General features: G+C 55.7%; 832 protein-coding genes, 12 tRNA genes, 4 other RNA genes, 23 pseudogenes, 1 riboswitch and 2 other annotated features (2 of these 874 only partly in view). Of the genes and pseudogenes, 344 read left to right on the top strand and 527 right to left on the bottom strand.

What is annotated here, in order from left to right; translation table 11 throughout:
• A protein-coding gene (gene yncE, locus C3F35_RS23055) for a 7-bladed beta-propeller protein YncE (protein WP_103792309.1) crosses the window boundary here: on the bottom strand, window positions 1-381 show its start. It extends 681 nt beyond the left edge of the window; 381 of the gene's 1,062 nt are visible here — the first part of the coding sequence; it begins with the start codon at window positions 379-381; the stop codon falls past the left edge of the window.
• A gap of 263 nt (window positions 382-644) precedes the next feature.
• Between yncE and pqqU the strand changes: the two genes are divergently transcribed.
• Complete coding sequence (gene pqqU, locus C3F35_RS23050) at window positions 645-2,759, top strand: TonB-dependent receptor PqqU (protein ID WP_103792308.1); 2,115 nt, start codon at window positions 645-647, stop codon at window positions 2,757-2,759.
• A gap of 87 nt (window positions 2,760-2,846) precedes the next feature.
• On the opposite strand, the gene C3F35_RS23045 is transcribed toward pqqU, so the two are convergent.
• The 3 genes from C3F35_RS23045 to C3F35_RS23035 all read right to left on the bottom strand — a co-directional run bounded on the left by C3F35_RS23045 (window position 2,847) and on the right by C3F35_RS23035 (window position 5,450).
• Window positions 2,847-3,515 (bottom strand): GntR family transcriptional regulator, encoded by a 669-nt coding sequence (locus C3F35_RS23045; protein WP_032618146.1) that lies wholly within the window; start codon window positions 3,513-3,515, stop codon window positions 2,847-2,849.
• Between the two features lie 253 nt (window positions 3,516-3,768).
• Window positions 3,769-4,809, bottom strand: a complete 1,041-nt coding sequence (locus C3F35_RS23040) for an NADP-dependent oxidoreductase (protein ID WP_077227833.1) — start codon at window positions 4,807-4,809, stop codon at window positions 3,769-3,771.
• Between the two features lie 65 nt (window positions 4,810-4,874).
• On the bottom strand, window positions 4,875-5,450 hold the full coding sequence (locus tag C3F35_RS23035) for a helix-turn-helix domain-containing protein (protein ID WP_032618144.1): 576 nt from the start codon (window positions 5,448-5,450) through the stop codon (window positions 4,875-4,877).
• A gap of 151 nt (window positions 5,451-5,601) precedes the next feature.
• Here C3F35_RS23035 and C3F35_RS23030 point away from each other — a divergent pair, with 151 nt between their 5' ends.
• Both C3F35_RS23030 and C3F35_RS23025 read left to right on the top strand, forming a co-directional pair.
• On the top strand, window positions 5,602-6,120 hold the full coding sequence (locus C3F35_RS23030) for a GNAT family N-acetyltransferase (protein WP_103792307.1): 519 nt from the start codon (window positions 5,602-5,604) through the stop codon (window positions 6,118-6,120).
• Window positions 6,117-6,566, top strand: a complete 450-nt coding sequence (locus C3F35_RS23025; RefSeq protein WP_059307865.1) for a DMT family transporter — start codon at window positions 6,117-6,119, stop codon at window positions 6,564-6,566. The genes C3F35_RS23030 and C3F35_RS23025 overlap by 4 nt, the downstream gene beginning before the upstream one ends.
• A gap of 2 nt (window positions 6,567-6,568) precedes the next feature.
• Here the strand turns inward: C3F35_RS23025 and C3F35_RS23020 are convergent, their stop codons facing one another.
• Both C3F35_RS23020 and C3F35_RS23015 read right to left on the bottom strand, forming a co-directional pair.
• Window positions 6,569-6,802 carry a YdcY family protein gene (locus C3F35_RS23020; RefSeq protein WP_032618141.1) on the bottom strand — a complete coding sequence of 78 codons (234 nt, stop codon included), beginning with the start codon at window positions 6,800-6,802 and terminating at the stop codon, window positions 6,569-6,571.
• A 109-nt stretch (window positions 6,803-6,911) separates the two neighbouring features.
• Entirely contained in the window at window positions 6,912-8,510 is a 1,599-nt protein-coding gene (locus tag C3F35_RS23015; protein WP_103792306.1) for an ABC transporter substrate-binding protein, read from the bottom strand.
• Window positions 8,511-8,791: 281 nt separating this feature from the next.
• Here C3F35_RS23015 and C3F35_RS23010 point away from each other — a divergent pair, with 281 nt between their 5' ends.
• From C3F35_RS23010 to C3F35_RS23000, 3 genes are read left to right on the top strand one after another with little or no spacing between them, the layout of a single operon-like run.
• A complete protein-coding gene (locus C3F35_RS23010) occupies window positions 8,792-10,132 on the top strand; it encodes an SrfA family protein (RefSeq protein WP_103792305.1) in 1,341 nt (446 codons plus the stop codon).
• A 4-nt stretch (window positions 10,133-10,136) separates the two neighbouring features.
• Window positions 10,137-13,118 (top strand): virulence factor SrfB, encoded by a 2,982-nt coding sequence (locus tag C3F35_RS23005; protein ID WP_077227846.1) that lies wholly within the window; start codon window positions 10,137-10,139, stop codon window positions 13,116-13,118.
• Window positions 13,115-15,277 (top strand): virulence factor SrfC family protein, encoded by a 2,163-nt coding sequence (locus C3F35_RS23000; protein ID WP_103792304.1) that lies wholly within the window; start codon window positions 13,115-13,117, stop codon window positions 15,275-15,277. The genes C3F35_RS23005 and C3F35_RS23000 overlap by 4 nt, the downstream gene beginning before the upstream one ends.
• Before the next feature lie 51 nt (window positions 15,278-15,328).
• Here the strand turns inward: C3F35_RS23000 and C3F35_RS22995 are convergent, their stop codons facing one another.
• Both C3F35_RS22995 and C3F35_RS22990 read right to left on the bottom strand, forming a co-directional pair.
• Entirely contained in the window at window positions 15,329-16,099 is a 771-nt protein-coding gene (locus C3F35_RS22995) for an alpha/beta fold hydrolase (RefSeq protein ID WP_077227836.1), read from the bottom strand.
• A gap of 125 nt (window positions 16,100-16,224) precedes the next feature.
• Window positions 16,225-16,398 (bottom strand): GhoT/OrtT family toxin, encoded by a 174-nt coding sequence (locus tag C3F35_RS22990; protein ID WP_032610845.1) that lies wholly within the window; start codon window positions 16,396-16,398, stop codon window positions 16,225-16,227.
• A gap of 421 nt (window positions 16,399-16,819) precedes the next feature.
• Between C3F35_RS22990 and C3F35_RS22985 the strand changes: the two genes are divergently transcribed.
• Window positions 16,820-17,146: a DUF1971 domain-containing protein gene (locus C3F35_RS22985; RefSeq protein WP_032610847.1), complete on the top strand. Its 327-nt coding sequence runs from the start codon at window positions 16,820-16,822 to the stop codon at window positions 17,144-17,146.
• Window positions 17,147-17,165: 19 nt separating this feature from the next.
• Window positions 17,166-17,348, top strand: coding sequence for a DUF1869 domain-containing protein (locus C3F35_RS22980; RefSeq protein WP_059307860.1), 183 nt, complete (start codon window positions 17,166-17,168; stop codon window positions 17,346-17,348).
• Window positions 17,349-17,357: 9 nt separating this feature from the next.
• Here the strand turns inward: C3F35_RS22980 and C3F35_RS22975 are convergent, their stop codons facing one another.
• The 8 genes from C3F35_RS22975 to ymcF form a co-directional block, all read right to left on the bottom strand.
• On the bottom strand, window positions 17,358-18,806 hold the full coding sequence (locus tag C3F35_RS22975) for a flagellin N-terminal helical domain-containing protein (protein WP_071886449.1): 1,449 nt from the start codon (window positions 18,804-18,806) through the stop codon (window positions 17,358-17,360).
• A gap of 186 nt (window positions 18,807-18,992) precedes the next feature.
• Window positions 18,993-20,417, bottom strand: a complete 1,425-nt coding sequence (patD, locus tag C3F35_RS22970; RefSeq protein WP_103792303.1) for an aminobutyraldehyde dehydrogenase — start codon at window positions 20,415-20,417, stop codon at window positions 18,993-18,995.
• Between the two features lie 24 nt (window positions 20,418-20,441).
• On the bottom strand, window positions 20,442-21,248 hold the full coding sequence (locus C3F35_RS22965) for an ABC transporter permease (RefSeq protein ID WP_032610856.1): 807 nt from the start codon (window positions 21,246-21,248) through the stop codon (window positions 20,442-20,444).
• Complete coding sequence (locus tag C3F35_RS22960; protein WP_103792302.1) at window positions 21,238-22,182, bottom strand: ABC transporter permease; 945 nt, start codon at window positions 22,180-22,182, stop codon at window positions 21,238-21,240. The genes C3F35_RS22965 and C3F35_RS22960 overlap by 11 nt, the downstream gene beginning before the upstream one ends.
• A gap of 1 nt (window position 22,183) precedes the next feature.
• Entirely contained in the window at window positions 22,184-23,197 is a 1,014-nt protein-coding gene (locus tag C3F35_RS22955) for an ABC transporter ATP-binding protein (protein ID WP_103792301.1), read from the bottom strand.
• Between the two features lie 17 nt (window positions 23,198-23,214).
• Window positions 23,215-24,360 (bottom strand): putative ABC transporter substrate-binding protein YdcS, encoded by a 1,146-nt coding sequence (ydcS, locus tag C3F35_RS22950; RefSeq protein WP_103792300.1) that lies wholly within the window; start codon window positions 24,358-24,360, stop codon window positions 23,215-23,217.
• A 293-nt stretch (window positions 24,361-24,653) separates the two neighbouring features.
• Entirely contained in the window at window positions 24,654-26,072 is a 1,419-nt protein-coding gene (locus tag C3F35_RS22945) for an aminotransferase-like domain-containing protein (RefSeq protein WP_077227840.1), read from the bottom strand.
• Between the two features lie 113 nt (window positions 26,073-26,185).
• Window positions 26,186-26,374 (bottom strand): cold shock small protein YmcF, encoded by a 189-nt coding sequence (ymcF, locus tag C3F35_RS22940; protein ID WP_032610866.1) that lies wholly within the window; start codon window positions 26,372-26,374, stop codon window positions 26,186-26,188.
• Window positions 26,375-26,744: 370 nt separating this feature from the next.
• On the opposite strand from ymcF, the gene C3F35_RS22935 reads away from it, so the two are divergent.
• From C3F35_RS22935 to C3F35_RS22915, 5 genes are all read left to right on the top strand, one after another.
• Complete coding sequence (locus tag C3F35_RS22935) at window positions 26,745-27,773, top strand: LLM class flavin-dependent oxidoreductase (protein WP_103792299.1); 1,029 nt, start codon at window positions 26,745-26,747, stop codon at window positions 27,771-27,773.
• Between the two features lie 265 nt (window positions 27,774-28,038).
• Window positions 28,039-29,445 carry a cytochrome ubiquinol oxidase subunit I gene (locus C3F35_RS22930; RefSeq protein WP_032610874.1) on the top strand — a complete coding sequence of 469 codons (1,407 nt, stop codon included), beginning with the start codon at window positions 28,039-28,041 and terminating at the stop codon, window positions 29,443-29,445.
• A complete protein-coding gene (gene cydB, locus C3F35_RS22925) occupies window positions 29,445-30,455 on the top strand; it encodes a cytochrome d ubiquinol oxidase subunit II (protein WP_103792298.1) in 1,011 nt (336 codons plus the stop codon). The genes C3F35_RS22930 and cydB overlap by 1 nt, the downstream gene beginning before the upstream one ends.
• Entirely contained in the window at window positions 30,455-30,583 is a 129-nt protein-coding gene (locus tag C3F35_RS22920) for a DUF2474 domain-containing protein (RefSeq protein ID WP_032610877.1), read from the top strand. Before cydB ends, C3F35_RS22920 begins: the two co-directional genes overlap by 1 nt.
• An 862-nt stretch (window positions 30,584-31,445) precedes the next feature.
• Window positions 31,446-31,676 (top strand): DUF2554 family protein, encoded by a 231-nt coding sequence (locus C3F35_RS22915; RefSeq protein ID WP_032610879.1) that lies wholly within the window; start codon window positions 31,446-31,448, stop codon window positions 31,674-31,676.
• On the opposite strand, the gene C3F35_RS22910 is transcribed toward C3F35_RS22915, so the two are convergent.
• On the bottom strand, window positions 31,677-33,641 hold the full coding sequence (locus C3F35_RS22910; protein WP_032610880.1) for a peptidase U32 family protein: 1,965 nt from the start codon (window positions 33,639-33,641) through the stop codon (window positions 31,677-31,679).
• Between the two features lie 80 nt (window positions 33,642-33,721).
• The gene (locus C3F35_RS22905) at window positions 33,722-34,249 is read right to left on the bottom strand and encodes a helix-turn-helix domain-containing protein (RefSeq protein WP_032610882.1); all 528 of its coding nucleotides are present in this window, start codon (window positions 34,247-34,249) and stop codon (window positions 33,722-33,724) included.
• 89 nt (window positions 34,250-34,338) lie between these two features.
• On the opposite strand from C3F35_RS22905, the gene C3F35_RS22900 reads away from it, so the two are divergent.
• Window positions 34,339-35,505: a benzoate/H(+) symporter BenE family transporter gene (locus C3F35_RS22900; RefSeq protein WP_103792297.1), complete on the top strand. Its 1,167-nt coding sequence runs from the start codon at window positions 34,339-34,341 to the stop codon at window positions 35,503-35,505.
• Here C3F35_RS22900 and C3F35_RS22895 read toward each other — a convergent pair.
• Window positions 35,485-36,357, bottom strand: coding sequence for a helix-turn-helix domain-containing protein (locus tag C3F35_RS22895; RefSeq protein WP_103792296.1), 873 nt, complete (start codon window positions 36,355-36,357; stop codon window positions 35,485-35,487). The two genes, C3F35_RS22900 and C3F35_RS22895, sit on opposite strands and share 21 nt — an antisense overlap.
• Window positions 36,358-36,543: 186 nt before the next feature.
• On the opposite strand from C3F35_RS22895, the gene C3F35_RS22890 reads away from it, so the two are divergent.
• Window positions 36,544-37,440 (top strand): DMT family transporter, encoded by an 897-nt coding sequence (locus tag C3F35_RS22890; RefSeq protein WP_059307849.1) that lies wholly within the window; start codon window positions 36,544-36,546, stop codon window positions 37,438-37,440.
• Window positions 37,441-37,477: 37 nt separating this feature from the next.
• On the opposite strand, the gene C3F35_RS22885 is transcribed toward C3F35_RS22890, so the two are convergent.
• Together C3F35_RS22885 and C3F35_RS22880 are read right to left on the bottom strand one after the other, a co-directional pair.
• Entirely contained in the window at window positions 37,478-38,155 is a 678-nt protein-coding gene (locus C3F35_RS22885) for a DUF3313 domain-containing protein (protein ID WP_032610887.1), read from the bottom strand.
• Window positions 38,156-38,296: 141 nt separating this feature from the next.
• The gene (locus tag C3F35_RS22880) at window positions 38,297-39,889 is read right to left on the bottom strand and encodes an ABC transporter substrate-binding protein (RefSeq protein WP_077228088.1); all 1,593 of its coding nucleotides are present in this window, start codon (window positions 39,887-39,889) and stop codon (window positions 38,297-38,299) included.
• A gap of 114 nt (window positions 39,890-40,003) precedes the next feature.
• Between C3F35_RS22880 and pepT the strand changes: the two genes are divergently transcribed.
• The 7 genes from pepT (at window position 40,004) to C3F35_RS22845 (ending at window position 44,331) form a co-directional block, all read left to right on the top strand.
• Window positions 40,004-41,233 (top strand): peptidase T, encoded by a 1,230-nt coding sequence (gene pepT / locus C3F35_RS22875; RefSeq protein WP_032610890.1) that lies wholly within the window; start codon window positions 40,004-40,006, stop codon window positions 41,231-41,233.
• 255 nt (window positions 41,234-41,488) lie between these two features.
• The gene (locus C3F35_RS26755) at window positions 41,489-41,677 is read left to right on the top strand and encodes an Arm DNA-binding domain-containing protein (RefSeq protein WP_130588793.1); all 189 of its coding nucleotides are present in this window, start codon (window positions 41,489-41,491) and stop codon (window positions 41,675-41,677) included.
• A 10-nt stretch (window positions 41,678-41,687) separates the two neighbouring features.
• Window positions 41,688-41,885 (top strand): hypothetical protein, encoded by a 198-nt coding sequence (locus C3F35_RS22870; RefSeq protein WP_103792295.1) that lies wholly within the window; start codon window positions 41,688-41,690, stop codon window positions 41,883-41,885.
• Between the two features lie 153 nt (window positions 41,886-42,038).
• Window positions 42,039-42,299: a hypothetical protein gene (locus C3F35_RS22865; protein ID WP_146054033.1), complete on the top strand. Its 261-nt coding sequence runs from the start codon at window positions 42,039-42,041 to the stop codon at window positions 42,297-42,299.
• A 186-nt stretch (window positions 42,300-42,485) separates the two neighbouring features.
• Entirely contained in the window at window positions 42,486-42,779 is a 294-nt protein-coding gene (locus C3F35_RS22860; RefSeq protein ID WP_103792293.1) for a hypothetical protein, read from the top strand.
• A gap of 162 nt (window positions 42,780-42,941) precedes the next feature.
• Complete coding sequence (locus tag C3F35_RS22855) at window positions 42,942-43,652, top strand: hypothetical protein (RefSeq protein ID WP_059307844.1); 711 nt, start codon at window positions 42,942-42,944, stop codon at window positions 43,650-43,652.
• 199 nt (window positions 43,653-43,851) lie between these two features.
• Window positions 43,852-44,331 carry an Hcp family type VI secretion system effector gene (locus C3F35_RS22845; protein WP_103792292.1) on the top strand — a complete coding sequence of 160 codons (480 nt, stop codon included), beginning with the start codon at window positions 43,852-43,854 and terminating at the stop codon, window positions 44,329-44,331.
• Between the two features lie 32 nt (window positions 44,332-44,363).
• On the opposite strand, the pseudogene pbp4b reads toward C3F35_RS22845, so the two are convergent.
• The 3 genes and pseudogenes from pbp4b to tehA all read right to left on the bottom strand — a co-directional run.
• A pseudogene (pbp4b, locus tag C3F35_RS22840) lies at window positions 44,364-45,293 on the bottom strand (penicillin binding protein PBP4B); the annotation flags it as partial.
• Window positions 45,294-45,433: 140 nt separating this feature from the next.
• Window positions 45,434-46,030, bottom strand: coding sequence for a tellurite resistance methyltransferase TehB (gene tehB, locus C3F35_RS22835; RefSeq protein ID WP_103792291.1), 597 nt, complete (start codon window positions 46,028-46,030; stop codon window positions 45,434-45,436).
• A complete protein-coding gene (gene tehA, locus C3F35_RS22830; protein WP_103792290.1) occupies window positions 46,027-47,031 on the bottom strand; it encodes a dicarboxylate transporter/tellurite-resistance protein TehA in 1,005 nt (334 codons plus the stop codon). The genes tehB and tehA overlap by 4 nt, the downstream gene beginning before the upstream one ends.
• A gap of 122 nt (window positions 47,032-47,153) precedes the next feature.
• Here tehA and ydcK point away from each other — a divergent pair, with 122 nt between their 5' ends.
• Window positions 47,154-48,134, top strand: a complete 981-nt coding sequence (ydcK, locus tag C3F35_RS22825) for a YdcK family protein (protein WP_032610905.1) — start codon at window positions 47,154-47,156, stop codon at window positions 48,132-48,134.
• Here the strand turns inward: ydcK and rimL are convergent.
• The 4 genes from rimL to C3F35_RS22805 form a co-directional block, all read right to left on the bottom strand.
• The gene (rimL, locus tag C3F35_RS22820; protein ID WP_103792289.1) at window positions 48,129-48,677 is read right to left on the bottom strand and encodes a 50S ribosomal protein L7/L12-serine acetyltransferase; all 549 of its coding nucleotides are present in this window, start codon (window positions 48,675-48,677) and stop codon (window positions 48,129-48,131) included. The two genes, ydcK and rimL, sit on opposite strands and share 6 nt — an antisense overlap.
• Window positions 48,678-48,774: 97 nt before the next feature.
• Complete coding sequence (locus tag C3F35_RS22815) at window positions 48,775-50,430, bottom strand: glucan biosynthesis protein D (RefSeq protein WP_103792288.1); 1,656 nt, start codon at window positions 50,428-50,430, stop codon at window positions 48,775-48,777.
• A gap of 299 nt (window positions 50,431-50,729) precedes the next feature.
• Complete coding sequence (locus C3F35_RS22810) at window positions 50,730-51,503, bottom strand: ABC transporter substrate-binding protein (RefSeq protein ID WP_059307840.1); 774 nt, start codon at window positions 51,501-51,503, stop codon at window positions 50,730-50,732.
• A gap of 11 nt (window positions 51,504-51,514) precedes the next feature.
• The gene (locus tag C3F35_RS22805) at window positions 51,515-52,684 is read right to left on the bottom strand and encodes a pyridoxal phosphate-dependent aminotransferase (protein ID WP_032610915.1); all 1,170 of its coding nucleotides are present in this window, start codon (window positions 52,682-52,684) and stop codon (window positions 51,515-51,517) included.
• Window positions 52,685-52,794: 110 nt separating this feature from the next.
• Here C3F35_RS22805 and C3F35_RS22800 point away from each other — a divergent pair, with 110 nt between their 5' ends.
• Window positions 52,795-53,637: a LysR substrate-binding domain-containing protein gene (locus tag C3F35_RS22800; protein WP_077228009.1), complete on the top strand. Its 843-nt coding sequence runs from the start codon at window positions 52,795-52,797 to the stop codon at window positions 53,635-53,637.
• Here C3F35_RS22800 and C3F35_RS22795 read toward each other — a convergent pair.
• Window positions 53,624-55,132, bottom strand: coding sequence for a carboxylesterase/lipase family protein (locus C3F35_RS22795; protein ID WP_103792287.1), 1,509 nt, complete (start codon window positions 55,130-55,132; stop codon window positions 53,624-53,626). The genes C3F35_RS22800 and C3F35_RS22795 overlap by 14 nt on opposite strands.
• Before the next feature lie 42 nt (window positions 55,133-55,174).
• Complete coding sequence (gene hglS, locus C3F35_RS22790) at window positions 55,175-56,518, bottom strand: 2-oxoadipate dioxygenase/decarboxylase HglS (protein WP_103792286.1); 1,344 nt, start codon at window positions 56,516-56,518, stop codon at window positions 55,175-55,177.
• A 273-nt stretch (window positions 56,519-56,791) separates the two neighbouring features.
• On the opposite strand from hglS, the gene C3F35_RS22785 reads away from it, so the two are divergent.
• Entirely contained in the window at window positions 56,792-57,715 is a 924-nt protein-coding gene (locus C3F35_RS22785; RefSeq protein WP_103792285.1) for a LysR substrate-binding domain-containing protein, read from the top strand.
• Window positions 57,716-57,780: 65 nt separating this feature from the next.
• Here C3F35_RS22785 and C3F35_RS26750 read toward each other — a convergent pair whose 3' ends face one another.
• Entirely contained in the window at window positions 57,781-57,975 is a 195-nt protein-coding gene (locus C3F35_RS26750) for a hypothetical protein (RefSeq protein ID WP_146054032.1), read from the bottom strand.
• A gap of 20 nt (window positions 57,976-57,995) precedes the next feature.
• Here C3F35_RS26750 and C3F35_RS22780 point away from each other — a divergent pair, with 20 nt between their 5' ends.
• The gene (locus C3F35_RS22780) at window positions 57,996-60,374 is read left to right on the top strand and encodes a glucose/quinate/shikimate family membrane-bound PQQ-dependent dehydrogenase (protein ID WP_103792284.1); all 2,379 of its coding nucleotides are present in this window, start codon (window positions 57,996-57,998) and stop codon (window positions 60,372-60,374) included.
• A gap of 39 nt (window positions 60,375-60,413) precedes the next feature.
• Here the strand turns inward: C3F35_RS22780 and C3F35_RS22775 are convergent, their stop codons facing one another.
• The 8 genes from C3F35_RS22775 to C3F35_RS22740 form a co-directional block, all read right to left on the bottom strand.
• The gene (locus tag C3F35_RS22775) at window positions 60,414-60,866 is read right to left on the bottom strand and encodes an energy transducer TonB (protein WP_032610923.1); all 453 of its coding nucleotides are present in this window, start codon (window positions 60,864-60,866) and stop codon (window positions 60,414-60,416) included.
• Window positions 60,867-60,979: 113 nt separating this feature from the next.
• Window positions 60,980-62,671 (bottom strand): methyl-accepting chemotaxis protein, encoded by a 1,692-nt coding sequence (locus C3F35_RS22770; protein ID WP_103792283.1) that lies wholly within the window; start codon window positions 62,669-62,671, stop codon window positions 60,980-60,982.
• Between the two features lie 173 nt (window positions 62,672-62,844).
• Window positions 62,845-63,963 (bottom strand): S-(hydroxymethyl)glutathione dehydrogenase/class III alcohol dehydrogenase, encoded by a 1,119-nt coding sequence (locus tag C3F35_RS22765; protein WP_059307835.1) that lies wholly within the window; start codon window positions 63,961-63,963, stop codon window positions 62,845-62,847.
• A gap of 29 nt (window positions 63,964-63,992) precedes the next feature.
• Window positions 63,993-64,268 carry a metal/formaldehyde-sensitive transcriptional repressor gene (locus tag C3F35_RS22760; protein ID WP_032610935.1) on the bottom strand — a complete coding sequence of 92 codons (276 nt, stop codon included), beginning with the start codon at window positions 64,266-64,268 and terminating at the stop codon, window positions 63,993-63,995.
• Between the two features lie 183 nt (window positions 64,269-64,451).
• Window positions 64,452-64,730: a biofilm development regulator YmgB/AriR family protein gene (locus tag C3F35_RS22755; protein WP_032610937.1), complete on the bottom strand. Its 279-nt coding sequence runs from the start codon at window positions 64,728-64,730 to the stop codon at window positions 64,452-64,454.
• Window positions 64,731-64,764: 34 nt separating this feature from the next.
• Complete coding sequence (locus C3F35_RS22750) at window positions 64,765-65,046, bottom strand: hypothetical protein (protein WP_051915972.1); 282 nt, start codon at window positions 65,044-65,046, stop codon at window positions 64,765-64,767.
• A gap of 44 nt (window positions 65,047-65,090) precedes the next feature.
• Window positions 65,091-65,330 (bottom strand): regulatory protein YcgZ, encoded by a 240-nt coding sequence (gene ycgZ, locus C3F35_RS22745; RefSeq protein WP_032610938.1) that lies wholly within the window; start codon window positions 65,328-65,330, stop codon window positions 65,091-65,093.
• A gap of 364 nt (window positions 65,331-65,694) precedes the next feature.
• A complete protein-coding gene (locus C3F35_RS22740; protein ID WP_103792282.1) occupies window positions 65,695-67,068 on the bottom strand; it encodes an FAD-binding oxidoreductase in 1,374 nt (457 codons plus the stop codon).
• Window positions 67,069-67,246: 178 nt separating this feature from the next.
• Here C3F35_RS22740 and C3F35_RS22735 point away from each other — a divergent pair, with 178 nt between their 5' ends.
• The 5 genes from C3F35_RS22735 (at window position 67,247) to C3F35_RS22715 (ending at window position 71,845) form a co-directional block, all read left to right on the top strand.
• Window positions 67,247-67,444 (top strand): hypothetical protein, encoded by a 198-nt coding sequence (locus C3F35_RS22735; protein WP_032610941.1) that lies wholly within the window; start codon window positions 67,247-67,249, stop codon window positions 67,442-67,444.
• A 1-nt stretch (window position 67,445) separates the two neighbouring features.
• On the top strand, window positions 67,446-68,216 hold the full coding sequence (locus tag C3F35_RS22730; protein WP_032610942.1) for a hypothetical protein: 771 nt from the start codon (window positions 67,446-67,448) through the stop codon (window positions 68,214-68,216).
• A 171-nt stretch (window positions 68,217-68,387) separates the two neighbouring features.
• Window positions 68,388-69,371: a DUF1852 domain-containing protein gene (locus C3F35_RS22725; protein WP_059309104.1), complete on the top strand. Its 984-nt coding sequence runs from the start codon at window positions 68,388-68,390 to the stop codon at window positions 69,369-69,371.
• Between the two features lie 27 nt (window positions 69,372-69,398).
• Complete coding sequence (locus C3F35_RS22720; RefSeq protein WP_059307832.1) at window positions 69,399-70,430, top strand: methionine synthase; 1,032 nt, start codon at window positions 69,399-69,401, stop codon at window positions 70,428-70,430.
• Between the two features lie 521 nt (window positions 70,431-70,951).
• Window positions 70,952-71,845, top strand: a complete 894-nt coding sequence (locus tag C3F35_RS22715) for a PhzF family phenazine biosynthesis protein (RefSeq protein WP_059307831.1) — start codon at window positions 70,952-70,954, stop codon at window positions 71,843-71,845.
• 207 nt (window positions 71,846-72,052) lie between these two features.
• Here C3F35_RS22715 and C3F35_RS22710 read toward each other — a convergent pair whose 3' ends face one another.
• The gene (locus tag C3F35_RS22710) at window positions 72,053-73,228 is read right to left on the bottom strand and encodes an MFS transporter (RefSeq protein ID WP_032610945.1); all 1,176 of its coding nucleotides are present in this window, start codon (window positions 73,226-73,228) and stop codon (window positions 72,053-72,055) included.
• An 84-nt stretch (window positions 73,229-73,312) separates the two neighbouring features.
• On the opposite strand from C3F35_RS22710, the gene C3F35_RS22705 reads away from it, so the two are divergent.
• Window positions 73,313-73,819: an Lrp/AsnC family transcriptional regulator gene (locus C3F35_RS22705; protein ID WP_199186138.1), complete on the top strand. Its 507-nt coding sequence runs from the start codon at window positions 73,313-73,315 to the stop codon at window positions 73,817-73,819.
• 176 nt (window positions 73,820-73,995) lie between these two features.
• On the opposite strand, the gene C3F35_RS22700 is transcribed toward C3F35_RS22705, so the two are convergent.
• The gene (locus C3F35_RS22700; protein ID WP_103792280.1) at window positions 73,996-74,919 is read right to left on the bottom strand and encodes a LysR family transcriptional regulator; all 924 of its coding nucleotides are present in this window, start codon (window positions 74,917-74,919) and stop codon (window positions 73,996-73,998) included.
• A gap of 127 nt (window positions 74,920-75,046) precedes the next feature.
• Here C3F35_RS22700 and C3F35_RS22695 point away from each other — a divergent pair, with 127 nt between their 5' ends.
• Both C3F35_RS22695 and C3F35_RS22690 read left to right on the top strand, forming a co-directional pair.
• On the top strand, window positions 75,047-76,426 hold the full coding sequence (locus C3F35_RS22695; RefSeq protein WP_032610949.1) for an MFS transporter: 1,380 nt from the start codon (window positions 75,047-75,049) through the stop codon (window positions 76,424-76,426).
• Complete coding sequence (locus tag C3F35_RS22690) at window positions 76,423-76,812, top strand: hypothetical protein (RefSeq protein ID WP_059307828.1); 390 nt, start codon at window positions 76,423-76,425, stop codon at window positions 76,810-76,812. The genes C3F35_RS22695 and C3F35_RS22690 overlap by 4 nt, the downstream gene beginning before the upstream one ends.
• A 573-nt stretch (window positions 76,813-77,385) precedes the next feature.
• On the opposite strand, the gene C3F35_RS22680 is transcribed toward C3F35_RS22690, so the two are convergent.
• Entirely contained in the window at window positions 77,386-77,790 is a 405-nt protein-coding gene (locus tag C3F35_RS22680) for a GNAT family N-acetyltransferase (protein ID WP_059309103.1), read from the bottom strand.
• Window positions 77,791-78,129: 339 nt separating this feature from the next.
• On the opposite strand from C3F35_RS22680, the gene C3F35_RS22675 reads away from it, so the two are divergent.
• Window positions 78,130-78,540 (top strand): ASCH domain-containing protein, encoded by a 411-nt coding sequence (locus C3F35_RS22675; protein WP_059307827.1) that lies wholly within the window; start codon window positions 78,130-78,132, stop codon window positions 78,538-78,540.
• A gap of 195 nt (window positions 78,541-78,735) precedes the next feature.
• Here C3F35_RS22675 and C3F35_RS22670 read toward each other — a convergent pair whose 3' ends face one another.
• From C3F35_RS22670 to C3F35_RS22650, 5 genes are read right to left on the bottom strand one after another with little or no spacing between them, the layout of a single operon-like run.
• Window positions 78,736-79,932 carry an MFS transporter gene (locus C3F35_RS22670; RefSeq protein ID WP_103792279.1) on the bottom strand — a complete coding sequence of 399 codons (1,197 nt, stop codon included), beginning with the start codon at window positions 79,930-79,932 and terminating at the stop codon, window positions 78,736-78,738.
• A gap of 4 nt (window positions 79,933-79,936) precedes the next feature.
• Window positions 79,937-80,965, bottom strand: coding sequence for an alcohol dehydrogenase catalytic domain-containing protein (locus C3F35_RS22665; RefSeq protein ID WP_103792278.1), 1,029 nt, complete (start codon window positions 80,963-80,965; stop codon window positions 79,937-79,939).
• A 27-nt stretch (window positions 80,966-80,992) separates the two neighbouring features.
• Complete coding sequence (locus tag C3F35_RS22660) at window positions 80,993-81,511, bottom strand: carboxymuconolactone decarboxylase family protein (RefSeq protein WP_103792277.1); 519 nt, start codon at window positions 81,509-81,511, stop codon at window positions 80,993-80,995.
• 38 nt (window positions 81,512-81,549) lie between these two features.
• On the bottom strand, window positions 81,550-82,020 hold the full coding sequence (locus C3F35_RS22655) for an OsmC family protein (RefSeq protein ID WP_103792276.1): 471 nt from the start codon (window positions 82,018-82,020) through the stop codon (window positions 81,550-81,552).
• A 45-nt stretch (window positions 82,021-82,065) separates the two neighbouring features.
• The gene (locus C3F35_RS22650; RefSeq protein ID WP_103792275.1) at window positions 82,066-82,842 is read right to left on the bottom strand and encodes an SDR family NAD(P)-dependent oxidoreductase; all 777 of its coding nucleotides are present in this window, start codon (window positions 82,840-82,842) and stop codon (window positions 82,066-82,068) included.
• A 174-nt stretch (window positions 82,843-83,016) separates the two neighbouring features.
• Between C3F35_RS22650 and C3F35_RS22645 the strand changes: the two genes are divergently transcribed.
• The 7 genes from C3F35_RS22645 to C3F35_RS22615 all read left to right on the top strand — a co-directional run bounded on the left by C3F35_RS22645 (window position 83,017) and on the right by C3F35_RS22615 (window position 89,623).
• On the top strand, window positions 83,017-83,931 hold the full coding sequence (locus C3F35_RS22645) for a LysR substrate-binding domain-containing protein (RefSeq protein ID WP_103792274.1): 915 nt from the start codon (window positions 83,017-83,019) through the stop codon (window positions 83,929-83,931).
• A gap of 204 nt (window positions 83,932-84,135) precedes the next feature.
• Window positions 84,136-84,417, top strand: coding sequence for a hypothetical protein (locus C3F35_RS22640; protein WP_059307820.1), 282 nt, complete (start codon window positions 84,136-84,138; stop codon window positions 84,415-84,417).
• A gap of 38 nt (window positions 84,418-84,455) precedes the next feature.
• On the top strand, window positions 84,456-84,800 hold the full coding sequence (locus C3F35_RS22635; protein ID WP_007712977.1) for a carboxymuconolactone decarboxylase family protein: 345 nt from the start codon (window positions 84,456-84,458) through the stop codon (window positions 84,798-84,800).
• 43 nt (window positions 84,801-84,843) lie between these two features.
• Window positions 84,844-85,524 (top strand): cupin domain-containing protein, encoded by a 681-nt coding sequence (locus tag C3F35_RS22630; protein WP_103792273.1) that lies wholly within the window; start codon window positions 84,844-84,846, stop codon window positions 85,522-85,524.
• Window positions 85,521-86,603, top strand: a complete 1,083-nt coding sequence (locus tag C3F35_RS22625; protein ID WP_225987938.1) for a flavin monoamine oxidase family protein — start codon at window positions 85,521-85,523, stop codon at window positions 86,601-86,603. The genes C3F35_RS22630 and C3F35_RS22625 overlap by 4 nt, the downstream gene beginning before the upstream one ends.
• Window positions 86,604-87,045: 442 nt before the next feature.
• Window positions 87,046-88,341: a branched-chain amino acid transport system II carrier protein gene (brnQ, locus tag C3F35_RS22620; RefSeq protein WP_103792271.1), complete on the top strand. Its 1,296-nt coding sequence runs from the start codon at window positions 87,046-87,048 to the stop codon at window positions 88,339-88,341.
• 19 nt (window positions 88,342-88,360) lie between these two features.
• On the top strand, window positions 88,361-89,623 hold the full coding sequence (locus C3F35_RS22615; RefSeq protein ID WP_103792270.1) for an amino acid permease: 1,263 nt from the start codon (window positions 88,361-88,363) through the stop codon (window positions 89,621-89,623).
• 107 nt (window positions 89,624-89,730) lie between these two features.
• Here C3F35_RS22615 and C3F35_RS22610 read toward each other — a convergent pair whose 3' ends face one another.
• On the bottom strand, window positions 89,731-90,414 hold the full coding sequence (locus C3F35_RS22610; protein WP_103792269.1) for a hypothetical protein: 684 nt from the start codon (window positions 90,412-90,414) through the stop codon (window positions 89,731-89,733).
• 187 nt (window positions 90,415-90,601) lie between these two features.
• On the opposite strand from C3F35_RS22610, the gene C3F35_RS22605 reads away from it, so the two are divergent.
• A complete protein-coding gene (locus C3F35_RS22605) occupies window positions 90,602-91,054 on the top strand; it encodes a GNAT family N-acetyltransferase (protein WP_103792459.1) in 453 nt (150 codons plus the stop codon).
• Window positions 91,055-91,233: 179 nt separating this feature from the next.
• Here C3F35_RS22605 and C3F35_RS22600 read toward each other — a convergent pair whose 3' ends face one another.
• Window positions 91,234-91,704, bottom strand: coding sequence for a GNAT family N-acetyltransferase (locus C3F35_RS22600; protein ID WP_103792458.1), 471 nt, complete (start codon window positions 91,702-91,704; stop codon window positions 91,234-91,236).
• Between the two features lie 390 nt (window positions 91,705-92,094).
• Here C3F35_RS22600 and C3F35_RS22595 point away from each other — a divergent pair, with 390 nt between their 5' ends.
• Genes C3F35_RS22595 through dsbG form a run of 3 tightly spaced genes read left to right on the top strand, consistent with a single transcriptional unit; the run spans window position 92,095 to window position 95,253 of the window.
• Window positions 92,095-92,433 (top strand): copper-binding protein, encoded by a 339-nt coding sequence (locus tag C3F35_RS22595; protein ID WP_306737885.1) that lies wholly within the window; start codon window positions 92,095-92,097, stop codon window positions 92,431-92,433.
• 46 nt (window positions 92,434-92,479) lie between these two features.
• Window positions 92,480-94,498, top strand: coding sequence for a protein-disulfide reductase DsbD family protein (locus tag C3F35_RS22590; RefSeq protein ID WP_103792268.1), 2,019 nt, complete (start codon window positions 92,480-92,482; stop codon window positions 94,496-94,498).
• The gene (dsbG, locus tag C3F35_RS22585) at window positions 94,498-95,253 is read left to right on the top strand and encodes a thiol:disulfide interchange protein DsbG (protein WP_103792267.1); all 756 of its coding nucleotides are present in this window, start codon (window positions 94,498-94,500) and stop codon (window positions 95,251-95,253) included. Before C3F35_RS22590 ends, dsbG begins: the two co-directional genes overlap by 1 nt.
• A gap of 103 nt (window positions 95,254-95,356) precedes the next feature.
• Here dsbG and C3F35_RS22580 read toward each other — a convergent pair whose 3' ends face one another.
• The 3 genes from C3F35_RS22580 to C3F35_RS22570 all read right to left on the bottom strand — a co-directional run bounded on the left by C3F35_RS22580 (window position 95,357) and on the right by C3F35_RS22570 (window position 98,672).
• Entirely contained in the window at window positions 95,357-97,453 is a 2,097-nt protein-coding gene (locus C3F35_RS22580) for a pyrroloquinoline quinone-dependent dehydrogenase (RefSeq protein WP_103792266.1), read from the bottom strand.
• 12 nt (window positions 97,454-97,465) lie between these two features.
• On the bottom strand, window positions 97,466-97,831 hold the full coding sequence (locus tag C3F35_RS22575; protein WP_103792265.1) for a hypothetical protein: 366 nt from the start codon (window positions 97,829-97,831) through the stop codon (window positions 97,466-97,468).
• A 448-nt stretch (window positions 97,832-98,279) separates the two neighbouring features.
• Window positions 98,280-98,672, bottom strand: coding sequence for a hypothetical protein (locus C3F35_RS22570; RefSeq protein ID WP_192798968.1), 393 nt, complete (start codon window positions 98,670-98,672; stop codon window positions 98,280-98,282).
• Between the two features lie 457 nt (window positions 98,673-99,129).
• On the opposite strand from C3F35_RS22570, the gene C3F35_RS22565 reads away from it, so the two are divergent.
• Both C3F35_RS22565 and C3F35_RS22560 read left to right on the top strand, forming a co-directional pair.
• Window positions 99,130-99,705, top strand: coding sequence for a DUF4142 domain-containing protein (locus tag C3F35_RS22565; RefSeq protein WP_032610979.1), 576 nt, complete (start codon window positions 99,130-99,132; stop codon window positions 99,703-99,705).
• 295 nt (window positions 99,706-100,000) lie between these two features.
• On the top strand, window positions 100,001-101,827 hold the full coding sequence (locus C3F35_RS22560) for a glycoside hydrolase family 15 protein (RefSeq protein WP_059307807.1): 1,827 nt from the start codon (window positions 100,001-100,003) through the stop codon (window positions 101,825-101,827).
• A 15-nt stretch (window positions 101,828-101,842) separates the two neighbouring features.
• Here C3F35_RS22560 and C3F35_RS22555 read toward each other — a convergent pair whose 3' ends face one another.
• Window positions 101,843-102,670 carry a DMT family transporter gene (locus C3F35_RS22555; protein ID WP_103792263.1) on the bottom strand — a complete coding sequence of 276 codons (828 nt, stop codon included), beginning with the start codon at window positions 102,668-102,670 and terminating at the stop codon, window positions 101,843-101,845.
• Between the two features lie 94 nt (window positions 102,671-102,764).
• On the opposite strand from C3F35_RS22555, the gene C3F35_RS22550 reads away from it, so the two are divergent.
• Window positions 102,765-103,442 carry an SOS response-associated peptidase gene (locus C3F35_RS22550; RefSeq protein WP_103792262.1) on the top strand — a complete coding sequence of 226 codons (678 nt, stop codon included), beginning with the start codon at window positions 102,765-102,767 and terminating at the stop codon, window positions 103,440-103,442.
• 434 nt (window positions 103,443-103,876) lie between these two features.
• Here C3F35_RS22550 and C3F35_RS22545 read toward each other — a convergent pair whose 3' ends face one another.
• The 6 genes from C3F35_RS22545 to C3F35_RS22520 all read right to left on the bottom strand — a co-directional run bounded on the left by C3F35_RS22545 (window position 103,877) and on the right by C3F35_RS22520 (window position 109,197).
• Window positions 103,877-105,139 carry a Y-family DNA polymerase gene (locus C3F35_RS22545; RefSeq protein ID WP_059307804.1) on the bottom strand — a complete coding sequence of 421 codons (1,263 nt, stop codon included), beginning with the start codon at window positions 105,137-105,139 and terminating at the stop codon, window positions 103,877-103,879.
• 252 nt (window positions 105,140-105,391) lie between these two features.
• Window positions 105,392-105,868 carry an SRPBCC family protein gene (locus tag C3F35_RS22540; RefSeq protein ID WP_103792261.1) on the bottom strand — a complete coding sequence of 159 codons (477 nt, stop codon included), beginning with the start codon at window positions 105,866-105,868 and terminating at the stop codon, window positions 105,392-105,394.
• A gap of 14 nt (window positions 105,869-105,882) precedes the next feature.
• Complete coding sequence (locus tag C3F35_RS22535) at window positions 105,883-106,608, bottom strand: sigma-E factor regulatory protein RseB domain-containing protein (RefSeq protein WP_233211639.1); 726 nt, start codon at window positions 106,606-106,608, stop codon at window positions 105,883-105,885.
• A 145-nt stretch (window positions 106,609-106,753) separates the two neighbouring features.
• Window positions 106,754-107,173 carry a translesion error-prone DNA polymerase V autoproteolytic subunit gene (locus C3F35_RS22530; protein ID WP_032610985.1) on the bottom strand — a complete coding sequence of 140 codons (420 nt, stop codon included), beginning with the start codon at window positions 107,171-107,173 and terminating at the stop codon, window positions 106,754-106,756.
• A 226-nt stretch (window positions 107,174-107,399) separates the two neighbouring features.
• Complete coding sequence (locus tag C3F35_RS22525) at window positions 107,400-108,299, bottom strand: dihydrodipicolinate synthase family protein (RefSeq protein ID WP_103792260.1); 900 nt, start codon at window positions 108,297-108,299, stop codon at window positions 107,400-107,402.
• 19 nt (window positions 108,300-108,318) lie between these two features.
• Window positions 108,319-109,197, bottom strand: a complete 879-nt coding sequence (locus C3F35_RS22520; RefSeq protein WP_233211638.1) for a DMT family transporter — start codon at window positions 109,195-109,197, stop codon at window positions 108,319-108,321.
• A gap of 84 nt (window positions 109,198-109,281) precedes the next feature.
• Here C3F35_RS22520 and C3F35_RS22515 point away from each other — a divergent pair, with 84 nt between their 5' ends.
• From C3F35_RS22515 to C3F35_RS22505, 3 genes are all read left to right on the top strand, one after another.
• A complete protein-coding gene (locus C3F35_RS22515; RefSeq protein ID WP_103792258.1) occupies window positions 109,282-110,616 on the top strand; it encodes an aminotransferase-like domain-containing protein in 1,335 nt (444 codons plus the stop codon).
• A 317-nt stretch (window positions 110,617-110,933) separates the two neighbouring features.
• On the top strand, window positions 110,934-111,116 hold the full coding sequence (locus C3F35_RS22510; RefSeq protein WP_032610990.1) for a general stress protein: 183 nt from the start codon (window positions 110,934-110,936) through the stop codon (window positions 111,114-111,116).
• Between the two features lie 138 nt (window positions 111,117-111,254).
• Window positions 111,255-111,452, top strand: a complete 198-nt coding sequence (locus C3F35_RS22505) for a hypothetical protein (protein WP_032610991.1) — start codon at window positions 111,255-111,257, stop codon at window positions 111,450-111,452.
• Between the two features lie 67 nt (window positions 111,453-111,519).
• Here the strand turns inward: C3F35_RS22505 and C3F35_RS22500 are convergent, their stop codons facing one another.
• Both C3F35_RS22500 and cybB read right to left on the bottom strand, forming a co-directional pair.
• Window positions 111,520-112,794, bottom strand: coding sequence for an MFS transporter (locus tag C3F35_RS22500; protein WP_233211646.1), 1,275 nt, complete (start codon window positions 112,792-112,794; stop codon window positions 111,520-111,522).
• Between the two features lie 3 nt (window positions 112,795-112,797).
• Entirely contained in the window at window positions 112,798-113,325 is a 528-nt protein-coding gene (gene cybB / locus C3F35_RS22495) for a cytochrome b561 (RefSeq protein WP_077227261.1), read from the bottom strand.
• A gap of 185 nt (window positions 113,326-113,510) precedes the next feature.
• Here cybB and gap point away from each other — a divergent pair, with 185 nt between their 5' ends.
• The 4 genes from gap (at window position 113,511) to C3F35_RS22475 (ending at window position 117,402) form a co-directional block, all read left to right on the top strand.
• Window positions 113,511-114,512 carry a type I glyceraldehyde-3-phosphate dehydrogenase gene (gene gap / locus C3F35_RS22490; protein ID WP_103792257.1) on the top strand — a complete coding sequence of 334 codons (1,002 nt, stop codon included), beginning with the start codon at window positions 113,511-113,513 and terminating at the stop codon, window positions 114,510-114,512.
• Between the two features lie 103 nt (window positions 114,513-114,615).
• Window positions 114,616-115,542, top strand: a complete 927-nt coding sequence (locus tag C3F35_RS22485) for an alpha/beta hydrolase (RefSeq protein WP_103792256.1) — start codon at window positions 114,616-114,618, stop codon at window positions 115,540-115,542.
• 260 nt (window positions 115,543-115,802) lie between these two features.
• Window positions 115,803-116,465 carry a DUF1120 domain-containing protein gene (locus tag C3F35_RS22480; protein ID WP_059307796.1) on the top strand — a complete coding sequence of 221 codons (663 nt, stop codon included), beginning with the start codon at window positions 115,803-115,805 and terminating at the stop codon, window positions 116,463-116,465.
• A gap of 274 nt (window positions 116,466-116,739) precedes the next feature.
• A complete protein-coding gene (locus tag C3F35_RS22475; RefSeq protein WP_103792255.1) occupies window positions 116,740-117,402 on the top strand; it encodes a DUF1120 domain-containing protein in 663 nt (220 codons plus the stop codon).
• A 51-nt stretch (window positions 117,403-117,453) separates the two neighbouring features.
• Here the strand turns inward: C3F35_RS22475 and aldA are convergent, their stop codons facing one another.
• Window positions 117,454-118,893, bottom strand: coding sequence for an aldehyde dehydrogenase (gene aldA, locus C3F35_RS22470; RefSeq protein ID WP_032610999.1), 1,440 nt, complete (start codon window positions 118,891-118,893; stop codon window positions 117,454-117,456).
• A 198-nt stretch (window positions 118,894-119,091) separates the two neighbouring features.
• Window positions 119,092-119,895 carry a YdcF family protein gene (locus C3F35_RS22465; RefSeq protein WP_032611001.1) on the bottom strand — a complete coding sequence of 268 codons (804 nt, stop codon included), beginning with the start codon at window positions 119,893-119,895 and terminating at the stop codon, window positions 119,092-119,094.
• 390 nt (window positions 119,896-120,285) lie between these two features.
• Between C3F35_RS22465 and C3F35_RS22460 the strand changes: the two genes are divergently transcribed.
• The 5 genes from C3F35_RS22460 (at window position 120,286) to C3F35_RS22440 (ending at window position 126,690) form a co-directional block, all read left to right on the top strand.
• The gene (locus tag C3F35_RS22460; RefSeq protein ID WP_103792254.1) at window positions 120,286-121,611 is read left to right on the top strand and encodes an MFS transporter; all 1,326 of its coding nucleotides are present in this window, start codon (window positions 120,286-120,288) and stop codon (window positions 121,609-121,611) included.
• A gap of 152 nt (window positions 121,612-121,763) precedes the next feature.
• Complete coding sequence (locus tag C3F35_RS22455) at window positions 121,764-123,416, top strand: MFS transporter (RefSeq protein ID WP_059307791.1); 1,653 nt, start codon at window positions 121,764-121,766, stop codon at window positions 123,414-123,416.
• 33 nt (window positions 123,417-123,449) lie between these two features.
• Window positions 123,450-124,529 (top strand): HlyD family secretion protein, encoded by a 1,080-nt coding sequence (locus tag C3F35_RS22450; protein ID WP_059307790.1) that lies wholly within the window; start codon window positions 123,450-123,452, stop codon window positions 124,527-124,529.
• Window positions 124,526-125,905 carry an efflux transporter outer membrane subunit gene (locus tag C3F35_RS22445; protein WP_059307789.1) on the top strand — a complete coding sequence of 460 codons (1,380 nt, stop codon included), beginning with the start codon at window positions 124,526-124,528 and terminating at the stop codon, window positions 125,903-125,905. Before C3F35_RS22450 ends, C3F35_RS22445 begins: the two co-directional genes overlap by 4 nt.
• Window positions 125,906-126,030: 125 nt before the next feature.
• On the top strand, window positions 126,031-126,690 hold the full coding sequence (locus C3F35_RS22440) for an O-methyltransferase (protein WP_032611007.1): 660 nt from the start codon (window positions 126,031-126,033) through the stop codon (window positions 126,688-126,690).
• A gap of 451 nt (window positions 126,691-127,141) precedes the next feature.
• Here C3F35_RS22440 and hrpA read toward each other — a convergent pair whose 3' ends face one another.
• Window positions 127,142-131,044, bottom strand: a complete 3,903-nt coding sequence (gene hrpA / locus C3F35_RS22435) for an ATP-dependent RNA helicase HrpA (RefSeq protein ID WP_103792253.1) — start codon at window positions 131,042-131,044, stop codon at window positions 127,142-127,144.
• 203 nt (window positions 131,045-131,247) lie between these two features.
• On the opposite strand from hrpA, the gene azoR reads away from it, so the two are divergent.
• Window positions 131,248-131,853: an FMN-dependent NADH-azoreductase gene (azoR, locus tag C3F35_RS22430; protein WP_032611010.1), complete on the top strand. Its 606-nt coding sequence runs from the start codon at window positions 131,248-131,250 to the stop codon at window positions 131,851-131,853.
• 12 nt (window positions 131,854-131,865) lie between these two features.
• On the opposite strand, the gene C3F35_RS22425 is transcribed toward azoR, so the two are convergent.
• Genes C3F35_RS22425 through opgC form a run of 5 tightly spaced genes read right to left on the bottom strand, consistent with a single transcriptional unit; the run spans window position 131,866 to window position 136,003 of the window.
• A complete protein-coding gene (locus tag C3F35_RS22425) occupies window positions 131,866-132,321 on the bottom strand; it encodes an ATP-binding protein (protein ID WP_103792252.1) in 456 nt (151 codons plus the stop codon).
• A gap of 1 nt (window position 132,322) precedes the next feature.
• Complete coding sequence (locus C3F35_RS22420; protein ID WP_103792251.1) at window positions 132,323-132,661, bottom strand: STAS domain-containing protein; 339 nt, start codon at window positions 132,659-132,661, stop codon at window positions 132,323-132,325.
• A complete protein-coding gene (locus C3F35_RS22415) occupies window positions 132,658-133,866 on the bottom strand; it encodes a PP2C family protein-serine/threonine phosphatase (protein WP_103792250.1) in 1,209 nt (402 codons plus the stop codon). Before C3F35_RS22415 ends, C3F35_RS22420 begins: the two co-directional genes overlap by 4 nt.
• A 9-nt stretch (window positions 133,867-133,875) precedes the next feature.
• A complete protein-coding gene (locus C3F35_RS22410) occupies window positions 133,876-134,775 on the bottom strand; it encodes a hypothetical protein (protein WP_032611015.1) in 900 nt (299 codons plus the stop codon).
• 10 nt (window positions 134,776-134,785) lie between these two features.
• Window positions 134,786-136,003, bottom strand: a complete 1,218-nt coding sequence (opgC, locus tag C3F35_RS22405) for an OpgC domain-containing protein (RefSeq protein WP_103792249.1) — start codon at window positions 136,001-136,003, stop codon at window positions 134,786-134,788.
• 284 nt (window positions 136,004-136,287) lie between these two features.
• On the opposite strand from opgC, the gene C3F35_RS22400 reads away from it, so the two are divergent.
• Genes C3F35_RS22400 through C3F35_RS22370 form a run of 7 tightly spaced genes read left to right on the top strand, consistent with a single transcriptional unit; the run spans window position 136,288 to window position 147,656 of the window.
• On the top strand, window positions 136,288-138,102 hold the full coding sequence (locus C3F35_RS22400; protein ID WP_103792248.1) for a glycosyltransferase family 2 protein: 1,815 nt from the start codon (window positions 136,288-136,290) through the stop codon (window positions 138,100-138,102).
• Window positions 138,099-139,430 (top strand): DUF3131 domain-containing protein, encoded by a 1,332-nt coding sequence (locus C3F35_RS22395; RefSeq protein WP_103792247.1) that lies wholly within the window; start codon window positions 138,099-138,101, stop codon window positions 139,428-139,430. The genes C3F35_RS22400 and C3F35_RS22395 overlap by 4 nt, the downstream gene beginning before the upstream one ends.
• Window positions 139,431-139,471: 41 nt before the next feature.
• A complete protein-coding gene (locus C3F35_RS22390) occupies window positions 139,472-140,974 on the top strand; it encodes a DUF3131 domain-containing protein (protein WP_233211645.1) in 1,503 nt (500 codons plus the stop codon).
• Window positions 140,959-142,353: a DUF3131 domain-containing protein gene (locus tag C3F35_RS22385; protein WP_077227241.1), complete on the top strand. Its 1,395-nt coding sequence runs from the start codon at window positions 140,959-140,961 to the stop codon at window positions 142,351-142,353. Before C3F35_RS22390 ends, C3F35_RS22385 begins: the two co-directional genes overlap by 16 nt.
• Window positions 142,350-142,784, top strand: a complete 435-nt coding sequence (locus C3F35_RS22380; RefSeq protein WP_032611042.1) for a hypothetical protein — start codon at window positions 142,350-142,352, stop codon at window positions 142,782-142,784. Before C3F35_RS22385 ends, C3F35_RS22380 begins: the two co-directional genes overlap by 4 nt.
• A 2-nt stretch (window positions 142,785-142,786) precedes the next feature.
• Window positions 142,787-145,462: a hybrid sensor histidine kinase/response regulator gene (locus C3F35_RS22375; RefSeq protein ID WP_103792245.1), complete on the top strand. Its 2,676-nt coding sequence runs from the start codon at window positions 142,787-142,789 to the stop codon at window positions 145,460-145,462.
• Complete coding sequence (locus C3F35_RS22370; protein WP_103792244.1) at window positions 145,452-147,656, top strand: glycoside hydrolase family 2 protein; 2,205 nt, start codon at window positions 145,452-145,454, stop codon at window positions 147,654-147,656. Before C3F35_RS22375 ends, C3F35_RS22370 begins: the two co-directional genes overlap by 11 nt.
• Window positions 147,657-148,382: 726 nt before the next feature.
• Here the strand turns inward: C3F35_RS22370 and paaY are convergent.
• The 13 genes from paaY to paaA all read right to left on the bottom strand — a co-directional run bounded on the left by paaY (window position 148,383) and on the right by paaA (window position 159,529).
• Window positions 148,383-148,979: a phenylacetic acid degradation protein PaaY gene (gene paaY, locus C3F35_RS22365; protein WP_059307778.1), complete on the bottom strand. Its 597-nt coding sequence runs from the start codon at window positions 148,977-148,979 to the stop codon at window positions 148,383-148,385.
• Between the two features lie 10 nt (window positions 148,980-148,989).
• Entirely contained in the window at window positions 148,990-149,925 is a 936-nt protein-coding gene (paaX, locus tag C3F35_RS22360) for a phenylacetic acid degradation operon negative regulatory protein PaaX (protein ID WP_059307777.1), read from the bottom strand.
• An 87-nt stretch (window positions 149,926-150,012) separates the two neighbouring features.
• Entirely contained in the window at window positions 150,013-151,329 is a 1,317-nt protein-coding gene (gene paaK / locus C3F35_RS22355; protein WP_077227297.1) for a phenylacetate--CoA ligase PaaK, read from the bottom strand.
• A 34-nt stretch (window positions 151,330-151,363) separates the two neighbouring features.
• The gene (gene pcaF, locus C3F35_RS22350; RefSeq protein ID WP_032611048.1) at window positions 151,364-152,569 is read right to left on the bottom strand and encodes a 3-oxoadipyl-CoA thiolase; all 1,206 of its coding nucleotides are present in this window, start codon (window positions 152,567-152,569) and stop codon (window positions 151,364-151,366) included.
• Complete coding sequence (gene paaI, locus C3F35_RS22345) at window positions 152,569-152,991, bottom strand: hydroxyphenylacetyl-CoA thioesterase PaaI (protein ID WP_103792243.1); 423 nt, start codon at window positions 152,989-152,991, stop codon at window positions 152,569-152,571. Before paaI ends, pcaF begins: the two co-directional genes overlap by 1 nt.
• Window positions 152,981-154,402 (bottom strand): 3-hydroxyacyl-CoA dehydrogenase PaaH, encoded by a 1,422-nt coding sequence (paaH, locus tag C3F35_RS22340; RefSeq protein WP_103792242.1) that lies wholly within the window; start codon window positions 154,400-154,402, stop codon window positions 152,981-152,983. The genes paaI and paaH overlap by 11 nt, the downstream gene beginning before the upstream one ends.
• Before the next feature lies 1 nt (window position 154,403).
• Window positions 154,404-155,189 (bottom strand): 2-(1,2-epoxy-1,2-dihydrophenyl)acetyl-CoA isomerase PaaG, encoded by a 786-nt coding sequence (gene paaG, locus C3F35_RS22335; RefSeq protein ID WP_032611052.1) that lies wholly within the window; start codon window positions 155,187-155,189, stop codon window positions 154,404-154,406.
• Between the two features lie 2 nt (window positions 155,190-155,191).
• Window positions 155,192-155,959, bottom strand: coding sequence for a 2,3-dehydroadipyl-CoA hydratase PaaF (gene paaF, locus C3F35_RS22330; protein WP_103792241.1), 768 nt, complete (start codon window positions 155,957-155,959; stop codon window positions 155,192-155,194).
• Entirely contained in the window at window positions 155,956-157,026 is a 1,071-nt protein-coding gene (gene paaE, locus C3F35_RS22325) for a 1,2-phenylacetyl-CoA epoxidase subunit PaaE (RefSeq protein WP_032611054.1), read from the bottom strand. Before paaE ends, paaF begins: the two co-directional genes overlap by 4 nt.
• 7 nt (window positions 157,027-157,033) lie before the next feature.
• On the bottom strand, window positions 157,034-157,531 hold the full coding sequence (gene paaD / locus C3F35_RS22320; RefSeq protein WP_103792240.1) for a 1,2-phenylacetyl-CoA epoxidase subunit PaaD: 498 nt from the start codon (window positions 157,529-157,531) through the stop codon (window positions 157,034-157,036).
• A 14-nt stretch (window positions 157,532-157,545) separates the two neighbouring features.
• Window positions 157,546-158,292, bottom strand: coding sequence for a 1,2-phenylacetyl-CoA epoxidase subunit PaaC (paaC, locus tag C3F35_RS22315; protein WP_032611056.1), 747 nt, complete (start codon window positions 158,290-158,292; stop codon window positions 157,546-157,548).
• Window positions 158,293-158,300: 8 nt separating this feature from the next.
• Window positions 158,301-158,588 carry a 1,2-phenylacetyl-CoA epoxidase subunit PaaB gene (gene paaB / locus C3F35_RS22310; protein WP_032611057.1) on the bottom strand — a complete coding sequence of 96 codons (288 nt, stop codon included), beginning with the start codon at window positions 158,586-158,588 and terminating at the stop codon, window positions 158,301-158,303.
• A gap of 11 nt (window positions 158,589-158,599) precedes the next feature.
• Entirely contained in the window at window positions 158,600-159,529 is a 930-nt protein-coding gene (gene paaA, locus C3F35_RS22305; protein ID WP_059307771.1) for a 1,2-phenylacetyl-CoA epoxidase subunit PaaA, read from the bottom strand.
• A 283-nt stretch (window positions 159,530-159,812) separates the two neighbouring features.
• Here paaA and paaZ point away from each other — a divergent pair, with 283 nt between their 5' ends.
• Entirely contained in the window at window positions 159,813-161,858 is a 2,046-nt protein-coding gene (gene paaZ / locus C3F35_RS22300; protein ID WP_103792239.1) for a phenylacetic acid degradation bifunctional protein PaaZ, read from the top strand.
• A gap of 176 nt (window positions 161,859-162,034) precedes the next feature.
• Window positions 162,035-164,302, top strand: a complete 2,268-nt coding sequence (gene tynA / locus C3F35_RS22295) for a primary-amine oxidase (RefSeq protein WP_103792238.1) — start codon at window positions 162,035-162,037, stop codon at window positions 164,300-164,302.
• 1,123 nt (window positions 164,303-165,425) lie between these two features.
• Here tynA and C3F35_RS22285 read toward each other — a convergent pair.
• Window positions 165,426-166,925 carry an aldehyde dehydrogenase family protein gene (locus tag C3F35_RS22285; RefSeq protein ID WP_103792236.1) on the bottom strand — a complete coding sequence of 500 codons (1,500 nt, stop codon included), beginning with the start codon at window positions 166,923-166,925 and terminating at the stop codon, window positions 165,426-165,428.
• Between the two features lie 235 nt (window positions 166,926-167,160).
• Here C3F35_RS22285 and feaR point away from each other — a divergent pair, with 235 nt between their 5' ends.
• The gene (gene feaR / locus C3F35_RS22280) at window positions 167,161-168,066 is read left to right on the top strand and encodes a transcriptional regulator FeaR (RefSeq protein ID WP_103792235.1); all 906 of its coding nucleotides are present in this window, start codon (window positions 167,161-167,163) and stop codon (window positions 168,064-168,066) included.
• Here feaR and C3F35_RS22275 read toward each other — a convergent pair whose 3' ends face one another.
• From C3F35_RS22275 to C3F35_RS26910, 4 genes are all read right to left on the bottom strand, one after another.
• Window positions 168,067-168,387 (bottom strand): YdbL family protein, encoded by a 321-nt coding sequence (locus C3F35_RS22275; protein ID WP_059307767.1) that lies wholly within the window; start codon window positions 168,385-168,387, stop codon window positions 168,067-168,069.
• A gap of 7 nt (window positions 168,388-168,394) precedes the next feature.
• On the bottom strand, window positions 168,395-168,586 hold the full coding sequence (locus tag C3F35_RS22270) for a YnbE family lipoprotein (RefSeq protein ID WP_059307766.1): 192 nt from the start codon (window positions 168,584-168,586) through the stop codon (window positions 168,395-168,397).
• Window positions 168,583-171,219 carry a YdbH family protein gene (locus tag C3F35_RS22265; protein ID WP_103792234.1) on the bottom strand — a complete coding sequence of 879 codons (2,637 nt, stop codon included), beginning with the start codon at window positions 171,217-171,219 and terminating at the stop codon, window positions 168,583-168,585. The genes C3F35_RS22270 and C3F35_RS22265 overlap by 4 nt, the downstream gene beginning before the upstream one ends.
• Window positions 171,220-171,420: 201 nt before the next feature.
• Window positions 171,421-171,582 carry a hypothetical protein gene (locus C3F35_RS26910; RefSeq protein ID WP_164529851.1) on the bottom strand — a complete coding sequence of 54 codons (162 nt, stop codon included), beginning with the start codon at window positions 171,580-171,582 and terminating at the stop codon, window positions 171,421-171,423.
• 460 nt (window positions 171,583-172,042) lie between these two features.
• On the opposite strand from C3F35_RS26910, the gene C3F35_RS22260 reads away from it, so the two are divergent.
• Together C3F35_RS22260 and hslJ are read left to right on the top strand one after the other, a co-directional pair.
• Window positions 172,043-173,029 (top strand): 2-hydroxyacid dehydrogenase, encoded by a 987-nt coding sequence (locus C3F35_RS22260; protein WP_032611068.1) that lies wholly within the window; start codon window positions 172,043-172,045, stop codon window positions 173,027-173,029.
• 185 nt (window positions 173,030-173,214) lie between these two features.
• On the top strand, window positions 173,215-173,628 hold the full coding sequence (gene hslJ / locus C3F35_RS22255; protein WP_032611069.1) for a heat shock protein HslJ: 414 nt from the start codon (window positions 173,215-173,217) through the stop codon (window positions 173,626-173,628).
• Here hslJ and C3F35_RS22250 read toward each other — a convergent pair whose 3' ends face one another.
• A complete protein-coding gene (locus C3F35_RS22250; protein WP_032611070.1) occupies window positions 173,629-173,895 on the bottom strand; it encodes a putative hemolysin in 267 nt (88 codons plus the stop codon).
• A gap of 267 nt (window positions 173,896-174,162) precedes the next feature.
• On the opposite strand from C3F35_RS22250, the gene nifJ reads away from it, so the two are divergent.
• From nifJ to C3F35_RS22235, 3 genes are all read left to right on the top strand, one after another.
• Window positions 174,163-177,687, top strand: a complete 3,525-nt coding sequence (nifJ, locus tag C3F35_RS22245) for a pyruvate:ferredoxin (flavodoxin) oxidoreductase (RefSeq protein ID WP_103792233.1) — start codon at window positions 174,163-174,165, stop codon at window positions 177,685-177,687.
• Between the two features lie 400 nt (window positions 177,688-178,087).
• A complete protein-coding gene (gene ompC, locus C3F35_RS22240; RefSeq protein ID WP_103792232.1) occupies window positions 178,088-179,197 on the top strand; it encodes a porin OmpC in 1,110 nt (369 codons plus the stop codon).
• A 177-nt stretch (window positions 179,198-179,374) separates the two neighbouring features.
• Window positions 179,375-179,587: a KTSC domain-containing protein gene (locus tag C3F35_RS22235; RefSeq protein ID WP_032611075.1), complete on the top strand. Its 213-nt coding sequence runs from the start codon at window positions 179,375-179,377 to the stop codon at window positions 179,585-179,587.
• 45 nt (window positions 179,588-179,632) lie between these two features.
• On the opposite strand, the gene C3F35_RS22230 is transcribed toward C3F35_RS22235, so the two are convergent.
• From C3F35_RS22230 to C3F35_RS27115, 3 genes are all read right to left on the bottom strand, one after another.
• Window positions 179,633-180,046, bottom strand: a complete 414-nt coding sequence (locus tag C3F35_RS22230) for a GFA family protein (RefSeq protein WP_032611076.1) — start codon at window positions 180,044-180,046, stop codon at window positions 179,633-179,635.
• Between the two features lie 93 nt (window positions 180,047-180,139).
• Window positions 180,140-180,646: a hypothetical protein gene (locus tag C3F35_RS22225; RefSeq protein WP_032611078.1), complete on the bottom strand. Its 507-nt coding sequence runs from the start codon at window positions 180,644-180,646 to the stop codon at window positions 180,140-180,142.
• Between the two features lie 228 nt (window positions 180,647-180,874).
• Entirely contained in the window at window positions 180,875-180,952 is a 78-nt protein-coding gene (locus tag C3F35_RS27115) for a hypothetical protein (RefSeq protein ID WP_223263916.1), read from the bottom strand.
• Between the two features lie 257 nt (window positions 180,953-181,209).
• Between C3F35_RS27115 and ttcA the strand changes: the two genes are divergently transcribed.
• The gene (gene ttcA / locus C3F35_RS22215; RefSeq protein WP_032611080.1) at window positions 181,210-182,145 is read left to right on the top strand and encodes a tRNA 2-thiocytidine(32) synthetase TtcA; all 936 of its coding nucleotides are present in this window, start codon (window positions 181,210-181,212) and stop codon (window positions 182,143-182,145) included.
• A gap of 46 nt (window positions 182,146-182,191) precedes the next feature.
• Here the strand turns inward: ttcA and dbpA are convergent, their stop codons facing one another.
• From dbpA to C3F35_RS22195, 4 genes and pseudogenes are all read right to left on the bottom strand, one after another.
• Complete coding sequence (dbpA, locus tag C3F35_RS22210) at window positions 182,192-183,565, bottom strand: ATP-dependent RNA helicase DbpA (protein ID WP_032611082.1); 1,374 nt, start codon at window positions 183,563-183,565, stop codon at window positions 182,192-182,194.
• A gap of 28 nt (window positions 183,566-183,593) precedes the next feature.
• Complete coding sequence (gene ynaL / locus C3F35_RS27265; protein ID WP_098946293.1) at window positions 183,594-183,767, bottom strand: proline-rich small protein YnaL; 174 nt, start codon at window positions 183,765-183,767, stop codon at window positions 183,594-183,596.
• Between the two features lie 281 nt (window positions 183,768-184,048).
• Window positions 184,049-185,032: a zinc transporter ZntB gene (gene zntB / locus C3F35_RS22200; protein WP_032611083.1), complete on the bottom strand. Its 984-nt coding sequence runs from the start codon at window positions 185,030-185,032 to the stop codon at window positions 184,049-184,051.
• A gap of 169 nt (window positions 185,033-185,201) precedes the next feature.
• A pseudogene (locus C3F35_RS22195) lies at window positions 185,202-185,765 on the bottom strand (methyl-accepting chemotaxis protein); the annotation flags it as partial.
• A 60-nt stretch (window positions 185,766-185,825) separates the two neighbouring features.
• Between C3F35_RS22195 and C3F35_RS22190 the strand changes: the two are divergent.
• Window positions 185,826-186,679 (top strand): IS5 family transposase gene (locus tag C3F35_RS22190; RefSeq protein WP_104456755.1). Its coding sequence is split into 2 segments (ribosomal slippage): window positions 185,826-186,179 and window positions 186,182-186,679, totalling 852 coding nucleotides; the frame shifts between segments, so codons are not numbered across the junction.
• On the opposite strand, the pseudogene C3F35_RS22185 reads toward C3F35_RS22190, so the two are convergent.
• Together C3F35_RS22185 and C3F35_RS26745 are read right to left on the bottom strand one after the other, a co-directional pair.
• Window positions 186,648-187,241: pseudogene (locus C3F35_RS22185) on the bottom strand (methyl-accepting chemotaxis protein); the annotation flags it as partial. The gene C3F35_RS22190 and the pseudogene C3F35_RS22185 sit on opposite strands and share 32 nt — an antisense overlap.
• Window positions 187,242-187,590: 349 nt before the next feature.
• Entirely contained in the window at window positions 187,591-187,809 is a 219-nt protein-coding gene (locus C3F35_RS26745) for a hypothetical protein (protein ID WP_130588745.1), read from the bottom strand.
• A gap of 28 nt (window positions 187,810-187,837) precedes the next feature.
• Here C3F35_RS26745 and C3F35_RS22180 point away from each other — a divergent pair, with 28 nt between their 5' ends.
• Window positions 187,838-189,070, top strand: a complete 1,233-nt coding sequence (locus C3F35_RS22180; protein WP_103793610.1) for a sensor domain-containing diguanylate cyclase — start codon at window positions 187,838-187,840, stop codon at window positions 189,068-189,070.
• A gap of 44 nt (window positions 189,071-189,114) precedes the next feature.
• Window positions 189,115-189,681 (top strand): DJ-1/PfpI family protein, encoded by a 567-nt coding sequence (locus tag C3F35_RS22175; RefSeq protein WP_032611088.1) that lies wholly within the window; start codon window positions 189,115-189,117, stop codon window positions 189,679-189,681.
• A 34-nt stretch (window positions 189,682-189,715) separates the two neighbouring features.
• Here C3F35_RS22175 and C3F35_RS22170 read toward each other — a convergent pair whose 3' ends face one another.
• From C3F35_RS22170 to tssB, 23 genes are all read right to left on the bottom strand, one after another.
• Window positions 189,716-190,195, bottom strand: a complete 480-nt coding sequence (locus C3F35_RS22170) for a hypothetical protein (protein ID WP_103793609.1) — start codon at window positions 190,193-190,195, stop codon at window positions 189,716-189,718.
• Between the two features lie 137 nt (window positions 190,196-190,332).
• Window positions 190,333-191,643: a VasL domain-containing protein gene (locus C3F35_RS22165; protein ID WP_103793608.1), complete on the bottom strand. Its 1,311-nt coding sequence runs from the start codon at window positions 191,641-191,643 to the stop codon at window positions 190,333-190,335.
• Window positions 191,644-191,666: 23 nt separating this feature from the next.
• Window positions 191,667-192,110, bottom strand: a complete 444-nt coding sequence (gene tssE, locus C3F35_RS22160; protein ID WP_032611091.1) for a type VI secretion system baseplate subunit TssE — start codon at window positions 192,108-192,110, stop codon at window positions 191,667-191,669.
• 1 nt (window position 192,111) lies between these two features.
• Window positions 192,112-192,648 carry a type VI secretion system lipoprotein TssJ gene (tssJ, locus tag C3F35_RS22155; RefSeq protein ID WP_186279184.1) on the bottom strand — a complete coding sequence of 179 codons (537 nt, stop codon included), beginning with the start codon at window positions 192,646-192,648 and terminating at the stop codon, window positions 192,112-192,114.
• Window positions 192,629-193,726 carry a type VI secretion system baseplate subunit TssG gene (tssG, locus tag C3F35_RS22150; RefSeq protein ID WP_103793606.1) on the bottom strand — a complete coding sequence of 366 codons (1,098 nt, stop codon included), beginning with the start codon at window positions 193,724-193,726 and terminating at the stop codon, window positions 192,629-192,631. The genes tssJ and tssG overlap by 20 nt, the downstream gene beginning before the upstream one ends.
• Window positions 193,681-195,444, bottom strand: coding sequence for a type VI secretion system baseplate subunit TssF (gene tssF / locus C3F35_RS22145; RefSeq protein ID WP_103793605.1), 1,764 nt, complete (start codon window positions 195,442-195,444; stop codon window positions 193,681-193,683). The genes tssG and tssF overlap by 46 nt, the downstream gene beginning before the upstream one ends.
• Before the next feature lie 29 nt (window positions 195,445-195,473).
• Window positions 195,474-197,060 (bottom strand): type VI secretion system protein TssA, encoded by a 1,587-nt coding sequence (gene tssA, locus C3F35_RS22140; protein WP_103793604.1) that lies wholly within the window; start codon window positions 197,058-197,060, stop codon window positions 195,474-195,476.
• On the bottom strand, window positions 197,060-200,473 hold the full coding sequence (locus C3F35_RS22135; protein ID WP_103793603.1) for an ImcF-related family protein: 3,414 nt from the start codon (window positions 200,471-200,473) through the stop codon (window positions 197,060-197,062). The genes tssA and C3F35_RS22135 overlap by 1 nt, the downstream gene beginning before the upstream one ends.
• 20 nt (window positions 200,474-200,493) lie before the next feature.
• A complete protein-coding gene (locus C3F35_RS22130) occupies window positions 200,494-201,663 on the bottom strand; it encodes a hypothetical protein (RefSeq protein WP_032611096.1) in 1,170 nt (389 codons plus the stop codon).
• Window positions 201,664-201,684: 21 nt separating this feature from the next.
• Window positions 201,685-202,382, bottom strand: a protein-coding gene (locus C3F35_RS22125) for an IS1 family transposase (RefSeq protein WP_094106546.1) whose coding sequence is annotated in 2 segments (ribosomal slippage) — window positions 201,685-202,133 and window positions 202,133-202,382 — 699 coding nt in all. Because the reading frame shifts where the segments join, the coding sequence is not laid out codon by codon here.
• Window positions 202,383-202,415: 33 nt separating this feature from the next.
• Window positions 202,416-203,348, bottom strand: a complete 933-nt coding sequence (locus C3F35_RS22120; protein WP_103793341.1) for a formylglycine-generating enzyme family protein — start codon at window positions 203,346-203,348, stop codon at window positions 202,416-202,418.
• Window positions 203,349-203,386: 38 nt separating this feature from the next.
• Window positions 203,387-204,355 carry a formylglycine-generating enzyme family protein gene (locus tag C3F35_RS22115; RefSeq protein WP_103793340.1) on the bottom strand — a complete coding sequence of 323 codons (969 nt, stop codon included), beginning with the start codon at window positions 204,353-204,355 and terminating at the stop codon, window positions 203,387-203,389.
• A 10-nt stretch (window positions 204,356-204,365) separates the two neighbouring features.
• Complete coding sequence (locus C3F35_RS22110) at window positions 204,366-206,600, bottom strand: ATPase (RefSeq protein WP_103793339.1); 2,235 nt, start codon at window positions 206,598-206,600, stop codon at window positions 204,366-204,368.
• A gap of 16 nt (window positions 206,601-206,616) precedes the next feature.
• Window positions 206,617-209,139: a type VI secretion system Vgr family protein gene (locus tag C3F35_RS22105; RefSeq protein ID WP_103793338.1), complete on the bottom strand. Its 2,523-nt coding sequence runs from the start codon at window positions 209,137-209,139 to the stop codon at window positions 206,617-206,619.
• Window positions 209,126-209,668 (bottom strand): putative T6SS immunity periplasmic lipoprotein, encoded by a 543-nt coding sequence (locus C3F35_RS22100; RefSeq protein WP_072010717.1) that lies wholly within the window; start codon window positions 209,666-209,668, stop codon window positions 209,126-209,128. Before C3F35_RS22100 ends, C3F35_RS22105 begins: the two co-directional genes overlap by 14 nt.
• Window positions 209,662-210,222, bottom strand: coding sequence for a type IV secretion protein Rhs (locus tag C3F35_RS22095; protein WP_103793337.1), 561 nt, complete (start codon window positions 210,220-210,222; stop codon window positions 209,662-209,664). Before C3F35_RS22095 ends, C3F35_RS22100 begins: the two co-directional genes overlap by 7 nt.
• Window positions 210,222-212,861, bottom strand: a complete 2,640-nt coding sequence (gene tssH / locus C3F35_RS22090) for a type VI secretion system ATPase TssH (protein WP_103793336.1) — start codon at window positions 212,859-212,861, stop codon at window positions 210,222-210,224. Before tssH ends, C3F35_RS22095 begins: the two co-directional genes overlap by 1 nt.
• Window positions 212,862-213,021: 160 nt before the next feature.
• Window positions 213,022-213,513, bottom strand: a complete 492-nt coding sequence (hcp, locus tag C3F35_RS22085; RefSeq protein WP_077227358.1) for a type VI secretion system effector Hcp — start codon at window positions 213,511-213,513, stop codon at window positions 213,022-213,024.
• Between the two features lie 5 nt (window positions 213,514-213,518).
• A complete protein-coding gene (locus tag C3F35_RS22080) occupies window positions 213,519-215,234 on the bottom strand; it encodes an OmpA family protein (RefSeq protein WP_103793335.1) in 1,716 nt (571 codons plus the stop codon).
• A 3-nt stretch (window positions 215,235-215,237) separates the two neighbouring features.
• Window positions 215,238-215,891: a type VI secretion system protein TssL, short form gene (tssL, locus tag C3F35_RS22075; RefSeq protein WP_032611102.1), complete on the bottom strand. Its 654-nt coding sequence runs from the start codon at window positions 215,889-215,891 to the stop codon at window positions 215,238-215,240.
• Window positions 215,888-217,228, bottom strand: a complete 1,341-nt coding sequence (gene tssK, locus C3F35_RS22070; protein WP_077227355.1) for a type VI secretion system baseplate subunit TssK — start codon at window positions 217,226-217,228, stop codon at window positions 215,888-215,890. Before tssK ends, tssL begins: the two co-directional genes overlap by 4 nt.
• A 13-nt stretch (window positions 217,229-217,241) precedes the next feature.
• A complete protein-coding gene (gene tssC / locus C3F35_RS22065; protein WP_032611125.1) occupies window positions 217,242-218,777 on the bottom strand; it encodes a type VI secretion system contractile sheath large subunit in 1,536 nt (511 codons plus the stop codon).
• A 42-nt stretch (window positions 218,778-218,819) separates the two neighbouring features.
• Window positions 218,820-219,311 carry a type VI secretion system contractile sheath small subunit gene (gene tssB / locus C3F35_RS22060; RefSeq protein ID WP_103793334.1) on the bottom strand — a complete coding sequence of 164 codons (492 nt, stop codon included), beginning with the start codon at window positions 219,309-219,311 and terminating at the stop codon, window positions 218,820-218,822.
• Between the two features lie 867 nt (window positions 219,312-220,178).
• On the opposite strand from tssB, the gene C3F35_RS22050 reads away from it, so the two are divergent.
• Entirely contained in the window at window positions 220,179-220,340 is a 162-nt protein-coding gene (locus C3F35_RS22050) for an SDR family oxidoreductase (RefSeq protein WP_103793332.1), read from the top strand.
• Here C3F35_RS22050 and C3F35_RS22045 read toward each other — a convergent pair.
• Complete coding sequence (locus C3F35_RS22045) at window positions 220,308-221,177, bottom strand: helix-turn-helix transcriptional regulator (protein WP_103793331.1); 870 nt, start codon at window positions 221,175-221,177, stop codon at window positions 220,308-220,310. The two genes, C3F35_RS22050 and C3F35_RS22045, sit on opposite strands and share 33 nt — an antisense overlap.
• 96 nt (window positions 221,178-221,273) lie before the next feature.
• Here C3F35_RS22045 and C3F35_RS22040 point away from each other — a divergent pair, with 96 nt between their 5' ends.
• Window positions 221,274-222,179, top strand: a complete 906-nt coding sequence (locus C3F35_RS22040; protein WP_103793330.1) for an SDR family oxidoreductase — start codon at window positions 221,274-221,276, stop codon at window positions 222,177-222,179.
• Window positions 222,180-222,452: 273 nt separating this feature from the next.
• Here the strand turns inward: C3F35_RS22040 and C3F35_RS22035 are convergent, their stop codons facing one another.
• Window positions 222,453-224,069 (bottom strand): peptide ABC transporter substrate-binding protein, encoded by a 1,617-nt coding sequence (locus C3F35_RS22035; protein WP_103793329.1) that lies wholly within the window; start codon window positions 224,067-224,069, stop codon window positions 222,453-222,455.
• A gap of 185 nt (window positions 224,070-224,254) precedes the next feature.
• Here C3F35_RS22035 and mpaA point away from each other — a divergent pair, with 185 nt between their 5' ends.
• The gene (mpaA, locus tag C3F35_RS22030) at window positions 224,255-224,968 is read left to right on the top strand and encodes a murein tripeptide amidase MpaA (protein WP_059307738.1); all 714 of its coding nucleotides are present in this window, start codon (window positions 224,255-224,257) and stop codon (window positions 224,966-224,968) included.
• Here the strand turns inward: mpaA and ycjG are convergent.
• Window positions 224,959-225,924 carry an L-Ala-D/L-Glu epimerase gene (gene ycjG, locus C3F35_RS22025; RefSeq protein ID WP_103793328.1) on the bottom strand — a complete coding sequence of 322 codons (966 nt, stop codon included), beginning with the start codon at window positions 225,922-225,924 and terminating at the stop codon, window positions 224,959-224,961. The genes mpaA and ycjG overlap by 10 nt on opposite strands.
• Window positions 225,925-226,029: 105 nt before the next feature.
• On the opposite strand from ycjG, the gene tpx reads away from it, so the two are divergent.
• Entirely contained in the window at window positions 226,030-226,536 is a 507-nt protein-coding gene (gene tpx / locus C3F35_RS22020) for a thiol peroxidase (RefSeq protein WP_032611112.1), read from the top strand.
• 39 nt (window positions 226,537-226,575) lie between these two features.
• Here tpx and tyrR read toward each other — a convergent pair whose 3' ends face one another.
• The 3 genes from tyrR to C3F35_RS22005 all read right to left on the bottom strand — a co-directional run bounded on the left by tyrR (window position 226,576) and on the right by C3F35_RS22005 (window position 230,689).
• Complete coding sequence (gene tyrR / locus C3F35_RS22015) at window positions 226,576-228,117, bottom strand: transcriptional regulator TyrR (RefSeq protein ID WP_103793327.1); 1,542 nt, start codon at window positions 228,115-228,117, stop codon at window positions 226,576-226,578.
• Between the two features lie 128 nt (window positions 228,118-228,245).
• The gene (locus C3F35_RS22010; RefSeq protein ID WP_059307736.1) at window positions 228,246-229,295 is read right to left on the bottom strand and encodes a YcjF family protein; all 1,050 of its coding nucleotides are present in this window, start codon (window positions 229,293-229,295) and stop codon (window positions 228,246-228,248) included.
• On the bottom strand, window positions 229,292-230,689 hold the full coding sequence (locus tag C3F35_RS22005) for a YcjX family protein (RefSeq protein ID WP_032611115.1): 1,398 nt from the start codon (window positions 230,687-230,689) through the stop codon (window positions 229,292-229,294). The genes C3F35_RS22010 and C3F35_RS22005 overlap by 4 nt, the downstream gene beginning before the upstream one ends.
• Before the next feature lie 154 nt (window positions 230,690-230,843).
• On the opposite strand from C3F35_RS22005, the gene C3F35_RS22000 reads away from it, so the two are divergent.
• Entirely contained in the window at window positions 230,844-231,854 is a 1,011-nt protein-coding gene (locus C3F35_RS22000) for a LacI family DNA-binding transcriptional regulator (protein WP_077227347.1), read from the top strand.
• 33 nt (window positions 231,855-231,887) lie between these two features.
• Here the strand turns inward: C3F35_RS22000 and C3F35_RS21995 are convergent, their stop codons facing one another.
• From C3F35_RS21995 to pspA, 15 genes are all read right to left on the bottom strand, one after another.
• Window positions 231,888-232,802 carry an OmpG family monomeric porin gene (locus tag C3F35_RS21995; RefSeq protein ID WP_103793326.1) on the bottom strand — a complete coding sequence of 305 codons (915 nt, stop codon included), beginning with the start codon at window positions 232,800-232,802 and terminating at the stop codon, window positions 231,888-231,890.
• Between the two features lie 66 nt (window positions 232,803-232,868).
• Window positions 232,869-233,951, bottom strand: coding sequence for an ABC transporter ATP-binding protein (locus C3F35_RS21990; RefSeq protein ID WP_032611118.1), 1,083 nt, complete (start codon window positions 233,949-233,951; stop codon window positions 232,869-232,871).
• 2 nt (window positions 233,952-233,953) lie between these two features.
• Window positions 233,954-234,631 (bottom strand): beta-phosphoglucomutase, encoded by a 678-nt coding sequence (pgmB, locus tag C3F35_RS21985; protein WP_103793325.1) that lies wholly within the window; start codon window positions 234,629-234,631, stop codon window positions 233,954-233,956.
• Window positions 234,621-236,900, bottom strand: a complete 2,280-nt coding sequence (locus C3F35_RS21980; RefSeq protein WP_103793324.1) for a glycoside hydrolase family 65 protein — start codon at window positions 236,898-236,900, stop codon at window positions 234,621-234,623. The genes pgmB and C3F35_RS21980 overlap by 11 nt, the downstream gene beginning before the upstream one ends.
• Entirely contained in the window at window positions 236,894-237,952 is a 1,059-nt protein-coding gene (locus C3F35_RS21975; RefSeq protein ID WP_103793343.1) for a Gfo/Idh/MocA family protein, read from the bottom strand. Before C3F35_RS21975 ends, C3F35_RS21980 begins: the two co-directional genes overlap by 7 nt.
• Window positions 237,953-237,963: 11 nt before the next feature.
• Window positions 237,964-238,752 (bottom strand): sugar phosphate isomerase/epimerase family protein, encoded by a 789-nt coding sequence (locus C3F35_RS21970; RefSeq protein ID WP_103793323.1) that lies wholly within the window; start codon window positions 238,750-238,752, stop codon window positions 237,964-237,966.
• A gap of 17 nt (window positions 238,753-238,769) precedes the next feature.
• Entirely contained in the window at window positions 238,770-239,822 is a 1,053-nt protein-coding gene (locus C3F35_RS21965) for a zinc-dependent alcohol dehydrogenase (RefSeq protein WP_103793322.1), read from the bottom strand.
• Between the two features lie 28 nt (window positions 239,823-239,850).
• The gene (locus tag C3F35_RS21960) at window positions 239,851-240,693 is read right to left on the bottom strand and encodes a carbohydrate ABC transporter permease (protein WP_077227342.1); all 843 of its coding nucleotides are present in this window, start codon (window positions 240,691-240,693) and stop codon (window positions 239,851-239,853) included.
• Window positions 240,680-241,561: a carbohydrate ABC transporter permease gene (locus tag C3F35_RS21955; RefSeq protein WP_032611134.1), complete on the bottom strand. Its 882-nt coding sequence runs from the start codon at window positions 241,559-241,561 to the stop codon at window positions 240,680-240,682. The genes C3F35_RS21960 and C3F35_RS21955 overlap by 14 nt, the downstream gene beginning before the upstream one ends.
• A 22-nt stretch (window positions 241,562-241,583) precedes the next feature.
• The gene (locus C3F35_RS21950) at window positions 241,584-242,876 is read right to left on the bottom strand and encodes an ABC transporter substrate-binding protein (RefSeq protein ID WP_032611135.1); all 1,293 of its coding nucleotides are present in this window, start codon (window positions 242,874-242,876) and stop codon (window positions 241,584-241,586) included.
• A 14-nt stretch (window positions 242,877-242,890) separates the two neighbouring features.
• The gene (locus C3F35_RS21945; protein ID WP_103793321.1) at window positions 242,891-244,588 is read right to left on the bottom strand and encodes a sugar phosphorylase; all 1,698 of its coding nucleotides are present in this window, start codon (window positions 244,586-244,588) and stop codon (window positions 242,891-242,893) included.
• 185 nt (window positions 244,589-244,773) lie between these two features.
• Window positions 244,774-244,995 (bottom strand): phage shock protein PspD, encoded by a 222-nt coding sequence (gene pspD / locus C3F35_RS21940; protein ID WP_103793320.1) that lies wholly within the window; start codon window positions 244,993-244,995, stop codon window positions 244,774-244,776.
• Between the two features lie 14 nt (window positions 244,996-245,009).
• Complete coding sequence (gene pspC / locus C3F35_RS21935; RefSeq protein WP_103793319.1) at window positions 245,010-245,369, bottom strand: envelope stress response membrane protein PspC; 360 nt, start codon at window positions 245,367-245,369, stop codon at window positions 245,010-245,012.
• Window positions 245,369-245,593 carry an envelope stress response membrane protein PspB gene (gene pspB / locus C3F35_RS21930; RefSeq protein ID WP_032611139.1) on the bottom strand — a complete coding sequence of 75 codons (225 nt, stop codon included), beginning with the start codon at window positions 245,591-245,593 and terminating at the stop codon, window positions 245,369-245,371. Before pspB ends, pspC begins: the two co-directional genes overlap by 1 nt.
• A 54-nt stretch (window positions 245,594-245,647) precedes the next feature.
• Entirely contained in the window at window positions 245,648-246,316 is a 669-nt protein-coding gene (pspA, locus tag C3F35_RS21925; RefSeq protein ID WP_032611140.1) for a phage shock protein PspA, read from the bottom strand.
• Between the two features lie 151 nt (window positions 246,317-246,467).
• Here pspA and pspF point away from each other — a divergent pair, with 151 nt between their 5' ends.
• From pspF to pdeR, 10 genes and pseudogenes are all read left to right on the top strand, one after another.
• Complete coding sequence (gene pspF / locus C3F35_RS21920; RefSeq protein ID WP_164529864.1) at window positions 246,468-247,460, top strand: phage shock protein operon transcriptional activator; 993 nt, start codon at window positions 246,468-246,470, stop codon at window positions 247,458-247,460.
• 88 nt (window positions 247,461-247,548) lie between these two features.
• Window positions 247,549-249,189, top strand: a complete 1,641-nt coding sequence (sapA, locus tag C3F35_RS21915) for an ABC transporter substrate-binding protein SapA (RefSeq protein WP_103793317.1) — start codon at window positions 247,549-247,551, stop codon at window positions 249,187-249,189.
• A complete protein-coding gene (sapB, locus tag C3F35_RS21910) occupies window positions 249,186-250,151 on the top strand; it encodes a putrescine export ABC transporter permease SapB (protein ID WP_032611142.1) in 966 nt (321 codons plus the stop codon). Before sapA ends, sapB begins: the two co-directional genes overlap by 4 nt.
• Window positions 250,138-251,028 carry a putrescine export ABC transporter permease SapC gene (gene sapC, locus C3F35_RS21905; RefSeq protein WP_032611143.1) on the top strand — a complete coding sequence of 297 codons (891 nt, stop codon included), beginning with the start codon at window positions 250,138-250,140 and terminating at the stop codon, window positions 251,026-251,028. The genes sapB and sapC overlap by 14 nt, the downstream gene beginning before the upstream one ends.
• The gene (gene sapD / locus C3F35_RS21900; RefSeq protein WP_032611144.1) at window positions 251,028-252,020 is read left to right on the top strand and encodes a putrescine export ABC transporter ATP-binding protein SapD; all 993 of its coding nucleotides are present in this window, start codon (window positions 251,028-251,030) and stop codon (window positions 252,018-252,020) included. Before sapC ends, sapD begins: the two co-directional genes overlap by 1 nt.
• A gap of 1 nt (window position 252,021) precedes the next feature.
• Window positions 252,022-252,828: a putrescine export ABC transporter ATP-binding protein SapF gene (gene sapF, locus C3F35_RS21895; RefSeq protein WP_032611145.1), complete on the top strand. Its 807-nt coding sequence runs from the start codon at window positions 252,022-252,024 to the stop codon at window positions 252,826-252,828.
• A 123-nt stretch (window positions 252,829-252,951) separates the two neighbouring features.
• Window positions 252,952-253,740: an enoyl-ACP reductase FabI gene (gene fabI / locus C3F35_RS21890; protein WP_032611146.1), complete on the top strand. Its 789-nt coding sequence runs from the start codon at window positions 252,952-252,954 to the stop codon at window positions 253,738-253,740.
• A 179-nt stretch (window positions 253,741-253,919) separates the two neighbouring features.
• Complete coding sequence (locus C3F35_RS21885) at window positions 253,920-254,927, top strand: CMD domain-containing protein (RefSeq protein ID WP_103793316.1); 1,008 nt, start codon at window positions 253,920-253,922, stop codon at window positions 254,925-254,927.
• 88 nt (window positions 254,928-255,015) lie between these two features.
• A complete protein-coding gene (locus C3F35_RS21880; protein WP_103793315.1) occupies window positions 255,016-256,950 on the top strand; it encodes an exoribonuclease II in 1,935 nt (644 codons plus the stop codon).
• Between the two features lie 322 nt (window positions 256,951-257,272).
• Window positions 257,273-259,263 (top strand): annotated as a pseudogene (gene pdeR, locus C3F35_RS21875) (cyclic di-GMP phosphodiesterase).
• Here pdeR and C3F35_RS21870 read toward each other — a convergent pair.
• Window positions 259,260-260,129, bottom strand: coding sequence for a crotonase/enoyl-CoA hydratase family protein (locus C3F35_RS21870; protein ID WP_032611157.1), 870 nt, complete (start codon window positions 260,127-260,129; stop codon window positions 259,260-259,262). The pseudogene pdeR and the gene C3F35_RS21870 sit on opposite strands and share 4 nt — an antisense overlap.
• Before the next feature lie 192 nt (window positions 260,130-260,321).
• On the opposite strand from C3F35_RS21870, the gene yciZ reads away from it, so the two are divergent.
• The 3 genes from yciZ to osmB all read left to right on the top strand — a co-directional run bounded on the left by yciZ (window position 260,322) and on the right by osmB (window position 261,808).
• A complete protein-coding gene (gene yciZ, locus C3F35_RS21865; protein WP_032611159.1) occupies window positions 260,322-260,504 on the top strand; it encodes a protein YciZ/DeoL in 183 nt (60 codons plus the stop codon).
• Between the two features lie 68 nt (window positions 260,505-260,572).
• Entirely contained in the window at window positions 260,573-261,328 is a 756-nt protein-coding gene (gene yciT / locus C3F35_RS21860; protein WP_032611161.1) for a DNA-binding transcriptional regulator YciT, read from the top strand.
• Window positions 261,329-261,589: 261 nt separating this feature from the next.
• Window positions 261,590-261,808, top strand: coding sequence for an osmotically-inducible lipoprotein OsmB (gene osmB, locus C3F35_RS21855; RefSeq protein ID WP_032611163.1), 219 nt, complete (start codon window positions 261,590-261,592; stop codon window positions 261,806-261,808).
• Window positions 261,809-261,921: 113 nt separating this feature from the next.
• Here the strand turns inward: osmB and yciH are convergent, their stop codons facing one another.
• From yciH to pgpB, 5 genes are all read right to left on the bottom strand, one after another.
• The gene (gene yciH / locus C3F35_RS21850; RefSeq protein WP_032611165.1) at window positions 261,922-262,248 is read right to left on the bottom strand and encodes a stress response translation initiation inhibitor YciH; all 327 of its coding nucleotides are present in this window, start codon (window positions 262,246-262,248) and stop codon (window positions 261,922-261,924) included.
• Window positions 262,248-262,985 carry an orotidine-5'-phosphate decarboxylase gene (gene pyrF / locus C3F35_RS21845; protein ID WP_103793314.1) on the bottom strand — a complete coding sequence of 246 codons (738 nt, stop codon included), beginning with the start codon at window positions 262,983-262,985 and terminating at the stop codon, window positions 262,248-262,250. Before pyrF ends, yciH begins: the two co-directional genes overlap by 1 nt.
• A gap of 182 nt (window positions 262,986-263,167) precedes the next feature.
• On the bottom strand, window positions 263,168-264,337 hold the full coding sequence (gene lapB, locus C3F35_RS21840) for a lipopolysaccharide assembly protein LapB (protein WP_032611170.1): 1,170 nt from the start codon (window positions 264,335-264,337) through the stop codon (window positions 263,168-263,170).
• Window positions 264,338-264,343: 6 nt separating this feature from the next.
• Window positions 264,344-264,652 carry a LapA family protein gene (locus C3F35_RS21835; RefSeq protein ID WP_032611172.1) on the bottom strand — a complete coding sequence of 103 codons (309 nt, stop codon included), beginning with the start codon at window positions 264,650-264,652 and terminating at the stop codon, window positions 264,344-264,346.
• A 151-nt stretch (window positions 264,653-264,803) separates the two neighbouring features.
• The gene (gene pgpB, locus C3F35_RS21830; protein WP_032611176.1) at window positions 264,804-265,568 is read right to left on the bottom strand and encodes a phosphatidylglycerophosphatase B; all 765 of its coding nucleotides are present in this window, start codon (window positions 265,566-265,568) and stop codon (window positions 264,804-264,806) included.
• A 197-nt stretch (window positions 265,569-265,765) separates the two neighbouring features.
• Here pgpB and ribA point away from each other — a divergent pair, with 197 nt between their 5' ends.
• Window positions 265,766-266,356: a GTP cyclohydrolase II gene (gene ribA, locus C3F35_RS21825; RefSeq protein ID WP_032611178.1), complete on the top strand. Its 591-nt coding sequence runs from the start codon at window positions 265,766-265,768 to the stop codon at window positions 266,354-266,356.
• A gap of 47 nt (window positions 266,357-266,403) precedes the next feature.
• On the opposite strand, the gene acnA is transcribed toward ribA, so the two are convergent.
• The 6 genes from acnA to topA form a co-directional block, all read right to left on the bottom strand.
• A complete protein-coding gene (acnA, locus tag C3F35_RS21820; RefSeq protein ID WP_103793313.1) occupies window positions 266,404-269,079 on the bottom strand; it encodes an aconitate hydratase AcnA in 2,676 nt (891 codons plus the stop codon).
• A 167-nt stretch (window positions 269,080-269,246) separates the two neighbouring features.
• Window positions 269,247-269,345 carry a small membrane protein YmiC gene (ymiC, locus tag C3F35_RS27110; RefSeq protein ID WP_032611183.1) on the bottom strand — a complete coding sequence of 33 codons (99 nt, stop codon included), beginning with the start codon at window positions 269,343-269,345 and terminating at the stop codon, window positions 269,247-269,249.
• A 129-nt stretch (window positions 269,346-269,474) separates the two neighbouring features.
• Window positions 269,475-269,609, bottom strand: coding sequence for a hypothetical protein (locus tag C3F35_RS27260; RefSeq protein ID WP_072250830.1), 135 nt, complete (start codon window positions 269,607-269,609; stop codon window positions 269,475-269,477).
• 38 nt (window positions 269,610-269,647) lie between these two features.
• Window positions 269,648-269,788: a YmiA family putative membrane protein gene (locus C3F35_RS21815; protein ID WP_213019257.1), complete on the bottom strand. Its 141-nt coding sequence runs from the start codon at window positions 269,786-269,788 to the stop codon at window positions 269,648-269,650.
• 335 nt (window positions 269,789-270,123) lie between these two features.
• Entirely contained in the window at window positions 270,124-271,098 is a 975-nt protein-coding gene (cysB, locus tag C3F35_RS21810) for an HTH-type transcriptional regulator CysB (protein ID WP_032611190.1), read from the bottom strand.
• Window positions 271,099-271,285: 187 nt separating this feature from the next.
• A complete protein-coding gene (topA, locus tag C3F35_RS21805; protein WP_059307714.1) occupies window positions 271,286-273,880 on the bottom strand; it encodes a type I DNA topoisomerase in 2,595 nt (864 codons plus the stop codon).
• A 396-nt stretch (window positions 273,881-274,276) separates the two neighbouring features.
• Here topA and C3F35_RS21800 point away from each other — a divergent pair, with 396 nt between their 5' ends.
• Entirely contained in the window at window positions 274,277-274,528 is a 252-nt protein-coding gene (locus tag C3F35_RS21800; protein WP_103793312.1) for a YciN family protein, read from the top strand.
• Window positions 274,529-274,562: 34 nt separating this feature from the next.
• Here the strand turns inward: C3F35_RS21800 and sohB are convergent, their stop codons facing one another.
• Window positions 274,563-275,609 (bottom strand): protease SohB, encoded by a 1,047-nt coding sequence (sohB, locus tag C3F35_RS21795; protein WP_032611199.1) that lies wholly within the window; start codon window positions 275,607-275,609, stop codon window positions 274,563-274,565.
• Window positions 275,610-275,858: 249 nt separating this feature from the next.
• Between sohB and C3F35_RS21790 the strand changes: the two genes are divergently transcribed.
• Entirely contained in the window at window positions 275,859-276,620 is a 762-nt protein-coding gene (locus C3F35_RS21790) for a YciK family oxidoreductase (RefSeq protein ID WP_103793311.1), read from the top strand.
• A complete protein-coding gene (gene cobO, locus C3F35_RS21785; protein ID WP_103793310.1) occupies window positions 276,617-277,207 on the top strand; it encodes a cob(I)yrinic acid a,c-diamide adenosyltransferase in 591 nt (196 codons plus the stop codon). Before C3F35_RS21790 ends, cobO begins: the two co-directional genes overlap by 4 nt.
• 32 nt (window positions 277,208-277,239) lie before the next feature.
• Here the strand turns inward: cobO and rluB are convergent, their stop codons facing one another.
• The 6 genes from rluB to rnm all read right to left on the bottom strand — a co-directional run bounded on the left by rluB (window position 277,240) and on the right by rnm (window position 281,347).
• Window positions 277,240-278,115, bottom strand: a complete 876-nt coding sequence (gene rluB, locus C3F35_RS21780) for a 23S rRNA pseudouridine(2605) synthase RluB (RefSeq protein WP_032611205.1) — start codon at window positions 278,113-278,115, stop codon at window positions 277,240-277,242.
• Between the two features lie 275 nt (window positions 278,116-278,390).
• On the bottom strand, window positions 278,391-278,882 hold the full coding sequence (locus C3F35_RS21775; protein WP_103793309.1) for an Hcp family type VI secretion system effector: 492 nt from the start codon (window positions 278,880-278,882) through the stop codon (window positions 278,391-278,393).
• Window position 278,883: 1 nt separating this feature from the next.
• Window positions 278,884-279,156: a hypothetical protein gene (locus C3F35_RS21770; RefSeq protein ID WP_032611209.1), complete on the bottom strand. Its 273-nt coding sequence runs from the start codon at window positions 279,154-279,156 to the stop codon at window positions 278,884-278,886.
• Window positions 279,125-279,649, bottom strand: coding sequence for a DUF2778 domain-containing protein (locus C3F35_RS21765; RefSeq protein ID WP_103793308.1), 525 nt, complete (start codon window positions 279,647-279,649; stop codon window positions 279,125-279,127). Before C3F35_RS21765 ends, C3F35_RS21770 begins: the two co-directional genes overlap by 32 nt.
• 199 nt (window positions 279,650-279,848) lie before the next feature.
• A complete protein-coding gene (locus tag C3F35_RS21760; RefSeq protein ID WP_032611213.1) occupies window positions 279,849-280,469 on the bottom strand; it encodes an L-threonylcarbamoyladenylate synthase in 621 nt (206 codons plus the stop codon).
• A complete protein-coding gene (gene rnm, locus C3F35_RS21755) occupies window positions 280,466-281,347 on the bottom strand; it encodes an RNase RNM (RefSeq protein WP_032611215.1) in 882 nt (293 codons plus the stop codon). The genes C3F35_RS21760 and rnm overlap by 4 nt, the downstream gene beginning before the upstream one ends.
• Window positions 281,348-281,485: 138 nt before the next feature.
• On the opposite strand from rnm, the gene trpL reads away from it, so the two are divergent.
• The 9 genes from trpL (at window position 281,486) to C3F35_RS21715 (ending at window position 290,184) form a co-directional block, all read left to right on the top strand.
• The gene (gene trpL / locus C3F35_RS27400) at window positions 281,486-281,530 is read left to right on the top strand and encodes a trp operon leader peptide (protein WP_106993556.1); all 45 of its coding nucleotides are present in this window, start codon (window positions 281,486-281,488) and stop codon (window positions 281,528-281,530) included.
• Window positions 281,507-281,601 (top strand) — a sequence feature (Trp leader region). Its footprint overlaps the gene before it by 24 nt.
• Window positions 281,602-281,624: 23 nt before the next feature.
• Complete coding sequence (locus C3F35_RS21750; protein WP_103793307.1) at window positions 281,625-283,187, top strand: anthranilate synthase component 1; 1,563 nt, start codon at window positions 281,625-281,627, stop codon at window positions 283,185-283,187.
• The gene (trpD, locus tag C3F35_RS21745; RefSeq protein ID WP_077226991.1) at window positions 283,187-284,782 is read left to right on the top strand and encodes a bifunctional anthranilate synthase glutamate amidotransferase component TrpG/anthranilate phosphoribosyltransferase TrpD; all 1,596 of its coding nucleotides are present in this window, start codon (window positions 283,187-283,189) and stop codon (window positions 284,780-284,782) included. Before C3F35_RS21750 ends, trpD begins: the two co-directional genes overlap by 1 nt.
• 3 nt (window positions 284,783-284,785) lie before the next feature.
• A complete protein-coding gene (trpCF, locus tag C3F35_RS21740; protein WP_103793306.1) occupies window positions 284,786-286,144 on the top strand; it encodes a bifunctional indole-3-glycerol-phosphate synthase TrpC/phosphoribosylanthranilate isomerase TrpF in 1,359 nt (452 codons plus the stop codon).
• Between the two features lie 10 nt (window positions 286,145-286,154).
• Window positions 286,155-287,348, top strand: coding sequence for a tryptophan synthase subunit beta (gene trpB, locus C3F35_RS21735; protein WP_032611228.1), 1,194 nt, complete (start codon window positions 286,155-286,157; stop codon window positions 287,346-287,348).
• A complete protein-coding gene (trpA, locus tag C3F35_RS21730) occupies window positions 287,348-288,157 on the top strand; it encodes a tryptophan synthase subunit alpha (RefSeq protein ID WP_103793305.1) in 810 nt (269 codons plus the stop codon). Before trpB ends, trpA begins: the two co-directional genes overlap by 1 nt.
• A gap of 156 nt (window positions 288,158-288,313) precedes the next feature.
• Window positions 288,314-289,525, top strand: a complete 1,212-nt coding sequence (gene yedE / locus C3F35_RS21725) for a selenium metabolism membrane protein YedE/FdhT (protein WP_103793304.1) — start codon at window positions 288,314-288,316, stop codon at window positions 289,523-289,525.
• Window positions 289,522-289,755, top strand: a complete 234-nt coding sequence (gene yedF / locus C3F35_RS21720; RefSeq protein WP_039030671.1) for a sulfurtransferase-like selenium metabolism protein YedF — start codon at window positions 289,522-289,524, stop codon at window positions 289,753-289,755. The genes yedE and yedF overlap by 4 nt, the downstream gene beginning before the upstream one ends.
• Window positions 289,756-289,911: 156 nt before the next feature.
• Window positions 289,912-290,184, top strand: coding sequence for a DUF883 family protein (locus C3F35_RS21715; protein ID WP_051915983.1), 273 nt, complete (start codon window positions 289,912-289,914; stop codon window positions 290,182-290,184).
• A 31-nt stretch (window positions 290,185-290,215) separates the two neighbouring features.
• On the opposite strand, the gene ompW is transcribed toward C3F35_RS21715, so the two are convergent.
• Window positions 290,216-290,848 carry an outer membrane protein OmpW gene (gene ompW / locus C3F35_RS21710; protein ID WP_103793303.1) on the bottom strand — a complete coding sequence of 211 codons (633 nt, stop codon included), beginning with the start codon at window positions 290,846-290,848 and terminating at the stop codon, window positions 290,216-290,218.
• Window positions 290,849-291,072: 224 nt separating this feature from the next.
• Here ompW and C3F35_RS21705 point away from each other — a divergent pair.
• The 4 genes and pseudogenes from C3F35_RS21705 to yciA form a co-directional block, all read left to right on the top strand.
• Window positions 291,073-291,162, top strand: a pseudogene (locus C3F35_RS21705) (YkgJ family cysteine cluster protein); the annotation flags it as partial.
• 25 nt (window positions 291,163-291,187) lie between these two features.
• Window positions 291,188-291,931 carry a YciC family protein gene (locus C3F35_RS21700; protein ID WP_059307704.1) on the top strand — a complete coding sequence of 248 codons (744 nt, stop codon included), beginning with the start codon at window positions 291,188-291,190 and terminating at the stop codon, window positions 291,929-291,931.
• 56 nt (window positions 291,932-291,987) lie between these two features.
• Window positions 291,988-292,527, top strand: a complete 540-nt coding sequence (locus C3F35_RS21695; protein ID WP_032611241.1) for a septation protein A — start codon at window positions 291,988-291,990, stop codon at window positions 292,525-292,527.
• A 55-nt stretch (window positions 292,528-292,582) separates the two neighbouring features.
• Entirely contained in the window at window positions 292,583-292,978 is a 396-nt protein-coding gene (gene yciA, locus C3F35_RS21690; protein WP_032611243.1) for an acyl-CoA thioester hydrolase YciA, read from the top strand.
• A 43-nt stretch (window positions 292,979-293,021) separates the two neighbouring features.
• On the opposite strand, the gene tonB is transcribed toward yciA, so the two are convergent.
• Window positions 293,022-293,765 carry a TonB system transport protein TonB gene (gene tonB / locus C3F35_RS21685; RefSeq protein WP_103793342.1) on the bottom strand — a complete coding sequence of 248 codons (744 nt, stop codon included), beginning with the start codon at window positions 293,763-293,765 and terminating at the stop codon, window positions 293,022-293,024.
• A 221-nt stretch (window positions 293,766-293,986) separates the two neighbouring features.
• On the opposite strand from tonB, the gene C3F35_RS21680 reads away from it, so the two are divergent.
• Window positions 293,987-294,283: a YciI family protein gene (locus C3F35_RS21680; protein WP_032611245.1), complete on the top strand. Its 297-nt coding sequence runs from the start codon at window positions 293,987-293,989 to the stop codon at window positions 294,281-294,283.
• A gap of 35 nt (window positions 294,284-294,318) precedes the next feature.
• Here the strand turns inward: C3F35_RS21680 and leuE are convergent, their stop codons facing one another.
• Both leuE and C3F35_RS26735 read right to left on the bottom strand, forming a co-directional pair.
• Window positions 294,319-294,954, bottom strand: a complete 636-nt coding sequence (gene leuE / locus C3F35_RS21675; protein ID WP_032611246.1) for a leucine efflux protein LeuE — start codon at window positions 294,952-294,954, stop codon at window positions 294,319-294,321.
• A 70-nt stretch (window positions 294,955-295,024) separates the two neighbouring features.
• Window positions 295,025-295,198, bottom strand: coding sequence for a YciY family protein (locus C3F35_RS26735; protein ID WP_098946243.1), 174 nt, complete (start codon window positions 295,196-295,198; stop codon window positions 295,025-295,027).
• 142 nt (window positions 295,199-295,340) lie between these two features.
• Here C3F35_RS26735 and cls point away from each other — a divergent pair, with 142 nt between their 5' ends.
• Entirely contained in the window at window positions 295,341-296,801 is a 1,461-nt protein-coding gene (gene cls / locus C3F35_RS21670) for a cardiolipin synthase (RefSeq protein WP_032611248.1), read from the top strand.
• A gap of 37 nt (window positions 296,802-296,838) precedes the next feature.
• Window positions 296,839-297,168 (top strand): HI1450 family dsDNA-mimic protein, encoded by a 330-nt coding sequence (locus tag C3F35_RS21665; RefSeq protein ID WP_032611249.1) that lies wholly within the window; start codon window positions 296,839-296,841, stop codon window positions 297,166-297,168.
• A gap of 58 nt (window positions 297,169-297,226) precedes the next feature.
• Here C3F35_RS21665 and oppF read toward each other — a convergent pair whose 3' ends face one another.
• The 6 genes from oppF to C3F35_RS21630 form a co-directional block, all read right to left on the bottom strand.
• Window positions 297,227-298,231, bottom strand: a complete 1,005-nt coding sequence (oppF, locus tag C3F35_RS21660) for a murein tripeptide/oligopeptide ABC transporter ATP-binding protein OppF (RefSeq protein WP_032611251.1) — start codon at window positions 298,229-298,231, stop codon at window positions 297,227-297,229.
• On the bottom strand, window positions 298,228-299,241 hold the full coding sequence (locus C3F35_RS21655; RefSeq protein WP_059307703.1) for an ABC transporter ATP-binding protein: 1,014 nt from the start codon (window positions 299,239-299,241) through the stop codon (window positions 298,228-298,230). Before C3F35_RS21655 ends, oppF begins: the two co-directional genes overlap by 4 nt.
• Before the next feature lie 11 nt (window positions 299,242-299,252).
• Entirely contained in the window at window positions 299,253-300,161 is a 909-nt protein-coding gene (gene oppC, locus C3F35_RS21650) for an oligopeptide ABC transporter permease OppC (protein WP_032611264.1), read from the bottom strand.
• Window positions 300,162-300,175: 14 nt separating this feature from the next.
• Entirely contained in the window at window positions 300,176-301,096 is a 921-nt protein-coding gene (gene oppB / locus C3F35_RS21645) for an oligopeptide ABC transporter permease OppB (protein WP_032611266.1), read from the bottom strand.
• An 85-nt stretch (window positions 301,097-301,181) separates the two neighbouring features.
• Window positions 301,182-302,813 (bottom strand): oligopeptide ABC transporter substrate-binding protein OppA, encoded by a 1,632-nt coding sequence (gene oppA, locus C3F35_RS21640; RefSeq protein ID WP_059307702.1) that lies wholly within the window; start codon window positions 302,811-302,813, stop codon window positions 301,182-301,184.
• Between the two features lie 771 nt (window positions 302,814-303,584).
• Window positions 303,585-304,232: a YchE family NAAT transporter gene (locus tag C3F35_RS21630; RefSeq protein ID WP_032611269.1), complete on the bottom strand. Its 648-nt coding sequence runs from the start codon at window positions 304,230-304,232 to the stop codon at window positions 303,585-303,587.
• A 477-nt stretch (window positions 304,233-304,709) separates the two neighbouring features.
• Between C3F35_RS21630 and adhE the strand changes: the two genes are divergently transcribed.
• A complete protein-coding gene (adhE, locus tag C3F35_RS21625; RefSeq protein ID WP_032611273.1) occupies window positions 304,710-307,394 on the top strand; it encodes a bifunctional acetaldehyde-CoA/alcohol dehydrogenase in 2,685 nt (894 codons plus the stop codon).
• A gap of 85 nt (window positions 307,395-307,479) precedes the next feature.
• Here the strand turns inward: adhE and tdk are convergent, their stop codons facing one another.
• A complete protein-coding gene (tdk, locus tag C3F35_RS21620) occupies window positions 307,480-308,094 on the bottom strand; it encodes a thymidine kinase (protein ID WP_032611276.1) in 615 nt (204 codons plus the stop codon).
• A gap of 549 nt (window positions 308,095-308,643) precedes the next feature.
• Here tdk and hns point away from each other — a divergent pair.
• Entirely contained in the window at window positions 308,644-309,057 is a 414-nt protein-coding gene (gene hns, locus C3F35_RS21615; RefSeq protein WP_032611278.1) for a histone-like nucleoid-structuring protein H-NS, read from the top strand.
• 205 nt (window positions 309,058-309,262) lie between these two features.
• Here hns and galU read toward each other — a convergent pair whose 3' ends face one another.
• The 3 genes from galU to rssA all read right to left on the bottom strand — a co-directional run bounded on the left by galU (window position 309,263) and on the right by rssA (window position 312,380).
• The gene (gene galU, locus C3F35_RS21610; protein WP_059307701.1) at window positions 309,263-310,171 is read right to left on the bottom strand and encodes a UTP--glucose-1-phosphate uridylyltransferase GalU; all 909 of its coding nucleotides are present in this window, start codon (window positions 310,169-310,171) and stop codon (window positions 309,263-309,265) included.
• 200 nt (window positions 310,172-310,371) lie between these two features.
• Window positions 310,372-311,385 (bottom strand): two-component system response regulator RssB, encoded by a 1,014-nt coding sequence (gene rssB / locus C3F35_RS21605; protein WP_032611283.1) that lies wholly within the window; start codon window positions 311,383-311,385, stop codon window positions 310,372-310,374.
• A gap of 92 nt (window positions 311,386-311,477) precedes the next feature.
• On the bottom strand, window positions 311,478-312,380 hold the full coding sequence (rssA, locus tag C3F35_RS21600) for a patatin-like phospholipase RssA (RefSeq protein ID WP_103793301.1): 903 nt from the start codon (window positions 312,378-312,380) through the stop codon (window positions 311,478-311,480).
• A 114-nt stretch (window positions 312,381-312,494) separates the two neighbouring features.
• Here rssA and C3F35_RS21595 point away from each other — a divergent pair, with 114 nt between their 5' ends.
• The 8 genes from C3F35_RS21595 to C3F35_RS21560 all read left to right on the top strand — a co-directional run bounded on the left by C3F35_RS21595 (window position 312,495) and on the right by C3F35_RS21560 (window position 314,906).
• On the top strand, window positions 312,495-312,953 hold the full coding sequence (locus C3F35_RS21595) for a YchJ family protein (RefSeq protein ID WP_071886439.1): 459 nt from the start codon (window positions 312,495-312,497) through the stop codon (window positions 312,951-312,953).
• A gap of 46 nt (window positions 312,954-312,999) precedes the next feature.
• The gene (purU, locus tag C3F35_RS21590; RefSeq protein WP_032611289.1) at window positions 313,000-313,842 is read left to right on the top strand and encodes a formyltetrahydrofolate deformylase; all 843 of its coding nucleotides are present in this window, start codon (window positions 313,000-313,002) and stop codon (window positions 313,840-313,842) included.
• Window positions 313,843-313,998: 156 nt separating this feature from the next.
• Window positions 313,999-314,083: transfer RNA gene (locus C3F35_RS21585), tRNA-Tyr, on the top strand.
• 43 nt (window positions 314,084-314,126) lie between these two features.
• Window positions 314,127-314,258: non-coding RNA, RtT sRNA (locus C3F35_RS21580), on the top strand.
• A 34-nt stretch (window positions 314,259-314,292) separates the two neighbouring features.
• A tRNA-Tyr gene (locus tag C3F35_RS21575) sits at window positions 314,293-314,377 on the top strand.
• Between the two features lie 45 nt (window positions 314,378-314,422).
• Window positions 314,423-314,553, top strand: a non-coding RNA gene (locus tag C3F35_RS21570) — RtT sRNA.
• Window positions 314,554-314,599: 46 nt separating this feature from the next.
• Window positions 314,600-314,730: non-coding RNA, RtT sRNA (locus tag C3F35_RS21565), on the top strand.
• Window positions 314,731-314,776: 46 nt separating this feature from the next.
• Window positions 314,777-314,906: non-coding RNA, RtT sRNA (locus C3F35_RS21560), on the top strand.
• A gap of 130 nt (window positions 314,907-315,036) precedes the next feature.
• On the opposite strand, the gene C3F35_RS21555 is transcribed toward C3F35_RS21560, so the two are convergent.
• On the bottom strand, window positions 315,037-315,480 hold the full coding sequence (locus C3F35_RS21555; protein WP_059307699.1) for an Lrp/AsnC family transcriptional regulator: 444 nt from the start codon (window positions 315,478-315,480) through the stop codon (window positions 315,037-315,039).
• Window positions 315,481-315,587: 107 nt separating this feature from the next.
• Between C3F35_RS21555 and C3F35_RS21550 the strand changes: the two genes are divergently transcribed.
• On the top strand, window positions 315,588-316,484 hold the full coding sequence (locus tag C3F35_RS21550) for a DMT family transporter (RefSeq protein WP_103793300.1): 897 nt from the start codon (window positions 315,588-315,590) through the stop codon (window positions 316,482-316,484).
• Here C3F35_RS21550 and narI read toward each other — a convergent pair.
• The 5 genes from narI to C3F35_RS21525 all read right to left on the bottom strand — a co-directional run bounded on the left by narI (window position 316,481) and on the right by C3F35_RS21525 (window position 324,917).
• Window positions 316,481-317,158 carry a respiratory nitrate reductase subunit gamma gene (gene narI, locus C3F35_RS21545; protein WP_032611294.1) on the bottom strand — a complete coding sequence of 226 codons (678 nt, stop codon included), beginning with the start codon at window positions 317,156-317,158 and terminating at the stop codon, window positions 316,481-316,483. The two genes, C3F35_RS21550 and narI, sit on opposite strands and share 4 nt — an antisense overlap.
• Window positions 317,158-317,868, bottom strand: coding sequence for a nitrate reductase molybdenum cofactor assembly chaperone (narJ, locus tag C3F35_RS21540; protein WP_032611295.1), 711 nt, complete (start codon window positions 317,866-317,868; stop codon window positions 317,158-317,160). Before narJ ends, narI begins: the two co-directional genes overlap by 1 nt.
• Complete coding sequence (gene narH / locus C3F35_RS21535) at window positions 317,865-319,400, bottom strand: nitrate reductase subunit beta (protein WP_032611297.1); 1,536 nt, start codon at window positions 319,398-319,400, stop codon at window positions 317,865-317,867. Before narH ends, narJ begins: the two co-directional genes overlap by 4 nt.
• Window positions 319,397-323,140 (bottom strand): nitrate reductase subunit alpha, encoded by a 3,744-nt coding sequence (locus C3F35_RS21530; RefSeq protein WP_103793299.1) that lies wholly within the window; start codon window positions 323,138-323,140, stop codon window positions 319,397-319,399. The genes narH and C3F35_RS21530 overlap by 4 nt, the downstream gene beginning before the upstream one ends.
• 382 nt (window positions 323,141-323,522) lie before the next feature.
• On the bottom strand, window positions 323,523-324,917 hold the full coding sequence (locus C3F35_RS21525; protein WP_103793298.1) for a NarK family nitrate/nitrite MFS transporter: 1,395 nt from the start codon (window positions 324,915-324,917) through the stop codon (window positions 323,523-323,525).
• Window positions 324,918-325,226: 309 nt separating this feature from the next.
• On the opposite strand from C3F35_RS21525, the gene narX reads away from it, so the two are divergent.
• Both narX and narL read left to right on the top strand, forming a co-directional pair.
• Window positions 325,227-327,023: a nitrate/nitrite two-component system sensor histidine kinase NarX gene (narX, locus tag C3F35_RS21515; RefSeq protein WP_103793296.1), complete on the top strand. Its 1,797-nt coding sequence runs from the start codon at window positions 325,227-325,229 to the stop codon at window positions 327,021-327,023.
• Window positions 327,016-327,666: a two-component system response regulator NarL gene (gene narL, locus C3F35_RS21510; protein ID WP_032611305.1), complete on the top strand. Its 651-nt coding sequence runs from the start codon at window positions 327,016-327,018 to the stop codon at window positions 327,664-327,666. The genes narX and narL overlap by 8 nt, the downstream gene beginning before the upstream one ends.
• Before the next feature lie 2 nt (window positions 327,667-327,668).
• Here the strand turns inward: narL and C3F35_RS21505 are convergent, their stop codons facing one another.
• The 7 genes from C3F35_RS21505 to nasR all read right to left on the bottom strand — a co-directional run bounded on the left by C3F35_RS21505 (window position 327,669) and on the right by nasR (window position 340,070).
• Complete coding sequence (locus C3F35_RS21505) at window positions 327,669-329,072, bottom strand: YchO/YchP family invasin (protein WP_103793295.1); 1,404 nt, start codon at window positions 329,070-329,072, stop codon at window positions 327,669-327,671.
• Window positions 329,073-329,262: 190 nt separating this feature from the next.
• Window positions 329,263-331,773: a nitrate reductase gene (locus C3F35_RS21500; RefSeq protein ID WP_104456754.1), complete on the bottom strand. Its 2,511-nt coding sequence runs from the start codon at window positions 331,771-331,773 to the stop codon at window positions 329,263-329,265.
• Window positions 331,770-335,750, bottom strand: a complete 3,981-nt coding sequence (gene nirB / locus C3F35_RS21495) for a nitrite reductase large subunit NirB (RefSeq protein ID WP_103792033.1) — start codon at window positions 335,748-335,750, stop codon at window positions 331,770-331,772. The genes C3F35_RS21500 and nirB overlap by 4 nt, the downstream gene beginning before the upstream one ends.
• Window positions 335,751-335,761: 11 nt before the next feature.
• A complete protein-coding gene (locus tag C3F35_RS21490; protein WP_032611310.1) occupies window positions 335,762-336,550 on the bottom strand; it encodes an ABC transporter ATP-binding protein in 789 nt (262 codons plus the stop codon).
• Window positions 336,551-336,559: 9 nt separating this feature from the next.
• Window positions 336,560-337,438 (bottom strand): nitrate ABC transporter permease, encoded by an 879-nt coding sequence (ntrB, locus tag C3F35_RS21485; RefSeq protein ID WP_032611312.1) that lies wholly within the window; start codon window positions 337,436-337,438, stop codon window positions 336,560-336,562.
• A gap of 1 nt (window position 337,439) precedes the next feature.
• Window positions 337,440-338,687 carry a CmpA/NrtA family ABC transporter substrate-binding protein gene (locus C3F35_RS21480; RefSeq protein ID WP_032611314.1) on the bottom strand — a complete coding sequence of 416 codons (1,248 nt, stop codon included), beginning with the start codon at window positions 338,685-338,687 and terminating at the stop codon, window positions 337,440-337,442.
• Window positions 338,688-338,915: 228 nt separating this feature from the next.
• The gene (gene nasR, locus C3F35_RS21470; protein WP_059307693.1) at window positions 338,916-340,070 is read right to left on the bottom strand and encodes a nitrate regulatory protein NasR; all 1,155 of its coding nucleotides are present in this window, start codon (window positions 340,068-340,070) and stop codon (window positions 338,916-338,918) included.
• Window positions 340,071-340,140: 70 nt separating this feature from the next.
• Between nasR and ychN the strand changes: the two genes are divergently transcribed.
• The 3 genes from ychN (at window position 340,141) to C3F35_RS21455 (ending at window position 342,841) form a co-directional block, all read left to right on the top strand.
• Entirely contained in the window at window positions 340,141-340,494 is a 354-nt protein-coding gene (gene ychN / locus C3F35_RS21465; protein ID WP_032611323.1) for a DsrE/F sulfur relay family protein YchN, read from the top strand.
• Between the two features lie 107 nt (window positions 340,495-340,601).
• Window positions 340,602-342,386, top strand: coding sequence for a methyl-accepting chemotaxis protein (locus C3F35_RS21460; RefSeq protein WP_103792034.1), 1,785 nt, complete (start codon window positions 340,602-340,604; stop codon window positions 342,384-342,386).
• A gap of 212 nt (window positions 342,387-342,598) precedes the next feature.
• Window positions 342,599-342,841, top strand: a complete 243-nt coding sequence (locus tag C3F35_RS21455; protein ID WP_032611330.1) for a DUF1883 domain-containing protein — start codon at window positions 342,599-342,601, stop codon at window positions 342,839-342,841.
• Window positions 342,842-342,883: 42 nt separating this feature from the next.
• Here C3F35_RS21455 and C3F35_RS21450 read toward each other — a convergent pair whose 3' ends face one another.
• A complete protein-coding gene (locus tag C3F35_RS21450) occupies window positions 342,884-343,579 on the bottom strand; it encodes a gamma-glutamylcyclotransferase (RefSeq protein ID WP_032611333.1) in 696 nt (231 codons plus the stop codon).
• 193 nt (window positions 343,580-343,772) lie between these two features.
• Entirely contained in the window at window positions 343,773-344,003 is a 231-nt protein-coding gene (gene chaB / locus C3F35_RS21445) for a putative cation transport regulator ChaB (RefSeq protein WP_032611335.1), read from the bottom strand.
• 268 nt (window positions 344,004-344,271) lie between these two features.
• Here chaB and chaA point away from each other — a divergent pair, with 268 nt between their 5' ends.
• Window positions 344,272-345,372, top strand: coding sequence for a sodium-potassium/proton antiporter ChaA (gene chaA, locus C3F35_RS21440; RefSeq protein ID WP_032611337.1), 1,101 nt, complete (start codon window positions 344,272-344,274; stop codon window positions 345,370-345,372).
• 94 nt (window positions 345,373-345,466) lie between these two features.
• Here chaA and kdsA read toward each other — a convergent pair whose 3' ends face one another.
• The 6 genes from kdsA to hemA are packed head-to-tail and all read right to left on the bottom strand — an operon-like array spanning window position 345,467 to window position 350,771.
• Entirely contained in the window at window positions 345,467-346,321 is an 855-nt protein-coding gene (kdsA, locus tag C3F35_RS21435; RefSeq protein WP_059307690.1) for a 3-deoxy-8-phosphooctulonate synthase, read from the bottom strand.
• Between the two features lie 36 nt (window positions 346,322-346,357).
• Entirely contained in the window at window positions 346,358-347,167 is an 810-nt protein-coding gene (gene sirB1 / locus C3F35_RS21430) for an invasion regulator SirB1 (RefSeq protein WP_032611339.1), read from the bottom strand.
• A 3-nt stretch (window positions 347,168-347,170) separates the two neighbouring features.
• Window positions 347,171-347,563, bottom strand: a complete 393-nt coding sequence (gene sirB2, locus C3F35_RS21425; RefSeq protein WP_032611340.1) for an invasion regulator SirB2 — start codon at window positions 347,561-347,563, stop codon at window positions 347,171-347,173.
• Window positions 347,560-348,390, bottom strand: coding sequence for a peptide chain release factor N(5)-glutamine methyltransferase (gene prmC / locus C3F35_RS21420; protein WP_103792035.1), 831 nt, complete (start codon window positions 348,388-348,390; stop codon window positions 347,560-347,562). The genes sirB2 and prmC overlap by 4 nt, the downstream gene beginning before the upstream one ends.
• Window positions 348,390-349,472, bottom strand: coding sequence for a peptide chain release factor 1 (prfA, locus tag C3F35_RS21415; protein WP_032611342.1), 1,083 nt, complete (start codon window positions 349,470-349,472; stop codon window positions 348,390-348,392). The genes prmC and prfA overlap by 1 nt, the downstream gene beginning before the upstream one ends.
• A 42-nt stretch (window positions 349,473-349,514) precedes the next feature.
• A complete protein-coding gene (gene hemA, locus C3F35_RS21410) occupies window positions 349,515-350,771 on the bottom strand; it encodes a glutamyl-tRNA reductase (protein WP_032611343.1) in 1,257 nt (418 codons plus the stop codon).
• Window positions 350,772-351,040: 269 nt separating this feature from the next.
• Here hemA and lolB point away from each other — a divergent pair, with 269 nt between their 5' ends.
• The 4 genes from lolB to dauA all read left to right on the top strand — a co-directional run bounded on the left by lolB (window position 351,041) and on the right by dauA (window position 355,386).
• Window positions 351,041-351,652 carry a lipoprotein insertase outer membrane protein LolB gene (lolB, locus tag C3F35_RS21405; protein WP_103792036.1) on the top strand — a complete coding sequence of 204 codons (612 nt, stop codon included), beginning with the start codon at window positions 351,041-351,043 and terminating at the stop codon, window positions 351,650-351,652.
• Complete coding sequence (ispE, locus tag C3F35_RS21400; RefSeq protein WP_199186136.1) at window positions 351,652-352,518, top strand: 4-(cytidine 5'-diphospho)-2-C-methyl-D-erythritol kinase; 867 nt, start codon at window positions 351,652-351,654, stop codon at window positions 352,516-352,518. The genes lolB and ispE overlap by 1 nt, the downstream gene beginning before the upstream one ends.
• A gap of 123 nt (window positions 352,519-352,641) precedes the next feature.
• Window positions 352,642-353,589: a ribose-phosphate diphosphokinase gene (gene prs / locus C3F35_RS21395; RefSeq protein WP_003856663.1), complete on the top strand. Its 948-nt coding sequence runs from the start codon at window positions 352,642-352,644 to the stop codon at window positions 353,587-353,589.
• Window positions 353,590-353,709: 120 nt separating this feature from the next.
• Window positions 353,710-355,386, top strand: a complete 1,677-nt coding sequence (gene dauA, locus C3F35_RS21390; RefSeq protein WP_032611399.1) for a C4-dicarboxylic acid transporter DauA — start codon at window positions 353,710-353,712, stop codon at window positions 355,384-355,386.
• On the opposite strand, the gene C3F35_RS21385 is transcribed toward dauA, so the two are convergent.
• Entirely contained in the window at window positions 355,372-356,415 is a 1,044-nt protein-coding gene (locus tag C3F35_RS21385) for a MerR family transcriptional regulator (protein WP_103792038.1), read from the bottom strand. The two genes, dauA and C3F35_RS21385, sit on opposite strands and share 15 nt — an antisense overlap.
• A 119-nt stretch (window positions 356,416-356,534) precedes the next feature.
• On the bottom strand, window positions 356,535-356,810 hold the full coding sequence (ychH, locus tag C3F35_RS21380; protein WP_032611349.1) for a stress-induced protein YchH: 276 nt from the start codon (window positions 356,808-356,810) through the stop codon (window positions 356,535-356,537).
• A gap of 274 nt (window positions 356,811-357,084) precedes the next feature.
• On the opposite strand from ychH, the gene pth reads away from it, so the two are divergent.
• The gene (gene pth, locus C3F35_RS21375; RefSeq protein WP_032611351.1) at window positions 357,085-357,669 is read left to right on the top strand and encodes an aminoacyl-tRNA hydrolase; all 585 of its coding nucleotides are present in this window, start codon (window positions 357,085-357,087) and stop codon (window positions 357,667-357,669) included.
• Window positions 357,670-357,795: 126 nt separating this feature from the next.
• A complete protein-coding gene (gene ychF / locus C3F35_RS21370; protein WP_032611353.1) occupies window positions 357,796-358,890 on the top strand; it encodes a redox-regulated ATPase YchF in 1,095 nt (364 codons plus the stop codon).
• 64 nt (window positions 358,891-358,954) lie between these two features.
• On the opposite strand, the gene C3F35_RS21365 is transcribed toward ychF, so the two are convergent.
• Entirely contained in the window at window positions 358,955-361,015 is a 2,061-nt protein-coding gene (locus tag C3F35_RS21365; RefSeq protein ID WP_103792039.1) for a beta-galactosidase, read from the bottom strand.
• Window positions 361,016-361,026: 11 nt separating this feature from the next.
• Window positions 361,027-362,259, bottom strand: a complete 1,233-nt coding sequence (locus C3F35_RS21360; RefSeq protein WP_103792040.1) for an oligosaccharide MFS transporter — start codon at window positions 362,257-362,259, stop codon at window positions 361,027-361,029.
• Between the two features lie 340 nt (window positions 362,260-362,599).
• Between C3F35_RS21360 and C3F35_RS21355 the strand changes: the two are divergent.
• Window positions 362,600-363,589 (top strand): annotated as a pseudogene (locus C3F35_RS21355) (LacI family DNA-binding transcriptional regulator); the annotation flags it as partial.
• 42 nt (window positions 363,590-363,631) lie between these two features.
• Here the strand turns inward: C3F35_RS21355 and ftrA are convergent.
• Window positions 363,632-364,612 carry a transcriptional regulator FtrA gene (gene ftrA / locus C3F35_RS21350; RefSeq protein ID WP_103792042.1) on the bottom strand — a complete coding sequence of 327 codons (981 nt, stop codon included), beginning with the start codon at window positions 364,610-364,612 and terminating at the stop codon, window positions 363,632-363,634.
• A 109-nt stretch (window positions 364,613-364,721) separates the two neighbouring features.
• Between ftrA and C3F35_RS21345 the strand changes: the two genes are divergently transcribed.
• Window positions 364,722-365,117 (top strand): rhodanese-like domain-containing protein, encoded by a 396-nt coding sequence (locus tag C3F35_RS21345; RefSeq protein ID WP_032611361.1) that lies wholly within the window; start codon window positions 364,722-364,724, stop codon window positions 365,115-365,117.
• Window positions 365,118-365,140: 23 nt separating this feature from the next.
• On the opposite strand, the gene C3F35_RS21340 is transcribed toward C3F35_RS21345, so the two are convergent.
• A complete protein-coding gene (locus C3F35_RS21340) occupies window positions 365,141-366,577 on the bottom strand; it encodes a purine-cytosine permease family protein (protein WP_103792043.1) in 1,437 nt (478 codons plus the stop codon).
• Between the two features lie 216 nt (window positions 366,578-366,793).
• Between C3F35_RS21340 and C3F35_RS21335 the strand changes: the two genes are divergently transcribed.
• The 4 genes from C3F35_RS21335 to C3F35_RS21320 all read left to right on the top strand — a co-directional run bounded on the left by C3F35_RS21335 (window position 366,794) and on the right by C3F35_RS21320 (window position 370,838).
• Window positions 366,794-367,366, top strand: a complete 573-nt coding sequence (locus C3F35_RS21335) for a HutD/Ves family protein (RefSeq protein ID WP_103792044.1) — start codon at window positions 366,794-366,796, stop codon at window positions 367,364-367,366.
• The gene (locus C3F35_RS21330; protein WP_103792045.1) at window positions 367,359-369,632 is read left to right on the top strand and encodes an FdhF/YdeP family oxidoreductase; all 2,274 of its coding nucleotides are present in this window, start codon (window positions 367,359-367,361) and stop codon (window positions 369,630-369,632) included. Before C3F35_RS21335 ends, C3F35_RS21330 begins: the two co-directional genes overlap by 8 nt.
• Window positions 369,633-369,738: 106 nt before the next feature.
• Window positions 369,739-370,146, top strand: a complete 408-nt coding sequence (locus C3F35_RS21325; RefSeq protein ID WP_103792046.1) for an MbcA/ParS/Xre antitoxin family protein — start codon at window positions 369,739-369,741, stop codon at window positions 370,144-370,146.
• Complete coding sequence (locus C3F35_RS21320; protein ID WP_103792047.1) at window positions 370,143-370,838, top strand: RES family NAD+ phosphorylase; 696 nt, start codon at window positions 370,143-370,145, stop codon at window positions 370,836-370,838. Before C3F35_RS21325 ends, C3F35_RS21320 begins: the two co-directional genes overlap by 4 nt.
• Before the next feature lie 7 nt (window positions 370,839-370,845).
• Here the strand turns inward: C3F35_RS21320 and C3F35_RS21315 are convergent, their stop codons facing one another.
• From C3F35_RS21315 to C3F35_RS21305, 3 genes are all read right to left on the bottom strand, one after another.
• Window positions 370,846-371,247, bottom strand: coding sequence for a YybH family protein (locus tag C3F35_RS21315; RefSeq protein ID WP_032611372.1), 402 nt, complete (start codon window positions 371,245-371,247; stop codon window positions 370,846-370,848).
• A 129-nt stretch (window positions 371,248-371,376) separates the two neighbouring features.
• Window positions 371,377-371,700, bottom strand: coding sequence for an AzlD domain-containing protein (locus tag C3F35_RS21310; protein ID WP_103792048.1), 324 nt, complete (start codon window positions 371,698-371,700; stop codon window positions 371,377-371,379).
• A 1-nt stretch (window position 371,701) separates the two neighbouring features.
• Window positions 371,702-372,436: an AzlC family ABC transporter permease gene (locus C3F35_RS21305; protein ID WP_059307680.1), complete on the bottom strand. Its 735-nt coding sequence runs from the start codon at window positions 372,434-372,436 to the stop codon at window positions 371,702-371,704.
• A gap of 113 nt (window positions 372,437-372,549) precedes the next feature.
• Between C3F35_RS21305 and C3F35_RS21300 the strand changes: the two genes are divergently transcribed.
• The gene (locus C3F35_RS21300) at window positions 372,550-373,386 is read left to right on the top strand and encodes an AraC family transcriptional regulator (protein WP_233211635.1); all 837 of its coding nucleotides are present in this window, start codon (window positions 372,550-372,552) and stop codon (window positions 373,384-373,386) included.
• Window positions 373,387-373,508: 122 nt separating this feature from the next.
• Here the strand turns inward: C3F35_RS21300 and catA are convergent, their stop codons facing one another.
• From catA to C3F35_RS21215, 17 genes are all read right to left on the bottom strand, one after another.
• The gene (gene catA / locus C3F35_RS21295) at window positions 373,509-374,435 is read right to left on the bottom strand and encodes a catechol 1,2-dioxygenase (RefSeq protein ID WP_059307679.1); all 927 of its coding nucleotides are present in this window, start codon (window positions 374,433-374,435) and stop codon (window positions 373,509-373,511) included.
• A 51-nt stretch (window positions 374,436-374,486) separates the two neighbouring features.
• A complete protein-coding gene (gene catC, locus C3F35_RS21290; protein ID WP_077227085.1) occupies window positions 374,487-374,771 on the bottom strand; it encodes a muconolactone Delta-isomerase in 285 nt (94 codons plus the stop codon).
• Window positions 374,772-374,783: 12 nt separating this feature from the next.
• The gene (locus C3F35_RS21285) at window positions 374,784-375,899 is read right to left on the bottom strand and encodes a muconate/chloromuconate family cycloisomerase (RefSeq protein WP_077227084.1); all 1,116 of its coding nucleotides are present in this window, start codon (window positions 375,897-375,899) and stop codon (window positions 374,784-374,786) included.
• Window positions 375,883-376,662 (bottom strand): 3-oxoadipate enol-lactonase, encoded by a 780-nt coding sequence (gene pcaD, locus C3F35_RS21280; protein WP_103792049.1) that lies wholly within the window; start codon window positions 376,660-376,662, stop codon window positions 375,883-375,885. Before pcaD ends, C3F35_RS21285 begins: the two co-directional genes overlap by 17 nt.
• Window positions 376,663-377,325 carry a 3-oxoacid CoA-transferase subunit B gene (locus tag C3F35_RS21275; RefSeq protein ID WP_103792050.1) on the bottom strand — a complete coding sequence of 221 codons (663 nt, stop codon included), beginning with the start codon at window positions 377,323-377,325 and terminating at the stop codon, window positions 376,663-376,665.
• Between the two features lie 9 nt (window positions 377,326-377,334).
• Complete coding sequence (locus C3F35_RS21270) at window positions 377,335-378,021, bottom strand: 3-oxoacid CoA-transferase subunit A (RefSeq protein WP_103792051.1); 687 nt, start codon at window positions 378,019-378,021, stop codon at window positions 377,335-377,337.
• Window positions 378,018-379,343: an MFS transporter gene (locus C3F35_RS21265; RefSeq protein ID WP_103792052.1), complete on the bottom strand. Its 1,326-nt coding sequence runs from the start codon at window positions 379,341-379,343 to the stop codon at window positions 378,018-378,020. Before C3F35_RS21265 ends, C3F35_RS21270 begins: the two co-directional genes overlap by 4 nt.
• A 24-nt stretch (window positions 379,344-379,367) precedes the next feature.
• Window positions 379,368-379,862, bottom strand: a complete 495-nt coding sequence (locus C3F35_RS21260; protein WP_059307674.1) for a flavin reductase — start codon at window positions 379,860-379,862, stop codon at window positions 379,368-379,370.
• 10 nt (window positions 379,863-379,872) lie between these two features.
• Window positions 379,873-380,805 (bottom strand): PDR/VanB family oxidoreductase, encoded by a 933-nt coding sequence (locus tag C3F35_RS21255; RefSeq protein ID WP_103792053.1) that lies wholly within the window; start codon window positions 380,803-380,805, stop codon window positions 379,873-379,875.
• A 9-nt stretch (window positions 380,806-380,814) separates the two neighbouring features.
• Complete coding sequence (locus C3F35_RS21250; RefSeq protein ID WP_104456753.1) at window positions 380,815-381,555, bottom strand: SDR family NAD(P)-dependent oxidoreductase; 741 nt, start codon at window positions 381,553-381,555, stop codon at window positions 380,815-380,817.
• Between the two features lie 10 nt (window positions 381,556-381,565).
• Window positions 381,566-382,045, bottom strand: a complete 480-nt coding sequence (locus C3F35_RS21245) for an aromatic-ring-hydroxylating dioxygenase subunit beta (protein WP_103792220.1) — start codon at window positions 382,043-382,045, stop codon at window positions 381,566-381,568.
• The gene (locus C3F35_RS21240; RefSeq protein ID WP_032611412.1) at window positions 382,045-383,358 is read right to left on the bottom strand and encodes an aromatic ring-hydroxylating oxygenase subunit alpha; all 1,314 of its coding nucleotides are present in this window, start codon (window positions 383,356-383,358) and stop codon (window positions 382,045-382,047) included. Before C3F35_RS21240 ends, C3F35_RS21245 begins: the two co-directional genes overlap by 1 nt.
• 28 nt (window positions 383,359-383,386) lie before the next feature.
• Entirely contained in the window at window positions 383,387-383,902 is a 516-nt protein-coding gene (locus C3F35_RS21235; RefSeq protein WP_230430760.1) for a nuclear transport factor 2 family protein, read from the bottom strand.
• A gap of 8 nt (window positions 383,903-383,910) precedes the next feature.
• Window positions 383,911-384,267: a hypothetical protein gene (locus C3F35_RS21230; RefSeq protein WP_032611415.1), complete on the bottom strand. Its 357-nt coding sequence runs from the start codon at window positions 384,265-384,267 to the stop codon at window positions 383,911-383,913.
• A gap of 21 nt (window positions 384,268-384,288) precedes the next feature.
• Window positions 384,289-385,416, bottom strand: coding sequence for an acyl-CoA dehydrogenase family protein (locus tag C3F35_RS21225; protein WP_059307670.1), 1,128 nt, complete (start codon window positions 385,414-385,416; stop codon window positions 384,289-384,291).
• Window positions 385,417-385,522: 106 nt separating this feature from the next.
• Window positions 385,523-386,647 (bottom strand): amidase, encoded by a 1,125-nt coding sequence (locus tag C3F35_RS21220; protein ID WP_103792056.1) that lies wholly within the window; start codon window positions 386,645-386,647, stop codon window positions 385,523-385,525.
• A 335-nt stretch (window positions 386,648-386,982) separates the two neighbouring features.
• The gene (locus C3F35_RS21215) at window positions 386,983-387,447 is read right to left on the bottom strand and encodes a MarR family winged helix-turn-helix transcriptional regulator (protein WP_032611424.1); all 465 of its coding nucleotides are present in this window, start codon (window positions 387,445-387,447) and stop codon (window positions 386,983-386,985) included.
• 311 nt (window positions 387,448-387,758) lie between these two features.
• Here C3F35_RS21215 and hpaX point away from each other — a divergent pair, with 311 nt between their 5' ends.
• Window positions 387,759-389,144: a 4-hydroxyphenylacetate permease gene (hpaX, locus tag C3F35_RS21210; RefSeq protein ID WP_103792057.1), complete on the top strand. Its 1,386-nt coding sequence runs from the start codon at window positions 387,759-387,761 to the stop codon at window positions 389,142-389,144.
• 49 nt (window positions 389,145-389,193) lie between these two features.
• On the opposite strand, the gene C3F35_RS21205 is transcribed toward hpaX, so the two are convergent.
• Window positions 389,194-390,390, bottom strand: coding sequence for an MFS transporter (locus C3F35_RS21205; protein ID WP_103792058.1), 1,197 nt, complete (start codon window positions 390,388-390,390; stop codon window positions 389,194-389,196).
• A 115-nt stretch (window positions 390,391-390,505) separates the two neighbouring features.
• Between C3F35_RS21205 and C3F35_RS21200 the strand changes: the two genes are divergently transcribed.
• Entirely contained in the window at window positions 390,506-391,462 is a 957-nt protein-coding gene (locus tag C3F35_RS21200) for an AraC family transcriptional regulator (RefSeq protein ID WP_103792059.1), read from the top strand.
• Between the two features lie 17 nt (window positions 391,463-391,479).
• On the opposite strand, the gene C3F35_RS21195 is transcribed toward C3F35_RS21200, so the two are convergent.
• From C3F35_RS21195 to C3F35_RS21185, 3 genes are all read right to left on the bottom strand, one after another.
• Window positions 391,480-392,229 (bottom strand): phage antirepressor KilAC domain-containing protein, encoded by a 750-nt coding sequence (locus tag C3F35_RS21195; protein ID WP_032611432.1) that lies wholly within the window; start codon window positions 392,227-392,229, stop codon window positions 391,480-391,482.
• A 128-nt stretch (window positions 392,230-392,357) separates the two neighbouring features.
• The gene (locus C3F35_RS21190) at window positions 392,358-393,194 is read right to left on the bottom strand and encodes an MBL fold metallo-hydrolase (RefSeq protein WP_103792060.1); all 837 of its coding nucleotides are present in this window, start codon (window positions 393,192-393,194) and stop codon (window positions 392,358-392,360) included.
• Window positions 393,195-393,206: 12 nt separating this feature from the next.
• The gene (locus C3F35_RS21185; RefSeq protein WP_032611435.1) at window positions 393,207-394,004 is read right to left on the bottom strand and encodes an OBAP family protein; all 798 of its coding nucleotides are present in this window, start codon (window positions 394,002-394,004) and stop codon (window positions 393,207-393,209) included.
• 758 nt (window positions 394,005-394,762) lie between these two features.
• Between C3F35_RS21185 and treA the strand changes: the two are divergent.
• A pseudogene (gene treA, locus C3F35_RS21180) lies at window positions 394,763-396,433 on the top strand (alpha,alpha-trehalase TreA); the annotation flags it as partial.
• 471 nt (window positions 396,434-396,904) lie between these two features.
• Here treA and C3F35_RS21175 read toward each other — a convergent pair.
• Window positions 396,905-397,159: a GlsB/YeaQ/YmgE family stress response membrane protein gene (locus C3F35_RS21175; RefSeq protein ID WP_032611437.1), complete on the bottom strand. Its 255-nt coding sequence runs from the start codon at window positions 397,157-397,159 to the stop codon at window positions 396,905-396,907.
• 206 nt (window positions 397,160-397,365) lie between these two features.
• Between C3F35_RS21175 and ycgR the strand changes: the two genes are divergently transcribed.
• A complete protein-coding gene (gene ycgR / locus C3F35_RS21170) occupies window positions 397,366-398,097 on the top strand; it encodes a flagellar brake protein YcgR (RefSeq protein WP_032611439.1) in 732 nt (243 codons plus the stop codon).
• Between the two features lie 36 nt (window positions 398,098-398,133).
• Here ycgR and emtA read toward each other — a convergent pair whose 3' ends face one another.
• A complete protein-coding gene (gene emtA / locus C3F35_RS21165) occupies window positions 398,134-398,745 on the bottom strand; it encodes a membrane-bound lytic murein transglycosylase EmtA (protein ID WP_032611441.1) in 612 nt (203 codons plus the stop codon).
• Between the two features lie 113 nt (window positions 398,746-398,858).
• On the opposite strand from emtA, the gene ldcA reads away from it, so the two are divergent.
• Window positions 398,859-399,773, top strand: coding sequence for a muramoyltetrapeptide carboxypeptidase (gene ldcA, locus C3F35_RS21160; protein WP_059307662.1), 915 nt, complete (start codon window positions 398,859-398,861; stop codon window positions 399,771-399,773).
• 98 nt (window positions 399,774-399,871) lie between these two features.
• A pseudogene (locus C3F35_RS21155) lies at window positions 399,872-401,539 on the top strand (potassium/proton antiporter); the annotation flags it as partial.
• A 103-nt stretch (window positions 401,540-401,642) separates the two neighbouring features.
• On the opposite strand, the gene dadX reads toward C3F35_RS21155, so the two are convergent.
• Together dadX and C3F35_RS21145 are read right to left on the bottom strand one after the other, a co-directional pair.
• Window positions 401,643-402,713 (bottom strand): catabolic alanine racemase DadX, encoded by a 1,071-nt coding sequence (gene dadX / locus C3F35_RS21150; protein WP_032611448.1) that lies wholly within the window; start codon window positions 402,711-402,713, stop codon window positions 401,643-401,645.
• Between the two features lie 12 nt (window positions 402,714-402,725).
• Window positions 402,726-404,024, bottom strand: a complete 1,299-nt coding sequence (locus C3F35_RS21145) for a D-amino acid dehydrogenase (protein ID WP_032611450.1) — start codon at window positions 404,022-404,024, stop codon at window positions 402,726-402,728.
• A gap of 323 nt (window positions 404,025-404,347) precedes the next feature.
• Between C3F35_RS21145 and C3F35_RS21140 the strand changes: the two genes are divergently transcribed.
• Window positions 404,348-405,880 (top strand): SpoVR family protein, encoded by a 1,533-nt coding sequence (locus C3F35_RS21140; protein ID WP_032611453.1) that lies wholly within the window; start codon window positions 404,348-404,350, stop codon window positions 405,878-405,880.
• Window positions 405,881-405,951: 71 nt separating this feature from the next.
• Here C3F35_RS21140 and fadR read toward each other — a convergent pair whose 3' ends face one another.
• The gene (fadR, locus tag C3F35_RS21135) at window positions 405,952-406,671 is read right to left on the bottom strand and encodes a fatty acid metabolism transcriptional regulator FadR (RefSeq protein ID WP_032611456.1); all 720 of its coding nucleotides are present in this window, start codon (window positions 406,669-406,671) and stop codon (window positions 405,952-405,954) included.
• A gap of 198 nt (window positions 406,672-406,869) precedes the next feature.
• Here fadR and nhaB point away from each other — a divergent pair, with 198 nt between their 5' ends.
• Together nhaB and dsbB are read left to right on the top strand one after the other, a co-directional pair.
• Window positions 406,870-408,408 carry a sodium/proton antiporter NhaB gene (gene nhaB / locus C3F35_RS21130; RefSeq protein ID WP_103792061.1) on the top strand — a complete coding sequence of 513 codons (1,539 nt, stop codon included), beginning with the start codon at window positions 406,870-406,872 and terminating at the stop codon, window positions 408,406-408,408.
• A gap of 142 nt (window positions 408,409-408,550) precedes the next feature.
• Window positions 408,551-409,081 (top strand): disulfide bond formation protein DsbB, encoded by a 531-nt coding sequence (gene dsbB, locus C3F35_RS21125; RefSeq protein ID WP_032611461.1) that lies wholly within the window; start codon window positions 408,551-408,553, stop codon window positions 409,079-409,081.
• A 38-nt stretch (window positions 409,082-409,119) separates the two neighbouring features.
• On the opposite strand, the gene C3F35_RS21120 is transcribed toward dsbB, so the two are convergent.
• From C3F35_RS21120 to C3F35_RS21110, 3 genes are all read right to left on the bottom strand, one after another.
• Window positions 409,120-409,563, bottom strand: a complete 444-nt coding sequence (locus tag C3F35_RS21120) for a YcgN family cysteine cluster protein (RefSeq protein WP_077227068.1) — start codon at window positions 409,561-409,563, stop codon at window positions 409,120-409,122.
• Between the two features lie 93 nt (window positions 409,564-409,656).
• Window positions 409,657-410,316, bottom strand: coding sequence for a fumarylacetoacetate hydrolase family protein (locus C3F35_RS21115; RefSeq protein ID WP_103792062.1), 660 nt, complete (start codon window positions 410,314-410,316; stop codon window positions 409,657-409,659).
• Window positions 410,317-410,363: 47 nt separating this feature from the next.
• Window positions 410,364-410,639: a YcgL domain-containing protein gene (locus C3F35_RS21110; protein ID WP_032611469.1), complete on the bottom strand. Its 276-nt coding sequence runs from the start codon at window positions 410,637-410,639 to the stop codon at window positions 410,364-410,366.
• Window positions 410,640-410,764: 125 nt separating this feature from the next.
• On the opposite strand from C3F35_RS21110, the gene minC reads away from it, so the two are divergent.
• The 3 genes from minC to minE are packed head-to-tail and all read left to right on the top strand — an operon-like array spanning window position 410,765 to window position 412,566.
• A complete protein-coding gene (gene minC, locus C3F35_RS21105) occupies window positions 410,765-411,457 on the top strand; it encodes a septum site-determining protein MinC (RefSeq protein WP_032611471.1) in 693 nt (230 codons plus the stop codon).
• Window positions 411,458-411,480: 23 nt separating this feature from the next.
• Window positions 411,481-412,293: a septum site-determining protein MinD gene (minD, locus tag C3F35_RS21100; protein ID WP_032611473.1), complete on the top strand. Its 813-nt coding sequence runs from the start codon at window positions 411,481-411,483 to the stop codon at window positions 412,291-412,293.
• Window positions 412,294-412,296: 3 nt separating this feature from the next.
• Window positions 412,297-412,566: a cell division topological specificity factor MinE gene (gene minE, locus C3F35_RS21095; RefSeq protein WP_032611475.1), complete on the top strand. Its 270-nt coding sequence runs from the start codon at window positions 412,297-412,299 to the stop codon at window positions 412,564-412,566.
• 90 nt (window positions 412,567-412,656) lie between these two features.
• Here the strand turns inward: minE and rnd are convergent, their stop codons facing one another.
• The 5 genes from rnd to C3F35_RS21065 form a co-directional block, all read right to left on the bottom strand.
• Window positions 412,657-413,784, bottom strand: a complete 1,128-nt coding sequence (rnd, locus tag C3F35_RS21090; protein ID WP_098946244.1) for a ribonuclease D — start codon at window positions 413,782-413,784, stop codon at window positions 412,657-412,659.
• A 74-nt stretch (window positions 413,785-413,858) separates the two neighbouring features.
• Window positions 413,859-415,544, bottom strand: a complete 1,686-nt coding sequence (gene fadD, locus C3F35_RS21085) for a long-chain-fatty-acid--CoA ligase FadD (protein WP_072250878.1) — start codon at window positions 415,542-415,544, stop codon at window positions 413,859-413,861.
• Window positions 415,545-415,748: 204 nt separating this feature from the next.
• Window positions 415,749-416,333, bottom strand: coding sequence for a Slp family lipoprotein (locus C3F35_RS21075; RefSeq protein WP_032611481.1), 585 nt, complete (start codon window positions 416,331-416,333; stop codon window positions 415,749-415,751).
• 37 nt (window positions 416,334-416,370) lie between these two features.
• Entirely contained in the window at window positions 416,371-417,066 is a 696-nt protein-coding gene (gene tsaB, locus C3F35_RS21070) for a tRNA (adenosine(37)-N6)-threonylcarbamoyltransferase complex dimerization subunit type 1 TsaB (RefSeq protein ID WP_103792063.1), read from the bottom strand.
• A 66-nt stretch (window positions 417,067-417,132) separates the two neighbouring features.
• Window positions 417,133-419,043, bottom strand: coding sequence for an ATP-dependent DNA helicase (locus C3F35_RS21065; protein WP_032611483.1), 1,911 nt, complete (start codon window positions 419,041-419,043; stop codon window positions 417,133-417,135).
• Between the two features lie 127 nt (window positions 419,044-419,170).
• Here C3F35_RS21065 and C3F35_RS21060 point away from each other — a divergent pair, with 127 nt between their 5' ends.
• The gene (locus C3F35_RS21060; RefSeq protein WP_032611486.1) at window positions 419,171-419,515 is read left to right on the top strand and encodes a RidA family protein; all 345 of its coding nucleotides are present in this window, start codon (window positions 419,171-419,173) and stop codon (window positions 419,513-419,515) included.
• Window positions 419,516-419,520: 5 nt separating this feature from the next.
• On the opposite strand, the gene C3F35_RS21055 is transcribed toward C3F35_RS21060, so the two are convergent.
• Entirely contained in the window at window positions 419,521-419,706 is a 186-nt protein-coding gene (locus tag C3F35_RS21055) for a YoaH family protein (protein WP_032611488.1), read from the bottom strand.
• Between the two features lie 61 nt (window positions 419,707-419,767).
• Between C3F35_RS21055 and pabB the strand changes: the two genes are divergently transcribed.
• The 4 genes from pabB (at window position 419,768) to C3F35_RS21035 (ending at window position 425,007) form a co-directional block, all read left to right on the top strand.
• A complete protein-coding gene (gene pabB / locus C3F35_RS21050; RefSeq protein ID WP_103792064.1) occupies window positions 419,768-421,120 on the top strand; it encodes an aminodeoxychorismate synthase component 1 in 1,353 nt (450 codons plus the stop codon).
• A gap of 3 nt (window positions 421,121-421,123) precedes the next feature.
• On the top strand, window positions 421,124-421,702 hold the full coding sequence (locus tag C3F35_RS21045) for a CoA pyrophosphatase (protein ID WP_032611493.1): 579 nt from the start codon (window positions 421,124-421,126) through the stop codon (window positions 421,700-421,702).
• A gap of 183 nt (window positions 421,703-421,885) precedes the next feature.
• Window positions 421,886-423,250 (top strand): L-serine ammonia-lyase, encoded by a 1,365-nt coding sequence (sdaA, locus tag C3F35_RS21040; RefSeq protein ID WP_059307653.1) that lies wholly within the window; start codon window positions 421,886-421,888, stop codon window positions 423,248-423,250.
• Window positions 423,251-423,414: 164 nt separating this feature from the next.
• Window positions 423,415-425,007: an EAL domain-containing protein gene (locus C3F35_RS21035; protein WP_077227063.1), complete on the top strand. Its 1,593-nt coding sequence runs from the start codon at window positions 423,415-423,417 to the stop codon at window positions 425,005-425,007.
• On the opposite strand, the gene yoaE is transcribed toward C3F35_RS21035, so the two are convergent.
• Together yoaE and C3F35_RS27395 are read right to left on the bottom strand one after the other, a co-directional pair.
• Window positions 425,008-426,567 carry a CNNM family cation transport protein YoaE gene (yoaE, locus tag C3F35_RS21030; RefSeq protein ID WP_032611501.1) on the bottom strand — a complete coding sequence of 520 codons (1,560 nt, stop codon included), beginning with the start codon at window positions 426,565-426,567 and terminating at the stop codon, window positions 425,008-425,010.
• On the bottom strand, window positions 426,555-426,713 hold the full coding sequence (locus C3F35_RS27395) for a protein YoaL (RefSeq protein ID WP_371320486.1): 159 nt from the start codon (window positions 426,711-426,713) through the stop codon (window positions 426,555-426,557). Before C3F35_RS27395 ends, yoaE begins: the two co-directional genes overlap by 13 nt.
• Before the next feature lie 316 nt (window positions 426,714-427,029).
• Between C3F35_RS27395 and manX the strand changes: the two genes are divergently transcribed.
• The 5 genes from manX to mntP all read left to right on the top strand — a co-directional run bounded on the left by manX (window position 427,030) and on the right by mntP (window position 431,182).
• Window positions 427,030-428,004 carry a PTS mannose transporter subunit IIAB gene (gene manX / locus C3F35_RS21020; RefSeq protein WP_103792065.1) on the top strand — a complete coding sequence of 325 codons (975 nt, stop codon included), beginning with the start codon at window positions 427,030-427,032 and terminating at the stop codon, window positions 428,002-428,004.
• Window positions 428,005-428,050: 46 nt separating this feature from the next.
• Window positions 428,051-428,848, top strand: a complete 798-nt coding sequence (locus C3F35_RS21015; RefSeq protein ID WP_032611504.1) for a PTS mannose/fructose/sorbose transporter subunit IIC — start codon at window positions 428,051-428,053, stop codon at window positions 428,846-428,848.
• A gap of 12 nt (window positions 428,849-428,860) precedes the next feature.
• Window positions 428,861-429,712: a PTS mannose transporter subunit IID gene (locus tag C3F35_RS21010; RefSeq protein ID WP_032611505.1), complete on the top strand. Its 852-nt coding sequence runs from the start codon at window positions 428,861-428,863 to the stop codon at window positions 429,710-429,712.
• 57 nt (window positions 429,713-429,769) lie between these two features.
• Entirely contained in the window at window positions 429,770-430,228 is a 459-nt protein-coding gene (locus tag C3F35_RS21005; protein ID WP_032611507.1) for a DUF986 family protein, read from the top strand.
• A 390-nt stretch (window positions 430,229-430,618) separates the two neighbouring features.
• Window positions 430,619-431,182, top strand: coding sequence for a manganese efflux pump MntP (gene mntP / locus C3F35_RS21000; protein ID WP_103792221.1), 564 nt, complete (start codon window positions 430,619-430,621; stop codon window positions 431,180-431,182).
• On the opposite strand, the gene rlmA is transcribed toward mntP, so the two are convergent.
• The 7 genes and pseudogenes from rlmA to mgrB all read right to left on the bottom strand — a co-directional run bounded on the left by rlmA (window position 431,179) and on the right by mgrB (window position 436,406).
• Window positions 431,179-431,994 (bottom strand): 23S rRNA (guanine(745)-N(1))-methyltransferase, encoded by an 816-nt coding sequence (gene rlmA / locus C3F35_RS20995; RefSeq protein WP_059307651.1) that lies wholly within the window; start codon window positions 431,992-431,994, stop codon window positions 431,179-431,181. The genes mntP and rlmA overlap by 4 nt on opposite strands.
• A gap of 66 nt (window positions 431,995-432,060) precedes the next feature.
• Window positions 432,061-433,779, bottom strand: coding sequence for a peptidoglycan glycosyltransferase FtsI (gene ftsI / locus C3F35_RS20990; RefSeq protein WP_059307650.1), 1,719 nt, complete (start codon window positions 433,777-433,779; stop codon window positions 432,061-432,063).
• Window positions 433,780-433,996: 217 nt separating this feature from the next.
• Complete coding sequence (cspE, locus tag C3F35_RS20985; RefSeq protein ID WP_001062678.1) at window positions 433,997-434,206, bottom strand: transcription antiterminator/RNA stability regulator CspE; 210 nt, start codon at window positions 434,204-434,206, stop codon at window positions 433,997-433,999.
• Between the two features lie 18 nt (window positions 434,207-434,224).
• Window positions 434,225-434,363 (bottom strand): annotated as a pseudogene (locus C3F35_RS20980) (DUF2627 domain-containing protein); the annotation flags it as partial.
• Between the two features lie 526 nt (window positions 434,364-434,889).
• Entirely contained in the window at window positions 434,890-435,879 is a 990-nt protein-coding gene (locus C3F35_RS20970) for an MBL fold metallo-hydrolase (protein WP_103792067.1), read from the bottom strand.
• Window positions 435,880-435,898: 19 nt separating this feature from the next.
• A complete protein-coding gene (locus C3F35_RS20965) occupies window positions 435,899-436,189 on the bottom strand; it encodes a YebO family protein (protein WP_032611519.1) in 291 nt (96 codons plus the stop codon).
• 73 nt (window positions 436,190-436,262) lie between these two features.
• The gene (mgrB, locus tag C3F35_RS20960; RefSeq protein WP_032611520.1) at window positions 436,263-436,406 is read right to left on the bottom strand and encodes a PhoP/PhoQ regulator MgrB; all 144 of its coding nucleotides are present in this window, start codon (window positions 436,404-436,406) and stop codon (window positions 436,263-436,265) included.
• Between the two features lie 157 nt (window positions 436,407-436,563).
• Between mgrB and C3F35_RS20955 the strand changes: the two genes are divergently transcribed.
• The gene (locus C3F35_RS20955; RefSeq protein ID WP_032611522.1) at window positions 436,564-436,803 is read left to right on the top strand and encodes a YobH family protein; all 240 of its coding nucleotides are present in this window, start codon (window positions 436,564-436,566) and stop codon (window positions 436,801-436,803) included.
• A gap of 51 nt (window positions 436,804-436,854) precedes the next feature.
• Here the strand turns inward: C3F35_RS20955 and kdgR are convergent, their stop codons facing one another.
• Complete coding sequence (kdgR, locus tag C3F35_RS20950) at window positions 436,855-437,646, bottom strand: DNA-binding transcriptional regulator KdgR (protein ID WP_032611524.1); 792 nt, start codon at window positions 437,644-437,646, stop codon at window positions 436,855-436,857.
• A gap of 178 nt (window positions 437,647-437,824) precedes the next feature.
• On the opposite strand from kdgR, the gene C3F35_RS20945 reads away from it, so the two are divergent.
• Window positions 437,825-439,198: an MFS transporter gene (locus C3F35_RS20945; protein WP_032611528.1), complete on the top strand. Its 1,374-nt coding sequence runs from the start codon at window positions 437,825-437,827 to the stop codon at window positions 439,196-439,198.
• Window positions 439,199-439,245: 47 nt separating this feature from the next.
• On the opposite strand, the gene htpX is transcribed toward C3F35_RS20945, so the two are convergent.
• The 4 genes from htpX to C3F35_RS20925 all read right to left on the bottom strand — a co-directional run bounded on the left by htpX (window position 439,246) and on the right by C3F35_RS20925 (window position 443,670).
• Complete coding sequence (gene htpX / locus C3F35_RS20940; protein WP_032611530.1) at window positions 439,246-440,127, bottom strand: protease HtpX; 882 nt, start codon at window positions 440,125-440,127, stop codon at window positions 439,246-439,248.
• Window positions 440,128-440,320: 193 nt separating this feature from the next.
• A complete protein-coding gene (prc, locus tag C3F35_RS20935) occupies window positions 440,321-442,369 on the bottom strand; it encodes a carboxy terminal-processing peptidase (protein WP_032611532.1) in 2,049 nt (682 codons plus the stop codon).
• A gap of 19 nt (window positions 442,370-442,388) precedes the next feature.
• The gene (gene proQ, locus C3F35_RS20930; RefSeq protein WP_032611533.1) at window positions 442,389-443,075 is read right to left on the bottom strand and encodes an RNA chaperone ProQ; all 687 of its coding nucleotides are present in this window, start codon (window positions 443,073-443,075) and stop codon (window positions 442,389-442,391) included.
• Window positions 443,076-443,172: 97 nt separating this feature from the next.
• Window positions 443,173-443,670, bottom strand: a complete 498-nt coding sequence (locus tag C3F35_RS20925) for a GAF domain-containing protein (RefSeq protein ID WP_059307646.1) — start codon at window positions 443,668-443,670, stop codon at window positions 443,173-443,175.
• A 131-nt stretch (window positions 443,671-443,801) separates the two neighbouring features.
• Between C3F35_RS20925 and yebS the strand changes: the two genes are divergently transcribed.
• The 5 genes from yebS (at window position 443,802) to C3F35_RS20900 (ending at window position 449,845) form a co-directional block, all read left to right on the top strand.
• Window positions 443,802-445,085 (top strand): membrane integrity lipid transport subunit YebS, encoded by a 1,284-nt coding sequence (gene yebS, locus C3F35_RS20920; protein ID WP_059307645.1) that lies wholly within the window; start codon window positions 443,802-443,804, stop codon window positions 445,083-445,085.
• The gene (locus C3F35_RS20915) at window positions 445,054-447,687 is read left to right on the top strand and encodes a PqiB family protein (RefSeq protein WP_032611541.1); all 2,634 of its coding nucleotides are present in this window, start codon (window positions 445,054-445,056) and stop codon (window positions 447,685-447,687) included. The genes yebS and C3F35_RS20915 overlap by 32 nt, the downstream gene beginning before the upstream one ends.
• Window positions 447,688-447,764: 77 nt before the next feature.
• Entirely contained in the window at window positions 447,765-449,207 is a 1,443-nt protein-coding gene (gene rsmF, locus C3F35_RS20910) for a 16S rRNA (cytosine(1407)-C(5))-methyltransferase RsmF (protein WP_103792068.1), read from the top strand.
• A 103-nt stretch (window positions 449,208-449,310) separates the two neighbouring features.
• The gene (locus C3F35_RS20905; RefSeq protein ID WP_032611546.1) at window positions 449,311-449,550 is read left to right on the top strand and encodes a YebV family protein; all 240 of its coding nucleotides are present in this window, start codon (window positions 449,311-449,313) and stop codon (window positions 449,548-449,550) included.
• Window positions 449,551-449,653: 103 nt separating this feature from the next.
• Window positions 449,654-449,845: a YebW family protein gene (locus C3F35_RS20900; RefSeq protein WP_032611549.1), complete on the top strand. Its 192-nt coding sequence runs from the start codon at window positions 449,654-449,656 to the stop codon at window positions 449,843-449,845.
• Here C3F35_RS20900 and pphA read toward each other — a convergent pair whose 3' ends face one another.
• A complete protein-coding gene (pphA, locus tag C3F35_RS20895; RefSeq protein ID WP_103792069.1) occupies window positions 449,846-450,490 on the bottom strand; it encodes a protein-serine/threonine phosphatase in 645 nt (214 codons plus the stop codon).
• A 178-nt stretch (window positions 450,491-450,668) separates the two neighbouring features.
• Between pphA and C3F35_RS20890 the strand changes: the two genes are divergently transcribed.
• Complete coding sequence (locus C3F35_RS20890; protein ID WP_103792070.1) at window positions 450,669-451,616, top strand: VirK/YbjX family protein; 948 nt, start codon at window positions 450,669-450,671, stop codon at window positions 451,614-451,616.
• A gap of 400 nt (window positions 451,617-452,016) precedes the next feature.
• Here the strand turns inward: C3F35_RS20890 and C3F35_RS20885 are convergent, their stop codons facing one another.
• From C3F35_RS20885 to yobA, 3 genes are read right to left on the bottom strand one after another with little or no spacing between them, the layout of a single operon-like run.
• A complete protein-coding gene (locus C3F35_RS20885) occupies window positions 452,017-452,355 on the bottom strand; it encodes a YebY family protein (protein ID WP_032611900.1) in 339 nt (112 codons plus the stop codon).
• A gap of 14 nt (window positions 452,356-452,369) precedes the next feature.
• Window positions 452,370-453,242, bottom strand: coding sequence for a copper homeostasis membrane protein CopD (gene copD / locus C3F35_RS20880; protein WP_103792071.1), 873 nt, complete (start codon window positions 453,240-453,242; stop codon window positions 452,370-452,372).
• 1 nt (window position 453,243) lies between these two features.
• A complete protein-coding gene (yobA, locus tag C3F35_RS20875) occupies window positions 453,244-453,618 on the bottom strand; it encodes a CopC domain-containing protein YobA (RefSeq protein ID WP_103792072.1) in 375 nt (124 codons plus the stop codon).
• Window positions 453,619-453,753: 135 nt separating this feature from the next.
• On the opposite strand from yobA, the gene C3F35_RS20870 reads away from it, so the two are divergent.
• From C3F35_RS20870 to exoX, 3 genes are all read left to right on the top strand, one after another.
• Window positions 453,754-453,984, top strand: coding sequence for a DNA polymerase III subunit theta (locus C3F35_RS20870; RefSeq protein ID WP_032611906.1), 231 nt, complete (start codon window positions 453,754-453,756; stop codon window positions 453,982-453,984).
• A gap of 107 nt (window positions 453,985-454,091) precedes the next feature.
• Complete coding sequence (locus C3F35_RS20865) at window positions 454,092-454,748, top strand: nitrilase-related carbon-nitrogen hydrolase (protein ID WP_103792073.1); 657 nt, start codon at window positions 454,092-454,094, stop codon at window positions 454,746-454,748.
• 24 nt (window positions 454,749-454,772) lie between these two features.
• Window positions 454,773-455,435, top strand: coding sequence for an exodeoxyribonuclease X (exoX, locus tag C3F35_RS20860; RefSeq protein WP_103792074.1), 663 nt, complete (start codon window positions 454,773-454,775; stop codon window positions 455,433-455,435).
• Here exoX and ptrB read toward each other — a convergent pair.
• The 3 genes from ptrB to yebF all read right to left on the bottom strand — a co-directional run bounded on the left by ptrB (window position 455,417) and on the right by yebF (window position 458,680).
• Window positions 455,417-457,498, bottom strand: a complete 2,082-nt coding sequence (gene ptrB / locus C3F35_RS20855; RefSeq protein WP_059307639.1) for an oligopeptidase B — start codon at window positions 457,496-457,498, stop codon at window positions 455,417-455,419. The two genes, exoX and ptrB, sit on opposite strands and share 19 nt — an antisense overlap.
• Before the next feature lie 90 nt (window positions 457,499-457,588).
• Window positions 457,589-458,239 (bottom strand): tellurite resistance TerB family protein, encoded by a 651-nt coding sequence (locus C3F35_RS20850; protein ID WP_103792075.1) that lies wholly within the window; start codon window positions 458,237-458,239, stop codon window positions 457,589-457,591.
• Window positions 458,240-458,326: 87 nt separating this feature from the next.
• The gene (gene yebF / locus C3F35_RS20845) at window positions 458,327-458,680 is read right to left on the bottom strand and encodes a protein YebF (RefSeq protein WP_032611916.1); all 354 of its coding nucleotides are present in this window, start codon (window positions 458,678-458,680) and stop codon (window positions 458,327-458,329) included.
• A gap of 149 nt (window positions 458,681-458,829) precedes the next feature.
• Here yebF and purT point away from each other — a divergent pair, with 149 nt between their 5' ends.
• Complete coding sequence (gene purT, locus C3F35_RS20840) at window positions 458,830-460,008, top strand: formate-dependent phosphoribosylglycinamide formyltransferase (protein WP_103792076.1); 1,179 nt, start codon at window positions 458,830-458,832, stop codon at window positions 460,006-460,008.
• Between the two features lie 123 nt (window positions 460,009-460,131).
• Here the strand turns inward: purT and C3F35_RS20835 are convergent, their stop codons facing one another.
• The 3 genes from C3F35_RS20835 to zwf form a co-directional block, all read right to left on the bottom strand.
• A complete protein-coding gene (locus tag C3F35_RS20835) occupies window positions 460,132-460,773 on the bottom strand; it encodes a bifunctional 4-hydroxy-2-oxoglutarate aldolase/2-dehydro-3-deoxy-phosphogluconate aldolase (protein ID WP_059307637.1) in 642 nt (213 codons plus the stop codon).
• 39 nt (window positions 460,774-460,812) lie between these two features.
• The gene (edd, locus tag C3F35_RS20830; protein ID WP_103792077.1) at window positions 460,813-462,624 is read right to left on the bottom strand and encodes a phosphogluconate dehydratase; all 1,812 of its coding nucleotides are present in this window, start codon (window positions 462,622-462,624) and stop codon (window positions 460,813-460,815) included.
• A 231-nt stretch (window positions 462,625-462,855) separates the two neighbouring features.
• Window positions 462,856-464,331: a glucose-6-phosphate dehydrogenase gene (gene zwf, locus C3F35_RS20825; RefSeq protein WP_059307635.1), complete on the bottom strand. Its 1,476-nt coding sequence runs from the start codon at window positions 464,329-464,331 to the stop codon at window positions 462,856-462,858.
• A gap of 321 nt (window positions 464,332-464,652) precedes the next feature.
• Between zwf and C3F35_RS20815 the strand changes: the two genes are divergently transcribed.
• Window positions 464,653-465,558, top strand: a complete 906-nt coding sequence (locus tag C3F35_RS20815; RefSeq protein WP_071886436.1) for a MurR/RpiR family transcriptional regulator — start codon at window positions 464,653-464,655, stop codon at window positions 465,556-465,558.
• Window positions 465,559-465,681: 123 nt separating this feature from the next.
• Complete coding sequence (gene pyk / locus C3F35_RS20810; RefSeq protein ID WP_032611932.1) at window positions 465,682-467,124, top strand: pyruvate kinase; 1,443 nt, start codon at window positions 465,682-465,684, stop codon at window positions 467,122-467,124.
• Between the two features lie 72 nt (window positions 467,125-467,196).
• On the opposite strand, the gene lpxM is transcribed toward pyk, so the two are convergent.
• From lpxM to znuA, 3 genes are all read right to left on the bottom strand, one after another.
• Window positions 467,197-468,168 carry a lauroyl-Kdo(2)-lipid IV(A) myristoyltransferase gene (gene lpxM / locus C3F35_RS20805; RefSeq protein WP_059349894.1) on the bottom strand — a complete coding sequence of 324 codons (972 nt, stop codon included), beginning with the start codon at window positions 468,166-468,168 and terminating at the stop codon, window positions 467,197-467,199.
• A gap of 116 nt (window positions 468,169-468,284) precedes the next feature.
• Window positions 468,285-469,607 carry a murein DD-endopeptidase MepM gene (gene mepM / locus C3F35_RS20800; RefSeq protein ID WP_032611935.1) on the bottom strand — a complete coding sequence of 441 codons (1,323 nt, stop codon included), beginning with the start codon at window positions 469,605-469,607 and terminating at the stop codon, window positions 468,285-468,287.
• 15 nt (window positions 469,608-469,622) lie between these two features.
• Window positions 469,623-470,567 carry a zinc ABC transporter substrate-binding protein ZnuA gene (gene znuA / locus C3F35_RS20795; RefSeq protein ID WP_032611938.1) on the bottom strand — a complete coding sequence of 315 codons (945 nt, stop codon included), beginning with the start codon at window positions 470,565-470,567 and terminating at the stop codon, window positions 469,623-469,625.
• 78 nt (window positions 470,568-470,645) lie between these two features.
• Between znuA and znuC the strand changes: the two genes are divergently transcribed.
• The gene (gene znuC, locus C3F35_RS20790) at window positions 470,646-471,401 is read left to right on the top strand and encodes a zinc ABC transporter ATP-binding protein ZnuC (protein WP_032611939.1); all 756 of its coding nucleotides are present in this window, start codon (window positions 470,646-470,648) and stop codon (window positions 471,399-471,401) included.
• Window positions 471,398-472,183 (top strand): zinc ABC transporter permease subunit ZnuB, encoded by a 786-nt coding sequence (gene znuB / locus C3F35_RS20785; RefSeq protein ID WP_032611941.1) that lies wholly within the window; start codon window positions 471,398-471,400, stop codon window positions 472,181-472,183. The genes znuC and znuB overlap by 4 nt, the downstream gene beginning before the upstream one ends.
• Before the next feature lie 89 nt (window positions 472,184-472,272).
• Here znuB and ruvB read toward each other — a convergent pair whose 3' ends face one another.
• The 6 genes from ruvB to aspS form a co-directional block, all read right to left on the bottom strand.
• Window positions 472,273-473,283, bottom strand: coding sequence for a Holliday junction branch migration DNA helicase RuvB (gene ruvB / locus C3F35_RS20780; protein ID WP_032611943.1), 1,011 nt, complete (start codon window positions 473,281-473,283; stop codon window positions 472,273-472,275).
• An 8-nt stretch (window positions 473,284-473,291) separates the two neighbouring features.
• The gene (ruvA, locus tag C3F35_RS20775; protein WP_032611945.1) at window positions 473,292-473,903 is read right to left on the bottom strand and encodes a Holliday junction branch migration protein RuvA; all 612 of its coding nucleotides are present in this window, start codon (window positions 473,901-473,903) and stop codon (window positions 473,292-473,294) included.
• A gap of 82 nt (window positions 473,904-473,985) precedes the next feature.
• Entirely contained in the window at window positions 473,986-474,507 is a 522-nt protein-coding gene (gene ruvC, locus C3F35_RS20770; protein WP_032611947.1) for a crossover junction endodeoxyribonuclease RuvC, read from the bottom strand.
• 34 nt (window positions 474,508-474,541) lie between these two features.
• The gene (locus tag C3F35_RS20765) at window positions 474,542-475,282 is read right to left on the bottom strand and encodes a YebC/PmpR family DNA-binding transcriptional regulator (RefSeq protein ID WP_032611949.1); all 741 of its coding nucleotides are present in this window, start codon (window positions 475,280-475,282) and stop codon (window positions 474,542-474,544) included.
• Between the two features lie 140 nt (window positions 475,283-475,422).
• Window positions 475,423-475,866, bottom strand: coding sequence for a dihydroneopterin triphosphate diphosphatase (nudB, locus tag C3F35_RS20760; RefSeq protein ID WP_032611952.1), 444 nt, complete (start codon window positions 475,864-475,866; stop codon window positions 475,423-475,425).
• 1 nt (window position 475,867) lies between these two features.
• Window positions 475,868-477,640, bottom strand: a complete 1,773-nt coding sequence (gene aspS, locus C3F35_RS20755) for an aspartate--tRNA ligase (protein ID WP_032611955.1) — start codon at window positions 477,638-477,640, stop codon at window positions 475,868-475,870.
• 240 nt (window positions 477,641-477,880) lie between these two features.
• Here aspS and C3F35_RS20750 point away from each other — a divergent pair, with 240 nt between their 5' ends.
• From C3F35_RS20750 to cmoB, 5 genes are read left to right on the top strand one after another with little or no spacing between them, the layout of a single operon-like run.
• Complete coding sequence (locus C3F35_RS20750; protein WP_059307632.1) at window positions 477,881-478,447, top strand: hydrolase; 567 nt, start codon at window positions 477,881-477,883, stop codon at window positions 478,445-478,447.
• Entirely contained in the window at window positions 478,444-479,262 is an 819-nt protein-coding gene (locus C3F35_RS20745) for a DUF72 domain-containing protein (RefSeq protein WP_059307631.1), read from the top strand. The genes C3F35_RS20750 and C3F35_RS20745 overlap by 4 nt, the downstream gene beginning before the upstream one ends.
• Before the next feature lie 51 nt (window positions 479,263-479,313).
• Entirely contained in the window at window positions 479,314-479,709 is a 396-nt protein-coding gene (locus C3F35_RS20740; protein WP_032611959.1) for an MAPEG family protein, read from the top strand.
• Window positions 479,710-479,749: 40 nt separating this feature from the next.
• Window positions 479,750-480,490, top strand: a complete 741-nt coding sequence (gene cmoA, locus C3F35_RS20735) for a carboxy-S-adenosyl-L-methionine synthase CmoA (RefSeq protein ID WP_077227042.1) — start codon at window positions 479,750-479,752, stop codon at window positions 480,488-480,490.
• Window positions 480,487-481,458: a tRNA 5-methoxyuridine(34)/uridine 5-oxyacetic acid(34) synthase CmoB gene (cmoB, locus tag C3F35_RS20730; protein WP_032611961.1), complete on the top strand. Its 972-nt coding sequence runs from the start codon at window positions 480,487-480,489 to the stop codon at window positions 481,456-481,458. The genes cmoA and cmoB overlap by 4 nt, the downstream gene beginning before the upstream one ends.
• 192 nt (window positions 481,459-481,650) lie before the next feature.
• Here the strand turns inward: cmoB and cutC are convergent, their stop codons facing one another.
• Complete coding sequence (gene cutC, locus C3F35_RS20725) at window positions 481,651-482,394, bottom strand: copper homeostasis protein CutC (protein WP_103792078.1); 744 nt, start codon at window positions 482,392-482,394, stop codon at window positions 481,651-481,653.
• Window positions 482,395-482,479: 85 nt separating this feature from the next.
• Entirely contained in the window at window positions 482,480-483,040 is a 561-nt protein-coding gene (locus C3F35_RS20720; protein ID WP_103792079.1) for a VOC family protein, read from the bottom strand.
• 175 nt (window positions 483,041-483,215) lie between these two features.
• Here C3F35_RS20720 and argS point away from each other — a divergent pair, with 175 nt between their 5' ends.
• Window positions 483,216-484,949 carry an arginine--tRNA ligase gene (gene argS, locus C3F35_RS20715; RefSeq protein WP_032611966.1) on the top strand — a complete coding sequence of 578 codons (1,734 nt, stop codon included), beginning with the start codon at window positions 483,216-483,218 and terminating at the stop codon, window positions 484,947-484,949.
• Window positions 484,950-485,040: 91 nt separating this feature from the next.
• Here the strand turns inward: argS and bglB are convergent, their stop codons facing one another.
• From bglB to C3F35_RS20635, 16 genes and pseudogenes are all read right to left on the bottom strand, one after another.
• The gene (gene bglB / locus C3F35_RS20710) at window positions 485,041-486,180 is read right to left on the bottom strand and encodes a beta-galactosidase BglB (RefSeq protein ID WP_032611967.1); all 1,140 of its coding nucleotides are present in this window, start codon (window positions 486,178-486,180) and stop codon (window positions 485,041-485,043) included.
• A 4-nt stretch (window positions 486,181-486,184) separates the two neighbouring features.
• Window positions 486,185-487,768, bottom strand: a complete 1,584-nt coding sequence (locus C3F35_RS20705; protein ID WP_032611968.1) for an MFS transporter — start codon at window positions 487,766-487,768, stop codon at window positions 486,185-486,187.
• A 260-nt stretch (window positions 487,769-488,028) separates the two neighbouring features.
• Window positions 488,029-488,421, bottom strand: coding sequence for a flagellar protein FlhE (gene flhE, locus C3F35_RS20700; protein ID WP_103792222.1), 393 nt, complete (start codon window positions 488,419-488,421; stop codon window positions 488,029-488,031).
• The gene (gene flhA / locus C3F35_RS20695) at window positions 488,421-490,499 is read right to left on the bottom strand and encodes a flagellar biosynthesis protein FlhA (protein WP_103792080.1); all 2,079 of its coding nucleotides are present in this window, start codon (window positions 490,497-490,499) and stop codon (window positions 488,421-488,423) included. The genes flhE and flhA overlap by 1 nt, the downstream gene beginning before the upstream one ends.
• Entirely contained in the window at window positions 490,492-491,640 is a 1,149-nt protein-coding gene (gene flhB / locus C3F35_RS20690) for a flagellar biosynthesis protein FlhB (RefSeq protein ID WP_103792223.1), read from the bottom strand. Before flhB ends, flhA begins: the two co-directional genes overlap by 8 nt.
• 218 nt (window positions 491,641-491,858) lie before the next feature.
• Window positions 491,859-492,503 (bottom strand): protein phosphatase CheZ, encoded by a 645-nt coding sequence (gene cheZ, locus C3F35_RS20685; RefSeq protein WP_032611970.1) that lies wholly within the window; start codon window positions 492,501-492,503, stop codon window positions 491,859-491,861.
• 10 nt (window positions 492,504-492,513) lie between these two features.
• Window positions 492,514-492,903 carry a chemotaxis response regulator CheY gene (gene cheY / locus C3F35_RS20680; protein WP_032611971.1) on the bottom strand — a complete coding sequence of 130 codons (390 nt, stop codon included), beginning with the start codon at window positions 492,901-492,903 and terminating at the stop codon, window positions 492,514-492,516.
• A 16-nt stretch (window positions 492,904-492,919) separates the two neighbouring features.
• A complete protein-coding gene (locus C3F35_RS20675) occupies window positions 492,920-493,969 on the bottom strand; it encodes a protein-glutamate methylesterase/protein-glutamine glutaminase (protein ID WP_032611972.1) in 1,050 nt (349 codons plus the stop codon).
• Window positions 493,966-494,832, bottom strand: a complete 867-nt coding sequence (gene cheR, locus C3F35_RS20670; protein ID WP_032611974.1) for a protein-glutamate O-methyltransferase CheR — start codon at window positions 494,830-494,832, stop codon at window positions 493,966-493,968. The genes C3F35_RS20675 and cheR overlap by 4 nt, the downstream gene beginning before the upstream one ends.
• A gap of 23 nt (window positions 494,833-494,855) precedes the next feature.
• On the bottom strand, window positions 494,856-496,457 hold the full coding sequence (tap, locus tag C3F35_RS20665; protein ID WP_103792081.1) for a methyl-accepting chemotaxis protein IV: 1,602 nt from the start codon (window positions 496,455-496,457) through the stop codon (window positions 494,856-494,858).
• Window positions 496,458-496,501: 44 nt separating this feature from the next.
• Window positions 496,502-498,157, bottom strand: coding sequence for a methyl-accepting chemotaxis protein II (gene tar, locus C3F35_RS20660; protein ID WP_103792082.1), 1,656 nt, complete (start codon window positions 498,155-498,157; stop codon window positions 496,502-496,504).
• An 83-nt stretch (window positions 498,158-498,240) separates the two neighbouring features.
• Window positions 498,241-499,206: a Csu type fimbrial protein gene (locus tag C3F35_RS20655; RefSeq protein ID WP_077227038.1), complete on the bottom strand. Its 966-nt coding sequence runs from the start codon at window positions 499,204-499,206 to the stop codon at window positions 498,241-498,243.
• A pseudogene (locus C3F35_RS20650) lies at window positions 499,203-501,604 on the bottom strand (fimbria/pilus outer membrane usher protein). The gene C3F35_RS20655 and the pseudogene C3F35_RS20650 overlap by 4 nt, the downstream one beginning before the upstream one ends.
• Entirely contained in the window at window positions 501,580-502,338 is a 759-nt protein-coding gene (locus C3F35_RS20645; RefSeq protein ID WP_032611981.1) for a fimbrial biogenesis chaperone, read from the bottom strand. Before C3F35_RS20645 ends, C3F35_RS20650 begins: the two are co-directional and overlap by 25 nt.
• 16 nt (window positions 502,339-502,354) lie before the next feature.
• Entirely contained in the window at window positions 502,355-502,834 is a 480-nt protein-coding gene (locus C3F35_RS20640) for a Csu type fimbrial protein (RefSeq protein WP_077227036.1), read from the bottom strand.
• An 84-nt stretch (window positions 502,835-502,918) separates the two neighbouring features.
• Window positions 502,919-503,470: a spore coat protein U domain-containing protein gene (locus C3F35_RS20635; RefSeq protein ID WP_279867483.1), complete on the bottom strand. Its 552-nt coding sequence runs from the start codon at window positions 503,468-503,470 to the stop codon at window positions 502,919-502,921.
• A 443-nt stretch (window positions 503,471-503,913) separates the two neighbouring features.
• Between C3F35_RS20635 and C3F35_RS20630 the strand changes: the two genes are divergently transcribed.
• On the top strand, window positions 503,914-505,173 hold the full coding sequence (locus tag C3F35_RS20630; protein WP_032611987.1) for a dicarboxylate/amino acid:cation symporter: 1,260 nt from the start codon (window positions 503,914-503,916) through the stop codon (window positions 505,171-505,173).
• A 626-nt stretch (window positions 505,174-505,799) separates the two neighbouring features.
• On the opposite strand, the gene cheW is transcribed toward C3F35_RS20630, so the two are convergent.
• The 6 genes from cheW to flhD all read right to left on the bottom strand — a co-directional run bounded on the left by cheW (window position 505,800) and on the right by flhD (window position 511,217).
• Entirely contained in the window at window positions 505,800-506,303 is a 504-nt protein-coding gene (cheW, locus tag C3F35_RS20625; protein ID WP_032611989.1) for a chemotaxis protein CheW, read from the bottom strand.
• A 21-nt stretch (window positions 506,304-506,324) separates the two neighbouring features.
• A complete protein-coding gene (cheA, locus tag C3F35_RS20620; RefSeq protein WP_032611991.1) occupies window positions 506,325-508,346 on the bottom strand; it encodes a chemotaxis protein CheA in 2,022 nt (673 codons plus the stop codon).
• A gap of 4 nt (window positions 508,347-508,350) precedes the next feature.
• Window positions 508,351-509,280, bottom strand: a complete 930-nt coding sequence (motB, locus tag C3F35_RS20615) for a flagellar motor protein MotB (protein ID WP_032611993.1) — start codon at window positions 509,278-509,280, stop codon at window positions 508,351-508,353.
• A complete protein-coding gene (gene motA, locus C3F35_RS20610) occupies window positions 509,277-510,164 on the bottom strand; it encodes a flagellar motor stator protein MotA (protein WP_032611994.1) in 888 nt (295 codons plus the stop codon). The genes motB and motA overlap by 4 nt, the downstream gene beginning before the upstream one ends.
• 123 nt (window positions 510,165-510,287) lie before the next feature.
• Window positions 510,288-510,866: a flagellar transcriptional regulator FlhC gene (gene flhC / locus C3F35_RS20605; protein WP_103792084.1), complete on the bottom strand. Its 579-nt coding sequence runs from the start codon at window positions 510,864-510,866 to the stop codon at window positions 510,288-510,290.
• Complete coding sequence (gene flhD / locus C3F35_RS20600) at window positions 510,867-511,217, bottom strand: flagellar transcriptional regulator FlhD (protein WP_032611998.1); 351 nt, start codon at window positions 511,215-511,217, stop codon at window positions 510,867-510,869. It abuts the gene before it with no gap.
• A 789-nt stretch (window positions 511,218-512,006) separates the two neighbouring features.
• Between flhD and uspC the strand changes: the two genes are divergently transcribed.
• Window positions 512,007-512,435 (top strand): universal stress protein UspC, encoded by a 429-nt coding sequence (uspC, locus tag C3F35_RS20595; protein WP_059307626.1) that lies wholly within the window; start codon window positions 512,007-512,009, stop codon window positions 512,433-512,435.
• 20 nt (window positions 512,436-512,455) lie between these two features.
• Here the strand turns inward: uspC and otsA are convergent, their stop codons facing one another.
• From otsA to C3F35_RS20560, 6 genes are all read right to left on the bottom strand, one after another.
• Entirely contained in the window at window positions 512,456-513,880 is a 1,425-nt protein-coding gene (otsA, locus tag C3F35_RS20590) for an alpha,alpha-trehalose-phosphate synthase (protein WP_077227035.1), read from the bottom strand.
• Window positions 513,855-514,661, bottom strand: a complete 807-nt coding sequence (otsB, locus tag C3F35_RS20585; RefSeq protein ID WP_032612005.1) for a trehalose-phosphatase — start codon at window positions 514,659-514,661, stop codon at window positions 513,855-513,857. The genes otsA and otsB overlap by 26 nt, the downstream gene beginning before the upstream one ends.
• Before the next feature lie 174 nt (window positions 514,662-514,835).
• Window positions 514,836-515,816, bottom strand: a complete 981-nt coding sequence (gene araH, locus C3F35_RS20580; RefSeq protein ID WP_032612007.1) for an L-arabinose ABC transporter permease AraH — start codon at window positions 515,814-515,816, stop codon at window positions 514,836-514,838.
• Window positions 515,817-515,830: 14 nt separating this feature from the next.
• Window positions 515,831-517,345: an L-arabinose ABC transporter ATP-binding protein AraG gene (gene araG / locus C3F35_RS20575; protein WP_103792085.1), complete on the bottom strand. Its 1,515-nt coding sequence runs from the start codon at window positions 517,343-517,345 to the stop codon at window positions 515,831-515,833.
• Between the two features lie 69 nt (window positions 517,346-517,414).
• On the bottom strand, window positions 517,415-518,404 hold the full coding sequence (gene araF / locus C3F35_RS20570) for an arabinose ABC transporter substrate-binding protein AraF (RefSeq protein ID WP_032612011.1): 990 nt from the start codon (window positions 518,402-518,404) through the stop codon (window positions 517,415-517,417).
• A gap of 314 nt (window positions 518,405-518,718) precedes the next feature.
• A complete protein-coding gene (locus C3F35_RS20560) occupies window positions 518,719-519,276 on the bottom strand; it encodes a DJ-1 family glyoxalase III (RefSeq protein WP_032612014.1) in 558 nt (185 codons plus the stop codon).
• Window positions 519,277-519,821: 545 nt separating this feature from the next.
• Between C3F35_RS20560 and C3F35_RS20555 the strand changes: the two genes are divergently transcribed.
• Together C3F35_RS20555 and C3F35_RS20550 are read left to right on the top strand one after the other, a co-directional pair.
• Window positions 519,822-520,325, top strand: a complete 504-nt coding sequence (locus C3F35_RS20555) for a non-heme ferritin-like protein (protein ID WP_103792224.1) — start codon at window positions 519,822-519,824, stop codon at window positions 520,323-520,325.
• A 170-nt stretch (window positions 520,326-520,495) separates the two neighbouring features.
• The gene (locus tag C3F35_RS20550; RefSeq protein WP_077227034.1) at window positions 520,496-521,839 is read left to right on the top strand and encodes an anaerobic C4-dicarboxylate transporter; all 1,344 of its coding nucleotides are present in this window, start codon (window positions 520,496-520,498) and stop codon (window positions 521,837-521,839) included.
• 80 nt (window positions 521,840-521,919) lie between these two features.
• Here C3F35_RS20550 and C3F35_RS20545 read toward each other — a convergent pair whose 3' ends face one another.
• Window positions 521,920-522,171: a DUF2766 family protein gene (locus C3F35_RS20545; protein WP_032612018.1), complete on the bottom strand. Its 252-nt coding sequence runs from the start codon at window positions 522,169-522,171 to the stop codon at window positions 521,920-521,922.
• A 95-nt stretch (window positions 522,172-522,266) separates the two neighbouring features.
• Complete coding sequence (azuC, locus tag C3F35_RS20540) at window positions 522,267-522,350, bottom strand: stress response protein AzuC (protein WP_098946254.1); 84 nt, start codon at window positions 522,348-522,350, stop codon at window positions 522,267-522,269.
• Window positions 522,351-522,562: 212 nt separating this feature from the next.
• Here azuC and C3F35_RS20535 point away from each other — a divergent pair, with 212 nt between their 5' ends.
• Window positions 522,563-523,984 carry an MFS transporter gene (locus C3F35_RS20535; RefSeq protein WP_103792086.1) on the top strand — a complete coding sequence of 474 codons (1,422 nt, stop codon included), beginning with the start codon at window positions 522,563-522,565 and terminating at the stop codon, window positions 523,982-523,984.
• A gap of 40 nt (window positions 523,985-524,024) precedes the next feature.
• Here the strand turns inward: C3F35_RS20535 and C3F35_RS20530 are convergent, their stop codons facing one another.
• On the bottom strand, window positions 524,025-524,663 hold the full coding sequence (locus C3F35_RS20530) for an RpiB/LacA/LacB family sugar-phosphate isomerase (protein ID WP_032612023.1): 639 nt from the start codon (window positions 524,661-524,663) through the stop codon (window positions 524,025-524,027).
• A gap of 294 nt (window positions 524,664-524,957) precedes the next feature.
• On the opposite strand from C3F35_RS20530, the gene yecR reads away from it, so the two are divergent.
• Entirely contained in the window at window positions 524,958-525,293 is a 336-nt protein-coding gene (gene yecR, locus C3F35_RS20525; RefSeq protein WP_103792087.1) for a YecR family lipoprotein, read from the top strand.
• A gap of 207 nt (window positions 525,294-525,500) precedes the next feature.
• Window positions 525,501-525,998 carry a non-heme ferritin gene (gene ftnA / locus C3F35_RS20520; protein WP_032612027.1) on the top strand — a complete coding sequence of 166 codons (498 nt, stop codon included), beginning with the start codon at window positions 525,501-525,503 and terminating at the stop codon, window positions 525,996-525,998.
• 34 nt (window positions 525,999-526,032) lie between these two features.
• Here ftnA and C3F35_RS20515 read toward each other — a convergent pair whose 3' ends face one another.
• Window positions 526,033-526,272, bottom strand: a complete 240-nt coding sequence (locus C3F35_RS20515; RefSeq protein WP_032612030.1) for a YecH family metal-binding protein — start codon at window positions 526,270-526,272, stop codon at window positions 526,033-526,035.
• Between the two features lie 67 nt (window positions 526,273-526,339).
• Window positions 526,340-526,681, bottom strand: a complete 342-nt coding sequence (locus tag C3F35_RS20510; protein ID WP_032612032.1) for a hypothetical protein — start codon at window positions 526,679-526,681, stop codon at window positions 526,340-526,342.
• Between the two features lie 249 nt (window positions 526,682-526,930).
• On the opposite strand from C3F35_RS20510, the gene tyrP reads away from it, so the two are divergent.
• Window positions 526,931-528,142 carry a tyrosine transporter TyrP gene (tyrP, locus tag C3F35_RS20505; protein ID WP_103792088.1) on the top strand — a complete coding sequence of 404 codons (1,212 nt, stop codon included), beginning with the start codon at window positions 526,931-526,933 and terminating at the stop codon, window positions 528,140-528,142.
• Window positions 528,143-528,221: 79 nt separating this feature from the next.
• Here tyrP and C3F35_RS20500 read toward each other — a convergent pair whose 3' ends face one another.
• Window positions 528,222-528,890 carry a YecA/YgfB family protein gene (locus C3F35_RS20500; RefSeq protein ID WP_032612036.1) on the bottom strand — a complete coding sequence of 223 codons (669 nt, stop codon included), beginning with the start codon at window positions 528,888-528,890 and terminating at the stop codon, window positions 528,222-528,224.
• A gap of 419 nt (window positions 528,891-529,309) precedes the next feature.
• Here C3F35_RS20500 and C3F35_RS20495 point away from each other — a divergent pair, with 419 nt between their 5' ends.
• The 5 genes from C3F35_RS20495 (at window position 529,310) to C3F35_RS20475 (ending at window position 534,336) form a co-directional block, all read left to right on the top strand.
• Complete coding sequence (locus C3F35_RS20495) at window positions 529,310-530,431, top strand: branched-chain amino acid ABC transporter substrate-binding protein (RefSeq protein WP_032612038.1); 1,122 nt, start codon at window positions 529,310-529,312, stop codon at window positions 530,429-530,431.
• Window positions 530,432-530,525: 94 nt separating this feature from the next.
• Window positions 530,526-531,440: an ABC transporter permease subunit gene (locus tag C3F35_RS20490; protein WP_059309089.1), complete on the top strand. Its 915-nt coding sequence runs from the start codon at window positions 530,526-530,528 to the stop codon at window positions 531,438-531,440.
• A gap of 9 nt (window positions 531,441-531,449) precedes the next feature.
• Entirely contained in the window at window positions 531,450-532,751 is a 1,302-nt protein-coding gene (livM, locus tag C3F35_RS20485; protein WP_072250872.1) for a high-affinity branched-chain amino acid ABC transporter permease LivM, read from the top strand.
• Window positions 532,748-533,623 (top strand): ABC transporter ATP-binding protein, encoded by an 876-nt coding sequence (locus tag C3F35_RS20480; RefSeq protein ID WP_103792089.1) that lies wholly within the window; start codon window positions 532,748-532,750, stop codon window positions 533,621-533,623. The genes livM and C3F35_RS20480 overlap by 4 nt, the downstream gene beginning before the upstream one ends.
• On the top strand, window positions 533,620-534,336 hold the full coding sequence (locus C3F35_RS20475; RefSeq protein WP_103792090.1) for an ABC transporter ATP-binding protein: 717 nt from the start codon (window positions 533,620-533,622) through the stop codon (window positions 534,334-534,336). The genes C3F35_RS20480 and C3F35_RS20475 overlap by 4 nt, the downstream gene beginning before the upstream one ends.
• Window positions 534,337-534,374: 38 nt before the next feature.
• Here the strand turns inward: C3F35_RS20475 and C3F35_RS20470 are convergent, their stop codons facing one another.
• The 4 genes from C3F35_RS20470 to C3F35_RS20455 form a co-directional block, all read right to left on the bottom strand.
• Window positions 534,375-535,949: a phosphoethanolamine transferase gene (locus C3F35_RS20470; protein ID WP_103792091.1), complete on the bottom strand. Its 1,575-nt coding sequence runs from the start codon at window positions 535,947-535,949 to the stop codon at window positions 534,375-534,377.
• A gap of 285 nt (window positions 535,950-536,234) precedes the next feature.
• Window positions 536,235-536,516: a heavy-metal-associated domain-containing protein gene (locus tag C3F35_RS20465; RefSeq protein WP_059307619.1), complete on the bottom strand. Its 282-nt coding sequence runs from the start codon at window positions 536,514-536,516 to the stop codon at window positions 536,235-536,237.
• Window positions 536,513-536,869, bottom strand: coding sequence for a mercuric transporter MerT family protein (locus C3F35_RS20460; RefSeq protein WP_032612050.1), 357 nt, complete (start codon window positions 536,867-536,869; stop codon window positions 536,513-536,515). Before C3F35_RS20460 ends, C3F35_RS20465 begins: the two co-directional genes overlap by 4 nt.
• Window positions 536,847-537,989, bottom strand: coding sequence for a transglutaminase-like domain-containing protein (locus C3F35_RS20455; RefSeq protein ID WP_103792092.1), 1,143 nt, complete (start codon window positions 537,987-537,989; stop codon window positions 536,847-536,849). Before C3F35_RS20455 ends, C3F35_RS20460 begins: the two co-directional genes overlap by 23 nt.
• A gap of 592 nt (window positions 537,990-538,581) precedes the next feature.
• Between C3F35_RS20455 and C3F35_RS20450 the strand changes: the two genes are divergently transcribed.
• From C3F35_RS20450 to C3F35_RS20430, 5 genes are all read left to right on the top strand, one after another.
• Window positions 538,582-539,565: an autoinducer 2 ABC transporter substrate-binding protein gene (locus C3F35_RS20450; RefSeq protein ID WP_103792093.1), complete on the top strand. Its 984-nt coding sequence runs from the start codon at window positions 538,582-538,584 to the stop codon at window positions 539,563-539,565.
• Between the two features lie 73 nt (window positions 539,566-539,638).
• Window positions 539,639-541,120: a sugar ABC transporter ATP-binding protein gene (locus C3F35_RS20445; protein WP_103792094.1), complete on the top strand. Its 1,482-nt coding sequence runs from the start codon at window positions 539,639-539,641 to the stop codon at window positions 541,118-541,120.
• Window positions 541,113-542,093, top strand: coding sequence for an ABC transporter permease (locus tag C3F35_RS20440; RefSeq protein WP_032612060.1), 981 nt, complete (start codon window positions 541,113-541,115; stop codon window positions 542,091-542,093). Before C3F35_RS20445 ends, C3F35_RS20440 begins: the two co-directional genes overlap by 8 nt.
• Window positions 542,090-543,055: an ABC transporter permease gene (locus C3F35_RS20435; protein WP_103792095.1), complete on the top strand. Its 966-nt coding sequence runs from the start codon at window positions 542,090-542,092 to the stop codon at window positions 543,053-543,055. The genes C3F35_RS20440 and C3F35_RS20435 overlap by 4 nt, the downstream gene beginning before the upstream one ends.
• 20 nt (window positions 543,056-543,075) lie before the next feature.
• Window positions 543,076-543,444, top strand: a complete 369-nt coding sequence (locus C3F35_RS20430; RefSeq protein WP_103792225.1) for a cupin domain-containing protein — start codon at window positions 543,076-543,078, stop codon at window positions 543,442-543,444.
• 104 nt (window positions 543,445-543,548) lie between these two features.
• Here C3F35_RS20430 and C3F35_RS20425 read toward each other — a convergent pair.
• From C3F35_RS20425 to C3F35_RS26905, 7 genes are all read right to left on the bottom strand, one after another.
• Window positions 543,549-543,635: transfer RNA gene (locus C3F35_RS20425), tRNA-Leu, on the bottom strand.
• A 12-nt stretch (window positions 543,636-543,647) separates the two neighbouring features.
• Window positions 543,648-543,721, bottom strand: a tRNA-Cys gene (locus C3F35_RS20420).
• Between the two features lie 51 nt (window positions 543,722-543,772).
• Window positions 543,773-543,848: transfer RNA gene (locus tag C3F35_RS20415), tRNA-Gly, on the bottom strand.
• Between the two features lie 152 nt (window positions 543,849-544,000).
• Entirely contained in the window at window positions 544,001-544,549 is a 549-nt protein-coding gene (gene pgsA / locus C3F35_RS20410; RefSeq protein ID WP_032612063.1) for a CDP-diacylglycerol--glycerol-3-phosphate 3-phosphatidyltransferase, read from the bottom strand.
• 56 nt (window positions 544,550-544,605) lie between these two features.
• Window positions 544,606-546,438, bottom strand: a complete 1,833-nt coding sequence (gene uvrC / locus C3F35_RS20405; RefSeq protein WP_032612064.1) for an excinuclease ABC subunit UvrC — start codon at window positions 546,436-546,438, stop codon at window positions 544,606-544,608.
• Window positions 546,435-547,091, bottom strand: a complete 657-nt coding sequence (uvrY, locus tag C3F35_RS20400) for a UvrY/SirA/GacA family response regulator transcription factor (RefSeq protein ID WP_032612065.1) — start codon at window positions 547,089-547,091, stop codon at window positions 546,435-546,437. Before uvrY ends, uvrC begins: the two co-directional genes overlap by 4 nt.
• A gap of 245 nt (window positions 547,092-547,336) precedes the next feature.
• Window positions 547,337-547,609, bottom strand: a complete 273-nt coding sequence (locus C3F35_RS26905; protein ID WP_167347875.1) for a hypothetical protein — start codon at window positions 547,607-547,609, stop codon at window positions 547,337-547,339.
• On the opposite strand from C3F35_RS26905, the gene C3F35_RS20395 reads away from it, so the two are divergent.
• On the top strand, window positions 547,561-547,785 hold the full coding sequence (locus C3F35_RS20395) for a DUF2594 family protein (protein ID WP_032612066.1): 225 nt from the start codon (window positions 547,561-547,563) through the stop codon (window positions 547,783-547,785). The two genes, C3F35_RS26905 and C3F35_RS20395, sit on opposite strands and share 49 nt — an antisense overlap.
• Window positions 547,786-547,917: 132 nt before the next feature.
• Here the strand turns inward: C3F35_RS20395 and C3F35_RS20390 are convergent.
• The 7 genes and pseudogenes from C3F35_RS20390 to fliA all read right to left on the bottom strand — a co-directional run.
• Window positions 547,918-548,187, bottom strand: a pseudogene (locus C3F35_RS20390) (autoinducer binding domain-containing protein); the annotation flags it as partial.
• 221 nt (window positions 548,188-548,408) lie between these two features.
• On the bottom strand, window positions 548,409-549,161 hold the full coding sequence (gene tcyN, locus C3F35_RS20385; RefSeq protein WP_032612068.1) for an L-cystine ABC transporter ATP-binding protein TcyN: 753 nt from the start codon (window positions 549,159-549,161) through the stop codon (window positions 548,409-548,411).
• Window positions 549,158-549,826 (bottom strand): cystine ABC transporter permease, encoded by a 669-nt coding sequence (tcyL, locus tag C3F35_RS20380; RefSeq protein ID WP_032612070.1) that lies wholly within the window; start codon window positions 549,824-549,826, stop codon window positions 549,158-549,160. Before tcyL ends, tcyN begins: the two co-directional genes overlap by 4 nt.
• 21 nt (window positions 549,827-549,847) lie before the next feature.
• Complete coding sequence (gene dcyD, locus C3F35_RS20375; protein ID WP_103792097.1) at window positions 549,848-550,834, bottom strand: D-cysteine desulfhydrase; 987 nt, start codon at window positions 550,832-550,834, stop codon at window positions 549,848-549,850.
• 106 nt (window positions 550,835-550,940) lie between these two features.
• Complete coding sequence (tcyJ, locus tag C3F35_RS20370; protein WP_032612074.1) at window positions 550,941-551,741, bottom strand: cystine ABC transporter substrate-binding protein; 801 nt, start codon at window positions 551,739-551,741, stop codon at window positions 550,941-550,943.
• Window positions 551,742-551,829: 88 nt separating this feature from the next.
• Window positions 551,830-552,381, bottom strand: coding sequence for a flagella biosynthesis regulatory protein FliZ (gene fliZ, locus C3F35_RS20365; protein ID WP_103792098.1), 552 nt, complete (start codon window positions 552,379-552,381; stop codon window positions 551,830-551,832).
• A gap of 55 nt (window positions 552,382-552,436) precedes the next feature.
• On the bottom strand, window positions 552,437-553,156 hold the full coding sequence (gene fliA, locus C3F35_RS20360; protein WP_032612078.1) for an RNA polymerase sigma factor FliA: 720 nt from the start codon (window positions 553,154-553,156) through the stop codon (window positions 552,437-552,439).
• 163 nt (window positions 553,157-553,319) lie between these two features.
• Here fliA and C3F35_RS20355 point away from each other — a divergent pair, with 163 nt between their 5' ends.
• A complete protein-coding gene (locus tag C3F35_RS20355) occupies window positions 553,320-554,588 on the top strand; it encodes an ATP-grasp domain-containing protein (RefSeq protein ID WP_103792099.1) in 1,269 nt (422 codons plus the stop codon).
• Window positions 554,589-554,590: 2 nt separating this feature from the next.
• A complete protein-coding gene (locus C3F35_RS20350; protein WP_103792100.1) occupies window positions 554,591-555,787 on the top strand; it encodes a sulfatase-like hydrolase/transferase in 1,197 nt (398 codons plus the stop codon).
• A 30-nt stretch (window positions 555,788-555,817) separates the two neighbouring features.
• Here C3F35_RS20350 and C3F35_RS20345 read toward each other — a convergent pair.
• The 4 genes and pseudogenes from C3F35_RS20345 to C3F35_RS20330 all read right to left on the bottom strand — a co-directional run bounded on the left by C3F35_RS20345 (window position 555,818) and on the right by C3F35_RS20330 (window position 561,855).
• Window positions 555,818-556,209: pseudogene (locus C3F35_RS20345) on the bottom strand (adenylyltransferase/cytidyltransferase family protein).
• 8 nt (window positions 556,210-556,217) lie between these two features.
• Complete coding sequence (locus tag C3F35_RS20340; RefSeq protein WP_103792101.1) at window positions 556,218-557,375, bottom strand: DegT/DnrJ/EryC1/StrS family aminotransferase; 1,158 nt, start codon at window positions 557,373-557,375, stop codon at window positions 556,218-556,220.
• Between the two features lie 8 nt (window positions 557,376-557,383).
• Window positions 557,384-560,806: an O-linked N-acetylglucosamine transferase family protein gene (locus C3F35_RS20335; protein ID WP_103792102.1), complete on the bottom strand. Its 3,423-nt coding sequence runs from the start codon at window positions 560,804-560,806 to the stop codon at window positions 557,384-557,386.
• Window positions 560,807-560,982: 176 nt separating this feature from the next.
• Complete coding sequence (locus tag C3F35_RS20330; protein WP_103792103.1) at window positions 560,983-561,855, bottom strand: flagellin N-terminal helical domain-containing protein; 873 nt, start codon at window positions 561,853-561,855, stop codon at window positions 560,983-560,985.
• Window positions 561,856-562,247: 392 nt separating this feature from the next.
• Between C3F35_RS20330 and fliD the strand changes: the two genes are divergently transcribed.
• Genes fliD through amyA form a run of 4 tightly spaced genes read left to right on the top strand, consistent with a single transcriptional unit; the run spans window position 562,248 to window position 566,019 of the window.
• Window positions 562,248-563,672, top strand: a complete 1,425-nt coding sequence (gene fliD / locus C3F35_RS20325) for a flagellar filament capping protein FliD (RefSeq protein WP_103792104.1) — start codon at window positions 562,248-562,250, stop codon at window positions 563,670-563,672.
• 20 nt (window positions 563,673-563,692) lie between these two features.
• Window positions 563,693-564,097, top strand: coding sequence for a flagellar export chaperone FliS (gene fliS / locus C3F35_RS20320; RefSeq protein WP_103792105.1), 405 nt, complete (start codon window positions 563,693-563,695; stop codon window positions 564,095-564,097).
• 5 nt (window positions 564,098-564,102) lie between these two features.
• Window positions 564,103-564,477 carry a flagella biosynthesis regulatory protein FliT gene (gene fliT, locus C3F35_RS20315; RefSeq protein ID WP_059307607.1) on the top strand — a complete coding sequence of 125 codons (375 nt, stop codon included), beginning with the start codon at window positions 564,103-564,105 and terminating at the stop codon, window positions 564,475-564,477.
• A 54-nt stretch (window positions 564,478-564,531) separates the two neighbouring features.
• Window positions 564,532-566,019, top strand: coding sequence for an alpha-amylase (gene amyA, locus C3F35_RS20310; RefSeq protein WP_059307606.1), 1,488 nt, complete (start codon window positions 564,532-564,534; stop codon window positions 566,017-566,019).
• A gap of 47 nt (window positions 566,020-566,066) precedes the next feature.
• On the opposite strand, the gene yedD is transcribed toward amyA, so the two are convergent.
• A complete protein-coding gene (gene yedD, locus C3F35_RS20305; RefSeq protein ID WP_103792106.1) occupies window positions 566,067-566,480 on the bottom strand; it encodes a lipoprotein YedD in 414 nt (137 codons plus the stop codon).
• A gap of 1,087 nt (window positions 566,481-567,567) precedes the next feature.
• Between yedD and C3F35_RS20290 the strand changes: the two genes are divergently transcribed.
• On the top strand, window positions 567,568-568,782 hold the full coding sequence (locus tag C3F35_RS20290) for an O-antigen polymerase (protein ID WP_103792107.1): 1,215 nt from the start codon (window positions 567,568-567,570) through the stop codon (window positions 568,780-568,782).
• A gap of 324 nt (window positions 568,783-569,106) precedes the next feature.
• Here the strand turns inward: C3F35_RS20290 and C3F35_RS27390 are convergent, their stop codons facing one another.
• Window positions 569,107-569,379, bottom strand: coding sequence for a hypothetical protein (locus tag C3F35_RS27390; protein WP_442786137.1), 273 nt, complete (start codon window positions 569,377-569,379; stop codon window positions 569,107-569,109).
• Between the two features lie 259 nt (window positions 569,380-569,638).
• Here C3F35_RS27390 and C3F35_RS27105 point away from each other — a divergent pair.
• Window positions 569,639-570,073 (top strand): annotated as a pseudogene (locus tag C3F35_RS27105) (integrase); the annotation flags it as partial.
• Window positions 570,074-570,102: 29 nt separating this feature from the next.
• Here C3F35_RS27105 and fliE read toward each other — a convergent pair.
• Window positions 570,103-570,417 carry a flagellar hook-basal body complex protein FliE gene (gene fliE / locus C3F35_RS20275; RefSeq protein WP_032612250.1) on the bottom strand — a complete coding sequence of 105 codons (315 nt, stop codon included), beginning with the start codon at window positions 570,415-570,417 and terminating at the stop codon, window positions 570,103-570,105.
• Between the two features lie 227 nt (window positions 570,418-570,644).
• Between fliE and fliF the strand changes: the two genes are divergently transcribed.
• From fliF to rcsA, 14 genes and pseudogenes are all read left to right on the top strand, one after another.
• A complete protein-coding gene (gene fliF, locus C3F35_RS20270; RefSeq protein WP_032612252.1) occupies window positions 570,645-572,327 on the top strand; it encodes a flagellar basal-body MS-ring/collar protein FliF in 1,683 nt (560 codons plus the stop codon).
• Entirely contained in the window at window positions 572,320-573,315 is a 996-nt protein-coding gene (gene fliG, locus C3F35_RS20265; protein WP_032612254.1) for a flagellar motor switch protein FliG, read from the top strand. Before fliF ends, fliG begins: the two co-directional genes overlap by 8 nt.
• The gene (fliH, locus tag C3F35_RS20260; protein ID WP_103792108.1) at window positions 573,308-574,015 is read left to right on the top strand and encodes a flagellar assembly protein FliH; all 708 of its coding nucleotides are present in this window, start codon (window positions 573,308-573,310) and stop codon (window positions 574,013-574,015) included. Before fliG ends, fliH begins: the two co-directional genes overlap by 8 nt.
• Window positions 574,015-575,385, top strand: coding sequence for a flagellar protein export ATPase FliI (gene fliI / locus C3F35_RS20255; protein WP_059307601.1), 1,371 nt, complete (start codon window positions 574,015-574,017; stop codon window positions 575,383-575,385). Before fliH ends, fliI begins: the two co-directional genes overlap by 1 nt.
• Window positions 575,386-575,405: 20 nt before the next feature.
• Window positions 575,406-575,849: a flagellar export protein FliJ gene (fliJ, locus tag C3F35_RS20250; RefSeq protein WP_032612259.1), complete on the top strand. Its 444-nt coding sequence runs from the start codon at window positions 575,406-575,408 to the stop codon at window positions 575,847-575,849.
• Window positions 575,846-577,045, top strand: coding sequence for a flagellar hook length control protein FliK (gene fliK, locus C3F35_RS20245; RefSeq protein WP_103792109.1), 1,200 nt, complete (start codon window positions 575,846-575,848; stop codon window positions 577,043-577,045). The genes fliJ and fliK overlap by 4 nt, the downstream gene beginning before the upstream one ends.
• A gap of 111 nt (window positions 577,046-577,156) precedes the next feature.
• Window positions 577,157-577,624 carry a flagellar basal body-associated protein FliL gene (gene fliL, locus C3F35_RS20240; protein ID WP_103792110.1) on the top strand — a complete coding sequence of 156 codons (468 nt, stop codon included), beginning with the start codon at window positions 577,157-577,159 and terminating at the stop codon, window positions 577,622-577,624.
• Window positions 577,625-577,628: 4 nt separating this feature from the next.
• Window positions 577,629-578,633 (top strand): flagellar motor switch protein FliM, encoded by a 1,005-nt coding sequence (gene fliM / locus C3F35_RS20235; RefSeq protein WP_032612266.1) that lies wholly within the window; start codon window positions 577,629-577,631, stop codon window positions 578,631-578,633.
• The gene (fliN, locus tag C3F35_RS20230) at window positions 578,630-579,043 is read left to right on the top strand and encodes a flagellar motor switch protein FliN (protein ID WP_032612268.1); all 414 of its coding nucleotides are present in this window, start codon (window positions 578,630-578,632) and stop codon (window positions 579,041-579,043) included. Before fliM ends, fliN begins: the two co-directional genes overlap by 4 nt.
• A gap of 2 nt (window positions 579,044-579,045) precedes the next feature.
• Window positions 579,046-579,420: a flagellar biosynthetic protein FliO gene (gene fliO, locus C3F35_RS20225; protein WP_103792111.1), complete on the top strand. Its 375-nt coding sequence runs from the start codon at window positions 579,046-579,048 to the stop codon at window positions 579,418-579,420.
• A complete protein-coding gene (gene fliP, locus C3F35_RS20220) occupies window positions 579,420-580,157 on the top strand; it encodes a flagellar type III secretion system pore protein FliP (RefSeq protein WP_103792112.1) in 738 nt (245 codons plus the stop codon). The genes fliO and fliP overlap by 1 nt, the downstream gene beginning before the upstream one ends.
• 10 nt (window positions 580,158-580,167) lie before the next feature.
• Complete coding sequence (gene fliQ, locus C3F35_RS20215) at window positions 580,168-580,437, top strand: flagellar biosynthesis protein FliQ (protein ID WP_103792113.1); 270 nt, start codon at window positions 580,168-580,170, stop codon at window positions 580,435-580,437.
• 8 nt (window positions 580,438-580,445) lie between these two features.
• Window positions 580,446-581,238: pseudogene (gene fliR / locus C3F35_RS20210) on the top strand (flagellar biosynthetic protein FliR); the annotation flags it as partial.
• A gap of 287 nt (window positions 581,239-581,525) precedes the next feature.
• Window positions 581,526-582,149 carry a transcriptional regulator RcsA gene (rcsA, locus tag C3F35_RS20205; protein WP_059307596.1) on the top strand — a complete coding sequence of 208 codons (624 nt, stop codon included), beginning with the start codon at window positions 581,526-581,528 and terminating at the stop codon, window positions 582,147-582,149.
• Window positions 582,150-582,251: 102 nt separating this feature from the next.
• Here rcsA and dsrB read toward each other — a convergent pair whose 3' ends face one another.
• The gene (dsrB, locus tag C3F35_RS20200; RefSeq protein WP_059307595.1) at window positions 582,252-582,440 is read right to left on the bottom strand and encodes a protein DsrB; all 189 of its coding nucleotides are present in this window, start codon (window positions 582,438-582,440) and stop codon (window positions 582,252-582,254) included.
• Between the two features lie 330 nt (window positions 582,441-582,770).
• Between dsrB and yodD the strand changes: the two genes are divergently transcribed.
• Both yodD and C3F35_RS20190 read left to right on the top strand, forming a co-directional pair.
• The gene (gene yodD / locus C3F35_RS20195; protein ID WP_032612275.1) at window positions 582,771-582,998 is read left to right on the top strand and encodes a YodD family peroxide/acid resistance protein; all 228 of its coding nucleotides are present in this window, start codon (window positions 582,771-582,773) and stop codon (window positions 582,996-582,998) included.
• 299 nt (window positions 582,999-583,297) lie between these two features.
• Window positions 583,298-584,110: a mannosyl-3-phosphoglycerate phosphatase-related protein gene (locus tag C3F35_RS20190; protein ID WP_059307594.1), complete on the top strand. Its 813-nt coding sequence runs from the start codon at window positions 583,298-583,300 to the stop codon at window positions 584,108-584,110.
• On the opposite strand, the gene dgcQ is transcribed toward C3F35_RS20190, so the two are convergent.
• The 3 genes from dgcQ to C3F35_RS20175 form a co-directional block, all read right to left on the bottom strand.
• Complete coding sequence (gene dgcQ, locus C3F35_RS20185; protein WP_103792114.1) at window positions 584,092-585,780, bottom strand: cellulose biosynthesis regulator diguanylate cyclase DgcQ; 1,689 nt, start codon at window positions 585,778-585,780, stop codon at window positions 584,092-584,094. The two genes, C3F35_RS20190 and dgcQ, sit on opposite strands and share 19 nt — an antisense overlap.
• A 105-nt stretch (window positions 585,781-585,885) precedes the next feature.
• The gene (locus tag C3F35_RS20180) at window positions 585,886-586,068 is read right to left on the bottom strand and encodes a YodC family protein (RefSeq protein WP_032612284.1); all 183 of its coding nucleotides are present in this window, start codon (window positions 586,066-586,068) and stop codon (window positions 585,886-585,888) included.
• Between the two features lie 78 nt (window positions 586,069-586,146).
• A complete protein-coding gene (locus C3F35_RS20175; RefSeq protein WP_077227886.1) occupies window positions 586,147-587,064 on the bottom strand; it encodes a DUF808 domain-containing protein in 918 nt (305 codons plus the stop codon).
• 178 nt (window positions 587,065-587,242) lie between these two features.
• On the opposite strand from C3F35_RS20175, the gene yedA reads away from it, so the two are divergent.
• On the top strand, window positions 587,243-588,157 hold the full coding sequence (gene yedA / locus C3F35_RS20170; protein WP_103792115.1) for a drug/metabolite exporter YedA: 915 nt from the start codon (window positions 587,243-587,245) through the stop codon (window positions 588,155-588,157).
• Here yedA and C3F35_RS20165 read toward each other — a convergent pair.
• From C3F35_RS20165 to drpB, 4 genes are read right to left on the bottom strand one after another with little or no spacing between them, the layout of a single operon-like run.
• Window positions 588,129-588,620: a very short patch repair endonuclease gene (locus C3F35_RS20165; RefSeq protein ID WP_032612290.1), complete on the bottom strand. Its 492-nt coding sequence runs from the start codon at window positions 588,618-588,620 to the stop codon at window positions 588,129-588,131. The two genes, yedA and C3F35_RS20165, sit on opposite strands and share 29 nt — an antisense overlap.
• Complete coding sequence (locus C3F35_RS20160) at window positions 588,604-590,034, bottom strand: DNA cytosine methyltransferase (protein ID WP_164529953.1); 1,431 nt, start codon at window positions 590,032-590,034, stop codon at window positions 588,604-588,606. The genes C3F35_RS20165 and C3F35_RS20160 overlap by 17 nt, the downstream gene beginning before the upstream one ends.
• Window positions 590,035-590,084: 50 nt before the next feature.
• The gene (locus C3F35_RS20155; RefSeq protein WP_103792116.1) at window positions 590,085-590,780 is read right to left on the bottom strand and encodes a phosphohydrolase; all 696 of its coding nucleotides are present in this window, start codon (window positions 590,778-590,780) and stop codon (window positions 590,085-590,087) included.
• A gap of 41 nt (window positions 590,781-590,821) precedes the next feature.
• On the bottom strand, window positions 590,822-591,094 hold the full coding sequence (gene drpB / locus C3F35_RS20150; protein ID WP_032612296.1) for a cell division protein DrpB: 273 nt from the start codon (window positions 591,092-591,094) through the stop codon (window positions 590,822-590,824).
• Window positions 591,095-591,745: 651 nt separating this feature from the next.
• Between drpB and C3F35_RS20145 the strand changes: the two genes are divergently transcribed.
• The 3 genes from C3F35_RS20145 to dcuR all read left to right on the top strand — a co-directional run bounded on the left by C3F35_RS20145 (window position 591,746) and on the right by dcuR (window position 595,279).
• Window positions 591,746-592,819 (top strand): porin, encoded by a 1,074-nt coding sequence (locus tag C3F35_RS20145; RefSeq protein ID WP_059307588.1) that lies wholly within the window; start codon window positions 591,746-591,748, stop codon window positions 592,817-592,819.
• A 133-nt stretch (window positions 592,820-592,952) separates the two neighbouring features.
• Window positions 592,953-594,557, top strand: a complete 1,605-nt coding sequence (locus C3F35_RS20140; RefSeq protein WP_103792117.1) for a sensor histidine kinase — start codon at window positions 592,953-592,955, stop codon at window positions 594,555-594,557.
• Window positions 594,554-595,279 carry a two-component system response regulator DcuR gene (gene dcuR, locus C3F35_RS20135; RefSeq protein WP_103792118.1) on the top strand — a complete coding sequence of 242 codons (726 nt, stop codon included), beginning with the start codon at window positions 594,554-594,556 and terminating at the stop codon, window positions 595,277-595,279. The genes C3F35_RS20140 and dcuR overlap by 4 nt, the downstream gene beginning before the upstream one ends.
• 163 nt (window positions 595,280-595,442) lie before the next feature.
• Here the strand turns inward: dcuR and C3F35_RS20130 are convergent.
• Window positions 595,443-595,532 (bottom strand) — tRNA-Ser (locus C3F35_RS20130).
• A 93-nt stretch (window positions 595,533-595,625) separates the two neighbouring features.
• Here C3F35_RS20130 and mtfA point away from each other — a divergent pair.
• Both mtfA and C3F35_RS20120 read left to right on the top strand, forming a co-directional pair.
• Complete coding sequence (mtfA, locus tag C3F35_RS20125) at window positions 595,626-596,423, top strand: DgsA anti-repressor MtfA (protein WP_103792119.1); 798 nt, start codon at window positions 595,626-595,628, stop codon at window positions 596,421-596,423.
• 100 nt (window positions 596,424-596,523) lie between these two features.
• Window positions 596,524-596,599 (top strand) — tRNA-Asn (locus C3F35_RS20120).
• A 314-nt stretch (window positions 596,600-596,913) separates the two neighbouring features.
• Here the strand turns inward: C3F35_RS20120 and cbl are convergent.
• A complete protein-coding gene (cbl, locus tag C3F35_RS20110; RefSeq protein WP_032612307.1) occupies window positions 596,914-597,864 on the bottom strand; it encodes an HTH-type transcriptional regulator Cbl in 951 nt (316 codons plus the stop codon).
• Between the two features lie 96 nt (window positions 597,865-597,960).
• Window positions 597,961-598,878 carry a nitrogen assimilation transcriptional regulator NAC gene (nac, locus tag C3F35_RS20105; RefSeq protein WP_032612309.1) on the bottom strand — a complete coding sequence of 306 codons (918 nt, stop codon included), beginning with the start codon at window positions 598,876-598,878 and terminating at the stop codon, window positions 597,961-597,963.
• A 319-nt stretch (window positions 598,879-599,197) separates the two neighbouring features.
• On the opposite strand from nac, the gene C3F35_RS20100 reads away from it, so the two are divergent.
• Window positions 599,198-599,273: transfer RNA gene (locus tag C3F35_RS20100), tRNA-Asn, on the top strand.
• Window positions 599,274-599,330: 57 nt separating this feature from the next.
• On the opposite strand, the gene ldtA is transcribed toward C3F35_RS20100, so the two are convergent.
• A complete protein-coding gene (ldtA, locus tag C3F35_RS20095; protein WP_127472178.1) occupies window positions 599,331-600,287 on the bottom strand; it encodes a L,D-transpeptidase in 957 nt (318 codons plus the stop codon).
• Between the two features lie 234 nt (window positions 600,288-600,521).
• Between ldtA and shiA the strand changes: the two genes are divergently transcribed.
• The 3 genes from shiA to C3F35_RS20080 all read left to right on the top strand — a co-directional run bounded on the left by shiA (window position 600,522) and on the right by C3F35_RS20080 (window position 605,166).
• Window positions 600,522-601,835 (top strand): shikimate transporter, encoded by a 1,314-nt coding sequence (shiA, locus tag C3F35_RS20090; protein WP_103792120.1) that lies wholly within the window; start codon window positions 600,522-600,524, stop codon window positions 601,833-601,835.
• 73 nt (window positions 601,836-601,908) lie between these two features.
• Window positions 601,909-603,363 (top strand): AMP nucleosidase, encoded by a 1,455-nt coding sequence (locus C3F35_RS20085; RefSeq protein WP_032612315.1) that lies wholly within the window; start codon window positions 601,909-601,911, stop codon window positions 603,361-603,363.
• An 18-nt stretch (window positions 603,364-603,381) separates the two neighbouring features.
• A complete protein-coding gene (locus tag C3F35_RS20080; RefSeq protein ID WP_103792121.1) occupies window positions 603,382-605,166 on the top strand; it encodes an aminopeptidase P family protein in 1,785 nt (594 codons plus the stop codon).
• Window positions 605,167-605,290: 124 nt separating this feature from the next.
• Here C3F35_RS20080 and C3F35_RS20075 read toward each other — a convergent pair.
• Both C3F35_RS20075 and C3F35_RS20070 read right to left on the bottom strand, forming a co-directional pair.
• Window positions 605,291-605,366, bottom strand: a tRNA-Asn gene (locus C3F35_RS20075).
• A gap of 80 nt (window positions 605,367-605,446) precedes the next feature.
• Complete coding sequence (locus C3F35_RS20070; RefSeq protein ID WP_077227742.1) at window positions 605,447-606,955, bottom strand: EmmdR/YeeO family multidrug/toxin efflux MATE transporter; 1,509 nt, start codon at window positions 606,953-606,955, stop codon at window positions 605,447-605,449.
• Between the two features lie 161 nt (window positions 606,956-607,116).
• On the opposite strand from C3F35_RS20070, the gene C3F35_RS20065 reads away from it, so the two are divergent.
• Window positions 607,117-607,192 (top strand) — tRNA-Asn (locus C3F35_RS20065).
• Between the two features lie 110 nt (window positions 607,193-607,302).
• Here C3F35_RS20065 and C3F35_RS20060 read toward each other — a convergent pair.
• From C3F35_RS20060 to dacD, 4 genes are all read right to left on the bottom strand, one after another.
• Window positions 607,303-607,638, bottom strand: coding sequence for a DUF496 family protein (locus C3F35_RS20060; protein WP_032612319.1), 336 nt, complete (start codon window positions 607,636-607,638; stop codon window positions 607,303-607,305).
• Between the two features lie 167 nt (window positions 607,639-607,805).
• Window positions 607,806-608,864, bottom strand: a complete 1,059-nt coding sequence (locus tag C3F35_RS20055) for an FUSC family protein (protein ID WP_059307581.1) — start codon at window positions 608,862-608,864, stop codon at window positions 607,806-607,808.
• A 103-nt stretch (window positions 608,865-608,967) separates the two neighbouring features.
• A complete protein-coding gene (gene sbmC, locus C3F35_RS20050) occupies window positions 608,968-609,441 on the bottom strand; it encodes a DNA gyrase inhibitor SbmC (RefSeq protein ID WP_103792122.1) in 474 nt (157 codons plus the stop codon).
• A gap of 121 nt (window positions 609,442-609,562) precedes the next feature.
• Window positions 609,563-610,735: a serine-type D-Ala-D-Ala carboxypeptidase DacD gene (dacD, locus tag C3F35_RS20045; RefSeq protein ID WP_141242374.1), complete on the bottom strand. Its 1,173-nt coding sequence runs from the start codon at window positions 610,733-610,735 to the stop codon at window positions 609,563-609,565.
• Window positions 610,736-610,938: 203 nt separating this feature from the next.
• On the opposite strand from dacD, the gene sbcB reads away from it, so the two are divergent.
• The gene (sbcB, locus tag C3F35_RS20040) at window positions 610,939-612,363 is read left to right on the top strand and encodes an exodeoxyribonuclease I (protein ID WP_103792227.1); all 1,425 of its coding nucleotides are present in this window, start codon (window positions 610,939-610,941) and stop codon (window positions 612,361-612,363) included.
• Between the two features lie 85 nt (window positions 612,364-612,448).
• Here the strand turns inward: sbcB and C3F35_RS20035 are convergent, their stop codons facing one another.
• From C3F35_RS20035 to C3F35_RS20020, 4 genes are all read right to left on the bottom strand, one after another.
• On the bottom strand, window positions 612,449-613,807 hold the full coding sequence (locus C3F35_RS20035) for an APC family permease (protein WP_032612327.1): 1,359 nt from the start codon (window positions 613,805-613,807) through the stop codon (window positions 612,449-612,451).
• On the bottom strand, window positions 613,797-613,859 hold the full coding sequence (yoeI, locus tag C3F35_RS27385; protein ID WP_103792228.1) for a membrane protein YoeI: 63 nt from the start codon (window positions 613,857-613,859) through the stop codon (window positions 613,797-613,799). The genes C3F35_RS20035 and yoeI overlap by 11 nt, the downstream gene beginning before the upstream one ends.
• Window positions 613,860-614,074: 215 nt before the next feature.
• Window positions 614,075-615,004, bottom strand: a complete 930-nt coding sequence (locus C3F35_RS20025) for a LysR family transcriptional regulator (protein ID WP_103792123.1) — start codon at window positions 615,002-615,004, stop codon at window positions 614,075-614,077.
• 40 nt (window positions 615,005-615,044) lie between these two features.
• A complete protein-coding gene (locus tag C3F35_RS20020) occupies window positions 615,045-615,872 on the bottom strand; it encodes an SDR family oxidoreductase (RefSeq protein WP_032612330.1) in 828 nt (275 codons plus the stop codon).
• Window positions 615,873-616,046: 174 nt separating this feature from the next.
• Between C3F35_RS20020 and hisL the strand changes: the two genes are divergently transcribed.
• The 9 genes from hisL (at window position 616,047) to hisIE (ending at window position 623,263) form a co-directional block, all read left to right on the top strand.
• On the top strand, window positions 616,047-616,097 hold the full coding sequence (hisL, locus tag C3F35_RS20010; protein ID WP_001364200.1) for a his operon leader peptide: 51 nt from the start codon (window positions 616,047-616,049) through the stop codon (window positions 616,095-616,097).
• Window positions 616,073-616,196: a sequence feature (His leader region), on the top strand. It overlaps the preceding gene by 25 nt.
• 45 nt (window positions 616,197-616,241) lie before the next feature.
• Window positions 616,242-617,141: an ATP phosphoribosyltransferase gene (hisG, locus tag C3F35_RS20005; protein ID WP_032612332.1), complete on the top strand. Its 900-nt coding sequence runs from the start codon at window positions 616,242-616,244 to the stop codon at window positions 617,139-617,141.
• A gap of 5 nt (window positions 617,142-617,146) precedes the next feature.
• A complete protein-coding gene (gene hisD, locus C3F35_RS20000) occupies window positions 617,147-618,451 on the top strand; it encodes a histidinol dehydrogenase (RefSeq protein ID WP_103792124.1) in 1,305 nt (434 codons plus the stop codon).
• Window positions 618,448-619,509, top strand: coding sequence for a histidinol-phosphate transaminase (gene hisC, locus C3F35_RS19995; protein ID WP_103792125.1), 1,062 nt, complete (start codon window positions 618,448-618,450; stop codon window positions 619,507-619,509). The genes hisD and hisC overlap by 4 nt, the downstream gene beginning before the upstream one ends.
• Window positions 619,506-620,573, top strand: a complete 1,068-nt coding sequence (gene hisB / locus C3F35_RS19990; protein ID WP_032612338.1) for a bifunctional histidinol-phosphatase/imidazoleglycerol-phosphate dehydratase HisB — start codon at window positions 619,506-619,508, stop codon at window positions 620,571-620,573. Before hisC ends, hisB begins: the two co-directional genes overlap by 4 nt.
• Window positions 620,573-621,163, top strand: coding sequence for an imidazole glycerol phosphate synthase subunit HisH (hisH, locus tag C3F35_RS19985; protein ID WP_032612340.1), 591 nt, complete (start codon window positions 620,573-620,575; stop codon window positions 621,161-621,163). The genes hisB and hisH overlap by 1 nt, the downstream gene beginning before the upstream one ends.
• The gene (gene hisA, locus C3F35_RS19980; protein ID WP_103792126.1) at window positions 621,163-621,900 is read left to right on the top strand and encodes a 1-(5-phosphoribosyl)-5-[(5-phosphoribosylamino)methylideneamino]imidazole-4-carboxamide isomerase; all 738 of its coding nucleotides are present in this window, start codon (window positions 621,163-621,165) and stop codon (window positions 621,898-621,900) included. The genes hisH and hisA overlap by 1 nt, the downstream gene beginning before the upstream one ends.
• Window positions 621,882-622,658, top strand: a complete 777-nt coding sequence (gene hisF / locus C3F35_RS19975) for an imidazole glycerol phosphate synthase subunit HisF (RefSeq protein WP_059307574.1) — start codon at window positions 621,882-621,884, stop codon at window positions 622,656-622,658. Before hisA ends, hisF begins: the two co-directional genes overlap by 19 nt.
• Complete coding sequence (gene hisIE / locus C3F35_RS19970) at window positions 622,652-623,263, top strand: bifunctional phosphoribosyl-AMP cyclohydrolase/phosphoribosyl-ATP diphosphatase HisIE (protein WP_059307573.1); 612 nt, start codon at window positions 622,652-622,654, stop codon at window positions 623,261-623,263. Before hisF ends, hisIE begins: the two co-directional genes overlap by 7 nt.
• A gap of 33 nt (window positions 623,264-623,296) precedes the next feature.
• Here the strand turns inward: hisIE and wzzB are convergent, their stop codons facing one another.
• Window positions 623,297-624,277, bottom strand: a complete 981-nt coding sequence (gene wzzB, locus C3F35_RS19965; protein ID WP_103792127.1) for an LPS O-antigen chain length determinant protein WzzB — start codon at window positions 624,275-624,277, stop codon at window positions 623,297-623,299.
• Window positions 624,278-624,471: 194 nt separating this feature from the next.
• On the opposite strand from wzzB, the gene C3F35_RS19960 reads away from it, so the two are divergent.
• Entirely contained in the window at window positions 624,472-625,476 is a 1,005-nt protein-coding gene (locus C3F35_RS19960) for an NAD-dependent epimerase (protein WP_103792128.1), read from the top strand.
• Window positions 625,477-625,523: 47 nt separating this feature from the next.
• Here the strand turns inward: C3F35_RS19960 and ugd are convergent, their stop codons facing one another.
• The 32 genes and pseudogenes from ugd to C3F35_RS19800 form a co-directional block, all read right to left on the bottom strand.
• The gene (ugd, locus tag C3F35_RS19955) at window positions 625,524-626,690 is read right to left on the bottom strand and encodes a UDP-glucose 6-dehydrogenase (protein ID WP_032612353.1); all 1,167 of its coding nucleotides are present in this window, start codon (window positions 626,688-626,690) and stop codon (window positions 625,524-625,526) included.
• Between the two features lie 252 nt (window positions 626,691-626,942).
• On the bottom strand, window positions 626,943-628,349 hold the full coding sequence (gndA, locus tag C3F35_RS19950; RefSeq protein ID WP_032612355.1) for an NADP-dependent phosphogluconate dehydrogenase: 1,407 nt from the start codon (window positions 628,347-628,349) through the stop codon (window positions 626,943-626,945).
• A gap of 121 nt (window positions 628,350-628,470) precedes the next feature.
• The gene (galE, locus tag C3F35_RS19945) at window positions 628,471-629,490 is read right to left on the bottom strand and encodes a UDP-glucose 4-epimerase GalE (RefSeq protein ID WP_103792129.1); all 1,020 of its coding nucleotides are present in this window, start codon (window positions 629,488-629,490) and stop codon (window positions 628,471-628,473) included.
• Between the two features lie 107 nt (window positions 629,491-629,597).
• Entirely contained in the window at window positions 629,598-630,725 is a 1,128-nt protein-coding gene (locus C3F35_RS19940) for a glycosyltransferase family 4 protein (protein WP_103792130.1), read from the bottom strand.
• Entirely contained in the window at window positions 630,722-631,825 is a 1,104-nt protein-coding gene (locus C3F35_RS19935) for a glycosyltransferase (protein WP_103792131.1), read from the bottom strand. Before C3F35_RS19935 ends, C3F35_RS19940 begins: the two co-directional genes overlap by 4 nt.
• Window positions 631,822-632,610, bottom strand: a complete 789-nt coding sequence (locus C3F35_RS19930) for a glycosyltransferase family A protein (RefSeq protein ID WP_103792132.1) — start codon at window positions 632,608-632,610, stop codon at window positions 631,822-631,824. The genes C3F35_RS19935 and C3F35_RS19930 overlap by 4 nt, the downstream gene beginning before the upstream one ends.
• On the bottom strand, window positions 632,607-633,560 hold the full coding sequence (locus tag C3F35_RS19925; protein WP_233211636.1) for a glycosyltransferase: 954 nt from the start codon (window positions 633,558-633,560) through the stop codon (window positions 632,607-632,609). Before C3F35_RS19925 ends, C3F35_RS19930 begins: the two co-directional genes overlap by 4 nt.
• Window positions 633,561-634,009: 449 nt before the next feature.
• A complete protein-coding gene (locus C3F35_RS19920) occupies window positions 634,010-635,254 on the bottom strand; it encodes a flippase (RefSeq protein ID WP_103792133.1) in 1,245 nt (414 codons plus the stop codon).
• Window positions 635,255-635,350: 96 nt separating this feature from the next.
• Window positions 635,351-636,232 carry a glucose-1-phosphate thymidylyltransferase RfbA gene (gene rfbA / locus C3F35_RS19915; protein ID WP_103792134.1) on the bottom strand — a complete coding sequence of 294 codons (882 nt, stop codon included), beginning with the start codon at window positions 636,230-636,232 and terminating at the stop codon, window positions 635,351-635,353.
• 52 nt (window positions 636,233-636,284) lie between these two features.
• Complete coding sequence (rfbD, locus tag C3F35_RS19910) at window positions 636,285-637,184, bottom strand: dTDP-4-dehydrorhamnose reductase (RefSeq protein ID WP_032612372.1); 900 nt, start codon at window positions 637,182-637,184, stop codon at window positions 636,285-636,287.
• The gene (rfbB, locus tag C3F35_RS19905; protein ID WP_032612375.1) at window positions 637,184-638,269 is read right to left on the bottom strand and encodes a dTDP-glucose 4,6-dehydratase; all 1,086 of its coding nucleotides are present in this window, start codon (window positions 638,267-638,269) and stop codon (window positions 637,184-637,186) included. The genes rfbD and rfbB overlap by 1 nt, the downstream gene beginning before the upstream one ends.
• A 372-nt stretch (window positions 638,270-638,641) precedes the next feature.
• Window positions 638,642-639,538 carry a GalU regulator GalF gene (gene galF / locus C3F35_RS19900; RefSeq protein ID WP_103792135.1) on the bottom strand — a complete coding sequence of 299 codons (897 nt, stop codon included), beginning with the start codon at window positions 639,536-639,538 and terminating at the stop codon, window positions 638,642-638,644.
• A 178-nt stretch (window positions 639,539-639,716) separates the two neighbouring features.
• Window positions 639,717-641,102: a colanic acid biosynthesis protein WcaM gene (gene wcaM / locus C3F35_RS19895; protein WP_103792136.1), complete on the bottom strand. Its 1,386-nt coding sequence runs from the start codon at window positions 641,100-641,102 to the stop codon at window positions 639,717-639,719.
• Window positions 641,103-641,115: 13 nt separating this feature from the next.
• Complete coding sequence (gene wcaL / locus C3F35_RS19890) at window positions 641,116-642,336, bottom strand: colanic acid biosynthesis glycosyltransferase WcaL (RefSeq protein ID WP_103792137.1); 1,221 nt, start codon at window positions 642,334-642,336, stop codon at window positions 641,116-641,118.
• On the bottom strand, window positions 642,333-643,613 hold the full coding sequence (gene wcaK, locus C3F35_RS19885; protein ID WP_103792138.1) for a colanic acid biosynthesis pyruvyl transferase WcaK: 1,281 nt from the start codon (window positions 643,611-643,613) through the stop codon (window positions 642,333-642,335). Before wcaK ends, wcaL begins: the two co-directional genes overlap by 4 nt.
• Window positions 643,614-643,628: 15 nt before the next feature.
• Window positions 643,629-645,107: a colanic acid undecaprenyl disphosphate flippase WzxC gene (gene wzxC, locus C3F35_RS19880; RefSeq protein ID WP_103792139.1), complete on the bottom strand. Its 1,479-nt coding sequence runs from the start codon at window positions 645,105-645,107 to the stop codon at window positions 643,629-643,631.
• A 1-nt stretch (window position 645,108) separates the two neighbouring features.
• Window positions 645,109-646,503 (bottom strand): undecaprenyl-phosphate glucose phosphotransferase, encoded by a 1,395-nt coding sequence (gene wcaJ / locus C3F35_RS19875; protein WP_032612384.1) that lies wholly within the window; start codon window positions 646,501-646,503, stop codon window positions 645,109-645,111.
• A gap of 49 nt (window positions 646,504-646,552) precedes the next feature.
• Complete coding sequence (gene cpsG / locus C3F35_RS19870) at window positions 646,553-647,923, bottom strand: colanic acid biosynthesis phosphomannomutase CpsG (RefSeq protein ID WP_103792140.1); 1,371 nt, start codon at window positions 647,921-647,923, stop codon at window positions 646,553-646,555.
• Window positions 647,924-648,032: 109 nt separating this feature from the next.
• Window positions 648,033-649,469, bottom strand: a complete 1,437-nt coding sequence (cpsB, locus tag C3F35_RS19865) for a mannose-1-phosphate guanyltransferase (protein WP_032612386.1) — start codon at window positions 649,467-649,469, stop codon at window positions 648,033-648,035.
• A 3-nt stretch (window positions 649,470-649,472) separates the two neighbouring features.
• Window positions 649,473-650,696 carry a colanic acid biosynthesis fucosyltransferase WcaI gene (gene wcaI / locus C3F35_RS19860; protein WP_103792141.1) on the bottom strand — a complete coding sequence of 408 codons (1,224 nt, stop codon included), beginning with the start codon at window positions 650,694-650,696 and terminating at the stop codon, window positions 649,473-649,475.
• A 125-nt stretch (window positions 650,697-650,821) separates the two neighbouring features.
• Window positions 650,822-651,295, bottom strand: a pseudogene (locus tag C3F35_RS19855) (GDP-mannose mannosyl hydrolase); the annotation flags it as partial.
• A 2-nt stretch (window positions 651,296-651,297) separates the two neighbouring features.
• Entirely contained in the window at window positions 651,298-652,263 is a 966-nt protein-coding gene (gene fcl / locus C3F35_RS19850; RefSeq protein ID WP_032612392.1) for a GDP-L-fucose synthase, read from the bottom strand.
• A 2-nt stretch (window positions 652,264-652,265) separates the two neighbouring features.
• Complete coding sequence (gmd, locus tag C3F35_RS19845) at window positions 652,266-653,387, bottom strand: GDP-mannose 4,6-dehydratase (protein ID WP_032612394.1); 1,122 nt, start codon at window positions 653,385-653,387, stop codon at window positions 652,266-652,268.
• A 27-nt stretch (window positions 653,388-653,414) separates the two neighbouring features.
• The gene (gene wcaF / locus C3F35_RS19840) at window positions 653,415-653,963 is read right to left on the bottom strand and encodes a colanic acid biosynthesis acetyltransferase WcaF (protein ID WP_059307561.1); all 549 of its coding nucleotides are present in this window, start codon (window positions 653,961-653,963) and stop codon (window positions 653,415-653,417) included.
• 15 nt (window positions 653,964-653,978) lie between these two features.
• The gene (wcaE, locus tag C3F35_RS19835; protein ID WP_077226512.1) at window positions 653,979-654,725 is read right to left on the bottom strand and encodes a colanic acid biosynthesis glycosyltransferase WcaE; all 747 of its coding nucleotides are present in this window, start codon (window positions 654,723-654,725) and stop codon (window positions 653,979-653,981) included.
• Between the two features lie 11 nt (window positions 654,726-654,736).
• Window positions 654,737-655,957: a colanic acid polymerase WcaD gene (gene wcaD / locus C3F35_RS19830; RefSeq protein ID WP_103792142.1), complete on the bottom strand. Its 1,221-nt coding sequence runs from the start codon at window positions 655,955-655,957 to the stop codon at window positions 654,737-654,739.
• The gene (wcaC, locus tag C3F35_RS19825) at window positions 655,932-657,149 is read right to left on the bottom strand and encodes a colanic acid biosynthesis glycosyltransferase WcaC (protein WP_032612403.1); all 1,218 of its coding nucleotides are present in this window, start codon (window positions 657,147-657,149) and stop codon (window positions 655,932-655,934) included. The genes wcaD and wcaC overlap by 26 nt, the downstream gene beginning before the upstream one ends.
• Window positions 657,146-657,634, bottom strand: a complete 489-nt coding sequence (gene wcaB / locus C3F35_RS19820) for a colanic acid biosynthesis acetyltransferase WcaB (protein WP_103792230.1) — start codon at window positions 657,632-657,634, stop codon at window positions 657,146-657,148. Before wcaB ends, wcaC begins: the two co-directional genes overlap by 4 nt.
• 2 nt (window positions 657,635-657,636) lie before the next feature.
• Window positions 657,637-658,476, bottom strand: a complete 840-nt coding sequence (gene wcaA / locus C3F35_RS19815; RefSeq protein WP_032612407.1) for a colanic acid biosynthesis glycosyltransferase WcaA — start codon at window positions 658,474-658,476, stop codon at window positions 657,637-657,639.
• Between the two features lie 20 nt (window positions 658,477-658,496).
• Window positions 658,497-660,659, bottom strand: a complete 2,163-nt coding sequence (wzc, locus tag C3F35_RS19810) for a tyrosine-protein kinase Wzc (protein WP_103792143.1) — start codon at window positions 660,657-660,659, stop codon at window positions 658,497-658,499.
• A 2-nt stretch (window positions 660,660-660,661) separates the two neighbouring features.
• Entirely contained in the window at window positions 660,662-661,105 is a 444-nt protein-coding gene (gene wzb / locus C3F35_RS19805; protein WP_032612411.1) for a low molecular weight protein-tyrosine-phosphatase Wzb, read from the bottom strand.
• A 5-nt stretch (window positions 661,106-661,110) separates the two neighbouring features.
• The gene (locus C3F35_RS19800) at window positions 661,111-662,247 is read right to left on the bottom strand and encodes a polysaccharide export protein (RefSeq protein ID WP_032612413.1); all 1,137 of its coding nucleotides are present in this window, start codon (window positions 662,245-662,247) and stop codon (window positions 661,111-661,113) included.
• Between the two features lie 692 nt (window positions 662,248-662,939).
• Here C3F35_RS19800 and C3F35_RS19795 point away from each other — a divergent pair.
• Window positions 662,940-664,523, top strand: a complete 1,584-nt coding sequence (locus C3F35_RS19795) for a TerC family protein (protein WP_032612415.1) — start codon at window positions 662,940-662,942, stop codon at window positions 664,521-664,523.
• 528 nt (window positions 664,524-665,051) lie between these two features.
• On the opposite strand, the gene asmA is transcribed toward C3F35_RS19795, so the two are convergent.
• The 3 genes from asmA to udk form a co-directional block, all read right to left on the bottom strand.
• Window positions 665,052-666,908 (bottom strand): outer membrane assembly protein AsmA, encoded by a 1,857-nt coding sequence (asmA, locus tag C3F35_RS19785; protein WP_103792145.1) that lies wholly within the window; start codon window positions 666,906-666,908, stop codon window positions 665,052-665,054.
• A gap of 27 nt (window positions 666,909-666,935) precedes the next feature.
• Window positions 666,936-667,517, bottom strand: a complete 582-nt coding sequence (dcd, locus tag C3F35_RS19780) for a dCTP deaminase (protein WP_032612452.1) — start codon at window positions 667,515-667,517, stop codon at window positions 666,936-666,938.
• Window positions 667,518-667,608: 91 nt separating this feature from the next.
• The gene (gene udk, locus C3F35_RS19775) at window positions 667,609-668,250 is read right to left on the bottom strand and encodes a uridine kinase (protein WP_032612454.1); all 642 of its coding nucleotides are present in this window, start codon (window positions 668,248-668,250) and stop codon (window positions 667,609-667,611) included.
• 342 nt (window positions 668,251-668,592) lie between these two features.
• Between udk and C3F35_RS19770 the strand changes: the two genes are divergently transcribed.
• Window positions 668,593-671,919, top strand: a complete 3,327-nt coding sequence (locus C3F35_RS19770; RefSeq protein WP_059309085.1) for a diguanylate cyclase — start codon at window positions 668,593-668,595, stop codon at window positions 671,917-671,919.
• Here C3F35_RS19770 and alkA read toward each other — a convergent pair.
• Window positions 671,890-672,756: a DNA-3-methyladenine glycosylase 2 gene (gene alkA, locus C3F35_RS19765; RefSeq protein WP_103792146.1), complete on the bottom strand. Its 867-nt coding sequence runs from the start codon at window positions 672,754-672,756 to the stop codon at window positions 671,890-671,892. The genes C3F35_RS19770 and alkA overlap by 30 nt on opposite strands.
• 133 nt (window positions 672,757-672,889) lie before the next feature.
• Between alkA and yegD the strand changes: the two genes are divergently transcribed.
• From yegD to baeR, 7 genes are all read left to right on the top strand, one after another.
• On the top strand, window positions 672,890-674,242 hold the full coding sequence (yegD, locus tag C3F35_RS19760; RefSeq protein ID WP_032612460.1) for a molecular chaperone: 1,353 nt from the start codon (window positions 672,890-672,892) through the stop codon (window positions 674,240-674,242).
• Between the two features lie 193 nt (window positions 674,243-674,435).
• Window positions 674,436-675,668, top strand: coding sequence for an MdtA/MuxA family multidrug efflux RND transporter periplasmic adaptor subunit (locus C3F35_RS19755; RefSeq protein ID WP_103792147.1), 1,233 nt, complete (start codon window positions 674,436-674,438; stop codon window positions 675,666-675,668).
• The gene (locus C3F35_RS19750; RefSeq protein ID WP_103792148.1) at window positions 675,668-678,793 is read left to right on the top strand and encodes an MdtB/MuxB family multidrug efflux RND transporter permease subunit; all 3,126 of its coding nucleotides are present in this window, start codon (window positions 675,668-675,670) and stop codon (window positions 678,791-678,793) included. The genes C3F35_RS19755 and C3F35_RS19750 overlap by 1 nt, the downstream gene beginning before the upstream one ends.
• Window positions 678,794-681,871, top strand: coding sequence for a multidrug efflux RND transporter permease subunit MdtC (gene mdtC, locus C3F35_RS19745; RefSeq protein WP_032612467.1), 3,078 nt, complete (start codon window positions 678,794-678,796; stop codon window positions 681,869-681,871). It abuts the gene before it with no gap.
• A complete protein-coding gene (locus tag C3F35_RS19740) occupies window positions 681,871-683,286 on the top strand; it encodes an MFS transporter (protein WP_103792149.1) in 1,416 nt (471 codons plus the stop codon). Before mdtC ends, C3F35_RS19740 begins: the two co-directional genes overlap by 1 nt.
• On the top strand, window positions 683,283-684,686 hold the full coding sequence (baeS, locus tag C3F35_RS19735; RefSeq protein ID WP_032612472.1) for a two-component system sensor histidine kinase BaeS: 1,404 nt from the start codon (window positions 683,283-683,285) through the stop codon (window positions 684,684-684,686). Before C3F35_RS19740 ends, baeS begins: the two co-directional genes overlap by 4 nt.
• Window positions 684,683-685,408 carry a two-component system response regulator BaeR gene (baeR, locus tag C3F35_RS19730; protein WP_032612474.1) on the top strand — a complete coding sequence of 242 codons (726 nt, stop codon included), beginning with the start codon at window positions 684,683-684,685 and terminating at the stop codon, window positions 685,406-685,408. The genes baeS and baeR overlap by 4 nt, the downstream gene beginning before the upstream one ends.
• A gap of 37 nt (window positions 685,409-685,445) precedes the next feature.
• On the opposite strand, the gene C3F35_RS19725 is transcribed toward baeR, so the two are convergent.
• Together C3F35_RS19725 and C3F35_RS19720 are read right to left on the bottom strand one after the other, a co-directional pair.
• The gene (locus C3F35_RS19725) at window positions 685,446-686,189 is read right to left on the bottom strand and encodes a MerR family transcriptional regulator (protein ID WP_032612475.1); all 744 of its coding nucleotides are present in this window, start codon (window positions 686,187-686,189) and stop codon (window positions 685,446-685,448) included.
• A gap of 114 nt (window positions 686,190-686,303) precedes the next feature.
• Entirely contained in the window at window positions 686,304-687,524 is a 1,221-nt protein-coding gene (locus C3F35_RS19720; RefSeq protein ID WP_103792150.1) for a diguanylate phosphodiesterase, read from the bottom strand.
• A 302-nt stretch (window positions 687,525-687,826) separates the two neighbouring features.
• Between C3F35_RS19720 and ycgZ (C3F35_RS19715) the strand changes: the two genes are divergently transcribed.
• The 3 genes from ycgZ (C3F35_RS19715) (at window position 687,827) to C3F35_RS19705 (ending at window position 688,837) form a co-directional block, all read left to right on the top strand.
• Window positions 687,827-688,066 carry a regulatory protein YcgZ gene (gene ycgZ, locus C3F35_RS19715; RefSeq protein ID WP_032612477.1) on the top strand — a complete coding sequence of 80 codons (240 nt, stop codon included), beginning with the start codon at window positions 687,827-687,829 and terminating at the stop codon, window positions 688,064-688,066.
• Between the two features lie 139 nt (window positions 688,067-688,205).
• Window positions 688,206-688,520 carry a hypothetical protein gene (locus tag C3F35_RS19710; protein WP_032612478.1) on the top strand — a complete coding sequence of 105 codons (315 nt, stop codon included), beginning with the start codon at window positions 688,206-688,208 and terminating at the stop codon, window positions 688,518-688,520.
• 50 nt (window positions 688,521-688,570) lie between these two features.
• Window positions 688,571-688,837, top strand: a complete 267-nt coding sequence (locus C3F35_RS19705; protein ID WP_032612594.1) for a biofilm development regulator YmgB/AriR family protein — start codon at window positions 688,571-688,573, stop codon at window positions 688,835-688,837.
• 87 nt (window positions 688,838-688,924) lie between these two features.
• Here the strand turns inward: C3F35_RS19705 and C3F35_RS19700 are convergent, their stop codons facing one another.
• On the bottom strand, window positions 688,925-689,452 hold the full coding sequence (locus C3F35_RS19700; protein WP_103792151.1) for a cytochrome b: 528 nt from the start codon (window positions 689,450-689,452) through the stop codon (window positions 688,925-688,927).
• A 355-nt stretch (window positions 689,453-689,807) separates the two neighbouring features.
• Here C3F35_RS19700 and trhP point away from each other — a divergent pair, with 355 nt between their 5' ends.
• The 3 genes from trhP (at window position 689,808) to yegS (ending at window position 692,900) form a co-directional block, all read left to right on the top strand.
• Window positions 689,808-691,169, top strand: a complete 1,362-nt coding sequence (gene trhP, locus C3F35_RS19695; protein ID WP_032612485.1) for a prephenate-dependent tRNA uridine(34) hydroxylase TrhP — start codon at window positions 689,808-689,810, stop codon at window positions 691,167-691,169.
• A 364-nt stretch (window positions 691,170-691,533) separates the two neighbouring features.
• On the top strand, window positions 691,534-691,872 hold the full coding sequence (locus C3F35_RS19690) for an anti-adapter protein iraM (RefSeq protein WP_103792152.1): 339 nt from the start codon (window positions 691,534-691,536) through the stop codon (window positions 691,870-691,872).
• A gap of 128 nt (window positions 691,873-692,000) precedes the next feature.
• Entirely contained in the window at window positions 692,001-692,900 is a 900-nt protein-coding gene (gene yegS, locus C3F35_RS19685; RefSeq protein WP_032612488.1) for a lipid kinase YegS, read from the top strand.
• A 75-nt stretch (window positions 692,901-692,975) separates the two neighbouring features.
• Here the strand turns inward: yegS and C3F35_RS19680 are convergent, their stop codons facing one another.
• From C3F35_RS19680 to dalD, 9 genes are all read right to left on the bottom strand, one after another.
• Window positions 692,976-693,749 (bottom strand): ABC transporter ATP-binding protein, encoded by a 774-nt coding sequence (locus tag C3F35_RS19680; RefSeq protein WP_103792153.1) that lies wholly within the window; start codon window positions 693,747-693,749, stop codon window positions 692,976-692,978.
• A gap of 9 nt (window positions 693,750-693,758) precedes the next feature.
• Window positions 693,759-694,631, bottom strand: coding sequence for an ABC transporter ATP-binding protein (locus C3F35_RS19675; protein WP_213019185.1), 873 nt, complete (start codon window positions 694,629-694,631; stop codon window positions 693,759-693,761).
• Window positions 694,594-695,499, bottom strand: coding sequence for an ABC transporter permease (locus tag C3F35_RS19670; protein WP_032612493.1), 906 nt, complete (start codon window positions 695,497-695,499; stop codon window positions 694,594-694,596). Before C3F35_RS19670 ends, C3F35_RS19675 begins: the two co-directional genes overlap by 38 nt.
• Window positions 695,496-696,533, bottom strand: coding sequence for an ABC transporter permease (locus C3F35_RS19665; RefSeq protein ID WP_032612495.1), 1,038 nt, complete (start codon window positions 696,531-696,533; stop codon window positions 695,496-695,498). Before C3F35_RS19665 ends, C3F35_RS19670 begins: the two co-directional genes overlap by 4 nt.
• A complete protein-coding gene (locus tag C3F35_RS19660; protein ID WP_059307545.1) occupies window positions 696,530-698,146 on the bottom strand; it encodes an ABC transporter substrate-binding protein in 1,617 nt (538 codons plus the stop codon). Before C3F35_RS19660 ends, C3F35_RS19665 begins: the two co-directional genes overlap by 4 nt.
• 36 nt (window positions 698,147-698,182) lie before the next feature.
• Window positions 698,183-699,337 (bottom strand): mandelate racemase family protein, encoded by a 1,155-nt coding sequence (locus C3F35_RS19655; protein ID WP_103792154.1) that lies wholly within the window; start codon window positions 699,335-699,337, stop codon window positions 698,183-698,185.
• Between the two features lie 308 nt (window positions 699,338-699,645).
• Window positions 699,646-700,923, bottom strand: coding sequence for an RbtT/DalT/CsbX family MFS transporter (locus C3F35_RS19650; protein ID WP_032612501.1), 1,278 nt, complete (start codon window positions 700,921-700,923; stop codon window positions 699,646-699,648).
• 67 nt (window positions 700,924-700,990) lie between these two features.
• Window positions 700,991-702,454: a xylulokinase gene (gene xylB / locus C3F35_RS19645; RefSeq protein WP_103792155.1), complete on the bottom strand. Its 1,464-nt coding sequence runs from the start codon at window positions 702,452-702,454 to the stop codon at window positions 700,991-700,993.
• A gap of 9 nt (window positions 702,455-702,463) precedes the next feature.
• Window positions 702,464-703,831 carry a D-arabinitol 4-dehydrogenase gene (gene dalD / locus C3F35_RS19640; protein ID WP_103792156.1) on the bottom strand — a complete coding sequence of 456 codons (1,368 nt, stop codon included), beginning with the start codon at window positions 703,829-703,831 and terminating at the stop codon, window positions 702,464-702,466.
• A gap of 201 nt (window positions 703,832-704,032) precedes the next feature.
• On the opposite strand from dalD, the gene C3F35_RS19635 reads away from it, so the two are divergent.
• Window positions 704,033-704,974, top strand: coding sequence for a sugar-binding transcriptional regulator (locus C3F35_RS19635; RefSeq protein ID WP_103792157.1), 942 nt, complete (start codon window positions 704,033-704,035; stop codon window positions 704,972-704,974).
• Here the strand turns inward: C3F35_RS19635 and C3F35_RS19630 are convergent.
• Window positions 704,971-706,005 carry a LacI family DNA-binding transcriptional regulator gene (locus C3F35_RS19630; protein ID WP_032612510.1) on the bottom strand — a complete coding sequence of 345 codons (1,035 nt, stop codon included), beginning with the start codon at window positions 706,003-706,005 and terminating at the stop codon, window positions 704,971-704,973. The two genes, C3F35_RS19635 and C3F35_RS19630, sit on opposite strands and share 4 nt — an antisense overlap.
• A 157-nt stretch (window positions 706,006-706,162) precedes the next feature.
• Here C3F35_RS19630 and C3F35_RS19625 point away from each other — a divergent pair, with 157 nt between their 5' ends.
• From C3F35_RS19625 to C3F35_RS19615, 3 genes are all read left to right on the top strand, one after another.
• Window positions 706,163-706,912, top strand: a complete 750-nt coding sequence (locus C3F35_RS19625; RefSeq protein WP_032612512.1) for an SDR family oxidoreductase — start codon at window positions 706,163-706,165, stop codon at window positions 706,910-706,912.
• 11 nt (window positions 706,913-706,923) lie between these two features.
• Complete coding sequence (locus C3F35_RS19620) at window positions 706,924-708,531, top strand: FGGY family pentulose kinase (protein WP_103792158.1); 1,608 nt, start codon at window positions 706,924-706,926, stop codon at window positions 708,529-708,531.
• Window positions 708,532-708,639: 108 nt separating this feature from the next.
• Window positions 708,640-709,863, top strand: a complete 1,224-nt coding sequence (locus C3F35_RS19615) for an RbtT/DalT/CsbX family MFS transporter (protein ID WP_103792159.1) — start codon at window positions 708,640-708,642, stop codon at window positions 709,861-709,863.
• Window positions 709,864-709,955: 92 nt separating this feature from the next.
• On the opposite strand, the gene fbaB is transcribed toward C3F35_RS19615, so the two are convergent.
• The 3 genes from fbaB to thiM form a co-directional block, all read right to left on the bottom strand.
• Window positions 709,956-711,008, bottom strand: a complete 1,053-nt coding sequence (gene fbaB / locus C3F35_RS19610) for a class I fructose-bisphosphate aldolase (RefSeq protein WP_032612519.1) — start codon at window positions 711,006-711,008, stop codon at window positions 709,956-709,958.
• 106 nt (window positions 711,009-711,114) lie between these two features.
• Complete coding sequence (gene thiD, locus C3F35_RS19605) at window positions 711,115-711,915, bottom strand: bifunctional hydroxymethylpyrimidine kinase/phosphomethylpyrimidine kinase (protein ID WP_077226247.1); 801 nt, start codon at window positions 711,913-711,915, stop codon at window positions 711,115-711,117.
• Window positions 711,912-712,682: a hydroxyethylthiazole kinase gene (gene thiM / locus C3F35_RS19600; RefSeq protein WP_032612523.1), complete on the bottom strand. Its 771-nt coding sequence runs from the start codon at window positions 712,680-712,682 to the stop codon at window positions 711,912-711,914. The genes thiD and thiM overlap by 4 nt, the downstream gene beginning before the upstream one ends.
• A gap of 35 nt (window positions 712,683-712,717) precedes the next feature.
• A riboswitch (TPP riboswitch) is annotated at window positions 712,718-712,814 on the bottom strand.
• Window positions 712,815-713,092: 278 nt separating this feature from the next.
• Here thiM and C3F35_RS19595 point away from each other — a divergent pair.
• The 3 genes from C3F35_RS19595 to C3F35_RS19585 all read left to right on the top strand — a co-directional run bounded on the left by C3F35_RS19595 (window position 713,093) and on the right by C3F35_RS19585 (window position 716,663).
• The gene (locus C3F35_RS19595; RefSeq protein ID WP_032612525.1) at window positions 713,093-713,569 is read left to right on the top strand and encodes a hypothetical protein; all 477 of its coding nucleotides are present in this window, start codon (window positions 713,093-713,095) and stop codon (window positions 713,567-713,569) included.
• Window positions 713,570-713,795: 226 nt separating this feature from the next.
• Window positions 713,796-715,178, top strand: coding sequence for a diaminobutyrate--2-oxoglutarate transaminase (locus C3F35_RS19590; protein ID WP_059307540.1), 1,383 nt, complete (start codon window positions 713,796-713,798; stop codon window positions 715,176-715,178).
• Window positions 715,179-715,196: 18 nt separating this feature from the next.
• A complete protein-coding gene (locus C3F35_RS19585) occupies window positions 715,197-716,663 on the top strand; it encodes a pyridoxal phosphate-dependent decarboxylase family protein (RefSeq protein ID WP_077226250.1) in 1,467 nt (488 codons plus the stop codon).
• Window positions 716,664-716,712: 49 nt separating this feature from the next.
• Here C3F35_RS19585 and C3F35_RS19580 read toward each other — a convergent pair whose 3' ends face one another.
• Genes C3F35_RS19580 through C3F35_RS19570 form a run of 3 tightly spaced genes read right to left on the bottom strand, consistent with a single transcriptional unit; the run spans window position 716,713 to window position 720,499 of the window.
• Window positions 716,713-718,914: a polysaccharide biosynthesis tyrosine autokinase gene (locus C3F35_RS19580; RefSeq protein WP_103792160.1), complete on the bottom strand. Its 2,202-nt coding sequence runs from the start codon at window positions 718,912-718,914 to the stop codon at window positions 716,713-716,715.
• Window positions 718,896-719,360, bottom strand: a complete 465-nt coding sequence (locus C3F35_RS19575; protein WP_032612533.1) for an arsenate reductase/protein-tyrosine-phosphatase family protein — start codon at window positions 719,358-719,360, stop codon at window positions 718,896-718,898. The genes C3F35_RS19580 and C3F35_RS19575 overlap by 19 nt, the downstream gene beginning before the upstream one ends.
• Window positions 719,360-720,499 (bottom strand): polysaccharide export protein, encoded by a 1,140-nt coding sequence (locus C3F35_RS19570; protein ID WP_103792161.1) that lies wholly within the window; start codon window positions 720,497-720,499, stop codon window positions 719,360-719,362. Before C3F35_RS19570 ends, C3F35_RS19575 begins: the two co-directional genes overlap by 1 nt.
• 496 nt (window positions 720,500-720,995) lie before the next feature.
• Here C3F35_RS19570 and C3F35_RS19565 point away from each other — a divergent pair, with 496 nt between their 5' ends.
• Entirely contained in the window at window positions 720,996-721,328 is a 333-nt protein-coding gene (locus tag C3F35_RS19565; RefSeq protein ID WP_032612537.1) for an RcnB family protein, read from the top strand.
• Between the two features lie 126 nt (window positions 721,329-721,454).
• On the opposite strand, the gene apbC is transcribed toward C3F35_RS19565, so the two are convergent.
• Window positions 721,455-722,564 carry an iron-sulfur cluster carrier protein ApbC gene (gene apbC, locus C3F35_RS19560; RefSeq protein WP_032612540.1) on the bottom strand — a complete coding sequence of 370 codons (1,110 nt, stop codon included), beginning with the start codon at window positions 722,562-722,564 and terminating at the stop codon, window positions 721,455-721,457.
• A gap of 136 nt (window positions 722,565-722,700) precedes the next feature.
• Between apbC and metG the strand changes: the two genes are divergently transcribed.
• A complete protein-coding gene (gene metG, locus C3F35_RS19555; protein WP_103792162.1) occupies window positions 722,701-724,734 on the top strand; it encodes a methionine--tRNA ligase in 2,034 nt (677 codons plus the stop codon).
• 115 nt (window positions 724,735-724,849) lie between these two features.
• Here the strand turns inward: metG and C3F35_RS19550 are convergent, their stop codons facing one another.
• Genes C3F35_RS19550 through C3F35_RS19540 form a run of 3 tightly spaced genes read right to left on the bottom strand, consistent with a single transcriptional unit; the run spans window position 724,850 to window position 727,768 of the window.
• The gene (locus C3F35_RS19550; protein ID WP_032612542.1) at window positions 724,850-725,320 is read right to left on the bottom strand and encodes a DUF1456 family protein; all 471 of its coding nucleotides are present in this window, start codon (window positions 725,318-725,320) and stop codon (window positions 724,850-724,852) included.
• A gap of 46 nt (window positions 725,321-725,366) precedes the next feature.
• A complete protein-coding gene (btsR, locus tag C3F35_RS19545) occupies window positions 725,367-726,086 on the bottom strand; it encodes a two-component system response regulator BtsR (protein WP_103792163.1) in 720 nt (239 codons plus the stop codon).
• Window positions 726,080-727,768, bottom strand: coding sequence for a sensor histidine kinase (locus tag C3F35_RS19540; RefSeq protein WP_103792164.1), 1,689 nt, complete (start codon window positions 727,766-727,768; stop codon window positions 726,080-726,082). Before C3F35_RS19540 ends, btsR begins: the two co-directional genes overlap by 7 nt.
• Window positions 727,769-727,986: 218 nt before the next feature.
• Here C3F35_RS19540 and mlrA point away from each other — a divergent pair, with 218 nt between their 5' ends.
• Together mlrA and C3F35_RS19530 are read left to right on the top strand one after the other, a co-directional pair.
• Window positions 727,987-728,721 carry an HTH-type transcriptional regulator MlrA gene (gene mlrA / locus C3F35_RS19535; RefSeq protein ID WP_059307534.1) on the top strand — a complete coding sequence of 245 codons (735 nt, stop codon included), beginning with the start codon at window positions 727,987-727,989 and terminating at the stop codon, window positions 728,719-728,721.
• A gap of 59 nt (window positions 728,722-728,780) precedes the next feature.
• Window positions 728,781-728,894 carry a protein YohO gene (locus C3F35_RS19530; protein WP_071886432.1) on the top strand — a complete coding sequence of 38 codons (114 nt, stop codon included), beginning with the start codon at window positions 728,781-728,783 and terminating at the stop codon, window positions 728,892-728,894.
• On the opposite strand, the gene C3F35_RS19525 is transcribed toward C3F35_RS19530, so the two are convergent.
• The 5 genes from C3F35_RS19525 to bglX form a co-directional block, all read right to left on the bottom strand.
• Window positions 728,869-729,606, bottom strand: a complete 738-nt coding sequence (locus C3F35_RS19525) for an ABC transporter permease (protein WP_103792165.1) — start codon at window positions 729,604-729,606, stop codon at window positions 728,869-728,871. The two genes, C3F35_RS19530 and C3F35_RS19525, sit on opposite strands and share 26 nt — an antisense overlap.
• Window positions 729,590-730,540: an ABC transporter ATP-binding protein gene (locus C3F35_RS19520; protein ID WP_059307532.1), complete on the bottom strand. Its 951-nt coding sequence runs from the start codon at window positions 730,538-730,540 to the stop codon at window positions 729,590-729,592. The genes C3F35_RS19525 and C3F35_RS19520 overlap by 17 nt, the downstream gene beginning before the upstream one ends.
• Window positions 730,533-731,690, bottom strand: a complete 1,158-nt coding sequence (locus C3F35_RS19515) for an ABC transporter permease (RefSeq protein ID WP_103792166.1) — start codon at window positions 731,688-731,690, stop codon at window positions 730,533-730,535. Before C3F35_RS19515 ends, C3F35_RS19520 begins: the two co-directional genes overlap by 8 nt.
• A gap of 15 nt (window positions 731,691-731,705) precedes the next feature.
• Complete coding sequence (gene osmF / locus C3F35_RS19510; protein WP_103792167.1) at window positions 731,706-732,623, bottom strand: glycine betaine ABC transporter substrate-binding protein OsmF; 918 nt, start codon at window positions 732,621-732,623, stop codon at window positions 731,706-731,708.
• Between the two features lie 547 nt (window positions 732,624-733,170).
• Window positions 733,171-735,468, bottom strand: a complete 2,298-nt coding sequence (bglX, locus tag C3F35_RS19505; protein ID WP_103792168.1) for a beta-glucosidase BglX — start codon at window positions 735,466-735,468, stop codon at window positions 733,171-733,173.
• Window positions 735,469-735,657: 189 nt separating this feature from the next.
• On the opposite strand from bglX, the gene dld reads away from it, so the two are divergent.
• On the top strand, window positions 735,658-737,415 hold the full coding sequence (gene dld / locus C3F35_RS19500; RefSeq protein WP_103792169.1) for a D-lactate dehydrogenase: 1,758 nt from the start codon (window positions 735,658-735,660) through the stop codon (window positions 737,413-737,415).
• A 99-nt stretch (window positions 737,416-737,514) separates the two neighbouring features.
• A pseudogene (locus C3F35_RS19495) lies at window positions 737,515-738,068 on the top strand (GNAT family N-acetyltransferase).
• A gap of 64 nt (window positions 738,069-738,132) precedes the next feature.
• On the opposite strand, the gene pbpG reads toward C3F35_RS19495, so the two are convergent.
• Entirely contained in the window at window positions 738,133-739,053 is a 921-nt protein-coding gene (pbpG, locus tag C3F35_RS19490; protein WP_059307528.1) for a D-alanyl-D-alanine endopeptidase, read from the bottom strand.
• Window positions 739,054-739,220: 167 nt separating this feature from the next.
• On the bottom strand, window positions 739,221-739,808 hold the full coding sequence (locus C3F35_RS19485; RefSeq protein ID WP_032612563.1) for a Yip1 family protein: 588 nt from the start codon (window positions 739,806-739,808) through the stop codon (window positions 739,221-739,223).
• Between the two features lie 150 nt (window positions 739,809-739,958).
• On the opposite strand from C3F35_RS19485, the gene C3F35_RS19480 reads away from it, so the two are divergent.
• Window positions 739,959-740,225, top strand: a complete 267-nt coding sequence (locus C3F35_RS19480) for a hypothetical protein (protein WP_103792170.1) — start codon at window positions 739,959-739,961, stop codon at window positions 740,223-740,225.
• Between the two features lie 24 nt (window positions 740,226-740,249).
• Window positions 740,250-740,810: a DedA family protein gene (locus C3F35_RS19475; protein ID WP_059307526.1), complete on the top strand. Its 561-nt coding sequence runs from the start codon at window positions 740,250-740,252 to the stop codon at window positions 740,808-740,810.
• 1 nt (window position 740,811) lies between these two features.
• On the opposite strand, the gene C3F35_RS19470 is transcribed toward C3F35_RS19475, so the two are convergent.
• The 8 genes from C3F35_RS19470 to C3F35_RS19435 all read right to left on the bottom strand — a co-directional run bounded on the left by C3F35_RS19470 (window position 740,812) and on the right by C3F35_RS19435 (window position 749,602).
• Window positions 740,812-741,585, bottom strand: a complete 774-nt coding sequence (locus C3F35_RS19470; protein WP_103792171.1) for an SDR family oxidoreductase — start codon at window positions 741,583-741,585, stop codon at window positions 740,812-740,814.
• Window positions 741,586-741,637: 52 nt separating this feature from the next.
• Window positions 741,638-743,056, bottom strand: a complete 1,419-nt coding sequence (gene mdtQ / locus C3F35_RS19465) for a multidrug resistance outer membrane protein MdtQ (protein ID WP_103792172.1) — start codon at window positions 743,054-743,056, stop codon at window positions 741,638-741,640.
• A 144-nt stretch (window positions 743,057-743,200) separates the two neighbouring features.
• The gene (locus C3F35_RS19460) at window positions 743,201-744,595 is read right to left on the bottom strand and encodes a glycoside hydrolase family 1 protein (RefSeq protein ID WP_103792173.1); all 1,395 of its coding nucleotides are present in this window, start codon (window positions 744,593-744,595) and stop codon (window positions 743,201-743,203) included.
• 12 nt (window positions 744,596-744,607) lie between these two features.
• Window positions 744,608-746,470: a PTS beta-glucoside transporter subunit IIABC gene (bglF, locus tag C3F35_RS19455; RefSeq protein WP_103792174.1), complete on the bottom strand. Its 1,863-nt coding sequence runs from the start codon at window positions 746,468-746,470 to the stop codon at window positions 744,608-744,610.
• A gap of 139 nt (window positions 746,471-746,609) precedes the next feature.
• Window positions 746,610-747,443: a BglG family transcription antiterminator LicT gene (gene licT, locus C3F35_RS19450; RefSeq protein WP_059307521.1), complete on the bottom strand. Its 834-nt coding sequence runs from the start codon at window positions 747,441-747,443 to the stop codon at window positions 746,610-746,612.
• Between the two features lie 157 nt (window positions 747,444-747,600).
• On the bottom strand, window positions 747,601-748,533 hold the full coding sequence (gene dusC, locus C3F35_RS19445) for a tRNA dihydrouridine(16) synthase DusC (RefSeq protein ID WP_032612579.1): 933 nt from the start codon (window positions 748,531-748,533) through the stop codon (window positions 747,601-747,603).
• 90 nt (window positions 748,534-748,623) lie between these two features.
• Window positions 748,624-749,403, bottom strand: a complete 780-nt coding sequence (gene map, locus C3F35_RS19440) for a type I methionyl aminopeptidase (RefSeq protein WP_032612581.1) — start codon at window positions 749,401-749,403, stop codon at window positions 748,624-748,626.
• Entirely contained in the window at window positions 749,384-749,602 is a 219-nt protein-coding gene (locus C3F35_RS19435; RefSeq protein WP_032612583.1) for a ParD-like family protein, read from the bottom strand. The genes map and C3F35_RS19435 overlap by 20 nt, the downstream gene beginning before the upstream one ends.
• A 186-nt stretch (window positions 749,603-749,788) precedes the next feature.
• Here C3F35_RS19435 and C3F35_RS19430 point away from each other — a divergent pair, with 186 nt between their 5' ends.
• The 4 genes from C3F35_RS19430 (at window position 749,789) to sanA (ending at window position 752,746) form a co-directional block, all read left to right on the top strand.
• On the top strand, window positions 749,789-750,187 hold the full coding sequence (locus tag C3F35_RS19430; protein ID WP_059307520.1) for a CidA/LrgA family protein: 399 nt from the start codon (window positions 749,789-749,791) through the stop codon (window positions 750,185-750,187).
• On the top strand, window positions 750,184-750,879 hold the full coding sequence (locus tag C3F35_RS19425; RefSeq protein WP_032612587.1) for a CidB/LrgB family autolysis modulator: 696 nt from the start codon (window positions 750,184-750,186) through the stop codon (window positions 750,877-750,879). The genes C3F35_RS19430 and C3F35_RS19425 overlap by 4 nt, the downstream gene beginning before the upstream one ends.
• A gap of 128 nt (window positions 750,880-751,007) precedes the next feature.
• Window positions 751,008-751,892, top strand: coding sequence for a cytidine deaminase (gene cdd / locus C3F35_RS19420; RefSeq protein WP_077226266.1), 885 nt, complete (start codon window positions 751,008-751,010; stop codon window positions 751,890-751,892).
• 128 nt (window positions 751,893-752,020) lie between these two features.
• Window positions 752,021-752,746 (top strand): outer membrane permeability protein SanA, encoded by a 726-nt coding sequence (gene sanA, locus C3F35_RS19415; RefSeq protein ID WP_032612592.1) that lies wholly within the window; start codon window positions 752,021-752,023, stop codon window positions 752,744-752,746.
• Between the two features lie 85 nt (window positions 752,747-752,831).
• Here the strand turns inward: sanA and mglC are convergent, their stop codons facing one another.
• The 7 genes from mglC to C3F35_RS19380 all read right to left on the bottom strand — a co-directional run bounded on the left by mglC (window position 752,832) and on the right by C3F35_RS19380 (window position 761,011).
• On the bottom strand, window positions 752,832-753,842 hold the full coding sequence (mglC, locus tag C3F35_RS19410; protein ID WP_032612605.1) for a galactose/methyl galactoside ABC transporter permease MglC: 1,011 nt from the start codon (window positions 753,840-753,842) through the stop codon (window positions 752,832-752,834).
• Between the two features lie 15 nt (window positions 753,843-753,857).
• Window positions 753,858-755,378, bottom strand: coding sequence for a galactose/methyl galactoside ABC transporter ATP-binding protein MglA (gene mglA, locus C3F35_RS19405; protein ID WP_032612607.1), 1,521 nt, complete (start codon window positions 755,376-755,378; stop codon window positions 753,858-753,860).
• Between the two features lie 71 nt (window positions 755,379-755,449).
• On the bottom strand, window positions 755,450-756,448 hold the full coding sequence (gene mglB / locus C3F35_RS19400) for a galactose/glucose ABC transporter substrate-binding protein MglB (RefSeq protein WP_077226268.1): 999 nt from the start codon (window positions 756,446-756,448) through the stop codon (window positions 755,450-755,452).
• A gap of 287 nt (window positions 756,449-756,735) precedes the next feature.
• Window positions 756,736-757,761 (bottom strand): HTH-type transcriptional regulator GalS, encoded by a 1,026-nt coding sequence (gene galS / locus C3F35_RS19395; RefSeq protein WP_103792175.1) that lies wholly within the window; start codon window positions 757,759-757,761, stop codon window positions 756,736-756,738.
• Window positions 757,762-757,916: 155 nt separating this feature from the next.
• Window positions 757,917-759,074: a DUF418 domain-containing protein YeiB gene (gene yeiB, locus C3F35_RS19390; RefSeq protein ID WP_103792176.1), complete on the bottom strand. Its 1,158-nt coding sequence runs from the start codon at window positions 759,072-759,074 to the stop codon at window positions 757,917-757,919.
• 17 nt (window positions 759,075-759,091) lie between these two features.
• On the bottom strand, window positions 759,092-759,760 hold the full coding sequence (folE, locus tag C3F35_RS19385) for a GTP cyclohydrolase I FolE (RefSeq protein WP_032612616.1): 669 nt from the start codon (window positions 759,758-759,760) through the stop codon (window positions 759,092-759,094).
• A 117-nt stretch (window positions 759,761-759,877) separates the two neighbouring features.
• The gene (locus tag C3F35_RS19380) at window positions 759,878-761,011 is read right to left on the bottom strand and encodes a YbfB/YjiJ family MFS transporter (RefSeq protein WP_077226270.1); all 1,134 of its coding nucleotides are present in this window, start codon (window positions 761,009-761,011) and stop codon (window positions 759,878-759,880) included.
• Between the two features lie 140 nt (window positions 761,012-761,151).
• Here C3F35_RS19380 and fghA point away from each other — a divergent pair, with 140 nt between their 5' ends.
• Entirely contained in the window at window positions 761,152-761,988 is an 837-nt protein-coding gene (gene fghA, locus C3F35_RS19375; protein ID WP_059307515.1) for an S-formylglutathione hydrolase, read from the top strand.
• 93 nt (window positions 761,989-762,081) lie between these two features.
• Here fghA and cirA read toward each other — a convergent pair whose 3' ends face one another.
• From cirA to yieE, 3 genes are all read right to left on the bottom strand, one after another.
• Window positions 762,082-764,052: a catecholate siderophore receptor CirA gene (cirA, locus tag C3F35_RS19370; protein WP_103792177.1), complete on the bottom strand. Its 1,971-nt coding sequence runs from the start codon at window positions 764,050-764,052 to the stop codon at window positions 762,082-762,084.
• 294 nt (window positions 764,053-764,346) lie between these two features.
• Window positions 764,347-765,816 carry an amino acid permease gene (locus C3F35_RS19360; protein ID WP_032612625.1) on the bottom strand — a complete coding sequence of 490 codons (1,470 nt, stop codon included), beginning with the start codon at window positions 765,814-765,816 and terminating at the stop codon, window positions 764,347-764,349.
• Between the two features lie 178 nt (window positions 765,817-765,994).
• Entirely contained in the window at window positions 765,995-766,864 is an 870-nt protein-coding gene (gene yieE, locus C3F35_RS19355) for a DNA-binding transcriptional regulator YeiE (RefSeq protein WP_032612627.1), read from the bottom strand.
• A 122-nt stretch (window positions 766,865-766,986) separates the two neighbouring features.
• Here yieE and C3F35_RS19350 point away from each other — a divergent pair, with 122 nt between their 5' ends.
• The 3 genes and pseudogenes from C3F35_RS19350 to C3F35_RS27100 all read left to right on the top strand — a co-directional run.
• Window positions 766,987-768,033 carry a YeiH family protein gene (locus C3F35_RS19350; RefSeq protein ID WP_059307512.1) on the top strand — a complete coding sequence of 349 codons (1,047 nt, stop codon included), beginning with the start codon at window positions 766,987-766,989 and terminating at the stop codon, window positions 768,031-768,033.
• A gap of 65 nt (window positions 768,034-768,098) precedes the next feature.
• Window positions 768,099-768,956: a deoxyribonuclease IV gene (nfo, locus tag C3F35_RS19345; RefSeq protein WP_103792178.1), complete on the top strand. Its 858-nt coding sequence runs from the start codon at window positions 768,099-768,101 to the stop codon at window positions 768,954-768,956.
• Window positions 768,957-768,958: 2 nt separating this feature from the next.
• Window positions 768,959-769,251 (top strand): annotated as a pseudogene (locus tag C3F35_RS27100) (kinase); the annotation flags it as partial.
• Between the two features lie 120 nt (window positions 769,252-769,371).
• On the opposite strand, the gene fruA reads toward C3F35_RS27100, so the two are convergent.
• From fruA to fruB, 3 genes are read right to left on the bottom strand one after another with little or no spacing between them, the layout of a single operon-like run.
• Window positions 769,372-771,069 carry a PTS fructose transporter subunit IIBC gene (gene fruA / locus C3F35_RS19340; RefSeq protein ID WP_032612635.1) on the bottom strand — a complete coding sequence of 566 codons (1,698 nt, stop codon included), beginning with the start codon at window positions 771,067-771,069 and terminating at the stop codon, window positions 769,372-769,374.
• 16 nt (window positions 771,070-771,085) lie between these two features.
• Window positions 771,086-772,024 carry a 1-phosphofructokinase gene (gene fruK / locus C3F35_RS19335; protein WP_032612637.1) on the bottom strand — a complete coding sequence of 313 codons (939 nt, stop codon included), beginning with the start codon at window positions 772,022-772,024 and terminating at the stop codon, window positions 771,086-771,088.
• On the bottom strand, window positions 772,024-773,154 hold the full coding sequence (fruB, locus tag C3F35_RS19330; RefSeq protein WP_032612640.1) for a fused PTS fructose transporter subunit IIA/HPr protein: 1,131 nt from the start codon (window positions 773,152-773,154) through the stop codon (window positions 772,024-772,026). The genes fruK and fruB overlap by 1 nt, the downstream gene beginning before the upstream one ends.
• A 368-nt stretch (window positions 773,155-773,522) precedes the next feature.
• On the opposite strand from fruB, the gene setB reads away from it, so the two are divergent.
• Window positions 773,523-774,704, top strand: coding sequence for a sugar efflux transporter SetB (gene setB, locus C3F35_RS19325; protein WP_032612642.1), 1,182 nt, complete (start codon window positions 773,523-773,525; stop codon window positions 774,702-774,704).
• On the opposite strand, the gene C3F35_RS19320 is transcribed toward setB, so the two are convergent.
• On the bottom strand, window positions 774,701-774,955 hold the full coding sequence (locus tag C3F35_RS19320) for a YkgJ family cysteine cluster protein (protein ID WP_077226275.1): 255 nt from the start codon (window positions 774,953-774,955) through the stop codon (window positions 774,701-774,703). The two genes, setB and C3F35_RS19320, sit on opposite strands and share 4 nt — an antisense overlap.
• 163 nt (window positions 774,956-775,118) lie before the next feature.
• On the opposite strand from C3F35_RS19320, the gene yeiP reads away from it, so the two are divergent.
• Window positions 775,119-775,691, top strand: coding sequence for an elongation factor P-like protein YeiP (yeiP, locus tag C3F35_RS19315; protein ID WP_014884579.1), 573 nt, complete (start codon window positions 775,119-775,121; stop codon window positions 775,689-775,691).
• A 128-nt stretch (window positions 775,692-775,819) separates the two neighbouring features.
• On the opposite strand, the gene uxuA is transcribed toward yeiP, so the two are convergent.
• The gene (uxuA, locus tag C3F35_RS19310; RefSeq protein ID WP_032612648.1) at window positions 775,820-777,010 is read right to left on the bottom strand and encodes a mannonate dehydratase; all 1,191 of its coding nucleotides are present in this window, start codon (window positions 777,008-777,010) and stop codon (window positions 775,820-775,822) included.
• A 205-nt stretch (window positions 777,011-777,215) separates the two neighbouring features.
• Between uxuA and C3F35_RS19305 the strand changes: the two genes are divergently transcribed.
• From C3F35_RS19305 to yejF, 9 genes are all read left to right on the top strand, one after another.
• Entirely contained in the window at window positions 777,216-778,682 is a 1,467-nt protein-coding gene (locus C3F35_RS19305) for a mannitol dehydrogenase family protein (RefSeq protein ID WP_103792179.1), read from the top strand.
• Between the two features lie 125 nt (window positions 778,683-778,807).
• Window positions 778,808-779,794 (top strand): CobW family GTP-binding protein, encoded by a 987-nt coding sequence (locus C3F35_RS19300; protein ID WP_103792180.1) that lies wholly within the window; start codon window positions 778,808-778,810, stop codon window positions 779,792-779,794.
• 33 nt (window positions 779,795-779,827) lie between these two features.
• Complete coding sequence (locus tag C3F35_RS19295) at window positions 779,828-780,517, top strand: phosphatase PAP2 family protein (protein WP_032612654.1); 690 nt, start codon at window positions 779,828-779,830, stop codon at window positions 780,515-780,517.
• Window positions 780,518-780,957: 440 nt separating this feature from the next.
• Window positions 780,958-781,527: a bifunctional murein DD-endopeptidase/murein LD-carboxypeptidase gene (mepS, locus tag C3F35_RS19285; RefSeq protein WP_077226278.1), complete on the top strand. Its 570-nt coding sequence runs from the start codon at window positions 780,958-780,960 to the stop codon at window positions 781,525-781,527.
• Window positions 781,528-781,708: 181 nt separating this feature from the next.
• A complete protein-coding gene (locus C3F35_RS19280) occupies window positions 781,709-783,265 on the top strand; it encodes a cyclic di-GMP phosphodiesterase (protein ID WP_103792181.1) in 1,557 nt (518 codons plus the stop codon).
• 75 nt (window positions 783,266-783,340) lie between these two features.
• Entirely contained in the window at window positions 783,341-785,146 is a 1,806-nt protein-coding gene (locus C3F35_RS19275; RefSeq protein ID WP_103792182.1) for an extracellular solute-binding protein, read from the top strand.
• Window positions 785,147-785,155: 9 nt separating this feature from the next.
• Window positions 785,156-786,250: a microcin C ABC transporter permease YejB gene (locus tag C3F35_RS19270; protein ID WP_103792183.1), complete on the top strand. Its 1,095-nt coding sequence runs from the start codon at window positions 785,156-785,158 to the stop codon at window positions 786,248-786,250.
• Window positions 786,250-787,275, top strand: a complete 1,026-nt coding sequence (locus tag C3F35_RS19265; RefSeq protein WP_103792184.1) for an ABC transporter permease — start codon at window positions 786,250-786,252, stop codon at window positions 787,273-787,275. Before C3F35_RS19270 ends, C3F35_RS19265 begins: the two co-directional genes overlap by 1 nt.
• 1 nt (window position 787,276) lies before the next feature.
• Window positions 787,277-788,866 carry a microcin C ABC transporter ATP-binding protein YejF gene (yejF, locus tag C3F35_RS19260; protein WP_103792185.1) on the top strand — a complete coding sequence of 530 codons (1,590 nt, stop codon included), beginning with the start codon at window positions 787,277-787,279 and terminating at the stop codon, window positions 788,864-788,866.
• A gap of 3 nt (window positions 788,867-788,869) precedes the next feature.
• Here yejF and C3F35_RS19255 read toward each other — a convergent pair whose 3' ends face one another.
• The 3 genes from C3F35_RS19255 to rsuA all read right to left on the bottom strand — a co-directional run bounded on the left by C3F35_RS19255 (window position 788,870) and on the right by rsuA (window position 791,466).
• The gene (locus C3F35_RS19255; protein WP_032612669.1) at window positions 788,870-789,214 is read right to left on the bottom strand and encodes a YejG family protein; all 345 of its coding nucleotides are present in this window, start codon (window positions 789,212-789,214) and stop codon (window positions 788,870-788,872) included.
• Between the two features lie 332 nt (window positions 789,215-789,546).
• Window positions 789,547-790,743 carry a Bcr/CflA family multidrug efflux MFS transporter gene (locus tag C3F35_RS19250; protein ID WP_103792186.1) on the bottom strand — a complete coding sequence of 399 codons (1,197 nt, stop codon included), beginning with the start codon at window positions 790,741-790,743 and terminating at the stop codon, window positions 789,547-789,549.
• Window positions 790,744-790,758: 15 nt separating this feature from the next.
• Window positions 790,759-791,466, bottom strand: coding sequence for a 16S rRNA pseudouridine(516) synthase RsuA (gene rsuA, locus C3F35_RS19245; protein WP_059307500.1), 708 nt, complete (start codon window positions 791,464-791,466; stop codon window positions 790,759-790,761).
• Between the two features lie 151 nt (window positions 791,467-791,617).
• Between rsuA and C3F35_RS19240 the strand changes: the two genes are divergently transcribed.
• Window positions 791,618-793,378, top strand: a complete 1,761-nt coding sequence (locus tag C3F35_RS19240) for a DEAD/DEAH box helicase (protein WP_103792187.1) — start codon at window positions 791,618-791,620, stop codon at window positions 793,376-793,378.
• 126 nt (window positions 793,379-793,504) lie between these two features.
• Window positions 793,505-793,789 (top strand): 50S ribosomal protein L25, encoded by a 285-nt coding sequence (rplY, locus tag C3F35_RS19235; RefSeq protein WP_032612678.1) that lies wholly within the window; start codon window positions 793,505-793,507, stop codon window positions 793,787-793,789.
• A 51-nt stretch (window positions 793,790-793,840) separates the two neighbouring features.
• Here the strand turns inward: rplY and yejK are convergent, their stop codons facing one another.
• On the bottom strand, window positions 793,841-794,848 hold the full coding sequence (yejK, locus tag C3F35_RS19230; protein WP_032612679.1) for a nucleoid-associated protein YejK: 1,008 nt from the start codon (window positions 794,846-794,848) through the stop codon (window positions 793,841-793,843).
• Window positions 794,849-794,982: 134 nt separating this feature from the next.
• Here yejK and C3F35_RS19225 point away from each other — a divergent pair, with 134 nt between their 5' ends.
• From C3F35_RS19225 to C3F35_RS19215, 3 genes are all read left to right on the top strand, one after another.
• Window positions 794,983-795,210, top strand: coding sequence for a YejL family protein (locus C3F35_RS19225; protein ID WP_032612681.1), 228 nt, complete (start codon window positions 794,983-794,985; stop codon window positions 795,208-795,210).
• A gap of 19 nt (window positions 795,211-795,229) precedes the next feature.
• Window positions 795,230-796,990: an LPS biosynthesis-modulating metalloenzyme YejM gene (gene yejM / locus C3F35_RS19220; protein ID WP_032612682.1), complete on the top strand. Its 1,761-nt coding sequence runs from the start codon at window positions 795,230-795,232 to the stop codon at window positions 796,988-796,990.
• A gap of 73 nt (window positions 796,991-797,063) precedes the next feature.
• A tRNA-Pro gene (locus C3F35_RS19215) sits at window positions 797,064-797,140 on the top strand.
• 75 nt (window positions 797,141-797,215) lie between these two features.
• Here the strand turns inward: C3F35_RS19215 and C3F35_RS19210 are convergent.
• The 3 genes from C3F35_RS19210 to C3F35_RS19200 form a co-directional block, all read right to left on the bottom strand.
• Window positions 797,216-798,610 (bottom strand): DUF1996 domain-containing protein, encoded by a 1,395-nt coding sequence (locus C3F35_RS19210; protein WP_103792188.1) that lies wholly within the window; start codon window positions 798,608-798,610, stop codon window positions 797,216-797,218.
• 91 nt (window positions 798,611-798,701) lie between these two features.
• Window positions 798,702-799,886 (bottom strand): MFS transporter, encoded by a 1,185-nt coding sequence (locus C3F35_RS19205; RefSeq protein WP_103792189.1) that lies wholly within the window; start codon window positions 799,884-799,886, stop codon window positions 798,702-798,704.
• A gap of 93 nt (window positions 799,887-799,979) precedes the next feature.
• Window positions 799,980-800,240 (bottom strand): DUF2534 family protein, encoded by a 261-nt coding sequence (locus C3F35_RS19200; RefSeq protein WP_032612688.1) that lies wholly within the window; start codon window positions 800,238-800,240, stop codon window positions 799,980-799,982.
• Between the two features lie 192 nt (window positions 800,241-800,432).
• Between C3F35_RS19200 and eco the strand changes: the two genes are divergently transcribed.
• Window positions 800,433-800,930: a serine protease inhibitor ecotin gene (gene eco, locus C3F35_RS19195; RefSeq protein ID WP_059307496.1), complete on the top strand. Its 498-nt coding sequence runs from the start codon at window positions 800,433-800,435 to the stop codon at window positions 800,928-800,930.
• Window positions 800,931-800,968: 38 nt separating this feature from the next.
• Here the strand turns inward: eco and mqo are convergent, their stop codons facing one another.
• Window positions 800,969-802,624, bottom strand: coding sequence for a malate dehydrogenase (quinone) (gene mqo, locus C3F35_RS19190; RefSeq protein WP_103792190.1), 1,656 nt, complete (start codon window positions 802,622-802,624; stop codon window positions 800,969-800,971).
• 132 nt (window positions 802,625-802,756) lie between these two features.
• On the opposite strand from mqo, the pseudogene C3F35_RS19185 reads away from it, so the two are divergent.
• Window positions 802,757-804,103: pseudogene (locus C3F35_RS19185) on the top strand (SulP family inorganic anion transporter).
• Here C3F35_RS19185 and mgtE read toward each other — a convergent pair.
• From mgtE to C3F35_RS19155, 6 genes are all read right to left on the bottom strand, one after another.
• On the bottom strand, window positions 804,066-805,502 hold the full coding sequence (mgtE, locus tag C3F35_RS19180; RefSeq protein WP_103792192.1) for a magnesium transporter: 1,437 nt from the start codon (window positions 805,500-805,502) through the stop codon (window positions 804,066-804,068). The pseudogene C3F35_RS19185 and the gene mgtE overlap by 38 nt on opposite strands.
• 189 nt (window positions 805,503-805,691) lie before the next feature.
• Window positions 805,692-807,335, bottom strand: coding sequence for a multidrug ABC transporter permease/ATP-binding protein (locus C3F35_RS19175; RefSeq protein ID WP_032612697.1), 1,644 nt, complete (start codon window positions 807,333-807,335; stop codon window positions 805,692-805,694).
• A 76-nt stretch (window positions 807,336-807,411) separates the two neighbouring features.
• Entirely contained in the window at window positions 807,412-808,062 is a 651-nt protein-coding gene (gene alkB, locus C3F35_RS19170) for a DNA oxidative demethylase AlkB (protein WP_032612699.1), read from the bottom strand.
• Complete coding sequence (gene ada, locus C3F35_RS19165) at window positions 808,062-809,126, bottom strand: bifunctional DNA-binding transcriptional regulator/O6-methylguanine-DNA methyltransferase Ada (protein WP_103792193.1); 1,065 nt, start codon at window positions 809,124-809,126, stop codon at window positions 808,062-808,064. The genes alkB and ada overlap by 1 nt, the downstream gene beginning before the upstream one ends.
• 72 nt (window positions 809,127-809,198) lie before the next feature.
• Window positions 809,199-810,254, bottom strand: coding sequence for an FAD:protein FMN transferase ApbE (apbE, locus tag C3F35_RS19160; protein WP_032612703.1), 1,056 nt, complete (start codon window positions 810,252-810,254; stop codon window positions 809,199-809,201).
• Between the two features lie 120 nt (window positions 810,255-810,374).
• Entirely contained in the window at window positions 810,375-811,487 is a 1,113-nt protein-coding gene (locus C3F35_RS19155; RefSeq protein WP_032612705.1) for a porin OmpC, read from the bottom strand.
• A gap of 739 nt (window positions 811,488-812,226) precedes the next feature.
• Between C3F35_RS19155 and rcsD the strand changes: the two genes are divergently transcribed.
• Window positions 812,227-814,899, top strand: coding sequence for a phosphotransferase RcsD (gene rcsD / locus C3F35_RS19150; RefSeq protein ID WP_103792194.1), 2,673 nt, complete (start codon window positions 812,227-812,229; stop codon window positions 814,897-814,899).
• Between the two features lie 16 nt (window positions 814,900-814,915).
• The gene (gene rcsB / locus C3F35_RS19145; RefSeq protein ID WP_032612710.1) at window positions 814,916-815,566 is read left to right on the top strand and encodes a response regulator transcription factor RcsB; all 651 of its coding nucleotides are present in this window, start codon (window positions 814,916-814,918) and stop codon (window positions 815,564-815,566) included.
• A 720-nt stretch (window positions 815,567-816,286) separates the two neighbouring features.
• On the opposite strand, the gene rcsC is transcribed toward rcsB, so the two are convergent.
• Both rcsC and gyrA read right to left on the bottom strand, forming a co-directional pair.
• The gene (rcsC, locus tag C3F35_RS19140) at window positions 816,287-819,133 is read right to left on the bottom strand and encodes a two-component system sensor histidine kinase RcsC (RefSeq protein ID WP_103792195.1); all 2,847 of its coding nucleotides are present in this window, start codon (window positions 819,131-819,133) and stop codon (window positions 816,287-816,289) included.
• Between the two features lie 145 nt (window positions 819,134-819,278).
• Complete coding sequence (gyrA, locus tag C3F35_RS19135) at window positions 819,279-821,915, bottom strand: DNA topoisomerase (ATP-hydrolyzing) subunit A (RefSeq protein WP_059307489.1); 2,637 nt, start codon at window positions 821,913-821,915, stop codon at window positions 819,279-819,281.
• 132 nt (window positions 821,916-822,047) lie between these two features.
• Here gyrA and ubiG point away from each other — a divergent pair, with 132 nt between their 5' ends.
• From ubiG to yfaE, 4 genes are all read left to right on the top strand, one after another.
• Window positions 822,048-822,776: a bifunctional 2-polyprenyl-6-hydroxyphenol methylase/3-demethylubiquinol 3-O-methyltransferase UbiG gene (gene ubiG, locus C3F35_RS19130; RefSeq protein WP_103792196.1), complete on the top strand. Its 729-nt coding sequence runs from the start codon at window positions 822,048-822,050 to the stop codon at window positions 822,774-822,776.
• 333 nt (window positions 822,777-823,109) lie between these two features.
• Window positions 823,110-825,395 carry a class 1a ribonucleoside-diphosphate reductase subunit alpha gene (nrdA, locus tag C3F35_RS19125; RefSeq protein WP_032612721.1) on the top strand — a complete coding sequence of 762 codons (2,286 nt, stop codon included), beginning with the start codon at window positions 823,110-823,112 and terminating at the stop codon, window positions 825,393-825,395.
• 89 nt (window positions 825,396-825,484) lie between these two features.
• Window positions 825,485-826,615: a class Ia ribonucleoside-diphosphate reductase subunit beta gene (gene nrdB / locus C3F35_RS19120; RefSeq protein WP_032612723.1), complete on the top strand. Its 1,131-nt coding sequence runs from the start codon at window positions 825,485-825,487 to the stop codon at window positions 826,613-826,615.
• Window positions 826,615-826,869, top strand: coding sequence for a class I ribonucleotide reductase maintenance protein YfaE (yfaE, locus tag C3F35_RS19115; protein ID WP_032612725.1), 255 nt, complete (start codon window positions 826,615-826,617; stop codon window positions 826,867-826,869). The genes nrdB and yfaE overlap by 1 nt, the downstream gene beginning before the upstream one ends.
• A gap of 68 nt (window positions 826,870-826,937) precedes the next feature.
• On the opposite strand, the gene glpQ is transcribed toward yfaE, so the two are convergent.
• Window positions 826,938-827,996 (bottom strand): glycerophosphodiester phosphodiesterase, encoded by a 1,059-nt coding sequence (gene glpQ, locus C3F35_RS19110; RefSeq protein WP_032612727.1) that lies wholly within the window; start codon window positions 827,994-827,996, stop codon window positions 826,938-826,940.
• An 11-nt stretch (window positions 827,997-828,007) separates the two neighbouring features.
• Window positions 828,008-829,360, bottom strand: coding sequence for a glycerol-3-phosphate transporter (gene glpT, locus C3F35_RS19105; protein ID WP_032612729.1), 1,353 nt, complete (start codon window positions 829,358-829,360; stop codon window positions 828,008-828,010).
• A 251-nt stretch (window positions 829,361-829,611) separates the two neighbouring features.
• Here glpT and glpA point away from each other — a divergent pair, with 251 nt between their 5' ends.
• From glpA to glpC, 3 genes are read left to right on the top strand one after another with little or no spacing between them, the layout of a single operon-like run.
• Window positions 829,612-831,240, top strand: a complete 1,629-nt coding sequence (gene glpA, locus C3F35_RS19100; RefSeq protein WP_077227417.1) for an anaerobic glycerol-3-phosphate dehydrogenase subunit A — start codon at window positions 829,612-829,614, stop codon at window positions 831,238-831,240.
• Window positions 831,230-832,447, top strand: a complete 1,218-nt coding sequence (gene glpB / locus C3F35_RS19095) for a glycerol-3-phosphate dehydrogenase subunit GlpB (RefSeq protein ID WP_103792197.1) — start codon at window positions 831,230-831,232, stop codon at window positions 832,445-832,447. The genes glpA and glpB overlap by 11 nt, the downstream gene beginning before the upstream one ends.
• On the top strand, window positions 832,444-833,634 hold the full coding sequence (glpC, locus tag C3F35_RS19090; RefSeq protein WP_077227418.1) for an anaerobic glycerol-3-phosphate dehydrogenase subunit GlpC: 1,191 nt from the start codon (window positions 832,444-832,446) through the stop codon (window positions 833,632-833,634). Before glpB ends, glpC begins: the two co-directional genes overlap by 4 nt.
• A 32-nt stretch (window positions 833,635-833,666) precedes the next feature.
• Here glpC and C3F35_RS19085 read toward each other — a convergent pair whose 3' ends face one another.
• The 10 genes from C3F35_RS19085 to C3F35_RS19040 all read right to left on the bottom strand — a co-directional run bounded on the left by C3F35_RS19085 (window position 833,667) and on the right by C3F35_RS19040 (window position 843,746).
• Window positions 833,667-834,866, bottom strand: coding sequence for a nicotinamide mononucleotide deamidase-related protein YfaY (locus C3F35_RS19085; RefSeq protein ID WP_059307483.1), 1,200 nt, complete (start codon window positions 834,864-834,866; stop codon window positions 833,667-833,669).
• 93 nt (window positions 834,867-834,959) lie between these two features.
• Window positions 834,960-835,499 carry a YfaZ family outer membrane protein gene (locus C3F35_RS19080; protein ID WP_032612739.1) on the bottom strand — a complete coding sequence of 180 codons (540 nt, stop codon included), beginning with the start codon at window positions 835,497-835,499 and terminating at the stop codon, window positions 834,960-834,962.
• 316 nt (window positions 835,500-835,815) lie between these two features.
• Window positions 835,816-837,177: an o-succinylbenzoate--CoA ligase gene (menE, locus tag C3F35_RS19075; protein WP_103792198.1), complete on the bottom strand. Its 1,362-nt coding sequence runs from the start codon at window positions 837,175-837,177 to the stop codon at window positions 835,816-835,818.
• Complete coding sequence (gene menC, locus C3F35_RS19070; protein ID WP_103792199.1) at window positions 837,174-838,139, bottom strand: o-succinylbenzoate synthase; 966 nt, start codon at window positions 838,137-838,139, stop codon at window positions 837,174-837,176. The genes menE and menC overlap by 4 nt, the downstream gene beginning before the upstream one ends.
• Window positions 838,139-838,996, bottom strand: coding sequence for a 1,4-dihydroxy-2-naphthoyl-CoA synthase (menB, locus tag C3F35_RS19065; protein ID WP_059307480.1), 858 nt, complete (start codon window positions 838,994-838,996; stop codon window positions 838,139-838,141). Before menB ends, menC begins: the two co-directional genes overlap by 1 nt.
• Window positions 838,993-839,769, bottom strand: a complete 777-nt coding sequence (menH, locus tag C3F35_RS19060) for a 2-succinyl-6-hydroxy-2,4-cyclohexadiene-1-carboxylate synthase (protein WP_103792200.1) — start codon at window positions 839,767-839,769, stop codon at window positions 838,993-838,995. The genes menB and menH overlap by 4 nt, the downstream gene beginning before the upstream one ends.
• Window positions 839,766-841,436 carry a 2-succinyl-5-enolpyruvyl-6-hydroxy-3-cyclohexene-1-carboxylic-acid synthase gene (gene menD / locus C3F35_RS19055; RefSeq protein WP_103792201.1) on the bottom strand — a complete coding sequence of 557 codons (1,671 nt, stop codon included), beginning with the start codon at window positions 841,434-841,436 and terminating at the stop codon, window positions 839,766-839,768. The genes menH and menD overlap by 4 nt, the downstream gene beginning before the upstream one ends.
• Before the next feature lie 88 nt (window positions 841,437-841,524).
• A complete protein-coding gene (gene menF / locus C3F35_RS19050; RefSeq protein ID WP_103792202.1) occupies window positions 841,525-842,820 on the bottom strand; it encodes an isochorismate synthase MenF in 1,296 nt (431 codons plus the stop codon).
• Between the two features lie 96 nt (window positions 842,821-842,916).
• Window positions 842,917-843,222, bottom strand: a complete 306-nt coding sequence (gene elaB, locus C3F35_RS19045) for a stress response protein ElaB (protein WP_032612753.1) — start codon at window positions 843,220-843,222, stop codon at window positions 842,917-842,919.
• A gap of 62 nt (window positions 843,223-843,284) precedes the next feature.
• On the bottom strand, window positions 843,285-843,746 hold the full coding sequence (locus C3F35_RS19040) for a GNAT family N-acetyltransferase (RefSeq protein WP_103792203.1): 462 nt from the start codon (window positions 843,744-843,746) through the stop codon (window positions 843,285-843,287).
• Window positions 843,747-843,819: 73 nt separating this feature from the next.
• On the opposite strand from C3F35_RS19040, the gene rnz reads away from it, so the two are divergent.
• Window positions 843,820-844,737, top strand: a complete 918-nt coding sequence (gene rnz / locus C3F35_RS19035) for a ribonuclease Z (protein WP_103792204.1) — start codon at window positions 843,820-843,822, stop codon at window positions 844,735-844,737.
• Window positions 844,738-844,803: 66 nt separating this feature from the next.
• On the top strand, window positions 844,804-845,808 hold the full coding sequence (locus C3F35_RS19030) for a chemotaxis protein (RefSeq protein ID WP_032612759.1): 1,005 nt from the start codon (window positions 844,804-844,806) through the stop codon (window positions 845,806-845,808).
• A 364-nt stretch (window positions 845,809-846,172) separates the two neighbouring features.
• On the opposite strand, the gene nuoN is transcribed toward C3F35_RS19030, so the two are convergent.
• The 14 genes from nuoN to lrhA form a co-directional block, all read right to left on the bottom strand.
• Window positions 846,173-847,630, bottom strand: coding sequence for an NADH-quinone oxidoreductase subunit NuoN (nuoN, locus tag C3F35_RS19025; RefSeq protein WP_032612766.1), 1,458 nt, complete (start codon window positions 847,628-847,630; stop codon window positions 846,173-846,175).
• A 6-nt stretch (window positions 847,631-847,636) separates the two neighbouring features.
• Window positions 847,637-849,166: an NADH-quinone oxidoreductase subunit M gene (gene nuoM, locus C3F35_RS19020; RefSeq protein ID WP_032612768.1), complete on the bottom strand. Its 1,530-nt coding sequence runs from the start codon at window positions 849,164-849,166 to the stop codon at window positions 847,637-847,639.
• A gap of 75 nt (window positions 849,167-849,241) precedes the next feature.
• A complete protein-coding gene (gene nuoL / locus C3F35_RS19015) occupies window positions 849,242-851,083 on the bottom strand; it encodes an NADH-quinone oxidoreductase subunit L (protein ID WP_103792205.1) in 1,842 nt (613 codons plus the stop codon).
• On the bottom strand, window positions 851,080-851,382 hold the full coding sequence (gene nuoK, locus C3F35_RS19010; RefSeq protein ID WP_032612773.1) for an NADH-quinone oxidoreductase subunit NuoK: 303 nt from the start codon (window positions 851,380-851,382) through the stop codon (window positions 851,080-851,082). The genes nuoL and nuoK overlap by 4 nt, the downstream gene beginning before the upstream one ends.
• Window positions 851,379-851,933 carry an NADH-quinone oxidoreductase subunit J gene (gene nuoJ / locus C3F35_RS19005; protein ID WP_032612775.1) on the bottom strand — a complete coding sequence of 185 codons (555 nt, stop codon included), beginning with the start codon at window positions 851,931-851,933 and terminating at the stop codon, window positions 851,379-851,381. The genes nuoK and nuoJ overlap by 4 nt, the downstream gene beginning before the upstream one ends.
• An 11-nt stretch (window positions 851,934-851,944) precedes the next feature.
• Window positions 851,945-852,487, bottom strand: a complete 543-nt coding sequence (gene nuoI / locus C3F35_RS19000) for an NADH-quinone oxidoreductase subunit NuoI (RefSeq protein WP_003861491.1) — start codon at window positions 852,485-852,487, stop codon at window positions 851,945-851,947.
• Between the two features lie 13 nt (window positions 852,488-852,500).
• Window positions 852,501-853,478: an NADH-quinone oxidoreductase subunit NuoH gene (gene nuoH, locus C3F35_RS18995; RefSeq protein WP_032612777.1), complete on the bottom strand. Its 978-nt coding sequence runs from the start codon at window positions 853,476-853,478 to the stop codon at window positions 852,501-852,503.
• On the bottom strand, window positions 853,475-856,201 hold the full coding sequence (gene nuoG, locus C3F35_RS18990) for an NADH-quinone oxidoreductase subunit NuoG (protein WP_103792206.1): 2,727 nt from the start codon (window positions 856,199-856,201) through the stop codon (window positions 853,475-853,477). Before nuoG ends, nuoH begins: the two co-directional genes overlap by 4 nt.
• Before the next feature lie 145 nt (window positions 856,202-856,346).
• The gene (nuoF, locus tag C3F35_RS18985; RefSeq protein WP_032612781.1) at window positions 856,347-857,684 is read right to left on the bottom strand and encodes an NADH-quinone oxidoreductase subunit NuoF; all 1,338 of its coding nucleotides are present in this window, start codon (window positions 857,682-857,684) and stop codon (window positions 856,347-856,349) included.
• On the bottom strand, window positions 857,681-858,181 hold the full coding sequence (nuoE, locus tag C3F35_RS18980) for an NADH-quinone oxidoreductase subunit NuoE (RefSeq protein ID WP_014071107.1): 501 nt from the start codon (window positions 858,179-858,181) through the stop codon (window positions 857,681-857,683). Before nuoE ends, nuoF begins: the two co-directional genes overlap by 4 nt.
• A 2-nt stretch (window positions 858,182-858,183) precedes the next feature.
• The gene (nuoC, locus tag C3F35_RS18975; protein ID WP_072250777.1) at window positions 858,184-859,986 is read right to left on the bottom strand and encodes an NADH-quinone oxidoreductase subunit C/D; all 1,803 of its coding nucleotides are present in this window, start codon (window positions 859,984-859,986) and stop codon (window positions 858,184-858,186) included.
• Between the two features lie 89 nt (window positions 859,987-860,075).
• Window positions 860,076-860,750: an NADH-quinone oxidoreductase subunit NuoB gene (gene nuoB, locus C3F35_RS18970; protein WP_032612787.1), complete on the bottom strand. Its 675-nt coding sequence runs from the start codon at window positions 860,748-860,750 to the stop codon at window positions 860,076-860,078.
• Between the two features lie 15 nt (window positions 860,751-860,765).
• Window positions 860,766-861,206: an NADH-quinone oxidoreductase subunit NuoA gene (gene nuoA / locus C3F35_RS18965; RefSeq protein WP_032612789.1), complete on the bottom strand. Its 441-nt coding sequence runs from the start codon at window positions 861,204-861,206 to the stop codon at window positions 860,766-860,768.
• A 631-nt stretch (window positions 861,207-861,837) separates the two neighbouring features.
• A complete protein-coding gene (gene lrhA / locus C3F35_RS18955; RefSeq protein ID WP_059307472.1) occupies window positions 861,838-862,776 on the bottom strand; it encodes a transcriptional regulator LrhA in 939 nt (312 codons plus the stop codon).
• 947 nt (window positions 862,777-863,723) lie between these two features.
• Here lrhA and C3F35_RS18950 point away from each other — a divergent pair.
• A complete protein-coding gene (locus tag C3F35_RS18950; RefSeq protein ID WP_032612793.1) occupies window positions 863,724-864,938 on the top strand; it encodes a pyridoxal phosphate-dependent aminotransferase in 1,215 nt (404 codons plus the stop codon).
• 96 nt (window positions 864,939-865,034) lie between these two features.
• On the top strand, window positions 865,035-865,634 hold the full coding sequence (yfbR, locus tag C3F35_RS18945; protein ID WP_032612795.1) for a 5'-deoxynucleotidase: 600 nt from the start codon (window positions 865,035-865,037) through the stop codon (window positions 865,632-865,634).
• Window positions 865,635-865,673: 39 nt separating this feature from the next.
• On the opposite strand, the gene C3F35_RS18940 is transcribed toward yfbR, so the two are convergent.
• The 4 genes from C3F35_RS18940 to yfbV form a co-directional block, all read right to left on the bottom strand.
• Complete coding sequence (locus C3F35_RS18940) at window positions 865,674-867,506, bottom strand: SLC13 family permease (RefSeq protein WP_103792208.1); 1,833 nt, start codon at window positions 867,504-867,506, stop codon at window positions 865,674-865,676.
• A 77-nt stretch (window positions 867,507-867,583) separates the two neighbouring features.
• Complete coding sequence (locus C3F35_RS18935) at window positions 867,584-868,243, bottom strand: sugar phosphatase (protein ID WP_103792209.1); 660 nt, start codon at window positions 868,241-868,243, stop codon at window positions 867,584-867,586.
• An 11-nt stretch (window positions 868,244-868,254) separates the two neighbouring features.
• Window positions 868,255-868,749, bottom strand: coding sequence for a YfbU family protein (locus C3F35_RS18930; protein WP_032612801.1), 495 nt, complete (start codon window positions 868,747-868,749; stop codon window positions 868,255-868,257).
• A 92-nt stretch (window positions 868,750-868,841) separates the two neighbouring features.
• The gene (yfbV, locus tag C3F35_RS18925) at window positions 868,842-869,297 is read right to left on the bottom strand and encodes a terminus macrodomain insulation protein YfbV (protein WP_032612804.1); all 456 of its coding nucleotides are present in this window, start codon (window positions 869,295-869,297) and stop codon (window positions 868,842-868,844) included.
• A 336-nt stretch (window positions 869,298-869,633) separates the two neighbouring features.
• Between yfbV and ackA the strand changes: the two genes are divergently transcribed.
• Together ackA and pta are read left to right on the top strand one after the other, a co-directional pair.
• Window positions 869,634-870,836, top strand: coding sequence for an acetate kinase (ackA, locus tag C3F35_RS18920; RefSeq protein WP_032612806.1), 1,203 nt, complete (start codon window positions 869,634-869,636; stop codon window positions 870,834-870,836).
• A 76-nt stretch (window positions 870,837-870,912) separates the two neighbouring features.
• Window positions 870,913-873,051, top strand: a complete 2,139-nt coding sequence (pta, locus tag C3F35_RS18915; protein ID WP_032612808.1) for a phosphate acetyltransferase — start codon at window positions 870,913-870,915, stop codon at window positions 873,049-873,051.
• A 55-nt stretch (window positions 873,052-873,106) separates the two neighbouring features.
• Here the strand turns inward: pta and yfcD are convergent, their stop codons facing one another.
• Genes yfcD through yfcF form a run of 3 tightly spaced genes read right to left on the bottom strand, consistent with a single transcriptional unit; the run spans window position 873,107 to window position 874,945 of the window.
• The gene (gene yfcD / locus C3F35_RS18910; RefSeq protein ID WP_032612811.1) at window positions 873,107-873,649 is read right to left on the bottom strand and encodes an NUDIX hydrolase YfcD; all 543 of its coding nucleotides are present in this window, start codon (window positions 873,647-873,649) and stop codon (window positions 873,107-873,109) included.
• Between the two features lie 55 nt (window positions 873,650-873,704).
• A complete protein-coding gene (yfcE, locus tag C3F35_RS18905) occupies window positions 873,705-874,256 on the bottom strand; it encodes a phosphodiesterase (RefSeq protein ID WP_032612814.1) in 552 nt (183 codons plus the stop codon).
• A 44-nt stretch (window positions 874,257-874,300) separates the two neighbouring features.
• Window positions 874,301-874,945, bottom strand: a complete 645-nt coding sequence (gene yfcF, locus C3F35_RS18900) for a glutathione transferase (RefSeq protein WP_077227443.1) — start codon at window positions 874,943-874,945, stop codon at window positions 874,301-874,303.
• Between the two features lie 143 nt (window positions 874,946-875,088).
• Between yfcF and yfcG the strand changes: the two genes are divergently transcribed.
• From yfcG to C3F35_RS18880, 4 genes are read left to right on the top strand one after another with little or no spacing between them, the layout of a single operon-like run.
• Complete coding sequence (gene yfcG, locus C3F35_RS18895) at window positions 875,089-875,718, top strand: GSH-dependent disulfide bond oxidoreductase (RefSeq protein WP_103792210.1); 630 nt, start codon at window positions 875,089-875,091, stop codon at window positions 875,716-875,718.
• Between the two features lie 51 nt (window positions 875,719-875,769).
• Entirely contained in the window at window positions 875,770-876,132 is a 363-nt protein-coding gene (gene folX, locus C3F35_RS18890; protein WP_032612819.1) for a dihydroneopterin triphosphate 2'-epimerase, read from the top strand.
• A 19-nt stretch (window positions 876,133-876,151) separates the two neighbouring features.
• On the top strand, window positions 876,152-877,045 hold the full coding sequence (locus C3F35_RS18885; protein WP_059307469.1) for a TIGR01777 family oxidoreductase: 894 nt from the start codon (window positions 876,152-876,154) through the stop codon (window positions 877,043-877,045).
• A gap of 57 nt (window positions 877,046-877,102) precedes the next feature.
• Entirely contained in the window at window positions 877,103-877,612 is a 510-nt protein-coding gene (locus C3F35_RS18880) for a GNAT family N-acetyltransferase (RefSeq protein ID WP_103792211.1), read from the top strand.
• A gap of 128 nt (window positions 877,613-877,740) precedes the next feature.
• On the opposite strand, the gene hisP is transcribed toward C3F35_RS18880, so the two are convergent.
• From hisP to pdxB, 15 genes are all read right to left on the bottom strand, one after another.
• Window positions 877,741-878,514, bottom strand: coding sequence for a histidine ABC transporter ATP-binding protein HisP (gene hisP / locus C3F35_RS18875; protein ID WP_032612825.1), 774 nt, complete (start codon window positions 878,512-878,514; stop codon window positions 877,741-877,743).
• A gap of 8 nt (window positions 878,515-878,522) precedes the next feature.
• Window positions 878,523-879,239 (bottom strand): ABC transporter permease, encoded by a 717-nt coding sequence (locus C3F35_RS18870; RefSeq protein WP_032612827.1) that lies wholly within the window; start codon window positions 879,237-879,239, stop codon window positions 878,523-878,525.
• The gene (locus tag C3F35_RS18865; protein ID WP_032612829.1) at window positions 879,236-879,922 is read right to left on the bottom strand and encodes a histidine ABC transporter permease HisQ; all 687 of its coding nucleotides are present in this window, start codon (window positions 879,920-879,922) and stop codon (window positions 879,236-879,238) included. The genes C3F35_RS18870 and C3F35_RS18865 overlap by 4 nt, the downstream gene beginning before the upstream one ends.
• Before the next feature lie 88 nt (window positions 879,923-880,010).
• Complete coding sequence (gene hisJ, locus C3F35_RS18860; RefSeq protein WP_059307466.1) at window positions 880,011-880,793, bottom strand: histidine ABC transporter substrate-binding protein HisJ; 783 nt, start codon at window positions 880,791-880,793, stop codon at window positions 880,011-880,013.
• Window positions 880,794-881,033: 240 nt separating this feature from the next.
• A complete protein-coding gene (gene argT, locus C3F35_RS18855) occupies window positions 881,034-881,816 on the bottom strand; it encodes a lysine/arginine/ornithine ABC transporter substrate-binding protein ArgT (RefSeq protein ID WP_032612833.1) in 783 nt (260 codons plus the stop codon).
• Window positions 881,817-882,113: 297 nt separating this feature from the next.
• Window positions 882,114-882,683 carry a UbiX family flavin prenyltransferase gene (locus C3F35_RS18850; protein ID WP_032612836.1) on the bottom strand — a complete coding sequence of 190 codons (570 nt, stop codon included), beginning with the start codon at window positions 882,681-882,683 and terminating at the stop codon, window positions 882,114-882,116.
• Window positions 882,684-882,772: 89 nt separating this feature from the next.
• Window positions 882,773-884,290, bottom strand: a complete 1,518-nt coding sequence (purF, locus tag C3F35_RS18845) for an amidophosphoribosyltransferase (protein WP_032612838.1) — start codon at window positions 884,288-884,290, stop codon at window positions 882,773-882,775.
• 33 nt (window positions 884,291-884,323) lie between these two features.
• Window positions 884,324-884,812 carry a colicin V production protein gene (gene cvpA / locus C3F35_RS18840; RefSeq protein WP_032612840.1) on the bottom strand — a complete coding sequence of 163 codons (489 nt, stop codon included), beginning with the start codon at window positions 884,810-884,812 and terminating at the stop codon, window positions 884,324-884,326.
• Window positions 884,813-885,032: 220 nt separating this feature from the next.
• Complete coding sequence (dedD, locus tag C3F35_RS18835; protein WP_059309083.1) at window positions 885,033-885,740, bottom strand: cell division protein DedD; 708 nt, start codon at window positions 885,738-885,740, stop codon at window positions 885,033-885,035.
• Complete coding sequence (gene folC, locus C3F35_RS18830; RefSeq protein WP_059307464.1) at window positions 885,730-886,998, bottom strand: bifunctional tetrahydrofolate synthase/dihydrofolate synthase; 1,269 nt, start codon at window positions 886,996-886,998, stop codon at window positions 885,730-885,732. The genes dedD and folC overlap by 11 nt, the downstream gene beginning before the upstream one ends.
• Before the next feature lie 68 nt (window positions 886,999-887,066).
• On the bottom strand, window positions 887,067-887,972 hold the full coding sequence (accD, locus tag C3F35_RS18825) for an acetyl-CoA carboxylase, carboxyltransferase subunit beta (RefSeq protein WP_032612845.1): 906 nt from the start codon (window positions 887,970-887,972) through the stop codon (window positions 887,067-887,069).
• 142 nt (window positions 887,973-888,114) lie between these two features.
• The gene (locus C3F35_RS18820; protein ID WP_059307463.1) at window positions 888,115-888,774 is read right to left on the bottom strand and encodes a DedA family protein; all 660 of its coding nucleotides are present in this window, start codon (window positions 888,772-888,774) and stop codon (window positions 888,115-888,117) included.
• Window positions 888,775-888,801: 27 nt separating this feature from the next.
• Window positions 888,802-889,614, bottom strand: coding sequence for a tRNA pseudouridine(38-40) synthase TruA (gene truA / locus C3F35_RS18815; RefSeq protein WP_032612848.1), 813 nt, complete (start codon window positions 889,612-889,614; stop codon window positions 888,802-888,804).
• A complete protein-coding gene (locus C3F35_RS18810) occupies window positions 889,614-890,627 on the bottom strand; it encodes an aspartate-semialdehyde dehydrogenase (RefSeq protein WP_059307462.1) in 1,014 nt (337 codons plus the stop codon). Before C3F35_RS18810 ends, truA begins: the two co-directional genes overlap by 1 nt.
• 67 nt (window positions 890,628-890,694) lie before the next feature.
• Window positions 890,695-891,831 carry a 4-phosphoerythronate dehydrogenase PdxB gene (gene pdxB / locus C3F35_RS18805; protein ID WP_103792212.1) on the bottom strand — a complete coding sequence of 379 codons (1,137 nt, stop codon included), beginning with the start codon at window positions 891,829-891,831 and terminating at the stop codon, window positions 890,695-890,697.
• Window positions 891,832-891,945: 114 nt separating this feature from the next.
• Between pdxB and flk the strand changes: the two genes are divergently transcribed.
• Complete coding sequence (gene flk, locus C3F35_RS18800) at window positions 891,946-892,950, top strand: flagella biosynthesis regulator Flk (RefSeq protein ID WP_032612855.1); 1,005 nt, start codon at window positions 891,946-891,948, stop codon at window positions 892,948-892,950.
• A 41-nt stretch (window positions 892,951-892,991) separates the two neighbouring features.
• Here flk and C3F35_RS18795 read toward each other — a convergent pair whose 3' ends face one another.
• The gene (locus tag C3F35_RS18795; RefSeq protein ID WP_077227435.1) at window positions 892,992-894,170 is read right to left on the bottom strand and encodes an MFS transporter; all 1,179 of its coding nucleotides are present in this window, start codon (window positions 894,168-894,170) and stop codon (window positions 892,992-892,994) included.
• Between the two features lie 67 nt (window positions 894,171-894,237).
• Window positions 894,238-895,455, bottom strand: a complete 1,218-nt coding sequence (gene fabB / locus C3F35_RS18790) for a beta-ketoacyl-ACP synthase I (protein ID WP_032612857.1) — start codon at window positions 895,453-895,455, stop codon at window positions 894,238-894,240.
• A 158-nt stretch (window positions 895,456-895,613) separates the two neighbouring features.
• Between fabB and mnmC the strand changes: the two genes are divergently transcribed.
• Window positions 895,614-897,617, top strand: coding sequence for a bifunctional tRNA (5-methylaminomethyl-2-thiouridine)(34)-methyltransferase MnmD/FAD-dependent 5-carboxymethylaminomethyl-2-thiouridine(34) oxidoreductase MnmC (mnmC, locus tag C3F35_RS18785; protein ID WP_059307459.1), 2,004 nt, complete (start codon window positions 895,614-895,616; stop codon window positions 897,615-897,617).
• A gap of 96 nt (window positions 897,618-897,713) precedes the next feature.
• On the opposite strand, the gene C3F35_RS18780 is transcribed toward mnmC, so the two are convergent.
• The 6 genes from C3F35_RS18780 to prmB form a co-directional block, all read right to left on the bottom strand.
• Window positions 897,714-897,995 (bottom strand): YfcL family protein, encoded by a 282-nt coding sequence (locus tag C3F35_RS18780; protein ID WP_032612861.1) that lies wholly within the window; start codon window positions 897,993-897,995, stop codon window positions 897,714-897,716.
• Between the two features lie 13 nt (window positions 897,996-898,008).
• Window positions 898,009-898,554, bottom strand: a complete 546-nt coding sequence (locus tag C3F35_RS18775) for an elongation factor P hydroxylase (RefSeq protein WP_103792214.1) — start codon at window positions 898,552-898,554, stop codon at window positions 898,009-898,011.
• The gene (locus C3F35_RS18770) at window positions 898,554-899,363 is read right to left on the bottom strand and encodes a sulfite exporter TauE/SafE family protein (protein ID WP_032612865.1); all 810 of its coding nucleotides are present in this window, start codon (window positions 899,361-899,363) and stop codon (window positions 898,554-898,556) included. Before C3F35_RS18770 ends, C3F35_RS18775 begins: the two co-directional genes overlap by 1 nt.
• Window positions 899,363-900,187, bottom strand: a complete 825-nt coding sequence (mepA, locus tag C3F35_RS18765) for a penicillin-insensitive murein endopeptidase (protein WP_077227437.1) — start codon at window positions 900,185-900,187, stop codon at window positions 899,363-899,365. Before mepA ends, C3F35_RS18770 begins: the two co-directional genes overlap by 1 nt.
• Window positions 900,188-900,189: 2 nt before the next feature.
• Entirely contained in the window at window positions 900,190-901,275 is a 1,086-nt protein-coding gene (aroC, locus tag C3F35_RS18760; RefSeq protein WP_032612869.1) for a chorismate synthase, read from the bottom strand.
• A gap of 75 nt (window positions 901,276-901,350) precedes the next feature.
• Window positions 901,351-902,283, bottom strand: a complete 933-nt coding sequence (prmB, locus tag C3F35_RS18755; RefSeq protein ID WP_032612871.1) for a 50S ribosomal protein L3 N(5)-glutamine methyltransferase — start codon at window positions 902,281-902,283, stop codon at window positions 901,351-901,353.
• Window positions 902,284-902,440: 157 nt separating this feature from the next.
• Between prmB and smrB the strand changes: the two genes are divergently transcribed.
• Complete coding sequence (gene smrB / locus C3F35_RS18750; protein WP_032612873.1) at window positions 902,441-902,992, top strand: endonuclease SmrB; 552 nt, start codon at window positions 902,441-902,443, stop codon at window positions 902,990-902,992.
• A gap of 45 nt (window positions 902,993-903,037) precedes the next feature.
• On the opposite strand, the gene sixA is transcribed toward smrB, so the two are convergent.
• The 4 genes from sixA to C3F35_RS18730 form a co-directional block, all read right to left on the bottom strand.
• On the bottom strand, window positions 903,038-903,523 hold the full coding sequence (gene sixA, locus C3F35_RS18745) for a phosphohistidine phosphatase SixA (protein WP_032612875.1): 486 nt from the start codon (window positions 903,521-903,523) through the stop codon (window positions 903,038-903,040).
• Window positions 903,524-903,733: 210 nt separating this feature from the next.
• Window positions 903,734-905,881 carry a fatty acid oxidation complex subunit alpha FadJ gene (gene fadJ / locus C3F35_RS18740; protein ID WP_103792215.1) on the bottom strand — a complete coding sequence of 716 codons (2,148 nt, stop codon included), beginning with the start codon at window positions 905,879-905,881 and terminating at the stop codon, window positions 903,734-903,736.
• Window positions 905,881-907,191, bottom strand: coding sequence for an acetyl-CoA C-acyltransferase FadI (gene fadI, locus C3F35_RS18735; protein WP_103792216.1), 1,311 nt, complete (start codon window positions 907,189-907,191; stop codon window positions 905,881-905,883). Before fadI ends, fadJ begins: the two co-directional genes overlap by 1 nt.
• A gap of 156 nt (window positions 907,192-907,347) precedes the next feature.
• Window positions 907,348-907,632 (bottom strand): YfcZ/YiiS family protein, encoded by a 285-nt coding sequence (locus C3F35_RS18730; protein WP_032612881.1) that lies wholly within the window; start codon window positions 907,630-907,632, stop codon window positions 907,348-907,350.
• Between the two features lie 370 nt (window positions 907,633-908,002).
• Between C3F35_RS18730 and fadL the strand changes: the two genes are divergently transcribed.
• On the top strand, window positions 908,003-909,325 hold the full coding sequence (gene fadL / locus C3F35_RS18725) for a long-chain fatty acid transporter FadL (protein WP_163603158.1): 1,323 nt from the start codon (window positions 908,003-908,005) through the stop codon (window positions 909,323-909,325).
• A 47-nt stretch (window positions 909,326-909,372) separates the two neighbouring features.
• Here the strand turns inward: fadL and mlaA are convergent, their stop codons facing one another.
• Window positions 909,373-910,125 carry a phospholipid-binding lipoprotein MlaA gene (gene mlaA, locus C3F35_RS18720; protein ID WP_032612884.1) on the bottom strand — a complete coding sequence of 251 codons (753 nt, stop codon included), beginning with the start codon at window positions 910,123-910,125 and terminating at the stop codon, window positions 909,373-909,375.
• Window positions 910,126-910,440: 315 nt separating this feature from the next.
• Between mlaA and C3F35_RS18715 the strand changes: the two genes are divergently transcribed.
• From C3F35_RS18715 to C3F35_RS18705, 3 genes are all read left to right on the top strand, one after another.
• Window positions 910,441-911,382 (top strand): formate/nitrite transporter family protein, encoded by a 942-nt coding sequence (locus tag C3F35_RS18715; protein ID WP_103792217.1) that lies wholly within the window; start codon window positions 910,441-910,443, stop codon window positions 911,380-911,382.
• A 75-nt stretch (window positions 911,383-911,457) separates the two neighbouring features.
• A tRNA-Arg gene (locus C3F35_RS18710) sits at window positions 911,458-911,532 on the top strand.
• 175 nt (window positions 911,533-911,707) lie between these two features.
• Window positions 911,708-912,907, top strand: a complete 1,200-nt coding sequence (locus C3F35_RS18705; protein WP_007851503.1) for a tyrosine-type recombinase/integrase — start codon at window positions 911,708-911,710, stop codon at window positions 912,905-912,907.
• A 98-nt stretch (window positions 912,908-913,005) separates the two neighbouring features.
• Here the strand turns inward: C3F35_RS18705 and C3F35_RS18700 are convergent.
• Window positions 913,006-913,350 (bottom strand): annotated as a pseudogene (locus C3F35_RS18700) (IS3 family transposase); the annotation flags it as partial.
• Between the two features lie 71 nt (window positions 913,351-913,421).
• Here C3F35_RS18700 and C3F35_RS18695 point away from each other — a divergent pair.
• Window positions 913,422-914,542 (top strand): IS3 family transposase gene (locus tag C3F35_RS18695; protein ID WP_103792218.1). Its coding sequence is split into 2 segments (ribosomal slippage): window positions 913,422-913,680 and window positions 913,680-914,542, totalling 1,122 coding nucleotides; the frame shifts between segments, so codons are not numbered across the junction.
• A gap of 27 nt (window positions 914,543-914,569) precedes the next feature.
• Here C3F35_RS18695 and C3F35_RS18690 read toward each other — a convergent pair.
• The 4 genes and pseudogenes from C3F35_RS18690 to C3F35_RS18670 all read right to left on the bottom strand — a co-directional run.
• Window positions 914,570-915,378, bottom strand: a pseudogene (locus C3F35_RS18690) (IS3 family transposase); the annotation flags it as partial.
• A gap of 90 nt (window positions 915,379-915,468) precedes the next feature.
• Window positions 915,469-915,957 (bottom strand): annotated as a pseudogene (locus tag C3F35_RS18685) (IS3 family transposase); the annotation flags it as partial.
• An 80-nt stretch (window positions 915,958-916,037) separates the two neighbouring features.
• Window positions 916,038-917,546: a group II intron reverse transcriptase/maturase gene (ltrA, locus tag C3F35_RS18680; RefSeq protein ID WP_001189111.1), complete on the bottom strand. Its 1,509-nt coding sequence runs from the start codon at window positions 917,544-917,546 to the stop codon at window positions 916,038-916,040.
• A gap of 672 nt (window positions 917,547-918,218) precedes the next feature.
• Window positions 918,219-918,907, bottom strand: a pseudogene (locus tag C3F35_RS18670) (IS3 family transposase); the annotation flags it as partial.
• Between the two features lie 276 nt (window positions 918,908-919,183).
• Between C3F35_RS18670 and C3F35_RS26900 the strand changes: the two are divergent.
• The 3 genes and pseudogenes from C3F35_RS26900 to C3F35_RS18655 form a co-directional block, all read left to right on the top strand.
• A pseudogene (locus C3F35_RS26900) lies at window positions 919,184-920,908 on the top strand (DNA methyltransferase); the annotation flags it as partial.
• Window positions 920,909-921,079: 171 nt separating this feature from the next.
• The gene (locus C3F35_RS26895) at window positions 921,080-921,889 is read left to right on the top strand and encodes a type IIL restriction-modification enzyme MmeI (RefSeq protein ID WP_327062017.1); all 810 of its coding nucleotides are present in this window, start codon (window positions 921,080-921,082) and stop codon (window positions 921,887-921,889) included.
• A protein-coding gene (locus tag C3F35_RS18655) for a DEAD/DEAH box helicase (RefSeq protein WP_103793568.1) crosses the window boundary here: on the top strand, window positions 921,882-922,746 show its 5' portion. Its footprint extends 1,079 nt past the window's final position; 865 of the gene's 1,944 nt are visible here — the first part of the coding sequence; its start codon is at window positions 921,882-921,884; its stop codon lies beyond the right edge, outside the window. The genes C3F35_RS26895 and C3F35_RS18655 overlap by 8 nt, the downstream gene beginning before the upstream one ends.

Genomic DNA, 922,746 nt, shown 5'->3' with positions numbered 1-922,746 from the left:
CAGACGGCCCTTCACGTCACCGGTTTTCGCGTCAATCGCCGTTACGGCACTGTTGGTAGTGTTACCGAACCACAGCGTCTGGGTGGCGTTGTTGATGGTCGCGCCAAAAGGTTTCAGATCGCTATGAATGGCCTGTGTCACTTCCAGCGTCAGCGGATCGAGACGGTAAACCACCCCACCCTTGTCGGTTTTGCGGCTCTGCGTGGTGGCGACCCACAGCGCGTTCTCCTGCTGGCTGACGGCCATCTCATACGCGCCTTTACCAACCGCTTTACGCAGCATCTCTTCGGCGGCATGAACATTAAAGGTCCCGGCAATCAGCAGCGAACCTAATAACAGTGAGCCACGCAGACGCGGCGAGCACAGGTGACGTAAATTCATAACAACTCCCTTTTAACGTAAATGGTATCGCTGACATCGCTTCCGGCCGACAAAGTCATCGCTTCGCCTGATTATGGATGAGAATAGTAATCATTATTTATCGCAATGTGGAGTAATTCTTGATCGTCACAGGCCTATCCGCTGATTTAACCTACACTTTGCTTAACGCTATGTGCTGTTATGGTTTTCAATATATTTACAAAAGATTTACCATACAGGCACATGTTCCATTTGGTTCGTTCTTTCCTTAACCGGTTGTATTCATGAAAATCATTTCTGCCCGTAAGGTTTCACTTCCTCTGTTGTTGGTTCCCGTTATTTTTTCTCCCGTCGCCGCTATGGCGGCAGAAGAGCAAACCATGATCGTCAGCGCGTCGCCGCAAACGCTCTCTGAGCTGGATACCCCTGCTGCGGTGAGCGTGGTGAATGGCGATGATATACGCCAGGCCACCCCGCGCATTAACCTCTCCGAATCACTCGGCAGCGTGCCAGGACTACAGATCCAGAACCGCCAGAACTACGCTCAGGATCTCCAGCTCTCCACCCGCGGTTTCGGCGCCCGCTCCACCTTCGGGGTGCGCGGCATTCGTCTTTATGTGGACGGTATTCCGGCCACCATGCCGGACGGTCAGGGGCAAACCTCGAATATCGATCTCAACAGCATCGAAAGCGTGGAAGTCCTGCGCGGGCCGTTTTCCGCTCTGTACGGCAACGCCTCGGGCGGCGTGATTAATATGACCACCGAAACCGGACGTCAGCCCACCACCGTGGAGGCCAGCAGCTATTACGGCAGTTACGGTAGCTGGCGCTACGGCATGAAGGCCACCGGCGCGATGGGCGACGGCACCCAGCCCGGGGATGTGGACTACACCGTCTCCACCACCCGCTTCACCACCCACGGCTATCGCGATCACAGCGGAGCGCGTAAAAATCTCGCCAATGCCAAACTGGGCGTGCGCATCGACGACGCCAGCAAGCTGAGCCTGATCTTTAACAGCGTCGATATGAAAGCCAACGATCCCGGCGGACTGGACTATCAGGAGTGGCGGGATAACCCACGCCAGTCCCCGCGCGGGGATCAGTACAACACCCGCAAAACTATCAAGCAGACCCAGGCGGGCCTGCGCTATGAGCGTCAGCTGAGCGCGCAGGACGACCTCAGCGTGATGGCCTACGCGGGCGAACGTGAGATGACCCAGTACCAGTCAATCCCCTACCAGCCGCAGCTGCGGCCAACCCATGCTGGCGGCGTGATCGACATGCAGCGCCACTATCAGGGGATTGACACCCGCTGGACCCACCGTGGGGAGTTGCTGGTGCCGATGACGTTCACCACCGGCCTGAACTACGAAAACCTGAGCGAAAATCGTCGCGGGTATGAAAACTTCGTGATGAACAACGGCGCGCCGGACTATGGCGTCAAAGGGGCGAAACGCCGCGATGAGCGCAACCTCATGTGGAACGTCGATCCCTACCTGCAAACGAACTGGCAGCTGACGCAAAAGCTCTCCCTCGACGCGGGCATACGCTACAGCTCCGTGTGGTTCGACTCAAACGATCACTATGTGCAAGGAGCCAACGGGGATGACAGCGGTGAGGCCAGCTACCACAAGTGGCTCCCGGCAGGCGCGCTGAAATATCGCGTCACCGATGCCTGGAACGTCTATGCCGCTGCTGGCCGCGGTTTTGAAACCCCGACCATCAACGAACTCTCCTACCGTTCCGACAACCAGAGCGGCCTGAACTTCGGCCTGAAGCCATCCACCAACAATACTTATGAGGTGGGAAGCAAAACGCGGATCGGCAATGGCCTGTTCACTGCAGCGCTGTTCCGCACCGACACTGACGATGAGATCGTTGTCGACGCCAGTTCAGGCGGGCGCACCAGCTACAAAAACGCCGGTAAAACCCGTCGCCAGGGAATGGAACTCTCTCTTGACCAGCAGTTTGCCGAAAACTGGAAGCTGAAAATGGCCTGGACCTGGCTGGATGCGACCTACCGCAGCAACGTGTGCGGTGCTGCAGACTGTGAGGGCAACCGGATGCCGGGCATTGCGCGCAATATGGGCTATGCTTCCTTTGGCTGGCAGCCTGAAGAGGGCTGGTATGCCGGATCGGATGTGCGTTACATGAGCGATATCGAGGCCGATGACGAAAACACCGCCAAAGCGCCCTCTTATACCGTCGTAGGGCTGAACACCGGTTATAAGCTGAATGTGGGTAACTGGGGAATGGACGTCTTTGGCCGCGTGGATAATCTGTTCGATAAAGAATATATCGGTTCGGTCATCGTTAATGAGTCTAACGGACGTTATTACGAGCCAGCGCCAGGACGTAATTATGGCGTCGGTTTGGCAATCTCTTACCGCTTTGAGTAATTAATTTTCCCGGCAGGCGATCGTCTGCCGGGAATAAACAAGCGAAGCGGTAATATTAAAAAAGAGCGTTTCGCGGACGGTTGCGTATTACGCTAAATATTGCTGCATGATCAGGCTGTTCGCTTTGTCCACGACGTCGGCGACAGCCGCGCGGCACCGTTCCACATCACGTTTTTCCAGCGCGTCGAGTAATTCATCGTAGCGATAGCTGGCAGCGGGCAGGTCGATGTCCTGATCGTGAAAGTAATTAAAGCAGGGTCCGATCCGCATCCACAGCTGTTCGATCAGCGCGCACAGGGTAGGCATTTCTGCCTGCTTGTACAGGGTAAAGCGGAAGATACGGTTTGCCTCCAGGGATTTCTCCACATCGTTGCTGCTCATGGCGTCGTGAAACGCCTCACTAAGTTTACGAAGCTCATCAAGCTTGCTGTCCGTCATGCGTTCGCAGGCTGCGGCAACCGCCATCATCTCCAGCTCCCGACGGATCCTGTTGACTTCGTCATACCCCACCTGAGTCACTTCTGGCACCAGAAAAGCCTGAGCCGGTGCAGCGTGTAAGACGCCTGCGGAGACCAACCGCAGTAATGCTTCACGAACCGGAGTGATACTGGTGCCTAATTTATCGGCAATCTCTTTCGTCACAAGACGTGACCCTGGCCTGAGTGAACCGGCAATTAACGCCCCTTTAAGCGCCACTTCAACCTGAGTCGTCAGACTCATGCGCTGCGCTTTTTCTATATTATCCAAATCAAGCATGTTCAATTCCTGTAACAGATGCAAAACGCCTTTTCCCAATGGGCAAAAGGCGTGAAGCGACGCGTGATGATATATCCTGTATCTGCATGCCTGGTATTCTTGACCGCATAAAAACAGAACTAAAATTAATAAATTTCTTTAGGTATCTCATCCGTCTTTTTTGCGGATGAGTTATTGTAGACATGTATTATTAAAGACGTTATTCGGATTTTTGCATAGCCCTTAAGGGCGGTTTTACCCGCCCTTACAAGTACTATTCGTTATCCTTCGCGACGCGTATCACGACTTTGCCGAAATTCTTACCTTCCAGCAGGCCGATTAGCGATTCTGGTGCATTGTCAAGCCCATCAACCACTTGCTCCCGATAGTGGATTTTGCCTTCGTTAACCCAGCGGCCCATCTCCTTTTGGAACTCTTCAATGCGATGTCCATAGTCCTGGTTGATGATAAAGCCCTGCATACGAATACGTTTTTTCAGTATCGTCCCCATCAGCAAGGGCAGTCTGTCCGGGCCTTCCGGCAAATCGGTCGCGTTATATCCACTCACCAGACCGCACACCGGAACGCGCGCGCCGGTGTTTAACAGCGGCAGCACGGCGTCGAACACCTTCCCGCCGACGTTTTCGTAATAGACGTCGATCCCGTCCTGGCAGGCCTGCGCCAGCTGGTCGGCGAAATCGTCGGCATGGTGGTCGATACACTGGTCAAAGCCCAGCACCTCGGTTGCGTGGCGGCATTTCTCCGCCCCACCAGCAACACCCACGACCCGGCAGCCTTTCAGCTTGCCAATCTGCCCGACAGTTGCGCCCACCGGACCGGTCGCGGCAGCCACCACCAGTGTTTCGCCCTCTTTTGGCTGGCCAATATCCAGCAGACCCATGTAGGCCGTAAAGCCCGGCATGCCCAGCACGCCTAACGCCCAGGAGGGGTGCTGCGGGTTATCACCCAGCTTGACCAACCCGCTGCCGTCGGAGACGTCATACTCCTGCCAGCCGCTGTAGCCGAGTACCCATTCACCGGCGGTGTAGTCCGGGTGGTTCGACTGCTCGACGCGGCTGACCGTGCCGCCCACCATCACCGCGCCAATCTCAACCGGTGGCGAGTAGGACGGCGCATCGCTCATGCGGCCACGCATATAAGGGTCCAGCGACAACCAGATGGTACGAAGCAGGATCTGCCCGTCAGCAAGCGCAGGCACAGGTTGTTCTTCCAGACGGAAATTGTCGGCAACCGGGGCGCCCTGTGGACGCGAGGCGAGAACCCAACGACGGTTTGATACAGAAGGCTGACTCATAACTCACTCCATTTTACACAAATGTCCTTAGAGACTAGCTGTAGATCCCTCTGCCTGCCTTTGCATTATGAGCCGGATTGATTGAGCCGCACGACCAGATACACGCAGGGTTCAGGGCTTTCATTGATAAAACGGCAATCGTTCGGCGGCCCCAGTTCCAGGCAGTCCCCGGCACGCATTTCGTGGCGGGTATCGCCTTCCTGAAAGACCAGTTCGCCCGACTGCAGCCAGATCAGCTGGCGAGCAAGGGCATAAGAAGAGGCAGGCATGGGCACATCGCTGCCAGCAGGAAGTTCAACCTGCACCAGGTCGATAGGGAGATCGCTGCGCGGTGAGACGTGACGCCGCAGATAGTGCGTTTGCGGGTCGCGCCAGACCGGTTGGTTGGCAAAACGCAACAGCTTACCTTCCTGCAGTTCCGCACGGGCAATAAGCGTAGACATGCTGATGCCAAACGCGCCGGAGAGCCGGGCCAGCATCGTGGCCGTCGGGCTGCTCCCTGAGCGTTCAATTTTATGGATCATCGCCCGGGAGACACCGGCGCGTTCCGCCAGCTCGCTCAGCGACCAGCCGCGGGATTCGCGTTCCAGTCGGATGCGGGCGCTGATCCGTTCATTGATATTGTCTGGCATAGTATTCATCGCGTAATACTATAGTGTAAGTAATGGATTACAAGGTGCTTTTTTCATAACAAAAAGATATGACTTATAGCGTAGCGATAAGTCAGCCAACCTGTGTAATATTGTGACGTTATGTACCACTATAGTGAACACACCCACCCAGAGGATCTCCATGATTATTCGTCACGCCTGCAAAGAGGATTGCGCCGCCATCGGTGAAATCTACAACCATGCGGTTTTGCACACCGCCGCGATCTGGAACGATGCCACGGTCGATACCGATAACCGTATTGCATGGTTTGAAGCGCGTCAGCTGGCCGGCTATCCGGTGCTGGTGAGCGTGGAGAACGAGGTGGTGACGGGCTATGCCTCATTCGGTGACTGGCGCGCATTTGATGGCTTCCGTCATACCGTTGAGCACTCGGTATACGTTCACCCCGGTCATCAGAGCAAAGGCATTGGCCGCGCGCTAATGAAGGCCTTGATCGCAGAGGCGCGTCGCATCGGCAAACACGTGATGGTGGCGGGCATTGAAGCGCAGAACAGCGCCTCCATTCATCTGCATGAGACCCTGGGGTTTGTGACCACCGGCCAGATGCCGCAGGTAGGCACCAAGTTTGGCCGCTGGCTCGACCTGACCTTTATGCAGCTGCAGCTGGACGATCGCACCGACCCGGACGCCATCGGATGAATCAGTCCCTGACGCTGGTGTTTCTGGTGGCGGCAGGCATAGGCCTGGTAGTACAGAACACGCTGATGGTGCGCATCACCCAGACCTCAAGCACCATTCTTATCGCCATGCTGCTCAACTCGTTGGTGGGGATTGTGCTCTTTGTGTCGATCCTGCTGATTAAAAACGGTGTTGCCGGGTTCAGCGAGCTGGTGCATACGGTGCGCTGGTGGACCTTAATTCCCGGCCTGCTGGGATCGTTTTTCGTTTTTGCCAGTATCAGCGGGTATCAGTATGTCGGGGCGGCCACGACCATTGCCGTGCTGGTCGCCAGCCAGTTGATTGGCGGTCTGGTAATGGACGTGGTGCGCAGCCAGGGCGTGCCGCTGAGGGCGCTGATTGGCCCGGTGTGTGGCGCAGTATTGCTGGTGATTGGCGCCTGGCTAGTTGCACGGCGCCAGTTCTGACGTCAGAGGATCACCCCGCCTTTGGTCAGGCTCTCCTGACGGGCTTCCTGCTCCTCTTTATAGTGTTTGCCGTGATGGGCGATGGTCGTGCGCAGACGCTGCTGCTGAACATAGCGATCTTCACGGCTGAGTTCGTTGTCTTCGCTTAATTCGATCAGCAGTTCGTTCATATGCACGATCACGCTTTCGGCTACCGCCGCATCCACGCGGGCAATGACGTCCTCTAAATGTGACATTGTCACTCCTTAGTTGTTGGCCCGGCGGGTTACGCTGGCCGGGCCTGGGATTCATGCCCTCTCCCCGAGGGGAAGAGGGTCAGAGTGAAGGGTTAAATCCGCACTCCACTCAGTTTAATTTCGCCTTCGAGAAATCGCTTCCCATCAGGCTCACGCTATATCCGCTGACGTTGCTGCGGGTAGCATAGAAGGTTTTGCCGTTAGCCAGCGCAATCCACGGGGCCTGCTGGTAGAAGATCTCCTGTGCCTGGCTGTAAAGCTTCGCACGGTCTGCCGGATCGCTGGTGAGCTTCGCTTTTTTCACCAGGTCATCATAGCCCTTGTCGCACCAGCGTGCGGCATTGGAGCCGGTTTTAATACTGTCGCAGCCCAGCAGCACATCGGCAAAGTTATCCGGGTCGCCGTTATCCGACATCCAGCCAAACAGCGCGCTGTCGTGCTCGCCTTTACGCATCCCGGAGAGATATTCGCCCCATTCATACGAAACGATTTTCGCTTTGATGCCCACCTTCGCCCAGTCGTTCTGGATCATCTCGGCAATGCGGCGTGAGTTCGGGTTGTACGGACGTTGCACCGGCATTGACCAGAGCGTCACTTCCGCCCCCTGCTCCAGCCCGGCCTGTTTCAGCAGCGCTTTCGCTTTTTCAGGATCGTAACCGTAGTCTTTTAAATCTTTATTAAAGCCCATCATATTCGGCGGGATCGGCGATTTCGCGACCGTACCGGAACCAAGGAATACCGCATTGATAATGGCGTTTTTGTCGGTGGCGTAGTTCAGCGCCTGGCGCACCAGTACGTTATCAAACGGCTTTTTCTCGGTGTTAAACGCCAGATAGCCAACGTTCAGCGCATCCACCGAGTGCAGGGTCAGATCTTTATTTTTCTTGATCACATCAAACTGCACCGGCGATGGCGCAGGAATGATCTGGCACTCGTTGGTCTGCAGCTTCGCCAGACGGGTTTCGACGTTAGGCGTGATGGAGAAGATCAGATGTTTGGTTGGCACCGCGCCATCCCAGTAGTTCGGGTTAGCCAGATAACGGATCAGCGAGTCAGTTTTATACTGCTGAAGCACGTAAGGGCCGGTACCGATCGGCCAGGTATCGACATTCTCCGGGGTGCCTTTCTTCATCATCGCGTCGGCATATTCCGCGGACAGGATCGAGGCGAAGTCCATCCCCCAGTCGGCAAGGAACGCGGCATTCGGTTCACTCAGCACAAACTGGACGTGGGTGTCATCCACCTTCTTCACCTCCTGGATCAGTTTATCCAGGCCGACGTCATTGAAGTATTCGTAGTTGCCCTGTGACACCTTGTGATACGGATGATTAGGGTCTTTCTGACGCAGCACCGAGAAAATAACGTCATCGGCATTGAAGTCGCGGGTCGGTTTAAAGAATTTATTGCTGTTGAACTTCACCCCTTTGCGCAGGGTAAAGGTATAGGTTTTGCCATCCGGTGAGATGGTCCAGGATTCCGCCAGAGAAGGCACCGGCGTATTTTTCACCGGATCAAAATTAATCAGGCGGTTATAGAGCACCTGCGAGCTGGCGACAAAGGTAGGGCCGGAGCTGGCAATCTGCGGGTTAAACGACTCAGGCGAGGCCTCTGAGCAGTAGATAATGGCGTCGTTATTGGCCGCCCATGCGGCACCTGCCGGCAACAGCGCGCTTAATGCCAGCGCGAGGAGAGTTTTCCCTGTGGACATAGTTATTACCTGTTTGGTTTTATTATATGGAATGGTAATAACAGCACAGCCACTGTTCCCTGGCAAATAACGAAACACTATCAGGTTATTCTAAAGCAGTTATTTCCGCTGATTTTCTCACCAGCAGCGAAACAGTGATTTGCCTTAAGGTACATTCAACGTCAAGCACTTTCCGCGGCCTCAATGCTGTAAGAAATCGCCCCTTTTGCCGTCTCTTCTGCCGTTTGCTTGCCCTCAGATTTCGTAAAGTAGACGCGTGAAAAAGTCTATGGGACCAAATCGTGGCAAAAACCCTTTTACGCAGCGGCAATCTTGATGATTTTCAGGCCGTTGGCGGCGGCGGACAGGCCGTATTTGAATCAGCATTGCAAATCCGTGAGGCCCTGCGCCTGCGCAAACAGCAGTCGATCGTCGAAACCCTGGCGATCCCGCAGGTCAATGATGAAGGCGACCGGGTTGACTGGTATTCGCCCACGGAAGGCACCGTTATCAGCTGGAAAGCCGCCGACGAAGATGCGCGCTTCCGGGCGCTGCGCCTGCTGGAAAGTACCCTGTCCAGCGTCGAGTCCCTGAGCAAAAAATCGCTCCAGTCGCCAAAAACCGCCCAGCAACTGTTTGGTTCCCTGCTGTCAAAAGCGTTTCAGTTCCCGGGGGAAAACTTCCTGTTCCTGGTGGATGGCAAACCGGTGATCACCTTCTGGGGTTTTGTAAACCTCAATGAAAATGCGCGCGAGGATGTTCTCGACTGCCTGCGCGCCTCCCTGCTGCCGGTCCCAATGCCTGCCCCGGTTGAGGAGCCAGAACCCGAGCCGGAACCGGCCCTCGTCTTTGAAAAAGCCGATGAACCGCTGGTTGCCGCCCCGGCGAAGGTCCATATCACCGCCGACGATCTCTACGAGGCGCATCCCGCCCCGGTGATGACCCCTCGCGAGCCAGCGCCAGAGCCGGAACCGACCCCGGTGGCCGTAGCGACCAAAAAACGCCGCGTTCCGCTGTGGTCCCTGCCGGTCGCCGCCGTGGTGATGGCCGCCGTTGCCGCCCCATTGATGTGGCCGAAGCACGCACCCGCCCCAGAGCCGGTTAAAACCGTGGCGGCCGCCCCGGTGGCCATCGAGCCTGAACCGGTCGCCGCCGTTGAACCTCTGCCGCTGAATTTACCCCTGCATCAGGCGGAAGTGGTCGCAGCAAAAGATCCGACCCCAGTCGCGGCTGAGCCGGTGGTGATTACCGCGATCCCGAGAGAGGCGATGGTAATGGAGGCCAGTCAGGTGAAATCCGGCTCGACCCGTTTTCTTAACGGCAGCTGGCGGGTAATGCTGGATGTGACTGACCCGATCACCGGCAAGCCACCGTCACTGCGCTATCAGATTCAAAACAATAAAGGGACGGCCCGCGTCGTTCACGGTGACAACATCGTCTGCCGCGTGGAGGTCTTCTCCGGGCTGCACAGCAACGGTGAGCTGCTGATTAAAACCCGTGGCAATGCCCGCTGCACCGATGGCTCCCGCTATCCGATGCCGGAAATTACCTGTAAAGCCGGTACGAATGATGTGGCGGAATGCAGCGCGCGCTACGACGCAAAAACCGTGGTTCCATTGACATTCAGGAAGGCAGGTGCGTGATCCTATGCTGGTAAATCTTTGCGACTACAAACAGAGCGTCACGCTGATTGCGAACAGTGGCGTGCAGTTTCTTGATTTTGGCCTGACGCCGCAAGACTCCGCCCAGAGTGGACGCTTCGTGCGTAAAACGGCCAACGGCCCTCTGCTGCGCCTGGATTTCGATCTGGTGAATGGCCGCTACACCCTGCCTGCCACAGGCGGTGGACAACCGGAAGTGGTTAAACCCGAAAGCACTATCCTGCTCCAGCAGTCGCTGGCGGTGCTGGATGGCGTCTGGCTGCCGCTGCCGTTTTTCCGCTTTAACCCGCCACGCACCTTTGTTGATGGCCCGGATAACTGGGCACGGGTGCAGGTGCGCAAGCTCGATACCCCGGACAACGCCGGGAACAGCCACCGTGTGACCCTGGCGCTGGACAGCCAGATTGCCGCGCACGCCACCAGCGCCCTGTCGCCGGTGGAGAACGACATTCTCAATGGCACTCGCTTTGCACTTGCCTGGCGCGATGATGAGGTGGCGAACTTCCTCGATCAAACCTGGATTGACGGCTGGCTGCGTGAAGCCTTTACCCAGTACGCCACCGGTGTGGAGAACCGCGCCGAACGCGAGCTACAGCTGGCGATGCGTAACTTTGAGTATCAGGCGCACTGGCTGAACATCCTGGCCATGCTGGGCGAACAGCTCACGGTGCCGGAAGTGAAATTCGTTACCCATACCCTCAGCACCCCGGCTATTCCGGTAGATCTGATTCTGGATGTGGGTAATACCCATACCTGCGGCGTGATCATCGAAGATCACGGCGACGCCAACGACGGTCTGCGTCAGACCGCCGAGCTGCAGGTGCGCTCCCTGAGCGAGCCGCAGTTCCTTAACGAACCGCTGTTTACCAGCCGTCTGGAGTTTTCCGAAGCCCGCTTCGGCAAGCAGCACTTCTCGGTGGAGAGCGGCCGCGAAGATGCCTTTGTCTGGCCTTCTATCGTGCGCGTCGGCGACGAAGCGCGGAAGCTGGCGACCCAGCGTCTGGGCACGGAAGGCAACAGCGGCATCTCCAGCCCGCGCCGCTACCTGTGGGATGAAACCCCGGTGGTGCAGGACTGGCGCTTCAGCCAAATGAACAGCAAAACCCAGCGCGAACCGCTGGCGACCGCCTTCCCGCTGATGAACCTGATGAACGATGATGGCCAGCCGCTGTTCACTCTGCCACAGGATGAGCGTCTGCCCGTCTTTTCGCCGCAGTACAGCCGCAGCACTCTGATGACCCATATGCTGTGCGAACTGCTGGCGCAGGCGCTGGGGCAGATCAACAGCGTGGCTACCCGTCTGCGTCTGGGCTTCCCGGCCTCGCCGCGTCAGCTGCGCACCCTGATCCTCACCCTGCCCTCGGCCATGCCGAAGCAGGAGCGTGAAATCTTCCGCCGCCGCATGTTCGAGGCGATTGCCATCGTCTGGAAAGCGATGGGCTGGCACCCGCAGGATGACGATTTCTCCAGCCGTAAGCAGCAGGAGAAGAGCGTGGTTCCGGTGCCGGAGATCCAGATGGAGTGGGACGAAGCCAGCTGCGGCCAACTGGTCTGGCTCTATAACGAAGCCATTTCCCATTACAACGGCCAGACCGAAGACTTCTTCGCGGCCGTGGCCCGCCCGGATCGCGAACCAGAGCCAGGCTGTGCGCCGGGTCGCGCCCTGCGCGTGGCCTCGATTGATATCGGCGGCGGGACGACCGATATGGCGATCACCCACTACCAGCTCGACGACGGTTCTGGCAGTAACGTCAAAATCACGCCGCAGCTGCTGTTCCGCGAAGGCTTTAAGGTGGCGGGCGATGACACCCTGCTGGATGTGATCCAGCGTTACGTATTGCCTGCCCTGCAAACGCAGCTGCAAAAATCCGGCATTGCTGATGCCTCGTTGCTGATGGCCTCGCTGTTTGGCGATTCGGGGCGCATCGACACCCAGGCAGTGCTGCGCCAGCAGACGGCGTTGCAGCTGTTTATGCCGATTGGACATGCGATCCTCGCTGCCTGGGAAGCCAGCGATATCGACGATCCGCTCGACGGGCTGCACGCCACCTTTGGCGATCTGCTGACCCGCAAGCCCACGCGCAACGTGATGAACTATCTGCAGCAGGCCATCGAACACGCCCTGCCTGCTGGCGCTGAGCCGTTCGACCTGTTCGCCGTGCCGCTGCACGTCAACTTCCGCGAGATGCAGGATGCGATGCTGGCCGGGCACTTTACCCTGGCCGCGCCGCTGCACGCCGTGGCAGAAGCCATCTCCCATTACGCCTGCGATATTCTGCTGATCACCGGGCGTCCTGGCTGTCTGCCAGGGGTACAGGCGCTGATCCGCCATCTGCAGCCGGTGCCTGTCAGCCGGATAGTGTGGCTGGATAAGTACCGGGTGCATGAGTGGTACCCGTTCAGCCAGCAGGGGCGCATCGGCAACCCGAAATCCACTGCGGCTGTCGGGGCGATGCTCTGTAGCCTGGCGCTGGATCTGCGCCTGCCGCGTTTTAACTTTAAGGCGGCGGATATCGGCGCGTACTCGACCGTGCGCTACTTAGGCGTGCTGGATAACACCATTAACACCCTGCGCGACGAGAACGTCTGGTATCAGGATATTGATCTCGACAAGCCGGGAGCGAAGCTGGATACCCGCCTGCACTTCCCGCTGCGCGGCAACGTGACCCTCGGGTTCCGCCAGCTGGCAAACGCCCGCTGGCCGGCCACCCCGCTCTATACGCTGAGCATTAACTCGGCGGAACTGGCAAAATCCATCGCCGGAGACGGCGTGCTGAACGTGCGCCTGCAGCTGCGCGGCGGCACCCGACACGAAGGCCCGGAAGCCTTTGAGCTGAGCGATGCCTGGCTGCAGGACGGTACGCCGGTGCCGCCTGATGCCCTGACCTTTAAACTGAATACCCTGGCCGACCGCAGACACAGCGGGAGCCATTACTGGATCGACAGCGGGAGCGTATACCTGAAATGACAGCCACGACGACCACAACTCAGGCGTTAATCGGGTGGATCAACACAACGCGCCAGCATGCCCCAATCCTCGATAACGACGCCGATGCCCTGCTGGCGAGCCTGGCAGTGGCCAACGCGCGGGAGCACGCGATTGCGCGGGCGCTGACCACCGGGAGCACCATCGGATTGTATGGTCACTCCCAGGCAGCGAAAGCCCACCTGCTCACGACGCTGTGCGGTAGCGATAATCAGCGCATGAACGTGATTATCGGCCAGCGCACCTTTGACTACTTTTCGCATATCAACCCGGGCCATGCCCTGACCAACATGGCGCTGCGCTTCAGCCCGACGGCGGCAGAGGTGGTTGACGACGCCTTTCCGCTGCGCCTGAGCCTGCTTACCGAGGCGGAACTGGTGCAGGTATTCCTTGCCCGCGCCACGCTGCCCGCGGTGGACAAGACCGTGATCGAAGCGCGACTGGAGAAGTGGCGCGCCCTGCGTCAACCCCAGAGCGTACCGGGGATCACCGCCGCCGACGTTGGGACTATCGCCGACTACTGGCGTGATACGGTGCCCGCCGCGTCCCGGCAGATGGACGATGCTCTGTGGCACCAGTTTGCCCTGCTGCTGCCGTCGCTGGATCTGAGCACCCGCGCCAGCGTCTGGTCGCTGCTGTGGGGCGAACAGCAGGAGCTGACCCAGCAGTGGCTGAAGCTGGCGCATATTCTGCACCAGACCAGTCATGCACAGGTGCTGGCTGCGCCGCTGAGTCTGCTGGTGGACAATTTTGGCCTGCCGACCGAAGGTTTCCTCACCCGGGGGGATATCGCCCTGTCGGACGTGCAACAGGCGGTGCTGCATCCCCTGCACAACGGCGAGTTGCTTAACGCCATCAGCATTCCGCTGGATGTGCTGGCCCTGCTGACCCGGGAGCTGATCCTGCCCGTCGAAAACAGCGCGTTGTCAGGCGTGGATATCATTGATATTCCCGCCCCCTCGGCCCAGCCCGATCAGCCGCTGGCTCAGGCGAAGCAGGCGTGGTTGCTGGAACACTATCGCCAGCATCTGCAGCCGGATGTGCTGGTGATCTGCAACGCCACCGCCCATCACAGCCAGACGGCAAAAACTGCTAAAACGCTGCTGAACTGGGTGAAAGCGACCCAACCGGGAGACGATGCAGCCCTGCCAGGGCTGGTGTGGGCGATTACGCCGCAGGATACGCGCTTTACCCGCCGCACTAACCTCGACGAAGCGACGCAACAGCTGCTCGGCAAACCCGGTCAGCACTGGGGCACCCTGCAGGCGCTGGACAGCAGCAGCATGCAGCGAGTGATCGAGTGGCTGTCTCAGGCGACCTTACCCTCCCAGCGCCAGAAGCGCCTGTTGGCGCTGCGCCAGCGCCAACAGCGGGAGCTGCATCAGCTTATGCAGGGATATCTGACGCCGTTGACCCAGGAGCCTGCCGCGCAGCGCAGCGCCGCCGAAGCCATGGTGCGTACCCTGCAAGGAAGCGCTGCCCGCCACGGGGAGCTGCTGGAAGGGTTACTCCCACCGCTGCGCGCGTTTGAAACGCTGCTCGCCGTACAGCAGCCGCGGGAAGAGCAGGTCAATGGCCTGTTTACCGATGCCATCGACCTGTTTGCTGACAGCGCTCAGGAAACGGATGAGATATGGCAGCCGACCGACAAAGCGCGGCTCGCCCATCACGTCTGGGTGAATCACCTGCGTCAGTGGAGCCGGGATGAGGCTGTCGCCAGCCGTCTCGGCCTGGATAACGCGGTGCTGCAACAGATTAGCGATGTCCTGGTGATCGCCAGCTATCGTCTGAACCTGCTCGCCCAGCTGAAGAAAATTGTCGATACCGATAAAAGCAGCGCCGCGCAGCTGCATGCCGCGCTGGGGAATTTCGTCGGGTGGGTTGGCTATGCCCAGACGCCTGCTTCTGATCGTCCAGCCAGCCGCATCCGCAAGGGGCAGCCGGTATTTGTGACACCAACGGTCAACAGCAGCGCACCCCGCTTAACCCGTCTGGGAGAGCAGCCGGTGCATGCCGCGACCGCTTATGTCTATGACTGGCTGGTGGCGTTGTATACCCAGGCGATTGAGAACATCGGGTATCAGCATCCCCACGATATAACGATGGCGGATCGCCAGGCGTTGCAGAGCTTGCTCGCCTGATACTGAGGCCTGATGGCGCTACGCTTATCAGGCCTGGAATACCGGCCCGTATCAATGCGGGTCGTTTCTCTCTGACAGGCAATCAGATAACACCTTCGCCAGCGCCGACGGATTCTCCCAGGACATCGAATGGCCTGCATCGCGGATGATTTTTACCTCAACACCCTGCTGACGCATCTCGTCTACGTCGGGATCGGGCAGCGAAAGTTCGCCAAAAATCAGCCATACCGGGCAAGGTAACGTTAGATAACGTGCGCTCCAGCTGGGGTGTACCCCTTCGACCAGACTGGCTGCACCGCGCCACACTGCCCAGGGGGCAGTGCTTTGCAAGCATCCTTTCCAGGGTGAGGTTTCAGCCTCCAGCATGGCCTGATAACCGTTACGCACAAAATCCTCTTCCGTTCGGGCGGCAATGCCCCGACTAAAGGTGCCACCGCCACCGTGGAAATTGGGTTCGGAAACAATCAGACCCAGCAGGCGGCTATCGGCCAGCTCTGCCGCTTCGATTGCGATGCTGCCGCCCATGCTGTGCCCATACAGCCAGAATGACGTTATCGCTAAATGATCGAGCAGCTCGATGACCACCTTCGCCTGCGCCGAGGTCTGATAGCTGAATGTTTCAGGTTTATCGCTGTAACCACTGCCAGGAAGATCGATAAGAATGGCCCGGCGGGAACCGAACTGAGGATCGCAGACGATACGAGGATATTCGTAAGAAGAAGCACAGCCGAGACCATGAATAAAAACCAGCGGTTCGCCGTGTCCGGGCAGTTCCTGCCAGCGCACCGTGCAACGGGCCTGGTGGGAATAGAAGCTGTTCATAAGCACTCCTTTTCTGATGACTGATTATTTATACAGTTCATCACCGAAGGATGCTATCGCCAGATGTTGTAGGCCAGATAAGGCACCTGCCCCGCATTCGGCAAAAAGCCGCACCGGAGCAGCATTCAGAAAAGGGAAATCAGCAGTGCAACCGGAAAACTCATCGGCCAGGTAGACCCCACCAGGAAGGCGCTCAGAAAGCGGATGCGTTTGCGATCTTTGGAGAGAAACCAGGTGATAAGGGCACTGATGGCCGCCATGACGGCATAAAACATTAACATTTTTTGATACAACGTCATCTCATTCACCTTGTCTGCTGTGCAATAACCGCGCGCAATATGCGGCAAATGTTGAGACAGATCAAGTTTTTCGTTACAAATTAGCCACATTGATTTTAGGGTTACTAACAAAAGAGTAGCTTTTGCTACATCTTTTAACCCGAACTGCCTTCCCCTACAAACAAAAAGGGCCGCATTATGCGGCCCTGGATCCCGGGACTACTTCTTCACCGGCTGAGGCTTTTTATTACCCGAGTCGGGCACTTTACGGGATTTGTCTTTATCAACGTGTAACATCAGACTCTCCTTTGTGACCTTCGGAATAAGTAAGTATAGCCTGCTTCGGGAGTACCACTTTAAAGTGCATTTTAAATGCACATTCTGCCAAATCTGCATTGTCCTTTAGTGCTGTAATAGTCCCAGGTTTTACAGGGAGAACATTATGCTGCCTATTCCGAAAAGTTGTATTCACACCCGCTCAACGCCCTTCTGGAACAAAGACACCGCGCCTGCGGGAATTTTCAAACGCCATCTGGATACCGGCACCCAACCCGGCGTCTATCCGCGTCTCAGCGTGATGCAGGGCGCGGTGCGATACCTCGGCTATGCCGACGAAACCTCGCCTGAACCGGACAGCGTCCTGGTCATTGAGGCCGGGCATTTTGGCGTATTTCCACCTGAACGCTGGCACCACATCGAAGTGATGACCGACGATACCTATTTCAATATCGACTTTTTCGTTGAACCCGACGTTTTAAGAAAGTCGTAAACAGAGAAGGAGTAACTTCATGGGCAAGGCAACTTATACCGTCACCGTCACTAACAATAGCAACGGTGTGTCGGTGGATTACGAGACGGACGCCCCGATGGAGCTGATGATCCCGGACGTAGCCGCGCAGGTGGTCAAAGACCTGGTGAATACCGTGCGCGCTTACGACACTGAAAATGAGCACGAGGTCTGCGGCTGGTAGCTGCCCCCGTTACCCTTTCAGCAGTTCCAACACCGTCTGCGGCACCTGATTGGCCATTTTCAGGGCCGCATTCTGGCTTTGATCCAGAATCTGCGCCCGGGCCAGTTGGCTGGCCTCGGCGGCGTAGTCGGCATCCTGTATCCGGCTGCGGGCCGCTTGCAGGGAGATGTTCTGCTGGGACAGCACGGCCTTGCTGGATTCGAACCGGTTGATCACCGCGCCATACTGCGCGCGATAGCCGCTCACCTTTTCCAGCGCGGCATCCAGTAACCCCATACACTTTTTGGCCCCCGCCTCGGTGATCATATCAGTGCTTTCCAGTTGCAGCGTCTTCAGATCCGTTGGCGTCGGCTCAATGGTGGTGGACTGCATGGCTTCACCGAAATTGGCGCTGGTCGCCACTTCTATAGGGCGGCTCTGTTTTGGCGGCACGGTAGGCGTAATCGACGGTGTCGGCAAATTTCCCCAGGTGATGTTGCTGGTAAAAGAACCGCTGCCCACCACCATCACCAGCAAATCTTCCGTCACGGTATCCAGCGTGATGCGTTCAAGGCGGTTCGAACCGTTGGCACCGTCGTTCCAGGCCCCGGACGCCTTATCTTCATAGCGATCGCCATCCCCGCTATAGGAGATGTTCATCCCGTTATAGTTAAGCGTTTCACCGCTGTAACTCCAGCTGGGACCGCCGTCAATAAGCTGCGAGTCATCATAGACCGCCCCGCTGCTGAAACCGTTTTTGGCCGTCAGCACCGAGGCGGTCGCTTTCGCGCCATCGGTGATGCCGCGGCTCACCCAGGTATAATCCGCATCCGGGCCGTTTAATGGCGTGCCCGCGAGATGTTTACCATCCCGGGTAAATATCTGCAGATCGTCATCCAGACCCAGCGAATCAATGTTAATAGTGATATTGGTCGACCCGGCCGGAATATAGGCCAGCGGAATAACACCGGAACTGAAAGAATAATCGGTGCCCGCTACCGGGAATTTACGATCCAGCGGCATAACATCGCCAATTAATTGCGGCGGTAATACAGGCTTATCGGTCGCCAGCGGATATTGCCCGAAGATCTCGGTTTGCTCGGAGATTTGGGTAATTGTTCCCAGTATCTGCTGATACTCCTGGTTGATACTGTCCCGGTCGGACTGCGATAAGGTGCCGTTTGCCGCCTGAATGGCCAGGCTTTTGGCTTTGATCAGCATCGCGCTGACGTCGCTCAGGCTCCCTTCTGCCGTCTGCGCCAGGCTTATCGCGTCATCCAGCCCACGTGAGATCGCCTTGTCCGCATTGATGTTGGCGAACATCCGGTTGCCAATGGCCTGCCCGGCGGCATCATCCTTCGCGCTGTTGATACGCAAGCCGGATGAGAGCCGTTCAATCGTCTGGGCCAGTAAAGTACTGTTAGCATTCCGGGACTTAAGTGAGAGCCCGGCAATCTCGTTATGATTAATTGCAAGCATGGTCAGGGCGATTTTATTATGGATTTACTTCGGTATCGGCGGCCAGGCGATTTAATTTAGGGCGACAGGTGAAAAAAGCTGACGATATATTCTTGCGGGAAGAAGAATGTTAAATATTTAATATATTCACAAAAAGAATATTTATCACCGCCGGTGAGATTTCTCTCTGCCGGCGGTGATAAGTCATTAATGTTTAATCATTACATGCCTGACTACGGTGTAATCCTCCAGGCCATACACCGACATATCCTTGCCGTAGCCCGACATTTTCATCCCGCCATGGGGCATTTCGCTGACCAGCATAAAGTGGGTATTCACCCAGGTGCAGCCATACTGCAGGTGCGCGCTGATGCGGTGTGCGCGGCCCACGTCCTGAGTCCACACCGAGGAGGCCAGGCCGTATTGCGACGCGTTGGCCCAGGCCAGAACCTGCTCCTCATCGTCGAATTCCGTCACACTCACTACCGGGCCAAACACTTCCCGCTGGACAATGGCATCTTCCTGTTTCGCGCCTGCCAACAGGGTCGGCTGGAACCAGTAGCCTTTGCCGTCGTGCTTGCTGCCGCCGGTGATGACCTGCACATGCCCGAGGGCTTTGGCCTCATCCACGGCTTTGCATACCCGGTCGAGATGCGCCTGCGAACTTAGCGGGCCAAGCTCGGTGCTTTCGTCATCCGGGGCGCCGATTTTCAGGCTGGCGACCGCGGCACCCAGTTTCTCCACCAGCGCCGGATAAATGCCCTTTTGCGCGTAGATACGACAGGCGGCGGTACAGTCCTGCCCGGCGTTGTAGAAGCCAAAGGTGCGTACCCCCTCCACCACCGCGTCGAGATCCGCGTCATCAAAGACGATCACCGGCGCTTTACCGCCCAGCTCCATGTGGGTGCGCTTGATGGACGAGGCGGTATGTCCAATGATGTGCTCCCCCGTGGCGATAGAGCCGGTAAGCGATACCATCCGCACTTTTTCATGCCCGGTCAGCGGGTCACCCACGGTTTTGCCCCGCCCGAACAGCACATTAAGTACCCCGGCCGGGAAGATGGTTTTTGCCAGTTCAGCCAGTTTCAGGGCGGTGAGCGGCGTGATCTCAGAGGGTTTAAGCACCACGCAGTTCCCGGCGGCCAGTGCCGGGGCCAGCTTCCATGCCGCCATCATCAGCGGATAGTTCCAGGGGGCAATCGACGCGACAACGCCCACCGGGTCGCGACGGATCAACGAGGTGTGTCCCTCCAGATATTCCCCCGCCGCCGAACCGTTCAGGGTACGCGCCGCGCCAGCAAAGAAGCGAAACACGTCGGCTATGGCCGGAATTTCATCCCCCAGTACGCAGTGCAGGGGTTTGCCGCAGTTTTGCGACTCCAGCCGCGCCAGGGTGTCGGCATTGGCCTCAATGGTATCCGCCAGCCTGAGCAGGCACTCGGCGCGGCTTTTTGGCGTGGTGCGCCCCCAGCTGGCGAAGGCCCGGTCGGCGGCCTGTACGGCAGCATCCACCTGGGCGGCTGAGGCTTCTGCGATCTCCAGCAGCACCTCGCCAGTGGCAGGGTTATAGACCGGCTGCTTTTCCCCTTCGCCGTTGACCAGTTCACCATTAATCAGCAGTTGCGTTTGCATAGTATTGTCCTGTTTGAATCAACGTTATTTCCCGCTTCCGGCAACATCTTCGCCGTCGCGGGTTAGCCACCAGGCCCCCAGAATGGGAATGGCGGTCACCAGCATGACCAGCAGGGCCACCACGTTAGTCACCGGCACATCGCGCGGGCGGCCGAGCTGGTTTAACAGCCACAGCGGCAAGGTGCGCTCATGTCCGGCGGTAAAGGTCGTGACGATGATCTCGTCAAACGACAGGGCGAACGCCAGCATTCCCCCCGCCAGCAGCGCCGACCCCAGATTGGGCAGCACCACATAGCGGAAGGTTTGCCAGCCGTTAGCGCCCAAATCCATTGACGCCTCGATCAGGCTCCACGAGGTACGCCGGAAACGGGCAATCACATTATTGAACACCACCACCACGCAGAACGTGGCGTGACCGAGAATGATGGTGAAGAAACCTGGCTCCAGATTGATGGTTTTGAACGCCGTCAGCAGCGCCAGACCGGTGATGATCCCCGGCAGCGCAATCGGCAGGATCAGCATCAGCGATACCGCGTTCTTACCAAAAAATTCCCGCCGCCATAATGCCGCTGCCGCCAGGGTGCCCAGCACCAGAGCAATCACCGTTGAGAGGGCTGCGATTTTCAGTGACAAGATGACCGATTCGATAATGTCGCTGCGCCCTGCCGCCGCGCTAAACCACTTCAGCGTCAGCCCCTGCGGCGGAAAACTGAACGCCGCATCCTCAGTATTAAAAGCATAGATGGCAATAATCAGCAGCGGGAAGTGCAGGAAGATCACCCCGCCCCAGGTGGCGATTTTCAGAAACAACGGTGCGCGTTCAGAGTGCATCAAACGCTCCCAGGCGCTTCACGAACGCCAGATAGACAGTAATGAGAACAATCGGCACCAGCGTAAAGGCGGCTGCCATCGGCATATTGCCGATCGCCCCCTGCTGGGAGTAAACCATCTGCCCAATAAAGTATCCCGGCGGGCCGACGAGCTGCGGCACGATAAAATCGCCCAGCGTCAGCGAAAAGGTGAAGATCGACCCGGCGGCAATGCCCGGGATCGCCAGCGGCAGGACGACATAGCGGAAGGTCTGACGGGGTCTGGCCCCGAGATCGGCAGAGGCTTGCAGCATTGAGGCGGGCAGACGTTCAAGTGCCGCCTGCACCGGCAGGATCATAAACGGCAGCCAGATATAGACGAACACCAGGAACCGCCCCAGCCCGGAGGTCGAAAGCGTACTGCCCCCGATTCCCGGCACCGTCAACAGCGAGGTCAGCAGCGGCTCCAGCCCCATATGGCTCAGAAACCACTGCGCCACGCCGTCTTTCGCCAGCAGCAGCGTCCAGGCGTAGGCTTTAACGATATAGCTGGCCCACATCGGCAGCATCACCGCGATATAGAAAAAGGCTTTCCACTTGCCGCGGGTGTAACGCGCCATATACCAGGCCATGGGAAACGCCAGAATCGCGCAGCAAAGGGTGACGGCAATCGCCATCGTCAGGGTGCGGAGAATGATGTCGTAGTTGGCCGGGTTAAAGAGCGCGCGGATGTTGGCGAAAGTCAGGTCAGGCGTTACCGACATGGTGAAGTCATCGAAGGTGTAGAACCCCTGCCACAGCAGGGCAAACAATGACCCTAGATAGACAATGCCAAACCACATCAACGGGCCGAGCAGGAGTAAGAACAGCCCCAGCGCCGGTCTGCGCCAGAACAGCGCCGACAGACGCCCTGAAAGACCGTGCGAGGCCGGCGGAGGCGAAACGCTCATGTCCATTTCACCCCTCCTCATGCAGCGGCACCATGGCGTCGCGCGCCCACGAGGCGGTGACCATCTGCCCTGGTTCCAACCCCGTCCCCGGCGTGGTTCCGGCCAGGTTCGCCTGACTTACCAGCAGTTTTTCGCCTTCGGCAAGGCGTAGCTCGAAACGGGTGGCCGCCCCCTGGAACTGTACGGCCTGCACCCGGCCCTGAACCTGAATCTCACCTTCCCCATCGAGGCGAATATGTTCCGGGCGCAGGGAGTAGCTTCCCGACAGGCCGCAGACACGTTGCGCCAGGGCATCGGTGAAGACGTTCGACGTGCCAACGAAGCTGGCCACGAACGGCGTGCGCGGGCGGAGATAGAGTTCGTGCGGGGTATCCACCTGCTCGATACGGCCATTATTGAACACCGCCACCCGATCCGACATCGACAGGGCTTCGCCCTGGTCGTGGGTCACGAAAATAAAGGTGATGCCCAGCTCCTGCTGCAATTTTTTCAGTTCAAACTGCATCTGCTCGCGCAATTTCAGGTCCAGCGCCCCGAGGGGTTCATCCAGCAGCAGAACCCGGGGTTGATTGACCAGCGCCCGGGCTATCGCAACCCGTTGACGCTGGCCGCCCGACAGCTGCGAGGGTTTGCGGGTTTCCGCGAAACTTAAGCCGACCTTCTCCAGGGCTTCCCGCGCCTGGGCCTGACGGGTGGTTTTGTTGATCCCTTTTACCATCAACCCATAGGCGACGTTTTCGAGGATTGTCATGTGGGGAAAGAGCGCGTAGTCCTGAAAGACGGTGTTGACGTCGCGCTCCCAAGGCGGGAGTTCGCTGGCATCTTTGCCAAAGATAGCGATGGAACCACCGCTGAGCTGTTCAAAGCCCGCAATCAGGCGCAGGCAGGTGGTTTTGCCGGAGCCGGAAGGCCCCAGCATCGAGAAAAACTCGCCGTCACGAATCCGGATCGTTACCCCGTCCACCGCACGCACGTCGCCATACAGGCGTGAGACATCATTAAACTCTACTGCGTACGTCATAATCCGCTCCCTGGCGCTTAACGACCACCCATGATGGCAATGTAGTCCTGAACCCAGCGGCTGTAAGGCACAAATTTGCCGCCGTTGGCGACAGGCGTTTTCCAGAACATGATCTTGTCGAAGTAGTTATAGCCGTTGGTTTCGCAGCCTTTATCCCCCAGCAGGGTGCTGGCTTTACAGCCTTCCGCCACCACCGGCAGCGATCCGAACCAGCCTGCCAGATCGCCCTGCACTTTTGGCGTCAGCGACCAGTTCATCCACTTGTAGGCACACATCGGGTGTTTGGCATCGGCGTGCAGCATGGTGGTATCGGCCCAGCCCGTCACACCCTCTTTCGGGAAGACGGTGCCAATCGGCTGATTCTCGCCTTTCAGGGCGTTGGCCTGGTACGGCCAGGCGCTGGAGGCAACCACCCCTTCGTTTTTGAAATCACTCATCTGGACGGTGGTGTCATGCCAGTAGCGATGGATAAGCGGATGCTGGTCTTTCAACACTTTGACCACCGCCGCGTACTGCTCTTCCGTCAGCTGATAGGGGTCGGTGATCCCCAGTTCCGGCTGCGTGGCTTTGACGTACAGCGCCGCATCGGCGACATAGATCGGGCCATCGTAGGCCTGGACCCGCCCTTTGTTGGATTTACCGTCCGGGAGGGTTTGTTGCTTGAACACCACGCCCCAGGTATCCGGCGGGGTCGGGAAGGTTTTGGTGTTGTACATCAGCAGGTTGGGCCCCCACTGATAAGGCGTGCCGTAGGCTTTGCCGTCGACGTTAAACCACTCTCCCTTAACGATCCGCGGGTCGAGGGTTTTCCAGTTGGGGATTAAGTCAGGGTTAATCGGCTGAACGCGTTTACCCATGATCAGGCGCAGAGAGGCATCGCCGGAGGCAGTGACCAGGTCATATCCGCCCTTCGCCATCAGGCTGACCATCTCATCAGAGGTGGCTGCGGTTTTGACGTTGACCTTACAGCCGGTCTCTTTTTCAAACGCGGTCACCCAGTCGTAGGCTTTGTCGGTCTCGCCACGTTCGATATAGCCCGGCCAGGCAATGATATCCAGTCGCCCTTCGCCCTGACCGATCGCTTTTGGAGGCTCTGCCGCCTGCGCAGTCAAAACAGTCATACCGAGCGCGCACAGGCTGCTACGGGCAAATTTTTTGCTCATACCTATTACTCCTGTCGTAATGAATTCAGAAGGCAGCCGTGCCGATAAGAATATCTCCTTAATTAAACGTAGACCGCGCCATTGCCGCCCACCCGGCGGGCTGTAGAAATTTCACCAGGTTGTGACCGGGGGCGCATTCCCCGGTAACTGGATTATAGACAAGGGGTTAGCCGTTGCGGGCAATATGCATATTTCCTATGGGCGACAATAAAAAAACGCCGCAAATTAATTGCGGCGTTATTAACAGGATAAGAAACAATTATTCTGCGGCGATAATCAATAGCGAGAAAATACTATTTTTGCGTTTTTAACATCCCGCGAATTATGTGTGCTAACTGGATCACCGCCTGCTCCTCCCGCTCTCCCCAGGCCCAGGAGGTATTAAAGCGGAAAAACGGCGTCCAGGTATCGGAGGTGGAAAACATCTTGCCCGGGGCAATGCTGATGTGATGCCCCAGCGCGCGGGCGCTAAGCTCTCCGGCATCCAGCGGCGCGGGCAGTTCCAGCCATAAGAAGTAGCCGCTGTCGCTGTGATGGATTTTCACTTCGGCGGGCAGATGGCGCAGCAGCGCCTGCCACGCCAGCTGTTTACGTTCGGCCAGCGTGCGGCGCAAGCGTCTCAGGTGGGCGTCATAGCGTTTGGTGGCGAGATAGTCCACCAGCGCCAGCTGCATCGGGGAGCTGGTGGATAAGGTGCTCATCAGCTGGAGCTGCTGAATGCGGCGGGCATGTTTCCCGGCGGCCACCCAGCCAATGCGAAACCCGGCCACCAGGCATTTGGAGAATGACGAGCAGTGTAGCGTCATGTCGCTGCGATCCCAGGCTTTCGCCGGGAGCGGCTTTTCGCGTCCGTAGTAAAGCTCGCTATAGACATCGTCCTCGATCAGGGTGACGTTATGTTCGGCAAGCAAGGCGATAAGCTGCGCTTTTTTGTCGGCGCTGAGGGTAAAGCCCAGCGGGTTTTGTCCGTTCGTCATCAGCCAGCAGGCTTTTACCGGGTAGTCGTTCAGCGCCTGCGCCAGCGCGTTGAGATCGATCCCCTCGCGCACGTCGGTTGCCACTGACAGCGCTTTCAGCTTCAGCCTCTCCAGCGCCTGTAGTGCGCCATAGAAACAGGGGTTCTCAACGATCACCCAGTCACCCGGTTCGGTCACTGCCTGCAGGCTGAGGTTCAGCGCTTCGAGGGCACCGGCGGTAATCACAATTTCATCCGGGGAGATATTCATCCCCTGCTGGGCATAGCGGCGGGCAATGGCGTGACGCAGATCGACGTTGCCCGGCGGCAGGTTCTCAATCACGCTCATGGCGGTCGCGGTTTTACTGACGTTCGCCAGAGAGCGGTTTAACTGTTGTAAGGGAAAGAGACGGGGATCGGGAAAGGCTGAGGCAAAGGGCACGACCGAGGGATCGCGGCTGGCCTGCAGAACATCAAAGATATAGGTGTTGATGTCCACGGCTTCATCGCGCATCACCTGCGCGGGCGGCATGGGTTGTTGCCCGGTTGGACGGGCCGCCACGTAGTAGCCTGACTGCGGACGCGCCACAATGCGGCCCTGGCTTTCCAGCATCTGGTACGCATGACCGACGGTCATAAAGCTCATTCCGCTGCTGGTCACCTGCTCACGCAGGGAAGGCAGTTTATCGCCGGGCTGCCAGACACCAAGCTCGATCTGCGAAATGATTTGCTGCGCCAGGCGCTGGTATTTTTTCATCGGGTTCTCCTTGCTGCATCACATAGTATATCAGCAGGAGAAAAAAGGCAGGATTAATAAACTGTTATAGATAGAGGTGTGAATTTCAGCAGGCGTGACGGCGCCCGACTGACTTACTTACGAAGCTCAAACGGCACCCGGCGCGCATGGCGTGAGGCGGCTAAATGATCGAGCGTGATCATGGATGATTTGCAGAAAATGCATTTCGCACCGTGCGGATTTTTTTCAGACACGTCAAATGCGGAAGTACGGAACTGCGAACCATGACAGCATGGGCAACGAAAATGAATATTAGAACTCATGTAAATCTCCAGAACGTAAAAACGTTAAATACTAATGGGCCTTTGAAGGCAATAATGGTCTGAGACAAAACTAATCAGAACGTTCAGAGCGTAAAGAAAAAACCCAAGAGAGGCTGCGGAGAGGCACAACGTGATGAGAATGCTTTAAGAAACTGCGACGGATATTTTTTGGATTCAAACCGATAGATCATTAACGCACGGCTTCGTACAGGATGCAAGCGGTTTTCACGTTAATATTCTTTCCGTTACGCGACTCTCTGTATTCATTCAAATTTTTTGACAGCTTCTGTGAAATAAACGGCATTTCTTCTCAACCGGTAATCCGTAAAGTAGAGATCATTGTCTTTCTTCGAACCCAGGAATTCCCGCCATGAAAAAGATCGGATTTTTGTCATTTGGTCACTGGACGCCATCGCCGCAGTCCGGGACCCGCACCGCATCCGACGCCCTGCTGCAATCCATCGATCTGGCGGTTGCCGCCGAAGAGCTGGGCGCGGATGGCGCTTACTTCCGCGTGCACCATTTTGCCCGCCAGCTGGCCTCCCCCTTCCCGCTGTTGGCCGCGATTGGCGCGAAAACCCGCCGGATTGAGATCGGTACTGGCGTTATTGATATGCGCTATGAAAATCCGCTCTACATGGCAGAAGATGCCGGTTCAGCCGATCTGATCGCCGGGGGACGTCTACAGCTGGGCATCAGCCGCGGCTCCCCTGAGCAGGTGATCGACGGCTGGCGCTACTTTGGTTACGTGCCGGGCGAAGGTGAAAACGAATCTGATATGGCGCGCCGCCATACCGAAGTGCTGTTAGAGACCCTGCGCGGCGAAGGTTTTGCCAAACCCAATCCGCAACCGATGTTCCCTAACCCACCGGGGCTGCTGCGTGTGGAGCCGCATTCCGAAGGGCTGCGGGACAGGATCTGGTGGGGGGCAGGTTCGAACGCCACCGCGGTATGGGCCGCAAAGCTCGGGATGAACCTGCAAAGCTCCACCCTGAAGGACGACGAAACCGGCGAGCCGTTCCACATCCAGCAGGCGAAACAGATCCGCGCCTACCGCGACGCCTGGGCCGAAGCGGGACATACCCGCACGCCGCGCGTCTCGGTCAGCCGCAGCATTTTTGCCCTGATGGACGACCGCGATCGGATGTATTTCGGCTCCAGCCGTAACGAAAGCGACAGCGTCGGTTACCTGGATGAGAAAACCCGCGCCATTTTCGGACGCAGCTATGCTGCCGAGCCTGACAAGCTGATTGCCCAGCTGAAACAGGACGAAGCGATCGCCGAAGCGGATACGTTGTTACTGACCGTGCCGAACCAGCTGGGCGTGGACTATAACGTGCATGTGATTGAGTCGATTCTGAAGCATGTAGCACCGGCCATGGGCTGGCGCGACGAATAAACAGGCGTGCGCAGGGCCTGACCCCAGGCCCGCCGCCAGACATTTAGCCGGGTAGTGGCTACCGCCTTACCCGGCCTGTGAGTGCCTGACCCGTAGGCTCATACAAGTACAGCGACGTCGGGCATGTGCAGACTAACTATAACACACCCGGTTAATTCGCCGTTTTCTTTAAACTGTTATACATAAATTCCCCTTTTCTGTCTCTGATACTCAGTTTCCCTTCCCTTTACCATAACAGCCAGACCGATTGACCTTGAGGTTGTGCATGTTTGGTTTAGATGCGTTTCATCTGGCGAGGATCCAGTTTGCTTTTACTGTCTCCTTCCACATTATTTTCCCGGCGATCACCATTGGCCTCGCCAGCTATCTGGCCGTGCTGGAGGGGTTATGGCTGAAAAGCAAAAACCCCGTCTGGCGCTCGCTGTACCATTTCTGGTCGAAGATTTTCGCCGTCAACTTTGGCATGGGCGTGGTCTCGGGGCTGGTAATGGCCTACCAGTTCGGCACCAACTGGAGCGGTTTTTCACAGTTTGCCGGCAGCATTACCGGCCCGCTGCTGACCTACGAAGTGTTGACCGCCTTCTTCCTCGAAGCCGGTTTTCTCGGCGTGATGCTGTTCGGCTGGAATAAAGTCGGGCCGGGACTGCACTTCTTTGCCACCTGCATGGTGGCGTTGGGCACCATTATCTCGACCTTCTGGATCCTCGCCTCCAACAGCTGGATGCAGACCCCGCAGGGCTTTGAGATCGTTAATGGCCAGGTGGTGCCGGTGGACTGGTTTGCGGTGGTATTCAATCCCTCCTTCCCGTATCGCCTGCTGCATATGTCCATCGCCGCGTTTCTCAGCAGCGCGCTCTTTGTCGCGGCCTCGGCAGCGTGGCACCTGCTGCGCGGAAATAATACCGCCGCCATTCGTCGTATGTTCTCCATGGCACTGTGGATGACGCTGATCGTGGCCCCCATTCAGGCGATGGTCGGGGATATGCACGGCCTGAACACCCTGAAACATCAACCTGCCAAAATTGCCGCCATCGAAGGCCACTGGGAGAACCCGCCCGGCGAGCCGACCCCACTGCTGCTGTTTGGCTGGCCGGATATGGAGCAGGAGCGCACCCGCTACGGGCTGGAGATCCCGGCGCTCGGCAGCCTGATCCTCACCCACAGTCTTGATAAGCAAGTGCCTGCGCTGAAGGAGTTTCCGAAAGAGGACCGTCCTAACGCCACCATCGTCTTCTGGTCGTTCCGCATTATGGCCGGGCTGGGGATGTTGATGCTGTTGCTGGGCGCCGTTGCCCTGTGGCTGCGCTATAAGCAGCGGCTCTATCACTCCCGGCCATTCCTGTGGTTTGCCCTGCTGATGGGGCCATCGGGCTTGATTGCCATTCTCGCCGGGTGGATCACCACCGAAGTGGGCCGCCAGCCGTGGGTGGTGTACGGGCTACAAAGAACCAAAGATGCGGTGTCGGCGCATGGCGATCTGCACATGAGCGTCAGCCTGCTGGCCTTTATTGTGGTCTACACCTCGGTGTTTGGCGTCGGTTACAGCTATATGGTGCGCCTGATTAAAAAGGGGCCGCAGGAAGAAGAGTCTTTCCCGACCGAACACGATGGCCGTCCGGCACGCCCGCTCTCGGCAGCGAGCACTGAATTTACTACCAAGGAGACACCATAATGGGTATCGATCTTTCCCTGATCTGGTTTGTAATTATCGTCTTCGCTACCCTGATGTATATCGTGATGGACGGGTTTGATTTGGGCATTGGCATTCTGTTTCCTGCCATCCAGGATGCCGACGACCGGGATGTTATGGTCAACAGCGTCGCCCCGGTTTGGGACGGCAATGAAACCTGGCTGGTGCTGGGGGGCGCGGCGCTGTTTGGTGCCTTTCCACTGGCCTATGCGGTGATCATCGATGCCCTGACCATTCCCTTGACGTTAATGCTGATCGGCCTGATTTTCCGCGGCGTGGCGTTTGAGTTCCGCTTCAAAGCAACGCCCGTGCATCGCCCCTTCTGGGATAAGGCCTTTATCGGTGGGTCGGTGCTGGCCACCTTTACTCAGGGCATGGTGGTGGGCGCGGTGATCAACGGCTTTGCGGTCAGCGGCCGCGCCTTCGCCGGTGGCCCGTTCGACTGGTTTACCCCCTTCAACCTGTTCTGCGGCCTGGGGCTGGTGGTGGCCTATGCCTTTTTAGGTGCCACCTGGCTGGTGATGAAAAGTGAAAACCCGTTGCAGGGGCGGATGCGTCAGGTGTCAAAACGTCTGCTGCTGGCCCTGCTGGGCATTATTGCGGTCATCAGCATCTGGACCCCGCTTTCACAACCCGCTATTGCCGACCGCTGGTTCAGCCTGCCGAACCTGTTCTTCCTGCTGCCGGTTCCGGTGCTGGTGGTCGTGTTGGGCCTGTGGCAGTGGCGCAGCCTGAATAACCCGCACAGCCACCATCTGCCCTTTATGTTGACCCTCGGGCTAATCTTCCTCGGCTTTAGCGGGCTTGGGATCAGCATCTGGCCGCATATCATTCCGCCGTCGATTACCCTGTGGCAGGCCGCCGCGCCAGCACAGAGCCAGGGCTTTATGTTAGTGGGGGCGTTATTCATTATCCCGATCATCCTTGTCTACACTTTCTGGAGCTATTACGTGTTTCGCGGCAAAGTCCAGCCTGGGGAGGGCTATCACTGATGAATCAACCTGTCTGGAAACGTCTGATGTGGATGGTGATTATCTGGGGCGGCAGCGTCCTGGCGCTGGCGCTGGTGGGGATGTTCTTCCGTGTGCTGATGACCGCGGCGGGGTTCAAGTCGCATTGATAAGGGCAGCAGAATCACAGTATGAGCCGCCTGTTTCCCCTCACCCTAACCCTCTCCCCATAGGGGAGAGGGAACAGTCCGGTGCGCTATTCACCGGCAAAATCTGAAACAACCTTTTCGCACCTTTGAAGGGCCTGGTATTTACATCGCTGAGCTATCGGCATGATGTCCCCTCACCCTAACCCTCTCCCCACAGGGGAGAGGGAACAGTCCGGTGCGCTATTCACCGGCAAATGCTGAGAAAACCTTTTCGCACCTTTGAAGGGGCTGGTATTAACATCGCTGAGCTATCGGCATGATGTCCCCTAACCCTAACCCTCTCCCCACAGGGGAGAGGGAACAGTCCGGTGCGCTATTCACCGGCAAAATCTGAAACAACCTTTTCGCACCTTTGAAGGGCCTGGTATTTACATCACTGAGCTATCGGCATGATGTCCCCTCACCCTAACCCTCTCCCCATAGGGGAGAGGGAACAGTCCGGTGCGCTATTCACCGGCAAATGCTGAGAAAACCTTTTCGCGCCTTTGAAGGGGCTGGTATTAACATCGCTGAGCTATCGGCATGATGTCCCCTTACCCTGGCCCTCTCCTCACAGGGGAGAGGGAACAGTCCGGTACGCTATTCACCGGCAAATGCTGAAACAACCTTTTCGCGCCTCTGAAGGGGCTGGTATTAACATCGCTGAACTATCGGCATGATGTCCCCTCACCCTGGCCCTCTCCTCACAGAGGAGAGAAGACAGTCCGCTGCCCCACTCACCAACAAAATCTGACAAAACCTTTTCGTGCCTTTGAAGATCCTAATGATAACCTCACTGAACTATCGGCATGATGTTCCCTCAACGTAACCGGGTGGTGGCAGAATGTTTACAAAAACGTTATCGATGGTGATGCTGACCTGCGCGCTGTTTTCCGGTCAGTTGATGGCGGGACACAAAGGACATGAGTTTTATTGGGTGAAGAACGTGGATCATCAGCTGCGCCATGAGGCGGACAGCGATGAACTGCGCGCCGTGGCGGAAGAGTCAGCAGAAGGCTTGCGCGAACATCATTACTGGCAGAAGTCGCGCAAACCAGATACTCACTTGCGTTAATTAGCTGCTTTTGCGCTTCGGCAGCGTTTTCAGCAGATCGTCAGGGCTGACGGAGGCCACAATGCTGCCCGGCTGTGGCATTTTGAGGATGTGGTTTTTCATCTTGCCGATTACGTGCATTTCGCACGGACGACAATCAAATTTCAGGGTTAACACCTCATCGCCGTTCACCAGTTGCATCGGCGTGGCCTTCCAGCTCTTGATGCTGCCTTTGGCCTGCTTCGGACAGAGGTTAAAGGCGAAGCGCAGGCAGTGCTTGGTGATCATCACCGGTACGTCGCCCTTCTCTTCGTGTGCTTCATAAGCAGCATCGATCAGCTCAACGCCATAGCGCTGATAAAACGCCCTCGCCTTGTGGTTGTAGACGTTCGCCAGGAACGAGAGATGCGTATCCGGGTAGACCGGCGGCGGTACAGAGACTGCTTTGCGGCTGCCGCGCGGGTAATTCGCCAGACGGGCTTCGTCGAGCATGTCGGCGGTTTCACGACGGAACTGGTTCAACAGACTGTTCGGCACAAACAGCGCGCCAGGCAGGTTGACCTGAATATCCCGGGCGTAATAGATGGTCTGGCCCAGTTTGGCGATGCCGTCCTTGAGGTTGTTGAGCGCTTTTTCGGCGTTGTTCGCCACCTCAAATTGCCCGTCCAGAGTGTGAGTCACGCTGGTGCCATCTTCGCTGGTCATGGTGAGGATCAGCTGCTCTTCCCAGCCACCCAGCTCGATATCCACCGCGATACGGCGTTCGCTGGAGGTTTTCAGCAGCGCCTGCTGCCAGTTATGGTCGAGGTTGCGGTTCAGCGCGGCATGCGGACGCGCTTTATACAGGTCGGCCGGCATTTCGTTCGGCCAGACGCGATAACGGTTTTCAGCGGTTTTCTCTACCGTATTGGCGCGGAATCCCACCACTTCACGTTTGATCATCACATTCAGGCCATCGCCATTCGCCAGCGGTTCGGTCACTTCAACATCGAGGTAATCTTTCGCCACCTTCAGCACCTCGCCCACCGGCAGGCCGATAAATTTCGGTGAGTCGAACGCGCCAATGTCGTCTTTACGCGCATTCACGAAGTAGTCAGTGCTGCCGCGATGGAAAGTCTTGTCGGTGGAGGGAATAAAGAAGTGCTCGGTGCGGCCGGCAGAGCTACGCGCCAGACCGCCGCGATCCTCGATGATGGCATCGAGCATCTGACGGTAATGGGCGGTGATGTTCTTCACGTAGCTCATGTCTTTGTAACGTCCTTCAATTTTGAAGGATTGCACGCCCGCGTCGATCAGTGCCCCCAGGTTGGCCGTCTGGTCGTTGTCTTTCATCGACAGAAGGTGTTTTTCGAAAGCGACCACCCGCCCCTGATCGTCTTTCAGCGTATATGGCAGACGGCAGGCCTGTGAGCAGTCGCCGCGGTTGGCACTGCGCCCGGTCTGAGCATGAGAGATATTGCACTGGCCGGAATAGGCCACGCACAGGGCACCGTGGATAAAGAATTCGATGGTGGCATCGGTGGCCTGCCGAATGTCGCGGATCTGGTTGAGATTCAGCTCGCGCGCCAGCACGATCTGGGTGAAACCGGCATCCGAGAGGAACTTCGCTTTCTCCACGCTGCGGATATCGCACTGGGTACTGGCGTGCAGCTCAATCGGTGGGATATCCATCTCAAGCACACCCATATCCTGCACGATCAGCGCATCGACGCCGGTCTGATACAGGTCAGTGATCAGACGCTGCGCAGGCTCCAGTTCATCATCATGAAGAATGGTGTTCAGGGTCACAAACACCTTCGCCCCGAAACGGTGGGCGAATGGCACCAGTTCAGCGATATCGCGCAGGCTGTTGCTGGCATTATGGCGGGCGCCAAAACCAGGGCCGCCGATATAGACCGCGTCGGCACCATGAAGGATCGCTTCACGGGCAATGGCGGCGTCACGAGCCGGGCTTAAGAGTTCAAGATGATGGGATGGCAGGCGCATACTTCGTCGTTATCCGTTATGGTCAAAATGGCGGCTATTGTAGTCAGAAGTATGGGCTAACGGAACTGTTTTGCGCGCCTTTAGCGGGGATAATGGATAAGCGAGTGAAAGTGCACCGGCTGGCCGCTGCTGTTGCGGTAGGCGTGGGGTTTATCCCCGGCAAAACGCAGGCCGGTATCAGGGAAAAGCGTCTGCCAGGTACCGTCGATCTGCATCTCCAGTTCGCCGCTGATCACCACCACATGCTCAATCACGCCGGTTTCGTGTGGCGTGGATTCACTGAGTGCGCCCGGTGCGAGGGTAATCGAAAAGTGGTCGTACTTAAGTGCCTCATCCCAGGGGAACAGGGGTTTAACCACCATCGCCTGCTGCTGCGGGTCAAAAACCGGCGGGTTCTCGGCATCAGGGGTGATAAAGGTGGAGAATGGCACGTTTAGCCCGGTGGCGATTTTCCACAGCGTCGACACTGTCGGGCTGGATTCATTACGTTCCACCTGGCCGAGCATCGCTTTCGATACCCCGGTCTCCTCTGCCAGCTTCGACAAACTCCAGCCGCGTGCCTGACGCAGCGTTTTCAGTGTGATGGCAAGATGTTGTGTGATGTCCATGGTCCCTCCCGTTGCCGCGAGTGTACCACTTGTATGCTATAGCGCACAGTGATACATTTTCGGCTGTTATAACGCACAACGGAGTTCCCATGCGTCCCTCCACGATCGCTTTTCCCACTCTGCTTTCAGGTTTCGTTGCCGTAATGGTGGGCTATGCCAGCTCCGCTGCCATCATATGGCAGGCCGCGTCGGCGGCAGGTGCGACGGCACCACAGATTGCAGGCTGGATGACCTCGCTCGGGATCGGCATGGGGATCAGCACCCTGGCGCTGTCGTGGTGGTATAAAGCGCCGGTACTTACCGCCTGGTCAACGCCCGGCGCCGCCCTTCTGGCCACCAGCTTGCAGGGGGTCACGTTGTCCGAAACCATCGGCATCTTTATCTTTGCCAATGCCCTGATTCTGATCTGCGGCGTGAGTGGCCTGTTTGCCCGGCTGATGAAGATCATTCCCCATTCGCTGGCGGCGGCGATGCTTGCGGGCGTTCTGTTACGCTTCGGCTTGCAGGCGTTTAGCAATCTGGAGGGGCATCTGCTGCTGTGCGGAAGTATGCTACTGGCATGGCTGTTGACCAAAGCCTTCGCGCCGCGGTATGCCATCGTTGCAACCCTGCTGGTGGGCGGTGCGGTGGCAGCACTAAAAGGTGACGTTGTCACGGAAAAGTTAACCCTCGCCGTAGTGATGCCGGAATTTATCGCCCCGACCTTCACGCTCACGACGCTGGTGAGTATCGGTCTGCCCTTCTTCCTGGTGACCATGGCCTCGCAGAATGCTCCGGGGTTCGCCACCCTTAAGGCCTCCGGTTATCCTGTGGCCGTCTCGCCGCTGATTGTCTTCACCGGCGGGCTGGCGCTGCTGTTATCGCCGTTTGGGGTCTATTCGATCTGCATCGCGGCGATCACGGCAGCCATCTGTCAAAGCCCGGATGCGCACCCGGATGCCAGTAAACGCTGGCTGGCTGCGGCGGCGGCAGGCGTTTTTTATCTGTTGGCAGGCATTTTCGGCGGCTCCATCAGCGGGTTGATGGCGGCCCTGCCGTTAAGCTGGATCCAGACTTTAGCAGGGCTGGCGTTACTGGGCACCATCGGTGGCAGCCTGCATCAGGCACTGCACAATGAGGCCGAACGCGATGCTGCGATTGTGACGTTTTTACTTACCGCCAGCGGGGCTACGCTTGCCGGGATCGGTTCGGCGTTCTGGGGATTAGTGGCGGGCGGTGTTTGTTACGCCCTGCTGTCACGCACCCGACGCGCGTAGCTGAGACGGCGTCAGCCCGGTGGCGGCGCGAAAGCGGTTACTGAAATGGCTGGCGGAGCTGAATCCGCAGGCCAGGGCGATTTCGGTCAACGGCTTGCCGGTATGCCGCACCAGACTTTTAGCCCTCTCCATCCGGCGCTGCATCACGTACTGATGCGGGGCCATCTGCATCGACTGACGGAACATGCGGGCAAAATGAAACTCGCTCAGGCTTGCCTGCGCCGCCAGATCCGCCAGCGTTAACGGCTGGGCCAGATTCTCCTCAATAAACCCCAGCACGTTACGCAGCACGAACGGCGACAGGCCGCCCGTTACCGTTGGCAGCGTCCACTGCACGTTGCTGTAATGCTGCACCAGATGAGTCAGAAGCAGCGTCGAAGCGGTGCTCAGCGTCAGCTGGTTGGCCGACTGCTGCCAGTCGCAGCCGAGGATAAAATGGCGGTACAGGGCGGTAATGCTGGCATCGTCACCAAACAGGTTTTCGTCCAGGGTAAAGCTGTACGGGCTTTTGTCCCAGATCTGCTCGCCGACGTGACGCAGGTGCGCATCGGTACAGTAGAGGTGGATAAACGACAGGTCGTCGCGGATATCCCAGGTGGACTCGCTCTCTTTAGGCATCAGGCAGAAACGGTCCGGGCCGCCGCCGTTTTTCCAGCCCGCAGAGGTTTTGTGATAGCTCTCATAGCCGTCGGCAATGTAGAGGCTCAGGGTATGGTGATCGCAATATTGCGTAATGGTGTCGCGTTTATTTGACCAGGCCGCCAGCTGGATCCCCGAATTCAGCGCCACGGCATTGTGCAGCACCGCTTTATGTTTGCGCAGATTTTCAAAGGCACCGTACATCTCAGCCATAACGACTCACACCCTGATGAATAAGAATTAATAAGTCTAAAAAGATCTGCCATTCAGTACCAGCCCTGTCGCCTCTCCGACGGGAAAAAAGCGCAAGAATATGCAAGTCTGCCGCAAGTCTGTGAAAGAAGGCCACTCTTCCTGACGCCATACTACCCCCAGACTTTGCTGATAAGAGAAAAAACGATGAATGCATTACTGTATGCGCTGGTGGTGGTGATCTGGGGAACCACATGGATTGCCATCTTCCTCCAACAGGGGCCGGTGCCTGCGCCGGTCTCGATTTTCTGGCGCTTTGCCGTCGCCACCGCCGCCATCATGACGGTGCTGCTGATCCTGCGCCGCTTGCGCCCGTTGGCCTTTCGCGACCATCTGTTTTGCATCCTGCAAGGCTGCTGCGTCTTCTGCTTTAACTTCTGGTGCTTCTATACTGCGGCGGCCCATATCAACACCGGCCTCGAATCGGTAATTTTTTCGATGGCGGTGCTGTATAACGCCCTGAATAGCTTCCTCTTCTTTGGCCAGCGTCCTCCTGCGCGCTTTTATCTGGCGGCTGCGCTGGGGCTACTCGGTATTATTACCCTGTTCTGGAACGACCTGTTAGCCAGCGGCTGGAGCACCAGCCTGCTGTTCGGCATTGCCCTCTCAGCGCTGGGTACTTACGGCTTCTCGCTGGGGAATATGATCAGCCTGCGCCACCAGCGTAACGGGCTGGAAACCATGACCACCAATGCCTGGGCAATGCTCTACGGCACCCTGGTGATGGGGGCAATTGCGCTGATCCGCGGAGATGACTTTACGCCGGTCTGGTCGGTGAGCTACATGGGCGCCCTGCTCTATCTGGCACTGTTTGGCTCGGTGATTGCCTTTGGTGCTTACTTCACGCTTGTCGGGCGTATCGGCGCGGGCAAAGCGGCGTATAGCACCCTGCTGTTCCCGCTGGTGGCGCTCTCATTCTCGACGGTGTACGAGGGGTACGTGTGGCACAGTAATGGAATTGCGGGGCTGCTGCTGATATTAACCGGGAATCTGGTGATGTTCGCCCGCCCGGAAAACTGGTTTAGACGGCTGCGCACGGCATAAAAAAAATCGGCCTGTGGAATACAGGCCGGTCCCGATATTATTTTGCTGCGGTTTTATGAACATCAAACATGGTGGCATCGGCCGCCATATCATCAACAACCTGCTTCAGGGTAGCGAAGGTCATTGGCGTAGTTTCGTTACTCAGCTCTTTACCTTCACCCTTACGTACCACTTTAATGACTGGCTTATTGGTCTTAGCGTCGATCAGCTCGCCTTCAAAGAAGAGGTGGGTATCCATGGTTCGGTGCCCGGTTGCCATCTGCGTGCCTGCCACGACCAGCGCAACAGGAACCACTTCATAGAATTGCAGGCCTTCTTTCTGCGAACTCACACCGGTGATCGCGCCACGGAAAATCAGGCTGCGTTGACCAGGCGTTGTCACAATCGGCTTACGCTGGCCGATAGCGGTTTTCATTTTGGTGTTGGTGTAGTTTAACAATTCATCCAGAGTGCGTTGACCGATCTGGGTGGTTGGCTTTGGCGCGGGATAATACGTGATATTGTTCCAGATAATGCTGTCGTAGTTTGCTTCGTTATAAGACGGGTCAACCCAACGCAGCGTGGGTTTACCTGATGCAGACGTCGTTTCTTGTAGCCCGGAGTAGTCTTTTAAAAAGCCTGAATATTGATCAGGCGCAGCCACTTTTGACGCGCAGCCCGCGAGAAGCAACAGACCGGAAAGCGCGGCAACTTTAAATAAAGTATTAGTACGCATGATGGGTGTTTCCATGTGAAGTGCAAATATGCAATTGAAGTTATAGCAAAAGTTGGCTGAAAAAAAAGTGACTAAAAATGATGAAATTGTCGCAAAGAGAAAAAAAAATTGCCCGCCAAAATGGCGGGCAGAATCAAACGCTTATTTTATATCCACCTGCCAGAATAAGTGTTTACCGAAGGGATCTATTTCGTAACCCGTTACCTCTTTACGCACCGGCTCGAATATTGTGGAGTGCGCGATCATCACCGCAGGCATTTGATCGTGCATCATTTGCTGTGCCTGCTGATATAACGCCACGCGTTTATCGTGATCGGTAATAGATTTAGCTTCAGCAATAATTTTGTCGAATGGTTGATAACACCATTTCGCGGAATTCGATCCCCCATTGGCCGACGTACAGGTAAAGAGCGGGCCAAAGAAGTTATCCGGGTCGCCCGTTGCCGTCGTCCAGCCCATCAGCGCCGCCTGATGCTCACCGCCCTTCACCCGTTTGAGATATTCCCCCCACTCGTAGGTGACGACTTTGGTCTTCACGCCAATTTTTGCCCAATCGGCCTGGATCATTTCGGCCATCCGTTTGGCATTGGGGTTATAGGGCCGCTGCACCGGCATGGCCCACAGGTCGATGGTCATCCCGTTGGCAAATCCGGCCTCTTTCAGCAAGGCTTTGGCTTTATCAGGATCGTAATCGTAGTCCTTCAGGTTGCTGTCTGCGCTCCAGACACCCGGCGGCAGCAGGTTTTTGGCGGCGGTACCCGTGCCCTGGAAGACAGCATCAATAATGGCCGGTTTGTTAATCGCCATCGCCAGCGCCTGGCGCACTTTGACATTATCCAGCGGCGCTTTTTGCGTATTAAACGCCAGGAAACCGGTATTCAGCCCCGCTTTGCTCATCAGGTTGATGTCTTTGTTTTCCTTCATCCGCGGCAGATCGGCGGGGTTTGGGAACGGCATCACCTGGCACTCGTTTTTCTCCAGCTTGGCGAGACGCACCGAGGCATCCGGGACGATGGTGAACACCAGCCGATCCAGCTTCGCTTTGCCCTGCCAGTATTCCGGGAAGGCGGTATAGAGGATGCGCGAGTCCTTCTGATACTTCGCCAGTTTGAACGGCCCGGTGCCGATCGGCTCCATATCGACCTTCTCCGGGGTACCGGCTTTCAGCATCGCGTCGGCATATTCTGCTGACAGGATCGATGCGAAATACCAGCCCAGGTCGGCAACGAACGGCGCTTCCGGGTGAGCCAGGGTGAAGCGCACCGTATGGTCGTCCACTTTATCAATAGCCGTGATCAACTTGCCGAACTCGAGGCTCTCAAAATTGGAGTAGTTGCCGTTTGAGACGTTGTGATACGGATGGTTGGCGTCTTTCTGGCGCATAAACGAGAAGATCACATCGTCGGCGTTAAAGTCTCGCGTTGGCGTGAAGAGTTTGTTGCTCTGGAACTTGACCCCCTTGCGCAGATGGAAGGTATAGACCTTACCATCCTCGCTGACGTCCCAGCTTTCGGCCAGGCTCGGCACCAGGTCGGTCGTGCCCGGGGTAAAATCCACCAGCCGGTTATAAATCGGTACGGCGCTGGCATCCACGCTGGTGCCCGAGGTATAGAGTTGCGGGTTAAAGTTCTCCGGCGATCCTTCCGAACAATAGACCAGCGTTTTCGCGGCAACGGTGGAACTGACCGTCAGCGCGGCTACGGTCAGAGCCAACGTTGTGAGGTTGCTTTTCATCGCGTTTTCCTGTCTTTTAATTTGACGGCTAATGAATTTTTGTCGTGCCAAACCATAAATAACATTAAAGTGATTTTGCAAACACCTGATAACTCAAATAAAGAAGGATCCACCATGGCTTCAGCACTCGCCAGACAATTAACCCAACGCTTCTTCCGCTACCTGGCCATCACCAGCCAGAGCGATCCGAAGGTGAAAACCTTGCCCTCCACACCCGGTCAACACGAGATGGCCCGGGCGCTGGCCATGGAGCTGCAAACGCTGGGTCTGGACGATATTGTGATCGACGAATTTGCCACCGTCACTGCGGTCAAAAAGGGGAATGTCCCCGGTGCGCCGAGGATCGGTTTTATCACCCATATCGATACCGTCGACGTCGGATTGTCACCGGATATTTATCCGCAAATCCTCACCTTTACGGGAGATGATCTCTGCCTCAACGCCGAAAAAGATATCTGGCTGCGGGTCAGCGAGCACCCGGAAATTCTGGCCTACCCTGGCGAAGAGATCATCTTCAGCGACGGCACCAGCGTGCTGGGTGCCGATAACAAATCGGCGGTGACCGTGGTGATGACGTTGCTTGAGAACCTCACCGCAGAGCATCAGCATGGTGATATCGTGGTGGCGTTTGTGCCGGACGAAGAGATCGGTCTGTGTGGCGCGAAGGCCCTGGATCTGGCCCGTTTTGACGTCGATTTTGCCTGGACCATCGACTGCTGCGAGCTGGGGGAGATTGTTTACGAGAACTTCAACGCGGCGGCGGCGGAAATTCGCTTTACCGGCGTGACGGCGCACCCGATGTCGGCAAAAGGGGTTCTGGTAAACCCGCTGCTGATGGCGACCGACTACATCAGCCACTTCGATCGCCTGCAAACCCCGGAGCATACCGAAGGCCGCGAAGGCTACATCTGGTTTAACGGCATCCAGGCCGGGCAAAACGAGGCGGTGCTGAAGGCCAATATTCGTGACTTTGATCGTGACAGCTTTGCCGCCCGCAAGGCGCAAATTGGCGAGGTCGCGGAGAAGATCGCCGCCCAGCACCCTACGGCGAAGGTAAGCTGGCATATCGAAGATACCTACAGCAACATCAGCAACGCGGTGGGAGAAGATCGTCGCGCTATCGACCTGATGTTCGAGGCGATGGAAAGTTTAGGCATTACGCCAAAACCGACCCCGATGCGCGGCGGCACCGACGGCGCGGCGCTCTCGGCGAAAGGACTGTTGACCCCGAACTTCTTCACTGGCGCTCATAACTTCCACTCGAAGTTTGAGTTTTTACCGCTGAAATCGTTCGAGGCTTCGTACAATACGGCGCTGCAGCTCTGTTTGCTGGCGGCCCGTTAAGTCGGATGGCGGATTCGCCTTGTTCGGTGCGGCCGGGTGCCCTCACCCCCCCCCTCTCCCACAGGGGGGAATATCAAAACAATTGAACAAAGACAGGGGTAATTTAAGTAATAAGTTGTTGGGTTCATTTTGTTTTTAGCCCTTGCATGAGTTAGTTTTGCTCATTACGCTATAGTTTAAGAAACAGTTTTTTGAACTAGTTTTTGAACTTGAACTGCGAATAAGTATGCGCTCATTATGCAAAGGAAATGAATAATGAAAATCAACTTTACTACGAAAGCAATTGAGAATTTGTCCCCTAAAGCTGCCGCTTACATAGCTTATCATGCAAGCGGCGAACGAGGCACAGGACGGGTCGGGGTGCGCGTCTATCCATCTGGACGTAAAACATTCGTCTATCGCCATTATGTAGGGGAAAACTACAAAATTTCAGACGCCAGGTGAATACGCGGTAATGTCTATCAGTAGCGCACTTGAGAAGTTCGAAAGCCTTTCTTCATGTTCGGATGTGCTCAAAGTTACTAAAACAAGCGGTACGCTTGCAGAACTGTTTGAGGGTCACAAAACCGATTTTATTGCTTCTGGTAAACGCACATACCACCATTATAAAACTCTGCGCTCAACAATCGCAGCAAGCGGTCTGCTGCCGTAAACAACAATTGCGAAAAAAATCACTTCAAATGATGTAAGGGCAGTACTCAATTACGTTTATCAACACACACCAAAGCGAGCCTGGGTTAACCAGATCCGTTCATATATGCATACTCTTTTCGCATTCGGCGTTAAGTGCGACAAGTCACCGCTGATGGATAAGCCTGATATTGTGTTTGATATTCCGTTTAAGCCTGTCTCTGCATTACCAGTACTCATGGTTAGCGAGGAAGAACAATATATTGGTGAACGTTTCCTGAGTTTCGATGAACTGGCCCTGCTACTCAGAACAACTAACGAACATTTCTTTAATGCTGACGTTGCTGTACTTATTCAGCTAATCTTTTTTTGTGGCGGTCAGCGTCCTTATGAGATTATGGCCCTACCAAAGAAATACTATGATAAGAAAAACTGAATCCTTTCTGTGCCACCATCAATATCAAAAACAAAAAAATGGTATCACTTTATTCTTTGCGAAACAGCAAAATAATTAATAGACCTGATGATTTCACGATATCCAAACTATGAGTATTTGTTCCCTAACCGGAATTATGAGGAAAAACTATCCAAATGGGAAAAAAAGTAGCTACTTGTAAGCTGGATGAAGATTCCGTTGCCCCTAGAAAATTTATGCATAGCAATTTACTTTCGGATAATATTAAGCGCTTTTGTGAGAAAAAGGGTGCTAATTCATTTATTCCAAGATTTTCGCCGCACCTTTAAAACACTGGGCGGACAATTGAAAATAACAAAAGAAATTCGTGACAGAATTAAGCACCATGCTTTACATGACGTGTCATCTGTCCACTATGACAGATATGATTATAACGAGGAAAAGCTGGAAGCATTTTTGAAATGGGAAAATAAGCTGAAAGAAATAATGGACAACAATTAATTATATATAATATTCACCAGCTTTATTGTTTAAAGCCACCTATCTATCTAGTTAATATTAAGGTGGCTTTTTTTTAAATATTTCCAGGAATTGAGAGCGCGATCACTTTGAACAAAGCAAAACGTATAAGATGATCAACGCATCCAATTACAGGAAAATATTATGTATTACAGTGAAGATATTATTAAAAAAATTGGGACCGATAAAGAATTAGCCGTGAGATTAGGTAAGGCTATGGCTGGTGTAAAAGATGGGTTTATCGATTATCTAAATAATCTAGGTGATGGTGCAACAAGAGCGCTTTATTACACTTCATGCTTTACAGAAAATTATAAAGATGTTTGCAAACAGCTTAAAAATGAGGATAAACGCTTTCTACTGGGTTTGTATGAACTTGTTGAGCATAGAGATATAATTTTTAGGATGATATTAATTTATGTTCAAATATTGCTAATGAATAAAGATGAAGATGAAAAAACTACTATTCTTAGAAAAGTTGTGCCGCCTACGTCACACTATTCAATTATGCAAGCTTCAAGGTTTGCACTAGTCTATTCTGTTGTTAAATATATTTGCTACGGCAGTAAAATCAATGGAGTTATACAAAGTGCAATGATGAAAAAAATTGGAGGTCTGTCATCAGGGGGCCTGATAGCATTAAGCTCATACGGTACGGTTCAACATGCTGCTGATAGTGCAAACAATTTAAAATATTTTCTACCACAGTTCTATGACGCTCTTTACGCGCAAAACCTTGAAATGATGTACTTTATAATAGAGCCATTAGTATTAGACGTTGGTTATTTAAATATAAGTACAGCATCGAATGTTGAAATAATTGATGCATTAAAACGAATGGCTGGCTATGAGTAAGATATTAAAGCAAATATTTAGGCTTATCTTTGATGATTTAGCGCTTCAATTAAAAACATACTTAACAATTTTAGTTATAATTTTATTATCATATATACCTGTAAAGTATATTGATAACACAGCCATTACAATTTGTGTAGTCGGGATTATAATTATTATTGTACTATATTTATCATTTTTTTATGAGAGAAAAAAGTAAATGTCTATCCCAGCACATCTTTGGCTTACAGATGAAAATAATTCACCTTTAATCGGTGAATGTTTAATGCCTACACGATTGGGCTCCACAGAACTTAAATCTTTCAATCATTCTGTTTGGATTCCTACAGATCATAACACTGGAAAACTTACAGGAACACGCCTGCATGTTCCGATTAAATTTGAAAAAGAAATAGACCGTCTCACCCCCTATTTATTTAGGGGGGTATGCAAAGGCAGGATATTTAAAGAAGCTATAATAAAAATGTATAGAATTAATGAGGCAGGAATAGAGGTAGAATATTTTAATATAAAACTGGAAAATGTGAAAATAACAAGAATATCTCCGGTTTTATTTCCTTTAGGATTTGCAGGTAGACATATGGAGGAAGTTGAAATTCGTTATGAATCTATCGAATGGAAATATTGTGATGGGAACATAATGTTTAAAGATACCTGGAATGAAAGAGTAGTAGCATAAAAAAAGGGACTCTTACGAGTCCCTTAACTATTTTACTTCAATGCCCCGTATATCGATCAACAATCCAGCCGTATTTCGCTGCGGGTAATAGTGCACTGATAAACACATTTGGATTGGTTCTCGGGTCAACTATAGGGGAATGCGGCCTGTTGCCAAGAATAAAGATAGCCATGTGACTAACAGGATCGATAGCCGTCAGCGTTCCTTTCCATCCAGTGTGTCTATGAGTCTCTTTACTGGCTAATACCCCGAATGTAGGAGTCATTGAAGCGTTGCCGTTCACACGCCAGCCCAGGCCGAATGTAGCATCCTCTGCTGAACTTTCAGTAAACCCCTTGATGGTCTGCTTATCGAACAGCTTAACCTTCCCATAACCGCCCCCATTGAGCATAACCTGCATCAGTACAGCCATATCACTGGTGTTAGAAAACAGCCCTGCGTGACCAGACACCCTTCCCATCGAATACCAGGCCTTTCATCATGAACTTGCCCCCAAATCGTAGTTGTACGAATGTTAGGGAAACTGATCACACCGTCATGCGTATTACCGTTCAGTTATGTCGCCGCGATCTGCTGTTGTTTGAACCCTTTAACCAAAGGATTAAAGACCGTATGTTTAAGACCAAGTGGTTCATAAATATTATTTTTTCCACATATTTATCAAGCACCATCCCAGTGACTGACTCAATGATAAATCCAAGGATCATATAATCAACATCACTTTAAATGTGTGTGGTACCAGGCTGATATGCAAGTGGGGTTTTCTTGATCATTTCCAGCGTGGTTGTTTTATCCTGAGAGAATAATCCACCAGCTACTTTTTCATTTGGATATTGTGGATCGGCAGGGAAACCAGCTACGTGATGCAGAATGTCACTGATTCTTAGAGAATCTTTACCTTTCATTGAATCGTGAGAGGAATCTTTTAAAGCCGGTATATACTTTGAAACCAAATCATTTTGGTTGTTTTGTTTATTGAACTTAAACTTGAACTTTAAAAAACCGACCGTTACATGTGGCGTGTAACATAATGATTTTAAAGATTTTATTGTGAAAAAATCTAAAACCCCCTCTCTCTCACAGAGAGAGGGAGCAAGCAGGGTTAAGCCGGTTTCCGCGCCAGCAGCGTAGCAAAACGCAGTTTAATGCGGTTGCCCTGGGCGTCGGTGCGGTGTAACTCACCGACGTCCTCGTTGTAATTCAGCTGTTCCCAGCCCGCGTAGTAACCGCTCAGTTCCCCGGTTTTAAATGCAAACGGGAAGCCGACGTTGCAGGGATAATCTTCCGTATCCATCGCCGCGACAATCAGGTTGTAGCCGCCCGGTTTGGTGCAGCGCTGCATGTTGTCGATCAGGCCAGGAATGGTCTCTGCCTGGAGGAACATCAGCACCACGGTGGACAGGATAAAATCGTATTCGCCGTCAAAGCGCAGGGTGTTGAGATCCTGAATCGCCGTTTGAAGGTTGGTGATCCCCTCTTTCGCCTTGATACTCTCAATGTTATCGATGCTTGCCGCATTCTTATCCCACGCGGTGACATCAAAGCCATTCGCCGCCAGATAGAGGCTGTTGCGCCCGTTGCCGCAGCCGAGATCCAGGGTTTTGCCCGGTTTAACAATTCCTGCGCTGTACACCACTTCGGAGTGGGTGCGGGTCATGCCATATTTTTCGGTAAAGTAGTTCTCATCAAACACAGTCATTCTCTTTCCTCAGCTTGCATAAGCGTTGCTTTGTCTGCACGGACCAACAATTTCCCCTGCATCAACAGGATAAACGTGCGCACCAGTAATAGTGCAATGATGGCATTGGTAAAAATAAACAGCGGGATGGCGATGGCGTGGAAAAAACCGGACGTGCTGCTCTGCCCCAGATGCAGACCGGTGGTGGCCAGCGCCGAGACGCCGAACGAAAAGCTCCAGAACGAGGCATTAAACGGCTGCGACAGATACCAGGGCATCAGGCGCAGGGTAAAGAGCAGTTGCAGCAGGCCGTAGCCGAACAGCATTTTGGCGAAGGTGTCAGCCTGGCCGCCATTGACGCTCAACCATGCGCTACAGGCCACCAGCGCGGGAGCGAGCTGAATCCCAAGGGAGGTGCGCATAGCCGCAGGCAGTTCTCCCGCGCTGCGCAGGCGCTGCAAAATCACCGGCTCCAGGCTCAGCCAGGAGAACACCCCCGCGCCGAGAAACACCAGCCCGGCATCGTGAAACCCGAGCGCGCCGCAGGCCATGGCACTAATAAAGTTATTCGCTACCGTCGGCAGATAAAGGCCCGGCGTGGTTGCCTCCTCCGGGTGCTTGCCGCGCCACAGCCCGGCAGACTGCCAAGCCGCATAGCCCAGCTGCACCACTACACCGACGCTGAACAGAACCAGCGCCAGCGGGCGATACCAGGGCACGAAGCCAATCGCCACCAGCATCGTGGTGGCGGGAAACAGGCTGACAAAACTGCTCATCACCGGATGGCGCATCTCCGCCAGCACGCTGCGCGGAAAGCGCACCGCGCGGGTAATAAAGGCGAAGGTCAGTAATCCCCAGATCACCATTGCCAGCGTCACCAGGATCTCACCCGGCCAGCGGGTCACCGGCCAGATCGTGCTGGCGTAACGCCAGGCAAAGCCCATACCAATGGTCCCCAGGACCATGCCGTAGTAGCCTGCGGGCAAATTAAGAACGCGTTCAGTGGATGGCGTTTTGTACATATATTTTAATCTATAAATTATATTTGAAATGCTAGTTTAAGGACTTTCAATTTCAGATGCCACTGTTTCGATCACGCTAAAGTTTGCTACGTTTAGTGAAGAAGACAACTGCGGGCAGAGTGATGAAAAAATATCGACTTAGCGATGAAAGCCGTTTGCACCACTGGCAGGACGGTGACACGAAAACAGCGGTAAAGGTGCGCCAGATTATCGCCGAACGTGATTTCAGTGATGTGAAGAGCGGCACCCGTGGCGGCTGGATCGATGACGAATCGGCACTGTCGCAGGAGGATGATTGCTGGATCTACGATGAAAACAGTGTGGTGTTTGCCGGGGCGCAGGTCAGCGGCAATGCACGCATCACCCAGCCGTGCGTCATCAGCCATCAGGCTTCAATTGGCGATAACGTCTGGGTCGATGGGGCGCAGATCAGCCAGGGCGCGCGCATAAGTGACAACGTCACCGTTCAATCGTCGGTGGTGCGCGGCGAATGTCATCTGTTCGATAATGCCCGCATCCTGCATAACAGCCTGGTGATTGCCGCCAAAGGACTGACCCCGGACCCGAATCAGATCTTGCGCATTTTCGGCGAGGCCACCGTCAGCCAGTCGCGGGTGGTGCATCAGGCGCAGATCTACGGCAACGCCATTGTCAGCTACGCTTTTGTCGAGCATCGCGCCGAGGTGTTTGAGAATGCGTTACTGGAAGGCAACGAGGTGAACAACGTCTGGGTGTGCGACTGCGCCAAAGTCTATGGCAACGCCCGGCTGCTCGCCGGGCTGGAAGAGGATGCTATCCCCACCCTGCGCTACAGCTCCCAGGTGGCAGAGAATGCGCTGGTCGAGGGCAACTGCGTGATCAAACATCACGTCCTGATTGGCGGCGAAGCCTGGCTACGCGGCGGGCCGATTCTGATTGACGATAAAGTGGTGATTCAGGGGCGAGCGCGCATTCGCGGTGAAGTGCTGATCGAGCATCATATTGAAATTACCGACGACGCGGTGATCGAGGCGTCGGAAGGCGATGCTATTCATCTGCGCGGCGCGAAGATGATTAACGGCGCGCAGCACATTACCCGCACGCCGTTGCTGGGCGCATTATGAGGTGCAGATCCGGGCGTAGATATTCTGGTCATCATAGCGTCCGTTCAGGAACTCGGCCTCTTTGAGACACCCTTCCAGCACGAAGCCGTTACGCCGCGCCACCTGATTACTGGCGGCATTGTCCACGCGACACTTAATGACGAAGCGGCGAATTTCGCCGCGTCCGGCATAGTGGCGGATAAAGGCTTCCAGCGCGCGGGATAAAATCCCCTGCCCCTGATGCCCTTCATCCAGCCAGTAGCCGATATAACCCGTTTTATTCAGTGGTTCGATGGCGTTGAACGACAGCACCCCTACCAGCGCGTTATCACTGAAGATAAGGAACATTTTGGCGTAACCGCGCTGATGCAGCATCTGGTTGCTCATTATGTTCTGCCGGGTATCGTCTTCGGTGCCGACAAACTGCGGCCAGTTGAGAGAGTCCTGCAACCACGCCCGATTTTTGACCACCAGATTGTGCAGCTCGGTGGTGTAACGCTCGTCCGTCGCCCGCAGTTCGATCCGCTCGTCGACGGGGATGATCTCTTCGGTTGTTGTGGTCATCGATCGGTCTCTCTCTTTTTGTGGTGTGATCCCGGTACGGCATACTCCCCCTCACCCCAGCCCTTTCATTAAGGGAGAGGGGGCAGTCCATTATGCCTTAACGCATGACGCGGTCATCAACGTACTGACGTTTATCAGAGGCCGGTGGGAAGTAGTGATACAGCCAGGTTTCGCTGATCGCTTCGCCCTGGCAGCGCAGGAACATCCGCATATCCACGGTATCGGTGGCATCGCTGGTAGGATACCAGTCAAACAAGATGCGATAGCCGTCGAACGGTTCCACGTAGAGGATCTCAATCTGCTTCGCTTCGCCACTGGAAAGAGTGATAACCGGTTCGATCCCTTTCGGCGCGGCGGCTTTCAGATCGCCGCCGACAAAATCGACCGCAAAACGACGCGCCCAGACTTTCGGGTAGTGCTCGCCCGGTGCCCAGCCTTCCGGAAAACCGCCCATGCCGGTGCGGGTCGCCAGCACGTTTGCCAGCGGCGAACGCACCGGAGGTTTGGCGCTCCAGTAAAGACGATACTGGAAGTCCAGCTTATCGCCCGCCTTCACCGGTTTTTCCGGCTGCCAGAAGCAGACCACGTTATCCAGGGTCTCACCGGTGGTCGGGATCTCCATCAGCGCCACGGTGCCATTGCCCCACTGGTTACGCGGCTCGACCCACAGGCTTGGGCGTTTGTTGTACCAGCCCATAATGTCCTGATAGTGCGTAAAGTCGCGATCGAGTTGCAGCAGACCAAACCCTTTCGGGTTCTTGTCGGTGTAGGCATTGAACTGCAGTTTTTGCGGATTATTCAGCGGGCGACAGATCCACTCGCCATTGCCGCGCCACATCGCCAGACGATCGGAGTCGTGGATCTGCGGGTGAATGGTGTCGCACATGCGGCGCTCGTTATTGCCGCAGGCAAACATGCTGGTCATCGGCGAAATACCCAACTGCTGGATGTCCTTACGGGCATACAGATGGTTTTCGACATCCATGATCACCTGGGTCTTCTCGCAATGGATCACGAATTTATAGGCACCGGTGATGCTCGGGCTGTCCAGCAGGGTGTAGACCGTAAAGGTGGTTGCGCCCGGTTTGACGGTTTCAAACCAGAAGGAGGTGAAGTCCGGGAACTCTTCCTGGCTATCGGCATAGGTGTTCAGCGCCAGGCCGCGCGCGGATAGCCCGTACTGGTAAGTATCATCCACCGCGCGGAAGTAGCTGGCACCGAGGAAGGAGACAATATCGCGGCGCGCCAGCTCCGGGGATTTAAAGGCGCGGAAACCGGCAAAGCCTAAATCGCTCTGACCTTCCAGCTGTTTTGTATCGACGCCCGCGTCATGGTAGTTGAACAGCTCCGGACGGAAGTGAATTTCACGCGCCTGCGAAGTCTGGCTGTCCAGCGAGAACATGCGCACCCGGCGGCGGAAGCCCATCCCGACGTGGAAGAACTGCACGTCAAGCTGGCGGTTTTCGATGTTGTTCCACAGCGACTGCTTCGCATCGTACTGAATGCTGTTATAGGCCTGCGGCGTCAGCGTCGCCAGCGTATCCGGCAGCGGACGCGGGGCCCCGCCCCAGGGAGTTTGCGCCAGGTCGTGCGCCATGGATTGCAGCACGGAAAAGTCGAAACGACGGCTCGTACCGTCCGCAATATCCGATTCGGCCGCATTGGCTGCCCGGGAAAAGAGCGCGGCGAGTCCGGTAGTCCCGCTCAGTGCGGCAACGGCCAGGGAGCCTTGTAAAAAACGTCTGCGATTCATGCCTGGGAAAACGTCCTTATGGTCGTGGGGTAGTGGGTTCCGCTCAGGGCGAAACAACGGCAAGAAAGAACATCATTAAGAGGCCACAGCCTAAACAAAAACGCTTAAGAATCCAATTATTGACAGGCGAGAAACTGCGCAAAGTGAGAAAGATTTTTCTGTCGAGGAGAATTGCCCGAATCGGCGGTAAAGAAACGTATATACCCCCATTAATTCGCGTTGCACACCCCCTGAAGTATGGCGGGTATAAAAAAGCCCCTGCCGGACATCAACGGCAGGGGCTAAAAGGGTAATTGTTGTTATTTTACGCTGACATCGATCCCCGGGAAGTACTTCTTCGCCAGTTTATCGATCGTGCCGTCAGCGCGAACTTTATCAATGGCGGCATCAAGCTGCTTTTTGGTGGCCTCATCGCCCTTACGCAGGCCATAGCCAATCCCGCTGCCGAGAATAGTGTCATCCGATACGGGCTTGCCGATAAAGCCAAAGCCTTTCCCCTGCGGCTTGCTAAGGAAGCCAGCCTGTCCGGCGGCAGACATCACCAGCGAGGCGTCGATGCGCCCGTTCAGCAGGTCGCCCCAGGCCATATTCTGATCTTTATACGACACCACGGTCACACCCTGCTTTTCCCAATGCTCCTTGGCGTAAGTCTCCTGAATGGATCCCTGTAACACGCCAATGGTCTTGCCTTTCAGCCCTTCCGGCGTAGCGTCGACCGCACTGCCGGTTTTGCCCACCAGCTGCGATGGAATACGGTAGATCGGCTGGGTAAAGTCGATGCTCTGGCGGCGCTGATCGGTGATGTTCATCGCCGAGTTGATGGCGTCGAATTTTTTCGCCACCAGCCCCGGGATCAGCGCGTCAAACGAGGTCTCCACCCAGCTGCATTTCAATGCGGCGGCAGCGCAAATGGCGTTACCCAGCTCAATATCAAACCCTTCCAGCTCACCTGAGGCATTACGGCTCTCAAAAGGGGGATACTCCGCTTCTACGCCGTAACGTAATTCTGTTGCCGCGAAGGAAGAAAACGAACACAGCAATCCCAGGCCGACAACGAAGGCTTTTAATTTCATAACTGAACTCCTTAGCGTGGTTTTACCCGACACAGGGCCTGCGCACCTGCCCGTAATGTCGCCTCATCTTTAGCAAAAGAGAGACGGATTAATTTGTTATCTGTCCCGTCGGTATAAAACGCCGATAACGGGATAGTGGCAACGCCGTAGTCAACGATCAGCCGTTTCACCATCTCGCTGTCCTGCTCGTCGCTGAAGTGGCTGTAATCTGCCAACAGGAAGAACGAGCCGGCGCTTGGCAGCAGACGGAACGGTGAATCTGCCAGCAGGTTGACCAGCAGATCGCGTTTGCGCTGGTAAAACGCCGCCAGCGACAGCCAGGTTTGCGGATCGGCCATATGCTCGGCAAAGGCGTACTGCATAGGTGTATCGGCAGAAAACATCAAAAACTGATGAATTTTGCAGATCTCTTCCATCAGTTCTGCCGGGGCAACGCAGTAGCCGACGCGCCAGCCGGTGACGTGAAACGTTTTGCCAAACGACGAGACGATCACGCTGCGCTCCGCCAGCCCGGGATGGGTGGCCATGCCGTGGTGCGGCACATCGTCAAACACCACGTGCTCGTATACTTCGTCAGAGAGAATAATGATATCGGTATTACGGGTGATGGCCGCGAGCTGTGCCAGATCGTCGGCAGAGAAAACCTGCCCGCTCGGGTTATGCGGCGTATTGATTATGATCATCCGCGTGCGCGAGGTTATGGCGGCGCGGACTTCATCCCAGTTCACCGCGAAATCCGGCACCGTCAGCTTGATGGCGACCGGCGTTGCGCCCTGCAGACGCACAATTGGCGCGTAGCTGTCGAACGAGGGTTCAAAGTAGATCACCTCGTCGCCAGGATGGACCAGCCCGCTGATGGCGGAGTACAGCCCTTCGCTGGCGCTGGCGGTGATCAGCACTTCGCTGGCGGCATCGTAGCGGGTGCCATACAGCGAGGCGATTTTATCGGCGATACGCGCTTTTAGTGGTGCCAGCCCGGTCATCGACGCGTACTGGTTATGGCCCGCCTGCATCGCCCGGTGTACCCCCGCGATGAGCGCCGGATCGCACTCAAAGTTCGGCGCACCCTGGGAAAGGTTGATGGCATTGTGTTCAGCAGAGAGCTGACCGATAACGGTAAAAATTGTGGTGCCAACGTCCGGTAGTTTGGAGCGGAGTTGTATCGGAGTACGCAGTGTCATCCTGAATTCCTCTGGTAGAGAGTGCATAACTATTCAACCCGAACGCCATTGTGGCGACAATCGAATTGTTGTCATAATAGCCATGACAAAAAATCATACCTGGAGGTTCTGTGTCGCGTCGTTCGTTCCCGCTTACTGCCGTTGAGGCCTTTATCGTTACCGCGCGGCATCTGAATCTGACTCATGCCGCAAAAGAGCTGTGCCTGACCCAGGGTGCGGTAAGCCGCAAAATCGCCGCCCTCGAAAGCTGGTTCGGCTTTCCGTTGTTTGAGCGTCACGCCCGCGGGCTGCGCCTCTCCTCTCAGGGCAGCGCCCTGCTGCCGGATCTGCGCGCCTCGTATGAACATTTTCTGACAGTGGCAGACCAGGCCCGCGCCCAGCAAACCGTGGTCCGCCTTAAAGTACCGACCTGCGCCATGCGCTGGCTGGTGCCGCGACTGCTGCAGGTGGAACGCGAGCAGCCCGAACTGCAGATCGCCCTGACCACCACCAACGAGCACAGCGTCAATTTCAAAACCGAATCCTATGATGCCGCCATTGTGTTTGGCACCCAGCTCAGCGCCGGAGATCTGCTTTTCGAAGAGGCCTTAACCCCGGTGGTAAGCCCCCTGCGCCAGGGTTCGGCGGTAGAGTCGCTGACCTTCCTGCATCCGACGCGGGATAAAACGGACTGGTCGCTGTGGCTGGAAAAACAGACCGCGCAGCCGCCTGTCATGCACAAAAATCAACACTTCGACACCATGGATCTGGCGATCACCGCTGCCATTCAGGGGCTGGGCGTCGCCATCGCAGACGAGACGCTGGTGGCAGAAGATATCCGCGCCGGGCGGCTGGTGCGGCCTTATGCCACCAGCGTGAGGACCGGCGCCAGCTACCGGCTGGTGTTGCGGGAGTCGCGTGGCAAAGCGGCCGGGCTGGCCGCCTTTCGCGAGTGCCTGCTCAATCCAGGCTGACGTGGTGCTTCATCACCCGTTTAAACAGCGCCATGCGGGCGCGCATAAAGCGGTTTTCAAGCTTAAATCCCGCATGTTTATTCAGTCCAATGCGCAATAATACGTCCCGCCTGTGATGACAGGCAGGCCAGCGCGTCGGGCCATTCAACGTATCGCACTGCTGGCTGGCATAACGGGCGAAGTTAACCCAGTAATCGGCAACCTGCGCGGAAAATGCCAGGTCATTGTCATTCACGTAGCGTCGGGCAGGCTCGGCCAGAGTGAGCGTATTAAACACATACGGCACCTCGTTGCCATGCCACGCCCCGTTGACGTAGGTGGCGTGCTCCGCTTCGGCCACGTAGTCAAACCAGTAGCGCCAGCACGGCTGCCCTACCCGTTGCTGGGCCTGCATCACCACAAACCCCAACGTGGTGAAAGCCATATCGCGGCACACCTGACGCCCTAACTCGGTGTCGTCCTTAACCCCCGGATAGAGCAGCTTGATCAACCCCAGCCCCAGCCGTCGCTCCCGGCGTAGCTTCTGGATCTGCCCCGCGAGATCGATACCGAACACCGCCATCACGCTGGCTTCATCGCTGTTCGAACCAACCATGATGGGCATTGGATGGTGGCGTGCGGCAAAAAAGGTCTCCAGCATCGGCTCCGGCAGGACGCAATCTCCGACAATCGGCGCAGGCGCGACGTTCAGCGGGGCCGTCAGCGGCCAGAGCGCCTCTGGCGGGATCGCCCGTAACTGCTCTACGGTAGCGTTTTGCAGTCCAAAATGCGCCGCCAGCGCCTCTCCTTTTTTGAGCGCCTGCTCCCGGGGGGTATCCGGCAGGGTGTAACCGCTCTGGATAATCGCCTTATGAAACAGCCCCTTTGCCAGCGGCGAGGCCAGCAATGACAGCACGCTGCGCGCGCCGGCGGATTCACCAAACAGGGTGATGTTCTGCGGGTCGCCACCAAACTGCGCGATGTTGTCCCGCACCCACGCCAGGGCGGCGATCTGATCCAGCAGAGCAAAGTTATGCACCACCCGATCCTCTTCCCCTTCCAGTGCCGGATGGGCAAAAAAGCCCAGATGGCCCAGCCGGTAGTTCAGCGTCACCACAATCACGCCGCGCTGCGCCAGCGCTTTGCCGTCATAGGGCGGTAATCCACCCGCGCCGATGGTAAAGCCGCCGCCATGCAGCCAGACCATCACCGGCAGGGGTTCCGGGCGCTGAACCGGGGACCAGACGTTCAGATACAGGCAATCTTCCGAGAAACGCCCCGGATCGCCGCCGCCCAGTTGCTGGCAATACTCGCTGCTCTGCCAGCTCGACGGCGAAAAGGCGGTCGCCTGTAACACGCCCTGCCAGTTCTCAACCGGCTGCGGTGAACGCCAGCGCAGTGCGCCCACCGGGGGCGCTGCGTAGGGAATGGCGCGCCAGACCTGCACATCGCCCTCCGTGATGCCGCAGAGCGCCCCCTGGCGCGTGGTAATTATCGGGGATGAGGCGTTTTCCATACTGACCTTAGGTTAATAGTACATCCCCGCAGAGTACCGTTTTCAGAGCAAACCGCAACGCCGCTTGCTGCGTTCTTCCGCCTCCCGGTAGAGGGTGAACTCATCCAGCACCGGACATCCCAGCGCCTCTTCAAAGGCATCGCGGCTTGCATTGCCGTGGGTACGAGCCTGGGTTTCATTGCCAAGGTTCGACTGGAAGATCCCGGCGGCGCTCACCGGAAGGAAGTCTTCATAGGTGATGGGCTGCGCCACCACCCAGCCGCGCTCAATCAGCGGCTGCGGATCGTCGCCGGGGCCAAAGGAGTGACGGTGCGATTCTCCGGCCGGGGTCAGGCGGTAGCGGAACCACGCCAGCCCCTGACGGCGTAAGAAAATATCGCTGTCGGGAAAGGCCTGGAAGACTTCCTGCAGATGCAGCTGGTGGGTCAGGTTGTCCTTACCGGTGCCGGACTCGGCCAGCAGGCGATCGTACAGCTCGCGGCCTTTCGGCGTTAACGCCACTCCGCGCTGTTCAATCTCGCCAAAGCGTGCGGTATGGGTGCCACGGTGTTCCCCCGCAAACAGAATCGGCTCTTCCAGCGCTTTAAAGCTGGTCTGGCGCAGCAGGAGCGGCATCTCCCGGCGCGGTGGCCCTTCAATCAGCATCTTCGGCTCAATACCGTACTCCGGCATCAGGGCCTGCACGCGGTCAATATCCAGCGTACGCGGCGTCAGGTGATTGATGTGACAGCCAGGGAAGCAGACCACGTCGGCAATCAGCCGATGTTCGTTGTGCAGCGCCTGGTAGGTTTCATGGTCCACTGTGGCATGACGATGCCAGCGGAAGGTCTCCAGCGCCTCCTGGACAAACTCCTCGGCCTGCGCCGGGGTGAATGCCCCTTCGGCTTCATGCAGGGCAATAAGCTCCAGACAGCGGGGGGTGAAAATCGTACGGCGGGCGAGGATTGCCGCCGCCTTTTCGCGCAGAGGGATGTTATCAATCAGATCCAGGCGCAGCAGCGAGGTGAAAATCCGAAAGGGATTGCGGCACAGGGCGGCATCGTCAACCGGACGAAACGCGGTTGAGTGAACCGGCACGCCAGCCTGAGAGAGATCGTAATAGCTGACCGGGAACATCCCCATAATGGCGAACATCCGCCGCAGGGTGGCCAGCTCCTGGGCCGTGCCGACACGGATCGCGCCGTGGCGTTCGAGGTTGAGGCGAGCCAGTTCATCCGCGTTGGCCAGTTGTTCATGCAGTTTCGGGTTATTTTCCAGTACCGCCAGATTCACATCTGCGACCAGCTCCAGCAGCGTTCCGTATTGCGGAACTTCCTGCTGATACATTGCTGACATCGCCTGTGAAAAGTTCTCCCGAATATCATCAGCCGTGATGTTGTTCGCCATGATTTAATGCCTCCAGTGAATATTACCTGGAGTGTAGAGAAGGCCATTGAGGCTGTTTGGAAGAATTTACGATTTGTGATCCAGGTGGAGAGGTGCTCGTTTTCTGACGCGCCGTGAAGTGAACCGATTCCGGTCCCTGCCCCCCTTTTTCGGGCATTGCCAAAAACTGCTTGTTACTCAATTAGATTGGATGTTAATAATATTTTGCTAGCAGGTTATCAAAATTAAACAACTTCACTTGTCACTCCGCTATCACTGTTTTTAACATCGCCTATGGAAAAAAATGGTTTGTTTAGTCAGCGCATTCGTCTGCGCCATCTGCACACTTTTGTGGCCGTCGCTCAACAGGGAACGCTGGGGCGCGCGGCTGAAACTCTTAACCTGAGCCAGCCTGCGCTCTCAAAAACGTTGAACGAGCTGGAGCAGCTCACCGGCACGCGGCTGTTCGAACGTGGGCGGCTGGGGGCGCAACTCACTCTGGTAGGCGAGCAGTTTCTCACTCACGCGGTAAAAGTACTTGATGCACTGAACACGGCGGGCCAGTCGCTGACCCGGCGCAACGACGTGCCGGGCGATGTGGTACGCATTGGTGCGCTCCCTACTGCGGCGCTGGGCATTCTGCCTGCGGTTATCGGTCAGTTCCATAAGCAGCAGCGCAACATCACGTTGCAGGTGGCAACCATGAATAACACCATGCTGCTGGCGGGGCTGAAATCCGGGGAGCTGGATCTGGGGTTCGGCAGAATGTCTGACCCGGAGCTGATGAGCGGCCTCAATTATGAGCTACTCTTCCTGGAGTCCCTGAAGCTGGTGGTGCGCCCGCGTCATCCAATCCTCAATGATACCGTGACCCTCAGCCGGGTAATGGAGTGGCCGGTGGTGGTGTCGCCGAAAGGCACTGTTCCGCGCCAGAACGCGGAAATGCTGCTGCAAACCCAGGGGTGTAAACTGCCGTCGGGCTGTATCGAAACCCTGTCGGCCTCCCTGTCGCGCCAGCTTACGGTCGATTATGACTATGTCTGGTTCGTGCCTTCCGGCGCGGTGAAAGAAGATCTGCGTCAGGGCACGCTGGTGGCCCTGCCGGTCACGACCTCCAGCCCTGGCGAACCCATTGGGGTATTAACCCGCGTGGAAGCCCCGCTCTCCACCGCCACCCAGACGCTGCTCAGCGCGATACGTAAATCCATGCCGGTGTGATCACACTTCCTCTCTGCCCGTCTTGATGACGGGCTTTTTGTTTCCATTACTCAAATAATGCGAAATCATTCATTAACAATTGCGCTAAACAATTTAACAGATTTATCATACCCGCCGATTTCACCAAATGGTTCATTCAAATAACGCAGCGGTGATTTCTTTGGCGCTATAACGGCGTCACGTCCGACTTTTTCATCAAGGATCTTTTCTTCTGTTACCCATTTGGTTCGGGATGATTGCTGCCCGGCCAGTGAAGACAAGATTATTTCAGGAGACAGAAATGGCTTTAGGTAATTCGCTACGTGGGTTCCCCCGGATCCTGCAGTGGCTGCTGGTCGGTCTGATGGCACTCATCGGGCTGGCTGTCGGTGGGCTGGGCTTTAAGCTCGTCACCGTGGGGGGAAGTTGGTACTTCCTGATCATGGGCGTGGTAATGCTGATCGCCGCGTTCCTCATTGCGCGCGGCCGCACCAGCGGCATCATCCTCTATGCGGTGGCGTTTATCGCCTCCGTGATCTGGGCCGTGAGCGACGCTGGCTGGGATTTCTGGCCGCTGTTCTCGCGCCTGTTTACCTTTGCGGTGCTGGCCTTCCTCGCTGCCATCGTCTGGCCATACCTGCGTGGCGCAGGTCAGCCGGTCAACAAAGCCCCGGCGTTCGGCATTGCCGCCGTGCTGGCGGTGATGATGCTGGTGAGCTTCGGCTGGATGTTCAAACCGCAAACTTTAGTCGAGGCTAACGAACCTGTACCGGTTAAACCGGTGGCGGAAGGCCAACAACAGAAAAACTGGGCGCACTGGGGTAACACTACCCACGGCGACCGTTTCGCTGCCCTCGATCAGATTAACAAGCAGAACGTTAACGAGCTTAAAGTGGCCTGGGTTGCCCATACCGGCGATATCCCGCAGAGCAACGGCTCCGGCGCGGAAGACCAGAACACCCCGCTGCAGATTGGCGACACGCTGTTTGTCTGCACCCCTTACAGCAAAGTGCTGGCTCTGGACGTGGACTCCGGTAAAGAGAAGTGGCGCTACGATTCGAAAGCCACCGCGCCAAACTGGCAGCGCTGCCGTGGGCTGGGTTATTTCGAAGATAACCAAAGCGTGACAACGTCACCAACCGCAACGCAGCCTGCCGCCTGCGCGCGCCGTCTGTTCCTGCCGACCACCGATGCCCGTCTGATTGCGCTTAACGCCGACAACGGCCAGCTGTGTGAAGACTTTGGCGACCACGGCGTGGTTGACCTTGGCGTGGGCATGGGTGAAATCAAACCCGGCTACTATCAGCAAACCTCCACCCCGCTGGTGGCAGGCAATGTGGTAGTGGTGGGCGGCCGCGTGGCGGATAACTTTTCCACTGGCGAACCGCCGGGCGTGGTGCGTGCTTATGACGTCCATACCGGTAAACTGGCCTGGGCCTGGGATCCGGGCAATCCGAACCTGACCGGCCTTCCGCCAGAGGGACAGACCTATACCCGCGGGACGCCAAACGTCTGGTCAGCCATGTCGTATGACGCAAAGCTGAACCTGATTTACCTCCCGACCGGTAACGCCACGCCAGACTTCTACGCGGGCAAGCGTACCGAGCTGGACGATAAATACAGCTCCTCGATTGTCGCGGTAGATGCTGCGACCGGTCAGGTTCGCTGGCATTTCCAGACCACCCACCACGATCTGTGGGACTTTGACCTGCCTTCCCAGCCGCTGCTCTACGATCTGCCGGATGATAAAGGCGGTACAACCCCGGTGCTGGTACAGACCAGCAAGCAGGGCATGATCTTTATGCTCAACCGCGAAACCGGCGAGCCGGTTGCGAAGGTGGAAGAGCGTCCGGTGCCTGCCGGGAATGTCGAGGGCGAGCGTTACTCCCCTACCCAGCCGTACTCGGTCGGTATGCCGATGATTGGCAACCAGACTCTGCACGAGTCGGATATGTGGGGCGCCACGCCGGTTGACCTGCTGCTGTGCCGCATCCAGTTTAAAGAGATGCGCCATCAGGGCGTCTACACCCCGCCAGGTCTGGACCGTTCCCTGCAGTTCCCAGGTTCGCTGGGCGGCATGAACTGGGGCAGCGTGTCGGTGGATCCGAACAACAGCCTGATGTTCGTCAACGATATGCGTCTGGGACTGGCTAACTACATGGTGCCGCGCGCGAATGTCGCGAAAAACGCCAGCGGGATTGAGATGGGGATTGTGCCGATGGACGGTACGCCGTTTGGTGCGATGCGCGAACGTTTCCTGTCGCCGCTGGGTATTCCCTGCCAGAAACCGCCGTTTGGCACCATGTCTGCCGTGGATCTGAAATCCGGCAAGCTGGTGTGGCAGGTCCCGGTGGGAACCGTAGAAGACACCGGCCCGCTGGGGATCCGCATGCATATGCCTATCCCGATTGGGATGCCAACGCTGGGGGCGTCGCTCTCCACGCAGTCCGGCCTGCTGTTCTTCGCCGGCACTCAGGATTTCTACCTGCGCGCGTTCGATACCGCTAACGGGAAAGAGATCTGGAAAGACCGCCTGCCGGTGGGCAGCCAGTCCGGGCCGATGACCTACGTGTCACCGAAGTCAGGGAAGCAGTACATTATCATCAATGCGGGTGGCGCACGTCAGTCACCGGATCGCGGGGATTACATCATCGCGTACGCCTTGCCTGATAAGCAGTAACCACCGAACCGGCCACTGATGTGGCCGGTTTTTTTATGTTCATGGCTGACTGGAAAGCGCGTTCTCAAGCCAGGTTGCGGTCTTGCCGTTCTGGTAACTGGCAACCAGATTCTGCCTGACGCCCGCAGGCCAGCAGCTGCGCATCACCGCCCGCTTCGTCTCTTCGAAGAAAGGCTTATCCCCCGCCGCCTCGTAGTCTGCGGCACGCCCGTTCAGCTTAACGTTAAAGGATACGGTGACCCGACCGGAAAAGTTCTGCGCCGCAGCCTGTTCAGGATAGCGAGGCTCTACCCGATAAACGTCCCCGTCGCAGTCCGCCTGGCTGTTATCTGCTACCGAAGTGCTGCCGCCTACCGGAAACGATAATCCGACGCCCACGCCGCTGCCGCCACTGCCCCCACCGATCCCCACACCGCCTATACCCACGCTGCCGCCGGATGCACACCCGGCCAGTAGCCATGCGGCGCAAACCACCTGCGTAAATTGTTTCATCGCCCTGTTCCTCTTCAGCCCCTACAACCATCATAGCGGGGAATAAAAAAAGGGTTCATGTCGGAACATGAACCCTTTTGCCGGAAGAGGCTATCCGGCAACAGATGACAATATCAGAAGGTTTCCCAGTTATCCCCATCGGCAACGGCCGGGCGCAGCGGCGCGGCAGCGGTCACCGGTGCGGCTTTGTTGTTGCTGCGAGTCTGGGTCATCCCGTGCAGACGGAAGGTGCCGACCGCTTCGGTCAGGCGGGCAGCCTGATCTTCCAGCGAGGCTGCTGCGGCAGAGGCCTCTTCCACCAGCGAGGCGTTCTGCTGGGTGACTTTATCCATCTCCGAGATCGCCTGGCTGACCTGCTCAATACCCCGGCTCTGCTCGTCGGAGGCGGCCGCGATTTCCAGCATGATGTCGGTAACACGTTTAACCGCTTCCACGATCTCGCTCATGGTGTTGCCTGCGGCGACCACTTCACCCGATCCCTGGTCAATGAGCGACACCGATTCGCTGATCAGCCCCTCAATCTCTTTCGCAGCATTGGCACTGCGGCTGGCCAGCGTACGCACTTCGCTGGCGACCACGGCAAACCCGCGTCCCTGCTCACCGGCACGGGCCGCTTCTACCGCGGCGTTCAGCGCCAGGATGTTGGTCTGGAAGGCGATGCTGTTGATCACCGCGGTGATCTCAGAGATTTTCTTCGAGCTGCTGGAGATATTCCCCATGGTTTTCACCACACCGGACACCATCTGGCCGCCGCGGCTGGCTTTACCGGAAGCATCTTCCGCCAGTTTGCTGGCATGATGCGCGTTATCGGCGTTCTGCTTCACCGTCGCGGTGAGCTGTTCCATGCTGGCTGCGGTCTGCTCGATGGCAGCGGCCTGCTGTTCAGTACGTGATGAGAGATCGGTGTTACCCGCAGAGATTTCGCTGGTCCCGCGATAGATCTCTTCCGCGCCCTGACGCACAGTGCCTACGGTCCCCACCAGCGAACGCTGCATGGTTTGCAGGTCGTGGGTCAGACGGCCAATTTCACTGCGTCCGGTCTGATCCTCGGCCAGAGTCAGATCGCCTTTGGCGATATGCGCAATGCGATTCGCTGCGCGTTGCAGCGGGTTAATCACCGTGCGACGCAGCACAACAAAGGTGATTACCGTCAGCACCAGTGCCAGACCAAAGGCACCGACCATGAACATCAGCCCCATTTGGGTGCGGGTATGCGCCTGTTCGGTCAGCATATTGGCACGGTCGGTACGGATCTTGATCGCCTTGAGCAGAACCACGTTATAGGCATCATCCAGCGGACGCGCCGACTCATTTTCATGGTTGATAATGGCTTCAAACATGCCGTTTTTGGCATATTTCAGCATCGGCTTCATGCCATCAATATAGGCCTGGTAGCTCGTTTTCAGTTCGCCATCCAGCGCTTCATCCGCCGGGGTGCGCACACCACGATCCATATAAGCGGCAAAGCCCGCCTGAGATTGTGTAATACGTTTCTCTGCTTCCGCGATGTTCTCTTTCATCGCATCCATTTCCGCAATACGGCTGGCCGCACCCGCATGGATCATATTGATACGCGCCGTGCGCAGGTGGTTAGAGCTGTTTGATAACCCGGTACGCACCTGAATTTCAGCAGTTACATCCCGCAGATCGTTATCGGCCTGCAGTAAAAAATAGCCTGCCAGCCCGGCACTCAGGGCAAACAGCAAAATAATGCCACCCAAAATCGAGGAGAAAAGTGGAAGCAGCCTGATGTGATGCAGGAAGCCCAGCTTATGTTGCGCCCGAACTGTTGTTGTTTTGTCCATAGCCGTTGACTCTCTCATAGGTAAGATGCGTGGAAACACGCCTGTAAAGTAGTCATCGGCACTGCACTGAATTTAATTACGGCTAAAATCGCAACACTGGTCACACTTTCGCAATGATTTTTAAAGAAATGTCGTCCCGCTGCCCCTGAAGGCGCAGCGGGAGAAAGATTTGATCAGTTATCGCCGAAATGGATAACGGTACGGATGGATTTACCTTCGTGCATCAGATCGAATGCTTCGTTGATCTGGTCCAGCGGCAGACGGTGGGTGATGAATGGATCGAGCTGAATTTTACCCGCCATCGCATCTTCTACCATGCCCGGCAGTTGGGTGCGGCCTTTGACGCCGCCAAAAGCGGAGCCACGCCAGACGCGACCGGTAACCAGCTGGAACGGACGGGTCTTGATCTCCTGCCCGGCCCCGGCCACGCCGATGATCACGCTTTCGCCCCAACCCTTGTGGCAGCACTCCAGCGCTGCGCGCATCACGTTGACGTTACCAATGCACTCAAAGCTGAAATCGACGCCACCGTCGGTGAGTTCAACAATCACCTCCTGCACCGGCTTGTCGTAGTCGTTCGGGTTGATGAAATCGGTCGCGCCCATTTCACCCGCCAGTTTGAATTTTTCCGGGTTGGTGTCCACCGCCAGAATACGTCCGGCTTTCGCCTGAACCGCACCCTGGATAACCGCCAGACCGATGCCACCCAGACCGAATACCGCAACGGTATCGCCCTCTTTGACTTTAGCGGTGTTGTGGACTGCGCCAATGCCGGTTGTGACGCCGCAACCCAGCAGACAGACCTTATCCAGCGGTGCCTGTGGGTTCACTTTTGCCAGCGAGATTTCGGCGCAGACGGTGTATTCGCTGAAGGTGCTGGTGCCCATGTAGTGATAGATCGGCTCGCCGTTGTAGGAGAAACGGGTGGTGCCGTCCGGCATCAGGCCTTTACCCTGGGTGGCGCGAACCGCCTGGCAGAGGTTGGTTTTGCCGGATTTACAGAACTTACACTCGCGACACTCTGCGGTGTACAGCGGGATGACGTGGTCGCCCGGCTGCAGGCTGGTAACGCCCTCGCCCACTTCCACCACCACGCCGCCGCCTTCATGGCCGAGCACCGCCGGGAAAACGCCTTCCGGATCATCACCCGACAGGGTAAACGCATCGGTGTGGCACACGCCGGTGTGGGTGATTTTGACCAGTACTTCGCCTTTCTTTGGCGGTGCCACATCAATTTCAACGATTTTCAGCGGCTGGCCTGGGCCAAATGCAACAGCAGCACGTGATTTCATCTTGCTTTCCTTTTAGTGATGTCAGGTTTTTATTTTAGATAAGAGCGCAGCAAATGACCGACTTCTGCCATTCTGACGGCCCGCTGATCGGCGGTAGTCTCGCCCGTCACCAGCTCATCTTTGAGGTGAATTTCAACCATCTCGCCCATTAACCCGTTTGCCGCCCCGCGCACTGCAGCGATTTGCTGGAGGATGGCAAGGCAGGGTTCGCCGGATTCGAGCGCCCGCTCCAGGGCATCGACCTGCCCGCGAATGCGGCGCACGCGCGTCAGGACACGTTTTTTATCTTCAGGTGAATGTGGCATAGAAGAGGCTCCTGGATACTGTAGGGGGGTATACTATTTTATTTTGCAGAGGTCTGTAAACGACAATGTTTGTGGGGTTGTGACTAAGGTTGTTATTGGCGTTGTGACTGGAGGGGCAGACTGGAAGACACTTCAGGAGAGGTCACTGCCCTTGTTAAGGGCAGTTTGCGCGAACATTAATGCTTAAATATCATCCCGCGTAAAACCGACAACAATTTCAAGCGTATTTCGGATTACATCGGCAGCCTCTTGATCCGTCGTTTGTTCAAGCGCGTAAATTAACTGGAGAATAATTTGTTTATTGGTCAGGTTATCTCCACTGAGAATAATACATCTTATTGCTGAACCTAAGACGGCAGACTCAACGGATAAGGCACCGCCAGCTGAACTGAAGTACGATGCCAGCGCCTGATCCTGGAGTGCATTGAAATGCTGTGTGTGCTGAGAAATATTGGTTTTCATATCATTCACTCAAAGATTAGTGTTTTTTATCGTATTAATGCTGTTTAGGATTCACCGCCAGATACTGCATGTTACTGATAAAACTCTTTTTTATGACGTCAGAATGCATGCTTTCGCTGGACTTGACCTTTTGGTCCACCTCTGCGACTGCCGCCGATAAGGCGCTACGTCTTTCAGTATCACGTTCTGTACTGGCCATTTTCTTCAATTTAATGGCCAGAGACTTAAAATTTATTGGACCGTTGTCTTTTAAAATTAATAAAACAGCCTCACCAATAAGATCGTCTTTTAGTTTTTCAAATCTCGTTCTATGCATAACTTTTCTCACATTGCTATTGAGCTAAAGCAGCACGTTACGTGTTATCGCTCAAAAAAAAGACTGATTAGCGCATTATAGTGCGCTATTTCTGCTTCATCTTCCGTCTGTTCCACGCGCCGTAATAATTTGGTACAGATAGCCAGTCGGCTCAGATTACGTCCTTCATTCAGAATCTCCCCTACGATTAAACCCAGCGTCTCCTGCTGACTACGCATATGGGCTTTATTAAAGTAGGCCGTGATTGCCTGGGCTGAACTTTGGCGCGAACTGTAACCTCGCATAGATGCTCCGTGCTGATGGTGAGAGTTTTAAACATATGCAAAAAAAATATACCAATTTGCGATAGTTGTACACACCAGTTGTACAACTTTGTACGCTTTTAAATAGCGCTCTATGTGGATTTTTTAAAAAACTCAAAATAAACAACAACTTAAAATGAGAATATATTTTAAGATTTACAAAAATATTTTATCCAGGTTTTTATGAGTCAAATTTAAGTATTACCCATAAAACCGGGAACCTTGCCTCAAAATAAACCTTCCAACGCGTCCTGAACTTCAGTTTTAAAAACTCTGCCTAATTACGCCTGACATCCAGCCACCGCAGTCTATGACTGTATACGGTTGTCAGGCGCAATTCTTTGCCTTATACCGGCCTGATATTCTGATTCATCCTGAACAAATTTGTCGGGTCGTACTTGCTCTTCAGCTCCACCAGCCGGTTCCAGGTGGCGCCGTACGCGAAGGCGATACGGTCGGTCTCCTCCTGGGTGAGAAAGTTGATGTAGGCCCCGCTGCTGGCAAACGGCTGGGATTTCGCAAAAAATTCCCGTGCCCAGGCGATGCAATGCTCATCCTCGGCGGCGGTTTCCCAGCGGCCGTGCACGTTAAGCACGTAGTTCGCGTCCCGGCTGGAGTAGGCCATGGCCTCGGGCATAGTGCGGGTCGTCTGGCCGCCAATCGTTCCGATGAAGATCTCGCAATGCGGTGACGGCAGTCTGGCCGCGTATTCGACAATGGCATCGATTACGCCGTCGCTGATGTGCACGAAGTTATGCGACTTCCAGTAATTACGCGCCCCTTTCGCCAGCAGGGGATCGAATGCCTGCTGCCAGGCGACATAAGGCTGCACGCCAACGTGTTCGCCAATCACCGTGCCGAACCCGCGCAGCGGATCGATAAGTTGCTCCCCCATTTCAGGATGGCCCACATAGCACAGGGCAAGCGCTACCATCTCTTTGCCGTGAAACGTGTCGGGCAGGAAAGGCAGCGGCGGTGCTTTGCGCGTGACCATCCACACGTTGAGTTCTTCCGGCATCGTACAGGTGAAGCGGGCAAACTGCGAAATCACCTGTTTCGCCTCATCAAAGGGAAAGACAATTAGCCCACTCAGCACATCCGGTCCAACGGGATGGAGCTGGAAGTCAAAGCGCGTCACCACGCCGAAGTTGCCTCCCCCACCCCGCAGGCCCCAAAAGAGATCCGCGTTTTCTGATTCGCTGGCGTTGAGTTGTTGGCCGTCCGCCGTAATCACTTCGGCCGAGAGCAGATTGTCGATGGTCATGCCGTACTTACGGCTCAACCAGCCGAACCCGCCGCCCAGCGTCAGGCCCGCCACCCCGGTGGTCGAATTGATACCCAGCGGCGTGGCAAGGCCATGAGCCTGCACCACCCGATCAACCTCGCCCAGGGTGCAGCCTGGTCCAACGCTGGCCGTACGGGTTGTCGGGTCCACTTGCACGTCCTTCATCAGCGAGAGGTCGATCATCAGGCCGTCGTCGCACACGGCATTGCCTGCGATGTTGTGTCCACCCCCTCGGATGGAAATCAGGAGATGTTGCGTGCGGCCAAACTGGATGGCGCGAATGACATCCTCTGTGGATCTGCAGCGGGCAATGACCCCGGGTTTGCGGTCGATCATGGCATTCCAGATCTGGCGCACGTCGTCGTAGCCGGCATCGTCCGGCAGAAGCACTTCCCCCTGGAAGTGCGTTTTGAATTCATCGATTGTGACTTTCATGATTTTCACCTGGCGTGGTTTAACCCTACTAATTATGGTGGGTTTCATGCGCCATGATGACCTGAAGGGTGATTTATTCGGGCTTGGCCGTAAGAGAGAGGATTTTCAGCATAACCTTAAGGCAGCCCCCACGGGGATCGGTCAGACTTAACCTTTTTGTTTATAAGGATGCCATGCGATGAGACGTCTGATTACGTCGATTTTCTCCAGCCCGGAGTCGCTGCTGCAGGTAATGAGTCAGCAGGAAATTATTGAGGCCGTCGAGGACGGCGACCGTATTATTATCGATCAGGACGGCAACGCCTCGGTCAACTACAAAAGCAAAGAGGTGCGAGAGGACTTCCTGCGCCATGTTAACGCGCTGAAGAGGGCCTGATATGGGAACGGCGATATTCATGGTGCTGATGGTGTGTGGCTACTGGTACACCAGTCGCGACCTCTCCACCCGCTTTAAAATTAAGCGTTCCTTCGGCTGGGATGTCTATTTTCTGGTTGCGCTGTACGGCTGTATCTTCGTACTGCAGGGGGTGATCGCCACCGGCCTGCTCTGGCTGCTGCTCCTCGGGTGCTCTTATGCTGCCAATACGTTCCACTTGATCCCGCAGGCCAACGCTAACTGGCAAGTGGATTTTATGAACTGGAGCTTTCTGGGTATCCAGGCGCCGGTGGTGGTGATGCTGGCCTTTGCCATTCTGTTTTGTCTCTATCGTTCTAACTGGGCAGGCAGCGCCAGGCTGGACGGTGAGGGCCGTAAACAGCTCTATAAGCGTCTGTCGCAATCCAGCGGTATCGAACAGTTGCTCTATCAGTGCATGGAGGAAGGCGAGCTGGCGCTGGTGACCCTGAAGTCGCGACGCATTTATGTCGGCATGATCCATACCGCGACCCTGGAATATGAAAAAACCGCCAATATCGTGTTGATCCCGATGCTCAGCGGCTATCGCGACGGTACGACGCTTAATCTGTGCATTGAGCATAATTACAGCAAGTGGTATGCCGACCACGACATCACGCTTGATTCCCAGCCCCGTAGCGCGATGGCCTTCCGCAAGGTGATTATGTTGGATCAAATTGAAAGTCTTTCACTATTCGATCCTGCCAGCGCCAGCGCGCTGGATCTGGAGCAGCGTTCGGAGAAAACAGACTGATCGGTTCTTCGATCATGAAGATGGCTCATGTTGTAGTGAAATTTAGTCGCTTTCCCTCGTACAGAGGCTCTGGCATAAAAGATGCATTAACGTATTAGCAACATAAAAAGTGAAATTCGTGACAACAACGAACATCACTTTTTATGCCAGAGCCGAGGAAGTGAGATGACGATCAATAAAGACTTCACCTTTACGATTAAGCACAGTCGTTTCGATGAAAATTATAACCCCTCCGAAAACACCCGTATTACCACCAACTTTGCGAACCTGGCCAGAGGCGACAACCGCCAGCAGAACCTGCGTAATACGTTAGTGATGATCGACAACCGATTCAATGCGTTAGCTCACTGGGACAATCCAAAAGCCGATCGTTATGCTGTTGAGCTGGATATTATCTCTGTGGAGATGAATATTGACACGGAAGCGGATCGCTTCACCTTCCCGGCCATTGAAATATTAAAAACCAACATTCTTGATAAAAAAACGCACGAGCGTGTTGAAGGCATTGTCGGGAATAATTTCTCTTCCTATGTGCGGGATTATGATTTCAGTGTCTTACTGCCGGATCATAATAAACAGCAGGACGCGTTCAGCATTCCGCATGATTTTGGCGCGTTACACGGCAATATCTTTAAGCATTTTGTCAACTCACCCGCGTACCAGCAGAACTTTAACAAGCCGCCGGTCATTTGCCTTAGCGTATCCAATAAAAATGTCTATCAACGCATCGGGAATGAACATCCGGTATTAGGCATTGAATACCAGCAACAGGGTTCGTCGTTGACGGAAGCCTACTTCAAAAAAATGGGTCTGCAGGTTCGCTATTTTATGCCGCCACACAGTGCCGCGCCGCTGGCGTTTTATTTCACCGGCGATTTACTGAGTGACTACACCTTTATTGAGTTGATCGGCACCATCAGCACCATGGAGACGTTCCAGAAAATTTATCGTCCTGAGATCTACAACGCTAACTCGGTCGCCGGGCAATACTACCAGCCCAGCCTGACGAACCAGGACCACTCCTTAACCAAAATTGTTTACGATCGCGAAGAGCGTAGCCAGTTAGCGATTGAGCAGGGAAAGTTTACTGAGGAACACTTCATTAAACCGTACAAAAATATTCTTGAGCAATGGTCTGCTCAGTACGCGCTTTGATTAATTAAAACAATAAGGTCACCTGTTATGAAAACATTGCTCCCCACGTCCACTGCTGGCAGCTTGCCTAAACCGTCCTGGCTTGCCCAACCGGAGACCCTCTGGTCCCCCTGGAAGCTGGAAAATGAGGAATTAATTGCCGGTAAGCAGGATGCGTTGCGTTTATCCCTGGACGATCAGCTGCGGGCTGGCATTGATATCGTCAGCGATGGTGAGCAAACGCGCCAGCATTTCGTCACCACCTTCATTGAGCACCTCAGTGGCGTCGATTTTGAGAAGCGCGAAGTCGTTAAAATCCGTAATCGCTATGATGCGAGCGTGCCGACCGTCGTGGGTGCCGTGGCCCGCCAGAAGCCGGTGTTTGTTGATGATGCCAAATACTTACGTCAGCTCACCACGCAGCCCATTAAATGGGCGCTGCCTGGCCCAATGACCATGATCGACACTCTCTATGACAACCACTATAAAAGCCGCGAAAAACTGGCGTGGGAGTTCGCAAAGATCCTCAACCAGGAAGCCAAAGAGTTAGAGGCCGCGGGTGTGGATATTATCCAGTTCGATGAGCCTGCCTTTAATGTGTTCTTCGATGAAGTGAATGACTGGGGCATCGCCGCGTTAGAGAGAGCCATCGAAGGGCTGAAATGCGAAACGGCGGTACACATTTGCTATGGCTATGGCATCAAAGCCAATACCGACTGGAAAAAGACGCTGGGGTCAGAGTGGCGGCAATATGAAGAGGCGTTTCCGAAACTGCAAACCTCTAATATCGACATCATCTCGCTTGAGTGTCATAACTCGCGCGTACCCATGGATCTGCTCGAACTGATCCGCGGTAAAAAGGTGATGGTGGGTGCCATTGACGTGGCAACCCATGCCATCGAGACGCCAGAAGAGGTTGCCAGTACGCTTCGCAAAGCGCTGCAGTTCGTGGATGCCGACAAGCTCTACCCTTCGACCAACTGTGGAATGGCGCCATTATCCCGTCAGGTTGCCAACGGCAAGCTAAATGCCTTAAGCGCCGGGGCGGAGATTATCCGCAGAGAACTGAGCACCCGATAATCTGTCAGGCCGGGCAAGCGAAGCGCCCCCGGCCTCTCCTTTCACGCTATTTTTTGGCGTTTACTTTTGTCTGAAACCGACATCAGGATCTCTTTCCCGATAGCCACGCTGCACTTGCCGCGCCCCTCCCCCGGCTCCTTATTAAGAGTCAGATTAAATCCGCTGCAATAGTGCGCGGGTCTTCGCACTTAAGTTTATATCGACGTTACGTCTGTTTTTTAAGCTATATGAAACTGCCGTGCCGCTCATCGCGAAAAGCAAACATTCATTGCGTGTCGACATTTTCACTATATGAAATGAGTCTAAAAGAAGATAAGCAGAATAATGCGCAGGCTGCCCCTTCTCTGATAATTTTACGGGAAAAATACATCTGCATCAGACTGATACACTGAAATTGCACAGCGACTGGTTTCGGAAGTTGAGAGTCGTTAATCTGAATTTTTGTTATGCATTCTCGCATCTTAGCCATGCTAATAATGCGGATTACTGCGCTACCTGCCTATTTCACTCCAGGACTGATAATGAAAAGACGTTATGTCATCGCAGATGTTTTTACTGATACCCCCTTTCTTGGTAACCCTGTCGCCGTGGTATTAGATGCTGAGGGAATGAGCACCGAACAAATGCAACGGATTGCCGTCGAGTTTGGTTACAGTGAAACAACATTCGTTCTTCCCCCAGCCGACCCGGCTAATACAGCGCAGGTCAGGATTTTTACCCCTTCCCGCGAAATCCCGTTTGCCGGACATCCTAATGTCGGCACAGCCTACGTGCTGGCATATTATGCCGCACTGGAGGGCGCGCCCTTCCCTGAAACCATGCTGTTTGAAGAAATTGCCGGGCTCGTACCCGTAAAAATACTTAAAGATCACGGCGTGATTACTGGCGCTGAACTGCTTGTTCCAGAGGCATTATCCTGTCGCTCTGAAGTCAGCCCGGAAAACGTCGCCGCCTGCCTGTCTTTAGCCCCAGAGGATATTTGTACCACAACCCATGTTCCGCTTGTCGCCTCGGTGGGTTTGCCGTTTCTGATCGTCAATCTCGCCTCACGAGACGCGTTGCGCCGATGCGTGCCGAATTTACAAGGTTTTCGCCATATTTTACCGCTTGATGGTGCGGTCTCTATTTACGCTTATATCGATGAATCAGATCCTGAGACGCAATGCGATCTTCAGGCCCGCATGTTTACTCCCCGTATGACTGAGGATCCGGCCACAGGTAGTGCAACCGCAGCAGTTACGGCATTGCTGGCAACCCTCAAGGATAAAAAGCAGCTTTCATTGCATATAAGACAGGGGGTTGATATGGGGCGGGCCAGCTCTCTGTATACCCGTTACGATGGTACCTCAGACACCCCGGTGATCAACGTAGGGGGTAAAAGTGTCATTACGATGGAAGGGACATTTAAACTCTGACGCGAATGTACCGTCTGGAAAAGACTATTTCAGGGCGAGCAGTATTTTTTATTGTCTCGCCCACTTTATTGTTCGCTTGCACCGGGTTTTTAGTGGACGGGGGCGCTGAAGGTCCGCGATGAGCGAATAGCGGACATCTACCAGCTTAAACAGATGTCCGCAAAACATGTTGTTTATAAAGATAAGCAATAATCTTTGATTAATTAATCAGTAAGAACCAGCATTTAATACATATCCTTTACGAGCAGTGAGCCAGGCAAGATAAGCTAAGCCCAGAGCAATAAAGGACAGAATAGCGCCCGCCCAGTTAGGTGAGGCCAGACCAAATCCTGCGGCAATGGTTACCCCGCCAGCCCATGCTCCCAGCGCATTTCCCAGATTAAACATGCCAATATTGACCGATGCAGCCATCGTGGGGGCACCCGCCTGGCTTGCCCGTTCCATCACCAACTTCTGAATAGGCGAGACTGTCGCAAAGCCGAATGCCGCCATCAGGAATACTGACATTCCGGCAATCCACTGATTTTCCACTCCCATCCAAAATACCAGCAGTACCAGGCCCTGAGCCGCGAGGGTGACGAAAAGCGTGCCAAACAGGGAGCGATCGGCAAATCGTCCGCCAACCCAGTTGCCAACGGCAAGCCCGAGACCAAACAACACCATTAACCCCGCCACGCCGCCTTCGGAGAAACCGGCCTCCTGAACCATCATTGGGGCAATATAGGTGATAGAAGTGAAAAAGGCAGCCGGGCCGAAAATCGTAATCCCCATGACCAGCAGCACCTGCGGATCAACAAAAGCCCTAAGCTCGTTACGTAAAGCAATAGTCTTACCTTTTGCAATGTGTGGAACCAGTATGGCTACGCTTGCCATTGTTAGCAGACCGATACCAGCAATCACCCAGAATACCAGTCTCCAGCTAAATGTCTGAGCAAGCCACGTCCCGGCAGGCACGCCGAGAAGATTGGCTAATGTCAGCCCCGAAAACATAAAGGCGATGGCACTTGCCTGACGACCGGGCGCGACCAGCGATGCAGCAATTATTGAGCCTATACCGAAAAACGCTCCGTGATTAAAGGAGGTGATAATACGACCCACAACCGCTACCGCCATCGTCGGCGCGAGTGCAGTAATAACATTGCCCAGAGTAAAAATTCCCGCTAACGCGATTAGCATAGCCTTACGAGGAACTCTTGCGCCCAGCACGGTTAACAGCGGTGCGCCAACAAAGACGCCAAGCGCATAGGAGGTCGCCATCATTCCTGCTTTGGGAATACTGACACTAAGTTCTGAGGCAATTTGCGGGAGAATTCCGGCAATGACAAATTCAGTCAGACCGATACCGAATGCTCCGACAGCAAGGGCGAAAAGTGCGATAGGCATTGCAACTCCATTATCTGTTTTGTAGCTTAATAATATTAGGTTAAATAAAGTATATTCATATTTTCATTCAGAATGAGAACCCTTATGAGCGCATTTTATAAAGAAAAAGATGGTATTCGGCAGACAAGGCATAAACCAGCGGAGCTGGACGCCATTGACCGAAAAATATTAGGTGCCTTAGCGGAGGACGCAGGCCGTAGCTACACGGAGTTGAGCGAGATTGTGAATTTATCGGCCCCCGCTGTTCACGATCGCGTAAAGCGACTGAAGCGTGATGGGGTTATCAAGGGTACTGTGGCGGTACTGGATGGCTGCAAACTGGGACGGACTCTTTTAACGTTCCTTGTTATCGATACCAGCAGCTATCATGCGACACGGGCCCTTTTGCAGTTCACTAACCGCAAGGAAGTGGAAGAATTACATACCGTCGCCGGTGACGGCTGCGTCTTTATCAAAGTGCGGGCCGCCGATACCGAATCACTGGAGAATTTCCTGATGGAGATTCAGAGCCTTGAGGGCGTACGCTCTGTGCGCAGCTATATCGCGCTTTCTACGTTCCTGGAACGTGGCCCATCACCTGATTCAGCTTGATAAGAGCAGGCTTGTCAAAGTTAACTCAGTTCTTTTACAAATAAAGGTCCGCTTCTGGCACAAAGCGGACGATACGTTATTACTGTCATCCTGAAACAAGGCGACCCATTACAGGCCCCTCCTTTTTCATGCATGACATATCTGGTCCATTACTAAACCCGAACTGTTTCACAGGTTTATGCAGGTATATCGCGTGCATCCATGTTCTCGATTCTGTTTTGCAGAAAATCAATAAATGCCCTCACTTTTTTTGGCACATGGCGTGTATGAGGGTAAAGCGCGTAAATGCCTTGTCGGGGAAAATGATGGTCTGGCAGTAAGCGAATCAAATTTCCTTTGGCTACCTCATCTTTTACCAGCCAGTCGGGCAAAATCGCAACGCCAGCGCCTTGCAGAGTAAAAGCCAGTAATGAGGAGGCGCTATCGGCCATTATCATTGCGGGGCTATCGGCACTGAAAATCACCTTTTCTTTCTCTGGTGTAGTTACCTGCCAGCTTAATGGCGTGGATAAACGGCTGTGAGCAATCCAGTTCGCCTTAGCAAGCTGTGCCAGTTCCACGACAACCTGCTCTCCCAACGTATTCAGATAGTCAGGGGAAGCGACCGGATAAATATCGAATCGATCAATAAGACGGGCGTGGTGGCTGGAGTCAGCAAGATGACCCAGCCGTATCGCGACATCAAAACGGCCGGAAATGAGATCGTCATTTTGCGATGATGAAACATGCTGTATACGTAACTGCGGATGGCGAGCGCGGAAGGCCGCCAGTGCCGGGACAACCACGCGCACGCCATATTCTGCTGTTGTGGTAATTCTGAGTGAACCGCTTAATCCAGAGTGATCGCTACGAATGTCGTCCAGAACACGTTCGGCTTCCTGAAGAAGGCGCAGACAGTGCTGGTAAAATCGTTCACCGGTATCCGTAGTTGAAACGTGCCTGGTGCTTCTCGACAGTAATGAAACGCCCAACTCTTTCTCCAGCACTTTGATACTGGCGCTGACGACCGCTTTAGTCAGACCCAGCGTCTGGGCTGCGTCGGTGAAACTCCCCGCCTCAACCACCGCAACAAAGATTGCAGCGCGTTGCATATTAATCATTTTTTTGTGCTCGCCGAGATAACTACTGTCAAAATTTTTTTGACAGTGTAACAACAGAGAGGAAATTTATCCCGATTTCCGCAGCGCTTATACTGCGCGCCTGATGATGTACTTGTTTGAGAACAGAATGAATTATCGTGCACGCGTTACCACCCTCTATCTGCTGGGATTTTTTATTGATCTAGTCAATATGTTTATCGCCAACGTTGCATATCCCGATATTGCGCGACGTTTTGATGCCTCCGTCAGCGAGGTAGCCTGGATAAGTAATGGTTACATCTTAGGCCTGACACTGGTTATCCCCCTTAGCAGCTGGCTGGCAAGACGCGCTGGTGCTAAACGTCTTTTCCTGTTTTCCCTGATTATTTTCATTGCTGGCACCTGTGGTGTTGGGGCGTCATCATCAATTTCACAACTGATTGCATGGCGCTGGATACAGGGTTTTGGTGGCGGATTACTCATCCCTGTCGGTCAGGCAATGACCTATGCACTCTATCAGAGTCATGAGCGTGCAAAGCTCTCTTCAGTTGTGATGCTGATTGCCCTGCTGGCTCCGGCACTGTCACCGTTAGCAGGAGGGGTTCTGGTCGACAACCTCAGTTGGCGCTGGGTATTTCTGGCAAGCCTGCCGTTAGCCGTTGTCGCCCTGATACTGGCCTGGGTCTGGCTCAAAACTGAGGCCCGGGAGGGATCGCGCGAGCGGTTAGATCTGGTGGGTTTGCTGAGTGGCTGCGCAGCGTTAACCCTGATACTCCTTGGGCTGACATATCTGGGTGAACCCAATCATCATTTTCATGGCGCCTTGATACTGGCTGCCGGCCTGTTTTGTCTGGCGGGCTATGCGTGGCAGGCCCTGAAAAAAAGCAAACCCTTACTCAATTTGCACCTGATCAGAGATCCGCTTTTGCATACCGCCATGCTTATTTATCAGTTTGTACCAGGCGTATTTACCGGTGTGAATATGCTCTGCATGCTCTATCTGCAGAATCAGCTCGGCATGCGTGCCAGCGTTGTTGGCGCGATGATGCTGCCATGGTCACTGGCTTCGTTTGCAGCGATCGGCATGACAGGGAAAAAGTTCAACATATGGGGACCTCGCCCCCTGTTTATCACGGGTTGTCTGGTTAACGCTTTCGGTATGGCTCTACTGGTTCTGACGGGCCACACTCTGGATGTGACCGTTTGTGTCATAGCGTTCACGCTGATGGGTTTTGGCAGCAGCCTGTGCAGCAGCACAGCGCAAAGTTCCGCCTTCATCCAGATAGCAGATCGCGAGCTCGCTGATGCCAGCGCGTTGTGGAATATCAATCGCCAGCTCAGCTTCTGCCTGGGCGTTACCCTGCTTAACCTTCTGTTTAATCTTATCGCCAATACCGGCCTGCCCACAGAAGGGGCTTATCATCTTACCTTTGGATTAGCAGCATGCAGCGCCGTTATTCCCCTGCTGTGCTGTTATCGGCTCAACAATCATCGCGTACTTTATTTCGTTAATCAGGAGCAGCAATGAATCGTTATTTCAAAGAAGTGCTGGATACCCACGTATTGATCCAGGATTGGTTAGGCGATGCTAATGCGCATGCTGATATCTGTGACAAATTACTGTTACGCTTCAGCCTGACATTCTCGATGGTGACACCGGGTGGAGTCTTGCTCGATTTTGCCGCATTAAAAGCTTTTTTCTCTACTCAGCGGGGTGCCCGCCAGGGACTGAATATTGAAATCATTGATATGCAGGTTATCGCTGAAAATGAAAGGGGAGCTACAGTCACCTATAAAGAAATACAGCAATTACCAGGGGAGAAAGCAACGCGCCGTTTTTCAACTGCTGTGTTTGAAATGAGGGATGACAGTCATGCAATCTGGCGGCATCTTCACGAAACCTCTCTGCCTTAAAATCAGGCAGTAATGCAGAGCGCTGCTGGAAGTAACATGGCATCTTGTCAGCAAAGTCCGCCTTTGAGGAGGCGGACAATTAAAGGCCAGCATACGCTATGAGCCAAAAGTGAGTGTATCAATATGCCCTGGCCTGAAATGCTTCTCTTAGAAAAAGGTCTCTGTTTTGGCTCATTATTAAAGCTGATAAGCGAAAAATGTTTGAAAATTACTGAGGAGTGGCTTGCCTTTATTGATAGCGACAGCGACTTAACAAGGGAAACCAGAAATGGCGATTATCATACTTTTTGGTCGGGGCCTTCCTCGTATAAAGAGACATGGATTGACTGGAGTGACGGCAATATTTACACCAAATGGCCAGACACGCAGCTATATAGAAAGATGTTAGAAATCGCCGAGTGTCTTAAGGCCCGAGTGATGGACGTCGATGGTAATATGTACAGCCCCCCATCTGACCGGGAGTACGGCCCAGGTAGACTTCTTAATGTCCGCTTCTGGCACAAAGCAGACCCTGCATTAACATGCTTCAAGTTCCCTACAGCTTACCGGCAAGCGGAATCATCAACGCATAGCTTAACTGGCAGCGTGATGCTGTTCTGCCGAATCATCGAAAGCCAGGTCGCTCAGGCGATCACCATAAAGGGAATAATTCACCATGCTGTCATTTATCCTTCCTCCTAAAGACTGATAAAAATGGTTTGCTCGATGGTTTGATTTCTCGGCGTTCCAGCTGAGGTTATAACATCCCTGCTCAAGAGCGAGTTTCGCAATAAAGCGCATTATGGATTTACCTGTACCCCTACTTCTCTCTCTTTGGGAGACATACAACTCTTTGATGTGAAGCTGACCACTGTATCGAGGAGAAGGATAGAGAATGCTACAGCAGGCCAGCCCAACAATATGAGCGCCACAGCGAGCCCTGACCACCAGGGTACTGGAAAGCTGGCTGAACAATTTATGTTGTAGGTAATCCTTCAACAGCGGTTCCTGAATGATTCCCTTACCATAATAGTGTTCTTCCATTTCGGTAAAAATTTCCACCATGGAATCCCATTCATCTTTAGGACAGAGTTCTATCGTTATTTCCATGTTTACTTCCTTTTGTTAACTCAACGCCCTGGCCGGGTCAGCTTGCCGCGTTGAGTCTACCAACCCACCAGCAGCGCTGTTTTGATTTATCTGATGCAGATTGGTCACGTTAATCAGGAGCTTATCTGCCATGAGTAAATATGAATATGCAGTTTAGATGTGTATGTAATAACCTGCAATTTATGCCAAAATGATTGATATTTAAAGATTAATGGAAACGTACTAATAATGGCTGCGGTTGAAGAGTTAAAAATAAAATATCCAGGCGCAGACGCCTGGCAAGTGGGTGACAGCCCGGCACTGGCTAGCGAGCTTGCGAACCTGATTAAAAAAGGGATCAAAACGGCCTCCTGCGGATCGCTCACCTCTTACCAGCAGGAAGAGTCTGCCCCGAAGATTGGGAGCTATAACATCATCCTTGATGGCCAGGGTCTCCCGGTCTGCGTAATCAGACTGGTTTCAATGCGTCTGGTGCGTTTTTGTGATGTTACGGAGGCGTTTGCCCGTAAAGAAGGTGAAGGCGATTTAAGCCTTGAATACTGGCAGAGAGAACATCAGCGGTTTTTCACCCGCGAAGGGCATTTTTCTGAAGATATGGAACTGATCGCAGAAGAATTTGAAGTGGTTGAGGTCGTCTAAGAGGAGATAACAGTCCGGGGTTTGATCTTCTGTCATTTATCACCCTATCCACTCTGTGCCAGACGCAGACCTGCGTCATCATGCGGGTTAGCTGGCTATCAACCGTTATGCCCAAAATCAGGATTGCCAATATTGGGCCCGGGATACCTTTCATATCACCAGGGGGCTGATTCAGACAGCCCCCTCCTCAGGACGTTACGTTATGCTGACTTTTGCCTGCCGTTCTTTCACGATACCTATAAATGCAAGACCCACAGGCACAAGTGAACCCCACAAGACGGCGTTCCAGCCATAGAAATTGAGCAGCGCACCTGAAGAAAATGACCCGACGATCATCACCCCAAACACCACAAAGTCGTTCAGGGACTGGACCTGGGTTTTCTCTTCAGGACGGTGATATTCAATGATTTTCGCCGATGCGCCAGTGAAGCCAAAATTCCAGCCAAGGCCCAGTAAAATCAACGACAGCCAGTAATGGAAAATATCGGTTCCGCCGAGACCAGCCAGGACAGAGCATGCTGTGATAAGCAGACCCGTCGCGGCGATACGCATGGCACCAAAACGGCTGATTAACTTGCCGGTGAAAAATCCCGGGCCGTACATGGCAATAACGTGCCACTGAATCCCCAGATTGGACGCCTGCTGAGAAATGCCGTGCATGTGCATCGACAGCGGTGCAGCCGTCATCAGGAAGTTCATCACCATATAGGTGACCGCGCCGCTAAATACGGTTCTGGCAAAGCCCGGCTGACGCACTATTTCGCGCAAAGGCCGCCCACCCGCTCTGGCTGCACTGGCAGGTTCGGCTGTTTTTACGCCGTTGAGGATAAACGCCGAGATGACGGCCACGAACGCCTGGGCAAGAAAGGTGACGGCAAAGGTGTGAGGTGGCCAGAGATGCATTGTTGCGGAAACCAGCATGGGCCCCACCACACCGGCGATCACCCCTCCTCCCATCACCAGCGACAACGCCCGTGCCCGTCGTTCCGGTGTCACACCATCGGTGGCGGCGAAACGAAAGCTGAGCGCCACGGCTGCATATGCCCCCCCGATAAAGGCGGCAACGCAGAAGAGGATGAATGAGCCAATCAGGACGGCCAGGGCAGCGATCAGCCCGGTAATCACCCCCGCCCCGGTGCCGACCATAAAGGCAGCCTTACGGCCATTTTTTCGCGCCAGTGAACCTAACGGCAGGATGCAGGCCGCCATGCCCAGAACAAACATGGTGATGGGCAGCGTAGCCAGAGAACTACTGGGCGCGATAGCGTTACCCACAATGGCCCCCGTGGCATAAAAAACCACCGAGTTAGCACCGGCGAGAGCCTGGGCGGTCGAGAGGCGAATGATATTATTGTTCTGGTCTGCAACAGGCAGGAACGGTTCTGTGGACATGGGATTAATTATCCTGATTCATTGTGAGCACCATCCGGTAACGCGCCTGACCCATCTTCAGCCTGTTGAGCGCCTCATTGGCCTGCTCAAGCGGCAGTTGTTCTGTGACGGGCAACGTCTGAAAGAGGTGGCTGAAACGCAGCGCACGTTCGGTTTGAGCGGGTGTGCTGACGAAGGAACCTGACAGCGCGCGTTCCGCGCCAATCATCATGCCCGGCATAATCTGCAGGGGCGTTCGTCCGGTCCCCAACAGGATCGCTTTCCCCTGGGGGGCCAGAGCAGGCAGCAGGCCTGAGACCGTTTCTGAATCCGAAGCCGTGGCCAGAATAAAATTCACCCCGCCGTCAGCTTTCAGGCGCGCTGATGCGTCTTCACTGAGCGCATCGATGTAGTGATGCGCGCCCAGCTGAAAGGCCGCACGTTCTTTTTCATGGCCACGCGCCACCGCCGTTACCTCAAAACCCATTTTACGGGCGTACTGAACGGCCATGTGGCCCAGTCCCCCCATCCCGAGAACAGCGACTCTGTCGCCTGCCCTGGCGCCGGAATGACGCAGCGCGTTAAAGGTAGCCGTACCGGCGCAGAGGATCGGAGCGGCATGCACGGTAGAGAGTTCTGCGGGAATAGCGATCAGCGCGGTATAACGCATGACAACGTACTCGGCATAGCCGCCATCGCAGCTGAGACCTGGCGTCAGCTGGTTTTCGCAAAGATGAAAAAGCCCGCTGCGACAGGGGTTGCAGTGCTGACAGTAACCGCCCAGACGCCCGACCCCGACTCGCTGGCCGGTTTGCCAGATATCGGGCACCCTGTCGCCTTTGCGCGCAATGTATCCAACGATTTCATGTCCCGGGATACGCCCGGGCTGGCCCTCCTGCGGCGCTTTTTCCGCGTCCCGGAGATCGGCACCGCATACTCCGCATGCTTCAATTTTGATAAGCACCTCATCCGGGCCGGGAGCGGGTATCGGTCGCTCTGTCATTTCCAGCACACCGGGGGCAACGATCTGCATAGCGCGATATTTTTTATTCATAAATTGCACCGGTAAAAAGGGGGATTATCAGATGGCAAGGGCGACAAGGAAACGCGACACCATGTTATAGGCCGCAACGGTCGCGACAGCTTCCACGGTCTCTTTTTCACCAAGCCGGCGTTTCAGTTCGTCGATGATGTCTGCATCCACGACCACTCCGTGCGTTGACTGGTCGGTAAGCCGGATGAGCAGGGTTTCGGTTTCATTAAACAGGGATGACACTGAGACAGGCTCAAGCGCAGCCGCTTTTTCAGCCGTTCCACCTGCATCCAGATAAGCAGGGTAATGCACGTTCCATTCAAATTCTGCTTTGTTGAGTGAGGCAACACGCAACATGATCAGTTCCCGGTATTCAAGGCTGAGGGAAAATTGCTGACGAACCCGGACCATCAGTTCGTTCCAGCCTGTGGCCAGCGGAAAGCTTTTAAGCAATATGCGGTCAATGCCAATCAGTTCCCCACCGGGACGTCGGGCTTTCATCGCGTTAAGCAGATCCGCATCGAAAGGCTCACCATCCTGCCAGGGGGTTACTCGTGGTGTGGTCATGGTGTTTTCTCCAGGTTAAACAGGGTATCCGGACCGCATCAGATAAGAATTAAATCACCCTCTATCGTCATGTTCTGAGCCAGTAACCACCGGTTAAGGGAGGCGTTAATGACCCGCTGATGGACGCATTCGAACTGATGGGCCGTCCCTTCCCCGCTGACGTGAATGACATACTGCAGCCTGCCAGCAGAGGTATCTGTGTTTTTTTCACAGTGCCGGGATATTCCCGTCGGAAGCTCACCGCGAGTCTCAATATCAAGATGGGTCAATGTGATGCCCGCACCAATGGCTTCCTGAACAAAGGCGGCCGTCATGCAGGCGTTAAAAGCTGCCAGCAGCAGATCCTGAGGACCGGGTGCCCGCCCTTCGCCACCCAGCGCGACAGGCTCATCTGAATCGATAACGTGGCTTTGGCGCTTGTCACCCGTCATAGACTGGCAACGCGTGCGGCTGGCCATACCCCCCTGCCATGTGGTGACAAGGTCATAGTTTGCGGTCTGGATTTGCATAAATACTCCAGTGCCGCACTCGGTCGCCCGCGTGCGGCAGAGTCATCAGGCGTTACGGCCAGCCATCACGCCGCCATCAATATCCCAGATGGCACCGGTGACCCAGCCAGTCTTGTCAGAAAGCAGGAAGGCAACGGTCTCCGCGATATCGACAGGGGTACCCACGCGGCCAATCGGGTGGAAGCTGTCGAAGCTGTTCATCACGTCCTTCACGTCGTCTTTCGGAATGAAGCCTTCGTAAATCGGCGTGTGAACAACGGCCGGAGAAACGGCATTCACGCGGATCCCTTTTTCGCCCAGCTCAATCGCCAGGTTTTTGGTCAGTGCATGCAGACCGGCTTTCGCCATGGAGTAGGCAGAAGACGGTGTGGCACCAATGGCCTGCTGCGCCCACATGGAGCCGATATTGACGATAGAGCCTTTGATGCCGCCTTCAACCATGTTGCGCACCACGTCGCGGGTAATGAAGAAGGTCGCGCGGTTGATGTTCATGTACATGTCGTAATCAGACATCTCGTGTTCGGTGAACGGTTTCGGGAAGAACACGCCAGCCGCATTGACCAGCAGGCTGATATCTTTATGTTCAGCGTTGATGGTGTCCACCACGTGCTGCATCCCTTCTTCTGTCATCAGGTCGGCAACGATGATAGAAACCTGACCGTCTGCAGCCAGCGCCTGGCGAGCCTGCTCGGCTTTGTCCTGGCGATTGCCAACAAGCACAACGCTGCCACCGTTTTTCAGAACCAGCTTCGCCGTTTCGAAGCCCATACCGCTTGTACCACCGACCACTAACAGTTTTTTACCGGCAAAAGATGCGTTCATCGCTAACCTCTTTAAAATCATCTGGTTGTCATTGATGAAAAGCCCTGCTCCTCATCGTGTGAAACCAGAATGCCATCCGGAAGCCAGGCTGACGACTGAGAAGAAATTGCGACACAGGAAAGAAAATCTTTCTCGCTCAGGTATACTGAAAAAAACTCAATCAGGATACCTGCAATGCGATCGCTTAACCGACTGAAATGGCTGCATGCCTTTGAAGCCACTGCCCGGCACGGCAGCTTTACTGGCGCGGCCCAGGAGCTGGGCGTCACGCCAGCCGCCGTGGGCCAGCTTGTCCGCTCACTGGAGGACTGGGTGGGCCATCCCCTGCTCCACCGTACACGTTCAGGGAAGGAGCGCCTGACCCTGGTGGATGAGGCGCAGGAGGCTCTGCAGGACATCACTCAGGGGCTGGATAAACTGGAAACCGGGTTAAATAAACTGCGCGGCCGACGGGCGCGATCCGTCGTGGTCGTCACCGCCTCACAGGTTCTGGTCATGAACTGGCTGATGGAACGCCTGAACCGCTTCTCAGAAACCCATGAAACAATCGACCTGCGTCTTAACGTGACGGAGAAGCTGATGGACGTGTCGCACGGCGAGGCGGATATCGGTATCCGCTGCGGCCAGGGAGACTGGCCCGGTGTGTACAAAAGCTGGCTGATGGATGAGGAGGCGGTACTGGTCTGCAGCCCGCAGCTGGTACCGGCAGAGAAAATCACCTGCGCTGAGTGGCTTGCCACCCAAAAATTGATCCACGATGACACACCGCATCCTGGCGCGAATTTTCCGTCCTGGGACGATGTCCTGAGCGCGGTTGGTGCGCCTGAAGCGCAGGAAAGTGGCCTGCATATTAACTCCACCTCCGCCGTCATTCTTTCAGCCCTCAGTGGTCGGGGGGTGGCCATTGTCCGTTACGCACTGGTCAAACAGTTGATTGAAACCGGTCAGTTGGTCCAGCTGCATTCCGATCATCGCTGGCCGCTGACCTGGTCTTACTACCTTGTGACCCCACGGCAGAACGCTCTGCGTCATGAAGTTAAAGTGTTTCACGACTGGCTTGTGCAGGACGTTAATTCTGAAAAGGCGTGATACCGCGCCGCAGGCATTATGCCTCATCTTTTCTTCTTCGCAGGCATGATGCTTCCCTGACCGCAAAACCCGGCGACATAGAATTTCTTCTCTGCTTCGCAAGATTATCTGATTTGTTGACGCTCGTGAGCTTTCTGATAATCCCCCTCAACGAACGGCAGTGGCCCCGACGGCATTGCCTTAACCTGAGCGAAGGAGAAAAAGATGGCTTATCTGCAAATCACCCTTGATATCAGCAATGAAAACCGTGCGGCAGCAGCGGGAATCTACCAGAAGTACAAAACCCCGTTTCTGACCACTATCGACGGTGCCACTTCGAAAGAACTGCTTATCCGCGATCAAGACGTGCAGGTACTGCACGGCTTCAAAACCGTCGCCCAGGCGCAGGCCTATCTTAACAGCCCGCTTTTTACCCAGGATGTGGTTGCAGGGCTGAAACCTTATCTGAATAGCGCCCCAGACGTGCGCATTTACGACGTCATGTAATTAATTTTTTCTAAAATAAATAAACACCGGAGTTCTCAATGTTTTTAAACTGGAATGAATATCGCAGCGGCCTGCTCGCCACCATCGGCAAATTTGCCAAACTGCAGCCTGAATTTATGAAAGGCTTTCAGCAGATGGATAAAGGCGCGTCTGAAAATAAGCACCTCGATCCTAAAACGCATGAGCTGATCGCGCTGGCCGTGGCCGTCACCACCCGCTGCGACGGTTGTCTGGCTGTGCATGTGGACGCTGCGGTTAAGCACGGCGCCACGCGGGAAGAGATCGCCGAGGCGCTTGCCGTTGCCATTAACCTGAACACCGGTGCCGCGCTGACGTATACCGCGCGTGCTCTGGATGTTTACGATAACCTGCCGAATAAATAACCCTGACAACGGTACCTGCAAAGGTACCGTTTAACGACTGACTATGATGTTACTGAATGCTGATTTTTCGCAGCGAGCCATCATCACGCCGGATGACTATCGCTGGGTATCTTCCCCGCAGCCGGGGGTGGAACGCGTCATGCTCGACCGGATAGGTCGGGAGCAGGCCCGTGCAACCAGCCTTGTGCGCTATGCGCCGGCATCGGTGTTTCCTGAGCACAGCCACCCCGGTGGCGAAGAAATTTTGGTCCTGAGCGGGACGTTTACTGAAAACGGGGTGGATTACCCTGCTGGCTGGTATTTGCGCAGCCCGGACGGCTCGTCCCATCAACCTTCCAGCCGCGACGGCACGACGATTTTCGTCAAGCTGCGCCAGATGGCTGACGACGAACGCCAGCCCGTCAGAATCAATACAAAAGACGACAAAAACTGGCACGGCCACCCGCAACGAAAAATTTGCCCGCTGTTCTCGGACTCACGGGAAACAGTGGTGCTGCAGAAGCTGGCACCGCGCGAGCGCATCTTCTGTGCACCGCTTGCTGGCGGTGCCGAACTGCTGCTGATTGAAGGAGAGCTCAGCGCACCGGAAGGTCGCTACGAGACAGGAAGCTGGCTACGGTTTCCTCCGGGCGACATGCCCGCCCTGACAGCCACCGCCAGTGGCGCACTTTTTTATCTGAAAACCGGGCACCTCAGCCCGACCACCCTCACCGGAGCAGCATGATGACAGGCAGCGTTATTATCATTGGGGCAGGCCTCAGCGGACTGTATGCCGCCACGCTGCTTGAAAAAGCAGGCGTGGAGTATGTGATTCTGGAAGCGCGGGACAGGACGGGCGGCCGCGTGCTGTCCCCCGACGTTGCAGGGCTGCATGTGGATATGGGTGCAGCCTGGTTCTGGCCGCAGCTCCAGCCTGAATTCGCGCAGTTAATCGGGCAACTGGGACTGACCGTCATCCCACAGGGGCGACCGGGCGATATGTTATATGAGCGTCATCCCGATACCCCTGCGCAACGTTATCCGGCATATGAAACCTCACCGCCATCATTCAGGCTGAAAGGAGGAATGCAGGCCCTGACGACAGCACTCAGGCATCGGGTTCCGGCGAACAGAATTAAGCTGGATCAGCACGTGAAATCCATTATTCGCACCGGAGAGGGCATGCAGGTCCTGGCGCAGACAGAGGCGGGTGAAGAAACCCTGTATACCGGCGAGCATATTTTTCTCGCCCTGCCGCCTGCACTGGCTGGAAACATTACGTTTAGCCCGGCGCTGCCTGAGGCGCTGCTTTCACACTGGCGAAAAATGCCGACATGGATGGCCCCCCATGCGAAGTATGTCGCGGTTTACAACACCGATTTTTTGCAAGCACAGCGGCTTTCCGGCGATGCCAGCAGTCAGACAGGCCCGATGGTCGAAATTCACGATGTCTCCGAGCCTGACTCAGGAAAAACGGTACTCTTTGGCTTTATCGGCGTACCGGCTAAATCGAGATGGACGGTCAGCGAAGACCTGCTGAAGCAGTTTTGTCGGGAACAGCTTGCGCGCCTGTTTGGTCCTGATGCAGCCGAACCTGAAGCGGAGTTTCTGAAAGACTGGGCAGCCGACCCGTTTACGGCCACAGAATATGATCTGCTTCAGGAAGTGGGACACGCGCTGCCTGAGCAAATCCCTGCTCACGACGCGTGGGCAGAAAAAATAACCGGCATTGCCAGTGAATGGTCACCCCAGTTTTCAGGCTATCTCGCTGGCGCAGTTAACTCTGCATCCGACGGCATTAAGAACTGGCTACAACAGCGATAACCCGTCCTGGTCTGTGCGAACCGGAGTTTAATGCCCTGAAAGCATGATGTCTGGTTCGACAATCCCTCACCTCTATGGCAACCATGGGTTCCAGCAAGCGCGCCGTTGATGTCAGGTTGAATAAATTAAACGCGATATACCGGGACTAATTGATACACCGGGGTTATAGAAATGTTTTAAGTATGGTTTTTTAATAATGTATAAGCATGGGCATTGAATAACGCTATAAAATCATCGAATAAGTCGAACCTTCAGTAAACTGATTGCTTGTGGTAATTAATTAGTAAGGTATTTATTTCTTAATTAACAAGCGTGCAGGCAGGGAAAGTCAGGCGTTATTTGTTTATTAATTTAACAAATGCCTTTCCTTATTAACCGCCTGTTAAAGCAACATCTATAAATAACGATAATTGCACACAGGCATACTGACAAGGTTCACGGTATGCGAAAGCAAATTCTTCCCACCCGCGACGTGATAGCTCTGGGCTTCATGACTCTGGCACTGTTCCTCGGTGCAGGTAACATCATCTATCCACCCATCGTTGGCAAGATGACTGGCGAATATTATTTAATTTCTTCGATCGGGTTCAATATTTCGGGCGTTGTTTTGCCGATGCTGGCCGTTATTGTGCTCGGCGAAAAGAAAGGTGATCCGCTGGCCGTTTGTGCGCCAATGGGTAAATTCTGGGGCGCGGTGCTGGCATCCAGTTTTTATTTATTCCTCGGCGTGTTCTTCGCCAGCCCCCGCACCGCGACGGTCTCCTATGAAATGGGCGTGGTGAACTTCCTGGACGATACTCCGCTGCACCTGAGCATCTACAGCGGCATCTTCTTTGCGGTCGTGTGGGTTCTTGGCCTCTACCCGGGCCGCCTGCTGAAAACCATCGGCTATGTGCTGGCCCCGCTTAAGCTCCTGTGTCTGCTGTGCCTGGCGTTTTACGCCATCCGTTCACAGGTTGCGCCGCTGGTGGCTGCCACCGCTGGCGAGTCCCTGAAAACCTTCTCTGACGGCTTTATGAACGGTTATCTGACCATGGACACGCTCTCCGCCCTGACCTTCGGCATGATCGTCATCAACAGCATGAAAGGTAAAGGCGTGACTGACCGCGAGCAGATCAAGCACTACGCCAAAACCTCCGTGCTCTTTGCCGGTATCGGGCTGGTGGCCATCTACCTGTGCCTGATGAAGATCGGCGCGGGCTTCGGTCAGACCGGTGATTTCCAGAACGGGGCGCAGATCCTGCGGGCCTTCATTGTTGAAAACATGGGTATGGCCGGGACCCTCTTCATGGCCGTGCTGATTTATCTGGCCTGTACCGTCACGGCGGTCGGCCTGACCTCGGCCACGGCGACCCTGTTCAGCCAGATGTCCGGCATCAGTTACAGGATCCTGCTGCCTTTAGTGGTTGCTGCGTCGTTCCTGATTGCCAACATTGGCCTGACCCGCCTGATCGGGGTTTCCGTTCCAGCCCTGTCCGTTATCTGCCCGGCTTGCACCACGCTGATTCTGCTGTCTATCCTGCGCTGGCCGACGCATGCGATCGCCCTGCCGGTATGGGTGAGTATTGTATTCAGCACCTACACCGCGGTACTGAAACCCCTGGGCTTCTCTGTCACTCTCCTGGATAAACTCCCGCTCACCAGCGTCTCGCTGGGCTGGGTACTGCCGACCGCGCTGGCGGCGCTACTACTGCTAAAAGACAAAGCCTCAAACAAAGTCGTCGTAGCCTCCCATTAACAACACGCGGTAAACCACTATGAATACAGCTTCAATCACCACTGGCAACATCACAACGCGCCACAGCTGGCGCTGGCAGGACAATATCTGGGCGCTGGGCCTGTATGGCACGGCGGTTGGGGCGGGAACGCTGTTTCTCCCCGTTGAAATCGGCACCCGTGGCCCGGTCATCTTTCTGATCATGCTGCTGCTGGGCCTGCCATTGTCCCTGCTGCCGCATCTGCTCCTGTGCCGGGTGTACATGCGGGAGGAAGAGACAGCAACGGGTACGCTGCCGATCTTCGGCTCTTTCTTCAGCGGACGCGGCGAAAAGCTGATGACCCTGTTCTACTGCGTCACCTTTTTCCCGGTAACCCTGGTGTACGGAGTCGCGCTGGTTAACGCGATGGATAATTTCCTGACAGAACACCTGCACATCACCGGCATCAGCCGTGGCCCCCTGTCGTTTATTGTGGTGGCCGCGCTTTATGTAGTGCTGAGCAAGGGACGCGACAAGGTGGTGGCCACCATGAGTGCGCTGGCGCTGCCGTTCGCTGCGTCTGTGCTGCTGATCGGCATTTCACTCATTCCGGACTGGCATCTGTCGAATTTTACCAGTGCGATTACTGAGGTGAAGAGCACCCCGCTTTCTACAACAATGAAGGGCATCTGGCTGACGCTGCCGCTGATCACCTTCTCGTTCTGCTGTGCGCCAATGGTATCCCCCCTTACCTCTTACTACCGTGAGAAGAGAGCCGAGGGCGAAAGCAAGGCCTTGTTCGTGATCCGCGTGGCCTATGTGGCTATCTTCACCAGCATCATCTTCTTTGTGCTGAGTTGCGTGCTGAGCATCCCCCACGACAGCTTTGTGCAGGCGAAGGCGCAGAACCTGAACGTGCTGTCTGTCATGAAGGGAAACGGCGATTTCAGCCTGATTTATTACCTGGCCCCGTTCATCGCCATCATCGGCATGACCAAATCCTTCCTGGGGGTCGGTCTTTCGGTTGCGGAGACGTTCGGTCAGTTGGCGGCCAGCGTATCGGGTAAAAAGGCCGCCACCAGCAAGCGCGTGGCCTCGCTGGTGCTTTTCCTGCTGACCTTTGGCATCGTTTACGCAAACCCGGACGTCATTAACCTGATTGAAACCTTTTGCGGACCACTGATCGCGGTGATCCTGTTCCTGATCCCCGCGTACCTGATTTATACCCGCGCTGCGCTGGCGCAACTGCGTGGCGTGACGGTATTTCTGGTGGTGCTGGGAGGGCTGGCAACTCTGTCCGCGCTGCTGTGGCCGTTAATTTAAGACACACAATGACGCACCGTACGTGGCAGGCGTAGCGGGCTGTGTGGAATTGACTATTAACTGGACGTGGGATGTCCGCTTCTGTCACGAAGCGGGCATCCCCTGAATTAACGCGCTGGCGAATAACATTTCGTCCAGTTGTAGTTAATTTTCGCTAACGTTAATTCCCCGGCAACATCCCCGAAATCAATACCCTGACGTTCTAAGAAAAACCGACGCACTTCTGTCGGTAAAAAATCGGCGTTGTAACGCAGAAGCGTACTGTGCCAGAACGGTGCAGGTAATGGACTATTGGCATGACGCACCAGCAATTCATTTTTCCAGGACGACGCCAGAATCTTCTCGCTGAAGGACTGGCGCATGGCTATCGCCGGCTCATCTGGAATACCCGCCAGCAACAACTGGCTGGGTAAAGCCACTAAGCGAAGTTTTCTGATGACAATCTTTTTCGCCTGATATTCAGCCCAGATCGTGCGCAATTGCTCGACTTTCGCAGGCAACGGCTCGTCAACCTTATACAGTGGCTGCGTCAGGGGCAGGAAGGTGAAATGGAAGCCCTGTGCTGGCAGGGTATCGGCAAGGGGATCATCCCCTGTGAGTTTTTTCAGTTCATCAAGGAGACGTGATACAGGAGCGGATATGGGCGGTTGTAGACCTGTCGCAAGTGCGAACTTTACCGGATCGTAGTAGTTTTCTTTTCTGACGTTGCCGATCCCTGCATTTTCCTCCCACATGGCGAGGGTATTTGCATTTGTTGCACGATAAATATCTGGCAGACTCATTAATGTCATGACTGACCTTATGGCGTTAACAGGAACACGGGCTATGACTTACATGTCAGCCAGGTATTTTAGGCCATTCGATAACTTTTTCAGTGATAATTTGTTAAGGCGAGAATCGCATCTGATGAGGTATATCCTTTTGTCTGAGCCAGCAGGATACATTATGCTGGGCGAACTCACCTCGCAGGATATGACCATGATAACCGTCGAAATAGCCGATCCCTTCTCTTCAGAATCCCAGCGTTTAATTGAAACGCTGTCAGCAGAACTTGCCGCGATTACCGGTGATAATGGCAAAAGCAATTTCAACGTTGAAGCAATGAATAATGCCAACGCGTTATGGGTATTGGCAAAGAATAGCCATGGCGAAGCCATAGGCTGCGGTGCGATACGCCCTTTGACGCAAAATATCGCCGAGCTTAAAAGAATGTTTTCAGACCGAAGTGTGCCGGGGATTGGTGGAGCATTACTCGCTTTTCTGGAAACCTCTGCAAAAGAGAGGGGATATAGCCAACTCAGACTGGAAACCCGATGCATCAACCATCGGGCGGTAAATTTCTATGAGAAACAGGGTTATCGCCGCATCGAGAATTACGGCCCCTACACAGGCAGGCCAGAAGCCGCCTGTTTTTCAAAAGCCTTGCGCTGATTCTCTTCATTGGATCGGCCACCCGCTGATGGCACTCAGCAGACCGACGTCGTTATCTAATCGGTTATGAGCGACAAGCGCAAATTGCATACCCGGATTACAGGCAGCTCAGGATTATCTACAAGGTCCGGAACTGCCGTATACCCGTTGGCGAACTGTTCTAAGTAGAAAACGCGCGTTCAGAGTTGGATGGACATATTCATGCAGCGTAAATCTGTTTGGGCAAGTCTTGATGGCGAGGTACTTTCTTTGATAAACACAAAGCCGTGCTTTTCATAAAAGGTTTTTGCGTTAGGGGTTGCGGACAGGGTTAACTGTTTCAGTCCTCGTTTCATTGCCTCGTCTTTAATCGTTTCAATAATCAGGCTGGCCAAACCCTTACCAAAATAGTCCGGCAATGTAAAAATCGCCTCTACGCTTGCAGCGGCCAGATCCAGATATCCCGTAGCGACCAATCCGACACCCGGTTTTTCGACAACAAAGAAAGGATTTTCCTTTATCACCTCCCTGTAATGTTCAGGCATAGCGTCAGGCGTCCAGGCCTCAAGCACCCTGGCGCTATAACTGGGTTTACACCCCTCCCGGATAGAAAGATTTCTGATATTCCAGCATTCCTCTGCCTCTTCAGGTACCGCAAGTCTGATCTTCATTTTCTTCTTCCTTTTCGTCATATTATCTTTCCAGATTTATCACGAAACGGTTTCGTTTCAACCTCTTTGTTTACCCCCCTGACACAACGCGGCCTTCAAGGGCGGCCACGCTGTCAAAGATCAGAAGGGCCATTCCAGGTTAAGAGAATGAGTGCCGCGCCACCCGTTAGGTTTACTGAATCACCTCGAGTAATAATGAGCGGCTTTTTATTCCGCCCTTCTGCGGGTGAAAGAGGCCCTGAGTGAGGGAGGAAACCGACCTGGCGAACTGCTCTGGTTGGCATTACTTTACAAATTGCCGCTTGCCCGGAGCCGGGTCGCTCACTATCCTCATTGCCCATGACTATCCTGACGGGTTCGACTCACCATAAGAACAGGCAACTGAGCGCTTTGGCGCTGCTATTCGTTGCCGGTCTTGTCATGCTGGTTTGTCTGACCCAGCGGGCCAGTATCCTGCATAACATGCAGGTTAAAGCCGCCGCGCTCTCCCTGACTGTTGAAAACAGCACGCAGGAGCAAGCATCGCCGGGGATATCCCCTTGCGAGTTAAGCGCCCACTCGCTTCTGGCCGCCCAGCCTCTCCACTTTGATAACCTTCTGCTTTTCACTGGTCTGTTGGTGCTGGTGCTGGCGGTGCTGCTCAAAATCAGCGTTCTGCCGAGACCGGTGATCCTCTTTCGTCCTCCGCTCCTTCGAATACACCTCAAAAACTGCGTTTTCCGTGAATGACTGAACCGGACGTTCCTGTTTAGTTAATTTTTCACGGAGAAAATATATGAAAGCCTTTTTCAGGAGCCTGTGGTTCCTGTTATTCAGCCTGTCTGCGGCCTCAGCTGCGGTACCGGGCTGGCCGATGAAGCCTGACAATTCCCATGCTCAGGTTCATGTCTGGCACGATACGCCTGCGAACGGGAAAGTTCGCCTGCTGCTTGACGTCACCCCTGATGAAGGGTGGAAAACTTACTGGCGAACCCCCGGTGACGGCGGATTCCGGCCCGCGATCGCCTGGGCGTCGCAGGCAGAAACGCAGTGGCACTGGCCCCGCCCCGTCCGGTTTGATTCCGCGGGTTTCACCTCAGTCGGTTATGACCAACGCGTGGTGTTTCCGCTGGAAGTCACCACCCAGGAACTGCAACGACTGCGCGGGAATCTGACGCTTTCGCTGTGCAGCAATCTCTGCGTGGTCAATACTTTCCCGCTGGATATCAACCTGGCATCCGGTCCGTCAGCCCACTTTGCCGACGACTGGGAGAACGCGATGCGCGCTGTTCCCCCGGAAAGCGGCACTGTGGCGGTTCAATCCGTTACCGCTGACGATGACACGCTGACCCTGAAACTGACCTCCCCGGAGGGCTGGTCCCGGCCGGATCTTTTTACTGACAACCCTACGGGAGCGACTCTGTCGCCACCGCAGGCGGAGATCCGCGGTGACACGCTGACCGCCCGGTTTAGCGTCAGTGATACGCAGGGAAAACCGCTGGATGCCTCCTGGTTGCAACAGCTCTCTCTGCTGGTCAGCAATGGCGCGCAGAGCCAGCAACTCACGGTCGATATCACCCCGTCCACGGCGCTATGGCAGATCCTGGCCGTGGCGTTAGCGGGTGGTCTTGTTCTTAACCTGATGCCCTGTGTTCTGCCGGTTCTCGGGATCAAACTCGCTTCGCTGATGACACTGGCAGAGAGCACCCGCCGTCAGACGCGGCTGCGTTTTCTGGCAACAGCGGCCGGGATAGTATTCTCGTTTCTGGTGCTGGCGGCGGTCGTTACCGGGCTGCGTCTGTCCGGCGCCTGGATTGGCTGGGGCTTTCAGTTCCAGAACCCCTGGTTCATTGCCGCCATGGTTGTGGTGACGTGGATTTTTTGTTTCAGCCTGGCGGGCCTGTTTGAGATCCGACTGCCTTCCGGCTTGTCCACCCGGCTGGCAACCGCCGGTGGCAACGGCATCGGCGGGAGTTTTCTTGAAGGCGCATTTGCCACCCTGCTTGCCACACCCTGCACGGCACCCTTCCTCGGCACGGCCGTGACGTTCGCGCTTGCGGCACCCGTCCATCAGCTGTGGCTCATCTTTTTAGTCCTGGGTGTCGGGATGAGCCTTCCCTGGCTGGCGATAAGCCTCGTTCCCGGCGTGGCACGCTGGCTGCCGAAGCCCGGCCCCTGGATGGGAAAACTGCGTCTGGTGCTGGTGCTCCTTATGCTGGGTTCCTGTCTCTGGCTGATGTCGCTGCTGGTAAACGCGTGGGGTGCCCGCTATGTGCTTATTGGCGGGGGTCTGATGGTGGCGTTTTTCCTGTACCGCTGCGCGAAAGCCATGCCTGACCATCAGGAAAACCTGCGCAGCCTGGCGTTTGGCGTGCTGTTTGGTGCCGGGTTGTATGCTTTCCTGGCTCCCCAGCCCCAGGGGAAGGACGACTCTCCCCTCAACTGGCAGCCGCTCAGTGAAGCGGCATTAAGCGAGGCGCTGGATGCGAAAAAACGCGTGCTGGTTGATATTACCGCCGACTGGTGTCTGAACTGCCGGGTTAATGAGGTCCTGGTCCTTCATCGCCCTGAGGTGATTGCCGCCTTAAACCGCGACGACGTTGTGCTATTGCAGGGAAACTGGAGTCAGCCATCTGCTGAAATCGAACAGTTCCTGCGCCGCTACGGTGCCAGCGGTATTCCTTTTAACGCTATATTTGGCCCTTCACTGCCGCAGGGGCATGTTCTGCCCTCTCTTCTGAGCAAAGATGCGCTGCTAACCACACTGACGAAGGCGAATGCCTCCCCGTCGCCTGATTTCACTGAGGAAAAATAATGAAGAAGATACTGTCACTGTTAACGCTGCTGATGAGCGCCACCACGCAGGCGCAGACCGCTGACCTGCCCGAACCGGTTAAACAAATGGAGAAACAGGGCATTGAAATCATTAAGCCGTTCAGCGCCCCCGGCGGTGTGGAAGGATGGCTGGGTAAATATCAAGACATGGGCGTAACGCTTTATCTCACCCCGGACAAAAAGCATGTTATCTCAGGCTATATGTATGATGCGCAGGGAAATAACCTCAGCGAGAAGACCATTAATGACGAGATTTATATTCCCGCAGGCCGCGAGATGTGGAAGCAGCTTACCGCTGCGCCGGGAATTACAGAAGGCAGCGCAGAGGCGAAATGTCAGGTGGTTGTCTTTGCCGATCCCTTCTGCCCTTACTGCAATAAGTTCTGGCACCAGGCTCAGCCTTTTATCAAAGATAAAAGCATCAGCACCAAAACCTTGCTGGTTGGCGTGATCCGCCCGGACAGCGCGCAGTATGCGGCGGCAGTCCTCGCTGCGAAGGATCCGGCTAAAGTGTGGTATGACCTTGAGAGTAGCGATGGAAAAATCAAACCGGCGCTGAAAGGCAACACCCCGCCTGACGTCTTTAAGCAGATACAGCACAATCAGCAGCTTATGGAGCAATTAGGTGCCAGCGGTACACCTGCTATTTATTACCTGAATAAAGCGCGCACCCTGCAACAAATCATCGGCTTGCCTGATGCTAAGCAAATGGCCGATCTGGTGGCCTGTAAATAAACCGCGTTAACCTATAGCAAAACAGCAGCTGTATCAGCTGCTGTTTTGCACTTTTTACCTGCTCACCGCCTTATCCGGTAACGCAGGTGTTTTATATCATCGGTTATTCAGGGAGCGCATACACCACAACCTGATCACCCACCTGATCCTTGAGGATAGTGTTCCCCCCCGCGACGAACGCGACATACTGGCGGCCTTTGTATTCATAGACCGACGGATTCGCTACCGCAGGGGCTTCAGCCTGATCGGACCAAAGCTCTTCACCAGTCTCTACGGAATAGGCGCGCACTTTGGCATCCATGGAGGCACCGATAAAGATCACACCGCCCGCCGTCACAGCCGGACCACCAATTGTCGGTGAACCCCAGCTTTCCGGCATAAAGAAGCCGTACTGCTGCGATGCGCCAACCGGACGACGCCACTTCACATCTCCCGTATGCATATCCAGCGCCACGATTTCACCAAACGGCGGCTTCCAGCACGGCATACCCAGCCAGTTATTGGCAACCATCAGGCGCAGGCCGTAAGGCGCACCTTCCTGAGGCGCAAAGCCGCTCTCGTTGCCAGCGCTTTTATCGGCTTTATCGTAATCTTCACGGCTGTAGAGCTTCACGTACTGCACGATATGCGAGGTGTTGACGATAGCGATCTGTTTATTGGGATCAAAGGCTACACCGCCCCACTGCACGCCACCGGCGCTGTCCGGGTAGGTCAGCGCACCCTCGCCTTTGGTGGTCGGCGGCGTGTACATTCCCTCATAGGTCAGGTTATCCCACAGGCGGGAACACTGCCCGGCACCGACCATATCGGCCAGCTTCCAGATCTCTGGTTTTTTCGACTGATCGAGCAGCGGCGCGGGTTTGGTCGGGAATGGCTGGGTTGGCGAAAGCACTTCCCCCTGCACCGAACCGTCACCCTGCGGTACCGGACGCTCTTCGATAGGCCAGACGTCTTCCCCCGTCAGGCGGTTGACCACAAACAGGAAGCCCTGCTTGGTGGCCTGAATCAGGGCCGGGATCTGTTTGCCGTTTACGGTGATATCCATCAGCGTTGGGGCGGAGTTGATATCGTAATCCCACACGTCGTGATGCACCCACTGGCGAGACCAGACCACTTTACCGGTATTGATATCCAGCGCCGTTGTCGAGGTGCCAAGCGGGATCTCCTCTACACGATTGCCGCCCCAGTAGTTCGGAGATGGCGATGAGACCGGCAGATAGACCAGGCCATTCGCCTCGTCGGCAGACATATGCGTCCAGACGTTGGCCGTCCCGGTGCGTTTGCGGATGTCAGCTGGGATCGCTTCGAAAGCCCATTCACGCTCGCCGGTCTGTGCATTGATGGAAAATACGGTGCCCGGAGGCGCTTCAGCATAGGCCCAGTCCTTACCGGCCCAGCCCACCAGCAGATGGTTCCCGACTACCGTTGGCGGCTGAAGAATGGACAGCGGATATTTGGCGTTAAGCGTGTTCCACTGATTGATATCCAGGACGCCCTTGTCCGCAAAGTTGCCACATGGCTTTCCTGAATCGGCATCCAGCGCATAGAGCTTGCCATCAACGGTGCCCATATAAACGATTTTCTGACAGGCTTCTCCGGCCACCGGATTTTTTGCCTGCCAGTAGGAGACGCCGCGGTTTTTCAGGACTGGCTGCGTGAGGGCTTTTCGCGAAGATTTCGTGTCATAGTGCCACTTCTCTTTACCCGTTCCCGGATCCAGCGCAATCAGGCGATCGAAAGGCGTGCCGATATAAATCGTCTCGTTAGCAAAAATCGGCGTCGCGGACCAGACGGTTGCCGGGGTGTCGCCTTTACCATCCGAGACATCACCCGTGTGAAACTCCCAGACTTTTTTTAATTTGCCCACGTTCTCGGCGGTGATCTGCTTCAGCGGGCTGTATTTCTGTGCGTTAAGCTGTCCGTGGAAGCTGTCCCAGGTGGCAGCAGAAGGCACCCGCGGCGTCGCCGGCTGGCTGGCAGATGCAACTTTCTGGCCGCTGCCGTTGCCGGTAGAGGCTTCATCCGTGGTTTTTGTGGTGCCCGGCGCCTGATGATTGGCCGCATCCACATTGAGTTCTTCCTGCGTCCCCTGAGAGGCCTCCGCGGCTTTATCCTGCGCCTGCAGGGTAAGCGGAGTGACCAGCAATGCCAGTGCCGTCAGGCTGACTTTCATTAATGGGTTGTGTTTATCGTTATGCACGGGTGGGGCTCCTCAGGCTCTGACGCGGGGATTGTGGTGAACGGAATTGCTGCTCAGCATAATCAGACCAATCAGGCCGACCACCATGGCTGCAGTAATGATGTACTGGTGCAGCAGCACGGCTGCAAAACCAATACCCGCCAGTGCCACAAGGGTGACAATAATTAAGAAGATGCGCGCGCCACGGCCAGATGCGGCACGAAGCATAAAGGTCAGTATCGCCAGTACCGCGCAGGCAATGGCAACGCCCAACGCACCAATGGTACCCGTGACACCCGTAAGCGGCGTCAGCCAGGCGTATAACGCTACCGCGAAGCCAATCACCGCAGCCAGCAGCAGCAATAGCGTGCCAGCCCGTGAGGGATGAGAATGCAACATACCAGGAAGTCCCCTATCAAAAAATGAAAAATGAAAAAGCCATCAGAATGGCGTTTATGCGCGTCCAGCAAGCGCGGACAGATAGCCAGCCTGAGACAATTCACAGCTGCAACATGCATTAAACGTAAGAAAGTATAGAAGATATTTTTTGGCTGGGTCGTTGAGTCGTCTTTCGCCTCATAATCAGAGGCATTAAATGGAAAGGGGCAGTCATTCCGCGGGAGTATTTTCTGAAGCTTTACAGGCAAAAATTAACGCAATAGCAGACCTGCTTCTTTATGACAGGCTACAGGCGCTTATGCTGGCACGGTCTGTCTGGCGCGAGAGGCGGAACGCCTCATGCTGGTCAAATGTGATCATGAATACTTGCCATGGGCGGACGACCACCCATGATGGACATGGCGCGCCAGTATCAAATGACCCCTGATGCTGTGCCGCGGGTCTGTAGTTAATAGAATTTTTGTTCATGAAAGTTAATTTCTGATGTGTAATAACTTTCTGGCGGAGAGTGCGTGAGCCCGAAGGGACAATGTTTAAACTGGCACGGTAATTCACGATCGCATCTCTGGCTCCCATCATGGCGGTTTCCAGGACACTCATTTTTCATCCGAAAACCTAACCAACGTATTGATGAGTAAGGCATTGCCTGTGCTATCCAGACGCGTTGTCGGCGATGATTAATCAGCATGCCTGTTTCAGTCATCGTGACGATTTCCCCTGGCCGCACGTAATAATTCCCCTTGAACCACAAGATATAATTCAGCCCATAGGGTGTTTCTACTTTACCAAAAATCGTCCCCGAGTCAGGGCTGGCAACAATCTCGACTATTTTCCACTCCATAAACCCCTCTTTCATTGCTGTTGTGTTGTTATGCCGGCATTCCATACGGCACATATACGCGTTTTTTAATTTTTCGGTGTAAAATAAGTTTAGGCATAAAAGAGGTTAAACTCAAACAACCTTACAAAGAAAATGGGAATCTTTACAATTCCCATTTACGTCATGCAAAAACCCGACGCAGAGCGGGATGCGGGGATGTTTTGGGGAGAGGCGTATAGGGGAAGGCAATTGCAAGGCGTCAGGCACGCCGTACGTAGATATCTTCAGGCGTTCAAAATCCACTCGCCCCTTCTTACTTCCGCCATTTCCTGCCGCCCTTCCTTTAGGACAATAGCTTAATCTGCTGTCGTAACCTGTCGTTCCACTATACTGACCAGTGCAGTTGTAATTTAGTCAGAAGGATATGCACGGTTAATGACCTGGCACCAACCCTACCCATGACCATCAGGAGAACAACATGCAAAAGCGTAACAACTTGAAAGTCGTGCTGATTGCATCAGCAGTCGCAGCGATGTTCAGCACTGCCGCTGTGCAAGCCCAGAGCACCAGCGCCGCGCAGAGTGATACGTCAGCCCAGACCAGTTCGACCGGATCGATGGCGAAGCTCAGCTCCGGCGACGAAAAAGCGTTAAAGGACATGGCCCAGGCCAATATCAATGAAATTGCCGCTGCCAAAATCGCGCTGAACAAGGCCGAAAGCAGTGATGTCAAAGCCTTTGCGCAAAAGATGGTCGATGATCACGGCGATGCCCTGACCAAAGTCCAGACGGTCGCTAAGCAGAAGGACGTGACGCTGCCAACTGAACCAGACGCGCAACACAAGGCCATGGCCGACAAGCTGGAAAAAGAGAGCGGCGACGCATTTGACAAAATGTATATGGAAAACGCCGGTACCAAAGATCACAAGATGGTCCTGTCTAAACTGCAAAGTGACGCCAAAAACATCAAAGATCCTGATGTGAAGGCTCTGGCCGACGCGCATACCCCGGTCGTTGAGCAGCATCTGAAGTCTGCTGAGCAGATGAAGATGTAAACAGACAAGTAAACAGGTTGTTTGCGGGTCGCAAGCCTTTGTAACCCGCACCATCGGCAGGCAGCATGGCGCGAATAGCGCGAAGGATCGCTTCTGGCACAGTACAGCCAGGCCCAGGGTATATGCTGTCTTCCTCACTCTCTCCCCTGCCAGCCCCCCCCGCCTGTTAGCGGGATGAATTCTCAAATACGCCTCCTGAAAGCGCGATATCCGTCACGTTATGCCAGGCTTTATGTGCACGACCACAACGTGATGTTAACGCGGCCTGCTGCGCCAGACTAAAGGGAGGACTCATTTGAAAAATGCTAAATACACGATGCCTTTACGCGAGGAAGGGTTCATTGGTCTGGGAGATTATGCGGCGATCGGTGAGGGCCGTTCCGTTGCACTCATTGCCCCGGATGGTTCCATCGACTGGTGGAGCGCGCCCAATCTCGACTCCCCGCCCCTATTTGATCGGCTGCTAGATCCGAAGATCGGTGGTTTTTTCAGCCTGACACCCGCCGTCGACTATACCGTCTCGCGCGCCTACCGCGAGGACAGCAACATTCTGGAAACCCGCTTTGAGACAGATGACGGCACGGTGCTGTTAACCGAATCGATTAACAGCACCCTGGCGGGACGCCTGCCCTGGAGTGAACTGGCGCGACGGCTGGAAGGCGTTCGCGGCACCGTGCCTTTCCGGCTCCATTTGCGGTTCGGCACCATGATTGAAACCCGCTCGCCCTGGCGGTCAGATACCTTCAAGGGCAGCGTTTATCATATCGGCGATCTGATGGCGATGCTGCACACCAGCGAAAACGTTGTAATCACCCGTGCCGATGACGAAGAGATCGAAGCGGAGATCACCCTGAAGAAGGGCAGCCGGGAAGTGGTGGCGCTGCTCGTGACCCAGAGCGAACCTCTGGCCGTACCGGACATTGAAACCATTGATAACCGCATTGAAACCAGCCACACCGCCTGGCAAGGCTGGGTGAAGGGGCTCAAATATGATGGCCTCTATAAAGATCACGTGATTCGTTCCGCGCTGGCGCTGAAGTTCCTCTGGTATTCGCCAACCGGCGCGCTGGCGGCGGCGGCCACCACCTCTCTTCCGGAAGGGATCGGCGGCAAGAAAAACTACGACTATCGCTTTGCCTGGGTGAGAGATGCCTGCCTGATTATCAAAGCCTTTACCTTTTTGGGCACCCTCGAAGAGTGTAAAGCGGCGTTTTCCTGGCTGTCGAAAACCATTATTAAACATGGCCCGGATATGCAGGCCTGCTACACCCTTGAAGGCGAACTGGTCCCGGAGGAGCAGTATGCGGAACTCCAGGGCTACCGGGATTCACAGCCGGTACGCATCGGCAATAACGCCCGCAATCAGCGCCAGTTGAGCATGTATGCCGATATGCTTGGCGTGGCAAAACTCTTTGTCGAAGCGGGTCATATTCTGGATACGGGCACTTCGCGCTTCCTTGGGCACCTTGCCAATCAGTGTGCAGACCGTTGGCGCATGAAAGACTCGGGGATCTGGGAATTGCCGGAAGAACAACATTACACGCATTCCAAAATGTCCTGCTGGCTGGCACTGGACTGCGCGGTAGTGTTGGCGGACGCCAGTCATATCGAACCGACCTGGAAGGCACGCTGGGCGCGCGAGCGGGACCGGATCCGCGACTGGGTTGAAGAGCACTGCTGGTCGGAAACCCATCAGTCCTACTGTTTTTATGAGGGAGATGGTGGTCAGCTGGACGCCTCGCTGGCCCTGGTTTCTCGTTACGGTATGAAAGTGGATCCGAAACGCATGAAGCTGACCTATCAGGCTATCCACCGCGAGCTGGGCCATAACAGCGCGATGGTCTACCGTTACAGCGGCGTTGAGCAGGAGGAGAGCACCTTCATCGCCTGTTCATTCTGGCTGGCAGAAGCCTGGGCCTCGATGGGCGAGCCGGAGAGGGCCGCAGAGAGCATGGATGAAATTCTGAAGACCCTGTGCCACCGCGGCAATGTTGAAACCTTCAATGAAATGTTTGATACCCGAACCGGCGAGTGGGTCGGAAACATGCCCCAGGGCCTGAGCCATCTCGCGCTGATTTGTGCGGCGCAGGCCATCAGCGAGCATCAACGGAAAGCAAAATAACGTCACCGGTTCGACTCAGGCGCGGCCCGCCCGGATAACCATCGTGATGCCGAGCAGCACGGCACACATCGACAGCAGCATGCGCAGGCTGAGTGTTTCGCCAAGCAGCACCACGCCTCCCAGGGTGGCAAGGCAAGGCACGCTCAGTTGCACCGTGCTTGCTGTCATGGCTTTCATCCTCGGCAGCAAGGTGTACCACAGGGCATAAGCCGCGCCTGAGGCCACCGCCCCCGACAGGCTGGCTAATAACATCCCCTGTGCACTGGCAAATCTTTCCGCGGCGGGCAAAAACGAGAGGATCAGGGTGAAGGGAACGGCCAGAATAAAATTACCCGTCGTCGCGGGTATAGCCTCCGGCATGCTTTTGCCTTTCACCGAGTAGTAGGCCCAGGCCAGCCCGGAGCCAATCATCATCAACGCGCTGGTCGGTTCCGGGGCATGCGCGCCGGGTAGCAGTAGCAGCACTGTTCCTGCCACCGCCAGCAGCAGTCCCGCCCCCTTCAGCACACCGATTTTTTCTCCCTGTCGCCAGCCATAGATGACCATGGCCGTCTGAACCGTTCCGAACAGTAACAGCGCCCCCGTTCCGGTATCGATCTGCAGATAGGACCAGGACATCGCCAGCACATAGAGCGCCAGCGCCAGGCCGCTCCGCCAGTCATAGTGTATTTTTGAGTCAGGCTTTTTTCTGAGGCTCATCAGCATAACCAGGAACAGCGCGCCGCTGATGATCCGCACATCGCTGAAGGTCGCCGGATCGATATGCCTGCCGGTCAGCGCCACTCTGCACAGGACAGAGTTGGCGGCGAACGCCAGCATGGTGAGTATTATTTTTCCTGTCATACCTTCCCTCACGAATCAAACCCGGCCGAAGGCACGCCCTTCTCCTTCCGCTATGCCTCGTATCCTATACTTAAGTAAACCCCTGGAGGTAACTATGTGTGGACGTTTTGCCCAGGCCCAGACCCGGCAAGAGTACCTTGCCTTTCTCGCCGATGAAGCGGATTGCGATATTCCCTACGACCCGGAACCGATCGGGCGCTATAACGTCGCGCCCGGCACCAAAGTGTTATTGCTCAGCGAGCGCGACGATCTGTTGCATCTCGACCCGGTATTCTGGGGCTACGCCCCTGGCTGGTGGGATAAGTCGCCGCTGATCAATGCCCGTCAGGAGACCGCCGCCACCAGCCGGATGTTCAAACCGCTGTGGCATCATGGCCGGGCGATTGTCTTTGCCGACGGCTGGTTCGAGTGGAAAAAGGAAGGGGATAAAAAGCAGCCTTACTTTATCTATCGCGCAGACGGACAACCCATTTTTATGGCCGCTATTGGCAGCACGCCATTTGAACGTGGTGATGAGGCTGAGGGGTTCCTGATTGTGACCGCTGCGGCGGATAAAGGTCTGGTGGATATTCACGATCGGCGCCCGCTGGTGTTAACGCCACAGGCGGCACGGGAATGGCTGCGCGAGACGGTAAGTGGACAAGAAGCAGAAGCGATCGCCCAGACGGGTGCCGTACCCGCAGACCAGTTTCACTGGCATGCCGTTACCCGGGCGGTGGGCAATGTGAAAAATCAACGTGCAGAACTTATCAATAAAGTCAGCGAGACGTAAAAATAAGGGCGATGGTACTGACCGCTATTATTTTCTGGCATTTGCTAATACCCAATAAATATAAAAGCGGAAGTAAGCGAAGCGGCAAAATAAACAAGGAGGCCAAAAGCAGGCCCCCCCTTTACACTTATACAACCTGTTTTGGCCAGCGTCTCCTTTTTGGGAGTGGCACGCATGAGTGGGTAGTGAGTCGGGTTCCGCAGACGGAACAAACAGCACCATGAGGGTGGGTTTGCGTTGGGCTGAACGTGGTAAAACGAAATCGCTTACTTGTGCAAACCGGGCACTCAAATTTTAGGTTGGGAATAGCCCCTCCGGGCAGGTGAGTAGAAACACCACCATACAGGAATATGTCATCAAACGGGGATATATCGTTTAAAAAAACGTCCTTTTCACCGCTATTTTTATCCCCAGGCTATTTCCGGAATATAGATTTATCTCACCCGCAGTAAATCAGAAAAGCGCGTTGTATAGCGCGGCGATAGCATCTCTCTTTTCATTTGCCATTGCTGTGCGATGCCCTGCCCCGCAAACCAGAGCGTTCCGCGCCCTTTTTTATTAAGGTCGTCGATGACGGCCATTAATTCTGCGCTGTTGCGCCGGGGAGGGTTTTCATCAAACAAATTGAGCTGCGCGACGCCGGAGCTAAAAAAATCCCCCAGCATGACCCCGGCTTTTTGATAACGTAGCCCTTCTCTCCAGATGGCGTCCAGACAGCGTGTCGCCGCGTTAATAATATCCCGGCTGTCTTCGGTGGGCGTCAGCAACTTAACGGAAGCGCTATTGCCATAGTAAGGCTCATTCAGCGCAAACGGCGAGGTCTTCACGAAGACGGAGATAAATCGGCAGTACTGGTGCTCGGCGCGCATTTTCTCCGCCGCGCGGGCGGCATAGCTGCAGATGGCCTGGCGCATCGCCTCGTAGTCACTGACCCGCTCACCGAACGAGCGGGAGCAAATTATCTCCTGCTTGTGCGCGGGAAACTCTTCAAACCCGAGGCAGGATTCGCCGCGCAGCTCCCGGACGGTGCGCTCCAGCACCACGCTGAAATGTTTGCGGATAACGGCAATGTGGGTATCTGCCAGATCCAGCGCGGTGTTGATTCCCATGGCATTGAGCTTTTTACTTATCCGCCGCCCAACGCCCCACACCTCTTCCACGGGCAGTGCTGCCATCAGTTTACGCTGCCGCTCGACGCTGGATAAATCGAGCACGCCGCCGGTCTGCCGCTGCCATTTTTTTGCCGCGAAATTCGCTAATTTGGCGAGGGTTTTGGTGGGGGCAATGCCGACCCCGACGGTCAGGTGCGTACGTTGCAGCAGCGTCTGGCGGATTTCACGGCCAAAGGCCTCGAGGTTAAGACAATTGCTGACCCCGGTGAGATCGCAAAAGGCCTCATCAATGGAGTAGATCTCGACCCGCGGGGTTAGCTCCTCCAGGGTGGTCATTACCCGGTGGCTCATATCGGCGTAGAGTTCGTAGTTACTGCTGAAGGTCACAATACCGTGGTGGCGAAAAATATCTTTCTGCTTGAAATATGGTGCCCCCATGGTCACCAGCCCTTTCGCTTCAGCGCTGCGGGCAATGACGCAGCCATCGTTATTCGACAGCACCACTACCGGGCGCCCCTTCAGGTCCGGGCGAAACACGGTTTCGCAGGAAGCATAGAAGCTATTCACGTCTACAAGCGCAAACATGGTTATTTACGCCCTTTAGCAGGCGCGGTGAAGCGCATGGGGATGAACGGCATAGTATCAAATCCATTTAACTGTATATATATACAGTATCAATGAATTCAGAGAGAAATCAAGGGGCCGCCGGGAACATGCGCCGGGCGGCCACCTGACCGCAACATTGCGCCAAAGGCGAGCGCCCGACAGTTTGCCGTCACTGTCCGTCTTTACCGCGCAGTCGCCAGGGTTGATTTTGAAAGCCATCGCCCCAGGGCTTTACCCTACATGCACCTCGACACGCCTGCCTAATCGCCGGGCTAACCCTTTTGCGCCGTCGCGCATCACCCTGTGGTGGTTCCAGCGAAAAACGGGGCCTGCCAGCGGCGCAAGGAGGTTCATCCAGCGGGTATTGGTGCGGATATCCCAGTCATACCGGACGAGCGTCTCCCGACCATGAGCGGACAAAGACCACACGCCCCGCCCTTCCACCTCGCCGCTGGCTTCTCCTTCCAACAGGCATAAAGGTTGAATCGTTAATACATGAATATCAAAGGTGATGTGATACGGGAGTGCGCCCTTCCAGGTATAACGATGCAGGGCGCCAATCCCCCGCCCATCCCCTTTTCTTAACTCGATAATCTGCACCAGGCTTCCCCACCATTCGGGCCACAAATCAGGATGAGAGAGGATCTCCCAGACTTCCTGGACAGACGCTTCAACCCGCCAGACGGTGGAAAATTGATAGTCAGCCATAGCGCTCGTCTCCGTCAGGGTGCGAAAAAATCAGCAGGGAAACGCACGTTGATAGACATGGCCTCCATCATCACGGTTTCCAGTAATTTGCCATCCAGCCCGTAGCTAACCACTTTAGTGGGCAAGCCGGATTGCTTATCGAACCAAACCTCATAGCGATGCACCGCAGCGACGCTCTTGCCTTCCGCGCCAACCACCGACAGATGCACCGCTGGTTTCCCGGCGATCATCTCTTCACCCGGAAGCCGGGTTGCGCCCCCCTGTTGCAGACGACGAATGTTATTCAGCAACACGCCAATGTCGGATTGATCCACCCGGTGACCATTTTCATCCGTTATCAGTGAATCCGTGGGCGACAGTTTCAGCACCGGAAATGTTCCCGCGCCGAAGGGCCACAGCGTTACTTTGCCATTCGAAGGGTTATAGATGAGCACTGCCCCGGCATGGGGCGTGGAAAAATCCATCCGTACATAACCCGGTTTACGGTAGCTATAGCGAATGACTTTGGTTTCATCCTGCGAAGAGACGGAACGCACCATCACCTGATAAGACGCGATCCGGGCAAAACGTTGCAGGGCGTTCGCAAGGGGATCGGAGGGGGTGGAACTTTGCAAAAAAGCGGCGGCCACAGCGATCTTGTCCGCGGCATGCGCAGGTTCGTGAAAGCTGAAGAGCAGTAATGTTGCCAGCATTACCGCCACAGAGAGGAAGCCGCTGATGATGGTCTCCTGCAATAACATGGCCGGGAACATGATCAGTATGTCGGATAACCGTTAAACCTGCTGGATTGGCCATTGCAATGGCTTGCCTGCCCTCATCCGGGCATCGGTGGATGAGGGCTCCAGTATTAGCCATCTGCGGTCAGCGAGCGCCGGTGTATGCCGGTTAATCCGCCGATTTGACGATATAGGTCACCACGCCAAAGATATCGAGTGAATCTTCGCTGTTCACGAGGATGGGCGAATAGGCGCTGTTCATCGGATTAAGCTGCACCCGGGGTCTGAGCTGAAGGCGCTTTACCGTAAATTCGCCCTCCACTGCCGCAATCACAATATCTCCGTGTTGCGCCGTTCTGGCGCTGTCAACGATCAGCAGATCGCCGTCGCCAATCCCGGCATCAATCATCGAATCCCCGGCCGCTTTCACGAAATACGTTGAGCTGGGGTGCTGGATCAGCAATTTGTTCAGGTCGATACGTTGTTCCACGTAGTCCTGGGCCGGGCTGGGGAAGCCGCACTGCACGACCTCGCCAAAAAGGGGTAGCGCGATCACCTCGCGCAGCGCTGCAAGTTGGTAAAACACCATGATTCGTTCCTCGAATACTGTTTTTATATACAGTAGTATTAGCGAGGAGCGCAGGCAAGTCACGGGGCGATAGCGGCTGTTTATTGCGTAACCGCTTCGCTTATAAGTGATTAATGTGTTTAAGATTATTTATTTTGTAAATATTTCAGGGCGTTGCGTGAACAACGCCCTCTCTCAAGAAAAAGGGCTGGCGTGAGGAGGAACTGAACAGCCCGTCCAGACGTGATTAACCCTCAGCCCGTAAAGGCAGTTGCGCCAGCGTCGCCTGCAGAGCATCGCGCTCGTCCCCTGCCAGCGTTTGTAACGGGAAAGGCAGGCAAGGCGCGGCGACCCTTCCCGTCAGCTCCGCCACCGTCGCGATGGTTCGCAGGCTGCCGTGACGACGGAAGAAGACCCATAGCGGCTCCAGCGCGCTGTTGAGCTGCCGGGTTTCGTCAGCGTCTCCCCGCAGGGCCGCCTGAGCAAGGCGCAGGGTGTCGTGCGGGAACAGCCCACCGAGCACGGAGTACCAGACGTCACACCCCGCCAGCAACCCCATCGCAGACTGCGCATCCCCACTGATGCCAATCGTAACGCCCTCCGCAACCTGGCTTTTCAGCTTCGCCACACGGGCTGACGCCCCAGCCAGATCGGCCGGCAGATCGCCAAGTTTGATAGAACCCATGTTGCGCAGAAACGACAACGCCACCAGCAGTTCATCGGTGAATTCAAATCCGCTGGTCGCCGGGTTATCGTAGATACAGAGCGGGACAGAGATTTCCCCTGCGACGCGCTCGTACAGGCGAAAAACTTCATCCGCCGTCAGTTTTTGATAGGAAAGCGGCGCCAGCAGAAGCCCCTTCACCCCAGCGTTCTGCGCATCTTCAGCCAGCCGCAGGATCATCTCAGCGTTGACGCTGCCGATACTGGTCATCACCGGCACACCCGCGGCGGCACTCACCGCCAGCTTTGTGACGGCAAAACGCTGCTCCCGGGTGAGATAGGCATAGCTCCCCGTGGAACCCAGCGCCCCGACAGAATTCACGCCTGCCGCCACCAGCGTCTCAATCAACGCACCAAAGGCTTTCTCATCAGGTTCACCCTGCACCAGGGGCGTCAGGGGAAATGCACTCAGACCGTTAAACATTTTGGTTCCCTTTTAACATTCAGCGGGCATATTTCCGCGAAGCAATAACACACAGAATGACACCCAAAGTGATAAACATCATAAGTGGACTGACCCGCTCATGCAGCAGCGTGGCGGACAGTCCCAGCCCCAGAAACGGCTGCAGCAGTTGCAACTGCCCGACGGCGGCGATCCCGCCCCGCGCCAGCCCTTTGTACCAGAAGATAAACCCGATCAGCATGCTGAAGATCGACACATAGCCGAGCGCGGCCCAGGCCGGAAAACCAATGCCCCTGAAGGATACAGGCATCATCAGCACGGAGGCCACCACCATAAAAGGCAGCGCAAGGATCAGCGCCCAACTGATCACCTGCCAGCCGCCTGACTCGCGGGTGAGCGCGGCCCCTTCGGCATAGCCCAGGCCGCAGACGATCACCGCCGCGAGCATCAGCAGATCGCCCGTCAGGGAAAGAGAGGCATCTTGCGAAAAAGCAAACCCCGCCACCAGCAGGCTGCCCAGCACCGAGAAGAACCAGAAAGCCCGGGCAGGACGTTCCTTGCCCCGCAGCACCGCGAAAATGGCGGTCATCAGCGGCAGTAATCCGAGAAACACAATGGAGTGGGCGGCGGTGACATGCTGCAATGCCAGGGCGGTGAAGAGCGGAAAGCCGATCACCACGCCCAGCGAGACCATCATCAGCGGCACGATCCGGGCCGCTGGCGGGCGTTTTTCCCGTAACCCGAGGATCAGGATGAGTGCCAGCACCCCGGCCAGGGAAGCCCGGGCAAAGGTCAGGAAAAAGGGATCAAAATCCTGCACCGCAAGGCGCGTAGCGGGCAAAGAACCGCTGAAAATCACGACCCCCAGCAGGCCATTGAGCCAGCCTGAAAGCGAGGTTTTATCTGTCACAACACCCATTACCGTTCCCATCTTGAGCCTCTGTTGAGCGGATGGTAATCTCGCCCATTCAATACAATCAAATTATTGTCATGGATACATTTGATGAAAGCGCGCTACAAAGGGATCGTGGATCGCTACGCCGGGTTGATTCGCTCCGCACAGATCCCGGCAGGCACGCGTCTGCCCACCCACCGTACGCTCGCCGCCCGGGAACATATCTCTCTTGCCACCGCGACGCGGGTCTATGCCGAACTGGAGAAGATGGGGTTGGTCAGCGGCGAAACAGGACGCGGAACCTTCGTCAGGGAGATCCTGTTGCCGTCGGGCCAGGGGATCGATCAGCATGCGGTCGCCACCGATGTACTGGATCTGAACTTCAACTATCCCGCCCTGCCGGGCCAGGGGGAGCTGCTGCGGGAGGCGCTCAGGCAGGTCGCCTCCGGGGGCGATATCGAATCGCACCTGCGCTATCAGCCCCATGCCGGCAGGCAGACCGAGCGGGAGATTATCGCCGCGCACCTCGCGGGGGCGCATTTTCAACCCACCGGGGACAACGTGCTGATCGTAAACGGTGCCCAGCATGGCCTGACCATAACGGTGATGGGTCTGCTCCGGCCCGGCGACGTGGTGGCAGTAGACGCCCTCACCTACCCGGGCTTTAAGGCGCTGGCGGCGCTATATCATCTGGAGCTGCTCGCCATTCCCTGCACGGAAAATGGCCCGGATCTGGCGGCGTTACGCCAGCTCTGCCAGAGACGCCACGTGCGGGCGGTGTACACCATGCCGACCCTGCATAACCCGTTGGGCTGGGTGCTGAGCCGCGAGCAGCGCAGGACGCTGGCGGACATTGCCCGCCAGCACGATCTGCTGATCATCGAAGACACAGCTTACGGCTGGCTGATCCGCCGCCCTCCGCCGCCCGTCGCCAGCTTCGCCCCGGAACGAACGGTATATGTCACCGGCTTTTCCAAAAATGTCGCAACCGGTCTGCGGGTCGGTGCAGTGATCTGCCCACCCGATCTGCGCCCGGCGCTGGAGCGGGCTATCCGGGCCACCACCTGGAATACCCCGTCGGTCATGACCGCCATGGTGTGTCACTGGATCCAGGACGGCACCGTGGCCCGGTTTGAAACGCTGAAAAGACGCGACGCCCGGCAACGGCAGGCCATCCTGAAAGCGGTGCTGGGGGATCTGCCCTGCATCACCCATCCCGATTCGTATTTTGCGTGGCTGCCGCTGGTGGACGACGCCAGAGCCGATCGGGTGGTGAAAGCGCTGATGGATAACCACATCTCCGTTTCGACCGCCGAGCCGTTCTCGACCTCCGGTACGGTGCCGCAGGCGATCCGCATCGCCCTCGGGTCGGTGACGATGGAAACATTACGCCAGGCGTTAGAGCAGGTCAGAGCGGCGATAGAACTGGAGCAGAGCCGTTAGGCGGGTTCCCGGCGGGCTAGCTTATTAAGAGTTGTCTTAATCTTGCGCAAAAGGGTTATTTTTATCGATCTTCATCACAGTAAAAATTGCCGCTAAATTTACTCGAACCGCATGTAACTTTTGCTAACTTATTTATTAGCGCGGATATATTCTCCTTAACCACCGCAAATGCCTAAAATTAAATCAGACAGGAGACAGAAAGTCGCCAAATGGCTTATTGAACTTTTTGCCGTTCTGTCTACATTTATTTATGCACATATTTGAAGAGGTTAATTTCCTCTCAATGAATATTTTTAACGAAACACTGGAGACATGTTATGACTAAACATCGAGGCGGTTCCGGCAATTTCGCAGAAGACCGGGAACGTGCATCCCAGGCGGGCCGCAAAGGTGGACAGAGCAGCGGCGGGAATTTTAAAAATGACCCGCAACGTGCCTCTGAAGCCGGAAAAAAAGGCGGACAAAATAGCCGGGGCGGCGGTCGCAAACCGGCGGAGTAATTTTCATAATATATTCTCTGTCTGGCTTCTTTTGTCAGACAATAAAGTTGAGACAGCGAGGGCGGTAAAAATACCGCATCATTAACGGGGTAGTTCGATGAATTATACGGAGGTTATATGCTGCATTTGAGAAGAAGAGTGCGTAACGCACGTAATAATCATCGCACCAGTGATGATGTTGGCTGGATTATTCCGGCGGATGCAGAGCGTACCCGTTCACCGGATAGCGGCCCGGCACTCCAGCTCAGCAGAAATAATGACACCAGCAGTGAGGTGAGGCTCAGTCAGCGTCAGTCGTACCTGGTCAATGCCATGGCGCGTCGCGACCTAAAGTAAGCAGCGGTTAAGTGATGTAAAATGTGTTGTGGTTTGTTGTTCGCCCGGCCTTCCCCGCCGGGCTTTTTTATGTCCGCAGCCGCTGCCCTGCGGTCTCTCTGGCCCGCAGCACCGTCAGGAGGGTCACCAGCGCCGCCATCATTACGTACAGCGCCGGGGAAAGTGGATTGCCGGTGACGGTCAGTAGCCAGGCCAGCGACCAGGGCGTCACGCCGCCAAAGAACGCTACCGCAAGGTTATAGGCAATCGCCACGCCGCCAAAGCGGATGCGGGTGGGAAACAGCTCCGCCATCGCCGCGTTGCTGGCCCCGTCAAAGGCGGCAATGCATAACCCCAGCAGCCCCAGCCCCAGCATCGCAGAGAATACCTCCCCGCTTGTCAGTAGCTTCATGGCTGGCCAGGCGAAAAGGATCAACCCGAGACAGCCTGCCAGCATGAGTGGCTTACGGCCAATACGGTCCGACAGATAGCCCATAAAAGGCACCAGCACGGCGACGAACAGCAGCCCGAGGGTGGTAATGGTATAGGCATCCAGCGCCGGATAGTGCAACGTCGTCACCAGGTAGGCTGGAATGAAGGCTTGCAGCATCCAGTGCATCACCGCCTTGATCACCACAAACCCGATGCAGAAGCCCAGCGCCCGCCTGCTAGTAATGACGACCCGGCGCAGTGGCGCAGCTTCCGTTTGACGGCTGTTCAGCAGCGCCTGAAATTCGGGGGAGTCCTGAAGATGGTTTCGCAGATAGAGGCCAATCCAGCCCAGCGGACCGGCCAGCAGAAACGGAATGCGCCAGCCCCAGTCGTTCATGGCCGTCTCTCCCAACCATGCGGTCAACAGCAGTACCAGACCCGACCCGGCAACAAAGGCCATAAAGCCGAAGCTATCTATCCAGCAGGTGAAGTAGCCCCGGCGCGCGGCGGGCGCATATTCGGCCAGAAAGGTGGTGGCACCAGGGCTTTCGCCCCCGGCGGCAAACCCCTGGATCATCCGCACCAGCACCAGCATAACGGTGGCGAGAAGCCCGACCTGCGAATAGGTGGGCAGCAGCCCGATAATAAAGGTCGCGCCGGAGGTCCACAGGATCACGGTGGAGAGCACCTTGCGTCGGCCGATCCTGTCGCCGAGAGAGCCAAACCACAGCCCGCCGAGCGGGCGTATCATAAACCCGGCGGCAAAGACCGCGAAGGATGCGAGCAGCGCCGAGGCCGGGTTGTCAGTATGAAAAAAGTGCATCCCGATGATGGTTGCCAGCGTACCGTAAAGCCCAAAATCGAACCATTCGACAAAATGGCCAAGGCCGGTGGCTAACAGCACCTTACGCCGTTGAGGGGACACAGGCAGCCCTTAACGCTTTTTCGGCATCATGCGCAGCAGCGTGTTGTCCTTCCAGAAGTAGTGATGAAGCAGCGCGGCAAAAGCATGAATACCGATGATAAAGTAACCGAGGTTCGCCAGGGTGACGTGCCAGGCTTTCAGCGTGTCCACCAGGTCAAAATTCGACTCGGCGGCGTGCGGCATCCCCAGGCCAAAGGCAAACCAGGTGCTGCCCCGGTTATACATCATCACCAGGCCAATCAGCGGCAGGGCAATAAACAGCAGATAGATAGCAAGGTGACCTAAATGGGATAACCCGATATACATCGGTTTTGGCTTAGGCACGATGGGCGGCGCAGGATACTTAAGGCGCACCAGCAGACGCGCCACCATCAACACCAGAATAGAAATACCGCAGGAGACATGGATCATGTTGATCAGCGGGCGGTCGCTGCGGGGGAAAAAGCCGCGAAACTCCATGGCACAGTAGGCCACGATCACCAGCAGAAAAACCAGCCAGTGAATAGTAATTTGCAGGCCGGTGTATTTATTGCGCATAGTCTTTCCTGAATAGAAGACGAATAAAAAGGTAAAATAACCAGCTTCAGTTAAAAATTCATTAAATTTTGTTCCCGACTTTTCAAAAACTTCCGTGCAGATGAGCCATCTTCAATTGCCTCGCTGGGCTGCATGGTCTAATCCTGGATGAGTTTAACGTCCCGTATACCACACAGGAGAACATCATGAGTAAGATTGGCATTAACGGATTTGGTCGTATTGGCCGACTGGTGCTTCGTCGGTTGCTGGAAACCCAGGACAGTAACAGCGTGGTGGCAATTAACGATTTAACGTCACCGAAAGTGCTGGCCTACCTGTTAAAACATGACTCCAACTATGGCCCCTTCCCCTGGAGCGTGGACTTTACGGAAGATTCGCTGATCGTCGATGGAAAATCCATTTCGGTCTACGCCGAAAAAGAGGCAAAACAGATCCCGTGGAAAGCCGCCGGGGTGGATCTGGTGGTGGAGTGCACCGGGTTCTACACCTCTCAGGAGAAGTCGCAGGCGCATCTGGACGCCGGGGCGAAAAAAGTGCTCATCTCCGCCCCTGCTGGCGAGATGAAAACCATCGTCTTTAACGTCAATGACGACACCATCGAAGCCAGTGACACCATTATTTCCGTGGCCTCCTGCACCACTAACTGCCTGGCGCCGCTGGCGAAGGTGCTGCACGATGCCTTTGGCATCCGGGCGGGCACCATGACCACCATCCACGCCTACACCGGCACCCAGGCGCTGGTAGATGGCCCGCGCGGCAAAGATCTGCGCGCCTCACGCGCCGCAGCGGAAAACATCATCCCGCACACCACCGGCGCAGCCAAGGCTATCGGGCTGGTGATCCCCGAACTAAGCGGCAAGCTGAAGGGCCATGCCCAGCGTGTGCCGGTCAAAACCGGCTCCGTGACCGAGCTGGTCTCGATTCTGGAGAAAAAAGTGAGCGTGGATGAGATCCATCAGGCGCTGAAAAAGGCCACCGAGGGCAACGAGTCATTTGGCTATACCGATGAAGAGATTGTCTCGTCGGATATCATCGGCTCGCACTTTGGTTCCGTCTTTGATGCCACCCAGACAGAAGTCACCGACGCGGGCGACGTCCAACTGGTGAAAACCGTGGCCTGGTACGATAACGAGTACGGTTTTGTCACTCAGCTGGTGCGTACTTTAGATAAGTTCGCCGCCCTGTAATCACACCGCGGACAGCCCTGCTGTCCGCAACCTGTGAGGCGTTGCTGGTTTTGCTTTCGTTAACGCTGGTATAACAAACGCTTTCCAGAGAGGGAGCGTTATCATGGAAGCACTCAGCCGCGACACACTCGAACAAAATATGGCGCACGCCGTTGGCCGTTCGGCCACCTTTACCATCTGGCCCGATAATGAAGCCCCGGGCGCACGCACCAGCGATGCCGTTTTCACCCCTGAACCCCGCCATACCGGCACCTCTGACTACGATCGCGCCGTCACCGGTGTTCGCGCACCCGCGATCACCGTTTATGCCCCCAGCCGACCTAATGGGGTGGGCATTCTGGTCACGCCGGGCGGCTCTTATCGCCGCGTGGTGCTGGATAAAGAGGGCAGCGCACTGGCCTCGTTCTTTAATGCCCGCGGCTATACCCTGTTTGTGATGACCTACCGCATGCCGGGGGATGGTCATGAAGAGGGAGCCGACGCGCCGCTGGCTGATGTTCAGCGCGCAATGCGCATGATCCGCGCCAGTGCCACAGAGTGGAAGCTGGATCCGGCCCGCATTGGGGTGCTGGGCTTCTCCGCAGGCGGACACGTGGCGGCAAGCCTCGGCACCCGACATGATGAAGCGGTCTATGCCCCGTTGGACGCTATTGACGCGCTCCCTGCCCGTCCGGCCTTTATGGCGCTGGTCTATCCGGTGATCACCATGCGTGACGAGCATCACCACGCTGGCTCGCGCCATGAGCTGATGGGGGATAAGCCGTCAGAAGAGGAGATCTGCCGCTATTCGCTGGAGGAACGTGTAACCCGCGACGCCCCGCCGACCTTCCTGCTGCATGCCGCAGACGATCCGGCGGTAAAAGTCGAGAACAGCCTGGCGATGTTCAGCGCCCTGCGCCGCCTGGGGGTGCCCGTTGAGATGCACCTGTTCGAGCGAGGAAAGCACGGCTTTGGTATTCGCGATGCCCAGGGATTACCGGTGGCCGTCTGGCCGGAATTGATGATGAACTGGATTGCGACAAAGGTGTGAGCCTGTTTTACCGGTGTATTGCCGGGTAGCGGCGACGCTTTACCCGGCCTATAAAAATACAAACCCTTTTTTGAGTAAAAATATTCATTTAATCTTTATATCCAGCGATATCTATAATTATTCTAAATGAGCCATTCATTTTTTATAATTATATCTCAGCCAGAAAAATAACTATTATGCATCCAACCCGGCAAACACTCCCATTAACGGAATTGCTTTGCCGTTTAATGCAATTAAATAAATCACGGAAGGATTTAAAAATGAAAAAAGTTATTCTGGCTACGGCTATCGCGCTCTGCACCACTTCTGCTTTTGCCGGTGAAACTGCTGTGTTGAAGGTACAAGGTACATTAACTAACTCAGCCTGCTCGGCTGAATTGGGTCAGGGTGGTGTGATTGATTACGGTAATATTCGTCTCGGTAGTTTATCCGCTACCGGCAACAATACTATCGGCCAAAAACAGATTCCGGTAAGCATTACCTGTACAGCTGCAACCAAAGTCGGTTTCACCATTACCGATAACCGTAGCGACAGCAATGCACAGTTACCTGTAGACGTTAACACCACCTCTAACGTGACAGAAAAATATTATACCTATGGCGTGGGCAAAACCACGGGCGGGGTAAATATCGGTAACTACAGCATGTGGATGACGGATGTCACAGCTGATGGCAATAGTGTAGATCCTATTGTTCAAAACCAGGACTGGACTGACGGTCATTGGGTAAAAGGCTCCGTTCCTCGCAGTGATGCGTTTGCTACCAGTTCATTTGCAACCACAGGGACAAAAGAACCTGTTGCACTGACCAACGCTACTTTTAATTTCGTGACCAATCTGGTCATTCAGGGTACGAATACTCTGGCTATCACCGACGACACGCCGCTCGACGGTCAGGCAACCATGACGCTGGTTTATCTCTAACCGTCATGTTCTATACGCACCGGACACTTTCTCGGCCGGTGCGATTTTTTATGACTGCAAATATGTCTGCGAACCTATAATTATTCATGATATAAATAATCAAGGCTTAATTTAGATGCCGGCGGAATCATAATTTCTCCTACAATATCCATTCTTTTTTTGTAAATATACCGCAAAGCCAAAATACGTATTATATTGAGCCGGTGAGTAAGGACCCGTATATGAATATCCTTACTCGAATCTCACCGTCCACTTAAATACAAAAGGTTCATGGATGAAAAAAGTCATTCTGGCTACGGCTATCGCGCTCTGCACCACCTCTGCTTTTGCCGCTGAAACTGCGGTTCTGAAAGTAAAAGGCGTATTAACTAACTCCGCCTGCTCAGTTGAATTGAGTCAGGGTAATGTATTTGATTACGGCACTATTCATCTCGGCGGATTAGATGCAGATAAAAACAACGTTCTCGGCCAAAAACAGCTCCCGGTAAGCATTACCTGTACAGCTGCAACCAAAGTCGGTTTCACCATTACCGATAACCATGGCGACAGCAATGCACGTTTACCTGTAGATGTTAATACCACCACTAACGTGACAGACGCCTATTATACCTATGGCGTGGGCAAAACCGCGGGCGGGGTAAATATCGGTAACTACAGTATGTGGATGACGGATGTCGTCGCCGATGGCAATACTGTAGACCCTATTGTTCAAAACAACGACTGGACTGACGGCCATTGGGTAAAAGGCTCCGTTCCTCGTAGCGATACTGTTACTACCACTTCATTTGCAACCACCGGCACAAAAGAACCTCTTGCCATCACCGCCGCTACCTTTAATTTCGTGACCAACCTGGTTATTCAGAAAACGAAAACTCTGGCTATCACCGACGACACGCCTTTCGAAGGTCAGTCAACCATGACGCTGGTTTACCTCTAATCGTCATGATCTAATTATACCGGGCCAATAACTGGCCCGGTTGTTTTTGTTTTATGACTGCAAATAGACCACCTGCGTTTGCAAATATTCATGCAGACCGTGTTTGCCGTCCGCCCCACCGATCCCGGATTTACGCCAGCCCGCATGGAAGCCCTGCATCGCTTCAAAGTTCTCGCGGTTAATATAGGTTTCGCCGAACTTCAGCCCTTTGATGGCTTTCATCGCCACATTTAGATCTTGCGTATAGAGAGAAGAGGTTAAACCGTAGTCACTGTCGTTGGCCATTTTCAATGCCTCTTCCAGCGTCTCGAATACCACCACCGGCAGAACCGGCCCGAAGGTCTCTTCGTGCATGATGGTCATATCCTGGCGGACATCCAGCAGCAGCGTTGGCGGATAGAAATACCCTTTCCCCTCCACCGCTTTACCACCGAGGACCACTTTTGCCCCTTGCTGCACGGCAAGTGCCACTTTCTGCTCCACGCGCTCCAGCGCCGCAGCGTTGATCAGCGGCCCCATGGCAATATCATTGCGCTCGGCCGGATTGCCAAACTGCACCGCTTTCATCGCTTCGCCCATACGGTTCACAAAGCGATCGTAAATGCCCTTCTGCACATACACACGCTCGGCGCAGTTACAGACCTGCCCGGTGTTAATCACGCGGGAGTCAACAATCGCTTTTACCGCCAACTCCAGATCCGCATCGTCCATGACGATGGCCGGGGCTTTACCGCCCAGCTCCAGGCACACTTTGGTAATGTTCTTCGCGGCGGCGGCCATGATCTTCTCCCCCGCCCCCACGCTGCCGGTCATGCTGACCAGTGCCACTTTCGGGTTGCCCGCCAGCTCCTGGCCTACAGTTTCGCCGCGCCCCAGCACCAGGTTGAAGACTCCCTTCGGCAGGCCAATCTCGTCAACGATTTTGGCAAAGGCAATGGCGTTGTTCGGCGTGAATTCGCTCGGTTTAATGACGATGGTGTTACCGGTCAGCAGCGCCGGACCCAGCTTGCGGGCAATGAGGAAGAACGGGAAGTTCCACGGCAGAATGCCAGTGGTCACGCCGAGGGCGCGTTTGAACAGCAGAATGTTTTCGCCCGGGCGATCGCTCTGGATAATTTCGCCTTCGTAGCGGCGTGCCCACTCGGCCATATAGTCGAGATAATCGGCGGTGAAAGCCACTTCCACCTCCGCGAGCTGCTGGATCTTGCCACCTTCAGCCACGATCAGGGCGCTGATTTCGCTGGCGCGTTCGCGGATACCCGCCGCAATTTTACGCAGCCAACCCGCGCGCTGGATGGCAGGCAGTGCCTCCCAGTCGGCCTGAGCGCGCTCGGCGGCGTCGATGGCCTTGCGGGCATCGTCGGCACTGCCGTCGGGAATACGGGAAATGACCTCTTCGGTGGCCGGGTTGATCACATCAATCCAGGCTTCACCCTGCCAGGCAACAAACTGTCCATCAATATACATAGGATGTTGTACGGGTACTGTCATAACCTGCTCCTGTAATTGCACTGTTTTTAACAAGTAAAATTATTGTTAAAAACTACAGTTCCCGATCCGCAATCCCAGCCTATCGCGCTGTTTTTGTGAGATATCTCATAAAAGAAACGGGTCAGCAGGCGGAAATAATTACAACCTGACAACAAAGATTGCCCGTTTGCGGGAAAGTCATCGCAAACGGGCAATGCATTACAACAGAGAGCGGCTGGCCAGCGCCTCGGTGAGGATGACATCGTTACGCAGGATCTGCCAGGCGGTCTCCACCTCAACAGGAATATCGACATGAACGATAAAATCACGCCCAAGCGGACCATAGCCATTAATGTCATCGCGCAGGCGTGGAAGCTCGCCCAGTACCAACGACAGATAGCGCTCGACGGGCCACAATCCTTCACCGCCGCCGCGGAACACCAGCCCGTCCTCGCTGTTTTGCAGGTGCGGCACAATGCCGGGATGGCTGGTCCACTCCGGGGCATCGGGCTTATCACGCCAGACCCGGGCAAAGGTAGCCATCGTGCGACGCTGCATGGTCGGATCCTGTACCACAATCCCGCGTTTCACCCGCAGCTGATGATGGGTGATGGCCGCGGCGCTGAACCGGGCATTTTCACCACAGTTGGTGGACTGATCTTCCACCAGCAGGTGTTCCGGTGGAATCTGCCAGAACGCCCGGGCAATCTCCGCCAGGATGGTGGCTTCGGCTTTGCCGGTGGTTCGTATTCTGTTGTAACGCGGATGACGCGCAATGGCAGCGTATAAGAAGGTGGTCGAATGGCCAATGCCGCCGCTGATCAGCAAAGGAATGCCAAGCTCAGACGCCAGACGGCAGGCCGCATCAATGGAGGGGATCACCGCATTACCGGCCAGCACCACCAAATCCGGCAGCAGCGCGGGCGGATTATAGGGCAAGTTATCTTCAGCGAGCCAGGCGCCGACTGTATTGACCGCAGCCAGCGTTTTATCCGGCAGAGACGGGAAGATTGTGAGACTCATCGTTACCTCCTTCCAGCAATTACGTTAAGGGTAACGCGCGGGCCGTGACTTAACAGAGGATCCCTCTGAAAGCGAAATCGGCAGTTACCTTATAAGGATAGTCATTAAACTGAAATAACCAGAAAAGTCTAAAAATCAGTCGGTTGCACCTGCATTATATGCTGTATCTTGCGACATTAAAAAAATTAAGCGCCAGAATAACTGCTATTAAAAGCATCGATTGCTGCTTATTTCACCGTGATCTGACCAGTTTTAGCCCCCTCTCGCTTGCCAAACGTAACAGCCCTCCCTAAGTTGCTTAACAATTCGACAACCTTTTTCCTTTATCGGTTGCACCCGAAGCGCGCCGGGTGTCACCCGATTCATCCTCCACTAAGCGGGATCACGGGTATGACACAACAACACGAAAGCAGTACCGCAGTTTTACGCAAAAACAAAAAGGTGCTGGTCGCCAGCCTGACGGGCAGTGCTATTGAATGGTTTAACTATTTTCTCTACGGCACGGCCGCCGCGTTGGTGTTCAACAAGATCTTCTTTCCGATGGTCGACCCGGTCATCGGCCTGATTTTATCCTATCTCTCGTTCTCGTTGACCTTCTTTATCCGACCCATTGGGGGCGTGATCTTCGCCCACATCGGAGATCGGATCGGGCGCAAAAAAACATTGGTATTAACCCTGTCGCTGATGGGGGGGGCAACCGTCATGATTGGGCTGTTACCGACCTATGAGCAGATTGGCCTCTGGGCGCCCGCCCTGCTGATCCTGATGCGTATTATTCAAGGGATGGGGATCGGTGGCGAATGGGGCGGTGCCCTGCTGCTGGCCTATGAGTATGCCCCCGAGAAGCGCAAAGGCTTCTTCGGCAGCATCCCGCAGGCGGGGGTGACTATTGGCATGCTGATGGCGACCTTTATCGTCTCGCTGATGACGATGTTCAGTGAAGAGGATTTTCTCTCATGGGGCTGGCGTATTCCGTTCCTTTTAAGCTCGGTGCTGGTGCTGCTGGGCCTGTGGATCCGCAAGGATATCGACGAAACGCCCGAGTTTAAAAAGGTCAAATCCTCCGGCAAGGTGGCCAAAGCTCCGCTGCGCGACACCCTTAAATACCACTGGCGAGAAGTACTGATCGCGGCCGGGCTGAAAGTGGTTGAGACCGCGCCGTTCTACATTTTTTCCACCTTTGTGGTCAGCTATGCCACCACTACGCTCAGCTATCAAAAATCGCAGGCGCTGGAGGCCGTGACCCTCGGGGCGCTGGTGGCGACCATCATGATCCCATTGATGGGGCTGCTGTCAGATAAGGTTGGTCGTCAGCGCATGTATGCCGTCAGCGTATTTACCCTCGGCCTGTTTATCGTTCCCTGGTTTATGCTGCTCAACACCGGCACGACCTGGGGGATCGTACTGGCGACGGTCATCGCTTTCGGCGTGCTGTGGGCACCGGTAACCGCGGTGCTCGGCACGCTCTGTTCAGAAATTTTCACCGCCAATGTGCGCTATACCGGCATCACTCTCGGCTATCAGCTGGGTGCTGCACTGGCGGGCGGCACCGCGCCGCTGATTGCCACCGGCCTGCTGGCAAAATATAACGGCGACTGGGTACCGGTGGCCTGGTATCTGGCGGTGACGGTGACTATCTCCCTGATTGCCATCTTCTTCGCCAGCCGGGTAAAACACGCCGCCCCGGCCATCAACGCACAAACCAACGAACTGTGATCCCCAGGCGGCCAGCGTCGCTGGCCGCCATCATACTTATCCCTCACATTTGCTTAACCCGCTATTATCATATTCACTTGAAACAGACTTTGCGTCAGACGTAGAATCATTAGCCCTCTAACTATTCACTAATTCAATAGGTAATAACCGCTATGCGACTGCCCCAACGCGACCCCTATGCTCCTCGCGAGTGGCAGCCTCACGAAAAGCCGATGCTGTTGGGCTCCCCGTCCACGCCGGTGCACAGCACCCCGAAACGCATTGCCTACGGGGTGGTGGGTTTGCTGGTGTGTCTGACCGGGGCGCTGGGCAATGCGATGGTCGCCGCCAACCTGCAAAATTTACAGGGTACCTTTGCAGCCTGGTCCACCGAAATCGCCTGGCTGCCCGCGGTGTACGTCATGACCAACGTGTCGATAAACCTGCTGCTGGTAAAGTTTCGCCAGCAGTTTGGCCTGCGCGCCTTCACCGAAGGCTTCCTGGTACTGTATGTCCTGGTGACCTTCTTTCACCTGTTCGTTAACGATCTCAGCTCGGCCCTGATGGTGCGCGCCGCCCACGGCATGGTGGCTGCGGCCCTCAGTTCGCTGGGGATCTACTATCAGATCCAGGCCTGGCCGGCGAAACACCGCCTGAAAGCGCTGACTATCGGCATCACTGGCTCGTCGCTGGCGATCCCCATTGCGCGGCTGTTCTCCACCGAGCTGCTGCAGCTGGACGAATGGCGCGGGCTGTACCTCTTTGAGTTAGGACTGGCGCTGATTTCGTTGGGCTGCGTCATTGCCCTTAAGCTGCCTCCCGGCGATCGGCGCAAAGTGTTCGAGAAGAAAGATTTCATCACCTTTATCCTGCTGGCCCCGGGGATGGCCCTGCTGTGCGCAGTGCTGTCGCTCGGGCGGGTTGACTGGTGGTTTGAAGCGCCGTGGATCGGCTGGGCGCTGGCGGGGTCGCTGGTGCTGATTGTCTCCGCGATTGTCTTCGAGCATAACCGCAGCAACCCGCTGCTGAACACCCGCTGGCTCTCCAGTGGCAGCATCCTACGCCTGGGGCTGATCATGCTGCTGATCCGCATCGTGCTGGCGGAGCAGAATACCGGGGTGATCGGTTGGCTACAGTATGTTGGCCTGCAAAACGAACAGATGACCCATCTGGCATGGTCGATTTTTGCCGGGATCGTCTGCGGCATTGCCGCGAGCTGCCTGACCATCAAACCCACTAAACTTGCCTGGCCGATTATCACCTCGCTGGTGCTGATGATTATCGCCTCGCTGCTCGACAGCCAGTCCACCAGCCTCACCCGCCCGGATCAGCTGATGCTGAGCCAGTTCCTGCTCGGGTTTGGCAGCGCCTTCTTCCTTGCCCCGGCGATGCTGGCGGGGATTGGCGGGGTCATTGCCGATCCCCGTAACCTGGTCAGCTTTTCGGTGCTGTTCGGTATGAGCCAGAACATCGGCGGCCTGCTGGGTTCCGCCATTCTGGGCACCTTTCAGACGTGGCGCGAGAAGTATCACTCCGGCCTGCTGGCCGAGCAGCTCACCAGCCTCAATCCGCTGGTGACTGAACGGTTGCAGATCTACAGCCAGATGTTCCAGAGCCAGATTAACGACAGCGCCCTGGTGAGCGTCCAGTCAGCGCTCCAGCTGCAGAACGCCAGCACGCTGCAGGCAAATATTCTGGCTTACAACGATACTTATCTTCTGACGGCAGGCATTGCCACCGCCACGCTGGTCTGGATTTTATGGCGCTTGCTGCGCCTGCGCATCACTGCCCGTCTGGCGCTGAAAAAGGCCACGGGCAGTCAGTAATGGATAAAAATAAATGATGTTTCTGGAGAAGTTATGAGTCAGCAGGATGCCGCTAAAGAGCAGGCCAATACCCGTAATAATCTGCGCGTGGTGTCAGTGTTCGCCGCCGCCGCGATCGGCATCGTTGGCGTGCTGGTGATCCTCTATGCCTGGCAGCTACCGCCCTTTACCCGCCACGTCCAGTTCACCGATAACGCCTACGTGCGCGGCCAGACCACCTTTATCAGCCCGCAGGTGAACGGCTATATCACCGAGGTCAAGGTGCAGGATTTTGAACAGGTGAAGAAAGGCGACCTGCTGTTGCAGATAGACGATCGTATCTACCGCCAGCGGGTGCACCAGGCCGAGGCGCAGCTGGCGATGAAAATTGCCACCCTCAACAACAACCTGCAACAACGTAAAAGCGCCGAAGCGGTGATCCAGCGTAACGAGGCGGCGCTGAAAAACGCCCGCGCGCAGAGCCAGAAAACCCAGGCCGACCTGAAGCGCGTGAAGGATCTGACCGCCGACGGCTCGCTGTCGATCCGTGAGCGGGATGCCGCCCTGGCGAGCGCCGCCCAGGGCAGCGCCAATATCGACCAGGCAAAAGCCACGCTGGAGATGTCGCGCCAGGATCTGCAAACCGCTATCGTCAATCGCGCCGCATTGGAGGCCGATGTCGAAAATGCCAGGGCGGCTCTCGAACTGGCGCAGATCGATCTGCAAAACACCCGCATCGTCGCCCCGCGCGATGGACAACTTGGACAGGTCACCGTGCGCTTGGGCGCGTATGTGACGGCCGGAACCCACCTCACCACCCTGGTGCCCCCGCAGCACTGGGTGATCGCCAATATTAAAGAGACCCAGCTGGCGAACCTGCGCGTCGGCCAGCCGGTGAAATTCACCGTCGACGCCCTGAACGACAAAGCCTATGAGGGCCGGGTGCAGAGCATTTCCCCGGCCACCGGGGTGGAGTTCAGCGCCATTACCCCGGATAACGCCACGGGCAACTTCGTCAAGATCGCCCAGCGTATTCCGGTGCGCATCGAGGTGCTCGGAAACGCCGAAGAGGCGGCGCGGCTGCGCCCGGGGATGTCGGTACAGGTGACTATTGATACCCGGGAGGCAGAATGATACGCCGCCCGCTTACCGCCCTGCTGATAACCGCCGCCCTGAGCGCCTGCCAGTCGGTGGATGTCGCGCCGGCGAAGCCCACCCTCCAGATCCCCGCCCAGTGGCGCGCCAGCACCGGCCCCGCCAGCCCGGCAGAGCAGATGTGGTGGCGCAATTTTCATGACAGCCAGCTTAACGCCTACGTGGACCAGGCCCTGCGCAACAATAGCGACGTGCTCATTGCCCGGGAGCGAATCAACGAATATCAGGCGCGGGTATATGCCAGCGAGGGCAGCCTGTTTCCGACCCTGGATGCCGGTTTGAATGCCGGTCGCACCCGGTCCCAGTCTGCCGCCACCGGTTTACCCGTCTACGGCGCGCTGTACAAAGGCAGCCTGACGGCCAGCTATGATGTAGATCTCTGGGGCGTCAATCGCCGCACCGCCGATGCCGCAGAGGCGACACTCGAAGCGCAAAAAGCCGCCGCAGCCGCAGCGGATCTGACGGTGGCCTCCTCGGTGGCTTCAGGTTACGTCACCCTGCTGGCGCTGGACGAGCAACTCAGGGTCACGCAATCGACGCTGAAGGCGCGGGAAGAGGCGTTTAAACTGGCGCAACGGCAGTATCAGACCGGCTACAGTTCGCGCCTGGAGCTGATGCAGTCCGACTCCGAGCTGCGCTCGACGCGGGCGCAGATCCCGCAGGTGCAGAATCAGATTGCCCGCCAGGAGAATGCATTAACCCTGCTGCTGGGGGGTAACCCGGGCGCGATTGCCCGCAATGCGGATTTCGACACCCTGACACCGCTGCGCCTGCCGTCGCAGCTGCCTTCGTCGCTCCTGAATCGCCGCCCGGATATCGTGCAGGCGGAACGCCAACTGATAGCGGCCGATGCCTCGCTCGCGTCCGCGCGCGCCAGCCTGCTGCCGTCGATCAACCTGACCGCGACCGGATCGATCCAGGATCGCACCCTGCCCGGCCTGCTGGACAACCCGCTGGAGCTATGGAGCATCGGCGGCAGTATTCTGGCCCCGCTGCTGAACCGCCAGGCGCTGAATGCCCAGGTTGATATCGGCCAGTCGCAGCGTAACCAGGCGCTTTACAGTTATGAAAAAACCGTGCGCAACGCCTTTAAAGAGGTGAACGACAGTCTCGACGCCATCACCCGTTACGGCGAGCAGTTGACCGAGTTAGCGGCCCAGCAGGAGGTCGCGCAGGAAACACTGCGTATCGCGCAGAACCGCTATAACAACGGTTATTCGTCCTATCTGGACGTGCTGGACGCCCAGCGCACGCTGTTCTCGGTGCAGACCAGTGTGGTGCAGGCGAAAAACAATCTGCTGCTGGCGCAGATCGATTTGTATAAAGCGCTGGGCGGAGGATGGTCGGCATCGTAAACGCCGGGCGATGTGCGGCCTGATGTCCTCACCCCGGCCCTCTCTCACAGGGAGAGGGAGAAAACATTCGTAGGCCCGCGCAAGCGTAACGCCGCCGGGTAACGCTCTCACTAAGGGGTCAATCTATGCAACAACAGTGGTCTGCCGTAGATAATTACATGATTTCCGAGCTTATTCCGCAGGATGAGGTGCTCCAGCAGGTGCTGGAAAATAACCAGCGCGCCGGTTTACCGGCCCACGATGTCGCCGCCAATCAGGGCCAGCTGCTGGCGCTCTTTGTGCGTATGACTCAGGCCCGGCGCATTCTGGAAATTGGCACCCTGGGGGCCTACAGCAGCATCTGGATGGCGCGCGCCCTGCCGCCGGACGGAAAGCTGATCACCCTTGAGGCCGATCCGGTACATGCTAAGGTGGCGCGCCAGAACATCCATCTGGCGGGTCTGGATCAGCGCATCGAGCTAATCGAAGGCCCGGCGCTGCTCTCCCTTGAACATTTCGGCGACACGCCGCCTTTTGATCTGATCTTTATTGACGCCGACAAACCCAATAACCCGGGCTATCTGGAGTGGGCGCTGCACTACTCCCGCCCCGGGACGCTTATCATCGGCGATAACGTGGTGCGTGACGGGGAAGTGATTAACGGCCAGAGCGACGATGCTCGCGTACACGGCGTGCGACGGTTTATCGAGATGATCGGGGATAACCCGCGCCTGACCGCGACGGCGTTGCAGACGGTGGGCATAAAGGGGTGGGATGGATTTACGCTGGCGATGGTGAACGGTTAAACCCCGTCGGGCGGCGCTACGCTTGCCCGACCCAGGGTCCGGTGTTCTCCCTCGCCCCTTTGATATGCTTGCCCGACTCAGGGTCCGGTGTTCTCCCTCGCCCCTTTGATATGCTTGCCCGACCCAGGGTCCGGTGTTCTCCCTCGCCCCTTTGGTATGCTTGCCCGACCTGCTGTCCGGTGTTCTCTATGCTTACCCGACCTACAGTCCGGTGTTCTCCCTCGCCCCTTTGGTATGCTTACCCGACCTACAGTCCGGTATTCTCCCTCGCCCCTTTGGTACGCTTGCCTGACCCAGGGTCCGGTGTTCTCCCTCACCCCTTTGGTATGCTTGCCCGACCTGCGGTCCGGTGTTCTCCCTCGCCCCTTTGCTATGCTTGCCCGACCTGCGGTCCGGTGTTCTCCCTCGCCCCTTTGGGGAGAGGGCTGGGGTGAGGGGAACATACCGCACGCTACGCCGAAATCTGCTCCATCGCCTGCAAGATACGCTTGTCGGAGATCGGGTATGGTGTCCCCAGCTGCTGCGCGAAGAAGCTGACGCGCAGCTCTTCGATCATCCAGCGGATCTCCTGGACATCTTCGTCATCGCGGCGGGCAGGTGGCAGCTTATTCAGCCACTGCTGCCAGCGCTGCTGCACCGCTTCCACCTTCAGCATCTGCGCCCGGTCACGGTGCGGATCGATGGCCATCTTCTCGAGACGTTTTTCAATCGCCTGCAAGTAGCGCAGCGTATCCCCCAGACGCTTGTAGCCGTTCCCGGTGACAAACCCGCGATAGACCAGCCCGGCCATCTGGGCCTTCACGTCCGACAGCCCCAGCGCCATGGTCATATCCACCCGCCCTTTGAGGCGTTTGTTGATATTGAACACCGCGGTGAGGATCTGCTCGACCTGTTTCGCAATGTTCACCACCGTCTCGTTAAGCTCGGCGCGCACTTTTTCGTGCAGCTTCGCAAAGCCCTCTTCTGTCCACACCGGGCCACCCGCGGCGTTGATCAGCTGATCCACGCCGCAGGAGATGCAGTCGTCGATCAGATCCAGCACCTTGCCGTACGGGTTAAAGTACAGCCCCAGCTTGGCTTTGTTCGGCAACTTCTCGTGCAGATACTTGATCGGTGACGGGATGTTCAACAGCAGCAAGCGGCGCAGCCCGCGCCACATCGCCTGCTGCTGCTCCTGCGGATTATCAAACAGCTTGATTGACACGCTGTCGCGCTCGTCCACCAGCGCCGGCCAGGCTTTCACCTTGTAGTTGCCGCGCTTCTGCTCGTAGCTTTCCGGCAGTTGACCGAAGCTCCAGATATGCAGCCCGCTCTGCTCGATACCATCGTCGGCCACGGCAGATAAGGTCTCCTGCACTTTCCCTTTCAGGGCATCTTTCAGTTCGGTAAGGGAACGGCCTTCCTGCAGCTTTTTGTTCTTCTCGTCCACCACCCGGAAGCTGATTTTCAGGTGATCGGGCACCTGATCCCAGTGCCAGTCTTCACGGTCTATGGTGACACCGGTCATCCGGCGCAGCTCGCGCTCCAGCGAATCCAGCAGCGGCAGCTCCAGCGGCGTCGCGCGACCTAAAAACGCCTCGGCGTAGTTCGGCGCAGGGACAAAGTTGCGGCGTACCGGCTTCGGCAGTGATTTAATCAGGGCGATAACCAGCTCGCGGCGCAGGCCGGGGATTTGCCACTCAAACCCGCTTTCTTCCACCTGGTTGAGCAGCGGCAGCGGGATATGGACGGTCACGCCGTCGGCATCGGTGCCCGGCTCAAACTGGTAGCTCAGGCGCAGCTTGAGGTTGCCCTGATGCCAGAAGTTCGGGTAATCGAGCTTGCTGACCTGCTCCGCCCCCTCTTTGATCAACATGCTCTTTTCAAAGTTGAGCAGATCCGGGGTTTCACGGCTGACCTTTTTCCACCAGCTGTCGAAATGGCGGGCCGACACCACATCATGGCTGATGCGCTGGTCGTAAAATTCAAACAGCGTTTCGTCATCCACCAGGATGTCGCGCCGACGGGTTTTGTGCTCCAGCTCTTCCACTTCGCTGCGCAGCTTCAGGTTCTCCCGGAAGAAGGCGTGACGGGTCTGCCAGTCGCCTTCCACCAGCGCGTGACGGATAAACAGCTCACGGCTGAGGGCCGGATCGATCTGGCTGTAGTTGACCTTACGCGCGGCCACCACCGGCAGGCCGTAAACGGTGACCTTTTCGGTCGCCATTACCGCGCCCTGCGCCCGCTCCCAGTGCGGTTCGCTGTACGAACGTTTCAGCAGATGCTGCGCCACCGGCTCCACCCATTCCGGGTCGATACGTGCGGCAATGCGGCCCCACAGGCGGCTGGTCTCCACCAGCTCGGCAACCATCGTCCACTTCGGCGGCTTTTTGAACAGCCCGGAACCTGGGAAGATGGAGAAACGGGCGTTACGCGCGCCGGTAAATTCCTGTTTATCGGCATCTTTCATCCCGATATGCGACAGCAGACCGGTCAACAGCGCGATGTGAATTTCGCGGTACTCTGCCGGTTCGCTGTTCACCGGAATGCCCAGCTCCTTCACCACCTGACGCAGCTGGGTGTAAATATCCTGCCACTCGCGCACCCGCAGGTAATTAAGGAAATCCAGCTTACACTGGCGACGGAACTGGTTCGACGACAGCGCTTTCTGCTGTTCGCCGATATAGTTCCACAGGTTTACAAAGGCGAGGAAATCGGACTCTTTATCGTGGAAACGGCGATGTTTTTCGTCGGAGGCCTGCTGTTTGTCCATCGGACGCTCACGCGGATCCTGAATGGAGAGCGCCGAGGTGATGATCATCGCCTCACGCACGCAGCCGTGTTTTTGCGCCTCCAGCACCATTCGCGCCAGACGCGGATCCACCGGCAGTTGGCTGAGCTGACGGCCCTGCGGCGTCAGTTTGTAGGCCGTGGCCTGTTCGTTGGTCGTGATCGCCCCCAGCTCTTCCAGCAGGCGCACACCGTCCTGAATATTACGTTTATCCGGCGCTTCGACGAACGGGAAGGCGGCGATATCACCCAACCCGAGGGCGGTCATCTGCAGAATGACCGACGCCAGGTTGGTACGCAGAATTTCGGGATCGGTAAATTCCGGGCGCGACAGGAAATCGTCTTCTGAATAGAGACGAATACAGATCCCTTCCGAAACACGCCCGCAGCGACCTTTACGCTGGTTGGCCGAGGCCTGTGACACCGGCTCAATCGGCAGACGCTGCACCTTGGTGCGGTAGCTGTATCGGCTGATACGCGCCGTGCCGGGGTCAATCACATATTTAATACCCGGCACGGTGAGGGAGGTTTCCGCCACGTTGGTTGCCAGCACGATGCGGCGGCCGCTGTGGGACTGGAAGACGCGGTTTTGCTCGCTGTTGGACAGACGCGCATACAGCGGCAAAATTTCGGTGTGGCGCAGGTCGCGCTTGCTCAGCGCGTCGGCGGTATCACGGATTTCGCGCTCGCCGCTCATAAAGATCAGAATATCGCCCGGGCTTTCGTTGCCCAGCTCGTCCACGGCATCAAAAATGGCCTGCAGCTGATCGCGCTCGGTGTCGTCGGCGTCTTCGACCATCGGACGGTAGCGTACTTCTACCGGGTACGTGCGGCCTGAAACCTCAATAATTGGGGCATTATTAAAGTGGCGCGAAAAACGTTCCGGGTCGATGGTGGCCGAGGTGATGATGACTTTCAGATCCGGGCGACGCGGCAGCAACTCCCGCAGATACCCGAGCAGGAAGTCGATATTCAGGCTGCGCTCGTGCGCTTCATCGATGATGATGGTGTCGTACTGCATCAATAGCCGATCCTGCTGGATCTCGGCCAGCAGGATCCCGTCGGTCATCAGCTTGACCATGGTGTTGTCGCTGACGTGATCGCTGAAACGCACCTTGTAGCCGATGCAGCCGCCCGGCTCGGTTTGCAGCTCTTCAGCAATGCGGTTTGCCACCGTTCGCGCCGCCAGACGACGCGGCTGGGTATGGCCAATCAGGCCTTTTAGCCCGCGTCCCAGCTCCATACAAATTTTTGGCAGCTGGGTGGTTTTACCCGACCCGGTCTCCCCCGCCACAATCACCACCTGGTGGTCGCGTACGGCTTCAAGAATTTCCTGTTTCTTCTGGCTGACGGGCAGGTTTTCCGGGTAGGTGATCGCCGGACGCGCCGCTTCGCGCAGCACGACTTTACCCGCCGCCTGTTCGATCTCTTTTGCCATCTCCTGGTAGATGGCCTGTTGTGCATCAGGATTTTTAACCTTCTTAACCCCGTGCAGACGGCGGGCAAACCGCTGTTTGTCACGTAACATCAGCGCATCCAGCTGTTGCATCAGCATCGGAAAGGTTAATTTCTGTTGTTCTGTCATAGCGTTAACGGGCAGTGCACTGCCGGATAAAATCTCTTTTTAATGATTGCTATAGAGTACCACATCGCCGGTTTTTGCGCCTTATTCAAAAAATTCGAACATAGGCTTCGATATATTGCGCTATCCCTGCGACAGGATTGTGAATAGAGTGTCAACAAGCAACGGGGCAAGCCCCCTCATCAAATACAACAAAGGAATCACCCATGAGCAAAGTATTAGTTCTTAAATCCAGTATTCTGGCAGGGTACTCTCAGTCTGGTCAGCTGTCTGATTATTTCGTTGAACAGTGGCGTGAACAGCACAGCGGTGACGAAATCACCGTCCGCGATCTGGCCGCTCAGCCAATCCCGGTACTGGATGGTGAACTGGTTGGTGCCCTGCGTCCGAGCGATGCGCCACTGACTCCACGTCAGCAGGAAGCGCTGGCACTGTCTGATGAGCTGATTGCCGAGCTGCAGGCGCACGACGTGATCGTGATTAACGCCCCGATGTATAACTTCAACATCCCGACGCAGCTGAAAAACTACTTCGACCTGGTGGCGCGCGCTGGCGTAACCTTCCGTTACACCGAAAAAGGCCCTGAAGGTCTGGTCACCGGTAAACGTGCGATCGTGCTGACAAGCCGTGGCGGTATTCACAAAGATACCCCAACCGACCTGATTGCTCCGTACCTGTCCGTGTTCCTGGGCTTTATCGGCATCACCGACGTGAACTTTGTGTTTGCTGAAGGTATCGCTTACGGCCCGGAAGTGGCGACCAAAGCGCAGAACGATGCGAAAGCTGCCATCGACAGCCTGGTAGCGGCATAAGATTTCGCCCTCTCACCGCCCGGTGGGAGGGTTTTTGTTTTTCAGCTCTGGCCACCCTTTTTCCAGGGTAGCAATATTCTTCCCGTCCCGGCATTCAACATCAAACCTGTCTACCGACAGCAGGATCAGCTTCAGCCCACGCCCGCTTTCCGCCAGCAGCGCGTCATCATCAAACGTCTCTTTACGTGCCGTAGCCAGGCGCTCTGAAGGAAAGATCGCGCCCGCGTCGGTAAACCGCAGGCGCACGCCCACGTCGGTGGTGATAAATTCCACCCTGAAAAGGCTGCGCGCATCCTCGTGCAGCGCATAGCGAATAATATTGGTCGCCGTCTCACAGGCGGCGAGATCGAGCGCAAAGCACCATCCCTCATCGACAGGCAGCGAAGCAAGCTGGTGTGCCAGCCACTCCGCCAGCGGCGAGAGCGAGGTTAACGCGGCCGGTAGCGCGATATCGTTAGCCACGGACATATCACGGATTCAGCTGCGCAAGCGCCGCGGCACGATCCGGGCAGATGCGGAAAATTCGGTCCATCCGGGTCAGGGTAAACATATTGCGGATCCCCGGGTTCAGGGCGCACAGCACCATGTCGCCTTTACCGTTCATCATTTTCAGCAGAGACACCAGCATTCCCAGCCCGCTACTGTCGATAAAATCAATTTTACTGAAGTCGAGAATCAGGGCTTTGCGATCCTCGCCTGTCTCGCGGATGATGGCCTCCTTAAAAACCGCTGCCACCGAGGCATCCAGCCTGCGCACTGCGGGGGTCATAATGTTCACGTTGGGCTGCCGCTCTGTATCAATATTCATGGTTCTTCTCCTGTACGCTCAATCACTAAAAGTGAGACATCATCAGCCATCGCCAGCGGTTCTTTATTATCCCCACTGCGCCAGTGAACAAGGTGCCGGGCAAACTGCGGCAGGAGTTCGTTCAGCGTGAGGCCCACGCCCGCCTGTAGCGACGCCTGGAGCCGCATCTGACCAAATTGTTCACCGACGAGGTTTTCGCATTCGGTAATACCATCGCTGAACAGGCAGAGCCGCTCACCGGCCGCCAGCGAGAAGTGAACATCTGTCCAGCAGAGATCCGGCATCAGCCCCACCGGCGCGCCGCCGTTGCCGACTGTCCTCGCCTCGCCCTCCGGCGTGACGATAAAGGGAGTGGGATGACCGGCCTGGCACAGCCTGCCCTCGCCCGTCGCGAGATCGATAACACCGTAAATCATGGTGAAATAGCTCACGATCTCCACCTCGTCGCTGCAAAAACGACCGTTGAGGATCCGCACCACTTCGGCGGGAGATGCCACCTCGTTGTCAGCGGTAAACAAAAAACGCTCCACCGCCCTGCCGTGCAAAAACTGGCGGGCCACAGCGAGGGACATCATCGCCGCGCCGACGCCGTGGCCGGAGACATCCACGCAGTAGAACCCCAGATGGTTATCCAGCGGGAAGACGTTAAAAATATCGCCGGAAACCCAGGCCGACGGCAGAAAGATCCAGTCGGAGAAGTAGTCCTGGTGACGCTGCTGGTGTGCAGGCAAGACTGACTGCTGAATACGCGCGGCGACCTCCAGATCCTGTTCAATCTGGCGCAGGGCCTCACTCAGACGTGCGTTGCGCGCGGCGAGAGTGGACTCCAGGGATAGCACTCGCGCCCCCGCGTGCAGCCGCGCCCGCAGCTCGCTCTGCTCCACGGGCTTACTGAGAAAATCATCCGCCCCGGCGTCAAACCCCAGCGTTAAATCGTCCGGCGCTTCGCGGGCGGTCAGCAGAATAACGTAAACATAGTGCCCAAACTGACGGCTGCGAATTTCCCGGCACAGGCTAAGGCCGTCCATCTCCGGCATCTCCCAGTCACTGATCACCAGACTGACCGGCTGGTTTGCCAGGATATCCAGCGCGGCGATGCCGTTTTCCGCCTCGCTGACGGTATAGCCCCACTGGGCGAGCATCCGCGCAAGCAAACGACGGTAGACCGGCGAATCTTCAACAATCAGGACGTGCTGTGCTGACATAGCGCCCCCCTAAAGCGGTAAGAACCAGACAAGGCTGACCGTGCCTTCACGAAACTTGCCGTTGCCGCTCTCGTGGCCGGGATAACGGGTGCCAGAGTAATTGGCATACTGAACGGAGAAGGAGCCGGGCGTATACCCTGCGTAGCCAAAGCTGTAGCTGTAGTCGCCATTCCAGGGCTGCTGCTGGCTGCTGTCCGGGTACCAGAAGGCCGTGGCGCGCACAAAGAAATGTTGCTTAAAGGTGTACCCACACCCGCCCAGCATCACATTCTTATTGCTGCGGATATCGTTGCTCTCCAGATCGTAATAACGCGGCACCCAGCTGTAGCCCACCTGGCAGATGATGGAATCACCTTTATTAATCAGCAGGCTGTTTTCCAGGGGCTTCGGCAGCGAGAACTTATAGGCCAGGGTCACGGCTCCCTGTTCAAAGTAGGTGTGGCGCTGGTTCCCGGACGTCCAGAAACGGTTATCGCCGTAGTTACTGTAAACCAGACTCAGGGTGTTGGCGTGCCAGTCATCGTAGCCAAAGCTGTAGCGGAAATCGGCCGTATAGCGACTGGTATCGGTGACTGGCAGACGCGATGTCACATTGGCAAACCAGTAGCTGTAGGGGGAATATTGCAGGCTGAGGTTCAGCGTCTGGTTATATTTGCGCTTTTGCTCTGCGCTGTCAGAGCTGTTGGGGATGGACATCCACTGCTCTTTTAAACCTGAGCTAAAGCTCAGGGCACCGGAAAACACATCGTCATTACCGGAGAAAAGCCGTCCCCAGCGGCTGGTGAAAACCCCTGCCTGCACCGGCTCGCCGTTCTTGTCGCGCAGCGGCTCCTCACCCTCTTTCTGAGCGGCCTGTGCCCCCGCAGCGGCGCATAACAGCACGCAGGCCAGTAAATATTTCTCCCGCATTTGCCCTTCCTTAGTTAGGTATCCAGCGTGCGGCGACGTTATATTTCGCCAGTAACCACAGTACGCCCAGTGCTGTCGCGTGAACGAGGGTGTTCACCATCCAGTCCTGACGCCAGAGATCGAAGGTCACGAACTGGCTTACCGCGAGCACGACGTAAACATGCAAAATAAAGGTATAAAGTGAGCGCTGGCCGAGCGGGATCAGAAACCAGCCTGCCAGCCGGAACAGGGGCTGCCAGCACCATGTCAGCAGCAGATAGACCGTCACCATCAGGCAGATATCGTTAAGCACGCGTATCGGCCCGAGACCGTTCTTCGCCGCCCAGGTGTGGTAAAAGGCATTAAACTCCGCCGGCGGGATAACGTGCATCAGGAGCGCGGGCGGCATAAAGGGGTTGGTATGGTTCTGGGCGACAAAACCAAGGACGAGCGCAACGATCACCAGCGCCACCACCACCACTTTGCCCTGAGAGGTGCGGGCGAAGGAGATGAGTTCCTCTTTGTACCAGCCGCTCGCCATGCCCAGCACAAAAATAAATTGCCAGGCCAACAGCGGGAACGCGAATTCGAACTCAGAGGGCGTGACCCGCACCGGCCAACGCTGCCAGCAACCATAAACCAGCAGTGAAAGACTCAGCAGCCAGTAGACGTGTCCCCTTTGCAGCATCCCTAAAAACAGAGGGCTTAACAGCAGAAGAAAAATATAGAGGCCGAGGATTTGTGTCTGATGGGGACCAATTTGCAGGTACAGAATAATGTTAAACCAGGTCTCTTTTATTTGCGGCGTAACCGGATAGAGCGACCAACTGGTACCTGAAAAACGATCGGTAAAATGGGTCACTTCAAAAACATCAATAAAGGGCAAATACCCTAATAACAGAAAGGATACAATGATAATAATATTAACCCGGTATATTTTCCATGCTCTGAGATAAAGCCCCCAGGAAATAGTGAGTAAGACCGCTTTCTGTAATCTGGCGCGATTTAACATGCCTAGCATAAATCCGGAAAGAATAACAAAGCCATCCGCGCCGGTCGTCAGGCCAAAACGTTCCCAGGTAAATATATTAAATATCGACATCACTTCCGTATGCGCGACCACCATCATCACCAGCGCAATGCCACGCATAAAATCAATACGCAGATCGCGATTCCCTGCCAGAGAATAACGCCATGTCATTGATAATATGCCTTTATTCTGCGCTAACGCAGGCGCAATCTGGCTCATAGGGAGTCCTGTTCATGATCCTGAAAAAGCGTCGTGCCAATTATTTAGATAGCGTAAATGTATTCATCTGGCAATTATTGCGGCGCGCTGAATAAAGCTTATTAATAATTAACCTTCATTTAAGCCACCCTAAACTGTTGCAATTTCCCCTGCTGGAATAATTTTTCCCGCGTTCTACACTTACCTTAAATTTTGTTTTTGTGGACGTTATTTTACGTGGCGCTCTGATCGTCGGTAGCAGGCCTTTAATTAATCGTCATCGTGGAATCAGGATATCCTTCGCTATGGATTTTTATTTTTCCCGTTTTGAACATCGCAAGCCGCCTGAACCGCTAAAGACACCGCGCTGGGTAATGATGACCTGGCAGGTATTAGCGGTTGCCGCACTGATTCTTGGGGCCAATTATATTTACTGGCGCTGGACCGCTTCGTTAAATACCGACGCACTCTGGTATGCCATTCCGCTGGTGCTGGCGGAAACCCTGGCCTGGATCGGCACGGTGCTGTTTACCATCAATCTGTGGAAGGAAGAAGATCCGCCGCAAAACCCGCCTCCGGGCGAAATTAACGACTGTCTGCGACCGGAGGATGCGGAAGCGTCGAGACCGATAAAGGTCGATCTCTTTATCGCCACCTATTCAGAAGACGTGGAGTTGGTCAGGCTCTCCATTCGCGACGCCATGAAAGTGGTCTACCCCGGGCCGCTGGATTTTAAGGTGCATGTGCTGGATGACGGCCGCCGCCCGGAGATGAAAGCCGTGTGCGAGGAAGAAGGCGCCAATTACATTACCCGTCAGACTAACATTGGCTTCAAGGCTGGCAACCTGCGTAACGGACTCGAGCAGACCGACGGCGACTTTCTGGTAATCTGCGATGCCGATACCCGCGTCTTCCCCACGCTGCTCAGCCACACGCTGGGCTATTTCCGTGACCCGGACGTGGCCTGGGTTCAGACTCCTCAGTGGTTTTTCGACCTGCCGGAAGGGGAAAGTTTGCCGCGCTGGCTCGGCCACAAGGTGGGCAAAGCGGGATACGGGCTGGGCTGGCTGGCCCAGAAGTTCATCGGGCCGGTTACCGTCGGGCGTGACCCCTTTTTCAACGATCCGCGCATGTTCTATGACGTGATCTTACGTCGCCGCAACTGGGCTAACGCCGCCTTCTGCTGCGGCGCGGCCTCCATTCACCGGCGCGAGGCGGTGATGCAGGCGGCCCTGCGCAGCTACGTCTGGACCGTTGAAGAGGAGATCGACCGCCATACCCGGGACATCCGCGATCCCGCGATGCGTGAAACGCTACAGGACGCCATGCGTCCCCATGTGGCCTTCGACACCGAATTGACCCCCTATAAGTTTCACGTCTCCGAAGATATTTATACCTCCATCCTGCTGCACGGGGACGCCGCACGCCGCTGGCGCTCGGTGATGCACCCGCGTATCGAATCTAAAATGCTCTCCCCGCAGGATATGCTGACGTGGATGATCCAGCGTTTTAAATATGCCGCAGGGTCGCTGGATATTCTGTTCCACGACAATATTTTCAGCCGCCGCCGCTTTAAGCTCTCTTTGCCGCAGACGTTGATGTACGCCACCACCTTCTGGTCTTACATGGCCTGCGTATGGAATACCATTTTCCTGATTTCGCCCATTATCTATCTGTTCACCGGCATCCCCCCGGTGTCGGCCTGGTCTGAGCCGTTTTACCTGCATTTTTTGCCCTTTTTTATTATGTCCGAGCTGGCCTTTATGTTCGGTACCTGGGGGATTTCGGCCTGGGACGGCAGGGCTTCTTACCTCTCCTTCTTCTCCATGAACCTGCGGGCGCTGGATACCGTTCTGCGCGGGGAACAGATCAAATTTCACGTGACCCCGAAAGAGCGCCAGACGGGCCGGTTTCTCTATCTTGTTAAACCGCAGATCGCCATCGTCGTGCTTACCCTGGCGGGGCTTATTTGGGGTGGGATTCAGGTGGCGCGTGGCCAGGTTGACGACCCTTCCGGCTACGTGATCAATATCTTCTGGGGGGCGGTGAATATCGCCGCCATGCTGCCCCTGATCCTCGCCGCCATGTGGACGCCAGCCGACGAGGAGGCGAGCCAATGAGCAAACGCGACGCGCTGCTGTCTGCCCGCAGCTATCTCACCATTTTGATCGGTTTTCTGCTGGGTTTCGCCATTGTCGTCTGGGTCGAGAAGCAGATGCCCACGCGTATTGAGAGCAGCGCGGGCATGACGTTAAGTCAGGATTTTCCGCCCCTGCCTACTTCGCGCGAGCTGACCTTTGACGAGGCGATCTGGGCGCGGGTGGCCTGGCAGTATTATGTCAACAATACCCAGCCGAACGGGCTGGCGAATGCACACGACGGCGAACCCTGGCTCAGTCTGTGGAGTACCGGAAGCTATCTGTTTGCCCTGGTGGCGGCAAAACAGCTCACCATTCTGACAACCGACGAATTTGACGAGCGGATCACCGCGGCGCTCTTTACTCTGGGGCGGCTACCGCTCAATGCCGAGGGGCTGCCCGCCGCCTATTACCACGCGGATTCCCTGGAAATTCTGGGTAAAGCGGACTCCTCCGCTATCGGGATGGGTCGCCTGCTTAACGCCCTGCAAACCTTGCTGTGGCGATACCCTCAGCATGCCGCCGGGGTGCGCGATCTCTTTAACCAGTGGAAGGTGGGCGCCCTGGTCGCCAATAACACCGCCACCCAGGCCGCAGCCCCGCTTCACCACTGGGCGCTGGCCGTGGATGAACCGCGCAACAGCTTCGGCTATCGCCTGTATGCCAGCCACACGCTTCGGCTGATCGACAGCGCGGCGGGCCTGGCAGTCACCAACCCGCCGGAAGGGCAACAGATGATCGATATCGACGGCATCATGGTGCCTGACGAGGGACTGCGTACGCCCTGGGGGCGACAACCCTCGCTGATTAGCCTTCCCTATCTCTTAACCGGCCTTGAGCTGGGCTTTGATGCCCAGAGCGCGGAGATCGCCTGGCGCATTATGCAGATCCAGCAGCGTCGGCACGGCCTTCGGATCAGTAAGCCCCCCATCAGCACCGACTACGCCGAGCCTGCGCCCGATTACGTGAACGATCTGCCTGACCGTCAGCCGCTGCAAAATAGCGCCCTGCACGATGCCCCCCCGGAGCAATTAGCGATCACCTCCACCCGCACCGCCTTTGCCTGGTATGCCCTGTTCCGCAACGGCTGGAGCGAAGCGCTGCGCCAGCAGGTCCAGAAGCTGCAGGTGCCCGGCAAGGGCTGGCAGCGTGGGCTTAACCCTGACAGCAGCGTCAACGACGTCGTTGACGCCGATACCAATGCCGTTGTTCTCGAAAGCCTGGCCTATATCGCCCGGGGCCAGATGCTCTGTCTGGCCTGTCTTGGGCCAATAACACCACCCACTTCTTCAGCAGGAGCTACGCCATGAAGCTGAAATCTTTACTCTACTTTCCTCTTCTGGCCGGGCTCATGGCGATCTGGCTTTCGCTCGCGGCGGCTGAAGCCGCGACCGGGCTGCCGGCTTCTGAGTACGAGCCTCGCAGCGGCGAACTCACCCCGAGAGAGATGGCGATTGCCAAAAATGCCTGGCAATATTTCGCCTCGAACTTTCAGCCCACCACCGGGCTGGTCAACGCGGTAAATAAATACCCCTCCACCACCATGTGGGACAGCGCCTCTTACATGGCCGCCATGACGGCAGCGCGGGAGCTGGGGATTATTGATAAAGCCGAATTTGACCGCAGGATGCTGAAGTTACTCGCCACGCTGAACAAGCTGGATCTCTTTCGCAACGAGCTGCCCAACAAGGCCTATAACACCATTTCAGGGCAGAAGGTGAACTACCAGAACAAGCCCGGCGAGATTGGGTTTTCGGCGCTGGACATCGGCAGGATGCTGGTCTGGCTGAAGGTGATAAAAGAGCGCTATCCCGAGTACAGCAACAGCATCGATAACGTGGTGTTGGGATGGGATTTTAGCCACGCGGTGGATCCCTGCGGCACCTTGTACGGTGCCTATCTGGAAAACGGCCAGCCGAAATATGTGCAGGAGGGGCGTCTGGGGTATGAGGAGTACGGCGCGGCGGGCTTTGCCCTGTGGGGGTTCAGTACCTGTCAGTCCAGCCGTCCCCAGCCCTATGAACTGGCGGAAATTTACTGCGTGATGGTGCCCTATGATTCCCGCGATCCGCGTCAAACCAGTCAGCATAACTATGTGGTGAGCGAATCTTACGTCCTGTACGGCATGGAGTTTGGATTTGATAATCCGACAGACCGCAATAACAGCCCGCGCGATTACTCCCATCCGTGGATGAAAAACTTCGCCGACCGGGTATACCAGGCCCAGGAGAACCGCTACGCCATCACCGGTATACTAACCGCCCGCTCTGAGCACCAGCTCGATAAATCCCCCTACTTCGTTTATGACACCGTCTTCAGCGACGGTTTTAACTGGAACACCATTACCGACAAAGGTCAGTTCGTTCCGAATACCGCCGCCGTATCGCTGAAAGCCGCCCTGGGCATGTGGGTTCTCTGGGATTCGCCTTATACCGATCGCCTGCTGGACACCATCGAAAACGCCAATGAGGAAGGGAAAGGCTATTACGAGGGCCTGTACGAAAACGGCGACGGCCCGATCAAGGAGTTCACGGCCAATAACAACGGCATCATGCTGGAAGCGCTGTTGTTCAAAAAAGAGGGCAAATTGCTGCGCTTCAACACCGACAATCCCAAAAACCGCGATTTCGCCCCCTCCCTGTGGGACAAAAAGCTGGTGGATCTCTTTGAGCCGAATAACACCCCGCGCAACCGTCCTTTCCTGAACAGCACGCCAGCCGTCAAAACCTGGTGTGAACAGACCGGGACCACGCAGCGCACCAGACCGGCCTGTCAGGCCTGCCAGTGCGCCACCTGCAACGCGGATGAACCCGTTAAACTCCCGCCGGTGACCGCGCAATGCTTAAAACCCTAGCTCGCTGGCTGGCCGTCGCCGCTCTCGTTCTGCTTATCGCCTTCGCCCTGTTCAGTCGGGAAGGTGCCGGGTGGCGCTGGCTGACCAAAGGCGGCTGGCACTCCACCGCGCGCATAAGCAGTCTGTCGCCGCAGGAGCAAGAGTGGGCGCGCATCGCCTGGCGCTATTTCGAGAATAACACCCAGCCGCAGACCGGGCTGGTCAACGGCAGCGACAAGCAGCCGCGCGTCACCCTGTGGCAGATGGGCGATACCCTGATTGCCCTGCTCGCCGCCCGGGAGCTGGATCTGGTCAAAGAAGCCGAGTTTGACGCCCGGCTGACGCGCCTGCTCGGCACCCTGAATCGCCTGACGCTCACCGATACCCGTACCCCGGGGCGGCTTTACTCCAGCCGGACGGCAACCCCCATCGACTTCAGCGGCAAACCGGTGAAAAGCGGCTGGTCAGCAAAAGATATGGCGCGGTTGATGCTGGCCCTGCGCCTCACCGCCGAGCGTGCCCCCCAGTATCGTGAGTACCTGGATAAAATTATCCTGCGCTGGAATTTCTGTCCGGTGATGGATAACGAGGGGGAGCTGCGATCCGCCTCGCTGCAGGACGGCCAGACGGTCGTGCGCGACGAGCTGCGGCTGGGTGAGAGCGAATACGCCGCCACGGCCTTTCACCTGTGGGGTTTTCCGGTGGGTAAAGCGCTTATCCCCCCTTCCCGCAACGTCATTATCTATCAGCGCAGCCTGGCCGTTGACGCCCGCGACCCGCGCACGACCTGGCAGCCTTCGCTGCTAAGCACCCTGCCCGCCATGCTGCCGGGGCTGGAGTTCGGCTGGCAACCGCCCGGCGTGCCCTCTGATGTGCAAAAGACGCTGCGCGAGCGGGCCGAAGGGGTATGGCTTAGCCAGAAAACGCGCTGGGAGCGTGACAAAGTGCTTACCGCACGCGCCGACTTCTATCTCGCCCAGGCTCCCTGGCACGTCGAAGACACCGTGTGGGGTAACGGTTATGCGTGGAACACCCTGGGAGACGACGGCAGGTATTATCCCCGGCTGGCTCAGGTCACCACCAAAGCGGTCTTTGTGCTCTGGACGCTGTGGGAGACCGAGTACACCGACGCTCTGATGGCGGTGACCACGCATCTTAACAACCCTGAACAGGGCTGGTTTGAGGGGCGCGTGGAGGCGACCGGGGACATCAACCCGACCCTGACCCTCTCTACGAATGCCATGGTGCTGGAAGCCCTGCTGTACAAACACAACGCCGGGCCGTTGTTTGAAAACGGTCTGGCGGATGACAACAGCTATTTCTCCCGCCGCACGACGGATCAATTCAACCCACCCGGTCTCTGTCTGCCGGGCGAAAAAGCCGTGAGGACCGCACCATGAAATTTTATCGCGATCTCTTCGAGGCAAGCCTGAACCGGGTGATACCCGAGCACGACAAAAAGCGCTTTTTCGATATCTTCTGGGACACCTTTAGCCATATGTCCCCCGAAACAGAGCAGCATTTCGCCCGGCGTCCGGGTAAAGAAGGCCAGCAGATGATCTTCAAGAGCTTTTTCGCCATGCTCGCCGTTGATGGCGTGCTGTTCGTGCCGGACTTTCTTGAGCGCCTGGCACGGGAGCAGAGCGATGAAGGCCTGCGTCTGCCGCCGCGATTCTTCGCCATGTGGCGGGAGGCGATGCTTAACACCGTGCGCGCCTGCGATCCTCTCTGTGATGAGGAGATCATTACCGCCTGGGCGATGGCAATCGCGCCCGGTCTGGAGTATTTGCGTCGCCAGGCGGAGCTGCACTATCAGCCCGGAGGCGATTAGCTATGCAATCCACATCCAATTTCGACCTCAACGCGCTGCCCATGGGCGTGATGATCTACGATCCGGCCGAGTGCCTGCTGGCCTGGAATGACCAGATGACGCGCTTCTATCCGGTGATCGCTCCCTGGCTGACTGTTGGCGCAACGCTGGAGAGCCTGGCGGAGAAATTTATTGATGCTGGCTATAACATCGACCCCGGCCGCCGCCAGACGCTGCGCGAGGCGATTATCCGCAACTGCCGTCAGGCGAGCCATCGTGAAGTATGGCATTCGGGCAAACGGCGGCTCTACGTGCAGCATCAGCGGCTGGCGGACGGCGGCATTGCCAGCCTGCATACGGACATTACCGAGCTTGATGAGGCGCAGCGCTCACGCCACCAGCTGCATGACGATTTTTTATTGACCGCGGAGTCGATCCAGATCGGCATCTGGGACTGGCAGGTCTCTCACGACAGCCTGCAGGTGAACGATACGCTGCTGGCCATGGTCGGTCAGTCGCGGGTGCAGTTGCACTATCCGCTGCGCTTTTTGCTTAACCTCGTCCACGAGGCGGATCGCACCACCCTGCGCCAGGCAATGATCGCCTCTAAGCAAGACCATATGCCGGTGTTTGAGTGTGAGATCCGCGTCCAGCACCCGACTCAGGGCTGGCGCTGGATGTTGATCTCCGGCCAGGTAGTGACCCTCACTATTCAGCAGCAGGCTGAACGGGTGATCGGCACCCTACAGGATATTACCCGCCGCAAGGAGGCCGAGCTGCTGGCGATTGAGGCGGCAAAAGTGGCCCGCGAGGCAAACGAGGCGAAAAGCGCCTTCCTCGCCAACATGAGCCATGAGATCCGCACCCCGATGAACGGTATTCTGGGCATGACCCAGCTCTGTCTGGACACCCAGCTCAACCCGGAGCAGCGGGAATACCTCTCTCTGGTGATGAGCTCTGCCCAGTCGCTGCTGCATATTATCAATGACATTCTCGACTTTTCCCGCATTGAATCGGGCAAGATGTCGGTGGACGAAGAGCCGCTGGAGATCCGCCCCTTCGTTCAGTCGCTGATCCGCCCGCACATGCCTGCCGCCAGCGAAAAAGGCATCGAGCTGCTGGTGGATATCTCGCCCGCGGTGCCGGAGGTGCTCATTGTGGATGGCCCCCGGCTACGTCAAATCCTCACCAACCTGCTGGGCAACGCCCTGAAGTTTACCCATCAGGGCGAGGTCCTGTTGGCGATTGAACCCGGCAACGCCGAGGGGGAGTGGCGTTTTCGCATTCGCGACAGTGGTATCGGGATCCCGCCTGAGAAGCAAAAGGCCATCTTCGAGGCCTTCAGCCAGGCCGACAGCTCCACCACCCGCCGCTATGGCGGTACCGGCCTGGGGCTAACCATCTCGGCCCGGCTGGTCAGCCTGATGGGCGGAGAGCTGACGGTGCAGAGCGAACCCGGAGCAGGCAGCGAGTTTGCCTTCACCCTGCCGCTGGAGAACCCGCAAACAGCGTCAGCAACGGGCACTCCCATGGCTCGCTTCAACGGCGAACGGGTGTTGGTCGTGGATGACAACAGTACTAACCTGCGCCTGCTTGATACCATGCTTCGCCAGATGGGCCTGACGCCAACCTGTGTGAACAACGCCGGGGAGGCGTTACGGCGGGTCGCCGAAGGTGCCCACTGGCCGCTGATCCTGCTGGATGCACAAATGCCGGACATGGACGGCGTTTCGCTGGCCCTTGAACTTTCGGTTCTGCCGCAGGCCAGTCAGAGTCATATCATTATGTTGAGTTCAATGAGCCGTCATTTTGATGCCAACATGCTTAAACGCATAGGTATCGCGCACTATCTTCACAAACCGGTTGCCCAGCGCGAACTCTACCAGACCATTACCCGTGTCCTTGCACCTGCCCCCCTTGCGGATCCGACCCCTGTCCCGGTGGCTGCTCCCACCCGCGCACAGGCCGAACTGCACATTCTGCTGGCCGAAGATAACCTGGTGAACCAGAAAGTCGCCAGACGCCTGCTGGAGCGGCTCGGTCACCAGTGCGAAGTGGTAAATAATGGCCGTGAGGCGCTGGCGCGCTGGCGCGAGCAGACCTGGGACGTGCTGCTTATCGACCTGCAAATGCCGGAGATGGACGGTGAAACCGCCATTCGCCTGCTGCGGGAAGAGACGGTAGCGCGTGGCCTTAGCCACCAGCCCGCCATTGCCATGACGGCTCACGCCATGCAGGGCGATAAGGAGCGCTGCCTGGCGATGGGTTTCGACGGCTATATCGCCAAGCCGGTGAGCCAGGAGGCGCTGCAGGATGAAATAGCCCGCGTCGGCCAGCCACAAGACCAGGGCATGCCAGACGAAGCGCGTCTGTTGAAACAGTGCGCCGACGATCCCAGCCTTGTTCAGGAGCTATTGGAACTGTTCGGCGAAGGACTCGACGAGGCGATAGCCGCCATCGTCCAGGCTATCGATAATGACGATCGTGAGGCTCTGCGCCGGGCGGCGCACCGGCTTCGCGGCGAAGCCGTCACCCTTGGTTTTACCGGCCTTACCGGGCTGCTCGAGGAGCTTGAGAGCCAGGCGGTGTCCCTGGACCAGACCAGACTTAGCCTGCTGCGCCGGGAGCTGACCGCTGAGGCCGGGCGCAGCGTCGCGTGGCTGCGCCACAGAGCGCAGGAGGTAAAGCATGATCTCTAAACTTGGTCTGCTGCTGATGTTCAGCACGCCGCTGGCGCTGGCGAGCCAGCCGGTCACCTGGTCTCTGGCGGGGATGTGGCGGGTACATGACGCCAACGATACCGCCTTTAACGGGGCCAGCGCTTCTGACCAGGGCTGGCGTACGCTTCGGGTACCTGCCAACTGGTACAGCGCCGGATACGATCATCAGGGTGCGCTGTGGTACCGGCACGAATTTACGCTGCCCGAACGTGCCCCGGATACCATGGCTACCCTGGTATTTGATGGCGTGGACTATTTTGCCGGGGTGACGCTTAACGGCAAAAATCTCGCCCGTCACGAGGGCTATTTCCAGCGATTCTCTGTGGATGTCACTGAGACGCTGCGCCGCCACAATCGGCTCGCCGTTCGGGTAGACAGCCCCCGGGAAGATCCCAAAACAATCTGGCCGCTGCACAAAACGCTGTTCAAAGGGATTCTTAACCAACACGACACCCGCCCCGGTGGTGCCTGGTCTGAGCAGGGTCAGGATGCTAACTCCGGCGGGATCTGGGCACCGGTGAAACTGCATCTGAGCCGCGGCGTCACCATCGACGACGTGATCCTCCGCCCGGACTGGCGCGAGGGGCTGGAAAACCCGGTGTTGCGTGCCGACATTCGCTACCGGGCGCAGACGCACGGGCCAGTGACCCTGCGCCTGTCGGCTGCGCCGGATAATTTTAACGGCCAGCGTATTCAGCAGGACTTTCCGGTAAACCTGACAAAGTCGGATGGTCAGGTCCAGACCCTGAGCGTCACGCTGCCGATGAAAGGTGCCAGGCTCTGGTGGCCGGCAGGCTATGGCAAGCCGAACCTGTACCGGATCCGCGCCACCCTGGTGGATGACCAGGGGGTAATGGACACCGCCGTCACCCGGACGGGTCTGCGCAAACTGGAGGAACAGCCGGATAACAAGGGCTGGCGAATCAATGACAGACGACTGTTTATTAAAGGCAGCAACTACATCGGTTCCCCCTGGCTCGGCACTATGACGCGGAATAAATATCGTCAGGATTTCGCGCTCGTGGAGAAGATGAACGCCAACGCGATCCGGGTTCACGGGCATGTGGCAGGCCGCGCGCTTTATGAGGTGGCCGACGAGATGGGGCTGATGATCTGGCAGGATGTCCCCCTCCAGTGGGGCTACGATAACAGCGTTGCATTTGCTGACAACGCGGTGCGTCAGACCCGCGACATGGTTGAACAGTTCGGTAATTCCCCGGCCATTATCGTCTGGGGCGGGCACAACGAGCCGCCATGGAACTCGCCGTGGATGGAAAAACGCTTCCCCGACTGGAATAAAACCTTAAACCAGTCTCTGACAAAACGGGTAGGTGATACCCTGGCTGAAGACACCTCCCGCATCGTGCATCGTTTTTCTGCCGTGGAGGAGCACTACTGGGCAGGGTGGTATTTCGGCACCATGCGCGATCTGCTCGCCCCCGCCAAAACCGGGATCATCACCGAGTTTGGCGCCCAGGCCCTGCCGCGCCTCTCAACCCTGAAAACCATTGTGCCTGCCCACCTTATGTGGCCGAAGAGTACAGCGGCAGACGATCCTGGCTGGACGCTCTGGAAGTACCATAATTTTCAGCCGTTCCAGACCTTTAAGTTCGCCAACATCCCGCGCGGGAAGAACATTCAGGAGATGATTGATAACACCCAGGCGTATCAGGCGGAGCTGGTGGCTATGGCGGCGGAGAGTTATCGTCGGCAGCGTTATCAGCCCGTGACCGCCCTCTTCCACTTTATGTTTGTCGAGACCTGGCCCTCGATCAACTGGGGCGTTGTGGATTACCTGCGCAAACCGAAAGCGGGCTATTACGCGCTGCAACAAGCCTATCAACCGATCCTGCCCTCGATTGAACCCGTGACCGCCGTCTGGCGTCAGGGAAGCGAGGCGACGGTACGCCTGTGGGCAATCAACGATACCTGGTCTGCCTGCGAGGATTGCCGTCTTACGTGGCAGGTGAGGCAAAGTGGACAACGTCTTGCTGAAGGTGAGACGGTCATGACTCTGCCGCCCGACTCGGGCAACAAGATAAAAGAGATTAACGTCACGCCGACCCGCAGTAAGCCTGTGACCATTGAGTATCGCATTGAAGATAAAGCGGGCAAGACGGTGGGTAAAAACCGGCGCGAAGAGCCTGTAGAGCCGCCGTCTACGGGGGAGTAAAGCGTCATCGTGTGGCAAACCCTCTTGTCTGAGAGGGTTCACACCTTCTGGTATCGCCAGCGAGTTGACGAGACGCCTGCTGGCGTCAAAAGCGGAACGTGGGATAAAAGCTACAGCAAATGAAAAGGCCCCAGCAAATAATTGCCAGGGCCTTCAGGTTACGAACAAATTAATAATTAACATTCATCAACTTAATTACACACTACAACTTCAAAGATGTACGTATTCTCACAGGATTACCGTTTAAACCAGTTAACGCTACCTCCTCTGATAAGTATGTGAAATAACATCATTTCCTGTCGTGTACATCACCCACGCGATATATACTTTTGATGCGTTGCCTTAATTGCCTCGCGATATTCTTGACGCCATACTTACGTCCCCTAATCGCGGCCATTACTCTTTGAAACAAGGCCTTACATCATCGCGTGTACTTCCCCACTATGCGATCGTACTTATTTACTGCATGGCCTGAAAGCATGTTCTAACTGGTATTCACTTATTTACCAGGACCCAAACTACACTACTTCGTGGCCTTTATCGCATCTCGTTACTGCTATATTACCGCACCGTGAAACCTTTATTTCGCTGTGGTGCTGAGTTCTAATTTACTCATTATAGATGCAGAGTCAACACCCTAATTACGCACTGTTAGACTTTCTTGTTTAATATCATGAAAACAGATAATTACGTGATCCCGATCCCGTTTGTTCAGGGGGTTGCCGCTCAGCTGGACGATTTTGGTCGCAGGTTTTCGTCAAACACCAGCCGCTTACGATCCGGCTCCACCTCATGTAGCGGCTCCACCTGATGCATCGTCTGTTTGCAGCGTTCCACCAGGGTTTGATACTCACGGGTGCCCTGCTTCTTCCATTCCATCTCCTGCTCGCTCAGCGCCCGAATCGCTTTCGCCGGGCTGCCCAGGATCAGATGGTCAGCAGGCATTTCCGCTTTCGCTTTAACAAACGCGGCCGCGCCGACAATGCTGTTCTCGCCAATTACCGCCCCGTCCATGATCACCGCATTCATTCCCACCAGCGCATTCCGGCGGATGACGCAGCCGTGAAGGATAGCGCCATGACCAATATGGCCCTCTTCTTCCACGACCGTGTCCTGCTCGGGGAAACCGTGCATGATGCAGTTATCCTGGATGTTGGCCCCGTCTTTCACCACGATACGGCCAAAATCACCGCGCAGGCTGGCGTTGGGGCCGACGTAGACCCCCTTGCCGAGGATCACATCGCCAATCAGCACCGCTGTCGGGTGCACATAACTCTCTTGCGGAACAACCGGGGTCATACCATCGATTTGATATACAGGCACATTACCTCCTTTACGCAGGCGTCAGGCCGCCGAAGCGTTGCCAATAGGAAGAACCCGGCGACGGCAGTTCGCCGACGGAGGTCTCCCCTTTCTCACTGACAAACGCCAGCGCACCTGGCGCGACGCGCTGATAAATGTTGATGCACAGCTGGCGGGCCGTCTGGCCTGCCCAGTGCGACGGGAGTAACTCTTCCGGCAGGAGCGGATCCTTGAGCACCACCCGGCGATAAAAATGGATCAACAGCAGCTGGATCTGGAAGCAGCGTTCCGGCGTCAGCTCTGCCGGGGTGGCCTCGCGCAACAGCGGAAGGAGCGGTCGGAACGAGTCGATAAAGGTTTCGTACATCAGGTTCTGCTCGCTAAGCTGCCAGCACTCTTCAACCCGGGAGCGCAGCGCGGCGCGGGAGAGCGCCAGCGGCGAATGCGCCTCAAAGCAGATCACGTTCTCGGCCACGCCCGCTTCGTGCAGCAGGGTCTGGACATCCGCCAGCTGTTGCGACGGGGAGGCCATCAGGCTGGGGGCAAGCGTACCGAAACCTTGCCAGATCAGCTGCTTTTTCACATCCGCCAGCGTGGCTTTATCCATCCCTTCGGAGAGCAACAACAACCATTTTCCGTCCCAGGCTGGCAGCTCCGCGCGGTAAATTTTTGCCTCAGCCCGCCGGGTTAAGCGCAACCCTTTATCACTCAGTCGGTAAAAGCTGCGTCTGCCGATGCGAACCACATCCAGCCAGCCCTCTTTGTTCAGGCGGAACAGCGCGGTACGTACAAAGCGTTCGCCAAAGCCCATCCCTTCCAGCAGTGCCGCCAGGCTACCCAGCCAGACTTCGCCGCCGCGATGGGACAACGCATCGCCGTATAAGGAGGAGATCAACGACGTGCCGCTGACGGGAACGGAGCTGACCGCGTGCTGAATAAAGGCGTCGAGTTTACTCATGTGATTCATTCTGTTGTGATTATTTTGTCGGATGAATCATAGCATAGCACCAGACGCGTGACCCTCCCCAATACGGAGAGGGTCAGCAGGCCGGGGTTAGCCGTTGGCGGCGACCTTACGCAGGTCGAAGACGCGGCAGGCTTTGCCTTCGGAACGCGGGATACTGCCGCAGTTCACAATGGTGACGTCGGTGGAGATCCCCACCATCGATTTGATGCGGTGGCGCAGCTCATGGCATACATGACAACGCTGTTCGTGGGTCAGGGTTAAGCTGCTCTGTTTCAGCTCCACTTTGACCGAAAGCGAATCAAGATGGCCCCGACGATTCACCTCCAGCTGGTAGTGCGGCGACAGGTGCTCAAACTTGACGATCTCCTCTTCCAGTTGGGAGGGGAAGACGTTCACGCCGCGGATGATCAGCATGTCGTCGCTGCGACCGCTGATGCGATCCATCCGGCGCATGGTGCGGGCGGTGCCCGGCAGCAGGCGGGTCAGGTCGCGGGTGCGGTAGCGGATCACCGGCAGCGCCTCTTTGGTCAGGGTGGTGAAGAGCAGTTCGCCCTGCTCGCCATCCGCCAGCGGCGTGCCGTCGTTCGGGTTGACGATCTCCGGGTAGAAGTGATCTTCCCAGATAGTCGGCCCGTCGGCGGTTTCGATACACTCCATCGCCACGCCCGGACCCATCACTTCGGACAGGCCGTAAATGTCCAGGGCGGTAATGCCGAGACGTTTCTCGATTTCGCGGCGCATCGCCAGGGTCCAGGGTTCAGCCCCAAAAACACCGACGCGCAGGGAGCATTGGCTGGCATCGCCACCCATCTGGCGCTCAAGCTCTTCGATCAGGTTAAGGCAGTAGGATGGCGTCACCATGATCATGTCCGGCTGGAAATCGCGGATCAGCTGGGCCTGTTTCTCGGTCTGGCCGCCGGACATGGGGATCACCGTCGCGCCTAAACGCTCGGCACCGTAGTGTGCGCCCAGCCCGCCAGTGAACAGGCCATAGCCGTAGGCCACGTGAATTTTGTCTTTCGCACTGCCACCGGCGGCACGCAGGGAGCGCGCCACAATGTTGGCCCAGTTATCAATGTCGTTTTGCGTGTAGCCGACCACGGTCGGTTTGCCGGTGGTACCCGAGGAGGCGTGAATACGCACCACCTGTTCCATCGGCACCGCGAAGGTATCAAATGGATAGTTGTCGCGCAGATCCTGTTTGGTGGTGCACGGGAACTTGCGGATATCCGCTAACTCTTTGAAATCGTCAGGATGTACGCCCGCAGCATCAAACTTGCGCTTGTACATCGGCACGTTGTTGTAGGCGTGTTCTAGCGTCCACTTCATGCGCTGAGTTTGCAGGGCCTGCAGTTCATCCAGGGACGCGGTTTCGATCGAATCAAGCTTCGTTGTCATTGTGATTGTCATTGTAGGGTACTCACATTTTTATAATTGTTCAGACACGCTCAAGGATCATGGCAATGCCCTGACCGACACCAATGCACATCGTACAGAGCGCATAACGCCCTTTACGACGATGCAGCTCGTTGCTGGCGGCCAGCGCCAGACGCGCCCCGCTCATGCCCAGCGGGTGGCCCAGGGCAATAGCGCCACCGTTGGGGTTAACATGCGGAGCATCGTCCGGCAGCCCCAGCTCGCGCAGCACGCCCAGCGCCTGCGAAGCAAAGGCTTCGTTCAGTTCGATAACGTCCATATCAGTGATGCTCAGGCCAGCGCGCTCCAGCACGCGGCGGGTTGCCGGGACGGGACCAAGTCCCATCAGACGCGGCTCGACACCGGCGGTCGCCATCGCCACAATGCGGGTACGCGGGGTTAACCCCTGCGCCGCCGCCATCTCTTCACTGGCGATAATCAGCGCCGCGGCACCGTCGTTTACACCAGAGGCATTGCCTGCGGTCACTACACCATTGGCGCGGAACGGGGCTTTCAGCCCGGCCAGCATCTCCAGAGTGGTGTCCGGGCGCAGGTGTTCGTCATGCACCACTTCGGTAACGGCCCCTTTTTTGCCTTTAACCATGACTGGCACGATCTCCTGAGCCAGGATGCCGTTGGCCTGCGCCCGGGCGGTGCGCTGTTGGCTGCGGAACGCGAAGGCATCCTGGTCTTCACGGGAAATCCGTAACAATTCTGCTACATTCTCTGCCGTTTCCGGCATGCTGTCAGTACCAAATTGCTGCGCCATGAGCGGGTTCACAAAACGCCAGCCAATGGTGGTATCGAAAATTTCATTCTGGCGCTGGAAGGCGCTGGTGGCCTTGCCCATCACGAAAGGCGCGCGGGACATGGACTCCACGCCACCGGCGATCATCAGGTCGCCATCACCGGCGCGGATAGCGCGGGCGGCAAAGCCCAGCGCATCCAGACCGGAACCGCAGAGGCGGTTCAGGGTGGTGCCGGAAACGGTCTGCGGCAGCCCGGCTAACAGGAGGGACATCCGCGCCACGTTGCGGTTGTCTTCCCCCGCCTGGTTCGCGCAGCCAAAAATCACGTCATCAATACGTTCCGCATCCAGACCCGGATTACGCAGCAGTAGCTCGCGCAGGGGGATCGCGCCCAGATCGTCTGCGCGCACGCCAGACAATGCCCCGGCATAACGGCCAATGGGGGTACGGATCCCGTCACAAATAAAGGCGTCACGCATCATGCTTCTCCTGTAATAGTGCCGCCGATGCGGTGGGATTTCCCACGGAACAGGGCAACGGTTTTGTGCTCTTGGTTAACAATTTCGATGTCATACACGCCGGTCTGTTTCCCCTGATGACGCACCTGCGCGGTGGCAGTGAGTTTTTCCTGGGCAAAGGCCGGGCGAACAAAATCGATGGTGCAGCCCGAGGCCACCGCAGCCAGCCCCTGGCTGTTGCAGGCGTAGGCGAAGGCGGTATCCGCGAGGGTAAAGAGCTGGCCGCCGTGGCAGCTCTTATGGCCGTTAAGCATCTGTGGCGTGACGGTCATGGTCAGGACTGCGACGCCCTCATCCATCTCAATAATGTCGATGCCATAGGCCTGGGCGCAGGCATCGTTTTCATACATGGCGCGGGCGTTGCGCCAGGCGTTATGACTCATAGCTACTCTCCAGAAGCGCGCGCTGGCGCAGCAGGGACGACGGACGGTAACGCTCTTCACCGTAGTGACGTTGCAGGTTTTCCAGAAGGCGTAGCAGACGCTGCCAGCCAAGCTGTTCTCCCCAGGCCAGCGGGCCGCGCGGATAGTTCACCCCGAGGCGCATAGCGGTATCGATATCCTGTTCGCTGGCGACCCCTTTTTGCAGGGCGTCGAGCGCTTCATTGACGATCATCGCCACCGTGCGCCAGATCAGCAGGCCGGGATAATCGGCTACCTGCAACACGCGCTTGCCCTGCTGCTGCAGATGCCACACCGCTTTGCGGTTGGCAGAGGCCGGGTTGCTGGCGGCAACGGCGATCACCGCGACATCCCCTTCCTGACGATCGCACACCACCACGGGCTGACCGTAACGGTTCGCCAGTGCCTGGGCGGTTTCGCCCTGGGTCTCAATCAGCAGCAGGCCATCTATTTCGGTGACACCGTCACTTCTTCTCTGCACGCTTATGGCGCTGTCCGCGTCGCTGACGGTCTCCAGCCAGCTTGCCGCAGGCCTGTCGCTGCGCCAGTTGTAGACCCCCTGGCCGCTCTTTTTGCCGAAGCGCCCGGCCAGCACCAGCTCCTGCTGTACCAGTGACGGCAGGAAACGGCGCTCCTGCCAGAAGGCGTTGAATACTGAACAGGTGACGGCGAAGTTCACGTCCTGGCCGATCATGTCGGTCAGCTCCAGCGGCCCCATCGGGAAGCCCGCACCTTCACGCAGCGCGGCATCGATCGTTTCCGGGGCGGCAACCTGCTCTTCGAGCGCGCGCCAGGCCTCGGCGTAGTACGGACGCGCCACGCGGTTAACGATAAAGCCCGGCGTGGACTGGCAGCGCACCGGCTGTTTACCCCATTTCACCGCCAGCGCGCTCAGTTGCTCAACCACCTCTTCCGAGGTCGCCAGCCCGTTCACCACTTCCACCAGCTTCATCACCGGTGCCGGGTTAAAAAAGTGCAGCCCGGCCACACGTTCGGGGTGGCTCAGGTCCGCGGCAATCGCGGTAATCGAAATTGACGAGGTGTTGCTGGTCAGCAGGGTTTTGGCCGGGCAGATCTCTGCCAGTTGGGCAAACAACGCTTTTTTGACCGCCATCTGCTCAGACGCGGCTTCGATGACCAGATCGGCCCTCGCCAGCGCCTGAATGTCGGTCACCGGGACCAGGCGCTGGAGCGTCAGCTCGCACGCCTCGGCACTCAACTTGCCCCGCGCCACACGGGATTCCAGACGGGTGCGGATCCCGTCGATGGCGCGGGAGATGGCGTCGGCATTGATGTCATACACCAGCACCGGATGCCCGTGGCTGGCTGCCACTTCAGCGATCCCTGCGCCCATGATGCCGCTACCAATCACCGCTACGGTATGAATCGTCATCTTATTTCCCCGTAAACTGCGGCGCGCGTTTGTTAAGGAAAGCGCTGACCCCTTCGCGGTAGTCGGCGCTGCGCCCGGCCAGGCGCTGATAGTCGCGCTCCAGATCCAGCTGCGCATCAAGGGTGTTGGTTTCAGCAGCGTTAATGGCCTGCTTGATCAGCCCTAAGCCAAAGGTAGGCTGCGAAGCCAGATGCACCGCCAGCTGACGTGCGGTGTCGGTCAGTTCGGCATCATCCACCACCTGCCAGATCATCCCCCAGGCATGGGCCTGCTCAGCGCTGATCTTCTCCCCGAGCAGAGCCAGCCCCATCGCCCGGGCGCGGCCCGTGAGACGCGGCAGCAGCCAGGTGCCACCGGAATCCGGCACCAGCCCCAGCTTGCTGAAAGCCATCACAAAGTTAACCGAACGCGCGGCAATCACGATGTCGCAGCCCAGCGCCAGCGTGGCACCGGCTCCGGCAGCCACGCCGTTCACCGCACAGATCACCGGCTTAGGCAGTTTTGCCAGACGGCGCACCAGCGGGTTGTAGAATTTCTCCACCGACATCCCGAGATCGGGCGCAGGGCTGTTCGGGTCCACGTTACGGTCGTTAAGATCCTGCCCGGCGCAAAAACCGCGTCCGGCTCCGGTCACCAGCAGGCAACGCACGCGGTCATCGCGCTCGGCCTGCTTCAGGCACTCGGCCAGCTGCAGGTGCATCTCCTCGTTAAAGCTGTTGAGTCGCTCCGGGCGGTTCAGGGTGAGGGTCATCACGCCCTGCTCAACATGACTCAGAATGAAATCCATGGTTAGCGTCCTTTAAAATCGGGGGTGCGTTTTTGCAGGAAGGCATCGATCCCTTCCCGGCGATCGTCGGTGGCGGCCAGTAGCGTAAAGAGCTGGCGTTCCTGCGCCAGCCCGGCTTGCAGGGCCACTTCCTGGGACTGACGCAGCGCCTGCTTCGCCGCCTGCAAAGCCAGCGGCGAATGGCGTGCCATCAGTGCCGCCTGCTGCAGAGCATATTCCAGGGTTAAGGCTTCGGGATAAACGTCGCTCACCAGCCCTGCCGCCAGTGCCTGACGGGCGGTGATGCTTTCGCCGGTCAACACCATTTTGCTGCTAAGGGATTTCCCGACGCTGCGGATCAGCCGTTGCGTGCCGCCTGCCCCCGGCATAATGCCTAAGGTGATCTCCGGCAGACCGAAGCGGGCGTTTTCTCCGGCGATGACCAGATCGCACAGCAGCGCCAGCTCGCACCCGGCACCCAGCGCGTAACCATTAACCGCGGCTATCAGCGGTTTGTTGAAGGCATTGATCCGCGCCCACAGCTGGGGGCGAATGTCGTTGAGGGTGGCGGCCAGATCTTTTTCGGCCATCTCATTGAGATCGGCCCCGGCGGCAAAGAAACGTTCGTTACCGGCAATCACGCACACTGAAATCTCGCTGTCAGAGGCAGCGGCTTCCAGGGTGGCGGCCAGCTCGCTCAACAGGGCGTTATTCAGCGCATTACGGGCCGCCGGGCGATTCAGGGTCAGGTGCAGCACCCGGCCATGGCGGGTGACAATCAGGTCGCTCATGCCATCCCCTTCGCATCAAAGTCCACCACCACGTCGTGGGTCAGCGGCAGCGCCTGGCAGCTCAGGACGTAACCTGCCGCCAGTTCGTCCGGCTCCAGGCTGTAGTTGGTGGCCATGTCCACTTTGCCGCGCACCACTTTGCATTTGCAGGTGGCGCAAACCCCGCCTTTACAGGCGTAAGGCAGATCGGCCCCCTGACGCAGCGCGGCGTCGAGAATGCTTTCGTCATCGGCGGTGAGGGTGATTTGGCGGTCGCGTCCGTCCTGGCGCACCGTCACTTTCTGCCCCTCGGCCTGGACGGCGTGGGCACGTTTCACCGTGGTGCCTGGGGTGTTAAAACGTTCAAGGTGCAGCGATTTTTCCGGCATCCCCAGCGCTTTCAGCGTCAGTTCGGCTTCATCCATCATCGCCGCCGGGCCGCAGATAAAGGCTTCGTCAAACTGGCTAAAGTCGATGAGGTGTTTTGCCAGGGCCTGCAGTTTTTCGCCGTCGATACGCCCGTGCAGCAGCTCGCTGTCCAGCGTCTCCTGACTAAAGATGTTGACCACCTGCAGGCGGGTCGGATAGCTATCCTTGAGATCGGCCAGCGCCTGGCGGAACATCATGCTCTGGCTGCTGCGGTTGCCGTAAATCAGGGTGAACTGGCTGTGCGGTTCGGTTTTCAGGGTGCTGGAGATGATGGCCAGCATCGGGGTAATGCCGGAACCGGCGGCAATCGCCAGATAGCAGCCTTCCCGCTCGGCCAGCGGCTGATAGCCAAAATGGCCCTGCGGTACCATCACATCCAGCGCCATTCCCTGTTTGATCTCATCCCGGGCATAGCGCGAGAAGCGCCCGCCGTCGATGGCCTTAACCGCCACGCTGATCTCGCCCGGCTGCACGCTGCGGCAGATGGAGTAGCAGCGGCGCAGCTCTTCGCCTGCCAGATGGGCTTTCAGCGTCAGATGCTGGCCCGGACGGAAGCGATACGCCTCCTGCAACGTCTGGGGAACCGCGAAGGTGATGGTCACCGCATCGCGGGTTTCGGGTTCTACTTTTGCCACCGTTAAGGAATGAAACGTTGTCATGGCGACCTCAAATACATTTGAAATAATCGAAGGGTTCGCGGCAGCTGTCGCAGCGATAAAGCGCTTTACAGGCCGTGGAACCAAATTCACTGATCAAAGTGGTGTGGGTGCTGGCACAGCGTGGACAGGTCACCCCGGCAGGCAGATGCGCATGGCAACTGTGTCCGGCTGGTGGGCTGATGCCGTACTGGCGCAGACGCTCACGGGCGTCCGGCGTCATCCAGTCGGTGGTCCACGCCGGATCCAGCTGAATGGCAATGTGAACCGGTGCATAACCATGCGCTGTCAGCGTGTCGCGGATCGCCCCCATCAGATGGTCGGTGGCCGGGCAGCCGGAATAGGTCGGCGTGAAGCCGATCGCCCAGCCTTCACCCTGTGGGGTCACGCTGCGCACCATCCCTAAATCGGTAATGGTCAACACCGGGATCTCCGGGTCCGGGATCTGGCTTAACAAAGACCAGATCTGCGGGACGGCGGCCGGGGCGAGGTCAGCAAAACGTTGCATGGCGATCTCCTGCGTTACCACTGCTGGCCGGGGTAGACGCGCTGCAGATACTGCATCTCTGCCAGCATCGGCCCCAGATGTTCGGTGTGCAGCCCTTTACGACCGCCGCTGCGGTAGGCCGACTCGTCCGGCACGCTCAGCGTTGCCTCGCTCAGCCCGGCAAAGACTTCGGCTTCCCACTCGGCACGCAGGCTTCGTGGATCCACGGCGATACCCTCGGCCACCAGCGCCAGGTCAATCTCATCGGCTTCGAACAGTTCGGCAGTGAAGCGCCACAGGTCGTTAACCGCCTGCTGCATTTTTTGCGTGGAGAGCGCGGTCCCGTTACCCAGACGTTCCAGCCAGCCGCGACTGAAGCGCAGGTGATAGCGTGCTTCTTTAATGGATTTGGCGGCGATGGCGGCCAGCTGCCGATCCTGGCTCTGGGTCAGACGGGTAAACAGCGCCACATGCCAGGCGTCGATAAAGTACTGACGGGCAATGGTGTCGGCGAAGTTGCCGTTCGGCTGCTCCACCAGCAGCAGGTTGCTGAACTGACGTTCATCACGCTGGAAGGCCAGCGTATCTTCGTCGCCCTCGCCTTCCAGTTCGGCGGCATAGGTTAAGAAGTTGCGCGCCTGGCCCAGCAGGTCGAGGCCGATGTTAGCCAGCGCGAGGTCGATCTCCAGCTCCGGGGCGTGGCCACACCAGGCCCCCAGACGCTGGGAGAGCACCAGGCCGTTATCACCCAGGCGCAGAACATAATGCGTTAACGTTTTCATCCCGGACCTCACATGTGCTCGATGCCATCAGGGATGGTGTAGAAAGTGGGATGGCGGTAAACCTTGCTTTCCGCCGGGTCGAAAAACTCACCGCGCTCTTCCGGCTGCGAGGCCACGATTTCGCTCGCCTTCACTACCCAGATGGAGCAGCCTTCGCTGCGGCGGGTGTATGCATCCCGCGCGTTTTCCAGCGCCATGCGATCGTCGGCGGCGTGCAGGCTGCCCACGTGACGGTGGGATAAACCCTGTTTGCTGCGGACGAACACTTCATATAACGGCCAGTAGGTTTTGCTCATCTTGATTCCCCTTACGCGACTTTGCGGGCGTGTTGTTTTTCTGCGTGCGCCAGGGCGGCTTCGCGCACCCACGTCCCCTCTTCCCAGGCTTTATTCTTGGCGGCCAGGCGTTCGTGATTGCAGACACCGCGTCCGTTGATCACCTCATCAAACTCCTGCCAGTCGATCTCGCCAAAACGGTAGTGACCGCTTTCGGCATCAAAGTGCAAATCGGCATCCGGGACGGTCATCCCCAGCATCTCTACCTGCGGTACGGTGTTGTCCACAAAACGCTGACGCAGTTCGTCATTGCCGAAACGTTTGATTTTCCAGGCCAGGCTGCGGGCGCTGTTCGGCGAGTTGTCGTCGTTTGGGCCAAACATCATCAGTGCTGGCCACCAGAAGCGGTTGATGGCGTCCTGCAACATCTGACGCTGGGCTTCACTGCCCTGCGCCAGGGCCATGCAGGCTTCAAAGCCCTGACGCTGGTGGAAGCTCTCTTCTTTACAGATTTTCACCATCGCCCTGGCATAAGGGCCGTAGGAGGTACGGCACAACGCCACCTGGTTAACGATGGCCGCGCCATCCACCAGCCAGCCAATTACGCCGATATCGGCCCAGCTCAGGGTCGGGTAGTTGAAGATGGAGGAGTATTTCATCTTGCCGTCGAGCATCTTCTGGTAGATGTCTTCCCGGGCACAGCCCAGCGTTTCCGCTGCGCTGTAGAGGTAGAGACCGTGCCCGGCTTCATCCTGCACTTTCGCCAGCAGAATGGCCTTGCGGCGCAGCGTCGGGGCGCGCGTGATCCAGTTTCCTTCCGGCAGCATGCCGACAATTTCAGAGTGGGCATGCTGACCAATCTGGCGGATCAGCGTCTTGCGATACGCGTCAGGCATCCAGTCCTGCGGCTCGATGGCCGTCTCTTGCGCGATTCGCTGTTCAAAGCGTTGTTCTTCGGTCACGTCATTACCCTTATGATTCGTTTAACAAGCAAATATCATTCGATCATGAATCACTTCGTTTCTTAAAAGTTACACAAAGGTTAAATATAACCCCAAGGAGTGTTTGTTTATTTTGTGATGTGGCTCGCAAGCCTTTTGCTAAGCCGCCGTTGATAGCGGGAAGCTCGGGGCAGGAATAGTCAGACAAGATCACAATGTTAACAAATCATTAAAACATCACTTGCATTTTATGATTCATAATCAAACTATCTATAGCGATATCACGAACCACCTGGAGAGAAAAATGCAGCAGTTAGCCAGCTTTTTGTCCGGCACCTGGCAGTCTGGCCGGGGCCGTGAGCGCACGATTCAGCACGCCATTAGCGGCGAAGCCCTCTGGCAGGTCACCAGCGAAGGGCTGGATATGGCCGCCGCGCGTCGTTACGCCATTGAGAAAGGCGGCGAATCGCTTCATGCCATGACCTTTATCGAACGTGCCGCCATGTTGAAGGCGGTAGCAAAACATCTGTTGAGCCAGAAAGAGGTGTTTTATGCCCTGTCCGCGCAAACGGGGGCGACCCGCGCCGACAGTTGGGTCGATATCGAAGGGGGGATCGGCACGTTATTCACCTTCGCCAGCCTCGGCAGCCGCGAACTGCCGGACGACACCCTGTGGCCGGAAGATGAACTGATCCCGCTGTCAAAAGAAGGCGGCTTTGCTGCGCGTCACGTCCTGACCTCTAAATCCGGCGTGGCCGTGCACATCAACGCCTTCAACTTCCCCTGCTGGGGGATGCTGGAAAAACTGGCGCCCACCTGGCTTGCCGGGATGCCCGCGATCATTAAACCGGCGACGGCCACCGCGCAGGTGACACAGGCCATGGTCAAAGCGATTGTCGACAGCGGCCTGGTGCCTGAGGGTGCGATCAGCCTCATCTGCGGCGGCGCGGGCGATCTGCTCTACCAACTGGATCATCAGGACGTGGTGACCTTCACCGGTTCCGCCGTTACCGGCCAGATGCTACGCGTCCACCCGAACATCGTGGCAAAATCGATTCCCTTTACCATGGAAGCCGACTCCCTGAACTGCTGCGTGCTGGGTGATGACGTGACGCCAGAGCAGCCAGAATTTGCCCTGTTTATCCGCGAAGTGGTGCGTGAGATGACGGCCAAAGCCGGACAGAAATGTACCGCTATCCGCCGGATTATTGTGCCGCAGGCGCAGGTGGAGGCTGTCAGCCAGGCGCTCATCGCCCGACTGGAAAAAGTGGCATATGGCGATCCGGCTCAGGAAGGCATCAAAATGGGGTCGCTGGTCAATGCTGAACAACGTGCTGACGTGCAGGAGAAAGTGGATGCCTTAGTCACGGCGGGTTGCCAGATCCGTCTCGGCGGTAAAGCTGACCTGAATGCCGCCGGGGCGTTCTTCCCGCCGACGCTGCTGTTCTGCCCGCAGCCGGATGAAACCCCGGCCGTGCATGCCACCGAAGCCTTTGGCCCGGTCGCCACCCTGATGCCGTATCAGAGCCGCGATCATGCGATGGCCCTCGCCCGTGCCGGGGAAGGTAGCCTCGCCGGGACGCTGGTGACGGCCGATCTGCGCCTGGCGCGTCAGTTTATCGCCGGGGCCGCACGCGCGCATGGCCGTATTCAGATCCTTAACGAAGAGTCTGCCAAAGAGTCTACCGGTCACGGCTCCCCACTGCCGCAACTGGTCCACGGTGGCCCGGGCCGCGCAGGGGGCGGCGAAGAGCTGGGCGGCCTGCGGGCGGTGAAACACTATCTGCAACGCACCGCGATCCAGGGCAGCCCGAGCATGCTGGCCGCCATCAGCCAGCAGTGGGTGCGTGGCGCTCAGGTACAGGAGGACCGCGTCCATCCGTTCCGCAAATACTTTGAAGAGTTACAGCCGGGCGACAGCCTGTTGACGCCGCGCCGCACCCTGACCGAGACCGATATCGTTAACTTTGCCTGTCTGAGCGGGGATCATTTCTACGCCCATATGGACAAGATTGGCGCAGCGGAGTCAATTTTTGGCGAGCGCGTGGTGCACGGTTACTTCCTTATTTCCGCTGCGGCCGGGCTGTTCGTCGATGCGGGCGTCGGGCCGGTGATTGCCAATTACGGCATGGAGAACCTGCGCTTTATTGAGCCGGTCAAACCGGGCGATACCATTCAGGTGCGTTTGACCTGTAAGCGCAAGACGCTGAAGAAACAGCGCACGGCGGAAGAGAAACCGACCGGTGTGGTCGAATGGGCGGTGGAGATCTTCAACCAGCATCAGCAGCCGGTGGCCCTCTACTCCATCCTGACCCTCGTCTCACGTCAACACGGGGATTTTGACGCCTGATCCCTCTCCCTCCGGGTAACGTCGCGCACGTTACCCGGCTTCTGGCACATCTGACAAAACATCTGGCAAATGCAGGCAAACGGTACGCACAGCGTTGTTGCTATGTTGGCAATGAATAAACCGCGCGCAGAACAGCGGTCCCGAGTGGATAACAACACATACAACAGAGGTTAATCATGGGAAGCTCCTTACTCTTTTCACCACGTAAAACGGTGCTGGCGTTGGCCGTTGCTTGTCTCTTTTCAGGCCAGGCGCTGGCGCACGGAAGCGCAGCGCATATTGTCGAGCTGGATAAAACCCTGACCGAGTTTGGTGCTGATGTGAAATGGGACGACTACGCCCAGATCTACACCATCAGCAAAGATGGGGCCTTCATCAAAGTGAAGCCGGGCGCGACCACTGCCATCGTCAACGGCAAACCGCTGACCTTGCAGGTGCCGGTAGTGATAAAAGATAACAAGGCCTGGATCTCCGATACCTTTGTTAACGATGTGTTTCAGTCCGGCCTCGACCAGACCTTCCAGGTGGAAAAGACTCCGCATCCCCTGAATGCGCTATCCGCAGATGAAATTAAACAGGCCGTCGAGATTGTGAAAGCCTCGCCGGACTTTAAACCGAATACCCGCTTTACCCAGATTGCGCTGGCTGAGCCGCAAAAAGCCAAAGTGTGGGATTTTGTGCTGAATGGCACGGCGGTGGATGCGCCGCGTCAGGCGAATATCACCATGCTGGACGGTAAATTTGTTATCGAAGCGCTGGTGGATTTGCAGGATAAGAAGATCCTGCACTGGGAGCCGATCAAAGATGCCCACGGCATGGTGCTGCTGGATGACTTTATGGCGGTGCAGAAGATCGTCACCGGCAGCCAGGAGTATGCCGACGCGTTGAAAAAACGCGGTATCAATGACCCGAGCAAAGTGATGACCACCCCGCTGACGGTCGGCTACTTTGACGGCAAAGATGGCCTGAAACAGGAAGATCGCCTGCTGAAAGTGGTGAGCTATCTGGATACCGGGGACGGTAACTACTGGGCGCACCCGATTGAAAACCTGGTGGCGGTGGTTGACCTGATCGAGAAGAAAATCGTCAAAATCGAAGAAGGTGCGATCGTTCCGGTGCCGATGCAATCGCGTCCTTATGATGGCCGCGACCGCGAACCGGTCGCCCATAAGCCACTGGATATTACGGAGCCGGAAGGCAAGAACTACACCATCACCGGCAATATGATCCACTGGCAAAACTGGGACTTCCACCTGAGCCTCGACTCACGCGTCGGGCCTGTTATCTCCACCGTCACCTTCAACGATAACGGTAAAAAACGTCAGGTGATGTACGAGGGATCGCTGGGAGGAATGATCGTTCCTTACGGTGACCCGGACGTGGGCTGGTACTTCAAGGCCTATCTTGACTCTGGCGACTACGGCATGGGGACCCTTACTTCACCGCTGGTGCGCGGCAAAGATGTGCCATCCAACGCCGTGCTGCTGAATCAGACCATCCCGGACTACACCGGTGCGCCTATGGAGATCCCGCGAGCCATCGCAATCTTCGAACGCTACGCCGGGCCGGAGTATAAACACCAGGAGATGAATCAGCCGAACGTCAGCACCGAGCGTCGGGAGCTGGTGGTGCGCTGGATCAGTACCGTAGGGAACTACGACTACATCTTCGACTGGGTGTTCCACGAAAACGGCACCATCGGCATTGATGCCGGGGCGACCGGTATCGAAGCGGTGAAAGGTGTGATGGCGAAAACCATGCACGACCCGAGCGCGAAAGACGATACAAAATACGGCACGCTGATTGACCACAACATCGTCGGCACGACCCACCAGCATATTTATAACTTCCGTCTGGATCTGGACGTGGATGGCACCAACAACAGCCTGGTGGCGATGGACCCGGAAGTGAAGCCGAATACCGCAGGCGGCCCGCGGACCAGTACCCTGCAGATCAACCAGTACAACATTGATTCTGAGCAGCAGGCCGCGCAGAAATTTGACCCGGGCACCATTCGTCTGCTGAGCAACACCAGCAAAGAGAACCGCATGGGCAACCCAGTCTCCTACCAGATCATCCCTTATGCAGGCGGTACGCACCCGGTGGCGACCGGCGCCAAATTTGCCCCGGACGAGTGGATCTATCATCGCCTGAGCTTTATGGATAAACAGCTGTGGGTGACCCGCTACCATCCAAACGAGATGTACCCGGAAGGCAAATTCCCGAACCGCTCCGCCCAGGATAAGGGGCTGGGCCAGTTCAGCAAGGATAATGAATCGCTGGATAACCAGGATGACGTCGTGTGGATGACCACGGGGACTACGCACGTGGCCCGTGCGGAGGAGTGGCCAATCATGCCGACCGAGTGGGTGCATACCCTGCTTAAACCCTGGAACTTCTTCGATGAAACGCCGTCGTTGGGTAAGAAGAAAGAGGCGCAGTAAGCGTTAAAACGCCGGGCAGATTACCCTGATGCCAGTCAGTTAAGCCCGGCAGATTACCTTAATGCCAGTCAGTTAAGCCCGGCGGATTGTTCCGTTCACCTCAGGTTCAGCAGAACATGGCATTACACAACCCGTGAACGTGACAAGGGGGGCCGCCGGGCCCCCCTTGTCAATCCCCGCGGCCCCGCAATGAAACCGGTGCTTCGCACTGCGCTCACCTCCCGACCGGCTGCCTGCGGTCGGCTCAACTCGACATCCTGTCTCGATTCGCCTCTGGCCGCCATCCCTGGCGTCCAGCTCTTGTCATCCGGTCTCCGGTTCGCCGGTTTCAGCGGGGACTCAACACCGGTGCCACATTCAGGCGACTGAGAAGCATGAGGGGGAAGAGTCCGGCTGAAAATCGCCGAAGCGTTGACCGCAGCGGAAGGGGCATAAAGCAGAGGTATTTTAGTGAATGGAACTCTTCCACTTCAGTCATTGAGAAATACCGAAGCGTTTAACTGTCTGGCATCAGGGCAGATGCCCGGCTTATTTGTGCCTGTGCGGTTTGCATTGTCGGGTGGCGGCTAACAACGGGCATTGTGCGGCCTGATGCCCTCACCCCGGCCCTCTCCCACAGGGAGAGGGTGCAAACCACACCGCGCACAGTCTGTTCCCTCTTCCACAAGGAGAGGGAGAAAACCACACCGCGCACAATCTGTCCCCTCTTCCACAAGGAGAGGGAGAAAACCACACCGCACACGGTCTGTTCCCTCTTCCACAAGGAGAGGGAGAAAACCACACCGCGCACAATCTGTCCCCTCTTCCACAAGGAGAGGGAGAAAACCACACCGCACACAGTCTGTTCCCTCTTCCACAAGGAGAGGGAGAAAACCACACCGCGCACGGTCTGTTCCCTCTTCTACAAGGAGAGGGAGAAAACCACACCGCGCACGGTCTGTTCCCTCTTCCACAAGGAGAGGGAGAAAACCACACCGCGCACGGTCTGTCCCCTCTCCCCTTTGGGGAGAGGGTTAGGGTGAGGGGAAATCGCTGCGGCCTGATACCCTCGCCCCGGTCTTCTCCCATGGGCAGAGAGTGCAAAAACTAAAAACGGTCACCTCGGTGACCGTTTTGCTTTTACCTAATACCGCACGCATACCGACTTGGTTTCACACCAGCCATCCAGCCAGTCCGGGCCGAAATCGCGGCCGGTGCCGGACTGCTTCATGCCGCCGAACGGCAGGTTGGCGTCGATCAGGGTATGGCTGTTGACCCACACGGTGCCGGCCTGCAGGCGATCGGTGTACTCCAGGGCCTGGCTGATGTTTTGCGTCCAGACGCTGGCGGTCAGGCCGTATTCGGTGTCGTTCGCCAGGCGCAGCGCCTCTTCACCGTCGGCGACGCGCACCAGGTTCACCACTGGACCAAACACCTCTTCGCGGGTCAGGCGCAGACTGGCATCCGGGTTGACTACCAGCGTTGGCGAAAAGTAGTAACCCTCGCCGTTCGGGCCTTGATTACCGGTGATAAGCTCAGCCTGACGTGACTGCGCCTCGTCGAGGAAGGTCTGCACTTTGTCACAGTGGGCGCGGGACACCAGCGGGTTAATGTGCGCCTCCTGGGACATGCCCGGGCCGACGCTCAGGGATTTCACCGCCTGCTCAAAACCACTGACCACAGTATCAAACAACGGGGCTTCGATATAAATCCGCGAGCTTGCCGCACAGACCTGGCCCTGGTTCAGGAAGCTGCCGGTCATCAGTCCTTCAACAACCCACGATGGATCGGCGTCTTTCAGAACGATAGCCGGGTTTTTACCCCCCAGTTCCAGAGTCACGCCCATCAGCCGATCGGCCGCCGCGCGTGCAATCTGTTTGCCAGTGGCGGTCGAGCCGGTAAAGCTCACTTTAGCGATATGCGGATGGTTGGTCAGGGCGGCACCACACACGGCACCGCTGCCGGTCACCACGTTAAAGACACCGTCCGGGATCCCGGCCTCACTTGCCAGTTCCGCCACGCGCAGCAGGGTCAGTGGCGTGGTTTCAGAAGGTTTGATAACGATAGAACAGCCTGCCGCCAGGGCGGGCATTACTTTCCACATGCCGATCAGCAGCGGGAAGTTCCACGGCACGATCCCGGCCACCACGCCAATAGGCTCTTTACGGGTCCACGCCTGATAGCGGGCGCCCTGCGGCATCGGAATGGAAAGATCCAGCGTCTTGCCCGAAATTTTCGTCGTCAGCCCGGCGGTGTAGCGCATCCAGTTAAGGGTGCAGCCCACTTCAAAGGCGCGGGAGATGTTAATGGATTTACCCTGCTCCAGCGTTTCGAGCTGGGCCAGTTCTTCGGTGTGCTGCTCCACCAGATCGGCAAAACGCAGCAGAATACGTTCACGTTCCGCAGGCAGTTTGCCCGACCAGCTGCGGGCGACAAAGGCGCGCCAGCCGGACATCACCGCGCGATCCACATCCTGCGCGCTGGCATCGGCCGTCGAGGCAATCACCTGGCCAGTGGCCGGGTTAAAAATCTCCAGACGCTTCTCGCTGTCGGAGGCGGACTGGCGTCCTTCAATCCAGAGGCCATGCTGGCGATCCAGAAATTGCTGCACGCTGTGCAGTACGGCGACCTGTGTATCAGACATAGCGATTCCTTATTATTCGCAGGGTGTCAACGCAGTCTAAGATGGCTTTGCAGATTGCGCTTTTATCTCTGTGACATTCGCTTTGTCGGCTGTGACAGGCACCGCAAAACGCGACAATACCGCCGTTTCGCTCTGTCGTGCAGCGCAGTTCTTGCCTATATTTCGCCCCATGTCACGGGTAATTCGAAACATAAATGCAACAATGTTTAAACATTGACGACGTAGCGGGTATGACATGCGTGCAAATGAACAGGACAAATACCAGCGGTGGCTGGCGCAGATTAACCAGGTTTGCGGCAGTTTTGCCGCCCGGCCCATGACCGGCGAATTTTATGGCGAGCTGGACGCGACCTGGACCGGCAACCTGAAACTCAGCACCGTTACCGCGGGCGGCGTGAACCTGTTTCGCACCCGTCAGGAGATCAAAAACAGCAACGATGCCTGGTTCTATACCGTGTTTCAGCTGGAAGGCGAAGCGGGGCTGGAGCAGGACGACCGGCAGATTGTGCTGAACGCGGGGGACATCACGCTGATTGACGCCTCCCGCCCCTGCTCGATCTACTGGCCGGAAAAATCACGTCAGATCTCGCTCCTGCTGCCGCGTCAGATCCTTGAGCAACACTTTCGTTTTCAGGAAGTCAGCTGCGCGCAGAAACTCTCCCACAGCCTGCCTACCGTCCAGCTCAGCTACCGTCTGCTGCAGGACAGCATGAACAACCCGGCATTAAGCGAAACCGAAAGCGAAGCCGCGCTGGAGGCGATGGTCTGCCTGTTGCGCCCGGTGTTGCAGCAGCGGGAAAGCGTACAGCCGCGCAAGGCGCGTCAGTTCACTAACGTGCTGACCCTGATTGACGATCATATTCAGGCCGAACACCTGCGCCCGGAGTGGATCGCCTCGGAGTGTGGCATGTCAGTGCGGAGTCTGTACCGGATGTTTGCCGAGAAGGGGCTGGTGGTGGCGCAGTACATCAAAAATCGTCGTCTGGATCTCTGTGCGCAGATGCTGCGCAGCACCCGCGACGACGAAAAGCTGGCGGGCATTGGTTACAGCTGGGGATTTACCGATCACAGTCACTTCTCCACGGCTTTTAAGCAGCGTTTTGGGGTTTCGCCGGGCGAATACCGTAAACGCCACCGCTGATCATTTCTGCATCCACTTGCCGTTGATCCCCTGGACATATTCGCCGGGGTTAGCGCGCGCCACCAGCTTTGTCCCGGCCATTTTTGCCACTTCATCCACCGGAATGTTATTGCTGTCGGCAAGCTGCTGATAGCTGTCGGTGCGGGCTTTATTGATCTGCTCCACCAGCGCCAGGGTTTCGCGATCATGACTGCGCGGCGCAATATAACCGCTCAGGGTTTCACCGACCCGACCGGCACTGCGGGCCTCGTTGAGGGTCAACGCCAGCGCGGGTGCGCACAGCCCCAGCGTCAATATCATCAGCGGGATAAGTTTTCTCATGGCAGCCTCAGAACAAATCGCTGCGTGATTTCAGCAGCGTCTCTACGTCTTTATCCACTTTGATATGGATTTCATGTTCAATTTTGACGTTCATGTTGATGGTGATCGGCTCTTTCGACGCCGCCACTTCGATCCTCGGCGTACAGCCTGTAAGCGTCAGGATCACAATCGCGGTGAACCCACCGGCCAGCTTTTTCATGGTTGTTCCTTACATTCCTTGCCTGTCGGGCAGCGGTTATCCGGTAATGCTGCGTGTTGCTCCAGCCAGGTCTGCAGATTGTCGCCAAAACGCAGGCTGCGCCAGAGGGTAAACAGGTTCTCCTGATGGGTATAGTTGAGGTTGACGGCCTGAGTCTGGCCCTCGACGCGGCTGGCGCCGCGGAGTGTCGACGCCAGGGTTAATTCACCCAGGTTATCTAAATTGAGTTTCGTCCACGACTGCGAAATTTCCATATAGCGAAGCCAGTTAATCGCCCCTGCCGCACTGTTATCTTCGACCAGCGCATCGGCCGTGTCTTTGTCGAGACGCAGGGTCATCGGCCCTGAATTCGTCAGCCAGCCATCTTTGATGATCCATTTATTGTTGTCCAGCCAGAACGGCAGCGCCCCGCTGAACGGCCCGGACATAGCGAACTGTTTCGGATTAATTGCGCTGATCAGCTCGCTGGAGGAGATGTTATTCACCCGCAGCAGCGCCGCATCGTGCTGCGGCATGCGCAGCTGCTGCATGGTCACTTTGCCGCCCAGCAGATCCACGCTCACGTCGGTGAGCAGCAGCGGATTCGCCTCGCTCCAGGGGTAGTCGCCCTGCAGGTCGGCGGTGATGTTGCGGGCCGTAAATTGATTGATCACTTCGCCGATGCGCAGCGTCACCGGGCCATGGGTGCCCAGCGACCAGGTGCCCTGGCTGAAGCGGAACGGTAAGACGAAATCAATACCATTGATTTTGTTGTCCGGCATCCAGACGCTGCCACTTTTTACCACGCCATGCCCACCGGCCTCAAAGCCCTGGTCGGCCGCTGCGGAGAAGGCGACCTGAGCATACAGATCCCCTTCGCGGAGGGTCATTTTCCAGTCCGGCGGGATCAGCGGCTGGAACACGGTCAGGGACTGCTTCGGCCACCAGGCCTGGCCACGCAGCCGCTCCCCATCCCAGCGTCCGTTCAACTGCACCGGGCCAATCGCTTCGGCATTAAGGGTGCCTTTAAACCGGAACAGGGTCGGATCGCTGCCATCAACACTGAATTTGACCGTCGAGGGGGGCAGTACGCTGCCGCCGGTGAAGGTGGTTTCCCCGGCCTCAAAGGATAATGCGCCGCTAAAGTGTGGCCGGGCGGGATCGCGCTGCCAGCGGATCGGGCTTTCCAGCACCATACGCGGTGCGCTGGCGTGCAGGGTGCCGTACTTCAGTTGGTCAAACCCGGTTGAGAGTTCGCTAAGCTCAATCACGCTGTCACGCCACTCCCCTCTCCCTGCCACGTCCCAGCGGGCCTGCATTGGGGTGAAGTTGCCCTCTCCCCAGTAGCGCCACTGCCATAACCCGCTGTCCGGCAGGAAGTCACTGGCCCGGCCGTCAAGATGCAGGGTGAAATCCCCCATCTCCCGTTCATGGGCGCGAAGAATGGCCTGCAGGCGACCATCAATACCCTTACGGGTCAGCACCACCCCGGCCAGCGGCCAGCGCACCTCGTCAATATTGAGGGAGTCGATGATTCGGCCCCGGGAGCGCAGCAGCGCCCCTGGTGCAAAGGCCAGCCGTGGCTCGGCCAGACTCCCGGTCAGCATAGCGGGCAATCCAACATAGAAAATGAGATCGTTCTGCTTGGCAACGCCGGTGAGCTGCAGCGGCATGGCGCTGTTGTCCATGCTCAGCTTGCCGGGGCCAAAGGTGAGTACCGCGTTGCCTTTCCCGGCATCGCCCTGGGTCAGAACGTTCATTCGCCCACTGACGACGGCGTTCTCCGTGCCCTGTTGCCAGTTGTCGATCTTCAGCCCCAGGCGGCCGCTCAGGGGAATACCGGCCTGGTCCCAGCGCCAGCGTCCGTCGCTGATGGTCAGCTGGTCAGGGGTGATCTGCCAGGGAAGATCTAACAACGGCTCGCCGCTCTCCCGCTCAACCATCACCAGCTGGCCCTGATTGTCCTGCCACGCCAGATCGGCATCCACCAGCGACGTAAGCTGCGGCACCGAGAAGGTCGTTTCCGCATGCCCTTGCACCGGCAGGCCGTCCGGCACCAGCGGCAGGGTAAATTCCCCTACCAGCGTCACCGGCTGTGGGTTGTCGGGCAGATGCAGCGTGACGTCGCTGACGGTCAGGGAACGTCCCCGGAGGGTGCCGCGCAGGCTGAACTGATCCCCGTGGTAAGTAATGTCCTGTCGCGACGGCGTCAGCGAGGCGGTTAATTTTCCCTGCCACTGCTGCCAGGGGGAAAGCGTCAGGCGGTCGATGGTCAGCCAGGTATTGGGCAGCAGCGACTGCCATTCAGCCAGGGTTTTTGGTGCGGTTGGCGTGGACTCGCTCGCAGGGATTTTACTCAGGCATGCGCTGTTGAGATCCAGCGCGGCGATGTCGATTTTCCAGCGACTCGGGTGGCTGAGGGTGGCGTTTTCAATGCGGGCGATTTCGCAGTCTTCGACCAGGTAGCGCAGATCGGCAATCACCAGGGCGTTGCGGGTCAGGCGTGGGCTTTTTTCAAACGCGATCCGGGTGCCGGCAGGCAGCCAGATGCCAGCAAGCGTGGGAACCCACTGCGCAAGGGTCAGCAGCAGCGTCAACGGTAAAAGAATGATCAGCAGCAGCAGTGCGATCGCGGCTTTGTATTTACCCCTCATGGGCAGTTAATATCCTGATTTAGCGAAAAAATTAGCCGACAGTACCGAATAGTGTGGCATGTTTCGTCAGGCAGGTGAAGCGAAGGCCTGTTTAAGGATAGATGCGATCACCCTGAATGTGAGCGTTTTTACGCTTTGCGCCTGCCGGTTCAGGACCACAAAAAAACCGCCCGGAGGCGGTTTAGAAAAGGCTTTCTCACGCTATTTTCTGATCACGTCAGGGTCATCAGGATCCAGCGGGTCATTGACATCAGGGATGTCATCATCAGTCAGGGGATCATCTTCACCAGGAAGCGGATCGCTACTGCCAGGAAGCGGTTCATCATCAGGAACAGGATCAATATAATCTGGACGATCAGCCATAAAGCCTCCGTCAAACGCTGTTATGAGAGGTTATTTCGATTTACCCGGTTTCTGTTTGGTCTGCTCATCTTGATTCTTTTGCGGCTGCTTAGGTTGTTCTTTAGAGACATGTTGGACGGTGGATTTCATTTTGAAAACTCCGAGGTTAGATGCAGCAAGTCGCCACCCTAAAACTATAAGTTACGCTTATAGTTATTTCGAGCGGGGCGGCAGGAAATTCTGTTTATCGCCTTGTTTTGAAGAGGATTATTTGATCATGCCGGGCCTGCTCTCCCCCTCTCACCGGCAGGCAGCGGAGTGGCGCTACACAAAAAAGCGCGTCAGGTTAAAGAACATAGGGTTATTGTGTCGGGATGTTGTAAAATTATTATCAGAACTTATTGAATTCAATAATATTTTAAAATTTGTATGATTATTTTAATCATGGTAACGTAGTTCCAAAACCACTGGAGAAAGTCTTATGAAACTCGCGGTATATAGCACAAAGCAGTACGACAAAAAGTATCTGCAACATGTTAACGAGGGATATGGATTCGAACTTGAATTTTTCGACTTTCTGCTTAACGAAAAAACAGCGAAAACCGCGCATGGGTTCGATGCGGTCTGTATTTTTGTTAACGATGACGGCAGTCGTCCAGTGCTGGAAGAGTTAAAAAAACAGGGCGTGAAGTATATCGCGCTGCGCTGCGCGGGCTTTAACAATGTCGATCTCGACGCGGCTAAAGAGCTGGGTCTGCAGGTAGTACGCGTTCCGGCCTACTCACCGGAAGCGGTGGCGGAACATGCTATTGGCATGATGATGTCCTTGAACCGCCGTATTCATCGCGCTTATCAACGTACCCGTGATGCGAACTTCTCGCTGGAAGGCCTAACCGGTTTCACCATGTACGGTAAAACCGCCGGGGTGATCGGCACCGGTAAAATTGGGGTCGCGGCGCTGCGGATCCTGAAAGGCTTTGGTATGCGTCTGCTGGCGTTTGACCCCTATCCGAGCGCTGCCGCACTGGAGATGGGCGTGGAGTATGTGGACCTGCCGACGCTGTATGCCGAGTCAGACGTTATCTCTCTGCACTGCCCGCTTACCGCAGACAATTACCATCTGCTGAACCAGAGCGCATTTGACCAGATGAAAGATGGCGTGATGATCATCAACACCAGCCGCGGTGGCCTGGTGGACTCTCAGGCCGCCATTGAAGCACTGAAAACGCAAAAAATCGGCGCGCTTGGGATGGACGTCTACGAGAACGAACGCGATCTGTTCTTTGAAGATAAGTCTAACGACGTGATTCAGGATGACGTGTTCCGTCGCCTCTCGGCCTGCCACAACGTATTGTTTACCGGGCATCAGGCATTTTTGACCGCCGAGGCGCTGATCAGCATTTCGGAAACCACGCTGGGCAACCTGAGCCAGCTGGAGAAAGGTGAAGCAAGTCCGAACGCGCTATAAACGCATAAACGCCAGGGGAACGGAGCCCATACTTTAGCCGTATGTTCCCCCTTACCTTAACCCTCTCCCCCTGGGGAGAGGGATAAGCATCCCACCCGGTTTTCAGATTATCCCGCAAGACAATCCCCGCCAGCGCAATACACTATGCATTAGCTATTTATGAAGTGAATATATTGAGATGAACCATGAAAACGCTCGTCGCAGTAACACTCCTGAGCATGGCGCTGGCAGGCTGTGTCAATCCAGGAAAAGCCTCCGTGCAGGAAGAACAGCTTCAGCAGCACCGCTTTGTGCTGCAAAGCATTGACGGCACCGCCATCAACCCGACCACTACGCCGCCGGAAATCGCCTTTGGTGAAGACCTGGCAGTATCAGGTGTGATGTGTAACCGCTTCAGCGGCCAGGGCAAGCTGTCGGACGGCGAGCTGAAGGTGAAAGCGCTCGCCATGACGCGCAAACTGTGCGCCGAGCCGCAGCTCAATGACCTGGACCACGCGATCGGCACGATGCTACGCAACGGCACCCAGGTCGATCTGACGGAAGACGTGTTAACCCTGGCTACGGCAGAGACGACGCTGGTCTTTAAACGCGCAGAGTAATCAGTAAGACCCGCAGGATCCTACGGCAAGCGACTGTTCACTGCAGCGTTTGCCGTTAGGCAGCGCACACATGCCGATGGCCGAACCATCCAGCTGACGCGCAACGGACAGCGCCCCGCCAACCATAGCGCAATTTGCCTGCCCGGAACTGGACATTGCCGCCTTCAGACCCGGCGCCACGTGCGCGGCGGTGGCCTGCTGAACAGGTTCATTGCTGCAGGCCGACAGTAACAAAGCGGCACACCCTACCCAAAATGCTGCGCGCATAATCTCTCCCCATGTTGAATTGCAAAACCTATGCATAATAGGCACCCCACGCCCTGCCGTCGAGAGCCGAAGCGCGGTTTTCTGCGCTGTCAACGAAATTGCAGACCAGTTTCAGGCAAAAGTTTGATCAAACCATTGATGGCATTAATAAGCAGGACACAAAAGCGAAAATCGTTTCAGCGGGCCTTTGCTAAAATAAAAAGATAATTACAGGACTCGCCGATGTGTCACGGGTCCCTCTTTTTTTGCGCAATGTAAGGGTGTCATATGCAAACTATTGACGGGAATGGCGCAGTTGCGTCCGTCGCGTTTCGCACCAGTGAAGTGATCGCCATCTATCCCATTACGCCCAGCTCAACGATGGCTGAACAGGCCGATGCCTGGGCCGGGAATGGGCTGAAGAACGTCTGGGGAGATGTCCCTCGCGTGGTCGAAATGCAGTCTGAAGCCGGAGCGATTGCTACCGTCCACGGCGCGCTGCAGACCGGGGCGCTGTCCACCTCCTTTACGTCATCGCAGGGGCTGCTGCTGATGATCCCGACGCTGTACAAGCTGGCAGGACAGCTCACGCCCTTCGTCCTCCACGTCGCGGCGCGCACCATCGCCACCCACGCGCTGTCAATTTTTGGCGATCACTCTGACGTGATGGCCGTGCGCCAGACCGGCTGCGCCCTGCTCTGTTCCGGCAGCGTGCAAGAGGCGCAGGATTTCGCCCTCATCTCCCACATGGCGACGCTGAAAAGCCGGGTGCCCTTTATTCACTTCTTCGATGGGTTCCGCACCTCCCACGAAATCAACAAGATTGTGTCGATTTCCGATGACACCATCCGCAATTTGCTCCCGCAGGCCGAGATTGACGCCCACCGCGCCCGCGCGCTGAACCCGGAGCATCCGGTGATCCGCGGCACCTCCGCCAACCCCGATACCTATTTCCAGTCCCGCGAGGCCACTAACCCGTGGTACAACGCGGTTTATGACCATGTGGATCAGGCGATGGCCGATTTTGCCGCCGCTACCGGACGCGAGTACAAACCGTTCGAGTATTATGGCCATCCGCAGGCGGAGCGCGTGATTGTGATCATGGGTTCCGCGATTGGCACCTGTGAAGAGGTGGTAGATGAACTGCTGAGCCGGGGCGAAAAAGTGGGTGTGCTGAAAGTCCGCCTCTATCGCCCGTTCTCCGCGAAACACCTGCTGGCGGTATTGCCAGAGAGTGCGCGGACGGTAGCGGTGCTGGATCGTACCAAAGAGCCGGGCGCGCATGCCGAGCCGCTTTATCTGGATGTGATGACCGCCCTGGCCGAAGCCTTTAACAACGGCGAGCGCGAGACGCTGCCGCGGGTCATTGGCGGGCGTTATGGCCTGTCGTCAAAAGAGTTTGGCCCGGAGTGCGTGCTGGCCATCTTCAACGAACTGAGCGCCGGGAAGCCGAAGCCGCGCTTCACCGTTGGCATCTATGACGATGTGACCAATCTGTCCCTGACGCTGCCGGAAAATACCCTGCCATCCACCGCGAAACTGGAGGCGCTGTTTTATGGTCTGGGCAGCGACGGCAGCGTGTCGGCCACCAAGAACAACATCAAGATTATCGGTAATTCAACCCCGTGGTATGCCCAGGGCTATTTCGTCTATGACTCGAAGAAAGCCGGTGGTCTGACGGTCTCTCACCTGCGTGTCAGCGAGCAACCGATCCGCTCAGCGTACCTGGTGTCGCAGGCCGATTTCGTCGGTTGCCACCAGCTGCAGTTTATCGACAAATACCAGATGGCCGAGCGCCTGAAGCCGGGGGGCATTTTCCTGCTTAACACCCCGTACAGCGTCGATGAAGTCTGGGGGCGGCTGCCGCAGGAAGTGCAGGCGGTGCTGAACCAGAAAAAGGCGAAATTCTATATCGTTAATGCGGCGAAAATTGCCCGCGAATGTGGCCTAGCGGCGCGTATCAACACCGTCATGCAGATGGCGTTTTTCCACCTGACGAAAATCCTGCCGGGTGACAGCGCCCTGATGGAACTCCAGGGGGCGATCGCCAAAAGCTATAACAGCAAAGGCCAGGAGCTGGTGGAGCGCAACTGGCAGGCGCTGGCGCTGGCGCGGGAATCGCTGGCGGAGGTGCCGTTGCAGCCGGTTGATGCCCACAGCCCGAACCGCCCACCGGTGGTCTCCGACGCTGCCCCGGACTTTGTCAAAACCGTTACCGCTGCGATGCTGGCGGGCCTGGGTGATGCCCTGCCTGTCTCTGCCCTGCCGCCGGACGGTACCTGGCCTATGGGTACCACTCGCTGGGAAAAACGCAATATCGCTGAAGCGATCCCGATCTGGAAAGAGGAGCTGTGTACCCAGTGTAACCACTGCGTGGCGGCCTGCCCGCACTCGGCGATCCGCGCTAAAGTGGTCTCTCCTGAAGCGATGGAGCATGCCCCGGCCAGCCTGCACTCGCTGGACGTAAAATCCCGGGACATGCGCGGCCAGAAATATGTCCTGCAGGTGGCCCCGGAAGATTGCACCGGATGTAATCTGTGCGTTGAAGTCTGCCCGGCGAAAGATCGCCAGAACCCGGAGATCAAGGCCATCAATATGATGTCGCGCCTTGAGCATGTGGAAGAGGAGAAAGTGAATTACGACTTCTTCCTCGACCTGCCGGAAATCGATCGCAACAGCCTCGAGCGTATTGATATCCGTACCTCGCAGCTGATCACCCCGTTGTTCGAATACTCTGGCGCCTGTTCCGGCTGCGGCGAAACGCCATATATCAAGCTGCTGACCCAGCTGTATGGCGACCGGATGCTGATCGCTAACGCCACTGGCTGTTCGTCGATCTATGGCGGCAACCTGCCATCCACACCTTACACCACCGATGCCAATGGCCGCGGGCCAGCATGGGCGAACTCGCTGTTTGAAGATAACGCCGAGTTTGGTCTGGGCTTCCGCCTGACGGTCGATCAGCACCGTGTGCGCGTGATGCGACTGCTGGAACAGTTTGCCGACCGGATCCCGGCTGAGCTGAATAGCGCCCTGCACAGCGAGGCGACACCTGACGTACGTCGCCAGCAGGTGGCGGAACTGCGCCAGCATCTGACGGGTGTGGAAGGGGCAGAACAGCTGTTAACCGATGCCGATGCTCTGGTCGAGAAATCGATCTGGTTGATTGGCGGTGACGGCTGGGCCTATGACATTGGCTTTGGCGGGCTGGATCATGTTCTCAGCCTGACCGAGAACGTCAATATTCTGGTGCTGGATACCCAGTGTTACTCCAACACCGGCGGCCAGGCGTCAAAAGCCACTCCGCTGGGGGCGGTAACCAAATTTGGCGAGCACGGTAAACGTAAGGCGCGCAAAGATTTGGGCGTCAGCATGATGATGTACGGTCATGTGTATGTGGCGCAGATCTCGCTAGGGGCGCAGCTCAACCAGACCGTGAAAGCGATTCAGGAGGCAGAAGCTTATCCTGGCCCATCGCTGATTATCGCCTACAGCCCTTGCGAGGAGCATGGCTACGATCTGGCGCTGAGTCACGATCAGATGCGCCAGCTGACGGCCACCGGCTTCTGGCCGCTGTACCGCTTCGACCCGCGTCGTGCCGATGAGGGTAAACTGCCGCTGGCGCTGGACTCCCGACCACCGTCAGATGCGCTGGCAGAAACGTTGATGCAGGAGCAACGCTTCCGCCGCCTCAACGCCCAACAGCCTGAAGTGGCCGAGCAGCTGTGGAAAGATGCTGCGGCCGATCTGCAAAAACGCTACGACTTCCTGGCGCAGTTAGCCGGAAAAGCCGAAAAAACGGCCAGCGAATAACCTATTACAGCCCGGCATGTCCGGGCTTTTTATTGGCTATAAAAAAACCCGCCAGTAATGTACTGGCGGGCGATCCTGTTTAGCAATAAATAACAGATGTGAATCTGAACGTATTTATTAAATAAATGGATAAAAATACTGCAGGCATATAACAGGCCTGAGTTTACTGAGTTTATCGGCAAATGAGTAATTTTTGTTTTATATACTTTTGATTAATTCATTCACTGAACTTATGACTGTTTCACTGGCAGTAAATACTTGAGATTCCACTTAATTGGTAACAATTATGTTTTATCTCTGGAAGGAAGAGTGATTTAGCATGTGACCACTTTCCAAAGCAGAAAGTTCCACGGAAAGTTTAAAAATATTAAATATAAAAACAGCATAAGGAATAGTCACAATGCAAAGAAAAGTACTGGCTCTGATGATCCCTGCGCTTTTAATGGCAGGCGCAGCACATGCCGCTGAAATTTATAATAAAGACGGCAACAAATTAGATCTCTACGGTAAAGTTGACGGTCTGCACTATTTCTCCGACGACAGCGGTGCTGACGGCGACCAGACTTATGTCCGTCTCGGCTTTAAAGGCGAAACCCAAATTAACGATATGCTCACCGGTTACGGCCAGTGGGAATATAACATCCAGGCTAACAACACCGAAGGTTCTGACAATCAGTCCTGGACACGTCTGGCGTTTGCCGGTCTGAAATTTAACCAGTACGGCTCCTTCGATTATGGCCGTAACTACGGCGTTCTGTACGACGTGGAAGGCTGGACCGATATGCTGCCAGAATTCGGCGGTGACTCTTACAGCAAAGCGGATAACTTTATGACCGGCCGTGCGAACGGTGTGGCGACCTACCGCAACGCTGATTTCTTTGGCATGGTCGAAGGCCTGAACTTCGCCCTGCAGTATCAGGGTAACAACGAAGGCAGCGGTAACGGTAACGAAGGCACCAATAACGGCCGTGACGTGCGTCATGAGAACGGCGACGGCTTCGGCATCTCCACGTCTTACGACTTTGGTATGGGCATCAGCGCAGCCGCCGCCTACGCTTCTTCTGACCGTACTAACGCGCAGATTAACGAAACCAGCGCAGGCGGCGACAAAGCAGACGACTGGACCACCGGTCTTAAATATGACGCCAACAACATTTACCTGGCGGCCATGTACTCCGAAACCCGTAACATGACCCCATACGGCGACCATGATTATGCGGTGGCGAACAAAACCCAAAACGTTGAAATGACGGCTCAGTACCAGTTTGATTCAGGTCTGCGCCCGGTGGTCTCTTACCTGCAATCTAAAGGTAAAGACCTGGGCAACGGTCAGGATGATAAGGATCTGGTTAAATATGCTGAAGTGGGAGCGACTTACTACTTCAACAAAAATATGTCCACCTACGTTGATTATAAAATTAACCTGCTGGACGAAGACGATCAGTTCTACAAAGACAATGGCATCGGCACCGATGACATCGTGGCTGTCGGTCTGGTTTATCAGTTCTGATGAAAATAGCCCGCGTTACGACGCGGGCTAACATTTTATATTCTTATCTCTCTTTTTGTATCCGTTCAGATATTCGCTCATTACTCTCGCCTCTTTTGCACACTTTTAGTTGCGCCGCCCTGACCATCTGAGACAAGATAAATCTCATGTCTGCCCGGCTGTAGAGGAATCGCTATTGTGAATCATCATGCTGTTAAATCTTCGCGTATCGCCTCAATTGCCTATGATAAATGCAACGAAACACTGGAAGTCCGTTTTCGGGATCATAGCACCTGGCAATATCAGTCTGTGCCAGTGCGGATTTTTAACGATTTTCTGAACGTAGTGTCCAAGGGGCGTTTCTATGACGGGGTGGTGAAAGGCAAATTTAAAGCGAAAAAAATTACCTGAACGCACATCCTCTGTGCCCATTCCCTGTCCTGATAAATGGCTGCGCTAGCGTTCAGTCTCGCGATAACTCAGCACGCCGGCCACGCCCCCACCACCATCATTGGGATGATGACGTCCCTCCATCACCAGCACCTCCGGGAAATCAAACGGCGAAACGCCTTCAATACAGGCGACGTTGACGCCATACTGCTCAGGATTTGAACGCCGCTGGTGGAAGGTGTAAATCCCGCAGACCGAACAAAAATAGTGTACGGCTGCCTGAGTGTTGAAACGGTATTCGGTCAACAGTGATTCGCCCTGAATAATGTTGATCCCGGATAACGGCGCGGAGACCGCGATCGCCCCGCGCATTCGGCAGAACGAGCAGTTGCAGCGCCGGATGGTGTTGAACCCGTCCGAGAGTTCAACGGTAAACCTGACCGCGCCGCAGTGACACTGCGCAGAAACCTTGTTCGCCATAACAGACTCCTTCTCCGATAAGCATGACTTACACGGGCGGCAAAACGCCGCGTACCGGCTAAGTGTAAGCCAGCCTCTCTTGTAGCGCTGTTATCAACGGCGGCTAAATTCCTCCGCGCTCTTTTTCAGCCAGGCTTCCTGAAAGAGTTGCTCTGAATAGGTGAGTTTCATAACAGGGGCTAAATACGGGGCATCAAGCTCAATTAAGTCATTTTCATTCTGGTATTTGGCGTATTTGTCCCCGGCGAAAGAGATCTGTTTTTTCACCGCGACATATTTATGCTCCAGCATACTCTCGACCTCATCAAAGCGGGTTTTATCCAGCTCAAGCATAATGGCGGTGATCCTGCCCGCCGTATTGAAGATAACCGCGTTATTTTTTGCGCCCTCTAATCCCAGCTCGTTATTCGGAATAGAAAAAATATCGCCGTCACTCCACTTACTGCGCCCCTCGTGCTGGGCGGTAGGATAGGCTTTGATAAACTGCTGTAGCGTGGTTTTACCTAATGTCAGCCCCATCGCCGTGGTATTTGCCTTTGCGGATGAAAACACTGCTATCAAAACAAAAAGACTTACCAGTAATTGCCACTGTTTACCCATCGTTAGCACCTCATCGTATCAGTCGTGTTTTTGCTGACCATCGTCTTCAGTACCTGTCTCGTCTCTAGCGTACAGAATTGTTCTTCAACAACCTATGCGCCTTTTTAGTGAGTGAACCAGGTCGATACAGCACTACTTACTGAGTCGCCGTTATGGTGAAACGGCCGGGGTGCAGGCAATAAAAAGCCACCAGCGAAGGCCGGTGGCGTGGGCATGACTCGCGGTCAGCTATTTTTTGACGGGTTGGGGCTTTTTATCGCCCGACTCCGGGGCCTCGCGTGGGTCATCTTTTTCAACATACAGCATGACTACCTCCCGTTTTCGTGGATGGACTACAACTATAGCGTGTGTTGCGAAAACACAGCCAGGCGGCAAAGGGTAAAAAACCCATGGAATGAAAGACGATGCGTACTTGCCCGGGCGTTTGCTGTAAAACGTGCTGACATTCACTGCCGTAATCCGTACCATACACGCCATACTTTTTCATGTTGACCTGCTGCCCCCCATCGTAACGGTGGGCCGCCTGGGCGGCTTTAGCCATAAACGAATTGAGCCACTATTAAATGTCGCAAAATCAAGAAATTACTAAGAAAGACCAGTACAACCTCAACAAACTGCAAAAGCGTCTGCGCCGCAACGTCGGTGAAGCCATTGCGGATTTCAACATGATTGAAGAAGGCGACCGCATCATGGTCTGCCTGTCTGGCGGCAAAGACAGCTACACCCTGCTTGAAATCCTGCGCAATCTTCAGCAAAGCGCACCGGTCAATTTTTCGTTAGTGGCCGTCAACCTCGATCAGAAGCAGCCGGGCTTCCCGGCGCATATCCTGCCGGAATACCTCGAGAAGCTGGGCGTTGAGTACAAAATTGTCGAAGAGAACACCTACGGCATTGTTAAAGAGAAGATCCCGGAAGGTAAAACCACCTGCTCGCTCTGCTCTCGTCTGCGTCGGGGCATTCTCTATCGCACGGCCACCGAGCTGGGCGCGACCAAGATTGCGCTTGGTCACCACCGCGATGACATCTTACAGACGCTGTTCCTGAATATGTTCTACGGCGGCAAAATGAAAGGCATGCCACCGAAGCTGATGAGCGACGACGGGAAGCACATTGTGATCCGTCCCCTCGCCTACTGCCGCGAAAAGGATATCGAGCGTTTCTCCGAGGCGAAAGCCTTCCCGATCATTCCGTGCAACCTGTGCGGCTCCCAGCCGAACCTGCAGCGTCAGGTGATTGGCGATATGTTGCGTGACTGGGATAAACGCTACCCGGGCCGCATCGAGACCATGTTCAGCGCGATGCAGAACGTGGTGCCTTCGCACCTGAGCGATATCAACCTGTTTGATTTCAAAGGTATTAAGCACGGTTCAGAAGTGGTGAACGGCGGCGATCTGGCATTTGATCGCGAAGAGATCCCGATGCAGCCAGCAGGCTGGCAGCCCGAAGAAGATGACACTCAGCTGGATGAGATGCGTCTGAACGTGATTGAAGTGAAGTGATTGTTAAGCGTCTCAGCACAGCGCTGAGACGCTCTCCCCCGCCTGCTTATTTCAGCAGACGAACCTTGCAGTTTTTGCCCTTGATCTTGCCGTTTTGCAGCTGCTTCCAGGCTTTATGCGCCACCGACTGACGCACCGCCACATACACATGCGCCGGATGCACCGCGATTTTACCAATATCAGCACCGTCCAGCCCGATATCGCCCGTCAGCGCACCTAATACATCACCGGGACGCATTTTGGCTTTTTTCCCGCCGTCGATACAGAGCGTGGCCATCTCGGCAGCCAGCGGCACGATGCTGACATTTGCCGGAGCATCCACCCAGTTCAGTTTGATTTGCAGCATTTCCGCCAGAATGTTAGCGCGCTGCGCCTCTTCCGGTGCGCAGAAGCTGATGGCCAGACCGCTGTTACCAGCACGGGCCGTACGGCCGATACGGTGGACGTGAACTTCTGGATCCCACGCCAGCTCGTAGTTCACCACCAGCTCCAGGGATTTGATGTCCAGGCCGCGAGCGGCGACGTCGGTCGCAACCAGCACGCGAGCACTGCCGTTAGCGAAACGCACCAGGGTTTGATCGCGATCGCGCTGTTCGAGGTCGCCATGCAGCGACAGCGCGCTCTGACCGGCTTCGGTCAGGGCATCGCACACGGCCTGACAATCTTTTTTGGTGTTACAGAACACCACGCAGGAAGCGGGCTGGTGCACGCTAAGCAGCTTTTGCAGTAGCGGGATTTTGCCCCGTTGGGTGGTATCGAAGAACTGCTGTTCGATCGCGGGCAGTGCGTCAACAGTATCAATTTCGATGGCGATCGGGTTTTGCTGCACACGGCCGCTAATGGCGGCAATCGCCTCTGGCCAGGTAGCAGAGAAGAGCATGGTTTGACGCGATGGCGGGGCAAAACGGGTCACCTCATCGATGGCCTCGCTAAAGCCCATGTCCAGCATCCGGTCAGCTTCGTCCAGCACCAGGGTCTGCAGCGCGTCGAGAGAGACCGTCCCCTTTTGCAGGTGATCGAGCAAACGACCCGGCGTGGCAACGATGATATGCGGCGCATGCTGCAAGGAATCACGCTGGGCGCCGAACGGCTGGCCGCCGCACAAAGTTAAAATTTTGGTGTTTGGCAGAAAACGTGCCAGACGACGTAACTCAGCCGCGACCTGGTCCGCCAGCTCGCGCGTCGGGCAAAGCACCAGCGACTGCGTCTTATAAAGGCTGGCATCAATATGCTGTAACAGCCCAAGACCAAAAGTCGCCGTTTTGCCACTGCCGGTTTTCGCCTGCACACGAACATCACGTCCTTCCAGGATCGCTGGCAGGGCGGCAGCTTGTACGGGGGTCATCGTCAGGTAACCCAACTCGTTGAGATTATCGAGTTGGGCGGCAGGCAGTACGTTCAGCGTTGAAAAAGCAGTCACAGTTATTCTCGCGGTAAAAGTCACACAGTCAGCAGGCGCGTATCCTCGCAGATCTCTGCCTCTGATGCGACATTTTAATCGGGACTTCATCCGGCGGCGGGTCCGGCATCGGCTGTGGGCGTGGGATCGGCTCGGGTACGGGCACCGGATCGGTAGGTACCGGGTCCGATTGCCGTGTTTGCAGCAGCAGTGTTAAGAGCATGGTCATATTACCCTCCAGAAGAACGGGTTGTCTCTTTTAGGGTAGTCGCTGCTGGGTAGCAGGCAAAAAAAAGCCGACTTATTTAAGTCGGCGTCGTACGAATCAATTTTGCTATGCAGTAATTCAAAAAAGGAAGTAAGACAATATGGAGCGCAACGCCCATCGCTTGACGTTGCATTCACCTGCGGAAGGAATATTGCACCTTATTGGTAATCAGTTTATTGACTTCGCTCAATTAAAATAGCGTTTCAGGTCTCTAGAAACCTCAAAATAGTGTAAATTTACAACCATTTACTACGATGTAACCACCACGCAACACCGCCAATTAAAATCACTAACATGATACAGAACAGCGAAAAACCAAAGCGGAACTCCCCGCCGGGGATACCACCCAGGTTGACGCCAAACAGCCCGGTTAAAAAGGTGCTGGGCAGAAACACCATCGCCATCAGCGACATGGTGTAGGTTCTGCGGGAGAGCGACTCCTGCATGACCTGGGCGATTTCATCGGTCATGATCGCCGTACGGGCAATACAGGCGTCAATTTCATCCAGGCCACGCCCGAGTCGGTCGGCAATATCCTGCATTCTGCGGCGCTGATCGTCATTCATCCAGGGGAAACGTTCACTCGCCAGCCGGGCATAGACATCGCGCTGCGGGGCCATGTAGCGGCGCATCACGATCAGCTGCTTACGCAGCAGCGCCAGAAATCCGCGAGGTGGAATAACCTGATCGATCAGGTTATCTTCGAGATCGATAATCTTATCGTGCAGCTCTTCGATAAACTCGCTGGCATGGTCGGTGAGTGCGTCGCAGACATCCACCAGCCAGCTACCGCAGTCTTCCGGGCCTGTGCCCTCTTTTAAATCCCCGACAACATCGTCCAGCGCCAGCACTTTTCGTTGGCGGGTTGAGACAATCAGCCGTTCATCCATGTAGAGGCGCATCGCCACCAGCTGATCCGGCCGCTCATCGGTGCTGCCATTAATGCAACGCAGGGTAATGAGCGTCCCCTCGCCCATGCGGGTCACGCGCGGGCGCAGGCTTTCCCCGGCCAGCGCGTCGCGCACGTTGTTAGGCAATAAGGGGGTTGAGGCCAGCCAGTGAGCGCTCTCCGGCTGGGTATAATTCAGGTGTAGCCAGCAAGGATGTTGCTGATCGATAGTATCGTTGTTCGTGAGGGGCCTCGCCCCGCCCTTGCCATCAAGTAACCACGCAAAAACTGCGTCAGGAACGTTAACTTCCGATCCTTTTATGCCTTCCACAGCGCCTCCGCCAGTAGCTGTTCTTTGCTGTCAGTCTAGTCACCCTGGCAGGTTAAGCAACCATTTACCGGGCCATCGCGCTGAATTTATTCATAAAAGAGACTATTCCTGAACCCTGGCTGGCTCACAAAAAAGCCTGGCGAACCAGGCTGTTATCTCGGATGCGCTGTCAGGTACGCGCCGGGCTGAGTTGCACGTCGAACAACGGCGCAGAGGATGCCGGTTCCAGATGGAAGTTTCGCGTGCGGGCCTGCAACTCATCCACCTGATTTTTCAACACCGCTGAAGAGCCAGACAGCTCTTCCACCATCCCCACGTTACTCTGGGTCACGTTTTCCAGATCGGTCAACGCCTGGGTGATTTGCGCGATGCCTTTTTCCTGTTCATACGTCGAGGTAGAAATCTCATCCATCAGCTTACTGACCTGCCCGGAACCGCTGACGATCTCGTGCATGTTCTTTTCAGCTTCGGCCACTACCATTGCGCCCTGACTGACGTTGCTACTGGTCACGGCGATAAGGGATTTAATGCTTTTTGCCGCCTCGGCGCTGCGATGCGCCAGGCTGCGCACCTCCCCGGCCACGACAGAGAAGCCTTTACCATGGTCACCTGCCCGGGCCGCTTCGACCGCCGCATTGAGTGCCAGAATATTGGTCTGGAACGCGATACCGTCGATCATGGTGATGATTTCGGTCATCTGCTGGGCGCATTCGGTAATGGAAAGCATATTGTTAGGTTTTGTACGAAAAGTCGTTGTGGCTAAAATTGCCGCCATGACCGGTTGGAGGCCCGTATGGCAAGGCGTTACGAACTTTCTGATGCGTCATGGGAGCTGATCAAGGATTTGGTTTCTCCAGAACAGAAAATGGGCCGTCCTCGCAACAATGATCGTCAGGTTCTCCACGGAATTCTGTGGATCCTGTGCTCGGGCGCTCCCTGGCGCGACCTGCCTGAACGCTTTGGGCCTTGGTCAACGGTGTATCAGCGTTTTCGTGACTGGCGCGACGACGGCACATTCGAGCGAGTACTGGAGCGTCTGCATATTCGGCTGAACCGGGAAGGACTGATCGACTTGGACACCTGGATGATCGACTCCACCGCAGTACGAGCAACCCGAGCCTCTTCAGGCGCCGGGAAAAAGGGGGGCCTGAAGAACCGTTAGACCATGCCTTGGGGCGCAGTCGAGGCGGTCTGACCACCAAGATTCACATGGTGTGCGATGCCAATGGCGTGCCATTGCATTTCAGGCTTTCACCAGGACAAGCCAGTGATGTCTCCCACGCTCAGCCGCTGCTGGATGCTGTAAGAATTGCTGGCAAGCCAGGACGACCGCGTAAACGTAGCCGGTGGTTGCTGGCTGACAAGGGATACGATGCCGAGCACCTGCGCCAGTACTGCGACCGTTACCGAATGCAGCCGGTAATCCCATTGCGCGCTATGCCGCGCAAACCTCGACCTGGCTTGCCCCGACTGTTTGACCGGCCCAAATACCGGCAACGGAACATCATTGAGCGGATGTTTGGCTGGCTGAAAGAAAATCGCAGGATCGGCAATCGCTATGACAAGCTGGCCAAGAGCTTTGCAGCCATGGTCACCTTGGCCTGCAGCCTACGTTGCATGCGGCAATACTTTTCGTACAAAGCCTAGCAACCTGCCCCATCAGCTCGCCGCCTTTTTTTGCCTGTTGAGTTGCCACATTTGCCTTCTCATTGGCGAGGCGAGTGTTATCAGCGGTATTTTTCGTGGTGGCGGCCATCTGCTCCATACTGGCAGAGGTCTGGATCAGCGATGCTGACTGCAGCTCAGTTTTCGCCGCCAGCGCCGAACTGCGGGCGGCCAATTGTTCAGAAAGACGCATTGCGGTGGCGGAGGAGGAGCGGATCTCACGCACCAGGGTGGCGATGTTGTGCGACAACGTGTTGATCCCCGGAATCAGTCGGCCAGCACAATTATCACCAAATTCGGGGATGGTGACGCCCAGATTGCCGGCCACCACCTCTTCAATACTTCTTTTCACCGTATTGATGGGCACCACAAGATACAGGGTCATGTAAACCCGCAGAAACACAAACGCGACGACAAACAAAAGATTAAGTGAAATTAACAGAGATGTTTGCGGCGCTAAAAAAAAGACCAGTCCATCAATTAAAAGAAGCACAACCGCCAGATAAGAAAGAATAAACGTTCTTACGCTAATGTTTCTGAGCATAATATATACCACGACGGAATTTTCAGACGATATGGAATATATAACACTCTGCTTTTTATTTTTCACCCTCATTTCATCAAGACTATTCATTAACCTTAAATGGCCAACAATTTAACTTAAAGTGACATTAAACACCTATGAATGGCCAAGTATTCGCATTAAAGCCCAATAAACGCAATGTTAAGCTCTCTATGCAATGAATTATTGTTGTTCTGGAATATGTGATAGTTAAGCTGCACGATCACTCTGAAGCAGTATTGATTAGCCGGGCTTAAACCTTTTAAACGCACATTAGTTTTTATGGTTTTAATGAAAAAAGAGTTAATGTTTTCTCAACGTTAATCCGATACTAGAAATATTTTTGCATAACACGGCGCTTTTTCTCAGCAACCAGATGAGAAAATTTATTTATTACCGCTGTCACAGAAGCGATTAATAAAACTATTCCAGTTGGTAAAATTAATACGAATTTCATACGAATATCACAAAAAAATCCTGCCTGACGGTATGAAGTAGAGTATGTTTCAAAGAAGCCCACGCGTGCCGCTCCGCCGTGGATCTCAGACATTTAACTTTCTGATAAATGAGACTGAGCTATGTCTTCTACAGGGTTTGCTGCACTGGATATGCTTAAAACGCCCATATGGGTCGTATCACCGGTTACGGAGGATCTCCTGTTCGCCAATACGGCAGCAAAAAAGATTATGCAGGACGCGACGCTGGACAGTCTGCGCAAAGGCGTCTGCTCGGCACATGCGCAGGCGACGCTTGCGATGTATGTGCCCGATTTAAAAACCCAACAAGAGATCATCGAAATCTGGAGCGTGCTGGTTAATCACCAGCAGACCAGCCTCAGCTGTCGGCTCTCGCTGGCTGTTTTTGATACCTGCGGCGAGGTGATTATTTTTGAGGGTATTGCCCGCCAGCCGGTACAGGGGCTTAAAGCCACCAGTTCGGGCACCTATCAGCGCAAAAAACAGGGCTTCTATGCCCGGTTTTTCCAGACCAACAGTGCGCCAATGCTGTTAATCGATCCTGCCCGGGACGGCCTGCTGGTCGATGCCAATCTCGCGGCGATCAATTTTTATGGCTATACCCATGAGGAGATGTGCAGCAAGCACACCTGGGAGATCAATACGCTCGGGCGCAACGTGTTGCCGGTGATGACCGAGATCGCGCGTCTGCCTGGGGGGCATAAGCCGCTTAACTTTATCCATCGCCTCGCGGACGGCACCACCCGACACGTACAGACCTATGCCGGCCCCATTGAAATCTACGGTGATAAACTGATGCTCTGCATCATTCATGATATTACCGAGCAAAAACGGCTTGAGCAGGAGCTTGAACACGCCGCGCTACGCGATTCGTTAACCGGCCTGCTCAATCGCCGCCAGTTTTATCATCTCACCGATCACACCTCACCGAACCACCTTCCGGCCCAGCAGGAGTTCAGCCTTCTGCTGGTGGATACGGACCACTTTAAGCGCATCAATGACATGTTTGGGCACCAAAAAGGCGACGAGGTGTTGATTGCTCTTTCGCGCACGCTGGAAATCTGTTGTCGTAAAGACGATTACGTTTTCCGCTGGGGCGGTGAGGAGTTTGTGCTGCTGCTGCCGCGCACGTCACTGGACGCCGCGATGCAGATCGCTGAAACCCTGCGCGTGACAATTGCCCGCATTGCTATCCCGGGCCTTCCCCGCTTCACCGTTAGCATTGGGGTAGCCCGGCATAACCCGGATGAGAGTATTGACGATCTCTTTAAGCGCGTGGACGATGCGCTGTATCGCGCCAAGAATGATGGTCGTAATAAAGTGCTGGCGGCGTGATGCCGCCATCTGTCATTCCATTTATTCCTTGAGGAGTGGTTAAGATGAGCAAGAAAATTTTGATGCTGGTCGGAGATTACGCGGAGGATTACGAAACCATGGTGCCGTTTCAGGCACTGCAGATGATTGGTCATCAGGTTGACGCCGTCTGTCCTGACAAAGCCAAAGGCGACTTTATCATGACGGCGATCCATGATTTTGACGGCGCCCAGACTTACAGTGAAAAACCCGGCCACCGCTTTGTTCTTAATGCCGATTTTGCTGCGGCGCAAGAAGAGGATTATGACGCCCTGCTCATCCCCGGTGGACGAGCACCTGAATATCTGCGCCTGAATGAAAAAGTCCTCGAACTGGTGCGGGCTTTTGATCAGGCACGCAAACCTATTGCCGCGGTCTGCCACGGCGCGCAACTCCTGGCCGCTGCGGATGTGCTGAAAGGACGAACCTGTAGCGCCTATCCTGCCTGTGCGCCGGAAGTGCGACTTAGCGGCGGGTATTACGCTGACATTGGCATCGATGAAGCGTACGTTGATGACAATCTGGTCACCGCCCCCGCCTGGCCCGCGCATCCGCAGTGGCTGGCGAAATTTGCCGAGCTGTTGCAGAGGTAAATCGATAGTGAAACCCGGGACAGGCTCGTCGGTTTCAGGCCAGCCTGTCTACAGCCCTGAAAAAACGATCCTCCGTCATGATTGCGTTATCCTTTGCGCTCTGATGCTCGCCTCGGATAAACCAGCCCGCTTCAGGCGCCATACTCAAATAAAATACCTGATGGATACCGGGCGCATCGACGTGCATTATTACAAAGCCTAATTCCGCGCCCTTACAGAGCTGTTCAGGGATAATGCGCACAAAGCGATCACCGTTCTGTAAGTGTATGGTAGTGATATCATAACGGCATATGCCGCTGCTGAGGCTATAGCCAACCGTACTCAAATCATGGAGATATTTTGTCGATAACGTGACGCCAATGGCAGTGCCTGCGAACCACTGGCTAATCTGATCCGCAAGGTCATCCATTCTTGAGGTGAACTCCCTAATTTCTGCTTCAGCCGATTTTTGGCCAAATGTTACAATACTATTATTGCGCTGCACTTTTTTAAAAAAACGATCTTTGGCTGACACTCTGACTCCATGAGTTACCGTATTAATTTGTTCACCAGGCTTTAGCGCACCACGCGTTTAGCCACCCTTTTCTTCTTTTTCTTTTCGCTCTCGCCTTTTCCCTGACCACTTACTCTGGGCGCGAAAATGCATCATATTCAATCAAGTGCTTTTTGCTTCAGAAGCGCATAGCGAGCGATAAGCTGTTGCAGATGCAGCTCCGCCAGATTCTGCTGTGCTACTGGCCGGGGCTGCTCATCATTTACTGCGGACAGCTGGCGGGGTTGTTCTTCCACTGGAATAGCGCGATTAAATGACTGCATGATGGTAAATACCTGCGATTTCAGTTCACTGACTGTCATATACTTGCCGCGCTTTTCATCAAGCGCATTAAGCTCGTTCGCTAACTGTTGCAGCCGCGTCATCCCCTGATACCAGCCGCTAAGATTTTCTGAAGGTAGTGCCTGTGCCGCAATCTGCTGCTGCCACTGTAGCGCCAGCGGTTTTGCCTGTTCCGGCCACAGAGTTAACGCCTGTTGCACCAGTTGCCCGCCATAGCTTACGACCCAATCGGGTTTCAGTTGAGCCAGCCGCGCTAACTGCTGTGCCGTCTGGCTGAGACCTGTTTCCGCTGAGAGAGGGTTATTCTGCATTGCCTGCAACTGCGCCGGGGAAAGCGCAACGGATAACGGTGCCAGCGAGGCGGTAAATTGCGCCTGAACCGGATCCGGCTGGTGCATTGCCTGCCATCCCCAGACCGCTGCACCTGGCACCACCAGCATGGTCAGCATCCCGGCGGCAAAAGACATCCAGGGTTTTGTGGGCTGCGATGGTGCTGACACAGCGTCGATATCGCGTTGCGCGACATACACCCATTTTGTTCTTTCCGGCGGGTCGATGGCAGTATCCGGGATAACAGTCTCCTCCGTTTCAACTGTCTCATGGGCGCTGTTTTCCAGTCGCACCGCCGCGTTGTGCACTTGCGTTAGCAGCGCGTCCAGTTGACTGACATGCTTCAACTCCAGGCGCTGTAATACCTTTTCCAGTGCTTTCAGGTGCGCTTCCACCTGGTAGAGCTGGCTCTGATCACTGCGTGTCAGAGGCAGCGTGCGCATCACCTGTTGAAGGCGTTTACTCAGGCTGCGCAGGATTTCCATCCGCGCATTTACTGGCCGCGGCCAGAGGTTTTCCCACTGCCGGGAGACCAATGCTGCCAGTATCGCCAGCCCTTCATTCAATCCGTACATTCCGGCACGTTGTGTGCGGACAAGCGTATACCAGGCGGCGGTCTGCAGCTCCACGCCGTTCTGTTCAAACAGCGACAGGCAGAGTTTTTCGGCATACGGCCAGTCCACATCCGGGCGAGCCGGATGGGTCAGTTTACTCATTTCATCGCGCAGGGCGGCGTAATCCGCAACCGCGCGTGGATCGCCACCGGTTTTGAGGTAGCGTTCAGGGGATGTTGTCATGGTAGTTTCTGTCAGAAAAATCGCTAAATTGCGGCGCGGACATCCAGGTACTGCTGCTGTTTCATATGACGGATTAGGATTTTGCCCTCCGGCATAAACTCGGTGCCGTAACGCACCAGCCCGACGCCTTTCAGCTCGGCATCAATGGCGTAGCGCAATTCGCCAGGCCGGGTCTGCTCGAGCATCACGACCGTGATTTTGCGCAGGCGTGGCTCGTATTTCAGCAACACCGCCGATAGGGTGGATATCAGCTGGTGCGCAGTTCCGGGCATCCCCTGAAGAATTTTCGTCATATCCGGCAGACCGTAGTCCGGCAAATGCGCCAGCGTCCCGGCGCGGCAGTTGATAATACGCTGCATATTGTCCAGCACGGAGAGGATTGCCTGATTTTCTTCATTGACCTGATGCAGATCGAGGCCGCCTGCAAAATTGCCGAACAGGGTTTCGTATAACGACGGGCGCGGCATCTCAGTCATCCTTCAGCGGTTGCAGGGTCAAACTGTTATTGCTGGCTTCAATAATACGTGGTGTGTCCGGATCCAGTTCATCGCGGGTGATGACCAGACGCCAGGTATTGTTTTCCTGATCGGGTGCCATAAACATACCGGCCACCGCCACAAACTGCGCCGCCTCCTCCATTGGCATATCCAGCGAGAAAGATTCTCCCGGGCGCAGGCGGATATCTTTTTCTGCCACTAAATCTGCTTTAATGGCCTGGCTGTCCATGGCAAATAGCGACGGATAATCGGTGCTGTCGAAGGCCTTGCGGTCTTTCAGCTGGTAAATACGTACTACTGTCGCCAGCGACGCCCCTTTTGCGTTGTTATTCACACCTTCCCGTGCGCGGATATCCATATGCAGGGTTTTTACCTGTTTGTAAAAAATGGATTTGGTCGCCGCAACCGTGCCATCGGATATCTTCTGCGTCAGCCCACAGCCGGTTAATGTTGCCGCCAGGCACAATGCCAGCAGCGTGGCGGAGGTGTTACCCGCGGTAATCGCCATCTTCATCGCTCTCCCTTCGGTGAATGTTTTCCCGGACGCACTGATATCGCCCCAGGTTAATGGTTATCATGTCATCCCTGTTCTGCTGCGGAACCAATGGTCGCAACACTGCGGTACGCCCCACCCGGGGAGCATCTACGCTGCATGCCAGTCGTGCATCCGGCAGTAAATGCCGTGCCACGCACAGCTGCAGTCGCACATCCAGGTGTGATCCCAGATAGACGTGCAGCAGCGCCATCAGGTCCTGATGCAGTTCGCCCCCTGGTAGCCAACCGCGTACTTCATCGGGATTGTTGGTTGTCAGCCGCAACAGAATCTGACCGTTTACATCCGTCCCATAATTGCCCATTACAGGACGATGTTTCAGGCTGACGGGCTGCCGGGCACTCATGGTAACCTGCTGCTTCAGCGGAACCCGGCAGCGGTCATGGTGATACACCGCTGCACCGGTATCGGGTGCAAGCAACGTTACCAGCGAGACCGTTCCTTCCGCTGTCCTCCCCGGCAGCAGTAGCGCAGGTAGCAGCGCCAGAAAGCGTGACAGCGGCGTACCTGCCGTTGCCGCACATCCCCGAATCCCCAACCCAGCCAGCCCCAGCAGATACTGTGAGGTGTTATCCGCGCCTCCCGCCTCATAAGTCGCCGGATACGAATATTTGCGCCAGATACGGTAATACTGGGTAATCAATCGGTGGTTGAAGATGTCCAGAAAATCGCGTGCAGCTTCATACCCTTCCCGCCGTTGGGCGATATCGTCGATATAGTGCGTCGGCAGCGGCGACTCCACGCCGTACAGCCCCATAAAATTGACGCGCACTGTCGGCGGGAGATGCGAATGTTCCGGCTCAGGGTCTTCCATTCCCCGAATTTCACTGGACGGGAAACCCATCCCCGGGTGAGGCCGAAACCGGATCGGCTCCTGACGCACCTGCCAGCCACTGCCCGGCACCGGCGCAACCGGATCGATCTGCTCAAGCAGTTGGCAGAAGCGATAAAAATTCATATACGGCAGTTGCTGCCGTAACTGCGACATCATCCGGGCAGGCGCGGACTGTGCTTCTCTTTCCACCGGATACACTTCCCTTCTGGCTGAACAATAAGCGTGAGCTGGTTAAACTGATTCATGTCGGCATACAGCGCGAAAAAGCGGTTGAGCATTTCGCCAAACAGATGCACATCCCCTTCGCCGGTAAAACCGTTGCTGTCGAGCGTGACCTCTACGTCCAGGCCGCGCAGCAGGAAGCCATCTTCAAAGCGCTGGATCCGGTGGTGCCTGACGTCCAGAATGGCATCCAGACGACGGTTGTTGAGTTCATCATCGAGCCAGTTGTAAAGCGACAGCGTGCCGCGCAGCACCTCTGCGCTACTCATCATATTGAGAAAACGGGTTCCCAGATGGCTCATCACCCGCCAGTGGAAGCGGTCTTCTGTCGGCGGATAGGCGGGCAACGTCGGTTTGCACAGATTACGTACCGTGAACGGCGTTTCGCTTATCTGTTCGCAGCGGTCCAGCAGCGTACTCTGCAGTGCACGGCGCGGCAGCTGACCATTGGTCCCGGTGATACGCAGCGATACAGTCTCCCGAGTCAGCAGCCGGTCAGCCTCCCACTGCTGTCCACCGAGAACAAGCCAGGTGTCGTGCATACCGGTAACGCCCCGCTTCACGCGGGTATGGTAATAGCGCTCCGGTGCGTGGCGGCGCATCATCCCGCCCCGGTGACGGAAGCTGGTAAACGGCACGTAACGCGCATCACCGGTTCGCCCGGAGCCGGTTACGCTGTCGACGGAATAAATTTCCGTGTGTCCGTCCTGAAGCCGTTTTGGTCGCAGTAAATATTCGCTTTCCAGTCCGCTGATGGTCAGCGGGTCAGCTTCCAGGGTGAAAAGGTTAATCACCGGTACGCAATGCAGACGCAGGGCGCTGTCCGTCACCGGCAAATCACTCTGCCACATCTGGCTGAACACCACTTCGATGTCAAAATGGGTGATACCCGTCGGAAGCGTCATGTTTTCCAGCCCGTTGAGGTGCACGAACATAAACTTCTCGCGGAAGGAAAAATACTCCAGCAGCAACTGCCAGCCGCTGAACGCGCTATCGCCTTTAGGCCACAAACGGTCTTGTTCTCCGAATCCACCCGGCGAAAAATAACCGTCCAGCTTTATACGGTCATCCTGTCCCGGCAGCCGGATGTACAGTGCCACCAGGCGCTTCGTCAGCCACAGGTGCAGGGCGCTGCCTGTTACGGCATCTTCTCCCAGATAAATCGGCAGCCGCGTCAGGTCTGTCTGCTGCCAGTCTGCCTGACCGCTACAGGAAAAGCGGACGCGCAGGACTGAGCGTCCGTCCGGTTCCGCGGTCATGGTGACAGCCGATACCGCAACCGGGTTCAGCGTCACGTCCCGGGTGGTGCGGTAGCGGCAGACGGTGTTCTTCGGCCCCACAGGACGGGAACTGATTTCCAGCCCGGCGGGGATAACTTCGGCCATTTTCATGGCTGGCAGGTCCGGCGTCAGCGCCACCACCGACAGCGATGGGATGGTGCGTAAATAATGCGGCCACAGCATGCTAACCAGCCCTTCCGTCAGCTCCGGCAGATCGTCATCAATCTTTTCGCGCAGGCGGCCAACGGAAAACGCGAAGCCTTCAAACAGGCGCTCCACGTACGGGTCGGGCGTGCCCGCCTTGTCGAGGTCGAGCATCGCCGCCCGGTCGGGGTGAGTTTGTGCAAATTCTTTTGCCGCTTCACGCAGGTAGCGCATTTCGGCGTCGAAATAGCGCAGGGTTAAATCGTCCATTGAGTTTCCTGGGTCTTGCAGAATAAGGGTCAGCTACAGAGCACGGCGGCCCTGCCGGGATCGATGGCAATCATCCCGGCCAGCAGGTGATCCATTTCTGGTTGAAGGCGAGCTTTGTCGGTTTCACTGCGTGCAGCTTTTGTGCGCAGCAATTTTAGCCGCCTGGCCTTTACCTCAAACAGCAGTTCAGGCTCCCAGTGGGTGAGCGTAAGGGTTGTCGAATGAATGTCCAGTTCAGCCAGCAGATGCAGTGCCAGCTCGTTTTTGCCAGTCTGTTCGGCAATGCGCGCCATCAGCAGGCGCAGTAGCCAGCGTTCGCGTGAGGTGGTCATGCCAGGGCGGTTTTGCAGCCAGGCCAGCGCTGCCTCCGTCCCTTCGCTGTCGGCAAGCGTTAGCGCTTCCGGCTCAAGTTGCAGGATGTCTTCCCCTGCCGGAGCTATGGCCACGTGATTCTCCTGCCAGCCCGACGGATCATCCGTTACCTGCTGTCTTATCCAGTTCAGGGTCACCTCATCGGCGAACGGCGTGCCGTCGTTAAACGCCAGCGTCTCCAGCCCCGGCAGGCGGGACAGCAGCCCCTTCAGGTCAGACTGGATTAGCGCGGCTTCCGCTTCCTGCCCAGATTTCTCCAGCGCCTGATGCAGGTACCACTGCACGTCCAGCCACAGATGGTTCGCCCCGCGCGATAGCAGGCTGTCCGCCTCCTCCATTAGCTCGCGCCAGCTCTGCTGCAGGTACAGCCGTTTCAGCTGTGCACGCTGGTCCGGCTTTGGCGGCTCAATGCGGGTTTTACCGTCAGATGAGAGGGGCGGTAACTGGTGCAGGGTGTCGTGACGCAGGTTCTTTATAAGCCGGTGGGCAGAGAGCCAGCCAGCCGGCTGGCTTCGCAGGTACTCCGCCAGAATGCGCGCCTGCGACAGTAGCTCCTGGCCTGATGCAATTCCCGTCAGTGACGGTACGCTGTCGGATGACGGTGTGACGTGGTGACTCCCGCTGACGTTTTGCGGTACGACCGCGTCCATGCCGCCGGATTTCTGCAGGCGGCTTTCCAGCGCGCCATAGAGCGCGCCGTACTGCGGGCGTTCTACTTCATCAGTTTGTACGGAACACTGTTCCAGCAGCCACAACGCACCGGCGGTGCGTTCAGCTTCGCGCTTTATTACCTCAGGATACAGAGAAAGGCTGTCCAGCATCCGGCTGCTCCCCAGCCATTCCAGCGCCGCTTTTCGGCTGCGCTCCCGCTGCGGGTGAAGCTGTGCGCCATACCGCTTCATCAGGGCGGCAAGCAGCTCCAGTCCGTCAGCCAGTCCCGCCTCGCCGTCACGGTGCAGCCGCGCCCAGACGTAATACGTGGCCACGCGGATATCCTTTGTGGCCGTGATCAGCAGCTTTTCAGCAAGCTGGCAAATAAGCTCCGTGTCCATGCCGGAGAGCTTACCCACCTCTTCGCGCATCAGCTGAAAATCGTCGTCATAGCCGGGGTCATCGCCCGTGGAGTTGTCGTCAGAGACGGGCAGCAGCCAGTTGTTCCACAGAGCAAGCCGGGACTGCACCTGCGCCGCCATCGTATCTTTCTCCAGCTGGCAGGCCGCCATCAGGGTTGTAATGGATGCCATTACCAGTCCTCCTTTGCGATATCATTGTCATCAGAAAATACCGTCACATCTTCCATCGGGTTTGTAACAGTAAAAATGGCCTCTGGCAGCGTAAAATTACGCAGCTTTAGCAGCGCCAGCGGGCCTTCTCCGGCCTCCGTGCGCAACGTATAGTTCAACGCTCTGCCGTCCGGCGCTTTCCAGTTCAGGCTCCAGCTGCTGCCCGCCCCGGCATACGCGCTGACCGTGGCCTTGTCCAGCAGCCGAATCCAACCCCACGCCCCTGACATATCCGCGTACTGCCGGGTGCCAGCCTGCGTACTTATCCAGCTCAGGGCCGCCCCCGGTGCTTCGGTGTCCGCCGGCCAGCTGAAGCGCTTCCAGGCAGGCATCTGGTTCATGTAGACCAGCTTCTGGCTGTCTATAACAAGGTCCGTCTGCATCACGCCATCCGCCGTGCCCGGGCGCAGCTCAAAGTGCAGCCCTGCCTCACCATTGGTAAACACCACGTCCGAGATATGACTCAGGGTGTTTATCGCCTTAAGAAATGCCGGGTCAAAGGTCAGACCCTGCGCATTGATGCTATCCGCCGTCCAGCGGCTCCCTTCCTTATGGAGCACACCGTTGAGCCGGGTCTGTAAAAAGCGGGCGATGCGCCCGGAATCGCCGTTCAGGTATTTCGCCAGTAGCGGCAACGAGACTTCGCTGCTGACATCCTTAAATGGATAGCGTCCGCCAAAGGCAGTATTCCAGTCGTCCACCACCGCGCTGCGCCACTGGGCGTTAAGGCTTTCAGCTGCGGGCGCGAGCACTTGCTGCCAGGCCTGCTCCATCGGGCGGACAAACACCGTCTGCCCGAATCCACTCCACTCCTGCCCCAAGCCTGCCGCCACCAGGCTGCCATAATCCCGGGTTTCGGTTAAGTCCACCGCTTTACCCTGGAAAACCGTCTGCGCCAGCGCCTGAGTCATCGCCTGCGGGTCGGTGGCATTTGTGACCTGCTGAAGGCGCAGGCGCACCTGGGTGATACGGGTCAGGAAAGTCTGGAAGCTTAGGTCAGTATTCCCGGCCCCTTTCGTCTGACTGCCCATCAGCGCCAGTACCGGACCAAAGGTTGCATCCAGTGGGCCGTGTGCGCCGACCTGCTGGTCTATAGCGGCCTGCTCATCACGGTTAAACAGGTTCTTCGCCGATTTCACCAGCGAGTCGGAAAGGGCCTCGCCAGTCTGTCCGGTGCGCCCCTGCACGCTTACCGTGTTCATCAGTGCCACTAACGGTGACTGGCGCACATCGGCCATCAGGGTAAGCTGGTCAATGGCGTCCGACAGCGTGGCCGCGGGCTGGAGCCGCAGGCTGTTGAGGAAGTCGAGCCAGACACCGCCGAAATCAGCAAAGTAGCGCTCTGTCAGGCGGGCCTTTAGCGCCTCCGGAGAGGTCTGCTGCGCAGCTGGCTGCCTGCTGTCGCTCAGCACCCAGTCCATCTCATCACGGCGCTCCGCAACCACTTTTTCAATGGCGGGCTGAACGGCCTGCTCCCACGCCTGACGGGTGAACATTCCCGGCACCACTTCATTGGTGGTGAACAGGCGCGACACATCCGTATCGCCGGTCATATCCGACAGATGCAAGTCGGCATACTGGTTCGCTACTTGTGCCAGCATTTTCTGATACAGCGTGGATTCGCTGTTGCGCATCCCCATCTGGCGGACCAGCAGCGTGCGCACCTGGCTTACCAGCCCGTCATCAGAATGCAGGCGCCACGCCGGATGGGCTGGCAGATTAGCCCCGTAAAACCGCAGCAGCGAGGCACCGGTACCCTGCCAGACACCATCCTTCACTCCTGGACGCTGGGGCCAGTTCTGCATCAACGCCCCGGAGAACCAGGCCGCATCCATCCGCTCCGGACGCGCAAGCATCAGGTATAGCTTCAGCTGTTCCCAGGCCGTTCGGGTCATTTTCTCCCGCAGCGGACTGTCCGGTGGCAGTTGTACATAGGCATTCAACTGCTGCTGAAGATGAACCGCAGCCGCATCGCGCAGCAGCGGTATCGCATTTTCGGCATAGCGCGGAAAGAGCGCCGCCATCAGGGCATCGTTCTGGCTGAGGCCGCCGCGCGTATACCAGGGTGCGCCGCGATCAGCACGGTACTGAAGGCGGGAAAGGGTTTTCTGCAACTCTGAGAGCGCATACAGACGTGTCGCCAGGGATTGCTTCTCCGCGGAAACCAGTTGGACCTGCTCCTGTGCCCTCGCCACCAAGCTGCGGTTGACGGTAAAGGAGGCCGCCATGGTTATAGCCCATCCGGCCATCACAAGAATCACGGCCCCTGCGAGTACCTGCCGGGCGGTGATGCCGGGCTTACGCGGGCGCAGACCCGCCGGGAGCGACTGCACCGAATCAGTAATAATGTCCCAGCGGTTATCCTTACCCCAGTGGTGTTTCACGCTGCGTGCGGCTCCCACTGACGGCGGGCTGAACACCACGCCCGCCAGCGGAAGCGGACGGTACGGATTAAGTAGGATCGACAGCGGCTCTGTCACCGTTTCCGGCACGCGTGAGAGCTGATCGGCCAGGCCCAACAGAAAGTTGTGCTGCACTTTCGCGCATATCTGCTGAATGCCCTGCGTGACAAGTCCTGGCGTTAGGGTGGCAAGCTGGCTGCTCAGCCCTTCAGCACGACAGTCGGGCGGCAGCAGACAGCCAACGGGCTGGGTGACCCGACCGGCCTGTTGCCCGGTGCGGGAGTGCAGCGACCAGACGTACAGCGGCAGTTTCCAGCCGAGAGCGGTATAGCGCGCACTGAGCGATGCGGCAAGCGTGTCCATCGCATCTGGAGTGAGTACCGGCGTGGCATTCTCAGTCGGTGAGTCCAGCTGTGATGTGACCCACACGATCCCGTCGACCGGGCAGCGGCGCAGTTTACGCAGCGCGGCCAGCCAGTCGGTGTCTGCCGGGGTATTCAGGTCTCCTCCCCACAGCAGCAGCGTGCCCTTGTCTTCCTGCCAGAGTTCCTGCGTGAGTTTCGGGGCGAGCTGTTCGGCATCGGTGACGCTGCCGGTTACGAGCAGGATGCGGAGCTTGCGGGACCAGGTGCGGCCATAAGTATGATGAAGATACAGGTGAATACTCTTGAACACCTCACAATGCTTTTTTCTGTCAATAAATAATATTTCCTCCCGATGATGACTTTTATCTGATAATTTCCGAAGCTGCTGGATAAAGCTCTGCGAGATGAGCCACTGCCATAATCGGACAAATAGATCGTCACAGAGCAAAATAAATAAGCAAACCCCAGCTACAGCCAGAGATACAATCAGTTTTTTCTCTGTAGTAAGAAGATGAACGACAGGATTTTCAGTCCATATAAGAAATCCACCGATGATCGAAATCAGAAGGATAATTAACCATGTACTGAGCCGCTTTTTCTTTTCCACATCACAATCCTTGCATGATATTAAGCCGGACGGATAATCGCCATTTGCGTGCTTTTAGCGCTAGTTATCAGCCATTGAGCCAGCCCCGATGCGACAGCGTGTTCACAGGCGCAAATTAATGTGATATTCCCCACTGCTGCCCCCGGTCTGCCAAAAGTATCCTCCAGTACCATTTCTCCTTTTTTTTCAGACAGGAGTGCCGATTTATCCATTGCAATGAGAGCCTCAGCAAGTACGCTACTTTTTACCTGAGCCCGCCAGAAGAACCAGGGTACCGCTGGAGTTATTTTTCCCCAAAGGGCTACTTCTGCCACGTCCTCTTCCGGAGTGGAGATCCTAACCGGACGATGTATCCACGTTTGCGGCATTACACGATAGCGCGTCAGCCATGCCGAAGAGGCCAGCAACAAAGCTGATACAGATTCTGCCTGCTGATCGCGTGCTTGAAGAAATAAATTACTTTCAACAGAAAGGACAAGCGCATCATCCTGTCTGTCCAGCCATTCATCGATCCACATCAACCCATTGTTGTCAGTACTGACATTGATATCAGTGACGGGACATGAAGCGGGAAAAACCTTCTGCCAGACGGCGAGAATTTGTTCACTGTCCAACACGCCATCATGATGAATACGAACAAATAATTTTCCGGTAAACTGAATCAACTCACTATGCAATTGCCCGATAACAGTTGTTAATATTGATTCCAGTCGAGTCAGGTAATCTTCTTTAGGTAATAGAGGAAGAGATGCAGTTGTTATCGTAGACTGAATTTCTGGCAAATAGTGCGTCTGAAGCCCACGTCCTCCTCGTAAAAGCGCTACAGCAAGTTTATTGTTGGCAACTGGCGTGACGTAACTCATTCCCAGCATACCCACAGCCTTCTGACCCAGTGAAATTTGCGCTTCATACTGTTTTTGATATAGACGGTTCCAACAGAGCACGCTATCGCGTTTATTCTCATAGCGGCGTAACCGTATGATGTATCCTGTAACCCCAATGGATAAAGGCAACATCAACGTACAAAACCAGAACCATTCAGAACGTGTAGGAAGATATTTAGGCCACAGAGTCGGAACTACAACCACGCCAGCAATTACACACAGAACAATCGCAAAGAGCCAACGTAATTTATTTGGAGCAACAGGCAAGGGTTTTTCTTCTGGAATTTTTTTTATATTAACAGGCACGAATTAGGTAATGACTCCAACTTACTGATAGTGTTTTATGTTCAGATAATGCCCGATGACCTTGTCATGCAGCTCCACCGATTTTGAGAACGACAGTGACTTCCGTCCCAGCCTTGCCAGATGTTGTCTCAGATTCAGGTTATGTCGCTCAATGCGCTGAGTGTAACGCTTGCTGATAACGTGCAGCTTTCCCTTCAGGCGTGATTCATACAGCGGCCAGCCATCCGTCATCCATACCACGACCTCAAAGGCCGACAGCAGGCTCAGAAGACGCTCCAGTGTGGCCAGAGTGCGTTCACCGAAGACGTGCGCCACAACCGTCCTCCGTATCCTGTCATACGCGTAAAACAGCCAGCGCTGACGTGATTTAGCACCGACGTAGCCCCACTGTTCGTCCATTTCAGCGCAGACAATCACATCACTGCCCGGTTGTATGCGCGAGGTTACCGACTGCGGCCTGAGTTTTTTAAGTGACGTAAAACCGTGTTGAGGCCAACGCCCATAATGCGTGCACTGGCGCGACATCCGACGCCATTCATGGCCATATCAATGATTTTCTGGTGCGTACCGGGCTGAGAGGCGGTGTAAGTGAACTGTAGTTGCCATGTTTTACGGCAATGAGAGCAGAGATAGCGCTGATGTCCGGCAGTGCTTTTGCCGTTACGCACCACGCCTTCAGTAGCGGAGCAGGAAGGACATCTGATGGAAATGGAAGCCACTGGAGCACCTCAAAATCACCATCATACACTAAATCAGTAAGTTGGCAGCATTACCTCTCCCTCGTTAGCTGGATCTGAGTCAAAACGAAAAATAGTTGCGCCACGCCTTGGCCCGGAAAAATCCTGTGAGCGGATTACTTTTGTATAATTTCCGTAAATATCTTTAAAGACGGGTTTTTCCGGCCCCTGCGGATCTTTTACCGGTGAGTCTTTATAATAATCAGGATCGTACCAGTCCTTTATCCACTCCCAGCCATTACCGGCCATGTCGTAAATGCCTAAAGGATTTGGCGGCCTTGCATCTCGTGGCATTGGAGACAATATACCTAAACGAGTGCCTTGCTCCCGGGCGAAAATTTCACGATCATCCGAAGTGGTGATATTGATGCCCTTACGTTCTTTTATCTGTATAGTTCCATCATCGGTAGGAACAATAACAAACCTTCCGCGACTACGTGCTGCATATTCCCATTGTGCTTCGGTAGGTAAAGAGAAAGGCAATTCAGTAATGACAGCCAGCCATTGACAATATTTTTCCGCCTCAAACCAGTCAACATGCGCCGGTGTCTCAGGCGTCATATTTTTCTCGTGCCAGCGTTGTCCGTTTCGGAATCTCAAATCAACGTCTCTTCCGGGTAAATTGTTATAGGCCAGACAGAACTGATATTCTTTGTTGCTTGTTTTAAATTTACCTATCGAATAGCCTGTTAGTTCGACTTTATGTAACGGTTTACTGTGCTGTCTGGCGTCATAAGGTAAATGTTCCGGTCCGTATTGCTCGCCATAATCACCCATCAGAAATTCACCGCCTTCAACATAGACAAGATTTTCTTTGATCTCAGCGATAAAACTTGAGAGTTCTGCCCCTGGCTTCTCCGGAACTTTTGCCACCTGTTTCTGCTGGTCGCAGGAGACCAGTGGCAAAACAGTTATCAGAATTAATCCAGCTCTGTAAAAAGCACTCATTTCAGTTTCCTTACTTCATTAAGCTGCTATCCGCATCGTTATTTAATCGGATCTGCGCTGTTTACCACGCAACGTACCGTCTTGTTGGTGGGAAGATATCCCTTGTTGGCAGGATCTGAAAAAAAACGGAAAATAGTTGCGCCACGCCTTGGCCCGGAATAATCCTGAGAACGTATCACTCTGGTATAATTACCCCGACTGTCTTTAAACATGGGTTTTTCCGGCCCCTGCGGATCTTTTACCGGTGAGTATTTATAATAATCAGGATCGTACCAGTCCTTTATCCATTCCCAGCCATTACCGGCCATGTCGTAAATACCTAAAGGATTTGGCGGATAAAGATTACCGGGCAACGGAGAAAATACACCCAGTGACGTACCCATTTTTTTTGCATACTCTTTGCTATCGCTCTCCCAGGCCACATTACTTTTATCACCTTGTTCAATACGTATAGTGCCATCGTTAGTGGGAACAATAACAAACTTCCCCCTGCTACGCGCAGCATATTCCCACTGTGCTTCTGTAGGTAACGAAAAAGGTAATTTTGTAATGGTCGCCAGCCAGCGGCAATAATTTTCCGCTTCAAACCAGTCAACATGCGCCGGTGTTTCAGGCGTCATATTCACTTCCCGCCAGAGTTTTCTGATTCCGGAACTCAAATTAATATCTCTTCCGGGTAAATTGTTATAGGCCAGATAGAACTGATATTCTTTGTTGCTTGTTTTAAATTTACCTATCGAATAGCCTGTTAGTTCGACTTTATGTAACGGTTTACTGTGCTGTCTGGCGTCATAGGGTAAATGTTCCGGTCCGTATTGCTCACCATAATCACCCATCAGAAATTCACCGCCTTTAACATAGACAAGATTTTCTTTGATCTCAGCGATAAAACTTGAGAGTTCTGCGCCAGGCTTCTCCGGAACTTTTGCCGCCTGTTTCTGCTGGTCGCATGAAATCAGCGGCAAAACTGCCAGCAACATTAAACCTGCTCTTATTGCATCTTTCATATATACCTTTTTAAATTTCAATAACGTTACTGTCGCTTACAGGGCTAAATATCATGGATTTAGGATAAAAAAGATTATTCATCCTGTATAACTTATAAAATGCAGTATTATTCATGGCAAGCGCATAGCCCCAGGAAGGTCTCATCTTTAACCTTTTGTATATTTTATCCATTTCTTTATCCTTGTTGACTCCCTCCTGCAAAAACTCTTTTAGCTCATTTATTTTCCTTTGAGCAACCATGTATCTTAATGCAGCATTACCTGAAGCTAAATCACTCCCGTCTACGTTACAATGGCTAAAAACCTGAAACCATTCACGTTGAGTTTGGATGCTATCCAGGATGGTTAATATAGCCTCTTTACGATCATGATAAATATCAAGCATAACCCGATTATCTAAATCCCTGTGATCGTTAAAGCCATGACGCGTGAGTAAATAAATTAAGATACCCTTAGCCTCAGGGGTTATTTTTAATAAATACTTAGGATTAGATAAAATACGATTAGCAATTTCGTTCCTTTTTTTCGATTCAACCATACCTTTTTCGAACGAAGTGACAAATTCAGCGAACTCCAATTTAATGTTATCCACATCCGCTTGAAAAGTTTTCAATTCTGCCTCGAGTTTATCTTTTACCTCGGTTAAATATAAAACACTTATCTTTGTAAAAGCCTCAAATGCACGTTCTGAAATCACCTCAAAAAAAGAATAATCAAGGCCATATAGCTGGTAAACCAACCAGGACCCAAAATCGGAAAGTTTATCGTAGTCAACTTCTGCTTCAAAAGAACCTTTGGCACCTGCGCCTAAACACAGGCTAGCGGCAATGCTGAAACAGAAGCGTCCATTGATAAAGTCACACTGAAATTTACCACCAGCACCAAATCCCACCATTCCGACTATCGCTTCTGTAATGGAACAAAAGTCAACAAATTCGGCGGCCTCTTTGGCGTCATCTCCTGTTTTTCCCTGATGGACCGTTAGCTCTACAGGCTGCAACCACTGAACCCCACCTTTCATTTTAAATTCTGCACGGGCCCCGGCAAATATTTCAGCACTGGCAGATGCACCTTCTTCGTTTTTTTCTCTGGCTCGATGAAACGCGGCGCCTGTAGAAGAATGTCGATTACTGAAACGAGGCAGGCGCCCTTCACGATCCCCTATAATTACCTGTTTTGCGCCAATGGTTGTTACCTGGACTTGTGCCTCAACCTGTAGTGATGCCCCCGCAAAACCGATAAGAGATGTCTCCAGATACATTCGCCACATGCCCATATTGAGAACTTTAGTCTTTCCGGGAGGAGGCAACATCTTCAAAGCCCAACCAATACGATCCGGCATAAAAAATTTTGCACTGGCCGTTCCTGATGCAACTGACAGAACTGTGCTATGCTCACCTTTAATTGTTAGTTTTCCGTTATAGGGATCCCATTCTCCTGATGCGCCAGTATTAGATGTAAAACGCAAAAATTGTGCGCCAAGGGATACATCAATGCTCTGACCGATTTCCTTTTCCATTAGCAAACTATTGTTCCAGGAATCAGCCCATTCACATAATGTCTTATCTATCTTACCAATATCTTTGACTTCAAATAAAACAACCCCTTTATTTTCAGCTTCAATTTTCCTTAACTGTTCTTTTATTTTTTGTGTATTTATACTTTTTATATTTCCATTCTGATCACGATTAAATATGCTTTCTTTCGCAGAAGCACGGTCACGCCCGCGTATACTGACCCGGTGTATATTTCCAGTACCCAAATTGTCAATGTAAGATTTTTTTACATATACATAACGACTCCCGATACCCTGACGGGCTCCTTGTTGTTTTTTTGTTTTTATCGGTATCAGCTCGACAATATCTTTGTAACCAGTACCTTCTGATTCAAAATCTCCTAGCTCTTTTTGTAAATCTTCTTTCTTATCTGCTAACTTTTTTTCCGCTTCTGATATATTAGCTTCAAGCTGAGGAAGTTCAGCAACTCTGTCAGGATGAGACATAATTTTCCCATAAGCTTCAATTGCCGATGAATATATCTCTTTTGCTTTATGAACTTCATCCACCAATATCATTAGCTTTTTGGCATGTTGCTCCAGATCAAATGCAATTTTTTCATTAAGAAGGATGAGGTCTTCTTTTTCAGCACTAAAATAAATCAATGTTGATTCGTGATGTGCTACAACAGCACTCTCTTCTTTTTTATTTAACGTACCTTCGGCAACTGGAGCTTCCTGCTCATTCATAGTAAAACGTCCTTATTTATTCAAAAAACAATTTAATAGATTTAGAATCAAATCCATAATGGCATTGTGTGTAACCATTTTCGTCAGTCATACCACGAAGGGTTGTGCCTTCACTAGTTTCTATGCGATAGGATATAAACGCTTTTGGTTGGTTTGTATTTTTATCTAAAATCTGGAATCGTTCATTCATAGGGTATTTAAATTGAGGATCCTCAACCACCATAGGTTGAAGGTTTTTTTCAAGTGAAGATGCTCCCCCCCATAATATGCTGGCGCTTTTTAGATCAATTTTTCCGGGCGCACCAATTTCAACAGAGCCATTTTTAATTTTTATATATGCCCCCCCAGTACTGGTCAGGGTTATTCCCTGCGCAGCATTCAATACTATTTCATCATTAATGCTATTAAGATTCATAGATTTATCAGACTGAATACGTATCGCATCTGTTTGTGCTTGTATGTCTACAATGCCTCTGGCAGCAAATAGCTTTACACCCATTTTCTGAGCAAATAAACTTATCGCCTCGCCTGCCGCGACGGTTAGCCTTTTGAAAATACTCATATCTATATTTTCGCCTGCTGTAGCCGTCAATGTATGCCCGGACGACAACTGGATATTTTTGGGCGTTGTTAATGCAATTCCTGCTGGTGCTGATGCCAGAATCCCCGCCTCTTTTAACTGGTTCAGAGCCTGGTTGAGTTGATGTTGTGATGAACGGTCCGCATTAAGAGCCCCAGACACCGCGACACTTTGAGCCAGCGCAGTAACTAGTTCTAACGCACTTTGTAATTGTGCAACAGCGGCGGCCATATCAAGGGTTTCACCTTGTGCATTTGGCTGCACATCACCACTGATAAAAACACCCTTTCCACCACGGATAACTCCCCACGAGTCAGTTCTCAGCTCAAATCCTTCCCCCCGCGGTTTCTGCCCGGCATCCACGTTATGTCCCAGATTCAGCTGCGTCTTGCCACCATACTCGGTACTGAGCTTGATGTGCTCCTCGCCCCGCTTGTCTTCCATCCGCAGCTTGTTGTTCGTCGGCGTGCGGATCACGTTGCGGGTACTGTTTTTCTCAGTCACATGGTCCACATGGCGGGAGTCGTGTAGGGCATGGGCGATATACGGACGATCCGGATCGCCTTCATGGAAGGCAATCGCTACTTCTGTCCCTTGAATTAACGGGAAGTGGAAGCCGTACACGTCACCGCCGTAAGGTTTGGCCAGGCGCACCGGCATGCTTTCCTGGCCCTGGGACTTGTCATCCCGGTCGGCGTCAAATTTCACCCGATAGAGACCGGATGCGTCCTGCCATGCATAGATATCATTCGCCTTTGCGCTGGTGACCCGCGCAGTCATGGTGCCGGTCACCTTCGGGCGCGGCAGTAGTGGCGGACGCCAGCACAGCGTCTCGCTGTAGGGAACCGCCAGTAGGGTTACCTGGAGTGCGTCCTTACGGCTGGCAGTGAACCCGACGGCGGTAAGCAATAACGGCTCCTGGAGTATTTCTGGCAGCGTCGGTGGCAGGCTGTCGGTGATGGTCAGTACCTGAGCCGGGGCAAGCATTACATCCGTGCTTTTACCGGTGATGCGAACCTGCTCCGCCAGAAAACGTTCATGGTCGAGGCGGGCATAAAAGTTGGCCGTTTCTGCCTGCGGCTCAAACTTGTCGCCGCGCTCAAGGTGGCGCAGCCGGTAGTGATACACCTCGCCATAGGTCATCCCCTCGCCGTCGCCCCGCGTCATATCGGCCGGGGCGGACTGGAGCACGCTTTGCGCGTCACGGTGGTTGTAATCTTTCGCCGTGACGTTCGCTTCCACCACGTTGTGGGCGACGTTAAGCCCCCACACCGATTCCGCGCCGCTGTCGCTCATCCCGGACGGGCTGTTCACCGGAAGTCGCTTGCCGAAAATTAGCGCCCGCTGCGCGTCGGCAAAGTGCACCACTTCCGTCTGGGCATCTTCCTGTAAAGTGAAGAAGTAGAATATCCCCACTTCCGCCAGCAGGCGCTGAATAAAGGCCAGGTCGCTCTCCTGGTACTGGTTTATCTGCTCGCGCTTCGGGTAGCTCTGCTTCAGGTTAAACTCGTACTCCCAATCGTGCAGGCCGTGCTCCTGCAACACCTGCTCCACCACCTCCGGCACCGATTTATTGACGAAAAAACGGTGGGAGCGATGCTGCTTGTCCAACAGGGAGAGAAAAGGTTTTAGCGTGATACGGTATAGCGTCTGGTCTGCAGAGCCGGACAATCTTCGGAAATCAGTAATAACACCGTGTACTTTTTTCTGCTCCGTCAGAGTCTCAAGTAAACCGCCGCCCATTGTCAGAGTGGCCGGCTTACGCAGCAACTGGCTGGCATCAAGATATTTGTTTGTACTGGTAAAAATAATGTCGTAACTGTACATCCGGCTCATGCTTTCAGTTCCACTGAACTCTTCAACGTCCAGGGGCGACGAACAAGAGGGAATATCAAGCCGGTAGCGATTCAGTGTTCCTGATGCAGATAAAACGCTCTGCAGCGCATCAGTCAGATTCATTATTATTCATTCCATGAACAGATTTAAAAGGGGGTTCGCAGGAACCATAATGCCTGCGCTGATCATCCTGAGCATTATTGTTGCTCAACTCTCCATAAGGCCTCACCGCTTCCATGTCAGTAAGCGGAATAGCGAAAATACATTTGTTATGAATTTCTATCCCGGCGACCATTCTGCGCGGCGTGTCCTCATGACGTTTTGAACGCAGGACATAGCTGATTATATATTGCCCCTTATCCGGAAAAAGATAAAAAGATGGGGGGAGACACAGATAGCTATTTTCTATTCTTAGAGCCGGGCGAAAGATAATATTCTCCTGGCTCGGCAGAGTCCCTCTTGGATTAATTGCAATATTGACCGGTTGGTAGTCTTCTGCATCCGGCACAGCAAAACAGATATTCCCCCCCATAATGCTGACTGTTGTTTCTTCGTCGAATCGCCATCGATCCCCAGGACATCCCGTCAGTAAAGGGAGGGAGAATAAAAAAAGAAATGCTGAAAAATGATGTTGCCGGCCAATTTTTACCATGGAAACCCCCGCAACGTATTTTGATACAGTTGCCGGATAATCGGCTCGCTGATATTCCCATCAAGCGTAATGACATCCTGATCTCTGAGATCACACCATTTTGTGTATCCTTCAGCATTCAGAATAAAATGGTCAGCGATAATTTGTGCCTGCTGCTCCATAGGGTATTCACTCAAATAAGGGCTATCCAGTACATAGTGGTAACTTACTGCCCAACTGACCAGGCCCCGCCCGATGACATTCAATCCCTTTTCTCGCTGCCAGACATGTGCCATTTCATGGATAAACATATGCTGATAGAAAGGAACAGTGTGTGAATAATCTTCCCGGTAGTGCTCGCGGAAATAAATTTCTCCATTCGGAGCTATCGCCGTATATTGATCCTGCAACCCAAAAGGAAGATAACTGTCAAAATGGATCCAAACTTTATGATAAGGGATCGTTGATCTGAATACAGACTTCGCTAGCGCGATCTCTCCTGAAGTCAGTAACCGCAGCGTTCCTTCTTTCTTATCCTTTTTTTCTTTGTCCTTTTCTTTATCGTGGATGGTCATTATTCGCCTGCCTGCCGTAACTCTATGACAATCCCCCCATCTTCATCCCAGCCCAGCGTCAGGCACTGTGGCTTCTGCCCCGCCGCCATGTGCGTCAGCAGCTGCTGGCTCAGCACCGGCAAAATCTGCTGGTTCAGCAGGCTGTCGATGTTGCGCGCCCCGGTATCCGGCAGCAGGCAGGCGTCCGTCAGCGCGTCCATCAGGCTGTCGGCAATCACGGTTTTCATGCCATAGTGGCGCGCCAGGCGTTTGCTCACCTGGTTCAGCTTCATGCCAACAATGGTACGCATCGCCGCCTGGCCCAGCGGGCGGTAAATCACCGTCTGGAAGCGCGCCAGCAGCGCGGGCTGGAAGTGTTCCCGCAGGATCGGGCGCAGTAATTCGTGCAGATCGCCGTCGGTGGCGTCCGGCTGTTCCTGTAAAAGCAGCATCAGGTGATCGCTGCCGAGGTTCGAGGTCATCAGGATCACCGTGTTGCGGAAGTCGATTTCGCGCCCCTCGCCGTCGCGCATAAACCCGCGGTCAAACACCTGGTAGAACAGGTTCATCACGTCCCGGTGCGCTTTTTCAACTTCATCGAGCAGCACCACGCTGTACGGGCGCTTGCGCACCGCCTCGGTAAGGATACCGCCCTGACCGTAGCCCACGTAGCCCGGAGGCGAGCCCTTGAGCTGGGAAACCGTGTGCGGCTCCTGGTACTCGGAGAGGTTGATGGTAATCAGGGATTTTTCGCCGCCGAACAGCTCGTCCGCCAGCGCCAGCGCGGTCTCGGTTTTGCCGGTGCCGCTGGTGCCGACCAGCAGGAACACGCCCTGCGGGCCGTTCTCCGGCGCGAGGCCGGTTTTGGCGGCGCGCAGGCGCTGCGCAATGGCGTTCAGCGCCGCGTCCTGGCCCACCACGCGTTTCGCCAGATTATTTTCCAGGCTCAGCAGCTCCGTCTGCTCATCCTTCATTAATGAGGAGAGCGGCACGCCGGTCCAGTCGGCGATCACCGTCGCCACGGTGCGGGTGTCCACATCCAGCCCCAGCAGCGGATTGCCCTGGTGCACGGCGCTGAGCTGTTCCTGCAACGCCGCGATTTCTGCCTGGCGGGAGATGTCCTGGCGGCAGGCCAGCAAGTCTTCCGTGATTTTCATCTCCTCGCCGTACCGGGTTTCCAGCGCGTCGAGTTCGAGGATGATGCGGATCTCCTCCTGCTCAATCGCCGCCAGGCGCTCGCCGTGGGAGGAACTTCCTACCGCGATATCCTCCATCAGCGCCTGCTTTTCCATATCCAGCGCGGTGAGCTGCGCCTTCATGTGGGTCAGCGGCTCGGGCACGGTGTCGAGGCTCATGCGCACGCGCGCAGAGGCGGTATCCAGCAGGTCCACCGCCTTGTCCGGCAGCTGGCGGCCCGTCAGGTAGCGTCTTGAAAGGGCGACAGCAGCTTTTACCGCTTCATCGGTGATATGCACCCCGTGGTGTTCGGCGTAGCGGGACTTCAGGCCGCGCAGCATCAGGCAGGCGGTGTCGTCGTCCGGCTCGTCGACTTTTACCATCTGGAAGCGCCGCTCCAGCGCGGCGTCGCGCTCGAAGTACTGCTTGAATTCGCTCCAGGTGGTGGCGGCAATGGTTCTGAGTTCCCCGCGCGCCAGGGCGGGCTTGAGCAGGTTGGCTGCGTCCGCGCCGCCCGCCTGATTACCTGCCCCGATGATGGTGTGGGCTTCGTCGATAAACAGCAGCACCGGCAGCGGCGACTGCTGCACCGCCTCAATGATGTTTTTCAGGCGCTGCTCGAACTCGCCCTTCACGCCCGCGCCCGCCTGCAGCAGGCCGAGGTCGAGGGTGCGCACGGAGACAGGCTTCAGCGCGTCCGGCACGTTGCCCTCACTGATGCGCAGCGCCAGGCCTTCCACCAGTGCGGTCTTGCCCACCCCCGGCTCGCCCACCAGAATCGGGTTGTTCTTGCGGCGACGGGAGAGAATATCCACCATCTGGCGGATTTCATTGTCGCGGCCGAACACCGGGTCGATTTTGCCTTCGCGGGCGCGGGCGGTGATGTCGAGGGTAAACTTGTCCAGGGCGTTCTGCAGCGCCGGGCTGAGCTCTCCTTCTTTTATTTCCGCATTGACCGGACGCCCCACAAACGCCACGTCATCACTGTTGCTCAGCGCCGCTTCCTGCTGTACTTCTTCGCGCTCGTCAGACTGCGCATCCAGCAACCCACGCAGGCGCTCGAGCTGACTTTGTCCGGTGGTGGTCAGCGGCCACAGGCCGTCGCAGCGAACCAGCGACGGCTTTTCCACCACAGCCATCAGCAGATGAACGCTGCGGATCTGCGTTTCACCCGCCAGCGAGGCATGCAGCCAAGCGTTCTGCATCAGTGTCTGCAGACTGTCCGAGAGCTGCGGACGGCTGCGCACCGAACGCGGGAGTTTATCCAGAAAGGCCAGCAAACCCTGCCATACCGCATCCATATCCCACTCGTAGCGGCGGGCAATCACCGTGATGTCCCCCTCGCCCTGTTCCAGCAATTTCAGCAGCCAGTGCTCGGGCAGAATTTCCGCATGCGCGCGGGTCTGACACAGGGAGGCGGCGCCTTCCATCGCGCGGGCGCAGTAAGGGTTGAGACGACGTAACAGAACGGCTGGATTTTCCATGAGATTCTCTCTTTATCAGGTCCGGGCACGCTACCGCCCCTCGCTGTTTACTTACCAAAGCGCATCAGGTCAGGCAGGCGGATTGTGTGTGTTTTTGCTGAGCGTCCGCGAGGCAGGCGCTCAGCAAAAAAAGCAGACGGAAAACCGTCTGCCCGGGTCATTACGCAGTGGTACGTTCGTTCCAGGAATCGGAATGAATGATGTTGCCGTCTTTATAGGTCCAGGTGATTTTCTCGTAGCGCAGCTCAATCTGCTCCAGATGGTTGTGCTTCTCGAAAGCCGGATCCTTGATGTCGTGCATCTTCGGATTCACCTTCACCAGCTTCACGTTCTCAAGCTTCGTGTTGAAATACTCCACTTCCTGGCCGGCGTCGTTGATTCTGTACCACCTGAATTCGGCCGATTTCAGGGTCTGACCAGTGGTCACTGCCTTGTAAAGGTACGGGCTGGAGGAGTCGATTTCTTTGGTAAAGAGGAATGGCGTATGGATACGCGTGCCGGTCAACTTGCCGGTGTTATTGTCGGTCGGGATGTACAGGTTATGCTCCTGTGCAACAACTTCGATGCTGCCTTCACGGTCTTTAACGTCCACGGAACCTTTAATGTCCGCACCGCCGTCGTCTTTCAGCCACAGATAGACAGGAATTGCCATGTTAATTACTCCATTTTAAGTTTTGATACGTCATCATCCTGAGATGACGCGGGGGGGTTGCCCGGTAACTGGCAGGCATTTGCCTGTGGCACCAGACTGATTTCGACACGGCGGTTAAGCGCCCGGCCTTCCGTTGTCTCATTTGTTGCGACCGGGCGGCTTTCACCATAGCCCTGTACTGCAAAACAGCTTTCCGGTACGTCACCGGTATCGCGCATCCAGTCCCGGACAGACTCAGCGCGTTTCAGGGACAGTACCTGGTTGGATTTGTCATCGCCGGTGCTGTCGGTATGACCAGCCACCACAATCAGCCAGCCGGGCTTCGCCTTTATATCCACCAGCGAGTTCACCAGCAGTTTTGTCGAGCCAGGTTTCAGCGCCCATTTGCCTGTGTCGAACAGCGACATGCTGTCGAGGCGGACGGTCTGCGGGCCCTGCACGACTTTCTTAATTACCGGACGCGGTGGCAGTGGCGGTGCCCAGTCACTAATGGCCGCTTCAACTGGGGGGATCAGCCGCATCCCCTGATACAAACCCAGCCCGTAACGCTGCGGTTCGCCGCGACGTAACCAGTTGTCCAAAAGACGGCTATCCGCACGCAGGCGCTGCTGAGCCTGCAGTTTCGGTGCGGGCGGCGTGCCGCTGAGACGGTGATAGACGGCAAGGTGGTCACCCACGCTGCGTACCAGGCGCTGGTTATTAATAAAGGAGGCCAGCATTGCCAGCGCGAGAAAAACAAAACAGATAGCACCGGCCAGCCGGGTATCCTGCATCCGACGGCTCACGCCGTGATGGCGTGGCAACGACGCCAGTAACACATCAGGCAACGGTAACAAGTCATCCGCTGCGCCACATGACGGAGGTAATGTGGTTGTTCCTGCTATCTGACGCGACCAGAGGTTTTCCGATACCCCGGCTACAGGAGTCAGACAGATGCCAACAGCACAGAGATTGCAGGCGGGGAGTTCCTCCTGACGCGTGCGAAGCGGCCGAAAGAGAAGCGTGTTGCTCAACCTGAGCACGCTGTCGAGCCATAGCGCATTAGCCAGACGGACGTCATCCCCCACAGCTTCCTGCTGCCAGCCAGTTACCGGCAGGGCAACCTGGCCGTTCTGGCGAGCACGTATGCCAGGCAGGTCAGGCGTGACGGTAAACCACAGCACCTCATCCGAATGCTGAACAGGCGGTGACACCCAGACCACACCCCAGATAGGCGGCAGGCCGTTTAGCCAGGTTCGGCACTGGACGATACTGCGTCGCCAGTGGCGAAGCGCCTGCGCACACGTTTCTTCTGAAATGTGCTGTTCCGGTGTCATCGCCAGCATTACCGAAACCTGTGACACTAGCGCCGGACGAACAGCAGCCAGATGCTGCGCCAGCAGCGGCAATGCCTCAGCACTCTGTACCTGCAGATACCAGCCGTGGCAAGTTTCACGCCAGACCGTGTTACCGGAAAACAAGGAGGTGGTATCGCCGCATACCAGCACCACCGCACCCTGAAAATCTTCCGGCGGCAGGCTGTGCTCCGTTATCGTTTCACTGATGGCCCGGCACTGCAGATGCAGCCGCCACTGACGCCAGAAAGCCACAACGCCCGCCAGCAGAATACACAGGCTCAACGCGAGTCGACTGCTGGTCGAAAGTGGCCAGAATCCCAGCACCAACCACAGCGCCAGAAGAAGGGCTAACGCCGTGAGCAAACCACGGGAGAGTTCACGCATTCGCTAGCCCTGCCCTGCAATCCGGGCCACCATCTGAGCCAGGGATGATGAGAAGATAAGCCACAGCGCGGCAAGCACCACGATACCTGCAGCCCAACCCAGCCAGTACAGCCGTCGTCCGCTGCGCAGGCGCGATGCCCGCACAACTACCGGTGCGTCCTCAGTCAGCGCAAAAGGCGGCACGCGTTCGCTGAGTGCACGCACCACGTCCTCCCGCCGTTCGTCGTCCTGATCACGGTACTGGCCGACAAAGCCCAATTGCAGGGTCCGGTACAGGCAGGTCAGCACCGCGTTATCTGGCGCGGGTTCACGCAGAACGGTGCGGATAAGCTCCCACAGCTCTTCCCCTGCATTCAGGGTGCTGAAGAACCGCGCCTGTAACGGATCCTTGCGCCACTTACGGTAACCATCGTCCTGTCTGTCGCGGTTCAGCACGCTCTCATCCAGCAGGGCGCAATAAGCGTAAAGCATGCGATCGCAAGAGCCAGCACTGTATCCCCCGTCCGTTAAAGCCTCGCGGGCCTCCGCGACCCAGCGGCAGGCGCGACGGTAAAGCGCATCACCGTCCTGAATCTCCTGCCCGCTGCGCAACTGGCTGACCATCAGCCAGCCCGGATAAAACGTTTTATTGATCAAATCCAGATTCATCATGTTCATGAGCGCAGCACCGCAAACAGTTCCAGCTTCACGTCACCGAGCGACTCCGGCGTATAGAAGGTACAGTTTCCGGCATCCAGCATCGCGCGGGCCGCCGCAGTAGAAAGATCGAGCGCAAAATACTGGTTTTCCAGACGCACCGGGATGGCTGCCGGGACGTGGCTCAGGGGTTTAATCACCATCCCACTCAGTGCAATGTTAACGACTTCAGATACGTCGTCATGGCTACCCGCCTTGCACAGCTGAGGGAAGCGCGTCTGCAGTTCGTGGTTTGGCATGGAGGAGCGCACCGAGAGATAGAAGTCTGCCCCTTCACGCAGCCTCGCGTCGTGCAGTCTGCCGCGCCAGATTTCTCTGTCCTCGCCCTGTTCGAGCGAAATGGCAACAACGCGGGACGGCAGGCTAGCTTCCAGCAGACGATCCAGCAGGGTAAACAGCGGCGGAAATACATCTTCCGGGGTATCGTGCCGGTAGAGCGGGATATCGTCGGCGTTATGTTCGAGAGAAAAGGTCAGCAGACTACCGGCAAGCCTTGCCAGTTCACGGTACAGCAACTCGGGATGGCGGGATGGTGTCTGGTGCAGCTCCGTCAGCACCGGCTCCGCACTGTTGAGCGCATTCAGCAGCCAGAACAGGGAGACATCCGCCACTGCGAAGTCCGCCATCCGTTTATTACTTTCCCGTCTCATCGCCATCAGACGCTTGCGGCGGGCCTGCAGGCGGTGCAAGAGTTCACCCAGTTCGCTGACCAGCGCAGGACTTGCCGACAGCGAAAGCATTGGAGGAATGAAATCTCTGTCCAGGCTCCACAGCCCCTGCACATTACGGGTGACTCTGGCCACCGGACAGGTCAGATAGGCTGCATTTTCCTGGGTGGAGAGACGCAGCGTCAGCGCATGACGCAGTACTGCCAGATCGCTGCGCTCATGGCCAGCCAGCTCCTGGACTGTCACTCGCTCTGACTGCCAGCGACGTGGACGGGCACTGTCGCACCCGTCGTCCAGATTACCGCCATTCGCACTAAGCAGCGGCAGGCACAGCAGCACCTCAACACTCTCCAGCCCTGTCGCGGATAAATCACAGACCGGCGGCAGGTTATCCGCCAGGTCTGTATCTATCAGCGTGCCATCCGCAAAGCGTACCGCCATACGGACGGCATTAAGCCTTGCGAGTGTGAGCGCGCTGTCATCAAACTCCGCACACAGCACACCCCAAGGGTGCGCCAACATCATCCGCGCAACGGTATCCGCAACGTGTGCATCCCAACGTGACTGCTGCTGGAACTGCTGCGGGGCCAGAAAGGCCCCGTCTTCCCATAACGGGCGAAAGATTTTCATCCCTGCTCCTGCCTTATGCTTTCGCTTTCGGCATCTGGCTGACCAGCGACAGGTTCACGTCCATCCCTTCCACCTGGAAGTGGGGCACGGCATACAGACGCACGCGGAAGAAGCCAGGATTGTCCTCGATGTCTTCTACCACTACCTTCGCATCGCGCAGCGGGTGTGACGCCTGCAGTTCGTCGCCCGGATCGGTCATTTCCGTCACCAGCCCTTTCACCCAGGTGTTCAGCTCCAGCTCCAGCATGCGGCGGTCCTTCGTCGTACCGATGTTCTCGCGCTGGATAAGCTTCAGGTAGTGCGCAATACGCGACAGCAGGAAGATGTACGGCAGGCGCGCGTTGATACGGCTGTTGGCGGTCGCATCGGCGGTGTCGTACAGCGCTGGTTTCTGGGTTGAGTTGGCTGAGAAGAAGCAGGCGTAATCGCGGTTTTTGTAGTACGACAGCGGAATGAAGCCGAGATTAGCAAATTCAAACTCGCGGGTTTCCGGGATCATCACTTCAGAAGGGATCTTCACCTGGTTGCCGGTACCCAGATCGTACAGATGGATCGGCAGGTCTTTCACTGCACCACCGGCCTGCGGGCCACGGATCTGCACGCACCAGCCATTGTTGATGAAGCTCTTAACCATGTTAGAGGCGAAGGCAAATGATGCGCTGGTCCACAGGTATTTCTCGTGATCCGGCCCTTTTACCTGTTCAACATAGTTAAAACTACGCACCGGCACGGTATCCGGGCCATAAGGCAGGCGTCCCAGCACGCGCGGCATCACCAGCCCGATATAGCGGGAGTCGTCGGTATCGCGGAAGGATTTCCATTTGATGTACTCGGCACGGTCGAAATAGTTGCCGATATCTTTAATGGCAGCCACTTCTTCCATCGACTCTTTCAGGAAGAATTTCGGGCCGACGGAGCCGATAAACGGCATATGCGCGGCGGCAGACACTTTGGAGATATTACGCAGCAGCGCAACGTCCTGCGGGCTGGCGTCAAATTCGTAGGAGGAGATGACCGAGCCGATCGGTTCGCCGCCAGGGGTGTCGTACTCGGCGGTGTAGGTGTGCCAGTAAAGACCGCTCTGGATAAGCTCCGGCGCATCTTCAAAGTCCTGACGCAGATCGTCTTTCGACACATCCAGAATTTCTGTTTTGACGTTCTGACGGTAGTCAGTGTTGTCGACCAGCTGTTTCAGGCCGCGCCACAGGGACTCCACCTTCTGAAATTCCTGATGGTGCATCACCGCATCCAGCTGGCGGCTGATTTGATAATCCAGCTCCGCGATGTGGTGATCAATCAGCGTTTTGTCGAGTTTTTCCACTGGCTGACCGGATTTACGGATACAGTCCATAAACACCTGCATCGCGGCTGTCAGGCGTTCACCTGCAGAAGCATCAGCGAGCGCAGCATCATCCAGAAACGCATTAATATCCCCGAGGCTCGATGCCGGGGTGAGGTTGATTTTTTCAAACAAGGAGGCGTAAACGCCCTCTTTTTCCAGTACGGTGGTTTGCCCCTGAGCAGAGCCAGTTTCAGTATTTACAGACATCAGCATATTCCCGGTTAATCCATTAAAAGAGATGCCCAAATATTATTTCGGGGCAAGCGCACTCATTTCGTCACGTAATTCCTGAGACAGCGCCGGATCCTTAAGGATTTTCTCAAGCTCTTTTCTGAAAGTGGCGTTATCAAGAAGATTGGATTTCAAATCGCGTAATAAATTGCGCATTGCCAGCATCGCGCGAAGCTGAGGAATTTGACGGGCAACCTGTTCGGGTTCGAAATCTTTCATACTGGAAAAATGTAGGCGGATATTTTCTTCTGCCCCCTCGCCAGCCAGGGTGTTCTGCACGGCCAGGTTAATTTCCGGGTTAAATTCTGAAAGTACACTGTCGAAGTTATTTTTATTGAGGTTAACCTTTTTACGCTCAGATAACGGCCTGTTTTCTTTGCCATTACTAAAATCACCAACGGTCAGGAGCTTAAGCGGTAGCTCAACTTTCTTTTGCGCGCCCCCCGTATGGAGAGCCAACTTGAGATTTATACGTGCCTTGGGCACTTCATTCTGAAATGTATCAGCCATAGCAGTCCCTTTTCCTTAAGGAATAGTTATTAAGTAAAACTTCATTTTTGCGCAGGTGATATTAGAACAAGTAATTACAATGAATCAACTCACTCATAGTCCAAAAGTAGACATTGTTTTAAATATTACCACTAATAACTGGCGGTAAACCTTATTAAACAGTCGGAATATATTCACCATCATGATCATTCGCACCCAAATAAAATGAAGCCAATCCTATTTGGGAATAAAATATTATATTTAGATTCTCTTACTTCAATGGAAATGGATGAAATGTATTGATACCTGTGCAGACATGATAACCCACGCTATCATGCATTATCATTTTCTCTATAAATTGATTTAGCCGTGACTATCTTAGTCTTAAAGGCGATTTTCGGGCCGATATCATCTGGCAGACCAGGGCTACCGGGCGCAACGCCATTCACCATAATACCACCGCTGATGTCTGCATCGTACAAGGGCGCGATTGACCCTATCACCGCCGCATTAATACAGTGGCTACAGGAACCCCTCATCTTTACCCACGCGCATCGCGGCGTCATTACTTCGATGATGAGCGCTATCGACTCGCCCAATTCTGCGCTTCATGTTTCATGCGGGCCGCGGGTGCTGAGCTCCTTACCCGCGCACGGGCGAAGGTATGGCACATTCCGATTGGATGGCGCTGAACGGATCGCCATCATGATCCTCTGCCCGACTTTCTTCAGCAAAGGCGAGTAACCGCGCGCTCCACACAGCGGCCAGTAAAGCCGCCATCCGCTCGTTTGCCCGCTCCTGAACTACCGAGCTAAAAGATCACGGGATTAGGGAGAACCAGTTATCGCCGGGGGTGTTCTTCACCCCCTGCCATGCAATCTTATCTGCATGCCAATGACGGTATCGAGAGGGGTTAAAAATACGGCGTCGCTCGGACGGCTCGGTGGGGTGGATGAAGTGGCTACAGCGGTGCTGTTCCTGGCCTCTGACGAGCGTCGATTCGCTGCATGTGAAGCGCTATTCGTGGACGGCGGCATTATGGCGGTCTGACGCGCCGCCATAAGACAGGGATTGTTTTACCTGCTTGTCAATTTTATGGCGGCTTTCGTCATTTGCCGGGTTAAAAATTAACATCGCCAGATCTGGCCGCCCCTCTACCATGAAGGTTGAAAACTCCAGGTCTATCGCCCCCACCTGTGGGTGATAAATGCGCTTTATACCCTCGCCGTGGCTGGCGACATCGTTGCTGCGCCACAGGAGGTCAAATTCGGGACTCCGACTGCAAAGCTCGCCAATCAGGCTCGCCGTTTCTGCCGATTCCCCTGCCCGCGCCACGTCGGCACGAAAGGCATTCACCACCAGTCGGGCCACCGTCTGCCAGTCGGCCTGCATTTCACGTACCTGCGGGTCGAGAAACAGCCGACGCAGCACGTTACGCTGTGAATACGGTAGCTGCCCATAGTCGGTCAACACGCAGGCGGCGGAGCGGTTCCAGGCGATGACATCCCAGGTGATAGTTTTGACCAGCGCCGGAACGCCGAACGCCTCCAGCACCCGTTGCAGACGCGGCGTGATATCCGTGGAGAGCGTGAAATGCGTTTCTGGCGGATGACCGAATGCCAGAATAAACAGATGCTCGCGCTCGGGCCCCGTCAGGCGCAGCCCGCTGGCGATACGGTTGAGCACCTCACGCGACGGCGCACCGCCGCGTCCCTGTTCAAGCCAGGTGTACCAGGTGGGACTGATATGGGCAAGCTGCGCTACCTCTTCACGGCGCAACCCCGGCGTACGCCGTCTGCCGCCGATAAAACCAAACGCTGTCGGATCAAGGCGCAAGCGTCGCGTCCGCAGAAAATCGCCCAGCGACTGCATTGTCATCGGCATCATCGTTATCCTGTTAAGATTTATACCCTGATAAGGTCCCTACTTTTACCGTTTCACTATAGCGCTACTCTGGATGGCAACCCAATCTGGAGGTGGATTATGCAAGTATTTTTGACGGGTGCGAGCGGGTTTATCGGTTCGCGGATTCTGGCTGAACTGGTGACAGCCGGCCATCAGGTGACGGGCCTCGCCCGCTCGGAAAGCAGCGCGCAGGCACTTAAGGCCGCGGGGGCCGACGTCCATCGCGGTACGCTGGAGGAGCCTGAAACCCTGGCCGCCGCCGCGCAGCGCGCCGATGCGGTGATCCATACCGCGTTTGACCATGACTTTCACCGTTTCGTCGAGAACTGTGAACAAGACCGGCGGGTTATTCATGCGCTGGGCCAGGCGCTGGAGGGGAGCGAACGTCCGCTGATAATCACCTCCGGCACGGGTATGGGCAATGACGGCTCCACAGCGCTGGCTCGTGAAGATCAATTTAAACCTGATAACCATAATCCTCGCGTGGCCTCTGAAGTGGCAGGCGATGCGCTACTGGCGCAGGGCGTGGATGTGCGGGTGGTGCGTCTGCCGCAGGTGCATGACACTACCCGCCAGGGGCTAATCACACACTACATTCATCACGCTATTGAAAAAGGTGCCGTCGCCTGTATTGGTGAAGGCAATAATTGTTGGTCGGCGGCACACGTCAGCGATGTCGCCCGATTGTATGTGCAGGTGCTGGAACAGGGCGAACGCGGCAGGCGCTACCATGCCGTCGCGGAAGAAGGCATTGCCACACGGAAGATTGCGCAGGTGGTCGCCGATAAGCTCGGTCTGCCTCAGATCTCGCTCTCTGCGGCTGAGGCCGATGCACATTTTGGCTGGTTTGCGCTGTTTGCCGCCATGGATCTGCGCGCGTCATCTGACTGGACCCGCCGGCAACTCTGCTGGCACCCCACTGGCCCCGGCCTGCTGGAGGATTTGCAAAACATGGATTACGCACCGCTGTTAGCGTCTCGCTAGTTCTTTTTCCCGGCTCCACCATTGGGGAGCCGGATACTGGTCTGGCAGAAGGAACGCTGTACCTTCGACGCCTGCCAGCGACAGTTCTTCTTTTCTTCCATGTCCAGTGAGTCTGCTGATAAAGTCAGTCAGCCGAACAGCGTCCTGCGGATGTTGCCTGGCAAGATAGGCCTGCAGGTCCTTTTCAGCGACTGAAAGAGAAACTGGCGCGAAGAATCGCGCCAGTTTCGTTTTTAGCAGAGGTCACTTTAGTCTAAAAGGCGATCCTGCCCATCAATGCTTCTCGATATACATCGTCCGGCTGTACGCCACGTCTTCCGGGTTGTTGATGGGATACCCTTTCACCCAGGGCTTGATTAGACGCCCATTGGTGTACTGGTAGATCGGCGCAATGGGTGCTTTCTCCGCGAGGATTTTCTCCGCTGTATTGTAATCTGCATTACGGGCCTTGACGGTGGTCTCCAGCGACGCCTGATTCATTACCTTGTCATACGCCGGATCGTTGAAGCGCGAGATGTTGCCGGTATGCGTGGAGGTCAGCAGCGAAAGGAAGGTTGACGGCTCGTTATAATCCCCCACCCATGAGGCGCGGATCACATCGAAATTGCCGGTATTGCGGCTGTCGATATAGGTTTTCCACTCCTGATTTTGCAGCTTAACATCGACACCCAGGTTCTTTTTCCACATCGATGCTACCGCGATGGCGATCTTCTGGTGGTTTTCCGAGGTGTTATACAGCAGCGTTAGCTTGAGCGGCTTCTGGGCATTGTAACCCGCCGCCTGCAACAGCGTTTTGGCCTGCGCGTTCATCTCTTCCTGGCTCATCTGCTCAAAAGGCGATGGCTCAGGGGTAAAACCTGCGGTCACGTCCGGGGTGAAGTGCCATGCCGGTTTTTCGCCGGTACCCAGCACTTTCTCGGCCATAATCCGCCGATCGATGGTCATGCTTAGCGCCAGACGCACCCGGGCATCCGCCGTCGGGCCTTTCTGGGTGTTAAAGGCATAATAATAGGTGCCCAGCTGCGGCGGGGTGTAAACCTGCCCATGAATGTCTTTCAACAGCTTCTGGTAGAGGTTTTTCGGGAATGACTCGGTGATGTCGATATCGTTCGCCAGATAGCGCTTGGTGGCGGACGACTCCTGGTTGATCGGGATAAAGGTCACTTTCTGCAACACCGTTTTGTCATTATCCCAGTAATGGCTGTTGCGCTCGACGACCAGTTTCTCGTTAACCACCCGGTCTTTCAGGATGTATGCGCCATTACCCACCAGCGCACCGGGACGGGTCCACTCCGCGCCGCTCTCCACGTTAGCTTTTTGGACGGGATAAAAGGCGAAGCTCGCCGTCAGGTTGGCAAACCACGGCAGCGGTTTATCCAGCTGAACGCGCAGGGTTCTGTTATCCACTGCGGTCACGCCCAGTTTGTCCGGCGTGGCCTTGCCGTCGATGATAGCCTGCGCATTACTAATCCCGGCCAGCGCTGCAAACCAGGCGAAGGGGGACGTGGTTTGCGGATCCACCAGGCGCTGCCAGCTATAAACGAAATCCTGTGCGGTGACAGGCGTACCGTCAGACCATCTGGCGTTCTCGCGCAGGGTAAAGGTCCAGGCGCGGTTATCATTACTCTGCCAGCTTGTGGCCACCCCCGGCACCAGTTCGCCCTTTTCATTCTGATTGACCAGGCCTTCGAATAGATCGCGGATCACCTGAATCTCAGGCAGCCCCACCGCTTTGGCAGGATCCAGCGAGGCGGGTTCATCTTTAATATGACGCACCAGCTCCTGCTTTGGCGCCAGTGTCGTCCCGGAGGGAACATCCGCAGCAAACGAATAAGAAGAGAGGCCACACAACCACAGGGCAGAACAAATCAACGAAACCGGATGCTTCATGAGATCCCCTTTGAAATGATGGGTAACAAGCAGATGCGTAATTATTTGTTTCGGAACAGGGAAATGCAAACAACTTCCGTCGGAAAGTTGATATCTGCCGATTTTGCCCCGACGCTGAAACTATTTGATAAACCGCGTATTTTGCACAACACTGCCAGTAGTATAACTCTGATTCAGGAACGTCTATGTCCCTCACTCGCCCCAGAACGGAACGTGGCGCTTTCCCGCCCGGAACTGAACATTATGGCCGTTCATTCCTTGGCGCGCCCTTGATCTGGTTCCCTGCGCCGCAGGCCGATCGTAACAGCGGCCTGATCATTGCCGGAACGCACGGGGATGAAAACTCCTCGATCGTGACCCTCTCCTGCGCCCTGCGCACGCTGGCGCCTGAGCTGCGTCGCCACCATGTCGTGCTCACCGTCAACCCGGACGGCTGTCAGCTGGGGCTGCGCGCCAATGCCCGTGGCGTGGATTTAAACCGAAACTTCCCGGCGGCAAACTGGCGGGAAGGTGAGACGGTCTACCGCTGGAACAGTGCGGCCCAGGACAGGGATGTGGTGTTATTGACCGGTGAAAAACCCGGCTCGGAGCCGGAAACGGAGGCGCTATGCCACCTGATCCACAAACTGCATCCTGCCTGGGTGGTGTCGTTTCACGATCCACTGGCCTGCATTGAAGATCCAGCCCACAGCGCACTGGGGCGCTGGCTGGCGGATGCGTTTTCGCTACCGCTGGTTACCAGCGTCGGTTATGAAACACCGGGGTCGTTCGGCAGCTGGTGCGCTGATTTAAGCCTGCACTGTATCACCGCCGAATTCCCGCCGATCTCGTCCGACGAGGCCAGCGAGAAGTACCTGAGAGCAATGACCGATCTGCTGCGCTGGGAGCCTCAGAGATGAACCACGCCGGTGGTGTAATGCAGCGCCGGTGAAACGTCCACCGCCAGCCAGGTCGGGCCATCCAGATCGGCAAACTGTACCTCGCCCGCCAGCGGCAAAGCCGCATTAATGGCACGCGAGGTGCAGAGCATACAGCCGAGCATCAGTGCAAAACCGTTCTCCCGCGCTTCGGCGGCCAGCGCCAGCGCTTCGGTGATTCCGCCAGTTTTATCCAGCTTAAGATTCACCATCTCGTAGCGCCCTTTCAGGGCGGACAGACTTTCGCGCGTATGACAGCTCTCGTCGGCGCAGATGGGGAGCGGATGAATAAAATTCGCCAGCGCCGCATCGTCACCCGCAGGCAGGGGTTGCTCAAGCATGGCGACATCCAGATCTGCCAGCAGCTGACAGCGTGCAGCAAGCCCTTCGCCGTGCCAGGATTCGTTGGCATCGACGATCAGCGTGGCCTGGGGTACAGCAGCGCGAATGGCGACCATGCGCTCGCTGATCAGACGATCGTCCAGCTTCACTTTCAGCAGCCGCGCCCCGGCAGCATACAGGGCTTTGGCGCTGGCGGCCATTTGCGCGGGTTCGCCGATCACCACCGTCTGCGCGGTCACTACCGTTTGCGGTAATGTGACTCCGGCCAGGGTCGCCAGCGAGATGCCCTGCTGGCGCGCGGCTAAATCCCAGAGGGCGCAGTCAACGGCATTGCGTGCCGCGCCCGGTGGTAACAGGGTTTGCAGGGCTTCACGGCTAAGCCCGCGCTCCAGTTCTGGTGCCAGGGCCATGATCTGCGCCATCACCGAGGCGATGCTTTCACCATATCGCGGATAAGGCGTACACTCCCCCACCCCTTTGACACCCTCTTCCTCTATTTCGACTACCACCACGCAGGCCTCGCTCCGGGCTCCCCGGGAGATGACAAACGGCGTATGCAATGGCCAGGCTTCTTCATAAACCTTGAGAGTTCTCATCACTCACTCCTGTATAGCGGCTTCGCGTAAATAGGGTTTGCTGTGATATTGGCTGATGACATACACTAACGGCGACGTTAACTATATGTAAACAGGAAGATAACTATGTCACAACTCGTTCATTTCCAGGGCAACCCGGTTTCTGTTGCAGGATCCATTCCTCAGACTGGCAGCAAAGCGCAGGCGTTTACGCTCGTGGCAAAAGATCTGTCTGACGTCGTGCTGAGCCAGTTCGCCGGCAAGCGTAAAGTGCTGAACATTTTCCCAAGCATCGATACCGGCGTGTGTGCCGCATCTGTGCGTAAATTCAACCAGCTGGCGACTGAGATGGACAACACTGTTGTGCTGTGCATTTCCGCTGACCTGCCGTTCGCCCAGTCCCGTTTCTGCGGTGCAGAAGGCCTGAGCAACGTTATTACCCTTTCCACCCTGCGCAACCCGGAATTCCTGGAGCAGTACGGTGTGGGCATCGCTGAAGGCGCCCTGAAAGGCCTGGCTGCTCGCGCGGTTGTGGTAATCGACGAAAACGACACTGTCGTGTTCAGTCACCTGGTGAATGAAATCACCACCGAGCCGGACTATGCTGCTGCGCTGGAAGCGCTGAAAGCGTAAGACCAAAAAGAAAGCCTCCCTGCGGAGGCTTTTTTGTTTTTACTCGTCGCCTTTCTTCTGGCTCAGACCGTACTCACGCAGTTTATTGGCAATGGCGGTATGCGAAACGCCCAACCGTTTCGCCAGCTTACGCGTACTAGGGTAGTTACGATACAGCTGCGTCAATACCGAACGTTCAAAACGGCTGGTAATGTCATCCAGCGATCCTTCCATCGCCTCTTCGCCCACCGCCACCGTACCGGCGTCATAATCCGGCAGCAAAATGTCCTGCGGCCGCAGCTCATAGCCTTCAAGCTGGGTCAGCGCGCGATAGATCGCATTTTTCAGCTGTCGAATATTGCCCGGCCAGCCGTAGCGGGTAAGAACGGTGTTGAGATCGGCTGAAAACTTTGGTCGCGGGATGCCTTGTTCATCGGCAAAGCGCGCCACAAACAGCTCGGTCAGCGGCATGATGTCCTGCGGGCAATCGCGCAGCGGCGGGATATTCAACGTCAGTACGTTAAGGCGATAATAGAGATCTTCACGGAAGACGCCCTTCTGCACCAGCTCAACCAGGTTCTTCTGAGTGGCACAGATCACACGCACATCCACATGCACCTCATGATCTTCCCCCACCCGGCGGAATGTGCCGTCGTTAAGGAAACGCAGCAGTTTGGCCTGCATCCGCGGCGACATTTCGCCAATTTCATCCAGCAGCACCGAGCCGCCGTTGGCCTGTTCAAAGAAGCCTTTTTTGCCTTCCGGGGCGTGGCCGAACAGCTCGCTTTCAACAGCATCTTCCGGGATGGAAGCACAGTTCAGCGCCAGATAGGGTTTGCCCGCGCGCGGGCCTGCCTGATGCACCGCATGAGCCAGTAGATCCTTGCCGGTGCCGGTTTCTCCGGTGATGAGCAAAGGTGCCGTCAGATTCGCCAGCTTCCGCGCCTGCTCCACCACGTGGCGCATTTTCGGGCTGACGGCGATGATCTGGCTGAAGGCGCTGACATCCTGGCTGGACAGGTTTTGCAGCTGACGCCCCATGCGAACCGTCGAGCGCAGCATGATCACTGAGCCGGTCAGGGTGCGGTCGTCGTTGTCGCCCTGCAGATAGACCGGGGTGATCTCCATCAGGAAGTTCTGCCCGTTGATGATCACATGCTCGCTGTGGGTGGATCGCGGGTTGCTCTCCAGCCAGCGCTGGAAGTTAAAGCCGGGGATCAGCTGGGCGGCATTGTGGCTGCTGAGCTTGTCCTGCTCCTGGGCAAACAGCTGGCAACTCGCCAGGTTAGCCCGGTCGATTTTGCCTTTCAAATCCAATGATAAGAACGGCTCCGGCATCGCTTCCAGCAGCGCGCTGAGGGCCAGATGTTCACGCTCGGAGGGCATCCAGGGTACGGTGCGCACATCCGTAACGCCAGCGATACGGCGAATTTCAGCCATTAAGCTGCTGAAGGTATCGAATGCAATTTCGGCAAAGTTCAGGTAAATCTTCCCGATTGGGTCGATCTCGATGCCACGCAGATCAATGCTACGCAAAACAAGGAGATCAAGTAACTCGCGAGTCAGGCCGAGACGGTCCTTACAAAATACTTCCAGACGCATGGGAAAATCACTCTATAAGCCAGTAACCCTGAAATGATAAGCCAGATATCGGTAATCGGGAAGATAGCTGTCAACAAATATTGACAGCTTGTGAACCTCATGACGGAATATTGTGCGAGAAGATGTAACTACTGCGGTTTTTTGTTGAGGGTTTCTTTCAGCTGACCAATCAATTCCCGGCGGAAATCGCCCAGGCGTGGTTTATCCTCCGCTGTCCACGGCAGAGGACGGCACAACTCCATCGCTTTGATCCCAAGTCTTGCAGTCAGCAATCCTGCGCCAATTCCCTGGGCAGCGCGGGCCGAGAGACGTGCGGCCAGATCCTGCGACATCCAGTCCATGCCTACTTCACGTACCACCTCACTGGCTCCGGCAAAGGCCATATTCAGCAGCACGAGGCGAAACAGACGCAGACGGCTGTAATAGCCCAACTCAATGCCGTACAGGGCGGCGATACGATTGATGAGACGCAGGTTGCGCCAGGCGATAAAGGCCATGTCCACCAGCGCCAGCGGGCTGACGGCAATCATCAGGGTCGACTCAGCCGCCGAGCGGCTAATCTCCCGCCGCGCCTGGCTGTCCAGCACCGGCTGGACCAGATGGGCATACAGCGAGACCACTTCCCGGTCATTCTGCGTTTCATGAATAGCGGCATACCAGCGTTGCAGTGCCGGATGAGACTGATCCAGCCCGGCCTGTTTCGCCAGTTTTTCGCAAAACACCCGTCCGTGGCCGGTGCCGTGGCTCTGCATCAAATCACGGGCTTCATCACGTTCGTGCGCGCGCTGGCGCAGTCGCCATAAGCGGCGCCACTCGGTAGCGATGGAGCCTACGCCTGCCCCGACGATCAATGCCCCGGCCGCACAACCGCCCAGCGCCACCCAATCCTGGGTTTGCCAGGCATTCATCGCCCACTGCACGCCCTGCCCGACGACTGTTACACCGGCAACCACCAGCCCGGCGCTCACCATTCTGCGCCACAGGCTGCGTTTAGGACGCAGCGCCGCTTCGACCACGGCTTCAGCTTGCCCCTCTTCGGCGGGGAGCATATCGGAAACGACCGGGGAAAACTGTTCTGCCTGAGTCGTATTGAAGGTTTGGGCGGCCTTGAAGGCCTCCTGCTGTTCCTGCTCCAGCGTACCGCTAAAATCCATACGCGGTTTTAAGGGTTCGGTCATCGCAATTTATCTCCAATTAAAAACTCCAGCGCGGCATCGAGGCGAATGTGCGGTAGCGGCTGATCGACCGTCATAACCTGCGGGCGAAAGGCTTCGAACTGGAAGCCCTGCTTTTCCCAGAACGCCTGGCCGGGCAGCCGGGCAGGCACCTCGCCGGGATAGACTGTTAACGGCGCACCATCACTCAGACGATGACCGCGCAGCGCCGGGATCTTGTCGCCATTGACGTCAATCAATCCGCTCTGGGTAGCCTGCACCGAGGCCAGTCCCAGACAATCCATGCTGATGCCCTCAAACGCCGCGTTTTGCCATGCATCCTGCACCAGTTGCTGTAACAGCGATACCATATTGGCATGCTGATCCACCGTAACGTGGTCCGCCTTGGTGGCGGCAAACAGCAGCTTGTCGATGACTGGCGAGAACAGGCGGCGGAACAGCGTGCGCTGTCCATAGTGGAAACTTTGCATCAGCTGGGTGAGCGCAAGGCGCATATCGTTGAAGGCCTGCGGCCCGCTGTTGAGCGGCTGCAGGCAATCCACCAGCACAATCTGGCGGTCGAAGCGTAAAAAATGGTTGGTGTAGAACCCTTTCACCACTTTTTCACAGTAATAGTTGAAACGCTCGCGCAGCATCCCGACGTTTGTCTGTTTATCCGCCTGGGCGAGCTTCGATTCACCGAAGGCGTCCACGTCCGGCCATGGGAAGAATTGCAGCGCCGGGGCGCCTGCCATATCCCCCGGCAGCACAAAGCGGCCCGGCTGGATAAAGTGCAGCCCCTCTTTCTTGCATTGATGCAGGTAATCGGTCCAGGCTTCCGAGATGGCCGCCAGCCGGTTTTCGTCGGCAGGTGCCAGTGGATCCAGTCCCTCACACAGGGCACGCCAGCGGGCTGACCAGGCCGCGCGTTGTCCCTGTAATAAACCGGTCATCTGCCGCGACCAGCTCAGGTAATCCTGCGTCAGCATCGGCAGATCGAGCAGCCATTCGCCAGGATAATCGACAATCTCCAGATAGAGGGTGGAGGTCTCTGTAAAGTGACGCAGCAGCGAATCGTTCGAACGATAGCGCAGCGCCAGGCGGATTTCGCTCACGCCACGGGTCGGCGTTGGCCAGGTGGGCGGAGAGCCATACAGCTGGGCCAACCCTTCATCGTAAGTAAACCGGGGTATGCCAAAATCACGCTGCGGCACACGCTTCACGCCAAGAAGACGCTCTTCACGCACGGCGCTCAGCAAGGGTAAACGCGCCCCGGCATGCAGGTTAAGGAGCTGATTGACCATCGCCGTAATAAAAGCCGTTTTACCGCTGCGGCTCAGGCCGGTGACCGCGAGGCGCAAATGACGGTCAACCCCACGATTGATCAGAGAATTGAGTTCACTTTTAAATCGCTTCATCTCGGTCCTTCATTGCCTGCCAGTATGGAATAACTTGCTTCAGAATACAGTAAATTGGGGCAGATCGTTGATTATCAATTCATAATTATTGCTATTGCCGTTTTTTCTCCAGTAAGATGACCCGCATTGCCGTCTATCGGAGCGAGTAAGGTGTATGTCACCCACCATTTATGATATTGCGCGAGTTGCTGGCGTTTCGAAATCAACCGTGTCCCGGGTACTGAATAAGCAAACAAATATTTCCCCTGAAGCCAGGGAAAAAGTGTTGAAGGCGATTGAAGAATTAAATTATCAGCCTAATAAGGTTGCCCGCGCCCTCACCTCTTCTGGCTTTGACGCCATCATGGTTATTTCGACCCGCTCAACGAAAACGACTGCAGGCAATCCTTTTTTCTCAGATGTCCTTCATGCCATTACGGCAAAAGCAGAAGAGGAAGGGTTTGACGTCATTTTGCAAACGTCCAAAAGCAGTGAAGACGATCTGTTGAAGTGCGTGAACAAAATAAAACAAAAAATGATTAAAGGGATCATCATGCTAAGCTCTCCGGCAAATGAATCCTTTTTCTCAACGCTGGACGCGTATGGCGTACCGGTGGTGGTAATCGGTAAAGTCGTGGGTGAATTTCAAAATATCTACTCTGTCGATACCGATAATTTTCACGACAGTGCCACCTTGACAGAGGCCTTTATTAAGGCCGGCCGACGCAAAATAGCCTGCCTGCACGCGCCGCTTGATTACCACGTTTCCATTGATCGCCTGGCAGGTTATAAAGCCAGCCTGGAAAAAAATCATATTGCTATTAACCCGGCGTGGATCGTTGATGGGGGATATACTCACGAGAGTGCCCTGTCGGCCGCCCAGGAATTACTTTCATCAGCTACGCCACCGGATGCGGTATTTGCCACCGACAGCATGAAGTTGCTCAGTCTTTATCGTGCAGCGGAGGCGTTAAATGTGGCCCTCCCGGAACAGGTTGCAGTGGCGGGTTACAGTGATCCCATGCTCTCTCTCATTTTGACACCTGCTCCCGGGGGGTTTGATATCCCAACCCGCAGACTGGGTGAAGAGAGTTGCAATCTGCTGTTCAACCGTATTGCAGGTAAACCCGCCTCCCATAAAGTGTTGGTTGAAACCCACTTTTCATTTGCTGACTCCGTTCGTTAAAACCAGGGGCCGTAGCCCCTGGTAAGCAGCCTGTCAGAACGCGTAATTTACGCCAACACCGGCGTAGTGGAAACGATCGTTCTTGCCTTCATCGTGGTTTTGCCACTCATAGGCATATTCCAGCGTCATGGATAAACCATTGTTGAAATCATAGGCATACAACAGACCCAGCCGGTTAAAATCATGCCCTTCACGGGAAGGATCGTCCTGCCAGTCCCAGTTCGACCAGCGGTCCAGACCCAGGCGAGTATAAGGCGTTAACGTGGTTTGCCCCATTGAAACAGGCAGATAGGCGCGAATCTCCTGGGTAGCAAATTCACCGTTATTACGCGAACCATCCATATTAAATCCGCGTTCTAAATAATAATTTATTTTCGCGGAGAAAATATTGTTAATGGTCCAGGTAAAGCCGGTTTCCGTTTCAACACGGCTGTCAGCATAGCCTGTTTTTTCAAGATCGTTAGCAAACTGATACATGGCTAACCAGCCGCTAAAACGCCAGTCATCGGTTAATTTAACATCCCAGTCAGGCTGGATTTTATAGCGCTGCATATTCGCGCTGCCGTCTTTAGCGCCGTGCTCATCTTTAAAGTGGTAGCCATAATTACGAAAACCGCCGGTCAGGCCGAGCGTCAAATCATCGGTACCAATAAAACGATAGCGCAATTCGAATTCTGGACGATCAAAATAACTGCCGCGGGTCATGCTACTATACTCAACCGTGCCCTCCTGATACATGGCAAGAGAGAACGTCCATGCATCCCAGGTTGCATTAAACCATACGGATGGTTCATATAACCCATCTTTATCTTCGCCCTGGCCTTCGACGTTTTCAATTTCGTACATGGCCCCGATATTAAATTCCCACTGTTTCGCCGTTTCGGTTGCTTGTGCGCAGCTAACCCCTGCGCAGAGAACAAGCGCAGCACTTTTTAGTAGAGTACTCATTAAAATATTCCCTCATTATTAACAGATAAAAAAACCGGAAATTCGCATTTCCGGCCAACACGCTTATTATCGAATAGCCATTTCAGTCTCAGCGTCAAAGAAATGGCACTTATTCATATCGAACTGGATACCAATATTATCTCCTGCCGCATAGTCATTCGCCGCACCAGCGCGGACAACCAGCTCATGCCCGCCGACGCTGGCATAAAGCATAAACTCAGCCCCGGTCAGTTCAGCTACGCTGACTTTGGCGTTAATGCTTTCATGTCCGCTTTGAGGGGTAACAATATCTTCCGGCCGGATGCCAAATACCACGGCTTTACGCTGATAACCTCCCGTATTCAGAGCCGCAAGCTTGTCCTCCGGTATAGCCATACGTAATGTTTCGGTCACGAAATAACCATCGTCTATCGCACCGCGAATGAAATTCATCGCGGGGGAGCCGATAAAGCCAGCCACGAACATATTGGCCGGCTCGTTATACACCTGCTTTGGCGCCCCAACCTGCTGAATGATACCGTCCTTCAGGATCACAATACGGGTCGCCATGGTCATGGCTTCCGTCTGATCGTGGGTGACGTAAATCATGGTGGTGTTAAGCTTCTGGTGTAGCTTGCTGATTTCAGCGCGCATCTGTACACGAAGCTTGGCGTCGAGGTTTGAGAGCGGTTCATCCATCAGGAACACCCCGGCTTCCCGGACGATCGCCCGGCCTAACGCCACACGCTGACGCTGGCCACCGGACAAGGCCCCAGGCTTGCGCTTGAGGTAGTCGCGTAAGCCCAGGATTTGGGCTGCCCAGTTAACCCGCTCCTCGATCACCGCTGGCGCGATTTTTTGCATCTTCAGGCCAAACGCCATGTTGTCGTAGACCGTCATATGCGGATAGAGCGCATAGTTCTGGAAAACCATGGCGATATCACGGGATTTAGCCGGAACATCGTTCATGCACACGCCGTCGATCACCAGCTCGCCAGCGCTGATCTCCTCCAGCCCGGCAATCATGCGCAGCGTCGTCGATTTGCCGCATCCTGAAGGTCCGACGAAGACAATAAACTCTTTGTCCTCAATTTCGAGGTTGAAATCCTTCACCACGTGAACGTGGTTGTCATAGATTTTCTGAATGTGTTTCAAGGAGAGTTGAGCCATTGTTAGTTCCTTATCAGTACCGTCCGGGAGGCCCAGAAATCTGTCAGGCATTTCCAGGTCAGTTCCCGCGTTGAATGAAGTTGTAGTCCCGCCTCATCGAGGCCAGGCCCAATCCCCACCGACAACATCCCTGCCGCGTTGATTGCCTGAATACCTGCGGCAGCATCTTCAATACCGATGGCCTCCCGGGGAGAGACATTCAGTCCCGCACAGGCGGCAAGGAAAATCTCCGGGTCCGGTTTGGAACGGGCAATGCGGGAAGCATCGGCGCAAAAATCAAACGCATGGTCTATACCCAGCGCCTGCAATATTCCCGGGGCATTCAGAGACACGGAGGCGAGGCCCGTTTTGACATTCGCCGCCCGGATCCCGGCAAGCACCTCGCGGATCCCCGGCAGCAGCGAGTCCTGCGTCAGCGAGGCCAACGACCGGACATAGAGATCGTTTTTTTTAGCCGCCAGCGCCAGGCGTTGCTGTTCGTTAAACACCCCCTCTTTCCCGCCATAGCGCAGGATCCGCTGCAGAGAGTCCATGCGGCTAATTCCCTTGAGCTCTTCATTGAAGGTTTCGTCAATGGATATGCCAATCTCCTGCGCCACGGTACGCCAGGCCAGAAAGTGGAGGTGCGCAGTGTCGGTAATCACGCCATCCAGATCGAATATCACCGCCTTAAGCATCATGATTTCCCTCCGTGGTAGCGGTCCCAGTAACAGACGTCATAAAGTCCTCGTAAGCAAAAGCCTGCGCCCCCGTTACGCTAAGGTTTTTGCCCCATAGCGTTAAAGTGACAGGTGCCGAGGTCTCAACCGTTAACGCCTCATTTTCAACGGTGAAGCGCATGTTTGCGTTCCGCCAGCGCAACGGGAAAATGAGTTTTTGCCAGTGGGCAGGAAGTTTCGGCGCCAGATGCAGTTCCCCGTCCACAATCTGTACACCCGCAAATCCCTGAACGACGCCAGACCAGATAGCACCGGTCGCGGCGGCATGAATACCGTCATCGCTACTGTGCGGATCGTCACCCAGATCGATAGCAACACCGTCACGCCAGAAGGCGTAAGCCCCTTCCGTATCCCCGCAACGCGCGGTGACAATCCCGTGGATGGTTTTACTGAGCGACGAGTCGTGGATGGTGCGCGACTCGTAAAACGCCAGATTGGCGGCACACTGTTGTGAGGTAAAGCGTTCCGGCAACAGGTAGTTGAGCATGACCACATCCGCCTGCTTAAGGATCTGCATCTCGTTCACTTCAGCGCGTGAATAGTCCAGCAGGATGGTCTGTTTCCCCGCCTGCGCTTTGTAGCGGCTCAGGTCGATAGCCGGTTTTGCCATAAAGGTATCATCCTGTGGGATTACACCGTCGGCATTGGCTTCCGGTAGCCATAAGCGCGTCAGAAAATCGGCGGCCTTTTCCGTAAAGCGCACATCCTCACGGTTAAACATCGACATAAACCGGCAAGCGCTGGCGACGTTATGCCAGGCCAGGTAGTTGGTATAAGCGTTGTTGTTCACGTGTTCCGTGTATTCATCCGGCCCAATCACGTCATGGATTTCGAGACGCCCTTTGACGTCGGTGGCCCGCCCCATCCAGAACGACGCGGTTTCCATCAGCAGCGTCACCCCTTCATTACGCATAAAGGCGTCATCCTGCGTCGCCTGCCAGTAAGCGACGACGGCCCAGGCAATATCTGCCACGATGTGATGTTCGGCCAGCGCGGAGGCCACCTTCTGGCGTACCCCCGTGCGAATATTGATCGCCGCGAACTCTGGCGTCTCTTCCTCCCCGCTTGCTGCGCTTTCCCAGGGGAACAGCGCGCCAGGCCAGCCGTTACGACGGGCCTTCGCGCGTGCGCCCGGGAGGTTCAGCCAGCGGTAACGCAGCAGACTGCGTGCTATCTGCGGACGGTTGAACAGATGGAAAGGCAGAAGGAATATTTCGGTATCCCAGAAGACGTGGCCTTTATAGCCCTCACCGGTCAACCCTTTGGCCGCGATGCTGCATCGTTCGTCATGGGAAGGCGTCATGGCTGTCAAATGCCAGACCGCGTAATCCAGCGCCATCTGGTCCTGATGTTCCGTGGATGCCACCTCCACCCGGCAATCGCGCCAGACCTTCTCCCAGGCGCAGGCTGAACGTGCCAGCAAAGAGGCGTAACCGCTGGTGGCACAGGCTTTAAGTTCGGCCAGCGCATGACGGGCGAAGGTTTCCACGGAGAGTGCTCTGTCGCTACGGTGAGCCACCCACACCAGTTTCTCGAGCGTGACGGTCTCCCCGCGGGGAACCTTCAGCGCATGGTGAACCTGGACGCGGCGGTTTTTGGCGGTGAAGCAACTGTCGCTGTCTGCTGAAAGGCGACAGAACGCGGAGATCACCACATCAGATGCATGGTCCTGTGTTTCGTAAATCCCCTGCATGTAGTGCTGGTCAAATACCCTCACCGACATCTCATCCAGATGCTGCCTGCCGCTGTTGGTTTGGGTGGCGTCGATGCCGGTTTTCAAACCCACCTGCGCGGAGGCATCCAGTGGCGTGATGGCGAGTTGCATTGCCACTAACGGCAGAGGATCCAGCGCAACAAAACGGCGGCTTTCCAGCCGGTAGTCTTTTCCTTCAGGCGAGCGCCAGACGACGCTGCGACGCAGCTCGCCGTTGGCAAAAGCCAGCTCGCGTTGCCAGCTCATGATCTCACCGGATAACAGGCTGAAGTCCTTGCCATCCAGCTCGATATCAAAACCGATAACATCCGGGAGATTAATCAGTTCGTTGGTCTCGTTACGACCCGCGCGATGGTAGAGGCCAGCAAGGTACATCCCTCTGGTTTGCCGGGTGTAATCTTCCTCATGCGTGGCGCGAATGCCCATATAGCCGTTACCGCAGGCCATGATGGACGCGTATTTATTCAGGCTGTGCGGGCAGAAGCCCGGATCGGTTAATACAGACAGGTTCAGCATAACGTCACGCTTTCCCCTTTTTCGGCGGATTCATACAGTGCGGCAACTAATTGCTGGATCACCAGCCCTTGCTCCGCATCGGCGATCATGACCGGCTCCCCCAGCACGTGACGAACAAAGGCATCCATGCTGCGTAAATGCCGCTGATCGTCAGCCTCTTCACGCTGGGTAAGGGTCTGTAACACACCGGCGTCGTCCTGGTAGATATGGGCCGGGAACAGCGTTGCACCTGCCTTCTCACCGCAGAAGGCGACATTCATGATCGACTGCTCGCGAATATTCAAAGCAAAGGAGGTATCCAGACGCAGGATGCCGCCGTTGCAGAATTCGATCGTGCCAAACAGGGCATCCTCAACGGTAAACTGCGCAGGATCCCACGCGCCGAACTGGCCGCTGTTTTTATGGGTGCCCAGCTTCTGAAAGCTGTGCGCCGTGACGCGTTTTACCTGCGGGAAACCCAGCACATACATCGCGGCATCCAGCATATGAATACCGATATCAATCAGGGGGCCGCCCCCCTGCAGCGATTTGTTGGTAAAAACGCCCCATCCGGGTACACCGCAGCGGCGCAGCGCCTGCGCCGTGGTAAAGTAAATTTCACCGAATGTCCCGCTCAGCACCGCCTCACGCAGCAGTTGCGTATCGAGTGCAAAACGATGGTGAAAATCATACGCCAGCACTTTGCCCGCCCGGCGGGCCGCGACGCGCATTTCATCGGCCTCTTGTGGCGTCATGGCGGGTGGTTTTTCACACATCACATGACACCCGGCATTCAGCGCCATCATGACATGCTCAAAATGAAAGCGGTTGGGGGAACAAACGCTCACCACATCCGGTTTAACCGCCTGTAGCATCTCTTGCGCGTCCTGCCATGCCGCAGGGATAGCATGGCGTTCCGCGAACGCCTGTGCCTGCTCCAGGTGGCTGTCCATGACAGCCACCATCTGAACATCGCTGCGCGTGGCGTAATACGAGGCATGCACTTTATCCGCGACCTGCCCGGCACCAATGATGGCGACGCGCAGGGGCGAAGGTGTTGAAGCACTCATCACGCTCGTCATCCTTAGCATTCACGCAAATAAGTGAGGGAATCCTGATAAGCCTTAGCAGGATCGTCGGCACGAACACGGCACTCATACACCACATAACCCTGGTAGTTATCGGCACGCAGCTGATCGAACAGGCGGGCAAAATCCAGGCTGCCGCTTCCCGGCTGATAGCGATGGTTATCCGCGATATGCACATGCCCCAGCAGATCGCGGTTGTGGTGCAGCGCATCGGTTAGCGAATCTTCTTCAATGTTCATATGATAGAAATCGCCGATGATCTGCACGTGCTTCAGGGCATTCTCTTCGATGTAGCGACGGGCATCGGCCAGGGTGTTGATCATGTGGTCCTGATAGCGGTTTAGCGGCTCCAGGTAGACGGTGGTCCCGGTGCGTGCAGCCACCTCGTCCAGCCAGCGCAGGGAAGCGTTTACCGCTTTGCGATCGCCGTCGAGGCTGCGCGGTGAAGTCATCGGTGGCAGGCGGAAGGTAAACATCCCCCAGGCCGCCGGAACGATAATGCCCTTCCCGCCCACGTCAGCGAGCGCTTCAAGAATGCGTTCAATCTGCTGTAACCCGTTGAGACGACGCTCTTCAATGAAGTCACCAATCCAGCCGTCGTAGCCGCCGCAGGCCGTCGTCACCGGCAGACCCGTGGCTTTGATTGCGGCTTTCACTTCATCGAGGTTATCGACCAGCAGTTTGCCGTCAATTTCGTAGCCATCAAAACCCATCGCTTTGATGAACTGAAATTTCTCCATAATGTTGGTCGGGAAAAAGGCCTGGTTTTGTGTTGCGATCTTCATTATTTGCTGTCCTTAGCTTAAAAAGTGACGCCCATTTTGATACTGAGTTCCGGGTGCTGATCGACATACTTCATATAGCTTTCCGGGCTGGTGGTGAAAGTCACGACCGGGTCGATCAGATCTTCACAATTCAGATAGCCGTTCATCAGCAATTCCCAGCAGGTCTCTTCGATACGCTTACGGCTCCAGCGCGGGTAATCCGGGTTGGGCTCACTGCAGGCGCGGGAGAAGACAATCTTTGCGTTGTTGAAATGCGCTTCGCGACCGAGGTTGAAACCCGCGGCAAACGGCTTAGCGAACGCAACGTAGGAGATCGTTCCGCCGTAGGCGAGTCCGCGCAGCGCAGACTGCAACGCATCCGCAAAACCGCTGGTCTCAATGATCACGTCCGCGCCCTGCTTACCGGTCAGTTTTTTGATTTCCAGGCCAACATCAGTACCGATTGGGTTCAGACAGTGATCCGCGCCATGACGGCGTGCGATCTCACAACGATGTTCGATAGGATCGACACCGATGACGACTGACGCCCCGGCTTTTTTTGCCAGCTGAATAGCAATCTGTCCGATGGCACCCAGACCGACCACAACGACAAAGTCGCCCACACGGACGTTGGCATCGCGTACACCGCTCATGGCGAACTGCGCCGGATCGTAGCAAACGGCGTTTTTCCAGGAGGCGCCCTGCGGCATTTTGCGCAATTTGTAGTTGTCTACGGCATTGACGATCACCGTCTCCTGCAGCGGACCGTAGCAGCAGACGCTGTCGCCGATCTGGTACTCCGTCACATCCTCGCCGCATTCAATGATGTCGCCCACGACCATATTGCCTAACTGGAACTTGCCGAACTCGATCCCGCGGGCTGCGCCCTCTTCACGCGGGGTAAACATCTGCCATTCCGCGTTAAACTCTTCGTCGATAAAGGGACTCGCCGCACGAAAATCCACCACTTCGGTGCCGTGTTTCGGCGCGCCGAAACGGACGCGAATTTTGACTTCATGTGCCGCCACAGGACGATCTTCATAGTCCACCAGCGCCGCCACGCGCGGCGCGATCGCAACTAACTTCTTCATGATTCACTCCTTGTTAAAATCGGCCGCCTTAGCCCTTAACGCCACCGGCGGTCAAACCACTTTTAATAAAACGTTCAGACAGCGCGTACATGATGACCACCGGCAGTGCCGTCACCAGCGATGCCGCCATCATGCGACCCCAGATGTAATCCGGCGTACTGAAGAGGGTGTTCAGCCCGACAGGCAAGGTGAAGTTGCTGGCGCTGGACAGGAAAATGGAGGCAAACAGATAGTCGTTCCACGCCACCATAAAGCAGTAGACAAAGACCGACACCAGCCCGGAAATCGCCAGCGGCACTGTGATGCGGAAGATGATTTGCAGGCGGTTCAGGCCATCCATCATCGCGGCTTCTTCTATTTCGTCCGGGATGGTGTCGAAATAGCTGCGCAGCATAAATACCGCCGTCGGTAAGGTCTGGGTCACCATGGTGATGATGAGCGCCAGTTCGGTGTCATAAATGCCTAATGCGGTAATGATTTTGAACAGCGGTACCACCAACAAAATCCCGGAGAACATGTAGACGGTGTAAAAGCTCGCGTTGATCGTCGCGCGCCCTTTAAAACGCAGTTTGGAGAGTGCGTAAGCGCCCAGCGTGCCGAGGAAAACGGCAATGACCGACGAGGTTAACGACACCACCATGCTGTTCCGAAAGTAATCCACAAACGGGAAGATCAGCGGATTAAAGATGTCGACATAATGCTGTAGCGTCCACGCCTGCGGCAGAATGGTCGGATGGAGCGATATCGCCTCTTTCGCGCTCTTGAACGAGGTCATCAGCATCACGAAGAACGGGAACAGCGTGATAATCAGAAATACCGCCAGCCCCAGGTAGAAACCAATCCGGCCCAGGATGCGTTTATTTGTTGCCATTGAGGTTTACCCTTTTTCTGGTGAGCAGAATGACGGTGAAGATGATCACGAACAACACGACAGAAATTGCGGCGGCTTTACCCAGATCATTGAATGCAAAGGCGGTCTTGTAGAGATAGACGCCCAGGATATCGACCTTGGTGGTGAGCAGATACACATCCGCAAACATGTAGAACATCCAGATGGTTCGCAGTGTGATAACCGTGGCCAGCACCGGCATAATCGCGGGCAATGTGACGATGCGAAAACGCTGCCATGCATTCGCGCCGTCCATTTCAGCCGCTTCGTACAGCGACTTATCAATGGTCTGCAATATTGCGAGGAACGAGATAAACGCGTACGGGAAGTAGCGCCAGATGGCGAACAGCACCACCAGGACAAAACTGCTGCCTGGGTTGTCGAACCACAGCGGCGCCTGGTCATACAGATGCAGCAGATCCACGCCCAGATAGTTCACAATCCCATAGCCATTGTTGAACATGTACTTCCAGGCAAACACAAGCGAGATCGACGGTGTAACGTAAGAGAGGATCACCAGAGAACGCGCCGTTTTGCGCAGGCGAAACTCCCGATTAAAGAAGATGGCAACGGCCAGCCCTAACCCGGTGCTACCTATGACCACCAGCGCCGTATACCAGAAGGTCATCCACAGCGAATGCCAGAACGCCGCGTCACTCAAAATACGGATGTAGTTATCGAACCCGACAAACACCGCACTGACTCGCGGGTTTAAGGGCAAGCGTAAAAAACTGATTTCAATGTTGGAAATCATCGGCCAGGCCACAAGGCCCCCCAGCAAAATCAGGCTGGGGGCCAACAGCAGCATGGCGAAAGGCATATCTGATCGACCAGAAAACAACGTCTTCATAATTCCCTTCCGCAGTGCGCTCCTATCGTTGTGAAATCAGGTCAGTCAGTCGCGTCTGGCTATTGCTTAACGTTGCGCTGAGATCCTGTTGCCCCACCGTCACGTTATGCACCATGGAACTGATGATGCCGGAACCCGTCACGTCGCCCATGCGGGTGAAATTTTTATCTCCCACTGCGCCAAACACCTGCACATTCGGGAACTGCGCGATCAGCTCATAAGGCAGTTGCCCAAAGGCCTTGATCACCTCGTTGTTTTTCCAGGTTTCGGTGCCGACCACCAGCTTGTTCACCGGCAATGCCGCGCCCGGGGACATCATGACCCAGTCGGTGGCGGTTTGAGCCTGTTCCATCCAGGTAACAAATTTCTCTGCCGCTTTGGTTTCTTCTTCGGTTTGACCGGTAGTGATGGTCAGCGAAGTGACCATGCCGTAGACCGCAGAGGAGGTTTCAGTCGGGACGACGAATCCCAGATTGGCGGGATTTCCGTCTTTGAAGACAGCCGGCAGGATGTAGGTGGAGTAGACGGCCATTGGCGCAGAGCCATTCATAAAGGCGTCTTTGATCTCCATAACATCGTTCGATCCCGGCATGGTGGTCGCCGCCAGCTCTTTATAAAACGCCAGCGCTTTGGCCATTTCCGGCGTGTTAATTTCGACATCACCTTTGGCATTGAACACGTTTGCACCACCCGACAGAGCAAACTGCGAGAACGCTTGCTCAGTCATCACGCTTTCAGCAGTAGGCAGGGCAATGCCGTAATGTTTACTGGCCGGATTGTTCAACATCTGGCTGGTTTTCAGCAGCTGTTCCCAGTTTTTCGGCTCTTCAAGACCCGCTGCCGCAAGTACGTCCTTGTGGTACCAGACGCCGGAAAGCCAGGCGCTGATCGGCACACCCGTCCAGGCTTCGCCATCTTCAGTGCGAACGACGCGCAGGATCCCGTCGTAGAAGGTGTTTTCGCCCACAGCATTAATGGCTTCGCTAATAGCAGCACGATCCAGCAGTTGCTCTTTATCCATGACTTTGGCGTAATCGTGGCTGACTTCGATTACTTCAGGCAGGGCGCCGGTACGGGCCAGCGTAATCACCTTGGTGTTATAGGCATCCTCTTCCACCGGCACCTGTTTCACCTTGATGGTCGGATTCTCTTTCTCGAATTTCTCAATCAGTTTTGTAATAACCGCCTGTCGCTCCTGTTCGACAGACGAGTGCATAAACTCAATGGTGACGTTAGACTGTTGGTCTTCCTTGCAACCTGATAACAGGGCGCACGAAACCAGTGCTGATATCAGCACAATTCTGGGCATTTTCATTTTTTAGGTCCTTTTTAGTTTTCTTTAATCCACATGACCTGCCATGGATTTAGGGACAGAGTCGTACTACGAATATCCTCTCCGGCGATTAACTCCCTTCCGGTTTCAATATCTGAATGAATATTTTGCTGGTAATTGCTGAAATTAAATAATGCAGTAATGCGCTCGCCATTATCCGCAGTACGAATAATTTTGAAAACATGCGCGCCTGACGTCTCGAAAATCGTCTGACTGTCTGGATGGAAGGCTTTTTCTGTCCGACGCACCGCAATCAATTGTGTCAGTCGATGGTAAATGCTATGGCGAAGGCTCTTGTTATCCTCAAGTTCGGCATCTATTTCCCCGGCGCGGTATTTTTTCCGGTTAATGGCGCGGTTATACCCCAGCCGCTCTACCCCGTCATAATCGTTACGGGAACCCAGGATACTTTGGATATACACTGCAGGCACGCCCGGGAAACTTAACAGAACAGCATGAGCCAGAATAAATCGGGCAATGCGCTCATTATCCTCACTCTCCTTCGCACTTAACGCATCGAGATAGGTAACATTGATTTCATAGGGGCTTCGGGTGCCATCAGGATTATTTTTCCAGTTAACCAGCGCCCCTTCTTGTTGCAATTTCTCTACCAGCGAGAGGATTTCCGACTCCGGTAAAATTCCGCGTAAAGGATTAAGGCCGATGCCGTCATGCGAAGCCAGGAAGTTAAACCAGGTGGTTTTCATGGAAGGCAGCTTCAGCGATGACGCCCACTGACAGAGCGCCCGGACATCCTGACAATGGACGGCGTGCAGCACAAGCGGAGGCAGAGAGAACTGATAAACCATCTGCGCTTCATTTTCACCATCACCAAAGTAAGAGATGTTGTCTTTATGCGGAACGTTTGTCTCCGTAATCAGCACCGTACCTGGAGCCACTCTGTCCGTGATGGCGCGGAAAAGCTGAATAAGGCGATGCGTTTGTTCAAGATGAATGCAGTTTGTTCCAGGGATTTTCCACATAAAGCCGACGGCATCCAGGCGGATATAACGAGCCCCTTCCATAAGGTAATGCAGCAGCACATCCACCATCGCAATCAGCACTTCAGGAGAGGCGAAATTGAGATCGATCTGGTCTTCGCTGAAGGTGGTCCAGAGATGGCGGACACTGCCATCATGGAGCGTGAAAGGTGTCAGAAGGGGTAAAGCCCGGGGCCGCGTCACTGCGGACAAATCGGTTTCGGGATCGACGGAAATAAAGAAATCTTCATACCCCGGCATCTGGTTAATATAATTTTCAAACCATTTACTTTTCGCCGACATATGATTGCAAACGAAGTCAAACATCAAGCTGGCTGACTTTTTTAATTCCGCGACATCACACCACGAACCCGTTTCAGGTGCAACTTCATGATAATCGATGACGGAAAAACCATCGTCAGAAGACCAGGGGTAAAAAGGCAGAAGATGGACATGAGAAAATGAGCGAGAGAGCCACTCATTATAAAATCGGGTAAAAACCGGAAGAGCTTTCTCCCCTGGCGCAGAGAACTGATCGGCATAAGTAATCAGGACAATATCTTTTTCATCCCAGCCTGCTTTACGCTTTCCCGTAATTACAGACCCAGCGTTGTCAATTTTCTCAAGCAGCATCTTTAAATGCGCCTCAGAAAAAGACTCTCCGTAAACAAAGTTTATTAAACTCTTAATTTTAGCGTTCACATTGTTTTCCATGGTAGCGGTCCCACGGAGGGCAATCTACTCCCATGAAAAATATCTGTCAACGGACAAGCAAGGAGAAAAAGGGATTCGCAAAGCAGCTCAGCGCATTATTGTGAACTGCCGCAAAGAAAGCAGGAAATCAGAGAAATGCTACCTGCCCTCTCCATATAAAGGAAAGGGCTCAGGTAATAGGGAGATCAGGAGAAGTAACGACGGGAAACGCGGTTTGCCAGCTTCTTCAGCATGGGCTCCAGCGCCACAGCCAGAAACATTCTTACCGGCTTACGCGCAACAGACTTAATGGCCCAGCCCGCGACGCCTGCCGGGCCGTAACGTAGTGCAGTCAGTAAAACCAGCTTCCCTGCGAATTTCAGGCCCGGCTTAACCTGCTGTCCGGCCTGTTGCCAGCGTTGATTCATATGAGTTCTCTCAGTTAAAGCTGACGAAAACGGCTTCGCAGCGAGAAAGTGTCAGAGGTGACATACCGCTCCATCTCACGCAGGCGTTGCTCGCCTGCCGACAGTTGGGCATCCACCGCGTCCAGCAGTTCACTGCTGGTTGGGGCATTCTCATCGCTCATCGCGCTGTCAGGCATAGGGTCCAGCACGAAAGATAAAATGATGTAGGCCACCAGGGTAATAAACGCCAGACCAAAGAAAATGGAGAGCACCGTCATCACGCGTACCAGCTTTACCGGCACGTCGAGGTAGTGCGCCAGGCCGGCGCAGACGCCGCGTACCATCCCCTGCTGGGGGATACGCCACAATTTTTTATTCAGATTCAGTCCGGCCATTAGCGATCCCTCCAGTTCGGATGTTCCGCATCCAGGATCGCTTCCAGCGCCTGAATACGTTCACGCATTTTATTCGCCTCCTGGGTCAGTTGCGCCAGACGCTGCTGTTCGCCTTGCGACAGCTCGCCCCGGGAAGAACGGTTGCTGTAATGCAGCCATAACCAGATCGGCAGTACAAACAGCACAAAAATGGTTAGCGGAATGGCAAGAAAAAGCGCGCTCATGTCTACTCCTTGTCTTACGATGAGTGGCGGCGCCAGCTGGCGCCGCAGGTATTATTATTGATTGTCTTGTTTCATTCTGGCCTTCAGCGCGGCCAGTTGCTCGCTGATTTCATCATCCGCTTTCAGATCGGCAAACTGCTGATCCAGCGTCTTCTGTTTGCCAAAGCTGTGGCTTTCGGCTTCGGCTTCCATCTGATCGATACGACGCTCAAATGACTCGAAACGGGCCATGGCTTCATCGATCTTGCCGCTGTCCAATTGACGGCGCACATCGCGTGAAGAGCTGGCTGCCTGGTGACGCAGCGCCAGAGCCTGCTGGCGGGCGCGGGTTTCGCTCAGTTTGTTCTCCAGCTCCGCAATCTCTTTTTTCATGCGGGTGAGCGTGTCATCTACCAGCGTAACTTCCTGCTCCAGCGTCGCGACGATGTCAGTCAGCTTCTGTTTTTCGATCAGCGCGGAACGGGCCAGATCGTCTTTATCTTTACGCAGCGCCAGTTCGGCTTTTTCCTGCCATTCGCTCTGTTGGGCAGTCGCTTGTTCAATGCGGCGAGAAAGTTGCTTCTTCTCTGCCAGCGCACGGGCGGAGTTTGAACGTACTTCCACCAGCGTATCTTCCATCTCCTGAATCATCAGGCGCACCAGCTTCTGTGGATCTTCCGCTTTTTCCAGCAGCGAGTTGATGTTGGCGTTCACGATGTCTGCAAAACGAGAAAAAATACCCATAATTGAATCCTCACATTTCTGTTATCGGGCTAAGCCCTGCTGCATAGCTAATACAAATCCCGTGCCAGTTTTTTATCTTATTGATTTTATGAGAGGTGATTGCTTTTTCACCCGTTCCACTCTACTCTCGCTTAGTGAATCACACCACTAAATGGTTAATTTCATCATGTCTGAATTTAAAGATACCTTATTAGGGGAAGCGAACAGCTTTCTTGAAGTCCTGGAGCAGGTTTCCCGCCTGGCACCGCTGAATAAACCGGTATTGATCATCGGGGAGCGCGGCACCGGGAAAGAGCTGATTGCCAACCGTCTGCATTACTTATCCGGGCGCTGGGATGGCCCCTTTATCTCCCTGAACTGCGCCGCACTGAACGAAAACCTGCTTGATACCGAACTGTTCGGTCATGAGGCGGGAGCCTTTACCGGGGCGCAGCGTCGTCACCCCGGACGTTTCGAGCGCGCCGATGGCGGTACGCTGTTCCTCGATGAGCTGGCCACCGCCCCGATGCTGGTGCAGGAAAAACTGCTGCGCGTGATTGAATACGGCGAGCTGGAGCGCGTGGGCGGCAGTCAGCCGTTGCAGGTCAATGTTCGTCTGGTCTGCGCCACCAACGCCAACCTGCCGGAGATGGTCGAGCAGGAGCGGTTTCGCGCCGACCTGCTGGATCGGCTGGCCTTTGATGTCGTCAATCTGCCACCGCTGCGCGAGCGCCGCAGCGATATCATGCTCCTGGCCGGGCAGTTTGCCATTCAGATGTGCCGCGAGCTGGGTCTTCCTCTGTTTCCCGGCTTCAGTCAGCGCGCCCGTGACACGCTGCTCGACTACCGCTGGCCGGGGAATATCCGTGAACTGAAAAATGTGGTTGAGCGTTCCGTCTATCGCCACGGCAGCAGCGAAACCGAGCTGGATGAGATTGTGATCGATCCGTTCAGTCGTTCCACCCCCTCTCCCGCCGATAAGCCCCATTCCGCGGCGTCGCCGGTCCTGCCGCTGGATTTACGCCAGTTCCAGCAGGCGCAGGAGAAGCAACTGCTGGAGCAGAGTCTGCGGGAGGCAAAATACAATCAGAAACGCGCGGCTGAACTGCTGGGGCTGACCTACCACCAGCTAAGGGCATTGCTCAAAAAGCATCAAATGCGCTGACAATATCAGCACTTATCCGCAGACATTTTTACGAAGCAGGTGTAAGTGCGATACACTTTGCAGATCGTCACTAAAAACCTTAAAAATTATGCGTCTGGTTTTCTCGTCCCTGATTGCGCTCGGCCTGTTATGTAGCCAGGCTTTTGCTGCCCCCACGTCTGTGGATGGCGCTGATATTCGCGACAGCGGCTTTGTCTACTGCGTCAGTGGGCAGGTCAACACCTTCAACCCGCAAAAAGCGAGCAGCGGCCTGATTGTTGATACCCTCGCCGCACAGCTGTACGACCGCCTGCTGGATGTAGATCCTTATACGTACCGCCTGGTGCCAGAGCTGGCCGAAAGCTGGGAAGTCTTAGACAACGGCGCCACCTACCGTTTCCGTCTGCGCGACGATGTGAGCTTCCAGTCCACGTCATGGTTTAAACCTACCCGTAAACTCAATGCGGATGATGTGGTCTTCACCTTCCAGCGCATTTTTAACCGCGACGATGAGTGGCACTACGTTAACGGCGGCAGCTTCCCCTATTTCGACAGCCTGCAGTTTGCCGATACGGTGAAAAACGTGCGCAAGCTGGACAACCGCACGGTGGAGTTTACCCTCGCGCGCCCGGATGCCTCCTTCCTGTGGCATCTTGCAACGCACTACGCCTCGGTGATGTCCGCTGAATACGCCACCCAACTGACCCTGCAGGATAAACAGGAGCTGATGGACCGCCAGCCGGTGGGCACAGGTCCGTTCCAGGTTGCAGAGTATCGCGCCGGGCAATATGTGCGTCTGCAACGCCATGACAAATTCTGGCGCGGCAAACCGCTGATGCCACAGGTCGTGGTGGATTTAGGTTCCGGCGGCACGGGCCGATTATCGAAGCTGCTCACCGGTGAGTGCGATGTGCTGGCCTGGCCGGCCGCCAGCCAGCTGACCATCCTGCGTGACGATCCGCGTCTGCGCCTGACCCTGCGCCCGGGCATGAACATCGCCTATCTGGCGTTTAATACCAATAAGCCGCCACTTAATAACCCGGCAGTGCGCCACGCTCTGGCGCTGGCGATCAATAACCAGCGTTTGATGCAGTCCATCTATTACGGTACAGCAGAAACGGCCGCCTCAATCCTGCCCCGCGCCTCGTGGGCTTACGATAGCGAGGCTAAAATTACCGAATACAACCCGGATAAAGCCCGCGAACAGCTTAAAGCGCTAGGGGCGGATAATCTCACCCTGCAATTGTGGGTCCCTACCAGTTCTCAAGCCTGGAACCCCAGCCCGCTTAAGACCGCTGAGCTGCTGCAAGCCGACCTCGCTCAGGTGGGGGTCACGGTGGTGATCGTTCCGGTGGAAGGCCGTTTTCAGGAGGCGCGCCTGATGGATATGAACCATGATTTAACCCTGGCAGGCTGGGCAACCGACAGTAACGACCCGGACAGCTTCTTCCGGCCACTGCTGAGCTGTGCAGCGATCGATTCGCAGACCAACTATGCCCACTGGTGCCACCGCGAATTTGATGACATTCTGCGCAAAGCGCTGTCAACTCAGCAGCTGGCGTCGCGCATCGATGCCTACGATGAGGCACAAACGATTCTGGCCCAAGAGTTGCCGGTGCTGCCGCTGGCCTCCTCTCTGCGTCTGCAGGCGTACCGTTACGATATTAAAGGGCTGGTGCTTAGCCCGTTTGGCAACGCGTCCTTTGCCGGTGTCTCTCGTGAGAAGCAAGAAGAGGTGAAAAAACCGTGATTATTTTTACCTTACGTCGGCTGCTGTTGCTGCTCATCACTCTCTTCTTCCTGACCTTTGTCGGCTTCAGTCTGAGCTATTTCACGCCGCATGCGCCGCTACAGGGCGCCTCCCTGTGGAATGCGTGGTGGTTCTGGTTTGAAGGGGTGCTGCACTTTGACTTTGGCGTCTCCAGCATTAACGGCCAGCCCATCGCTGAACAGCTGAAAGAGGTGTTCCCCGCCACGATGGAGCTGTGCATTCTGGCGTTCGGTTTTGCGCTGGTAGTAGGCATCCCGGTGGGGATGCTCGCCGGGATCACCCGCAACAAATGGCAGGATAAATTCATCAGCGCCATAGCCCTGCTCGGCTTTTCGGTACCAGTATTCTGGCTGGCGCTGCTATTGACGCTCTTTTTCTCACTGACGCTGGGCTGGCTGCCGGTGTCCGGGCGTTTTGACCTGTTGTATGAGGTGAAGACGGTGACCGGTTTCGCCATTATTGACGCCTGGCTCTCAGATTCGGTCTGGCGGCATGAGATGATTATCAGCGCCGTGCGCCATATGGTGCTGCCGGTGCTGGCGCTGGCCGTTGCGCCGACCACCGAGGTGATCCGGTTGATGCGCATCAGCACCATCGAGGTGTTTGATAAGAACTATGTCAAAGCCGCAGCTACGCGCGGGCTGTCGCGGCTGACGATTTTACGTCGCCATGTTCTGCATAACGCCCTGCCGCCGGTGATCCCGCGGCTAGGCCTGCAATTTTCTACCATGCTGACCCTGGCGATGATCACCGAGATGGTCTTTAGCTGGCCGGGCCTGGGGCGCTGGCTGATTAACGCCATCCGCCAGCAGGATTACGCCGCGATCTCCGCAGGCGTGATGGTGATTGGCGCGCTGGTGATTATTGTTAACGTGATATCCGATATTTTGGGCGCTATGGCTAACCCGCTGAAACATAAGGAATGGTATGCCTTACGATAGCGTATACAGTGAAAAGCGCACGCCCGGGGCGTTGCGCACCGTGTGGCGTAACTTTTATGGCGATACCACGGCGATGATCGGCCTGTACGGCTGCGGCGGCCTGGCGCTGCTCTGCGTCCTGGGATCCTGGTTTGCGCCCTACGGTATCGACCAGCAGTTCCTCGGCTATCAGCTGTTACCGCCCTCCTGGTCACGCTACGGCGAAGTCTCGTTCTTCCTCGGTACCGACGATCTCGGGCGCGATGTCTTAAGTCGTCTGCTGAGCGGCGCAGCACCCACGGTCGGCGGCGCGTTTGTGGTCACCCTGGCGGCCACCCTGTGTGGGCTGGTGCTGGGCATTGTCGCCGGGTCAACCCACGGCCTGCGCTCGGCAGTGACAAACCACATTCTCGACACCCTGCTGTCGATTCCGTCGCTGCTGCTGGCGATCATCGTGGTGGCGTTCTCCGGCCCGCACCTGACCCACGCTATGTTTGCGGTGTGGCTGGCGCTGCTGCCGCGCATGGTGCGCTCGGTCTATAGCCTGGTTCACGATGAGCTGGAAAAAGAGTACGTGGTTGCCGCCCGTCTGGATGGCGCCACTACCTTAAATATTCTGTGGTTCGCGGTGCTGCCTAATATCGCCTCTGGGATGGTGACCGAGATCACCCGCGCCCTGTCGATGGCGATCCTCGATATCGCTGCGCTCGGTTTTCTCGACCTGGGCGCGCAACTCCCCTCCCCGGAATGGGGGGCAATGCTGGGCGACGCGCTGGAATTGATCTACGTGGCGCCGTGGACGGTGATGCTGCCGGGCGCGGCGATCATGATAAGTGTGTTACTGGTGAACCTGCTTGGCGACGGCATTCGTCGCGCCATTGTGGCGGGGGTGGAATAATGCCATTACTGGACATTCGTAATCTGACGATTGAAATAAAAACCAGCGAAGGCTGGGTGAAAGCGGTTGACCGCGTCAGCATTACCCTGAGCGAAGGCGAGATCCGCGGACTGGTGGGCGAATCTGGCTCGGGCAAAAGCTTAATTGCCAAAGCCATATGCGGCGTGGCGAAAGATAACTGGCGCGTCACCGCCGACCGGATGCGTTTTGATGATATTGACCTGCTGCGCCTCTCCGCCCGCGAGCGACGTAAGCTGGTGGGCCACAACGTGTCGATGATTTTTCAGGAGCCGCAGTCCTGCCTCGATCCGTCCGAACGTGTTGGTAAGCAGCTGATGCAGAACATTCCCGGCTGGACCTATAAAGGCCGCTGGTGGCAGCGTTTTGGCTGGCGCAAACGCCGGACCATCGAGCTATTGCACCGGGTGGGCATTAAGGATCACAAAGACGCCATGCGCAGCTTCCCGTATGAGCTGACCGACGGCGAGTGTCAGAAAGTGATGATCGCCATTGCGCTGGCCAACCAGCCACGCCTGCTGATTGCCGACGAACCAACCAATGCGATGGAACCCACCACCCAGGCGCAAATTTTCCGCCTGCTCACGCGGCTGAACCAGAACAACAACACCACTATTCTGCTGATCAGTCATGACCTGCAGATGCTGAGCAAATGGGCAGATAAAATTGACGTGATGTACTGCGGACAGACCGTGGAAACCGCCGGCAGCGAAGATCTGATTACCATGCCACATCACCCCTACACCCAAGCGCTGATCCGGGCGATCCCCGATTTTGGCAGCGCCATGCCGCATAAAAGCCGCCTCAACACCTTGCCGGGGGCGATCCCGCTTCTTGAGCATCTGCCGATTGGCTGCCGTCTGGGGCCGCGTTGCCCCTATGCGCAGCGTAAATGCATTGAAACCCCGCGCCTTGCCGGGCCGAGGAACCACCTCTTTGCCTGCCATTTCCCGCTGAACATGGAGAAAGAGTGACATGGTCGAAACCTTGTTGGAAGTGCGCAACCTGAGTAAGACCTTTCGCTATCGCACCGGTTTGTTCCACCGCCAGACCGTCGAAGCGGTAAAGCCGCTGAGCTTTACCCTGCGGGAAAAGCAGACCCTGGCGATCATCGGCGAAAACGGTTCGGGGAAATCAACGCTGGCAAAAATGCTGGCCGGTATGATCGAACCTTCTGATGGCGATGTACTGATTGACGACCATCTGCTGAAATTTGGTGATTACTCGTTCCGCAGTCAGCGGATCCGCATGATTTTTCAGGATCCCTCGACCTCGCTGAACCCGCGCCAGCGTATCTCGCAGATCCTCGATTTTCCACTGCGTCTGAATACCGATCTGGAGTTTGAAGCGCGCCGTAAGCAGATTATTGAGACCCTGCGGATGGTTGGGCTACTGCCGGATCATGTCAGCTATTATCCGCATATGCTGGCACCCGGCCAAAAGCAGCGTCTCGGCCTTGCCCGCGCGCTGATCCTGCGGCCAAAAGTCATCATCGCTGACGAAGCGCTGGCCTCGCTGGATATGTCGATGCGTTCACAGTTAATCAATCTGATGCTGGAGTTGCAGGAGAAACAGGGTATCTCGTATATCTACGTGACCCAGCATCTGGGGATGATGAAGCACATCAGCGATCAGGTGATGGTGATGCATGAAGGCTCGGTAGTGGAGCGCGGCAGTACCGCATCGGTGTTGGCCTCGCCGCTTCACGACCTGACAAAACGTTTAATTGCCGGGCATTTTGGCGAAGCCTTAACCGCCGATGCATGGCGAAAAGACCGCTGACCTGCCCCGTATGGAGTGGTCGGATTAACACTGTACGCGACACATGCTATTATCGCCGCGTTTTAACGACGGTTGTCCAAACAGATGACAGCCGCCACAACAATGAATATAAGGATTAGAGCTATGGGTTTTCTTTCCGGTAAGCGCATTCTGGTGACTGGCGTTGCCAGCAAACTGTCCATCGCATACGGCATCGCACAGGCTATGCATCGCGAAGGCGCTGAGCTGGCATTCACCTACCAGAACGACAAGCTGAAAGGCCGCGTAGAAGAGTTTGCCGCGCAGCTGGATTCCAGCATCATTCTGGAATGCGACGTTGCGCAAGATGAAAGCATCGACGGCATGTTCGCTGAGCTGGCAAAAACCTGGCCGAAATTTGACGGTTTCGTTCACTCCATCGGTTTCGCACCAGGCGATCAGCTGGATGGCGACTACGTGAACGCGGTCACCCGTGAAGGCTTCAAAATTGCCCACGACATCAGCTCCTACAGCTTTGTGGCGATGGCGAAAGCCTGCCGCAGCATGCTGAACCCAGGTTCTGCTCTGCTCACCCTGTCCTACCTGGGTGCTGAGCGCGCCATCCCGAACTACAACGTGATGGGCCTGGCGAAAGCTTCTCTGGAAGCAAACGTGCGCTACATGGCGAACGCTATGGGTCCTGAAGGCGTGCGCGTCAACGGTATCTCTGCGGGTCCAATCCGTACTCTCGCCGCTTCCGGCATCAAAGACTTCCGTAAAATGCTGGCGCATTGCGAAGCCGTTACCCCAATCCGTCGCACCGTTACCATCGAAGACGTGGGTAACTCCGCAGCCTTCCTGTGCTCTGACCTCTCTGCTGGCATCTCTGGCGAAGTGGTTCACGTTGACGGCGGTTTCAACATCGCTGCAATGAACGAGCTGGAAATCAAATAAGTTCGTGCCCTTCCCGCTCCGGCGGGAAGGTGTGCCCGGCAGCACCTGTCTGTCGGGTTTCTCCCGCTGTTTTTCCCCTCGTTATTCCGTTCCGCTATTTGTTATCACCTAACAATATTTTTCCGCTTATCCGCCTTACGCCAGGATATTGATCGCTATGTTGAGATCAAGGAATGCACATGGAACAACGCCGTATTTCTGGCAAAGGCCACTGGTATCACGAGACCCAGTCCAGTAGCAGCCCGACGGAAGTCCTGCCTTTGGTTCCCGAAGCCGCACAGGTGGCGGATCGTTTTTTGTTGAACCTCGCCTTACCGGCCTCGCTGCTGGCAGCCTATGAGCGCTGGTTAACCCCGGCCAGGGCGCTGTGCGACCTCTTTTTCCCCCGTGCCGTGCCGGTAAATCGCCTGCGCACGTTCAGCGCGTATGACCGGTTCAGCACGGCCCTGACCGTGGCGCAGGTGTGCGGCGTGCAGCGGCTCTGTAATCACTACGCCGCGCTACTTGCCCCCCTCCCCGGTCCTGACTCCTCCCGTGAAAGTAATCGCCGCCTCGCCCAAATCACCCAGTATGCCCGCCAGCTTGCCAGCTCACCCGATGTGATCGACAGCAAGGCACAGCAGGAGCTGGACGACGTGGGTCTGACGGTCTACGACATTGTGACCATCAATCAGATTATCGGCTTTGTTGGCTTTCAGGCGCGGGTCGTGGCGGTCTTCCAGGCCCTTCTTGGGCATCCTGTTCGCTGGCTGCCCGGGCACCACATCCCGCCGCACGCTCTGATAGACGATAATGTGCTGAACATGGACACCTGGGAGCCAGTTGTCCCGGGCGTTGAGCAATGCAATGCCAGTGCACAACAACTGGCGTCGCTTGAGCGCTGGCAGGCTGAGCCGCTGTTGCGGCAGCTCACGCCGGTGCTGTGTCATGAACCGGCGATCCTCGATTACACAGGTGAAATTCTGGTCAGCGGGATCCATGCCGCACAGACATCTCCTGCCCTGGATGAGCCAGTGAGACGCGCGATAGAGCAGCTGGCGCGCTCGCCGGATCAGTTCAGCGCTGCGCAATTTACCCCGTTAACGGATGAGGGGCTTTCCCCGGCTCAGGCTATCAACCTGCTGACCTGGAGCGCTTTTTGCGGCTGGTTGAACCGTCTGAAGATCGCCATTGGCAGAGGCGAATAACCATACTAATTACCTAAAGAGCGCTTGCTGTAGCAGTGAGATTCGCGTAAAACTGTCAGCCGCTCAATGGCTACGAAAATAGATCACTATGCTCCAGGACAACCCGCTGCTAGCGCAGCTTAAACAGCAACTGCATTCCCAGACGCCACGTGCTGAAGGGGTGGTAAAAGCCACGGAAAAAGGCTTTGGCTTCCTTGAAGTCGATGCGCAGAAAAGCTACTTCATTCCGCCTCCGCAGATGAAGAAAGTGATGCACGGCGATCGTATTACCGCTGTGATCCATAGCGAAAAGGATCGTGAATCCGCCGAGCCTGAAGAGTTGATCGAACCCTTCCTGACCCGTTTTGTCGGTAAGGTACTGCGTAAAGATGACCGTCTGTCCATCATCCCGGACCATCCCCTGCTGAAAGACGCCATCCCTTGCCGCGCCGAGCGCGGTGTCGCGCATGATTTCAAAGACGGTGACTGGGCCGTGGCTGAAATGCGCCGTCACCCTCTGAAGGGCGACCGCGGTTTTTATGCTGAACTGACCCAGTTTATTACGTTTGGCGACGATCATTTCGTGCCATGGTGGGTTACGCTTGCACGCCATAACCTGGAAAAAGAAGCGCCTGAAGGCGCGGCGACGGAGATGCTGGACGAAGGTCTGACGCGTCGCGATCTCACTGCGCTCAATTTTGTCACCATCGACAGCGCCAGCACCGAAGATATGGACGATGCGCTGTATGTGGAAGAGCAGGCTGACGGCAAACTGCTGTTAACCGTGGCGATTGCCGATCCGACGGCCTGGATTGCGGAAGGCACCCCGCTGGATGAGGCGGCTAAAATCCGCGCCTTCACCAACTACCTGCCGGGCTTTAACATCCCGATGCTGCCGCGCGAACTGTCTGACGACTTATGCTCCCTGCGTGCCAACGCCGTGCGTCCGGTTCTCGCCTGTCGTATGACCATCGCCAGCGATGGCACTATCGAAGAGAACATTGAGTTCTTTGCCGCAACCATCGAGTCGAAAGCCAAGCTGGTGTACGACGAAGTCTCTGACTGGCTGGAAAACAGCGGTAGCTGGCAGCCTGCCAACGACGCCATTGCCGAACAGATTCGTCTGTTGCAGCGCGTCTGCCTGAGCCGCAGCGAGTGGCGTAAGACCCATGCGCTGGTGTTCAAGGATCGCCCTGACTACCGCTTTATCCTCGGTGAAAAAGGCGAAGTGCTGAATATCGTTGCTGAGCCGCGTCGCATTGCTAACCGCATCGTCGAAGAGTCAATGATTGCGGCCAACATCTGTGCAGCCCGCGTGCTGCGCGACCAGCTAGGTTTCGGTATTTATAACGTGCACACCGGCTTTGATCCGGCAAACAGCGAAGCGCTGGCTGCCCTGCTGAAGGCCCACGACGTGCATGTCGATCCGCAGGAAGTGCTGACGCTGAACGGCTTCTGCAAGCTGCGTCGTGAGCTGGATGCACAGCCATCTGGCTTCCTCGACAGCCGCATTCGCCGTTTCCAGTCTTTCGCGGAGATCAGCACCGAACCTGGCCCGCACTTTGGTCTGGGTCTGGAAGCTTATGCAACCTGGACATCACCGATCCGTAAGTATGGCGATATGGTCAACCACCGCCTGCTTAAGGCTATCATCAAAGGTGAAACCATCGCCCGTCCGCAGGACGAGACCACCGTGCAGATGGCAGAGCGTCGTCGTCTTAACCGTATGGCGGAGCGCGATGTGGGTGACTGGCTGTATGCTCGATTCCTGAAAGACAAAGCCGGGACTGACACCCGTTTTGCGGCTGAAATCATCGATATCAGCCGTGGCGGCATGCGCGTTCGTCTGGTGGATAACGGCGCCGTGGCATTTATTCCGGCACCGTTCCTGCACGCCGTGCGTGATGAACTGGTCTGCAGCCAGGAGAACGGCACTGTTCAGATTAAAGGCGAAGTGGCTTATAAGGTGACCGAGGTTATCGACGTTACTATCGCTGAAGTCCGCATGGAAACACGCAGCGTTATCGCCCGCCCTGCGGTCTGATAGTTCGCTGCGAAAAAGTCGGACTCACCCCACCGGGTGGTCCGACTTTTTTATTACCTCTAAAACCTGATACTCATCACTTTTACTTATCTTTTCCTGCCAAATTTGCCAAAAGCGATCACAATTATTTGCGACGGGCGGGTTCACGCCATTTTGTGTTCTCAGAATATTCATTCGCCTGTATCCTTTTTCGCCATTCTCGTTCTAATATAAGAATACTGGGAAAAAACAATAAGTTTAGCCTTGAATCAGCGCCGTTTTAACGTGATTAAACCGACTGAAAATGCACATTGTGTGCAATTGAGTGCGCCTGGGAGAGAGCATGATTGACGATGTGGAGCAAAATTTGCTGTTTCGTTACATGGGCACCCACAGTCCCTGGTGGCGGTTAACGGCAGACAGCAATGCGCTTCATCTTGCGGCCAGTGAAAGCGCAGATACGACGCAAGTAGTCGCCCTGACCGACGAACAGGCAAATCATATTCGCCAGATGACGGTGATTACCTCCAGCATTACCATGACGCTCTCCCTGTACGGCTCCGAAGTACCTGTGCATCTGGTGGGCCGCAAGATTACTAAAAAAGAGTGGGCCGGCACCGCCTCTGCCTGGCACGACACCCCTTCTGTTGCCCGCGACCTGGCGCAAGGTTTATCTTTTGCTGAACAGGTGGTTTCCGAAGCCAATTCAGTCATTGTCATCCTTGACCGGCACGGCAATATTCAGCGCTTTAATCGTCTGAGCGAAGAGTATACCGGGATGAAAGAGCATGAAGTTATCGGCCAGAACGTCTTCAAATTGTTCATGAGCCGTAGCGAAGCCGCCGCATCCCGCCGTAATATCAGCGGTTTTTTTCGTGACGGTAGCTCCTATGAAGTGGAACGCTGGATCAAAACGCGCAAAGGGCAGCGCCTGTTCTTGTTTCGCAATAAATTTGTGCACAGTGGCAGCGGCAAAAATGAAATTTTCCTTATCTGTTCCGGGACGGATATTACTGAAGAGCGCCGCGCCCAGGAGCGACTCCGGGTGCTCGCCAATACCGATACCATCACCGGCCTGCCAAACCGCAATGCCATACACGATCTGATCAGTGCTGCGATCGACACGCGTGGCGAGGGCCAGGTGGGTGTGGTCTACCTTGACCTCGATAATTTCAAAAAAGTTAATGACGCCTACGGACATATGTTTGGCGATCAGCTTTTACAGGCCGTGGCGCTGGCGATCCTCAGCTGTCTGGAAGAGGGCCAGCTTCTGGCTCGTCTGGGCGGCGATGAGTTCATCGTGCTGGCGACGAATACCTCGCAGGGCGCGCTGGAGGCTATGGCCTCGCGGATCCTGACACGCCTGCGCCAGCCCTTCCGCATTGGTTTAATCGAAGTCTATACCGGCTGTTCGCTGGGTATTTCTCTCGCCCCGCAGCACGGGACCGATCGTGAAAGCGTGATCCGCAATGCCGATACCGCCATGTACACCGCCAAAGAGAACGGGCGCGGTACGTTCTGCGTCTTTTCGCCAGAAATGAATCAGCGTGTTTTTGAATACCTGTGGCTGGACACCAACCTGCGCAAGGCGCTGGATAACGACCAGTTGGTGATCCACTATCAGCCAAAAATCACCTGGCGCGGCGAGGTCAAGACCCTTGAAGCGCTGGTTCGCTGGCAGTCGCCGGAGCGCGGGCTTATCCCGCCGCTCGAATTTATCTCCTATGCCGAAGAGTCCGGGCTTATCGTGCCGCTGGGCCGCTGGGTCATGCTTGATGTGGTGCGCCAGGTCGCTAAATGGCGCGATAAAGGTATTAACCTGCGGGTCGCCGTTAACGTCTCGGCCCGCCGCTGGCCGATCAGACCATCTTCAGCGATTTGAAACAGGCCCTGAAGGACCTTAATTTTGAGTACTGCCCGATTGATGTGGAGCTGACGGAAAGCTGCCTGATTGAGAACGAAGAGCTGGCGCTATCGGTAATTCAGCAGTTCAGCAAGCTGGGGGCGCAGATCCATCTCGATGATTTTGGCACCGGTTACTCCTCGCTGTCGCAACTGGCCCGCTTCCCCATCGATGCCATAAAGCTCGATCAGGCGTTTGTACGTGATATTCATAAGCAGTCGGTTTCGCAGTCGCTGGTGCGCGCGATTGTTGCCGTCGCCCAGGCGCTGAATTTGCAGGTCATAGCGGAAGGGGTAGAGAGTGCTAAAGAAGACGCCTTTCTGACGAAGAATGGCGTCAACGAACGACAGGGTTTTCTTTTTGCTAAGCCCATGCCCGTTGTCGCATTCGAGCGATGGTTTAAACGTTATCAGTCACGCAATGCGCGTTAGCTGGCTTTACGCAGGCCTGATGCGGTGTGGCGGTCCTGGAGCTGAACCAGCCGCTGCATATAGGCCACGTCTTTCGGCTGCAGGCAGAATGCAGCCTCTACCCAGTCTTCCGTGATGTCCATTAACTCACTGCGTGGCAACTGCATGACCCGCTGACGGGCGCGCAGCATGGCTCTGACACCGTTCATTTTAGGCTGTAACGTGTCGATAAAGGTACGTGTCGCCACATAGCCCTGACCGGGTTCGAACAGAACATCCACCAGCCCCTGCTGCTCATACCATTCCGCCGTGTGTGACTCCCCTTTGTAGATCAGCTCCTCGGCCAGTTTCATGCCGGAACGGCGCGCCACCAGCGAGTAGCCTCCCATGCCTGGGAAAAGATTAAAGGCGATCTCCGGGAAGCCTAAGCGCGCGTCCCGCTGCGCCAGTAAAAAGTGGTGCGCCAGCGCGGCTTCGAATCCACCGCCAAGCGCACTGCCTTCTACCATCGACAGGGTGATCGCCCCGGTATCGAAGCCTCGCGACGCAGCATGAACACAGTCCACACAGGCGCGGGCATACGCCCGTAGCGCTTCGCGACGGCCATTCTCAATGCAGTCAACAAAGAAGCGTAAATCACCGCCGGTATTGTACATATCCGGCACCAGCGATCCGGTCACCCAAAAATCAACGTCAAACCCGGACTGCCTGACCAGCCAGGACAGGTTCATGATCTCCTCAATCAAAGCATGATTGAAGCAAGGGCGTGGCTGTGCTCGCAGCATCATCCACACAGTACGTCTTTCCTCTTCGTAGTAACCTGCGAGCTGGGTGAATCGTGCAGAATCAGTAAACAGTTTACAGGTAGCCTGATTGATAATTGTCATAGTCTAATTCCTCATAGAAAAAAGCGCCTTGCGCGCAGAATTAGACTAATCCACTACCTAACTCCCCTGTATAAAGAAGTATCAAAATATCACTACCATTAATGGACTTTCGTTTGCACATTTTTTCCCTTCTCTTTTGCCTTCAATTTCTGCATCATTGAATTTATTCACTTTTCATTTAGGGATGAGGTTATGTCTGATATCGATGCACTGAAAGTTGCCCAACGTATTGATACTGTACTGGATATTCTGGTTGCAGGTGATGTGAACTCTGCTCTGCGTAATCTCGAAATATTAAAATCAGAATTACTGGCTCAGGCGGGTGCGCAGAAAGATACCGATGAAGTCCCGCCTCAATCGCCGTGGGAAGTTTAAAGACCTCAGCAGCTCACGTAGTTATGTCAGTTTTCAACTAACGGCTGCGCCGTTTTAATTTGGATACTATGAATTCCCGACAACAAATAATATTACAGATGGTGATCGACACAGGACGTGTAAGCGTCGTTGATCTGGCTAAAAGCACTGGCGTGTCTGAAGTCACTATCCGCCAGGACCTCAATCTTCTGGAAAAAATGAGTTATCTGCGCCGCGCGCATGGCTATGCCGTGCCGCTGGACAGCGAAGATGTCGAAACGCGCATGATGAACAACTACGCCCTGAAACGTGAGTTGGCGGAGTTTGCCGCTTCCCTGGTGAATAACGGCGAAACGGTGTTTATCGAGAACGGCAGCTGTAACGCTCTGCTCGCACGTACCCTGGCCGAGCAGAAAGAGGAAGTCACCATCGTGACGGTGAGCAGCTACATTGCTCATCTTCTGAAAGAGACGCGCAGTGAAGTCATTTTGTTGGGCGGCATTTATCAGAAAAAAAGCGAAAGCATGGTGGGTCCGCTTACGCGCCAGTATGTTCAACAGGTTCATTTCAGCAAGGCCTTTATCGGCATTGATGGCTGGCAGCCGGAGACCGGCTTTACCGGGCGTGACATGATGCGCTCGGATGTGGTGAACGCGGTGCTTGAGAAAGGTGGCGAAACGATTGTGCTGACCGACAGCACCAAGTTCGGCGCAGTGCATCCCTACACTATGGGGCCTGCCTCCCGCTTTAGCCGGGTAATTACCGACGAGGGCATTAAAGCGGTCCACAGTGAGAAATTGCAGCATGACGGACTGATCGTCGACATCGTTAAAAAACCTGCCTGATCTCCCTCCCTGCGCCCGGTTCGTCGGGCGTGTTACTGCCCTTTCGCTCTGAGATTATTCTGAACCATCCTTTAAGACTATTTACCTGTTGGATCAGTGATAAAGACGTAAAATTAATGTTAGCGATATAACAGGAAGTAACTATCACCTGCGTGATTTCGTAACGCCTGCGCGAACAGTTTCATGGAAAACGGGCTAAATAGTTTTACACTTATTTAGGCAGAATCATTTCCATGGATCACTATTTCAGGAGAATGAGTTATGTCAATTAACAGCAAAAAATTATCCGCTGCTATGCTGGCTGTCACGCTGGCGTTATCACTGAGCGCATGCTCTGGCATGAGCAAACAAAGTCGTAACACAGCGATTGGTGCTGGTGCTGGCGCAATCGGTGGTTCTGTCTTAACTGATGGTAGCGCCCTGGGTACCTTAGGTGGTGCCGCGGTGGGTGGGATTATCGGTCACGAGGTAAGTAAGTAAAGTAATACCGATTGCCATCGCAGTCAATTATAAGACATTGTTATTTATAGTCTTATAAAAATATAAGAATATTAAGCCACGGCTCCGGCCGTGGCTTATTTTATTGTTTAGCGTCAGCCGCCCGCTAATTTCACTTTCATTCCTTTCGCTTCCAGCAGGGATTTAATGAGATCCCGCTTATCGCCCTGGATTTCAATTACGCCATCCTTAACTGACCCGCCGCAGCCGCACTTTTTTTTCAGCTCTGCGGCAATCGATGCGAGGGTAGCATCATCGGCATCAATGCCGGTCACCAGGCATACGCCCTTCCCTTTACGCCCGCTGGTCTGGCGTTGAATGCGTACAATGCCGTCGCCTTTCGGGCGCTCAGCAACCGCTTTTGGTTCATCAATGCGCCCGGCATCGGTCGAATAGACCAGGCGACTGTTGGTATCGCGCATTACGCCCCCTTGTGAAGTGATGCGTTGATGGCTTTCAGGGTTTGCGCCGGATCCGCAGACTGGGTCACCGGACGACCAATAACCATATAGTCCACGCCCGCCGCCAGCGCCTGCTCCGGGGTCATAATGCGGCGCTGATCGCCGGCATCGCTACCCTGAGGACGAATACCTGGCGTGACCAGCTTAAAGTCCTGACCGATAGCGTTTTTAAAGCGCACCGCTTCCTGGGCAGAGCAAACCACGCCATCAAGTCCGCAGTTGTAGGTCAGGCGTGCCAGACGCTCAGCATGCTCGGCGGGTGACAGTGTCACCCCCAGATCCAGCAGGTCGCTGGCTTCCATGCTGGTCAGCACGGTGACAGCAATCAGTAATGGCGCGTCTTTACCAAACGGCAGCAAGGCTTCACGGGCTGCAGTCATCATTCTTGCCCCACCGGAGGCATGAACGTTCACCATCCACACTCCCAGCTCGGCTGCCGCCGCGACCGCATGGGCCGTCGTGTTAGGAATATCGTGGAATTTCAGATCCAGAAAGACATCAAAGCCGCGCTGCTGCATATCACGCACGATTTGCGGACCAAACAGCGTGAACATCTCTTTGCCGATTTTCAGGCGGCAGTCGCGTGGATCAATACGATCAACGAACGCAAGCGCGTTATCGCGATTGTTATAATCCAGGGCGACAACAACAGGAGATTCAGTAACTACGCGGGAAGAAGAGGGAGCTACAGACGTCATGACCGGACCTTCTCGTCGATGGGCGCCGCATCGGCGCGGGAATGTTAAACGGCGTGCATTCTACCTGTGCATCGCTGAAATTAACAGGTTCCATTTCCATTCCTGCCAGGCCACAGCGCGCACCGGCCAGAACGAAAAACACCTATAAGTATGTTGTAACTAAAATAGCTTTTTTTTAAAAATTACTGCCCATCCAGGCCGCGAATCGGCTTAATGGTGGACCAGGCGCGGCACGACGGGCAGTGCCAGTAGAGCGTATAGGCGGTGAAACCACACTTCTGGCAGCGATAGCGCGGCTTACTGCGGATCTGTTCGCCAACCATGTCGCGCAGCACCATCAGGCTCTCTTTAGCGCGCCCCTCCTCCGCATCGTTCAGGTGATAATCCATCAGCTTATGGAAGACGCGCATGGTGGGATGGCGCTGAAGCTGCCGTGTAATATAGACCTGCGCCGTGTCAGTGCCTTCGTGATCCTGGACGACATCCGCCAGCATTAGCTCCGCATAAGCGCCGGTATTCTCTTCCACGCAGCGGCGCAGGAAGGCTACCCACTCTTCAACCATACCCAGTTGCTGATAGCAGGTTTGCAGCATCTCGAGGGTTTCGCTGACCAGCTCTTTATCCTGATCGATCACCCGCAGCAGACTCTCTACCGCCTTCTGATAATCGCCTTTTGCCATGTAAACGCGGCCCATCATGATGGAGACGCGCGCGCTGCTGCGATCGGCGGCTGCGCCCTTCCTGAGGAGCGCCATGGCTTTATCCATGTCTTCATTGCCCATCTGCTGCAGAGCCAGCTCGCAATAGAAATGGGCGATTTCAACACGCTGTTTGTCTTTACCCAGCTTCACCAGGCGTTCCGCAACATCGATCGCTTTCTGCCATTCGCTGGTAGCCTGATAAATCTGGAGAAGCTGTTGCAGGGCGCTGATACGGAAATCGGTTTCGTCCACCAGCTGGTTGAACATCTCTTCGGCGCGATCGTACAACCCTGCCGCCATGTAGTCGCGACCAAGTTGCTGTACAGCCAGCAGACGCTGCTCATAGGTTAAAGAGGCGCTTTCCATTAAGGTCTGGTGGATGCGGATGGCGCGGTCAACTTCGCCGCGGGAGCGGAACAGATTACCGAGAGTAAGATGGGCCTCAACGGTCCCGGTATCCTCTTTCAACATCTCGAGGAACAGGTCTACCGCTTTATCCTGTTGGTTGCTCAGAAGGAAGTTAACCCCGGCGACATAATCGCGTGAAAGGCGGTTAGCTTCATCCTGTTTTGTTTGTTGCGCACTTCTGCGGCCCATATACCAGCCATAGGCTGCGGCTACAGGCAAAAGCAGAAATAACAACTCCAGCATCTTCGATTATTCCTTCGCTACCGGCACACCTGAACTTACCGGAACGTCGGTCGGGGGCGCAATTTGGTATTCAAGACGTTTAATTTTACGTTCGGCACGCGCCAGCGATACTCGCACTTTTAGCCAGAACAGGCCGCAAATAAGCCAGCCGATTGCAAACCCTGCCGCAAAAAGTACCGCAAGCAGGCTGGAAATCCGATATTCGCCTTGCGCCAGCAGATAATTAAACGTTACCTGTTGATCGTTTTGCGCACCCAATGTGACGGAAATGACAAAAATCGCCAGCACCAGTAAGAAAATGAGTAAATATTTCACATTACTTCCCGTTATGTGGTTTGAGCGAATAAAGAGTGTTCAACATAGCGTAGCCAGCCTTATAAACTACCATTTTCAGGACGGGCGCGAAACGGAAAAAGCATCGCGCCACGGTTAGATGTGCGACTAAATATGAGAATTTCAACCGCTGTCAGCTTTCCTGGTCTCTGTCGGCTATTTCCCGCTTCTCTTCTACCGGCGGCGTGAGTGGGCCGCAGACGCGCTGAGCAAGCCAGGTGGCGCAGGTGATGAGTAGCCATGACATCAGAGTGGCTACCACCAGGTCCCGCGGCCAGTGCATGCCGAGCAGCAGGCGGCTCCCCATGACTCCCGTCGCCCACACCAGCAGAAACGCGATGGTTAATGTGCGCCGACGCGGCCACAGCAGCCCTACCCCCAACAATGCCCAGCTTGCGGCAAACATCGTGTGCCCGGACGGAAAGGCAAAGCCAGTCTCTTTTTGCCAGTGCTTACGTAAGAATGTCGGGACAGCCTGCTGTTCAGTAAGCTGTTCTTTCACCAGCTCACCGCGTTCTTTACGCTTTAAATTGTAGAAGTCGTCGACCGGCACATGGTGAGTTTTTTCCAGCCAGACGACAAATGGACGCGGCTCCTGCACCCGATCTTTCACCCAGGATTTGAGTCCTTGGCCGACCAGAATCACGCCAGCGAGAATGGCAAAGAGCATGATGGCGGGCCGCAGGCGGAAACGCAGGCACCATAAAAACCAACCGCACAAGAGCGCATGCGTAATAATGCCCCAGGGTTGGGTGACCGTTTCCGTGATCCAGAACAATGCCTTCAGCCAGGCGCTATTTGTGCCAGGCTCCCACTGCCAGCCTGATATCCATACAGCCACAGGCATAATGAGTAATATCCCTGCGCCAACCGCCGTACGGCGGGCAATAGAAAGCATGTCATCTCCTTTTTTCGGTAAGCCCCACAATCATAACCGAAAAATTACGGCTGCGTAAAAATGTCGGATTGTGCGTTTAACGTTCGTTAAGCTGGCGGTGATTAGGTGAACCCGCGCAGCTTGTGGCAAAATAAGTCAATACCGACAGCCAAACAGGCAACAGACACAAGGCGTGTCAGCATTTTCTGGAGAATCACATGCAGCTTAAACGTGTGGCAGAAGCCAATCTGCCAACCCCATGGGGCGATTTCCTGATGGTGGGTTTTGAAGAACTGGCAACCGGGCAGGATCACGTTGCGTTAGTGTACGGAGATACCTCCGGGCAGACGCCGGTACTTGCTCGTGTTCATTCCGAGTGTTTGACGGGTGATGCCCTGTTTAGCCTGCGCTGCGATTGTGGTTTTCAACTGGAAGCCGCCCTGTCGCATATCGCGGAAGAAGGCCGCGGCATCCTGCTGTATCACCGCCAGGAAGGTCGTAATATCGGCCTGCTGAATAAGATCCGCGCCTATGCCCTGCAGGATCAAGGGTACGACACCGTAGAAGCCAACCACCAGTTAGGTTTTGCAGCCGACGAGCGTGATTTCACCCTGTGCGCCGATATGTTCAAGCTGCTGGGCGTGGATGAAGTGCGTCTGCTGACTAATAATCCGCGTAAAGTCGAGATCCTCACCGAAGCCGGGATCAACATCGTGGAACGTGTGCCGCTGATCGTGGGCCGTAACCCGAACAACGAACATTATCTGGATACCAAAGCGGCGAAGCTCGGGCACCTGCTTAGCGAGTAACAATAACAGCCCGGCAACACCCTGTGTGCCGGGCTGATTAACGCGCTTTACTTCAGCATATTACGAATCACATAGTGCAAAATGCCGTCGTTCTGGTAGTAGGTTAGCTCTGTCGCGGTATCAATTCGGCAGCGACAGTCCAGCATCTCCGTCTGCCCATCTGCCCGGGTCAGTTTGACCGGCACGGTGGCGCCTGGCGTCAGATTTTGCAGATCCGCGATATCGATCCGCTCTTCCCCCGTCAGCCCCAGTGTTTTACGCGATGTCCCTTGCGGGAACTCCAGCGGTAAAATCCCCATCCCGATAAGGTTTGAACGGTGGATACGTTCAAAGGACTCGGCGATCACCACGCGTACGCCCAGCAGTCGAGGCCCTTTTGCTGCCCAGTCGCGACTGGAGCCGGAACCGTACTCTTTCCCGGCAATTACCGCCAGCGGCGTGCCTTCCTGCTGATACTTCATGGCGGCATCGTAAATCGAGATCACTTCGCTGCCCGGCAGATGGCGGGTCATCCCCCCTTCTACGCCAGGGACCATTTCGTTGCGGATACGAATATTGGCGAAGGTGCCGCGCATCATCACCTCATGGTTACCGCGACGAGATCCGTAGGAGTTGAAGTCACGTCTCTCAACGCCACGACTCTGCAGATACCGTCCTGCCGGGCTATCCGCTTTAATGCTCCCCGCCGGGGAGATATGGTCGGTCGTCACCGAATCGCCAAGGATGGCCAGCACGCGAGCGCCGTGAATATCTTCCAGCGGCTTAGGTTCCGCCAGCATTTCGTCGAAGAAAGGCGACAGACGGATGTAGGTAGAATCATCCTGCCAGCTGTAGGTATCCGAGCGCGCCACTTCAATGGTTTTCCACTCTGGCGTGCCCTCAAACACCTCGGCATACTCTTTGCGGAACATATCGGTAGAGACTTTTTCCACCGCCAGGGCAATCTCCTGCGCCGAGGGCCAGATATCTTTCAGATAAACCGGATCCCCTTTGCGATCGTGTCCCAGTGGGTCGGTCGCCAGGTTGATGTTCATATTGCCAGCCAGGGCGTAGGCCACCACCAGCGGTGGTGACGCCAGCCAGTTGGTTTTGATCAGCGGATGAATACGACCTTCGAAGTTTCGGTTGCCGGACAGGACTGCCCCTACAGTCAGATCGCCCTGCTTGATGGCCGTTTCGATTGGCTCCGGCAGCGGCCCCGAGTTACCAATACAGGTGGTACACCCATAACCCACCAGGTTAAAGCCAAGCTCATCCAGATACGGCGTTAACCGGGCCTGGGCCAGATAATCGGACACTACTTTAGAGCCAGGGGCCAGCGAGGCTTTTACCCACGGCTGGCGTTTCAGCCCAAGGGTAACGGCTTTTTTCGCCAGCAGTCCGGCCGCCATCAACACGCTGGGGTTCGAGGTGTTGGTGCAGGAGGTAATGGCCGCGATCGCCACCGCACCATCCGGGAGCTGGTACTGATGGCCGTTCATTACGTAATCAATGGGGCGGCTATCCTTTTGCGCGGTATTGACCTCAAGCTCTGTGCTGGCGGCAAACGCCTTCGGCACATCGGCCAGCGCCACGCGATCCTGCGGCCGTTTCGGCCCGGCGAGACTGGCTTCCACTTCGCCCATATCCAGCGCCAGGGTGCTGGTGAACACAGGTTCATCACCCGTGTTACGCCACATCCCTTGCGCTTTGGCATAGGCTTCAACCAGCGCAACCTGCTCGCTGCTGCGCCCGGAGAGGCGCATATACTCCAGCGTCACACCGTCGATTGGGAAGAAGCCACAGGTCGCGCCGTATTCTGGCGCCATGTTAGCAATGGTGGCCCGGTCTGCCAGCGGCAAGGTGTCCAGCCCGTCACCATAGAATTCAACGAATTTGCCCACTACCCCGTGCTTACGCAGCATCTGGGTAACAGTGAGCACCAGATCGGTGGCGGTAATGCCTTCACGCAGTTTACCGGTCAGCTTAAAGCCGACTACGTCAGGGATCAGCATGGAAACCGGCTGACCGAGCATGGCGGCCTCGGCTTCGATACCCCCTACCCCCCAGCCCAGTACGCCAAGGCCGTTGATCATGGTGGTGTGCGAGTCGGTGCCGACCAGCGTATCCGGGTAGGCCACCCACTCTTTATCCTGCAGTTCGCTCCACACCGCTTTGCCAAGGTATTCGAGATTGACCTGGTGGCAGATACCGGTGCCGGGCGGGACAACGCTAAAGCGGCTGAAGGCCTGCTGGCCCCACTTCAGAAACACGTAACGCTCGTGGTTACGCTCCATCTCCAGGCGCACGTTCTCTTCAAACGCTTCATCATCGCCAAAGTGGTCCACGGTGACCGAGTGGTCGATGACAAGGTCCACAGGAGAAAGCGGGTTCACTTTGGCAGTATCGCCGCCAAGACGTTTAACCGCTTCACGCATCGCGGCCAGATCGACCACTGCCGGAACGCCAGTAAAGTCCTGCATCAGGACCCTGGCCGGACGATAGGCTATCTCCCGGTCGGCATGGGCATTTTGCAGCCACCCGGCGAGCGCGTGAATATCCTCCGCGGTGACAGAGACGTCATCCTGCCAGCGCAGGAGGTTTTCCAGTAATACTTTAAGCGACTTGGGTAAACGTGCGATGTCCCCGAGTTCCCTGGCGGCCAGCGGCAGGCTGTAGTAGTGATAAGTTTTGTTCTCGGCCTGCAATGTGTCCTTACTGGCTTCGCGTAAGGTTAACGACATAAGCTCCTCCTTAATTACCGGGATTGCGATGCCCTGACCTTTATCAGGGCCGTAATTAAAGATAACACATCGTCACCGTAACGATTTGATAACAACCCAAATGGACAAATTTGCAGACTTATGGAAGGGGGAAAAACAAAAAGCCCCGCTTAAGCGAGGCTTTTATTTCAGTGTAGGGTGAGCCAGATCAGCTGGCACCAGAAGAGAATCGACAGGGAAAACGCGGCGATCCACGACCAGTATTTGGCTCCAGATATATTGTTCATGATTGTGACACCTGTCTTTATTTATTTGTTTACGGCTGAGTCTGGCTCAGTTCGGTATTGCTAATGTGTATTTATTTAAGAGTACAAAAGCGCACTGGATTATTAACGCGCTATGCCTGAGCGGCAGAATTATTGTTTTTTGGTATCGTCTTCTGCGAACGAATCAATGAAAGCTTGCTGTTGCGGCGACAGCGTCCAGGAAGCCGGAATGTGATCTGTCACGGCTTTACGGACTTTGCGGCGAGTGTCACGTTGCTGACACATAGGTTTCACTGCTTCACTACGCCCCTGTACCGTCATCTTTAACCCCAATATTTCCAGACCAGTAATGCCACCACGACCCAAAACAGGGTGGAACCGAGAAACACCGCCAGCCAGGCTTTACGCTTAAGTCCTGGGTCCCGTTGCGGCTCGTGACGTCCTGACGGCATTGCTAACCTCATACAATCGATATCACTTATCATTTAGATACCAAACAATTGGTATAAGTAATCATGGTTGAGATAAATCCTAAAGAAACTTTAGTTGAAAATCCAGCGAATTTACGAACTCTGTACCGTGAAATATCTAATCTTTTGAGCGGAAATATATAAATGAAACGAGGTGTTTGCGTAGCGGCTATTTATTTTCTATTTTTGTTGTCTTTTTGTAAGCGGGTCGGGCAAAAGGCGTCATAACGCTCTGGCTAATCTGATGATCAAACAGCGGAAAGCGGGCTTTAATACAGATGAGGGCGGGAATAACGGTATCTTTCCCGCAGGAAAGATACCGGAGGGGATTATTTTTCTGGCAGCTTAATATCTTTAAACATCGCTTCGATGTCTTCATTAGAACGCAGGGCAACTGCCGTATCCACGACATCACGGGTTAAATGCGGCGCGAATCGCTGAATGAAATCATACATATAGCTACGCAGGAAGGTGCTACGGCGGAAGCCGATTTTCGTGGTGCTATGGCCGAACACCCCCTGGGTATCCAGACGTACTAAATCGGGATCGGCAACCGGATCTACCGCCATGCTGGCAATGACCCCTACCCCCAGCCCCAGTCGCACATAGGTTTTAATCACGTCGGCATCGGTGGCGGTGAAGACGATCCGCGGCGTCAGGCCTGCGCGATTAAAGGCCGTGTCCAGTTCAGAGCGGCCAGTAAAGCCAAAGGTGTAGGTCACCAGCGGATACTGGGCAAGCTCTTCAATAGAAACCGATGTTTTAGCCGCCAGAGGATGTTCCGGGGTCACCACAATCGAGCGGTTCCAGTGATAGCAAGGCAGCATGACCAGATCGTCATAAAGATGCAGCGCCTCGGTGGCGATTGCAAAATCCGCATTGCCTTTGGATACTGCCTCAGCAATCTGCGTCGGTGAGCCCTGATGCATATGCAACGAAACGCGAGGATAACGCTCAATAAAGCCTTTGATCACGCCAGGCAGTGCGTAGCGCGCCTGCGTGTGGGTGGTGGCGATATACAGGGAACCTTTATCAGGCCAGGTGTGCTCGCCTGCCACCGATTTGATGGCATCGACCTTCGACAGCACTTCGCGAGCGATACGGATAATCTCTTGCCCCGCAGGGGTAACCTGAGTGAGGTGTTTGCCGCTACGGGCGAAAATCTGGATCCCCAGCTCATCTTCAAGCATACGCACCTGCTTACTGATGCCGGGTTGCGAGGTATAAAGACCTTCTGCAGTGGAAGAGACGTTAAGGTTGTGGTTGACCACCTCAACGATATAGCGAAGCTGCTGTAGTTTCATGCCGGACCATCCGATTGAGCGCACACGGGCAATCGCTTAAGACGATTTGATAATAAGAAAAGGATTAACTATAACCACTATATCATTTATATCTTTGCTGTATAGCCCGTAACAAAAAATAATAAACAGGCAATAAAAAAGGGCCGGATGTCCGGCCCTTTTACAGGTAAGTTACGGTAATTAAGGATTATTTCTTACCTTCAACCCATTTTCCGTCAACATAAAATGCTGACCAGCCGGTCGCTTTACCGTCTTTTTCAGCAGCAACGTACTGCTGCTTGGTTTTACGGCTAAAACGCACGACCGTCTTATTGCCTTCAGGATCCTGCTGCGGCGCATCGGCGAGATAGCGCAGCTTTTCGGCCAGGCGATCGCGGAAGCGGTACAGTTCTTCCACCAGCGGCGCACGGGTCTCACGTGATTTCGGGAAGGTGTTAGCTGCCAGGAAGACACCCGCCGCGCCGTCACGCAGGACGAAATAGGCATCGGACTTCTCGCAAGGCAGCTCCGGCAATGGAACCGGATCTTCCTTCGGCGGTGCCACTTCACCGTTACGCAGGATCTTACGTGTGTTTTTACACTCGTCGTTGGTGCAGGCCATGTATTTACCAAAACGCCCCATCTTCAGGTGCATTTCAGAGCCACATTTTTCACACTCCACGATCGGACCGTCATAGCCCTTAATGCGGAATTCGCCCTCTTCAATCTCGTAGCCGTCACAGGTCGGGTTGTTACCGCAGACGTGCAACTTACGTTTCGGATCGATCAGGTAGCTGTCCATCGCGGTGCCGCACTTGTTACAGCGGCGCTTGGCACGTAATGCGTTTGTTTCCGCGTCGTCGCCTTCCAGCACGTTCAGGACTTCGTTTTCCGGCACCAGGTTGATGGTGGTTTTGCAGCGCTCTTTCGGTGATAAGGCATAGCCTGAGCAGCCGAGGAACACGCCAGTGGTCGCAGTACGGATCCCCATCTTGCGGCCGCAGGTCGGACAGTCGATGCTGGTCAGCACCATCTGGTTCGGCTGCATACCACCCTCTTCAGGGTCTTTCTCTGCTTTTTCCAGCTGGTCGGTGAAGTCGCCGAAGAAACTATCGAGCACCTTCTTCCACTCGGCTTCGTGGTTAGCCACCTGGTCAAGGCTGTTTTCCATCTGCGCGGTAAAATCGTAGTTCATCAGATCGCGGAAGTTAGCTTCCAGACGATCGGTGACAATTTCACCCATTTTCTCGGCATAGAAACGACGGTTTTCCGTACGCACATAGCCGCGATCCTGAATGGTCGAAATGATCGACGCATAGGTAGACGGGCGACCGATACCGCGTTTTTCCAGCTCTTTCACCAACGAAGCTTCGCTGAAGCGTGCCGGTGGCTTGGTGAAGTGCTGAGCCGGGGTCAACTCAATCAGGGAGAGTTCATCCCCTGCGTTGACCGCTGGCAGCGTTTTATCTTCATCGCCCTTACGCAGCGCAGGCATCACCTTCGTCCAGCCATCGAAACGCAGAATACGACCACGCGCTTTCAGGCGGAAATCGCCCGCACCGACGGTGAGCGTGGTGGAGTCGTACTGCGCTGGCGTCATCTGACAGGCGACAAACTGGCGCCAGATCAGCTGATACAGCTTCTGCGCATCGGCTTCCATATCTTTCAGGGATTCGGCCAGCACAGCAACATCGGAAGGACGAATCGCTTCGTGCGCTTCCTGCGAGTTCTCTTTGCTGTTGTACTGGTTGGCGCTCTCCGGCAGATATTTTTTGCCGAAGTTATCGCCAATGTAACCACGCACCATGTTGACGGCGTCCTGGCTCAGGTTGGTAGAGTCAGTACGCATATAAGTAATGTGACCAGCTTCATACAGACGCTGAGCCATCATCATGGTTTTCTTCACGCCGTAACCCAGACGGGTACTTGCCGCCTGTTGCAGCGTGGAGGTAATAAAAGGCGCGCCCGGCTTGCTGCTGGTCGGTTTGTCTTCACGATCCAGGACCTGATAGCGGGCTTTCTCCAGCAGCGCCACCGCGGCCATTGTCTGTTCGCGGTTTTCAGGGCGGAACGGCTTATCGTTCTGGTGCGACACTTCCAACGGCAAGGTATCGCCGCCCGGCGTGGTCACGCTGGCGTCAATTTCCCAGAACTCTTCCGGCACAAACGCTTTGATTTCGCGTTCACGTTCGACCACCAGACGTACGGCAACGGACTGTACGCGGCCTGCTGACAGACCACGGGCAATCTTTTTCCACAGCAGTGGAGAGACCATGTAACCCACGACGCGGTCCATAAAGCGGCGCGCCTGCTGGGCGTTAACGCGGTCGATATTCAGCTCGCCCGGCTTTTCAAATGCCTGACGGATCGCGTTTTTAGTAATTTCGTTGAACACCACGCGGCTGTAGCGGGTGTCATCTCCCCCGATCACTTCCCGCAGGTGCCATGCAATGGCCTCCCCTTCGCGGTCAAGGTCGGTTGCGAGATAGATGTGGTCGGCTTTTTCCGCCAGCTGTTTCAGCTCGGAGACGACTTTCTCTTTACCCGGCAGCACTTCGTACTGTGCCTGCCAGTTATCCCATGGGTTAACTCCCATACGATTAACGAGCGCGCTACGTTCATCCTTTTTAGGCTTTTTGGCCCCTTTGGTGGAGGTAGAGTCGGCGCTCTTCTTGGCTGAGCCACTGGTCGGCAGATCGCGGATATGACCGACGCTGGACTTAACCACGTAGTCACTACCCAGATACTTATTGATCGTTTTGGCTTTTGCCGGGGACTCAACGATAACGAGAGCTTTACCCATATTCACCTTTACCTAATTTGTTTCTTCCAGGAATACGTCGCGTGAGTTCACCTTCCACTGGCGACGAGTCATCTATATAACGACGCCATCAGTGGTTATCAACCCCTTTTCGGGCAAGTCGCTAAAAACGACCTCAGCCAGGTAGTTGAGTTTACGGGCTTTTTCTCGCTCCGGTGTGACTGCACGACGAGATTTAGGTCGAATGTCAAGCAAATCTATTGCCAGAATGACGAAAGCGCACACTCTACCTGATAAAATCCGTTACGCAACTTTATTAGCATGCAAAAGCAAATCACGCCAGCGCTGTCCGTCTTGCCCTGCATGCCGAAAAATGGGGAAAATTTGCTCCTGAGACCGCGGCGGCGTAGACTAATACCACTGTTTAAGGAGGGGATAATGCAGCAAACAACCCAACCCATCGACCGCGTAACCTTGCTTGCCGAAGCCAATAAACTTATTCGGGAACATGAAGACACCCTGGCAGGAACCGAAGCCACTGGGGTGGAACAGCGCAACGGCGTGCTGGTATTCAGCGGCGAGTACTTTCTCGATGAGCAGGGGTTACCCACCCCACGCAGCACGGCGGTATTTAACATGTTTAAATACCTGGCCCACGCGCTCTCGGAAAAGTATCACCTGGTCGACTGATGCAAAACGCGAGGCACTGGCCTCGCGTTTTTATTTACAGCAGGGGTTTTTGTCCACGCTGGAGCCAGCGTAGCAGAAGACGGTCCGCACTCTCTGCAGCGCTGTTGGTAAAGCGATCCATTAGCTTTTTGCGTCGCGTATAGCGCACGCCGACCAGCTCACGGCCCTCCATCAGCCCCAGCAGCAGATCGTCACTGGTTCCCACCTGATCCACCAGCCCTTTCTCCAGCGCCTGGGTGCCGTACCAGTGCTCGCCCGTGGCGACCTGGTCGATATCCAGGGTTGGACGCATCTGCTGCACAAAGCTTTTGAACAGCTGATGGGTGTCATTAAGATCTTCGCGGAACTTCTGACGCCCCTCTTCAGTATTTTCGCCGAGCAGGGTCAGGGTGCGCTTGTACTGACCTGCGGTGTGCAACTCGACGTCAATATCTTTGTTCTTCAGGAAACGATTGAAGTTAGGGATCTGCGCTACTACGCCAATCGAACCAATAATAGAGAAAGGTGCGGCGACAATTTTGTCGGCCACGCAGGCCATCATGTAGCCACCGCTGGCAGCGACCTTATCTACCGCTACCGTCAGTGGGATCTGCTTGTCACGCAGGCGTTGCAGCTGCGATGAGGCCAGACCGTAACCATGAACCACCCCGCCCGGACTTTCAAGACGCAGCACAACCTGATCTTCGGCTCTGGCCACCGCCAGCACGGCGGTGATCTCTTCGCGCAGGGATGAAACCTCATGCGCATCCATGCTGCCTTTAAAATCGAGCACATAGACCCGCGGTTTTGCCGCTTCCGGGCGCTGCTCAAGCTTTGCTTTCTGCTTTGCGGCTTTCGCGTCAAGCTTGTGCTTTTTCTTCTGCGCTTTGTGCCACAGCTTTTGCTGATGCGCGTCAAGCAACGCCACCGACATCTCTTCCTGCATCTCTGTGTACTGCTCGCTCAGCCGGGTAATCCGCAACTCGCCGCGCTGACGTTTGCGCTGCGTCAGGTTGACAATCAGAACTGCGATCACCGCAATGGCCATCACCACTGTTGCAATTTTGGCCAAAAATAAACCGTATTCAGAAAGTAATTCCACGCGTCCACCTTGGTTTAACCACTTGTTTTCACACCCAGTGTACAACAGCCTTCACCAGGCGTCTCTCATCTGACGATATCCTTGCGAGGCGTCTTCAGGAATGGGAATTTCACGGAAAAACATTTGCAAATTGTTAATTTCACAGTGAACTCTCCGGATGACTGATTGAAATCCTGGTCGCTTTCGGGCATAAAGCCGAAAAGAGACCGCATAGCATGGGCCGCGACAGCGCGAGCCAGAGGAGTGACCTTGCACTATCAACCCAAGAAAGATCTACTGCAAAACCATATTATCCTGGTCACGGGTGCCAGCGACGGTATTGGCCGTGAGGCGGCGCTGACCTACGCCCGCCATGGCGCGCGCGTTATCCTGTTGGGGCGTAATGAAGAAAAACTGCGTGACGTCGCCAGGACAATCGCCAGCGAGGGCGGCGCGCCGACACATGAATATACTCTCGACCTGTTAACCTGCACGCCAGAGACGTGTCAGCAGCTTGCCCGGCGCATTGCCGAGGATTACCCGCGTCTGGACGGGGTGTTGCACAATGCCGGTTTCCTGGGCGAGGTGCGCCCGATGGAGGAGCAAACCCCGGAGATCTGGCAGCAGGTGATGCAAGTGAACGTCAATGGCACTTTTTTCCTCACCCAGGCGCTGCTTCCTTTATTACTGCAATCTGATTCTGGCTCGCTGGTGTTTACTTCGTCCAGCGTCGGACGCCAGGGACGGGCCAACTGGGGCGCTTATGCCGCCTCGAAATTTGCCACTGAAGGGATGATGCAGGTGCTGGCGGAGGAGTATCAGAGCCGCCACCTGCGCGTAAACTGTATCAATCCCGGCGGCACCCGCACCAGCATGCGCGCAAGCGCGTTCCCGAGCGAAGATCCGCTTAAACTGAAAACGCCCGCCGACATCATGCCGCTCTATCTATGGCTGATGGGAGATGACAGCCGCCGTAAAACCGGCATGACCTTCGATGCCCAACCCGGCCGTAAACCAGGAATTTCGCAATGAGTGATGAACGTCATCAGCAGCGCCAGCAGCGCCTGAAAGAGCAGGTCGATGCCCGTGTTGCCGCCGCGCAGGATGAGCGCGGAATTATTATCGTCTTCACCGGCAACGGCAAAGGCAAAACCACTGCCGCCTTCGGTACGGCGACCCGCGCCGTCGGTCACGGGCAAAAGGTAGGCGTGATCCAGTTTATCAAGGGAGAGTGGCCAAACGGCGAGCGTAATCTGCTTGAGCCTCACGGCGTTGAGTTTCAGGTGATGGCAACCGGCTTTACCTGGGATACCCAAAACCGCGATACCGACACCGCTGCCTGTCTGGCCGTCTGGGAGAAGGCAAAGCGTATGCTGGCCGATCCCACGCTGAACATGGTGCTTCTGGATGAAATCACTTATATGGTGGCTTACGACTATCTGCCTTTGCAGGAGGTGCTGGACGCGCTGAACAACCGTCCGGCGCACCAGACGGTGATTGTCACCGGGCGCGGCTGTCATCGGGATATTCTGGAGATGGCGGACACGGTCAGCGAACTACGCCCGGTCAAACATGCCTTCGATGCTGGCGTGAAAGCGCAAATCGGTATCGACTATTAAGAAAAAACCCGGCAATGCCGGGTTTTGTTTTTTTAGCCGTTGTTGTTACGGCTGCCAGAGCGGCGATTGCTGCTGACCTGGCTGTGACGTTTGACTGCCCGGCGGATCTGATTCGCTTTCATGCGACGACGATCTTTTTCCACCGCCACTTTAGAGGTGGTTTCCGGGGTCAGCTGCACCAGCTCACGCAGGTAGTTGGTCTGGGTTAAATCCAGCTCGGTATAGCCGCCACGCGGCAGCCCTTTCGGCAGCAGAATGTCACCGTAACGCACGCGGATCAGGCGGCTCACCTGCACACCAACGGCTTCCCACAAACGACGTACTTCGCGGTTACGACCTTCGGTCAGGGTGACGTTGTACCACTGGTTAATACCTTCCCCACCGGTAAATTTGATGGTCTTGAAGGCGGCCGGGCCATCTTCAAGCTGTACGCCCCGGGACAGGTCGCGGATTTTGCTGTCGTCAACTTCACCAAACACGCGAACCGCGTACTCACGCTCCACTTCACGGCTTGGGTGCATCAGACGGTTTGCCAGCTCACCGTCGGTGGTGAACAGCAGCAGCCCGCAGGTGTTCACGTCCAGGCGACCTACAGCGATCCAGCGCGCACCGCGCAGTTTTGGCAGGCGGTCAAACACGGTAGGACGGCCTTCAGGATCGTTGCGGGTGCAAAGCTCGCCTTCCGGCTTGTAGTACGCCAGCACGCGGCAGATTTGCTCGGCAGACTCTTTTACCGAGATAAGATGGCCATCGATACGAATTTTCAGGCCTGGTACGATTTCCACACGATCGCCCAGGGTGGCGATTTTACCGTCCACACTGACACGACCTGCTTCGATAATGGTTTCGATTTCACGGCGTGAACCGTGGCCGGCGCGGGCCAGCACTTTCTGTAATTTCTCGCTCATTGAGCTTCCTTCAGGTGTCGCCTTCACAGGCGTCTGGGATACTTTCAAAAACAATGAGTTAAGTTTAAAAAACATTAACTCACTGATCTGCAACTATTTCATAGCACACAAAATGGCGGACAAGGTGTCGCACCCAGTGATTCATGGCCGCACATATTACATGAATTTTAGACTAAATGATTCAACAAGTTTTGCGCGGCGGCGTTCTGGCACTGTTAACCTGAAGTAAACCCAACGGATTGGCCCTCTCGTACAGATGGGCTGTCGGATTATGGTTATGCCGTAGGGCGCTCATTCCAGGCATCTGTGTGCTGAATGTTGCCATCCACTATGCGCCAGGTGATTTTTTCATACTGAATGCTGACGCTTTCTACATGGTTCATTTTGTCGTTGCCCGTGAGTTTAACGTTCGGCACAGCGCAATTTACCCCGGTGATCTTCACGTTTTCCATAAACACCGTGTAATAGCAGACTTCCTGCCCGGCGTCGTTGATATGGTAAAACTTGATTTCCGCGCTTTTTAACGTCTGGCCTGTAGCGGCTGCTTTATACAGATAGGGCGTTGAGCTATCCACTTCCTTTTCAATCATCATGGATGAGTGCTGGCGGGTTCCGGTGATTTTCCCATTGGCACTGTCTACTGGCAGATTAATGCCGTGGCTTAACCTGATTATCTCTATGCTGCCTTCACGATCTTTGACATCTACGGAGCCTTTAATATCTGCACCGCCATCGTCTTTCAGCCACATATACGGAGGGATAGGCATTTTATTTTTTCCTTAATTTTTTGATTAACTTCATTGTTAAAATGTATAAAGGGATAGCTATTGATAGCATTATTGAAAAATCTATATCGGTAAAAGCTTCATACATGGAATCGGCGCTTTCATCTCCATAGACAATAAGCGCCCATTTTGTTGCAAAATCTTCACCAATATATAACTCTGCTTCTGGAAAAGTTTTTCCTAAAAACATCAGCAACATAATGAAATAAATCAACTTACTTATTTTACGTGCAAGAATTTTTAGTATAGCCACCATCGACTACCTCCACCCACCCTCGCGCCATCAACGACCGCATACAGGGAACCTGCATAAGTGAGGTATTCATAAGCGCATTGCGGATCATCGCAAAATCAGAATTATTGGCGATGGTTATGCAACCTTTTGATACCGTACCAGGATGCAACCGGAAGTTACCGCGTTGAACCCCTTCTATCCAGGTGTCATCATCGATTCCCCAATCATCGCGCCATAAGGCAAACCAGTCCGATTTACCAAAAGCGCGTCGACCAAAGAATCTATTAGCCTCATCGTGTGTTTCCGTTAATTTCTGAGAAAAGTAGTTACCTTCTTTGCGATCTACGATCCAATATTTTCCGGGAGGGATCGGCCCTGATTTTGCAATAGCAGCACAATTAATATTGTTCCGGTAGGTACCCAACCCTGAATGCGCCATAAACACACCCACGCCATACAGATTAAAAGGTACATAATCTGCCCCGTTCAGAATCAACTTTCCATGTAACGCCATCGACATTTCCATATCTAAAAATGGTATTCGCTTATCATATATCTACATATTCAGGCATGGGCAAGACTATTCCGTGCACAGAAAGATTTTCAGATAATAATAAGAACAAGTAAAGGAAGACGTAAATAAGCGGAGAGGTGAGTAATGGGCCATTATAGCGAGGAAAAAACGCTAATGAGATGGCCCATTAAAATAGAAATTACAGGAAAGGTTTTACGTCACCTACCCCTTCGCGCAGCACGACCGGGGCATCTTCGGTTAAATCGACGACCGTGGTCGGCTGTTGGCCAAGGTAGCCGCCGTGAATCACTAAATCCACCTGTTTTTCCAGACGGTCTTTGATCTCATCCGGGTCAGACTCGGTAAAGTCGCTACCCGGTAGCATCAGGGATGTGGAGAGCATCGGCTCACCCAGCGTTTCGAGCAGCGCCTGCGCAATCGGATTAGAGGGCACTCGCATCCCGATGGTTTTGCGTTTTTCCTGCAGCAGGCGGCGCGGCACCTCTTTGGTTCCCTTCAGGATAAAGGTGTAGTTACCCGGGGTGTTATTTTTGATCAACCGAAACGCCACGTTATCGACGTAAGAGTAGGTAGACAGCTCAGAGAGATCGCGACACATCAGGGTGAAGTTATGCCCGTTCGGGAGGTGGCGGATCCGGCAAATGCGCTCCATCGCGCTTTTATCTTCAATCTTACAGCCCAGCGCGTAGCCCGAATCGGTTGGATAGACGATCACCCCGCCCTTACGCACGATCTCCACGGCCTGATTAATCAAACGCGGCTGCGGATTGTCAGGATGGATATAAAAAAATTGACTCATACTTCCCTCTCTTCAATTGGCGTTGGCTGTTCCCAGAGCTGCCACACTGGCTCGACGCCGGCGGGTAACCACAGCTTGCGTCCCAGCTCGATCCAGGGACAAGGCTGATGGAAATCAGAGCCCTGGGAGCCAAGGAGGCCGTACTGGCGGGCATACTCAGCCAGTTGACTGCGCTCGTTGGGCGCCTGCTGACACTGCGCAACTTCCATCGCGTCTCCGCCGTGTTCGGCAAAGTATGCCAGCAGACGTTTCAGCCATTTGGCGGAGAGGTTATACCGACCGGGATGGGCCAGCACCGCCTTGCCGCCAGAATGATGAATGACATCAATAGCTTGTTCTATTGTACACCACTGGGGAGGAACGTATCCGGTTTTCCCCCGTGCGAGGTATTTTTTAAACACATCCGCAATGTTATTCGCCTTTCCGGCCTCAACCAGAAAACGGGCAAAGTGCGCCCGGGTTACCGCGCCGCCTTTTGCCAGGCGGAGTGCCCCTTCCCAGGCACCGGGGATATGGGCTTTGTCCAGCCGTTCGGCGATCAGTTCGGCCCGCAGCACGCGACGCGCCTTCTGCTCGTCCAGCAACGTACGCATGGCAGGGTTCTCAATATCGATGTTCAACCCGACGATATGGATCTCATGATTTTCCCAGACGGTGGAAATTTCCACGCCCGTTATCAGCGTAAGCGGCAATTCAGTGCGGGCAATTTCTGCCCGCGCGGCTGCAATGGCCTCGGTGGTATCGTGATCGGTGATCGCCAGCGTGCCCACGCGCATCTCATGGGCGCGATGGACAAGTTCTTCGGGCGTAAGCAGGCCGTCGGAGGCCTGAGTATGGCTATGTAAATCGTAAATCACTGCGTAATTCGTGTCGCTCAAAGCGGCTCCCGTCACTCTTCTTCAATATCTGCGCCGCCATAATAACGGTATGTGGTGAAATTCTGAAATCGGGGGGTTGACATTACACCATCGAACTAGTTAACTAGTACGTAAGTTCACTCAACGAGGTATCTGAAAATGACCGCACATTTCACTCTGCATGGCTGGTGGCGCACTTCCTGAAATTCGGGCAGTGTCGTACGTCTGCAATGTGCAAACAGATACCTGGCCCGCCACTGAGCGGGCTTTTTTTTGAACAGAATAAAGAGAACAAAAAATGCAAACAGCCAAACCGAACCTCGAACTGCTGACCCGTGAGGCGGCTTATCGCCACAACCCTACCGCTCTGTTCCATCAGGTCTGCGGCGCGCGCCCTGCCACGCTGCTGCTGGAGTCTGCGGATATCGACAGTAAGGATGACCTGAAAAGCCTGCTGCTGGTGGATAGCGCCCTGCGCATCACCGCCCTGGGCGACACCGTTACCCTGAAAGCACTGTCCGAAAACGGCGCAGTGCTGCTCTGTTTGCTGGATGACGTGCTGCCTGCAGGCATTGAGAATGAGCATCGCCCGGATATGCGGATCCTGCATTTCCCGCCGGTCAGCCAGTTGCTGGACGAAGATGCCCGCCTCTGCTCGCTGTCGGTCTTTGACGCCTTCCGCCTGTTGCAGAACCTGGTGAATGTGCCGGAACATGAACGCGAAGCAATGTTCTTCGGCGGGCTGTTTGCCTATGACCTGGTGGCCGGTTTCGAAGAGCTGCCTGAGCTTGAACAAGGTAACCGCTGCCCGGACTACTGCTTCTACCTGGCAGAAACCTTACTGGTGATCGACCACCAGAAAAAATACACCCGCATTCAGGCCAGCCTGTTTACGCCGTTACTGGCTGAGAAACAGCGTCTGGAGCAGCGCATTGCCCAGCTGCAGGAGCAGATGAATGAAGCGCCACCGGAGCTGCCGGTGCAGCGCGTGGAACAGATGCGTTGCGATGTCAGTCAGACGGACGACGAGTACGGCGTGGTGGTTCGCCAGATGCAAAAAGCCATTCGTGCGGGCGAGATTTTCCAGGTGGTGCCATCCCGTCGTTTCTCCCTGCCCTGCCCGTCTCCGCTGGCGGCCTACGACGTGCTGAAGAAAAGCAACCCCAGCCCGTACATGTTCTTTATGCAGGATAACGATTTTACGCTGTTCGGCGCCTCGCCGGAAAGCTCCCTGAAGTACGACGCCACCAGCCGCCAGATTGAAATCTACCCGATCGCTGGTACCCGCCCGCGCGGCCGCCGTGCAGACGGTTCTCTGGACCGCGATCTGGACAGCCGGATTGAGCTGGAGATGCGCACCGACCAGAAAGAGATGTCCGAACACCTGATGCTGGTGGATCTGGCACGCAACGACCTGGCGCGCATCTGTACGCCGGGCAGCCGTTACGTAGCCGATTTAACTAAAGTGGACCGCTACTCCTTCGTGATGCACCTGGTCTCCCGCGTGGTGGGCGAGCTGCGTCAGGATCTGGATGTGCTGCACGCCTACCGCGCCTGCATGAACATGGGCACCCTGAGCGGCGCGCCGAAAGTACGCGCCATGCAGCTTATCGCCCAGGCCGAAGGCCGCCGTCGCGGCAGCTACGGTGGTGCGGTGGGCTATTTCACCGCCCACGGCGATCTCGATACCTGCATTGTGATCCGCTCGGCCTACGTCGAAGAGGGCATTGCCACCGTCCAGGCGGGCGCAGGCATCGTGCTCGACTCTGTTCCGCAGTCTGAAGCTGACGAAACCCGCAATAAGGCCCGCGCGGTACTACGCGCAATTGCGACTGCCCATCACGCACAGGAGATTTTCTGATGGCTGACATTCTGCTGCTCGATAATATCGACTCATTTACCTACAACCTGGCGGATCAGCTGCGTGCTAACGGTCACAACGTGGTGATTTACCGTAACCATGTCCCGGCCCAGACCTTAATCGACCGCCTGGCGACCATGCAAAACCCGGTGCTGATGCTCTCCCCGGGGCCAGGCGCGCCAAGCGAGGCGGGCTGTATGCCGGAGCTGTTAACCCGCATGCGCGGCAAGCTGCCCATCATTGGCATCTGTCTGGGCCACCAGGCGATTGTCGAGGCCTACGGTGGTTACGTCGGCCAGGCCGGCGAGATCCTGCACGGGAAAGCCTCCAGCATTGAGCATGACGGCCAGGCCATGTTTGCCGGTCTGATGAACCCGCTGCCGGTGGCGCGCTATCACTCGCTGGTGGGCAGCGATATCCCGGCGGGGCTGACCATTAACGCCCATTACAACGGGATGGTGATGGCGGTGCGTCACGATGCTGACCGGGTTTGCGGCATGCAGTTCCACCCGGAATCCATTCTGACCTCTCAGGGTGCGCGTCTGCTGGAGCAAACACTCAACTGGGCGCTGCAGAAGCTGGAGCAGACCAACAGCCTTCAGCCGATTCTGGAAAAACTCTATCAGGCGCAGACCCTGAGCCAGCAGGAGAGCCATCAGCTGTTCTCCGCCGTGGTACGCGGCGAGCTGAAACCCGAGCAGTTGGCCGCCGCGCTGGTAAGCATGAAAGTGCGTGGCGAGCAGCCGCAGGAGATCGCCGGTGCTGCCACCGCCCTGCTGGAAAACGCCGCTCCGTTCCCACGTCCTGATTACCTGTTCGCAGATATCGTCGGGACCGGTGGCGACGGCAGCAACAGTATCAACATCTCCACCGCAAGCGCCTTTGTGGCGGCGGCCTGTGGGCTGAAGGTGGCGAAACACGGCAACCGCAGCGTCTCCAGCCGTTCCGGCTCCTCGGATCTGCTGGCCGCCTTCGGTATCAATCTGGATATGAATGCAGAGAGATCCCGCGACGCGCTGGACGAACTGGGCGTCTGCTTTCTGTTCGCGCCGAAATACCATACCGGGTTCCGCCATGCGATGCCGGTGCGTCAGCAGCTAAAAACCCGCACCCTGTTTAACGTACTCGGGCCGCTGATCAACCCGGCGCATCCGCCGCTGGCGCTGATTGGCGTCTACAGCCCGGAGCTGGTGCTGCCGATTGCCGAAACCCTGCGCGTACTCGGATATCAGCGTGCCGCGGTAGTGCACAGCGGTGGGATGGACGAAGTTTCCCTGCATGCGCCAACCCTGGTGGCCGAACTGAATAACGGCGAAATCAAAAGCTATCAGCTTGAAGCGGCAGACTTTGGCCTAACGCCCTATCACCAGGCGCAGCTGGCAGGCGGCACCCCGGAAGAAAACCGTGACATTCTGACGCGCCTGTTACAAGGTAAAGGTGAGCCAGCGCATGAGGCCGCTGTTGCCGCCAATGTCGCCATGCTGATGCGTCTGCACGGCGAAGAAGATCTCCAGATTAATGTGCAAAAAGTGATGGCCGTGTTGCGCTCTGGCGCAGCCTACGACCGAGTGACCGCACTTGCGGCAAGAGGGTAAACAATGCAGACCGTATTAGCGAAAATCGTTGCCGATAAGGCCATCTGGGTTGAAGCGCGTAAACAGCAGCAACCGCTCGCCAGCTTCCAGAATGAGGTGGTACCGAGCAGCCGTCGTTTTTATGACGCCCTGCGGGGCGCGCGCACCGCGTTTATCCTGGAGTGCAAAAAGGCCTCCCCGTCGAAAGGGGTGATCCGCGATGATTTCGATCCGGCACAGATTGCCGCCATTTATAAGCACCACGCTTCGGCCATTTCGGTGCTGACCGATGAGAAATATTTCCAGGGCAGTTTTGATTTCCTGCCGATCGTCAGCGGGATCGCCCCACAGCCGATTTTGTGCAAAGACTTTATTATCGATCCGTATCAAATCTGGCTGGCGCGCTTTTATCAGGCCGATGCCTGCCTGCTGATGCTCTCGGTGCTGGATGATGAACAGTACCGCCAGCTCGCTGCCGTCGCCCACAGCCTGAACATGGGCGTGCTGACCGAGGTGAGCAACGAAGAGGAGCTGGAGCGCGCCATCGCTCTGGAGGCAAAAGTGGTGGGCATTAATAACCGCGACCTGCGCGATCTCTCTATCGACCTTAACCGCACCCGCCAGTTGGCGCCGCGTCTGGGGGCAGGCGTGACGGTGATCAGCGAGTCCGGCATTAACAGTTATGCCCAGGTTCGCGAGCTGAGTCACTTCGCTAATGGCTTCCTGATTGGCTCTGCCATGATGGAGCAGGCAGACCTTAGCGCGGCGGTACGTCGCGTTCTGCTCGGTGAGAATAAAGTGTGCGGCCTGACGCGTCCCCAGGATGCCGCCGCGGCATATGAAGCAGGCGCGATTTACGGCGGGCTGATTTTTGTCGAGTCCTCCCCGCGTAACGTCAGCGAGACCCAGGCGCGCGACGTGATCGCCGCCGCCCCACTGCAGTACGTGGGCGTGTTCCGCAATGCCGCCATCGAAAAAGTGGCGGCCACTGCCGGGGCACTCTCTCTCGCTGCCGTACAGCTGCATGGCAGCGAGGATCAGGACTATATCAATGCCTTGCGCGCAGTGCTGGAACCCCAGGTGCAAATCTGGAAAGCGCTGAGCGTGGCCGAGGTCCTGCCGCCGCGCACGCTGCAGCATATCGATAAATATATTCTGGATAACGGCCAGGGCGGAACCGGGCAGCGCTTTGACTGGTCGCTACTTGACGGTGAGAAGCTGGATAACGTCCTGCTTGCCGGAGGTTTAAGCCCGGACAACTGCGTTGAAGCCGCTAAAGCGGGCTGCGCAGGTCTCGATTTCAATTCAGGCGTTGAGTCGCAGCCGGGCATAAAAGATGCCAGCAAACTGGCTTCGGTGTTCAAAACGCTGCGTGCATATTAAGGAAGAGAAGATGACCACATTATTAAACCCTTACTTTGGCGAATTCGGTGGCATGTATGTGCCGCAGATCCTCATGCCCGCCCTGCGCCAGCTGGAAGAGGCGTTCGTAAGCGCGCAAAAAGATCCGCTCTTCCAGGCTGAATTTACCGACCTGCTGAAAAACTATGCCGGTCGTCCAACGGCGCTGACCAAATGCCGCAACCTGACCGAGGGCACGAACACCACGCTGTACCTGAAGCGTGAAGATCTGCTCCACGGCGGCGCGCATAAGACCAACCAGGTGCTGGGTCAGGCGTTGCTGGCAAAACGGATGGGTAAAACCGAAATCATTGCCGAAACCGGCGCCGGTCAGCACGGCGTGGCCTCGGCGCTGGCCAGCGCCCTGCTCGGCCTGAAATGCCGCATCTATATGGGGGCAAAAGACGTTGAGCGTCAGTCACCGAACGTCTTCCGTATGCGTCTGATGGGCGCGGAAGTGATCCCGGTGCACAGCGGCTCGGCCACCCTGAAAGATGCCTGTAACGAGGCGCTGCGCGACTGGTCCGGCAACTATGAAAATGCCCACTATATGCTGGGCACCGCGGCTGGCCCGCACCCGTTCCCGACCATCGTGCGTGAATTCCAGCGCATGATTGGCGAAGAGACCAAAGCGCAGATCCTCGAAAAAGAGGGGCGTCTGCCGGATGCGGTGATCGCCTGCGTGGGCGGTGGATCCAACGCCATCGGCATGTTTGCTGATTTTATTGATGACGCCCGCGTGGGGCTGATTGGCGTTGAACCAGCAGGTCACGGGATTGAGACCGGTGAACACGGTGCGCCGCTGAAGCATGGTCGCGTTGGCATCTACTTCGGTATGAAAGCGCCGATGATGCAGACCGACGAAGGGCAGATCGAAGAGTCTTACTCCATTTCTGCCGGGCTGGATTTCCCGTCCGTTGGGCCGCAGCACGCGCACCTGAATAGTATCGGTCGCGCCGAGTACGTGTCGATTACCGATGATGAGGCGCTGGACGCGTTTAAGACCCTGTGTCGCAAAGAGGGGATCATCCCGGCGCTGGAGTCTTCTCACGCGCTGGCCCATGCCCTGAAAATGATTAAAGACAACCCGGAAAAAGAGCAGCTGCTGGTGGTGAACCTTTCCGGCCGCGGTGATAAAGACATCTTCACCGTTCACGATATTCTGAAAGCACGAGGGGAAATTTGATGGAACGTTACGATAACGTGTTTGCTGAGCTGAAAGCCCGCAAGGAAGGCGCCTTTGTTCCCTTCGTCACACTGGGAGATCCGTCTCCTGAGCAGTCGCTGAAAATCATCGACACGCTGATTGAAGCGGGTGCCGATGCGCTGGAGCTGGGCATTCCCTTCTCCGATCCGCTGGCTGACGGCCCGACTATCCAGGCCGCGACCCTGCGCGCCTTTGCGGCAGGCGTGACCCCGTCCCAGTGCTTTGAGATGCTGGCAACCATTCGCCAGAAATACCCGACTATCCCCATCGGCCTGCTGATGTACGCCAACCTGGTCTTCAACCGCGGCATCGACGAGTTCTACGCCGAATGCGCGCGCGTGGGGGTCGATTCGGTGCTGGTGGCAGATGTGCCGGTAGAGGAGTCAGCCCCGTTCCGTCAGGCGGCGATGCGTCATAACGTCGCGCCGATCTTTATCTGTCCGCCGAACGCCGACGATGAACTGTTGCGCCAGATCGCCTCTCACGGCCGCGGGTATACCTATCTGCTGTCCCGTGCCGGGGTAACAGGTGCAGAGAACAAAGCGGCCCTGCCCCTGCATCATCTGGTGGAAAAACTGGCAGAGTACAACGCTGCTCCGCCGCTGCAAGGCTTTGGTATCTCGGCCCCTGAGCAGGTCTCTGCGGCGCTGGGTGCCGGCGCGGCGGGTGCCATTTCCGGTTCGGCAATCGTTAAAATCATCGAAAACAACGTCAATACACCTGAGAAAATGCTGAGCGAGCTGAAAAACTTCGCCAGCGCCATGAAAGGGGCGACCCGTCCACAATAACCGAACCGCCGTCTGGTTTTGCCAGACGGCGTTCTGCATAAATTGATCCTGTCGTGCTTTCCTGCATTTAACCCTTTTCAAATATGTTTCCCGGCGTATTATCCCCTCCTCTAATAAGGCTTCCTCCTTAAACCTTCTGAGTTCAGAGGCTTAACTATGTCATGGCAACACTTTAAACAGACTTATTTAATTAAGTTCTGGTCCCCCGTTCCTGCGGTCATTGCGGCAGGCATCCTCTCCACCTACTACTTTGGCATCACCGGTACCTTCTGGGCCGTTACCGGCGAATTCACCCGCTGGGGCGGACAGTTACTGCAACTGGCAGGTGTTCATACCGAAGAGTGGGGCTACTTTAAACTGATCCACCTTGAAGGCACCCCGCTCACCCGTATCGACGGCATGATGATCATCGGCATGTTCGGGGGCTGTTTCGCCGCCGCGCTGTGGGCCAACAACGTTAAACTGCGTATGCCGCACAGCCGGATCCGCATTGCCCAGGCGGTTGTTGGCGGCATTATTGCCGGATTTGGCGCGCGTCTGGCGATGGGGTGTAACCTGGCCGCCTTCTTTACCGGGATCCCCCAGTTCTCTCTGCACGCCTGGTTCTTTGCTCTGGCCACCGCCGTCGGCTCATACTTTGGCGCACGCTTCACGCTACTGCAGCTGTTCCGTATTCCGGTCAAAATACAAAAAGTGAGTGCCGCTTCGCCGTTGACCCAGAAGCCGGATCAGGCGCGTCGCCGCTTTCGTCTGGGAATGCTGGTGTTCTTCGGGATGCTGGCCTGGGCGCTCTGTACCGCGCTGAATCAGCCTAAACTTGGCCTGGCAATGCTGTTCGGCGTCGGCTTTGGCCTGCTGATCGAGCGGGCGCAGATCTGCTTTACCTCGGCGTTTCGCGACATGTGGATCACCGGGCGCACCATGATGGCCAAAGCCATCATCGCCGGAATGGCAGTGAGCGCCATCGGTATTTTCAGCTACGTTCAGCTGGGCGTGGCGCCCAAAATCATGTGGGCAGGTCCAAACGCCATTATCGGCGGGCTGCTGTTTGGCTTTGGGATTGTGTTGGCAGGCGGCTGCGAAACGGGCTGGATGTACCGCGCGGTGGAAGGCCAGGTGCACTACTGGTGGGTGGGCCTGGGTAACGTGATTGGTTCCACCCTGCTGGCCTTCTACTGGGATGATTTCGCGCCTGCACTGGCTACCAACTGGGACAAAGTCAATCTTCTGAACACCTTTGGTCCGCTGGGCGGACTGCTGGTGACCTATCTTTTGTTGTTGATCGCCTTTTTACTGGTGCTGGCGCAGGAGAAACGCTTCTTCCGTCGTGCTGCCGTGAAAACTGAACTTCGTGAGGATGCCGCATGAAAGAGATCGTTCCTGACTACCGCCTCGATATGGTGGGTGAGCCTTGCCCCTATCCGGCTGTCGCGACCCTTGAAGCGATGCCGCAGCTGAAAAAAGGTGAGATCCTTGAGGTGGTGAGCGACTGTCCCCAATCCATCAACAATATCCCGCTGGATGCCAAAAATCATGGCTACACCGTGCTGGATATTCAACAGGATGGACCGACGATCCGCTATCTCATCCAGAAATAACGACAGGGTGGCGACAGGCCACCCTTTTTTATCCCCCCGCTAATACCCGCCTATTTAGATTTGACTGATACCGTAGGGTCTTAAGTATTAATCTCATTTTCTTCAGGATATCCCCATTGAGTCTATGCTTAACATTGACTACAAAAGGAGAACGTTATGTCAGACCAAAATCTTGATAATGATGCACAATATGCTGGTGAAAAAGCGAAGAACAAGCTGGATGAGGCGGCTGGTGCTGCGCAGCAGCAGTTTGGTGAATTTGTTGATTCGCCAAAACATCAGTTAAAAGGTGCCGGGCGCAAATATGCCGCGCAGGCAAGTGACGTAGTGACTGATGTTACCGATGCAGTGAAAAATAATCCCCTTACCGGCCTGATTGCCGCAGGCGCAGTAGGTATTGTCCTCGGCCTGTTGCTGGGTCGTAGATAAATAAAAAAGGCCCTTCGGGGCCTTTTTTACGTCAGAAGCGATATCCCGCCGAGAACATAAACACCCACGGATCCAGACGGGTATTGATATTTTGCTGCTGATCCCCCGCCTTAAAGCGCACTTCGGTGTCGATATCCATGTACCAGACCGACATGTTAACCAACCAGTCGCGGTTGATGAGATAATCCAGGCCCGCCTGCCCCGCCATGCCCCATGAATCTTTCAGACTCAGATCGGAAAGGCCCGCGGCTTTACCGGTGTCGTTAAACTTTTCGTCAAAGAAGGTGGTGTAGTTGACCCCGGCCCCCACATAGGGGCGCACTTTGCTGCTGGCGTCACCGAAATACCACTGGGCCATCAACGTGGGCGGCAGATGATGAACCGTGGCGATGTCCCCGGTTGGGCCAGTCCCGACCTTGTGACGAAACGGCGTGGCTGCCAGCAATTCAACGCCAACGTTGTCGGTGGCCATCCAGGTAAAGGTCATTCCGGCCTGGGTATTGTTACTGACGTTGAATCCGCCCAGGCCCAGAACATTATCCGAGCCTTCCGTAGGACGTACCGTGGCAGATCCCAGGCGGAAAAAGAACTCACCGGCTTCGTGTGCAACGGCTCCGCCGGAAAACGTACCCAGAATCAGCGCTGCTATCACTGCTTTTTTCATATCCACTCCCTCGTTATGGTTTTATTCGAGAACGGAATATACCTACAAATGATTAATAAGTGATCTCGCCGGGATCACATTAAATTCAGCAATTTAACATTCATTGATCTAAATTAATTTTTTTAACCGTAGGCAAAAATTGGTAGTCGGTGTCTGGATCAATTTCGCGCTTTGGACAAATAAAACGCAGCGGGAAAACACACGCGCAAAATTCCAGCGACGCATTACGGGCGCTTTACAAAGATATGCTTTTCCATACAACCCTTGATACTGCCACCGGGCAGTTATCCAGGGTACAATTGCCCGCTAATTAACACCTGCAATACTCAAGGAGAGTGCATGTCTATCACGGCGAAGTCTGTCTACCGTGACACGGGGAATTTCTTCCGCAATCAGTTCATTACCTTTTTACTGATCGCCTTGTTATGCGCATTAATCACGGTGGTACTTGGTCATGCCTTTTCGCCGAGTGAGGAGCAAATTGCCAGCCTGAGTCAAGGCGATCAGATCGCCAGCAGCGTCGGGCTGTTTGAGATGGTGCAAAATATGACCCCAGAGCAACAGCAGATCCTGTTGCGTGCCTCTGCGGCCACCACCTTCTCAGGATTGATCGGCAATGCCATTCTGGCAGGTGGCGTACTGTTAATGATCCAGCTGGTGTCTGCCGGGCATCGCGTCAGCGCCCTGCGGGCGATTGGTGCCAGCGCGCCGCTGCTGCCGAAACTGTTTATCCTGATCTTTTTGACCACCATGCTGGTGCAATTGGGGATTATGCTGGTTGTGGTGCCGGGCGTGCTGTTAGCGATTGTGCTCGCCTTCGCGCCGATTATGGTGGTGCAGGACCGAATGGGCATTTTTGTCGCCATGCGTAGCAGCATCCGACTGGCATGGTCTAATATGCGTCTGGTTGCCCCGGCGGTGATGAGCTGGCTGCTGGCTAAGACCTTGCTGCTGCTGTTTGCCCCGAACCTGTCCGTGCTGACCCCGAACGTCGGTGCCGTGGTAGCCAACACGGTCAGCAATCTGATCTCAGCGGTATTACTGGTCTATTTGTTCCGCCTGTATACCTTAATTCGCCAGTAATTTTTCTGATGGCTCCGGCGCCACGCCCGGGCCATCGCAGATGATGGAATCGAAGAATGAAGCAGTTTCTTGATTTTTTACCCCTGGTTGTCTTTTTTGCCTTCTACAAGCTGTATGACATCTACGCGGCAACCACCGCCCTGATCGTTGCCACCGCAGTGGTGCTGATCTACAGCTGGGTGCGCTACCGCAAGGTCGAAAAGATGGCCTTAATCACCTTCGTGCTGGTGGCCTTTTTTGGCGGGTTGACCGTCTTCTTCCACAACGATGAGTTCATCAAATGGAAAGTGACCGTCATCTACGTGCTGTTTGCCGGTGCCCTGCTGTTCAGCCAGTGGGTCATGAAAAAGCCCCTTATTCAGCGCATGCTGGGTAAAGAGCTGGCCCTGCCGCAGAGCGTTTGGTCGCGTCTGAATATCGCCTGGGCGGTGTTCTTTATTCTCTGTGGCCTGGCGAATATCTATATCGCCTTCTGGCTGCCGCAGAATATCTGGGTCAACTTCAAAGTGTTTGGTCTGACCGCGTTAACGCTGATCTTTACCCTCCTGAGCGGTGTCTATATCTACCGCCATATGCCGCAAGACGATAAGCATTGATCCACCGGCCAGCGCACATCCCGCGCTGGCCACTTCGTTATAAGCTGAGAAAATAATGACAACACAAGACGCCCCGCAGGGCGAACTGGTCTTACGTACGCTGGCAATGCCTGCCGATACCAATGCGAACGGTGACATTTTTGGCGGCTGGCTGATGTCGCAAATGGATATGGGTGGGGCCATCCTCGCCAAAGAAATTGCTCAGGGCCGCGTGGTGACGGTCCGGGTCGACGGCATGACTTTTCTGCGCCCTGTCGCGGTTGGGGACGTGGTGTGCTGCTACGCGCGATGCGTAAAGCGTGGGAATACCTCGGTGTCGATCAACATCGAAGTGTGGGTAAAAAAGGTCTCCTCTGAGCCTATCGGCCAGCGTTACAAAGCGACCGAAGCGCTGTTTATCTATGTCGCGGTGGATAACGACGGGAAACCACGTCCATTGCCTCAGGCCTGACATTCAGGCCGAAAAAAAGCCTCCATCTGGAGGCTTTTTTATTTTATTCCATCTGTGCCCCGCCGTTGAGGCGGAAGACGATATTCACGATCAGCCCGCGGCCTGGCTTACCGGGTTCGTAACGCCATTTGCGCATTGCGGTTTTCACGTCCCGCTCAAACATATTCGATGGCTGCGCGGAAAGGATTTCGACATTATCCACCCGTCCGTCTGCGGTCACGTCAAACTTCACGCGAACACGCCCTTCGATGCGTAAAGCCTGCGCACGCGCCGGGTAGACCGGCTGGTTACGGCTCAGCGCACGTGGGCCGGAAGGGGCCGTCACAACGGGCTTCGCGGTGGCCGGGGACGAGTTCATCACCGGGCGAGCCGGGGCCGCTCTCTCAACCGGCTGGGTGGTGCGAGGCTCGACCGGACGCTCTTGACGCTTCGGACGCTCTTCCACTTTTTTCTCCGGTTTTGGTTTTGGTTTCGGCTTCGGTTTTGGCTTAGGCTTCGGCTCCGGTTTATGGATCACCACAGGCGCTTCTTTAGGGGGTTCAGGAACGATTTCTGGTTCCGGTTCCGGCTCGGGTTCTGCAACAGGCTCTGGTTCTGGTGGTGGCGCAACCTGTACAGGCTCCAGCTCTGCAGGCGTTACCATGGTCACAGAAATCGGCTGCGCGGGCGCTGGCATTTCAATAACCTGATGTACCGATGTGTAAAGCAGACCCGCCACGACGGCTCCATGAATTCCGACAGACAACAGCGTCGGCCAGGGAAAGCGGCGAGGGAGTTCAAGGGTCATTGAAGTCATAATCGTTTCAGTTAAAAAGCCAGGCCCTGATTTTAAATGCAAATAGCAATCATATTCAATAAGGCAGTTACACTTCGCCCGAATTAACCGTCCAACAGGCGAAAAAAGGCACGTAGTGAGCAGGGTTTTAACAATGTCGCTATCTTTGCATTGCAGTCCCCTGCACTTTCACATAACGTAATTCCTACTTTTATTGGCTAAGGAGCTTTGCCGTGCTTTATGTGATTTTTGCTGCAGATGTTGCTGATTCTCTGGAAAAACGCCTCTCCGTGCGTCCTGCCCATCTGGCGCGCTTACAACTGCTGCATGACGAAGGCAGATTGCTGACCGCCGGGCCAATGCCTGCCGTCGACAGCAACGATCCGGGTGCGGCAGGCTTTACCGGCTCGACGGTGATTGCCGAGTTCGAATCGCTGGAAGCGGCACAGGCCTGGGCGCAGGACGATCCGTACGTGGCAGCTGGCGTGTATGATAACGTCGTGGTGAAGCCCTTTAAAAAAGTTTTCTAGGATAAAAAAAGGCTCCTTACAAGGAGCCTTTTTTGTTAGTGCAGCGATGCCAGCCGCGCCGCGAACCCGACAAATAACAAACCTATCAATCCATTCCCCAGCTTCGCCAGTTTCTTTTTTGTCTTGAGGTAGCGGGTGACAAACGCCCCGGAGAAAATCAGGAAGCTCATATAGATAAAGCTGATGATCTCCAGCGTGACCGCGAGGATCATAAACGCCACGCCGGTGTTATTAGCCTGAACGTCAATAAACTGCACAAAGAACGAAACATAAAACAGGATCGCTTTCGGGTTGGTCATACTCAGCACCAGCGAGCGTTTCATAATGGTTTTTGCCGGCTCGATACCGCCCGCTTCGCCTTGTTGTTTATGTTTGATAACCGACCAGAGCATCTTGCCGCCCAACCATAATAAATAGAACGCCCCAAGATAGCGGACAATATTGAACAGCACAGGGGTAGTCTGAATAAGCGCCGCCACACCTGCCCACGCAAGAAACATCAGCACCGCATCACCAATAAACACGCCGCTGGCCGCCAGATAGCCCTTCTTCACGCCATGACCAATACCGGTTTTTAAGACAAACAGCGTATTCGGCCCTGGAACCAGAACAATGAAAATGGCCCCGACAACGTAGGTCCAAAAATTAAGCACACCGAAATCCGCAAACATTTCATCCTCCTTTTCGAAACAGCGAATAAATAAAAAACATCGGGCACCTCTGAGGGTGCCCTTGTGTCATTCAGTAATCCTGAACGGCGAACAGTAACGCATTGCGATGACGGTTCATACTGCATTTTCTGATGGCGTGGATACGCATATTACGGCGGGATTGTGCTTCCAGCCAACGCGCTTTGCGACGACCTGTCTGTCGCAACATGCGCCAGCGCCCTACTTCTGTTCTACTGCGCTTCATGTTAACAACTCTTACTAAAACAGAGCGCTCATTATAGACCCTTGCCTGCGGCAAACCAGTGCTTTTATCTGGCGTTTTTATTTGCCAGAAATATCCTGACGCGTAAACTCTTAACAATACGCTTTCAAAAGGATTTTTTATTATGACAACCTTCTACACCGTGGTGAGTTGGCTGCTCATTCTGGGATACTGGCTGCTCATCGCAGGTGTAACATTACGCATCCTGATGAAGCGCCGAGCCGTTCCCTCCGCCATGGCATGGCTGTTGATCATTTTTATCCTGCCGCTTGTGGGTATTATTGCGTATCTCTCCTTTGGTGAGCTTCATCTCGGTAAACGCCGGGCGGAGCGCGCCCGCGCCATGTGGCCCTCCACCGCAAAATGGCTCAACGATCTCAAATCCTGCAAACATATCTTTGCCGAAGAGAACAGCGACGTCGCCGCCTCCCTGTTTCAGCTCTGCGAGCGCCGCCAGGGTATTGCCGGGGTGAAAGGCAATCAACTTCAGCTGATGACCACCTCCGATGACGTGATGAATGCGCTGATCCGCGACATTCAGCTAGCGCGCCATAACATCGAGATGGTGTTTTACATCTGGCAGCCGGGCGGCATGGCCGATCAGGTTGCTGAGTCTCTGATGGCCGCCGCGCGCCGGGGCATTCACTGCCGTCTGATGCTCGACTCCGCCGGTAGCGTGACCTTTTTCCGCAGCAACTGGGCGTCGATGATGCGCAACGCCGGGGTGGAGGTGGTCGAAGCCTTAAAAGTGAATCTGCTGCGTGTGTTCCTGCGCAGGATGGATCTGCGCCAGCACCGCAAAATGGTACTAATCGACAACTACATCGCCTATACCGGCAGCATGAACATGGTGGATCCGCGCTTCTTTAAACAGGACGCTGGCGTGGGCCAGTGGGTCGATCTGATGGCCCGTATGGAAGGCCCGGTCGCGACCGCGATGGGCGTGGTCTACTCCTGCGACTGGGAGATCGAAACCGGTAAACGCATTCTGCCCCCGCCGCCTGATGCCAATATCATGCCGTTTGAGCAAGCCAGCGGGCATACGATTCACACCATTGCCTCCGGCCCCGGTTTCCCGGAAGACCTTATCCACCAGGCGCTGCTCACTGCGGCCTATTCCGCCCGTGAATACCTGATCATGACCACCCCCTACTTTGTGCCGAGCGACGATCTGCTGCACGCCATCTGTACCGCCGCCCAGCGCGGGGTTGATGTCAGCATTATTCTGCCGCGCAAAAACGATTCGGTGCTGGTAGGCTGGGCCAGCCGGGCCTTCTTCAGCGAGCTGCTGGCCGCCGGGGTAAAGATCTATCAGTTTGAAGGTGGGCTGCTGCACACCAAAAGCGTGCTGGTGGATGGCGAACTCAGTCTTGTGGGGACGGTTAACCTCGATATGCGCAGTCTGTGGCTCAATTTTGAGATCACCCTGGTCATCGATGACGCCGGATTTGGCGGGGATTTAGCCGCGGTACAGGATGACTATATCTCGCGCTCGCGCCTGCTGGACGCGCGTTTGTGGGTGAAAAGGCCGCTGTGGCAGCGAATTACCGAACGACTGTTTTACTTCTTTAGTCCGTTGCTGTAAAACGTGCCCAACCAACGATGTTTAACAGGTAGTCATCATGGAAATGGATCTGAACAATCGCCTGACCGAAGACGAAACGCTCGAGCAGGCTTACGATATCTTTCTTGAACTGGCCGTCGATAATCTCGACCCGGCAGATGTCATTCTCTTTAATCTGCAGTTTGAGGAGCGCGGCGGTGCCGAGCTGTTCGACCCGTCTGAAGACTGGGCTGAGCATGTGGATTATGACCTGAACCCTGACTTCTTCGCTGAAGTCGTCATTGGTCTGGCCGATACCGACGGCGGTGAGATTAACGACATCTTTGCCCGCGTCCTGCTGTGTCGCGAGAAAGACCACAAGCTGTGCCACATTCTTTGGCGGGAATAACATCTGCCGCGAATAAAAAAGGCTGCGAATGCAGCCTTTTTTATTACATGTTAACCACTCAGAGCGGGTCGACCTTCAGACAGGAGACCGCATGGCGGAAGCTGCCTTCCAGTACCGGACGGGTTTTCGCGCATTCCGGGCCGGCCATCGGGCAACGGGTACGGAATACGCAGCCGGACGGCGGATTGATCGGCGACGGCAGTTCCCCTTCCAGAAGCTGAATAGTTTTATTCTTCTCCAGATCGGGATCCGGGACCGGCACCGCAGACATCAAGGCTTTGGTATAAGGGTGCAGTGGGTTGTGGTACACCTCATCATAGGTGCCCAGCTCTACCGCATGGCCGAGATACATCACCAGCACGCGATCGGAGATGTGCTTCACCACCGCCAGATCGTGAGCGATAAAGATCAACGACAGCCCCATCTCACGCTGCAGTTTTTGCAGCAGGTTAACCACCTGCGCCTGGATAGATACGTCCAGCGCCGAGACCGGTTCATCACAGATAATCAGTTTTGGCTCGAGGATCAGCGCGCGGGCAATCCCGATACGCTGGCACTGGCCGCCTGAGAACTCGTGCGGGTAACGGTTGATGAGGTTTGGCAGCAGCCCCACTTTCATCATCATCGCCTTCACGCGATCGCGCACTTCGGTACGCGGCATTTTCGGATGATAGGTGCGCAGCGGCTCGGCGATGATTTCGCCAATGGTCATGCGCGGGTTCAGGGAGGCCAGCGGATCCTGGAAAATCATCTGAATGTCGCTGCGCACGTCGCGCCACTCGTCAGGCTTCATCCCCAACAGATCTTTACCCAGCCAGGCCACTTTGCCGTCTGTGGCTTTGACCAGCCCGATAATCGCACGGGCAAAGGTGGATTTACCGCAGCCCGACTCGCCCACCACGCCGAGCGTCTCCCCTTCGTACAGACGCAGGGTTACGCCATCCACGGCTTTCAGGGTTTTTGCCGGCTGCCAGAACCACTGCTTGCCATCTTTAATGTCAAAGTGGACTTTCAGATCCGCGATTTCGAGCAGGACGTTACGTTTTTCGTCAATGACAGTCATACCAGCTCCTCGTACGGCTTAAAGCAGGCACGCAGACGGCCTGGGGCAAACTCTTCCAGCGGTGGCGCGCTGTTGCAGATCTCCATCGCGTGTGGACAACGCGGCTGGAACGGACAGCCTTTTGGCAGACGCAGCAGGTTTGGCGGGTTGCCCGGAATAGTCAGCAGCGACTCGCCTTCCGCATCAAGACGCGGTACGGCATTCAGCAGGCCGATAGAGTACGGGTGCGCCGGGTGGTAGAACACATCCCGCGCTTTTCCGTACTCCATGGTGCGGCCAGCATACATTACCAGCACTTTATCGCAGATGCCGGCCACTACGCCCAAATCGTGGGTAATCATAATGATCGCCGTATTGAACTCGCGCTTCAGCTCGTTCAACAGGGTCATGATTTGCGCCTGAACGGTAACGTCCAGCGCGGTGGTTGGCTCATCGGCTATCAGCAGTTTTGGTCTGCACAGCAGCGCCATGGCGATCATAACGCGCTGGCGCATACCGCCAGAGAACTCATGCGGGAACATGCGCATACGCTTACGCGCTTCTGGCATTTTCACCGCATCGAGCATTTTGACCGACTCTTCAAAGGCTTCGGCTTTGCTCAACCCCTTATGCAGCATCAGGACTTCCATCAGCTGCTCGCCGACGCGCATGTACGGGTTCAGGGAGGTCATCGGATCCTGGAAAATCATCGAGATCTGCTCGGCACGCAGCTTGTTCAGCTCGTTTTCCGGCAGGTTAAGGATCTGTTTGCCGTTAAAGGTGGCAGACCCTCCGATGACGCCATTTTGCGCCAGCAGGCCCATCAGCGCAAAAGCGGTCTGGGATTTACCGGAACCGGACTCACCCACGATACCCAGCGTTTCACCGGCCCGCAGACTGAAGTTGAGATCGTTTACGGCGGTCACATCGCCATCCGGCGTTTTAAAGGTGACGCGCAGATCTTTCACATCCAGCAGAGCATTGCCCTGCTGATGCATTTGTGGCGCAGATGCCGTTTCAATAATGGTCATGGCGGCGCTCCTTAACGGTCTTTCGGGTCGAGGGCATCACGCAGGCCATCGCCGATAAAGTTGAAACAAAACAGTGTCACGACCAGGAAACCTGCCGGGAACAGCAGCAGCCACGGTGAAACTTCCATTGAGTTCGCGCCATCGCTCAGCAGCGCACCCCAGCTACTCAGTGGCTCCTGGGTACCCAGACCGAGGAAGCTGAGGAAGGATTCAAACAGGATCATACTTGGCACCAGCAGGGAGGCATAGACCACCACCACACCCAGTACGTTCGGCACGATATGACGCACCACGATATTGCCGGTAGAGACCCCACCCACCTGCGCTGCTTCGATAAACTCTTTGCGCTTCAGGCTCAGGGTCTGACCACGCACGATACGCGCCATATCCAGCCAGGAGACCATGCCGATGGCAACGAAGATCAGCAGGATATTCTGACCGAAGAAGGTCACCAGCAGGATCACGAAGAACATGAACGGGAAGGAGTTGAGGATCTCAAGGATACGCATCATCACTGAGTCCACTTTACCGCCGAGATAGCCTGAGAGCGATCCGTACAGCGTACCCAGAATCACTGCCACGAAGGCTGCGGCGATCCCCACCATCAATGAGATACGTCCACCGATGGCCACACGGACCAGCAGGTCACGCCCGGAGGAGTCGGTACCGAAATAGTGACCCGATTCGCTATCCGGCGCGCTGGACATCATGCCCCAGTCGGTATCGAAGTAGGTGAACTGCGACAGCATAGGTGCAAAGGTCACGAACAGAGCGATAATCACCAGCACAATCAGGCTGGCAACCGCCGCACGGTTGTGCATAAAGCGACGGCGGGCATCCTGCCAGAGACTGCGTCCTTCGACTTCCAGTTTTTCACTGAAGTTTTCCAGCGCCTCGCTGTTTTTCTTACTTAACATCATGGCGAGCTCCAGTGTCAGTAGCGGATTTTCGGATCGATAACGGCATACAGCACGTCAACAATCGCGTTAAAGAAAATGGTCAGCGCACCGACGAGAATGGTCAGACTCAGTACCAGTGAGTAGTCGCGGTTCAGGGCACCGTTAACAAACAGCTGACCGATACCTGGCAGACCATAAATGGTTTCGATAACCATTGAACCGGTAATGATACCGACGAACGCCGGGCCTAAATAAGAGAGAACCGGCAATAACGCAGGTTTTAATGCATGACGGAAAATAATCCGACGCATCGGCAGCCCTTTTGCGCGCGCGGTACGAATGAAGTTAGAGTGCAGGACTTCAATCATCGAACCACGGGTGATACGCGCGATGCTGGCGATATAGGCCAGTGATAAGGCCACCATCGGCAGGATCATGTACTGCAGTGCCCCACCGTTCCAGCCACCGCCGGGCAGCCATTTCAGGGTGATGGCAAATATCATCACCAGTAAGGGCGCGACGACAAAACTCGGTATGACGACACCGGTCATTGCCACCCCCATAACGGCATAATCCCATTTGGTATTTTGATTCAGCGCGGCAATGACGCCCGCCGTAACGCCAAGAATAACGGCCAGTAAAAATGCCGCGGCGCCTAATTTAGCCGAAACGGGGAAGCTGGAAGCCACCAAATCGTTTACGGAATAATCTTTATATTTAAATGACGGTCCAAAATCGCCATGCGCCAGCTGCTTCAGATAATTGAAATACTGGGTGGAGATCGGATCGTTTAAATGATATTTCGCTTCAATATTCGCCATCACTTCTGGCGGCAGCGTACGTTCACCGGTAAATGGACTGCCCGGCGCGAGACGCATCATAAAGAACGAGATCGTTATAAGAATAAAAAGCGTTGGGATCGCTTCAAGACAGCGACGTAGGATAAATTTCAACATTGCCCGTACCTTCTGGCGTGTGCCTATATAGTATTACGATGAGTAGACACCGTGGGGCGAGCATCGCCCGCCCCACTCATTGCCATTAATGCTTGATAATATACAAGTTTTTGACGTAGATATTATCCATCGGGTCTTTACCGGTATAACCACCCACCCACGGTTTCACCAGACGGGCGTTCACGTAGTAGTAGACCGGGACGATTGCAGAGTCTTTATCGAGCTGCTGTTCAGCTTTCGAATACAGCTCAGCGCGCTGCGCTTCGTCCGTGACTTTCAGGGTATCGCCGATCAGCTTATCGAACTCTGCGCTCTTATAGTGTGCAGTGTTGTTCGAGCTGTCGCTCAGCATGGTATTCAGGAAGGAGGTCGGTTCGTTATAGTCCGCACACCAGCCTGCACGCGCCACATCAAAGGTGCCCTGATGACGGCTGTCCAGGAAGGTTTTCCACTCCTGGTTTTCCAGCTTCACGTTCGCACCCAGGTTTTTCTTCCAGATGGAGGAGACGGCGATAGCCAGTTTTTTATGCAGATCGGAGGTGTTATACAGCAGGCTAAAGGTCAACGGCTTGTCAGCGGTATAACCGGCTTCGGCCAGCAGTTTCTTCGCTTCTTCGTTACGTTTTTCCTGTGACCAGCCGAACCACTCTGGCTGAGTGAGTTTTGCACCATCGGTGTACGGTGGGGTGTAGCTATAGGCTGGCAGGTCGCCCTGGTTTTTCACTTTGTTCACGATGATATCGCGATCCAGTGCCAGCTTCAGTGCGGTACGCACGCGAACGTCGGTGAATGGCGCTTTCTGGTTGTTGATTTCATAGTAATAAGTACACAGATACGGGTCAACGTGTACTTCAGCCGGGATCTCTTTTTTCAGTTTCTGGAACAGTTCGATCGGCATGTTGTTATAGGTCATGTCGATTTCGCCGCTGCGGTAGCGGTTAACGTCAGTCACTTCAGACGAGATTGGCAGGTAGGTAACCTGGTTGATAACGGTCTTCGCGTTATCCCAGTAGTTGGTGTTACGCTCCAGATCGATACGTTCGTTAACAACCCAGGCTTTCAGCTTATAGGCGCCGTTAGTAACGATATTGGCAGGCTGGGTCCACTTCTCACCGAATTTTTCAACCGCGGCTTTAGGCACCGGGGAAACGGACGGGTGTACCAACAGTTTGTAGAAATAAGGTACTGGCTCGCTCAGGGTGACTTCGAAGGTATTGTCATCGATCGCTTTTACGCCGAGGTCGGTAATCGGTTTTTTGCCGGTGATGATGTCATCGATATTGGCGATGTGGCCATACTGCAGATAGCTCGCGTACGGAGAGGCGGTGTTTGGATCCGCCAGGCGCTGCCAGCTATAAACGAAATCTTGTGCGGTAACCGGGGAACCATCAGACCATTTTGCGTCTTTACGCAGGTGGAAGGTCCAGACTTTAAAATCTTTGTTTTCCCATTTTTCGGCAACCCCGGCAACCGGGTGGCCGTCTACGTCAGTAACCAGCAGACCTTCGAACAGGTCGCGGTTAACGTTAGACTCCGGTACACCTTCAATTTTGTGCGGATCCAGAGACTGAACCTCAGCACCGTTGTTACGCACCAGCGTTTGCTTCTCCGCCAGTTGAACCCCAGCAGGTACGTCAGCAGCCATTGCAACGTTGCCCGCGATTAGCGCAGTTAGAATTCCCGCCGCGACCAGACTTTTTTTTGTGATGATGGACATTGTGTTGATACTCCACTCTTTATAATTACTGGTTTTTACCAGCCTGTTTAATTCCCCTTTTTGGGGTTCCCTGACAACGTAGGAGTTTATGCTGCTGTCAGGCGTTTTTACTTCTCGCTATCACCGACTTTACTATTACTAACGGCTCGTCTGGCCGCCTTGCGTCGATTCTTAACAGACTTCCCCTGTCGAAGCCTGTCTTAATTCTTTTAGATCAGAACCGTTAATGAAAAAGATTCTCATCTAATAGATTTCTGCGAAAAATATAAGGCCGGAAAGTATCAAATGGTTTTCTCGGGTGCCAATACATTTTGCAAATTTGTTAACCAATTCTCTTTTACGGGAGATACCGTTACTCGGTGGGCTACCCTGCCGCGCATCGAAAGCGGAAAAAAGCTTCACTATTCAATGGGATGTAGAAGGTTTACTCGACGATGGCGTCGCTGTGCTGAAGACGAAGCGTTGTTTGTACAAAAAATTAACAACTGTCTATTATTTAGCACATTCATCTAAATCATTTACCAAATTACTAATATCATCTCAGTTATCTCGCAGCAAGCCCCAGAGTATCGTGTGAGTAAAATAACAGTGATATTGCGTGGATTGTGTACAGCGCGATACAGGTAGGGTTGGCAAGTCGTTGATAGTTAACAAAACAAAATTATTAGCAAAATTTATTATAGTTAACGCGTTTTTCAACTTTCATTATATGATTTGCTAATATTGACAAAAAAACGGCGCCCTCTGGCGCCGCTCTTTCGTTTGAAAATGTTAATTCAATAACCCGGGGAAAATTGATTTCAGCCCGGTAACAATAAATTCAATCCCCAGCGCCATCAGCAGCAGCCCCATAATACGGGTGATCACGTTAATGCCGGTCTGGCCAAGCAGTCGTACCAGCCAGGGGGCAATACGGAATACGCCCCAACAGCAGAACGCAAACAGCGCAATGGCAATCGAGAAGCCAATAAGGTGCATCAGGTTATGGTAGCGCGTTCCCCAGACGATAGTGGAACTGATGGCACCCGGCCCCGCCATTAAAGGCAAGGCCAGCGGCACCACACCGATACTTTCACGAATAGCGGTCTCTGATTTTTCTTGCTTGTTTTGTTTATCCTCTCCCAGCTTGCCGCTAATCATCGACATCGCGATTGTCACCACCAGGATCCCCCCGGCAATACGGAACGAATCAATAGAGATGCCAAAAATCTGCAATATAGAGTCGCCAAGATAGAGAGAGGTCAGCAGGATGATCGCCACCGACAGGTTTGCCGTCAGGTTGGTCTTATTCCTGGCCAGCGCGGTTTGATAGCTGGTCATGCTAATAAAGACGGGAATGATGCCCACCGGATTGACCAGCGCGAAAAGCCCGATAAAAAACTTGAAATAGGTTGGTAAATCAAAGAGCGATAGGCTCACAGTTAGCTCCGCTGATAAGCAAGACTCAAGACAACGTTATGGCAACGCCAATAACCGCGCAGAAGATACGCTTTTTATGCATGTACTTCACGACAATATTGCAAATTATAGTGATTTGACGCTGTAAAATATTTGTGTACTAAATGCATACCTGTAGTTCAATTGCTTTTGCAATTATTTAACATCTTTGGCAATGCCCCAAAATACCCCTGCTGAAAGGTATCAGCTTATGGATAAATTGATACAGATCATGTTTTCCGTACTCAGAAGTGAGTAATCTTGATGACGCCACCACGGAGATTCAGTATCTGAACGTAGGCTACTGATGGGAGGCTCTTTTAGTAAATCAGGGGTAAGATAAAAACGTTAACACCTTGTTTTTATGTAAGTTAAGCAAGTGACAGAGGCGCTGACTATACTGTTTCCGTGTCGAGCAGCTGATTTACTAAAAGAGTTTAACATTATCAGGAGAGCATTATGGCTGTTACTAATGTCGCTGAACTTAACGCACTTGTAGAGCGCGTAAAAAAAGCCCAGCGTGAATATGCCAATTTCACCCAAGAACAGGTTGATAAAATCTTCCGCGCCGCCGCTCTGGCTGCTGCAGATGCTCGAATTCCTCTCGCTAAATTAGCCGTTGCCGAATCCGGTATGGGTATCGTTGAAGATAAAGTGATTAAAAACCACTTTGCTTCAGAGTATATCTACAACGCCTATAAAGATGAGAAGACTTGTGGCGTCCTGTCTGAAGATGACACTTTCGGTACTATCACTATCGCTGAGCCAATCGGCATCATCTGCGGTATCGTTCCAACAACCAACCCAACTTCTACTGCTATCTTCAAATCGCTCATCAGCCTGAAGACGCGTAACGCAATCATTTTCTCTCCACATCCACGTGCTAAAGATGCGACCAATAAAGCGGCCGATATCGTTCTGCAAGCCGCGATCGCTGCAGGCGCACCAAAGGACCTGATCGGCTGGATCGATCAACCTTCTGTGGAGCTGTCTAACGCACTGATGCACCATCCTGACATTAACCTGATCCTTGCGACAGGTGGTCCAGGCATGGTTAAAGCTGCTTATAGCTCCGGTAAACCGGCTATCGGCGTAGGTGCAGGTAACACCCCAGTAGTTATCGACGAAACTGCCGATATCAAACGTGCTGTGGCATCCGTACTGATGTCTAAAACCTTCGATAACGGCGTTATCTGTGCTTCAGAGCAGTCCGTTGTGGTTGTGGACTCGGTATACGATGCGGTCCGCGAACGTTTCGCCAGCCACGGCGGCTACATGCTGCAGGGCCAGGAACTCAAAGCCGTTCAGGACATCATTCTGAAAAATGGCGCACTGAACGCCGCCATCGTTGGTCAGCCAGCTTACAAAATTGCTGAACTGGCAGGCTTCACCGTTCCGGCTAGCACCAAGATCCTGATCGGCGAAGTGTCTGTGGTTGACGAGAGCGAGCCGTTTGCTCACGAAAAACTGTCACCAACGCTGGCAATGTACCGCGCCAAAGATTTCGACGACGCCGTTGTTAAAGCGGAGAAACTGGTCGCCATGGGTGGTATCGGTCATACCTCCTGCCTGTACACTGACCAGGATAACCAGCCTGAGCGTGTGGCGCACTTCGGCCAGATGATGAAAACTGCACGTATCCTGATCAACACCCCTGCTTCTCAGGGTGGTATCGGTGATCTGTATAACTTTAAACTCGCGCCTTCCCTGACTCTGGGTTGTGGTTCATGGGGTGGTAACTCCATCTCTGAAAACGTTGGTCCTAAGCACCTGATCAACAAGAAAACCGTTGCTAAGCGAGCTGAAAACATGTTGTGGCATAAACTTCCGAAATCTATCTACTTCCGTCGTGGCTCTCTGCCAATCGCGCTGGATGAAGTGATTACTGATGGCCACAAACGTGCGCTCATCGTCACTGACCGTTTCCTGTTCAACAACGGCTACGCAGACCAGATCACCTCTGTTCTGAAAGCCGCGGGCGTGGAAACTGAAGTGTTCTTCGAAGTTGAAGCTGACCCAACCCTTTCTGTTGTACGCAAAGGCGCAGAGCTGGCGAACTCCTTCAAACCAGACGTGATCATCGCGCTGGGCGGCGGCTCCCCAATGGATGCAGCCAAAATCATGTGGGTTATGTACGAGCATCCAGAAACGCACTTCGAAGAACTGGCGCTGCGCTTTATGGATATCCGTAAACGTATCTACAAGTTCCCGAAAATGGGCGTGAAAGCGAAAATGATCGCCGTCACCACCACATCCGGTACCGGTTCTGAAGTAACGCCGTTTGCGGTTGTAACCGACGATGCAACCGGTCAGAAATACCCACTGGCAGACTATGCCCTGACCCCAGATATGGCGATTGTTGATGCCAACCTGGTCATGGACATGCCGAAATCACTCTGCGCATTCGGTGGTCTGGATGCGGTAACTCACGCCCTGGAAGCTTACGTTTCTGTTCTGGCGTCTGAGTTCTCTGACGGCCAGGCTCTGCAGGCACTTAAGCTGCTGAAAGAGAACCTGCCAGCGTCTTATAACGAAGGCTCTAAGAACCCGGTTGCCCGTGAGCGAGTGCACAGTGCTGCTACCATCGCCGGTATCGCGTTTGCTAACGCCTTCCTGGGTGTGTGTCACTCCATGGCGCACAAGCTGGGTTCTCAGTTCCACATTCCTCACGGTCTGGCGAACGCCCTGCTTATCTCTAACGTTATCCGTTATAACGCTAACGACAACCCGACCAAGCAGACTGCATTCAGCCAGTATGACCGTCCACAGGCTCGTCGTCGCTATGCAGAAATCGCTGATCACCTGGGCCTGAGCGCACCTGGTGACCGCACTGCGGCGAAGATCGAGAAGCTGCTGGGCTGGCTGGATAGCATCAAAGCTGAACTGGGTATTCCTAAGTCTATTCGCGAAGCTGGTGTTCAGGAAGCTGACTTCCTGGCACACGTAGACAAGCTGTCTGAAGATGCATTTGATGACCAGTGTACTGGTGCGAACCCGCGCTACCCACTGATCGCCGAGCTGAAACAGATCCTGCTGGATACCTACTACGGCCGTGAATACTCTGAAGGCGTAGCTGCACCAGCGGCACAACCTGCAGTAGTCGCGTCAGTTAAAGCGGATAAGAAAGCGAAGAAAAGCGCTTAATTAATCGCTAAATAAAAAACCCGCCTTGGCGGGTTTTTTTATGTCTGTTATTCAGGAAAGAACAGAGGGCGCAGAAATAGCGGGGTTAACGACGGCAGGCATCCTGAATGGCCGTCAGGGAGCCTACAACCAGCGCCTCTTTATAATGCTTACGACACACGGAGACATAGCGTTCATTACCGCCAATCACCACCTGTTCGCCTTCTGCATAAGGTTTACCAGCCTGATCCAGGCGCAGCACCATACTCGCTTTACGGCCGCAGAAACAGATGGTTTTCAATTCAACCAGTTTATCTGACCAGGCCAGTAAATACTGGCTGCCAATAAAGAGTTCGCCACGAAAATCAGTACGCAGGCCGTAACAAAGCACCGGAATATCCAGCTCGTCCACCACTTCTGATAACTCATGAACCTGCTGACGGGTTAAAAACTGACTCTCATCCACCAGAACACAATGTACAGGCTGTCTGGCAACCTCTGCGCGGATCTCTTCCAGCAGATTGGTTTGCGGGTTATATAGCTTGGCCGGTGAGGAGAGACCAATTCGCGAGCTAACCTTTCCGCTACCAAAACGGTCATCTATCTCTGCGGTGTAAACCAGGGTCTGCATACCGCGCTCCTGGTAATTGTACGAGGATTGCAGTAATGCGGTCGACTTACCTGCGTTCATTGCTGAGTAGTAGAAATACAGTTGTGCCATTGGCCGTTAAACCCTAATCATTGTGTATTATTACCGATGCGCGATTGTACCATATTTTGTCTGGTCTTCCGTGCTGTAGCGCGCTTTGCGGGCGATGTGACGCATTTTTATCACGTGCAGGATATACACCAGGCGGTGTGAAGAGAGTGTAAGAGCATGAATTGAAGTACAGTATTAAAAACGGTAAGTTCAGGAAAATCCTATTATTTTAATGGCGTGACCGGGCCAAAAATGAAGCAGGAATAATTAGCAATTTCAGCGAGCAGTTGTCTTTTCAACACTAATACAAAAGGTTGATATTTATCCGGAGTAAGAATAATCGCGAACAAAATTGCCCCTCAAAAAAGAGTTCACCGTCAGGTTTACAACGCATCTTTTGATAACGTGGTCCTCATTTCACCCTTAGAATTTAAGTTAGCGGTATTAATAATAGAGACAAATATTAGGTGTTTTTTGAATTCCTTACATTCTGGCCTATTGCATATATGAATTTATGCCTCTATTATTACTTCAACAAACCCCCCACATTATAAGTTTGAGATTACTACAATGAGCGAAGCACTTAAAATTCTGAACAACATCCGTACTCTTCGTGCCCAGGCGAGAGAATGTACTCTGGAAACGCTGGAAGAAATGCTGGAAAAATTAGAAGTTGTTGTTAATGAGCGTCGTGAAGAAGAAAACGCCGCAGCAGCTGAAATCGAAGAACGTACACGTAAACTGCAGCAATATCGTGAAATGCTGATTGCTGATGGTATTGATCCAAACGAATTGCTGAACAGCATGGCTGCCGCTAAAACAGGCACCAAAGCTAAACGCGCTGCACGTCCGGCTAAATATAGCTACATCGATGAGAATGGCGAATCTAAAACCTGGACCGGCCAGGGCCGTACTCCAGCGGTTATCAAAAAAGCCATGGACGAGCAAGGCAAACAACTGGACGACTTCCTGATTAAGGATTAATTCAGCCAGTTGTCCGAAAAATCCCGCTTAATGCGGGATTTTTTATGCCTGTATTTTATACGGTGTGAAATTCCGTTACATGCTGTCATATAAGCGTTAAGCCTTTCTATAAGCTTCTTCCCGCACGTTAAGGCTGGAAAGCCGCATAAAAAAACCGGTGTAGCCAGGCTATCACCGGTTTTTTGCTTAGCGCATCAGCGCCTGGTTAGTTTTTAATGCCCAGCGTCTCTTGCAGCCAGCCTTTAAATTCCTCACCCAGAGACTGGTGGCGAATACCATATTCAACAAAGGCCTGCATATAACCGAGTTTATTACCGCAGTCATGGCTCTTACCTTTCATATGGTAGGCTTCAACGGTCTCTTTCTCGATCAGCATGTCGATGCCATCGGTCAGCTGAATTTCATCGCCAGCACCTGGAGGTGTTTTCGCCAGCAGTGGCCAAATCTCTGCACTCAGGACATAACGCCCTACTACAGCGAGATTAGACGGCGCTACATCGGCTTTTGGCTTCTCAACTACGCCTACCATTGGCACGCTGTCGCCCGGCTTCATGTCCACGCCTTTGCAATCAACCACGCCGTAAGCGGTCACATCTTCAACCGGCTCAACCATGATCTGGCTACTGCCCGTTTCGTCGAAACGTTTAATCATTTCTGCCAGGTTATCCTGGGACAAATCGGATTCGAATTCGTCGAGAATAACGTCCGGTAAAATAACCGCCACTGGCTCGTTACCAACAACCGGATGGGCACACAGCACTGCATGGCCAAGACCTTTTGCCAGACCCTGACGAACCTGCATAATAGTGACGTGCGGTGGGCAAATAGACTGTACTTCTTGCAGAAGCTGACGCTTAACACGTTTTTCCAGCATGGCTTCGAGTTCAAAACTGGTATCGAAATGGTTTTCGATAGAGTTTTTGGATGAATGCGTTACCAGCACAATTTCAGTAATGCCAGCGGCAATACATTCGTTGACCACATACTGGATTAATGGCTTATCAACGAGTGGCAGCATCTCTTTTGGAATTGCCTTCGTTGCTGGCAACATCCTGGTCCCCAACCCGGCAACCGGGATAACGGCCTTTGTCACTTTCGAATTTACGGCAGCCATTGAAACTCTCCTGTACTGTTCATGTTTTGAACTTTAGTCTGCATTAATAACGCGTTCAGTATATCAGCCAGAAGTTGAGGTCCGGGTCTGAAAAGGACGCGCTACCGCTTAATTAGGATAAATACGAAGAAAACGTACACCGATAGTAGCATTGCCGCTGAAACGGCGGTAAAGCTATCTACCGTTTAAATCGCAACTGATTATTCCGTGGACAACATTAAGCGCAACCGCCCTCCCGTCCCCCAAATTTGGCATTGCCATGAGGTGCAGCGGTGGCTTATTTGGTTGAGATACGTATTGCCTAACGTTCCTAACGGAACGCCGTTACTCACCTGAATATGATGTTCGCCAGTATTAAGCGTGGCATTCAGTCCGGCAGAGACCAAAATCAAATTTTTCAGGCCGCTGTGGTAATAACCAACCAGTAACGGAAATTGCCCGGGCAAACTTGCCTGACGCAGCAGTTGGTTTACCTGTTTAAGTAAACTCCCTAACTCTGGCAGGCGTTGTCCCTGATGAGAAAGTTGTTCCTGGAGCAAGCCATTAAACAGGGCGCGTAATAATAATGCCGCCAGCACGCCATTATCCCCCGCGCGGGTAACGTCCAGACAATAAAACGCCAGGTCGTTATCTGAGAGTGGGGCGATATCCAGCACCAGGCCCGGTTGATCGGCGGCCATCAGCTGACGGTAATTAACTTTGCACCCGGAGATGTTCTGTTGCACCGGCGGTTGCAGCTCCTGTAAAAGCTTTGCCGCCGCCGTTGGGTTATTAACCAGTGCATCCCAGTCCTGAAAAAGTCGCTCTTCTTCTTCTACCCGCGAATTAAACATATTGGGGTACAGGCACGCGAGAACAGTTTCACGCAGGCGGTTAAGATCCTTCACCGGCTTGAGCAGGACATCCTGCACGCCCAGACGCAACGCTTTCGCGATGTCCGCCATATTTTCGGTCGCAGAAATGACGAGGATTGGGATCTGGTTTCCCGTATTACGGACATGCTCCACCAGCTTCAGGCCGTTCATACGCGGCATAGCGATATCGCAAATCATTAGATCGGGCTTAAGCCCTGCCATTTTTTCCAGAGCGTCGACTCCATCCCCTGCGAGTGCTGTAGTTGCTCCCAGTGATGAAAGCCACGAATCCAGTAGTGAGCGGAAAACAGGCTCGTCTTCAACTATAAGAATTTGTTTCCCGGCTAATGGCTGTGTCATGGTTTCTCCCGGCGCTGACAATAGATCAATAGTGGCATGCTATCGGTACTATCGCCTGTCAGATTTTGCTGAAGTAATCAAAAAAAGCGTGCTCAGGCAGAAGCCCGCACCAAAGGTAATAATTCATCCATTTTCTTTTCGACTGCCTGCGCACCAGCGGCTATTGCCGCCTCAGCACGATGGAAATCGAGCGTTGCAATTTGTGGACAAAAAGGTTGAATCAATATATCTGGCGGGTCACCCGCCATTCGATTGCGTTTCAGGCGATTTTCCAGCACCTGAATCGATGTCGTCATAATTTCCATCGCGGTAGGTGCTGCGACCCGTTTACGTGTCGCTCCCTTGCTCAGGCGACCACGTAAACGCTCATGCCACGCGAGAGCGTCGAGTGCGCCGTCATCCGTTTGGGTATTTACCGGCATCAGGTCCTGCTGCATCAGATGCGCATCATGCTGGAGATCGACCGCAATCACGATATCGGCCCCCATGGCGCGGGTCAGAGAAATGGGCACAGGATTTACAACACCGCCGTCCACCAGCCAGTAGCCATTGTGCGGAACCGGCGCCATCAGACCCGGCATACTACAGGAAGCGCGAACGGCAAGGTGAATATCGCCTTCGGTGAACCAGATCTCCCGGCCGGTGCTGAGGTTGGTTGCGACCGCACCGAAAGGCATCAGGCAGCTGGAGAATTCGGTCAGCGGCATTACCTGGCGAAAACGGTTAAAGACGCGTTCACCGCGTAATAATCCGCCACGTTGCCAGGAGAGGTCCATCAGGCGAAGGACGTCCCAGTAGCTAAAGGATCGTACCCAGGTTTCCAGCTCGGGGAGTTTGCCACACGAATAGGCGGCCCCTACCAGAGAACCTATTGAGCAGCCTGCGACAAGATCTATTTCGATACCTAAACGTTGTAAGGCATTGATCACACCAATATGCGACCAGCCCCGGGCTGCTCCTGAGCCCAACGCCAGTCCGATTTTTACTTTTCTCATTAGCCCTGTTTAATGTCCCCTGGATTCCTGGCATAGCGTCATTGCAACCGCTCAGTTAACATAGTGCTACCCTGGCGTTACGCGCCATTCATTTTTAATTTCAGGAAGAGCATTGTGTCACAACTCTGTCCCTGCGGTAGCGCTCTGGAGTATAGCCTATGTTGCCAGCGATATCTTACTGGAGAACAGGTTGCACCGGACCCGGCCTCACTTATGCGGTCCCGTTATGCCGCTTTTGTGATGCGGGACGCAGACTACCTGGTTAAGACCTGGCATCCCTCCTGCCATGCTACTGATTTTCGTCAGGAGATCGAGTCCGGCTTTGCGAATACGCAGTGGTCCGGCCTGACTCAATACGAAACGGCAACGGGTAAGGATGAGAACGAAGGGTTCGTCAGTTTTGTTGCCCGTTTTACCGAGCATGGTAAGGCAGGTGCCATCATCGAACGCTCACGTTTCTTAAAGGAGGGTGGACGGTGGTACTATATTGACGGTACGCGTCCACAGTTCGGTCGTAATGACCCCTGCCCCTGTGGTTCGGGTAAAAAATTTAAAAAGTGTTGCGGGCAATAAGGCCTGACGACACCTTTTCAGCAAACACGCAAAGGATTTTCCGGCAATGCAATCAACACAACGCAAAGTGCTGCGCACCATTTGTCCCGACCAGAAAGGGCTGATCGCCCGTATTACCAATATTTGCTATAAGCATGAACTGAACATCGTGCAGAACAACGAGTTTGTTGATCACCGTACCGGTCGCTTCTTTATGCGTACCGAGCTGGAAGGCATTTTCAACGACGCGACGCTACTGGCCGATCTGGACGGCGCGCTGCCAGAAGGATCTGTGCGCGAGCTGACCCCAGCCGGTCGTCGCCGGGTGGTAATCCTGGTCACCAAAGAGGCGCACTGCCTTGGCGATCTGCTGATGAAAGCTAACTATGGCGGTCTGGATGTGGAGATCGCCGCGGTCATCGGCAATCATGAGACGCTGCGCACCCTGGTCGAGCGCTTTGATATTCCGTTTGAGCTGGTCAGCCACGAAGGGCATACCCGCGAAGAGCATGACAATTTAATGGCGCAGGCCATCGAAGCGCATAACCCGGATTACGTGGTGCTGGCGAAATACATGCGTGTCCTGACGCCATCCTTCGTGGCCCGGTTCCCAAACAAGATCATCAATATTCACCACTCGTTCCTGCCGGCTTTCATCGGCGCGCGCCCTTATCACCAGGCTTACGAGCGCGGCGTGAAGATCATCGGCGCTACGGCCCACTACGTGAATGACAACCTGGATGAAGGTCCAATCATCATGCAGGACGTGATTCATGTCGATCACACCTACACGGCAGAAGATATGATGCGTGCCGGACGCGACGTTGAAAAAAATGTCTTAAGCCGTGCGCTGTATCAGGTGCTGGCGCAGCGTGTCTTTGTCTACGGTAACAGAACGATTATTCTTTAATCCTTTATAAAATGAATTGATTAGCTTTACGTCTTTGTGCGTAAAAAGCAGGCAAACGATTCAATTTAGCAAAGGAAGTCTTTACAGGGGCGTGTCATTTGATATGATGCGCCCCGCTTCCCGCAAGGAAGCAGGCCAGTAAAAGCATTACCCCGTGGTGGGGTTCCCGAGCGGCCAAAGGGAGCAGACTGTAAATCTGCCGTCATCGACTTCGAAGGTTCGAATCCTTCCCCCACCACCATTATTCACCACAGCGATGTGGTAACACCGATGAGATGTAGCAAAGTTTGCACTTATCGGGAAGGGTGAGAACCTTCGATTAAGGTTCGAGTCGAGCGTAAGCGAGACAACGTTGCCAAAGGCAACGGCCCGAAGGGTGAGGAACGAAGTGACGAATAATCCTTCCCCCACCACCATCTCCAGTAATACCTCAAAATATGAATTACCCCTGGTGGGGTTCCCGAGCGGCCAAAGGGAGCAGACTGTAAATCTGCCGTCATCGACTTCGAAGGTTCGAATCCTTCCCCCACCACCATCACTTTCAGATTGCTTTAAACTCTCTTTTCGCACCATGCCTCATACTCTTCCGATGCAGGGAAGGATGAGAAGCTTCGACTAAGGTTCGATTCGAGCGTAGAGAGAAAGCGTTGCCGCAGGCAACGACCCGAAGGGTGAGGAGCGACGCGACGAATTATCCTTCCCCCACCACCATCACTTCCAGATTAATCAAGATTTCCTGTTCGCACCATGCCTCATACATCCTCCAATGCAGGGAAGGATGAGAAGCTTCGACTAAGGTTCGATTCGAGCGTAGCGAGAAAGCGTTGCCGCAGGCAACGACCCGAAGGGTGAGGAGCAAAGCGACGAATTATCCTTCCCCCACCACCATCACTTCCAGATTAATCAAGATTTCCTGTTCGTACCATGCCTCATACATCTTCCGATGCAGGGAAGGATGAGAAGCTTCGACTAAGGTTCGATTCGAGCGTAGCGAGAAAGCGTTGCCGCAGGCAACAGCCCGAAGGGTGAGGAGCAAAGCGACGAATTATCCTTCCCCACCACCATCACTTTCAGATTGCTTTAAACTCCATATTCGCTCCACCTCACAACAGTTACAAAATAATCGCACCCTGGTCGCTTGCCACGTCAGGCAACGCCGTCACCCGGCATGATAGCTGCACCCCAGGTAAATCCCTACAACGGCGGCAGCCGACGCGAGACCGGGGAACTCTTAACAATCGAGGTATTACACTGGGCATGTTCTGCCAGTCCATCCAGCAATGAATCCAGCTGCTCTATTGAGCGCACCACCAGTCTGATGACAAAACAGTCCTCGCCGGTCACTTTGTCACTTTCTATGCACTCCGGCATCGCCTGGATATAGTTATCTACCTTATGTAATAACCCCGGCAACGGCCGCACGCGCACCATCGCCTGCAGGGTATACCCTAACGCCGCCAGGTTCACCCGGGCGCCATATCCCTGGATGACGCCCCGCTCTTCCAGCCTTTTAAGCCGCTCTGCCGTACTGGGTGAAGTCAGCCCAACCCGCCCGCTCAGCACCTTCAGCGACATCCGCGCGTCCTCCACAAGGCAGGCCAGAATCTGGCGGTCGATCTCATCGATAAGGTAATCCATAACATTCACCTAATTTATAAAAGCAAATCACTCTTACCACCTTAATTCAGCGCTGTTAAACCGCACGCTTTTTTTCAACAATAAAAGCATTAATCAGGAGGTGTACGATGCGTGAAATTCAACAGGGCGTCTGGCAAATGAGCCTGGCGATGCTTATCTCCGGTTCCATCGGCGCGTTTGTTTTGCTTTCAGGCTTGCCGGTAACAGAAGTGGTGTTCTGGCGCTGTCTCATCGGCGCCATTGCGCTGTTTCTCTTTATTAGATTCAGTAAGCACCCTTTTAGCCCGTTAACTAAAGTCACACTGGGTCTCGCTGTTCTCGGCGGCGTCGCGCTGGTGGTTAACTGGCTGCTGCTGTTTGCCGCCTTCGAACGTATCTCAATCGGTCTGTCTACGGTGGTCTATAACACCCAGCCCTTTATGCTGGTACTGATGGGCATGTTGCTGGGTGAACGGGTGAGCCTGGTGAAATGGGGCTGGTTACTTCTCGCCTTTGGCGGCGTCGTTATTCTGCTCTCCAGCGAACTGACTGGCGGACATGAAGCCGGATGGCTGGCAGGTATCGGCCTGGCGCTGGCCGCAGCCTTCTTTTACGCCCTCACCGCCATTATCACCCGAAAATTAAAGACCATCGCGCCACAGCACATTGCCTTTATTCAGGTCCTGACTGGCGTGGTGATGCTCCTGCCGCTGGCGCAGATGCCAGCCTTCTCGACCGATTTCCCGTGGGGGATTTTATTGACGCTGGGCATTGTCCACACCGGGGTCATGTACCAACTGCTTTATAGCGCCATTCAGAAGCTCCCTACCCCCATTATCGGATCGCTGTCGTTTATCTATCCGGTTGTCGCGCTGATTGTCGATAATCTGGTGTTTAACCACGCGCTGAGCGTCACCCAGTTAGCTGGCGGGGCGTTAATTCTGCTGGCGGCAGCGGGAAATAATCTCGGCTGGGGCGAAAAAAAACCCCGCCAGAGCGGGGTTCAGATTAAAACAGCGGATTAGCGACGGGCACGCACGATCTGATATCTGCGCGTCAGGTACTCCACCGGCGCGCTCCAGATGTGCACCAGACGGGAGAACGGGAACAGCAGGAACAGCGTCATACCCAGCACCAGGTGTACACGGAAGATGAAGGCCACACCGTCCAGATGCTCAGACGCACCGCCGTGGAATGTCACCACGGATTGCGCCCAACCCACCAGCTTCAGCATTTCGCTGCCATCCATGTGTTGCGCAGAGAATGGAATGGTCAGCAAGCCCAGCGCGCACTGCACCATCAGCAGGGAGAGGATCAGAATGTCTGCCCCGGTGGTGGTGGCCCGCACACGCGGGCTGAACAGACGACGCTTCAGCAGCATCAGGCCACCCACCAGGGTCATCACGCCGCAGGCGCCCCCGGCAATCATCGCCATCTTCTGTTTTACGTCCATCGGCAGGAAGGATTCATACATCCAGTGTGGCGTCAGCATCCCGAGGAAGTGACCGGCAAAGATACCCAGGATCCCGATGTGGAACAGGTTCGATGCCATGTTCATCCCTTTGCGATCCAGCATCTGGCTGGAGGCGGCACGCCAGGTGTACTGACCGTAGTCGTAACGCAGCCAGCTACCAATCAGAAATACCGAACCCGCAATGTACGGATAGATATCGAAGAAGAACATATTCAGGAAGTGCATTATTGCTGTCCTCCGTTAGAGATATTCAAATATTGCGGGGCAACGGCACCGGCAAAACGACGCTGGTGAGCAGAGATTTCCGACTCGCCGCAGCTCTGGTCAGCAAAGAACTTCACCTGCTCCTCTTCCCAGACGGCATCCAGCGCCTGGGGAGTATCATCCCGGGCTTCATCCGCGATTTTCTCCGCCACTTTTTCACTGTCGACCGAGGCGTTTGCCAGCTTCACCAGCAGATCGAACAGCACTGCGTAGCGGCTTTCACGCTGTTGCAGACGCGCTCCCAGCAACGCCAGGATTGGCGCGATATCCTGCAATCCGCCGAGCGCCTCCTCTTTCGGCAGTTGCGCCAGATACTCAAGGTACAGCGGCAGGTGATCGGGCAGCTCGCGGCTGTCGAGCTGCATACCATGCTGCTCATACTGTGACATCAGATCGACCATCGCCTGACCGCGATCGCGGGATTCGCCGTGAACGTGTTCAAACAGCAGCAGCGAGGTGGCGCGGCCGCGGTCAAACAGCTGGCTGTAGTCAGACTGGGCATCCAGCAGATCGCGCGCCAACAGATCGCGCAGGAAAACGCCCAGGGTCTGGGCATCCTCTTTCTCCAGGTTTTCCGATGACGCGAGTGCATCGAAGAGCTCCTGTTGATGCTGCGCAAGCGCAGCATCCGGGTACTCGAGCAGACGCGAAACAATGACGAGTTCAATCATTGGTGCGGCTCCGTTTTGCTGGTCACATCCATCGCATCAATGCGGCGGCTGTTAAACAGGTTGAATTTGTTGTCTGAACCGTGGCAACCGTCGCCGAAGGTAAAGCCGCACCCGCTTTTTTCCGGGAAGGCTTCACGGGCCAGCTCACGATGGCTGCTTGGCACCACGAAACGATCTTCGTAGTTAGCAATGGCCAGATAACGATACATCTCCTGGGCCTGCGCTTCGCTTAAGCCCACCTCTTCCAGCGCGCGGGTATCGATGACGCCGTCAACGGTCTCCGCACGTTTGAAGTGGCGCATCGCCAGCATACGTTTCAGGGCCAGAAGGACCGGCTGGGTGTCACCTGCGGTCAGCAGGTTCGCCAGATACTGCACCGGGATACGCAGGCTTTCGACATCCGGCAGAATACCGTTGCTACCCAGCTCGCCCGCATCCGCCGCAGACTGAATCGGTGACAGCGGCGGCACGTACCAGACCATTGGCAGGGTACGGTATTCCGGGTGCAGCGGCAGGGCCAGCTTCCAGTCCATCGCCATTTTGTACACCGGAGACTGCTGCGCCGCGTCGATTACGCTCTGCGGAATGCCGTCTGCCAGCGCCTGAGCGATCACTTTCGGATCGTTCGGATCGAGGAACACGTCCAGCTGACGCTGATAGAGATCTTTCTCATGCTCGGTGCTTGCCGCGTTCTCAATGGCGTCTGCGTCATACAGCAGCACACCCAGGTAGCGGATACGCCCTACGCAACTTTCGGAGCAGACGGTTGGCATCCCGGCTTCGATACGCGGATAGCAGAAGATGCACTTCTCGGACTTACCGCTCTTCCAATTGAAGTAGATTTTTTTGTACGGGCAGCCGGTGATGCACATACGCCAGCCGCGGCACTTATCCTGGTCGATCAGTACGATGCCGTCTTCTTCACGCTTATAGATGGCGCCGCTCGGGCAGGTAGCAACACAGGCCGGGTTAAGGCAGTGTTCGCACAGGCGCGGCAGATACATCATGAAGGTGTTTTCGAACTGACCGTACATCGCCTTCTGCATGTTTTCGAAGTTCTGGTCTTTGGCGCGTTTTTCGAACTCGCCCCCCAGAATCTCTTCCCAGTTTGGCCCGCTGGTGATCTTGTCCATGCGCTGGCCGGTGATCAGCGAGCGTGGGCGGGCGATCGGCTGGTGTTTGCTTTCCGGCGCGTTATGCAGGTTCTGATAATCAAAATCAAACGGCTCGTAGTAATCATCGATGCCCGGCAGATGCGGGTTAGCGAAGATTTTACCCAGCAGCAGCGCGCGGTTACCCATACGTGGCTGCAGTTTACCGTTGATTTTACGGATCCAGCCGCCCTTCCACTTCTCCTGGTTTTCCCAGTCGGTGGGGAAGCCGGTACCCGGCTTGCTTTCCACGTTATTGAACCAGGCGTATTCCATACCTTCGCGGCTGGTCCAGACGTTTTTACAGGTGACTGAGCAGGTGTGACAGCCGATGCATTTATCCAGATTCAGCACCATGCCGACTTGTGAACGAATTTTCATTTTACGCTCTCCTGTATCTGGTCATTACCTTCGCCGTCTAACCAGTTAATATTCTTCATCTTACGTACCACCACGAACTCATCGCGGTTCGATCCTACGGTGCCGTAGTAGTTAAAGCCGTAGGCCAGCTGCGCATAGCCGCCAATCATGTGGGTCGGTTTCGGCGTAATACGGGTCACGGAGTTGTGGATCCCGCCGCGCTGCTCGGTGATTTCTGAACCTGGCAGGTTCACGATACGTTCCTGCGCGTGGTACATCATGGTCATCCCGGCAGGCACACGCTGGCTCACTACTGCACGGGCGGTGAGTGCCCCGTTGCTGTTGAACACTTCGATCCAGTCGTTATCTTCAATCCCCAGATCTTTAGCATCCGCTTCGCTCATCCAGACAATCGGACCGCCGCGCGACAGGGTCAGCATCAGCAGGTTGTCGCTGTAGGTCGAGTGAATACCCCACTTCTGGTGCGGCGTCAGGAAGTTCAGCGCCTTCTCCGGGTTACCGTTAGATTTCTTGCCCATCACAGCTTTCACCGAACGGGTATCGATAGGTGGACGATAAACCAGCAGGCTTTCACCGAAATCACGCATCCACTGATGATCCTGATACAGGGACTGACGGCCAGTCAGGGTACGCCATGGGATCAGCTCATGAACGTTGGTGTAGCCGGCGTTGTAAGACACATGTTCATCTTCAAGTCCTGACCAGGTCGGGCTGGAGATAATTTTGCGCGGCTGGGCCTGAATATCGCGGAAGCGGATCTTCTCGTCTTCTTTATTCAGTGCCAGATGCGTATGGTCACGACCGGTAAATTCACTCAGCGCCGCCCAGGCTTTCACCGACACCTGACCGTTGGTTTCCGGTGCCAGGGTAAGGATCATCTCTGCCGCATCAATCGCCGTGTTCAGCATTGGCTGGCCTTTGGCCGGGCCGTCTGCTTTGGTGTAATTGAGCTTACGCAGCAGATCCATTTCGCTCTGGGTGTTCCAGGCAATGCCTTTACCACCGTTACCGATCTTCTCCATCAGCGGGCCGATAGAGGTAAAGCGCTCATAGGTTGCCGGATAGTCGCGTTCAACCGGGATGATGTGCGGTGCGGTCACGCCCGGAATCAGGTCGCATTCGCCTTTTTTCCAGTCCTTCACGTCCAGCGGCTGGGCCAGTTCAGCGGCGGAGTCGTGCTGGATTGGCAGCGTCACCACGTCGGTCTCTTTGCCCAGATGTCCTACACAGACTTCGGAGAATTTCTTCGCGATATCTTTGTAGATATCCCAGTCGCTTTTGGATTCCCAGGCCGGGTCAACGGCGGCTGAGAGCGGATGAATAAACGGATGCATATCCGAGGTATTCATGTCGTCTTTTTCATACCAGGTGGCGGTAGGCAGCACGATATCGGAGTACAGGCAGGTGCTGGACAGACGGAAGTCCAGGGTCACCACCAGATCCAGCTTGCCGTCCAGACCGTTATCTTTCCACTCCACCTCTTCTGGCTTCACGCCGCCCTGCTTGCCGAGATCTTTACCCTGGATACCGTTTTCAGTGCCCAGCAGATACTTGAGCATGTACTCGTGGCCTTTACCGGACGAGCCGAGCAGGTTGGAACGCCAGATGAAGAGGTTACGCGGGTGGTTTTTACCGTTTTCCGGCTGTTCCGCCGCGAAACGAATCGAGCCTTCTTTCAGGGATTTGACGGTGTAATCAACCGGCGTCATGCCTGCTTTCTTCGCCTCTTCCGCGATGCGCAGCGGGTTGGTTCCCAGCTGTGGTGCAGACGGTAGCCAGCCCATGCGCTCTGCACGCACGTTGAAGTCGATCAGGTGGCCGCTGTAGCGGGATTTATCTGCCATCGGCGACAGCAACTCCTGCGCGGTGACCGTCTCGTAACGCCACTGGCTGGAGTGGTTATAGAAGTAGGAGGTGCTGTTCATGTGACGCGCCGGACGCTGCCAGTCAAGGGCAAACGCCAGCGGCTGCCAGCCAGTCTGGGGACGCAGTTTTTCCTGGCCGACATAGTGCGCCCAGCCGCCGCCGCTCTGACCGACGCAGCCGCAGAAGATCAGCATGTTGATCAGCCCACGATAGTTCATATCGAGGTGATACCAGTGGTTCAGACCGGCACCCACGATGATCATCGAGCGACCGTGGGTTTTATCCGCGTTATCGGCAAACTCACGTGCGGTGCGGATGATCTGCGCCCGCGGTACGCCGGTGATCTGCTCTGCCCAGGCCGGGGTGTAGGCTTTCACGTCGTCATAGTGCGTCGCACAGTTTTCATCGTTCAGACCGCGCTCCAGGCCGTAGTTGGCCAAAGTCAGGTCGTAAACGGTCGTCACCAGCGCGGTGGAACCATCCGCCAGCTGCAGGCGTTTTGCCGGCAGTTTGTGCATCAGGACGTTTTGCAGTTGGACCTTGTTGAAGTGCTCAGAGCCTTCACCGCCAAAATAAGGGAAGCCAACATCGGCGATCTCATCCTGGCTGCCCAGCATGCTCAGGCGCAGTTCGGTCTCAACGCCTGTCGTACCATCACGCTGTTCAAGGTTCCATTTACCTTTTTCACCCCAGCGGAAACCGATAGAACCGTTAGGCGCCACCAGCTCGCCGTTGCTGTTACAGGCAACGGTTTTCCATTCCGGGTTGTTTTCCTGGCCCAGCGCATCCACCAGGTCGGCGGCACGCAGCATACGGCCAGCGGCGTAGTAACCGTCGCGCTCTTCCAGCATGACCAGCATCGGCATGTCGGTATATTTGCGCACGTAATCAGTGAAGTACTGGCTTGGCTTATCGAGGTGGAATTCACGCAGCATTACGTGGCCCATCGCCAGCGCCATCGCGGCATCTGTACCCTGCTTCGGTGCCAGCCACAGGTCGCACAGTTTGGCGATTTCAGCGTAGTCCGGGGTCACGGCAACGGTTTTGGTGCCTTTGTATCGCACTTCGGTAAAGAAGTGGGCGTCCGGGGTACGGGTCTGTGGAACGTTAGAACCCCAGGCGATGATGTAGCTGGAGTTGTACCAGTCAGCAGATTCAGGCACATCGGTCTGCTCACCCCAGGTCTGCGGAGACGCTGGCGGCAGATCGCAATACCAGTCGTAGAAGCTCAGGCAGGTGCCGCCGATCAAGGACAGGTAACGCGCGCCAGAAGCATAGGAGACCATCGACATCGCCGGGATTGGCGAGAAGCCCGCGACACGGTCCGGGCCGTAGGTTTTGACGGTATAGACGTTAGAGGCAGCAATCAGCTCATTCACTTCCTGCCAGGAGGAGCGTACAAAGCCGCCACGACCGCGAGCCTGCTTGAAGCTTTTCGCTTTGTCGGCGTCTTCGATAATGGATGCCCAGGCATCAACCGGATCGCTGTGCTGCACTTTCGCTTCACGCCACATTTTCATCAGGCGTTTACGCATCAGCGGATATTTCAGACGGTTGGCGCTGTAGAGATACCAGGAGTAGCTGGCGCCACGCGGGCAGCCGCGCGGTTCATGGTTCGGCATATCCGGGCGGGTGCGCGGGTAGTCAGTCTGCTGCATTTCCCAGGTCACCAGACCGTTTTTCACGAAAATCTTCCAGCTGCATGAGCCGGTGCAGTTTACGCCGTGGGTGGAACGGACAACTTTGTCATGCTGCCAGCGCTGACGGTAACCGTCTTCCCAGTCCCGGTTGGTTTCCAGAACCTGGCCGTGCCCATCGGCAAAAGTCTCGCCCTTCTGTTTGAAGTAGCGAAACCGGTCCAAAAATTTGCTCATCGGGTATCTCCTGTGTGGAGCCTGTGGCTCTCTAAATCGACATTGCTGATTTGCAGCGAAGGTAACGCTATGAAAGATTGTGGGAATTGATAACGATCAAGTGGAACGGGGGATGTAAAAGGAGGCTAATCCTTATCTACCTCTAAAGCGGTACAAGCATATTCATCGCAACCATCTGTTATATATCGTTATTTTTTATTTATCCTACAAAAGAGCGTGAAGCAGACAGGCGCGGTGGTATTAAGGGGTAGAACATCCTGTTCAGCGATGGCGATCACAGTGGCGACCACGATAGATGCGGTAACCACCATCAGTATGTTGTAACTAAATACAATCTAAAAAAAGCGCGGCACCAGGCCGCGCAAACGGATAATCAACTTACTTACTTTTTATTAGAATTGCGTCCGTATACCAGCCAGGTGACAAACACGCAGACGATATAGAAAACGAGGAACACTTTCATGGCGCCCGCCGGTGAACCGGTCAGATCCAGAGAGATGCCAAAGGCTTTAGGGATAAAGAACCCACCGATTGCGCCAATCGCAGAGATAAAGCCCAGCGCGGCTGCGGTGTCGGTGGCCGCTTCACGCATCGCCTGCTGTTCGTTGCCGCCCTGCGCTTTTACGCGATCCATCGTCAGCTTACGGAAGATGACGGAAATCATCTGGAAGGTCGAGGCACTACCCAGTCCGGCGGTCAGGAACAGGACCATGAACACCGCGAAGAAGGCACCAAAGTTACCGCCCACGCCGTTAACCGGCAGGGTCATAAACAGCAGGGCACAGAAGATCGCCATCACCACAAAGTTCACCAGTGTCACGCGGGTGCCGCCCAGACGGTCAGAAATCATCCCCCCGGTGGAGCGCGCCAGTGCGCCAATGAACGGGCCGAAGAAGGCATAGTGCAGGATCTGCACGTCCGGGAACTGGGTTTTCGACAGCATTGCAAACCCGGCAGAGAAGCCGATAAAGGAGCCGAACGTCGCCAGATAAAGCAACGCCATGATCCACAGATGGGCGCGCTTCAGCACCGGCAGCTGTTCGCTCAACGAGGCTTTAGACGCCGCCAGATCGTTCATACCGAACCAGGCCGCCAGAGTAAATACCACCAGGAACGGCACCCAGATCCACGCCGCATTTTGCAGGAACAGGTACGAGCCATCGTCCTGCTCAACGCCCGCGCCGCCAAAGGCTGCAAAGATAGAGACGGAGATCGCCAGTGGCGCAATCAACTGCATCACGCTCACGCCCATATTGCCCAGGCCGCCGTTGATGCCCAGCGCCCCACCCTGTTTCTGTTTCGGGAAGAAGAAGCTGATGTTCGCCATGCTGGAGGCAAAGTTAGCGCCTGCAAAGCCGCACAGCAGGGAGATAATCACAAAGGTGCTGAAGGGAGTAGAGGTATCCTGTACCGCAAAGCCCAGCCATACGCACGGAATAATCATGATCCCGGTACTGAAGGCAGTCCAGCGGCGACCGCCGAAAAGCGGCACCATAAAGGCATAAGGCACACGCAGCAACGCACCGGAGAGCGCCGGTAGCGCCGTTAACATAAACAGCTGGTCGGTGGTAAATTTGAACCCCACTTTTGGCAGGTTAACCGCGACGGCACTAAACAACATCCAGACGCAGAACGCCAGCAGCAGACAGGGAACCGAAATCCATAGATTACGACTGGCTATACGTTGGCCGCGCTGTTGCCAGAACGCCGGATCTTCCGGGCGCCACTCCGTAATAACCGGGCCAGAATCCCTTTCGGGGGTAGTTGAGTGACTCATAGACACCTCTGATTCTTAAAAGATGCTACAAAGATCAGGGTTTTAAGCAGACAGGAAGTTGATGTAAATCAAGGGGAAGGCGGGCAGATTCTGCGCCAAAAAGTCGCTATACTCCCTGGTGAGTAGCGTATTCCGCTAAAAAAGGTGTGGTTTTTCACGGCGCTGCTACTCCCGACTACCCCCCTCCTTCCATTCGTCCGACAAATGGCAATTAGTGGGTAATCCTTTTGGGGTATGGGTATACTCCAGGGGATGCCTGAGAATAGGCCGCTTGCCGGATTCAGGCATTGTCAGGAGCCAGACTGCCCTATGTTTAAACGCTGCTTTTCACCGCTAACGCTGGTTAACCAACTGGTGTTGATTGTCATGCTGTCCACCGCAATTGGGGTGACGGGGATGGCAATTTCCGGCTGGCTGGTCCAGGGCGTGCAGGGCAGCGCGCACGCCATCAACAAAGCCGGTTCGCTGCGCATGCAGAGCTATCGTCTGCTGGCGGCGATCCCGCTGGAAGCCAAAGATCAGGGCCTTCTTACAGAGATGAACGCAACGGCGTTCAGCCCGGCACTGGAAAGCGCAGCACAACGCGATAATCAACAGGCGCAGCTGAAAGCCCTGCAGGATTACTGGCAAAATCAGCTGGCACCGGGGCTTCAGCAGGCGCAACAGCCTGACGCGGTCGCCAGTGACGTCGCGGCTTTTGTCAGTCGCATCGATAACCTGGTCTCCGCCTTCGACAGCAATACCGAACAACGCATTGAACGGGTGGTGCTGATGCAACGGCTGATGGTGCTGTTTATGGCGCTGCTGCTGGTGTTTACCATCCTCTGGCTACGTGCCAGGCTGCTGCACCCCTGGCGGCAGTTGCTGGCGGTAGCCCGCGCCGTTACCCAGCGCGATTTTACCCAACGCACCCACATCAACGGGCGCAATGAGATGGCTATGCTCGGCGACGCACTGAACACCATGTCTGGCGAGCTGGCCGAAAGCTATGCAGTGCTGGAGCAGCGGGTGCGGGAAAAAACCGCGGGGCTGGAGCAGAAGAACGAGATCCTCTCTTTCCTCTGGCAGGCCAACCGCCGACTGCACTCCCAGGTACCGCTGTGCGAGCGCCTCTCGCCGGTGCTAAATGGGCTACAGAATCTGACCCAACTGCACGATATTGAGCTCCGGGTGTATGACAGTGAAGATGAAAAAAATCACCAGGAGTTTACCTGTCAGTCCGACGCCAGTTGCGATGAGATTGGCTGCCGTCTCTGCCCGCGCGGCCTGCCGCCGCTGACCACCAGCGGAACAACCCTGAAATGGCGCCTGGCCGATAACCTGACGCAGTACGGTATTTTACTGGCGACCCTCCCCGCCGGACGCCATCTTAGCCACGATCAGCAGCAACTGGTGGATACCCTCGTAGAGCAATTGACCGCCACGCTGGCGCTCGACCGCCACCAGGAAAAACAGCAGCAGCTGATTGTCATGGAAGAGCGCGCCACCATCGCCCGCGAGCTGCATGACTCCATCGCCCAGTCGCTCTCCTGCATGAAGATGCAGGTCAGCTGCCTGCAGATGCAGGATACCGACCTGCCCGAGAGTAGCAAACAACTGCTGAGCCAGATCCGCAACGAGCTGAACACCTCCTGGGTGCAGTTGCGTGAACTGCTGACCACCTTCCGCCTGCAGCTGACAGAACCCGGCCTTCGTCCGGCGCTGGAGGCCAGCTGTCAGGAGTTCAGCGCCCGACTCGGCTTTACCGTGTCGCTGGATTACCAGTTACCGCCCCGTTTTGTGCCTTCTCACCAGGCCATTCATCTGCTGCAGATCGCCCGGGAAGCGTTAAGCAATGCGCTAAAACACGCCGGGGCGACGGTGGTTTCGCTCACCGTCAGTCAACACGACAACCAGGTCAAACTGGTGGTACGTGACAACGGCCGCGGGTTACCGGCCAACGCCGAACGAAGTAACCACTACGGTCTGATTATTATGCGTGACCGCGCGCAGAGTCTGCGTGGAGATTGTCAGGTCCGTCCCGGCGAGTCTGGCGGAACGGACGTTATTGTCACCTTTATTCCCGAAAAGCCTCTTTTCACTGCCCAAGGAGAACACCATGTCTAATCAGGAGCCAGCCACAATCCTGCTAATCGACGACCATCCGATGCTGCGCACCGGCGTAAAACAACTTATCAGCATGGCCTCGGATATCACCGTCGTGGGCGAAGCCAGTAACGGCGAACAGGGCATTGAACTGGCCGAAGCGCTCGATCCTGATTTGATCCTGCTTGACCTGAATATGCCCGGTATGAACGGCCTGGAAACGCTCGATAAACTGCGCGAGAAATCGCTCTCCGGGCGCGTGGTGGTGTTCAGCGTCTCCAATCATGAAGAGGACGTGGTCACTGCCCTGAAACGCGGCGCCGATGGGTACCTGTTGAAAGACATGGAGCCGGAAGATCTGCTGAAATCCCTGCAACAGGCGGCGGCGGGTGACATGGTGCTGAGCGAAGCCCTGACCCCGGTGCTGGCGGCCAGCCTGCGCGCTAACCGCGCCACCTCCGACCGCGACGTGAGCCAGCTCACCCCGCGCGAGCGCGATATCCTTAAGCTGATTGCCCAGGGCCTGCCGAACAAGATGATCGCCCGCCGACTTGATATCACCGAAAGCACGGTCAAGGTGCATGTGAAGCATATGTTGAAAAAGATGAAGCTTAAATCACGGGTCGAAGCTGCGGTGTGGGTGCATCAGGAACGCATTTTCTGAGTTTACTCGTCCGGCAGCAGCGCCCAGCGCGGATCCGCTTCTGGCAGGGCCAGTAGCGGCTGCGTCAGAGCCAGCGTGATCTCATTGGAAGAGACACGCTGCCCGGCTTTATCTTCCACCACCACTGACAACCGCCAGCGATTAGTCGCCCCCTCGCGGTTATCCCACGCTGGCAGAATAATGCTCCAGCCCTCGCTGTCATTAGCCTTCGCCGGTGAGGTCAGGCTCAGCGCCTGCGTGTCCCCCTGCCAGTTCAGGGTACGCACCCCATGACGGCTGCGAATATCCAGTTTCAGCACCACCGTTTCACCCGGTTTCAGATCCCATGGTGGCGTCGCCAGCCACACCGACAAGGTTTTACGCTGCCGGAACTCCAGCACCGGCAGATTCTCGCGTTCCGGCGGATCGTAGCGGCTGCCCCGCAGCGAGCGGCTGTCGATCACTTCGCTGGCAGAGAGTTGTTTTTTCAGCGGCACGCCAAAGCGATAGTTGAGCTTCAGGCCGAGATTGTTCTGACTCACCCCGCTCTCCCCCTGCTTGTGTGCGGCGGACAGGGTCACCAGCGGCACCGGGGTATAATCCAGCCCCAGATTAACCGCCAGCGGATTACGATAGCCGGTGCCGGTATGAAACAGATCGACATTGTCGCCGTAGTATTGTTCAAAGCTGACGCTGGTATTGAGGTGATGATAGAACGGCAGCCAGGCTTTGGCGGTAATGTCGTAGCCGCGCGCCATGCGCTGCTCCTCTACCGCCGAGCTGTCACGCCAGCTGGCGAAGGGCTGATAGTAGTTGGCCGACAGCCGCAGGTATTCGCCCCAGGCTTCGGCACCCAGCCCGGCGCGTTGCAGGTTCTCATCCAGCAGGTTGTCGTAAAAGGTGTTGTAACCCAGCAGCCATTTGCCCGCCACCCAGCGCTGGCCGATGCCCGCGTTGCTCACCAGGCCGTCTTCCTGTTGGGTGAGACCCAGCTGGCTCCAGGTCAGATAGTGGTTGTTATCCTGCCAGGGGATGAACCAGCTGCCCTTGCTGCCGGTGAAACGCCCTTCGTCGTTCACCAGCAGATCCACACTGGCGTTTCCCCAGGGAGAGAGCCACGACTCGATGTGCTGGTTGACCTCCTGACTGACCGCATCCCGCACCTGCCCGAGGGCAAACTGCCGGGCCTGCTCTTCGGTGGTGAGGCCATTGTCGGTCATGCTGGCCTCACCGAAGGCTTTCGCCATTTCCGCCAGGTGCTTTTCCGCTTCCCCGGTGGGGGTCGCCATACCCAGATCCGGCAGGCTGTCGCCGTTATTATCAAAGGGGTTTTGCGCCTGATGAACAAAGGAATTCGGGGCAGCCTGAACGGCTCCGACATAACAGAGGAGAAAGCACAGCGAACGAATGCGGGGGGAAACAACCATCACCGTCGGGAAAGGGCACCTGTGTTAATAAAAAATAGAGTAAACACCTTAGCGCGATTGGGGAAAATTTTCAGCCATAAGGGAAATTTCAGGAATAACCTGAAAGGGTTCAGGCGATAAGTGTCGAATGACGCTACACCTACCCGGCCTGTGCGCCCTGCTGGCCAGATAAGCGTAGCGCATCAGTTAGTTACACCCGTACAGAAAGCATCGCTTTCAGCTCCGGCACGCAGGAGCCGCAGTTGGTGCCGCAGCGAAGTTTCGCCCCCAGCGCCGCCGCCGAGTCGCATCCTCCCGCCATCGCTTCGCGGATAGCGTTTTCTCCAACGCTGAAACAGCTACAGATAATGCGTCCAGGCTCGACGTGCTCACCGGGCTGTTGCCCGTTCAGCAGGGCGTGACGTTCAGCCAGCTGCACCGGCGCGGTACGAAAAGCCTCTTCGATAAAGGTATACGCCAGCACCGGCAACCCGGTGCCTTGCCAGAATCCTAACATCAGTGCCCCGTCATGCCAGGCCAGCACGCTGCTTCGCTCGCCGGTTTGTGCGATTTGCAGCTGCCAGCCCTGCCCGGTGCAGTGCGCCATCAGCCATTCCAGCAGCGGCTTATCTGCCGCCAGAGTCATGCGTGATACACCGGCCGTCGCCTTGCGCCACCAGTGGACCCAGGTCGGCAGCGTCAGTTCTTCCCGGCTGTAAAGCTCCCCCTGCCAGGCAGGTTGCCACGGCATAAGCCGCACTGCGGTTTGCTTGCTCTCCGGCTGACCGGAATGCGGATCGCAGCGCCCCTCCACCAGCGCATTCACCTTGCCCTGACGGGAGAAACAGCTGTTCCAGTGCATCGGAACAAACAGCTCCCCGTCCCGCTGGCCGGGATTGATCTTCGCGCGAGCCACCATCAAGCCGCGCGGGGCGCTGATGCGCGTCAACTGCCCCTCCTGCACCCCCAGCCGTGCGGCGTCCTGCGGGGAGATATCCACCGTCGGCTCAGCGAGGTGCTGCATCAGGCGCGGCACATAGCCGGTGCGGGTCATGGTGTGCCACTGGTCGCGGAGACGCCCGCTGTTGAGCATCAGGGGATAAAGCAGATTTGGCGTCGCGCCGTGCGGCTGCGGGGTGACCTGCACCCGGCGGGCGTGGCTTAACGCCTCGCGATCAATCGGCCACTGCCAGGGCGCCAGGGCATCCCACTCTGCGCGGGTGAGCTGCGCCAGCGCCGCCAGGTTCAGCTGCCGATCGCCGTGGTTCTCAAAGGCCGTCAGCGCGGCGTGCTCGCTAAAAATGGCGTGGGGATGATCCCAGGCAAAGGCCGCGCCGTGGCCCAGCCGTTGTGCAATGCGGGCGATGATCCACCAGTCGGGCTTTGCCTCGCCGGGGGCGGGTAAAAAGGCCCGCTGGCGGGAAATACGGCGTTCGGAGTTGGTTACCGTCCCCTCCTTCTCTCCCCAACCGAGCGCCGGAAAGCGGATGTGGGCGAAGCGGCTGGTGTCGGTGTCGCGCATCACTTCCGAAACCATCACCAGCGGGCAGGCCGCCAGCGCCTGACAGACCGCATGGCTGTCCGGGAGCGACACCGCCGGGTTTGTGCCCATGATCCATACCGCTTTCACCTCTCCGCGGGCAATGGCCTCGAACAGTTCCACCGCCATTAATCCGGGCGTTTGCGCCAGCCGTTCAGTTCCCCAGAAACGCGCCACCCGGCTCAGATCGTCCGGGGTAAAGTGCATGTGCGCCGCCAGTTGGTTGGCCAGCCCACCCACCTCGCGCCCGCCCATCGCATTGGGCTGACCGGTCAGCGAAAAGGGTCCGCAGCCGGGGCGGCCGATTTTGCCGCTCGCCAGATGGACATTAATAATCGCATTGCACTTGTCACTGCCGCTGGTGGACTGGTTGATCCCCATGGTATAGAGCGTCACTGCCCGCGAGGCAGCGATAAACCAGGCGTAAAACGTGGCGACGTCGTCAGACGACAGCCCGCAAAACGCCGCGACCCGCTCAATCGACCAGTCGCTGCCCTGCCCCGGCTCGATAGCGTTCAGCAAGCCGACAAACAGCCCGGCATCACTGCCCGGTGCCAGGGTCAGATGCAGGTCGGCAATCTCGCAGGTCGCGGTGCGCCGCGGGTCGATCACCACCACCTTCATCGCCGGGTTATTCGCCCGCGCCTGCACCAGCCGCTGATAAAGCACCGGGTGGGTCCAGGCGGCGTTAGAGCCGACCAATACCACCAGGTCGGTCTGCTCAAGATCCTCGTAGCTGCACGGGACAATATCCTCCCCGAAGGCGCGCTTGTAGCCCACCACCGCCGAGGACATGCAGAGCCGGGAGTTGGTGTCGATGTTCGCCGCGCCGATAAAGCCTTTCATCAGCTTGTTGGCGGCGTAGTAATCCTCGGTCAGCAGCTGGCCGGAGGCATAGAACGCCACCGCCTGGGGGCCGTAGGTGTCGATGATCGCCCGCAGGCGGGCGCTGGCGGTATCCAGCGCCTGTTCCCAGCTCACCGGCTGGTCGTCCACCTCCGGGTGCAGCAGTCGGCCCGCTAAGCCCGTTGTCTCTCCTAACGCCGAGCCTTTGACGCACAGTCTTCCGAAGTTGGCCGGGTGGCGGTCGTCGCCGCGCACGCTTACCTCGCCGTTTTCGACGCGGGCGATCACCCCGCAGCCTACGCCACAGTAGGGACAGGTAGTTTGCGTTTCACTCATGAGGCCTCCGCACGCATCACCAGCTCTTCGCTTCCCACCAGCACCCGGTCACCGTCAACTTTCACTGGCCAGGCGCGTACCGCCACTTCGCCGGTATCGACCTGCCGTCCGTCGCGCAGGCGGATGCGTGTTTTGTACAGCGGGGAGATCACCACAGGCTCACCGCCAGCATCGCCGAGAATGCCGCGGGAGAGTACGCTGACGCTGCCGCCCGGCTCCCTGTCTTCCAGCGCATAAACCGCCTTACCAAAGCGGAACAGTGCGATGTGCTGCCCACCCAGACGAGCGCCAATTCCGGCCTCTTGGGGGATCTCGTCGAGGGTGCAGACCGCCTGCCAGCGTTTTGTTGCCACCGGGGCAGCCTCGAGGGTACGGAACTGCGCCAGACGGCCAGGATCCTGTAAGGTGGTCTGCCATTCGCACTGATATGTATCCACCACGCGCTGCATCTCCTGCTCCAGCTCGTCGGCAATGCCGAGGCTGTCGTCAATGATCACTTCGCGGAGGTACTCCAGCCCGCCTTCGAGGTTATCCCGCCAGGTGCTGGTGCGCTGCAGGCGATCGGCGGTGCGGATGTAAAACATCAGGAAGCGATCGACATAGCGCAGGAGCGTGGCGTCATCGAGATCGCTGGCAAACAGATCCGCGTGGCGCGGCTTCATGCCGCCATTACCGCACAGGTACAGGTTCCAGCCCTTATCCGTGGCGATCACCCCCACGTCCTTACTCTGGGCTTCGGCACACTCACGGGTACAGCCCGACACCGCCATTTTGATTTTGTGCGGCGCGCGCAGCCCCTTGTAGCGGTTCTCGAGGATCACCGCCAGCCCGGTGGAGTCCTGCACGCCGTAGCGGCACCAGGTGGAACCGACGCAGGATTTCACCGTGCGCAGGGATTTGCCATAGGCATGCCCGGTTTCAAACCCGGCATCGATCAGTTGCTGCCAGATCTCCGGGAGTTGCTCCAGCCGGGCACCAAACAGGTCGATACGCTGCCCGCCGGTGATTTTGCTGTAGAGCTGATAACGTTTGGCGATCTGGCCGATGGCGATCAGCCCGTCGGCAGTCACTTCCCCGGCGGCCATGCGCGGCACGATGGAGTAAGTACCGTCTTTCTGGATGTTGGCAAAATAGCGGTCATTGGTGTCCTGCAGCGGCAGATGGGCCGGTTTCAGCAGGTATTCATTCCAGCAGGAGGCCAGTACCGATCCCACCAGCGGCTTACAGATTTCGCACCCGTGGCCCTGCCCGTAGCGGCTGATGAGCTGTTCAAAGGTATGGATGCGGTTGACGCGCACCAGGTGGTAAATCTCCTGACGCGAGTACGCGAAGTGCTCGCAGATGTCCTTTTTCACCTCCACGCCCTGGGCTGCCAGCTGGAATTCCATCACCTGTTTCACCAGTGCGCTGCATCCGCCGCAGCCGGTGGCCGCTTTGGTGCACTGTTTTACCGCCCCAATGTCGGTCGCGCCATTGCTTACCGCCTGGCAGATATCGCCTTTGCTGACGTTATGGCAGGAGCAGATCTGCGCGCTCTCCGGCAGGGCCGCGACCCCCAGCGCTTTCGGCGCACTGCCTGCCACTGCGGGCAGGATCAGGTTCTCGGGATCCTTCGGCAGGGGGATATCGTTAAGCATCATCTGCACCAGGGTCGCGTATTCACTGGCATCCCCCACCAGCACCCCGCCGAGCAGGGTTTTGCTGTCGGCGCTGACCACGATCTTTTTGTAGATCTGCTGCGGGCCGTGGGTCCACTGGTAGCTTTGCGCCCCCGGCGTGCGGGCGTGGGCATCGCCGAACGAGGCCACGTCCACCCCCAGCAACTTGAGTTTGGTGCTCATGTCTGCCCCGGTGAAGGCATTCGCCTCTCCGGCCAGGGTGGCCGAGGCTACCCGGGCCATTTGATAGCCTGGTGCCACCAGGCCGTAGATTTTCCCTTCCCACAGGGCGCACTCGCCGATGGCGAAAATGTCCTCATCGGAGGTGCGACAGTGGTTGTCGATGGCGATCCCGCCGCGCTCACCCAGCACCAGACCGCAGCCCCGGGCCAGCGCGTCCTGCGGGCGGATCCCGGCAGAAAAGACCACCATGTCGGTGGCCAGCTCGCTGCCATCGGCAAAACGCAGCACCTTGCCCGCCCCGGTATCAGCGATCTCCGTGGTGGCTTTGCTGATATGTACCCCCACGCCGAGGGCTTCGATTTTGCGCCGCAGCATGGCAGCGCCGTCGTTATCGAGCTGCACCGCCATCAGGTTCGGGGCGAACTCCACCACGTGGGTCTCCAGCCCAAGCTGTTTCAGGGCGTTGGCTGCCTCCAGCCCCAGCAGCCCGCCGCCGATCACCACCCCGGTACGTGAGCCTTTGGCGTGCGCAGCGATGTTATCCAGATCGTCAAGGGTGCGGTAGACAAAGCAGCCCGGCAGCTCGCGCCCCGGCACCGGCGGCACAAACGGATAAGAGCCGGTGGCCAGCACCAGTTTGTCCCAGTGGGTTTCATGCCCGCCAGCGGTGCGTACCACCCGGGCGTCGCGATCGATGGCGACAATCTGCTGCGACAGGCGCAGCTCAATGCCGTTGTCGGCAAAGAAGTCGCCGGCCACCATCGACAGTGAGTCGGCGCTGCGTCCGGCGAAGTATTCCGACAGATGAACGCGGTCATAGGCGGCGTAGCGCTCTTCACCGAAGACCACAATCTGGTATTGCTGATGCAAACCGCGGTTCACGCAGTCTTCAAGAAAATGGTGGCCGACCATACCGTGCCCAACCACAATCAGAGTAGGTTTTGTCATCGCGTTTTGTCCTGCAACCTGCGGCTGCGTAGTGAATCGATCGAACAGCCAGTCCGCCTGAGCGGGTTCTGACGTAGCCAGTAATTCGGTAAGGGTGGCCGCACTGCGACACTCCCCCATCAGCAGCACGCCTGCCAGCGTGCCGTTGCGAACCAGTAAGCGGCGGTAGTGGTGGGTCAGCGGATCCCAGCTGGTCCACACCGCATCATTTTCCCGGGCAGTGATTTCTCCCACACTGAACAGCTCAACCCCGGTCACTTTCAGGCGCATGCCGGTTTGCATCGGGGTAAAGGGCGTCACACTCTCTCCGGCCAGACGCGCGGCGAGGATCCCGGCCTGGGCGAGACACGGAGCCACCAGCCCCCAGGTTTGCCCGTCTATTTCGCAGCACTCGCCGATGGCGCTGATGCCGCTTAGCGTGCTGCGCATCTGGTCATCCACCAGGATACCGCGCCCGCACGGCACCCCGCTGGCCTGGGCCAGGGCAATGTTGGGGGTCACGCCGGTCGCCAGCACCACCCGCGTGGCCGCTAAGGTGCGCCCGTCACTGAGGGTGACGCTGTCGGCAGCAATCGCCGTCAGGCCGCTATTCAATTCACAGCCGATGCCCCGCTCTGCAAGCGCCTGCTCCAGCAGCAGCCCGGCCTGCTGATCCAGCTGCTGCTCCATCAGCCACGGACCACGATGAACCAAAGTGACGTTGTCACCGTGACGTTGTAACGCCGCGGCCGCTTCCACCCCGAGCACCCCGCCCCCCAGCACCACCGCCGGGCCGGGTGTCGTCAGAATGGCGTTCACGTCGTCGAGGGTGCGGAAGGTAAAGACGTGCGGCAGACCACTGCCAGGTATCGGCGGTACAAAGGGCTGCGACCCGGTGGCGAACACCAGCTCATCCCACCCCATCAGCCGTTTATCGGTACGCAGCATCCGCGCCGCGCACTCCACCGCCAGGACCCGCTCCCCGCTCAGCACCGTAACGCCGCGCTGCTGATACCAGGCCTCATCGTGCAGCCGGATGGCGGCAGCCTCTTTCTCGCCTCCCAGCACTGGCGACAGCTGTATACGGTTGTAGGCTGGCATCTGTTCGTCACCGATGACGGTGATCGCGTAGCGACCGGGCGCGCGGTCAGTCAGCGACTCAATCAGCCGCGTTGCCGCCAACCCGTTTCCAATGATGACCAGGCGCATGGTGGTGCTCCTCAGGCCGCTTTCGGCTGTTTTTCGTAGAGGAAATGGAGGATCTGCTGGCGCATATGGTGATAGCGGCTCTCCTCCGCCAGCTGCACCCGGTTACGCGGGCGCGGCAGGTCGACGCGCAATATCTCCCCTACCGTTGCCGCCGGGCCGTTGGTCATCATCAATACCCGATCCGAGAGCAGTACCGCCTCGTCAACGTCGTGGGTAATCAGCACGATGGTGGTGTTTAGCTCCTGCTGAATTTTCATCACCGAATCCTGCAGATGGGCGCGGGTCAGGGCGTCGAGGGCACCGAACGGCTCATCCATCAGCAACACTTTCGGCTTCATCGCCAGGGCGCGGGCAATGCCGACCCGCTGCTTCATGCCGCCGGAGATCTCTCCCGGACGCTTGTGGATGGCATGCCCCATCTGCACCCGATCGAGGTTGTGTTCAATCCACTCCCGACGCTCGGCCTTGCTCATGCTGCGGCGGAACACCTGATCCACCGCCAGCGCCACGTTGTCGAAGCAGGTCAGCCACGGCAGCAGGGAGTGGTTCTGGAACACCACCGCCCGCTCCGGCCCCGGGCCTGCGATCTCGCGGTTATCGCAGATCAGCCCGCCTTCGCTGGGCAGGGTGATACCGGCGATGAGGTTCAGCAGTGTCGATTTGCCGCAGCCGGAATGGCCGATCAAACTGACGGTCTCCCCCTCGTGGATATCAAAAGAGACGTTCTGCAGTGCCAGAAACTCGCCGCTGGCCGTGGAAAAACGCTGGCTGACGGCCTGGACCTGAATTAATGGTTTCATGTGCACTCCTTATTTTTCCTGCCAGCTGAAACGACGGGCGATGAGCATCAGCCCCTGCTCCAGCAGCAAACCCACCACGCCGATAATGACGATGGCGATGAGAATGTTTTCGACGTTGAGGTTGTTCCACTCATTCCAGATCCAGAAGCCGATCCCCAGCCCCCCGGTAAGCATCTCGGCGGCGACAATCACCAGCCAGGCGATGCCGATAGAGAGGCGCACCCCGGTCAATACCGCGGGCAGCACGGCAGGAAACAGAATGCGGCGCATCACCGTCCACTCAGAGAGCTGTAACACCCGCGCCACGTTGAGGTAATCCTCGGGAATACGGCGTACCCCTTCGGCGGTGTTAATGACCATCGGCCAGATTGAGCAGATAAAAATGGTCCAGCTGGAGGCGGGTTCGGCTTTCTGGAACAGCAGCAGGCCAATCGGCAGCCAGGCCAGCGGGCTGACCGGGCGCAACAGGGCAATCAGCGGGTTAAACATGCGCGCCAGAAAGGTAAAGCGGCCAATCATAAAGCCCAGCGGGATCCCGACCAGCGCCGCCAGGCCAAAGCCCATCGCGACACGCTGCAGCGAGGCCAGTACGTTCCAGCCCACCCCCATGTCGTTCGGCCCGTCGCGGTAGAACGGATCGGCAAACAGGGTGATGGCCGAATCCAGCGTGCTGAGCGGCGTCGGGAAGCCTTTGCTGTTGATGGCCGCCAGTTGCCAGGCGATGACCAGCAGCCCGAGGCCGAGCAGCGCCGGGATAAGGCGTTGCAGCAGGTCGTTCATCCGGCGGGCAAAAGCGGGAGTGCGGCGGCGCACCTGCACCGGCGGCAGCGCGATCACTTCCCCGCTGACCGGCGCAGCGGGTGCCGCTTTGGTGTTTACGTTTTTCATATCAAGCCCCTGTACGGTGAATAGCAAAACGGTTGGCGTACCCCTGCGGATCGGTGCCGTTCCAGACGGTGCCGTCCATCAGGGTGCTGCTACGCAGCGGCGACGAAGGTGCGCGAATGCCTCCCACCGCGCTGGCAGCGTCCTGCCAGACGTCGGTGCGGTTGATGCGCCGGGCGATGGCGGCGTAGTCCGGGTCGGTTTTCAGCAGCCCCCAGCGGCGGAACTGGGTTAAGAACCACATCCCGTCGGAGTGCCACGGGTAGCTGACCGCCCCATCCTCAAAGAAGCGGATCGGATGGGCATCCTGCCAGCGCTGACCTACGCCATTGTCGTACTCCCCCAGCATGCGGCCGGTGAGGTACTGCTCTTTGGTGTTGAGCCAGGCGCGGCGGGCCAGCAGTTGGGCGGTCTCCTGCTTGTTCTGTGGCGAAGCATCGATCCAGCGCTGCGCCTCCATCAGGGCGCTGACCAGCGCTCGGGCGGTATGGGGATAGCTCTCTACCCACTCCCGACGGGTGCCCAGGATTTTTTCCGGGTGTTCCGGCCAGATGGACTGGGAGGTGGCAGCGGTAAAACCAATGCGATCGTTAATAGCGCGGGCGTTCCACGGTTCGCCGACGCAGAAGCCGACCATATTGCCGATGCGCATGTTCATCACCATCTGCGGCGGCGGCACCACTACGGTGCGCACGTCGTCAAAGGGGTTAATGCCCGCGCTGGCCAGCCAGTAGTAGAGCCACATGGCATGGGTGCCGGTGGGAAAGGTATGGGCAAAGGTGTACGTGCCCGGTGCCTGTTGGCCGATGAGCCTCTTCAGCCCCTCGCCGTCGCGCACGCCCTGCTGCGCCAGATCGCTCGACAGGGTGATCGCCTGCCCGTTCTGGTTAAGGGTCATCAGGTTAGCCATAGGCTTAGGTTTACCGGCGATCCCCAGCTCCAGGCCGTACAGCAGACCATAGAGAATGTGCGCGGCATCCAGCTCCCCGGCCACCAGCTTGTCGCGAACCGCTGCCCAGCTGGCCTCTTTGGTGGGCACCAGGGTGAAGCCATATTTTTTATCGAAACCTTTATATGCCGCGATCGCCAGCGGCGCGCAGTCAGTGAGCGGGATGAAACCCACCCGCACCGTATCGAGTTCCGGTTTATCGGAGCCTGCGGCCCATGCGGCCTGCATGACGCCCGGTAACATCAGCGCCCCGCCTGCCAGTGCACTGGCCTGTAAAAAACGCCGCCTTGTCCATTCCACCATGCTCACTCCTGAAAAAAAGCCAAAAAAAAGCGCCCGGCAGTGCCGAAGCACTGCAGGACGCCTTTATCCTGAAGACCGTCGCACCGCCGTTGGCGCGTGGTCTCAAATTGTTAATTATCTAATGCAAAGGGGATGCCAGCTTTTAACTCCTTGCCAGACGGGCATTTTTTAATAGCGGGCGCTGGCAGCGCACCTCAATCATGCAAAGGTTGCCCATCGGGAGTGCATCTACTGCTGCCAGAGCGCCTTCACCGTGAGTAGCGCCCGGGCGATATCCACCATTCTCTGGTTCTTATCCATCGCCATCTTGCGCAGCTGGCACCAGGCCTGCTCCTCGCTCATCTGCTGATGGGTCATTAGCACGCTTTTGGCTTTATCGATCACCTTGCGCTCCTCCAGGGTGTCGCGCATTGAGGCCAGCTGGCGGGAGAGCTGTTCGATCTCCCGCGCCTGCTGGCGCACCAGCGGCAGGAGCGGCTTTTGCGGATAGAGGGCCAGCGGCTCTTCCGTTGACGGCTCCTCCGGCAGGTCGTCGTCGGCCCGGCCAATCAGCGTCTCCACCGCCAGCATCAGATCGGCAATCTGCATCTCTTCGAGAGTGCGCAGGTGTTCGAGGCGCTCGGTCTGGAGCGAAAACCAGTGCAGCGCCAGCACGCCCTTATCCGCCGCAGGCTGCCGGGTGCAGGCCAGTCGTCGCAGCTGTTCAGTTTCGGCGCCCGGCACGCTGAGGGTGAAGTGGTCATGCAGGCTGGCGGGCGTCAGGGAGAGAAAAACGTCGAAGCAGGCCTGCTGCCCGTCGATGCGGTCCACCAGGGTCTGGCGCATCTCATCGCTGAAATAGCCCTGGGTGAAGCCTATCGCCCCCAGCGCCCGCTCCTGTCCGACCAGCTCTTTGCCCTGCATCAGGCTGTAAAGCGCGACAAACCTGCCGGCGATTTGCGGATCGTCAATGCTGTCGTTAAGTTGCGGCACGATACTGAGCAGGTTGCGCAGCGTGCGGCTGTAGCGCTCCATCGCGACATCGGCGGGCAGCGCACAGGCGGTAATGGCCTCGCGCAGCGCAGGAAGTTGCTCCAGGCTTTGCAGGGCGTTTGCGACCCGCTCGCTGAGGGCGCCGCTGGCCATCAACGGCGTACCGAGGGCCTGGAGCAGCGCCTTAAGATGATCGTCCACCAGTGCGCGGCTGGCTTTACACTCCAGGGCATACAGCGTGCCCTGTGAGCAGAGCCAGATATTGGAAGCCCCGCGCTCGCACTGTAGCATGTGTGCAAGATGGCTGATCCGGCTAACAAGCTGGCCTAACTGGGCCAGTTTGCACAGCTGCTGTTTACGCATCAGTCTGGCGTGCTGAAACCATGCGGTGGCGCCGGTGATAATCGTCATGCTTACTCTCCGGGTCAGTGTTTGACAGAGAGAAGCAATTTTCATGCCTTTTTAATTTTCAGGAGTCAAGATGCAGAAGATCGTGATCGTCGCCAATGGCGCGGCCTATGGCAGTGAGTCCCTGTTCAACAGCCTGCGGCTGGCAATTGCTCTACGCGAGCAGGAGAGCGAGCTGGATCTGCGCCTGTTTTTAATGTCCGATGCGGTCACCGCCGGGCTGCGCGGCCAGAAGCCTGCCGAGGGCTACAACATCCAGCAGATGCTGGAGATCCTCACTGCGCAAAACGTGCCGGTAAAGCTGTGCAAGACCTGCACCGACGGCCGCGGCATTAGCGCCCTGCCGCTGATTGACGGGGTGGAAATCGGCACCCTGGTGGAGCTGGCGCAGTGGACGTTATCCGCGGATAAACTATTAACTTTCTAATAATGATTTAACTGAAATATTATTTTCTTATGAGCGCGGTTCCAGCATCAAGTTTGCCTGCCCGATGCCGATAGGCTTCTTACAACAACACAGCAGGTATAACAATTATGTTCAGGTCAATTCGCGCTCGTATTATTGCGGCGACGGTCGGATGTCTTATCGCCGCGCTCATTTTGAACACCGTGATTAATTTCCAGGTCACGCGTCAGGATAATCAACAGTCGCAACGCGACATGCTGGCCAGCACCAGCGCCAGCCACAGCCTGGCGATAGCCGACTGGGTTAGCAGCAAAACCACCATTATTAACTCCCTGCAAGGCGTAGCCCTGAGCGACGATCCGGTGCCGATGTTTAAACAGCTGGCGCATGCGGGCGGGTTTATCAACGTCTATGTTGGCTATGCCAGCAAAACCGCGAAGTTCTCCAATCCTGACGGCGTGCCCGCCGACTACGATCCCACGGTGCGTCCGTGGTATCAGCAGGCGGTAAACGAGGATCGCGCGATTGTTACCGCCCCTTATGTTGATACCGGAACCAAAAAGCTGGTGGTCACCTTTGCGGTCCCGGTGAAAGAGAACGGCGAGCTGAAAGCAGTCCTGGCGGGAGACGTGGCGATGGACAGCGTGATTGCCAACGTGCGCGGCATTCATCCAACGCCGGCCAGTAGCGGGTTGCTGATAGACAGCGACGGCACAGTGATCGCCGCCAACGATCCTGCCCTGACCCTGAAACCCTTTGCCGATGTCATCCGCGGCGTTGACCTGAATGTCCTGAAAAGCGGAAAGCGCGCCGAAGGTCAGTTTAACGACGCGGCGAAAACCTTTGCCGCCACCCCGATAGCCGGGACCCAGTGGCAACTGGTGGTCGCCCTTGACAGTGATGATGCGACCTCCGGGATGCGCACCCTGCTGAAAGCCTCTTCCCTGTCGCTGGTGATCCTGGTTCTGCTCAGTGCCGTTGTGGTTCATTTCGTGATTGCCCGCCTGCTGAAACGCCTGTCGGATATTCGCGATGCGATGCATGCCATCGCTAACGGCACTAACGATCTTTCCCAGCGTCTGCCGGAGAAAGGTGAGGATGAGGTGGCGCAGATTGCCCATGCCTTTAACGCCTTCAGTGACAAGCTCGCGGTGGTGATGGTGCAGCTGCGCGATGCCAGCGCCTCGGTGAAAAACGCCGCTCAGGAGATCGCCGCCGGTAACCAGGATCTCTCTGGCCGCACCGAGCGGGCCGCCTCCAGCCTGCGCGAAACCGCCAGCGCTGTAGAGCAGATCACCGCCTCTGTCGCCCAGTCAACCGAATCGGCCGCCATTGCCAATGCGCAGGCAGGCAAAGCCTCCGAGGCAGCCACCCGTGGCGGCAGCGTCGTCTCCCAGGCGATCACCACCATGCAGTCCATCGAAGCCGCATCCACCAAAATTGGCGACATCACCAGCGTGATTGACGGCATCGCCTTCCAGACCAATATTCTGGCACTGAACGCCTCGGTTGAAGCCGCGCGGGCAGGTGAACAGGGTCGTGGTTTTGCGGTTGTCGCAGGGGAAGTACGTAATCTTGCCAGCCGCAGCGCCCAGGCGGCCAAAGAGATTAAAAGCCTGATTGATTCCACTACCGACAGCGTGGCGACCGGTTCGCGCTTTGTACACCTGGCCGGACAGAGCATGGATGAGATTGTCACCAGCATCGGCAGTATGTCGGGCATCATGCGAGAGATCACCGTCGCCACCAGCGAGCAGATGAAAGGTATTCAGGAGATCAACCGGGCGGTAACGCATCTCGACAGCATGGTGCAGCAGAACGCCGAACTGGTGGTGCAGTCGGCCGCCGCGGCCAGCGCCCTGCAGGGTCAGGCAGGCGAGCTGGCTGAAACCGCCGGACATTTCCGCATTTAATGTTAACCCGATGCCTGAAGGCGGTGTAAAGCGATGCTCGCTGAACGCTTTCAGGCATATTGTCATTTTTGTTTAAGGGTTATGCCATTTTTTGATCAAAATCAGCACCCCTGACCTTCCCCTTTGGTGTTATGCCATGAGTGAATTGTGAACAACATCACGCTCAGGATTAACCGCAAGGAGAGCGTTGTTTCCATACAGGGGTAAAAAAAATGGCATTGGTAAAAGCAAGTCTGAAGTTGTTTGGTGGGGATACGGTGGTGGTACGTTGCTCAGAGCGTTGTCATATTCATCTGATGAGTAACAAAGCCCCACGCAAAACGCAGGCAGATATTCTAAGCGTGCAGAACCGGGATAGCGCCTGGCTCACGGTGCCTTATACCGGCATCTGGGAGGTGCTCATCGACAGCCACAGCCAGTCGCTTGAGCACTCCATTAGCTACGTTGCCGCCTGAGGCGAGATCGCCCGGTATGCTGGAAAGCTACCGGGCGTTTTTTCAGGCAAAGCCTGGCGTCAGCGGGCTGTCAGGCTGGGCGCCGTCCAGCAAGGCCCGCACACGCGATACCAGCTCATTCAGACAATCATCCCGCATGCCCAGTCGCGTCAGCTCCTGATCGAGCGAGAACAGGTATTGGGCGTTAGTCCCAAGCGGGCCGCTGGCCGCAGCAATCAGTGGTGCGATGACCTGCGCACGGGTGTCGGCTTCAAACAGCGGATGGCGCGGATCCATAATGAATACCAGCGCATTGACGGTGCGTCCGTCATCAAGTTCCAGCTTGCACCAGCTCGGCATATAGCAGCCGGTGATCATCTCGCGCTTCCACAGCAGGGACAACTCCTCTTCCAGGGTTGCATCTGGCAGGCGATAGGCCACGCCCGTGGTGCGTCCGCCCTCTTTCAGTGCAAGCATACGTCCAGGCTGGCAGGCGCTACCGCGACCGGCGGTCAGGCGCAGACAGAACGCGCGGTGCCAGCCCGGCAGGGTGCCGGTTGCCGATTCGACAAACTCCAGCGCCGGGTTCCACATCAGCGAGCCATAGCCAAAGAGCCACACCGGACCGTTGTCCGGGCGACAGGCAAGGGTTGCAGCCAGCGACGCCGCACGCTGCTCGGCTGACCACAGAAGCGATTCTTCAATCGCACCGAAGGCCGTTTTACAGTCGGCCTTCATAAGAAAATCACGCGTTAACATATTGCACCTCCGCCACTGCCTGCTTCCTTGCGCACACTTTTATGAACCTTCCAGGTCCTTTTACTGCTCAATTAGAAAGCAGTAACGTGACGATATGCAATAAACTCGCCGGGTGCAATACAACTCCAGCGCAACCGCCTTAAAAGCTAACGCGCAGCGTGCAAATTTTTAAACACAGCCCAGTGTAAACAGGCTATTTCTTAGGGTGCCACTTATCATCGTCGCCCTTTTCGTAGTCGTTCTTCACGGCCGCCCAGGCCACGCGGTGGGCGGTCTCTTCCCGGCTGGCATCGCCCCGGCGATCTTCTTTATCCTTGTATTGATCCCAGGCGCTGTTGAACGCTTCTTTATAAATTTCCTGTGCATGGGCTGGCAGAACATGCTGGACGTTATCTGGTAAATCGCTTTTCGATTTATATGGCATAGCAAACCCCTCTTTTTAATCAATTAATAAGTGTGGTCGACAATGCCAGAGGCTTCCAGTCGATTTGATAATCGTGTAACTATTTTTCTTAATTGACTGTTATTAAGAATATATTTAACAATAAACAGCTATTATGAGGTTTTCAGGCAATATTTTATCAATACCGTAAAATCAGGTAAAAGATAACCAGAATTTAACGGTAATCTGTTAATTTAACGCCCTCTTTTTCTATCTATAATGACAAGCACCTGCAACTCTGGAGAATCACATGACAACCGCACACGAGACGGTGAAAACCCGTCACAAGGAGACGTCTCTCATTTTCCCGGTGCTGGCACTGGCCGTGCTGCTCTTCTGGGGAAGTAGTCAGTCGCTGCCAGTGGTCATCGGCATTAATATCCTTGCACTTGTTGGTATTCTGAGCAGCGCCTTCAGCGTTGTCCGTCATGCCGACGTGCTGGCTCACCGCCTGGGAGAGCCTTACGGCTCGCTGATTTTAAGTCTTTCCGTCGTTATTCTCGAAGTAAGCCTCATTTCTGCCCTGATGGCCACCGGCGATGCGGCACCTACCCTGATGCGTGATACGCTCTACTCCATCATTATGATTGTCACCGGGGGACTGGTCGGCTTCTCACTGCTGCTGGGCGGGCGCAAATTTGCTACCCAGTACGTGAACCTGTTTGGTATTAAGCAGTATCTCATCGCCCTCTTCCCGCTGGCGATTATCGTGCTGGTGTTCCCGATGGCGCTGCCGGGCGCTAACTTCTCCACCGGCCAGGCTCTGCTGGTAGCGCTGATCTCAGCGGCCATGTATGGCGTGTTTCTGCTTATTCAGACTAAAACGCACCAGAGCCTGTTTGTGTATGAGCATGAAGATGAGGGCGACGACGATGACCCGCATCACGGCAAGCCGTCCGCGCACAGCAACCTCTGGCATACCCTCTGGCTGATCGTGCATCTGATTGCGGTGATTGCGGTGACCAAGATGAATGCGGCCCCGCTGGAAACGCTGCTGACCGAACTGAACGCGCCGGTGGCCTTTACCGGTTTCCTGGTGGCTCTGTTAATCCTGTCTCCTGAAGGTCTGGGCGCGCTGCGTGCTGTGCTGAACAATCAGGTGCAGCGCGCAATGAACCTGTTCTTTGGTTCGGTGCTGGCGACCATCTCTTTGACCGTTCCGGTAGTGACGCTGATCGCCTTCCTCACCGGCAATGAACTGCAGTTCAGCCTGGGGGCACCGGAGATGATTGTGATGGTGGCGTCGCTGCTGCTGTGCCAGATTTCGTTTTCAACCGGGCGCACCAATGTGCTTAACGGCGCTGCGCATATGGCACTATTTGCGGCCTATTTGATGACGATATTTGCCTGATGCTTCCAGTCTCTCCTCTCCCGCAGGGTGAGGAAGAACACAAAAAAAACGGCAACCTCAGGTTGCCGTTTTGCTTTTATGGGGTGGTTCTTAATTAGTTGCTGGTATCCAGCTCATCAAAGCTCTTAACCAGGTCGTCAATGGCTTTGATTTGTTTCAGGAACGGTTCCAGTTTATCCAGCGGCAGCGCAGACGGGCCATCGCATTTTGCGTTGGCTGGATCCGGGTGGGCTTCGATAAACAGCCCCGCCAGGCCGGTAGCCATACCGGCGCGCGCCAGTTCAGTCACCTGACCACGACGGCCGCCGGAGGCTGCGCCAAACGGGTCGCGGCACTGCAGAGCGTGCGTTACGTCGAAGATCACTGGCGACTGGTTAGAAACGTTCTTCATCACGCTGAAGCCCAGCATATCCACAACCAGGTTGTCATAACCGAAGTTGGCACCACGGTCGCACAGGATCACCTGGTCGTTACCGCCTTCGATAAACTTATCGACGATGTTCCCCATCTGGCCCGGGCTAACGAACTGCGGTTTTTTTACGTTGATCACTGCACCGGTTTTCGCCATCGCTTCAACCAGGTCGGTCTGACGCGCAAGGAAGGCTGGCAGCTGAATCACATCGACAACGTCGGCTACAGGCTGCGCCTGGCTTGCTTCATGGACGTCGGTGATCACTTTCACGCCAAAGGTCTGCTTCAGCTCCTGGAAAATCTTCATCCCCTCTTCCAGGCCTGGGCCACGGTAAGAGCGAATAGAGGAGCGGTTGGCTTTGTCAAAAGAGGCCTTAAACACATACGGAATGCCCAGCTTCTGGGTCACGGTCACGTAGTGTTCGCAGATACGCATCGCGAGATCGCGGGATTCCAGAACGTTCATGCCGCCGAACAGCACGAACGGCAGGTCGTTCGCCACGTTGATATCGCCAATGCTAACCACTTTTTGTTTCATAGGATCGCCTTATTCAGGGGTGAATCGGAATTAAGATTAATGCAGTGTAATCTGTTTATGCGCGATGGAATTAATCTGCGCGCGAATCATCTCGCTGATAGGATCTTCCGGGCACTGCTCAACGAAATAACTCAAATCAGTCAGCGCAACGTGGTCACACTCAAGCTGGACGTAGATCAGACCGCGGTCGCGGATCTCATACGGATCTTCCGGGTTAAACTGCAGCAGCACCTCGCTGGCACGCAGCGCCAGCTCCATCTGCCGCTCTTCCATCAGCGCCGACTTTAAGGTGTCCAGCAGCTTGCGCACCACTTCAGCGTTATCCGCTTCGTCCAGATCTTCGTTGTACAGCTCTGCCATTGGGCTGATGTTGCCCTTCAGCCAGACATCCAGCGTGTGATCGTCGAGGGTGTCGCCATTGAACGGGTTGATTAACCACATTTCACCATCAAGCCACTCGGCGCGCAGCAGCATCTGCGTCGGGAAGATGACCGGCACCAGCGGGATATCCAGGCGGTGCGCCACCCATAATAAAATGGCCCCCAGGGAGACAGCGCTACCCTGACGGTTTTTCAGTACCTGATCGAGCCACAGCGCATCGGAGAGCCGATACACGCCACGCGTATCGCAAAAGCCCCATTCGCCGTAGAACAGCTCAATCAGTTTCTCCAGTTGCCAGTCCTGCGGGCGCGCCTGATTAATCTCTTCACGCGCCAGACTCACCAGATTCTCCAGCTCGTCGTAGACGTATTGTGAAATAAAATCATCGCGGATCATCTCTGATACTTTGATCATTCCATCGCACAACGGCACTTTGTTAAATTCGAAATCGGCCAAGGACTCCATGACTTACCCCAGTAACGGTATTCTTGTGGTGGCGAGTTTAATGATGATGTACAGCACCACCAGCCCCAGCAGAAAGGCGATAAACCCCACCTGCTGGCTGCGCGGACGATGACGCCCCAGCGCAATAAAACCCAAAACGATGTAGATGATAACGCCAAACAGCTTTTCAGTCAGCCATGTACCGTTATCAGTAAATGGCAGATAACCCGTCACCCACATTAATCCTGCCCCCGACACAAAGAGAACGGTATCGATGCAGTGCGGCAGTACCCGCACCCAGCGGGCGTTGATCAGCTGATTATTGCTGTAACGCCACCAGTAACGCAGCGCGAAAAAACTGATGGTCAGGGTGACGGCGGCCAAATGCAAGGCGATCAGCACAGAGAAGCTATTCATGGCAGCTTGCCTGCGGTCAGGCGCTCATTCCCGCCATAATCACGACAGGTTTCAACCTGGTCAAAACCTGCCTGCAAAAAGAGCGTACGCACGGCTTCGCCCTGGGTCCAGCCGTGCTCCAGCAGCAGCCAGCCGCCGCAAACCAGATGGTGACGAGACTGAGTAATGATATAGCTGAGATCGGCCAGCCCCTGATCGGCGGCAACCAGCGCGCTGAGCGGCTCGAAACGCACATCCCCTTCGGCGAGATGGGGATCCGCTTCATCAATATAGGGCGGGTTACTGACGATCATTTCAAACTGCCGGTCGGCAAGCGCGGTGAACCAGCTGCTGTGCAGCACCGTCACATTTGGCAACGCCAGGCGCTCAAGATTGCGTTGGGCCAACGCCACCGCATCGGGCATGACATCTACCGCAGTGACCTGACAGTCCGGGCGTTCACTGGCCAGCGCCAGGGCAATGGCCCCGGTGCCGGTGCCTAAATCAAGAATGCGCGCAGGCGCAGCGGGCAATCTCGCCAGCGCCTGTTCCACCAGACACTCGGTGTCGGGACGGGGGATCAGGGTGGCTGCAGAGACATATAGCGGCAGCGACCAGAACTCACGCTCCCCCACCAGGTGTGCCACCGGCTCGCCGGTTTTACGACGGGCCAGGAGCGGTTCAAGCCGGGCTTGCTGGTCGGCGGTTAGCTCTGTTTCGCCAAAGGCGAGAATGTAAGTCCGTGCTTTCCCGGTCACATGCCCGAGCAGGATCTCCGCGTCGCGACGGGGGCTTTCGCCTCCCGCCAGCTCGCTTACCGCCTGCTGTAGCCAGTGCTGAAAATCCATTAATCCTGCTCTGCCAGCGCCGCCAGCTGATCGGCCTGGTACTCCTGCACGATAGGTTCAATCAGTGAATCCAGCTTGCCTTCCATGGTCTCATCCAGACGGTAGAGGGTCAGGTTGATACGGTGGTCGGTCACGCGGCCCTGCGGGAAGTTGTAGGTGCGGTTGCGATCGCTGCGATCGCCGCTGCCCAGCAGGTTGCGACGGGTCGACGCTTCGGCCTGCTGGCGTTTTGCCATTTCTGCTGCGTGAATACGCGCGCCCAGCACCGACAGCGCTTTGGCTTTGTTTTTGTGCTGGGAACGTTCGTCCTGACACTCCACCACAATGCCGGTTGGCAGGTGGGTAATACGGATCGCGGAATCGGTGGTGTTGACGTGCTGACCGCCCGCGCCGGAAGATCGGAAGGTATCGATACGCAGATCCGCCGGGTTGATGTCCGGCAGCTCGGCTTCCGGCAACTCAGGCATCACCGCCACGGTGCAGGCGGACGTGTGGATACGGCCCTGGGATTCGGTGGCCGGTACGCGCTGCACACGATGGCCGCCGGATTCAAACTTCAGGCGACCGTACACACCCTCGCCGCTGATTTTGGCGATCACTTCTTTATAACCGCCGTGCTCGCCTTCGTTGGCGCTCATGATCTCCACGCGCCAGCGGCGGGATTCGGCATAGCGGCTGTACATGCGGAACAGATCGCCGGCAAACAGGGCCGCCTCATCCCCGCCGGTTCCGGCGCGGACTTCGACAAAGGCGTTGCGCTCATCGTCCGGGTCTTTCGGCAGCAGCAGCACCTGCAGCTGTTGCTCCATCTCTTCCGCGCGAACTTTGGCTTCCTGCAACTCTTCCTGCGCCATCTCACGCATTTCCGGGTCATCGAGCATCATCTGCGCGGTTTCGATATCTTCCTGAACCTGTTGCCAGTCGGTAAAGCAGCGTGAAACATCGCTTAATTGAGCATACTCGCGCGACAGGGCGCGAAAACGTTCCTGGTCGGCAATGGTTGCGGCATCGCCGAGCAGCGCCTGAACTTCTTCATGGCGCTCGTGCAATGCTTCCAGTTTGGCGACGATAGAGGGCTTCATAGGCGTAAGTGCACCTTATAATAATAAAATGGGTATGGCGCGCTATTCCAGCCCGAGGCTGTCGCGCAGAATGTTCAGGCGTTCGTCGTCCCCGTTACGGGCGGCCTGTTGAAGTGATTTGGTTGGGGCATGGATCAGGCGATTGGTCAGTTTCCATGCCAGTTCCTGCATGATGACCTGCGGATCGCCGCCCTGTTCGAGGGCCGCCATCGCTTTGGCAGTCAATTCATTACGGACCTGTTCCGCCTGACCGCGGTACTCGCGAATGGTCTCGCTGACGCTTTGCGCGCGCAGCCAGGCCATAAATTCGCTGGTTTCCTGCTCAACAATGGTCTCGGCCTGCACCGCTGCCGCTTTACGCTGGGCAAGGTTGTGCGAAATGATGCTCTGCAGATCGTCCACGCTGTACAGATAGGCGTTCGCCAGTTTGCCGACGTCAGGCTCGACATCGCGCGGAACGGCAATGTCTACCAGCAGCATCGGCTGATTACGGCGGGATTTCAGGGCGCGCTCCACCATGCCTTTACCGATGATCGGCAGCGGGCTGGCAGTGGAACTGATAATGATATCCGCCTCGTGCAGACGGGCGTCGATGTCGCTCAGGGCGATCACCTCCGCACCGACTTCATCCGCCAGCGTCTGGGCGCGTTCGCGGGTACGGTTGGCGATAATCATCTTCTTCACTTTGTGCTCGCGCAGATGGCGTGCGACCAGCTCGATGGTTTCGCCCGCGCCCACCAGCAACACAGAGACCGTGGAGAGGGATTCGAAAATTTGTCGCGCCAGGGTACAGGCAGCGAAAGCAACCGAAACGGCACTGGCGCCAATGTCGGTTTCGGTTCGCACTCGCTTGGCGACAGAGAAGGATTTCTGGAACATGCGTTCCAGCTCGCTGGCCTTGAGGTGGCCTTTCTGCGAATCGGCAAAAGCTTTTTTAACCTGCCCGAGGATCTGCGGCTCGCCCAGTACCAGCGAGTCAAGACCGCTGGCCACGCGCATCAAATGGCTGACCGCATCGTTATCCTGATGCCAGTAGAGGCTGTTGCGCAGCTCTTCTTCGTTCAGATTGTGGTACTCGCATAACCAGCGAATCAGCGCTTCGTGCAGGTTGTCCTGCTCTTCAACGCTGAGATAAAGCTCAGTACGGTTGCACGTTGACAACACCACGCCCCCCTGCACCATCGGCTGGGCAAGCAGACTTTCCAGCGCCTGGTCGAGCGTATCCGGCGCAAACGTCACACGTTCTCGCAGTGAAACCGGGGCTGTTTTGTGATTAATACCGAGTGCTAAAAGGGTCATATGAGCGGGAGTAGTACCAGCGTTAATAAGGTTAGCAGGCCGCATCATACAGGATGCGCGAGATCAATAAAAGAGACTGCCCCCTTTCGGAGTAATAGGTTATCAGTTCATATTCACCAAAAAAGTTCGTTATGCCGCCAACGCATCTGCAACATGAAGTATGAAGGTTAATTCTATGATTTAGGATAACTTGAGCGTAGACGCTGCGGCATACGGGCGCTAGCATTAAGAACTATAACTGCCACGTATCTCAAGGATTTGTCATCATTATGACCAGACTGATTCGCCTGCTGCCCCTGGCCGCGCTGGTGCTGACCGCATGTTCCATTACACCGCCTAAAGGACCGGGCAAAAGCCCGGATTCGCCACAGTGGCGCCAGCACCAGCAAGCGGTGCGTGCGTTAAACCAGTATCAAACCCGCGGCGCCTTTGCTTATCTGTCGGATCAGCAGAAAGTGTATGCCCGTTTCTTCTGGCAGCAGACCGGCCAGGATCGCTATCGCCTGCTGCTGCTGAACCCGCTGGGCAGCACCGAAATGGAGCTGATTGCCCAGCCGGGCAGCGCACAGGTCACCGACAATAAAGGGCAGAAATATACCGGTACCGATGCCGAAGAGATGATCGGCAAGCTGACCGGGATGCCTATTCCTATTACCAGCCTGCGCCAGTGGATCCTCGGCCTGCCGGGCGACGCCACCGACTATAAACTCGATGACCAGTATCGCCTGAGCGAAGTGAACTACAGCCAGAACGGTAAAAGCTGGAAAGTGGTGTACGGCGGTTACGACAGCAACAGCAAACCGGCCCTGCCGTCCAGTCTGGAGCTGACCGAGGGCAGCCAGCGCATCAAGCTGAAGATGGATAACTGGATTGTCAAATGATGACCCACTGGCCTTCGCCCGCAAAACTGAACCTTTTTTTATACATTACCGGACAGCGTGCTGACGGGTATCACACCCTACAGACGCTGTTTCAGTTTGTAGACTACGGCGACACCATTTCCATCGAACTGCGTCAGGACGGGCAGATCCGCCTGTTGACCCCGGTGGACGGCGTGGCCGACGAAGATAACCTGATCGTGCGCGCCGCCCGCCTGCTGATGCGCGCCGGGCAAGAGTCCGGTCGTCTGCCCGCGGGCAGCGGTGCGGATATCAGCGTCGATAAACGCCTGCCGATGGGCGGCGGACTCGGCGGTGGATCCTCTAACGCCGCTACCGTGCTGGTGGTGCTCAACCACCTGTGGGGCTGTGGCCTGTCGGTGGATGAACTGGCCGCGCTCGGGCTAACACTCGGTGCCGACGTGCCGGTGTTTGTTCGCGGACACGCGGCCTTTGCTGAAGGCGTGGGCGAGATCCTCTCTCCGGCAGAACCCGCAGAAAAATGGTACCTGGTGGCCCACCCCGACGTGAGCATTCCGACCCCGGTTATCTTTAAAGATCCAGACCTTCCGCGCGATACCCCAATAAGGTCAATAGAAACGTTATTAAACTGTGAATTCAGCAACGATTGCGAGGATATCGCAAGAAAACGTTTTCGCGAGGTTGATGAAGCGCTTTCCTGGCTGTTAGAATACGCGCCGTCGCGCCTGACTGGCACAGGGGCCTGTGTCTTTGCTGAATTTGATACGGAATCCGCTGCACGTCAGGTGCTCGAGCTGGCTCCAGAGTGGCTGCATGGTTTCGTAGCGCGTGGTATGAATGTCTCCCCGCTGCAGCAGGCCATTCTGGCGCAACCTGAGTTTCGGTGACAACGTCACCCTGTTCCAGACGTTGCATCGCGCTCTTTAATACACCGCCTGGATAGCATTCGCCTGGCCCGCACAGTTTACGGCGAACTATCCACCACTGGACGCATGCCTGAGGTTCTTCTCGTGCCTGATATGAAGCTTTTTGCTGGTAACGCCACCCCGGAACTAGCACAACGTATTGCCAACCGCCTGTACACTTCTCTTGGCGACGCCGCCGTAGGTCGCTTTAGCGATGGCGAAGTCAGCGTACAAATTAACGAAAATGTACGCGGTGGTGATATTTTCATCATCCAGTCCACCTGTGCTCCAACGAACGACAACCTGATGGAATTGGTTGTTATGGTCGATGCCCTGCGCCGTGCTTCCGCTGGCCGTATCACTGCTGTTATTCCTTACTTTGGTTATGCCCGTCAGGACCGCCGCGTCCGTTCCGCACGTGTACCTATTACCGCTAAAGTTGTCGCTGATTTCCTCTCCAGTGTTGGCGTTGACCGCGTTCTGACGGTTGACCTGCATGCCGAGCAGATCCAGGGCTTCTTCGACGTTCCGGTTGATAACGTATTTGGTAGCCCAATCCTGCTGGAAGATATGCTGCAGCTGAACCTGGACAACCCGATTGTGGTTTCCCCGGACATCGGCGGCGTGGTTCGCGCACGTGCTATCGCTAAACTGCTCAACGATACCGACATGGCGATCATCGACAAACGTCGTCCACGCGCTAACGTTTCTCAGGTGATGCACATCATCGGTGACGTCGCTGGCCGTGACTGCGTGCTGGTTGACGACATGATCGACACCGGCGGCACTCTGTGCAAAGCCGCCGAAGCGCTGAAAGAGCGTGGTGCAAAACGCGTATTCGCTTACGCGACTCACCCGATCTTCTCCGGCAATGCCGTGAACAACCTGCGCAACTCCGTCATTGATGAAGTTGTGGTGTGTGACACCATCCCGCTGAGCGACGAAATCAAAGCGCTGCCAAACGTGCGTACTTTGACCCTGTCCGGGATGCTGGCCGAAGCGATTCGTCGTATCAGCAACGAAGAATCGATCTCTGCAATGTTCGAACACTAATCGGACGCAGTCTGAAAACCCGCTACGGCGGGTTTTTTTGTCTGTGGTATTCATTTGTATGATTAATGCCTCCTTCACCTGCCATTGATATGACAGATGATGCGCAACTGGATAATGATTGTGAAAAACGCTTCCTCTCATGTTCTTCCCTTCCGCGCCCTCATCGACGCCTGCTGGAAAGAGAAATACACCCTGTCACGCTTTACCCGTGACCTTATCGCCGGGATCACCGTCGGTATCATTGCCATTCCGTTGGCAATGGCGCTGGCGATTGGCAGCGGCGTGGCACCGCAGTACGGCCTGTATACGGCAGCCGTCGCCGGGATTGTGATTGCCCTGACCGGAGGGTCGCGTTTCAGCGTCTCCGGGCCGACCGCAGCCTTTGTGGTGATCCTCTATCCGGTATCCCAGCAGTTCGGCCTCGCCGGGCTGCTGGTGGCGACCCTGATGTCCGGGGTATTTTTGATTCTGTTCGGCCTGGCGCGCTTTGGCAGGCTGATTGAGTACATTCCGCTTTCCGTGACCCTGGGCTTTACCTCCGGGATCGGCATCACCATCGGCACCATGCAGATTAAGGATTTCCTCGGCCTGCAGATGGCCCATGTGCCAGAGCACTACCTGCAAAAAGTGGGTGCGCTGGCGATGGCGCTGCCGACGACAAACCTGGGCGATGCGGCGATTGGCGTGGTGACGCTGGGGACACTGATCCTCTGGCCGCGCCTGGGCATTCGCCTGCCCGGCCATCTGCCTGCTCTGCTGCTGGGCTGTGCGGTGATGGGCGTGGTGAACCTGCTGGGCGGCCACGTGGCCACTATCGGCTCGCAATTCCACTATGTCCTGGCGGATGGTTCCCAGGGGAACGGTATCCCGCAGCTTCTGCCGCAGCTGGTACTGCCCTGGAATCTGCCCGGATCCAGCTTCACCTTAAGCTGGGATTCCCTGCGCGCCCTTCTGCCCGCCGCCTTTTCAATGGCAATGCTGGGGGCGATTGAGTCGTTGCTCTGCGCGGTGGTGCTGGACGGCATGACCGGCACCAAACACAAAGCCAACAGCGAGCTGGTCGGTCAGGGGCTGGGGAATATTATCGCGCCGTTCTTCGGCGGGATCACGGCGACCGCAGCCATTGCCCGCTCGGCGGCGAACGTACGCGCCGGGGCAACCTCCCCGGTCTCGGCGGTGATCCACTCGGTACTGGTGATCCTCGCCCTGCTGGTGCTGGCTCCCCTGCTCTCATGGTTACCGCTGTCGGCCATGGCGGCCCTGCTGCTGATGGTGGCGTGGAACATGAGTGAGGCGCACAAAGTGGTGAACCTGCTGCGCCGCGCACCGAAGGACGACATCATCGTGATGCTGATCTGCATGTCGCTGACCGTGTTGTTTGACATGGTGATCGCGATAAGCGTCGGGATTGTGCTGGCCTCGCTGCTGTTTATGCGCCGTATCGCCCGCATGACCCGTCTGGCAGCGGTTAACGTCACGGTTCCGGACGATGTGCTGGTGCTGCGGGTGATCGGCCCCCTGTTCTTTGCCGCCGCCGAAGGCCTGTTCAGCGATCTGGAGTCGCGCATTACGGGTAAGCGGATTGTGGTGCTGAAATGGGATGCAGTGCCGGTGCTGGATGCGGGCGGGCTGGACGCCTTCCAGCGCTTTGTGCAACGCCTGCCGGAAGGCTGTGAACTGCGGGTGAGTAATCTCGAGTTCCAGCCCCTGCGCACCATGGCGCGCGCAGGAGTGCAACCTATTGCCGGTCGTCTGGCCTTCTATCCGAACCGCGAGGCCGCGTTAGCGGATTTGTGACATCCGCCGCTGCATCATGATACTTATCGCCTGCTGGAGCCATGCAAGGACAGCAGGCGTCATCCAGGTCCCTTTCATCAGATGCGGCTCCTGCTGCATCGCCTGACGAAATTTCTGCTGCGTCACGGGGTTGGTTCCCGCATAAGACTGGAACAGTTCCAGCCAGTTCTCGGCCAGCTGTTGCGCGGCGTCAGAGGCGGGTTCCAGCGCTTCTGACTCGGCCCGGTGCAGCTTCGCCACCAGCGGTGGCCACTCCATCATGCGATCAAAATAGTGCGCCCGGGTAAACGCCATCTCCTCCGGTGAGAGGTAGTTTTGCCAGATGGCGAGTTTTGATTCCGCAAATGCCTGGGTTATGTAATCCATTATCTCTGTCGTGATACCCGTTTGCTCGCGCATCTGCGCCTCGACGTTGTGCATCTCGTTGAGACGGGTCAGAAACGCCGGTTTGCCCGCCGTGTCCTGCTCAAGGCGCACCATCCAGCGCGTGGCCAGATCCTGCGCCCTGGGATCAGAGACCTCAACATTGTTCTTCAGCAGGGTTTTCACCTCCACTACCAGAGCGGCCCAGATCTCTGCCAATGCCTCTTTGTGCATTGCAAAGGGCAACTGCTGTAACTCTTCTTTACTAAACCAGCGATCGTACATGTTCATTAACTCCAGAGTCTGTAGCCAGGACTCCAGATCGAGATCCTCACGGGTATCAAGCCCGGTGCGTAAATCAACAAGCCTGTCGCGTAGCGTGGTAATGCTGCGCACCTGCTTATCCAGCAGACGGATTTGCGCGTCGAGCAGTTCCGATAACGTGAGGGAATCTTTTTCCAGAAAATCCCGGATTTCAGCAAGTTCCAGCCCTGCCTTTGCCAGCGCCTGAATCATATGCAGGCGTTGAACATCGGCCAGATTATAGAGCCGGTACCCTGCCGCGCTTCTGGCAGAAGGCAGCAACAATCCTGTTTGCTCATAGTGGTGCAAGGTGCGCACGGTGATCCCGGCACGTTTTGCCAGTTCTCCGACCTGAATTAACATAACGGCTCCTTCTTATACCAGTGGCGTCACTCTGGGGCCTTACGTTACGTGAGGGTCAATACGTGATGCAAAAAAAACGACTCCAGAAGGAGCCGTTTCGGTGTTCATTGGTGAGCACTTTAGCTGTGCTTATGCTGATCGCGACGGCAGCGCTTGTCGTAGTGGCGCACCCACCAGTATTTGTCGCAAACCTGCTCGTGACCGCTGACGCGAGCACCCGCCAGCCACAATACGGCACCCAGGAAGATGCTCAGGACCGCGCCATGCGCAAAGTATTGCGGCAGGTCAAGTTGCGGCAGCTGGTTTAAAATGGAATACCCGACGCCAACCACCATAACCATCAATCCCAACCCCATTAGCACGTTACCGAGTAACGAAGCGTTTCTGCGTTTCATGTGTCACCTCCGTAGCTTTGGGTTGCAGGGGAATAATCTCCCTAATCCTTGTGTGTAAAGTATAGACACCACCCCTGGGCCTGATTGCGTGAGGGATCACATTTACGCACATCCGGGCAACAAAACTTTACAAATAAACCCTTGAGTTGCATGAAATTCTAATTGTTCAAACCGGGTACTATTCAGGTTCTACGTAACGGCGTGCAGAATTTTGTCAAGCGACGCGGCAGACAGTACACTACGCGCCAGACTTAGCACTTTCAGGAACAAAAACGTGACGATTAAACTGATTGTCGGCCTGGCCAACCCCGGCGCGGAATATGCGGCTACCCGCCACAACGCGGGCGCCTGGTATGTTGATCTGCTGGCCGAACGGTTGCGCGCTCCCCTGCGCGAAGAAGCGAAATTCTTCGGGTATACCTCTCGCGTAAACCTGGCCGGAGCGGATGTGCGTCTGCTGGTGCCGACCACGTTTATGAATTTAAGCGGCAAAGCCGTGGCCGCGCTGGCGACCTTCTACCGTATCAACCCGGATGAGATCCTGGTTGCGCATGACGAACTGGATCTTCCTCCGGGTGTCGCAAAATTCAAACTCGGCGGCGGTCACGGTGGGCATAACGGTCTAAAAGACATCATCAGCAAACTGGGCAATAACCCTAATTTTCACCGTTTGCGCATCGGTATTGGTCATCCGGGCGATAAAAACAAAGTTGTTGGCTTTGTACTCGGTAAGCCTCCGGTTTCCGAACAGAAACTGATCGACGAAGCGGTAGACGAAGCGGCGCGTTGCACCGAAATCTGGCTGCAGGATGGCTTAACCAAAGCCACCAACCGTTTGCACGCTTTTAAAGCGCAATAACCGGGGCGCGGCGCCTTTTTTGCCCCGCACGCTGCGGGTTACGTGTATAATAGGCGTAGTTATTTACTTTTCTTCGACTCGTTAATGTTAACGTGTTGAATATCAAGACATTAAGGTGATTCAGAAATGGGATTCAAATGCGGTATCGTTGGTCTGCCTAACGTTGGCAAATCCACCCTGTTTAACGCGCTGACTAAAGCGGGCATCGAAGCGGCTAACTTCCCGTTCTGCACCATCGAGCCAAACACCGGTGTCGTGCCAATGCCCGATCCGCGTCTGGACCAGCTCGCGGAGATCGTTAAGCCGCAGCGTATTCTGCCAACCACCATGGAGTTCGTGGACATTGCAGGCCTGGTGAAAGGCGCGTCCAAAGGCGAAGGCCTGGGCAACCAGTTCCTGACCAACATCCGTGAAACCGAAGCCATTGGCCACGTTGTCCGTTGCTTTGAAAACGACAATATCATCCACGTGAACAACAAAGTGGATCCAGCTGACGATATCGAAGTCATCAACACCGAACTGGCCCTGTCTGACCTCGACACGTGCGAGCGCGCCCTGCATCGCGTGCAGAAGAAAGCCAAAGGTGGCGACAAAGACGCGAAAGCAGAACAGGCCGCGCTGGAAAAATGCCTGCCACAGCTGGAAAACGCCGGCATGCTGCGCGCGCTGAAAAACCTGACGGAAGAAGACAAAGCGGCGATCAAATACCTGAGCTTCCTGACCCTGAAGCCAACCATGTACATTGCTAACGTCAACGAAGACGGTTTTGAAAACAACCCATACCTCGACAAAGTGCGCGAAATCGCGGCAGCCGAAGGCTCTGTGGTGGTAGCGGTCTGTGCCGCGGTAGAATCCGATATCGCCGAGCTGGACGATGCCGACCGTGAAGAGTTCATGGCCGAGCTGGGCCTGGAAGAGCCAGGTCTGAACCGCGTGATCCGCGCCGGTTATGAACTGCTGAACCTGCAAACCTACTTCACCGCTGGCGTGAAAGAAGTGCGTGCCTGGACTATCCCTGTAGGCGCAACCGCTCCACAGGCAGCGGGTAAAATCCACACCGATTTCGAGAAAGGCTTTATTCGTGCGCAGACTATCGCGTTTGAAGACTTCATCACCTACAAAGGTGAGCAAGGCGCGAAAGAAGCGGGCAAGATGCGTGCAGAAGGGAAAGATTACATCGTTAAAGATGGCGATGTAATGAACTTCCTGTTCAACGTTTAAGGTTTAGCTACCTGAAAAAAATCCACGCCGATGCGTGGATTTTTTTTGATAAAAGGAAAGCCCCTTATTCCTTTTCTGCTAAAAACACTTCTGCGCCAAATGCAGGCAGCGGATAGTGATCCCCCTGCAGCACATCGCCATTGAGTAAGGGTTTCAGCGTCCGGCTTTCTTCTGCCAAATCAAGCGTGACGGCTTGTTTGCCATAGTTCTGTACAAAGATATATGCCTGCCCTTCGCTCTGCCTTGCCGTTGCAACCACACCTTTTGGCAGGGGCATCGATGTAGAGGCGGTAATGCTATTTTCATCAGCAACCATCCGGTAAAAATCGTGCAGAAAATCCCCATCGGTTCTTGCTGCAAGGTAATACGCCTGCCCATTTCCCCAGGTGTTACGGGTTACTGCTGGCCGGCCCGCGTAAAAATCCTGTTGGTAGACGCCCAGGACTTCTGCCGTTTCCGCATGAATAAGATCGCAAAGCTCCCGACATTCATACTCGCGTCCCGGACTGTGCCAGGTTGATGACGTCATGCTGATTTGATTCGTTTCGCCGTCATACAGACCGTCGATCTCTTCCGACCAGATACCCAATACGTCGCGTAAAGGCCCCGGGAAACCAGTTGTGAAGCACAGATCATCCGTATTAACGATACCTGTCCAGTAGGTCGCAATAAACACCCCGCCAGCCGCCACGAACTGATTAACGCGTTCGGCAAAGGCTTCATTCACCATATAGAGCATCGGGGCGACGATTACCCGGTATGCGCTGAGGTCGGACTGTTGGCAAACAATATCCACCGGGATACTCTGCTGCCACAGCGCCTGGTAGTGCTGCTGCACCGTCTCTTCAAAGTGGATACCACAGTTACGTGGCCCGGCGGCGTCGTTGACCGCCCAGCGATTATCCCAGTCATAGACCATCGCCACCTCAGCCCGATAATCCCCGCCTGCTACCGGTGCCAGTTTCTCAAGCGCAGCGCCAACCTGCTTGATATCTCGCCCGACGCGGGTATTGAGATGGCCGACGTGATCTACCACCGCACCGTGTAATTTTTCGACCGAACCCCGGCTTTTACGCCACTGAAAATATTGTACCGAGTCAGAACCGTGGGCAATCGCCTGCATTGCCGACAGCAGATGCATCCCCGGTCTTTTGAGTTTGCTGACTGCCTGCCAGTTGGTGGTCCCGGGAGTGGACTCCATCAACAGAAACGGCAATCCGGGCTTCAGGCTTCGCATCAGATCAAACGTGAAGGCCGTGTAAGAGGCGATATTTTCCTGTTGTTGAGTTTTATGCCACTCCGGATAGCTGTCCCATGAGATGAAATCGACCTCCTGCGCCAGGCGCCAGTAATCGTAATCATTAAATACACCGTGAAAATTAGTGGTGGCAGGCATAGTGGGATTGAAGGCTTTCACCGTCTGAATTTCATGACGGCAAAACAGCGCAACCTGCTCACTCATAAAGCGTCGCCAGTCGATATTCAGTCCATGGACCGACTGTTCACCCAGTGGCCCCGGCGAATGAATCTGGCTCCAGCTCGAATATTCGTGGCTCCAGAATGCACCCCACCAGCGCTGATTCAGGTTCTCTAACGTCTGATACTTCTGTTTCAGCCAGTCGCGGAATGCCTGCTGGCAAATATCACAGTGGCAGTCACCGCCATACTCGTTTGAAATATGCCAGGCCAACACTGCCGGGTGATGCGCATAACGTTTCGCCAGTTGCTTATTAATATTTCCGGTCAGTCGTAAATATTCAGGAGATGAAACACAGTGATTATGTCGCTCCCCATGCAGATTTTTCGTCAAATCTTTATTGGTCCGTAATACCTCTGGGTATTTTTCTGAAACCCAGGCCGGTCTTGCACCGCTCGGTGTCGCCAGGAAGACATAAATCCCACTGGCGTAGAGGGTATCCAGAACGCTATCCAGCCAGCCAAACTGATATTCACCTTCTGCGGGTTCAAGTTTAGACCAGCTAAATATCCCTACCGACATCACGTTGCATTTTGTCTCTTTCATCATCGCGATATCCTTCTCAAGAATATCGGGCTGACTGAGCCACTGGTCCGGATTATAATCGGCACCGTGCAATAAATTGAGGTCCGTAAATAATTTGCTCATATTTTTCTTCCTTATGCTAAGGACGCTCTCTCCTGAGAAAGATCAACGGCTTTTCCTTTTCTGCTCCTGAGCGAAAATACCGAGAACAGCGTAAACAGCCCTGAAACAGCGCCAAGAATGATATAGGTATTAGCAAACCCAATGGTGTCGTATAAATGCCCCACCACCGGGGAATAGACTGTCGTCGCAATGGATGCTGCAAACAGCACCAGTAAATAGATTGTGGATGACAATTTATGGTCAAAATTCTGGGCAATAAACTTAAAGACGGAGATCAGGATTAAGGGTTTTTCAATGGCGTGCATCATCTTCACTGCCGCAATCCATACCGGACCCAGCGGAACCGCAGATCCCAGAATACGCACCGACATGATCGTCCCGGCTATGACCAGCGCCCATTTCGCCCCGACGCGATTGACAAACCACGGCATCAGCCCAAGGAATAAAGTTTCGCCACACACCTGAATGGATGCCAGAGTGCCGTACCATTTATTCCCTTCGTCAACGCTCGGGAACTGTAAAGAGAAGTACTGCGCAAACTGTTGGTCGTAGGTATCATAGATTTGGGTAACAAACAGCGTAAAAATAATCAGCATCCAGAACTGCTTGTCTTTCATTAATTCAAAAACATGCCCCGCTTTCAATGACGAGGTCATCTTCTCTTCTTCCAGTGTGACTGTGATTTTCGTCAGCATAAAGCAGACAGCCGCTAAGACAATGGCAATACTGGCCAGCCAGAAAGAGAGATTGGGATTATCGTTAATATTACGCCCGACAATATAGGCCGCAGCCGCCCATCCCAAAGAGCCCCACATTCTCACACGTCCATATTCGAAAGCGTAGCGGCGGGATATTTTGTCAATATACGAGTCAATGACTCCACACCCGGAGTTAAAAATAACCCCAAGATAAATGCCGCCCAGAATCGCGCCCAACCAGAAGGAGCTGACGAGCAGGGGCGCATAAATATAGATAAAAAACGGCCCGACCGGCAGCAGCAAAGCAATAATAAAAAAAATCAGCGATTTTTTTGTGCCAAATTTATCTGATATAAAGCCAAAAAATGGCTGCATGGTCAGCGCAATAAAGGCATTTATTGCATACAACCACCCCGTTTGGGTGGCGCTAATGCCTAAATGCTGAGTCGTCCAGATGACAAAAAAAGCCATCGTCGACGACCAGGCAAACAGATAGAGAAAATCGAAAATGCTTAAAAGGACATAGTTCCTTTTACCGGTAACCATATTTTTCTTCCTCAAGAAGGAACAGGGTCGGTGCTTCACTGAGGGCTCAGTGAGTCGCGTTCTTTTGGATCATGCCTGGGACGATATGCACCCGATTGCTGATGATGTGAAAATGTATGACGTTCACATCAACGTGTTACATACAATACCTGACAAAAGACGCGAACAACTCTCCTTGATGAAAAGTGCAATCAACATCACAGAACGTAATTTTAAAAGCAGAAAAAGGTGAGCAAGATCGCCAAATTTCGCCATGTGAAGGTATGACATTTTGATATAATTTCGCTCACGCCACCGATGACAGGCGTTTTTTCAGCCACGCAAAAAGAAAGGATTGAGGGTGAACAAGAACAGAAATGCGACCCTGGAAGATGTGGCGCGTCAGGCCGGTGTCTCCTACCAGACCGTTTCCCGGGTACTCAATAAATCGGTGAACGTTGCCGAAAAAACGCGTCTTCGTGTCGAGCAGGCGATTGAAGATTTGCGCTACGTTCCTAACCGTCTGGCGCAACAGCTGGTCGGTAAACGCACCCAGACGCTGGGGTTAGTGACCACCTCCCTCGCACTGCATGCGCCGTCGCAAATCGCCGCCTCCGTGAAAAAGCACGCCCGTGAGGCGGGTTACCAGGTCCTGATTTCGATGATTGATGAAGCTGACCCTACGGCCATACAGCAATCGATTAACGATTTTAAATCCCAGTTTATTGAAAAAATCCTGATTAACGTCCCGCTGGAAACCCCTCCTGCCAGAAAGCTGGCTGAACAGAATAACGACGTCACCTGTCTTTTTCTCGACGTTGCCCCGGACAGCGGTGTGTTTCATGTCATCTTTGATCCGGCAAACGGTACCCGGGAGAGCGTTAAACGCTTATGCGAACTGGGGCATAACAGCATCGTACTGATGCCGGGTCCTCAGCACTCTGTCTCGGCAAAGCTGCGTCTGGAAAACTGGATAAGCAGCCTGGCGACATTTGGCAAAACGCCCGCAGCCGTTATTTTTGGTACCTGGGATGCTCAAAGCGGCCACGATGGCGCGCGGCAGCTTATCGAAAATGAGATCGAATTCAGCGCTCTGCTGGTGGGTAACGACCAGATGGCGCTGGGCGCTTTGAGTGCGCTCAATAAGGCGCAGATAGAGGTACCCCATCAGGTTTCCATTATCGGCTACGATGACAGTTACGAAAGCGCCTTTTTCATCCCTTCCCTTACCACTGTGCGCCTCGATTTAGACGCCCAGGGTAAAGAAGCGGTGGCCAGAGTGCTCGCGGCGACTCCGGAAAGCATACCTGACAGCAGCATTTTGCCCGCTGAATTTATTTTACGTGATTCGATTGCGACGAACTGACAGAGATAAAAAAGCCGCGCGAGCGGGCTACTCAGCCTTAATGACTCTCCGCGCTGGCTGAGAAAACCCCCTCCGGTACGCCGCAGGCGTGGTCGATAGCTGATTTCTGAAGTGATGACGCATCGTCGCCACGCTGCCAAATCCTACTTCCTCCGCAATGCGCTCCAGCGACAGCTGGCTGTTCTCCAGCAGATCCTGGCTGCGACTCAGGCGGGCCTTCAACAACCACTGGGCAGGGGTTTTACCGGTCGTCGCTGCAAAACGGCGCAGAAAAGTGCGTGGACTCATCCCGACAAACTTCGCCAGTGAATCAACGCTGTGCGGGGCGGCAAGGTTTTCAAGCAAATAATCAAACAGCGCGCCAAGCCGATGGCCTTCGTAGGCGACGGGCACTGCCTGCTGGATAAACTGGGCCTGACCCCCATCGCGATGCGGGGACACGACCAGCCGACGCGCCACCTGGTTGGCCGCTACGCTACCATAATCCCGTCGCACCAGGTGCAGGCACAGGTCGATCCCCGCCGCGCTTCCGGCCGAGGTGAGCACATCACCGTTATCGATATACAACACATCCGGCGTCACCTGAATGGCAGGATAACGCTGTTGCAGCACGTCAGTGTACCGCCAGTGGGTCGTGGCCTGCCGGTTGTTGAGCAACCCTGCGGCGGCCAGCACAAAGACGCCAGAGCAGATAGAGAGGATCCGCGCCCCACGCGCATGGGCGGCAACCAACTGCTCGCACAGTGCGGCGGGGACCGGGACATCCGCGCCCCGCCAGCCGGGGACGATAATGGTCCCGGCTTCCGCCAGCAGCTCCAGCCCGCCGTCAACCACCAGCCGGATGCCGCCCGTGGCGCGCAATGCCCCCGGTTCGACCCCCGCCACTGCAAAGCGATACCAGTTATCCCCCATTTCAGGGCGTGCAAGGCCGAAAATTTCCACGGCAATGCCGAATTCAAACGTGCATAAGCCGTCATAGGCCAGAGCCACAACCAGAGGATTGTTCATTACCGCACTCAGGGTATTTTTGTCAGGATCCTGATGGTATATGGCATTTCTGCCTGCTGTCAAAACAGCGCGGCAATCGTAAAGTGATGGCTCAACTCAGGAGGACATGATGAGCTATGTAACTGATTACCCTGCTGCGTCAGCAGAAAACGCGGCGAAGCATTTTTTACAACGACTGAGTGTGGAAACGGATTGCGATGATGTCCATACCGCGCTCAAAGAGGGTGATGTCGATTTTGTATTGCTGCATGTGGTGGGTACTCCGGAGGCGTTTGCTCGCCGTCATATTCCGGGGGCGCTGCATCTGCGACATCGTGATATGACCGCGCAAAGCATGGCGGAATGGCCAGCCGATACCCTGTTTGTGGTCTATTGCGCTGGGCCGCACTGCAACGGCGCCGATCGCGCGGCGCTGAAGCTGGCACAACTGGGCCGCCCGGTGAAGATCATGATTGGGGGTCTGACCGGATGGGCCGACGAAGGTTTTGCGTTTAACGCCGCATAACGCCCCGGGTCGGCCCTCCACCCTTACCTGCCTGTTGCCGGATAGATGGTCTGTTCCGGCAACACCCGGCGATCAAAACGTCTGAAGGCATAGTACAGCGCCGCCGTGCAGAACCAGCCGATGATCCACGACACATCGTTGTCGGCAAAAATCCAGGTCAGCGAACCGTGGTAGAGCGGGTTCTCGATAAATGGCAACTGGATCAGTACGCCCACGGCATACACGCTGATACCAAACATATTCCAGTATCCATAACGTTGGCGGGGATCGAACAGCGCCGGAATATCTACCGCTTTACGGGAAATAATGAAGTAGTCGGTCAGGCTGATGGCACTCCAGGGTACAAAGAACGCCAGCAGTAACAGCAGGAAATGGGTGAAGTGTTTCAGGAATGCGGGTTCACTGAGCAGTGCAATCACGCAGGAGATGGTCACCATCAGCACCACAAAGATCACCCGGCTTCTCTGGCTCAACGTGGTCTGGTTGCGAAAACCGGACACGATGGTCGTCAGTGACATAAAGCTGCCGTAGGCGTTCAGGGTAGTAAAGGTGATTTTGCCGAAGCAGATGGCAAAGTAGATCACCATCGCCATTGCTTCACTTTTACCCAACCCGACGATATAGCTCACCTCATGTCCCTTAAAAGCGCTCCCGGCAATCGCCGCGGTGATCACTCCCAGCGTCATCGACGCCTGGGTGCCCAGCACCGTACCGCTAAAGACCGAGAAGAAGGTTTTCACGCCCGAGACGTTGCGCGGCAGATAGCGTGAGTAGTCCGACACATAGGGGCAAAAGGCGATCTGCCATGAAGAAGAGAGCGACACCGCCAGCAAGAACATCGGCATCGAGAAGTGATTATTCTGCGCAATCGCCCCCAGGTCGCTGGACATCAGCAGCGCGATAAACAGATAGACAAACGCCAGCACCCCTACCACGCTCGCCACTTTGCCGAGCTTGTGGATCACGCGATATCCCAGCACCGCAATCACGATAATAATCGCGCTGAACAGGATCATCCCCGCGACGTTCGACACCGAGAGTAATTTCGCCATCGCCTGTCCGGCCAGCACCGTGCCGCTGGCTGAGAAGCCAACGTACATCACGCATACCAGCACCAGCGGGATCACCGCGCCCAGGACGCCAAACTGCGCGCGGCTGATGATCATCTGCGGCAGGCCCAGACGTGGCCCCTGCAGGGCATGGAACGACATCACCACCGCGCCGAGTATCTGTCCCACCAGCAGGCCAATAATAGACCACACCACATCGCCGCCCAGCACCACCGCCAGCGCCCCGGTCACAATGGCCGTAATCTGCAGGTTACCGCCAAACCACAGCGTAAACTGACTGAAGGGATGACCGTGGCGTTCATTATCCGGGATGTAATCAATGGAGCGCGTTTCCGATAACCGCGTCCCGTTTTTCTTAGACTGCTCTTCTGAAGACGAAAAAGACGACATAGTTTTCTCTCTGAATGGATGATTAATGACCGCCAGACACCCAGCATGCGTCAGGGCAACGCCACATGACAGATCATGTATATACAACCATTGACATCTGCCCACACGAATCTGATGATGGATTTGTGAACTGAACTGTGAATAATTTGTAATTGTTTTGAAAATTATCTGTAGCGAAGATAGATCATTAACCCCCAATATCAGGGTGAAACGGATATGATTACGCCCTTCACGCTCGCTTCCCTGCCGGTCACCCCGTGGAAAAACGGGGCGGGTGAAACCCGGGAGATCGTCAGCATTCCCTCTGCGGATGCCCCCTTTCTGTGGCGGGCCAGCATTGCCACGCTTGCCCAGGATGGTCCTTTCTCCCTCTTTCCTGGCGTCGATCGGGTAATCATGTTGCTCGGCGATGCCGGGCTGTGGCTGCGCGGTGACGATCTGCTTCACCGCCTTGAGCCAGGCGTTCCCTGGGCATTTCCGGGAGAGTGGCGTCTTGCCACCGAGGGCGTCAGCGGGCCAGGCATGGACTTTAACGTTATGACCCAGCGCAGCCGGGCTTCCGCGGAGGTGACAATTGCCACAACCGCTCAGCAACCCGGCGCGGAAGGCATCGCCTTTGTACTGAAGGGGGGCTGGCAACTCGCCGGAAATCATTACTCTCCGGCCAGCGGGATCTGGTGGCAGGGAGAGACGCCGGGGGCGGTTATGCCACACTCAGAGGAGGCCTCGCTGCTGCTGGCCGACATTCGCCGCCATAATGAGATACCCGACAGGAGTAAAAATGAATAACAACAGACGAAATGTTCCCGGGATCCGCCATTACGCCGGTCCCGCGGGCGGCTGGGGAGCCTTAAAGGCGACGGCAATCGCCGTGCGTACGCAGATGGATGCCTTTGACGCCCCCGCCACGTTGCTGCGCACCAACCAGCCCGACGGCTTTGACTGCCCGGGCTGCGCCTGGCCGGATAAAGAACACAAATCCACCTTCCAGTTTTGCGAGAACGGGGCCAAAGCGGTGACGTGGGAAGCGACCACGAAGCGCGTCACGCCCGACTTTTTCGCGGCGCACACCGTCAGTGACCTGTGGGCGAAAACCGATTTTGAGCTGGAGGGCTATGGCCGTCTGACCCATCCCATGAAGTACGATCCCCGAAGCGACACCTTTCGCCCGGTAGAGTGGGACGACGCCTTTGCCCGTATAGGGGAAGTGCTGCGCGATCTTTCGCCGGATCAGGTGGAGTTTTACACCTCCGGGCGCGCCTCGAACGAAGCGGCGTTCCTGTATCAGCTGTTCGCCCGCGAACTGGGCACCAATAATTTCCCCGACTGCTCCAACATGTGCCATCAGGCCACCAGCGTCGGCCTGCCCCGCTCTATCGGGATAGGGAAAGGCACCGTCTCGCTGGAGGATTTTGACCACACCGAACTGGTGATCTCCATCGGGCATAATCCGGGCACCAACCACCCGCGGATGATGGGCACGCTGCACGAACTTGCCCGCCGGGGGGTACCGATTATCGTCTTCAATCCGCTGCGCGAAACGGCGCTGGAGCGTTTTGCCGATCCGCAAAGCGTCAAAGAGATGGCGACCTACAGCGCGACCGACATCGCCTCAACCTATTACCAGGTCAAAGCCGGAGGGGACGCCGCCGCGTTAAAAGGAATTGCAAAACATCTTCTGGTCCTGGACGCGCTGGATCATGACTTTATCGCCACCCAGACTCAGGGGTTTACGGCGTTTGCCGCCGATATCGCCGCCACCCCCTGGGAGGCCATAGAACGCGAGTCCGGCCTGAGCCGCGCCGACCTGGAGAACGTGGCGCAGATCTACGCCGCTTCCTGCGCCACCATCATTACCTACGGTATGGGGATCACCCAACACAACAAAGGTACCGCCAACGTGCGCCTGATTGCCGACCTGCTGTTGCTGCGTGGCAATATCGGTAAGCCCGGCGCGGGCATCTGCCCGTTGCGCGGCCACTCCAACGTGCAGGGCAACCGCACGGTGGGGATCACTGAAAAACCCTCAGCCGCCTTCCTTGATCGGCTGGGCACGGTGTTTGGCTTTACCCCGCCAGCTGCGCACGGTCACGACGCGGTGCAGGCCGCGCAGGCGATGATCGACGGCCAGGCAAAAGCGCTGCTCTGCCTGGGGGGCAATTTTGCCGTGGCGATGCCGGATCACGACAAGGCTTTCCCGGCGCTGAAAACGCTGGATCTCAGCGTGCATGTGGCGACCAAACTGAACCGCACCCACCTGCTGGTGGGCAAAGAGACGTATCTGCTGCCCTGCCTGGGGCGCACCGAACTGGATATGCAGCGCAGCGGCCAACAGTCGATCACCGTAGAAGATTCCATGTCGATGGTGCATGCCTCCAGCGGGAAGCTGAAACCGGCCTCCCCTTTCCTGCGCTCGGAACCGGCCATTGTCGCCGGGATCGCCCACGCCACCCTGACAAACAGCAAAACCGACTGGCTGGAGCTGGTCGCCGATTACGACCACATCCGCGACCGAATTGAACAGACCCTTCCCGGCTTTGAGAACTTTAACGCCCGCATCCGGGTGCCCGGCGGATTCCGTATGCCACTGCCCCCTACCGAGCGCGTCTGGCCGACGGCAACCGGCAAAGCGATGTTCTCCCTGTTTGACGGCGTAACTGAAAACAGCGAGGGGGAAGGTGAGAACGTGCTGCGTCTGGTGACTCTGCGCAGCCACGACCAGTACAACACCACTATCTACGCCCTCGACGATCGCTATCGCGGGGTTTTCGGTCGTCGCGACGTGCTGTTTATGAACGAAGAGGATATGCAGCAGCAGGGGCTTGAGCATGGCGACCGGGTGGATATCACCACCGCCCTCCCCGACAGTCAGCAGCGCCTCGACGACATCACCGTTGTGGCGTACAACATTGCGCCCGGTACGGTGGCCGCCTATTACCCGGAGGCTAACGTGCTGGTTCCGCTGAACTATCTGGATAAAGAGAGCGGTACCCCGTCGTATAAATCGGTGCCGGTGCAGATCACCCTGCGTTCAAAGGAGATTCGCCCTTTATAAAACGTCACGATCGTCGCCCGGAGCAAAGGTGTCTTCACGTAGACATATTGGTATATTTAGTTCATGCTAAGACTATATCAATCACTCTGCGCTGAGGGAGCATCCCATGACGAAGCACCTGAACCTGGACTCTGAAGCCCGCGGCGATCGCGATCTGATCGCCATCAGAGCCGCAATGAATATTCTGGAAAAATGGGGCTGCTCGACAGAGCAGCAGCAGAATATTCTGCAGCTCTCCAGAGCGGCGCTCTACAAATACCGACAGAAAGAGACGAAGACAGCCTCGCTGACTCACGACCAGTTAACCCGAATCAGCTACCTGCTGAATATGCATTCGGCACTGCGCATTGTGTTCAGTAACCCGGAGAACGTCTACGGATTCATGACCATGGAAAACCACAATGCTTACTTCAATGGGGCAACGCCATTATCCCTGATTGAGGACGGTGAGTTCGGCAACCTGCACGAAGTGGCGAAACGGGTGGACGTGCTGCGCGGAGGCCTCGCCGGATGATCCATCCCGAGATCCCCCGTACCGCGGTTGTTCCCCTCAAGGGCTACCGGCTGCTGCATACCAAGTATCCTGCCATCTATGTCTTCGAAGACGTCGCCACGCCCGAGGCATTCGATGTGTTGTATGAGATCCAGAAGCTCACCAATCCGCGCCTGTCCCAGGAGGTGGGCAATCTCGCTCTGCTCCCGCGTAAAGAGTGGGTGCTGGGGATCCGCGGGGCGCACTATGCAATGGCCGCCTTTACCCACGTTAACCCGGACGGTAGCCGCTTTTCGAACGGCGATTATGGCGTTTACTACCTCGGAGACAGCAAAGAGACGGCGCTGGCCGAAATTGTCTACCACTGCCATCTTTACTGGCATAACGTGCCGGATCTGAAGTTCGAACGCTTCGAATACCGCTGCCTGGAGACCGAACTGGAGGGCTGTGCGTTTGCCGATATCACCGGCCTGCCGGATTCACACCCCTGGTATCATCCCACCGACTACCGCGAGCCACAGCAGTTTGGTGCTCGGCTGCGCGTCGCGGGGGAGACCGGAGTGACCTATCGCTCGGTTCGTAAACCTGGCGGCATCTGCTGGGCGCTACTCACGCCAAAACCTATTACCAGCATCATTCAGACCTCTCTGCACCAGATTATCTGGGACAAAGGGATCGTCAGCATCGGACTGGTCACGCCAGTCAGCAAATAAAAGTGCTTCAGGCAGACTCAGCGTCCAGGACAGATGTCCCATAAGAGTTATCAATGGTGCACAGCCAGCGGTCGTTTTCCAGGCGGAAGACATAGGTTGCACGGCGGGTAATTTCTGTCGTGCCGCCCTGTTCATCCGGGAAAAAAAGATGGGTTTCCATGATCACCAGCGCATCTCCCCCGCCTTCAATGACCTGGATATCGCCCTGTTTCACGATAAGCTGATCCTGAAAATAATCAGCGATAGAAACAAAGGCGTTGCGGATATTGTTCTTACCTTTCACGATCATGCCGGGCTTCACGACCAGCGCGGCGTCTTCAGCGTAGTACTCCATCAGCGAGTCAAAATCTTTAGCTGAGATCGCCCTGTCACACGACTTGATGATCTGGCAAAGCGGATGTTCGTTCATGTGCATTTCTCCTGGTTATTGACGGCCTGTATTCACTGTACCATCAGCCAGCCCAATATGTAGGCCAAAGACGCGCGACGCCCCGTAGGCCCTCCGATAAGACGCCGCGCAGACCTTACGCTTTATAGACTATTGCGCCAGGAAATACCCCGCCGCGCAGAACGCCACCACACCCGCAATCACCGTAGCGAATAACCCGCGGGTAAGAATGCCCACCAGCGTGGCAAAGGCCGCAGCCAGCAGCGAGATGCTAACCCCGGAATTCGTCATTGCGGGCTTGCTCAGCAGTTCGGCAGCGACCAGCGCGGCCATGATGGCGGTGGGGATAAAGCTCAGCCATTGCAGCATCACCTCCGGCAGACGAAAGCGCGATAACAGTAACACCGGTACGGTACGCATCAGCGCAGTGACCAACGCAGAGGCAAGAATAGTCAGAAGAATATGGCGTTCCATCTTATTTTCCTTTCCGGGTGCGTAACAGTAGCGTTGCCAGCGTGGCAGCAAGGGACGCGGCCACAATCACCACCAGACTGAGGGAACCACTCCCGGCAGTTAACAAGGTAATGACCACCGCAACAGCGATATTGATGCTTTCCAGTACCTTTCTGCGGCTGGCGAACCACATCATCAGGATCAGGCCAATAAACATCGACACCAGGCTGAAGCCCAGCCCCTCCATCAGCGATGCCGGCAGTGTGGTGGCCAGCCAGGCTCCGGTGACACAGGCGATGATCCAGTTCAGCCAGGCGGTAATGTTCAGACCCAGCATCCAGCTATAGCTGATTTTGCCCTGCGGACTGGCGCGCTGCACCGCCACGCCAAAGGTTTCATCCGTCAGCAGCAGCCCACTCACCACTTTTTGCAGGGTCGTGTAGTCGCGAAAAAAGACGCTCATCGATGAACTCATCAGCAGATAACGCAGGTTCACCAGCAGCACGCTCAGCACCACGGACGCCATTTCGGCCCCCGCCGCCCACAGGGAGTAAAACAGAAACTGCGCCGAGCCTGCATAGAGCGCGCTCGCCAGCAGGGCAATTTGTCCCGTCGTAAAGCCGGATAGCGTGCCAATCGCCCCGGCGGCAAAGCCTATGCTCCAGTAACCGGCAATGGTCGGAATACAGGCGGCAATACCGGCCCGAAACTCCCCCGTGGCAGACGCGGGATGCCCGGTATTTAACTTCGTTAACATTATCTCTTCCCTTATATTACTTAGTTCAATAACTATCTTAAGAATCATCAACAATCGCTATAGTAAAATCCTGCTCAGCAGTGAAATTTACTCAGGTTGTAGGAGGCGCGAACGTGGGGCAACAAAAACGCGATGAGATCAGCCTGTGGCGCGACAGTCAGCTGCACGGCGGCATGGAGATCCTGCAAGCCACCTGCTATGAGCACAGCTACCCACCCCATTTTCATGATGAGTTTGTGATCGCTGCCTTTGCCCGCGGTGCGCAGCGCACCCGGGTATGCCGACAAAACGGCATTGCCGCGGCGGGTTCGGTGATGATTATCGCCCCGGGCGAGGTGCATACCGGCGAGGCAGTGCAGCGTGACGAAGGCTGGGATTACTGCGCGTTCTACCCGGGCGAAAAGCTGATCAACGAGGTGGCGCAAACGGTGCTCAGCGGCAAGGGCGACGTGAATTTTGGCCTGCAAGGGATCCGCCACGATCCGCTGATGGCCCGCCGTATGCTCCATGCCGCCAGCGTGATGAAACAGAGTCCTGACCCGCTGGAAAAAGAGTGCGTGATGTATCAGATCCTCAATGTACTGGTAGGGCATTACGGGGAGCGCACCGTCAAAGGGTCGCGCCTGAGCGTTTTGCGGGCTGATATTCGCAAAGCGATCGCGTTTTTGCACTCAGCCTACGCGCAGCCCCTGACGGTTAAAGAGATTGCCCAGGTCGCGGGGCTAAGTGAATTCTATTTTATGCGCACCTTCCAGAAGATGACCGGCCTGTCGGTGCATCAGTACCTGACGCAAATCCGTCTGATGCGCGCTAAAGGGCTGTTGGCAAAAGGGATGGGTGCCGCGCAGGTTGCCAGCGATATCGGCTTCTTTGACCAGAGCCATTTGATCAAACAGTTTCGCGCCCATTTTGGGACGACGCCGGGGATGTTTGCCGCGGCGTCGATGTGAGGACACAGCGGGCGCTCCCGGTAAGACGCTTTCACGCACTCAGCTTCTGCGCGCGCAATGTCCGTCCCAAAATAACAAAACCGGGGCCGCTATGCGGCCCCGGCCCTTTCAATCCTCAGCAATCACTCCTTAACACGCGCCCGCTTCCCTCTCTCCTCTTCCCCACCGTCTGTCGCTTCCACCAGCGTAAAATTAAAGTTCACCTCCGTATGCTCCCCACTCAGATCGCGCGACTGCGCCACAGCCGGATCTGTCACCTTCACCGGATCCGCAATCAGCTCCGCCCTCGTCGCGAACGCAAAGTCATCCCACAGATATTCATCGCCGTTCAGGTTGATCTGCGTGGTCAGGTGTTTATACCCCGGCGCCGACACAAAGAAGTGTACGTGTGCCGGGCGGTTGCCGTGGCGACCCATGGCGGTCAGCAGTTTCTGGGTTGGGCCATCCGGCGGGCAGCCGTAGCCACAGGGTACGATGCTGCGCACGGCGTAGCGACCATCGTCGCCGGTACGGACGCGGCGGCGCAGGTTGTATTCGCTCTGGGACTGATCGAAGAACGAGTAGCCGCCGAGAGTGTTGGCGTGCCAGATATCAACAATCGCCCCGGCCACCGGCTTACCGTGCAGATCGGTCACCTGACCCTGCAGCCACATGGTTTCGGCCTGCTCTTTGCCGTCGTCCATGCGGGCAAAACCCTCGCTCAGGGGGGCATTCGCCACATACAGCGGCCCTTCGATGGTGCGCGGGGTGCCCACCTCGTGGCCGGATGCGGCCTCTTTCTCGTCGGCACGCATATCCAGATAGTGCTCCAGGCCCAGACCGGCCGCCAGCAGCGCCGCTTCCTGGCGTCCGCCCAGCTCGTTGAGGTAGTTCACCGCCACCCAGAACTCTTCATCGGTCACGTCGAACTGCCTGATGGTCTTGCACAGGTCGCTCAACAACTGGTGCATGATGTTTTTCAGACGATCGTTGCCGCCAGTGGAATTTAAGCCGCTGCTGATCGCCAGTAAGGATTCCAGTTCGGTTTGATGTACAGGATTCACAGACATTGCATGTTCCTCTTTGTAGGGTTCAGTTTGTTGTAGTTATGTCGATGACGATTATTCGTTGTGAATGGATGACGGGTGCGCGCACAGGGGCTGCACGCTGATTGCCATCCACGGGTAGAGCGGCAGCGCGGTCAGGATGTCGTGCAGCTCCTGGTTGTCTGCCACGTCAAAGATGCTGACGTTGGCGTACTGCCCGACCACACGCCAGATGTGCGGCCATTTACCTTCGCGCTGTAAACGCTGGGAGTAGGCTTTCTCTTTCGCTTTGATCGCTTCCACTTCTGCCGACGGCAGCGATGACGGAATGTTGACCGTCATTTCCACTTTAAAAAGCATCGCGTTTTCCTTTTATTGGCGTGCGTAATGACGCAGCTTGTCTTCGTCTATGTCGATGCCTAATCCAGGCCCCTGCGGTAACGTCACCTCTCCCTGGCTGAAATCCAGGGGACGTACCACGATGTCATCCTTCAGCAGCAGCGGGCCGAACATCTCGGTGCCCCACTGCATTTTTACCGTCGACCAGGCGTGCAACGAGGCCACGGTGCCCAGCGTGCCTTCCAGCATGGTGCCGCCGTACAAGGCCACGCCAGCCGCCTGCGCCACGTGCGCCAGCTTCAGGACCTGAGCCGGGCCGCCCGCTTTGGCAATCTTCAGGGCATAGACGCCGGTAAAACCGCCGCTCGCCAGGGCATAGCCGTCATGGCTGGTCGCCACCGCTTCGTCGGCCAGAATCGGCACCGTAAAACGCTGGCTGAGGGTGATTAACCCTTGCCGATCCCACAGCGGGATCGGCTGTTCCACCAGGTCGATCCCGCCCGCCTGCAACTGCGTCATCCCTTTGATGGCGGTGGTGAGATCCCACGCCTGGTTGACGTCCACCCGCACGCTGACCTCATCCCCCAGCGCGGCTTTGATCGCCAGCGCATGACGAACGTCCAAATCCAGCCCACGCGCGCCGATTTTCAGCTTGAAGGTGTCGTGGCGCCCTTCCGCCAGTAGACGTTTACCCTCTTCAATATCTTTTTGGGTGTCGCCGCTCGCCAGGGTCCACAGCACCGGCAGGCGCTGAGTGAGCGCCCCGCCCAGTAGCGCGCTGACCGGCAGCCCCAGCGCTTTGCCCTGGGCATCGAGGAAGGCGGTTTCGAGGGCAGATTTGGCGAAGGTGTTGCCCTTCACGCTGGCGTTCATCTTCTGCGCCAGGTCGGCGACGCCCTGGAACGACTGGCCGCACAGCAGCGGAGCCAGATAGGTTTCAATCGCGGATTTGATCGCTTCCGGGCTTTCTGCCCCGTAGCTCAGGCCGCCAATCGTTGTCGCTTCACCCCAGCCGGTGATCCCATTGGCGCACTGCATGCGGACGATGGTCAGCGTCTGGCAACCCATGGTCGCCATCGACAGCCGGTGCGGGCGAATGGTGGGGATATCCACCAGCCAGCAGGCCAGGGATTCAATGGTGATAGTCATGTACAGCTCCTGCGGTTAAAAAAGTCACGACGTGATGGTTAAAAGCGTCCGGGCTGGCCACGTTCGACAGGTGCGAGGCGGGTAAAGCGACCCATTCGGTCTGCTTCGCCTGGGCGGCGAGCCACATGGCGTCCTGCACGGTGGTGACCGGATCGTCCTCGCCGGCAATCACCAGCATCGGGCGCAGCATGGCCGCCACGTCAGGACGCAGATCCGCCGCGGCCAGCGCTTCGCAGCAGGCGGCATAGCCTTCGGCCGGGGTGTGGGCGAGATCGTCGATCAGCCGCTGGACTGTGCCGGGGTGCTGCTCGCGGTATGCCGGGGTAAACCAGCGATCCGCCGCCGTGCTGGCGACCGGAGCCATGCCCTGCTGACGCACCGTGGCCGCACGCTGCAACCAGCCTTTGGCCTCGCCGATCTTCGCTGCGGTATTCGCCACCACGATGCGCGAGAAACGCGATGCCGCGTGGCGGTTGAGCCACATTCCGGTCATCCCACCGAGAGAGATGCCGCAGAAAAAGGCGCGCTCAATATCCAGGTGATCCAGCAGGGCAATCACGTCCTGCCCCAGCGTTGCCAGGCTGATACCGCTTTCCGGTAACGGAGAGCATCCGTGCCCGCGGGTGTTGTAGCGCAGCACGCGGAAATGTTCCGTCAACGCGGCCATCTGCGGCTGCCACATCTGGCAGGTCGTGCCCAGCGAATTAGAGAGCACCAGCACCGGTGCCTCCTGCGGCCCATCGAGGCGATAGTCCAGATCCATTCACGCCTCCTCGGTTTGGGCGTTCAGGGCAAACGTCAGCGCCACCGGGGTGATGGACCGGAGATACTCTTCGGTCACATCGCCAAAGAGTTCGCGCACCACGATGCCCTCCGGGGTGATATCCATCACCGCCATATCGGTATAGATGCGGTCGATACAGGCCATGCCGGTCAGCGGGTAGGTGCAGGTGTTGACGATTTTGCACTCGCCCTGGCGGGTCAGATGTTCGGTCATCACATACACGCGCTTCGCGCCAATCGCCAGATCCATCGCCCCGCCAACCGCAGGAATGGAGGACGGCTCGCCGGTACTCCAGTTCGCAAGGTCGCCGTGCCGGGAAACCTGATAAGCGCCCAGCACGCAGATATCCAGATGACCGCCGCGCATCATGGTGAAGGAGTCGCCGTGGTGGAAATAGCAGCCGCCCTGCAGGAGCGTTACCGGCTGTTTTCCGGCGTTAATCAGCTCGGGATCTTCGCAGCCCGGCTCCGGCGCAGGCCCCATGCCGAGAATGCCATTTTCGCTGTGGAGGAAAATCTCGCGATCGGCGGGCAGAAAGTTGGCAATGCGGGTTGGCAGGCCAATGCCGAGATTCACATACGCCCCTTCCGGGATGTCGCGGGCAATGCGTTCCGCCAGCTGTTGATGAGTCAGTTTATTCACGGGATCTCCTTATGCCGTCTGCGGCAGGCGGGCCGTCGCCACCGACACCACGCGCTGAACAAAAATGCCCGGCGTCACCACCGCTTCCGGGTCGAGTTCGCCGAGGGCGACAATCTCGCTCACCTGGGCAATAGTGCAGCTGGCCGCCGCGGCCATAATCGGCCCGAAGTTGCGCCCGGTTTTGTCATACACCAGGTTGCCCCAGCGATCGGCTTTCAGGGCTTTGATCAGGGCGAAATCGGCTTTCAGCGGGTACTCAAGAACATAATCTTTGCCGTCGATATGGCGGGTCTCCTTGCCTGCGGCCAGTTCAGTGCCATACCCGGTGGGGGTGAAGATCGCCCCCAGGCCGCTGCCGCCCGCCTGAATGCGCGCCGCGAGGTTGCCCTGCGGCACCAGTTCCAGCGCCACTTCACCGCGACGGTACAGATCGTCAAAGACCCAGGAGTCGGTCTGGCGCGGGAAAGAGCAGATCACTTTTTTCACGCAACCGGCCTTCAGCAGTGCCGCCAGGCCGTAGTCACCGTTCCCGGCGTTATTGCTGATAAGCGTCAGCTCCCGCGGCTTGCGGTGGATCAGGGCATCCAGCAGTTCAGCAGGCTGTCCGGCTGCGCCAAAACCGCCCACCATCACCACGGCACCGTCGAAGATGTCGGCCACCGCGCCATCGGTGGCGGCAATCCGTTTATCAATCATTTGCTTACCTCGTTATTTTTAGTCGTGGCGGGCAGACTGCGTAACGCAATCCATGCCAGCAGCGCATAACCCATCAACAGAAGCGAGACCGGCCACGAGGCGTCGAAGTGCATCAGCAGTGCCACCGCCAGCATTGGCCCCAGGCCACCGGAGAAGATCGAGCCAACTTCATGCCCCAGCGCCAGGCCGGAATAGCGCACGCGCACCGGGAACAGGTCGCTCATGATGCAGGGCTGGGTGCCGATCATCGCCCCGTGGCAGAACGGCAGGCCGAGGAACATCGCCAGCATGATCCAGCCGTAGTCACCGGTGGAGAGCAGCCAGAAGAACGGGAACGCCATCACCAGCAGGCCAATTACGCCGATGTAGTAGACCGGCTTCAGGCCGATGCGATCCGAGAGCGCACCCCAGAACAGGATCGAGAAGAACTCCACCAGCATCGCCAGGGTCACGGCGCTGATGATCTCCCCGGTGCTAATGCCGATGTGTTTCGCGTAGACCACCGAGAAGGTGAAGAAGATATAGGACGCGCCATTCTCCGGCAGACGCAGGGCGATGGCTTGCAACAGCGCCTTCGGATGCTCGCGGATCAGGACCATCAGCGGGATCTTCTCGTGCTTTGTTTCCGGCTTCGCCTGGCTGAAGGCCTTGCTCTCGCGGATGTTTTTGCGGATATAGACCCCGACCAGGAAGATCAGGATGCTGAGCAGGAAAGGCACGCGCCAGCCCCAGCTCATCAGATCCTCTTCCGGCAGCTTCTGCACCAGGTAAAAGGCGAAGGCCGAGAGGACAAACCCACCGGACACGCCCATCTGGCTCCAGGCGGTAAAGTAGCCGCGACGCGACAACGGGGCGTTCTCGCTCAACATGAGCACCCCACCGCCCCACTCCCCGCCGGACGCCACGCCCTGCAAAAAGCGCAGAGTGATCAGCGAGACTGGCGCCCAGATACCAATCTGGGCGTAGACCGGCAGCAGGCCGATGATAAAGGTGGTGGCCCCCATCAGGGTCAGGGTCATGATCAGCGTCATCTTGCGGCTATAGCGATCCCCGATATGCCCGAAGACGATGCCCCCCAGCGGACGGGCGAGGAAGCCCACCGCAAAACCGGAAAACGCCAGCAACGTGCCCTGCATCGGGTCGCCGCCCACCGGGAAGAACAGCGGGCCGAAGACCAGCGCCGCCGCGGTGCCGTACAAGAAGAAGTCATACCACTCCAGGGCATTCCCCAGCACCGAGGCGATGACCAGCTTGCGCAGTTGCTTTGCATCCTGCGAGGCAGCCACCGGCGCGGCGGTTGTTTCAGTCACGACATTGCTCATCAGCGTTCCCCTTATTGTCTGGTTTTACGCTTCCACGTCATGCCCGACGGCATGGTAGCGACGGTTGAAATAGACCAGCCCGCGCGGGGCTTCGCTAATGCGGATCGCCTGCACCTGGCAGTAGAAAACGGTGTGGCTGCCCACCTCATGGCAGGTGTCGATCACGCAGTCGAAGCTGGCGACAGCCGAGCTGAGCACCGGTGCACCGCTGGCCATCACCTGCCAGGAATCGTACTCAAAGCGCTGCTCGGAGCGCAGGCTGGCGTTAGCGAACACCCCGGAGAGATCCTGGTGGTCGCTGGAGAGGACGTTGACGCACAGCGCCCCGTTCTGTTTGAAGTGTGCATTGGCAAAGGAGTTGCGGTTCATGCAGACCAGCAGGGTCGGCGGCGCGTCCGTGACGCTGCACACGGCAGAGGCGGTAAAGCCAAATTTACCCGCGGGGCCGTCGGTGGTGATCACAGAGACCGCACTCCCCAGTTGCGCCATGGCATTCCGAAATTCGGTTTGCAGTGTCATAAGTTCTTCCTCACAAATCGATGACTAAACGGGCACTTTTCGCCCGGGAACAACACAACAAAATCTGGTCGCCGTCGGCTTTCTCTTCATCGGTCAGGTAGTGGTCGCGATGATCCGGCTCGCCTTCCAGCACGTCGGTCAGGCAGCTGCCGCAGATCCCCTGTTTGCAGGAGACGCACACCTTCAGCCCGGCAAGCGCCAGCGCCTCGACGATGCTCTGGTTCTGCAACACCTGCACGGTGATCCCGCTGGTTGCAGCGAAAACCTCGAAGGCCGCGCCGCCGGTGTCCACTTCGGCGCTGAAGCACTCCTGGTGCACCTGCTCCGGGCGGTAACCCTGCCCCAATGCCACGTCGGTGACGGCATCCATCAGGCGCGTCGGGCCGCAGGTGTAGACGTGGGTATTGGCCGGCACGTCACTCAGTACCGCCGCCAGGTTCAGCCGTTGGGTATCGCTAAAGTGCAGATGCACGCGGTCGGCCCAGGCCGCCTGCTCCAGCTGCGCAATAAAGGCGGCCTGGGCGCGGGAACGGGCGCAGTAGTGCAGGCTGAACGAACGCCCGGCGGCATGCAGTTCCGCCGCCATTGCCAGCATCGGGGTGATACCAATCCCGCCGCCAATCAGCAGGCTGTGGCTGGCGGTTTCGTCCAGCGCAAACAGGTTGCGCGGGTCGCTGACCTGAATCCGATCCCCTTCGCGCAGGGCATGGACTGCCCGCGAGCCTCCCTGGGACTGGCTCTCTTTCAGAATGCCGAGCTGGTAGTGCTGGCGATTCTGCGGGTCGCCGCACAGGGAATACGGACGCACCAGGTCTTCTGCCAGATGCAGGTCGATATGCGCCCCCGCGCGGAAGGCCGGGAGGTCGATACCGTCGGCATGCGCCAGCGTCAGCAGGACCACCTCGCCCTGCAACTCCCGCCTGATAACCTGTAATGTCAGCATGTTGACTCCTTAACGCATAAACAGACCGCCGTTGATGTCCCAGGTCGCCCCGGTGACAAACGACGCCTGCGGTGACGCCAGCAAGGCCACGGCCTGGGCGACAAACTCTGCTTCACCTAATGTGCCCACCGGGATCATCTGCAACAGCCCGGCCATCTTCTCTTCCGGCACCAGGGCGTGAACCATCGGCAGATCCAGCGGCCCCGGCGCAATGGCATTGACCGTCACGCCGGATTTGCTCAGCTCACGGGCAAAGATTTTGGTCAGGGTCAGGATGCCGCCCTTCGAGGCCGCATAGTGGGCACCGGAGGCCGTGCCGCCGTTCTGCCCCGCCAGTGACGCCAGGTTGATGATGCGGCCGTAGCCGCGTGTGGCGAAGTAACGCCCCATGGTCTGGCAGCCGACAAAGGTGCCGCGCAGGTTGGTGGCAATCACCCGGTCGAACTCCTCCACGGCGATCTCCATTACCGGGGTAGCGAGGGTCAGCGCGGCGTTGTTTACCAGCACGTCCAGACTGCCGAAGCGGGTAATGGTCGCGTCCAGTGCGTCCGCGAAATCCTGCGGCTGGCAAATATCCAGCCCCAGCGCCAGCACCCTGTCCTGACCGCCATCAAGGCGCGCCGCGGCTTCGTGGGCTCGGGTGGCATCGACATCGGTCAGCACCACCTGGTAGCCCTGCTTCAGCAGGCTGGTGGCAATGACATTGCCCAGACCGGCGGCTGCGCCGGTCACTAATACGGTTTGCGTCATGAATGGCTCCTCAGAGGATGTAACCGATGCTGTGCAGCACATCGTCGCTGTTGACCAGCCGGATCACTTTCTGGGCAATCAGCAACCTGCCGTCTTTGGGCAACAGGTGCCAGGTGATATCCGCGGCGTAGTGGCGGCTGTGCCCTTTGCGGTGTTCCCACAGGGATTGCGCCCCCCGCACCACAATCAGATCCTCGCGGGATTCCAGCAGACGGAAGCGCGACAGGGTGCGCAGCGTTCTGGCGCGCGGCGTGGTGGAGATCGACTCCCCGCTGTACAGACGCTTCACCCGGCGCACGCGCATGTGGTGATCGTCGCAGGCGTAGTTGAGGGTGTTTTTGAAATCCTGCTCATTCGGGTCGATGGGCACCACGTACAGGCCGTCGTGCTGCCACAGATCCAGCCAGGCATTGAACTCGCCCTGGTCAAGCAGATCGCCTTCCAGGTTGATTACGGACATGGCCGCAAACAGGACAGAATCGGGGGTCATCATTTTTCGCTCTCCGTCATCAATTTTTTCCACTGCTGGTAGGCCGCACGCATGCCGGTTTCGGCGCTGACGTCGCTGCGCAGACCGTCATCGGTGCGGTATTCCCCGGCCAGGCCGCGGTTGAGCATGATCCACAGGTCATCCCCTGCGGTGGCCCCGCGCTGAACGCGTTCCCAGGCTTCGGAGTCATCCGGGGTGCCAAAGCCCATCGGCCCCTGGAAGTGTTCGTGCAGACGCAGACGCGCCTGGTTGGCAATCTCTGGCCCGCCGTCCATGGTGATCACCGCGTGGTGAATTTCGGTTTCCATCACCGACACCGGCTGCAACACCCGGAAGAAGGCCATGGAGCAGGCAATGTTCGGGAACAAGTTGAGGTTGAAACCGGAGCCGCCCACCGCCCGCACGATGCGACGCACTTGCGCTTCGTCGTGCTCTTTGCGCAGCTCGTCAGCCAGCCCGATAAAGCGTTCCGGGATCGGCGCATCGAGGTTGGCCTCCAGATCCACCAGCTCGGGGATCATCACCATCACGCTGTGGCCGTTGCCGAGATCTTCGACGTAGCCGCTGCCGTCGACGAAGTTCAGCATCTCTTCAGTCTGCTTATCTACCGAACTCAGGAAGGAGCGATGCACCACCGGGAAGTGGTAGCCGTCCGTGGTGTTCTCGAGCTGGATTTTCCAGTTGCCGGGGAAGCGGAAGCGGTGCGCAGGCCCGGTTTTGATCGGGTAGCCCGCCCCTTGCTTCATAAACAGATCCATCCATTTTTTCGCCGCACCGAGGAAATCCTCCAGCGGTTCGATCTGCTCATTAAAGGTGGCGAAGACCATGCCCGCGTACTGCTCGGTGCGCAGCGACACCAGCCCCAGTTCGTTTTTCTCCAGCTGGTCGGCATAGCTTTCCGGGTGCGGCACGCCGCGCAGGCTCCCATCGAGGGCGTAGCCCCAGCCGTGATACGGGCAGACGAAGCTGTTGGTTTTGCCGGTGCGGTGTTCGCAGACGGTAGCGGCGCGGTGGCGGCAGCGGTTCAGCAGGGTGTGAATGGTGCCCTTGCGGTCGCGCACCACGATCACCGGCTGGGTGCCGATCTCGGTGGTTTTGAAGCTGCCGGTTTCCGGGATTTCGCTAACGTGCGCAACCCAGACCCAGGTCTTCGTGAAAATACGATCCAGCTCCAGCTGGAACAGTTCCTCAGAGGTGTAGAGCGAGGTGTGGACGCGATCGGGTTGTACCAGGGCGGCAATCTCTTCGCGGCCCGGTGCGGGCTGCGCCGTGGTATCGATATTTTTGACATTGATGATGTGGTCACACTGCATAATCTTTCTCCTGCTCGTCGTCGAGGTTCTAATTTTTGTCAGGTACCGGTAACGCATCCGCCGCATGCCAGTGGCTCACCGGCCTGCTGAACAGGTTGCGGGTAGTGAAATGGTGGATGGTCATCTCACCCGCCTCGCGACGGAAAACAATCTCAATCTCTGCGGCATTCAGGTGTGCGCCTCCGGCATTGAACGCGGAGGTTTGCAGCATCATCCAGCGGCCATGAAGCTCGCCGTCGGCATCCTGATACAGCGCTTCGGAACACAAAAAGTGGGCATTCAGGGCGAAGTGCGCAGGCTGGCGGACATAGCTCGCCATCATCGCCATAATCGCCTCGCGCCCCTGATGCTTGCCCAGCCGGGTGGCGTAAGGCTCACCCACCCCTTCCCAGCAGGCGTCTGCACTGAACAGCGCGCCGATGGCCTGTACCCGCTCCATGCTGTCCAGCCGATCGCACAAATGCATGTAGTTGCTGATACAGATCCGGGCGGCCTGCTGATCCTCAAGCTGCTGTAAACGCAGCGCATCCTGTGGGTTCATCATCTGCTCCATTACTGAATAATCAGTTCACGGCCCACGCGGGCTTCGATTTTGCAGTACTTCCACAGCTTGCTCTCGCCGTCGCCCACCGGGGTGGTGCGGAACAGGTTGCAGGCAGCCACCACGCTGTCGAGATTGTCGGCATCGGCCAGCACGTAGGTGGTCCACGGCGAGGCGGTGGAGGGGCCGACCATCAGACGGTCGTCGTCCATGTTGCCGATCACGCGGATGCCCTGGGTTTCGTCGATACCTTTCATCATCACGCCGAAAGCGCCCCACACCTGTTTGGCTTCTGCCGGGGTGGCATCAAAGAAGTTCTGGTTCACGCCGATGCAAAACAGCACGCGTAAGGTTGTTGTCTGGCTCATCTGTTGCTCCTTTGGTCAAAATTACAAATAACCCGGCAGAGGCTGGCCACCGAAGTAGACCGTACCGGCGTTGAGATAAGAGAGGTCGCCCATAAAGGCGTGCTGGGTGATCACCAGGGTGTCGCGCACGTAACGTTGCAGGGGGCTTGTCATGGTGATGCCACCCATGCCGTTCAGCGCCAGCGCCTGACGGGTGACTTCGGCGGCCACGCGGGTAACGTGGGTGGAGGACAATCGCAGGGCGTTGATCTGCTCGCAGGCGGGTTCATCCCCGGCAAGAATGCACTGCCAGACATCGTCGATGGCGTCGTAGAACCAGGCCCGGGCGGAGCGCAAATCCGCTTCGCAGCGGGCAATCTGCATCTGCGCCTGCGGGCGGTCGGCCAGCCGCGGGGCACCCGTGACGGACTGCTGGCGATGGGCAATGGTGTAAATTTCGTTGAGCGCGGCGCGGGCCACGCCGAGCGCCACCACCGAGAGCACCTGGGTAGCAAGAGAGAGCACCGGATAGCGATAGAGCGCGCCGTCGAGGTTAAGGGCACCGCCGCGCACGAAGGTCCACTCCTGCGGCACAAACGCATCGTTGACCACCAGATCGTGGCTGCCGGTTCCGGCCAGGCCTACGGTGTTCCATACCGGGTCGATCTGCACGCTGTCGCGCGGCAGGACCGCCATCCGCGGCAGGGGTTCGCCGCTTTCCGGCAGGATGCCGACGCCAAACACCGAGGCACCCATGCTGCCGCTGGCAAACCCCCAACGGCCACTGACGCGATAGCCGCCGTCGGCCAGCACCGCTTTCTGCGGCGGGAAGATACCGCCAGCAAACACCACGTCCGGGCCGTCGCGGTAAAGTGCTTTCAGGGTGTCCGGCGGCAGCGCGCCGAGGTAAAAAGGGCTCATACCAAAGCTGGCCACCCAGCCTGCGGAGCCATCGGCGGTCGCGATCTGCTCGATAAGCTCGCAGAACTGCGCCGGGGAGCACTCCTCGCCACCGTAGGCTTTGGGGACGAGCGCCCGGTAGACGCCAATCTGCTTAAACCGGGCGATGATGTCGTCAGAGATATGGCGCTGTTGCTCGAAATCGGCGCTGCGGGCCGCAACATCCTTCAGCAGTGGAACGAGTTCCTCACGAACATGAACGGCTGACATAGCTTCCTCCCGAAAAGAGTGTGCGGCCCGCAAAAAGACGAGCGTTGCCGCAATGAGTGGTACTCACTGAGTTATTGTGAAAACGGTATTCGGCAAAACGGGATGGTTAGCGGCGTCGTCGTTCAGCCAGCCATTCGGCGGCCTGGATTAGCAGGCCCTCCTGCCCTTTGGCGGCAACCAGCTGGAGCGCCACCGGACGCCCCTGAAGCTCACCCATCGGCAGGGTCAGCGCCGGGTGGCCGCTAAGGTTAAATGGGCGCACCAGCCGGGTCAGGTTCACCACGCTGAGCGGGTCCTTCGCCTCTTCCAGAGTCGGTGGCAGCTCCGGCAGGGTTGCCAGCGCGAGCAGCGGGGTTTTCGCCAGCTGAGCATCCGCCTGGGCGGTAAATCTCTGGCGGATGGCCTCTGCGGCGTGCAGGGCATCGGCATCAATGCTTTCCCCTGCGCGAATGCGGGCGGCCACGTCGGCGGAAATGCTTGCGTTGCGCAGTAACGGGCTAAACGCCTGCCAGTTTTCATGGCTGATGACCGTCAGCCCGGCGCGATGGGCATCGCCCAACAGGGGCAGTTCAACCTGCTGCGGACAGAGGCCCCGTTGCGCCAGGGCGTTTAACAGCAGGGTGTCAATTTCAAGGGTGGCTGTCAGGATAAAGCCGACGGCAGGCAGTGTTGCCAGCGGTGCATTCACCGGAAGGGCAAGACGGGCCAGCACCTGGCGCAGGACGTCGGTATGGCGGGCGAAGATGCCCACGCAGTCCAGCGAGCTGTGAGCGGGCATGACGCCTGCACGGCTCAGCGTGCCGTACGTCGGTTTTAAACCGAGGATCCCGCAGCAGGCGGCGGGCATCCGCACCGAGCCGCCGGTGTCGGTGCCGAGGGCGAAATCCACCTCGCCCGAGGCCACCACCGCAGCCGAGCCGCTGGAGGAGCCACCGGGGATCAGCTCAGGAAAATGGGGGTTCACCGGCGTGCCGCTCCAGGGGTTTATCCCGGTAACGCCAAACGCCAGTTCGTGCAGGGTGGTCTTTCCGGTCAGGATGCAGCCCTGCCCGAGTAGCGTTTTTACCACCCCCGCATGCTGTTCGGCAGGCGGGTTTGCGGCCAGGGCCGGGCAGCCTGCGCGGGTCGGGAAGCCTGCGATGTCGAGGGTGTCTTTAACCGCGAAGCAGAGGTCGCCCTCGCCCAGGGTAAATCGTTCTACATAACCATTGCTCTCAGTAACCGGCTGCATAATTCGCACCTTAACCAGAAAAAATGAATCATATTTGGGCGGGGCAGTCTTCGCTGCGATTCAACCCACGTGAACTCAGGTCAATCATGGAAGATTTAGATGAATATTCAAGTAATATTTCACGTTAATTTTACGTAAAAATAACATGGAAACATTTTTATAACACTTGTGGAAATGGGGGGTATGGTGATGATAAATAACAATAAAGCGGGCGTGGAAATGAAAATAAAGCCGCGCTGAAGATCGGCGCGGCTCTAAATTAACCTGTTGTTTTACATTGCATTATCTGGAATTTTTAAGGCTGTCACAAAACCGCAATTCTCTCTGCGGCACCCTCAAAGCTCGTTAAGGTTATCCAGTACCTTTGCCAGGGAGAGGTTCATTTTTTCCATCTGGGCGGCGGTCATGCCCTTGAAACCCTTCTCGAAAACCTTGCTGACAAGACGGTGCGCTTCGGCCACTTTTTCACGTCCGGCATCGGTCAGCATCACCTCGGTTACCCTCGCATCCTGTACGCTACTGGCGGTGGTCACCAGGCCGTCATCACGCAGACGACCGACAATTTTGGTGACGGTGGGCATTTTGGCCATCGCATATTCAGAGATTTGCGAGATGCTGGCTTTACCGTACTGCCCGGTAATCATCAGCACCCGAAAGCGGGAAACATCGAGCTGCGCCTTTTTTAGCGTAATTTCCATAACTTGCGTATAGCGCGCATAGACATTAACGATCCAGTAGAACGGGAACTCTTCGCGGTGAAACGTGGCCCCGCTGTCTGACGATGTAGTGGTTTGACTCATGAAATGACGTTCCAGAAGTGATGCAATGATCGCAATTATACCCGCTATTGCCCGCCCGCTATAGCCTCTTCACACCCGGCAAGGGCTTCTCTTATTACCTGCGCGCCACGAAAGCCGATCGATATCGCATTATGATTCAAAAACGCTACGTGATTAACAAATGCGTATCATTTTTTAAACATAACATTGACGTCCATATGTGCGCTTTCCTATACGTTAGCGCACGTGTTGACGTTGGGTGGGCTGAGGTAATGCCCTGGCATAACACGTCCTGGGTTGTTATTACCGATTAACGCATTGTGGAGCATTTCATGAACGACAGTCCATCGATGGAACAGACACGCACTGACGTGCTGGCTCCTCCTGCGCCTGCAGACGTCACGCTCGACCCGCGTCAGCAGCGGGTGATCAAAAAGTTATTCCGCAGGCTGATCACGTTTTTATTCATTCTGTTCGTCTTCTCGTATCTGGATCGGATCAACATCGGCTTTGCCGGGTTGACGATGGGCAAAGATCTGGGCCTCACCAGCACCATGTTTGGTCTGGCCACGACCCTGTTTTACGTGATGTATGTTATCTGCGGGATCCCCAGCAATATGATGCTCAGCAGGGTGGGTGCCCGTCGCTGGATCGCCATCCTGATGGTGGTGTGGGGGATTGCGTCTACCGCCACCATGTTCGCCACCGGCCCTAACAGCCTGTATGTGCTGCGCATGCTGGTGGGGATCGCCGAAGCGGGCTTCCTGCCGGGCCTGCTGCTCTATTTAACCTTCTGGTTCCCGGCGCACTACCGCGCCCGCGCCAACGCCCTGTTTATGATTGCGATGCCGGTCACGATGGCGCTGGGTTCCGTGGCCTCGGGGTATATTCTTAACCTCGATGGCGTGATGAATCTGAAGGGCTGGCAGTGGCTGTTCCTGCTGGAAGGCTTCCCGTCAGTGATCCTCGGCCTGGTGGTGTGGTTCTGGCTGGACGACAGCCCGGATAAAGCCCGCTGGCTGACCAGCGACGACAAGGCCTGTCTGAAGGAGATGCTGGAGGCGGATCGCCTCAACGCCCTGAGCACCAAACAGCGAGAGCAGGCCGCGCTGGCACCGAAGCAAGGCAGCCTGATGCGGGAACTCTTTACCCCAACCATCATGCTCTACACCCTCGCCTACTTCTGCCTGACCAACACCCTGAGCGCCCTCAGCGTCTGGACGCCGTTGATCCTGCGCAGCATCAGCCAGGAGAGCAGTAACGTCACCATCGGGATCCTGAGCGCCATCCCACAAGTTTGTACCATTGTGGCGATGATCTGGTGGAGTAAGCGTTCCGACAAGCGTAACGAGCGTAAAGTCCACACCCTGCTGCCGTATCTGTTTGCCGCCGCAGGCTGGATCCTGACCGCCACTAGCGGCGATCCGATGCTGCAGTTCATGGGGATCGTCATGGCCTCGTCAGGTGCCTTTGCCGCCATGGTGATCTTCTGGACCACACCGGACCGCGCTATTTCACTCCGCGCCCGTGCGCTGGGTATCGCGGTGATTAACGCCACCGGGATGACCGGTGCCGCGCTGGGGCCGCTGCTGATGGGGATGATGAAAGACCTCACCGGCAACTTCAACGCCGGGATCTTTATGGTGGCCGGGTTCCTGGTGCTGGGCGCGTTCGTTATTTCACTCATTCCGATGAAAAAAACCGCGCAACAGGCCTGATGATTTACACCGTCCTCTCCTCTGAGAGAGGACGGTGTTCAGCGTTGCATTACTCTGCCGCTACCGGCTTCACCTTTACTCCGGCAAACACCATCACCATCGCTGCCAGCAGCAGCACGCCGCTGGCGGTAAATACCCCGCTGGCGCCGTTGAGATCAAAGACCGCCCCGCCCCCTGCCGCACCGGCGCTTATCGCCAGCTGGATCGAAGCGACCATCAGGCCGCCTGCGCTTTCGGCCTCGTCCGTCACTGTCGTCGCCAGCCAGGTGGACCAGCCCACCGGCACCAGACCGAAGGCAAAGCCCCACAGGCTCACCAGCAGGCCGTCAACCAGCGCCAGATGACCGAAGGTCACCATCAGCAAGGCGAGGATCCCCATCGCAAACGGCACCAGCGCCAGCGTAAGACGCAGGTTGCGCGCCAGCAGATGCCCGGCAATGGAGGTCCCGACGAAGTTCGCCACGCCAAAGCCCAGCAGGATCAGCGAAATGGTTTCAACGCTGGCCTGTCCTACCGTCTCAAGGAACGGACGCAGATAGGTAAAGAAGGCGAAATGACCGCTGAAGATAAGAATGGTCGCCAGCAGGCCGCCAATCATTCCCGGACGACGCAGCACCCGCAGCAGGGTGCTCAGGTTGCCGCTGTTCTCCGGGCGCATGGACGGCAGTACCCACAGCTGCCACAGCAGCGCCAGCGCGCTGGGCACCACGCAGAGGATAAAGACGTTGCGCCAGCCGATCAGGCTGCCGAGATAGCTCCCCAGCGGCGCGGCCACCACGGTGGCAATCGAGACGCCTGAGAAGATGATCGCCAGCGCCTTCGGCACATCGCTGGCGGGAACCAGCCGCATCGCGGTAGCGGTGGACATCGCCCAGAAGCCGCCAATGGCCACGCCCAGCAGCAAGCGCCCCATCAGCAGGACATGCAGGGACGGCGCGAAGGCGACCATCAGGCTGGAGATGATTTGCAGCACCGAAAAAAACATCAGCACCCAGCGGCGGTCGATGCTTTTGGTGGCAGAGGTGACCAGCAGGCCGGTGACCAGCGCCACCAGTGCGGTAGCGGTCACCGATTGCCCGGCTACGCCCTCGCTGACGCCGAGGCTGGCCGCCATCGGCGTGAGCAGGCTGGCAGGCAGGAACTCGGCGATGATCAGGCCAAAGACACCCAGCCCCAGCGACCAGACCGCACGCCAGGCGGGTCTGGCCGGTGCGCTGGCCTCGTTTGCGACGATGGATGAATGCATCTGTTACTCTCCGGTTATAAAAATGTGATGTATGTCGCAAAGCATAGGGAGTTCACCACGGACGATCTATGACATATAATCTCCACTTATTGATTATTCGTCCGGGAAGAGAGAAATGACGATTAAGTCGCCTGATCTGATCAGTGAACTGCTGCGCGGAATGCGTCTGTCAGGAGTGAAATACCGTCGGATAGAGGCCAGCACGCCCTTCGGTGTGGCCTTCGGCGCGGCCCCGGGGAAAGCCCAGTTTCACTTTATCAGCCGCGGTCCGGCGGTATTGCGGATGCACAGCGGGGCGCGTTTCGCGCTGAACAGCGGCGATGCGGTGTTTATCCCCAACGGCGATGCACACGCCCTGCTCTCAGGGGATGATGCGGCGGTAACGCCAGTCTCGGCATTTCCCAGCGAGGCGATCTGCAACAGCGTATGCGATATCCATTGCGAGCCGTGCCCGGACAGTGAAAACGTGGTGATATTCAGCGGGTGTATGGATTTCGATCTCGGGGGGATGCAGCCGCTGATTAAAGCGATGCCGGAGGTAATGATGGTGAGTCGCCTGATGACCACCTGGCCGGAGATCCATCCCCTGCTGGAGGCGATGGAGCGCGAGTCGATGGCCCGTCAGGTGGGGTTTGCCGGGATCCTCGCCCGTCTGGCAGACGTCGTGGCAGCGCTGATTGTCCGCGGCTGGGTCGAGGCTGGATGTGGAAAAGCCACCGGCTGGATCCAGGTGCTGCACGATCCGCGCCTCAGTCGGGCGATCTACGCCATGCACCAGCAACCGGGGGTCAACTGGAGCGTGGCGACGCTGGCCAAGGAGGCAGGCACCTCCCGGTCGGTGTTTGCCGAGCGTTTTCTTTCGGCGACCGGTACCACCCCGGCGAAATACCTGACCGAGCTGCGGATGCGGCTGGCTATCCAGTATATCGGCCAGGAGAACCAGGCGATTGAGACCGTGGCCTTACGTCTGGGGTACGGATCGTTGGCGGCCTTCAGCCGGGCATTTAAGCGTATTGTCGGCCAGTCGCCAGGAGCGTTACGCGAAACCAGTCAGACCCCAGAGGCGATTTGACCGGTTCACTTCAGAGATTACAGCCAGCTCTGCTGCGACATTTTCCCTTCGCTGCGCTCCTCGCGGGGCAGCTCAATGGCCAGCGTGGAGAGGTGTCTGGACCAGAGATCGGCCACCCACTTCACGCCGCGAGCGGTAAAGCGCGCCTGAGACCAGGTGTGCTGGTTTTCGCCCACGCCGCTGTGCAGCGTAAAATAGCCCGCGTCGATATGGTGTTGCGGCGGAACCAGATTGCCGCCGACGCGTTGCATGATATTGCGCTCCAGCAGGAACTCGCGGAACTGCGGCTCTTTAGCCTTGAGCATTTTACAGAGCTGACGAAAACCCATTGACTCCTTGACCCTGACGAACTGGTCAAAAAACGCCGCCTTTGGCGCCCAAAGGGCAAGCTGCTCCTCGGCACGATGGCATTTTTCATACTGCTCGGCCCAGGCGCGTGCCGCCGCCGCCGGATTAGTGAAGTCCGGGATATTGGCGTTTCGTTCACGCTCCTGCCAGCGATCCAGCATGGCCGCCGTAAAGCCCGGGGAGATGCGCGAAACGGTCAGCAGGGAGTCTCGTTTGTTCAGCAAAAACTCCTGCCGCGTTTCACCTTCGCGCTCGTACAGACTGGCCGTTACCGGCTGCGAAAGACGCTGCGCTGTTTCCAGACTCGTCACCATGCGCTTCACCTCGGCATGGGTAATGCCGGTCAGCCTGGCGATTTCACGGCTGCTGATGGTGGCAAGCTGATCATGGGACTGGAAATTTTCAACAGGAATTACCATAGGTTTCACCCCTCACTCATACATTATTCGGGTAATTTGCTCTAATAGTATACAAATACCTGTTCAAATATCCAGTATAATTTTTAAGCGTCTTCTTCGCAAAGCAGGCCACGCCTAAGTTCCGGTATTCAGTCCGGTTTTGGCTGCGCCGCCAGGCTCTCAAGTTCCCGCGCATCATGGCTACAGAAAAAAGTGATGTCATGATCGTGGGCGCAGGAAAGCTCGCGCAGCCGCTGCTGGTTCCGCCGCCTGGCCTCATTGTCCATCGCCATCATCCACTGATAAAAGCGCAGTCCGGGGGTACAGTGGCGCTGCGGCTGGCGCATCTCATCCCGGTAAAACCAGGCGTCGCCGCCGTGCAGTAGCCACCCCTGGGGCTGGCTGATGGCAATCCCCGCGTGGCCCGGTGTGTGCCCGGCAAGCGGCACCAGTAAAATCTCCGGCGGCAGCCCGCGTAGTGCCGTCACCGCGTCGAAGCCGAACCAGCGCTCGCCCTGAGCCTGATAGCCCTCCCAGCCGGAGATGCCGCCCCACTGCCCCGGGCGATAGCGCTCCCGCTGCAGCCAGCTGTGGCGCTGTTGCGCCGTGTCGATCTCCTGCTGCATGAGGTGAATGCGAGCGTGGGGGAAATCCGTCAGCCCGCCCGCATGATCGAAATCCAGGTGCGTCAGAATGATGTGACGGACGTCAGCCACGCTAAAACCCAGCGCCTCGACCCGGGCGCGTGCCGTGAGCGACTCGCGGCGCTGGATGTTATTCAGCACCCGGAAAAAGCCCGGCAGCCGGGATGGCTCGCGCACGTCGCCCAGTCCGAAGCCGGTATCCACCAGCACCAGCCCGTCGCGATCGGTTTCAATCAACAGGCAGTGGCAGACCAGGTGCGCATGCAGCCCCTTGCTAAAACCGTCGTAAAATGCGCCGCCCAGCGGGCACATACACCCGCAGTTAAGGTGATGAATCTTCATATCGCCTCCTCATCAACGTGATGGCGCCTGCTGGCTCTGCTCAGACGTGCCAAAATGCGTGGTGTCGCCATGGCCGTGCTCACCGCTCCCCTGCACGCGCTTAAGCTGAATGACCTCGCCGCGCTCCCAGGCGTTAGCACCGCTTGCCACCGGGCGAGCCACGATATCGGCGCGCTGGCGTTTAATCTCCTGGGTGTCTATCCCGAGACGCCGGTCGCGATCCGCCAGCAGCGCCGGGTCGAGTTGTCCTTCCCCGGTAAAGCCCATCATCAGGGCCGGGATGCCGAGCGGCAGGGTTTTGTCGCGATCCGTATGCCAGGTGTGCCAGGTTTTGCCGTAGGTGTTGACGATTTTGCTCATCAGCGCCTTGTCAGCCACCGCAGGCAGGCCGGGGGCCACAAGGCTGCCCGATTTCACTTCATACTGGTGGCTGTGCCAGAGCTTTTTCTCCTCCGGCGGCAGGGTATTAAACAGGCGTTCACTGATGATGTACTCGACGCCCATCAGCCGGGCATCTTTGGTATTGCCGTCATAGATGACCGCCTGCATGACGTCCTCATTGAGCACCGTCACGTAGTGATGGGCCTCCATCTGCCCGTTTTTATCCCCGCTGTAAAAATGAAAGCCGTCCAGATAGGCGCTGATCGCCTCCACCGGCGGGCGGGACTGGATAACCTGGGCGCCCGTTTCCAGAGTACGCATTTTGGCGGAGGTGCTTTCACCGGGGATGGGTGCCTGCGGCGGAGAGTTGTTCGCCCCGCAGCCGACCAGTAAAACCAGGGCTGGAATAGTCAGAGGTAATGATTTCATTGGCACTCCCTTTTATCTCATTAAGTTATGAAGGTAGTGCAGGTGTGGAAAGCCAGCCAGGCCGTAAAGGCACTCTGGCTGGCATTCGGTCAAAATAATAGTTAACGCCGACGCGTCTAACGTAGCGGCTATTCCCTCTCTGCGTATGGAGACAGGAAAATTTAAATGTCAGCGGCGTAAGAAATAAAACGGTGCAGGCAGGAACGTGAATAACCGGAAAATAGTCTGCACGGCATGCGGTCACTGCCTAATACTTGCAGGGTGATATTTAACAGCGGCCAACACCCTGCCGGGAATAGCGTCGCCTTCAGCATCATAAAGTTAAAAACAGTGGAGACACACCAATGCAGGTTGCGAAAAAAAACTTGCCGTCACGCACCGCATGCCGGTTTGTTTTTTAGTTCTACCCTCTCGATGGCCGACATGCCCTGCCCCTCGCCGTTACCCTTCGCACGGCGAATGTAGAGTGCCGCGCTATTGGCCATTACCACAGGGCGCGGCGCAATTATTTTTCATACTATGAAATTATTATTTTTACTTAATGTAAGCCCTACGGTGAGTGGATATTCTTCCGCAAAACCCAGCAAGGCGATTATATATTTACGCGCAATTTTAAGGTCTTCTCAGACGCAACGGTAATTAATCTGTATTTACGCAAAATGATACATCCAACACGCGAACTGTCTGAGATTCGTCTAAGGTTTTCAGGTGATTGATGACAACGGCCACGCTGTTCAGCCTATATAAGGAGAATAACCATGATCAAACCTCAACGGCACGCAACCCTGCGGCTGGCGATTGGCGGTATCCTGCTTGGCATCACCGCCGTGAGCTATGCGGACGACTCATCCGGCAGCATGAAACAACCTCCTGACATCCTGTTTGGCCCCCTGTTTAATGATGTGCAAACCGCGAAACTCTTCCCTGACCAGAAAACCTTTGCCGATGCGGTGCCGAAAAACGATCCCCAGACGATCCTCGCTGATTACCACATGCAGCGAAAACAGTCCGGCTTCGACCTGCGTCATTTTGTCGACGTGAACTTTACCCTGCCAGCCGAAAAGGAAAAATACGTTCCGCCTGCCGGGCAGAGCCTGCGCGCGCATATCGACGGCCTGTGGCCGGTGCTGACGCGCACCACCTCCAGCGCCGGGAAGTGGGATTCGCTGCTGCCGCTGCCTAAACCTTACGTGGTGCCGGGGGGACGTTTCCGGGAGATCTATTACTGGGACAGCTACTTCACCATGCTGGGTCTGGCGGAGAGTGGACACTGGGATAAGGTCGCCAGCATGGTCGATAACTTTGCCTATGAGCTGGACAGCTGGGGCCATATTCCCAACGGGAACCGCAGCTACTATCTGAGCCGCTCCCAGCCGCCGTTCTTCTCCCTGATGGTGGAACTGCTGGCGACGCACGACAGCCAGGCGCTGAAAAAATACCGTCCTCAGATGGAAAAAGAGTACGCCTACTGGATGGAAGGGGTGGATGCCCTCCAGCCGGGTCAGTCCAGCCAGCGGGTAGTCAAGCTGGACGATGGTGCCGTGCTTAACCGCTACTGGGACAATCGCGATACGCCACGCCCGGAATCCTGGCTGGATGACATCAACACCGCGAAAAAATACCCCAGCCGCCCGGCGACCGAGATCTACCGCGATCTGCGCTCCGCTGCCGCCTCTGGCTGGGACTTTAGCTCCCGCTGGATGGACGATCCGCAGCAACTGGGGACGATCCGCACTACCAGCATCGTGCCGGTGGATTTGAACGCCCTGATGTTCAAGATGGAAAAACTGCTGGCGAAGGCCAGTCAGGATGGCGGCGATAGCGCTGCCGCCAGCCGCTACGAGGGTCTGGCGTCCGATCGCCAGAAGGCGATGGAGCGCTATCTGTGGAATGAAAAAGAGGGCTGGTATGCGGATTACGATCTGAAAACCAAACAGGTGCGTAATCAGCTGACCGCTGCGGCGCTGTTCCCGCTCTATGTGAAGGCGGCTTCCCAGGAGCGGGCAGATAAAACGGCTGCGGCGGCCGAGGCCCAGTTGATCAAAGCCGGGGGGATTTCCACGACGACAGTGAATAGCGGCCAGCAGTGGGATGCGCCAAACGGCTGGGCACCGTTGCAGTGGGTGGCCACCGAAGGCTTGCAGAACTACGGGCATAAAAAAGTGGCGATGGACGTCACCTGGCGCTTCCTCACCAACGTACAGCATACCTACGATCGTGAGCAGAAGCTGGTGGAGAAATATGATGTTTCCACTACCGGCACGGGTGGCGGCGGTGGCGAATATCCGCTGCAGGACGGCTTTGGCTGGACTAACGGCGTGACGCTGAAGATGCTGGATATGGTTTGTCCGCAGGCTAACCCTTGCGACAAGCTGCCAGCCACACAGCCTGCGGCGAATGATGAGCCAGCGACCACAGCCCCAGCGGCTACCGGTAATCAACCGGCGGCGAATAGCGCGCCAACCACAACTGACCAACCGGCGGCAACAACGCCATCGACCACAAGCGATCAGCCTTCGGTAACGACGCCTCCGGCCACAACCGATCAACCGTCGTCAACAACGTCGCCATCGATCACGACCGATCAACCATCGTCAACAACGTCGCCATCGACCACGACCGATCAACCGTCGTCAACAACGTCGCCAACGACAACCGATCAGCCGTCGTCAAACACGCCACCGGCCACGAGCAATCAGCCGTCAGTCACCACGCCACCGGCGACCAGCGGCAACGCCAGCTCACAGCCAGCTGCGAATGATGATTCGGCAGAAACGCAGAAAAGTGTCGGGCAGTAAGGCGAGGTGATGCGTAGGCCGGGTAAGGCATAGCCGCTACCCGGCATTATTACGGGGGACACCAAAAAAAACGGCTCTTAGTTAAGAGCCGTTTTACGTAGGTCAGGCGCGTCGTACCATTCTGTAGATAAGCAGCACGAGAATAGCGCCCACCACGGCGACCAGGAAACTTTGCAGGTTAAACCCGGATACAGTGCCGCCGATGCCAAACATCGTTGCCAGCCAGCCGCCGACAACCGCACCTACGACCCCAAGGATACAGGTCACAATAAAACCACCACCATCCCGTCCCGGCATGATGAATTTTGCGATAACACCAGCAATCAGACCAAATATAATCCAGGCGATAATACCCATAGTGATGCCCTCTTGCAGAGTTAAGCTTGCGCAGAACACCCGCCCGCGCAGGTCAATTAAGTATAGGCAATAGCCAGAAAACCATTTTGAGTACACTGACTTAATTACGGCTCTGACGAAAAAATATTTCCTGGTTTGTATTAAGTTCCGCGGACAAGTGCCGATAACGCATCCACAGATTGTCATCTATCAAGGAGCCCTGGGGCGTGAGTAATTACAGTGAGCAGTTCCTGAAAACTAATCCGCTGGCTGTACTAGGGGTATTACGCGATCTACAAAAACAAGACACGCCGGTGCGCATCAGTTGGGGGAACAACCAGTTCATCAGCAAAATTCTGGATGCAACGCCGGAGCGACTGGTGATGGATTTAGGCAGTCAGGAGTACGAGAACCGCTCGGTACTGCGCGCAGGCATCATTACCGTAGCCGCCGACACCCAAGGGGCGAAAGTGGAGTTCGACCTGCCGCAACTGGAACAGGGAACCTGGCAAGGGCTGCCCGCCTTTATCACCTCGCTGCCCGCATCGGTGTGGTGTATTCAGCGACGGGAGTTTTTCCGTATCAATGCCCCGCTGCATCCGGCCTACTTCTGCAAAGCTAAAATGCCGGACAAAAGCGTGCTTCGTTTCCGTCTGCACGATCTCTCCCTCGGCGGCATGGGCGCCTTAATGGACAGTGCGAAGCCAGACGCGCTGGTCGAGGGGATGCGTTTCTCGCAGATCGAACTGGATATGGGCGGCTGGGGTCGCTTCTTCTTTGATGCGCAGCTGATCACGGTGAGCGAACGTAAGGTGGTGGACAGCAAAAACGAAACCATTACCACGCCGCGTCTGAGCTTCCGTTTTCTCAATGTCGGGCCAGGCCCGGAGCGTGAACTGCAGCGAATTATCTACTCGCTGGAGCGTGAAGCGCGGGAGCGCGCCAACAAGGTGCGTTAAACGCGACCGGGCAGCGCGTGGCTGCCCGATAACGGATTACATGGCGTCCATCGCCTTCTGGACTTTCCAGATGTAGCGCGGTGCCTGCGGGGCCGGGTGATTGTTGACGACGTGATCAAAGAACTCGTCTTTGTCCATATCGTTAATCTCGGCAATCGCCTTTTTGCGATCGGAGGAGAAGGTGCGTAGCAGCGCGCCTGCCCCGTTAACGTAGGAGACCACCAGCGCATACTGCATCACCTCTGGATCTTCAATTCCCTTCAGGATCCCATGCTCCAGAATGCTCAGGTAGGCGGTGCCCATCGAGATATTGCGCTCCGGGTTCTTCAGCTCACTGGTGGACGGCTGGCCGCTCCAGCCCATATGCCGGTAGACCTCCCGTCCCGCGGTGGAAGCTTTCAGCTGCATCAGGCCCACCGCGTTCGATTTACTGACCAGATTCGGATTCCCACCCGACTCCACCGCAATGATGGCGGTCACCAGACGCGGGCTGACGCCCCAGGCTTCACCGGCTTTTTCGCTGATCGGCATCCACTGCATCGCCCGTTTCACCGGGACTTCCGGGTTCCATTCCGGTTTCTGGTAATCCTGCTTCGAACTGCATCCAGCAAGCAACACAATCAAAAAAGCAAACCATCTTAATTTCACGTCATCTGTCCTTATGGTCATTCATCGCTATTACCCTATCCTCCGCTTGATGAAGGATGCGCTCAGGCGGCATGATATATACATTTAGATTTATAAGTCAGCAAGGAAATGCCATGTCTCAGGTTCATCTCATCGCACCATCAGGTTACTGCATTAATCAGGAAGCGGCCCAACGGGGCGTTGCACGTTTACTGGACGACGGGCATCAGGTGCAAAATCAGACAATTATACCCCGCCGCCAGCAGCGATTTGCCGGAACCGAGACGCAGCGACTGAACGACATCAACGCCCTTACCCGCCTGGAAGGTGCCAACCAGATTGTCCTGGCGGTGCGCGGCGGATACGGTGCCAGCCGCCTGCTGGAGCAGATCGACTGGCAGGGGCTGGCCGAACGCCAGCAGCAGGACCCGCTGCTGATTTGTGGCCATAGCGACTTCACGGTTATCCAGCTCGGCCTGCTGGCGTTACATAACGTCATCACCTTTAGCGGCCCGATGCTGGCGGGTAATTTCGGCGCGCCCGAGCTGAATGCCTTTACCCTGGAGCATTTCTGGCGCGCGCTGCAAAACAGCACCTATTCCGTTGAGTGGCAGGGGGACGGCCCGGCGTGTGAACGCACAGGCCAGCTGTGGGGCGGCAATCTGGCGATGGTTGTGTCGTTGATCGGCACCCCCTGGCTGCCCGCCATTGAGAACGGCATTCTGGTGCTGGAAGACATCAATGAGCACCCGTTCCGCGTTGAACGCATGCTGTTGCAACTGCACCATGCGGGCATTCTTGACCGCCAGCAGGCGATCGTGCTCGGCAGTTTTAGCGGGGCGACCGCCAATGATTACGATGCCGGATACGATCTGGCGACTATGATCGATTACCTGCGCTCCAGGGTATCAGTGCCGATTATCAGTGGACTCGATTTTGGCCATGAACAAAAGACCGTCACCCTGCCGCTCGGCGCGCAGGCTTCGCTTGTTCACGCCGCAGGTAAGACCTGTTTAACCCTGAGCGGGCATCCGGTGATGAAAGCATAAAAAAAGCCGCTTAAGCGCCGGATTAGCGCGTTATAAGCGGCATTAATATGTTAGGGTTTTAATAACAGTCATCGCGTCACGCAGGGAGTACGCACACATTGGATGCCGCAGCAATAATCAGTCTTTTTATCCTGGGTTCAGTTCTTGTAACCTGTAGTATTTTATTGAGTTCGTTTTCTTCCCGTCTCGGCATCCCCATTCTGGTCATTTTCCTCGCCATCGGCATGCTGGCGGGCGTTGATGGCGTCGGAGGCATTCCCTTCGACAACTACCCGTTTGCTTACATGATCAGTAACCTCGCGCTGGCGGTGATCCTGCTGGACGGCGGGATGCGTACCCAGGCCAGCTCGTTTCGCGTGGCGCTGGGCCCGGCCCTGTCGCTGTCAACGGTCGGGGTACTGATCACCTCCGGTCTGACCGGGATGATGGCCGCGTGGCTGTTTCATCTGGATATCATGGAAGGGCTGCTGATTGGCGCCATTGTCGGCTCGACCGATGCGGCGGCGGTCTTCTCGCTGCTGGGCGGCAAAGGACTGAACGAGCGTGTCGGCTCCACGCTTGAGATCGAATCCGGCAGTAACGACCCGATGGCCGTGTTTCTTACCATTACCCTGATTGAGATGATTCAGCAGCATGAGACCAGCCTGAGCTGGATGTTTGCCTGGCACATCATTCAGCAGTTTGGCCTGGGGATCATCATTGGCCTGGCTGGCGGTTATCTGCTGCAACAGATGATCAACCGCATCGCGTTACCGGGCGGGCTTTACCCGCTGCTGGCGCTGAGCGGCGGGATTTTGATTTTCGCCCTCACCACAGCAATGGACGGCAGCGGCATTCTGGCGGTCTACCTGTGCGGCTTCCTGCTGGGGAATCGCCCGATCCGCAACCGTTATGCCATTCTGCAAAACTTCGATGGCCTCGCCTGGCTGGCGCAGATCGGTATGTTCCTGGTGCTGGGGCTGCTGGTTACGCCGTCGGACCTGCTGCCGATTGCTGTTCCGGCCCTGCTGCTGTCGATATGGATGATCTTCTTTGCCCGTCCGCTGTCGGTGTTTGTCGGGCTGCTACCGTTCAAGGGATTTAACCTGCGCGAGCGGGTGTTTATCAGTTGGGTTGGCCTGCGCGGCGCGGTGCCGATCATCCTGGCGGTCTTCCCGATGATGGCCGGGCTGGACAATGCCCGTTTGTTCTTTAACGTGGCCTTCTTCGTGGTACTGGTGTCGCTGCTGTTCCAGGGTACGTCCCTGTCGTGGGCAGCGAAAAAAGCCAGGGTCGTCATTCCCCCGGTGGGTTGGCCGGTCTCCCGCGTAGGGCTGGACCTCCACCCGGAAAATCCGTGGGAGCAGTTCGTCTATCAACTCAGCGCCGACAAGTGGTGCGTGGGTGCCTCGCTGCGGGATCTGCATATGCCCGCCGAAACGCGCATTGCTGCCCTGTTCCGCGATAACGCCCTGCTGCACCCAACCGGGAGCACCCGGCTGCGTGAAGGGGATATTCTCTGCGTGATTGGCCGCGAGCATGACCTCCCTGCCCTCGGCAAGCTGTTCAGCCAGTCGCCGCCGGTGGCGCTGGATCAGCGCTTCTTTGGTGATTTTATTCTCGAAGCCAGCGCCAAATTTGCCGACGTGGCGTTGATCTACGGCCTGGAGGAAGGGCTGGAGTATCGCGATAACCAGCAGACGCTCGGCGAGATCGTCCAGAAGCTGCTGGGTGCCGCGCCGGTAGTGGGTGACCAGGTGGAATTTGCCGGGATGATCTGGACGGTGGCAGAGAAAGAAGATAACACGGTGCGCAAAGTGGGCGTACGCGTGGCGGAGGATGCCGAGGAGTAGCTTTTTTCCCCTCTCCCAAGGGAGAGGGGAAAACCCTTCAGAGCGTAACGACCGGCACCCTCGGGGCTAATGCGGTTAACAACTCGTAGCCGATGGTACCCGCCGCGGCAGCAACATCGTCTACTTTCACTTCATTCCCCCACAGCTCAACCGGCGTACCGATCCCCGCGTGCGGGCATGGCGTAAGGTCGATGGCCAGCATATCCATTGATACCGTGCCGACCGTGCCGGTACGTACGCCGTCTACCCATACTGGCGTGCCGGACGGGGCAATGCGTGGATAGCCGTCGGCATACCCCCCGGCGACAATACCGATCCGCTGCTCGCCCGAGGCGCGATAGCGGCTGCCGTAGCCCACGGTATCCCCCGCTTTCAGGGTCTGAACGCCAATGATTTCACTGCGCAGGGTCATCACCGGCTTCAGGCCGCTGTTGGCGATATCCTGCCACTGCCCGGACGGTGACGCGCCGTAAAGAATGATCCCCGGCCGTACCCAGTCGAAATGCGCTTCCGGGTGCCAGAGGGTCGCCGCCGAGTTAGAGAGCGAACGCGGGCAGTCCAGCCCTTCCGCCGCCTGCTCAATATGCCTCATCGGCTCAACAATGCCTTCCGGCTTTTCCGCATCGGCAAAATGGGCCATCAGCGTCATGCCGCCGACGTTCTTCAGCGCCCGCAGCTGCTGCCAGACGCTGTGAACCCGATCCGGCTGAAAACCGAGACGGTTCATGCCGCTGTTCACTTTCAGGTAGATATCGAGCGGGGCGTGCAGCTTCGCATTCTGCAACGCCTTAACCTGCCAGTTGCTGTGCACGCTGGTGGTCAGACGGTATTTATCAAACAGCGGCAGTTCATCGCTGTTGAAAAAGCCTTCGAGCATCAGGATCGGCCCTTTCCAGCCGCGCTCGCGCAGCAGGATCGCCTCTTCCAGATTGAGCATCGCAAAGCCATCGGCCGCGCTTAACGCGCTCCAGATGCGATCCAGACCGTGGCCATAAGCATTGGCTTTGACCACCGCCCAGACTCGTGAAGCGGGCGCGGCGCGCCGGACAATGTGCAGGTTATCCTTCAGGGCCTGAAGATCCAGCTGAGCCACAACAGGACGGGACATGACGACTCCTTGTTAGTTATGCGCGCCGTGTAAATGCTGTGGACGTGACGGAGTGAACCCCGGACGGTAGCGCGCGACGCTTAAATCATCAAACGGAATAGCGGGTGTGCGCCCGGAGATCAAATCACTGAGTAACTGCCCTGAACCGCAGGCCATCGTCCAGCCCAGCGTACCGTGCCCGGTGTTGAGCCACAGGTTCTTGAAGGGCGTGCGACCCACAACAGGGGTGCCGTCCGGGGTCATCGGGCGCAGCCCGGTCCAGAAGGTCGCCTGTTCGATAAAGCCGCCCCGCGGGAACAGGTCGCCAACGACCATCTCCAGCGTTTCCCGACGCGGTTGCAGTAACTCGGTGTTAAAGCCGACGATTTCCGCCATTCCTCCCACGCGGATCCGGTTGTCAAAACGGGTGATCGCGATTTTGTATGTTTCATCAAGAATAGTTGAAACCGGCGCCCCCCTGTCCTCTTTCACCGGGATAGTCAGCGAATATCCCTTCAGCGGGTAGACCGGAATATCCACAATGCCCTTCAGCATGGCGGTAGAGTAAGAGCCAAAGGCCATTACGTAGGCGTCGGCTTTCACCACCTCGTCGCCGCACAGCACGCCGTAAATATTGTCCCCTTCGTACAGAAGCTTATCCACGGAGGTGTTATAGCGGAATTTGACCCCTGCCTGCTCGGCCATCAGCGCCAGATTCTGGGTAAATAGCTGGCAGTCGCCGGTTTCGTCATTCGGCAGACGCAGACCGCCGGTCAGCTTGTGTGCCACCTCAGCCAGCGCCGGTTCAACCTGCGCCAGCTGGCTGGCTTCCAGCAGCTGATACGGTACTCCGGCATCCTCAAGGACGGCGATATCGCGGGTGGCGTTTTCATACTGCTGGGCGGTACGGAACAGTTGCAGGGTGCCCCCCTGGCGGCCCTCATACTGAATACCGGTCGTGGCACGCAGCGCTTTCAGGCAGTCGCGGCTGTACTCCGCCAGGCGTACCATCCGCCCTTTGTTTTCCATGTAGTGCGAGGTGTCGCAGTTGCGCAGCATCTGCCACATCCACTTGAGCTGGAATTGCGTGCCGTCGAGACTGATCGCCAGCGGTGCATGGCGCTGGAACATCCATTTAATCGCCTTCAGCGGCACACCCGGCGCCGCCCAGGGTGCCGCGTAACCCGGAGAAATTTGCCCGGCATTAGCGGCGCTGGTCTCCAGTGCCGGACCCGGCTCACGATCGATCACAGTTACATCGTGCCCGGCCTGACTCAGGTACCAGGCGCTGGTTACGCCAACGACGCCACTTCCCAGTATGACAACACGCATAGCCACTCCATTTATAAGCAAAAGAACAATCTTCTGATTACATATTGATAACCCAGCCGAAAATATTATTCAACATAGGCCTTTTTTATGGTGACACATCTCACACCTTCCCCTGCTGACGCGGGTAGCGCGGTTTTGGCATCTCCTGCTGCGCGGCATTTTTAACCAGCATATTGTGCTGCCGGACACCCCTTTTCTGTCACAGGAAAAACGGGAAATCGCAAAGAAAAAAATAGCGTGCCAGCACGCTTTTGAATGGCGTGTTCTATGCTTGAAAAGAGGTTCTCCAGACAGAGAGAGCTACCAACAATGAGGGCGCGCTAATGGCTACTATTGATTCCATGAATAAGGACACCACACGTCTGAGCGATGGACCCGACTGGACATTCGAGCTGCTTGATACCTACCTGGCAGAAATTGACCGGGTGGCGAAACTCTACCGTCTGGATGCCTATCCCCATCAAATCGAAGTGATTACGTCTGAACAGATGATGGACGCTTACTCCAGCGTCGGGATGCCCATTAACTATACCCACTGGTCGTTTGGTAAGAAGTTCATCGAAACCGAACGGCTCTATAAGCATGGTCAGCAGGGGCTAGCCTACGAAATCGTCATCAACTCGAACCCCTGCATCGCCTACCTGATGGAAGAGAACACCATTACCATGCAGGCACTGGTGATGGCGCACGCCTGCTACGGCCATAACTCCTTCTTCAAAAATAACTACCTGTTCCGCAGCTGGACCGATGCCAGTTCGATTGTCGATTATCTGATCTTTGCCCGTAACTACATCACCCAGTGCGAAGAGCGCTATGGGGTGGAGGAGGTCGAGAAGCTGCTCGACTCCTGCCATGCGTTGATGAACTACGGCGTGGATCGCTACAAACGTCCGCAGAAAATCTCCCTGCAGGAGGAGAAAGCGCGGCAGAAAAGCCGGGAAGAGTATCTGCAAAGCCAGGTGAATACGCTGTGGCGTACCCTGCCGAAACGCGAAGAAGAAAAAATGGTGGTCGAAGCTCGCCGTTATCCTTCCGAGCCGCAGGAGAACCTGCTCTACTTTATGGAGAAAAACGCCCCGCTGCTGGAGCCGTGGCAGCGTGAGATCCTGCGTATCGTGCGCAAGGTGAGCCAGTATTTTTATCCGCAAAAACAGACCCAGGTGATGAACGAAGGCTGGGCGACGTTCTGGCACTACACCATCCTCAACCACCTGTATGACGAAGGTAAAGTCACCGAACGCTTTATGCTGGAGTTCCTGCACAGCCACACCAACGTTGTGTTCCAGCCGCCTTACAACAGCCCGTGGTACAGCGGGATTAATCCGTATGCGCTGGGCTTTGCCATGTTCCAGGACATCAAGCGTATCTGCCAGAATCCTACGGAAGAGGATAAATACTGGTTCCCGGATATCGCCGGTTCCGACTGGCTGGAAACGCTGCATTTTGCCATGCGCGACTTCAAGGACGAGAGCTTTATCAGCCAGTTCCTGTCGCCGAAGGTGATGCGTGACTTCCGCCTGTTTACAGTGCTGGATGACGATCACAACAACTATCTCGAGATTTCGGCGATCCACAATGAAGAGGGGTATCGTGAGATCCGCTCCCGCCTCTCGGCGCAATACAACTTGAGCAATCTGGAGCCGAATATTCAGGTCTGGAATGTGGATCTGCGCGGGGATCGCTCCCTGACGCTGCGCTATATCCCGCATAACCGCGCGCCGCTGGATAAAGGGCGTAAGGAAGTGCTGAAGCATGTGCATCGTCTGTGGGGCTTTGACATTATGCTGGAGCAGCAGAATGAAGACGGCAGCGTGGAGCTGCTGGAACGGTGCCCGGTGAAAGGCAATATGTTGTAACCCGGGCGGTTTGTTGCCGGGCTACGCCGGGTTTAGCCGAAAAAAAACCTCTCAAACGAGAGGTTTTTTATTTAGCGCCCCTGAATCACCAGGTCGCCCGGCAGGGATTTCTGCATCCGATGCCAGATCTCACCGCTCTCACGACCATAGCGACGCACGGTGTCGTACACCTGATCGTGCTGGCCTTCTGAGCAGAGTTCACTGAGCTTGTGATAGAAACCGAGCGCCAGGCTGCGGGCTTCCGGATTGGCAAAGTAATGACGGCCGATGCGGGTATAAAGCCCTTTCATGCCGTTGAGGATCAGGCCGTAGATCGGATTACCCGAGGCAAACGCCAGACCGCGGAAGACATTGTAATCCAGCAGCGCAAAGGCATCAGCGTGATCTTCCACCGCCGTGGCGCGGGCCAGTACCTCCAGTGCCTTATCCGGGTGCTGGCGAAACGCCGTACGGATAAAGATGGTGGCAATGTTGGTGCGCACGGAGAGCAGGTTATCGATGAGCTGCGGTACGCTCTCGTGGTCGAGACGCGCCAGCGTTTCAAGAATATTCAGACCCGACGTTTCCCAGAAGTTATTCACTTTGGTCGGTTTGCCGTGTTGGATCGTCAGCCAGCCATCGCGGGCCAGTCGCTGCAACACTTCACGTAAGGTGGTACGTGTGACGCCAATCAGTTCAGAGAGTTCGCGTTCTGCAGGAAGTATCGAGCCTGGCGGGAAACGGTTATTCCAGATGCTTTCGATAATGTACTCTTCCGCGAAACCCGCCGGGCTTTGCGCCTTTATGACCATAGTGAATTTTCCATTAACTGCTTTTTACAAATTTCACTCATCATACCAGAGGCAGACAGAGGCAGATAGCGCAGCGAGGCGAGAAAAAAGGGATCGCTGTTTTATTTTTATCATTTAAAAGTCGGGCCTCCGCCCCCCTGCCCGGCGCGGTTTGCGTATACTTAGGATGTAATTATGTGATGGGCAAGGAAATCTGTTGTGGAAATGTCTTATAGCCGCGCACTGTGGCGCAATTTTTTAGGCCAGTCCCCCGACTGGTATAAAGTGACCCTGGTTGTTTTTCTGGTTCTTAACCCCTTTATCTTTGTTGTCGATCCCTTCGTTGCCGGCTGGTTGCTGGTTGGGGAGTTTATCTTTACCCTGGCGATGGCGCTGAAATGTTATCCCCTGCTGCCGGGTGGCCTGCTGGCCTTCGAGGCGGTGGTGATCGGCATGACCAGCGCGGAACACGTGAAGGAAGAGCTGGCGTCAAATCTGGAAGTGCTCCTGCTGCTGATGTTTATGGTGGCCGGGATCTACTTTATGAAGCAGCTGCTGCTGTTTATCTTTACCCGCCTGCTGCTGAGTATTCCCTCCAAGACAATGCTGTCGCTGTCCTTCTGCGTAGCCGCCGCCTTTTTGTCGGCCTTCCTTGATGCCCTGACCGTGGTGGCGGTGGTGATCAGCGTCGCCGTGGGCTTTTACGGGATCTATCATCGGGTGGCCTCCGCGCAGCCCAAAGATAATTTGCAGGATGACAGCCAGGTCGATGCCCGGCAGCGCGAAGTGCTGGAACAGTTCCGTGCGTTTCTGTGCAGCCTGATGATGCACGCAGGCGTGGGCACCGCGCTGGGCGGGGTGATGACCATGGTCGGGGAGCCGCAAAACCTGATCATCGCCAAAGCCGTCGGCTGGAATTTCACCGACTTTTTCCTGCATGTGGCGCCGGTCAGCGTGCCGGTGCTGGTGTGCGGCCTGTTCACCTGCTGGTTGATAGAGAAGTTTAAATGGTTTGGTTACGGCACCCTGCTGCCGACCCCGGTACGTGAGGTGTTACAACGTTTTGATGAAGAGAGCCGCAGCAAGCGTACCCGTCAGCAAAAACTGGCTATGATCTTTCAGGCCATTATTGGCGTCTGGCTGATTATCGCCCTGGCGTTTCATCTGGCGGAGGTGGGCTTGATTGGCCTGTCGGTCATTATCCTGGCGACCTCTTTTACCGGCGTGACGGATGAGCACGCGATTGGCAAAGCCTTTACCGAAGCGCTGCCCTTTACCGCCCTGCTGACGGTCTTTTTCGCGGTGGTGGCAGTGATTGTCGATCAGCAGCTGTTTGCGCCGATCATTCGCTACGTGCTACAGGCCGAGCCGGATGCCCAGCTGACGCTGTTCTATCTGTTTAACGGCCTGCTGTCAGCCATCTCTGATAACGTGTTTGTCGGTTCGGTCTATATCAATGAGGCCAAAACCGCACTGCAGAGCGGCGCAATCAACCAGCAGCAGTTTGAAATGCTGGCGGTGGCGATCAATACCGGCACCAACCTGCCTTCCGTCGCCACGCCAAACGGCCAGGCGGCGTTCCTGTTCCTGCTCACCTCGGCGCTGGCTCCTTTAATCAGGCTCTCTTATGGCCGGATGGTATGGATGGCGCTGCCCTATACGGTGGTATTAACCACCGTCGGCTTGTTGTGCGTCAAAATTACCCTTATTCCATTTACCCAATGGATGTTGCAGACGGGTATACTGACGGCGCATTAAGAGAGTCAGCCGGGTCGTATATGGCCCGGCTGCACTTTCGAATGATAAATATCCGATTACGTTATATTTTGCGCGCTGAGGCTGGCGCGCGAATTGTTTTCGTTTACACTGCGCTTTCTATACCTGCTCCAGGGAAATGATTATGTTGAAATTTTTAAACCAGTGCTCGCGTGGACGCGGCGCATGGTTGCTGTTGGCCCTGACCGCCTTCGCGTTAGAAATGGTGGCATTATGGTTCCAGCATGTGATGTTGCTGAAGCCCTGCGTGCTGTGCATCTACGAACGCTGCGCGCTGTTTGGCGTGATGGGCGCGGGCCTGGTCGGTGCCATTGCTCCAAAAAGCCCGCTGCGCTACGGTGCGATTGCTATCTGGCTCTACAGCGCCGGAAAAGGCCTTCAGTTGGCCTGGGAACACACCATGATCCAGCTGCATCCGTCGCCGTTCCAGACCTGTGATTTTGCCGCCAGCTTCCCGAGCTGGCTGCCGCTGGACAAGTGGCTGCCGCAGGTCTTCGTGGCAAGCGGTGACTGTTCCGTGCGTCAGTGGGAGTTTCTGACTCTCGAGATGCCGCAGTGGCTGGTTGGCATTTTCGCCGCTTTCCTGGTTGTGGCGCTGCTGGTGCTGATTGCCCAGCCGTTCAAACCGAAAAAACGCGATCTTTTTGGACGTTAATGTCCGACAATAAAAAACCCGCCTCGGCGGGTTTTTTATTATGCGCGGTTGGGATGATTCAAAATATGGTCTTCCCAGTCCCGCACCTCTGACTCTTTCACCGCAATGTGGCGCACTGAGATTCGCTCGCCGTGCATCGCCGCTTTTGAACCGGCCAGCAAGGGGTGCCACTTCGGCAGATCCTTGCCTTCCGCCAGCAGGCGATAAGCGCAGGTCGGCGGCAACCATTCGAAGGTGGGCAGGTTGTCGCGGGTCAGCTTGATGCAGTCCGGCTCTAACTCAAAACGGCGCTCGTAGTTACGGCACTGGCAGGTTTTGATGTTCAGCTGATTGCAGGCGACGTTAGTGAAATAAATTTCGTCCGAGTCTTCATCCATAAGCTTATGCAGGCAGCACTGCCCGCAGCCGTCACACAGCGATTCCCACTCGGCGTCGGTCATGTTGTCGAGAGTTTTGCTTTGCCAGAAAGGAGTTTCGCTCATAAGGATGTCCACACGTCAAAATAAAGCGCACCTTATAACCAGTCTGGCACCTTGATGCAAGTTTTGCCGCCCAAAAGGGGCGGCAAGCGGGGATTACAGCACGCGGGTTTTCAGGGACAGGCCGTTAACGGCTACTTCCAGCTCATCGCCACTGGCGAGTGGGCCAACCCCTTCCGGGGTGCCGGTGAGGATCACATCGCCCGGTTTAAGGGTGAAATAACGGCTCATATAGGCAATCAGCGGCACAATCTTGTGGATCATGTCGGCGGTCGACCCCTGCTGGCGTACCTCGCCGTTTACCTTCAGGCTCAGGGCGGTGTTCTGGGGATCGTCCTGGAATTCCGATGCCGGTACGAACCCGGAGATTGGGCAGGAATTATCAAAGCCCTTGGCTTTTTCCCACGGCTGGCCCGCTTTCTTCATTTTGCCCTGCACGTCGCGCAGGGTCAGATCCAGCGCCACACCATAACCGGCAATCGCCTTCTGCACATGATCTTCAGAGGCCTGACGCAGCGTGGCGCCAATCAGCACCGCCAGCTCCACTTCGTGATGAACCGAGCCAAGCCCCTGCGGTAATGCCAGCGGCTGGCGAATATCACAGAGCGCCGTTTCCGGTTTAATGAACAGCACTGGCTCTTCTGGAACCGCACTTCCCATCTCCTGAATATGCTTTGCGTAATTACTTCCTACGCAGACGACTTTACTTACCGGATAATCCAGTAAGGCTCCTTGCCAGTTATGATGTTGATACATAAACGTCCCCTGAACGGTGAATGTGACGCTGACAGAAAACTCCTAAACTATTTTTTCCCCTGCGCCTCAAGATGCTGTTTCAGTAAATTCTCTTGTGGCGGAGGAAGTTGTAAATAATAGCCCTGTTCCGTCAACGCGGTTTTTACTTTTTCCAGATCGGCGTTACTCAGCTGCTTGCGCCCGTCGAGCGGCATCAGCATTACGAGCTGCGGCTTACCGAAGCTTTTCATCAGTGCTTCAGGCACACGGGAAAAATCGTCCTTTTTTTCGACATACAGGTAGGTCTGGTCGCGCTGGGTACTTCTGTAGATCACACAAAACATATATTTACTCTGAATTAAGCGGGAGGGTGACTTGCCTCAATATAATTGTGACTATAACATGCCTGATACTCTTCGGAATATCACGGCGCACAGGTCGTGGTAAAAGCAAATTGAGTAAGGCCAGGATGTCAAACACGCCCATCGAGCTTAAAGGCAGTAGCTTCACCTTATCAGTGGTTCATTTGCATGAAGCAAAACCCGAGGTTATTCGTCAGGCGTTAGAAGACAAAATTGCGCAGGCGCCCGCATTTCTTACCCATGCGCCGGTGGTCATCAACGTCAGCAGCCTTGAGGCGCCGGTAAACTGGCACCATTTGCAACAGGCGGTCTCCGCTACCGGCCTGCGAATTGTGGGCATCAGCGGCTGCAAAGACGCTGAACTGAAAGCCGAAATCGATCGTGCGGGTCTTCCGTTGCTGAACGAAGGCAAAGACAAAGCCCCGCGCGCCGAACCCCCTGCTCCACCAGAACTCCCTGTTACTCCTGTCACAAAAACGCGATTGATTGATCTGCCCGTGCGTTCCGGTCAGCGTATTTATGCGCCAAACTGTGACCTGATTGTGACCAACCACGTCAGCGCTGGGGCGGAGCTGATCGCGGATGGCAATATCCATATTTATGGCTCAATGCGAGGCCGTGCGCTGGCGGGTGCCAGCGGCGATCGCGATGCGCAAATTTTTTGTACCCACCTGGAGGCGGAGCTGGTCTCCATCGCAGGGGTTTACTGGCTGAGTGATAACATCCCGGCCGAATTTTCTGGCAAAGCGGCACGTCTGCGGCTGGCAGACAACGCTTTGACCGTTCAACCGTTGAATTGATCCCTTTTTAACAAGGAATTTCTATGGCACGCATTATTGTTGTTACTTCGGGTAAAGGAGGCGTTGGCAAGACCACCTCCAGCGCGGCCATCGCTACTGGTTTGGCCCAGAAGGGAAAGAAAACCGTCGTTATCGATTTCGATATCGGCCTGCGTAACCTTGACCTGATTATGGGTTGTGAACGCCGCGTGGTGTACGATTTTGTGAACGTGATTCAGGGTGACGCCACGCTGAATCAGGCAATGATTAAAGATAAACGTACCGACAACCTCTATATTCTTCCCGCTTCGCAGACGCGCGACAAGGATGCGCTGACCCGTGAAGGCGTGGAAAAGGTGCTCGATGAGCTGAAAAAAATGGACTTCGATTTCGTGGTCTGTGACTCACCCGCAGGCATCGAAACGGGTGCGCTGATGGCGCTCTACTTCGCCGACGAAGCGATCATCACCACCAACCCGGAAGTGTCGTCCGTACGTGACTCCGACCGTATTTTAGGGATCCTCGCCTCGAAATCCCGCCGTGCGGAAAATGGCGAAGAACCGATTAAAGAGCACCTGCTGCTGACCCGTTATAATCCGGGTCGTGTCAATAAAGGTGATATGCTGAGTATGGAAGACGTGCTGGAGATCCTGCGCATTAAACTGGTTGGCGTCATCCCGGAAGATCAATCCGTGTTGCGCGCGTCTAACCAGGGTGAGCCGGTTATCCTCGATGCTAACGCAGACGCCGGTAAAGCGTATGCGGATACGGTAGATCGTCTGCTCGGAGAAGAACGTCCTTTCCGCTTCATCGAAGAAGAGAAGAAAGGTTTCCTCAAACGCCTGTTCGGAGGATAAGTTATGGCATTACTGGACTTTTTTCTCTCGCGGAAAAAAAGCACCGCTAACATCGCAAAAGAGCGTCTGCAGATCATCGTGGCAGAACGCCGCCGCAGCGACGCGGAACCGCATTACCTGCCGCAGCTGCGCAAAGATATTCTGGAAGTGATCTGTAAGTATGTGCAGATTGATCCGGAAATGGTCACCGTGCAGCTGGAGCAAAAGGACGGGGATATCTCGATTCTGGAGCTAAACGTGACCCTGCCGGAAGCGGAAGAGTCGCGTTCATAATTGAGCGCATTGCCGGGCGGCACGTTGCTTGCCCGGCCCAGCGTTTGTAACCCCGGCAAGCCTGGCGCCGCCGGGGGTTACAGACCGCAATTATTGCGGATACTCTTCCAGCAAGGCGTTCAGGCGAGCGGCCATCAGTTCCCCACGCCAGCCTGCCATCAATTCAGGCGTACCGTTCTGCGGTTTCAGCTTCCAGTGCGCGTTCAACAGCTGGTTAATCTGACGGCGTGAGGCCAGCAGCTCAGCACTCACTTTGCTCTCCGCTGCCACTTCCTGAACCAGGGCTTTAATCGCCTTGAACGCTTTGCGATAGCCCGGCATATCCATCAGGTTCAACAGCGGCTCCGGCAGCGCCTCATCCGGCAATGCCTGCGCTTTCGCTACCAACGCCAGCAGGGTTTTGCCGTGGAAGCGGATCTCCGAACCGGAAAGCCCGATGCTGTCCAGCTCGCCCAGACTGCCCGGCATATACCGCGCCACCGCCCACAGATGCTCTTCACGCACCACAAAGTTCACCGCCAGATCACGCTCCCGCGCCTTGCGCAGACGCCAGTCGGCCAGTAGTTGCAGACAGGCGAGCTGGCGGGTGCGCAGCTGCCAGGCGTTGTTGATATCGCGCCAGGCCTCTTTTGGATCGGTGGTCTCCTGACGACGCAGCTGCGTCATCCGACACTCATTCAGGGCGGCAGGCAGCCAGCCGGAGGCTTCAGCCTCTTTCATCAACTGACCGGCAATCGGCAGCAGGTAAAACACATCCGCCGCCGCGTAATCCAGCTGGCGTTCCGTCAGCGGGCGCGCCAGCCAGTCGGTGCGGGATTCGCTCTTGTCGATAACCAGCCCGGTATACTCTTCCACCATGGCGGCAAAACCCCAGGAGAGCGGGCGCCCGGCAAAGGCGGCAAGGATCTGGGTGTCGATCAGCGGTTCCGGCATAATGCCGAAGGTATTGAGGAAAACTTCCAGATCTTCACTGCCGGCATGCAGGTATTTGGTGATGGCGGTATTCAGCAACAACTCGCGCATTGGCGCCCAGTCGGTGATCCCCAGCGGGTCGATAAGCGACACATGTTTACCGTCATACATCTGGATCAGACCCAGTTGCGGATAATAGGTGCGGGTACGCACAAACTCGGTATCCAGCGCGATGGCGGGGGCGTCACGGGTGACATCGCACAGCGAAGCCAGCTCGTCGTTGGTAGTGATCATCTGGTAATTCAAATCATATTCTCTTTGGTTTGCGCCCATAAAAAAACGCTGGCATGGCCAGCGTCTTGGGGTGACTAACACGAAGCTCAGGCTTTATTGTCTACTTTGGCGCGTGCTTCGTCACGTAATTCTCGTCGTAATATCTTCCCGACGTTCGATTTTGGCAGTTCATCGCGAAACTCCACCAGTTTCGGCACTTTGTAGCCGGTCAGCTGGCGACGGCAGAAGGTGATCAGCGCCTCTTCGCTGAGGTCAGGATCTTTTTTCACCACAAAGATTTTCACCGTTTCACCGCTGCTGCCCGCCGGAACGCCCACTGCGGCCACTTCCAGCACACCGTTGTGCTGCATCACCACATCTTCGATCTCGTTCGGATAGACGTTAAACCCGGAGACGAGGATCATGTCTTTCTTACGATCGACGATTCGCAGGAAGCCTTCGTCGTCCATCACTGCGATATCCCCGGTGTGCAGCCAGCCGTCCTTAATGATTTCATCGGTGGCGTCCGGGCGCTGCCAGTAGCCCAGCATCACCTGCGGCCCTTTCACGCACAGCTCGCCCGGTTCGCCATGCGGCACTTCGTTATCCTCGTCATCCACCAGTTTGGCTTCAGTGGAGGGCACCGGCAGGCCAATGCTGCCACTGTGGTAATCGATATCGTGCGGGTTCACGCTCACCAGAGGGGCGCACTCGGTCAGGCCATAGCCCTCCAGCAGATACTGGCCGGTGAGCTTCACCCAGCGTTCCGCCACCGCCTGTTGCACTGGCATCCCGCCGCCCGCCGACAGATGCAGAGTCGAGAAATCAAGCTGCTGGAACTCTTTGTTGTTCAACAGGGCGTTGAACAGCGTGTTTACCCCCGTCATGGCGGTAAACGGATATTTCGCCAGCTCTTTCACCAGGCCCGGAATGTCGCGCGGGTTGGTGATCAGGACGTTCTGCCCACCCAGCTCGATAAACAGCAGGCAGTTCATGGTCAGCGCGAAGATGTGATAGAGCGGCAGCGCGGTGATCACCAGCTCTTTGCCGCGATGCAGCAGCGGGCCGTAGGTGGCGTTCACCTGCTCGAGGTTCGCCAGCATGTTGCGGTGGGTGAGCATCGCCCCTTTCGCAACCCCGGTGGTGCCGCCGGTGTACTGCAGGAAGGCCAGATCCTGGGACACCACTTCCGGTTTCACGTACTGCATCCGGTAGCCGTTGTGCAGCGCCCGGCGGAAGGAGATGGCGTCTGGCAGGTGATATTTTGGCACCAGACGTTTAACGTACTTAACGACGAAGTTAACCAGCGTCCCTTTTGCGGTTGAGAGCTGATCGCCCATCCGGGTGAGAATAACGTGTTTGACCTGCGTCTTATCGACCACTTTTTCCAGGGTGTGCGCGAAGTTTGAGACAATCACAATCGCCGCCGCGCCGCTGTCGTTCAGCTGGTGCTCCAGCTCACGCGGGGTGTAGAGCGGGTTAACGTTAACCACGATCATCCCGGCGCGCAGGATGCCAAACAGTGCCACCGGATACTGCAGCAGGTTAGGCATCATCAATGCTACCCGATCGCCTTTTTTCAGGCCTAAGCCCTGTTGCAGGTAGGCTGCAAATGCCCGGCTGCGCTCTTCCAGCTTACGGAAGGTCATCACCTCGCCCATGTTCACAAACGCAGGCTGATCGGCGTAGCGCGTGACGGAATGTTCAAACAGTTCAACCAGGGATTGATAACGGTCAGGATTTATCTCTGCAGGCACATCCGCAGGATAACGGTTAAGCCAAACCTTCTTCACTACATCACCTCTGAAATGCGTGTTCGTCGTCATCACAGCCCCGGTTAATAAACAAGTCGTTAACATAATATTAACTCAGCGTACCAGTTTATTAATTGTCCGGATTTAAGGTTGCGAAGCGCGTCACTATTTATTTTTGTTATAACCGTGGAAAAAACGAAACAGCGGCCTGGCCGCTGTTTCTTATTCAATAATAACAGTCACTTACTCTGTTACTACTGTCCGAACCTGAGCGGGTCCGGGGCCGTAAGCTGGCCAGCCACCGTAACCATAGCCATACCGCCAGGGATGCGGTCCCCAGTACCAGGGATCGACCGGCGGTGGCATCATCACCTGCTGCACCACTCGCCAGCGTTTATAGCCGTTGGTCTGCAGGACCATAAATTTGTACGGCGTGTTGCCAATTTTGCCCTGCTCCGCGCCGGCGATCGTACCGACCACGGTGATCAGTTGACCACGGAAGTCCACCGGGTCGAGGAAACCATTCACATCGGCATAGATGCGTCCGCGCGAGGCGTCACCCAGAATCGGCCGCGCACCGCTGTCCAGCGGAACGGTGGCGATTTCCAGACGGGTTTTCCCCTGCTGGTTGAAGACCTCCACCACTTTGCCGCCGAAGCGTGCTTCCTGGCCGACATACAGTTCTGGGGCATTCATTACCCGGACCAGATCCTGCTGCGGCGTAGGGCTGCTGCCCTTGATCGCATCAGGGACAGAGACACATCCTGTTAATGCCAGGGCCAGCGCCCCGACGGTCAGCAGACGAACTACATATTTTTGAACCGCCATGATGCGACTCCTTTTTCTCAGGCTCTGATACTGAGATTCACTCCCGGCCTGGAAGTTTCTTCCACGCTACGGTGTTTCGCAAATAAACCGGTTCGGCCTTCTCGACCGCCACAGTATTGCCTGCAGCCAGCAGCTGACGGGCGATGGGCAGCATATCTTCCGCGGCAGGCAGCAGCACCTTGCCATCCACCAGCGTCAGGCCGCTCTCTTTTGCCATCTCCGGCCACGCTGGCCAGCCGGTTCCGACGGTTGCCCACTCGCCGGAAAGCTGCTTCATGCGCTCGCCCGCCGCTTCCGGCGTAAGTACAGCTTCGCTCTCTTCACCGTGCCATACACCCTGCTCATCGCGGGTGTACTCTGCCCAGTAGACTTCGCCCATTCGGGCGTCGATGGCGGCCAGCACGCGGGTCGCCCCGGTGTTACGCCAGGCGCCCTCGGCCATAGTGGCGAGCGTCGAGACGCCGATCATCGGCAGTTCGGCACCCAGCGCCAGCCCCTGGGCAATGCCAATACCGATGCGCACGCCGGTAAAACTGCCGGGGCCACGGCCATAGGCCAGGGCATCGAGATTATTCAGGGAGGTGTTGCCTTCGGCGAGGATCATCTTCACCAAAGGCAGGATACGTTGGGTATGTTCCCGGGGGCACTCTTCGAAATGAGCACAGAGTTTACCGTCGTTCCACAGGGCAACAGAGCAGGCCTCTGTGGCGGTATCAATAGCCAGAATTCGCATGTGTTGTCGCGCTCTCGCAAGGGTCAGTCACAAAAAGGCGCGCATTTTAACACACCCGTCAGTAAATTACTCCGCCTCAGACGCCGCCAGGAAGCGCACCGCGCGATCGATATCCCGGGTACGCGGTGCCGGCGGCAGGCTGGCGATAAAAGTAGCCCCGTACGGGCGCATCACCAGCCGGTTATCGCAGATCACCAGTACCCCGCGATCGTCCACGTCGCGGATCAGACGCCCCACTCCCTGCTTAAGGGTGATAACCGCGTCCGGGAGCTGCACCTCGTCAAAGGGATCGCCACCGCGCAGGCGGCAATCTTCCATGCGCGCCTTCAGCAGTGGATCGTCCGGCGAGGTAAAGGGCAGTTTGTCGATGATCACCAGCGACAGGGCGTCGCCGCGCACGTCCACCCCTTCCCAGAAGCTGCTGGTCGCCACCAGCAGGGCGTTGCCTGCCGTGACAAACTGTTGCAACAGCTGCCCTTTGCTGGTTTCACCCTGCAACAGCACCGGCAGGGTCATGGTGGCCCGGAACTGCTCCGCCAGGTCACGCATCATGGCGTGCGAGGTACAGAGCATAAAGCAGCGGCCGTTATTGGCCTCGATCATCGGTTTGAGCATGGCCGCCAGATGGCGGGCAGCGCCGGGCTGATTAGGCAGCGGCAAATTACGCGGCACGCAGAGCAGCGCCTGGGTGGCGTAATCAAAGGGGCTGGGCAGGAGCAGGGATTTCGCTTCTGTGATGCCGAGACGTTCGGTGAAGTGGTGCAGATCGTCGTTGACCGACAGCGTGGCGGAGGTAAAGATCCAGCTGCCCGGTTTCTGGGCCATCACTTCCTGGAACTTATCAGCCACCGTGAGCGGCGTCAGGGCAAGGGTAAAATGGCGTGAATTGCATTCATACCAGTAGCTATAGCCTGGCTGGTTAAACTCTTTCAGCCGCTTCAGGCGGGCACGGTACAGCGTGGCGCGCTCGAAGGCGGCATCCAGCAGCGCCGAACGGCCGAGAGAGAGCTTCGCCACGTCGTAACAAAGCTCCAGCGCATCGTCGAGCAGCAGCAGCGCACGCTGGATATGCTGATCGGCCAGCACTTCGCGCAGATTGCCGCGATAGCCTGGATCGCCCAGCTGCATGCGGAAATCCTGCGTGCTTTGCGCCAGGCGGTCGCCGCACTTCTGCAGTTGCTGGGTATCTTTCAGTTCAGTGCGGTAGGCGATGGTGAAATCTTTCGCCAGGTCCAGCAACTGGCGGCTGGAGAGGGACTGGCCGAAATACTGGCTGGCGATATCGGGGAGCTGATGGGCTTCATCGAAAATCAATACGTCGGCCTCGGGGATCAGCTCGCCAAAGCCGCCCTCCTTCACCACCATATCTGCGAGGAACAGATGATGGTTGACCACTACCACGTCGGCATCCATCGCCGTTTTACGTGCTTTGACCACGAAACAGTCTTTATATAACGGGCAGTCGCTGCCGAGACAGTTATCATTGGTGCTGGTGACCAGCGGCCAGACGGCAGAATCTTCCGCCACATTGGCGCAGGTGCTGATGTCCCCGTCGAGGGTCTGGTTGACCCAGCTGCGCAGAATGATCACATCACTGAGAGTCTGCACCGGCAGATCGCCTCCCGCCAGCGCCTGTTGTTCGAGACGTTCAATACAGAGGTAGTTAGAGCGCCCTTTCAGCAAGGCCAGGCGGCCTTTGTATTTGAGGGCTTTGGCCACGGTGGGCAGATCGCGACTGTAAAGCTGATCCTGCAACGCTTTTGAGCCGGTGGAGATGATCACTTTCTTTTTGGCGCGCAGCGCGGGCGCGAGATAGGCATAGGTTTTACCGGTGCCGGTTCCTGCTTCTACCACCAGCGGCTGGGCGCTGTCGATGGCATCGGCGACCGCGTGCGCCATCTGACGCTGCGGCTCGCGCGGCTTAAAACCGGGAATTGCCTTTGCTAATTGTCCGTCTGCTGCGAAATCGTCTGCCACTCTGCCCCCTGTATTTTTGCACAGGGGATTATGTCAGGCCGCTCGTCCTGACGCCAGTCGAGAGTGACGCAGGCAAAACAATATGGCAGTCTTGCCTGCTGAAACAGACATTCATAAGGAAACCTGTATGACAATTGTGCGCATTGATGCCGAAGCCCGCTGGTCAGATGTTGTGATCCACAACCAGACCCTGTACTACACCGGCGTACCGGCGAATCTCGATGCTGAGGCCTATGAGCAGACCGCCAATACCCTGGCGCAGATCGACGCGGTGCTGGAAAAACAGGGCAGCGACAAGTCCCGCATTCTGGATGCGACCATTTTCCTTGCCAGCAAAGACGATTTTGCGGCAATGAACAAAGCCTGGGATGAGTGGGTGGTGGCCGGTCACGCGCCTGTACGCTGCACGGTACAGGCGACGCTGATGAAACCGCAGTATAAGGTTGAGATTAAGATTATCGCCGCGGTGTAAGCGCGTTACTCTTCTTCATCCTCATCTTCAAAGCGCGCCACGATCCGTTCGCCAGTATGGGTGGCGCGCAGCTCCTGTGCTACCTGAGAAATCGCCTGTCCGCTGCTCATCCCCTGGGACATCAGCTCCTGAATACGCTCGACGGCCTTTTGCTGCTGGTCGTGGCTCAGTGAAGGTAAACCTGCAAACATCGTCAACTCCTGCTAAATTATCAGCGCTAATTATTTCACGCTGCCCGGTAGTCTACCACCCATGAACCCGTTATCCCCCACTGTTTTGACATTACCCTGGCGCACGGACGCCGCAGAATTCTGGTTCGCGCCAATAAGCCATCTCCCCTGGGCAATGCTGCTGCACTCCGGCCATGCGGATCATCCTTACAGTCGCTTTGACATTCTGGTGGCCGACCCGCGCACGACGCTGGTGACCCATGGCGCGGATACCCTGATTGACGGCGTTCACTCGGACGCCTGCCCGTTGAGTTTGCTCCAGCAGGCGCTTGATGAGATGGGCCTGCCCTGCACGCCGAATCCGGCCCTGCCCTTCCAGGGTGGCGCGCTGGGGTTGTTTGGCTACGACCTTGGCCGCCGCTTTGAAAAGCTGCCGGAACGGGCCGAGCGCGATATCACCCTGGCAGACATGGCTGTCGGCCTGTACGACTGGGCGATCGTGGTCGATCATCAACAGCAAAGCGTCTCACTGGTGTGCCATGGCGATGCCGGAGCCAGGCTGGCGTGGCTGGAATCACAACGCGCCCCCGCCACGGTGCCCGCGTTCCGGCTCACCTCCGGCTGGGAAGCCAATATGACGGCGGCGGAATACCGGGAAAAATTCGATCGCGTACAGGCGTTTTTGCACAGCGGCGACTGCTATCAGGTGAATTTGGCCCAGCGTTTTCAGGCCAGCTATGAGGGTGACGAGTGGCAGGCCTTTACCCGGCTGAATGCCAGCAACCGCGCCCCATTCAGCGCCTTTTTACGCCTTGAAGAGGGTGCCATTTTAAGTCTTTCGCCAGAGCGTTTTATCCATCTGGCGGAGGGCGTCATCCAGACCCGGCCGATCAAAGGCACCCTGCCGCGGCTGGCGGAGGCAGATGCCGATCGCCAGCAGGCAGAAAAGCTCGCCGCCTCGCCGAAAGATCGCGCCGAGAACCTGATGATCGTCGATCTGATGCGCAACGACATTGGCCGGGTGGCGGAGCCAGGAAGCGTGCGGGTGCCGGAGCTGTTCGTGGTGGAGCCCTTCCCTGCCGTGCATCATCTGGTCAGCACCATTACTGCCCGGCTGCCGCCTGCGCAGACCGCGTGCGATCTGCTGCGTGCCGCCTTCCCCGGCGGGTCGATCACCGGCGCGCCTAAAGTGCGGGCGATGGAAATTATCGACGAGCTGGAGCCACATCGCCGAAACGCCTGGTGCGGCAGTATCGGCTATCTCAGCCTGTGCGGCGGGATGGACACCAGCATTACTATTCGCACCCTGACGGCGGTGGCCGGACAGATCTACTGTTCCGCAGGCGGCGGTCTGGTGGCTGACAGCCAGGCGGCGGCGGAATATCAGGAAACCTTTGATAAAGTGAATCGTATTCTGCAACAACTGGAGAGCTAACTGGTGGATACCCGCGACCTGACCCTCGACAACTTTTTATCGCGTTTTCAGCTTTTGCGCCCGCAGGTGAACAGCACCTCATTGAATCAGCGCCAAGCGGCGGTGTTAATCCCGGTGGTGCGTCGGGAGCAACCGGGTCTGCTGCTGACCCGTCGTTCCTCGCAGATGCGTAAACATGCCGGTCAGGTGGCGTTTCCTGGCGGCGCGGTGGATAGCACCGACGCGTCGTTGATTGCCGCAGCGTTGCGCGAGGCGCAAGAAGAGGTGGCGATCCCGCCGCATAAAGTCGAGGTGATTGGTGTCCTGCCACCGGTGGACAGCGTGACCGGTTTTCAGGTGACGCCGGTTGTCGGGATTATCCCACCAAATTTGCACTACCATGCCAGCGTTGACGAAGTGGAGTCGGTTTTCGAAATGCCATTGGCGGAAGCCCTGCGTTTGGGTCGTTATCATCCCCTGGATATTCAACGCCGTGGTCACGATCATCGGGTGTGGCTCTCGTGGTATCAGCATTATTTTGTCTGGGGCATGACCGCGGGAATTATTCGCGAGCTGGCGCTACAGATCGGCCTGAAACCTTGACTATACTTTACATTCGGCTCTTTTTTACTCCTTTGCGATCCGCCTCCCGCTATTAGTTAATCCCGTCTTAGCCATTAGTTTAATTCATGTGAATAGTTAAGCTGACGACGGGCTTCCCTCTTACACTATGCGAAGTTATTACATCGTTACTGGAAAACTGGTAACCCTGTCAGGAGTGTTAAAGTGATTAGTATATTCGACATGTTCAAAGTGGGGATTGGTCCCTCTTCTTCCCACACTGTCGGGCCAATGAAGGCCGGTAAACAGTTCGTCGATGACCTGGTCGAAAAAGGATTACTGGACAGCATTACTCGTGTGGCTGTGGACGTTTACGGTTCACTGTCATTAACGGGTAAAGGCCACCACACCGATATCGCCATTATTATGGGTCTGGCCGGAAATATGCCGGACACCGTAGATATTGACGCCATTCCGGCGTTTATCCGCGACGTGGAAACGCGCGGTCGTCTGCTGCTGGCCAATGGCCGGCAGGAAGTGGATTTCCCGCAGGACGACGGCATGCGTTTTCGCAGCGACAACCTCTCGTTGCATGAAAACGGGATGCAGATCCACGCCTTTAACGGCGATAAAGTGGTCTACAGCAAAACCTATTACTCCATCGGCGGCGGCTTTATTGTCGACGAAGAGCATTTCGGTAAAGACACTGCGGGCGACGTGAACGTGCCTTACCCGTTCTCGTCAGCAAAAGAGATGCTGGATTACTGCAAAGAGACCGGCCTGTCCCTCTCTGGCATGGTGATGCAGAACGAACTGGCGCTGCACAGCAAGAAAGAGATTGAAGACTATTTTGCTAACGTCTGGCAGACCATGCGTGCCTGTATCGATCGCGGCATCAACACCGAAGGCGTACTGCCTGGCCCGCTGCGTGTACCGCGTCGTGCCTCTGCCCTGCGCCGGATGCTGGTCACCACCGATAAGTATTCCAACGATCCGATGAATGTGATCGACTGGGTCAACATGTTTGCCCTGGCGGTGAACGAAGAGAACGCTGCGGGCGGACGTGTCGTGACGGCACCGACCAACGGTGCCTGCGGTATCGTTCCGGCGGTACTGGCCTACTACGATCACTTTATCGAATCGGTTAGCCCGGACATCTACATCCGCTACTTCCTCGCCGCGGGCGCGGTGGGTGCGCTGTATAAGATGAACGCCTCTATTTCCGGCGCCGAAGTGGGCTGTCAGGGTGAAGTTGGCGTGGCCTGTTCGATGGCGGCGGCCGGTCTGGCTGAGCTGCTGGGCGCCAGCCCGGAACAGGTGTGCGTCGCCGCAGAGATCGGCATGGAGCATAACCTCGGTCTGACCTGCGACCCGGTTGCCGGTCAGGTGCAGGTGCCTTGCATCGAACGTAACGCCATTGCCTCGGTGAAAGCCATCAACGCCTCACGCATGGCCATGCGCCGCACCAGCGAACCGCGCGTCTCGCTGGATAAGGTGATCGAAACCATGTATGAAACCGGCAAAGACATGAACGCCAAATACCGCGAAACCTCTCGCGGCGGGCTGGCGATCAAGGTGCAGTGCGACTAATCCTCTGACGACGTCCCTGCAACTATTGTCTTTCATACCCTTTTCGCCCATCTGATACGGATGGGCGAATTTCATGAACTTTTCTCGTTACCTGAAATAATGCCCACTACACTACCTGAGTTGCCACGGGCATTCACGCCAGTGGCTTTTCGGGTGGCCGTGGCATGCAAACAGCTCACAGGATAATTACCAATTATCGCCGCAAACGGATTATCGTCTGCCTGGTGTTGTCACTTACTACCCTCGTTTGCACGCTAATTATTGGCTTTATTTCGCAGCGCAATTTAAATCAGCAATCTACTGCCGCCTTCGTGTCGCACGCGGTTGAGACGCTGGATAAGATCCTGCAGCCTCTGGAGACCGGGCGCGACGTGGTGCAACCGCTGATCGGCCTGCCCTGCATGGAGGTCAATTTCTTACTGCGTAAACAGGCCGCCTCCCTGCAAACCGTGCGCTCGATTGGCCTGATCAAAGACGGCATTCTCTACTGCTCCAGCATGTTCGGCGAACGCGATATTCCTATCAGCCAGTTCCAACCCCAACTGCCCGCCTCCCAGCCTTTACTGTTTCTCACTACCGATGAGGCCCTGCTGCAAGGCAGCCCGGTGCTTATTCAGTGGTATCCGGTGCCCGGCGAAGGTGACGATGGGGTCATGGAAATTGTCAATATCGAGCTTATTGCCCGACTGCTGCTGGAGCCAGAGCTGCCGATCATCAATGACGTCAACCTCAGCGTGGGCGGAAAGCATCTGAATCATGACCGCCAGCTCTCGGATGCGCTGGTGTTTGACAGCGACCAGACGGTGTATCAGCAGGCCTCAGGCAATTTCCCTTTCACCATTACCGTGAACGGCCCCGGCCCGACGGACCTGGCGCTGAGAAGCCTGCCCTCACAGCTGCCGCTGGCGGTGATACTCACCATGCTGGTGGGGTATATCGCCTGGCTCGCCACTGCCAGCCGCATGAGTTTTACGCGAGAGATCAATTACGGGCTGGCGACCGGTGAGTTCGAGCTGTTTTGCCAGCCGCTGATCGATGCCCAAAAGCAAGATTGTGTCGGGGTGGAAATTCTTCTTCGCTGGAATAATCCGCGGCAGGGGTGGATTTCCCCGGATATCTTTATTCCGCTGGCAGAGGAGCATAACCTGATTGTCCCCCTCACCCGCTACGTGCTGATTGAAACCGTCAACCATCTGCCGATATTCCCCACCGTGTCGGGTTTTCATATTGGCATTAACGTGGCGGCCAGCCATTTTCGCGACGGGGTGCTTCTCCACGACCTGAACCACGTCTGGTTCAGCGCCCAGCCAGCACAGCAACTGGTGATTGAACTTACCGAGCGCGATACCCTGCTGGAGATGGATTACAACATTGTGGAGGCACTGCATCAGAAAGGGGTCAAGCTGGCGATCGATGATTTCGGCACCGGCAACAGCTCGCTCTCGTGGCTGGAAAAACTCAATCCTGAGGTGCTAAAAATTGATAAATCCTTCACCGCCGCTATTGGCACCGATGCCGTTAATTCGACGGTGACGGATATTATTATTGCCCTCGCTCAACGCCTGAACATTGAGCTGGTGGCGGAGGGGGTGGAGACCTGCGACCAGGCCAGCCATCTTCGCCTGCACGGCGTGGAGTTTTTGCAGGGGTTCCTGTATGCGCGGCCAATGCCACTGCGGGATTTCCCGCAGTGGCTGGCGGAGAGTTCACCTCCGCCAGCCACGCATAACGGGACGATGATGCCGCTATTACCCTGATTACTCTTCTTCGTCGTGGGCAGATTGCTCTTTAACAATGCGCACCAGGTCAACGCGGTAATCATTGGCGGTCACGATTGTTATCTTCAGCGGCGGTAATTCAAGAACATCACCTGTACGCGGGATCTGACCGTTAACGGCAATCACCAGACCGGCCACCGTCGCAATATCCTCATCGTGGTTGGTCAGATGTTCCAGACCCAGCGTATGTTGCAGAGCATGCAGGTCGGTGGTGCCTTTGACCAGCCAGCCATCACCGTCATTGATGATTTCTGGCGTTTCGTCAGCATCCGGGAACTCACCGGCAATCGCTTCCAGTACGTCCAGCGGCGTAACCAGACCCTGTACCACGCCAAACTCGTTGGTCACGATAACAAAGCTACCCCGGGCACGGCGCAGTACGCCAAGCAGGTTGATCGGGTCGAGGGTTTCAGGCACCACGATGGCAGGCGACGCGGCGGCAATGGCTTCAACGTTTGCCCCCTCTTCCAGCGCCACCAGCATCTCTTTGGCGCGCACAACACCAATGATCTCATCCAGCTCACCGCGACACACCGGGAACAGGCTATGCGGGGAGGAGAGCAGCTGCTGGCGGATTTCTTCCACGCTCAGGCTGGCGTCAACCCAGCTGATCTCGCCACGCGGGGTCATGATCCCGCGCAGGGAGCGCGAGGCCAGCGACAGAACGCCGTTGATCATATAACGCTCTTCTTCCACAAAGGCGCCTTCCGGGACCGGCACCGGAACATGGTTATCGCTGTCCTGCTGAGCTTTGGCTTCACGGCGGCCTCCCATCAGACGCAGGATCGCATCAGCGGTACGGGCACGCAGCGGCTGGTTTGACTGCTGGCGAATAAAGTTGCGACGGGCAATCTGGTTAAACATCTCTATAATGATGGAGAAACCAATTGCGGCGTACAGATAGCCTTTCGGAATATGGAAGCCGAAACCTTCTGCCACCAGGCTCAGACCAATCATCAGCAGGAAGCTCAGACAGAGCACCACCACGGTCGGATGCTGGTTGACGAATCGTGTCAACGGCTTCGAGGCGAGCAACATCACCGCCATCGCAATGATCACGGCAGCCATCATCACCGGCAGATGGTTCACCATACCGACAGCGGTAATTACCGCGTCGAGGGAGAAGACGGCATCCAGCACCACAATTTGCAGTACCACCACCCAGAAGCTGGCGTAGCCTTTACCGTGTCCGTCGTCATGCTGGCGGTTTTCCAGCCGTTCATGAAGCTCGGTTGTGGCTTTGAAGAGCAGGAATATCCCCCCCAGCAGCATGATCAGGTCACGCCCTGAGAAGGTGAAATCGAATGCGGTGAACAGCGGTTGCGTCAGCGTCACCATCCAGGAGATGACCGACAGCAGCGCAAGACGCATGATCAGCGCCAGTGACAGGCCGATTAAGCGTGCTTTATCTCGTTGTTTAGGCGGAAGTTTATCGGCAAGGATAGCAATAAACACCAGGTTATCAATGCCGAGAACGATCTCAAGCACAACCAGCGTGAGCAATCCTACCCAGATTTGCGGGTCCATTAAGAATTCCATGACAAGCTCCTGCTAAAGGAATGGCAAAACGGCGCCACGACAGATTCGGGCGAAACGGTAAAAGGCGTAAACAGTGAGTGGCGTGAATAGCCGGTAAGGCTGGCCAGAGTTGGCCGGATGTGTGACTGGCGTCGGTGACGGTCCATACAGTGGGCTACTGCCCAATACTCCTGACAAGTAAACGGAAGCTAAACATATCAGAGACCTGGGCTTTGTGGCAAAGATTTACTTTCCTTTGCAAACAGATGTTTCCGTGCTTATTTCGATCACAGAAATATCTGGTTGGCTTAGGCTAAATTACGGATCTTCATCACATAAATTATTTTTTCACTGTCTAAAATAAATCGCGTAAGTCTTAGTTCATTGAACTCTGACCCTTATCTGAATCGATTCGTTCTTTCGAAGATGATCACTAATGCCTCACTCGTGCGGGGCATTAACGATAATAAAAGGAGGTAGCAAGTGACTATTGCTATTGTTATAGGCACACATGGTTGGGCTGCAGAGCAGTTACTTAAAACCGCAGAAATGCTTTTAGGCGAACAGGAAAACGTCGGCTGGATCGATTTCGTTCCCGGTGAAAACGCCGAGACATTGATAGAAAAATACACGGCTCAACTGTCCAGACTGGATACCAGCAGCGGCGTATTGTTCCTTGTTGACACATGGGGAGGCAGCCCGTTTAACGCCGCCAGCCGCATTGTGGTCGATAAAGAGCAGTATGAGGTGGTCGCCGGGGTCAATATTCCGATGCTGGTTGAAACCCTGATGGCACGCGACGATAACCCAACCTTTGACGAGCTGGTTGCGCTGGCGGTCGAAACCGGTCGCGAAGGCGTGAAAGCGCTGAAAGCGAAACCGGTTGAGGTCGTAAAAGCCGCACCCGTTGCCGCCGCAGCGGCTGCGAAACCCGCCGCCTCGCAAAAGCCGATGGGTCCGAACGATTACATGCAGATTGGCCTGGCACGTATCGACGACCGTTTGATTCATGGTCAGGTTGCGACCCGCTGGACCAAAGAGACCAACGTGCAGCGCATCATCGTGGTCAGCGATGAAGTGGCCGCCGATACGGTCCGTAAAACTCTCCTCACCCAGGTAGCGCCGCCGGGCGTGACCGCCCACGTGGTGGACGTTGCCAAAATGATCCGCGTTTATAACAACCCGAAATATGCGGGTGAACGCATCATGCTGCTGTTTACCAATCCGACAGACGTTGAACGCGTTGTCGAAGGCGGCGTGAACATTACGTCCGTCAACATTGGTGGTATGGCGTTCCGTCAGGGTAAAACCCAGGTGAACAATGCGATTTCAGTCGATGAGAAAGATATCGAAGCCTTTAAAAAACTCAATGCCCGCGGTATTGAGCTTGAGGCTCGTAAAGTTTCCACCGATCAGAAACTGAAAATGATGGATTTGATCGGCAAAGTCGGGAAATAACCCTGCGCTGATTTTCACATAAAGCTTATGTCATAGGAGAAGTACAATGGAGATTACCACTCTTCAGATTGTGCTGGTGTTCGTCGTCGCTTGTATAGCGGGTATGGAATCCGTACTTGATGAATTTCAGTTTCACCGTCCGCTGGTTGCCTGTACGTTAATCGGTGCCGTTCTCGGGGATATGAAAACCGGTATCATCATCGGTGGTACCCTGGAAATGATCGCCCTCGGCTGGATGAACATCGGTGCCGCCGTGGCCCCGGATGCGGCGCTTGCCTCCATCATCTCTACCGTTCTGGTTATTGCCGGCCATCAAAACATCGGTGCCGGTATCGCGCTGGCTATTCCACTGGCAGCTGCAGGTCAGGTTCTGACCATCATCGTGCGTACCATCACCGTTGCGTTCCAGCATGCGGCTGACAAGGCAGCGGAGAATGGCAACCTGACGGCGCTCTCCTGGATCCACGTCTCGTCCCTGTTCCTGCAGGCGATGCGTATTGCTATCCCGGCGGTCATCGTGGCGATCTCTGTCGGCACCAGTGAAGTGCAGAGCATGCTGAACGCTATTCCAGAGGTGGTTACCGGCGGTCTGAACATTGCGGGTGGCATGATCGTGGTGGTGGGTTATGCGATGGTCATCAACATGATGCGCGCAGGCTACCTGATGCCGTTCTTCTACCTCGGCTTTGTTACCGCGGCATTTACCAACTTCAACCTGGTTGCACTGGGCGTGATTGGTGCGGTAATGGCTATCCTCTACATCCAGCTCAGCCCGAAATATAACCGCGTAGCCGGTGGTGCACAGGTTGCTGGTAATAACGATCTCGATAACGAACTGGACTAGCAGGTGAGCGACATGGTTGATATGACTAAAACTACCCCTCAGAAAAAACTGACTCCAGGGGATATTCGTGGCGTGTTCATCCGTTCAAACCTGTTCCAGGGTTCATGGAACTTCGAACGTATGCAGGCGCTGGGCTTCTGCTTCTCGATGGTGCCGGCGATCAAACGTCTGTACCCGGAAAACAACGACGCGCGTCGTCAGGCGATTAAGCGTCACCTGGAATTCTTCAACACCCACCCTTACGTCGCGGCCCCGGTACTGGGCGTAACGCTGGCGATGGAAGAGCAGCGTGCGAACGGCGCCGAGATCGACGATGGTGCCATCAACGGTATCAAAGTGGGTTTGATGGGGCCGCTGGCAGGCGTTGGTGACCCGATCTTCTGGGGGACTGTACGTCCGGTCTTTGCAGCGCTGGGTGCGGGTATTGCCATGAGCGGTAGCCTGCTTGGTCCTCTGCTGTTCTTTATCCTGTTCAACGTGGTACGTCTGGCGACCCGTTACTACGGCGTGGCGTACGGCTACCGTAAGGGCGTGGATATCGTTCAGGATATGGGCGGCGGCTTCCTGCAAAAACTGACCGAGGGGGCGTCAATCCTCGGCCTGTTTGTCATGGGAGCGTTGGTGAACAAGTGGACGCACGTCAATATTCCGCTGGTGGTGTCCACCATCACCGGCCAGGATGGCCAGACGCGCGTGACCACGGTACAAACCATCCTTGACCAACTGATGCCGGGCCTGGTGCCGCTGCTGTTGACCTTCGCCTGTATGTGGCTGCTGCGCAAGAAGGTGAATGCGCTGTGGATCATCGTCGGCTTCTTCGTTATCGGTATCGTGGGTTACGCTATCGGTCTGCTGGGTCTGTAAGTTTTTGCTGAATACACCGGGGGCAAGTATGCCCCCGTTTTTTTATCTGGAGGATGAATGACGGTCACGGACATCGTACTGGTTGTCTTTATTGCTGCCCTTCTGGCGTATGCCATTTACGACGAATTGATCATGCCCCGCCGCAACGGTACGACCTTGCTCACAATCCCCCTGCTGCGTCGCGGCCGCGTTGATGGTGTCATCTTTGCTGGCCTGCTGATGATCCTGATTTATAACAACGTGATGAGCCAGGGTGCTTTATTAACCACATGGTTATTATGTGCACTGGCATTAATGGCCTTTTATCTGTTCTGGATGCGGGTGCCGAAAATAATCTTCAAACCTGCTGGGTTCTTTTTCGCCAATGTCTGGATAGAATATAACCGCATTAAAGAGATGAATTTATCAGAAGACGGCGTACTGGTGATGCAATTAGAGCAGCGACGCCTGCTTATCCGGGTAAAGAATATCGACGATCTCGAGAAGATATATCACTTACTCGTTAAAACTCAATGAGTTAAAATAATAGCCTTGGCTATATTTGGATGTGGGTTTTACCCTGCCTTATAGCCAAAGCTATATTTCTTTTGTGAATACACGCCATATTCTTAACGTTATTTTCACATCCACATCCAAATGAAAATCGTTATCATCGAATAGAACGAATAATACTTTCCGGTTGTTGTTTTAACTTCTCAAAATATGTTAAGGTTGCGCCCGTCGTTGGGGAGTAGCCGATTTCCGGTATGCCGGAAATGTACGTGTCAACATACTCGTTGCAAAACGTGGCACGTACGGATTGTTTCTGCGTCAGGCAGAGGGATCAGGCGAGACCATAGACGCATCAACTGCTGTTTACTGGGGGCAGTGATGTGTCATATGGATATTCCCGGTCTGGACGCGCTGATGAACCTCTCTGCAACACTTCTTCTGGCCTTTGGTATGTCTATGGATGCTTTTGCCGCCTCCATGGGGAAAGGCGCCACGCTCCACAAACCCAAATTCTCTGAAGCCCTGCGTACCGGCCTTATCTTTGGCGCTATCGAAACCCTGACGCCGCTGATCGGCTGGGGTCTGGGGATGCTTGCCAGCCAGTTCGTGCTGGAATGGAACCACTGGATCGCCTTTATCCTGCTGACCTTCCTCGGCGGACGTATGGTTATCGAAGGTATTCGCAATGATATCGGTGACGACGAGCCGGTTCAGCGTCACGGCTTCTGGCTGCTGGTCACCACGGCGATCGCCACCAGCCTTGATGCAATGGCGGTAGGCGTCGGGCTGGCGTTCCTGCAGGTGAACATCATTGCCACCGCGCTGGCAATTGGCTGCGCGACCTTAATCATGTCCACCCTGGGAATGATGGTCGGCCGGTTTATCGGCCCGCTGTTAGGCAAACGCGCCGAGATCCTCGGCGGTATCGTGTTAATCGGTATTGGCGTGCAGATTATGTGGAGCCACTTCGCCGGTTAACCGACGCGCTGCCAGCAGTGGATGCTAAAATCTGTCTGGCAGCTGAAAAGTTCCTGTTTTGCCAGCGTCTCCCACACTTCTGGTTTTGCCCGCCACGCGAACGGCGTCATCTGTAACAGCGCCACTGCCTCAGTTCCGCTCAGGGACATGTTATAAGCCAGCGATTGCTCATCACGAAGTACAAAGCCTGCCAGTTGCTCCGAGTGCGGCGCATGCAGCAGAACCTCATTGTAAATCAGCCCTTTCAGCTCCATCAGGTGACGTGGACCTGGCGTAACGGTGATCACCCAGCCCCCCTCTTTCACTACCCGGGCTAACTCTTCGCCTTTGCAGGGGGCGTAGATACGGATCACCGCATCCATACTGCTCTGTTCAAACGGCAGACGGTGGCTGGATGCCACGCAAAAGGTGGCCTGCGAATAGCGTTTGGCTGCAGCGCGGATGGCGGATTTTGAGACATCCAGCCCGAAGGTCGACGCGCCTTTTTCCCGGGCGGTGTCGGCAAAGGCGGCGGTGTAATACCCTTCCCCACAGCCAATATCGAGAATTGATGTCGCCCCTGCAGGTAATAACGCCGCCAGCTTCCCGGCAACTTCGTCGCGCAAAGGCTGATAATGACCCGCATCGAGAAAGGCTCTGCGCGCCTGCATCATCTCTGCGCTGTCGCCCGGATCGCGCGAACGCTTATGCTGTACCGGCAGCAGATTGACATAGCCCTCTTTCGCCATATCGTACCGATGCCCTTGTGGGCAGGCGTAACTTTTATCCGTATGCGCCAGCGGCGCGTGGCAAAGAGGACAGCAGAATGTCATGGGAACTCCGGGCAATCATAAAGGGCGAAAGTGTACCGCTAATCGCCCCGCTGTAAAACGCCTTGCTTAACGCATTACGATGAGATGGCTGGAATCGGCCGGTAATCCATCAGGTTTGATGTTTTCGATGCGCAGCACGTCACCCATAATCTGGCTGAACACGGGTGCGGAGACCGCCCCGCCGTAATAGGCGCCGTTTTGTGGATCGTTAATGACCACCGCCAGGGCGAAGACAGGCCGGCTGGCTGGTGCAACACCGGCGGTATAGGCCACATATTTATCAACATAGTTGCCGCGGTCATCGATTTTCTTCGCGGTGCCGGTTTTCACCGCTACGCGGTAATCACGCACTGCTGCCTTAACCCCGCCGCCGCCAGGCAAGGCCACGCTCTCCATCATGTGCTCCACCTCCTGCACAATAGATGCTGGCATCACCTGCGTGCCGATCACCGGCGGATCAATACGAGTAATGGAGAGTGGACGTTCCAGGCCATTGCCGCCAATGGTGGCATAGACATGCGCCAGCTGAAGCGGAGTTACCATCAGGCCATAGCCAAACGCAAAGGTAGCGCGATCGAGCTGGCTCCAGAATTTACGCTCAGGCAGCAGGCCGCTGCTCTCCCCTGTTAATCCCAGGCCGGTAGAGCGACCAAAACCAAACCCATGATAGGTGTCCAGCAGACGCTGGATCGGCATTGCCAGTGAGAGGCGGGACACGCCGGTATCGCTCGATTTTTGCAGGATGCCGGTTAGCGTCAGTTCCGGGTAGTAACCGACGTCGCGAATGCGGTGTCCGGCCAGAGTGTAGGGATGGGTGTCGATAACACTGTCTGGCTGCACCAGCCCTTGCTGTAACGCGGTCATCAGTACCAGTGGCTTGACGGTGGAGCCAGGTTCAAAGGTGTCGCTGATGGCGCGATTACGAAAATCATTCAGCGTGGCACCGTCACGGTTATTGGGATTGAAATCCGGGAAGTTGGCCATAGCGAGGATCTCCCCGGTCTGGATATTGATCAGCACCGCCGCGCCCGATTCCGCTTTGTTCCACGCCACGGCATTGTCCAGCGCGTCTTCGGTGATAGTTTGCAGCCGCTCGTCAATACTCAACTGAATATTATGGGCCGGTACGGGCGGAACTTCGGTAATATTCTCAATCACATGACCGTAGCGATCTTCGCGGACGCGTCGCAGACCGGGCTTACCGGTCAACTGCGCATTAAAGCTTTTCTCTATTCCTTCAATACCCTGCCCGTCGATATTGGTAAAGCCGATAAGGTTGGCCGCCACGTGCCCGGCCGGGTAGAAGCGCCGGGACTCATCGCGCAGGCTGATACCCGGCAGATGGAGCTTATCGATCCACTGGGCCTGGGCAGGATCCACCTGGCGAGCCAGATAGATAAAACGCCCCTGCGGATTGCTGTTGATTCGTGCGGCAAGGTTGGGAAGGGACAAATGCAGCGCACTGGCTAACGCCTGCCAGCGATTATCAAATCCGACCCCACCTTTCGCCAGCACCGTTTTTGGATCGGCCCACACCGCCTGCACCGGCACGCTCACTGCCAACGGCCGCCCCGCCCTGTCGACTATCATTCCTCTCGGAGCGTTAATCGCGACTTCCCGCAGGGAGCGCATATCCTCCTGCTTAACGAGGGGATCCGGTTTCACAATCTGCAGCCAGGCGACGCGCCCGAGCAGGAAAACCAGGCTGCCAAAAATGGCGACACACAGAAGGGCAAAACGTAACGGGGTGAAGTTTGCTGCGGGATTGACGGGTTTCTTTTTCACCAGAACTCCAGGGCTGAATAACAACGCCCTGATTTAACGGCAAATTTGCGTCCTGATGGGGAAAACAATGCTAATACTCTCGCAGCTTTGCAACAAACTGCAAACAGAGACGCAGGTGGTAACACTTTGAAAAAATTGCATTAAAAAGCCCCGCACAAGCGAGGCTTTATCTCTGCAACTGAAACGTCGAAACGCTTCAGACAAGGCAGGGGTTCGATCAGATAGCGGTTACGTTAACAGCAGCCGGACCTTTCTGGCCGTCCTGAATTTCGAACTCAACGTTCTGGCCTTCAGCCAGAGTTTTGAAGCCGTTACCCTGGATTGCAGAGAAGTGTACGAACACATCTTTGCTACCGTCAGCAGGAGTAATGAAACCAAAACCTTTAGACTCGTTGAACCACTTAACTTGACCTTTAATCTTTGCCATTTGCAAAATTCCTTTGAATGTTTTCTTAGCCCGTGGGCATTCACTGAGATAAAACTGAGACATTACTGCATGTGGCACTAATATAAGGTTCGGCAGAGAAGCGGTATTCAACGACAACGTGTTTACTCAGGACTTCTTTACTGAAAATGCCACACATAAACAGAACTGTACCTCGTTTGACCCAAACCGTGTTATCACATACAACTTAAATAATGGCAAGCCATTTTTAAACGTGTCTCGATCAGCCGCACAAATTGGGGGACTGATTTGCCACAATCTGCACAGTAATGCACTTACGTGTATACAGAGCCTGTTTGTTGCGCGATCAGTAACCGTCAGGGGAGACGCTGTTATCAAAGACTTTTTTACCTTAGACCAATAACTTCAGATCGTCCAGCAAGCGAAGCTGATTTCGTGACAGGGTTATTTCCGTTAGAACAATTGGTAAGAAGTTATGCTGTTTTAATCGCAACGGCAGAGATTTGTTTCCTTGCTTAAAACAGCCCTGGGCGCTTCGCTTGTTTAACTTATATACATCGCAACGTTGTTCGTCGCTATGCACCAAAATAATGATATTTTTATGAACCTGCCTCAAAAAAAGGCAATCAAAACGTTTCGATTAAATTAAAATATGATCCGCGTCGGTTTAATACGGAATAAGTACTATCTGAACTCGTAATAGTTTATATGGATAAATATTGACCAATGCGCAAGGGCTGAAAGTTATCGTCCGGCAGCGACAACGCCCTCAGGGTCTGAGACAGCTCTCTGACCGGTTCATCCAGTGACTCATCCGTCAGCTCAAACACGCCCCAGTGGATGGGGATCGCCCGCGGCATGCCCAGCTGTTGCCAGAGCGCCACCGCTGCCTGCGGATCCATATGATGAATCGACATGAACCAGCGTGGTGCATAGGCACCAATGGGTATCGCGATGGTATCCAGTTTTCCCAGCCGCTGGGGGATAGTCAGCAGATCCGGGGTGTAACCCGTATCGCCGCTGAACCAGAAGCGCTGGTTTTGCCCTTCAAAGACCCACCCACACCAGAGCGAGCGGTTGCGATCCCACAGGGTTCGCATGCTCCAGTGCTGCGCCGGAACGGCGGTGAACACCATTCCTTCGAAGACATAGCTTTGCCACCAGTCCAGCTCGACAACCTGTTTTGCCCCACGACGACGACACCATTCTCCCAGGCCTAATGGCACAAAAAAGGTGAGCTGCGGAAAACGTCGCACCAACTGGCGTACCGTAGCGGCGTCAAGATGATCATAATGGTTATGGGAAATCACCAGCGCATCCAGCGGTGGGAGCGCCGCAACGCTCATCACCGATGGCGTTTTTCTGGCAGGTCCGGCAAAGGGGACCGGGGAAGCGCGGCGGGAAAAGACCGGATCGGTGAGAATGTATTTCCCGTTCAGGCGTAGCAGCAAGCTGGCATGTCCCAGCCACCAGACGCCGTCCTCTTCATGGGTATTCAGGGTGACAGGTTGCCACCACTGGCGGATAAAATGCTCATAGCCCTGTTCGGGCGGCTTTGGCAGGCGGGCGGCTTTTCGCTCTTTCTGCCAGCGTTCGACATCGCCAGGCTGGTGCTCAGCGCCATCAACATTGCGAAAACCCTGCGGGGTATGATGCGCGAGGGAGGCGTTATACCAGGGATTGCTCCAGGCCATACTCACCTCCCCTGACTGGTTAGCGTTCAGCTACCAGACGAATAAAGTCATCGTCCTGGCTATTAGCCGTCTCTTCTGCCGCTTTTGGTGCTACTTTCTCTTCCGGTTCATTGGCTTCGCACAGGCGGCGCAGCAGCGCGTTCTGTCGTTTCTGCAAATCGACCAGCGTTTCAAGCAGTTCAATTTGCTCATTGGTACGGGAGCTTGCACGGTTGATAAAAAACCACAACACCAGCCCCACCACCAGCAATAGCACCGAGATCGCCAGAGATGCCACACTCAGCATCCCGGAATTCACTAACTCACCCATTTCACCCCCCAATAAAAACGCTCATATTACCACTCGCGTTCAGGAAGGAAATCATTTGCGAGAAAAATGCCCGTTACCACGGAATAAACTTATTCACAGAACAAATACCGCTAAAAAACTGTACGTCCTGGTCACACATCACATTGATGGTCTGCGTCCAGAGCAACACACAGGCCAGCAATACCAGCACCAGAATCACCCAGCGTATTTTTTTCACTCCACTCTCCGTCCATAACTGCCTGATGCCAGGTTATCATGCGCAACTTAAACCATGCCTAACTGTACCGTGAAGACGAGCCTTTCGGAATCATAGGCTTGTTAACGCAAATGTATCGGTTACGCTATGGGGCAGTCATTAAAAAAATGAGGCAATAATGCGCTTTTTTATTCGTACACTGATCGTTATAGCCCTGATCTGGACGGGTTTACTGCTGGCGGGTTATGGCGTGCTGATGGGCAGTAAAGAAAATGCGGGCGGACTGGGTATCCAGTGCAAGTACCTTACCGCACGCGGATTCAGTACAGCACAATACATTCATTCTGACAGCGGCATTATCGGCCTCACTCGCTGCCCATTGCTGCGAAAGAGCGAGATAGTGGTCGATAACGGCTAATTCCGCACATAAAAAACGCTGCCCAAGGGCAGCGTTTTTTTACCGGAAAACTCAGAACGGATAGTCGTTATAACCCATCTGCTCAGAAATTTTCCGCGCCGCCGTGTGCAGCATTTCCACATATTCGTGCAGATGCTCTTCAGAGAAACGCAGCGTCGGGAAGGAGATGCTCAGGCCAGCAATCACCACACCGAAGCGGTCGAATACCGGCACGCCGATGCAGCGTAAGCCCTCTTCCTGCTCCTGGTTATCTTCGCCATAACCCTGCTCACGCACCTTATCCAGCACCTCTAACAGCTCATCGGTAGTGGTGATGGTGCGTTCAGTGCTGCGTTTATACTCGACGTTCTCGAGGATCTGCTTCACTTCTTCACGGTCGCGCCAGGCCAGCAGAACTTTACCGATAGCGGTACTGTAGAGCGGATTGCGGCGACCAATGCGTGAATACATGCGCAGGTTATACATGGAGTCGATCTTATGGATGTAGACAATGCTGTCTTCGTCCAGCGCACCGAGGTGCACCGTCTCTTTCGTCAGACGAGAGAGTTCACGCATCTGAATATCAGCGCTACGGATAAGATCGACGTTCTGCAGCGCGCGTGCGCCCAGTTCGAATAGCTTCAGGGTCAGGGAGTATTTTTCAGACTCGCCTTCCTGTGCAACATAACCCAGTGATTTCATGGTCTGCAAAAAGCGGTAAACGGTGCTTTTTGACATCATCACACGCTGGGACAGCTCAGTAATACCAATTTCGCGCTCTTCGCCAAGCGCCTGCAAGATGCCGAACACCTTTAACACAGAAGAAACAGAATCTGGCTGTTTATCCAAATCCGCGATTGCCATTAATCACCTCAACGCAAGTGTTTTATAAAATTTAGAACCGGTTTTTATTATAAATTCGCAGTGGCATTGCTGCAATCAATCCTGGCTTACCTGGTTACAAATCTGCGACATATAACCGAAATAACAGTGATAATATCGTTACCCTGTTAATAATAACCTGTATTGCTCATTCATTCTCATGACACTTACCCCCAAAGATGGGCTGCCGTTACCGCAGCGCTATGGTGCAATTGCGACCATTATCATCGGTATTTCCATGGCCGTGCTGGATGGCGCGATCGCGAACGTCGCTCTGCCGACCATCGCCAGCGACCTGAATGCCTCGCCTGCCAGTTCGATCTGGATCGTCAACGCCTACCAGATAGCTATTGTCATCTCCCTACTGTCGTTCTCGTTTCTGGGCGACATGTTTGGCTACCGCAGAGTGTATCAGTGCGGACTGGTGGTCTTTACCCTGACCTCGCTGTTCTGCGCCCTTTCCGACACCTTGCACACCCTGACGCTGGCGCGCATCATCCAGGGGTTTGGCGGCGCGGCGCTGATGAGCGTTAATACCGCGCTGATCCGGCTTATCTATCCGCAGCGGCATCTGGGCCGGGGAATGGGCATCAACTCCTTTATAGTCGCGGTATCATCGGCGGCTGGCCCGACAATCGCCGCAGCGATCCTGTCGGTGGCTTCCTGGCAGTGGCTGTTCTTAATCAACGTTCCGTTGGGTATCGTGGCGCTTGTGTTCGCCCTGCGTTACTTACCCGCCAACGGCCCGAAAAGCAGCATGCCTAAATTCGATCTGCCAAGCGCGGTAATGAACGCCCTCACCTTTGGTCTGCTGATCACCGCTCTGAGCGGTTTCGCCCAGGGGCAGTCGCTGCCGTTGATCGCGGGCGAGGTCGTGGCGCTGCTGGTGGTGGGCTTCTTCTTCGTGCGTCGTCAGCTGGCGCTACCGGTACCGTTGCTGCCGGTGGATCTGCTGCGCATTCCCCTCTTCTCCCTCTCCATTGGCACCTCGATATGCTCTTTCTGCGCGCAGATGCTGGCCCTGGTCTCGCTGCCCTTTTTCCTGCAGAGCGTTATTGGCCGCTCTGAAGTGGAAACCGGTCTCCTGTTAACGCCCTGGCCGCTGGCGACCATGGTAATGGCGCCGCTGGCTGGTTATCTGATTGAACGGGTTCACGCGGGATTGCTGGGTGCGCTGGGGATGGTAGTGATGGCGGCGGGTCTGTTCGCCCTCGCCCTGCTCCCGGCGGCTCCGCACGATCTGGATATCATCTGGCGAATGATCTTGTGCGGGGCGGGCTTTGGTCTGTTCCAGTCTCCGAACAACCATACGATTATTACTGCCGCCCCGCCTCATCGCAGCGGCGGAGCCAGCGGGATGCTGGGTACGGCGCGCCTGCTGGGACAAAGCACCGGCGCGGCGCTGGTGGCCTTACTGTTCAACCTGGCCGGGCAAAACGGCACGCACCTGGCGCTGCTGACCGCCGGCACGCTGGCCGCCGCTGCTGCCATCATCAGCGGGCTGCGGGTGACGCAACCACGGCCGCAGGCATAAAAAAAGCGCGTCCGTGGACGCGCTTTTTCATTCACAAGCCAAAGCCGTTATTTCAGGTACTCGCCGCTACGCAGCGCTTCAATACGCTTATCCAGCGGTGGGTGAGACATGAACAGCTCACTCAGCGATTTCGATTTACCGTTGATGCAGAACGCCATCATGCTGGAGGCTTCCTGCGGTTCGTAGCTGGTTTTCAGACGCTGCAGGGCAGCAATCATCTTCTCGCGGCCCACCAGTTTGGCAGAGCCAGCATCCGCATGGAACTCACGATGACGGGAGAACCACATGGTGATAATGCTCGCCAGGATACCAAACACCAGTTCCAGTACCATTGAGACCGCAAAGTAGATCAGCGGGTTACCGTTACTGGATTCGCCTTCCTCACGATCCCCGCCCATAAAGCCTGCGGCAATCTGCGCGATAATGCGTGAGATAAAGATAACGAAGGTGTTCACCACACCCTGAACCAGGGTCATGGTCACCATATCGCCGTTGGCAATGTGGCTGATCTCATGGGCAATTACCGCCTCGGCTTCGTCACGGCTCATGTTCTGCAACAGGCCGGTACTCACCGCAACCAGCGACGAGTCACGACGCGCACCGGTAGCAAAGGCGTTGATATCCGGCGCGTGATAGATCGCGACCTGCGGCATGGCAATCCCCGCCTGACGGGCCTGATTGGCGACGGTATTCATCAGCCAGCGTTCCATATCGTTACGCGGTTGCTCAATAACCTCGCCGCCCACGGACTTGAGCGCCATCCATTTGGACATCAGCAGCGAGACAAAGGAGCCACCAAAACCAAACAGCAGCGCCATAATTAACAAGCCCTGAACGCTGCTCGACTGAATTCCTGTCAGGCTAAGTACCAGCCCGAAGACCACCATGACCGCAAGGTTGGTGAGCAGGAAGAGCGCGATTCGCATCATAATATTCTTTTAACCTCAGTTTAACAAAACGCACTATGCGATTACCCACATCGTATGGGTATTCCGCATATTTTCAAGGATTGCAGCGATGTAAGTCACCAGAAAGACACAACTTTACATAATGAAATGACTGGCTGACGGCAGGAGGAGGTTAACAAAAAAACAGGCACAATTTCTTGTGCCTGTTGAGGGATTATTTTGCCGGAGCGGGGTTCCCGGCAGGTTGGTCTTTTTCCAGTTTCGCCAGGTCAATGGCGATCTTCACCGTCTCATCAAGATACGGATCTGGCTCCTGATAATCCTTCGGCAGATCATCCAGTTTCTTGAGGAGTGGCTTACCTTCACGTTTAAAGCGGTCGTTGATACGCGCCAGACGTGTTGCATCATCCTCTTCGTTCTCTTTCAGACGCTGAGCGTAGTTCAGAGAGACAATATTGCGTTTCGCTTTCAGGGCATTGAAACGGGCAATATCCTTCACGATGTACTGGAATTCAGGATCCTTGGCGATGCGCTCGTCATGTTGTTTCAACAGCGCCGGACCAAACTGAGTGATATCGCCCGACTTCACGTAGGTGGCAGCATCAACGCTATCCCACGGCAACGCGTTATCTTCGAACTTCTCACCGGTTTCGGTCTCTTCGGTGCCGGTCGGCATGATGATGTCCGGGGTTACGCCTTTACGCTGGGTACTGCCGCCATTCACACGATAGAACTTCTGAATGGTGTACTGTACCGAGCCAAGCGCTGGCCATTCCGGGCGCAGCATCTGATCGTAAATGCGGTTCAGGGAACGATACTGCTGTACCGTGCCCTTCCCGAAGGTCGGTTCGCCAACAATCAATGCGCGGTTGTAATCCTGCATCGCGGCGGCAAAGATTTCCGATGCCGATGCACTAAAGCGATCGACCAGGACCACCAGCGGGCCTTTGTAGTAAACAACGCCATCGGTGTCGGCGTCTTCACGCACTTTACCGTTGTTATCACGTACCTGTACCACCGGACCGGACGGAATAAACAGGCCCGACAGCGAAACCGCTTCGGTCAGGGCGCCGCCGCCGTTGGTGCGCAGATCGATGATCACGCTCTTCACGTTTTGTTTTTCAAGCTTCTGCAGTTGAACCTTGACGTCGTCCGTCAGGCCTACGTAGAAACCAGGAATATCCAGCACGCCGACCTTGTCTTTACCCACGGTTTTCACCGACATTTTCACCGCGCGATCTTCCAGACGGATACGTTCGCGAGTCAGGGTAACGATACGGGTCTTGGTGCCTTTACCGGCAGGCAGAATTTCCAGACGGACCTTGCTGCCTTTCGGCCCTTTGATCAGGGCTACCACATCATCCAGGCGCCAGCCAATTACATCCACCATGTTCTGGCCAACCTGGCCGACACCCACAATGCGATCGCCTACGCTAATCGCCTTGCTTTTGGCCGCCGGGCCGCCCGCAACCATGGAGTTGATCACCGTGTAATCGTCATCCATCTGCAGCACCGCGCCAATCCCTTCAAGGGAGAGACTCATTTCGGTGTTGAACTGCTCGGTGTTGCGCGGAGAGAGATAGTTGGTGTGCGGATCGATTTCGTGCGCGAAGGCCGTCATCGCCAGCGAGAACACATCTTCACTGTTGGTCTGCGCCAGACGACGAATGGCAAATTTATAGCGGCGGGTCAGCGTTTCGCGGATCTCTTTCTCATCTTTACCGGTGAGTTTGAGGCTCAGCTCATCGTACTTCACTTTGCTGTCCCACAGCGCGTTCAGCTCGGCTTCATCTTTCGGCCACGGCGACTTACTGCGGTCAAGATTAAAGGTGTCGTTACCCGTGAAGTCCATCGGACGTTCAAGCACCTTAAGCGCATATTGATAGCGCTCGAAACGGCGTTTCTGCGACAGGTTATACAGGTCGTAGAACAGGTCGAGCTTGCCGCTGCGTAACTCGTCGCCTACCTCAGACTGCTTTTTGGCAAATTGTTCGACATCGCTTGCCAGCAGGACGTTATGACTGTAGTCCAGCAGGTTCAGATAGCGGTCGAAAATTTTTTTCGAAAAAGCCTGGTCGAGGTCGAACTGACGATAGTGCGAACGGGTGAAGCGCGATGTCACGCGCTCACTGACCGTTGCGTGCTGAGTCTCTTCCTTCAGAACCGGAATTTGATCGACACGCGTAATCTCGTCCACAGCGAAGGCGTGGCCTGTTATCGCAAACAGGCCAGCCAGCGCGGTGAGCTTAAAAAATGTGTTCATGCCGGGCTTGGCCTCCGTTTTAGAACAACAAGTGTTCTGCGCGTACAATCATTGACAGACCAGAAGTCAGCTGTACACGAACGCCATCTTTGGTGATTTCCAGTACGGTGGCATCCATAGCATTGTTGCCCGCTTTTACTTTCAGAGACTGACCCACGTTCAGGACGTTGATGTCAGAAACCGGAGTATGGCGCGGCTCTTCACGAGGCGCACGCGGGGCTTTTGCCGCCGGTTGCTCAGCACGTGGCTTACGCTCGGTGTTTTCTTTGCGACGCGGTGCAGGACGTGGCTTGCGTTCACGACGAGGCGTTTCTTCCTGGCCATTGGCCGCAGCCGCTTCGCGTTTCTTCGCCTGCTGTTCAGCACGCTGAGCCTGAACACGCGCTTTGGCTTCTTCGAGCTGCTTACGAGCGTGCTCTACATGCTGCTCATCCAGCACACCGCAAGGGTTGCCGTCGAGATCAACACGCGTCGCGCCCGCTTTGATACCGTACAGGTAACGCCAGCTCGAAGTATAAAGACGTAAGGCGGAGCGGAGTTGGGTTTTGCTGAGGTTCATCTCACCTTCAACACGCTCTACCAGATCCTGAAAAATACCAATTTTCAGGGGACGAGCTTCGCCTTCGGCACTAAAACATTGAGGAAAACGTTCGGCCAAAAACGCGATAACTTCTTTACTGCTATTCAACTTAGGTTGATTTTCCATGAAATTTCCTGATTACAACGGACGTTGCCGACAAGCCGCAGGCATGAACAGGCGTCATTATAATGACGCCATCGGTAAATGCTACGTTATCCGTTGATTATCCTGCGACGCTCGCAAAGAATTTATGATAATCGGTCGCGGCGAGAACGTTTTCAAGGTTCGCCACCAGCTCGCGCAGCCCCTGCTCATCCTCGCGGGTAAAGCGATTAAAGACCGTGCTGTCGATATCCAGTACACCAATAATCTGATTATTCACTTTCAGAGGAAGGACGATTTCAGCATTGCTGGCGCTGTCGCAGGCAATATGCCCATCGAATGCGTGGACGTCATCAACACGCTGCACCTGGTCTTGCGCTACTGCGGTACCACACACGCCGCGCCCAACCGGAATACGTACGCAGGCCAGTTTGCCCTGGAAGGGCCCCAGTACCAGCGTCTCGCCTTCAAGCAGATAGAAACCGGCCCAGTTCACCTCAGACAGACGTTCGAAAAGCAACGCGCTGGTATTCGCCAGGGTGGCTAAAAAACTGGTTTCACCTGCCATCAATGCCTGAAAATCACGGTTCAAATCCGCGTAGAATTCTGTTTTGCTCATTATTCAATCACTTGGTTGTCTTACAAAATTACAGCATAGCCTATTAAAATAAGCTTTATTTACGCCCATGCTCAAGATGAATCCATTCATGAGTTAAGATAACTATTAACTATCCTTTTTTAGCGCGACCGATGGCTCTTAAAACACCAAAAATATCAACGGCGAAAAAGATTACTGTGCATGCGGTCGGCGATGCGCTTCCTCGTGCACATTATCAGCGTTGTCCACAATGCGATACGCTTTTTACGTTGCCAAAGATGAAATCACACCAAAGTGCTTTCTGCCCGCGATGTAACGCAAAAATTCGCGATGGCCGTGACTGGTCCCTGACGCGACTGGCCGCGATGGCCGTCACCATGATGCTGCTGATGCCTTTTGCCTGGAGCGAACCGCTGCTCAGTTTGCACCTGTTAGGCGTGCGTATCGACGCTAACCTGCTGCAGGGGATCTGGCAGATGACCCGTCAGGGGGACCCCCTCACCGCCTCGATGGTGTTGTTCTGTACCGTCGGCGCGCCGGTGGTGCTGGTAGCCGCCATCGCCTATCTGTGGTTTGGCAATATTCTGGGAATGAACCTGCGCCCGGTGCTCCTGATGCTCGAGAGACTTAAAGAGTGGGTGATGCTGGATATCTATCTCGTGGGGATCGTCGTGGCCTCTATTAAGGTACAGGATTACGCCTGGCTACAGCCCGGTAGCGGCCTGTTCGCTTTTATCGCGCTGGTGATCCTGAGCATTCTTACGATGATCCATCTGAATGTGGAGCAGCTCTGGGAGCGGTTTTATCCCCAGCGCCCCGCCACCCGCTACAACACCGATTTGCGAGTCTGTCTGGGCTGTCACTATACCGGATTACCCGACGCGCGCGGCCGTTGCCCTCGCTGCCATATTCCGCTGCGCCTGCGCCGCCACAATAGCCTGCAAAAATGCTGGGCGGCGCTGATTGCCTCGCTGGTGCTACTGTTACCCGCCAACCTGCTGCCTATCTCGGTGATTTACGTCAACGGAGCGCGGCAGGAAGATACCATTATGTCGGGCATTATTTCGCTGGCGCAGAGCAATATTGCCGTCGCGGCCATCGTGTTCATCGCCAGTATTCTGGTGCCCTTTACCAAAGTCATTGTGATGTTTACCCTGCTCATCAGTATTCATTTTAAGTGTGAACAGGGGCTGAAAACCCGCATACTGCTGTTGCGTTTTGTGACCTGGATTGGCCGCTGGTCAATGCTGGATTTGTTTGTCATTGCGTTGATGATGTCGCTGATCAATCGCGATCAGCTCCTTGCTTTTACTATGGGACCCGCAGCGTTCTATTTTGGCACTGCGGTGATATTGACTATTCTTGCAGTCGAATGGCTGGATAGCCGCTTACTTTGGGATGCACATGAGTCAGGAAACGCCAGCTTCGCCGACTGAAGCGCGAGTTAAAACAAAACGTCGTATTTCGCCTTTCTGGTTACTGCCGGTTATTGCACTGATGATCGCCGGCTGGTTGATCTGGACCAGTTACGAAGATCGCGGCAGTACCATTACCATTGATTTCCAGAGCGCCGATGGCATCGTTGCGGGTCGTACACCCGTACGCTTCCAGGGCGTTGAGGTGGGCACTGTCCAGGATATCTCGCTCGACAAGAACCTGAATAAAATTAAGGTTCGCGCCAGCATCAAGTCCGATATGAAGGACGCCCTACGGGAAGAGACGCAGTTCTGGCTGGTGACGCCGAAAGCCTCGCTGGCAGGGGTCTCCGGGCTGGATGCGCTGGTGGGCGGTAACTACATCGGCATGATGCCGGGCAAAGGTGAGCCAAAAGATCACTTTACCGCCCTGGATACGCAGCCGAAATACCGGCTCAATAACGGCGATCTAATGATTCATCTGCACGCGCCGGACCTCGGTTCACTGAACAGCGGATCGGTAGTCTATTTCCGCAAGATCCCCGTTGGTCGCGTCTATGACTACGCCATTACCCCGAATAAGCAAGGGGTGACCATCGACGTGCTGATCGAACGGCGCTTCACCTCCCTGGTGAAAAAAGGCAGCCGTTTCTGGAACGTTTCTGGCGTCGATGCCGATCTCAGCCTGAGTGGGGCCAAAGTGAAGCTGGAAAGTCTGGCGGCGCTGGTGAACGGTGCCATCGCCTTTGATTCGCCGGAGGGTTCTGCGCCTGCCACCCAGGAAGATGATTTCGGCTTGTACAAAGATCTGGCCCACAGCCAGCGCGGCGTGATTGTGAAGCTGACCCTCCCTTCTGCGGATGGCCTGAAGGAGGACTCCACGCCGCTGATGTATCAGGGGTTACAGGTTGGGCAGCTCACCAAAATGACGCTAAATCCTGGCGGTCTGGTCACCGGTGAAATGACCGTTGACCCCAGCGTGGTCGATCTGCTGCGGAAAAATACGCGTATTGAAATGCGTAGCCCTAAACTGTCGCTCAGTAACCCCAGCATCAGCAGCCTGCTCACCGGCAGCACTTTTGAGCTGATCCCCGGCGGCGGCGAGCCGACTAACCAGTTTACTATCGCCCCGGCCGATAAGGCATTGTTACAAAAACCCGGTGTCCTGACTGTGAAACTCAGCGCGCCGGAGAGCTACGGTATCGACGCGGGTCAGCCGCTGATTCTGCACGGCGTGCAGATTGGGCAAGTGCTTGAGCGGTCATTATCCAGCAAAGGGGTCACCTTTGAGGTGGCGATTGATCCGCAGTACCGCGAGCTGGTGCATGGCGACAGCAAATTCGTGGTCAACAGCCGGGTGGATGTCAAAGTCGGGCTGGACGGCGTTGAGTTTCTGGCGGCCAGCGCCAGCGAGTGGATCAGCGGCGGGATCCGTATCCTGCCGGGCGAGAAAGGCGCTATGCGCGACAGTTACCCGCTGTTTGCCAACCTCGATAAAGCGCTGGAAAACAGCCTGAGCGATCTGCCAACCACCACCCTCACGCTGGTGGCCGATACCCTGCCGGACGTGCAGGCGGGTTCGGTCGTGCTGTATCGCAAATTCGAAGTGGGTGAAGTGATCCTTGTGCGCCCACGTGCAAATGCCTTTGACATCGAACTGCATATCAAACCGGAATATCGCAAATTGCTCACCAGCAACAGCGTGTTCTGGGCTGAAGGCGGGGCCAAAGTGCAGCTTAACGGCAGCGGACTGACGGTGCAGGCTTCTCCGCTCTCTCGTGCACTGCGCGGTGCCATCAGCTTTGACAACCTGAGCGGCGCCAGCGCCAGCCAGCGTAAAGGTGATAAGCGGATCCTCTATCCGTCTGAAACCGCCGCCCGCGCGGTCGGTAGTCAGATCACCCTTCACGCCTTTGATGCAGGCAAGCTCGCAGAAGGGATGCCGGTGCGCTATCTGGGGATTGATATTGGTCAGGTCCAGAGCCTGAAGCTGATTACCGCCCGCAATGAAGTGCAGGCTACGGCGGTGCTGTACCCGGAATATGTCGACAACTTCGCCCGCACCGGAACGCGTTTCTCGGTGATCACGCCGCAGATTTCTGCCGCGGGGGTGGAACATCTGGATACCATCCTCCAGCCTTATATCAACGTCGAACCAGGCCAGGGCAAACCGCGACGCGACTTTGAGCTGCAGGAAGCGACCATCACCGATTCGCGCTATCTCAATGGCCTGAGCATTGTGGTGGAGGTGCCGGATGCGGCATCGCTTGATATCGGTACGCCGGTACTGTTCCGCGGGATGGAAGTGGGTACGGTGACCGGCCTGTCGCTCGGGACGCTCTCTGACCGGGTGATGGTGGCCCTGCGCATCAGCGATCGTTATCAGCATCTGGTGCGTAATAACTCCGTCTTCTGGCTGGCCTCCGGTTACTCGCTCGATTTCGGCCTGACCGGCGGCGTAGTGAAAACCGGGACCTTCAATCAGTTTATCCGTGGTGGGATCGCCTTCGCGACGCCGCCGGGTACGCCGCTGGCGCCAAAATCTCAGCCCGGCAAGCACTTCCTGTTACAGGAGAGCGAGCCGAAAGAGTGGCGCACATGGGGCACCGCCCTGCCACGTTAATGCCTGCGCTCCGGTGTCAACGCACCGGAGCCTTTGTGATACACTGCGCGCCTCTTTTTACTCCCTGTGGTGCGCTCGTGTCTCAACGTCCCGTCTATCTGCCAGATGAATTTCTGGCGCAAATGCGCCAGGCTCTGCCTGACCCTCTCGCTCTCGATGCTTTTATCGCGGCTTGTCAGCGCCCGCTGCGCCGCAGCCTGCGCGTCAATACCCTGAAAATCAGCGTCGCGGATTTCCTCACGCTTGTTGCCCCCTACGGCTGGCAACTCACCCCGGTTCCGTGGTGCGAAGAGGGGTTCTGGATCGAACGTGACGACGGAGAAGCGCTGCCGCTGGGCAGCACCGCCGAGCACCTGAGTGGGCTGTTTTACATTCAGGAAGCCAGCTCCATGCTGCCGGTTGCCGCGCTGTTTGCCGACGGCAATACGCCTGACCGCGTGATGGACGTTGCAGCAGCCCCCGGGTCCAAAACCACTCAAATCGCCGCGCGGATGAATAATCAGGGCGCGATCCTCGCCAATGAATTTTCCGCCAGCCGCGTCAAAGTGCTGCATGCCAACATCAGCCGCTGCGGGATCAGCAACGTTGCTTTAACCCATTTTGATGGCCGCGTGTTTGGAGCCGCCCTGCCGGAAGCCTTTGATGCGATCCTGTTGGATGCCCCCTGCTCCGGCGAAGGAGTGGTGCGCAAAGATCCCGACGCGTTGAAGAACTGGTCCGTCGCCAGCAATCTGGAGATTGCAGCCACTCAGCGTGAGCTAATCGACAGTGCTTTCCATGCCCTGCGCCCCGGCGGCACCCTCGTGTACTCCACTTGCACCCTGAACCGCGACGAGAACGAAGCCGTCTGCCTGTGGTTACAAGCGCAATATCCCGACGCCGTGGAGTTCCTGCCGCTGAACGATCTGTTCCCCAGCGCCAGTGAATGCGTGACCCCAGAAGGGTTCCTGCACGTCTTCCCGCATATCTACGACTGCGAAGGTTTCTTCGTGGCGCGGCTGCGCAAAACCTCCGCTATCGAGTCGCTCCCGGCGCCGACATTCAAGGTGGGTAATTTCCCCTTCACGCCGCTTAAAACCCGCGAAGCCGCGCAGATTACCGCTGCGGCAAATCTGGCGGGCCTGCAATGGGAAGATCACCTGCGCCTGTGGCAGCGCGATAAAGAGGTGTGGTTGTTCCCGACGGAAATAGAACCGTTAATCGGTAAAGTGCGCTTCTCTCGTGTCGGCATCCGTCTGGCCGAAACTCATAACAAAGGTTACCGCTGGCAGCATGAAGCGGTGATCGCGCTGGCTGGTCAGGACAACACGTTTGCCTTAACCCAGCAGGAAGCGGAGGAGTGGTACCGCGGCCGTGATGTCTATCCCCAGACGAGTCCTGCCGGGGATGATGCGGTGGTGACGTATCAAGGTTTCCCTATTGGGCTTGCGAAAAAAGTGGGTTCACGCCTGAAAAATAGCTACCCGCGCGAGCTGGTTCGCGATGGTCGCTTGTTTACCGGTAACGTCGACGCGAGTTAAAAAACGCACTTTTTTACTGGCGCTTTTGCTCTTCATTGACCAGGCTGAAAAGTGGGCGACTATACTGGTCGTACCAGAACACAGCGAGTTAATGGAGAGCATTATGACGAAAACCAATGTGCGCATTGGCGCATTCGAAATCGATGATGCCGAGTTAAACGGCGATACGCAGGGCGAACGAACGTTAACCATTCCGTGCAAGTCTGACCCCGATCTGTGTATGCAGCTCGATGCCTGGGATGCAGACACCAGCGTCCCGGCTCTCCTCGATGGCGAACACTCTGTCCTGTACCGTGAGCATTACGATCAAGGTTCCGATGCCTGGATCATGCGCCTTGCATGATTCAGAGAGAACCCGCCCGCAGGCGGGTTATTTGTCCCTCTATTTCCCCCTTCCCTAATCATCCCCTACAATATTAATACGATAGTGATTGCTGAGGGGCATGATGTACGCACTGGTGTTGTTTATTTGTTATCTGGATGCGGGTTGCGAAGACCTGGTAGTGGATGTTTATCGCACCGAAATCCAGTGCGAGGCATCGATGGACGATCAGCGGATCCGCCACGGCGGGTGCTATCCGGTTGAAGAGTTCATCGACGGCTTCTGGCGCCCGGCCCAGGAGTATGCCGACCTTTAATCACTGTAGCTGTGCCAGCGTCAACGTCCCACCAAACACCGCTCCGGTGTCAATATAGTGCAGATTCTGGCAATCAAACCGCTTCCCTAGCGGCGTATGACCAAACCAGAAGTGATCGGCTCCGGCGATCCCCTTCTCCTGACCGCTCATTAACTCCCGCAGGCGCTCCCTGTCCCACAGAATCTGCTGCTTCGGGACCGGTTTATCCCATTCATACTGCGATGATGGGTAATCGGCATGAGCAATCACATTCACACCGTTGGCGCAGGTGATCTCAATAATCCACGGCAGCCTTTCACATTGCCTGAACAGCTCGAGAGCCTGCTGTTGTTCCTCGCCCTTTAATTCGGCAAACCAGACGCCGCCATTCATTAACCACAGCCCAAAGCTCTTATTATGCAGGGCATCCAACGCCATCTGCTCATGATTGCCGCGTACGGCATAGAACCATTTTTCATTTAATAACTGCATGCATTTCACGCTGTCTGGCCCGCGATCGATCAAGTCGCCGACACAAATAAGCAAATCCTCATACGGATTAAGCTGTCGCTGCTTTATTTCATCCATAAGCATTTGATAACACCCGTGAAGATCGCTTACTACCCAGACGTGTCGCCAGTTGTGACCATCAAGTTTTAGATACATAGCGCCTCCTCAGGATCAGTATAGCCCGTGCGGAATGGACCACTCAGAAAGTGCGAAGGCCGTCCTCTTGAATAACCTCAATCGATATTAAACGAAGCGGAAATAAAGGTTTAGCAACGGTTAAATCATTATCCGATGACCTTTAAGATAATCGCAGAATTACAAAGAGGTCTTTATCGTGTCTAATACCATCCTGCCCGTTGAGGTGTCATACGCCCACCGTTCTTCCGTTATTCTCGCCCTGGCGAAAGGCGATCTGACGCCCGGGCCGCTGTGGCAGAAACGCGATTACCGGTTGAAATTCTTCCTGCGCACCCTGCTTTTCTGGTCCTCGACCACCCGTATGCTGGAGACGATCTCCCGGCGCGATGATTTTTCTACCTTGCTGAAGGCGCAGCCGACGCTGCCGGTGAAAACCCAGCGCCAGTACCTGACCCGCGGAATGACCGCCAGTGAGCGCGCGGAGGCGATCCTGCATCACTATGCCTGGATTGATGCGCTGGCGGACAATGGCCTTGCCCACCTCTTTACCAGCCCGTCGCCGCTTCCCCTGCTGCAGTTTGCGACCAAAGATGAGGCGAGCTATACGATCTATGCTACCTCTGCGGTTAAGGCTGAACGCGAGGGCGAAACCACGCTCTGGTTACGTGCCGGGGATAACACTCTGCTGGCGAGTCTGACCTTCAGCGTCATCCGGGAAAACGACCGCAGCGTGCTGGTCATTGGTGGCCTGCAGGGGCCACGGCGAGATGTCGGACGGGAGACGATCAAAAACGCCACCCGTGCCTGTTACGGCCTGTTCCCTAAGCGTATTCTTCTGGAAGCCGTTTTCAATCTGGCGAAGCAGTCTGGTATCAGCGCCCTTTATGGCGTCAGCGACGAGGGCCATGTTTTTCGCGCCCTGCGTTATCGTTTGAGTAAAGGTCGCCATCTCCACGCCAGCTATGACGAGTTCTGGGCCTCACTGGGTGGAAAACCCGACAATGCCTTCCGCTGGGCCCTGCCATTTGGCATGGAACGTAAATCGCTGGAGAGCATTGCGAGTAAAAAACGCGCCGAATATCGCCGCCGCTTCCAGCTGCTGGATGAGATTGAACATGCCATCGACGCCTATTTTTGCCGCTAATCTCTGCTTTCATCGGTAACAGGCAAAAATTTAACACAAGCGCTAAAAAGCGCTGGACTTCCCTCGGGCGTAGTGTGGTATGGTTTAACGAAGAACAGAGAATGTTGCCCATCTGTTAAAGTTCGCAAAGGGAAAAGGCGTTTACTTTCAACAGATAAAAAGAGACCGAATACGATTCCTGTATTCGGTCCAGGGAAATGGCTCTTGGGAGAGAGCCGTGCGCTAAAAGTTGGCATTAATGCAGGCTAAGTCGCCTTGCACTTTAAGAATAGATGACGACGCCAGGTTTTCCAGTCCACAACAAAAGTGGCCTGAAAAAAAGCGTTAGCCTGTCCTTAAACACAAAAACCGCAATGCTTCCGAAGAGAAGCCTGCGGTTTTTTTTATTGGAAGCGGGAAACTAGCAGAGCGTATTTGCGCGCTCGATAAAGGGTGCCAGGCTCATCTTCTGCCCTGGATTTTTCGGGTCGTCAACCTGGATAATGGCGATCGGCTGGCCGTTGCTCTTACCGCTGTCCACCTGCTGCTGCGCCACGTCGTTCAGAGGATATTGCACCAGCGTGCTCGGGTTGATGGCATATAGCGCATGACCCGGACGGCAGGTGAGCATCACCTCTTCCCGGTTAAACGCCCATTTGTCTTTACCCACCTCAAACCGGCTCACGGTGATCACCTGCGGTGCCGCCAGCGCCGTGCCGGAACAGGCCAGCAGTAAGAGAGAAAGTACGGTTTTTTTCATTGTGTTCCACCTCGTCAGAAGGGTTCCCAGGTCGCGAACAGGCTGACTGCCGCCAGAACCAGCGCCCCCAGCACAACCTCAGTCTGCGTCATCCTGATAAAATAGCGTTGCTCGCGTCCGTCGCCAGAACGAAATCGCGGCACCAGAACATACCGATTCACCAGGGCAATTACCACCATCATTGCCACCAGCGCACATTTCAACAACAGCATTCGCCCCCAGCCCGAGTGCCACGGTACGACCCAGCCCTGGATCAACAAGGTATTGATCGCCCCGGTGAGCATGACCCCGGCTACAGCCAGATGACCGTAGCGCGAGAAGCGCATCATGGTGTGGATCGCGGCCTCCCGCCAGCGCCCGTGCGACAGACGCAGGCAAAACAGCAGCGGCAATAAGCCACCCAGCCAGACAGCGGCACACAGCAGATGCAGGGCATGATTGCTGCGCTGCACCCTGCCAAGAATACCGTCATGCATCGCCGCATGCCCGGTTCCCGCCAGCAGAATAAACTGCGCGGCGGTAAACAGCAGGAGCAGGGGCGCGGCTTTACGTGGCTCCAGCCAGGCAATCCAGAGGGTCACGAAGGCCAGCATCATCTGCCATAGCCAGACCCGACCGAACTGGGTGGTCAGCACCGCTTGCCAGGTTGGCGGACTGATCACATCCTGCCAGCCACTGCCCATCACCCCCCCCTGGAGCGCAAGCATTATCAGCGCCGACAGCAGACTGATGAGCGCGATCGTTTTTTGCCGACGGCGAAAACGCCGCTTCAGCAAACGCCGCAGGGAGGCAGGCGCCAGCCAGGCGCTGTACAGGGCGCTACCAAACAGCACCATCAGGGCAGAAAAATGAATAAATCGCAGCGTAACGTAGCAAAACGCCAGCATGTTACTTCACGCTAAAACGGTAGCTACCCTGGGTTTTGTGACCGTCTACGGAGACCACGTGCCAGTCCACCTGGTAAGTGCCTGCCTTCAGCGAAGATGCCATCGGCACGATCAGCTGCGTCGGGTCTTTTTCATTGCGTTTGACCGCGCCGGTTTCAACGGGCTGCTGATTAGCATCCTTGACGGAAACGCCGCTAAACCGCGGCTCGATCCCCTCGGAGAAGTTAAGCGTTAATGCCTGGGGTGCCGCGTCAACAGCAGCATCGGCCGCGGGATACTGATGCTTCAAATGCGCATGGGCAAAGGCAACCGGAGTCGTCAGCGTAGTCAGTAACAGAGTCAGCGTGCAGACAGCACGGGAAAGGCGCATCGCCATCACATACATTCCTTTTTGTTATGCCTGATTGTCAGAGAATAACTCTGTATAATGATCCAGTCGAGGATCATCCTGCCCGGACTTGTCAACACGCCGCCGTTTGGGTAACTTTGCCCGCAAATGAAGGAGACGGTTATGAAAATTAATCTCGCCACCCTCCCCCAGGAGGAGATGGACAAAGTGAATGTGGATTTGGCCGCGGCGGGCGTGGCATTCAAAGAGCGCTATAACATGCCCGTTATCGCTGAGGTGGTAGAGCGTGAACAACCGGCGCACCTGCGCGACTGGTTCCGCCAGCGTCTGATTGCTCACCGCTTGACCTCTGTCACCCTCTCACGCCTGCCGTGGGAGCCGAAAGTTAAATAACCTTACCCGGTGATACATTTCCTTACACAGATTATGGCAGGATAAAAAGCCCTGATTCATTCAGGGGCTTTATGAATCTCTGCGACTCCGTGCATAAGGAAATCACGATGTCTCACTGGAATATTGCGGCTGCTCAGTACCAGCCGACCCATCATTACGTGGATGACCACATTACACACCATCTGCGTTTTATCGCCGCCGCCGCACGCCAGCAGTGCAATTTGTTGCTCTTCCCGGAACTCTCGTTAACCGGCCCGGTCTTACCAGACAGCCATCTCCCTGCCCCACCCACTCATCAGCAGCTCGCACCTCTGCATGAGGCCGCGCAGGTGTGTAACCTCTCGGTTATTGCCGGGATCACGGTAGACGAAAACGGCCAGCGCCAGCGTGGACTGGCGTGGTTTAGCCCGGACCAGCCTCAGGCCATTGTCTATCCGCATGGCGCGGGTGCCTGTCTGGAGAGCCGACACAGCGGCCTGACCCTGGTGGATACTCACGCCGACCAGCCCGGGATCGCCCCCAACGCCACGCTGCTTACCCGCAGTATGGCGCTGAGTGAAGCTGAGCGGCCTGCCACTTTTGCCCGATTGCAGCGTTTTGCCCACCGCTATGCCATTGCGGTGCTGGTGGCAAACCACGACGGCGGCAGCGCCCTGTGGGATGCCCGCGGGCAGTTAATTCTTCGCGCCGATCGCGGCGAGGTATTATTAACAGGCCGCTATGTTGAGCAGAGTTGGCAAGGTGAGATCATTCCATTACGCTAAACCTTTTACGGCCAGGAGAGAGCCATGCTACGTGTCATCGACACCGAAACCTGCGATCTGCAGGGAGGGATTGTGGAAGTGGCGTCTGTCGATGTTGTGAACGGGCAGATCGTCAATCCATGCAGCCATCTGGTGCGCCCGGATCGCCCCATTAGCCCGCAGGCGATGGCTATTCACCGCATCACCGAGGCAATGGTAGCCGACAAACCCTGGATTGAAGAGGTGATCCCCCACTACCACGGCAGTCCGTGGTATGTGGCCCATAACGCCAGCTTCGATCGCCGCGTTCTGCCCGAAATGCCGGGGGAATGGATCTGCACCATGAAACTGGCCCGGCGTTTATGGCCGGGCATTAAATACAGCAATATGGCGCTCTATAAGTCGCGCAAACTCAGCGTCAGAACGCCAGAAGGACTACATCATCACCGCGCCCTGTACGACTGCTACATTACCGCCGCATTGCTGATCGATATTATGAATACCACCGGCTGGACCCCGGACGAAATGGCCGACATCACCGGACGCCCGGCGCTGCTGACCACCTTTACCTTCGGTAAATACCGCGGGAAGGCGGTGGCGGAAGTGGCGGACAAAGATCCGGGCTATCTGCGCTGGCTGTATAACAACCTCGACAGAATGAGTCCTGAGCTACGTCTGACGCTGAAGCACTATCTGGGCGGATCCTGATCCGCCTCTCCCGACCGGCTTGTTAACGTCTCCTGCGCAAGGCCGACGATAAAGGCATACTCCAGCGCCACCCCTTCATAGGATTTGAAGCGACCAGATTTGCCGCCGTGTCCGGCATCCATGTCGGTGCAAAGCAGCAGTAAATTATCGTCGGTCTTCAATTCACGCAATTTCGCCACCCACTTCGCAGGCTCCCAGTACTGCACCTGGGAGTCATGCAAACCGGTGGTCACCAGCATGTGCGGATAGGCCTTCGCCTCAACGTTATCGTAGGGGCTGTAGGATTTCATGTAGCGGTAGTAGGTCGCATCCTGAGGGTTACCCCACTCCTCATATTCGCCGATGGTCAGCGGGATGGTTTCATCCAGCATCGTGGTCAGCACATCGACAAACGGCACCTGCGCCACCACGCCTTTAAACAGCCCCGGACGCTCATTAATGACGGTGCCCATTAGCATGCCCCCCGCGCTGCCCCCCATCGCGAAGCACTGTTTGCGATCGCCATAACCCAGCTCGAGCAGCCCGTCACAGACATCCAGGTAGTCATTGAAGGTATTTTTCTTTTTCAGGAACTTGCCGTCTTCATACCATTTCTGCCCCAGCTCCCCGCCGCCACGGATATGGGCAATCGCGAAGACAAAGCCCCGATCAAGCAGGCTCAGGCGGCTGCTGCTGAAATCGGCGTCAATGCTGGAGCCATACGAGCCGTAGCCGTAGATAAGGATAGGGTTTTTGCCCTTGCGAAAATGGTGCTTATGGTAGACCAGCGAGACCGGCACTTCGGTGCCGTCGCGGGCCACGATCCAGACGTGTTCACTGCGATAGAGGTCAGCGTCAAAGCCTTTAACCTCGGCCTGCTTCAGCACCTTGCGCTGCCCGGTATCCATATCCAGCTCAAACAGGGTGTCCGGGGTGGTCATGGAGGAGTAGCCGTAGCGCAGCCGCGACGTTTCCGGCTCGGGATTATACCCAATCCAGGTCACGTAGGCGGGATCGTCGAAGGCAATCCCGATGACCTCCCGGGTTTTGCGATTGATCTGGCGCAGACTGGTCAGCCCGCGCTGGCGCTCTTCCACCACCAGCCAGTCGGTAAACAGGGTAAAGCCTTCAAGCATCACCTGATCGCGTGGCGGGATCAGCACTTCCCATTTGCGTTCATCACGCACTTTGGTTTTGTAGAGGCCAAAGTTTTTGCCTTCCCGGTTGGAGCGCAAATAGAAGGTGTGCTGGAAGTGATCGAGGCTGTATTCATGATCCTTACGGCGCGGCATAAAGCACAGCGGCTGGGCGTCCGGCAGCTCGGCATCCAGTAGCAGCACCTCGGTCGTGGTGGCGCTGGCGAGGAAAATAATCACGTAGTGTTTTGAGGTGGTCTTATGCAGGCTGACGTAAAAGGTTTCGTCTTTCTCCTCATAGACCAGCTCGTCACTGGTGGACGCAGTGCCTACCGTATGCCGCCAGACCTGAAAGGGGTGCAGCGTGGTGGCATGCTTCTTAATGTAGTAGACCGTCTCTGAGTCGTTGGCCCAGATAAAATCGGGGGAGACGTTATCGAGCATCTCGGGATACCAGTTCCCGGACTCCAGGTTGCGGAATCGCAGGCCATACTGACGCCGCGAGAGGTAATCTTCCGCCAGCGCCATAATGGCGTTATCCGGCGACACGGCCATCCCGCCCAGGGTATAAAACTCGCTGTGCGAGGCCCGCTGGTTGGCATCCAGCAGCGTTTCCCACTCTTCCCACTCGGCGCAGAGTACCGACTGCCGCTGATAGATGGCGTATTCGTTCCCTGGCTCATAGATGTGCCGGTATCGATAGCCGTTTCGACTCCAGGGCGCCGAGACATCACGCTGCGGGACGCGTTCCACCATTTCGTTAAGCAGGCGATCCTGTAACGCCTGCTGCGTCGACATGACCCGATGGCCATAGTCATTTTCATCGTGGAGGTAGTCCAGCACCTCCGGCTGTGAGCGGGTATCGTCGCGCAACCAGTAATAGTTGTCGATACGCGTATCACCGTGTGCGGTGAGAGCATGCGGTATGCGTTGGGCTTTAGGTGGCATGTCAATATGATTCTTTTACGATTTACACCCTATAAGGTTGGCAAAACATGCGCACGATGCAAGCGAAACGGGATACCCGGACGTAAAAAGTTAGCCGGGGAACGCCTGTTTTTGTTGGCGAATATCCTGCTCAATCCCCTCGCGAACCTCCGTCGGGATCTTCAGCGCATCACCCAGCGCATTCAGATAGCTGCGCTCCATAAAGTGATCGATATCAATCGCGGCACAGCTCAGGAAATAGAGCTCCAGCGCTTCCTCTTCATTTTTGATCCCCTGCGCCAGACGCTGTGGATCAAGTGGCTGCTCAATGGCCTGTGCCACCAGCGCCCTGCCCTGCTCCTCCACGCCCGCTTCACGGAGCTGTTGCTCGATGGCGGCACGCTCTTGATCATCAATATGGCCGTCACTCTTCGCCGCAAAGACCAGCGCCAGGATCAGCCTTTCACTGCGCACATCAAGCGGTGAGGCCTGCTGACCAAACTGCGGTTCATCCTGATGGGCGTTGCGTACCTTGTCCTTATACTTGTTCCACAGCACGCTGCCAGCAATGGCACCGCCCCCCGCCAGCAGAGCGCCGGTGCCATATTTTGCCAGCAGCTTTCGCGAAGATTTATTCGCCACCAGCAGCCCGGCCAGGCCACCAAGTGCGCCTGGTGCCAGCATTTTGCTCAGCCCTTCACCCGAGGAGGCCCCCGTTTTCTGCCCAAGCAGCGACTGTAATTGATTCAACCAGTTTGACATGATTTCCCTCACTTAACGGTGCATGAATTTCACAGCGTAAGCGAGGGGATGTCAGGAAATGTCTGCGGCAACAAAAGAAGCGAAAATTCACTTTTTGGGTGAGAGGTATTGGGCACTGCCCGCTTTACAATCAATTTTCACCTGATAATGGATATCGGTGTTTTTACCGCGTACCGTCAGCGGAACAGTCCACTGATCTTTTTCCCCTCTCACCTCCTTCGGGTTGATCCACGCCACCGGATCCGCCATTCCCAGCGTCTTTTGATCGTCTGCCCAGCGCACGATGCGGTTTTGCAGATAGTCCCGCTTCACGCTGGCGGCAATCCCTTTAGCATCCAGCCCTTCACAGGCCGGAAATTTCACCTTTTTCTCGTTTGCGGCCTGCGCCGTCAGGCTGGCGGCCATAAGCGCCAGCGCCATCACTGCCCCTGTTTTGTTCATCATGCTCTCCTGTATTGGCTTCCCCAAAAGCATGGTCGAAAACGGCCATGATGCAAATAACCACCTGTCCAGACAGCGGATTTCTGCGAAGCAAGACAGACGCAAACGTTTTCGTTTATACTGCGCGCAACTTTCTCAGGGGGATGATTATGACTCGTTTAGGAACAGCGCTGCGACCAGCAGCGACGCGCGTGATGTTGCTCGGCTCCGGTGAACTGGGCAAAGAGGTGGCCATCGAGTGCCAGCGGTTAGGGATTGAAGTTATTGCCGTCGATCGCTATGCCGATGCACCGGCCATGCACGTTGCGCACCGCTCGCACGTCATCAACATGCTGGATGGCGATGCCCTGCGCGCCGTGATTGCCGCAGAACAACCGCACTTTGTGGTGCCGGAAATCGAAGCCATCGCCACCGACACCCTGCTGGCGCTCGAGGCCGAAGGCCAGCGCGTGGTGCCTTGCGCCCGCGCCGCGAAGCTGACCATGAACCGGGAAGGCATTCGCCGCCTGGCCGCAGAAGAGCTGTCCCTGCCCACCTCCCGCTATCGCTTCGCCGACAGCAAAAGCGATTTTTTGCAGGCGGTGAACGAGATTGGTTACCCGTGCATCATTAAGCCGGTGATGAGTTCTTCCGGCAAAGGGCAGAGCTTTGTCCGCAGCGCCGAGCAGCTGGATCACGCCTGGGATTACGCCCAGCAAGGTGGCCGCGCTGGTGCCGGGCGGGTGATCGTTGAAGGCGTGGTGCAGTTTGATTTTGAGATCACCCTGCTGACCGTCAGCGCCGTCGATGGCGTACATTTCTGCGATCCTATTGGTCACCGTCAGGAAGATGGCGACTACCGTGAGTCCTGGCAGCCGCAGCAGATGAGCCAGCTGGCCCGCGCGCGCGCCGAGGAGATCTCCCGCAAAGTGGTCCTGGCTCTGGGTGGTCATGGGCTGTTTGGCGTCGAGCTGTTTGTCTGTGGCGATGACGTGATCTTCAGCGAAGTCTCCCCGCGTCCACACGATACCGGCATGGTGACCCTGATCTCTCAGGATCTCTCCGAGTTTGCGCTGCACGTTCGCGCCTTCCTGGGCTTGCCGGTCAGCGGCGTGCGACAGTATGGCCCGGCAGCGTCGGCGGTGATGCTGCCGCAGCTGACCAGCCAGAACGTCACCTTTGATAACGTCGATGCCGCAGTGGGCGCGGGCTTGCAGCTGCGTCTGTTCGGTAAACCAGAAATCGAAGGTTCGCGCCGTCTGGGCGTGGCGCTGGCGACGGGTGAAAGCGTGGAAGAGGCGGTTGAGCGGGCGAAACAGGCCGCCGCGAGTGTCCAGGTAGCAGGATAAAAAAACGGGCCGAATGGCCCGTTTTTGTTGGCATTGCCTGGCGACGCTTCGCTTGCGTTGGCCTGCAAGGTATTGAACTTGCAGGCCGGGTAAGGCAAAGCCGCCATCCGGCAAAGCAAAACCTTACTGCTGCGCGCCTTCTACCGCTTCGCGCGCCAGCTTAGTGATGCGATCCCAGTCACCCGCTTCCAGCGCATCCGCCGGCACCAGCCAGGAACCACCGATACACAGCACGCTTTTCAGCGCCAGGTAGTCACGGTAGTTCGCCGGAGAGATGCCGCCAGTCGGGCAGAAACGGACGTTGGCGAATGGACCTGCGATTGCCTGCAGCGCTTTGGTGCCGCCGTTGGCTTCCGCCGGGAAGAATTTGAACTCTTTCAGACCGTAGTCCAGACCCAGCATCAGCTCAGAAACGGTGCTGATACCCGGGATCAATGGAATGGAGCCTTCGGTTGCCGCTTTCAGCAGAGGCTCAGTCAGGCCCGGGCTGATGGCGAACTGCGCACCGGCTTCGGTAACTTCAGCCAGCTGCTGTGGGTTCAGCACGGTACCCGCACCGATGATAGCTTCCGGCACTTCTTTGGCGATGGCGCGAATTGCATCCATTGCACAGGCGGTACGCAGGGTGACTTCCAGGACGCGAACGCCACCGGCAACCAGCGCTTTCGCCATTGGCACAGCATGTTCCAGCTTATTAACCACGATCACCGGCACTACCGGGCCAGTTTTCAGGATTGCTTCTGCACTTGTATTCCAGTTTTTCATCAGAGTTTTTCTCTCGCCAGATCGATAATTCTTGTCGTCTTAAAACGTAATACAGGTCGCGCCCTGCTCTGCGCCCGAGAGGTTCTCGCGCAGCGCACTGAACATTTCGCGCCCCGTGCCCACGCGCGATGCGCTCAGGTCAGGAATATGTGGCTTACGTGCGGCAAGTACCGCCTCATCCACCAGTAAGGTCAACTCGCCGGTCTGACCATTAACGCGGATGATGTCGCCATCGTAGACTTTTGCCAGCAAGCCACCGTCGTAAGCTTCCGGGGTGACATGGATAGCAGAAGGCACTTTACCTGATGCGCCGGAGAGGCGTCCATCGGTTACTAACGCAATTTTGAAACAGCGGTCCAATAATACACCAAGTGGCGGCATTAGTTTATGTAATTCTGGCATGCCGTTCGCTTTTGGTCCCTGATGACGGACTACGACCACGCAATCTTTATCCAGCAGACCTGCTTCAAATGCTGGCAGCACGTCATGCTGGCTTTCGAACACCACTGCCGGAGCTTCGATAATCTGATTTTCCACCGGCACCGCAGAGGTTTTCATGACTGCCCGACCCAGATTGCCGTTCAGCACTTTGGTGCCGCCATGGTGGGAGAACGGCTTGTCGAAGGTGGCGATCACGCTGTCATCCAGCGAGGCCTGTGCCCCTTCACGCCAGGCCAACTCGCCCTCGTTCAGCCACGGCTCCAGGGTATAACGCTGCAGGCCGAAACCGGCCACCGTGTTGACGTCCTCATGCAGCAGTCCACCTTTCATTAGCTCGCGCATCAGCACAGGTACGCCACCCGCTGCCTGGAAGTGGTTAATATCCGCCGGGCCATTCGGGTAGAGACGGGTCAGCAGCGGTACCACTTCGGAGAGGTCAGAGAAATCGTCCCAGTTGATCAGGATCCCCGCCGCACGCGCCATCGCCACCATGTGCATGGTGTGGTTAGTGGAGCCGCCGGTCGCCAGCAGGGCCACGATACCGTTCACCACCACTTTTTCATCAACCATTTTACCGAGCGGCATCCACTCGTTGCCGTTACCGGTCAGGCGGGTCACCTGACGCGCCGCGGCGGCAGTCAGAGCTTCGCGCAGCGGTGCATCCGGGTGGACAAACGACGAGCCAGGCAGTTGCATCCCCATAAACTCCACCACCATCTGGTTGGTGTTGGCAGTACCGTAAAACGTGCAGGTGCCCGGCGCGTGGTAGGACGCGGCTTCTGACTCCAGCAGCGCCATGCGATCCACTTTGCCTTCGGCATACAGCTGGCGAATGCGTACTTTTTCTTTGTTTGCCAGACCGCTGGCCATCGGGCCTGACGGCACGAAAAGCGCAGGAAGATGACCAAACGACAGCGCCGCCATCGCCAGACCCGGGACGATCTTGTCGCACACGCCGAGGTACAGCGCGCCGTCGAACATGTTATGCGACAGGCCTACCGCGGCAGACATGGCGATCACTTCCCGGCTCAGCAGCGAAAGCTCCATCCCGTCCTGCCCCTGGGTGACACCGTCACACATGGCTGGCACCCCGCCTGCGACCTGGCCCACCGCATTTGCCTGGTGCAGCGCTTTTCGAATAATGTCCGGGTAAGTCTCATACGGCTGGTGCGCGGAAAGCATGTCGTTATAGGAGGTAATGATGCCGATATTGTTACGCAGCATGCTTTTCAGGGAGGCTTTATCTTCTGGCTGGCAGGCGGCAAAGCCGTGCGCCAGGTTACCGCATGCCAGTTGCGAACGATGGACCTTGTCGCTCTTCGCCTGCTGAATGCGCGCGAGGTAGGCTGAGCGGGTCTTTTTCGAGCGTTCAACAATGCGCTGTGTTACCCGTAACAAAATTGAATTCATAGAAGCTCCTGTCATTTATCTGTCCGCGCTCTGGAATTAACAAAGTGTTCGAGCCTATAACATCGCTGAAACGCTTGATAGCCGGAGCTGTGGGGCAAAATCGCTTCCGGCAGTGTAATAAAAAAAGCTCCGGGTGGAAATCCACACGGAGCTTAAATGATTAAATAATGTGCGTTGGCCTGAGCCAGATCATGTTACCGGTAAAATAACCCCTAAGGATTAACGGTCACGTTACTCAAACTCGTTCCAGGAACGACCGTCGCGGGTAATCATTGCCACAGAGGCAACCGGCCCCCAGGTCCCCGCCTGATACGGTTTTGGCGCATCCTGATCCGCTGCCCAGGCTTCGGTGATGGAGTCGACCCATTTCCACGCCTCTTCGACTTCGTCACGGCGCACAAACAGAGCCTGGATCCCACGCATGGTCTCCAGCAGCAGACGTTCGTACGCATCCGCCAGATGCGTCTGGTTGAAGGTTTCGGAGTAGCTCAGATCCAGCTTGGTTGTTTGCAGGTTGTGTTTGTGATCCAGGCCAGGAACCTTGTTCAGCACCTGAATATCCACACCTTCGTCCGGCTGCAGACGGATGGTCAGCTTGTTCTGCGGCAGCTCCTGCCATGACTCTTTGAACAGGTTCAGTTCCGGGTTTTTGAAGTAGACGACCACTTCAGAGCATTTGGCTGGCAGACGCTTACCAGTGCGCAGGTAGAACGGCACACCCGCCCAACGCCAGTTATCGATATCCACGCGGATGGCGACGAAGGTTTCGGTGCTGCTGGTTTTATTCGCACCCTCTTCTTCCAGATAGCCCGGCACTTTTTTACCCTGGGCAAAACCGGCGGTGTACTGACCGCGCACGGTTTTTTCACGCACGTTGGAGCGATCGATGCGGCGCAGGGACTTCAGCACTTTCACCTTCTCATCGCGAATGCTGTCCGCGGTGAGATCTGATGGCGGCGCCATGGCAATCATGCAGAGGATTTGCAGCAGGTGGTTTTGGATCATGTCGCGCATCTGACCAGCCTGGTCGAAGTAACCCCAGCGCCCTTCAATCCCCACCTCTTCCGCCACGGTGATCTCTACGTGGTCGATGGTGCGGTTATCCCAGTTGTTGACGAACAGGGAGTTGGCGAAACGCAGCGCCAGCAGGTTCAGCACCGTCTCTTTACCGAGGTAGTGGTCGATACGGTAGACCTGGCACTCTTCGAAATATTCACCGACCTGGTCGTTGATTTCGCGGGAGGTTGCCAGCGACGTGCCCAGCGGTTTTTCCATTACTACGCGTGCTGGCTTGGCGTTCAGTTTTGCTTCGCCCAGCCCTTTGCAGATAGCGCCAAAGGTGCTTGGCGGCATCGCAAAATAGTTGATGGTGACGCGCTTTTCCTGATCGAGCATGGCGCTCAGATCGGCAAAGGCTGAGGTGTCGTTAACGTCGAGGTTGCAAAAATCGAGACGTCCGCTCAGCGTATCCCACAAACTTTCATCGATCTTCTCTTTCATGAAAGTTTCCAGCGCTTCGCGCACTACCTTTGTATAGGCGTCTTTATCCCAGTCGGCACGGCCCACGCCCAGGATACGTGTCTCCGGGTGGATTTGACCCGCTTTTTCCAGTTGGTACAGGGAAGGCAGCAATTTACGGCGTGCAAGATCGCCTTTCGCGCCGAAAATGACCAGGTCACATGCCTGGGCTGTTTGCGTTACCGCCATGTCATTCTCCTCAGTTGGATACCCTGGTGCTTTTGCCAGAATATCGTTGTAATTTTATTACATGCACTCTACTGCTTTTATGTCATTCCCGAAACCATTTGCACTTATCCTCGCGTGCGATACCGCGAAATTTCGCCAGACGCTGATACAGCGAAGGGTAATAACGGGCAAATGGGTGAAATTTTGCGCTATCAGGTTGTTGCTAAAATCCGACCGCGATCAAGTAATGAAAAAAAACAACAACATTTTTTCCGGGTTTGCCCTTTTTGGCATATCACAGGCGTATATTCTTGCTAATTCGAATCGCGATTTCACCCATTAATGAAATCGTTTCCACCGATGAGCGCCGTGTTAATAATGAACATGCTAGAAAAAATCCAGTTTCAACTGGAACACCTTAGCAAATCCGAGCGAAAAGTGGCTGAAGTAATTCTCGCCGCCCCCGCGCAGGCCATTCATTCCAGCATCGCCACTCTGGCTCAGGAGTCGGGGGTCAGCGAACCAACCGTTAACCGCTTCTGCCGCAGCATGGAGACGCGTGGCTACCCGGATTTTAAACTCCATCTGGCGCAAAGTCTGGCTAACGGCACTCCCTATGTAAACCGCAATGTCGATGAAGACGACAGCGTAGAGGCCTACACCGGCAAAATTTTCGAATCGGCGATGGCGACGCTGGACCAGGTGCGTCAGTCCCTGGATATGAGTTCGGTTAACCGGGCGGTTGACTTGCTGACCCAGGCCAAAAAGATTGCTTTCTTTGGTCTCGGATCGTCAGCCGCCGTCGCACATGATGCAATGAATAAATTTTTTCGTTTTAATGTCCCGGTTATTTATTCCGACGACATCGTGCTGCAACGCATGAGTTGTATGAATTGTAACGAAGATGACGTGGTGGTGTTGATATCGCATACTGGGCGCACCAAGAGTCTGGTGGAGTTGGCCCAGCTGGCGCGTGAAAACGATGCCATGGTAATTGCCCTCACCACCACCGGTACGCCGCTGGCGCGTGAAGCGACGCTGGCGATCACGCTCGATGTGCCGGAAGACACCGATATTTACATGCCGATGGTGTCGCGCCTGGCGCAGTTAACCGTCATCGACGTGCTGGCCACCGGCTTTACCCTACGCCGTGGGGCAAAATTCAGAGATAACTTGAAGCGTGTCAAAGAAGCGCTCAAGGAATCGCGTTTTGATAAAGCGTTGTTGATTAAGGGTGAAGTTCCCTGATCGTCACTGATAAAGTTGTTACTTTTTTCGGCATTCGGTAAGTTTCTTGTTGGTATTACGGCGGACAACGTGCCGAATCATCGTTCACGCAACACCAGGTTGTTTCAGACAACGGAGTATTACATGTCCAGAAGGCTTCGCAGAACCAAGATCGTTACCACCTTAGGCCCGGCTACCGATCGCGATAATAACCTCGAGAAAATCATCGCGGCAGGTGCCAACGTGGTACGTATGAACTTTTCTCACGGGACACCGGAAGATCATAAATTACGTGCAGATAAGGTCCGTGAGATTGCGGCAAAACTGGGACGTCATGTCGCTATCCTCGGTGACCTTCAGGGTCCTAAAATCCGCGTATCGACCTTCAAAGAAGGCAAAGTTTTCCTCAATATCGGTGATAAATTCCTGCTCGACGCTAACCTGAGCAAAGGCGAAGGCGATAAAGAGAAAGTCGGCATCGACTATAAAGGCCTGCCTGCTGACGTGGTTCCGGGCGATATCCTGCTGCTCGACGACGGTCGCGTTCAGCTGAAAGTGCTGGAAGTTCAGGGCATGAAGGTCTTCACCGAAGTGACCGTTGGCGGCCCGCTCTCCAACAATAAAGGCATTAACAAACTGGGCGGCGGTCTCTCTGCCGAAGCCCTGACCGAAAAAGACAAGGCCGACATCCTCACCGCAGCTGAGATTGGCGTTGACTACCTGGCTGTCTCCTTCCCGCGCTGCGGCGAAGATCTGAACTACGCTCGCCGTCTGGCACGTGATGCAGGTTGCGATGCCAAAATCGTCGCGAAAGTGGAACGTGCTGAAGCGGTGTGTAGCCAGGACGCGATGGATGACATCATCCTTGCCTCTGACGTGGTGATGGTGGCGCGTGGTGACCTGGGCGTTGAGATTGGCGACCCGGAACTGGTCGGGATCCAGAAGGCGCTGATCCGCCGTGCCCGTCAGCTTAACCGTTCCGTGATCACTGCGACCCAGATGATGGAGTCGATGATCACTAACCCAATGCCGACCCGTGCGGAAGTAATGGACGTGGCGAACGCCGTGCTCGACGGTACCGATGCGGTAATGCTGTCAGCCGAAACCGCTGCGGGCCAGTATCCTGCAGAAACCGTGGCCGCGATGGCGCGCGTCTGCCTGGGTGCAGAGAAGATCCCAAGCATCAACGTCTCCAAGCACCGTCTGGACATTCAGTTCGACAACGTGGAAGAAGCCATTGCGATGTCTGCGATGTATGCCGCAAACCACCTGAAGGGCGTGACGGCAATCATCACCATGACCGAATCCGGCCGCACCGCACTGATGACCTCGCGCATCAGCTCCGGTCTGCCGATCTTCGCTATGTCCCGTCATGAGCGCACCCTGAACCTGACCGCGCTGTATCGTGGCGTGACGCCGGTGTTCTTCGACAGCAACAACGACGGCGTGGCTGCGGCGAACGACGCAGTGAATCTGCTGCGCGACAAAGGTTATCTGGTTTCCGGTGATATCGTCATCGTGACCCAGGGCGATGTGATGAGCACCATCGGCTCCACCAACACCACCCGCGTGATGACCGTCGAATAAGCCCTTTGCGCGGCTTTCCATAAGCGCGCACATAGCTTGCCATAAAAAAATCCCCCGAAACCGGGGGATTTTTTATTTTTTAGGATACAACTCTTTACGCTTGTACGGTTCTTTCTCGCCCGGCCTGCGCGTCTTAAGCAGCTTCAGGATCCAGGTGTACTGCTCCGCATGCGGCCCCACCAGAATCTCCACCTCTTCATTCATGCGGCGCGCAATGGTGTTGTCGTCGGCGGTAAGGAGATCGTCCATCGGCGGGCGTACTTCAATCGTCAGGCGATGGGTTTTGCCGTCGTAAATCGGGAATAACGGGATCACTCGCGCCTGACATACCTTCATCAACCGGCCAATGGCGGGCAGCGTCGCTTTATAGGTGGCAAAGAAATCAACAAATTCGCTGTGTTCCGCCCCGTGATCCTGGTCTGGCAGATAGTAGCCCCAATAGCCCTGTCGTACAGATTTAATAAAAGGTTTGATGCCGTCGTTACGGGCATGCAGGCGGCCGCCAAAGCGGCGACGCACCGTATTCCACACATAGTCGAAAACCTTGTTCCCCTGATTGTGGAACATGGCCGCCATTTTCTGCCCCTGCGAGGCCATCAGCATCGCCGGAATATCCACGCCCCAGCCATGCGGCACCAGGAAGATCACCTTCTCGTCATTGCGACGCATCTCCTCGATGATCTCCAGCCCTTTCCAGTCAACGCGGCTGGCGACCCTTTCCGGCCCGCGTAACGCCAGCTCGCCCATCATCGCCATCGCCTGCGGCGCGGTTGTGAACATCTCATCAATGATCGCTTCACGCTCCGCCTCGCTCTTTTCCGGGAAGCAATAGAAAAGGTTTATCTGCGCGCGACGACGGGCGCTTTTACCCAGCTTGCCCGCCAGACGCCCTACTTTGCCCAACAGCGGATCGCGCACGGACGCAGGCAGCATCGCCAGGCCTGCAAAGGCATACACACCCAGCCAGGCGCCCCAGAAGCGCGGATGACGAAAGGACTTTTCGAATTCAGGAATGTACTCACTGTTGTTTTTTTGGGTTTCCATGCTTTTTCCAGGGCGGGTGATGCTTAAAAGAGTAATGCGTTAGTTTAGCGAGGCCATGCGCAAGGCACAAAAGAAAAAGCCGGTGCAGTAACGCACCGGCTTCTGACGCTGCAGAATTAATCAATACTGAGCTGCGGAATAACCTCTTTGACCTGCGCCAGATAATCGCTGCGGTCTTTGCCGGTCAGCCCTTCGGTACGCGGCAATTTCGCCGTTAACGGGTTGACCGCCTGCTGGTTGATCCACACTTCATAGTGCAGATGCGGGCCGGTAGAACGGCCGGTATTGCCTGACAGCGCAATACGGTCGCCACGTTTCACCTTCTGGCCCGGCTTCACCAGCAGCTTACGCAGGTGCATATAGCGGGTGGTGTAGGTTCGCCCGTGGCGCACGGCTACGTAATAGCCCGCCGCACCGCTGCGTTTGGCCATCACCACTTCGCCATCACCCACGGCCAGAACAGGGGTTCCCTGCGGCATGGCGAAATCCACACCACGGTGCGGGGCGACGCGGCCGGTCACCGGGTTCAGACGGCGCGGGTTAAAGTTCGACGAGACACGGAATTGTTTCGAGGTCGGGAAGCGTAAGAAACCTTTCGCCAGCCCCGTGCCGTTGCGATCGTAGAATTTGCCATCTTCAGCGCGGATGGCGTAGTAATCTTTCCCGCTGGAGCGTAAACGTACACCCAGCAGTTGGCTCTGCTCACGCTTGCCGTCCAGCATCTCGCGGGACATCAGCACCGAGAAGGCATCGCCTTTTTTCAGCTTCCGGAAGTCCATTTGCCACTGCATGGCTTTGATCACCGAACTGATTTCGCCGCTGGTCAGCCCGGCTTCACGGGCGCTGGCAACAAAACTGCCGCCACTTAACGTACCTTTGATAGCGCTATTAACCCAGTCGCCCTGCTGCATTTCGCTGGTCATCTTGAAACCGTTTTCAGCACGATCGTAGGTGCGGGTTTCGCGACGGGACACTTCCCAGGTCAGACGCTGTAAATCGCCGCTGTCTGTCAGGGTCCAGGAGATCTGTTGGCCGATTTTCAGGTTACGCAGCTCTTTATCGGACGCGGCAAGCTGGCTGATTTCGCCCATTTCAATGCCGTACTGATTCAGAATGCTGCTTAGTGTATCCCCAGTGGAGACGACATATTCATGCACGCCCACTTCAGCTTCCGTTTTATCGTCAAGCTCATCCTGCGGAATAGCTTCTTCTTCCTGTGGAGCCTGATCGATAGGTTCACTGGCTTCGGGTAACAGCGAGCGGATTTCACTTTTTTCCAGTTCGATAGTTTTAATAACTGGCGCGGAATTAGGGTGGTAAACATAGGGCCGCCAGACGGCGACCGCTAAGGTGAGAACAGTAAGCGACCCCAGCATGACGCGGTGGGGCCGGGGCAGATTATTAAATGCCAGGGCGACAGAGCGGGCTATCTGTTGCACGTATTCACTTCCTCGTTAATCTCCTTTCAGGCAGCTCGCATACTGGTTCGCCAGTTGGCTGAGAAACTGCGAATAGCTCGCTTTGCTCAACTGGATAGAGGTACCAAGTGGGTCAAGGGTGCCCATACGCACGGACGTACCCCTTGCCACGGCTTCAACGACCGCTGGCCTGAACTGTGGCTCAGCAAAAACGCAGGACGCTTTTTGCTCAACCAACTGTGTTCTGATTTCATGTAAACGCTGCGCACCGGGTTGAATTTCTGGATTGACGGTGAAATGGCCAAGCGGCGTGAGACCGTAGTGTTTTTCGTAGTACCCGTAGGCGTCATGAAAAACGAAATATCCTTTACCTTTCAATGGTGCGAGCTCGGTACCCACCTGCTTGTCGGTTGCGGCAAGTTGTGCCTCAAAATCCTTCAGGTTGGCGTCAAGTTTGGCTCGACTTTGCGGCATAAGTTCCACTAATTTTTCATGGATTGCAACCGCCGAAAGCCGTGCTATTTCTGGGGACAGCCAAAGGTGCATGTTGTAGTCACCATGATGGTGATGTTCGTCACCTTTTTCCCCTTCCGCTGTACCGTGATCGTGGTCATGATCGTCATCCTCAGACCCTTTCATGAGAAGCGGTTTCACACCAGATAGATTAGCAATGGTAACCTTTTTAGCCTCTGGCAACTGATTTGCCGACTTTTGCATGAAGGCTTCCATCTCTGGGCCAATCCAGACCACTAAGTCTGCGTTTTGTAAGCGTTTTACGTCCGAAGGGCGCAGGGAATAATCGTGCTCAGAGGCGCCATCAGGCAGGAGCACCTGGGTTTCCGTCACGCCATCTGCGATAGCGGAAGCGATAAACCCGAGCGGTTTAAGCGAAGCGACAACAGCGGCGTTAACATCTTGTGCTGTTGAACCCCAAAGGGCAGCGGATAATGCTGCGAAAAGAAGCGTATTTTTCTGTAACATAATGCGACTATTCATCGTAATGAGTGGGCGAAATGTGATATTATAACATTCGTTGACTTCTGCAAGCATAAAATTGATATGACGAATCTGGTATCTCTCGAAAACATTTCGGTTTCATTCGGTCAGCGCCGCGTCCTCTCTGACGTTTCGCTGGATTTGAAGCCTGGCAAAATTTTGACGCTGCTGGGTCCTAATGGCGCAGGTAAATCGACGCTGGTACGCGTGGTGCTGGGCCTGGTAGCACCCGACAGCGGCCTTATCAAGCGTGACCGGCAACTGCGCATCGGTTACGTGCCGCAAAAGCTGCATCTGGACGCAACTTTGCCGCTGACGGTAAGCCGTTTCCTGCGTCTGCGCCCCGACACGCGTAAAGAGGACATTTTGCCGGCGCTCAAACGGGTGCAGGCCGGGCATCTGATCGATGCGCCCCTGCAAAAGCTCTCCGGCGGCGAAACCCAGCGCGTGCTGCTGGCTCGCGCGCTGTTGAACAAGCCGCAGCTGCTGGTGCTCGACGAACCGACGCAGGGTGTAGACGTCAACGGTCAGGTGGCGCTGTATGACCTGATCGATCAGCTGCGTAAAGAGCTGGACTGCGCCGTGCTGATGGTCTCGCACGACTTGCATCTGGTGATGGCGAAAACGGACGAAGTGCTCTGTCTGAACCATCACATCTGCTGCTCTGGCACACCGGAAGTGGTCTCCATGCACCCTGAGTTTATCTCGATGTTTGGCCCTCGCGGCGCCGAACAGCTGGGCATTTATCGCCACCATCACAACCACCGCCATGATTTGCAGGGACGCATTGTCCTGCGCCGGGGAAACGGTAACTCATGATTGAACTTTTATTGCCCGGCTGGCTGGCCGGGATGATGCTCGCCTGCGCGGCGGGTCCTCTCGGCTCGTTTGTCGTCTGGCGCCGGATGTCTTATTTTGGCGATACCCTCGCCCACGCCTCCCTGTTGGGGGTGGCATTTGGCTTACTACTGGATGTGAATCCGTTCTATGCGGTGATTGCGGTCACGCTGCTGCTGGCCGCCGGTCTGGTGTGGCTGGAAAAGCGCCCTCATCTGGCAGTGGATACGCTGCTCGGGATTATGGCGCACAGCGCCCTGTCGCTGGGTCTGGTGGTGGTCAGCCTGATGTCCAATATTCGCGTGGATCTGATGGCCTATCTTTTTGGCGATCTGCTGGCGGTCACGCCGGACGATCTAATCGCCATCGCCATCGGGGTGGTGATCGTGCTGGCTATCCTGCTGTGGCAGTGGCGCAGCCTGCTGGCAATGACTATCAGCCCGGATTTGGCCTTTGTTGACGGCGTGAAGTTACAACGCGTGAAGTTACTGCTGATGCTGGTGACCGCGCTGACCATTGGCGTGGCGATGAAGTTTGTCGGGGCGCTGATCATCACTTCACTGCTGATTATTCCCGCCGCGACCGCGCGCCGTTTTGCCCGCACGCCGGAGCAGATGGCCGGTGTTGCAGTAGGGGTGGGGATGATTGCCGTGACCGGTGGGTTAACTTTCTCGGCGTTTTACGACACGCCCGCCGGGCCGTCAGTGGTACTGTGTGCGGCAACGCTGTTTATCTTCAGTATGATGAAGAAACCTGCCAGCTGATGTGATGCCCGGTGGCGCTTCGCTTACCGGGCCTGCAATTGCTCTAAGCCGGATAGGGCGCTGTCGCCATCCGGCCTTTTCCATCGGGGTTATGGCATCGCCGGTGGCGTAATGCCAAAGTGATCCCAGGCTCGCACCGTTGCCATGCGCCCGCGCGGTGTACGCTGCAAAAAGCCCTGCTGGATCAGGTATGGCTCAAGCACATCTTCAATGGTTTCCCGCTCTTCACCGATGGCGGCCGCCAGGTTATCCAGCCCGACCGGCCCACCAAAGAATTTGTCCAGCACCGCCAACAGCAACTTGCGGTCCATGTAATCAAACCCTTCGGCATCCACGTTCAACATATCCAGTGCCTGGGCGGCGATCTCCAGCGAAATGGAGCCGTCGTGCTTCACTTCGGCAAAATCACGCACCCTGCGCAGCAGACGGTTGGCGATACGCGGTGTTCCGCGGGAACGCTTCGCCACTTCAAAAGCCCCCTCTTCGCTCATCTCCAGCCCCATGTAGCGCGCGCTGCGGCTGACAATGTGCTGGAGATCGGGCACCTGATAAAACTCCAGTCGCTGTACGATGCCGAAACGGTCGCGCAGCGGCGAGGTTAACGAGCCTGCGCGGGTGGTGGCGCCAATCAGGGTGAAAGGTGGCAGATCGATTTTAATCGAGCGCGCCGCCGGGCCTTCGCCAATCATGATATCCAGCTGGTAGTCTTCCATCGCCGGATAAAGCACCTCTTCCACCACCGGTGACAGGCGGTGGATCTCATCGATAAACAGCACATCGTGAGGTTCAAGGTTCGTCAGCATCGCTGCCAGATCGCCTGCCTTCTCCAGCACCGGGCCGGAGGTCGTGCGCAGATTGACCCCCATTTCGTTGGCAACGATGTTGGCGAGCGTGGTTTTCCCCAATCCTGGCGGGCCAAAAATCAGCAGATGATCGAGGGCATCGCCGCGTAATTTTGCTGCCTGGATAAAGATCTCCATTTGCGAGCGCACCTGCGGCTGGCCAATATACTCATCAAGCAGCTTCGGGCGGATCGCACGGTCCACCAGATCTTCTGCCTGAACATTGCCTGCCGAGACCAGACGGTCTGCTTCAATCATCCTTTACCTCACAACGCCGCGCGCAGCGCTTCACGAATCAGGGTTTCACTGGTGGCGTCCGGTTTAGCAATTTTGCTGACCATCCGGCTCGCTTCCTGAGGTTTATAGCCCAGCGCCACCAGCGCGGCAACCGCTTCCTGCTCCGCATCATCGTCAGACGGACCCGCAGGGGATGTCAGCACCAGATCGGCTGCTGGCGTAAACAGATCGCCATGCAGACCTTTGAAGCGGTCTTTCATTTCGACAATCAGGCGTTCTGCCGTTTTCTTGCCGATGCCAGGAAGTTTCACCAGGGCCGCCAGCTCTTCACGCTCAACAGCATTCACGAACTGCTGCGCCGACATCCCGGACAGGATCGCCAGGGCCAGTTTCGGGCCGACGCCGTTGGTCTTAATCAGCTCTTTAAACAGGGTACGTTCCTGCTTGTCATTGAAGCCAAACAGCAGCTGAGCATCTTCACGCACGATAAAGTGGGTAAAAATTATTGCCTCTTTACCCACTTCCGGCAGTTCGTAGAAACAGGTCATTGGCATATGGACTTCGTAGCCCACGCCTCCGGTCTCAAGCAGCACTATCGGGGGTTGTTTTTCGAGGATGATGCCTCTGAGTCTGCCTATCACGTGACGCTCCTGCGTTAAGAACTAAAATTTACCGCTGCCATCATAAAAAAAGGCTGGATAAACATCCAGCCTGATTTTTCATTTAACGCAATCGGCCTCGGGCCAGATTGAGCCGCGATTCGCTTATTTGCATCGCGTTCTGGGTGACGTGGCAATGGGTTATCGCGATGGCCAACGCATCGGCGGCATCCGCCTGCGGATTGGCCGGCAGTTTCAGCAATGTGCGCACCATATGTTGCACCTGGCTTTTATCTGCCCCGCCATTGCCCACCACGGTTTGCTTGACCTGTCGCGCAGCGTATTCGAACACGGGCAGGTCCTGATTCATCGCCGCGACAATCGCCACGCCGCGGGCCTGACCGAGCTTCAGCGCCGAGTCGGCATTTTTCGCCATAAACACCTGTTCGATGGCGAAAAAATCCGGCTGGAACTGAGTGACGATCTCCGTCACGCCTGCATAGATAAGCTTCAGGCGCGACGGCAGATCGTCCACTTTAGTGCGGATACATCCGCTGCCCAGGTAGGTTAACTGACGCCCGACCTGGCGGATGACGCCATAACCGGTGATGCGTGAGCCGGGGTCAATGCCGAGAATGATCGCCATCACGCCTCTCCGGTTGTCGGTTTAGGCTCAGCCATTACAGCGTTGCCGCAACCTCGTCGGAGATTTCACCGTTGTGGTAAACTTCCTGCACGTCGTCGCAATCTTCGAGCATGTCGATCAGACGCAGCAGTTTTGGTGCGGTTTCCGCATCCATGTCCGCTTTGGTGGACGGGATCATGGTAACTTCAGCCGCGTCGGCTTTCAGGCCCGCCGCTTCCAGCGCATCACGCACCGCGCCCATCTCTTCCCATGCGGTATAAACATCAATCGCGCCGTCGTCGTAGGTCACCACGTCTTCAGCACCGGCTTCCAGCGCGGCTTCCATGATCACATCTTCGTCGCCTTTCTCGAAGGAGATCACGCCTTTTTTGCTGAACAGGTAAGCTACGGAACCGTCGGTGCCCAGGTTGCCACCGGTTTTGGTGAAGGCGTGACGCACTTCAGCAACGGTACGGTTACGGTTGTCGGACAGGCACTCAATCATGACCGCCGTGCCGCCTGGACCGTAACCTTCATAAATGATGGTTTCCATGTTGGTGTCATCGTCGCCGCCTACACCACGGGCGATAGCACGGTTCAGCGTGTCACGGGTCATGTTGTTGCTCAGCGCTTTATCGATCGCTGCGCGCAGACGCGGGTTAGAACCGGCGTCGCCGCCGCCCAGACGGGCTGCAGTCACCAGTTCGCGAATGATTTTGGTAAAGATCTTACCGCGCTTGGCATCCTGTGCCGCTTTGCGGTGTTTGGTGTTGGCCCACTTACTATGACCTGCCATAAAAAGTTCCTCAAAAATTATCCTGCGCCGTTCAGCCACCAGTTGCGTTGGCTACGCCCGCTTACACCCGTCACTTACCCACGTAAGCGACTGGCGATGCTCGGCCTTGCCGTCTTCCTGGTCACTGAAATGCCTGGAAATTAATTAACATTGATTACAAATTCTTCAATCGCCTGCCGGTTGCTCCACGACTTGGTTAAGCCTGCGGCCTCGACCGCATTAACCCAGCGGTAAGTCAGGTGTTCGGTGAACACGATCTCCCGCTCGTGGGGAAGCGCAAGGCAGAACCAGGATTCTGTATTGCGTTCGGTCCCCGGCGCATAGCGATGGCGTAAATGGCTAAAAATTTCAAAATCCACCGTGCGCTGACAGTCCGTCAGGGTCAGTTGCTCGCGAGCAACATCAATGGCGACCTCTTCCTTTACTTCGCGCGCGGCGGCCTGCAGCGCGGTTTCACCTTCTTCCAGACTGCCGGTTACCGACTGCCAGAACGCGGGATCGTCGCGCCGCTGCAACATCAGCACCCGCTTCGTGTCCTGGGCATAAATGACAACTAAGACAGAAACGGGAAGCTTATATGTCATATCAGTTTTTCTCTTCCTTTTTCACCACTTCGATACCCAACTCGGTCAGTGAGGTTGGGTTAGCAAAGCTTGGCGCTTCGGTCATCAGACAGGCCGCAGCGGTGGTTTTCGGGAAGGCGATAACATCACGGATGTTGTCGGTGCCGGTCAGCAGCATGGTGAGACGATCCAGACCAAACGCCAGGCCTGCGTGCGGCGGTGTGCCGTACTTCAGGGCGTCCAGCAGGAAGCCAAACTTCTCGCGCTGTTCCTGTTCGTTGATGCCCAGAATGCCGAATACGGTCTGCTGCATGTCGCCGCTGTGAATACGCACGGAACCGCCGCCGACTTCGTAGCCGTTGATCACCATGTCGTAGGCGTTTGCCACTGCATCTTCCGGGGCGGCCTTCAACTCTGCCGCGGTCATCTCTTTCGGAGAGGTGAACGGGTGGTGCATCGCGGTCAGACCGCCTTCGCCGTCGTCTTCAAACATTGGGAAGTCGATTACCCACAGCGGCGCCCATTTGGCTTCGTCGGTCAGGCTCAGGTCTTTACCCAGCTTCAGACGCAGGGCACCCATTGAATCCGCTACCACTTTCTTATTGTCTGCGCCGAAGAAGATCATGTCCCCGTCCTGGGCTTCAGTACGCGCCAGAATGGATTCCACGATGTCAGCGTTGAGGAATTTGGCAACCGGGCTGGTGATGCCTTCGATGCCTTTTGCACGTTCGGTGACTTTGATATAAGCCAGGCCTTTCGCGCCATAAATCTTGATGAAGTTGCCGTAGTCGTCGATTTGCTTACGGCTTAAGCTTGCGCCACCCGGTACGCGCAGAGCAGCCACGCGGCCTTTCGCATCGTTAGCCGGGCCGGAGAAGACGGCAAACTCAACGTCTTTTAGCAGGTCAGCAACGTCCACCAGCTCCATCGGGTTACGCAGGTCTGGTTTGTCGGAGCCGTAACGACGTTCCGCTTCGGCGAAGGTCATGATTGGGAAATCGCCCAGATCCACGCCCTTCACGTCCTGCCACAGGCTGCGCACCAGCGCTTCCATCACTTCACGCACCTGCTCGGCGGTCATGAAGGAGGTCTCGACGTCGATCTGGGTGAATTCAGGCTGACGGTCAGCACGCAGGTCTTCGTCACGGAAGCATTTCACGATCTGATAATAACGATCGAAACCGGACATCATCAGCAGCTGTTTGAACAGCTGAGGAGACTGTGGCAGCGCGTAGAATTTACCTTTATGTACACGGGACGGCACGAGGTAGTCACGTGCGCCTTCCGGGGTCGCTTTGGTCAGCATCGGGGTTTCGATATCGAGGAAACCGTGATCGTCCATAAAGCGGCGCACCAGGCTGGTGATTTTCGCACGGGTTTTCAGGCGCTCGGCCATTTCCGGGCGACGCAGGTCGAGGTAGCGATATTTCAGACGCGCTTCTTCGGTATTGACGTGGTTGAAGTCCAGCGGCAGTGATTCTGAACGGTTAATAATGGTCAGATCGGTCGCCAGCACTTCGATTTCGCCGGTCGCCATGTCGCTGTTGATGTTCTTTTCGTCACGCGCACGCACGGTGCCGGTCACCTGGATGCAGAACTCATTACGCAGCTCGGAGGCCAGCTTTAACGCGTCGGCACGATCTGGATCGAAAAACACCTGCACGATGCCTTCACGGTCGCGCATATCGATAAAGATAAGGCTGCCAAGATCACGACGACGGTTGACCCAACCACACAGGGTCACCTGCTGTCCGACGTGGGACTGACGCAGCTGCCCGCAATATTCTGTACGCATGAGATATCCCTTAACTTAGCCGCAGGCTACAAGGTCGCAGCTTTCTGTATGTCAAACTGGATGAAAAAAGGCGGCTATTATACTGGAAATTCCGCCAGACGATAAGAGAGAAGCACACCAGACGCGCGATTGCTGCTCGCATCTTGCATATTCTCACAAAAATTAACAAAAATATCAGGCCCGGAACACGCCATGGCAGCGTAAGGTATTAGCAACACTAACTATTTAACAGGAAAAACCATGTTGACATTCGACGCTGCTAAAACTGCCCTGGTCGTCATCGATTTACAGGAAGGGATCCTGCCCTTTGCCGGTGGCCCGCATACCGCCCAGGACGTGGTCAGCCGCAGCGCCCGCCTGGCAGAAAAATGCCGCGCCAACGGTTCGCCGGTGGTGTTGGTCCGTGTCGGCTGGTCTGCTGACTTCGCCGAAGCGCTGAAACAGCCTGTCGATGCCCAGGGGGCGGCCCATGCCCTGCCGGACAACTGGTGGGACTACCCGCTGTCACTTGGCAAGCAGGAGAGCGATATTGAAGTGACCAAACGCCAGTGGGGCGCTTTCTACGGCACCGATCTTGAGCTGCAGCTGCGTCGTCGCGGCATCGAGACTATAATTCTCTGCGGGATCGCCACCAATATTGGCGTGGAATCTACCGCGCGCAACGCCTGGGAGATGGGCTTTAATCTGGTGATCGCCGAAGATGCATGCAGCACGGCCACCACCGAGCAGCATCAGGCCAGCATGACCCATATCTTCCCGCGCATCGCCCGTGTGCGCAGCACTGAAGAGATTATCAACGCGCTATGATCTATCTGGGTTTACCCCAATGGTCGCACCCGAAGTGGGTGCGGCTGGGCATTAACGGTCTTGAAGAGTACGCCCGCCACTTTAACTGTGTGGAGGGCAACACCACGCTGTACGCCCTGCCAAAGGCCGAGGTGGTGGCGCGCTGGCGGGAGCAAACCCGCGACGATTTTCGTTTTTGCTTTAAATTCCCGGCCACCATCTCCCATCAGGCCGCGCTGCGTAATTGCGACGATTTGACCGAGGAGTTTTTCTCCCGGCTGTCACCGCTGGCGAACCGCATCGGCCAGTACTGGGTGCAGCTCCCCGCCACCTTTGGCCCCCGCGATCTGCCTGCATTATGGCAGTTCCTCGATGGCCTGCCCCGGGAATTTACCTACGGGGTTGAAGTTCGTCATCCTGAGTTCTTCATGAAAGGCGAGGCAGAGCAAGCGCTCAATCGCGGTCTGCACGAGCGCGGCGTCAATCGAACCATCCTTGACAGCCGTCCGGTACATGCCGCCGTGCCGCACAACGAAGCCATCATCGACGCCCAGCGCAAAAAACCGAAAGTGCCGGTGCATGCGGTGATGACCGCCAGCAACCCGATGGTGCGTTTTATCGGCAGCGACAATATGCCACAAAACCAGGCGCTGTTTGCCGTCTGGTTGCAGACCCTGGCGAAGTGGGAACAGACCGCCACGCCGTATCTTTTTTTACATACGCCTGATATTGCCCAGGCACCTGAACTGGTCGATGCTCTCTGGCAAGCCTTGCGGGACGTGGCTCCGTCGATAGGCGATGCCCCCACCATTCCGCAGCAATCTTCTCTTTTCTGATCCCAGCCCCTATCATATGAAGTGCCATCTGCCAAAAAACAGGGAGTTTGTATGGTTTGCGCGCTGTATGCGGTGCTGGGTGCGTTACTGTTAATTAAGTTTTCGTTCGACGTTGCGCGCCTGCGGATGTTATACCGCGTCTCTTATGGCGACGGTGGGTTTTCGGAGCTGCAAACCGCGATCCGCATTCATGGCAATGCGGTGGAGTACATCCCGGCTGCCTTGATCCTGCTGTTGTTTATGGAAATGAACGGCGCCGAGACCTGGATGGTGCATGTCTGCGGCCTGCTGCTGATTGCCGGACGCCTGATGCACTATTATGGCCTGCATCAGCGGCTGTTCCGCTGGCGCCGCTCCGGTATGAGCGCCACCTGGTGTTCGCTTGTGCTAATGGTGCTGGCTAACCTGTGGTATATGCCGTGGGAGTTGGTTTTCTCATTGCATTAGCGCACAATACGCCCCTTTATTTTTCCCGGATTTTTACGTTATGTCAGATCGCGACACGCTTTTTTCTGCGCCTATCGCCAGTCTGGGCGACTGGACCTTCGATGAACGGGTAGCGGAAGTCTTCCCGGATATGATCCAGCGCTCGGTTCCCGGCTACTCCAATATCATCTCCATGATCGGCATGCTGGCGGAACGTTTTGTTCAGCCCGGCACACAGGTCTACGATCTGGGATGTTCACTGGGCGCGGCCACGCTGTCGGTTCGTCGTAACATCAAGCACGACGGCTGTAATATCATCGCTGTCGATAACTCACCGGCAATGGTAGAACGTTGCCGTCGCCATATCGACGCCTGGAAAGCGCCGACTCCGGTCGAGGTGGTCGAAGGCGATATCCGCCATATTGAGATTAAAAACGCCTCGATGGTGGTGCTGAATTTTACCCTGCAATTTTTGGAGCCGGACGATCGCCAGCTGTTGCTGGACAAAATTTATCAGGGGCTGAACCCTGGCGGCGCGCTGGTGCTGTCTGAGAAATTCAGCTTCGAAGATGCCACCGTCGGCGAACTGCTGTTCAACATGCACCACGATTTCAAACGGGCCAACGGCTACAGCGAGCTGGAGATCAGCCAGAAGCGCAGCATGCTGGAGAACGTGATGCTGACCGACTCGGTTGAAACGCACAAGGCCCGCCTGCATAAGGCCGGGTTCGCCCACAGCGAGCTGTGGTTCCAGTGCTTTAACTTTGGCTCTCTGGTGGCGCTTAAAGGCGGTGAGGCATGATTGATTTCGGTAACTTTTATCAGCTGATTGCTAAAAATCACCTGTCGCACTGGCTGGAAACCCTGCCTGGGCAGATCGCCGCCTGGCAGCGCGAATCGCTGCACGGCCAGTTTAAGCAGTGGAGTAACGCGGTCGAGTTTCTGCCGGAGATGACCCCTTATAAGCTGGATCTGCTGCACAGCGTCACCGCTGAAAGCGAAACGCCGCTGAGCGAAGGCCAGATGCTGCGCCTCGACAAGCTGATGCGCAATCTGATGCCATGGCGTAAGGGGCCGTTCTCCCTGTATGGCATGCATATCGACACTGAATGGCATTCAGACTGGAAATGGGACCGCGTGTTACCGCACCTGTCCGATTTAACCGGGCGTACCATTCTGGACGTGGGCTGCGGCAGCGGGTATCACTTGTGGCGCATGATCGGCGCAGGCGCCCATCTGGCGGTCGGTATTGACCCAATGCAGTTGTTCCTCTGTCAATTCGAAGCCGTGCGCAAACTGCTGGGCAACGACCAGCGCGCGCACCTGCTGCCGTTGGGCATCGAGCAGCTTCCGGCTCTGGCGGCATTTGATACTGTCTTCTCAATGGGCGTGCTCTATCATCGCCGTTCCCCGCTGGAACACCTGTGGCAGCTGAAAGATCAGCTGGTCAGTGGCGGCGAACTGGTGCTGGAAACGCTGGTGATTGAGGGCGATGAGAATGCGGTGCTGGTGCCGGGCGACCGTTATGCGCAGATGCGTAACGTCTATTTTATCCCATCAGCGCTGGCGCTGAAAAACTGGCTGGCGAAGTGCGGTTTTGTTGATATCCGCATTGCAGATGTTTGCGTCACCACCACCGAAGAGCAGCGCCGCACCGAGTGGATGACCACCGAGTCGCTGGCCGAATTCCTCGATCCTGACGATCGGACAAAAACCATTGAAGGTTATCCGGCGCCGATCCGTGCGGTATTGATTGCCACTAAACCCTAGTGTTTTGCCGGGTGGCGGCTTCGCCTGACCCGGCCTTAATCGGGCGCGTTTTATCCCGACTATTTCAGGTTGCAGCGGCGTGGCTTGAAACAGGAAGGATAAAATGGACAAAAAAAGACCCCTGTTGAAATTGCAGGGGCCTGGTACAAACAAGCATCATATTGGGCGACATGATGCGCGGTAAAAACTGTTTCAGCGGCGAAACCTTTCGATTATCGCCTTCATCTCTGCAACCGACTCGCCATCGACGCCATAGCGGGAATATTCATCCGCTTCGGCATCCGTCGACATCGACAAGCCTGTGTTGCGATAGCGCATGGGTGACGGCAACCATTTGCCTGCCGAGCTGTGAAGCTCTTCTACCCCTGCCTGTAAAAACGTTTCCAGGTTAGCGGCGCGAACGCCAGCACCTGCCATTATTATTGGAACACCTGATCGCCCTTTTAGTTCCTTAATTAATGAAATACCTTTTTCGGCAGAGGGCTGCTGGCCGGAGGTGAGCACCCGTGCAACCCCCAGTTCCGCGAGGTTTTCAAAGGCTTGCTGCGGATTTACGCACATATCGAAGGCGCGATGAAAAGTTACCGCCATCCCCTGCGCGGCGGCCATAATCTGGAGCATGCGCGGCATATCGATATGGCCATCCTCATTCAGCAGGCCGGTTACCAGCCCCGGGAAACCCAGTTGCTTCACAAGGGCGATATCGTCCAGCATGGCGTCAAACTCGCCCAGGCTGTAGCAAAAGTCCCCGCCGCGGGGGCGAATGATCGGATGCACCGGGATACTTACCGCCTGACGCACCGATTTCAGCACACCATACGAGGGGGTCAGCCCGCCCTCTTTCGGGGCCGCACAAAGTTCAATACGATCGGCACCCTGCTGCTGCGCGGTCAGGGCACACTCCATGCTGTAACAACAAATCTCCAGCAATGCCACGAAACCTCCTTACGATGAGTTGGGTTTTGCATCATGCCATGCCGCCTTATCTGCGACACGGCGTCAGCTCACAAAGTCTTATGCATTATTCTTCGCTGGCGACAATCTCTTCGATGGTCCATGGGTGAAACTTCACCGTCACGCTGCCATCGGTGACCGCCAGCGTCGGGTTCGGCAGACGTTCGCGCTCCCCTTTTGGTGAACTGGTTTTGACAAAGATCCCCGGCTGGCTCAGTCCGTGGTCAGACAGCAGCGCCAGGGCACGGGCATTCAGGGTATCGGGGTCGCCAGGCAGCACGATTTCGATGTGCTCCCAGCCTTCGAGGGGATAGCGTTTCTCACCCGGCCACGGCAGTTCAACGACCGTAAAGCGCCAGTGAGCAACGCACACCGGCTCATGCAACTTAAACAGGCAGATCGGGCGGCCATTGATGATGTTTCCCGAGAGCAGCTCGCCGCACTGCTCAAATCCGCGTCGCCAGCGTTCGGCGGTGGCATTCTGGTGGCAGCGCAGAGAGATATGGTCTGCTGCGAGCGGGGCAATATCCAGCCCCAGGCGCCCGGTAAGTGCTGTAAAAGCCTGGGTGAAACGCGGTAAATCAGCTGCAATATCCTGCAGCTCGTCAACAGATTGCCAGTTCGCCATCATTCCTACTCTTATCGTCATGCAAAAGCGTTAATTTACTCTGTTGCAGCCCGGCGACCAACCGCTGATTTGAGCCAGTGCTGACGGCAACGGGCAATTGCAGTATACTCCCGGCCTAAATTCTTTAACGGGCGCGGCAGCATGATGGCCCGCGTCAAAAATGTAAGGTATCCCGGTGAATATTCAGGCTCTTCTCTCAGAAAAAGTCAGTCAGGCACTGATTGCTGCAGGCGCACCTGCAGACTGTGAACCGCAGGTTCGTCAGTCAGCGAAAGTACAGTTTGGCGACTATCAGGCCAATGGCGTGATGGCAGTAGCTAAAAAACTGGGCATGGCGCCGCGACAACTCGCAGAGCAGGTCCTGACGCATCTGGATCTCCAGGGTATCGCCAGCAAAACCGAAATCGCCGGGCCGGGCTTTATCAATATCTTCCTCGACCCTGCTTTCCTGGCGCAGCATGTTGATGCAGCCCTGAAATCCGACCGTCTGGGCGTGGCGCAGCCACCAGCGCAAACCATCGTCGTTGACTACTCCGCCCCTAACGTGGCGAAAGAGATGCACGTTGGTCACCTGCGCTCCACCATTATCGGCGACGCCTCGGTGCGCACCCTTGAGTTCCTCGGTCATAACGTGATCCGCGCGAACCACGTCGGTGACTGGGGTACCCAGTTCGGCATGCTGATCGCCTGGCTGGAAAAACAGCAGCAGGATAACGCGGGTGAAATGGCGCTGGCCGACCTCGAAGGCTTCTACCGCGACGCGAAAAAGCACTATGACGAAGACGAAGCCTTTGCCGAGCGCGCACGTAGCTACGTGGTGAAACTGCAGGGCGGCGACGAGTATTTCCGTCAGATGTGGCGTCAGCTGGTAGACATCACCATGTCCCAGAACCAGCTCACCTACGATCGCCTGAATGTCACCCTGACCCGTAAGGATGTGATGGGCGAGAGCCTGTACAACCCGATGCTGGCCGGGATCGTGGCCGACCTGAAGGCCAAAGGGCTGGCGGTCGAGAGCGAAGGCGCAACGGTGGTCTTCCTTGACGAGTATAAAAACAAAGAAGGCGAACCGATGGGCGTCATCATCCAGAAAAAGGATGGCGGCTACCTCTATACCACGACCGATATCGCCTGCGCCAAGTATCGTTACGAGACGCTGCATGCGGATCGCGTCCTCTATTACATCGACTCCCGTCAGCACCAGCACCTGATGCAGGCGTGGACCATCGTGCGTAAAGCAGGCTATGTACCGGATTCCGTGCCGCTGGAACACCACATGTTCGGCATGATGCTGGGCAAAGACGGCAAGCCGTTCAAAACCCGTGCGGGCGGCACCGTTAAGCTGGCAGATCTGCTGGACGAGGCGCTGGAGCGTGCCCGTCGTCTGGTGGCCGAGAAAAACCCGGACATGCCTGCTGACGAGCTGGAAAAACTGGCTAACGCCGTCGGTATCGGTGCGGTGAAGTATGCGGATCTCTCCAAGAACCGTACCACCGATTACGTGTTCGACTGGGATAACATGCTGGCCTTCGAAGGCAACACCGCCCCGTATATGCAGTATGCCTATACCCGTGTGCTGTCCGTCTTCCGTAAAGCCGACATTGACGAAAGCGTGCTGGCCCAGGCGCAGGTGACCATCAGCGAAGATCGCGAAGCACAGCTGGCGGCGCGCCTGCTGCAGTTCGAAGAGACGCTGGCCGTGGTCGCCCGCGACGGTACGCCGCATGTGATGTGTGCCTACCTGTACGATCTGGCGGGTCTGTTCTCTGGCTTCTACGAACACTGCCCTATTCTCTCTGCTGAGAGTGAAGCCGTGCGCAACAGCCGCCTGAAGCTGGCGCAGCTGACGGCGAAGACCCTGAAGCTGGGTCTGGATACCCTGGGTATCGAAACCGTAGAACGTATGTAATCAGGTGTGATGATTGGCTAGCCCCGGTAGCGAAACGCCATCAGGGCTACAGAACGAATAAAAAACCCGGCATCTGCCGGGTTTTTTATTATCAGAAGTACTTGCGGAGATATTCCGTTAAACAGAGGATCGCCATCGCCTGGCCGTACGGCATGGAGGTTAGCGGGATCTGGCGATAGAACTCCAGATCGCTGCCCATCCCGGTTCCAAACGAGGTTTGCAGCAGTTCGCCGTCCGGGGAGATGTTCTTCACAATCCCGCGAATGGCTTTCTCGGCAACTATGGCGTATTCCGCCGCCACATAACGCTTACGCACCGCTTTCAGGATCCCGTAGCTGAACCCCGCCGTCGCCGAGGCCTCCAGATAGGAGTTTGGATCATCAAGCAGCGTATGCCACAGGCCGCTCTCATCCTGACATTTCGCCAGGGCGGCGATCTGCGCATTCAGCACCTGCACCAGATAACGGCGCACGGCGTTGTTCTCCGGCAGATCCACCAGCTCCAGGAAGTCGGGTATCACGATGGTCAGCCAGCTGTTGCCGCGTGCCCAGCGGGCATTGGCAAAGTTGTGCTGACCGTCGTAGTTCCAGCCGTGGAACCATAGCCCGGTCTCCCGATCCATCAGGTTTTGCACATGCAGCAGGAACTGATAGACCGCCTCTTCCACGTATTCCGGTTTATTAAGCAGTTTGCCAATCTTCGCCAGCGGCAGGACGGTCATCATCAGGGTGTCATCCCACATCTGCTGATGGTTCTCTTCTGCCAGGGTGATGTGCTGCATACCGCCGTGATCGGTGCGCGGCATGTCGTTCATCGCCCACTCTGCCCAGCTCTCCAGCCACGGCAGCCATGCCGGGTTGCGCGTCTCTTCATAGCGATACGCAAGGGTCAAAAACGGCGACATGGTGTTGACGTTTTTGGTCGTGGCCCCTTCGGCGAAGCGGTCGGCAAACCAGCTGTCGATGATATCGCGCATGCCTTCATCCCCGGTCTGGCAGTAATACTGCCAGATACCGTAGAGACCGACCCCATGCGTCCACTCCCAGCCCGCCCAGCCTTTGGTGTCGATTACGCGCCCGTCGTCCAGCCGCAGTAAAAACTCGCCGGTTTTATCGTGAATGTTCACCAGGTTATGCGTCACTTTCTGGATCAGCGCTTTCAGTTCATCCCTGGCGATAAAACGCTCGGGCTGACGCAGTAACGGGCTATGTTTGACAGGCCAAACCTTCATAATCTTAACCTCTGTTGTATGTCGAATTCAGTGGAGCACGTTCTTTCAGGGACGGTGCAGCGGGTTTATTGCGATTCAGATAGCCGATGTTGTTGTTACCCCACAGGCAGTCGTACGGCATACCGGCCAGCATTTCGACCGTAGCGCGCGCCTGCGGTGTAGCGGTCTCCGGCATTGCACGGCCAGACTCACGCATTTTGGCGGTCTCTTCACGCAGCGTGCTGTGCGTTTGTAAGTTCAGCTTAAAGCGCAGTGACACCAGGAAGCCGCAGCACAGGACCAGAATGGTGCCCACGCTCAGGATCATCAGGATGGTGTGGCTTACCTCTTCAGGCTGTACCTTCTGCCCGCTGACAAAGCCGGACATCTGCATGACGATACCTACAAGCATGATGGCCCCCGCCTGCGACGCTTTGCGGGTTAAGGTCATGATGCCTGCAAAGATGCCTTCGCGACGTTGACCGGTGATCACTTCATCCACGTCAGCAATGTAGGTGTAGGTATTCCAGGGTACATAGTTGATGCCACCGCGACCCAGACCTGCCAGAGCAGACACCAGCAACAGCAGCGCGTAGATATCGCTCATACCGGCATAATAAAGCCCTGCGTAGGAGAGCGACGCCAGACCAAACAGCACCACCACCATGCGGTAGGACGGGGCCGGGCCAAAGCGGATGCACAGTGGGATCATGGCGATCACGGCGAGGAACTGGAAGATGGCCATCGTGCCCAGCAGGTTCGAGGCCATTGACGCTTCCTGCATCAGCACAAAGACCACGTAGTAGGTAAAGACGGCGTTAAACACGTCCTGCGCGATATAACCCCCGAGGTACATGCCCAGATGCTGACGGAAAATTTTGATCCGCAGGGTGGAACTTAACTCAACGAACAGACGGTTCAGGCTCTGACCGAGGGTCAGTTTTTTCTTCTCTTCTTCTGCACGCAGCGCGGCTTCGCTCCACTCTTCACGCGGGCGTTCCCAGGTAAAGAACCAGACGAAGGTGAGCATCAGGGCGCACAGCACCGAGAACACCAGGCTGGCATAGAAGAAGGAGATGGCATTGTCTTTGCCAAAATGGGTTAACAGAATGCCCGGCAGGAACGACGCCAGAATGGCCGACATCTGCGCCATAGAGATACGCGCGCCGGAGAACTTAGTTTTCTGTTTGAAATCATCGGTCATTTCCGGCACCAGCGTTTCGTACGGTACCAGGATCATGGTGTAAACAATATCAAAGACCAGATAGGTCAGCAGGTAGTACCAGAAGCCCATATCCCCGACCCACATCAGCGAGTAGCTGAAGACGCACGGGATACCGAGCAGGATAAAGAACTTACGGCGGCCAAAGCGTTTGCCAAGCCAGGTGGTACCAAAGTTATCGGTCAGGAAGCCCATCAGCGGACTGACGACGGCATCGAGCACCCTTGCGGCAGCAAAGATGAAGGTGGCCTCAATCGGCGTAAGGCCGCAGAAAGTGGTATAGAAATAGAGCAACCAGGCAGCGGTTAACGCTGTGGTTCCCGCTCCGAGAAAATCGCCCGATCCGTAGGCCAGATAGTTTGCAAGTCCAATTTTACGTGTTTTCATTACCGTCGACCCTGTAAGTTTCAGATGACTCCCGGTTAACCCGGAGGGAACGGGAGTGTCTACAGGGTTACAGTAAAAGTATCCCTACGCGGATACCTTTCTGTTTCTGCCACCGCTATCCGGCAACTGGCAAAAATGCAAAGAGATTTACTACGCGCGTCACTCTTTTATAAAACAGTGTTTCTTTTGCTTCAAAAGGCGAGGTCAATAATGAGAGCCAGTCATCAGAATGGCCTGATAACCGGCGAAAAAGCGGGCATTTAGCGGTAGTTGACGATCACTTCGTTACGTTGCACCTTCAGGGCGGGGATCAGGCGACCGCCGCCGGGCACTTCCCAGATAAAGCGCAGCGGCTCAGCCGCGGGTACGCTGTTAAAGGCATGGGTGGTGCCGCTGGCACCGTCCAGTTCGGTGCAGCGCGCCTGGGAGCATAACCGCACCCGCAGGCCAGCCGGGATCGGGCCGTTCAGCTCATAGCGCCAGGCCACCAGCGTCATCAAACCCGACACCGGTTGCTTCGCAGAGAGCGGGCGCGACGAGGCTGCCACGCCGCGGTTATTGAGGGTCAGGCCGATACTGCTGTCCTGCCACGCCCCCTCGCCTGCCGCCTGCGCCACCATTGGCAGCGCCAGTAACCACAAGAGTTTACGCATCATTGACCTCCAATGCTGGCGGTCATGCGGATGTGGCGATTGTCCGACAGCTCCATGTTCGACAGGACCACCAGCTGCGTCAGGCTACGGCGCAGGAAGCGCGACAGCAGCGGACGCAGGGCGTGATTGACCAGCAGCACCGGCGGCGCGCCCAGCATCTCCTGACGCTGCAACGCCTCCTGGGTTTGCGCCAGCAGACGATCCGCCAGCCCCGGCTCCAGCCCGCCACCGCCCTGCAACGCCTGCAGCAGCAGACGCTCAAGCGGCGTGTCTAACCCAATCACCTGCACTTCGCCGGTGCCCGGGAACCACTGCTGGGTGATGGCGCGGCCCAGCGCCACGCGCACCACTGCCGTCAGCTCGTGCGGATCGTTTTGCAACGGCGCATGTTCGGCCAGGGTTTCCAGAATGGTACGCATATCGCGGATCGGCACTTTCTCGTCGAGCAGGTTTTGCAGCACCTTGTGCAGCGTGGTCAGGGTCAGCACGCCAGGCACCAGGTCTTCGGTCAGCTTCGGCATCTCCTGGGTCACGCGATCCAACAGCTGCTGTGCTTCCTGGCGACCAAACAGCTCCGCAGAATGCTGGCTAATAATGTGGTTGAGATGGGTGGCGACCACGGTACTGGCTTCCACCACGGTATAGCCCTGGATCTGCGCCTGCTCTTTCAGGGCGCTTTCGATCCAGATTGCCGCCAGACCAAAGGCCGGGTCGATAGTTTGTTCCCCCGGCAGCGTGCCCGCCGCCGTGCCCGGGTTAATTGCCAGCCAGCGCCCCGGATAGGCGTCGCCGCTGCCGATCTCCACCCCTTTCATCAGGATGCGGTAGCGTGCAGGCGGCAGATCCATATTGTCGCGGATATGCACCACCGGTGGCAGGAAGCCCATGTCCTGGGCGAATTTTTTACGGATACTGCGGATACGCCCCAGCAGTTCGCCGTCCTGTTGGGAATCAACCATCGGGATCAAGCGATAGCCCACTTCCATCCCCAGTGAATCTTCAAGCTGGACGTCGTTCCACGTGGCTTCCACCGCCTGGGTGTTTTCCGGCATTTTAATCGGCGCAGGCTCGGCCTTCGGTTTGGTCTCGCGCCCGCGCAGCCACCAGGCCAGGCCCAGCAGCGCACCGGTGAAGAGCAGGAAGACGAAGTTCGGCATGCCTGGCACCAGGCCCAGCAGCCCCAGTACCGCCGCCGACAGCATCAGCACGTTCGGGTTGCTGAACAGCTGGGTCACCATCTGCTCGCCGACGTCCTGGTCGGTGGCGACGCGGGTGACGATCACACCGGCCGCGGTGGAGATCACCAGCGCCGGGATCTGGGCGACCAGGCCGTCACCGATGGTCAGCAGCGTATAGCTTTCTGCCGCATGGCCCATGTCCATTCCGTGTTGCAGAACCCCAACCAGCAGGCCGCCCACCACGTTGATCACCATGATCAGAATACCGGCGATGGCATCCCCGCGAACGAACTTACTCGCACCATCCATCGAGCCGTAGAAGTCGGCCTCCTGGGTTACGTCGGCACGGCGTTTTTTCGCTTCATCTTCGCCAATCAGCCCGGCGTTCAGGTCGGCGTCAATTGCCATCTGTTTGCCCGGCATCCCGTCCAGTACGAAACGTGCGCCCACTTCCGCGATACGTCCCGCACCTTTGGTGATAACCATAAAGTTGATGATCACGAGGATGACAAACACCACGATACCGATGGCGAAGTTACCGCCCACCAGGAAGTGGCCGAAGGCCTCGACCACCTTACCTGCCGCCGCACCGCCGGTATGCCCGTCCATCAGGATGATACGGGTGGAGGCCACGTTCAGCGCCAGGCGCAACAGCGTGGTGAACAGCAGAATGGTCGGGAATGCGGCGAAATCCAGGGTACGCTGGGTGAACATCGCCACCAGCAGCACCATGATTGAGAGCGCAATGTTGAAGGTGAAAAGCAGGTCGAGGATGAATGCCGGAAGCGGCAAGACCATCATCGACAGAATTAGCAGGATGAGGATCGGCCCGGCAAGGATCTGCCATTGAGTCGATTTCAGGTTGCCGGGGAGGCGCAACATTGCCACCAGATTAGCCATCAGAGTCCTTCTCGTTCATAAAATCCAGCGCTGCAGGCACCGGGAGATTCTCAGGTTTCACAGGCCGTTGACCACCGGCCAGACGCCAGCGTTTCAACTGCCACACCCATGCCAGCACTTCCGCCACTGCGGCATACAGCTGGCCTGGGATTTGTTGTCCAATTTCCGCATGGCGATAAAGCGCACGCGCCAGCGGCGGGGCTTCCAGCATCGGAATACGGTTTTCATCACCTATTTCGCGGATCCGCAGCGCAATCAGCCCTGCCCCTTTCGCCACGACCTTCGGCGCGCTCATTTTGTTTTCGTCATACTGCAGCGCAACGGAGTAGTGGGTCGGGTTGGTGACGATGACATCCGCTTTCGGCACATCTTCCATCATCCGGCGACGGGCGGCGGCACGCTGCATCTGGCGAATACGGCCTTTGACGTGCGGGTCACCTTCCATCTGCTTGTATTCATCGCGGATATCCTGACGGGACATGCGCAGTTTTTTAATGTGGCTGTAAATCTGGAAGAAGACGTCAAAACCCACCATAGGGATAATCGCCAGAACCACCAGCAGCGAACATAACCCCACCAGGTTGAGCGCGTTGCGCATCGCGGTAAAAGGCGATTCGCTGATCAGGCGCATCATCTCCGGCCAGTTATGCCAGATAAAAAAGCCGGCCACGCTACCCATCAGCGTGGCTTTCATCAACGCTTTCAGCAGCTCAGCGGCGGTCTGGGCGGAGAACATCCGCGCGATGCCGGGCAGCGGGTTGAGTTTGGAAAATTTAAACTGCAGCGATTTTCCGCTAAACACTAGCCCGCCCAGCATCACCGGCGACACCAGCGCCACCAGCACCACTCCGGTGATCAGCGGCAGCAGCGCGACCATCGCGCTTTTAATCAGCAGGATAATCTGGCTGAGGATCAGGTTCGGGTCGTTAACCATGCTGTGATCGAAGCGCAACCCGGCCGAAAGCATACCGGCCAGTCTGCGGGCAAGGGACTCCCCACCAATCCAGATAATGCACACGCCCACTAATAAAATCAGCAGGGAGGTGAGTTCCTTGGATCGGGGTATCTGCCCTTCCTCACGCGCTTTATCAAGTCGGTGGGGTGTGGGGGCTTCTGTTTTGTCGTCGCTATCTTCTGCCACGGCAAGCATCTCGCAGGTAGAGGTCTGGACGATATGATGCCAAAGCCGCGCGCGACCAATGGGTTAATTAAGGACGTTAAAAGGGCCGATTTAGGCCATTCAGGTGTGACCGGGGCAATCGAAGGCGTGCCACGAATCAGTGAGAGGACGAAAAAATGCCACCTTTGCAGGTGGCATTTGTGCCGGGCAATGCCCGCTTTGCGCACATTCTCTGTGGGCTAGAAGCCTAAGCTGTCCAGCAGGTCGTCGACCTGATCCTGGCTCGCCACAACACCAGCTTTGGTGGTGTCGAGCTGCGGGCCATTCAGCAGGCTTTCGTTCTCGCGCTGCGGACGTGCGGAAGGTTCCGGCATGTTCTCCAGCAGCACCATCAACAGCTGACGCTCAATCTCCTGGATCACATCCATCATGCGCTTGATCACCTGACCGGTCAGATCCTGGAAATCCTGCGCCATCATGATGTCCAGCAGCTGCGCGTTAGTGAAGCTGGTATGGCCCGGCACGTCACCCAGGTACTGGCGAGTATCGGTGACCAGTTCGCGGGCGTCGGACAGTTCGATTGGATTTTCGAACCACTCGTCCCAGCGTTTGGTCAGCGCTTTCGCGCCCTTTTCCATCTCATCCTGATGCGGCTGCGACGCTTCAACACTGTTCAGCGCACGCTCTGCCGCCTGGGCAGTCATTTGCACAACATAGTCAAGACGGTCACGGGCATCGGGGATCGCTTCCGCGGCTTCCGCAATCGCCTGATCCAGTCCCAGCTCACGCAGGCTGTCGCGCAGCATGCGCGTCAGGCTACCGATCCGGGCAATTATGTCACCGGGTGAATGCTCATCCGTGGGTTTAATCGAAGGCTGCATCATCTCCCGTACCTCACATGCCGAGTTTCTCGAAGATCTTACCGAGTTTTTCTTCCAAAGTTGCAGCGGTGAATGGCTTCACCACATACCCGCTTGCGCCAGCCTGTGCCGCAGCAATAATGTTCTCTTTCTTCGCTTCGGCCGTTACCATCAGCACAGGCATAGAGGCCATCGCAGCATTCGCACGAATGGTTTTCAGCAGTTCCAGACCATCCATGTTTGGCATGTTCCAGTCAGAAATGACAAAACCAAAGCCACCGGCATTCAGTTTGTTCAGTGCATCAACACCGTCTTCCGCTTCTTCAACATTATTAAAACCCAGCTCTTTCAGCAGGTTGCGCACGATGCGACGCATGGTGGAAAAGTCATCCACAACCAAAAACTTGAGCTCTTTGTCCGCCATAAAACTACACTCCTCGTTAAATACGTATTGCCTGTCCGGCACTGATTTTTGCCAGCATCTGCTGACTAACCTGACTAAGATCGACCACTTCGCTGACGCCACCCATATTGATGGCCTCGCGCGGCATGCCGAACACTACACAACTTGCTTCATTCTGCGCGATGGTCCAGGCGCCAGCCTGGTGCATCGCAAGCATTCCGGCGGCGCCGTCGTTGCCCATCCCCGTCAGGATCACCCCAACGGCGTTGCGCCCCGCATGTTTCGCCACCGAATGAAACAGCACATCCACCGACGGACGGTGCCGGTTAACCGGCGGCCCGTCATGAATTTTGATTTGATAGTTCGCGCCGCTGCGCGCCAGCTCCATATGCTTGTCGCCCGGTGCAATGTAGGCATGCCCCGGCAGAACGCGCTCGCCATCTTCCGCCTCTTTCACGCTGATCTGACACAGCTTGTTCAGACGCTCCGCAAACGAACGGGTAAAGCCTGGCGGCATGTGCTGGGTAATCAGAATACCTGGGCTTGAGAGCGGCAATGGCTGGAGTACATGCCGAATTGCCTCTGTTCCCCCGGTCGATGCCCCAATAACCAGCAGTTTTTCCGAGCTTAACAGCGGGCCTGCTTTCAGGGTGGCAGGCGCGGCCATCGGCTTGTGCGTCGCTACCCGCGCCCGCGCGGCGGTACGGATTTTCTCCGCGATCATCTCGCTGTACGCCAACATCCCTTCACGAATGCCGAGCTGCGGTTTGGTGACGAAATCCACCGCCCCCAGCTCCAGCGCCCGCAGGGTGATCTCGGAACCTTTGCCGGTCAGTGAAGAGACCATCACCACCGGCATCGGCCGCAGACGCATTAACTTCTCAAGGAAGTCGATGCCGTCCATACGCGGCATTTCGACATCCAGGGTCAGCACGTCGGGGTTATATTTTTTGATTAAATCCCGGGCTACCAGCGGATCGGGGGCCGTCGCCACCATCTCCATGTCGCTGTGACTGTTGATAATCTCCGTCATGATCTGGCGCATTAACGCCGAATCATCAACTGACAAGACCCTGATTTTACTCATGCTTTATCCTTACTCAGCGCATATACCGTCTGCCCACGCAGGCTGAATTCGCGCACGAGATTGCTGAAATTCTCCGAGTGCCCGGCAAACAGTAATCCGTCCGGCTTGAGCAACGGTACAAAGCGGCGCAGGATCTCCTGCTGCGTCGTTTTGTCGAAATAGATCATCACATTACGGCAGAAAATGGCGTCAAAGGGCCCCGCCACGTTGTACTGCTTCTCCAGCAGATTGACCATGGAGAACTCCACCGCATTCGCCAGTTCACTGCGCACCCGTACCAGCCCCTCATGCGGGCCAGTGCCGCGCATGAAATAGCGCTGAAGCTGCTGCGGCGACAGGGTTTTCAGCTCGTCCTGGCGATAGATACCGCTCTGCGCTTTTTGCAGCACTTCGGTATCAATATCGCTGGCGAAGACCTTCCAGCGGCCCGGCGCGGTCCCCAGGGTATCGGCCAGGGTGATGGCGAGAGAGTAAGGCTCCTCGCCGGTCGAGGCCGCCGCACTCCATACGCGATACTCGCCGCTGCGGCGACGCGCATGTTCCGCCAGCACCGGGAAGTGGTGTGCTTCCCGGAAAAAGGCAGTCAGGTTAGTGGTCAGGGAGTTGATAAACGCCTGCCACTCCGCGCTGTTCGGGTTCGCTTCCAGCATGCCGAGGTAGCGACCAAAATCATCCAGCTCGAGCGTTCGCAAGCGACGCACAAGACGGTTGTAGACCATGTCCCGCTTGTGATCGGCAAGCACGATCCCCGCGCGCTGGTAGATTAACTGACATATCCGACGAAAATGCGCATCGGACAGCGCGAGGCGCTGTGTCATCTGTAACAGTAATGACGATTGCCCTGAGGGCAGTGGTGATGTCATAGCGCCTTCTTACTTAATCACGTTCAGGTTCCGACTGGTACGGCTTGAGACCGCCCGACTTCTGTAACTGTTTCAACACGTTCATTCACATTAAATACTGCTACCAGCGAGGTCAGATGATCCGCCTGACCGGCTAACTGGTCGGTGGCGGCCGCGGCTTCTTCTACCAGCGCCGCGTTCTGCTGCGTCACCTGATCCATCTGGCTGACGGCCAACGCGACCTGCTCAATGCCGCGACGCTGTTCATCGGATGCCGAGGCGATTTCCCCCATGATGTCGTTAACCTGCGTCACCGAGCTGACAATCTCGGTCATGGTTTTCGCTGCGGTATCCACCAGCTCCGACCCTTGCTGCACGCGTGAGACAGACTCTTCAATCAGCCCCTTAATCTCTTTCGCCGCGTTGGCGCTGCGGCTTGCCAGGTTACGCACTTCCCCTGCCACCACCGCAAAACCGCGTCCCTGCTCGCCCGCGCGGGCGGCTTCCACCGCGGCGTTCAGCGCCAGAATATTGGTCTGGAACGCGATGCCGTCGATGACGCTAATAATGTCGCCAATCTTCTGGGAGCTGGTGGCGATCTCATTCATGGTGTTCGCCACGCGAGAGGCCTGCTCACCGCCCTTCTTCGCCGTCTGCGCCGCGCTCTTCGCCAGACCGGAAGCCTGACGGGCATTGTCGGCGTTCTGCCCGACGGTGGCCGTTAGCTGTTCCATGCTGGCTGCCGTTTGCGCCAGCGATGCCGCCTGCTGTTCGGTGCGCGACGAGAGATCGTTATTGCCTTCGGCAATTTCGGAGATCCCGGTGTGCATGGCATAGCTGCCCTGACGCACCTCGGAGACCGTTTCCCGCAGCGAGCCTTGCATTGCTTTCAGGCTGGCGAAAATAGCCGATATTTCATTTTTGCCGTACACCGCCACCGGCCGCGCCAGATCGCCCTTCGCAATGCTGTCGAAATGGCTGCTGATGATCGCCAGCGGCTGCACAATCATCCGGCGAGACCATAACAGCGCGGCGCTGGTCAGTATCGCGGTCAGCACAATCATGGTGGCGAAGATCACGCCCGACATGTGATAGCTGGTGCGACTGTCGTTCCCCGCCGCCTGCACAAACTGGTTAATCTCCTGCTGCCAGGCCTCGGTGCTGGCATCAAACGCCGCCTGCGATTCCTGCACCGGCGCGGTGAGGAAGTCCGACAGCTGGTTGTTTTCCAGCCAGGTAGCCTGATGATCCAGATCGCTGTACCACTGGTTAAAGGCCGCCTGCATCGCTTTTTTCAGTTCGCCGTCTTTCGCGCTGATCGCCGCCTGGTCGTTAAAGGTTTTGAACATGCCCTCAGCCTGTTTCAGGCTGCTGCGCGCGGTGGTCATTAGCGCCTTAATGTCATCAGGCGGATAACTCAGCGCGGTCAATGTGCCCGCTTTATTCAGCGCCGTACTGGCCTGGAGCAGAACGGCGCGGCTCTGGGTAAGTAGCGCGCGCTGCTGATTGCTGCCCTGCATCTCCTGCAAATTCTGATAACCATCGCGAAAAGCCCAAAACGACAAGCCATTACTGCCAACCTGCAACACCCCACAGACAATCAAAATCAAAAACAGGGTGGTCGAGATACGAATACGATTTAACATCCACGCTCCCATTTAGCGGCCAGCAGCCGCGAATTAACGTTCGATCAAAATGTTTCCCAGTTCTCATCTTTTCCGGTGGTCAGCGCGCGTACCTGGGCCGGTGCATTGACCGGCGCGGCCGGTTGATGGCTGGCACGCGATGACACCGTGTTTCCAGGTGCAGAAGTAAGACGAAACGCCGAAACGGCCATCTTCAGACGGCTCGCCTGCTCTTCCAGTTGTGCCGCAGCGGCTGCGGACTCCTGAACCAGCGCGGCGTTTTGTTGTGTGACACGATCCATTTCCGATACCGCCAGGGCCACCTGGTCGATACCACGACTCTGCTCATCAGAGGCCGAGGCGATTTCACCCATGATGTCGGTGACGCGCGTTACCGCGTTGACGATGTCATTCATGGTTTCTCCCGCACTTTCCACCAGCGTCGAGCCGGTGTCCACGCGCGCGACAGAATCTTCAATCAGGGCTTTGATCTCTTTGGCCGCATTGGCGCTGCGGCTGGCGAGGTTACGTACTTCACCGGCGACCACCGCAAAACCGCGACCCTGCTCACCCGCACGCGCGGCTTCTACCGCGGCGTTCAGCGCCAGGATGTTGGTCTGGAAGGCGATGCCGTCGATCACGCTGATGATGTCAGCGATCTTCTTCGAGCTTCCGGCGATGTCGTGCATAGTTTTCACCACCCCATCCACCACCTTGCCGCCGCGCTGTGCGGTCTCCGAGGCGCTGTTTGCCAGCTGTGACGCCTGACGGGCGTTGTCGGCGTTCTGCTTCACGGTGGCCGTTAACTGCTCCATGCTGGCCGCCGTCTCTTCCAGCGCCGACGCCTGCTGCTCGGTACGGGAGGAGAGATCGTTGTTGCCCATCGCGATTTCGCTGGTGCCGGTGTAGATGGCATCCGAACCCTGGCGTACGTTAGCCACCGTTTCGCTCAGGGAGCGCTGCATATGGTCAACGGTGACCGCCAGTTGGGTAATTTCACTGCGCCCGGCGATGGCCAGGGTATGGGTGAGATCGCCGCTGGCAATCTGGCGAATGTGGTCGATAACGCGGTTTAACGGGTTAAGCAGGGTATGACGAATGCCGTACCAGACACCCACCAGCACGATGGCCAGCGCCAGGGCCAGGATCCCCATCTGCCATTTGGCAAAGGTGTAATCTTTCACGCTGGCGTTGTACGCCTCCTGGTTACGCGCGTCAGACGCAGCGACATAATCCCGCAGGGCGGTGCCCAGCGCGTTCTGCTTTGACTGGGTGGCCTGGGCGAAATAGGCGTCCATATTGCCGCTCTCAAGGAACTGAATAAGCTCCGTCAGGGCCGCGGCGTAGTCCTGGTATTTGTCATTGATGGTCTGGCTGACCTGCTCCATCGAAGGCTGTGGTGCGATGGCGCGGTATGCGTTGAAGTGTTTGTCTGCTTCCGCCAGCGTCGTACGGGCATTGTTGATCAGCTCCGGTTGCTGGTGCGTGGGATCGGTCGCCATGCGCGCGGAGGCGCGGCTCAGGTTGATGCGCGTTTGCAGCAGGTAATCCCAGGTGGAGGTGATTTCACTCTGTTGAACACGAAATTCGTTAGAAACCGCAAAACTGTCCTGGTTAGCCTTAATGGATGAGAAAAAGAGACTGCCGGAAATAAGCTGCAGCAGTGCGAAGACAACCAGCACTAACATCAGCATTGTGACAACGCGCATACGGTTCAACATACAACACCTTCTTATGAATTTGTTCTCGGTGTTATCGGCACAACTGGCGGGAACTTTACATTTGCGAAAGGGAAAAGCGCGGGTCAGAACGCGACGTCGACGACCAGAGTGTCGCTGTAGTTACCGGCGGGCGGGGTGGCCTGATTCGTCAGCACGCGGGCGGTGTAGTTATAGCTGCGTAACAGCCCGTCGGTGCTCACCTGCGAAGAGGCGCCGCTGGACCAGCGTTCGCTGCCGCTGCTGCCCCAGCGATTGGCTGTCGCTTCTTTATAAATCTCATAGCTCATGCGGTTATTGCCGCTGGCCATCTGGCGCACGTTATTGCTGGCGTTGGCACCGTTATTGATGCCGATGGTATAGACGCTGCCCTTGGTGCAGGTGACCGAGATAGCCTGGGAGATCGTCGGGAAGTTTTGCACCAGCGGCGCGCTGTTGAAGTTAACGTTCGGGGTGGTCATGGCGCTGCAGTCGTTAGTGACCGTCATGTTGAGGGTAATGCTGACTGGCGTGGTGCCGGTTTGCGCGGAGGTACAGAGTCCCAGCGCCCCCAGCGCGCAGACGCTGTAACTCACGTTGAAATTGAGGGTCACCTGATACGGCCCGGCGCTGACATTCTGCCCGGCGACGGTGCGAAAATAGAGCGGGATGTTGTACTGCCTGGAACCGAGCAGCCCCAGCAGCGACGACCCGCTCCAGGTATAGGCTTTGCCGATCTGCACTTCGTTGGTGGCGTTGCAGGTATTTAGTCCGCAGAGGCGGGTGGGGATCACATCGGTGATGGTAGCATTATCGGTGCGCTTCATGGTTGCGCGGCTGCTGGCGCTAACGGTGGCCCCGGTGTAGTTGAGCGTCACCGTATCGTTGGTCAGTAAATTAAGCACCGTATCGCAGTTCACCACCAGCGTACCGGTGGTGGCCACTTCGTTGCTGCCGCTCAGGGCAAAGGAGGTGACGCTGCCAAAGCTGGCATTGACGGTACTGACCCGGCACGCTCCCCAACTGGTGGCGGAGAACAGCAACAGTATCATCACCAGCAGCAGGCGTTTCATGGTTCCACCCGGCAGGTCAGAGGGCCGTAGGTTTGCAGCTTATGCTCCGGGTTCGCCGTCAGGCTCAGGGTAACATGGCAGCTTTTGCCCGCCGGGGTGATGACCTCCAGCGGGTTGACGTCTGCCAGATCTTCCAGCCAGGCAAGCCCGTCATAGCCCACCACCACCGGCTCCCTGCCCTGGCGTCGCACCTGACTACCAAGGGGGATCGCCTCCCCTGCCCCGTCGTGCAGGATCACGCTGGCAACCCGCTCCTGCTCCATGGGGAAATCAACCAGATAACCGCTATTACGCCGCAGGGCGATACGGCGTTCAGTCTCTTTCAGGCGGGTGTCGGCGGGTAAGTTGAGGGTGTTAATGCTGTAGCTGGCCGGGTAATAGGCCGATACGCCGCTGATCAGCAGATAACCGTTGCGGTTGGTTTTGCCCACCGGCTGATTCTCATAGCTGACCGGCACGTCCGGCTGACCGTCAGTGCTGACCACCACGAAGGCGTCGTTGATTTTGTTGGCGGCAAACAGCTCGCCGTCCATCAGCACCAGCGCACCCATCGCCTCGCCCCACCAGGTCATCATGTCGCGTTCGCCGTAGCCGCCGCCCTGCACTTCGATATTGTTATTACGCCAGCCCAGCGTGGCCTGCTGATAGTTGCTGGCCTGCGACTGGCGCGCCCACGCCATGTTCCAGCTAAAGCCGCCGTCGGTGGGCATCGAGTGGTTATAGTTAAGCCGCTGGGTGCTGCCCGCATCCGGTGTATTTTCGAGGGTGATGGCGGCGCTGTCGCGTTCGCCCAGCGGGATCTGCAGCGACAGGGCGACCGTCCAGTCGCCCTGCTGCTGGTCACGGCTGGCGGCGAGGTAAATACTGCTGCTGCCCCACAGGTTACGGCTCCAGGAGAGGTTCAGCAGCTCGGTTTTCTGATCGTCGAAACTCTGCACGCCGATCCACGCCGCGCCAACGTTGCCAAAATCGCCAAGGTTAAAGGTCAGGGAATACTGATCCGTATTGCGGCTCAGGCTGGCAATGGGCTGGTTGTATTCATCATAGATGGTGGGTTGATCGTAGAGCGCGAGATTGCCGAAGCCACGATCGCGACGGCTGTGCTGGGTGGCGATACTGAAGGCGTTGGTACTATACTGGTAACCCCAGTTGAGCTGTCCGCCGGTATCGCCGCGCATTTTACTCTGGGTCCAGGCGCTGTTCACTACCCCGAGACGCCCCAGTTTGACGATGGTCCCGGCTCCGCCCAGCGCCAGCTTCTCCGCCCCTTCGACGTGCCCTTCCAGCGTCAGCCAGTCGGTGAGGCCGTAACGATACGAGCCGCTGCCCGCCGCCGGGCCGTAGTCAAAATTCTCGATACCGTAATTGCGGCGCAGGCTGCCGAGGGTCATGGCCCCGTCGCTTAGCCCCTGCCGGAGCAGATCGCTGGTGACGTAGAACGGCATAGTGGTGCTCACCTGACGCCCCAGCGCATCGGTGGTGACCAGCACCGCATCCCCGGCGCCGTTAATGTAAGGCAAATTGGTGAGGGTGAAAGGTCCGGGCTGCAAACGGGTGGAGCCTGCGCGATAGCCGTTCACGAACAGATCCACCGACGTGGGCACTGCCGCCTCGCCGGAGAACTCCGGTAAGGGCCAGGTAACAAGGTCGGGGCGCAGGGAGAAATCGCGGCCATAGCTGATGCCGCCCATGCGCACGCTACTGCTCCAGCTCAGGGCATCGCTGATCACATCCCCGGCGGTCCAGGTGGTGGCATCCTCTTCATCGGTGATCATCAGGGTGGTGTCGTAGCGCACGTACCCCTCCTGCTGCCCGCTGCCGCCGGACAAGTTCTTTCGCACGTAACCGGTGGAGGATAACGATCCCCGGTCGTCAAAATAGCGTAATTCATGCCAGAGGGAGGCCTGGCCGCCGCTGTGTTCAGTGTGGTTGGTATAGAAGTCGTAGTTGAGCAGCGCCCCCTTACCAAAATGGGGGGTGCTGCGCGCCATCTGCCCGCTGAAGGGGGTCACGCGCGCGCTGACCCACTCCCGGGGAACGTTGAGCAGCAACCGTTGCCCGGTGCTGTCGTACTCGGCACGCACGTCCTTCAGACGGCTGACGTTTACCTCCCCCGGTGGCACGTGCTCGGCGGGCAGCCCGGCTCGGCGGGCAGCCCGGCGCGGCGCAGATCGGCGCTGGCAACCAGATACTCCGCCTGCCGCCGGGTGACGGGCACCACCAGCCCGGTGTCGTAGTGGTTGACGATAAGCGCCAGCTGGAACACCGCCTCGTCATTTACCGACTGCGGCACCGGCGGTGGAGGCAGCATATCGTCACCGGGATCGGCCCAGCTTGCGGAGCTGACGCAGAGCAGGATAAGCATCGATGGCTTCAGTTGACGGGGGCCGACTGCCATTGGGTATCCCGGGCATTAATCTGTGCACGCATCTGGCTCGGGTGGTCCATCCCTGACGGCAGTGGCCAGCTGCGGGCGCTGCCCGGCAGCACATAACCCAGCAGGCCGTCGGCTAAGGTGCGATTCTGCCCCCCCTGTTGCAGCGAAACCTGACTCAGGCGGACATGCACATTGCCCTGATTCCGCACCTGGATCGCCGCCTGGCCGTTCTCGCGGATCACCCGCCAGTTCAGATCCCGCGTCTCGACCAGGGCATGGTGTGCGCCGTCCTTGATGGTGGCAATCCCCTGTCCGTAGACAAACAGCGGAATGGAGTAGCGCATTTGCAGTTTCAACCCCATCTGCGGGGTCTCTTTATCCTGCGGCTGAGGGATCTCGTCCACGATAATGCGGTAGGCCTGCTCTACCCCGACCGGCACCTCACTCTGTTTGATCAGGCGGATTAACTGCTTGCTGCCCTTCGCAATGGTGACAATCGGCGGGCTGGCGACAACATCCTGCTGGGCGGTATAGCGTTCAAGGCCGTTCTCCTGCCGCCAGCGCACAATGCGTACCTGCATGGTGGTGGCGCTGTTGCCCTGATTCTGCACCCACAGCTCCGTGGCTTTGGTATCCGCCGCCAGCCAGGGGTCGATGGGCCACAGCAGAATAGTGGCGGCCCCGTGGGCGGTGTTGAGCGTCGCGCCCAGTGCCATCAGCAGACAAAGCCTGCGATATCCCGAAAATGCCTTCATCGTCCTTCTCCCTTTATCACCACGACAGGGTCACGGTGAGTTGATCGGAATAATTTCCGGCCGGGCTGAACCCGGTCAGAAGCGCCACACCAAAGAGCGGTAGCGCAATGTTATTGCTGTTGGTGTAGGCCACAGACACCGCCTGGTTAACGCCGATCTCACTGTTGGCCGCCAGAGAGCTGCTGCTGTACAGGCGGTACGGCACCAGACTGGTCCCCCCGGACCGCTGCATATTGCGCACCGAGGTGTAGTGCTGACCGCCGTCGATACTCATGCTTAACGCCACGCCAGGCGTACAGGCGATGGAGAGTGAACCGTTCGGCACAAAGCTGGTGTTCACCGATCCCCGTTCCACCCCGCTGTGGGTGCCAAAGTTAAGGGTGCCCAGAAGGCCACCGCTGCCTGTGGCGACGGAGCAGCCGGGGGTGATCGTGGCACTCACCTGAAAGGATTGCGTCGTCACCGCCTCGCCGTTTCCTGCCACAAGCAGCAACATGCTCAGGACAAAAAAAGCGCGCAGTTTGCCCTCTCCCGTATGTCGGAGCGATTGTTTTTCCACGCTTATCTAAACGTGCTGACGCTAGTAGGTGACGCTGACGTTGATAGTGTCGGTGTAAGTGCCGGGCACCACGGTGACGCTATTGCCCCCGCCGGTGATGCGGCCGTACAGCGTATAGCTGTCAACTCCCCCGGCGGTGGAGGTCACCGGCAGTGGGGCGTTATTGGCGATGATGTTGTTAAACCCGCCGTCGCTGAACAGGCTGTAGGCGACGCCCTGGCCGGTATTGGCGGTGTTCACCAGATAGCGCGCAGGCGTACCCGGTGTACCCACTACCGTGCCGGGGGCCGTGGAGTTGGTATTGCCGGTGATCGCCACGGTGTAGCTGGCGGTGGTGCATTGAATCGTGAAGGTGTTGCCGCCGCTGGCCCCGGTAAGCTGGGTGGTCAGCGTGGAGAAGGTCGCCGGATGGGTACCGAAATCGAGCGTACCGAAGTTAATGCCATCCTGCGTCGGCGAGCCGTTAATCAGGCAACCGTTGGTCAGTGTCAGCGTCGCGCCAATGGTGCCACTGCTGGTGACGGCCTGACTGTTGCTGGCTGCCATTGCAAAAACGCTACCGGTAAACAGCATCAGGATTTTTTTGTTCATTTTCCACCCTCCAGAAAATGTCACGTAAGGTTATCATTTTTTGATAACACTCAGTCTGTTAGCACCCTTCATGCTGTTGTCCGGGTGGTTATTGTGAAATTTAGTTTAAGGTTTCGTTCTCAACCACTTTTCACCCGCTGCCCCATACCTTTGCATTATTGACACATTTTTACGAATTAAAACATAAGGATAAGAAATGACATCCGCTATGGCGTAAGCATAGCGGGAGGATATATTGCTTAAAATGTGATCTGCATCGCAATATATCGTCGGTCATTTATTAACTAATTTAATAAATATTAAAAAAATATTGAAAAGCACGCTTATTTACTTCAATTTAGGTAATGAATCATTCATCCGCTGAATAATAAAAAATGAGACAGATCAGCTGATTAATTTCCCCTTTCAGTTAATGAGGTACTTTGGTGGCAAGCGCAAACCGACTCACGATTTTTATCGTGGTCTTTATGCTGGCGGGCATTCTGTCCGGGGCAGTCATTCATGAATATGCGTCATCTGACGTGATAGCAGCCTGGTCAGACAACATCACTCTCCTGACCGATATCTTCTTACGCCTGATTAAGATGGTCATTGCGCCGCTGGTGTTCAGCACCCTGACGGTGGGGATCATGCGGCTGGGCGAGACCGCGACCATTGGCCGTGTGGGCGGTAAAGCAATGGTCTGGTTTATCAGCTCGTCGGTACTCTCCATCCTGGTCGGACTGTTTATCGTGACCTTGCTCCACCCGGGCAGTGGCCTGAATCTGGCCGTTCCGGCCGGCACGGTGGAGACCGGACTGGCGACCGGCGGAATGTCGTTGAAAGGCTTTCTTTCCCATACCATCCCTACCAGCATTGCCGGGGCAATGGCCAATAACGAGATCCTGCAGATCGTGGTGTTCTCGATGTTCTTTGGCATTGGCGGCGCATCGCTGGGGGAGAAATTTAACGCCCCGCTGGTCGCGGCGCTGGACGTGGTTTCCCACATTATGCTGAAAGTCACCGGTTACGTAATGTACGTTGCACCGCTGGCAATCTACGCCGCGATCTCCTCGGTGATCGCCACTGAGGGGCTGGGGATTTTGCTCAACTATGCCTCGTTTATTGGCGGCTACTATCTGGCGATCGTCCTCACCTGTCTGGTGCTGGTGGCGGTGGGTTATATGGTGCTAAAAAACGACATCTTCCGCCTGGTGAGCATGCTGAAAGATCCGGTGCTGGTGGCCTTTACCACCAGCAGCTCCGAAGCGGCCTACCCGAAAACGCTAGAGCAGCTGACCCGCTTTGGCTGTTCGCGCAATATCGTCTCCTTTGTGCTGCCGATTGGGTATTCGTTTAACCTCGTGGGGTCGATGGTCTACTGCTCGTTTGCCTCGATGTTTATCGCCCAGGCGTACAATATTCAGCTGTCGTTTTCGGAAATTACGGTATTGATGTTAACCCTGATGCTGGCCTCGAAAGGCATTGCCGGGGTGCCGCGCTCGGCGCTGGTGGTGCTGGCTGCCACCATCCCGAGTTTCCATATTCCGGTGGCGGGGATTTTGCTGCTGATGGGGATCGATCACTTCCTGGATATGGGACGTTCCGCGATTAACGTGCTGGGGAATGGCGTGGCGACAGCGATGCTGGCACAGAATGAGGGGCTGCTGGAGGATGAGGTTGAGCTGGTTAGCCAGGAAGGCTGATTTCTTATTGAGATGTTGTGAAATTGTTCCGTTCACTTTATGTCCAGCAGAATATGAAATGAATGGAACCTGTGAACGTGATAAGGGGGCCACCGCGGCCCCCTTATCAATCCCCGCGGCCCCGCGACGAAATCGGTGCTTCGCACTACGCTCACCTCCCGACCTGCTGCCTGCGGTCGGCTCAACTCGACATCCTGTCTCGATTCGCCTCTGGCCGCCATCCCTGGCGTCCAGCCCTTGTCATCCGGTCTCCGGTTCGCCGATTTCAGCGGGGACTCAACCCCTGTGCCACATTCAAACCGCAGAGAAGGTTGAGTGAGCGAAAGTCCGGCTGAAAATCGCTGAGGCGTTGACCGCAGGCCGGGGCGAGGCGCAGGGATGCGCCGAGAGGGCGTGACCTACAGGGATGTAGGATCACGCCCGACCCGATAGCCGAAGGGAATAAGCCGAAGGCATCGCGAAGCGGCGATTTTCTTTGCCGGGAGCCGGGATTGTTAAGGGGGCGGCGGTAGCCCCCTTAACACGTTCACCGCAGCGGGGCTTTCATAAAGCAAAAAAGCTGTAGTGAACGGAACAATTCCACTACAGCCATATGTATTAAAAGATTAGCCTGGCGGCCAGCCTCATTACGCTACGTGACTTGCCGCCACATCCAGCAGCGCCATCTCGTCGCTGTTCAGCAGCTTCTCGATGTTCACCAGAATCAGCATACGGTCACCGAGCGCGCCCAGACCGGTCAGGTATTCGGTGGACAAGGTGACAGCAAATTCCGGTGCCGGGCGGATCTGCTCGGCGGTCAGGGAGAGCACATCAGACACCCCATCAACCACAATCCCCACCACGCGCTGGCCCAGATTGAGCACGATCACCACGGTGTTGTCATCATACTCAACATCGCCCTGGCTGAACTTCACGCGCAGGTCAACGATAGGAACGATCACGCCACGCAGGTTGGTCACGCCTTTGATGAAATCTGGCGTGTTGGCGATGCGGGTCACCTGATCATAGCCACGGATTTCCTGCACTTTCAGAATATCGATACCGTATTCTTCGTCACCTAAAGTGAAAACCAGGAATTCCTGCCCTGATGGCTCGCCGGCCAGCTTGGTTACATTACTCATACCGGTCATTTTTTTACCTTCTTAACTGAATCAGGCGGCTGTGTGCGCCATACGTTGTTCACGATTTAATCCCTGAAGCGCCGAAACATCGACGATCAGCGCCACGCTACCATCACCCAGGATGGTGGCGGCTGAAATGCCAGGTATTTTACGGTAGTTGCTCTCAAGGTTCTTCACTACCACCTGATGCTGACCAATCAGTTGATCGACCAACAGGGCATAGCGGCGGCCTGCGCTTTGCAGGATCACCACAATCCCTTGCGTGGCTTCGGTTTTAGCGCCGTCCACGTCGAACACTTTCCACAGCTCCACCATCGGCAGGTATTCACCGCGCACTTCCAGTACGCGCTCACCGCCCGCCAGCGGATGCAAATCTTCTTCACGCGGCTGGAGTGATTCCATGACCGCGTTCAGCGGCAGAATAAATACTTCGTCCGCCACTTTGACCGACATACCGTCGAGGATCGCCAGCGTCAGCGGCAGCAGGATACGGATAGTGGTACCGGAACCCTGCTTCGACTTGATCTCAACGTGGCCGCCCATCTCCTGGATGTTACGTTTTACCACGTCCATGCCCACGCCACGCCCGGAGACATCCGTCACCTGCTCGGCAGTGGAGAAGCCCGGCGCAAAGATCAGCATGCCCACTTCTTCGTCGGTCATGTTTTCGTTGACCGCCATCCCCTGGGAGATGGCTTTCGCCAGGATGCGCTCACGGTTCAGGCCTGCGCCATCGTCGGTCACTTCGATACAGATGTTCCCGCCCTGGTGTTCCGCAGACAGGATCAGGTTCCCGACCGGGGATTTCCCTGCGGCCACGCGGTTTTCCGGCAGCTCGATCCCGTGGTCGAGGCTGTTTCGTACCAGGTGCGTTAAGGGGTCGATAATGCGTTCAATCAGGCTCTTATCCAGCTCGGTGGAGCTGCCCATCAGCGTCAGTTCAATTTGCTTATTGAGCTTGCCCGCCAGGTCGCGCACCAGGCGCGGGAAGCGGCTGAAGACGTACTCCATCGGCATCATACGGATGGACATCACCGATTCCTGCAGGTCACGGGCGTTGCGCTGCAGCTGGCCCATGCTGGTGATCAGATCCCCGTGGTTTACCGGATCCAGTTCGTTAGAACGCTGGGCCAGCATCGACTGGGTGATCACCAGTTCGCCGACCAGGTTAATCAGTTGATCCACCTTCTCAACGGCCACACGGATACTGGTTGATTCACTGGAGCGGGCAGCCGGTTTTTCGCGCTCGGCGCGATTTGGCGCAGCCGTTTCGCCCGGAACCGCCTTCAGCGCTGGCGCAGCAGGTGCCACTGCAGGTACGGCAGGCGCGGCTTCAACCACTTCCGCCACTTCCGCAGCCGGTGCATCCGTCACCGCTTCAAAGTCGATCTGTTCAGGTTCAATCACGAAACAGAGCACGGCGACCACGTCATCTTTGCTGATGCCGCCGTCGAGGGTAGCTGCCAGTGTGCCCTGACCTTTCACGACGTTACTCAGCGTGGCAAGATTGCTCAGTTCCTCTTCCAGCAGATTCACTTCACTCTCTTTCAGGCCAGACAGCACCACGCGCACGCGGTCGTCAGCGGCCGGTGCCGCCGCCGGAGCGGCGTCCACGACGCTCAGTTTCGCCGGGCTGACGGCAACGGCTGCCGTTTCACCTTTGGCTTCCAGCGCGAGCTGACGCAAAGCCTGGCAGATATATTCGAAGCTGGCTGCATCCGGCTCTTGCGAGCTTTTATAGGCATCGAGCTGTTCCTGCATAATATCTTTCGTTTCCAAAAACAGGTTAATAATGTCGGTATTGAGCTGCATCTCACCGCGTCGGGCCTCATCCAGCAGGTTCTCCATCAGATGGGTCGTCTCCTGCAGAATGGTAAAGCCAAACGTACCGGCGCCCCCTTTTATGGAGTGGGCAGCACGAAATATGGCGTTGAGCTGCTCTGAATCCGGTGCCTCAGGCACCAGGTCCAGCAGGTGTTGCTCCATATCCGCCAACAGTTCGTCGGCTTCATCAAAAAACGTCTGGTAAAAATCGCTAATATCCATGCTCACGCTATCACCTCGGATTGGCTGGTGGCGATGTTGGAACGGCAGCCGACGGCACAGGGCCTGGCTGTTTTAAATCATCCAGTGACTCATTCTGGCTTTCGGCGTTTTCGTGCAGGATGGCCTGCTCCGCCTGCTTGTTGAGCACTAAAAGACTAATACGACGGTTGATGGCATCATCCGGTCCGCGGTCGGTCATGCGCATGGTTGCAGCCATGCCCACCACCCGCAGCACCTTGCCATCGTCCAGCCCACCGATCACCAGCTCACGACGGGATGCGTTAGCACGATCCGCAGAAAGCTCCCAGTTGCTGTACCCTTTTTCGCCACCGGCGTAAGGGAAGTCATCGGTGTGACCGGAAAGACTGATTCGGTTGGGGATCCCGTTCAGCACCGGGGCAATCCCGCGCAGAATATCGCGCATATAGGGTTCCACGTCGGCGCTGCCGGTTTTAAACATAGGACGGTTCTGGCTGTCGATAATCTGAATGCGCAGACCCTCCTGAACAAGATCGATCTTCAGGTGTGGACGCAGGGCGCGCAGCTTCGGATCCGCTTCGATCAGCTGATCCAGATCGCCGCGCAGTTTCTTCAGGCGCGCCTGTTCCATGCGCTTTTTGAGCTCGTCAATGTTCGGCTCGCGCTTCACTTCACCCTGCTTCTGGGTGTAATCATCCCCACCGCCCGGGATCGGGCTGTCGCTGTTGGAGATTCGCGGCCCGGTCGAAACGGCGGTCGCCAGCGGAGTACGGAAATATTCAGCTATCTGAATCAGCTCTTTCGGGCTGGAGATAGAGATCAGCCACATCACCAGGAAGAATGCCATCATCGCGGTCATAAAGTCCGCATAGGCTATTTTCCAGGAGCCACCATGATGACCCCCGTGGCCTTTGTGCTTGCGCTTTTTGACTATGACGATGGGATGGGCCTGATTTTTCATGCGTCCTCAGTGCTCGTCTGCTGGTTTGGGTTCTTCACCGCGCGCACGTGCTCTTCGAGTTCGATAAACGACGGACGCTCGCTGGAGTACAGGGTCTTACGGCCAAACTCTACCGCGATTGGCGGGGCATAACCGTTCAGGTTGGAGAGCAGCGTGATTTTGACGCACTGCATCATTTTGGTGGTTTCAGCACTCTTCTGACGTAAAACGGTCGCCAGCGGAGAGATAAAACCATACGCCAGCAGGATCCCGAGGAAGGTCCCCACCATGGCGTGGGCAATCAGCGCCCCCAGCTCAGCCGCCGGACGATCCGCAGAGGCCAGCGCGTGTACTACCCCCATCACCGCCGCCACGATACCGAAAGCGGGCAAGGAGTCCCCGACCATCGCCAGGCTGTTCGCCGGGACTTCCGCTTCGTTTTCGTGGGTTTCGATCTCTTCGTCCATCAGCGCTTCGATTTCGAAGGTGTTCATGTTGCCGCTGATGATCAGACGCAGATAGTCGACGATAAATTCGAGCATCATCGAATCCGCAAGGATCCGCGGATAGCTGGCGAAGATCTCGCTCTCTTTCGGATTTTCAATATCGCGTTCCAGGGAGAACATCCCCTGTTGACGCGACTTGGCCATCAGGCGATAGAGCAGCGCCAGCAGGTCCATATACATACTTTTGGTGTATTTCGAACGACGGAACAGTAACGGCAACGCTTTTAACGTTCCCTTGATCGCCTTGCCGTTGTTGCCAACGATAAATGCACCCACCCCTGCACCGCCGATTATAACCAGCTCGGCCGGTTGATAGAGTGCCCCAAGGTGCCCGCCGGTCATCATGTAACCGCCGAAAACTGTACCGAGAACTACCAGGTAACCTAATACGATAAGCACGACATCATCCTTCCGCTAGTGACTTTAGCCAGGAGACACAGGTCGAGGGTTTACCTGACCGCGGGGCAAAAAAAAGCAGCGGTAATTGCTTACCGCTGCTGGAGTCTTGCCCGTACGTTCGGGTTAAACAGCCTGTTCGATCTGTTCATCCAGCAGTTGTGGATTACTATCGGCAACATCCCGGGAAAGTTTACGTCTTTTTACCGCGCGAGATGGTGGTTGGCACAAACTGCAGGCAAAGCTGCCGGCCGGCTGATGAGCGTGGGTGATAAAGTTACCGCCGCAGGAGTTGCAACGGGACAACTCAAGCAATCCGCTCTCAACAAAACGCACCAGCGTCCATACCCGGGTCAATGCCAGCAAAGGTCCCTCTTCAGGCTGCGGGCACTGCTCGAGATAAAGTTTGTACGCTTTAATCACTGCATCAACACCGCTGCATAAGCCGGTTTTGAGCAGGTACTGCCAGGCATTACAGAACATGGAAGCATGAATATTCTGCTCCCACGTCATAAACCAGTCAGTGGAAAACGGCAGCATGCCTTTTGGCGGCGGGCTACCGCGTAATTCTTTATACAGTTTGATAAGACGACCACGGCTCAGCTGTGTCTCGCTTTCAAGCATCTGCAAACGAGCACCAAGCGTAATCAGTTCCATGGCCAGTTGAATGTCACGCGCTTCCTGAACAATGCTCTTCTCACTCATTCAGGCTCTTTTCTTACGGGCTGCGTCATCAGGCTGACTGATGTCGTTAAGCAAACGGGTGGAAAGCAAAATACCGGTGTGAACCTGCTGCAGATCGTCCACGCGGGACTCCTGCGTCAGTTGGGTCACGGTCTGGTGATTATCGAAACGGAACTGACAGACTAACTGGTTAGTTTCAGCCAGCTTAACCATCTGCGGCAGCGTTAACGCGCCAAGTGTTGTCGCCATCTCTTCATGAATACCCAGACGAAACATCGCAGAGGCTTTGTCCTGGCTAATCAAACGTTGTGCAAGCAATAAATATGACAGGTTGATGTCATAAATGTGTTTTAGCAATTCGGATGTGTTCATTTATCCCTTCCCGAATAACACTATATTCTTGTGCGGTAGACCGCACCCCGTGATGTCGCCGGGAAAACCCCGGTAAAAAAAAAGAAGAAAAGGCTTAAACGCATAGTTGAATTAAGTTCTGTATTGAAGAATCACGTAATGAAAAACAATAATTGCTTCCTGACAGTTATCACTTTTTACAATTAACTAAGATTTTTCCTAATTCGGTGCAACTCTACCCGTCCGCTGTAGGACATACAATGTGGCCTCGCCTGAAATTTAAAATAAATGTGATCAAGATCACATAATTTAGGTGAATTTGAACCAAAAATCCATCAGTATCACTTCTAAATTGTCCATTTAATGAACAAATAACACTCAGATATATTCTGTATTGCCGAATAATCATGCACAAGTATGAACTAACCCGGCACGTTACTTGCCGGGGGTTGACAAGTTACAAATTTCAAAAACACTCAACATATCTAAGATAGAAACACCCAAATAAATCATTGAAAAACAAAGAATATTATCAAGGCCAATACGTAAGTATTTTCTTACGTTTTCGGCGGGGTAATTGTTGCGAAGGGGTAAAAACCCTTGTTTTTGAGGGGGATATATTTGTATGATTTCCGTTAAGATAGCGCTTTCACTCACCTTATGCGGGTTTAGCGCGATTCATTACATAAGAATATTTAATGAATAATTATGATAAGCATCACATGAATGTCATCTTCCCCCCTTGCGCGTGCTAAAAAATCGCGCTAATGCTGAGGAAAAGCTAATGTACAGATACGTTCGGAGGGTACCATGAGTTACTCCCATATCCTTGTTTCTGTTTCTGTTTCTCCCGAAAGCCATCAACTGGTCGCCAAAGCGGTTGCCATCGCCCGACCGACTCAGGCACGCATTACTCTCGTCACGCTGTCTGCTGACCCTGAAATGTACAATCAACTGGCTGCGCCAATGCTGGAAGATATTCGTGATGTGATTCAGGAGGAAACCCAACAATTTCTGGATGAACTTATCGCTCGGGCAGAATATCCCATCGCACAAACACTTTGCGCGTCCGGCGAATTAAGCGCGAGGATACTTGATATATGTCACAAACAGAATGTGGATCTGGTGATTTGCGGAAACCATAACCACAGTTTTTTCTCTCGGACAGCCTGTTCCGCTAAAACAATTGTTAGCAACAGTAAAGTAGATGTGCTGTTAATTTCACTCAGCGCAGCGTAATGCGCTGAGTGAAATTATATTCAGGCAAGTTTAGGGAAAGTTGCGACCTTTTTTTGCAGGTTGCTCTCCACACTGCGTGGCGTGATATGGTTCAGGTCTTCAATAAAGCGCGCCTGCCAGTGGTCAATATCGTTCTCGCGGATGACTTTCATCATATCCGCATGGCGTGAGATACGCTCCGTGAGCGGCATATTCAGCGCCCGGTGCAAGGCGTTAGCCACGTCATCCCTATCGTATGGATTGACGATCAGCGCTGAGGTCAGCTCATTAGCGGCACCGGCAAACTGCGACAGCACCAGCACGCCAGGGTCAGCCGGATCCTGTGCGGCAACGTACTCTTTCGCCACCAGGTTCATGCCGTCACGCAGCGGCGTGACCAGCCCGACATCCGCATAACGGAACACTTTCATCAGGATTTTGCGTTCAAAGTGCTGGTTGAGGTAGAACAGCGGCGTCCAACCTAACTGACCGTAACGGCCATTAATGCGCCCGGCTTCGGTTTCCAGCTGGTGACGAATATCTTGATAGGCCTGCACCTCACCACGTGAGGTTGGCGCGATCTGGGTATAGCGGATCTTACCGTGGTGCTCGGGATATTTTTCCAGCAGGGTCTCGTACGCCAGGAAGCGTTCCGGCAACCCTTTTGAATAATCGAGACGCTCTACGGAAAAGATGTTTTTTACGTTCTTCAGCTCTTCTTTAAGCTGCGCAAGCTTAGGCGGCAGCGGCCCGGATGCCTGCCCGGCAATCTCGTCCGGCTCAATACCAATCGGATAGACCTCGGTGCGGAAGCGCTTGCCCCATGCAGAGTGAGAGTCATCGTCATGGGCCGTCAGCCGCGTTTTGCTGGCCACGCTTTCAAGGAAGGCCAGACGGTCGTTTTCGGTCTGGAAGCCCAGCAGATCATAATCACAGAGATCTTCGAGCAGCTCGTCCCCTGGCGGCAGCGCGTTGAAAATTTCAGGCGTCGGGAACGGGATATGCAGGAAGAAACCGATGCGGTTGTTGACGCCGCGTTTGCGCAGCTCGCTGGCAAACGGCAACAGGTGGTAATCGTGGATCCATACGACATCGTCCTCCTGCACTAACGGCTGCAGTTTGTCGGCCAGCAGGCTGTTGACCCGCGAGTACCCTTCCCAGGCCTCACGCTTAAACTTCACCAGGTCGAGGCGATAGTGGAAGGCTGGCCAGAGTACGGCATTGGAGAACTGGCAGTAATACTCATCATAATCCTGTTCACTGAGATTAAACGAGGCCCAGGTGATGTTCCCGCGTGTCACCTTTTTTAGCGGTTTATCCTCGTTTCCAATCTCTCCACTCCAGCCAAACCAGAGTCCACCCGTATTTTTTAACGCCCCCAGCACCCCTACAGCCAGGCCACCTGCGCTGGCTTTTTTGTCGTCCGGGGGAGCGATGCGGTTAGAAACTACGATCAAGCGACCCATAAGGTTTTCTCCTGTTAATTTGCGCTATTTCTTTTTCTTGTTGATGATTAGCGGCTTTTATTACCCATTGCCAGACGTCGGATACCGTTGCCAGCCGCCAGCTGGCTTTGGTCTCACCCGCGCCGACTTTCACTGATACCCCTTTAAGCTGATTAACCACTTCAAAGCCATGCTCATCGGTCAGGTCATCGCCAAAGAACACCGGCGTTCTGCCGAGGAAAGGCGCTTCATGCATAAAGGCAGAGATAGCTTCGCCCTTGTGGATGCCCCTCGGCTTAATTTCAACAACACATTTACCCGGCTGCAGTGACAGTTGCGGATTGTCACGCACTATCTGCTCCGCCAGGTTAAGGACTTCCTGCTGATACTCGGGCGCCCGGCGATAGTGGATCGCAAAGGCCATACCTTTGGCTTCAAGTTCGGTGCCAGGCAGCCATAAAAGCGCCGTCGTCAGCTGCGCATGCAGCGTCTGGACCAGATCCGGGGGAAGGGAAACGGATTGCGAATGACCATGGATGTCGCGGCGCTCCGCTCCGTGTACACCGGCAAGCGGGAAACGGTAGGGTTCGGCGAGCTGATCCAGCTCGGCCATTGAACGCCCTGAAATCAATGCCAGTGCTCCCTGATTCATATCTGCAAGCTTCTTCAGCGCCTGTAACACCTCTGCGGGAACTTCTACCTCATCAGGATGCGGCTTGATGGTTGCCAGTGTCCCGTCGAGGTCAAAAAAGTACGCATAGTTTTCAGCAAGTAATGGCGGTGAAGTTAACGTATCGGCCACCCTGATCCTCCTTACAGTTGGCGAGATGAAAAACTGTTAACATCTCAGTAGCCATGTAAGTATAGACAGTGTGACGGCGCTCGCCATTTGACATCCCCCTTCCCGCTGCGGCTGGAAAGGGGGTGAAGGTCGCGACTACACTTAAAAGTTAAGTCGCGGAAGGCAGGAAAAACCTTAAACAGTACGCTTCGCTTTTTGTTTGTAACGGTCGAAGATCACCGCTGCAAGCAGGATCAGGCCACGTACCACATACTGCGAGAACGGCGAGATGTTCAGCAGGTTCATCGCGTTCTCAACCGTGCCCAGGATCAGGATACCTGCCACCACATATGAGATTTTTCCGATGCCGCCTTTCAGCGATACCCCACCCAAAACGCAGGCAGAGATAACAATCAGCTCATAACCGATGGAGGTCATCGGCTGGCCGCTGGTCATACGCGAGGCCAGAATAATCCCCGCCGCCGCCGACACCAGGCCAGAGAGCACGAAGATAATGATTTTGGTGCGTACCACCGGCACACCCGCCAGACGCGCTGCCTCTTCATTACCGCCAATCGCCAGCGTGTTACGGCCAAAGGTGGTTCTGTTCAGCAGGAAGCCAAAAATAATCAGACAGCCCACCGTCAGCCAGATAGGTGCTGGCAGACCGAGCCAGTTTGCATAGCCGAGGGTGAAGAAGCGCTCGTCTTCAATCCCTACCGCTTTACCGTCAGAGATGATATAGGCCAGCCCGCGTACAATCTGCATGGTGGCGAGGGTGGTGATCAGGGCGTTGATTTTCAGCCGCGCAATCACGAAGCCGTTGACCAGCCCGCTCAGCACACCGAGCAGCAACCCGGCCGCCACGCCAATCCACAGGCTTTCGGTCATATTAATGACCACCGCCGTGGTGACCCCGGCACAGGCGATGACCGAGGCCACCGACAGGTCGAAGTCGCCGGACGCCAGACAGAACAGCATCCCGCAGGCGACCATCCCGGACATCGAGATAGCCAGGCCCAGCCCCTTCATATTAATGAAGGTGGCAAAGTTAGGTACAAAGATGGCGCAGCCGAGGAACAGCACGGCGAAGACCACCAGCATGCCGTATTGATCCCAGATCCGCCCAAAGCTGAAGGCCGTTTTCGGCGCTCTGGTTGTAGTGACAGAGGACATCTTATTCTCCTTGCTCAGGCGACAGCCTGGCTGACTTTAGGCATGGCGAGGCTTAACGCCTGTTGTTCATTCGCCTGTTCATGAAGCAATTCACCGGCAATGGCTCCTTCACGCATCACCACGATGCGGTCGGCCACACCCAGCACTTCCGGCAGATCGCTGGAGGCGAAGAGCACCGCCACGCCACGTTTTGCCAGTGCGTAAATCACGTTATAAATTTCGTGCTTTGCCCCCACGTCGATACCGCGGGTCGGTTCATCCAGCAGGATCACCTTCATCTCTTCCGACAGCCAGCGACCCAGGATTGCCTTCTGCTGGTTCCCGCCGGAGAGGTTCATGATCAGCTGCTCAGCGCCCGGCGTTTTGATGTTGAGCGAACGAATGTGGTGATCGGCATTGTTGACCTCCCACGTATCGTTAATCAGACACCCCGCACGGATGGTCTTGCGCCGCGCCGAGATATTGATGTTGTCCCGCACCGAGTGCACCGGGATGATCCCTTCGGCTTTACGGTCTTCCGGGCAGAGCATCATCCCCGCGCGAATGGCGTGCGCCGGTTTTTGAATATTGACCGGTTGCCCGTCGATAAACACCTGGCCGCCGGTAATGCGGGTGCCGCCAAACAGCCCTTTCATCAGCTCGCTGCGCCCTGCCCCCACCAGCCCGAACAGACCGACGATTTCACCGCTGCGCACGGTAAGGCTGATAGGCGTGCGTACGCCAGGGGCTTTCACCTCTTCCAGACGCAGCAGCTCGCCACCATACTGACGCGGTTCCCAGTGGTAGATATCGCCCAGCTCGCGGCCTACCATCGCCTGCACCAGCTGGTCGTGGTTGACCTGCTGCATATCGGTGAAGGTGCGAACATAACGGCCATCTTTAAATACGGTAATGGCATCGCTGAGGGCGAAGATCTCTTCCATACGGTGTGACACATACAGAATGATGCGCCCCTCTTTACGCAGCTCGCGGATCACCCGGAACAGGTTTTCGATTTCGCGCGCCGACAGCGAGCTGGTTGGTTCATCAAAGGCAATGACTTTGGCATTACGCGCCAGCGCTTTGGCAATCTCTACCATCTGCCACTGGCCGATGGAGAGGTATTTCAGCGGGGTCTGCGGGTCAATATCCAGCCCGAGATGTTTCAGCTGCAGACCGGCTTCATAGTTGAGCAGCGAACGGTTCACAAACCCGCCCTTATGCGGAAGCTGCCCAAGATAGATGTTTTCCGCCACCGTCATCTCCGGGACCAGGTGCAGTTCCTGGTAGATGATGGCGACGCCCGCGTTCAGCGCGGCGGTGGTGTCGGCAAACGCGACTTCCCGGCCCTGTAGCGCCAGGGTGCCCGTCGTGGGGGCATAGTTACCGCTGAGGATCTTCAGCAGCGTGGATTTTCCGGCGCCGTTCTCCCCCATCAGGGCATGAACCTGACCCGGGTAGCAGTCAAAGCTGATGTCGGTCAGCGCGTTGACACCGGGAAAGGTTTTGCCGATGCCGCGAAATGAGAGATACGGTTCAGACTGTTGCATAACGTCTCCGAGGATCGAGTAGTGAACGTCTGGCCCCCCGCGACTGCCGGGGGGCGCAATCACAGTAAATTACTTACCGCCCAGTCCTTTTTTCTCCAGCTCAGCTTTGAAGTTGTCGCGGGTGATCAGCACCACGTCGGTCACTTCAGTGAATTTCGCTGGCTCTTCGCCTTTGGTCACCCAGTTGTAGAGCATTTCGCTGGATTTGTAGCCGTGTACGTCCGGGCTTGGCAGCAGGGAGCCGTAGAAGCCGGTCGCCTGTGCTTTAGAGAGTTCGCTCACCGCGTCCACGCCGTTGATGCCGATACCGATCACGTCTGCCGCTTTAAAGCCCTGGCCTTCGGTGGCGCGCACGCCGCCGAGCACGGTGTTGTCGTTCATCCCGACCACCAGCCAGTGTTTCACTTCAGAGTGCTGAACCAGCATGGAGTTGGCCGCATCGAAGGCACCCGGGATGTCGTTAGATTTGGTTGGCACTTTGTAGATCTGTTTTTCCGGGAAGCCGGCCGCTTTCAGGGCATCCATCGAGCCGGAGGTACGACGGCGCGCGGTATCGAGCTCATCAGCAGTAATGGCCATCACGGCGGTGTCTTTCACATCCCAGCCGCGTTTTTGCATCTCTTTGTACAGCTCCTGACCCTGGCGCTCACCGATTTTGGTCGCGGCCATCATCACCAGCGGCACGGTATCCATTGGCTTGCCTTTGGCGTTAACGAACTGATCGTCCACCGCGATGACTTTCATGTCATAACCACGCGCTTTCGCCACGATGGCGGAGCCGAGCTTCGGATCGGGCGTACAGATAACAAACCCTTTCGCGCCGCTGGCCGCCAGGCTGTCGATAGCGTTAAGCGTTTTTTCACCGTCCGGCACGGCAATTTTGATCACTTCGAAGCCCAAATCTTTCCCGGCTTTGTCAGCGAATTTCCACTCCGTCTGGAACCACGGCTCTTCCGGCTGTTTCACCAGAAAACCGAGCTTTAAGTTCTCAGCCATAGCGGATTGTGACATAACGGCAGCCAGACCGATGGCCGCCAGCGCTTTAGTAAATTTGTGCATGGTTAACTCCAGCTTTAGCGTTCTAATTTGTAGGGGAAACAACATCTCAATTCTATTTAATCGGACTTAAAACAAGGCATTAGCGCCAACCGTGTTTAAAGCGCATTTGCTTGAGATAGTTTTAGCGGGAAATTAATCATCCATAAGAGAGCGCCATCACACCGCAGAATTACAGTAATTGCGTACATACATTCAGCGAAAAATGACATAAATAGAGCGGGATTTGTCAGACAATTAGAAAGAGGGAAAGCAGATTAGTCCATAAGATCAGCTAAGATATCCTTGTGAGCCGGGCGCAGGCGCGCCCGACCATATTACCAGGGATAGTAGATGTGTTCGGCGTGGTCGCGAACCGGTGCGTCATCGCCCAACAGCCGCGCCGAGAGGGTCAGCGCAAAGTCGAAGGCATGGCCCAGACCTTTGCCGCTGATGAGGTTGCCATCTTCCACCACCGGGGCATCGACATACACGCCATCCTGGATCGGCTGCCAAAGATCGCCCGAACAGACGTAGCGACGGCCTTTGAGTAAGCCGTTCCCGCCCAGCACGCGCGCAGCGGCAGAACAGATGGGCGCGATGATCTTGCCCGCTTCGTCATGCGCGGCGACAAAACGCAGCACTTCCGCGCTGGCCGCCAGGTTGACGCTGCCCTGCGGGCCGCCCGGTAATACCACGGCGTCGTAGTACGTCTCGATTTTGTCGCTCAGGGTATGGTCTGCGACCATCGGGATATTGTGGTAGCTCACCACCGCACGCGAATCGGCGCAGGCCAGGGTTTCGACATGAATATTGAGACGGCGCAGGATATCGATAGTGATGATCGCTTCTGCCTCTTCAAATCCGGGTGCCAACAGCACCGCCACGTTTGCCATAAAGAACTCCATGAGATAAAAGATAAAACAATGTTTCATTTTCACAGAGTGGAGGACGGCAAACTCCCTGCGGGATCACAAATCGCACTATTTTGGGCAAAAATGATCCGGCGCAAGTTTCGTCGGGTGTAAAAATTGATTAATTATAAGAATTATCTTTATTCCATCTGGCAGGAATAATTATCCATTATCTTGCTATGCGCATATATCATCGCAACGCTAAAAAACATGAAATACTCCCCTTCATCAAAACGCTTTAATTTTATACAAAAACATGTATAACATAGGGTTAGCTATTGCTTACCTTCGCTTCGGTCACGCCAGATGCTTCATTTCTTTTACTTTCTCGTGGTGAGTAAGCTTTAGTAAGAATATATTCATAAGGATTTTCTTATAAACAGTTCGCTGTTATTATTATTTTTACCCGATGCCTGCAATGAATATGGGCTCACAAACAGGGAAAACAGAATGCTTTTATTCTGTAGTGAACTATCGTTAATGATGATTATTTTTTAGGTTGCATAAACGAAGAAAAGGGAATGGATATGGCTATCTCGGACATGATTAACAAGCTCAACACGCAAATGAACCTTGAGTTCCAGGCGTCAAATCTCTCTTTGCACCTCAGCGAGTGGTGCTCAGAACATCAGCTAACCGGTTCCGCGACCTTTCTGCGCACCCAGGCACAGAGCAACGTCACCCAGATGATGCGCGTTTTCGATTTTCTGAAAGCGTCTGGCGCCATGCCGGTACTTAAGCCGGTGGAGATGACTGATGAAGACTGTAACTGCCTGGAAGCGGTTTTCCAGCGCTCGCTTGAGGAGTATGAACAACGCTGCCTGACGCTGAATCAATTAACGGATGAAGCGCGTAAAATGCAGGACATCTCCACGCTCAACTTCCTGCACGATATTGAAAAAGAACAGCAGCACGATGGGGTATTACTGAAAACCGTTCTGGATGAAATTCGCCAGGCGCATCGCACCGGTTTGGGTCTGGAACAGACCGATCGTCACCTGCTCAACATCGTTCACTCTCAGCACCACTGATCCTCTGCTTTACGTCACTTACCCGGCCTGTGCCGGGTAATGTTGTTACAGGCTTGTAACCAACTCCTTGCTTTTATTAATCTTTAACAAATCCGATCTGGCTCCCACCCAATAACCCTACTCCGTGTAATGATTTGCAAAAATTTCATTTTCACAGACGAGGGATACGCATGATTACCGTTGAATTTATTGTCATTATTGTGTGCCTGTTAATCGGCACCCGGTTCGGGGGGATGGGACTGGGCCTGATCAGCGGCATCGGCCTGTTTATTCTCACTTTTGTCTTTGGGCTCCAGCCCGGTAAACCCCCGGTGGACGTCATGCTGACGATCCTTGCCGTCATTGGCTGCGCCGCCACGCTCCAGAGCGCCGGGGGACTGAACGTGATGATGCAGCTTGCCGAACGGCTGCTGCGGCGACATCCGCAACATATCACCCTGCTCGCCCCTTTCACCACCTGGATGCTGACCTTTCTGTGCGGCACAGGCCATGTGGTCTATACCATGTTCCCCATCATTGCCGATATTGCGCTGAAAAAAGGCATCCGCCCCGAGCGCCCGATGGCAGTGGCCTCCATTGCTTCGCAGATGGCCATCACCGCCTCTCCGGTGTCGGTTGCCGTCGTCTCTCTGGTGTCAATTCTTGCTGCGCAACACGGCGTCGGTCAGGCGTTTGGCATTTTGCAGATCCTCGCGATTTCAGTCCCGGCCTCGCTGGCGGGCGTAGCCATTGCCGCCCTCTGGAGTTTACGCCGCGGCAAGGATCTGGCCGACGATGAGGCGTTTCAGGCCAGGCTAAAAGATCCTGAACAGCGGAAATTCATTTATGGCAGCACCGACACCTTAATGAATCAGCGTTTCCCGAAGCAGGCCTACTGGTCAACCTGGATCTTCTTCGCCGGGATTGCCGTGGTGGTACTGCTGGGTGCCCTGCCCGAGCTGCGTCCGGCCTTTGAGGTGAAAGGCAAGCTGACGGCGCTGTCGATGAACCTGGTGATCCAGATGATGATGCTGATCGCCGGGGCCGTGATGTTAATGGTGTGCAAAGTGAATGCCGCCGCGATTTCAAACGGCGCGGTGTTTAAGGCCGGGATGGTGGCGATTTTCTCGGTGTTTGGCGTGGCATGGATGAGCGATACCTTTTTCCAGGCGCATCTGGATGAACTGAAGATGGCCCTCGAGGGCGTGGTGAAAAGCCATCCCTGGACCTACGCTATCGTGCTGTTCCTGGTCTCGAAACTGGTTAATAGCCAGGCGGCAGCGTTGACGGCGGTCGCGCCGATGGGGTTAATGCTGGGGGTTGATCCGAAGATGCTGATTGCCTTCTTCCCGGCGTCGTATGGCTATTTTGTTCTGCCGACCTACCCCAGCGACCTCGCCTGCATTGGCTTTGACCGCTCGGGCACCACGCGCATTGGCAGGTTTATCATCAACCACAGCTTTATTATGCCCGGTCTTATCGGAGTAAGCTGTGCCTGTGCGGTGAGCTATTTGCTGGTGCAAACCTTCATGTAACCTGCATTCCGGGCGACCCTGGGTCGCCCGTTCACATTATTCTCACAAAACCATTTCTAAATTCAAAACGTCGGTTTATTTTAGTGAGACTCGCCCTGCGGCGTGAACTTCAGTTCAATCAGCGCAATGGCTTTCTGGATGGCGCGTAGCGTGACAGGGTCGGCTGACGCGGGATTGCTGGCGAAATCGATATTTTTGAGCTGGCTTGACATCTTCTCGCGCACCTCAGCCGGGGCGAGGATTTCAATCACATCAAGGATTTGTTTGATAACCAGCTGACACGCAACAACGTCAGAGATCAGTTCCTGGTCGGCACTCAGGTTTTGAGACATAGGCTTCTCCTGTTTGAAAGGCCGCCATAGTAGCAAAACGCCCGCCCTGATGCGGCCTGCAGGCATAAAAAAACCTGCCGAAGCAGGTTTTTTTATCAGAACATCGCGCCTGGCGGTACGTCCTTGAAGGTCTTGCAGTAGGATTCGAACATGCTTTTCAGGATTTTGCGCAATTTCATTGTTTTACTCCGGCTCTTTGTTATGCAGGTGTTATCGTTGATGTGCCTATAATATGACCGCCATCACAAAAATCAATGATTTTGTGATATTCATCACGGCAGTTTATTTAAAATAAAACAACGTTCCTGTTAAAAATAAAATCAAATCAGGCAATTAGCAGCGTGCTTGTTCCTGTAAATTTTTAAAAAAATTTTGAAGTGGCAGAGGAAAAATGACCGAAAACATCTCCGGTAAAGCGGCCAGCGGGATCTCCCCCGCTGCGCTGTTAGTCGCGGGCGCGTTCTTTATGGAGTTTCTCGATGGCACGGTGATCGCCACCGCGCTGCCCGATATGGCGAAAAGCTTTGGCGTGCAGGCGGTGGATCTCAATATCGGGATTAGCGCATATCTCATCACCCTGGCGGTGTTGATCCCGGCCAGCGGCTGGATCGCCGACCGGTTTGGCGCGCGCAAAGTCTTTACCCTGGCGCTGGCGATATTCACCCTCGCCTCGGTGCTGTGCGGCCTCGCCACCAGCGTCGATCAGTTCGTCGCCATGCGCGTGTTGCAGGGAATGGGGGGCGCGCTGATGGTGCCGGTTGGCCGACTGGCGGTGCTACGCACCACCCCGAAGCATCTGCTGATCACTGCCATCGCCACTTTGACCTGGCCCGCGCTGGTGGCTCCCATTATCGGCCCGCCGCTGGGCGGGTTTATCACCAGCTATGCCAACTGGCGCTGGATCTTCTTTATTAACGTGCCGCTGGGGCTGATTGCCATCGTGCTGGCGCTGCGCATTATCCCCGATATCAGTGAAGAGACCCGCCGTCCGTTCGATACCCCGGGCTTTATCGCCACCTCGGTGGCAATGGTCAGCCTGGTTTGTGCCATGGAGATGATGGGGGCGCAGCAGGTGAATACCACGCTGACCCTTGCTCTGGTGGCGACGGGCGTGGTCACATTGATCTATGCGCTGCGGCATTTCAGGCGCGCCCGGTGGCCGATGATCCGCCTCGATGCCCTCCAGGTGCCCACCTTTCGCGTGACCATGTACGGCGGCTCGCTGTTTCGCGCCTCAATCAGCGCCGTCCCTTTTTTGCTGCCGCTGCTGTTCCAGGTGGGATTCGGCATGGATGCGTTCCACTCCGGTTTGCTGGTGCTGGCGGTGTTTGTTGGCAACCTGACCATTAAACCGGCGACCACCCCTCTGCTGCGTGGGCTGGGGTTTAAAAAACTGCTGCTGATCAACGGCGCGCTGAACGTGCTGGCTCTGCTGGCCTGTGCGTTCCTGACGCCGCAGACCCCGGTGTGGGTCATTATGCTGGTGCTCTATCTGGGCGGCGTGTTTCGTTCCATACAGTTTACCGCCATCAGCACCCTCGCCTTTGCCGACGTCCCTTCCCCGCAGATGAGCTATGCCAACACTCTATTCTCTACTGCCACCCAGCTGGCAGTGGGGCTGGGGATCACCCTTGGTGCTATCGGGATCCGTATTGGCGAACTGTGCAGCGAGATGCTGGGGCTGGAAGCGCTACCGGGGATCAGTTTCCGGCTGGCCTTTGTGGCGATTGCGCTGGTCTGTCTGCTGGGGATGTTCGATACCCTGCGGCTGGTGAAAGATGCCGGCAGTGCGGTATCCAGCAAACGGGCATAAAAAAAGCCAGCGTAAGCTGGCTTTTCCTGGCGTTGGCAACTTAGCCAATAATACCGCGGACAAAGGCTTCGATCTCTTTATCCTGGCAGTTCTCGAAGAAGCACTGCTGGAAACGCTGGCCGGTTACTGCCGTTTTGACCAGCTCTGGATCGATAGCGCGCAGGGTATCGAGATAGTTCTCTTTAACAACCGCGGCTTTCACTTGATTCAGAATACCGGCGTTGCGAACCTGAGGCTCTTTACGCTCTGGCGGATAACCTTCGCCGTTACGGCCAGTGAAGGCTTTTTCAAAGATGAAGCGAACGTTCAGCTCTGCGCCCCAGCCGAAGCCTTTGGCGAATGGCAGGGACAGCGCGTTACCGTTGTTGATCTGGGCGAACAGGAAGGCATCCGCTGGATCGATGCAGTAGCCACACACCACGCCCGGGTGGATGTTCAGGGACATCAGCGCGCCCTGGCCTGTGCCGCAACCGGTCACAACGAAATCAACCGCTTTCGAGTTCAGCAGAATGCTCGCCATGATCCCCAGATGGATGTAGGTCAGGTGGTGATCGTTTTCGTCGCTCATCCCAACGTTGTAGACCGGGAAACCTTTCTCTTCAGCAACGGCGTTCAATTCCTTGAGGATGATGGCGTTTTTTGGCGCCTGGCTGTTTTCCATCATCAATGCAATTTTCATTCTTCGTCTCCTGAATGCGATGCGGGGCACCCCGCTGTGAATAGCTTACCTGTCCAACCTTACTACTAAGCAAACACACTTTCAAATTAAGTGAAAAATAGTTTCAAAAAACAAAGATGCGCTCACAATTTTGTGCTCAGAAGCGTTTTAACCACCGACCGATGGGCGGATGGCATAGAATTGAAAGAGCCGGGGGTCGTGGCAAAGAGAAGGGGCAGAACAGGCGTTTAATCCTGGCATTGCGGCACACGTCTGGCGGTAGTATAGATTATTTCAACGCATTCAGAGTGTTCTATGAAGAGATTATGCACTGGCGGCCTGCTCCTGTTGCTGGCGGGCTGTAGCGTTACCCGGCAAGCAGAGGTCAGCAGCGTCGATGTCACCTCAGGCGTCGTCATGCTCAATTACGATCAGGCCATGTTGCAGAACGCCCGCTATGACGATTACGTCACCAGCGGCACGGCGACCCGTGAATGCCAGGCGATGGGATACAGCACGGCCATGGCTTACGGCCAGCCAGTCAAAACCTGTAGCCTCAGCAGCGGCTCGCTGTGCCTTAATGAAACCATGACCATTCAATATCAGTGTCATGGCTATGCCCCCCGGCCCATCGTTACCACCTATTATTAATTCCGTTGCCAGCGATCCCGCTGGCAATAATATGTTTAAACACGAAACAGAATAATTCTCATTAATAATGTTGAATTACCCGCAATGCGTTTTATTCCCATTCGTATTGTGATTAATTAAATAATAATTTTACTTTTTGCAAATATATAAATAACAAATTATAGTGTCGCTCTCGTTGGCCAGTGAATAATAAAACGGAGCTACACCATGCTTAAAACCGAAATGATCGACAAGCTCAATGAGCAAATGAATCTGGAACTTTATTCCTCCCTGCTCTATCAACAGATGAGCGCCTGGTGTAGCTATCACAGTTTTGAAGGCGCAGCGGCATTTATGCGCCGTCACGCGCAGGAAGAGATGACCCACATGCAGCGTCTCTTTGATTATCTTACCGATACCGGCAGCCTGCCGCGCATTACCCCGGTGGCATCGCCCTTTGCAGAGTACGCATCGCTGGACGAATTGTTCCGCGCCACCTACGAGCACGAGCAGCTGATCACCCAGAAAATTAACGAACTGGTTCATGCGGCCATGACCAGCCAGGATTACGGCACCTTTAATTTCCTGCAATGGTATGTGGCAGAACAGCACGAAGAAGAGAAGCTGTTTAAATCTGTTCTCGATAAATTGTCGCTGGCCGGGAAATCAGGTGAAGGGTTGTACTTTATTGATAAAGAGCTGTCTACGCTCGATGCACAAAATTAATATCATAGCGGCGCCTTCTGGCGCCGCGTTATTGTTAATGGCGACAAATTTTACTTTCGTGCGTTGAAAACCCTGCCGCTGACGGAATAAATTTCCCGCGTGCGGCCAGAAATGCCACCAGCTCTGCCGCCGTCATGTCCGACGCCGAACAGGTGTGAAAACGCGCCGCCTCACCAAACCGCGCGGTGATGGCCGCCACCAGACTCTCTTCGGTGTACTCTTCACCGGAATCAATCATCATCGTCAGCACGTCGTGCCCGTGAATGGATGTCATAAAGCCTCCAGAATAAAAGGCGCAGCCTACCCCTTTGCTCCCCTGCCCGCCTTGCGCTGGCGCAGGTTTACATGCAGCCCGCACAGCTGGTGCAGCGCCAGTCCTGTTTATTGACTGCCTGATAAAACTGGCGATAGCTGTCGGTTTCCAGCGGGATAGCGTGATCGAAAAAGAGATCGGTCAGCCAGTCGACGTTGTCGATAATCCAGTCGTCTTCCGGTAAGCCCTGGGCAAAGGTTTCATCCTCGGGATCAATAATCGAGTAAATCGCCCAGGTCCCCATATCCTTTTCCTGCCGCGCCTCCGGCAAGGTTACGGCCTGCCCCTGCCAGGTGATGATCCAGTGTCCATGACACAATAAATTGCCTGAGCGACTCCATGTTGCACAAAAGGGGTTTTCGCCGGTCATCGCCAACTCACTTTTTTTGATTATTTATAAGAAACGTTTACGTTACGCCTGATTATCGAACGAAAACATTGCCCTTATGTAGTAGGCGAATACCCCCACTTTCATGGGCATACGACCAGGCCATCGCTGCTTCTGATTTCCGTAAAGATGGATTTACAGCTGTTGTAACGCCGGTTTGACGACGCTGCATTTTTCCCTTACGCTGCGCGGCAGATTTTGTCGCGATAGTGCAAGGCCGTAGAGGAAAACGTGAAGAACAGAACGCTGGGAAGTATTTTTATCGTCGCCGGAACGACGATTGGCGCAGGAATGCTGGCGATGCCGCTGGCCGCAGCGGGCGTCGGGTTTGGCGTGACGCTGGTATTGTTAGGCGTGCTCTGGGCGCTGATGTGTTACACCGCCCTGCTGCTGCTTGAAGTGTATCAGCACGTTCCCGCCGATACCGGGCTGGGAACTTTGGCCGGGCGCTATCTGGGCCGCTTCGGCCAGTGGATTACCGGATTCAGCATGATGTTCCTGATGTATGCCCTGACTGCGGCCTATATCAGCGGCGCGGGCGAGCTTATCGCCTCCAGCATTAACGACTGGTTTAACGCGGATATTTCACCGACCACCGGGGTGATCTTCTTTACCCTGATCGGCGGGGGCGTGATATGCGTGGGCACCTCACTGGTGGATCTGTTCAACCGTTTCCTGTTCTCGGCAAAAATCCTCTTCCTGGTGGTGATGCTGGTGCTGCTGGCGCCGCACATTCATAAGGTCAACTTACTGACCCTGCCGCTGGAGAAAGGGCTGGCGCTGTCGGCTATTCCGGTCATTTTTACCTCGTTTGGCTTCCACGGTAGCGTGCCGAGTATTGTCAGCTATATGAATGGCAACGTGCGCAAGCTGCGCTGGATCTTCATCACCGGCAGCGCCATCCCGCTGGTGGCGTACATCTTCTGGCAGATGGTGACCCTGGGCAGCATCAACTCGTCCACCTTTATGGGGATGCTGGCCAGCCATACCGGTCTGAACGGACTGTTGCAGGCCCTGCGGGAAGTGGTTGCCTCGCCGCATGTGGAGCTGGCGGTGCATCTGTTTGCGGATCTTGCTCTGGCGACGTCGTTCCTTGGCGTGGCGCTGGGCCTGTTTGATTACCTTGCCGACCTGTTCCAGCGCAGCCGCACTGTTAGCGGGCGTTTACAGACCGGGGCGATCACCTTCCTGCCGCCGCTGGCTTTCGCTCTGTTCTATCCGCGCGGGTTTGTGATGGCGCTAGGGTATGCGGGTGTGGCGCTGGCGGTGCTGGCGCTGCTGCTGCCGTCGCTGCTGGTCTGGCAGAGCCGTAAGCACCATGCCACCGGCGACTACCGGGTACCTGGCGGCAAACCGGCGCTGTGCCTGGTCTTCGCCTGCGGGGTAGCGATAATTCTGGTGCAGTTCGGGATTGCGGCGGGGCTGCTGCCGGAAGTGGGATAATAAACGCAGTAATGCCGGGTGGCGCTGTGCTTACCCGGCCTATCGCAGGTCCGTGCAAGCGCAGCGCCGCCAGGTATGATTAATGCAGACAGCAGTTCTTGAATTTTTTACCGCTGCCGCACGGGCACGGATCGTTACGACCGACTTTGGTACCGTTGATCACCGGCTGCTGGGTGACAGTCGCTTGCGGGTTGGCAATCCAGTAGTTATAGAGGCGCAATGCCGCCGGACGAATATTCTCAATGCTCTGCTGGAACTCCTCTTCGCTGAAGGTATCCAGGCGCTCAAAGTTCTCTTCAGAACCGTGCAGGGCAATAAGATCCAGATCGGCACGCAGCGATTCCGGCAGGGATGACCAGTCGGTCAAGGCCACGCCGCGCATATAGCCGAAGCACCACTCTTCCACCACGGTATAGGTTTCACCGTCGACGTCGTTCATGCCGAACATCGGTTCAAACTGATCCGGGTAATCGCTCAGGCGCTCGGCGATATCGTTCAGATGCTTGAAGCAGAGATCGATAAAGCGGTTCATCTCGCGATCGTTCTTCCAGCGCGGAATGTTTTTCTCGCCGCCCCAGACCGCCACCAGCCAGCGATCCGGCTCCACCACCACCGGGCCGGACAGCACCGCGGTCATCATTCCGTCGAGTTCGGAGACGTCCATAATGGACTCGCCGTCATGACCGTAGGTCATTAAGGTCTCTTCCAGCCATTCCATTTCGGTTTCGTTTAACGGGCCTTCGGTCATGGGTAAATCTCCTGCAGAATAGAATTGCGTGCAGGGTAACACAGAAACCCCGCTAAACGGTGCCCTTCCCCTGCTTATCCCCGGCGCTTTATTGGTGCAAATCTGTCCAAATCGTGACCGCTGCACAACTTATGTGCTTTGTTGTTAATGAGATGTGATCCCCGCTGTAATTTCATTGCATGGTGCCGGGTGGCTTAAAACGGCGCTCTATACTGAAAATTGTCGAAACACAGGCAATACGCTGCCGTTCTGGCAACCATTTTGCTTACTGTTGTACTGAGGATCATCATCCTCAGGCAATCTCGCCTGTTTCTGCGGTATGTCGTCCGTTTTGTGTAATACGTTTTGGATTGGGTACGCCTCCGGCGTTCGACTACACAGGGTTCGTGCAAAAAACCACTCAGAAAAGGTACATAATAATGTCGCTGAAATTGATCAGAAGTCCTCTCTCTCTTGTGCTGGCAGGGTGTCTGGTGACGGCGTTTTCCGCCCAGGCTGATATCGTGATTGGCGTGGCGGGCCCCTTCACCGGGCCGAACGCAACCTACGGGGATCAATACTGGCACGGCGCGACGCAGGCCGCGGAAGACATTAACGCCGCGGGCGGCATTAATGGCGAGAAGATCAAACTGGTGCAGGGCGATGACGCCTGTGAACCGAAACAGGCCGTCTCGGTCGCGAACCGTCTGGTTGACCAGGATAAGGTCAAAGCCGTGGTCGGCCACTTCTGCTCCTCCTCTACCATGCCGGCCTCCGAAGTCTATAACGACGCGGGCGTACTGGCGATCACCCCCGGCTCCACCAACCCGCAGATCACCGAGCGCGGCATGAGCGATATGTTCCGCATGTGCGGTCGCGATGACCAGCAGGGTCAGGTCGCCAGCGATTTCATTATTGATAAGCTGAAAGCCAAACGGGTGGTGATCATTCACGATAAAGACACCTACGGCCAAGGGCTGGCCGATGCCACCAAAGCCGCCCTGGCGAAACGCGGCGTGAAGGATGTGATGTACGAAGGCCTGTCGCGTGGGGAGAAAGACTTTAACGCGCTCGTGACCAAAATCGGTGCCCAGAAGCCGGACGTGGTCTTCTTCGGCGGCTGTCACCCCGAAGCCGGCCCGCTGGTGCGCCAGATGCGTGAGCAGGGCGTGCAGGCGAAATTCTTCTCCGGGGACTGCATCGTCAACGAAGAGATGGTCACTGCCGCCGGGGGTGCGCAATACACCAACGGCATCTATATGACCTTCGGTAAAGACCCTCGCCTGATCCCGGAAGGCAAAGCGGTCATCGACAAATTCCGCGCCAGTAAATTTGAGCCGGAAGGCTACACCCTCTACGCCTACGCCTCCATTCAGGCCATTGCTGCGGCATTTAAAGGCGCGGGCGGTGCCGATCCGGCTAAGGCCAGCGAATGGCTGAAAGCCAATGCGGTGGATACCGTTATGGGCAAAAAATCCTGGGACAATAAAGGCGACCTGAAAGTCTCTGACTACGTGGTGTATGAGTGGGACGACAAGGGTAAATATAAGGAAGTGCAGTAACGGGACGGAATCACGCTCAACGTCGGTATGGCGACATACCGACGCACTAAAACCAGCGGGCCGCGCCAGCGGCCTAAAACACGAGCGCGCGATGATGGAAACTTTCTTTCTGCAGCAGTTAATAAATGGCTTAACGCTGGGGTCGGTCTACGGATTGATAGCCATCGGCTATACCATGGTTTACGGCATTATCGGCATGATTAACTTCGCCCACGGCGAAGTGTATATGATCTCCGCCTATCTCTGCGCTATCGGCCTGGCGCTCCTCTCCTTCTTCGGGCTGGAATCTTTTCCGCTGCTGATCCTCGGCACGCTGGTCTTCACCATCGTGGTGACGGGGGTGTACGGCTGGACCATCGAGCGCATCGCCTATAAACCGCTGCGTAACTCCACGCGCCTGGCACCGCTGATCTCAGCCATCGGCATGTCGCTGATCCTGCAAAATTACGCCCAAATCAGTCAGGGGCCGCGCCAGCAGGGCGTGCCTACCATGCTCGACGGCGTGCTGCGATTCCATATTGGTGAAGGCTTTGTTCAGATCACCTACACCAAAGTCTTTATCCTGATCGCCTCGTTCACCGGGATGCTGTTGCTCACCTGGATCATCAGCAATACCCGACTTGGACGGATGTGCCGCGCCGTGCAGCAGGATCGCAAAATGGCGTCGATTCTGGGGATTAATACCGACCGGATCATCTCCCTGGTGTTCGTGATTGGCGCGGCGATGGCCGGGCTGGCAGGGGTGCTGATCACCATGAACTACGGCACTTTCGATTTTTACGCCGGGTTTATCATCGGGATTAAAGCCTTCACCGCCGCCGTCCTCGGGGGGATCGGCTCCCTGCCCGGCGCGATGCTGGGCGGCCTGATCCTCGGTATCGCCGAGGCGCAATTCTCCGGCATGGTGAACTCCGACTACAAAGATGTGTTCTCCTTTGGCTTGCTGGTGGTGATCCTGATTTTCCGTCCGCAGGGACTGCTTGGCCGCCCTGTCGTGGCCAAGGTGTGAGGAAAAAAGATGACTGCACAAATCGTTTCACACACCGTTTCCCAGGACGGTTTTTCGCTTAAACGCTGCCTTCTCGACGCCATTTTTGCAGGCATGGTGGCGTTGATCATTTTTGGTCCGGTGGCAGGCGTGGTCCTGGATGGCTACAGCTTTAACTTCGAAGGGCGTCGGCTGGCGTGGATCATCGCCACGGTGATGACGGGGCGTTTTTTACTGAGCGCCTTTTTATCTACCGCCCCGGGCCGCCGCGTGATGGCCCGCTTCGACAACGATAACGCGGGGGTTTACGTCCGTCCGCCGGAATACAAAAGTCGGATGCGCTGGATCCTGCCGCTGATTATCACCCTGGCAATCTGTTTTCCGTTCGTCGCCACCAAGTACGTGCTGACGGTGGCGATCCTCGGCCTGATCTACGTCCTGCTCGGCCTCGGGCTGAACATTGTGGTCGGGCTTGCGGGGCTGCTGGACCTCGGCTATGTCGCCTTTTACGCCATCGGTGCCTACGGCCTGGCGCTGGGGTATCAATATCTGGGGCTTGGCTTCTGGACCATGCTGCCGCTGGCGGCGCTGATGGCCGCCGCGGCCGGGGCGGTGCTTGGCTTCCCGGTGCTGCGCATGCACGGTGACTATCTGGCGATTGTGACCCTCGGCTTCGGGGAGATCATTCGCCTGGTGCTGAACAACTGGCTGACCTTTACCGGCGGGCCGAACGGTATCTCCGCCCCGCCGCCGACGTTTTTCGGGCTGGAATTTGGGCGGCGAGCCAAAGAGGGCGGCGTGCCGTTCCACGAGTTCTTCAACCTGACCTTTAACCCGAATCTGAAGTTCATCTTCATCTATGTCGTTCTGCTGCTGGTGGTGCTGCTGGTGCTGTACATCAAGCACCGTCTGACGCGGATGCCAATTGGCCGCGCCTGGGAGGCGCTGCGCGAGGACGAAATCGCCTGTCGCTCCATGGGCCTCAACCATGTGCTGGTCAAGCTGTCGGCCTTTACCCTCGGGGCCTCGACCGCGGGGATTGCCGGGGTGTTCTTCGCCACCTATCAGGGGTTTGTTAACCCCACCTCCTTTACCTTCTTTGAGTCGGCCCTGATCCTCGCCATTGTGGTGTTAGGCGGGATGGGGTCTACCCTCGGGGTAGTGCTGGCGGCCTTTGTGCTCACTGTCACACCCGAACTGCTGCGCACCTTCGCAGAGTACCGGGTACTGCTGTTTGGCGTCTTAATGGTGGTGATGATGATCTGGCGACCGCGCGGGCTGATCCGCATCAACCGCAGCGGCTTTGCGGTACGCAAAGGAGTGGCGCCATGAACGGGACCATCTTAAGCGTTGAACATCTGATGATGCATTTTGGCGGCATCAGGGCGTTAAACGACGTTAATCTCGAGGTGCAGCGCGGCTCTATCACCGCCCTTATCGGGCCGAACGGCGCGGGAAAAACCACGGTATTCAACTGCCTGACCGGATTTTATAAAGCCTCCGGGGGCAATATTCTGTTCAACACCCGGAGTAAAACCACCAACGTCATCCAGATCCTCGGGCAGAAATTCCAGCCGGGGGACTGGATCAACCCGGCGCAGTTTGGCCAGCGTTTGTTCTACAAGATGTTTGGTGGCACCCATCTGGTCAACCGCGCCGGGCTGGCCCGCACCTTCCAGAACATTCGCCTGTTTCGTGAGATGTCGGTGGTGGAGAATTTACTCGTAGCACAGCACATGCGGGTGAACCGCAACCTGCTGGCGGGCGTGCTTAACACCCCTGCTTACCGGCGGGCAGAAAGCGATGCGCTCGACCGGGCCTTTTACTGGCTGGAGGTGGTGGATCTGGTGGATTGCGCCAACCGCCTGGCGGGTGAGATGTCTTACGGCCAGCAGCGTCGGCTCGAAATCGCCCGGGCCATGTGTACCGGGCCGGAGATGATCTGTCTTGACGAACCGGCCGCCGGGCTTAACCCGGTAGAAACCCACACGCTGAGTAACATCATCCGTTTCCTGCGCGACCATCACGACATTACCGTCCTGCTGATCGAACACGATATGGGGATGGTGATGGAGATATCGGATCACATCATCGTGCTCGACCACGGGGATGTGATTGCCCAGGGTAAACCGGCGGAGATCCAGCACGATGAAAAAGTCATTGCCGCCTATCTGGGCACCGATGAGAGCGAGGTCACTGTATGAGTGAGGCAATGCTGGAGTTTCGTCAGGTGGATGTCTATTACGGCGTGATCCAGGCGCTGAAGCAGGTGTCATTGCAGGTGAACCCCGGTGAAACCGTGGCGCTGATCGGCGCTAACGGGGCGGGGAAATCGACCCTGCTGATGTCGATTTTCGGCCAGCCGCGGGTGCGCAACGGCCAAATCCTGTTTTGCGGCGAAGACATTAGCCATAAATCGACCCACTACGTCGCCTCGGGCGGCATTGCCCAGGCCCCGGAAGGACGGCGTATCTTTCCTGATATGACCGTGGAAGAGAACCTGCTTATGGGCACGATCCCCATCGGCAACCAGTATGCCGCAGAGGATCTGCACAGCATGTTTGACCTCTTTCCCCGCCTGAAAGAGCGGCGCAAACAGCGGGCGATGACCATGTCCGGCGGCGAGCAACAGATGTTGGCCATCGCCCGGGCCTTGATGAGTCGGCCCAAACTGTTGCTGCTGGATGAGCCGAGCCTGGGATTAGCGCCCATTGTGGTGAAGCAGATCTTCCAGACCCTGCGCGAGCTGGCGCGCAACGGGATGACGATTTTCCTCGTGGAGCAGAACGCGCACCATGCGCTGAAGCTTTCCGATCGCGGGTATGTGATGGTCAATGGTCAGATCCGCCTGAGCGGCAGCGGCGAGGAGCTGCTTGGCAATCAGGAGGTCAGAAAAGCCTATCTGGGGGGCGTGTAGCCGGGCGCTTCCCGCCAGTCAGGAGACCCTGACTGGCGTTACGGGTGAAGATCGTCAGGAAGCTGGGCGTAATTCACCTTTTCGAGCTTAAAGTTCATCACCCAGGGGGCAGCCGCCGCCTGTTCCGAGACAAAGGGGTATGTTGGGTTAAGCTCTTTGGTCTTGATCCCGGTCCAGACGGAGAAGAAATCGAGGAAATCATTGGCAGACCGTCGGGCTTTGATCAGGCGATGCGCTTTGTCGTCGCTCGACATGATCATAAAGGGCACCTGATAGTTTTGCTGGAAGGCATCGCCATGGGCCATATATTGTCCCCCGGTCAGACGGGCTTTATAGGTCAGGCCATGGTCAGAAAAATAGACCATCGAAAAGCTGTCGCCGGTGTTCCTGAGCTGCTGATAGAGCTGTTTTAACAGGCTATCGGTCTGGGTCATGCTGTAGATGTAGCAGGAGGTCTCTTTCGATTGCACAAACTCGACGTATTTCCCCTGGGTGCGCTCACAGGCCTGCGGGTGTGACCCCATCAGATGCAGGACGATCAGCCGCGGTTCGGTACGCGGGGCCGACAAGACCTGCTCCGTCATCTGCAGCAGGGCTTCATCCCGCGGGTTATTTTCATCTTCGTAATACCCTTTACGCAAAAACTGGACGTCATCGGCGCGCTTCGCAACGCTGGCGATGGCGGTATCGTTTTCACCAATTTGCCCCTGATTGGAGAACCACCAGGTGTGGAACCCGGCGCGCTTCGCCAGGGTAACGAAGTTATTCTGATATTCCGGGCGATCCCCGCTCACCCGGCTAAGGGAGAGGCCCAGCGAGGTTTGGGTGGACGCGCTGGAGGAGACAAAATCTGTAAACAGCGTGCCATTAACGGCGCTGGCGAAAGGCGTATTGTTCCACTGCCCGCCAAAGGCCCCTAAGGCGTCCCGCCGCGCGCTTTCACCGATCACCACCACGTAGTTGTGATAGCGGGGCTTCACCCCCAGCACGGTCCAGCTGTCCTTCATTTTAGCCAACTCCAGCATGTGGGCCTTCTCCTGGACCACCTCCTGGTTATTGATCACCACGTCCTTCACGAAGCGGAACACCGGATAGCCCACGTCCAGCAGCGTGAAGCTGTTCCAGTGAACCAGGTTTTTCACCGGAGTCATAAAGAAACAGGCCACGCTGAAGGCCAGACAGAGTATGTCGAGACGGCGCCAGGGCTGTTTTGGCCCAATTTTGCGTCTCAGCGCCACCCCGCCTAACGCCAGAATGACCAGAGAAACCAGATAGCTGTGCCACGGGAATATCGTCAGGATCTCGACAGATTCCTTGAAGTTGGTGGAGTGTAGCGCCAGCAGGGTATTGAAATTCGGTGCGCCATAGGCCTGCTGAAAGGGGAAGTAGATGGCCGCCAGCAGGCTGCAGAGAAAAATAAACCCTTTTTGCACCCGGGGGGCAAAGCGCCAGAGGACATACAATACGCAGCTGAATGCCACCGAATAGAGCAGGCTAAATGAATATCCAAACGAGTAATTAATCAGCACCGACTGAAGGAAATAAAATGCCACCCATGGATTAAGGGTAATATCGCGGATCCAGAGGGTATATTTACTCGCGGTTATATTCATATTTATCATAATCCACAATAAGCCGCAGCAAAATGCGGACACCAGGGATCAACAAACCGCCGGGAAAGGCGATACAGGGATAAAAAGAGAACGTTACAGGGTGGAACTTATCAAAAGATAGGGCGCGCAGGCGGGAAAATCAACGTTTTGTCATGTAATATTGATTAAACTGAAGCAATATCATAATAATTTATTAATAATTTTGTGGTAGCGCGTCTTTCCCACACGGTGAGAGAGACGCGACGCCAGAAATAATAATTAAGCCATCATGCTTTATTATTATTTTTACGGTTTTTCGATACGGTTCACTGTTGCCGAATAGCCCGTTTTAGCCACCGCCTGTAATAACGTCTCGGTCGGGAAACCTTCCGGGACAATAACGTCGGTTTGTCGTGTCTTTAACGACGCTTTTGCTTTAACCACCCCTTCCGTTTCACGCAGAGCCTGGTTAACCGAAATCACGCACAGCGAGCAGGTCATGCCCTGTACATCCAGCACCACTTTTTCATTCGCGGCCTGCGCGCATAGCGGCAGTAACAGGCTCGCGGTTATCAGCAGTCGTTTCATTCCATCACCTCAAAATACCAGGCCACCACCGTGGGGTAGAACAGCACCAGCAACAGTACCGGCAGTGAGAGCCAGAACAGCAAACGCATGTGCCCCAGCGTCATCCGCCCGGTACACCACGGGCGCGTTGAAAAATAGAGCCGCCAGAACACCCGCAGCATCAGCCCTGACGAGAGCAGGATCATCGGCACCCGCAGGAATTCAAGCTGGCTCAGCCCGGCAAAACCGGCAGCCGAGATACCAAACAGCAGATAGAGCAGCGGCCCGACGCAGCACAGCCCGGCGGTGACGGCCGCTGCGGCCGCCGTCAGCAGGGTCAGCCCCGCCCCTTTAGCGTTGTTCTGTTGAGACATAGTGGTAAGTGAACACCTTTGGATCGTAAAAATTGAGCGGGTCGCCGTCCACTTCGGCATACGGGTAGCCAAAATTATTCACCGCCCCCTGCTCCGTCGCCGGGTATAGCTCAAAATCGCGCCCGTAGTTGAAGCCCACCCAGTTCATCTCCCAGTTGCCAAACAGGTAGGTATTCACCGCCTGTACATCGGGATCCTGATGAGCTTTTTTCTCTGCCAGACGCATTTTGGTGACGTCGGCCGGATCGCACGGCAGCCAGCCGTAGCCCGCCAGATAGAACTCTGCCCGGCAGTGTTGCCCGCCGCTGACGTCAGACACACCTGCGCTGTCGGCCTTGCCGAAGGCGCTGGCGGAGTAATGCTCCAGTTTGTTGGCGCGGCCCAGACGAATACCGAACAGTTCCCGTGCCGGGATGCCGCTGGCTCGCGCCAGGGCGACAAACACCGAGCTGATATCGGTGCATTTGCCGCTGAGCTTGCCGCTTTGCAGAATGGTCGCCACATCGCCGGTGCCACAGCCGATCACGTCGTTATCGCGCTCCATATGGCTGCTCACCCACTCGTAGATCAGGCGCGCTTTCTTCAGCGGATCGGTTTCACCCGCAGTGATTTTTTGCGCCGTTTCGCGCACCAGGCCATCAACCGGGGTGTGCGTTGTCGGCAGCAGGTACGGTTTGACGGCCAGAGGATAGACAATCTGCTCCGGTGCCTGCCAGTTTTTCAGATCATCATGTTTCAGCGGCTCCCAGTCTGCCGTTTCGATCTCCAGATCGAGCTGCAGCAGCAGATCGCCGTCGGATTTCGGCCAGGTCGCGAACAGCGTTTTTGCCCCGTAGGCGTTGTTGGTGGTGATGTACGCCTGCTGGTAGTTACCGCTGAACGACAGGCCCGTCATCTGCTGAAAAGCCGTATCTTCCGGTAACGGGATCCAGAGCTTGACCACGCCGCTGGAGCCTTGCGGCGGCGCCAGTTTATAGGTTTGCGACAGGACAAAACGACGGCGCATCACCGGTGCGGCGAGCGGAGCGCTGTTTTGTACCGTCTGGCTGGCGACGGCCGGGCCGACGATACCTGCGGCAGAAAGAAGAACGCTGGTTTTAAGAAATTGGCGACGCTGCATGACTATCTGTCCCTTGAAAATGAGTTGGGCGACGGCAAGGGCCGACACCACAGAAGAGTGTCACAGCAGACAGGGACTGACGCGGATAGATGGCGTTTATTCATCAATAACAGACCTGTTAACTGTGAATGAAAGAGTTAGCGCCGTTATTAGGCGGCATTCTGGCAGGGTTGTACAGGCATGAGGGCAAAAAATCCAGAATAACCGCAACATTTGCAGGGCTGGGCTGTCAGGGTTGGCTAAAGCGTGTGCAACCTGCCCGCACCCCAGCCCTCTCTCTCAAGGGAGCAGGGTCGTGGATGCCGTTTATTTTATTCACCGCCGTATAATTGTGATAACAATCTCAAAATAGAGTATTGGCATAATAGTCCATGCCAAGAGCCGGTAGTTCCATAACATTATAAATATGAAAACCCTACTGTTTACTCATTAAGGAAAGAATATAAAAAAATATATACTCCCCTTGCACGCTCAGGGTTTTCTGGCATGAGGGAATGATTATTCTCACCTAATATTAAAAATGTTTACCGCTATCTCAAAACAACACATCCACCCTTCCCTTTAATTTTTTGTCACCCTACAGAGGTATGAGATGAGTAAAACAGGCTTAACAAAATTATTCTCCGCGAGTTTGCTCGGGCTGATGATTTTCTCCACCGCTGCGATGGCGAAAGAAATTGAAGTGGTCAATATTTCAAAGATCGATGGCATGCCCTGGTTTAATCGCATGGGTGAAGGCGTGACTAAAGCGGGCAGCGATCTCGGCATTAAGGCCTCTCAGGTTGGGCCGTCCAGTACCGATGCGCCGCAGCAGGTTAAAATCATTGAGGACTTAATTGCGAAAAAAGTTTCCGCGATCGGTATCGTCCCCAATGACGCCGATGTTCTCGAGCCGGTATTTAAAAAGGCGCGTGAGGCGGGCATCGTGGTATTAACCAATGAATCACCGGGACAACCCAGCGCCAACTGGGACGTGGAAATCATCGATAACCAGAAATTTGCCGCCGATAACGTCGAAGAGATGGCGAAAGCGATGGGCGGTAAAGGCGGGTATGTCATTTATGTCGGCAGCCTGACCGTGCCGCAGCATAACCTGTGGGCTGATTTATTCGTGAAATACCAGAAAGAGCACTATCCGGAGATGCACGAAGTGACCAACCGGATGCCGGTAGCCGAGAATATCGACGACGCCCGCCGCACCACCATTGACCTGATGAAAGCCCATCCAGACATGAAAGGGATTGTCTCATTTGGTTCTCAGGGGCCTATCGGCGCGGGCCGCGCGGTCAAAGAGAAACGGGCGAAAGGCAAAGTGTTTGTCTACGGCATGATGATCCCATCCCAGGCTGCCTCGCTGATTAAAAGCGGCGATATCGCTATGGGCATCACCTACGATCCGGCCTCGGCGGGTTATGCCATCACGGCCATTGCCGACAAGGTTCTGAAAGGGGAAGAGATCGCTCAGGGTCTGGAGATCCCAAGCCTCGGTAAAGCTGACGTAGATACCGAAAAACGGATCATCAAATTCCACAAAGTTTTGCGCGTGACGAAAGAGAATATCGATAGCCTGTATTAATCCGTTCACCCTGCATGCCCCTGTTGCGTACATCACACCAGGGGCATGTTGTCTCAGCCCCTGAGAGGTAGTCATGGAGCCGTTTATTTCACTGGGTAAGATCAGCAAAACGTTTTACGGTGTGAAAGCCCTGGATAACATCAGCCTGACGCTGTTTCCCGGGGAAGTTCACTGTCTGGCCGGGCAGAACGGCTGCGGTAAATCGACGCTGATTAAAATCATCTCCGGTGTCTATAAACCCGATCCCGGATTTGAGATCACCATTGCGGGGAAGCCCTACTCCCACCTTTCGCCCATCGACTCCGTTAAAGCCGGGGTTCAGGTTATTTATCAGGATCTCTCCTTATTCCCCAATTTAACCGTCGCGGAAAATATCGGTATCCACCAGCACCACCATAATCTGCTGGTCAACAAGCGGGAGATTCGCCGCATCGCAGAGCTGACGGTGAAAAGTATTGAGGCCAGACTGGATCTGGATGCAACCGTTGAATCCCTGCCCATCGCCCAGCGTCAGATTGTCGCCATCTGCCGGGCGCTGGCGCAGGAAGCAAAGCTCATCATTATGGATGAGCCAACCGCCTCGCTGACCATGCAGGAGGTCAAGGGACTACTGCGGGTTATCGGCGATCTGAAAAAAAGAAATATCTGCGTCGTTTTTGTCAGCCACCGACTGGATGAAGTGCTGGAGATCTCCGACCGTATCAGCGTACTCAAAAACGGTAACCTGATCGGCACTTACCCCGCCAGCGAGATTACGAATAAAAAACTCGCGTTCCTGATGACCGGCAAAGAGTTCTCTTATGCTGTCCTGCCGCCGATTGAGAAAATTGGCGAGGTGGCACTCAGGGTAAAAAACCTGACTAAAAAGCAGCAATATAAGGACATCTCTTTTCAAATCCATCAGGGGGAGATCCTGGCCATTACCGGACTGCTGGGTGCCGGACGCACGGAGCTATGCCTGAGCCTGTTCGGGCTGACCAAACCTGATTCCGGCGAGATATTACTTGAGGGCAAGGCGGTTCAGTTCGCCAGCAACCGGGACGCTATAAAAGCCGGGATAGGCTATGTCTCTGAAGATCGGATGAGCACTGGGCTGGTGATGGATCAGTCGATTAACGACAATATCATCTCTACCGTGCTGCGGCGGCTGAAAACGCCCTTTCGGCTGCTGGACACGGCAAAATCGGACCGCGTCGTCACGGAGCTGGTCGAGCAGCTCAGCATAAAAATTGGCAGCGTGAATCTGCCCGTCAATACCCTGTCCGGCGGCAATGCCCAGCGCGTGGCAATTGCCAAATGGCTGGCCATCAATCCTAAAGTGCTGATCCTCGACTCTCCTACCGTCGGCGTCGATATCGCCAATAAGGCGGGGATCTACCAGATCATCTCTGCCCTGTCACGCAAAGGGATCGCTGTGCTGATGATCACCGATGAGATCGACGAGGCGTTCTTTAACAGCCATCGAATTTTAGTGATGCGCAAGGGCGAGATTGTCGCGGAGATCCTCCCGGAAAAGACCACAGAAGCCGCGCTGGCGGAGGTGGTCAATGGTTAATAAAATCGGGCTGAAAACCCATGAGCTGTTCCTCGGGCTGACCATCATTGTGATTGGCGGCTATCTGTCGTTTGCCAGCGCCGATTTTATGACCCTCGGCAATATCTACGACCTGATCAACAACTACGCCATGTTAACTATCCTGGCCTGCGGCCTGTTTATCGTGCTGATCTCCGGGGGGATCGATATCTCGTTCCCGGCCATGACCATCATCTCCCAGTACGTTATGGTCACCCTGATTCAGGGCACCAGCGGCAATTTTGCCCTGGCGTTTGCGCTCTCCGGCGGGCTGGGTTTATTGCTCGGATTGGTCAATGCCACGCTGGTTAACCGGCTAAAAGTCCCCTCTATCATCATTACCATTTCAACTCTGAATATTTTTTACGGGCTGCTGCTCTACCTGACCAAAGGGGTCTGGCTGTATAGCTATCCAGAGTGGTTTGAACAGGGGGTGATGCTGTTTAGCTTCACGGCCGCGGATGGTTATGACTATGGTTTGAGCCTGCCGATCATCACCCTGCTGGTGGTCGTTACGTTAACCGGTTTTATCATGAACAAAACCAGCATTGGCCGCATGATTTACGCCATGGGCGGTAACCGCGAAGCGGCCTCCCGCATGGGATTCGGCATTTTTAAAATGCAGCTGTTTGTCTATGGTTATATGGGTCTGATGTCCGGTGTGGCCGGCGTGGTTCAGTCTGCAACCGTATTAACCGTCGCCCCCGACTCCCTGCTGGGTTATGAGCTAACGGTGCTTGCGGCGGTCGTATTAGGCGGAACCAGTATTGTCGGCGGGCGCGGCACCTTACTGGGCACTCTGCTGGGGGTCATCTTACTGGCCATGATACAAAATGGTCTCAATCTGTTAGGGATCTCCTCTTACTGGCATACGGTCGTTACCGGCGTGGTGATCGTCACCAGCATCAGTATGACGGCATGGAGTCAACGCAAAGGTCAGGGAGCATTAGCATGAACGCCAGAAAAACCCAGGATCGTGTTGAGATTTACCTGAGTCTGTTAATCGCCGTCGTCGTGATCGCGTTTAGCTTTCTCATCCCCTCTGTTTTTTGGTCTTCAGCCAACTTCCAGTCCATTGCCTCGCAGATGCCCATCCTCGGCGTGCTGGCGCTGGCCATGGCGGTCACCATTCTCACCGGCGGGATCAACCTGTCGATCATCGCCACCATGAACGCCTGCGGGCTGGTGATGGCCTGGGTTGCCACGCACTATCCTCCAGGCATCAGCACCATGCTGCTGGTGCTGGCCGCCGGGTTAGCCATGGCCATCGTGATAGGGTCGGTCATTGGATTTTTGATTGCCGTGGTGCGGGTCTCCCCCATTTTAGCCACGCTCGGGATCATGACACTGCTGAAGGGGATTAATATTCTGATCTCCAAAGGCTCGTCGATCTCCAACTTCCCGGACACCATTCTGGTGATTAACAGCACCAATATCCTCGGCGTCCCCCTGCCGTTACTGGTGTTTCTGGCGGTGGTGGCGGTGCTGTGGGTGATCCTCGAAAAATCGGCCTTCGGGCGCACCATTTACCTGATTGGCTCTAACGAACAGGCGACCCACTACTCCGGCATCAACACCCGTAGGACTCTTATCTGGGTCTATATTCTCTCATCGGTATTATGCGTGATTGCCGCGCTGCTGATGATGTCCAAGCTGAACTCCGCCAAAGCCTCTTATGGGGAATCTTATCTGCTGGTGTCGATTCTGGCGGCGGTGCTGGGTGGGGTAAACCCGGACGGCGGCTTTGGTAAAGTCTTTGGTATGGTGATGGCGCTGATACTTTTGCAGATGCTGGAGAGTGGTCTAAATATTCTCGGGGTGAGCAGTTATATCACCATGGCGTTGTGGGGCGGTCTGTTGCTGGCGTTTATTTTCCTCAAAGGGGCTAATCTCTCCCACCTGTTCAACAGATCCTGATGGTCAGCGGAGGCAGTCAGATGGCGTTAAACCTTTTTTCCAACCTTTCCCTGGCGGGTGTACGCCTGGATGCTGAAATCGTTGATCAGTTGCTCAGTGGGCCGGGGATTAAAATTGAGCGTATTCTCTCCACCGGCCAGGCCAGCCCGCCGGGGTTCTGGTACTGCCAGGTGGAAAACGAATGGGTGGTAGTGCTGCGTGGCTCGGCGGGGGTGAAATTCGAAGCGGAAGATGAAGTCCGGGTACTGCATGCGGGGGATGCGGTGAATATTCCCGCGCAATGCCGGCATCGTGTGGAGTGGACGGATCCTGAAGAGCCGACGGTGTGGCTGGCGGTGTTTTATGGTGACGCAAATAACGAGAGGAATGACGGGAAGGACAGCCCTTAGCGAAAAACCAGGCAGTAACACGTCATGAATTTCAGGCACAAAAAAACCACCTTTCGGTGGTTTCACGACACTGCTTATTGCTTTGATTATTCTTTGCTTTCCCATGGTAGCCGGAGTGGGACTTGAACCCACACAGCGCGAACGCCGAGGGATTTTAAATCCCTTGTGTCTACCGATTCCACCATCCGGCCTCGGGAAGAAAGTGGAGGCGCGTTCCGGAGTCGAACCGGACTAGACGGATTTGCAATCCGCTACATAACCGCTTTGCTAACGCGCCTTAAATCTTTTGTCTTTCGACTGACACCCGCTAGTGCGACTGTCTTAAATTTGGAGCGGGAAACGAGACTCGAACTCGCGACCCCGACCTTGGCAAGGTCGTGCTCTACCAACTGAGCTATTCCCGCAATCATCAAGCCATTGTGCTAATCACTTGATTTTGCTATCGACTAACGAACCGTGCCGTCGTTCGATGCGTTGCATTCTACTTACCTGACGCTTTGAGTCAACGTTATTTTTCTTAACTCAGGATCGTTTGCTGAAAATTACGGCGAAACGATCACTGATCAAGCAAATCGCCGCGAGCCGCGTTCAAATATTGCAACATTGACCAGAGCGTCAGCACTGCAGCAACCATAAACAGGCCAATACCGGCCCACTCTACCCACTCGTTCGGACGCCACAGCATCCACACCAGCGCGGCCATCTGCGCGGTGGTTTTTACCTTGCCAATCCAGGAGACCGCCACGCTGCTGCGTTTACCCAGTTCGGCCATCCACTCACGCAGGGCGGAAATAATAATTTCACGGGCGATCATGGTGGCGGCCGGCAGTGTCACCCACCAGCTGTGGTAGTGTTCCACCACCAGCACCATGGCGATAGCGACCATTACCTTGTCTGCTACCGGATCGAGGAAAGCGCCAAAACGGGTGCTCTGGTTCCAGCGACGCGCCAGATAACCGTCAAACCAGTCGGTCACAGCCGCAACAAAAAAGATCAGCGCACACGCGAAAGGTGCCCAGACGAAGGGCAAGTAAAACGCCAACACAAAGAAAGGGATAAGGACGACGCGGAAAAGCGTTAACAACGTAGGGATGTTTAATCGCATAGTGACGGTAACTGTTTGTTGTCAGTAATTATTAGCCCTATGTTGCTACAGAGCCTTCAATGTTTCAACGAGTAGTAGATCTTTTCTGCCAGCCCTTGCGAAATACCTGGCACTTTTGCAATTTCCTCCACGCTGGCGTTGAGGAGTCCTTGCAAACCGCCCATGTATTTCAGCAGCATCTGGCGACGTTTTGGCCCGACCCCTTCGATCGTTTCCAGCGAACTGGTATTTTTAACTTTTGCCCGTTTTTTACGATGGCCGCTGATAGCGTGATCGTGCGATTCGTCGCGAATATGCTGAATCACATGCAGCGCGGGTGAATCGGGCGGCAGGCTAAAGCCTTCCCCTTCTGGCTCAAGGAATAGCGTCTCCAGCCCGGCTTTACGATCGGTACCTTTCGCTACACCCAACAACAGAGGATGGTGCTTATCCCAGGGAACGTCCAGTTCGGCAAATACCGCTTTTGCCTGGCCGAGCTGCCCTTTGCCGCCGTCAATGACAATAACGTCAGGGATTTTACTCTCTTCGATAGCTTTACCGTAGCGACGGCGTAAGACCTGGTTCATGGCGGCGTAATCATCGCCGGGGGTGATGTCGGTGATGTTGTAGCGGCGATATTCCGCACGCAGCGGCCCGTTGGCATCAAAGACCACGCAGGAGGCAACGGTCTGTTCCCCCATCGTGTGGCTGATGTCGAAACACTCCATCCGCTTCACTTCAGGCAGTTGCAGCGTCGTCGCCAGCGCGGCAAGGCGCTGATGAATGGTCGACTGCTGCGACAGTTTAGTACTCAGGGCCGTCGCCGCGTTGGTGCGCGCCAGCTTCAGGTAACGGGCACGATCGCCGCGCGGTTTGGTCTGAACGTTCACCCGACGCCCCGCCAGCTCCGACAGCGAATCGGCCAGCAACGTTTTATCGCTCAGATTAAAATCGAGCAATATTTCCGATGGCAGGGTTCGCATCTGGCTACCCTGCAGATAGAACTGGCCGACAAATGTCTCCACCACTTCCCCCAACTCGGTGCCGCCCGGCACTTTTGGGAAGTAACTGCGGCTGCCGAGCACCTTGCCCTGGCGGATAAACAGCACATGCACGCAGGCCATGCCCGCATCAAACGACACGCCAATCACGTCCAGGTCATCGCCATTATTGGAAACAAACTGTTTTTCCGTCACCCGACGTACGGCCTGGATCTGATCGCGGATCCGCGCCGCCTCTTCGAAGTTCAGCGCCTGGCTGGCCTTCTCCATGCGGGCAATCAGCTGGGTCAGGACCTGATCGTCTTTACCTGCGAGGAACAGGCGCACATATTCCACCTGCTGCGCATACTCCTCTTCGCTGACCAGCCCTTCTACGCAGGGGCCAAGACAGCGACCAATTTGGTACTGTAGACAAGGACGGGAGCGGTTGCGATAGACGCTATTTTCGCACTGGCGAATCGGGAAGATCTTTTGCAGCAGGGCCAGCGTTTCCCGCACGGCATAGCCGTTAGGGAACGGACCGAAATACTCGCCTTTTGCATGCTTAGCACCACGGTGCGTCGCCAGACGCGGGTGAGCATCGCTGCTGAGAAAAATAAACGGATAGGATTTGTCATCGCGCAGCAGCACGTTGTAACGCGGCTGATACAGCTTGATGTAGTTATGCTCCAGCAACAGCGCTTCGGTCTCTGTGTGGGTCACAGTGACATCGATCTGCTGGATCTGGGCGACCAGCGCCTCTGTTTTGCGGGAAGCAAGATTGCTGCGGAAATAGCTCGAAAGTCGCTTTTTGAGATCTTTCGCTTTTCCGACATAGATAACCGTACCGCCAGCGTCATACATCCGGTAGACGCCAGGCTGGCTGGTAACGGTTTTCAGGAAAGCACTGGATTCAAACACATCACTCACTGACTAATTAGGGTCTCGGCATTGCACAGACCATGACGGATGGCCAGGTGAGTGAGTTCAACGTCGCCATGGATGTTCAGTTTACTGAACATACGGTAGCGGTAGCTGTTCACCGTTTTAGGGCTGAGATTAAGCTGCTCAGAGATCTCATTCACCTTCTGGCCTTTGGTAATCATCAGCATAATCTGCAATTCGCGCTCAGACAAACTCGCAAACGGTGATTCGGTCTTTTCTGGCTCAATCTGGCTGAGTGCCATCTGCTGCGCAATATCGGAAGCGATATAACGCTGCCCGGCATACACGGAGCGGATCGCATTGACCATCTCCTGGGGAGCCGCGCCTTTGCTTAAATAGCCGGCAGCACCCGCCTGCATGACTTTTGCAGGAAGAGGATTTTCCGTGTGCACGGTCAGCATGATCACTTTGGTATCAACCCAGGTACGCGCAATTTTACGCGTTGCTTCCAGGCCACCAATACCAGGCATGTTCATGTCCATCAGAACAACATCAGCGGTATTCGACCGGCACCATTTTACGGCGTCTTCACCGCAGCAGGCCTCACCAGCAACTTTAATACCTTTAATATCTTCAAGAATGCGTCGTATCCCTGCGCGCACCAGTTCGTGGTCATCAACAAGAAGGACGTTGATCAAAGGAAATTCTCCAGAATAGGGATAACGGCAACAGACAGTTATTTCGGTATATATTAACGGTTTTTATCCGAAACTGAAAACGCTAAAAAAGGCATACCGTCGATATTGTTCCTTTTTTGGAAATTAACTTGTACATCAACTGGAAACAGCCTCCTTGCGGAATGCTCCCTGGCCGCTTTCTCTGGCCGAATGTTTTCAAAAACATACAAATCTTAAGCGCTGCATTAATGCTATTAAAATACACCTTATAATTTTGTAACAATAATTAACCTCTTTTCTACTCCGGTTAAACAATTAACCTGTACTAAAGCCTTAGAAAACTCAGCGTTAATGGCCTGTTCATTTGAATAAACAAAACGGGAAAGTACAAAAAACAAGCACTGCGTTTTTCCTGACGGCTTGTGATATACTCCGCCGCCATAACTTTGGCCTATGCGCAAAAGCGCTGTTTTTATCATGAGGAAAATAAATGAGCACACCTGATTTTGCCACTGCGGAGAATAATCAAGAACTGGCACAGGAAGTCTCCTGTTTGAAATCCCTGCTGACCCTGATGCTACAGGCGATGGGCCAGGCAGATGCCGGTCGTGTGATCCTTAAGATGGAACGCCAGATTGCGCAGATGGAAGACCAGGCTCAGGCCGACGTGTTTTCCAGCACCGTTAAGCAGATCAAACAAGCTTACCGTCAATAAAACAAAAACGGCTGAACGCAGTGCCTTCAGCCGTTTAATCGCCTGCAACGCAGAACAGAAGTGTAGTCAGATAATCCCCGTCGCTGCGGCATAGCACGCGATCTGCGTCTTGTTCGGCGCATTGAATTTCTTCTGCATATTTTTCTGATGTTTCAGTACCGGGTCAATGACAAAATAATTTTCTGCGTGATACTGCGCCATCCACTGTTGCGGATAGGTTGAATGCACCGAGACTTTAGGCCGCGTGAAAGGCACCGGATGACGAACGCAGAGTGAAAAGAAATCGTATCCCAGATTCTGTGTTTGTCGTTGTAGTTCGGGATAAACTTCATCGGCAGAAGTCATCCCCTGAAAACGGAGGAAGCATTCCCGTCGCCATGTGAAAAAATCTAAATCCTTCATACTGACTGAATTAAGCCCCTGTAAAAGATAATCATTATTATGAAATCTTAAACTAACACATAAATCTTATTTATATGTATAAAATATCGACCCAACGATAATTATCTACACATTTTATGCACTTAGAGCGGTTATGACGAGATAAAATCAGGGGGGCATTCATATGAAGGGTGAATATATTGCTCCGGCGATTATTACCGGAGCAATTAAGAACAAATATGCTACTGCATCAGAAATTTTTCGAGGAATTGCCGGGTCCGGGGCTGCTGAGGATCGGCAAACAACGATTTAGCCGGCCCCTGCTCAACGATGCGTCCCTGATCCATGAAAATAGCCCTGTCTGCGACATCGCGGGCAAAACTCATCTCATGGGTAACGATCACCAGCGTGCGCTTTTCCTGGGCCAGCTGACGAATGGTATTCAGCACCTCCCCCACCAGCTCGGGATCCAGCGCAGACGTCGGTTCATCAAACAGAATCACGTCAGGACGCATGGCCAGCGCGCGGGCAATGGCCACACGCTGCTGCTGCCCACCGGAAAGACGACGCGGATAGCTGCTCTCTTTGCCGGAAAGCCCCACTTTCGCCAACAGTTCACGGGCGCGGGCGGTGGCTTCATCCTTCGGCTCGCCTTTGACAATGACCGGCCCTTCAATAATGTTTTCCAGCACCGTGCGATGGGGAAACAAATTAAAGCTCTGGAAGACGAAGCCGACATGCTGACGCAGACGGCGAATTAACCCTTTTTGCTGACTCAGCGATTTGCCGGTATCAATGGTGATCTCACCCACGCGAATAGTGCCGCCTTCTGGATGCTCCAGCAGATTAATACTGCGCAGCAGCGTGGTTTTACCGGACCCGCTCGGCCCGATGATCGCCACCACTTCGCCTTCCTGCACTTCCAGGTCAATGCCATGCAGCACCGTCTGACCATGAAACTTCTTCACCAGGTTTTTAACGTCGATAGCACTCATTTCGGATCACGCTCCTGGCGGTTAAGCTGATTTTCAAAATAGTTTTGCAGCGCCGACAGTACCGTCGCCATTACCCAGTAGATCAGCGAGGCGGCCAGGTACATGGTGAAGACCTCCAGCGTGCGCGAGGTAATCAGCTGCGCCTGCCGGAACAGTTCCGGCACCTGAATGGTGGCCGCCAGAGAAGTATCTTTCACCAGGCTAATAAAGCTGTTGCTCAGCGGCGGCAGGGCTACGCGTGCGGCCTGAGGCAGGATCGCCCGGCGCAAGGTTTGCCACGGAGTCATACCAATACTGGCTGCGGCCTCCCACTGCCCTTTTTCAATGGAGGAGATCGCCGCGCGCAGGGTTTCCGAGGTATAGGCCGCAGTGTTGAGCGACAGGCCAATCATCGCCGCCGGGATCGGATCAAGTTCGATACCAAACTGCGGCAGACCGTAATAGATCATAAACAGCTGGGCAATGAGCGGCGTGCCGCGAAAAATGGAAATATAACAACGCGCCAGCCAGCGCACCGGCAGCACCGACGACATGCGCATCAACGCCAGAATAAAGCCCAGCAGCAGGCCAAAGAACATCCCGCCGATACTCAGTTGCAGCGTAAACACCGCACCTTTCAGCAGGTATGGCAGCGAATCAATCACCAGTTGAATACTTTCTTGCATTATGATTTTTCTGCCTGTGATTTAAACGTGAGGATGGTAGGCAAAGAGAGCGGGCGCCCCGCCAGTATGAACAAACAGAATCGGCCCTTCGTCCTTGAAACGCTTCTGGCTGATACCGTCGATGAGGCCAGCCATCGCTTTGCCGGTATAGACCGGATCCAGCAGGATCCCTTCCAGACGCGCCAGCAGCTTGACGGCTTCCGTACCTTCATCATTCGGCGTGCCGTAGCCCGGCGCGAAATAGTCATCCCACAAGATGATATCGGCGCTGGCGCTCACCTCGAGTTGCTGCGCCACCGCCTGCTGCAGCGTGACCACTTTCGGTTTCTGGTCAGCAACGCTGCGCGACACGGTAACACCAATCAGCTCGACGTCCGGCATAAGCTGCTCCAGCCCTACTGCCAGCCCGGCATGGGTGCCTGCGCTACCGGAAGCGACCACCACCGAGGAGATACCCACGGCCCCTTCGCACTGCTGGGCGATCTCCAGCGCGCTTTCGACGTAACCCAGCGCACCCAGCGCGTTCGAGCCACCTACCGGGATCACATAGGGTCGGAAGCCCTGGGCTTCGACACGGGTGGCCAGCTCTTGCAACTGCGCCGTAGGGTCGACCAGCTCATCGCACATTTCGATCTGCACATTAAACAGATCCAGCAGCAGACGGTTGCCGTTGCTGAGGTAGTTTTCTGCCTGGGTGCCAATCGGGTTTTCCAGCAAGGCGATGCAGTGCAGGCCCAGCTTTGCCGCAACGGCGGCGGTCTGGCGCACGTGGTTGGACTGGATCGCCCCTGCGGTAATCAGCGTATCGGCCCCTTCACGCAGGGCATCTGCCGCGAGGAACTCCAGCTTGCGCAGTTTGTTGCCGCCCATCGCCATGGGCGTCACGTCATCACGTTTGATAAGGATGTCGCGCCCGAGGTAGTCCGATAAGCGCGGCAAATACTCCAGTGGCGTCGGCGCGCCAATAAATTCGAGGCGCGGAAAACGCGTTAGATTCTGTAATGACATGAAACCTCCGTAACCCTGTCTAAGTCAGTCTTTTTTTATTATGCACGTTGCTGGCGAGGAAATAAAAAAGGCGCTTTGATAAGCGCCTTTTTTTGCATTCAACTGCTTACTTTGTGACGTCTGCCCCGAACCATTTCTCGGAGAGCGCCTTCAGGCTGCCATCTTTCTGCATCTCGGCAATGGCCTCGTCGACGGCTTTCACCAGATCGTCGTTGTCTTTGCGGATTGCAACGCCCGCTTCCTGACGGGAGAAGGCATCACCGGCAACCGCCAGGGTGTCTTTGGTCTTCTTCACCAGGTCCAGCGCTGCCAGACGGTCAACCAGAATGGCGTCGATACGGCCTACGCGCAGATCCTGATATTTGGTCGGGTCATCATCATAGGTACGGATGTCCACGCCCTGCACGTTCTGGCGCAGCCACTCTTCGTAGTTAGTCCCCAGACCCACACCGACTTTTTTACCTTTCAGGTCCGCGGCAGATTTAATCGAGCCTTCGTTCCCTTTTTTCACCAGCGCCTGGATACCGGAAACGGTATACGGGGTGGAGAAGTCATATTTTTTCTTACGTTCGTCAGAGATGGTGACCTGGTTAATCACCACATCAATGCGTTTGGAGTCCAGCGAGGCCAGAATACCGTCCCATTTGGTCGGTTTCAGCGAGGCTTTTACGCCGAGGTGTTTCGCCAGCGCTTCGGCAAACTCCACTTCAAACCCGGTCAGTTTGCCGTCATCACCCTGGAAGCTGAACGGAGGATACGTGCCTTCCAGCCCAACCAGCAGCGTGCCGCGCTCTTTCACTTTATTCAACAGACCTTCTGCCGCGAACGTTTTCACGCTCATACCGGCAACCAGCGCAACGGCCATTACACCCATCAGCGCCTGACGACCCAGAAGTGCAAATTTCATACGTACCCCGATATCATTGGAATTTTGAGTGTAGTGTAGGGTGTTTGGCCTTAAGGTCAAACACGACTGCGCTACATGTTATTCATTTTTAATATATATCAGAAGTTGTTTCGCGGTGGACTTTCTGCTTCGGCGTCACCGGCATTTGCGTTTTAAATTGCGCATATTTGCGCAGCGCAATCCGGTAGTTGTTGGTGCTGGTCGCAGGCAGCCATGGCTCAAGTTTTTCATCCAGATAGCCGTTGGTCAGTAACTCAGGGGAAATACGCTGCGTGGTCAAATGCTGGCCCAGGCGACGCAGACGCACAACATATTCGCGCACCGTGCCATGGCTCATCTCTGTTTGCTCAAACAGGAATTGCTTAAAGCCGATGATATCGAAAAAGTCGCTCTGCTCCTTGCAGTGCAGATCGCCACAGAAACGACACAACGCCACCCACTCCTGTTGCTCCAGCTGCCATCCGGCCTCATCCAGCAGCGTATCGAGGCGGGAAATCGCGATTTTATTGACGATTTCGCCGCGACGAACCAGCGTGATGCGATCGAGCAGCTTATGGCAATGGGCGCAATGCGTCTGGCTGTGTTTAAAGTCTTTCAGGTAGCGGCTTAATGGCCGTCTTTTAGATTGCTGCACCGTCATGATAACTCCTGGTTGTCAATACGTTGTGCGGCACTTAACGGGTGATTGGAATCACCTATAACTTACCCAGTTTGGTACGTAAGCGTTTAATGGCCTGGCTGTGCAGCTGGCTTACCCGCGACTCCCCTACTTCCAGTACGGCACCAATCTCTTTGAGATTAAGCTCCTCCTGGTAATAAAGGGTCAGCACCAGCTGCTCGCGTTCCGGTAAAGCTTCAATCGCTTCCATCACGCGCTGGCGAACATTGCCTTCCATTAACTGGTGCAACGGGTTTTCCTGCTGATGATCGTCCGTCACCAGTTCAATGCTATCGCCATGCTCTTCGCGCCACTCGTCATAAGAGAAGAGTTGGCTATTGTTGGTATCGAGCAACATCTGGCGATAGTCAGCCGTAGAAATCCCCAGACGCTCCGAAACTTCGGTTTCCGTCGCGTTGCGTCCAAGTTCTTGCTCCAGCTGCCCCATTGCTTGCGCCACTTCGCGTGCATTGCGTCGAACGCTGCGCGGCACCCAATCCCGGCTGCGCAGTTCGTCGAGCATCGCACCACGAATACGCTGTACTGCGTAAGTCGTAAATGCCGTTCCTTGCAGAGCGTCGTATCGGTCAACTGCGTTCAATAACCCGATACCGCCCGCTTGTAGCAGATCGTCCAGTTCCACACTCGCCGGTAGCCGCACCTGAAGCCGCAATGCTTCATGTCGCACCAGCGGAACATAACGCTGCCACAGCGAGTGTTTATCCATTACACCTTCAGCGGTATAGAGTGAATTCACGATAAACAGCCCTGCGTTAGTTGAGTTATCGGCATGATTATCCGTTTCTGGAGGGGTTTTAATCGTGTGAATAGCGGGGGGAATGGGGGGTTATTTAGAGTGTTGTACACTAAGGGTAACGACATACTGTTAAAAGTAAACAACCCATCCGGCCTGATCGAATATGTTAAATGTTTTAATTTCCCCTGCGGGTACTGAAATTGGCCGTGAAATATGGCTATCATTACGCTTTGAAAAATCAGTCAAAATTTTCTTAGCAGGAGCTGACTATGATAATCACGCAAGATATGTAGATGAACAATACCATATCCTACCGAGCATTGAAGATAGCAATTGGCTAGCCGCTTTACAGGATTTTATTCATATAAATGAAATTCATTTTATTTTTCCTGCTCATGACGATGTTTTACTGACATACACAAAGTATCAATCTGAAATTCCAGCAAAAATCGTCTCATCAAGTGCTGAAACATGTGAGATAACTCGCTATAAGAGCAAAACGTATGCGGCGCTGGCTGATATTATTCCTGTACCTCGCTGCTATAACAATATTAATGACATTGTAGATTGGCCAGTATTTGCCAAGCCTGATAAAGGTCAGGGAGCGCAAGGGGCTATAAAAATTAAAGACAGAAAAGCATTAGAGGTCTGTCTGCTGGACAATGATGGGCTAATCATATCAGAATATCTTCCCGGCAATGAATATACAGTTGATTGTTTTAGCAGTTACGAAGATGGATTACTTTTTTGCCAGGCACGAACTCGTGAGCGCATCCGCGCGGGTATTTCAATGGCATCAATAACCGTTGAGCTGGCAGGCATCAAAGAGATGGCTCAGTCTATCTGTGAGCGCTTGCAGCTCAGAGGTGCGTGGTTTTTTCAAGTTAAAGCGTCAGTTGATGGAACATTAACTTTGTTGGAAGTTGCTCCTCGCATAGCTGGTACGATGGCTGTTAATCGCGTGCGTGGTATTAATTTCCCTATGCTTTCCCTTTATGAACAACAGAACATTCCTGTAAAAATGAGTGTGTTACCTATCACTAATCGTATATCAAGAGCATTGACCAACAGTTATCGTTGTAACATTACTTTTGGTCATGTTTATGTGGATTATGATGACACACTGGTTATTAATGAGAAATTATGCCTTCCTTTAATTCGATTTTTATATCAGTGTATCAATGAAGGTATATCCTGCTATCTCATCAGTCGTCACGCTGGAAATTTAAACTCGGCTCTAAAAAAATGGCGTATTGCTTCTTTATTTGAAAAAATAATCCACCTTACTCACGCAGAATGTAAATCTTCTTATATCACGCATCCTGATGCCATTTTTATTGATGATAGTTTTAAGGAGCGTCAGGAAGTTCAGCTAGCGAAAGGTATTTATACTTTTGATATCAGCATGCTAGATTTACTAATGAAGGATTAATCATGAAAAAAAACCTCATTTTTATTCATCTTGAAAGTCTTAATCAAGCAATATTCAGTCACCGTCAGTGGTTTCCTTGTTTGAACAGCATTACGCCCCATTCCTTACGTCTGAATAATTTCATCTCATCAGCGACCTCTTCCTTCATGGCGGTAAGTGATCTGTTGCACGGTGATGACAACGTGCTCGAACATAACGTGAATTTTGAAGTTGGTCTTTCCGCTCGTCGCAAGAACCCTTCATTGTATGATCAACTAAGCAAAGCGGGTTATTGTACCGCGGGTGTTGGTTTTCCAAAAAACTATGCAAGTTTCGATACAATCTGGAGTGAAACTGATTGCTTTAGCTGGTTTGAGACCCCAACTCAAATGTTAGAAAAGGCCGAAAGCTTAATCAGTCATCACTCTGAACCTTTTGCGTTATATGTATGGAACTTAAGCAGCCATCTTTGTTATCAAGATAGTTATAAAGCATCTGCAGATAATACATTTACTCGCTGGCAACGTGGCTATGAAAGCATGGATAATACTGTTGGAGATATTATTCGTCTGCTTATGAAGCATAAACAGATGGAAAATACAACGATAGTTGTATTTGGTGATCATGGCGATGACTTCTGGAATCATGGTATTAACGGTGGTTTTGCACATGGTATCGAACCTTATACATCTCTTGTTCATACCCCAGCATTTATTTATGACAGTCGCTATAGAGGACGTGACATAAATCATCTTGTTAGCATGGTAGATCTCAGGAGTACCGCGCTTGAACTTATTGGTTTAAGGGCTGATGAACATTCCGATGCAGACAATTACTCTGCATTGAATGCGAAACGAGAATATGCCTATAGCCGGAATCTTTTTGCAGCACAGAAAAGTGAAAGTTCTGGTAATCCTTTAAAAAAAGGGTATGCAATAACATCTGAATTGTTCCATTTAGTCTTTGTAAATAATCAATATAAGATGTATGCATGGCAGGCTGATGGGGCAAATCAGTTTAATCTGTTAGAATACATAAATCATAAAAATGGGAATTTTTCAATTGATTATAGCAAACTCGGAATCGGCAGGGCCGCGGGAGCGCATCCACATGTTCAAAACTTTTTGTATCCTGGATGTGAATCCCTGATTACCTCAGCGTTTGAAAAAATGTCCACACTGCTTCAGAAATATATTTCTAACAAAGAGAGCTTAGTATAAAACAACCCCCATCCGCTGGATGGGGGTTGTTTATCTTACACGTGCAATTTCAATAAGTTCCGTTGTGGAAATAGAAGGCGTTCTCGGCAAATAAAGCACCTCACACCATGGTCGTAACCAATCGAATTTACCCGTCCAGTCATCGCCCATAACTAATAAATCGGCTTTTTTTTCATTTATGTATTCTAATTTTTTTTCTAGCGATTCCTCAACAAAAACTTCGCCAACACATTTCAAAGAAGAAATAATATGAACCCTATCATTCTCTTTATAGATCGGGTAGCGTTGTTTTTTTTAAAATTTAGAGCGTCAGATGAAACCCCTACAATTAAATAATCACCAAGAGCAGAGGCGCGCTGTAAAATATTGACATGTCCAATATGGAAAACATCATAAGTACCAAAGGTAATCACTCTTTTCATGTCAAAACCTAAAAAGTCAAGTCCATAGCTAAATGGGTATTATGCTTAACATCCCATGGTGCCACTTGGCTAATAGTTGTAATAAGCCTATCAACTTCATCAAATGTGAGCGTCGGATATATAGGCAAACATAATACCGAAGATGATATATCTTCTGCAAAAGGCAGCTGACCAGGTTGTGCACTAGGTAGTCCTTTATACATCGGGAATTGTGAAATTAATGGATAAAAATAGCGTCGGCTATATATCTGCTGCTCTTTGAGATGATCATAGAGTTCATCACGTGTAACCCCATGCTCAGACTCTATAAATATAGGCATATATGCATAATTCCACTCAACGCCCGATGGAGCCTTAAGAATTCTTATGCCGGAAATTTTAGACAGCTTTTCAACATAGTAATTATAGATAGCCTTACGTGCGAGTAAGGCTGTGTCAATATGCTTCAGCTGCAGCATGCCGAAAGCTGCTTGTATTTCATTCATTTTGCCATTAATACCCGTTGCAACAACAGTTGTTTCATTAGCGAAACCAAAGTTTTTCAGGTCATCAATGCGTTTTTTCATCTTAGCATCTTTGCAAATAATGGCCCCGCCTTCAATAGTATTAAAGACTTTTGTCGCATGGAAGCTAAGTATTGATAGATCACCATGCTTTAAAATACTCTCTCCATTTTCTTTAACACCAAAAGCGTGTGCAGCATCGTAAATAACTCGCAAATCATACATATCGGCGATTTTTTGAATTTCAGTTACATTGCATGGGATACCATAACAATGTACCGGAAGAATTGCCGTAGTTTCGGGAGTGATTGCCGCTTCTATTTTTTTTGGATCCATATTGCATGTCAATGGATCTATATCGACAAACACTGGCGTAAGCGAATTCCAAAGAATAGTATGAGCCGTCGCAACAAAAGAATAAGGTGTGGTAATGACTTCGCCTCTTATTCTTAATGCCTGAAGCGCAGTTAACAGCGCAATTGTTCCGTTGGAAAAAAGCGAAAGATAAGGCACCCCAAGATACTTCGCTAGCGACTCTTCAAGTTTTTGATGAAAAGGTCCTGCATTTGTTAAATGCTTACTTTGCCATATTTCCTCAAGATAAGGAATAAACTCATCGAGTGGTGGTAATAAAGGGCTTGTCACATAGATATTATCAGACATCTCAGACCTCAACTTTCCACAGTAAAACTTACAGGGGATTTACCTGCACAGTGATTTTGCCATATCGTCCGCAACAGATTTTCAAAAGCAGTCGAAGAGGCCGTCCCATGGATTGCCATGTCGGCGAAACGGTCACGCATGGATAAACGAATAGTATTTAGCTCTTCCTTTTTATCCATCCAAGCAACTGCTTTTTCAAAATACTCTTGCTGACTGTTCACCAAAAATTGTTCTTGCCCAAAAGCTTTCAGTATTTCATTTCCGTGCCGACCGGCCATGGTATTACCACTAATAGTTATTGTTGGAACCCCCATCCAGATTGCATTATTACTGGTTGTTCCTCCGTTGTAGGGGAATGTATCAAGTAGTAAATCAATCTCTTGATGCATCTTCAAATATTCCGCAAAATCTGTTTTTAAACGGAAGATTAATTGATGTGGTTTAACCCCATATAACTCCAATTTTTGCCTCAAACTTTCTGAAACTTCTTCCGACGACATATAGCCAATGATCATTCGTGAGTTTGGCGCAGCAACAAGTATTTTTGCCCATAGTGCAATGACACTGTCGTTTATCTTTTTAGGTCGGTTCAAGCTACCGAAGGTAAACACATCAGAATTTAAAGCCGGTAGTGGATTAATAGCTGGAGATTCCGACGGAGGTTCATATTGGACAGGCATCGGCATATAGATTAATTTTTCACTAAACTGAGCGTCTAACTCCCCCGGTTCTGCCATCCATGTTCCGCAAATGCGGTAATCTATGGCCGTTAATCCAGTCGTTCCGGGATAACCAATCCAGCTAATTGCTAAAGGCGCAGGCTTAAGTGCAAAGGTTAACAGCCGGTTGTAACCAGTATGTCCCGAAAGGTCGATGAGGATATCAATTTCATCCTTGTGGATAATACGAGCTAGTTCGAGTTGGCTCGCCGTTGCCACATCCCGCCAACAGGTAGCGCTGGATTTATAATATTCGCTGACACCATCATACTTTGGTGAAGTATGATAAACATATAATTCATTCCGTTCACGATTTATGTTTGTCCAAAATGGTTTCAAAAAAGATGATACAGGATGGCTGTAGAGATCTCCGGACACAAAACCAATACGTAAATTGCGATTCGGATCTTTGTTAGCAACGTGTGTAAAAGTGACTTGCTGGTTTTTTACCCATTTTTCTACCAACCGCCCATAGACTCGATGTTCTTCATAAAGTTCTTTAGGGGTAATAGAACTCACATGTGACAAACCGAAAAGTAGATGAGTGTAGTAATTCAACTCATCTGGTTTTAATTTAATCGCTTTACGTAGATGCATCACGGCTTCTTCCATACGGAATTGGTCCGCCACTAATACAGCGATATTGCAATGCAACCCACTGTTTTTAGGTATAATACTTAGTGCCTGGTTATAGCAATATTCCGCAGCAGGAAAGGCATTAAAGTCCGTGTACAAACGACCAAGCGCATCCCAGGCCAGGGCGTGATACGGCTGAGCACGCAGTATTGCTTTTGTTATACGCCCCGCCAACCAGGTCTGTTCGAGGTGCCATAACGCAATTACGAGCTCGAAATAAATATCCCAGTTCAGTGGCATCATCCCTAAGGTTCGGTTGATAGCACTAACGGCTTTTATATGTTGATTAGTGAGAATGTAGATTCGCGACAATTCCATCCAGGCGTTTGGGTTTTCGGGCATCTTTTCAACAAGTTTAAGCGCGACGCTAGTGGCTTGCTCGAATTCACCTTTTGAAATCAAGCCGTACAAAAAATCGATATGTTTTTGTCCAACAGGCTTTATATTTTGAGCCGCTAGTTTATGTACGGGTAATAACGATTTTGTACGCGGGATATTATAACCACCTTGTTGTGGTGATGCTGAGAATAGAAGTAACGGCAAAACAGAATCATGCATCGAATGCAGATTCGCACTACAAATTGTCGTCTGATAGTGCTTTCTCCAACTTGTTGCGTCTCCCGTTACTACACCTTTACGGATGAGAGCATCAACTATTTGCGGATCGGCAAATGCCAGACTTTCTTTTTCAAGTACTAACTGTTCCTGCAGCGTCAACTCGACAGGTTCATGCCATAAGTTAAAGCCACCTTTCAGTTGATGAATGGCAGGACCAAAAATAGAAGTCAGCTGCGAATGTGTTGCCGTATTGTAAACTGAAACCTCACGCAGGTAATGCAGGCCTGTTAGCCCTTGCAAGAAAAGTGCGCTCAGTGACTGAAGAACTTTAGCTTCATGCTCAATGATGTCCTCATCGGGTGCGCGTGTGTTAAAAACGATCTGTTCAAAACACATTGACATGGGCCAGGCTTCACCCAGCACATCGAGAATTGAAAGAGTAATAGTGTCATCTGTGCTGATAGATTCGTCACTGGCGCTACGCAGTCGATTGAATATCAGCCCTTTATTATTTTTATCACGACGATAACTGCCTGCCCAATGAAGATCCTTTAAACGGGCAAAATCTGGCAAAGCAACTATATCGTCTCCATCAGCTAATGCAGACAAAAGACTAAACCGTGAAGAACGATAAACGGAAAAATCAAGGTACTGCTGAATGTGTAATTTATCCTGATCCGGATTCACCGTCATGTTTAGCTCGGCTACCTGACCAGCATAGTGTTCCGGGCACTCGGTCCACGGTTGAATATCGCCGACATAATGCAATGCCGCATTACTCAGACTTTCATTAAACTCTACCAGATAATTAGCATTACTCATGCTCTGCAGGTAGCGAAGACTAAACATCTCATCATCCATAGCTTCCGCAGCTACTATCTGATGCTGTAAGGCTTCTCTCGCGGGATGTTTACTCATACCTAAAGAGAGCCAAGTCAGTGCTGCTCTGGCACTGGCAAGGCGAACTTCCTCGCTTTCTGCATTACGAGTATGGTAGGCAATAGCATCCTGAATGACGTGATCCAGACCGGTACCCGGCTGAGTAAGCCACTCTATTGCTATAATGCCATTCTTCGCCAAATGCTCACGGCAAAAAGAGAGCAATGCTTCCCTAGTCTCGTTATCTACATAGGAAAAAATGCCATGGATAATGATGTAATCAAATTCCCCTTCCAGGCCGTTAATCAAGGTCGCGAGATCGGTACAATAAAGGTGGATGTTAATAATCCCTGCTAATGCGCTCTGTTGCCTTCCTTCTTCGATTTTTTCTGGCGAGAGATCTATCCCGGTAATCTGTGCCTGCGGAAAAGCCAACGCATACGGCAGCAGATGAGAGGCATCACTGCAGCCAAGATCGAGAATACGTGCTTGTGATGTTTCCGCGCCTTGAACACCATAAAGCCAGGCACTGGCACGCATATGAGCGGGAGAAAAATAAGAACGCACCGAGGTTGACTTAGGAATACCGGAACCGGGAGTGGCAAAATCAAAACTGTGCGGTAAATCTAAAGAGAACACTGCGCTATCCTTCACTAAAAAAATTATTTTAGTAATGCTACCAGCGCGCTCAACGACTCATTCAAGGAGTAGACACCATTAATAGGGGTAATTCAGCCTATCTTATAACTCCAGGTTTTAGGGCAAAAAAAACCAACCTGAAAGGTTGGTTTTTACCATTGCTAATAACTGAATTATTAACGCAGCAGAGACAGCACGCCCTGTGGAACCTGATTTGCCTGAGACAGTACAGAAGTACCTGCTTGTTGCAGAATCTGTGCACGGCTCATGTTAGAAACTTCGGTCGCGTAGTCAGCATCCTGAATACGAGACTGTGCAGCAGACAGGTTGGTGATGGTGTTGCTCAGGTTAGAGATGGTAGATTCGAAACGGTTTTGAATCGCACCTAAATCCGAACGCTGAGTATCAACTGCTTTAAGAGCATCATCGATTGAAGCCAGAACGTCAGTTGCCAGCACGTCGAAGCCTTTAGCTTTCTCAGCACGAGTTTCGCCGGTAGCCAGACCAGCAGTAGTACCAGTAACGCCTGTGGAATCAAACTTGTTCCAGCTGCTATTGCCCTTGATGCTGATATCGATTTTCTGAGTATCATTAGCACCGACCTGAATAGAGATAGTAGTGGCAGAGCCAGTACTTGCCAAGATTTTGATACCGTTAAACTGGCTCTGGCTAGCAACACGGTTAATTTCGTCCAGACGCTGGTTAACTTCAGACTGGATAGAGTCAATATCTGAACCAGAGTTGGTGCCGTTCTGAGCCTGAACAGACAGTTCACGAATACGCTGCAGGTTGTTGTTGATTTCGTTCAGAGAGCCTTCAGCAGTCTGAGCAATAGAGATACCGTCGTTCGCATTACGGGAAGCCTGAGTCAGGCCTTTGATGTTAGAGGTGAAGCGGTTAGAAATCGCCTGACCCGCTGCATCGTCTTTAGCGCTGTTGATACGCAGGCCGGAGGACAGACGCTCAATAGCAGTGCCCAGTGATGACTGAGATTTGTTCAGGTTGTTCTGAGTAGTCAAGGACAACAGGTTAGTATTGATAACTGCCATAATTTTCTTTCCTTCAAAATTGGGTTTTAGGTCCGGTGCCTAACACTCACAGCGTCTCTCACCGTCAACAAGGTTATCGACGGGTCGCCAAAAGACTTTAGAATCAATTTTTAAAAAATTTCAATGCATTGATAAATAATGATTTTTATTAAATAAATAACCTTTAGCCTTTTTGAATAAATCACTCCTAACGCAAACTCACCCTTATGTTTTCGCTCTTTCAACCAGCGTTTTTCTTCTTAGGGGGATCTTCACTACTTGGAGCAATCCCTCTATATACCCTATTCGGTGGTGGCTTATTCATAGATTATTTTTTTTTCAAGGTCGTAAACTTTTCCCCCAAGACGCCGATAACGAGTTCTGAACTACTTCGTCTTTTAAGGAAAATATGCATGGCAACTATCAGTAATCTCGGGATAGGTTCTGCAGGACTCGGGGATTTATATAATCAGTTAGAAGCGGCTGAAAAGACCAAGCTGACGACCATAACCACCCAGCAATCGACGTATAACGCACAATTGAGTGCTTACGGCAAGCTGCAGAGCGCCATGACAACTCTTCAGACTGCAACAGCAGCATTGGGTAAAACGGCAACATGGAACTCAACGTCAGTAAGTAGCACGAACACTGCTTTCGCGGCCACAACAACCTCAGCAGCCTCTACCGGTTCTTTTGTTGTTAACGTTAATAAACTCGCGAAAGCGCAAGCACTTTCAACTGGCTCATATGCGACGAACACTGAAGTGCTGGGTAATACAACCGGGACAACACGTACAATTACGATTACTCAACCGGGAACCAAAACACCCTTAAAGGTTGAATTGTCTGATAGTGATACGTCGTTAACTGGCATAGCTAATGCAATTAATAAAGCGAACGGTAATGTAACAGCTAGCGTTATCAAAGCCAAAGAGGGTGACTATCGCCTGATGCTCACATCTAAAACCACCGGTACTGATGGTGAAATGACGATCGAAGTGGCTGGGGATGCAAAATTACAAGCAGCAATTGGCTATGACTCTAAAACGAAGACAGGCCAACTTTCTGTCAATACAGTAGCCCAAAACGCTGTCGTTGTAGTCAATGACATTGAGATTGAGCGTCAGTCAAATACTATCTCTGACGCCTTACCTGGAGTGACTTTCACCCTCAAAGCCGAAAGTAAAGCTGACGAAACACTGGAAGTCGCCCGTGCAACAGATGCTAATCAGAAAGCGGTCTCAGATTGGGTAACTGCTTACAATTCCCTGCAGTCAACAATCAACAGCCTCACAAAGTATGTCGCTGTGGATGCAGGCACAGATGGTCAGTCTACCAGTAATGGTGCCCTTGTAGGTGACGCCAACGTACGGAGCGTTCAATCTCAATTACGTAGCCTGTTGACCAATATTCAGGAAGGTTCAGTACAGATTATGGCGCAGCTTGGAATTACTCAGGATCCCGTCAGAGGATCAGACGGAACTCTGGGTAATTTGAAAGTTGACACCACTAAGTTGAATAAAGCTCTCACTGACAATCCGGATGCTGTACAGCAATATTTTATTGGCGATGGTAAAACAACCGGCCTTGCCACTCAGATGAGTAAAACTCTGGATTCGATGCTGAGCACAGCCACTGGCAGCTCAGGGGTTATCCAGAACGCAAAAGACGGTATAAACAAAACGCTTAAAAACCTTAGCGCCCGTTATGACGCCATGGATGCGTCGATTGAAGCCACTATGGCGCGTTACAAAGCGCAGTTTACCAGTCTGGATGTGCTTGTAACAAAGATGACAAGTACAGCTAATTATCTTACTCAACAGTTTTCACAAAGTTAGTAATCATTTTAGGAGTAAATATGTATAACACCTCTGGTGTTCAGTCCTATCAGCAGATAGGGGTGGAAAGTGCGGTAATGAACGCCAGTCCACATCAATTAATCGTCATGTTGTTTGATGGGGCGCATAGCGCCCTTGTCCGGGCTCGCCTGTTCCTTGAGGCTGGTCAGATGCCCGAGAAAGGCGAGGCTCTGTCGAAAGCCATCAACATTATTGACAATGGATTAAAGGCTGGCCTGAACATGGAAGTCGACAGTGACTTACCGGGAAATCTTGCCGCGCTTTATGACTATATGGTTCGCCGTTTATTGCAGGCGAATCTACGAAATGATGTCGAGGCGATCGTCGAGGTTGAAGGTTTACTGACTAACATTGCGGATGCGTGGAAACAAATCGGCCCCAATGCTGCCTCCATTTCAGGATAATTTTGATGAACAACCCTAGCACTGCTCTTAACAACTGGCATGCTCTGCATGCCCTGAGTATTGCCATGCTGAAACTCGCTCATTCCGGCCAGTGGGATGAGCTGGTTGAAAAAGAGACGGAGTACGTTAAGTTAGTCGAAAGTATCGGACAAAACGCCATCTCAGCCTGCCCTCCTGCGCAAATTGAGCAGGCACGCTTTCTGCTGGAAAAAGTGCTGCAGAATGAAACGGAGCTGAAAGCGTTGTTGACGGACAGAATGAATGAGCTGCGCCAGTTGATCACCCAGACCGGTAAACAACAATCGGTAACTTCTACTTATGGCAAACTGTCAGGCAATATTCTTTATCCGGAAAATTTAACCCGCGACCTCCCGTTATGATTCAAATCATCCATACTCCAGAGGTCCGCCGAAACGGCTTCTGGAGCAAGGAAGATGAAAAACCCCACCCTCTTGCAGTTCTTCCACTGGTATTACCCTGACGGCAGTCAACTCTGGCCTGAAGTGGCCGAGCGCGCTGACGATTTAAACGACATCGGCATCAACATGGTCTGGCTGCCCCCAGCCTATAAAGGCGCATCCGGTGGGTACTCCGTCGGTTACGACTGCTACGATCTCTTCGATCTCGGTGAGTTCGATCAAAAAGGATCCGTCCCCACCAAATACGGTGATAAAGACCAGTTGCTGTCCGCTATCGGGGCGTTAAAACGCAACAACATTGCGGTGCTCATGGACGTAGTGGTCAACCACAAAATGGGTGCCGATGAGAAAGAGGCAATCCGCGTCCAGCGGGTGAATGCGGACGATCGCAATCAGATCGACGATGAGATCATCGAATGTGAAGCCTGGACCCGCTACACCTTCCCGGTTCGAAACGGACAGTACTCGGCGTTTGTCTGGGATTACAAATGTTTCAGCGGCATCGATCACATCGAAAACCCTACTGAAGATGGCATCTTCAAGATCGTTAACGACTACACCGGCGAAGGCTGGAACGATCAGGTCGATAACGAGATGGGGAACTTTGATTACCTGATGGGCGAGAATATCGATTTTCGTAACCGTGCGGTGACGGAGGAGATCAAATACTGGGCGCGCTGGGTGATGGAGCAGACCCAGTGTGACGGCTTCCGTCTGGATGCGGTAAAACATATTCCGGCATGGTTCTATAAAGAGTGGATCGAGCACGTACAGGAAGTGGCACCGAAGCCGCTGTTTATCGTGGCGGAATACTGGTCGCCGGATGTCGATAAACTGCAGCAGTACATTGATCAGGTGGACGGGAAAACCATGCTGTTCGACGCCCCGCTGCACATGAAGTTTCACGAAGCCTCTTTGCAGGGGCGTGATTACGACATGAGCCAGATCTTTACCGGCACGCTGGTAGAGGCCGATCCCTTCCATGCGGTAACGCTGGTGGCTAACCACGACACCCAGCCATTACAGGCGCTGGAGGCGCCGGTCGAGGCCTGGTTCAAACCGCTGGCTTACGCCTTGATTTTACTGCGTGAGAATGGTGTGCCGAGCGTCTTCTATCCCGATCTGTACGGTGCCAGCTATGATGACACCGGCGGCGACGGTGAGATGTACCATATCGACATGCCGGTGATTGAGCAGCTCGACCAGCTGATCCTCGCCCGTCAGCGGTTTGCCCACGGCGTGCAGACTCTGTGGTTCGATCACCCTAACTGCATTGCCTTCAGCCGCAGCGGCACCGAAGAAGATCCGGGCTGCGTGGTGGTGCTCTCTAACGGCGACGAGGGCGAAAAGACAATTACGCTGGGCGAGAACTACGGCAACAGAAACTGGAAAGATTTTCTCGGCAATCGGGAAGAAACCGTCACGACCGATGAAACCGGCACCGGGGTGTTTACCTGCAACGGCGGCAGCGTCAGCGTGTGGGTCATAGAGGATGCGTTGTAAAAAGTGAGAAACCGGGCAGCGCTACGCTTGCCCGGCCACCCGATCTCTTACGGAAGCTTACTGTCGAGCGGATTTTTGCTGAGGTACGTCGCGCACTCGACGGTCGGGCGATCGACGCGATGCAGGATCATCCCATCATATTCAATGGCGCTGCCTTCACGATCCAGCGGGTAGATATCCAGTTTGCTGGTCACGTTATAAAAATCATCCGAACGCAGCATGATCTTTCCTTTTACCGCAATCACGCGCTGCCACTGGCGGCAGTCGAGGGTATCCCCCTCTTGCGTCACTACCAGCGAGGCGATCGCTTCCGGGCTGACCATTTTGCTTTGCGGCCCTTTCGACTGCCAGTACCCGGCCAGTTCAGCCGGAGCGGGATGCTTGACCACATCCTGGTATCTGTCGACTTGCACACATCCGGTTAATGCCAACAGACCCGCGATAATTGCTATTTTTTTCATCATTGTTCCGTCTTTACCCTAAATAATTCGAGTTGCATGACAAAACGGTTAACCGTTTTGCACAGCGCTTGCCTTGGCCCCAAAGAGGCGAGGCCAACGGCCGAGGCAAGTCAACGCGTAGACACCCTGAAGTATGACGAGTATATGTCGAAAAAAATAGTGTGGCATCTAAGCGGTCCGGTGGCCAGCATCAGAAGAACTAAACCTGCATACTCTTAATATGACTGTGCAATTTTCCTAGGCAGTAAAAATCGGCCAACAGCGGATTAAACATCAGCCGATTGCCGCCGTAAGAAACATCATCCCCCTAAGTTCACATGATCACGGGCATCAAAATATGCTCCATTTAGGCCCCATGGCCCATCATCCCCCCTGTCATCCTCGCTCGCGCTGTTGATGAAGAACGTCATCAGTCCCCTAATTTCGACCTCTTTCGCTACAGCGCCCTCGATCGCTTCTCCATCATCCGTGATTAACGCTCAACCCCTGACTCTTGCAAATTGGGTACGCCCACCCGACAAAATCAATGAACCCGCTCCTGTGACAACCTGGTGACAGGCTCGATAACCGCGAACCCGATGATGTTTTCAGGATGCGGTTGTCGATGCCAATACCGCAGATGCTTTCAGGACAGAGCCTGCGCTCAACGTAGTCTGTCGCCGGTCAAGGGAAACCCATATCACAACCCTCCGTTCGGATTGACTGGGACCACAACTGATCGTCGCCCTCTTCCGTCAATGCGTCCCGGAATGTTATCCATCGGTTAGCCTCGTCAAGTGACAGGGCGTGGTTAAGATGGGCAAGGTTGCGAACAAATACGCTGGTCCGGACGACCTTACGGCCAGACGGCTCGTGGGTGATCGACCTGTTGAGCGCGTTTATCTTATCGTCGTAGCGTGCCATAGCTAACACCTCCTGAAGAAAAACTGTATATGCATACAGCATGCTTTTTATGTGTCGATCAATACTGCAACGCATGCTAATATTTGCGTCTTTCGGAATATGTTGGTTTTTATTCGTTTAAATTTATTGTCACGGTTGGATGCTGTTTCATAAAACAAGTAATTAATGGTGGCGGGATTGGAAGATGATATACTTAATTATAATATTTGCGATTTGCTTTTCTTTATTTTTCCTTGCGTTAAAGTATATGAAAAGCGCAATTACCTCTCCATTAATCCTGACACTCTCATCGTGGATGATCATGAGTGCGGTAGGGTATTTATCTTACGACCAATTCAATGAATTTAAAGAGGAAACTTTTTACTGCCTGCTGATATGGATATTAATTACAGGTTTTACATATTTTGTGTTCGAGATATCACAAAAGAAAAAGTCCATTCTTTATGAGGTCAAAGATTCATCAAGAATGTGCGCCCGTTACTCGATTTTTGTCATCCCGGTATGTGTCATTACCGCGTACGAGATTTACAAGGTAGGAACTGGCGGCCCGGTTAACTTCCTTCTTAACCTTAGACTGGCAAACATTGAAGAAAATTATGAATATCCTACATTCACATTTATGCCTGTTTTCTATCCGATAATAATGTCGATGTTTGCGTCTATATGCATCTATAAATCCAGAATGATAGAAAAGGTTACAATTTCCGCATGGCTTCTGCTGTTTGCTCTGGGAACGATGGGTAAATTTGCTGTAATAACTCCAATCCTTGTCTTCCTTACAATTTATGAAATGAAGCATGGAATCAATAAAAAGAAACTCGCTATTTTCGCGCCTGTTCTTTTGGCACTTATACTTGTGATGCATTTCTATCGCCTGTCAGAAAATGACTCAGCATCTGTAGCATATGTTCTCGGCACATATATCTACTCCCCAATAATTGCCTTCGGAACATTGATTGATTCTAACGTAAACTGGGCAGGTGACTATACATTTAGGTTTATACATGCAATAGCATTTAAGGCTGGTATTTCAGCTAATGAGCCAGTAAAAACAATACTTGATTATGTATATATACCTACGCCTACCAATGTCTACACCGTGTTACAGCCGTTTTACAGCGATATGGGCTACTACGGCATTGCTTTGGGGGCCATGGTATACGGGGTCTTGATTTCCTGTATTTACTGCTCAGCAAAGTCTGGCAATCTTCTTATGCTCGCCTTTTATTCTGTTCTGAGTGTTAGTCTCCTTACTGAGTTCCTTAGCGAAACCATCCTGACAAATCTCTCAGGTAACCTTAAGATGTTAATCTGCATGTTTATAGTTTTCCGGTACTTCACAAGGAGAATTAAAAACCATGCACCAAAAAATATGGGTGCAAATGCCACTCCAGTGTAGCGCTGTAAAATATTAATTAAATGTACAAGCCGCCTTTTCAGGCGGCTTTATTTTACAGCTCTCTTACAATATTAGCCTAATCGCTCCTGCTTCATTGAATTTTATCCCGATCAGATGAACATTTGGCTCTGTGGTCCAGGAAGAAAATAATTGATAGTCTGTTGTGCAGCCTGTTGACAATGGCCTGGCATTTGTAAATCAAGCATAAGTTGAACCAATATAAGATAACCCGACAGAGCCTGTATTGGAGTAACTCGTAAAGGTTATACTTTCTGGTTATTCAACATAAATATTCGCGTCAGTTTGCTAATACAACTGTGTCGGTCATTCATCCGGTGAAATCAATATCACGGACCAGGTGACGATACATGTTGATGGGAAATACAGCACAGAGAACATACTCAGATCTTCTAAGGACAACCTGAAATCAATTTTTGAATTATTGACCAGTGTGGAATTCATTTTGCAAAGGTTCAATGCCCCCCTTGTAACCGCATGTTTGATGCCGATGATATTGGTGTTTTCCCATACAGGTTTTCTTACCTTAACTATAGCAGTGTTTGTATCACCATAAATTGCATAACGGCAGTCAAAGATATTGGTCGAGAAGGCTCTGCCATTTAAATTCGCGTTTATAGTGATTGCCGCGTTGGCAGGAGCAATATCAATAATGCCCTGAACGGGACAGAGAATGCTGTTCGCTCTGAGATTCTGATTTTGTTTCCAATGCTCAGGACGCGAGAGAGGTGCGCATACTGACCATACACCTCACCGACAATGCCACTGACATTGATGTCATAGCTATACAGCCCTGCTCCGGCTGATTCCGCTGCGTGCATACCCACATAACAGCCACAAGACTGGTACCATGGCCATTCGCCGCAATCATACGCTGACAAAGGAGTTCACGTTACCGGAAATAGATGCAGGGACGAATCGAGTAATTCACCTGACCCAGCCAGCAATAGACGTGCTGAAGAATCAGGCGGAAATTACGCGCAATGGCCGGGCAGAGCATGATTACGCGATAGGATCTGTGAACCAGATCTGGGAAGGCGCAATGCGGCACGACGGGATTCGTTACCGCAAAGCATATCAGTCCCTTCACACTTACGCATGCTGGTCATTAACAGCTGGGGCCAACCCCGACTTTATAGTCAGGCCCCAGACGGTATATCGCGTATACGGTTCCTGGATGGCCGAAAAAAACCAGGACCAGGTGATCATGCTGAACCAGAAATTAGCCGACTTTGCCCCATCAGTGCCCCACGCAATGGGATCTGATGTATAAAGCGGATTAATTACAGTAGGTTAGGGAACCTAAACCTGCATACTCATCACATCCTGATACGCCTGCATCAGTTTATTACGTACCTGGATACCCATCTGCATCGACACTGATGCTTTTTGCAAATCGGTCATCACATCATTCAGACCAATGCCCGGCACACCCATGGTGAATTTTTCGCCCTGTACGCGTGCGGCGGTTTGGGTATCGCTGATCCGGTCCAGTGCCGCATGCAGCTGGCCCGCGAAGCTGACGGTTGACTGCACGTCAGCCACGTTCTGATGACGGGCGGTCATTGCCGTTGCCTGCAACTGGCTAATGACGCTTTCAATCCCCTGTATTGCCATGACTTTCCCCTGATGGATTTTTACGCGCTCAAGAGTACCAGCCTGTCAATAAGATAAAGGCGCTAAATAGCGTGAAAAAACCAGGTTATTTGACGAATAGAAATTCCCGTTTCATCAAATAATGGCACAGCCATGATTATGGAATTTTTGTTGTGTTTGCCGACCCGGGAGCCTGTTTTGTTTCTCCACACGAATAATGAAATCCACGATGAGTCACGAGGTGCGCTATGAGTGCGACAGCAACATCCAGCCCTCAAACTAAATCTCTCGAATGGATGAGCCGCCTGCGCGCGAACCCTAAAGTGCCGTTGATCGTGGCAGGTGCTGCCGCTATCGCTATCGTTGTCGCTATGGTCTTATGGGCCAAACAGCCAGACTACCGCACCCTTTTCAGCAACCTCTCGGACCAGGATGGCGGTGCTATCGTCACCCAGTTAACCCAGATGAACGTCCCCTACCGTTTCTCGGATAATGGTGGCGCGCTGGAAGTCCCTGCCGATAAAGTGCATGAACTCCGCTTACGACTTGCCCAGCAAGGTCTGCCGAAAGGCGGCGCGGTGGGCTTTGAACTCCTGGATCAGGAAAAATTCGGCATTAGCCAGTTCAGCGAGCAGGTTAACTACCAGCGCGCGCTGGAAGGCGAGCTGGCCCGCACCATCGAAACCCTCGGCCCGCTGAAAAGCGCTCGCGTGCACCTGGCCATGCCAAAACCAACGCTGTTTGTCCGTGAACAGAAAGCGCCGTCGGCGTCCGTCACCGTTAATCTGCAACCCGGCCGTGCGCTGGATGAAGGGCAGATCAGCGCCGTGGTCCATCTGGTCTCCAGTGCCGTGGCCGGTTTACCGCCGGGTAACGTGACCCTGGTGGACCAGATGGGTCGCCTGTTAACCAAATCCAATACCAGCGCTCGCGATCTGAATGATGCGCAGCTGAAGTATGCCACCGACGTGGAAAATCGCGTTCAGAGCCGCATCGAAGCCATTCTTGGTCCAATCGTCGGCACCAGCAACGTCCATGCCCAGGTCACCGCGCAGATCGATTTTGCGGATAAAGAGCAGACCGAAGAGCAGTATCGTCCAAACGGCGATGCTGCCCAGGCCGTGATGCGCTCGCGTCAGGTAAATGAAAACTTGCAGGTCGGTGGCCCTAACCCTGGCGGTGTGCCGGGTGCGCTCTCCAACCAGCCAGCCCCTGCCAATACCGCGCCAATCACCACCCCGGCGCAAAACCAGCAGAACGGTCAGCAGGGTGCCCAGCAGCAGCAAACGACCACTGCAGCCAACTCAGGCCCGCGCACCAGCAGCCGTAACGAAACCACTAACTACGAAGTCGATCGCACCATTCGCCACACCAAAATGAACACCGGTGACGTGCAGCGTCTCTCCGTGGCGGTGGTCGTCAACTACAAAACCCTGCCGGACGGTAAGCCCCTGCCGCTGACCGCCGAGCAGATGAAGCAGATCGAAGACCTGACCCGTGAAGCCATGGGTTATTCCGAGAAGCGTGGCGATACCCTCAACGTCGTGAACTCACCGTTCAGCGCCGTGGACGATACCAGCGGTGAGCTGCCGTTCTGGCAGAAGCAGGCCTTTATGGATCTGCTGATTGAAATCGGACGCTGGTTACTGGTGGTGATTGTTGCCTGGCTGCTGTGGCGTAAAGCAGTACGCCCACAACTGGTTCGCCGTGCCGAAGAGGCCAAAGCGCTGAAAGAGCAAAGCCTGCTGCGCGAAGAGACCCATGAAGCCGTGGAAGTGCGTCTCAGCAAAGACGAACAAATGCAGCAACGCCGTGCTAACCAGCGCATGGGCGCTGAGGTCATGAGCCAGCGTATTCGCGAAATGTCAGATAACGATCCGCGCGTCGTGGCGCTGGTCATTCGCCAGTGGATGAGTACAGAAAATGAGTAACCTTACCGGAACGGATAAAAGCGTCATCCTGCTGATGACCATTGGCGAGGACCGGGCGGCAGAGGTGTTCAAACACCTCTCCCAGCGCGAAGTGCAGGTTCTCAGTGCGGCGATGGCCAACGTGCGTCAGATCTCCAACAAACAGCTGACCGACGTGCTGGCCGAGTTTGAACAGGAAGCCGAACAGTTTGCGGCGCTCAACGTCAACGCCAACGAATACCTGCGTTCAGTGCTGGTCAAAGCGCTCGGCGAAGAGCGCGCTGCCAGCCTGCTGGAGGATATTCTCGAAACCCGCGATACCGCCAGCGGCATCGAAACGCTCAACTTTATGGAGCCGCAAACCGCTGCCGACCTTATTCGCGACGAGCATCCGCAGATCATCGCCACCATCCTGGTCCACCTCAAACGTGGCCAGGCGGCGGATATTCTGGCGCTGTTCGACGAACGTCTGCGTCATGATGTCATGCTGCGTATCGCCACCTTCGGCGGCGTTCAGCCAGCGGCGCTGGCGGAACTGACCGAAGTGCTGAATGGCCTGCTCGACGGCCAGAACCTCAAACGCAGCAAAATGGGCGGCGTGAGAACCGCGGCAGAAATTATCAACCTGATGAAAACGCAGCAGGAAGAGGCGGTTATTACCGCTGTGCGCGAATTCGACGGCGAACTGGCGCAGAAAATCATCGACGAGATGTTCCTGTTCGAAAACCTGGTGGACGTGGACGACCGCAGTATCCAGCGCCTGCTGCAGGAAGTGGACTCCGAATCGCTGCTTATCGCCCTCAAAGGCGCCGAACAGCCGCTGCGCGAGAAGTTCCTGCGCAACATGTCCCAGCGTGCGGCGGATATCCTGCGCGACGACCTTGCCAACCGTGGCCCGGTGCGTCTGTCTCAGGTGGAGAACGAACAGAAAGCCATCCTCCTTATTGTGCGTCGTCTGGCCGAAACCGGCGAGATGGTGGTAGGCAGCGGCGAGGATACCTATGTCTGATGAACTGCCGTGGAAGATCTGGACACCGGACGATCTCTCCCCTCCTCGCGCGGAGTTTGTGCCTGCGACCCCGACACTTGCCGAGGCAGATGAGGATGACGAAGAGCCTGAACTGAGCGAAGAAGAGCAGCGCGCGCAGCAGCTGGCGAAGATCCAGCTTCAGGCACACGATCAGGGCTACGCCGCCGGCATGAACGAAGGGCGGCAAAAAGGCCAGGAACAGGGCTATCAGGAAGGGTTAGCCCAGGGGCTGGCACAAGGCTTAGAGCAGGCGCGGACACAGCAGGCGCCGATCCATGCCCGGATGCAGCAGCTGGTCAGCGAATTCCAGAATACGCTGGACGCACTGGACAGCGTTATCGCCTCTCGCCTGATGCAGATGGCGCTCGAGGCGGCACGTCAGGTGATTGGTCATACCCCGCCGGTGGATAATAGCTCGCTGATTAAGCAGATCCAGGGTCTGTTGCAGCAGGAGCCGCTGTTCAGCGGCAAACCGCAGTTGCGCGTTCACCCGGACGATTTGCAGCGGGTGGAAGAGATGCTCGGCGCGACCCTGAGCCTGCACGGGTGGCGTCTGCGTGGCGATCCGACCCTGCATCACGGCGGCTGCAAAGTCTCTGCCGATGAAGGCGATCTGGATGCCAGCGTGGCAACCCGCTGGCAGGAACTGTGCCGTCTGGCAGCACCGGGAGTCATCTGATGACCGCACGCCTGACCCGCTGGCTCAACACGCTCGACAATTTTGAAACCAAAATGGCGCAACTGCCCGCGCTTCGCCGCTACGGGCGCTTAACCCGTGCCACCGGTCTGGTGCTGGAGGCGACCGGTCTGCAACTGCCGCTGGGGGCCACCTGCATTATCGAACGCCAGGACGGGAACGAGATCCACGAAGTCGAGAGCGAAGTGGTTGGCTTTAACGGCCAGCGTCTGTTCCTGATGCCGCTGGAAGAGGTCGAAGGCGTCCTGCCCGGCGCACGCGTCTACGCGAAAAATTTCTCTGCCGACGGACTGCACAGCGGCAAGCAGTTGCCCCTCGGCCCGGCGCTGCTCGGACGGGTGCTGGACGGTGGCGGTAAACCGTTGGATGGCCTGCCCTCCCCCGATACCACCGAAACCGGGGCGCTGATTACCCAACCCTTTAACCCGCTACAACGAACGCCGATCGAGCATGTGCTGGATACCGGTGTACGCCCGATCAACGCCCTGCTGACCGTGGGTCGCGGCCAGCGTATGGGTCTGTTTGCTGGCTCCGGCGTCGGGAAATCGGTCCTGCTCGGAATGATGGCTCGCTACACCCAGGCCGACGTCATTGTGGTGGGGCTGATTGGCGAGCGTGGCCGTGAAGTAAAAGATTTTATCGAGAACATCCTTGGTCCCGAAGGGCGTGCCCGGTCGGTGGTGATTGCCGCCCCGGCGGATGTATCCCCTCTGCTGCGTATGCAGGGTGCCGCCTACGCCACGCGCATCGCGGAAGATTTCCGCGATCGGGGTAAGCATGTCCTGTTGATCATGGACTCCCTGACCCGTTACGCCATGGCGCAGCGAGAAATCGCCCTGGCGATCGGCGAGCCGCCGGCCACCAAAGGCTATCCGCCTTCGGTATTTGCGAAGTTACCGGCACTGGTTGAACGCGCCGGTAATGGCATCAGCGGCGGGGGCTCCATCACCGCGTTTTATACGGTGCTGACCGAAGGCGATGACCAGCAGGATCCGATTGCCGACTCGGCGCGAGCGATCCTCGACGGCCATATCGTTCTGTCGCGCCGCCTGGCCGAAGCGGGTCACTATCCGGCGATCGATATCGAAGCCTCGATCAGCCGTGCAATGACGGCACTGATTACCGAGAAGCATTACGCCCGCGTGCGTAACTTCAAGCAGTTACTCTCCAGCTTCCAGCGCAACCGCGATCTGGTGAGCGTCGGGGCCTATGCCAAAGGCAGCGACCCCATGCTCGACAAGGCGATCGCCCTGTGGCCGCATCTGGAAGCGTATCTGCAACAGGGTATTTTTGAAAAAGCCGACTGGGAAAGCTCTATCCAGGCTCTGGAGATGATTTTCCCGCAGGTGTAACCGAATAGAGGGCGAATGTCATGGCACAACACGGCGCGTTAACCACGCTGAAAGATCTGGCCGAGAAAGATGTTGATAATGCCGCACAGCAGCTTGGCGCGATGCGCCGCGGATGTCAGCAGGCAGAAGAACAGCTGAAAATGTTGATCGACTACCAGCATGAGTATCGCACCAACCTCAACACGGATATGGCACAGGGCATCGGCAGCCAGCGCTGGATCAACTATCAACAGTTCATCCAGACGCTGGAGAAAGCAATAGAACAGCATCGCCAGCAGGTGCTTCAGTGGACCGAGAAGGTTGACCGGGCCCTGAACTTCTGGCGAGAGAAGAAACAGCGTTTACAGGCGTGGCAAACCTTGCAGGATCGCCAGCTTGCCGCCGCAACCCTGGCGGAAAACCGTCTCGATCAGAAAAAAATGGATGAGTTTGCCCAGCGCGCAACAATGAGGACACCGGAATGATCACCCTTCAACAACTGCTTTCGAGCGACACCGACCTTACGGCTGGCGTTCGGGGCGGAAAAGCGGCCGACGGCGCGCAGGACTTTCTTGCCCTGCTGGCGGGCGCGTTAAGCGACGTTAAAGGCCAGGGGAAAGAGGCCGGGCTGACGCTGAACGACCTGCAAACCGCGGGCGGTAAGCGGGCCAGCGTGGCGCTGAAAGCCGATGCTACCGATATTGATGCAGACACCGATGCCGGGAAACTGGCCGAACTGCTGGCGCATCAGGATCTCACCGTTACCGAAGAAAGCACCACACAGCCTGGCCTGACCTCCGGGCTGCTGCCTGCTGTTAAAGGCGACGTGCTGAAGAGCCTGACCCAGGCAGCCAAAGAGGCCGACAGCAAAACCGAGCTTAGCGATGAAGAGCTGGCAGGGTTAAGCGCCCTGATGGCGATGCTGCCCCATCAGCAGACCGTCACTGCCGCCGCACCCCAGCCGGTGAGCACCGGCGCCATTGACGCTGACGTCTCCCTGACCAGCGATCGTGGCCGCCAGCCTGTACTGGATACCGATGCCCTGCGTAGCGCCAAAGCCGTCGTTCAGGATAAAAACGCGGGGATGGCTTCCGACACCCAACTGACGCCAGCCGTTGCCGCGACGACGCCAAAGCAGGCGGCAGAGAGCACGCCGTCCCCGACCGGGCCAACCGCCACTATGGGGCCGATTGTCAGCACCCCGTCTACGGTGCAGCCGACCTTTGCTGCCGCGCCGGTGGTCAGCGCCCAGTTGGGCAGCAATGAATGGCAGCAGACCGTCAGCCAGCACATCACGCTGTTTACCCGTCAGGGCCAGCAGAGCGCCGAGCTGCGTCTGCACCCTGAAGATCTGGGCCAGGTACAAATTACGCTTAAGCTGGATGATAACCAGGCGCAGCTGCAGATGGTCTCTGGCCATAGCCACGTTCGTGCAGCGCTGGAAGCGGCACTGCCGGTGCTGCGTACCCAGCTCGCAGAAAACGGCATTGAGCTGACGCAAAGCAACATCAGCAGTGAAAATTTCAATAGCCAACAGCAGGCTTCTTCTCAGCATCAGCAGCAGACTGCCCGCTCCGGCAACACGGGTGGATTCGATGAAGAGAACGATGAGCTGCTTGCGGTGCCTGCCTCCCTGCAGTCCGCGGCACGTGGAAACAACGCTGTCGATATCTTCGCCTAAACCTAAACGCCAGAGGTAGCGTGATTATCCCCCTCTTTTCGACTCTTTGACGGCGAGAGGACACGGGATAATCACCCCATTAGCAGTCCCGAAACAGGAAGCACGAATCAGATGACTGACTCCGCCATCACCAAGAAAAGTAAGCGTTCCATCTGGATCCCGCTTCTGGTGTTAATTACGCTCGCTGCCTGCGCTACCGCAGGTTACAGCTACTGGCGCATGAATAAAGCACCGTCAGCCGCAGCCAAAGCGGAGCTACCGCCGCCGCCGGCCCCGGTCTTTTTCGCGCTGGATACTTTTACCGTTAACCTGGGCGATGCTGAGCACGTGTTTTACGTGGGCATTACGCTGCGTCTGAAAGACGATGCTACCCGTACCCGTCTGAGTGAATACCTGCCGGAAGTGCGCAGCCGTCTGCTGCTGCTGTTCTCGCGCCAGGATGCCGCACAGTTGTCTACCGATGAAGGTAAACAAACACTGGTGGCAGACATTAAGCAAACGCTGGCCGCGCCTCTGATTAGCGGTCAACCTAAGCAGGAAGTCACTGACGTTCTGTATACAGCTTTCATTCTGCGGTAACGACATGGGCGACAGTATTCTTTCTCAGGCGGAAATCGATGCGCTGCTGAACGGCGACAGCGATAAAACCGACGATCCAAAACCGGGTGCGGCTGGCGACAGCGACATTCGCCCCTACGATCCCAATACCCAGCGTCGCGTGGTGCGCGAGCGTCTACAGGCGCTGGAGATCATCAACGAACGTTTTGCCCGTCAGTTCCGTATGGGGCTGTTCAACCTGCTGCGTCGTAGCCCGGATATTACCGTCGGTGCGATCCGCATTCAGCCGTATCATGAGTTCGCCCGTAACCTGCCGGTGCCGACGAACCTCAACCTGATCCATCTGAAACCGCTGCGCGGCACGGGCCTGTTTGTCTTCTCGCCAAGCCTGGTCTTTATCGCCGTGGATAACCTCTTCGGCGGCGACGGACGTTTCCCCACGAAAGTGGAAGGCCGCGAGTTTACCCATACCGAACAACGCGTCATCAACCGCATGCTGAAGCTGGCGCTTGAAGGCTATAGCGACGCGTGGAAAGCGATTCACCCGCTGGAAGTGGAGTATGTCCGTTCCGAGATGCAGGTGAAGTTCACCAACATCACCACTTCACCAAACGATATCGTGGTTAACACCCCGTTCCACGTGGAGATCGGCAACCTGACCGGTGAGTTCAACATCTGCCTGCCGTTCAGCATGATTGAACCGCTGCGCGAAGTGCTGGTGAACCCACCGCTGGAAAACTCCCGCCATGAAGATCAGAACTGGCGCGAGAACCTGGTGCGTCAGGTTCAGCACTCCCAGCTGGAACTGGTAGCGAACTTTGCCGATGTCCCGCTGCGGTTGTCGCAGATTTTGAAATTAAAACCCGGTGATGTGCTGCCGATCGAAAAACCCGACCGCATCATCGCCCACGTGGATGGCGTGCCTGTGCTGACCAGCCAGTATGGCACCGTAAACAATCAATACGCGTTACGCGTTGAGCACCTGATTAACCCGATTTTGAATTCTCTGAATGAGGAACAGCCCAAATGAGTGATATGAACAATCCGTCCGATGACAACAACGGAGCACTGGACGATCTGTGGGCTGAGGCGTTAAACGAGCAAAAAGCACCCGCCAGCAAAAGCGTGGCCGATGCGGTGTTCCAGCAGCTGGGCGGCGGTGACGTCAGCGGTACGCTGCAGGATATCGATCTGATTATGGATATCCCGGTCAAGCTGACCGTGGAACTGGGCCGTACCCGGATGACCATCAAAGAGCTGCTGCGCCTGACGCAGGGTTCCGTGGTGGCGCTGGATGGCCTGGCCGGGGAGCCGCTGGATATTCTGATCAACGGTTACCTGATTGCCCAGGGTGAAGTCGTGGTTGTCGCCGATAAGTACGGCGTGCGTATCACCGACATTATTACGCCGTCCGAACGTATGCGTCGTCTGAGCCGTTAAAGATGAAAACCCAGGCCACTGTCTCTCAACCCTCTGCAGTGCCCGGTTCGCCGCTGCTGCAGGTCAGCGGTGCGCTGCTGGGGATTATTGCCTTTATTTTGATTGTCGCCTGGCTGGCAAAACGTGTCGGTCTGGCGGGTAAAACCGCAGGAGGACGCGGGTTGAAGCTCGCGGCCAGCACCTCGTTGGGGCCACGCGAACGCGTGGTGATCGTGGAAGTGGAAGACGCCCGGCTGGTGCTGGGTGTGACCGCCTCGCAAATTTCACTCCTGCATACATTGCCGCCTACGCCGGTCTCTGAAGAGAGTCGTGCAGAGGTTCCACCGGATTTTCAGTCCGTGATGAAGAGTTTGCTTAAGCGTTCCGGGAGATCGTGATGCGTCCTTTGTTGTCCCTTACGCTTGCAGGCCTTGGCCTGTTTGCTCCCGCCGTGTACGCCCAGCTGCCAGGCCTGATCTCCACCCCAATGGCCGGGGGTGGCCAGAGCTGGACCCTGCCGGTACAGACGCTGGTATTTATCACCTCGCTGACCTTTATCCCGGCGATCCTGCTGATGATGACCAGCTTCACCCGCATTATCATCGTCTTTGGTCTGCTGCGTAACGCCCTGGGTACTCCTTCTGCGCCGCCGAACCAGGTTCTGCTCGGTCTGTCCCTGTTTCTGACCTTCTTCATTATGTCGCCGGTGATCGACAAGATTTATGTCGATGCCTATCAACCGTTCAGTGAAGACAAGATCTCAATGCAGGTGGCGCTGGAGAAAGGGGCGCAACCGCTGCGCGAATTTATGCTGCGTCAGACCCGCGAAGCCGACCTAGCGCTGTTTGCCCGTCTGGCCAACGCCGGGCCGATCCAAGGGCCGGAAGCGGTGCCGATGCGCATTCTGCTGCCTGCCTACGTTACCAGCGATCTGAAAACCGCCTTCCAGATTGGTTTTACGATCTTCATTCCGTTCCTGATTATCGACCTGGTGATCGCCAGCGTGCTGATGGCGCTGGGGATGATGATGGTGCCTCCGGCGACCATTGCCCTGCCCTTCAAGCTGATGCTGTTTGTCCTGGTGGATGGCTGGCAACTGCTGGTCGGTTCGCTGGCGCAAAGTTTCTACAGTTGAGGAGCGCGCAATGACGCCAGAATCGGTCATGATGATGGGCACGGAGGCGATGAAAGTCGCGATCTCCGTTGCCGCTCCCCTGCTGCTGGTAGCCCTGATCACCGGTCTGATTATCAGTATTTTGCAGGCTGCGACCCAGATTAACGAAATGACCCTGTCATTTATCCCGAAAATTATCGCGGTGTTCGTGGCGATCATTATTGCCGGGCCGTGGATGCTGAACCTGCTGCTGGATTACATGCGTAATCTGTTTACCAACCTGCCGTACATCATCGGCTAAGCCGGGCCATGATCCATTTCACCAGCGATCAATGGCTTGAGTGGCTCGGCCTCTACTTCTGGCCCCTGCTGCGCATTCTGGCGTTGATCTCCACCGCGCCGATCCTCAGCGAGCGATCGATCCCCAAGCGGGTGAAAATTGGCCTCGCCATACTGATCACGATTATCGTTGCCCCGACGCTGCCACCGGTCAATGTGCCGATTTTCTCGGCTCCGGCGCTGTGGGTGGGGCTTCAGCAGATCCTGATTGGCGTGGCTATCGGCTTTACCATGCAGTTCGCCTTTGCCGCCGTCCGTATGGCGGGGGAGCTGATTGGTTTACAGATGGGTCTGTCGTTCGCCACCTTCTTCGACCCGGGTAGTCGCCTGAACATGCCCATCATCGCCCGAATTATCGACCTGCTGGCGATGCTGCTGTTTATGGCTTTTGATGGTCATCTGTGGCTGATTTCGATGCTGGTGGACACCTTCCACACCCTGCCGATTGGCGGTGATGCGGTGAACAGCAATGCCTTTATGGCCCTGACCCGCGCGGCTGGTCTGATTTTCATCAGCGGCCTGATGCTGGCACTGCCGCTTATCACCCTGCTGCTTACCGTCAACCTGGCGCTGGGTTTACTGAACCGTATGGCACCCCAGCTCTCGGTGTTTGTTATTGGCTTTCCGATCACCCTTACCGTGGGCATGTTGCTTATTTCCCTGTTAATGCCCCTTATTGCCCCCTTCTGCGAGCACTTATTCAGCGAGGTATTTAATCTGCTGAGCAATATCGTGCGCGAGCTTTCAACGAAATAATAACCCTTGTGTTCTATATTGTCTTTCTGAGGATATTCCTAAAATAAGAACTGCGGAACATCTACCAGGATATATCTGGCGCGGCCTGAATGTTTTTATCCATCTCACAATATTAAACATTTACTTTACTTTAAGAAGTTTCCTGGCAAATTATACGTAACTTTACGGGATAGTGAGTTCGCCTGAAAGTCCTTGTAATGCTCACAGGTAATTTTGTTTTTCCATCCCGTATGGCTGTTATAGAGCTCTCAGGCAGATGGTAAATTATCGTTATGCATTGAGTGAGGGTATGCCATGTCAACGATCATTATGGATTTATGCAGTTACACCCGGCTAGGGTTAACCGGGTATCTGGCAAGCAGAGGGGTAAAGAAAAAAGACATCAACGACGTACATAACGTTGACGAACTTGCCGCCGCATGTGAGACCTTAACGCCAGGTGTGGTGTTTATTAATGAGGACTGTTTCATACATGATCCTGCCAACAGTCAGCAAATAAAGCAGATCATTAATCAACATCCCGGCACCCTGTTTATTGTATTTATGGCGATTGCTAATCTACATTTTGACGAATATTTACGGGTCCGTCAGAATCTTCTGATTAGTTCCAAATCCATTAAGCCCGAGTCACTGGATGACCTGGTGGGGGATTATTTAAGCAAAGAAATAAAAAATGTAGCAGAAATTAAATTTCCGACTTTATCATTAAGCCGAACTGAATCCAGTATGCTGCGAATGTGGATGGCAGGACAGGGAACGATTCAGATTTCTGACCAGATGAATATCAAAGCCAAGACTGTGTCGTCACATAAAGGAAATATTAAAAGGAAGATAAAAACGCATAATAAGCAAGTGATCTATCATGTTGTGCGACTGACAGACAATGTGACCAACGGAATTTTCGTTAACCTGCGTTAATCGCTCCCTTCCCTTTTCATTTGTTGCCCGATCTCTGGCTATGCCAGAGATTTTTCCTTGTTCTGTTCGGGTCGGGCCAGCCCGCGCTACCCGACATGCATGTTACTCCTCGCTTTCGACAAAAATGCCGTCAGGGTGACCTAACTCGTTAAAGAACCAGATCCCAAGCGGGTAATCTTCCAGCGAAACCAGATACATCGTGCCTTCATTAAATGGCTCAACCGCCAGTACAACACCCGGGCGGCGCGCCCCGCCATCCGTTTTGACTGTAACCCGATCGTTGACCTTCATAAAATCCTCCTCTGGTTTTTGAGCCAGTGTAGAACAAAACAGGAAAACTGGCAGCGTGTTGCCGCGCGACTGACGCTTTTATCAACGGTCTATCCCCTCAAGCTATCTGACAAAACGCTTAGCCCTTTTGCACGGCGCTTTTGCTGGCCCAAATGGGGCGAGGTAACGCGGCGATGCCGCGACTCCCCAGGAGCTTACGGAAGGGAGTGAGTGAGGACACTGGTGCTGGCCCTACAGGGGCAAGACCATCAGTCAAGCCGACGCACAGGCATCCTGTAAGTATGACGGGTCTATACTTACGGGTGGACACCGTGTAATCAGGAGTGCGTGATGAAGACCGTAAAAGAGTACAGCGAAACGGCAAAACGGGAAGTGAATGTTGACGTCGATGCCCTGCTCGCCGCAATCAACGAAATCAGCGAGAGCGAGGTAAAACGAATTGAGGACGACCCCACCCGGGTAAGAGTTAACGACAGGGACTATCACACCTGGCGCGAGCTGGCTGAGGCCTTTGAACTCGATATCCATGATTTTAGCGTGACGGAAGTGAATCGCTAAGACGAAAAAAATCCCGGTCATGGGGTGACCGGGATCAAGCTTGCTTATGCAAGAAGCACTTGTAAATTCGTTACATCAGGAAATCTGATGTCGCGTGCAACCTTATCTGCAATTTTTTTGCATGACAAGGAAATATTCTTCATATTTATAGTTGCCACGCGAAATTAAAATGCTACTTATGGTTGCCAACGGGCACCGGATGCGGCTTGAACGGGATCGGTTCCATAATCACCATTTTTACCGGCCTGTTTTTTTAAGATAATTCTTATCCGCGACCTTCATCTGTCAGGGGAGATGCTATGCCTTCACTTAAGGACCCGCTGCTCATCTATAGCGATCTGGATGGTACGCTGCTGGATATTCATACCTACGACTGGCAGCCCGCCGCTGGCTGGCTGGAGAGGTTACAGGACCACCAAATCCCGGTTATTCTTTGCAGCAGCAAAACCGCGGCGGAAATGCTGCAGATTCAGAGCGATCTCGGGCTGGATGGCCTGCCTTTCATCGCTGAAAACGGCGCCGTGGTCCAACTGGATGTACGCTGGAACGATCATCCCAACTCCCCGCGGCTTATCAACGGCGTTCCCCATGCCGATATCGTCCAGGTCATTAATCAGCTACGCTCCGACGCGGGGTACAAGTTCACCACCTTCGATGATGTTGATGACAAGGTGCTCAGCGAGTGGACGGGGCTGAGCCGTGAACGCGCGGCGCTGGCGCGGCTGCATGAAGCCTCGGTTACGCTCATCTGGCGCGACAGCGACGAACAAATGGCGGCGTTTGAAACCGCACTGGAGACGCTGGGGCTGAAGTTTGTTCAGGGGGCGCGTTTCTGGCATATCCTCGATGCCCGGGGCGGCAAGGACCAGGCCGTCAGTTGGCTCAACGAGCAGTACCTGCAGCGCGACGGCATGTTGCCCACCACCTTAGGGCTGGGTGACGGGCCAAACGATGCGCCGCTGCTGGACAGCGTTGACCTGGCGGTGGTGATTAAAGGCATTAACCGCCAGGGCATCCAGTTGAAAAACGACGACCCGGAACGGGTTTACCACACCCAACAGCCCGGCCCTGCGGGCTGGCGTGAAGGGTTGGATCACTTCGTATCGTCCTGACCGACCACCTGATTGCGTCCTCGCTGCTTCGCCTGGTAGAGACGGGCATCAGCGATGGACTGCAACTGTTCAAAGTCATAATTATTGCTTTCCTGAGCGCTGCTCACGCCAATCGACACGCTGATGCGTGCCGTCTGGCTCTTTTTCACCAGGATTTCGCGATCGTTGATGCGCAGGCGGATCCGCTCAGCAATCTGCATCGCCTCCTCTGGGCCGGCCCCCGGCAGGACGACACAAAACTCTTCGCCGCCCACGCGCCCGGCGACGTCGACTTTCCGTATCGTGCTGGTGATTAACCTGGCCGCATGGGTGAGCACCTTATCACCCGCCTGGTGGCCGTAGCGGTCATTGATATGTTTAAAATGGTCGAGATCCATCTGCATCACCGAGTAAGGCTGCTGCTGCTGTTCGCATCGTTTCGCCAGCACTTTCGCCCGTTCAAACAGCGCCCCGCGGTTATTGATCCGCGTCAGAGGGTCGTGCCACGCCTGCCACTGGAGCGAGTGCTGCAGCCGGTACATGTTGCTGACCATCCGGCGGATGACAAACCACGAGACCACCAGCATGCCGGTGAACAGCAGCCACAGTAGCGTCAGGGCAATCGTAATACTGCCAAAATCGCCTTGCGCCCCTTCCCTGAGGGTGTGGATGCGCAGCAGAACGCCGTTAAAGTGGTCCAGATGCTGCCAGTTAACATACCGACTCCCCAGCCGTAGCTCCCCTTCTTTATCCTTTTCCATCGCACCGGCAATTTGCGCCCGTTCCCGCTCGTCAAAACGGTTGGCGTGACTGACGACACTCTCCGAGGTGGCGAGCAGCGTAAAGCTCTCGTCGTAGAGCTGGAACTCGCCTTCACCATTACCGTCGACCGCGTCCTGCAGCAGCTTCTTCATCCCCTGAAGGGTAAAATCAATCGCCAGCACGCCGTACCAGTAACGCTGGTAATCGACCGGCACGCTGACCGTGACGATTTGCTCGTTTTGATAATCAGACAGAACAGAATGCGTAAACCAGCGGACGCTGCGGTCACGGTTATCACGCTGTGACTGCCCGGTAAACCACGGGCTGGTCACCAGTTGATAGTAGCGGCCGATAATGTCCCGCTCCGCGTCATGGGGATCGGTTGAGACGTAAAACCCCGCCCGTGAGACGTAAACGACGCGCCTGGCATGCGCCGCCGGGGAGTTGATGCGCAGCAAATAGCCCATTTCGAAGGCGGCGCTCATCTCCTTTTCGAGCCGTTCATCTTCGCGGATCAGACTGTTTGTTTGCTGGACAAAGGCATCCGAAACGCCATGCAGGGTTAAGGTGCGCCGCTCGTCAAAGGTCAGTTGCCAGGAGGCTTTTGTCCGCAGGTCGCTAATGCGGGAAACGGTATCGTGGAGCACGCTAGAGGCCAGCGGCGTCTCTAGGGCATCCTGCATCCCGTTACGGAAGAAGAGCAGCTTTTCGACGCTGAACTGTAGCTGGCGATCCAGTGAGTTGACCACGTTCTCCAGATGCGTGTGTTGCGTGGCGGAGTAGGCGTCTTCCAGCACCACAGCTTCGCGCCAGGTCAGTAACGTGGAGAAGATGAGGACAGTAATAAAACAAATATTAACAACCCGGCTCGGATGAAAACGATGACGTGCCGAAGAAAGCTCTTTTCTTACAATATCGTCGGGCTGCACACAGACTCCCTGAAAGCCACTTGCGCTATCCGCATGGGCAAATATTACTGCCTGTTAGCGATTATAGCGTACAAAAACGCCCGGCAATGCCGGGCGTAGCGTGACTTAAGCCTTGTCCTGCCGCCGGATGCCATCACCATGCTGAAGCTCCTCTTCACGAAACGCTTCCTGCTTGATGCCGTAACCGTCGTACCAGCGACACTCCACCATTCCGCTTGCATAGCCGGTTACGACCATACGTGGACCGCCGTTTTTAGGCTTAACTTCATCGCTGACCAGAAAGACCATAACCGCCTCCTTTATCAGTGTGAAACTGTATCAATTTAGTCGAGGAATAGCAGTTATGCCTGGTATAGCCAGAAGTTATTAATGTGAGCGACCTCGCATTTTTTCCACGAGTTTTACTATCGCCACCACAATCAGGCCGATGATCAGACCGATCACCAGATTCAGTAAGGTGGGTAAAGTGGCTGCAATAACAGCACCTTGTGCCTGCGCGAAGTGCTCAATGGCATGATGCAGCGGCGCAATGCCATGCACCACAATTCCGCCACCGACGAGGAACATGGCCAGAGTGCCGATCACCGACAGGGATTTCATCAGCCAGGGGGCAACCACCAGCAGGGCTTTACCGGTCATCTTCGCCAGCGCGCTGGTTTTATCACTCAGCCAGTAGCCCATATCATCGAGCTTAACGATGATCCCTACAATGCCGTAGACCCCAATGGTGACCACAATGGCGATTCCGGAGAGCACCAGCACCTGGTTCAACAGCGGCGCATCCGCCACGATGCCCAGGGTGATGGCCACGATCTCAGCCGAAAGAATAAAGTCGGTGCGGATTGCGCCCTTAATTTTATCCCGCTCAAAGGTAACAGGATCCTGTGCTGCCAGCGCTTCCAGCCGCTGTTGTCGCGCCGCCGGGCTTTCCTTGTCTTTCTCTTTACGCGATTCAAGCGTGTGCAATATTTTCTCTGCCCCTTCAAAACAGAGAAACGCCCCGCCAATCATCAGCAATGGGGTAATGGCCCACGGGATAAAGGCGCTGATCAGCAGTGCCAGCGGCACGAGGATCACTTTATTGAGTAAGGACCCCTTTGCGACAGCCCAGACCACGGGCAGCTCCCGATTGGCGCGTACCCCGGTGACCTGTTGCGCATTGAGAGAGAGATCGTCGCCCAGCACGCCCGCGGTCTTTTTCGCTGCCAGTTTTCCCATCATCGAAATATCGTCCAGCAGCGTGGCGATATCATCCAGCAGTGTTAATAAGCTACTTCCCGCCAAAATTACGTTCCTTCTTTTTTGTTAATAACCTGAACAGTATGGAGTAAAACCCGCAACCCCGAAACTATCCCGTTTATGTCAACAAATAATTCACAACTGACACACAATTAAAGGACTCGCCAGCATGATAGTTTTCACGTTAACTATATGCGTCCTTTTTATTACGCCGTGAGGGAGTATGCGTTTCAGGCAAGTTTTACCATTAGCAGGCGCGCTGTTTGCGCTCTATATCATCTGGGGATCCACCTACTTTGTGATCCGTATCGGCGTGGAGAGCTGGCCACCTCTGATGATGGCGGGGGTGCGTTTCCTTTCTGCGGGGGTGCTGCTGCTGGCGTTTTTATTCCTGCGCGGCCACAGGCTGCCGCCGCTGCGCCCGCTTCTTAACGCCGCCCTGATTGGCATCCTGTTGCTGGCGGTCGGAAATGGCTTTGTCACCGTTGCGGAACACCAGAATGTCCCCTCCGGGATTGCGGCGGTAGTGGTGGCGACAGTTCCTTTGTTTACCCTCTGCTTCAGCCGCCTGTTTGGCATTAAAACGCGCAAGCTGGAGTGGCTGGGGATCGCCATCGGGATGGCGGGCATTATTCTGCTCAACAGCGGCGGTAATCTGAGCGGGAATCCGTGGGGGGCGCTGCTGATCCTGATGGGGTCGATGAGCTGGGCATTTGGGTCCGTGTACGGCTCACGCATTGAACTCCCTTCAGGGATGATGGCCGGTGCCATTGAGATGGTCACTGCCGGGATCGTGTTGCTGGCGGCATCGATGCTCTCAGGGGAGAAGCTGACCGCCCTGCCCGACACCTCAGGCTTCCTGGCGGTGGGTTATCTGATTATTTTCGGCTCTGTGATTGCGATTAATGCCTATATGTTCCTGATCCGCAATGTCTCTCCGGCGGTCGCCACCAGCTATGCGTACGTCAACCCGGTGGTGGCTGTTCTTTTGGGGACGGGTCTCGGCGGGGAATCGCTCTCTGCGGTAGAGTGGATGGCGCTGGGGATCATTATTATGGCGGTGGTGCTGGTGACGTTAGGCAAGTACCTGTTCCCGGCCAAACCGGTGGTTACGCCGTGTCAGGCGGAGAAACCTTAAGCGGGCGAATGCCCTGGGTGTCGATCTGGGCGGTCTCTCCACCGCCGCAGATCCACTCCTCCAGCCGCTCCGTCAGCGCGGTATCATCCAGCTTCAACCTGCCGCGCAGCGCGCACTCCCACACCACCAGCACCCGCCAGCCCTGCTGCTGTAGCAGGGCAATATCGCGGTTGTCGCGAATGACATTTTTGCCAATCTTTTCCAGCCAGAAATCGGTGCGGGTCGCCGGGACTTTAAACAGATAGCAGTCGTGGCGATGCCAGAAGCAGCCATGGGTAAAGATCACGCACTGGTCGCTATCAATCACGAAATCAGGCCGCCCGGCCAGGCTGGCATCCTGCACGCGAAACTCAAAACCGATATGCGTCAGCAGGCCAGCCAGCCGTTTTTCAATGGCCGTATCCCGCGTGCCGATGGCGCGCATGTTTTTACTGCGGGTGGCCTTATTATGTACGTCCGCCATCAACTACTCCGGCTTTGCGTAGCGCTACCGCCTGCAAAATACGGGACTCCAGCAGCCGGGCGACGGCGGCAAACGCCGGAACCACCACCGAGTTACCAAACTGGCGGTAAGCCTGGGTGTCAGACACCGGGATACGGAAGTGGTAGCCCTGCGGGGTTTCAAACCCCATCAGGCGGGCGCACTCGCGCGGCGTCAGGCGGCGAGGACGGTGGCGCTGGTTCTCTGGATCGTCAAAATCACGCTCGCCGAGTGCTTTGTCCCAGCCCCGGTCAATGAGGATCTCAGCCCCGTCTTTATAATAGCGCGCCGACAGGGTGCGGGCGATGCTATGGGGATTAGTGGGATCGACCATCCCGAAACCAAACCCGTTGCCCTTCGCCTGATGCTTCTGCGCATAGCGATACAGGTATTTCCACAGCACCGGGGTAAGAATAAATTTTGCGTCCACCACCGGCTCCAGCAGATCGGCAATCGTGGGTCGGCGTGTCGGCCACAGTCCCGGGAGATCGCGCAGCGTGAAGTTGCCCCCCAGGTTGAGATCGCGACGAAAACCCACCAGCACAATGCGCTCGCGATGCTGGGGCAGGAAGTGTTTGCCATCAATGATCTTCGGATCGTCAGGCCCGCTCTCCGCGGCATCTGCCACGTCATACCCCAGGTCGTCCAGGGTCTGCATGATGATGCGGAATGTTTTGCCCCCATCATGGCTCTTCAGGTTTTTAACGTTTTCCAGCACGAAGATCGCCGGACGGCGGGCGTCAATAATACGCGCCACGTCGAAGAACAGCGTTCCCTGTGTGTCGCAGGCAAAACCGTGCGCGCGGCCAAGGGCGTTTTTCTTTGATACGCCCGCCAGGGAAAACGGCTGACAGGGGAACCCCGCCAGCAACACGTCATGCGCCGGAATGGCGTTACGGATGTGCTGCGCCGCCTCGTCGTCGGTCACGCCGCTCTGGTGGCTGAGCGTCACTTCGCGGATGTCATCGTTGAACTGGTGCGCGTCGGGATCACAATACCAGTTGGCTTTGTAGGTGCGCACCGCGTGTTTATTCCACTCGCTGGTGAACACGCACTGGCCGCCAATCGCCTCAAAGCCATGGCGGATGCCGCCAATCCCGGCGAACAGATCGACAAAGCGGAACGCATAGTGAGGATGACAGGCCGGAGGGCGCGGCAGCAGGTTTTGCAGCATGCCATATTCACCGTCGCTGAGGCGATGGCCTGCCCGCTCGCTGGTGACCAGTCGCTTGAGGATCGCCGGGCTCCAGTGGCTATCACCCTGAGCATTCAGAAGATGCGCCAGCGTTCTGGCATCATAAATTTCCAGCAGCTGGCTCAATAACGCCTGGACTGACGCCGTTGATTTCTTTGCCAGCTCAAGCGCGGACTCCATCACTGATACATTTTCCTGCATAGATTTAACCGGGCCAAATGAGACTGAAGAGAGAGTAACACAGAAAGACATTACAGACTGTCGCGGAAACGCTGTAGGACGGCGGTGTCGATGCCGTCGTAATCACCGCGTAGCTCTGCACTGAGCCGGGCCATAAACTGGATCAGAACATCGGCACTCTGTCGCGCAAGCTGCCGACCGGCGTCGGTCTGCATGGTTTCGGGCAGGCGGAGCAGTTTGGTCTGGAAATGGTCCAGCGCATAGGCCCGGTCGTTCAGCTCACGCACATCGGCAAAAGGGTCCTCCGGGTCGAAGAGCGGCACCCCCAGCGCGCCGGACACGGCAAAGACGCGCGCCAGGCCAATCGCCCCGAGGGCCTCCAGCCGGTCGGCATCCTGCACAATTTTCGCTTCAACGGTAAGCGGCGTAATGCCCGCGCTGAAGCTGTGCGCCTCGATGGCATGCTGGATGGCGGCATAGTGATGGGCGGGAAAGTCGGCAAACGCTTCCCGCAGAATGGCTATCGCTTTTGCGGAGGCCAACTGCGAGGAGCGGCCCCGCTGTGGATGATTTTTCGGCAGGCTGACAATATCGTGAAAATAACAGGCCGTCAGGATGACCAGCGCATCGCCACCCTGATCTTTCATCAGCCGTTGTGAGGTGTGCCAGACACGACGAAAATGAGAAATATCATGAGCGGTATCATCGGTGGCATGATGCGCCTTCAGCCAGCGTTCAAAACGTTCCTGCCATTGCACGAGTTCCATAGTGCTGTCCCTACTGTGAAAAACCGTACAATAGCAATTATTTACTCCTCTGACACATCACGTGGCCGGGTGTACCAGGCAATGGCGCCGAGGATCGCCCCCACCGCGCTTAACAGCAGAAAACCGAACAGGGCACTCAGCCATTTACCCGACGTCGAGCCGAGATCGCCCTCAATCAGCGGCCCCGGTCCCGAGGTGACTTTACTGACGATCCAAAAATAGCGTGCCATCGCCCAGATGAAATAGCCGCAAAAGGCGTAAAATACCCACAAAGCCAGTTTGCCTCCCAGGCTGCGATCGTGTTTCTGTTCCATGTAGTCCTTTTTCCTTTTCGCGGCAGGGGTTCGCCGCATTCACATCGCCAATCTGACCCCGGCAATAAATCACATTTTTCAATTAAACGCACTCCCCCGGCGCAGTTTTTCCGCCGATGACCTGCGTCAGGTTGAGCTTTCGCCACTAAAGATAGACCATATTTATTATTCGCTCATATTTATGAGCCTGAAAAATATCTTGAGTGAGAAGGCAGAAATAAATGGATTTATCGCGCATTTTTATCCGGGAAAGGATATTTGTTTAAACGCGCAACTGTGCAATGATGAGAGCGTTAAAGCATTTTTAGCGTTACATCCTCAGAAAATCTTCATTATCGCCTTCATTTTTCGCCCGATATTATTATCGGGCTTTTTTATTACCTGTCTTCCCCGCCCAAAGCATACACGCAATAAATCAAACCAATTCAAGCCATAACCAACTGATATGAAAATCAATACACCAGAAATATACCATCAAAAAACCCATAGAAATAAAATATAATGAAATCTATATTAATATTTTGAAATAATCTAAAGGATTTAGTTACATTTATTTTTAAAGAGTAAAATCCCACCCTGAAATAGTATTACCCCGTGCCCTGGAAAGGGTTACGTATATTCATTAAGAAAATACATTAAAGGGAATATATAATGAAAAGAAAAGTTCTGGCAGTCCTCGTTCCTGTTTTATTAAGCGCTGGCACAGTCAATGCCGCGGAAATCTATAACAAGGACAGCAATAAACTCGACCTGTACGGAAAGATGGTCGGAAAGCGCGTCTGGAACAACACTGATGATAGCAATAGCGAAAACTTTGATGACTCCTACGCCCGTTTCGGCTTTAAAGGCGAAACACAAATCAACAACGAACTGACCGGTTACGGCCAGCTTGAGTTCAACCTGGGCGCCAGCGCGCCGGAAGGCCAACAGAATGAAGACACCCGTCTGGCGTTCGCGGGCCTGAAGTTCGGTAACTACGGTTCATTTGACTATGGCCGTAACTACGGCGTGGCGTATGACGCGGGCGCGTACACCGATATGCTGGTGGAATGGGGTGGCGATTCCTGGGTTCATACCGATAACTTTATGACCGGCCGTACCACCGGTGTGGCGACTTATCGCAACGCCGACTTCTTTGGCATGGTTGACGGGCTGGATTTTGCGTTGCAGTACCAGGGCAAAAACCACGACAGCCAGGCTAAAAAAGGCAACGGTGATGGTTACAGCACCTCCCTCGCCTATAACGTCGATGGCTTCGGCTTCGTTGGTGTGTACGGCAAGTCCGATCGTACTGACAACCAGTCTGTTGACGGCTATGGCGATACCGCTGAAGTCTGGTCTCTGGCGGCAAAATATGACGCCAACAACCTTTACGCTGCCGTCATGTACGGTGAAACCCGTAACATGACCTGGGTTAATGATAACGGTTTTGCCAACAAAACGCAGAACGTTGAAGCCGTGGTGCAGTATCAGTTTGATTTCGGCCTGCGTCCTTCTCTGGGTTATGTTTACTCCAAAGGCAAGGACCTGGGTGCGCGTAACGGCCAACGCGGCGTAGATGCCGATCTGGTCAACTATGTTGAACTGGGTACCTGGTACTACTTTAACAAGAACATGAACGTTTATACCGCGTACAAGTTCAACCTGCTGGATGAAGACGACGCGGCTATTACTGGCATGCCTGCTGACGACCAGTTTGCAATGGGTATCGTTTACCAGTTCTGATTGCCTGTTACACCTCTTTCAAGCCCGCTGCGAAGCGGGCTTTTTGCTTTCTGCCGCCACCAGCTTTACATAGCTTTAACAAATTAACGCCATCAGCGATAATGCCTGCTTTTCCGCATGTCCTGGAGTTTCAATGCGCGATTTGCCGCCCCTTCCCCCCACGCACACGCGCCCAATGAAACTGAATACCCTGGTCACGCTGATGGTCTACAGCGTGACGGGCGCGATCTTGCTGGTGATTTTTGTCCTCTATTTTGCGCAAATTACCCGGGCCACGCGGGATGGTGTGCGGGATACTGCCCTCGCGGTGGCCAGAACCCTGGCCGATAGCCCGGCGGTGATCCAGGGCTTAGCCTTGCCACCGGACAGCAACATCATTCAGCCTGTCGCCCGGACGGTCATGCAGCGCAATAACCTGCTGTTCGCCGTCGTCACCGACATGCACGGGCGCCGTTATTCACATCCCAACGGCGCCCTGCTCGGCAAAGCCTTTATTGGCGACGATCTCCGGCCTGCGCTGGAGGATAAAGAGAATGTCGCCATCAACCACGGTGTGCTGGGCGAGGCACTGCGCGTGTTTACGCCGGTCTATAACGCTCAGCGTCAGCAGATTGGGGTGGTAGCGGTAGGGATCTCCCTGGATAAAGTGGAGCAGCAGATCGCCCGCAACCGCTGGGACGCCATCTGGCTGGTTCTGTTCAGTGCCCTGCTCGGTGCGCTTGGTGCCTGGGGGCTGGTGCGGATGCTCAAACGGGTGCTGTTTGGCCTGGAGCCGTATCAGATATCAGCTCTGCTGGAGCAGCGCCAGGCCATGCTGCAATCCCTGCGCGAAGGGGTAATCGCAGTGGATCAGCAGGGGCATGTGACGATAATAAACCATGCCGCCCGGCAGATTTTGAATACCAGTACCAGCGGCCATGCCCTGCACGAGACACCACTGCTGGCGAACCTGCGTGAGGTATTGCAAACCGGGCTGCCGCGTCAGGATCAGGAGATCAACTGCCACGGTCGGCTATTGCTCTGCAACACCCTGCCCGTCAAAAGTAATACTCAGCTGATGGGCGCTATTACTACCTTTCGCGATAAGACCGAGATCAGCCAGCTGCTACAGCGGCTGGACGGAATGGTGAGCTATCTGGATGTACTGCGCAGCCACTCCCACGAGTTTATGAACAAGCTGCATGTGATCCTTGGCCTGCTGCATATGAAGCACTATGCCAAACTGGAAGAGTATGTCCTGCTGACGGCCAATGCCTGGCAGAACGATGTCGGCACACTGCAGCGCAACGTGAAATCCCCAGTGGTGGCGGGCTTTCTGCTGGGCAAGATCAACCGCGCCAGAGAGCGGGGATTCAGCCTGACGCTTTCCGACGCCAGTCAGGTGCCGGACAACCCGAATGAACAACAGGTCGCGGGGCTTATCACCGTGCTTGGCAACTTGATCGAGAATGCGCTGGATGCACAGCCTGAAGGGGAGATCGGCCTGCTACTCCACTATCAGCGGGGCTGGCTCAGCGCGGAAGTCAGTGACGATGGTCCGGGCATTGCCCCCGAGCATCTGCAGGACATTTTTAGCAAAGGGTTTTCCACCAAAGGGGAAAACCGGGGCGTGGGGCTTTATCTCGCCCGTCAACAGATTGAAAACCTGGGCGGGGAGATCGCCGTTGAATCTGAGCCGGGCGTGTTTACCCAGTTTTTTGTTCAGCTCCCCTGGGACAGTGAAAGGAAAAGCGCGTGATACATGTTTTGATTGTCGATGATGATGCCATGGTGGCCGATCTTAATTGTCAGTACGTTAACCGGGTGAACGGTTTTTGCTGCTGCGGCTTGGCCACCACCCTGGCTGAGGCCGGGGCGGTGCTGAACGCGCCCGCCAGGCAGGTGGACCTGATTCTGCTGGATGTCTATATGCAGCGTGAAAACGGCCTGAGCCTGCTGCCGGTTATCCGCGCATCCGGGCGTAACACCGATGTCATCATGATCACCTCGGCGTCCGATGCCGCAACCATTCAGACTGCCATGCACTACGGGGTGGTGGACTACCTGATCAAACCGTTCCAGTTCCCGCGCTTCGAAGAGGCCCTGAACGGCTGGCGCGAGAAAAAAGCCCTGATGGCGTCGCATCAGTATCATGACCAGGCGGATGTCGATCGGCTGATGCGCGGCGGTGCGCCAGGACTGGCAGACAGTCGGCGCCTGCCGAAAGGACTCACTCCACAGACGCTGCGCACGCTGTGCCTGTGGATTGATGCCCATCCGGGTATCGAGTTTTCCACCGATGATCTGGCACATGCGGTCAATATCTCGCGCGTCTCTTGTCGCAAATATCTGATTTGGCTGGCCCAGGTCAACATTTTGCACACCAGTATTCACTATGGTGCAACCGGACGACCCGTGTATCGCTATCGTCTGCGTGCCGAGCAGGTTGCCCTGCTCAGGCAATATTGCCATCAGGAGTAACGCCCGTAATACAACCGATTCGGGTAAACATCCTGATTTAGCTCACATATATTGTTTTGCAGCGGTAAAGGTCTGTTACTTCCCGTAAATGGGATGATAATGTACCCGGCGCACAGGATGTCTGACGAGAAAGCTAGCGGAAAGCGTGACTGAAGAGATAAAGTGGCGGAGAGAGGGGGATTTGAACCCCCGGTAGAGTTGCCCCTACTCCGGTTTTCGAGACCGGTCCGTTCAGCCGCTCCGGCATCTCTCCGTTTTGATGGTTGCCATCATGCCGGGGAATTTGGCATTTTAACAGACCATAACCGTTCAATTTTGTTCAAGTGACGAGTTTGCGAGCAAAGCGATGATTAAGTGGCCCTGGAAGTCGAATGAATCTGCCCGAAGCGCGGCGCTGCCGTGGGAAGAGGCGCTGGCGATCCCTGTCCTGTCCACTTTATCGGATGAGGATAAATCACGTCTGGTACAGCTTGCGATACGATTCTTACAGCAAAAACGGCTGGTCCCGCTACAGGGATTTGAACTCGACGATCGCAAGAGCACCCGCATCGCCCTGCTCTTTTGCCTGCCGGTGCTGGAACTGGGTATTGAGTGGCTGGACGGCTTCCATGAAGTGCTGATCTACCCGGCGCCGTTTGTTGTAGACGATGAATGGGAGGACGATATCGGGCTGGTGCACACTCAGCGAATGGTGCAATCCGGCCAAAGCTGGCAGCAAGGGCCGATTATCCTCAACTGGCTGGACATTCAGGACTCGTTCGACGCATCCGGTTTCAATCTCATCATTCATGAAGTGGCGCATAAGCTGGACACCCGTAATGGCGATCGCGCCAGCGGCGTTCCCTTTATCCCGCTGCGTGAGGTGGCAGGCTGGGAACACGATCTGCACGCCGCGATGAACAATATTCAGGATGAAATCGATCTGGTGGGCGAAAGCGCAGCCAGCATTGATGCCTATGCTGCCACCGACCCTGCTGAATGCTTCGCCGTGTTATCGGAATATTTCTTCAGCGCGCCCGAGCTTTTCGCCCCTCGCTTCCCGGCGCTGTGGCAGCGTTTCTGCCAGTTTTACCAGCAGGACCCTTTACAACGGTTACGTGAAAATGACGGCCAGACCGGGGATCCCTCCGCGAAAGTACACTAAACCAGCACTCTGAAGCTTAATTAATCAATTGAATCAGCGCGTTGAATTTAGTGTTGACACAAAATGGCGAGGCCATTAACATGCGCCTCGTTCAAACGATTCCTCTGTAGTTCAGTCGGTAGAACGGCGGACTGTTAATCCGTATGTCACTGGTTCGAGTCCAGTCAGAGGAGCCATATTTAAGAAGCCCGCTTAAGGAAACTTAAGCGGGCTTTTTGCTTTTCCACATTTCTCACTTTAGTTCCTCACCACCTTATGGCAGCAGAGTTCAACGTCTCGCCAGCCCCTCATTGATAATGCAATCCGATATTCGCCCCCGCTTTATGCCATGGCGCGCGGACACATCTATCGTCCGGGGCCGAGCGCTGCGAATCAGGCTCGCGGTTTTTGATCCCGCTTCAGACGGGAACACGGTAAAACCAGCGGTGCAGGCGAACGTGCCGGTAGTGACCGAAACCACAATGGGTCGCCGTTTTGCGGGATCGGTGGATTATATCTGATAGTCGATCGCCGCCTCTTCCGGCTCCATGACCTGGCGTTTGATCTCATCCACCGAGAGTCCGGCGTTGCAGAGTTCGATAAAGCGCCAGACATAGTTGCGCTGCAGCTGGCCGCGCTTAAGCCCGAGCCAGACGGTGTTGGCATCAAACAGGTGGCGGGTATCGAGACGCACCAGACTGCCCTGCTCACGCTCTTCGCCGGACTGTTCGGCCACCAGACCAATGCCCAGCCCCAGTTCGACGTAGGTGCGGATCACGTCGGAATCCTGGGCGCTGAGCACCACATCCGGCGTCAGGCCTTTGCGGTTGAAGGCTTCATCGATACGTGAACGCCCGGTAATGCCCTGCCGATAGGTAATTAACGGCCATTTAGCGATAGCCTCCAGGGTGAGCGGCGAAACTTGTGTCAGCGGATGGTCGACCGGCAGCAGCAGACTGTGATGCCAGCGAAACCACGGAAAGGCGGCCAGCAGCGGGTCATTGCTTAGACGTTCGCTGGCGATGCCGATATCCGCCCCGCCGTTTTGCAGCAAAACGTCTATCTCCTGTGGCGTGCCCTGGATCAGCTCCAGACGCACGTCGGGGAACAACTCACGGAACGCCTTAATCACCGGCGGCAGGCTGTAGCGAGCCTGAGTGTGCGTGGTGGCGATGGTCAATACGCCGGAGGCATCGTTGGTAAAAAGATCGGCCAGCCGACGCACGTTACTGGCTTCATTAAGAATACGTTCAGCGATGGTCAACAGGGCCTTGCCAGGCTCGGTCATTCCCAGCAAGCGTTTGCCGCGACGGATGAAAATTTCAATGCCCAGCTCCTCCTCCAGCTCGCGGATATGACGGCTGACTCCCGACTGGGAGGTATAGAGCATGTTGGCGACCTCGGTCAGGTTGTAATCCCGACGGGCCGCCTCACGGATAATTTTAAGTTGCTGGAAATTCACGGTTCACTCCGGCGCATCTGACATATCGCTATTGTTAAAGCGTGCTCGCCGTGAGAACAAATAATAAAAACCCGCAACTTATACCTTAATGGAATATCAGCTGACCAACTGCAACTCGCGGTTCTCCAGTGACGGACGGCTTACCAGCGACATCAGGATCTCTTTCACTGCCTGCGCCTGCGGCGTCAGCGAGCCACGCGCCGAGACGTTGAGCGACAGCGGCAGGCTCATCGATGGCGAGGCAATCCGCGCCATCCAGCCGTTGGCTGCACTGGAGAGCGAACGGGCTGCCGATTCCGGCAAGACGGTCACACCCATACCACTGGCAATAGCGGCGGTCAGGGTAGAGATGGAGTCGATCTCGCCAATGATTTTGGCCGTCAGGCGGCGCAGAGAGAAGGCTTCATCAACGCGCAAACGCACGGCGCTGTAATCCCGGGGCAAGAAGAGATTCATCTCGGCCACCGCGGTTAGATCTACGCTCTGCCCCGGGCAGTCCCGCGTTCCAACCAGGAAGAGATCTTCTTTCAGCAGCGGCTGGCTGGTGATCCCCGCCACGGGGGAGCGATCGTAGAGCACCGCCATATCCAGTTGCCCGCCGAGTAATTTATCGTTCAGCGCTGAACCGCTGTTCTCGTGAAGATAGACCAGCACCTCCGGCAGCTCTGCGCGTACCGCCTGCAGCAGCGGCATGGTGACTGACGAAGCCGCCGTGCCCGGTGCCAGCCCGATCGACACCTGCCCGCTCAACGTCTGCCCGACATTACCCACCGCCAGCTGTGCCTGCTCGCACTGGCGCAGAATGGTACGTGCGTGGGTATAGAGGATCTTGCCTGCTTCGGTAGGGGTGACGCCGCGTTTCGTGCGGATCAGCAGCTGCTGATCCAGCTCACCTTCCAGAGTGGCCACCTGCTGGCTCAGTGCCGGCTGTGCGATGTGCAGCACCTCAGCGGCCTGGGTCAGGCTACCGATATCGACGATTTTTACGAAGTATTTCAGTCGTCTTAAGTTCATTTTGCCCCCTGTACGAAATGCGTTGCCGGTTCCGGCGCGAATGTAATGAGGGTTTTGCAAGATGCTTGCCAATTTTGTGAAGAGGTCGGATATGTCCGCTAAGCGGCGGAAAATAAGGAAATCTAATCGCTGCCTGCACTTTTAAACCTGAAACAGCGGTTTATGATCTGCCCCATTCGGGGTATGTGCGCACCAAAAACGTGCAATCCGCTGGGGAAAACATCACTTTGCTGATTTTGTCAGCAAACGATCTCAACAGGCGGGATCACCCTTTGACAAGTACAGGCGACGCCGCTAATATTCGCCCCGTTCACACGATTCCTCTGTAGTTCAGTCGGTAGAACGGCGGACTGTTAATCCGTATGTCACTGGTTCGAGTCCAGTCAGAGGAGCCAAATTTGAAAAGCCCGCTTAAGGAAACTTAAGCGGGCTTTTTGCTTTCCGGGTTCAGCTTACGGGCTGGAGGTCATTACCAGCGGCGTATTCTGTCCTCCGAAGCTGACGTTCACCGGCATTCCTGACCGCTGCTCCAGCGCCCCGCTCACCCGTACAGCATCCACATCCCCACCGTTGAGCTGGGCGCGTAAACCTGGCGTTATCGGCAGCGGCACTCTGTTTGTGGATTCAAACTCCGCGCGATTACGAGACAGCGGTTCGTGGACCTCTACCCAGCGGCTGCCGTCCGGCTCGGTGGTGACTTTCACCGGCTGATCGATCAGCTGCACGCGCGTCCCGACCGGGACATTATCGAACAGATACTTAATGTCATCGTTACGCAGACGAATACAGCCCTGGCTCACGCGCAGCCCGATGCCAAAATTCGCATTGGTGCCATGAATGGCGTATAGCCTGCCGATATACAGCGCATACAACCCCATCGGGTTATCCGGGCCGGCAGGAACAAAGGCGGGCAAGGTTTTGCCCTCTTTGGCATAGGCGCGACGGGTGTTGGGGGTTGGCGACCAGGTTGGCCCATCCTTCTTGCGCTCAACGGCCGTTACCCAGTTACGCGGTGTTTCCCGCCCGGCTTCACCAATGCCGATAGGGAAGATCTCAACGGTATTTCCGTCTTTGGGATAGTAGTACAGGCGCATTTCCGCCACATTGACCACAATCCCCTCCCGCACCGTTGGCGGTAAGATGATTTGCTGGGGTACCACCAGCTGCGAGCCGGATTTCGGTAAAAACGGATCGGCTCCCGGGTTGGCCTCCAGCATATTGCTCAATCCCTGCCCATACTGCGCCGCAAAGGCCTCGAGCGGTAAACGGTTGTCAGCCGGAACGGTGATCATCCGTGGGCTTCCTACCAGACGACTCCCTTCAGGCGGCAACGGATAGCTCACCGCCAGCGCACTCTGACTGACCAGTAATGCGGCAAAACAGCCCAAAAAAGTACTACGACGCATCATTCCCTTCCTCTGTCGCTCCACGTATCAGACAAGCATAGTCTTGTTGCTGCGTTTATCGCCAGATATCAGACCATGATGTCGATAAATATCACCCGTTTAGCTCACGCCGGGATAAAAACGTTTTCAGCTGTTCGCTGTCGGGGTAGTCTCATACCCGTCGCTGTTTTTATGCGACCGCAATGTGAGTGATCTTCTCCCTATACCTATAAGAAAATAACGTCAGACAGGACCACTATGGATACCACCCTCGCATCCCCGTCCCCCGATGGGGCAACAACACCATCGCTCAATCGCGCGCGCCGCGCGGCCCTCGGCAGTTTTGCCGGCGCGGTAGTCGACTGGTACGATTTTTTGCTGTACGGCATTACCGCCGCGCTGGTCTTTAACCGCGAATTTTTTCCGCAGATTAGCCCGGCGATGGGCACGCTCGCCGCCTTTGCCACCTTTGGCGTCGGCTTTCTGTTCCGTCCGCTCGGCGGGGTGATCTTCGGCCACTTTGGTGACAAGCTGGGCCGCAAGCGGATGTTAATGCTGACAGTGTGGATGATGGGCATCGCCACCGCGCTGATTGGTATCCTGCCCTCGTTTGCCGCGATAGGCTGGTGGGCGCCGGTTCTGCTGGTTACCCTGCGTGCCGTTCAGGGCTTTGCCGTTGGCGGCGAATGGGGCGGCGCGGCGCTACTGTCGGTGGAAAGCGCCCCGGCGCGAAAAAAGGCTTTTTACAGCAGCGGCGTACAGGTGGGGTATGGCGTGGGCCTGCTGCTCTCCACCGGGCTGGTCTCGCTCATCAGCTCGCTCACGACTGACGAGCAGTTCCTGAGCTGGGGCTGGCGGATCCCGTTCCTGTTCAGCATCGTGTTGGTGCTGGCGGCCCTGTGGGTACGTAAAGGGATGGACGAGTCTGCCGAATTCGAGCAACAGCGTCAGCAACCCGCAGAGAAGCGTCGCCTGCCGGTCATGGAGGCGTTGATCCGCCACCCGGGCGCTTTTTTGAAAATCATCGGCCTGCGCCTGTGCGAGCTGCTGACGATGTATATCGTCACGGCTTTTGCCCTTAGCTATTCCACCCAGAATCTCGGCCTGCCCCGCGAGCTGTTTCTCAATATTGGCCTGCTGGTGGGCGGTATCAGCTGCCTGACCATCCCCTGCTTTGCCTGGCTGGCAGATCGCTTTGGCCGCCGCCGGGTCTATATCACCGGGGCGTTAACGGGGGCCATAAGCACCTTCCCGTTCTTTATGGCGCTTGAGGCCCAGTCGGTATTCTGGATTGTGGTATTCGCTATTTTGCTGGCAAATATCGCCCATGACATGGTGGTGTGCGTGCAGCAGCCGATGTTCACCAGTATGTTTGGCGCGAGCTACCGCTACAGCGGCGCGGGCGTTGGCTATCAGGTGGCGAGCGTGGTCGGCGGCGGGTTTACGCCCTTTATCGCCGCCGCGCTGGTGACCTTCTCCGACGGCGACTGGCATAGCGTGGCGATCTACCTGCTGGCTGGTTGTTTGCTCTCTGCCGCCACGGCTCTGCTGATGAAACCGACCGCGTCCTGATCTCACTTTTGTTTCACATCCAGGTGACATACTATCGGTGAACGCCGTACACCTGTGGAACAAGGAGACAGAGATGAATAATAAAGGCGCCAGCCTGACCCCGGCTCAGGCACTGGAAACGCTGGATGCGCTGTACGACCAGGCGGTCAACGCTCTGCGCAGCGCCATCAGCGACTATATAAAAGACGGAACGCTCCCTGATACAGAGGCCAGAATGAATGGCCTCTTTGTTTATCCTTCACTTTCAGTGACCTGGGATGGTAGCGCCACCAATACGCCAAAGACCCGCGCCTATGCACGCTTTACCCACGCTGGCTGCTACTCCACCACCATCACCCGCCCGACGCTGTTTCGCCCGTATCTGGAAGAACAGCTAACGCTGCTGTATCAGGATTACGGTGCCCACATCACCGTCGAGCCATCGCGCCATGAGATCCCCTATCCGTATGTGATTGATGGTTCCGAACTGACGCTGGACCGCTCCATGAGCGCTGGCCTGACGCGCCACTTCCCGACCACCGAGCTGTCGCAGATTGGGGATGAAACCGCCGACGGGATCTACCATCCGGCAGAGTTTTCCCCGCTGTCGCATTTTGACGCCCGCCGCGTTGATTTCTCGCTGGCACGCCTGCGTCACTACACCGGTACGCCAGCCGAACATTTCCAGCCGTTTGTGCTGTTCACCAACTACACCCGCTATGTGGATGAGTTTGTGCGCTGGGGTTGCAGTCAGATCCTCGATCCCGACAGCCCGTACATCGCCCTCTCCTGCGCCGGTGGGATCTGGATCACCGCCGAAACCGAAGCCCCCGAGCAGGCCATCTCCGATCTGGCCTGGAAAAAGCATCAGATGCCAGCCTGGCACCTGGTAACTGCCGATGGTCAGGGCATTACCCTGATTAATATTGGCGTTGGCCCGTCAAACGCCAAAACCATCTGCGATCACCTGGCGGTGCTGCGCCCGGATGTCTGGCTGATGATTGGCCACTGCGGCGGACTGCGTGAAAGCCAGCTGATTGGCGATTACGTGCTGGCCCACGCCTACCTGCGCGACGATCACGTTCTGGATGCGGTGCTGCCACCGGATATTCCGATCCCGAGCATTGCCGAAGTGCAGCGGGCGCTGTACGACGCTACGAAAGAGGTGAGCGGGATGCCGGGCGAAGAGGTTAAGCAGCGTCTACGTACCGGGACAGTGGTGACCACCGACGATCGTAACTGGGAGCTGCGCTACTCGGCCTCGGCGCTGCGCTTTAACTTAAGCCGCGCGGTCGCCATCGATATGGAGAGCGCCACCATCGCCGCTCAGGGTTATCGCTTCCGTGTACCTTACGGCACCCTGCTGTGCGTCTCCGATAAGCCGCTGCACGGCGAAATTAAACTGCCCGGCCAGGCGAACCGTTTTTACGAGGGAGCGATCTCTGAGCATCTGCAGATTGGTATTCGCGCCATCGACCTGCTGCGTGCCGAGGGCGATAAGCTACATTCGCGCAAACTGCGTACCTTTAACGAGCCGCCGTTCCGCTAATCATAAAAAAGGAAAGTTATGCAAACCACATCACCGCTCTCTGCCCTGCGCCAGTGGCTGGAAACCCAGGCGCTGGATGGCATTATCGTCCCGCGGACCGATGCCTTTCAGAGCGAATATTGCCACCCACATGACGATGTTCTCGCCTGGCTGACCGGCTTTGACGGCTCGGCGGGGCACGCCCTGATCCTGCGCGATCGCGCCCTGCTGTTTGTCGACGGGCGCTACCAGGTGCAGGCCCGTGAACAGGTTGATCTGGCTGAGATTGAGATCCTGCATCTGCACAACGATCCGCTGGCAGCCTGGCTGGATCAGCATGTCGAAGCGGGTTCGAAAATTGCCTTTGAAGCGTTGTTGATGACCAACGGCCAGTACGAGGCCCTGAACGCCAGCCATTGTGAGCTTGTCGCTCTGAACGATTCACCGTTCGATAGCCTGTGGCATGATCGCCCGGCACCGCCCGTTGGTGCGATCCGGGAGATGCCGGTCAACATCAGCGGCGAGAGCAGCGCCGATAAGCGCAAGCGCGTCGCCGCTATTCTGGCTGAGCGCAATGCCGATTATCTCGCCATCACCCAGCCGGATAACATTGCCTGGCTGCTTAACGTGCGCGGAAGCGATATTCCCATGAGCCCGGTGCCGAACTCGTTTGCTCTGCTGAGCCGCGAAGGCGTGGTGGCGTGGTTTGTGGTCCCCGGAAAAACACACGGGCTTTCCGCCTCCCTGCTGGAAAGTCTGACGCTGGCACCAGAAGCCGATTTTCTCCCGCGCAGCCAGCAGCTGTGCGCCGGGAAACGCGTGATGGTGGATGCCGATTCGGCACCTGTCGCCCTGCGTTTTGCCGTGGAGCCGCAGGGGGAGATCGTCTGGCACGCCGACCCAATCACGGCTATGAAAGCGCATAAAAATCCTACCGAGCTGGCAGGCTACCGCGACAGTCACCAACAGGATGGCGTGGCGTGGGTCAACTTCCTTGCCTGGCTGGCGCACGAGGTGCCCCGCCGCGAGGCCGCAGGCAATCCGCTTACGGAGCTGGAAGCACAGGCGCAGCAGCTGGTGTTCCGCCAGCAGAGACCGGGCTTTATCGAGCAGAGTTTTGCCACTATTTCCGCCTCGGCCAGCAATGCGGCGATGTGCCATTACCACGCCTGCGAGCAGACCAATGCGGCCATTACCCGCAACCATTTTTATCTGAACGATTCCGGCGGGCAGTACCATAACGGCACGACCGATGCCACGCGCACGCTTGCCTTTGGCTCTCTGAGCGACCAGTGTCGTCTGCACTACACCGCGGTGCTGAAAGGCTTTTTATCGCTTATCACCCTGCAATTCCCTTCCGGTACCTGCGGGCATCAGATTGATGCTTTTGCGCGGCGTGGGCTGTGGGAGCTGGGGCTGGATTTTGATCACGGCACCGGACACGGTGTGGGCCACCAGCTGCTGATCCATGAGAATCCGCAGCGTATCGCGAAGAAGGTCAACCCTTGGCCGCTGGTCGCGGGCAATATTATCACCATCGAGCCGGGCTATTATCTGGCCGATGAGTATGGGATCCGGATTGAAAATCAGGTGGAGGTTGTGGAAAGTCTGCCGGGCTTCTGCCGCTTTGCGTCGCTCACGCTGGCACCAATCGACCTGAGCCAGGTTGAGTGGCATCTGCTGAGTGAAAAAGAGATCCAGTGGCTGGATGCGTATCACCAGCAGGTACGGGAGGTGCTCTCGCCACACGTTGATAGCGACGCGCGTCAGTGGCTACTGGCAGCGACGGCGCCGGTGCGCGAGCATAAAGAGCGTGCGGCCTGATGCCCTCACCGCAGAGATAGATACAGACACTAAAAACGGTAACCTTCGGGTTGCCGTTTCTTTGTTGACCTGGGCAGAAAAGCAAAAAGCCTGCTTAAGTTTCCTTAAGCAGGCTTTTCAAATTTGGCTCCTCTGACTGGACTCGAACCAGTGACATACGGATTAACAGTCCGCCGTTCTACCGACTGAACTACAGAGGAATCGTGTGAACGGGGCGAATATTAGCGATGCCACCTGGCGTTGTCAAAGGCAGAATGCATATTTTGTATCGTTTGCCGATTTATTCCCCACTTTGCACATTTGCCACCCGTTCTGAGGCAATGGGCGCCACATTGTCACGCTGTGGCCGTGGGTATTTCCACAGCCAGCGACCGCTGATCATTCGCCAGTAGAAGAGCGCGCCGCGTACCGCCCAGTCGAGGAACATCCCCAGCCAGACCCCGACCACGCCCATACCCAGCATGATCCCCAACGTATAACCTGCCACAACGCGACAACCCCACATCCCGAGCATTGACACCCACATCGCGAAGCGCGCATCGCGCGCCCCTTTCAGCCCGGCAGGTAATACCCACGAAGCGGCCCAGATCGGCATAAAGGCGGCGTTCAGCCAGATGAGGATCACCACCACGTCCTTAACGTCCTGCTCGCGGGTATAGAAAGACGCCAGCAGGCCTGCGAACGGCGCGGTTCCCCAGGCAATGGCGGTCAGGCCGATCGTCGAGAGCCAGAAGACATGGCGCAGCTGACGCTCCGCCTGGCCGATTTGCCCTTTACCGAGTCGTTTGCCGGTAATAATGGTGGACGCGGAACCGAGGGCGTTACCCGGCAGGTTGATCAGTGCCGCAATGGAAAAGGCGATAAAGTTACCGGCAATGACATCGGTGCCCATCCCGGCAACAAACATCTGGGTCAGCAGCTTACCGCCGTTGAACAGCACGGATTCAATGCTGGCAGGCACGCCAATACCCATCACTTCCCAGATAATAGCGAAATTAAGCGGCTTGAAATAGCTCTTGATACTGATACGCAGGGACGGGTTAAAACCGACGGCCAGCACCACGATGATGGCAACGGCGCCGATATAGCGCGAGATCGTCAGCCCGAGCCCTGCTCCGATAAAGCCCAGCCCGTCCCAGGAAAAGAGGCCGTAAATCAGCACGCTGCTGATCATAATATTCAGGATGTTCATCCCGCCGTTAATCAGCAGCGGAATTTTGGTGTTCCCTGCCCCGCGCAACGCCCCGCTGCCAATCAGCGCAATCGCTGCGGCCGGATAGCTGAGCACCGTCATTTCGAGATAGGACAGCGCCAGGGCTTTCACCTCACCGGTCGCCTCGCCAGCCACCACATTAATAATCTCTTCACCGAAATAGTGGATCACCGCCGCCAGCACAATGGAAAACAACGTCATGATCACCAGCGACTGCCTGGCGGCCGCCCGCGCACGACGGGGATCGCGTTTCCCCAGACTAAAGGCCACCACCACCGTGGTACCAAGATCGATCGCCGCAAAGAACGAAATAATCACCATATTAAAGCTGTCGGCCAGCCCGACGCCTGCCATCGCCTCTTTGCCGAGCCAGCTGACCAGGAAGGTGCTGAGCACGCCCATCAGCAGGACGCAGGTGTTTTCCAGAAAGATAGGCACGGCAAGGGGGGTGATTTCGCGCCAGAAGAGAACCTTGTAGCTCTTACGTTTGGTATACCAGGGCGTGCGCATCACGGCCTGGCGTAAAGCGGAGGTGACGTTCAAAATGGACCTTAGCGAGAAAAGTTGAAACTCCATTTCAAATGATGAGGGAGAAAAGCAGATCCTGCAAAGTATTTCCCACAAAAATTTGTTGGTAATAACGTCAAACTGACGACAGAATCAGCAGTTGATCTAAATCAGGTAAGATCAGGTTTGACAAAAGTTTTTTCGCCGTTAAGATAACGCTCCACAACGATTCCTCTGTAGTTCAGTCGGTAGAACGGCGGACTGTTAATCCGTATGTCACTGGTTCGAGTCCAGTCAGAGGAGCCACATTTAAGAAGCCTGCTTTCGAGCAGGCTTTTTGCTTTTCCGGGTTCGGTAAACCAGAGCCAAAAAAAAGCCCCCCGACAAGTCGGAGGGCTTAGCCTGTTCAGCGGCGCTTATTCGCCTTTGGTCTCAACGTGTTTCATCTCGCCCATAACTTTCAGCTTTTTCGAGATTTCACGACGTTCTTTAGAGATTTCAGCATTCTTGATGATGTAGTCATCCACGCGGTCTTCGTAATCGCTTTTCATGCTGGCGATGATGCCCTGGATGGCTTCAACGCTCATGCCTGGCTTGATGTAGTCGCTCAGGTTGTCCAGCAGCAGGACACGCTTCTGGTTGTCACGGATCTTTTTCTCAACGTCCTGGATTTCACGTTGCAGTTTGTTCTTGCGACGGAACAGGCGGACGAATTCCAGAACATCCTGGAACGAAGGCTTGGTAGTTTCCATTTTTACACCCCTGATAATGTGAGATTCGGATTCGTTTAAACAACCGCGATGCCGTTAACATTACTGACAGCGATTGCTGATGACAATAATTTTTCCTTTGTCCCTATCATAACCTCAATTTCTGCTGAATCGAAGCAGCAGGCATCACAACCGCGCATGGCCGCTTTTTATTTGCGCAATGCCCGACAGATAAGATGCGACAGCAGCTCGAGCTGGCGCGCAAGTTCCATGCTCAACCATACATAGCCGTGAATGGGCGTTTCTGCCACGTTTTCACTGGACCGATCGTTGATCAGCTGGCGCAGCTCGGCAGCAATTTCGTTCAGCCGCTCGGTATTGGCCAGAATGGGCTGCGGATTGCCTTCGTAGAGCGCATGGGCGATGGTGAGCAGCGTCTGCTGCGTCATCTGCTGCGTCTCTTTTAAAGTCCGGGCATTCAGCATCACAAAATGACTGGCACGTGACGCCCAATGGGCGTTGATTTGCAGCTCCAGCATACAGACCAGGTTGCGGCTGACGGTCTGGATGGCTTCGAAGATAGATTTCTGGATATGGGTCTCTTTGCTGGCTGGCGTGATCAGGCCGCGCATTTTTACCACGTCATTGAGGATGGTTTGCAGATGTTTTTCCAGACGCGGGCGTTCAACCAGGTTGGGAGAAAAGCCCGCCTGATAAACCCGGTTAAAAGCGGTGACGTAGTTCGCCATCTGGATACGCCAGTGCAGGAACGCCCGCTGCGGCCAGATCCCGGTAAACAACATCGCTAACAGGGAGCCGAGGATCACGTCGCCGCTTCGCCACAATGCGGTATGCATATCCCCGGTTGGCGCGCCGATCACCACCGCAAGGGTGATACCAATAAGCAGCGCCTGATAAGGCCGCTTGCCGAGCGCCAGCCAGCCGCAAAGGAACATCGCTGCCGCGCACCACAGTAGCATCAGCGGCAGGGAGAAAAGCTCCAGCTTCAGGGCAATCAGCCCCAGCGCCGAGCCAAGAATGGTGCCGCCAATACGCTCAAACGCGCGTGGCACCACGTTACCCCAGAAGGAGATGGGCCCCATGATTACCACCAGGGTAATCAGCGGCCAGGTCCCTTCCGGCACGTCCAGCAGACGCACCAGTAAAAAGGTGAGGATAAACGCCAGCGCGATACGGCAGCCGTGTACGATGCGGTAATGGCGATACAGTCTGATTTCAAAAGGCGTTAGAGATTTGTCGGGACGCACACGCTCTCCAGCATTACGGCAAATCCTGATTGTACTGTGTTTTCTGCCGGAGCGGTGATAACCCGGCAGAAAAACCCTGTAAACAGTGGGAATATGTGCGGGGTTATGCGACCCGGTGTTGTACCGGAATAAACATTTCGATATCCCAGTAGCCATCGGCATTACCGTCATTCAGGTAACGTTCAAAGCAGGGTTTCGGCGCTATCTGGTAATCGACATCTTCAAGCAGGCTATCAAAAAGAAGGTTCCACGGGGTGGCGAAGTCATGGTTCTCAACGCGGGCGCTGGCAACCGCGTACTCGCCTTCTGCCACTTCGGTAAGGATCACCCCTTCGCTGTTAGCGGGGATAACGAAATCGTCCGGCACGGTGACAACCGTGCCGCAGCGTAACTTTTCGGCTGGCACTTCATCAGGATTATCATAATAAACCGCCACCCACTCCAGCGGCTGAATCTGTCGGCCATCGACCCACATCACCAGTTGCTCAAAACCCTGCTTTACCGTTTGCTCCCAGGGGCCAACCATATGAAAACCGGCGATTTTGCGTTTATTCTGGTGCTTGATGCTGTAGTCCATGCTGCCTCCGATTGGTTACTGTATATACATACACTGTAATGCAGAGAAAAGCGGTTTAACAATAATGACCTGTTCATTATGCGAGCAGTCTCGCACAGTCGCCAGCCTGCTCCTTCAGCCGTCAGGCTTTATGGTGAAGATAGTCGCTCAGACGTGAAAACATCCCGCCTTTCCCTACGCTTTCCAGCGTCACCAGCGGCCAGTGGGCGACCACTTTATCGCGATCGTAGAGTTCGATCTCACCAACCCGTTGATGCGCGGCAATCGGCGCTTCCAGCTCTTTTTTATCCAGCACATATTTGGCTTTAATATTCGGCAACTCTGCCTTCGGCAGGGCCAGCCAGAAGTCCTGGTCGGTTCCCAGCGAAATCTGTTCTTTATTGCCGTACCAGATCCGCTCGATGCCTACCTGCTTACCGTTACGCAGGATCTGCACGGTATCGAAGTTTTGCTGTCCCCAGTGCAGAAGCTTGCGCGCTTGATCCTCGCGCCCTTTCGGACTTTCAGCCCCCATAATGACGGCAATCAGGCGACGCTGACCGTCCACAGCAGAGGCAATCAGGTTGAAACCAGCGCCGGAAGTGTGACCGGTTTTCAGGCCATCGACGTTAAGCGACTTATCCCACAGCAGGCCGTTACGGTTCTGCTGGGTGATGCCGTTCCACGTCAGGCTTTTCTCGCTGTACATGTGATAGAACGCTGGCTCTCCGTGGATGATGGCCCGGGAGAGTACCGCCAGGTCGTACGCCGAACTGTGCTGGCCCGGCGCATCCAGACCGTGCACGGTTTCAAAATGGGTATCGCGCAAATTCAGCTTTTTAACGTAATCATTCATCATGTTCACGAACTGCGGCTGCCCGCCCGCCACATAATCGGCCAGCGCCACACAGGCGTCGTTGCCGGAATCGACAATCAGGCCGCGGCTAAGGTCACGCACCGAAACCTGCTCGCCCGCCTTCAGGAACATCAGCGAGGAGCCGTCAAAAACCGGATTCCCCTTGGCCCAGGCATCCTGACCGACCGTGACCATATCGTCCGGGGTGATGCGATGGCTGTCGATAGCGCGATCCACCACGTAGCCGGTCATCAACTTGGTGAGGCTGGCTGGATTGCGCTGCTGATGTTCGTTGCCCGCCGTTAAAATCTGCCCCGTCGTATAATCCATCAGTACCCAGGAACCGGCCTGGATAGCTGGCGGCTGCGGCGCATAATTAATCGGGTCGGCAGCCAGCGCGGAAGAAATGCTCAAAGTGAGTAAAGAAACAGCAATAAACAGACGGCGTTTCAACGGTATATCCTCAGTCATTTAAAATCGTTGACCTTTTTACGGAAGTTTTCCGCTTGATACCTGGAATAATTGCAAAAAATTGTGACAGCACGCACGTTTTTCCCGGACGGTGTCTCGCAAATTTGCAGGCTTAGGGTGCTTTTCCTTCGGCGTGCCAGGCTGGATGGTTTACCATAAGGGGGTCACTCATAAACAGGATGGTATTACTGGTGTCTGACTCCGTCGCGCTGCCTACATTTTTATTCCACGATTACGAAACCTTTGGCACCAGCCCCTCGCTGGATCGCCCTGCCCAGTTTGCCGCGATACGCACCGATGCTGATTTCAATATCATCGGTGAGCCGGAGGTATTCTGGTGCAAACCCGCCGATGACTATTTGCCTCAGCCCGGCGCAGTGATGGTCACCGGCATCACCCCGCAGGAAGCCCGTGAAAAAGGGGTGAATGAAGCAGAGTTCGCCCGTCGCATTCATGACCTGTTTACCGTGCCCAACACCTGCGTGGTGGGCTACAACAACGTGCGCTTCGATGACGAAGTGACCCGGCATATTTTTTACCGCAACTTCTACGATCCCTATGCCTGGAGCTGGCAAAACAAGAATTCGCGCTGGGATCTGCTGGACGTTATGCGCGCCTGCTATGCCCTGCGCCCGGAGGGGATCGTCTGGCCCGACAATGAAGATGGGCTGCCCAGCTTCCGTCTTGAACATCTGACCCGCGCAAACGGCATTGAACACAGTAATGCCCATGACGCGATGGCGGATGTCTACGCCACTATCGCTATGGCGAAGCTGGTGAAGACCCGGCAGCCGAAGCTGTTTGAGTACCTGCTCAGCCATCGCAGTAAACAAAAACTGACCACCCTGATTGACGTGCCGCAGATGAAGCCACTGATGCATATCTCCGGGATGTTTGGTGCCTGGCGCGGAAATACCAGTTGGGTAGCTCCGCTGGCCTGGCACCCGGAAAACCGTAATGCAGTCATTATGGTGGATTTGGCGGGGGATATTACGCCATTGCTGACGCTGGAGAGCGATGCCCTTCGCGAACGGCTGTACACCCCGAAAGAGGCGCTGGGCGACGCTGCTGCCGTGCCGGTGAAGCTGGTGCATATCAATAAGTGTCCGGTGCTGGCCCCTGCCAATACCCTGCGCCCGGAAGATGCCGAACGGCTGGGGATTGACCGTCAGCACTGTCTGGATAACCTGAAACGGCTGCGGGAGAACCCGCAGGTACGGGAAAAAGTGGTGGCGATTTTTGCTGAAGCGGAGCCGTTCGTTCCGTCAGATAACGTTGATGCCCAACTCTACAACGGCTTTTTCAGCGACGCTGACCGCTCTGCCATGAATATCGTTCTAAAGACCGATCCCCGTAATCTGCCCGCGCTGGATATCACCTTTGCCGATCAACGTATTAACAAACTTATCTTTAACTACCGGGCGCGTAATTTCCCCGGCACGCTGGATGAGGCCGAGCAGGAGCGTTGGTTGCAGCATCGCCGCAATGTGTTTACCCCGGAATATCTGCAGGCTTACGCGCAGGAGCTTGAGATGCTTTACGGCGAGTATGAAGGCAATGCTGAGAAGCAAATGCTGTTGAAAGCGCTGTATCAATATGCGCAGGAAATTGTGTGACCTGAGAAAACAAAAAAGCCGGAGGCGATGTCTCCGGCTTTTTTTCTTTGCCCGGCGGCGCTATAGGTGCCGGGCCTGAGTATTGTTACGCAACGTCTTCGTACTGAGGAACCGGGTTGCGGAAGCTTTTGGTTACGCAAGCCAGGTAAATCAGGCCAATACCACCCCAGATCAGACCCAGAACCATAGAGCTTTCTTCCAGGTTGATCCACAGCGCACCGACAGTCAGCGCACCACATACCGGCAGAACCAGGTAGTTGAAGTGGTCTTTCAGCGTTTTGTTGCGCTTCTCACGGATCCAGAACTGAGAGATCACGGAGAGGTTAACAAAGGTAAAGGCAACCAGCGCACCGAAGTTAATCAGCGCCGTCGCGGTAACCAGGTCAAAGTTGATGGCCAGCAGCGCAATCGCACCGACCAGCAGCACGTTCCACGCCGGGGTACGCCATTTTGGATGGACATAACCGAAGAAGCGAGTCGGGAACACGCCATCACGGCCCATCACATACATCAGACGGGAAACACCCGCGTGCGCTGCCATACCGGATGCCAGAACGGTAACGCTGGAGAAGATCAGCACGCCCCACTGGAATGTTTTACCGGCAACATACAGCATGATTTCTGGCTGCGATGCATCCGGATCTTTGAAGCGAGAGATATCCGGGAAGTACAGCTGCAGGAAGTAAGAGGCACCGATAAAGATGATGCCGCCAATTAATGCCGTCAGGAAGATCGCGCGCGGAATCACACGCTCAGCGTCTTTGGTCTCTTCTGACAGAGAAGAGATACCGTCGAAGCCGAGGAACGAGAAGCACAGGATCGTCGCACCGGTGATCATCGGCACCACATGTGCGCCTTCAGACCAGAACGGACGGGTGCTGGTCAGCGTACCTGCGCCTTCACCGTGAGAAACGCCGTAGATGATCAGACCAACGATAACCGCCACAATACCCATCTGCAGGATAACAATCAGGGTGTTGAAGTTGGCAACGGTCTTGATGCTGCGCAGGTTAGAGATGGTCATAAAGGCCACCAGCGCTACAACGAAGATCCACGACGGTACGGAAGGCACCAGCGCTTCAAAATAAATTTTTGCCAGCAGAATGTTGATCATCGGCATGAACAGGTAGTCCAGCAGAGATGACCAGCCCACCATAAAGCCGACAGCCGGGCTAATGGATTTCTGAGCATAGGTGTACGCAGAGCCTGCGGACGGGAAGCGGCGAACCAGCTTGCCGTAGCTCAGCGCGGTAAAGAGGATCGCGATCAGCGCAAAGGCATACGCCGTTGCAACGTGACCGTCAGTGAGGCCTGAAACGATACCAAACGTATCGAACAGCGTCATCGGCTGCATATAGGCAAGGCCCATCATAACAACCGGAATTAACGTAAGCGTTTTACGTAATTCCACGCGAGAGGTTTTTGGAGTTGCGTTAAGCGACATAGTTATTCTCCTTTACGGTGAATACCGCCACGTAAGCGAAAAATTGCCCCATTTCTTTCTTCCTCAGCGACAACAACTGTCGGATTTTAGTAAATATCTATCCGGTACGAAGCCCGGCCTCTTGGATTTAATGGTTTTCTTACATGCAAAAAAAAATAATCGACGCCTTTTATATCGTCGATTATTCCATGTTTGCTGCGGCGCATTTTCCCTAAATGATAGTTAAAATGCAAGAGATCGGAAGGCATCCTAAAGTTAAATTTTTTATTATTCACCTGATTTTTCAGCCGCACCCTGCGCATAAACGGCAGCAATAGCACTATTTGCTAAAATTTCTTGTCGCCACCATGCACTGGCAAGCCCGGCTGTCTGCTCATTCCAGCCTATCCATACGGAATCATAACTGGATTGCGCGATAACCTGTTTCTCTATTAGCGCTCCGCTTTCAATATAGCGCTGGGCTAAATAACGTGGCAGATAACCGCAGCCTAAGCCGCTAATTTGCAGCTCCAGCTTGGTTTTAAAATCAAATACCGTGATGGCTTCCTGATCGTCCAGTAACTGCGAAGAGGCCGCACAGCTTGGTAATGAAATGTCACCCACCACGATGGCGCGATAATTTTTGATCACTCGCCGGTTAACCGGCTCTGGCTCCTGGGCCAGGGGATGGTGTGGTGCAATGACGAACACCTGTTCCAGGTGCCCGAGACAGGCAAAGCCAAAATCACTTAATTGCGGCGGCTCAAGCAGCGCGCCGACGACAATATCCGCTCGCCCCTGCACCAGCGACTCCCAGGAGCCAGCCAGCACGCCATTGATAAACTTCAGGCGGGTAACGCTGTGTCGTTCGTAAAAGGCTTCGATGAGCGGTGCAAGCAGGGAAAAGGGGAATGTATCATCGACCCCAATAATCAGTTCGTTTTCCCAGCCCTGATGCAGTTTGACGGCCTGCTTTTCCAGCTCACGTACCGTATGCAGTACCTCACGCCCTTTTTCCAGCAGCATTTGTCCGGTGCGGGTAAAGCGCGCCCGGTGGCCGGAACGGTCAAGGATCTGAATATTAAGATCGCTTTCGAGCTTATGAACGGTGTAGCTGAGTGCCGAAGGAGTTTTAAAGAGCTTTGCCGAGGCCGCAGCAAAGCTCCCCTCTTTTTCCAGTGCATCAAGGATAATAAGGACATCCAGCAGCGGTTTCATGCTCACCCCCTTGTGGTGCGCTTACGCTCCGCCAGCGGCATTACTCCATAGGCATAACCAGCGGATCGGGAAAGAGATACTCAAATCCCAGTTCATGACAGATGCGGTTCCCATCAATCAATTTGCCCTTCCCCTCTCCCGGGGCATCGTGGAAGTGCGGCGGCGCCAGGCCAAGCTGACGCGACATCACCGGATAAAATGTACTGCGTGTTGGATGAGAGGGCGCACATATATTATAGATGTGCCCGCCCTTTGGAGCCTGTAATAGCAGGGTAATTGCGCCGATCACATCTTCAAGATGCACCAGATTGACGCCATGTTGGCCGTCAGGCGCTGATTTTCCGGCAAAAAAGCGACCAGGATGGCGCCCCGGCCCCACCAGCCCCGCCAGCCGTAATATATCTACCTGGGTACCCGGTAAATTGTGCAGCCAGTCTTCCAGCTCTTTTAAAACCCGCCCGCTTGCCGTCACCGGCTGGCGCGGCATATTCTCTTTCACGGTGCCGTCCACATCGCCATATACCGAGGTGGAGCTGGTGAAAATAATGCGGGGAATATGGTACGCGAGGGCACTGTCGACAATTTCCTGTACGGCCTGCAGATAATAATTCTCACCCGGCCCGGTGCGGCGTGCCGGCAGGGTAATCACCAGCGCATCCACATCACTCATTAGCGTATCCAGATCGTCGGTGTCACACACTAACTCTGGCTCCAGGCGCAATTCAACGCTCTCGATGCCGCACATCCGCGCCGCCTCGACCCCATCCACGGTAGTTTTACTGCCGGTGACCTGCCAGCCCCGTGACAGCAACGACATGGCCAGCGGCATTCCAAGCCATCCCAGACCGACAATTGCGACCTTTTTCATGCGTTTTCTCCTGACGTTTACGCCTCTGCTTTAAGGCTACGCCAGCCATGCGCAACTGACAATTGATAGCACCAATATGAAATCGTTTAATGATTAAAAAAAGCCCTTGCTTTATGTAGCGTAAGTGGTTTAGGTTAAACAACATCACATGAATAAGCATTCATCGAGAATTTTATGACACGCGTTCAATTTAAACACCACCATCATCACCATCATCCTGACTAGTCTTTCAGGCGATGTGTGCTGGAAGACAGTTAGATCTTCCAGCGGTGCATGAACGCAAGAAAAAGCCCCCGGAAGATCGCCTTCCGGGGCCTTTTTTTTGGACCGTGTTCAGGCAAGTTACAACAGGATCATGAGGAACCGACAATGTTAGATAATTCACGTTTACGCATAGCTATGCAGAAATCAGGTCGTCTTAGCGACGATTCACGCGAACTGCTGGCGCGCTGCGGCATCAAAATCAACCTGCACACTCAGCGCCTGATTGCGCTGGCAGAGAATATGCCGATTGATATTCTGCGCGTGCGTGACGATGACATTCCGGGGCTGGTAATGGACGGCGTGGTGGATCTGGGCATCATTGGCGAGAACGTGCTGGAAGAAGAACTCCTCACCCGCCGCGCACAGGGCGAAGACCCACGCTACTTTACGCTGCGCCGTCTCGATTTTGGTGGTTGCCGCCTGTCGCTGGCAACCCCTGCTGACGAAGCATGGGACGGCCCGGCTGCACTGAATGGCAAGCGTATCGCCACCTCCTACCCTCACCTGCTGAAGCGTTATCTCGATCAGAAAGGGGTCCAGTTTAAATCCTGCCTGCTCAACGGCTCTGTCGAAGTGGCACCGCGCGCCGGTCTGGCTGACGCAATCTGCGATCTGGTCTCCACCGGCGCGACCCTGGAAGCCAACGGCCTGCGCGAAGTTGAGGTGATCTACCGCTCTAAAGCCTGCCTGATCCAGCGCGACGGCGAGATGCCGGAAGCCAAGCAGCAGCTGATTGACCGTCTGTTGACCCGTATTCAGGGGGTGATCCAGGCCCGCGAATCGAAATACATCATGATGCATGCGCCGACTGAGCGTCTGGATGAGGTTATTGCCCTGCTGCCAGGTGCCGAGCGTCCAACCATTCTGCCGCTGGCGGGGGATCAGCAGCGCGTGGCGATGCATATGGTCAGCAGCGAAACCCTGTTCTGGGAAACCATGGAAAAACTGAAAGCGCTGGGTGCCAGTTCGATTCTGGTGTTGCCAATTGAGAAGATGATGGAGTAACCACCATGACCTTTAACACCGTTATCGACTGGAACACCTGTAGCGCGAAACAACAGCGCGACCTGCTGATGCGCCCGGCTATCTCTGCGTCCGAAAGCATTACCCGTACCGTGGCTGAGATTCTGGACAATGTGAAAGCCCGTGGCGACGATGCCCTGCGGGAATACAGCGCCAAATTCGACAAAACCGAAGTCGGTGCGCTGAAGGTGAGCGAGCAGGAAATCACGGACGCCTGTAACCGCCTGGGCGATGACATTAAGCAGGCGATGGCGGTGGCGGTCAACAACATCGACACCTTCCACCGCGCGCAAGCCCTGCCCGTTGTGGATGTGGAAACCCTGCCGGGTGTGCGATGCCAGCAGGTGACCCGTCCGGTTGACTCGGTGGGTTTATATATTCCAGGCGGTTCCGCACCGCTGTTCTCTACGGTGCTGATGCTTGCCACCCCGGCGCGTATCGCCGGATGTCGCAAGGTGGTGCTCTGCTCTCCACCGCCGATTGCCGATGAGATCCTCTATGCGGCGCAACTCTGCGGCGTTCAGGAGATTTTCAAAGTCGGCGGGGCACAGGCCATTGCCGCCCTGGCGCTGGGTACGGAGTCCATCGCTAAAGTGGATAAAATCTTTGGTCCGGGTAACGCCTTTGTGACCGAAGCGAAACGTCAGGTCAGCCAGCGGCTGGACGGTGCGGCTATCGATATGCCGGCTGGCCCCTCTGAAGTGCTGGTCATTGCCGACAGCGGCGCGACGCCGGATTTCGTGGCCTCGGACCTGCTTTCCCAGGCAGAACACGGCCCGGATTCGCAGGTGATCCTGCTGACGCCTGATGCCGGTATGGCAAAACGGGTGGGTGAAGCGGTCGAGCGTCAGCTTGCCGATCTGCCGCGTGCCGATACTGCTCGCCAGGCGCTCTCTGCCAGCCGTCTGATCGTCGCCCGGGATTTGGCGCAGTGTATCGCCATTTCCAATCTCTATGGCCCGGAGCACCTGATCATTCAAACCCGCAACGCCCGTGAGCTGGTCGACAGTATCACCAGCGCCGGTTCGGTGTTCCTTGGCGACTGGTCACCGGAATCCGCAGGTGATTACGCCTCCGGCACTAACCATGTGCTGCCGACCTACGGTTATACCTCTACCTGTTCCAGTCTGGGGCTGGCGGATTTCCAGAAGCGCATGACCGTGCAGGAGCTTTCCCGTGAGGGCTTCGCCTCTCTTGCCGCAACGATTGAAACGCTGGCCGCAGCCGAACGGCTGACTGCCCACAAAAATGCCGTAACGCTGCGCGTTGCCGCCCTGAAGGAGCAAGCATGAGTATTGAAGAGTTAGCCCGCGAGAACGTTCGCGCCCTGACCCCCTATCAGTCTGCCCGCCGCCTGGGTGGTAACGGCGATGTGTGGCTGAACGCGAATGAATTCCCTACCGCCGTTCATTTCGCGTTGAGCCAGCAGACGCTGAACCGCTACCCGGAATGTCAGCCGAAAGCGGTCATTGAAAACTATGCGGCCTATGCCGGTGTACAACCTGAGCAGGTGCTGGTCAGCCGCGGCGCTGATGAAGGCATTGAACTGCTGATCCGCGCCTTCTGCGAGCCGGGTAAAGACGCAGTACTCTACTGTCCACCGACCTACGGGATGTACAGCGTCAGCAGCGAAACCTTTAACGTTGAGCTGCGTAAAGTGCCTACTCTGGAAAACTGGCTGCTGGATTTGCAGGGCATTGCCGACAATCTTGATGGTGTAAAGGTGGTGTTTGTCTGCAGCCCGAACAACCCTACCGGCCAGCTGATTAACCCGGAGGATATCCGCACTCTGCTGGAAATGACCCGCGGTAAAGCCCTGGTGGTGGCCGATGAAGCCTATATCGAGTTCTGCCCGCAGGCGACCCTCGCAGGGTGGCTGGCGGAGTATCCGCACCTGGTGATCCTGCGTACGCTTTCAAAAGCCTTCGCCCTGGCCGGGCTGCGCTGCGGTTTTACGCTGGCCAATAAAGAGGTGATCGACCTGCTGATGAAAGTGATTGCCCCTTATCCGCTTTCAACGCCGGTCGCGGATATCGCCGCCCAGGCGCTGTCGGCAGACGGCATCACGGCCATGCGGAGTCGCGTGGCGCAGATCATCGACGAGCGTGCGTATCTCGTCAGCCAGCTGAAAACCATCCCTTGCGTAGAGCAGGTTTTCGATTCGGAAACCAACTATATTCTGGCGCGTTTTAGCGCCTCAAGTGCAGTATTTAAATCTTTGTGGGATCAGGGCATTATCTTACGAGACCAGAACAAACAACCCTCTTTGAGTGGCTGCTTACGCATTACCGTGGGTACCCGTGAAGAGAGCCAGCGCGTTATCGACGCCCTGAATGCGGAGAAAGTATGAGCCAGAAGTACCTCTTTATCGATCGTGACGGCACTATCATTTCGGAACCACCCAGTGACTATCAGGTCGATCGTTTCGACAAGCTGGCTTTTGAAGCCGATGTCATTCCGGTGCTGCTTAAGCTGCAAAAGGCCGGTTATAAGCTGGTGATGATCACCAATCAGGACGGCCTCGGCACGGATAGCTTCCCGCAGGCTGATTTCGACGGCCCGCACGATCTGATGATGCAGATCCTCACCTCTCAGGGCGTGGTATTTGATGAGGTCTTGATTTGCCCGCACTTGCCTGCCGACAACTGTGATTGCCGCAAGCCGAAAGTGCAACTGGTAGCGCAGTATCTGGCCGACACGGCGCTGGATAAAGCCAACAGCTATGTGATTGGCGATCGTGCGACGGACATTGAGCTGGCGACCAACATGGGCATTACTGGCCTGCGCTATCAGCGCGAGACCCTGAACTGGGCGATGATTGGCGAACAGCTGACCAAACGTGACCGCTACTCGCACGTGGAGCGCAATACTAAAGAGACGCAGATCGACGTCAAGGTCTGGCTGGATCGCGAAGGCAGCAGCAAGATCCACACCGGTGTGGGCTTCTTCGATCATATGCTGGATCAGATCGCCACCCATGGCGGCTTCCGCATGGAGATCGGCGTTAAAGGCGATCTCTACATTGACGATCACCACACCGTGGAAGATACCGGCCTGGCGCTTGGCGAGGCTCTGAAGCTGGCCCTGGGCGACAAGCGCGGAATCAACCGTTTTGGCTTTGTGCTGCCGATGGATGAGTGCCTGGCCCGCTGTGCGCTCGATATCTCCGGCCGTCCGCATCTGGAATATAAAGCCGACTTTACCTATCAGCGCGTGGGCGATCTGAGCACCGAGATGGTTGAGCACTTTTTCCGCTCCCTCTCCTACACCATGGGCCTGACGCTGCACCTGAAAACTAAAGGTAAGAACGATCACCATCGCGTGGAGAGCCTGTTTAAGGCCTTTGGCCGCACCTTGCGCCAGGCCATTCGCGTGGAAGGCGATACCCTGCCGTCGTCGAAAGGAGTGCTGTAATGAACGTGGTGATCCTCGATACCGGCTGCGCCAACCTCAACTCAGTGAAATCCGCGATTGCGCGCCACGGCTACGATCCGCTGGTCAGCCGCGACCCGGATGTCGTGCTGCATGCGAGTAAACTCTTTTTACCTGGCGTCGGTACGGCACAGGCGGCGATGGATCAGATCCACCAGCGCGAGCTGGTTGAGCTGATTAAAGCCTGTACCCAGCCGGTGCTGGGCATCTGTCTGGGAATGCAGTTGCTGGGACGTCGCAGCGAAGAGTCCAACGGTGTGGATCTGCTGGGCATTATCGATGAGGATGTGCCGAAAATGACCGACCACGGCCTGCCGCTGCCGCATATGGGCTGGAACCGCGTCTACCCGAAAGCGGGTGACCGACTGTTCCGCGGTATCGAGGACGGGGCATATTTTTATTTTGTGCACAGCTACGCGATGCCGGTGAACGCCAATACCATCGCCCAGTGCCAGTATGGCGAAGCCTTCACCGCCGCCGTGCAGAAAGACAATTTCTACGGCGTGCAGTTCCACCCGGAGCGTTCCGGGGCCGCTGGCGCGCAGTTGCTGAAAAACTTCCTGGAGATGTGATGATTATTCCCGCTTTAGATTTAATCGACGGCACGGTTGTCCGTCTGCACCAGGGCGATTATGGCCAGCAACGCGACTATGGCAACGATCCGCTGCCACGCCTGCAGGACTATGCTGCGCAGGGTGCAGAAGTGCTGCATCTGGTTGACCTGACCGGCGCGAAAGATCCGGCCAAACGCCAAATCCCGCTGCTGAAAACACTGGTCGCGGGCGTTAACGTCCCGGTGCAGGTTGGCGGCGGCGTGCGCACTGAAGAGGACGTAGCCGCACTGTTGGAAGCGGGCGTGGCGCGCGTAGTGGTGGGTTCTACCGCGGTAAAAGATCCCGAGACGGTACAAGGCTGGTTCCGCCGCTTTGGCGCTGACGCGCTGGTGCTGGCGCTGGACGTCCGTATCGACGAACAGGGAAACAAGCAGGTTGCGGTCAGCGGCTGGCAGGAAAACTCCGGCGTGACGCTGGAAGCGCTGGTCGATCGCTATCTGCCAGTGGGCCTGAAACATGTTCTTTGCACCGATATCTCCCGTGACGGCACGCTGGCCGGTTCTAACGTGTCGCTTTACGAAGAGGTCTGCGCCCGTTATCCGCAGGTGGCGTTCCAGTCATCCGGCGGTATTGGTGATTTAAATGATATCGCCGCCCTGCGCGGGACCGGGGTACGTGGGATCATCGTTGGACGCGCCCTGCTGGAAGAAAAATTTACTGTGAAGGAGGCGATTCAATGCTGGCAAAACGGATAATTCCTTGTCTCGACGTGCGTGATGGCCAGGTCGTTAAAGGCGTGCAGTTCCGCAATCATGAGATTATCGGCGACATCGTTCCCCTGGCAAAACGCTATGCGGAAGAAGGTGCCGATGAGCTGGTCTTTTACGATATCACCGCCTCCAGCGATGGTCGCGTGGTGGATAAAAGCTGGGTTGCGCGCGTGGCGGAAGTGATTGATATTCCGTTCTGCGTGGCGGGCGGGATCAAATCGGCTGACGACGCGGCAAAAATCCTCACCTTCGGCGCCGACAAAATTTCCATTAACTCCCCTGCCCTGGCTGAGCCGGAGCTGATTACCCGTCTGGCCGATCGCTTTGGCGTGCAGTGCATCGTGGTCGGGATCGATACCTGGTTTGACGAGGCCACCGGCAAATACCACGTCAACCAGTATACCGGCGATGAGAGCCGTACCCGTGTCACCCAGTGGGAGACACTGGACTGGGTGCAGGAAGTACAGAAGCGCGGCGCGGGCGAGATCGTCCTGAATATGATGAACCAGGACGGGGTTCGTAACGGCTACGACCTGGCGCAGTTAAAGAAAGTACGCGAAGTATGCCATGTACCGCTGATTGCCTCGGGTGGTGCGGGCACCATGGAACATTTCCTTGAAGCCTTCCGCGATGCCGACGTAGATGGCGCGCTGGCAGCCTCGGTGTTCCACAAGCAGATTATTAATATTGGTGAGTTAAAAACGTTCCTGGCAAATCAGGGCGTGGAGATCAGGGTATGTTAACAGAGCAACAACGTGCGCAGCTGGACTGGGAAAAAACGGACGGTTTGATGCCAGTCGTGGTGCAGCACGCGGTATCCGGTGAAGTGCTGATGCTGGGTTATATGAATCAGGATGCCCTGGCGAAGACCATCGATAGCGGCAAAGTGACCTTCTTCTCACGCACTAAACAGCGTCTGTGGACCAAAGGTGAAACGTCCGGCCATTTTCTGAATGTGGTCAGCATCACCCCGGACTGCGATAACGATACCCTGCTGGTACTGGTCAATCCCATCGGCCCCACCTGTCACCTGGGCACCAGCAGCTGCTTTGGCGACGCCAGCCACCAGTGGCTTTTCCTGTACCAGCTGGAACAACTGTTAGCTGAGCGCAAAACTGCCGATCCGCAAAGTTCCTATACCGCGAAGCTCTATGCCAGCGGCACCAAGCGCATTGCGCAGAAAGTGGGAGAAGAAGGCGTAGAGACAGCCCTGGCCGCCACCGTGAACGACCGGGCCGAACTGACGAATGAAGCCTCCGACCTGATGTATCACCTGTTGGTGCTGCTACAGGATCAGGACTTAGATTTGACCACCGTGATTGAGAATCTCCGTCAACGGCACAAATAAAAAAACCGGGGAAACCCGGTTTTTTTTCAGCTTTTAAGCCCTGCTCTGGTAGTTGCGTAGGGCGTTACGTCCTAACACAATGCCGGAACCGACAATCCCGCCCAGCAGTACCGCCAGAACCAGTACCAACGAACGTTTAGGACTGTCACGACGAATCGGCAGGTCCGGCTTCATGACATAGCGATAGGCATGGATGGTTGTCGGATCGATTTTCAGTTTTTGAATATCGAGCAGTTTCTGTTTGTTCTGATAATAGCTGTCGGACAGCGTCAGTGGACGTGAAGATTCATGGGCAATCATGGATTGCAGCGCTTCAGTCCCTAACAGGAACATCGTTTCTTGCGTAACGTCCTGAGTCTGCTGGATTTTTGGGGTGGTAATGTTGGCCGCTTCAGCATACTTCAGGGCTTCTGTGATTTGCTTGATTCGCACATCTTTTTGCTCCTGAGCGATCGTCTCCTGGTTACCTAATACGTCCTCAAGGGTTGCGACCTGCTGCTTAAGGTTGTCATTAAGATCAACGACCAGCTCTTTTTGAATTTGCTCATCAACCTGCTGAATGTACTCTGCCACCTTCTTTTGCGCTGCCTCAGCCGAACTATTTACGTAGCTGATGCTTAACGGTAAAGGCTGACCTTTCACCGATTGTTCAATAACGAGTTTTTCCGGCTCGACCTTGTTTTCCAGGGTCTGAGATAATGCAGAGAAAGAGGCGTTATAGCGGGTAATCACGCTCTCCTGGATATCCGTTAATTTTGGTGCATTAGTACCATAAAGAATATTAAGTGCGTTGCTGTAACTGCCTATTTGAGCAGCATCCGGCTGGGTAATGATAGCGGTGGATGTCCACTTCTCTTTAGCGAAAACCAGGTAAAGCCCAGCAAGAATCAGTGCAATAGCGACAAATGCAGTAATCACCCATTTTCCACGCCACAGCTGTACCAATAGATTAATCAAATCAATCTGTTCAGGGTCATTGCTTCGCATGACCGCGTTATTGTTGTTGTGCGTCATATAATCCTTAGAAGGCGAAAAAGCGCAAATTATAAAGTTTCAGATATAGTTTATCGATTGTTTTCGGATTTTCTATAGGAATCCGATTAGGCATATCGAAAATATGATGTTTGGATACCCTGCGCATCGCGTTATCATACCCCAAATCCGGTACTTAACGCACCGGACATGATACGTAACAGATGAGGACAGTTATGAAATTTCTGGTCACTGGCGCTGCAGGCTTTATCGGCGCTCATGTCAGCAAGCGGCTCTTGGATGCCGGACATCAGGTTGTGGGTATCGACAACCTTAATGACTATTACGATGTGAACCTGAAGCAGGCGCGTCTTGATCTGCTCACCTCCGCGAATTTTAGCTTCCATAAGCTTGAACTGGCCGACCGCGAGGGTATGGCGGCCCTTTTCGCTACTGAAAAATTCGATCGGGTGATCCATCTCGCCGCCCAGGCTGGCGTGCGCTACTCCCTGGATAACCCACATGCTTATGCAGAAGCCAACCTGGTGGGGCATCTGAACGTACTGGAAGGCTGCCGTCATAATAAGGTGCAGCATCTGCTTTATGCCTCCTCCAGTTCCGTGTACGGTCTGAACCGTAAGATCCCGTTCTCAACGGATGACTCCGTGGATCACCCGGTTTCGCTGTACGCCGCGACCAAAAAAGCCAACGAGCTGATGTCACATACCTACTCCCACCTGTATGGTCTGCCGACGACTGGCCTGCGCTTCTTTACTGTTTACGGCCCGTGGGGGCGTCCTGACATGGCGTTGTTTAAATTCACCAAAGCCATGGTGGAAGGCAAAAGTATCGACGTCTATAACTTCGGCAAGATGAAGCGTGACTTCACCTATATCGATGACATTGCTGAAGCGATTGTTCGTTTGCAGGACGTTATTCCCCAGGCGGACAGTAACTGGACGGTGGAGTCTGGCTCCCCTGCGACCAGCTCCGCACCTTATCGTGTCTATAACATCGGGAATAGCTCCCCTGTTGAACTGATGGACTACATCACGGCGCTGGAAGAGGCGTTAGGCATTGAAGCTGACAAAAACATGATGCCGATCCAGCCCGGTGATGTGCTGGAAACCAGCGCAGATACCACGGCGCTGTATGAGGTTATCGGCTTTAAACCGCAGACCTCGGTGAAAGAAGGCGTTAAGAACTTCGTTGACTGGTATCGCGAGTTTTATAAGGTTTAAAAAAAAGCCCGGCATAATTGCCGGGCTTTTTTCTGCTGTTGATAAAGTCAGTCGTTACCAAACAGATCGCGGGTATAGACCTTATCCGCCACGTCGGAGAGTTCTTCCGCCATTCGGTTAGAGATAATCACATCGGCCTCTTTCTTGAAGGCATCCAGGTCGCGGACCACCCGGGAATGGAAGAATTCGTCTTCCTTCATCACCGGCTCATAAATGATGACCTGAACGCCTTTTGCCTTAATACGCTTCATAATCCCCTGAATGGAGGAGGCACGGAAGTTATCCGAACCGCTCTTCATAATCAGACGGTACACGCCCACAACTTTAGGGTGGCGCGCCAGAATGGAATCAGAGATGAAGTCTTTACGCGTGCGGTTAGCATCTACAATCGCAGAGATTAAGTTGTTCGGTACGGACTGGTAGTTAGCCAGCAGCTGCTTGGTATCTTTTGGCAGACAGTAGCCACCGTAACCGAAGGAAGGGTTGTTGTAGTGGTTACCGATACGCGGGTCGAGGCAGACGCCTTCAATGATCTGGCGGGTATTCAAGCCCAGGCTCTCTGCGTAGCTGTCCAGCTCGTTAAAATAGGCAACACGCATGGCCAGATAGGTATTGGCAAAGAGTTTGATGGCTTCTGCTTCTGTGGCGTCGGTATAAAGAACATTGATGTCTTTTTTAATGGCGCCTTCCTGCAGCAGGGCAGCAAAACGTTCCGCACGCTCGGAGCGCTCACCAATGACGATACGAGACGGGTGCAGGTTATCGTACAATGCCCTGCCCTCACGCAGGAACTCAGGTGAGAAAATGACATTATCGATACCCAGCTCTTCTTTGATCGATTGGGTAAAGCCGACAGGAATGGTTGATTTGATGATCATCACGGCATTCGGGTTAATCGCCGTCACATCCTTAATCACCGCTTCTACGCTCGACGTGTTGAAATAGTTCGTTTTTGGATCGTAGTCGGTTGGCGTGGCAATGATGACAAAATCCGCCCCGGTGTAGGCGTCAACTTTGTCAGTGGTCGCACGGAAATTCAATGGCTTATTCGTCAGATAATCCTGGATCTCTTTATCCACGATGGGCGAGATCTTCTGGTTCAACATATCTACTTTGGCCTGCACGATATCCAGGGCCACCACTTCATGGTGCTGCGCAATCAGGATCCCGTTAGAGAGACCCACATAACCTGTTCCTGAGATTGTTATTTTCATTGAATTAACGTCTTTAAGTTAAGTGTCGGGAGCGACAACCGCCCCACCGCTATAAGCAACTTTTGGGGTTTTTACCCCGTATGCTGAGTTGATGTCAAGGCGAATGGCCGGCTGCAGAAAGGAACAATTGTAGTGTTTTATGCTGCATTAACGCTGCCCCGATGACCAGGGTTAGGCAACACGGGGATATTACAAATAAAAAAAACCCGGTGACATTCACCGGGTCTCGCTACATGACTGAGTTAAATCAGATTAATCCAGCCACTCGGTGTGGAAAACACCTTCTTTATCGGTACGTTTATAGGTGTGCGCGCCGAAGTAGTCGCGCTGCGCCTGAATCAGGTTCGCAGGCAGAACGGCAGCACGGTAGCTGTCGTAATAAGCGACTGCAGCAGAGAAGGTTGGCACAGGAATGCCGTTCTGTACTGCGTAAGCCACGACGTCACGCAGCGCTTGCTGGTAATCATCAGCAATCTGCTTGAAGTATGGGGCCAGCAGCAGGTTAGCGATGCCCGCGTTTTCAGCGTATGCATCGGTAATTTTCTGCAGGAACTGAGCACGAATGATGCAACCGGCACGGAAGATCTTCGCGATTTCACCGTAGTTCAGATCCCAGTTGTTCTCATCAGAGGCGGCACGCAGCTGAGAGAAGCCCTGCGCGTAAGAGACGATTTTACCCAGGTACAGAGCGCGACGGACTTTTTCGATAAATTCTGCTTTATCGCCAGCCAGCTGTGTTTGTGGACCGGTGAGCACTTTAGATGCCGCAACACGCTGCTCTTTCAGAGAAGAGATGTAACGCGCGAAGACCGATTCGGTGATCAGTGACAGTGGCTCGCCCAGATCCAGGGAGCTTTGGCTGGTCCATTTACCAGTACCTTTATTCGCCGCTTCATCCAGAATCACATCGACCAGGTATTTACCTTCTTCATCTTTCTTGGTGAAGATGTCTTTGGTGATGTCGATCAGGTAGCTGCTCAGCTCACCGTTATTCCAGTCGGTAAAGGTCTGCGCCAGTTCGTCGTTAGTAAGGTTCAGGCCGCCTTTCAGCAGTGAGTAGGCTTCAGCGATCAGCTGCATATCACCGTATTCAATACCGTTGTGAACCATCTTCACATAGTGACCCGCACCGTCTGGACCGATATAGGTCACACACGGTTCACCGTCTTCAGCAACGGCAGCAATCTTGGTCAGGATTGGCGCAACCAGCTCATAGGCGTCTTTCTGGCCGCCAGGCATGATAGATGGACCCTTCAGTGCGCCCTCTTCACCGCCGGAAACACCGGTACCGATGAAGTTGAAGCCTTCAGCTGACAGTTCACGGTTACGACGAATGGTGTCGTGGAAGAAGGTGTTACCGCCATCAATGATGATGTCGCCTTTTTCCAGGTACGGTTTCAGGGAGTCGATGGCCGCATCGGTGCCAGCGCCTGCTTTCACCATTAACAGGATGCGACGAGGGGTTTCCAGGGATTCAACGAACTCCTGCACCGTATAGAAAGGAACGAGTTTTTTGCCTGGGTTCTCGGCAATCACTTCTTCAGTTTTATCACGGGAGCGGTTGAAAACGGAGACGGTATAACCACGGCTTTCGATGTTCAGCGCCAGGTTGCGCCCCATCACTGCCATACCGACGACGCCGATCTGTTGTTTGGACATTACATACTCCTGTCAGGTGTGGTATCTGCGAATCATCACGCAGTTCAATGTTGGACTTATGTTAACTCAGGATGCAGAAATCCAGTAATATTTACTGGTGGCGTAAGATGCTCTTTTATTATCAGTTACTTTTATAACCATTCGGATTCTTTTGCTGCCAGTTCCATGCATCCCGTACCATATCATCTAAATCGTGTTTAGCTTCCCAACCTAGTTCCTTACGTGCTTTAGCCGGATCTGACCAACACTCTGCTATATCGCCTGAACGTCTGGTAGTTAATACGTAAGGCACGTCTAAAGTTGTCACGCGTTTGAAAGCGTCCAGAAGTTCGAGAACGGAATAGCCTTTCCCTGTTCCCAGATTATAAATCCTAAGGTTAGAGCCATCGTGTCTTTGCTTTAATGCTGCAACGTGCCCTTCAGCAAGATCCATGACATGAATAAAATCACGTACGCCTGTTCCGTCTTTTGTCGGATAGTCACTTCCGAAGACAGATAAATGGTCGCGTTTACCAATTGCGACCTGGCAGATATAGGGCATAAGATTGTTTGGGATCCCGTTAGGATCCTCACCTATTTCACCGGACGGATGCGCCCCAACTGGATTAAAATACCGCAGAATCGTTGTATTTAAGGTTGGATAGGCGACTGAAATATCAGCAAGCATTTTCTCAACCATGAGTTTCGAGGTACCGTAAGGGTTAGTTGTTCCACCAACTAAGCAATCTTCAGTCAATGGAATAGTTTCTGGTTCGCCATAAACGGTTGCAGAAGAACTAAATATAAAATTATGAACACTAGCTTTAAGCATTTCATCCAGTAAACAAAGGCTGCCAGTTACGTTGACTTCATAATAACTGAGCGGTTGCGCTACTGATTCCCCTACTGATTTTAAACCGGCAAAATGAATTACATCGGAGATAGAATTTTCAGTAAAGATTTGACGAAGTAATGATCGATCTAAAATACTTCCCTGATAAAATAAAGGCTCAACACCTGTGAGTCGTTTTACCCTTTCTAACGACTCTAGAGACGAGTTAGATAGATCATCAACGATTACAACCGACTCACCTTTTTCTAGTAAAGTGAGTACAGTATGTGAACCAATGTAGCCAACTCCACCTGTGATAAGTATAGCCATAATTTTCCTAATCTTAATTATTAAGTTAGTAATTATCCATTAATAAATGAAGTGCTCATGCTTAACTAAAGTTGCTGTTATTGCATCGATTAGTATTGCGGGACATTTTACTTTTGATCCAACAGAATATTTATTAGTTTATCTGTTGCAACATCTTCATCAAACTTTCCCTCAGCTATCCGGCGACTTTCGATTCCCATTGACACGATCTGCTCAGGGTTATTAATCAATGAGATCATAGCGTCAGCAAGCACTTCAGCATTCCAGGGTGGAACCATAAAGCCATTTATGCGGTGATTAATTGTTTCACGGCAACCCGGAACATCAGTGGTAATGATAGCTCTCCCAATTGACATCGCTTCTTGGGTACTGCGAGGAATACCTTCACGATAAGAAGGTAAAACAAAGACGCTAAGTTCGCACAAATAATTTTTAACGTCTGAAATTTGTCCTAAAAAATCAACGTACCCTTCTTTTTTCCACACATTTAACTGCTCACGAGTAATCCCGCCAGGATTATCATCTATCGCGCCAGCAATGCTGAATTGAACATCGGGATATTTTGATTTAACTAGTTTTGCTGCTTCGACAAATTCTCTTACGCCTTTTTCAACTAACAGGCGAGAAACCATTCCGAAATGTATTTTCTTAGTTGGAGGCTCTGAATAAGGATAATCATGGAGATCTACACCAATTCCCCCAATAACTTCGGAATCAATAAGGGTAATATGGTTATCAACTATCAGGTCTTTATAATCGTCAGGATTGAGAAACAGAACTTTTTTTGCACGTGGTAAAGTCAGTTTATAAAGATATGTCTGTATTGTTTTTAATATTTTTTTCTTAACGGTATCTTTACTTAAATGTGCGGTATAACAAAAACCGAGACCTTCAAGCAAGTTATAGATACGTTTGATACCTGCCATTCTCGCAGCAAGCGTTCCAAAAATCACTGGCTTAGGAAAGAAACAAAAAACAACATCAGGCTTAATATTTTTTATTTTTTTTGACAACGCTACAGTGTTTTTTAAATCGGACAATGGATTCATACCTGAGCGAGAAAAGTGGTATTGATCGGGGATTGCGCCTAATTGTGCGATCTGGTTAAACTTTTCAGCATCATGATCCATGGTAAGCGTATGAACAGTGACTTTTTTTGCCACAAGCTTTTCAATCAGTTTTTTTCTAAAAAGAAGTATAGTGCTGGCCTGATTACCAATGAGTAAAATTTTCACTTAGTCTCCCGATAAGACTGATAAACATCTTGCCATTGGGTAATGACAGATTCAATTGAAAAGTTATTCACTATATATTGACGATTGCGAGAGGCAATCTTTTTCTTATTTTCAGGGCTTTCAAGCATTAGACTTTTTATTTTATCAGCTAGTCGAGTTGCATCAGAGATTGGTACTAAAAAATTACCATCTCCAATTACTTCTCTTACGCCACCTGAATCAGTCCCAACAACAAGACGTTCACAGGACATCGCTTCAGCGACAACAAGACCAAATCCTTCCCACCGAGAAGCAAGGACAAAAATATCGCATGCAGAATAATAAGGAGCTACGTCATCCCTTGTACCCAGTAAGGTTACCCGAGTTTCAAGGTTTAACTCTGTAATCATTCTACTAATATAGGCATGTAAATGTCCATCTCCCAAAATAGCCAATTTAAAATGAGACGGCAATAAAACCAGAGCATTCAGTAAGTTTGGATAATCTTTTGCCTCAGTCAGTCGTCCAACTGCAAGCATCAAAACTTCATTTTCTTTAATATTTAACCCATCTCTGATATTTTCTCTTAGTGTGGAATTAAATCTAAACTTTTCCACATCAATACCATTATACATCGTCATGGATTTTTCTGAACGAAACGCTCTCAAACGAATAAATTCTTCTAAAGCCTCTTTACTTACGTTTGTACATTTATCACATAACCAGTCTGTTAGACGATATGCGAGCATTCTTAACGAACCACCTTCATTTTTATTATGCGCTGTTGAAATTACTCCAATTTGTTTTTGTTTTCCTATTGTAGCTAAACGACTTATTATATTTGCATGAAACATGTGACCATGGACGATGTCAGGCAAAAAAGATCTTATTATTTTCCTGACAGTCATAACACCTTTGAATAGACCCCAGACACTTTTCTTCATATCTATACTAATAACTTCAATATTACTATTATTTGGCAAGACTTTATTATTGGAAGCACTAGTAAGGGATATTATTTTCACTTCATGATGGCAAGCCGTAAGTTTATCAGCTAATAGACAAACTTGTTTTTCCGCTCCACCAAGACCCAGCCCGGTAATAACAAACAATATTTTCATTTGATAAACTCATATATTCTACATTGAAAGTAACGCACTAGCATTTTAATCTTTTTTATTATCTTGACTTCACGATTAAACTGATCTTTATAATATAAACCAAAGCCTTTAGGGTTTGCTTTGAGTTGCAAATGAAAGTTTTTTGACAGCCCATCATCTAAATATTCAGATAAATAAATTGCTTTCGACTTATGAAATTTCACTGGTGCTTGATCTGATATTTTATTCCATATAAATAACTCGGGGACAAATTTTTCGCCAAGGAAATAGGGGAAAGGGTGAGCCAACATCATAGTCTTCTTAAAACAATATGCTAAATCACCATTAAAATAGTGCCCTGCATCTGTTGAATGTAGATAACATGTACTGTTTTTAGTGTCGTTAAAGTGATTACCAATAATTTCATTATTGAAATAGGCTCTACGAAAACACACGCCTGATATTTCTTTATTATCCTGGTCAGCAATTTTTATGCTTTCGTTAAGACTATAAATTGCATCCTCTGTCAGCGCATCATCGCTATCAACAATTAAAATATAGTTTCCGGAGCAATGTTTCACCCCAGAATTAAGAGCTTGAGGCTTACCCATATTTTTTTGTTTGACATAAATGATATTAACAAGGTTTTGTTCCTGAAAACCCGCAATTAATTTATCTGTCTCATCTTCACTGCCATCATCAATAACAACCCATTCAAATTCTTTTGTGACTTGTTTTAGTAACGAATCATATAATCTTGTAAGGGTATAAGCTCGATTATACGTCGGTGTTAAAACGGATATCATTTGTCAAAAGTCCTTCTAAGCAAGAATTTTAAAAACAGTTTCAATCGGCTGTTATTTAATCGATAATCATGATTTATTAGAATAGTAAGTTGTGTAAATTTACTAGTTGCGTGGCAGAATTTAAAAAAAGTTTCAAAATCATTTTTAACTGAATCAGAGAGCTTATCGCTATAAATTTTATAAAATGATTCTTTAACTAAAAAATGTTCTTTTGAAAGTAAGTAATTTATAGGGGATCTAAATTTTGAAAATAAGTTATTATTAAAGCTTTTGTGTCCAGTTACGGCATCAACGTGCTGACGATATAACATTAGTTTTTTTGGTAAGAAGTAAACATTCCCCATTGAATGAGCAATTAGGCTGACAATATCATCATGTAGATGTACATAACCGCGATAATCAGAAATCATATCTATCATGGCTTTGTTGAACATGATTGAGCATCCCTGATAACCACCGTTAAAGAACAAGAAGTCCTTTAGCCTGTCAGCATGGTTATGCGATATGCCATTGAAATCGATCTGTCCCGTTTCATTATCAAAGGCATATCCATCTGCATATACAATTGAAGGCTGGCTGCTATTAGCGAGATCTTTTTCTTCAGCATACTCCACCATACTACTCAATTTATTCTCTAACCAGATATCATCTTGGTCGCAAAATATCGCATAATCAGTAGAAACATTCTTTACAAGTGAAAGGAAATTCTTTCCGGCACCTTGGCTTTTTTTATTATTATCAACAATGTTAATGCGCTCATCATAAGACTTAAGTTTTTGTATGATATTTAATGTATCATCTGAAGAGCCATCATCCTGAATATGTAGCTCCCAGTTTTTATAGGTTTGCTGTTGCAGTGATAAAATTTGATTTTCAATATGTTTACCACCATTATAGGTAGCCATTAAAATTGCAACAGTTTTATTTTGCACTTTATTGTTGATCGCCATAAAATTAATATGCTTAATATGAATTTGAGGTTGCCAGATAAACTAGTAATAAGTGTTTCAGCAAAAAATAATGTTACGCTGTTTATGGAAAGAACTGCATATATTAATCTAACAACGATGCTTCCGCGAATTGCAAATCAATAAACTCTGCATCAAACAACCCGTCCATCAATGCCTCTAAAATAATCCCATAAAAACCCTAGACTTGTTAAAAGGCTGTAACATTATAAAGGCATTTGTTCGTACCATAACATTCACATTAACGAACATGACTGAGCTAAGGTTATAAATATCAGCAACAAAATAGATATGAGGAGATAACGACGATGTAACCTATTTTGAAAATGTGTAATGTTAGACTAATTGCAAAAAGAATTAACGTTGTAATGAGCAATATATAGATTATATATTGCTCATTTTAACTACATCAATGCTGTTATAAAAGAATATTATGCTGAAAACTTTCTATCCAATATTGCTAATAATATATAGTCTACAAACATGCGAATCGACCATGCAAATGCAGCACCGATAATGCCATAATTATTGATCAAGAAGAAAAGCAGAAACAGATATGGAAAGAGTTCAGCTAAATGCACCATCGCTGTAACTTTTGCATGGCCACGAGACTGAATACTAGCGAACGGAACCTGAGCGAGAGAGTTGAATAAAAACCCAATCAATAATATTGTCAGTACAATGCCTGGAGTGCCAGCAAAAGAGGGTCCCATCCATATCGTCATAATACTATTTGTAAAAAACGAACCGATGATAATTGCAGGAATACATATAACTAAAAGAATAAGAGAGATAAAAATTTTCGTTTTTCTTCTTTCTTCTGCATTGGTTGCATAGCTTAATCTTGGAAATAATGCCCGAGCAAATGCACCGGGTATAATACTTAATCGAGCGATAATTTCGGATGGAGCAGTGTAAAACGCAACAACCTGAGCTCCCAGTTGATTTGAAACAATAAATCGGTCAAAATATGCCATAATAGGGCTGACAATATTACTTACCGTAATCCAACCACCAAACATAAATAATCTTTTAACTGTCTTCCTATGCAACAGGAGTCCTGCATCTATAATAATAGTTCGGCAAAGTATAAATGCTATTACGAAGCATAGAAAACGGGCTACAACCAGCCCCATTATTGCAAACTCTAAACTGGGTTGTATTAAAATAAAAACAGCGGGAAGCAAAGAAAGAAGAGTTCCGGTAATTGATTTATATATATTAAGAACACCGAATCTTTCCATTCCTTCTAAAATTGAAAGCCATACCTGCGTTATTAAAAAGAGAGGTATAGACAAGGAAAGTATTTTTAATGCTATGCTGACTTCATGATGAAGCCCACTACTGATTTTCAAAAGCGTCGTTATCGCGTTACTAAATATTAACAATAAACATCCTGCTACCATACCTAAAATCAATATCAACACTGTGGCAGTTGCTACAATTCTTAGTTTTTCTTTTTGGTCATCTCTAAAAATAGATATCTCTCTAATTACCGCACGAGTTAACCCTGCATCAAAAATACTTGCGTAGCCTACGACAGCTAAAGCCAATGTAAATACGCCGAAGAGTTCGGCACCAAGAATTCTACCCATTATGCCTAATGCAGGAACTGTAACTATGGCAGGTATAACGTACCCACCAATATTCCAAAGGCTATTTTTTAATAACGTCATTAGAACAACTCATATATAACTACAACATTAAGAATTAGCGCATGCTTGTTAAAGAATATTTTCAATCCAAAAAATAAGATTTAGAAGTATTACGAATTAGTGAGGATTATTAACCATTTTAAGCAAATAACGCCCATAGTCATTTTCTGATAACGGGCCAGCAAGCTTTCTAACCTGCTCCGCATCAATAAACCCTTTTCGATAAGCAATCTCTTCCGGGCAGGCCACCTTCAATCCCTGGCGCTCTTCAATGGTCGCAATGAAGTTACTCGCTTCAATCAGACTCTGATGTGTACCGGTATCCAGCCAGGCAAAACCGCGGCCCATCATGGCAACGGACAGACGCCCCTGCTCCATATAGATCCGGTTAATATCTGTGATTTCCAGTTCACCGCGCGCAGAGGGCTTAAGGCTTTTCGCCATCTCAACAACGCTATTGTCATAGAAATAGAGTCCGGTTACGGCGTAATTGCTTTTTGGCTCAACCGGTTTTTCTTCGAGGCTGACAGCCGTACCGTCTTTATCAAACTCCACGACACCATAGCGCTCAGGATCGTTAACATGATAAGCAAAGACGGTAGCACCGCTTTCTTTACTCACCGCGGAGTCCATCAACTTCGGCAGGTCATGACCATAGAAGATGTTGTCGCCCAGCACCAGCGCACAATCGTCATCGCCGATGAATTCTTCGCCCAGGATAAATGCCTGCGCCAGGCCGTCCGGGCTTGGCTGGACTTTATACTGCAGGTTAAGGCCCCATTGACTGCCATCACCAAGTAGCTGTTCAAAGCGTGGCGTATCCTGCGGGGTACTGATAATCAGAATGTCGCGAATCCCCGCCAGCATCAGCGTAGTCAGCGGGTAATAGATCATCGGCTTGTCATAGATCGGTAGCAGTTGTTTGCTGACAGCCATAGTGACCGGGTACAGACGAGTTCCTGAACCACCGGCTAAAATAATCCCTTTACGCGTTTTCATTTCATCATCTCTTTATGTGCAAAATGCCCGTAAACGGGCATTTAATGTAAGGTCAGACCGCAGTAGTCGTAAACAATTCTGCCAGCATACGCTTTACCCCGGTTTCCCACGCAGGTAATACGAGATCAAAGTTTTGCTGGAATTTATCTGTGTTCAGACGGGAGTTATTCGGGCGGCGTGCCGGAGTAGGATAAGCACTGGTAGGAACGGCGTTGAGCGTAGTAATCGCCAGTTCAATACCAGCCTTACGCGCCTCGTCGAACACCAGTGCGGCATAGTCGTGCCAGGTAGTCACCCCACTCGCAACCAGATGATAAAGCCCTGCAACATCAGGTTGCTTCAGCGCCACGCGGATCGCATGCGCCGTGCAGTCTGCCAGCAGCTCAGCGCCTGTTGGTGCGCCAAACTGATCGTTGATGACCGACATCTCTGTCCGCTCTTTTGCAAAACGCAGCATGGTTTTCGCAAAGTTATTTCCCTTACCGGCATAAACCCAGCTGGTACGGAAAATTAAGTGGCGAGCACAGTGTGCCTGCAAAGCCTTTTCGCCCGCCAGCTTGGTTTCGCCATACACATTCAGCGGTGCAGTCGCATCCGTTTCTCGCCACGGTTCTTCGCCGTTACCCGGGAAAACGTAATCGGTAGAATAGTGTACAACCCAGGCACCGATTTTAGCCGCCTCTTTAGCGATGGCTTCAACGCTTGTGGCATTCAGCAACTGGGCGAATTCTGCTTCTGATTCGGCTTTATCTACGGCAGTATGCGCCGCCGCATTCACAATCACATCTGGCTTAATGCGGCGCACGGTTTCCGCTACGCCTTCTGGATTGCTGAAATCACCGCAATATTCGCTGGAGTGAACATCAACGGCAATCAGGTTACCAAGGGGAGCAAGCGAGCGTTGCAGCTCCCAACCCACCTGCCCTGTTTTGCCGAACAAAAGGATATTCATTACTGACGTTCCCCGTAGTTCTGTTCAATCCAGGATTGATAGTTGCCGCTTTTGACGTTCTCGACCCACTGGGTGTTGGCCAGATACCACTCCACCGTTTTACGGATCCCGCTCTCAAAAGTTTCCTGCGGTTTCCAGCCCAATGTCTGGCTAATCTTATCCGCATCGATGGCATAACGGCGATCATGGCCGGGGCGGTCAGTAACATAGGTAATTTGATCGCGATAAGAGCCGTCTTTCGGCACGATTTCATCAAGCAGATCGCAAATAGTATGCACAACATCCAGGTTTTGTTTTTCGTTATGACCGCCGATGTTGTAGGTTTCGCCTGGTTTACCCTGGGTCACTACCGTATAGAGCGCACGGGCGTGATCTTCGACATAGAGCCAGTCGCGGATCTGATCGCCCTTGCCGTAAATCGGCAGCGCTTTTCCGTCCAGGGCGTTCAGGATCACCAGCGGGATCAGTTTTTCCGGGAAGTGATAAGGCCCGTAGTTATTTGAGCAGTTGGTGACGATGGTCGGGAAGCCGTAGGTACGCAACCATGCGCGCACGAGGTGATCGCTGGACGCCTTCGAGGCTGAATAGGGACTGCTTGGCGCATACGCCGTGGTCTCGGTAAACAGCGGCAGCTCGGTAGACGCAGGATGTTCGTCCGGGTGCGGCAGATCGCCGTAAACTTCGTCGGTGGAAATATGATGGAAACGGAACGCTTTTTTCGCCTGATCGTCCAGCGTTGACCAGTACGCTCGGCCCGCTTCCAGCAGCACGTAAGTCCCAACGATATTGGTCTCGATAAACGCAGCCGGGCCGGTAATCGAACGGTCAACGTGACTCTCGGCTGCCAGATGCATCACCGCGTCAGGTTTATGCTCGGCAAAGATACGGTCCATTGCCGCTTTGTCGCAAATATCGGCATGCTCAAAAGCGTAACGCGGGCTGTTGCTCACCTCAGCCAGAGATTCCAGGTTACCGGCGTAGGTCAATTTATCGACATTAACCACCGAATCCTGGGTGTTTTGAATAATATGTCGTACAACCGCAGAGCCGATGAAACCGGCACCACCAGTAACAAGAATTTTCACGCGTTATTTTCCGTTAAATGTTTACATTGGGATAATGGATTTCTGACAATGCCTTAAAGCGAATATTCAGAAATCAGACACGCTACCGCCCCTGGCTTAACAGCTACCAGTGCACTGAACGTGATCATATTGAGAGGTATGTAATCGCTTCTCCCCGGCAAATCGTGACAGGGTAGCGTTTAAGTCAATTAATAATTGTCGTCTTAAATGCGTGTAGAAACAAGGGAAAAAAGCAAGCCAGCCATACAAAAAAACATCGATTAAGCCACTGAAAATTAAGAAAATATTTAAAAAGAAAACGGCAGTGTCATTCACATGGCTTATAAAAGCCTGGAATGATCCACTGCCGTTTAGTCAACGACAAACCAATCGTTAGTCTTTGGTTAGTAGTTTCTTCATGCTTTCCCGGAACTTTTGCCCTTCTTTCAGGTTACGAAGACCATACTGAACAAAGGCTTGCATGTATCCCATTTTTTTACCGCAGTCGTAGCTGTCACCGGTCATCAGCATCGCATCGACAGACTGCTTCTTCGCCAGTTCCGCGATAGCATCCGTCAGCTGAATACGATCCCATGCACCTGGCTCGGTACGCTCCAGCTCAGCCCAAATTTCAGCGTTGAGCACATAGCGGCCAACGGCCATCAGATCGGAGTCGAGCGTCTGCGGCTGATCCGGTTTCTCGATAAACTCAACGATACGGCTGACTTTACCTTCTGAATCCAGCGGCTCTTTGGTCTGAATGACAGAGTATTCGGACAGATCGCCCTTCATACGCTTCGCCAGCACCTGGCTACGGCCGGTCTCGTTGAAACGCGCCACCATAGCAACAAGGTTGTAGCGCAGCGGGTCGGCAGAGGCGTTGTCCAGAATGATGTCCGGCAATACGACCACAAACGGGTTATCGCCGACCACAGGACGCGCGCACAGGATTGAGTGACCAAGCCCCAGCGGTTGTGCCTGGCGAACGTTCATAATAGTCACACCTGGCGGGCAGATGGACTGCACTTCTGCCAGCAGCTGACGCTTAACGCGCTGCTCCAGAAGGGCTTCGAGTTCGTAGGAGGTGTCGAAGTGGTTTTCTACCGCATTCTTTGAAGAATGGGTCACCAGAACGATTTCTTTGATCCCTGCAGCAACAATCTCGTCGACGATGTATTGGATCATCGGCTTGTCAACGATCGGCAGCATCTCTTTAGGAATGGCTTTTGTGGCCGGGAGCATATGCATGCCCAGACCAGCTACCGGAATAACCGCTTTCAAATTAATCATATTTCTTCCACCTTAAAATGGTTGCCGAATTATAGCTCTTTAGCATGGTTTCGCCAGCACGGATTGCTACAAATCTGATGACGATGTTACGCAACTATCGTCTAAATTCCAGTAGTTGCAATCCGAATCCGCGCGCTTCAATTCCAGGAATCTTCGCAAAATGCCGTCTGGTTAATTTCTAGCGCTTTGGCAGACTAAAATTCAGCCGTTCCGTGTTAATGGTATGGTGATCGACGCGGTCAATATCCACCGAGCTTTGGCCCTTTTCATTAATCGCGTTAATGTTGGCCAGCGACAGCAACGTCTCTTTGCGAGCCATAAATTTCCCGCGCACATCTTTGCGCAGATCAAAGTTCAGCTTCAGGGCAGGCCCGACACTGGAATCCTGCATCACTTTGATATTACGCATAAAAAGATGCTGCGGTTTATTATGTAACTCAAGCGTGGCACGCTTCATCTCGATATTGGTGATGGCCACGAATGAGGTCGCATTGCCGGAGGAGATCTGTATTCCGCGCAGCTTTCGCGCAAGTTTCTGGTTGTCGAGATGAATATTGTTGAGGCGAAAATTCTGCGGTATCGACAAATAATTGCCTTTAATCACACCGTACCCAATTAACATGCCTGCGCTGCCGGTCATTTCAACATTATCGATGACAAAATTATCACAGCCATATATCGCTACCGTGGCGTTATCAATGCCCGCTTTTTTGCTGAAATCCGGGGTGATATTTTTGGCTTTAACATTACGGATAATAAAGTGTTTGCCATTCTCAACGTGCACTAACTGGCGGCAGTTGCTGCCGGTGATATTGGCCACCACAAAGTTCTTCACCGCCTGGTCTTCCGGGTAGGCATTATCATAGGTACTGCCGGCCAGCCCGATGCCGATGCCCCAGTTAATTTTACCGTTGGTGCAGTCGATATGGTCGATAACGTGGTCGGAGATTAGGATGTTCTGGTCGTTGATTGCCACGTTCCACTCAATGGCATCGCCCTGCAGATAGCTGAAGTGACAGTTAGTGATCCGTGCGCCATCCACCTGGTTATGGAAACCCTGACGCAGGATCGCATAGTTGGCTTTAGTGACCCGCAGGTTGTCGATCACCAGATTGCGCATTACTCTCGGTTTTTTGCCGCCGATATAGATCTGGGTCACCGGACCATAACCGCTCATCGCCAGCCCCTGGATCACACAGTCGGAACCGCGGACGTCGAGGGTAATGTTTTCGCTGCGCCCCTCTCCTTCGCCAATCACCTTACTGCCATCCTGCAACACCAGCCGCCCGCGTCCGTTGCCGGTCAGCGCGCCGCGGATGCGCAGGGTTTTGCCCTCGGGGATAAAAATGGCGGTGTTGATGTTGTCGCAGGTAAGCCCGGCGGGTACCACCACCGTGTCGCCTTCGGTAAAGGCCTTTTTGAACGCCGCGATCCAGTCACGATGGTTATAGCGACTGATATCCACCGTGGCGTTGTTCGATGCGGCCCGCACCCCTATTAGCGGTGCGGCGGCCAGTACAGAACAGGTGGTGACAAACGCGCGTCGCGTCATCTCTTTCGGCATATAGCCTCCCTTTTTAAAGCGTCTGAAGCAGAGTGGCTAACTGCCGGTTAATCAGGTGTTGATTGAAATCGGTCTCTACTTTCCGGCGCGCGTTGTGCAGCACGGGCGAAAGTTCGTGGTCGGCAAGCGCGGCAAAGCGCTCCAGTTGCCCGGCAAGCGCCGCCGGATTGTTTTCTTCCACCAGCCAGCCGGAGTGGCCGGGTTCGATCAGTTCGGGAATGCCGCTGTGCACGGTGGAGACAACGGGGATCCCCACCGCCATCGCCTCCATCAGCGCCACCGGGATCCCTTCCATATCGCCATCGGTACCGGTGACTGACGGCAATAAGAAGACATCGGCGGCATCGAGCATGGCTTTGACTTCATGGCTGGGTTTAAACCCCGGCATCTCAACATAGTCTTCCAGCTCGTACTGTCCGATCAGGGTGCGCAGGCGGCGCTCCCAGGGGCCGATGCCGAGAATGCGATAGTGAAAAGCAACCCCACGCGCTTTCAGCTGCCGGCAGGCCTCAATCGCCACGTGAAGCCCTTTTTTCTCGGTCAGGCGCGCCACAGAGATGATCTGTAGCGGGCTTCCCGGGGTCTTCACCGGCCGTTGGGTAAAGCGTTGCATATCCACGCCCATGCGCGAGACGGTGATCTTCTCGGCCGGGCAACCCATACTTTTGAGCCGTCCGGCCCAGAGATCGCTTATTGGCAGCATCATATCGCCGCGCTGGAACAGGCGTTGATACTCCGGGGTATAGTGCGCTAACACCTCCCGGCTGGAGATGTCGATCCCGTGGAAAACGGTGGCAATCTTTCCGTCAATGACCCCCAGCTCACGCAGCTTGGCTGCCGTCACGCCCGCAGGGCCAAAATGGGCGATAAACACATCCGCGCGCCAGGGGCGTACCGTCTGGCCGCAGATGGCGGAAAGGATCAGGTTGCGCGACTCAGCGCCATAGCGGGAAACGTTCAGCGCTTTCCACGTGCCCGGGCGATGCAGCCCACGCAGGGTCTGGCGGGCGCGGTAGCCCAGCTTCGCGAGCTTGCCCTGCGGTTCATCCTGCAGCCAGCGGGTTTTGCTGGCCAGGTCGTACTGCGTCCATGCCGCGTGGGTATTTTGCGTGTCGCCCTTTTGCAGGGCGACAATCTCCACGTCATAACCCATATCAATAAACGCGGTGATCTGGTTCAGCACAAAGGTTTCGGACGAGAGCGGAAATTTCAGTAAGAAGAAACCAACCTTCATTTGCCCTCCCCGACCCGATCCAGCACCGATTTCACCATTCTGATGCCGTTTTCACGTTCAGCTTTGACCGCCACCGCCAGGCGGTCGTTGATGGCCGGCAACTGGCCGAGGGTGTCACCCACCATCGCCCCCAGGGAGCCATCCAGCAGATGGCGAATATCCACCGCCATCTCCGGCATGCCCAGCTGCTGCATGATCCCGGCAGACTTGTGTTCATAGTTAATGGCGATGGCTGGCGTACCAAAGTTCATTGAGATGATCGCCGAATGCAAACGCGTACCCACGGTCAGATCGCAGGCTCCCAGCAGTTTGCCCATTTCGAGGTCGTTGAGTTCGTCCATTACCACGTGGTAGCGCGACGGATCGCTGACGTACTGGCGCAGATTCAGCGCCACCATGCGGTCATCTTTGTTGTAGCTGTCGATCCCGGTGCAGGTGGAGAGCGCCAGCACCTGGTAGCCGCTGTCCAGCACCCGGTTGACCACCTCGGCAAAGGCCTTCTCATAGGCCGCCTGGGTGGTACCCAGCCGTTTGTCGAACGGGGCCAGTTCGCGCAGGGTGATGGCAACCGTTTTTTGCTGCCCGACCACGTTCAGCCAGTGCTGTACGGCGTAGCTGGGGGTAAAGTTCGCCTCCTGGTGATCCACCAGCCAGGCGGTATCGACGCCCTGCTCCACTTTGCGGGTGTCTATCTCGCTGCGCTGCATCAGATTCAGGCTCACCGACTCGCGCAGGATCAGGGCATCGCAGTGGCCAAACACATAGTTTGCCAGCTGGTTGAACTGTGGATCCTGGAATGGCCCGACGCTGTGGCCGACCATAAACAGCGGCTTTTTCGCCATGAAGGTACAGAGCGCGTGCTCGAACTGCGGCACGCCGTAGAGGTCAACAAAGAAGGAACCGCCCACCTGGATGATGGCGTCGTAACCGGAGAGCAGACGAACAAAATCGGTAAAACCCTGGGCGATGGCGATATTGCGCAGCTTACCGGTGTCGGTGACACGCGACAGCAGCACCTGGTGTTGATAGCGGCGGCGCAGCACCTTCTTTACCCGGCCCATGAGGCCTGCGGCATTGTTGTGCTGTTTCATCTGGCTGTAGAGCGGATCGCCCATTACCGGGCGGTTCAGCAGCCAGGAGGAGCTGACCGGGTAACGGCTCATCACATCGACTTCGGTCTCAGGCGACAGGGTGTAAATGGCATCCAGCAGGCCGCGCAAAATGGCGCTGTCACCACGGTTACCACAGGTATGGTTGCCCAGAATCAGTAATTTCATAATGACCTCTTAAAATTAGCCTGCGCGAAGCAGCGTTTTAATCTTTTCGTTGCGGCAGAACTGACGCTTAATCTCTACCACCAGCGCATTACGCGACAGCACAATCATCACGGCAAAGGCCACGGCACCCGCAGCCACCTGCACCGCCAGCAGCGCGGCAAGAGGCAGATGCCCGTTGAGGGCGATGCCCAGGCCATAGCTCACCGCCAGCGTCGGCAGCGACAGGTAAAATGGCAGCCACAGGCTCAGGATGTACTGCCGATAGCTGGAACCCAGCACCGGCTTAATCATCACGAAGTAGCTCAGCACGGTGTTGATGATTTGCACCAGCAGGAAGCCCAGCGTCACCCCCATCGCGCCCGCCAGATGGCCGCCGATGACGATCGCCGGAATAAACAGAAATGTTTTAAACACGTTGAATTTGAAGCTGATATCGACGCGGGCTTTCGCCATCAGCAGCGAACCGATCGGGTTGCCGACGGAGCGCAGCAGGCCCACCACGCACAGCAATTGCAGGATCGGCACAATACTGATCCATTTTTCACCGAACACCAGCGGCACCATATTGCCGGAGACCACCATCAGCCCCAGCAGCGTCGGGAAGTTAATGATCCCCACCACCGACAGCAGCTTGTAGAAGTTGATCCGCAGCTTGTCGGTATCGTCCTGAATTTTGGCGAACGCCGGGAACAGCACGCGGGTGATGATCGGGTTAAGTTTCATCGGCGGCACCACCGCCACGTTGTAGGCCAGGTTATAGCCACCCGCCACGCTGGCACCGAGGATACGCGCCAGCACCAGCGTCGAGAGGTTGGTGTTCACATAGTTGATGATGCTGTCGGCGGTCAGCCAGGCACCGAAGCGCAGGTTGGACGACACCGAAGAGAGGGAGAAGTGAAAACCCGGACGGTAAATCTTGCGGCCAAAGTAGCCGAACAGCAGCGTGCGTACGGCAGAGTTCACCAGATAGCCAAGGATGGCCGTCATCGCCAGCGGCCAGAAGTGGGCGCTGACCACGGTAAAGGTAAACCCGGCCAGCACCGCGCTGGTTTCAATCATGCCGATTTTGCTGAACTCCAGCTCCTTTTGCATCAGAGCGCGGAACTGCTGCCCGTGGGGGATGACCACAAAAGCAAACGACAGGGCGCGCATCAGCGGGGCCAGCTCCGGGTTATTCAGCGCGTCAGCAATAACATCACTGAGCAGAAACAGCGCCACGAACACCAGCGCACCGAGGCCGACGTTCAGCCAGTAGAGCGTGGTTAACTCCAGCTGGCTGATCTCCTTACGCTGGATGATCGAGTTGGCGATACCGAAGTCCGAGAGCGTATCAGCCAGGGCGATGATCACCAGCGAGACGGTCAACAGGCCAAACTGGTGGTTATCAATGATGCGCGCCAGCACTGTCATCTGCACCAGCCCGAGGCCGATGATGATCACTGTGGCGATAGCCGACCACTTTGCCCCGCTGAGGGTTTTTTCACGTAAGCTCATGTTAATACGCCGCTTTGTTCACAAAGCCCTTAAAGACGGTGAGAAAAACGATTTTGATATCGAACCAGAGACTCCACTCGCGGATGTACTCCAGGTCGAACTCAACGCGTTTTTCCATCTTCTCAAGGGTGTCGGTCTCACCGCGCCAGCCGTTGATCTGCGCCCAGCCGGTGATGCCCGGTTTCACTTTGTGGCGCAGCATGTAGCCTTCAATCAGGGCGCGATACTGCTCGTTATGGGCCACCGCATGCGGGCGCGGGCCGACAATCGACATGCCGCCGGTCAGGACGTTGATAAACTGCGGCAATTCGTCCAGCGAGGTGCGGCGCAGGAAATTACCGACGCGGGTGACGCGCGGATCGTTTTGCGTCGCCTGGGTCACCACCTGGTCGTTCTCCATCACCTTCATGGAGCGGAATTTCCACACCATAATGGGCTTACCGTCCATGCCGTAGCGGGTCTGGCGAAAAATAACCGGCCCCGGGGAGGTGATCTTCACCGCCAGCGCGATGGCGCAGAGCACCGGGGAGATCAGCAGCAGGATCAGGGATGAGAGGACGATATCCTCCACGCGCTTCAGTACCCGGTTAAGCCCCGAGAGTGGCGTGTCATACAGCGGCACCACCGGCACACCATTCACCTCTTCAATGCGAGAATGCAGGATGTTAAAGGTGAAGACATCGGGGATCAGGATCACCGAGCAGGTGGTGTCCGCCAGTTTGCGCATCAGGGTTTTGATTCTGGCCTCGTCACTCATCGGCATGGCGATGTAGACGTTGTGGATCTTGCCGGCTTTAGCATCGTCAACCAGCTGGGAATAGTTACCGGCCCAGTCAGCCGACACGCCGCCGGGCTGCGCGTCATGATAAACACCGACCACATCGAACCCCAGCCACGGCTCTTTTCGGAAGCCGTCAAGCAGCGCCAGCCCTGCGGGCATACTCCCGGCAACCGCCACCCGGCGGGTGTTGTAGCCGCGGTTACGCAGCCAGCCGGCACCGTAGCGGATCAGCGATCGGCAGACCACCATCCCCACGCTGGTGAGCAGATACCAGGCAAAATAGGTGGCAAAACGATTATCAAAGTCGTTGTTGAAGGCCACCAGCCCGAAGCTGAAGACCAGACTCAAGGTCCAGTTCTGCAACAGCAGCAGGAGTTCGGTGGCGATCTTAACGCCACGCCATGAGCGGTAGAAGTCGGTCATCCCGCCGATCATCTGGAAAACCACCAGCGCGATCAGCGCCATCAGCAGATGCATATAGAGGAAGGGCAGCCCGCTGAGTTTACACACCATCCACAAGCCACCGAACATGATGGTGATATCAGAAAAACGCTGCACCATAGAGATTAACGATGCATTCGTTTTGGCTCGCTCGCGCTTTTTTAGATTTGTCATCGTTGTTCCTGTTTCAGGGTCCCCTCCCCCGTCGGGAGAGGGGCAAGGATTACTGATTCAACAGCGCCATAATGTCCTGCGTTCGCGCTGCCATCAGCGCCGCATCGGCGCGGGATTCCACGTTCAGGCGCACCACCGGCTCGGTGTTTGACGAGCGTAAATTGAAGCGCCACTGGGGGAAGGTCATGCTGATGCCGTCGGTGCGGTCAATTTCCAGCGCGTGCAGGGCAAAGTGGTTCTCCACGCGGGCAATCGCCTCGGCAGGCGCGGCGAGGGTGCTGTTGATCTCTCCGCTCGCCGGGAACGCCGCCATGCGGTCGCGGACCAGCTCGCCCAACGACTGTCCCTTCAGGCACAGCAGTTCGGTAACCAGCAGCCACGGGATCATCCCGCTGTCGCAGTAGGCAAAATCACGGAAGTAGTGATGAGCACTCATCTCGCCGCCGTAAATGGCATCTTCTTCGCGCATCCGCTCTTTGATAAACGCATGCCCGGTTTTCGACATCACCGGCGTACCGCCCGCCGCAGCGACCACATCCACCGTGTTCCAGGAGAGACGCGGGTCGTGAATGATGCGCGAGCCAGGGTTTTTCTCGAGGAAGGCTTCTGCCAGCAGGCCGACAATGTAATAGCCCTCGATAAACTGCCCTTTTTCATCGAACAGGAAGCAGCGGTCGAAATCGCCGTCAAAGGCAATGCCCATGTCTGCGCCATGCTCAATCACGGCGTTGCGGGTATCGGCGCGGCACTCCGGCAGCAGCGGATTGGGAATGCCATTCGGGAAACTACCGTCCGGGGTGTTATGGACTTTAACGAAGGTCACCGGCACGTTAAGCGCTTTAAAGCGGGCTTCAAGGGCATCGACTACCGGACCAGCCGCACCGTTGCCGGAGTTGATAACCAGCTTCAGCGGCTTGAGGTTCGCCAGGTTGATGTAGCCCAGCAGGTGGTCGATATAGGCGTCACGCAGATCGATTTTTTTATAGCTGCCGCGTTTGGCTTCGTTCACCGGCGGGAAATCGTTGGCTTCCGCCAGACGCTGAACGTCGCGCAGGCCGGTATCGCCACTGATTGGGCGGGCGCCCTCGCGCACCAGCTTCATACCGTTGTAGTCCATTTGGTTATGGCTGGCGGTCACTTCGATCCCGCCATCAACACCTAAATGGAAGGTGGCGAAGTAGATCTCTTCGGTGCCGGATAAACCGATATCCAGCACGTCGACGCCCGCATCCTGCAACCCTTTTGCCAGGGCCAGTTTCAGGGATTCGCTGGTCAGACGCACGTCGCCGCCCAGCACAATGGTTTTCGGCTTTAAATATTCGCCGTACGCGCGGCCAATGCGCCAGGCAATGTCCTCATTCAGCTCTTCACCGAGCTTGCCGCGAATATCGTAGGCTTTAAAACAGGTTAATTTTTGCATCATTACCCCTTATTCAGGCAACAGTTGGCCCGACCCGGACAGGGCCAATTAAATTTTTTGTTTTCATTGGCCCGGTAAGCGCAGCGCCACCGGGCAAAATGCGTGAGTGCTAAACCCTGCCGTACCTGTCCTCAAAGCGGACAATATCGTCCTCTTCCAGGTACGAGCCGGAGCGCACTTCAATCAGATCGAGCGGGATTTTTCCCGGGTTTTCCAGGCAGTGGGTCGCCCCCAGCGGGATGTAGATCGATTCGTTTTCACCCAGCAGCGTCACCACGTCGTCGATGGTGACTTTGGCCGTGCCCGCTACCACCACCCAGTGCTCGGCACGGTGATGATGCATCTGCACCGACAGCCCCTCGCCCGGTTTAACGGTGATGCGTTTGACCTGGTAGCGATCGCCCTCGTCGATAGAGTCGTATTTGCCCCACGGGCGATAAACTTCACGGTGAATGTGGTGCTCATGGCGGCCATCGGCCTTAATCTGTTCCACCACTTTTTTAACGTCCTGCACCGCGTTGCGATCGGCAATCAGCACCGCGTCTTTGGTCTGTACCACCACCAGATCCTTCACCCCGACGGTGGTCACCAGCCCGGATTCGGCATAGACGTAGCTGTTCTCGGTTTTATGGCTGATCACGTCCCCGTGATGGACGTTGCCTTCCGGGGTCTGGGCGCTGATCTCCCACAGTGAAGACCAGGAGCCGACGTCGCTCCAGCCAGCATCCATTGGGACGACGACCGCATCGGCAGTACGCTCCATTACCGCGTAATCCACTGACTCTTCCGGGCAGGCGAGGAACGCCGCTTCATCGACGCGAATAAAATCCAGATCCGGGTCAACGGTCGCCATTGCCTGCTGGCACGCGTTAAGGATGTCCGGGCGGTATTTCTCCAGCTCTTCCAGATAACGGCCGGCGCGGAACAGGAACATGCCGCTGTTCCAGTAGTACTCACCGCTGGCGACGTAGGCCTGCGCGGTTTCCAGATTGGGTTTTTCGACAAACTGCGCCACGTCAAAGGCCAGGCTCTCGCCCTCGCCTGGGGTGACGTTGCCACGGCGAATATAGCCATAGCCGGTTTCCGGCAGATCCGGCACGATGCCGAAGGTCACCAGCTTGCCGCTCTCGGCATACGGAATGGCTGAACGCACGGCGTCGCGGAAGGCATCTTCCTGCTGAATCACGTGGTCGGCGGCCAGCACCAGCATCAGCGGATCGCAATCCGGGCTGCTGCGCTGGGCGGCCAGGGCTGCCAGGGCGATGGCCGGGGCGGTGTTACGGCCGGCAGGCTCCAGAATGATATTTTCGGTCAGTTTGTTCAGCTGACGCAGCTGCTCGGCGACAATGAAACGGTGCTGTTCGTTACAGATCACCACCGGGCTTTCACACATCACGCCATTAAGACGGTTCACCGTCGTCTGCAGCATGGTGAGTTCCCCTTTCAGGCAGAGGAACTGTTTTGGATAGAGCACGCGGGAGAGCGGCCACAACCGGCTGCCAGAGCCACCTGCCATCACCACCGGGTACAACGTATTTTTACTCATGATTTATCCCCGAATATCTGCAATAAACTGGCTCAGCACGTTCTCTTTCTCGATCGTGCGTTCGGCATAGTCACGGGCTACCGTGTTCTCTTTGGGCATCGTCAGCGCCTGTTCGATCCCGGCTACCAGCGCGGGTACTGACTCGGGTTCAACGCACACGGCGATCCCCGGCAGGCTGGTACACAGCTGGCCCAGCTCGGTGTGGGCTTCGGCGGTGATCACCGCGTTGCCGCCCACCGCCAGAATATTGGTCAGCTTGGAGGGCAGAACCGCATCCGCCGCGCCGCGCTTTTGCACCACCAGATGGCAGTCAGCCATTTTCAGCAGCGCCGGTAGGGCGTCGTAAGATTGCAGCGGGAAGAACTGAATATTCTGCAGGCCGCGCTCGCGGGCCATTTTCTCCAGCCGCGCTTTACCGCCGCCCTGCCCGACAATCACAAACTGCCAGGGCTTATCGCTGAGCGCAGCAGCGGCATCGATCACGTTCTCCAGCCCCTGCTTCTCACCGATGTTGCCGGAATAGAGAACGATCTTGTGTGCCTCGGCCAGACCCAGCTGCGCACGCAGCGCCGCCACGTCGGCAGGCGCTACGTCGCGAAAACGCGCCACTTCCGACCAGTTGGGGAAGAAGATCACCTTTTTCGCTGCCACGCCCTTCTCCTGCGCTTTGTTCATCATCGAGCGCGAGATAGTCGAGACGTAATCGACGTTGTGCAGGCCGCTGCGCTCAAACGCGCTGGCCAGTCTGGCGACTTTGCCGCCCTTGCCTTTGCCCGCCATACCCAGGCCGAGCATGGCGTCCACTTCATAATCCTGAATGTGTAACAGCGTGCGGGCGCCAGAGAGTTTGCCCAGCAGGCGCATGCCTGGGGTGCAAAACAGGGTGGGCACCACGCCAATAATGCGATCCGGCTTCCAGCGACGTTGCGCCATCAGCGGGAAGAAACTGCTCAGGGCAAAGCTGCCCAGGTGAATCAAACGCTTTAAGGTCGATGGCTGCTTCGGCACATACAGCGGGCAGCGCCAGACGGTGGCGGCCCCCTCTTCGCGGCGGTAGCGCCAGCTGGAGTAGTGCTTACCTACCTGCCATTCCGGGTAGTAAGGCGGGGCCGTAATGACCCGCACCTCATGACCCTGGCGGGCCATCCACTCCACCATCTCGCCGGTGTATTTGCCGATACCGGTCAGTTCGGGAGAGTAGTTAATTCCGTACACAAGGATTTTCATACACTTTATCCTTCAACCTGACTCTGCGTTGGCTGCGTCTGCTCACCCCAGTCACTTGCTTCAGCAAGCTCCTGGGGATTCCCAGACTTGCCGCCTTGATTCAGGCTGAATGATTTCGTGTAACATCCCGGCACCCCGGCCTGACGATCCGCCAGGAAGTAGGCCCGGCTGTTGTCATGCACGTTATCGCTTGCCAGCAGGGCATCCGGCTTGAGCCAGCGATAGTCGTCATGCTGAGCATCAGGCAGACGCAGGTCTGCCTCATTCACTTGCAGGCGATATCCGAGCACCACGTAGTGGGTGGTGAAATCGGTGCCGGAAAAGTTGTCGTCATAGAAGTGCTGCCAGACGCCGTAGAACTGCCCCGCCGTCATTGGCAGGCGCAGCCCCAGCTCCGCTTGCGTCAGACGTGCAAAGGCATTTTCCAGCGTCTCGTCTTTCTGCACTCGTCCACCCGGCACGAACCAGTAGCCCTGCGCCGGACGGTTGGTGCGTTGCCCGAGCAGAAACTCGCCCCGCTCGTTCTCCACAATCAGATCGATGGAGATAAGCGGAGTGGAACGCACCACAGTGGCAAAATCTTCCTGACTTAAAAACATATCTACCCCCGGAAGCGCTGCTGGTTTTCCAGGAACCACTGGTAGGTACTGGCCAGCCCCTGCGCCAGGTTCACCTCGTGGAACCAGCCCAGCTGATGCAGACGGGTCACATCCAACAGCTTGCGCGGTGTGCCGTCAGGTTTGCTGGCATCGAAGGCGACGCGGCCCTTGTATCCCACCACCTGAGCAATAGTCTCTGCCAGCTCGCGGATGGTGCAATCCACCCCGGTACCGACGTTGATGTGCGACAGCATCGGCTCGGTATTTTCCTGCCACACCTCGCGGGCCAGTTCCATGACGTGAATGCTGGCAGCAGCCATATCATCCACATGCAGGAATTCACGCATTGGCGTGCCGCTGCCCCACACCACCACTTCCGGTGCGTTGTTCGCGGTTGCCTCGTGAAAACGACGCAGCAGCGCCGGGATCACATGGGAGTTGCTCGGGTGGAAGTTATCGTTCGGCCCGTACAGGTTGGTCGGCATCACCGAGCGATAGTCGCGGCCATGCTGACGGTTATAGGACTCGCACAGCTTGATCCCGGCAATCTTGGCGATGGCGTACGGCTCGTTGGTCGCTTCCAGCGTACCCTGCAGCAGTTCGCTCTCGGCAATCGGCTGTTTCGCCATCTTCGGGTAGATACAGGAGGATCCGAGGAACAGCAGCTTATTCACGTTATGCAAATGCGCAGCGTGAATGATGTTGCTCTCGATCATCATGTTTTCGTAGATAAAATCCGCCGGATAGGTGTTGTTGGCGACGATGCCGCCCACTTTTGCCGCCGCCAGATAAACCTGGTCGATGCGCTGGTCGGCAAAAAATGCCTGCACCGCAACGGGATCCAGCAGATTCAGTTCATCACGGGTGCGCAGCACCAGCTCGACGTCGCCCCGCTGTTCCAGCTGGCGAACAATCGCGGAACCCACCATTCCGCGATGACCGGCAACAAAGATTCGTTGTTTGCTCATACTCAGGACTCCAGCGCGATGGCAACCTCGTAGCCATGGGACTTGAGCAGGGAGTGTTTCTTCGCCGCTTCAAGATCGTGGGCAACCATCTCGGACACCATCTCCTGCAGGGTGATTTCCGGCTTCCAGCCCAGTTTTTCGTGCGCTTTGCTTGGGTCGCCCAGCAGGGTTTCCACTTCAGCAGGACGGAAGTAACGCGGGTCAACCTGGACAATCACATCACCTGGTTTCACGCCCGGTGCGTCATGGCCGGTGACAGAAACAACGATGCCTTTCTCATCTACGCCGGTGCCTTCAAAGCGCAGCTTGATACCCAGCTGGGCGGCCGCCATCTCAACGAACTGACGCACGGAATACTGCACGCCGGTGGCGATAACGAAGTCTTCTGGTTTTTCCTGCTGCAGCATCATCCACTGCATTTTCACGTAGTCTTTGGCATGGCCCCAGTCACGCAGGGAGTCCATGTTGCCGAGGTGCAGGCAGGATTCCAGACCCTGAGCAATGTTGGCGATAGCGCGGGTGATCTTACGGGTAACGAAGGTTTCGCCGCGGCGTGGGGATTCGTGGTTGAACAGAATACCGTTGCACGCGTAGATGCCGTAGGACTCACGGTAGTTCACGGTGATCCAGTAGGCGTACATTTTAGCGACCGCATACGGCGAACGCGGATAGAACGGCGTGGTCTCTTTCTGCGGAATTTCCTGCACCAGGCCATACAGTTCGGAGGTGGATGCCTGGTAGAAACGGGTCTTCTTCTCCAGACCGAGGAAGCGTATAGCTTCCAGCAGACGCAGGGTACCCATTGCATCCACGTCGGCAGTGTATTCCGGGGATTCGAAGGAGACCGCTACGTGGCTCATCGCGCCCAGGTTATAGACCTCATCCGGCTGCACTTCCTGCAGGATACGGGTCAGGTTAGAGCTATCGGTCAGGTCACCGTAGTGCAGGTGGAATTTCGGGTTAGCGGCATGAGGATCCTGATAGATATGATCCACGCGCTCGGTGTTAAACGAGGAGGCACGACGTTTGATTCCGTGCACTTCGTAGCCTTTTTCCAGCAGAAGTTCTGCCAGATAAGAACCATCCTGTCCGGTAACGCCGGTGATGAGAGCGACTTTAGACATGTTTATTTTCTCCAGACTTATCAGAAGTTATTCAGTTTCAACGCGTTCGCGTATCACCACTGCGGGATTGCCACGGCAAAGCTTATTTGCCGGAAGCGATTTAAAAACACTGCTGCGCGCACCAACAACGGTGCCATCGCCAATGGAAACGCCAGGCGCGACAAAAACGTCGGTCGCCAGCCAGCATTTCTCACCCAGGGTGATGGGCTGCGCATTAATATCAAAATGTTGACTCATATAATCGTGACTGCCGGTACACAAATAACACTTTTGTGACACCACAGAATTGGCGCCAATCGTAATATCACCCAGCGTATATAACACCGCATCGTCTCCCACCCAGGCGTTATCCCCTAAGGTTAATTTCCATGGGTAGGTAATTTTTACCGACGGACGAATGACTGCGTTTTTTCCGATTTTTGCGCCGAACAGCCGTAATAAAAAGGCACGCCAGCGGTACATAATTTGTGGTGACCAGGCAAATAAGGTTGCCTGCACCGCCCACCATAACTGCACTTTAATACCGCCTGCGCCTCGAAATCCTTTAGGCACAGAGAAGCCGCTTAATTCCTGCATTGTGTTTCCTTATATTCAGGCTTTGTTATATAAGGCTTTCGTTTTACCCGTCGTTTTCAGACGTAATAAATAAGACAATTCCGCGAATACGCCCGGCATGCGCAATATCTCGCGCTGCACTTTTTTGGCATCCTGGCATAATTCAAGATTATTCGAGGTTGACACGCCGCCCATCGAGAATTCAGAGACCAGCCCGGGCAGACGTTTAAAAGGATAACCGGCTTTGTACATTCTGGCGGTCAGGGCGTAATCGGACGAGACGCGATATTGCAGTTCGTACGGGTACGTTTTTAATCCACTTACGGGGAAGAAAATCGCCTGGTGGCTGGCCGGCAGGCTGTGATAAATATACCAGCCCGGTTTTGCCGCCCGGCGCACTTTATTTCCGTCACCAAAATCGAGTAACGCGTCGCCAAGGATCATGGCATTACCCTGCACTCTGGCGAGCTGGCGCACAAACTGCGCCACGTCTTCATGAAAAATATCACCGGAGTTGAGAAAGATAGCGTAACGCCCCTGGGCCATGTCGATGCCTTTATTCATGGCATCGTAGATACCGCGATCCTTCTCGCTGACGTAACGTAAGTTGAACTCACCGTTCAGTTTTTCAAGAAATTCTGCCGTGCCATCGTTCGAGCCGCCATCTACCACAATCCATTCAAAGCTGAGGCTGGGATCGCGCGCCAGGTTGCGCAGCGAACGCCAGGTTTTTACCACGCCGTCAAGGTTACGGAAGGCAACAGTAATAACGCTGAGTAACATAAACCACCTCGTTATGAACGCGTAATATTAAGCGCCTTGCGCAAAATAAACGGGCAAACAATTAAGAATGCGTATTCCGGGCTAAATATTGACCCGGTAAAAAACAGCGACACCGGCGTAAAAAGATAAAGCTGTACGCGAAAATTCTGATTATCACCAAAGGCGTTGATCGTCATTTTGAAAACTTTGAACAGATACCACGCCGTTAATAACACTGCGAACCATGAGAAATAAATAATCAGCAGATACAAGCCATTGTCTATGGTTTTTCCGACGTCCGCACCGTTAAAGATTCCGAATGATGCGACATATTCATAAAGTGAGCCAAATCTGACTACGCCATCAATATGGGTTAAAGAGTACCCCACCATCACCAGCGGACCGATAATACGGTAATAGGATGACGACCCTTCGGTACCCAAATCACCCAGACGTTCGGAAATATACGGGAAGGCGAATACCACCCCGACCAAAAACACCGACAGCGAAATGATCGCCAAGGGTAACTTTTTCTTGATTGCCTCTTTATTCAGATACTGAAATGCCCACTCCAGAAGGTAAAACAGGATAAAGGTCATTACCCCGGAGAACGAGCCTGAAAGAACAATTCCTGCAAGAATCATAGCATCGCTCTTGGGCGTTTTGATACCAAACTGTTTGATGCTGAGCCAAATTGAGATTAACGCCAGAGCAAAGAATGCCGGTTCGAAATAGAGCGCGGTAGTACGCTTGCCGCCAAATTTAATGAAATTCAGTACATAGCTATTACTGTAAATAAGATATCTCGAAATTATTTCCATCAGGCTACTGCCGCCCGTCAAAATAATTTGCGCCATCTCCATTGCGGCTAAAATCACAATGATGCCAATGACAAGATAAAAGAACCTGAGGATCTTCCGATAATTGTGCGGCGAGATGGTTTTAAAGCGAATACTCCACACCATACCGATAATGATCACGATATAGACAAACAGCATGGTGGAGGTGACATATTTGCTGGCGTCCAGCGATTGACCAAAGATGTAGTTAAAGAGGGTCAGCCCGGCCCCCAGCCCCAGCGCAATCAACAGCTTCTTGACGCTAATCTTCTCGACGAAGAGCAACAGCAGCACCGGTAAAAAGGTCACAATGGTGATGGGGAAGCTTTCACCCAGCTGGGCAATTTTGACGTTGACCAGCAGGTAGATCAGCGGCAGCAGCAGATAGCTACAGATTCTGATAGAACGAGACATACTCCTCCAGCATCTGTTGTCCACTGTAGGCCTGGCGGCTGCGGGTGCGGAACGATTCCAGGTCGGTGCCAAAAACAGCCTGGGCGATCTCCGCCTTCGACAGCTGTACCAGCGGCAGCACCTCGTTTTCACTGAACGTCCTGCCGCCGGATTTCTCCAGCACTTCCCGTGCAGCATCGCTATGGGTCGCGATCACCGGCACCCCGATGGAGAGCGCTTCGCACAAAATCAGCGGATAGTTATCCACGCGGGAGCTGAACACCAGCGCATCCATACCGTTCAGGGCGCTCATCAGCTTGCGCTTGTCGGTTTCGAAACCGTGGTTAATCACGTTCGCACCGTCGAACGGCGAGAACTTACCGAAGGTGTGCAGTTCCACTTTATCGCCGAGCGCCATGATCTGACGCACCAGCTGCTGGTTGGTTTTGCCGTCGTAGCGCAGGTCGTGCGCCACCACTGCGATTTTCGGTTTGCCTGGCGTCACCGCGACCGGCGTCAGTTCCGCCAGAATGGCTTCCGTCGCCACATCAATACCGTTGTTGATAATCCGGCAGCGCCCTGCCCCATACAGGCTGTTAAAGGCCTCAGCCACATGCTGGCTGGGAGAGATAAACTGGCAGCCGAGCGCCAGCATGTCGCGGAACAGCTGGCGTTTTCCGTCCACCAGCTGGTGGGCGCGATCCACCTTCACCGGGGGATAGTTGCCGAGGGTCGGGCACTTCTGGCAGTGGTTTTTCCAGCCTTCGCAGCCGTCAGTAAAGGCGCAGCGGCCGGTCACGCTCCAGTGATCGTGCAGCGTCCAGACGAACGTGGTATCCGGTTTATGCGCCTTCACCTTTTCACAGAAGGCCACCACTTCTTCCAGCTTCAACCAGTAGCTGTGCAGGACGTGGAAATGCAACACCACCGGGCCAGACGTGCGGGTCACGGTGCGATACAGGCTATTAAGGTTGCCGAACAGATCGCGGTTAAACAGGCGGAACAGCGCGATATTCGCCACTGAGGTCAGCCGCGGGGTGTGCTTCACCACCTGTGGGTAGCGATCGTGGCTGACGCTTTTCTTGCCGCCCTTGCCGTAGCCGTAGATAAAGCGCGACTGAAGGCCTTTTTCCAGCGCGCGCTGGTGCAGATCCAGCGCCACCCCTGCCGCCCCGCCCTCGGCGAGGCGTACGTTAAATTGCAGAATATTCATTTGATCACCTTCACCCGGGCCTTCTCACCCACCACCAGCGCGTTGTCGGGGATGCTGTCGAGCACCACGCTCCCGGCCCCGATGGTGACGTTATTGCCCACGGTGATATCACCAATCATCACCACGTTGGCACCCAGCTCAACGTTATTGCCAATCACCGGGCAGGCCAGGCTGTCCGGGCCGCGGTTGCCGAGGGTCACGCCGTGACGAATGGTAAAATCATCCCCGGCCACCACGAACTTATTGATCACCACGGCATAACCATGGTGAATGGTAAAGCGACGCCCGATGGTGGCCGCGGCCTGGATTTCGTAGCCGAAGAAGCACTCGGTGATGATGCGGTAGAGCACCAGCACCGGCGCGGCCCACAGGTTGTTGAGGACGTTCTTTTTACGCCAGACGGAGCAAAAATGGGCCACCCGATAGGCCAGCACCATGCAGCAAGGGCGCAGGCTCCAGCTGTTTGCGCGACAATCTTCCAGCACCATTATTTCCCCCGCAGCCCATCAGCCAGACGCTTGCCGTTACGCACCGAGATCAGCGTCAGCAGCGTGCGCCAGTTCATGCGCTTATTGCGGATCTGATACAGGGTAAACAGCTGATATTTGCGGCTGGCGCGATCGAACTTGTCCCGGTGCTTGCGGTAGAAGTGGAAGTAACCGGAGAACTTTTTCGGCGACGAGGTGATCTGCATCTCGCCGTGATTGATGTGCAGGATCTGCGTCGCCTCGTCCACCTTCCACGGCTCGCCATACTCCACCACCATTCGCAGGAAGATGTCGTAGTCCTGGGCGGCCTTCAGTTCGGTATCGAACAGGCACTCCTTGAAGCGCCATGCCCAGGTAAAGACCTGATTACCGATGATATTGCGTTTGTAGAACAGGTGACGCGAGTAAGGCGATTTCGGATACAGCGGCAGACTGGCGGGCTGGGAATAGACCTCCCCCTCGCAAACGTAGTCGTTGGCATACAGAAACGCATGGGTGACCAGATGATGCTGGTGCGCCAGGAAGGTCGAGAGCCGGTTCGGCGTCCACTCATCATCGTCGTCAATGCCGGTCAGGTACTGGCCGTTGGCCTGCATGATCGCCTGGTTACGTACCGCACAGGCGCCTGAGTTAATGGCATTGTGGGTGTAGACCACCCGCGGATCGTTGAGGTCGGTGACAAACTGCTGCAGTTGTTCCCAGGAGGAGGAGCAGTCATCAACGATGATCAGCTCCCAGTGGTCATAGTCCTGGCGCAATACCGACTTTATCGCACGGATCGCCAACTGCTGACGGTTCCATGTCGGCATATAAATAGAAATCAAAGGGCGTGTTGTCATGGTATTCCCCGAATGGCTCATTACTTACTGTCCGACTTGTATTCGTACTCGTAATACCCGTAATCCTGATACCCGGTAGCGCGACGAAAGATGGAGTTGAGGATCACCCCTTTCACCGGAATGCCGTTCTGCTCGAAGCGGCTGAGGCTGGTTTCCACCTCTTTCAGGGTGTTCACCGCATAACGCGCCACCATCAGGGTGGTGCCCGCGTGGCGACCGACAATCGCCGCATCGGTGACGGCCAGGATTGGCGGGGTATCGATCAGCACCAGGTCATAATTCTCGCTGGCCCATTTCACCAGTTGGGTGAATCGCTCGCTCATCAGCAGTTCTGACGGGTTCGGTGGCACCTGACCACGCGAGACCAGGTCAAAGTTAGGGACGGAGGTCGGTTTCGCGCACTGGTTGATATCGCCCTTGCCCAGCAGGATGTCCGACAGACCGTTCACGTTATTGGTGCCCAGCAGCTCGTGGGTGTAGCCCTTACGCATGTCGCAGTCGATCAGCAGGACGCGCTTGTTGGTCTGGCTGACCACCGCCGCCAGGTTGGCGCAGACGAAGGTTTTACCGATGGACGGGCTGACCCCGGTGAGCATCAGGACGTTGTTGCTGGCCTGCATCATGGCGAAGTGCAGGCTGGTGCGCAGACTGCGAATGGCTTCGATGGCCAGATCCGTTGGGTTGCCCACGGCCAGCAGCTGGCTCTGTTTGTAGCGTTTAACCCCGTTGGTGGTTTTGACGCTGTCACGCGACTTCTGCCATTCCGACAGCGGGATGCTGGCGTAGACGTTGATGCCGTGCTCTTCCAGCACCTGCGGGCTTTCGATTCCCCGGTTAAACAGGGAGCGCAGCAGCACACCAACGATAGAGAGCATCAGGCCAAGAATAATGCTGCCGAGAATAATCAGTGCCTTCTTCGGCTTCAGCACGCCAGGCTGGGTGATGGCCGGATCGACAATCCGCACGTCGCCAACGGTGCTCGCTTCGGTGATCTTCAGCTCCTGCTGTTTGTTCAACAGCTGCATATAGACCTGCTGACCAGACTCCACGTCGCGGGTCAGACGCAGGATCTCCTGCTGGGTTTTTGGCATCGCGGTGACGCGGCCATTGAGCTTGGCTTTTTCCTCTTCCAGCGTCTGGCGTTTTTCCAGCAGCGTGCGGTAGGCAGGGTGGCGTTTGGTGTAGAGCTTGGAAATTTCCGCCTCTTTAAAGGTCAGCTCGTTAAGCTGGGCATCGATATTGACCATCGAATCCAGCACCGACTTCGCCTCAAGCGGCAGATCGACAGAATCTTTATCCTGACGGAAGGCGTTGAGCTTGTTCTCGGCTTCGTCCAGATGACCGCGCACTTCCGGGAGCTGTTTCGCCAGGAACTCGAGACTTTTGGACGCCTCTTCCGACTTGCGCTTCACGTTCTGCGCCTGGTAGTTGCGGGTGATGCTATTGAGAATGTCGCGGATCTTGTCCTTATCTTCCCCGGTAAAGGTCAGACTCAGCACCCCGGTATCTTTCCCGGTTTCGGTGACCGTCAGGTTGCCCTGCAGGTTGTTAATCATCCCCAGCATCGAGAATTTGCTGACGGTGAACTCGCTGCCGGGCTGGGCACGAATGTCGCTGACCATCATGCTCACGCCGTCTTTCTCCAGCATCTCCCCCACCTTGCCGCGGGCGCTAAACCCGGCGTCGCTGGTGAGCTGATACTGGTTTTTATCCAGCACCTCGAGGGTAAAGACCTGGCTGGCCCCCCCGGCGGGCAGCGTAAAGGTGGTTACTTTTACGGTGTCGTTTTGCCGGCCCATCAACCGATCCCAGCCCGCGCCAAACACCGGGAAGGTGTTTTTGCTGACGCCGATGTCGAGATCGAGATCGTCCACGGTTTTACCCAGCACCAGGCGGGACTGAATCAACTCGATTTCCGCCTGCGAGGCGGGCGGCTTGTTCGCCAGCGCCGAACCGATGTCCTGCACCAGAGAACTGCCGCTATTCTGCTCAATTTGCACCAGCGCGTCGGCGCTGTAGATTGGGGTGGCGAAGAGGGTGTAAATCACTGCCGCCACGGCAAACACTGCGGTGATACCCAGCACCCACCAGCGCGCCTCTACCACGGTGCCGATCAGGCGACCAATATCAATTTCATCACTGCCCGCACTCGGGGTGGAAGAAGGTTTTACGTTTGCTGTCATTATTATCCCTGCTGAACGTTCAGTGCCTGTGCCCACTGGCGGGCAGACTGGTCGAGTAAGGTGTAAACCGCCTCAAACGCTTCATGACTTTTGCGATACGGATCGGGGATCTCACGCTCGTTATCCCAGTGTCCAAACAACATCACCTTGCCACGCATCTCCGGTGCGATATCGCACAGGGCGTGGATGTGGCGTTTTTCCATGGCCAGGATCAGGTCATAGTCGCGGCACAGGCTGGCTGACACCTGACGGGCACAATGCCCGTCGAGCGAAAGCTGATGCTCTGCCGCAACCTGACTTGCCCGTGCATCGGCCCCTTTACCCACCAGCGCGCCCAGCCCGGCTGACGCGACGGTCAGCTGTGGCTGGTACTGCTTCAAAAGCCGCTCAGCGGTAGGGGAACGGCAGATGTTCCCCACACAAACCACCAGAATTTTGTTAAACATCGTTATCACCAGTTGTGGTACTGATGTACCGTGTCGGTCATGGTATGGATATTGTTGATGGTCGGCATCAGCTGGTTCATCACACGGTTCCAGCGCGTTATCGGCGCGGTGGTGACGTACACCACGTCATACGGCTGGAGGCGGAAGCCGGTTGCCATCACCAGCGAAGTGGCATCAGACATATCCAGCTGGTAGACGTTGGCAATCTTGCCCTTCGCACTGTTTCCTGTAATCGGACGGATCACGAAGATACCGCTGGCGTCGGAGGTGCTCATATCCAGCCCTTCTGCGTTGCCCAGCGCTTCGGTCAGGGTCATACCGCTGAAGTCCATCTTGAGGGTGCTCTGTTTCTTCACTTCACCCATCACGAAAACTTTCAGATCGTCATTACGCGGAACATACAGGATGTCACTCGGATAGAGCAGACGGTTCTGGCTCAGATCGCCGTTCTGCATCAGCGCCTGCAGGGAGATACGCTCCTCTTTGCCTTTATGGGTCAGCACCGCATTGCGCCAGTCGGCGCCATCGGTCAGCCCGCCCGCGGCGTTGATGGCGTCAAGCACCGTCAGCGGCACGTTGGTGATTGGCTGCTGGCCGGATTTATTGACCTGGCCGGAGACATAGACTTTCTGCGAACGGAATGCGGCGATATTAACGTCCACCTGCGGGTCAGCGATGTACTGCGCTAAACGGCCGGTAATATCACTACGGATCTGGGAAAGCGTTTTACCGACAACACGGATTTTGCCGACATAGGGATAAAACATGGTGCCATCTGCCTGAACCCAGTTGCCGGTATCGCTGGAGCTACGATACTGCCCCGCCGGGGTGGTCAGCTCCGGGTGATCCCAGACGGTGACGTTGATGACATCCCCAGGCCCCACGCGGTACTGGTAGTTGGCGATCTCCTGGTCGAGGCTGTCGTTAGGTCGCGCTACAACCGGGCGAGGGCGTAATTGTTCAACCAGCTGCGGGGTCATTGGATAAACATTCACCATGCGGTTGATATCAAAATCAGCATCCTGCTGTTTAATCACATCCTTGCCCGATGATGACATATTGCTGCCGGGAAAGACCGTACAACCACTCATCAAGGTCACAGACACCAATAATGGCATCAATTTCATTTTGGATTTCATCATTGATTATTTATCACTATGGAAGAGTAATTATCCTGTGCATTTAAATAAGCGCGGAGGCGTATTACTTTTAGCATGCAGTCATTAAAAGTGAAATATAACTGGCATCAGTCCTAAAAGAGGCTTATTTGCATTCAGACTATTGACAGAATAATCGAGGCTGATTAACACGCTTTCAGGCACGCTACCGCCCTTGGCTTTCAGTTACCAATCTACTGTTTAAACAGTAAGTTATGAGTAAACACCCTCTTTGATGTTGCATAACGGAAAATATAAAAGGCAGGATAATTCCGAACCCGATATAAGTTTTTCACGTCATTAAACCGACACAGAAATAGCATCAAAAAGACAGCGCCATTTAATGCTGAAAGAATTGTTGCAGCTAACTGAATAGCAGGCAAGGAAACATCAACGAAGGCGTGGCTTTTAAGATTAGTATTAACGCCGACATTTCTGCGTTTTTAGGAATAGCTTTATATTGACTTTATTAAACAACAATCATTAGCCTGCGATATTTCTTATTTTTCGTTAATCCAGACTAATCGCAATATTAACCCACTATGTGCAAGGTTTATTTCCGGCGGATTCAGGAAAATCTGTGCAGATAAATGCCCGGCTGGCATTGCATTTTTCAGGCGAAGTATCCATGATCGAAATGTGACAATTGTCATATAACGAAAGGTATTACGCACACTATGGAATGGATAGCAGATCCATCAATATGGGCCGGGCTGGTCACCCTTGTGGTGCTGGAACTTGTGCTCGGTATCGACAACCTGGTCTTTATTGCTATTCTCGCCGAAAAATTGCCCCCAGCTCAGCGCGACCGCGCCCGCATTACCGGCCTGTTAATGGCGATGGTGATGCGCCTGCTGCTGTTGGCCTCTATCTCCTGGCTGGTGACCCTCACCCGCCCGCTGTTTACCGTCCACGGTTTTGGCTTCAGCGCCCGCGACCTGATCATGCTGTTTGGTGGCTTCTTCCTGATTTTCAAAGCCACCGTGGAACTCAACGAAAGGCTGGAAGGCAAGGATAGCGAGAACCCCACCCAGAGGCGCGGCGCCAAGTTCTGGGCCGTGGTGGCACAAATCGTGGTGCTGGACGCCGTTTTCTCACTGGATTCGGTCATTACCGCCGTGGGGATGGTCGATCACCTGGGTGTGATGATGGCCGCGGTGATTATCGCCATTGCGCTGATGGTCATGGCCAGCAAGGCACTCACGCGCTTTGTTAACGACCACCCGACGATTGTCATTTTATGCCTGAGCTTCCTGCTGATGATCGGCTTCAGCCTGGTGGCCGACGGGTTTGGCTTCCATATTCCAAAAGGGTATCTCTACGCCGCGATTGGCTTCTCTGTCATTATCGAGGCCCTGAACCAGCTGGCGATTTTCAACCGCCGCCGTTTCCTCTCCGCCAACCAAACGCTGCGCCAGCGCACCGCCGACACGGTTATTCGCCTGCTGAGCGGTAAAAAAGAGGATGCCGAACTGGATGCGCAGGCCGCCTCGCTGCTTGCTGACCACGACGACAGTCCGATCTTTGCCCCGCAGGAGCGACGGATGATTGAGCGGGTGCTGCACCTTAACCAGCGTTCCGTCAGCAGCATCATGACCTCGCGCCACGATATTGAACATATCGACCTGAACACGCCGGAGAGCACCATCCGTGCGCTGCTGGATAAAAACCAGCACACCCGCATCGTGGTCACCGGCGGCGAGCAGGAGGAGGAGTTGCTGGGCGTGGTGCACGTTATCGACCTGCTCAATCAGCAGCTACGTGGCGAGCCGCTCAACCTGCGGGTGCTGATCCGCCAGCCGCTGGTGTTCCCGGAAGTGCTACCGCTGTTGCAGGCGCTGGAACAGTTCCGCAATGCGCGTACCCATTTTGCCTTTGTGGTGGATGAGTTTGGTTCTGTGGAGGGGATCGTGACGCTCAGCGACGTGATGGAGACCATCGCCGGTAACCTGCCGAACGAGGTGGAAGAGATCGACGCCCGGCACGATATTCAGAAGAATGCCGACGGCAGCTGGACCGCCAACGGCCATATGCCGCTGGAAGATCTTGTGCAATATGTTCCGCTACCGCTGGACGATAAGCGCGAATATCACACCATTGCCGGGCTGTTGATGGAGTACCTGCAACGGATCCCGCAGCCGGGCGAAGAGGTACAGGTCGGGGATTATGCGCTGAAAACCCTGGAGGTAGAAAACCACCGGGTGCAGAAGGTGCAGTTGATTCCGCTGATGTCGCAGGATGATGTGGATTACGAGGTGTGATGGAACTTCGCCCCTCCCCCTCTTCCTCACCCTAACCCTCTCCCCCAAGGGGAGAGGGGACAGTCTGGTGCGGTCTTATAGACTGAACTCTATCTTCATTTCTTTCTCTCCACTGGGGGAAAAGGAACAGTCTGGTGCGGTCTTATGGACTGAACTCTATTTTCATTTCTTCCTCTTCCTTGGGGAAGAAGGAACAGTCTGGGGGGCTTATAGACTGAGCGCTCTCTCCTCATGGGGGAGAGGGAACAGCCTGGGGCGGTCTTATAGACTGAACGCGATCGGCTTTTCTCCCTTTCCCCTGGGAGAGAAGAAACAGCCTGGTGCGGTCTTATAAACTGAACGCGATCGGCTTTTCACTTTCTCCGCTGGAGGGAAGGAACAGTTTGGTGCGGTCTTATAGACTGAATGCGATCGTCTTTTCTCCCTTTCCTCTGGGGGAGAAGGAACAGCCTGGTGCGGTCTTATAGACTGAGCGCGATCGGCTTTTCTCCCTCTCCCCATGGGGAGAGGGCGGGGTGAGGGGAAATACTACTGAAGCTTTTCCAGCAACTTCTTCACATCTTTACCGTTCTGCGAATCTTTATTCTTGTCCGCCCAACCGCTCAGACGACGTTTCGCTTCGTCCTGTAGATGTTTACGCAGCAGCTGATCCACCTGCAGGCTATAGTTCAGCGCCTGCCAGTTACCGTAGACGTTAAGCGGGATCGGCGTTGTTTTCAGGAAATCGATCAGTCGGCTTTCACCGAGCCAGCCCTCCAGCACGCGGATTTTGAAGCGGGTATCAGCCGTTTCTTTGATCAAATCCAACGTGCCGTTCCCTTCAAGCATCAGCATCGGTGATGCGCCCTGCATATCATCCAGCGTCACCTGGCCCCCGTCGAGGCTCAGGTCGGTGACAAAGCTGTCCAGACGGGTCGCGTTATCAACGTTCTCTTTCACCTTCACGTTGCTGCTGCGCTCTACCGCCTGCTGCACCAGTTGCTGGAAGTTAAGCCCTTCCATGCGGGTGTTACGCATTTCCAGATGGGCCTGGCCCCGCCAGTACTGACGGAAGGCATCGGCATCAATCTTGCTGCCCGAGAAATCACCTGCCATGGTCAGGCTGCCGGTCAGCGAAATCGGGTAGTTAAAGGCCTTCAGAATGGTGCCGATCTCAATGTTGTCCAGACGCGGCTGGAAAGAAGACCGGGCGACAGCTTTACGTACATCGAGCGTGCCGGGTAAAGAGAGATGCCCCTCCCCCATCTTACCGCTCAGCTCAGCGATGGTCAGAAGGCCATTTTTGTTGGTCATCTGGCTGGTGACCTGAGTGAAGTCCATACCCCGCCAGTGTACGTTGTTGGCTTTCAGCAGAATATCGGCGCTAAAGCCGCGCAGGCCGTTGTAATCGGGCTGCTCCAGACTGGAGGCGATCACTGGCCGCTGGGGTTTAGCCTGGGCTTGACCCTGCTGCTGTACCACCTCGCCCCTGGCGGCTGGGGCGGCCTGTGCCGGGAGCAGGTTTTCCAGATTAAGCTTGTCGAACTGCAGGTTCATGTTCCACTGCGGTTCGTTGCCAAGGATCACGCTAGCCTGGCCGGTCAGCGTGCTGTCATTGGCCTGTAAATTAAGTTGGTTGAGTTCGAGCTGTTTCTGCTCTTCACGCCACTGCGCCTGCAGGGTGCCCTGCCCGCTAATGCCCTGAGAAGGCAGATCGACGCCGGTCAGTTGCCAGCTTAGCTGCTGGATGTCGGCGCTCAACAGGTGCGGATAGTCAGAGGCATTCACCTGTGCGGCGAGGGAGAGGGTCAGATCGCGCTGATTGCGGTTAACGCGGCCGCTAAAGTCGATCTTACCTTTGTGATGTTCATCCTGCTCCATCTGCAGGTTGATATTGCGTACCGTGACCTGCTCATCACCCTCGTGCTGGAACACCAGCAGGCTGTCAGCCACCTTCAGCCGACCAATATCGAATGACCAGCCGGTATCTTCCGCTTTGTCCGGGAGGGTGTTTTCACGCGGGGCGACCGGCGCATCGGCGTTACGCACCGCTTCTGACTGCGGGGTCAGTTGGATGACTGCCCCTTTGAGCATCACCTGATTAACCTGCAGCTGATGTGAAAACAGCGGCATCAGCGCCACGTCAAGGCGCATATTGTCGGCGGCAACCAGCGGCACAGAGGCCCCCGGTGCGGTAAGCGACATGCGCCCGGACAGGATGCTGAGCTGCGGCCAGACGTGCCAGCGCAGTGGCCCTTCCAGCTTCAGCGTGTAACCGCTACGGGCCTCGACCTGACGCACCATGTAGGTGCGAAAGTCATTGGGATTGACCAGCAGAACCAACGCTGACAGGCCCGCAACCAGCACCACCAGCAAAATCATCAGCGTTGTAAGAACTCTTCTCATGGCTTCCTCAATGGACCGGATTTAAGCTCAATCTTTATCAATACGGCTCGCGACCGCACCCTGCTGGTCGCGATATTTTGCGTCCTGACGGGCGTTATACGGACGTGCCGCCGGGCCGGTTAACGGCTCAAAACTCAACGCGCCGATCATCATACCCGGGCGCAGCGCCAGCGGCAGTTTACCCGCGTTGAAAAACTCCAGAACGATTCGCCCGGACCAGCCTGGATCGATACGGTGCGCGGTCACGTGCACCATCAGCCCCAGACGCGCCAGAGAGGAGCGCCCGTCGAGCCAGCCCACCAGATCCGCAGGCAGAGTAATCGACTCAAATGTGACCGCCAGCGCCAGTTCACCCGGGTGCAGGTAAAACGCTTCGCCGTCGGCCAGCACGATCTCATCGCTCATCACCCGATCGAGCGCCGCGCTGACTTCATCTTTCGGCCCGCTCAGGTCGATAAATGGCGCGGTATGACCGCTAAAGGTACGAAACTTATTACCCAGACGCACATCAACAGTAACGCCGTTAATCCGCTCAACGGGCGGGCGCGGGGTGATGGTCAGACGGCCTTCGTCCAGCCAGGCTTCAATATCTCGGTCACAAAGACGCATGCCACTTTCTCCTTTCGTGCATCGCACCCTCAGGCCAATAAAGCCGGAGGGTGAACCCGATTATCTTTGAACGGTACACAATTCGCGTGTGTTATTCAAAAAACTGGCTAATTTTCGCTTTCAGAATATCAATGGCAATGCGGTTTTTACCCCCGCGCGGCACGATGATATCGGCATACTGTTTGGAAGGCTCAATGAACTGCAGGAACATTGGGCGTACCGTTTTCTGGTACTGCGCCATCACCGAATCCATGGAGCGGCCACGTTCGTTCACGTCGCGTTTGATGCGGCGCATCAGGCAGATATCCAGCGGCGTATCGACAAAAATCGAGAAGTTCATCGATTCACGCAGACGGGCGTCGGTCAGCAACAGGATCCCTTCGAGGATGATGACCTTCTTCGGAGCAATGCGAACGGTTTCCTGCAGACGGGTGTGTTCAACATAGCTATACACCGGCAGCTCAATGGCGGTGCCGTTCTTCAGGGCCTGGAGGTGTTGGAATAACAGGCTGTGATCCATCGCGCTCGGATGGTCGTAATTGGTCTTAACACGTTCTTCCATCGACAGATGGCTTTGATCTTTGTAGTAACTGTCTTCTGGAATGACACCGATGTGCTCATCACCGACCTGTTCACGTAATTCACGGTAAAGCGTACTGGCAATGAGACTTTTACCTGAAGCCGATGCGCCGGCGATGCCTATAATGACGCACTGATGAGACTTATCAGTCATAAATTTTTGCGACCTGAGTAACCTGGATGTAAGGAAGGACGACGCCTGAGCGTCAAACGCGGCAATTATAGGGATTTAACGGGCCTGATACCAGTCGAATAGAAATGTTATGCGAGACGCGTTCAAAGACCATACTGATCGCCCTGACATAAATTTAACTGCTTACTTTTCCAGCGCTAAAGATGAATTTTTTGCAGGATAAGTATTTAATAACACTGTGATGTCAATTTATGAGCGCATACCATATTAATTGTAAATTGTTTGTACTAGCATGGTTCAAATTAGAAATGAACTCGTCCGGGGTTGGCTCCTGGCGGCATGGCGTCTTCGGATAAAGCGGTAATGAAAAAAAAATACCAGCGCGTTTTGGTAACTACGCCACATCCTCTACTACGGCTTGTCAGTCTTGGTCTGGTTACCTTCATTTTCACCCTTTTCTCGCTTGAATTAACGCGTTTCGGAACATTTCTGGCACCTTTATGGTTCCCGACCTCCATTATGATGGTGGCGTTTTACCGCCACGCCGGGAAGATGTGGCCTGGGATCGCCCTCGCCTGCACCCTCGGTAACATCTTATCCTCCTGGCTGATTTTCTCGTGGGCGTCGATCAACTTCTGGTACGCCGGCATCAACGTCCTTGAGGCCTTTGTCGGGGCCTTGCTGCTGCGAAAACTGCTGCCCAGCTACAATCCGCTGCAGGATCTGGGGGACTGGATCCGTCTGGCCATTGGCAGCGCGGTGATCCCTCCCCTGCTGGGCGGCGTGATGATTTATCTGCTGGTGCCGAGCGACGAGCCGCTGCGCAGTTTTCTGGTCTGGGTGCTGTCGGAGTCCATCGGCTCGCTGGCGCTGGTGCCTTTAGGCCTGCTGTTCAAACCGCACTATCTTTTGCGTCACCGTAATCCCCGCCTGTTGTTCGAAACGCTGCTGACCATGGCGGTCACGCTGCTACTGAGTTGGATTTCCCTGCATTTTCTGCCGTGGCCGTTTACGGCAATTATCGTTCTGCTGATGTGGAGTGCCGTGCGTCTGCCGCGCCTGGAAGCCTTCCTGGTCTTCCTCGTTACAGTGATGATGGTGTCGTTGATGATTGCCAAAAACCCCACTCCGCTGGTCACGCAGAACGCCAGCGTGATGGTCAATGCCCCCTGGCTGCCATTCCTGATGATGCTGTTGCCCGCCAACATCATGACCATGGTGATGTACGCGTTTCGCGCAGAGCGTAAGCATATTACCGAGAGTGAAGAGCGTTTCCGTAATGCAATGGAGTATTCCGTTATCGGCATGGCGCTGGTCAGCACCGACGGACAGTGGCTGCAGGCCAACAAGGCGCTGTGTCAGTTCCTCGGCTACACCCAGGCAGAGCTGCGTTCCCTTAACTTCCAGCAATTAACCTGGCCGGAAGATCTGGAAAGCGATCTGGCGCAGCTGGACCAGCTGTTAAAAGGCGAAATCAACAGCTACTCGCTGGAAAAACGCTACTACACCCGTAATGGCGAGGTGGTGTGGGCGCTGCTGGCGGTGTCGCTGGTGCGTCATGCTGATGGTACGCCGCTCTACTATATCGCCCAGATCGAAGACATTAACGATCTCAAGCATACCGAATGGGTTAATAAGCGCCTGATGGAGCGTATTACCCTGGCTAACGAAGCAGGCGGCATCGGTATCTGGGAGTGGGACGTCAAACCTAACGTCATCAGCTGGGACAAACGCATGTTCGAGCTGTATGAAGTGCCAGCCCACGTTAAACCTACCTGGCAGCTGTGGCACGAATGCATGTTGCCGGAAGATCGCGCCCTGGCTGAACAGGTGGTGCGCGATTCGCTGGCAGCCCGCATCCCGTTTAAACTGGAGTTTCGTATCCGGGTGAAAGACGGCATTCGCCATATCCGCGCCCTGGCGAACCGGGTGCTGAATAAACAGGGTGAAGTGGAACGGCTGCTCGGCATTAATATGGACATGACCGAGGTCAAGGAGCTGAATGAGGCGCTGTTCCAGGAAAAAGAGCGTCTGCATATTACCCTCGACTCCATCGGTGAAGCGGTACTCTGTACCGACGTAAACATGAACGTCACCTTTATGAACCCGGTAGCGGAGAAGATGAGCGGCTGGCTGCAGCAGGATGCGCTGTCGCAACCGATCCTCTCGGTGCTGCATATCACCTTCGGGGATAATGGCCCGCTGATGGAGAACATTCACAGCGGCGATATGTCCCGCAGCGACATCGAACAGGATGTGGTGCTGCACAGCCGCAACGGTGGCAGCTACGATATCCACTACAGCATTACGCCGCTGAGCACTCTCGACGGGCAAAACATTGGCTCGGTACTGGTCATTCAGGACGTCACCGAATCGCGCAAAATGTTGCGCGAGCTGAGCTACAACGCCTCTCACGATGCCTTAACCCACCTTGCGAACCGCGTCAGCTTTGAGGCCTGTCTCAAGCGGATGCTGCTCACCGTGCAGGATACCCGTCAGCGTCACGCCCTGGTATTTATCGATCTGGACCGCTTTAAGGCAGTCAACGACACCGCAGGCCACGCGGCGGGGGATGCGCTGCTGCGGGAACTGTCGTCGCTGATGCTCAGCATGCTGCGCTCCACCGACATGCTGGCGCGTCTCGGCGGGGATGAGTTCGGCCTGCTGCTGCCAGACTGCAACACCGAAAGCGCGCGCTACATTGCCGGTCGCATCATTGACGCAATCAACGATTATCACTTTATGTGGGAAGGTCGCCTGCACCGGATTGGCGCCAGCGCCGGGATCACCCAGATCGACGAGCGCAACAACCAGGCCTCAGAAGTCATGTCCCAGGCCGATATCGCCTGCTACTCCTCCAAAAACAACGGTCGTGGCGTGGTGACGGTGTATGAACCGCAACAGGAACGGACGCTCGAAGCAGGTACCATCTCTCTCGACGAGCAGTGGCACATGATCAAAGACAATCATCTGTTGATGATCGCCCGTAGCGTCGCCTCGCCGCGGATACCGGAAAGCAGCACCTTCTGGATGCTGGCCCTGCGTCTGTGGACCAACGACGGCGAGATGCTGGAGGAGCAGGCCTTCCGGGCGGGGCTGGCAGAGCCTGAACTGATTCACGCCCTCGACAGACGCATCCTGCAGGAATTTTTCCGCAATTTCGCCACGCCATTGACCAGCAAAGGCACCGGGGTCGCCCTGCCGCTGTCAACCGCCGGCCTTGCCAGCGCCACGCTGGTGGATGAACTGCTGGAGATGCTGCGCGCCAGTCCACTGCAGCCGCGTCTGCTGCATCTGGTGGTGAACGTTAGCGTGCTGGCGCTGGAGGATGAGCACACCCGCAACAATCTGGACAAACTGCGTCAGGCCGGGTGCCGCATTATCCTGAGCCATGTGGGCCGCGATATGGAGGTGTTCAACCACCTGAGCGCGCAGATGGCCGATTATCTGCTCCTCGATCCCGATCTGGTGGTTAACGTCCACGCCAACCTGATGGATGAGATGCTGGTGACCATCATCCAGGGCCATGCCCGCCGCCTGGGCATCAAGACCATTGCCGGACCGAGCAATCAGCCGATCATGATGGATACGCTCTCCGGCATTGGCATCGACTATATCTTCGGCAACACCATCGGTGAGCCGCAGCCGCTGGAACTCCTGCTAAATACCAGTTATTTCGCCATCAACTGACGGCGTCCAGCCGTCGGTGTACCAGATGTGCAGCAGGGCGTACGAGCGCCACGGCTGCCAGCGTTCAGCATAGCGACGGATTTGCGCCGGGGTCATCCCGGCAAAACGCTGCTTAATCAGATAATCATCCGCCAGAAAGACATCTTTTGCCTGCCAGCCGCGCAGGGCAAAGTAGTTCGCCGTCCAGCGACCAATACCCGGCCGGGTCTGCAACGCTTTTATCGCGCTGTCGATATCAACCGGTGTCTCCGACGGGAAATCCCCCGCCACCACCGACTGCGCCAGATGAATCAGGGATTCTGCGCGTTTCAGCGGCATACCCAGCGCTTTCAGCGCCAGCGGATCGGCACCCGCCACCGCGGCAGGCTCCGGGAAACAGCGATAGCCCGGTGCTTCAGGCAGCGGTTCGCCGCAGAGCGCCACCAGCTTGCCCGTCAGCTTTGCCGCCATCGCCACGCTGACCAGTTGCCCGAGAATGGCACGGACGCCCTGCTCCCAGGTATCAACCGATCCCGGCAGACGCAGGCCCGGCCGCGCGGCCCCAAGAGTGCCGAGCGCTGTGGCTATCTGCTGTGGATCGCAGTGCAGATCGAACAGGCGGGTGATGCGCGCCAGGCAGAGATCGGCAATCGGCAACAGCCCGTCGCTGAGCACCACCTGCAGCGTGCCCGCCTGCGGCTGCGGCGTGACGTGAATGAGTCCCCGATAGCCCTGGCAGGCAAAGCTGCGGGTGTAGTCGGTGGGGGTCACGATTTCAATCCCGGCCACCGCACGGTCGCCAAGAAATTTCAACATCCATTGCCAGTCGTAGGGCGGCTGCCAGGTCAGAGTAAACATCGTTGCTCCTTTTTTTGTCCTGTCACAGCATAAACGGAGTTGAGGGGTTGCGCCTTGCTTTCATATTCCAGTTGTCGCCAGCCTGACATTTCGCTAAAGTCTCGCCCCTTCTCAATGGCATGGGGACGCTGACGTGTTTATCGGATTTGACTATGGCACCGCCAACTGCTCAGTAGCAGTAATGCAAAACGGGCAGCCGCAGCTGCTGAAAATGGAAAATAACAGCACGCTGCTGCCGTCGATGCTCTGCGCACCGACGCGCGAAGCGGTGAGCGAGTGGCTATACCGCCATCATCAGGTTCCGGCCACCGGCACGGAAACCCAGGCGCTGCTGCGCCGCGCGGTCAATTTTAACCGCGACGAAGATATCGACGTTACCCCGGGCAGCGTGCAGTTTGGCCTGTCGTCGCTGGGTCACTACATTGAGGATCCCGAAGAGGTCTACTTCGTTAAGTCACCGAAATCCTTCCTCGGTGCCAGCGGTCTGAAACCGCAGCAGGTGGCGCTGTTTGAAGATTTGGTCTGCGCCATGATGCTGCATATTCGCCAGCAGGCGCAGTCCCAGCTGACGGAGGAGATCACCCAGGCGGTGATTGGCCGTCCGATCAACTTCCAGGGGCTGGGGGGCGATGAAGCGAACCAGCAGGCACAGGGGATCCTTGAGCGCGCCGCACAGCGTGCCGGGTTCCGTGACGTGGTGTTCCAGTACGAGCCGGTTGCCGCCGGGCTGGATTTTGAAGCGACCCTGAACAGTGAAAAACGGGTGCTGGTCGTGGATATCGGTGGCGGGACCACTGACTGCTCGCTGCTGCTGATGGGGCCACAATGGCATGAGCGTCGCGATCGCGAAACCAGCCTGCTGGGGCACAGCGGCTGCCGTATCGGCGGTAACGACCTGGACATCGCCCTGGCCTTCAGAAGCCTGATGCCCCTGCTGGGCATGGGTGGACAAACCGCGAAAGGCACCGCCCTGCCAATACTGCCGTGGTGGAACGCCGTGGCGATCAACGATGTACCGGCGCAAAGCGATTTCTACAGCGTCGCCAACGGGCGTTTTCTTAACGATCTGGTGCGCGATGCCCAGGACGGCGAGAAAGTAGCGCTGCTTCATAAAGTGTGGCGTCAGCGCCTGAGCTATCGGATGGTGCGCAGCGCGGAAGAGAGCAAAATTGCCCTCTCCGGGGCCGCTGAGCACGCCGTGACGCTGCCGTTTATCAGCGAGGAGCTGGCGACCGCTATCAGCCAGCAGGGGCTGGAAGCGGCGCTGTCGCAGCCCTTGCAGCGCATCCTTGAGCAGGTGCAACTGGCGCTGGATAACGGCAACGAAAAGCCGGACGTGATCTACCTGACCGGCGGTAGCGCCCGCTCACCGCTGATCAAAAAAGCGCTGGCGCAGCAGCTGCCGGGCATCCCTATTGCTGGCGGCGATGACTTTGGCTCGGTGACGGCAGGTTTAGCTCGCTGGGCACAGGTCGTTTTCAGCTAGTCTTGACAGGCCGGGCGGCGCTTCGCTTGCCCGGCCTGCTGCTGTAGCAAGCGCGCAGCAACGATCCGGCATCCAGACCGGTACCATTCAGACAATTCCAGACAGTCTTCCATATTTCCTCCATTTTTCTGCTTCATTGCCTCACTAAACTAGTATTATTTTCTGCACAGTTTCAGGATGAGTACGTATAACGATGAAAGGCCGCAATAAATCCCGCTGGGTAATCGCCGCTGGCATCATTGTGGTGGCCCTTGCCGCCGCGTGGTACTGGCATCAACAGTCTTCGGCCCCTGCCGGTGCGTCCAGCCAGGCGCAGCGCCCAACAGGCGGTGGACGCCACGGAATGCGCGGCGGGGCGCTGGCCCCGGTGCAGGCCGCGACCGCAGAAAGTAAATCCGTGCCGCGCTACCTCTCCGGGCTGGGCACCATTACCGCAGCCAACACCGTTACCGTGCGCAGCCGCGTCGACGGGCAGCTGATCGCCCTGCACTTCCAGGAAGGACAGCAGGTGAAAGCTGGCGATCTGCTGGCTGAAATCGACCCCAGCCAGTTCAAGGTAGCGCTGGCCCAGGCGCAGGGACAGCTGGCGAAAGACACCGCCACCCTCGCCAATGCCCGCCGCGATCTGGCCCGCTATCAGCAACTGGTGAAAACCAATCTCGTCTCCCGTCAGGAGCTGGATGCCCAACAGGCACTGGTGAGTGAAAGCCTGGGCACCATTAAAGCGGATCAGGCCGCCGTTGCCAGCGCCCAGCTGCAGCTCGACTGGAGCCGCATCACCGCCCCTATCGACGGGCGCGTGGGGTTAAAGCAGGTGGATATCGGCAATCAGATCTCCAGTGGGGATACCACCGGGATCGTGGTGCTTACTCAGACCCACCCTATCGACCTGGTATTCACCCTGCCGGAGAGCGATATCGCCACCGTGATCCAGGCGCAGAAAGCCGGTAAGGCCTTAACCGTGGAGGCCTGGGATCGGGCCAACAAGCAGAAGCTGAGCGACGGCACCCTGCTGAGCCTCGACAACCAGATCGACACCACCACCGGCACCATCAAGCTGAAAGCGCGCTTCAACAATCAGGACGATGCCCTGTTCCCGAACCAGTTTGTCAACGCCCGGATGCTGGTCGCCACCGAAGAGAACGCCGTGGTGATCCCGACGGCTGCGCTGCAGATGGGCAACGAAGGCAACTTCGTCTGGGTGCTGAACAGCGACAACAAAGTCAGCAAGCACCTGGTTAAAGCGGGCATTCAGGACAGCCAGAGCGTGGTGATCGCCGCCGGACTGTCGGCAGGCGATCGCGTGGTAACCGACGGCATCGACCGTCTGACCGAAGGAGCAAAAGTGGAAGTGGTGGAAGCCCACAGCGACACCGCTGCCCAGCCGGCAAAACGTGAACATAAACCACAGGGAGCGACCTCCTGATGCAGGTGATGCCCCCGAGTTCTACAGGCGGGCCGTCACGTCTGTTTATCCTGCGCCCTGTCGCCACGACGCTGCTGATGGTGGCGATCCTGCTGGCGGGGATCATCGGCTACCGCTTCCTGCCCGTATCCGCCCTGCCGGAAGTGGATTACCCCACCATTCAGGTCGTCACGCTCTACCCTGGCGCCAGCCCGGATGTGATGACCTCGGCCATTACCGCTCCGCTGGAGCGCCAGTTTGGCCAGATGTCGGGCCTGAAGCAGATGTCCTCCCAAAGCGCCGGCGGCGCGTCGGTGGTGACGTTGCAGTTCCAGCTCAGCCTGTCGCTGGATGTTGCCGAGCAGGAAGTGCAGGCTGCGATCAATGCCGCCACCAACCTGCTGCCCTCCGACCTGCCTAACCCGCCGGTCTACAGCAAAGTGAACCCGGCGGATCCGCCGATCATGACCCTTGCCGTCACCTCCTCCGCCATGCCGATGACCCAGGTCGAAGACATGGTGGAAACCCGCGTGGCGCAGAAGATTTCTCAGGTTTCCGGCGTCGGGCTGGTCACGCTTTCCGGCGGCCAGCGTCCGGCGGTGCGCGTCAAACTTAATGCCCAGGCGATCGCCTCCCTCGGGCTGACCAGCGAAACCATCCGTACCGCCATCAGTAACGCCAACGTTAATTCGGCAAAGGGCTCGCTCGATGGCCCTACCCGGGCGGTGACGCTGTCCGCTAACGATCAGATGCAGTCTGCCGACGAATATCGTCAGCTGATTGTCGCGTACCAGAACGGGGCGGCGATCCGCTTAGGGGATGTCGCTACCGTCGAGCAAGGGGCAGAAAACAGCTGGCTCGGGGCGTGGGCCAACAAGCAGCAGGCGATCGTGATGAACGTGCAGCGCCAGCCGGGGGCGAATATCATTGATACCGCCGACAGCATTCGCGCCATGCTGCCAACGCTTATCGACAGCCTGCCGAAATCGGTCAGCGTCAAGGTGCTGTCGGATCGCACCACCAACATCCGCGCCTCGGTTAGCGATACCCAGTTTGAGCTGATGCTGGCGATTGCGCTGGTGGTAATGATCATCTACCTGTTCCTGCGCAACGTTCCGGCGACCATTATTCCCGCCGTGGCGGTGCCGCTCTCGCTGGTGGGCACCTTCGCGGTGATGGTATTCCTCGACTTCTCGATCAACAACCTGACGCTGATGGCCCTGACCATCGCCACCGGCTTTGTGGTGGATGACGCCATCGTGGTGATCGAAAACATCTCCCGCTATATCGAAAAAGGGGAAAAGCCGCTGGCGGCGGCGTTGAAAGGCGCGGGCGAGATCGGCTTCACCATTATCTCCCTCACCTTCTCGCTGATTGCGGTGCTGATCCCGCTGCTGTTTATGGGGGATATCGTCGGGCGACTGTTCCGTGAGTTTGCCGTCACCCTGGCGGTGGCCATTTTGATCTCGGCGGTGGTGTCCTTGACCCTCACGCCAATGATGTGCGCGCGCATGCTGAGTCATGAATCCCTGCGCAAGCAGAACCGTTTTTCCCGCGCCTCGGAACGCATGTTCGAGCGGATTATTGCCGCCTATGGCCGTATGCTGACAAAAGTGCTGAACCACCCCTGGGCCACCCTCGGTGTGGCGCTGGGCACCCTGGCCCTGAGCGTGCTGCTGTGGGTAATGATCCCAAAAGGCTTCTTCCCAATCCAGGATAACGGCATTATCCAGGGTACCCTGCAGGCGCCGCAGTCGGTGTCCTTTGCCAGCATGGCGCAGCGCCAGCAGGCGGTATCGGACGTTATCATGAAGGATCCGGCGGTGGAGAGCCTGACGTCGTTTGTCGGCGTGGATGGCACCAACCCGTCGCTGAATAGCGCCCGCCTGCAGATCAACCTCAAGCCGCTGGACGATCGCGACGATCGGGTTAACAAGGTCATCGAACGACTCCAGCATGCGGTGGCCAAAGTCCCGGGTGTGACGTTGTATCTGCAGCCTACGCAGGATCTGACCATCGACACCACGGTGAGCCGCACCCAGTATCAGTTCACCTTGCAGGCCACCAGCCTGGATGCCCTCAGTACCTGGGTACCGCAGCTGGTGGATGAACTTAAGCAGCTGCCGCAGCTTGCGGATGTCAGCAGCGACTGGCAGGACAAAGGGCTGGCGGCGTACATCAACGTCGATCGCGACAGCGCCAGCCGTCTGGGGATCTCCATGGCGGATGTGGACAACGCGCTGTACAACGCCTTCGGCCAGCGCCTGATCTCCACCATCTACACCCAGGCCAACCAGTACCGGGTGGTGCTGGAGCACGATACGCGGCAGACGCCAGGCCTGGCGGCCCTTGATTCCGTGCGCCTGACCAGCAGCGGCGGCGGCATTGTGCCCCTGAGCGCCATTGCCAAAGTTGAGGAGCGCTATACGCCGCTGGCGGTAAACCATCTGGATCAGTTCCCGTCCACCACCATTTCGTTCAACGTCCCGGATGATTACTCGCTGGGCGAAGCGGTGCAGGCGATTACCGATGCAGAGAAAAACCTTAGCTTCCCGACGGACATCCAGACCAAATTCCAGGGCAGTACGCTCGCCTTCCAGGCGGCACTGGGTAGCACTGTCTGGCTGATTGTTGCCGCGGTGGTGGCGATGTACATCGTGCTGGGGGTGCTGTACGAGAGCTTTATCCACCCGATCACCATTCTCTCTACCCTGCCGACCGCAGGCGTGGGTGCCCTGCTGGCATTGATGCTGGCGGGCAGCGAGCTGGACGTGATTGCGATTATCGGCATCATCCTGCTGATCGGTATCGTCAAGAAGAACGCCATCATGATGATCGACTTTGCCCTCGCCGCCGAGCGCGAGCAGGGTATGCCGCCCCGGGAGGCCATCTACCAGGCCTGCCTGCTGCGTTTCCGCCCGATCCTGATGACCACCCTCGCCGCGCTGCTCGGTGCCCTGCCGCTGATGCTCAGTACCGGGGTCGGGGCCGAGCTGCGCCGTCCGTTAGGCATTGCCATGGTCGGCGGTCTGCTGGTGAGCCAGGTGTTGACCCTCTTTACCACCCCGGTGATCTACCTGCTGTTTGACCGCCTGGCGCTGTGGAGCAAAAGCCGCTTCCCGAAACGTGAAGAAGAGGAGGCGTAAGTGAAGTTTTTCGCCCTCTTCATTTACCGCCCGGTGGCGACGATTTTAATCTCCCTCGCCATCACCCTGTGCGGCGTGCTGGGCTTCCGGCTGCTGCCGGTGGCTCCGCTGCCGCAGGTGGATTTCCCGGTGATCATGGTCAGCGCGTCGCTGCCGGGTGCCTCGCCGGAAACCATGGCCTCGTCGGTAGCCACGCCGCTGGAGCGTTCGCTCGGGCGCATTGCCGGGGTGAACGAGATGACGTCGAGCAGCTCCCTCGGCAGCACGCGCATCATTCTGGAGTTTAACTTTAATCGCGACATCAACGGCGCGGCGCGCGACGTGCAGGCGGCGATCAACGCTGCGCAAAGCCTCCTCCCGAGCGGGATGCCGAGTCGGCCAACCTACCGCAAAGCCAACCCGTCCGATGCGCCCATTATGATCCTGACGCTCACCTCGGACACCTACTCCCAGGGGCAGCTGTACGACTTCGCCTCCACCCAGCTGGCGCAGACCATCGCCCAGATCGACGGCGTGGGGGATGTGGATGTCGGCGGTAGCTCCCTGCCCGCGGTGCGCGTGGGGTTGAACCCGCAGGCGCTGTTTAACCAGGGCGTCTCGCTGGATGACGTGCGCAGCGCCATCAGCAATGCCAACGTGCGTAAACCGCAGGGTTCGGTGGAGGATGACAGCCACCGCTGGCAGATCCAGACCAACGATGAGCTGAAAACCGCGGCGGAATATCAGCCGCTGATCATCCATTACAACAACGGCGCAGCCGTGCGCTTAAGCGATGTGGCGAGCGTCACGGACTCGGTGCAGGACGTGCGCAACGCCGGGATGACCAATGCCAAACCCGCGATTTTGCTGATGATCCGCAAGCTGCCGGAAGCCAACATTATCGAGACGGTCAACAGCATCCGCGCCCGCCTGCCGGAGTTGCAGGAGACCATTCCGGCGGCCATCGATCTGCAGATTGCCCAGGATCGCTCCCCGACCATTCGCGCCTCGCTGGAAGAGGTGGAACAGTCGCTGATCATCTCGGTGGCGCTGGTGATCCTGGTGGTGTTCCTGTTCCTGCGCTCGGGCCGCGCAACGCTAATCCCGGCCGTCGCCGTGCCGGTATCGTTGATTGGGACCTTCGCCGCCATGTACCTGTGCGGTTTTAGCCTCAACAACCTGTCGCTGATGGCGCTGACTATCGCCACCGGCTTTGTAGTAGATGACGCCATCGTGGTGCTGGAGAACATCTCCCGCCACCTCGAAGCGGGAATGAAACCTCTCCAGGCGGCATTGCAGGGCAGCCGGGAGGTAGGCTTTACGGTGCTCTCCATGAGCCTGTCGCTGGTGGCGGTGTTCCTGCCGCTGCTGCTGATGGACGGGCTGCCAGGGCGTCTGTTGCGGGAGTTTGCGGTCACGCTGTCGGTGGCGATCGGTATTTCTCTGCTGGTGTCGTTAACCCTTACCCCGATGATGTGCGGCTGGATGCTCAAGCGCAGCCCGCCCCAGTCGCAGCCGCGCAAAAAAGGCTTTGGCCGGATGCTGATGGCGTTACAGACGAGCTACGGTAAATCGCTGAAATGGGTGCTGAACCACACCCGGATCGTCGGGCTGGTGTTAATTGGCACCATCGCACTTAACGTCTGGATGTACATCACCATCCCCAAAACCTTTTTCCCGGAGCAGGACACCGGGGTATTGATGGGGGGGATACAGGCCGATCAGAGCATCTCCTTCCAGGCCATGCGCGGTAAGTTGCAGGATTTCATGAAGATCATCCGCGAAGACAAGGCCGTGGATAACGTCACCGGCTTTACCGGCGGCTCGCGGGTCAACAGCGGAATGATGTTTATCACTCTCAAGTCGCGCGACCAGCGTAACGAAACCGCCCAGCAGGTGATCGACCGCCTCAGGGTGAAGTTAGCCAAAGAGCCGGGGGCGAACATGTTCCTGGTGGCGGTGCAGGATATCCGCGTCGGTGGCCGTCAGTCGAACGCCAGCTACCAGTACACCCTGCTGTCGGACGATCTTGCCGCACTCAGAGAGTGGGAGCCTAAAATCCGTAAAGCGCTGGCGGCACTGCCGGAGCTGGCAGACGTTAACTCCGACCAACAGGATAACGGCGCGGAGATGGCGCTGACCTACGATCGCGAAACCATGTCACGGCTGGGCATTGATGTGAGCGCCGCCAACAGTCTGCTGAATAACGCCTTCGGCCAGCGCCAGATCTCGACCATCTATCAGCCGATGAACCAGTACAAAGTGGTCATGGAGGTCGATCCGCGCTATACCCAGGACATCAGTGCGCTGGATAAAATGTTCGTGATTAATAACGACGGCAAGGCGATCCCGCTGTCGTACTTTGCCCACTGGCAACCCGCTAACGCGCCGCTGTCGGTGAATCATCAGGGGCTGTCGGCGGCATCGACCGTATCGTTTAACCTGCCGACTGGCAAATCCCTCTCTGAAGCCAGCGAGGCCATCAACCGTGCCATGACCCAGCTTGGCGTGCCGTCAACGGTGCGCGGCAGCTTTGCCGGTACGGCTCAGGTCTTCCAGGAGACGATGAACTCGCAGGTGATATTGATTCTGGCGGCGATTGCCACGGTCTATATCGTGCTCGGGGTTCTGTACGAGAGCTACGTCCATCCGCTGACCATTCTCTCCACCCTGCCCTCGGCGGGCGTAGGGGCGTTGCTGGCGCTGGAGCTGTTTGGCGCGCCGTTCAGCCTGATTGCGTTGATTGGCATTATGCTGTTAATCGGGATCGTGAAGAAGAACGCCATTATGATGGTCGACTTTGCGCTGGAGGCACAGCGCAACGGCAATATGACCCCGCAGGAGGCGATCTTCCAGGCCTGCCTGCTGCGTTTTCGGCCGATCATGATGACCACCCTGGCGGCGCTGTTTGGCGCGCTGCCGCTGGTGATCTCCAGCGGTGATGGCGCAGAGCTGCGTCAGCCTCTGGGCATTACCATTGTCGGTGGGCTGGTGATGAGCCAGCTGCTGACGCTCTACACCACTCCGGTGGTCTATCTGTTCTTTGACCGCTTACGGGTGCGTTTTTCACGTAAACAGAAAGAGACGGTAACCGGCTGATGACTGATCTCCCCGCTAACGTTCGCTGGCAGTTATGGATCGTCGCCTTCGGCTTTTTTATGCAGGCCCTGGATACGACCATTGTTAATACTGCCCTCCCCTCGATGGCGCAAAGCCTGGGGGAGAGTCCGCTGCATATGCATATGGTGATCGTCGCCTATGTGCTGACGGTGGCTGTCATGCTGCCCGCCAGCGGCTGGCTGGCGGATAAAGTGGGGGTGCGTAATATCTTTTGTACCGCCATCGTGCTGTTTACCGCCGGGTCGCTCTTCTGTGCCCGGGCAGAGACGCTGAACGAACTGGTGCTATCCCGGGTGTTGCAGGGCGTCGGCGGGGCAATGATGGTGCCGGTCGGCAGGCTGACGGTGATGAAGATTGTCCCGCGCGCGCAGTACATGGCGGCGATGACCTTCGTCACCCTGCCCGGCCAGGTCGGGCCGCTACTTGGCCCGGCGCTCGGCGGAATGCTGGTGGAGTACGCCTCCTGGCACTGGATCTTCCTGATTAACCTGCCGGTGGGCATTATCGGGGCGATTGCCACCCTCTGGCTGATGCCGAACTACAAAATGCAGACCCGGCGCTTCGATCTGGTGGGCTTTTTCCTGCTGGCGGCGGGAATGGCGACCCTGACCCTGGCGCTGGACGGGCAAAAAGGGCTGGGGATCTCCACGTTATCGCTGGTCGGGCTGGTCGCCATCGGGGTGGTTTCTATTCTGTGGTATCTGTGGCACGCCAGAGGCAACGACCGCGCCCTGTTCAGCCTGACGCTGTTTCAAAATACCACCTACCGTCTGGGGCTGCTCGGCAGCTTTGCCGGGCGCATCGGCAGCGGGATGCTGCCGTTTATGACCCCGGTCTTTTTGCAGATTGGCCTCGGCTTTTCGCCGTTCCACGCCGGTCTGATGATGATCCCGATGGTGCTCGGCAGCATGGGGATGAAGCGCATTGTGGTCCAGGTGGTGAACTATTTTGGCTATCGTCGGGTGCTGGTGGCCTCCACGCTGGGGCTGGCGCTGGTGAGCCTGCTGTTTATGGCCGTGGCGCTGCTGGGCTGGTACTACGTTCTGCCGCTGGTACTGTTCTGCCAGGGGATGATCAATTCCATCCGCTTCTCCTCCATGAATACCCTGACGCTGAAAGATCTGCCCGATGAGCAGGCGAGCAGCGGCAACAGCCTGCTGTCGATGATTATGCAACTGTCAATGAGCGTCGGCGTGACCATCGCCGGGTTGCTGTTGGGCATGTACGGCCAGCATCACCTGACGGCTGACAGCCCGGTGGTCCATCAGGTCTTCCTCTACACCTACCTGAGCATGGCGGTGATTATCGCCCTGCCGGCCATTATTTTCGCCCGGGTCCCGGATGATACCAGTAAGAATGTCGTCATCAGGCGGCGCAAAAGGAGTGAACCATGAAGTTCTGGCGGCCCGGCATTACCGGTAAGCTGTTTCTGGCCATCTTTGCCACCTGTATCGTACTGCTGATCACCATGCACTGGGCAGTGCGGGTGAGCTTTGAGCGTGGCTTTATCGACTACATCAAACACGGTAACGAACAGCGGTTACAGGGCTTAAGCGATGCGCTGGCCGAGCAATACGCCCTGCACGGCAACTGGCGTTTTTTACGCAATAATGACCGGTTTATTTTCCAGATCCTGCGCTCGCTGGAGCACGACACTGACGACGATCGTCCCGGCCCCGGCATGCCGCCCCACGGCTGGCGCACCCAGTTCTGGGTGATCGACCAGGATATGCGGGTGCTGGTGGGGCCGCGTGCTCCGGTGCCGCCGGACGGCACGAAGCGGGCCATTACCGTCAACGGCGCTGCCGTCGGCTGGGTGATCGCCTCCCCGGTCGAGCGGCTGACGCGCAATACCGACATCAACTTCGACCGCCAACAGCGCCAGACCAGTTGGCTGATTGTCGCCCTCTCCACCCTGCTGGCGGCGCTGGCGACCTTCCCGCTGGCGCGTGGCCTGCTGGCCCCGGTCAAACGGCTGGTGGAAGGGACGCATCAACTGGCGGCAGGCGATTTTACCACGCGCGTGGATACCCGCAGCCAGGACGAACTGGGCAAGCTGGCGCAGGACTTTAACCAGCTCGCCAGCACGCTTGAGAAGAACCAGCAGATGCGGCGGGATTTTATGGCCGATATCTCCCACGAACTGCGCACCCCGCTGGCGGTGCTGCGCGGCGAGCTGGAGGCGATCCAGGACGGGGTACGCAAGTTCACCCCGGAGTCCGTCACCTCCCTGCAGGCGGAAGTGGGGACGCTGACCAAGCTGGTGGAGGATCTCCATCAGCTGTCGATGTCCGACGAAGGGGCGCTGGCCTATCAGAAAGCGCCTGTCGATGTGATTAACATTCTGGAAATGGCCAGCGGCGTTTTCCGCGAACGCTTTGCCAGTCGTGACCTTCGCATTGAGCTGTCGCTGCCGGACAACGCGGTGGTGTTTGGCGATCGCGACCGGCTGATGCAGCTTTTCAACAACCTGCTGGAAAACAGCCTGCGCTATACCGACGCGGGGGGCGCGCTGCGTATTTCCGGTAAATGCGAAGATCACCGCTTTGCACTGACCTTTGCCGACACCGCACCCGGCGTCTCTGACGATCAGCTTCACCGACTGTTTGAGCGTTTTTATCGCACCGAAGGCTCCCGCAACCGCGCCAGCGGCGGATCGGGGCTGGGGCTGGCGATCTGCGTTAACATCGTCGAAGCTCACGGGGGCACCCTCCGCGCCGCCCATTCGCCTTTTGGCGGGGTTAGCATTACAGTAGAGCTACCGCTGGAACGCGATTTATCGAGAGAAGTATGACTGAGTTACCCATTGACGAAAATACCCCCCGCATCCTGATCGTGGAGGATGAGCCTAAGCTTGGGCAGTTATTAATCGACTATCTGCGGGCGGCAAGTTATGCCCCGTCGCTTATCAGCCACGGCGACCAGGTTCTGCCGTATGTGCGCCAGACCCCGCCGGACCTGATCCTGCTCGATCTCATGCTGCCCGGCACCGATGGTCTGACCCTGTGTCGCGAAATCCGCCGCTTCTCCGAAGTGCCGATTGTCATGGTGACCGCCAAAATCGAAGAGATTGACCGACTGTTGGGACTGGAGATCGGCGCCGATGATTACATCTGCAAACCCTACAGCCCGCGCGAAGTGGTGGCCCGGGTAAAAACCATTCTGCGCCGCTGCAAACCGCAGCGTGATCTACAGGCGCTGGATGCCGAAAGTCCGTTAATCATCGATGAAGGCCGTTTTCAGGCAAGCTGGCGCAACAAGCTGTTGGATCTGACCCCCGCCGAGTTTCGCCTGCTGAAAACCCTGTCGCACGAGCCGGGCAAGGTTTTCTCTCGCGAGCAACTGCTGAACCATCTGTATGATGACTACCGGGTGGTGACCGATCGTACTATCGACAGCCACATCAAAAACTTGCGGCGCAAGCTGGAATCCCTTGATGCAGAGCAGTCGTTTATTCGCGCAGTTTACGGTGTGGGATATCGCTGGGAAGCGGATGCGTGCCGGATCGGCGCGTGACAGGAAATAAAATGACCCGCTACGGCGGGTGATATGCTCAGGCCGCCTCGGCCAGCCCGTGGGCGGTAATGCTGTAACCCTGCTTTTGCCAGTGCTCAAGCTGCAGACGCTGTTGCGGCGATAACACCGGGCCTGCCCAGACAAGGATGTGCTGGCCGGGGAAGAACTCGGGATGGGGTAACTCCAGCGGTTCAGCAAACACGTTAATGCGCCAGCCACGCTGCGAAAGACGCCACGCCTCCAGCCACAGACGGGTACGGTCCTCCACGCTCCAGCCAATCAATAATGCATCCCGGCCCGCTTTGCTGCGTGACTCGCTCAGGCTGGTGACTGCCTGCTCGATCAGAATGCCGTCCAGCAGGCTGCACATGATACTTGCGGTATTTTGATCGAGACTGAGGTTTTCCCGGACGGGAATAAAAACATGGTCAATCAGGACCTCGACAGCGTGGTGCTGGCAGAATGCGACAATCTGCGCGCGGGACTTACCCGGGCTGACCTGACGCAACATGCCCATCATCTCTTCCTGCAAGGTACGCCAGTCTCCTGGCTCAGGGACTTTGTCCTGATCTAGCAGGGCTTTGACCTTACCGACCGGCACGCCACGCTCAATCCAGCGTTTGATCTCCTCGATACGCAGGATGTCGTCGTCGTCAAATTGTCGATGTCCGCCTTCACTACGCTGCGGTTTTAGCAACCCGTACCGACGCTGCCATGCACGTAGCGTAACGGGATTTATGCCGCAGCGTTCTGCTACATCGCCAATACTGTAAAAGGCCATCGATTCTCCCTGTCTGACCAATAGATTCGTTAACCAAAGTAACGAATCTCACCGGGGTGTACAACTTGTTATATTGTACAACAGAATTGTATCACTGCCCGGTGTGGATCAGTTTCAGAAAATTTCTTTTAGCTCAGGCCACGCCACAGGCGGGATACCGGCCAGTTCAGGGTGGGCAAACAGGTGTCCCTGGAAGTGAGAAATACCTGCCGATTCGAGCCACATCCACTCTTCCGGTTGCTCGACACCGACCGCAGAGATCAGAATTTCCAAAGCTGTACAACATTTGATGATTGCCAGCACGATGGCCTGACGTGGACCGCTCTTGTGTACGTCGCGGATCAGGTCACGGTTAATCTTAATCCGGTCTGGCTGGAACTGTGCCAACAGCAACAGACCGGCAAAACCGCCACCAAAGTGGTCGATGGTCACGCCGATCCCCGCAGCCTTTAACTCACGCACCGCACCGGTGAATTCATCGAGACGGGAGATGACTTCGTTCTCCGTAAATTCCACCACGATCTGCTCGGGCACCAGCCCGTTGGCCTCTATCTCCTGAATCAGATAGCTCACCGCATCAGGCACGTTGACCAGCGTCATCGGAAGCAGGTTAACAGAGAGGCTCTGCTCTCCCAGCCCCAGCGCGCTGGCCATCGCAAAGGCGACGCTCTTGCTTTTGAGATCGGCTTCGTAGAGTTCATCTCCCACTAACCCCTCAAACCAGTGCCGGGATACCCCGCCATCCGGGGTACGGATAAGGGCCTCCAGTGAGACGATTTCCCGTGCCAGCGGATCGATAATCGGCTGAAAAGCAAAGTTGCACACCTCGCTGTAGCGCCGCGACAGCGCACGAACGCTGGGGGCGCCGGTATCAGCAATAAAGTCCCAGTGATCCCCCGAAGGCAGCTCAAAATAGTTCTCTTTTTCACTCTCTTCGACGAAGGTTCTGAAGAACTGCAACGACCTGTCGTTGTAGGTCAACTGGTACTTGGTCGTGCCTTTATCCAGCACGTTTTGCAGCACCTCTTCGCGATCGTATCGTCGTAAATCAAAGAGTTCCATACCGCACTTCCCGAAACGCCGCGCGGGGGAATAGTCACATAGCAGTTCCACCACGTTGTGATGACGCGGGTCTTCGCAGATAGCGCGGTAAATCGCTCTTACGTTTTCCTCGGGTCCTTCAAGCAACTGGAAAAAGAGCTTTCCGTTAAACAGAAGAATGCCGCTGACCCCGGCTTCGCTGTTTTTTTTGTTTGCTGCAACAACCATGTCTTCCAGCACAGTAACCGGTACGTGATCACGAAAGTGACTACGGTAAATGATGGTAGTGAGCATAAGTTTCCAATAGCGGAGGTGAATGAATGTTCACAGTATCAGATGGTTGGCGTTACGTCTTGTTAACCCACACGGGGGTTTTCTCGCCCTTTCTGTATTCCGACAATAACGGTTAAAAACGCCAGGAATGTACAATATTTTCTTCCTTTTTCACCGAATTTTTTATAATTAAATCTTTGATATATATAGTTTAGCACGTAATGATCAAAATATATTTGTTAACTTGTACAATTAGTATGTACAGTATTCACCAGTTAACAAGATATTAACCATTTTAGCTCTGCGGATTTCAGGAGTGACATATGCGCGAGAACGGGTTTGCACCGAATACAGCCAATGCCATTACCCAGTACTTTAATAAAGCTAACCAGCCTTCTCAGCAGGAGACGCTGGGACAAATCGTTGTGGAGCTACTGAGGGAAGGAAAAATCCTCAACCGGAAAGCCATCTGCACCCGACTGCTTTACCGGATGGAACAGGCAACCGATCAGGAAGAGGAGAGCCGTTACCAAACGCTGATTGGCCTGCTTTTTGAACGTTAAGATATGTAAGCCCACAGCCGCTAATTGAATTGTTTTCAAGTCGGTTTTTTCTCCAGGACAGTTTTTTTATACTGTCACGACAGACTGACTTAAGGCCGCAATTCCTCTAACAGGTAAGTGTGGCAACAGAGACGTAGTTATGAACAGAAGTGACCATGAACGATTAACTGATGAACTTATTGGCGAAGCCACTCTTTCTTTGCTTAAGGATAACGGCCCCATCAGCATGAAACTCTTGCTACAGAGGCTGCAACAGATGTTATCGGCAGAGCGAGACGGCCAGCGTCGGAACGTGCTTTCCCAAATCATCCTGGAAATTTCCAACGATGGTAAAGGTGGTGCCCAACGCAAGCCAATGAATGAACAGCAGGATTGGGACACGGATGGTCGAAACAACAGCAATGTTTATCCTCTGTTTGGCAATAGCCAGCACGCCAACAGCAAAAAACACTGACTGTATTATTAATTTATTAACTTAACCGGTGTGACACTATGAGCCAGGCTATGCTCCAGAATCCAGACTTGTACGAAGAACTGCCTAATGCTGCGTTATCCAACTATTTCCGCAGCGCGGGCGGTTTGTTAGCCGAAGAGTGGGCGCTGCTTGAATCTGTGATGGGCGCTATTCATGCTGCGAAGGAACCGGTGACCAATAAAGCGATTATTTTACGACTGATTAAGCAGATTGAGTCCACTCACGACGTCGTCAAAGCCGATATCATCCGTAAAACGCTGGAAATTATTGTCGATCACACCCAGGACGACCTCTGAGCGCCCCGCTGAATTAAACGCCGACTGTACTGTCCTGCCGTCGGCGTTTTTTTATCCAAACCCGTAGCACTGCTGCTCTACATCGCTCTACAACATACGCCGCAAAATTTCCCCCTGGCCTTGAAGGGTATATCGAATCACTGCCGCCACGTGCATGAACAAAATCACGCCAAGTGTAATGCAGCTCACCCGATGAATTTTGAAGAAGAAATCGTTAATCACGTCAACGTTAACGGGCCGGGAAACGTGCATTAAACCAAAGAACTGATAATCCTTATGCAGCATTAAAAACCCGCTTACCAGCACCAGCATGATGGTCAGGTAAAAGATTTCATGCAGAAAGACCACCAGCTGTTTTTTACGTCCAGCCACGCTATCCGGGTAGGGCACTGACGGGCGAAAGAAGCGCCAGATAAAGCGCACCAGCATAATGGGGGTCGCCATTGTCCCGAGCGACATGTTTAGCACCGAGAAAAAATGGAACCAGCGCGTCCCTTCCAGCGCGTGAAGTATATACCCCATGCACATGGCATAAATAATCACTGCCGCCATCACCCAGTGCAGCAGACGGGAAAAGGGATCGTAACGATTCGCTACCCTACGTGAAGCATACATAAAACATTGTCCTCAAAATTCAACCCAAAGAAGGCCACCTCCTGTGGGTAATTAGCTGTGATCATAATTTTTGTGCGCAGCCTGCGCGGTTATCATCCCTGGGGGCCAGAACGGCTTTTCCTGGCGATATCATAGGTATCCTGGCCTGAGCGATATATGAGAAAGGAGGCGATGTGCCTAAGAATCATTCGCCAGAATGATGAGAAAATTCTGAAGCCAGAACCTTAACGGCTGTCGGGATAACGGTTTACCTCCCTGCCCCGCAGCGTTACAATGCCCGCCCTTAATGTATGGGATCTCCTCCCGGCGCCCACCTGGTGTGCGCATCTGACCTGTCATCAGAACGAGAACAAACATGTTTAAACCGGAACTCCTCTCCCCGGCGGGAACGCTGAAAAATATGCGTTACGCTTTCGCCTATGGCGCCGATGCCGTCTATGCGGGCCAGCCGCGTTACTCACTGCGCGTGCGTAATAACGAATTCAACCACGAGAATCTGCAGCTCGGCATCAACGAAGCCCACGCGCAGGGGAAAAAATTCTACGTGGTGGTGAATATCGCCCCGCATAACGCCAAGCTGAAAACCTTTATCCGCGACCTGAAACCGGTGGTGGAGATGGGGCCTGATGCCTTGATTATGTCGGACCCGGGTTTAATCATGCTGGTACGGGAAAACTTCCCGGAGATGGACATTCACCTCTCGGTGCAGGCCAATGCCGTTAACTGGGCAACAGTGAAATTCTGGCAGCAGATGGGGCTGACCCGCGTGATTCTGTCCCGCGAGCTGTCGCTGGAAGAGATCGAAGAGATCCGCAGCCAAGTGCCGGAAATGGAGCTTGAGATTTTCGTCCACGGGGCACTGTGCATGGCTTATTCTGGCCGCTGCCTGCTCTCTGGCTACATCAACAAACGTGACCCGAACCAGGGGACCTGCACCAACGCCTGCCGCTGGGAATATAAAGTCCAGGAAGGTAAACAGGATGAGGTGGGCAATATCGTGCATAAGCACGAGCCGATCCCGGTGCAGACCATTGAGCCAACATTAGGTCTGGGTGCGCCAACCGACAGCGTGTTTATGATTGAAGAGGCCCAGCGTCCGGGCGAATACATGACCGCGTTCGAAGATGAGCACGGCACCTACATCATGAACTCCAAAGATCTGCGTGCCATCGCCCACGTTGAGCGCCTGACCCAGATGGGCGTGCACTCGCTGAAGATCGAAGGCCGCACCAAATCCTATTACTACTGCGCGCGTACCGCCCAGGTCTACCGCAAGGCGATCGACGACGCAGCGGCGGGTAAACCGTTCGACCCGACCCTGCTGGAAACACTGGAAGGGCTGGCACACCGCGGCTACACCGAAGGCTTCCTGCGTCGTCATACCCATGACGATTACCAGAACTATGAATATGGCCACTCGCTTTCCGAGCGCCAGCAGTTTGTCGGGGAGTTCACCGGCGAGCGCAAAGGTCCACTGGCAGCGGTTGCGGTGAAAAACAAATTCCTTGTGGGTAACAGCCTGGAGTTGATGACCCCACAGGGCAACGTGAATTTCACTCTCGAACATATGCAGAATGGTAAAGGTGAAGCCGTATCAGTCGCACCGGGTGATGGTCATACCGTCTGGCTGCCTGTGCCGGAAGATATTTCGCTGGATTATGCCCTGCTGATGCGTAATTTCACCGGGGAAAACACCCGTAACCCGCATGCTGGCTAGTCAATTGTGTTATTTTTGGTATGGGATGATTCTTAGAATCCGATCACATACCGCTGCGTTTTTTACGGTTATTATTGATAACGCTGAAAAACATAACCCATAAATGCTAGCTGTACCAGGAACCACCTCCTTAGCCTGAGTAATCTCCCTTACGCAGGCTAATTTTTTTGTCTGTAAAACGCCCTTCTTCCGCCTTCGCCCCTGCTTTTCTGCCCCATCCATAAGTTTCCCTAACGTAAATTTATCTTTATTTTCAATGAGAAATACCGGAATTTATGAATTTCGTAAAGTCAGGCTTTTCAAGCACCTGTACGATGTTATTCTCTGTATGAATGGAATTTCACTTAAGGATAAGGAGAAATACATGTACTGGGTGGTTGAAGAGAGGATGGTGTGCCCGCGTACCGGAACAATTTTCATTCATGTTCTTACAGTTAAAAATCTCAGGCTGATAATCTGGTATAAAGGCGATTACTTTATCAGCCCCGGCTCGGTTCTGGTGACCAGCCCTTTCGGAATCGCTGTGGATGGCAGGCTCAGACAGTTACACATCCTGCGAGCGTTTCCTTATACCCCGCCCTTTTGGTCATCATTTCTGGCGAACTCGACGTGCCCGGGCAATAACGGCACCTTGCTCACCCGCTGCGAACATCGCCAGGATTGTGTGTTCGCTTTGTGCCCTTATGGTGCTATAGCGTCATAAACGAGGTGGTCCGAGTGGCGCACGTTTTGGCTCGCCACTCATTTAATTTTTATCCTTTCGTCCTCTTCTTACCCGCTTTTCTCCGCGCTGCGATACACTTTTGAAAGATCAGCACAGGAGCAATGTGGATGGCGACCTATCCGGCAAGTTTATTAATTCTGAACGGCAAGGGCTCAGGCAACGAACTGTTGCGCGAAGCCGTAACGCTTCTTCGGGAAGAAGGCGTGGTGATCCATGTCCGCGTGACATGGGAGAAAGGTGATGCAGCACGTTATATACAGGAAGCCTGCGATCTCGCGGTGGAAACTGTCATTGCAGGCGGTGGCGATGGCACAATCAATGAAGTGGCGACGGCGCTAATTGCCCTGCCAGAGGCGCAGCGTCCCGCGCTGGGCATTTTGCCGCTCGGCACCGCCAACGATTTTGCCACCAGCGCCGGGATCCCCGACAGCCTCGATAAAGCATTGCAGCTGGCGATTGCGGGTAAAGCCACGGCGGTAGATATTGCCCGGGTGAATGATGAAACCTGCTTTATCAATATGGCCACCGGCGGGTTTGGCACGCGTATTACCAGTGAAACCCCGGAAAAAATGAAAGCCGCGCTGGGCGGCGTCTCATATCTGCTTCACGGACTGGCGCGGATGGATTTACTCAAGCCCGACAGCTGTGAAATTCGCGGCGAGAATTTTCGCTGGCAAGGGGATGCGCTGGTGATCGGTATCGGTAACGGCCGTCAGGCGGGAGGCGGGCAGCAGCTCTGCCCGGATGCATTGATTAACGATGGACAGCTACAGCTGCGCATTTTTTCTGCCAACGAACTGCTCCCGTCGCTGTTGACGACGCTGACCAACCCGGAAGAAAGTCCGAACGTCATTGACGGTCAGTCAGCCTGGTTTGAGATCGTCGCCCCGCACGGCATGACCTTTAACCTGGATGGCGAACCACTTAGCGGCGACCATTTCCGCATCACGCTCTTGCCCGGCACGCTCCAGTGTCGGTTGCCGCCGGATTGTCCGCTTCTGCGCTGAGGGTCTGCCCGGCAGCGCTGCGCCTGCCCGGGCCTACGTTTTTTGTAGGCCAGGTAAGCGCAGCACCATCCGGCATTAGTAGACCGCCACCTCCCGGGCCATCTCGCGGGAGTACTGCTGGCTGGCGTTCACCAGCATCCGGGTGTAATCCGTTTGCGCCTGCCCCGCCACCAGATCATCTACCGTCAGGGTTTCGAGGATTTTCCCGTACTGCATCACCGCCACCTTCTGGCAGAGATGGGCGATCACCCCGAGATCGTGCGTCACCATCAGGTAGGTGAGGTTCGACTCGCGTTGCAGTTCTGCCAGCAGGTTTAAGATCTCCGCCTGCACCGACACATCCAGCGCCGAGGTCGGCTCGTCAAGCAGCAGCACCTGTGGCTCCAGAATCAGCGCCCGGGCAATCGCCACACGCTGGCGCTGACCGCCGGAGAGCTGATGCGGATAACGGTCACGGAAGGCGCGGTTGAGGCCCACTTTATCCAGCAGAGCGTGGATGCGCCGCTCCCGATCGTTGATGCCGTGAATTTGCAGCGGCTCTTCCAGAATATCGCCGATGGTGTGGCGGGGGTGCAGCGAACCATAGGGGTCCTGAAACACCATCTGCACCAGCCGACAGCGCTGGGGACTGATGCGTCGCCCCAGCGGCTGGCCGTTAATCGCCAGCGCCCCGTCCCAGTGGGTGAACAACCCGGCCAGGCACTTCAGCACTGTGGTTTTGCCCGAACCGGACTCCCCCACCAGGCCGTAAATCTCCCCCGGCTGGACGTTAATGTTGACGTCATACAGGACCTGGCTGCGTTTCTCGCCTTCGCCGAACGCCAGATTCAGGTTTTTTACCTCGATCATCTTCGCTCCTTATTCCGTCAACCAGCTGGCCTGGCGCTGCAACACCGGCAGCACCGGACGGCGGTGGTTCATCTCTGGCAGGGCATTGATAAGCCCCTGGGTATAGGGGTGCTTCGCATTATGCAGGTCACAGGCGGCAATCGACTCCACCACCCGTCCGGCATACATCACCAGCACCCGATCGCAGAAGCTGCGCACCAGGTTAATATCGTGGCTGATAAAGATCAGCCCCAGCCCACGGGACTGGACCAAATCGTCAAGTAATCCCAGCACCTGCAGCCGCACCGAAACGTCCAGCGCCGAGGTCGGTTCATCGGCGATCACCAGTTCGGGGTCAGTGATCAGCATCATGGCAATCATGATGCGCTGCCCCTGCCCGCCGGAGATCTCGTGCGGATAGAGCTGATACACCCGCTCCGGCTGGCGAATGCGCACTACGTCCAGCATCTCAAGCACTTTGGCTTTCGCCTCCGCCTTGCGCCCCGGATGGTGGGTCAGCCAGGCCTCAGCAATCTGATCCCCGACGCACACCACCGGGTTGAGGGAGTATTTCGGGTCCTGCATGATCATCGAAATACGCTTGCCGCGAATGCCGCGCATCTGCGCCTCGCTGACGGTGCGTAAGTCCACATCGCCAAACTGCATCCGGGTGGCGCTGATCTGCGCCTTTGCCGGGTGCAGGCGCAGCAGCGCCCGCCCGACGGTGGATTTCCCGGAACCCGACTCGCCGACAATCGCCAGCTTCTCTCGCCCGAGTTGAAAGGAGACGCCGCGCACCGCGTTGGTGACCGCGCGTCCGTTGATAAAGTCAACGTGCAGGTCACGCACGTCCAGCAGTGGCGCATCAGTTGCTGCGAGGATCGAGGATGTCACGTAAGCCATCTCCTAAAAAGTTAAACGCCAGGCTGTTGATCAGGATTGCCAGCCCCGGAATAGTGACCACCCACCAGCACTCCATCATGTAGGTACGCCCGCTGGAGATCATCGCTCCCCACTCCGGCTCCGGCGGCTGCGCGCCGAGGCCGAGGAAGCCGAGACCGGCGGCGGTCAGGATGATACCGGCCATGTTCATGGTGATACGGATAATCACTGATGGCAGGCACAGGGGAACGATATGCCGCCACAGCACCCGCACCGGAGACGCGCCCTGTAAACGTACGGCAGAGATAAAGTCGGCCTGACGCAGCGAGAGGGTTTCGGCGCGGGCCAGACGGGCGATCGGCGGCCAGGCGGTAATCGTAATGGCAATGACCACGTGTTCCAGCCCCGGACCGAGCGCCGCGACAAACGCCAGCGCCAGCACCAGGCTCGGGAAAGAGATAAAGATATCGGTAACGCGCATCAACACCGCATCGACTTTGCCGCCAAAGTACCCGGCGGTCACGCCCAACAGCAGCCCCAGCGGCCCGACGGTGACCGACACCAGCAGCACAATATAGAGCGTGATGCGCGAGCCGTAGACCAGACGGCTGAAGATATCCCGACCAAACTCGTCTGTGCCGAACCAGTGCTGTGCATTCGGTGCCACCAGGGCGTTATTCAGATCCTGCACCAGTGGGTTGTAGGGCGCGATCCACGGTGCGAAGGCTGCCACGATCAACAGCAGCAGGATGATGCCGCCACCGATGGCCGTCAGCGGGTTGCGCGCCATCTGCCCGACAAACCCGAAGGTACGGCGGGCCATCCGCGTCAGACGCTGGCGCCCTTCGCTGCGGACAGGTTGCAGAGGTGTATCCAGAGAAACGGTCATGATTTCGTCCTCGGGTCAAAGAGTTGATACAGCATGTCGGAGAGCAGGTTGAGCATCACAAAGATGATCCCCACCAGCAGCACGCAGCCCATCACCGCGTTCATGTCCCCCAGCAGCAGGCTACCGGTGAGATAGGAGCCAAAACCCGGCCAGGAGAAGACGGTTTCAATCAGTACCGCCCCTTCAAGCAGCGAGCCATAGGCCAGCGCGACCACGGTAAGCAGCTGCACCAGGATATTGCGAAACGCGTGGTTCCAGATCACCTGCCGCTCGGTTAAACCTTTCACCCGGGCGGTGATGATGAACTCCTGCGACAGCTGGGCCAGCATAAAGCTGCGGGTCATGCGGCTGATGTAGGCCAGCGAGTGGAACCCCAGCAGCGAGGCGGGCAGGACCAGGTGGTTGATGGCGTTCCAGAACACCGTGCTGTTGCCTGCCAGCAGGGCATCGACGGTCATTAACCCGGTGCGGCGTGGCACCAGGCCATCCAGGCCCAGATCCAGCCGTCCGGCGCCGCCCACCCAGCCAAGCCAGGCGTAGAACAGCAGCAGGCCCATCATCCCGACCCAGAAGATTGGCGTGGAATACCCGGCGAGGCTGATGATGCGCACCACGTAATCCGAGACGCTGTTGCGTCGCGCGGCGGCCAGGACCCCCAGCGGAATGCCTAAACCGGCCCCGACAATAATCGCCATCGTCGCCAGCTCCAGCGTCGCCGGGAAGACACGCAGAATGTCATCCAGAACCGGTTTACCTGTCAGCAGGGCATTCCCAAAATCCCCCTGCAGCAGGTTGCCAAGGTAGATACCGAACTGCGTCAGCAACGACTGATCAAAACCCAGCTGGTGATAGACCTGTTGGTAGGTGCTGTGGTCGGCATCCGGTCCGACAATCGCCAGCACCGGATCCACCGGCATCACGCGGCCAATAAAGAACGTCAGCACCAGCAGACCGAACAGGGTCACCAGCACCTGGGTTAACCGTTTTGAAAAACGGCGGGTGCGGGAGCCAGGCGCAAGGATCGCAACGCTCATTTTTCACCTCCGGTTTTGTACACTTCCCGCAGGAAGGTGGTCGCTGACGGGTGCGACTGGAAGTTTTTGACTTCGTTACGCACCACTACCGAATCGACCATCTGCGACAGCGGCAGCAGAGCCGGGATCAGCTGGTCATAACGCACCTGAATTTGCTGATAATCCGCCACTTGTTTCTGCGGATCGCGCTCCAGCAGGGCTTTGTCGATCATCTCGTTCAGCGGCTTGTCGTAGAAACTGGTACGCCAGCCCTGGAAGTTGGTCAGCCGGGCTTCGTCGCTGTTGTCCGGGTTATAGACCAGCGCGCGCAGGCTGGAGTGTGGATGCGGCTCCACGCCGCTGCCGCCGCGCCCGACCAGCATGTCAAACTTACGCTCGCGCATCGCACCGTAGATCTGGTTTCCGGTGCCAGTGATGATTTTGGCGTTAATGCCCGCCTGCATCAGGGTGGATTGCACCGCGATGGCGATATTGAGGAACGGCTGATCCGCCAGCACCCGCAAAGTGGTGTCGAAACCGTCCGGATAACCTGCTTCCGCCAGCAGTTTTTTGGCACGCGGGATATCCAGCTTATAACCGGGATCCGGCAAGGTGGACGGCATACCCGCCTTGATTGGCCGCTGGTGCAGCACGCCGTAGCCCGGCATCAGCGCCTTGTTGATCCCCTGATAATCAATCAGGTAGCGCACCGCTTCGCGCACTTTCGGGTTGGCGAAATGCGCCTCCTTCATGCTCATCGCCACGTAGTAGACTGTGCCCTTCTGCACGGCTTCCACCGTCAGCTGCGGATCCTTACGCAGGGCGTTGATGTCGGCCACCGCCATGTTGCTGGCGATATCCAGATCGCCCTTCTCCACCATCAGGCGCAGCGTCTGCGACTCCTGGAAATGGCGCAACACGACGCGGTTCATCTTCGGCTCTTCACGCCAGTAGTTGGGGTTGCGCTGCATGCGCAGCACGTCTTTTGCCTGCCAGGTCTCGAGCATAAACGGCCCGGAACCGGCTTCGTTGGTGGTCAGCCAGCGGTTGCCCCAATCGCTGTTCACCTCATGGCTCAGCACCGTTTTGCGGTCCAGCACGCCGAGGTTGCCCAGCGCGCCGAGGGAGTAGATCACCAGCTGCGGATCGTTGGCCTTTGGCAGGGTGAGCTGCACGGTGTAGTCATCCAGGGCTTTAATCTGCTGGTCAATATTCTTTTTGGAAAAGCCGTAAGATTTCCACACTGACGCCTGGGCCAGGTTCAGGTGCAGCAGGCGGCGCATCGACCACACCACATCCTCGGCGGTGAGCGGATTGCCGGAGTGGAAGGTCACGTTGTCGCGCAGGTGGAAGGTCAGGGTTTTGCCGTCCGGTGAAATGTCCCAGGATTTCGCCAGCGCCGGTTTAACGTTGGTGAGGGTATTGGGATCCAGTTCCACCAGTGAATCGTAAAGATTGACCACAATGCCGACCACTTCGTTACCGGTCATCGCGGCCGGATCGAGGGTCAGCAGGTTGTTCATGTTCATGCCAATGATGAGCTGATCGGGCGGCGTTTTTGCGTACGCCGCCCCGCTCCCCATCATCAGCGAGAGCGCGAGTAAACACGCCCCGGTGAGGGAGTTTTTCTTCATCTGTGTATACCGTTTGTAGGGTAGAAGTTTTATTTATCAGTCGTGGCTGACGGTATTGGCTTCGATATACGCAAAATTGATGTCTTCGCCGAGTCCCGGGCGAGTTGGCAGGCTGACCATGCCCTCATCGTCCATTGGGTCGATCAGGCTGTGCAGATACGCTGCCGGTTCATCATAATCAAGGAACGGATGCAGCAGGCCGCGCTCGTACCAGCGGCAGTTTTTGATCGCGCCAATGACGGCCAGGCTTGCCGCGCCGTTGCCGTGGACTTCGCAGTCCATGCCGAACGATTCTGCGAGGTTGGCCACTTTCAGGGTTGGCGAGATACCACCGACGCCATTGGCACCGGCACGCAGGATGTCGCAGGCCCCGGCTTTCACCCAGTCGGCGCGGCTGTGGTGTTTACCGCCCAGGCTTTCTGGCCCGATGATCGGAATGGAGAGGTTTTCCGCCAGCCAGGCATAAGAGGACATGCTCTCCTCTTCCATCGGCTCTTCAAACCACGCGAAGTTGAGTTTTTCCAGCTCTTTGCCGATGTAGAGCGCTTCAGCGCGGCTGTACCAGTGGTAGCCGTCGATCATCAGGTCGATGTCCGGGCCGACCGCTTCACGCACCGCGGCACAGGCTTTGACATCCATCTTTGGATTAGGGGCAAAGGAGACGGGCGGCATCCAGGTGTGCAGCTTGATCGCTTTGTAACCGCGGGCCACCAGTTTTTCGGCAAAGCCGGCGTACTCTTCCGGCGTGGAGAGACCGCCGGGCAGATCATCGCCACACATGGTGCTGCCATAAGCCGGAACTTTATCGCGGTAGCCGCCGAGCAGCTTCCACACCGGCATGTTGAGTTTACGGCCAATCAGATCCCACAGCGCCTGCTCAACAAACCCCAGCGCACGTTCGGTCAGCTGGTGGGCGCTGCCGCGCTGCCAGTGTGCCAACTCCTGCCAGATCTTCTCGCGATTAAACGCGTCCTGGCCGATCATCACTTTACGAAAGAAGGTGTTGACCACAAAAGGGCGCACCACTTCCGGCGGTGCAAATGAATACCCTTTGGTGCCATCGTCTGCGGTAATGGTTAGCATCGCCATTTTTGCCAGGCTTTCTGGTCCCGGATGGGAATGCCCGGCAGTATCGGAAACCCGACGCGTGGGATACTGAAAGACGGTGACGTTTACAGATTCGATTTTCATTATGAGTCCTTAAAACAACGTAGGTTCAGTGCCTTTAGCAATTTGAAAAGCTGTTTCGAAACTAACTGTAAGCGCAAAATTCATCCACTGCCTTAGACAAATTCCGCTAAGCGCTGCCCATTTATTGGGCATATGCACGGGAGGAAGTGACACTTTTCACAAAAGCGCAACGAAGTGTGAGCTGGATCGGAAGGGGTGTAAGCGCAGAGCAGGACGCATAAGACCGGTGACATCCCCGGGGGATCTGCGCTCACAGTTTGGTAGGTTATTCAGCGGTTTCCAGCCATCAGGAACCGGTAATGTGCCTGTTAAGAGAGGTCCGCCACCCTGCTTTCAGCCGTGCGCTGCGAAGCAAATCCCGGCTGCTCAACGCGAATGAACGGACAGAGTACGAAGGCCAACAGATAGAGCAGCGTGTAGGCGATGACCACGCCAATAGTGCTGAAGTAGGGAAGCAGCACCACGGCGATCGCCGGAGCGAGGAAGTTCGACAGCCCGGCCGACAGGTTATAGACCGAAATAGCCGCCCCCTTGTGCTGCGGCTCCAGCGCCGGGAAGACCGCGGCCATAGGGACGAACGCCGCCACAAAAATGCCCAGCGCAATGGCCGGCACCAGCGCCATGGCAAAGTTATGGCCAAAGTGGAGCGGCATATAATAAAACGCCAGGCTTGATGCCGCCATGCCCAGACAGCCAAACCAGCGCACCACCTTCATCCAGCCCATTTTCTCGGCCAGTACGCCCCAGAAAACGTTGGAAAAGATGGTGGTAAAGAAGAAGACCGCCCACACCTGCAGCCACTCGGAGGTGGTAAACCCCAGCTCGTCGACAAACATCATCGGCATGATCACCGCAAAGCCAAACAGCGACAGGGTGTTAATAATGCGCACAATGCTGGAGAGCAGGATGCTGCGGTTGGTGTAAAGCAGAGTAGCGGCGCGCCCCAACTCGCTGAACTTTTCCCGGGTGGTAAGGTTTTGCATATGCCGGGGAGTCTTGATGTTACGCAGGGAGACCAGGGCGATAATGCCGCCAATGGCGCAGAAAAGCAGCGACAGCCACAACGTACCCATTTCCCCGATATGCGGGATGGTGAAGCTGGGAATGTAGCTTCCGAAAACCCCGATGCCGATAGAGTAAACCGCCCAGAACCAGCCCAGCGCCGCGCTGGTGCTGTCGCTACGCACGTTATGGACGATGGCAACGATAAAGGCGTAGAGGAACAGCGGATAGGCCAAACCGCGCAGGCCGTAGAACAGTAAAATCAGCGCGTAGTTGGTATGGCCCAGGCCAAAGACCATAAACAGCACGTGAAAAATACACCACAGCACAAAGCCAATCAGCATGGTTTTTTGCGGGGTAATGATCTCTGCCACTACGCCCGAGACCCATGCCGACAGCGCGGCGGCCAGGCCATAGAGGGTGAAGGCCATCGAGGCCTGCGCCGGGGTAAACCCGAGCGATTTAATGTAGTGGGAAAGAAACGCCAGTTCAAAACCATCCCCGGTCATAAAGACGGCAATGGCGATATATCCCCAGACCAGGCTCAGCGGTAACCCCAGCCATTGTTTCGTGTTTAACGACATATTGACCTCTTTTGTAGGTACAGGGCGCCGCTCTGGCAGTATTGCCAGAGGGCGTTTTTTATTAAAATTAATGAGTTCGATAGTTCAGGTCGTTTTGATAGAGGGCCATGAATTGTTGATAGCGCTGCATCAGGGCGGCGTGTCGCTGCGGATCGCTGCGCCAGATTTTATGGACTTCCGGTTTTTCGCACACCGCGGCCAGCGATTTACCGGCGGCAAGGCATGCCAGTCGTGCGGCACCCAGCGCCCCGCCCGTCTCACCGCCTTTGTGGGTGATGACGGGCAGATCCAGAATATCCGCCAGCAGCTGGGCCCAGAACGGACTTCTGGCCCCGCCGCCCACCAGCGAACACTGCTCTGTCCGGGTGCCGCTCTCCTGCAGGACGCGCAGCCCGTCGGCGATGCCGAAGCTGACGCCCTCCAGCACGGCGTACCCCATGGTGGCCCGCTGGCTGGCATGGGTCAGCCCCCAGAACATTCCCCGGGCGTCGGGGTCGTTGTGCGGGGTTCGTTCCCCGGACAGATAGGGCAGGAACAGCGGCGCAGCGGCTTTTTCAGCGTCCGAGAGTTGGGCTATTTCGTCAAGCAGGGTGGCCTCGGTGGTGCCGACCAGACGACAAAACCACTGCAGGCAACTGGCCGCACTGAGCATGACGCTCATCTGATGCCACCGATTAGGCAGCACGTGGCAAAACGCATGCACGGCTGACTGCGGCGCAGGACGGTAGGCGTCTGTCACCACAAACAGCACCCCCGAGGTGCCCAGCGAAATAAACGCATCACCCGGCGACACCGCCCCCACACCGATGGCGCTGACGGCGTTATCACCCCCGCCCCCGGCCACCATCACCGAGGAGTGCAAACCCCAGCGTTGCGCGAGGCCTGGCTCGAGAGTGGCCGACACCTCGCACCCTTCCACCAGGGAGGGCATGTTTTCGCGGGTTAAGCCGCATTTTTGCAGCAGCGCATCGGACCAGTCACGCTTACCGACGTCCAGCCAGAGGGTGCCCGCCGCATCAGACATATCGGAGATTTTTTTGCCGGTCATTTTGAAGCGCAGATAATCTTTCGGCAGCAGTACGCTGGCAATGCGCGCGAAGATTTGCGGCTCATGTCGACGCACCCACAGCAGTTTCGGGGCGGTAAACCCCGGCATCGCCAGATTGCCGGCCACCTGATGCAGCTCGGGGGCGAGCTCTTCCAGCTCGGCACACTCCTGCGCGCTGCGGGTGTCATTCCACAGGATAGCCGGGCGCAGGATTTCGCCCTTTTCATCCAGGAGGACCGCGCCATGCATCTGCCCGGAGAGGCCAATAGCCTTAATGGCCTGCCAGTGGTCCCCGCATTTCTCGCGCAGGGTCGTCATCAGGTATTCCGTTGCCTCCCACCAGGACGCCGGGGATTGTTCCGACCAGTGGGGATGTGGCCGCTGAATAGTCAGCGGCGCGCTGTGGCTGGCGACAATGTCGTTATATTCATTAATGACCAGCGCCTTCACTTCTGAGGTGCCCAGATCGATGCCAAGATACATAGCGCCCCCTTAACCGATCAGTGTATTAACGGTGGCGATCTTCTCGCGCAGGAGCGCAACAAAATCCGCCCGCTCGCTCAGATCGCCAAACAGGGCTTTATCCCCGGCATACACCGCAACGGGATCGGCTGCGTCAAACATGGCGTGCACCGCGGCCGCGTCCAGGATGCCGTCCTGGTACACATACGGCAGTTTGCCGAGATGCCACTGCTGCATAAAGACAAAGAACAGCGCCGGCAGCATGGCGGTGGCCTCAGGGCGGGCGCCGCGCTGATAACATTCCCGCAGGGTCGGGGCGATCATGGCCGGGATCTTGGAGAACCCGTCCGCCGCCACGCGCTGGTTGGTATCCTGAATGTAGGGGTTGGTAAAGCGTTTAAGCACCACATCGCGATAGAGGGGTAAATCGATGCCGTTATCGCCAAGGCTCGGGATGACATCTTCCGTCACGTAGCGATCGGCTATCCGGTAGATGAAATCGGTCAGGGTGCTTTCATGGATATAGCGCTGGCCGATGAGCGTTCCCGCCCAGGCGATACAGCTGTGCGAGGCGTTAAGAATGCGGATCTTCGCCTCTTCATACGGAATGACCGACGCCACCAGCTCCACGCCGACGGTCTCCAGCGCCGGACGCGCGTCGCGGAAGTTGTCCTCAATCACCCACTGAATGAAGGTTTCGCCCATCACCGGCGCGCGATCGTCAATGCCGGTTTGCGCTTTGATCCGCGCCGGAAGATCGGCTGCCGGGCGCGGCGTAATGCGGTCGACCATGGTATTCGGGCAGGTCGCGTTAACGTGCAGCCAGTCGATCACCGTCTGACGGTGGGTGAGGTGTAAAAATTCAACAAGGCCATCGTGGAAACGCTCGCCGTTATGGCGGACGTTATCACAGTTCAGCAAGGTTAACGGCCCGGCGCCGTTGGCCATACGGGCTTCAAGAATGCGGGCGATCACGCCATAGATGGTATTGCTCGCTCCCTGCAGGTCGCCTGCCAAATCCGGATTTTTCACGTCCAGCTTATGGCTTGTGTTCAGATAGTACCCCCCTTCCGTCACGGTAAAGGCGATCACTTTCGTTTGCGGCCTGGCGCCTTCGGCAATCAGCGGCTGTAGATCCGCCTGCCATGGAATCAGTTTTTGCAGCGAGGTGATCTCTTCATATTCGCGCTCGCCCGCTGGGCTGACGGTCTCCAGCACATAGCGCCCTTTCTGGGCCATCAGCGCCTGAACGACGTTCTCAGCATCATTGCGAATATTCCCCGCCGCGATATGCCAGCGGGTATCCCCTGCGGCAATCAGGCGATGTAGATACCACGCCTGATGCGCACGGTGGAACGATCCTAATCCGATGTGAAGCCAGGTATTTTGCTCGTGCATTGTTCTGCTCTCCTGTGAGGTTATGTACGCACTGTAGTTAATCATTTGTGTAAAGTAAGAGCGTTAGATCACAAAAGAGCAAATGACCAAATAAATTACAAATGACCAATAGCGAGCAAATCACTTGCCTCCTTACTGAGCTGCCGCCAGAATAACGGCTTATCGGCCAGGCATTTGGCCCCATTATCGAGGCAGGAAAGCGTGAGCAAAGAAGATGACATCAGGCTGGATCAAAAGGTCAGAGCCGCATGGATGTACTACGTCACCGGGCTGAACCAGAGCGAAATTGCCAGTCAGCTTGGAACTTCAAGGCCAGTTGTGCAGCGTCTGATTGCCGCCGCCAAAGAGGAAGGCATTGTCTCTATTGGGCTACACCATCCTGTCGCTCATTGCCTTAACTATGCCCAGCTGTTGCAGGAGAAGTACCAGCTAAGCGACTGCACCATCGTGCCCGTCTATACCAGCGAGAGCATGCTGGATGCGGTGACCTTTGGCTGTTATCAGCTGATGGCCCGCTACTTACAGGGCGAAACGCCACGGGTGGTGGGGATTGGCTCCGGTCTGACGCTAAAAAAGACCATCAAACGGATTGATTTCGATAGCCCGAACAGCCGGTGCGTGGCGCTGATAAGCGCCATGAACGAGCACGGTCAGTGTAACTACTACGACGATGTGCCATTACTGCTGGCGAGTAAAATCCAGGGCAAATATTATCAGTGGCCCGCCCCTCGCTACGCGCAATCGCGCGAAGAGCATAAGCTGTGGTGCGGCACGCGACTTTTTCACAACGTCTCGACGGTGGCGCAGGAAGCCGACGTGATCTTTGTCGGCATCGGCGCCCTGGGCGTACAAAGCCCGATCTTCAAAGACGGTTTTATCGATCGGGCGCAGCTCGATGAATTAACCGCCCACGGCGGGGTGGGTGAAATTCTTGGCCGCTTCATTGACGCTGAAGGCCAGGTCGTCGAAACCCTGATAAACGGCCTGATCACCAGCTACGATATTCGGCAAAACCCTTGCCCACGCATTGCGGCGGCCTGTGGCGAAGACAAGCGTCCGGCAATACTGGCAGCCTTAAAAGGCAAATGGATCAACGGCCTGGTGACCGATGAACATACCGCCCGCTGGCTGTTAACCCGCTAGTCTTCCGCGACATTCATGCTGCCGACCAGTTCCGGCGCGATCTCGATACGGCGTATCGAGGTATCGCCGGAGTCGACGATCTCAAACACCTTATCGAGCATTGCCGGCACGTCCTGACGCACCATGTCGATATCGTGCCCAAGGAGAGAGACAAAGGGATCCCAGTCGAAACACCCCATCGGCGGCTGGCGCGAGCCCGTTTGGCCGCTCTGCGCCAGCCAGCGCACTACCCCCTCAAGGGAGATCGTTGAGTTGACGAACAGCCCCTGCAGCCGCACCTCCGGCGAGTGAAACACCGATTTTAACAACCCTTCTACCCGCGACGAGGAGTACCCGGTCACCAGCTGCTGCGCGTTGGGAACGGTTAAGCCTGCCTCGGTGTGGGCATCAATAAACCCCCGCAGGCGTTCGGCTGTGTTGTTATCGGTCATACGCCCGCCGACAAAAGTCAGCGGGGCCAGCGAGCCAAAACGCTTCAGACTGGTGGCGAGGATCCTTTCGGTAAGCGCCTTCGCCCCCGCATAGTTGTCCGAGATGACCGACGGCGCCAGCGTGCCCGGCAGATCGAGATTGAGGGTGGGCACCCCCGCCTGATGGCACATTTCGGCAATTTTGTCAGGATGCGTCGCGCCCGTGGCGATCACCCAGTCCACCTGCCAGGAGAGCATGGCCCGGGCCGCTTCGATCTCTAATTCAGGCTGGCGGCGGGTGCAGGTGATGATGGGCAGCAGGCCACGGGCACGGGCCATTTCTTCGAACCGCTCGGCGATGGAGCCAAAGTAACGGTTATCATATTTGGGCACAATCATCCCGATGACGTTCGACTTCTTGCTGCGCAACAGGCTGGCCTGACGGTTGATGGCATAGCCCTGCTCTTCAGCAATGCGCGTCACCTTTTCGGCAAGCTTTGCGCTGATGCGGCGTTTCTTCCAGTTGCCATTCAAAATCGCGCTCACCGCGCTGGCGGAAACGCCCGTTAATTCCGCCAGATCGTAGATGGTCGTTTTCTTCGTTTTCTCAACGCGCGTCACAAATTCGCCTCTTCATTTTGAATGTCACTTGCTGGCTAATCGAGCAAATGCTAGATCTGCTTCATCGATTGAGCAACTTGCTTCACCTACCAGAAAAAATCCGAATTCAGTGAGAGCTGCGCTCATTAAAAATACTCATGTTAAAAAGGATTATAAAATGAATCACTCCGTCCCCTCCATGAATACTTCCCTGAATGGCAAAGTGGCCGCTATCACCGGAGCCGCCTCCGGTATTGGCCTGGAGTGCGCCCGAACGTTGCTGGCCGCTGGCGCCAAAGTGGTGCTTATCGATCGCGAAGGTGAAAAGCTGAAGCAGATCGTCGCGGAACTGGGGAGCAACGCCTACGCCCTGCAGATCGATCTCTTTAAGCCAGAGCAGGTAGACAACATGCTCGTCGAGATTATTGGGCTGGCCGGAAGGCTGGATATATTCCATGCCAATGCCGGCGCCTACATCGGTGGCCCGGTCGCCGAAGGGGATCCGGACGTGTGGGATCGGGTGTTAAATCTCAACATCAACGCCGCGTTCCGCTGCGTGCGCGCCGTACTGCCGCACATGATTGCGCAAAAATCGGGCGATATCATCTTTACCAGCTCCATCGCTGGCGTGGTGCCGGTGATCTGGGAGCCTATTTACACTGCTTCTAAATTTGCGGTTCAGGCGTTCGTGCACACTACCCGCCGTCAGGTGGCTGAGCATGGCGTACGCGTGGGCGCCGTTCTGCCCGGCCCGGTTGTCACCGCCCTGCTGGACGACTGGCCACAGGCAAAAATGGATGAAGCCCTGGCCAACGGCAGCCTGATGCAGCCCATTGAGGTTGCGGAGTCGGTGCTGTTCATGGTGACCCGGTCGAAAAACGTCACCGTGCGCGATCTGGTTATCCTGCCTAACAGCGTCGATTTATAAGGTAGACCGCCATGAATAACGTAAAGCAAACCGTTATCGGCGTGGACGTCGGCTCCGGCAGCGTTCGCGCGGGCGTCTTCGATCTGAGCGGCCAACTGTTGTCGCACGCCACGCATAAAATCACCACCGTTCGCCGCAGCGGGCAGCGAGTGGAGCAGTCGAGCGAGCAAATCTGGCAGGCCGTCTGCCGCTGTATTGCCGACGCGCTCGACAGCGCTGGCGTCGCGCCTCAGAGCGTGGCCGGGATAGGCTTTGATGCCACCTGCTCGCTGGTGGTACTGGATAAAGATGGCGCCCCGCTGCCAGTGAGCGCAGAAGGGGACGCTGAGCATAACGTCATCGTGTGGATGGATCACCGCGCGACGGCGCAGGCTGAACGCATTAACGCGACCCACCATCCGGTGCTGAACTATGTTGGCGGCAAAATTTCGCCGGAAATGGAGACGCCAAAGCTCCTGTGGCTGAAGGAGCATCGCCGGGAGATCTTTGACCGCGCGGGCCAGTTTTTTGATTTAGCCGATTTCCTGACCTGGCGCGCTACCGGCGATCTGGCGCGCTCCATCTGCACGGTGACCTGCAAATGGACCTGGCTTGCGCATGAAAATCGCTGGGACCCGGACTATTTTCGCACCATTGGGCTTTCAGAGCTGGCGGATGAAAACTTCGCCCGCATCGGCCAACGGATCCTGGCACCGGGAACCCCTTGCGCCAGCGGCCTGACGGAGCAGGCCGCGCGTGAGATGGGCTTACCTGTCGGTACGCCGGTGGCGGTGGGGTTGATCGACGCGCACGCGGGCGGGATAGGCACCGTGGGCGTTGAAGAGGGAGCGCTAAGCAACCTGGCCTATGTCTTCGGCACCTCGTCTTGCACCATGACCTCTACAGCCGAACCGGCCTTTGTGCCGGGCGTCTGGGGGCCTTACTACAGTGCGATGGTGCCTGGGCTATGGCTCAGCGAGGGCGGACAGAGCGCCGCCGGGGCTGCTATCGATCAGCTGCTGGCGTTTCACCCGGCCGCTGAAGAGGCTCGCCTGCTGGCGCAAGCCGCCGGGCAACCGCTACCAGTCTGGCTTGCCGACAGGGTGATGCAGCGGTGCGCCCAGCCATCGGAGGCCGTTGCGCTCGCGGCAGGCCTGCACGTAGTGCCGGAATTTTTAGGCAACCGCGCCCCCTTTGCCGATCCGCATGCCCGGGCCATTATCTGCGGGCTGGGCATGGAGCGCGATCTGGATAACCTGCTGGCGCTGTATATGGCCGGGTTGTGCGGCATCGGCTACGGACTGCGGCAAATCCTCGATGCCCAGCGCGCCTGCGGGGTCAACACGCGCAATATCGCCATCAGCGGCGGTGCGGGTCAGCATCCCCTGGTGCGGCAGATTCTGGCCGACGCCTGCGGAATGCCGATTTTAACCACCCAGTGCAGCGAGCCGGTGCTGTTGGGTTCCGCAATTCTTGGCGCCGTTGCGGGGAATATTGCCCCCTCCGTAACCGACGCTATGAAACAGTTTACCCATGTCGATCGCTATTATTCGCCAGACGACGCCTGGCAGGCTCTTCACCAGCGTCGCTATGACATTTATAAACAGCTCCAGCACACCGCCAAATTGATAAAAGAGTAACCACCCGGCGCTATTTTATTGCCGGGAAAAAGTAACGTTAATAATAAAAAAACACACTCCGAATTCATTTCGGAGTGTAACCACCTGTACGCTACAAACGAGGTTAATATGGCATTATCTCAAAAAAACTGGCTTGGATTACCGCTCAATTTACTGTGGGGATATCTGGCTATCGCCATCTTTATGACCGGCGATGGGTTTGAGCTGGCGTTTTTATCGCACTACATCAAATCGCTGGGCTTTACCCCGGCGCAGGCCTCGATGGCCTTCACCCTCTATGGCCTGGCAGCAGCCCTCTCGGCGTGGGTTTCAGGCGTAGTGGCGGAGATCATTACCCCGCAAAAAACCATGCTGATTGGCTTTGTGCTGTGGTGCATATTCCATGTGTTGTTCCTGGTCTTCGGTCTCGGGCAGTCAAACTATGCGCTAATGCTGCTCTTTTACGGCATTCGCGGCCTCGCTTATCCATTATTCCTCTATTCATTTATCGTGATCATTATTCACAACGTACGTGGGGAAAATACCAGCTCGGCGCTGGGATGGTATTGGGCGGTATATTCTGTCGGTATCGGCGTGGCGGGAAGTTATATTCCCAGCTTCACCATCCCCTATATTGGCGAGATGGGTACGCTGTGGCTGGCACTGGTATTTTGTCTGGCCGGTGGGATCATTGCTATGGTTTCTTTGCGCCAGGTTAAAGTCCCCGATCGCATGCATCATCTCTCCACCCGGGATAAATTTGCCGAACTTGGCCGGGCGGTGACCCTTATTTACACCAACCGCAATATTTTTCTCTCCGGCATTGTGCGCATTATTAACACCCTGTCGCTGTTTGGCTTTGCGGTGATCATGCCGATGATGTTTGTCGACGAGCTGGGGTTTACCACCTCCGAGTGGCTGCAGGTGTGGGCGGTCTTCTTCTTTACCACCATCTTCTCCAACGTTTTCTGGGGGATCGTGGCTGAAAAATTAGGCTGGATGAAGGTGGTTCGCTGGTTTGGCTGTCTGGGCATGGCGGCATCAAGCCTGGCGTTTTATTATATGCCGCTCCACTTTGGCCATAACTTTGCCATGGCGCTGGTGCCGGCCATTGCGCTGGGCATTTTTGTGGCAGCATTCGTTCCTATGGCGGCGGTCTTCCCCGCGCTGGAACCTCAGCACACCGGAGCGGCGATTTCGGTCTATAACCTGTCGGCCGGGCTGTCGAACTTCCTCGCCCCGGCCATTGCGGTGGTGCTGCTTCCCTACTTCAGCACCCTTGGCGTGGTCATCGCCTACACGGCGCTTTACCTGCTGGCCTTTGTGATTTGCGCCTTTATTCGCGTCGAGTAGCCGGGGTTTAACCTCGCGGTTGCGCCGGAAAAAACCCCGATCGGCGTAATATGATTTAAACGGCCCGCTTGATAAAGAGGCGGGCCGCCTGCTCAGGCGATGGTAATTTTCTTATCCAGATAGACATCCTGCACGGCGTTAATCAGCTTCACGCCGTCGGCCATCGATTTTTTAAACGCCTTGCGTCCGAGGATCAGCCCCATGCCACCGGCACGTTTATTGATCACCGCCGTACGCACCGCATCGGTGAGGTCGGTTTCTCCCCCTGACGCACCGCCGGAGTTGATAAGCCCCGCGCGGCCCATATAGCAGTTCGCCAGCTGGTAGCGCACCAGGTCGATAGGGTTATCGCTGGTCAGTTTGCTGTACACGCGGTCGTCGGTATAGCCAAATTTGACCGCTTTGTAGCCGCCATTGTTTTCGGCCATTTTCTGTTTGACGATATCTGCTCCGATGGTCGCCGCCAGATGGTTAGCCTGGCCGGTTAAATCGGCGGAAACATGGTAATCCGTTCCGTCTTTATTGAAGGCCGGGTTACGCAGATAGGCCCACAGCACGGTTACCATCCCCAGCTCATGGGCACGCTCGAAGGCAGCCGAGATCTCTTCAATCTGGCGGCGCGACTGCTCAGAGCCGAAATAGATGGTGGCACCTACCGCGACTGCACCCAAATTGAAGGCCTGCTCAACGCTGGCATAGAGGGTCTGGTCATATTCGGTGGGGTAGCTCAGGGTTTCGTTGTGATTCAGTTTCACCAGGAACGGAATACGGTGCGCGTAACGGCGGGAGACCGACGCCAGCACGCCGTAAGTAGAAGCCACGCAGTTACAGCCCGCCTCGATCGCCAGTTCCACGATGTTCTTCGGATCAAAATAGAGCGGGTTGGCGGCGAAGGATGCGCCCGCAGAGTGTTCCACACCCTGATCCACCGGCAGGATCGACAGATAGCCGGTTCCGCCCAGACGCCCGGTGTTATACAGCGTCTGCATATTGCGCAGCACCGCCGGTGGGCGGTTGTTGTCCACCATTACGCGGTCAACGTAATCGTGGCCAGGAAGATAAAGTTGGTCGGCTGGAATGGTCATACAACGATGCTGTAACAGGCTGTCGGCATCTTTGCCAAGCAATTGCGTAATATCAGTCATGGTTTTCCTCCCGTCAGTGCCGACGGCGCGTCGGCATGTTTTATCCAGGCTCACAGGATTGTAAGCCCTTTAAGCCTGGTCTGCGGGTCGTCAAATTACCAGCCGTCTACCACCATGCATGAAAATGATGCACCGGGCCTGCACCATGCCCGACCTCCAGAGTGTCAGCTTGTGCCAGCGCACGGGAGAGCCAGATTTTCGCCTCCTGCACCGTCTCTGCCCAGCTTTGGTGCCGTGGGCGCAGCGCCGCCAGGGCAGCAGAGAGCGTACAGCCCGTGCCATGGGTATTTTTCGTTTTGACACGCGGGGCGGTAAAGCGCATGGCGCCATCACGGGTAAACAGCCAGTCGGGGCTTTCGGCATCGTCCAGATGACCGCCCTTCATCAGCACCGCCTCGCACCCCATCGCCAGCAATGCCTGGCCCTGCGCTTTCATCTCCTGCTCGCTGCGGGCATGAGGCGCATCCAGCAGCGCCGCCGCTTCGGGCAAGTTGGGCGTGATCAGCGCCACCTGCGGCAGTAACTTTTTACGCAGCGTGTCAACGGCGGAGGGAGACAGCAGCGGATCGCCGCTTTTCGCCAGCATCACCGTGTCCAGCACCACGTTTTTTACCTGATGTCGCAGCAGCTGCTCTGCTACGGCCTCGACGATATCCGTTTCGGCCAGCATGCCGATCTTGGTGGTGTCGATGCGCACATCGCAGAACACCGACTCCAGCTGTGCCGCCACGAAATCAGGTTCGATACGATAGACCGACTGCACCCCACGGGTGTTCTGTGCCACCAGGGCGGTGATCACCGAGCAACCATAGGCCCCGAGCGCCGAGAAAGTTTTCAGGTCGGCCTGGATCCCGGCGCCGCCGCTTGGGTCAGTGCCGGCAATAGTGAGCGCATTAATCCGTTTCATCGTTGCGCTCCCAGTTCCCACAGGGCATCAAGAAAAGCCGGGGCAAAACTGCCCGGCCCTTTGCTGTGCGCGGCAGCAAGCGTACCGGCCCGTTTCATCCAGCCACAGGCGGCGGCGATGTTATCCAGCCGGTCGCCCGGCAGTGAACAGCTGGCCGCCACCACCGCTGACAAGGCGCAGCCGGTCCCCACCACCCGGGTCATCAGCAGATCGCCGCCAGTGAGGGTCTGGGTACGCAGCCCGTCGGTCACGTAATCGACCTCGCCGGTCACCGCCACAATCGCGTTGGTTTGCCGCGCCAGCGCCTGGGCTGCTGGCAAGGCACTGGCGGCCGTATCAGTGGTATCCACCCCACGCCCGCCTGCGCTCATCCCGGCGAGGGCGAGGATTTCAGAGGCATTGCCGCGAATGGCGGCCGGTTTCAGGGCGAGGATTTGCTGGCAAAAACGGGTCCGGTACGTCAGCGCGCCAACGGCCACCGGATCGAGCGTCCAGGGCTTGCCTGCCGCCACTGCACTTTCAATCGCCCGGCGCATCGCCTGGGCACGCGGTGCGGTCAGGGTACCCACGTTGATCAGCAGCGCATCGGCAATCGCGGAAAACTGTTCGGCCTCTTCGGCTTCAATCACCATCGCCGGTGAGGCACCGAGAGCCAATAACACGTTGGCGGTAAAGGTCTGCACCACGTCATTGGTCATGCAGTGGGTCAGCGGAGAGCGGGTTCGGAAATGGTGTAAGGCGTGTAAATTGAGCAGGTCAGGCTGCATGGTATCGCTCCTGCCTTGCGCGAAGAAGCGATAGCCCGGAGGGCATCTGACTTCCCTACGCTGGCATTATCCAGATCAGGTGGTACGGGTATTTCTCAGCCTTCACAAAGAAGGGCACCCCGAGTCAAATTACATAATAAAATATAACGATGGCAGCGTAGAGGATGCGTCTGCCAATAGCAAGAGCCATTCAGGTGCTCCTTGTCTTCACCAGGATTGCTCTCATCTTTTTAGCTATTCGTGCTAAATGTGATCTCTATCAACTAGCAAAACTTCATGTTCCGCGATAGTCATCCTCCGCCACATATAGTTTCTTTTATAGAAACGACATAAGCATGGCTACGCACAGAAAAATGGCTAACTTAATGATTAGGCAAGGAATATTTCCTTATTTTACTAAAGGTTAATGTATGAAAAAGATTTTGTTGGTGGGTATGGTCGCTGCGCTTCTTGCGGGTTGCGTCTCTGAAGAGCAGCGGTTAGCGCAGTGTGAAGCAAAAGGCGTCAGCCGGGATGCGTGCTATATCGCAGACCAGAACCGTCAGGCCGCAATCAATGCCGCCGCTGAAAAACAGGCTTTAGAGAATGCCCATAATGCCGTACAACATGCGCAGGCGGCTCATGTTGCCGACCCGTTGCGGGAAGCCTCTTTTAGCGCCAATGGCATCAAAGCCACCATCAATAATGGTTTTACCCAGGCCACCATCAACGGCAAAAAAGCCAGCGTGAAGCGTTTAAATGCTAACTTCTACGAAATTCGCGGTGCCGGTTATATCCTGTCGATTACCCTCGATGAGGACGGCGTCACCGATGCGTCATGGAATAGAACCCATGGTCGCGATCATGGAATTCTGAACGTTGTCCAAAGTAGTCCTAAAGCATTCTAAAATACCCCACTTTTTTCCCCGGCGTGCCCCCCAGGAAACATCAGTCGCCATGCGGGGTTACGGCTTACGCGCGTTGATTCAACGCGCGTAACAAAACGATAAACAATTAACCATTGAGCCTTGCGCAAAAAGGCTCTATATTGGCCGCGATTTTTGATGCCCTTCTCATTTTCTTAATTAATTATTCAATCGTGGCCACGTGCTGAGCTGCGGTTGTAGGAGTGATATGATGACGGATAAAGTCCGTATTGATACTTTGAATGCCTCTTCTTTCAAAACCAACGAAACCTATCTGGCCCGTCAGGCCGACATGGAATCCAATGTCAGGAGTTATCCGCGCAAGCTTCCTTTAGCCATTACTAAGGCGAATGGGGTGTGGATCACCGATGCGGATAACAAAGAGTATCTTGATTGCCTGGCCGGAGCGGGAACGCTGGCGCTGGGTCATAACCATCCTGATGTGCTGAAAAGCATCCAAAGTGTCATTACCAGCGGCTTGCCGTTACATACCCTGGATCTGACCACGCCGTTGAAAGACGCGTTCTCAGAATACCTGCTCTCTATGCTGCCAGGTCAGGGTAAAGAGTACTGCCTGCAGTTTACCGGCCCATCCGGCGCAGACGCCGTTGAAGCCGCACTGAAGCTGGCGAAAAAAGTCACTGGCCGTAGCGGCATTATCAGCTTCTCCGGTGCTTATCACGGCATGACTCACGGCGCACTGTCCGTGACCGGCAACCTGTCGCCGAAAGAAGCCGTTGACGGCATGATGCCAGAAGTGCAGTTCATGCCATATCCGCACCAGTACCGCTGCCCGCTGGGTATCGGCGGCGAAGCGGGCGTGAAAGCCCTGACCTACTACTTCGAAAACCTGATCAACGACGTCGAGAGCGGCGTGCGTAAACCGGCTGCCGTGATTCTGGAAGCCGTACAGGGCGAAGGCGGCGTGAACCCGGCGCCGGTTGAGTGGCTGCAGCGCATCCGTAAAGTGACCGAAGAACATGGCATCCTGCTGATCCTCGACGAAGTGCAGGCAGGCTTTGCCCGTACCGGTAAATTCTTCGCCTTCGAACACGCAGGTATCCAGCCAGACATCATTGTAATGTCCAAAGCTGTCGGTGGCGGTCTGCCGCTGGCCGTGCTCGGTATCAAAAAGCAGTTCGATGCCTGGTCTCCGGGTCACCATACCGGCACATTCCGTGGCAACCAGCTGGCGATGGCTACTGGCCTCACCACCCTGCAGATCCTTAACGAGCAGAACATCGCTGATAAAGTTGCCGCCCAGGGCGAGTGGCTGAAAGCGAAGCTGGTTGAGCTGCAGAAACGTTATCCGGTAATTGGTCACGTGCGCGGTCTGGGCATGATGATCGGCATCGAGATTGTTAAACCGCACGAAGCTGCCGACCATATGGGCTGCTTCCCGGGCGACGGCGAGCTGTCTGCGCTGATCCAGAAAAAATGCTTCGAAGCCGGTCTGATTCTGGAGCGTGGCGGCCGTAACGGTAACGTTGTGCGCCTGCTGCCTTCCCTGCTGATCAGCGATCAGGAGCTGAACGTGTTCCTGGACAAATTTGAGCAGGCACTGCTTGCTGCGGGCGTTCGCCCAGTCTAACCGGAGACAATGGATACAATGTCAGATTTAAACCCGATTTTGTCGTCGTCGGCGCAAAGCATCGAAGCCTATCAGCAGGCGATCGAGCAGAGCACTCAGGCGGTTATGCAGTGGCTGAAACAGCCGGAAATGTACCAGGGTAAAACGGTCGCCGAATTGCGCGAACGTATCAACCTGGATTTCAGCCCGGAAGGGTTGGGCAACGAGACCGCCATCGAGCGTGCCGTTGAATATTTCCTGAAGGACAGCCTGGCGGTGCACCATCCGCAGTGTGTGGCGCACCTCCACTGCCCAAGCCTGGTGGTAAGCCAGGCGGCGGAAGTGATGATCAACGCCACTAACCAGAGCATGGACTCCTGGGATCAAAGCCCGTCTGCGACCATTATCGAGATAAAACTGATCGAGTGGCTGCGTACCCGTCTGGGGTACCAGCCAGGCGACGCCGGTGTCTTCACCAGCGGCGGCACCCAGAGCAACATGATGGGTCTGATGCTGGCGCGCGATGCTTTCTTTGCGCGTCAGGGCCACTCCGTCCAGCAGGATGGGCTGGTGGGCGATCTGCGTAAGATCCGGGTGCTGTGCTCCGACAGCGCGCACTTCTCCGTACAGAAGAATATGGCGCTGATGGGCCTCGGCTATCAGTCTGTTATCCAGGTGAAAACTGACGAATGTTCGCGCATGGATCTGACCGATCTGGCTGCGAAAATCGCGCAGTGCAATGCCAACGGTGAACAGATTCTGGCGATCGTTGCCACCGCAGGAACCACCGACGCGGGCGCTATTGATCCGCTGCGGGCGATTGCGGAACTGGCGGCGAAGCAGAATATCTGGGTTCACGTGGATGCGGCCTGGGGCGGCGCACTGCTGATGTCTGAGAAGTATCGCGATTACCTCGACGGTATCGAGCTGGTGGATTCCGTTACCCTGGACTTCCACAAGCAGTTCTTCCAGACCATCAGCTGCGGTGCATTCCTGCTGAAAGAAGCGCGTCACTATGAGCTGATGCGCTATCAGGCGGCTTACCTGAACTCTGAGTTTGACGAAGAGGCTGGCGTACCTAACCTGGTGTCCAAATCGCTGCAGACCACCCGTCGCTTTGACGCGCTGAAGCTGTGGATGAGCCTGGAAGCGCTGGGCCAGAAGAAATACGCGGAGATCATCGATCACGGTGTGACCATGGCGCAGCAGGTTGCCGCGTATGTCACCGAACAGCCACTGCTGGAACTGGTGATGCCACCACAGCTGGCGAGCGTGCTGTTCCGCTTCCGCCCTGAACTGAACCTGGACGATGCGGCCATCGCGCTGCTCAACCAGAGAATCGGTGATGCGCTGCTGGAATCTGGCCGTGCCAACGTCGGTGTGACTGAGCATAACGGTGTCACCTGCCTGAAGCTGACCCTGCTGAACCCAATCGTGACGCTGGAGGATGTTAAAGTCCTGCTGTCACTGGTCGAACGCACGGCGCACGAGCTGCTGGCGAAGTAAGTTATTCAACCCGGCAGCGCTCTGCCGCCGGGTTTATTCCCCTTCCCCTTTAACAGGGTTTTTTCTCTTTATTCTCGTTTTGCGCAGAGGCGTAACCGTAGGCGTCATAGGCTGTGCTGTAATAGCTGACGGACGATTTCACCACGTCATTCAGAATCGCGCCTTTAATTTTGACGCCCATCTGCTGTAAACGCCCGTAGCTGACCTGGATCTCCTTCACGGTCGTTATGTTGTTACGCGCCACCAGCAACGTAGAAGCAGCAACACTCCCCACCACTGCCGCATCCGTCACCGCCAGAATGGGTGGGGTATCGACGATGACCATGTCGTAACGCTCGCTTGCCCATGCCATGAATTCACGAAAACGTCCGTGCATTAACAGCTCCGACGGATTTGGCGGATATTGTCCACAGGTCACCACATCGAAGTTGCCGCTGGTATAGGTTTGCACGGCATCATCAAAGGCCACTTTGCCTGACAGCACATTCGATAACCCTTTCTCATTACTGAGCGCGAAAATCTTGTGCACGTAACCTTTGCGCATATCCGCATCGATAAACAGCACCCGTTGATCTATCTGTGCGACCAATGCCGCCAGCGAGGTACTGACCAGCGTTTTACCGCAATCCTGGCTCGGCCCACTAAACATCAGGATGTTGTTTTCCGCATCCATCATCGCAAAATGCAGGCTGGTGCGTAATCCACGTACGGCTTCAACAAAAATGTCCATCGGCCTGACCACCGGCAAAAAAGGCACTCTCGTGGTTTTATGCCGGATGTAATAGCGTAAGAAAGACTTACCGCCCAAGGAGGTTTTGTTGCTTAGCCATTCGGAATGCGGCAAGGTGGCATAGACGTTTATCCCCTCGCTTTCGAGCTGCTCCGGGCTGGTAATGCCGCGATTCAGGGCCGCTCTTGCCAGCACCAGTCCCGTAGAGATAAAAAATCCTGTCAGGGTGAGTAACAGAATTATCATCGACTTACGCGGTTTTATTGGAGCCGGTTGCGTCACCGCCGGGTCAATAATTCGCACGTTGCCAATGGCGCTCGACTGGGAGATATTAAGCTCCTGCTGGCGAGTAAGCAGCTGGAGATAAACTGCACGACCGGTGTCCACATCGAGACTAAGGCGGAGCACTTCCTGCTGTGTCGTCGGCATCGCACTGACGCGATCGTTCAGACGTTTCCGTTCCTTCTCTAACGTCTGACGCTTTTCCCTCAAGGCCCGGTAGGTCGGGTGATCTTTCTTATAGAGCTGCGACACTTCCGCCTCCCGGAAGGTCAACTCATTCAACTGATTATCAACGTTGACGATCTGCTCCAGCACCGCTTTGGCTTCCAGCGATAAATCCACCGAATCGCGTTGTTTACGATAGGTGTTGAGCCGTTCTTCAGCCTGCTCCAGTTCGCTGCGCACCAGCGGCATTTGCCGTTGTAAAAAGGCCAGACTTTGCGAATCCTGCGCTGCCTGCCGGGCAATGTTTTGTTGCAGGTAGCTCTGGGTAATGTGGTTCAGCGTTCTGGCAATCAGCACCGGATCGGCACCTGTCAGGCTCAACGTGAGGATCCCGCTCTCTTTGCTCTGTTCCGTTACGTTAAGCTGTTGGCTAAGGGCATTGATTGCCTCAAGCTGCGTAGCCTGCTTCACCCGGAAACGTGTTCCGGCAGGCGCTGACAACTCCCGGACCTTAATGGTCATCCCCGCGTGTTGTACCAGCTTACCGACCGTACCCTCAACGCTATTCCCGGCCCCTTCCAGCAGATACTTTCCATTGTTTAGAGCAGTAATGGTGAGTGACATCGCTTTCCCCTGCGCGGGTGGCAGTGTCAGTGTATCGAGTCTCAGGATAGCGGGCTGCTGGCCGGTGAGCCTGGCCCAACCCTCGCCAATCAGGGGAAAGCGGATGGGTGTAATTTGATCGTATAAGCGCAACGCTCGCACGGTTCCGCCGAGGATCATGCGGGAGCGCAACAACTGAAGTTCGGCGGATGAATCCGGCGAATAAGCAGGTGAGAGTTGGTCTAACGATTTAAGCAGGCTGTTTTGTTGCTTCTCTTCTATTTGTACCATCGCGTCCGCGATATATACCGGCGATGCAAAAAGCGCGTATACCAAGCCACACAACGCAAAAAGCAGCGTACAGCTAAAAATACACACGCGATGATCGATTAACTCTCCGAGAAGACGCGTCAGATCCAGCTCATGATTATCTGCAACATAACCCTGCGCATTTACGGTTTTCGACGACATGTACGTAATCCCTTTCCTGTAAGTCGGTTGGTCCATTCCTGGCTTGCTTCGCCAAGCAGGCGAAAAACATAGTCAAACGCTTCAATGCTTTTACCGTACGGATCGGGAATTTCCTGGACCCTTAGCCACTGGCCGAACAGCAAGGCTTTACCCCGCACCTCCGGCGCCATGAGCGAGATCCGGTTAATCTGTCCTGGCTCCATGGCGAGGATCAAATCGTATTCCCGCATCATTGCCGCCGTCAGTGGGCGTGCAACGTGATCGGCCAACGACAGGCCATGCATGGCCGCAATTTGCCGGGCACGGCGATCTGCCGGATGTCCCGCCAGGCCGCACGTACCTGCAGAAGCGATGGACAATGCAGGCAAATGTTGTTGTAGGAGCCGTTCCCCAAGCGGGGAGCGGCAAATGTTTCCTGTACACACCACCAGAATCGATTGGATCATTATTCAGGCCACGATCTGATAAAACGCACGGTTTCCGTCAGGTCATGCACGCCATTGATGGTAGGCACCAACTGCGACAGAACCCGGTTCCAGCGTGAGACCGGTGCCGTGGTCACGTAGACGATATCGTAGGGCTGGAGCTGAAATTCTGTGCCGAGCACCATGGCTGACGCGTCGCGGGCATTCAGCTGCCAGATGCGCGCAATTTTGCCGTCCGGGCTTTTCCCGGTAGTGGAGCGGATCACGAAGATACCGGTAGCATCAGCCTTCTCCTGATTCAGACCACCGGCGTTGGCTAAGGCTTCTGCCAGCGTCATACCGCTGCGATCCATCTTGAGGGTGCTCTGTTTAACGACCTCGCCCATGACAAAGACTTTCAGGGCGTCATTGCGTGGGATAAACAGGATATCGCCCGGCCAGAGCAGGCGGTTTTGCGTCAGGTCGCCATGCTGCATCAGGGCATACAGCGAGATCGGCGTATCTTTGCCCTCATGGGTGAGCACCACGTTGCGCCAGTCAGCATTAGCCGACAGCCCCCCCGCCGCATTGATAGCATCCATAATGGTCAATGGAATATTGGTAATGGGCTGTTGCCCAGATTTAACCACTTCGCCAGTGATATAGGCTTTTTGCGAACGGAACGCCGCGATACTGACATCGACCTGCGGGCTTTCAATCACCCTGTCCAGCCTGGCGGTGATCTCATTGCGCACCTGGGCAATGGTTTTACCCGCAACGTTGAGTTGACCAACGTAGGGATAAAAGATTGTGCCATCGGCACCGACCCAGTTACCGGTGTCGCTGGCGCTGCGATACTGCCCGGCCGGGGTGGTGAGTTCGGGATGATCCCAGACGGTGATCATCAGCACGTCCCCGGGGCCAATCCGGTATTCCCAGTTCTTTAACTGCTCATCCAGAGTAGGATTTGCCTGAGATTTCTCACCATTTCCCCGCAGTTGTTCAATGACGGAGGGCGTTAATGGCCAGACATCCACTTTTTTGTTTAAATCAAGCGAATCGTCGGCAACAGCAACGTTATTTTTTTCTGAAGTATTTATATGTTGACCGGGTGTAATTGTGCAGCCTGCTAATAAAAGGGCGGTAAACAATCCTGCACCGGCGCGAAATGTTGTTGTCATTAATAAATGGCACTCTATTATTGTCGATAAAAACTCATTAGCTCCCCTATAGCTCTCGTTAAAATCGCCACATAAGCATAATTAAAACATCAATTATAATCAGAGAGTTACAAGGAGTGTTGAAATAGAAAACAACAACCCGGATACATGCTGCCAGGTTGTTTTTTCGGATAAATAAAAGCCAGAGTTTTTTTCAGTTAATTAAAACACATCATAAGCATCCCGCAATGAACATAACATACTCATGTAATAACTATTAAGTCTCCGGGTGTTCATTTCGGATTTCATCAACGAAATAATAGAATTAATTAATCACTAAATAATAAAGCATTCACAACATCGATAATTAAAAAGCGAAATACCTACCGTCAGGATGTGTTGATTTGTTACATTTTTTACACACCCAGCCAGCCGGCAAAACATAAAATAGACTATCTGTTGCTCGGTCACGAAACAGCAGACCAAGAGTAATGGCCACGGTTAATCTGGAGAAAAAATGACTAAAGGTAAAATTCTACTTCTGGGCGTATTGATGTCACTGGCGAGCGCGGCGTTTGCTGCCCCGCAAGCCGCAGCGGCACCCTCTGGCATCCAGGCCTATGAGGAACAGGAGTTTGTAGCCGATTTTACGAAATTCAAGATTGGTGATTTCGCCCCGGCGCAATATCTGACACCTGAGTACACCATCAAGCAGTACAAACTGCGCAACCTGCCTGAACCGCAAGCTGGCACACACTGGACCTACATGGGCGAGAACTATGTGCTGGTGGGTGATACCGACGGTAAGATCTACAAAGCGTATAACGGCGATATCTTCTATCACCGTTAAATAATGCTTTTGCCGGGTGGCAAGATAAAAGCAAAACGGTCACCCTGAGGTGACCGTTTTTGTCTTTGCGCCCTCTCCCGGAAGAAAGGGTCAGGACAGGCGCATCAGGCAGCCCCGGTAAAACAACTACACGGCACGGAAGGCGATGTCGGCCGGGATCACTTCCCCCTGCCAGTAGAGCTGGGCCGCGACGCGATCCGCCAGCTGGCGATACATCTCAGTAAACTCACTGTCAGGACGGTTAACCACGGTTGGCTTCCCGCTGTCGAGATCCTCACGCAGCGTAATATGCAGCGGCATCTGGCCCAGCAATTGGGTGTGATACTGCACCGCCAGCTTCTCTGCCCCGCCTGCGCCAAAGATCGCCTCATGATGGCCGCAGTTGCTGCAGATGTGCATGCTCATATTTTCGACCACGCCCAGCACCGGTACTTCAACCTTCTCGAACATCACAATGCCTTTTTTGGCGTCGATCAGCGCGATATCCTGTGGTGTGGTCACCACTACCGCCCCGGTAACCGGGATGTTCTGCGCCAGCGTTAGCTGAATGTCACCGGTGCCCGGCGGCATATCCAGCACCAGATAATCGAGATCCGGCCACAGAGTCTCCTGCAACATCTGCATCAGCGCTTTGCTGGCCATCGGCCCGCGCCACACCATGGCGTTGTCATCGGTGACCAGATAACCAATCGAGTTAGTCGCCAGACCATAGGCCATGATCGGCGCCATATGAGTGCCATCCGGCGAGGTCGGACGCTGGTTTTCCGCGCCCAGCATGTTGGGGATCGACGGGCCGTAGATGTCGGCATCCAGGATACCCACTTTCGCCCCTTCGGCGGCCAGCGCCAGCGCCAGGTTCACGGCGGTGGAGGATTTCCCCACCCCACCCTTGCCGGAGCTGATGGCGATAATGTTCTTCACGCCGTTAATGCCCGGATGGTTTTTTACCCGCTTGAGGGTGGCGATATTATGGGTCAATTTCCAGTCAATCGCTTTCGCCCCGGTGATCCGCAGCAACTCAGCGCTGGTTTGCTCTTTCAGCGTCTCAAACGCGTGCGTCCAGACGAACGGCATCTGCAGCTCAACATGCAGGGTATCATCCAGCCACGCCACGTGATGCAACGCCTTGAGCGCGGTGAGATTGTGCTTCAGGGTGGGGTGCTGAAAGTTAGCCAGCGTCCCGGCGACCATTGCGCGCAAGGCTTCCGGTGATTTGGCCTGGGATTGAGAACTCATCCCGACTCCTTTTGTTATTGTGGATAAGAGCTTTGTTGAACAAGTTTACCTGAAAGGCCGTGGTTTGTGCTTACTTAATAATGCCCCTTTTGGTACTATCAAAACCCTTTTCACTACCAAAGAAGTAATGTCCACTATGACTCAAGTCGCGAAAAAAATTCTGGTGACGTGCGCTCTGCCGTACGCTAACGGCTCAATCCACCTCGGCCACATGCTGGAGCATATCCAGGCTGATGTCTGGGTCCGTTACCAACGAATGCGCGGCCATCAGGTTAACTTCATCTGTGCAGACGATGCACACGGCACGCCGATCATGCTGAAAGCACAGCAGCTCGGGATCAGCCCGGAACAGATGATTACTGAAATGAGTCAGGAGCATCAGACGGATTTTGCTGGCTTCGACATCAGCTACGACAACTATCACTCCACGCACAGCGACGAGAACCGTGAGCTGTCGGAGCTGATCTACACCCGTCTGAAAGAGAACGGTTTTATTAAAAACCGCACCATTTCTCAGCTCTACGATCCGGAAAAAGGCATGTTCCTGCCGGACCGTTTTGTGAAAGGCACCTGCCCGAAATGTAAATCCCCGGATCAGTATGGCGATAACTGCGAAGTGTGCGGTGCAACCTACAGCCCGACCGAACTGATTGAGCCGAAATCCGTGGTATCCGGTGCCACGCCGGTGATGCGTGATTCCGAACACTTCTTCTTCGACCTGCCATCCTTCAGCGAAATGCTGCAGGCATGGACCCGCAGCGGCGCACTGCAGGAGCAGGTGGCGAACAAAATGCAGGAGTGGTTTGAGTCCGGCCTGCAGCAGTGGGATATCTCCCGCGATGCGCCGTATTTCGGCTTCGAAATCCCGAACGCACCGGGCAAATACTTCTACGTCTGGCTGGATGCGCCAATCGGCTACATGGGTTCCTTCAAGAACCTGTGCGATAAGCGCGGCGACACCACCAGCTTCGAGGAGTACTGGAAAAAAGATTCCGACGCCGAGCTGTACCACTTCATCGGCAAGGACATTGTTTACTTCCACAGCCTGTTCTGGCCAGCCATGCTGGAAGGCAGCGGCTTCCGCAAGCCGACCAACCTGTTCGTTCACGGCTATGTCACGGTGAATGGCGCGAAGATGTCCAAATCGCGCGGGACTTTCATTAAGGCCAGCACCTGGTTGAACCATTTTGACGCCGACAGCCTGCGCTACTACTACGCGGCGAAGCTCTCTTCCCGTATCGACGATATCGACCTGAACCTGGAAGATTTCGTTCAGCGCGTGAACGCCGACATCGTTAACAAGGTGGTCAACCTGGCCTCCCGTAACGCCGGTTTCATTGCCAAACGTTTTGACGGCGTGATGGCGGCTGAACTGGCGGATCCGGCGCTCTACAAAACCTTCACCGACGCGGCTACCGTGATTGGCGAAGCCTGGGAAAGCCGCGAGTTCGGTAAAGCAGTGCGTGAGATCATGGCCCTGGCCGATCTGGCTAACCGTTACGTTGACGAGCAGGCTCCGTGGGTAGTGGCAAAACAGGAAGGCCGCGATGCCGACCTGCAGGCAATCTGCTCTATGGGTATCAACCTGTTCCGCGTGCTGATGTCCTATCTGAAGCCTGTGCTGCCGCAGTTGGCCGCGCGTACCGAAGCGTTCCTGAACACCGAACTGAGCTGGGACAGCATTAACCAGCCGCTGCTCGGCCACAAGCTGAACGCGTTCAAAGCGCTGTACAACCGTATCGAGATGAAACAGGTTGAAGCCCTGGTTGAAGCGTCGAAAGAAGAGGTGAAAGCCGCAGCCGCGCCGGTTACCGGCCCGCTGGCAGACGATCCGATTCAGGAGACCATTACGTTTGATGATTTCGCCAAAGTTGATCTGCGCGTGGCGCTGATTGAAAACGCGGAATTTGTTGAAGGCTCCGACAAACTGCTGCGCCTGACCCTGGATCTGGGTGGCGAGAAGCGCAACGTCTTCTCCGGTATTCGTTCTGCTTATCCAGACCCGCAGGCGCTGATTGGTCGCCATACGGTGATGGTGGCGAACCTTGCCCCGCGCAAAATGCGCTTCGGCATCTCAGAAGGGATGGTGATGGCCGCAGGCCCTGGCGGGAAGGATATCTTCCTGTTAAGCCCGGATAGCGGTGCGCTGCCTGGTCATCAGGTGAAATAACAAAAAAGCCGGAGATACTCTCCGGCTTTTTTTTATACCTTTTACTACCCGCTGCTCTCCCCTCCCTGTGGAAGAGGATCGGGGCGAGACGTAAAGCCGCCCCCCCTGGCAATCATCACGGTTTCGGGTGGTGCACCCGATGCGTCAGCCCACGCAGGAAATTACGCAGAAACTGATCTCCGCACTCGCGGTAGTTTTTATGATCCGGCGCGCGCATCATGGCGGTGATCTCCGGCATCGACACGCGATATTTCTGCTCGGTCATGATCGCCAGAATATCGTCGGTCTTCAGCGAAAAAGCGATACGCAGCTTTTTCAGCACCGTGTTGTTGTTGACCCGACGCTCGAGCGCCAGCTCAGGCGCAGACTCATCTTTGCCGCGCTTGTCATAAATAAGACCGTTCAGGAAACCTGACAGGATGATGTCCGGGCAGCGAACAAAACCCTCTTCATCCTCTTTGGTCATCCAGGTGTCGAATCCGGCAGAGGTGGATTCCATATCGGCAAGCGCAAGAATGCGCACCATGTCGTTATTATTGGCTTTCAAGGTGTAGCGCAGGCTACGAAGAATATCATTACTGAGCATAGAGCCTTCGAGTGTCGATGATGCAATGGCGCGCAGTGTAGCAGTTTTACAACCCTATCGCCTCTTTCAAACTTTTCAGATAGCGACGGCTGACCGGCACCGTCTGCCCGGCCCGCAGCACCAGCTCCGCCTGGCCGTTCTCCTCCAGACGGATCTCTTTCAGGTGCGCCATGTTGACCAGGTACTGACGATGGCAGCGCAGCAGCGGCGTGCGGCTCTCCAGGGTGCGTAGCGTCAGCTCGGTAAAGCCCTCTTTGCCTTCACCGCTGGTGACAAACACCCCGCTCATCCGGCTGCTGACAAAGGCCACGTCATCCATCTGCAACAGATAGATGCGGCTGTGGCCGGTACAGGGGATAAATTTCAGCGGCTGCTGATGTTCCGCCAGCAGCGATACGTCCTGCACGTTGCGGTCATGGCGCAGGCGGTTGAGGGTCTTTTCCAGCCGCTGCTCTTCAATGGGTTTTAGCAGATAGTCGAACGCGTGCTCTTCAAAGGCTTTGACCGCGTACTCATCAAAGGCGGTGAGAAACACGATGTAGGGGCGATGTTCAGGATCGAGCATGCCCACCATCTCCAGGCCGCTGATGCGCGGCATCTGGATATCCAGAAATAGCACGTCGGGGCGCAGCTTGTGCACTGCCCCGATGGCCTCGATGGCATTCGCGCACTCGCCAACAATTTCAATATCACTCTGCTCCTGCAGCAAAAACCGCAGGTTTTCCCGTGCCAGAGGTTCATCATCGACAATCAGCACATTCAACATGCGTGTTCCTCCAGAGGCAATCTTAAGGTTATGCGGGTAAAGCAGTCCGGCTCGCAGACAACGGTGATGCCGCAATCCTCGCCAAAATGGGCGCGCAGGCGTTTATCCACCAGCCCCATCCCCAGGCCGCCGCCCTCGTTGGTCGCGGTATAGAGTCCGGCGTTGTCTTCGATATCCAGCACCAGATAGCGGTTAAAGCGGCTGGCGGTAATGGCGATTTCGCCGGTGCCCAGCAGCTGCGAGGTGCCGTGCTTAATCGCATTTTCCACAATCGGCTGTAAGGTGAAGGCCGGAAGCTGCTGCCAGGCCAGTTCCTCCGGCACCGAAAGCGACACCTGCAGGCGCGACTGAAAACGCGCCTGCTCAATTTGCAGATAGGCATTCACATGCTCAATCTCATCGGCAAGGGTGACGATTTCCGACGGCCGCTTCAGGTTTTTGCGAAAAAAGGTCGAGAGAAACTGCACCAGTTGCGTCGCCTGCTCGCTGTCACGGCGGATCACCGCCTTCAGGGTGTTCAGCGCGTTAAACAGAAAATGCGGGTTAACCTGCGCATGCAGGAGCTTGATCTCCGACTGGGTGAGCAGCGCCTTCTGCCGCTCGTACTGACCAGCAAGGATCTGCGCCGACAGCAGCTGGGCTATCCCCTCCCCCAGAGTGCGGTTGATGGAGCTGAACAAACGGTTTTTCGCTTCATACAGTTTGATGGTGCCCATCACCCGCTGATTTTCACCGCGCAGCGGGATCACCAGCGTCGAACCCAACTTGCACTGTGGATGCAGCGAGCAGCGGTACGGCACTTCGTTACCGTCGGCGTAGACGACCTCTCCGGTCTCAATCGCGCGCAGCGTATAGGCAGAGGAAATCGGTCTGCCGGGCTGGTGATGATCGTCCCCGGTGCCGGTAAAGGCCAACAGCTTTTCGCGATCGGTAATGGCGACGGCGCTGATATCCAGCTCCTGATGCAGCACCTGGGCCACCTTCATACTGTTCTCTTCGTTAAAGCCCTGACGCAGGATCCCCTCCGTCGAGGCCGCCACCTTCAGCGCGGTAGCGGAAAAGGCGGAGGTATACTTTTCAAACATGGCCCGCTTGTCGAGCAGGATACGCATAAACAGCGCAGCACCCAGGGTGTTGGTGACCATCATCGGCGCGGCAATGCTGCTGACCAGATGCAGGGCATCCTCGAACGGACGCGCAATCAGCAAAATGATCATCATCTGCACCAGCTCGGCCACCAGAGTTACCATGCCTGCGGTGAGCGGGCTGAAGACCTTATCCGGGCGACCGCGCCGCACCATCACGCTGTGGATCAGGCCGCCAAGCAACCCTTCAACGATGGTTGAGATCATACAGCTCAGCGCCGTCATCCCGCCCATTGAGTAGCGGTGCAGCCCCCCGGTCAGGCCTACCAGCCCGCCGACCACCGGGCCGCCGAGCAGCCCGCCCATCACCGCGCCAATCGCACGGGTGTTGGCAATGGAGTCTTCAATATGCAGGCCGAGATAGGTGCCAAGAATGCAGAAGATAGAGAAGGTGACGTAGCAGAGCAGCTTGTGCGGCAGGCGAACCGTGACCTGCATTAGGGGGATAAACAGGCGCGTTTTACTCATCAACCAGGCGATGACCAGAAACACACACATCTGCTGAAGCAGCAGCAACACCAGATTAAATTCGTACATGCCCACAAACCACACACAGTAAAACCGCGTAACATACACCGAAGCGCATTAACTTTCCTGGCAGCCTGAAGATAAAAATGTGTTTTCGTGTCAGGCATCACACCTTTAACCCAACATAGTCTTAAATTCACCTTCGCCGGGCAAAAAAAGAGGGATCCTTCCTGGTTCGGCATTCTGCGTCTACAGTTAATCTGGGTATGTGCAAGCCGGGGGAAAACATGGCGCTCTACACGATTGGGGAAGTGGCACTCCTGTGTGATATCAACCCTGTAACGTTACGCGCATGGCAACGACGTTACGGATTACTCAAACCACAGCGAACCGACGGCGGACACCGGCTGTTCACCGATGCGGATATCGACCGCATCCGGGAGATAAAAGGATGGATCGATAACGGCGTTCAGGTTGGCAAGGTCAAAACGCTACTCAGCCCGGAAGGCCAGGAGGAGCAGGATATCTGGCGCGAACAACAGGAGGTACTGCTGCGTTACCTGCAGTCCGGCCATCTGCATCGCCTGCGCGTATGGCTCAAGGATCGCGGCAGCGAATACCCTGCACAAACCTTAATTTCGCACCTGTTTGTCCCGTTACGCCGAAGGTTGCAGTCGCAGCAGCCTACGTTGCAGGCGCTGCTGAGCGCCCTCGACGGGGTGCTAATCAATTACATCTGCATTTGTCTGGCCACCGCGCGTAAGAAGAACAGCAAGGATGCGCTGGTTGTTGGCTGGAACGTGCAGGACACCACCCGACTGTGGCTGGAAGCGTGGATTGCCGCGCAGGAGGGCTGGCGCGTCGACGTGCTGGCCCACTCGCTGGTGCAGCTGCGCCCCGAACTGTTCGACGGGCAGACGCTGCTGGTCTGGTGCGGCGAATCCCCGACCGCAGCGCAGAAGCAGCAGCTTACCCAGTGGCAGGCGCATGGTTACCCCGTGTTCCCGCTGAAAGGCAATTAATGGTTCATTAACAGCCATGCTTCACCGTATAATCGCTCTGTTAACATCAGGAGCACATTATGAAGGCAACCAAAGTCGCGGTTATCACCCTGTTCTTACTCATGGCCATCAGCGGTATTGGCGGCGTGATGCTGGCAGGGTATTCATTTATTGTCCGTGGCGGTGTCGGCTGAGGCGCTTAGCCAGGCGCTCAAAGGTGCGATCCACCACAATCGCCGCCAGCGCCACCAGTAACGCCCCCTGGATAATATAGGCCGTATTAAACCCGCTTAAGCCGATGATGATCGGCGTCCCCAGCGTATTTGCCCCTACCGTAGAGGCAATAGCCGCGGTACCGATATTAATAATCACCGACGTGCGGATCCCGGCCAGCATGACCGGCGCAGCAAGCGGCAACTCAACGTTGCGCAGACGCTGCCAGCCGCTCATGCCCATCCCTTCTGCCACACTGATGGCCGCTGCGGGCACGGACGCCAGCCCCGCCAGCGTTGCCTGCAAAATCGGCAGTACCCCATAGAGGATCAGCGCGATAATCGCGGGTTGTTGCCCAAATCCCATCACCGGCACCGCAATCGCCAGCACCGCCACCGGCGGAAAGGTCTGCCCGACCGCGGCGATGGTCTCGACCAGCGGGCGAAACTCACGCCCCGCCGGGCGCGTAACGGCGATCCCGGCCCCGGCCCCCAGCACAATCGCCACCAGGCTTGAGATCCCTACCAGCCAGAAGTGGGCCAGCGTCAGGCTAACGAAACTTTCCTGCTGATAGACCGGGCGCGGCAGCTCTGGGAACAACGCGCTGAACAGCGGCGCGCTGTAAGGCATCGCCATCAGCAGCGCCACAAAAAGCAACACCAGCCACAGGAGCGGCTCACGTAACCACGTCATTTACCGCCTCCGGGGTGAGCAGGTCGCGAAACCAGAGCGTACCGCACGGCCTGTCCTGGTCGTCCACCACCGGCAGGCGTTCACTGCCGCTGCTGACAAACGCCGAGAGCGCATCCCGCAGGCTCATGGAGGCGCGCAGCGGGCTGGCCTCGCCCGGCGTAATGTCCCGGCGCATCGACTCGCCCACCGTGCGCAGCGACAGCAGACGTACGCCCAGCTCGCTGCGGCCAAAAAACTCCCGCACGAACCCATTCGCGGGCTTAGTCAGCAGCGTCAGCGGCGTTCCTTGCTGCACGACTCTGCCGTTATCCATCAAGACCAGATGGTCGGCCAGCCGAAGTGCCTCGTCGATGTCGTGAGTGACCAGAATAATGGTGCGGCCGAGGATGCGGTGGATACGGGTCATCTCCGCTTGCAGAGCGCTACGGGTCACCGGGTCGAGGGCGCCAAAAGGTTCATCCATCAGCAATACCTCAGGGTTGGCCGCCAGCGCGCGCGCCACGCCCACCCGCTGCTGCTGCCCGCCGGAAAGTTGATGCGGGTAGCGCTCGCGCAGTACCGGCTCCAGCCCCAGCAGCGCCATCAGCTCATCCACCCGATCGTTAATTTTTTGCCGGGACCATTTTTGCAGCTGCGGCACAGTGGCGATGTTGCGGGCCACCGTCCAGTGCGGGAACAGGCCAATGGACTGGATGGCATAGCCCATCCGCCGCCGCAGCTCCAGCACCGGCAGGCTGCGGATCTCCTCTCCGGCAAAGCGGATCAGGCCGCTGTCGTGTTCTACCAGCCGGTTGATCATCTTCAGAGTGGTCGATTTGCCCGACCCCGAGGTGCCAATCAGCACCGAAAAAGCCCCTTCGGCAAAGGTCAGGTTCAGATCGCTGACCGCTGGCTCCCCGGCAAACGTTTTATTTACATCATGAAATTCAATCATCGGTTCTCCTTCGCAGCAGGGCGATCCACAGGGCAAAGAGCGCATCCACCACCACTGCCAGCGCGATCGTCGGGATCACGCCCAGCAGTACCAGATCCAGCGCGCTGCTCAGCAGCCCCTGGAACACCAGCGCCCCGAATCCGCCGGCACCAATTAACGCCGCAATTACCGCCATTCCCACCGTCTGTACTGCCACCACCCGCAGGCCGCGCAACAGTACCGGCAGCGCCAGAGGGAGCTGGATCTGCCAGAAGCGCTGGCGGGTATTCATGCCCATGGCGTCGGCGCTCTCCAGCACCTCGGCAGGGACCTGGCTTAGCCCCGCCAGCACGCCGCGCGCCAGGGGCAGCAGCGCATACAGCACCAGCGCGATAAGCGCGGGAGTCATACCGGTTCCGGCAATTCCCAGCGACGACAGCCACGGCCAGGCGCGGGTCAGCCCGGCCAGCGGGGCAATCAGCAGGCCGAACAGCGCCACGGAGGGCACGGTCTGAATCACGCTCAGGACGGCAAACACGGGCCCCTGATACGTCGGGCGGCGATAACAGAGGATCCCCAGCGGGACGCCGATCAGCAGCGCCGGCAACAGGGTGCCCAGCAGTAAGGTCAGATGCTGCGCGAGGGCGGCGTTAAAGGTATCTTCGCGGTTGGTATACTCTTTCAGCAGGGACAGCGAGTGGAGTTCACCGCTGAATAACAGCAGCAGCGGCAGGATCCAGATTTGCGCCTGCAGCAGCCAGCGCCAGAGCGGCTGCGCGCTGAGCCGCCGAATGGCATCGCTGCAGGCCAACAGGCAGAGCGCCAGCCACAGCCACAGGCCGCTCCCGACCGCGGTACGCGCCAGCGGGCTTTCGCTGGTGGCGAGGTGAGAAGCCGCCAGCCCGGCGCTCCAGACCAGCGCGGCAAACAGCAGCTCGCACACCACCAGGGTCGTCGCTAACGCCCATCGTCCGCGGGCGAGGGTCAACGCCAGCAGCAGGCCCAGCGGTAACAGCAGTAACGCAGGGGAAAATGACCACACCTGCCAGAGGGCACGCCCCTCCCCGGACACCAGCCGGTTAGGGGCGAAATTGACAAAAGGTAACGCGGCTGCGGCCAGGGCTATAACAGCCAACAGCAGCAGGACGCGGTTATGACATCGTATCGGCACCGAACTGTCCTGGGGCTACTTCACCAGCCCTTTCTGCTTCAGATAATCTGCCGCCACTTTTTTGGCATCCAGCCCTTCCACTGCAATGCTGGCGTTCAGCTGTTGCAGGGTTTTCTCATCCAGCGTTTCAAAGACCGGCTTCAGCCAGGTGTCCAGCTCCGGGTAGGCCTTCAGCACCGCTTCGCGTACGACCGGCGTTGGAGCATAAATAGGCTGAACGCCTTTCGGATCGGTAAGGGTTTGCAGACCCAGCGCCGCCACCGGGCCGTCAGTGCCGTAGGCCATCGCCGCGTTCACGCCCGAGGTTTGCTGGGCCGCCGCTTTGATGGTCACGGCGGTATCACCGCCTGCCAGCGACAGGAGCTGGCTCTGATCGAGCTTGAACTCATAGGCTTTTTCAAACGCTGGCAGGGCATCCGGGCGCTCGATAAATTCTGCCGAGGCGGCGAGTTTGAAATCGCCCTTCTTTTTCAGGTAGCGGCTGAGATCCTCAAGCGAGGTGAGCTTGCCTTTCTCCGCCAGGTCCTTGCGTACCGCGATGGTCCAGGTGTTGTTGGCCGGGGCCGGGGTAAGCCACATCAGCTTGTTCTGTTCGGCATCGAGCTTTTTCACTTTCTCATACCCGGCCTTAGCGTTTTTCCACGCCGGGTCGTTTTCATCTTTGAAGAAAAAGGCGCCGTTGCCGGTGTATTCCGGGTAGATATCCAGCTCACCGGAGGTGATCGCGCCGCGCACCACCGGGGTGGTGCCCAGCTGCACTTTATTGACGGTTTTTACGCCGTGGCTCTCCAGCACCTGCAGGATGATGTTGCCGAGCAGCGCGCCTTCCGTATCAATTTTTGACCCGACTTTTACCGGCTCTGCTGCCTGTAAAGGCAGGCTCAACGCCGCCAGTAATGCCGTTGAGCCAATAATCCCCTTTAAGATAGTCATTCCACTTTCCTCATGTTTTTGCCGCCGTTTTCAGTGGCTTGTGAGAAAAGCGTAGTCGATAAGCGCCGTTTTATCCCTGGTCCGGCAGTTTTAACGTAACAGTGAGCACGCAGGCGGCGAAACAGCGAACAGCGAGCGCTCCCGGATGACAAAGCAGACGAACAACAGCCCGACCATGAACGAGACGATAATGGCAGTAAGACCGCAGCGGTCGGGCTCGAAATCGCCTGACTCGCGCGACATATTGCTCGCTGTCAGCGGTTAAGGGAGAGGCATGACACGCGGTTTTATCGCCCGGTTTGCGCGCGCTTTTTGCGGAGGTTGAGCGAAGGATGAACCCGAGTGCGGTGTCAGAAAGCGCTTTTGATGAAGTGCATGTTTTGCGGCGGTAGCCAGAACTGAACTGTGAAAACCTTCACAATCTATTGCGAAAAGAGGGAGCCAAAAACGAGGATTAACCGGCTTACAGGATGAAGGGAGGAAAATTTTGGGGCCTCTCGCCAATGATGTGAGGCGGCCCCGCCTGGGTATTGCCGGATGGCAAGGTTTACAGCAGCTCGAACTCGCCCTTGTTAACCCGGGCAGAATCGACGCCGATAAAGACGTTGTATTTGCCTGGCTCGGCGTCGTATTTCATCTGCTGATTCCAGAACTTGAGCGCATCCACGTCAATCGGGAAGCTGACGGTTTTGGTTTCGCCCGGTTTCAGGTGCACCTTTTCGAAGCCACGCAGCTGTTTCACCGGACGGCTCATGGAGGCGGTAACATCCTGGACGTACATCTGGATCACCGTATCCCCTTCGCGTTTGCCGCTGTTGGTCACGTCGACGCTGGCAGTGACGTTACCGTCCGCTTTCATGGTCGGAGCCGACATTTTCACCTCAGAAACGGTGAAGGTGGTGTAGCTCAGGCCGTAGCCAAACGGATAGAGCGGGCCGTTAGCTTCGTCGAAATAGCGCGAGGTGTACTTGTTCGGTTTATCCGCGTTGTACGGACGGCCGGTATTCAGGTGGCTGTAGTACACCGGGATCTGGCCGACGGAACGCGGGAAGGACATCGGCAGTTTGCCCGACGGGTTGTAATCGCCAAACAGCACGTCGGCAATGGCGTTACCGCCCTCGGTACCGGCAAACCAGGTTTCCAGAATCGCGTCAGCCTGCTGGTTCTCATCAACCAGCGCCAGCGGGCGACCGTTCATCAGCACCAGCACCAGCGGTTTACCGGTGGCTTTCAGCGCGGCAATCAGCGCCTTCTGGCTCTGAGGAAGGGTGATATCGGTGCGGCTTGAGGCTTCATGCGCCATACCCTGGGCTTCACCGACCACGGCCACCACCACGTCGGACTGCTTCGCGGCGTTAACGGCCTCGTCGATCATCTCCTGCGCCGGACGCGGATCGACCTTCACCGCCTCTTCATACTGGTTGAGGAAGGTAACGATGTCGTTATCGCCGGTGACGTTGGCACCTTTGGCGTAAATTACCTTGCCCTTGTCGCCCAGCGCATCTTTAATGCCGGTCAGCACGGTCACTGACTGATCGGCCACGCCCGCCGCAGACCAGCTGCCCATCACGTCGCGCTTGCTGTCAGCCAGCGGCCCTACTACTGCCACGGTGCCGGATTTCGCCAGCGGCAGCGTTTCCAGACGGTTTTTCAGCAGCACCAGGCTTTCGCGCGCTACGTCGCGCGCTTCCTTACGATGTAAACGGCTTTCGGCGTTGGTGTCTGACGGGTCGGACTCTTTTGGCCCCAGATGGCTGTACGGATCGTTGAACAGCCCCATGTCATATTTCACGTTAAGCACGTGGCGCGTGGCGTCGTCCAGCTCTGCCATGGTGACTTTGCCGCTTTTCACCAGACCCGGCAGGTATTTGCTGTAGTACTCGTCGCTCATGCTCATGTTGATGCCGGACTTCAGTGCCACCCGCACCGCATCTTCAGGATCGGCCGCGGTGCCATGCTTAATCAGCTCCTTGATCGCCCCGTGATCGGACACGGTGATGCCTTTAAAGCCCCACTGGTCGCGCAGGACATCTTTCAGCAGCCAGCTGTCGGACGTGGCTGGCGTGCCGTTCAGCGAGTTGAGGGCCACCATCACCGCGCCGCTCCCGGCATCGAGACCGGCTTTGTACGGCGGCATATAGTCGTTAAACAGACGCTGAGGACTCATGTCGACGGTGTTGTACTCTTTCCCGCCCTCCACTGCGCCATAGGCGGCGAAGTGCTTGACGCTGGTCATCACCGAGTAGCGATCCGCCGGGCTTTTACCCTGCATCGCTTCCACCATGGTTTTACCCATTATGGAGGTTAAATAGGTATCTTCCCCAAAGCCTTCCGAGCCGCGGCCCCAGCGTGGATCGCGGGAGACGTCAACCATCGGTGCCCAGGTCATGTTCAGACCGTCGTCTGCGGCTTCATAGGCTGAAACGCGGCCGACGGTTTTCACCGCCTCAAGGTTAAAGGAGGAGGCCAGGCCGAGACTGATGGGGAAGACGGTACGCTGGCCGTGAACCACGTCATAGGCGAAGAATAACGGGATTTTCAGGTGGCTGAGTTCCATCACCTGATCCTGCATCGCGCGGATATCCTGGCGGGTAACGGTGTTAAAAATTGCCCCAACCTGCCCGTTTTTGATCATTTCGCGAATGGCTTCTTTCGGATTATCCGGCCCGACGCTAATCAGACGCAGCTGGCCGATTTTCTCATCAACCGACATCTTTGTGAGCAGATCGGTGACAAAAGCGTCGCGGGCTTCCGGCGTCAGCGGATGATTACCAAACAGGTCATCAGCCAGCGCGGGCTGTAGCGCCAGACTTACTGCCACACCTACAGAACAGAGCCATTTCATCTCGTTTACTCTCTCATCAATAACCGCCGGATAGTCGCGGCCAGACCGTACGAAAAGCGCAGTGTGCCATAAACCCTGTGAACCTTGCAGGGTTTATTCTCTGATTTTTCTGGTGAATACTGGTTCGCTTAAACATTAATCGCGCTATGATTTTGGACGACGTATTCGACTGACCACAAGGGGTGGATGATGTCTTTTGAACAACCGCACGATAACACCGACTTTATTAATGAACTGACGCGACTGGTGGGGTCAGCCCACCTGCTGACCGACGCCGCGAAAACCGCGCGCTACCGCAAGGGTTTTCGCTCCGGTCAAGGGGACGCGCTGGCGGTGGTTTTCCCGGGCACGCTGCTGGAACTGTGGCGGGTGCTCAGCGCCTGCGTGGCGGCAGACAAAATTATTCTGATGCAGGCGGCCAATACCGGCCTGACCGAAGGCTCCACGCCGAACGGCAACGATTACGACCGCGAGATTGTGATTATCAGCACCCTGCGCCTCGACAAGTTGCATCTGCTGGATAAAGGCGAGCAGGTGCTGGCCTATCCGGGGACCACGCTCTACTCCCTGGAAAAAGCGCTGAAGCCGCTGGGCCGGGAGCCGCACTCGGTGATTGGCTCATCCTGTATTGGCGCGTCGGTGATTGGCGGGATCTGCAATAACTCCGGTGGCTCGCTGGTGCAGCGCGGCCCGGCCTACACCGAAATGTCGCTGTTTGCGCGTATCGACGAGCAGGGCAAACTGACCCTGGTGAACCACCTGGGCATCGATCTGGGCGTCACGCCGGAGCAGATCCTCAGCAAGCTGGATGACGATCGCGTTAAGGACAGCGATGTGCTGCATGACGGGCGTCACGCCCACGATCATGACTACATCACCCGGGTGCGCGAAATCGATGCCGATACCCCCGCCCGCTATAACGCTGACCCGGATCGCCTGTTTGAGTCCTCCGGCTGTGCGGGCAAGCTGGCGGTCTTTGCCGTGCGGCTGGATACCTTCCCGGCCGAGAAGCGGCAGCAGGTGTTTTACATTGGCACCAACCAGCCGGAAGTGCTGACCACCATTCGTCGTCATATTCTCGGGGAGTTCACCCACCTGCCAGTCGCCGGGGAGTATATGCACCGGGATATTTACGACATTGCCGAACGCTACGGTAAAGATACCTTCCTGATGATCGACAAGCTCGGCACCGACAAGATGCCCTTCTTCTTCACCATGAAGGGGCGCACCGATGCGATGCTGGAGAAGGTGTCGCTGTTTAAGCCCCACTTTACCGACCGCTTTATGCAAAAGATTGGCAACGCCTTCCCGGCGCACCTGCCGCCGCGGATGAAAAGCTGGCGAGATAAGTACGAGCATCACCTGCTGTTGAAGATGGCAGGCGATGGGATTGCCGAAGCACAAAGCTGGCTGGCCGAGTTCTTTAAAACCGCCGAAGGCGACTTCTTCGCTTGTACGCCTGAAGAGGGCAGCAAAGCCTTTTTACACCGGTTTGCCGCCGCCGGGGCCGCGATCCGCTACCAGGCCGTACATGCCGACGAAGTGGAAGATATTCTGGCGCTGGATATTGCCCTGCGCCGCAACGATACCGACTGGTTTGAGACGCTGCCGCCGGAGATCGACAGCCAGCTGGTGCATAAGCTCTATTACGGTCACTTTATGTGCTATGTCTTCCATCAGGATTACATCGTCAAAAAAGGGGTCGATGCCCATGCCCTGAAGGCACAGATGCTGGAGTTACTGCGGGCGCGCGGGGCGCAATATCCCGCGGAACACAATGTGGGTCACATTTACGAAGCGCCGGCCGCATTAAAGCAGTTTTATCGCGAAAACGACCCGACAAATAGCATGAACCCGGGCATTGGAAAAACAACCAAGCATAAAAACTGGAAGGAACAGCCTGAAGCAGCGGGTCATAGCCCGCAACCCACTGATCAAACCAGTTAGCCCACTGGACCTGCTGTTAAGCCCTCAGGAATCGTACTAGAGTAACCCCGGGTCGCCAGAGAAAACTTTCTCTGGCTTTTTTGCGAGGAGCGGACAGCTATGTCGGCTATTGAAACTTTTTCCGAAACTGATGTTCAGGTTCGCGATGCCGAGGCGGAGGACGCGCATGCCATTGCCGCCATCTACGCCTGGCATGTCCTTCACGGGCGCGCGTCCTTTGAAGAGGTTCCCCCTACCGTAGACGAAATGCGCCAGCGTATAAATACGGTGACCAGCCAGGGATTGCCCTGGCTGGTGGCGCTCTATCGGGGAATTGTGGTGGGCTTCTGTTACGCCACGCACTATCGAGCGCGCACCGGATACCGTTACACCATTGAAGAGTCGATTTACGTCGAGGCCAGCACGCCCGGACGCGGCTTTGGCAGCGCGCTGTTAAGCGCCCTGATTGCCCGTAGCGAAGAGGGACCGTGGCGACAGATGATCGCTATCGTCGGAGATGGACCAAACAATGCCGGTTCGTTACGCCTGCACAAAAAACACGGATTCGAAGTGGCGGGACAGCTCAGAAGTGTGGGTTATAAAAAAGGCGACTGGCGCGATACGCTAATTTTGCAACGTCCCTCAACGAGGGGGACTGGACGCTGCCGGAGTAATACACATTATTCCCGGCCTACAAACCGTAGGCCGGTATCACGTCACCCGGCGATGACAAACGACTCAATCGTTTTGTGCCGTCGCCATCTGCGCCGCTTTCTGCTTTTTATAACTCAGCGCCGCAGCCGGTACTGGCTGCACCTTCCCGGTTTCAATCCAGGTACGCAGGCGGCTGGCGTCGGCAAAGTGGGTATATTTGCCAAAGGCGTCCATGACCACCAGCGCCACCGGCTTGCCATTAAAGACCGTACGCATGACCAGACAGTGGCCCGCGGCGTTAGTAAAGCCGGTTTTAGTCAGCTGGATATTCCAGTTATCGCGGTAGACCAAATGGTTGGTGTTACGAAACGGCAGGGTATAGGCCGGGTTCGAGAAGGTCGCCATCTCTTCGCGAGTGGTGCTGAGCTGGCCAAGCAGTGGGTACTGCTTAGTGGCAATCAGCAGTCTCGTCAGATCCTGTGCCGTCGAGACATTATGAATCGACAGACCGGTCGGCTCCACAAAGTGCGTCTGAACCATCCCCAGTGCCTTCGCTTTCGCGTTCATCGCCCGGATAAACGCATCATAGCCACCCGGATAGTGGTGCGCGAGGCTTGCCGCGGCGCGGTTTTCCGAGGACATCAGCGCCAGCAGCAGCATGTTTTTACGGCTGATTTCGCTGTTCAGGCGTACGCGGGAGTAGATCCCTTTCATCTCTGGCGTGTGGCTGATATCGACGCGCAGTTTTTCATCCAGCGGCAGTCGTGCATCCAGCACCACCATCGCGGTCATTAATTTGGTAATCGAAGCGATCGGGCGCACCAGATTGGGGTGGCTGGAATAGATCACTTTGTTGGTATTCAAATCGACGATCATGGCGCTACCGGAGGCAATCTCCGGCTGGGTGGCAGTAGCCACAGCGGCAGGTTTAGCGATCGCCGTGGTCGCCACTGGCACAGTCAGCAACAGTGCCAGACTCAGTAAAGAAACGCGGAATTTCAGCATGGTGAGATTTCTGATAATTATTCATGCACGTAATAACGTACACCGCCCGGGTCATAGCGCGAACGCGGGCTGGCTAAGGCATCATAGCCGTCCAGATGCCTTGCTGCCAGCAGTTAATCGTGAACAGATGCTGCATTGCTGGCAATTACACCAGCAATGCAGGAGCCTCAGAAGAGACGATAACCATAGCCCCAAAGAATAACTGTCAGCGCCAGCAGCACTTCCAGCAACAGGACGCCAATGGCGAGCGTTGAACCAGAGAAGCTACGGCCCTCTTCTTTGTTGATATTCAGGAAGGTAGGAATACCGATATAGAGCAGATATCCGGTGTAAAACAGCGCCAGCGTCCCCACCAGGGCGCACAGCCAGACTAAAGGATAGAGCGCCACAATCCCGCTCAGAAACAGCGGCGTTGCCACGTACCCGGCAAACACCATACAGTGCGTCAGCGAAGGGCGCTGCGGATAATTACGCGCCATCCAGTAAATCACTCGCCCCATCACTGCGACACCCGCCAGCATCAGGGCATAAAACACCACCGCCAGCGCCAGGCCGGTGGTCCAGGAGAGTTTTACAATGTTGCCGTCGTCAAAATCCCAGCCAATTTGCGTGGTGCCAATAAAGGCGCAAATGACCGGCACCGCGGCCATCAGCAGCACATGGTGGGTGTAGTGATGACTGACCGTTTCGTTTTCGCTTCTTATGACGTGCATTTCACGATCGGGATGGGAAAAGAGTCCCCAGACATGGTTCATAACGCCCCCTTGTTGTCGGCCCGCTAGCGATAACTCAAGTATAACGCAGGCCTGAGATTATTTTTTGTACAGCGCAATAATGCAGCAAATTGCGGGGCGTTCTGATATGTTAATGCCTACTAAACAGGTAGTTACAAAAAGGCCTCTTTCATGCCGGAATTCATCTTTTTTAAAAAAGGAAATACCCTCTCGGCCCTTGAGAAGTCCAACGTGCAGGGAGCCAGGTTGTTGCTTGAGCAGGGTTATGAAAAACAGTTTGAAGAAATTATGGCCTCTGACAGCCAGCATGCCCTGGCGCGTCTGGCCGATATCAAAAAAGAAGAGGCCCTGACGGAACATGCCTTTATGACCTGGCCCGCTTTTGCCGCGGCGATGGCCATCATTATGATGGTTGTGGGGTATCTGTTCAGCAACTAGCGTTTCCTGCGCTACGCTTATCGTATGGATATTAATACTCTCATTGCACAGTATGGCTATGCCGCGTTGGTTGTGGGCAGCATAGCGGAAGGCGAAACCATCACCCTGCTGGGTGGCGTGGCGGCGCATCAGGGATTGTTACGTTTCCCGCTGGTCGTGGCGGCAGTCGCGCTGGGCGGGATGATCGGTGACCAGCTGCTCTATTTAGTCGGGGTGCGGTTTGGTCCGGCGATCCTGCGCCGTTTTTCCCGGCACCAGAAAAAAATCGACCGCGCACAGCGGCTGATCCAGCGCCATCCCTACCTGTTCGTCATCGGCACCCGCTTTATGTACGGATTTCGCATCATCGGGCCGTTGTTAATCGGCGCCAGCCGTCTGCCGCCCAAAATTTTCCTGCCGCTGAATATTGTGGGGGCTATCGTCTGGGCGCTGATCTTCACCACCTTAGGCTACGTCGGTGGCGAAGTGCTGGAGCCGTGGCTGCACTCGGTAAACCAGCACCTGCGCCACTGGTTCTGGCTGATCCTGGTGCTGGTGCTGGTCGTCGCGGTACGCTGGTGGCTGAAACGCCGGGACCGCAGCTGATTTACTCTGCCGGTTTAAACTGCGGATTGCCCAGCATAAAGCCACCATCGACGATAAACGACTGTCCGGTGGCGTAGCTGGCATCCGTATCACACAGCCAGGCCACGAGGCTTGCGATCTCTTTCGTATGCCCCGGCCGTGCCAGCGGGATATTCGGCATAGAACCCGGCTTCACTTCGCTGTCGTCCATATCGTTCATCGGCGTGGCGATGGCCCCGGGCGCGACGGCATTGACCAGAATATTGTGCTGCACCAGCTCCATCGCCATCGACTTGGTCAGGCCACCGAGGGCATGTTTGGCCGAGGTATAGGCGCTGGCTTCCGGCAGCGGGGTATGCTCATGCACCGAGGTGATATTGACGATACGCCCGCCCTCCCCCTGCTTCACCATCTGCCGGGCGGCAATCTGCGAGCAGAGAAACGCGCCATCCACATCGACCTTAAAAATGGACCGCCACTGGTCATATTCCATGTCGAGAAACGCGGCTTTGGTCATCGCCCCGGCGTTGTTAACCAGCACGTCGATGCGGCCAAAGCGGGAAATCAGCGTCTCGATCGCCTTTGCGCCGTCCGGTAGCTGGCTGAGATCCAGATGAATGGCCTCTGCCCGTTGCCCGCGCGCCTCAATTTCACGACAGGTTTTCAATGCCCCTTCTTCATCCGAGTGCCAGGTGACGCCAATATCAAATCCACGCTCCGCCAGCATCAGCGCCGTGGTTTTGCCGATCCCGGAATCCGATGCCGTCACAATAGCCACACGATTGTTTGAACCCATACTCACCTCCGAAAAAGAATACAAAGAGATAAGTATAGATACTTCTCACTTTCTACCCATGCTGATAGCCGCCGCCCAGTGCGGAGGTAAGCTGGAGAGTGGCATCGATGTACTGCCCCTGTAGCGTCAGCCCGGCGAGTTGTTCCTTGAGGGCGGGTAGTCTGGCTTCGCTGACGCGTGAACCGGCGACAATCCCCGCCCTGTAGCGCGCCTGCGCCAGGGCCACCACCCGCTCGGCATCGGCTTCAATTTTCTGTTGATGCTGATTTTTTGCCATTAAAGTTTCGACTTCGCTTGCGGTACGGGCCACCTGATTCACCGCTTCCACCACCGCCTTGTTGTAATTCGCTACCGACAGGTTGCTTTGCGCCTGGGCGATATCGAGGTTTGCATTCAGGCGTCCACTGTCAAAAATCGGCAGGGTCAGACCGGCGGTAACCCCCATCTGCTGCGCCGAGGAGCGGAACAGATCGCTTAAGTGCAGCGCATCCTGTTGCAGGAACGCCATCAGGTTGATATCGGGATAAAACGCGGCTTTTGCGGCATCCACGTCCCGTAGGGAAGCTTCGATATACCAGTGGGCCTCCTGCAGATCGGGGCGTCGGGCCAGCAGTGAGTAGCCCAGCGAGGAAGGCAATTTTGTCTCGACGGTGGGTAAGGCGTGCGGAGTGAGGGTTATCGACGCGGTGTTGGTCAGGGCCTGCAGACGCGCCTCAATGGCTTTCATGTTGCCGTTTACTTCCGCCAGCCGCTCTTCGGTTTTACTGGCATTGATGTCGGTTTCCACCCCTTCCACGGATGAGGTAATCCCCTGCTGATACAGCTCCCGGTCGGTACTGATGATATTTTGCTGCTCCTGTTTGATGGCAGTTAGCAGCTGCCCGGTCGCAGCCTGGGTCTGCCACTCCCAGTAGAGGCGCGCCACGCTGGTAGCAAGCAGCTGGCGGGTCTGTTGCAGCTCTGCCCGTTGTGCGTTGACTTTCCCGATGCGGGCCTCCACCTGGGCGCGGTTTTTGCCCCACAGATCCAGATCCCAGCCAGCGGTTAAACCCAGGGTGCCGTTAGTGTACCAGGGGCCGGTGGTGCCAGCCGCAGGGTCGGTGATCGCGAAAGGCCCCATCAGCCCCTCTGCTGACATTTTTTGCCGTTCGACATCGGCAGAAAAATCAACGTCCGGCCCTTCTGCGGCCATCGCCATTTTGGCCTGGGCTTCGGCAAGGGCAATGCGCTGACGGGCAATTTGCATATCTGGCGCGTCGGTCTGCGCTTTGACAATCAGGGCAGTGAGCTGCGGATCGTGGAATTCTTCCCACCACGTATTTTTTGGCCATTGACCGGCGGCCAGCCTGGAGGCAATTGTCGCGGCGGGGACCTGCTGTTTAAGCGATGCAGTCGTATCGTGGTGAGGGGCACAGGCAACAAGTAACAAGGAGAGAGGCAGGCAGAAGCCGTAAAAACGTGAACGTTTCATCAGGTTATTCACATAAAAAAAGAAGGCTGCAACATACGCTCACAGCGCTTCGTTTTTTTAGGAATCGGTGGCAATCCACACTTTGTCATACCTGGATATATTCAGAAAAAACACCCGGCGCGCTGCCGGGTGCTCTGGCGATCCTTAGCCTTTCAGCGAAGCGCCGTGGGTCGCAATCACTTCCTGATACCAGTAAAAACTCTTCTTGCGGCTGCGCGCCAGCGTGCCTGCCCCGCTGTCGTCACGATCGACGTAGATAAAACCGTAGCGTTTGGAAAGCTCCGCTCTGGAGGCGCTCACCAGATCGATCGGCCCCCAGCTGGTGTAGCCCATCACCTCTACGCCGTCCTCAATCGCCTCGCGCACCTGCACCAGATGGTCGTTGAGGTAGCTGATACGGTAATCGTCCTGCACCATGCCGTCAGCGTCCGGCTTGTCCTTCGCGCCCAGACCGTTCTCAACAATGAACAGCGGCTTCTGATAGCGATCCCAAAGCACGTTCAGTAAGGTGCGCAGGCCAACCGGGTCGATCTGCCAGCCCCACTCCGAGCTGGCCAGATGCGGGTTCGGCACCATGCTCAGGATGTTGCCGCGCGCCTGCTGGTTCAGCTCGTCATCGGTGGTGACACAGCCGGTCATGTAGTAGCTGAAGGAGATAAAGTCGATAGTCGATTTCAGCGCCTCGCGATCGGCCTCGGTGATCTCAAGGGTAATGCCGTTATCGCGGAAGAAGCGCAGCATATAGCCCGGGTACGCCCCGCGGCACTGCACATCCCCGAAGAACTGCCAGGCGCGGTTCTCCTGCAAGGCTTCCAGCACGTCGTCTGGCTTGCAGGTCAGCGGATAGACCAGGCCGCCCAGCAGCATGTTGCCGATTTTCGCGTCCGGGATAATCTCGTGGCAGGCTTTTACCGCCAGCGCGCTCGCCACCAGCTGATGGTGGATCGCCTGATAAACCTCCGCCTTGCTGCTGGTCTCCGGCAGACCGACACCGGTCATCGGCGCGTGCAAGGACATGTTGATCTCGTTAAAGGTGAGCCACAGCTTGACCTTATGCTGATAGCGGGTGAAGACGGTGCGGGCATAGTGTTCGAAGAAACCGATCACCTGACGGTTGCCCCAGCCGCCGTACTGTTTCACCAGCCCCCACGGCATCTCGTAATGTGAGAGCGTCACCAGCGGGGTGATGTTATGCGCCGCCAGCTCGTCAAACAGCTTGTCGTAAAAGGCCAGTCCGGCCTCGTTCGGCTGCTGCTCATCGCCGTTCGGGAAGATACGTGTCCAGGCAATGGAGACGCGCAGGCAGTTGAAGCCCATTTCGGCGAACAGTTTGATATCTTCCGGGTAGCGGTGATAGAAATCGATCGCCACGTCTTTAATGCCGCTGTCGCCAGCCACCCGCTCCACGACCGGGCCAAACACCCCCTGCGGCTGGACGTCAGAGGTGGACAACCCTTTGCCATCCTCCAGGTAAGCCCCTTCGACCTGATTCGCGGCAACCGCGCCGCCCCATAAAAAATCATTCGGGAAAGTTTTCATTCGGTTCTCCTGTTACTGATGGCTGACGCAAAGTAACGGTGCGCCGGCCTGGACGGCGGTTGCCGCCACGGTCGCGACATCACGGTAGTCGTCACTGTTGCTGATAATAATCGGGGTCGCCAGATCGTATCCGGCATCAAGAATGGCCTGACGGTCGAACTCCAGCAGCAGATCGCCCGGCTGTATTTTGTCCCCCACCTTCACGTGGGCGGTAAACGGCTTGCCGTCGAGCTTCACGGTGTCGATTCCGACGTGGATCAGCACTTCGATGCCGCTGTCGCTCAGCAGGCCGATGGCATGTTTGGTGGCAAATAGCGAGGCGACTTCCCCGGCGAAGGGGGCAATCACTTTGTTATCGGCAGGCACGATAGCCGCGCCCTGACCAAGCAGGCCGCTGGCAAAGGTGGCGTCCGGCACCTGGTCCAGCGCCAGCACCGTGCCACGCATCGGTGACAGAACAGTGTTTTCATCGAGAGTAACGGCCACCGGTGCCGTTTCTGTCTCACGACCCGGCATCCCGGCCATCATCGTCAGGACACAACTCAGCACCAGCGCCACCAGCATGCCTGCAATCCCGCCCCACAGCGTGGCATCCACCCCACCCGGCGGGATCATCTGCGCGATGGTGAAGATGTTGCCGAAGCCAAATGAGTAAACATGGGTGTCGAAGAAACCGACAATCGCGCCGCCCACCGCCCCGGCCACGCAGCCAAAGATAAAGGGACGACGTAAAGGCAGGTTCACGCCATACACCGCCGGTTCGGTGACGCCAAAGATCCCGGCCGTCACTGAAGAACCCGCCAGCATCTTCTGCCGTGCATCGCGGCTGCGCAGGAAGACGCCTAACGCCGCCCCCACCTGGCCATATACCGCTGGCAGCAGCATCGGCAGCATGGAGTCATGACCCAGCACGGCAAGGTTGTTGATCATCAGCGGCACCAGCCCCCAGTGCAGGCCAAAGATAACGCACACCTGCCATACCGCGCCCATCGCCGCTCCCGCCAGCCAGGGAGCAAGCACGTAGATCCACTGATAGCCGTTCGCCAGCATCTGGCTGAGCCAGGTGGCTACCGGGCCGATCACCAGAAAGGTCAGCGGAACCGTGACGCCGAGGCAGATCAGCGGGGTAAAGAAATTTTTCATCGCCGACGGCAGGCGTTTGCTGCCCTGCTTTTCCAGCCAGCAGCTAACCCAGGCGGCGAGGATGATCGGAATGACTGATGTACTGTAGTTAAACCAGGTCACCGGAATAGAGAGGAAGGCATTGGCCGCCGCGCCCGCCTGCTGACTGGCCTCAAAGGCCTGAATCATGGTCGGATGCACCAGCGCCCCGCCAATCACCATGGTGATAAACGGGTTGCCGCCAAACTTTTTCCCGGCGGTGTAGCCCAGCACCAGCGGGAAGAAGAAGAACAACGCGTCACTGCTGGCAAACCAGATTTTGTACGTGCCGCTGTCGGTGGTCAGCCAGCCGCACACCACGGCCAGCGCCAGTATCCCCTTCAGGATCCCCGAGGCGGCGAGGACGCCGATAAAGGGGGTAAAGATGCCGGAGACAATATCGATAAGGTGGCCGCCGAGGCTGGTTTTTTCGCCTTTCTCCTCTGCGGCGGGTCCTGCGTCATCCGCCAGCCCGGCCTCCTGACAGACCGCCTGCCAGACGTCGTGAACGTGGTTGCCAATTACCACCTGGAACTGGCCGCCGCTTTCGACCACCATGATGACCCCGGGATTGTTCTTCAGCCCTTCAGCATCCGCACGTTGAGAATCTTTCAGTTTGAAACGTAGCCGGGTAGCGCAATGAACCAGGCTGACAATGTTCTCTTTGCCGCCAACGTGGCCGAGAATATCCTTCGCCAGTGCTTGATATTCCATCTCTGTATCCTTCTTCGCTGCCCGCAGGCAGGGTTTGACTGAGTCCTAAAAATAAAAAAACCCGAGAACGACGCCCTTTCGGGAGCCGCGCTCAGGTTTTGCCTGCACAGTGCAGTAACAATCCGTTTGTCGTGGGGGCTTAGCGCCCCTCTTTTCTCACGCGCTCAATATGAATGGTGAGAAACATAATCTCTTCGGTAGTCAGCTCGCGCTGATAACTCTTTTGCAAATGCCGGGCAATCTTCTCGGCGCATACCCACGCCTTCGCGTAGTTGTCTTTTACCGCCGAATGCAGCGAGGCATCGTCATCCGCAACCACGGTACGGGTCAGCATCCGCTGGGCGAAAAACTTCAGATGGGTGACGAAGCGCTGATAGCTTAGCGACTCTTCGTCATACTCCAGCTGTAAGGTGTATTTCACCAGCTGCAGGATCTCCTGCATCACCCGGGTGACGTGCATCACCTCCGGCATCTCGCTGTGCAACTGGGCCGTGACCAGATGCAGTGCGATAAACCCGGCTTCATCTTCCTCCAGCGCCACGCCCAGCCGTGTGGCGATAATGGCCCGGGCCTGCTGGCCCAGCTCAAACTCGCGTGGGTAGAGCCGCTTAATGTCCCACAGGAGCACATTTTTGATCGCCAGCCCCTTCTTCTGCCGCTCAATCGCAAAATAGCAGTGGTCGGTTAAGGTGATGTACAAGCTCTCCTGCAGTTTGCCCAGCCGCTGTGCTGCCAGCCCGATAATGCGATCGCAGGTGGTCATCACCTCCAGCGGGATCTGGCTGAGTAACTCTCCCAGCCGATGCACCAGCTCGTCGCTTTGCAGGGCAAACACTTTCTCAATGTTCTCTTTCGGGATCACGTCGCCAGGGTGCTTTTGAAAGGCCAGCCCGCGGCCCATCACGACCTGTTCGCGCCCCTGTTCATCCAGAACTACCACCACATTGTTATTCAGTATTTTGGCAATTTTCATTCCATGACCCAGAAACAAAAAAACCTGACCTCCGGCAGATGCCAGAAAATCAGGTTTTGCCTGCCGCAGCAGTAACAATCCAGTTAACGCACTTTACCAGTTTCGCGCTTCGCCTCAATGCGCCCCGCTAAAAAATGTGACGCAGATCGAACCCGGCTTATTTGGACTGGATAACCCGGGCGATCTCCGCGGAGGATTGCAGGGCGCGGATCTCCTGAAACAGTTCCAGGGCCTCGTCGTACTCTTTACGCAGATAACTCAGCCACTGCTTGATACGCGCGACGTGGTACAGCCCGGTGTCGCCCTGCTTTTCGAGGCGGGTGTATTTCTTCAGCAGCGTCACCACCTCTGGCCAGGGCATACGCGGCTCGTTGTATTTAATCACCCGGCTGAGGTTAGGCACGTTGAGCGCCCCGCGCCCAATCATGATTGAATCGCAGCCGGTCGCCGCCATACAGGCCAGTGCGCTTTCGCGATCCCAGATTTCGCCGTTAGCAACCACCGGTATGGTCAGCCGTTTGCGGATCTCGCCGATAGCCTGCCAGTTAATGCGCTCGGCTTTGTAACCATCTTCTTTGGTGCGGCCATGAACCACCAGCTCGCTGGCCCCCGCCTGCTGCACCGCATCGGCAATTTCAAACTGCCTGTCGCCGCTGTCCCAGCCCAGACGGACTTTCACCGTAACCGGCAGGTGAGATGGCACCGCCTCGCGCATCGCTTTCGCGCCGCGGTAGATCAGCTCAGGATCTTTAAGCAGCGTGGCGCCGCCGCCGCTGCCGTTGACCATTTTCGATGGACAGCCGCAGTTCAGGTCCACGCCCCAGGAACCCAGCTCGACGGCGCGGGCGGCATTTTCCGCCAGCCATTCGGGATATTGTCCCAGCAGCTGGATCCGCACCCGGGTGCCGGAGGGGGTGCGGCTCTGGTGATGCAGCTCCGGGCAGAGTCTGTAAAACGATTTTACCGGCAACAACATATCCACCACCCGCAGAAACTCGGTGATGCAGTGATCATAATCGTTAACGTCGGTCAGCAGCTCACGCACCAGCGAATCGAGCACACCTTCCATCGGTGCCAGCAATACACGCATATCAGTACCCGTAAAAAAAGACGCGCTATAGTAGCCGCTCCCGCGAAAGGTGGGAAGCGTCAGGAAAGCGATGCGTGTAGGGTTTGGGCCTTAATCGGGGATGGTTTCGTCAGGGCGCAGCGTCAGCACCTCAAAACCGTCTGCGGTCACGGCGATGGTGTGTTCCCACTGTGCAGAGAGCTTTTTGTCACGGGTCACCACTGTCCAGCCGTCTTTCTTCGTTTTGATCCGGCTGTCGCCCTGATTGATCATCGGTTCGATGGTAAAGACCATCCCCTCCTGTAAGACAGGGCCTTCACCGGGTTTGCCGTAGTGCAGGATCTGCGGCTCTTCGTGCATCTCTTTGCCAATGCCGTGCCCGCAATACTCCCGCACCACGCTGTAGCCATGGCTTTCAACGTATGACTGGATCGCGTGGCCAATATCGCCCAGGGTCGCGCCCGGTTTCACCGCCTTAATCCCCTTCCACATCCCCTCCTGGGTCGTTTTCACTAACCTGCGCGCCAGCGGGGAAACCTCACCAATGAGATACATTTTACTGGAGTCGGCGATCATGCCCGCGTTTTCGAGGGTGATATCGACGTTGACAATAGAGCCTGACTTTAGGTGCTCCGACTCTTTCGGGATCCCGTGGCAGACTACGTCGTTCACCGAGGTGTTCAGCACGTACGGGTAGCCATACTGCCCTTTACTGGCGGGGCGGGACTGAAGCTGATCCACAATAAATGCCTCCGCACGATTGTTGATCTCCATGGTTGATACGCCAGGCTTGATAAACTCATCCAGCATGGTGAACACGGACGCCAGCAGTTCACCCGCGTGACGCTGACGGGCCAACTCATCGGCACTCTTAATGAGAATTGATGGCATTGATCACCTCCAGTAAACGGTCGGAGCCAGATTTCAGCATCATCATCTTTATTTGCTGATGGTTAAGGTCAGGATAGAGTTCGCTCATCATGCCGAGGCGGATCCAGTATTCCGCCTGCGCGTTGACCGAACGCGACATGGCTTTGCTGGCATCACGAATGTCGTCATGCAGAAGATCGGAGATTTTTACGATGCCCATATATATGTTCCATTATGATTCATATATAAATCGTATATCAGGGGCGCGGCATTGTCACTTCTGGTTTGGGGAAATGCCCAACGTTCCAATAAGTAATGTCTGGTATGCTCAAAAGTCATGATGTGATCCGTAGCACGTTTAGGGTTTTAATTGTATGATGAATGCGTTTCATCAAGGGCTTTCACCATGAATAAATCACTGATAGTTGTCTGGCAGTACCTGCGCGCGTTCATCCTGATTTATGCCTGCCTGTATGCGGGAATATTCCTCGCCTCTCTGCTGCCAATTACTATTCCCGGCAGCATTATTGGCATGCTGATCCTGTTTGTGCTGCTCGCGCTGCAAATCCTCCCGCCACAATGGGTTAAGCCCGGCTGCTCGGTGCTGATCCGCTATATGGCGCTGCTGTTCGTGCCCATTGGCGTGGGTGTCATGCAGTACTACGACCTGCTGAGCGCGCAGTTTGGCCCGATATTTGTTTCCTGCACTATCAGTACGCTGGTGGTCTTCTTAGTGGTCAGCTGGAGTACGCATCTGGCGCATGGGGAACGTAACGTGGTTGGGCAAAAAGGACAGAAAAAATGATGGCCAATATCTGGTGGTCCCTGCCGCTCACCGTGGCGGTCTTCTTCGCCGCCCGCAAGCTGGCAGTGCGTCTGAAGTTCCCGCTGCTTAACCCCTTGCTGGTGGCGATGGTGGTGATTATTCCTTTCCTGCTATTGACCGGCATCCCCTACGCGAACTATTTCCAGGGCAGCAAGGTGCTTAACGATCTGCTGCAACCTGCGGTGGTGGCGCTAGCGTTTCCGCTGTACGAACAGCTGCACCAGATCCGCGCCCGCTGGAAGTCGATCATCACTATCTGTCTGGTTGGCAGCCTGGTAGCGATGATTACCGGCACCTCGGTGGCGCTGCTGATGGGGGCAACCCCGGAAATTGCGGCCTCTATTTTACCGAAATCGGTAACTACCCCGATTGCGATGGCGGTAGGCGGCAGTCTCGGCGGCATCCCGGCGATCAGCGCTGTGTGCGTCATCTATGTCGGTATTCTCGGGGCGGTTTTGGGCCATACGCTGCTGAATGCCATGCGCATTCGTACTAAATCGGCCCGTGGTCTGGCGATGGGCACCGCCTCGCACGCCCTCGGTACCGCCCGTTGCGCGGAGCTGGATTATCAGGAAGGGGCCTTCAGCTCCCTGGCGCTGGTGATCTGCGGGATCATGACCTCGCTGATTGCGCCGTTCCTCTTCCCGATTATTTTGGCGGTCATGGGCTAAAATTTGCGACGCGTCGCGCATTTTTCATTTGAGTTTCATAAGTTGCACACATAATGAGATCTGGGTCACATATAAAGCCCTTGTGGCTCCGTACACTACCGATCCATTAACCTTTATGAGGCAACGCCATGCATCCACGTTTTCACTCAGCTTTCACTCAGCTTGCAGAGAATTTGCAGTCAGCCCTGGCCCCGGTTCTGGCGGATGCACATTTCCCCGCCCTGCTGACGGCTGAACAGGTCACCGCCCTGAAACGTGCCACGGATCTGGATGATGACGCGCTGGCCTTTGCGCTTCTGCCACTGGCGGCAGCCTGCGCCCGCGCCGACCTGTCCCATTTCAACGTCGGTGCCATTGCGCGCGGCGTGAGCGGCACCTGGTACTTCGGTGGCAATATGGAGTTTATCGGGGCGACCATGCAGCAGACCGTGCATGCGGAACAGAGCGCAATCAGCCATGCCTGGCTGCGCGGTGAAAAATCCCTGCAAGCCATTACCGTGAACTACACGCCGTGTGGCCACTGCCGTCAGTTTATGAACGAGCTTAACAGCGGTTTGCAACTGCGCATCAACCTGCCGGGCCGCGCCCCGCATACTCTGGCCGACTACCTGCCGGACGCTTTCGGCCCGAAGGATCTGGACATTAAATCCCTGCTGATGGATGAACAGGATCATGGCTACACCCTGAGCGGCGATGCGCTGGCCCAGGCCGCTATCCTCGCCGCCAACAAGTCACACGCCCCTTATAGCCAGGCCCCGAGCGGCGTGGCGCTGGAGTGTGGGGATGGGCGCATCTTCACCGGCAGCTATGCCGAGAACGCCGCCTTTAACCCAACGTTGCCGCCGCTGCAGGGCGCGCTGAACCTGCTCAGCCTCAACGGCTACGACTACCCGGACATTCAGCGCGCCATTCTGGCAGAAAAACCCGATGCTCCGCTGATCCAGTGGGACGCCACCGCGGCCACGTTGCGCGCGCTGGGTTGCACCAGCATCGACCGCGTGCTTCTGGCTTAAGTCGTTGATGCGGGCAGCAATGCCCGCACAATTGATGAAAATCCCTTCAATTAAACCGCCGTTTCTTGCGCTTACCAGACGGGTAAAGTAGCCTGAGTGAAATTTCACCTTTGGTAAGAGTCATCTGTATGTTAAAGCGCGTGTTTTACAGCCTGGTTGCCCTGATCGCCATTGTGCTGCTGACTGCGCTGGGCCTCGACCGCTGGATGAGCTGGAAAACGGCGCCTTATATCTTTGATGACCTTCAGGATCTGCCCTACCGCCAGGTCGGCGTGGTACTCGGTACCGCCAAGTACTACCGCACCGGGGTGATTAACCAGTATTACCGTTACCGTATTCAGGGGGCGCTCAATGCCTACAACAGCGGCAAGGTCAACTACCTGCTGCTGAGCGGTGACAACGCGCAGCAGAGCTATAATGAGCCGGTCACCATGCGTAAGGATCTGATTGCCGCAGGCGTTGATCCGGCGGATATCGTGCTCGACTACGCCGGCTTCAGAACCCTGGATTCCATTGTTCGCACCCGCAAGGTGTTTGATACCAACGACTTTATCATCATCACCCAGCGCTTCCACTGCGAGCGCGCGCTCTTTATTGCTCTGCATATGGGCATTCAGGCGCAGTGCTATGCCGTCCCCTCCCCCAAAGACATGCTCACCGTGCGGGTGCGTGAATTTGGTGCCCGTCTGGGTGCACTGGCCGATCTCTATGTCTTTAAACGTGAACCGCGTTTCTTAGGCCCGCTGGTGCCAATCCCGGCGATGCCGGAAGTGCCGGAAGATGCCCAGGGTTATCCGGCGGTTACGCCAGAGCAACTGCTGGACATGCAGAAGAAGAAGCCCGCACTGCCCTAGAGCCACGCCAACGCAGCGCCGCCAGGGGAAATGACCCGGGCATAAAAAAACCCGCATTAAGCGGGTTTTTTTATGCATTGATATCTTACTTCTTACGCGCGTACTTCAGAGAGTCCAGCGCAACGGCGAAGATGATGATGGCACCCTTAATAATGTACTGCCAGTAAGGGTTCACGCCGATATAGGTCAGACCGTAGTTGATAACGGTGAAGATGATTACACCGGTTACCACGCCCAGCACCGTACCCACACCACCACTGAACGACACACCACCCACGACGCAGGCAGCAATCGCATCCAGCTCATACATAAAGCCGAGGTTGTTGGTGGCAGAGCCGATACGGCCTGCTTCCAGCAAACCACCGAACGCATAGAACACACCGGACAGGGCATAGATGACCAGCAGGTTCAGCGCCACGTTAACGCCAGAGACTTTCGCCGCTTCCGGGTTACCACCGATTGCGAAGATGTTCTTACCGAAGCGGGTTTTGTTCCACAGCACCCAGACAAAGGCCACCGCAATCAGGGCGTAGAAGGTGATGTAAGACAGGCGGAATGTGCCCAGCGCGATAAAGCCCTGCGCAAAGGTGGAGAAGCCGCTGTCGAAACCGGAGATTGGCGATGCGCCTACGAAGTCGTAGTACAGAGAGTTGATACCGTAAACGATAATCATCGTACCCAGGGTAGTGATGAACGGCGTTACGTTCAGGTAAGCAATGATGATGCCGTTAATCAGACCAATGATCGCACCGATAGCGCAGACAATCAGGATCACCAGGAAAATCGGCATGGTCGCCATTTCCGGGAACACCTTGTTGGCGTTTTCCATCGACTGCAGGAGCGTGGCCGCGACAACCGCCGCCAGGCCGACCTGACGACCGGCTGACAGGTCAGTACCCTGGGTGACGATCAGACCCGCCACGCCCAGCGCGATAATAATACGTACGGAAGACTGAGTCAGAATGTTACTTAAGTTCAGGAGACTTAAGAATGTCGGATCCTGGAAAATAATAATGGCCAGCAAGACTAAAAGAACAACGTAAATACCGCCTTCTTTCAGATAAGTAAGAAAACTTTTCTTATTTAACGCACTCATGAGAAGCCCCTAATCTTAAAGGTGCAAAGACGCAAGACGCAAAATTTCGTTTTGCGTTGTCGTTTTGGTTTCTACAATTCCGGCAACGAGACCATTGCTCATAACCAGAATACGATCTGTGATCCCTAACAATTCCGGCATTTCGGACGAAATAATAATAATCCCTTTATCTTTCTTGGCTAACTCAGCTATTAACTGATAAATTTCAAATTTTGCCCCCACGTCGATACCACGGGTGGGTTCATCCAGCATCAGAATTTCAGGCTGAGTTAACAACCAGCGTCCAATAATAACCTTCTGCTGGTTACCACCGGAGAGCGAGCCAATTTGCGTGCGGTGTCCTGGGGTTTTTACACGCATCGAGTCAATTACCCACTGGGTATCACTCTTCATGCGGGAATTATCCAACAGACCGATTTTGTTTTTGTAGTTATGAATATTAGAAATTAACGAGTTAAAGTTAATATCCAGATAGGCGTAAATACCGGTTGAGCGACGCTCTTCCGTCACCAGCGCAAAGCCGTGGTTAATGGCTTCGTTGGCATTGTGGTTATTGATTTTTTTGCCGTGCAGGGTAATGGTCCCGCCGGATTTCTCGCGAATACCGAACAGGGTTTCCACGATATCGGTACGCTTGGCGCCCACCAGCCCGGCAATCCCGAGGATCTCTCCTTTATGCAGATCGAAGGAGATATCGCGAATAGAAGGCTGACGCAGCGACGTCAGGTTACGCACTTCCAGAATCACTTCGCCCGGCTTGTTCTCTTTGGTCGGGAAGCGCTGGTTCAGGGAACGACCCACCATCATGGCGATGATCTTGTCCATGTCCAGCCCTTCCAGCGGCTGGGTGGCGATCCACTGGCCATCGCGCAGCACTGTAATTTCATCGCACAACTGGAAGATCTCTTCCATTTTGTGGGAGATATAGACGATGCCGCAACCGCGCTCCTTCAGCTTACGGATAATGGTGAACAGGTGGTTCACCTCTTTCTCCGTTAACGACGAAGTAGGCTCATCCATAATAACGATTTTGGCGTTATAGGAGAAAGCCTTGGCAATTTCAATCATCTGCATCTGAGAAACGGATAACGTACCGACGCGCGCACGCGGATCGATATCAATATCCAGTTCATCAAAAATCGCTTTGGTGTCACGATACATTTTGTCCTGATCGACAAATACGCCTTTGGTCGGATAACGACCCAGCCACATATTGTCCATGACAGAACGCTGAAGTACCAGGTTAAGTTCCTGGTGAACCATCGAAATACCATTTTCCAGTGCTTCTTTGGCGGAATGGAAATCGATCTCTTTCCCCTGAAAAAGAATGCTGCCAGAATCTTTTTGATAGATCCCAAATAAGCATTTCAATAATGTTGATTTACCCGCACCGTTTTCACCCATTAAGGCGTGAATAGAGTGAGGCCGTACTTTTAAATTAACATTATCCAGTGCTTTAACCCCGGGAAAAGACTTGTTGATACCGCTCATTTCCAACAAGTATTCACCGGACGACTGAGTCGTTGTGCTGACCATAATTATACCTTCTCGGCCTCGCGTCGCGTGATAAAAGGGCGCAGAAACTGCGCCCAGTAGAATGCTATAACTTATTTACCGGTGAATTGGGCCAGGTTTTCCTGATCTACGCCAACGTACGGTACGCGAACAACTTTGTTGTCGATTTTCCAGTTGGTGCCGTCAGCAGCGCCTTTGCCGTCTGCCAGGTTTTTCGCCAGATCGAAGGTAGCTTTCGCCTGGTTGTTAGCATCGTTCAGCACGGTACCGGCCATTGCGCCAGATTTTACCAGAGCCATTGCTTCAGGCAGGGCATCCACACCAAAGACCGGAATAGAGGATTTGTTGTGTGCTTTCAGGGCTTCTACTGCACCCATTGCCATCGCATCGTTGTTGGCGATAACCACTTCGATTTTGTTAGCGTTCGGGCCGGACAGCCAGGCGTCCATTTTGTCTTTCGCCTGAGCGGTGTCCCACATAGCCGTATCTAATGCCAGCTGCTGGGTTTTCAGGCCTTTGTCGTTCAGCTCTTTGATCACGTAAGTGGTACGTGCTTCAGCATCCGGGTGGCCTGGCTCGCCTTTCAGCAGAACAAACTGAATCTGACCATCTTTGTTCAGATCCCAGTTCGGGTTAGCCGCCCAGTGTTTAGCAATGAGGTCGCCCTGAATGATGCCGGATTCTTTGGAGTCGGTGCCCACGTAGAAGGCTTTATCGTAGCTATCCAGCGCTTTACGGGAAGGTTCTTTGTTGAAGAAGACCACTGGCACATTCTGGCCACGTGCTTTCTCAATAACGGTGCCTGCTGCCGCCGGGTCAACCAGGTTGATTGCCAGAGCTTTCACGCCTTTTGCCAGCAGTACGTCAATCTGGTCGTTCTGTTTTGACTGGTCATTCTGGGAGTCATTCATCAGCAGCTGCACGTCTGGCGCTGATTGACCTTCTTTCTCAATGGCTTTACGCACAACAGACATAAAGTTGTCGTCGTATTTATAGATAGTCACACCAATACGGCTATCTGCAGCGTGCGCGGTTGCACCAAAAAGCATACTTGCCATAACAGCAGACAGAGTCAACACCTTCTTATTCATGATATCTCCGGTTTTTATGCAGGGTAGTTCGTGTGAATAACGATCGGCGGGCAATGTTAATGAAACGTTAATGCCGGCCGAAGTCCACTTATAAAATTTCTATCTTCCTTGGTCGGTAACGCTCCAGAATGCGTTTTTTTGGATGTTTAACGTGCCGTGGCTATAGTGAAAGTGATTATTCACCGTTACATAGCGTTTCAGTCACTAAAACGCTGACATCATAGTCAGCGCCTTGTTAACTTACTGTGAATTTACTCACAAATTGAAAACGGTTACATCACGACGAATTATGAGTTAGTGATCGGCACCACAATTTGCCGTAGAGCAACGGAGTGACGACGCACTAAAGTCGGCATGAAACAGTGAGTTGCAGCAAGATCCAGCTTTCCCGCAGCCCCCTGTAACGCCAGCTCCGTGGCCAGCCGCGCCATAGAGGCAATCGGATAGCGCACCGTCGTCAGCTGTGGGTCTGTGTAACGGGCAATCGGAATATCATCGAAACCAATCAATGACAGATGCTGTGGCACCGCAATACCGTTGTCCTTCAGTGCCGTTAGCGCCCCTGCAGCCATGCTGTCGTTGTAGGCAAAGACCGCGGTCAGCTGCAGGTTGCGCCCGAGTAGCTCCACCATGGCCGCTTCCCCGCCCTGCATATCCGGCGCGCCGGTGCCGATCCAGCTATCCGAAGCGATAATGCCCTGCTCCAGCAACGCTTTCTGCCAGCCTTCACGCCGCATTTCGTCATCCTCAATGCGGTGGCTTGATGCAAGATAGCCGATGCGCTGATGGCCGTTATTCACCAGCATTCGCGTCGCCATCATCGCGCCGCTGACGTTATCAAGGCAGACGCAGCGGTGGGCATAGCCAGGCACAATGCGGTTGATCAACACCATGCCGGGGATCTGCTCCATCAGCGCAGACAGCTCCTCATCGCTCAAGGCTTTTGAGTGGACGATCAGGGCGTTACAGCGCTGACGAATCAACACCTCAATGGCGTTACGCTCTTTTTCTGCCTCGTGATAGCTATTGCCGATGAGCACGTTTTTCTGGTGCTCCTGGGCAACCATGTCCACGGCTTTTACCAGCGCGCCAAAGAAGGCATCCGATACATCCATCACTACCACGCCGATGGTATCGCTGACCTGGGTTGCCAGCGCCTGCGCGTTCGCATTGGGACGGTAGCCCAGCGCCGTGACGGCTTTCATCACGCACTCGCGCGTTTCAGAGCTAACCAGCGCGCTGTTGTTGAGCACACGGGAAACGGTGGCGACAGAAACGCCCGCCTGACGCGCGACGTCACGAATGGTGATCATATTCACCATCCTTATTTAGATTGCAGCAACTCACAGACACCCCCTGTGTTTAGCAAGGTGCCTATTCTGGCAGTGAGAAAGGAAGGACTACGTGAAGAAGCTCACAAGGATGAAAACGGTTACATCCGTTTTGTTAATGATTGTGATCCAGATCGTTATCCGGATGTATTACCCGGTGAAACCCCTGCAGCACGTGCGGTCAATTGCCGCCATACCCACTCCATCGGTCCCTGACGGAAATAACGCAGCCAGAAAACGGAGAACAGGATATTCACCAGCCAGACAGGTAGCACGAAGCCCATCAGTTGCAGGCGATCAAAATGCATAAACAGGCCGAGGCGATAGAACAAGGTGGTGCAGATCAGCGTCTGTAAAAGGTAGTTACTGAGCGCCATGCGGCCTACGCAGGCCACGGCCATCACCAGCCGGAAACGGCAGAGCTGCGGCCAGAAGCCATAGATCAGCGCAGCATAGCCTATCGTCTGGAAGGGCGCGCTAATCTCACGCGGTGCCTGTAACAGAAACGCGCACCAGCGATAGTCCCAGTTGACATACCACTGGGCGATCACCGCCGGGAGATTGATCGCCAGACCGACCAGCACCAGCCACATCCCGGTTCGCCGGTAATGACCGAGGCTAAACTCGCCTTTCAGCCAGCCGGTTCGCATCAGCGCCGCGCCAATCAGCATCATCCCCGCCAGCTGCCAGCCGTATTGCGCCCCAAGCGCCAGCAGGCTGTTGCCAATCATATCGGCCCGATTGCTGATGGCCTCCATGCCGCCACCCAGCTTCCAGTACTGCTCATACTGCAAATTGGCCGCATCCGGTACCCAGGAACGATTGGTGGAGCCGCCGGAGATAACCCCCAGCAGCAGCAGGATAGCGACGCCAATGAGGAAGAGCACTACGCCGGTGTTGAACAGGTTTTTTATATCGTGCGCATCGCGGATGATACGCCAGCAGATCAGTCCCACCAGCCCGTAGGCCAACAGAATATCGCCGTCCCAGAACAGGAGGCCATGAATAAACCCGAGGAGGACCAGCAGTGAAAGACGCGCCTGGATCCAGCGTTTACCGCGTTTTAGCAGCAGCTGGAGGCCTGCCCCAAACAACAAGGCAAACAGAGTGAGGAATTTGACCTGGGCAAAGAGATCCAGCACCGCCCATGTCCAGGCGTCGCTGAGAGTAATATCGCCATACCAGGCGGGATTAAGATAAGCGGCTTTCGGCAGACCGAAGCCGCTTATATTGAGCAGCAGAATACCCAGAATAGCGACGCCACGAACGAAATCCAGCGTGACATTTCTTTCCATGTACCCTGCCCTGATGATCAGTTGTGGTGACGCACGGCGCGCAGGAACTCCTGACGGGTGTTCTGGCTTGATTTAAACAGGCCGCCCAGCGAGGTGGTCGTGGTGGCGCTGGTGGCATCACGAATACCGCGCGCTTTCACGCAGTAATGCACCGCGTCAATGGAAACCGCCACGTTATTGGTCCCCAGCAGCGTTTGCAACGCGATGAGGATCTGCTGGGTTAAACGCTCCTGCACCTGCGGACGCTGGGCAAAGAACTGCACGATGCGGTTAATCTTCGACAGGCCAATAACCGAGTCTTTTGGAATATAGGCTACGGTCGCTTTGCCGTCGATGGTCACAAAGTGATGTTCACAGGTGCTGGTCAGGGTGATATCACGCACCGTCACCATCTCATCCACCTTCATTTTGTTTTCAATGACGGTGATTTTCGGGAAATTAGCGTAATCCAGCCCGGAGAAAATCTCATCGACATACATTTTGGCGATGCGACGCGGGGTTTCCATCAGACTGTCATCGCTGAGATCGAGATTCAGCAGCTGCATGATTTCGGTCATATGCCCGGAAATAAGACGTTTACGCGTTTCGTTGTCCAGATCCTGAACCGGCGGGCGCAGCGGGGTTTCAAGGCCGTGCGCAACCAGCGCTTCATGGACGAGGGCTGCTTCTTTACTCATTGATGACATTCTTTTCTCCTGCAGGTGTGGCGCGCTTCTGCCCTACATGGGGCAAAATGTGCCGTCATTGTGCGCGAGGCGGCGAGCATAATCCAGTATTCACCGCGATAATTATTGCAATTGCCGTTACCTTTCAACCTGACGCTGCCAGACCAGCCCGCCCGCCATGAAAAGCGCGATGCCCGCCAGGCCCAGCGCAGGCTCCAGTTGGTGGGTAAGCCAGCTCGACAGCGCCGAGGTCATCGGGCCAACAAGCTGCCCAACCGCATAGCCGGTGGTGAGTAATCCGGCCATGTAACGCGTATGATTCGGTGCCAGCTCACGCCCGTAAAGCAGCGAAAGCTGTACCGCACATAAAAATCCGCCGCCCACCAGCAATGCACCGGTCACCAGACCGGCCATTCCCGGCAGCAGCCAGGCGGCAATCACGCCCACCGCCTGCAGCCATAACACCAGCGCCAGTCGGCGATGGGTCGTGGAGACATGGCGCAGCGCGATACTCAGGGCAATGCCCAGCACCGAGGCTACGCCGAAAACTGGCCAGACAAACTGGGCGAACGCGCTGCCAGGGAAACGCAGCGCCGCCATCTGGGACAAAAACGTCGCCGGGAGGATGTAACCAAACCCGGCGAGACTGTAGCTCCACACCAGACGACGTAGATCGCGGGTCAGCGTCAACGGCTCCGGCGTCGTGCCGGGGCGATGCAATTGCCCGGCACGCGGCAGATAGCGGGCCACCAGCGCGATCAGTACCAGCGCCAGTACGCCGTAGATTTGCCATGCGGCGCTCGCCGATAAGCCCTGCGCCTGGATCCACACCGCCAGCAAGCCGCTAAGCGTAATGCCCGCCCCCGGCCCCGCAAAGACTGCGGCACTGAGACCTGGCTTACCGAAATGGGCCAGCCGTTCGTTGGTCCAGGCAGCGATCAGCACCATCGACCAGCCGCTCATGCAGCCAATCACAAACCGCAGCAGTCCGTGAACGACGGCGTTATCCGCAATGGCCGAAAGCAGGGTTAGCATCACTGCGCCAACGATGCCCAGCCACAGGCGGCCTTCGACAAACCGGTGCGCGCGCATGGCATCCCACGCCCCCACCAGATAGCCGAGGTAGTTCATCGCCGCCACCAGTCCGGCGCTGGTCAGGGTCAGTTGCCCTGCCGCAATCATCAGCGGCACTTGTGGTGTAAAGGCAAAGCGCCCTATTCCCATCGCCACCACCAGAACCACAAAACCGCTGAGCGCGATACGCAGCGCCATGACCACTCCAGTTGTTAAAGTTTCGTAAATTCATGATGCAGTATATGTCGTTAATGCGGAAGTGAAAGTTACTCACGCGTTATTGAATTAACTGTATTATGAGGTCTATCTATCGAAACACCTTCCTGAAGGAGCCTTGCATGGAACTGCTCGAAGAGCACTACTGTTTTGAAGGTCGACAGCAGCGCTGGCGTCATGACTCCACGGTGCTGAACTGCGCGATGACGTTCAGCATTTTTCTGCCTCCGGCTACGCGTGCGGCAAAACCGCCGGTGCTGTACTGGCTTTCCGGCCTGACCTGCAACGATGAAAACTTTACCACCAAAGCGGGCGCCCAGCGGGTTGCGGCGGAGCTGGGGATCGCGCTGGTGATGCCCGACACCAGCCCGCGCGGTGACGATGTGGCAGACGATGCCGGTTACGATCTGGGCAAAGGCGCCGGGTTCTACCTGAATGCCACCCAGCAGCCCTGGGCGCGTCATTACCGGATGTACGATTATCTGCGCGATGAGCTGCCTGCGCTCATCCAGGCGGAGTTTGCGGTCGCCGATCGCTGTGCCATCAGCGGCCATTCGATGGGTGGCCACGGTGCGCTGGTGATGGCACTGAAAAATCCGGGCAAATACGTCAGCGTGTCGGCGTTTGCGCCTATCGTGAACCCATGCCAGGTGCCGTGGGGGCAAAAAGCCTTCACCCATTATCTGGGCGAGAATCCAGAAACCTGGCAGGAGTGGGATAGCTGTGCGTTGATGCTGGCCAGCCAGCCGGAACAGGCGATCCCGACGCTTATCGATCAGGGTGATGCCGATCAGTTCCTGGCGAGCCAGTTACAGCCAGCAGTGCTGGCGGAAGCTGCGCGCCAGAAGGCCTGGCCGCTGACGTTACGCATCCAGCCAGGCTACGATCACAGCTATTACTTCATTGCGTCCTTTATAGAAGATCATCTGCGCTTCCATGCGCAGCAGTTGTTAAAGTAAGGGCAGACTTCACGTCCTCACTCGCCCCTCTTCCGCAGGGAGAGGGGTCTGTCACAGGCCGGGCAAGCGCAGCGCCGCCCGGCGCATTCACGATCAGAACTGGTAATCCACCGCCATAAAGTAACGGCGTCCTTCTTCGGTGTAGCTGTAGTCGTCGCGGCTGAGATCTTTATCCAGCAGGTTCATGACACCTGCACGCAGCTTGACGTTTTTAGTTGCCTGCCATGCGCCACCGGTGTTCCACACCACGTAGCCACCCGGCGTTGCTTCGCCATCGGTAACAGTGCGTTTCTCACCCGTATAATTGCCCTGCACGTAGAAGGACCACGCCTGCGTTGCCTGCCAGTCAAGCGTGCCGTTTGCGGTATGGAACGGCAGTTCCGAGAGCGGCTTGTTGCCGCCGTTGCTGATATCACGTCCGTCGTTATAGGTGTAATTCAGCGTCATGCGCCAGTCTTCGGCGATCGGGAATTTCACTTCCGTTTCCAGGCCGCGGATCCGCGCCTTATTGACGTTGTAATAACGGAAAATCGGCTCACCGTCGGCATTCAGTCCGACATAGTTCGGGTAACCCTGCGCCTGGTTGACGTTGGCCGTACGGAGGATGCTGATACGATCGTCCACATCGTTCTGGAAGGCAGTAATGCTGCCCTGCACGCCTTCTAACCAGCCCTCTTCCCCGCTGTAGTAAAGACCCAGCTCGAAGCTTTCGCTGGTTTCCGGCTTCAGATCCGGGCTACCGACAATTTCACAGGCCCCACGGCAGGAGCCGGTGGTCCAGTCTGGGCTCAGCTGCAGCAGCGAAGGCGCTTTGAATGCTGTCGCCCAGCCGCCTTTTACTGTCAGGGTATCGGTCGCGTTGTAGACCAGATAAGCACGCGGACTCCAGTGATCGCCGTAGGTTTCGTGGTCATCCATACGCACGCCGGTGGTCAGCGCCAGCGGCTCGAAGATACGCCATTCATCTTCAATAAAGAGCGCATACTGGCTGGCCGAGGTGCTACTGCTGCTACCGCCGGTAATGTTAACCGGATCCTTCAGCTTGTCGTGACGCCATTCTCCCCCGAAGGTGAGCAGCTGGTTAATCTCTCCCAGCGGCAGGACGTATTTACCGTCAACAGAGTTGCTTTCGGAGGTGATAGGGTTGGCATTGCCCGGGTTCTTGTTATCAACCTTTTCGCCGTAGAATTTCAATTCGCTATTGCCCATTCCCCAGCGGCCATTGTGGCTCAGGGAGTAGTTCTGGCGCTCAAGACGGTTCTGATCCAGCGAGTCGGAATCACGGTCCTGACGGTCAAAACCGTAGCCAGCGGTGAAATCGTGGTTCTCGTTCGGGGTCCAGGCAAATTCCACGTTGGCATCGCGGCTGGTGAAGCCTTCGATACGCGGAGTTTCCCCGGAGGCGCTGGTTGTCGAGGTCTGCGGATCGTCTTTATCGCGTTTTGACAGGCTACCAAAGGCTTTCAGACCGAGGACGCCATCCACCAGCGGGCCGCTGGTATAGAACTGGCCACCATAGGTGTCGCCGCGATCGCGGTGTTCCTGAATCGTGGAGTCGGCGGTGAGGGTACCGGTCCATTTCTGGCCGATCTTTTTGGTAATGATGTTGACCACGCCGCCCAGGGCATCAGAGCCGTACAGGGAGGACATCGGCCCGCGCACCACTTCGATACGTTCGATGGCGTCAACCGGTACCCAGTTGAGGTCGAAATCGTTATGACGGAATACGGCATTGCGGGAGTTGACGCGTTTACCGTCAACCAGGATCAAGGTATAGCTGCTGTCCAGACCGCGGATACTGACGCCCTTACGGTTGTCCCCTTCGTCAGTTAATTGCACGCCCGGAACCTCTTTTAACACATCTTTCAGGTTCTGCACCGGCTTACGTTGCAGATCCTGCTGAGTGATGACGCTGATACTGGCCGGGGCATCTTTCAGGTTTTGCTCGTTGGCCGAGGCAGTCACCACCATAGTGTCGCCAGATTCCGCCGCAACAACCGGCAGGGCCAGGGACAGAGCAGACGCGCACAGCCCTCCCCGAACGAAGGGATTCAACCTAAACATTCCATATCTCCATGAGGTAAACACAGCAAAATCAAATATGTACTGCTCACATTGCATTGCGTACCGCCCGCTTCTCTGGCGGGTCAGCCGGGTAATTTTTTTGCAGGTGTGGGCACAGCATCTTCCCCTGACCAGGGCGACGATGCTGACTCCTTCATCCTTTTGATTACTATGCTAATGATAAAGCAAACGATAACCATTATCAATTCAATTGTTAAAAGTTATGTCAAGACTGCATAGTATGGAGATAAAAAAAACCCGCTCGAGTGAGCGGGTTAAAGAGAGGCGTTGCGGTTATTTTTTGAAGCTATTCGGGAATTCCATTTCGCTATAGCTGACAAACTTCGATCCCTTCGTCAGCTTGTAGCCGAACCAGATGATCAAGAACAGTGGGATACCAATATAGGTGGCTGCCACGCCGCCCCAGTCGATGGTGTCGGCCAGGAAGGCTTCGTAGTTCTGGCCCAGGGTAATGATCAGACACAGTACAAAGGCAAAGATCGGACCCAGCGGGAAGAACCCGGAGCGGTACGGCAGGTTGTTAATGTCGTAGCCCTGCTTCACATAGCCGCGACGGAAACGGTAGTGGCTGATAGCGATACCCAGCCAGGCGATAAAGCCCGTCATCCCCGAGGTATTCAACAGCCACAGGTAGACCGTCTGGTTACCAAACATTGAGGTCAGGAAACAGAGGCAGGCAATCACGGTGGTGGCATACAGCGCATTACGCGGCACGCCGCCTTTAGACAGCTTAGCGAAAATACGCGGCGCTTTGCCATCACAGGCCAGGGAGTAGAGCATACGGGTAGAGGCATACATCCCGGAGTTACCCGCCGACAGTACCGCCGTCAGGATCACCGCATTCATCACCGCCGCCGCAGAGAGCAGACCGGCATGCTGGAACACCAGCGTAAACGGACTGACGCTGATATCTTTCACGTCGTTACGCAGCAGGCTTGGATCGGTATACGGAATGATCAGGCTAATAATCAGGATTGCGAACACATAGAACAGCAGGATACGCCAGAAGACCTGCCGCACCGCGCGCGGAATGTTCTTCTCCGGGTTCTCGGATTCACCGGCGGCAATGCCGATAAGTTCAGTCCCCTGGAAGGAGAAGCCAACGATCATCGCCACGCCAATCATCGCCGAGAAGCCCCCGGCAAAAGGCGCATCGTCAAGGGTCCAGTTGCTCCAGCCCGCAGGTTCAGTGCCTTTGAAGATGCCGACAATCATCGCCACACCCACGGCGATAAAGATGATCACTGTGGCGACTTTGATCAGCGAGAACCAGTATTCCGCTTCGCCAAAACCGCGCACGGAGATGTAGTTAAGCAGGAAGATCAGCCCCAGGAAGATAGCGCTCCAGATCCAGCCCGGCGTATCGGGGAACCACCAGGTCATCACCAGCTGCGATGCCACCAGATCCACGGCGATAGTCACCGCCCAGTTGTACCAGTAGTTCCAGCCCAGCGCGAAGCCAAAGCCCTCTTCCACATATTTCTGACCATAGGTAGAAAAAGAACCGGATACCGGCATGTACGCCGCCAGTTCGCCCAGGCTGGTCATCAGGAAATAGACCATCAAACCGATCAGGATATAAGAAAAGAGCGCACCGCCAGGACCCGCTGCAGAAATGGTCGCCCCAGAGGCGACAAAAAGACCTGTACCGATAGAACCGCCAATGGCAATCATCGTCAGGTGACGCGCCTTGAGTTCGCGACGTAGCGCGGGCGCTTCTGTGGTTTTAGTTTCGGAAACCATATGAAAATGCTGTCCATTCAAAAAATGAGGCGCGATTGTAGCAGACGATCGCCAGCGCTTCCGGCACAAATGCCCTGTTATAAGAGAGCTTCATGACCGGGCCAGGATTATAAGTAAAGCAGAGAATTAAATCGGTGCGAGGACGCGATCCCGGCGGGCAGAACGCCGCCGGGCGGGCTTACATTTCACAGTAACGCAGAAAACGCTGCAGGGAGTTCGAGAGGTGTTTCTGGCGATGATGGATACGCCACAGGGTACGCACCAGCTTGTTCGGCAGCGGAACGGGGATCTCCACCAGCGTGCCGCTCTCCAGTTGTTCGGCAATCACCCGACGCGACAGGCAGCTGATGCCGAGGCCGTGGCGCACCGCATGTTTAATCGCCTCTGAATTGCCCAGCTCCATACCCATATGAAACTGCGGCAGATGCGACAGCAGCAGATAATCGACGATCTCCCGCGTGCCGGATCCCTGCTCGCGTAAAATCCACGGCGCCTGCGCCAGCCGTTCCAGCGTCACCTCCTGCTGTAATAAAGAAGAGGCCGGCGAGGCGAAGACCACCAGCTCATCCTCCAGCCAGGGGTCGGCAATGATGTCGGCGTTGTGGCACGGGCCTTCGATAAGGCCGATATCAACCCGAAAATCGATCACGGCGTTGATCACATCCTGGCTATTGCCGACGCTCATCTCCAGCGGTAACCCCGGGAAATCACGGCGGTAGCGGGCAATCACCTCCGGCAGAATATAGTTGCCGATGGTGCTGCTGGCAAAGACGCGAATGGCGCCATTATCTTCACGAAACAGCTGTTCGATCTCGATGGTCTGCTCCAGCAGGGCCAATGCGCGGGGATAGAGCAAGCGCCCGTGTTCGTTGACCACCAGCCGCTTCCCTACCCTGTCAAAGAGCTGAACCCCCAGCTGGCCTTCAAGATCGGTCAGGGCGGCGCTGACCGCAGACTGCGACAGCGCCAGCATCTGCGAGGCCTGCGTGGTCGAGCCACTTTTCAGCACCTCAGCAAAGACCTCAAGCTGGCGTAACGTAATGTGCATAGTTGTCGTCCGATAAGATAAGCGTCCTGCTTACCACTTATAAAGATTAATTATAAATATATAATCAATTTTATTTTTAAACCAGCGCGCCGTAATCTTTAGCCAGAGAAAAGGAGAAGGTTATGACAACACTCACTCTGGAACATCATCGTACAGTGTGGCACTACATTCCGGGCTTAGCGCTGAGCGCGCTGGTCACCGGCGTTGCGTTATGGGGCGGCAGTATTCCGGCGGTTGCAGGGGCGGGATTCAGCGCCCTGACGCTGGCCATCCTGCTGGGGATGGTCATCGGCAATACGGTCTATCCGCAGATTTACAAGCCGTGTGATGGCGGCGTGATCTTCGCCAAACAGCACCTGCTGCGCCTCGGGATCATCCTTTATGGTTTTCGCCTGACCTTCGCGCAGATTGCCGATGTTGGCGTCAGCGGGATTGTCATCGACGTATTAACCCTGACCAGCACATTTACACTGGCCTGCGTTATTGGCCAGAAAGTGTTCGGACTGGACAAACAGACCAGCTGGTTGATTGGTGCCGGGAGCAGCATTTGCGGTGCCGCGGCAGTGCTGGCGACCGAGCCGGTGGTGAAGGCCGAGTCCAGTAAGGTGACGGTTGCCGTCGCGACAGTGGTGATCTTCGGTACGCTGGCGATCTTCCTCTATCCGGCGATGTATCCGCTGGTGGCGCACTGGTTTAGCCCGGAAACCTACGGGATTTACATCGGCTCGACGATGCACGAAGTGGCCCAGGTGGTAGCAGCCGGTCACGCCATCAACCCGGAAGCGGAAAATGCGGCGGTGATCGCCAAAATGCTGCGGGTGATGATGCTGGCCCCCTTCCTGCTGATCCTGGCGGCAAGGGTAAAACACCTTGCCCCGGCAGGCAGCGGCGAGAAGAGCAAAATCACCATTCCGTGGTTTGCGATCCTGTTTATTGTGGTGGCGGTGTTTAACTCGTTCCATCTGTTGCCAAAAGCCGTGGTGGATATGCTGGTGACGCTGGATACGGTGCTGCTGGCCATGGCGATGGCGGCGCTGGGCTTAACCACCCACGTCAGCGCCCTGAAAAAAGCCGGGGCTAAACCGCTGCTGATGGCACTGCTGCTCTTCGTCTGGCTGATTGTAGGCGGGGGAGCCATTAACCTGGCGGTTCATAGCCTGCTGGCATAAACCACTTCATCCTTCTCCTGTTAACCCGCTATCATAAGCGTTTGTGGGTTAACAGGAGTCCCTGTATGAAATATGTTGGAGCACACGTCAGTGCTGCTGGCGGCCTGGCGAATGCCGCCATTCGTGCCGCCGAAATTGAGGCGACCGCCTTCGCCCTGTTCACCAAAAACCAGCGCCAGTGGCGTGCCGCCCCCTTAACCACTCAGGTAATTGATGAGTTCAAAGCGGCCTGCGAAAAATACCATTTCACTTCCGGCCAGATCCTGCCGCACGACAGCTACCTGATTAACCTCGGCCACCCGGTTCAGGAGGCGCTGGAGAAGTCACGTGAGGCTTTTCTCGATGAGATGCAGCGCTGCGAGCAGCTCGGTCTGACGCTGTTGAACTTCCACCCGGGCAGCCATCTGACGCAAATTGATGAAGACGCCTGCCTGGCGCGGATCGCCGAGTCGATCAATATCGTGCTGGACAAGACGCAAGGGGTAACGGCGGTGATTGAAAATACCGCCGGACAGGGCAGCAACCTCGGTTTCCGCTTTGAACATCTGGCGGCCATTATTGACGGTGTGGAAGATAAAACCCGCGTTGGCGTCTGTATTGATACCTGCCATGCCTTTGCCGCCGGTTACGATCTGCGCAGCATGGAAGAATGTACAAAGACCTTCGCGGAATTCGAACGGATTGTTGGCTTTGAGTATCTGCGCGGAATGCACCTCAACGATGCGAAAAGCGCCTTTGGCAGCCGCGTTGACCGCCACCACAGCCTGGGTGAAGGCAACATCGGCCACGATGCGTTCCGCTTTATCATGCAGGACCCGCGTTTCGACGGCATTCCGATGGTGCTGGAAACCATCAATCCGGATATCTGGGCAGAAGAGATCGCCTGGTTGAAAGCACAACAGTACACCGAGGCCACCGCATAAGGATGAACGAAAGGGAAACGCCGATCCTGCGGCGCACCCCTTTTATTCAACAGCCTGACAAGACCCTTGATCTCAGCCGTTCGCGCATTGCTGCACACCTCATGGAGTGAATGCGCAAAGGGGCAATCACAGACAAGGGTTGTATCCTCACCGAACAGGATGATTGTGTCGTGCTCGTGCCATCCATATGGATAAGCGAGGTATGGCCGACATTCGCTTCCCTGAATCTTCATCTCATCCGGGAGCTATTCAGCACGCAGCGGGTGGCGTGGCGCGGAACATCGCCCGTCACCTGCCGCGGTAGTGTCGCTACCCGCCCTGCCCCCTTCTGTTCGACAAAAGCGTTTGATTCGTTGCACGTTTAAATGCAAAAAAAAGGGCAGAGTCGCCTCTGCCCTTTTTGAATGAAGAATGCTTATGCGGCTTTCGCAGCAACTACCTCAGCTTCCGGGCGTTTCAGCACCGCGTAAGAGAGACCTGCCACCAGCGTACCGGCGATAATTGCAAGCAGGTAACCCAGCACCGGGGTAATCGCACCCGGGATCAGCAGAACAAACAGACCGCCGTGCGGCGCCATCAGTTTTGCGCCAACCGCCATGGAGATGGCACCGGTCACGGCACCGCCGACGATACAGCACGGCAGAACGCGCATCGGGTCACGAGCCGCAAACGGGATAGCCCCTTCGGTGATGAAGCACAGGCCGAGAACCAGCGCCGCTTTACCCCCTTCCTGCTGCGCCTTGTCGAATTTACGACGGGCAACGAGGGTCGCCAGGCCCAGCGCCAGCGGTGGCACCATGCCCGCAGCCATGATGGCTGCCATCGGTGCATAAGTCTGGGTACTCAGCAGGCCAACACCGAACGCGTAGGCTGCTTTGTTCACCGGACCACCCATATCGGTACACATCATCGCCCCGAGGATTGCACCCAGCAGGACCGCGTTGGCGGTACCCATGGTTTGCAGCCAGTGGGTCAGGCCTTCGAGGATACCCGCAACCGGTTTACCGATCAGGTAGATCATGGCCAGACCAACAATCAGGCTGGAGAACAGCGGAATGATCAGGATCGGTTTCAGGGCTTCCATGCTTTGCGGCAGTTTCAGCTTCGAACTAATCAGCTTCGCCACATAGCCTGCGAGGAAGCCGGCGATGATCCCGCCGATAAAGCCAGAACCGGTGCTCACCGCCAGCATACCGCCGATCAAACCCGGGGTCAGACCTGGACGGTCAGCGATGGAGAACGCAATGTAACCTGCCAGCACAGGCACCATCAGCGCGAACGCCGAGCCTCCACCAATCTGCATTAATGCCGCTGCCAGGGTGTTTGGCTCTTTGAACGCCTCGATACCAAAGGCGAAGGAGAGCGCGATACAGAGACCACCCGCCACAACCATCGGCAGCATGTAGGAGACGCCTGTCAGCAGGTGACGATAGGCACCGGCAGACTCTTTCTTGCCTTCGGAAGCCGAAGACGCGGTATTACCCGCAGGCTGGAACAGTTTCGCTTCTGCCTGCGCTTTATCCAGTTCCTGGGCCGTTTTCTTCAGCGCCAGACCGGTTGAGGTGCGATACATCGGTTTACCGGCAAACTTCGCCAGATCCACTTCGATATCCGCCGCCACGATCACAAGGTCCGCTGCCGCCACCTCTTCCGGGGTGATAGCATTGCCTGCGCCCACTGAACCGCGGGTTTCAACTTTTACCCACCAGCCGCGTTTTTTGGCTTCGGTTTCAATGGCTTCTGCGGCCATAAAGGTGTGCGCTACGCCAGTTGGGCAGGCAGTGACCGCCACCACGCGTTTCGGACCGCTGGTCACAGCCGTTGCCGGTTCCGCCGCGACAGGTGCGGTGTACAGCGCCGCATGGCCTTTCGCTTCGCTCAGGAACAGTTCCGGGTGGGCGACTGCGCGATTGATATCGCCCAGCCACACTTTTTTGCCGTTCAGTGAACTGTCGGCCGGGATCGTGTCGCCCAGTACAATGACCAGTTCGGCATCGCCCGGGTTATCGATAAAATCAAGGTGTGCTTTATGCCCCGCTGAACCCAGCAAGGTTTTCGCCATATAAGCGCGCGCCTGTCCGAGTGCAGAGTCAATAATCAGCAGCGTTTTCATTATGCCTCTCCTGCTGTCAGTTAAAGGGTTTCAAGTCAACGCGCGCCATCATCGCGGCTAACTGGGTACGATCGGTAATCCCGACATTGCTCTGGCTGACAGCCAGGGCAGCAACGGCGGTGGCAAGACGTAATGTGTGTTCACTCGATTCGCGCATCAGCAGGCCATAGATCAACCCGCCGACCATCGAATCACCTGCTCCCACGGTACTGACCACTTCCATCGATGGCGGTTTGGCGATCCATTCGCCGGACGCGTTAACCCACAGCGCGCCCTCTGCGCCCAGAGAGATCACCACATGCGCGATACCCTGCTCACGTAAAGCATGGGCGGCGTCAATCACATCTTTTAAGTCTGGCAGCTTACGGCCAGCCCAGATCTCAAGTTCGCGACGATTAGGTTTCACCAACCACGGCGCTGCTTTCAGACCCGCCACCAGCGCATCGCGGCTGCTGTCAAAGATGATGCATGGGCACTGGCTACGCAGGCGCGTCATCCAGTCGGTAAAGGCTTCCGGGCTGACGCCGGACGGCAGGCTGCCGCTGACGCAGACCATGTCGAACTGACCAAGCCAGGTCAGGGAGTCATTCACAAAACGCTCCCAGTCGGCCTGGGTGACTTCAAAACCGGAGAAGTTCAGGTCGGTCACTTCGCCATCTTTTTCGGTCAATTTCACGTTGATGCGGGTACGGCCCTGCACCACCTGAAAACGGTTGGCGATCCCCAGCTCGCTGAACAGCTGCTGGAAACCATCCTGGTTATCTTTGCCAAGGAAGCCGCCGACGGTGACGTCAATCCCGAGATCCTTCAGCACTTTTGCAACGTTAATCCCTTTACCTGCCGCGTGCAGGCCAGTGGTACGCACGAGGTTAACTTCGCCGCGTTCGATTTCCGGGCAAAAGCCCACGAGGTCGTAAGCCGGGTTCAGCGTAATAGTGGCAACACGTCTGCTCATTATGCGCCCTCCCCCAGACCGGCCGCGATGGCATCGCCAATCGCTTTCAGCGCCTGTTCAGCATCCGCACCCTGCGCGGTGAAACGCAGGCGATGGCCTTTCTTCACGCCCAGCGCAACCACTTTCATCAGGCTGCGACCGTTGGCCGGTTTACCGCTGCCGTCGAGGTTGGTGACGGTAACGTCGCTGTTGAACTGCTTAATGGTATTCACCAGCATGGTGCCCGGACGGGCATGCAGACCATGTTCGTTACGTACCACAAATTCAGCGCTCAGCAGCTCATCGGTATTCACATCATCGCTGGTCAGCAGCGCCAGCAAGGTAGCGGCATCGGCTTTCAGCAGTTGTTCAGCTTTTTTGTTCAGCAGCAGGTCGCTCAGGCGCTTCAGCACCTCTACCGGCTGTTCATCGGCCATGGAAACAGTCACCAGCATGGCGGTGGTGTCTCCGGCGGTATCAAACGCGGTAGCCGCACGGCTGACGGCGATAGCGCTGCGCAGGTTGCCTTCAGCACAGTCGTTCAGCCAGACGCCCTGACCGAGGTTCAGCGGTTTGTCGTTAATCGCATGGGCAACAAAAGTGGTATCGACAGCACCCGCTTCTTTCAGGCGACCGGCGTTGAGCGCCTGCAGGGTCACCAGATCGGAAGCCACCACGTCCAGGGTCAGCATGTCGTTATCCAGTTTCAGGGCTTCGCTCTGCTTTTCACCCATCAGCAAGGCACGCAGCTCTTCGGCGGTGGTCGCGGATTTGAGTTGTTCAGCCACCGCGTCATCGCTCAGCACGTGCGTCAGCTGACGCAGCAGGCCGAGGTGTTCGTCGCTGCTGGCGGCGATACCAATGGCGACATAGGCTACCTGGCCTTCACCCCAAAGCACGCCCTGCGGGAACTGATAAACCTGAACGCCGGTTTTCAGTACCTGGTCACGGGTATCGGTGGTGCCATGCGGAATGGCGATGCCATTGCCAAGGAAGGTTGAGGTTTGCTGTTCGCGAGCGAGCATGCCGTCAACATAGCCATTGCCGACATTGCCTGCCTGCACCAGCGCTGCGGCGATCTGCCGGATAGCCTCTTCTTTTGATCCGGCCTGCTCGCCCGGATGGATGTCCTGCACGGATAACTGGAACATGATTCTCCACTCCTGCTGAAATTGAATCGATTCAGCTTAGATAAGAAAAAATACGCTATTTGGGTTGGCAAACAGATACCGGATAGCGCTGAAACGTTTCAAGAAGTCTTGCTCTTTCTACAAAAGCTTGCAAGTAAAGTTACAATTCAGCATACAAAAATTAGATGTGCAGCACGTTTTGTTGGCAGGCAGCGCATTTTTACAAATCTGTTTTGAAATCCACCGCTCTGTTTCAGCAACTTCAGCAAAAGCGGAAAACCTTTTGAAAGGGGATTTTGATTTTTCGTAGGATGAATGATCCGGTTTTCTGTCTATTTTCTGACAAGCGGCGTAAACTCCGCCTTTCTTCATATCACTGATACAGAAACATGCACACGACCCCCGCCGCCGTCCCCCGGAAGTCATTTGATTTGACCTCATCGGCGTTTTTGATTGTTGCCTTCCTCACCGGTATCGCCGGTGCGTTACAAACTCCTACGCTGAGTCTGTTCCTCACGAACGAGGTTCATGCCCGTCCAGCCATGGTTGGCTTCTTCTTTACCGGCAGCGCCATCATCGGCATTCTGGTCAGCCAGTTTCTGGCCGGGCGTTCGGATAAGAAAGGTGACCGCAAGTCCCTGATCGTTTTTTGCTGCCTGATGGGCGTGTTTGCCTGCCTGCTGTTCGCCTGGAACCGTAACTATTTCGTGTTGCTGTTTGTCGGCGTGTTTCTTAGTAGCTTTGGCTCCACCGCCAACCCGCAGCTCTTTGCCTTAGCCCGCGAACACGCAGACCATACCGGCCGCGAAGCGGTGATGTTCAGCTCGATCCTGCGCGCTCAGGTGTCACTCGCATGGGTCGTCGGGCCGCCGCTGGCTTACGCCCTGGCGATGGGGTTTGGTTTTCCGGCAATGTATCTCAGCGCCGCGGTGGCGTTTGTGGTCTGTGGGGCGATGGTCTGGTTTTTCCTGCCGACGATGCGCAAAGAGCCGAAGCTGGCGACCGGGGTGCTGGAATCACCGCGCCGCAACCGTCGTGACGCCCTGCTGCTGTTTACCATCTGCACGTTAATGTGGGGCACCAACAGCCTGTACATCATCAATATGCCGCTGTTCATTATTAATGAGCTGCATCTGTCCGAGAAACTGGCGGGGGTGATGATGGGGACAGCGGCCGGGCTGGAGATCCCGACCATGCTGATTGCCGGTTACTATGCAAAACGCTTCGGGAAACGCTTCCTGATGCGCATTGCTGCCGTCGCCGGACTCCTGTTTTACGTCGGGATGCTGACCGCCCATTCTCCCGCGCTGCTGCTGGGATTACAGCTGCTGAACGCGATCTATATCGGCATTCTCGCCGGGATCGGCATGCTCTACTTCCAGGATCTGATGCCGGGACAGGCGGGTGCCGCGACCACGCTATACACCAATACCACCCGCGTGGGCTGGATTATCGCCGGCTCCATGGCCGGGGTCGTCGCCGAAATCTGGAGCTATCACGCCGTGTTCTGGATTGCACTGGGGATGTGCATCCTGACGACGCTCTGCCTGACGCGCATTAAGGATATTTAAGGCGCGGTGAGCGTCTCGAGGTCAAGCAGCCAGGTCATGGCCTGGGTACGCGAGGTGCTGCACATTTCGAGCGACGGCTGCAGGCTGGCGCACACTTTGGGCCGCAGCGGCGAGCCAAAGATTTTGCAGCGCTGTTGCGCGTCAAGCTGTACGCAGGGGGTATTGGCAGGCTTGCCGTTGGGCATCCCGGGGATGGGGCTGGAGATGGAGGGCGCGGTGCAACATGCTCCGCAGTCCGAACGGCAATCCATATACGTACGTTACCTGAAAGAAAGCCGCTCCCGCGGGCGTGACGCGCACAGTAACACCTTTTGCGTATTGATAGCAAAAGCCACGAAATCCACTTGCCTGAAATGCCGCGCGCGAGTACTTTGACGCGATATTTTTGACCTTCCCGTGAACAGGATTACTGCAATGCCAAGAGCGAATGAAATTAAGAAAGGTATGGTGCTGAATTACAACGGCAAGCTGCTGATTGTGAAAGACATCGATATTCAGGCACCCAGCGCCCGTGGCGCAGCAACGCTGTACAAAATGCGTTTTGCTGATGTGCGTACCGGTCTGAAAGTTGAAGAGCGTTTCAAAGGCGACGATATCGTGGATACCGTTACCCTGACCCGTCGTTATGTCGATTTCTCCTACGTTGACGGCAACGAATACGTATTTATGGATAAAGAAGACTACACCCCGTACATCTTCACCAAAGATCAGATTGAAGAAGAGCTGCTGTTTATCCCGGAAGGCGGGATGCCGGATATGCAGGTTCTGACCTGGGATGGCGTCCTGCTGGCGCTGGAGCTGCCGCAGACTGTCGATCTGGAGATCGTGGAAACGGCCCCGGGCATTAAAGGTGCTTCCGCCTCCGCGCGTAACAAACCTGCGACCCTGACTACCGGTCTGGTCGTGCAGGTGCCGGAATACCTCTCCGCAGGCGAGAAAATCCGCATCCATATCGAAGAAAAACGCTATATGGGTCGTGCTGACTGATCCTGCGCGCTGTTTTGCTGGGTAGCGGCTTCGCCTTACCCGGCCTGCAAAAGCACGCATAAAAAAACCGGCTCAATGGCCGGTTTTTTTGTCGGCCCGGTCAGCATAACGCCACCGGGCAATAGCTGTTACAGCAGCTCAGGATATTTGGTCATCTTCAGGGCCAGCTCCACGCCGCGCACTTCCGCCATCCCTTTCAGACGCCCAATCGCGGAATACCCCGGATTGGTTTTCTTACGCAGATCATCCAGCATCTGGTGCCCGTGATCCGGGCGGAACGGAATCGGACGCAAATCGCCTGCCCGCTTACGACGCTGTTCTTCACCCAGAATTGCATCGACGACCGCCACCATGTTCACGTCGCCGCCAAGATGCGCCGCTTCGTGGAAGGTTTTCGGGTTATCTTCCCGACAGGTTGCCCGCAGGTGGGTAAAGTGAATGCGGTCGCCGAAGGTCTCAATCATCTGCACCAGGTCGTTATCGGCCCGAACGCCGTATGAACCCGTGCACATGGTAAAGCCGTTGTTGATGCTATCGACCGTCTCTTTCAGCCACTGCATATCTTCAATGGTGGATACAATACGCGGCAGGCCGAGGATAGGTCGCGGCGGATCGTCCGGGTGGACCGCAAGACGCACGCCCGCCTCTTCCGCCACCGGCACGATGGCCCGCAGGAAGACCGCCATGTTTTCCCGCAGCTGCGCTTTGTCGATGTTGCCATACTCAGCCAGACGCGCGCGGAACTGGTCGAGGGTGTAGCCCTCTTCCGCCCCCGGCAGGCCGGCGATAATGTTGCGGGTTAGCTTTTCAATATCGGCTTCGCTGGCGGTGTCGAACCACACCTGCGCCTGCTGCTGCTCTGCCGCGGTGTAATCTGCCGCCGCGCCTTCGCGCTTCAGGATGTGCAATTCGAACGCGGCAAAGGCGATCTGGTCAAAACGCAGCGCTTTTGAGCCGTCCGGCATTTCATATTCCAGGTCGGTACGGGTCCAGTCGAGGATAGGCATAAAGTTGTAGCACACGGTATCAATACCGCAGGCCGCCAGGTTGCGGATGCTCTGCTGGTAGTTCGCAATCCAGGTCTGGTAGTTGCCGGAGTGGGTTTTGATCTCTTCGTGAACCGGAATACTTTCCACCACCGACCAGGTTAGCCCTTTCTCGGCCAGCAGCGCCTGACGCTGTTTGATCTCCTCCACCGGCCACACCTGGCCATTGGGAATATGGTGCAGTGCGGTGACGACGCCCGTTGCGCCAGCCTGACGCACATCATCAAGAGAAACCGGATCTTTCGGCCCGTACCAACGCCAGGTTTGTTCCATTGATTCACCCTCTAAAGTTGTTATACCAATATTATCTATCTTAATGACGACTACCATACATGCATGATCAGGCAGGTCAATGCGTCTCGCTATATTGATTGATCCATCTCACAGTTCCCGGATATTTACGGCTCACCAATTCAATTTGTTGTCATATAACTTTACACTGGCATTGTTAATTAATGGTTAATCAGGTGTGTATTTCATGAAGACAATTGCCTCCACCGCGCTACCCGCTCACGTGTTACAGCCGCAGTACGATCGTCAGGCATTACGCTCCCGTATCGTCCATTTCGGCTTTGGTGCCTTTCATCGTGCGCATCAGGCGCTCCTGACCGATCGGGTGCTGAACGCCAGAGGCGGTGACTGGGGGATATGTGAGATTAGCCTGTTTAGCGGCGATACGCTGATGAGCCAGCTGCGCGCACAGGATCATCTGTTTACGGTGCTGGAAAAAGGGGCTGAGGGTAATCAGCCAATTATCGTCGGGGCAGTTCATGAATGCCTGAACGCCAGGCTTGATTCGCTGGCCGCCATTATTGAGAAATTTTGCGAGCCACAGGTAGCAATCGTCTCCCTGACCATTACCGAAAAGGGCTACTGCATCGATCCGGCCACCGGCAAGCTGGATACCCGCAATGAACGCATCATGCACGATCTGGAGCATCCCGATGCGCCGCACTCCGCGCCGGGGATCCTCGTCGAAGCCCTGCATCGCCGTCGCGAGCGGGGTCTGTCGCCGTTCAGCGTACTCTCCTGCGATAACATCCCCGATAACGGCCATGTGGTGAAAAACGCGGTGCTGGGCATGGCCCACAAGCGTTCCCCGGAGCTGGCTGAGTGGATCGCCGATAACGTCAGCTTCCCGGGCACCATGGTGGACAGGATTGTCCCCGCCGCCACCGATGATTCCCTTGCAGAGATCGCCCGTGAAGTGGGAGTTGACGATCCCTGCGCCATCAGCAGTGAGCCTTTTATCCAGTGGGTGATCGAGGATAACTTCGTCGCCGGTCGCCCGGAGTGGGAAGTGGCGGGCGTGCAGATGGTGCAGGACGTCCTGCCGTGGGAGCAGATGAAGCTGCGTATGCTTAACGGCAGCCATTCCTTCCTGGCCTACCTCGGTTATCTGGCCGGTTTCGCCCATATTAACGACTGCATGGCCGACAGCGCGCTGCGTGACGCCGCCCGTCGCCTGATGCTTGAGGAGCAGGCACCGACGCTGCGCATCACCGGGGTGGATCTGACCGCCTACGCCGACAGCCTGATTGACCGCTTCGCCAACCCGGCGCTGAAGCACCGCACCTGGCAGATTGCCATGGACGGCAGCCAGAAACTGCCTCAAAGGATGCTGGAGAGTATTCGCCTCCACCGCCAGCGCGACACCGCCTGGCCGCTGCTGGCCCTCGGCGTCGCGGGCTGGATGCGCTACGTCAGCGGCGTGGACGATGCAGGCCACGCCATTGATGTACGCGATCCGCTGAGCGATAAGATCCGCGCCATTGTAGAGACCAGCAGCGAAGAGGAGCGCGTTACCGCCCTGCTGGCGCTCACTGAAATTTTCGGCACCGACCTGCCGCAGGATCCGCAGTTTGTAGAGGCCATCACCCGGGCTTACCAGCGCATTAGCCAGTCGGGCGCGCGCCAGGCCATTATCGATACGCTCCAGATTTAACCTCTGGTGCGCTTAAGGCGAGCGGGAAGCCTCCCGTTCGCCCTCCCCCCTTCTCAGGGGTGTTCTTTTGCGCCAGGATTATTGATAATTGTTATAGCATTACATTTATCACCCCTGGAGCACCTGTGACTAAAACCAACCTCATTACGGGCTTTCTCGGCAGCGGGAAAACCACATCAATACTGCACCTGCTGGCGAACAAAGATCCTGCTGAAAAATGGGCCGTGCTGGTCAATGAATTTGGCGAGATCGGCATTGATGGCGCACTGCTGGCCGATAACGGGGCACTGGTAAAAGAGATCCCGGGGGGATGCATGTGCTGCGTGAACGGTCTGCCGATGCAGGTGGGGCTTAACACCCTGCTGCGTCAGGGCAAGCCCGACCGGCTGCTGATTGAACCCACCGGGCTGGGCCACCCGAAGCAGATCCTAGACCTGCTGACCGCCCCGGTCTATGAACCCTGGATCGATTTGCGCGCCACCCTGTGCCTGCTCGACCCGCGTCAGCTGCTGGACGAAAAATATGTCCAGAACGAAAACTTCCGCGACCAGCTCGCCGCCGCCGATATCATCATTGCCAATAAAGAGGATCGCGCCACCGCAGAAAGCCGCGCCGCGCTGGATATCTGGTGGCAGCACTTCGGCGGCGAACGTCAGCTCTCCTGTACCACGCAGGGAAATATCGATGGGGCCCTGCTCGATCTGCCGCGCCGTAATCTGAAAGCGTTACCTGCCAGCGCCGCCCATGCCCACAGTCACGGCGAAAAACAGGGTCTGGCCGCGCTGAGTCTGCCTGCTCACCAGCGTTGGCGTCGCAGCCTGAACAGCGGCCAGGGTCACCAGGCCTGTGGTTGGGTGTTCGATGCGGATACCTGCTTCGACACCATCGGTTTACTGGAGTGGGTGCGACTGGCACCGGTTGAACGCGTGAAAGGTGTTATGCGTATTCCCGAGGGGCTGTTACAGGTCAATCGCCAGGGTGCCGATTTTCACATCGAAACGCAGGGTGTAATGCCACCGGACAGCCGAATAGAGTTAATTAGTGCGGTTAACACCGACTGGAACGCCTTACAGTCCAGCTTGTTGAAGCTTCGTTTAAGTTCGGGCAACTAACGTTGCCCTGTTTTAACTGCTTACGGCTTAATGATGAAAACCCGACTATTACCTGTTTTATTGCTTAACCTTGCTGGCCTGGGCCTCTTTTTATCCTGGTATCTGCCGGTCAACCACGGTTTCTGGTTCCCGCTGGACAGCGGAATATTCCACTTCTTTAACCAGAAACTGGCAGAGAGTCGCCCCTTCCTGTGGCTGGTGGCGATCACCAATAATCGGGCCTTTGACGTCTGTTCCCTGTTGGCGATGGGCTACCTGATGCTGACCTTCTGGCGTAACGAGAGTGCGGCCGGGCGTCGGCGCATTCTAATGATTGGCCTGGTGATGCTGCTGACTGCCGTGGTTCTGAACCAGCTGGCGCAGGCTCTGATTCCGGTGAAACGCTCAAGTCCGACGCTATTTTTCCCGGATATCTACCGCGTCAGTGAATTACTGCATATTTCGACAAAAGATGCCTCGAAGGACAGTTTCCCGGGCGATCACGGGATGATGCTGCTTATTTTCACCGCTTTTATGTGGCGTTATTTTGGTCATAAGACTTTCGCATTAGCCCTCATTATTTTTATGGTTTTCTCTTTTCCACGGGTAATGATTGGCGCGCACTGGTTCAGCGATATTGCCGTCGGTTCTCTTTCAGTGGCGTTGATTGGGCTTCCATGGTGTCTGATGACCCCACTGAGCGACCGTTTAATAGCATTCTTTGATCGCTACCTGCCTGGCTGATTCAACATTTTTAAAACAAGTTACTAACCGAAATTAACAGTATCAATGAGGGATCAATGCAGATCCCTCATGTATTATTTGCTTGCACTGCCCCAGCCTGTCATTTTCCTGTCATAATAATCACGTTAGAAATTAACAGTTTGGTTATTCCTTAACCTAAATTAACCCGCAATTTTGCTCTCCCGGCAGCAAACTTTTGGTATCACATTTTCTTATAAAAATTTGGCAATTTTTGCTCGCAATGACCGTGTCGATCGGGTACTCTCAAACTCGTTTTACCTCAGCGCTACAATTATTATCGTTGTAAATAAATTTGTGCGATTCGCCACAGATTTGACCATAAAGAATTGTCTGATAGTGCGCAGGTATTTAGTCTCGTCTCGCTTGGCATTTTTTATAACGATATTTGTCGTTAAGGACTTCAAGGGATAATAAACAACATGGTCAAATCTCAACCGATCTTGAGATACTTCTCACGGGTGATCCCGGCGATTGCAGTAGCGGTTCTGCTTTCAGCTTGTAGCGCATCGAATACCGCAAAGAATATGCATCCTGAGACGCGTGTTGTGGGGTCAGAAGACGCCTCTTCACTGCAAGCCTCTCAGGATGAATTTGAAAAAATGGTCAGCAATCTGGATATCAAATCCCGATTAATGGACCAGTATGCTAGCTGGAAAGGCGTGCGCTATCGCCTTGGCGGCGATACACGTAAAGGGATTGATTGTTCCGGCTTCGTACAACGTACTTTCCGCGAACAGTTTGGTTTAGAACTTCCGCGTTCAACCTATGAACAACAGGAAATGGGCAAATCGATCTCGCGTAGCAGCTTACGCACCGGCGATTTAGTGCTGTTCCGAGCGGGTTCAACCGGCCGTCATGTCGGCATCTATATTGGTAACGACCAGTTTGTTCACGCGTCCACCAGCAGTGGTGTGACGATCTCCAGTATGAACGAGCCCTACTGGAAGAAGCGCTACAATGAAGCGCGCCGTGTATTAACTCGCAGTTAACCGCCAGTGCTGTCCGTTTCCCTTGACTGACAGCATGCTAAAAAAGCACTGCTACGGCAGTGCTTTTTTTTTATAACTCAACAACACATTCAGGGCTGGTCGTTCCAGGCTATAGTCTGGTAGTAACGTGAGTTTAGCCGTCATGATAACGCGGGCGGCATATCAGGATCCGATTACATTTATGTTTACCCGCCATTTATCAACCCGACGAAAAGTGCTGATGCTCAGCGTGCTTGCCGGACTTATTGTCGCCCTGCTCTGTGGCGGTATGCAGTTTTTTTTCAGTTATCACAAACGGGATGTGAAATACGATAACCTGATTACCGACCTCCATGACTACATGGCAGATTATTTTAAAGAGCTGCGCATCTCCATCGATAGATTGCAGCCACTGACCTTAAGCCAGTGCCACGAGGTCAGCGCCGAATTGACCTCCCGCGCTGCATTCAGCCTTAACGTCCGTGCCTTCCTGCTGGTAAAAGATAAAATTGCCTTCTGCTCGTCAGCAACCGGGCCGTTGAATGTCCCCCTCAGCGAACTGGTGCCGAATATCGACGTGAATAAAGATGTTGATATGGCTCTGCTGCCCGGTACGCCGATGATGCCGAAAAAACCGGCCATTGTGTTGTGGCACCGAAACCCGCTGCTGGACAGTGGCGGCGTATTTACTTCTATTAATCTCAACCTGACTCCCTACCTGTTATATACCGCCCGCCAGGATGAATTTGCCGGTATTGCCCTTATTATCGGCGATACCTCTTTTTCGACTTATTCAAACCGGCTGATTCACATTTCGGATCTGGATAAACACCCCGTGCGCTCCAGCCGGATTGAAGGACTGCCGCTGACCATTAATCTGTATGCCGATACCTGGACGATGGCCGATCTCTATTTTGCCCTGCTGTTTGGTCTGATGTGCGGCTCCAGCATCGGGGTGCTCTGTTTCTATGGGCTGATGAACCACGCCAATCCGCGAAAAGAGATCCTCACCGCGATTAAGCAGAACCAGTTTCACGTGGTCTATCAGCCGGTCGTGGACGCGAACAATCTGCAGATGGGCGGCGTGGAGGTATTGATGCGCTGGCACCATCCCGGTGCCGGGGAGATCCCGCCGGATGCCTTTATTGGCTTTGCGGAAGCACAGAAGTTGATTGTGCCACTGACGCTGCATCTCTTTGACCTGATCCTGCGCGACGCCCCGACGCTGAAAAAACGCCTTCCGCCGGGTTCCAAGCTGGGCATTAATCTCTCCCCGGGCCACCTGCACGCCGACAGCTTCAAGGAAGATATGCGTAAATTCGCCGCCTCGCTGCCGCCGGATCATTTCCAGATTGTGCTCGAAATTACCGAGCGCGATATGCTGAATCAGCGGGAAGCCACAAAGCTCTTTGAATGGCTGCATCTGGAAGGGTTTGAAATCGCGGTGGATGATTTTGGTACCGGGCACAGCGCCCTCATCTACCTTGAGCGTTTTACCATGGACTATCTGAAAATCGACCGCGGCTTTGTCAACGCCATCGGCCTGGAGACCGTGACCTCCCCGGTGCTGGATACCGTGCTGACGCTCGCCCGGCGGCTGAATATGGTGACCATTGCCGAAGGTGTCGAGACGCCCGAGCAGGCGAAGTGGCTGCGCGATCACGGCGTCAATATGTTGCAAGGCTACTGGATCAGCCGCCCGATGCGCCTGGAGCAGCTGCTGGTCTGGCAGCCTGACGTTCACCCCGACAGCGAATAATTTCCCAACCACCGCTACGTCACTTATTATTCAGGTATCCTGCCCGGCCAGACTGCAAGAGGAAAATGTCGCGGAATGATTGTGCGCATAATAGTGCTGCTGATGGCGATGATGAGTGGACTCAGCCAGGCGCAAACCATTAAAGAGAGCTACGCGTTCGCGGTGATTGGCGAGCCGAAATATGCCATCAATTTCGATCACTACGATTACGTTAACCCTGCCGCGCCAAAAGGGGGCAATCTTACCCTTGCCGCCAACGGCACCTTCGATAACTTCAACCGCTATGCCCTGCGCGGCGTGGCGGCCGAGCGTACCGACGCCCTCTACGACACCCTTTTTACGACGTCTGATGATGAGCCAGGCAGCTATTATCCGCTGGTGGCCGAGCAGGCCCGCTACGCCGATGATTTTGCCTGGATGGAGTTGACCCTCAATCCACTGGCGCGCTTTCATGACGGCACACCGGTGAAGGCCAGCGACGTGGCTTTTACCTTCCATAAGTTTATGACCGAAGGGGTGCCACAGTTCCGGCTGGTCTATAAAGGGGCTACGGTGACGGCCATCGCCCCGCTGACGGTACGCATCACGCTCGCCAACCCTAACAAAGAGGACATGCTGAGCCTGCTTACCCTGCCGGTCATGCCTGAAAAGTTCTGGAAAGATCATAAGCTCAGCGATCCTCTCTCCACCCCACCGCTGGCGGGCGGGCCATACCGCATTACAAGCTGGCGTATGGGGCAATATCTTATCTACTCCCGGGTGAAGGATTACTGGGCGGCCAACCTGCCGGTGAACCGGGGTCGCTGGAATTTCGATACCCTGCGCTACGACTACTATCTGGACGACAACGTGGCCTTTGAGGCGTTCAAAGCGGGCGCGTTTGATATGCGGGTAGAGAGCAGCGCCAAAAACTGGGCCACGCGCTACATCGGGAAAAACTTTGACCGCGGCTTTATCGTGAAAGAGGCGCTTAAAAATGATTCCGCTCAGGACACGCGCTGGCTGGCCTTTAATATTCAGCGCCCGGTATTCAGCGATCGCCGGGTCCGCCAGGCCATTACCCTCGCCTTTGATTTTGAGTGGATGAACAAGGCGCTGTTCTACGGCGCCTACAGTCGGGTTAACAGCTATTTCCAGAATACAGAGTATGCGGCCAAGGGCTACCCGGATGCCGCGGAGCTGACGCTCCTCGCCCCGCTGAAGAGCGCCCTCCCCGCCGAGGTGTTTACTACCGTCTTTCAGCCGCCGGTCTCTAAAGGCGATGGCTACGATCGTAACAACCTGCTGAAAGCCAGCCAGCTACTGGACGAGGCCGGGTGGACAATCAAAAATAAGCAGCGGGTTAACACGCAAACCGGCAAACCGCTCAGTTTTGAACTGCTGTTGCCCTCCGGGGGGAATAATCAGTGGGTGCTGCCGTTCCAGCACAACCTTGAACGGCTGGGCATTACCATGAACATTCGCCAGGTGGATAACTCGCAAATTACCAACCGGATGCGCAACCGCGATTACGATATGATGCCGCGCCTGTGGCGGGCCATGCCGTGGCCGAGCTCGGACCTGCAGATCTCCTGGGCTTCCCAGTACATTGACTCAACCTATAATTCACCGGGAGTAAAAAACCCGGCCATCGACGCCCTGATTGCGCAAATCGTTGCCGCGCAGGGCGATAAAGAGAAGCTGCTGCCCCTCGGGCGCGCGCTGGATCGGGTCCTGACCTGGAACTATTACATGCTGCCAATGTGGTTTATGGGCCAGGATCGGGTGGCCCGCTGGGATAAATTTGGTCTTCCGGCCCAACGCCCGGTCTACTCCCTCGGGTTCGAAAACTGGTGGTATGACGTTAACAAAGCGGCGCAATTACCCGCCGAGCGGCGTTAAGGATACGCAATGGGCGCTTATTTACTTCGTCGTTTACTGCTGGTGATCCCCACCCTGTGGGCGATTATCACCATCAACTTTTTTATCGTGCAGATCGCCCCGGGTGGCCCGGTGGATCAAGCGATTGCCGCCATCGAATTCGGTAACAGCGGGGCGATGCCCGGCGGGGGCGATGAAGGCATGCGCGCCAGCCACGCCCGCACCGGGGTGGGCAATATCAACGAGAGCCACTATCGCGGTGGACGGGGTCTGGATCCCGAGGTGATCGCCGAGATCACCCAGCGGTACGGCTTTGATAAACCGATCCATGAGCGTTACTTCAAAATGATCGGGGACTATCTGCGCTTTGATTTTGGCGACAGCCTGTTCCGTAGCGCCTCGGTGCTGCATCTGATTAAAGAGAGCCTGCCGGTTTCCATCACCCTGGGCCTGTGGGGCACCCTGATTATCTATCTGGTCTCGATCCCGCTCGGCATCCGTAAAGCGATGGATAACGGCAGCCGGTTCGATATCTGGAGCAGTACCTTCATTATTATTGGCTATGCGATACCGGCGTTTCTGTTTGCCGTTCTGCTGATTGTCTTTTTTGCCGGGGGGAGTTACTTCGACCTCTTCCCGCTGCGCGGGCTGGTCTCGACCGATTTCAGCAGCCTGCCGTGGTACGAGAAAATTACCGACTACCTGTGGCACATTACCCTGCCGGTGCTGGCGACGGTGATCGGCGGGTTTGCGGCCCTGACCATGTTGACCAAAAACGCCTTCCTTGATGAGATCCGCAAGCAGTACGTGGTGACCGCCCGCGCCAAAGGGGTCAGCGAGCGGGGCATTCTGTGGAAACACATTTTTCGCAACGCCATGCTTCTGGTGATCGCCGGTTTTCCCGCCACCTTTATCAGCATGTTCTTTACCGGCTCCCTGTTAATTGAGGTGATGTTCTCCCTTAACGGGCTGGGGTTGCTCGGTTACGAGGCCACCGTCTCGCGGGATTACCCGGTGATGTTTGGCACGCTCTATATTTTCACCCTGATTGGCCTGCTGCTGAATATCCTCAGCGATATCTGCTATACGCTGGTCGATCCGCGTATTGATTTTGAGGGTCGCTGATGCCGCGCTTAAGCCCCATCAATCAGGCCCGCTGGGCCAGGTTTCGTCACAATCGCCGCGGCTACTGGTCGCTGTGGATTTTCGCCCTGTTTTTCGCCCTGAGCCTGTGCTCGGAGCTGGTTGCTAACGATAAACCCCTGCTGGTGCACTTTAACGATCGCTGGTACGTCCCGGTGATCAAAGAGTACAGCGAAAGCGACTTTGGCGGCCCCTTTGCCACCGCAGCGGATTATCAGGATCCCTGGTTACAGGCGCAGCTCAACGAGCACGGCTGGGTGCTGTGGGCCCCGGTCCGCTTTGGTGCCACCAGCATTAACTTTGCCACCACCACGCCTTTCCCGTCCCCGCCTTCGGCACAAAACTGGCTGGGCACCGACGCCAACGGCGGGGATGTGCTGGCGCGCATTCTCTACGGCACGCGGATCTCCATTCTGTTTGGCCTGATGCTGACCCTGTTTTCCAGCGTGATGGGCGTGCTGGCCGGAGCGATCCAGGGCTATTACGGCGGTAAAATCGACCTCTGGGGCCAGCGGTTTATCGAGGTCTGGTCCGGGATGCCGACGCTGTTCCTGATTATTCTGCTTTCAAGCGTGGTACAGCCTAACTTCTGGTGGCTGCTGGCCATCACGGTGCTCTTTGGCTGGATGGCGCTGGTGGGGGTGGTGCGGGCGGAGTTCCTGCGCACCCGTAACTTTGACTACATTCGCGCCGCCCAGGCGCTGGGGGTCAGCGATCGCGGGATCATTTTCCGTCATATGCTGCCGAACGCCATGGTGGCGACCCTGACCTTCCTGCCGTTTATCCTGTGCAGCTCCATCACGACCCTTACCTCGCTCGATTTTCTTGGCTTCGGCCTGCCGCTGGGTTCGCCGTCGCTGGGCGAGCTGCTGTTACAGGGGAAAAACAACTTGCAGGCGCCGTGGCTCGGCATCGCCGCTTTTCTCTCCGTTGCCGTGCTGCTCTCGTTGCTGATTTTTATTGGCGAAGCGGTGCGCGATGCCTTTGACCCGAATAAGGCGGTTTAAGATGACCCAGCCTCTCCTTCACATTGACGCCCTCTCCATCGCATTTCGCCAGCAGGGCGAGCTGCGTACCGTGGTCAATGATGTCTCCCTGCACATAGATGCCGGGGAAACGCTGGCGCTGGTGGGGGAATCTGGCTCCGGGAAGAGCGTTACCGCGCTCTCCGTCCTGCGCCTGCTCCCCGCCCCACCGGTAGTCTATCCGCAGGGCGATATCCTGTTTCATGGGCAGTCGCTGCTGCATGCCGACGAGCGCACCCTGCGCGGGGTGCGGGGCAACAAGATCGCCATGATTTTCCAGGAGCCGATGGTGTCGCTGAACCCGCTGCACACCCTCGAAAAACAGCTCTATGAAGTGCTCTCCCTGCACCGCGGCATGCGCAAAGAGGCGGCACGCGGAGAGATGCTCGACTGTCTCGAACGCACCGGGATCCGCAATGCCGCAAAACGGCTGGCCGATTTTCCTCATCAACTTTCCGGCGGTGAACGCCAGCGGGTGATGATCGCCATGGCACTGCTGACCCGCCCGGAGCTGCTGATTGCCGATGAACCGACTACCGCGCTGGACGTCACGGTACAGGCGCAGATCCTTCAGCTGTTACGCGAGCTGCGTGACGAGCTGAACATGAGCCTGCTGTTTATCACCCACAACCTCAGCATCGTGAGAAAGCTGGCCGACCGGGTCGCGGTGATGCAAAACGGCTGCTGCGTGGAGCAGAACCGGGCCGCGACGCTGCTTGCCGCGCCTGAGCACCCTTACACCCAGCGGCTGCTCAACAGCGAGCCAACTGGCGATCCCGTCCCGCTGCCGGACGCGGCACAACCGCTGCTGAGCGTGAAAGATCTCTCGGTGGCTTTTCCGGTGCGCAAAGGCCTCCTGCGTCGGGTGGTGGATAACAAGCAGGTGCTAAAAAACGTCAGCTTTAACCTGCGCCCCGGTGAAACCCTGGGGCTGGTAGGCGAGTCCGGCTCCGGTAAAAGCACTACCGGGCTGGCGCTGCTGCGCCTGATCGCCTCCAGAGGGGAGATTGTGTTTGATGGTCAGCCGCTGCATCGCTGGGATCGCCGTCAGATGTTGCCCGTCCGCCACCGGATGCAGGTGGTGTTTCAGGATCCAAACTCCTCCCTGAATCCACGTCTTAACGTGCAGCAAATTATCGAAGAAGGTCTGCGGGTGCATCAGCCCACGCTAAGCATGCAGGCGCGGGAGGAGGAGGTCATTCGGGTGATGGGCGAAGTGGGGCTGGATCCGCAGACCCGGCATCGTTATCCTGCCGCCTTTTCCGGCGGCCAGCGTCAGAGGATCGCCATTGCTCGCGCGCTGATCCTGCGCCCGGAGCTGATTATTCTGGATGAACCCACCTCATCGCTGGATAAAACCGTACAGGCGCAGATCCTGGCGCTGCTGAAAGATCTGCAGGAGAAACACCGGCTGGCCTATATCTTTATCAGCCACGACCTGCAGGTGGTACGCGCGCTGTGTCACCAGGTGATTGTGTTACGTCAGGGAGAGGTGGTCGAGCAAGGGGAGTGTCAGCGCGTGTTTGCCGCGCCGACGCAGGAGTACACGCGTCAGCTATTAGCGTTACGCTGACGCTCAGACAGGATCCTGACCTGCTACGGATTCGGCAATCGCCACCCCGAAGTTTTTCAGGCGGCAAGTGGCCGCGAACTCGTCCTGGCTTTTCACGAACAGGCACGGCTCGCCTTCGCACTCCAGTACCGAGCTGTAAAGCTCAATGTCCGTCAGCGCCTGGCTCAGCTTTTCCATTACCGGCCATGCGTTGCCCTCTTCCGGGCTTAGCAGCTTAAGCGCCACCAAACAGTTATCACTGTTTGCTCCGCTTTGCGGAATCGGTTCAACTTTGGAACCTGCAAAACCCGCCGACCAGCGATAGCTCTGCGGCAAGCGATGCACAATGGAGAGCTGTAATGTATTCACGTTTGTTCCCCGGAAGCAAAATATACTTCACAATCTATTTACATTTATAGTAACACATCAACACTTACCTGCTCTGTTTTTAATAAGAAAACGCTTACACCCGTTTCCACGGGGGTTGGCGTCTAATTTATCAGGGCTTTTTGACAGTGTTTCAGGTTGATAGCGGCGCTATATGTACCCGTTTCTGTGATCTAACACAACCTTTTTAACTACAAGGCTGTGACTATTTACACAAATAGATTTTACATAAAAGAAACAAACAGGGGAGCGGTGAAACGTGCTTTGCTTGACCAACATCAAAAAAGGGCCCCGTCGGGACCCTTCTTTCTGCACTATTTTACTGCTTTTCGTGGCCGGCTGGCGTAGAGGCAGAAAAGGATCGAGCAGGTCGCGCACAAGGCAATTGACCAGAGCATCGGCCAGGCGGTGGTAAAGGTCGCCAGGGAGAGCAACGCCCCGACAATGGCGCCAATCCCGAAGCGGAAGGTGCCTGCCAGTGAAGAGGCCGTCCCGGCCATATGCGGGAACTCATCAAGGATCACCGCCATCGCGTTGGACGACACTATCGAAATACAGCCCACAAAGGCCGCAATCCCTATCACCAGCGTCCAGAAGCCCACATCAAAGAAGGCCGTCACCACCATCCACACCGCCATGACGAACTGGATCCACAGACCAATGCGGAACATGTTCAGCGCCCCCACCCGACGGACGAAGCGGCTGTTGATCATAGTCAGCACAAAGATGAAGACCACGTTCAGCGCGAAGTAGTAGCCGAAATGCTGCGGGGAGACGTGGTTGAGTTCAATGTAGACAAACGGCCCGGCGCTGAGGAATGAGAACATCCCGGCAAAGCTGAAGCCGCTGGCCAGCATATAGCTCAGCACGCGCTTATGGCGAAACAGTGAGGCAAAGTTGCCAAGGGTGGTACGGATATGAAACTTCTGCCGATGCTCCGCAGGCAGGGTTTCCTTTATAAAGAAGAAGATCATCGCCGAGGCCAGCAGGGCCGCCAGCGCCAGAAGCCAGAAAATCGCGTGCCAGCTGAACCACACCAGCACTGCCCCCCCGACCATCGGCGCCACCAGCGGCGCAACGGTGGTGACCAGCATGACGAAGGACATCATGCGGGAGAACTCTTCTTTGGGGTAGATATCGCGCATCAGGGCATTGATGACCACGCTTGCGGCCGCTGCCGCCAGGCCGTGGAAGAAACGCATCACAATCAGGTGATCGATGGACTGCGCCATCGCACAGGCCGCCGCCGCACCAGCAAACACCAGCGTCCCGCCCAGCACCACCGGTTTGCGGCCCAGGCTGTCGGCCATGGGGCCGTACAGTAGCTGGCCGAGGGCAAAGCCGAGAATATAGGTGCTGAGGGTCATTTGCGCGCTACCCGCCGGCACGCCAAATTGCTCAGCGATCACCGGCAGCGCAGGCAGATACATGTCGATGGAGAGCGGCATCAGCATAGCCAGCAGACCAAGGATAAAGACAATGCTGAACGACGAGTGTGGCCTGGTGGTCACAGTTAGCTCCTGAAATTAGCGTGAAGAGAGGCCAACGCTGGCAATTTCTTCTTCCGTCAACGGGCGGTATTCGCCTGGCTCAAGATCCGGGTCAAGGGCGATCGCCCCAATCCGTTCGCGATGCAGACCCACAACGTGGTTACCCACGGCAGCAAACATGCGTTTTACCTGATGGTAGCGCCCTTCGCTGATGGTCAGACGCACTTCGGTGGGGGTGATCACTTCCAGCACGGCGGGCTTAGTCAGATCTTTTTCATTGTGCAGCTGAACGCCGTGGGCAAATTGTTCTGCCGTGCTGTCGCTCACCGGGGATTCCAGCGTCACCAGGTAGGTCTTCTCACAATGGTGGCGCGGGGAAGTAATACGATGCGACCACTGACCGTCATCGGTCATCAGCACCAGGCCAGTAGTGTCGATATCCAGACGCCCGGCGGCGTGCAGTTTGTGCGCCACTGGCTCGTCGAGGAAATAGAGCACGGTCGGGTGATCGGGATCGTCAGTCGAGCAGACATAGCCTTGCGGCTTATTGAGCATGAAGTAACGCGGGCCGTTCTGCTGGGTCAGCGAATTGCCGTCATATTCCACCTGATGCTCGGGCTGGAGTTTGAACGCGCTGTCTCGCACAATATCGTCATCCACAGTAACGTGGCTGCCGCGAATCAGACGCGCAGCAATAGCGCGGCTTACGCCGAGTTGCTGAGCGATAAACTTATCAAGTCGCATGAAATAATTTTAGCCTTAAAGGTGCCAGGAGCCGGACGAGGCGCCCGGAAAAGAAGCAGTTAACAACAGCCCAGTATAACGGGCTATCCGCGCCACTCAAGGGAAAAAGTTTCGTGGCATACTATATGCGGGATAACAAAGCTGAGTAACCATGACCTTTACACTTCGCCCCTATCAACAGGAAGCCGTGGACGCCACCCTCGCCCACTTTCGTCAGCATAAAGAACCGGCCGCCATCGTCCTGCCCACGGGGGCGGGCAAAAGCCTGGTGATCGCCGAGCTGGCGCGCCTTGCACGCGGTCGCGTGCTGGTGCTGGCGCACGTCAAAGAACTGGTGGCGCAAAACCACGCCAAGTACCTGGCGCTGGGCCTGGAGGCTGATATTTTTGCTGCCGGATTACAGCGTAAAGAGAGCCACGGCAAAGTGGTGTTTGGCAGCGTGCAGTCGGTAGCGCGCAATCTGGACAAGTTTCAGAGCGAGTTCTCGCTGCTGATCGTGGATGAGTGCCATCGCATTAGCGATGACAACGACAGTCAGTATCAGCAGATCCTGACCCATCTGAAGAGCGTGAATCCGCACATCCGTCTGCTGGGGCTGACCGCCACCCCGTTCCGCCTCGGAAAAGGCTGGATCTACCGCTTTCATTATCACGGCATGGTACGTGGCGATGAAAAGGCATTGTTTCGCGACTGTATTTACGAGCTGCCGCTGCGCTACATGATTAAACACGGTTACCTGACGCCGCCAGAGCGGCTGGATATGCCGGTGGTGCAGTACGATTTCAGCCGGTTGCAGGTGCAGAGTAACGGCCTGTTCAGCGAAGCGGATCTTAACCGCGAGCTGAAAAAGCAGGATCGTATTACCCCCCACATCATCAGCCAGATTGTGGAGTTTGCCGCCGATCGCAAAGGGGTGATGATCTTTGCCGCCACCGTGGAACACGCCCGGGAAATCACCGGCCTGCTGCCCGCCAGCGAGGCCCGGCTTATCACCGGCGAGACGCCGGGCAACGAACGCGACCAGCTGATTGAGGCGTTTAAGGCACAGCAGTTCCGCTATCTGGTCAACGTGTCAGTGCTCACGACCGGGTTTGATGCCCCACACGTCGATCTGATTGCTATTCTGCGCCCCACCGAATCCGTCAGCCTTTACCAACAGATTGTCGGCCGCGGCCTGCGTTTAGCCCCCGATAAAACCGATTGCCTGATTCTGGATTACGCTGGCAACCCACACGACCTGTACGCCCCGGAAGTGGGTGCGCCAAAAGGAAAAAGTGACAACGTACCCGTGCAGGTGTTTTGTCCCGGCTGCGGATTTGCCAACACCTTCTGGGGCAAAACGACCGCCGACGGCACGCTGATTGAGCACTTTGGCCGACGTTGTCAGGGCTGGTTTGAAGATGACGACGGCCATCGGGAACAGTGTGACTACCGTTTCCGCTTCAAAAACTGCCCGCAGTGCAATGCTGAAAACGACATTGCCGCCCGTCGCTGTCGCGCCTGCGATGCGGTGTTGGTCGATCCCGACGATATGTTGAAAGCGGCCCTCAAGCTGAAAGACGCGCTGGTGCTGCGCTGCAGCGGGATGGTGCTGGCTCATGGCGCGGACGAGAAAGGCGAATGGCTGAAAATTACCTATTACGACGAAGATGGCACCGATGTCAGTGAGCGCTTCCGTCTGCAGACGCCCGCCCAGCGTACCGCCTTTGAGCAGCTGTTTATCCGTCCGCATACCCGCACGCCCGGCGTGCCGCTGCGCTGGATCACCGCGGCCGATATCGTTCATCAGCAGCCGTTGCTGCGCCACCCTGACTTCGTGGTAGCGCGGAAAAAAGGCCAGTTCTGGCAGGTACGCGAAAAGGTTTTTGATTATGAAGGCCGCTATCGCCGGGCTAACGAATTGCGTGGATAAAGGGACTTTTCATTGATGTGCAGGCCATTTGAGTATAAAATGCCGCCCGCTTCACATCCGTGAGGCAGAACACTTACCTGCTGCTGGGTCGCCTGTAGCAGGAATAATATGTACAGAGAGAAATCAATGTTAACTATCAATGTAGAAGTACGTAAAGAGCAGGGCAAGGGTGCGAGCCGCCGCCTGCGTGTAGCAAACAAATTCCCTGCCATCATCTATGGCGGCGAAGCTGCGCCAATCGCAATCGAACTGGACCACGACAAAGTGTGGAACCTGCAGGACAAGCCTGGTTTCTATGGCGAAGTTCTGACCCTGGTTGTTGACGGTAAAGAAGAAAAAGTGAAGGTTCAGGCTGTTCAGCGTCACCCGTTCAAGCCAAAACTGGCTCACATCGACTTCGTTCGCGCGTAATCGCTTACAGGTTGAGAAAAAACCCCGCATTGCGGGGTTTTTTTATGTCCGTTATTTACCGCCGGAGGTGCGACGCTGCAGCTGGTCGCGCAGGTTTGGCGGAGTGCCTTTAATGGTCAGCGTGTCGGTCGCCGGATCCCAGAAAATGCGCTCGCCGAGCAGCATGGCATCAAAGTTAATGGTTAACCCACCGCCGCTACCGGCAAACTTGGTGAGCTGACGCAGCGTGCTGCGATCCGCCGGGAAGCTCTCTTCCAGCTCATAGCCTTTCTCAGCCGTAAATTCCTGGAAACTCACTTCGCTGACGCCCGCTAACTCTTTTGACAGCGACTCCAGGGCGATCTCTTCTCCCGCCTGCAGCTGCTCGTTACAGTAAGCATAAACCTGCTGACGCACGTTCTGGCGTTCCGCTTTATCCAGCTCGGCTTCTGCGGTGAAATCATCTACCGCCTGCAGCAGGCCTTTGTTCTGCGCCTTGGCGTTCAACCCTTCGCTGGCACCGAGGAAATCCATAAAGAAGTCGGCCACCTTGCGCCCTACCCGCCCTTTCAGGAAGGTCAGATAGCGGGTCGATTCCGGATTGGTTTCCCATTCCGTCAAATCGATACGCGCCACGATATCCGCGTGGTTGATGTCCAGATAGTGGGTGGAGCTGATATCCAGCTGCTCATTAACGCGCATGCTGCTTAAGTTGTTCAGCACCGCCACCAGCAGATACTCCACCGCCAGGTAACGATAATGGCAGAACAGGACGATCCCGCCATCGGCAAATGGGTACTTTGCCAGCTCATCGCGCAGGCGGCCGGTGGCGGCCCGGCTGAAGGCGAGGAAATCCTCGTCGCCCTGACGTTGCAGGCGCAGCGCCTGCGCCAGTTCACTCTCTTCACTGAACAGGCCATAGGCTTTGTTTTTAGCGCTGTAAACCCGGTGCAGCTCCGCGATCATGTCAACAGCGGTAGGCGTAGGCTCCAGTAACGAATCGCGCAGCACCAGCTCAAGGGTTTGCTCATCACGCTTGATAAGCTGGTGCAGGGCAATCTGGTTGATATCCAGACTCATGATAAACTCTCCTTTTAGACCGGGCCGTATTCAACCACCCGCCAGACATGTATGCAACCGAAGATAAAAAAGGGGAAAAAAAGCTGTTGCTACGGTAATATGTTGCCCTTTCCTTCACAAACAGATTTCGATTTATGCCACAACTCTCCCGCTATAGTGATGAACACGTTGAACAAATGCTCAGTGAGCTGCTCAACGTACTGGAAAAACATAAGGCACCCACCGACCTTTCCCTGATGGTTCTGGGAAATATGGTGACTAACCTTATCAATACCAGCGTTGCGCCGGCCCAGCGCCAGGCAATCGCAAAATCTTTCGCTCAGGCCTTACAGTCCTCGGTTAACGACGACCAGGCACACTAAGGGAAACGAACGACAGTTTATGGTGACGAATCGTCAGCGCTACCGTGAAAAAGTCTCCCAGATGGTTAGCTGGGGGCACTGGTTTGCCCTGTTCAACATTCTGTTGGCGATGGTGCTTGGCAGTCGTTACCTGTTTGTCGCCGACTGGCCGACAACGCTTGCCGGGCGTATCTACTCCTGGATGAGCGTCATTGGCCATTTCAGCTTCCTGGTATTCGCCACTTATCTGCTGATCCTGTTCCCGCTGACGTTTGTCGTCATGTCGCAGCGGCTGATGCGGTTTATCTCCGCCATTCTCGCCACGGTGGGCATGACGCTGTTACTGATCGACAGCGAAGTCTTTACCCGTTTTCACCTGCATCTTAATCCTGTCGTCTGGGAACTGGTGATTAACCCCGACCAGAACGAAACGGCACGTGACTGGCAGCTGATGTTTATCAGCGTGCCGATTATTTTGCTGATTGAGATGCTGTTTGCCACCTGGAGCTGGCAAAAGCTGCGCAGCCTGACGCGTCGTCGTCGCTACGCCAAACCGGTTGCCGCCCTCTTCTTCGTGGCCTTTATCGGCTCGCATTTCATGTATATCTGGGCTGACGCCAACTTCTACCGCCCAGTGACCATGCAGCGCGCGAACCTGCCGCTCTCCTATCCGATGACGGCCCGCCGCTTCCTCGAGAAACACGGCCTGCTTGATGCGCAGGAGTATCAGCGCCGCCTGATCGAGCAAGGCGATCCCGAAGCGGTATCGGTACAGTATCCGCTCAGCGATCTGCGCTACCGTGACATGGGCCAGGGTCAGAACGTCCTGCTGATCACCGTTGACGGGCTGAACTACTCGCGCTTTGAGAAGCAGATGCCAGCGCTGGCGGAGTTTGCCGATAAGAACATTAACTTTACCCAGCATATGAGCTCCGGTAACGCCACCGATACCGGGATCTTCGGGCTGTTCTACGGCATTTCGCCGAGCTATATGGACGGCGTACTGTCGTCGCGTATTCCTGCGGCGCTTATCACCGGCCTGAACCAGCAGGGTTACCAGCTGGGGCTCTTCTCGTCAGATGGTTTCAGCAGCCCGCTATACCGTCAGGCACTGTTATCCGATTTCTCGCTGCCGGCCACCCAGAGTCAGTCCGACGCCCAGACCGCCGGGCAGTGGATCAGCTGGCTGAACCGCTATGCGCAGGACGATAACCGCTGGTTCTCCTGGGTTGCCCTCAACGGCACCACGCTGGATAACAGCAACCAGAAAACCTTTGCCCGCCGCTACGCTCAGGCAGCAGGCGATGTGGATGCCCAGATCGCCCGGGTACTGAACGCCCTGCGTGAATCCGGCAAGCTGGAGAACACGGTAGTGGTGATCACCGCAGGTCACGGTGTGCCGCTGGGTAACGAGCGCACGGATGTTGACTGGTCGCGCCCTCGCCTGCACGTTCCGCTGGTTATCCACTGGCCGGGGACGCCCTCGCAGCGCATTAACATGCTGACCGATCATAAAGATGTGATGACCACCCTGATGCAACGCCTGCTCCACGTCAGCACGCCAGCCAATGAGTATTCCCAGGGTCAGGATCTGTTCAGCGCCACACGTCGCCATAACTGGGTGACCGCTGCCAGCAACAATACGCTGGCCGTCACGACGCCAGCCCTGACGCTGGTACTGAACAGTAACGGCAGCTACAAGACGTACAACCTGCAGGGTGAGAAACTCAACGATCAGACGCCGCAGCTCAGCCTGCTGCTCCAGGTGCTGACGGATGAAAAACGGTTCATTGCTAACTGATTTAAAATTAATCAGTTAGCCTGGACTGGCCTTGCATTAAGCGCGGAAATGGGTAGTATAAATTCTCATGCGTCGGCACGTAGCGCAGCCTGGTAGCGCACCGTCATGGGGTGTCGGGGGTCGGAGGTTCAAATCCTCTCGTGCCGACCAAAAATCCCAAAAAAACCAACCTTTTACGGTTGGTTTTTTTATGCCTGGCTTCAGAGATAACACTTCAATGCGCGCTTAAATTTCCGGCGTCTTTTTATACCCTGTCAATATCAGCATCAGGCTCTCTTTCGAATCCGCCGGGCTGAACTCGTAGTGGTTGCCCTGTCGGTCGCCCCCGATGTACCAGGAGATTTCCGTCTTTCCTGCGGCCAGCGCTTTACGCACCGCCTTGTCGACATCCACCATCCGGTACTCACGCTTGTTGTTGAGATACAGTTTTGCATCGGAGCTGTAGTTGCAGGCAGGCCGTTGTTTCCAGCTGACGGTAGCCGGATCCCAGTCGTTGCTGGCCGGGTAGAAGAAGATTTGATCCGCGCCGTTGGCTTCGACTTTCCCGCCATAGATACGAATTTTGTACTTGAAGAGAGAGGGATCCTGGCCTGTCGGCAGCGGTGGGATCGTGAATTTAACCAGGCTCAGGGTCTCGCTATTGTGGGTACGCCCCCCGTTTTGCCAGTTATCCTGGACTAATAAGGTCTGCGCCGGGGCGCTCGCCGTCTCGCTGCTCACCCGGACGTTTGCCAGCGCCTTCGAATAGCCGTAAGGCACGTTGGTGCCGCAATCCATGCCCTGATTCATGCACATCTCCGTCATAAAGCGGGCGCCCTCTTCGGTCCAGCCGTTCATAAAGTCGGCATGGGCGGTATAGAGGCTACCCCAGTGCTCCTCGCGCGCATCGCCATTCATGGTGGGATCGAGCGACAGTTGCGCTTTCGCCGTATCCAGAGAGGTGATGCCGTGCAGCACCCAGGCCACGTTCATGTTTACCGTCGGGATCTTCACCGGGAAGCCGGAAGGACAATCCCCTTTCACATCGTAGGCGGCGTTAGCCATCCCGTGGTGCGGCTTGAGGTTAATGCCATCCCAGCAGTTAGGGAACTGAATGCCGATGTTGAACTGCACCGCATCTTTGGCTTTTCTCAGGCCACAGACTTCACCGACTTTATTGGTGTAGCCTTTGCCGTTGGCGCATAAAAAGGTGATCCGGGAGTTGGGTTTAGTGCCGCGGTGATCGCCCGCCAGCAACGCCAGCCCGGCCGGAAACGGGCTGAGTGGGTACTGATCGACCTGCGAAGCCTGATAGTAGGTTTTCTGGTAGGCGGGCTTCACCACCGTCCCATCCGGCAGGCGCAGCGACGGTACCCAGTAGGCGGAGCTGTCGGCTTTGTTATCGCAGGTGGTGTCCGGTTGCTTACGCAGCGACGAAGAGGTGGAATGGGCATCCGTGCGGGTATTGCCAAAAAAGTCATGCCACATCGCCTGGTTGGCTTTGCCGAACATCATGATGGCATCATCGCCCAGGGTGTGGTTATACCCGCAGACAACGTGCGCCTGCGGGGCGGCATGTGCATAAAGCGATGGCAGCAAAAGGGCGGATGCCAGCGCGGTATAAACTGTGGTCCTTTTCATAGAGATCTCCTGATAGAAAGGCCCACATTGGTAACAAAACGGCGTTCACTCTCCGAATGATTTACGGAATGATTTTCCGCTGTAACGTGCTTTACAACGCTGCCGGACGCTTAAGCAGATACCCCAGGGTTATCAGGCAGATAACGGCCCCCGTATAGAAAGTATATTCCGCGCCCCACGTTTCCCAGATGATGCCCGCTCCGAGGCTGGCAATCAGCAGCGCCACACCGCTCACCATACTGAACAGGCCAAAGGCGGTTCCGCGCAGGTCGGCGGGAGCTGTTTTCGCAATCATCGCCGTCAGCAGCCCCTGCGTCATTCCCATATGAATGCCCCACAGCGCCACGCCGACGATGATCCCCACCCAGTGGGTGCTCAAGGCCAGCACGATATCTGCCGCGATCAATACCACCAGCCCCCCTTGCAGCAGGCGGGTATGGCTCATGGCATCGGAGAGTTTACCGAAGGGATAGGCTGAAAAGGCGTACAGCAGGTTCATGGCGACCATCACCAGCGGGATCAACGCCAGCGGGATACCGGATTGCTGGGCGCGCAGCACCAGAAATGCCTCGCTGAAGCGGGCCAGGGTAAAGACTGCCCCCAGGCCGACCACCCACCAGCAGCTGGCACCGAGGCGTTTCAGGTTCTCTTTTTTAATCGGATTGGTGCGTTTGTGGGCGACAGGAGAAGCGGGTTCATGCAGGCCAAAAAAGAGTAGCGCGACGGCAAGTACGCCAGGAATCACGGCGATCCAGAAAATGGTGCGGAAATCGTTATGCCACAACAGCATCATGCCGACCGCCAGCAGCGGGCCAAGAAACGCGCCGAGGGTGTCCATCGACTGACGCAGCCCGTAGGCGGCACCCCGTAGTTCGGGTGGCGTTACGTCGGCCACCAGCGCATCACGCGGTGCGCCGCGGATCCCCTTCCCTACCCGGTCAATTAACCGTGCCCCGAGGATCATCCCCGACGAGGAGGCGAGCGCGAACAGCGGCTTGCTGGCCGCCCCCAGCCCGTAGCCCAGCAGCGCCAGCCCTTTGCGTTTCCCCAGATAGTCGCTGATGGCACCGGAGAAAACCTTGATAATCAGCGCCGTGGCTTCCGCCAGCCCTTCGATCAGGCCAATGAAGATGACGCTGGCCCCCAGCGTGGTCACCATAAACAGCGGCAATAAGCTATGGATGATCTCCGAGGAGATGTCCATCAACATGCTGACGCCGCCAACGATCCAGACCCCTTTGGGGATCTGGCTCAGCGTGGAAAACCGGGAGGCCATGCTCCGCTCCTGCTACCGGGAAAACCGTCATTTAACCCGAAAAAGTAGCAGAAGGGAATGTGAATCAATATCGTAAAAGCGAAGCGCGAAAGCTTAGTGCTTATCGCTACCACCGAGGAAAAAGATCCCCAGCGGGATGGCCAGCAGAACGGTAAAGACCGTGCTGTAAACTAACACCATTGCCGATTGCAGAACGTACATGCTGGTGGTCCACGACGTCAGCGGAATGTTGTACTGCTCAACCACACCGATGATCGTTACACGGCCTACCCCCATTACCGCGATGAGAAACACCGTCAGCAGTGCCAGCAGAAATTTTTTCCCCGCTGGGGTGTTAAGTTTTTGGCGTACCATGCGTCTCTTCCTTCACAGATGAATAACAATGATTGCCGCTCACCCTACCACGATCGTGCCTGTCGCACCAATCCAGAATTTAAAACCACAACAAAGGCAAATTGTTAGTGATATAAACCAGATAAAAATAAAATAAAGGCAAAAAACACCACTTATGATAGTGTAAGCAGGAACCGTTTGACATAAAAAGGAATGACTGTGAAAAACGCACCTAAAAGCATCGTCGCCCTTCTGGCGTTGGCCTGCGCCAGTGCCTATGCCGCCCCTGCCGCTCAACCCCTTGAGAAAACGGCCCCGTATCCGCAGGCGGAGCACGGGATGAAGCGCCAGGTTATCGACCTGCCCGCCCAGAAAGATGAAGCGAATTACAAAGTAGAACTGCTGATCGGCCAGACGCTGGACGTGGACTGCAACCTGCATCGTCTGGGCGGCCAGTTAACCAGCAAGACGCTGGAAGGCTGGGGCTACGACTATTACGTCTTTGATAAGGTCACCTCGCCGGTCTCCACGATGATGGCCTGCCCGGAAGGGAAGAAAACCGCTAAATTTGTGACTGCGAATCTGGGTGAGCACAGTCTGCTGCGCTACAACAGCAAGCTGCCGATTGTGATCTATACGCCGGACAACATCGAGGTGAAATACCGCGTCTGGCAGGCAGATGAGAAGATCGAAAACGCCGTCGCGCGTTAATAAAAAAGCCGGGTTATATTAACCCGGCTTTTTTTACATCAGAGCGCGATATCCGCGACCGGTTTGCTTTCCGGCTTAGAGGTCGCCTGCGGCTGAGCCTGAGGCGCCGCATCCGGGGCCTGCGGCTTTTCATACTTCAGCTGCAGAACGCGGCTGGTGTACTCCAGCTCCTGCTCGGTAGCATCGATGTTGCCGTTCAGCGCCGTACCGTAAGATGGAATGATCGTTTTCAGCTTCGCCTGCCACTCCGGGCTGGCGACTTTGTCTTTGAACACTTTTTCCATCAGATGCAGCATGATCGGCGCGGCAGTGGATGCGCCCGGAGATGCACCCAGCAGCGCGGCTACGGTGCCTTCTTTATCGCTAACCACTTCGGTGCCCAGACGCAGCACGCCGCCTTTCTCCTCGTCACGCTTGATGATCTGCACGCGCTGACCCGCCTGCCACAGACGCCAGTCCGCTTGCTTCGCGTCCGGGTAGTACTCTTTCAGCGCTTCAAAGCGATCGTCATCGGAGAGCATCACCTGGCTAATCAGGTATTTCACCAGATCGAAGTTATCCAGACCGACATCAACCATTGGCCCCACGTTCGAGGTGGTGGTAGAACTCAGCAGATCCCACAGCGAACCGTTCTTCAGGAACTTGGTCGAGAAGGTCGCAAACGGCCCGAACAGCACCACGCGCTTACCGTCGAGAATACGGGTGTCGATATGCGGCACTGACATCGGCGGTGCGCCCACGGAAGCCTGACCATATACCTTCGCCAGATGACGGTTCACCACGTCCGGGTTTTCAGACACCAGGAACTGACCCCCAACCGGGAAGCCCGCGTAGTTTTCCGCTTCCGGGATACCGGTCTCCTGCAGCAGCTTCAGCGCCGCGCCGCCGGCACCAATAAAGACGAACTTCGCCTTGATGACGTGCTCTTCTTCATTGTGCTTGAGATCGGCAACGGTCACGCTCCAGGTGTTGTCTGCGTTACGCTTAAAGCCACGCACTTCGCTGTTCAGCGACAGAGTGAAGTTCTCTTTTTTCTGCAGAGAACCCACCAGCTGACGGGTAATTTCACCGTAGTTAACGTCGGTACCGATTTCGGTACGGGTCGCGGCCACTTTCTGGTTCGGGTCGCGCCCTTCCATCACCAGTGGCGCCCACTCCTTGATCTGAGCGTGATCTTCGGAGTATTTCATCCCACGGAACAGCGTGCTTTGCTGCAGGGCAGCATAACGGCCGCGCAGGAAGTTAACGTTATCGTTACCCCAGACAAAACTCATGTGCGGCACAGTGTTAATAAAGCTGTGCGGATCATGCATTACGCCGCTGTTAACCTGGTGAGACCAGAACTGACGGGAGATCTGGAACGCTTCGTTGATCTCCACGGCTTTCTCAATGCTGATAGAGCCGTCTTTTTTCTGCGGGGTGTAGTTCAGCTCCATTAAAGCCGAGTGGCCCGTACCGGCGTTATTCCAGCCGTTGGAGCTTTCCTGGGCTACGCCGTCCAGACGTTCAACCATGGTCATTGACCAGTCCGGCTGAAGCTCCTGCAGATAGGTTCCCAGCGTGGCGCTCATGATCCCGCCGCCAATTAACAGAACGTCCGTTTCCTGGTCCTGCGATGCCTGAGCCTTCGCCGCCATCGGAGCAGCGCTAAAGCTTGCCGCCGCAGCCAGCAACAGGGCAGTCATTTTTTTCATAATTAATGCCTTCGTAATAAGCGTATTGTTCGCTATTTATGCAGATGAAGTCGAGTGCGGCGCCACGGTAGCAACATTTAAATATTGTTTAAAGGTTAAATAATTATTGTAATTATGATAATCAATGTCGCTATGTTTGTAGGGTCAAGGCGCTGCTGCGCTGGAAAGATGCGCATTTTCCCGCTACTATGCAGCCCTTTGTGATCGACCGCACAGATCCAGCCAACCGCCACTAACTTGCGAAAAACTATGTCTCATACCCATGCCTCTCCCCGGACCTTATCGGTCCTGCGTTCCCCGTCGCTGTTAATGCGCGAAACCCTGGCCGGTGTGATCACCGCGCTGGCATTAATCCCCGAGGTGATCTCCTTCTCGGTAGTGGCGGGTGTCGATCCGAAAGTGAGCCTGTTCGCCTCGGTGGTGCTCTGTCTGTCGCTGTCGGTGATAGGTGGACGTCCGGCGATGGTGACCGCTGCCGCAGGCTCGGTGGCGCTGGTGATTGGGGCGATGGTGCATCAGCATGGCGCGCAGTATATTCTGCCGGCGGTACTGCTGGCGGGCCTGATCCAGATCCTGTTCGGCGCGCTGGGAATGGCGCGCCTGATGCGCTTTATTCCCCAGTCGGTGATGACCGGGTTTGTGAACGCGCTGGGGATTTTAATCTTCTTTGCCCAGGTGCCCCATTTCTGGAGCAGAAGTCCGTTGATTGTCGGTCTCTTTGTTCTGACGCTGCTGATTGTGCTGTGGGCACCCCGCTACATTAAAAGTATCCCTTCCCCGCTGATCGCCATTGTGGTCCTGACGCTTTACACCGTCACCAGCGGCCAGCTGCTGCCAACCGTGGGCGACGAAGGATCTATCGGCGGCGGCCTGCCGGGTATCACTCAGATGCTGGTGCCCCTCAACCTGCAAACCCTGAGCATTATCTGGCCCTGCGCGCTGAGCATTGCCTTCGTCGGCCTGATGGAGTCGCTGCTGACGGCAAAACTGGTGGATGAACTGACGGCCACGCCGTCCAGCAAGCGACGCGAGAGCGTAGGGCTGGGCGTAGCCAATATCCTGGCGGGCTTCTTTGGCGGGATCGCCGGGTGCGCGATGATCGGTCAGACCATCGTTAACGTCGAAATGGGTAAAGGTCGCAGCCGCGTCTCCACCCTGGCGGCCGGGCTGGTGTTGCTGCTGTTGGTCACCGCCCTGAGCGAAGTGATGGCAAAAATTCCGATGGCGGTGCTGGCGGGGATCATGGCCATTGTCGCCATCAAAACCTTTAACTGGCAGAGCATTCGCCCTGCCACGGTGAAAGGTGCCCCCGTTGCGGAAACCCTGGTGATGCTGGTGACCGTCGCGGCCACCGTCTCAACCGGCAATCTGGCCATTGGCGTGCTGGGCGGGATTATCCTCATGGCGATCCTCCCTGCCCGTCTGCGCCGCCACAGCGCTGCTACAGCAGAAACAGCGTCGCCAGCCCAAGAAAAATAAAGAACCCGCCGGTATCGGTAATGGCGGTGATCATTACGCTCGACCCCACTGCGGGGTCGCGCCCGAGGCGGGTCATCACCATTGGAATGATGACCCCCATCAACGCCGCCACCAGCAGGTTCAGCACCATTGCCAGGGTCATTACCCCACCCAGCGCCATATCGTCGTACAGCCACCAGGTGACGCCCCCCATAATGCCGCCCCACACCAGACCGTTAATCAGCGCCACGCCAAGCTCACGCAGGATCAGGAAGGTAAAGTTGCCGGGCTGAATGTGCTGTAGCGCCAGGGCGCGCACAATCATGGTGATACTCTGGTTACCGGTATTGCCGCCAATGCCTGCCACAATAGGCATCAACGAGGCCAACGCCACCAGCTGCGAAATGGTATGTTCAAACCCGTCGATCACCCGCGAGGCGATAAAGGCGGTGCAGAGGTTGATCGCCAGCCAGGCCCAGCGGGTTTTCACCGCCTTGCTTACCGGGGCATAAACATCCTCTTCCGCGCTAAGGCCCCCGAGGGCACGCATATCGTTATCGGTCTCTTTATAGACCACATCCACGATCTCATCGATGGTCAGTCGCCCCATCAGCTTACCCACCGCGTCTACTACCGCGGCGCTGAGCAGGTTGTCGCGCTCAAAGGTACGGGCCGCTTTCTCGGCGTCATCTTCCGGGGAGAAGAGCATCGGCTGGGTGTCCATCACCTCGCTGACTTTGCTCTGGGCGCTGTTAAGCAGAATGGTCTGTAGCGCCAGCTCGCCGAGCAGGGTTTTATCCCGGGAAGTGACAAAAAGTTTATCGGTGTTTTTCGGCATTTTGCCGAGCCGACGCAGGTAGCGCTGTACCGTGCCCAGGGTCACATCCGGGCGCACCGTGATGACGCTGAACTCCATGATCGCCCCGACGCGGTCCTGCTCATAGTGCAGGACCTGGTGCACGCGGGCGCGTTCCTGCGGTGGCAGCGACACCAGCAGGCGTCCGGTCAGGTTACGCGGCAGATGCTGAACGAGGTAAATCTGATCGTCGATATCCAGGGTGCGCAGGGCATCAAGGATCGCATGGTCGCTCATCTCATCGATAAGATCTTCCCAGACGTTCTCCGAGGCTTCTACCAGGACCTGCCCGCGCTCGTGATCCTGCACCAGCCGCCACAAGGCATGGCGCTCTTCCGAAGGTAATGCTTCGAGGGTGTCAGCCAGATCCGGTGGCGGTAAATGCGCTACCAACGCCCCTACCTCAGCAATATCGTCGGCTAATGTGCCGACGTCATATTGCTCAGCCAGGGTCAGTTTACCCAGCAGAGTGGACGTGAGCGCTTTGTCGGTGGTCATCAGCCAGATCAGGCGCGCACGCTCTTCATCGCGCAGCCGTGCGCTGTTTTTGCTTAATGCAGACATTAATCATAAATCCATTAAATGAGTTGGCATTAAGCATAGCGCGGGCTTTTGTAATTTTTAATAAACGGATGAGAGGAAAGAATAAAAAAGCAGCAGTCATGAGGGGGAATGGCCCGGCGGCGTTGCGCCTGCCCGGGCTGATAAAACGCAGGCCGGGTGAGGTGAAGCCACCACCCGGCACATTGACACTCAGGCGGTACGGGCCACCGCATCACGCGAGGCGGCATCGCGCTCGGCGCCAGTCAACTCACTCAGCTGGCCGCTGCGCATCTCCAGCAGGCGGTCGGCATGAATAAAGTAGTGATCGTCATGGCTGATCGCGAAGATAGTTTTGCCCATCTGCTGCATCAGCGGCAGCAGTACCTGGTAAAACTCGCGGCGGAAATGCGGGTCCTGATCGGCAGCCCACTCATCCAGCAGAATGATGTCGCGCTCTTCCGCCAGCGCCAGCAGCAATGCCACGCGCTTCTTCTGCCCTTTCGACAGCTTGAGGTTGAGGATCTTGCCATCCTGCAACTCCAGCTTGTGCGACATTTGCAGGTGCGCCAGCCACTTCTCCACCAGCGCCGGATCGGCCTGTTTGCCTTCCGGGCCAAGCAGTTGATCGAACAACCACACGTCGGTGAACACGGCGGAAAACAGCTTGCGGTAATCTTCCGGTTTTTCGGCGCTGAGCGGTTTACCGTCCAGCAGGATCTCCCCCGACTGCGGCTGATACAGGCCGGTCAGCAGCATCGCCAGCGTCGATTTACCGCTGCCGTTGCCGCCAATCAGGAACAGCAGCTCGCCGCGGTTGAGGGTTAAGTTCACCGGCCCGACGGAAAAGGCATTGTCCTGATACTGGAAGGTAACGTTTCGCAGCTCCAGAGTCTGCCAGTCCGGGAAGGCCTGCGGACGTGGGAATTCGGCTTTATAGGGCGCGAGAGAGAACTTGCGCAGCTTGTTAAAGGCCACCTGAGCGCTGAGCAGGGTCGGCAGCGCGCCGACGGCTGAGAGCAGCGGGGTGCGCAGGAACAGCAGCGTCAGCGAGTAGGTGGCAGCGACATTGGTATCTGCCCAGCCGAGGCTGTTAGCCATCCAGAAGACCAGGCCAATCGCGCCCAGCATCATGATATTTGACCAGTTAACCGCGCTGAGGTGGAAGGTATCGGCGCGCACAATGTGGTGGCGATATTCGCGGGCATCCGGGATATAGAGATTATTAAAGATATGCTCGGCGCGCTCGCGATTGAGGGTCAGCTCTTTGCGCCCTTCCAGCACCGTCTGATAGTCGTTATAGAGCTTATCTTCGGTTTCACGCAACACCGCCATGTGCTTATAGACCCGCGACACCAGCATGTAGCCGCCCCAGATGGTGATCACAATCCACAGAGCGGTGATTGCCAGCATTTTGGTGGAGAGCCAGGCCAGATAGGCCGCCGAGCCGAAGGTCAGGATAATCCCCTGCACCAGCTCCGGCAGACGCACAAAAGCGATGGTGATTGAACGCACATCGCTGGTCAACCCGGCCAGCAGTGAGGCGCTGCCTAGTTGCTCGACACGTTCAACCTGGGTATCCAGAATACGCTTGATAAACTCGCTGCGCAGGCGGTAAACAAAGTGGTGGCCGAGAGTGGTGAGCGCCAGCTGCGAACCCAGAGTGACGGCCATCAGCAGCACCAGCAGCCCGAGAAATTCCGGCAGCACCATCAGGGTGGTGTCCACCGTTTCAATTAAACGCAGGTTAATGAAGGCGATAAGCCCAATACCCAACGCGGCGCTGAGCAGGCTCAATGCCATCACCGCGATAAACGGCCAGCGGTATTGACGCCAGACCAGTAACAGGAGTTCCATACAGAGCAATCCAGACAAGAAAAATCAGCCAGCAGTGTAAACTGCCCGCCACTTACATCAAGAATAATTCTTATTTTTATTCGTTATTCGCCGCTTGCCGGAAGGTGAGGTTGTAGCGACAGTCGCCCGTGAGGGGATGCACCCCCGGCTTAAGCGGCTGAATGCCATGATAAAACAGGCGGGAAGGCCCACCCCACACCACCACATCACCGTGCTCCAGCAGCAGGCGTTGAAGCGGATCGTTGCGACGTAATCCGCCGAACTGGAAGACCGCGGGCAGGCCGAGCGATACCGAAACAATCGGCGCCCGCAGGTCTGCCTCGTCCTTATCCTGATGCAGAGAGAGTTTAGCCCCGACGGCGTAGCGGTTGATAAGACAGGCGTCCGGCTGAAAGTCAGGATAACCGGCCGCGCAGGCCGCATCATGGCACAGAGCGGCAAAAACGTCCGGCATCGGCGGCCAATGCGCGTCGGTCAGCGGATCGACGGGTGAATAGAGGTAGCCGCGCGTGTTAGTGGTCCAGCCCAGTCCGCCGCAGTTGGTCATCGCCACCGACATCGTGTATCCCCCGGGGGTCACCATCTGCCGAAACGGCGACGCGCTGGCGACCTGTTCGATCCCCTGCATTAAGGCGCTGGCCCGCGCCTGGGCAAAACGGCGCAGGATCACTGCCCCGGGCGCCAGCGGCTCCTGCCAGGGTTCAGCATCAGCAAAAAGATCCAGCATCACACCTCCTCTTTGTTGGCTTCGCGACGCAGCAGCGCCGCCTTGCGGACCGTGCCCCAGCGGTAGCCCGACAGCCCGCCGTCGCGACGAATCACCCGGTGGCAGGGGATGACAATCGCCAGCGTATTAGCGGCGCAGGCCCGGGCCACTGCCCGCACCGCGCCGGGATGGCCAATGGCGTTGGCCACCTGCTGATAGCTTGCGGTTTCGCCCACGGGAATGGCGCGCAACGCCTGCCAGACCTGACGCTGGAAGGCGGTGCCGCGAATATCCAGCGGCAGGGCGAGAGCGACATCGTGGTTATCCACGCTGGCGATCACCTGGGCAACGCGCGCGGCGAAGGCGGCATCGGCCTGTTCTCGCCGGGCGTGGGGAAAGAGTGTTTCAAGTTCGGCGATCAGGGCGCTGTCATCATCCCCGGGTAAAATGGCGCAGACACCCCGCACGCTCTCAGCCACCAGACACCGCCCCAGCGTGCAGTGACTCAGGGCATAGCGTACGGTGGTATCGTCCCCGCCGTTGCGGTACTGCTTCGCGGTCATTCCAAGGGTGGCATCTGCCTTGCGATAATAGCTGCTGCTGTCCGGGAACCCCGCAGCCAGCACCGAATCGGTAATTTTATCGCCCTGCGCCAGCGCGTGACGCAGCCGTTTCGCCCGGGCCGCCTGCTGCCAGGCTTTCGGCGTCATGCCGGTAAACGCTTTGAAAAGTCGGTGAAGGTGATACGGACTCATCCCCACCTCTTGCGCCAGCGTCCCAAGGGTCAGAGGCTGCTCCTGCTCCAGTAACCGGCAGGCTTTTTCGATGGTGGCGACCCGCTGCGCCTGCGGATCCTGTTGATCCGGGCGGCAGCGTTTGCAGGGACGAAATCCCGCCTGCGCTGCCTGACCGGCATTGGCGTAAAAGCGAACGTTTTCACGCAGGGCGTGGCGCGCGCGGCAGGAGGGACGGCAGAAGATGCCGGTAGTCTGTACGGCAAACACAAACTGACCATCGGCATTGCCATCGCGGGCCAGCACCGCCAGCCAGCGTTGATCGTCATTCATCAGGTTCGGCTTTTTCATGATCGGCTCCTTATCTAAGCATACGCCTAGCCTGCCTGAACGCCACCCGACAAAAACCCGCAACCTTGCTTTTTAATTCGCGCCGTTGACGAGGAAGCTGGCGAACTGCGGGGACATCCAGGTTTTGAACCCTTCCCCTTCGCGGGTGATCATATAAACCGCCAGCCCTTGTTCACGCACAATCTCTTTGGCTTTTTCTGTGCCCAGCACCATCAGGCCGGTATCCCAGGCATCGGCTTCCAGCGCCGTGGGGGCAATCACCGTCACCGACACCAGATTATGCGTAATCGGGCGGCCGGTCTGGGGATCGATCACATGGGAAATACGTTTACCGTCCAGCTCATAATAGTTGCGGTAGCTCCCGGAGGTGCTGATGCCGTGGCCGTTGATATCGACAATGGCCTGGACCGCATTTTGCTGATCGGTGGGTTTCTGGATCGCCACGCGCCAGGGCTTATCGCTGGCATTCATGCCGCGGCTGACCAGCGCGCCACCCACCGACACCAGATAGCGCGGGATCCCCTCCTCGGCCATCAGCCGGGCCAGGTGATCGGCGGCATACCCCTCCCCTACCGTCGAGAGATCGACATAGAGATCGGGGATGTCTTTTTCGAGGTATTGCTTGCCGGCCTGATTAATGACCGTCAGATGTTGCAGGCCCGTTTGCGCCCGGGCATCGTCAATCTGCGCCTGGTCAGGGGTTTTCACCGGCTGCTTGTTCGGGCCAAAGCCCCACAGATTCACCAGCGGGCCGACGGTGATATCCATCGCACCGTTGGTTTTGTACCCCACCCGCAGCGACTCGGTGACAATATCCGCCATCGCTTCGCTCACCGGCCAGGGAGAAGTGCTTTGGGACTGGTTAAAGCGCATCAGGGCAGAGTCGTTTTTATAGGTGGACATCAGCTGGTCGTCGCCATCCAGCTGGGACTGGATCTTCCCGCGCAGCTCTTCAGCCCGGTCAGCAGAGAGATCAATGACGCTAACGCGCCAGAAGGTGCCCATGGTTTTCCCTTCCAGCACCGTCGCAGCGGCGGTGTCGGCCTTAGCCGGAGGAGTGGGATCATCACATGCAGACAGCATTAAGAGCGTCGCCAGAAAACCGGCGCGCAGAAAAGTAATTTCCATTCGTTATTATCCTCAAGCCTGAGACCGGCAAGAGTACACTAAAAAACACGCTTTGTAAGGGCCTGATAGTCAGGCCAAAAAAAGGGGCCATTTGGCCCCTTTTGCAATAGTACGTAAGACTTAGAACTGGTAAACCAGACCCAGCGCTACGATGTCATCAGTGCTGATGCCGGCACGGTCGGTGAAGGCATTTTCATCCAGCAGGTTGATTTTGTAATCAACATAGGTGGACATGTTTTTGTTGAAGTAGTAAGTCGCGCCAACATCAACATATTTCAGCAGATCCTGGTCGCCATTACCTTCGATGTCCTTACCTTTGGACTGCAGGTAAGCCACGGATGGACGCAGACCGAAGTCGAACTGGTACTGTGCTACCACTTCGAAGTTCTGTGCTTTGTTAGCGAAGCCATAAACAGCGTTAGTGCCGCCGGACTGAGAGTCACCGAAACGGGTCGCGTTGTAAGTCTGGGTGTACTGCGCTGCCAGATACAGGTTGTTCGCGTCGTATTTCAGGCCACCGCTGTACACTTCAGCATGGTCGCCACGGCCGTAAACGCGCGGGCCGTTCTGATCTGCGGTACGTTTGGAGGATGCTGCTGCCGCGCCTACGCTGAAGCCTTCGCCCAGGTCATAGGTCAGGGAGCCGCCGAAGCCGTCGCCGTTCTGTTTCAGCAGGCTACGACCGGTGTCGTTTTCACCGCTGACGCTGCCGTTTTTACCCTGGTACTGCAGAGCAAAGTTCAGGCCATCAACCAGACCGAAGAAGTCCTGGTTACGGTAGGTTGCAACGCCGTTACCACGGGATTGCAGGAAGTTATCGGAACCGTAGGTGTCGCCGCCAAATTCTGGCAGTACGTCGGTCCAGGAGGTGACGTCGTAGATGACGCCGTAGTTACGACCGTAGTCGAAAGAACCTGCTTCAGCGAACTTCAGACCAGCGAAGGCCACACGTGTCCAGGACTGGTTGTCGCTCTCGGTGGTGTTGCCCTGAATCTGGTATTCCCACTGACCGTAGCCAGTGATCTGGTCGTTAACCTGAGTTTCGCCTTTGAAGCCGAGACGCATGTAGGTCTGATCGCCATCAGCGCCGTCGTCATCAGAGAAATAGTGCAGACCATCTACTTTGCCGTAGAGATCTAATTTGTTGCCGTCTTTGTTATAAATTTCAGCCGCATTCGCTGCGCCTGCTACCAGCAGTGCTGGCACCAGGAGGGACAGTACTTTAACTTTCATTATTTTAACCCTCTGTTATATGTCTTTTATTACCACTGCTTACTGATTAACCCTCTTAACCAGTCGGCAATCTCATTCTCCTCAAAAATACAGAATAATCCAATAAGAATATGATACGAAAACTTTTAAGATGTTTCATATTGCCGTATAGATGTTTCAATTTGTAAAAACAAGGGAACTTTTTGGGCGCACATAAAGCCAAAAAATAAAGCACCAAAAATCAAAAAGTTAAAATTAAGCATACAAATCAACGAGTTAAGAAAAAATAAATTATAGCACTGATTGACAAAACAAAATGACGCCTCGCTACTAAAATATCTCTCGCTATCATCATTAACTTTATTTATTACCGTCATTCAAATTTGAATGTCTGTTTATCCAGAATTGAACCGAATGCACTGCATTCGGTTTTTTTTTACCTTTCTTTACGCAAATCTGAATTATTTGTGCTACCCACCCGAAACTATAACGACTATTAATTAAATCATTGCGCGCTATTTTTAGACGCAAAAAATGGACGGGTAATTTAATTTCTTGTTAATTCGTGCGATTTTTTTCCCGTATTGTCCCTTATTTGTACAATATCAGTCTGACCGTACAGATTTAACTCACCCCGCCTTCCTCGCACAGCGAAGCGAAAAAGTCAGCCTCTAAGGTGGCGTGAGGCTGGAAATTCGATTATTACGCTTTATACTGCCCTACTCGCCTGAAGCGCAGCCATAACAGGTTAAACACATCCATGAGTCAGTCTGATACCACAGCCGCGAACAAATTCTCCCTGCTTCCGGGCAGCATTACCCGTTTCTTTCTTCTATTGATCGTTGTGCTGTTAGTGACCATGGGCGTAATGGTGCAGAGCGCGGTGAATACCTGGTTAAAAGACAGAAGTTATCAGATTGTCGATATCACCCACGCGCTGCATAAACGCATCGACACCTGGCGTTACGCAACCTGGCAGATTTACGACAACATCGCAGCCACGCCAACCACCTCATCCGCAGATGGATTGCAGGAGACGCGCCTGAAGCAGGATGTCTACTATTTGGAGAAAGCGCGGCGCAAAACCGAAGCCCTGATCTTTGGCTCCCACGACAGCGCCACGCTGGAGATGACCCAACGCATGTCGACCTATCTCGATACGCTGTGGGGCGCGGAGACGATTCCCTGGTCGATGTACTACCTCAACGGTCAGGACAACAGCATGATCCTGATCTCCACCCTGCCGTTGAAAGATCTCTCTTCCGGTTTTAAAGAGTCCTCGGTCGGCACGGTAGTCGACTCCCGGCGCGCAGAGATGCTGCAGCAGGCCAATGCCCTGGACGAGCGCGAAAGCTTCTCTTCCCTGCGCCGGCTGGCCTGGCAAAATGGCCACTACTTTACCCTGCGCACCACCTTTAATCAGCCGGGCCATCTGGCGACGGTGGTGGCCTTCGATCTGCCGATTAACGATCTGATCCCCCCGGATATGCCGCTCGAAAGCTTCCGTCTGGAGCAGGACACCGCAGCGCAAAACTTGCGCGCGCCGACGGACAAAGAAAGCCCGGATAGCGTCTCTATCTCCTTTAATGGCTCGAAAATCGAGATTGCCTCCTCGCTGAACACCACCGGCATGCGTCTGGTCTGGCAGGTGCCTTTCGGTACGCTGCTGCTGGATACCCTGCAAAATATTCTGTTGCCGCTGCTGCTTAATATCGGTCTGCTGGCCCTGGCGCTGTTTGGTTACAGCACCTTCCGCTCGCAGCCGGGTCGCCAGAGCGATGTTCCCGTCGCCGCTGGCACCAGCAATGAGCTGCGCGTTCTGCGCGCCCTGAATGAAGAGATTGTCTCGGTGCTGCCGCTCGGGCTGCTGGTACATGACCAGGAGGCCAACCGCACGATAATCAGCAATAAAATTGCCGATCACCTGCTGCCGCACCTGAATCTGCAAAACATTACCAGCATGGCCGATCAGCATCAGGGCGTGATTCAGGCGACCGTCAATAATGAGCTGTACGAAATCCGCCAGTTCCGCAGCCAGGTGGCGTCACGCACGCAGATCTTTATCATTCGCGATCAGGATCGCGAGGTGCTGGTCAATAAAAAGCTCAAGCAGGCACAGAGGCTGTACGAGAAGAACCAGCAGGGCCGGGCGGCATTTATGCAAAATATCGGCGATGCCTTCAAACTGCCGCTGAAGGCACTGGCCAGCGAAGCGGCCCAGTTAACCAGCCCGGAAAGCCTGCAACTGTCGAGCCATGCCGATACGCTGGTTCGGTTGGTGGATGAGATCCAGCTCGCCAATATGCTGGAAAATGACAGCTGGAAGAGCAACGCAACCCTGTTCTCGATTCAGGACCTAATCGATGAAGTGGTCCCGGAAGTGCTGCCGGTGATCAAGCGTAAAGGGCTGCAGCTACTGATCAACAACCCGCTGCGGGCCAACGATGAACGCCACGGCGACCGTGACGCGCTGCGTCGCATTCTGCTGATGCTGATCCAGTACGCCGTCACGACCACCCAGATCGGCAAAATCACCCTTGAAGTGAGCAGCGATGAATCGGCCGAGGACCGCCTCACTTTCCGTATCCTCGATACCGGCGAAGGGGTCACTGCCAGCGAAATCGATAATCTGCACTTCCCGTTCCTGAACGATACCCAGGGTGACAACTACGGCAAAGCTAACGCCCTCACCTTCTGGCTCTGCGATCAGCTGGCGCGTAAGCTCGGTGGTCATCTGAATATCAAAGCCCGTGAATCGTTGGGCACCCGTTATTCACTGCACGTGAAGATGCCTGCTACACCGCAGGATGCGGAAGAGGATGAACGTCTGCTGGATGAGGTGGTGATCATGGTAGACGTCACCTCCAATGAGATCCGCAATATCGTGGTGCGTCAGCTGGAAAACTGGGGAGCGACCTGTATTTCCCCGGATGAAAGACTGGCAAGTCAAGAATATGATCTCTTTTTAACAGATAATCCGTCTAATCTTACTGCCTCGGGCTTGCTTTTAAGCGATGATGAGCCAGGCGTGCGAAAAATTGGCCCCGGCCAGGTGCGCGTCAACTTTAATATGAGCAATGCCATGCAGGAAGCTGTACTACAACTTATAGAGGAGCAACTGGCGCAAGAAACGATCCCGGAATCCCCACTGGGCGGCAATGAAAATGCCGAATTGCAGGCTAGCGGCTATTATTCTCTCTTCGTAGACACAGTACCAGATGATGTTAAGAGGTTGTATACTGAATCCGCCGCGAACGACTTTGCGGCGCTGGCTCAGACAGCACACCGGCTCAAAGGGGTGTTTGCCATGCTTAATCTGGTTCCAGGCAAGCAATTATGTGAAACGCTGGAACATCTTATTCGCGAGAAAGATGCCGCCAGCATAGAAAAATACATCAGCGACATTGACGACTATGTCAAAAGCTTGCTGTAGCAAGGTAGCCTTATACATGAACAATATGAACGTAATTATTGCCGATGACCATCCGATTGTACTGTTCGGTATTCGCAAATCACTTGAACAGATCGAGTGGGTGAATGTAGTCGGCGAATTTGAAGATTCCACAGCACTGATTAATAACCTCCCGAAACTTGATGCGCACGTGCTCATCACCGACCTTTCCATGCCTGGAGATAAATACGGTGACGGGATCACGCTGATCAAATACATCAAGCGTCACTTCCCAAGCATTTCGATCATCGTGCTGACCATGAACAACAACCCGGCCATTTTAAGCGCCGTGCTGGATCTCGATATCGAAGGGATTGTCCTGAAACAGGGCGCACCTACCGATCTGCCAAAAGCGCTGGCCGCGCTGCAGAAAGGGAAGAAATTTACCCCGGAAAGCGTCTCCCGCCTGCTGGAAAAAATCAGCGCTGGCGGTTACGGCGACAAACGTCTGTCACCGAAAGAGAGCGAAGTGTTGCGTCTGTTCGCAGAAGGTTTCCTGGTTACCGAAATTGCCAAGAAACTGAACCGCAGCATCAAGACCATCAGTAGCCAGAAGAAATCTGCAATGATGAAACTGGGCGTGGAAAACGATATCGCCCTGTTGAACTATCTCTCCTCCGTGACTCTGAGTCCGGCAGATAAAGAGTAACCGGCAGGTCAACGTAAAAAGGCAACGTAAGTTGCCTTTTTTTATGCCCCGCTTTCAGGTAGTTGCGGGATGTTCACCCCACCCCAGCCCTCTATTTCCAGGAAGAAAGAGCACCCGGCAGGCCCGCGTAAGCGAAGCATAAGTGGGCAATAAAAAAGCCCACAAGTGGGTAATGCCAGTCAGTTAAACGATTCGGTAGTCCTAAATGACTGAAGTGGAGGGGTTACGTTCACTAAAGCACCTCTGCTTTATGCCCCCTCCGCTGCGGTGAACGTGCCAGGGGGCTCGCCGCCTCCCACTCCCTGGCTATCCCTGCTCCCGGCAGGCTATGCCCTCTCGTCCTGCGGTCAACGCTTCGGCGGTTTCAGCCGGATTCCCCCACCCTCACGCTTCTCAGTCGCCTGAATGTGGCACGGGTGTTGATTCCCCGCTGAAACCGGCGAAACGGAGACTGGATGACAAGGGCTGGACGCCAGGGATGGCGGCCAGAGGCGAATCGAGACAGGATGTCGAGTTGAGCCGACCGCAGGCAGCCGGTCGGGAGATGAGCGCAGTGCGAAGCACCGGTTTCATTGCGGGGCCGCGTGGATTGACAAGGGGGGCCCGGCGGCCCCCCTTGTCACGTTCACGGGTTATGTAATGCCATGTTCTGCTGAACATGAGGTGAACGGAACAATCCGCCGGGCTTAACTGCCTGGCATTACCACAAGTGGGCTTTTTTTATACTCGCGTTTTCCTCACCCGCTCCGCGTACACCGACAGCGTCTGTTTCAGCACGTCCAGCGTTACCGGCTTGGAAAGACAGCTGTCCATCCCCGACTCCAGACAGCGCTGTTTCTCTTCCGCCAGGGCGTTAGCGGTGACGCCCACCACCGGCAGCGTCAGCCCCAGCTGGCGAATGCGTTGGGTCAGGCGATAGCCATCCATGTTCGGCATGTTCACGTCGCTCAGGACGATGTCGATATGGTTTTTACTCAGCACATTCAGCGCATCCACACCATCGTTCGCGGTCTTGCACTGATAGCCCAGCGAGCCAAGCTGGTCAGCCAGCAGGCGGCGGTTAATCGGATGGTCATCCACCACCAGGATCATCATGTCTTCATTCATCGACTGCACCGATTCCGGTGACGGTAGCGCCGTCGTGCCGTCGGCTGTCTCCATCTCCACACGGTAGATCCGCGCCAGCAGCGTAATCAGTTCGTGCGGCGAGGCCACGCTGTTTACCCATTCACCGTGGGCACGCTCCTGGGCAATGCCAATATGGCGACGGCAGAAGATCACTGCCGCTTTACCCTGCCACGGCTGCGTCAGTTCATCGTCGGTGATGAGCATGTCTTCTGCGTCCGGCGTTTGGCCTGTGTAGCGTGCCACGCGAATACCGTGTGTCGTCAGCAGGGATTCCAGATAGGCATACAGCGAGGCATTATTGACCGCTAACCAACAGCGTTTATCACTTAATCCCTCTACCAGCACGTTGGCCGGAGACTGCGCGGCATACAGCGGAATGCGAATGGTGAACTGGCTACCCATACCGGGTTCGGTATCCACCGAGATATCGCCATCCATCATGCTGATCAGTTTTTCACAGATCGCCAGCCCCAGACCGGTGCCCTGGAAATTGCGCTGAACCCCGGTCCCCACCTGGAAGAACGGATCGAAGAGTTTGACCACCTCTTTGGCCGGAATACCGACCCCGGTGTCGCGCACGCGAATGCTCAGATAGTCCCCTGCCCTGGAGACATGCATCACAATGCAGCCCATGTCGGTAAATTTAATGGCGTTGCTGAGCAGGTTGGAGATCACCTGCTGCAGGCGCATCGGATCGCCCTGCAGCGATACCGGCACGTCCGGCTCAATAAAGCAGTACAGTCCCAACTGCTTACGTACCACCAGCGGCAGGTAGTTGGCGCTGATATGGTTCATCACCTCGCGCGGTGAGAATTCGCGCGGCTCAATTTTCAGCTGCTCGGACTCAATTTTGGAGAAGTCGAGAATATCGCTGATGATTTTCAATAGCAGGCTGGAGGAGTTATTCATCGCCGTCACCAGACGGTCTACGCCCCGGGGCAGCTCTTTGGTCTGCAGCAGATCGAGGTTACCAATAATACCGTACAGCGGGGTGCGCAACTCGTGGCTGACCGTCGCAAGGAACATCGATTTGGACTGGCTGGCCTGTTCAGCCGACTGGGCCATGTCCTGCAACGACTCTTCCATTTTGACGCGTGCGGAGACATCCACCAGCACGCAGATGGCGACGTTCTCGTTGCGATAGCGCGAGTGCACAAAGCTAATCTGCAAATTGGTGTTGTTGCTGGTGAGCACGTCGACAAAGTTGACCTGCTGTCCGCAGATAATCTGCGTCAGCCGCTGCCGATCCTCGTGGGTCAGCATATTGAGATAGTTATGCGCCAGCTCGTTACTGAGGATGTTAGTCCCATCCAGGGTGCGCAGAATACAGATCCCCACCGGCGCAGAGGCGACAATCTTGCGGTTGAACTGCTCATGCTCCTCGAGGCGCTGAGCATCGATCTCCGCCGGGATAAATATTTTGCGCTCGTACATCCGCGCCAGGGTAAACAGCGCAATCCCCACCAGCACGTTGAGTAGCACCGAGTTGAGGATCAGCATGCGGATACGTTCCAGGACCAGATCCACCGGAACGGAATAGACGATGCTCAGGGACGATGGCGGCAGGCTCTTTTTCAGCACCAGATCGCGGAAACCGGAGGTATAGCCAAACCATGAACGCTCCTGCATCCAGCGAGGGTCAACCTTGAGACGTGTTTCTGGCCCCGCCAGCGAGATAAGGCTGTGGCCATTTTCATCGAGAATGGTTACGCCCATCGGCAGATTGCCGGGAGTGAAAAAGTTCTCCATGCGGATAGTCTGTTCAGTACCGAGCATCGCCTGCAGGCGGTTCGCCAGATAGACCGGCGTCATGGCATAGAAGTACCCTACCCCTGGACGCGGCCCCTGGCCAATCCAGAACAGGTTGTTGCCGCGCTCATCCTGCGGTGCGTTGCGGTATTTGGTGATCCGTTCGCGTAGGCTTTTCAGGGCGTTTTCGCGATCGACCGGCACGTCACGCAGGCCAAAATTGGCCATACAGAGATTTTCGCTGCCAATCAGAAAGACCCGGTTCAGATCGTACGCTGCCGAGAAGTTATCGCGCCAGTAGCGCATAAACCAGGCCAGTGACGCCAGCGAACCCCGCCATGCCGGCCCCATAACAGAACAGTCAGAATCGGGGAACAGCGGCTCAAAGTTGGGCACCTCGGTTTTACTGTCGCGTCCGCGGGTGGCCAGTACGCCGTTTTCTGCCGTCAGCCGGTTCTCCGCGATGTACTTGAGTTCCTTCATGACGTCTGCGGTGCGCTGAATGTAGCGCTGGGACTGTTCGTAGCTAAGGTTGAACTCCTGGCGGATCTCCGACTCCTTCTGGTGCAGCGCATTGACGATGTAAAACACCGAAAACAGGGCGATCAACACCCAAATCAGGAGCGCCAGCGCCCGGAACAGATAGCGAGAAACTTTCAGCGTGGTTCGAAAGGAGACGAGGTATTTCAAGGGGGCGAGGCTCCGCCATCAGGGTCAAAAGGAATGGGCTTTAAGGTAGCGGTAAACGCGCATAGTCGCAATGTTCGGTTGTCTGCAATTGCGTGTACCGGCAAAAGAAAAGGGCCGGAGACCGGCCCTTTATCGTCAGGAGACATTACTCTTCAGCGTCATCCGCTGCATCGTCGTCAGTATCCGCTTCCGGTGCGATCTCATCGTCACCTTCTGCTACGCTGCCGTCGATGGAGTCGAGCTCTTCGTCATCCACTGGCTCAGCGACGCGCTGCAGACCCACCACGTTCTCATCTTCCGCGGTACGGATGAGGATCACGCCCTGGGTATTACGGCCTACCACGCTGATCTCGGACACGCGAGTACGCACCAGCGTACCGGCATCGGTGATCATCATGATCTGGTCGGTATCATCAACCTGAACCGCGCCAACCACTGAGCCGTTACGCTCGGTCACTTTGATCGAGATAACGCCCTGGGTGCCGCGGGACTTGGTTGGATACTCGTCCTGGGCGGTACGTTTACCGTAGCCGTTCTGCGTGACGGTCAGGATTGCGCCTTCGCCACGCGGAACAATCAGGGAGACAACGCTGTCTTCGCCCGCCAGTTTGATGCCGCGAACACCGGTCGCAGTACGACCCATGGCGCGCACTGCGCTCTCTTTGAAGCGCACCACTTTACCGGCGGCAGAGAACAGCATCACTTCGTCGGAACCGGAGGTCAGATCCACACCAATCAGTTCGTCGCCTTCGTTCAGGTTGACGGCGATAATACCGGCAGAACGTGGACGGCTGAACTCGGTCAGGGCGGTCTTCTTCACCGTACCGCTGGCGGTTGCCATAAAGACGTTCACGCCTTCTGCGTACTCGCGAACCGGCAGAATGGCGGTGATACGCTCGTTCTGCTCCAGCGGCAGCAGGTTGACGATTGGACGTCCACGTGCGCCACGGCTCGCTTCCGGCAGCTGATAGACCTTCATCCAGTACAGACGGCCACGGCTTGAGAAGCAGAGGATGGTGTCGTGGGTGTTTGCCACCAGCAGGCGGTCGATAAAGTCTTCTTCTTTAATACGTGCCGCTGACTTGCCCTTACCGCCACGACGCTGTGCTTCGTAGTCGGTTAACGGCTGGTACTTCACGTAGCCCTGGTGAGACAGGGTCACAACAACGTCTTCCTGGTTGATCAGGTCTTCGATGTTGATATCAGCGGTATTGGCCGTGATTTCAGTGCGACGCTCATCGCCGAACTGATCGCGAACCAGCGCCAGCTCTTCGCGGATCACTTCCATCAGACGATCGGCGCTGCCGAGGATATGCAGCAGCTCGGCAATCTGTTCCAGCAGCTCTTTGTACTCGTCGAGCAATTTTTCGTGCTCAAGGCCGGTCAGTTTCTGCAGACGCAGATCCAGAATCGCCTGAGCCTGCTGCTCGGTCAGATAGTACTGGCCATCACGCACGCCGAACTCGGGTTCCAGCCACTCTGGACGCGCAGCGTCATCGCCCGCACGTTCCAGCATTGCTGAGACATTACCCAGCGCCCAAGGCTGAGCCACTAACGCCGCTTTCGCTTCCGCAGGGGTTGGCGCACGGCGAATCAGCTCGATGATCGGATCGATGTTCGCCAGCGCAACGGCCAGCGCTTCAAGGATGTGCGCACGATCGCGGGCTTTACGCAGTTCGAAAATGGTACGGCGAGTCACCACTTCACGGCGGTGACGCACGAACGCGCTCAGAATGTCTTTCAGGTTCATGATCTTCGGCTGACCATGGTGCAGCGCAACCATGTTGATCCCGAAGGAGACCTGAAGCTGAGTCAGGGAGTAGAGGTTGTTCAGTACCACTTCCCCTACCGCGTCACGTTTGATTTCAATCACGATACGCATGCCGTCTTTGTCAGACTCATCACGCAGCGCGCTGATACCTTCAATGCGTTTCTCTTTAACCAGCTCGGCAATCTTCTCGATCAGGCGCGCTTTGTTCACCTGATACGGTATTTCGTGGACGATGATGGTCTCACGGCCGGTTTTGGCGTCGGCTTCGACTTCTGCGCGGGCACGAATATAGATCTTGCCGCGACCGGTACGGTACGCTTCTTCAATGCCGCGACGGCCATTAATGATGGCGGCGGTCGGGAAGTCCGGGCCGGGGATGTGTTCCATCAGCCCTTCAATGCTGATGTCTTCATCGTCGATATAGGCCAGGCAACCGTTGATCACTTCCGTGATGTTGTGCGGCGGAATGTTAGTCGCCATACCTACTGCGATACCGGACGCACCGTTTACCAGCAGGTTAGGGATCTTGGTTGGCATCACATCGGGAATGCGCTCGGTGCCGTCGTAGTTATCGACGAAATCAACGGTCTCTTTTTCCAGGTCGGCCATCAGCTCGTGGGCGATTTTCGACATACGGATTTCCGTATAACGCATCGCCGCCGCGGAGTCACCATCGACCGAACCAAAGTTACCCTGACCATCTACCAGCATGTAACGCAAGGAGAATGGCTGCGCCATACGGACGATGGTGTCGTACACGGCGGTATCACCATGCGGGTGATATTTACCGATTACGTCACCAACGACACGGGCAGATTTTTTGTAGGCTTTATTCCAGTCATTGCCCAATACGTTCATGGCGTATAGTACGCGACGGTGTACCGGCTTAAGTCCATCGCGGACATCCGGCAGCGCACGGCCAACAATGACCGACATCGCATAATCCAGATAGGAGCTCTTCAGCTCTTCCTCGATGTTAACCGGTGTAATTTCTCTCGCAAGGTCGCTCATCTAACCGCTATCCCTCTACTGTATCCCGGATTCAAAGGTCGGAAATTATAACACACCCGCTTAGGTTTAAACTAATTTGCTTTGTTATCCTGATATACTTCCTCGTCTTTAAATTACGGAGTAAAAGCGTCCATGAATGCGGAAAAATCCCCGGTGGCTCCCAACGTTGACCATGAAGAGATCGCCAAATTCGAAGCCGTCGCCTCGCGCTGGTGGGATCTTGAAGGTGAGTTTAAACCCCTGCACCGCATTAACCCCCTGCGTCTGGGCTATATCGCGGAACGCTCCGGCGGCCTGTTCGGTAAAAAGGTGCTCGATGTAGGCTGCGGCGGCGGTATCCTGGCAGAGAGTATGGCGCGCGAAGGCGCTACCGTGACCGGGCTGGATATGGGCTTCGAGCCGCTACAGGTGGCGCGACTGCATGCGCTGGAAAGCGGTATTCAGGTGGAGTACGTGCAGGAAACGGTTGAGGAACACGCCGCGAAGTTTGCCCAACAGTATGACGTCGTCACCTGCATGGAGATGCTGGAGCACGTTCCCGACCCGCAATCGGTGGTAAAAGCCTGTGCGGCGCTGGTAAAACCGGGCGGCCAGGTGTTCTTCTCCACCATCAACCGCAACGGCAAGGCGTGGCTGATGGCCGTGGTCGGCGCAGAATACGTGCTGCGGATGGTGCCTAAAGGCACCCACGATGTGAAAAAATTCATCAAACCGGCAGAGTTACTGAGCTGGGTCGATGGCACCTCCCTGAAAGAGCAGCACATGACCGGTCTGCACTACAATCCTCTGACCGACAAGTTCAAACTGGCGCCAGGCGTGGACGTTAACTACATGCTCCATACCACCGCCAAAAAAGACTAAGGTTATCTACTCTTTTTCTAAGAATGCGCAGCAGTTTGTTGCGCATTTTTGACCACCCGTTGAAGAAATCAGCAGTCGATCAATTTTTCATTTTTTTTTCTACATTATTGACATCACGTCCAGGCCTTACGGTACGAGGACTTACGCTTTTTTACTCTTTCACAACCTCAATTTAACCTCAAAATCAACTCTTGTACTGAAAAGAATCCTTACTAGAATACTCACCATCTTGCGTTATCCTTATCGTAAAACCCCTATATGTAGTATTTATCCACAGAGGTCTGTGGATAAGCGGGGGATATTTTCTTTTTTCACGGACAGGTAAAAACCCACATGAATCAGAGTCTGCTGGTGACAAAGCGCGACGGTGCTACCGAGCGTATCAATCTGGACAAAATCCATCGTGTTCTCGACTGGGCAGCAGAAGGACTGAATAACGTATCCATTTCTCAGGTGGAACTGCGCTCCCATATCCAGTTCTATGACGGCATCAAAACGTCTGATATCCACGAAACCATTATCAAAGCCGCGGCGGATCTGATCTCCCGTGAAGCACCGGATTATCAGTACCTCGCAGCCCGTCTGGCCATTTTCCACCTGCGTAAAAAAGCCTACGGCCAGTTTGAGCCGCCAGCGTTGTTCGATCATGTGGTGAAGATGGTAGAGCTGGGCAAATACGACACGCATCTGCTGGAAGACTACACGGAAGAAGAGTTCAAGCAGATGGACGGGTTTATCGATCACTGGCGTGATATGAACTTCTCCTACGCCGCGGTGAAGCAGCTGGAAGGGAAATACCTGGTCCAGAACCGTGTGACCGGCGAAATCTACGAGAGCGCCCAGTTCCTCTACATTCTGGTGGCCGCCTGCCTGTTCTCTAACTATCCGCGTGCTACCCGTCTGGAATACGTGAAGCGTTTCTACGATGCGGTTTCCACCTTCAAGATTTCTCTGCCGACGCCGATCATGTCCGGCGTGCGCACCCCTACCCGTCAGTTCAGCTCCTGCGTACTGATCGAGTGTGGCGATAGCCTGGACTCCATTAACGCCACCTCCAGCGCCATTGTGAAATACGTTTCCCAACGCGCCGGTATCGGTATTAACGCCGGTCGCATCCGTGCGCTGGGCAGCCCAATTCGCGGCGGTGAAGCGTTCCACACCGGCTGTATTCCGTTCTACAAACACTTCCAGACTGCGGTGAAATCCTGCTCTCAGGGCGGCGTACGCGGTGGCGCAGCCACCCTGTTCTACCCGATGTGGCATCTGGAAGTCGAAAGCCTGCTGGTACTGAAAAACAACCGTGGCGTGGAAGGTAACCGCGTACGTCACATGGATTACGGCGTTCAGATCAACAAGCTGATGTACACCCGTCTGCTGAAAGGCGGCGACATCACCCTGTTCAGCCCATCCGACGTCCCGGGCCTGTACGACGCCTTCTTTGCCGATCAGGATGAGTTCGAGCGCCTGTACGTTCAGTATGAAAACGACGACAGCATCCGTAAGCAGCGTGTGAAAGCGGTTGAACTGTTCTCCCTGATGATGCAGGAACGTGCTTCCACGGGCCGTATCTACATCCAGAACGTTGACCACTGCAACACCCACAGCCCGTTCGATCCGGTCGTTGCACCAGTGCGCCAGTCTAACCTGTGCCTGGAGATCGCCCTGCCGACCAAACCGCTGGAAGATGTGAACGACGAAAACGGCGAGATCGCCCTGTGTACGCTCTCTGCGTTCAACCTGGGTGCGATTAATAGCCTGGACGAGCTGGAAGAGCTGGCAGTGCTGGCGGTTCGCGCGCTGGATGCCCTGCTGGACTACCAGGATTACCCAATCCCGGCGGCAAAACGCGGTGCAATGGGTCGTCGTACTCTCGGTATTGGCGTGATCAACTACGCTTACTGGCTGGCGAAAAACGGCAAACGTTACTCCGACGGCAGCGCCAATAACCTGACGCACCAGACCTTCGAAGCCATTCAGTACTACCTGCTGAAAGCCTCTAACGAACTGGCCATCGAACAAGGCGCCTGCCCGTGGTTCAACGAAACCACCTACGCCAAAGGCATTCTGCCGATCGATACCTACAAGAAAGATCTGGACGGGATCGTCAGCGAGCCGCTGCACCTCGACTGGGAAGGCCTGCGCGAGTCGATTAAAACCCACGGCCTGCGTAACTCTACGCTCTCTGCCCTGATGCCGTCCGAGACCTCCTCGCAGATCTCCAACGCCACCAACGGCATCGAGCCGCCGCGCGGTCACGTGAGCATCAAAGCGTCGAAAGACGGGATCCTGCGCCAGGTGGTGCCAGACTACGAGCTGCTGAAAAACAACTACGAGCTGCTGTGGGAAATGCCAAACAACGACGGCTACCTGCAACTGGTGGGCATCATGCAGAAGTTTATCGACCAGTCGATCTCTGCGAACACCAACTACGATCCGTCACGCTTCCCGTCAGGGAAAGTACCGATGCAGCAGCTGCTGAAAGACCTGCTTACCGCCTATAAATTTGGCGTGAAAACCCTGTACTATCAAAACACCCGTGACGGTGCGGAAGATGCGCAGGACGATCTGGTCCCGTCCATTCAGGATGATGGCTGCGAAAGCGGCGCATGTAAGATCTAAGTAATTTTGCCGGGTAGCGTAACGCTTACCCGGCCTACGTTTTTGTAGGCCCGGCCCGCCGGGCAGTACAATCTCAACAGGACACACTCATGGCATACACCACCTTTTCACAGACGAAAAACGACCAGCTCAAAGAGCCGATGTTCTTCGGCCAGCCGGTCAACGTGGCACGCTACGATCAGCAAAAATATGACATCTTCGAAAAGCTGATTGAAAAGCAACTCTCCTTCTTCTGGCGCCCGGAAGAGGTTGACGTTTCCCGCGACCGTATCGATTTCCAGGCTCTGCCGGAACACGAAAAGCACATCTTCCTTAGCAACCTGAAGTATCAGACGCTGCTGGACTCCATCCAGGGCCGTAGCCCGAACGTGGCGCTGCTGCCGCTGATCTCTATCCCGGAGCTGGAAACCTGGGTTGAGACCTGGGCGTTCTCCGAGACGATCCACTCCCGCTCTTATACCCATATCATTCGTAACATCGTCAACGATCCGGCGATTGTGTTCGATGATATCGTCACCAACGATCAGATCCTGAAGCGCGCCGAAGGCATTTCTCACTTCTATGACGACCTGATCGAGATGACCAGCTACTGGCATCTGCTGGGTGAAGGCACGCACACCGTGAACGGCAAAACCGTGACCGTGAACCTGCGTGAGCTGAAGAAAAAGCTCTACCTGTGCCTGATGAGCGTGAACGCGCTGGAAGCGATCCGCTTCTACGTCAGTTTTGCCTGCTCCTTCGCCTTCGCAGAACGCGAGTTGATGGAAGGCAACGCCAAAATCATCCGCCTGATCGCCCGCGATGAAGCCCTGCACCTGACCGGCACCCAGCATATGCTGAACCTGCTGCGCAGCGGCGTGGACGATCCCGAGATGGCCGAAATTGCAGAAGAGTGCAAACAGGAAAGTTACGACCTGTTTGTTCAGGCGGCGCAGCAGGAGAAAGAGTGGGCGGAATACCTGTTCCAGGGCGGCTCCATGATCGGCCTGAACAAAGATATTCTCTGCCAGTACGTGGAGTACATCACCAACATCCGTATGCAGGCGGTTGGTCTCGATCTGCCGTTCCAGACCCGCTCCAACCCGATCCCGTGGATCAACACCTGGCTGGTTTCCGATAACGTGCAGGTGGCGCCGCAGGAAGTGGAAGTAAGTTCCTACCTCGTCGGTCAGATTGACTCCGAAGTCAACACTGACGATTTGAGCGATTTCCAGCTCTGATGAGCCGCGTGACGCTTCGTCTTTCTGGCACAGAGCTCCTGTGCCAGGAAGAGCACCCTTCCCTGCTCGTTGCGCTGGAATCTCACCAGATTGAAGTTGAATACCAGTGCCGTGAAGGTTACTGCGGCTCCTGCCGCTGCCGTCTGGTGATAGGCCAGGTCGACTGGATCACCGAGCCGCTGGCCTTCATTAACGAAGGGGAAATTTTGCCTTGCTGCTGCCGGGCAAAAGGGGATATCGAAATCGAAATGTAAGCGCCCTTATCCCCTCTCCCGTGGGAGAGGGTTAAGGTGATGTCTTCGTCTTACCCGACCAACCAAATCTACTTCCGCTGAATAAACTCGACCGCCTTATCCGGGAAGTCCGTAAACAGCCCGTCCACACCCGCCTGGTTATACAGCACGTCGTAAAGCTGATTCACGTCCGTCGCATAGTCCGGCAACTGGTCTGCACGCACCGTGTACGGGTGCACCTGCAGCTTGCTGGCATGGGCGTCTTTTACCATCGCCGTCAGCTTAACGTGACCCGGCGTTGAGCCGTCCGCCACCAGCATGTGGTAATCCGGCCCAATACCATCGGCGTACTGCGCAATTTGCTGCATTGCTCCCGGTTTAAACATCCAGTCGTAGCTGTAGTTGATCCACTTGCCGTCAGGCTGTTTCTCCTGGGTTTCATTCCAGTCGGTGTAGGCAATCAGTTGCACCAGATTGAGGTCCATCCCCATCTTCGGCTCCAGCTCGGTTTTGATGCGTTTCAGTTCAGCGGCATCAAAACACTGGAGATACACCTTGTCCTCTTTGCGGGTGTAGCCATACTCCTTTAGCACTGCCAGCGTTTTCGCCGCAATATCTTTGCCTTCCTGATGGTGGAACCACGGCGCTTTGATTTCCGGGTAGATACCGATGTTTTTACCGGTGGAGTGGTTCAGCCCCTGAACAAACTCTATTTCCTCTTCGAAAGTGTGAATGCGGAAGTCAGATTTGCCCATCGGGAAGCGCCCCGGATAGACCTGCACCTTCTTGCCGTTTTCGATCTCAAAGCCTTCGGTAAATTTCAGCGAGCGGATTTCTGCCAGCGTAAAGTCGATGGCGTAATAACGGCCATCTTTACGGGCGCGGTCCGGGAAACGTTCCGCCACATCCGTCACGCGATCCAGATAATGATCATGCAGGACAACCAGTTGGTCGTCCTTCGTCATCACCAGATCCTGCTCCAGATAGTCCGCGCCCTGTGCATAGGCCATCGCTTTTGCCGGAAGCGTGTGCTCCGGCAAATAACCGCTCGCGCCACGGTGGGCGATAACAATTTTATCGGCCGCCAGCGCGGAGCCGGTCATCAGCCCCGCCAGCAGCAGGCCAGTCGCTAATTGAGTCAGTTTCAAAGCCCCTCTCCTTATTGACGACGTGCCAGCACTTCAGCGTGGTGACGTTTTTCCCCGATCATGACCACAATCAGCAGCAGTACCGCCAGGACGCTCCCGCCAATCATCACCATAAACCCGCCGTCCCAGCCGAAGAAGTCAACGGTATAGCCAACAATGGCGCTGGCCGCGACCGAACCGCCCAGATAACCAAACAGACCGGTAAAGCCCGCCGCTGTCCCTGCCGCTTTTTTCGGTGCCAACTCCAGGGCGTGCAGGCCAATCAGCATTACCGGGCCATAGATCAGGAAGCCGATGACGATCATGCACGCCATGTCTACGGATGGATTACCCGGCGGGTTGAGCCAGTAAACGATGGTCGCAATGGTCACCAGAGTCATAAAGAAGACGCCTGTCGCACCACGGTTGCCCCGGAAGACTTTGTCCGACATCCAGCCGCATAGAAGCGTGCCCGGGATCCCCGCATACTCATACAGGAAGTAGGCCCAGGAAGATTTATCCAGCGCGAAGTGCTTCACCTCTTTCAGATAGGTTGGCGACCAGTCCAGAATGCCGTAGCGCAGCAGATAAACAAACACGTTTGCCACCGCGATGTACCACAGCAGTTTGTTTGGCAGCACATATTTCATGAAGATCTGTTTTGCCGACAGCTCTTCTTCGTGCTGCTCGCTGTAATCATCGGGATAGTCGTTTTTGTACTCTTCGATCGGCGGCAGGCCACAGGACTGCGGCGTATCACGCATCAGGGCAAAAGCGATAATCGCCACCACGATGGCGCCAAAGGCGGGCATATAGAGCGCCGCTTTCCAGTCGTTGAACCAGGCCATACCGAGCAGGAACAGCAGAGGTGGAATACCGCCGCCGACGTTATGCGCGCAGTTCCACACCGACACGATGCCGCCACGCTCTTTCTGCGACCACCAGTGCACCATGGTGCGTCCACACGGCGGCCAGCCCATCCCCTGGAACCAGCCGCAGAGGAACAGCAGCACAAACATGACCGCAATACTGGAGGTCGCCCAGGGAACGAAGCCCATAAAGAGCATCACCGCTGCCGCCAGAATCAGCCCGGCAGGCAGGAACACGCGCGGATTCGAACGATCCGACACTGACCCCATGATGAACTTGGAAAAACCGTAAGCGATTGAGATCCCGGACAACGCGAACCCCAGATCGCCGCGCGAAAAGCCCTGCTCCACCAGATAGGGCATGGCAAGCGCAAAGTTCTTACGCACCAGGTAATAAGCCGCATACCCGAAGAAAATCCCCAGGAAGATTTGCCAGCGCAGGCGGCGATAAAGCGGATCTATTTCTGCCTCTGGCAGACGCGCCTGATGCGGCGCAGGTTTAAAGATACTGAGCATGACAGCCTCCGTGGCCTTAGAGAAAGTGAGCAGGTGGCTCGCACCTGATTCCAGAGGCGGGGATGTTAAGAAATCACAGCGATTGTTACTGTGAATCAACGCACAGATTGTTACAGAAATATGACAGAATGCGCATAAAGACGCATGGAATGGCGTTTCATTTTCGTATCAGGCGCGTTTATGTTCGAAATCAAACAAACCACAACTTTCATGTGGCTAAATGATAGAAAAACGAACACAGAGGAAAGACGATGACACTTCAGGATCCTCGTTACAGCGATGTGATAATCATCGGCGGTGGCGCAACCGGGGCGGGGATTGCCCGGGACTGTGCGCTGCGGGGCTTAAGCGTTACACTTCTTGAACGCCATGATATCGCGACAGGGGCAACCGGGCGTAATCACGGCCTGCTCCACAGCGGCGCGCGCTATGCGGTCACGGATGCGGAATCCGCACGGGAGTGTATTGCTGAAAACCAGATCCTCAGGCGCATCGCCCGTCACTGCGTTGAACCAACCAATGGTCTGTTTATCACGCTGCCTGAAGATGATCTTTCGTTTCAACAAACCTTTATTTCCGCCTGTACCGCAGCCGGGATCGCTGCTGAAGCGATTGACCCTGCGCAGGCCCGCCGTATAGAACCCGCCGTAAACCCTGCCCTGATCGGCGCAGTTACGGTCCCGGACGGCACGGTGGATCCCTTCCGGCTGACGGCCGCCAATATGCTGGACGCCCGCGAGCACGGCGCGCGTATCCTGACCGGGCATGAGGTCACCGGGCTAATCCGCGAAGGCAACACCGTTCGCGGCGTGCGGGTATTTGATACGCAATACAAAGAGCACAGCGACCTGTTTGCCGCCGTCGTGGTGAACGCGGCGGGGATCTGGGGTCAGCGCATCGCGGAATATGCCGACCTCTCCGTTCGTATGTTTCCGGCAAAAGGTTCCCTGCTGATCCTCGATCACCGCATCAACAACCACGTCATTAACCGCTGCCGTAAACCCTCTGATGCCGATATCCTGGTGCCGGGGGATACCATTTCATTGATTGGCACCACCTCAACCCACGTTGACTACAGCGAAATTGACGCCAACCGGGTGACGGCTGACGAGGTGGATATCCTGCTGCGTGAAGGTGAAAAACTGGCACCTGTCATGGCACAAACCCGTATTCTGCGGGCGTATGCCGGCGTTCGCCCGCTGGTGGCCAGCGATGACGATCCGAGTGGACGTAACGTTAGCCGCGGCATTGTGCTGCTCGATCACGCCGAACGTGACGGGATGGAGGGCTTTATCACCATTACCGGCGGCAAGCTGATGACCTATCGCCTGATGGCGCAATGGACCACCGATGCCGTGTGCCGGAAACTGGGCAACACCAAAACGTGCGTCACGGCGGAAAAGCCTCTGCCCGGCTCGCGTGAAGCAACCGAAAAAACCCTGCAAAAAATCATCTCGCTCCCCGCCCCGCTGCGCGGCTCTGCCCTCTATCGTCACGGTGACAGAACACCCGCATGGATTGGCGGAGGGCGGCTTAGCCGCAGCCTGGTGTGCGAGTGTGAGGCGGTGACCGCCGGGGAGGTTCAATACGCCGTGGAGAACCTGACGGTGAACAATCTGCTGGACTTGCGCCGCCGTACCCGCGTCGGCATGGGAACCTGTCAGGGTGAACTGTGCGCCTGCCGGGCAGCAGGGCTGTTACAGCGCTTTCATGTCACTACCTCAAGCCAGTCACTGACGCAGTTGAGTGAATTTTTAAACGAGCGCTGGAAAGGCATTCAGCCTGTCGCCTGGGGCGATGCCCTGCGTGAAAGCGAGTTTACCCGCTGGGTCTACCAGGGGCTTTGTGGTCTGGAGAAGGAGTCGCAGGATGAAATTTGATACCCTGATTGTCGGCGGTTGCCTTGCGGGTTTGCTCTGCGGCATCAAACTCACGACGCACGGGCTTCGCTGCGCCATCGTTACCCGGGGCCAGAGCGCGCTGCATTTCTCGTCCGGCTCGCTGGATCTGTTAGGGCCGATGGCCTTTGACGATTTGCCTCCAGCGCACCCGTACCGCCTTACGGGCGTCGAAAACGTTATACGCTACGCCAGGGAAGCGGAAACGCTGCTGGCACGCAGCGGCGCGGGCTTACAGGGCAACGCGCAGCAAAATCATCAGCGTGTGACCCCACTTGGCACCCTGCGATCTGCCTGGCTCAGCCCGGAAGAGGTTCCCGTCGCCCCCTTCGACGCGAAGCGTGTGCTGGTGGTCGGGATCAGCGGTTTTCTTGATTTCCAGCCGCACCTGGCCGCCGCCTCGCTGAGCCAGCGGGGGATTAACGTCGATGCCGCTGAGATCGACCTTCCTGAACTCGACGTACTGCGTGACAACCCCAGCGAGTTTCGTGCGGTGAATATTGCCCGCCTGCTGGATCATGAAGATAAATGGCCGCAACTGTATGAGGCACTCCGGCCGCTCGGCGAAACCTGCGATGCTCTGTTTATGCCGGCCTGTTTCGGCTTAACGGACAATCGCCTCTGGCACTGGCTGTCCGATCGCTTGCCCTGCTCTTTGGGTTTACTGCCGACGCTTCCCCCTTCGGTGCCGGGCATTCGTCTGCATAACCAGCTCCAGCGGCAATTTATTGCCCAGGGTGGCGTATGGATGGCAGGCGACGAGGTCAAAAAAATCACGCTGGCGCAGGGCGCGGTAAGCGAAATCTGGACCCGTAACCACGGCGATATTCCGTTGCGCGCCCGCCATACGGTGCTCGCCAGCGGCAGTTTCTTCAGCAACGGCTTGTTGAGCAGCCGGGACGGCATCCGCGAGGCCATCCTCGGGCTGGATGTTCGTCAAAGCGCCTCGCGTGCAGACTGGTACCAGAGTGATTTCTTCACGCCGCAGCCCTGGCAACAGTTCGGGGTGATCGTCGATGAACGTCTGCGTCCTCAACTCTCCGGTACACCCGTTGAAAATCTCTACGCCATCGGCTCGATTCTGGGCGGCTACGATCCCATTGCCCAGGGTTGCGGCGGCGGCGTATGCGCGATAACGGCACTGCATGTCGCCGGGCAGATTATCCACAGCATGGAGGCCGAACAATGAACGACACCCGCTTTGAAAGCTGCATTAAATGCACGGTCTGCACCACGGTCTGCCCGGTCAGCGGCGTAAACCCGCAATACCCGGGGCCGAAGCAGGCCGGTCCAGACGGGGAGCGCCTGCGCCTGAAGGACGGCGCGCTGTTCGATGAAGCACTGAAATACTGCATCAACTGCAAGCGCTGCGAAGTGGCTTGCCCGTCAGATGTCAAAATCGGCGATATCATTCAGCGTGCCCGCGCGCGTTATAGCACCCAAAAACCGACGTTGCGTGATGCCATCCTCAGCCATACCGACCTTATGGGCACTGTTTCAACGCCGTTCGCTCCGCTGGTGAACGCTGCGACCTCGCTGAAACCGGTACGCCAGCTGCTGGATGCCACCCTGAAAATCGACCACCGTCGCAGTCTGCCGAAATATTCCCAGGGGACGTTTCGCGGCTGGTACAAATCAGTGGCGGCGGAACAGGCGCAGTTTAGCGATCAGGTGGCTTTCTTCCACGGCTGCTACGTGAATTACAATCACCCTCAGTTGGGAAAAGATCTGCTCAACGTCCTGAATGCGATGGGCACTGGCGTACAGCTACTGAATAAAGAGAAGTGCTGCGGTGTGCCGCTGATTGCCAACGGCTTCACGGATAAAGTGCGCAAGCAGGCGATCAGCAATGTCGCCGCCTTGCGCGAAGCCATTGTCGGAAAAGGGATCCCGGTGCTCGCCACGTCGTCTACCTGCACCTTCACGCTGCGGGATGAATATCCGCATCTTCTGGATGTGGAGAACACCGACCTGCGCGACCATATTGAACTGGCGACTCGCTTCCTGTGGCGCAAGCTGGACAGTGGACAGACCCTGCCACTGAAACCATTGCCATTGAACGTGGTTTATCACACGCCCTGTCATATGGAAAAAATGGGCTGGTCGCTGTATACGCTGGAATTGCTACGGCTGATACCGGGGCTGACGTTGACGGTGCTGGATTCGCGCTGCTGCGGCATCGCGGGCACCTACGGGTTTAAGCGAGAAAACTACCCCACCTCGCAGGCGATTGGCGCGCCGCTGTTCCGTCAGATTGAAGAGAGCGGCGCAGATATCGTGGTGACGGACTGCGAAACCTGCAAATGGCAGATTGAAATGTCCACCCGCAAACGTTGCGAGCATCCCATTACCTTACTGGCAAAGGCGCTGGGCTAGAGGTTGCCGGGGTGTCCGCCCCGGCAGATTCATCACTCGACAAACACCGACTCAACAACGTTGATCCAGCCGTGTTCGCTGGCGACCTCTTTCCCGTTCAGCCAGCGGCGCAGCATGTTGAGCGCCATCATGGCGCACACCTCCTGACGCACCGCCACACTGTGACGGGTGACACTCATTTTCACCCGCAGCGCGTGTGTGCCTTCCGGCGTCGCCAGCGCAAAGTTAAGGTGCTCGTCATCCACGCCACCGATAGCCAGCGCCAGTCCGGCAAAATGTTTCACTCTGCGTTCTGATGCCCAGCGAGCGGTCTGCGCCAGGGTTTCCTGCTGGAACGGCACCACTTCACTGGCCAGCAGCGGCGCGCTGGCGCGTGAAAGCTGTAATGCCAGCAATCCACCGGTAAACTGCTCGCTCAGGGTCACGCTCAACTGGCGGGACTGCAACTCACGGGCGATCTGCGCTGGCAGCCCTTCGGTCCCCTCAAAAATCAGGCTTTCACCCGCGACACGCTGCACTTCCGGCCACAGCGCCAGCATGGCGGCTTTCTCTGTTGCCGGGCCGGTGAGCTTAAGTTCGATAATCGGCATCGAGGAGCGATAGCCCATCGACACGCCCGGCGGGAGTTGCAGGTGATCCAGACTCTGGGCCAGATCGCTTTCAGAGCGGCCAAAAGTGGTCAGGCGCAGACACAACGGCGGCTCCGGCAGGGTAAAACGCTGACGAAGGCGCGGCAGGATCTGCTGCTCAACCATCACTTTGAATTCAGACGGCACGCCCGGCGTGAAGAACATCAGGCAGCGGTTGAGTTGAATGGCAAACCCGCAGGCGGTGCCAACCGGGTTATCAACCAGTTCGGCACTGGCGGGGATCTCAGCCTGTTTGCGGTTGCTCGGGGCCATGACGCGGCCACGATCGGAGAAAAAGCGCTCCATCTGTGCCAGCCACTCTTCATGCATCACCAGCCCTTCGCCTTTCGCTGTCGCGGCGGCCAGAGCGCTGAGATCGTCGCTGGTCGGGCCGAGTCCGCCATTCACAATCAGCACGTCAGCCTGTTCGCTGCGCTCGCGCAGAATGTTCACCAGTGACTCAAGATTGTCGCCCACCGTATTGCGGCGCGTGAGTGGTAATCCCTGCTCAAAGAATAAATCGGCAAGCCAGGCCGCATTGGTATCAATAATTTGCCCATGCAGCACTTCGTCGCCAGTGGATAACATTTCCACGTTAATCATTGTGTTCTCCCACTTCTATGGTCAAAACACTATAGCGCAATGGTGATGGGTGAAAAGAGAAACTGGCGCAGCAGAGCACTGCGCCGAAATAGATTAGAAGCCCGCGCTCACGCCAACATATGGGCCATCGGCCAGGGCGTTATCGCGATTGCCGTCTTTACCGGCCAGGTTCAGATAACGATAACCGGCTTCAATGGTGATTGGACGCATGATGGTCCAGCGCGCACCGGCGTTGGCTTCTTTATAGCTGTTGATGCCGCTGGAGAGCGAGTCTGGAGAGTAATAGTACTCGCCAAACAGGCCGAAGCTGTCGCCAATCTTCCACTGCAGACCGCCGCCCACCGCCGCGGCGTAACCTTCGTCGCCGTTGTTTGGGTTGGTGTAGATCCCTTTTCCGCCGACGGTGGCCAGGAATGGACCGAGAGGAACGTTCAGACCGAGACCGAGACTGGCGGCATCGCCATCATCGTCGTTATGGGTCCAGCCACCGGTCATCGCCAGACCGGACGTCTCGGTGCCAAGGCCAAAGCCCAGGTGGGTATAGTCCTTACCCGCCGAGCCGTTAAAAGAGATTGCGTTTGCCGCTGCTGACGCAAACATCAGGCCTAAGCCCAGTAATGCCACTTTTTTCATTGTCGTGATCCCGCGCAATGTGATTAGAATTATTCAAAACCGCGAGATTTTAACGTGAGTCGGCCTGCGATCAACGCTGAGGCGAGATAATAAAAAAATTAGATTGTAACGAGTTGATACTTACAGGTTTTAACAATGTTAAATTCGGAAAAAGCGTTACCCTGAGGATGCCAGCGACGTCAGTTTAACGGCACGGATGCGTTGAATGGCAGCGACGTTGAAAACGAAACGGGAGCCTGGGCTCCCGTTTTTATCGCAGGATGAATGCCTGCGCCCTGCCCTTTACCCGCAGCCGATCACCGGGAAGAGTTGCAATTCAACCTCGTAACGACTGATGAACCCACTGTTGCAGGGCGCGGCGGGCAATTTTAATTCCGCCATTTTTCAGTTCAGCCGGGAGCATGAGCCAGTGCACCGGCTGCTGAAAGCGCGCCAGCTTATCGCTCACCCAGTGGGGTAGCTGGGCGATATCTGTTCCCGCTTCGCACTCGACGACCGCCACCGGCCGTTGACCAAACTCGACATCATCGAAGGGAACCACATACACCTGGTTTACCTGAGGATGGGTGCCGATCACCCGCTCCAGCTCTTCCGGCTGGATCCCCTCCCCGCCGCTGAAAAAGAGATTATCCATCCGACCCAGGATAGTCAGCCGACCGTCGCACAACGCACCGCGATCGCTGGTGGCGAACCAGCCCTGCGCATTGGTCAGCGGGAGCAATGCGCCGTCTCGCCAGTAACCCGCAGCCATGCTGCGTGCCTTGATCCAGACTTCCCCCTCGACGACCTGTATCTCTCGCCCCGGCAAAGGGACACCGACATCCGGTTCCCCGTCCGCCTCTTTGGCGCAGACGGTGGAGGCAAATTCAGTCAGACCGTAACCGCAGAAGGTCCGAATGCCCTGCTCGCGTGCCTTCTCCGTCAGCGCCACAGGAATGGCCGCCCCGCCGAGAAGGACGGCTTTCAGGGCGACGCGATGCTCTCCATTGATCAGGCGCCACAGCTGAGTTGGTACCAGCGAGGCGTGAGTACAGCCCTGCAATGCCTGCTCCAGCGGCTGTTTCTCACGCACGGTCAGGCGCGCGCCCGCATGCAGCCAGCGCCATAAAATGCCCTGCCCGGAGACATGAAAAAGCGGCAGCGAAAGCAGCCAGTCATCGTCGCCGTTAAACGGCATGAGGGCCAGAACGCCCTGCGCGCTGGCAAGGTGGGCCGAACAGGTATGCACCGCCGCTTTGGGTAAACCGGTCGAGCCGGAGGTAAGCGTCATGGAGGCCAGACGTTCTGGTTGCCATGCAACGCTGTAGTGCCCCTTGTCATCGCGTAAAGCCAGTCCAGGCAGCCCATCGAACACGCCGGTTAACACCAGCGCAAAACGCAATGTCATTTGCGGCAATAAGACATCCAGCAGCGGACGCGGCAGCTGAGGGTTAACGGGCAGAATGCGCGCCCCGCACTGAAGCAGCGCCAGCCACGCCAGCAGGGTGTGCGGATGATTGTGGGCGAGCAGCATCACGCCGTCACCTTCCTGTACGCCCTGACGATGAAAACCCGTCGCCAGGCGATCTACACGATCGCACAGCTGTTGCCAGGTGAGCGTCTCTTCGTTCAGGCGTAGCGCAGGTTTATCAGCCTGCCGCGCGCACCAGTGCCGCCATGGCCAGTCGGAAAAACTCATAGCAGCGGCTCCAGCGCCTCGACGTCGAGTTGCGGCAGCGTACTGTCAGGCCATGAGCGGATAAGCTGAGCTTGCATCAGGTTTAGCGTGTCCAGGCCCGGGACAGTGTCTGGCGTCAGCCAGGCTGCGATACGGGCCAGCTGCGTCAGCCCAAGACTGGATTCAATGGAGGAGCTTATCACCGCCGTCAGGCCTGCCGCCTGTGCCGCAGAGACCTGCTGGCGCACTTTCTCCAGGCTGCCGGTCAGGGTCGGTTTGATCACCACGGCGCTGACACCCGGCTCGGCGACAAACGCAAAATCATCCTCGCGCAGGCTTTCATCCCAGGCGATGGCAATCCCTGTCTCCCGGGCAAACGCCAGCGAGTCCGCGCGCGTTTTACAGGGTTCCTCCAGAAAGGCGATACGATCCCGATACGCCGGGTTAACGTACTTCGCAAACTGCTGCGCTTTCAATGGAGTCCAGGCACGGTTGGCATCAAGGCGCAGACGCAGATCCGGGATGGCCTCCAGCAGCAGATTCGCCACCATGCCGTCGCGCACCGCTTCGTACAGCCCCACTTTGATCTTCGCCACTTTTTCGCCCGGCATGGCGGCGAGCACGGCAAAGAGTTCGTCAGGATCCCCGGTACAGAGCGGGGCTGCGCGATAATCGGCTTTCTGCGGCAGCGTACCGTCCAGTTCGGCCAGCGCACAGCTGATGCCAAAATCCACCGCAGGCAGACCGGGCAACTGCGGATCTGCGCCGTCGCGCCAGGCCAGACACCAGGCCCGCAGCGAGGCTTCTGCCTCCTCCAGCGACTCGCGGCTGAAGCCCGGCAGGGGGGAGATTTCGCCCCACCCTTGCCGATCGCCCTGCTGTAGATGAACGAACAGACCGTCGCGCGTTTTTAACCGCCGTTCGCGCAGAACCACACCCGCGTCCATCGGTACCTGCCAGCGGTAGATCTGTACGCTGCGCATTACGGATTCCGTTTGTATTTGCTGAAGTCCGGCTGGCGCTTCTCGTTGAACGCGTTACGCCCTTCCTGACCCTCTTCGGTCATGTAGAACAGCATGGTGGCATTGCCCGCCAGCTCCTGCAGCCCGGCCTGACCATCGCAGTCGGCGTTCAGTGCCGCCTTCAGGCAGCGTAGCGCCATCGGGCTGTTTTGCAGCATTTCACGACACCAGCGCACGGTCTCTTTTTCCAGATCGGCAATCGGCACCACGGTGTTAACCAGCCCCATGTCCAGCGCTTCCTGGGCATTGTACTGACGGCACAGGAACCAGATCTCGCGTGCTTTTTTCTGACCCACGATACGGGCCATGTAGGAGGCACCCCAGCCGCCGTCGAAGGAGCCGACTTTCGGGCCGGTCTGGCCGAAGATGGCATTTTCTGCCGCGATTGTCAGGTCGCACATCATGTGCAGCACGTGACCGCCACCGATGGAGTAGCCAGCCACCATCGCAACAACCGGTTTTGGACAGGTGCGGATCTGGCGCTGGAAGTCGAGCACGTTCAGGTGGTGCACGCCAGAGTCATCCTGGTATCCGCCGTAATCGCCGCGCACTTTCTGATCGCCGCCGGAACAGAACGCTTTTTCGCCTTCCCCGGTAAGGACAATCACGCCGATATTGTCGTCGTAACGGGCATCTGCCAGCGCCTGGATCATCTCTTTAACGGTGACCGGACGAAACGCGTTACGCACCTCGGGACGGTTGATGGTGATTTTGGCGATCCCGTCTGCCGATTTATGGTAACGAATGTCGGTGTAACCTTCGGAGCAGTCCTGCCATTCCACCGGTGCGTAGAGCATGTTTTCATCAGGGTAGATCATAGAGTGTCCTTTATGGATAAACGGAGTATCTGAGCCAGACGCTCGGCCACCGCAACGGGATTTTCCCGATGGGCGTTATGTCCGGCATGGGAAATTTGATGGCCGATTGCGGGAAGCTCCCGGGCAATCGCCCTGAACTTGTCGTCCCGCTCGCCATACAGATAGAAAAAGGGAACTGCGCACTCAGCGAGCGCAGCCCTTAAATCGGGTTGTTCAGCCAGGGATGTCGCCTGCAACATGGCGGCCAGGGTCGCGCCGTTGTTACGGCTGCGCAGGGCTACGAGCGCCCCACGCTGCGCGTCAGTTAATGAGGCAAAGACCGGCTGTTGATACCAGTCTGCAAACACCGCCTCTAAGGGTTCATGGCGAAAACGCGCAGCCCATTGGGCATCAGAGGCGCGACGTCTTGCCCGTTCGTCATCATCACGCAACCCCGGATGCGCCCCTTCAACAATCAATCCCTGTAGCCCATCAGGGCGCTGGCAGGCGTGATACATCGCAATGCGGCCGCCAAGGGAGTACCCCACCAGCCAGTACGTTAGTATGTTGTAACTAAGAAGAGTGCGATTCAGCAATGTATGCATGTCGCTGAAATCGTGCACCGCAACGTGCGCCGATTCGCCGTGTCCCGGCAAATCAAGATATAAGCGGGGGTAATCCTCCAGGCACGCTTCGGGCAACTGCCATTCAAGGCGATCGCCGGAAAAGCCGTGCAGGAAAACCAGCCAGGGTTTTCCTGCCGCGTCGGTGCAGTGCGTGCCTTGCAGGATCATAGATGGCTTACCTGCGCCAGCAGGTTTTGCAGCATCTGCGCGCCATCGCTGTCGTTAACCACCACTTCGATAAGCGTGGCGCGAGGTTTGCTCCACGCCGTATTCAGGGCGCTCTCCAGCTCCCCCCAGCTTGTAGGGCGCTGATAGCGGAGGCTGAACATGGCTGCCGCGTGTTCAAACTGCACGTTTTGCGGCATCAGATAGAAGCGCTCACGCTCACTCTGCGGCGTCGGCAGCAGGGAGAAAATCTGCCCGCCGTTATTGTTGATCACCAGCAGTACAAAGGGCGCCGAAGCCTGACGTAACAAGGCCAGCGCGTTCAGGTCGTACAACGCCGACAGATCGCCAACAATCGCCAGCGTCGGGCGTGCGTTGGCACGCTGGACCCCGGCTGCGGTGGAGATCAGCCCGTCAATGCCGCTGGCGCCACGGTTACTGAACACCGGATAGCCTGCCGGCAGGCGGGAAAAGGCATCAATCAGACGCACCACCAGGCTGTTGCCGACAAACAGCTGCCCCTGCTCGGGCAGATAGTGGCGAATACGGTGCGCCAGCTGCGCCTCGCCAAACGCCTCGCTGTGTTGCGCTGTCAGCTGCCAGGCCTGGCGGGAGAGTTCCGGGATCGCCGTGGCCCAGGGGCCGCGTTTTTCCGCCGGATGCAGTTCCAGCCAGTCGGCGACATTCGAGACCAGCCGACGACCGCAATGGTGCGCCGGATCCAGCCGCCCTTCCCGCGGATCGACCAGCCAGTACTCTTCCGGCGTGCAGGTTGCCTGCCACTGCAGCAGCCGTTTCCCCGTCAGACTGCCGCCCAGCTGGACCACAATCTGCGCCTGCTCCAGTTCGGTAACGGCCTTCGCATTGCCCAGCCACAGATCCGCACACGGCAGCGGCTGCCCGGTCTGGGAGAGTACGTCGCCAATCAGCGGCCAGCCCAGGGTTTGCGCCCACTCTGCCACCTTTTTTCCTTCCGCCGCGCTCATTCTGCCCGCCAGCACCACGCCGCGTTTTTGCCGCCAGAAGAACCAGTCGCGCTGTTCAGGGCTTGAAAGCGCTGCGGGGGCGCGCAGCCAGGGTTTATCGCTCTGCCACCAGTCACCCAGCGCCTGGTGCCAGGCAAGATCGGTATCATCCATTTCGCCATACAGCGGCTCGGCAAACGGACAGTTAATGTGCAGCGCCCCCGCGCGCAATGCGCCCATGGCGTTATCCACTGTGGAGACCAGCCAGCGGGCGGGAATATCCCGGGTCGGACGCGGCAGGGATAGCGTTTCCGAGGGATGTGAGGCGAAGAGACCCGGCTGACGAATGGCCTGGTTTGCGCCACAGTCGATCAGCTCCGGGGGGCGATCCGCCGTTAGCAGCACCAGCTTTTCGCCGGTCAGACCGGCTTCAATCAGAGCCGGATAGAGGTTAGCCACCGCGGTACCGGAAGTTACAATAACCGCCACCGGGGTATTACTGGCTTTGGCCAGCCCCAGCGCCAGATGCCCAAGACCGCGTTCATCAAAATGGGTGTGATGAATAAAAGCACGGTTCTCTGCGGCAGCCAGGGTCAACGGCGTTGAACGCGAGCCGGGTGCGATGCAAATGTGCCTGACGCCATGGCGGGTCAGGGCTTCAAGGATCACCGCCGCCCAGCGCCGGTTAAAGGAACTCACTGACATGGAATTGTCCGGTATCAATATTGCGACTAAGTATAAATAATAGGAAAAGATGTAATTTTGATATGAATCGGGTAAGTACGACTCAGTATTAATCCTTTAGGAGGAGAGAACGCAGTCCGGCAGCTTTATTTTCAATCTCCTGCCACTCCTGTTCAGGGTCGGAACCGCTGACGATCCCCGCCCCGGCGTACAAGCGCACGCAGGTCTCCTGCACTCTGGCCGAACGCAATGCCACGCAGAACTCGCTTTGCGCTAACGACAGATAGCCAGCGGACCCGGCATACCACTCCCGATCGAAGGGTTCATTGCGGGCGATAAAATCCCACGCATTTTGGCGCGGCAGACCGGCGACGGCGGCGGTAGGTTGCAGCCGCATCAGGCACTGTTCATCGTCCGGCTGTTGCAATGCAGTCCAGATGCAGCGGCGTAAATGCTGCACCTTACGCAAGCGCACAATTTGCGGCGGCAGCACGTCAAGCACGCCGCCATCACGTTGCAGGCGCTGACAGATGTCCTCGACCACCAGCATATTTTCACGCTGGTTTTTATCGTCATGCATCAGCCAGTCCCCCATGCGGGCGGCCTGGGCATCATCCGGGTGACTGGCGACCGTACCGGCCAACGCCTCGGTACGCAGCAGGGTTCCACGCCGCCGCCACAGCCGTTCCGGCGACGAACCGAGAAAGGCCCGGGTAGCATCAGGGCGCATCAGAAAGTGGTAGCACTGGAAATTCACCCGACGGCTGGCGGCTATCAGAGCGACAGGGTTGACCGGCAGGTTGAAGTGCAGATCCGTTGCCCGGGCCAACACTACTTTATCGAACTCCCCGCGGGCAATGGCGTCGGTTGCGCGGGTGATTAACGCCAGCCAGCCGGATTTCTCAGGCCGGTGGGTTTCGCTCACCACCGGCTGGTTAAGCGCCTTAATGGGCTGGCTGTCCCTGAGGGAACGCAGGAATTCGTGCGCGTGTTGCGCATCGTTTTTCAGCGAGGTTGCGCTGCAAAGTATCAACCGCAGCGTCGCGGTTCCGCCGCTGCGCTGCCACAGCAGACGCGGCAGGAACAGATTGCCCTGGTGCGGATCGAAGGCGTTAACCCCCACCACCCGAACGTCAGGACATTGCGGATAACAGTGCAAAAAATGACGGGCATCAGAGAGAGAGGCGAAGTGTTTTGTGGCCCCCAGCGCGGCGTACTCTTCATCACCGTTACGCTGCTGCCAGTAGAACTGAGGAAAACAGTGCTGGGCATTCAGCCAGGCGAGCGGGTCAAACGCATCGTTGAGCGCAAAGGAAACATCGAGGTGATGCAGGCCAGGTACATCAGGAATATCGTCTGCTAACTGGTGGCAAAGGCCTGCCAGCGCGGTGGAAATCGAGTGCACGCGAACTTCTCCCAGCTCAAAGACCTTACATTATACGGGGTACTGGCTGGAAAAAGCAGTACCCACGATTTGGCAGGGAGAAGCGTGAGTGTAGAATTAACGGCGGGCGAGCAGCAGACCGAGCACCAGACCGGCGGCGGCGCCTACTCCGATACCCTGCCACGGTTTTTCACGGACATAATCGTCCGCACGATAGACCGCTTTTTTCGCCCGATAATAGTAAGTGTCCGACGCATGGCTTACGCGCGTTTTCACATCATGCAGTGCCTGTTCAGCACGCGCCTTTAGCTCAATGTACTTTTGATCGGCCGGATCGCCTGAAGAACGAAGGACTTCTTCCAGCGTTTCACTTAACAGCGTCAGATCATCATCAACGTGCGATTCCGAAGATTGGAAGGACATAGTTTTCTCCTTGTAGTTGCATCAGTTCGCTAACTATAGACAATCCTTGCCGATTCTGCCTGCTACGCTTGTTCTGCCTCTTTCGCCATCCCGATATGCGGAATGCCATCTTCATCGTAAATGTCCGTCACGGGCACAAAGCCAAAACGGGCATAAAACGCCTGCAAATGGGCCTGCGCGCCAAGATATAACGCTTTGTTCGGCCACTGTTTTTCACAGGAATGCAGGGTGTGCTCCATCAGCGCATATCCGAGCTTTTCGCCCCGCGCCTGCTGGCTGATAATCACCCGGCCAATCACAACGGGAGAAAAATCGTCGTCGCTTTTCAGAATCCTCGCATACGCCACCAGTTGGTTATCTTTCCAGCCGAGGATGTGCCGGTTCTCCCCCACCAGATCGTCGCCATCGATATCCTGGTAAGGGCAGGTTTGTTCCACTACAAAGACTTCGCAGCGAAGCTTGAGTAGCGCGTAAAGCACGGGAACGGTCAGCTCGCTATGGTGCAGATCTTGCCACTGGATCATGGGGGTCTCCTTATCGTGTCGGTAGCCGTTATACTAATGACTTTTCGTCCCTGGCACAGAGGCTGAGTGCATTATGGAGCTGCTTTTTTTAGGAACATCTGCTGGCGTGCCGACCCGGACGCGCAACGTCACCTCAATTTTGCTGGATTTACAGCACCCGACCCGCGGTGGCTTGTGGATGTTTGACTGTGGGGAAGGCACGCAGCATCAGCTGCTCCAGACCGCAAGCCATCCCGGCAAGCTGGATAAAATCTTCATTACCCACCTGCATGGCGATCACCTTTTTGGTCTACCGGGGCTGCTGTGCAGTCGCTCGATGGCGGGCAATCTCCACCCGCTGACCATTTACGGCCCGCCCGGGATCCGTGAATTTGTCGAAACCAGCCTGCGCATCAGCGGCTCCTGGACCGATTATCCGCTCGAGATTGTCGAGATAAGCGCAGGAGTGGTGTTCAGCGATGATGCCTGGACCGTGACCGCGGCCGCGCTGAATCATCCCGTGGAGTGTTACGGCTATCGCATTGAAGAGCAGGATAAACCCGGCGCCCTGGATGGCGCGGCGCTGATTGCCGCCGGAGTGCCCTTCGGCCCCCTGTTCCAGCAACTCAAGCGCGGTGAACGCATCACGCTAGACGATGGCCGGACGATCGATGGCGCAGACTATCTCTCCCCGCCCCGCCCGGGCAAGAAACTGGCTATCTTCGGGGATACCGCCCCCTGTGAGAACGCCCTCGCGCTGGCCAGGGGCGTCGATCTGCTGGTGCATGAAGCCACCCTGGAATCGGCGATGGAGGAGAAAGCTAACAGCCGCGGCCACAGTTCAACGCGTCAGGCCGCCATGCTTGCCCGCGAAGCGCAGGTGAAAAAACTGGTGATTACCCACGTCAGCTCGCGCTATGACGCCGGGGGCTGCGCCATGCTGCTGGCCGAGTGCCGCGACCTGTTTGCCGACAGCGAGCTGGCAGAAGATTTTGCCGTGGTGCGCGTTTAACGCTCTATTTTTCCCCGGGTCTGCCGATAACCCTTAACAGGCAGGTATTTTTCACTCGAGGGTAGAATGGATAATTTCCAGAAAGACATTGATGACAGGGCAAATCTTACTCTGTCGAACCGTTTTGAGCTGTTGCTGTTCCGTCTCGGCACATCGATGAACGAAAATAAATCTGAGCTGTTTGGCATCAACGTCTTTAAGCTTCGCGAGATTGTGCCCATGCCAGCGTTCACCAAACCGGCGGGCATGAAGTCACCCCTGATGGGGATGGTCAATATTCGTGACCAGGTGATCCCGGTTATCGACCTGGCCGCAGTGGCCGGCTGCAAACCGGCGACAGGTCTTAACATTCTGCTGATCACCGAGTATGCCCGCAGCGTGCAGGCTTTTGCCGTCGAGTCGGTCGAAAACATTATGCGACTGGACTGGAAGCAGGTGCATGCGGCTGAAACCGCCGTCAGCGGACGCTATATCACCAGTATTGCCTGCCTGGACGAGAAGACGGATACCAACGATCTGGCGATGGTACTGGACGTTGAGCAGATCCTGTATGACATCACCCCGGCCAATCATGACCTGCACACGACCGACCTGAAAACCACCCAATTCAATATCAAGCCGGGTGCCGTGGCGATTGTGGCGGAAGACTCCAAAGTGGCGCGTTCGATGCTGGAAAAAGGGCTGCAGGCGATGGCGATCCCGGCGCTGATGCATATCACCGGCAAAGAGGCGTGGGAGAAAATTGGCGTGCTGGCAGCGCAGGCGCAGGCAGAAGGCGTACCGATCACCGATAAGATCGCTCTGGTCCTGACCGACCTCGAGATGCCGGAGATGGACGGCTTTACCCTGACGCGCAAAATCAAAACCGACGCCATCCTGAAGGACATTCCAGTGGTGATCCACTCTTCCCTTTCCGGCAACGCCAACGAAGACCATATCCGCAAGGTGAAAGCCGATGGCTACGTGGCGAAGTTCGAGCTGAATGAGCTGTCGTCGGTGATTGAAGAGGTGCTGGAGCGCTCGACGAAGAAGATTGATGGACCGTTGATTAGTCGTAAGCAGTTGGCCTGATTTGCGTTTTTTTGCCCGGCAGTGCGTCGCTTGCACGGGCAGAGGCAGCAAACAGCAAGCATAAAAAAACCCGCTGAGGCGGGTTTTTTCGTTCAGTGCGGGCTGGTGCCCTCACCCCAGCCCTCTCCCACAAGGAGAGGGAGAAGACCATAAAAAAACCCGCCGAGGTGGGTTTTCGTTCAGTGCGGGCTGTTGCCCTCACCCGGCCCCCTCCCACAAGGAGAGGGAGAAGACCATAAAAAAAACCCGCCGAGGCGGGTTTTCGTTCAGTGCGGGCTGTTGCCCTCACCCCAGCCCTCTCCCACAAGGAGAGGGAGAAGACCATAAAAAAACCCGCCGAGGCGGGTTTTTGTTTTTACCTTGCTTACATCAGCGGCATCGCGTGCTGCACGATAGTGATCAGCGGCTGCGGATAGATACCGAAGATCAGTACCAGCAGGGCCGAGATCAGCACCACAATACCCCCGGCGCTGTACTGCCAGTTGCCTGGCGCATCGCGGTTGAGTTGCTGAGGCGCGCTCAGGTACAGGCTCACGGCCACGCGCAGATAGTAGTAGAGACCAATCGCGGAGCCGATAACTACACCCGCTGTCAGCCACCACAGACCCGCCTGCACACCCACTGCCAGCACGTAGAACTTACCGATAAAGCCCAGCGTCATCGGGATACCCGCCAGAGAGAGCATCATCACGGTCATCACCGCGGACAGGATCGGACGGTGCCAGAACAGACCACGGTAGGAGAACAGTGAATCTGCGTCCGGGCCACGGTACGGGCTGGACATTAGGCTTACCACGCCGAACGCGCCGAGGCTGCTGAACAGGTAACCGGCCAGGTAGACACCTACGGTCTCCATGGACATCTGGCCGCTCTGCAGCGCAATCAGCGCCACCATCAGATAGCCCAGGTGCGAGATGGAGGAGTAACCGAGCAGACGCTTGATGTTGGTCTGGCTCAGCGCCATCAGGTTACCGAAGATGATGGAGACGAAGGCAATGATACCCAGAACCACACGAACCGCTTCGCTCTCGCCTACCGGTGCGTACAGGAACAGGCGCATCACCACACCGAAGATAGCGATTTTGCTCGCTGTCGCCAGGAAGGTGGAGACCGGTGCCGGAGCACCCTGGTAAACGTCTGGCGTCCACAGGTGGAACGGCACCAGAGAGAGTTTAAAGCCGAGGCCCACAATCATCATGCCCAGACCTGCCAGCAGCAGCGGCTCATGCAGCATGCCGTCGCCGAGGCTCTTGCCGAGCGCTTCGAAGGAGAGGTTACCGGACTGAGCATAGATCAGCGCAATACCGAACAGCAGGAAGGACGAAGCAGCAGCAGACAGGATCGTATACTTGATACTCGCTTCCAGAGAGCGCTTCTGACGGAAGGCATAACCAATCAGGCCGAACAGCGGCAGAGAGATCAGCTCAATACCGAGGAACAGCGCCGCCAGATGATTTGCATTCGCCAGCAGAATACCACCCAGGGCGGCAATCAGAACCAGCAGGTAAAACTCTTCTCTGTTGTCGTTGTAGCCTTCCAGCCACGGATAAGCAAAGGTACAGGTTGCCAGGCTGGCTAACAGCACCAGCCCGGTGTACAGCATGGCGAAGCCGTCAACGCGCATCAGCGGCGTGACATCCATCGCACCCGCCTGGCCAACAAACCAGAGGGAGACTAACGCAGCGTTCAGACCCAGAACCGCCAGGGTGGCATTCAGGAAGTGATTGCGTCGCCACGCAATGGAGAGCATCACAACCACCACCGTCAATCCGACGATCAGCAGCGGTAGCAGCGCAATCAGTTGTTGTGGAGTTATTGTCATGGCGATTTACGGCCTTGTAGTAGAAGCAGAATTAACAAACCACTGCTGGATGTTGCCCATCGCGGAGTGCGAGGTATCCAGAATCGGCTGCGGATAGAAGCCCAGCAGCACCAGCAGTACGACCAGCAGCAGGATGATGAACAGCTCGCGCAGCGACATCCCCGGCAGCTCTTTGGCAGCGATTTCACTCTTCGCTTTACCGAAGTAAGCGCGGTGCAGCATCGCCAGTGAGTAAACCGAAGCGAACACCAGACCGAAGGTCGAAATCACGGTGATCATCGGCACCACTTTGAAGCTGCCGAACAGGATCATGAATTCGCCGACAAAGTTACCGGTACCCGGCATCCCGAGGGTGGCAACAGCGAAGAACATCGACATCGCTGGCAGCCATTTCATTTTGCCCCACAGACCGCCCATCTGACGCATGTCACGGGTGTGCAGACGTTCGTAAAGCTGGCCGCACAGGATGAAGAGGCCGGCTGCGGACAGACCGTGCGCAATCATCTGGATCACCGCGCCCTGGTACGCCAGCTGGCTGCCGGTGTAGATAGCAATCAGCACGAAGCCCATGTGGGAAACGGAGGTATAGGCGATCAGACGTTTGATGTCGTACTGCGTGAAGGCCATCCACGCGCCGTAGAAGATACCGATCACGCCGAGCCACATGGCAATTGGCGCGAACTCTGCGGAGGCGTTCGGGAACAGCGGCAGAGCGAAACGCAGCAGACCGTAGGCCGCGGTTTTCAGCAAGATGCCCGCCAGGTCAACGGAACCCGCCGTTGGTGCCTGGGAGTGCGCATCCGGCAGCCAGCCGTGCAGTGGAACCACCGGCATTTTCACCGCAAACGCGATAAAGAAGCCCAGCATCAGCAGGTATTCAACACCGTGTGACATCGGGGTCTTCAGCAGGTCCTGATAGTTGAAGGTCCAGACACCGGTCGCGTTGTAATGCACGAACACCAGCGCCAGGATGGCAATCAACATCACCAGACCACTCGCCTGGGTGTAGATGAAGAACTTGGTTGCCGCCGTGATACGCGTTTTACCGTCGGACGCCTTATGGCCCCACAGCGCGATCAGGAAGTACATCGGCACCAGCATCATTTCCCAGAAGAAGAAGAACAGGAACATGTCGATGGCAAGGAACACGCCGATAACGCCGCCCAGGATCCACATCAGGTTCAGGTGGAAGAAGCCCTGGTATTTTTCGATTTCTCGCCAGGAGCACAGTACCGCCAGAACGCCGAGCAGACCGGTCAGCACGACCATCAGCAGCGACAGACCATCAATCGCCAGGTGAATGGTAATACCGAAGCGCGGGATCCACGGCAGAATGAATTCAGACTGCCACTGCGGAATACCCGCAGACTGGGTCAGAGAATAGCCGCCTTGCAACCAGAGTTGCAGGCCAAGCGCAAGCGTCAATCCCATGGTGATCAGCGCAATCCAGCGCGGCATCTTCACGCCAAAGCGTTCGGTCTGCCAGCACAGGAAGCCGCCGATGAAGGGAATTAATATTAGCCAGGGTAGTAACATGGCGATTTGCATTCCTTTTTAAGGCCCCCAGCAGGGGCCTGATTTTCAACGAATTCGAATAAATTCACTTAACGATCAACGCAACACCATCAGCAGCGCCAGCACCACAACCGCACCGATGCTCATGGACGCCACATACCAGCGCAGATACCCGTTCTCGCTGAACAGCAGGCCTTTACCTGCAAAGCGGGAGAGGATCGCCGGAGTGTTCATCAGTGAGTTCAGCGGATCGCGTTTAATCAGCCACGCAATGCCGAGGAATGGTTTCACGAAGATCATGTCGTACAGCCAGTCGAAGCCCCACGCGTTGTACCACCAGGTGCCCAGCAGACGGCCCGGCGCACTGTTGGCAACGGCAGTCACCAGCGTACGTTTGCCCAGCCACAGCCATGCAGCAATCAGGATGCCCGCGATAGCGACCACACCGGAGGTGATTTCAAGCGTCAGAACGCGACCGTGCTCAAGCTCGGTGGTGTCCGGCAGTACGCCCTGCAGCGGTGGCACAATCATCGCGCCAACGAAGGTGGACAGCACCAGCAGCACAATCAGCGGCAGGTGGTGGGTGATCCCCTTCCCTGCGTGAGCGTGAATTTGTTCTTTACCGTGGAAGACGATGAAAATCATACGGAAGGTATACAGAGAGGTCATGAATGCACCGACCAGACCCGCAACCATCAGATTGATATGACCATTTGCCATGGCGCCCGCAAGGATTTCGTCCTTACTGAAGAAGCCCGCGGTGATCAGCGGCAGTGCCGCCAGCGCCGCGCCACCCACCAGGAAGCAGACGTAAACCAGCGGAATGGATTTGCGCAGACCGCCCATCTTGAAGATGTTCTGCTCGTGGTGGCAGGCAAGGATCACCGAACCGGACGAGAGGAACAGCAGCGCTTTAAAGAACGCGTGCGTCATCAGATGGAAAATCGCCGCATCCCACGCCTGTACGCCCAGCGCCAGGAACATGTAGCCAATCTGGCTCATAGTGGAGTAAGCGAGAACGCGTTTGATGTCGGTTTGCACCAGCGCGGCAAAGCCTGCCAGCACCAGCGTCACTGCACCGACGATACCGACCAGGTGCAGGATTTCCGGGGTCATCAGGAACAGACCGTGGGTACGTGCAATCAGGTAAACACCGGCAGTAACCATGGTCGCGGCGTGGATCAGCGCGGAGACAGGAGTTGGACCCGCCATCGCGTCGGCCAGCCATGTTTGCAGAGGCAGCTGTGCGGATTTACCCACAGCACCACCCAGCAGCATCAGCGTTGCCCACCACAGCATGTTGTTGCCTGCTTCGAAGTGCGCTGGCGCCAGTTCCACCATTTCGCGGAAGTTCAGCGTGCCCAGTTCGTTGTAGAGAATGAACAGCGCGAAGGCGAGGAAGACGTCACCCACACGGGTCACGACGAACGCTTTCATGGCTGCTGCGCCATTCTTCGGATCGGTGTAGTAGAAACCGATCAGCAGGTAAGAGCAGAGACCCACGCCTTCCCAGCCGAGATACATCAGCAGCAGGTTATCGGCCAGCACCAGAACGACCATGCTGGCGATAAACAGGTTGGTGTAGGCGAAGAAGCGGGAGTAACCCTCTTCACCGCGCATATACCAGGAGGCGAACATGTGGATCAGGAAGCCCACGCCGGTCACCACGGAGAGCATGGTCAGGGAGAGACCATCCAGCACCAGGTTGAAACCGATGTTGAAATCACCGACCGACATCCAGGTCCACAGCGGCACGCTGTAAGGCTGACGTCCGTTACTGAAGAAGTCGATACCCGCATACGCTGTAACCAGCGCAGCCAGACCAATAGAGCCAATGCCAACGGTAGCAGACAGATTCTCAGACCAGCGGCCGCGAGAAAATGCCAGCAGCAGGAAGCCAATCAGCGGAAAAATAATGGTTAAGGCAAGCATGTTCATCCACGCAACTCACTTACTGAATCGATGTTCAGGTTCTGGCGGCGACGGTGGAGCTGCAGTAACAGCGCCAGGCCAATACTCGCTTCGGCAGCCGCAAGGCTGATGGCGAGAATGTACATCACCTGACCATCGGTCTGGCCCCAGTAGCTCCCGGCGACCACGAAGGCCAGCGCGGCAGCGTTGATCATGATCTCCAGGCCAATCAGCATAAACAGCAGATTGCGGCGGATAACCAGACCGGTTAAGCCCAGCACGAATAAAATCGCTGCGAGGATCAGTCCATGTTGTAAAGGAATCATGCGCGTTCCTCCGTTTTTCTTTTCGCGCTGTCGTCCTTGCGGTTGCTCAGCACTTCACCACTACGCTCTTCGCGGCCCACGTGGAACGCGACAACCAGACCTGCCAGCAGCAGCATCGAGGCCAGTTCAACCGCCAGTACGTATGGCCCAAACAGGGTGATACCCACTGCTTTGGCGCTGATTGGCGTACCGTCGATACCCTGGTCGTTGACACCCAGAATGGCGTAGACGATCACCGCCAGCATGATGGCCGACAGAATTGCCGGACCAATCCACACCTGCGGTTTCAGCCACTGACGTTCCTGTTCGATTTCCGAGCCGCCCAGGTTCAGCATCATCACCACGAAGACGAACAGAACCATAATGGCACCGGCGTAAACGATGATCTCAAGCGCACCCGCAAAGTGTGCGCCCAGCGCAAAGAACACCCCGGAAATGGCCAGCAGCGAAATGATTAAATAGAGCAGCGCATGCACCGGGTTGGTGTGCGTAATCACTCGCAGCGTAGCCAGGATGGCGATCAGGCCACAGATATAAAAAGCGAATTCCATTGCCCCTCTCCTTACGGTAACAGGCTCTTGACGTCGATAGGCTTGGCTTCGTTCTCTGCTTCGCCCTTATCTTTGCCGTCGATTGCCATACCCGCCATCCGGTAGAAGTTATATTCCGGGTATTTGCCCGGACCGGAAATCAGCAGATCCTCTTTTTCGTACACCAGGTCCTGACGCTTGTATTCGCCCAGCTCGAAGTCCGGGGTCAACTGAATCGCCGTGGTCGGGCACGCTTCTTCGCACAGACCGCAGAAGATGCAGCGTGAGAAGTTGATGCGGAAGAATTCCGGGTACCAGCGACCGTCTACCGTCTCGGCTTTTTGCAGAGAGATACAGCCTACCGGACAAGCTACCGCACACAGGTTACAGGCAACGCAGCGCTCTGAGCCGTCTGGATCGCGCGTCAGCACGATACGGCCACGGTAGCGCGGCGGCAGATATACCGGCTCTTCCGGGTACATCCGGGTTTCGCGTTTGGCAAACGCGTGCAGGCCGATCATCCAGATACTGCGTACCTGGGTGCCGAAACCTACCAATAATTCTTTCAAGGTCATGGTCTAAAGCCCCTTATGGCTGCTGCCAGAGAATGACAGCCGCCGTTACCAACAAGTTGACGAGCGTCAGCGGCAGGCACACTTTCCAGCCGAAGGACATTACCTGGTCATAACGCGGACGCGGTAACGCTGCGCGAATCAAAATGAACATCATCATGAAGAACGCGGTTTTCAGCGCGAACCAGATGAACGGCGGTAAGAACGGGCCATGCCAGCCACCAAAGAACAGCGTTACCATCAACGCGGAAATGGTGACGATACCGATGTACTCGCCCACGAAGAACAGACCGAACTTCATACCGGAATATTCAATGTGGTAACCGTCGGCCAGTTCCTGTTCGGCTTCTGGCTGGTCAAACGGGTGACGGTGACACACCGCCACGCCCGCGATAGCAAAGGTAACAAACCCAAAGAACTGCGGGATCACGTTCCAGATATCAGCCTGGTTGTTGACGATGTCGGTCATGTTGAATGAACCGGCCTGCGCCACCACACCCATCAGGGAAAGACCCAGGAACACTTCGTAGCTCAGGGTCTGCGCAGACGCACGCATCGCACCCAGCAGGGAGTATTTGTTGTTACTGGACCAGCCGGCGAACAGCACCGCGTAGACCGCAAGGCCTGCCATCATCAGGAAGAACAGGATCCCGATGTTCAGATCCGCCACAACCCATGTCGGGCTAACCGGAACGATAGCAAACGCCAGCAGCAGCGAGGTAAAGGCGATCATTGGTGCCAGAGTAAAGATCACGCGATCCGAGAAGCGCGGAACCCAGTCCTCTTTAAAGAACATCTTGATCATGTCCGCGACCAGCTGGAGTGAACCACCCCAGCCCACGCGGTTCGGTCCGTAACGGTTCTGGAACAGACCGAGCAGACGACGTTCACCGAAGCTCATGAACGCGCCGCAGGTGACGACCACCAGCAGAATAACAACCGCTTTCAGGATGTTCAGCAGGATGTCGATAAGATCAGGCGTTAACCAACTCATGCTTTTGCCTCCTGCAGGTTATCAAGACGCGCGCCCGCCAGCACTGGCGCGATGCCAGGCATACCCATTGGCAGACCCACCTGCCCTGCTGTCAGACCTTCAGAGATAATCAGCGGCAGGCTGATTGTCTGGCCTTCGTAGCTAAAGCTGATGTTAGCGCCTGCGTTCACGCCAAGCTTCGCGGCATCTGCCGGGTTGAGCTTGATGTACGGCTGCGGCATACGGGTCTGGAAGACCGGGGAACGCTGAGACAATTCGTCGCTACCGAACAGATGGTAGTACGGCGCAATACGCCAGTTACCCTCTTCCGCCTGGAAGCTTGCCGGAACGGTGGAGAAGAACGCCAGACCGGTTTCGGAGGCTTCAATCAGGCGCACGCCCGGATCGCCGTGACGCAGAGAACCGCCCACTTCAGCCTGGAACTTGTTCCATGCCTGTGGTGAGTTCCAGCCTGGCGCCCATGCGAACGGGATCTGCGAACGCGGAGCAGACGGCTGGTTGTTCCCTTCCATTGAGAAGGCGAACATGGTGTCTTTATCCTGCGGCTGACGCGGTTCGTGCACGCTGATATTGGCGCGCATGGCGGTACGGCCGCTGTAGCGGTGCGGTTCACGCGCCAGTTTCTGGCCGCGAATACGGAAACTCGCTTCCGGCGCCGCATCTTTAATGCCAGCCAGCTGCGGCAGTTGTGCCACGGCAGCGTCGATCACGTGGTCGAGCTGGGTCCAGTCCACTTCACGGCTCAGCACGGTGCTGTGCAGGGAGTGCAGCCAGCGCCAGCTTTCCAGCATTACAATGCTGTTGTCGTAGTACGCCGGGTCATAAACCTGGAAGAAGCGCTGGGCACGGCCTTCGTTGTTCACAACGGTACCGTCGCTTTCTGCGAAGCTTGCTGCAGAGAGCACCAGATGCGCTTTGTCCATGATCGCCGTGCGCTGATGGTCGATAACCATCACCAGCGGCGCTTTAGACAGGGCAGCGTCCACGCGGGCAGCAGAAGCATGACGATGGAGATCGTTTTCCAGCACCACGACAGCGTCTGCAGCACCGGATTCCAGTTCGCTTAACGCCTCTTCCAGCGAGCCGCCGCCGATCATGCCCAGACCGATGCTGTTTACCGCACGGGCGATCATGGTCACGCCAACGTCAGCACCGCGACCTTTCAGGGCTTTAGCCACGTTGGCCGCCGCTTCAATGATCTCTGTGCTACCGGCGTTAGTACCGGAAATAATCAGGGGCTTTTTCGCACCGGCCAACGCCTGCACAATCACGTCAACCTTGTTCTGCAGATCGCGATCCAGGCCTTCAACGGCCGGGGCGCTGTTGTCCAGCGCGTGAGCGATAGCAAAGCCAAGACGCGCCTGATCTTCAACCGGGGCACGGTAGGTCCAGGCCGCGATGTCGTCCAGACGGGTGTTGTCGACGTTAGTGACAAACAGCGGATGCTTGGCGCGCTGACCGATGTTGAGGATCGCCGCGATCTGCCAGTCAGCCACTTTCTGGGCCGCTGCCATTTCACGTGCTTTACCCTTCACCGCCTGACGAACCGCCAGGGCAGCGCGCGCACCGGTCTGGGTTAAATCTTCACCCAATACCAGAACCGCATCATAAGATTCGATTTCGCGCAGCGCAGGGGTATGAATACCGCCTTCACGCAGCACTTTTAGCACCAGTTGCAGACGTTCCTGCTCGCCCTTAGCGATACCGGTGTAAAAGTTTTCCGCGCCTACCAGTTCACGCAGCGCGAAGTTGCTTTCGATGCTGGCGCGCGGGGAGCCGATACCGATCACTTTCTTCGACTGGCGCAGAATATCTGCCGCGCCCTGCATCGCCTGTTCGGCGTTCAGCGTGATCACGTCATCGCCACGGCGCTGAACCGGCTGACGCGGACGGTCTTTCAGGTTCACATAGCCATAGCCGAAACGACCACGGTCGCAGAGGAAGTAGTGGTTAACGGTACCGTTGTAGCGGTTTTCGATACGACGCAGTTCACCGTAACGTTCACCCGGGCTGGTGTTACAGCCGAGGGAGCACTGCTGGCAGATGCTCGGCGCAAACTGCATGTCCCACTTACGGTTGTAACGCTCGGAGTGCGTTTTATCCGTGAAGACGCCGGTCGGACAGATTTCGACCAGGTTACCGGAGAATTCGCTCTCCAGTACGCCGTCTTTCGGGCGACCAAAGTAGACGTTGTCGTGTGCGCCATACACGCCCAGATCTTCGCCGTCTGCGTAGTCTTTGTAGTAACGCACGCAGCGGTAGCAGGCGATGCAGCGGTTCATTTCGTGAGAGATGAACGGCCCCAGATCCTGGTTGCGGTGGGTACGTTTGGTGAAACGGTAACGACGGAAGCTGTGCCCGGTCATCACGGTCATATCCTGAAGGTGGCAGTTACCGCCCTCTTCACACACCGGACAATCGTGCGGGTGGTTGGTCATCAACCACTCCACCACGCTTTCGCGGAACTGTTTGGCTTCCGCGTCGTCGATAGAAATAAAGGTACCTTCGGCGGCTGGCGTCATACAGGACATCACCAGGCGACCACGCGTGTCTTCCGCGTTTTGATATTGCTTCACCGCACACTGGCGGCAAGCACCGACGCTCCCCAGCGCCGGATGCCAGCAAAAATACGGAATATCAAGGCCGAGGGACAGACAAGCTTCCAGCAGGTTGTCCGCGCCATTGACCTCGTATTCTTTGCCGTCTACATGAATCGTAGCCATTAGCATGCTTCCAGTTGGCTCGGTATAAACCGAGCGTTAATCAAAATTCTTCTTATCACCCTCACCCTACCCCTCTCCCTGAAGGAGAGGATATAGCCCGGTTTTCTCCCTCTCCCTTGAGGGAGAGAGCCGGCTTGAGAGGGAATTACCAGCGCGCTTTCAGCAGGTTCGGCTGAATACCATTGATTGAATGGGTATTGCTGAACGGCTGCTTGATGCCTGCTTCGAATTCGTCGCGGAAATATTTAATCGCGCTCTGCAGGGGTTCAACCGCACCTGGCGCATGCGCACAGAAGGTTTTACCTGGACCCAGGAATCGACACAGTTGCTCAAGTGTCTCGATATCACCAGGCTGGCCTTCGCCACGCTCGATAGCACGCAGGATCTTAACGCTCCACGGCAGACCATCACGGCACGGGGTACACCAGCCGCAGGACTCACGGGCGAAGAACTCTTCCAGGTTACGCACCAGCGATACCATGCCGATCTCGTGGTCGACGGCCATCGCCAGCGCCGTACCCAGACGGCTGCCTGCTTTACCAATGCTTTCGAATTCCATCGGCAGGTCAAGGTGGGCTTCGGTCAGGAAGTCTGTTCCTGCCCCACCTGGCTGCCAGGCTTTGAATTTCAGGCCATCACGCATGCCGCCGGCGTAGTCTTCAAGAATTTCACGTGCGGTGGTGCCAAACGGCAGTTCCCAGACGCCCGGATTCTTCACGCGACCGGAGAAGCCCATCAGCTTGGTACCGGCATCTTTACTTGAAGAGATGCCCTGATACCACTCCACGCCATTAGCAAGGATAGCCGGGACGTTGCACAGGGTTTCGACGTTGTTTACACAGGTCGGTTTACCCCACACGCCGGAGCTTGCCGGGAACGGTGGCTTGGAACGTGGGTTAGCACGGCGGCCTTCAAGGGAGTTAATCAGTGCGGTCTCTTCACCACAGATATAACGCCCTGCCCCGGTGTGCACGAACAGCTCAAAGTCAAAACCGGTGCCGAGAATGTTTTTGCCCAGCAGGCCCGCTTCGGTGGCTTCAGCGATCGCGCGACGCAGGTTCTCTGCCGCTTCGATGTACTCACCGCGCAGGAAGATGTAGCCGCGGTAGGCTTTCAATGCGAACGCGGAGATCAGCATGCCTTCCACCAGCAGGTGCGGCAGCTGCTCCATCAGCAGACGGTCTTTATAAGTCCCTGGCTCCATCTCATCGGCGTTACACAGCAGGTAACGGATGTTCATGGATTCGTCTTTCGGCATCAGGCTCCACTTCAGACCGGTGGAAAAGCCTGCGCCGCCGCGCCCTTTCAGGCCAGCGTCTTTTACTGCATTGACGATCTCATCAGGCGCCATACCGCCCAGGGCTTTGCGCGCCCCGGCGTAACCGTTTTTGCTTTGGTATTCTTCAAGCCATACCGGCTGTTTGTCATCGCGCAGACGCCAGGTCAGCGGATGAGTCTCAGCAGTACGAATTACAGTTTTCATTTGTACTGCTCCAGCAGGTCAGGAATGGCTTCCGGCGTCAGATGGCTGTGAGTATCCTCATCAATCATCATGGTCGGCCCCTTGTCGCAGTTACCCAGGCAGCAGGTTGGCAGCAGCGTAAAGCGACCATCAAATGTGGTCTGCCCCGGCTTGATATCGAGCTTTTTCTCGATAGCGGCCTGAATGCCCTGATAACCGGTGATGTGACAAACAACGCTGTCACAATAGCGGATCACATGGCGGCCAACTGGCTGTCGGAAGATCTGGCTATAGAAGGTGGCTACGCCTTCTACGTCGCTTGCCGGGATCCCCAGTACTTTTGCGATCTCATAGATCGCGCCATCCGGCACCCAACCACGCTGTTTCTGTACGATTTTCAGCGCTTCAATGGACGCCGCACGCGGGTCTTCGTAGTGGTGCATCTCGTGCTCAATGGCGGCACGCTCTGCTTCACTCAGCTCAAAAGCCTCGGTTTGTGGTTGTTGATTCTCGTGCATAATTAGCGGTCCACATCTGACATAACAAAATCGATACTACCCAGATACACAATCAGGTCGGAGACCAGACTGCCGCGAATGGCGGCCGGGATCTGCTGCAGGTGCGCGAAGCTTGGCGTACGCACACGGGTACGGTAGCTCATGGTGCTGCCGTCGCTGGTCAGGTAGTAACTGTTGATACCCTTGGTCGCTTCGATCATCTGGAAGGATTCTTGCGCCGGCATGACCGGACCCCAGGAAACCTGCAGGAAGTGCGTGATCAGGGTTTCGATATGCTGCAGCGTGCGCTCTTTCGGTGGCGGCGTGGTCAGCGGGTGATCCGCCTTGAACGGGCCTTCCGGCATGTTGTTGAGGCACTGCTCAAGAATGCGCAGGCTCTGGCGCAGCTCTTCCACTTTCAGCATCACACGGGTGTAGCAGTCGGAAACACCGCCGCCAACCGGGACTTCAAAGTCGAAGTTCTCGTAGCCAGAGTAAGGACGGGCTTTACGCACGTCGAAATCAATACCGGTGGCACGCAGACCTGCACCTGTTGTACCCCACTCCAGCGCCTCTTTCGCGCCGTAGGCAGCAACGCCCTTCGAACGACCAATCAGAATGGTGTTACGCAGTGCGGCTTTCTCATACGACGCCAGACGTTTCGGCATCCAGTCGAGGAATTCACGCAGCAGACGATCCCAGCCGCGCGGCAGATCGTGTGCTACACCGCCGATACGGAACCAGGCCGGGTGCATACGGAAACCGGTAATCGCTTCTACCAGATCGTAGATTTTCTGACGATCGGTAAAGGCGAAGAAGACCGGGGTCATTGCGCCGACGTCCTGAATGAACGTGGAGATGTACAGCAGGTGGCTGTTAATACGGAACAGTTCTGACAGCATCACGCGAATCACGTTAACGCGATCCGGGGTGGTGATCCCTGCCAGTTTCTCAACGGCCAGCACGTAAGGCATTTCGTTTACGCAGCCGCCGAGGTACTCGATACGGTCGGTATACGGAATGTAGCTGTGCCAGGATTGACGCTCGCCCATCTTCTCAGCACCACGGTGGTGGTAACCGATATCAGGCACGCAGTCGACAATCTCTTCGCCATCAAGCTGAAGAATAATACGGAACGCACCGTGCGCAGACGGGTGGTTTGGACCGAGGTTGAGGAACATGAAGTCCTCATTGTCGGTACCGCGCTTCATGCCCCAGTCTTCCGGCTTGAAAGTCAGCGCTTCCATCTCCAGATCCTGTTTGGCTTTGGTCAGCTCAAACGGGTCGAATTCGGTGGCGCGCGCCGGATAGTCTTTACGCAGCGGGTGACCCGTCCAGGTTGGCGGCATCATGATGCGCGTCAGGTGCGGGTGGCCGTCGAAGGTCATGCCGAACATTTCCCAGGTTTCACGCTCATACCAGTTGGCGTTCGGGAAAAGTTTTGTGATGGTCGGCAGATGCATGTCGTTTTCAGACAATGCCACCTTGAGCATGATATCCGTGTTGCGGTCTATTGAGATCAGGTGGTAGAAAACGGAAAAATCCGCCGCGGGTAAACCCTGGCGGTGAGTACGCAGACGTTCGTCCATGCCGTGTAAGTCAAACAGCATAACGTACGGTTTAGGCAGTTTCTTGAGGAAATCAACCACTTCCAGTAACTGTTCACGCTTCACCCAAACAACGGGTACCCCGGTGCGGGTGGCCTGAACAGTAAAGGCATCCGGCCCAAAACGGTTGCGCAGTTCGCCGATGACCGGGTCATCCAGATGATCCCGTGTTTGCCAGGCGGCGTCTTGCGCGGTTAAGTCGGTCATAGTGTTCACCATTGCAAAAGGTCCGTGGTGACTGTCGGGCGTGGCTTCGCGCTATTTGAATAGTGATATGCGAAGGTTATCTCCATGCCCACAGGCGCAAATTAAATTTCGTCTGGTGTACGCAGATTGGTCACTGCAATACGTTCGCCGCGTTTACGCTCGCGCTCGGACTGCATGTTAGCGCGGTATACACCCTGGTCGCCCACGACCCAGGAGAGCGGACGGCGTTCTTTGCCAATCGACTCCTGCAACAGCATCAGCGCCTGCATATAGGCTTCTGGACGCGGTGGGCAGCCCGGGATGTAAACGTCCACCGGGATGAACTTATCTACGCCTTGCACGACAGAGTAAATGTCGTACATACCGCCAGAGTTTGCACAAGCACCCATGGAGATAACCCATTTTGGCTCGAGCATCTGGTCATACAGACGCTGAATGACCGGCGCCATTTTGGTAAAGCAGGTTCCTGCCACCACCATCAGGTCAGCCTGACGCGGAGAGGCACGGAGTACTTCTGCACCAAAACGCGCAACGTCATGCACCGCAGTGAATGACGTCACCATTTCAACGTAGCAGCAAGAAAGGCCAAAGTTGTAAGGCCAGATGGAGTTTTTACGACCCCAGTTGACCATATCGTGCATGGCATTTTCGAGCTTGCCCATGTACACGCTTTTATTGACTTCTTGCTCCAGGGGGTCGGTTACGATCTCCTGTTTTTGCAGGGGGTAACGGTCATTCTCACCGTTAGGATCTATGCGGGTGAGCGTATAATCCATCTTATTGCCTCGCTGTTACTGCTGACGATTAGAGATACTGTTTTCCGGGTTGATACGTTCACGGCGTGAACGCGCAGGTGTCCAGTCCAGCGCGCCAATACGCACCAGATAAACCAGACCGGCCAGTAACACTAAAATGAAAATTGCGGCCTCGACAAAGCCGACCCAACCACTCTCACGAATGGAGGTTGACCATGCGAACAGGTAAAGCGCTTCCACGTCAAAAATGACGAAGAACATGGCCACCAGATAGAACTTGGCGGACAAACGTAAACGCGCAGTACCTACCGAATCGATACCCGATTCAAATGGCGTGTTTTTGTGCCTTGCCCGGGCGCGACCGCCGAGGAACCAGCCGCCGACAAGCATCAGGCAGCACAGGCCAATGGCTACGATAAGAAAGATTGCGAATGCCCAGTGATGAGCGATGACTTCTGTGGATGTTGACATACTCATTGCTTACTCATCAAAAGTGATACCTAAAATCCTGCTCTTTCTGGCAGATGGGCATCACATCGATTCATGGGGAGGAACAAATAACCTTACACTAACTGTCGAAAAATGAGACATAGACAGCAAAATGATGTGGTTTTTTACTCCTTTCTATAACCTTTTGTCAACTTTAACAAAAGTTTCTTCACATTAGATTACATTGTTCGAACTTCATTAACATTTAATGCCCTTTACCCTCAAAACGTGTGAGGCGCGTTCCGGCGTTGGGGTGTTGAATCGTGTCCGTAGTGATCTAACACAAAGATTACCTGCCTATTTTGACAGGATTTGCTACCGATTCCTCCCCCCAAAGAGGAGTATTTTCTTGATCTGTGACACGCTTTTGTTAATTCAATCAAAAAAACAGCAACATCTTAGCTGCTTTTTTAACATGCCCATTGACTTTGGAGAGAAGCGGGTGAGCGGTTCAGGCAGGGCACCATCGACTATTATCAATTTGATAAAGAAGACAATTGTCAAATGATAACGCTAATGTGTACGGAAGCAGATGCAAAAAAAGAACCACTCTGCGGGTTATCAGCCTGAGTGGTTCTTTTTCCGGGAACAAAATGTTAACAAAGCATGGGAAGTTCGTTTACTCGAAATCGCGCTCAATCACCAGGGAGTCATCCCCCCCTTCCGGAGTAACATTATTGTACTGCCAGGGGTTATCGTAATTTTCCATGGCATTGAAAATAGTCTGCGCCAGTTCGTTTTTGCTGAGCGGGTTGTGGCACAGCATATACTCCGTATCCGGCAGCGCAGGCAGCCCATCCGCTTTGCCTAGCACCCGTAAATCCGGGCTCATCATCTCAACCGGACGTGCCGTGACGCCCAGCCCCGCTTTCACCGCTGCGCGAACCGCAGGCAAGGTGGAGGCCACATAGGCGAGTCGCCATGGCACGTTGGCAGCATTGAGCGTTGCCAGCACGATGTCGCGGAACGGACTAGGATCGTCCAGCAGCACCAGAGGAACGGGCTCGCCGCGCTGCAGAGAAAACTCCGCGGCACAGTACCAGTGGGTTGGCGAAGTCCGCAGCGTCAGACTCTCAAACTGGCCGGTGCGGTGGGTTGTCACCACCAGATCGACCTCCTGCTCCTGCAACATATCAACCATAAAGGCATTGCGTTTAACTCTGACGTCCAGCGCAAGCTTCGGATAAACCGAACTAATTCGGTTGAGCAGGAACGGCAGAATGGTATCGGCCGACTCATCAGATGCGCCTAAGGTTAAGACGCCCTGCAGATTACTAAACATTAAAGATGTACACGCTTCATCGTTGAAGCGTAAAATTTTTCTGGCATAACCCAGCAGCTGAATACCGTGTTCCGTTAACAGCTTATTGCGACCATGACGGGCAAAAAGCTCTTTACCCACCAGTTGCTCCAGGCGTTGCATTTGTTGGCTGACCGCAGATTGCGTGCGGCAAACTGCGGCCGCGGCAGCAGCAAAGGTGTTCAGATCGGCGACCGCCACAAAGGTTCTCAGCAGATCGAGGTCGAGATTCAGTATCGGACGATTTGCATTAATCATATCTTTTCACTTACAGGTTGCTCGTACGGAGCTGCCCCGGGTTTAAGCTGTGTGCGTAAAAGTAATACAGTTCCTTCTGAAAAAAATCCTCTGACGTCCCGGTCTGGCAGAGTGCCTGCGTAATGTAATTGTGCTGGGTATATCAGTGGTCAGAAACAACTTATCTGACGATATTTTTATTCTCAAAAACGATTGAGATAAATAGAAGTTTGTCGGTTGATGTAAATTCCGTTAAAGACAATGCCTTTCCGACGTCAACTTTATCGCAGTAGAGGTTAAGCAGCAATGGTGTTACTTAACTTCTCAAGGCAGAGATAATTCAAACAATTACAACAAACTTTCAAAGGTTCAGCCAACAAGACCTGCTGTGGCCTGTTATCTTTACTCGCTAAACCCGGTGACATCTTACCCTAAAACCTTTTTATTTATAAGCCTTATTGCGCTTCCAGTGATTTAACCTGGTTGATAACTCGCTAAACTAATTTTATTTATATTAACGAAAGTTGTGATTTTGTCTTTATTTGGAAATAACTAATAATTCGCCCAGGACTTAATGATTAATAATACTTAACATTAATTTCACATGGGCAACCTTTATATAAAGACGCCGTGAAGTAAATGCTAGTGCATTTCATTCAGCTTTTACGAAATGTTGCTTAAGGAAACTGTAGCACTGCTACCCTGAACCTCTCAATAATCGTCTTTTTTGCAGCGTAAAATCCATTTTAATATGCAACAACCAAAATAAATAACCAAATAACAAGAAAAATGTGGATTATAAAATACATCATTGCTTCAAAAACAGTTAAAAATGTCGATATCGCTTTTGAGAGATGAACAAAATCTTCTTCTGCCGACGCTTCAAAATTGGCCAAGCGAGGAGTACATTGTTTCGTGCTGGCTTCCACGGCAGGAAGTCGCAATCACAGCGAAAAGGTTAAAGATTCATGTCACCCATCGAAAAATCCAGCAAGTTAGATAACGTTTGTTACGACATTCGTGGCCCGGTTCTTAAAGAGGCAAAACGTCTCGAAGAAGAAGGTAATAAAGTACTTAAGCTCAATATAGGCAACCCGGCGCCATTTGGTTTTGATGCACCGGATGAAATTCTGGTTGATGTGATCCGCAACCTGCCGACAGCGCAAGGCTACAGCGACTCCAAAGGTCTCTACTCAGCGCGTAAAGCCATCATGCAGCACTATCAGGCGCAGGGCATGCGCGATGTGACCGTAGAAGATATCTATATCGGTAACGGTGTTTCGGAACTGATCGTCCAGGCGATGCAGGCCCTGCTGAACAGCGGTGACGAAATGCTTGTTCCGGCTCCGGATTACCCGCTCTGGACGGCGGCGGTATCGCTCTCCAGCGGTAAAGCTGTGCACTACCTGTGTGATGAGTCCGCTGACTGGTTCCCGGATCTGGATGATATTCGCGCCAAAATTACGCCGCGCACCCGCGGGATCGTCATCATTAACCCGAACAACCCGACCGGTGCCGTTTACTCTAAAGAGTTGCTGCTGGAGATTGTTGAGCTGGCCCGCCAGCATAACCTGATCATCTTCGCAGACGAGATCTACGACAAAATTCTCTACGACGCGGCGCAGCACCATTCTATTGCCGCGCTGGCACCAGATCTGTTGACCGTCACCTTTAACGGCCTGTCGAAAACCTACCGCGTCGCCGGTTTCCGTCAGGGCTGGATGGTGCTGAACGGGCCGAAAAAACACGCCAAAGGCTATATCGAAGGTCTGGAAATGCTGGCCTCCATGCGCCTGTGCGCCAACGTACCGGCACAGCACGCTATCCAGACGGCACTGGGGGGCTATCAGAGTATCAGTGAATTTATCGTGCCTGGCGGGCGTTTGTATGAGCAGCGTCAACGCGCATGGGAGCTGATTAACGATATTCCGGGCGTCTCCTGCGTGAAGCCAAACGGCGCGCTCTATATGTTCCCGAAAATTGACATCAAACGCTTTAATATCTTTGACGACCAAAAGATGGTGCTCGACTTCCTGTTGCAGGAGAAAGTGTTGCTGGTTCAGGGGACGGCGTTTAACTGGCCGTGGCCGGATCATGTGCGTATCGTTACGCTACCGCGGGAGGATGAGCTGGAGATGGCCATCAGCCGCTTCGGGCGTTTCCTCGGCGGATACCATCAGTAAACATAACCCTCGGGCTGCCACTGGCAGCCCGATTTGCATCTCACCGCCCCTCCCCTCACAATGAAATCTGTCGCTGTGCAAGACCAAAGGTAACTTATGAGTCAGAGTCATTTTTTCGCCCATCTTTCCCGCCTGAAACTGATCAACCGCTGGCCGCTGATGCGTAATGTGCGCACCGAAAACGTCTCCGAACACAGCCTGCAGGTCGCTATGGTTGCCCACGCGCTGGCGGCCATCAAGAACCGCAAGTTCAATGGTCAGGTGAATGCCGAACGTATCGCCCTGCTGGCGATGTACCATGATGCCTCCGAGGTGCTGACGGGCGATCTGCCGACCCCGGTGAAGTACTTTAATTCGCAAATCGCCCAGGAGTACAAAGCGATTGAGAAAATCGCCCAGCAGAAACTGGTCGATATGGTGCCGGATGAGCTGCGGGATATCTTTGAACCGCTGGTTGATGAGCAGAGCTATAGCGAAGAGGAGCGGTCGATTGTGAAGCAGGCTGACGCGCTCTGCGCCTACCTGAAATGTCTGGAAGAGCTGTCTGCCGGGAATCACGAGTTTTTACTGGCAAAAACCCGGCTGGAAAAGACCCTCGAGGCGCGTCGCAGCGAGGAGATGGACTACTTTATGGAGGTCTTCGTCCCGAGCTTCCAGTTGTCCCTGGATGAGATCAGCCAGGATTCACCTTTATAGTGTTTTGCCGGGTAAGGCGCAGCCTTACCCGGCGAATTGTCAGAACGGAAACAGCATCGGGATCATCACGACGCACACCACCATCACCAGGACGGTAAAGGGTACGCCGAGTTTCACGAAGTCATTAAAGGTGTATTTGCCTGGCCCCAGCACCAGCGTATTAACCGGTGAAGAGACCGGGGTCATAAAGGCGGCTGAGGCGGCCATCGCCACCATCATCGCGAACGGATAAGGCGATACCCCCATCGATTTCGCCATTGCCAACGCTATAGGTGCCATCAATACCGCAGTCGCGGTGTTGGAGATAAACAACCCGATGGTGGCGCACATGATAAACAGGCACATCAACATCATGTAAGGGCCATAACCGCCCCCCAGTTCCATCAATCCCTTCACCACCAAATCGACGCCGCCGGTTTTTTGCAGTGCCAACGCGAAAGGCATCATGCCGACAATCAGAATGATGCTCGGCCAGTGGATCGCTTTGTAAGCGCTTTCAGCGTCGATGCAGCGGAATTTCCCCATCAGCAGACAGGCAATAATGGCCGCGATCGGGTTCGGGATTTCGTCGGTCAACATCAGCGCGACCATCAGCACCAGACAGAAAATGGCATGCGGCGCCTGGCTGTGGGCGGGAGACGCATCGCTCACCTCAACGGGTAAGTTCATCACCACAAAGTCCCGGCCTCTCTGGCCCAGTTGGGTGATCAGCTTCCAGTTGCCCACTACAAGGAAGATATCCCCCAATTCAAGAGGTTCATCCACCACCGAGCCGTCCATCGCCACGCCATCGCGTTTTAACCCCACCACGTTCAGACCATAACGGGTGCGGAAACCTATTTCGCGGACGGTTTTGCCGAGCAGCTCCGACTCGGGGATCAGCGATACCTCCGCCATCCCCACGTCCAGCGCCTGATCGGAGAAATACTCCCCGCGCAGCACCATCGGCTCCAGTAACTGCTCGCTACAAAACTCGCGCAGATCGATGTCTGCCGAAGACATATCAATCAGCAACACGTCCCGGGCGCGAAACTCCGATACACCATTAACGTTCACAATGACACGGCGAAAACGACGCCAGCGCTCTACCCCGATGACGTTAGCACCGTAACGTTCACGGAGTTTCAAATCATCCAGGCGCTGACCAATCAGCGGCGAGCCGGGGCGGATCGCCAGACGGCGGGCGCGTCCCGTCAGGCGATACTCTTTAATCAGATCGCGGAAGGTGCGGTGTTTCCAGCCCTCGCGGGGTTTATCCTGCTTGTCGCTCTTGAGGGCAAAACGGGTAAGCAGCATATAGATAATGCCCAGCACGAGGATCACCAGCCCCAGCGGCGTCACGCTAAAGAAGCTGAAGCCCTCCAGCCCTTCACGCAGCAGTTCGCTGTTGACCACCAGGTTCGGCGGCGTGGCCACCAGCGTCATCATGCCGCTGATAAGCCCGGCGAAGCTGAGGGGCATCATCAGGCGCGATGGCGAAACCTGCATGCGCATAGAGACGCTCAGCACCACCGGAATAAAGATGGCCACGACCCCGGTGGAACTCATAAACGCGCCAAGACCGGCGACGGTCAGCATCAAAAAGATCAGCATTTTGGTTTCGCTGTTGCCCGCCACGCTCACCAGCCAGGAGCCCATGCTGGTAGCCACGCCGGTACGTACCAGGCCATCACCGATGATAAACAGGGCGGCAATCAAAATAACGTTGGGATCGCTAAAGCCTGAAAAGGCTTCCGGGAGGGTTAAGGTGCCGCTGAGGACAAAGGCCACGATCACCAGCAGAGCCACGGCATCCATACGGACTTTGCCCGTCGCAAAAAGAATAATCGCGATAAGGAGCAGGCTTAAGACCCAAATAAGTTCACCGTTCAAAACAGATCCTTGTCAGAAGAGAGTGAGGCCGATAGTGCCATAAAAAAGCCCCAACAATGTGGGGCTATATCATGGGATTACATTTTTCGGGAGACTGTTACATTCCCGTCGGCAGTGCGGTTGACGTCTACGGCCTCCAGCGTGGTAAGTACCAGGTCCGCTTCGTCCAGACGTGGCGAATCGGCGGGAACCTTCACAGCGATGACGTGACAGCCTGCGTTTAGGCCCGCCAGCACACCAGCGGCAGCATCTTCCACCACCACGCACTCTTCCGGTGCCAGCCCCAGTCGCTTCGCGCCGAGTAAAAAGGCATCGGGTTCCGGCTTGCCGCGCGTCACCTGCTCGGCGGTGATAAACACCTCCGGTACTGGCAATCCTGCCGCTTTATGGCGCGCATGAGCCACAGGAACAGAGCCGGAAGTGACGATAGCCCACGGGATCCCCGCTTCATTCAGATGCTGGAGCAACTCAAGCGCCCCCGGCAAGGCGGTGATGCCGTCAGTATCGGTGGCCTCAACCTGCTCAAGCCAGGTAAACTCCGCCTGGATATCTGCTTCGCTTCTTCCCTGGAGAAAGTGCCGTAAAGAGGTTATGGCCTGTTTGCCATGGATAAAATTCAGCACCGCCTGATGGTCAATGCCATGCCTGTCGGCCCAGCGACACCAGGAGCGCTCCACCACCGGTAACGAATCTACCAGCGTACCGTCCAGATCAAACAGAAAACCTTTACACTGCACATCAACCTCCGTCAGGCGTTAATAATTTGTTGAATCTCATTGCTGCTCAGATGGTACTGACGCGGGCAGGCGTGCCACACGCTGAGCATACGTTGGTATTTGTCCCACATTGGGGTCTGGGCATTAAAGCCATGAGTACCGGCATCGAAATGGGTATAGCGCCCTTCCACATTGACCATAAAGCGAACATAGCTCAGGTAACGGGATTCAGTGGCCGCATCATAGCCCAGGAAGGTAACACGACGCTCGTCAATGGTCTGTGCATCCTTCAGGTTGGTCCATGAAACATGCAGGGCGTGGTACATCTCCATGATGTCGATAACGGTACGACAGGTCTCTTCCTTAAGTTCGCCAAACTCGCGATCCAGCTCGCGCATCTGTAAACCGAAACCACGTTCGACGATAGTCTGCAAGCGGCGATAGCGCTCTGCGTTGTCGGGATCAAGCATCGTCATCATTTTGTACTGATTAGACAAAATCAGACGTTGAGCGTGGGTCATTTCCATCTTCGACTCCTGTTGCACATGGCAGCGTAAAAAAAAAGACACGGTAACGTTGGGTTACTGTGCCTTCTTTTATTCATCGTTTCGATGATCAATCACAAGTCATCGAGGAATGTTTTATCAAGTTGCTTAAATGCCCGCTTCAGGGTATCTGCCAGCGCCTGATAGTCGGGTTTACCCTCGACCGGCGCCAGCGCCTGACCGGCATCCTGCAACTTACCGCGGACCTCATAGAACCAGGACAGCACCGACGGTGGCAACGGGGTGACCGAACGCTTGCCCAACCACCACAATCCCTGCATCGGCAGGCTCAGGGCAAACAGGGCGGTGGCCACCGCTGGGCCAAGTTGCCCACCCAGCGCAATCTGCCAGCACAGGGTGAAGACCGCGATGGGCGGCATCAGCCGGATAGCGTGACGGGTGGCGCGAATCACCCGGTTTTCAATAAAGACGGGCGCGAGGCGCTTTTCCAGTGGCCACGTCTTAGAGTAATGCTGTCCCCGGCGAAACAGGCTAAAAAAGCTCACGGAAGGGTTCACAGGTGTCGACATGGCTTACCTCAACTTCACATATAAAAATTAAAATATTCGTGCAAAACCACAACTGGTCATGACAACGTTCAAAAACTTTTGTCAGGGCTACCCAGTATCGGGTATCCTGTGCCGGCCTGCAAAGGCCTTAGACGAGGAATGTTCACTCGTCAAATTATCGCACATTATGCCATTGCCGGAAAAATGCGCAAAATGGCATAAAATCATATGTATTCTTTTCGTCATGCCAAAATGTACTTCGGGCATGATGTTAATCATAAATGTCAGCGATATCTTGCGCTACGATCCTTGACTCACTGACGTTTTTTTAGCCACGTATCAATAATAGGTACTTCCATGTCGAGTAAGTTAGTACTGGTTCTGAACTGCGGTAGCTCCTCACTTAAATTCGCTATCATCGATGCGATCAACGGTGAAGAGTACCTTTCTGGTTTGGCCGAATGTTTCCATCTTCCTGAAGCACGTCTTAAGTGGAAAATGGACGGCAGCAAACAGGAAGCGGCTTTAGGTGCAGGCGCCGCTCACAGCGAAGCGCTGAACTTTATCGTTAACACTATTCTGGCACAAAAACCAGAACTGTCCGCTCAGCTGACCGCTATCGGTCACCGTATCGTTCATGGTGGCGAGAAGTACACCAAGTCTGTGATCATCGATGACTCTGTTATTCAGGGCATTAAAGACTCCGCTTCTTTTGCACCGCTGCATAACCCGGCTCACCTGATCGGTATCACTGAAGCGCTGAAAGCCTTCCCGCATCTGAAAGACAAAAACGTGGCCGTGTTTGATACCGCGTTCCACCAGACCATGCCGGAAGAGTCTTACCTCTACGCCCTGCCGTACAAACTGTATAAAGAGCACGGCGTTCGCCGCTATGGCGCGCACGGCACCAGCCACTTCTACGTGACGCAAGAAGCCGCGAAAATGCTGAACAAGCCGGTAGAAGAAGTGAACATCATCACTTGCCACCTGGGCAATGGCGGTTCCGTTTCTGCTATCCGTAACGGCAAATGCGTTGATACCTCTATGGGTCTGACCCCGCTGGAAGGTCTGGTGATGGGTACTCGCTCCGGTGATATCGACCCGGCGATCATCTTCCACCTGCACGATACCCTGGGCATGAGCGTTGAAGATATCAACAAAATGCTGACCAAAGAGTCTGGCCTGCTGGGTCTGACCGAAGTCACCAGCGACTGCCGTTACGTTGAAGACAACTACGCAGAGAAAGAAGACGCTAAACGTGCAATGGACGTTTACTGCCACCGTCTGGCGAAATACATCGGTTCTTACACTGCGCTGATGGACGGTCGTCTGGACGGCGTGGTCTTCACCGGTGGTATCGGTGAGAACGCGGCAATGGTGCGCGAGCTGTCCCTGGGCAAACTGGGCGTGCTGGGCTTTGAAGTTGACCATGACCGTAACCTGGCTGCGCGCTTTGGTAAGTCTGGCTTCATCAACAAAGAAGGCACCACTCTGGCAATGGTTATCCCAACCAATGAAGAGCTGGTCATCGCGCAAGACGCGAGCCGTCTGACTGCCTGATTCCACACCGCCAGCAATGCTGGCGGTGCTGTTTTGTAGCCCGCCCGTTTTCGGCGGTAACGAAAGAGGATAAATCGTGTCCCGTACTATTATGCTGATCCCGACCGGAACCAGCGTAGGCTTGACCAGCGTCAGCCTCGGTGTGATCCGTGCGATGGAACGTAAAGGCGTTCGCCTGAGCGTGTTCAAGCCTATCGCTCAACCACGTGCTGGTGGCGATGCGCCAGACCAGACCACCACTATCGTTCGTGCGAACTCTAATCTGCCTGCCGCTGAACCGCTGAAGATGAGCCACGTTGAGTCTCTGCTTTCCAGCAACCAGAAAGACGTGCTGATGGAAGAGATCATCGCTAACTATCACGCTAACGCACAGGATGCGGAAGTCGTGCTGGTTGAAGGCCTGGTTCCGACGCGCAAGCATCAGTTTGCCCAGTCCCTGAACTTCGAAATTGCCAAAACGCTGAACGCAGAAATCGTGTTCGTAATGTCCCAGGGAACTGATACCCCGGAACAGCTGAAAGAGCGTATTGAGCTGACCCGCAGCAGCTTCGGCGGCGCGAAAAACAGCAACATCACCGGCGTGATCGTGAACAAACTGAACGCCCCGGTGGATGAGCAAGGCCGTACCCGCCCTGACCTGTCTGAAATTTTCGACGACTCGTCCAAAGCGCAGATCGTGAAAATTGATCCCGCTAAGCTGCAGGAATACAGTTCTCTGCCAGTGCTGGGCGCGGTGACCTGGAGCTTCGACCTGATCGCGACCCGTGCGATCGACATGGCGCGCCACCTGAATGCGACCATCGTCAACGAAGGCGATATCAACACCCGTCGCGTGAAGTCCGTGACCTTCTGTGCGCGTAGCATTCCGCACATGCTGGAGCACTTCCGTGCAGGTTCTCTGCTGGTGACCTCCGCAGACCGTCCTGACGTGCTGGTTGCAGCCTGCCTCGCGGCGATGAACGGCGTGGAAATCGGTGCGATCCTGCTGACCGGTGCCTATGAAATGGACCCACGCGTCAGCAAGCTGTGCGAACGCGCCTTTGCTACCGGCCTGCCGGTCTTCATGGTTAACACCAACACCTGGCAGACCTCTCTGAGCCTGCAGAGCTTCAACCTGGAAGTGCCGGTTGATGACCATCAGCGCATCGAGAAAGTGCAGGAATACGTTGCCGGTTGCATCAATGCTGACTGGATTGAATCCCTGACTGCTACCTCCGAGCGCAGCCGTCGCCTCTCTCCACCAGCCTTCCGTTATCAGCTCACCGAGCTGGCGCGTAAAGCGGGCAAACGTGTTGTTCTGCCAGAAGGCGACGAACCGCGTACCGTTAAAGCTGCTGCCATCTGTGCCGAGCGCGGTATCGCGACCTGTGTGCTGCTGGGTAACCCGGATGAGATCACCCGTGTTGCCGCTTCTCAGGGCGTAGAGCTGGGTTCTGGTATTGAAATCGTTGACCCGGAAGTGGTGCGCGAAAGCTACGTTGCCCGTCTGGTCGAGCTGCGTAAGAGCAAGGGCATGACTGAAGCCGTTGCCCGCGAACAGCTGGAAGACAACGTGGTGCTCGGTACGCTGATGCTGGAGCAGGACGAAGTTGACGGTCTGGTTTCCGGTGCTGTTCACACGACTGCGAACACCATCCGTCCACCGCTGCAGCTGATCAAAACAGCCCCAGGCAGCTCGCTGGTCTCTTCTGTGTTCTTCATGCTGCTGCCGGAACAGGTATACGTGTACGGTGACTGCGCGATCAACCCGGATCCGACCGCTGAACAGCTGGCCGAGATCGCCATCCAGTCTGCGGACTCCGCGATTGCCTTCGGTATCGAACCGCGCGTTGCAATGCTCTCCTACTCCACCGGTACTTCTGGTGCAGGTAGCGACGTTGAGAAAGTGCGTGAAGCGACCCGTATTGCACAGGAAAAACGCCCGGATCTGGTTATCGATGGCCCGCTGCAGTATGACGCCGCGGTTATGGCTGACGTAGCGAAATCCAAAGCGCCTAACTCGCCAGTTGCGGGTCGTGCTACCGTGTTCATCTTCCCGGATCTGAACACCGGTAACACCACCTATAAAGCGGTACAGCGTTCAGCCGACCTGATCTCCATCGGGCCGATGCTGCAGGGTATGCGCAAGCCGGTGAACGACCTGTCTCGTGGCGCGCTGGTAGACGATATCGTCTACACCATCGCCCTGACCGCGATCCAGTCTTCCCAGCAGTAAGCAGTATCTAAACGCAAAAAGGCGACCTGATGGTCGCCTTTTTTTATGGTCGCGATTACGCTTCTTCGTGCTTAACCGGCTCGTTGCTGGCGTTGCGGCTCATCCACAGGGCCAGCGCTTTCAGCGAATCGGGTGTGAAGTCATCACAACGGGCGGTGATTTCAGCCGGGGTCATCCAGCAGACTTCACTCACCTCTTCTTCCTGCAGCGCAAACGGGCCGTGGGAGACGCAGCTGAAAAGGCCTCCCCAGACGCGACAGTGGTCATCTTCGAAATAGAACTGCCCATGTTCGGCGAACGGTACGCCAGCAATCCCCAGCTCCTCTTCCGCTTCGCGGCGGGCAGAATCGAGTAACTGTTCATCGGCCTGCACCACACCACCGGCGGTAGCATCAAGCATCCCGGGCATGAAGTCTTTCGTTTCGGTACGGCGCTGAACCAGAATATTGCCCATCCCATCATGCACCACGATATAGGTCGCGCGATGACGCAGACGCTGCGCCCGCATCTGCTCGCGGCTCGCCTGTGCAATTACCTCATTGTCTTCGTTGACAATATCCACCCATTCCGTACTTGCCAAATGACTGTGCTCCACCATCGGAAACCTTCTCTTTAAAGCGCTCTCGCGGCGCGTTTTACTGTTGAGGAGTAAATTACGGATTAATCTCTGACTGCGCAATAACCTGGCCGTCATTCAGCGTCATAACGCACAAATGGTTTCCTTCCAGCATGCCGTAGCTGGGGGGAAAGCCGCCTTTGGGCAGGCTGACCGAGCCAGGATTGAAATGTATAAGGTCGCCCTGTTTCCCGGCGACCGGAATATGAGTATGGCCGTAAACCAGCACATCGCCAGCATTCAGCGTGGGCAGATTATCCGGGCCAAAAAGATGACCGTGGGTAACAAACAGGCGGCTATTCTCCAGCAGGATTTGCTGCCAGGGCGCGGTAATGGGAAAGTTCAGCAGCATCTGGTCAACTTCGCTGTCGCAGTTGCCGCGAACGGCGATAATCCGCGACGCGTAAGCGTTGAGCCGCCCAGCGACCTCAGCAGGCGCATAGCCTTCGGGCAGCGGATTGCGTGGGCCATGGTTCAGCACATCCCCGAGGATCACCAGCCATTGCGCCCCGCTCTGGTTGAACAGCGAAAGCACCCGTTCGGTCGCCGGCAGCGAGCCGTGGATGTCCGAGGCAAACATCAACTTCATCAGAGTTTCCTTATGTCGAAAAGCTGCCCCATCATACCGGAATATCAGCCCGCCCGCTTCGCCGACAACGCCACGTAGCGCTGTACGGAAGCCCGCTGCCACTGGAAGTTAGCGTAATCCACCAGCTGCTGCGGCACGTCATCACCATTGAGCACCAGACGGTTGAGCATCAGAGCCAAATCCGCATCTGCGATACACCACTCGCCGAACAGGTTTTGCTGGCCGTGGGCAAGCAGGGAAGCGGCGATATCATAAAGCTGGTTGGCTGCCCGCTGTGCGGTTTCACTCAGGGCCGGTTTTTTCACTCCACCAAATACCACGTCGGTAGAGCGTTCCTCGCGGATCGGCATCAGATCGCTGCGCAGCCACGCCTGGATTTGTCGTGCACGGGCGCGTTTTTGCAGGTCCAGGGGGTAGATCCGCTCCCACTCCGGCGGTGCAAAATGCTCCTCCAGATATTCAGTTATGGCAGAAGATTCGCTCAATTCAAAGCCGTCATTCTCCAGCACCGGCACGCGACGGGTCAGGGCATAGCCCCGCCAATGCGGCTGGCGGTTTTCACCCCGGCTGAGGTCAACGGTTTTCAGGGTAAAGGGCAAACCTTTCTCGGCCAGCGCGACATACACGCTCATGACATAAGGGGAGTAATAATCGGCATCTGACCACAAGGTAATTGCAGGTTGGCTCATAAGGTCCTCGTAACGCTTCGGGTGATGGTTGATATCCAAAATATAACCTCCTGCTCCGGCTGTCACTTGATGAAAACTCACGATTTATCATCACCGCCTATACTCGATCCTATGCCGCGATAATCGTTATGACAGGAGTTGCGATGATTGACCTTTACTACGCCCCGACCCCCAACGGGCATAAAATCACGCTTTTTATGGAGGAGGCCCAGCTGGATTACCGCATCCTGCCGGTTGATATCAGCAAAGGTGAGCAGTTCCGCCCTGAATTTCTTGCCATTTCGCCTAACAATAAAATTCCGGCCATCGTCGATCATGATCCTGACGATGGCGGTGCACCGCTGAGCCTGTTTGAGTCCGGTGAGATCCTGCTCTATCTGGCGGAAAAAACCGGTAAATTGCTGAGCGGTGAATTACGGGAACGCCACGTCACCCTGCAGTGGCTCTTCTGGCAGGTGGGCGGGCTGGGGCCGATGGTCGGTCAGAACGCCCACTTTAACCACGTTGCGCCGCAGCCGATCCCCTACGCTATCGAACGTTTCCAGATGGAGACGCAACGGCTCTATAACGTTCTGAATAAACGTCTGGAAAAATCACCGTGGCTGGGAGGCGATCATTACAGCATCGCAGATATCGCCTGCTGGCCGTGGGTCAATACCCGAGAAAGCCATCGCGTAGACCTGGCGTCGTGGCCAGCGGTGAATAACTGGTTTGAGCGCATCCGTACCCGACCGGCAACCGAACGCGCCATGCAAAAAGCACAGCAGATATAAACGCTTTCCTCATGTATTATGGTGCCGATAATGACACGGAGGAAGCCTGCAATGTCCCAGAACGACGCGATTATTCGTATTAAAAATTTACGCCTGCGCACCTATATCGGTATCAAAGAGGAGGAGCGCGCTAACCGTCAGGATATCGTGGTTAATGTGGTGATCCACTACCCGGCCGATAAAGCCCGGGACAGTGAAGATATCAATGACGCACTTAACTATCGCACCGTCACTAAAAGCATTATTCAGCACGTCGAGAGTAACCGATTCTCTTTGCTGGAAAAATTAACTCAGGATGTGCTGGATATCGCACGCGAACATCACTGGGTCACCTATGCTGAAGTAGAAATCGATAAACTTCACGCGCTGCGCTATGCCGACTCCGTCTCAATGACGTTAAGCTGGCAACGCTAGGCGCAACCCTGGAGGTTGTATGAAGATCCTGGTAACCGGCGGTACTGGCCTGATTGGCCGGCATCTCATCCCCCGCTTACAGACGCTGGGCCATGAGATAACGGTGGTGACGCGCAGTCCCGAGAAAGCGCGTCAGGCACTCGGCTCCGGCATCACTATCTGGAAAGGGCTAACCGAGCATCAGGATCTTAATGGGTTTGACGCCGTCATCAATCTGGCGGGGGAACCCATCGCCGACAAACGCTGGACTGAAGATCAGAAGCAGCGGCTGTGCAACAGCCGCTGGAACATTACCCAGCGGCTGGTGGATATGTTCAAGGCCAGCGACAACCCGCCGTCGGTATTTATCTCCGGTTCAGCAACAGGGTATTACGGCGATTTAGGCGAAGTGGTGGTCACTGAAGAGGAGCCGCCGCACAACGAATTTACCCATAAACTGTGTGCCCGCTGGGAGCAGATCGCCTGCGGGGCACAAAGCGATCATACTCGCGTCTGCCTACTACGCACTGGCGTGGTGCTGGCGCCGAAAGGCGGGATTCTGGCGAAGATGCTGCCGGTATTTAAGCTGGGACTGGGCGGGCCGATCGGCACTGGCCGTCAGTATCTGGCGTGGATCCATATCGACGATATGGTAAACGGCATTCTCTGGCTGCTGGATAACGATCTGCGCGGCCCGTTCAATATGGTCTCCCCCTACCCGGTTCGTAACGAGCAGTTCGCCCATGCTCTGGGGCATGCAGTGCATCGCCCTGCTGTCATTCGCGCACCGGCTACCGCTGTCCGCATGCTGATGGGAGAATCCTCAGTGCTGGTGCTGGGCGGTCAGCGCGCGCTGCCGAAGCGCCTTGAGGCCGCCGGGTTTGCCTTCAGGTGGTACGATTTAGAAGAGGCCCTGGGAGATGTGGTAGGTTAAATCTGCCCGATCGGCTGTGCTACATTGTTATGCCCGATCTCAGGTTCAGGCGTAACAATGGCAACGATCACCACTTCCAGGCTAACACTTTCCCCCTTTGAGCCATCTGACTGGCCCTTTTTCCGTACGCTACGCGAATCGCCCGAGATCATGCGTTATATGGCCGCTATCGCGCCGGAAAAAGAGACCCGACGCCTGTTTGCCATCCGCCTGACTGCTCCGCATACCTTTGTTATTCGCACTCACGATGATGACACCCCGCTGGGGGATATTGGGCTGCAAATTAGCAATACGTATCCTGAAGAAGCCGATATCGGTTACACGGTGATCCCCGCCGCGCAGGGTCGGGGGATTGCCAGCGAGGCGCTGCGCGCCGTCTGTGAATATGCGTTTATTCGGGTGGGGGTAAAGGCGGTTAATGCGTATGTGCTGGCGGACAACGGCGGTTCGGTCCGGGTATTAGAAAAAGCAGGTTTTGTGCGCACCCAGATACTCGAAAAGGCGTATGAGATTAACGGTGTGCGCTACGACGACTGGGTGTACCGGCTGGAGAGTGGTGTGGCCTGAGTGCCGGACGGGACTGTGTTTGCCCGACCAACCAAAACCGTAGGCCCGGTAAGCGTAGCGCCACCGGGCGTTTACAGCAGTCGTGCGGCCTGATGCCCTCTTCCAAAGGAAGGGGGCGAACATCTCATCTACTTCAAGGATCCTTTCAGGAACTGCTGCAGACGTGGGCTCTTCGGATTCGCCAGCACTTCATCCGGGTGCCCCTGCTCTTCGATTATGCCCTGATGCAGGAAAATCACGTGGTTGGAGACGTTACGGGCGAAGCCCATCTCGTGAGTTACCACCACCATCGTTTTTCCCTCTTCGGCCAGCTGCTGCATAATACGCAGCACTTCACCCACCAGTTCAGGATCGAGCGCTGAGGTCGGTTCGTCGAACAGCAGCACTTCCGGCTCCATCGCCAGCGCACGGGCGATAGAGACACGCTGCTGCTGACCACCGGACAGATGCACCGGGTATTTAATCTGCTGACGCGCGTCGATGCCCACCTTCGCCAGGTATTTTTCCGCACGGGCGCGGGCTTCCTGCTTGCTTAAGCCCAGCACCTGCACCGGCGCTTCCATCACGTTCTCCAGCACCGTCATATGGCTCCAGAGGTTGAAGTGCTGGAACACCATTGTCAGGCGGGTACGCAACATCCGCAGCTGGTGTTTATCCGCCACCTTCAGCTGACCATCTTTGTCCTGCACCAGATTAATGTTCTCGCCGCTGACCACAATCTTGCCGGCACTCGGTTTTTCGAGGAAGTTGATGCAGCGCAGGAAGGTACTTTTACCCGACCCTGATGAGCCGATAATACTGATCACATCGCCCGCATTTGCCTGCAGCGACACCCCTTTCAGCACTTCATGTTCGCCGTAGCGTTTGTGCAAATCGATAACGTTTAATTTGTTCTCAGCCATCTTAATTCTCAGTGCGTCGAAGAAGGTTTTATGTGCTGCAACCAGCGTTTTTCCGCTTTGCGGAACAGGCTAATCAGGACGTAAGAAATGATTAAATAGAGCACAGCCGCGATCCCGAAGGCAGTAAACGGCTGATAGGTTGCCGAGTTAATGTCACGGGCAATCTTCAGCAGATCCGGTACGGTGGCGGTAAACGCCAGCGCGGTTGAGTGCAGCATTAAAATCACTTCGTTGCTGTAGGCAGGCAGCGCAATGCGCAGCGCCGACGGCAGAATAATGCAGCGGTAGAGCTTCACAGAGGAAAAACCGTAGGCCCGCGCCGCCTCAATCTCGCCATAGGGAACGGAACGAATCGCCCCGGCGAAGATTTCGGTGGTGTAGGCACAGGTATTCAGCGTCAATGCCAGCACGGTACAATTCAGCCCGCTACGGAAGAACGCGTTCAGCATCTCTGTGCCCTTCACGATCTCCAGGGTATACATCCCGGAGTAGAAGACCAGCAGCTGCACATAGAGCGGCGTACCGCGGAAAATGTAGGTAAACAGCCAGATAGGGAAGCGAATGTATTTGTTATTCGACACGCGGCCAATGGCAAGGAATATCGCCAGAATGCCACCCATCACCACAGACGCAATCAGCAGCCAGAGGGTGATCGCCACACCGGTAAAGCGGTATCCGTCGGTCCACAGCAGTGATTTCCAGTATTCCTGAATAATCTCGATCACAGGTCAGCCCTCTTCACACCCACGGAGTAGCGACGCTCGAGCAGCAGCAGCACACCATTGGAAACGGTGGTAAACACCAGATAAATCAGCCCGCACACGATGGCGAAGTAGAACGGTTCCCAGGTGCTTTTGCCCGCGAGCTGCGTGGCTTTCACCACATCTTCCAGCCCCAGTAACGAGACCAGCGCCGTTGCCTTGAGGATAACCTGCCAGTTGTTGCCGATGCCCGGCAGCGCAAAGCGCATCATGGCCGGAAACATAATACGGCGGAAGGTTTGAGAGGAGGTAAAACCGAATGCAGTGGCCGCTTCGATATGCCCTTTCGGCACTGCGAGATAGGCTCCGCGGAAGGTTTCAGTAAAGTAGGCCCCGTAGATAAAGCCCAGGGTAATGATACCGGCCACCATAGGATCGATATCAATCTGCGCCATACCGATGGCATCCGTAATGCCGTTGAGAGCGATTTGCAGACCGTAGAAAATCAGCAGCATCAGCACCAGGTCAGGCACACCACGGATCAGGGTGGTATAGCCTTCAAACAGCAGAACCAGTGCCCGATTGGTCGAAAGCTTCGCGCCCGCGCCCACCAGGCCTATTAACACCGCCAGCACCACCGAACTGAGAGCCAGTTCAAGGGTGACGAGTGCGCCTTGTAAAATTACGCCAGAAAATCCGTACAGCATACCGCCTGCCCTGTCGTGTCGTGAGTGGTGACGCCGTGTCTTTTCCCCTCCCGTAACAGGAGGGGCCGCACGTTATTGAGTGGGGGGTTTAGCCACCGTAGACATCAAAGTCGAAGTATTTCTTCGCCAGTTTTTCGTAAGTACCGTCCGCACGCATCTCGGCAAAGGCTTTGTTCAGCGCTTCGCGCAGTTCGTTGTCCTCTTTACGCAGCCCCATACCGGTGCCCACGCCGAAGAGTTTCTCGTCCTTAATAGACGGACCGCCGAACTTGTAATCTTTCCCTACCGGCTGCTTCAGGAAGCCTTCGCTGGCAGCGACTTCGTCCTGGAAGGCGGCATCGATACGGCCCGCGGTCAGGTCAGCATAAATATTTTCCTGGCCCTGATAAGAGACGATTTCAATCCCTTTCGGTGCCCAGTGTTCGTTACCGAAAGTCTCCTGGGTAGTGCCCTGCAGCACGCCCACGCGCTTACCTTTCAGCGATTCCAGGGTTGGCTGGATATCAGAAGAATTTGCCACCACCAGACGGGAATCCGCTGCATAAAGCTTGTCGGTGAAGGCAATCTCCTGCTGGCGTTTTTCGGTGATGGAGAGAGACGACATAATGGCGTCGATTTTTTTCGCTTTCAACGAAGGGATCAGCGCATCCAGTGGGTTTTCAACGAAGGTACACTCTGTTTTGATACGTTTGCACAGTTCTTTCGCCAAATCGATATCAAATCCTACCAGTTCACCCTGCGCATTCTTCGATTCAAAGGGGGCATAAGTCGGGTCAGTACCAATACGAACTTTTTGCGGAATTGCTGCGAACGCCGCAGTGGCGCTGGAAAAGGCCAGAGCCAGAGAAAGTGACAACACCAGTTTTTTCATATCTATCCTCAACAGACTGTCTTCTTACGGGATTTTAACGCCGACGGGCTGCTCTTAATGTGCCATTAATCGCCGCGGCAAGGCAAAAGATTATGCCCCGCACGCGCGAAAAAGTGCATTGCGAGTGCTTAACTATTCACTTTATAACCAGCCCGGCACAGTGGCTGCACCGCGATGGTTCGCAATTGCCGCTACGCACCATAACGGTGAGCCATTGTGGTGCGCACCCGTCAGTAACGGTTAGTCGCCGTAGACATTGAAGTCGAAGTATTTCTTCGCCAGTTTGTCGTAGGTGCCGTCTTTACGCAGTTCGGTAAAGGCTTTATCAAAGGCCGCTTTCAGCTCGGTATCGTCTTTACGCAGGCCGATCCCGGTACCGTCACCAAAGTACTTTTTGTCTTTAACCGACGGGCCAGCAAAAGCAAACTCTTTCCCTGCCGGTTGTTTCAGGAAGCCTTCGCTTGCTGCGACTTCATCCTGGAAAGCGGCATCCAGACGCCCTGCGGCCAGGTCGGAATAGATCAGATCCTGGTTCTGGTAAGCCACGACATCAACGCCCTTTTCACGCCAGTTGGCATTGGCAAAGCCTTCCTGCGTGGAGCCTTGCAGGACGCCAACGTGCTTACCTTTCAGGGAATCGATGGTGGGCTGAACAGGGGAGCCTTTCGCCGCAATCAGGCGTGAGTCGGCTGCGTACAGTTTTTCAGAGAAAGCGATCTCCTGCTGGCGTTTCTCAGTGATAGAGAGCGAAGAGATAATCGCGTCGATTTTCTTGGCTTTCAGCGATGGGATCAGCGCATCAAAGTCACTGCCCACCCAGGTGCATTTCACGGACATGCGTTTGCACATCTCATTCCCCAGGTCGATATCAAACCCAACAAAGTCGCCCTTCGCATCTTTCGATGAGAACGGCGCATAGGTCGCGTCAGTACCGATACGTACGGTCTGTGGGAGCGCCGCATAGCTGCTTGCCGCTGCGCTTAATCCCACCAGCAAAGACAGAGCCAGAACCGTCTTCTTCATACATTACCCTCAAGTGTCGTGATTTTATTATGTAATAGATGATGTTGTGTGTTGTTGCAGGCGATCTCTTGCAGGTCTTATGCCAGATTGCGTCTGGCGCAAAACTACGGCGTTAAATTTGTTAACGAAAGGTTGCAAGATTGCCTTAATGGTGAAAGATAGCAGGTCTGCCAAACGAACCGCAGTGGGAAGAAAGGAAAAAAGGAATTAAATGTTGAGGATATGATCGCGGTTGCAGAATTGCCCTGAAACAGGGCACGTTGCGCTGACCTGCCCCACGGCAGGTCATCTTTCCCGTCAGACGCCCTGCCAGCGGGTAAAGAGATCGTCCGGCAGTTCAATGTCGAACTGGTCAATCACCCGGTTCACCGTTTGATTTATGATCTCATCCAGGCTTTGCGGACGGTGATAAAACGCCGGAACCGGCGGCATGATCACCGCCCCCAGTTCGGCCGCCTGAGTCATCAGCCGCAGATGGCCCAGATGGAGCGGGGTTTCGCGTACGCAGAGTACCAGCGGGCGGCGCTCTTTCAGCACCACGTCAGCGGCGCGGGTCACCAGGGTATCGGTGTAGCTGTTGACGATGCCGGAGAGGGTTTTGATGGAACAAGGCAGGATCACCATGCCCGTGGTCTTAAACGAGCCGGAGGAGATGCTGGCGGCGATATCGCGCGCATCATGCACCACGTCGGCTAATGCCTGAACGTCACGCAGGGAATAGTCGGTTTCGAGAGAGAGAGTCTGACGCGCGGCCTGGCTCATCACCAGATGGGTTTCAACGTCTGCGACGTCGCGTAATACCTGCAGCAAACGGACACCGTAAATCGCGCCGCTGGCCCCTGAGATCCCTACTATCAATCGTTTCATGATTATCGCCCTTACTGTAACTGGGCTGACTGTGCAGGATTTTGGCGGGAGTTGCAAGCGAGGGCAGACGCCCTCGCCTGTGATTACGATTAACCTTCGTTGTGCATCTCTAAGCTTTCGAGATCGTTTGCCATTTGCACGGCTTTCGCATCGTCGTTACGCAGAGAGTCGAGGTAGTCGAGATACTGCTGGTCCACGTCTTTGGTAACGTAGATGCCGTTAAACACCGAACACTCAAACTGCTGGATATCCGGGTTCTCGGCGCGCACCGCGTCGATCAGATCGTTGAGATCCTGGAAAATCAGGCCATCGGCACCGATGATCTGGCGGATCTCGTCCACTTCGCGACCGTGAGCAATCAGCTCGTTGGCCGTTGGCATGTCAATGCCGTACACGTTCGGGAAGCGAATTTCCGGTGCCGCAGAAGCCAGATAAACCTTCTTCGCACCCGCTTCACGGGCCATCTCAATAATCTGCTCTGAAGTGGTGCCACGCACGATGGAGTCATCCACCAGCAGAACGTTCTTGTCGCGGAACTCAGCGCGGTTGGCGTTCAGCTTACGGCGTACTGATTTCCGGCGCAGATGCTGGCCTGGCATAATAAAGGTGCGGCCAACATAGCGGTTTTTCACAAAGCCCTGGCGATACGGTTTACCCAGGATACGCGCCATCTCCAGCGCGATATCGCAGGAGGTTTCCGGGATAGGGATAACCACGTCGATATCCAGGTCTTCCCACTCGCGAGCAATCTTCTCGCCGAGCTTGGTTCCCATGTTCACACGGGCGCTATAGACGGAGATCTTGTCGATGAAGGAGTCTGGACGGGCAAAGTAGACGTACTCGAACAGGCACGGGTTGCTGACCGGGTTTTCCGCGCACTGGCGGGTGAACAGCTGGCCTTTTTCGGTAATATAGACCGCTTCACCTGGGGCAACGTCACGCAGGAACTCAAAGCCCAGGGTATCCAGCGCCACGCTTTCGGAGGCAACCATATACTCGGTACGGCCATCGCCAATATCGCGTTTACCCAGCACCAGCGGGCGAATACCGTTCGGATCGCGGAACGCGACCATACCGTGGCCGATAATCATCGCTACGCAGGCATAGGCACCGCGAATCAGACGGTTAGTGGCCGCCACGGCAGCAAAAATGTTGTCGGCTTCCAGCGGATAGTGACGGAAGTTATCCAGTTCGCTGGCAAAGACGTTAAGCAGAATTTCAGAATCTGAAGTGGTGTTAATGTGGCGACGCTTCTCTTCAAACAGCTTTTTACGCAGCTCGTGGGCATTGGTCAGGTTGCCGTTGTGGGCAAGCGTGATGCCATACGGAGAGTTAACGTAGAAAGGCTGCGCTTCAGAGGCGCTGGAACTGCCTGCGGTAGGGTAACGAACGTGACCAATACCCATATTACCCTGCAGACGCTGCATATGGCGGGCTTCAAACACATCGTTTACCAGGCCGTTAGCCTTACGTAAACGGAAGCAGTTGTGTGCATCAATGGTGATGATACCCGCGGCATCCTGCCCACGGTGCTGAAGCACCGATAATGCGTCATAAATAGACTGGTTTACCGGCATGAAACCGGCGATACCGACAATACCGCACATTCGTCATTTCCTCGTTAAGCCACATCTCAGGGTTTATGCCCTGGGCAAAAAACTCGACGAGCTTTGCAGATAGTCGAAGAACCATCTGATGATGAAGCTGAACTGCGGGATCAGCTGCGATTTCTGCCAGTCTTCACTTTTTGAGAACCCGGTAAAGGTATCAAGGAAGAACAGTATCGCGGCGACAATCAACACGCCTCGCAATGCACCGAAACAGATCCCGAGCACCCTGTCCGTTCCTGACAAACCGGTTTTTTCAACCAGTTGGCCGATCACGTAGTTAACAATGGCGCCGACAATCAGCGTCGCGATAAACAGCACCGCGATAGCAATCCCATTTCGAACCAGTTCATCTTCAAAGCCCGTGAACCAGACAGACAGGTAAGTGTAGTAATGACTGGCAACAAAGAAGGCACAGCCCCAGGTTACCAGCGATAACGCTTCACGAACAAAGCCACGGATCAGGCTAACCAGACAGGAAAAACCTATCACCGCAATGATGGCGTAATCAATCCAGACCATATACGTCCCACGATTAAACGCCCTGTCATCCAGTTCGGGGCGAATTCTAACAGAAAAAGAAAACGTTTGCGTAGGGATTTCCTTCCCACGCGTAAATAAAAAAGGCGCTGAAAAAATAATCAACGCCACTGGCCGTTGCGTCTCTTCGGACGCCTGCCCTCCCCTCCTCCGGCACTCTCCTTTAAAGAAAAACAGCAGTGGCAGGGGAAAAAAACCTACATTAATTAACGTTGTAGTTCATCACCACGCCGCTCAGGCCGGAGAGTTGGTTCAGCTCTCCAAGCGATCCTTTCAGCTTATCTTTAGATGCATCCGGGCCGACGAGAATACGGGTAATTTTACCCTGTACCGGCGTCGTAGGTGAAGTGTAAACGCGGTACCCCGCGCCACGGAGTTTAGCCACCACCTCGTTAACCTTGTCGGCATTTTTCAATGCGCCGAGCTGCACGACATAGGCTTTACCGGTTGGCGCCGGTTTCTCTTCTGCCGCCGGTTTGGCCGGTGGGGTTTCCGTCGCCGCCGCCAGCTGCTGGCTGGTGTTATCGCGCTGAGGTTTTGGCTGCGGCTTCTCAACCGGTTTCGGTTTTTGCACCGGCTTTGGCGCATATTGCTCGACCGGCGCCGGAACGGGATCCAGTTCGTTATTGTTACCGGACGCCAGACGCGACGGATCTAAGGATGGTGCCGCGGCATCGCCCGCCTGCACCTCTTCAGCCGCGCCTTCCGGCGGCTGAGCAGGTAACGCCTGTGTCGCCGCTGGCAGCATATCCGGCTCATCCCGGTCGCCAGGTTTCGGCACCAGCGGGATCGCCGCAAACTCATCCTGATAATGTTTTTTCTGTCCATCAAGCAGCCCCGGGAGAATAATGACCCCCAGCGCCACCAGCACAATGGTGCCTGCTAAACGGTTCTGAAACTTACTTGCCACCGGTTCTCCCCGCATCCATTACGTCCATGACATGTGCCACCGTGTGGAAGGATCCACACACCAGCACGGTATCTTCTGGTCTGGCGTCCGCCATTGCCGCGCGCCACGCCAGTTCCACGCTGGCAAAGGTCTGGCCCTGGCCGAGGTGTTGCATCAGCTGTTCGGCCGTAGCCCCACGCGGACCTTCAAGAGGTGCACAATACCAGCTATCGACCACACTCTCCATGCAGGCCAGCGTGCCGCCAATATCTTTATCATGAAGCATACCGATAACCGCCAGCACGCGCCCGGTTTTTGGCAATGATTTGAGACGTCCGGCGAGATAGGCAGCCGCATGGGGGTTATGGGCGACATCCAGAATCAGACGCGGTGATTCGCTGACGATCTGGAAACGTCCGGCCAGAATCGCCTGCTGAATGCCGTCGCGAATAGCCTGCTCGTTAACAGTCAAACCGCTGGCGCGCAATGCGGCCAGCGCCGTGGCGGCATTCGGCTGCGGCACCTGCGGCAACGGTAAGTTCTCCAGCGCGCCTTTGGCGTCTTCAAAGCGCCAGCCACTCTCTGTCACGCTGTAGCGCCAGTCCACGTCGCGACGCTGCAACAGGGCGCCCTTCTCCTGCGCCACGTCAGCGATGGTGTGCGGCATATCGGGTTCACCGACAATGGCTGGTTTACCGGCCCGGAATATACCGGCTTTTTCACGGCCAATGCTTTCCCGATCTGGCCCCAGCCAGTCGGTATGATCCAGCGCGATGCTGGTGACCACCGCCACGTCTGGATCCACAATGTTAGTGGCGTCCAGACGCCCACCTAACCCGACTTCGAGGATCACCACGTCCAGCTGCGCCTGCTTAAACAGCCACAGCGCCGACAGCGTGCCATATTCAAAATAGGTCAGAGAGATATCACCGCGCGCGGCTTCAATTTCTGCGAACGCGGCAGTATGCGCCGATTCGGCTAACTCTGCGTTCTGCACTCGAACGCGCTCGGTATAGCGCACCAGATGCGGCGAGCTGTAGACGCCCACTTTGTAGCCCGCTGCCATCAGCATGGATTCCAGCGTGCGGCAGGTGGTGCCTTTGCCGTTGGTGCCCGCGACGGTAAAAACAAAAGGAGCCGGTTTCAGAACATCAAGGCGCGCCGCTACCTGGCTGACGCGCTCAAGTCCCATGTCGATGGCTTTACTGTGCAGGTTTTCCAGATAAGAAAGCCACGCGGCCAGAGGCGACGTGGCTTGGGGAAGAGTGATATTTTCCATGTTGCGCGCTTTTCAGTTACGGTTAGAAAGCAAAAGGGCAGCGCCACTGGCCCTGCCCTTTTGAGTTATCAGGCCTCGGGTTCCTGATCCGGTACTACCACGCCTTCGCGCGGTTCATCCGGGCTCGGCGACGGCAGATTCATCAGCTTCGCCAGGATGCTGGCCAGTTTCAGGCGCATCTCCGGGCGGCGAACGATCATGTCGATAGCGCCTTTCTCGATAAGGAATTCACTGCGCTGGAAGCCCGGCGGCAGTTTCTCACGTACCGTTTGTTCGATAACGCGCGGGCCAGCAAAGCCGATCAACGCTTTCGGCTCAGCAACGTTCAGGTCGCCCAGCATCGCGAAGCTCGCCGATACACCACCCATGGTCGGGTCGGTCAGTACGGAGATGTACGGCAGACCGCGTTCCTGCATTTTCGCCAGCGCGGCGGAGGTTTTTGCCATCTGCATCAGCGACATCAGCGCTTCCTGCATACGGGCACCACCGGAGGCGGAGAAGCAGATCAGCGGACAGTTGTCTTCCAGCGCCTGCTCTACCGCACGCACGAAGCGCGCGCCAACCACGGAACCCATTGAGCCGCCCATGAAGGAGAACTCAAACGCTGCCGCCACAACCGGCATCTCGTGCAGGGTGCCTTTCATCACGACCAGGGCGTCTTTCTCGCCGGTCTCTTTCTGCGCAGAGGCCAGACGGTCTTTGTATTTTTTGGAGTCGCGGAACTTCAGCACATCTTTCGGCTCAAGCTCGCTGCCCAGTTCAACCAGAGAACCTTCATCCAGCAGGCTATGCAGGCGGTTACGCGCCGACATACGCATGTGATGATCGCACTTAGGACAAACTTCCAGATTACGCTCCAGCTCGGCGCGGTACAGGACCTGGCCACAGCTGTCACATTTGGTCCACACCCCTTCAGGAATACTCGCTTTGCGGGTTGGGGTGATGTTACTTTTAATTCGTTCAATCCAGCTCATTGATAACCTTTCTGCCTGAACCAGGTTTGCTGTAAGGGGCGCATAATGCCATTTTTGCCCCCGACAGACCATGAATGTTGCACATTAAAACATAACAGCCCGAAACTTTGGATAAAAAAGTGGTCGAACCGCAGTTGTGCTTTTATTTCGCTTGTTTTGCCGCCGCGCGCCGGTGACGAATAATTTCGATCACGCCCGGCAGAATGGAGACCACAATAATCCCTACAATCAGGAGCTTGAGATTTTCCTGAATCATAGGAATGGTACCGAAGAAATAGCCTGCGTAGGTAAAGCTGAGCACCCATAACAGCGCGCCAGTGACGTTATACAGCGCGAAGTGACGGTACGACATATGACCCATTCCCGCAACAAAGGGGGCAAAGGTCCTGACGATGGGCACAAAGCGCGCAAGAATAATCGTTTTACCGCCGTGTTTCTCATAAAACGCATGAGTTTTATCGAGATAGCTGCGACGGAAGATCTTCGAGTCCGGGTTACTGAACAACCGCTCGCCAAACAAACGACCTATAGTGTAGTTCACCGCATCGCCAAGGATCGCGGCGATAAGCATCAGAACCACCATCAGGTGAACGTTGATGTCGTTGGTTTCCAGAGAGGCCAGCGCCCCCGCCACGAACAGCAGCGAATCGCCCGGTAAGAACGGCGTCACCACCAGCCCGGTTTCACAAAACAGGATCAGGAACAGAATGGCATACACCCAGACGCCATAATCAGCGACCAGCTCTGCCAGGTGAACATCAATATGCAGAATGAAATCAATCAGAAAGCGAATAAAATCCATATTGTCTAAACCTTTATTGCACAGCTATTAGTCCGCTAAAAACAGCGGGCCCATTGGCGGTTTTGGAAGGTCAAAACGATCCGGGTAATCAACCGAGACCAGATAGAGTCCTTCCGCTTTCGCCGTTGCTGCTGCCAGGGTTCGGTCCTTCGCTGCCAGCAACTCTGCAATCCAGCTCTCCGGCTGGTGTCCGGCGCCCACTTCCATCAGGCTGCCAACAATATTCCGCACCATATGATGTACAAAGGCATTGGCTTTGATATCGACCACGACATACGCGCCATACCGGCTGACGTGAATGTGCATCACGTTGCGCCACGGCGTACGCGACTGGCACTGTACCGCGCGAAACGAGGTAAAGTCGTTTTCGCCAATCAGTGCCTGTGCCGCGCGGTGCATGCGATCGGCATCCAGCGGCTCATAAAAATGCGTTACGCCCTGGCCTAACACCGCCGGACGCAGACGCTGATTGTAGATGATGTAACGGTAGCGACGCGCAGTTGCGCTGAAACGCGCGTGAAAATCGTCCGGCACAGTTTTGACCCAACGAACCGCGATGTCTCCAGGCAAATTCGCATTTACCCCCAGCGTCCAGGCCGCGTCTTTGCGCACCGCGGTGGTTTCAAAATGCACCACCTGCCCCGTGCCGTGGACACCCGCGTCGGTACGCCCCGCGCACAGGACATTTACAGGTTCATTTGCCACCTGAGAGAGCGCTTTCTCCAGTTTCTCCTGGACGCTGCGCACCTCGTTCTGACGCTGCCAGCCATAATATTTACTGCCATCGTACTCAATCCCGAGGGCAATTTTATGGACCGGCTTTTGTTCCACTTCTGACATCAGTACAGATACTCCTGCACCAGTTTTTCGGCAACTTTCACCGCCATCAGCGCGCCACCGAAACGAACGTTGTCGGCCACTGACCAGAACTGGATCTGCTCCGGCATGCCGTAGTCGTTGCGGACACAACCGACGGAGAGGCGGGCATTACCCGTTGCATCGCCGACCTGAGTCGGGAACGCGCTCTCTTCGGACAGTTCGATATCCTCACCGCGGGCAAAAGCGTCACGCGCCTCTTCCGCTGCCAGCGGACGCATGGCTTCGAAGCCCACCATCTGGGCATGGCCGTAAAACACTGGCGACTGCACGCAGTTGGCGGAGATCATCAGCCCGTCGTCCTGCAGGATCTTACGTACCTCATCGACGAGTCGGCGCTCTTCACGCACGCTACCTTCGCGATCCGGCAGCAGCGGCAGCATGTTGAAGGCCAGCTGACGACCAAAGAAATCCTCATCGTCCACCGGAATCCCGTTCAGCAGCTTCGCGCTCTGCCCGGCCAGCGCGTCTACCGCTTTTTTGCCGTGAGCAGAGGCCGACAACAGGCTGGTGACGTTGATACGGGATAAGCCGCCATCGTCGATCAGAGGTTTCAGGGCAGTGAGCAACTGGCTGGTAAGGCTGTCCGGTACGGCGATGATATTACGGTTACGGTAGTCGGCCAGCACGAACGGGTTTACGTCCGGCACCACGAGCGGCACATCCGGCTCAAGGGCGAACAGGCCGCTTGAATCAATCACCAGACAGCCGGCGTTGGTGGCTTCTTCGATATAGGTTGCGGAAGCTTCAGCCCCGGCAACGAAAAAGGCCAGCTGCGCCTGGGTCCAGTCAAATTCAGCCGCATCCTGAACGCGTACCGATTTGCCCTCATAACGCAGATGTTCACCAGCGCTTTCATTGCGCGCCAGGGCAAAGATCTCCCCCACCGGGAACTGACGCTCGGCAAGGGTTTCGAGCAGGGCTTCACCCACGGCGCCCGTAGCGCCCAGTATGGCAATGTTCCAGCCTTCAGACATGGTGGTTTACTCCAGAAATAAAAAAGCGTCCCCGGCGGGTTATCCGCCAGGGAGCATTAAGAAGACATTAACGAACCGGATGATGAGTGGCGTTGAACCCCAGCTTATGCAGCAGTGATGCCGCCGCAGCGTCATCACACATCACATAGAGGGAAGACCATTCGCGGCGCTCCACATAGTGCTTGCGCAGCTTGTCGAATTCACCCGGCATACCCGCCACTTTTCGCAGCAGCGCGTCATCGCGGCGCACATCATACACTAAATGCACCAGCCTTTTCAGCGTTGCCTGATCCAGCGGGCCATGCAGAGTAATACGGCCAAACTCCGGCGGCGGAAGCAGAGTATCCAGCGCCACCTGCTGCGATTTACCAATAAAGGTACTGTAGGCTTCAAACACCTGGGTGGTGCCGCGCGCTTTGCCTTCCAGGGTGTAGCCCGCAATGTGCGCGGTGCCAATATCCACTTTGTTCAGCAGATCCACGTTGAGATCCGGCTCCGGCTCCCAGACGTCCAGCACTACGCTAAGCGCCTGACCGGCGTCCAGACGCTTGAGCAGCGCCGCGTTATCTACCACCGGACCACGACAGGCGTTGATCAGAATGGTGCCCGGCTTCAGGCGGCTGATGAGCGCCTCATCGGCCAGGTGCAGGGATTTATAAGGCCCATCTTTAAACAGCGGCGTATGGAAGGTAAGCACGTCACATTCGGCCACCAGCTCGTCCAGGCTGTGGAAATCGCCCTCATCGCCACGGTCGGCGCGGGGAGGATCGCACAGCAGCGTGCGGATGCCTAACGCCTCAAGGCGTTTTTGCAGGCGGCTGCCGACGTTACCAACCCCGACAATGCCGACGGTACGATCGGCCAGGCTAAACCCGTCACGCTCGGCCAGCATCAGCAGGGAAGAGAAAACATACTCCACGACCGCAATGGCATTACAGCCCGGCGCGGCGGAAAAACCGATCCCCGCCTGCTTCAGCCACGCGTCATCCACATGATCGGTTCCCGCGGTTGCCGTCCCGACAAACTTCACCGCTTTGCCAGATAACAGCGCCTCATTCACTTTGGTCACCGAGCGCACCATCAGGGCGTCGGCATCGTCCAGCTCTGCGACCGGGATCGGGCGTCCGGGAACGGCCTTAACCTCACCCAGGCGGCTAAAAAGCTCGCGGGCGTAAGGCATATTTTCATCAACGAGGATTTTCACGTCTGAGTACCTGTTTGAGAGGAAGTTAACCGGTCAAGTGTGCCATAATCTGGCCGCCAGGCATATACGTAACCTGGTTTACGCTGAGTAACGACTTTAAGGATTTTTTTAACGATGCAGCCCATTTCAGGTACGCCGCCGCAACCTCCGGGTGACGGCCCGCGTCCGTCTCATGTCGCAGGCGAACAGCCCCTCTCCACACAGCAGCGCACCGTTCTGGAGCGCCTGATTACCCGGCTGATTGCCCTGACGTCGCAGCAGAATGCGGAAGTGTGGGCCGGGGTCAAACACGATCTGGGCCTGAAGAGTGATGCCCCTATGCTGTCGCGCCACTTCCCTGCTGCAGAGCAAAACCTGAACCAGCGCCTGGACACCGCTCAGCAAAACCACACTACCCGGCAGAGGGTCTCGCAGCTGACGGAGCTGTTAAGCCAGGGGAATAACCGCCAGGCGGTCAGCGATTTTATTCGCCAGCAGTATGGTCACACGGCGCTCCACCAGCTGACGCCTGACCAGCTCAAAACGGTGCTGACGCTGCTGCAAAATAACCAGCTCACCATTCCGCAGCCGCAGCAACGTCCGGCTACCGAACGCCCGTTGCTGCCTGCCGAACATAATACGCTCAAGCAGATGGTCACCCGGCTTGCCGCTGCCACGGGCGAGCCGACCAAGCTGATCTGGCAGTCGATGCTGGAGTTGTCGGGAGTGAAAGTGGGTGAGTTAATACCGGCCAGACAGTTTACTCATCTTGCCACCTGGCTGCAGGCGCGCCAGACACTGAGCACCCAAAGCGCGCCAACGCTGCATACTCTGCAGGCGGCGCTGAAACAGCCGCTGGAACCCCAGGAGTGGAACAACATTCAGGACTATGCTCAGCAGAACTGGCAGGCGACGCCGCAGACGGTGCTGACGACCGCCCAGGTTCAGGAGCTGCTGAACGTGATCTTTACCCGCCGTACCGAGCGTGAAAATGGCACGATTGAAGTGCGCAATATCCAGCCGATCTACAGTCCGCTGTTTGCCCCGGTCGTGGAAACCTTTAAAACCCTTTCCGCCCGTCCTGGGTTGATGTTTATTGCGTTGATTATTGCGCTGGCGATTTTCTTGCTGGTGATGTGATGTTATCGCCCGGTGGCGCTACGCTACCGGGCAGCAAGCTGTTACGCCTTACGAAACGCCACCAGCGTCACCACAATCCCCACCACCGCCGACACCGCCCCGGCCAGAAATACCGACGGATAGCCAAACGACGTGGCTAACAACCCCGCCAGCGGCCCGGTCACGCCGTATGAGATATCCTGAAACGCCGCATAGCCGCCGAGTGCCGTGCCGCGCACCTGTGGGGCAACACGCTTCACGACTTCGACACCCAATGCCGGGAAGATCAGCGAGCAGCCGCAGCCGGTCAGGGCCGCGCCAAGCAGTGCCACCGGCGCGGTTGGTGCCTGCCAGAGCAGCACCAGGCCAATGGTTTCAATCACCAGCGACGCCACTGCCACCTTCACTCCACCATAACGATCCGGCATCCAGCCGAACAACACCCGCATCAGGACAAACGCGCCGCCAAAGGCGGTAAGCGTAAAACCTGCCATCGCCCAGCCACGGCTCATAAAGTACAGCGAGACGAAAGTCCCGATCACCGCAAAGCCTACCCCCTGCAATGCCAGGCCCAGACCTGGCTGCCAGATTTGCCCCACGACGCTCCACAGGGAAGGACGCTCACCTTTATGAGCCGGCACTTTACGTACTGAACCGTTAAACGCCCATGCCAGCAGCGGCAATACCATCGTGGTAGCGGCCAGGGCCGCAAAACCAAACTGGCTATTAATTAACAGACCCAGCGGTGCGCCAGCGGCCAGCGCACCATAGATGGCCATCCCGTTCCAGGACATGACTTTGCCGGAACGTGCAGGCCCTACCAGCCCCATTCCCCAGGTCAGGGTGCCGGTCAACAGCTGACTTTCTCCAAAACCGAGAATCAAGCGCCCCACCACCAGCAGCGCGAATTTATACGCAGCCTCTACCGGCAGCAGCGCGGCCAGTAGCCATGCGCCGCCCGCCAGCCCGCAAGCGAACATGCCCTGCAGCGCCGAGCGTTTTGCCCCGTGCTGATCCGCCAGACGCCCGGCATAGCCGCGGGTTAATACCGTCGCTAAAAACTGAATGCCCACGGCGATACCAACCATGGTATTGCCATAGCCCAGCTCCTGGTGAACAAACAGCGGGATCACCGGCAACGGCAGACCAACGGTCATATAGGTCAGAAATACCGCAAAGGCGATACGGAACAGCGAGGTATTCCCGGAGGAGGCGTTTTTATCTGAGGTGATGGCCGTCATGCATAACTCCATGTTCAGGCATAAAAAAAGGGAGCCAGAGGCTCCCTTCTACTATACATTCAAACGCTTATGCTTTCAGCTTACGCATGACCAGTGTGGCGTTGGTGCCGCCGAAACCGAAGCTGTTGGACATCACGGTGTTCAGCTCACGCTCGGTGGTCGCGGTAACGATATTCAGGCCAGCAGCTTGCTCGTCCAGCTCTTCCACGTTGATGCTTGGGGCGATGAAGCCGTGTTCCAGCATCAGCAGAGAGTAAATGGCTTCCTGCACGCCAGCGGCGCCCAGAGAGTGACCGGTCATGGCTTTGGTCGCGGAGATGGCCGGGCTGTTGTCGCCGAACACTTCGCGGATTGCACCCAGCTCTTTTACGTCGCCTACCGGCGTAGAGGTGCCGTGGGAGTTCAGATAGTCGATTGGGGTATCCAGACCGTGCATCGCCATCTTCATGCAGCGCACTGCGCCTTCACCTGACGGGGCAACCATGTCAGCGCCATCGGAAGTTGCACCGTAGCCAACGATCTCAGCGTAGATGTGTGCGCCACGGGCCAGAGCGTGTTCCAGCTCTTCAACCACAACCATACCGCCGCCGCCTGCGATAACGAAGCCGTCACGGCTTGCATCATAGGTACGGGAGGCTTTTTCTGGGGTTTCGTTGTATTTGGTAGACAGTGCGCCCATCGCGTCGAACTCACAGGCCATTTCCCAGCCCAGCTCTTCGCCGCCGCCAGCAAAGACAATGTCCTGTTTGCCCAGTTGGATCTGCTCTACCGCGTTACCGATACAGTGTGCAGAGGTGGCACAAGCAGAGCTGATGGAGTAGTTTACGCCATGAATTTTGAACGGCGTTGCGAGGCAGGCGGAAACCGCTGAACCCATCGCCTTGGTCACAACGTATGGACCCACCGCTTTCAGGCCGCGCGGGCTACGCATGGCGTCGGCACCGAAGACCTGAGCTTTTGATGAGCCACCGGAGCCAGCAATCAGGCCCACACGTGGATTGTTCTGATAAACCTCTTCGCTCAGGCCTGCATCAGCAATCGCTTCCTGCATGGAGAGGTAGGCGTAGATAGAGGCATCGTTCATGAAACGGACCACTTTGCGATCGATCATGCCCGTGGTGTCCAGTTTGACATTACCCCATACGTGGCTACGCATGCCAGAATCTTTAAACTCTTCAGAGAAGGTGATCCCGGAGCGTCCTTCACGCAGAGATGCCAGGACTTCCTGCTGGTTATTACCGATGCTGGAAACGATGCCCAAGCCAGTAATCACTGCACGTTTCATTCAATACCTCTGTAAGTCGCACTATTTTAAGTTTCGAGTCGCACAATAGCGTACACTTGTACGCCGAACAAGTCCGATCAGCCAATTTCTGCGGAAATTTGCACCGACAGACGCACATCGTTAAGATCGCGGCACAGCCTGTCAGACGAGTAACTTACGTGAAACAAAACGCCATACAACCTGCCAACCTCGAATTCAACGCTGAGGGTACACCTGTTTCCCGAGATTTTGATGATGTCTACTTCTCTAATGATAACGGACTGGAGGAGACACGTTATGTTTTCCTCGACGGAAACCAGCTGAATTCCCGTTTTCCTCATCATCCCCGCAGTCTGTTTGTGGTGGCGGAGAGCGGATTTGGCACCGGGTTGAATTTTCTCACTCTCTGGCAAGCCTTCGATCGCTTCCGCGCCGCTCACCCTGACGCTACGCTGCAAAGGTTACATTTCATCAGTTTTGAGAAATTTCCGCTGTCCGCCGAAGATTTGCGTCTGGCGCATCAGCACTGGCCTGAATTAGTGCCCTGGGCAGAGCAGCTTCAGGCCCAGTGGCCACTGCCTATCGCGGGCTGCCATCGTCTTCTGCTGGACGGCGGGCGAGTGACCCTCGATATCTGGCTCGGTGATATCAACGAACTGACTGACAAGCTCGATGATTCTCTCAACCAGCAGGTTGATGCCTGGTTCCTCGACGGGTTTGCGCCGTCCAAAAACCCGGATATGTGGAGTCCGCAGCTGTTTGCCGCGATGGCCCGCCTGGCGCGCCCTGGGGCGACGCTCGCCACTTTTACCTGTGCCGGGTTTGTGCGCCGTGGTCTGCAGGATGCGGGCTTCACCGTGCAAAAAACCAAAGGCTTTGGCCGCAAGCGCGAAATGCTCATTGGGGTGATGGAGCAAAATCACCCTTCCCCTGCCCGCACGCCGTGGTTTGCCCGCACCGCCAGCGATGGGCGGGAAACCGCTGTGGTTGGCGGCGGGATTGCCAGCGCCCTGCTGTCGCTGGCGCTGCTACGCCGTGGCTGGCAGGTGACGCTCTACTGCGCCGATGAGGCTCCGGCAACGGGGGCTTCCGGCAATCGCCAGGGGGCGCTTTATCCTTTGCTGAGCGCCCACGACGCGGCGCTGAGCCAGTTTTTCCCGACGGCGTTTACCTTTGCTCGTCGTTTATACGATGCTCTGCCGGTCGCGTTTGATCATGACTGGTGCGGCGTGACTCAGCTTGGCTGGGATGAAAAGAGTCAGCAGAAAATTAACCACATGCTCGCCCTGGGCCTGCCCGAGCAGATCGCCGTTGCGGTTAACGCCGAACAGGTAGAAGAGAGTATCGGCGTACCGACCGGCTGCGGCGGGATCCAGTATCCGCTCGGCGGCTGGCTATGCCCGGCACAGCTTACCGCGGCGGTCATCACCCTGGCACAAACGCTCGGCCTGCAGGTGCAATATGGCCGCAAGGTGACGTCGCTGGCGCAGACCGGGGCGCACTGGTCGCTGCAGTTTGACGACGGTGAGCCCGCGCAGCACGGCAGCGTGGTGCTGGCGAACGGGCATGGCATTAGCGAGTTCAGCCAGACCGCACAGTTGCCGGTCTATCCGGTAGGCGGTCAGGTGAGCCATATCCCGGCGGCGCCGCATTTGAGCCTACTGCGTCAGGTCCTCTGCTACGACGGATATCTGACTCCGCAAAACCCGGCTAACGGGCAGCACTGTATCGGCGCAAGTTACCATCGTGGGCAGACGGAGCCGCAGTATAGCGACGAGGATCAGCAGCATAATCGCCAGCGGCTGCTCGACTGCTTCCCCCAGGCAGCATGGGCGCGTGAGGTGGATGTCAGCGCCGGAGAGGCGCGCAACGGCATTCGCTGCGCCACTCGCGACCACCTGCCGATGACCGGGACAGTGCCGGACTATGACGCTACCCTGTCGGCGTATCAGGATTTAGCCGCCAATAAAGATAAGGCGGTGAGTGCCCCGGAGCACCGTAATCTGTTTATGCTTGGCGGACTGGGTTCACGCGGGCTTTGTACAGCCCCGCTGACGGCTGAAATCCTTGCCGCGCAAATGAGCCACGAGCCGATCCCGCTGGATGCCGCGACGCTGGCAGCGCTGAATCCGAATCGATTATGGGTGCGGAAGTTGCTGAAGGGGAAAAGGGTGAAATCCTAAGCCCGGCAAACGTGGCGCCACCGGGCGTCTGGCTGTGGAGCCATTCGCGCGCCGGGCGGCGCTTTCGCTTGCCCGGCTACCTCTCCTGACGCTAACTTATGACGTCAGGCTGGCTTTCTGAAACAGGGTTTCCCACATTCCCAGCACAAGCGACTGGTCGCGTGGGGAGAGTTCGCCTGCCAGAATGGCTTTTTCCAGGCTGCGGGCCACTTCAGCGTGTACCGCTGCGGGTGAATGGTCATCCCCGGCTTCCAGCTCGGCAACAGCCAGCGTCAGGTGCCCACGCAGATAACCGCTGGCGAACAGCTCATCGTCACTGGCGTGTTCTACCATGTCATCAATTAACGCCAGAATGCGTGATTCAAACTCTGCGATCATCTTCTTTCCTCTATTAAAGATCTTCCGGCCACGGGAAGCATTCCGCCGTGATCTCCGGCGTGTGGTAATAATTCTGTAAAGCCTTGATCAAGCGCGCCGGACGTTCCGGGATGCCTTTCTCAAGGTAGTCCATCACCTGCGCGTGAACGCGGCGCTGGAAGACAATACGGTCTGGCTCGAAGTCGCCTTCGAGGTTGTCACAGCTGACGTTGAACGGGAATCCTGCCGCCACGCAGAACAACCACTCCAGCGCCTGGGGTTTCACTTCGACATCTTCAAACTGCCCCTGGGTTGCGGCGTCACGTCCGTCCGGGCAGTACCAGTAGCCAAAGTCCACCAGCTCGCGACGTGCTTTTCCTGCAATACACCAGTGCGATATTTCATGCAAACCGCTGGCATAAAAGCCATGTGCGAACACGATACGGTGATACGGAAGCTCGGCATCTGCTGGAAGATAGATCGGTTCGTCGTCGCCTTTAATCAGACGGGTATTAAAATCATCGGCGAAGCAGCTGTCGAAAATCTCAATCAGCTGTTCATATTTATGCGTACTGTTCATTAGTTCATCCCCAACCAGTGGAGGATCTCCTGTCCGTGGCTGTCATAAAGAAGTTTGGCACTCATGACGGCCGAGACAATGACAATCATCGGACGGATGAGCTGTTGCCCTTTGCTTAATACCAGGCGCGATCCAACCCGTGCGCCCAGAAACTGTCCGACCATCATCACAAAGCCGGTTGCCCAGATCACCTTCCCGCCGATGATAAACAGCAGCAGGCCACCCAGGTTAGAAGTGGCGTTCAGCACCTTGGCGTGCGCGGTGGATTTGGCAAGATTAAAACCGGCCAGCGTTACAAAGGCCAGAGCGTAAAACGACCCGGCGCCGGGGCCGAAAAAGCCGTCATAGAAGCCGACGCAGCCCCCGGCGATCAGGGCAAACGGCAATCCGTGCAGACGACGCTGCCGGTCCTCCTCCCCGAGTTTTGGCATCAGCAAAAAGTAGAGACCAATACAAATCACGAGGATCGGCAAAATCTGGCGCAACACGTCGGACTGCACGTGCTGAACCAGCAGCGCACCACTGGTGGACCCGATAAAGGTCATCAGGATATTAAGCTTCTGATCGGCAAGGCTCACCACTTTGCGGCGGATAAAATAGATCGACGCGGATAAGGAGCCGCCGCAGGCTTGCAGCTTGTTGGTTGCCAGCGCCTGCGCCGGGCTCATCCCCGCCGCCAGCAGGGCCGGAACGGTCAGCAGCCCGCCGCCGCCGGCCAGGGCGTCAATAAATCCGGCCAGCATGGCGATAAAAAACAGCCCCGCCAGCAGCAGCGGCGACACCATAAACAACTCTATAAATTGGTCCATCACAGGGCATGCTCATCCAGTAGCGCCTGGCAGGAAGGCGGCAACGGAGGCGGTGTCTTCTTCTCAGGCTTGGTGGTTCCAGGTTTCGCTGGCTCAAACCAGCTTTGTAATTCCGCGCCGCAGCCATCGCCTGGCGGCGGTAACGGTTGGTCTTCACACTCGAGGCTGTTCGCCGGGCAACGCAGGCGCACGTGCATATGCGCGCGGTGCTGGAACCACGGTCGCACTTTACGCAGCCAGTCGCGGTCGGTTCCGGCATCCTGGCAGAGCTGCTGCTTGATGGCCGGGTTGACGAAAATGCGCGTCACGTCGTTATCTTCCGCCGCCAGCTTAATCATGCTGGAGACCTCCTGCGACCAGCGCGACGGCACCACACGCTTACCGTCGCTGGCGACGAGATCGAGCGCCTGTGGCTTCAGCAGCTGGGAAGATGACCAGCGCGTTTTCGGCAGCTGGAGGAAGATATCCACATCCAGCCCGGTCTGATGGCTGGCATGACCGCCGTTGAAACGTCCTCCGGCAGGCATCCCCATATCGCCAATCAGCATTGTGCCTAGCCCCAGGTTATGCACCTGATTACCCAGCCGCTGAATAAACAGCACCAGATCCGGGTGGCCAAAGTAACGGCGCTGATCGGTACGCATCACCTGAAAGGTGTCGGATTGCAGCGGCAGCGCCTGGGCACCGACGATACAGCCATTGGAAAACGCGCCAATCGACTGGGCGCTCCCCGCTATCGGGTGGGTGATTTTCTGCCATGGCGTTGCCGCCAGCGAGGCGCCGCTGGCAAGCAGCGCCAGCAGAGCAATTGCGGTTTTTTTCATGGTTACCAGCGTGGAAGAGGAGTCGTCACATCCGCATTCTGCGCGCGCTGACGCAGGAAGTGATCCATCAGCACGATCGCCAGCATCGCTTCTGCGATCGGCACCGCGCGGATCCCAACGCAAGGATCGTGACGCCCTTTGGTGATCATCTCGACTTCTTCGCCCGCGCGGTTAAGGGTGCGCCCCGGCACGGTAATGCTGGAGGTCGGTTTCAGCGCGATGTGGGCGACAATTTGCTGCCCGCTGCTGATGCCGCCGAGCACGCCGCCCGCGTGGTTGCTCTGGAAGCCGTCTTTTGTTATTTCGTCGCGGTTCTCGCTGCCCCGTAGCGCCACAACGCCAAAACCGTCGCCAATTTCGACGCCTTTTACCGCGTTGATGCTCATCATTGCATGGGCGATGTCAGCATCCAGGCGGTCGAAGACCGGCTCACCCCAGCCTGGCGGCACGCCATCGGCCACGACCGTGACTTTAGCCCCGATGGAATCGCCCTCTTTCTTCAGGCCACGCATCAGTTCGTCCAGCGCTTCCAGCTTCGACGCATCTGCGCAGAAGAACGGGTTCTGTTCAACCTGATCCCAGTCGTTAATCGCCAGCGGAATGTCACCCATCTGGCTCAGACAGCCGCGAATAACGATGCCAAACTTCTGCGCCAGATATTTTTTGGCAATTGCGCCAGCGGCGACACGCATGGCGGTTTCGCGGGCGGAGGAGCGTCCGCCGCCGCGGTAGTCACGAAAACCGTATTTTTGCTCGTAGGTGTAATCCGCGTGCCCCGGACGGAACACGTCCTTGATGGCGCCGTAGTCCTGCGAGCGTTGATCAGTGTTCTCAATCAGCAGACCAATGCTGGTGCCGGTGGTGCGTCCTTCAAAGACGCCTGACAGGATTTTGACTTGATCCGGCTCGCGGCGTTGGGTGGTATAGCGCGATGTCCCTGGGCGACGTCTGTCGAGATCGTGTTGTAAATCGGCTTCGGTCAGTTCGATGCCTGGCGGTACGCCATCAACGATGCAACCCAGCGCCAGACCATGCGACTCACCAAAGGTGGTCACGCGAAATAATTGTCCAATACTGTTTCCTGCCATCACGGCTCCGTTTTCGTTGTTCTGTGTTGAGCTTTCTGTGTTTGCGCAATGTGAAACGGGCCGAAGCCCGTTGGATTAATCTTTATAGATGCTGAAGTATTCACGCGCGGCGAGAAGCTGCGCTTTGGTCAGCATGAAGACGCCGTCGCCACCGTTGTCGAACTCGAGCCAGGTGAACGGCACATCCGGGTATTGCTCCATCAGATGTACCATGCTGTTACCCACTTCACAAATGAGAATGCCGTCATCAGTCAGATAATCCGGCGCGCAGGCGAGGATACGGCGGGTCAGCTTCAGACCATCAGAGCCGGACGCCAGACCGAGTTCAGGTTCATGGCGATATTCGTTCGGCAGGTCGGACATATCTTCTGCGTCAACGTATGGCGGATTGGTCACAATCAGGTCGTACTGCACTTTCGGCAGGTCGCGGAACAGATCGGAACGGATCGGCGTGACGTGATGGATCAGACCGTGCTCTTCAATATTGTGCTCCGCTACTGCCAGCGCATCAGGGGAAATATCCACGGCATCCACTTCCGCTTCCGGGAAGGCGTAGGCGCAGGCAATGGCGATGCAGGCGCTGCCAGTACACATATCCAGAATGTGCTCCGGCTGATGATCAATCAGACCGGCGAACTGGTTATTGATAAGCTCACCGATCGGCGAGCGCGGCACCAGCACGCGTTCATCGACAAAGAACTCATGCCCGCAGAACCAGGCTTTATTGGTGAGGTAAGCCACCGGGATACGTTCGTTAACGCGACGGATCACACGTTCAACGATGCGGTGTTTCTCGCTGGACGTCAGGCGCGCCGAACGCATATCTTCCGGGATATCCAGAGGCAGATAGAGAGACGGCAGCACTAGCTGCACCGCCTCATCCCACGGGTTGTCGGTACCGTGACCGTACCAGATATTGGCCGCGCTGAAACGGCTGACCGCCCAACGCAACATGTCCTGAATGGTTTGCAGCTCATTCACCGCTTCATCGACAAAAATTTTATCCACTATGTTCTCCAGGGCATGCTCGCTAAATTTTCGGCGGCTAGTGTGCCACGAAGACGGCGATAAATCAGCACTGTCGCTAACGGCTTGGGGGTAAAAAATGCGTTTTGCCGCGCGGCGAGTCAGGTACACTGTCGGAAATAAGAGATGAGACGGACCCATGAAAAAGAAAACATCCCTGAGCGAGGAGGATCAAACGCTGTTTCGTCAGCTGATGACCGGCACGCGTAAAATCAAACAGGACACCATCGTCCACCCTCCGTTACGCAAAAAAGTGAGCGAAGTGCCGGTAAAACGGTTGATCCAGGAGCAGGCCGACGCCAGCCACTATTTTTCCGATGAGTTTCAGCCGCTGCTCAACACCGAGGGCGCAGTGAAGTATGTGCGTTCGGATGTGAGCCATTTCGAGCTGAAAAAATTGCGTCGTGGGGATTATTCGCCGGAGCTGTTTCTCGATCTGCACGGGTTAACCCAGATGCAGGCCAAACAGGAACTGGGCGCGCTGATTGCCGCCTGCCGCCGGGAACATGTCTTTTGCGCCTGTGTGATGCACGGCCACGGAAAGCACATTCTTAAGCAGCAAACCCCGTTGTGGCTTGCTCAACACCCGCACGTGATGGCTTTTCATCAGGCACCCAAAGAGTACGGCGGTGATGCCGCATTACTGGTGCTGATTGAAGTGGAAGAGTGGCAACCACCTGAGCTGCCCTGACAGGCAGGCGGGTGGCTGAGGCTACCCGCCTGGATGGGGTTTACGTCAGATTGCTTTCGCCATCTTCAGATTGCAGGGGCTCATTTGCCAGTTGAACACGCCGACACCCTTTTCATCGAGGGTGACGTTGGCAATGGCAGACGTACTGAACATCGGCGGCGTTTCGCCCGGGCAGAGTTCAGACACCAGGTAGCCCACTAACGGTAGATGGGAAATCACCAGCGCAGAGGCGACACCTTCATTGCTCAGCACCTGAAGATAGGCGCTGACCATACCCACATCGCCACAAGGGGTAAGCTCTGGCAGGACATCGACACCGGCAGGCAGATTCATACACTCCCCTACCACTTCCAGTGTCTGTTCAGCACGCAGGAACGGGCTGACGAGGACACGTTCAATATCCACTTTTTGCCCTTTCAGCCAGGTTGCCATTTGACGGGACTCGTCACAGCCGCAAGGCGTCAGAGGACGAACAGAGTCACTGGCAGCATCGAGTGCCGCGTCACCGTGACGCATGATAAAAACTTGCATATTGCACCGCTTTTGTTGACCAGGATCACCGGTGTTAACACCCCGCGTGAACATATCACGAGGTAGAAAACCCGATGGCCGGGCATTGTGCCTGATCCATCCGTTGAATGAAACGCTGTTTTTTACCTCAACGGCGTAAGTATAGTCAATGTCTGTTTACAACTTAGACAGCGCCTACCCATTCAACGGCGGATTTACTCTTATTTGACCTTAATTTACAGGGTCAGTTTCTTTTGCTGGCCAAAATCGCAGCCCCTGATCCGCCATTTGCAATAATGTGTCACACGGTGTGAACCGTGGCCCATTTTGCACAGCCAGTCGTTGTAAAATCGCAACAACTTCACCCGCGCCCACGCTATCCATATAGCGGAACGGGCCACCCAGGAAAGGTGGAAAACCTATGCCAAACACTGCGCCAATATCGCCGTCGCGAGCGTTTCTGATTACACGCTCATCAAAGCAGCGCGCCGCCTCGTTGAGCATCATCATGACGCAGCGCTCTGCGCACTGCGTCGCGGACAGTTTGCCTTCGCCAGTAGGTTTAATAAGCCCATAAATCGCCGGGTCTACTTGCTTCTTGCTTTTACGCCCTTTCGCATCGTAAAGATAGAAACCGCGTCCATTTTTTCTGCCTTTGCGATCGTCATTCAAAATTGCAGAAACAATATTTGCAGGCGCGCTAAATCGTTCCCCGTAAGCACTTTCCAGCACAGGTATAATTTTAGTGCCGGTATCGATTCCCACCTCATCCAAAAGTTGGATTGGCCCAACGGGGAAACCAAATTTCACCAGCGCATTATCAATGTGATCCACCTTTTCCCCTTCGGTCAGCAGGCGCATCGCTTCATTGATATAAGGTGCCAGAATGCGGTTAACATAGAACCCGGCCTTATCAGCCACCACTACCGGCGTTTTACCCTGCATTTTTGCCAGCTTTACAATGGTGGCAACGGTTTGCGGGCTGGTACTGGCGTGAGGAATGACCTCCACCAGCGGCATTTTTTCTACCGGGCTAAAGAAATGCAGCCCGATCACCTGTTCGGGACGCGCAGCCTGCGCTGCAATATCGCCAATCGGTAACGATGAGGTGTTGGAAGCAAAGATGGTGTGTGGCGCGCAGTGCGCTTCAACCTCGGCCACCATCTGCTGTTTCAGGGCCAGATCTTCAAATACCGCCTCAATTACCACGTCGCGATGGCGGAATCCGCTGTAATCCGTCGTACCGGAGATCAGCGCCAGTTCGCGATCGCGCTCACTGGCTTTGATATGGCGGCGTTTGACCTTCTTATCAAGCAGCTGCCAGCTGTACTGCAGGGCGTGGTTGATGCCTTTCGGATTGATGTCTTTGATTCGCACCGGTAATTTGCCTTTGCTGGCGCTGACGAAGGCGATACCGCCCCCCATCAGTCCGCCACCCAGCACACCGATAGCGTCAAGTGGTGCTGGCTCTGCCTCGCTACCGGGATCTTTTTTCACCTCAGTGCTGGCAAAAAAGAGGCTGCGCAGCGCCTGTGACTGCGGGGTCATTGCCAGCTCGCCAAAGGCTTTGGCCTCAGCCGCATAGCCACTGCTGCTGCCCTGCGTCAGGCCGGTAAGGATAACCTCGAGAATGCGTTTTGCCGCCGGGTAATTACCCTGCGTTTTTTGTTCCGTTTTGTTCGCCACCATTTTAAACAGCACCGTGCGTCCCAGCGGGCCTGCCAGCACACGCTCGCGCACCGGTAAGCGACGATCGACCGGTTTATCTTTCAGGGCTAACGCCACCGCAGCCTCCAGCAGGATGGCGTGCGGAACCACCTCATCCACCAGCCCGACCTTCAGGGCCTGACGTGGGCGCAGCTGTTTGCCGGTAAGGATCATCTCCAGCGCGGTGCTGACACCTACCAGCCGCGGTAGACGTTGGGTGCCGCCCGAGCCGGGCAGTAAGCCGAGCTGCACTTCCGGCAGGCCCAGCACCGTTTTAGCGTCGTCAGTACAAATTCGCCCGTGGCAGGCCAGGGCAAGTTCCAGCCCCCCGCCAAGACAAGCGCCGTGGATCGCCGCAATCACCGGGATCGGCAGGGCATGAATTTCGGCCATGATTTGCTGTCCCTGACGGGCCAGCGCCTCCGCTTCCTGCGCGCTGCTCGCGCGGGCAATCATGTTGATATCGGCCCCGGCAATGAAGTTGTCCGGTTTGGCCGAGATAAACACCAGCCCGCGAAGCGTTTTGTTTTCACGTACCTGCTTCAGGATCGCACGGACCTGGCTGCCAAACTCTGCTTTCAGGGTATTCATCTTTTCGTCTGGTGCATCGATGGTCACCACCGCCACGTTGTCCAGCCGCACATTCAGGGTAAATGCCGTTGTCATCTCCATTATTCTGCCTCCAGAACCATTGCGGCACCCAGACCACCCGCCGCGCAGGCTGTGACCAGGCCAAACCCGCCGCCGCGACGGCGCAACTCATGCAGCGTCTGGGTGATCATCCGCGCGCCGGTTGCCGCGAAGGGGTGGCCATAGGCAATAGAGCCACCCAGCACGTTAAATTTGTTTTCATCCACCTCGCCTGTTGCGTGAGTGCGGCCTAACACATCCCGGGCAAAGCGTTCGCTGGCCAGCAGTTGCAGGTTAGCCAGAGTCTGGGCGGCAAAAGCTTCGTGCATGTCGATAAGCGTCAGGTCGTTCATCGTCAGTCCGGCACGCTCCAGCGCCAGCGGCGTAGACCAGGCTGGCCCCAGCAGCATGTCCTGCCAGACATCAATGGCGGTAAAGGCATAGCTGCGCAAATAGCCGAGCGGGATCAAGCCCAGCTCTCTGGCGCGCGATTCGGTCATCAGGATCACCGCCGCCGCACCATCGGTTAACGGCGTGCTGTTGGCGGCGGTTACGGTGCCGTGCTTACGGTCGAATGCCGGACGCAGTTTGGCGTAATCCGCCAGCGTCGAGGTGCCACGGATATTATTGTCTTCGCTTAATGGCTCGCGGTACGGCGGGGTGTAAGCGGTCATCACCTCTCCAGTCAGCTTGCCTTCCGCCCAGGCCTGGGCGGCGCGTTGATGCGAGCGATGCGCCAGTGCATCCTGCTGTTCGCGGGTGATGCCATAGGTCTTCGCCATCTGTTCAGCGGTATCACCCATCCGCAGGCCGGTTGAGTACTCCGCGACGGCAGGCGGGACGGGAAGCAGATCGCGCAGACGCAGGCGCGAGAAAAGGGATAAACGCTGCCCGGTGGTACGGGCCTTGTTGACGTCTACCAGCACGCGGGCGAGCTTTTTGCTGACGCCAATGGGCAGAACGGATGACGAATCAGCGCCGCCGGCGATCCCGGCGCGTATGGTGCCCGTCATCAGGCTTTCTGCGACGTTCGCCACCGCCTGAAAGCTGGTCGCACAGGCGCGGCTGACGCTGTAGGCATCGGTGTGGACATTCATCCCGGTGCCCAACACGATTTCACGGGCGATATTGGGCGCTTCCGGCATTTGTACCACCTGGCCAAAAACCAGCTGCTCAATCACCTCAGGAGGTATTTCGCTGCGAGCCAGCAACTCCCCCACTACCATTTTTCCCAGATCGACTGCGGGTATGCCATGAAAAGCCGTCGCCTGACGGGCAAATGGCGTACGTAATCCACTGACAATGGCAATGCGATCACCCTGACGGGTGACTAGCGGTAATGCCTGACTCATAACGCTCCCCTGTGAATAACAAATGCGCAAAGTGGTCTGACCTGATAACAGTCTTAATCAAATTTTTACATTAGCCAATCGGGGAGAAGAAAAATTGCGAGCGAAGCCACAGAGCGCAAACGAAACGCCTCCGGGAGAGGAGGCGTTGAAGGGAAATTAACGCAGACCGAGCTGGAAAATCAGGGACTCAGCTTCGCAGCTGAACACGAAGTCGATATCCAGGCGTACCCCGCCGTCCACTTCGGTGAAGGTGGAAGAAATGTCGCAAGGTTCAGACTCAACGCCGCGGGCTTTGGCAGTCAGCGCAGCCAGCGTCTCTTCGGCTTCGGCACGGCTGGCAAATTCACGGCTGTAAGAGGCGGTGCAATCCGTGTTATCCACGATGGTACCGACATCCATACAGCAGCAAACCGGGGTTTCATCAGCACTGCATTTACTCATAGTAGATTTCCTCTGTAGTCGCGCAGGGCGCGAATAGACACAATGCTGATATTTTACGCCCCGCCCGGGGGTGGCTCCAGTTGTTAATGGCGTAAAAACGGGTAAGTGAGCAATATCACACGTAAAAATGATCTAAAACAAAAATCACCCATTAGGAGGAAGCAACCTGGTCACAATTTTGCCAACCAGATCCCGTTTCGAAAAACATATCGGTAAATATTAATAAACAGACTTGCAACATTCTATCTGGTCAGACCTATACTCTCGCCACTGGTCTGATTTCTAAGTGTTACGACAGACCCTACACTTCGCGCTCCTGTTACTCTATGTAACAAATATTGAATAAAAATAACTCAATGAGGTTATGGTCATGAGCCAGAAAACCCTGTTTAAAAAAACTGCGCTCGCAATCGCAGTGGCAATCGTCTCCACCTCCGCCTGGTCAGCGGGCTTTCAGTTAAACGAGTTTTCTTCCTCAGGCCTGGGCCGTGCCTATTCCGGGGAAGGTGCTATCGCTGATGACGCAGGGAACGCGAGCCGTAACCCTGCCCTGATCATGATGTTTGATCGTCCAACCTTCTCCGCGGGTGCCATCTTCGTTGACCCGGGTGTGGATATCACCGGGCGTTCCCCAACGGGTGCAAGCCTGAACTCAGATAACATCGCGCCAACGGCATGGGTTCCAAACCTGCACTTTGTCGCGCCAATCAATGAACAATTTGGCTGGGGCGCATCCGTTACCTCTAACTACGGACTGGCGACCGAGTTTAATAACAACTACGCAGCAGGGGCCTACGGCGGTACAACCGACCTGGAAACCCTCAACCTGAACCTGAGCGGTGCTTATCGCCTGGATAACCACTGGAGTTTCGGTGCCGGCTTTGATGCTGTCTATGCGAAAGCGAAAATTGAGCGCTACGCGGGTGACCTGGGCCGCATCGTCGCAGGCTCCGGCAGATTGCCTCCAGCTCTGGCGCGACAGGTCGCGGGGATCCCGGGAGACACCCAGATTGCCTACCTGAAGGGTGATGAATGGGGCTTTGGCTGGAACGCCGGTATTCTGTATGAAATCGATAAAAACAACCGGTATGGCTTGACCTACCGTTCTGAAGTAAAAATCGATTTCGATGGCGACTATAAGAGCAGCCTGCCTTCCGCCTACAACCAGATTCTGGGCAACTTTGGTCTGCCAATGGGGACGGATGGCCGTACCACTGGCGGTTCTCTGACCCTGAATTTACCTGAGATGTGGGAACTGTCCGGCTACAACAGAGTCGCGCCGCAATGGGCCGTCCACTATAGCCTGACCTATACCAGTTGGAGCCAGTTCCAGGAGCTGAAAGCCACTAACAGCGGCGGTGATACGCTTTTCTATAAAGACGAAAGCTTCCGTGACGCTTACCGCATCGCGCTGGGTACCACCTACTATATGGATGATAACTGGACGTTCCGTACCGGTATTGCCTTCGATGACAGCCCGGTTCCGGCAGACAAACGTTCTATCTCTATTCCGGACCAGGATCGCTTCTGGCTGAGCGCCGGTGCGACCTATGCATTCAACAAAGACGCCTCAATTGATGCGGGTGTCTCGTATATGCATGGTCAGAAAGTGACCTTCCAGGAAGGCCCATATGAGTTCTCTTCTGAAGGTAAAGCCTGGCTGTATGGCATGAACTTCAACTACGCGTTCTAATCACGTAGTGATAAAAAAAGGTGAGCATCGTGCTCACCTTTTCTTTTTTATTCCGCATCAATCTCGGAGAGTTCGTTCTCGATCGCTTTCGCGTTCGGGTTGTCTTCCGGTTTCAGCTTGCCACCGTTAGCAATGAAGTCATGGTTCTGGAAATACGCTTCACGCACCATAAGGTACGGATCGGAGGACTGACGCAGCAGGCCGTCTGAATCCAGCAGCTGTGCACGCGTTTCTACCCCTTCCAGCGTCCACTTACCCACCGACAGCGGCCAGGTGAGCCACGACAGCACCGGATAGAGGGTATCGACCGCATCACCCCCATCTTCACGCAGGGTGAAGCTACCGTAGAACGGCAAATGAACATACGGGCCGTAACCCACATTGTAATGACCCAGGGTACTCCCGAAACGGTGGGGTTGCTCACGTTGCAGCTTCGGATTCGCCATGCCGGCAACGTCAATAAAGCCGCCCATCCCTAACAGGGTGTTCAGGAAGAAGCGCGTGAAGTGAACCATGCCTTGATAGGGATTGCCCTGCAGGAAGTAGTTCGCCATCACGGCTGGCTCTTCAAGGTTGCTGGTGAAGTTGCTCAGGCCGTTACGGGCAGGTTGCGGAACATAATCACGCCACGCCACCGCAACCGGACGTACCACATACGGATCCAGCACGTTATAGTTGAAGTTGTACATGGTGCGGTTAAATCCTTCCAGAGGATCGGAGCGCCCCTGCTGCTCGCCAGAACTGGCGCAGCCCATCAGCAACGTGGTGCCCAGCGCAACCACCGACAGCCGAAGTTTCATATCTTTCTCCCTGTTAAGTATGGCTATCACCAAAAGCCATCCGTACTGGCGCTTTCGCGCTCCGTCTGTAAATGTGCAAGTGATTGTATCAGCACGCTTACTGATGTCTACGACCACAAATCGGGGCAACAAAACACCCTTTTTATGATCTCAGAATAGCCTGGCTTTACGTTTTCGTTAGGCTGGCAATTTTATACGGCCTTTGCCGGGGATGTATCGCGTTTATTGCCATAACAGGAATTTAAGAGCTTACCCACAGGCGTTGAGACAAAAACCGCTACGCTTAAAGGTATCAGCCACATCAGGAGCACCATAATGGACGAACTCAAAGAAGAGAAAATAGATCAGCATACCGAAGAACTGGAAGTGGAAAGTGAGGAGAAGCGCCGGGGAAAGGAGATTGAGGTCGATGAAGACCAACTCCCCTCCCGCGCCATGGCCATCCACGAGCATATTCGCCAGGATGGTGAAAAAGAGCTGGAACGTGATGCCATGGCCCTGCTGTGGTCGGCTATCGCCGCCGGGTTATCAATGAGCGCCTCTTTTCTGGCAAAGGGTATTTTTCACGTACAGTTTGAAGGCATCCCCGGCGGGATGGTGCTGGAGAATCTGGGCTATACCTTTGGCTTTATTATCGTGATCATGGCGCGTCAGCAGCTGTTTACCGAGAATACCGTCACCGCGGTGCTGCCGATCATGCAAAGCCCGACCTGGGGTAATTTCGGTCTGCTGATGCGCCTGTGGAGCGTGGTGTTGCTCGGTAATATTATCGGCACCGGTGTCGCGGCCTGGACGTTTGAATATATGCCGATATTTGACGAGGCCACCCGCGACGCGTTTGTGAAAATCGGCACCGGGGTGATGGAAAACAGCCCGGTCGAAATGTTCTCTAATGCCATTATCTCCGGCTGGATCGTTGCCACCATGGTGTGGATGTTCCCGGCTGCCGGTTCGGCCAAAATCGTGGTTATCATTCTGATGACCTGGCTGATCGCCCTGGCCGATACCACCCATATCGTGGTGGGTACGGTGGAAATTTTATATCTGGTCTTTAACGGCACCATCCACTGGAGCGAGTTTTTCTGGCCCTTCGCCATCCCTACCCTGGCAGGCAATATCTGCGGCGGCACCTTTATTTTTGCCCTGCTAAGCCATGCGCAAATCCGTAACGATATGTCGAACAAACGCAAAGCCGAAATCAAAGCCAGGGAGCAGGCCCGGCAGGAAGAGGCGGAAGAAGATAAAAAATCGGCGTGAATGGCGACACTTTAAGCAGTCAGGCGGTGGCGAGCTTAACGCCCTGGATAAATGGCGTTATAATCGTGCCGCTTCGTCCCCTTAGTTAAATGGATATAACGAGCCCCTCCTAAGGGCTAGTTGCAGGTTCGATTCCTGCAGGGGACACCAGATATAACTCTCCTGATGTCTACCGAATTCAATAAAAACCTTTTATAATCAGCCATAACTCCTCTTCTCAGGCTATGCGACGTCAACTGAAGTCTACCCATATCTACGTGAAACAATAATCGTTTGGGGGCCTAAGTGGGGGCTTATCCTGTTCAACGGAAAATGAGGCCCCCAAATGCCACTGAATGCTCGTCAGGTCGAGACTGCAAAGCCCAGAGATAAAGCCTATAAACTCGCTGATGGCGGAGGGCTCTATCTCATGGTCAATACTAACGGTTCAAAGTACTGGCGAATGAAGTATCGATTTGCCGGTAAAGAGAAAAAACTCTCGTTCGGAACCTATCCTGACATCTCACTTGCGGAAGCCCGCACTAAGCGCGATGAAGCGAGAAAAACATTGGCAAATGATAAAGATCCCGGTGAAGTTAAAAAAGCCGAACTACTTGCCCAAAAACTATCGGTTACGAATACTTTTGAAGCGATAGCGGTTGAGTGGTACAACGCAAAAGTTTCTGGCTGGTCAAAAAACTACGCTGACTATGTTAACCGGGCCTTCAAAAACAATGTATTTCCCTTTGTTGGATCGCAGCCGGTTAATGAGATAAAGCCACTGGAGCTTCTGTCTGTATTGCAGCGTATGGAAAAGCGAGGTGCACCGGAGCTTGCCAGTAAAGTGCGCCAACGTTGTAGCGAAGTGTTCCGTTACGCTATTGTTACTGGCCGAGCCGAGTACAACCCTGCGGCTGATCTTGGTAGTGCTTTACAGGGGTACGAGAAACAACATTATCCCTTTCTTACTGCTGCTGAGCTACCCGAGTTTTTACAAAAGCTTTCACAATACACCGGCAGTCTAGTAACGCTTCTGGCGACCCGACTACTCATGCTTACGGGCTTACGAACCGTCGAATTACGTATGGCAGAATGGAGTGAAATCGACTTCGAAAACCATATCTGGGAAATACCGAAAAGTAGAATGAAGATGAGGCGACCCCACATAGTCCCCCTTTCTGCTCAATCCTTAGCAGCACTTCGGCAACTAAAGCAATTGACCGGTACTTACCAGTTTATCTTTGCAGGTCGAAACGATGTTAACAAACCAATGAGCGAAGCCAGCATCAATATGGTTATTAAAAGGATTGGTTACGATAAGAGAGCAACCGGACATGGTTTTCGTCACACCATGAGCACAATCTTGCATGAGGAAGGATTCAACACTGCTTGGATTGAGACCCAGCTCGCGCATGTGGACAAGAACGCGATTCGCGGGACCTATAACCATGCGCAGTATCTTGAAGGGAGGAAAGAGATGATGCAGTGGTATGGGGACTATTTGGATGGATTGCGATTGGATGGAAACGTTGCCAGAGTTAGTTAATGAAGAGCCGATTCGAGTTCGGCCTTCGGCACCATCGGAACATCAATAGACGTCAATGGACGTCTTTTTTTGTGCCTGAATGAATCGCCACGGATAATTTAGACACTTCCGAGCCGTTGATAATACTGGTTTTCATATTCTGTCGGTGACATCTGATCGCTGGAACCATGCCGACGCTTACTGTTATAAAACATTTCGATGTAATCAAAAATATCGCTGCGGGCTTCTTCCCGCGTTCCGTAGATCTTTTTCTTTATCCGTTCGCGTTTCAACAACTGGAAAAAGCTTTCTGCAACCGCATTATCATGGCAGTTACCGCGACGGCTCATGCTGCCCTCAAGGCCGTGTGATTTCAGGAACGACTGCCATTCATGGCTTGTGTACTGACTGCCCTGATCCGAATGAACCAGCACCTGTTTTTGGGGATTACGCCGCCATACAGCTGACCTGCTCCCCGTTAATTAATACACCGCGATGTTAGTAATGTCTTCATAAGCCACATGAGGACATCCCCATGAAGAAGCGTTTTTCCGATGAACAGATCATCAGTATCCTCCGCGAGGCCGAAGCCGGGGTTTCTGCCCGTGAGCTCTGCCGCAGGCACGCCATTTCCGACGCCACCTTTTACACCTGGCGTAAGAAGTATGGCGGTATGGAGGTGCCCGAGGTTAAGCGCCTGAAGTCGCTTGAGGAAGAGAACGCCAGACTCAAGAAGCTGCTTGCCGAAGCCATGCTGGATAAGGAGGCACTTCAGGTGGCTCTGGGGCGAAAGTACTGACGACAGACCAGAAGCGGGAAGTCGTGGTGTTGATGTGTGATGCGACCGGTCTGTCGCAACGTCGTGCCTGCAGGCTTACAGGTTTGTCCCTGTCGACCTGCCGCTATGATGCTCAGCGTCCGGCGGCTGATGCGCATTTATCAGGGCGCATCACTGAGCTGGCACTGGAGCGCAGGCGTTTTGGCTACCGACGCATCTGGCAGTTACTGCGCCGTGAAGGCCTTCATGTTAATCACAAGCGCGTGTACCGTCTTTACCACCTTAACGGGCTGGGCGTAAAACGCAGACGACGTCGTAAAGGGCTGGCAACAGAACGTCTGCCGCTGCTCCGCCCGGAGGCGCCCAACCTGACCTGGTCGATGGATTTTGTCATGGACGCGCTGGCCACCGGTCGCAGGATCAAGTGCCTGACCTGCGTGGATGACTTCACGAAGGAGTGTCTGACAATTACCACCGCCTTCGGGATTTCAGGCGTTCAGGTCACGCGAATTCTGGACAGCATTGCACTGTTTCGCGGCTATCCGGCGACGATAAGAACTGACCAGGGGCCGGAGTTTACCTGCAGAGCACTTGACCAGTGGGCTTATGAGCATGGGGTGGAGCTGCGGCTTATCCAGCCGGGCAAGCCAACACAGAACGGATTTATTGAAAGTTTTAACGGACGATTCAGGGATGAGTGCCTCAATGAGCACGGGTTCAGCGATATCGTTCACGCCAGGAAAACGATTAATGACTGGCGGCAGGATTATAACGAGTGTCGTCCACATTCATCGCTGAACTACCAGACTCCGGCTGAATTTGCAGCGGACTGGCGAAACGGGAAATATGAAGAAAAACCAACCGACATTACTAACTGAAGGTTGTATCTAATCCTGGGGGCAGGTCACAGCCATCAGCAGTGCGTTCAGGACAATGTCTTTTGTCATCCGGGATTGCATGGACCAGCCGATAATTTTGCGTGAGAACAGATCAACAACCACGGCAAGATACAGCCAGCCTTCGTGGGTCCTGATGTAGGTTATGTCCGTTACCCAACGTTCATCCGGAGCATCCGGATTGAACTGTCGCTGAAGCCTGTTGGGCGACACGATACTGGCCTCGCCTTTACGAGCCCGCGGGCTCCGGTATCCGACCTGAGCCTTTATGCCGACACGTTTCATCAGTCGCCAGACTCTGTTCACTCCGCACTGTTGCCCGCTGTCCCGCAGATCCAGATGGATTTTGCGATAACCATAGACGCATCCCGATTCCAGCCAGAACTGTTTAATCTGTCCTGTCAGTCTCAGGTCTGCCTGATGGCGTTGTGAATGCGGCTGCTGAAGCCAGGCGTAAAAACCACTGGGATGAACATCCAGCACCCGACAGAGCAGGCGAACAGGCCAGCAACAGGTGTTGTCACGGATAAAGGCGTACCTCAGTCGGACAGCTTTGCGAAGTACGCCGCGGCTTTTTTTAATATGTCCCGTTCGTCGGTAACCCGCTTCAGCTCTTTCTGGAGACGGCGGATCTCGGCCTGAGCATCTGACTGTTCTTTATGAGTGGAAGAATCCGGACCGTACTTCTTTATCCAGGAGTAAAGGCTGTGGGTGGTGATATCGAGACGTGTTGCAACGCTGGCAACAGAATAACCGCGATCAACAACCTGTTTGACTGCTTCAATTTTAAACTCTTCGGGATAACGCTTACCGCTCATGGGCACCTCTCTTTAAGTCATCTTAAATGACTCTGAGGTGTCTGTTAAACCTGTGGCGATTCAGAAAGAACATCAACTCAATTGAAGTGGTCAACTAAAACTGGCCACCACGTTAGAGTTTTTCCAGTATCGGCTTTCCGATTCGTTTGGGGGTAAGCCACCGTTATATTCATGCGGCCTGAGCGTGCTGTAATATCCAACGATATAGTCCGTTATTGCGTGAGCTGCATCGCTGAAGTTTATGTAACCCGTCACCGGTACCCACTCATTCTTCAGGCTCCGGAAGAAGCGTTCCATTGGGCTATTATCCCAGCAGTTTCCACGCCGGCTCATACTCTGCTTGATCCGATATCGCCACAGCAACTGCCGATACTGCCTGCTCGTATAATGACTGCCCTGATCGCTGTGGAACATCACTCCGGCTGGCTTGCCGCGCGTTTCCCATGCCATTTCCAGCGCTTTCATGGTGAGTCTGCTGTCTGGTGAGAACGACATTGCCCAGCCCACTGGTTTCCTTGCGAACAGGTCGAGAACAACGGCAAGGTACGCCCAGCGCTTACCTGTCCAGAGTAGAGTAAGAGGCAGGGCGTAGTCGGACTATTTCCCTGCCTCTCCTCCCCGAACCGGACGTGCACCTTTCAGCGCATCCGGCTCTCCATTTAAATGCTGGCGAACGCCATTGCCACTTCTGTAAAGCGCGATGTATACGTGTTTCTGGTCTCCGTCCTCAGATAGGGATTACCTTCGGGTAGCCGCCAGCGGAACAGCTTCTTGCCTTGCCCCACCAACCGGTACAGTATTTCGCCGCTGAGCTTGCCGTGATTGGTTTTACCAAATAAAACCCACGTTTTGCTCTGACCCGGTTTCGGTGATTTACACCACCACCTCATCAGGGAAGCGATACCTGTACGGTATTTGCGGGCCAGCCAGTGAGCCAGCTTCCAGAACACGACACGGTCGATATAACTGAAGACTTTGGCCTTAAAATCAACGAACTGATAGAACATGGCCCAGCCTTTCAGTTTTCGGTTGAGTTGTTCAGCCATATCGACTTTGCTTTCACTGTAGTTGCCTGATAACAGTGCTGTCAGCGATGCGGCGAAGTTTCTGGCTTTCTCCTGCGGGATCGTTGAGACCACTCGCATCTCGCCATAACGACTGCGTTTGCGAATGATCCTGTGCCCCAGAAAGATAAAGCCGTCATTAACATGGGTGATTTTAGTCTTATCCATGTTCAGCCTGAGTTTCAGACTGCCTTCGAGCACACCCCGACACTCCTCCCTGATGGCTTCCGCCTGTGCTTTGGTGCCTTTGACGATGAGGACAAAATCATCGGCATAGCGGCAGTACGCCACCGCGGGTTTCCACTGCCAGTTTTCTCTGACCGCCGTACTTCGGCCCCGTTGGATACTGTTATTCCAGTACCACCGATCTTTTCTGGCTTTCCCGCTCAGGTAGCGCTCATGCAGGTATTGATCGAACTCATTCAGCATGATGTTCGATAATAGCGGCGATATAACACCGCCCTGTGGTACACCTTCACTGGCCGCCCGAAAGAGACCGACATCGATATGTCCCGCCTTGATGGTTTTCCACAGCAGAGTCATGAAACGTGCGTCACTGATCCTGCGGCGTACAGCCTTCATCAGCAGTCGATGATGTACGGTGTCGAAGTAACTGGACAGGTCGCCTTCAATCACCCAGCGTCCCCGGGTTTCACCACAGTCTGTGAGCTGTAATTTCACCGTGCGGATCGCGTGGTGGACACTGCGCTCAGGCCGGAAGCCATATGAGAGCGTATGAAAATCACTCTCCCATATCGGCTCCATCGCCATCAGCATGGCCCGCTGAACAATACGATCCCGCAACGCGGGGATACCCAGTGGTCGCAGTTTGCCGTTGCTTTTAGGGATGTAAACCCGTCTGGCGGGCAAGGGCTGGTAGTGGCCTGAGAGTAATTCATCCCTGAGGATTTGCAGCTCAACAGCCAGTCTGGCCTGTAGCATTGTTTTGTTCACGCCATCAACGCCGGGGGTATGGGCCCCCTTTGATGAAAGCGTGATCCGCGCCGCTTCAGCCAGCCATTCTGGTTGTGTTATCAGACGCAGCAGCCGTTGAATCCGTAGGGACGGATCGGTGGCTGCCCATGTGGCAAGCTTGCGTTGCATTTCGCTGATTATCAAAGGTCTTCACCTCGTTAGGTCAGTTAATTCACGTCGCAAACACATTCAAACTGCTTCCCTTCGCCATGTAATGGGCTTTCCCCATCGCGGACTACTACGGAAGCTCCGCCAGCCAGCGCGTCATCGGAGCCATGCCCCCTTAACATCCGTCGCTGACCTTCCCCGGTTTACCTGCCTGGACTCAGGCATACTGAGGAGGCTGCCCGTCGCACTCTTTATCCTTGCTTGCCGCAAGTTGGCAGAAGTCAGCAACGCAAGCGTGATAGACGCTGCTGCCCCGGTGTTTCGCATACATGTCAAAACACCTTCGACCGGCAGTGCTTACGTATCACTGCCAGTTCCTCCTGCACGGCCTGTCAGATCACGTAGGCCGTGGTGACGTTTTCAACCCACAGAGGCGGATTAACGGGTTCATGTTCTTCAGCCTTTCAGTACTTAACCTTGAGGATCATCTCGGCTTAGTGATCTCGCCTCAATCCCCGTTGTCAGCGGGTTACATCACCCTGCGGGCATGCCGCAGGTCACTGCCGCTCAGGTTCTCCACCGTCACACCCGGTGGGATTGTTGGGTTTCTCATCGTGAGTTACCGGTTCAATATTCCAGACAGACTCGCGGTTCATTTAAGCATCCATGCCCGCCCTGAACTCCGGGCACACTATAGGTCACATCACCGCACCACACCTGGTTTGGCTCTGTTACGGCGAACTGTCGCTCAAGATGATTTGGGATAGCAACGTGCTCATGACCGCCACGTTTATAGCGGTGAGTGGGTTGCTGGCAACTGACCAGTCCCAGTTCTTTCATGAGCCTGCCAGCAAGCCAGCGCCCCATCTGATAGCCTCTCTGGGTCGCCATGGTGGCGATGCTCCTGGCCCCGGCCGAACCGTGGCTGATGCTATGCAACTCAAGCACCTGGCTTCGTAATACTGTTCGTCTGCCGTCTGGTTTTTCAGGACGGTTTTTCCAGTATTTGTAGCTGCTACGATGAACCCCGAACACATGGCAGAGAGTGGCTACAGGATAACGCGCCCTGAGTTTCCCGATTATCGAGAACTGTTCAGGGAGTCTGACATCAAGAGCGCGGTAGCCTTTTTTAATATTTCATTTTCCATTTCAATACGTTGTAGTTTTTTCCTGAGCTCACGGATTTCAATTTGTTCCGGGGTAATGGGGGAGGCTTTTGGTGTTTTTCCCTGTCGCTCATCACGCAACTGCTTCACCCATCGCGTCATTGTGGAAAGGCCGACATCCATAGCGCTGGCTGCGTCTGCAACGGTGTAGTTCTGGTCAAGTACCAGTTGAGCGGATTCGCGTTTGAATTCAGGACTGAAATTTCTTCTTTTCATTGGAGCACCTGTGTTGTTCTGAGGTGAGCATATCACCTCTGTTCAGGTGGCCAAATTCAGTAAACCACTTCAAATGCACCGGTGACAAAAATTGACCGTGAGCGTTCTGCCGGAGAAAGAAGATAGTTATTGAGTGCGATGGAGAGGGTGCATTGCCCTGCATAAGGAGGTACAGTTTTAGTTGACCACTACAAAAATTACAATTCAAGTTAAAGAATAGCTTGAATGGACTGTGCATATTAAAATTCAACCAATGCAATTTAGGTCGTAAAACACATGAATAGCGTACAAATAGAAGAAAATGTCAAGAGTTTGGTGAAACAAGTATCAAGCCAAAAAATTTCGAAAGATGATTTTGTCTACGAACTGTTGCTGGCATACGGGCATCGTAAGTCGGTAGTCAACCGTGTTAAGTCTGGTGAGCGTAACCTAGCTAAGGACGCTGGTGAGGTGATCTTAAAGCGCCACCTCTACTTTAAACCATGTACGTCAAACTTGTTCGCCGAAATAGATGCTCTCAAAAACAGCAAAACGGTTGCTACCAACAAGATTCGTTTTGTTGTTATCACTGACTTCTCTCAGCTTATTGCTATTGATACAAAGACTCAAGACACGCTTGATATCGAGCTTGGTCAGCTACCGAAACATTTTGATTTCTTCTTACCGTGGTCGGGTATGGAGAAAATGGTTTATCGCGGTGAAAACCCGGCGGATGTCAAAGCGGCTGAGAAGATGGCGGATTTCTTTGACCATATCAAAGCAACCAACTATCCAGCGAATGCCACGAAAGAACAGTTGCATGATTTGGTAGTATTCCTCAACCGCCTACTTTTCTGTTTCTTTGCAGAAGACACAAAAATCTTCTCTAAGAACCAATTCGCAAACCTTCTGAATCAACATACCCAAGAAGATGGAATCGATCTACAAGGCGTGTTTGAACGTTTGTTTTACGTATTGAATACGCCAGCGCATCAGCGTAATGATTTACCAAAGTATCTTAATGATTTTCCTTACGTCAATGGTGGGTTATTCAAGCGCCAGATTAGAGTGCCATCATTCGATGCCAAAGCTCGGCGTATGTTGCTTGATTCTGGTCAGTTAGATTGGGCAGATATCAACCCTGATATTTTTGGTTCGATGATTCAAGGTGTAGCCGATCCTGAAACACGAAGCAAAATGGGGATGCACTACACCTCGGTATCAAACATCATGAAAGTGATTGAGCCACTGTTCTTGAATGATCTTTATGAAGAGTTTGATAAGTGTAATGACAATATCAACAAACTGAAGAAGCTTCAGGTTCGTCTAAGCCGCATTAAGTTCTTTGACCCTGCATGTGGTTCAGGCAATTTTTTGATTATTACGTACAAAGAAATTCGTGAATTAGAGATTGAGATCCTAAAACGTATTCGTGAGCTAGAGGGGATGTCTGACTCAGGAATGACTGGGTTATTTGATGAGTCTCATTCTGCTATCCGCCTAGACCAGTTTTATGGTATCGAGCTTGATGACTTCGCACATGAGATAGCAATCCTTTCGCTTTGGTTAGTCGAGCACCAAATGAATATGGTGTTTGAAACTGAATTTGGCTATACGGTACCAACACTTCCATTGAAGCAAAGTGGTCGAATTGTAGCGGGTAATGCGACTCGTATTGATTGGGAATTGGTTTGCCCGTCACAGGAGGAAGACGAGGTTTACTTGTTTGGTAATCCGCCATACCTTGGAGCCAGAAACCAATCACAATAGCAAAAGAAAGATGTTTGTGCAGCATTTAATGGGCATGTTGATTATAAGGATTCCGACTATGTAACATGTTGGTTCTTACTGGCTTCAAAATATATCACGAATAAAAAAGCATTTTATGCGTTTGTATCTACTAACTCTATCTGTCAAGGTGAGCAAGTTTCTTACTTGTGGTCAAGAATATTTAAGCGTGGACAAGAAATTATATTTGCATATGAAAGCTTTAAATGGAAAAATAATGCAAAGTCAAATGCTGGAGTAACATGTGTAATCTTAGGCGTTGCTAATAAATCGCCTAATAAAAAAGTTATTTTCTCAGGCCGAGAAAATTTAAGGAAAATAGTAAACAATATCTCTCCTTACGTTTATGATGGGCCATCTTACTTTGTTGGAAGGCAAAAATCAGTTCTTAGCGGCTTGCCAAAAATGATAATTGGAAATATGGCTAGAGATGGTGGAAATCTTATTTTAACGAGTCAGGAAAGGGATCGTTTAATTTCTAATCACCCTGAGGCATCTCCTCTTTTTAAAAAGTTATATGGTACTCAAGAGTTCATAAAAGGAAATCCTAGATGGGCATTGTGGATAGAGGATCATGATCTAACACTCGCGAACGCTATTCCAGAAATACGTTCTCGCATAGAGGCTGTATATAATTTTCGTATTAACTCCGAGGCAAAAACGACTAATCAATATTCTAAAATACCGCATAAGTTCGCACAAAGAACGTGCATAACTAAGCCATCAATAATTATCCCATCTACGACTTCGGAACGAAGAGAATATATACCAATAGGGTTTATGCCAGAAGGAACAGTTATTACTAATTCAGCAAATGCAATCTTTGATGCTGATTTATATGTGTTTGGTCTAATTTCCTCTGGGTTACATATTCTATGGGTTCGTTCTGTTGGTGGGCAATTAGAGACAAGGATTCGCTATTCAGCGGAAGTATGTTACAACACATTCCCTGTACCTAAATTAAATCAAGAATCAATAAATGCAATTGAGGAAGCATCTATCGCAGTACTTGAAGCGAGAGAAGCCTTCCCGGATCAATGCATTGAATATTTATATGATCCTGACACTATGCCTAGTGAATTACGTAGCGCTCATTATCACTTAGATCAAGTTGTTGAAAAGGCTTGCTTCAACAAATGTTTTGAATCGGATGATGATAGATTAAAAGCTCTGTTTGCCCTTCATCAAGAAATGACAGGGGGAAAAAATGCCTGACTTAGTCCATGTCACTTACGCCCAGACTGGCGAAAGTACCAATACCAATGATAAGGGAATGCGAGCCATGCAGGCTCGCGCTTTTGAGCAACGCGCAAGCCAATACCTATTGATTAAGGCTCCACCTGCCTCTGGTAAATCTCGTGCCTTAATGTTCATTGGTTTGGATAAGCTTCACAATCAAGGCCTCGATAAGGTGATTGTTGCCGTTCCCGAACGCTCTATCGGTGGCTCATTTGGATACACTGAGCTAACTAAATTTGGTTTCTTTGCGGATTGGAACATCAATCCGCATTACAATCTTTGTACGTCTGCCAGCAATCAAAGCAAAGTTAAAACCTTTAAAGAGTTTTTAGATAGTGATGAGCGTATTTTAATCTGTACTCACGCTACCTTGCGCTTTGCATATCAAGAGTTAGAAGACTCCGCTTTTGACAATATCTTATTGGCAATCGATGAGTTCCATCATGTTTCTGCTAATGGTGACAACGTGTTGGGTGATGTGTTGCGTGCGCTCATTGAAAACAGTACCGCACACATCGTTGCGATGACAGGTTCTTACTTCCGTGGCGATAGTGTATCAATCCTGACACCAGAAGATGAGATGAAGTTTGATAAGGTCTCTTTTAACTATTACGAGCAACTGAACGGCTATCAGCACCTTAAGTCTTTGGGTATCGGTTACCACTTCTATAAAGGTCATTACCTCACTGCAATTGAAGAGGTGCTAGATACTGATAAGAAAACGATTGTCCATATCCCCAACGTAAACTCTGCAGAGTCAGGAAAAGATGACAAATATGAACAGGTTGCAGCTATCCTAGACATCATTGGTGAACATGAATTCACTGATCCTG

Origin of the sequence: Leclercia sp. LSNIH3 (genome assembly GCF_002935105.1) — a bacterium.
In the GTDB taxonomy this organism is placed as follows: Bacteria; Pseudomonadota; Gammaproteobacteria; order Enterobacterales; family Enterobacteriaceae; genus Enterobacter; species Enterobacter adecarboxylatus.
This window is presented reverse-complemented; position numbering and strand designations above follow the sequence as displayed.

Bases quoted from the DNA above. Each gene is read 5' to 3' on its own strand.
- pqqU (WP_103792308.1), top strand. From the start codon at position 645: ATGAAAATCATTTCTGCCCGTAAGGTTTCACTTCCTCTGTTGTTGGTT.
- C3F35_RS23045 (WP_032618146.1), bottom strand. From the start codon at position 3,515: ATGCTTGATTTGGATAATATAGAAAAAGCGCAGCGCATGAGTCTGACG.
- C3F35_RS23040 (WP_077227833.1), bottom strand. From the start codon at position 4,809: ATGAGTCAGCCTTCTGTATCAAACCGTCGTTGGGTTCTCGCCTCGCGT.
- C3F35_RS23035 (WP_032618144.1), bottom strand. From the start codon at position 5,450: ATGAATACTATGCCAGACAATATCAATGAACGGATCAGCGCCCGCATC.
- C3F35_RS23030 (WP_103792307.1), top strand. From the start codon at position 5,602: ATGATTATTCGTCACGCCTGCAAAGAGGATTGCGCCGCCATCGGTGAA.
- C3F35_RS23025 (WP_059307865.1), top strand. From the start codon at position 6,117: ATGAATCAGTCCCTGACGCTGGTGTTTCTGGTGGCGGCAGGCATAGGC.
- C3F35_RS23020 (WP_032618141.1), bottom strand. From the start codon at position 6,802: ATGTCACATTTAGAGGACGTCATTGCCCGCGTGGATGCGGCGGTAGCC.
- C3F35_RS23015 (WP_103792306.1), bottom strand. From the start codon at position 8,510: ATGTCCACAGGGAAAACTCTCCTCGCGCTGGCATTAAGCGCGCTGTTG.
- C3F35_RS23005 (WP_077227846.1), top strand. From the start codon at position 10,137: ATGCTGGTAAATCTTTGCGACTACAAACAGAGCGTCACGCTGATTGCG.
- C3F35_RS23000 (WP_103792304.1), top strand. From the start codon at position 13,115: ATGACAGCCACGACGACCACAACTCAGGCGTTAATCGGGTGGATCAAC.
- C3F35_RS22995 (WP_077227836.1), bottom strand. From the start codon at position 16,099: ATGAACAGCTTCTATTCCCACCAGGCCCGTTGCACGGTGCGCTGGCAG.
- C3F35_RS22990 (WP_032610845.1), bottom strand. From the start codon at position 16,398: ATGACGTTGTATCAAAAAATGTTAATGTTTTATGCCGTCATGGCGGCC.
- C3F35_RS22985 (WP_032610847.1), top strand. From the start codon at position 16,820: ATGCTGCCTATTCCGAAAAGTTGTATTCACACCCGCTCAACGCCCTTC.
- C3F35_RS22980 (WP_059307860.1), top strand. From the start codon at position 17,166: ATGGGCAAGGCAACTTATACCGTCACCGTCACTAACAATAGCAACGGT.
- C3F35_RS22975 (WP_071886449.1), bottom strand. From the start codon at position 18,806: ATGCTTGCAATTAATCATAACGAGATTGCCGGGCTCTCACTTAAGTCC.
- patD (WP_103792303.1), bottom strand. From the start codon at position 20,417: ATGCAAACGCAACTGCTGATTAATGGTGAACTGGTCAACGGCGAAGGG.
- C3F35_RS22965 (WP_032610856.1), bottom strand. From the start codon at position 21,248: ATGCACTCTGAACGCGCACCGTTGTTTCTGAAAATCGCCACCTGGGGC.
- C3F35_RS22960 (WP_103792302.1), bottom strand. From the start codon at position 22,182: ATGGACATGAGCGTTTCGCCTCCGCCGGCCTCGCACGGTCTTTCAGGG.
- C3F35_RS22955 (WP_103792301.1), bottom strand. From the start codon at position 23,197: ATGACGTACGCAGTAGAGTTTAATGATGTCTCACGCCTGTATGGCGAC.
- ydcS (WP_103792300.1), bottom strand. From the start codon at position 24,360: ATGAGCAAAAAATTTGCCCGTAGCAGCCTGTGCGCGCTCGGTATGACT.
- C3F35_RS22945 (WP_077227840.1), bottom strand. From the start codon at position 26,072: ATGAAAAAATACCAGCGCCTGGCGCAGCAAATCATTTCGCAGATCGAG.
- ymcF (WP_032610866.1), bottom strand. From the start codon at position 26,374: ATGAGTTCTAATATTCATTTTCGTTGCCCATGCTGTCATGGTTCGCAG.
- C3F35_RS22935 (WP_103792299.1), top strand. From the start codon at position 26,745: ATGAAAAAGATCGGATTTTTGTCATTTGGTCACTGGACGCCATCGCCG.
- C3F35_RS22930 (WP_032610874.1), top strand. From the start codon at position 28,039: ATGTTTGGTTTAGATGCGTTTCATCTGGCGAGGATCCAGTTTGCTTTT.
- cydB (WP_103792298.1), top strand. From the start codon at position 29,445: ATGGGTATCGATCTTTCCCTGATCTGGTTTGTAATTATCGTCTTCGCT.
- C3F35_RS22920 (WP_032610877.1), top strand. From the start codon at position 30,455: ATGAATCAACCTGTCTGGAAACGTCTGATGTGGATGGTGATTATCTGG.
- C3F35_RS22915 (WP_032610879.1), top strand. From the start codon at position 31,446: ATGTTTACAAAAACGTTATCGATGGTGATGCTGACCTGCGCGCTGTTT.
- C3F35_RS22910 (WP_032610880.1), bottom strand. From the start codon at position 33,641: ATGCGCCTGCCATCCCATCATCTTGAACTCTTAAGCCCGGCTCGTGAC.
- C3F35_RS22905 (WP_032610882.1), bottom strand. From the start codon at position 34,249: ATGGACATCACACAACATCTTGCCATCACACTGAAAACGCTGCGTCAG.
- C3F35_RS22900 (WP_103792297.1), top strand. From the start codon at position 34,339: ATGCGTCCCTCCACGATCGCTTTTCCCACTCTGCTTTCAGGTTTCGTT.
- C3F35_RS22895 (WP_103792296.1), bottom strand. From the start codon at position 36,357: ATGGCTGAGATGTACGGTGCCTTTGAAAATCTGCGCAAACATAAAGCG.
- C3F35_RS22890 (WP_059307849.1), top strand. From the start codon at position 36,544: ATGAATGCATTACTGTATGCGCTGGTGGTGGTGATCTGGGGAACCACA.
- C3F35_RS22885 (WP_032610887.1), bottom strand. From the start codon at position 38,155: ATGCGTACTAATACTTTATTTAAAGTTGCCGCGCTTTCCGGTCTGTTG.
- C3F35_RS22880 (WP_077228088.1), bottom strand. From the start codon at position 39,889: ATGAAAAGCAACCTCACAACGTTGGCTCTGACCGTAGCCGCGCTGACG.
- pepT (WP_032610890.1), top strand. From the start codon at position 40,004: ATGGCTTCAGCACTCGCCAGACAATTAACCCAACGCTTCTTCCGCTAC.
- C3F35_RS26755 (WP_130588793.1), top strand. From the start codon at position 41,489: ATGAAAATCAACTTTACTACGAAAGCAATTGAGAATTTGTCCCCTAAA.
- C3F35_RS22870 (WP_103792295.1), top strand. From the start codon at position 41,688: ATGTCTATCAGTAGCGCACTTGAGAAGTTCGAAAGCCTTTCTTCATGT.
- C3F35_RS22865 (WP_146054033.1), top strand. From the start codon at position 42,039: ATGGATAAGCCTGATATTGTGTTTGATATTCCGTTTAAGCCTGTCTCT.
- C3F35_RS22860 (WP_103792293.1), top strand. From the start codon at position 42,486: ATGAAGATTCCGTTGCCCCTAGAAAATTTATGCATAGCAATTTACTTT.
- C3F35_RS22855 (WP_059307844.1), top strand. From the start codon at position 42,942: ATGTATTACAGTGAAGATATTATTAAAAAAATTGGGACCGATAAAGAA.
- C3F35_RS22845 (WP_103792292.1), top strand. From the start codon at position 43,852: ATGTCTATCCCAGCACATCTTTGGCTTACAGATGAAAATAATTCACCT.
- tehB (WP_103792291.1), bottom strand. From the start codon at position 46,030: ATGACTGTGTTTGATGAGAACTACTTTACCGAAAAATATGGCATGACC.
- tehA (WP_103792290.1), bottom strand. From the start codon at position 47,031: ATGTACAAAACGCCATCCACTGAACGCGTTCTTAATTTGCCCGCAGGC.
- ydcK (WP_032610905.1), top strand. From the start codon at position 47,154: ATGAAAAAATATCGACTTAGCGATGAAAGCCGTTTGCACCACTGGCAG.
- rimL (WP_103792289.1), bottom strand. From the start codon at position 48,677: ATGACCACAACAACCGAAGAGATCATCCCCGTCGACGAGCGGATCGAA.
- C3F35_RS22815 (WP_103792288.1), bottom strand. From the start codon at position 50,430: ATGAATCGCAGACGTTTTTTACAAGGCTCCCTGGCCGTTGCCGCACTG.
- C3F35_RS22810 (WP_059307840.1), bottom strand. From the start codon at position 51,503: ATGAAATTAAAAGCCTTCGTTGTCGGCCTGGGATTGCTGTGTTCGTTT.
- C3F35_RS22805 (WP_032610915.1), bottom strand. From the start codon at position 52,684: ATGACACTGCGTACTCCGATACAACTCCGCTCCAAACTACCGGACGTT.
- C3F35_RS22795 (WP_103792287.1), bottom strand. From the start codon at position 55,132: ATGGAAAACGCCTCATCCCCGATAATTACCACGCGCCAGGGGGCGCTC.
- hglS (WP_103792286.1), bottom strand. From the start codon at position 56,518: ATGGCGAACAACATCACGGCTGATGATATTCGGGAGAACTTTTCACAG.
- C3F35_RS22785 (WP_103792285.1), top strand. From the start codon at position 56,792: ATGGAAAAAAATGGTTTGTTTAGTCAGCGCATTCGTCTGCGCCATCTG.
- C3F35_RS22780 (WP_103792284.1), top strand. From the start codon at position 57,996: ATGGCTTTAGGTAATTCGCTACGTGGGTTCCCCCGGATCCTGCAGTGG.
- C3F35_RS22775 (WP_032610923.1), bottom strand. From the start codon at position 60,866: ATGAAACAATTTACGCAGGTGGTTTGCGCCGCATGGCTACTGGCCGGG.
- C3F35_RS22770 (WP_103792283.1), bottom strand. From the start codon at position 62,671: ATGGACAAAACAACAACAGTTCGGGCGCAACATAAGCTGGGCTTCCTG.
- C3F35_RS22765 (WP_059307835.1), bottom strand. From the start codon at position 63,963: ATGAAATCACGTGCTGCTGTTGCATTTGGCCCAGGCCAGCCGCTGAAA.
- C3F35_RS22760 (WP_032610935.1), bottom strand. From the start codon at position 64,268: ATGCCACATTCACCTGAAGATAAAAAACGTGTCCTGACGCGCGTGCGC.
- C3F35_RS22755 (WP_032610937.1), bottom strand. From the start codon at position 64,730: ATGAAAACCAATATTTCTCAGCACACACAGCATTTCAATGCACTCCAG.
- C3F35_RS22750 (WP_051915972.1), bottom strand. From the start codon at position 65,046: ATGCATAGAACGAGATTTGAAAAACTAAAAGACGATCTTATTGGTGAG.
- ycgZ (WP_032610938.1), bottom strand. From the start codon at position 65,330: ATGCGAGGTTACAGTTCGCGCCAAAGTTCAGCCCAGGCAATCACGGCC.
- C3F35_RS22740 (WP_103792282.1), bottom strand. From the start codon at position 67,068: ATGAAAGTCACAATCGATGAATTCAAAACGCACTTCCAGGGGGAAGTG.
- C3F35_RS22735 (WP_032610941.1), top strand. From the start codon at position 67,247: ATGAGACGTCTGATTACGTCGATTTTCTCCAGCCCGGAGTCGCTGCTG.
- C3F35_RS22730 (WP_032610942.1), top strand. From the start codon at position 67,446: ATGGGAACGGCGATATTCATGGTGCTGATGGTGTGTGGCTACTGGTAC.
- C3F35_RS22720 (WP_059307832.1), top strand. From the start codon at position 69,399: ATGAAAACATTGCTCCCCACGTCCACTGCTGGCAGCTTGCCTAAACCG.
- C3F35_RS22715 (WP_059307831.1), top strand. From the start codon at position 70,952: ATGAAAAGACGTTATGTCATCGCAGATGTTTTTACTGATACCCCCTTT.
- C3F35_RS22710 (WP_032610945.1), bottom strand. From the start codon at position 73,228: ATGCCTATCGCACTTTTCGCCCTTGCTGTCGGAGCATTCGGTATCGGT.
- C3F35_RS22705 (WP_199186138.1), top strand. From the start codon at position 73,313: ATGAGCGCATTTTATAAAGAAAAAGATGGTATTCGGCAGACAAGGCAT.
- C3F35_RS22700 (WP_103792280.1), bottom strand. From the start codon at position 74,919: ATGATTAATATGCAACGCGCTGCAATCTTTGTTGCGGTGGTTGAGGCG.
- C3F35_RS22695 (WP_032610949.1), top strand. From the start codon at position 75,047: ATGAATTATCGTGCACGCGTTACCACCCTCTATCTGCTGGGATTTTTT.
- C3F35_RS22690 (WP_059307828.1), top strand. From the start codon at position 76,423: ATGAATCGTTATTTCAAAGAAGTGCTGGATACCCACGTATTGATCCAG.
- C3F35_RS22675 (WP_059307827.1), top strand. From the start codon at position 78,130: ATGGCTGCGGTTGAAGAGTTAAAAATAAAATATCCAGGCGCAGACGCC.
- C3F35_RS22670 (WP_103792279.1), bottom strand. From the start codon at position 79,932: ATGTCCACAGAACCGTTCCTGCCTGTTGCAGACCAGAACAATAATATC.
- C3F35_RS22665 (WP_103792278.1), bottom strand. From the start codon at position 80,965: ATGAATAAAAAATATCGCGCTATGCAGATCGTTGCCCCCGGTGTGCTG.
- C3F35_RS22660 (WP_103792277.1), bottom strand. From the start codon at position 81,511: ATGACCACACCACGAGTAACCCCCTGGCAGGATGGTGAGCCTTTCGAT.
- C3F35_RS22655 (WP_103792276.1), bottom strand. From the start codon at position 82,020: ATGCAAATCCAGACCGCAAACTATGACCTTGTCACCACATGGCAGGGG.
- C3F35_RS22650 (WP_103792275.1), bottom strand. From the start codon at position 82,842: ATGAACGCATCTTTTGCCGGTAAAAAACTGTTAGTGGTCGGTGGTACA.
- C3F35_RS22645 (WP_103792274.1), top strand. From the start codon at position 83,017: ATGCGATCGCTTAACCGACTGAAATGGCTGCATGCCTTTGAAGCCACT.
- C3F35_RS22640 (WP_059307820.1), top strand. From the start codon at position 84,136: ATGGCTTATCTGCAAATCACCCTTGATATCAGCAATGAAAACCGTGCG.
- C3F35_RS22635 (WP_007712977.1), top strand. From the start codon at position 84,456: ATGTTTTTAAACTGGAATGAATATCGCAGCGGCCTGCTCGCCACCATC.
- C3F35_RS22630 (WP_103792273.1), top strand. From the start codon at position 84,844: ATGATGTTACTGAATGCTGATTTTTCGCAGCGAGCCATCATCACGCCG.
- C3F35_RS22625 (WP_225987938.1), top strand. From the start codon at position 85,521: ATGATGACAGGCAGCGTTATTATCATTGGGGCAGGCCTCAGCGGACTG.
- brnQ (WP_103792271.1), top strand. From the start codon at position 87,046: ATGCGAAAGCAAATTCTTCCCACCCGCGACGTGATAGCTCTGGGCTTC.
- C3F35_RS22615 (WP_103792270.1), top strand. From the start codon at position 88,361: ATGAATACAGCTTCAATCACCACTGGCAACATCACAACGCGCCACAGC.
- C3F35_RS22610 (WP_103792269.1), bottom strand. From the start codon at position 90,414: ATGACATTAATGAGTCTGCCAGATATTTATCGTGCAACAAATGCAAAT.
- C3F35_RS22605 (WP_103792459.1), top strand. From the start codon at position 90,602: ATGATAACCGTCGAAATAGCCGATCCCTTCTCTTCAGAATCCCAGCGT.
- C3F35_RS22600 (WP_103792458.1), bottom strand. From the start codon at position 91,704: ATGAAGATCAGACTTGCGGTACCTGAAGAGGCAGAGGAATGCTGGAAT.
- C3F35_RS22590 (WP_103792268.1), top strand. From the start codon at position 92,480: ATGAAAGCCTTTTTCAGGAGCCTGTGGTTCCTGTTATTCAGCCTGTCT.
- dsbG (WP_103792267.1), top strand. From the start codon at position 94,498: ATGAAGAAGATACTGTCACTGTTAACGCTGCTGATGAGCGCCACCACG.
- C3F35_RS22575 (WP_103792265.1), bottom strand. From the start codon at position 97,831: ATGTTGCATTCTCATCCCTCACGGGCTGGCACGCTATTGCTGCTGCTG.
- C3F35_RS22570 (WP_192798968.1), bottom strand. From the start codon at position 98,672: ATGGAGTGGAAAATAGTCGAGATTGTTGCCAGCCCTGACTCGGGGACG.
- C3F35_RS22565 (WP_032610979.1), top strand. From the start codon at position 99,130: ATGCAAAAGCGTAACAACTTGAAAGTCGTGCTGATTGCATCAGCAGTC.
- C3F35_RS22555 (WP_103792263.1), bottom strand. From the start codon at position 102,670: ATGACAGGAAAAATAATACTCACCATGCTGGCGTTCGCCGCCAACTCT.
- C3F35_RS22550 (WP_103792262.1), top strand. From the start codon at position 102,765: ATGTGTGGACGTTTTGCCCAGGCCCAGACCCGGCAAGAGTACCTTGCC.
- C3F35_RS22545 (WP_059307804.1), bottom strand. From the start codon at position 105,139: ATGTTTGCGCTTGTAGACGTGAATAGCTTCTATGCTTCCTGCGAAACC.
- C3F35_RS22540 (WP_103792261.1), bottom strand. From the start codon at position 105,868: ATGGCTGACTATCAATTTTCCACCGTCTGGCGGGTTGAAGCGTCTGTC.
- C3F35_RS22535 (WP_233211639.1), bottom strand. From the start codon at position 106,608: ATGTTATTGCAGGAGACCATCATCAGCGGCTTCCTCTCTGTGGCGGTA.
- C3F35_RS22530 (WP_032610985.1), bottom strand. From the start codon at position 107,173: ATGGTGTTTTACCAACTTGCAGCGCTGCGCGAGGTGATCGCGCTACCC.
- C3F35_RS22525 (WP_103792260.1), bottom strand. From the start codon at position 108,299: ATGTTTAACGGTCTGAGTGCATTTCCCCTGACGCCCCTGGTGCAGGGT.
- C3F35_RS22520 (WP_233211638.1), bottom strand. From the start codon at position 109,197: ATGGGTGTTGTGACAGATAAAACCTCGCTTTCAGGCTGGCTCAATGGC.
- C3F35_RS22515 (WP_103792258.1), top strand. From the start codon at position 109,282: ATGAAAGCGCGCTACAAAGGGATCGTGGATCGCTACGCCGGGTTGATT.
- C3F35_RS22510 (WP_032610990.1), top strand. From the start codon at position 110,934: ATGACTAAACATCGAGGCGGTTCCGGCAATTTCGCAGAAGACCGGGAA.
- cybB (WP_077227261.1), bottom strand. From the start codon at position 113,325: ATGCGCAATAAATACACCGGCCTGCAAATTACTATTCACTGGCTGGTT.
- gap (WP_103792257.1), top strand. From the start codon at position 113,511: ATGAGTAAGATTGGCATTAACGGATTTGGTCGTATTGGCCGACTGGTG.
- C3F35_RS22485 (WP_103792256.1), top strand. From the start codon at position 114,616: ATGGAAGCACTCAGCCGCGACACACTCGAACAAAATATGGCGCACGCC.
- C3F35_RS22480 (WP_059307796.1), top strand. From the start codon at position 115,803: ATGAAAAAAGTTATTCTGGCTACGGCTATCGCGCTCTGCACCACTTCT.
- C3F35_RS22475 (WP_103792255.1), top strand. From the start codon at position 116,740: ATGAAAAAAGTCATTCTGGCTACGGCTATCGCGCTCTGCACCACCTCT.
- aldA (WP_032610999.1), bottom strand. From the start codon at position 118,893: ATGACAGTACCCGTACAACATCCTATGTATATTGATGGACAGTTTGTT.
- C3F35_RS22465 (WP_032611001.1), bottom strand. From the start codon at position 119,895: ATGAGTCTCACAATCTTCCCGTCTCTGCCGGATAAAACGCTGGCTGCG.
- C3F35_RS22460 (WP_103792254.1), top strand. From the start codon at position 120,286: ATGACACAACAACACGAAAGCAGTACCGCAGTTTTACGCAAAAACAAA.
- C3F35_RS22455 (WP_059307791.1), top strand. From the start codon at position 121,764: ATGCGACTGCCCCAACGCGACCCCTATGCTCCTCGCGAGTGGCAGCCT.
- C3F35_RS22450 (WP_059307790.1), top strand. From the start codon at position 123,450: ATGAGTCAGCAGGATGCCGCTAAAGAGCAGGCCAATACCCGTAATAAT.
- C3F35_RS22445 (WP_059307789.1), top strand. From the start codon at position 124,526: ATGATACGCCGCCCGCTTACCGCCCTGCTGATAACCGCCGCCCTGAGC.
- C3F35_RS22440 (WP_032611007.1), top strand. From the start codon at position 126,031: ATGCAACAACAGTGGTCTGCCGTAGATAATTACATGATTTCCGAGCTT.
- hrpA (WP_103792253.1), bottom strand. From the start codon at position 131,044: ATGACAGAACAACAGAAATTAACCTTTCCGATGCTGATGCAACAGCTG.
- azoR (WP_032611010.1), top strand. From the start codon at position 131,248: ATGAGCAAAGTATTAGTTCTTAAATCCAGTATTCTGGCAGGGTACTCT.
- C3F35_RS22425 (WP_103792252.1), bottom strand. From the start codon at position 132,321: ATGTCCGTGGCTAACGATATCGCGCTACCGGCCGCGTTAACCTCGCTC.
- C3F35_RS22420 (WP_103792251.1), bottom strand. From the start codon at position 132,661: ATGAATATTGATACAGAGCGGCAGCCCAACGTGAACATTATGACCCCC.
- C3F35_RS22415 (WP_103792250.1), bottom strand. From the start codon at position 133,866: ATGTCAGCACAGCACGTCCTGATTGTTGAAGATTCGCCGGTCTACCGT.
- C3F35_RS22410 (WP_032611015.1), bottom strand. From the start codon at position 134,775: ATGCGGGAGAAATATTTACTGGCCTGCGTGCTGTTATGCGCCGCTGCG.
- opgC (WP_103792249.1), bottom strand. From the start codon at position 136,003: ATGAGCCAGATTGCGCCTGCGTTAGCGCAGAATAAAGGCATATTATCA.
- C3F35_RS22400 (WP_103792248.1), top strand. From the start codon at position 136,288: ATGGATTTTTATTTTTCCCGTTTTGAACATCGCAAGCCGCCTGAACCG.
- C3F35_RS22395 (WP_103792247.1), top strand. From the start codon at position 138,099: ATGAGCAAACGCGACGCGCTGCTGTCTGCCCGCAGCTATCTCACCATT.
- C3F35_RS22390 (WP_233211645.1), top strand. From the start codon at position 139,472: ATGGCGATCTGGCTTTCGCTCGCGGCGGCTGAAGCCGCGACCGGGCTG.
- C3F35_RS22385 (WP_077227241.1), top strand. From the start codon at position 140,959: ATGCTTAAAACCCTAGCTCGCTGGCTGGCCGTCGCCGCTCTCGTTCTG.
- C3F35_RS22380 (WP_032611042.1), top strand. From the start codon at position 142,350: ATGAAATTTTATCGCGATCTCTTCGAGGCAAGCCTGAACCGGGTGATA.
- C3F35_RS22375 (WP_103792245.1), top strand. From the start codon at position 142,787: ATGCAATCCACATCCAATTTCGACCTCAACGCGCTGCCCATGGGCGTG.
- C3F35_RS22370 (WP_103792244.1), top strand. From the start codon at position 145,452: ATGATCTCTAAACTTGGTCTGCTGCTGATGTTCAGCACGCCGCTGGCG.
- paaX (WP_059307777.1), bottom strand. From the start codon at position 149,925: ATGAATCACATGAGTAAACTCGACGCCTTTATTCAGCACGCGGTCAGC.
- pcaF (WP_032611048.1), bottom strand. From the start codon at position 152,569: ATGCGTGACGCCTTTATTTGTGACGGGATCCGTACCCCCATTGGCCGT.
- paaI (WP_103792243.1), bottom strand. From the start codon at position 152,991: ATGAGTCATAACGCCTGGCGCAACGCCCGCGCCATGTATGAAAACGAT.
- paaH (WP_103792242.1), bottom strand. From the start codon at position 154,402: ATGACGATTCATACCGTAGCGGTGATTGGTAGCGGCATCATGGGCGCA.
- paaG (WP_032611052.1), bottom strand. From the start codon at position 155,189: ATGGATTTCATTCTGAGTCATGTTGAGCAGGGCGTGATGACCCTCACC.
- paaF (WP_103792241.1), bottom strand. From the start codon at position 155,959: ATGAGCGACCTGATTGTCACCCGCCATGGCCGGGTGCTGCACCTGACC.
- paaE (WP_032611054.1), bottom strand. From the start codon at position 157,026: ATGACAACGTTTCATTCCTTAACGGTGGCAAAAGTAGAACCCGAAACC.
- paaD (WP_103792240.1), bottom strand. From the start codon at position 157,531: ATGCAACGTTTTGCTGACCTCGCCCCGGCCGCCGTCCCGCAGATCTGG.
- paaC (WP_032611056.1), bottom strand. From the start codon at position 158,292: ATGAAAACGTTAACGCATTATGTTCTGCGCCTGGGTGATAACGGCCTG.
- paaB (WP_032611057.1), bottom strand. From the start codon at position 158,588: ATGAGCAAAACCTACTGGCCGTTATATGAAGTGTTCGTCCGCAGCAAA.
- paaZ (WP_103792239.1), top strand. From the start codon at position 159,813: ATGCAGCAGTTAGCCAGCTTTTTGTCCGGCACCTGGCAGTCTGGCCGG.
- tynA (WP_103792238.1), top strand. From the start codon at position 162,035: ATGGGAAGCTCCTTACTCTTTTCACCACGTAAAACGGTGCTGGCGTTG.
- C3F35_RS22285 (WP_103792236.1), bottom strand. From the start codon at position 166,925: ATGTCTGATACACAGGTCGCCGTACTGCACAGCGTGCAGCAATTTCTG.
- feaR (WP_103792235.1), top strand. From the start codon at position 167,161: ATGCGTGCAAATGAACAGGACAAATACCAGCGGTGGCTGGCGCAGATT.
- C3F35_RS22275 (WP_059307767.1), bottom strand. From the start codon at position 168,387: ATGAGAAAACTTATCCCGCTGATGATATTGACGCTGGGGCTGTGCGCA.
- C3F35_RS22270 (WP_059307766.1), bottom strand. From the start codon at position 168,586: ATGAAAAAGCTGGCCGGTGGGTTCACCGCGATTGTGATCCTGACGCTT.
- C3F35_RS22265 (WP_103792234.1), bottom strand. From the start codon at position 171,219: ATGAGGGGTAAATACAAAGCCGCGATCGCACTGCTGCTGCTGATCATT.
- C3F35_RS26910 (WP_164529851.1), bottom strand. From the start codon at position 171,582: ATGGCTGATCGTCCAGATTATATTGATCCTGTTCCTGATGATGAACCG.
- C3F35_RS22260 (WP_032611068.1), top strand. From the start codon at position 172,043: ATGAAACTCGCGGTATATAGCACAAAGCAGTACGACAAAAAGTATCTG.
- hslJ (WP_032611069.1), top strand. From the start codon at position 173,215: ATGAAAACGCTCGTCGCAGTAACACTCCTGAGCATGGCGCTGGCAGGC.
- C3F35_RS22250 (WP_032611070.1), bottom strand. From the start codon at position 173,895: ATGCGCGCAGCATTTTGGGTAGGGTGTGCCGCTTTGTTACTGTCGGCC.
- nifJ (WP_103792233.1), top strand. From the start codon at position 174,163: ATGCAAACTATTGACGGGAATGGCGCAGTTGCGTCCGTCGCGTTTCGC.
- ompC (WP_103792232.1), top strand. From the start codon at position 178,088: ATGCAAAGAAAAGTACTGGCTCTGATGATCCCTGCGCTTTTAATGGCA.
- C3F35_RS22230 (WP_032611076.1), bottom strand. From the start codon at position 180,046: ATGGCGAACAAGGTTTCTGCGCAGTGTCACTGCGGCGCGGTCAGGTTT.
- C3F35_RS22225 (WP_032611078.1), bottom strand. From the start codon at position 180,646: ATGGGTAAACAGTGGCAATTACTGGTAAGTCTTTTTGTTTTGATAGCA.
- C3F35_RS27115 (WP_223263916.1), bottom strand. From the start codon at position 180,952: ATGCTGTATGTTGAAAAAGATGACCCACGCGAGGCCCCGGAGTCGGGC.
- ttcA (WP_032611080.1), top strand. From the start codon at position 181,210: ATGTCGCAAAATCAAGAAATTACTAAGAAAGACCAGTACAACCTCAAC.
- ynaL (WP_098946293.1), bottom strand. From the start codon at position 183,767: ATGCTCTTAACACTGCTGCTGCAAACACGGCAATCGGACCCGGTACCT.
- C3F35_RS26745 (WP_130588745.1), bottom strand. From the start codon at position 187,809: ATGTCTGAGATCCACGGCGGAGCGGCACGCGTGGGCTTCTTTGAAACA.
- C3F35_RS22180 (WP_103793610.1), top strand. From the start codon at position 187,838: ATGTCTTCTACAGGGTTTGCTGCACTGGATATGCTTAAAACGCCCATA.
- C3F35_RS22175 (WP_032611088.1), top strand. From the start codon at position 189,115: ATGAGCAAGAAAATTTTGATGCTGGTCGGAGATTACGCGGAGGATTAC.
- C3F35_RS22165 (WP_103793608.1), bottom strand. From the start codon at position 191,643: ATGACAACATCCCCTGAACGCTACCTCAAAACCGGTGGCGATCCACGC.
- tssE (WP_032611091.1), bottom strand. From the start codon at position 192,110: ATGCCGCGCCCGTCGTTATACGAAACCCTGTTCGGCAATTTTGCAGGC.
- tssJ (WP_186279184.1), bottom strand. From the start codon at position 192,648: ATGGCGATTACCGCGGGTAACACCTCCGCCACGCTGCTGGCATTGTGC.
- tssF (WP_103793605.1), bottom strand. From the start codon at position 195,444: ATGGACGATTTAACCCTGCGCTATTTCGACGCCGAAATGCGCTACCTG.
- tssA (WP_103793604.1), bottom strand. From the start codon at position 197,060: ATGGCATCCATTACAACCCTGATGGCGGCCTGCCAGCTGGAGAAAGAT.
- C3F35_RS22120 (WP_103793341.1), bottom strand. From the start codon at position 203,348: ATGAGTGCTTTTTACAGAGCTGGATTAATTCTGATAACTGTTTTGCCA.
- C3F35_RS22115 (WP_103793340.1), bottom strand. From the start codon at position 204,355: ATGAAAGATGCAATAAGAGCAGGTTTAATGTTGCTGGCAGTTTTGCCG.
- C3F35_RS22110 (WP_103793339.1), bottom strand. From the start codon at position 206,600: ATGAATGAGCAGGAAGCTCCAGTTGCCGAAGGTACGTTAAATAAAAAA.
- C3F35_RS22105 (WP_103793338.1), bottom strand. From the start codon at position 209,139: ATGAATCTGACTGATGCGCTGCAGAGCGTTTTATCTGCATCAGGAACA.
- C3F35_RS22100 (WP_072010717.1), bottom strand. From the start codon at position 209,668: ATGGTAAAAATTGGCCGGCAACATCATTTTTCAGCATTTCTTTTTTTA.
- C3F35_RS22095 (WP_103793337.1), bottom strand. From the start codon at position 210,222: ATGACCATCCACGATAAAGAAAAGGACAAAGAAAAAAAGGATAAGAAA.
- tssH (WP_103793336.1), bottom strand. From the start codon at position 212,861: ATGGAAAATCCAGCCGTTCTGTTACGTCGTCTCAACCCTTACTGCGCC.
- hcp (WP_077227358.1), bottom strand. From the start codon at position 213,513: ATGGCAATTCCTGTCTATCTGTGGCTGAAAGACGACGGCGGTGCGGAC.
- C3F35_RS22080 (WP_103793335.1), bottom strand. From the start codon at position 215,234: ATGCGTGAACTCTCCCGTGGTTTGCTCACGGCGTTAGCCCTTCTTCTG.
- tssL (WP_032611102.1), bottom strand. From the start codon at position 215,891: ATGAACATGATGAATCTGGATTTGATCAATAAAACGTTTTATCCGGGC.
- tssK (WP_077227355.1), bottom strand. From the start codon at position 217,228: ATGAAAATCTTTCGCCCGTTATGGGAAGACGGGGCCTTTCTGGCCCCG.
- tssC (WP_032611125.1), bottom strand. From the start codon at position 218,777: ATGTCTGTAAATACTGAAACTGGCTCTGCTCAGGGGCAAACCACCGTA.
- tssB (WP_103793334.1), bottom strand. From the start codon at position 219,311: ATGGCTGATACATTTCAGAATGAAGTGCCCAAGGCACGTATAAATCTC.
- C3F35_RS22050 (WP_103793332.1), top strand. From the start codon at position 220,179: ATGCCAATGACGGTATCGAGAGGGGTTAAAAATACGGCGTCGCTCGGA.
- C3F35_RS22045 (WP_103793331.1), bottom strand. From the start codon at position 221,177: ATGATGCCGATGACAATGCAGTCGCTGGGCGATTTTCTGCGGACGCGA.
- C3F35_RS22040 (WP_103793330.1), top strand. From the start codon at position 221,274: ATGCAAGTATTTTTGACGGGTGCGAGCGGGTTTATCGGTTCGCGGATT.
- C3F35_RS22035 (WP_103793329.1), bottom strand. From the start codon at position 224,069: ATGAAGCATCCGGTTTCGTTGATTTGTTCTGCCCTGTGGTTGTGTGGC.
- mpaA (WP_059307738.1), top strand. From the start codon at position 224,255: ATGTCCCTCACTCGCCCCAGAACGGAACGTGGCGCTTTCCCGCCCGGA.
- ycjG (WP_103793328.1), bottom strand. From the start codon at position 225,924: ATGAGAACTCTCAAGGTTTATGAAGAAGCCTGGCCATTGCATACGCCG.
- tpx (WP_032611112.1), top strand. From the start codon at position 226,030: ATGTCACAACTCGTTCATTTCCAGGGCAACCCGGTTTCTGTTGCAGGA.
- tyrR (WP_103793327.1), bottom strand. From the start codon at position 228,117: ATGCGTCTGGAAGTATTTTGTAAGGACCGTCTCGGCCTGACTCGCGAG.
- C3F35_RS22010 (WP_059307736.1), bottom strand. From the start codon at position 229,295: ATGACCGAACCCTTAAAACCGCGTATGGATTTTAGCGGTACGCTGGAG.
- C3F35_RS22005 (WP_032611115.1), bottom strand. From the start codon at position 230,689: ATGAAGCGATTTAAAAGTGAACTCAATTCTCTGATCAATCGTGGGGTT.
- C3F35_RS22000 (WP_077227347.1), top strand. From the start codon at position 230,844: ATGTCACCCACCATTTATGATATTGCGCGAGTTGCTGGCGTTTCGAAA.
- C3F35_RS21995 (WP_103793326.1), bottom strand. From the start codon at position 232,802: ATGAGTACTCTACTAAAAAGTGCTGCGCTTGTTCTCTGCGCAGGGGTT.
- C3F35_RS21990 (WP_032611118.1), bottom strand. From the start codon at position 233,951: ATGGCTCAACTCTCCTTGAAACACATTCAGAAAATCTATGACAACCAC.
- pgmB (WP_103793325.1), bottom strand. From the start codon at position 234,631: ATGATGCTTAAGGCGGTGATATTCGATCTGGATGGCGTGATTACCGAC.
- C3F35_RS21980 (WP_103793324.1), bottom strand. From the start codon at position 236,900: ATGCTGAACCTGTCTGTATTAACCGATCCGGGCTTCTGCCCGCACAGC.
- C3F35_RS21970 (WP_103793323.1), bottom strand. From the start codon at position 238,752: ATGAAGATCGCAACACAAAACCAGGCCTTTTTCCCGACCAACATTATG.
- C3F35_RS21965 (WP_103793322.1), bottom strand. From the start codon at position 239,822: ATGAAGAAGTTAGTTGCGATCGCGCCGCGCGTGGCGGCGCTGGTGGAC.
- C3F35_RS21960 (WP_077227342.1), bottom strand. From the start codon at position 240,693: ATGGCAACAAATAAACGCATCCTGGGCCGGATTGGTTTCTACCTGGGG.
- C3F35_RS21955 (WP_032611134.1), bottom strand. From the start codon at position 241,561: ATGAAGACGTTGTTTTCTGGTCGATCAGATATGCCTTTCGCCATGCTG.
- C3F35_RS21950 (WP_032611135.1), bottom strand. From the start codon at position 242,876: ATGAAAATGCCCAGAATTGTGCTGATATCAGCACTGGTTTCGTGCGCC.
- C3F35_RS21945 (WP_103793321.1), bottom strand. From the start codon at position 244,588: ATGGAAAACAATGTGAACGCTAAAATTAAGAGTTTAATAAACTTTGTT.
- pspD (WP_103793320.1), bottom strand. From the start codon at position 244,995: ATGAATCAACGCTGGCAACAGGCCGGACAGCAGGTTAAGCCGGGCCTG.
- pspC (WP_103793319.1), bottom strand. From the start codon at position 245,369: ATGGCCGGACTGAATCTGAATAAAAAATTGTGGCGTATCCCCCAGCAG.
- pspB (WP_032611139.1), bottom strand. From the start codon at position 245,593: ATGAGCGCGCTTTTTCTTGCCATTCCGCTAACCATTTTTGTGCTGTTT.
- pspA (WP_032611140.1), bottom strand. From the start codon at position 246,316: ATGGGTATTTTTTCTCGTTTTGCAGACATCGTGAACGCCAACATCAAC.
- pspF (WP_164529864.1), top strand. From the start codon at position 246,468: ATGGTTAATTTCATCATGTCTGAATTTAAAGATACCTTATTAGGGGAA.
- sapA (WP_103793317.1), top strand. From the start codon at position 247,549: ATGCGTCTGGTTTTCTCGTCCCTGATTGCGCTCGGCCTGTTATGTAGC.
- sapC (WP_032611143.1), top strand. From the start codon at position 250,138: ATGCCTTACGATAGCGTATACAGTGAAAAGCGCACGCCCGGGGCGTTG.
- sapD (WP_032611144.1), top strand. From the start codon at position 251,028: ATGCCATTACTGGACATTCGTAATCTGACGATTGAAATAAAAACCAGC.
- sapF (WP_032611145.1), top strand. From the start codon at position 252,022: ATGGTCGAAACCTTGTTGGAAGTGCGCAACCTGAGTAAGACCTTTCGC.
- fabI (WP_032611146.1), top strand. From the start codon at position 252,952: ATGGGTTTTCTTTCCGGTAAGCGCATTCTGGTGACTGGCGTTGCCAGC.
- C3F35_RS21885 (WP_103793316.1), top strand. From the start codon at position 253,920: ATGGAACAACGCCGTATTTCTGGCAAAGGCCACTGGTATCACGAGACC.
- C3F35_RS21880 (WP_103793315.1), top strand. From the start codon at position 255,016: ATGCTCCAGGACAACCCGCTGCTAGCGCAGCTTAAACAGCAACTGCAT.
- C3F35_RS21870 (WP_032611157.1), bottom strand. From the start codon at position 260,129: ATGACAATTATCAATCAGGCTACCTGTAAACTGTTTACTGATTCTGCA.
- yciZ (WP_032611159.1), top strand. From the start codon at position 260,322: ATGTCTGATATCGATGCACTGAAAGTTGCCCAACGTATTGATACTGTA.
- yciT (WP_032611161.1), top strand. From the start codon at position 260,573: ATGAATTCCCGACAACAAATAATATTACAGATGGTGATCGACACAGGA.
- osmB (WP_032611163.1), top strand. From the start codon at position 261,590: ATGTCAATTAACAGCAAAAAATTATCCGCTGCTATGCTGGCTGTCACG.
- yciH (WP_032611165.1), bottom strand. From the start codon at position 262,248: ATGCGCGATACCAACAGTCGCCTGGTCTATTCGACCGATGCCGGGCGC.
- pyrF (WP_103793314.1), bottom strand. From the start codon at position 262,985: ATGACGTCTGTAGCTCCCTCTTCTTCCCGCGTAGTTACTGAATCTCCT.
- lapB (WP_032611170.1), bottom strand. From the start codon at position 264,337: ATGCTGGAGTTGTTATTTCTGCTTTTGCCTGTAGCCGCAGCCTATGGC.
- pgpB (WP_032611176.1), bottom strand. From the start codon at position 265,568: ATGCTTTCTATTGCCCGCCGTACGGCGGTTGGCGCAGGGATATTACTC.
- ribA (WP_032611178.1), top strand. From the start codon at position 265,766: ATGCAGCTTAAACGTGTGGCAGAAGCCAATCTGCCAACCCCATGGGGC.
- acnA (WP_103793313.1), bottom strand. From the start codon at position 269,079: ATGTCGTTAACCTTACGCGAAGCCAGTAAGGACACATTGCAGGCCGAG.
- ymiC (WP_032611183.1), bottom strand. From the start codon at position 269,345: ATGAACAATATATCTGGAGCCAAATACTGGTCGTGGATCGCCGCGTTT.
- C3F35_RS27260 (WP_072250830.1), bottom strand. From the start codon at position 269,609: ATGTGTCAGCAACGTGACACTCGCCGCAAAGTCCGTAAAGCCGTGACA.
- C3F35_RS21815 (WP_213019257.1), bottom strand. From the start codon at position 269,788: ATGAGGTTAGCAATGCCGTCAGGACGTCACGAGCCGCAACGGGACCCA.
- cysB (WP_032611190.1), bottom strand. From the start codon at position 271,098: ATGAAACTACAGCAGCTTCGCTATATCGTTGAGGTGGTCAACCACAAC.
- topA (WP_059307714.1), bottom strand. From the start codon at position 273,880: ATGGGTAAAGCTCTCGTTATCGTTGAGTCCCCGGCAAAAGCCAAAACG.
- C3F35_RS21800 (WP_103793312.1), top strand. From the start codon at position 274,277: ATGCAGCAAACAACCCAACCCATCGACCGCGTAACCTTGCTTGCCGAA.
- cobO (WP_103793310.1), top strand. From the start codon at position 276,617: ATGAGTGATGAACGTCATCAGCAGCGCCAGCAGCGCCTGAAAGAGCAG.
- rluB (WP_032611205.1), bottom strand. From the start codon at position 278,115: ATGAGCGAGAAATTACAGAAAGTGCTGGCCCGCGCCGGCCACGGTTCA.
- C3F35_RS21775 (WP_103793309.1), bottom strand. From the start codon at position 278,882: ATGCCTATCCCTCCGTATATGTGGCTGAAAGACGATGGCGGTGCAGAT.
- C3F35_RS21770 (WP_032611209.1), bottom strand. From the start codon at position 279,156: ATGGTGGCTATACTAAAAATTCTTGCACGTAAAATAAGTAAGTTGATT.
- C3F35_RS21765 (WP_103793308.1), bottom strand. From the start codon at position 279,649: ATGGCGTTACATGGAAAGTTGATTCTGAACGGGGCAGATTATGTACCT.
- C3F35_RS21760 (WP_032611213.1), bottom strand. From the start codon at position 280,469: ATGAGTCAATTTTTTTATATCCATCCTGACAATCCGCAGCCGCGTTTG.
- C3F35_RS21750 (WP_103793307.1), top strand. From the start codon at position 281,625: ATGCAAACAGCCAAACCGAACCTCGAACTGCTGACCCGTGAGGCGGCT.
- trpD (WP_077226991.1), top strand. From the start codon at position 283,187: ATGGCTGACATTCTGCTGCTCGATAATATCGACTCATTTACCTACAAC.
- trpCF (WP_103793306.1), top strand. From the start codon at position 284,786: ATGCAGACCGTATTAGCGAAAATCGTTGCCGATAAGGCCATCTGGGTT.
- trpB (WP_032611228.1), top strand. From the start codon at position 286,155: ATGACCACATTATTAAACCCTTACTTTGGCGAATTCGGTGGCATGTAT.
- trpA (WP_103793305.1), top strand. From the start codon at position 287,348: ATGGAACGTTACGATAACGTGTTTGCTGAGCTGAAAGCCCGCAAGGAA.
- yedE (WP_103793304.1), top strand. From the start codon at position 288,314: ATGTCATGGCAACACTTTAAACAGACTTATTTAATTAAGTTCTGGTCC.
- yedF (WP_039030671.1), top strand. From the start codon at position 289,522: ATGAAAGAGATCGTTCCTGACTACCGCCTCGATATGGTGGGTGAGCCT.
- C3F35_RS21715 (WP_051915983.1), top strand. From the start codon at position 289,912: ATGTCAGACCAAAATCTTGATAATGATGCACAATATGCTGGTGAAAAA.
- ompW (WP_103793303.1), bottom strand. From the start codon at position 290,848: ATGAAAAAAGCAGTGATAGCAGCGCTGATTCTGGGTACGTTTTCCGGC.
- C3F35_RS21700 (WP_059307704.1), top strand. From the start codon at position 291,188: ATGTCTATCACGGCGAAGTCTGTCTACCGTGACACGGGGAATTTCTTC.
- C3F35_RS21695 (WP_032611241.1), top strand. From the start codon at position 291,988: ATGAAGCAGTTTCTTGATTTTTTACCCCTGGTTGTCTTTTTTGCCTTC.
- yciA (WP_032611243.1), top strand. From the start codon at position 292,583: ATGACAACACAAGACGCCCCGCAGGGCGAACTGGTCTTACGTACGCTG.
- tonB (WP_103793342.1), bottom strand. From the start codon at position 293,765: ATGACCCTTGAACTCCCTCGCCGCTTTCCCTGGCCGACGCTGTTGTCT.
- leuE (WP_032611246.1), bottom strand. From the start codon at position 294,954: ATGTTTGCGGATTTCGGTGTGCTTAATTTTTGGACCTACGTTGTCGGG.
- C3F35_RS26735 (WP_098946243.1), bottom strand. From the start codon at position 295,198: ATGAAGCGCAGTAGAACAGAAGTAGGGCGCTGGCGCATGTTGCGACAG.
- cls (WP_032611248.1), top strand. From the start codon at position 295,341: ATGACAACCTTCTACACCGTGGTGAGTTGGCTGCTCATTCTGGGATAC.
- C3F35_RS21665 (WP_032611249.1), top strand. From the start codon at position 296,839: ATGGAAATGGATCTGAACAATCGCCTGACCGAAGACGAAACGCTCGAG.
- oppF (WP_032611251.1), bottom strand. From the start codon at position 298,231: ATGACTGTCATTGACGAAAAACGTAACGTCCTGCTCGAAATCGCGGAT.
- C3F35_RS21655 (WP_059307703.1), bottom strand. From the start codon at position 299,241: ATGACCATTATTGAAACGGCATCTGCGCCACAAATGCATCAGCAGGGC.
- oppC (WP_032611264.1), bottom strand. From the start codon at position 300,161: ATGATGTTAAGTAAGAAAAACAGCGAGGCGCTGGAAAACTTCAGTGAA.
- oppB (WP_032611266.1), bottom strand. From the start codon at position 301,096: ATGTTGAAATTTATCCTACGTCGCTGTCTTGAAGCGATCCCAACGCTT.
- oppA (WP_059307702.1), bottom strand. From the start codon at position 302,813: ATGTCCATCATCACAAAAAAAAGTCTGGTCGCGGCGGGAATTCTAACT.
- adhE (WP_032611273.1), top strand. From the start codon at position 304,710: ATGGCTGTTACTAATGTCGCTGAACTTAACGCACTTGTAGAGCGCGTA.
- tdk (WP_032611276.1), bottom strand. From the start codon at position 308,094: ATGGCACAACTGTATTTCTACTACTCAGCAATGAACGCAGGTAAGTCG.
- hns (WP_032611278.1), top strand. From the start codon at position 308,644: ATGAGCGAAGCACTTAAAATTCTGAACAACATCCGTACTCTTCGTGCC.
- galU (WP_059307701.1), bottom strand. From the start codon at position 310,171: ATGGCTGCCGTAAATTCGAAAGTGACAAAGGCCGTTATCCCGGTTGCC.
- rssB (WP_032611283.1), bottom strand. From the start codon at position 311,385: ATGACACAGCCATTAGCCGGGAAACAAATTCTTATAGTTGAAGACGAG.
- rssA (WP_103793301.1), bottom strand. From the start codon at position 312,380: ATGAGAAAAGTAAAAATCGGACTGGCGTTGGGCTCAGGAGCAGCCCGG.
- purU (WP_032611289.1), top strand. From the start codon at position 313,000: ATGCAATCAACACAACGCAAAGTGCTGCGCACCATTTGTCCCGACCAG.
- C3F35_RS21555 (WP_059307699.1), bottom strand. From the start codon at position 315,480: ATGGATTACCTTATCGATGAGATCGACCGCCAGATTCTGGCCTGCCTT.
- C3F35_RS21550 (WP_103793300.1), top strand. From the start codon at position 315,588: ATGCGTGAAATTCAACAGGGCGTCTGGCAAATGAGCCTGGCGATGCTT.
- narI (WP_032611294.1), bottom strand. From the start codon at position 317,158: ATGCACTTCCTGAATATGTTCTTCTTCGATATCTATCCGTACATTGCG.
- narJ (WP_032611295.1), bottom strand. From the start codon at position 317,868: ATGATTGAACTCGTCATTGTTTCGCGTCTGCTCGAGTACCCGGATGCT.
- narH (WP_032611297.1), bottom strand. From the start codon at position 319,400: ATGAAAATTCGTTCACAAGTCGGCATGGTGCTGAATCTGGATAAATGC.
- C3F35_RS21530 (WP_103793299.1), bottom strand. From the start codon at position 323,140: ATGAGCAAATTTTTGGACCGGTTTCGCTACTTCAAACAGAAGGGCGAG.
- C3F35_RS21525 (WP_103793298.1), bottom strand. From the start codon at position 324,917: ATGAGTCACTCAACTACCCCCGAAAGGGATTCTGGCCCGGTTATTACG.
- narX (WP_103793296.1), top strand. From the start codon at position 325,227: ATGTTTAAACGCTGCTTTTCACCGCTAACGCTGGTTAACCAACTGGTG.
- narL (WP_032611305.1), top strand. From the start codon at position 327,016: ATGTCTAATCAGGAGCCAGCCACAATCCTGCTAATCGACGACCATCCG.
- C3F35_RS21505 (WP_103793295.1), bottom strand. From the start codon at position 329,072: ATGGTTGTTTCCCCCCGCATTCGTTCGCTGTGCTTTCTCCTCTGTTAT.
- C3F35_RS21500 (WP_104456754.1), bottom strand. From the start codon at position 331,773: ATGAGTGAAACGCAAACTACCTGTCCCTACTGTGGCGTAGGCTGCGGG.
- nirB (WP_103792033.1), bottom strand. From the start codon at position 335,750: ATGCGCCTGGTCATCATTGGAAACGGGTTGGCGGCAACGCGGCTGATT.
- C3F35_RS21490 (WP_032611310.1), bottom strand. From the start codon at position 336,550: ATGAAACCATTAATTCAGGTCCAGGCCGTCAGCCAGCGTTTTTCCACG.
- ntrB (WP_032611312.1), bottom strand. From the start codon at position 337,438: ATGAAAAACGTAAACACCAAAGCGGCACCCGCTGCGCCGGTCAGCGGG.
- C3F35_RS21480 (WP_032611314.1), bottom strand. From the start codon at position 338,687: ATGGTGGAATGGACAAGGCGGCGTTTTTTACAGGCCAGTGCACTGGCA.
- nasR (WP_059307693.1), bottom strand. From the start codon at position 340,070: ATGACGATTATCACCGGCGCCACCGCATGGTTTCAGCACGCCAGACTG.
- ychN (WP_032611323.1), top strand. From the start codon at position 340,141: ATGCAGAAGATCGTGATCGTCGCCAATGGCGCGGCCTATGGCAGTGAG.
- C3F35_RS21460 (WP_103792034.1), top strand. From the start codon at position 340,602: ATGTTCAGGTCAATTCGCGCTCGTATTATTGCGGCGACGGTCGGATGT.
- C3F35_RS21455 (WP_032611330.1), top strand. From the start codon at position 342,599: ATGGCATTGGTAAAAGCAAGTCTGAAGTTGTTTGGTGGGGATACGGTG.
- C3F35_RS21450 (WP_032611333.1), bottom strand. From the start codon at position 343,579: ATGTTAACGCGTGATTTTCTTATGAAGGCCGACTGTAAAACGGCCTTC.
- chaB (WP_032611335.1), bottom strand. From the start codon at position 344,003: ATGCCATATAAATCGAAAAGCGATTTACCAGATAACGTCCAGCATGTT.
- chaA (WP_032611337.1), top strand. From the start codon at position 344,272: ATGACAACCGCACACGAGACGGTGAAAACCCGTCACAAGGAGACGTCT.
- kdsA (WP_059307690.1), bottom strand. From the start codon at position 346,321: ATGAAACAAAAAGTGGTTAGCATTGGCGATATCAACGTGGCGAACGAC.
- sirB1 (WP_032611339.1), bottom strand. From the start codon at position 347,167: ATGGAGTCCTTGGCCGATTTCGAATTTAACAAAGTGCCGTTGTGCGAT.
- sirB2 (WP_032611340.1), bottom strand. From the start codon at position 347,563: ATGAATAGCTTCTCTGTGCTGATCGCCTTGCATTTGGCCGCCGTCACC.
- prmC (WP_103792035.1), bottom strand. From the start codon at position 348,390: ATGGATTTTCAGCACTGGCTACAGCAGGCGGTAAGCGAGCTGGCGGGA.
- prfA (WP_032611342.1), bottom strand. From the start codon at position 349,472: ATGAAGCCCTCTATCGTCGCCAAACTGGAAGCATTGCACGAGCGCCAT.
- hemA (WP_032611343.1), bottom strand. From the start codon at position 350,771: ATGACCCTTTTAGCACTCGGTATTAATCACAAAACAGCCCCGGTTTCA.
- lolB (WP_103792036.1), top strand. From the start codon at position 351,041: ATGACCAGACTGATTCGCCTGCTGCCCCTGGCCGCGCTGGTGCTGACC.
- ispE (WP_199186136.1), top strand. From the start codon at position 351,652: ATGACCCACTGGCCTTCGCCCGCAAAACTGAACCTTTTTTTATACATT.
- C3F35_RS21385 (WP_103792038.1), bottom strand. From the start codon at position 356,415: ATGTTAATTCAGGTCGGAGAACTGGCAAAACGTGCCGGGATCACCGTG.
- ychH (WP_032611349.1), bottom strand. From the start codon at position 356,810: ATGAAACGCAGAAACGCTTCGTTACTCGGTAACGTGCTAATGGGGTTG.
- ychF (WP_032611353.1), top strand. From the start codon at position 357,796: ATGGGATTCAAATGCGGTATCGTTGGTCTGCCTAACGTTGGCAAATCC.
- C3F35_RS21365 (WP_103792039.1), bottom strand. From the start codon at position 361,015: ATGAGCAAATTATTTACGGACCTCAATTTATTGCACGGTGCCGATTAT.
- C3F35_RS21360 (WP_103792040.1), bottom strand. From the start codon at position 362,259: ATGGTTACCGGTAAAAGGAACTATGTCCTTTTAAGCATTTTCGATTTT.
- ftrA (WP_103792042.1), bottom strand. From the start codon at position 364,612: ATGAACAATCCTCTGGTTGTGGCTCTGGCCTATGACGGCTTATGCACG.
- C3F35_RS21345 (WP_032611361.1), top strand. From the start codon at position 364,722: ATGAGCTATGTAACTGATTACCCTGCTGCGTCAGCAGAAAACGCGGCG.
- C3F35_RS21340 (WP_103792043.1), bottom strand. From the start codon at position 366,577: ATGTCGTCTTTTTCGTCTTCAGAAGAGCAGTCTAAGAAAAACGGGACG.
- C3F35_RS21335 (WP_103792044.1), top strand. From the start codon at position 366,794: ATGATTACGCCCTTCACGCTCGCTTCCCTGCCGGTCACCCCGTGGAAA.
- C3F35_RS21330 (WP_103792045.1), top strand. From the start codon at position 367,359: ATGAATAACAACAGACGAAATGTTCCCGGGATCCGCCATTACGCCGGT.
- C3F35_RS21325 (WP_103792046.1), top strand. From the start codon at position 369,739: ATGACGAAGCACCTGAACCTGGACTCTGAAGCCCGCGGCGATCGCGAT.
- C3F35_RS21320 (WP_103792047.1), top strand. From the start codon at position 370,143: ATGATCCATCCCGAGATCCCCCGTACCGCGGTTGTTCCCCTCAAGGGC.
- C3F35_RS21315 (WP_032611372.1), bottom strand. From the start codon at position 371,247: ATGAACGAACATCCGCTTTGCCAGATCATCAAGTCGTGTGACAGGGCG.
- C3F35_RS21310 (WP_103792048.1), bottom strand. From the start codon at position 371,700: ATGGAACGCCATATTCTTCTGACTATTCTTGCCTCTGCGTTGGTCACT.
- C3F35_RS21305 (WP_059307680.1), bottom strand. From the start codon at position 372,436: ATGTTAACGAAGTTAAATACCGGGCATCCCGCGTCTGCCACGGGGGAG.
- catA (WP_059307679.1), bottom strand. From the start codon at position 374,435: ATGTCTGTGAATCCTGTACATCAAACCGAACTGGAATCCTTACTGGCG.
- catC (WP_077227085.1), bottom strand. From the start codon at position 374,771: ATGCTTTTTAAAGTGGAAATGACGGTCAACATTCCGTCATCGCTGCCG.
- C3F35_RS21285 (WP_077227084.1), bottom strand. From the start codon at position 375,899: ATGACTATCACCATTGAATCCCTGGCCTGCTGGCTGGTGGATATCCCC.
- pcaD (WP_103792049.1), bottom strand. From the start codon at position 376,662: ATGGATCTGGACTATCGCCTCGATGGGCCGCAGGAGGCACCGGTGCTG.
- C3F35_RS21270 (WP_103792051.1), bottom strand. From the start codon at position 378,021: ATGATTGATAAACGGATTGCCGCCACCGATGGCGCGGTGGCCGACATC.
- C3F35_RS21265 (WP_103792052.1), bottom strand. From the start codon at position 379,343: ATGAGCAATGTCGTGACTGAAACAACCGCCGCGCCGGTGGCTGCCTCG.
- C3F35_RS21260 (WP_059307674.1), bottom strand. From the start codon at position 379,862: ATGACACTGCAAACCGAATTTCGGAATGCCATGGCGCAACTGGGGAGT.
- C3F35_RS21255 (WP_103792053.1), bottom strand. From the start codon at position 380,805: ATGCTGACATTACAGGTTATCAGGCGGGAGTTGCAGGGCGAGGTGGTC.
- C3F35_RS21250 (WP_104456753.1), bottom strand. From the start codon at position 381,555: ATGACGCAAACCGTATTAGTGACCGGCGCAGCCGCCGGTCTGGGCAAT.
- C3F35_RS21245 (WP_103792220.1), bottom strand. From the start codon at position 382,045: ATGACCCCCGATTCTGTCCTGTTTGCGGCCATGTCCGTAATCAACCTG.
- C3F35_RS21240 (WP_032611412.1), bottom strand. From the start codon at position 383,358: ATGCAGTGTGACCACATCATCAATGTCAAAAATATCGATACCACGGCG.
- C3F35_RS21235 (WP_230430760.1), bottom strand. From the start codon at position 383,902: ATGATGAACCCACAGGATGCGCTGCGTTTACAGCAGCTTGAGGATCAG.
- C3F35_RS21230 (WP_032611415.1), bottom strand. From the start codon at position 384,267: ATGAGCCAGACAACAACCTTACGCGTGCTGTTTTGCATCGGCGTGAAC.
- C3F35_RS21225 (WP_059307670.1), bottom strand. From the start codon at position 385,416: ATGTCAGCCGTTCATGTTCGTGAGGAACTCGTTCCACTGCTGAAGGAT.
- C3F35_RS21220 (WP_103792056.1), bottom strand. From the start codon at position 386,647: ATGCAGCCGGTTACTGAGAGCAATGGTTATGTAGAACGATTTACCCTG.
- C3F35_RS21215 (WP_032611424.1), bottom strand. From the start codon at position 387,447: ATGAGTCAAACCACTACATCGTCAGACAGCGGGGCCACGTTTCACCGC.
- hpaX (WP_103792057.1), top strand. From the start codon at position 387,759: ATGAACGACAGTCCATCGATGGAACAGACACGCACTGACGTGCTGGCT.
- C3F35_RS21205 (WP_103792058.1), bottom strand. From the start codon at position 390,390: ATGCATTCATCCATCGTCGCAAACGAGGCCAGCGCACCGGCCAGACCC.
- C3F35_RS21200 (WP_103792059.1), top strand. From the start codon at position 390,506: ATGACGATTAAGTCGCCTGATCTGATCAGTGAACTGCTGCGCGGAATG.
- C3F35_RS21195 (WP_032611432.1), bottom strand. From the start codon at position 392,229: ATGGTAATTCCTGTTGAAAATTTCCAGTCCCATGATCAGCTTGCCACC.
- C3F35_RS21190 (WP_103792060.1), bottom strand. From the start codon at position 393,194: ATGAAGATTCATCACCTTAACTGCGGGTGTATGTGCCCGCTGGGCGGC.
- C3F35_RS21185 (WP_032611435.1), bottom strand. From the start codon at position 394,004: ATGAAATCATTACCTCTGACTATTCCAGCCCTGGTTTTACTGGTCGGC.
- C3F35_RS21175 (WP_032611437.1), bottom strand. From the start codon at position 397,159: ATGGGTATTATCGCCTGGATTATATTTGGTCTGATTGCTGGTGTTATC.
- ldcA (WP_059307662.1), top strand. From the start codon at position 398,859: ATGTCTCAGGTTCATCTCATCGCACCATCAGGTTACTGCATTAATCAG.
- dadX (WP_032611448.1), bottom strand. From the start codon at position 402,713: ATGTCCCGTCCTGTTGTGGCTCAGCTGGATCTTCAGGCCCTGAAGGAT.
- C3F35_RS21145 (WP_032611450.1), bottom strand. From the start codon at position 404,024: ATGCGTGTTGTCATACTGGGAAGTGGCGTCGTTGGCGTAACCAGCGCC.
- C3F35_RS21140 (WP_032611453.1), top strand. From the start codon at position 404,348: ATGGCTACTATTGATTCCATGAATAAGGACACCACACGTCTGAGCGAT.
- fadR (WP_032611456.1), bottom strand. From the start codon at position 406,671: ATGGTCATAAAGGCGCAAAGCCCGGCGGGTTTCGCGGAAGAGTACATT.
- dsbB (WP_032611461.1), top strand. From the start codon at position 408,551: ATGTTGAAATTTTTAAACCAGTGCTCGCGTGGACGCGGCGCATGGTTG.
- C3F35_RS21120 (WP_077227068.1), bottom strand. From the start codon at position 409,563: ATGAGCGAAACTCCTTTCTGGCAAAGCAAAACTCTCGACAACATGACC.
- C3F35_RS21115 (WP_103792062.1), bottom strand. From the start codon at position 410,316: ATGTATCAACATCATAACTGGCAAGGAGCCTTACTGGATTATCCGGTA.
- C3F35_RS21110 (WP_032611469.1), bottom strand. From the start codon at position 410,639: ATGTTTTGTGTGATCTACAGAAGTACCCAGCGCGACCAGACCTACCTG.
- minC (WP_032611471.1), top strand. From the start codon at position 410,765: ATGTCAAACACGCCCATCGAGCTTAAAGGCAGTAGCTTCACCTTATCA.
- minD (WP_032611473.1), top strand. From the start codon at position 411,481: ATGGCACGCATTATTGTTGTTACTTCGGGTAAAGGAGGCGTTGGCAAG.
- minE (WP_032611475.1), top strand. From the start codon at position 412,297: ATGGCATTACTGGACTTTTTTCTCTCGCGGAAAAAAAGCACCGCTAAC.
- C3F35_RS21075 (WP_032611481.1), bottom strand. From the start codon at position 416,333: ATGGCGGTTCAAAAATATGTAGTTCGTCTGCTGACCGTCGGGGCGCTG.
- tsaB (WP_103792063.1), bottom strand. From the start codon at position 417,066: ATGCGAATTCTGGCTATTGATACCGCCACAGAGGCCTGCTCTGTTGCC.
- C3F35_RS21060 (WP_032611486.1), top strand. From the start codon at position 419,171: ATGACAATTGTGCGCATTGATGCCGAAGCCCGCTGGTCAGATGTTGTG.
- C3F35_RS21055 (WP_032611488.1), bottom strand. From the start codon at position 419,706: ATGTTTGCAGGTTTACCTTCACTGAGCCACGACCAGCAGCAAAAGGCC.
- pabB (WP_103792064.1), top strand. From the start codon at position 419,768: ATGAACCCGTTATCCCCCACTGTTTTGACATTACCCTGGCGCACGGAC.
- C3F35_RS21035 (WP_077227063.1), top strand. From the start codon at position 423,415: ATGCAAACAGCTCACAGGATAATTACCAATTATCGCCGCAAACGGATT.
- yoaE (WP_032611501.1), bottom strand. From the start codon at position 426,567: ATGGAATTCTTAATGGACCCGCAAATCTGGGTAGGATTGCTCACGCTG.
- C3F35_RS27395 (WP_371320486.1), bottom strand. From the start codon at position 426,713: ATGGACCGTCACCGACGCCAGTCACACATCCGGCCAACTCTGGCCAGC.
- C3F35_RS21015 (WP_032611504.1), top strand. From the start codon at position 428,051: ATGGAGATTACCACTCTTCAGATTGTGCTGGTGTTCGTCGTCGCTTGT.
- C3F35_RS21010 (WP_032611505.1), top strand. From the start codon at position 428,861: ATGGTTGATATGACTAAAACTACCCCTCAGAAAAAACTGACTCCAGGG.
- C3F35_RS21005 (WP_032611507.1), top strand. From the start codon at position 429,770: ATGACGGTCACGGACATCGTACTGGTTGTCTTTATTGCTGCCCTTCTG.
- mntP (WP_103792221.1), top strand. From the start codon at position 430,619: ATGAACCTCTCTGCAACACTTCTTCTGGCCTTTGGTATGTCTATGGAT.
- rlmA (WP_059307651.1), bottom strand. From the start codon at position 431,994: ATGACATTCTGCTGTCCTCTTTGCCACGCGCCGCTGGCGCATACGGAT.
- cspE (WP_001062678.1), bottom strand. From the start codon at position 434,206: ATGGCAAAGATTAAAGGTCAAGTTAAGTGGTTCAACGAGTCTAAAGGT.
- C3F35_RS20970 (WP_103792067.1), bottom strand. From the start codon at position 435,879: ATGGCCTGGAGCAATCCCTGGTATAACGCCTCCCTCGCGCATCATACC.
- C3F35_RS20965 (WP_032611519.1), bottom strand. From the start codon at position 436,189: ATGGGTGAGTTAGTGAATTCCGGGATGCTGAGTGTGGCATCTCTGGCG.
- C3F35_RS20955 (WP_032611522.1), top strand. From the start codon at position 436,564: ATGCGCTTTTTTATTCGTACACTGATCGTTATAGCCCTGATCTGGACG.
- kdgR (WP_032611524.1), bottom strand. From the start codon at position 437,646: ATGGCAATCGCGGATTTGGATAAACAGCCAGATTCTGTTTCTTCTGTG.
- C3F35_RS20945 (WP_032611528.1), top strand. From the start codon at position 437,825: ATGACACTTACCCCCAAAGATGGGCTGCCGTTACCGCAGCGCTATGGT.
- htpX (WP_032611530.1), bottom strand. From the start codon at position 440,127: ATGATGCGAATCGCGCTCTTCCTGCTCACCAACCTTGCGGTCATGGTG.
- prc (WP_032611532.1), bottom strand. From the start codon at position 442,369: ATGAACACATTTTTTAAGCTCACCGCGCTGGCTGGCCTGTTTGCGATA.
- proQ (WP_032611533.1), bottom strand. From the start codon at position 443,075: ATGGAAAATCAACCTAAGTTGAATAGCAGTAAAGAAGTTATCGCGTTT.
- C3F35_RS20925 (WP_059307646.1), bottom strand. From the start codon at position 443,670: ATGAGCAAAACAGAATTCTACGCGGATTTGAACCGTGATTTTCAGGCA.
- yebS (WP_059307645.1), top strand. From the start codon at position 443,802: ATGGCTCTTAAAACACCAAAAATATCAACGGCGAAAAAGATTACTGTG.
- C3F35_RS20915 (WP_032611541.1), top strand. From the start codon at position 445,054: ATGAGTCAGGAAACGCCAGCTTCGCCGACTGAAGCGCGAGTTAAAACA.
- C3F35_RS20905 (WP_032611546.1), top strand. From the start codon at position 449,311: ATGACGAAAACCAATGTGCGCATTGGCGCATTCGAAATCGATGATGCC.
- C3F35_RS20900 (WP_032611549.1), top strand. From the start codon at position 449,654: ATGTACGCACTGGTGTTGTTTATTTGTTATCTGGATGCGGGTTGCGAA.
- pphA (WP_103792069.1), bottom strand. From the start codon at position 450,490: ATGTATCTAAAACTTGATGGTCACAACTGGCGACACGTCTGGGTAGTA.
- C3F35_RS20885 (WP_032611900.1), bottom strand. From the start codon at position 452,355: ATGAAAAAAACCGTACTTTCTCTCTTACTGCTGGCCTGTTCCGGCACG.
- copD (WP_103792071.1), bottom strand. From the start codon at position 453,242: ATGCTGGCGTTTTGCTACGTTACGCTGCGATTTATTCATTTTTCTGCC.
- yobA (WP_103792072.1), bottom strand. From the start codon at position 453,618: ATGGCGATGCGCCTTTCCCGTGCTGTCTGCACGCTGACTCTGTTACTG.
- C3F35_RS20870 (WP_032611906.1), top strand. From the start codon at position 453,754: ATGAAAATTAATCTCGCCACCCTCCCCCAGGAGGAGATGGACAAAGTG.
- C3F35_RS20865 (WP_103792073.1), top strand. From the start codon at position 454,092: ATGTCTCACTGGAATATTGCGGCTGCTCAGTACCAGCCGACCCATCAT.
- exoX (WP_103792074.1), top strand. From the start codon at position 454,773: ATGCTACGTGTCATCGACACCGAAACCTGCGATCTGCAGGGAGGGATT.
- ptrB (WP_059307639.1), bottom strand. From the start codon at position 457,498: ATGCCACCTAAAGCCCAACGCATACCGCATGCTCTCACCGCACACGGT.
- C3F35_RS20850 (WP_103792075.1), bottom strand. From the start codon at position 458,239: ATGTCAAACTGGTTGAATCAATTACAGTCGCTGCTTGGGCAGAAAACG.
- yebF (WP_032611916.1), bottom strand. From the start codon at position 458,680: ATGAACAAAACAGGGGCAGTGATGGCGCTGGCGCTTATGGCCGCCAGC.
- purT (WP_103792076.1), top strand. From the start codon at position 458,830: ATGACTCGTTTAGGAACAGCGCTGCGACCAGCAGCGACGCGCGTGATG.
- C3F35_RS20835 (WP_059307637.1), bottom strand. From the start codon at position 460,773: ATGAAAAACTGGAATACAAGTGCAGAAGCAATCCTGAAAACTGGCCCG.
- edd (WP_103792077.1), bottom strand. From the start codon at position 462,624: ATGAATTCAATTTTGTTACGGGTAACACAGCGCATTGTTGAACGCTCG.
- zwf (WP_059307635.1), bottom strand. From the start codon at position 464,331: ATGGCGGTAACGCAAACAGCCCAGGCATGTGACCTGGTCATTTTCGGC.
- C3F35_RS20815 (WP_071886436.1), top strand. From the start codon at position 464,653: ATGAAATCGTTTCCACCGATGAGCGCCGTGTTAATAATGAACATGCTA.
- pyk (WP_032611932.1), top strand. From the start codon at position 465,682: ATGTCCAGAAGGCTTCGCAGAACCAAGATCGTTACCACCTTAGGCCCG.
- lpxM (WP_059349894.1), bottom strand. From the start codon at position 468,168: ATGGAAACCCAAAAAAACAACAGTGAGTACATTCCTGAATTCGAAAAG.
- znuA (WP_032611938.1), bottom strand. From the start codon at position 470,567: ATGTTACAGAAAAATACGCTTCTTTTCGCAGCATTATCCGCTGCCCTT.
- znuC (WP_032611939.1), top strand. From the start codon at position 470,646: ATGACGAATCTGGTATCTCTCGAAAACATTTCGGTTTCATTCGGTCAG.
- znuB (WP_032611941.1), top strand. From the start codon at position 471,398: ATGATTGAACTTTTATTGCCCGGCTGGCTGGCCGGGATGATGCTCGCC.
- ruvB (WP_032611943.1), bottom strand. From the start codon at position 473,283: ATGATTGAAGCAGACCGTCTGGTCTCGGCAGGCAATGTTCAGGCAGAA.
- ruvC (WP_032611947.1), bottom strand. From the start codon at position 474,507: ATGGCGATCATTCTCGGCATTGACCCCGGCTCACGCATCACCGGTTAT.
- C3F35_RS20765 (WP_032611949.1), bottom strand. From the start codon at position 475,282: ATGGCAGGTCATAGTAAGTGGGCCAACACCAAACACCGCAAAGCGGCA.
- nudB (WP_032611952.1), bottom strand. From the start codon at position 475,866: ATGACATATAAGCTTCCCGTTTCTGTCTTAGTTGTCATTTATGCCCAG.
- aspS (WP_032611955.1), bottom strand. From the start codon at position 477,640: ATGCGTACAGAATATTGCGGGCAGCTGCGTCAGTCCCACGTCGGACAG.
- C3F35_RS20750 (WP_059307632.1), top strand. From the start codon at position 477,881: ATGTTGACATTCGACGCTGCTAAAACTGCCCTGGTCGTCATCGATTTA.
- C3F35_RS20745 (WP_059307631.1), top strand. From the start codon at position 478,444: ATGATCTATCTGGGTTTACCCCAATGGTCGCACCCGAAGTGGGTGCGG.
- C3F35_RS20740 (WP_032611959.1), top strand. From the start codon at position 479,314: ATGGTTTGCGCGCTGTATGCGGTGCTGGGTGCGTTACTGTTAATTAAG.
- cmoA (WP_077227042.1), top strand. From the start codon at position 479,750: ATGTCAGATCGCGACACGCTTTTTTCTGCGCCTATCGCCAGTCTGGGC.
- cmoB (WP_032611961.1), top strand. From the start codon at position 480,487: ATGATTGATTTCGGTAACTTTTATCAGCTGATTGCTAAAAATCACCTG.
- C3F35_RS20720 (WP_103792079.1), bottom strand. From the start codon at position 483,040: ATGGCGAACTGGCAATCTGTTGACGAGCTGCAGGATATTGCAGCTGAT.
- bglB (WP_032611967.1), bottom strand. From the start codon at position 486,180: ATGAAGGTTTGGCCTGTCAAACATAGCCCGTTACTGCGTCAGCCCGAG.
- C3F35_RS20705 (WP_032611968.1), bottom strand. From the start codon at position 487,768: ATGAAAACACGTAAAATTGGACTTGCAAACTATCTGGCCTACGGATCG.
- flhE (WP_103792222.1), bottom strand. From the start codon at position 488,421: ATGCGTAAACTCTTGTGGTTACTGGCGCTGCCAATGGTGGCGCAGGCG.
- flhA (WP_103792080.1), bottom strand. From the start codon at position 490,499: ATGGCTAATCTGGTGGCAATGTTGCGCCTCCCCGGCAACCTGAAATCG.
- cheZ (WP_032611970.1), bottom strand. From the start codon at position 492,503: ATGATGCAGCCTTCGATTAAACCCACGGATGAGCATTCACCCGGTGAC.
- cheY (WP_032611971.1), bottom strand. From the start codon at position 492,903: ATGGCGGACAAAGAGCTCAAGTTTTTGGTTGTGGATGACTTTTCCACC.
- C3F35_RS20675 (WP_032611972.1), bottom strand. From the start codon at position 493,969: ATGAGTAAAATCAGGGTCTTGTCAGTTGATGATTCGGCGTTAATGCGC.
- cheR (WP_032611974.1), bottom strand. From the start codon at position 494,832: ATGACATCACCACTGCCCTCAGGGCAATCGTCATTACTGTTACAGATG.
- tap (WP_103792081.1), bottom strand. From the start codon at position 496,457: ATGTTAAATCGTATTCGTATCTCGACCACCCTGTTTTTGATTTTGATT.
- tar (WP_103792082.1), bottom strand. From the start codon at position 498,157: ATGTTGAACCGTATGCGCGTTGTCACAATGCTGATGTTAGTGCTGGTT.
- C3F35_RS20655 (WP_077227038.1), bottom strand. From the start codon at position 499,206: ATGAAACGCCTGCTGCTGGTGATGATACTGTTGCTGTTCTCCGCCACC.
- C3F35_RS20645 (WP_032611981.1), bottom strand. From the start codon at position 502,338: ATGAAGGCATTTTCGGGATATCGCAGGCTTTGTCTGCTGATGGCACTG.
- C3F35_RS20640 (WP_077227036.1), bottom strand. From the start codon at position 502,834: ATGTTGCTGCTTGTGGCAGGAAACGGCGAGGCGGTGACGACGCAATCC.
- C3F35_RS20635 (WP_279867483.1), bottom strand. From the start codon at position 503,470: ATGCTGTTTACCGGTAGCGTTTTTGCAATGGCAGCCAGCAACAGTCAG.
- cheW (WP_032611989.1), bottom strand. From the start codon at position 506,303: ATGACCGGTATGAGTAATGTAACCAAGCTGGCCGGCGAGCCATCAGGG.
- motB (WP_032611993.1), bottom strand. From the start codon at position 509,280: ATGAAAAATCAGGCCCATCCCATCGTCATAGTCAAAAAGCGCAAGCAC.
- flhC (WP_103792084.1), bottom strand. From the start codon at position 510,866: ATGAGTGAGAAGAGCATTGTTCAGGAAGCGCGTGACATTCAACTGGCC.
- flhD (WP_032611998.1), bottom strand. From the start codon at position 511,217: ATGAACACATCCGAATTGCTAAAACACATTTATGACATCAACCTGTCA.
- uspC (WP_059307626.1), top strand. From the start codon at position 512,007: ATGAGTTACTCCCATATCCTTGTTTCTGTTTCTGTTTCTCCCGAAAGC.
- otsA (WP_077227035.1), bottom strand. From the start codon at position 513,880: ATGGGTCGCTTGATCGTAGTTTCTAACCGCATCGCTCCCCCGGACGAC.
- araH (WP_032612007.1), bottom strand. From the start codon at position 515,816: ATGTCCTCTGTCACTACAACCAGAGCGCCGAAAACGGCCTTCAGCTTT.
- araG (WP_103792085.1), bottom strand. From the start codon at position 517,345: ATGCAACAGTCTGAACCGTATCTCTCATTTCGCGGCATCGGCAAAACC.
- araF (WP_032612011.1), bottom strand. From the start codon at position 518,404: ATGCACAAATTTACTAAAGCGCTGGCGGCCATCGGTCTGGCTGCCGTT.
- C3F35_RS20560 (WP_032612014.1), bottom strand. From the start codon at position 519,276: ATGGCAAACGTGGCGGTGCTGTTGGCACCCGGATTTGAAGAGGCAGAA.
- C3F35_RS20555 (WP_103792224.1), top strand. From the start codon at position 519,822: ATGGCTATCTCGGACATGATTAACAAGCTCAACACGCAAATGAACCTT.
- C3F35_RS20550 (WP_077227034.1), top strand. From the start codon at position 520,496: ATGATTACCGTTGAATTTATTGTCATTATTGTGTGCCTGTTAATCGGC.
- C3F35_RS20545 (WP_032612018.1), bottom strand. From the start codon at position 522,171: ATGTCTCAAAACCTGAGTGCCGACCAGGAACTGATCTCTGACGTTGTT.
- azuC (WP_098946254.1), bottom strand. From the start codon at position 522,350: ATGAAATTGCGCAAAATCCTGAAAAGCATGTTCGAATCCTACTGCAAG.
- C3F35_RS20535 (WP_103792086.1), top strand. From the start codon at position 522,563: ATGACCGAAAACATCTCCGGTAAAGCGGCCAGCGGGATCTCCCCCGCT.
- C3F35_RS20530 (WP_032612023.1), bottom strand. From the start codon at position 524,663: ATGAAAATTGCATTGATGATGGAAAACAGCCAGGCGCCAAAAAACGCC.
- yecR (WP_103792087.1), top strand. From the start codon at position 524,958: ATGAAGAGATTATGCACTGGCGGCCTGCTCCTGTTGCTGGCGGGCTGT.
- ftnA (WP_032612027.1), top strand. From the start codon at position 525,501: ATGCTTAAAACCGAAATGATCGACAAGCTCAATGAGCAAATGAATCTG.
- C3F35_RS20515 (WP_032612030.1), bottom strand. From the start codon at position 526,272: ATGACATCCATTCACGGGCACGACGTGCTGACGATGATGATTGATTCC.
- C3F35_RS20510 (WP_032612032.1), bottom strand. From the start codon at position 526,681: ATGACCGGCGAAAACCCCTTTTGTGCAACATGGAGTCGCTCAGGCAAT.
- C3F35_RS20500 (WP_032612036.1), bottom strand. From the start codon at position 528,890: ATGACCGAAGGCCCGTTAAACGAAACCGAAATGGAATGGCTGGAAGAG.
- C3F35_RS20495 (WP_032612038.1), top strand. From the start codon at position 529,310: ATGTCGCTGAAATTGATCAGAAGTCCTCTCTCTCTTGTGCTGGCAGGG.
- C3F35_RS20490 (WP_059309089.1), top strand. From the start codon at position 530,526: ATGGAAACTTTCTTTCTGCAGCAGTTAATAAATGGCTTAACGCTGGGG.
- livM (WP_072250872.1), top strand. From the start codon at position 531,450: ATGACTGCACAAATCGTTTCACACACCGTTTCCCAGGACGGTTTTTCG.
- C3F35_RS20480 (WP_103792089.1), top strand. From the start codon at position 532,748: ATGAACGGGACCATCTTAAGCGTTGAACATCTGATGATGCATTTTGGC.
- C3F35_RS20475 (WP_103792090.1), top strand. From the start codon at position 533,620: ATGAGTGAGGCAATGCTGGAGTTTCGTCAGGTGGATGTCTATTACGGC.
- C3F35_RS20470 (WP_103792091.1), bottom strand. From the start codon at position 535,949: ATGAATATAACCGCGAGTAAATATACCCTCTGGATCCGCGATATTACC.
- C3F35_RS20465 (WP_059307619.1), bottom strand. From the start codon at position 536,516: ATGAAACGACTGCTGATAACCGCGAGCCTGTTACTGCCGCTATGCGCG.
- C3F35_RS20460 (WP_032612050.1), bottom strand. From the start codon at position 536,869: ATGTCTCAACAGAACAACGCTAAAGGGGCGGGGCTGACCCTGCTGACG.
- C3F35_RS20455 (WP_103792092.1), bottom strand. From the start codon at position 537,989: ATGCAGCGTCGCCAATTTCTTAAAACCAGCGTTCTTCTTTCTGCCGCA.
- C3F35_RS20450 (WP_103792093.1), top strand. From the start codon at position 538,582: ATGAGTAAAACAGGCTTAACAAAATTATTCTCCGCGAGTTTGCTCGGG.
- C3F35_RS20445 (WP_103792094.1), top strand. From the start codon at position 539,639: ATGGAGCCGTTTATTTCACTGGGTAAGATCAGCAAAACGTTTTACGGT.
- C3F35_RS20440 (WP_032612060.1), top strand. From the start codon at position 541,113: ATGGTTAATAAAATCGGGCTGAAAACCCATGAGCTGTTCCTCGGGCTG.
- C3F35_RS20435 (WP_103792095.1), top strand. From the start codon at position 542,090: ATGAACGCCAGAAAAACCCAGGATCGTGTTGAGATTTACCTGAGTCTG.
- C3F35_RS20430 (WP_103792225.1), top strand. From the start codon at position 543,076: ATGGCGTTAAACCTTTTTTCCAACCTTTCCCTGGCGGGTGTACGCCTG.
- pgsA (WP_032612063.1), bottom strand. From the start codon at position 544,549: ATGCGATTAAACATCCCTACGTTGTTAACGCTTTTCCGCGTCGTCCTT.
- C3F35_RS20395 (WP_032612066.1), top strand. From the start codon at position 547,561: ATGAGCACACCTGATTTTGCCACTGCGGAGAATAATCAAGAACTGGCA.
- tcyN (WP_032612068.1), bottom strand. From the start codon at position 549,161: ATGAGTGCTATCGACGTTAAAAACCTGGTGAAGAAGTTTCATGGTCAG.
- tcyL (WP_032612070.1), bottom strand. From the start codon at position 549,826: ATGCAAGAAAGTATTCAACTGGTGATTGATTCGCTGCCATACCTGCTG.
- dcyD (WP_103792097.1), bottom strand. From the start codon at position 550,834: ATGTCATTACAGAATCTAACGCGTTTTCCGCGCCTCGAATTTATTGGC.
- tcyJ (WP_032612074.1), bottom strand. From the start codon at position 551,741: ATGAAATTTGCACTTCTGGGTCGTCAGGCGCTGATGGGTGTAATGGCC.
- fliZ (WP_103792098.1), bottom strand. From the start codon at position 552,381: ATGACGGTGCAGCAATCTAAAAGACGGCCATTAAGCCGCTACCTGAAA.
- C3F35_RS20355 (WP_103792099.1), top strand. From the start codon at position 553,320: ATGTTAAATGTTTTAATTTCCCCTGCGGGTACTGAAATTGGCCGTGAA.
- C3F35_RS20350 (WP_103792100.1), top strand. From the start codon at position 554,591: ATGAAAAAAAACCTCATTTTTATTCATCTTGAAAGTCTTAATCAAGCA.
- C3F35_RS20340 (WP_103792101.1), bottom strand. From the start codon at position 557,375: ATGTCTGATAATATCTATGTGACAAGCCCTTTATTACCACCACTCGAT.
- C3F35_RS20330 (WP_103792103.1), bottom strand. From the start codon at position 561,855: ATGGCAGTTATCAATACTAACCTGTTGTCCTTGACTACTCAGAACAAC.
- fliD (WP_103792104.1), top strand. From the start codon at position 562,248: ATGGCAACTATCAGTAATCTCGGGATAGGTTCTGCAGGACTCGGGGAT.
- fliS (WP_103792105.1), top strand. From the start codon at position 563,693: ATGTATAACACCTCTGGTGTTCAGTCCTATCAGCAGATAGGGGTGGAA.
- fliT (WP_059307607.1), top strand. From the start codon at position 564,103: ATGAACAACCCTAGCACTGCTCTTAACAACTGGCATGCTCTGCATGCC.
- amyA (WP_059307606.1), top strand. From the start codon at position 564,532: ATGAAAAACCCCACCCTCTTGCAGTTCTTCCACTGGTATTACCCTGAC.
- yedD (WP_103792106.1), bottom strand. From the start codon at position 566,480: ATGAAAAAAATAGCAATTATCGCGGGTCTGTTGGCATTAACCGGATGT.
- C3F35_RS20290 (WP_103792107.1), top strand. From the start codon at position 567,568: ATGATATACTTAATTATAATATTTGCGATTTGCTTTTCTTTATTTTTC.
- fliE (WP_032612250.1), bottom strand. From the start codon at position 570,417: ATGGCAATACAGGGGATTGAAAGCGTCATTAGCCAGTTGCAGGCAACG.
- fliF (WP_032612252.1), top strand. From the start codon at position 570,645: ATGAGTGCGACAGCAACATCCAGCCCTCAAACTAAATCTCTCGAATGG.
- fliG (WP_032612254.1), top strand. From the start codon at position 572,320: ATGAGTAACCTTACCGGAACGGATAAAAGCGTCATCCTGCTGATGACC.
- fliH (WP_103792108.1), top strand. From the start codon at position 573,308: ATGTCTGATGAACTGCCGTGGAAGATCTGGACACCGGACGATCTCTCC.
- fliI (WP_059307601.1), top strand. From the start codon at position 574,015: ATGACCGCACGCCTGACCCGCTGGCTCAACACGCTCGACAATTTTGAA.
- fliJ (WP_032612259.1), top strand. From the start codon at position 575,406: ATGGCACAACACGGCGCGTTAACCACGCTGAAAGATCTGGCCGAGAAA.
- fliK (WP_103792109.1), top strand. From the start codon at position 575,846: ATGATCACCCTTCAACAACTGCTTTCGAGCGACACCGACCTTACGGCT.
- fliL (WP_103792110.1), top strand. From the start codon at position 577,157: ATGACTGACTCCGCCATCACCAAGAAAAGTAAGCGTTCCATCTGGATC.
- fliM (WP_032612266.1), top strand. From the start codon at position 577,629: ATGGGCGACAGTATTCTTTCTCAGGCGGAAATCGATGCGCTGCTGAAC.
- fliN (WP_032612268.1), top strand. From the start codon at position 578,630: ATGAGTGATATGAACAATCCGTCCGATGACAACAACGGAGCACTGGAC.
- fliO (WP_103792111.1), top strand. From the start codon at position 579,046: ATGAAAACCCAGGCCACTGTCTCTCAACCCTCTGCAGTGCCCGGTTCG.
- fliP (WP_103792112.1), top strand. From the start codon at position 579,420: ATGCGTCCTTTGTTGTCCCTTACGCTTGCAGGCCTTGGCCTGTTTGCT.
- fliQ (WP_103792113.1), top strand. From the start codon at position 580,168: ATGACGCCAGAATCGGTCATGATGATGGGCACGGAGGCGATGAAAGTC.
- rcsA (WP_059307596.1), top strand. From the start codon at position 581,526: ATGTCAACGATCATTATGGATTTATGCAGTTACACCCGGCTAGGGTTA.
- dsrB (WP_059307595.1), bottom strand. From the start codon at position 582,440: ATGAAGGTCAACGATCGGGTTACAGTCAAAACGGATGGCGGGGCGCGC.
- yodD (WP_032612275.1), top strand. From the start codon at position 582,771: ATGAAGACCGTAAAAGAGTACAGCGAAACGGCAAAACGGGAAGTGAAT.
- C3F35_RS20190 (WP_059307594.1), top strand. From the start codon at position 583,298: ATGCCTTCACTTAAGGACCCGCTGCTCATCTATAGCGATCTGGATGGT.
- C3F35_RS20180 (WP_032612284.1), bottom strand. From the start codon at position 586,068: ATGGTCTTTCTGGTCAGCGATGAAGTTAAGCCTAAAAACGGCGGTCCA.
- yedA (WP_103792115.1), top strand. From the start codon at position 587,243: ATGCGTTTCAGGCAAGTTTTACCATTAGCAGGCGCGCTGTTTGCGCTC.
- C3F35_RS20165 (WP_032612290.1), bottom strand. From the start codon at position 588,620: ATGGCGGACGTACATAATAAGGCCACCCGCAGTAAAAACATGCGCGCC.
- C3F35_RS20160 (WP_164529953.1), bottom strand. From the start codon at position 590,034: ATGCAGGAAAATGTATCAGTGATGGAGTCCGCGCTTGAGCTGGCAAAG.
- C3F35_RS20155 (WP_103792116.1), bottom strand. From the start codon at position 590,780: ATGGAACTCGTGCAATGGCAGGAACGTTTTGAACGCTGGCTGAAGGCG.
- drpB (WP_032612296.1), bottom strand. From the start codon at position 591,094: ATGGAACAGAAACACGATCGCAGCCTGGGAGGCAAACTGGCTTTGTGG.
- C3F35_RS20145 (WP_059307588.1), top strand. From the start codon at position 591,746: ATGAAAAGAAAAGTTCTGGCAGTCCTCGTTCCTGTTTTATTAAGCGCT.
- C3F35_RS20140 (WP_103792117.1), top strand. From the start codon at position 592,953: ATGCGCGATTTGCCGCCCCTTCCCCCCACGCACACGCGCCCAATGAAA.
- mtfA (WP_103792119.1), top strand. From the start codon at position 595,626: ATGATTAAGTGGCCCTGGAAGTCGAATGAATCTGCCCGAAGCGCGGCG.
- nac (WP_032612309.1), bottom strand. From the start codon at position 598,878: ATGAACTTAAGACGACTGAAATACTTCGTAAAAATCGTCGATATCGGT.
- ldtA (WP_127472178.1), bottom strand. From the start codon at position 600,287: ATGATGCGTCGTAGTACTTTTTTGGGCTGTTTTGCCGCATTACTGGTC.
- shiA (WP_103792120.1), top strand. From the start codon at position 600,522: ATGGATACCACCCTCGCATCCCCGTCCCCCGATGGGGCAACAACACCA.
- C3F35_RS20085 (WP_032612315.1), top strand. From the start codon at position 601,909: ATGAATAATAAAGGCGCCAGCCTGACCCCGGCTCAGGCACTGGAAACG.
- C3F35_RS20080 (WP_103792121.1), top strand. From the start codon at position 603,382: ATGCAAACCACATCACCGCTCTCTGCCCTGCGCCAGTGGCTGGAAACC.
- C3F35_RS20070 (WP_077227742.1), bottom strand. From the start codon at position 606,955: ATGGAGTTTCAACTTTTCTCGCTAAGGTCCATTTTGAACGTCACCTCC.
- C3F35_RS20060 (WP_032612319.1), bottom strand. From the start codon at position 607,638: ATGGAAACTACCAAGCCTTCGTTCCAGGATGTTCTGGAATTCGTCCGC.
- sbmC (WP_103792122.1), bottom strand. From the start codon at position 609,441: ATGGACTACAGCATCAAGCACCAGAATAAACGCAAAATCGCCGGTTTT.
- C3F35_RS20035 (WP_032612327.1), bottom strand. From the start codon at position 613,807: ATGTCGCTTAACGCAACTCCAAAAACCTCTCGCGTGGAATTACGTAAA.
- C3F35_RS20025 (WP_103792123.1), bottom strand. From the start codon at position 615,004: ATGAAACCGCTGCTGGATGTCCTTATTATCCTTGATGCACTGGAAAAA.
- C3F35_RS20020 (WP_032612330.1), bottom strand. From the start codon at position 615,872: ATGAAAAAGGTCGCAATTGTCGGTCTGGGATGGCTTGGAATGCCGCTG.
- hisG (WP_032612332.1), top strand. From the start codon at position 616,242: ATGTTAGATAATTCACGTTTACGCATAGCTATGCAGAAATCAGGTCGT.
- hisD (WP_103792124.1), top strand. From the start codon at position 617,147: ATGACCTTTAACACCGTTATCGACTGGAACACCTGTAGCGCGAAACAA.
- hisC (WP_103792125.1), top strand. From the start codon at position 618,448: ATGAGTATTGAAGAGTTAGCCCGCGAGAACGTTCGCGCCCTGACCCCC.
- hisB (WP_032612338.1), top strand. From the start codon at position 619,506: ATGAGCCAGAAGTACCTCTTTATCGATCGTGACGGCACTATCATTTCG.
- hisH (WP_032612340.1), top strand. From the start codon at position 620,573: ATGAACGTGGTGATCCTCGATACCGGCTGCGCCAACCTCAACTCAGTG.
- hisA (WP_103792126.1), top strand. From the start codon at position 621,163: ATGATTATTCCCGCTTTAGATTTAATCGACGGCACGGTTGTCCGTCTG.
- hisF (WP_059307574.1), top strand. From the start codon at position 621,882: ATGCTGGCAAAACGGATAATTCCTTGTCTCGACGTGCGTGATGGCCAG.
- hisIE (WP_059307573.1), top strand. From the start codon at position 622,652: ATGTTAACAGAGCAACAACGTGCGCAGCTGGACTGGGAAAAAACGGAC.
- wzzB (WP_103792127.1), bottom strand. From the start codon at position 624,277: ATGACGCACAACAACAATAACGCGGTCATGCGAAGCAATGACCCTGAA.
- C3F35_RS19960 (WP_103792128.1), top strand. From the start codon at position 624,472: ATGAAATTTCTGGTCACTGGCGCTGCAGGCTTTATCGGCGCTCATGTC.
- ugd (WP_032612353.1), bottom strand. From the start codon at position 626,690: ATGAAAATAACAATCTCAGGAACAGGTTATGTGGGTCTCTCTAACGGG.
- gndA (WP_032612355.1), bottom strand. From the start codon at position 628,349: ATGTCCAAACAACAGATCGGCGTCGTCGGTATGGCAGTGATGGGGCGC.
- galE (WP_103792129.1), bottom strand. From the start codon at position 629,490: ATGGCTATACTTATCACAGGTGGAGTTGGCTACATTGGTTCACATACT.
- C3F35_RS19935 (WP_103792131.1), bottom strand. From the start codon at position 631,825: ATGAAAATATTGTTTGTTATTACCGGGCTGGGTCTTGGTGGAGCGGAA.
- C3F35_RS19930 (WP_103792132.1), bottom strand. From the start codon at position 632,610: ATGATATCCGTTTTAACACCGACGTATAATCGAGCTTATACCCTTACA.
- C3F35_RS19925 (WP_233211636.1), bottom strand. From the start codon at position 633,560: ATGGCGATCAACAATAAAGTGCAAAATAAAACTGTTGCAATTTTAATG.
- C3F35_RS19920 (WP_103792133.1), bottom strand. From the start codon at position 635,254: ATGACGTTATTAAAAAATAGCCTTTGGAATATTGGTGGGTACGTTATA.
- rfbA (WP_103792134.1), bottom strand. From the start codon at position 636,232: ATGAAAACGCGTAAAGGGATTATTTTAGCCGGTGGTTCAGGAACTCGT.
- rfbD (WP_032612372.1), bottom strand. From the start codon at position 637,184: ATGAATATCCTTTTGTTCGGCAAAACAGGGCAGGTGGGTTGGGAGCTG.
- galF (WP_103792135.1), bottom strand. From the start codon at position 639,538: ATGATTAATTTGAAAGCGGTTATTCCGGTAGCTGGTCTGGGCATGCAT.
- wcaM (WP_103792136.1), bottom strand. From the start codon at position 641,102: ATGCCGAAAGAGATGACGCGACGCGCGTTTGTCACCACCTGTTCTGTA.
- wcaL (WP_103792137.1), bottom strand. From the start codon at position 642,336: ATGAAGGTTGGTTTCTTCTTACTGAAATTTCCGCTCTCGTCCGAAACC.
- wcaK (WP_103792138.1), bottom strand. From the start codon at position 643,613: ATGAAATTACTGATTCTGGGCAACCATACCTGTGGTAACCGTGGTGAC.
- wzxC (WP_103792139.1), bottom strand. From the start codon at position 645,107: ATGAGCTTACGTGAAAAAACCCTCAGCGGGGCAAAGTGGTCGGCTATC.
- wcaJ (WP_032612384.1), bottom strand. From the start codon at position 646,503: ATGACAAATCTAAAAAAGCGCGAGCGAGCCAAAACGAATGCATCGTTA.
- cpsG (WP_103792140.1), bottom strand. From the start codon at position 647,923: ATGCAAAAATTAACCTGTTTTAAAGCCTACGATATTCGCGGCAAGCTC.
- cpsB (WP_032612386.1), bottom strand. From the start codon at position 649,469: ATGAGTAAAAATACGTTGTACCCGGTGGTGATGGCAGGTGGCTCTGGC.
- wcaI (WP_103792141.1), bottom strand. From the start codon at position 650,696: ATGAAAATCCTTGTGTACGGAATTAACTACTCTCCCGAACTGACCGGT.
- fcl (WP_032612392.1), bottom strand. From the start codon at position 652,263: ATGAGCAAACAACGAATCTTTGTTGCCGGTCATCGCGGAATGGTGGGT.
- gmd (WP_032612394.1), bottom strand. From the start codon at position 653,387: ATGTCTAAAGTCGCTCTCATCACCGGCGTTACCGGACAGGATGGTTCT.
- wcaF (WP_059307561.1), bottom strand. From the start codon at position 653,963: ATGCAGGAATTAAGCGGCTTCTCTGTGCCTAAAGGATTTCGAGGCGCA.
- wcaE (WP_077226512.1), bottom strand. From the start codon at position 654,725: ATGTTACTCAGCGTTATTACTGTTGCCTTCCGTAACCTTGACGGCGTG.
- wcaD (WP_103792142.1), bottom strand. From the start codon at position 655,957: ATGTCTCGTTCTATCAGAATCTGTAGCTATCTGCTGCTGCCGCTGATC.
- wcaC (WP_032612403.1), bottom strand. From the start codon at position 657,149: ATGAATATTCTGCAATTTAACGTACGCCTCGCCGAGGGCGGGGCGGCA.
- wcaA (WP_032612407.1), bottom strand. From the start codon at position 658,476: ATGACAACACGCCCTTTGATTTCTATTTATATGCCGACATGGAACCGT.
- wzc (WP_103792143.1), bottom strand. From the start codon at position 660,659: ATGACAGCAAACGTAAAACCTTCTTCCACCCCGAGTGCGGGCAGTGAT.
- wzb (WP_032612411.1), bottom strand. From the start codon at position 661,105: ATGTTTAACAAAATTCTGGTGGTTTGTGTGGGGAACATCTGCCGTTCC.
- C3F35_RS19800 (WP_032612413.1), bottom strand. From the start codon at position 662,247: ATGATGAAATCCAAAATGAAATTGATGCCATTATTGGTGTCTGTGACC.
- C3F35_RS19795 (WP_032612415.1), top strand. From the start codon at position 662,940: ATGGAATGGATAGCAGATCCATCAATATGGGCCGGGCTGGTCACCCTT.
- asmA (WP_103792145.1), bottom strand. From the start codon at position 666,908: ATGAGAAGAGTTCTTACAACGCTGATGATTTTGCTGGTGGTGCTGGTT.
- dcd (WP_032612452.1), bottom strand. From the start codon at position 667,517: ATGCGTCTTTGTGACCGAGATATTGAAGCCTGGCTGGACGAAGGCCGT.
- udk (WP_032612454.1), bottom strand. From the start codon at position 668,250: ATGACTGATAAGTCTCATCAGTGCGTCATTATAGGCATCGCCGGCGCA.
- C3F35_RS19770 (WP_059309085.1), top strand. From the start codon at position 668,593: ATGAAAAAAAAATACCAGCGCGTTTTGGTAACTACGCCACATCCTCTA.
- alkA (WP_103792146.1), bottom strand. From the start codon at position 672,756: ATGTTTACTCTGACCTGGCAGCCGCCCTACGACTGGCAATGGATGTTG.
- C3F35_RS19755 (WP_103792147.1), top strand. From the start codon at position 674,436: ATGAAAGGCCGCAATAAATCCCGCTGGGTAATCGCCGCTGGCATCATT.
- C3F35_RS19750 (WP_103792148.1), top strand. From the start codon at position 675,668: ATGCAGGTGATGCCCCCGAGTTCTACAGGCGGGCCGTCACGTCTGTTT.
- C3F35_RS19740 (WP_103792149.1), top strand. From the start codon at position 681,871: ATGACTGATCTCCCCGCTAACGTTCGCTGGCAGTTATGGATCGTCGCC.
- baeS (WP_032612472.1), top strand. From the start codon at position 683,283: ATGAAGTTCTGGCGGCCCGGCATTACCGGTAAGCTGTTTCTGGCCATC.
- baeR (WP_032612474.1), top strand. From the start codon at position 684,683: ATGACTGAGTTACCCATTGACGAAAATACCCCCCGCATCCTGATCGTG.
- C3F35_RS19725 (WP_032612475.1), bottom strand. From the start codon at position 686,189: ATGGCCTTTTACAGTATTGGCGATGTAGCAGAACGCTGCGGCATAAAT.
- C3F35_RS19720 (WP_103792150.1), bottom strand. From the start codon at position 687,524: ATGCTCACTACCATCATTTACCGTAGTCACTTTCGTGATCACGTACCG.
- ycgZ (WP_032612477.1), top strand. From the start codon at position 687,827: ATGCGCGAGAACGGGTTTGCACCGAATACAGCCAATGCCATTACCCAG.
- C3F35_RS19710 (WP_032612478.1), top strand. From the start codon at position 688,206: ATGAACAGAAGTGACCATGAACGATTAACTGATGAACTTATTGGCGAA.
- C3F35_RS19705 (WP_032612594.1), top strand. From the start codon at position 688,571: ATGCTCCAGAATCCAGACTTGTACGAAGAACTGCCTAATGCTGCGTTA.
- C3F35_RS19700 (WP_103792151.1), bottom strand. From the start codon at position 689,452: ATGTATGCTTCACGTAGGGTAGCGAATCGTTACGATCCCTTTTCCCGT.
- trhP (WP_032612485.1), top strand. From the start codon at position 689,808: ATGTTTAAACCGGAACTCCTCTCCCCGGCGGGAACGCTGAAAAATATG.
- C3F35_RS19690 (WP_103792152.1), top strand. From the start codon at position 691,534: ATGTACTGGGTGGTTGAAGAGAGGATGGTGTGCCCGCGTACCGGAACA.
- yegS (WP_032612488.1), top strand. From the start codon at position 692,001: ATGGCGACCTATCCGGCAAGTTTATTAATTCTGAACGGCAAGGGCTCA.
- C3F35_RS19680 (WP_103792153.1), bottom strand. From the start codon at position 693,749: ATGATCGAGGTAAAAAACCTGAATCTGGCGTTCGGCGAAGGCGAGAAA.
- C3F35_RS19675 (WP_213019185.1), bottom strand. From the start codon at position 694,631: ATGGCTTACGTGACATCCTCGATCCTCGCAGCAACTGATGCGCCACTG.
- C3F35_RS19670 (WP_032612493.1), bottom strand. From the start codon at position 695,499: ATGACCGTTTCTCTGGATACACCTCTGCAACCTGTCCGCAGCGAAGGG.
- C3F35_RS19665 (WP_032612495.1), bottom strand. From the start codon at position 696,533: ATGAGCGTTGCGATCCTTGCGCCTGGCTCCCGCACCCGCCGTTTTTCA.
- C3F35_RS19660 (WP_059307545.1), bottom strand. From the start codon at position 698,146: ATGAAGAAAAACTCCCTCACCGGGGCGTGTTTACTCGCGCTCTCGCTG.
- C3F35_RS19655 (WP_103792154.1), bottom strand. From the start codon at position 699,337: ATGAAAATCGAATCTGTAAACGTCACCGTCTTTCAGTATCCCACGCGT.
- C3F35_RS19650 (WP_032612501.1), bottom strand. From the start codon at position 700,923: ATGTCGTTAAACACGAAACAATGGCTGGGGTTACCGCTGAGCCTGGTC.
- xylB (WP_103792155.1), bottom strand. From the start codon at position 702,454: ATGTATCTTGGCATCGATCTGGGCACCTCAGAAGTGAAGGCGCTGGTC.
- dalD (WP_103792156.1), bottom strand. From the start codon at position 703,831: ATGCACGAGCAAAATACCTGGCTTCACATCGGATTAGGATCGTTCCAC.
- C3F35_RS19625 (WP_032612512.1), top strand. From the start codon at position 706,163: ATGAATCACTCCGTCCCCTCCATGAATACTTCCCTGAATGGCAAAGTG.
- C3F35_RS19620 (WP_103792158.1), top strand. From the start codon at position 706,924: ATGAATAACGTAAAGCAAACCGTTATCGGCGTGGACGTCGGCTCCGGC.
- C3F35_RS19615 (WP_103792159.1), top strand. From the start codon at position 708,640: ATGGCATTATCTCAAAAAAACTGGCTTGGATTACCGCTCAATTTACTG.
- fbaB (WP_032612519.1), bottom strand. From the start codon at position 711,008: ATGACTGATATTACGCAATTGCTTGGCAAAGATGCCGACAGCCTGTTA.
- thiD (WP_077226247.1), bottom strand. From the start codon at position 711,915: ATGAAACGGATTAATGCGCTCACTATTGCCGGCACTGACCCAAGCGGC.
- thiM (WP_032612523.1), bottom strand. From the start codon at position 712,682: ATGCAGCCTGACCTGCTCAATTTACACGCCTTACACCATTTCCGAACC.
- C3F35_RS19595 (WP_032612525.1), top strand. From the start codon at position 713,093: ATGAAAAAGATTTTGTTGGTGGGTATGGTCGCTGCGCTTCTTGCGGGT.
- C3F35_RS19590 (WP_059307540.1), top strand. From the start codon at position 713,796: ATGATGACGGATAAAGTCCGTATTGATACTTTGAATGCCTCTTCTTTC.
- C3F35_RS19585 (WP_077226250.1), top strand. From the start codon at position 715,197: ATGTCAGATTTAAACCCGATTTTGTCGTCGTCGGCGCAAAGCATCGAA.
- C3F35_RS19580 (WP_103792160.1), bottom strand. From the start codon at position 718,914: ATGTCGTCGAAAACCGTAAATGCGCAGGGTTATGTTGCAGATAATCAT.
- C3F35_RS19575 (WP_032612533.1), bottom strand. From the start codon at position 719,360: ATGATCCAATCGATTCTGGTGGTGTGTACAGGAAACATTTGCCGCTCC.
- C3F35_RS19570 (WP_103792161.1), bottom strand. From the start codon at position 720,499: ATGACAACAACATTTCGCGCCGGTGCAGGATTGTTTACCGCCCTTTTA.
- C3F35_RS19565 (WP_032612537.1), top strand. From the start codon at position 720,996: ATGACTAAAGGTAAAATTCTACTTCTGGGCGTATTGATGTCACTGGCG.
- apbC (WP_032612540.1), bottom strand. From the start codon at position 722,564: ATGAGTTCTCAATCCCAGGCCAAATCACCGGAAGCCTTGCGCGCAATG.
- metG (WP_103792162.1), top strand. From the start codon at position 722,701: ATGACTCAAGTCGCGAAAAAAATTCTGGTGACGTGCGCTCTGCCGTAC.
- C3F35_RS19550 (WP_032612542.1), bottom strand. From the start codon at position 725,320: ATGCTCAGTAATGATATTCTTCGTAGCCTGCGCTACACCTTGAAAGCC.
- btsR (WP_103792163.1), bottom strand. From the start codon at position 726,086: ATGTTGAATGTGCTGATTGTCGATGATGAACCTCTGGCACGGGAAAAC.
- C3F35_RS19540 (WP_103792164.1), bottom strand. From the start codon at position 727,768: ATGTACGAATTTAATCTGGTGTTGCTGCTGCTTCAGCAGATGTGTGTG.
- mlrA (WP_059307534.1), top strand. From the start codon at position 727,987: ATGGCGCTCTACACGATTGGGGAAGTGGCACTCCTGTGTGATATCAAC.
- C3F35_RS19530 (WP_071886432.1), top strand. From the start codon at position 728,781: ATGAAGGCAACCAAAGTCGCGGTTATCACCCTGTTCTTACTCATGGCC.
- C3F35_RS19525 (WP_103792165.1), bottom strand. From the start codon at position 729,606: ATGACGTGGTTACGTGAGCCGCTCCTGTGGCTGGTGTTGCTTTTTGTG.
- C3F35_RS19520 (WP_059307532.1), bottom strand. From the start codon at position 730,540: ATGATTGAATTTCATGATGTAAATAAAACGTTTGCCGGGGAGCCAGCG.
- osmF (WP_103792167.1), bottom strand. From the start codon at position 732,623: ATGACTATCTTAAAGGGGATTATTGGCTCAACGGCATTACTGGCGGCG.
- bglX (WP_103792168.1), bottom strand. From the start codon at position 735,468: ATGAAATGGCTCTGTTCTGTAGGTGTGGCAGTAAGTCTGGCGCTACAG.
- dld (WP_103792169.1), top strand. From the start codon at position 735,658: ATGTCTTTTGAACAACCGCACGATAACACCGACTTTATTAATGAACTG.
- pbpG (WP_059307528.1), bottom strand. From the start codon at position 739,053: ATGCTGAAATTCCGCGTTTCTTTACTGAGTCTGGCACTGTTGCTGACT.
- C3F35_RS19485 (WP_032612563.1), bottom strand. From the start codon at position 739,808: ATGAACCATGTCTGGGGACTCTTTTCCCATCCCGATCGTGAAATGCAC.
- C3F35_RS19480 (WP_103792170.1), top strand. From the start codon at position 739,959: ATGCCGGAATTCATCTTTTTTAAAAAAGGAAATACCCTCTCGGCCCTT.
- C3F35_RS19475 (WP_059307526.1), top strand. From the start codon at position 740,250: ATGGATATTAATACTCTCATTGCACAGTATGGCTATGCCGCGTTGGTT.
- C3F35_RS19470 (WP_103792171.1), bottom strand. From the start codon at position 741,585: ATGGGTTCAAACAATCGTGTGGCTATTGTGACGGCATCGGATTCCGGG.
- mdtQ (WP_103792172.1), bottom strand. From the start codon at position 743,056: ATGAAACGTTCACGTTTTTACGGCTTCTGCCTGCCTCTCTCCTTGTTA.
- C3F35_RS19460 (WP_103792173.1), bottom strand. From the start codon at position 744,595: ATGAAAACTTTCCCGAATGATTTTTTATGGGGCGGCGCGGTTGCCGCG.
- bglF (WP_103792174.1), bottom strand. From the start codon at position 746,470: ATGGAATATCAAGCACTGGCGAAGGATATTCTCGGCCACGTTGGCGGC.
- licT (WP_059307521.1), bottom strand. From the start codon at position 747,443: ATGAAAATTGCCAAAATACTGAATAACAATGTGGTGGTAGTTCTGGAT.
- dusC (WP_032612579.1), bottom strand. From the start codon at position 748,533: ATGCGTGTATTGCTGGCACCGATGGAAGGTGTGCTCGATTCGCTGGTG.
- map (WP_032612581.1), bottom strand. From the start codon at position 749,403: ATGCCATCAATTCTCATTAAGAGTGCCGATGAGTTGGCCCGTCAGCGT.
- C3F35_RS19435 (WP_032612583.1), bottom strand. From the start codon at position 749,602: ATGGGCATCGTAAAAATCTCCGATCTTCTGCATGACGACATTCGTGAT.
- C3F35_RS19430 (WP_059307520.1), top strand. From the start codon at position 749,789: ATGAATAAATCACTGATAGTTGTCTGGCAGTACCTGCGCGCGTTCATC.
- C3F35_RS19425 (WP_032612587.1), top strand. From the start codon at position 750,184: ATGATGGCCAATATCTGGTGGTCCCTGCCGCTCACCGTGGCGGTCTTC.
- cdd (WP_077226266.1), top strand. From the start codon at position 751,008: ATGCATCCACGTTTTCACTCAGCTTTCACTCAGCTTGCAGAGAATTTG.
- sanA (WP_032612592.1), top strand. From the start codon at position 752,021: ATGTTAAAGCGCGTGTTTTACAGCCTGGTTGCCCTGATCGCCATTGTG.
- mglC (WP_032612605.1), bottom strand. From the start codon at position 753,842: ATGAGTGCGTTAAATAAGAAAAGTTTTCTTACTTATCTGAAAGAAGGC.
- mglA (WP_032612607.1), bottom strand. From the start codon at position 755,378: ATGGTCAGCACAACGACTCAGTCGTCCGGTGAATACTTGTTGGAAATG.
- mglB (WP_077226268.1), bottom strand. From the start codon at position 756,448: ATGAATAAGAAGGTGTTGACTCTGTCTGCTGTTATGGCAAGTATGCTT.
- galS (WP_103792175.1), bottom strand. From the start codon at position 757,761: ATGATCACCATTCGTGACGTCGCGCGTCAGGCGGGCGTTTCTGTCGCC.
- yeiB (WP_103792176.1), bottom strand. From the start codon at position 759,074: ATGGAAAGAAATGTCACGCTGGATTTCGTTCGTGGCGTCGCTATTCTG.
- folE (WP_032612616.1), bottom strand. From the start codon at position 759,760: ATGTCATCAATGAGTAAAGAAGCAGCCCTCGTCCATGAAGCGCTGGTT.
- C3F35_RS19380 (WP_077226270.1), bottom strand. From the start codon at position 761,011: ATGGCGCTGCGTATCGCGCTCAGCGGTTTTGTGGTTCTGGTGGTGGCG.
- fghA (WP_059307515.1), top strand. From the start codon at position 761,152: ATGGAACTGCTCGAAGAGCACTACTGTTTTGAAGGTCGACAGCAGCGC.
- cirA (WP_103792177.1), bottom strand. From the start codon at position 764,052: ATGTTTAGGTTGAATCCCTTCGTTCGGGGAGGGCTGTGCGCGTCTGCT.
- C3F35_RS19360 (WP_032612625.1), bottom strand. From the start codon at position 765,816: ATGGTTTCCGAAACTAAAACCACAGAAGCGCCCGCGCTACGTCGCGAA.
- yieE (WP_032612627.1), bottom strand. From the start codon at position 766,864: ATGCACATTACGTTACGCCAGCTTGAGGTCTTTGCTGAGGTGCTGAAA.
- C3F35_RS19350 (WP_059307512.1), top strand. From the start codon at position 766,987: ATGACAACACTCACTCTGGAACATCATCGTACAGTGTGGCACTACATT.
- nfo (WP_103792178.1), top strand. From the start codon at position 768,099: ATGAAATATGTTGGAGCACACGTCAGTGCTGCTGGCGGCCTGGCGAAT.
- fruA (WP_032612635.1), bottom strand. From the start codon at position 771,069: ATGAAAACGCTGCTGATTATTGACTCTGCACTCGGACAGGCGCGCGCT.
- fruK (WP_032612637.1), bottom strand. From the start codon at position 772,024: ATGAGCAGACGTGTTGCCACTATTACGCTGAACCCGGCTTACGACCTC.
- fruB (WP_032612640.1), bottom strand. From the start codon at position 773,154: ATGTTCCAGTTATCCGTGCAGGACATCCATCCGGGCGAGCAGGCCGGA.
- setB (WP_032612642.1), top strand. From the start codon at position 773,523: ATGCACACGACCCCCGCCGCCGTCCCCCGGAAGTCATTTGATTTGACC.
- C3F35_RS19320 (WP_077226275.1), bottom strand. From the start codon at position 774,955: ATGGATTGCCGTTCGGACTGCGGAGCATGTTGCACCGCGCCCTCCATC.
- yeiP (WP_014884579.1), top strand. From the start codon at position 775,119: ATGCCAAGAGCGAATGAAATTAAGAAAGGTATGGTGCTGAATTACAAC.
- uxuA (WP_032612648.1), bottom strand. From the start codon at position 777,010: ATGGAACAAACCTGGCGTTGGTACGGGCCGAAAGATCCGGTTTCTCTT.
- C3F35_RS19305 (WP_103792179.1), top strand. From the start codon at position 777,216: ATGAAGACAATTGCCTCCACCGCGCTACCCGCTCACGTGTTACAGCCG.
- C3F35_RS19295 (WP_032612654.1), top strand. From the start codon at position 779,828: ATGAAAACCCGACTATTACCTGTTTTATTGCTTAACCTTGCTGGCCTG.
- mepS (WP_077226278.1), top strand. From the start codon at position 780,958: ATGGTCAAATCTCAACCGATCTTGAGATACTTCTCACGGGTGATCCCG.
- C3F35_RS19280 (WP_103792181.1), top strand. From the start codon at position 781,709: ATGTTTACCCGCCATTTATCAACCCGACGAAAAGTGCTGATGCTCAGC.
- C3F35_RS19275 (WP_103792182.1), top strand. From the start codon at position 783,341: ATGATTGTGCGCATAATAGTGCTGCTGATGGCGATGATGAGTGGACTC.
- C3F35_RS19270 (WP_103792183.1), top strand. From the start codon at position 785,156: ATGGGCGCTTATTTACTTCGTCGTTTACTGCTGGTGATCCCCACCCTG.
- C3F35_RS19265 (WP_103792184.1), top strand. From the start codon at position 786,250: ATGCCGCGCTTAAGCCCCATCAATCAGGCCCGCTGGGCCAGGTTTCGT.
- yejF (WP_103792185.1), top strand. From the start codon at position 787,277: ATGACCCAGCCTCTCCTTCACATTGACGCCCTCTCCATCGCATTTCGC.
- rsuA (WP_059307500.1), bottom strand. From the start codon at position 791,466: ATGCGACTTGATAAGTTTATCGCTCAGCAACTCGGCGTAAGCCGCGCT.
- C3F35_RS19240 (WP_103792187.1), top strand. From the start codon at position 791,618: ATGACCTTTACACTTCGCCCCTATCAACAGGAAGCCGTGGACGCCACC.
- rplY (WP_032612678.1), top strand. From the start codon at position 793,505: ATGTTAACTATCAATGTAGAAGTACGTAAAGAGCAGGGCAAGGGTGCG.
- yejK (WP_032612679.1), bottom strand. From the start codon at position 794,848: ATGAGTCTGGATATCAACCAGATTGCCCTGCACCAGCTTATCAAGCGT.
- C3F35_RS19225 (WP_032612681.1), top strand. From the start codon at position 794,983: ATGCCACAACTCTCCCGCTATAGTGATGAACACGTTGAACAAATGCTC.
- yejM (WP_032612682.1), top strand. From the start codon at position 795,230: ATGGTGACGAATCGTCAGCGCTACCGTGAAAAAGTCTCCCAGATGGTT.
- C3F35_RS19210 (WP_103792188.1), bottom strand. From the start codon at position 798,610: ATGAAAAGGACCACAGTTTATACCGCGCTGGCATCCGCCCTTTTGCTG.
- C3F35_RS19205 (WP_103792189.1), bottom strand. From the start codon at position 799,886: ATGGCCTCCCGGTTTTCCACGCTGAGCCAGATCCCCAAAGGGGTCTGG.
- C3F35_RS19200 (WP_032612688.1), bottom strand. From the start codon at position 800,240: ATGGTACGCCAAAAACTTAACACCCCAGCGGGGAAAAAATTTCTGCTG.
- eco (WP_059307496.1), top strand. From the start codon at position 800,433: ATGACTGTGAAAAACGCACCTAAAAGCATCGTCGCCCTTCTGGCGTTG.
- mqo (WP_103792190.1), bottom strand. From the start codon at position 802,624: ATGAAAAAAATGACTGCCCTGTTGCTGGCTGCGGCGGCAAGCTTTAGC.
- mgtE (WP_103792192.1), bottom strand. From the start codon at position 805,502: ATGTCTGCATTAAGCAAAAACAGCGCACGGCTGCGCGATGAAGAGCGT.
- C3F35_RS19175 (WP_032612697.1), bottom strand. From the start codon at position 807,335: ATGGAACTCCTGTTACTGGTCTGGCGTCAATACCGCTGGCCGTTTATC.
- alkB (WP_032612699.1), bottom strand. From the start codon at position 808,062: ATGCTGGATCTTTTTGCTGATGCTGAACCCTGGCAGGAGCCGCTGGCG.
- ada (WP_103792193.1), bottom strand. From the start codon at position 809,126: ATGAAAAAGCCGAACCTGATGAATGACGATCAACGCTGGCTGGCGGTG.
- apbE (WP_032612703.1), bottom strand. From the start codon at position 810,254: ATGGAAATTACTTTTCTGCGCGCCGGTTTTCTGGCGACGCTCTTAATG.
- C3F35_RS19155 (WP_032612705.1), bottom strand. From the start codon at position 811,487: ATGAAAGTTAAAGTACTGTCCCTCCTGGTGCCAGCACTGCTGGTAGCA.
- rcsD (WP_103792194.1), top strand. From the start codon at position 812,227: ATGAGTCAGTCTGATACCACAGCCGCGAACAAATTCTCCCTGCTTCCG.
- rcsB (WP_032612710.1), top strand. From the start codon at position 814,916: ATGAACAATATGAACGTAATTATTGCCGATGACCATCCGATTGTACTG.
- gyrA (WP_059307489.1), bottom strand. From the start codon at position 821,915: ATGAGCGACCTTGCGAGAGAAATTACACCGGTTAACATCGAGGAAGAG.
- ubiG (WP_103792196.1), top strand. From the start codon at position 822,048: ATGAATGCGGAAAAATCCCCGGTGGCTCCCAACGTTGACCATGAAGAG.
- nrdA (WP_032612721.1), top strand. From the start codon at position 823,110: ATGAATCAGAGTCTGCTGGTGACAAAGCGCGACGGTGCTACCGAGCGT.
- nrdB (WP_032612723.1), top strand. From the start codon at position 825,485: ATGGCATACACCACCTTTTCACAGACGAAAAACGACCAGCTCAAAGAG.
- yfaE (WP_032612725.1), top strand. From the start codon at position 826,615: ATGAGCCGCGTGACGCTTCGTCTTTCTGGCACAGAGCTCCTGTGCCAG.
- glpT (WP_032612729.1), bottom strand. From the start codon at position 829,360: ATGCTCAGTATCTTTAAACCTGCGCCGCATCAGGCGCGTCTGCCAGAG.
- glpA (WP_077227417.1), top strand. From the start codon at position 829,612: ATGACACTTCAGGATCCTCGTTACAGCGATGTGATAATCATCGGCGGT.
- glpB (WP_103792197.1), top strand. From the start codon at position 831,230: ATGAAATTTGATACCCTGATTGTCGGCGGTTGCCTTGCGGGTTTGCTC.
- glpC (WP_077227418.1), top strand. From the start codon at position 832,444: ATGAACGACACCCGCTTTGAAAGCTGCATTAAATGCACGGTCTGCACC.
- C3F35_RS19085 (WP_059307483.1), bottom strand. From the start codon at position 834,866: ATGATTAACGTGGAAATGTTATCCACTGGCGACGAAGTGCTGCATGGG.
- C3F35_RS19080 (WP_032612739.1), bottom strand. From the start codon at position 835,499: ATGAAAAAAGTGGCATTACTGGGCTTAGGCCTGATGTTTGCGTCAGCA.
- menE (WP_103792198.1), bottom strand. From the start codon at position 837,177: ATGAGTTTTTCCGACTGGCCATGGCGGCACTGGTGCGCGCGGCAGGCT.
- menC (WP_103792199.1), bottom strand. From the start codon at position 838,139: ATGCGCAGCGTACAGATCTACCGCTGGCAGGTACCGATGGACGCGGGT.
- menB (WP_059307480.1), bottom strand. From the start codon at position 838,996: ATGATCTACCCTGATGAAAACATGCTCTACGCACCGGTGGAATGGCAG.
- menH (WP_103792200.1), bottom strand. From the start codon at position 839,769: ATGATCCTGCAAGGCACGCACTGCACCGACGCGGCAGGAAAACCCTGG.
- menD (WP_103792201.1), bottom strand. From the start codon at position 841,436: ATGTCAGTGAGTTCCTTTAACCGGCGCTGGGCGGCGGTGATCCTTGAA.
- elaB (WP_032612753.1), bottom strand. From the start codon at position 843,222: ATGTCCTTCCAATCTTCGGAATCGCACGTTGATGATGATCTGACGCTG.
- C3F35_RS19040 (WP_103792203.1), bottom strand. From the start codon at position 843,746: ATGATCCAGTGGCAAGATCTGCACCATAGCGAGCTGACCGTTCCCGTG.
- rnz (WP_103792204.1), top strand. From the start codon at position 843,820: ATGGAGCTGCTTTTTTTAGGAACATCTGCTGGCGTGCCGACCCGGACG.
- C3F35_RS19030 (WP_032612759.1), top strand. From the start codon at position 844,804: ATGGATAATTTCCAGAAAGACATTGATGACAGGGCAAATCTTACTCTG.
- nuoN (WP_032612766.1), bottom strand. From the start codon at position 847,630: ATGACAATAACTCCACAACAACTGATTGCGCTGCTACCGCTGCTGATC.
- nuoM (WP_032612768.1), bottom strand. From the start codon at position 849,166: ATGTTACTACCCTGGCTAATATTAATTCCCTTCATCGGCGGCTTCCTG.
- nuoL (WP_103792205.1), bottom strand. From the start codon at position 851,083: ATGAACATGCTTGCCTTAACCATTATTTTTCCGCTGATTGGCTTCCTG.
- nuoK (WP_032612773.1), bottom strand. From the start codon at position 851,382: ATGATTCCTTTACAACATGGACTGATCCTCGCAGCGATTTTATTCGTG.
- nuoJ (WP_032612775.1), bottom strand. From the start codon at position 851,933: ATGGAATTCGCTTTTTATATCTGTGGCCTGATCGCCATCCTGGCTACG.
- nuoI (WP_003861491.1), bottom strand. From the start codon at position 852,487: ATGACCTTGAAAGAATTATTGGTAGGTTTCGGCACCCAGGTACGCAGT.
- nuoH (WP_032612777.1), bottom strand. From the start codon at position 853,478: ATGAGTTGGTTAACGCCTGATCTTATCGACATCCTGCTGAACATCCTG.
- nuoG (WP_103792206.1), bottom strand. From the start codon at position 856,201: ATGGCTACGATTCATGTAGACGGCAAAGAATACGAGGTCAATGGCGCG.
- nuoF (WP_032612781.1), bottom strand. From the start codon at position 857,684: ATGAAAACTGTAATTCGTACTGCTGAGACTCATCCGCTGACCTGGCGT.
- nuoE (WP_014071107.1), bottom strand. From the start codon at position 858,181: ATGCACGAGAATCAACAACCACAAACCGAGGCTTTTGAGCTGAGTGAA.
- nuoC (WP_072250777.1), bottom strand. From the start codon at position 859,986: ATGGTGAACACTATGACCGACTTAACCGCGCAAGACGCCGCCTGGCAA.
- nuoB (WP_032612787.1), bottom strand. From the start codon at position 860,750: ATGGATTATACGCTCACCCGCATAGATCCTAACGGTGAGAATGACCGT.
- nuoA (WP_032612789.1), bottom strand. From the start codon at position 861,206: ATGAGTATGTCAACATCCACAGAAGTCATCGCTCATCACTGGGCATTC.
- lrhA (WP_059307472.1), bottom strand. From the start codon at position 862,776: ATGATTAATGCAAATCGTCCGATACTGAATCTCGACCTCGATCTGCTG.
- C3F35_RS18950 (WP_032612793.1), top strand. From the start codon at position 863,724: ATGTCACCCATCGAAAAATCCAGCAAGTTAGATAACGTTTGTTACGAC.
- yfbR (WP_032612795.1), top strand. From the start codon at position 865,035: ATGAGTCAGAGTCATTTTTTCGCCCATCTTTCCCGCCTGAAACTGATC.
- C3F35_RS18930 (WP_032612801.1), bottom strand. From the start codon at position 868,749: ATGGAAATGACCCACGCTCAACGTCTGATTTTGTCTAATCAGTACAAA.
- yfbV (WP_032612804.1), bottom strand. From the start codon at position 869,297: ATGTCGACACCTGTGAACCCTTCCGTGAGCTTTTTTAGCCTGTTTCGC.
- ackA (WP_032612806.1), top strand. From the start codon at position 869,634: ATGTCGAGTAAGTTAGTACTGGTTCTGAACTGCGGTAGCTCCTCACTT.
- yfcD (WP_032612811.1), bottom strand. From the start codon at position 873,649: ATGGTGGAGCACAGTCATTTGGCAAGTACGGAATGGGTGGATATTGTC.
- yfcE (WP_032612814.1), bottom strand. From the start codon at position 874,256: ATGAAGTTGATGTTTGCCTCGGACATCCACGGCTCGCTGCCGGCGACC.
- yfcF (WP_077227443.1), bottom strand. From the start codon at position 874,945: ATGAGCCAACCTGCAATTACCTTGTGGTCAGATGCCGATTATTACTCC.
- yfcG (WP_103792210.1), top strand. From the start codon at position 875,089: ATGATTGACCTTTACTACGCCCCGACCCCCAACGGGCATAAAATCACG.
- folX (WP_032612819.1), top strand. From the start codon at position 875,770: ATGTCCCAGAACGACGCGATTATTCGTATTAAAAATTTACGCCTGCGC.
- C3F35_RS18885 (WP_059307469.1), top strand. From the start codon at position 876,152: ATGAAGATCCTGGTAACCGGCGGTACTGGCCTGATTGGCCGGCATCTC.
- C3F35_RS18880 (WP_103792211.1), top strand. From the start codon at position 877,103: ATGGCAACGATCACCACTTCCAGGCTAACACTTTCCCCCTTTGAGCCA.
- hisP (WP_032612825.1), bottom strand. From the start codon at position 878,514: ATGGCTGAGAACAAATTAAACGTTATCGATTTGCACAAACGCTACGGC.
- C3F35_RS18865 (WP_032612829.1), bottom strand. From the start codon at position 879,922: ATGCTGTACGGATTTTCTGGCGTAATTTTACAAGGCGCACTCGTCACC.
- hisJ (WP_059307466.1), bottom strand. From the start codon at position 880,793: ATGAAAAAACTGGTGTTGTCACTTTCTCTGGCTCTGGCCTTTTCCAGC.
- argT (WP_032612833.1), bottom strand. From the start codon at position 881,816: ATGAAGAAGACGGTTCTGGCTCTGTCTTTGCTGGTGGGATTAAGCGCA.
- C3F35_RS18850 (WP_032612836.1), bottom strand. From the start codon at position 882,683: ATGAAACGATTGATAGTAGGGATCTCAGGGGCCAGCGGCGCGATTTAC.
- purF (WP_032612838.1), bottom strand. From the start codon at position 884,290: ATGTGCGGTATTGTCGGTATCGCCGGTTTCATGCCGGTAAACCAGTCT.
- cvpA (WP_032612840.1), bottom strand. From the start codon at position 884,812: ATGGTCTGGATTGATTACGCCATCATTGCGGTGATAGGTTTTTCCTGT.
- folC (WP_059307464.1), bottom strand. From the start codon at position 886,998: ATGGAAAATATCACTCTTCCCCAAGCCACGTCGCCTCTGGCCGCGTGG.
- accD (WP_032612845.1), bottom strand. From the start codon at position 887,972: ATGAGCTGGATTGAACGAATTAAAAGTAACATCACCCCAACCCGCAAA.
- C3F35_RS18820 (WP_059307463.1), bottom strand. From the start codon at position 888,774: ATGGATTTTATTCGCTTTCTGATTGATTTCATTCTGCATATTGATGTT.
- truA (WP_032612848.1), bottom strand. From the start codon at position 889,614: ATGTCAGAAGTGGAACAAAAGCCGGTCCATAAAATTGCCCTCGGGATT.
- C3F35_RS18810 (WP_059307462.1), bottom strand. From the start codon at position 890,627: ATGTCTGAAGGCTGGAACATTGCCATACTGGGCGCTACGGGCGCCGTG.
- flk (WP_032612855.1), top strand. From the start codon at position 891,946: ATGCAGCCCATTTCAGGTACGCCGCCGCAACCTCCGGGTGACGGCCCG.
- C3F35_RS18795 (WP_077227435.1), bottom strand. From the start codon at position 894,170: ATGACGGCCATCACCTCAGATAAAAACGCCTCCTCCGGGAATACCTCG.
- fabB (WP_032612857.1), bottom strand. From the start codon at position 895,455: ATGAAACGTGCAGTGATTACTGGCTTGGGCATCGTTTCCAGCATCGGT.
- C3F35_RS18780 (WP_032612861.1), bottom strand. From the start codon at position 897,995: ATGATCGCAGAGTTTGAATCACGCATTCTGGCGTTAATTGATGACATG.
- C3F35_RS18775 (WP_103792214.1), bottom strand. From the start codon at position 898,554: ATGAACAGTACGCATAAATATGAACAGCTGATTGAGATTTTCGACAGC.
- C3F35_RS18770 (WP_032612865.1), bottom strand. From the start codon at position 899,363: ATGGACCAATTTATAGAGTTGTTTATGGTGTCGCCGCTGCTGCTGGCG.
- mepA (WP_077227437.1), bottom strand. From the start codon at position 900,187: ATGAAAAAAACCGCAATTGCTCTGCTGGCGCTGCTTGCCAGCGGCGCC.
- aroC (WP_032612869.1), bottom strand. From the start codon at position 901,275: ATGGCAGGAAACAGTATTGGACAATTATTTCGCGTGACCACCTTTGGT.
- smrB (WP_032612873.1), top strand. From the start codon at position 902,441: ATGAAAAAGAAAACATCCCTGAGCGAGGAGGATCAAACGCTGTTTCGT.
- sixA (WP_032612875.1), bottom strand. From the start codon at position 903,523: ATGCAAGTTTTTATCATGCGTCACGGTGACGCGGCACTCGATGCTGCC.
- fadJ (WP_103792215.1), bottom strand. From the start codon at position 905,881: ATGGAGATGACAACGGCATTTACCCTGAATGTGCGGCTGGACAACGTG.
- fadI (WP_103792216.1), bottom strand. From the start codon at position 907,191: ATGAGTCAGGCATTACCGCTAGTCACCCGTCAGGGTGATCGCATTGCC.
- C3F35_RS18730 (WP_032612881.1), bottom strand. From the start codon at position 907,632: ATGAGTAAATGCAGTGCTGATGAAACCCCGGTTTGCTGCTGTATGGAT.
- fadL (WP_163603158.1), top strand. From the start codon at position 908,003: ATGAGCCAGAAAACCCTGTTTAAAAAAACTGCGCTCGCAATCGCAGTG.
- mlaA (WP_032612884.1), bottom strand. From the start codon at position 910,125: ATGAAACTTCGGCTGTCGGTGGTTGCGCTGGGCACCACGTTGCTGATG.
- C3F35_RS18715 (WP_103792217.1), top strand. From the start codon at position 910,441: ATGGACGAACTCAAAGAAGAGAAAATAGATCAGCATACCGAAGAACTG.
- C3F35_RS18705 (WP_007851503.1), top strand. From the start codon at position 911,708: ATGCCACTGAATGCTCGTCAGGTCGAGACTGCAAAGCCCAGAGATAAA.
- ltrA (WP_001189111.1), bottom strand. From the start codon at position 917,546: ATGCAACGCAAGCTTGCCACATGGGCAGCCACCGATCCGTCCCTACGG.
- C3F35_RS26895 (WP_327062017.1), top strand. From the start codon at position 921,080: ATGATAATTGGAAATATGGCTAGAGATGGTGGAAATCTTATTTTAACG.